Origin of the sequence: Gordonia mangrovi, from assembly GCF_024734075.1 — a bacterium.
Taxonomy (GTDB): Bacteria; Actinomycetota; Actinomycetes; order Mycobacteriales; family Mycobacteriaceae; genus Gordonia; species Gordonia mangrovi.
In genome coordinates this window covers 4,083,562-5,006,307 of the sequence record NZ_CP102850.1, presented here as the reverse complement: position 1 = coordinate 5,006,307, position 922,746 = coordinate 4,083,562, and the positions used below count along the sequence as shown (strand labels likewise).

The window sequence follows — 922,746 nt, the reverse complement described above, 5'->3', positions numbered from 1 at the left end:
GCCCCACGCACCGCGGATGTACTTGCCGACCGTGCGCCGCCCACTGGACGACCCCGCGGCGGTGGCATCGCCCGACGCATTGAAGTTACGTCGGTGATCAGGCAGGAACGCCAGCGAAATAGCGTCCAGCAGAGAGGATTTCCCACTTCCCGACGAACCGGTGATCAGCGATCCGCCCACGCTGAACCCGATGGAGTGATAGCCGTCGAAGACACCCCAGTTGATCAGCTGCAGTCGTGACAGGTGGTACTGGTCGACCGGTGCGTTCACCACTCGTCTCCTTCTGCTTCTGCGTCGCCGCTGTTGCGGTCCCCACCGGCCCCGTCCGCAGGCAGTGGTGAGTCGACGACGTCGTCCCCGGGGTCACCGGAACCGATGAACTGCTCGAATTGACGTTGGAGATCGGTGATCACCGACGCGGTCATCACCGCGGAGATGACCGGACTCACCGTGAACGTGTCCGGGTCGTCTCGGTGCTTGCGCAGGAAGTCCATCTCTTCGAGCTTGTCGATCGCGCGGCCGATCCGCTTGTCGAACAATGCGAGATCGCGGTCGATGGTGTTGGTGACACCGGCGAACAGTTCGTGGATCTCTTCGGTGGTGATGATCACGTGCTCGTCGCGGGATGCCCGCATGTACTTCGCCAGGTGCAACGCCAGGATGGCGTCGTAGGTGTTGATGGTCTCGCGTTTGAGGATCTTGCGTCCCCACCGTGAGTCGTATCCGGCCTGTTCGACGAAGGCCACCTCGACCTCGTCGACGATCCGCAACCGCAGATCGAGTTCGGAGAGCCGCACGCGCAGCGCATCCTGGTATTCGGTCACCCAGGCCCACAGTTGGGGCGCACGATCGCCGCTCACGTAACGCCGCGTGAGCAGGTTCTGCAGCGCCCAGCACGCACGGTCCGGCAGCGCGCTGACATCCCCTTCGAAGCGTGGGGCGCCCGGCGACTCGTCCGGCCGGGCCTTCTCGACGGCGGGTAGTTCGTCGAACCCGGCGTACTCGTCCGACGACCGGTCGTTGCCGTGATCGCCCCGAACGTCGGTGCTGCTGTTCATGATGCGTCGACCTCCGCGGTGGGGATGGGTTCGGTGAAAGACAGCGCCGGAACCTCGATGGCCCGGTCGGAACCCTCGAGTGAGCGGAACCGGACGATGGTCGACTCCGCATGCGGGTTGCCGGGTTGCCTGAGTGCCCATGACCACAGCACGATCACATGGGCGAGATAGGGCTCGTCGAGCCGTGCGACCACGTCCGAGAGCGTCACCGGGCCATCGGCCACGGCAGCATTGACGGCATCGGTGAGCTCGACGGTGTCGACCTGGCCGGCCAAGGACGCAAACGAAGTGAGATCGGCGCCGGCGGCGATGGGGGCGGCCTGCGCCGGCGGGGTCTGATCGCGGATCTCGAAGGCGAGTCGGCCGATCGATGTGACCGCGGGCGTGGCCACCGGCAGCTCGTAGCCGAGCCGGCGATCGGCGAGCGACGACTTGAGCAGCTCGTGTGCCGACGCCAGTGCGTCATTGAGCTGGCGCGCGACGCCTCTGCTCTGCTCCAACGTGCCCGCGGCGACGAAACGACGGATACGGCGGGCACACCGCTGGCGCGTACGCCCGACCTCCCCCATCTGCTGGGTCACCAGCTCGAAGAAGTTGTCCATCACCGACCGGAGACCGGGTTCGATGTCGGGTAACCGATCGGTGACCGTCGCGATGTCGGCGACCAGCCGCTCGCGCTGGGTCGGGTCCTGGATCATGTGGGTGAAGGCGTGATACGACGCACTCTGGGAGGACTCGAGCAGTGTCTCGTAGTCGTCGAACATCTGCCGTTGCCGATCGCGGTAGGCCAGATCGGAGTCGTGCGGGTCGTCGAGCAGTTGCGTGGTGATGCGATCCAGCATGGCGCCGTACTGGCCGATGTCGGAGACGATCTGTTCCATCTGATAGGCGATGGCGCGTGCTTCGTCCTCGGCGGTGCGCAGATCAGGTGGGCGCCGGCGGCCGGCGTCGAGGTCGGCGAGTTCGGCGTCGAGTTCGCTGATCTGGTGTTCGATCTCCTCGCGAATCTGCCCCGGGTCGTCGGAGACCTGGCCGACGACGCGACGCAGTCCCGCGGCGATGCCGTTGATGGATCCGCCGGTGGCGACACTGTCGGCACGACGCAGACGACGCATGTAGTCGAGCACCGACCGCGCCTCGGCGGTCAGATGGCACACGTTGTGCCCCGCGGCGGCCGCCGGGTCCGTGACCCGGTGCAACCATCCCTGCTTGGCCCACAACTTGATCAGCTCGAGCCCGCCGGCCTGGTCGGTGGCGCCGAGTTCGACGAGGTCGCGCTCGAGACGCACGGTCAGTTCGGTCTCCGTCCGTCGGGCGCCGAAGTCGAGGTGACGTTCCATGAGCGTCACATACAACGCCGAGTTCGTGGCGGAGAACAGTCGAACGGCCGCCGACCGCTGAATCGAGCGGTTGGCGTCCCACGCCTGCGCCAACGTCGGCTGCTCTGTGTTGTCCATCGCCGCCTCACCGGGTTCGCAGGGGTAAAGAAGACCCGAGGTAGTGTGCCACGTCTGCTCTGGGCGGCCGCACGGTGCGGGTGTCGGGCGGCGGTCAGCGGTGGTCAGCGCTTCGGTCGAATGTGACGCTCACCACGTGTCATGCAGGATCGTGGGCGCCCAGGCGGGCCGGAGCGCGTTGCCGACCGGCGTGCCGCCGGTGTATTCGGCGACGATCCGCGGTGCGATATCGGTCGCGGTGTCGTACACGGTGGCTTCGTCGGTACGGCGGCGGCTGCGTACACCACATCCCCCGATTGATGGTGCTGGGTGGTCACGCTCTACAGCGTGGATACGATCCGGCCGAGCTCACCGAATGGTTCCGCGCCAACTTCGTCGATGGCATCGATGGCGTGCCTGAAGGATCTCGATGCGCTCCTCGAACAGGAGCGACATCGGGATTCGTTCTGACCCTCAACTCACACCAGCGGGCGCCCGAATCGGTTGCGCAACCGTGTATCCCAGAGCAGGGCGCGGAACATCAGCTGGGACAACCACAGTGGCTTGCGACGCTCGAGCTGCACCTGTCGTTCGATGTATGCGTCGAACCACTGCTGGTCGGCCGCCGACCACGGCACGCGAAGGGCGGTCCGGAACGGTTCGGGCAGGTAGCCGACGGTGCGGCGGTACTTCGTCGGTCCGTACCGCTGCTGGATGAACCGGTGTGCATAGCCGAAGTTGGCGATGTTGAGCAGAAAGTCCCGGATCTCATCACTGATCTCGATGCGTCCGACCTGCTCATCCCAGTACGCCTGGAACCGATCCCGGTCGGCCGGCCACATCTCGGCCGGCATCTGGAGCGTCGTACCGACCACCTTGCCCTGCTGGTAGAACGTCTCGCGTTCAGCACCCACCAGAGGTCCGTGGACCCGTTCGTAGATGTCTTCCCAGCCGATGTAGAGGCACGCCGCGACCCACAGTTGCAGTTCGGGATTCATCGCGTTGTATTCGACCGGACTGTCGTCACGGGAGCGGACCTGTGCATGCTGGCGGTTCACGGCCTGGCGGAACCGTCGTCGGTCGTCGGCTGTGCCCATCGCGGCCACGGCCAGGTAGGAGGCGGTGGTGCGGGCGCGCTTGATCGGATGCCGATCGAGGCGGCCGCTCTCCACGGTGCTGTGCGCCACCCCGTACCCCACTGCGGGGTTGGCCAACTGCATGATGACGTTGGCGGTGCTCATCGTCTGCCCCATCGACAACAACGACTTCGCGAAGAAGCTGCTGTCGATCTGGTCCATCTCTGCGCGCGACATGCGCTCTGTACTGGTCACCGTTTGTCCTTATCTGACTACAACTGTAGTCAGAGTAGCGGTTGTGCCTGCCGGAGTCGAGCGCAGCCCGCTCGGAGCGTGGATGATGGTGGCGAAAACCACCACCCTGGACCGACCCGACGGCGATAGAATCGGGCATGTCGACGATGACAACCGGACGAGGTGCGCCTGATTCCCTCGATCATTTTTGTTGTGGCACTGGTGGTCTCGATGACGATCGTCGCATCCGCGATCGGCCTGAAGCCGGCTCACTGACGCGGTGGCACAGACCACGTAAGGGATTGTGCCGGTGAGCGTTCGAGCGCAGATTGCCGATGTTTCGGTGCGGTTCGCGGCACCCCGACAAGCGGTTTTCGATTACCTCAGCGACCCGGCGAACCGACCGGCCTGGCAGTCGAGTCTGCGTTCCGTCGACGCACTCAAAGCACCGGGAGCACAGCCCGGCGACATCGGCAGCAGCTGGGCCGACGTCACCGTCGTTCCGTGGGTCCGTCCACGATTGGAGGTCACCGAGTGCCTGCGGGGTCGGCGGTGGGAGGAGATCGGCGGATGGCACGCCGTCGACGCACATCTGGCGCTCATGTTCACCGATACGACCGATGCCGGGACGGAGGTCCGTGCGGTGGCGCGTCTGACCGTTCCCACCATCGTGGCGCCGGTACTGCCGATAGTGCGGGTGCTCACTCCCCCGGCGCTGCGCAGTGATCTGAGACGCGCAGCGGAACTCGTCGGTCGCTGATCACCCGGGCGCGGGCGCGTAGCTGAGCCGGATGGGCCGGATCACGGGACGGTGGGTGACCCCGTCGGCATCGAGTACCCAGACGGTGGCGGTGATGTGCCCCTCGGAAGCAAGTGTTCCGGTCAGGTGGAGGACGGTCGGTTCCTCGCCGACGAGGACCGGCCGGACGAACCGCGTGTCACAACCGGTGATCACCGCCCCACTGCTGCCGGCCCAGCGCTGTGCGTAGGCCAAGATGATGGCGACGAGAAGCAGTCCGTGCGCCACCGGGGCGGCCAGGCCGACCGCGCGCGCCGCGGCCGGATCGATATGGATCGCGTTGGAGTCGCCAGAAGCCTCGGCATAGCGCCGCACCCGGTCGAGAGTGAGGTATTCCTCGGCATCCCACAGGTGCCCGAGGAGTTCGGTGCCGTGGCTCTCCGGACCATGTCTCTCCGGACCATGTCTCTCGGGACCGTGCCACTCCGGACCATGGAGACCGGGTCGACCGAGCACGTCACTCATCGGCGGCCCCCTCGGATCGGAACACCAGCGTCGAGGTGCTCGCGGCGATCGGCTCGGTCTCTCCGTCGGCGTGGATGTCACTGCGCACCGCGAGCTGGGTGGCTCCGGCGCGATGGCGGACGTGGGTGACGGTCAGCACGCCGCTGAGCAGGTCGCCACGCACAGGCGCCCGGCGCACCCGGAGGGACTCCGCGGTGTGCACGATGCCGTCGCGGGGAACGACGCCGGAATCCATGGCCTGATGCGCCAGTTCGACACTGACGCGAAAGATCACGCCAATCGGGATGGCGTCGCCGGCCGAGCCGATCACATCGGCAAAAGCGCCGATGAGTGCGTCATCGACCGCCACCGCTGCCGGTGTCCGGAAGATCATGCCCTCGACCAGCTCTGTGGCCATGCTTCACGCTAGCGAATCGGCGCTGTGATGCCAATACATGTCGATCAGACGCCGACGGTCGGTCAAACCCTGTCGGTAGGTCAAACCGCTTCGGCCGGTCACATACCGTCGGATCCGTTCGGGATCACCAGCGAATGATCGAATGCGTAGACGATCGCCGCGGCGCGGTCACGGAGATCGAGTTTGGTGAAGATGTGATTGACGTGGCTCTTGACCGTGACCTCGGAGATGAACAGCCGGGTGCCGATCTCGCGGTTCGTATGCCCGCGCGCCATCAGTTTCAGCACGTCGAGCTCGCGGTCGGTGAGCCCGTGATCCGGTGACATCGACGTGGCCGGAGCCGAACGCCGAAAGCCGTGCAGGACACGTGCGGTCACCGCAGGATCCAGAAACGCACCATCGGCGACAACGGCCCGTACCGCCCAGATCAGCGACTCGGCCGGCGAGTCCTTCAGGATGAATCCGGCCGCACCGGCACGCAACGCCCCCGACAGCAACCGATCGTCATCGAAGGTGGTGAGTACGAGAACGGGCGGGGGGTCGGCCATTCGACCGACCGAAACGGTCGCGGTGATGCCGTCTACGTGGCGCATCCGGAGGTCCATCAGGATGATGTCGGGCCTACAGGCCGAGGCGGCGGTGACCACCTCGCTCCCGTCGCCGCACTCCCCGACGATCTCGAAGCCATCGCGCGCTCGCAGTATTCGGCGCAACCCGGTGCGTACCAACTCTTGATCGTCGACGAGCATCACCCGGGTCGGGGTCGCGTCCACCGGCACGGGACGAGTCGATGTCATCAGGCCCCCGTCCGCTCGGGTGAGGTCTGCTCGGATGAGGCCTGCCCGGGTGAGGTGCGCTGGTGGGTGGCCGGGAAGATGGCGCGCACCACCCATTCGCCGGAGCCGGGAATCGCGTCCACCGCGCCACCCAACAGACTCGCCCGCTGCTTCATCCCCTCGATCCCCGACCCGTCGGTTCCCCGTCGTGCGCCCGGCGTATAGGGATTGCTCACCCACAGCGACACCTCGTCGTCGGCGTGCAATGCGATCGACGCCGACGGCGCGGGGGCGTGCTTCACCACGTTGGCCAGAGATTCCTGGGTGATGCGGTAGAGGGCGGATCCGATCGGCCCGGGGATGGCGGCGAGGTCTCCGCGCAGATCGAATTCGACCGTCAACCCGGCCTTGCGATACTCCTCGACGAGTCCCTCGACGTCACAGGCACCTGGGGTGGGTGCCGATTCGGCGGCGTCGGTGCCGAGCACCTTGACGATGTACCGGATCTCGGTCATCGCCTGCCGCCCCAGTCGTTCGGCGTCTTCGAGAGCCTCGAGCGCGTCGGTGCTGTCACCGTCGGCGAGCGCGCGTCGCGCGCCGGTCACGTTGAGCATGGTGATGGACAGCGAATGTGCGATCACATCATGCACCTCGCGGGCGATCCGCCGGCGTTCATCACTGGCCGCGCGGTCGGCCCGCACGCGCTGTGCGCGGACCTCGTTCTCCGACAGTAGTTTCTGGTACAGCATCATGTAACCGACCAGCCAGCCGCACAGGATCGCGAGGAGGTAGGCGGCCGGAGACTGGAGGTGATCGGTCAGGCTGCCGACGACGACCACCGCGATCGACAACGCCAACACCCCGACGCTCGCCCGCAGCGATTCCATCGCGGCGGCGATCGCCGTGCTCAGGGCGAGGAACAGCGGTGCGATGTCGAGCGACACGGGATCCATCAGCATCAACCCGGTGGACACCGCGGCGAGGATGCTGCAGGGCAGCTTGCTCTGCAGCCACAGATCGAGCAGCAGCGAGGTCAACGCCACAGCCGCACCCATCAGTGCCCACCACGGCGGACCGATCGGTACGCGTTGGGCCGTCGCAGCGGTGACGATCGTGAACGAACCGAGCAACGTCACCGCGGAGAAGAGCGGCGGGTAGCCCTCACCCGCCAGCTCTATCCGGCTACGTATCCACCTCATCGACGAACTCACCGCCACAAGGATATGCGGTCGGTGCACATGGTCATCGCATTGCGGGTGGATCCGCCCTCCACCCGAGGGTGGACAAGGGTTCCGTCCGCGGCATGCAGATCAGTGGTCGCGAGCTGCTTAGCGTGATGAGTACCGGCGATCGAATCCGACCACACCCGAGGTGAGACCAATGACCATGTGTGCACTCAGCCACCTGCAGCGGTGGCACGCAGAATCGACTTCCCTTCTGCCGCACGGCATCGTGGTGGTCGGGTTCAGCGACACGCCGGCGTCGCGTACGGCTGCGCTGACCCAGGCCGCTGCCGTCGACGAGCAGAGCCGGATCGTGCTGGCGATGGCCACGACCCGACCACGTCCGCCGCGCTCGGACACCATCGGCCACGATGCTCTCAAGGTCGAGTCCTACTTGCTGTCGGAGCGCGCGATAGTGGACGAGAAACTTCGCGGAGCAAAGGAATCGGTCGCGCGTCGCACCTCGGCACCGGTGACCACCGAGACCGTGGTCGATGACCCGGTCCACGGACTCGCCGACATCGTCGCCCGAACGCGCGCGACCGCTGTGGTCGTGGGGATGGGTGCCCGCCGCCCCAGCCGGCAGGTGCGGCGGATGGCTCGCGCGCTGCCCGACGGCGTCGCGCTCTACGCCACAGACGGTCGCCATCATGTGCGTGTCATGCCTCGGATGACGGTGCCGGCCGGCGATCGTCGCCCGGTGCTGGGGCCGCTGCCCCACCCGGCCGGGGCGTGAGGCGCGCGGGGCGATTCGCCGCCCGCCAGGCGGTCGGTGTCATGTGGAAGCGGTCGCGGAAGCGATGCGTGAAATGAGTCGAATCGACGAACCCGTGTGCTCGCGCGATCGCCTCGATCGTCAGATGCGGACGGTTCACCAGTGCCACCCGGGCGCGATCGAGTCGCAACCCGATGATGTGGTCGGAGAGTCGATGTCCGGTGGGCTCCCACAGCTTGTAGAGGCTGCGGACGGAGATGTCATGCGCCCGCGCGATGGACTCGGCGGACAGTCCCGGGTCGGTCAGATGCTGTGCGACGTATCGGCGGATGGATTCGAGGCGATCGTCGGCGTTCTCGGACTCGGAGCCGTCGAGGATCAGCTCCCGGGTCAGCCGGGCAGTGGGCGCGTTGAGTTCCGCCAGGATCGCCGGGCACGCGGTCGCCACCCCGAGCAACTCGGTCAGGAACGACAGGTACACCGCATACAGCGACCGCGCCGGCCGCGGTCGCCGCACCGACGCGCGGACCGATGACGGCGGGAGGTGAAGGGCGGCGGCGTCGACGTGCACCACCACGGCGGTTCCGCGGTCGGCCCGGCGGAAGTCGACGGGAGCGGCCGGATCGACGACGATGAGGACCGGCTCGGGCCCGGCCGATCGGACCAGCACGCCGTGCTGCCGGAGAGTCCACTCACCCGGCGAGAGCATGGCGACGGCGACCCGGTCGAAGTCGGTCGCGGCGAGTCGGGACGGGGTGGTCGCGACCGCGACCGGATCCATGTTCGCCCTCATCAGCGAGATGCCCTCGCCGACCGGCCAGGTGTCGACCTTCGCGTAGAAGTCGGGGCGTCGATGCAGCGGGGTGACGCGGGCAGCGGTCGAACCGCCGGCGGCACGCAGTGCGGCGGTCAGTCGTGCCGACAGGTCCGGCGCACCGAGTGCAGGCGCCGCGGGATCAGACGCAGCGGGATCAGACGCAGCGGGATCAGAGGCAGCGGGATCAGAGGCGGGGCCGCCGCCGATGTCGAGAATCACCGCCATCGGTCACCCCGGATCGGGTCGCCGACCGCTCGGCGCGGTGTGCGTGCGGACGTTCATCTGTCGCCATGTCCGTGGCGAGAGGCCGTACAACTGCCGGAATCGGCGGCTGAAGTGGGAATCGTTGACGAAGCCGCACCTGCGGGCGATCACCGCAACGGGTATCTCGCGCATGTCCGGTCGGGCGAGTTCGTCGCGAGCGCGGTCCAGGCGCTCGGCGATTATCCACTGTTCCAGGCTGAAATCGGCTGCGGCGCAGAGTTTGAACAGTCGCCGCTGGGAGATCCCGTGGGCGGAGGCGATCGCAGCGGGGCTGAGAGCGGGATCGGTCAGATGTCGCCGCACATACGCCCGAATCCGCGGTAACAGCATCTCGGTCATCGAGCCCCGGGCGTAGTCGATGTCGTACGCCGACGCCAGCAGCGTGCGGACCAGGTCGATGCTGGTCTCGCCGAGAGCATGTGCGGCATGTCCCGTACTGAGTGTCTCCGCATGCACGGTGAGTGCGTCGATGTGGTTCAGCACCATCCGATACAGGGGACTCGCCGGCAGGCGCTCGGCGGCAGTGCGGATCACCTCGTGCGGCAAACCCACGGCTTCGACCGGGACATGCAGACAGCGGGATGCGCCCATGCCGGCGAGTTGATAGTCGTAGGTGGAGTTCAGATCCATCAGCATGAGTTCGTCGGGATGTGCGTACCGCTGCGTCCCGAACTGCTCCTGCATGCCGACACACTTCTCGTGTACCGCGATCGCGAGCATCTCTCCCGGTCCGGAAGAGATCTGGCGTGGCGTCCGGATCAGCCGGAAGCCGGTCATCTCCGCACGGAAGATGCTGGCGGCGCCGTAGGTCCACACGTCCATCCGCGACGACACCGCGGCTTCGTCCGCCAGCCGTACCGTCGACGGCACCGATTGCTCTTGCATTGCGGCACAGGTGGCCTCGACTCGCTCGGTGGGGTTGAGCTCGGCGGTGGAGAAGACCATGACCATCTCAGTGCACCACCTCAGGGGCGTTCGTGGTGCGGGCGGTCGGGCGGGTGCTCGGCGGATGCGATCTGTTGCCAATCGCTCGGTGAGATGCCATATGCGGTCGTGAACTCCTCGATGAACAGCGAAGGGTTCCCGAAGCCCCATCGTCGCGACTGTTCGGGGTCCCACCCGACGGTCTGCCGCGCGAGTGCGTCGTGGGCGAGACGAAGACGCTCGGCGACGATCCACCGATCGAGATCGAACTGGGTGGCTGCCGCGAGGTCCCGGAGTTGGGCCGTGGACACCCCCAGATTATCGGCGATCATGCGTTCCGACAGGTCGAGATCGGTGAGATGGCCTCGGACGAAGTCCGCGACCTCGCGGGTGAGATCTTCCGGCGGCAGCTCCATGTCGACCATCTCCGATGGTGTGCACGGACGATCAGGGTGTGCGGTGGCGACACGGTCACGCGGTCGCTGTGGTCAGGCCGTGGCGGCCTGACGAATGATGGCCGACACCGCATCGGGCTGCGAGACCAGCGAGGCATGGCTCGCGTCGATCTCGCTCGTGTGACCGGGAGCGGCGCGCGACGCCATGAAGCGCTGCAACGCAGGCGGGATCACGCGATCCTGACGCGACACCAGATACCAGCTGGGCACTGTCGTCCAGGACGCATCGCCGGACGGTTCCAGGTTCGCGACGAGTGCGGCCGACTTCTGGTGGGCGAACATGTCGGCCGCCGTGGCGGCACTGACGTCCTGGGCGAAGATGTCGCGGAAGTAGGGTTCGGCGATGTAGCCGTCGAGATTCTTGCCTCCGGGCACGGTCGGGTCGTCGACGACTTTCAGCTGCAGTGCCGGGGGCAGCAGTCGGCTGCCCGGATAGGTGATGGGGTTGAGCAGGCCCTGCACGAACTCGCCGCGCTCGGGCGCGAATGCGGCGATGTACACGTTGGCCACCACGTCGTCATCGTGGGTGTTGGTGATCACCATCCCGCCATACGAATGCCCGACGAGCACGATCGGCCCCGATATCGACGCGAGTTGCTTGCGCAAGAGTCCGGAATCGTATGCCGGCCCACGCAGTGGGTTGTCGAAGGTCTGTACCCCGAACCCGTCTTCGCGCAGTGTGGCGGCAACGTCACGCCACCCCGACGAATCGGCGAACGCGCCATGCACGAGGACGACGGTCGGTGTGGGGCCGGTGACCGCACCGGCCGGGGTCGACAGGCCGATCGCACCGAGCACGGCCAGCAGGATGACTCCGAGCATGCGGACAGCTCGGATGAGCGCGGTGTCGGACATGACCACTCCCTCTCGTCGACGGTGGTGTCACGGTACGGCGCCCGGGGACGGCGAAACTGGTCGATAGTGCAGGCGTCTGTGCCCTCCGCGCACGGCGGGTGTCTGTGCCCGCCGTGCACGGCAGGCCGCCGAATGCGCGACGCGACGCGTGCTCTGTCAGGACAGAAGTGTGCAGCCTGGGCCAGAGCGCGACAGACACACGGCGCTAGGGTGCGATCCCACAGGTCGTTGTCGCCGAGCAGATCTCGGCCATGCGAGACCGCCACCGGCGGCGAACGGAGCACACCATGACACCTTCCGCGCCCGACACCGTCGTGCTGGTCCACGGGTTGTGGATGACCCCACGCAGCTGGGAACACTGGGTGGGGCACTTCGAGAAGGCAGGTATGCGGGTGTTGACGCCCGCGTACCCGGGCTTCGAGATCGAGGTGGAGGCGCTGCGCGCCGATCCGCGGGTGATCGCGGAGTTGACGGTTGACGCGACCGTCGAGCATCTGGCCGCGGTGATCGAGGAGGTGCCGAACCCGCCGGTCATCATCGGTCACTCGTTCGGCGGCACACTCACTCAGTTGCTGGTCGATCGTGGTCTGGGCGCGGCGGCGGTGGTGATCGACTCGGCACCCACCGAGGGGGTGCTGGTCACCCCGCCGTCGCAGCTCAAAGCACTGTTTCCGATCCTGCGCAATCCGGCCACGCGGCATCGCGCGGCCGGATTCACCGCCGAACAATTCCACTACGCCTTCACCAACACCCTCAGCGAGGAGGATTCGCTGGCCGTGTACGAGCGGTACGCGATTCCTGCACCCGGGTCGTGGGTGTGGCGCTACGGGGTCTTCGCGAACCTGACCCCCCGCCATCTCGAGACGTGGGTCGACTACTCACGCGACGACCGCGCCCCGCTGCTGTTCATCGCGGGCGGTGCGGACAACATCATGCCGGCGGCGGTGAACAAGTCCAACGCTCGCCGCTACCGCAAGTCGTCGGCCGTCACGGAGTACTTCGAGTTTCCGGGGCGGTCCCACTGGACGTGCGCCGAGCCCGGCTGGGAGGAAGTGGCCGACCATGCGCTGCGGTGGGCGCTCGACCAGGTCTCCGGTGGCGCCCGGGTCGTCGAGTAGCCGGACCCGTCGCTGTCCCGGACGGACCGTGCGTGCGGTCACCGCGACGGGCTACCGACTCCCTTCGGTGCCCCTGCCGACATGAAGCCGAACAGATAGCCGGCGATGCGGCGCATCTGGATCTCGTCGGCGCCCTCGGTGATCCGGTAGCGACGGTGATGCCGGTAGATGTGCTCGAACGGTTCGTGACGTGAGTAGCCACGCCCGCCGAAGACCTGCATGGCCTGATCGGCTGCGTCGCAACACAGACGATTGGCCTGGTAGTTGCACATCGAGACCTCCTGGGAGGCCGAGAACGGACCGAAGGTGTCCATCTTCCAGGCCGTCTCCCGGATCAGCGACCGCAGCATCGCCGCCCGGGTGTGCAACTCCACCAACGGGAACTGGATCGCCTGATTGGTCGACAGCTTCTTGCCGAACGGAGATCTCTCGTTGGCATGCCCGACCGCCCGGTCGATGCAGTACTGCGCCGCGCCCAGGCTCGAGGCGGCCTGACGGATCCGGTTCTCGTTGAAGAAGTGCTGCACGATCTGCAGGCCCCGCCCTTCCTCCCCCATGATCGCCGAGTGCGGAACACGGACATCCCGCAGCGTGATGTGGGCGTGGTCGGTGGGCATGTTGAAGGTCCACAGATACTCCTCGACGGTGAAGCCGACGGCCTGCGGATCGACCAGGAATGCGGTGATGCCGCGTGCGTCGCCGGCCTCGCCGCTGGTCCGGGCGAAGATGATGTCGCGATGTGCCACATGGATTCCGGTGTTCCAGGTCTTCTCACCGTTGATCACCCAGGTGTCGCCGTCGCGAACCGCCGTGGTCTCCATGTGGGTGGCGTCGGAGCCATGCTCGGGTTCGGTGATGCCGAAGGCGAAGAACCGCTCGCCGGCCGCGAGCGCCTCGACCCATTCGTCCTTCTGTTCGGGCGAACCGTACTCGAGCATCAGCAGCAACCCGATGTTGTTGCCGACGACGGCGTGTTCGTTCTGCAGATCGCAGTGCAGCCCGAGTCCCTTGGCGGCCAGGTGTTCTCGGATGACGGCCATGGACAGATTGGATCCGTCACGACCGCCGTACTCGGCCGGGAACGGATACCGGAAATGTCCGGCCGCGTCGGCGCGCCGCCGTGCCTCACGCAGCAACGCCTCCCAGTCGGCGCTGGGCAGTCCGCCGCGATCCCAGTCGGTGCGTGCATCCTCACGTCGGTGATCGAAGAATCGGATGTTGTCGTCGGCCTCCTCGAGCGGGACGATCTCGGCGGCGATGAACGCATCCAGTTCGGCCAGGTAGTCCGTCAGTGATTCGGGCAGTGCGAAGTCCACGTGTCAAGCGCCTCTCGGTCGGCAGATCGGGTCGGTCAGCAATCGGGTTGGGACAGATGTCGGGGGTTGGCGACCGTGAGACGGTCGACGACCTCGGCGGCGACGACGGCGCGAACGGCCTCGTCGGCACCGGACAGCGCGCCGCTGCGCAGCTTGTCGGCGAGTTCGGTGCTGCTGTGCACGCCGATGTCGGCCAGTCGTCGGCGGCTCGCCTCGGCCTGCCGGGGGCCGAGCAGCACCTGCCGGCGCACTGTCGAGAGCACGTTGCCGGCGACGCGGGTGCGGAAACGTACCTGCGGAGAGATGCCGCCATCGGCGGCGACCTCGTCGCTCAGGAAACCCGACAACGACTCGAGCAGGTCGAGCAGCGCAGGCGCGGTGTGCGGGTCCTCGTCGACGGTGCCGGCGGGCCGATCCGTGTCGAGTGGGTCGGGTATCGGCGTCGGCGTGGTGATTCCGAGGGCGAGCAGTGCGTCGAATTCCTGCTCGGCACTGCGTCGTCCGATGGCAGCGAGTTCCATCGAGCGCTCGGTGCCGTCGAGGTAACGGTTGGCCTGGGCGCCGCAGATGAGACCCCACCGAACAGTGGCATAGAGCTCCCACCACCGCAGCGTGTCCTCCGTCGGCCGCCACCCGGCCACCTGCGCGTAGGCGTCGAGCAGGTCGGCGCGCGAGCCCATCCCCGCAACCGGCCGCGGCACCCCGAATCGCCAGGCCTTGGTGCACAACCAGCCGAGGTCTTCCATCGGATCGCCGAGATGGGCCAACTCCCAGTCGAGTACGGCGGAGATCCGGTCGGGGGTGATCAGCAGATTGCCCAGGCGGAAGTCCCCGTGGACCACGGTGTCCGTCGGTGCGGCCGCGGGGCGATGGCGGTCGAGCCAGTCGACGGCGAGTACGAGACCGGCGGGCGCATCCGCGTATTCGCGACCAAACAGGGTGTGCAGCGCCTCGATCGGGTCGCCGGTGTGCTCGAGTCCGGTCGACGACGATTCCATGGCGTGGATACGGCCGAGTGCGGTGCCGGCCTGCCGTGCGAAGTCGGCACGGATCAGGCCGTAGGCGTCGTCGCGCAGAATGCGCCGCGCGATGGACTCGCCGTCGACGAAACGCATCACGGCATACGGGAAACCGAGAACGCTGTCCTCGTCGCTCGAATCGCTGAGGTCGAGGACCTCGGGAACCGGCACACCGGCCTCGAGTGCGGCGCGCAGCACGTCGACCTCGCTGCGCAGGCCACCGGCGCCGGGTTCGGCGGCCGGCGCCGCCCGCACGATGATCGCCTCGTCGCCGCGATCGCCGCGATCGTCGCCGATGGTGACCGCATAGGTGGTACGGCTCGCACCGGCGGGCAGCACACGGGCTTTGCGCAGCGTCACGGGGTGGCCCCGCGTGGCACTCAATCGTGCCGCGATCCGCTCGCCCACCTCGGCCGGATCGGTTGACCTCATCACGCCTGTCTCGGTCACTACTCGTGCCCCCTCACCCTTCACGGTCCGCCGATCCGACGCTACCCGACCCGACCGACCGCTCCCTCGGTTCGACGAAATCACCCCGACGCGAGCCATTCCGGCCGCGACGAACCCCGAGGGACGAGGATCGTGCGGTACTTCCCCGGCGTGTGTCCCATCTGTACCTGGTCGGTCACGCCCTGATACCGCCCGAGCGGCGTGTCGGCCGTGAACACCTCCGGATCGAGGTAGACATGGCGGTCGTCGTCCCCGGACCGGCCTGCCACACCATGTGCGTACTCGCGGTCGAACACGCCCATGCCCACGATCCACAGCGCGGCCCGTGTCAGCGACACGTGCACGCGGTAGCTCCCACCCTCTCGCGCACGTCGCGACAGGGCCTCCACGATGCCGGCGGCCATCAACCACGACACGATGTAGTCGTTCACCACCATGATAGGCGGCAGAGTGGGCCGGTCGCCGCCGCCTTCGAGCAGCATCATGCCGGCGAGGCTGCCCGCGGTCTGGTCGAACCCGACCCATGACGACCACGGTCCCGTCTCACCGTTGAGCGAGGCGGTCGCATAGACGATGCCGCGGTGACCGGCCGCGAGCTGCTCCGCGGAGAGCCCGATGCCGTCGAGGTAGCCCGGTCGCCGGTTGGCGTAGAAGACGTCCGCGTCGGCGAGCAGCTCCCGTAGGCGTTGCGCACCGCGGTCCCGGTAGGGGTTCAGCAGTGTCGAGCGGACCCCGACATTGGCGCTGACGTAGGTCGCATCGTGTTCGAACTCGTTGGGTCGCCACACGTTCAGGACATCGGCGCCGTGCAGCGCGAGGGCCCGGCCGACCCCGGCGCCGGCGATCACATGCCCCATCCCCAGTGCACGGATGCCGTCGAGCGGCTGGGCCGCACCCGCCGGCAGTGCGACCGGCTCCCCATCGGCGATCCTGGTGACCTCCACCAACGGCATGTCGGCGAGAACGTCATGAAAATGCGGTTCGTCGAGGATGTCCCCGACGGTGCGCACCATGGGCATCACGACACCCGCGGCGGCGCCGGCCTCCTCGAGGTCGGTGCCCTTCCAGGAGCCGATCGCCGCCGCGACAGCGTCCTCGTCGTCGGGCACCCCGAGCAGTTTCTGCGCCGCGACCTTGATCTTGGGATACGGGTTGAGCGGCATCATCCAGCGGTCGTCGGCGGTGCGATAGAAGCGGAACCCCAACGCATTCGACGGGTTCGCCGGGGTGCCGGCCGGATAGCCGTTGACCAGCTCCCAGCGGCGGTCGTAGAACGGGCACAAGCGGTGTGGTGCGCTGCGAAGGTCGACGGTGATGTCCTGGCCGTCGCCACCGCGCTCCTGCCACAGTTTGGCGATCGCGGCCGACTTCGCGGCCAGTGCGATCGCGGCGGCACCACCGAGCCGCAGAGTGCTCGGCACCACGGGGTCGGCGCCGAGAAACCGCACCACGCCACCGGTGTCGGCGGCGCCCATACCGATCCCGGCGAGCACATCGTCGAGGTGGGCCGACGGGTCGAACGCGTCGTCGGTGGCCGGCTGGTCGGTTGCGGCGCGCAGCCGATCGGTCAGGGTGCTCAACGCTGCTCCTGGTGGGTCGGTTCGTCGTCCGGGTCGGCGTCGAGCAGATCGTCGGGGATCAACACCTGGCGCGAACGCAGGTACTCCCCGATCGCCTTGCCGACCTGATCGACGCGGGTGTTCGACGATCCGCCGGTTCCCAACAGTCCCCGGATCACGAAGTGCACGGCCTGTAACTCCGGGAACTCGTGGCGATCCACGTCGAGGTCCTTCGCCTCGGGGATGAGCCGGCGCAGTTCGTCGCTGGTGAGGAAACCCTTCAACCACAACCAGACTCGCGGGTCGCGAGTCCAGATCCCGACGTTGCTGTTGCCGCCCTTGTCGCCGCTGCGGGCATGGGTCACCACCCCGAGGGGGGCACGCGTGACTCGATCGGGTAGCGGCGCTTCCTTCGGCTCCGGGTGGACGGGTTGGGCGAGCACGGACGTGGCGGTCGGCGCGGCGACCGAGATGGTCTGCCCGTCGTCGAGAACGGCCCGATGATGGAGTGCCGTCATCGGGAGCAGGCCCGGCCAGTAGTCGACCCGGGGCCGCGGTGACGAATGCAGTCCGGCCGCACCATCGTGGAAGTAGCCCGGGATGCCCTGCAGATACAGACTCCCCAGCCGACGGGCGAGATCTGCCCCGGCGAGGGCGTCGGCAGTCGCGGCGGTGGCCATCACCCGCAGGGCCACCGTCGCCGCCCACTGCGACTCGGGATCCTCTGCGGCGGTGCCGATGGGCGTCAGGTCGAGCGTCACCTCGTCGGACAGGTCCACCATGAGCTGATCGCGGATGAGCGCGATCTTCTCCTCCACATGCGGTGAGGTCACGAACACGGTGTTGACGACGGTGAACCCGATCGGGCCGAAGATCGCGACCTTGGTCGTGGGTGGCGGGGGTGCGCCACCGGCTCCGAAGACCGCGACACGGTCCGGCCCGGCATCGCTCACCCGCAGATCGTCGAGGCGAACGGTGACATCGGGGTTGAGATACACCGGTCCCTGGATCTCGTACATGATCTGCGCGGTCACCGTGTCGCGGGTGACCGCACCCCCGTCGCGCCGGTGTTTGGTGATGACACAGCCGCCGTCTGCGGCGATTTCGGCGATGGGAAAACCCGGGACGGTGCGATGCGGGACGTCGAGGAATCCGGAGAAGTTGCCACCGACGGCATGCGGCCCGCATTCGATGATGTGCCCGGCCACGACCGCACCGGCCAGAGCGTCCCAGTCGTCTGCGTTCCAGCCGTGCCACCACGCGGCCGGCCCCACCGTCAGTGAGGCATCGGTGACGCGTCCGCAGACCACGACGTCGGCGCCGGCGCTCAGGGCGGCCGCCACTCCCCAACCGCCGAGGTAGGCATTGGCGGCGAACGGTGTCGCAACCCACTCGCGCAACGGCGCACCACCGTCGAGGTTGTCGAACCGATGCCCGTCCTGCTGGAGTCGCGGCAGGTCGGCCAGGATGTTGTCGCCTTCGACGTGCGCGACTCGCAGCTCGACCCCTGCCGCCGATATCTCGTCGCGCAGTGCGGCGGCCAGTCCGGCCGGGTGGAAACCACCGGCATTGGTCACGATCTTGATGCCGCGGTCGGCGATCGCCGCGAGGTGTGGGCGTACCTGGTCGACAAAGTAGTCGACGTATCCGCGTCGAGGGTCGCGCTGATATGCGGCCGACAGCGAGGCCAGGGTGATCTCGGCGAGATAGTCGCCGACGAGCACGTCGAACGGATCACCCGCCATCGCCTCGTCGACGGCGGTGCGCCGGTCCCCGAAGTAGCCGGAGAAGTTCGCGACCCGGATCGGCTCGCGTGTCATGATGATCCTTCTTTCTCGCGGGGGTCCCCACCTGCCAGGCTAGGTCGCGCGTGGTCCGGATCACCATCATCGATGCGGACACCCGCCCGTGACCGGATCGGTCATGGCTTCCGCCGCGTCGATAAGGTAGGCGGTGTGGACCTGATCCATCTGCGCTATTTCGTCGCCGTCGCCGAGGAGCACAATTTCACCCGGGCCGCGGCGCGCCTGCACATGGCCACCTCCCCGTTGAGTCGTCGGATCAAGGATCTGGAGCGTGAACTCGGTGCGGCGTTGTTCGTCCGGGCGCATCATCACATCGAGTTGACGCGTGCGGGTGCCGCGCTGCTCCCCCGGGCGCGTGACGTCCTGGAGCGGGCCGATGGCCTTGCCGATGTCGTGCGGGAGGCCGACGGGACCACTGGGCGGCAGGCCGTCATCGGTATCGCACCCGAGGTGTCGGCCGCCGTGCGGGACACGTTCCTGGCCGATCTCGCCGCGGCGCACCCCGACGTCATGCCGCGTCTGCTGCCCGCCAGTACCGAGCCTCTGCTGCGTGATCTGCGCGCGGGAAATGTCGATCTCGCGCTCGTGCACGGCCCGGTGGGTGGCACCGAGGTTCACACCAGGTTTCTCGAGAGGCAACCGGTGGGCGTTGCCGTCGGCGCCGATCTCATCGCCGGCGGTCGGTCGTCGATCATGCTGGCCGACCTGACCGACATCCCGTTCGCGTCGATCAACCACGATTCGGCCCCGGACATCTACCGCAATCTCGACGAGTTGCTCGACCGCCACGGCATCCGCAAGCGGATCACCTTGACCGGCGACAACTTCGCCGGTCTGGCCCACCTGGTGGCGACCGGGCAGGCATTCACCCTGGTCGGGTTGGACAACGGTATGGCGAACCGACTCTTCCACGGTGAGCCGGTCCGGATCCTGCCGATCGACGGCCTGCGTGCGGCGATCACCACGGTTGCGGCCTGGCGGATCAATCGTGCAGACACCGAGCGCCTCGTGGCCGACCTCGTGAGCACCGTCGAGGCGCTCGATCTCGATGCGGCGAGGTCGCAGGTGGAGACCGCGACCGGTGTCCGTCAGGATTACGCCGGGTCGGACACCACCCGTCGACGCATGTCGATCGGCAACCCGTCGGCCGGGGTCGGACCGGTGCCGTAGGTCACTTCGAGTCGGTAGTCGGCGGGAACCGACCATTCGAAACGTTGGAGCAGTTGGTGCATGATCGCCTTGACCTCCATACCGCCGAAGTAGAGGCCGATGCATTTGTGCGCGCCACCGCCGAAGGGCGCCCAGGCGAACCGGTGCACCTTGTCCTCGCGGCGTTCCGGGGAGAATCGTTCCGGGTCCCAGTGGGTCGGGTCGGGCCACCACTCCTTGCGCAGCATCGACGCCCAGGGGTGGATGCTGACCAGCGTGCCCTTGGGCACGTAGTGTCCGAGGATATCGGTGTCGGCCACCGTCTTTCGGAACAACATGCCCACCGGCGCGTTGATGCGGAGCGTCTCCTTGAAGGCCAGGTCGAGGCTCGGGAGAGCGTCGAGGTCGTCGTAGTCGATCGTCGGTTTGCCCAGCGCGAGTGATTCGTCGCGGAGTCGCTGTTGCCACTCGGGGTGCCGCCCCAGGAAGTAGGTCAGCATCGACAGCGCGATGGTGGAGGTGTCGTGAGCGGCCATCATCACGAAGATCATGTGGTTGACGATGTCCTCGTCGCTGAATGTGTTGCCGTCCTCGTCCTCGCTATGGCAGAGCACGCTGAACAGATCGTCCCCGTCGGCCGCCCGCCGCGCCCCGATCTCCGAGCGGAAGTACTGCTGCAGGGCTTCGCGTCCGCGCAATCCCCGAGCCCAGGTCCAATCGCGGACGTCGGCGCGGACGATCGCCTGCCCGCCCCGGACCGCGGCCTCGAACGCGCTCTCCAGACGATGGGCCTCACTCTCGGTGAGCGATGCCCCCATGAATACTTCGGTGGCCAGCGAGAGGGTGAGGTCCTTGGTGCGCGAGTACATCGGGAAGCCGGTGCCGACGTCCCAGTTCGCCAGCGTTTTCTCGATGTGCGGGGTCATCATGTCGAGGTAGCCGTTGAGGCGGGGCCGGGTGAACGCCTGCTGCAGGATCCGTCGGTGATGCATGTGCTCGTCGAAATCCATGAGCATGATGCCGCGACGGAAGAACGGGCCGATCATCGGTTCCCAACCCTGCTCGCTGGAGAATGCCTTCTCGCGATTCATCCAGCCGCATTCGATGGCCTCAGGACCGATGAGTGTCACGATGTTCATGTTCAGCGACCCCGACCACGAGACCGGGCCAAACTTCTCGTACCGCGCCATCGCGCTGGCCAGCGGGTCGGCGAGCGCCTCGAGGGTGTTGCCGAGGAACGGCATGCCCGCGTCGCCCATCACCGGTTTCAGTCCGGAGCCGGCCGGTGGTTCCGCCAGCGGCCGCGGCTTGCTCGGGTAGGCCTTGCTGAGTTTGCCCAGCGTCGACTGCATCGTCTTCTTCGCGTTCACTCCAGCGCTCCCGCCCACGAGTCCTCGATTCGTCGACACCCCCAACTGGTGGCCACGGCATCAAAGAAACGAATCGTTGTAGATGTTCCAACGCGAGTCTACGTCGCCACGGCGAACTCGTCACCGGAATCTGCGAAGCGATCAGCCGGCGACGTAGTCGGCGAGGTGTTGGCCGGTCAATGTCGTCGCTTCGGCGATCAGCTCCGCCGGGGTGCCCTCGAAGACCACCTGACCGCCGTCGTGACCCGCCCCGGGTCCCAGATCCACGATCCAGTCGGCGTGTGCCATCACCGCCTGATGATGTTCGATCACGATCACCGACTTCCCACCGTCGACGAGCCGGTCGAGCAGTTCGAGCAGTTGTTCGACGTCGGCGAGGTGCAGGCCGGTGGTGGGCTCGTCGAGGATGTAGATGTCACCCTTGTCCCCCATCTGGGCGGCGAGCTTGAGCCGTTGTCGTTCCCCACCGGACAGTGTGGTGAGTGGTTGGCCGATGGTGAGGTAGCCCAGACCGACGTCGCGCAGCCGGACGAGGATCTTGTGCGCACCCGGGATCTTGGCGTCGGCCGAGCCGAAGAACTCCTCGGCCTGGGCGACCGACATCGTCAGGACCTCGCTGATGTCCTTGCCGCCGAAGGTGTATTCCAGGACGTCGGCCGAGAAGCGTTTGCCCTCGCATACCTCGCAGGGTGTGGCGACCCCGGCCATCATCGCCAGGTCCGAGTAGATGACCCCGGCGCCGTTGCAATTGGGGCAGGCGCCTTCGGAGTTGGCGCTGAACAGCCCCGGTTTGACCCCGTTCGCCTTGGCGAAGGCCTTGCGGATCGGGTCGAGCAGCCCGGTGTAGGTGGCCGGGTTGCTGCGCCGCGATCCCCGGATGCCGCTCTGGTCGATGGCCACCACACCGTCGCGCCGGGCGAGCGATCCGTCGATGAGCGAACTCTTGCCCGAGCCGGCGACACCGGTCACCACGACCAGGACGCCGAGCGGGATGTCGACGTCGACGTCACGCAGATTGTGGGTGTCGGCGCCGCGGATCTCCAACGCCCCGTCGGGCGATCGCACCGACTCCTTGACGCATGCCCGGTCGTCGAGGTGTCGGCCGGTCCGGGTGTCGGCCCCGCGCAACTGCTCGACGGTCCCTTCGAAGACGATCTCGCCCCCGTCACGACCGGCGCCGGGACCGAGGTCGACGACGTGGTCGGCGATCGCGATGGCCTCCGGTTTGTGCTCCACCACCAGCACGGTGTTGCCCTTGTCGCGCAGCGCCAGCAGCAGATCGTTCATACGCGCGATGTCGTGCGGATGCAGACCGATCGTCGGTTCGTCGAAGACATAGGTCACGTCGGTCAGCGACGACCCGAGATGTCGGATCAGCTTGGTGCGCTGAGCTTCTCCCCCGGACAGGGTGCCCGCCGGGCGTTCCAGGGACAGATAGCCCAGGCCGATGTCCACGAACGAGTCCAGGGTCTCGCCCAGGGAGGTGAGCAGGGGCCGCACCGAGGGTTCGTCGAGCTGACGCACCCATTCGGCGAGGTCGCTGATCTGCATCGCACACAGGTCGGCGATGCTCTTTCCGGCGATGGTGGAGCTGCGGGCCTCGGCGGTCAGCCGGGTCCCCTCGCATTCGGGGCAGGTGGTGAAGGTGATCGCGCGATCCACGAACGCCCGGATGTGCGGCTGCATCGCCTCCCGGTCCTTCGACAGGAACGATTTCTGGATCTGCGGGATGAGGCCGAGGTAGGTCAGGTTGATCCCGTCCACCTTGATCTTGGTGGCCTCCTTGTACAGCAGGTCGTCGAGTTGTCGCTTGGTGAACTTGCGGATCGGCTTGTCCGGGTCGAACCAGCCGCAACCCCGGAAGATGCGTCCGTACCAGCCGTCCATGCTGTAGCCAGGAATGGTCAGTGCGCCGTCGTTGAGCGACTTCGAGTCGTCGTACAGTGCGGTCAGGTCGAAATCCGACACCGACCCCCGGCCTTCGCAACGGGGACACATGCCGCCGGTGATCGAGAAACTGCGCCGTTCCTTGACCGTGCGGCCGCCCTTCTCGACGGTGACCGCGCCGGCACCGCTGATGGAGGCGACATTGAACGAGAAGGCCTGCGGGGAACCGATGTGCGGGGTGCCGAGCCGGCTGAACAGGATGCGCAACATCGCATTGGCATCGGTCGCGGTCCCCACCGTCGAGCGTGGGTTGGCGCCCATCCGTTCCTGGTCGACGATGATCGCGGTCGTCAGCCCCTCGAGCACGTCGACGTCGGGTCGGCCGAGGTTGGGCATGAACCCCTGCACGAACGCGCTGTAGGTCTCGTTGATCATCCGCTGCGACTCCGCGGCGATCGTGCTGAAGACCAACGAACTCTTGCCCGACCCGGAGACGCCGGTGAACACGGTCAGCCTGCGCTTGGGGATCTCCAGGCTGACGTCCCGGAGATTGTTCTCCCGGGCTCCGGTCACCCGGATCAGGTCGTGGGTGTCGGCGACGTGTACGTCAGGCGACACTGTCCTCGTCGGCGTCGCCGTCCTGGTGCTGCTCATCGCGTCTCCATCCGTTGTGCGGCCAGTCCCCTGGCTCGTCTCCCACCGTCTTTGTCGATCCAACCAAATCGAGCGCCCGTGTCGGCCGTGTCGGTACCACCTTGCCGGACTCGTCGAAGCCGACGTGCCCTTCCCGGAATCTGCACATGGCCGTGCGGTCAGTTCCGCTGGTTGATGCGCAGCAGGTTACCCGACGGGTCGCGAAATGCGCAGTCGCGCACTCCATATGGTTGATCGGTCGGCTCCTGCAGCACTTCGGCGCCGCTGGCCTCGAGTCGTTCGAACAGTCCGTCGAGGTCGTCGGTGGCCAGGGTCAGGGCACCGTAACTGCCCTTCGCGATCAGCTCGAGGATCGTACGGCGCTCGTCGTCGGAGATCCCCGGATCGGCCGCGGGCGGATGGAGCACGATCGAGGTCTCCGGCTGGTCGGGCGGGCCCACGGTGAGCCAGCGCATGCCCTGATATCCGACGTCGTTGCGCACCTCGAACCCGAGGGTGTCGCGATAGAAGCCCAGCGCGGCCTCCGGGTCGGTCTGCGGGAGGAAGGCGTAGTGAATGGTGATGTTCATGGTCATCACGCTAGAACTCACCGCGGCGGTGTCGCTTCTCGATTCCTGACCGGTCTGGTGACCTGTTTGGCCAGACAGGGCGGAATGCCCGCGATGGCGTCGCCGTGGTGGCGGCGATACTCACTGGGTGGGGTGCCGACGAGCTCGGTGAACCGGGTGCTGAACGTGCCCAACGACGAGAATCCCACGGCGAAACACACATCGGTGACACTGAGATCGCCACGACGCAGCAACGTCATGGCTCGTTCGATGCGGCGTGTCATCAGGTACGAATACGGCGACTCCCCGTACACCCGGCGGAACTCCCGACTGAGGTGACCCGCCGACATGTGTGCCCCGCGCGCGAGCGCCGCCACATCGAGCGGCTCCGCGTAGTCCCGGTCGATCCGATCTCGGACGCGACGCAGCCGCATGAGGTCGTGAAGGCGCCGGTCGTCATCAGGGGAGGACACATTCGCCATGGTGCCAGGCCGGCCCGATGTTGCCCAGCACACCGGAACACTGCTGAGCCGCGATGGGCTTCGGCAACATGCCGCCGGGTCGGGTCGGGTGAAGTAGCGTCGGCCGGGTGTGCGCGCTCACATCCTCCCGTACCTCGCGGTGTCGCCGAGGTGACATCCGATGAAGATCCTGATCGCGAATCGCGGTGAGATCGCGGTGCGGGTGATCTCCACCGCAGCCGCGCTCGGAATCCCCACGGTCGCCGTTCATCCCACCGACGACGCCGACTGCGCACATGTGCGGATGGCCGACGAGGCCGTACAACTCGAGGGCACCGGAGTGGCCGCCTATCTCGATCTGCGGCAGATCATCGCCGCCGCCATCGCCACCGACTGCACACTGCTACACCCCGGGTACGGGTTCCTCGCCGAGAACCCCGAGCTCGCCCGCGCCTGCGCCGACCACGGGATCGGCTTCGTCGGCCCCACAGCCAAGACGCTGGAATTGTTCGGGCACAAGGGCGCCGCCCGAGACCTGGCCCGCGAGCGTGGTGTGCCGGTGCTACCCGCGACCACAGCGCCGACCGACCCCGCGGCCGCCCGCACCTTCCTCGGCGATCTGGGTCCCGGCGCGTCGGTGATGATCAAGGCCGTGGCCGGCGGCGGTGGGCGTGGAATGCAGATGGTCTCGCGCACAGACGAGGTGGAGGCGGCGATGGCCCGGTGCGCATCCGAGGCCCGCGGCGCCTTCGGTGACGCTGCGCTGTATGTGGAGCAGTACCGCCCGGCAGCACGCCACATCGAGGTGCAGGTGATCGGTGACGGCTCGACAACGATCGTGCTGGGTGATCGGGACTGCTCGGTGCAGCGGCGGCGTCAGAAACTCATCGAGATCGCCCCGGCACCCGGCGTGTCGGCTCCACTGCGGCAGCGGCTCCACCACGCGGCGATCGCGGTGGCGGGTGGCCATCACGGGCTGGCGACCGTCGAGTTCCTGGTGGCCGGCGACGACGTCGTCTTCCTCGAGGTGAACCCACGGATTCAGGTCGAGCACACCGTCACCGAGGAGACCACCGGTCTCGACCTGGTCGAACTCGCGATCCGGGTGGCCTCGGGAGAGTCGCTGAGCGCGCTCGGCCTCACCGACAGCCCGGCGCCACGCGGCGCGGCGGTTCAGGCGCGGGTCAACGCCGAACACCTGCAGCCTGACGGCAGCATCACCCCGGGGACCGGAACGCTCACCCGATTTCAGCCGCCGACCGGCAGGGGTATTCGGGTCGACACCCACGGGCGGGTGGACTACGCCGTCCGACCGCGCTACGACTCGCTACTCGCCAAGGTCATCGTGACCGGACCCGACACCGCGGCGGCCGCGCGCGGCGTGACCCGAGCGCTGGAGCGTTTCGACATCGAAGGTGTGCCGGTCAACCTCGAGCTGTTGCGCAACCTGCTCACCGTCGACGGACTGGCCGACGGACGGGTCGACACCGGCTTCGTCGACCGGACTCTGTCCGACCACCTCCCCACCGGAACCCACGAGGCCGAGCCGACGACCGAGCCGCCGCACGCCACCGACCCCGAGTCGACCAGGGTGTCCGCACCGGTAGCCGGCGTGGTGGTGGCGCTGCCGGTTACCGTCGGCGATCGGGTCACCCCCGGTGCCGAGCTGGCGATCATCGAATCGATGAAGATGGAGCACGTCGTCCGCGCACCGGTCACGGGCACGGTCCTGGAGATTCCGGTCACCGAGGGCGACGACGTCGACGAGAGCACCGTGGTGAGCGTGCTCGCCGAGTCGTCGTCGGCATCGGACACCGACGATTCCGTCGTCACCGCCGATCCGGCTCATGTCCGGCCCGATCTGGCCGAGGTGCACGAGCGCCTGCGTCGCACCCGCGACGAGGGCCGTGTCGAGGTCGTGGCGAAACGCCACGCGAAGGGGCGGCTGACCGCCCGCGAGAGCGTGGCCGGGGTTCTGGACACCGACACCTTCCTCGAATACGGCGCACTCGCGATCGCGGCGCAGCGTCAGCGACGCGACGTCGACGAGCTGATCGCCCGGACCCCGGCCGACGGTCTCATCACGGGCACCGGCCGAGTGCATGCGATGCCCGTGGCGATCATGGCCTACGACTACACCGTGCTCGCCGGCACCCAGGGCCTGCACAACCACCGCAAGACCGACCGACTTCTCGAGCTCGCGCGCCGGGAACGGTTGCCCGTCATCGTCTTTGCCGAAGGCGGTGGTGGCCGGCCCGGGGACACCGACACGTCGGCGGTGGCCCAACTCGACGTGCCGACCTTCCGGCTGTTGGCGGAGTTGTCGCGGACGGTGCCGACCCTTGCGGTGGTGTCCGGGTACTGCTTCGCCGGAAACGCCGCACTTGCCGGGACCTGCGACACCATCATCGCCACCGAGGGATCCAGCCTCGGGATGGGCGGCCCGGCCATGATCGAGGGAGGGGGCCTGGGGCGGTTCGCCCCTGCCGAGGTGGGTCCGATGGACGTCCAGGTCGCCAACGGGGTGGTGGACCGACTGGTACCCGACGACCACGCCGCAGTCGACGATGCCCGTCGCTATCTGCACTTCTTCGCCGCACCGCGCGTCGCGGCCGGCGCGGCCGGCGATCAGCGACTCCTACGCCACCTCGTGCCGGAGAACCGGCTGCGTGCCTATCCCATCCGTCCCGTGCTGGAGGCCCTGTTCGACAGCGATTCGATGTTCGAGGTGCGACGCGGCTTCGGGGAGGGCATCGTCACCGCGCTGGCCCGCCTCGAGGGACGCACGGTGGGGGTCATCGCCAACAATCCGGCCCATCTCGGCGGCGCCATCGACGGAGACGGCGCGGACAAGGCCGTCGGCTTCCTCCGGCTGTGCGACTCGCACCATCTTCCGGTCGTCTCCCTGTGCGACACACCGGGATTCATGGTGGGACCGGCGGCTGAGCGAACGGCCACGGTGCGACGCTTCAGCGCGATGTTCCGCGCCGGCGCGACGCTGCGCAGCCCGCTGGTGCTGGTCGTCGTGCGCAAGGCGTACGGACTGGGCGCCATGGCCATGGCCGGTGGCGACCTGCATGCGCGGCTGATCACCCTGTCCTGGCCGACAGGCGAGTTCGGCGGCATGGGTCTCGAGGGTGCCGTGCGTCTGGGTTATCGCGACCAGTTGGCGGCGATCGCCGACCCCGCCGAACGACAGCGGCGGTACGCCGATCTCGTGGCAATGCACTACGAACGTGGCAAGGCCCTCAACGTCGCCAGCGTGTGTGAGATCGATGCCGTGATCGACCCGACCGAGACCCGTGCCGCAGTCTGCCGGGCACTGGAGCTGCGGGATCGGTGAAGCCGGCGGCACGTCGGGCTCACGGCCGCCAACCCTCCCGGGCCAGCGCGCCGACGTCGTCGACGACGCGAACCGCTCCCGCATCGATGAGTTCGGCCTCACCGAAGCCGCCGCTGCGGACCGCCAGGCATGGCACCCCGAGCCGCTTCGCGGACTCCACATCCCACACGGTGTCGCCGATCACCACCGCCCGCTCGCCGCCGGCCCGGGCCAGCGCGGTGTCGAGGATGTCCGGCTCGGGCTTGGCGTGGTCCACGTCTTCGGCTGAGGTCACCGCCACGAACGTGTCCGCCGAGAGTCCCAGGATCTGCAGGGCCGCGTCGGTGAACTCGGCAGCACCCGAGGAGGCCAGCGCCACGCCGAGCCCGGCGGACCGCAGATCCTCGATGAGTTCGACCGCCCCGTCGAAGGCCCGCACCTCGCCCAGCAGCCGGCGGTAACAATCGGACCATGCGGCCCGCAGGTCGTCGCCGAGCTCGTGTTCCACCTCGTCGCCGCACACCTCGCCGACCAGCAGGTCACCGCCCATGCCGACGGTGCGGTGCACCCGCCACCAGTCCGGGGTCAGGTCGTGGGTCGCAAACGCACGCATCCAGGCCAGAGCATGAAAGTACGTCGAATCGATGAGCGTGCCGTCGACGTCGAGCAGCACCGTGTCGACAGCCCCGACACCTGCGGTGTCATCGCGGTCATCTGGCCCGTGGGCGACGGATTGGTTCACCGTGGTCTCCCTTCGAGAGTTTGGCTGCCGGCGGCAAGTGGTACCCCGTCCGCGGCGATGGCAATCCCACCCGATGCCCAGCAAAGGAGTTCACTCCATGCCCACGCGCTTCGGCTACACCCTGATGACCGAGCAGGCCGGTCCGAAGGAACTCGTCCGGTATGCGGTCGGCGCCGAGGAAGTCGGCTTCGACTTCGAGGTGTCCAGCGACCACTACTTCCCGTGGCTGTCGGCGCAGGGCCACGCGCCGTATGCGTGGAGTGTGCTCGGAGCGGTTGCGCATGCCACCGAACGCGTCGATCTGATGACCTACGTGACGTGCCCGACCATCCGTTACCACCCCGCCATCATCGCGCAGAAGGCCGCCACCATGCAGCTGTTGGCGGACGGGCGGTTCACCCTCGGACTGGGCGCAGGCGAGAACCTCAACGAGCACGTCGTCGGCGAGGGCTGGCCGGCGGTCGCCGACCGACAGGCGATGCTCGCCGAGGCGATCGAGATCATCCGGGCTCTGCACACCGGTGACCTGGTCGATTTCCGTGGCGAGTATTTCCAGGTGGACGCCGCACGCATCTGGGATCTACCCGACACCGTGCCCATCGGGGTCGCGGTGTCCGGAACGCAGGGCATCGAACGATTCGGGCCGCACGCCGAGCACATGATCGCGGTCGAACCCAATCGTGATCTCGTCGACCACTGGAACGGCCACGCGGATACGTCGACGATCGGGGTCGGCGGACGCGCGATCGCCCAGATACCGATCTGCTGGGACCGCGACCGCGACGCAGCCGTCGCCCGGGCGCACGATCAGTTCCGCTGGTTCAGCGGCGGGTGGGATGTGAACGCCGACCTCCGTACCACCGCCGGATTCGCCGCCGCGACACAGTACGTGCGCCCGGAGGATGTGGCCGAATCGATCCCGTGCGGCCCCGACCTCGACGCGATCGTGGATGCGGTACGGCCCTACTGGGAGGCGGGATTCACCGACGTCGCCCTGGTGCAGATCGGCGGCGGATCGCAGCACGAGTTTCTCGACGCGACGGCAAAACCGTTGCTGGACAGGCTGCGTTCCGCGGCATCGGGAGGTTGATCACACAACAGCCTCCAAACATGTTTCATGGCAATGTCATTCATCCGCAGTCCGTCGCTGGTCTCGCCGACTCGCGGCCGCGTGGGATCGGCCGGAGTAACATCGCGACAAGGACCTCAAACAGCTCGGGTCCCTGGCAGCCCATTGACGGATCAGACCTTTTCGGAGGCGATATGTCCGACGACAACACATCGATCTACACGACACGCGATTCCGGGGCGCCCGCCGGCAGCGACGAACATTCGCTCACCGTCGGCGCCGGTGGCCCCATAGTGCTGCACGATCACTATCTGATCGAGCAGATGGCGCAGTTCAACCGAGAGCGCATTCCGGAACGGCAGCCGCATGCCAAGGGCAGCGGGGCGTTCGGCACATTCGAGACCACCGCCGACGTGTCGCAGTACACCTGCGCCGGGTTGTTCCAGCCCGGCGTCAAGACCGAGATGGTGGCCCGGTTCTCCACCGTCGCCGGCGAACGGGGCAGCCCCGACACCTGGCGTGATCCGCGCGGGTTCGCGCTGAAGTTCTACACCGACGAAGGCATCTACGACATGGTCGGCAACAACACGCCGATCTTCTTCGTCAAGGACCCGATGAAGTTCCAGCACTTCATCCGCTCACAGAAGCGACGCGCCGACAACAACCTGCGCGATCATGACATGCAGTGGGATTTCTGGACGTTGTCGCCGGAGTCGGCCCATCAGGTCACCTGGCTGATGGGTGACCGTGGCATCCCCAAGACGTGGCGGCATATGAACGGCTACTCGTCGCACACCTATCTGTGGGTGAACGCCGAGGGTGTCAAGACCTGGGTGAAGTACCACTTCATCACCGATCAGGGTGTGGAGTTCTTCACGCAGCACGAGGGCGATCAGATGGCCGCGGCCGACACCGACTTCCACACCCGGGACCTGTTCGAGTCGATCGCCGCCGGCGACCATCCGAGTTGGACACTCAAGGTACAGCTGATGCCGTATGAGGACGCCACCAGCTATCGCTTCAACCCGTTCGACCTGACGAAGGTGTGGCCGCACGGCGACTATCCGCTGCATGAGGTGGGCAAGATGACCTTGCACACCAACCCCACCGACAACCACGCGCAGATCGAGCAGGTCGCCTTCGAACCGAACAATGTGGTGCCCGGAATCGGTTTCAGCCCCGACCGCATGCTGCTGGGCCGGGTCTTCTCCTACGCCGACGCACATCGCGCACGCCTGGGCGGCAACTACAAGGAGATCCCGGTCAACCGTCCGCGCAACGAGGTGCACAGCTACACCAAGGACGGGCACATGCGGATCACCCCGGTGACCGATCCGGTGTACGCGCCGAACTCGAAGGGCGGGCCCGCGGCGAGCTACGCGGGCCAGGGCGAACCGCAGTGGGCCGCCGACGGCGACATCGTGCGCAGCGCCTACGTCGACCATCCGCAGGACGACGACTGGGGTCAGGCCGGCACGATGGTCCGCGAGGTGCTAGACGACGAGGCGCGGGAACGTCTGGTGGACAACGTCGTCGGTCATCTGCTCAACGGGGTGTCCGAGCCTGTCCTGGCGCGTGCGTTCGAGTACTGGACGCGGATCGATCCCGACATCGGTGCGCGCATCAAGTCCGGGGTGACCGAAAAGAAGGATGAGCCGGACCCGAAGGTCGACGATCAGGGCAACCCCGCCCGCAGCTCGATGCAGGCCAAGGTCTGAGGTCGGCTGCGCTGAGCCGAGCGTCGTCGTGGAGCGTGCTCTGACGACCCCGGCCCTGCGCGATGCCAGTGCTGGACGAACGGGTGGTGCGGCACAAGGGTGCCGCACCACCCGTCGTGGGTCACGGGGCGTACGCCAGCGCCGACATCACGCGGTGGGTGGTGGTGGGCCCGTCCGTGGCCGCGATCGACAGCCCCCGGTCGGCCACCGCCGTGCACAACGCCCGGTGACCGGCCGCGCAGCGTGCGTCGAACTGTGTCTGGGATTCGCCGGACCGCGGCTGGATGTGGGCGGCGAGGTCGAGGACGTCGACCGCGCCCACCGACCATCGCTCGACATGCACCGGGCAGCCGTCGAGGTCGATCTCGGGCCACGTCTGGCAGGCCACCGGCCCCAGCGTCATCAGATGGTCGATGGGCACACCGCCCGGCGTGCAGGTGACGACGAACTGCCGCTGTGCCGCGTCGAGGATGTGCGCCGGATCCTCGCCGGCGACGACCGATGCCGCGACCGACCCCGGTGGTCGACGGCTGATGGCGCAGGACGCGACCTCGCGGCGCTCACCGCACCAGTTCCATTCGAGACGGTACGAGAAGTCGGGCTCGTCGAACGGCGCACGCCATCGTCCGACCAGGAGGTCGGTGTCACACGGCCGCACGGCGACGGTGACGTCGTCGCGATCTCCGCTGCGCAGTCGAATCGTGAGGTGTCCGGCCAGCAGCGGTAGCCGATCGTGATCGCCCCGTGCGCGGGCCTCGGCGAACCACATGTCACGGCGAACCGGTGGGGTGCCGGCGCAGCCCAGCGCCGCGAGCGCATCGGTCACCGACGTCGCGATGTTGACCTTGATCTCGACGGGTGCGATCACCAGGGCACCTTTCTCGTAGCAGGAGGTGGTCGCAGACCCCGCCACCACCGTCTTCATCGTCGTCGGCGGCGTCGGCCATGACACGAGTACGCCGCTACCTCAGTACGGCACCGACCTGCGGGGCGGATCCGAGTAGATCGAGTAGTCGATTACTCATGCCGTTCGGTGGACGCAACCCGCATACTCGTACCCGACGAGCCGGAGGTGGTCATGGTCGGGATGATGCGATCGGTACGGAAACCAGTGCGACCCGCTCGTCGTGCGCAGCCGTCCCCCGACCGGCGTCCCCGGGCCGTCCGGGTCCTCGCGCACACCGCCGAGCGCATCGATGGCCTGGTCGGGTGGTCCCGCTTGTGGTCACCGGCCGGGCTCGCTGTGCTGGTGGGACTGCGCAGCCAGCTGCGCGCACACAATCTCGTCGACACCGGCCGGCCGGGCACCGTGTTGCCGCCGGGTGTGGCAGACGAGCATCGGGTGCGCGCCGTCGACGGAACCTACAACGATCTGCGTGAACCGCGCGCGGGCTCTGCCGGCAGTCGCTTCGGCCGCAACGTGCCCGTCGAGCTGACCGCACCGGAGGACGATGACAGCATCTGCGAACCCAATCCCCGACTGGTCAGCCGCCGCCTGTTGACCCGCCGCGAGTTCCGGCCGGCCACCACACTCAACCTCCTTGCGGCCGCGTGGATCCAGTTCGAGGTGCACGACTGGTTCAACCATGCGCCCGAGCCGACGGATCCGTGGCGCATCGGGCTGCCCGACGGCGACGATTGGCCGGAGGATCCGATGAGGTTCCCGCGCACCGCGGCCGATGCCACCGGGTCCGCGGATGCACCGCCCGTGTATGCCTCGACGGTGTCGCACTGGTGGGACGGATCTCAGATGTATGGCGAGACGGCCGAATACGCGGACCGGATCCGCACTCACGAGGGTGGCCGGATCGGCCTCGACGATGTCGGGTTGCCGCCGATCGAGACCGAGGAATTGCTCGACCCCAACGGTCAGGCGGCCAATTTCTGGGTGGGTCTGGCCCTGCTGCACTCGCTGTTCCTGCGTGAACACAACGCGATCGCCGACCGGCTGGCCTCGGCCTATCCGGCCATGACCGACCAGGCACTCTACGACACGGCCCGACTCGTGAACGCGGCGTCGATGGCCAAGATCCACACCGTCGACTGGACACCGGCGATCATCGCCCATCCGACCACCGTCGCCGCGATGCGCGGCAACTGGTTCGGACTGCTCGGGGAGCGCCTGTCCGGACGTCTCGGCCGCTTCACCGACAACGACATCCTCTCCGGCATCCCCGGCTCCCCGACCCATGACGGCGGGGTCCCGTTCGCCCTCACCGAGGAGTTCGTGGCCGTCTATCGCATGCATCCGCTCCTGCCCGACACCGTCGAGTTCCGCAGCGGCGACGATGACCACGTCGTGGCCGAGCATCCGATGGCGGATCTGCTCGCCACCGACGTCCGGCGGCATCTCGCCGCGCAGAGCGCCGCCGACCTCCTCTACTCGTTCGGTCGTGCCCACCCGGGGGCATTGTCGCTGCACAACTTCCCCGCCGCCATGCAGAACCTGGCGCGTCCCGACGGAACCCCGATCGATCTGGCGACCGTGGACATCATGCGGGTCCGCGAACGCGGCGTACCGCGCTACAACGAGTTCCGGCGCGCGCTGCGACTCGCGCCGGTGACCACATTCCGCGATCTCACCGGTGACGACGAGACGGCCGCCGAACTCGCGGAGGTCTACGGGGACATCGAGCGACTGGACCTGATGGTCGGGCTCTACGCCGAACCCAAGCCGCCGGGTTTCGGCTTCAGCGACACCGCGTTCCGGATCTTCATCCTGATGGCGTCGCGGCGACTGTCCTGCGATCGCTTCTTCACCGCCGACTTCCGCCCCGAGGTGTACACCGAGGTCGGCATGGCGTGGGTGCGTCACACATCGATGCGATCGGTGCTGCTGCGCCATCACCCCACCCTGACGCCCGCGCTGCGCGGGGTCGCCAATCCGTTCGCCCCCTGGACACCCGCCCCAGCATCGAGAGAGGACCCATACCCATGACCGAGACCGTCGCCGGCGGCCGGACCTACGTGCGTTTCCACGAGAACATCGAATCCCCGCGCGACGACGAGGCCGACGACATCGAGAGGATCGTCCGGGTGTTGCGCTCGAACAACGAACGCGCCTACCGCACCAACAAGCGCGGGTTGCGTGACGCGCACGCCAAGGGCCACGGGATCCTGCGGGGCGAGTTGGAGGTGCTCGACGGCCTCGCCCCCGAACTCGCCCAGGGCATGTTCGCGGCGCCGGGAACCTTCCCGGTCATCGCCCGATTGTCGAGCACCTCGGGCGCCATCCGCAGCGACCAGCTGCGCGGTGTGCGGGGACTCGGGCTCAAGGTCATCGGGGTCACCGGACCCCGCGCGTTGCCCGACGACACCGCGAACACCCAGGACTTCATCATGGTGACCCATCGGGAATTCCTGTTCGCCGACGCGCATGCCTACAGCCGCACCGGGATGGTGACCGCCTGGGCTTTGGCCCGCCTCTCGGACCGCGCGCTCAAGTTCGGTAGTGAGGCACTCGACGCACTGAACGCCCGTGTACTGCCGATCCTCGGCACGAAGCTGCCCGACACCCTCGCGGTGTTCGTGGAACCGAATACGCACATCCTGGGTGACACCTTCCACTCGTCGGCACCGCTGCGGCACGGTGACCACATCGTCAAGATGCGTCTGGTCCCGCGCTCACCGGAGGTGTGTGCGCTCGCCGGCGAGCGCATGCCGGCCGACGGCGAGGTCAACGCGTTCGCGGAGTCGGTGATCGACTTCTTCGCGTGCCACGCCGCGGAGTATGAGCTGCAGGTGCAGTTGTGCACGGATCTGGCGGCGATGCCGATCGAGGACGCCACGAAGGAATGGGACGACGCGCTGTCGCCCTACCGCACCGTCGCGATCATCCGCTACCCGAAGCAGGAGACCTACACCCCGCAGCGTCGGGCATTCGGCGACGAGGTGTTGTCGTTCAACTCGTGGCGAGGACTCGATGCACACCGACCACTCGGCTCGATCAACCGACTCAAGCGGCGCGTGTACGACGCGTCGAGCCAGTACCGGCACCGGGTGAACCACGCGCCCATGCTCGAACCCGCCGACGAATCCGAGCTGCCGACCTGACCGGTCGGTGTCGCACCGGCCACGAAACCGTGACCCCATGACCAACATCGAGCGATGAGCACCCCGACACGACCCGCCGGCCGTCGGCGCACCCCATCCAACAGCACCGATGGGCACACCGCCACGCTTCGTTCGCTCCGCCGCAACGGCGTGGGGCACCTATACTCAGGACGCATGGACGGCGGTTGGCAGCTGCTCGGCCGGCCCTCCGAACATCAGGCGATACTATCCGCGCTGACCGACGAGGGAGGCGGCGTCGTGCTCGTCGGGCCCCCGGGGGTCGGCAAGACCACAGCGGCTCGCGCAGTGACCGACTCCTTGCACGCGCCGGTGCACTGGGCGGCCTGTACCGAGTCCTCCCGGGCGATCCCGCTGGGTGCGTTCGCGCCCTGGGTCCGTCTGTCGCCGCGTATCTCCCGCGATCCGATCGCCGCACTGGTGTCGGCCCGCGAGGCGATGGTCGCCGAGGCCGACACCGTCATCGGCGTCGACGACGCTCATCAGCTCGACCAACTCTCGGCAACCCTGCTGCACCAGATCACCATCGAGCATTCGGCCCGTATCGTGGCCACCGCACGCATCGGCGAGACCGTTCCGGATGCCGTCACGACGCTGTGGAAAGACGGGTACCTCACGCGGATCGAACTCGAACCGCTGACCAAGGATCAATGCACGGAGCTGGTCGAGATGGTGCTCGGTGGAACCCTGGAGGGCCTCAGCGCCGACGTGATCTGGGAGTCGTCGGGCGGCAATCCCCTGTTCCTGCGCAACATGGTCGAAGGCGCTCTGGAGGCCGGCACGCTCTCGGAGATCAACGACGTGTGGCAACTCCGTGGCCCCACCGCGGTCCCGTCGGGCCTCGCGGCACTGATCGACGATCGTCTCGACCGTGCAGGTGAGGCGGTGATCGATGCCTTGAAACTGCTCGCACTGTACGAACCGCTCGACCTCGACACGATTGTCGAACTCGCGGGTGAACAGGCGGTCGACGCCGCCGAGGTGCAGGGCCTGATCCGGATCACCCGCGACGGTGAGACAGTGAATGCGCGCTTCAGCCACCCCGTCTACGGTGACGTGATCCGCCTGCGTATCGGCACCATGGCCGGCCGAACCCTGCGATCTCGGATCGTCGCGGTGCTCCGTGATCGTCCGATCGCGTCGGCTGCCGATCGGATCCGGCTCGCCAGACTCTGTGTCGACGGCGACCAGGACATCGATGTCAAGCTGCTGATCTCGGCGGCCAAGGACGCGGTCGCGCTGACCAACCTCCCGCTCGGCGAGCGGCTGGCGCGTGCCGCCCAGGACCGCGGTGGTGGGGTCGCCGCCGCGGAGTTGTTGTCGCGCGCCCTGCTCTGGCAAGGACGGATCGCCGAGTCCGACGGGGTGCTGGCGGCCTACGATCCGGACGATCTCGACGAACTCCAGCTGGTGCAGTGGGGTGTGCCCAGGATGAGTGGGCTCTTCTGGTCGCTGGGCGACGTCACGCAGAGCACGCGGCTGCTGCACCTGATGCGCGACCGGGTCGACCACCCTGCGCTGCGCTTGGTCGTCGATGCCGCCGGTGCAGCGATGGCGGTGCACGAGAATCGCATCGACGACGGCATCGAGGCAGCCGAGAAAGTGCTCAACGACCCTGAATCGCCCTCCCAGGCCATAGATTTCGCGGCCTTCGCCGCGGGGCTGGCGATGCCGGTGGCCGGCCGAGGGTTCGATTTCGAGCCGATCGCGGCACGCTGCCGGCCGGAGCAGAAGGCCACCGACGGCATGATCAAGGTGATGATCCGCTACGGGGATGTGCTCGCGCTGACGACGGTCGGCGATCTCGATCAGGCGCACCGCCGCGCCACCGAATACGCCGAGTTCTTCTCGTCGGGGCAGTTCGTCGGTTGGGCGATCGCCAAGATCATGGTGGGCCTCGTGGCGACCTACCGCGGCGCCTTCCGGGAGGGCGCGATGGCGATCGAGCAGGCATTGGCCGCCCTCAACGCCGAGTCCTCGCTGCCATGGCGACTGCCCGCCCGGTTGATCCTGGTCCGGGCGTATGCGGCACTCGGCGAGGTCGACAAGGCCCAGCAGGTGATCGAGGACGCCGAGGAGCATTCCGGGCCGCATCTGCGATTGCACGAGCCCCAGCGAATCCTGTCCCGGGCGTGGATCGCGGCGTCCGCCGGAAGCCCACGACACGCTGTCGAATTATGTTACGAATCAGCAGATATGGCGTCCTCGTCCGGGCAGTTGGCGGTCTGCGCCGAGGCGCTGCATCACGCGGCGAGATTCGGTGACCGCGGCGTGGCCGGCCGCCTCGACGAGATCCGGCGGTTCGTCCAGGGGCCGGTGGTCGATCTCTACGCGCAGCATGCCGCTGCCGTCGCCGACGCCGAGCCCGCCGCACTGTGCGCGGTGAGCGAGCCGTTCGAACGGATCGGCCTGACGCTGTCGGCTGCCGATGCAGCCGCCCAGGCCGTCCCGCTGTATGACCGGGCCGGCCGACGGCGTGAGTGTGCCGAATCCAGCGCGCGCGCCGCGCGTCTGGCCGCACGATGTGACGGAGCGACCACCCCGGCCCTCCGCGCCGCGGCCCGACCGCTACCGGTGACCGCGCGTGAGCGGGAGATCACGGCGCTGGTTGCGCAGGGGCTCAGCAACCGCGAGATCGCCGAACGCCTCACCGTGTCGATCCGAACCGTCGAAGGTCACATCTACCGTGCCTGCATCAAACTCGACGTCGCGGATCGCGACGCCCTGGCGAGGATCGTCTGGGACAACGCCTGATCGAAAGAGCTCGACGGGCAGTCCCCTTCGTGACGCCCCACGCGCTTCTCACGGCGCTCCACAGGCAGCGGTGGTGGACACCCGTGCTGCCCGATGGTCGAAGTCACGGGGCAGGGTCGAGGTCGACCCGGACGCTGACGGCTCCCTGATCATCGCGCCGGCTCACTGCGTGGCCGGTGCGGGTCGTGCCGTCGAGAGTCAATGAGATGGGCGCGCCGGCGCCGGTGAAGTTGCGCCACCAGCCCTTCTTGTCGGGCATCGCGACACCGATGGTGACGGTGTCGCCGGATCGCCGATAGCCGACGGGTAATTCGAACCGGTTCCCCGATTTCCGCCCGGTATAGCTGATCAGGGTGATCGAGCCGCCCACCACCGTGCGAATCCCGGGCATACGCAGTACCGGAACGACGGCGCCGTTGACCATCGCCGCCATCCGTTGAAATCGGTTCATCGCCATCCCTTCGTCGACCACCCGTCCACGGCGACCCTACTATCGCTCGTTCTGTCCGTCGGTTCCATCGGGGGCCATCGGGCGGCTACGCTCGGACACCGTGATGGAGTCCGTCGACGTCGTGGTGGTCGGCGCGGGTGTGGTCGGTCTGGCCGTCGCGCGCCATCTCGCGATCGAAGGCCGCAGCGTGGTGGTCCTCGAGCGCGAGGACGCGGTCGGCACCCAGACGAGTTCACGCAATTCCGAGATCATCCACGCCGGGATCTACTACCCGCCCGGCAGTCTCAAGGCGCGGATGTGCGTGACCGGCCGCGCCCTGCTGTACCGCTATTGCGCCGACAACACGATCGCGCACCGCAGAACCGGCAAACTCATCGTCGCCACCGACCGCGATCAACTCGCCGCGCTCGACCGCATCGCCGATCGTGCCCACGCCAACGGGGTGGGTGATCTCCGCCGGATCGACCGTGACGAACTGGCCGAGCTGGAACCCGAGGTGAGCGGCGTGGCCGCGCTGTGGTCGCCCTCGACCGGCATCGTCGATGCGCATGGGCTGATGCGGGCACTGCGGCGCGATGCGGAGCAGTCCGGCGCCGTGGTGTCGCTGCGGAGCGCGGTGACCACCGGCCGGATCCGACCCGGTCACCCGATCGAGCTGACGGTCGCCGACATCGGGGAGATTGCCTGTCGGGCAGTGGTCAACTGTGCCGGTCTGGGTGCGTGGGCTCTCGCGTCATCGCTGACCGGGTTCCCGACCGCACACGTGCCGCGGCGTCACCTCGCCAAGGGCAACTACTTCGGCCTGCGCTCGGGCCGGGCCCCCTTCGAGCGGTTGATCTACCCGGTCCCGGTGGACGGTGGCCTCGGGGTCCATCTCACCTTCGACCTCGGTGGCGCCGCTCGTTTCGGTCCCGACGTGCAGTGGGTCGATCGACCTGAGCACCTCGTCGATCCGACCCGGGCCGACGCGTTCTACGCCGCCATCCGGCGCTACTGGCCCGGACTGCCCGACGACGCCTTGCAGCCCGACTTCGCCGGCATCCGACCGAAGCTGACCGGACCGGGCGAACCGGCCGCCGACTTCCTGGTGCAGGGGCCGGCCGACCATGGCGTCGCCGGCGTCGTCAATCTCTTCGGCATCGAAAGTCCCGGTCTCACGTCCTGCTTTGCTCTGGCCGCCCATGTCGCCGCGGCGATCGACGGCGACCCGCTACGGTGAACTGCACGGGAGCCGTACCGTCGGCCGTGTGATGTGGGGAGCAGCATGAAACTCGGGCTACAGCTGGGATATTGGGGTGCACAGCCGGCGACCAACCACGCCGAATTGGTCGCCGCCGCCGAGGCCGCCGGATTCGACAGCATCTTCACCGCCGAGGCGTGGGGGTCGGATGCGTACACCCCACTGGCGTGGTGGGGCTCGGCCACCGAACGGGTCCGGCTGGGCACATCGGTGCTGCAACTGTCAGCTCGCACCCCGACCGCGTGCGCCATGGCCGCACTGACTCTCGATCACCTGTCCGGCGGCCGCCACATCGTCGGGCTCGGGGTGTCCGGTCCCCAGGTCGTCGAAGGATGGTACGGCCAACGATTCGCCAAACCGCTCGCGCGCACCCGGGAGTACATCGACATCATGCGCCAGGTGTGGGCCCGCGAGGCACCGGTCACCAGCAGCGGACCGCACTACCCACTGCCACTGACCGGCGCGGACAGCAGCGGATTGGGTAAGCCGCTCAAGCCGATCACCCATCCGCTGCGTCCCGACATCCCGGTGATGCTGGGCGCCGAAGGGCCCAAGAACATCGCCCTGGCCGCCGAGATCGCCGACGGGTGGCTGCCGCTGTTCTACACACCGCGTCTCGCCGACACCTACAACGAGTGGCTCGACGAGGGGTTCGCACGGCCCGGGGCGCGCCGCTCCCGCGCGGACTTCGAGATCTGCGCCACTGCCCAGATCGTCGTCACCGACGACCGCGCCGCCACCTACGAGGCCATCAAACCGTTTCTCGCGCTCTACATGGGCGGGATGGGCAGCGAGGACACCAACTTCCATGCCGAGGTGTATCGGCGGATGGGCTATGCCGACGTGGTCGACGAGGTAACCGCCCTGTTCCGCAGCAACCGCAAGGATCAGGCCGCGCAGGTGATACCCGACGAGGTGGTGGCGGATTCCGCGATCGTCGGTGACCTCGACCACGTGCGTTCGGAGGTCAAGCGGTGGGCGGCCGCCGGTGTCACCATGATGCTGGTGTCCCCGGGCAGTGTGGCCGAGATCGAGCAACTGGCGACGCTCATCTGAGATCGTCGATGTCCACGCACACACCGTCGCGTCGGGTCGCCGGACTCGCCCGCGTCGCGATCGCCTACCTGGTGGCGGTAGCGGTGGCCGCGCTCTGGTTGGCCTGGGGTCCCGCCACCGACGCGCTGTGGCTCGACACGCTGATCGCCGACCTGCTGGCCACCGTGGTCATCTTCGGGTTCAGCCGGTATCACCACAACAGCAGCTTCTACGACGCGTACTGGAGCGTGATCCCGCCGCTGCTGCTCGTGTACTGGTGGTGCCGTGGTGACTTCGGCATCGACGATGTGCGCACCTGGCTGCTGTTCGCGATGGTGTCGGTGTGGGCGATCCGGCTCACCGCCAACTGGGTGAGCACGTTTCCCGGTCTGCACCACGAGGACTGGCGCTACGCACAGCTGCGGGATGATGCCGGTCGGTGGGAACTGCCGGTGGATCTCTTCGCCATCCACGTGATCCCGACGCTGCAGGTGTTCGCCGGGATGATCCCTGCCTACGTGGCCGTGACACGTCCCGCTGCGGGGCCGATGTGGCTGGTCGTCGTGGCGTTTCTGGTCGGGATGGCCGCCATCACCCTCGAGACGATCGCCGACGGGCAGTTGCGCCGATTCGTCCGGTCGGCTCGTGCCGGCGAGGTGATGGATCACGGTGTCTGGGGATGGTCGCGTCATCCGAACTACTTCGGTGAGTTCTCGTTCTGGTTCGCGATCGCGCTGTTCGGGGTGGCGGCCTCCCCGGCGGATGCCTGGTGGCTGTTCATCGGTGCCGCGGCGATGCTCGCACTCTTCGAGGGTGCGAGCATCCCGCTGATGGAGCGGCGCAGCCTCGCCCGCCGACCCGGATATCAGGCGGTGATCGACCGGGTTCCGCGATTCGTGCTACGGCCGCCGCGCGCGGGCGGCTCCGTGCGGAGCCGCCGGTGACCGACCACCGGGCCCGTCCGCGTGTCGTGATCGCCGGTATGGGTGACAGCGGGCTGCTGACCGCGATCCACCTCGCGCGGGGCCGATCACCGATCCCGCTGCCCTGGTTGGGTTCCCGGCCGCACTGCGATGTGGTCGGCATCTCGTCGAAACCCGGGCTGCTGAGCGGGCAGGAACTGGGCACCCGGATCTCCCGACCCGACGCGTGGGTCCGCGACCATTGGATCTCGTTCGACCGCTTCCGCGGGCTGGACCGGGTGCGCACCGTCCACGGCAGCCTCGTCGGCCTCGACACCGCGCGCGCCCGCGTGGACGTCGCGCTCGGCGACGGTTCGGTTGTCGCCGAACCCTACGACGTACTGGTGATCTCGACGGGTGTGCGTAACGGATTCTGGCGGCAACCGACGCTGCAGACCACGACGGACATCGACCGCGAGCTCGGCGAGACACACACCAGTCTCGACGGCGCGACCAGCGTGGCGGTGATCGGCGGTGGTGCGGCCGCGGTCAGCAGCGCCGCCAACATCGCGGCGGTGTGGCCCGCCAAGAACGTGCGACTGTACTTCCCGGGGGCGCGAGCGCTACCCGCCCATCATCCCCGGGTCTGGCAGCATGTGCGGTCACGGCTCGACGGGCTCGGTGTGGAGATGCATTCCGGCCATCGGGCCGAACTCCCCTGCGACTCCGGTATCGACCGGATCGGCACCGGCCCGGTGCACTGGACCACCGGGCAGCCACCCGCATCCGCCGATGCCGTCGTGTGGGCCATCGGAGCGGTACGCCCGAACACCGAGTGGCTTCCTGGCGATCTGCTCGACGAACACGGATTCGTTCGTGTCGAATCCGACCTCCGCGTCGTCGGCCAGGACCGGATCTTCGCCGTCGGCGACGTCGCGGCGACCGATCCGCTGCGCAATTCGGCGCGCAATCGGGCCGACCGGCTGATGGCGCACAACGTGCGGGCCACGCTGCGCGGGGGGCACCGGCGCCACTATCGACCTCGCCATCGCCGCTGGGGGTCGGTCCTCGGGGTCCAGCGCGACGGCCTGGAGGTCTTCACCCCCGGCGGGCGGCCGTTCCGCTTCCCCACATGGTCGATCGACACGCTCCTGCAGCCGTGGATCGTGCGCCGCGGGATCTATCGAGGCATCCGCGATCCCGCGTCAGCGACCGCGGACGACACCGGTTGGTCTGGCAACTAGGAGGTCTGGCATCTAGGAGGTCTGGGCTTCAGGAGGTCTGGGCTTCAGGAGGTCTGGGCTTCAGGAGGTCTGGGCTGCACGCAGCGACGCGAGTCAGGCGTGGACCAGCGGAACCGGGCTCGCTGGTCGTCGGTTCGGCCGTCCATCTCCCGGGCGGTGCTCGTCGCGGCGCCGTCAGGTCGGGCCGATCACCACGGTGCGCGTCGCCAGTTCGGGCTCGCGGACGGTGAACACGCGGGTGCCCGGCTTTCGGCCGACCCTGATCTCGCTGACCGGCATCCCTGCGGCGGTGAGCCGGTGGTGGGTGGCCTCGATGTCCGGAGCCGACCACGCCAGACCCCACAGCACACACTGCGCGGCCGGCTGCGGGTCGGGCCCCACCACCACCTCGACGACGAGATCGGTGGCGCGGAAGAACAGTTGACGAGCGTCACCGCCGATGGCGCGGTCGAGGCGGAAGTCGAGACCCAGGGTGGCGCCGAAGAGGGCGAGCGCACGATCACGCGTAGGTGCCGTGAACACGAGGTGGTCGATCGCGTCGAGGTCGGAGTGCGGGGTCGGTCGGGAGCCGACACCGGAGCTCACCCCGACCGGCTCGCCCGGGTCGAGGCCCCGTCGCCCCATCAGTCGCTGCGCGGCGATGAGGTCGTCGACGCCGAAGGACACGCGGTGATCTCCACCGGCGCGGACGCGGAGCGATCCGTTGCCGAATACGAGCGCATCGCCCGTCGCCCGGCCCAAGAGCCGCAGGTAGGCAGCGCAGGTCGCATCGACGTCCGAGGTGGCGAGGTCGATCTCGACGCCACGCGGCGGTGAGCCACTCACGGCCGCTGCCTGCTGGTGATGTGCCATGCGCCGCAGACACATTCATAGCATCGCAACGTCGGTCCGGGGCCGGCGTGACGGCGCACGGCGACGATGCCCTGACGGGCCAGCACATCCGAGGCGAAGGCGACCTTGTCCGGGGTGGGACAGGACTTCGACGACCGCTTCGACTCTGCGGTCCGCCGGGGACGCCGTCGCGGCGTCGCCGCCGTGCGGGCCTCGACCTCCCGGTAGAAACTCTCGAGTTCCGAGTCCGTGAACGCCGAGTCCGTGAACGCCGAGGTGTCCGACGGCTCGCCGCCGGCACCGGTCGCCGGCGGTTCAGGCCGTGTCCGACGGCCCGAACCGCGTGCGTCGGTGCGCTTCTCGATCTCGCGATAGAACGCCTCGAGGTCGTCGTCGGAGAACGGCACCCTGCAAGTGTAGAGGCCCGCCGGCGCAATCAGTGTGCGGCGCCGGCCACCTTGTAGGCCGCCCCGGAGCCCTCCCGAGCCTTCATCTTCATGATCTGGTCGTGCTGGCGGCGCGCATGGTAGGCCAACGGGAAGTACGTCAGGCGCTCGGGCAGAACACGATACGCGGCACGGATCGCGGTGTGGATGCGTTCCAACTCACGCTGTTCACCGTCGGTCCAGGTGATGCCGAGGATCTCGCGGATGCGCGGGTCCATCACTCCGACGGTCGTCAGATAGTTGAGTTTCTGCGCGGGAACCGAGGCGTACCGCGCGACGGTGTTCGCAAACCGGACCATGGGCTTCGGGACGGCCCTGTCGAGCCGCGGCGCCGTCTGCATCTGCCGGACCAGTTCCAACGCAGTCGGGTGAGCGACCAGGACATTGTCGATCATGTTGTCGAAGTAGGGCGTGAACTCCTCGATCGTCTGCGGGAACCCCTTCATCGGCACCTGCACGATCTTGGCGATCCGGACGTTGTCGCGGTACACCTCCTCTTCCTCTGCGGATGTGAACTCACGACCCAGGACGAGTGGTGCCGCTGCGACCGACGTCGGGAAGGCGGTGCCGATCACCCATTGATAGGCCTCGGGGTTGAGCGCGCTGATGTGCTTGCCCTCGGCGTTGCGCATCTGCAGCGGTTGATGCATCCGTCGCAGTCGTTTGCCCTCTTCGATTGCCTCCTGCCCGCCGTACACCCAGCGCATGACCGAGTCGATCGACCGGACGGCCCGCCCCATCGGGTCGGTACGGAACACGGAGTACTTGCCCACGACGTCACCGATGACCGGATGCATCACCTGCATCACGAATGCCGCACCGTTGACCGGCAGGAAGGTATACCGGCCGACGAGTTCGGCGGTGAGCGAATCCGGGGAGATGAGTTCGATCTCGTCGTCGCCGTGCGATATCACCGGTTCGTCGGCCACCACTGGGGACGGCTGGGTGATTGTCATGTCGGACCTCCACGCGTTCTGACTCGTCTCACGACGAGTGCCCCCATTCTGAGGACTTGCGTAGTCAGATTAGCGTGTGACAGCGACCACGTCGACACCCTCGGGTGAAAATCGACCGAGGAGTCGATTCAGCGGGCCATCCACAGTCGCCGGCGGATCACGCCTCGCATGCGGCGAAGTTCACCGGAGGTCAGCGTCGCGGGCGGGTCATCTGTGACGATACGGTCGACCTCGCCGAAGAACTCCCGATCGGAGAGCCCGAAACGTTCGGAGATCGCACTCGAGGATCCGCCGCCGAGCTGGTACCAGGACGTCTCGAAGTCGATCATCTGCTGCCGCTTGTCATGCTGGGTGTCGCGTTGCTGCTTGTTGTGCACTGGTCACTCTGCCCCTGGGGAATCGTGCTCGGAACTGTCGAGGAATCCGTCCGTGCGCTGACTGTTCAACACCAGGCCGCCCGACGGCTGTCGCCAATATTGTGCCCTCGGTTTGCGTCCTGTGCCACCACCTCGTACAAACGGGACGTTAATGTCGCATGGTGGCCCCGGGTCAATCGGACATACCCGCCGAAACGTCCAAAAGTGCGGCGGCGCGAGATATTTCGTTAACGTCACTCACTTCTCGTAGCGCGGCACAGCGGCGAACACCACGAGATCACGTGGTACCCCCTTGGCCTTGAACCGCCGCCTGCGATGGTGATGGCGACCTGCGTCGGCAGCCGTCAGGGTCGCGTCGCTGACGAGCAGCTCCCCGGGGCCGGCAGCATCGGCCACCCGCGCCGCGATGTTGACGTCGACCCCGATGAAATCGTCACCGACCGCTCGCGGGTTACCGGTGTGCAATCCGGCGCGCAGTTGGGGTCGGTAGCCGTCGATTGTCAGTGCACTCACCGCGCAGATGGCCTCGTAGTCGGCTTCGATGGCCTCGGTCCCGTCCAGGAACACCGCCATCGTGCCGTCGCCGAGGTATTTCACCACGCTGCCGCCACGGGCGGTCACAACCGATTCGGTCACCGAGTTCACGTCGGCCAGCAGCCGCAGGACCTGATCGTCACCGGCGTCGAGCGCCCAGGTGGAGAACCCGACCAGATCGGTGAACAGGATGGTGGCGGGTACCGCGCTGTGTCCCTGACCGGGCTGCCGCGCCGGGCCAGCAACGTCTGCCACACCTGCAGCGCGCCCAGGCCGAGTTCCCGGATGACACTGGGCTGTTCCGGCCGTGACTCGTTGATCAGGCGGGTCAGTCGATCCGAGGTCCGGTCACCGGAGCGCGGCGGTGAGGTGGGGAGAAGCCCGCGTGCTGCCCGCGCGGCCCGTACCGCTCCGGTGTTGGCGTCGGAGCGGGCCAACGCATCCGCGGCCCGGCGCGCGGGGCCGGAGCTGCGCGGCCGGGACGTGGCCGCTTCGGGCCTGACAGAATCCGCAGCCGCGGCCCCATCGCGGTCCTTGTCGCCGGCGTCATCGGTCCGCGTCACGCCGCCCAGTCTATTCATCGCTGCCGGTCCCGATCGGTCAGTGTGTCCGTACGGCCTCGTGGTGCGCGTGGCGTCCGTCGCGACGGTTGGCGCGCACACTGCTCGCCAGCGATGCACCGATGAACGCCACCCCGATCAGCCCCGTGACGACCTCGTTGATCTCGACCCGGATGCTCACCAGGAGGATGACCGCGAGTGCCCCGATCGCCCAGTGGGCGCCGTGCTCCAGGTAGCGGTACTGACCCAACGTGCCCTGGCGGACGAGATAGATGGTGATCGAGCGGACGAAGATGGCGCCGATGAAACCCAAACCGAGCGCGATCAGGATCGGATCCGGGGTGATGGCGAATGCGCCGATGACGCCGTCGAAGGAGAACGACGCGTCGAGCACTTCGAGGTAGAGGAACAGGAAGAACCCCGCCTTCCCCACCGCCGCAGCGATGGGAGCCGGACGGTGGCGCGCGCGGGCGGGTTCGCCGCTCCGGATCTCACCGTGTTGCATGTCCGTGCGATCCGCGCAATCCCCGTCGGGCGGCCCGGGAACCGACGAAGTGTCGGGACCACCCGGCTGCCGGCGCTGAAACAACGAGCTGAGCCCATCGACGAGCAGATAGGTGACGGCGCCGAGGATGCCGGAGATCAACACTGTGGCCCGGGTGCTGTCCGGTGTCAGGTATTCGGCCGCGACCACCAGGATCACCAGCGCGATCACCACGGCAAGCTGATCGAGGCGACCCAACTGACCCAGCGGCCGCTCGATCCACGACAGCCACGTCAGGCCGCGATTGCCGAGCACGAAATTGAGGAACAGCAGCAGCAGGAACATGCCGCCGAAGGCGGCGATCTGCGGATGGGCCGCCAACAGGATCGCCTCGTAACTCGGTCTGCCGTCGGCGAAGTGGTCGGCACCGTCGGGCGGCGGATTCATTGCGAGCCGAAAGGCCTCGACCGGGGCGAGCCCGCCGGTGATCCAGACGATGGCCAGGGGAAACAGCAGGCGCATGCCGAACACCGCGATCACGATGCCGACCGTCAGGAACATCTGTTGCCAGAAGCGACTCATCCGCTCGAGCACGGTCGCGTTGATCACCGCGTTGTCGAACGACAACGACACCTCGAGGATGCCGAGGATCGCGCACAGTGCCAGGCCCGTCCAGCCTCGGTACAGGAACGCGACGGCCAGGGCGGACAGGCTGACGATCACCGAGAACCCGAAGACGCGGACGATCACCGCAGTCGCTCGGCTTCGCGCGCCAGACCGAGCAGATCGTCGGTCAGCGATTGCAGCGTCGGGGTGTCGGCACGCTCGGCCACCGCCGTGACCAGGTCCTCGGCGGCGCAGCGGAGCGCGAACATGCGGTCGCCGAAGGCATCGGCCTCGGCTGCGGTGAGGATCACCGCGTCGTGGGGAATAGAAGTACCCTGGGTGAGCGCTCGTTGCTCATAGGCGCGTTGCCGACATGACCGCTTGCAGTACTTCCGGCGCCGACCGAGATCGGAGTCGATCATGCTGCGTCCGCACCAAGCACACGAATACGGCCGTCTGCGGGGGTCGTCCACGGACTAGACCGTACCGGTGCCCCCACCAGGTTGTGGGACGTGACCGCAGGGTGTGGGATGTGGCGTCCCGGCCGATTGCGACGGGACGCGTAGAATAGCCGTGTTCAGCGCCGGATCAGTTCGGGGCGGCGTCCACCGATGTGGCCGTCGGCGCCTGGGTTGTGACCGACGCCCGACGAGATGTTGAGAGGAAAGTCAATGGCAGATCGAGTGCTACGAGGTAGCCGACTCGGTGCGGTGAGCTACGAGACCGATCGCGATCACGACCTCGCACCACGACGGATCGTCCAGTACCGCACCGACAACGGTGAGATCTTCGACGTCCCGTTCGCCGACGACGCCGAGGTGCCGTCGAAGTGGCCGTGCAAGAACGGTATGGAGGGCACCATCCTCGAAGGTGCCGAGCCCGAAGAGAAGAAGACCAAGCCGCCCCGCACCCACTGGGACATGTTGCTCGAGCGCCGTTCGGAGGAAGAACTCGAAGTGCTGCTCAACGAGCGTCTGGAGTTGCTCAAGCAGCGACGGAAGGGCGTCACGAACTGATCGGGGCACCGCAGATGTGACCGACGGCCGGGTGATATCTCACCCGGCCGTCGTCGTACGTCAACGGCTCCGACGACCGAATCGTTCCAGACGGCTCTGGAGTCCCCACCGTGCCACCATCAGAAATGCCTCGGTCATCACGCCGCCGCTCATCTTCGACTCCCCGATCTCGCGTTCGGTGAAGGTGATCGGTACCTCGCGGACGTCGAACCCGGCGCGCACGGCCCGCCACGCGAGATCGATCTGGAAGCAGTAGCCCGCCGACTCGACCGTGTCGAGTTCGATCTTGTCCAACACCTCACGGCGGTAGGCACGGAAGCCGGCGGTGATGTCGTGGACCCGGGCACCCAGCGCAAGACGGGCGTAGGTATTGGCTCCGCGAGACAGCAGCTCGCGATGCCTCGGCCAGTTCACCAGGCGGCCGCCGGGAACATAGCGTGAACCGATCACCAGGTCGGCCCCGGCGTTGACGGCGTCGAGCAGGCGGTGCAGCTGCTCGGGCGCGTGACTCCCGTCGGCGTCCATCTCGATGATCGTGGCGTATTCGCGATCGAGTCCCCACGCAAAGCCGGCCAGGTAGGCCTTGCCGAGACCGTCCTTCTCGGTCCGGTGCAGCACATGAATGCGGCCGTCGGCGTCCTCGGCGGCGAGTCCGTCGGCCACCTCGCCGGTGCCGTCGGGACTGGAGTCGTCGACGACGAGGACATGGCTTCCGGGAAGTGCCACGTGCAAGCGTCCGACGATGACGGGCAGATTCTCCCGCTCGTTGAACGTCGGGATCACCACCAGTGCGCGTTCGCCGCGCTTGCCGACGACGCCGGACGCCGCCGCGTCCGCGCTCTCTGCCGGTCGTTCGTCACCGGCTGCCGGTTCACCCAATGCCACCGAGCTCCTCGTCCAATCCTGCAGCGTTCGATCCTGCAAGCGTTCGATCTTGCAGCGTTCGATCCCGCAGCGTTCGATCCTGCGGGGTTCAATCCTGCGCCGTCCAATTCTGGGCCGTCCGCGCCGGGGCCGTCCGATCAGCGCCGCCGTCTGTCGACACGCGCGACAACGACCTCAGAGAGAACCTAGTATGCCGCGTCAGTGCGAACAAAAACCCGATGACCGAGATCACCACGGCCACGGTCATCGGCCAGTCCCCCAACCGGGTCGCCAGGGTGCGGTCGTCGTGCAACGGTAGTTGACTCGAGAGCACGGCGGGGGTGAAAATCCCGCTCTCCTGGGTGATCATCCCATCGGGGTCGATGATCGCGCTGACGCCGCTCGTCGCGGCCACCACAGTTGCCCGGCCGTGTTCAACCGCGCGTACCTGTGACATCGCCAGCTGTTGATATGTCATCTCCGTGCGGCCGAACGTCGCGTTGTTGGTCGGGATATAGAGGATCTGGGCACCGTCGTCGACGGCCTTGCGCGCCGACCGGTCGAAGGCCACCTCCCAACACGTCGACACACCGACCTGGACCGGGCCCGATCGTCCCGGCACGGTGAGGGTCGAGGACCCCGAACCCGGCCGGAAATCGCCCGCCAGATCCGCATAGGACGAGAACAGGCGGAAGAATCCACGCCACGGCAGATACTCGCCGAACGGCTGGATGATGTGCTTGTCATACCGATCCACGGGGCCGCGCTGCTGATCCCACACCAGCACCGTGTTGGTGTGGCGGCCGTCCGGATTCATCACCAGGGTGCCGACCAGGATGGGTGCGCCCACCGACACCGATGCCGCGGTGATCTCGGCCGCCGCGTCCGGGTTGGTGAGCGGCGAGATGTCCGAGGCGTTCTCCGGCCAGGCCACGAAATCGGGTTGGTCGGCGGTACCGGCCCGCACCGCGGCCGCGAGGAGTTCGGTCTGACGCACATGATTGTCGAGAACGGCGCGGCGCTGGGCGTTGAAGTCCAGCCCGAGACGTGGGACGTTGCCCTGGACGGCGGCCACCCGCACCGACGACGACGCGACATTGCGGTCGACGGTGTCCGGTGTCAGCGCGATGGCGGCCACCGGACCGATCAGGGCCAGCACCACGGCGATCGCCGCGGTGCGTACGGTTCGCCGACCGTGATGCTCGCCATCGCGGATCGCACGGATCATCACCTGACACAGCCATGCCGTCGACGCCCCCAACAGTGCGACCGCAGCCGAGAGTCCCGGGGCGCCCGCGACCGAGGCCAGCGGCAACAGCGGGCCGTCGACCTGGCTGAACGCAGCCCGTCCCCAGGGGAAACCGCCGAACGGAAACGCCGAACGCACCGCCTCGACCAACAACCACGACAGGGTGAACCAGATCGGCGGCACCGGTAGGCGCATGCTGATCACCGCCACCAACCCGAACAGCGCGGTGTACACCGAGAGCGCACCGGCCAGGGCGAGCCACGGCAACGGCCCGACGTAGACCCCGATCCAGGGCAGCAGCGGCACGAAGAACGCCAACCCGAACACGAACCCGAGCCAGAGTCCGGTGCGGGCGCGAGGACGTCCGCCACCCAGTACCGCGGCCAGCAGGCCGAGGGAGACCACCGCCAGGAACCAGAGATTGCGCGGTGGGAACGCCGCCCACATGGCGATCCCGGCAAGTGCGGCGACGCATGTCCGCAGCAGCAGGATCACCCGATCGGAGCGGAGCTGCCATCCGCGGACGGCCGTCACGTGCCGCCGCCGTCGAGGACTCCGATGTCGAAGAGCACCTCGTGGCGGTGCACCGTGCGAACGCACCGGGGCAGTCGGGCCTCGGGCGCGATGTCGGGCAACGCCGGGACCCGCGAACGCGGGTCGGTGGACCAGCGTTGCACACTCTCATGCGACCCGGCGACGACCAGATCGTCGATGTCCCACACCGCGTAGCTCGCCGGGGCGCCGGGCACGAGGGTGCCGGTGAGCCCGTCGTTGACGCCTGCCGCACGCCATCCACCCCGGGTCGCGGCGGCGAACGCACCGCGGGCCGAGATCGCGTTGCGCGGCTGATGGTGATGGACGGCCGCCCGGATCGATGACCACGGGTCGATGGGGGTGACCGGAGCGTCCGACGAGAACGCCAGGATGACCCCGTGCCGAGCATGGCCGGCGAAATCGTTCAATCCCGCCGCCCGCTGGGGGCCCAGACGCTGCTCGTAGAGGTCGCCACTTCCGCCCCAGGCGGCGTCGAACAGCGGTTGCATGCTGGCGATGACGCCGCAGCGGGCGAGGACGGCCGCCTGGTCATCGGACACCATCTCCGCATGCTCCAGACGGTGCGCGCACCGCGCCAGCGCGGGGGTGCCGAGTTCGGCGGCCAGCTCGTCGAAGGCGGCCACCACCGACGCGGTGGCGCCGTCGCCGATGACATGGAAGCCGGCCTGGACCCCGATCTCGGTGCAGGCCCGGATGTGGTCGCGAATCGTCTCGTAATCCAGGTAGCTGATCCCGCAATGGCCGGGTTCGTCGGCGTAGGGTTCGGTCAGCCACGCCGTGTGCGATCCGAAGGCGCCGTCGATGAACAAGTCGCCGGCCAACGCATCGGCGCGGCTGATGGCGAGTAGTTCGCGTGCATGTTCGGCGCTGCTCACCGGTTGACCCCAGTAGCGGCGGACCTCCATCGGGTGGCCGAGGTCGCCGAGCGCGAGGAAATCGTCGAGTCCACTGATGTCGGGTCCGCCGTTCTCGTGGACCGCCACCACACCGTGGGCGGCAGCGTGATCCAGCGCCCGGCGCTGGGCCCGCGCGCGCTGTGCCGCGGTGACGAGTTGGCGGGCCGCACCCCGGACCAGGTGATGCGCCTCGGCGACCAACGGCTCCTCGGGGTGATGGCCGACGGCGTCGGCAAGATCGGGCACCAGACGACGGAGCGCGCTCGACGCCACCGCCGAGTGTTCATCGATCCGCGCCAGATACGTGGGCAGATTGCCCACGACGGCGTCGATCTCGCTGGTCGTCGGAAACCGACGATCGTCGGGATCGTTCCCCGACCACGACGAGTCGTCCCAGCCCAGGCCCCAGATCAGTTCGCCCGCATCGGTGCCCGCAGCGTATTCGGCGACGCGGCGCAGACAATCCGACCGGTCGGTGGTGTCGTTGAGGGTGAGCCCGGCCAGCGCGAGGCCGGTGGAGGTCAGATGGACATGTGAGTCGACGAATCCGGGAGCGACGAAGCGGCCACCGAGGTCGATGACCTGGGCATCCGGATGCAGGGCACGGCCGACGTCGTCACTGCCCACCCAGACGACGACGCCGTCGGTCACTGCCATCGCGGTCGCGTCGGGGGCGGATGGCGAATAGACAGCCCCGCCGAGGAGCAATTCCGTGGTCACGGTGGTCCAGTGTGCCCTGCCGCGGGCGATGTTCGGTCAGTGGCCCCGCGGCAGTCGGCGATCACCTGCGTTCGACGACGGCGGCGTCCAGGTGGTGCCATCGGACTCCACCACGGTTCCGTCGACGACGGTGCCGCCGCGGACGTAGATGCCCGATGCATACAGGCCGGCGCGGTCCATGCTCGCGGCGAAACTCTTCGCCCCGGCAGCGGCCACCACGGGCCGCAGGGCACGCCGCACCGGCGGGACGAGCAGGATCAGACCCACCGTCGTGGACACGACGCCCGGCAGCACCATGAGCAGGGTCGCGGCCGCCAGCAGCGCGGTGTCGGTCAGCGGTCCCCGCGGGTCGACCTCGTTGCGCGACGCGCGACGCAGCTCGGCGAACACCTTGCGTCCCTGCTGCTGCAGCAACGCGAAACCGGCGACCACCGCGCCGAGCGTGATCAGCACCGCCCAGCCGAGACCGAGGAAGTGGGTCATCGCAACGAACGCGCCGATCTCGATCGCGAGGTAGGCGATCACATACAGCATCCGCATCTTCAGCACTGCCTTCCCGGGACTCGATCCGTGCTCCGATCGTCGATCGGTGGGTCTCTCTGATCAGTACAACGACGCAGAGCGCCGGATTTCTCCCGATTCGGTCGAAAATCTCCAGATGCCGTCGGCTGTCAGCTGTCGCGCCCTTCGATGTCGCCCTCGGTCTGGAGGTACACCTGCCGCAGTTGATCGAGCATCTCGGTGGGCGGCTGCTCCCAGAGGTCGCGTTCGACCGCCTCGAGTAACCGTTCGGCGATGCCGTGCAGCGCCCACGGGTTGGATTGCTGCATGAACTGCTGGTTGCGCTCGTCGAGGACATAGGACTCGGTGAGCTTCTCGTACATCCAGTCGGCCACCACATTGGTGGTGGCGTCGTAGCCGAACAGATAATCCACGGTGGCCGCCATCTCGAATGCCCCCTTGTAGCCGTGCCGTTGCATCGCGGCGATCCAACGCGGATTGACCACCCGGGCCCGGAACACCCGGCTGGTCTCCTCGGACAATGTGCGGGTCCGCACCGAGTCCGGCCGGGTGCTGTCACCGATGTAGGCGTCGGGATCCTTACCGGTCAAAGCGCGGACCGTGGCGACCATACCGCCGTGATACTGGAAATAGTCGTCGGAGTCGGCAATGTCGTGTTCGCGGGTGTCGGTGTTCTTCGCGGCGACCGCAATCCGTCGGTAGGCCGCCCGCATGTCATCGACGGCCGGGACTCCGGCGAGGTCGCGGCCGTAGGCGTACCCGCCCCACTCGGTGTACACCTGGGCGAGATCGGCGTCGCTGCGCCATTCGCGCGAGTCGATCAACTGGAGCAGTCCGGCGCCGTAGGTGCCGGGTTTGGAGCCGAAGATGCGGGTCTGCGCCCGCCGCCGGTCGCCGTGCTCGGCGGTCGCCGACCGTACGTGGGCGGCGACGAAGTTCTGCTCGTCGGACTCGTCGGCGGACGCGGCCAGCGCGACTGCGTCATCGAGCATCGTGACGACGTGCGGGAAGGCGTCGCGGAAGAACCCGGAGATACGGACGGTGACGTCGATACGCGGGCGGTCCAGTTCGTCGAGCGGGATCAGTTCCAGGTCGGACACCCGCCGGGAGGCCTCATCCCACACCGGCATCACGCCGAGCAACGCGAGCACCTCGGCGATGTCGTCGCCGGAGGTGCGCATCGCGCTGGTCCCCCACACCGACAGGCCCACCGACGCGGGATAGCTGCCGTGGTCGTCGAGGTAGCGCTGCAGCAGGGAGTCGGCCAGCGCCCGGCCGGTCTCCCAGGCCAGCCGCGACGGCACCGCCTTGGGATCGACCGAATAGAAGTTCCGGCCGGTCGGCAGCACGTTGATCAGGCCCCGCAGCGGCGAACCGCTCGGACCGGCCTCGATGAACCGACCGTCGAGGGCGCGCAGGACCTGGTCGATCTCGCGTGAGGTCTGCCGCAGGCGCGGGACCACCTCGGTCGCGGCGAACGAGAGGATGTCGGCGACGGCGGCCGGATGATCGGTGGTGGCGGCGGCGATCGACTCGGGAGTCCAGTCACCCTTGGCGCAGGTGGCGACCAGGCCACGAGCTGTGGCCTCGATGTCGTCGACCGTGCCGCGCGCGGCCGAACCGTCCTCGGTCAGTCCGAGGGCCTCGCGCAGACCTGGCAGCGCCTGGCTGCCACCCCACAACTGCCGGGCGCGCAACATCGCCAGGACGAGATCGACCTCGTTGTCGTCGGCGGGCGCCTGCCCCAGCACATGCAGCCCGTCGCGTATCTGGACGTCCTTGATCTCGCACAACCAGCCGTCGACGTGCAGCAGCATGTCGTCGAAGACGTCCTCGTCTGGGCGTTCGGTCAGACCCAGATCGTGATCCATCTTCGCCGCGGTGAGCAGCGTCCAGATCTGCTGGCGGATCGCCGGCAGTTTGGCCGGATCCAGTGCGGAGATGTTGGCGTGCTCGTCGAGGAGCTGCTCGAGCCGGGAGATGTCGCCATAGGACTCGGCGCGCGCCATCGGCGGGATGAGGTGGTCGACGAGGACGGCGTGCGCGCGACGCTTGGCCTGGGTGCCCTCCCCCGGATCGTTGACCAGGAACGGATAGATCATCGGGACATCACCGAGCGCGGCGTCGGTACCGCATTCGGCAGACATGCCCAGCGTCTTGCCGGGCAGCCACTCCAGGTTGCCGTGCTTACCCACGTGCACGATCGCGTCTGTGCCGAAGCCGTCGATCTCGCCGGGTGCTCGGCCGGTGAGCCACCGGTAGGACGCCAGATAATGATGCGACGGCGGCAGATCCGGATCGTGGTAGATCGCCACCGGATTCTCCCCGAAGCCGCGCGGCGGCTGCACCATCAGCACGATGTTGCCGAACCGCATCGCCGCGACCACGATGTCGCCGTCTGGATTGGCCGAGCGGTCCACGAACAACTCGCCCGGGGCGGGACCCCAGTGTCCCTCGACGGCGGCACGCAACGCCGCCGGGAGCGTGGTGAACCACCGGCGATAGTCCGCGGCCGACACCCGGATCGGGTTGGCGGCCAGTGTTTCCTCGGTGAGCCAGTCCGAATCCTGTCCCCCGGCCTCGATGATCGCGTGGATCAGTGCGTCGGAGTCGGCCTCGGCCAGGCCCGGGATGGCGTCGGGTCCGTCGGCCGGCCCGATGTCGTAGCCCGCGGAGCGCAAGGCGTCCAGCAGATGCAGCAGACTGCGCGGGGTGTCGAGTCCTACCGCGTTGCCGATGCGGGCGTGTTTGGTCGGATACGCCGACAGCATCAGGGCGACCCGGCGATCGCCGGGTGCGGTGTGGCGCAGGCGGGCATGGGCCACGGCGATACCGGCCACCCGCGCACACCTTTCGGTGTCGGGCTGATACCAGGGCAGACCGTTGTCGTCGAACTCCTTGAACGAGAACGGCACGGTGATGATGCGGCCGTCGAACTCCGGAACCGCGACCTGGGTGGCCACGTCCAGCGGCGACAAACCGTCGTCGGTGGCCGCCCAGTCCGCACGCGAACCGGTCAGGCACAGGCCTTGCAGGATCGGTACGTCCAGTGCGGCCAGTCGCTCGATGTTCCACGCGTCGTCGTCGCCGCCGGCCGATGCCGTGGCCGGGGTCGCGCCGCCCGCCGCGAGGACCGTCACGATGAGCGCGTCGGCCGTACCGAGCAGTTCGATCAGGTCGTCGGGTGCGGTGCGCAGCGAGGCGCAGAAGATCGGCAGCGCCCGCGCGCCGTACGCCTCCAGGGCGTCGCAGAGGGCCTCGACGTAGCGGGTGTTGCCGGCCAGGTGCTGGGCGCGGTAGTAGAGCACCGCAACCGTCGGCTCGTCACCGGCGTGCGTCGCCGCGGCGCGGTCCAGCACACCCCAGGCCGGTGTCTGCCGGGGCGGTTCGAAACCCCATCCGGTCAACAAGACGGTGTCGGACAGGAAGTTGTGCAGGTTGACGAAGTTCTCCACCCCGCCGGCCGCGAGATAGTTGTGGGCCTCGGCGACCACGCCCGCAGGTACCGTCGAGCGCGCCATCAGGTCGGGGTCGGGCTGCTGTTCACCGGAGCACACCACCAGCGGTTTACCTGTCGCCGCAACCGCGGCCAGCCCCTCCTCCCAGGCCCGCACCCCACCGAGGATGCGGACGACGATCAGGTCCGCGTCGGTTGCCAACTGATCGACGTCGTCGACGAGGATGCGGGACGGATTGGCGCCACGCAGGTCCGCGCCACTCGCAGCGGCGGTGATGAGGTCGGTGTCCGAGGTCGAGAGCAGCAGGATCATCAGATCTCCTCGCCGGGAGGCGCGCCCGGTGTGCGTCATGGAGCCGTCGCGGCTCCGCGTGGATCGGTGTGCGGTGGCGAGGGGTGCAGGTCTGACTTCGGCTCTGACATCTTCACCGAGCCGTCACAGTGGCGCGACCGTGCCGGACTCCCACCGGCTTCTGCCGCCCTCGGTGCGTTCAGCCTAGTCACGGGCGGATCGGTGTCGGCGGGCGCCTACCCTGGACGACGTGTCCGAACCCGACCGTCGCACCACCACCGACCGCTGTCCCGGGGTGTTGCGCACCCATGCCGCCGCCGACGGGGCGGTGGCCCGCATCCGGTTGCCCGGCGGGCGGCTGCGACCCGACCAGTTGCAGCGTCTGGCGCAGGTCGCGGGCGATCACGCTGACGGCTTCCTCGAGCTGACCGCGCGCGCGAACCTGCAGATCCGGGGTATCAGCGACGTCGACAAGGTCGCCGCGGCGGTGGTGGAGGCAGGGCTGGCACCCAGTAGCGCCCACGACCGGATCCGCAACATCGAGGTGAGTCCGCTGACCGGGCGGATCGGCGGGGTGAACGACGTGTCCCCACTGGCCGATGCCCTCGATGACCGGTTGCGCGCCGACGCGCACATCACGAACCTGTCGGGTCGTTTCCTGTTCGGCATCGACGACGGCCGCGGCGATGTCCTCGCCCGTCGACCCGACGTCTGCGCGGTCGCGCGCGAGGTCGAGCCACCCGACGCGCCGCCCGATGACCAGAGCCTGGATCATCCGATCGTCGCCGACGTGGTCGTCGACGGTGTGCGTCTCGGTTCGGCGCGCGGGGTCGAGGCCATCGCGACGGCGATGTGTGACACCGCACTCGATCTGCTCGAGATCGACCCGACGGCCTGGCGCGTCGCGGACCTCGCCGACGAGCAGCGCGCCCGGCTCGAATCCGGCGTGCGCGCCCGCCTGAGGCCCGCGGTCGGCGCCGCCCTCGTTGCCGAGCCGACGGCACCGATCGTCGGGTGGTTCGAGCAGGACGACGGGCGCGTCCTGCTCGGCGCGGTGGTGGAACTGGCCCGGCTGCCCGCCCGGCTCGCCGAATTCCTCGCCGCGGTCGACGCCCCGATCGTGCTCACCCCCGACCGCGAGATCCTGCTGTGCGATCTGGGTGAGGGCGTCGCCGAGACGGTGGTGCGGGTGCTCGCCCCGATGGGACTCATCTTCGATTCGTCGTCGCCCTGGGTGCGGGTGACCTGCTGTGTGGGTGCGCCGGGTTGCGCGAAGTCGCACGCCCCGGTGCGGGATGACCTGCTGGTCCGGGTGCGGTCCGGCGACCCCGTCGAGGACCGGGAGCACTGGGTGGGCTGCTCGCGCGGCTGCGGTTCACCGGCGGGGCCGCACCGGTTCGTGCAGGCCGGTCCCGACGGCGAGTACCGCTCGGCCCGTCGATAGGCTCTAGCGCACCATGACCGACTACCTGCGTGACGGCCCCGCGATCTATCGCCAGTCCTTTGCCACCATTCGTGCGGAGTCGGATCTGTCCGCGTTCGCACCCGACGTGGCGGGAGTGGTGGTCCGGATGATCCATGCCTGCGGCCAGACCGACCTCACCGCCGACGTGGTCGCGACCGACGGCGTGGTCCGCGCGGCGCGCACGGCGTTGCGCGGTGGGGCGCCCATCCTCTGTGACGCGTCGATGGTCGCCTCCGGGATCACCCGCAAGCGTCTGCCCGCCGACAACGAAGTGCGGTGCCATCTGTCCGAACCGACGCTGCCGAGTCTCGCCGACCGGCTCGGGACCACCCGAACCGCAGCCGCCCTGGAGTTCTGGCGGCCCAGCCTGGCCGGCGCGGTGGTTGCGATCGGCAATGCGCCCACCGCACTGTTCGCATTGCTCGACATGATCGACGCCGGTGCGCCCCGGCCGGCCGCGATCGTGGGTGCGCCGGTCGGTTTCGTCGGCGCCGCCGAATCCTGCGCGGCGCTGGCGGCGCGGGAGGACCTCGAATTCATCACGGTCACCGGCCGGCGCGGTGGGTCGGCGATCACCGCCGCGGCGGTCAATGCGCTCGCGAGTCCGGAGGAGTGATGATGAGCGGAAAGCTCTGGGGCGTCGGGCTCGGCCCCGGCGACAGCGACCTGGTGACGGTGAAGGCCGCCCGGGTCATCGAATCCGCGGATGTCGTCGCCTATCACTGCGCACGTCACGGCAACAGCATCGCGCGCTCGGTCGCCGAACCCTATCTGCGCGACGGGCAGATCGAGGAACGCCTGATGTACCCGGTGACCACCGAGGGCACCGACCATCCGGGCGGCTATGACGGGGCGCTGCGCGACTTCTACACCGCGAGCGCCGAGCGGCTCGCCGAGCACCTGCGCGCCGGTCGCGATGTGGTGTTGCTCGCTGAGGGCGACCCGCTGTTCTTCAGCTCGTACATGCACATGCACAAGCGACTCGCCGACGAGTTCGCGGCCGAGATCATCCCCGGCGTGACGTCGGTGAGCGCATCGTCGGCGGCCATCGGAATCCCGCTGGTCGAAGGCGAGGAGACACTGACCGTGGTGCCGGGGACCCTGCCGGCGCCGGCGCTGGTCTCGCGGTTCCGGACCGCCGAGGCGATTGCGGTGCTGAAACTGGGCCGGACGTTCACCCGGGTCCGCGATGCGCTGGAGGTGGCCGGTCGGATCGAGGAGGCCTGGTACGTGGAACGGGCCTCCACGGCGGTCCAGCGGGTGCTGCCGGTCAGCGAGGTGAATCCCGAAGAGGTGCCGTACTTCTCGATGATCGTGGTGCCCGGACCCCGCAACAACCCGCGGCGCGACCCGGTGTCGGGGCGCGGCGAGGTCGTGGTGGTGGGGCTGGGCCCCGGTGCCGACGAGCACACCACCCCGGCCGTGCAGGCCGAACTCGCCATGGCCACCGACCTGGTCGGCTACAAGACCTATCTCGCCCGGGTCACCCCGCGGCCGGGCCAGCGGATCCACGCCAGCGACAACCGGGTGGAGGCCGAACGCGCGGAGTTCGCGCTGGATCTGGCCGCCCGGGGTGCGCGCGTCGCGGTGGTCTCGTCGGGCGACCCCGGGGTCTTCGCGATGGCCAGCGCCGTCGCGGAGGTCGCAGCCGAGTCCCGCTGGCACGATGTGCCCGTCCGCGTCCAACCGGGTGTCACGGCCGCCAACGCGGTCGCGGCGGCGGTGGGTGCCCCGCTCGGTCACGACTACGCGGTGATCTCCCTGTCCGATCGTCTCAAGCCGTGGGAGGTGATCGAGGAGCGGATTCGCCACGCGGTGGCCGCCGACCTCGTCGTCGCGATCTACAACCCGGGCTCGGCCAGCCGCACCTGGCAGGTCGCGCGGCTACGCGAGATCCTGCTGGAGATGGTCGACCACGACCGCACGATCGTCCTCGGCCGCGACGTCGGCGGAGGAGAGCAATCGTTGCGCACCACCACGGTCGGCGCCTTCGATCCGGCGGCCGTCGACATGCGCACCCTGCTGATCATCGGGTCGTCGGCCACCACGGTCGTGCCCCGCGCCGGCGGCACCCTGGTCTACACCCCGCGCCACCACGACGCCTGACCCCGTCCCCTCGACTGGGCATCGTCCTGGGTTGACTGGGCGCCGTTTCCAGTGGGCGTGGCGCCGATACCGTCCACAACCATTCCCGCGCACAGCGTGGATCACGCGCCGAGGGTCGAGATCCACTCCATGGCTTTTGGTACCGTGTCCACCGCGGTACCGATCGTCGGTTCGGGTGGTCGCTGCACCATCACGACCGGGACACCGAGCTCGGCGGCCGCGGTGAGCTTCGCGCGGGTCAGATCGCCGCCGCTGTTCTTGGTGACCAGGACGTCGATGGAGTTCTCGCGCAACAGATTCCGTTCACCGGACAGATCGTACGGTCCGCGGGAGCGGAGGATGTGGTGACGCGGCGGCAGCGGGCAGGTCGGCGGATCGACCACACGGATGAGGAACCACGCGTCGGCGTTGTCGGCGAAGACGCCGACATCCTGGCGTCCGGTGGTGAGGAACACCCGCAGTCCGGCAGATATCCGATGGGCGACGCTGCGAGCTGTCACCGCGCGCGCGGCGTCACCCATGTCCCGCACCGTTTCCCAGCTGTCGTCGGTTCCCGGTTCCCAGGCCGGACGTCGCAGGCGGACGAGCGGAGTCCCGACTCTCAGTACTGCTGCGGCGGCGTGCTCGGACATGGTGCGTGCGAACGGATGCGTCGCATCGACGATGACCGCGATGTCGTTGTCGCGGACCCACGCGGCGAGCCCGTCCACTCCGCCGAAGCCGCCGATACGCACATCGCCGACCGGCAGCCTCGGGTCCCGCACGCGGCCCGCAAGTGAGCTGATCACCGGGATGTCGGCGGCGCTCAGCCGGGCGGCAAGGTCGCGGGCCTCGCCGGTGCCACCGAGGACCAGGACACGACGTTCAGCCATCGGAACGCAATTTGGTCATGCGCGCCTCGGAGTAGAGATAACTGTCGGTCACCGCCGCATGGTTGTCGGGATCGAGCACGCGGCCGACGAAGATGACGGCCGTCCGGCGGATTCCGGCATCGGCCAAGGCCCCGGGCAGATCCGCGAGCGGACAGCGCACGATCTGCTGAACCGGTCTGCTGGCGAATGCGACGGTGGCCGTCGGACAGTGAGCTCCGTAATGCGGCAGTAGAGCTTTCACGATGTCGTCGGCACGATGCGCCGCCAGATGCAGTGCGAGGGTGACGCCGCTGCCGGCCAGCCGGGCCAGATCCTCCCCTGGCGGCATGTCGGTGGACAGGGTCGAGACCCGGGTGATCAACAGGCTCTGGCCGACTCCGGGGACCGTCAGTTCTCCGTCGAGGGCGGCGGCCGCAGCGGCGAAGGCGGGAACCCCCGGCACCACCTCCACCGGAATTCCGAGCGCAGCGAGTCGGCGGCGCTGTTCGGTCATCGCCGAGTACAGCGACGGGTCCCCGGAGTGCAGGCGGGCAATGTCGTGACCGGCCGCGTGCGCGTCGACCATGTAGGACACGATCTGCGAGAGCGGCATTCGGGCGGTGTCGATGAGCTCCGCATCCGGCGGGCAGCGGTCGAGCAGTTCGGTGGGCACGAGAGATCCGGCGTACAGACAGGTCTGGCAGCGGGCGAGGATCTCGGCGCCGCGCACGGTGATGAGGTCGGCAGCGCCCGGGCCGGCACCGATCACGTAGACGGTCATGGGCGTTCCACCACCCATTGCACGATCGGCAGGGCGGGTCGCCATGTGGTCATCGAACCCAACGGGGCGGCCGTCTCCACCATGTGGCGTCGCAACGAGCCGCCGTGTTGCGCATACCATTCGGTGAGCAGGGTCTGGTTCTCGAGGGTGACGGCGTTGGCGACGAGCCGGCCGCCGGCCGGGATCAGATCCCAGACCGCGGTGAGCAGCGCGTCGTCGAGCCCGCCGCCGATGAAGACCGCGTCGGGTTCCGGCGCCATCGCGCAATCGTCCGGCGCAGCCCCGAGCGTCGTCAGCCGCTCGTGCACACCATGTCGAACGGCATTGTCGTGGAGTCGGTCTCGCCTGTCCGGGTCGATCTCGAAGGAGACCGCACGCCCGGTCGGTTCGGCCCGGAGCCATTCGATGACCACACTGCCCGACCCCGAACCGATGTCCCACAACAGCTGTCGCCGACTCGGTGCGAGCGCCGACACCGTGACGGCACGAATCGGCTGTTTGGTGATCTGTCCGTCGTGTGCATAACCGTCGTCCGGACGTCCGGGTGCCCGTGACCTATGCGGACCCACACAGCCGACAGCGATGAGGTTGAGCGGATCTCCGGGCGGTTCGGTCCAGGTGCGTGCGACACCGCGGACGACACGTTCGTCGGTTCCGCCGAGTTGTTCCAGCACCGTCATCGCCGACCAGCCGAAACCGTTGGCGATCAGCAGTTTCGCCACATCGCTCGGCGTGGATTCGTCGCGGCTGAGGATCAGCAGGTCGCGATCGTCATCGAGTTCGTCGCTCAGCGTCGACACGTCGTGGGTGACCAGGCTGACCACCCGCACATCGGTCAGATCCCAGCCCAGACGCGCGCAGGCCAGGGCGGCACTCGACACGGTGGGCAGGACGCGGACGCGGTCGGCCCCGACGGCGCGCACGATGGTGGTACCGACGCCGTGAAACATCGGGTCGCCGCTTGCCAGGATGTGGCGCACGCCGTCGTGATCGTCGGTGAGCAGCCGTTGCAGATGGGCACTCATCGGTGACGACCACGCCTCCCGTCGGGCCGGCAGGTCGGGCAACAAGTCCAGCTGCCGACGCGACCCGATGATGAACTCGGCACCCGTGAGTTCGTCGCGGGCGCGCCGACCGAGACCGTCCCAGCCATCCGCGCCGATCCCGACGACCACAAAAGTACCGGTCACCGTGGCAACCTCCGCCAGACCGCGCGTGGCAGCAGACGCATGCCGATGAACAGCGGGCGCAAAACGGCCGGAATCCACACCTCGCCGCGTCCGCGGCGGTAGGCGCGGGCCACGTCGTCGGCGACGCGTTCGGCGTCGACGGAGAACGGTGCGGGCTTGACGCCGCCGGCCATCAGATCTTTGGTCATCTCCCCGACGACGAAGCCGGGCCGGGCCAGCAGCAGCCGGGCGCCGGTGCCGTGCAACGCATCTGCGAGACCGTTGGCAAATCCGTCGAGGCCGGCCTTGGTGGAGCCGTACACATAGTTGGCGCGCCGGACGCGGATTCCGGCGACCGAGGAGAACACGATGATGGTCCCGGACCCCTGCGCGCGCAGCACCTGCGCGAGCGGGGTGAGCACACTGATCTGTGCAAGATAATCGGTGTGCGCGATCTGCAGTGCATGCGCGGTATCGGTCTCGGCGCGTGTCTGATCGCCGAGGATGCCGAATGCGACGATGGCGGCCTCGATCGGTCCGAATCGGTCGGCGATGTCCCGGACCAACCGGGGATGACTGTCGGTGTCGTCGGCGTCGAAGGCGACGGTGTGGACGGTCGCGGCGCCGGCGGCGAGCAGTTGTGCTGTCTCGGTTTCGAGATCGTCGGGCCGTCGGGCGGCGAGGACGATCTGCCGTCCGTCCGCGAGTTTGCGGGTCAGCGCGATGCCGATCTCGCTGCGACCGCCGAACAGCACGATGGTGGCGGGCGTCGATGTCGGGGCCATGGCTGCCAGTATCGCATCGCCCGCTAGCGTGGCAGTCATGACCCGCACCGCCGCCGACCTGGGCACCGCCGCTGCCGAGTTCCTTGCCGAACGCCATCTCGCGACCTTGGCGACGCTGCGTGCCGACGGCTCACCCCATGTGGTGGCCGTCGGGTTCACCTGGGATGGCGAGCACGGGCTGGCGCGAGTGATCACCTCCGACGGCAACCAGAAGGTGCGCAACGTGGAACGTGCCGGTCGGGCCGCGGTGACCAACATCGAGGGGCCGCGCTGGCTCACGTTGGAGGGCGACGCGGTGGTGCGGCGCGAACCGGAGCGCATCCGCGAGGCCGAGCAACGCTATGCCGGCAGGTACCGCCAACCGAAACCCAACCCACGCCGTGTGGTCATCGAGATCACGGTCACCAAGGTGCTCGGGTCGTCACGGATGTTCGCGTGAGCAGACCGTTCTGGTGAGCGGTCGGCTCCGAATTCCTCACAACACCTGCAGGTCGTGCGGCCGGGTGTTCATCGGCTCGCAGCCGCCCTCGGTCACCACCACGATGTCCTCGATGCGGGCACCCCATCGTCGGTCGAAATAGACGCCCGGCTCCACGCTGAACGCCATCCCCGGTTGCAGCTCGATCTTGTTTCCGCTCACGATGTACGGCTCCTCGTGCACCGACAAGCCGATGCCGTGACCCGTCCGGTGGATGAACGCATCGGCGAGTCCGTGCTCACGCAGATGGTCGCGGGCGACGGCATCCACCGATTCGGCGGTGACCCCGGGGCGGACCGCCTCGACCGCCATCCGCTGCGCCTCCTCGAGCGCCGCATAGGCCTCCGCGACATCGGCGGGCGGTTCGGCGAAACAATAGGTACGGGTGGAGTCCGAGTGGTAACCCGGGTCGACCGGCCCGCCGATGTCGATGACCACGATGTCGTCGGCCTCGATCACCCGGTCGGAGAACTCGTGATGCGGATCGGCGCCATGCGGTCCGGAGCCGACGATGATGAACGCCGCCTCGGTGTGTCCCTCGTCGAGGATCGCGGTGCGGATGTCGTCGGCGACCGCCCGTTCGGTGCGACCCGGTGTGAGCCACTCCCCCATCCGTGCGTGCACTCGGTCGATGGCGGCGCCCGCCTGCCGCAGCGCGTCGATCTCGCTGCGGTCCTTGGTCATCCGGAGCTCACGCAGCACGTCGGTGGCCAGGGCGGGCGTCGCGCCGGTGCGTGCGGCGATCGGCACCACGTGCAAGGCGGGCATCGTGTCACAGACCGCGATGCGCGCGGTGGTGGCAAGCCCGGACAGCGCGATCGCATACGGGTCCTCACCGTCGACCCACGCCGACATCTCGACGTCGAGGTCGTCGAGCGCCGAATCGCGAACCGAGGCCAGCTCGAGGCGCGCGACGACGAGCCGGGGGTCCGCGTCGGCCGGTATCACCAGCGCGGTGAGGCGTTCGAACGTGTCGGCACGAGAACCGGTGAGATAACGCAGATCCGGTCCGGTGGACACCACCAGCGCGTCGAGACCGGCGGCCCGGGTCAGGGCGCGGGCACGCTCGAGCCGGTGGCGATACACATCCGAGGCAAAGCGGTAGGCCATGTGCGCAGCCTACCGGCGGGCCGGTACAGCGCCATGACAGAGTTGAGACATGGCCGGTTCTCTGATGCTCCTCGACGGCGCGAGTCTGTGGTTCCGCTCCTTCTTCGCCCTGCCGGAGAAGATGACGTCACCGGACGGTCGACCCGTCAACGCCGTCCGTGGATTCGTGGACACCATCGCGGCGCTGGTCACACGAGAGCAGCCGACGCGCCTGGTGGTCTGCCTCGATCTGGATTGGCGGCCGGCTTTTCGCACCGATCTCATCCCGTCCTACAAGGCGCATCGGGTCGCCGAGGAGGCCCCGCACACCGGGCCCGCGGGTGACGAAACGGGTGAACCGACCATAGACGTGGAAGAGGTGCCGGACACTCTCACCCCGCAGGTCGACATGATCCTCGATGTGTTGCGGTGCGCGGGGATCGCGACATCGGGGGCTCCCGGCTGCGAGGCCGACGACGTGATCGGGACGCTGGCGTACGACGAGTCGGTGGATCCGGTCGTCGTCGTCAGCGGGGACCGCGATCTGTTGCAGGTGGTCGCCGACGACCCGGTCGCGGTGCGGGTGCTCTACGTCGGACGAGGCCTGGCGAAGGCGGAGATGATGGGCCCGGCCGAGGTGGCCGAGAAGTATGCGTTGCCCGTCGACCGCGCGGGGATGGCCTATGCCGAGATGTCGATGCTGCGGGGCGATCCCTCCGACGGTCTGCCCGGCGTGCGCGGGATCGGTGAGAAAACGGCAGCCAAACTGATCACCGAGTTCGGTTCGCTCGACGCGCTCGAGGCTGCGGTCGGCGACGCGGAGTCCTCGCTGACACCCCGCAATCGCAAGGCGATGACCGCCGCTGCGGACTATCTCGGTGCCGCGCGGACAGTGGTGCTGGTGCGCACCGACGCCGAGACCATCGACAGCGGCGACGACCGCCTGCCCACCGAACCGGCCGACCCGGGCGGGCTCGCCGACCTCGTCGACGAACTCGGCATCGGGGCCTCGGTGTCCAGGTTGGCCACGGCGCTGGGCTGGCCCGCCGCCGGTCCGGACTGATCGCGCGCAGGATCAGCCGATGTTCCGCGTCGGCGATGCTCAGTTGGTGGGGCGTGACACCTCGTAGGTGCCGTCGTCATCGACGAAGGTGATCGTGACGGTTTGCTCCTGTCCGCCGATGGTGACAGTGCATTCGAAGGAGCTGCCCTCCCGCACGCGCTGACCGGACGGGCAGGAGACGGCCGTGACGTCGCTGGCCGCGTACTCCTCGGTCAGCACCGTCCGGACGCCATCCTGCACCGCGTCCTGGGAGATCGTCTTGGGTGCCCAGCCGGGGATCACGAATGCGGTGAACAGCAGGATCGCGGCGACGAGCAGCACAACGCCACCGCCGATGAGCAGGAAGGTGCGCCGACCGGACTTGCCACGGGGGGTGGCCATCGCGCTGAACTGGTCCCCACCACCGAACTGGCCACCGTCGAACTGTCCACCGCCGGACGGAGTCGGTTGCTCGGCCGTAGTCGGGTATTGGTTCGCCGGGGGCGCCCCGTAGAAGCCCGGCTGCGGTGCGGCCCCCGGTTGTTCGGCCCCGTACGGACCGGGTCCGTATGGGGTCTCTTGCTGGGGAGGACCGTACTGTCCCGCCCCGTACTGTCCGGGTCCGAACTGCTGAGCCCCATACTGTCCCGCCCCGTACTGGCCGGGTCCGTACTGATCGGGCTGCGCGTATTGTCCGGGCGCCCCGTACTGGGGTGACCCGTACTGGGGTGACCCGTACTGCGGTGAGCCGTACTGGGGTGACCCGTACTGCGGTGAGCCGTATCCGCCCGGTGCGCCCTGTGGCGGAGTGCCATATCCGCCAGGCTGGTTCGGTGCGCCGTACGCGGGCGGAGGCGAGTAGCCGCCACCCGCGGGTTGTCCGTAGTCCGGCATCTGTCGGGCCGGCGGGGTCGTCGGCTGGGGCTCGGACTGTGCCGGGCCGACGTGGTCCGACGGCTGTGGGTCGGGACGATTCGGATCGTTCGGCTCGCTCATTTTCGATCTCCCGCTCCGCCCGCGACAGGGGCACCGCAACGCCAGGACACCGGTCCGCCGAAGCGGGCCGCCCCCGCATGTTCCCGCAGCTCATCGGGATCGATCCGGAACGGTCCGCCCCGCTTCATAACCGCGTCGTGAACGTTACCGCACGCCGCGAGCCGGATCACCCAACCCGCCCGCCGGGTGCGGCGCGGTCGTCGCGCGATCCCGCCCTCCTCAAGCGAGTTCGGCTGCCACCACCCCGCGACGGATACCGGCGACGGCGGCACGCGCGGAATCGGCAAGACGAGTTCCCGGACCGACGCACAGACGGATTTGTTCGAGCAGGTCCACCACCTGCCGGTTCCACCGCACGAAATCTCCCGGCGACAGCAGCTGCCCTCGCTCACCGGCCGCGGCGAGCGATTCGGTCAGGGTGCGCCCCGAGGCCCACAACGAGACCGCGACCGAGAAACCGGTGTCGGGCTCACGCGTCGCGTCGACCCGATGACGTGATTCGACGATGGTCAGATCCCGCCAGATGTCGATCGTGTCTGCCAGCGCACCACGCAGCGCGGCGTTCCCCGGCATCGCGTCCACAGCGGCGAAGCTCTCCCGACGGGTCTCGAACACCATCGCGGCGACCACGGCCGCGAGCTCGTGCGGCGCCAACCCGTCCCACACCCCGGCTCGGATGCACTCGATCACCAACAGATCGCTCTCGCTGTAGATCCTGCTGAGCAGTGCACCGGAGGCGGTGACCGTCACCTGTTCGGCCCCGGACCGGTCGGCCGCGACCTCCACGTATCCGAGTTCGGCCAGGACGGCGACGATGCGGTCGAACTGCACGCCGAGGGTGGAGGTCCGATCGGCAATGACCCGTTCGGCCGAAACGATCTCACGCACCACCCGGTTCCGTCGTTCGGCCAGCCGGAACAGTTCGTCCGAGCCGTCGAGTCGGTGTGCCGGATGGGCCCGCAGCGCCGAACGAAGTCTGCCGAGTTCGCGGTCGTCGGCGGCGGCGGCACGCTTCTTGGACCGACCCCGCGGCATCTCGATCCCGGTGGACCGCAGCGCCGACGCCAGGTCCCGACGACCCCGGCCGGTGCGGCGGTCGGCGTGTTTGGGCAGGCGCATGTTGCCCAACACCTGCGGCGGGTTGACGAAGTCACGGGTGCCGACACGGCCACACCAGGCGTCCTGTGCGAGCACGAGCGGCTTGGGATCGACCGACTGGGCGGCCGGTTCGAGGACCACGGCGATACCTCGGTGTCTGCCGCCGTGCAGTCCGATCACATGTCCCCGTTTGAGGGCGGCCAGGTCGGCGACGGTCGACTCGTTGTTCGCGGCCCGCCGCTCGAACTTGAGGTCCCGTTCGCGGCGCCGGATGTCCTCGCGAAGTTGCACATACCCGAGGAACCCCTCGTAGGAAGGTGCGCCGCGCGCGCCGCTGTCGTCGGGACGTTCTGTGGCAGCGGGCGTGTCGTCGTCGAGAATCCCGCCCGGTTCGAGGCCGCGGTTCTCCGCGGCACGGATCAGTTCGACATCGAGTTTGCGCAGCCGCCGCTGCGCGTCATCGACCTTGCGGGCCTGTCCCACCACTGACCGGTCGGCCTGGAACTGGGCGAACGACCGGTTCAGCAGTTCACGCGAACCGTCGAGCCCGAGCCGACCGAGCAGATTCACGGCCATGTTGTATTCCGGCTGGAATGAGCTACGCAACGGGAACGTCCGGGCGCCGGCGAGCCCGGCGACCTGATCCGGAACCGTATCCGGTGTCCACACCACCACCGCGTGTCCTTCGACGTCGATGCCGCGGCGGCCGGCTCGACCGGTCAGCTGGGTGAATTCTCCGGGGGTGAGGTCGACATGGGCCTCGCCGTTGAACTTCACCAGCCGTTCGAGGACCACCGTGCGGGCCGGCATGTTGATGCCCAGTGCCAGGGTCTCGGTAGCGAACACCATCTTGACCAGCCCGTGCACGAAGAGCTCTTCGACCGCATGCCGAAACGTCGGTAGCAGACCGGCGTGGTGCGCGGCGAAACCGCGGCGCAGACCGGCGCGCCATTCCTCGACACCGAGGATCTCCTCGTCGGCGGGCGACAGTTCCGCGAGGTGACGATCGACGACCGCATCCACTGTCACCGCCTCGTCGGGGGTCAACAGGTGGATGCCGGACCGCAGGCATTGGGCCAGCGCGGCGTCGCATCCCACCCGGGAGAAGATGAACCCGATCGCCGGCAACAGCCCTTCGCGGTCGAGTCGCGACACGAGTTCCGGCCGCGACGGCGGCCGGGCGCCACCCCGCCGGTGCGCGCGCGGTCCACCACCGCGACGCCCACCGCCCCGAGCGCGTGCGTCACTGTCGTCGGACAGCAGGATGCGATGTCGGATATAGCGTTTGAGCTCGGGATTGACCTCGGGACGGCGCCGCTGCCCGGCTTCGGGCCGGGGCGTGACGGTGCGGTGCGCCGGGTCGAACAGATCGAACATCCGGGAACCGACCAACATGTGCTGCGACAGCGGCACCGGTCGATGCTCGTCGACGATGACGGTGGTGTCACCGCGCACCGCCTGTATCCAGTCGCCGAACTCCTCGGCGTTGCTCACCGTGGCCGACAAACTCACCACCCGCACCGACGGCTCGAGATGCAGGATCACCTCTTCCCAGACCGCGCCGCGGAATCGGTCGGCCAGAAAGTGCACCTCGTCCATGACCACGTAGGACAGCCCGTCGAGCGCCCGCGAGTTCGCATAGATCATGTTCCGCACGACCTCGGTGGTCATCACGACGACGGGTGCGTCCGGATTGATGGAGTTGTCACCGGTGAGCAGTCCGACGGAGTCGGCTCCGTGCACGGCGACGAGATCGGCGTACTTCTGATTGGACAACGCCTTGATCGGAGTCGTGTAGAAGCACTTCGTTCCCGACGTCAGCGCGAGATGGACCGCGAACTCGCCGACGATGGTCTTACCGGCGCCGGTCGGCGCGCACACCAGCACGCCGTGGCCGGCTTCGAGCGCGACACAGGCCCGACGCTGGAACTCATCGAGGGCGAATGCCAGCCGACCGGTGAACTCGTCGAATCGAGTCACAGGATGTCGTCGAAGGTGTCGCGTTCACGGACGGAGGTCCGCGCCGACGAGCCCTGGCCGGCGGTAGCCGCGGTACTCGGGGACGGTCGGGTCTGATCGAGCTGCGATGCCGTCGGCGCCGGACCGGCGCCGGGCAACGGACTGGCCTGATCGTCGGGGATGGCCGCCCAGTCGGGCTTGTCGCGCTTGCGACGGCGATCGTTGAATCGAGCGAACTGGATCGCCAGTTCCATCAACACCGTCAGGGCCAGCGCCAACGCGAGCATGGTGAACGGGTCCTGGCCGGGGGTGACGATGGCGCAGAACACGAACAACGCGAAGATCAGGCCACGCCGCCAGTTCTTGAGCTTCTCGTAGGTGAGCACGCCGATGATGTTGAGCGCCACGATCAGCAACGGCAGTTCGAAGCTGACACCGAAGATGATCAGCAGGTGCAACATGAAGTTGAAATACTGATCGCCGGCCAGCGCGGTCACCTGCACGTCGTTGCCGACGGTGAGCAGGAAGTGGAATGCCTTGGCGACCACCACGTAGGCGAGCACCGCGCCGCCGACGAACAGCACCGCTGCGCTGGAGACGAAGCCGACCGCATATCGCCGTTCGTTGGAGTGCAGTCCGGGAGTGATGAACTGCCACAGTTGGTAGAGCCACACCGGACAGGCGAACACCACACCGGCGGTGAGCGCCACCTTCAAACGCAACATGAACTGGTCGAAGGGACCGGTGGCGAGGAGGCGACACGAGTCGTCCTCGGTCAACACCGCCCGCGATTCCGGTGGCAGGTCGCAGTAGGGACCGCGGAGCAGATCACCCAATGACGGAATACCCAGAAACCCGTGGGTGTACCAGATGAACCCGAAGATGGTCGTCACGACGATGGCGATCGCCGAGATCACCACCCGGGTCCGCAGCTCGTAGAGATGCTCGACCAACGACATGGTGCCGTCGGGATTGACCTTGCGCTTACGGCGCCTCGGGTCCAGAGAAATGCGCACGCGTGAGCCTGGCCTCAGGTTGACGACAGATGATCAGGCAGACTTCTTGACGTCGTCGTTCGAGGTCGGCGTGGACGTCGGGGACGCATCACCGGGCGGCAGTTCGCGCTTGGCCGGCTCGTCGGCCGGTGCGGACTCCTTGCCGTCGTTCTGCATCTCCTTGACCTCGCTCTTGAAGATCCGCAGCGACTGACCGAGCCCCCGAGCTGCGTCGGGGAGCTTCTTGGAGCCGAACAGGATCACCACGACGAGCAGGACGATCACCCAGTGCCACCAGGACAGAGCACCCATATTCTCCACCTCCGAATTGCGACGTTGCCAATGCTACCCGAGCCACCCCGACGGCAGCGTCCACCGGGCGCCCCGCACGTAGCGGCAGCGCCCACCGGGCGCCCTCAGGTATACCGTGCCCGGGCCGTAGCCGCTGCGGAGTTGACCGAATCGGCGATCGCCACGTCAGAGATCACGCGCACCCGACCACCGAAGCCGAGCAGGAACCGGAGCAGCCATTCGGGCGAACCGTACACGAGTCGGGCACGCACGGGCGCCCCGCGGTCGACCCGTTCCTCGAGTGATTCCAGCGGCTCGACGAGGTAGTAGTCCAGAATCCACAGTTCACTCGGATCGATCTCGATCTCCACCGACGGCAGGTCCGGATTCTCCGACAGCACCGCGTACTGCGGTTGCGCCTTGGCCTCCTCCGGCGGCGCCGCGGCGTCGTCGAGTTTCTCGGCCTCCTCGACCCGGTCGAACCGGAACAGCCGCACGCCCTCACTCACCCGGCACCACGCCTCGAGATAGGTGTGGTTGTCCATCGTCTGCAGTCCGATCGGGTCGACGACACGTTCGCTGACGTTGTCCCGGGTCGCCGAGTAGTACCGGATCCGCAGGGCACGCCGGGCGGTGACGGCGTCCCGAATCGTCGTGTAGGTCGGATTGTCGGATTCACCGGGGCCGGCCGGCGTGCGCACCGCGGTGTCCGACGACCCGACCGCGGCCTCGATCTTCGCGATCGCGCGACGAGCCGCCTCCTGGTCGACCGCGCCTGGCAGGTCCAACAGCGCCTGCAGCGCGACCAGCATGGTGCTGGCCTCCGCGCTGGTCAAACGCAGCGGTCGATCCATCCCGGCGGTGAAGATAACGTCGACGAAGCCGTGCTCGAACTGCAGGTCGATCAGTTGATGCGGAAAATAGCCCGGCAGACCGCAGACGAACAGCAGCTCGAGATCCTTGGTGAGCTGCGCCTGGGTGATGCCCAGGTCGCGGGCGGCCTGGTCGAGTGCGATGCCGTCACGAGTCGCGAAATACGGCACCAGGGCGAGCAGCCGGCTCAACCGGTCCGGTCGTGGCGTCATCGGGTGGTCACCCCGATCAACTCGTCGAGGGCGCCGATCACCGTGTCCCGCAGCTCGGGTGGCGACAGGACCACCGCGTCGGCCCCGGCAGCGAGCACCATCCGGGCCAGCGTCGTCAGTGAGCGGATCTCGATGCTGACCACATCGCCCGGCTCGCCGTCGAGCATCTCGGACTCGGTGTGGGTGGCGACCCGGCGCAACCCGGCTGCTCGGTCACGGGCCAGCCAGATGCGGGCGGTACCGGCACCGGTGTCGGCGCCGGCCGCGGTGTCGACCGCGGTGGCCACGATCTGCTGGATGTCGGTGCCGTCGGGCACGACCACCTCCCCGGACGATCCGGTCGGGGCCACCGCGGAGATCCGCGACAGCCGGAAGGTGCGGATGTCGGCGCGGTCCCGGTCGTGGCCGGTGACATACCACCGGCCGCGGTGGGTGACGATGCCCCACGGTTCCAGCGTCCGTCTCGTGGTCGAGGCCGCCGCCCCGGGACGGTAGTCGAAGGTCACCGGTGTCGCGGCGTCGATCGCGGTCAGCAGTGTGGCCAGGGCGGCCTCCGACCCCACGGTCTTGGGCGACAGGCTCGCGGGCACCACCAATTCGTCGTCGGCGCGCACGTCGAGTCCGGCGGCCCGCAGCTTGAGGACGGCATTCTGTGCGGTGGCGGCGATCTCGGGGGCCTCCCACAGCGCTGCGGCCATCGCCACCACCGCGGCCTCGGCCCGATCGAGTGCAATGTCGGGCAGCTCGTAGACGTCGCGGTTGATCCGGTAGCCCTCCGCGTTGCCCGACATCCGGTCGCGGCCGGTGATCAGCGGTATCCCGAGATCGCGGAGCTGGTTCTTGTCGCGCTCGAACATCCGGTTGAACGCCTCGTCGGACTGGCCATCGTCGTGGTAACCGGCGACATGTCGGCGAATGTAGTCGGCGGTCAGGAACTGGCGGGTCGACAGGAGGCAGATCACCAGGTTGAGCAGGCGCTCGACTTTCTGCGTTGCCACCCCGCCAGCTTACGATCACATGGACGCGATCAGCCGATCGACTCGCTCATCGACGCTGCGGAACGGGTCCTTGCACAAGACGGTGCGCTGCGCCTGGTCGTTGAGCTTGAGGTGAACCCAGTCCACGGTGAAATCGCGGCCCGCCTTCTGCGCGGCCGAGATGAAGTCGCCGCGGAGCTTGGCGCGGGTGGTCTGCGGCGGCTCGTTGACCGCCGTCTTGATCGCCTCGTCGGTGGTCGCGCGCGCGACGAGCCCCTTGCGCAGCATGACGTCGAATACGCCCCGCCCGCGCTTGATGTCGTGGAAAGCGAGGTCGAGTTGCGCGATCTTCGGGTCCGACAGGTCCATCGAGTACCGATCCTGATAGCGCTGGAACAGCTTGCGCTTGATCACCCAGTCGACCTCGGTGTCCACCCCGGAGAAGTCGCCGCTCTCCACCGCGTCGAGCATCCGTCCCCATAGATCCACGACCTGATCCATCTCGGGGTCAGGGCGGCGGTTGGCCATGTGCTCGACCGCCCGCGCGTGGTACTCGCGTTGGATGTCCAACGCGCTGGCCTGCCGACCACCGGCCAGCCGAACGGGCCGACGCCCGGTCGGATCGTGGCTGACCTCACGGATGGCCCGGATCGGGTTGTCGAGTGCGAAGTCGCGGAACACCACGCCGGCCTCGATCATCTCGAGCACCAGCGCCGCCGAGCCGACCTTGAGCAGGGTCGTCATCTCCGACATGTTCGAGTCGCCGACGATGACGTGCAGACGGCGGTACTTCTCGGCGTCGGCATGCGGTTCGTCGCGGGTGTTGATGATCGGCCGCGAGCGGGTGGTCGCCGACGACACTCCTTCCCAGATGTGCTCGGCACGCTGCGACAGACAGAACGTGGCCGCCTTCGGGGTCTGCAAGACCTTGCCCGCGCCGCAGATCAGCTGCCGGGTCACCAGGAACGGGAGCAGCACGTCGGAGATCCGGGAGAACTCGCCGGCGCGCACCACGAGATAGTTCTCGTGGCAGCCGTAGGAGTTGCCCGCCGAGTCGGTGTTGTTCTTGAACAGGTAGATGTCGCCGCCGATCCCCTCGTCGGCCAGGCGCTGCTCGGCATCGACGAGCAGGTCCTCGAGGACCAACTCGCCGGCTCGATCGTGATTGATCAGCTGGATGAGGCTGTCACATTCGGCGGTCGCGTACTCCGGGTGCGATCCGACGTCGAGATACAGCCGCGCGCCGTTCTGCAGGAAGACGTTCGACGACCTGCCCCACGAGACCACCCGGCGGAACAGATATCGGGCGACCTCGTCCGGGCTCAGTCGGCGATGGCCATGGAAGGTACACGTGACACCGAATTCGGTCTCGATACCCATGATTCGACGCTGCACACGGTCAACCCTACCCGCGAACAACGCCGCAGACCCGGCGACGCGACGGGTGCTCGCGAGGCCGGGTCTGCGGCGTTGTCCGGGTTCGGCTCAGGAATCGGGATTCGATGTGGGGTCCCCATCGGTGGCGGGAGTGCCGGTGGACCCGGCGCCATCGGTCTGGGCACCATCGGGTTGCGCCGCCGCCGGCATCAGGTCCTCGACGGCCGCGGCACTGAGCCGCCGGAACGCGCGGCGCGGCCGATTGCGGTCGAGGATCGCGACCTCGAGATCGGTGGCGGCGAGTTCGCGGGGTGCCGCGGGCGCCGACGACGTGGTCGATCCGCCCGACGATCCGTTCGCCTCGGCGGGAGCCGTCAGGGCGGCCACCGCCAACGCCAGCGCCGCCGGCAGGTCGAGATCCGGTTCGTAGCTCTCGCGCAGCGCGGCCGTGATCGCCTCGTTCGCACCACCCATCACCAGAAAACGCGTCTCGTCGGCGATGGATCCGTCGTAGGAGATGCGGTACAGCTGCGACGGCCGCGGCTTTCCGTACTTGGCCACCTCCGCGACGCACAATTCGACCTCGTAGGGCTTCGGCTGTTCGGTGAACACCGAGCCGAGCGCGTTGGCGTAGGTGTTGGCCAGCGACAACGCCGTGACGTCGGCCCGGTCATAGCTGTACCCACGCATGTCGGCGAGCTGAATGCCGGCCTTGCGCAGGCTCTCGAACTCGTTGTACTTCCCGACCGCGGCGAACCCGACCCGATCGTAGATCTCGCTGGTCTTGCGCAGGGTGTTCGACGGGTTCTCCGCGACGAACAGCACACCGTCGGCGTAGGTCAGCGCGATGACGCTGCGTCCTCGGGCGATACCTTTGCGCGCCAGTTCCGACCGATCGCGCATGATCTGTTCGGCACTGGCGTAATACGGGAACGTCATCGCGAGCCCCCTTCGTGCTCTGCGGCGCGGCGTTCGATGATGGCACGGGCCGCCGTCTCGATCTCGCCGGCATCCACGTCGCGCGCCCCCTCGGCGGTGACGACCACCGCCATCGGGAAGATCTTGCGCACCAGGTCCGGACCGCCGGTGGCCGAGTCGTCGTCGGCGGCGTCGTAGAGCGACTCGATGGCGATCGCCAGCGCCGTCCCGGTGTCGAGGTCGGGACGGTAGAGCTTCTTCAGCGACGACTTCGCGAAGACCGATCCGGAGCCGATGGCCTGGTAGCCGCCGAACTCCTCGTGCCGGTCGCCGGCGACGTCGAAGGAGAAGATGCGACCCCGCTCGGTCGGGTCGTCGTGGTCGATGTCGTAGCCGACCAGCAGCGGAATCGCGGCCAGACCCTGCATCGCGGCGCCGAGGTTGCCGCGCACCATCGATGCCAGACGGCTGACCTTGCCGTCCAACGTCAGCGGGACGCCCTCGATCTTCTCGTAGTGTTCGAGCTCCACCGCGAACAGGCGCACCATCTCGATGGCGATCCCCGCGGTGCCGGCGATACCGCACGCGGAATACTCGTCGGTGATGTAGACCTTCTGCACATCGCGGGTGGCGATGAGGTTGCCCGCCGTGGCCCGTCGATCACCGGCGAGCACCACGCCGCCGGGGTAGGACACCGCGACGATGGTTGTGCCGTGCGGGATCTCGTCGGTGGCGCGCGCGCTCATGCACTCCATCCGATGCTGCGGCAGCTGCTCAGGTGCGTGTGCCCGCAGGTAGTCGGTGAACGACGAGATGTCGGCGCCCAGCGACGACGCGGTGGACGGGGTGGGTCGTGCGGATGGGTGGTGGGGATGCAGTGAACCGAACCGATCGCTCACTGGCCACCCTTCTGCACGTACGCGCGTACGAAGTCCTCGGCGTTCTCCTCGAGCACGTCGTCGATCTCGTCGAGCAGGTCATCGGTGTCCTCGGCGAGCTTCTCCCGGCGTTCCTGACCGGCGCCGCCATCCGAACCGATGTCCCCATCGTCGTCGCCGCCACCACGCTTGGTCTGTTCCTGCGCCATCTGCTGCCTCCTTCATCTCGCCGGACCCACATAGTGCGAGCCCGGCCCGATCCACCCTGACGGGCGCCGATCCGGCTTGGTGTCCCCGGATCTGAAAAACCGCGTATGACACACACTACCGGTGTGCGAGCCCCCACGGGCGGAAGCGACCGCCGGTGGATCTCGGCCGGGGCGCCACCCGGGTCAGGTGGTGGTGGTCAGTTGATCGACGAGTTCGGCCGCCGAGTCCACCGAGTCGAGCAACCTGCCGACATGCGCCCGGCTGCCGCGCAACGGTTCGAGGGTGGGAATCCGGACCAGCGAATCGCCGCCCAGGTCGAAGATGACCGAGTCCCAGCTCGCCGCGGCCACATCGGCGCCGAATCGGCGCAGACACTCCCCTCGGAAGTAGGCGCGGGTGTTCTGGGGTGGCTCGCTGATGGCGCGGGTGACGTCGCTCTCGTCCACGAGGCGCTTCATCGAGCCGCGGGCGACCAACCGGTTGTACAGGCCCTTGTCGAGCCGCACGTCCGAGTACTGCAGGTCGATCAGATGCAGCCGCGGTGCCGACCAGCCGAGTCCTTCGCGTTGCCGGAAGCCCTCCAGCAGCCGCAGCTTGGCCGGCCAGTCCAGGATGTCGGCGCATTCCATCGGGTCGCGCTCGAGACGGTCGAGGACGTCGGCCCAGGTCTCCAGCACATGCGCGGCGCGGGTGTCATCGCGGTGCTCGGATTCGTGGAATTTCATGCAGCGTTCGAGGTACTCGCGCTGCAGCGCCAACGCGGTGACCTCGCGGCCGTCGGTGAGCGCGACCGTCGCGGCCAGGCTCGGATCGTGCGAGATGGCGTGCACCGCCTGCACCGGCCGGGCCAACTCGATGTCGGAGAAGTCCACGCCCGCCTCGATGAGGTCCAGTACCAGCGCGGTGGTGCCCACCTTCAGATAGGTGGCCGTCTCGGCCAGGTTCGCATCGCCGATGATCACGTGCAGTCGTCGATACCGCTCAGGGTCGGCGTGGGGTTCGTCGCGCGTGTTGATGATCCCGCGCTTGAGCGTGGTCTCCAGGCCGACCTCGACCTCGATGTAGTCCGACCGCTGCGACAGCTGATAACCCGCCTCGTCGCCGGACTGGCCGATGCCGACCCGCCCGGCGCCGGTGATCACCTGCCGGGAGGCGAAGAACGTCGTCAGGCCCGCGATGACCGCGGTGAACGGCGTCTCCCGGTTCATCAGGTAGTTCTCGTGGGTGCCGTACGAGGCGCCCTTGCCGTCGATGTTGTTCTTGTAGAGCTGCAGGCGGGGTGCGCCGGGCACGCTCGCAACATGACGTGCGGCCGCCTCCATCACCCGTTCACCGGCCTTGTCCCAGATCACCGCGTCCATCGGATCGGTCACCTCGGGAGCCGAGTACTCCGGGTGGGCGTGGTCGACGTAGAGGCGCGCGCCGTTGGTGAGGATCATGTTCGCCGCACCGATCTCGTCGGCGTCGATGATCGGTGCCGGGCCGCTGCCCCGTCCGAGATCGAAGCCGCGCGCATCGCGCAGCGGTGATTCCACCTCGTAGTCCCATCGGGTGCGCTTGGCGCGGGGCACCCCGGCGGCCGCGGCATAGGCCAACACGGCCTGGGTGGACGTCATGATCGGGTTCGCGGTCGGGTCCCCGGGCGCGGAGATCCCGTACTCGACCTCGGTGCCGATGATTCGCTGCATGCCACGAGCCTAGATGTTCATCTCGCAGCGGTCGCACCGTCACCCCGTCCTGGGTAGCGTCTACTGGGGTGAAAGCCTTCCGCCGGTTCACCGTTCGGGTGCCGCTGCCCACCGAACTCGCCGACCTCACCGTTCTCGCGCACAATCTGCGGTGGGTGTGGCATGAACCCACCCAGGATCTGTTCGCCACCATCGACCCGGCACTGTGGCACGCCACCGGTGACCCGCTGCGGCTGCTGGCCGACGTGGAGCCCGAGCGCTTCCTGCAGCTCGCCACCGACGCCGGTTTCCGGGAACGTCTCGCCGCCGCCCGCGACGATCTCGATCGCTATCTGACCGGGTCACGGTGGTTCGGCGACACCACCGCCGAGCACGGCTCGACGCATCTGGCCGCCACCGGGATCGCCTACTTCTCGATGGAGTTCGGCATCTCCGAGGTGCTCCCGATCTATTCCGGAGGCCTCGGCATCCTCGCCGGCGACCATCTCAAGGCCGCGTCGGATCTGGGTCTACCGTTGGTCGGCGTCGGGCTGTTCTACCGATCGGGGTACTTCCACCAGGGTCTGTCCCATGACGGGTGGCAGGTCGAGCGGTATCCGGTCAACGACCCGACGTCGCTGCCCCTCGAGCTGCTCACCGACGCCGACGAGCCGGTGATCGTGACCATCTCCATGCCCGGCGGCCGGGTGCTGAACGCCCGGATCTGGGTGGCCACCGTCGGACGGATTCCGCTGCTGTTGCTCGACTCCGACGTGCCCAGCAACGACGAGGAACTACGCGGCGTCACCGACCGTCTCTACGGCGGCGACCAAGACCATCGGATCAAGCAGGAGATCCTCCTCGGCATCGGCGGCGTCCGGGCCGTTCGTGAGTACGTGCGGGTCACCGGCCGGCCCGAACCGACGGTCTTCCACATGAACGAGGGCCACGCCGGCTTCCTCGGTGTCGAGCGAATCCGCGAGATGGTCGGCCGCCCCGGCGCGGCAGCGCTGGATTTCGACACCGCCGAGGCCGTGGTGCGAGCGTCGAACGTCTTCACCACACACACGCCGGTACCCGCCGGGATCGACCGGTTTCCGCGGGACATGGTGAACTACTACCTCGATGCCGACCAGAGCGGGAACTCGCGGTTGCTGCCCGGCCTGCCGGTCACCACCGTGCTCGACCTCGGGGACGAAGCCGATCCCGGCGTCTTCAACATGGCGCACATGGGATTTCGACTCGGCCAACGAAGCAACGGCGTGTCCCAGTTGCACGGTGTGGTGAGCCGGGAGATGTTCGCCGATCTGTGGCCCGGCTTCGACCCGGACGAAGTGCCGATCGGCGCGGTGACCAACGGAGTGCACGGACCGACGTGGACGGCCCGGACCTGGCTGGATCTGTCGGCCGACGACGAGGTCGCCCAGGCCGCAGCCGTCACGGCGATGTCCACCGACGACATCTGGCAGGTGCGGTCCACGCTGCGCGCAGGTCTGGTCGACGAGGTCCGGCGCCGCGCCCACGCCAGCGCGCGGGACCGCGGATTCACCGAGGCCGAGCTCGGCTGGACGGCCGACATCTTCGATCCGGAGGCACTCACGATCGGCTTCGCCCGGCGTGCGGCGACCTACAAGCGGTTGACCCTGATGCTGCGTGATCCCGATCGGATGCGCCGAATCCTCACCGACCCGCAACGACCGGTCCAACTCGTCATCGCCGGCAAGGCACATCCGGCCGACGATGGCGGCAAGGCACTCATCCAGCAGGTCGTGCGGTTCACCGAGGACCCCGAGTTGCGGATGCGGATCGTGTTCCTGCCCGACTACGACATCTCGATGGCCCGCGACATCTACGCCGGCTGCGACGTCTGGCTGAACAATCCGGTCCGCCCCATGGAGGCCTGCGGCACGTCCGGGATGAAGTCGGCGATGAACGGCGGCCTGAACCTCTCGATTCTCGACGGCTGGTGGGATGAGATGGCCGACGGCGAGAACGGCTGGGCGATCCCGTCTGCCGAAGGTGTCGGCGACGAGAACCGACGAGACGACCTGGAGGCCGAGGCGCTCTACACGCTGCTCGAGGAGACCGTCATCCCGCTGTTCTACACCCGCTCGGCGACCGGGGTTCCGGATCGGTGGGTGGAGATGGTGCGGCACACGCTGACCCGGCTGGGGCCGCAGGTGCAGGCCGGCCGGATGGTCCGCGACTACACGACGGCCCTCTATGTACCGGCCGCCGACCAGTTCGCCTCCATCTGTGCCGACGATTTCGCGCCCGCCCGGGATCTGGCCGACTACCGTCATCAGCTCGAGCGCTCGTGGCCGGCGGTACAGATCGCCGGCATCGACGAATCCGGTTCGGGCGACTCACTCGACGCCGACAGCCCGCAACGCGTCAATCTGACGTTCACCGCACACGTGGCGCTGGGCGAGCTGAGTCCGGAACGCGTGTGTGTGCAGGCGTTGGTGGGGCGTGTCGACAGCGACGGCGAGATCATCGACCCGGAGATCGCGGAGATGTCGCCGACGTCGGAGACCGATCCGTCTGGCCGCACACTGTTCCGGGCCACCGTCGTGCCCACGCGTTCTGGTCGCCACGGCTATACCGCACGGGTTCTCCCGCGCCACCCGCAGCTTTCCGACGATGCCGAACTTGGGTTGGTGCGCTATCCGGTGGGCACGGCCGAGGACGTGGGTCCGGGGAGCAGCTCCGGCTCGCTGCCCGAGCCTGCTTGACCCGCCTACGGACCTCAGAGATCGGGGCGGTCACACCAGTGGTGCGACCGCCCCGATCTCTGAGGAGCCCGTGACCTACAGGTATTGCCCGGTGTTGGTCTCCGTGTCGATGGCTCGGCTCGCGCCCGCGCTCTTGCCGGTGACCAGGGTGCGGATGTAGACGATCCGCTCCCCCTTCTTGCCCGAGATGCGTGCCCAGTCGTCCGGGTTGGTGGTGTTCGGCAGGTCCTCGTTCTCGGCGAACTCGTCGAGGATCGAGTCGAACAGGTGCTGCACTCGCAGACCGGGCTGACCCGTGTCGAGCTGCGACTTGATCGCGTACTTCTTGGAACGGTCGACGACGTTCTGGATCATCGCACCCGAGTTGAAGTCCTTGAAGTACATGATCTCCTTGTCGCCGTTGGCGTAGGTGACCTCGAGGAAGCGGTTGTCATCACTTTCGGCGTACATCCGTTCCACGACCTTCTCGATCATGGCGTTGACGCAGGCCGTCCGGTCGCCGCCGAACTCGCCCAGATCGTCGGCGTGCACCGGCAGCTGCTCGGTGAGGTACTTGGAGAAGATGTCCATCGCGGACTCTGCGTCGGGACGCTCGATCTTGATCTTCACGTCGAGACGTCCGGGCCGCAGGATCGCCGGGTCGATCATGTCCTCGCGGTTCGACGCGCCGATCACGATGACGTTCTCCAGCCCCTCGACGCCGTCGATCTCGCTGAGGAGCTGCGGCACGACCGTGGTCTCCACGTCCGAGGAGACACCGGACCCGCGGGTACGGAAGATCGAGTCCATCTCGTCGAAGAACACGATCACCGGCGTGCCCTCGGATGCCTTCTCACGAGCCCGCTGGAAGATCAACCGGATGTGCCGCTCGGTCTCACCGACGAACTTGTTGAGCAGCTCGGGGCCCTTGATGTTGAGGAAGTACGACTTGGCTTCCTTGGCATCGTCGCCGCGCACCTGGGCGATCTTCTTGGCCAGCGAGTTGGCGACGGCCTTGGCGATCAGCGTCTTGCCGCAACCGGGCGGACCGTAGAGCAGCACCCCCTTGGGGGGACGCAGCGCGTAGTCGCGGAACAGGTCCTTGTGCAGGAACGGGAGTTCGACGGCGTCGCGGATCTGCTCGATCTGGCGACCCAGACCGCCGATGTCCTCGTAGCCGACGTCGGGCACCTCTTCGAGCACGAGGTCCTCGACCTCGGCCTTCGGGACCCGCTCGAAGGCGAATCCGGCCTTGGTGTCGATGAGCAGCGAATCGCCCGGACGCAGCGTGCGCTTATTGCCGTCTTCTCCGTCGACCTCTCCGAGGAGAGGTTCGGCGAGCCACACCACCCGTTCCTCGTCGGCGTGACCGACCACGAGCGCGCGGTGGCCGTCCCCGAGCACCTCACGCAGCGTGCTGATCTCACCGACGGAATCGAACTCGCAGGCCTCCACGATGGTCAGCGCCTCGTTGAGACGCAGCGTCTGGCCCTTGTGCAGGGTGTCGACATCGATGTTCGGTGAGCACGTCAACCGCATCTTGCGGCCGGAGGTGAACACGTCGACCGTGCTGTCGGGGTAGATCTCGAGCAGTACGCCGTAGCCACTGGGCGGCTGTCCGAGCCGATCGACCTCTTCGCGCAGGGCCACCAACTGCTGACGAGCCTCCTTGAGGGTGTCGAGCAGTTTGGCGTTGCGGGTGGTCAGGTTCTCGACCCGCTCCTGGAGTTCGGTGACGTCTCCTGGACGGCCTGCACCGGGGCGAGCACCGGTGCGTGGCGAATCCGGACGTGCGAGTGGCGCCGTGTAGGCAGGGACGAAGTTCTCCTCGGGCATCTGGCCGGCGTCGTCCTGCTCGCGCCCGTGGCCGTGTGCACCCGAAGACCCGAGGTGGTCGGCGCCGCTGGCGCCGTGACGGTCAGATTCGGTCATTGCTGACTCCTCTCCCCGGCAAACACTTCTCTCATGGCGTTCTCATGGAGTGTTTGCGCCGTAACACCACGCTACCGGTGTGGGCCGGAAATCGCCCCGCACCGCGCAACACACGGTGTTGACGACGTGTTAAATCTACGTCTTCGCAACGTATTCGCGACGTTCCGACAGGGCCCGCCGATCCACCCGATCAGGCCCGAGAAGTCGTCATCCGCGGGTCGGCCGACGCTGTGGACGCAGGGTGGTGACACCGTCGGCAAGGCGGCGCGTCGTTATCAGAAACGCCGTGTGGCCCTGCATTTTGTGCTCCGGACGCACGGCGAGGCCCACCGCGCTCCACTCCCGGACCATCGATTCCCACGCCCGCGGCTCGGTCCAACACTCCTGGTCACGCAGTGCTTCCATCACGCGCGACAATTGTGTGACAGTTGCCACATAAATCACCAGGACTCCACCCGGCTGGACGGCCCGACGAACCACGTCGAGGGGCTCCCAGGGCGCCAGCATGTCGAGAATCACGCGGTCGAACCGCTGGTCGGGTGCCAGCGCGTCGGCATCCAATGCGGCGAGGTCGTCGATGACGATCTCCCAGTTCTCCGGCCGATCACCGAAGAAGGTCTCGACGTTGCGGATCGCGTGTTCGGCGTGGTCCGCGCGCACTTCGTAGGACGTGACACTGCCCCGCTCCCCGACCGCCCGGAGCAGCGAGCACGTCAACGCCCCGGACCCGGCACCGGCCTCGAGAACCCGGGCACCCGGAAAGATGTCACCCTCGGTGACGATCTGCGCGGCGTCTTTCGGATAGATGACCTGCGCACCGCGCGGCATCGACAGGACGTAGTCGACCAGCAGGGGACGCAGCGCCAGGTACTGCGTGCCGCTGGTGGCCGCGACGATGCTGCCCTCCGGCGCCCCGATCAGATCGTCGTGGGCGATGGCACCCCGATGGGTGTGGAAGAGTTTGCCCTCCTCGAGGTGAACGGTGAACTTGCGACCTTTGGCGTCGGTCAGCTGCACGCGGTCACCCACGGCGAAGGGGCCGGTCGTCGGCATCGGGCTGGAGTCCTTCCGGCTGGTCGCACGGGTGTCGTTTCGCGAACCTGTCACTGTCGCGACCTACCCTGCCAAATGTGAGTATGACGATGGACGCTGGGGCACCGCAGAGGACCGATGGCGACGACGCCGCGACCGACACGACGGGTCTGGTGCAGCGACCGTTGGCACTGTCGCCGTCGCGGGCGGCGGATTTCAAGCAGTGCCCGCTGTTGTATCGGTATCGCGCCATCGACCGCTTCCCCGAGACCCCCACCCCCGCGCAGACGCGCGGAACCGTGGTGCACGCCGCGCTCGAGAATCTCTTCGACATGCCGGCCGAGCTGCGCACCCAGGAGTCGGCAGACCTGTTGGTCGAAGGCGCCTGGGCAGCGCTGTGCGAGGCCGATCCCACGCTCGCCGAGATCATCGGTGACGTCGGCGCCGACCGATTCGTCGCCGAGGCGCAGAAGCTGATCGCGACGTATTACACGATGGAGAACCCGACTGCCTTCGAGGCCGACGCCTGCGAGGAGCATGTCGAGATCACCGCCGACGATGTCGCGATGCGCGGTTTCATCGACCGGATCGATGTCGCGCCGACCGGGGAGATCCGGGTGGTCGATTACAAGACCGGCCGGTCGCCGGGCGAGGCGTATGAGGCCAAGGCGTTGTTCCAGATGAAGTTCTACGCGCTGGCCGTGCTGCGCATCCGCGGTGTGGTGCCGGCCCGGCTGCAGCTGATGTACCTGTCGGACGGCCAGCAGCTGACCTACACGCCCGACCGCGAGGAGCTCGAACGTTTTGCGCGCACGCTCAAGGCCATCTGGACGGCCATCCGCGCCGCGGTGGCCACCGGCGACTTCCGGCCACGCCGCTCCCGGCTGTGCTCCATGTGCGAACACCGCGACAGATGTCCGGAGTTCGGCGGTGAGATCCCGCCGTACCCGGGTCCTCCACCCGGCTTCGTTCCCTGATCGCCGCCCGCCGCCGACCCCCGGGCTGCACCGCTATGACGGTAGGCATACTGTGCATGTTGTGGAGACCTGCTACTACGTGCCGATCGACCCGCCGCAGTCCGAGAGCGACGGCGCCGACCACGAGTATTTCCAGCCGACCGAGGCCACCCAGAGTGTCTGGGCGGCGACGATGCAGCACGGCGGCCCGCCGTCGGGTCTGATGATGCGGTCGCTGTTGCGCTGCGCCGCCGACCCCGCCCAGCGGTTCACCCGCGTGACCACCGAGATCCTCGGGCCGATCGGCCTCGGCGTGAACCGTATCCGCGCGGAGGTGATCCGGCCGGGGCGCCAGATCAGCCTGGTGAGCACCGATCTCGAGGTCCAGCAGGCCGACGGCTCGTTCCGGCTCGCCGCCCGATCGGTGGGCTGGCGGCTCCGGACCGCCGACACCGCCGAGGTCGTCGAGGTTCCCGATCCACTGACACCGATCCCCGCCGACCTGGTTCCCGTGCACGGGGTCACCGACAACTCAGAGCTCGGGGTGGACTGGGGCACAATCGGTTTCATCGGCTCCATCGAGTCGGCGACGATCACCGGCCGCAACGGGGACACCCCGGCGGTGTGGGTCCGACCGGCGATCCCGCTGGTGGGTGGCGAAGAGACCTCGGATCTCGAGTCGATGTTCACCGTGATCGACATCGCCAACGGTCTGGGCACCCGGCTGCGCACCGATCAGTGGACGTGGATGAACACCGACACCACAGTTCACCTCACGCGAACCCCGTCCGGGCCGTGGGTCGGCATCGACGCCGACATGGTGCAGGGTCCCGAAGGCTTCGGCGCAACCTTCGGCGACCTCTACGACCACCAGGGTTTCATCGGCCGATCAGCGCAGACGGTGCTGCTGAATCGGACACCCACCTGAGGGTGACCCCCAGAAGCCGTCAATCAGCAGCCGTCAGAACCGGCAGGAACGGATATCGGTGGCGAGGATCGCCTTGGCCCCGAGTTCGGAGAGTTCGTCCATGAGGGTCTGATGGATCTTGCGCGGCACCATGGCCCGCACCGCCACCCACTCGGGGTCGGCCATCGGTGCCACGGTCGGCGATTCCAGACCGGGCGTGAGTTTCGATGCCTCGGCGAGAAGTGTTCGCGGGCAGTCGTAGTCGATCATCACGTACTGCTGGCCGAACACCACACCCTGCACGCGGGCGATGAACTGGCGAGCGGCCTTCGACTGCTCCACACCGGCCTGAGAGATCAGCACGGCCTCCGAGTCGCACAGTGAGTCACCGAAGGCGACCAGGCCGTGCGCGCGCAACGTGCGGCCCGAGCCGACGACATCGGCGATCGCGTCGGCGACCCCGAGTTGGATGGAGATCTCCACCGCGCCGTCGAGGCGGATGATGGTGGCCTCGATACCGCGGCCGGCGAGGTCGTCGCGTACCAGATTCGGGTACGAGGTGGCGATCCGCTTGCCCGCCAGCGACTCGACCGACCAGTCCTGATCCGCAGGTGCCGCATAACGGAAGGACGACGAACCGAAGCCCATGGAGAGTTGTTCGTCGACCGCAGCCCCGGAGTCGCGCGCCAGGTCGCGGCCGGTGATGCCGAGGTCGAGTGTGCCGGCGCCGACGTAGATCGCGATGTCCTTCGGGCGCAGGAAGAAGAACTCGACATCATTGTTGTTGTCGAGCACCGTGAGGTCTTTGGCGTCGGTACGTTTCCGGTAGCCGGCCTCGGCGAGGACGGCGGCCCCGGACTCGGAGAGTGCCCCCTTGTTGGGCACGGCCACACGCAGCATGTCGGGTTCCTTCTGGGTTCGGTGAGGGACTGGGAGAGGTGTCGATGGGTGTCTGACGGCGTCGGTGTCCGGGGCGTCCGGTCACAGATGTCGGTACACGTCGGCCAGCGTCAGTCCTCGCTTGATCATCATCACCTGCAGCCAGTAGACGAGCTGCGAGATCTCCTCGCCCAGAGACTCGTCGGATTCGTGCTCGGCGGCGAGCCAGACCTCACCGGCCTCCTCGATGATCTTCTTGCCCAGCGTGTGAACACCGGAGTCGAGGGCGGCGACCGTCCCGCTGCCGGGGGGGCGAGTCTGTGCCTTGTCGCTCAGCTCGGCGAACAGCTCCTCGAATGTCTTCACGATCCCTCATCCTTGCATGTCACGCCCGGCCCGAAGGTGCCCGGGGTGCTGCCCGGTCCAGGCGTCGACGACGTCGTCGATCGTGAGGCCGACCAGAGACTGCCGAAAGCTGCGCAGGCTGCCGTGCGGAACCGGAGCAGCCGACGGGACCACCAGCGTCGGGCAACCCGCTGCTGTCGCGGCCGCGGTGCCCGCCGGTGAGTCCTCGACCGCGAGGCACTGGCCGGGGTGCAGGCCGACCAGCTGTGCCGCACGCAGGTACGGATCCGGATGGGGTTTGCCGACGGCCACCTCGTCCCCACACACGGTCGCGACGAAACGGGTCGCGCCGAGCGTCTCGAGAGCGACATCGGTCAGTTCTCGCACCGTGTTGGTGACCAACACCATGGGCACACCCGTAGACCGGACGAGATCCAGCGCAGCGGCGGCGCCCGGCCGCCACGGCAGGCCCCCGACGAACATCTCGGCCACGTGATCGAGCAGCCACCGCTCGTCGCCCGCACGATCCTGGTCCTCCGGTGCGACCCGAGCCGCGGCGTACACCTTGCTCAGTGCGTCCGGTAGCGCGTTGCCCAGTGTGGACTCGCGCAGCGCCGGGCTCATCGCGATCCCGTGCCGCAACGCGAGGTCGGCCATCGCGACATCCCAAAGCGGTTCGGAGTCCAGCAGCGTCCCGTCCATGTCCCACAGGACAGCTGCCGGTCCGGTCTGGGCTCGACCGGATGGGGCCGGACCGTCCGGGTTCGAGGTCGAGGTAGCGGGCGTCGGTTCGGTCACCGGTGCATCATCCCATTCGCCGGCGGCCGCTTCGCCACGGCCGCGACAGGATGTGCTGCGGAGTCAGGCGAGAGTCAACGGAAAACCGAGCGCGAGCAGCATCAGCGCAAACAGGAACCACGCGGCGCCGTGCCATATCGGCCAGGTTCCCCCGCGCCGGTATACCCGGTAGGCGATGACGAGGGCGGCCACTCCACCGAGGAGTAGCACCGCAGGCGGTGCCAGCGCCCAGCCCATGCTGTCGCGTCCCGTCGCCAGGAATGCCGCAACGGCAACCGCGGCCAGGACGACCACGCCGGCGACATAGAGCGCCGCCTTCCGAAACGCACCCGGATCGTCCCAGCGCTTCTCGACGTCGGGACGGCCGGCCCGGTCTGCCGGCGTTGCAGAGGGATCTTCGGTCATGTCATTCGGCTACCCCCAGCTCCTTTCGGTGAAACCGCGAGCCGCCATCTCCGTCGAGCCGATGTTTGGTCGAACAGACCGGTGGCAACCCGATACCCCGGACAACGCGACTGGAGGAGGATGACCATGCGCGCCGAGACCTTCCGGCAGCTGACGGCCAACCCGGGACCGTTCATCTCTGTGTACATCGATGACTCCCACCACACCGAGGATGCGGGCCACGGTCTGGAACTGCGGTGGCGGGGACTGCGTGAACAGCTCACGGCCGCCGATGCACCGCCGACTGCGCTCGACCGCATCGAGTCGGCGGTACTGGGCGGCAAACGTCCGATCGGCCAGAGTGGCCGTGCGTTGATCGCCGACCCCGAGCGGATTCTGCTCGACGAACAGCTCATCCGGCCGCCGGTCACACCGATTGCCCGCTATTCGAGACTGCCCTATCTGGTCCCGATCGTTGCCCACGCCCGCGAACAATCGCGGCACATCATTGCCGAGGTCGACCACCGGGGCGCCGACATCCGCGTGTCGGACGGCGCCGACGTCCGCCACTCCGAGACGGTCGCCGGTGAGGGCTATCCGGTGCACAAGGCCGCCGGGGCCGAAACCCCCGGATATGGTGATCTGCAGCCACATACCGAGGAGCAGGCGCGACACAACATCCGTGAGGTGGCGCAACGACTGACCGCTCTCGTCGACGCAGAGCGACCGGAACTGGTCTTCGTGGTGGGTGAGTCGCGTTCGGTGAGCGACCTCGCGGCCCAGTTGCCGGACCGGGTCGAGCACCGGCACGTCGATCTCGGCCTGGGCGCACGCGGAAGTGTCGCCGAGAACGTGACCTCCGAGGCCGTCGCCGCCGAGATGTTGCGTCGGCGCAACACCGTCCTCGCCGATGTCACCGACCGTTTTCGCGCCGAGCAGGGCCGGTCCTCGGGCCGTGCCGTGGAGGGCCTGACCGCGGTGTGCGGGGCGCTGCGCAACGGAGAGGTTCGGACCCTGTTGATCGGCGACCTCGAGGACGCGACGGTGGTGGTCGGTGAGGACCCGTCGATCGTGGCGCCGACGGCGGAGAATCTGTCCGAACTTGGCGCGTCGCCCACCGCCGTCGTCCGAGCGGACGAGGCGCTGCCGATGCTCGCGGTGTCCACCGATTCCGATCTGGTCAGGCTCGACGAACGGCTCGCCCCCAAGGACGGAATCGCGGCGCTGCTGCGATACGCCCCGCGCACAGCGGCCGACGAATGAGTCTTCGGACAGTGGCGCGGGTCAACGATGCCGGCGCGCGACCGCTCGTTCGGTGACCTCGTCGGCCGGATAGAACAGCTCGATGGTCATCTCCTCCAGGGTGATGTCGCGGGGCGAACCGAAGGTGGTCAACGTCGTGAAGAACGACAGCACGTCGTCGCCGACCCGGATCGAGAACGGTACGAGCAGGTCCGGTTCCGGCGCGCCCCGGGGAACACCGCGCTGATCGAGGTCGCTCACGGTCGGGTACGCGGCCACTTCGTGTTCGAGGCCGATGAGACGCGGATCCCCGGTGACGCCCACCAGCCGTCGCAACGTGGTGAGCAGATACGACGCCCAGATGTCGAAATTGGCGGTGATCCGGGCGAAACCGTCGGGGTGCAGTGACGCCCGGAAGAGGTTGAACGGCGGACCCGTCAGATGTGGCGGCAGCATCGCGGCCAGGGTTCGTGCAGACTCGTTGGCCACCACCACATTCCAGGCGCGGTCCAGCGCGAGGCCGGGAAACGGGTGGTGCGCGTCGAGGACCCGTTGCAGCGACGCCCGCACCCGGACCATCGCGGCCGCGTCGAGCGATTGTTCGGAGTACCTTGGCGCGTGTCCGGCGGCGAGCAGCAGTGCGTTGCGTTCCCGTAGCGGTATCTCCAGACGGACCGACAACGCCTCGATGAGGCCCGCACTGGGGGTGGACTTGCCGGTCTCGACAAAGCTGAGGTGTTTGGGCGACACACCCACCTCGTAGGCGAGATCGAGTTGACTCATCGATCGTTGCGATCGCCACTGCCGCAACATGCTCCCCACAGCCGCCGTCATGGGCTCATCCTAGGAGGCCGGCGCGATGACATCGATTCCCTGATCGCAGGTGCCGTCCCACCCGTCACCGGGATGCTGGGTTATTGGCCGGCCGCAGGTTTCGGCGGCCCGCTGCCCGGACGCTGATGCGCGAGTGGGCCCGGATGGTCCGCCGCCGGGTCGGCGCGGTTCGCATCCGAGCGAGGTGTGCCGGGCTTCAGCGCGCCTGGTCGGCGGCTCCGGTCTCGGTGTGCTGCCCGGCGTGGGTGAGTTCACCCGCGGCGTTCTCGAGGTGGGCCCGCACGAACCACTGGAACTTCTCGAGTTCGGCGGACTGGCCGATGAGAATGTCCTGGGTCACCGGATCGATCTCCTCGGTCTCGGTGATCCCCGCGCGCTGTGTGGAGATGAAGCCGTCGTAGACGACGTCGAGGGCGGCGAGGTGCGCCTGCGCGGTGTCGCGCCCCAGGGAGTAGTCGTCCCATGAGCGGTCGGTCTCGATGGCGTGCGCGGTACCGCGAGGTGAGCCACCGAGGGTGGCGATGCGCTCGGCGATCGTGTCCGCGTAGCCGCGCACCAGCGTCACCTGCGGATCGATCATCTCGTGGACGCCGATGAAGTTGGGGCCGACCACGTTCCAGTGGATGTGTTTGAGCGTGAGGTGAAGATCGTTCAGGGCACTCAGGCGCTCCTGCAAGATCTCCACGACGCGTCGTGCTTCCTTGTCACCAAGCCATGATGTTGTGAACGACATGCTCGCCGAGTAGCCAGGCGGGACCGGCGTCAAACCGTGTGCCGCGTCACGGCGGCTCCGCCTTGGATGCGGGTGCGGGTCCGTTCGGCGGTCGCCCTCGCCCACGTCGTCGTCGACACCAGTCCGACGGCCACCAGTGCCACCCCGCAGAAGGCCATCAGCACCCATGCGGGGTGCGCGGCCTCGGCGAGATCGTCGGCAACCGATCCACCGACACCGGCGAAGGCGATGGCCCCGAACACGGCCACCCCCAGCGAGATTCCGACCTGCCGACTCGTCGAGGCGATGGCCGAGGCGACTCCGGCCTGTGATCGCGGCATTCCCGAGACCGCGGCGTTGGTGATGGGGGCGTTGACCAGACCCATCCCGATCCCGAGTGCCAGGTAGGCCACACCGAGGTACCACATGCTCGTGTCGGTGCCCGCCCGGGTCAACATCAGGCCGCTGAACAGCACCATCATCCCGGCGCCGACCATCGGCAGGCGCGCACCGCGGTCGCCGACGAGTCGGCCGGACAGCGGGGAGAACGCCGCGTTGGCCACGGCCATGGGCAGGGTCATCAATCCTGCTTGCAGCGGGGACAGTCCACGGACCTGCTGGAGGTAGAGAGTGTTCAGGAACAGGAACCCGCCCATCGCGCTGAACGCGATGACGGCCCCGATGACCGAGCTGCTGAACGGGACGCTACCGAAGAATCGCAGATCGAGCAGCGGTTCGCGCCTGCGTGACTCGACCACGAGCAATCCGATCAGCGCGGCTGCGGCCATCGCGAATGCGCCGGCCACCGGGACCGACGACCAGCCCAGAGTCCGGCCTTCGATGATGCCGTAGGTGAGCGTGGCCAGGAACACCAGGATGAGGATCTGACCAGCCGGATCGGGACGTCGGGTGTGTGTTGCTCTCGACTCCGGCACGAGCACAGCGGTCGCGACGATCGCTGTGATACATACCGGGACGTTGAGCCAGAAGATGGCCTCCCAACCGATCCCGTCGACGAGGGCTCCGCCGACCAGCGGACCGAGGGCCATACTCACCCCGATCGCGGCACCCCACAGGCCGATGGCGCGTGCCCGTTCCCTGGGTTCGGTGAAGATGTTGGTGATGATCGACATCGCGACGGGATTCATCATCGCTCCCCCGACTGCCTGCAGCATGCGGGCGCCGATCAGCATCTCGGGTGTCCCGGCCAGTGAGCACAGCACGGATCCGACGCCGAAGACGGTGAGGCCGACCTGGAACACCCGTTTGCGGCCGAGCCGGTCGCCGAGGGAGCCGCCAAGCATCAGCAGACTGGCCAGGACCAGCGTGTAGGAGTCGATGACCCACTGCAGCTGCGACGACGACGCGCCGAGGGCCGACCCGATGGCCGGGATCGCCACGTTCACACCGGACGTGTCGATGCCGATGATGAACAGACTCAGACAACAGGTCGCCAGAATCGCCATCTGTCGTCGTCGGCTCATTTCGTCGACTTCCGGAGCACCCCGGGCGACGACGACCTCACTCATGCGTCGGCTCGCGTCCGCAACAGATCGAGCAGACGGCCGAGTTGGCGACGCTGCGTGCCGTCGAGAACGTCGAACATGTCCGGGGCGATGGCGGGATCGCTCACCACCGAATCGACGACCCGGCGTCCCGCCTCGGTGATGGTGACGACCTTGAAACGGCGATCGTCGGGATGGGGCTCTCGCGACACCAGACCGCGATCGACGAGATCGTTGACGATGACACTCGCGGCGGGCGCGTCGATTCCGAGGCGCCGCGCCAGATCGGACTGCGTGAGATCGCGCGCGACGACCCGACGCAAGGCACGGAACCGGCTGAACGGCATGTCGATGCGCGCGTCGATCCGACTGCGCGGTTCCGCCGCGTGGTCGCGGACCAGGCTGTTCATCGCAAACCACAGCTCGGTGCCGGTGGGCGCGGCCGGCGGCGTCTCGGCGGTCCGTTGCGTCGACGCTTCGCTTGTATTCATACAACTATTGTATGACTACAAGTGTCCTGCGCAACCCGTGCGCGGTTTCGAGCTCGATGAAGGCCACACAGCAACCTCCCAGGACGATGTCAGCCAACCACCGGGTTGGGCGCGCAGTATTGCCTCGTGACATCGTCCAAGATCTACTGCCCCGGGCTACCACCGCCATCCGCCGTGGCATCTTCGGCGCCCCCTCCACCACCGCTGCCGCCTCGGCCGCGCCCGGTGCCACGCTGGTGGCGCGACGCCACCGCTGCGTCGTTGTGGGGACTCGTTCTCGCGGTCACCGGGTTGTGGGTTCACGATGGTGGTGTCACCGATGTGGGCTCCCCGGGCGCGATGTTCACCTCCGCCGGTCGCCTCACCGGGCTATGGGCGTCGGCGCTGATGCTTGCCCAGGTCATCCTGATGGCGCGGGTACCCGTCATCGAACGCGCCTGGGGCCAGGACGGGTTGACCCGGCTGCACCGATGGGTCGGATTCACGTCCTTCGCACTGCTCCTGACGCACATCGTGACGATCACGATCGGTTATGCAGACGCCGATCCCGGGCTGCTGTGGCATACGATCGTCGACCTCACCCTCGACTATCCGGGAGTGCTGTTGGCCGTCGCCGGGACCGTGTGTCTGGTTCTGGTGGTCGTGACATCGTTTCGCGCCGCTCGTCGTCGTCTGCGCTACGAGTCCTGGCATCTGATCCATCTCTACGGTTATCTGGGCGCCGGACTCGTGTTGCCACATCAGCTCTGGACCGGACAGGAATTCCTGCAATCGTCGGCGGCAACCGTGTTCTGGTGGGCGCTGTGGATCCTCTGCGCGGCCGCGGTGCTGATCTACCGGATCGGTGTGCCCCTGTGGCGCTCGATGCGCAGCCACCTGCGAGTGGCCGGGGTGCGGTGGGAAGGACCGACCACGCTGACGGTGACCGTCCACGGACCGCGCGTCGGGTCGCTACGGGCACAGCCGGGGCAGTTCTTCTGGTGGCGGTTGTGCACGCCGTCTGGTGCAAGTCGCGCGCATCCGTTCTCGCTCTCGGCAGCACCCACCGCACACACCCTGCGCTTCACCGCCGAGATCGTCGGCGACGGCACCCGCGAACTGACCACGGTGCGCCCCGGCACGCGGGTCCTCGTCGAAGGACCCTACGGCCGATTGCACCCCGGAGTGCGCCGCCACCGCAAGGCGCTGCTGATGGGCGCCGGCATCGGAATCGCCCCCATCCGCGCGCTCCTCGAGGGACTCGAGGCCGACCCGGGCGACATCACCGTGATCTATCGCACGCGTCGCGCCGACCGCGCCGTCCTGCACAACGAACTGGGTGCACTGGCACACCGCCGCGGTGCCGGCTATGTGACCGTGGACGGTCATCGCAACACCGAACGCGCAAGCTGGCTCCCGGCGCGCGCGGCGAACTGGGGCGATGCGCAAGCCCTGCGCCATCTCTGCCCCGACATCGCCGAGCGCGACGTCTACATCTGCGGTCCCCCGGAGTGGATGGCCGCGGTGCGCTCGGCCGCGCGACAGGCCGGAGCAGCGCCGGATTCCCTGCACTGCGAATACTTCGAGATCTGAGAGACCATGCGACGCATCACCTTCTGGCTACTGACAACGATCACGATCGTGGTGCTGCTGTTCAGCTACCACACGTCCACCGGCGAAACCACCACTCCCCCGGTCGCTCTGGAGCGCAGCGCCCCAGCCCCGACATCGTCCGCCGGCGCCGCGTCGGCGTCCGGACCCGACCCTCAGATCGGCTCTGATGAGACCGATTCACAGACGACCACCGATTCGACCGGCTCGTCGCTGTCGGACGGCACCTTCACCGGCTCTGCCGTCGACACCCGCTGGGGTCCGGTGCAGGTACAGATCGTCGTCGCCGACGGCACGATCACCGACGTGACGGTGCCGGTGTATCCGGTGAACAATCACCGCGACGTGGAGATCAACCAACAGGCGCTACCGATCCTCATCGAGGAGACGACGTCGGCGCAGAGCGCGCAGATCGACATGGTCTCCGGAGCCACCGTCACCTCTCAGGGCTACATCCAGAGCCTGCAGGAGGCCATCGACCAGGCACGTCAGTCATGACCACGATCTCACCAAATGCGGTTTCGGCCCGGCATCACGACGCCGCGCCCACCACCCGGGCCTGGGTCGAACACATCATGGGTATGCCGATCTCCGTCCACGTGCGCGCCGACGATCCCCGGCGCACCGATGTCGAAGCGGCTGTTGCCACCGCGTTCGCAGATCTACGTCGGGCCGATGACCTGTTCAGTACCTGGAATCCGAACAGTGCGCTCATGCTCGCGCGCGCGGGCACCGAGACCGCCGTGTGCGATCCGTGGCGCGACGAAGTCGCCGACTGGTGTGTGTCGGCCGCCGAGACGACCGATGGACTGTTCACCACAGACCTGATCGGTCCCGACGGATCACGTGGTTGGGATCCGACCGGGCTCGTCAAGGGCTGGGCGGTGACGGTGGCGGCTCGTCACCTCCGGCACGTACCGGGAGCATCGTTCTCGATCAACGCCGGCGGCGACATCCTGTGCGGCCGGGGGCCGCGGACTCCGGCCCAACCGTGGCGGATCGGCATTCAGGACCCCGCCGACCCGCACACTGTCGCCGCAACCGTGGAGGTGGTCGACGGTGCCGTGGCGACCTCGGGCGCCAGTGCCCGCGGCGCCCACATCGTCGACCCGCGCGATGGCGGCACCGTCGACCATCCGGGCTCGGTGACCGTCACCGGACCCGATCTCGTCTGGTGCGACATCTGGGCCACGGTGTCCTTCATCGATCCCGAGGCCTTGACCCGGCATCCACATGGCCAGGTGTATCGCCGGCTGATTCTCGGCTGACCCGTCCGCACGCGCTGCCCGATCTCCGTCGCGCTGGGCGATCTCGGATGACGTGCCTCACGTGTTGAAGTACTTGGCCTCCGGGTGATGCAGCACGAAGGCGTCGGTCGACTGCTCGGGATGCAGCTGCAGTTCCTCCGACAGCTCGACACCGATACGGCCCGGTTCGAGCAGGTCGATCATCTTCGCCCGATCCTCCAGATCGGGGCAGGCGCCGTAGCCGAAGGAGAAACGGGCACCGCGGTATTCGAGATCGAAGAAGCCCTGCGCATCGTCGGGGTCCTCGCCCGCGAACGAGGCACCGCCCACCGTCAACTCACCACGTACCCGCTGATGCCAGTATTCGGCCAGCGCCTCGGTCAGCTGCACGCCGATGCCGTGCACCTCGAGGTAGTCGCGGTAGGCGTCGTCGGCGAACAGCTTGTTGGCGAAGTCGGCGATCGGCTGTCCCATCGTGACCAACTGGAATGGCAACACATCCACGTGGCCGGCCGCCACGCAGTCCTCGCGGGACCGGATGAAGTCGGCCACACACAGGAACCGGGGGCGTTGCTGGCGCGGGAAGGTGAAACTGTGACGCACCGGCGCATCCGCGCGCGGCTCGGTCAACACGTGCACCGTGTCGCCGTCGCTGACGGCCGGGAAGTACCCGTAGACGACCGCGGCATGTTGCAGAATCCCCTCGGTCGACAGCCGATCGATCCAGTAGCGCAGCCGAGGGCGACCCTCGGACTCGACAAGTTCCTCGTAGGACGGACCGTCGCCGCCGCGCACCCCGCGCAGCCCCCACTGCCCCAGGAACAACGCCCGCTCGTCGAGCAATTGCAGGTAGTCGGCCACCGGCACACCCTTGACGATCCGGGTCCCCCAGAACGGAGGCGTGGGAATGGCGTTGTCGGCGGCCACATCCGACCGTGTCGGCACCTCCACCGGCGCCTCTGCCGCCTTGCGCTTCGCCGCGATCCGCTTGGACCGTTCGTGGCGCGCCTTGCGCTCCTGCGCCTTCTTCTTCGCCGCCAGCGCCTCCGGGCTGTCGGGATCGGGCCCCTCCCCCCGCTTGGTCGCCATGATCTCGTCCATCAGCCGCAGACCCTCGAAGGCGTCGCGGGCGTAGTGGACGTCGCCCTCGTAGATCTCGGCCAGGTCGTTTTCGACGTAGGTCCGGGTGAGCGCGGCGCCACCGAGCAGCACCGGATAGCTGTCGGCGACCCCGCGACCGTTGATCTCCTCGAGGTTCTCCTTCATCACCACGGTCGACTTCACCAGCAGACCCGACATGCCGATCACATCGGCCCGCTTGTCCGCGGCCGCCTCCAGGATCGTGTTGATCGGCTGCTTGATGCCGAGGTTGACCACCTCGTAGCCGTTGTTCGACAAGATGATGTCGACGAGGTTCTTGCCGATGTCGTGCACATCGCCCTTGACCGTGGCGAGCACGATGCGGCCCTTGCCGTCCTCTCCGGTGGACTCCATATGCGGTTCCAGGTGCGCAACAGCGGTTTTCATCACCTCTGCCGACTGCAGCACGAACGGCAACTGCATCTGTCCGGAGCCGAACAGCTCGCCGACGGTCTTCATCCCGGCCAGCAACGTCTCGTTGATGATGGCCAGCGGCGGCTTCTGGGTCATCGCCTCGTCGAGGTCGTCGGTGAGGCCGTTGCGTTCGCCATCGACGATGCGCCGCTCGAGTCGGTCGAACAGCGGCAGTTTCGCCAGTTCCGCGGCGCGCGACTCGCGCGCAGACGCCGCCGACACACCCTCGAACAACTCCATCAATTTCTGCAGCGGGTCGTAGTCGGGGGTACGACGGTCATAGACGAGGTCCAGGGCGACCTCGCGCTGCTCCTCGGGGATCCGCGCCATCGGCAGGATCTTCGACGCGTGCACGATCGCGGTGTCGAGACCGGCCTGCACACACTCGTGCAGGAACACCGAGTTCAACACCTGACGGGCGGCCGGGTTCAGACCGAACGAGATGTTCGAGATGCCGAGGGTGAAGTGCACCTCCGGGTGCGACTCGTGCAGCCGCCGGATGGCCTCGATGGTCTCGATACCGTCGCGGCGCACCTCTTCCTGCCCGGTGGAGATCGGGAAGGTGAGGGCATCGATGATGATGTCCTCTTCGGCGAGCCCCCAGTTGCCGGTGATGTCGGCGATGAGCCGCTCGGCGACGCGCACCTTCCAGTCGGCGGTACGGGCCTGCCCCTCCTCGTCGATGGTCAGCGCGACGACGGCCGCGCCGTGTTCCACCACCAACTCCATGATGCGGCTGAACCGCGACTCGGGACCGTCCCCGTCCTCGTAGTTCACCGAGTTGACCGCGCAGCGACCGCCGAGGGATTCCAGGCCGGCCCGAATCACCTCGGGTTCGGTCGAGTCGAGCATGATCGGCAGGGTCGACGATGTCGCGAAGCGTCCCGCGAGCGCGGTCATGTCCGCCGCGCCGTCGCGGCCGACATAGTCGACGTTGAGGTCGAGCATGTGGGCGCCGTCGCGGGTCTGGTCCTTCGCGATGTCGAGGCACTTCTGATAGTCCTCGGCGATCATCGCCTCGCGGAAGGCCTTGGAGCCGTTGGAGTTCGTCCGCTCGCCGATGACCAGGAAGCTGGCGTCCTGATCGAACGGGACCGCGGAGTACAGCGACGACGTCTCCGAGGTGTGGTCGGGCTCGCGACGACCGGGCGTCACCTGGGCCACGCGTTCGGCGACCTGTCGGATGTGCTCGGGTGTGGTGCCGCAGCAGCCGCCGACGAACGACAGCCCGTAGTCGGTGACGAAGTCGCCCAACGCGGTGGCGAGTTCGTCGGGCTGCAGCGGGTACTCGGCCCCGTTGGCGCCCAGCACCGGCAGGCCGGCGTTGGGCATCACCGACACCGGAATGCGTGCGTGCTGGGAGAGGTAGCGCAGGTGTTCGCTCATCTCGGCGGGCCCGGTCGCACAGTTGAGGCCGATGATGTCGACGCCGAGTGGCTCGATGGCCGCGAGCGCCGCCCCGATCTCCGAGCCGAGCAGCATCGTGCCGGTGGTCTCCACGGTCACGTGGCTGATGATCGGGATGTGGCGGCCCATGTCGCTCATGGCGCGCCGCGCCGCGACAACCGCGGCCTTCACCTGCAGCAGGTCTTGCGAGGTCTCCACGAGGATGGCGTCGGCGCCGCCCTCGAGCATCCCGGTGACACACTCGTGGTAGGCGTCGCGGATGACGTCGAAGGTGGTGTGACCCAGGCTGGGCAGTTTGGTACCAGGCCCGATCGATCCCAGGACGAACCGTGCGGTCCCGTCTGCCGACGGACCCATCTCGTCGGCCACACCGCGGGCGATACCGGTGCCCTTGTAGGCGAGTTCACGGATGCGGTCGGCGATGTCGTAGTCGCCGAGATTGGACAGGTTGCAGCCGAAGGTGTTGGTCTCGACGGCGTCGGCCCCGGCCTCGAAGTAGGCCCGATGGATGTCGGCCAGCACGTCGGGGCGGGTGTCGTTGAGGATCTCATTGCAGCCCTCGAGGCCGTTGAAGTCGTCCAGCGTCAGATCCGCGGCCTGCAGCATGGTGCCCATCGCCCCGTCGCCGATCAGCACTCGGCGCGACATGGCGGTGAGCAATGTCGTGTCGTATTCGGACGGGCGCGGCGAGCTGGCCCGACTGTCCGGGTCGGTGGTGCGGGTCGACATGGTTGACAGCGTAGTTCGCCCTCTCTCGGGGTTCGGTCGTAGGCTGGTTCAGTGAACGCTGAGCAGAGGTCGAACCTTCCCCAGCTGCGCAGGCCTGTTCTGTTGGCCGCATTCGAGGGGTGGAACGACGCCGGGGACGCCGCGAGCAGCGCCATCGAGCATCTGGCGCTGACCTGGGATGCCGTCGCCCTGGCCGACATCGATTCCGACGACTACTACGATTTCCAGGTCAATCGGCCGATTGTCAAACAGATCGATGGGGTGACCCGCCGGATCGACTGGCCCACCACGTCCGTCTCCTATTGCACCCCCCAGGGTGCGGATCGTGACATCGTACTCGTTCGCGGGATCGAACCGAATATGCGTTGGCGCGGCTTCTGCGCCGAGATCGTCGACCTCGCCCGCGACCTCGGGGTGGAGACGACGGTCATGCTCGGTGCGCTGCTCGCCGACACTCCGCATACGCGCCCGGTGCCGGTCACCGGCGCCGCATACAGCAGTGAATCGGCTGCCCGGTTCAACCTCGCGGAGAGCCGCTACGAGGGTCCCACCGGCATCACCGGCGTGCTGCAGGATCTGTTCGTGCAGGCGGGGCTGCCGGCGGTGTCGTTCTGGGCCGCCGTCCCGCACTACGTCTCGACACCACCCAATCCCAAGGCGACGGTGGCGCTGCTCAACCGGGTCGAAGAGGTCCTCGACATCGAAGTACCCCTGGGCACGCTGCCCGAGCAGGCCGAGGAGTGGGAACAGGCGGTCACCGAGATGACCGACGACGACGAGGACATCGCCGAATATGTGCGGGGCCTCGAAGAGCGCGGTGACGCCGAGATGGACACCGACGAGGTGATGGCGAAGATCGACGGCGACGCGCTGGCCGCCGAGTTCGAACGGTATCTGAAACGGCGTGGTCCCGGCGGCCAGGGCCGTGGGCAGGGGTCGTTTGGCGGGTGAGCCAGCCGGCGTTCAGCCGATGCGCTCGATGGACACCACCGGCGTGGTGATCCGCCAGGTACGGACGTCCGGGTCATCGGCGGCGCGGACCCAGAACTGAGCGGACTCGCCCACCCGGCAGGACTTCACGCCCAGCAGCGGGATGTCCTCGGAGTCGCGGCGCAGGCGGCTGACCGCCCACTCCTCGCTGTCGGTGCCGCCGACTCCGGGTGCACGCAGGAGCGTCATCTCCTCGAAGTCCAGCAGATAGGTCGAGGTACGGGTCACCACCGTCCAGACGCCGGTGGTCGTCTCGGGTGCGATCTCCTTCGTACGTGCCACGGGAGAACCTTACAAGGCAACGTCGACCGATTCGCTGCGGGTGTTCACCCACCCGAGACGAAAGTTTCCTGGATCCGAGTCACCAGGTGACCCAGATCCAGGGCACAATTCACGACCGATCTTCTACGCGAGGTCGACGCCGAGCAGGGCGTCGACCGCCCGCGCGATGTCGGCCGGCGCCTGCTCCGAGCCGCCGAGTCCGAGCTCGACGTCGCTGCACCAGGCATCGACGGCGGTAAGCGCCTTCGGGGTGTCGAGATCATCGGCGAGATGTTGCCGAACGCGATCGACAGTCGGTCCGGCATCGGGTCCGCTCGGTGCCGCGGCCGCTGCCCGCCAGCGACGCAGGCGCTCGCGGGCCGTGTCGAGCACCGCGTCGGTCCACATCCGATCGCCGCGATAGTGCTCGGACAACAAGGCCAGCCGCACGGCGGCCGGATCCACCCCGTCCCGCCGCAGGTGCGAGACGAACACCAGGTTGCCGCGACTCTTCGACATCTTCTCGCCGTCGAGACCGACCATGCCGGTGTGCACGTAGTGCCGGGCGAACCGGCGGGAATCGGTCAGCGCCTCACCGTGGGCGGCGGAGAACTCGTGGTGCGGGAAGATCAGGTCGTTGCCACCACCCTGGATGTCGAACTCGACCCCGAGACGGTTCAACGCGATGGCCGAACACTCGATGTGCCAGCCGGGCCGGCCGGGGCCGTGCGGCGAGTCCCACGACGGTTCCCCGGCACGGGCGGCCCGCCACAGCAAGGCGTCGAGCGGGTCGCGTTTGCCGGGCCGATCGGGGTCGCCGCCGCGTTCGGCGAAGAACCGGTCCATCGTGGCCCGGTCGTAGCCGGATTCATATCCGAACTGCTCGGTCGCGTCGACCCGGAAATAGATGTCGGGGTACTCGGCGTCGTCCACGACGTAGGCGGCGCCCGACGCCAGGAGCTTGCCGACCACCTCGACGACTTCGTCGATGGATTCGACCGCGCCGATGTAGTCGCGGGGCGGCAGCACGCGAAGTGCCGTCATGTCCTCGCGGAACAACTGGGTTTCCCGCGCACCGAGATCACGCCAGTCGACTCCGTCGCGATCGGCACGCTCGAACAGCGGGTCGTCGACGTCGGTCACGTTCTGCACGTAGTGCACCTCGTGACCGAGATCGCGCAGGACCCGGTTCACCACGTCGAAGGTGACGTAGGTGGCGGCGTGCCCGAGATGGGTTGCGTCGTACGGGGTGATCCCACACACGTACATCGTCGCGGTGGCGCCGGGACTGACCGGACGGACCTGGGCATCGGAGGTGTCGTGGAGACGGAGCGCCGGCCCGGTACCCGGGATGACCGGAAGGGCGGGATCAGGCCAAGACTGCATGGCTCCACTGTATTGGCCCACGAAATCCGGCCGTCATCCCGGCCTGATCGTCGCGGAGGCAGGGTTCAGAACGGCGGCCACGGTATCGGTCGGTGGCCCGGTGGATGAGGCATCGTCGCGCGGGTCGCGAGTTCGGCCGACCGCTCGGCGAGTGCGAGCACCTCGAATTCGGTGATGTGTTCGGCGAGTTCCTCGGTCAACGGGTGATCGGAAGAGGCCAGGTGGTCGGCGAGTTCGGCGAGTCCGGCGACCAGGTGACCGGGAATGTTCTCCCCCGCCCAGCCCCACAACACGGTCCGCAGTTTGTCGTCGCTGTGCAGGCAGATGCCGTGGTCGACGCCGTACACCCCGCCGTCGAGTCCCTCCAGCACATGCCCACCCTTGCGGTCTGCGTTGTTGAGTATGACGTCGAGGACGGCCATCCGTTGCAGTCGCGGGTCGTCGGCGTGGACCAACACCACCGCCTCCCCCATCGCGTCGAGCGCCCGCAGGATCGGCCGGTAGCCGACCGGAACGGTGTCGGCCGGGCACAGGTCCACCAGGTCGACCTTGGGTGTCGGCAACTCCGAGGCCGCCTCGTGGCGGGTGTCGGGATCGTCGTTGTCGGCGGTGAGCACCCACCGTTGCACCATCCCACGTCCCAGCGGGCCGTCGCGGAACACCGTCGTGGGGATCACCTGCCAGCCGAGCGCCTCCGAGATCAGGTAGGAGGCCACCTCCCGCCCAGCGAGGGTGCCGTCGGGGAAATCCCACAGCGGCACCTCGCCGCGCACCGGCTTGTAGACGCACCGCACCTCGGCGCCGTCGAGGACCGCGTCACACACCAGGGTCGCATTGCTCGCGGTCGGGATACGCCCGAGGATCACGAGCTCGCCGTCGCGTAGCGGGTCGGCCGCGCCGGGCGTGGGCGGCTCGTCGCCCGGCAGCGCGGGACGGGGCGTCTCCGACGGGCCGGGATGGGACGTCTCCGACGGGCCGCGACCCGGATCTGTCGGTTCGCCGACGGTCACATCAGTCCTGGTTGCCCGACCCGGGGTCGGTCTCGTCGTCGGGGTCGGTCTCCAGGTAGTCGGACTCATCCTGCATCGCCAGGTTGCGGAACACGTCGGGATCGACGAAGTCCAGCGACTTGGACAACTCGGCCCCCCGTTTGTATCCGTTGGTGCGAACACAGAGATGCCCGTCCGGATCCAGCGGCTCGTGACACAGCGGGCACGGCTGACGGCCCGCCGAGATGACCTTCGAGGACCGCGCGGCGAACTCCCGGGCGGCCTCGGTGGTCAGGAACACGCGCACCGCGTCGGGTCCCTCATCGGTGTCGTCGAGGACCACGCTCTCGTCGAACTCCCCCTCGGTGATCGCCAACAGCTCCACCACGACGGCTTCGGACTCGGCATCCCAGCCGAGCCCCATCGTGCCCACCCGGAATTCGGCGTCGACCGGCATCACCAGCGGGCTCAGATCACCGACCCGCTCGATCTCCGGCGGCACCGGAGTCCCGAATCGCCGGTGGATCTCGTCGAGAAGCGCACCTATCCGGTCCGCGAGAATCGCCACCTGCTGCTTCTCGAGCAGCACACTGATGATCCGGCTCTCGTGTATGGCCTGGAGGTAGAACGTGCGGTCCCCCGGCTGACCGATGGTGCCGGCGACAAAACGATCCGGGCTGCGGAACACGTGAATCGCGCGTGACATCACACCTCCTTGACTGTCTGGTCCATTATCCGCGTGCCAGCGGGGCGGCGGCAGCGTGAGCGCCGCGGTCGTGGCCGTCGACGCCGGTGGCGCCACCCACCACGGCGTCCTCCTCGGCGACGGCCCCGGCCGATCGGCTGTCCGCCGCCGATTCGGCTGCCGGCTTCGGTGGTACGGGCACCGAGAGGACGGCGGTGGAGTTGACGGTGTGCACATAGGGCCGCGTGGAGCCGTATCGGATGACGCTGATCGATGCGGGTTCGACGACGATGCGCTGGAACGCATCGAGATGTGTGCCCATCGCGTCGGCGATGATCGCCTTGATCACGTCGCCGTGTGAACAGGCGACCCACAGACCGCTGCCGTCCTCTCCACCGTAGCGCCGGTCGAGCTCGCGGACGGCGGCCACCGCGCGCGACTGGACGGCCGCGAGACCCTCGCCCTCGGGGAACACCGCCGCCGACGGCTGTTGCTGCACCGTCTTCCACAGCGGTTCGCTGACGAGTTCCTTGAGTGGCCGGTTCGTCCACGACCCGTAGTCGACCTCGGCGAGGTCGTGCACCACCACTTCGGGGACATCACGGTCCCGATCCGCCTGCAATGCCGCGAGCAACGGCGTCATCGTCTGCGCGCAGCGCTCCAGCGGCGACCGCGCGACCGCAGCGATGTTGCCGATACATCCGCCGAGACGATCGACGAGTGCGCGCGCCTGCTCGCGTCCGGTGTCGTCGAGGCCGACGCCCGGTGTCCGGCCGGCGAGCACCCCGGAGGTGTTGGCGGTCGAACGCCCGTGTCGCACCAGAATCACGGTCATGTCTCAACCATAGGCGTCACATCCGACCGGTATCGGTCGTGTGTCAGGTCGCGCTGATCACGCCGGCCGACAGCAGGCCCATCACGGTGAGTCCGAGGATCACCCGGTATGCACCGAACCAGTTCATCGAGTGGGCACTGACGAACCGCAGCAGCCACGCGATGGATGCGTACCCGATCACGAACGCGATGAGCGTCGCGACGAACAACTGCGGACCGGTCGCCTCCATACCCTCGCCACTCGGATTGAAGGCATCGGGGAGACTGAACAGCCCGGATGCGGTGACCGCCGGGATGGCGAGCAGGAACGAGAACCGGAACGCGGCCTCACGTTCGAGACCGAGGAACAGCCCGGCGCTGGCGGTCGCGCCCGACCGCGACACCCCGGGGACCAGGGCGAGACATTGGGCCAGTCCCATCACCAGGCCGTCGCGCAACGTCAATTGCTGCATGGATCGCTGCTTGGTGCCGTAACGCTCGGCCAGCCAGATGACACCGGCGAACACGATCAGCACCGTGGCCACGAGCCACAGGTTGCGGCCGACGGTGCGGATCTGGTCTTTCAACAGGAATCCGAGCACGCCGATCGGGATCGTCGCGAAGATCACGTACCAGCCGATCCGGTAGTCGAGCCCGCGTTCGGCGCGATCGGCGAGACCGCGGAACCAGGCCGCCACGATGCGGATGATGTCGCGGGCGAAGTACACCAACACCGCGGCCTCGGTGCCCAACTGACTGACGGCGGTGAACGAGGCCCCGGCGTCGTCACCGAACATCAACTCCGAGGCGATCCGCAGATGCCCCGACGACGAGATCGGCAGAAACTCGGTGACACCCTGCAGCGCGCCGAGCACGATCGCCTGGGTCCACGTCATGGTGTCGCTCACGGCCGCAGATGCTACGGGAAACCTCGGACCGCGCCACGTCGCCGACACGAGACGAATCCCGGCATCACCGGCGGATCCGGCGCACCAGGGGCACCGACCCCGATCGTCGGTCGGCCGGGGTGTCACGCAAGATGGTGGCATGCGTCTGCCGAGATCCACACCTGTGCCCCGATCATCTCCGCAGGTGCACCGGCCCCGCATGCGCGTCGGGGCGCTGTGTCTGGTCGCCGCCGCCGCGATCCTGGCCGGGTGCGGCAACTCCGACGGCCCGTCGACGCCCGATGTGCCCACTGTCACACCGGCGACCGCGTCCCCGGCACCTGTCGGGCCGGCCACCTCGGCCGCCGGGCTGGTGGTGCCCACGCCCGCGGACGGCCGGGGCCTCGCACTCTCCGGTGACCTGATCGCGGTACTCGATCGGGCGGGCACCACCGTGGTGCGCTATCGGGCGGACGACCCCGGCGCCGACCCCCAGCCCGCCACCACACCGGAACTCACCCAGCTCATCGGCTCCGGCGGGGGCGCCTTCCTCGGTGTGGGGCCGGGCGTCGCCGTCCGGATCACCGGGGACGGCACGGTCACGACCACCGAGGTCGATGTCGACGATCCGACCGCGCTGGCGCAGACGGCGACCGGCGAGGTGCTGATCGGCACCGCCGACGGGCGCGTCCTGGTGCTCGACGGCGAACTGTCACCGTTGCGGGAGATCGACGGCTTCGTCCGCGTCGACGACATCACCGTGTCCCCGGACGGCGCCGATCTGTCGGCCGAACAGGTGGTGGTCCTCGATCGCGCGCAGTCGTCGGTCACACCCGTCGATGTCGCCGACGGCGACCTCGGGCCGGCCCTACGCGCCGGCAACGGGGCCACCAATTCCGCGGTCGATCACTTCGGTCGTGTGCTGGTGGCCAACACCCGCGATGGCGAGATCATCGGATTCTTCGGATCCCCGCTGGTCATGCGATTCCGGTATCCGGTACCCGGCGGACCCTACGCCGTAGACTACGACGACGAACGCAACCTGATGTGGGTGTCGACGACGGCGAACAACGAGGTGGTGGCCTATGACCTGTCCGGTGGGGAACCCGTGGAGAAGCGACGGGTCCAGGCAGTCGCGCAACCGGACAGCATCGTCGTCGACGACACCTCCGGCACGCTCTACGTACTCTCCCGGCGCGGCGGTCTCCAGATCGTCGACAACGGTGGGTGATCATGTCGCGTGAGGCCCGGTTCGGATCTCGCCACCCACGCGGCTGGGAGGTGTCCACCGACGAACACGAATGCGTGTTGCTGACGCTGCCGCCCGACGTGACCCGGGTGACCGCGTCGATGCGATTGTCCATCGAGGCCGAGTTCGGCGGTTGGGAACTCAAACGGGTCCGCCGCTACTCCGACGGCACCCGCAAGGTGCTGCTGCGGCGGCGCAAGCCCCCGCGGTCGCGCGGCGATCACACAGAGCCGAACGGCCGGGCGCGGGCGCTGGACGTCGGCGGCCCCGGCTATCCCGACGCGGATGCGGCCGCATGCTGAGTCGCGTCAATCGTGTCCTGTACCCACTGGTGTTGCAGGCGATGTTCCTGCTGTCCCCGGAACGTATCCACGGCATCGCGGCCCGTCTCATCGGTATCACCGGACGCACCCCGGGACTTCGGGATGTGACTGCGAAACTGCTCGCGACCCACGACCCACTGTTGCGCCAGCGGGTGTTCGGTGTCGACTTCCCCGCGCCGCTCGGGTTGGCGGCCGGCTTCGACAAGTCGGCATCGACGGTGAACGCGTGGGGACAACTCGGATTCGGCTACGCCGAGATCGGCACCATCACCGGCCGACCCCAGCCGGGTAACCCGGCGCCCCGGCTGTTCCGTCTGCCCACCGACCGCGCCCTGATCAACCGGATGGGCTTCAACAATCCGGGCGCCACGGTCGCCGCCGCGCACCTGGCCGGACCGCGGCCGGGGCCCGTTGCGGTGCCCATCGGCGCGAACATCGGCAAGACCAAGGCCGTCCCGGTGGCCGACGCCGTCGACGACTATCGGTTCAGTGCCCGCACCTTGGGCCCGCTGGCCGACTTCGTCGTGGTCAATGTGAGTTCTCCCAACACCCCGGGACTGCGTGATCTGCAGGCCGTCGATTCGCTGCGCCCGATCCTGCAGGCCGTGCTCGACGAGGTCACGGTTCCGGTGTTGGTCAAGATCGCTCCCGACCTCGCCGACGAGGACGTCGACGCCGTGGCCGATCTGGCGGTCGAGTTGGGACTCGCGGGCATCGTGGCCACCAACACCACGATCGCCCGCGACGGTCTGACGACACCGGCCGACGAGGTTGCCGCGATGGGCGCCGGCGGCTTGTCCGGGGCACCGCTGGCCGACCGCTCCCTGGCCGTCCTGCGGCGTCTGTACGCACGGGTGGGTTCGCAGGTGACTCTGGTGAGCGTCGGCGGCATCGAGACCGTCGATCAGGCGTGGGAACGCATCTGCGCCGGCGCCAGTCTGCTGCAGGGCTACACCGGCTTCATCTACGGAGGACCGATGTGGGCCAAAGAAATCCACGACGGAATCGCCCACCGCGTCCGCGCCGGAGGCTTCGCATCGCTGGCCGACGCCGTCGGTAGCGCCGCTCGCAACCCCTGATCCCCGATTTCGTAGTACGGACCGGCGAATTTCGCCGGTCCGTACTACGAAATCGGCAGTGCGTCAGACGTTTTCAGAGGGCTGCTCGTAGGTGCCGAGCAAGGTGGCACGCGCGATCGCGTGCGAGAACAGGTTGAACCCGAGATAGGCGGGGGTGGCCGCCTCGGGCAGCCCCAGCGACTCGACATCGACGGCGTGCACCACCACGTAATAGCGGTGCGGACCGTGTCCGGGTGGTGGTGCGGCGCCGACGAACCGCTTCATCGACGCGTCGTTGGCCAGCGTGACCGCACCCTCGGGAAGTCCGCTCCCGCCCTCGTCGCCGGCCCCCTCGCTCAGCGAGGTCACCGACGCCGGGATGTCGGCCACCGCCCAGTGCCAGAATCCGGACGCGGTCGGGGCATCGGGGTCGTAGACGGTGACGGCGAAACTCTTGGTACCCGAAGGGAATCCGGACCAGCTCAGCTGTGGCGACAGATCGTCACCGCCGGCCCCCATGAGGCCACTGACCTGCTGATTCCGCAACGGTTGGCCGTCGGTCATGCTCTCGGAGGTCAACGTGAAACCGGGGAGACTCGGAAGTGATTCGTACGGGTTGAACGACATGGATCACCTTTCTCACGTGAGCGCGGCACGCTCATCTGTGCGACTCGTCAACTGTGCATCAAGAAATGTTCGAACACTCTGGTTCCGAACAGAACCGCGTCGACCGGCACCCGCTCGTCGACGCCGTGGAACAACGCGGCGAAGTCGAGCTCCGGCGGCAGTTGTAGCGGGGCGAAACCGAAGCATCGAACCCCCAGCTTCGCGAAGGCCTTCGCGTCCGTGCCGCCGGACAACATGTACGGCACCGTCTTTCCCGCCGGGTCGTGGGCGAGGATCGCATTGTTCATCGCGTCGACGAGATGGCCGTCGAACGTCGTCTCGTAGGAGTCGAGATGGGTGACCCACTCCCGGGTGACGTTGGGACCGATCAGTTCGTCGATCTCCTTCTCGAAGGCGGCCTGTCGCCCCGGAAGCACCCGGCAGTCCACGACGGCCTCCGCCTTCTGCGGGATCACGTTCGCCTTGTAGCCGGCTTTGAGCATCGTCGGGTTCGCGGTGTCACGCAACGTCGCTCCGATGATGCGGGCGATGTTGCCGATCTTGAACAGCGTGGTGTCGAGGTCCGGTGCGTCGGGGCGCAGGTCGAGTCCGGTCTCGTCGGCCACGGCCGCGAGGAATTCGCTCACCGACTCGGTCATCACCAACGGGAAGGTGTGGCGCCCGATGCGCGCCACCGCGTCGGCGACCTCGGTGACCGCATTGTCGTCGTGCAGGAACGACCCGTGGCCGGCTTTCGCGGTGGCTGTCAGCCGCATCCACGACAGCCCCTTCTCGGCCGTCTCCACCAGGTAGAGCCGACGCTGCTCACCGTCGGGCCGGTCCACGGTCAACGAGAAACCACCGACCTCGCCGACCGCCTCGGTGATCCCCTCGAAGAGGTCGGGACGATTGTCGACGAGCCAGTGTGCACCCCATTGACCGCCGGCCTCCTCGTCGGCGGTGAACAGGAACACGAGTTCACGCGGCGGCACCGTCCCGTCGCGTTTGAACTGTCGGGCCAACGCCAGCGCCATCCCGACCATGTCCTTCATGTCGACGGCGCCGCGGCCCCAGATGTAGCCGTCGGAGATCGAGCCGGAGAACGGGTGGACGCTCCAGTCCGCCGGCTCGGCGGGCACCACGTCGAGATGCCCGTGGATCAGCAGGGCCCCGCGCTCGGCATCGGGCGGCCCGGCCAGGCGGGCGAACACGTTGCCACGCCCGGGACGACCCGACTCGACGTACTGGGTCGTGTAGCCGACCTCCTCGAGTTGCTGCGCCACCCACTTGGCGCACTCCTCCTCGCCGCGTGTGGTGTCCGGCTCGCCGGTGTTGGTGGTGTCGAATCGGATGAGTTGACTGACGATGTCGACCACTTCGTCGACTGCACGGGCACCCGCACGCTGGGAAGTCACATCCCACTCCTACGGGATTTGGGATAGTCGGGCAACCTCGGTTAAGGTTGTGCCCGCTACGAAAGCAGGTCCGAGTGGCGGAATGGCAGACGCGCTAGCTTGAGGTGCTAGTGCCCTATTAACGGGCGTGGGGGTTCAAGTCCCCCCTCGGACACCAAGAGAACCCCGGTCGATGACCGGGGTTCCCTCATTTCTCTGGATGGTCGCCGTCCCGCACGACCGACGGGTCAGGGGGTCCCGTTCCCGTTGCCGAGCAGACCGGCGAGCCGCCCCTTTGGATAGGGCAACTCGATGCCGTGCTCCTCGTAGGCGCGCAGGATGTCCTTGCGGATGCGCCGCTGCAGGGCCCACTGCGAGTTGGCCTTGGTCTTCAGTGTCATCCGCAGGGTCACCATGTCCGGCGACACCTCCTGCACACCGAGCATCTCGGGCTCGCCGAGGACGTCGTCGGCCACCTCCGGCGCCGCCACGGATTCGGTGGCCGCCTCCAGCGCCACCTGCTGGGCGAGGTCGATGTCGGCGGACAGCGAGACGGGCACCTCGATGCGCGCAACGGCATATTCCTGGCTCATGTTGCCCACGCGCAGGATCTCCCCGTTGCGGACGTACCAGAGCGTGCCGTCGATGTCGCGCAGCGTGGTGATGCGCAGCCCGACGGTCTCGACTTCCCCGATCGCCTCACCGAGGTCGACGATGTCACCGACACCGTATTGATCCTCCAAGAGCATGAACACCCCGGACACGAAATCCCGGACCAGATTCTGCGCGCCGAATCCGATCGCCAGCCCGACGACGCCGGCGGACGCGATGAACGGTGCGATGTTGACGCCGAGCACGCTGAGGATCGACAGCACCACCCAGACGAGCAGGATGATGGAGACGGTCGACTTGAGCACCGAGCCAATCGTCTGCGCACGCTGCGCACGACGTTCGGCAGCCGCCGCACCACCCCGCGCACCGGTGGGCGTGCGGTCACGCAGGTGTCGGATCAGCGCCGGTTTGCGTGATTCGACCGCGATATCGCCGCCGGCCGGTTTGGGCCGCTTCGTCGTCCGGTCGATGACCCGGTGCAACACGAAGCGCAGGATCAGCCCCACCACGACGTAGGCGGCGATCCGAATCGGGTTCTCGATCAGCCACTCGCGATTTGTCTCCGTCCATTCGAAAGCGATGAGTTCAGGCGTCATGGCAACGACCGTACGGATGGAACACCGCATGTCCAGCGCGGCCGCGCGGCCCACCGACGTGATCTCGCCGTAACCGGACGAGATGAGGCGAATCTCACGATCTCGGTCGCGGGGGCGCATCGCACCTCGTGGTGGCCGACGGCGCGGACACGCGACAATGGACGGGTGATCCGCTTGTTCTTCGACTGTGACACCGGCATCGACGATTCGGTTGCGCTGCTCTATCTGCTCGCCCGCCGCGACGTCGACGTCGTCGGGATCGCCTCAACCGCCGGCAACGTCCCCGTCGACGTGGTGACGTCCAACAATCTGGCGTGGCTCGAGCTGTGCGGACGGACCGATGTCCCGGTCCATGTCGGTTCGCCGACACCGCTGGAGGCCGAGCTCATGACGACCGAGGACACCCACGGTCCGCTCGGCGTCGGGTACGCCGAGCTGCCGGCGGCCACCGTTTCCCCGAGTGCGGTCGACGCCGCGGACGCATGGATCGAGGCCTCGGCCGCTCATCCGGGCGAGCTGATCGGCGTGGTGACCGGACCATTGACGTCCTTGGCGACCGCCATCCGTCGCGATCCGGCGCTACCCGGTCGACTCGCCCGTCTGGTGATCATGGGCGGCGCCTTCCATGTGCACGGCAACACCACCCCGACGTCGGAATGGAATGTCGCGGTGGATCCGGAGGCCGCCGCGGAGGTGTTCGCGGCCTTCGGTGGCGAGGCGGTCGGACCGCCCATCGTCTGCCCGCTGGATCTGACCGAGTCCGTGGCGCTGTCCCCCGATCACCTCGTCCTGCTCGCCGCAGCGGCCGGCAGCAATCCGGTGGAATGCCCCGACCCGACCGACGATCCGGGGCTGCGCTCGGTGGCCGACAACGTGGTGATCCGGCACCTGGTCGATGCCCTGCGCTTCTACTTCGAGTTCCACCACGCGCACGATGAGGGCTACCTCGCCCACCTGCACGATCCGTTCGCGGTGATGGTCGCGTTGGCGCCCGACATCGTGGAGACGGTACCGGCACGTGTCGACGTGGAATTGACCGGACGATTCACGCGTGGGATGACCGTCGCCGACGAGCGGTCGATGACGGGTGAGCCCAATGCCCGCATCGCCACGGCGACCGACGTCGACGCGGTGTTCGACGACCTGATCGAGACGGTCGGCGGGTTCGCCAGAATCGTTGCCCGATCAGACAATCCGGGCATCATCGACCGTCTGCGGGACGACTCGGTGCCCTGAGACCCGGTGCGGGCGTAGCGTCGGGGTGTGACCAGACTCGGCTACCAGATCCCCAACTTCACCTACCCCGACGTGGCGCCGGCCCAGCTGTTCGGAACCGTCGTCGCACAGGCGGCCGAAGCGGAGACATCCGGCTTCGACACCGTCCTGGTGATGGACCACTTCTACCAGTTGCCCATTCTCGGGGAGCCCGACGAACCGATGTTCGAGTGCTACACCCTACTCTCGGCACTCGCGCAGCACACGTCGACGGTCCGCCTGTCGTCGCTGGTCACCGGCAACACCTACCGCAACCCGGCGTTGCTGGCGAAGACGATCACCGCGCTGGACATCGTCTCCGGTGGTCGAGGCCAACTCGGCATCGGCGCCGGCTGGTTCGAGCTCGAACATGACTCTCTCGGATTCGAGTTCGGCAGTTTCACCGACCGCTTCGAGAAGCTCGAGGAGTCCCTGCAGATCGTGCTCGGCATGCTCGACGGAACCAGGCCGAGTCTCGACGGAAAGTGGTACCGCGCACGGGAGGCCGTCAATGTGCCCGCTCCGCTGTCGAAGGTCCCGGTGATGATCGGAGGCGGTGGCGAACGCAAGACGCTGCGGATGGTCGCCCAGTACGCCGACGAATCGAACCTGATCTGCGCCGTCAAGGACATCGGCCGGAAACTGGAGGCGTTGGCCGGCCACTGCGACCGACTGGGCCGCGACCGATCGGAGATCACGGTCAGCCTGCAGACCTCGGCCTGTGTGGCGCCCACGCACGACGAGGCGGTGGCCGAGTACGAGGCGTATCTGGAACGCAATCCGGCGGCGGGAGTACGTCGGGGTTCGGTGGTGGTCGGCGACCCGGACGAGGTCGGTGCTCGCTACGCCGAACTCTTGACCACCGGCGTCGACGGATTCACCGTCAACGCCCCGGCCAACGGCCACATCCCCGGCCGGGTGTCGGTGCTCGGCCAGACCCTCGCGCCGTTGATCGCCTGACGGCGGCTCACCCGATGGCCGTCGCTGGTGCCGTTTCCAGTCGACGGGGAATGTCGCCCAGTGGACCGGGGGTTCGAGGAACGGCGCACGGTCGACGCTGCGGCGTCAGTGGTCGCGCTGGTCGAATGCGTCGACGATCTGCTGGGCCGCCAACGCCGGGGTCAGGTCGCCACTGCGCACCCGCTGCTCGACGCCGCTCCGGATCGCCCGGACGTGTGGGCTGTCGGCAAGACGGGACAGCACGATGTCGTGGACCATCGCCCAGGTCCAGTCGATCTGCTGCTGGTTGCGCCGGGCGGCGAACTCGCCCGCGTCCGACAGCGTCTGCCGGTGGTCACAGACCGCGTTCCAATACTCCCGCACGCCGGTCTGTTCCAGCGCGCTCATCGTCAGCACCGGAGGTACCCACAGGGCGTCGTGTGGATGGATCAGCTTGAGCGCGTTCTTCAGTTCGCGCGCCGCACCCTTGGCCTCGTTGAGATGCTTGCCGTCGGCCTTGTTGACCACCACGACGTCGGCGAGTTCCAGGACACCTTTCTTGATGCCCTGCAGCGAGTCCCCGGTGCGCGCCAACGTCAGGAAGGTGAACGTGTCGACCATGTTGGCCACGGTCACCTCGGACTGACCGACCCCGACGGTCTCGACGAGCACCACGTCGAAACCGGCGGCCTCGACCAGCACGATCGTCTCCCGCGTGGCCTTGGCGACCCCGCCCAGGGTGCCCGATGTCGGCGACGGCCGGATGTAGGCGTTCGGGCTCGTCGACAGCCGCCCCATGCGCGTCTTGTCGCCGAGGATCGACCCTCCCGTGCGTGTCGACGACGGGTCGACGGCGAGCACCGCGACCTTGTGTCCCTGCTCGATCAGGTGCATGCCGAGCGCCTCGATGGTGGTGGACTTGCCCACCCCCGGCACACCGGTGATGCCGACCCGAAACGACTGCCCCGACCGCGGCGTCAGCCGCAACAGCAATTCCTGCGCGGCCGCACGGTGATCGGCTCGGGTGGACTCCACCAACGTGATCGCCCGTGCCAGATCGGCACGCCGGTCCTCGAGGACACCCTTCTCGAGCGCATCGACGTCGATACGCCGCCGTGCCGCTGCCGTAGCGCCGTTACCGTCGGACGTCACTCGGCGGCGACCCCGGCCAGCTCGTGTCCCAGACCGGCCGCCAGCTTGGTGACGAGCTCCACCGCGGAGTCGGCGATCACAGTGCCCGGCGGGAAGATCGCCGACGCTCCGGCCGAGTACAGCTCATCGAAGTCGCCGGGCGGGATGACGCCGCCGACCACGATCATGATGTCGGGGCGGCCGACGTCGGCCAGCGCCTGCTTGAGGGCCGGCACCAGGGTCAGATGACCGGCAGCGAGCGAGGAGACGCCGACGACGTGTACGTCATTGTCCGCGGCTTGGGCGGCGACCTCCTCGGGGGTGGCGAACAGTGGGCCCACGTCGACGTCGAAACCCAGGTCGGCGAACGCGGTCGCGATCACCTTCTGGCCGCGGTCGTGGCCGTCCTGACCCATCTTGGCGACCAGCACACGAGGCCGACGGCCCTCCGCATCGGCGAACTGCCGGACGACCTCGGTCGCCGCGTCGACGCTCTTCACCTCGCCCGCCTCATGTCGATACACCCCGCTGATGGTCTTGATCTCCGCCTGGTGGCGACCATAGACCTTTTCCATCGCCTCGGAGATCTCGCCGACCGTCGCCTGGTGGCGGGCGGCCTCGATCGCCAGGGCCATCAGGTTGTTCTCCAGCCCACCCTCGTCGGATGCCGCGGCCCGGGTCAGGTCGGCCAGCGCGGCCTGCACGGCCGCCTCGTCGCGGTCGGCACGCAACCGCTGCAGCTTCTCCAACTGTTCGGCGCGCACCTTCGAGTTCTCGACCTTGAGGACCTCGATCTCCTCGTCGTCGGCGACCTGGTACTTGTTCACTCCGACCAGGGGCTGACGACCGGAGTCGATCCGCGCCTGGGTGCGGGCAGCTGCTTCCTCGATGCGCAGCTTGGGCAGGCCCTCGTTGATCGCCTGCGTCATCCCGCCGGTCTCCTCGACCTCACGGATGTGCGCGCGGGCCTTCTGCGCCAGCTGATGGGTCAACCACTCGACGTAGTTCGAGCCGGCCCACGGGTCGATGGAGCGGGTGGTGCCCGATTCCTGCTGCAGCAGCAGCTGGGTGTTGCGCGCGATCCGGGCCGAGAAATCGGTGGGCAGCGCGATGGCCTCGTCAAGGGCGTTGGTGTGCAGCGACTGGGTGTGGCCCTGGGTTGCGGCCATCGCCTCGACGCAGGTGCGCGCCACGTTGTTGAAGACGTCCTGCGCGGTCAGCGACCAGCCGGAGGTCTGCGAATGTGTGCGCAGCGACAGCGATTTCGGATTCTTCGGAGAGAACTCGGCAACCAACTCGCTCCACAGCAGACGCGCCGCGCGCAGCTTGGCAACCTCCATGAAGAAGTTCATGCCGATGCCCCAGAAGAAGGACAGCCGCGGTGCGAACTTGTCGATGTCGAGTCCGGCCTCGAGTCCGGCACGGATGTACTCGACGCCGTCGGCCAGCGTGTAGGCCAACTCGAGGTCGGCGGTCGCACCGGCCTCCTGGATGTGGTAGCCCGAGATGGAGATCGAGTTGAACTTCGGCATCTTCTGACTGGTGTATTCGAAGATGTTCGAGATGATCCGCATCGAGGGCTTCGGCGGATAGATATACGTGTTGCGGACCATGAATTCTTTGAGGATGTCGTTCTGGATGGTCCCGGCGAGCTTCTCCGGCGGCACCCCTTGTTCCTCTGCCGCAACGACATACAGCGCCAGGATCGGCAGCACCGCACCGTTCATGGTCATCGACACCGACACCGAGCCGAGGTCGATACCGTCGAACAGCTGACGCATGTCGAGGATCGAGTCGATGGCGACACCGGCCATACCGACATCGCCCGCGACGCGCGGATGGTCGGAGTCGTAGCCGCGGTGGGTGGCCAGGTCGAACGCCACCGACAACCCCTTCTGGCCGGCGGCCAGGTTGCGGCGGTAGAAGGCGTTGGACTCTGCGGCGGTCGAGAAGCCCGCGTACTGCCGGATGGTCCACGGCTGGTTGACGTACATCGTCGGGTACGGGCCACGGATGAACGGCGCCTCACCGGGCACGGAGTCCAGTGGGTAGGGATGCTCCGCGTCGGTGGTCACCGAATCCCGGTCGGCACGCGTGTAGACCGGCGCCACATCGATCTGTTCCGGAGTGCTCCAGGTGATCTCGTCGACGGACTGCCCGTGGGCCTGCGCGAGGCGTTCGATCGCGGACACCGCGGAGGTGTCGGCGTGCGCAGCGGCCGAGTCGAGGTCGACGCCGGCGAAGCTGGGGACCCCACCGAAGTCCTCGGCGGCACTGGTCGGTTCGGTCTGGGTCATGACGTTGCTCCCGCCGATGCGTGGGTCAGCTGATCGAGAAGTCCGCGCAGGGTGGCGACGGCATCGATGCCGATGCGTAGCGCGCCATCTGGTCGGTCGCCGTCGGGCCATTCCTTGTCCGGTCCGGCCATCAGCACCGACGACAGGTCGGTGGCTCGCGCGGCGGCCAGTGCGGCTGCGCCGTCGTCGGTGTAGCGCTGTTTGCTCGCGCACAGCACCGCGATTGGGGTCCTGTGCTCGCGAACCACATCCGCGATCCCATCGGCGGTGAGCGGTCCCGGGTTGATCGCCGAGATCCCGCCGGCCGCCAACAGATTGGCGACGAAGGTGGTCCGCGCGTTGTGCTCGGCGACCGATCCGAGCGGGAGCAGCAACACCGCCGGTCGCGCGCCTGTCTCGGCCAGGACCGCATCCGAGCGATCCCGCAACTCCTCGAACACCCGTCCGACGCGGGCGAGTCGCGGGGTGCCCAGCGGGACGTCGGCGGCGTCCGCGGACGGTGCGCCCAGGGGCTTCTCGTCCAGGTTCGGGAACTCGTTGACACCGGTCACGGCGATGGTGCGGTGGGCGACGGAGTCGTCGCGGCGGGCCAGCGAGGCGCCGACGCGGTCGCCGATCCAGCCGGATTCGAGGACGCTGCGATAGCCGCCGGCGGTCTCGATCTCGCCGAAGACCGCCCATGCGTTGGCCGCCATCTCGTCGGTCAGGGACTCGACGAACCAGGACCCACCGGCGGGGTCGAGTACCCGGCCGATGCTGGACTCCTCGAGCAGGAGCAGTTGGGTGTTGCGGGCGATCCGTCGCGAGAACGTGGCGCTCGAGGTACGCCGGTCGGCGGGGATCGCGGCGTCGAAGCCCAGCACGGTCACCTGGTCGGCGCCGCCGACACCCGCGCCGAATGCGGCGATCGTGGTGCGCAGCATGTTCACCCACGGATCACGCTGGGTCTGCATGGACAGATCGGTGACACCGTGGGTCAGCGCCGCACCGGCATCGGGCGCGCCGACGACATCGGCGATCCGCGACCAGATCTTGCGCAGGGCACGGAATTTCGCGATCGTCGCGAACTGGTCATCGCCTGCAGAGACCGCGAAGGTGATCTGTCCCAGCGCGTCTGACGCCGACATTCCGGCCGCGGTCAGGTCACGCAGGTGGGTGACCGCAGCGGCGACGACCAGCGCGAGCTCGAGTCCGTTGTCCGCACCTGCGGTGGCGAAGTCGGTGCCGTCGACACGGAAGGTACGGACACCGGCGCCGACCTCGGCGGCGAGGGCGGTGGCGTCGGCGGTGTCCACGTCTGGCCGACCGGAGAACCCGGCGGTCAGCGGCGAGAGACCGAGCGAGGTGACGGTGGCGGCGGTGGGTGCCGCGGCCTGCGGTGCGGCCACTGCCCGCGCACGCTGCGCGAGCAGGGCCCGGGCGGCGGCGAGGCCGTCGGCGCCGGCGTCCAGGGTCACCGGGATCAGGTCGAGGTAGACGCCATCGAGCACGGTCGCGAGGTCGTCGGCGTTCAGCGCACCACCGATGCGCAGCCACAGTCCGCTGGTGCCGTTCTCCAGCGCTTCGAGGATCTGCTGGTTGACCTCGGCCGCCGGGGTGTCGTCGTCGCCGAAGCGCTCGGTGACACGCCAGCCGAGGGTGACGTCGCGATCCGGGTCGGCGCCGCGGACGAACGGGAACCCGCCCGGCAGGCCGGCCTCCGCGGTCTCGTCCTTGCGGGTGTAGAGCGGACGGATGCGCAATCCGTCGATGGTGTCGGTGGACAGCAGTTCCTCAGCGGTGGCCGGCAACTCCTCGACGGTGCTCCGTCGAGACTTGGCCACCACCGCGGCAGCGGCCTCCGACCAGGACTGATAGACCTCATCGAGCGGCCGGTCGGGCCGGTCGGATGTCGACGCAGTGGTCTGCGACATGGGGCGTGGCACCTCCGTGATGCTCGGGTCGAGCGCGTACCCGACTTTAGCCGAACGCTCGCTCGGCCCACACGGGTGGTCTGTTGTGACAAGGCACACGCCCAGGTCGCGGGTAGAGTGTCCCGGTGCCTCCCGAGCCTGTCACCGCCGCCAACCGGCGCCCGCCCGACGACGACGTGGCAGTGGGCTCGGCACGTCGTCGCCGTATCGATCCGCGTGTGGTGCGTCCCGCGCTCACCCTGACCGCGATCGTTGCGGTGGTCCTGGTGAGTTCCTATCTCATTCCGATCCCCTCGATCGCCGCGGTACGGACATGGGGCGATGGCCTCGGGCCGGCTTTCGTGTGGGCGTTCTTCGGCGCCTACGCGGTCATCACCATCGCACCGATCCCCCGGTCCCCGTTCACCGTGATGTCGGGAATCCTCTTCGGCCCGGTCGTCGGGATCACCGGCGCGATGATCGCCTCGACCGTGTCGGCATTGGTCTCGTTCTGGCTGGTGCGGACGATCGGACGCGAGCGGGTGCGGCCCTACCTCACCAAGCCGGTGGTTCGCTCGGTGGAATATCGGTTGAGCAGGCGGGGCTGGCTGGCCGTGGGCTCACTGCGCCTCATCGCCGCCTGCCCGTTCTCGGTGGCGAACTACTGCTCGGCGTTGTCGTCGGTGCGCGCCGTCCCCTACCTACTGGCCACCGTCGTCGGCATGGCACCCGGCACCGCGGCCGTGGTCCTGCTCGGCGACGCGATGGCCGGACAACGCAACCCGTTGCTGCTTGCGCTCAGCGCCTGTTTCTTCGCCGTGGGCATCACCGGACTGATCCTCGACGCCCGGCTGCCGGTGTCGGACCCTCCGGAGCCCGATCGACGCGAGTGATTGTCGGCCACCGGGGGTCTCATCCGGCTCGCGGCCCCTTGCGGGCGGTTTAGGAACCTGCTGCGCCACCATCGGAGGTGGCGGGCGTCGCGGCGCCCGACTGTCGGTCCGTCTCATAGGACAGCGCACGCGTCGCACGCGCGGTCACCTCGGGTGCCACCGGCTTGCGTGCCACGGCCTCGGCCTCGGCGACCGCCTGCGCCACCTTCGGGTCCGACGCCAGCGAGAACCAGTCCTCGGTCTCGGATTCGTCGATCGGCGATGGCTCGTCGGCGGTGGGCTCGTAGCGGAACACACCGTCCTCGCCCCGGGCTCCGAAAGACTTCGCGAACCCCTGCAGGGCCGAGCCGAAGTCCGTTGGGACAACCCACACCTTGCTGCCCTCACCCTTGGCCATCTCGGGCAGCTGCTGCAGGTACTGATATGCGAGCAGCTCCGGCGTGGGTTTGGCGGACTTCACCGCGGCGAAGGTCTTCTCGATCGCCTTCGCCTCACCCTGTGCCTTCAGATACGACGCGGCCCGGTCGCCCTGCGCCCGCAGGATCGTCGACTGGCGGTCGGCCTCGGCACCGAGGATCGCGGCCTGCTTGGCACCCTCGGCCGCCAGGATCTGGCTTTGCTTGTTACCTTCTGCGGTCTTGATGGCCGATTCCCGCTGGCCTTCTGCCGAGAGAATCGTCGCGCGCTTCTCCCGGTCGGCCTTCATCTGCTTCTCCATCGATTCCTGAATCGACGGCGGCGGCATGATGCTCTTCAGTTCCACGCGGGCCACCCGGAGCCCCCAACGGCCGGTCGCCTCGTCGAGGACGCCGCGCAGTTGGCCGTTGATGGAGTCGCGGGAGGTGAGGGTCTCCTCGAGTGTCATGCCGCCGACCACGTTGCGCAGCGTCGTGATGGTCAGCTGCTCCACGCCGGCGATGTAGTCGTCGATCTCGTAGACCGCCGACCGCGGATTGGTCACCTGGAAGTAGACGACGGTGTCGATGGACAGGGTGAGGTTGTCTTCGGTGATCACCGGCTGCGGCGGAAACGACACGACACGTTCGCGGATGTCCACCCGGGCCCGGATGCGGTCGATGAACGGCAGCAGCAGCGTCAGCTGGCCGGACACGGTTCGGGTGTACCGGCCGAGGCGTTCGATGACGGCCGCCTCGGCCTGCGGGATCAGCGCCACCGACTTCGCGAGCACCACCACCACGAGCAGCACCAGCACGGCCAGCACGATCAGTCCGATGTACTCCATGAGCTATGTCAACCCTTCCATACGACTGCGGTGGCACCGTCGATCTGCACCACGGTGACCTCCATACCCGGTTCGATGACCTCGCCCGGATCGAGTGTGCGGGCGGACCACACGTCACCGCCGATCTTGACCCGGCCATCGTGTTCGTCGACGCGTTCGGTGACCACCGCATGTCGCCCCTCGAGGGCCTCGGTGTTGGTCAGCACCGCGGGTCGATTGAGCATGTGCCGCCGCGCGACCGGACGAACCACCCCCAGCAGCAAAACCGAGGTGACCGCGAACACGACGCCGTCCACCCAGATCGGCGTGTCGAACGCGAAGCTCACACCCGCCGTGGCCAGCGCACCTCCCCCGAGCATGAGAAGAACCAGATCGCCGACGAACATCTCGGCGATCACGAGGAGCATCGCGGCCACCAACCACAGCAGTGCGGTCATGTCTCCAGTGTGCCAGACACCGCACTTTGTCCAGTTTGTCCGAATCGGGTCGTGACTCAGCGGTCGCCGTCGGCTGCAGTCACGAAGTCGATGAGTTCTTCGACCGACCGCAGGAGGTCCACCTCCAGGTCGCGATAGTCCCGGACCCCGGACAACACCCGACGCCACCCGTCCTGCGGCGTCCCCCACCGCAACCGGGTGCAGATGCCGGTCTTCCAGTCGACTCCGCGAGGTATCTGCGGCCAGGCGCTGATGCCGACCGAACTGGGCTTCACCGCTTCCCAGACGTCGATGAACGGATGGCCACACACCAGCACGTGGGCACCCACGTCGCCGGTCAGACGCATCTCCTTCGAACCGGCCACCAGGTGATCGACGAGCACTCCCGCGCGGCGATGCGACGCGGGACCGAACTCGTCGAGCGTCGCCGCGAGATTGTCGAGCCCATCCAGGCTCTCGACCACCACGCCCTCGGCGCGCAGATCGTCGCCCCAGACCCGTTCGAGCAGAGTGGCATCGTGCACGCCCTCGACGAAGATCCGACTGGCCCGTGCGGTCCGCGCCCGCATTCGCGGAGCCGAACGCGACCCGGACGCGGTCCTGGCCGCGGTCTGCGGCCCGCGGGTGCGCGGCCGTACCAGGGTCACCGGCCGACCGTCGATCAGGAACGCCGCCGGATGCATCAGGAACACGCGGGTCGCGCCGTGTCGGTCTTCCAGCCGCACGAGGTCGCCGGAGTAGCTCTTCTCCAGTCCCACGATCGCACCGCAGAATCCGGACGCCGCGTCCTCGACGACGAGGTCGCGGTCGGCGGCGACTTCCGGGGCCCGGGGCCTGGTGCGGCGCGGGTTCGCCAGCACATCACGTCCATATCGGTCTTCGCTCACGATGAGCCACCGTAGAACCCCGCGCCGCCGATTCGGTGCGGGCACGCCGGGTCCGCTGCCAAGCCGTGACTCGCCTATCGTGGAGAAGCCATGACCAGTACCGACCTCATCGCCCCGGGACCACCCGCGTGGCCCGGCTGTGCGCTGGGCTCGTGGACCGCGGCGTGGTTGGCGGGCCGCTGCGCACCCGACGATGTCACCGACACCCTCAGCGACTTCGCTGATCGCCACGACGTCGTCGACACCACGGACGCCGCGCGGGCCGACGACGAACACGCGCGCCTCGGACTCCTGGCGCTGCTTCGCCGCGGCGAGCGATTCTCCGTCCGGCTGCCGACCGCCGGTGACCCGCAAGGACTGCCGCCGGCGCCGGCCACCGCCGCTGCCCTGTCCGCCGGGGAGATCCTGCTGGTCGACCGGGCCGAGGGCACCACGCTCGGCCTGGTACCAGAGTTGGTCGGCGACACGTGCCGATGGTCGATGTACCGCTACGAGTGCCTCGTGACGGCAGCCTCGACCGAATCCCTGGGGCAGATCGAATACGATCTGCGCGAAGCGATCCGAGAGACCACCGACATCGTCGGCGCACTGGGCAGTGGCGGGCTGAAGCTGAGTCCGGCAGCTCTGCGCTCGGCCTTGGCCACGCTCACCGCGCGACACCAGATCGCCCTGCCACCCCACGATGACGCGCGGGCGAGCAGGGTGATCGACTCGGCAGCACGGGTGGAGGCGATCGTCACCCTCGCCGGGGCGCAGGCTCCCACATTCGGTGTGACCGCAGGACATGTCGAGCTGGCCGACGCCGGCCTGCGCCGCCTCGCCGCGATGGCCCGATCGGCCCGGGCAGCCGCGGTCAATCAGGTGATCGGCGAATACGTGGCCCCCGGGTAGTCCGGCGGGATTCCCCACCGCGCCGCCGCTCAGGGAGCCGGCGACATCGGCCGCGTGGCCGGCACACAGCACTCCGGCCGACATGTCCGGCCGTTGTCCGCGCACCCGAGAGCGGTGAGATCCCCTCCGCCGTCGGCATATCGCGCCACCAGATCGGCGATCATCTCGATGAAACGCGGGTCGGTGCCGACCGTATCGGCACGGACATAGGCCAATCCGAGACGCTGCGCCGTCTCGGCGGCCTCGTTGTCGAGGTCCCAGACCACCTCGAGGTGATCCGACACAAAGCCCACCGGTTGCACGATCACCTGGCGAACCCCTTGCGCAGGCAGGGTTTCCAGGTGATCACAGATGTCGGGCTCGAGCCACGGCACCTGCGGTGGACCCGAACGCGACTGCCAGACCTGGTCGAACTGCTGATAGCCGGCACGTGCGGCGACCGCGTGCGCGGCGGCGGCGACCTGTCGCGAGTACAGACCGCCTCCGTCGGCAGCCGGGCCTGCCGCCCGGTCCGCCGACAACGGGATCGAGTGGGCCGTGAACACCAGTCGCGGTGCCACATCGGCTGTGGGCAGTGCGGTGCGGGCGCGACGTATCGCATCCGCCCCCGCCGCCACCATCGCGTCGTTGTCCCAGTACTGCGGAATCTTGCGCAGCAGGATCGGGTCGTCGGCGACACTCGCCGGCACGCGCTGCGCGAGCGCGTCGATCGCGCGGGCGATGTCCTCGTGGTACTGGCGGCAGCCCGAGTATCCCGCCCAGGCCGACGTCGGGAACACCAGCACCCGACGGTGGCCGGCGCGATACATCGCCTCGACGGCGTCCTCCGCCAACGGATGCCAGTTGCGATTGCCGAAGTACACCGGCAGCGAAAACCCGCGCGCCGCCAGCGCTTCGCCCAGCGCCTCGATCATGTCGAGGTTGAGTCGGTTGATCGGCGACACCCCGCCGAAGTGCAGGTAGTGCTCGGCCACCTCCGCCAGCCGCTCCCGGGGCACACCGCGGCCACGGGTGACGTTCTCCAGGAACGGCATCACGTCGTCGGGACCGTTCGGTCCCCCGAAACTGAGAAACAGGACGGCGTCGAAAGCGCCTGCCGGTGTCGTCACTGGCCGGTGAAATTCTCCGGGAACCACGTGTTGTGGCTGGCGCCACCGTCGACGTAGACGATCGAGCCGGTGGTACCCGGGAGCCAATCGGACATCAATGCGCAGACGGATTTGGCGACCACGGTCGGATCCTCGACGTCCCACCCGATCGGCGAGGCGCCGTCCCAGTAGGTGTTCAACATGTTCAGCTGTTTGGCGTCGTCGGTCGCCGTGCCGGCTATGGCCTTCGCGGCCAGCGTCTTGATCGGGCCCGCCGCAACGAGATTGGACCGGATGCGCTTGGCCGTGCCCATCTCGCGCGCGACATACCGATTGACCGATTCGAGAGCGGCCTTTGCGACACCCATCCAGTTGTAGTACGGCAGCGCGGTCCGCGGATCGAAGTCCATCCCGACAATCGAGCCACCCTCGTTCATGACCGGCAGCACCGCACGGGCCAGCGAGGCATAGCTCCATGCCGAGATCTCGAAGGCCTTCGCGGCGTCGGGACCCGGCCCCTCCAGGAACGGCTTGGCATCGGGTCCCATCAGCGTGCGCGGCGCGAACGCGATGGAGTGCATCACCCCGTCGATGCCCTCGGGTGCGTGTTCGGAGATGCGACCGGCGAGCGCCGCGAGGTCGTCTTCGCTGGTGATGTCGAGTCCGATGGCCGGCGGCACCTCCTGCGGCAGCCGCTTGGCGATCCGGTCGATGAGCCGTAGCCGCTCCGGGATACCGGTGATGATGACCTTCGCACCCTGTTCCTGGGCCATCGCCGCGGCGTGGAAGGCGATCGAGGCGTCGGTGATGATGCCGGTGATGAGGACGGTCTTGCCGTCGAGAATTCCTGTCACGGTTCGCTCCTGGTGATTGGTGGATGTGGTCGGCGACGCAAGGCGCACAATGCGCTCAGTTGCCCATGCCCATACCGCCGTCGACGGGCAGCACCGCACCGGTGATGTATCCGCCCTCGTCGGAGGCGAGGAAGCTGATCGCCGCCGCGACGTCCTCCGGCTTGCCGGTCCGGCCGAGCGGGATGGCCTGCTTGGCCATCTCGATGTAGCGATCCTCCATCGACGCGGTCATGTCGGTGTCGATGAACCCGGGCGCCACCACATTCGCGGTGATGTTGCGCGAGCCGACCTCCCGAGCGATGGATCGGGCCAGGCCGATCAACCCCGCCTTGGAGGCCGCGTAGTTCGCCTGACCGGGAATGCCCGAGGTGGCGACGACCGAACCGAGGAAGATCATCCGGCCCCACTTCGCGCGTTGCATACCCTTGGTCGCACGCTTGGCACAGCGGAACGCACCGGTGAGGTTCGCGTCGATGACCTTCTCGAAGGAGTCCTCCGACAGACGCATCAGCAGCATGTTGTCGGTGATGCCGGCGTTGGCGACCAGCACCTCGACCGGACCCTGGTGTTCGGCGACCTCGTCGAAGGCCCGCTCGACCGAGTCGTTGTCGGTGACATCGCACTGCACGCCGAACAGGCCGTCGGGGGCACCCGACCCGCGATGGGTGACCGCCACCTTGTGTCCGTCGGCGGCCAGACGCCGCGCGACCGCGAGACCGATACCGCGATTTCCGCCGGTCACGAGGACCGATCGTGAGACCTGCCGAGCTTCGTTGCTGTCTGCCATGGTGGCCAACTTATCCGTTCGTCTTCGCCGGGCGGACCGTGGGATGGATTTCGCCGCGTCGGAGCTCAGGGCAGACGCCGGTTGATGGCCAATGCCGCAAACGCCGACAGCAGCGCCAACAAGGTACCGGCGATCAACCACGGTCGGGAGTTGTCGCCACGGCGTTTCTCATATCCGATCTGCTGCTGCAGCGTTTCGTAGACCTTGTTGAGCTCGTCGAGGCTGGCCGCGGTGAAGAACTGGCCGCTCGAAAGGTTCGCGATCTTGCGCAGCGAGTCGTCGTCGACGGGCACCGGCACCTGATCACCCTCCAGATCGACGGTTCCGTTCATGGTGCCGAAGGAGATCGTCGAGATCGGGATCTTCTCCTCCTTCGCCTTGCGCGCGGCGGTGAACGCACCGCGCGGGTCGTCGGGGTCGTCGGGAACGGTTTCCTTGCCGTCGGACAGCAGCACGATCCGCGCGGGCGGCGCCGCCTCGTCTCCGCCGAGCACGGCGTTGAGCGTCTTGATCTGCTGGATGGCCGCGAAGATCCCCTCGCCGGTCGCCGTGCGGTCATCGAGGCGCAGTTTGTCCACCGCGGCCTTCGTCGCGTTGTGGTCCGGTGTCGGGGACACCAGGGTCGAGGCGGTACCCGCGTAAGAGATGAGACCGAGATTGATGCCGTCGGTGAGTTCGTCGGCGAACGTCCGGGCGGCGTCCTGCGCGGCACGTATACGCGACGGTGCGACATCTGTCGCGTTCATGGACCGCGACACGTCCATCACCAGGATCACCGTCGCCTTGTTGCGCGGCACCCGGCGGTCGGCCTGTGGTGCGGCCACCGCGACGACGAGCAGGGTGAGCGCCACCAGCAGAAGCGCGATCGGTACGTGACGCCAGCGGTTGCGTTGGGCCGGCGCCACCTGATTGAGCAGGTCGAGGTTGGCGAACCTCAGTGCACGCTTGCGGCGCAATCGCTGGACGTAGACGTAGGCGGCGGCCAGTCCGGCCACGACGAGCAGCAGCAGCAGCCACCACGGGCTGGCGAGAATCGACACCCGCGCCTCACCCGACCCCGGCGGCCAGACCGCGCCGACGTTGCGCGACGAACTTGACGGTGTCGGTGATCCAGTCCCGATCGGTCCGCAGACTCAAGACCGGACCACCGCAACCGCGGATGGTGCGATGCACCTTCAGCTGATGATCGCGGGCCGCAGCGGCGAAATCGCGCCGCACCGCGGGGGTGACCGTGATGTCGCGCACCTCACCGGATTCCGCGTCGGCCAGACTCACCTCACCCACATCCGGCAGCGTCAGGTCGCGCGGATCGAGGACCTCGACGCCGAGCAACTCGTGGTGCGCGCCGATGGCCCGCAGAGACCGCTCCCAGTCGATCGGTCCGAGAAAGTCGCTGATGACCACCGCGAGTCCGCGGCGGCGTTGTGGTCGCCGCAGCGCTTCGATACCCGCGTGCAGGTCACCGCGCACACCGCTCGACGAGCGGGTGGTGGTCGCGAGCGCCTTCAGCAGGTTCTGGGCATGGGCGCGGCCGGCGCGGGCCGGTATCCGCACCAGCTGGTCGCCGGTCACGACGATGGCACCGTGTCGATTTCCTCCACCGGAGGTGAGGTGGACGATCGCGGCGGCAGCAGCGACTGCGAGGTCGCGCTTGGTGCAGTTCACCGTGCCGAAGTCGAGGCTGGCAGACGCGTCCACCACCAGCCACGTCTCGAGTTCGCGGTCGGCGATCATCTGCCGCACGTGGGGGTGGGTGGTCCGCGCGGTGACCGACCATTCCATCCGCCGGATGTCGTCGCCGGGTTGATACGCACGCGCCTCGCCCGGCTCGGAGCCGGGACCGGGGATGAGACCGAGATGTTCGCCCTGCAGGACGCCGTCCAACTTGCGCCGCACGGTCAGCTCGAGTGTCTTCAGCGCAGCGGTCAGCTGCGGTTCGGACAACAGGCCGGCACCGAGCGACGGCAGATCGCTATTGGCCGGCATACCGTGGCGTCTGGTTCACCGCGGCGCCGTTGGGGTGTCCCGGATACTGTTGCGGCGCAGGAGTTGTCGGCTGCTGTCCGGGTACCGGCCCAGGCGTGACCGGCTGTGCACCGACCTGCGGCAGCCCCACGGTCTGCAGGACTCGGGTGATCACCTGATCTGCGTCGACCTCGTCGGCGAGGGCGTCGTAGCTGAGGACCAGGCGGTGCCTGAGCACGTCGGGCACGATCTCGACGACGTCCTGCGGGACCACGTAGTCGCGGCCTCGCACCAGTGCCAGGGCGCGGGCGGCGGCGACGATGCCCAGGGTCGCACGCGGCGAGGCACCGTAGGACAGCCATGCCGCGACCTCGCTCAGGCCGAGCTCGGCAGGACGCCGGGTGGCGTTGATGACCCGGACGACATAGTCGACGAGTGCGTGATGCACGAAGACGTTGGCGGCCGTGCGCTGCAGCCGGATCATCGTCTCCGGATCGAGGACCTGCGTCGCGGTCGGTGCGACGTTGCCCATCCGGTAGACGATCTCGCGTTCTTCCTCGACCGAGGGGTAGTCGACGAGCACCTTGAACAGGAAGCGGTCGCGCTGCGCCTCCGGCAGCGGATAGACGCCCTCGTTCTCGATAGGATTCTGGGTGGCCATCACCAGGAAGGGATCCGGCATCGGATAGGTGGTCCCGCCGATGGACACGTGCCGCTCGGCCATGACCTCGAGCAGCGCGGACTGCACCTTGGCGGGAGCTCGGTTGATCTCGTCGGCGAGCAGGAAGTTGGCCACGACCGGACCGAGTTCGGTGTCGAACTCTTCTTTGCCCTGCCGGTAGATCCGGGTACCGATGAGGTCGGTCGGCACCAGGTCGGGGGTGAACTGGACGCGGGAGAAGGATCCACCCACCACGGTCGCAAAGGTCTCCACGGCCAGGGTCTTCGCGACACCCGGGACGCCCTCGAGGAGAATATGCCCACGCGCGAGCAGTCCGACGAGGATGCGCTCGACGAGCTGGTCCTGCCCGACGATGACCCGTTTCACCTCGTAGATCGCCCGTTCGAGCAGTTTGACGTCACTCTCGGACAGCATGACCGATCCGTCGGGACCGGCTCCGCCCGCGGAATCGGCCGGGGGATGCGATGAGGTCAAACCGGTACTCCTGTTCCATCTGCCTGCGCACTCTCGATCACGTGCGCTGTGCCTCAGTCGAGCCGGCCCTGTCCGGGCGGCCTATCGCTGCCAGCGTAGTCGCGTTGGCTGAACTGCGGCCAAGAAGGGCTCGGCGCGCAGGGCCCCGACTCGGTCAGACCAGACGCACGACCATGGGCATCGCGCCCGCGGTCCGTAGCGGAGACACCATCACGTTGGTCCCCGACTGCTTCGCTTCCACCATCTTGTTGTCCCCGAGATAGAGCGCCACGTGCTGGCTGGCGTTGGGGCCATAGAAGATCATGTCGCCGCGCTGCATCTGCGACAGCGGATACTGGGGTCCGGAGGTGTACTGGTAGCCGGTGTAGTGGGGCAACTCGATGCCGACCCCGGCGAAGGCGTAGATCATCAGGCCCGAGCAGTCGTAGCCGATCTTGTTGTAGTCGCCGTAGCTGTCGGCGACACCACCGTCGCGGATACCCCGCGTCGGGCCGTTCGCATCGCCGCCGCCCCACGCGTACGGCACGTTGAGCTGCGACAGCGCACGGTTCACCACGATCTCCACGGCCTGCGGACCGCGCAGACCGGGCCGCACCATGCCGCCGCCGCCCGACGAGCTGCCGAACAGGGCGCCCAGGCTGCCGTTGCCGATGACCGAGCTCAGCGAATCCGGGCCGCTGCCCGTCATGTCGGACCCGCCGACGCCAAGCTCGTCGAGCAGTTCCGAATGCGGCATCTGCTGTTGACCGACGAGTTCGGCGAGCACCTTCTGACCGACGTCGAGGGCGAGTTTCGCCGCGGCCGTGGCCGCCACGGCAAGTGCCTCGTTGTCGCCGCCGGTCTCGGCCGCCACACCGGGCGCGGCCGGCGACGTGGGCGAGTCCGGGAAGAGATTCTGCAGCAGGTCGCCTGCCGTGGGGCCCTCCACCGTACGTCGCGGGGCGATCCCGCGGATCTTGTCGAGCGACTGCTGCACCTTGTCGCGTTGGTCGATGAGCTGGGACCGACGCTGCTGCTCGGATGCGACCGCCGAGCGCGCCTGGGCGACCGCGGCGAGGGCGTCGTCCTTGCGGCCGGCGGCACTCTGGGTGGCGAACGCCGCCTGCCGTTGGGTCGCCTGCACCGCCGCCACGCGGTTCGCCTGCTGGTTGCGGGCCACCTCGAGCCGCTCGATGGTGTCGCGCTGCTGCTTGCCGAGCCGGTCGATGACGGTCATCCGGTCCAGCACCGCACCTGGATCGTCCGACGAGACATACTCGGCCATCGAACTGCGGGCGCTCCCCTGCCGGTACACGTCACGCGCGAACTCGTCGAACGCCTTCTGCGCCTCGGCGACCTTACGGCGGGCCTCGGTCAGCGACCGTTTCGCGGACTTGGCCGCCATACTCGCCAACTGCTCGGCGGCCACCGAATTCTGGTAGTCGACCAGCGCCCGGTTGACGTTCTCCTGTCGCACCGCGACCGCATTGTCGAGGTCGGCGAGGTTCTGGTTGGCCTTGGCGATCTGATTGATCAGTCCGGAGATCTGCGAGGGTTGCCCGGTTTTCGGGGCCGCCTGGGCCTGCCCGGCTCCCACGAAACCGAGCACCGCGATCGCCAGCAGTGCGCCGACCCGGACCGCCAAATGTCCTCGTCGGTCCTGTCGTGCGCCCGGCGCCGGTGGCAAACCGCGCGCCACACCGGTTGTAGCTCGCCTCACCAGTTCTCCCTCGTCGTCCGCGGCTCACCCGCCACTGCAGACGCGGACCGTCGCGGCCCATGCCTGGTGGCGTGGTGGATGCCCGCGCGATCCCGACCCACGTCGCGACGTGCACCATGCACCACTCGTGATGCCCTTCATCACTTGGGCACCACTCGTGACAACAGAACCGTACGTCACATCCAACACATCGGAAAACAGGAGTCACGAATTACATTGGCGTGATTACCAGGCAAAATGCTGTGAACTGCCCAAAGACCGCACTTCTGCGAAGGTCTCGAATCTGCAACGAAGATCGGGTCCGGGCGTGCCGTGCCGACCTTCTGCGCGGCGATGGGTGTAAATGCGGGCGAAACCGATGCGGTGACCGTCAGCGACGCACGACGAAAGGCGGCCGACTCACGGAAGGTCGCGGGAGAGGTCGGTGGTACCCGATGCGTTGGCGTTCGAGTCCGATGCGTCGCCGCTGCCGGCGCCCCGACTCGCGCGGATCGACCGAAGACGCGCGATGGTCGCACCGACCACCACGACCAGGATGAGAAGCACGCTGATGACCGTCCAGTTCAGCGACGGCTCGTTCATCTGATCCCACATCTGCCGGGCCGCGAGCGGCGGATCGGTCAGAGTCAGATTGTCGGTGGCCTCTTCTTGTTGCACCCGGCTGAAGTGCGGCGATGCACTACCGACCGATTGCGGACCGAGCACGATCACCGTTCCGCCGACGTCGGGCTGGAGATCAGTGGCGATATCGCGGTAGTACTCGAACTTCAGCGGCCGCTCGATGACCACGAAACTGACTTCCTGCCCGTCCTCGGCGGCCTCGGCGACCACCGCACGCAACCCCGCGACCTGCTCGGCCGGGGCGGCCACACCGTCGTCGCGGATGTCCGCCAGGATCGCCGGCATGTCCACCACCTCGGGAATGATCGACGGCATCGACAGCCCCGAGGGCGGCAGCGCGAGCACCTGCTGCCCTTCGGGCGCCGACCCAAGCTGCGTCACCGCATCCGGACTCATCTGGCCATCCTCACATCCATCCGCACCGTGGTCCGGCACCGCACACACAGCGTGTCTCGGCTCGCCGGCAAGGTTTCGCGAGCATTAAATTCGCACGGACAGCGGTGGCCCACCAAACCTCCTGCAGCACCGTACGACAGAATGGGAGCGTCCGGAGAATCCCGGGTCCGCTTCGTGCGTCCCGATCCGACACGCGACGAGCGAGACGGCTTGTTAACAGTACGTGCGTACTGTTAACATTGTGGCTGTAGCCACCTGCCGACGAAGAGCGTCAGCGCTGCTCGGACACCGGACGGTGGCAGCCACCGCAGCGAGGTCACACGTTGCTGGAACCACCGACGCAGCCCGTCGGAAGAGCAGGCCGGCGCAGCCCGCCGGCACGTTGAGGAGAGTGGACAAGACGTGAGTATCGATTCCTTTGGCGCCAAGGGCACCCTTGAGGTGGGCGACAATTCGTACGAGATCTACCGACTGAATGCCGTCGAAGGCACCGGCAAACTCCCCTATGCGCTCAAGGTCCTCGCCGAGAACCTCTTGCGCACCGAGGACGGCGCCAACATCACCTCTGAGCACATCGAGGCGATCGCGAACTGGGACCCGAGTGCCGAGCCGAGCATCGAGATCCAGTTCACCCCCGCCCGGGTGATCATGCAGGACTTCACCGGCGTGCCGTGCATCGTCGACCTCGCAACCATGCGCGATGCCGTCAAACAACTCGGCGGGGATCCCGACAAGGTGAACCCGCTGGCCCCCGCCGAGATGGTCATCGACCACTCCGTGATCATCGAGGCGTTCGGCAACGCCCAGGCCTTCGAGCGCAACGTCGAGATCGAATACCAGCGCAACGAAGAGCGCTACAAGTTCCTTCGCTGGGGTCAGGGAGCCTTCGACGACTTCCGCGTCGTGCCGCCCGGCACGGGCATCGTGCACCAGGTCAACATCGAGCACCTCGCACGCTCGGTCATGGTGCGCGACGGTGTGGCCTACCCCGACACGTGCATCGGAACCGACTCGCACACCACCATGGAGAACGGCCTCGGCGTGCTCGGCTGGGGCGTCGGCGGCATCGAGGCCGAGGCCGCGATGCTCGGCCAGCCCGTCTCGATGCTCATCCCGCGTGTCGTCGGCTTCAAGCTGACCGGCGCCGCCAAGCCGGGCGTCACCGCCACCGACGTCGTGCTGACGATCACCGACATGCTCCGTAAGCACGGCGTCGTCGGGAAATTCGTCGAGTTCTACGGCAACGGCGTCGCCGAGGTGCCGCTCGCCAACCGCGCCACCATCGGCAACATGAGCCCCGAATTCGGCTCGACCTGCGCGATCTTCCCGATTGACGGCGAGACCATCAAGTACCTCGAGCTCACCGGCCGCTCCACGGAGACCCTCGATCTCGTCGAGGCGTACGCCAAGGAACAGGGCATGTGGCTGGAGCACGACGCCGAGGAGGCCCAGTACTCGGAGTACCTGGAACTCGACCTCGCCGAGGTCGTGCCGTCGATTGCCGGCCCCAAGCGTCCGCAGGACCGCATCGAACTGTGGGACGCGAAAAACGCCTTCCGCAAGGACATCCACAACTACGTCGAAGAGGGCAACACCCCGGAGCACACCAAGGTCGACGAGGCCGTCGAGGAGAGCTTCCCGGCCTCGGATCCGGCCGCACTGTCCTTCGCCGACGACGGAGCCGAGCCGGTCCACTCCGCGGCTAACGGTGCCGAGGGGCGTCCGTCCAAGCCGGTCAAGGTCACCTCGACCGAACGCGGCGACATGATCCTCGACCACGGCATCGTCACCATCGCCTCGATCACCAGTTGCACCAACACCTCGAACCCGTCGGTGATGCTGGGTGCCGGTCTACTGGCCAAGAAGGCCGTCGAGAAGGGACTCACCTCCAAGCCGTGGGTGAAGACCTCCATGGCTCCGGGTTCCCAGGTCGTGACCGGTTACTACGACAAGTCCGGGCTCTGGCCGTACCTGGAGAAGCTCGGCTTCTACCTCGTCGGCTACGGCTGCACGACGTGCATCGGCAACTCGGGTCCGCTGCCCGAGGAGATCAGCAAGGCGATCAACGACAACGATCTCACCGCCACGGCCGTGCTGTCGGGTAACCGCAACTTCGAGGGCCGCATCAACCCCGACGTGAAGATGAACTACCTCGCGTCGCCGCCGCTGGTCATCGCCTACGCCCTGGCCGGGACGATGGACTTCGACTTCGAGTCCGACCCGCTCGGCCAGGACTCCGACGGCAACGACGTGTTCCTGAAGGACATCTGGCCGTCGAACGAGGAGATCCAGCAGACGATCGCCGACTCCATCTCGGCCGAGCAGTATGCGCAGGACTATGCCGACGTGTTCAAGGGCGACGATCGCTGGCAGAACCTGCCGACGCCGGCGGGCAAGACCTTCGAGTGGGATGACGAGTCGACCTACGTGCGCAAGCCTCCGTACTTCGAGGGGATGACCCAGGAGCCGGAGCCGGTCTCCGACATCAAGGGCGCCCGCGTGCTCGCCAAGCTGGGCGATTCGGTCACCACCGACCACATCTCCCCCGCGTCGACGATCAAGCCGGGTACCCCGGCCGCGCAATATCTCGACTCGCACGGCGTCGCCCGCAAGGACTACAACTCGCTGGGTGCCCGTCGCGGCAACCACGAGGTGATGATCCGGTCGACGTTCGGCAACATCCGCATGGCCAACCAGCTCGTCGATGTCACCGGTGGCTATACCCGCGACTTCACCCAGGACGGCGGCCCGCAGTCGTTCATCTACGACGCGGCACAGAACTACGCTGCCAACGACGTTCCGCTGGTCGTGCTCGGTGGCAAGGAGTACGGCACCGGGTCCTCGCGTGACTGGGCGGCCAAGGGCACCCGCCTGCTGGGCGTCAAGGCGGTCATCACCGAGAGCTTCGAGCGCATCCACCGATCGAACCTCATCGGTATGGGCGTCATCCCGCTGCAGTTCCCCGAGGGTGAATCGCACAAGTCGTTGGGTCTCGACGGCACCGAGACCTTCGACATCATCGGTATCGAGGAGCTCAACGCCGGGACGACCCCGTCGACCGTGCACGTCACCGCCACCAAGGAGGACGGCTCGACCGTCGAGTTCGACGCCAAGGTGCGCATCGACACGCCCGGCGAGGCCGACTACTACCGCAACGGAGGCATCCTGCAGTACGTGCTGCGCAACATGATCAAGAGCTGATCAGGAGCGGCAGAAGTGCCCAAGGTCAGCGATGACCGGCTTGCCGCGCGTCGTCGAGAGATTCTCGACGGCGCGCGGCATTGCTTCGCCGAATTCGGTTACGACGGCGCGACGGTCAAACGCATCGAGGAATCGACCGGACTGTCCCGCGGTGCCATCTTTCATCACTACCGCGACAAGGAAGGCCTGTTCCTCGCCCTCGCGCAGGAGGATGCCGAACGGATGGCCGACGTCGCAGCCGAACAGGGCCTCGTGCAGGTCATGCGGGACATGCTCGCCCGGCCGCAGGATTTCAACTGGCTCGGGACCCGGCTGGAGATCGCGCGTAAGCTGCGCACCGACACCTCGTTCCGGTCGGCATGGCTGGCCCGCTCGGCCGATGTCGAGAAGGCCACCCTGCGCCGGCTGGAAGAGGGTCGCGAGGCCGGCCGCCTTCGCGACGACGTGCCCATCGAGGTGCTCGTGAAGTACCTCGATCTGGTGCTCGACGGCCTGATCACGCGGATCGCGTCGGGGCGGCCCACCGACGACCTGCATGCCGTCCTGGACCTCGTCGAGGAGTCCGTCCGAAGCAAGCGCTGAGCTCGGATCGGCTGCGGGACGCCGGCGAATTGCTGCTCGTTCCTGCGGAAAACCCCTGCTCCCTCGTAGAATGCTCGGGGTGGACCGTGTGACGCCGGAACGCACACCGATCACTCGCAGAGCCCTGATCCGCGGCTCTGCAGGTCTTGGTGCCCTCGGCGCATTGTCGGCCGTATCGTCGCGGGCAGCCGCCGCACCGGCCGGATCGGCCATCGTGATCGGCAGCGGCTTCGGCGGTGCGGTCGCAGCGCTCCGCCTGGGGCAGGCCGGCATCCGCACCACCGTCTTCGAACGCGGTCGGCGCTGGCCGATTCGCTCGGACGGCAACACCTTCGCCACCTTCGCGAGCCCCGACAAGCGCGCCGCCTGGTTCAGTCCCACGGCGGGCATCTCCGGCCTCGTGCAGGTGCCGGTCGAGCCATACCCGGGCGTGTTGGAGAAGGTGCAGGGCAACGGGATCGAAGCGGTCTACGGTGCCGGCGTCGGCGGCGGATCGCTGGTGTTCGGAGCGTTCTCCGCGCAGCCGGACAAGCCGGATTTCGACCTGGTGTTCCCCGGCGGCACAGACTACGACGAATTGGCACGGACGTATTACCCACGCGCGCGGCGGATGATCCGCGCCACGCCGCTGCCCCCGGACATCCTGGCCCATCCCAACTACGTGGGTGCCCGTTCGTGGATCCGGACGGTCGCCCGCTACGGCGTGACGCCGAGCTTCATCGACTACTCGGTCGACTGGGACATCGTCCGCAAGGAACTCGCCGGCGCGGCTCCACCGGGAATCAGCAACGGGGACTTGTCCTATGGCGTCAACAGCGGCGCCAAGACGTCCGTCGATCACAATTACCTCCCGGCCGCCGAGGCGACCGGGCACGTCACCATCAAACCGATGCACGAGGTCTTCGAGATCCGGCCCCGCAGCCGCCGGCCGGGTTTCATCGTCCGGGCCCGGCTCATCGATGACCGTCGCAACACTCTACGGATCGTCACCGCGGAGGCCGACTACCTGTTCATGGCAGCCGGTTCTTACCACACCACATCCATGCTCGTCCGCGCCCGCGCGCTCGGTCACCTACCTCGACTATCGCCTCGGATCGGCGACGGCTGGGGCGCGAACGGAGACTTCGTCATCCTGCGCACCGCGCTTCGCGATCCGTACGGTCCCATACAGGGCGGACCGGGCTACGGGCGGATCCGGGATGAGCGGCTGCCCGGCGGACCGGCCGCGATCGTCTACCAGGCCAGCCCGTTCCCGTCGCCGTTGGGCGGCGTGGCCACGACTCACCTCATTCAGGTCCACACCGACGAGCGCGGGACGATCGACTTCGATCATTCCACCGGCGGGACACGTCTCACCTACCCGTTCGCGGAAGGGACGAGCGTCCTCGATCGACGGGCCGCAGCGTTCGCGGGGCATTTCCATCAGATGACCGAAGCGCGTCACGGCTACCCACAGAACGGAATCCCGGTGTACAGCCGGGCGTTCGGCTTCGGATCGGGCAGCACCTATCACGGACTCGGCGGGGTCACGATCGGCCGCGCCGCCCGACCCGACGGATCGGTACGCGGATACGACAACCTCTACGTCGTCGACGGGGCCTTCGCGCCGGGTGCGGTCGGCCTGGTCAACCCGTCGCTCACCATCCTGGCGATGGCCGAACGCACCATGGACCGATTCCTCGCCACCCTCTGACGGTCGCGGCCCGACCGCGTGGGGTACTGTGATGCACGACACCCCTATCGATCGTTCGGTAACGGTCGACACGTTTGTATAGTTGTCCCTTCGTCAGAGGAGTACCACGTGTTCCCCGGAGTCTTCGCCCGATCCACCCCGGACAAGCCCGCCGTCATCCGCGCCGCCACCGGCGAGCAGCTGACCTACCGGCAACTCGACGAGAACTCCACCCGACTCGCCAATCACCTGGAATCGCTGGGTGTTCGGCCCGGTGACACCATTGCGATGATCTCGCCGAACGACCTGCACATGTTCGAGGTCTATTGGGCCGCGCTGCGCAGCGGCCTCTACGTGACCGCGATCAACCACCACCTCACCGCCGCGGAGACCAATTACATACTCACCGACTGCAACGCGAAGGTGGTGTTCGCCGGTGCCTCGGTGGCCGATGCGGTCGCCGAGACCGACCAGATCCCGGCCCTGGCCGAATCCGGTCATCGCCTGGCCTGGGGTGGCGAGATCACCGGATTCGATTCGTACGAGACCGCTCTCGCGACCGCGTCGGATGCACCGCGCACCGACCAGCCCCGCGGCACCGACATGCTGTACTCCTCCGGGACCACCGGCCGCCCCAAAGGGATTCAGACCCCGCTGCCACAGGGACAGGTCGACGAGATCCCCGACGCCTACACGGCGATCTTCGCCCCCATGTACGGCTACGACGACACTGCCGTCTACCTCTCCCCCGCACCGCTCTATCACGCGGCGCCGCTGCGCTACTGCGGCATGACGAACTCGGTGGGCGGCACCGTGGTGTTCCTGGATCGATTCGATCCCGAGACGGCGCTGAGCGCGATCGAGAGGTTCCGGATCACCCACAGCCAGTGGGTGCCGACCATGTTCATCCGCATGCTCAAGCTCCCGGTGGAGGTCCGCGAGAAGTATGACGTGAGCAGCATCAAACTCGCCATCCACGCCGCCGCACCGTGCCCGGTCGAGGTCAAGCGCGCGATGATCGAGTGGTGGGGTCCGGTCATCCACGAGTACTACGCCTCCACCGAGGCCGCCGGCGCCACCTTCATCGGCCCGCAGGAGGCGCTCGACCACCCCGGCTCGGTCGGCAAGCCGTTGCTCGGCATCGTCCACATCTGCGACGAGGACGGTAAGGACCTACCCACCGGCGAGGTCGGCCTCGTCTACTTCGAACGCGACGAACCCGCCTTCGAGTACCACAACGACCCGGAGAAGACCCGCAGCGCACAACACCCCGAGCACCCGAACTGGGCGACCACCGGCGACATGGGATACGTCGACGAGGAGGGCTATCTGTACCTCACCGACCGCAAGGCGTTCATGATCATCTCCGGCGGGGTCAACATCTACCCACAGGAAGCGGAGAACGTGCTGGTCAATCACCCGGCTGTGTTCGACGTCGGTGTCATCGGGGTCCCCGACGAGGAGCTCGGTGAAGTCGCGAAGGCCTGTGTCCAACTCGCACCGGGTTACGCACCCTCGCCGCAGCTCGCCGAGGAACTGCTCGACTACACCAAGGAATCCATCGCGGCGTACAAGGCGCCTCGTTCCGTGGACTTCGTCGACGACCTGCCGCGCACACCCACCGGCAAACTGGTGAAAGGTGAACTGCGCAAGCAGTACTGGCCCGAGAAGGTGCACTGACCCGCCCGCCATTTCGTAGTACGAACCGCGCGGAATCCGCCGGTTCGTACTACGAGATCGCGTGGGTCAGGCGAGTTCGATGAGTTCCTGGTACTCGTCGGACCAGTGATCCTCGGTGCCGTCCGGGAGCAGGATCACGCGCTGCGGGTCCAGTGCGGCCGCGGCGCCGGGGTCGTGGGTCACCAGCACCACCGCACCGGTGTAGCTGCGCAGCGCATCGAGCACCTGTTCACGCGAGATCGGGTCCAGGTTGTTGGTCGGTTCGTCGAGCAGCAGGACGTTGGCCGACGAGGAGACCAACCCGGCCAGGGTCAGTCGTGTCTTCTCGCCGCCGGACAACGTGCCGGCCGGCTGGTCGAGTTGCGCGCCGCTGAACATGAAGGCACCCAACAGTCCGCGTAGGTCCTGCTCACCCGCGTCGGGGGCGGCGTGGCGGATGTTCTCCCACACCGTGGCCATGTCGTCGATGGTGTCGTGCTCCTGCGCGAAGTACCCCATCTTCAGGCCATAGCCGGGTTCGATCGTCCCGATGTCGGCCTTCTCCACACCGGCCAGCAGCTTGAGCAGGGTGGTCTTGCCCGCACCGTTGAGGCCGAGCACCACCACCCGGCTGCCCTTGTCGATGGCCAGGTCGACGCCGGTGAAGATCTCCAGCGACCCATAGGTTTTCGTCAGACCGCTGGCCATCAGCGGGGTTTTGCCGCAGGTCGCCGGCTCCGGGAACCGGATGCGTGCGGTGCGGTCGGACACGCGCTCCTCGTCGAGCGCGTCGAGCATGCGGTCGGCGCGTTTGAGCATGTTCTGCGCAGCCGTCGCCTTGGTCGCCTTGGCGCCGAGCTTTGCGGCCTGCGCACGCAACGCGCCCGCCTTCTTCTCCGCGTTGGCACGTTCGCGTTTGCGACGCTGTTCGTCGGTCGCCCGGGCGTCGAGGTAGCGCTTCCACCCCATGTTGTAGATGTCGGCCTCACCGCGCACGGCGTCGAGGAACCACACCCGATTCACCACATCGGCCAGCAGGTCGACGTCGTGGCTGATCACGACGAGTCCGCCGTCGTGGTTCTGCAGGAAACCGCGCAGCCAAGTGATCGAATCGGCGTCGAGGTGGTTGGTCGGCTCGTCCAGCAACAGTGTGGTGTCGGACTTGCCGGCGTCATCGGAGGCGGCGAACAGAATCCGCGCCAGTTCGATGCGCCGGCGCTGCCCGCCGGAGAGGGTCCGCAGGGGCTGGCCCAGGACGCGGTCCGGCAAGCCCAGGCTGTGGCAGATGCGCGCTGCATCCGACTCGGCCACGTAACCGCCGAGTGCGGCGAAGCGCTCCTCGAGTTGCCCGTATTTGCGGACGGCCTTGTCGCGGACGCGATCGTCGGCGGCCTCGGCCATCAACGCCTGCTGCTTCTCCATCTGCCGCAGGATCGCGTCGAGCCCGCGAGCCGAGAGCACCCGGTCCTTGGCGAGGACGTCGAGGTCGCCCTCCTTCGGGTCCTGCGGTAGGTAGCCGAGCTCGCCGCTGCGCATGATGCTGCCCGCGTACGGTTCGGTTTCGCCGGCCAGGATGCGCAGCGTCGTCGTCTTGCCGGCACCGTTGCGGCCGACCAGACCGATCCGGTCTCCGGGCTGAATGCGCAGCGCATCGCCGGGCGCCGCCAACAGGGTCCGCGCGCCCGCTCGAACTTCCAGGTCAGTCGCGGTGATCACGGCGAACCAGTCTACCTGCGGGGCGGCTCAGACCTATCCGGCCGACTCTGCCCGAACGATCGATAGGCCGGATACGGTGGGGGCGTGAGCGAACCGCAACGCACCTCCACCCTCAACAACCCCACCAGTGATCTGACCGGGAAGTCGGCCGTCGTGACCGGCGCCAGCCGCGGTATCGGCCTGGCCATCGCCACCGAACTGGCACGACGCGGCGCATCGGTGGTGATCACTGCGCGCAAACCCGAACCCCTGTCGGCCGCGGCCGACGAGATCCGCGCCGCCGTGGACGGTGCGACCGTCGTGGTGTCGCCCGGAAATGCCGGTGACGAATCTCACCGCGCCGAGGCGGTCGCCGCCGCCGTCGAACTCGGCGGAATCGACATTCTGGTGAACAACACCGGCATCAACCCCATCATGGGCCCGCTGATGGACGCCGACCTGAGCGCGGTCCGCAAGATCTTCGATGTCAACGTCGCGGGCACCCTCGGCTTCATCCAGGAGGCCTACCGCGCCGGGATGCGCGAACACGGCGGTTCCATCGTCAACATCTCCTCGGTTGCCGGACTGCGGTCCACCGGAGCCATCGCCGCCTACGGCGCGTCGAAGGCCGCATTGATCCGGATGACCGAAGAACTCGCCTGGGAATTGGGGCCCCGGATCCGGGTGAATGCGATCGCCCCGTCGGTGGTGCGGACGAAATTCGCGTCCGGCCTCATCGCCGGTGACAACGAGGCGCAGATCGCCGCCGGCTACCCGATGGGGCGCATCGGCGAACCCGACGACGTCGCGCGTGCGGTCGCCTTCCTCGCCGGTGAGGAGTCCTCCTGGATCACCGGGGAGACCATCCGTGTCGACGGCGGCATGATGGCCACCGGCGGCGCGTGAGGGCGTGACACCCGCGTGACACCCCACGTCGCGGTGCTCGGAGCGGGCCCGGCCGGCCGCGGTCTCGCCCATCGCCTCCTGGTCGCCGGGTTCGACGTCACCGTCGTGGAGGCGCACCCGACCCGGCCGTGGCGGGCGACGTACGCCTGCTGGTCCGATGAACTGCCCGACTGGGTGGCGCAGACCGCGCTGGCGGCCCAGGTGGACACGGTCGGGGTGATCGGCCACACGGCAACCGAACTCGCACGCGGCTACAGCGTGTTCGACACCGTGGCCCTGCAACGATCCCTCACGCTCGAGGACGGACACGTCGTCGGCGGGCGTGTCGGGGAGGTCGACGGCGGACTCGTCCACCTGACCGACGGCACCACCGTCGCCGCCGATGTGGTGGTTGACTGTCGCGGAACGGCAGCGCGCCACGCTCCCCGCCAGACTGCTTTCGGCATCGTCGTCGACGAGGCCACGGCCCGGCGCCACCTCGATGGCGGTGCCGCTCTGCTGATGGATTGGCGTACCTCCGGCGGCGACCGGGCACTGCTGCCGTCGTTCCTGTATGCGATCCCTCTCGGCGACAACGAGTTTCTGCTCGAAGAGACATGCCTCGCCGGCCGGCCCGCGCTGCCGCTCGACGTGCTCGAGCGTCGGCTGTGCGATCGGCTCGGCGGTCTCCCCGCCGACGTGCGGCGAACCGAACGGGTGTCGTTCCCGCTGCTGGCGGCCTCCGCGCGACCCTGGCGTCAGCACCCGTTCCGGTACGGGGCTGCGGGCGGTTTCCTGCATCCCACCACCGGATACAGTGTCGCGGCGGCACTGCGCGGCGCCGATGAGGTCGTCGCCGCGATCTCCGCCGGCACCGATCCCGCGTCCGCGCTGTGGCCGCGGGCCGCCCGGGCCGTGTATCGCCTCCGGCTGCGCGGTCTCGGCGTGCTGCTCAAGCTCGATGCGGACCAGACCCTGCGGTTCTTCGACGCCTTCTTCGCGATGCCGTTGTCCGCCCAGCGCGGCTATCTCAGCGATCGCGGCGACCTGGCCGCGACACTGGAGGCAATGGCCCGGGTATTCGCCGGACTCGACATGTCCATGCGCACGGCGGTCGCCCGCGGATGTCTGGGCGTTCCGCAGCCCGACGCCTAACCCGGGTGGAGCCCGGTGGAGGTTGCCGGATCGACGCGGCTCGCCCGATCGACGCGGGATGTCAGTGCCGCTGGTCCGGACTCACCGGCGCAATGGCTTCGTCCTCGTCACTCACGCTGTCATGGCTGGTGGCCGGGTATTCGTCGTCACCGGCATCGACATCGATCGACTGTTCGATGAGATCGGCGTCATCGGCCGACGGGATCGGATCGTTCACGGTCATCGCGCACCTCTTTCGAAACTCGCGTTGGTCCGTACGCCACCAGCCTAGCAACGTCGTCGGCCGGCGACCGAGACGATGTCAGCGCCGGCGCAGCTCCCGCCACTGCAGCACCATGTCGTCCACGTCGACCGTGTGCACGGTGATCAGCGTCGGCAATCCGGCCCGACTGCCCAGGTGGGCCTCGCGCACACGACGATTGAAATCGCCCAGGATCTGGCGCACTGCGGCCTCGTCGGCGATGTTGCCCAGCGAGTCCGGAAAGCCCTGCGCCTCTTTCCGGAGTTGCAGCGGCATCGGAAGCAGTGCCGAGGAGTCCAGGTTCTCGTCACGAATCTTGCGTTTGACCCACCAGTCGGGGTCATCGGCGTCACTGAGGTCCAACGGCTTTCCCATGCCGGGCACGTTGTCGAACTCGCCGCGCTCGGTGGCCTCCCGAATCATCTTCTCCACGCGCGACTCGTAGACGGGCGGCTGCCAACGCCGCACGCGCCGAAACCGCCCGTCGGATGTCGCACGCTCGTCCGACGGATCGCCCACGTGTGCAGTTCTACACCGTTCGAGAGTATGCGGTAGCCGAGCCCAACCTAGACGGTGAACCCGAGCGCCCGCAGCTGCTCGCGGCCGTCGTCGGTGATCTTGTCCGGGCCCCACGGTGGGATCCACACCCAGTTGATCTCGAGATCGGTGCACAATCCGCTGGTGACCAGCGCGCCGCGCGATTGGTCCTCGATGACGTCGGTCAACGGGCAGGCAGCCGAGGTCAGGGTCATGTCGATCTTGGCGACCGCCTCGTCGGTGACCTCGATGCCGTAGACCAGACCGAGGTCGACGACGTTGATGCCCAATTCCGGGTCGACGACGTCGCGCATCGCCTCTTCGACGTCCTCGAGTTGAGGCAGCGACGTGTTCGGTGCCTCGGGTGTGGTGGTTTCCTCACTCATGCTGACTCCTTTGCGTCGACCGTCTGTGACAACGCGTCCTTGAAGGCCATCCATCCCAGCAGCGCACATTTCACGCGCGCCGGGTACTTGCTGACGCCGGCGAATGCGATGCCGTCGCCGATCAGTTCTTCATCACCCTCGTCCGCGCCGCGCGAGGTCATCATCGTGTTGAACGACTCCACGGTGGCCAACGCCTCGGTCACCGGCTGCCCGACGAGCTGGTCGTAGAGCACCGAGGTGGAGGCCTGCGAGATCGAACAACCCTGACCGTCGTATGAGATGTCCTCGACCGTCGAACCGTCCGCCGAGACCGAGACGCGCAGCGTGACCTCGTCGCCACACGTCGGATTGACGTGGTGCACTTCGGCGCCGAACGGTTCACGCAGACCGCGGCCATGCGGATGCTTGTAGTGGTCCAGGATCACTTCCTGGTACATCTGCTCCATCCGCATCAGCGGACCCCGAAGAATCTCTGCGCCTTGACGATCGCGTCGGCGAGTGCATCCACCTCGGACGTGGTGTTGTACGCGGCGAACGACGCGCGTGCGGTGGCGGCCACCCCGAAGCGCCGATGCAGAGGCCACGCGCAGTGATGTCCTACGCGGATGGCGACACCCTCGTCGTCGAGGATCTGGCCGAGATCATGGGCGTGCACCCCGTCGGTCAGGAACGCAACCGCTCCCCCGCGATCCGTGGCCGTCTCGGGCCCGATGATCCGCACGCCATCGATCGCGGCGAGGCGCTCGAGCGCGTACTCGGTGAGGTGATGTTCATGTGCGGCAATGGCTTCCATGCCGATGCCGGTGAGGTAGTCGACCGCGGCACCCAATCCGACCACCTGTGAGGTCATCGGCACGCCGGCCTCGAACCGTTGAGGTGCAGGCGCATAGGTCGACGTCTCCATCGTGACCATCTCGATCATCGACCCGCCCGTGATGAAGGGCGGCAGCGACTCGAGCAGTTCCGACTTGCCGTAGAGCACGCCGACACCCGACGGGCCGAACATCTTGTGCCCGGAGAACGCGGCGAAGTCGACGTCGAGCTCCGCGAGATCGACCGGCGCATGCGGCACCGACTGGCAGGCGTCGAGGACCACCCGCGCATCCACCGCACGGGCACGCCGAACGAGTTCGGCGACGTCGGTGACCGCGCCGGTGACATTGGACTGATGTGTGATCGAGACGATCTTGACCGTGTCGTCGAGCTCCAGCGAGTCCAGGTCGATCCGACCGTCCTCGGTCACCCCGTACCACTTGAGGGTGGCACCGGTCCGGCGGCAGAGCTCCTGCCACGGCACCAGGTTGGCGTGATGCTCGAGTTCGGTGACGACCACGGTGTCGCCCGGACCGAGTCGGCGACCGCCCATCAGCGCAGCCGATCGATCGTCGCCGAGGGTGTAGGCGACGAGGTTGATCGCCTCGGTCGCGTTCTTGGTGAACACGATCGTCTCCGATGTCGCACCCACGAATCCGGCGATCTTGGCGCGGGCGGCCTCGTAGGCGTCGGTCGCCTCCTCCGCCAGCTGATGGGCACCACGGTGCACCGCCGCGTTGTGGCTGGTGAGGAAGTCGCGCTCGGCGTCGAGAACTTGCACCGGCCGTTGTGATGTCGCGCCGGAATCGAGGTAGACCAACCGCTTGCCGTCGCGCACCGTCCGCGACAGGATCGGGAAGTCGGCCCTCAGCCGGTCCACGTCGATCGGCCGTGACACCACATCGGGTGAGATCGTCACGTCTGCACCTCCTTCGAGAAGGCTCAGCCCGCGGCCGCTGCCGAGGTGAACCGCACGTAGCCGTTCTCTTCGAGTTCGTCGGCGAGTTCGGGACCGGCGGATTCCACCACCCGCCCGTTGACGAACACGTGTACGTAGTCGGGTTTGATGTAGCGCAGGATCCGCGTGTAGTGGGTGATCAGCAGGATGCCACCGTGCTCTTGCGCCTTGTACCGGTTGACTCCCTCGCTCACCACACGCAGTGCGTCCACGTCGAGACCGGAGTCGGTCTCGTCGAGGATCGCGATACGCGGCTTGAGCAGATCGAGCTGCAGGATCTCATGGCGCTTCTTCTCGCCTCCGGAGAAGCCTTCGTTGACGCTGCGCTCACCGAACGACGGATCGATCTCGAGCGCGGTCATCGCCTCCTTGGTCTCCTTGACCCAGTGACGCAGCTTGGGGGCCTCACCCCGGACGGAGGTGGCGGCGGTGCGCAGGAAGTTCGACATCGAGACGCCGGGGACCTCGACCGGATACTGCATCGCGAGGAACAATCCCGCGCGAGCACGCTCGTCGACACTCATCTCCAGGACGTCCTCGCCGTCGAGGGTGATCGATCCCTGCGTCACCTGGTACTTGGGGTGCCCGGCGATGGCATAGGACAGGGTCGACTTGCCGGAGCCGTTGGGGCCCATGATCGCGTGCGTCTCGTCGGAGGAGACGGTGAGGTCGACACCCTTGAGGATGTGGATCGGTTCGGCGTCGGTGTCGCTCTGGGCGACGTCGACGTGCAGGTCGCGGATTTCCAGTGTGGTCATGTGATTCCTTGTTTCGGGCTGTGTGATCTCGATACGTCCTCGGCTGGCGCCTCGGACTACTCGATCAGCGGGTGTGGCGTCGGCCGGGTCGGCATTGCTATCACCGGAAAAAGTCAGGCGCCGGAGATCTGGAGTTCGTGCTCGATGGCGGCTTCGAGGCGTTCGCGCAGATCCGGGACGCCGATCTTGGCGATGACCTCGCGGAAGAAGCCCCGGATCACCAAGCGCCGCGCCTGGTCCTCCGGGATGCCGCGGGCCTGCAGATAGAACAGCTGCTCGTCGTCGAAGCGGCCGGTGGCGCTGGCGTGTCCGGCGCCGACGATCTCGCCGGTCTCGATCTCGAGGTTCGGCACCGAATCGGCGCGGGCATTGTCGGTCAGCACCAGGTTGCGGTTGAGCTCGAAGGTGTCGGTGCCCTCGGCTTCCGGGCGGATCAACACGTCACCGATCCACACGGTGTGGGCCTCGCGGGTCCGGTCACCGGTAGTGTCGCCCTGCAGTGCGCCCTTGTAGACCACATTGGACCGGCAGTGCGGCTGGCTGTGGTCGACGAGGAGTCGCTGCTCGAGGTGCTGTCCGGCGTCGGCGAAGTACAGGCCCCACAACTCGACGTCGCCGCCCGGCGCGTCGTAGTGCACCACCGGAGACAGGCGAACCAGGTTGCCGCCGAAGCTGAACGCGAAGTGACGGATCACCGAGTCGCGGCCGGCACGCACGTGATGAGCGGCCACATGGACTGCGTCATCGGCCCAGTCGTGCACGTTGACCACGGTCAGCGAGGCCTGGTCGCCCACGACGAACTCAACGTTCTCCGCGTACGTGCCGCTGCCCTTCTGGTCGAGCACCACGACGGCGCGGGCGAACGGTTCGAGCCGGATCTGAATGTGACCGAACGCGACCTCGTCGACCCCGGGACCGGTGACGGTCAGGGTGATCGGGTCGGTGTGATCGACCTCTTTGCCGACCGTGACCACGGTCGCCTGGGTGAACGACGTGTACGCCTGGGCGGCGATGCGGTCGAAGGGAACGCCGCCGTCACCCAGCCGCGAATCGTCGCGCCCGACGGTTTCGACCGCGACCCCGTCACCGGCGCCCTCGACCGAGATCTCGGCCTCGGCCGTGCGGGTGGCCTTGCCGTCGTGCAGGCCACGCAGGCGACGGAACGGGGTGAACCGCCACACCTCCTCGCGCGGGCTGGGGACCTCGAACGCGTCGACGTCGAACGAGGTGAACATCTCACCCTTGTTGACCGCCGTTGCGGTGAGGCCCGGGGTGCCGGCAGTGCTGTTGGTTGCCGGGCTGCCGGTCGTCGGAATAGTCGGATCGGCCATCAGCCGACGGCTCCTTCCATCTGCAGTTCGATCAGGCGGTTGAGTTCGAGTGCGTACTCCATCGGGAGTTCCTTGGCGATGGGCTCCACGAAGCCGCGCACCACCATGGCCATCGCCTCGTCCTCGGTGAGGCCGCGGCTCATCAGATAGAACAACTGATCGTCGCTGACCTTGGAGACGGTCGCCTCGTGTCCCATCGTCACGTCGTCCTCGCGGATGTCGACGTACGGGTAGGTGTCGCTACGCGAGATGGTGTCGACCAGCAGCGCATCGCATTTCACCGTGGAGCGACTGCCGTGCGCACCGTTGTTGACCTTGATCAGGCCACGGTAGGACGCACGCCCGCCGCCGCGTGCCACGGACTTGGACACGATGTTGCTCGACGTGTTCGGCGCCAGGTGCACCATCTTCGAACCGGTGTCCTGGTGCTGTCCCTCGCCGGCGAACGCGACCGAGAGCACCTCGCCCTTGGCGTGCTCACCGGTCAGCCACACAGCCGGGTACTTCATGGTGACCTTCGAGCCGATGTTGCCGTCGATCCACTCCATGGTGGCGCCGGCCTCGGCCTTGGCGCGCTTGGTGACCAGGTTGTAGACGTTGTTCGACCAGTTCTGGATGGTAGTGTAGCGGCAGCGGCCGCCCTTCTTCACCACGATCTCGACGACCGCCGAGTGCAGCGAGTCGGTCTTGTAGATCGGCGCAGTGCAGCCCTCGACGTAGTGCACGTAAGCACCCTCGTCGACGATGATGAGGGTCCGCTCGAACTGACCCATGTTCTCGGTGTTGATGCGGAAGTAGGCCTGCAGCGGGATGTCGACGTGCACGCCCGGCGGCACGTAGATGAACGAGCCGCCCGACCACACCGCGGTGTTCAGCGCGGAGAACTTGTTGTCCCCGGCCGGGATGACCGAGCCGAAGTACTCCTGGAAGATCTCCGGATGCTCACGCAGTCCGGTGTCGGTGTCCATGAAGATGACGCCCTGCTCCTCCAGGTCCTCGCGGATCTGGTGATAGACCACCTCGGACTCGTACTGCGCGGCGACACCGGCGACCAGGCGCTGCTTCTCCGCCTCCGGGATGCCCAGCCTGTCGTAGGTGTTCTTGATGTCCTCGGGCAGGTCGTCCCAGCTCGCCGCCTGCTTCTCGGTGGATCGGACGAAGTACTTGATGTTGTCGAAGTCGATCCCGTCGAGGTCGCCACCCCAATGCGGCATCGGCTTGCGATCGAAGATCCGCAGCGCCTTGAGCCGCTGCTCGAGCATCCACTCCGGCTCGTTCTTCTTGCCGGAGATGTCGGCGACGACCGCATCGGACAGACCGCGCTGCGCGCTGGCGCCGGCGACGTCCGAATCGGCCCAGCCGTAGCCGTAGTTGCCGAGCGACGCGATGGTCTCCTCTTGGGTCAGCGGAGCAGGCTTCGTCGGTGTTCCGGTATCGGTTGCGGTCGGATCGGTCACTGTCATCGCGAGGCCTTTCGACTCGTCTTCTTCACGTGAGCGGATGCGGGCTGTGCATCGCTCGCTTGCGTCGTGGTGGTCCCCGTCGGGACCGTGGCACCCTCCGGCGGAGGATGCAGTGGCACATGGGTGGTGCAGGCACAGTCGCCGTTGGCGATGGTCGCCAGGCGCTGCACGTGCGTGCCGAGGAGTTCGGTGAACACCGCGGTCTCGGCTTCACACAGTTCGGGGAACTCGGTGGCGACGTGCGCGACCGGGCAGTGGTGCTGACAGATCTGCATCCCGGTCCCCACGTTCCGGGTGTTGGCCGAGAATCCGGCGCTGGTGAGAGCGTCGGCGATCTCGTTGACCGTGTCGGCGACCGAACCCGAATCCTGTGCGGGTACCACGTCGGCCACGATCTCCTCCACCCGATCGCGCGCGAACGCCTCGACCGCGGCCTCCCCGCCGACGGCACGCAGCCGGCGCATCGCCGCGCCCGCCAGATCGTCGTAGGCGTGGCGCAACTTGCCCCGGCCGGTGGCCGTGAGCTGGAACCACTTCGCCGGGCGGCCGCGACCGCGGTGAGCCCGGCCGAAGCCCGACGACGACGTTTCCACGTCACCGGCCTCGGTCAGTGCCTCCAGATGGCGGCGGACACCCGCGGCGCTGATCCCCAACCGCTCGGCGATCTCCGACGCGGTCAGCGGTCCGTCTTCCACCAGCAGTGAAACCACGGCCGCACGGGTCTGTCCGTCGGGATGGCCTGGGGCGGCCAATCCGCCGTCCACAGAGGCGGCATGCGCTGCGGATGGCAGCGTTGTATCGCTCCTCATGGTTTTCACAACACAAGTGTGACGTAATTGCTTCCCCGGTGCCACCAAGGGTGGCCTTAGTCTTGTCGATCCGGTCGGTTGACGGCGACGAATCCGAATCCGTTCGCGAGGGACGTCCCCGTGGCGGATCCGCTGTGGCGATTCGGGGCATTAGAGTCGTCGGCGTGCCAGACACCACAGTGACGGGTGGTCGGGCCCGCTCGCTGGGTCCGCGCCTGCGGGGGGCGGTGGACTACCTCGGCCTGCGCCGGCCCCGTCCCCGCCGAGACAACGGCGCCGCCGACGACGCCACCGAACGGCGCGGCGACTACGGCAAGACGGTTGCCCGGCTCCACGACGACGAGCGCGAAGTCGGCCCACTCAACGACGCCGAGAACCGGCGGCTGCTACGCATCAAGTTGTTCGGTGCCACCGGGTCGGTGCTGCTGCTGATCGGCTCGCTCGGCACCGGCGCGATCCCCGTGCTGCAGAACCCGGTGGCCGGGATGCGAGTGCTCTCGCTGCCCTCTCGCATGTGGAGCACGGCGCTGACCTTGTCGATCGGCGGCACCATCATGCTCGTGGTGGCGTGGCTGTTGATCGGCCGATTCGCCGTCGGACGCTTCGGTGTCGAAGTCCTGCACGGACGCAGCCCCGACCGTCGGATGACCCGCCGGCAGGCCGATCGCACCCTGATGCTGTGGATCGCGCCGATCATCGTGGCGCCCCCGCTGCTGTCCAAAGACATCTACTCGTATCTGGCGCAGAGTGCGATTGCCCATCGCGGCATGGATCCCTACGTCATCAGTCCGGTCCGCGGCCTCGGCGTCGATCACGTGCTGACCCGATCGGTGCCCAACCTGTGGCGCGACACCCCGGCGCCCTACGGCCCGCTGTTCCTGTGGCTCGGCAAGGGCATCACCGCGGTGACCGGTGAGAACATCACCGCAGCCATCTTCGCGCACCGACTGCTGGCGTTGGTGGGCATCGCGCTGATCGTGTGGGCGCTGCCGCGGCTCGCGCGACGCTGCGGCGTGTCGTCGGTGGCCGCGTTGTGGCTGGGCGCGATGAACCCACTGCTGATCCTGCATCTGGTCGGCGGCATCCACAACGAAGCCCTGATGCTCGGCATGATGCTGGTGGGCCTCGAGCTGTGTTTCCGCGCCATCTACGGGAGCGAACGATTACGCAGACCCGGCTCGGTCTGGCCGTCGTCGGCGGGATGGATCCTGATCGCGGGCACCGCGGTGATCTCCGCATCGGCCATGGTGAAGGTGACGTCGATGCTGGCGCTCGGGTTCGTCGGCATCGCGCTGGCCCAACGCTGGGGTGCCTACCTACCCGCCCTGCGCCACGCCCCGGTGCGCCAGTGGTGGGATCGGTCACGTCGATCCATCGCCGCTCTCGCCGCCTCGGCAGCCACTCTGGCCGGTGTGCTCGTGGTGGTGATGGTGGGCATCTGCGTCGGCACCGGCCTCGGCTTCGGTTGGACCAGCACCCTGTCCACCGGTGACGTAGTGCGCTCGTGGATGTCGATGCCGACACTGCTGTCGGTCACCACCGGACGGCTCGGCGTCGCGCTGGGCCTCGGTGATCAGACACAGGCGATTCTGGAGGTCGGACGACCGCTGGGCCAGCTCATCGCCGCCGGGTTCATCGTCCGATGGATGCTCGCCTGCCTCGGCGGACGGCTGCATCCACTCGGCGCACTCGGTGTGTCAATGGCCACAGTGGTCGTCTTCTTCCCGTTCGTGCAGGCCTGGTATCTCCTGTGGGCAGTCATCCCACTGGCCGCGTGGGCGACCCGCCCGTGGTTTCGCATCACCACCATCGCCATCTCGGCGATCATCGCCATCGTCGTGATGCCCACCAGCTCCAACACCAGTGGAGTGGTTCTGGCACAAGGACTTCTCGCCGGAGTGATCATGGTCGCGGTGATGACTGCCCTGTTCTTCGAGGATCTGCCGATTCAGCGCTGGTGGCGCACGTGGCGCACCGAGCACCGAGACCCGGAACCGGCGCCCGACGATGCGCACAGCGGCTGACCGGCTCGAGTTCACGCCCGCGCGCAATTTTTGGCCGACGGGCCCCTCCGCATACTCTGGCTGGTGTGCATGGCACGACGATGCGGGAGCGGTACCACGGCGATGATCGGCGAGATGGTCAAAAATCGACCGACGGTCGCCCGATGAGCACCGACAACGCAGTGAGCACCGACCGCGGGGCGACCACCCGCCCGGCCCTGCACGTCACCGGCCTCGTCAAACGCTACGACGAACACACCGCCGTCGATGGTCTCGATCTGCGGCTCGAACCGGGCTCGATCCTGGCGTTGCTCGGTCCCAACGGAGCGGGCAAGACCACCACCGTGGAGATCTGTGAGGGCTTCCTGACCGCCGACGCCGGTTGTGTGCGGGTGCTGGGTCTCGACCCGATCGCCGACAACGACGCGCTACGCCGTCGCATCGGGGTCATGCTGCAGGGCGGCGGCGCCTATCCGGGCGCGCGGGCCGAGGAGATGCTCCGGCTGTGCGCGTCCTACAGCGCCGACCCCATCGATCCGGGTTGGCTGCTCGACGTTCTCGGCCTCGCCGACTGTGCGCGTACCTCATTCCGCCGGCTGTCCGGCGGTCAACAGCAGCGGCTGTCGCTGGCCTGCGCCATCGTCGGGCGTCCCGAGCTGGTATTCCTCGACGAACCCACCGCCGGTCTCGACGCCCACGCCCGGATCCTGGTGTGGGAGCTGATCGACCGTCTGCGCGGCGATGGGGTGTCGGTGCTGTTGACCACACATCTGATGGATGAGGCCGAAGAACTCGCCGACGACGTGGTGATCATCGACCACGGCCGGGTCGTGGCCGCGGGCACACCGGCCGACCTCACCAGCCGCGGCGCCGAGAACGAATTACGGTTCTCCGCACCTCGCGGTCTCGACGTCGCGCTACTGCTGCTGGCCTTGCCCGAGGGCTACCGATGCACAGAGACCGCCCCGGGCAGCTATCTGGTGCACGGCCCGGTGACTCCTCAGGTGCTGGCCACCGTGACCGCATGGTTCGCCAAGATCGACGTGCTCGCCACCGACCTGCGGGTGGAGACCCGCAGCCTGTCCGACGTGTTCCTCGATCTCACCGGGCGGGCCCTGCGCTCATGACCACAGCTGCCAACCGGTTTGCCCCCGGCACGTTCGCGCCCCGCCCCCAAGCGGCGTCGTTGCCGACGATCCTCGTCGCACAGTCGCGGTTGGAGCTCACGCTGCTGTTGCGCAACGGCGAGCAGTTGCTGCTCACCATGTTCATCCCGATCACTCTGCTGATCGGTCTGTGTCTGCTGCCACTGGACACCGATCTCGGCGCGTCCACCGCCGAACGCGCGACCACTTTCGTCCCGGCCATCATGACGGTCGCGGTGATGTCGACGGCATTCACCGGGCAGGCCATCGCCCTGGGGTTCGACCGGAGGTACGGGGCGCTCAAACGACTGGGTGCCACCCCGATCCCGCGTTGGGGCATCATCGCGGGCAAGTCGATCGCGGTCGTACTCGTGGTCGCCCTGCAGGCCGTCATCCTCGGGGCGATCGGTCTCGCGTTCGGCTGGCGACCATCGGCGCTCGGTATCCTCCTCGGAGCGCTCGTCATCGCGGTCGGGACCATCACCTTCTCGGCTCTGGGACTGCTGCTCGGCGGCACGCTGAAGGCCGAGGTGGTGCTGGCGCTGGGCAACCTGCTGTGGTTCGCGATGGTCGGCGTCGGCAGCCTGGTGGTGATGGGCGATCGGGTCCCCGAAGCGATGCAGTGGATCGCCCGCGCCGTCCCGTCCGGCGCGCTGACCGAGGCCCTCGGTCAAGCGACCGCGGGTTCGATCGATTTCTTCGGCATAGGTGTGTTGCTCGCATGGGCGGTGGTGGCCGCTGTGCTCGCGGTGAGGTGGTTCCGGTTCGAATGACAACGTCCAAAGTTCACTCAGAAGGCTCGGCGGCCGACGTTCCGGCGTCGGAGCCGTCGGCCTCGACGGCGACATCCGATGCGCCGCGGGTCCGCTCGGGCAGGTTCACGCGCGTGCCGGGTTTCGGGGTTCCGACCGCTCGTTTCGTGTGGCTGTGGAGCATCGCGTTGCTCGTCGCGAACGTCGGCATCGTCGCCACCGGCGGGGCCGTGCGGCTCACCGGTTCCGGCCTGGGCTGCCCCACCTGGCCCCGCTGCACCGACGACTCCTTCGTTCCGCACGGCGAGTTGGGCCTGCACGGTGTGATCGAGTTCGGGAACCGCATGCTGACGTGGGTACTGGTCGCGGTCGCGATCGCCACCTTCACCGCGGTGTATCGATACGCGCATGCGACGCGCCGGGACCGCTGGCTCGCCGCACTGCTCGGGCTCGGTATCCCGTTCCAGGGCGTCATCGGCGGCATCACCGTGCTGACCCAGCTCAACCCATGGGTGGTGTCACTGCACTTCGTGCTGTCGATGGTGTTGGTATCGGGTGCGACGGTGCTGGTGCACCGATTGCGTCCGCAGCCGGCCACGGCTCCGGCAGCCGACCTCGTGTCCCGGCTGGGGCAACGCCTGGCATGGCTGCAGTATGTGGTGACCTGGGCGGTGATCTATCTGGGCACGGTGGTCACCGGGTCCGGGCCGCACGCCGGTGATGCCGACGCCCCGCGCAACGGACTGGCGCCCGACAACGCGACACAGCTGCACGCCGACGGGGTGTTCGTCCTCGTCGGCCTCGCGGTCGCGCTCGCGGTCGTCACCCATCTGATGCGCCAACCCGAACGCCGGACCGCCGACGTCGCCTTGGCGTTGATCGCCGTGCAGGGCGTACTGGGCGTCGTGCAGTACAACACGGGCCTGCCCATCGCGCTGGTTATCGCCCACATGACCGTCAGCGCACTGCTGCTGATCGCGGCCACCTGGATGATCCTGCAATTCGGCGACCGCCGGCGCCCGGTGACCACCGGACCCATGACCACCGGACCGATGACCTCGGGACCGGCGGGCGCGGCACCGATGGACGATGACACCGAGGTCTCGGCCACCGCCGGCACACTGCGTACCGATCGTCGACCAAGCGCCGGTTGACCGACGCCGGCTCCGCCGCTCGGCTACGTCGGGCGGATGCGGGCGATCAGAGGATCGACCGGTTGCGCGGCTTGGGGAAGCGCGACTGCTTGGCCACCCAGCCCGCCATCTGCTTGTAGTGCGCTGGCGACACATTCGCCGCCGACGTGAGATCACGATCCCACTCGGCCATCTCGAGGCCGTCGACCGCCGACACCACGGCGTGGGCGACCGCCATGTCGGACACCACTCGGTCACCGAGGATGCCCCCGCGCTCGCCGACCAGTGTGATGCGCACGCCGGCGTCCCCGATCGGCTGCAGCACCACCTTCGCCGAACCACCCTCGCGTCCCACGAAGTCCTGGATGGAGGAGACGACATCCTTGGGCACCTCGACGTTCGAGGCGGAGGTGTCGACGGTCTCGGTTGCGGACTGATCGCTCATGGTGCTTGAGCATACCGGGGGCGGATCGCCGCGATACGGCCCACCGACGCCGGCGGACGCGACGCCCGACGCGCCCGGACGCCGTCGGCCGATGAGGTAGAACAGTGCCATGCGCGCTATTCAGGTGATCCGCCACGGCGGTCCGGACGTCCTCGATTTCGGCACCGTCGACGACCCCATTCCCGCACCCGGGGAAGTGATCGTGCGCACCACCGCAATCGGTGTCAACTTCATCGACACCTATCTGCGGCGTGGCCTCTACCCGTCGGTGCCGCCGTACGTGCCGGGTAGCGAAGGTGCCGGCGAGGTGATCTCGGTGGGCGCCGACGTCACAGACGTGTCCGTCGGACAGCGGGTGTGCTGGGTGGACGCGCCGGGCAGCTACGCGGAACTGGTCGCCGTGCCCGCTGCGCGGGCTGTCCCGATCCCCGACGAGGTCGCCGACGACATCGCCGGATCGGCGATGCTGCGCGGACTCACCGCGCACTATCTACTCGACGGCAGCGCTCATCCCGGGGTTGGCGACACCGTGTTGATCCATGCCGGCGCCGGCGGCGTCGGCCTCATCCTGACGCAGTTGGCGAAGCTTCGTGGCCTGCGCGTGATCACGACGGTCTCGTCGGACGACAAGGAGGAATTGTCGACCGCGGCCGGCGCCGACCACGTCCTGCGGTACGGCGACGCTCTCGCCGAGGAGGTGCGGTCGCTCACCGACGGCCGCGGGGTCGCGGTGGCCTACGACGGCGTCGGAGCCGACACGTTCGAACAGTCGCTGGCGTCGACCGCCGTGCGCGGCATCATCGTGCTGTTCGGAGCGGCCTCCGGACCGGTCCCGCCGTTCGATCTGCAGCGCCTCAACCCGGCGGGTTCGCTGTCGGTCACCCGGCCCACACTCGGGCACTTCATCGCCGACACCGAGGAGCTGCGCTGGCGTGCGGGAGCCTTCCTCGATGCCGTGGCCGGTGGGGACATCGACATCCGCGTGGGTCAACGGAACCGACTGGCCGACGCCGCCGAGGCGCACATCGCGCTCGAGTCCCGGGCCACGACCGGCACGACCGTGCTCATCCCGGGCTGACGCCGACCTCTCGACGGCAGCGCCGGTGACTGCCTTCCCGGCCGCGGGGCGATGCGTCAGAAGTAGCTGGTGATCAGCGGTAGGTTCACCACCGCGTCGATGGCGAGACCGCAGAACAGGATCGCCAGATACTCATTGGACTGCAGAAAGATCTTCAGCGGGGCCACCTCGGCACCGGCGCGGGTCTCCTTGTAGAGCTTGTGCACACGGCTCGCGAACCAGCCTCCGGACAGGATCGCCACGGCCGCGTAGATCCAACTCGTGCCGGCGATCAGCACCAGCGAGCTGAGCACCGTGGCCCAGGTGTAGATGACCATCTGACGCGTGACGCGTTCTTCGGTGGCGATCACCGGCAGCATCGGCACCCCGGCCGCCCGATAATCCTCCTTGTAGCGCATCGCCAGCGCCCAGGTGTGCGGCGGCGTCCAGAAGAAGATGACCAGGAACAGCACGATCGGCTGCCACCCGATGGAACCGGTCACCGCGGCCCAGCCCACCAGGGTGGGCATACAACCCGCAGCGCCACCCCACACGACGTTCTGCCACGTGCGACGCTTCAGGATCATCGTGTACACGCCGACGTAGAAGGCGATGGTCGCGGTCACCAGCAGGGCGCTGAGCAGATTGGCAGCCGACCAGAGCACCGCGAACGACCCGATCCAGAGCGCGATTCCGAAGATCAGTGCGTTGCGGGTCGAGACCGCGTGACGTGCCAGCGGTCGACGCGCAGTCCGTTTCATCTTCTGGTCGATGTCGGCGTCGGCCACCATGTTCAGGGTGTTGGCACTGCCGGCGCCGAGCCAGCCGCCGAGCAGCGTCGCGGCGATCAGCGCGATGTCGACGTGTCCGCGGTCGGCCTGCAACATCACCGGGATCGTGGCGACCAACAGCAGTTCGATGACTCGCGGTTTGGTCAGCGCGACGTAGGCGAACACCGTCGCCTTCGACCGCGCCAGGAACGAGTCACCCGCGGCGGCGGGAGCCGGCGTGACCGACCCATCCGACCCGTGGGATGCGGCGGACAGTTCTCCGCTCACACGTTCCCCAATCCTCACGGCCTCTCCTCGTCTGCCCCGACTACGTCGGAGCACGGCGGATCGGATACTGCGGCGCGAGACTCGACGAGGGGCTACTACAGAGCATGGTAGACGGTGGGTTCGGCGATCAAAGAATCGAGTCCCGCCTCCGATCGGGTCACTCGGCGCGCCATGGGCGGGCGGGGGCGACTACGCTGGACGCCGTAGCCGCCGCAATCGCGGCCGGTGTGATCAGCCGGCTTCACCACCCGCCGTCGAGAGCCGACGGCCACGTGGATCACACCGTCGAGCACACTGTGGACTTGCACATACAGTTGACATGCACGAGCAGATGCCTGCGATCGCATCGCACCGACTACGCACAGGAGACAGTACGACCGTGGCGCTCACAGACGACATTCGCGCGTTGACCCAGCCGAGCTACCCCGACGACTGGTCGGACCTGGACACACGCGCGGTCGACACCGTGCGCGTCCTCGCTGCCGACGCCGTCCAGAAGTGCGGCAGCGGCCACCCCGGTACCGCGATGAGCCTTGCTCCGCTCGCCTACACGCTGTTCCAGCGTGTGATGAGACACGATCCCGCCGACACCGCCTGGGTCGGCCGAGACCGGTTCATCCTGTCGTGCGGGCATTCCAGCCTCACCCTCTACATCCAGCTCTACCTGGGTGGCTTCGGGCTCGAGCTGTCCGACCTGGAGGCACTGCGCACCTTCGGCTCCAAGACCCCCGGGCACCCGGAGTTCCGGCATACCCGGGGAGTCGAGATCACCACCGGCCCGCTCGGCCAGGGACTGGCCTCGGCGGTCGGCATGGCGATGGCGGCCCGCCGCGAGAGGGGTCTGTTCGACCCCGAACCGGCCTGGGGCGACAGCCCGTTCGACCACTACATCTACGTGGTCGCCTCCGACGGTGACATCGAGGAGGGCATCACGTCGGAGGCATCATCCCTGGCGGGCACCCAGCAGTTGGGCAACCTGATCCTGTTCTACGACGACAACAAGATCTCGATCGAGCACGGCACCAGCATCGCGCTCTCGGAGGACACCGCCAAGCGCTACGAGGCGTACGGCTGGCACGTCCAGGTCGTGGAAGGCGGCGAAGACGTCGCGGCCATCGAGGCCGCTGTCGCCGAGGCCAAATCGATCACCGACCGGCCCTCGATCATCCTGCTGCGCACCATCATCGGATATCCGGCACCCACAAAGATGAACACCGGCGGCGTGCACGGCTCGGCGCTCGGCGATGACGAGGTCGCGGCGACCAAGAAGATTCTCGGATTCGATCCCGACAAGACCTTCGAGGTGAGCGACGAGGTCATCGCCCACACCCGCTCGCTGGTCGACCGCGGCCGGGCGGCCCATCAGGAGTGGGAATCGTCGTTCAACGCGTGGGTGGAGCGCGAACCGACACGCAAGGAACTGTTCGACCGCGTCAGCCAGGACCGTCTCCCCGCCGGCTGGACCGATGCGTTGCCCAGTTGGGAGCCGGGAACGTCCGTCGCCACCCGGTCCGCCTCGGGTGACGTGCTCAGCGCCGTCGGTCCCGTGCTGCCCGAGCTGTGGGGCGGTTCGGCCGACCTGGCCGGCAGCAACAACACGACCATGAAGGACGCCAAGTCGTTCGGACCGACCTCGATCTCCAACGAGGACTGGGACGCCGAACCCTATGGGCGGACACTGCATTTCGGCATCCGCGAGCACGCGATGGCCGCGATCCTGTCGGGCATCGTGCTGCACGGCCCGACTCGCGCGTACGGCGGCACCTTCCTGCAGTTCAGCGACTACATGCGGCCCGCGGTCCGTCTCGCCTCGTTGATGGACATCGACCCGATCTATGTGTGGACCCACGATTCCATCGGTCTCGGTGAGGACGGCCCCACCCACCAGCCGATCGAGCACCTCTCGGCACTGCGGGCCATCCCGAACCTCAGCGTCGTCCGGCCGGCCGACGCGAACGAGACCGCCTACGCGTGGCAGACCGTTCTCGGCAAATCCAGCAGCAGCGGTCCGGTGGGACTGTGCCTGACCCGCCAGAAGGTCGCCGTCCTGGAGAACTCGTCGGCGGCCGGTGTCGCGAAGGGTGGCTACGTGCTCGTGGAGGCATCCACCCCGGTGCCGGACGTGATCCTGATCGCCACCGGCTCGGAGGTCGAGATCGCCGTGGCCGCCGGTGAGAAACTCGAGGCGCAGGGCATCGGCGCGCGCGTGGTCTCCATGCCGTGTGTGGAGTGGTTCGAGAGCCAGGATCAGAACTACCGTGATCAGGTGCTGCCACCGACCGTCAAGGCACGCGTCTCGGTGGAGGCCGGCATCGCCATGTCCTGGCACAAGATCGTGGGCGGATTCGGCGAATGCGTCTCCCTCGAGCACTACGGGGAGTCCGCCGACTACAAGACGCTCTACGCGGAGTTCGGCATCACGCCCGACGCCACCGTCGCCGCCGCACAACGCTCGATCGCCAACGTGAAGGGATAGCAGCATGACGCAGAACGCAAAGCTGGCAGAACTGTCCGAGGCAGGCGTCTCGGTGTGGCTCGACGATCTGTCGAGAGAACTGATCAAATCCGGCGACCTCAAGGAACTGGTCGAGACCAAGTCCGTGGTCGGCGTCACCACGAATCCGTCGATCTTCCAGGCGGCCCTGTCGAAGGGGACCGCCTACGACGACCAGGTCAACGAGTTGGCCGCGCGCGGAGCCGACGTGGACGCGACCATCCGGACCGTCACCACCGACGACGTGCGCAATGCCTGCGATGTCCTCGCGCCGGTGTTCGAGGAGTCCGACGGCGTCGACGGACGCGTCTCGATCGAGGTGGATCCCCGGCTGGCACATGAGACCGACGCCACCGTCGCACAGGCCGTCGAACTGTGGAAGATCGTCGATCGGCCCAACCTGCTGATCAAGATCCCCGCCACCAAGGCGGGGCTGCCCGCGATCACCCGCACGCTGGCCGAGGGCATCAGCGTGAACGTGACGCTGATCTTCTCGGTGGACCGGTACAAAGAGGTGATGGACGCCTACCTGGACGGCCTCGACGCGGCCGCCGCGGCCGGCCATGACCTGTCCACCATCCACTCGGTCGCGTCGTTCTTCGTCTCCCGCGTGGACACCGAGATCGACAAGCGTCTCGATGCGATCGGTACCCCGGAGGCCACCGAACTGAAGGGCAAGGCGGCGCTGGCCAACGCACGGCTGGCATACCAGGCCTATCAGGAGATCTTCGAGGTCGAGTCCCGATTCCCCGATCTCCTCGCCCAGGGCGCCCGTCCGCAGCGAGCACTGTGGGCGTCGACAGGGGTGAAGAATCCCGACTACCCCGACACCCTGTATGTCAGCGAACTCGTCGCCCCCAACACGGTGAACACCATGCCGGGCAAGACGATGGACGCCTTCGCCGACCACGGCTGGGTCAACACCGGGTCGATCGTCGGCCTGGCGAACGAGTCACAGGAGGTCTTCGACAAGCTCGCTGCTGTCGGCATCGACCTCGCCGACGTGTTCACGGTCCTCGAGGACGAGGGCGTGCAGAAGTTCGAGGTGTCGTGGAACGAATTGCTCGACGCCACCGCCGAGCAGCTCACGGCCGCGAAGGGCTGACCCGAGTGCCCGGCGGCGGTACCACCTGGAACAACCCGCTCCGCGATCCCCGGGATAAGCGGCTGCCACGGATCGCGGGCCCGTGCAGCCTGATCATCTTCGGCGTGACGGGCGACCTCGCCCGCAAGAAGCTGATGCCGGCGGTCTACGACCTCGCCAACCGGGGTCTGTTGCCGCCGTCGTTCGCGCTCGTCGGTTTCGCCCGGCGCGACTGGGACCACGAGGACTTCGCCAAGATCGTCCACGACGCGGTGCGCGATCACGCACGCACAGGGTTCCGCGAGGAGGTGTGGGAACGACTCGCCGAAGGCTTCCGGTTCGTCCAGGGCGCCTTCGACGACGACAGCGCGTTCGACCGGCTCAAGGAAACCCTGGAAGGCCTCGACAAGGAACGCGGCACCGACGGCAACCATGCGTTCTACCTGTCGATCCCGCCCAAGGCCTTCCCCACCGTCTGTGAGCAACTCGACCGCAGCGGCCTGGCCAAGGAGGACGGCGACCACTGGCGCCGCGTCGTGATCGAGAAGCCGTTCGGGCACAACCTGGAATCGGCCAAAGAGCTCAACGCGATCGTCAACGGGGTGTTCCCCGAGTCGTCGGTCTTCCGGATCGACCACTATCTCGGCAAGGAGACGGTGCAGAACATCTTGGCGTTGCGCTTCGCCAATCAGATGTTCGATCCGCTGTGGAGTTCGCATTACGTCGATCACGTGCAGATCACCATGGCCGAGGACATCGGACTCGGCGGCCGGGCCGGCTACTACGACGGGATCGGCGCAGCACGCGACGTGATCCAGAATCATCTGCTGCAGCTGATGGCGTTGGTTGCGATGGAGGAGCCGATCTCGTTCGAGCCCAAGCAACTGCAGGACGAGAAGATCAAGGTGCTCGCAGCGACCCGCAACATCGAGCCGCTCGACGACAACACCGCCCGCGGTCAGTACGGTCCGGGCTGGCAGGGCAGCGAGAAGGTGCCGGGACTGCTCGACGAGGCGGGGTTCGCCAAGGACTCCACCACGGAGACCTTCGCCGCGATCGCGCTGGAGGTCGACTCCCGACGCTGGGCCGGCGTGCCGTTCTACCTCCGCACCGGCAAGCGGCTCGGCCGACGGGTCACCGAGATCGCCCTGGTGTTCAAACGCGCGCCCCATCTGCCGTTCGACAAGACCATGACCGAGGAACTCAGTCAAAACGCTCTGGTCATCCGGGTGCAGCCGGACGAGGGGATCACCCTGCGGTTCGGGTCCAAGGTCCCGGCGTCGAGCATGGAGGTCCGCGACGTCAACATGGACTTCAGTTACGGCACCGCGTTCACCGAGGCATCCCCCGAGGCCTACGAACGCCTCATCCTCGATGTACTGCTCGGCGAGCCGTCGCTGTTCCCGGTCAACGAGGAGGTCGAGCTCTCCTGGGAGATCCTCGATCCCGTCATCGAGCACTGGGCCCAGGCGGGCACACCCGACACCTACGAGTCCGGGACCTGGGGCCCGACATCCGCCGACGAGATGATGTCGCGCGTCGGACGGTCCTGGCGCCGCCCATGACTCCCCCGCGCCCACCGGTCGCCCAACGACAGGAGTGCTGACGATGATCGTCGAGTTGCCCAACACCTCCACCACCGATGTCGCCAAGAAGATCGTCGAGGTTCGCGAGTCCGGCGGCGCCATCAGCCTCGGTCGTGTGCTGACCCTCGTGGTCTGCGCCGAGCACGGCGAACCCACCGAAGGCGCGATCGAGGCGGCGATCGGCGCCAGTAGCGAGCACCCGAGTCGCGTGATCGTGGTGACCCGTGGCGACCGGTCGGCCGACTCGCGGCTCGATGCCGAGATCCGGGTCGGTGGTGACGCCGGGGCGTCGGAGGTGGTGCTGCTGTCGCTGCAGGGCGATCTCGCCGATCATCCGCGGTCGGTGGTGACCCCGTTCCTGTTGCCCGACACACCGGTCGTCGTGTGGTGGCCCGGCGAGGCGCCGACAGCGCCGGCGAGCGACCCGATGGGATCACTCGGCCGACGCCGGATCCTCGACGCCAACCGATGCGCCAATCCGAAGACGGTGCTCGCCCGCCGACTCGCCACGTACGCGGCCGGTGACACCGACCTCGCCTGGACCCAGATCACCCACTGGCGGGCCCTGTTGGCGTCGGCAGCCGACCGCCCACCACACACCCCCATCACCGAGGTCCAGGTGGCCGGCCCCAGCGACTCCCCCGGCATCGACCTGTTGGCGGGCTGGTTGCGGTCGGCGCTGTCGGTGCCGACGCGGCGGACCGTGGGCAGCTTCGAGGTTCGTCTGGTGCGCGAGGACGGCCCGACCGTCCTCTCGCTCGACATGAACAACAATGCGGTCCTGAGCATGCCCGGCAAACCCGACGGCCGCGTCGCGATGACGCGCCGCGAACTCCCCCTCCTGCTGGCCGAGGAACTGCGCCGACTCGACACCGACGACGTATACGCTCTCGCGTTGCAGGGCGTCGTGGATGTGGAATTCGAGGGGCAGGCGGTGGCCTGATGATCCCGGAAACACTGGTGTTCGACCACAAGAACGATCTGGTCGCGACCGCGGCCAGCCGTTTCGTGGATCTGGTGACCAAGGCCCAGGCAGACCACGGCGTCGCCTCGGTGGTGTTGACCGGCGGCAGCAACGGGATCGCGGTCCTGCGCGCCCTCGCGGCAGACAGCGGCGACATCGACTGGTCTCGCGTGGAACTGTTCTGGGGTGACGACCGGTTCGTGCCCGCCGACGATCCCGAACGCAACTACGGCCAGGCGTGTGACGCATTGCTCGACCACGTCCCGGTCGACTCGGCGCGGGTCCATGCGATGGCGCCGTCGGACGGTGAATTCGGCGACGACATCGACGCCGCTGCCGCGGCGTATGCGACGGTGCTGGCGCGAACCAGTGCCGGACGGGTGCCGCATTTCGATCTGCATCTGCTCGGCATGGGCGGGGAGGGACACATCAACTCGCTGTTCCCACACACCGCGGCCACCGCGGAAGCCGAAAAGACGGTTGTCGCGGTGGAGGACTCACCGAAGCCGCCACCGCGGCGGATCACGCTGACTCTGCCGGTGGTCAACCGCAGTAAGGCGGTCTGGTTCTTGGTGGCCGGCGAGGACAAGGCCGAGGCGGTCGCGGCCGCCCACACCGGTGCCCACGCCGCAGACTGGCCGTGCGCCGGCGCACACGGCACCGACGAGACCGTGTGGTTCCTGGACCGCGGCGCCGCGTCACGCCTCACTTGAGTCAGGTGGCGAATCGGTGGGCGGCGTTGCCCGACACGTCGGGTGCGACGTCTGGGCACAGCGCGATCGAGTGATCGTAGAACCGTTCGTCGAGCGGAAGGAACGGAATCGGCGACTCGTCCGTGACACCGCGAAGCCGATCGGCGAGATCACGCTCGATCTCCACGATGGTTGACTCGTCGACGTCGCGCGCACGGGTGACGAGGTGTGGCCGCAAGGTTTCCATCCCCGTGTACCAGAGCGTTCCGTGCAGCGTCGTCCACAGCACGTCCTCGATGTCGCCGCTGATTCCCCTCGGACCCAGGCTGCCGGGACGGTCACCGGCGGTGACGATGGTCAGCGCGCGGCGTCCGACGAGTCCTCCGTCGCCGTACTTGCGGGCCCGACCCGTGGCGGGATCGATCACGTCGTAGGCGAACCCGCGCTCGAAGACGCGGTCAACCCAGCCCTTCATGATCGCGGGCATCCCGTACCACCAGAGCGGGAACTGCAGCACGACCAGGTCGGCATCGCGCAACTTCTGTTGCTCGGCCTCGACGTCGGCCCCGCCTTCCTCGCGCAGCACCGGATCCCACTGCATCGCATACAGATCGGACTCGAGAACCTGCCAGCCCTCGTCGCGAAGCACCTGCGCGCCGAGTCGATGCAGATGCCGGTTCAGAGAGTTCGGATCCGGATGTGCGACCACCCACAAAGCCTTCATGGTGCGTGCAACGCCGCCGCACGATGCTCGCATTCCGCTCGCAGTACCGGTACCAACACCGAGTCAACGAGAAGCGGGACCCCGTCGATGCGAATCGGCGCCCGGTCGACGGTCGGCTAGCCCGAGTTGCGCAGCGCCGTGGCCAGGCCGTTCATCGTCAGCTGGATACCGCGCCGCACGCGCGGCTCGTCGTCGCCGGCACGGAATCGCCGCAGCAACTCGACCTGCAGCAGATTGAGCGGCTCCAGGTAAGGGAAACGGTTGTAGACCGACCGTTTGAGCGCGGCGTTGTCCGACAGCAGATCGTCGGTGCCGGTGATCTTCGAGTACATGTCGATGGTGCGCTCGTGCTCGTCGACGATCATGCCGAAGACGGTGTCGCGCAGCGTCTCATCGGGCACCAGTTGCGCATAGCGGTGGGCAAGTCCCATATCCGACTTGGCGAGCACCTGCGCCATGTTCGACATCACGGTGCGGAAGAACGGCCACTTCTCGTAGTAGCGCCGCAGGGTATCGAGTCGCTGCTCGTCATCACCCACCCACTGCTCGAAGGCCGAACCGGTCCCGTACCAGCCGGGCAACATCACCCGGGACTGCGTCCACGACAGCACCCACGGGATGGCTCGCAGGTCGGAGATCTTCTCGGTCTGCTTACGCGATGCGGGCCGGCTGCCGATGTTGAGCGCGCCGATCTCCGACAGCGGCGTGGAGGTGGTGAAGTACTCCACGAATCCGGGGGTCTCGTGCACCAGCTTGCTGTAGGCCGACCGAGCAAGGGTCGCGATCTCGTCCATGTTGCCGTAGGCGTCCTCGGATTCGTCGCCGAGACCTTCCACGTCGAGCAGCGACGACTCGATGGTCGCGGCCAGCAGCGTCTCCAGGTTCCGTTCGGCGACCACCGGTTCGGCGTACTTCGCCGCGATGATCTCGCCCTGCTCGGTGATCCGCAGCGATCCCTGCACGGCGCCCGGCGGCTGCGCGAGGATCGCGTCGTAGCTCGGTCCACCGCCACGGCCCACGGTGCCACCGCGACCGTGGAACAGGCGCAGTCGGATCCCGGCCTTCTTGGCAGCCTCGACCAGGTCGAGCTCGCCGCGGTACAGGGCCCAGTTGGCGGCCATGTAGCCGCCGTCCTTGTTCGAGTCGGAGTAGCCGAGCATGACCTCCTGCATGCCGGCCTGCCCATCGACGAGATCGCGGTACAGCGGGATGTCCAGCGCCGCCAGCAGCGTCTCGGCGCCCTGCTGCAGGTCCTCGATCGTTTCGAACAGCGGCACGATACGCACCGACGACGACAACTTCCCGGTCTCCGCATCGATGTCGATCAGACCGGCTTCCTTGAGCAAGATCATCGGCTCGAACATGTCACTCACCGAGGTACACATGCTGATCACGTAGTTCGGTACCGATTCGGCGCCGAAGGTGCGCACGGCCTTGGCAGCGGCACGCACGATGTTCAGTTCCTTGGTCGCGAGCTCGCTCAGTTCGGCGTCCGGACGGGTGAGCGGACGCCGTGCGGTCAGCTCGCTGGTCAGGATCTCCACGCGTTCGGCTTCGTCGAGCGACGCGTAGTCGGGATGGACGCCGGCCCATGCGAGCAATTCGGCGACCACCTCCTCGTGCATGTCCGAGTTCTGTCGCATGTCCAGTCCGGACAGGTTGAAACCGAAGGTACGGACCGCTTCTCGCAGCATCAGCAGACGATCGTCGGCGATGATGTCGTCATGCGTTGATCGGAGACTTGCATCGACGATGTCCAGGTCTGCCAGCAAGGCAGCCGCGTCGGAATACGGTTCGGCGCCGTCGACCTCGAGCAGATCCGACGCCTTCATGACTTCTTCACCGAACATGTCGGCCGCGGTGGCGACCAGCCGCGACCGGATCTTGCCCAGCGCGACGCGGAACGGCTCGTCGGCTGCGGGGTCCTCGCGGTCCACTCCCCCGAGTTCATAGATGGCCTCGTCCGGCGACATCAGGCGGCTGGACATGCTCAATTCCTCGGCGAGCAGCCGCAACTCGGACAGATGGTGGCCGATCGCCGTGCGCGCCGCGAGCGTGGTGGCCATCTCGACGATCTCATCGGTCACGAACGGGTTGCCGTCCCGATCGCCACCGATCCATGACCCCATCCGCAGCATCGGGTCGTCGTCGAGTTCCGCATTCGGGTACGCACTCCGGAGCGCCGCACGTACACCCGTGTTGATCTTCGGCACCACCTCGAAGAAGGCAGCGTCGTAATAGCGCAGCCCGGAACGGATTTCATCCTTGATGTTGAGCCGCTCCAGTCGGATCAATGCGGTCTGCCACAGCGTCAGGATCTGCCGACGCAGGCCTTCGAGAACCTCGGCCTCCTCGGCCGGCGTCAGTTCCGTGCGGCTGCGGAAGCGCATCAGTTCGGTTATCCGATTCTGGGCCTCGAAAACCGTGCGCCGGCGCGTCTCGGTCGGGTGGGCGGTGATCACCGGAACGACCGTCGCATCGGCCAGCGCCTGCCCCACCTCCGCATCGGTCAGTCCGGCATCGGCCAGCTTGGCGTAGGTCGCAGCCAAGGTGCTGTCCTGCGGCGGATCGCCGGCTCGGACGTGGAGGGCGCGGCGGCGTTCGCGATGGATGTCCTCGGCCAGATTGGCCAGCAGCGCGAAGTTGCAGAAGGCGCGGATCACCGGCATGGCGACCGACAGGTCGACGTCGGCGAACATGTCGGCGAGCGTGTCGCGATCGATCTCGGCGCGACGGATTCGGAATGCGGCGATCCGCGCGTTCTCGACGAGATCGAACACCTCGTCGCCCGAGTGTTCGCGCACCATGTCGCCGAGCAGACCACCGAGTAGGCGGATGTCCTCACGGAGCGGTTCGGTGAGCGCGCGGCCCTCGTCGTCGATGATGATGTGGTCGGCAATCGTCATGGTGGGGCGCCAAGCGGGCGCGCCGGCGGACCGAGTGGACCCAGACGAGATCGATTCGCTCATGAGGTCAGTATCCCGGTATTCACGCGGTGCGTCATCTCGGGGCGGCGGGAGCAGAATCCCCGAATTGCGTGATCCGGCGCCGACGCCACACATGACAACGGCGACCCGGTCATCCGCACTGCCGCGGACAAACAGGTCGCCGAAGTGACGCCGGACGCCGATCGCGCGTCAGGAGAGTTTGATGTCGACTCCGATGCCGATGATGAAGATGAACCAGATGATGCCGACGAAGACGGTCAGCCGGTCGAGATTGCGCTCGACCACACTGGAACCCGAGAGGCTTGACTGCACACCGCCACCGAACAGCGACGAGAGGCCGCCGCCCTTGCCGCGGTGCAGCAACACCAGCACCACCATCATCACGCTGGTGATGACCAATCCGATGTCGAGTGCGAGCTTCACGTGTAGTCAGTCCTGTTCGGTCGGTGCATGCAACTGTGGCAGGTCGCGCCGACGGCGAGAAGCCGCCCGAGCACAACCTGCCACAGTCTACGCGTTCGAACCCAGCGCTCCCATCGCACCCCTGGGGAGCGATGGGAGCCCGAGGAGCGCAGGCCCTCCTCGGGAACCGACTGTCAGGGCAGCGGCCCGCCGGCCGCGATGGCCGACAACGTCGCGAATTCGTCGGATTTCAGTGAAGCGCCGCCGACGAGTGCACCGTCGACATCCGTCTGTCCGACGATGTCGCCGACATTCTTGGCATTCACCGAACCGCCGTAGAGCACCCGCACCGCCTCCGCGGTCGCACCGTCGGAGATCTCCGCCAGCGCACCGCGCACCGCCGCGCACACCTCCTGTGCGTCGTCGGCGCTGGCCACGCGGCCGGTGCCGATCGCCCAGACCGGCTCGTAGGCGATGACGACCTTCGCGATCTCCTCGGCCGACAGGCCCGCCAACGAGCCCTTCAGCTGGGTGACGTTGTACGCCACGTGATCGCCGGCCTCACGGATGTCGAGCCCCTCGCCGATACACACGATCGGGGTCAGTCCGTGCTTGAGCGCGGCCTTGGTCTTGGCGAGCACCAGTTCGTCGGTCTCGGCGTGCATGGTGCGACGCTCCGAGTGGCCGACGACGACGTAGGTGCACCCCAGCTTGGCCAGGAACGCACCACTGATCTCGCCGGTGTAGGCGCCCGAGTCGTGCGCTGACAGATCCTGTGCACCGTAGGTGAGCAGCAACTTGTCGCCGTCGACCACCGTCTGCACGCTGCGGATGTCGGTGAACGGCGGGATGACCGTCACGTCGACCTTGTCGAAGTACTTCGCGGGCAGCGCGAACGCGATCTTCTGGACGAGCGCGATCGCCTCCAGATGATTCAGGTTCATCTTCCAGTTGCCCGCGATCAGCGGTTTACGCGCCATCAGCTCTCCAGCACTTTCAGTCCGGGCAGCTCTTTGCCCTCCAGATACTCCAGCGACGCCCCGCCACCGGTCGATATGTGCGAGAAGTCCGAGTCCGGCAGACCCAGGGTCCGCACCGCTGCGGCGGAGTCGCCGCCGCCGACCACGGTGAACGCGCCACCCTTGGTGGTCGCCGCGATCGCCTCGGCCACCCCACGGGTCCCGGCGGAGAACTTCTCGAACTCGAAGACACCCGACGGGCCGTTCCAGAAGATCGTCTCGGCGCCCGAGAGCACCGCGGCGAACCGCTTGACCGACTCGGGCCCGATGTCGAGGCCCATCCAGCCCTCGCCGATCTCCTCGACAGGCACCGTCTTCGCCTCCGCGTCGGCGGCGAACTTGTCGGCCACCACCACGTCGACCGGCAGCCGGATCACGTCACCGAATCGCTCCAGCAGGTCCTTGCAGACGCCGATCTGGTCTTCCTGCAGCAACGACGTTCCGACCGAATGACCCTGCGCGGCAAGGAAGGTGAAGGCCATGCCGCCACCGATGACGAGCGTGTCCACCTTCGGCGCCAGCGCCTCGATCACGCCGAGCTTGTCCGACACCTTGGAACCGCCGAGCACCACCGCATACGGTCGGGAGACCTCGTCGGTGAGCTTGGACAGCACATCGACCTCCGCGGCGACGAGGTCACCGGCGTAGTGCGGCAGCAACTTGGCGACATCGTAGACCGAGGCCTGCTTGCGGTGCACCACCCCGAACCCGTCGGAGACGAAGGCACCGTCGTCGCCGACGAGTTCGACGAGCGCCTTGGCCAGCGCCTCCCGTTCGGCCTCGTCCTTGGAGGTCTCGCGGGGATCGAACCGCACATTCTCCAGCAGCAGGACATCGCCGTCGGTCAGTCCCTCGGCGCGCGCGAGCGCGTCGGTGCCGACGACGTCACCGGCCAGTTGCACGTTGCGTCCGAGTTCCTCCCCGAGCCGCGCCGCGACGGGCGCCAGCGAGTACTTCGGGTCCGGCTCGCCCTTGGGGCGGCCGAGGTGGGCGGTGATGATCACCTTGGCACCGGCCCCGACGAGCGCCGACAGCGTGGGCAGCGAGGCCAGGATGCGGCCCGGATCGGTGATCGTCGTTCCGTCGAGCGGAACATTGAAATCCGACCGGACCAGCACGCCCCGACCCGAAACGCCTTCGTCCAGAAGGTCTTTCAGTGTGGGTACGCCCATGGTGGCGTTACTCCTCGCGGTTCGTTGGATACGGTCAGAGCGACTTGCTGACCAGTCCGGTCAGGTCGACGAGACGGTTGGAGTAACCCCACTCGTTGTCGTACCAGGAGACGGCCTTGACCTGGTTGCCGATGACCTTGGTGAGCCCGGCGTCGTAGAGCGACGAGTGCGGATCGGTGACGATGTCGCTGGAGACGATCGGGGCGTCGTAGTACTTCAGGATGCCCTTGAGCGGCCCCTCGGCAGCGGCCTTCATCGCGGCGTTGACCTCGTCGGCCGACGGCGACTTCTCCAGGATGGCGGTGAGGTCGGTGACCGAGCCGGTGGGGATCGGCACGCGCAGTGCGTAGCCGTCGAGCTTGCCGAGCAGTTCCGGCAGCACCAGGCCGATGGCCTTGGCGGCGCCGGTGGAGGTCGGCACCACGTTGAGCGCAGCGGCGCGGGCACGGCGCAGATCACCATGCGGGCCGTCCTGCAGGTTCTGGTCCTGGGTGTAGGCGTGCACGGTGGTCATCAGGCCGGAGACGATGCCGAATTCGTCGTTGAGCACCTTGGCGAACGGGCCGAGGCAGTTGGTGGTGCACGAGGCGTTGGAGATGATGTTCTGGCTGCCGTCGTACTTGTCGTCGTTGACGCCCATCACGATGGTGATGTCCTCGTTCTTGGCGGGCGCCGAGATGATCACCTTCTTGGCGCCGGCGTCGAGATGCCCCTTCGCCTTGGTGCCGTCGGTGAAGATGCCGGTCGACTCGACGACGACATCGACGCCGAGATCACCCCACGGCAGCGCCGACGGGCCCTCCTTGATCGCCATCGCCTTGATCTTCTTGTCGCCGACGACGATGGTGTCCTCACCCTCGAGGCTCACATCCTCCGGCAGGCGGCCGAGGATCGAGTCGAACTTGAGCAGGTGGGCGAGCGTTGCATTGTCGGTCAGATCGTTGACGGCGACGATCTCGATGTCGGTGGTACCCAAAGCCTTCTGTGCTTCCACGGCGCGGAAGAAGTTGCGGCCGATCCGGCCGAATCCGTTTACGCCTACCCGAACAGTCACTGTTGTGCTCCTTAGCGGTATTCATCATCAAGGCCTGCGGCCGGGAACCGGGCGACATTCACGATGGTGAACATCACCCGTGGCCCACCTCAGCCTAGTAGGAGGTTCACCGATGAGCATGCGATGGGTGGGAATCGCCTGCCCACCGCGTCCGACGCGACTCAGGCCTCGTCGAGCAGATCCGAGGTGACGGCCGACTCGGTGTCGGGGATCCCGTCGGTACGGGCTTTCTTGTCCGCCATCGACAGCAGCCGGCGGATACGTCCGGCGACCGCGTCCTTGGTCATCGGCGGATCGGCGAGCTGGCCGAGTTCTTCCAGCGAGGCCTGGCGGTGGGTGATGCGCAGCTGACCGGCGGCCACCAAGTGATCGGGCACCTCGTCGCCCAGGATGTCGAGGGCCCGCTCGACCCGTGCGGCCGCCGCCACCGCGGCCCGAGCCGAACGACGCAGGTTGGCATCGTCGAAGTTGGCGAGGCGGTTGGCGGTTGCGCGGACCTCGCGACGCATGCGCCGCTCCTCCCACACCAGCCGGGTGTCGTTGGCACCCATGCGGGTCAACAACGCACCGATGGCCTCCCCGTCCCGGATGACCACCCGGTCGGCTCCGCGCACCTCACGTGCCTTCGCGGACACACCGAGCCGGCGGGCCGCGCCGACCAGCGCGAGGGCCGCTTCGGGGCCGGGGCAGCTGACCTCGAGTGCCGAGGAGCGACCCGGCTCGGTCAACGAACCGTGGGCCAGGAAGGCACCGCGCCACGCGGCCTCGGCGTCGGCGACGCTGCCGCCGACGACCTGAGCCGGGAGGCCCCGGACCGGTCGGCCACGCAGGTCGAGCAGTCCGGTCTGGCGCGCCAGACCCTCACCGTCTTTGGTGACCCGCACGATGTAGCGGGCACCTTTTCGAAGACCGCCGCTACGCAACACGTGGACGTCGGAGTTGTAGCCGTACAGGTCGAAGATCTCACGCCGCAGCCGTCGCGCGACGTTGCCGAGGTCGACCTCCGCCTCGACCACCACCCGTCCCGCCACGATGTGCAGTCCGCCGGCGAATCGCAACAGCGCCGACACCTCGGCCTTGCGGCAACTCACCTGGGTCACGGTCAGTCGTGAAAGCTCATCCTTCACCGCCGCGGTCATCGCCACCGGTCCCTGCCCTCCTGTCACGGTCCTCCTGTCCGGGTCGCCGCACCACGCCAGGAGCACCGAACCCGTCCCGGTCGCGCAACCGTCCGCGAGTGCCACACCGTGTGGAACTCACCGCGGGTCCGGTCGCGATCGTCCGCGCCGTGGCCTCCCCTGCTTCCCGATGATCACCACGTCGGCGACGGGCCGCCGTCGCCGGTGCACACGACTCGCTCACGATTCTTGCGCCCGGACAGCGTATCGACTCAATTCACCTTCGCACAGTTGCTTCACCAGAGTGGCGACTTTCTCCGGGTCGTGCACGTGCCGACCGGGTATTGCGAGGTCACCCGCATGCAGACGTGCGCCGAACAACTCAGCCGCCCGGATGAGGTGATCCCGCTCACGTCCGGCGGGCACCGACGCCGCATCGACGACGATGTCATCCACCCGAAGGACATCGGCGTGCGCGTGCAGCACGTGCAGATGTCGTTCCACTGAGAAACCCGTCGTCTCACCGGGTTCGGGGGCCAGATTGACGAACAGCACCCGCCGTCCGTTGGTCTCCCGCAACGCCGCGAGTTGCTCGGGCACCAGAACGTGCGGGATGACGCTGGAGAACCACGAACCCGGCCCCAGCACCACCAGGTCGGCCGACCGGATCGCTTGGAGTGCCTCGGGCGTTGCCGGCGGGTCGTTCGGCAGCAGCCGGACCCGACGAACCTTGCCCGGGGTGGTCGCCACCGCCACCTGACCGCGGATGCAGCGGCTGATCCGCGGGTCGCTCTCCAGTCCGGAGACGTCGGCTTCGATGTCGAGGGGCACCGCCGACATGGGCAGCACCCGGCCATCGATGTCGAAGACGGCGACGAGTTCGTCAAGCGCTGCCACGGGATCGCCGGTGACCTCGGTCAGGCCGGCCAGCAGCAGGTTGCCGATGGGGTGACCGGCCAGCGCGCCCCGACCGCCGAACCGGTGCTGAAAGATGCTCGCCCACAGTTCGTGCGCCGAGGGGCCGTGCGGGGTCGGCCCGTCGGACCGAGCCGCGAGCGCCGCCGGTGCGGACATCAACGCCGACAGCGCCATCCGCAGATCACCCGGCGGGATGACGCCCAGTTCGGCCCGCAACCGTCCGGACGAGCCACCGTCGTCGGCCACGGTGACCACCGCCGTGACGTCGGGGCTGAGGTAGCGCATCGCGGTGAGCGTCGCGTACAAGCCGTGCCCCCCGCCGAGCGCGACGATCCGCATGTGCCCGTCCGCGGACTCCTGCGGGGCGCTCATTCGCGCCCCAGATCGCGATGGATCACCCGAACGTCGTAGCAGGGCACACCCTGCTCGTCGGTCACCGCGGCGAGTCTGCGGCCGACTTCCTCGGAGATCGCCACACTGCGATGTTTGCCGCCGGTGCAGCCGATGCTGATCGTCATGTAGCGCTTGCCTTCCCGCAGATACCCGGGGGCCACGACCGCGACGGTCTGCAGATGCAGGTCCACGAACCGCCCGGCGCCGTCCTGTCCGAGCACATACTCGCGGACCTCCTCGTCGCGACCGTTCTGGGCGCGCAGGTCGGCGATCCAGTACGGATTCGGCAGAAACCGGACGTCGGCGACGTAGTCGGAGTCGATCGGCAGACCGTACTTGAATCCGAACGATTGCACGGCAACGCTGAGCCGGTTGTCGGTGTCGTGCGGGTACACGCCCTCCACCACCTCGCGCAGCTTCGCCGCGGTCAGCGCCGACGTCTCGACGACGAGGTCGGCGGAGTTCTTGATCGGCGCCAGAATGGCACGCTCGCGGGCGATACCGTCGACAAGTGTCTCGCGCCCCTGCAGGGGATGCCGTCGCCGCACCTGTTCGAAGCGACGCACCAGAACATGGTCGCTGGCGTCGAGGAAGAGCACCTTGGTACGCGCACCCGACGATTCCAGCGACTTGCGGAGATCGTCGAGTTGGCCGCCGATCTCGTCGTCGGACGCACGGATCACCATCGCCAGGCGCGCGATGTCGGGGTCGCTCTCGCGCACCATCTCCACCATCGTCGCGATCAGCGATGGTGGGACGTTGTCGGCGACATACCATCCGTCGTCCTCGAGCACATTCGCGGCGGTGGAACGGCCGGCCCCGGACATACCGGCGACGAACAGCACGGTGAGGTCGGCCGCGGCGCCGGTCTCGGCGGTCGGTTCGGCATCAGGTCGGTCGATCACCGGTCTTCTCCTCCACTCGTTCGGTCGTCGGACCCGGGACCGGCGGGTGTCGGACCGACGGGCGCGCCGACGGCGAGGTCCGATGGTGCGGGGTCGGGCGCCGAGTCGTCGGCCAGTGCGTCGCGGACGGCGCGTGCGGTCGCCATCCCGATGCCGGGGACAGCCGAGATCTCCTCCAGGGACGCCTCGCGCAGCCGGGCGACCGACCCGAAATGGGTGACGAGCGCCGTGCGACGGGTTCGACCTAGCCCGGGCACGCCGTCGAGCACGGATTCGGTCATCCGCTTGCTCCGCTTGCTGCGATGGAAGGTGATCGCGAAGCGGTGCGCCTCGTCCCGGACTCGTTGCAGCAAGAACAGCGCCTCGCTCGTCCGCGGCAGGATCACCGGTTCATCATCACCCGGAATCCACACCTCTTCCAGCCGTTTGGCCAGTCCGACGACCGCGACGTCGGTCACGCCCAGCTCGTCGAGCACCGTGGCGGCGGCGTGTGCCTGTGGCGCGCCGCCGTCGACCACGAAAAGGTTTGGTGGGTATGCGAACTTGCGGGCGCGACCGGTATCGGGGTCCACGGCGGAAGTGATCGGGCTCTTCTGATCCTGCCGGTGCCGCAGGAAGCGACGTCGGGTCACCTCGGCGATCGAGGCGACGTCATCGGAGCGGCCGTCGCCGGCGGCGTGCCGGATCGAGTAGTGCCGGTAGTCGGATTTGCGGGCGAGACCGTCTTCGAACACCACCAGCGACGCCACCACGTCGGTGCCCTGTACGTGTGAGATGTCCACACATTCGATCCGCAGCGGCGCCTGATCGAGGCCGAGTGTCTCCTGCAGTTCGGTCAGCGCCGCCGAACGCGTCGTCAGGTCGCCGGCCCGGCGCAGCTTGTGCTGGGCCAGTGCCTCGGCGGAGTTGCGGGTCACCGTGTCGAACAACGCCTTCTTGTCGCCGCGTTGCGGAACGCGCAGCGCGACCCGACTCCCCCGCAGATCCGACAGCCACTGCTGTAGGTCCGCGTGATCATCGGGCAGTGCCGGGACCAGCACCTCACGCGGGATCGACTCGCCGTGCGCGCGGTCGTCGTCGATCTGCACGGTGGCATCGAGGTCGACCTGCGCGCCGTAGAACTGGGTGAGGAACCCGGCGACCTCCTCGCCCACCGAATCGTCGTCGGACCGCTCGACCACCCAGCCCCGTTGACCGCGGACCCGGCCGTCGCGAACATGGAAGACCTGCACCGACACCTCGAGTTGATCCCCGGTCATGCCGACCACATCGGCGTCGGTGCCATCGCCGAGCACCACTGCCTGCTTCTCCATCGCGCGCCGCATGGCACCCACATCGTCGCGCAGCCTGGCGGCCCGCTCGAAATCGAGTTCCTCGGCGGCCGTGTTCATCTCGCGCTCGAGCCGGCGGATCATCTGATCGGTGCGGCCGGCCAGGAAGTCGCAGAAGTCGTCCACGATCTCTCGGTGCTCCTCGGCGGTGACCCGCCCGACACACGGTGCCGCACACTTGTCGATGTAGCCGAGCAGACAGGGCCGGTCGATCTGTCGGTGCCTCTTGAAGACGCCGGTCGAGCAGGTGCGGGCCGGGAAGACCCGGGTCAACAGGTCGACGGTCTCTCGAATGGCCCAGGCATGCGAGTAGGGGCCGAAGTAGCGGACTCCCCGCCGCCGGGGCCCGCGGTAGACGAACAGCCGCGGATACTCCTCGTTGAGGGTCACCGCGAGCACCGGGTAGCTCTTGTCATCGCGGTAGCGGACGTTGAATCGGGGGTCGAATTCCTTGATCCAGTTGTATTCGAGTTGCAGGGCCTCCACCTCGGTGCCCACCACGGTCCACTCGACCGCCGCGGCGGTGGTCACCATCTGGCGGGTGCGGGGATGCAGCCCGGCCAGGTCCGCGAAATATGACGTCAGGCGCGACCGCAGGTTCTTGGCCTTGCCGACGTAGATGACCCGGCCGTGTGCGTCACGGAATTTGTAGACCCCGGGTTCGGTCGGGATGCTGCCCGCGGCGGGACGATAGGTTGACGGGTCTGCCACACAGTCCAGGCTAATCGGTGACTACGACTGCTCCACCGGACCCGTCTCGCCGTCGGGATTCGAGCCGTAGCGCTGGGCCAACTCGCGGAACGAATTCATCGCCGACACCGCGCGATCGGCGTCCCACGCCTGCACCGCGAGGACCGGCACATGCTCGTCGTCGGGCAGCAACACCCGTGCGGAGAAGCCTTTGTCCGGATAGGTCATCCCGCGTACCCGGTCCCAGCCGAACAGACGCTCACCCATCAGGTTGCGCACCGCGACGCCAGACGGGCCGACGCGCAGACGGGGCTGGGTGAACAGCAGGATCGCGGCGGCCTCCACGACCCCGATCAGCGCCAGACCGATCTGGTCGGAACCACCGATCTGCACTCCGGTGTCGGAGATGGTCAGCAGGGCGGCGAACAGGATGTGGATGGCGAGCACCACCGCCGCGACCGCGATCGCGATGCGGGGCATGCGCCGGGGACGGTAGGTCAGGTCCCACTGCACGGCCGTCCCCGTGCTCATCCGAGGGACTCGCCGCGGGCCAGTGCCCGCAGTGTCAGGGCCGACGCCAGGGCGGCCGTCGTGGCCTGTGCTCCCTTGTCCTCCTTCGAGTCCGGCAGGCCCGCGCGGGCCAACGCCTGTTCCTCGGTGAGTGTGGTCAGCACGCCGTTGCCGACCGGGGTGCCCTCATCCAGGGACACCCGCGTCAGTCCCGCGGTGACCGCGTCGCAGACGTATTCGAAGTGTGGGGTCTCCCCCTTGATCACCACGCCCAGCGCCACCACGGCGTCGTGTGTGCGTGCCAGCGCCTGCACGATGACCGGGAGTTCGATGGCGCCGGCCACCCGCACCACGGTGGGGTCGACGACGTGATGGGTGTCGGCCACCCGCAGGGCGCCGTCGAGCAGCGCGGTGCAGATGGTGTCGTGCCACTGCGATGAGACGATCGCCAGCCGCAGCCCACTCGCGTCGGCCAGGTCGAGCGTCGGTTCGCCGTGTCCGCTCACGCCGGGTCCGCCTCTCCGTTGCGTTCCACCCAGTCCTCCAGACCCACCAGGTCGTGGCCCATCCGGTCCCGTTTGGTGCGCAGATAGTGCAGGTTCTCGGAGTTCGCGCGAACCGGCATCGGCACCCGGTCCACGATCTGCAGACCGTAGCCGTCCAGGCCGACGCGCTTGGCCGGGTTGTTGGTGAGCAAGCGCATCGAGCTCACGCCCAGGTCCACCAGGATCTGCGCGCCGAGTCCGTAGTCGCGTGAGTCGGCGGGTAGTCCCAGCTGCAGGTTCGCGTCCACGGTGTCGGCGCCGGAGTCCTGGAGCTGGTAGGCCTGCAGTTTGTGCAGCAGTCCGATGCCACGGCCTTCGTGACCGCGCATGTAGAGGACCACCCCGCGACCTTCGGCGGAGACCATCTCCATGGCGGCGTCGAGCTGCGGACCGCAGTCGCAGCGCAGTGATCCGAACACGTCGCCGGTCAGGCATTCCGAATGCACCCGCACCAGTACGTCGTGGCCGGCCCCGTCGGCGCCCGCGATGTCGCCCTTCACCAGCGCGACGTGTTCGACGTCGTCGTAGATGCTGGAGTAGCCGACGGCGCGGAAATCGCCGTGCCGGGTGGGGATGCGGGCCTCGGCGACGCGGACGACGTGCTTCTCGTGGCGCCGACGCCAGGCGATCAGGTCGGCGATCGAGATGAGCGCCAGATCGTGGTCGTCGGCGAAGACCCGCAGTTCGTCGGTCTGCGCCATCGACCCTTCGTCTTTCTGGCTCACGATCTCGCAGATCACTCCGGCCGGGGCGAGTCCGGCGAGCCGCGACAGGTCCACAGCGGCCTCGGTGTGACCCGGCCGACGCAGCACGCCACCCTCTTTGGCGCGCAGCGGCACCACATGCCCGGGGCGGGTGAAGTCCACGGCGCTGCTGCCCGGTTCGGCGAGCAACCGCATGGTGGTGGCGCGGTCGGCCGCGCTGATGCCGGTGCCGATTCCTTCGCGGGCGTCGACGGTCACCGTGTAGGCCGTGCCGTGCTTGTCCTGATTCATGGAGTACATGGGCGGCAGCCCGAGCCGGTCACAGTCGTCACCGGCGAGGGGCACGCACAGGTATCCCGAGGTGTAGCGAACCATGAAGGCGACGAGTTCAGGGGTGGCCTTCTCGGCGGCGAAGATGAGGTCGCCCTCGTTCTCGCGGTCTTCATCGTCGACCACGACGACCGCCTTGCCGGCGGCGATGTCGGCGATCGCCCGTTCGACCGAATCGAACCGCACCTTCTCCCGCACCGCCGGATCTGCCGGACCCGTCATGTCCTCACCACCTACCGTTGCACTGCTCATCATGTCTACTCCGCCGCCGATCCGTCGCGTCCACCACTGTCGCCCACCGGTTCACCCGGCGGCGAGTGCGCCTCCCGCAGGGCGGGATGGAGACGTTCGACGTACTTGGCGATCACATCGACCTCGAGATTCACCGGGGTACCGACACCTGCCGCCCCGAGATTGGTCTCGTGCAAGGTGGTGGGGATCAGTGAGATCTCGAACCAGACCTCTCCTGCGGTGCCCGGGATCGCCGTGGACCCGGAGATCGCCGAGACGGTCAGCGAGACACCGTCGACGGTGATCGACCCCTTCTCGACGATGTAGCGCTCGAGCCGCGGAGGCACCGCGATCCGCACGACGGTCCAGTTCTCCGAGGGGGTCACCGCCAGGATTCGCCCCACCCCGTCGACATGGCCCTGCACGATGTGACCGCCGAAGCGTCCACCGGCGGCCATCGCGCGTTCGAGGTTGACCCGGCTTCCGGCTGTCAGGTCGGCGAGGGAACTGCGCTGCAGGGTTTCGGCCATCACATCGACGGTGAACTCATCGGGCCCGTGTTCCACGACGGTCAGGCATACGCCGTTGACCGCGATGGAGTCGCCGAACCCGGCATCACTGGTCACCAGGGGGCCACGAACGGTGAGTCGGGCCGCGTCGGTCAGATCGTCACGTCGGACGATCGTGCCGAGCTCCTCGACGATACCGGTGAACACGGTGCGCACTCCTCACAACTCGCTCGGCGCATACGGCGATGTGAGAAGGAGGGCAGGCCATGGCCCACCCGGTTCTCTCACATCCGGACTATGACCGTCGGCTCCGGATTCACACCGGATCTGCTGTCCCTGCCGGTGGCAGGCGCTCGCGGGCTCGGCTTCCTCACGGGTGTGTGAGTACGCCATCACCGCCGGTGGGGAATCTCACCCCGCCCCGAGAACTCTGTCATCGAAATTAGCACGCACGCACCCGCGACGGCACCGGGTGCCCCTCCGGATGGTGAGAGCTCGACCACGTCGACGGATCGCGGCGACGGTGGGATCTCAGCGGGACAGCCGCAGCAGCACGTCGTCGCCGAGCGCGTCGACCGCGGTGAGCGTGAACCGGTGCGCGTCGGTCAGCGTGGTGATCTGGGGTATGTCCACCGAGGCGGCGCCCGCTCCGAGCACCATGGGGGCCAGATAGGCGTCGATCTCGTCGACGAGTCCGGCCGCGAGGAATGCGCCGATGATCGACGGACCGCCCTCCACCAGCACCCACAGCGCTTCGTCGAGCGCGTCGAGCACGGCCGCCGGGTCGTGGCTGCGGATGTGCTGCAGCGGCGCGGTGCCGTCGGCCACCCGCGCACCGGGCGGGATGGCGCGGTGGCCCATCACGACTCGGCTCGGCTGGTGCGGACGCAGGTCTCCGTCGTCGGTGCGGGCCGTCAGCGCCGGGTCGTCGGCGAGCACTGTGCCGGTCCCGACGACGATGGCGTCGAGCAGCGCGCGCTGGCGGTGCACACGCGATCGACTCTGCGGCCCCGTGATCCAGCGACTCGTCTTGTCCGGCGCAGCGATCCGACCGTCGATGGTGGAGGCAAGTTTGACGGTGACCAGAGGTCGACCGTGGCGTTGCCGAAACAGCCACGCCCGCAACGGTCCCGACTCGGCGGCGGCACGCTCGACGCCGTCGACCACGGTGAGACCCGCCGAGCGCAAAGTGGTGGCCCCGCCGGCGGCGGCCGGGTTGGGATCCTCGACCGCGAAGCAGACCGTGGTGATGCCCGCATCGATCAGCGCGGCGGTGCAGGGCCCGGTGCGTCCGGTGTGATCGCAGGGCTCCAGCGTGACCACCGCGGTGGCGCCGACCGCGTCGGCACCGGCCGCGCGCAGCGCCATCACCTCCGCGTGCAGCCCGCCGGGGGGTTGGGTGTGGCCACGTCCGACGATGTCGCCGTCGGGGGACACGATGACCGCGCCGACCGGCGGATTCGGCGAACTGAACCCCTGGGCGGCCGCCGATTCGTCGATCGCCAGTCGCATCGCCCGCGCCATGTCGACGCCGATCGGCCGACGATCGCCGGACACGACGTCAGGCACTCGCGGTGCGCGCCGCGGCCGCCTGGTCACGGAGCGCCGCCACCGCCGAGCCGGGATCGTCGGCGCCGTAGACCGCCGAGCCGGCGACGAAGCAGTCGATGCCCGCCTCGGCGGCCTGCTCGATCGTGTCGGCGTTGATCCCGCCGTCGATCTCGACGAGCAGGCGCAGGTCCTGGGCGTCGATCACCTCCCGGATGGTGCGTGCCTTGGCGAGCACCTCGGGCATGAACTTCTGTCCACCGAAGCCGGGTTCCACACTCATGATGAGCAACGTGTCGAAGTCGCGGATGATCTGCAGGTACGGCTCGAGCGCCGTCCCCGGTTTGACACTCAGACCTGCCTTGGCGCCGGCCGCGCGGATGTCGCGGGCCACCGCGAGCGGGTCGTCGGTCGCCTCGGCGTGGAAGGTCACGTTGTAGGCACCGGCCTCCGCGTACGGCGGCGCCCAACGCTCCGGGTTCTCGATCATCAGATGGCAGTCGAGTGGGATGTCGGTGGCCTTGAGCAGGCTCTCCACCACGGGCAGGCCCAGCGTGAGGTTGGGCACGAAGTGGGCGTCCATCACGTCCACGTGCAGCCAGTCGGCGCGACCGGCGCCCGGCCCGGCGACCGCCTGGGCCTCGGCGGCGAGGTTGGCGAAATCCGCAGACAGGATGGAGGGGGCGATCATCGGGGTACCGGTGGCACACATGAGCACCGATTGTAGGGCGCCGCCCGGCGGCGCCGACTCTCAGCGTCGCAGCGCGGCCAGGAACATCGCATCGGTGCCATGGATGTGCGGCCACAGCTGGACGTGGGGGCCGTCGCCGAGATGGTCGGCGGGCACCAGCGACCGGGCGTCGATCTGCTCGACCTCGGGATGATCGGCGAGGACGGCGGCGACCACCCCGACGGTCTCGTCCGGGTGCGGCGAGCAGGTCGAGTACACGACGACGCCGCCCGGACGCAGCAATCGCACGGCCTCGGTGAGCAATTGACGCTGCAACGTGACCAGTCCGGGAAGGTCATCGGGTCCGCGGCGCCACCGCGCCTCGGGTCGTCGGCGCAGTGAGCCGAGACCACTGCACGGCGCATCGAGCAGGATCCGATCGAATCCCGGAGTCAGCCCGGCCGATCGGGCATCGGCCACATGCACGTCGACGGGCAGATCCCGCACGACCTTGCGGATGAGATCGGCCCGGTGCTCGGACACCTCCACCGCGTCGAGATGGGCACCGTCGATGTCGGCGATCGCCGCGACGAGTGCCGCCTTGCCGCCGGGACCGGCGCACATGTCCAGCCACCGGCCGGTGTCGTCGGCGACCTCGACGACGGTCAGCGCCCGTCCCACCAGCTGGCTGCCCTCGTCCTGCACTCCGGCGTAACCGTCGCGGATCGCGTCCAGCTCACCGGGATCGCCGCCGGGCAGGTACACGCAGTACGGCGAGTACCGGCCCACCTCGCCACCGCTGACGAGCGCGAGTTCTTCGGCCGTGATCAGGCCGGGTCGGGCCACCAGATGCACGGGCGGCCGTTCGTCGTCTGCGGCCAGCGCGGCCTGCAGTTGCCCTGCCGAACCACCGAGCGCATCGGAGAACACCTCGGCGATCCATCGCGGGTGGGCATAGCGGAAGGCGAGGTTACCGACGAGATCGTCGGCCATCGACGGGGCGAGGTCGTCGATCCACAGGTCCTCGTCCCGTTGTGAGACCTTGCGCAGTACCGCGTTGACGAAACCGGCCGGCCCCATCCCCATCTCGGAGCGGATGAGGTCCACCGAGGTCGATACCGCCGCGTGGGAACCGATTCGGGTGCGCAGCAGCTGATATGTGCCCAGGCGCAGCACATCGAGCACCGCCCCGTCGATCTCGTCGACCGGTCGGTTCGCCGCCGCGCTGATGACAGCGTCGAGCAGTCCCTGCGCACGAGCGGCACCGTAGGTGAGCTCGGTGGCCAGGGCGGCGTCGCGCCCGGTGACCCGTCGTTCCCGCAGCATCTTCGGCAGCACGAGATTCGCGTACGCGTCACGTTCGCGGACGGCGCGCAGCGTGTCGCGGGCTGCCTCGCGCGCAGGGTCGACCGGCTTGTCGCGCAGCGCCGCCTTTTTCATCCGTCCACCGTCTCCCGATCGCGCCCGATCCCGTCGCGCCCCGTGGGGACGCCGATGCGCATCGCTCATTCCAGCACCATCCCGTCGGCCAGTCGCGCGCCGCGCGCCCAGTCGGCCGCGGGCATCGCCTTCTTGCCGGGCGGTTGTACCCACGACAACCGCACCGGCCCCGTCGCCGTCTCGACGTCGACCCACTTCTTCGCCACTCGCAGCGAACCTGCGGCAGCGCCGGATTCGGCCTCCCCACCGGAACCGGCGAGCACCTCGACGGGGCCGAACTTGATGCGCGCGCCGTCGAGCGTCGACCAGGCGCCGGGAGCGGGGGTGTGTGCCCGGATGCGTCGGTCGATGATGTGCGCGGGCAGATCCCACCGGATGCGTGCGTCGTCCACGTCCACCTTCGGGGCGTGACTGATGCCCGCCGGAGACTGGGCGACCGGGGTCAGCGATCCGTCCTCGATGCCGTCGAGGGTGGACAGGAGCAGATGCGCCCCGGCACCGGCGAGCCGTTCGAGCAGATCTCCGCTGGTGTCGGAGTCGGTGATGGTCTCGGTGATGACGCCGTAGACGGGTCCGGTGTCGAGTCCCTCCTCGAGCGCGAACGTGCTGGCGCCGGTCACCTCGTCGCCGGCGGCGATCGCGTGCTGGACCGGTGCGGCCCCACGCCACGCCGGTAGCACGGAGAAGTGCAGGTTGATCCATCCGTGTGTCGGCAGGGTCAACAGACCGGGCGGTACCAACCCACCGTAGGCGACCACTGCCCCGCAGTCGGGACGCCAGGAGCGCAGCCGATCGAGTACGCCCGCGTCGGTGAGTCGGCGGGGCGTGATCACCTCGATGCCGTGCTCGTCGGCAAGCGTCGCGACCGGCGATCGGGCCGACTTGCGGCCGCGCCCGGCGGCGGCATCGGGACGCGAGATCACCCCGACGACCTCGTGTTGTGGGGCGTCGAGCAGCAGGCGCAGCGTCGGTACCGCGACCTCCGGAGTTCCGGCGAATACGACCCTCATGTGACCCTTTCCCGGCGTTCGCGACGTTCGTCGAGGTCACCCGGGTGGCGGACGCCCTCGCATTCGTGCCGGACGACGACGTTGTCCGCGCTCATCCGATCGTAGGCGGGTCGACCTGGACCCGGATCGGACCGGTCTCGTGCTGCGTGTTGCGGTGGATCTGCGCTGCTGTCAGCGCTGCGCTCAATTGCCGGCCGTTGCGGCGTGGCACGCGCAGCAGGATGCGTTCGACGGCGCCGTCGAAGGTGTCGCCCGAACCGGCCGGCGGACGCACCCCGGCAGGTAGCGGGACCGGGCCGAGCAGTTCACCGGTCGGTGGCAGTGCCACCGCGTCGACGAATGCCGACACCGTGGCCCGAGTGCCGTCGACCGACGCCATGGTGACGGCCGGGGGAAACCCGAGTTCGTTCCGTTGCCGGAGTTCCTCATCGGCGAAACCCACCGGGTCCCAACGGATCACCGCCTGCACCGGCGACAGTCCGGCATCCGCGACGATGACGAGGGTGCCGCCGTCGGTGTGTGGTCGGACCATCGACCCCACCGACATCCAGTGCCGGACGGCGTCCTCGGCGGCCCGTAGATCGGCCCGATCGAGTTGGGCCCAGGTGTCGAGCAGGATCGCCGCCCCGTAGCCGTGGTCGGCGTCGGGTTCGGCACCCGGCGTGGCGACCACGATGCGGGCACCGTCGGGTACCGATGCCGTGACGCTGGATCCGCCCGAGGTGGTGATCGGCACTCCGGCGAAGGCCCGGCCGAGTTCCTCGGCCGTGCGTCCGGCCCCGGTGGTCAGGGCACGCACCTCGGTGCCGCCACATTCCGCGCATCGGAACGCCGGTTCGCCGCGCCCGCACCAACGGCACGAGATCTGCTCACGGGCGTCGAGTTGCAGCGGGCCATGGCAGACCCGACATCGGGCGTGGGCCCGGCACCGGGCACACGCCAGCGACGGGATGTATCCGCGGCGCGGAACGCTGAACAGCACCGGGCGGTCGGCGGCGACCGCGCGACGGGCGGCATCGAACGCGACTCCCGGGATGCGGGCCGACCGCGCCAGGGGGTCGCCGGCGACGCGTCGATCCTCGGCGCTCAACGCGAGCACGCGGGCAGTTCGCGACCGGACGGTGGGGCGATCGGCGAGCAGATCGTGCGCCCAGCCCGCGGCCACCAGCGACTGGGCCTCGGTGGTGCGGGCGACTCCACCGATCACCAGCGCGCTGCGTTGTTGATGCGACCGGATGACCGCGACCTCCCGGGGATGCGGATACGGTGCGCGGGGCTCGTTGAGGCTGTCGTCGCCGTCGTCCCACACCACGATGAGCCCGAGATCGTGGACGGGCGCGAAGATCGCGCTGCGGGTACCGAGGACGACGTCGGCCGCACCACGCCGGACCGCGAGCCAACGCCGATAGCGTGCGGTCGGCCCCAGCCCGGCCGCCAATGTCACGCACCGGTCGCCGAACAGCGGTGTGCAGGCCTGTTCGAGCCGATCGAGATCACGCTGATCGGGCACCACGATCAGCGACCCGCGTCCCGCGGATGCGGTGACGGCGGCCAGTTCGGCCAGGCGGGCCGGCCAGTCCTCGCCGGCGGTGGCCTGCCAGACCGCGCGGGGATGGCCCGCGGCCAAGAGGTCGATGAATGATGCGGACGCGGTGTACGAGTGCCACGCGGTCAGATCCGGGATGGTCGCCACCGGGCTCCCGACACCCGGTGGGTCTTCCTGTTCGGTGCGGGCGTGGCGCGGCGGGACCGCCAGGCGCAGCACATCCGACAGGGTGCCGGCGTACCGGTCTGCCACCGCACGGCAGACCTGGGTGAGCGCCGGGTCGAGCACCGGTTCTCCCGACACGACACGTTCCAGCCAGCCGAGCCGGCCGGGGTGTTCGGTCTCGTCGACCCGATCGAGCAGGAATCCGTCGATCAGCCGCCCGGAGAATCGCACCCGCACGCGCACGCCCGGAGTCGCGAGCTCGTCCTGGTGCTCGTCGATGAGGTAGTCGAACTCGCGGTCGAGATGTGCGAGACCGAGCATCGGCAGCACCTTGCCGATGGGCTTGCGCGGTGCGGGCACACGGGATCCACCGCGAGCGGACACTGCGGTCAGACGGTGAGCGCGATCAGAGGCCGGCCGCGGCGCGGAGCTTCTCGGCGCGGTCGGTGCGCTCCCACGGCAGATCGACGTCGGTACGACCGAAGTGTCCGTAGGCGGCGGTGGGTGCGTAGATCGGGCGCAGCAGGTCGAGGTCACGGATGATCGCGAGCGGACGCAGGTCGAACTCCTCGGAGATGACCTTTTCGATCACCGCCGGGTCGACCCGCTCGGTGCCGAAGGTCTCCACGAACAGACCGACCGGCGCGGCTTTGCCGATCGCGTAGGCGACCTGCACCTCGATCCGCCCGGCGAGGCCGGCGGCCACCGCGTTCTTCGCCACCCACCGCATCGCGTAGGCGGCGCTGCGATCGACCTTCGACGGATCCTTGCCGGAGAATGCGCCACCGCCGTGGCGGGCCATGCCGCCGTAGGTGTCGACGATGATCTTGCGGCCGGTCAGGCCGGCATCGCCCATCGGTCCGCCGAGCACGAACTTGCCGGTCGGATTCACCAGCAGCCGGACCTCGGAGGTGTCGAGGCTCGGCAGGGCGAGCTCGGCGAGGACCGTGTCGACGACCTTGGCGCGGATGTCGGGGGCCAGCATGTTGTCGAGGTCGATGTCGGCGGCGTGCTGGGTGGACAGCACGACCGTGTCGAGGCGTACCGGCTTGTCCTTGTCGTATTCGATGGTGACCTGGGTCTTGCCGTCGGGACGCAGGTACGGCAGCACGCCGGTTTTGCGGACCTCGGTGAGTCGGCGCGACAGCCGATGCGCCAGCGCGATCGGGACCGGCATGTACTCCGGGGTCTCGTCGGTCGCGTACCCGAACATCAGGCCCTGGTCCCCGGCGCCCTGGCTGTCGATCTCGTCCTCGGAGATGCCGCTGCGGCTCTCGTGCGAGGTGAACACACCGCCGGCGATGTCCGGGGACTGTGCACCGATGGCGACGTTCACTCCGCAGGAGGCGCCGTCGAAGCCCTTGGTCGACGAGTCGTAGCCGATGTTGAGGATCTTGGACCGCACGATGCCGGGGATGTCGACGTAGGCCGACGTGGTGACCTCGCCGGCCACATGAACCTGCCCGGTGGTCACCAAGGTCTCCACGGCCACCCGCGCGGTGGGATCGTCGGCGAGCATCGCGTCGAGGATCGAGTCACTGATCGCGTCACAGATCTTGTCGGGATGCCCCTCGGTGACGGATTCGCTGGTGAACAGGCGTGACGCAGAGGTGGTCATCTGATCCTCTCAGGCTCTTTCCGGGCCCGCCGCGGGCGCGTGTCCCGGCGGCGGGTGTCGTCGATTGTCTCTTCTACCGAGCATTCTCGCAGTCCGGGTGACACCCGGCTGTGAACGCGTTCCAACCTACACATCGCCTCCGACGGTTGCGCCGTCAGGCCACGTCATCGGAGCCGGGCACCAACGCCCGGACCTCGTCGAGGATTCGACTCGACATCAGCGTCTTCGACCCCAGCGGCAGTGCCGTCTCGGTACCGGTGGCCGACAGCAGCCAGCCGGTGTTGTCCTCGGTGCCGAACGCCTTGCCGTCCCCCACCGCGTTCACCACCAGCAGATCGCAGCCCTTGCGACGTAGCTTGGCCCGGCCGTGATCGAGCACGCCGCCGGTCTCGTCCCCGGTTTCGGCGGCGAATCCCACGATGACGGTCTCGGGCGGGATGCGGCCGGCCTCGCGGTCGGTGACGAGTCCGCGCAGGATGTCGGGATTGGTGGTGAGTTCGATCGGTGCCGGTCCGGTGTCGGATTTCTTGATCTTCGATTCGGCGAATGCCACCGGCCGGAAGTCGGCGACGGCGGCCGCCATGATCACCACGTCGGCTTCCGCGGCGCGTTTGGTCATCTCCTCGGCGAGATGCTGGGCGTCCGAGACTCGGACGATGCCGACGCCTGCCGGGTCGCCCGGGTCGGCGGTCGACCCGGCCACCACCGTGACGATGGCGCCGCGCTGCGCCGCGGCGCGGGCGAGTGCGAACCCTTGTTTGCCCGAGCTGTGGTTCCCCAGGAAACGCACCGGGTCGAGCGGTTCGCGGGTTCCGCCGGCGCTGATCACCACGCGCACGCCGGCCAGATCGTGCGGCAGCGCGTCGGGGCGTTCGAGGAGGAGCTCGCCGATCATCGCGATCTCCTGCGGGTCGGGCAGGCGACCACGTCCGCTGTCGGTGCCGGTGAGTCGGCCCGACGCCGGGACCATCACCGTGCTGCCGTGGGTGCGCAAGGTGGTGACGTTGGCCTGGGTGGCGGGGTGCTCCCACATCTCGGTGTGCATCGCCGGCACGAACAGCACCGGGCACCGCACGGTGAGCAACGAGGCGGTCAGCAGATCGTCGGCGCGCCCCGCGGCGGCCCGCGCCATGAGATCGGCGGTGGCCGGCGCCACGATCACGAGATCGGCGCCCTGGCCGAGCCGGACGTGCGCCACCTGGTCCACGTCGTCGAACACGTCGGTGCTGACCGGATTGCCGGTGAGCGCCTCGAACGTGGCGGCCCCGACGAACCTCAGGGCGGCCTCGGTCGGCACCACTCGGACGTCGTGGCCGGCTTCGGTGAAGTGCCGGATCACCGAGCAGACCTTGTAGGCGGCGATCCCGCCGCCCACACCGATGAGAATCCGGCGAGTGGTGCCGGATGCGGCTGTGCGCGTGGTGGCCATCCGAGCGTCCGGGGCCCTTATTCGCCTTCGGTGTGCTCGAGCAGGTCGGAGTGGATCTCGCGCATCGCGATCGACAGCGGCTTCTCCTGCAGGCCCGGCTCGACGAGCGGTCCGACGTATTCGAGGATGCCGTCACCGAGCTGGTTGTAGTAGTCGTTGATCTGACGCGCGCGCTTGGCGGCGTAGATGACGAGCGCGTACTTCGACGACGCACGCTCGAGGAGTTCGTCGATGGGCGGGTTGGTGATGCCCAGCGGGGTGTCGTAGGCCGGTGCGTCGGCAACTTCGGTCAGGTCGAAATTCGTCGGGGTGCTCACGCAAACTCCTGCATCGGTGGTGCTCTGGTGGCGCCGGCCTGCCGGGATTCGGCAGGTGGTGGCGATTCAAACGTCTTCAGGTCGACTGTCGGGTGGGCGGCGGCGCCGGGGTCGATCCATCGGCTTTCGACGGGTCGGGTGTCGAATCGTCGGACCCGACCAGCAAGGATACCAACTCGGACGCCACCTGGTCGACTTCGTGGTTCACCAGGACGTGTTCGAACTCGCCCTGGGCGGCCATCTCGGTGCGCGCGGTCTCGAGGCGTCGGGCCACGGCGTCGGCCGATTCGGTGCCCCGTCCGGTCAACCGCGCGACGAGGTCCTCCCAGCTCGGCGGCGCCAGGAACACGCCGGTCGCCTCGGGAATCCGGCGCAGCACGTTGCGCGCCCCGACGAGGTCGACTTCCACCAGTACGGGCTCGCCGCGCTCCATGGCGTCGAGGACCGGCCGGCGGGGTGTGCCCGAGCGCTGTAGGCCGCCGTGGATCTCTGCCCACTCCAGCAGTTCGTCGTCGGCGATCATCCGGTCGAACTCGGCTCGGTCGACGAAGTGGTAGTCGCGTCCCCCCACCTCACCGGGCCGCGGTGCCCGGGTGGTCGCGGACACGCTGAAGAACAGTTCGGGTAGCAGCTGCCGCACGCGGGCGACCACGGTCGACTTACCCACGGCCGAGGGGCCGACCAGAACAACCAGTCGGCCCCTCGGGGGCGTGGATCGCGGCTCTCCCGGTGTCGGGCGGTTCACCGCCGAACCTGTGCCGTCGTCACGCTCGTGTCGTTCACACGCTCGGTCAGGAGCTGAACTTCTCGAGCAGCGCCTTGCGCTGACGATCGCCGAGGCCACGCAGGCGGCGGGTCGGGGCGATCTCGAGTTCGGTCATGATCTCCTGCGCCTTGACCTTGCCCACCTTGGGCAGCGCCTCGAGCAGAGCCGAGACCTTCATCTTGCCCAGGATCTCGTCGTTCTCGGCATCCTTGAGCACCTGCTCGAGGTTGGTGCCGCCGCGCTTCAAGCGCTCCTTGAGCTCGGCGCGGGCCCGCCGAGCGGCAGCTGCCTTCTCCAACGCGGCAGCGCGCTGCTCGTCTGTCAACTGCGGAAGGGCCACGGGTTCCTCCGTCTTTCGTGTCTTCGATTGGACTGTCATCAGTCGCGCGATGCTCCTGATGGCGGTTGGTCGCCCACGCGACCATGGCGGTCGCCATGGGCAGGCCTGCCATCGCCGCGCAATGGTGCGGCGAAAGCGACCGTACCCACGTGAGCAGGCATTTGCGAGTGCCACCCCCTGCAAACCCAGGGAAAACCGGTGTTGTAGCGTGCTCGCTCCCCGAATCTAACGCACTTCCACGACACATCCGCGCAGCAGGCGGCTGACTACGCATTTTGCCCTGAATCCGCAGGTCAGACCCGGGTGGGCTGAGCGCCGTCATGCGACCGCACCGATGGACGCCGATACACGCGCCGGCCTGCGGTGATACGTGTGTGACGCGAGTGGCAATCAAGGTGTTTCTCGGATTCGGCTCCGCGTCGCGCGTGTCGCGGCTGTGTGCACGACGGGCCCGGAGTCGGAGATGGCGAAGTTCTTCCCCCGGGTGTCGTTTCCTCCCCCACCTGCTCGCGGAGGACGAAACGACACCCGGGGGAAGAACCTGGTGGTCAGCCGAGTGACTTCTCCACCGCGTCCCGCGTGTGCGTGAACGCATCGCGCAGGGCGGTGACGTCGGGCCCGGCGCGCAACACTCCCCGGCTGCTCGCGGGGACCAGCCAGCGGGTGTCGGCGCCGGCGAAGACCTCGGGTAGGTCCTCCGGGGTGGCCCCCTGCGCTCCCAGCCCGGGTGCGAGGATCGGCCCCTGCAGGGACGCGAGGTCCAGACCGTGTGCGCGTGTCGCGCCGACGACGAGCCCGACCGATCCGCTGCCGTCCGCGTTCTCGGCGGTCGCGGCGTCGACGATCGTCTGCCCCACCGCGCGACCGCCCGCGTCGGCGAGCTGGATTTCGGCCCCATCCGGATTGGAGGTCCGGGCCAGGACGAAGGCACACCGCTGCGCGGCGCTCGCCGCGTCCAGGGCCGGCCGGAGCGCTTCGAACCCGAGGTACGGCGAGATGGTGACGGCGTCGGCACACAGCGGCGCACCGTCGTCGAGCCACGCCGATGCGTAGGCCGCCATGGTGGTGCCGATATCGCCGCGTTTGGCGTCGGCGAGCACCAGCGCACCCGCCTGCCGACAATCCCGGATGACGCGTTCGAGGACCGTGAAACCGGCGGCCCCGAACACCTCGAAGAACGCGACCTGCGGTTTGATGACCGCGGCCACCGGCGCGAGCGCCTCCACACAGATGTCGGCGAACTGCGCCAGCCCGGCGGCAGAGACCGGCAGTCCCCACTGCTCGAGCAACTCGGTGTGCGGATCGATCCCGGCGCACAGCCGACCGCGCTGCCCGACCGCCGCGCGATGGCGCGACGCGTAGCCGTGGGGTGCCGACGTCGTCATCGATTCACCAGCACCGCATGCCGTCGCTGCAGCGACTGCACACCCATCTGACCGTTGATGGCGGCTTCGATGCCCTGCACCGCGGCGCTCGCACCCTGCACCGTGGTGATGCACGGGATGTTCACCGACACCGCGGCGCTGCGGATCTCGTAGCCGTCCACACGCGGTCCGGAGTTGCCGAACGGGGTGTTGATCACCATCGCGACCTCCCCGGCGCGGATGATGTCGACGATGGTCTGCACACCGTCGGCCGCCTCGAAATGCTTACGGACGGTGCGGCATTCGATCCCGTTGCGCCGCAGCACATCTGCCGTGCCCTCGGTCGCCAGAATGTCGAAACCGAGGTCGGCGAGGTGCTTCACCGGGAAGATGAGCGCTCGCTTGTCCTTGTTGGCGACGGACACGAAGATCGCACCGCTGGTGGGCAGCGACCCGTACGCGGCGGTCTGCGACTTGGCGAAGGCCTGACCGAAGTCGGCGTCGATCCCCATCACCTCGCCGGTCGATTTCATCTCCGGGCTCAGCAACGAATCGACCCCGGTGCCGTCGTGGCGCCGGAACCGGTTGAACGGCAGCACCGCCTCCTTCACCGAGATCGGTGCGTGCACCGGCGAATCGCCGCCGTCACCGTCGGCGGGCAGCACCCGCTGGTTGCGCAGCTCGGCGATGGTCTCGCCCAGCATCACCCGGGCACAGGCCTTGGCCAGCGGCACCGCCGTCGCCTTCGAGACGAACGGCACGGTACGGCTCGCGCGGGGGTTCGCCTCGAGGACGTAGAGGATGTCGTCCTTCAGGGCGTACTGCACGTTGAGCAACCCCCGTACCCCGATGCCCTTGGCCAGTGCCTCGGTGGAGGCCCGGACCATGGCGAGATCGGACCGTCCGAGGGTCACCGGCGGCAGCGCGCACGCCGAGTCGCCGGAGTGGATTCCGGCTTCTTCGATGTGTTCCATCACGCCGCCGATGTAGACCTCGTTGCCGTCACACAGCGCGTCGACGTCGATCTCGACGGCATCCTCGAGGAAACGGTCGACGAGCACCGGATGGTCCTCGGTCAGTTCGGTGGCACGGGAGATGTAGTCCTCCAGGGACTTCTCGTCGTACACGATCTCCATGCCCCGGCCACCGAGCACATAGGAGGGCCGCACCAACACCGGGTATCCGATCCGCGCCGCGGTCGCGCGGGCCTCGTCGAAACTGGTGGCGGTACCGAAGGCGGGCGCCGGGAGTCCGGCCGCGGTCAGCACCTTGCCGAACTCGCCGCGGTGCTCGGCCAGATCGATCGCCTCGGGACTGGTCCCGACGATGGGCACACCCGCCGCGGCCAGCCGGTGGGCCAGGCCGAGCGGGGTCTGCCCGCCCAGTTGGACGATGACACCGGCGACGGTGCCCGACTCGGATTCCGCCCGGTAGACCTCCAGGACGTCCTCGAACGTGAGCGGCTCGAAGTACAGGCGGTCAGCGGTGTCGTAGTCGGTGGAGACCGTCTCCGGGTTGCAGTTGACCATCACGGTCTCGTAGCCGGCCTCGGACAACGTCAGCGCGGCGTGCACACACGAATAGTCGAATTCGATGCCCTGACCGATCCGGTTGGGACCCGACCCGAGGATCAGCACCTTGGGCCGGTCCGGCTGCGGCGCGACCTCACTCGTGGCGGATGGGTCGAGCTCATAGGTCGAGTAGTGGTACGGCGTCTTGGCCTCGAACTCGGCCGCGCAGGTATCGACGGTCTTGTAGACCGGATGCACACCGAGCCCGAGACGGAATTCCCGCACCGCCGCCTCGTCCGCGAAATCGCTGCGCAGCGCCGCGATCTGGCGGTCGGAGAAGCCGGTGCTCTTGGCCTGGCGCAGCAGCGACTCGTCGAGGGTGTCGGCATCCCGGAGATCGGCGCCGAGTGCGGCGACGCCGCCGATCTCGGCGAGGAACCACGGGTCGATCCCGGTGGCCTCGTAGAGCTGCTCGATCGAGGCACCCGCCTCGAACGCCAGCATCAGGCCGTAGAGCCGCCCGTCCTTCGGTGTCTTCAGCGAGTCCAGCAGGGCATCGAGGTCCAGCGTCGCCGGGTCGGGCCGATTCGGCTCGGTCCAGAAGCCGCCCGCCTTGGTCTCCAGCGACCGCATCACCTTGCCGAGCGACTCGGCGAAGCTACGACCCAGGCTCATCGCCTCACCCACCGACTTCATGGTGGTGGTCAGCGTGTCGTCGGCGCCGGGGAACTTCTCGAAGGCGAACCGCGGCGCCTTCACGACCACGTAGTCCAGGGTCGGCTCGAAGCAGGCCGGCGTCTCCTTGGTGATGTCGTTGACGATCTCGTCGAGGCTGTAGCCGATGGCCAGCTTCGCGGCGATCTTGGCGATCGGGAAGCCGGTGGCCTTCGATGCCAGCGCCGACGACCGCGACACACGCGGATTCATCTCGATGACGACCAGACGGCCGTCGCGGGGGTCCTGTGCGAACTGGATGTTGCAGCCGCCGGTGTCGACGCCGACCTCACGCAGGATGGCGATCGAGAGGTCACGCATGATCTGGTACTCGCGGTCGGTCAGGGTCATCGCCGGCGCGACGGTCACCGAATCGCCGGTGTGCACGCCGACCGGATCCACGTTCTCGATCGAACACACCACCACGACGTTGTCGCGGTTGTCACGCATCAGCTCGAGTTCGTATTCCTTCCACCCGAGGATGGATTCCTCGATCAGCACATTCGCCGTGGGCGAGGCGGCCAGTCCGCCGCCGGCGATTCGCTCGAGGTCGTTGCGGTCATACGCCATACCCGACCCGAGTCCGCCCATGGTGAACGACGGCCGCACCACCACCGGGTAACCGAGATCCTCGACGGTGTCGTACACCTCGTCCATGGTGTGGCAGACGGCCGACCGCGCGCTCTCCCCGCCGACCCGGGCGACGATGTCCTTGAACATCTGCCGGTCCTCACCACGCTGGATGGCATCGAAGTCGGCACCGATCAGTTCGATCCCGTACTTGTCCAGCGAACCGCGGTCGTGCAGCGCCACTGCGGTGTTCAGTGCGGTCTGCCCGCCGAGCGTGGCCAGCACCGCGTCGATCGGATGGCCGGCGTCGCGTTCGGCCTCGATCACCTTCTCGACATACTCGGCCGTGATCGGCTCGATGTAGGTGGCGTCGGCGAACTCGGGGTCGGTCATGATGGTCGCCGGGTTGGAGTTCACCAGACTGACCCGCAGCCCCTCGGCCTTGAGCACCCGGCAGGCCTGGGTGCCCGAGTAGTCGAACTCGCAGGCCTGGCCGATGACGATCGGCCCGGAGCCGATGACCAATACGTGGGAGATGTCTTCGCGGCGTGGCATCAGGCACTCGTTCCTCGTGCACGGTCGCCCTCGAGTAGGGTGACGAACTTGTCGAACAGGTAGGCGGCGTCATGCGGTCCGGCCGCCGCCTCCGGATGGTATTGAACCGAGAATGCTTGTCCCGACAGCAATTCCACACCCTCGACGGTCCCGTCGTTGGCGCAGACGTGGCTCACACGGGCGCGGCCGAAATCGGTGTCGAATTCCTCGCCGGCCTCGCCTTCGAGGGCGAAGCCGTGGTTTTGCGCGGTGATCGACACCTTGCCGGTGGTGTGGTCGATGACCGGGATGTTGATGCCCCGGTGACCGAACTTCATCTTGTACGTGTCGCGGCCCAGCGCCCGGCCGAGGATCTGGTTGCCGAAGCAGATGCCGAACAGCGGCAACCCTTCGCCCAGCACTCCCCTGGTCAATTCCACCGCGGTGTCCGCGGTGGCCGGGTCCCCGGGTCCGTTGGAGAGGAACACCCCGTCGGGGTTGAGCGCGGTGATCGCGTCGAGTCCCGAATTCGACGGCAGGACATGTACTCGCACCCCCCGCTGGGCGAACATCCGCGGCGTATTCGTCTTGATTCCGAGATCGATGGCCGCCACGGTGAATCGTGTCTCACGGTCGGCGGAGCTCGGGCTCACCTCGTAGGACGCTTCGGTGGTGACCTCACCGGCGAGGTCGGCACCCTTCATCGGCGGCTGATTGCGCACCCGCGCAACGAGTTCGTCGTCGGGGGCCAGCGCAGCCCCGGAGAACACGCCGGCCCGCATCGAGCCGTGGTCACGCAGGATGCGCACCACCGTGCGGGTGTCGATACCGGCGATGCCCACGATCTGCTGGCGGCGCAGTTCGTCCTCCAGCGAGGTGGTTGCCCGCCAGTTCGACACCCGTCGGGTGGGGTTGCGGATCGCGTACCCGGCAACCCAGATCTTGCCGGAATCACCGGTGGCCGAGTCACTGCCGGCGCTGCCGGTGCTCTCCCCGTCCTCGTCGTTCCATCCGGTGTTGCCGATCTGCGGCGCCGTGGCGACCACGATCTGCCGGTGATAGCTCGGATCGGTGAGGGTCTCCTGGTACCCCGTCATCGCGGTGCAGAACACCGCCTCACCCAGGGTCTCGCCGACCGCGCCGTAGGGCAGCCCGCGGAACACCTGTCCGTTCTCCAGCACCAGGACTGCTGTGCTCATTGATCATTCCCCTGTTCGGTGTCTTCGGGCCCGGCTGCTCCGGGTGCGCTTCCGGCGTCGGCGAACTCGTTCACCCACCCCGGATAGATGGTCTTGTCATCGGCTCGCAGGCCGGAGTCGATCTCGGTCCCGCTGGGCAGGACCCAGCGGATCACCAGCACGCCGTCGGCGGTCATCACCTTGCCGGCGAGTCCACGTTCGGTCCGGACGGCGGTGATCGACGACCGTGGAATCCAGATGTCGGAGGCTCCCTGTCGTCCGATGAGGATGCCGTCGGCGTGGGCCGAGATCTCGGCGGCGGCACGGTCCCCCAGGTCGCCGACGGCGACGCGGTCCTGCCAGCTCGGTGCGATGGTGCTACCGACGTACAGGCCGGTGTCCGGCCCGCGGGTGGCCGGAGTGAGCCCCTCGGGTACCGCCGGCGGCGTGCCGATGGCGTCTGCCTGACGGCGTCCGCGGTTGCGCCACCCGCGCAGGGCGAGGGCGACCAGACCGAGCCACACCACGATGACGACCACCACCACGACGACCTCGAGACCGCTCATCGGGTGACCTCACCGTCGCGGGCGGTCACCACACCCCGCAGCACGGTCGCGGTCACCGTCGCCGGCATGGTCATCGCCTCATACGGCGTGTTACGCGACAGACTCGCGAGTTCGTCCGGGCGTACCACCCAGGAACGGTCCGGATCGACGAGGGTGAGCGATCCGGGCTCGCCGACCTCGATCGGACGGCCCTGGTCGGCGAGCCCGACGATCTGCGCCGGGCGTTCGCTCATCACCCGGGCAACACCGCGCCAGTCGAGCAGACCGGGGTTCACCATGGTGTCGACGACGATCGGCAGCGCGGTCTCCAGACCCAGCATGCCGGGACGGGCCTGGGCGAACTCGCAGGCCTTCTCCTGTGCGGCATGCGGCGCGTGATCAGTGGCCACACAGTCGATGACGCCGTCGGCCAGGGCGCGGCGGAGCGCGTCGTTGTCGCGGGTCTCGCGCAGCGGCGGGTTCACCTTGTTCACCGGGTCGTACGTGGCCAGTCGGGAATCGTCGAGCAACAGGTGATGTGGGGTGACCTCCGCGCTGATCGCGATGCCCTGCTCCCGTGCCCACCGGAGCAGTTCGACGGTGCCTTCGGTCGAGGCATGGCAGATGTGCACCCGGGTCCCGGCATCGCGGGCGAGCAGTGCGTCGCGGATGACGATCGACTCCTCGGCGGCCCGAGGCCAGCCCGTCAGCCCGAGCCGAGCGGCGTTGGGGCCCTCATGTGCGATCGCGCCGACGGTGAGCCTGGGCTCCTCGGCGTGCTGCGCGATCAGCACGTCGAGGCTCTTCGCGTACTCCAGCGCACGGCGCATCAACAGCGGGTCGTCGACGCATTTGCCGTCGTCGCTGAACATGCGGACGCCGGCGACGCCGGCGGCCATCATGCCCATCTCGGCCAGCTGTGTGCCGGCCAGTCCCACCGTGACCGCCCCCACCGGGTGAACGTCGACCAGGCCGATGTCGCGACCGGTGCGCCAGACGTTGTCGGTGATCGTCGAGTTGTCGGCGACGGGATCGGTGTTGGCCATGGCGAACACCGCGGTGTAGCCGCCGAGCGCGGCCGCGGCCGAACCGGTGCGGATGGTCTCGGTGTCCTCGCGTCCCGGCTCCCGCAGATGGGTGTGCAGGTCGACGAACCCCGGCAGCAGGACCGCGCCGCCGCCGTCGATCCGGTCGGCGCCGTCGGGTGCGGACAGGTCGGCGCCGATCTGCGCGATCCGGCCGTCGACGACGAGTACGTCGACCGGGTCGCCCTCACCGTAGGGACGGACATCGGCGATCAGTACCGATCCGGTTGCCGGGATGCTCATTGCGCCGTCTCCACTGACTGCGATCTCCTCATCATTGAGTTCCTGGGCTGCCCGTGCCGACCAACAGCCGGAACAGCACCGCCATCCGTACGTGCACTCCGTTGCGTACCTGCTCGAGCACCGTCGCCCGCGGCGAGTCCGCCACCGAATAGCCGATCTCCATACCGCGCAGCATGGGCCCGGGGTGCAGCACCACCGCGTCGTCGTCGAGCAGGGCCAGCCGTCGATCGTTGAGGCCGTAGCGGACCGAGTACTCGCGCGAACTCGGGAAGAAGCCGCCGTTCATCCGCTCGGCCTGTACGCGCAGCATCATCACCGCGTCGAGCGTGGGCAATTCGGCGTCGAGATGGTGGGAGACGGTCACCGGCCACTGATCGACTCCGACCGGCAGCAGCGTCTGCGGCGCGATCAGCACCACCTCGGCGCCGAGGGTGGCCAACAGGTGGGCGTTGGACCGGGCCACCCGGGAATGCAGGACGTCGCCGACGATGCCGATACGTCGACCGTCGAGCGAGCCGAGACGCTGCCGCAAGGTCAGGGCGTCGAGCAGCGCCTGCGTCGGATGTTCATGGGTCCCGTCGCCGGCGTTGATGATCGCCGGTCCCGCACCGTCGTCATCGGCGGTCCACGCCGCGATCTGATGAGCCGCGCCGCTGGCCGGATGTCGCACGATCAGCGCGTCGGCGCCGGCGGCGTGCAGGGTCTTGACCGTGTCGCGCAGCGACTCACCCTTGCCGGCCGAACTGCTCGAGGCACTGACGTTGATGACGTCGGCGCTCATCCACTTCCCGGCCACCTCGAACGACACCCGGGTACGCGTGGAGTTCTCGTAGAACACCGTCATCACGGTGCGGCCACGCAGGGTCGGCAGTTTGCGGACCTCGCGGCCGGTGAGTGCTTGCTCGAATCGTTCGGCCTCGTCGAGCAGTCCGGTCGCCTCGTCGCGCGACAGATCTTGCGTGGTCAGCAGGTGGCGCATCAGTCGCCGCCTCCGGGGTGCGGAATCTGCGGTGACTTGGCAGCGCTGAGCACGACTTCGTCGACACCGTCGTGTTCCTCGAGATGAACCGAGACGTTCTCGTCCCGCGAGGTGGGAATGTTCTTGCCGACGTAGTCGGCGCGCAGAGGCAGTTCTCGATGCCCCCGGTCGACCAGTACTGCCAGCTGCACCGCGGCCGGTCGTCCGAGATCGCGCAACGCGTCCAGTGCGGCCCGCACGGTGCGGCCGGAGTACAGCACGTCGTCGACCAGGATGACGATGGCGTTGTCGACGCCGCCGGACGGAACCACCGTCCGTTCCAGCGGGCGATGCGGTTGGGCCCGCAGATCGTCGCGGTAGAGCGTGATGTCCAGGTAGCCGACCGGCACATCGGTGCCCGCGAACTCGTTGATGCGGGCGGCCAACCGGGAGGCGAGGTAGGTGCCTCGGGTGGGGATGCCGATGATGACGACGCGCGGGCCGTCCGCGGAGTCGAGCGCGGTCTTCTCGATGATCTCGTGGGCCACCCGCGCGATGGTGCGGGCGACGTCGGAATCATCGAGCAACACCCGACCGGGCGGGCGGGAACCATCGGTTGGCGGGGCGCTGTCTGTTGACATGACCAAGCCGACCTCCTTCTCCGCCTCGCGGGACGGATCGTTAAAGGATGTCTGTCTCGGAAGACTTTACACTTCGTCCTCGCGCGAGCGTCTCTGCGTCGTCACTCGCGACCCGTTGCGTGCCGTTCGGGGGTCAATCCCGGCGATGTGTCTCGTCGGCTGCGGCGGCCGCACGCACCTGGGGCGCCAGCTCCGCGATCTGCGCCAGGACTCCGTTGACGAACGCCGGCGAATCGTCGGTGGACAGCTCCTTGGCCAGTTCCACCGCCTCGTCGACGACGACGATCGGATCGACGTCGGTCGAGTTGAACAGCTCCCACGTCGCCAGGCGCAGAATCGCCCGATCGACCGCGGGCAGACGCTGCAGGGTCCACCCCTTCAGGTGTGAGGAGACCACCGCGTCCACCTGCGGCAGATCGGCGGCCAATCCCTCGATGACGGTCGCGGTGTAGTCGTGGATCGTCCCCACGCTCTCGTCGTCGCGGACGTACTCGCGGCGCTCGGCGACCAGCTGCGTCGCGGTGACCTTCTTGGCCTCCGCCTCGAACAGCAGGTCGACCGCGCGGCGACGGGCCTTGTGTCGGGTACCGGGTTGTTTCACGGGTCGGGCTCGGTCAGGCGTTCACGCGACCGAGGTAGCTGCCGTCGCGCGAGTCGACTTTCAGCTTGTCGCCGGTGTTGATGAACAGCGGAACCTGGATCTCGGCGCCGGTCTCCATGGTCGCGGGCTTGGTGCCGCCGGTGGAGCGATCACCCTGCAGACCCGGATCGGTCTGCTCGACGAGCAACTCGACGGTGACCGGCAGTTCGACGAACAGCGGATTGCCCTCGTGCATCGACACCTGCACGGTCATGTTCTCCAGCATGAAGCGCGCACCGTCACCCAGGGTCTCCGGCGTGATGGAGATCTGCTCGAAGGTCTCGCCGTCCATGAACACGAAGTCGGTGCCGTCGTTGTAGAGGTAGGTCATGTCGCGGCGGTCGACGGTCGCGGTCTCCACCTTCACGCCGGCATTGAAGGTCTTGTCGACGATCTTGCCCGACATCACGTTCTTGATCTTGGTACGCACGAAGGCCGGCCCCTTGCCGGGCTTGACGTGCTGGAACTCCTGGATCTGCCAAAGCTGGTCGTCCATGCGCAGCACGAGGCCGTTCTTGAAGTCGGCGGTGGTCGCCATGTGGTGTTCTTCCCTTGCAGTCGTCGATGAATGTCGCGGACAACCCGTCAGATGACGGTGAATGTCTTGTCGGTGGCGGTCAGCAGCTCCGGTGCATCGTCGGTGACGATCAGGGTGTCCTCGATCCTGACGCCACCTCGGCCGGGGAGGTAGACGCCGGGCTCCACGGTCACCGCCGCGCCGCATGGCAGTGTACCCGTCGCCAGCGCGCCGATTCCGGGCGCTTCGTGGATCTGCAGTCCGACACCATGGCCCAGTCCGTGGACATAGTGCTCGGCGTGCCCGGCGTCGGCGATGACCGATCGGGCGGCGGCGTCGACCTCACGCAGCTCGGCGTCCGGCCGCAACGCCGCCCGGCCGGCCGCCTGTGCCTGCGCGACGAGGTCGTAGATCTCGCGTTGCCAGTCGGCCGCACGACCGAGCACGTAGGTGCGGGTCATATCCGAGTGGTAGCCACCGACCACGGCGCCGAAGTCGATCTTGACGAAGTCGCCGTCGGCGAGCACCGCCTGCGTGGGCCGATGATGTGGGATCGCGGAGTTGGCACCGGCCGCGACGATGGTCTCGAACGCGATGTCGTCGGCACCGAGGGCGTACATCTCCCACTCGAGCGATCGGGCCACGTCACGCTCGGTGGCTCCCGGGCGGATCACGCCCCGTTCGATGATCGTCGCCAGTGCCTTGTCGCCGATCGTGCAGGCCGCCCGCAGCAGGTCGACCTCACCAGCGTCCTTGACGATACGGAGTCGTTGGACCGCGCCGGTGTGGGCGACCAGCTCGGGCACCGGGCCGCTCGCATCGTCGAGTGCGGAGATGAGTGCGCGATGTGCTGCGACGGTGACGGCGTCGCCTTCGAAGCCGATGGTGGCGGCGCCCGCTGCGCGGGCCTGCCGGGCGAGTTCGGTGAGGCAGTCGCGCGCGATGACGGCCTCGAGATCACCCGACTGTTCGCCGACCTGGGTTCGGTAGCGGCCGTCGGTGCAGATGCGGTCGGCATCGGCCGAGGCGCCGATGAGCAGCGCAGCATTCGAGCCGGTGAATCCGGTCAGGTAGCCGACGTTGACCAGATCGCTGACGACGAAGGCATCCACCGGCTGGTCCGATCCGGCGAGTTGGTCACGAAAGCGGTCGCGGCGGGCCCGATAGTCACTGGTCATGGCTGTGGCGGACATCCCTTCACGCTACCGCGCCGGCACCGGGGCCCCGGTGCCGGCGCCACCGCCGGGCCCGTTGACCGGGATGTGTTTTCGAACACGTTCCAGGTTGCGTACCCTGTCCGCTATGTCTTCGTGGTTGCCCCGCGGTCTGGTGATGACCGCCGTACACGTCGTCGCCCGTGTGCTCCTCGGTGTGGCAGTGGTCAATGCACCCCTGCACACGACCGTGTGGAAGACCATCGCCATCGCGGCGGTCGTGCTCGTCGCGCTGCTGTGGGGCGGGGTCGACGGCGTCGCCGACGCCCGGGCCAATCCCGACCCCGACGACTACGAGGACCTGACGGTGCGCTGGCTGCAGGCCGGACTGCTCGCCGGTGTCGTGGCCGGTCTCATCAGCTGGATTCTCGGCCGCTACGTCTTCGCCGGGATCGGCGAGGGCAGTTTGTTCATCGAGTTGATCGCCGGCGGGTCGTTCACCGCCCTGTTGGTGTTCGTGCCCGCCTTCACCGGTGCGGCGGTCGGCCGCTGGATCGTCCGTCGCGATCAGCGCAGAGCCGATGCCGACGAGGACTGGTCGGTGCACGCGGAGCGCGATCCGGAGCACGCCGCGAGCTGAGGCGCGCGCCGCCCCCTTCCCTACCGGCGCCTCGCACGGCTCAGAGCAGGACGCCGCCGGATGCGGGGGCCTGACCGGCGATCGCGGAGTACGCGGCGGCGATGAGTCCCGGGTCGGGGCCCTCGAGCCGGCCCGGCTTGGCGAGGCCGTCGAGGACGACGAACCGCAGCACACCCGATCGGTTCTTCTTGTCTCCCGACATCGTCTCCAGGAGGTCCGGCAGGGCATCGGGATCGTAGGTCGTCGGCAGACCCACCAGGTCGAGGACCGCCCGGTGGCGATCGGCGGTCTCGTCGTCCAGACGTCCGGCCAGACGGGCGAGTTCGGCCGCGAACACCAGGCCGACCGAGACGGCGGCCCCGTGGCGCCATCGATACCGCTCCCGACGTTCGATCGCATGGCCCAGCGTGTGCCCGTAGTTGAGGATCTCGCGCAGCGAGGATTCCTTGAGGTCCGCGGACACCACGTCGGCCTTCACCTGCACCGAACGCCGGATCAGTTCGGGCAGCACGGTGCCGGCGGTGTCGACGGCGGCGACCGGATCGGCCTCGATGAGGTCGAGGATCACCGGGTCGGCGATGAAGCCGGTCTTGATCACCTCGGCGAGTCCGGCGACCACCTCGTTGTGCGGGACGGTCTCGAGGGTGGCGGTGTCGATCAGCACCGCATCGGGTTCGTGGAATGAACCGACCAGATTCTTGCCGGCGTCGGTGTTGATGCCGGTCTTTCCGCCGACCGCGGCGTCGACCATCGCCAGCAAGGTCGTGGGGATGTGGATCACGCCGATGCCGCGCATCCAGGTGGCCGCGACGAACCCGGCCAGGTCGGTCGCCGCACCTCCACCGAGGCTGATCACCTTGTCGTTGCGTTTGAGCCCGATCCGACCGAAGACATCCCAACAGAATGCCGCCACCGAGAGGTCCTTGCCCGCCTCGGCATCGGGAATCTCGACGCGGTGCGCGTCGAATCCCTTGTCGGCCAAGAAGGCCCGGATCTGCTCCGCGGTCTGGGCCAGCGTGGGCTGATACAGGATGGCGATCCGGTCGGCCCCGGTGGCGGCGACCGCGACGTCGTCGAGCAGGCCGCGGCCGATGATCACGTCATAGGGCGATCCGGCGTTGACGGTGATCGCCGTCGGTTCGGTCGGGTGGTCCCCACTCATGAGTTCACGGCTCTTTCTCCCACTCGTTCTCCCACCAGGGCGTGGGCCAGTTCGGTCAGGATCTCGTCGGCCACCGTGCCGGCGTCACCGGCGGCGGCGTCCACGGTGAACACCGCTGCACGCGTATAGGTGGCGTCACGCTCGGCGAGCAGGTCCGCGTACCGCGTCTGCGGATCGTCACCGACGATGAGTGGCCGGTCGCTGTCGGCCACCCGGGCGAAGCCGGCGTCGGCGTCGATGCGCAGGTAGATCACGCGGTGGCCCGCCAGCGCCGACTCGATGGCGGGCGTCATCACGGCCCCGCCACCCAGCGCGATCACACCCCGATGGGTGCGCAGCACGCCGAGCACCACGTCGCATTCGATCTCGCGGAAGCGTTGCGGTCCGTCGGTGGTGAAGATGTCCGGGATGCTGCGGCCGGTGGTGCGCACGATCTCGGTGTCGGTGTCGATGAAGTCGACACCCAGTCGATCGGCGAGGATACGGCCGACCGTCGACTTCCCGGCGCCCATGAAGCCGATCAGTACCGCCGACGGAGCGCGGTCGACGCGGTCGCCGGTCATGAGCGAGGCGGGCGCGAGTCCACCCGTTTGCGATAGGCGGCGACATTGTCGCCGGTCTCGGCGACCGAGTCGCCACCGAATTTCTCCAGCGCCGCCTGCGCGAGCACCAACGCGACCATCGCCTCGGCGACCACGCCGGCCGCCGGTACCGCACAGACATCAGAGCGCTGATGGATGGCGACGGCCTCGTCTCCGGTCTCCATGTCGACGGTGGACAACGCCCGCGGAACCGTCGAGATCGGCTTCATCGCGACCCGCACCCGCAGATCCTCGCCGTTGGTCATTCCGCCTTCGAGACCGCCGGCACGGTTGGTCGAACGGAGCACGCCGTCCGGGCCGGGCACCATCTCGTCGTGCGCCTGGCTGCCGCGGCGGCGCGCCGTGGTGAAACCGTCACCGACCTCGACGCCCTTGATGGCCTGGATGCCCATCAGCGCACCGGCCAGCCGCGCGTCGAGTCGCGTCTCGCCACTGACGTGCGAGCCCAGCCCCACCGGCACTCCGGTGGCGACCACCTCCACGACGCCGCCGAGGGTGTCGCCGTCTTTCTTCGCCGACTCGATCTCCGCGATCATCAGGTCGGCCGATCCGGGGTCGAAAGCACGCACGGGGCTCTCGTCGATCGCGGGGAGGTCGGCGTAGTGCGGTGCGGGACCGTCGTAGGGTTCGCTGGCGCCGATCGAGATGACGTGTGAGAGCACCTCGATGCCCAGCACCTGGCGCAGGAAGTTGCGGGCCACGGTCCCGGCGGCGACCCGCGCCGCCGTCTCGCGTGCGCTGGCGCGCTCCAGGACCGGCCGGGCATCGTCGAATCCGTACTTCAGCATGCCGGAGTAGTCGGCGTGTCCCGGGCGAGGCCGGGTCAGCGGCGCGTTGCGGGCGCTGCCCTCGAGTTCGGCCGGATCCACCGGATCGGCCGCCATCACGGTCTCCCACTTGGGCCACTCGGTGTTGCCGATCTCCACGGCCACCGGGCCGCCCATGGTGCGGCCGTGCCGAAGACCACCGACGATGGTGATCTTGTCCGCCTCGAACTTCATCCGGGCGCCACGGCCGTAGCCGAGGCGACGACGGGCGAGTTGTTCGGCGATGTCGGACGAGGTGACCTCGACACCGGCCACCATCCCCTCGACAAGGGCGACCAGGGCCGGGCCATGCGATTCTCCGGCAGTTATCCAGCGCAACACAAGGATCAATTGTTCCATGTGGCGTCCGGGGCCCTCGGTACGCACCCCCCGGGTCACAGCGTGTGATGCCTCGACATCAGATGGCCCACCCACCCGACGCCAGCACACATACCGTCGCGGCCACCAGTGCCGGGGCGTGCGGGAGCCCGTCACGCCTCCGGGTGACGACATGCGCGGCGAGCCCGAGCACCGCGGCGAGAAGCACCACGAGCAGACCGGCCGCGACGTCGGCGAGCAGGCCGCCGAGGACGAACGCCAACTTCACATCGCCACCGCCGCAGAGGCCCGCGGCGGCGGCGAGGGCATAGGGCGCTGCGGTCACGAGTGCCGCGAGGCCGACCGTCGGTTGGGCCCCGGTGAACGCGAGCGTCGCGGCGATCGCCGGCCAGAGCGACGACGTCGGGATGCGACGGGTGTTCAGGTCGACCTCGGCGATGCGGGACAGCCACATCAGCACGATCCACAGACACATCCGTCGATCGTGGTCCAGAACCCACGCCGCGCCGGAATTCCATCCACAGGCGACCGGCCCGCGGCGGGGCTCAGCCGGTGTCGAGCGCCGCGGCCATCGCCTCCCGCGGGGCCGGCCGCCCGGTGAACTGCTCCACCTGGCTGTAGGCCTGGTTGAGCAGCATGACCAGACCGCCGACGACGCGTCCGCCGGCCGCCGACACGGCTGCTGCCAACGGCGTCGGCCACGGGTGATAGATCACGTCGACCAACCGCGCGGCCGCCGAGAGCGAAGCGACGAGGCCCGTCGCGGCGTCTGCGGGCACTGTCGACACCACGACCCCGCACGTGCCGGCGTGCCGGGCGAGTTCGGGTCCGTCGACGAAGCCGATCACCTCGGCAGCCATCCCCACCTCGGTGGCGACCTCGACGACCGGCGCGGCCCGTGCCGGGTCGCGGGCGACGATGGTCAGCTCGGTGAATCCGGTGTCATGCAGGGCGGCGACTGTCGGCAACGCCGTCCCACCGGCGCCCACCAGCACCGCGGTCGGGTTTTCGGTGGGGTCCACGCCGACCGCTCGCAGTGCCCCGGTCATGCCGTCGATGTCGGTGCAGTCCGCCCGCCAGCCGCGGTCGGTGCGCACGAGTGTGTTGGCCGAGCCGACCAACTCGGCGCGCGCAGTGCGTTCATCCGCGAACGCCAGGGCGGCCAGTTTCGCCGGCATCGTCACCGACAAACCGACGAATTCCGGCCCCAGCCCCGACACCAGCTCTGGTAGTTGTTCGGCGGTGCACTCGATGCGGTCATAGGTCCAGTCGACGAGCCCGAGCGCGCGGTACGCCGCCAGGTGCAGGTCCGGTGAGCGCGAATGACCGACCGGCGATCCGAGCACCGCGGCCCGTCGTGCTGTGGGTGTCATGGCGCTCAGCTGCACCCGGTGGTCAGCAACTCGTTGTCGCAGGCCCTGTCCCGGTTGCGCTGGTGTTGGGCGAAGGTGTCGGCGAACAGGGTGGTGCCGTCTTGGTCGATGGTGACGAAGTACAGCCAGTCACCAGGGGTGGGGTACTCGACGGCGGTCAGCGCCCGCTCCCCGACCGCGCCGATCGGAGTGGCCGGCAACCCCTCGATCCGGTAGGTGTTCCATTCGTTGTCCGCGCGGTACGCCTCGCCGTAGACGTCGATGTTGGTGACCGCGGCGGTGTAATTCGCGGTGGAGTCCATCTCCAGCCGCTGCCCCTTGTCCAACCGATTCAGGATCACCCGGGCGACCTTTGCATAGTCGTCGGGGTTGGTGACCTCACGTTCCACTATCGACGCCGTGACCAGCGTTTCGTACGGGGTCAGGCCGGAGTCGTGCGGTTCGAGCAGACCCCACTGCTCGAAGCGGGCGGCACTGGCGGTGATGAGCTCGCGCAGGATCTGCGTCGGCGTGTGTTCGGGGTCGATGGTCTCCCATGTTCCGGGTGCGATGAGACCCTCGATCCGCCGATGATCGCCGGTGAGATCCTGCACCGTCGGACGCGCCCAATCCGGTACGCCGAGTTGTTCGGGAGTGTCCTCGGCGGCGGCCGTTTCCAGCGCGGCCACGTCGGTCCCGATCCGCTGTCCGTTCACGGTCACCGCTGTCGCGTTCTCGATCATCTGAAAGATGCCCGGCGTGATCTTGCCGTCCACGCCTTCCTTGTTGTCCAACTGCAGACCCTCGGGAACCACCATGCGCCCGACCCGATGCGCGTTGCCGTCGGTCATCATCTCCACCGCGGTCGCCGCCGGGATCTGCGTGCGCATTTTGTAGAACCCGCCGGACATCGGCTGTCCGTCGGCGGCGTCGATGAAGGCCTGGACGCTGGCGACCACATCGTTATCCTGCAGAATCTGACCGAAGTCCATCAGCGTCGAGTTCTGCGGAATGTCCACCACCACATCGGCGGTACCTGCCGTGTTGGTGTAGTCCTTCGTGTTCTCGAACGCTCCGAACGCCCGCAGACCCACGAATCCGACTCCGACGACGAGGATCAGCATGCAGGTGAGCACGATGGCCAATACGACGCGTTTACGTAGCCGGCCGGGTGTGGCCGGACCTGACCGCCGTGGACCCTTGGCCGATCGGCCGGTGCGACGGGGCTCCCGGTGGTCGACGTCGTCGGGCTCGTCCCACAGGTCGAGCACACCTTCGGCGCGGTCGCCGGCGACGACCGGGTCTGCGGCGGGCGACGTGGGTGTGGCGGCGACGGAGCGGGGCGGGACCCGGTGCGGTACCGCGCGCCGCATGGGGTCGTCGAACTCACCGGCACGGATCCGGATCGCTTCGTCGGAATCGTGGATGTGCCCGGCCGGCGGCGCCACCGGTTCGGGTTGCGGTCGGATCGGCCGGCCTTGGGCGGGCGGCGCGGGCCACCTTCCGGTGCCTGCCGCTGCGTCGGCTCGGTGCGGATCGGTCCCATACGGGTCACGGGAGGGCGGTGTCGCCGACTGCTCTACCACCGGCTGCGGACCGGTCGGCGACGGTTCTCCCGTGACCGCGCGGCGCCGTCGGTGTCGGGTGGTCGGCTTGCCGTCGGTTGGCTGCGTGAAGTACCGCAGCCGGTCGAGCTCGAGTTGTTCGGTGGGCTGATCGGACAGATCGTGCCGCCTCGGTCGGTGGCGTTCGTCGGTCACCGAGCGATTCCTCCCCGGATCTGGCATGATTCGATCGTCGGAAACACACTCTTTGCGATCGCGAATTGCGTTGTGCCGGCTGGCCGGGCGCATGCAGAAGTCATCGTCGCGTATCCAGCCACCCCTGCAGGATAGCGACCGCAGCCGCCTGATCAATGACGGCGCGCGAGGACTTGGCATTGACTCCGCTGGCCCGCAACGCCTGGGTCGCGGTGACGGTCGTCAGCCGTTCGTCGTGATACTCCACCGACACGGGTGCGATCCGCTCGGCGAGGCGGTCACCGAAGTCGCGGGCCAATCCGGCTGCGGTGTCGCTCTCGTTGCGCAGCGTCTTCGGCAGTCCCACCACGACGCCGACCGCTTCGTACTCCTCGACCAGCGCGGCGATCCGCGCGAGGTCGGCGTCGGTACGCGGCGTGCGCTGCACCGTTTCGACCGGGGTGGCGAGAATGCCATCGGGATCACAGACGGCGACCCCGACCCGCACGGAACCGACGTCGACCCCCAGACGCCGCCCGCGAGTCCAGCTCATCGATCCCGCACGAGTTCGCGCACCCGCGCCATCGCGGAGTCGATGCCGGCCGGGTCCGAGCCCGCGCCCTGGGCCAGATCGGGTTTGCCGCCGCCGCGCCCGCCGACCAGCGGAGCGACCTCCTTCACGAGGTCTCCGGCCTTGATGCCCCGGCCGCGCGCGGCCTCGGTGGTGGCGACCACGAACGGGACCTTGGCGCCGTCGGCGCTCGGCGCGAACAGTGCGATCACCGCGAGCCGATCACCCACCTTGCCACGCAGATCGGTCGCCAGCCCACGCAAGCCGTTGGCGTCGAGTCCGCCCGGCACGAGACCGCCCACGAGCAGGGTGTCTCCCGAGGCGGTCGCCGAGTCGATCAGGCCTCCGGCGGCGGAGCGAGCGGAGTCCGCGCGCAACCGCTCGACCTCACGTTCAGCGTCTTTGAGGCGCGTCACCAGTTGCTCGACGCGTCCCGGCACCTCGTCGGACGGCACCTTCAGCGACGACGCGAGTCCGGCCATCAAGGCGCGTTCCTTGGACAGATACCGGAAGGAATCCATCCCGACATAGGCCTCGACACGCCGGATACCGGAGCCCACCGACGATTCGCCGATGACGGTGACCGGGCCGATCTGGGCCGACGACGCGACATGGGTGCCGCCGCACAGCTCCATCGAGAACGGTCCGCCGATCTCGACCACCCGCACGACGTCACCGTAGTTCTCGCCGAACAGCGCGATCGCGCCCATCTGCTTGGCCTCGGTCAGTCCGGTCTCGAAGGTGTGCACCGGATGGTTGGCCTCGACCGCGGCGTTGCTGATCTCCTCGATCTCGCGTCGCTGACTCTCCGACAACGGTTTTCCGGAATGGAAGTCGAACCGCAGATAACCCGGGCGGTTGAGCGACCCGGCCTGGGTCGCGGTGGGCCCGAGGACCTCACGCAGCGCAGCGTGCACCATGTGGGTTCCGGAGTGCCCCTGCGTCGCGCCGTGGCGCCAGGACTGATCCACCGCGGCGATGACCTCGTCGCCCTCGGCGATCTCTCCCTCGTCGACGGTGACCTTGTGCAGCCACACGGACTTTCCGGCCTTCTGTACGTCGGTGACCCGCAGCCGGACACCGTCACCGGTGGTGATGGTGCCGACATCGGCCATCTGACCCCCGGATTCGGCATAGAGCGGACTCCGGTCGAGCACCACCACGAGTTCCTGGCCGGGCGCGGCGCTCTGCACGCGCGCACCGTCGGAGACCAGGCCGAGCACCTTCGCCTCGGACACCAGTTCGTCGAAACCGGTGAACATCGTCGGACCCCGGTCGAGGAACTCGCGGTACACCGACAGGTCCGCGTGGCCGGACTTGCGAGCGGTCGCATCGGCCTTGGCGCGCTGCTTCTGCTCGGCCATCAGCGCGGTGAAACCCTCGCGATCGACGGCGAGGCCGGCTTCGGCGGCCATCTCCAGGGTGAGGTCGATCGGGAACCCGTACGTGTCGTGCAGGGTGAATGCGTCGTCCCCGCTGATGGTGGTGCGGTCGGCAGCCTTGGTCGCTGTCGCGGCGTCGGCGAACAGCTTCGAGCCGGCGGCGAGGGTCTTGCTGAACGACGCCTCCTCGGCGACGGCGACGTCGATGATGTGGTCGCGCTGTTCGGCCAGGTTCGGATACGACGGTGACATGGTGTCGACGACCAGCGAGATGAAATCGTCCATCGTGGGCTGTTCGGCGGCTGTCGGGACCACCCCGCTCGCTTCACTCCCGGCGGTCAGCAGCCGGACCGACCGCACCACCCGCCGCAGCAGGCGCCGCAGCACGTAGCCGCGACCGTCGTTGCCGGGCAGCACACCGTCGCCGATGAGCAGCGCCGCGGTCCGGGCATGGTCGGCGATCACCCGGAACCGCACGTCATCGTCGTGGTTTCCGGCGCCGTAGGCACGACCGGTCAGCCGCGACGCGAGGTCGATGATCGGCTTGAGCAGGTCGGTCTCGTAAACGTTGTCGACACCCTGCAGAATGCACGCGACGCGTTCGATCCCCATCCCGGTGTCGATGTTCTTCTTCGGCAGCGGGCCCAGGATCTCGTAGTTGTCCTTACCGCCGCCCGGGCCGCGGACGTTCTGCATGAACACGAGATTCCAGATCTCGATGTAGCGGTCCTCGTCGGCTTCGGGTCCGCCTTCGACGCCGTAGGCCGGTCCGCGGTCGTAGAAGATCTCCGAGCACGGCCCGCAGGGGCCGGGCACACCCATCGACCAGTAGTTGTCCTTGAGTCCACGTCGTTGGATGCGTTCGGCGGGCACCCCGATCTCGTCGCGCCAGATCGCCTCGGCCTCGTCGTCGTCGAGGTAGACCGTCGGCCACAGCTTCTGCGGGTCGATCCCGTAGCCACCCTCTTCGACACTGTTGGTCAGTAGCGTCCAGGCGAATTCGATCGCCTCGCGCTTGAAGTAGTCGCCGAACGAGAAGTTGCCGGCCATCTGGAAGAAGGTGTTGTGTCGGGTGGTGATGCCGACCTCGTCGATGTCGAGGGTGCGCACGCACTTCTGCACGCTGGTGGCGCGGTCGAACGGCGGCGTCTGCTCGCCGAGGAAGTACGGCTTGAACGGCACCATGCCCGCGTTGACGAACAGCAGGTTCGGATCGTCGAGGACCAGCGAGGCGCTGGGCACCTCGGTGTGTCCCGCCTTGATGAAGTGATCCAGGAAGCGCTGCCTGATGTCATGCGTCTGCACTGAGTTCGTCCTTGAGGTGGTGGTCGGTCACGCGGTCGACGTGGGCCGCTGCCCGCGCGATCGCCGCGTCCGGGCTGGTCGACACACCAGCCTACCGTCGACGCGCCCGCCCGGTGACACCCCGCACGATGGAGCGCAACTTGCCCAGCCGTGCGCTGATCTCGCGCTCGTGGCCGTGGTCGGTGGGGTGGTAGTAGTCGACGCCCACGAGATCGTCGGGCGGGTACTGCTGTGCCAGGACGCCGTCGGGGTCGTCGTGGGGGTAGCGATAGCCGATGCCACTGCCCAGGCCCTTCGCACCGGCATAGTGGCTGTCGCGCAGATGTGCCGGCACCGCGCCCGACTTCCCGGCCTCGATATCGGCGATCGCGGCGCCGATGGCGGAGACCACCCCGGCCGATTTCGGTGCGGTCGCCAGGTGGATGGTCGCCTGGGTCAGTGCCAGGCGGGCTTCCGGCATGCCCACCAGGGCGACCACCTGCGCTGCGGCGACGGCGGTCTGCAGTGCCATCGGATCGGCCATACCGATGTCTTCGCTGGCGTGGATCATCAGCCGACGGGCGATGAAGCGTGGGTCCTCCCCCGCGGCGATCATCCGGGCCAGATAGTGCAGCGCGGCGTCGACGTCGGAACCACGGATCGATTTGATGAACGCGCTGGTCACGTCGTAGTGCTGGTCACCGTCACGGTCGTAGCGCACGGCGGCTCGGTCGATCGCCGCCTCGACATCGGCGACGTCGATCAGGGGCACCGCCGGTGTGGCCGCGTCGCCGGCCTCGCCGTCCTCACCGATGGAGTCCCCGTCCTGGTCTTCGGCCCGTAGTGCGGCATCCGCGCTGGCCTCCAGCGCGGTCAGGGCGCGGCGGGCGTCTCCGCCGGCCACCGCGACGAGGTGATCGAGCGCTGCGTCGGTCACCTCGACGCGGGCGTCGAGGCCGCGCGGGTCGGACAGCGCCCGGCCGAGCACCTCGCGGATGTCGGCGTCGGTCAGCGAACGCAGTTGCAGCACCAGCGACCGGGACAGCAACGGCGCGACCACCGAGAACGACGGATTCTCCGTGGTCGCGGCGACCAGCAGCACGATCCGGTTCTCCACCGCATCGAGCAGCGCGTCCTGCTGCGTCTTGGAGAACCGGTGGACCTCGTCGATGAACAGGACGGTCTGCTGGCCGTCGACCAGCCGCCGTCTCGCCACGTCGATGACGGCCCGCACCTCCTTGACCCCCGCCGACAACGCGGACAGGGCTTCGAACCGGCCGCCGGTGGCACGCGAGATCAGCGCGGCCATCGTGGTCTTGCCGGTGCCCGGGGGTCCGTAGAGCATCACCGAGGCCGCACCCGACCCGTTGATCAGGCGACGCAGCGGCGATCCGGCGCCGAGCAGGTGCTGCTGGCCGACGATCTCGTCGAGCGACCGCGGCCGCATCCGGACCGCGAGCGGCGCCGTGGACGACGGCTCGCCGGTCAGCGCCGACGACGCGCCGGACACCAGACCCCCGGGCACAGCACCACCTGGCTCGGCGCGCGTACCGGCAGGTGGGTCGAAGAGCCCATCCATGTCCGGCGTCAGGTCAGCCAGGTGCGCTGCAGAGCCGCCCCGAGTTCCGCGGCGAATTCGGCGATCGTCGGATCCCCGCCGCGTACCGCCGCCGCAGACAGGTCGGTCCACCGGGCCACCACCACTCGCGGGTCATTGGTGTGCAACGCCCAGTCGTGGGTGTAGCCGGCCGGGCTGACCACGAAGCCGGCCCGGTTGATCTGACGGATCTCCGCCACGGCGGCCAGGTCCTGCGCGGGCAGCATCCAGGTGGTGGACAACCAGGTCCAGAGCAGTCGCGCGGTCAGGATCTTGCGGGCACAGTCGACGTCCCGACGCAGGGCCGGCCAGATCGCGTGCACCTCGGATCGCCAGGCGTCGACCAGCGCGACCTCCAGATCGGCCCGATGCCCGGCGTTCACCGGCGAGAGCTGTGCGCCGCAGGTCACCAGGGCGTAGGCGATATCGAGGGTGGCGTCGCGGAAACCGCCCCATTCGTAGTCCATGAACTGGACACCGTCGTCGTTGAGCAGGATGTTCTCCGGACCGACGTCGGAGGGACTGAAGGCGCGGTGGTCCCCGTCCGAGAAGAGGTCACATCCCGCGGCCAGACGAGTACGCACATCGTCGGGGAGTTGTACACCGAGACGCGTCATCTGCGCAGGCGCGTCGGCGACGGCGCGACCGGCGGACTCGGCGAGGATGTCGACATCCTCCGAACCCGCAGCGTCACGACGCAGGATGGCCAGGAAGTCGATCTCACCACCGACCGTCGCGGCGTGCATTCGACCCAGCGCCTGTCCCCATGCGCTGACCCCGTGGGAGGCCTCGACCGCATCGGTCCCGGCCAACAGCGAGTTCATCGAACGGCCGTGGCCCAGGTCGGTGAGAACCAGCACGCGGGACTCGGGATCCGACGCGATCAGCTGCGGTCCCGGCCGGGACTCGTTCGGCAACGCGTTGGCGTACTTGTAGGAGGCGAGTTCGCGATGAAAGGCGCGCGGATCCTCGTCGGCGGGGAGCACCTTGATGACCAGGGTGCGATCCATGGACAAGGGATTGGCCAGCACCCGCGCCCGGACCACGACCGTGCGGCCACTGCCGCCGAGGTCCTCCGGATCGGCGAGGGTGACGGGGGCACCGGCCCGGTGCGAGAGCACCGCCTCGGCTGCGCGCACCACACCGGCGATGCGACTCTCAGTGATTACCGTCATGTCGTCAACCAACCTACCCAATCCGCGATCGCGGTGTCGTCGTCTTCATCCATCTGCAACCGAGTTGCCACCCCCAGACCCGCCGGACCACCAGATCCTGTCTCGCACAACAAGGATCGCGCCTTCAAGGGTCGAAGGTCACGAGTTGTCATCCGTTCGGACCACCACCGCCGCGGACCCGTGACCTGCGCGGGATCAGTCGGTGACGCCGATCGGTGTCTCCGGTTCCGGCCCCGGCGTGTCCCCGATGGGACTCACGTCGACGGAGACGTCGATCCGACTCTTCTTCGACTCCGTGTAGATGACCCCGCGCAACGGCGGTATGTCGTCATAGTCACGCCCCCACGCGACCGTCACATGCCGCTCGTCGACGAGTTTGTCGTTGGTGGGATCGAACGCCACCCAATGATCGCCGGGCAGCCACACCGCCGCCCACGCGTGACTCGCGTCGGCACCGAAGATGCGTTCGCGGCCCGGCGGCGGGTCCGTCGCGAGATAGCCCGACTCGTACCGGGCGGCCAGACCGACCGAGCGCAGGCAGGCGATCGCGACCCGCGCGAAGTCCTGACACACGCCCATCCGCCGCTCCATCACGGTGTCGACCCGCGTGCTGATCGCGGTGGATCCCGACTTGTAGTCGAAGTCCCGATGGATTCGCGCGGTCAGGTCGGTGACCGCCTCGATCATCGGCCGTCCGGGTGTGAACACATCGCCCGCGTACTCCCGTACTGCTGCGGTGATCTCCGGCGGATACAGATCCAGGACGTACTCGGTGGCGGCCGCCCCCTCGATCCCGACTGCCGCCGGACGCGCCTGCTCCCAGGGACCGAGTGCCGCCGGAGACAGCAACACGCCGGCATCGGTTGGGTCGACCTCGACGACGGAGGTGGCGGTGACCGTCAGGGCCTCATGGGTGCTGCGCACGTGGAAGTAGGAGTCGCTGTTGCCGTAGACATCCACGCCCGTGGACCAGTCATCGGGCTCGGGATCGATCCGGACCTCGGCATCGAGCACGCGCTGGCCGGGCAGGTCGCGCGGCGTCAGGTAACACCGCCCATAGGACGATGACACGACGTCGTCGTAGGTGTAGCGGGTTCGATGCATCACCCGGTAGCGGCGGGTGTGCCCGGATTCGACGGTCCCTGCCGGCTCAGGGCTGCTCGTCACAGCTCACCACCCCCACCCCAGATCGGCTGGGCCTCGCGCGGCGGCGCGAACCGGGTCCGGTTGAGGACGTCGGAGAGCTCACGCACCCCGGTACCGATGGCGGTCATCAACTCCGCGAGATCGGCCCGGTGACCGGCGGTGTCGACGGTGGCGAGGTCGTCGGGGTCCGAGCGCCGCAGCTCGGCGATGAGATCTTCGACGATCCGGTCGGCGGCCGCCGACCGCAGCGCTTCCGGCATGGCTCCCAGGTTCTCCTGCAGCCGGTTGAACTGGAAGACCATCGACCGCGGGTTCGCCTCGTCGAAGAACAGCAGTTCGGCCACGGCGTCGAGCTGGTAGAGCCCGCGGTTGCGGCGGCGGTAGATGACCGACGACTCGTTGGCCACCAGGAAGGACTCCAGCAGCGCCTGTTCCACCTCTCGGTCTCGATGTCGGACGAACAGCGCGCGCGTCAACTCGGCGAGATTCACCGCACGTTCGATTCGGCGGCCGATGTCCAGGTACCGCCAGCCGGCATCGTGCACCATCGAGTCGGCCTGCAGACCGGCCAGGGCCAGGACACCGTGCAACACCTCGTCGTGCGTGTGACCCAGTTCGGAACCGAGGTCGAGTCCGGCATCGGTGGCCGGATCGGCGCCCGCGTCGCGGGCCGCTCGGATCTGGTCGGTCAGCTGGTCGATCGCGCGTTCCACCGGCGCCAGGACCATCCAGGTGCTCGTCGACATCTGATCGCGTATCGCGCGCGCCGTCGACACGAGCCGGTCCACCGAATGTGCGATGGTCCCCGGCACCATCCGCGCCACGGTGAGGTCGGTGAGTTTCGCGATCGCGTCGAGGACCCGCTGCGGACTCGGCGTGCCGTCGTCGCCTTCGGTGATGAGCTCCGCCGTCTGCAGGTAGGCGGCCGTGCCGGTCACCGTGGCGGCGGCGTGCAGTACCAGCGGGACGGCCGCGGTGCCGCTCATCCATGGCCGGTACTGGACCTCCTGGTACCGCTCGCGCGCGACCTTCGCCAACCGGGTGGTGGCCTCGGTGCGTTCGCCGTAGCGGCCGAACCAGAACAGGTCGGCCAGGACGCGGGGGCTGGCCGCCGCCGCGATGTCGGAGTACTCCAGCGCGCGGGCGTGCCGCACCGCTCCCCTCGACACGGCGTCGTCGACGGCCGCCGTCGCAGTGGTCGTCGACCGCCGCGACACATGGCCGCCGATGTCGGCACTGGTGACCCAGATGTCCTTGGCGGCGACCGTGTGTTGCGCGGCCCCGGCCGGACCGTCGGCCAGCACGGCGCCCAGGCCGCCGGGCATCACCGCGTACGTGGGGCCCTGGGCGACGCTGAAGGCCCGGATGCCGACCGGCGCGGCGCGGACCGCACCGGTGCCGGGCACGTCGTTTCGTCCGGGGGTCATCGTCGGCGCCACCGAGTAGGGCCGCAGTTCCCGGCCCACCCACTGCCACGTCTCGGCCTCGACGCGAGCGGCCAGTTCGGTGCGAGCGGCGGCATCGGCCAGCGGCGCCACCACCTCCTCGCCGGTGCGGAAGTTGGTCAGCACGAGGTGGTCGAGGTCGGCGCGGATCTTGCTGCGCTGTACGTCGTCGCCGGCCCAGTAGGTGGGCACCGACGGCAGGGCCAGTTCCTCGTCGATCAGCACGGGGGCCAACGAGTCCAGGATGGTGTGGATGGCGGGATTCTCCACCACGCCGCTGCCGAGGGTGTTGACCACGGTCACCGTGCCCCGTGAGATGGCCTCCACCAGACCGGCGACACCCAGTCGTGAGTCGGTGCGCAGATCCAGCGGGTCGGCGTACTCCGCGTCGATCCGGCGCAGCAGGACGTCGACCCGTTTGAACTTGCCCAGCGAACGCATGTAGACGACCCCGTCACGCACGGTGAGGTCGCTGCCCTCGACGAGCGGAAAGCCGAGCACGGCCGCCAGATATGCCTGGTCGTAGGCGGTCTCGGACATGCTACCGGGACTCAGCACCGCCACGGTGGGATCGTCCACGCCGGGGGGCGCGTAGTCGAACAGGGCCAGCCGGACCGTGCCGGCGAAGTTGGTGACCGGACGCGGCGCGCAGGTCTGGAACAGCTGTGGGAACGTCCGCGAGAGCACGTGGCGGTCGATCATCGCGAAACCGATACCCGACGGCGCCTGGGTGCGATCGGCATAGACCTCGAACCGGCCGTCCGGAGCGCGTCCCAGGTCTATCGCGTGCAGGAACAGCGCATGTGGTCCGGGCAGCTCGAGGCGCACCGCCTTGCGGATGTAGCCGGGGTGACCGAACACCATCTCCGGCGGGACCAGTCCGGAGCGGATGGTCTTCTGATCTCGATAGAGGTCGCGCAACAGCAGGTCGAGCACTGTCGATCGTTGGATGATCGACTTCTCCAGATCCGACCAATCGACCCCGTCGATCAGCAATGGCACCGGGTCGACCTGCCAGTCGCGTGCCACGGTGGTGCCGCCGACCACCTGGTTGTAGACGACACCCTCGTCCCCGATCGCGGTGGCCAGACGCGCGGCAGCCGACCGCAGCCGCGCATCTCCGCGCAACCCGTATCCGGCCACCAGGTCCGTCCATGCCGTGCGTACCCGACCGTCGGCGTGCAACATCTCGTCGTACGGGGCGGCCGCGCCACTCGGCGAAGCGGTCGGCGCTGTGAGTCGCGAGACGTCGAACAGGGCGGAACCGTCGGGACGGTACCGGTCGAACACCGCGGGCAGGCCGACGCCGGCAGGGTTGTCCGACGAAACAGTCACCGGAGAACTGTACGTGCCCGCCGCAGGTCCAGGATTGCCGGGACCCCGGTGTCGGTGGCGATGCGAGCCTGCCGCTCCCGCAGCAGCCCGACGTCGACGGAGCCGCTGGTGTGTCCGGATGCCTCGAAGCGGCCGTTGCGCCGCGATTCGGCTTCCACCGCGTTGACCGGCGGGCGGTCGTAGGCACGGCCACCCGGGTGCACCACGTGGTAGGTGGCGCCCCCGACGGAACGTTCGGAGACCGTGTCGACCAGATCGAAGGTCAGCGGCGTGTCGACGGTGATCGTCGGATGCAGCGAACTGGGCGGCTGCCAGGCGCGGAAGCGGATCCCGCCCACCTGTTCGCCGGTGCGCCCGGTGGGTCGCAGCGGGATCGGGTAGCCGTTGCAGGTGAGCATGAAGCGGTCGTCGTCGCCGCCGAGAACACGCACCTGGACCCGCTCGATCGATGAGTCGACGTAGCGGGCGGTGCCGGCGCCGGTTGACTCTTCACCGAGGGTGTTCCACGGCTCGATCGCGCCGCGCAGTTCCACCTCGTGGTCGCGGATCTGCACGGTGCCCAGCCGCGGGAAGCGGAACTCGGTGAAGGGGTCGAGCCACGCGGTGTCGAAGGCGTAGCCGGCCTCGCGCAGTTCCTCGGCGACCGCGGCGATGTCGGCGATCACGTAATGCGGGAGCAGGTGCTTGCCGTGCAGGTCCGCGCCGTGCCGGATCAGCCGGCCGCGGTAGGGCTGTTCCCAGAACCACGACACGAGCGAGCGCACGAGTAGCGACTGCACCATCGCCATCTGGTGGTGCGGCGGCATCTCGAATGCGCGCAGTTCCAACAGGCCCAGACGTCCGCGCGGCGAATCGGGGCTGTACAGCTTGTCGATGCAGAACTCCGCGCGGTGGGTGTTGCCGGTGATGTCGGTGAGCAGATGGCGCAGTGCCCGGTCGGTCACCCACGGATTGGGTGGCGCGTCGACCCCCTCGGCGGCGGCGGCCTTGACGGCGAGTCGGTCGATCTCCGCGAAAGCGATCTCGAGTTCGTAGAGCGACGACTCACGGCCCTCGTCGACGCGGGGCGCCTGCGATGTGGTGCCGACGAAGCGCCCGGAGAACAGGTACGACAAGGACGGATGCCGCTGCCAGAACGTCAGCATCGACGCCAGCAGGTCGGGCCGGCGCAGCATCGGCGAATCGGCGGGCGTGGGGCCACCGAGGGTGATGTGGTTGCCGCCGCCGGTGCCGCCGTGGCTGCCATCGAGGTCGAACGTCTCGGTGCCCAGACGTGCGCGCCGGGCGTGGTCGTAGAGCGACTCGAGAAGTTCCGACTGTTCGGCGAAGCTGTTGGTGGGCTGGATGTTGACCTCGATCACGCCCGGATCAGGGGTCACGGTCAACGTGGTGAGGCGACCGTCGGCGGGCGGTCCGTACCCCTCGACCACCACGGGCGTGTCGATCGCGGCGGCCGCCGCCTCCACCATCTCGACGATGGCGAGGTATTCCTCCAGCGTCCCGGTGGGCGGCAGAAACACATACAGGACTCCCCCGCGCATCTCGGCCACCACGGCACTGCGCGGAACGAAGGCGGCGGGATCCATCTCCCGAACGGTCCAGCCCAACGCGTCGGCCGGGTCGTCGGGCAGCGGGGCGGGCCTGGCCGACGGATCGGACTCGAACAGGGTCGGGGCCGGACCCCAGGACAGAGAGTCCAGGGGCAGCCGCAAACCTGCCGGGGAGGTGCCCGGGGTGAGGACCAGCCGGCCGCGTCGGGTGGTCCAGCGGGCGCTGTGCCATGCGGTCTCGTCTTCGGAGCGGCTCAGCGGCAACACGTAGGCCGTCGGCGCGCTGACCGCTTCGTCGAGCTTGGCCAACAGCGCCCGCCGCGCCGGGGTGGTGTCGGCCGGCGGTTCGAGGTCCTCGTCGGAGTCGGCCGCTTCGACCGCGGCTTCGGCGAGTTTGGTGGTGATGACCGTACGCAGCGTCGGGTCCTCGCCGGGGTCGCCGGGCGGCAACGCGGAGAGCTCCCGCATTCGCACCAGGGGGTCTTCGAAGGCAGGCATGACCTGCGACAACGGGAGGCCGAGGCGACCGGCGAAGGCGGTGAGCAGCTTCTCGGCGGTTTCCGACGCGCCGCGGCTACCCGCGGGCGGGCCGCTGGTCTCGACGTCGATACTCGCCCGCGACGCAGCACCGTTGCTCCACGGGTCGGCCAGCAGTTCCGGGCGACGCCAGATCGGCTGGCCGTCGGCGCGCCACATCAGTGCGATCTGCCATCGCGGCAACGGCTCACCCGGATACCACTTGCCCTGGCTGCGCTGCACCAGACCGGTCGGCGCGTAGGCATCCTTGAGACGGCCGGCCAGATCGGAGGCCAGCGTCCGCTTGTGCGGGCCGTCGGCGGCGGTGTTCCACTCGGGATCGGTCTGATTGTCGATGGAGACGAACGTCGGCTCACCACCCATGGTGAGGCGGACGTCGTTGGCCGCCATCTTCTCGTCGAGGGCGGTACCGAGCTCCTGTACCCGCTTCCACTGCGACGCGGTGTAGGGCAGGGTGACGCGCGGGTCCTCGTGGAATCGGGTGACCGTGTTGGAGAAGTCGAGGGTGGCGTGGCACGGGCCCGTCGCGCCGGTGATGGGTGCGGCGCCGCCCGGGTTGGGGGTGGCCGCGAGCGGGATGTGGCCCTCACCGGCGAACAGCCCCGAGGTCGGGTCCATACCCACCCAGCCGGCACCCGGAAGGTAGACCTCGGTCCAGGCGTGCAGGTCGGTGAAGTCGGCGTCCGGTCCCGACGGTCCGTCGAGCGATTTGACGTCGGAGGTCAGCTGCACCAGGTAGCCCGAGACGAACCGTGCCGCCAGCCCGAGCTCCCGCAGGATCGCCACCAGCAGCCACGCCGAGTCACGACACGAACCGATCGCGCTGGCCAGGGTGTACTCGGGTGTCTGGACGCCGGCTTCGAGCCGCACGGTGTAGCCGACGGCCTCCTGGACGGCCTGGTTGAGCGCGACCAGGAAGTCGATGATCCGGATCTTGCCGGTGGGCTTGTGCCGAGCGGCGAACTCGGCGATCGACGGGTGCACCGGCGCTCCCGCGAACTCGCCCTCGCCGACGCCTACGGGGCGCAGGAAGATCTCCAGGTCGTTGCGCAGTTCCTCGGGGTATTCGAAGCCGTAGTTCTCCGCCCAGTCCTCGATGAAGAAATCGAAGGGGTTGATCGCGGTGAGGTCGGCGATCAGACTCACCGCGATCGACAGCACCGAGGACGGTTCGGGGAACACCAGCCGCGCCTGATAGTTGCTGAACGCATCCTGCTGCCAGTTCAGAAAATGTTGTGCCGGTTCGACTTTGAGCGAGTACGCCTCGATGGGCGTCCGCGAGTGCGGCGCGGGTCGCAGCCGCACCACATGCGGGAATATCTTGACCGGGCGATCGAATGCGTAACTCGTGCGGTGCTCGAGGGCCACCTTGATCGTCATGGTCAGAAATCACATCACAATTCGCGATCCGATGCCGGGTTTGCGGTGGGTATCACCCGTGAAAATCGCCACCGCCGGCCGATCCCGCGCGTCGGAGGAGGACCGACCGCTGTGGTGGCCTTCAGGCGCCCCCGACGGTGTGATCTGCGGTCGCGGCCGATTCGGCGGTGCCCGGCTTGCCGTCCGCTGACGAGTCGGCGCTGCCGCCCTGTTTGCGCAGAATCGGCTTGGCGTCGATACCCGACTCCTTGCGCTGCTGCGGGGTGATCGCCGCCGGCGCGTCGGTGAGCGGGTCCACACCGCCGCCGGACTTGGGGAACGCGATGACCTCGCGGATGGAGCTCTCCCCGGCCAGCAGGGCGGTGATGCGGTCCCAGCCGAAGGCGATGCCGCCGTGCGGCGGCGCGCCGTAGGCGAACGCGTCGAGCAGGAAGCCGAACTTCTCCTGCGCCTCGTCGTGGCCGATGCCCATGATCTCGAACACCCGCTCCTGCACGTCACGCTCGTGGATACGGATCGAGCCACCGCCGATCTCGTTGCCGTTGCACACGATGTCGTAGGCGTAGGCCAGCGCGGAGCCCGGATCGGATTCGAGGGCGTCGAGCGACTCCGGCTTGGGCGCAGTGAACGCGTGGTGGACCGCGGTCCAGGCGCCCGATCCGACGGCGACGTCGCCCGATGCGGTGGCGTCGTCGGCGGGTTCGAACAGCGGGGCGTCGACCACCCAGGTGAACGCCCAGTCGCCGTCCTTGATCAGGCCGAGGCGGTCGGCGATCTCCCCACGCGCGGCACCGAGCAGCGCGCGCGACGACTTGACCGCGCCGGCACCGAAGAAGACGCAGTCGCCGGGGTTGGCGCCGACGTGGGCGACCAGCCCGACGCGTTCGGCGTCGGACAAGTTCTTGGCGACCGGTCCGCTGAGTTCACCGTCCTCACCCACGAGGACGTACGCCAGTCCCTTGGCGCCGCGCTGCTTGGCCCATTCCTGCCAGGCGTCGAGTTGCCGGCGCGGCTGCGAGGCGCCGCCGGGCATGACGACCGCACCGACGTAGGGCGCCTGGAACACCCGGAACGGGGTGTCGGCGAAGTAGTCGGTGCATTCGACGAGTTCGATGTCGAAGCGGAGGTCGGGCTTGTCGGTGCCGAAGCGGCGCATGGCGTCGGCGTAGGTGATCCGCGGGATCGGGGTGGGGAGTTCGACGCCGATCAGCTGCCATAGGGCACGCAGGACATCCTCGGCCAGGGTGATCACATCGTCCTGGTCGACGAAGCTCATCTCGATGTCGAGCTGGGTGAATTCGGGCTGGCGGTCGGCCCGGAAGTCCTCGTCGCGGTAGCAGCGCGCGATCTGGTAGTAGCGCTCCATGCCGGCGACCATCAGCAGCTGTTTGAACAGCTGCGGACTCTGCGGCAGCGCGTAGAAGGTGCCGGGCTGCAGGCGTGCGGGCACCAGGAAGTCACGCGCCCCCTCGGGTGTCGATCGGGTCAGCGTCGGGGTTTCCACCTCGACGAAGTCGTGGTCGGCGAGCACACCGCGCGCCGCCGCGTTCACCTTGGAACGAAGCCGCAGGGCGCGCGCCGGCCCTTCGCGACGCAGATCCAGGTAGCGGTAGTGCAGTCGCGCTTCCTCGCCGGGGTTCTCGTCGAGCTGGAACGGCAGCGGCGCCGCGGCGTTGAGCACCTCGAGGGAGACGGCGTTGATCTCGATCTCGCCGGACGCCAGGTTCGGGTTCTCGCTGCCCTCGGGGCGCACCTCGACGACACCGGTCACGGCGACGCAGAACTCGGCACGCAGCCGGTGTGCGGCCTCGGCGACGGCCTCGTCGCGGAACACCACCTGGACCAGGCCCGAGCTGTCGCGCAGATCGATGAACACCACGCCGCCATGATCACGGCGGCGCGCAACCCACCCGGCGACGGTGACGGTCTGCGAGGCGTCGGCGCGACGAAGCGAGCCGGCGAGATGCGTGCGGAGCACTCAGGAGTCCTTCCCAATGGTTTTCGAGGTCCAATCTCGGCTCATCCTACTGTCGTGACCAGGACCGACCCGCACCCGGGCGGGTCTGCGAATATGCTCGACCCTGCCGACGCCGGGCGACGGCGCGGGACGGTCGGATGTGGCGGAGAGGTCGAGGAGCGGGATGGTTTTTCAGGGCGACGGGCCGCTCGACACCGGGTCGGTCTCCGGTGGTGGCGGTGGCGGCGGGGTGGGCCGAATCGCCGTCGGGGGCGGAGCCGGACTGATCATCACCATCGTCGCCCTGTTCTTCGGTATCGACACCGGCTCCCTCACCGGTGGTTCATCGTCGTACGGCGGCGGCACGGCCAACAGCCGGGATGTCGCCGAGATCAACGACCACATCCGGTCCTGCACGATCGAGAAGGCCAACGTCGACACGATCTGCCGCATCGTCGCGACCACCAACAGCCTCGACGACGTGTGGTCGGATCTGATGCCCGGGTACACGCCGCCGAGCACCAAGATCTTCACCGGTTCGGTGAGCACCGGGTGTGGGCCGGCGACCTCGGCGACCGGCCCGTTCTACTGTCCCGCCGATGAGACCGCCTACTTCGACCCGACCTTCTTCGCTCAGCTGGAACAGATGGGCGGCAGCGACGGCCCGTTGGCGCAGGAGTATGTGGTCGCCCACGAGTACGGCCACCACATCGAGAACCTGACCGGGGTGCTGCAGCGGGGCAATCGGATGGGCTCGCAGGGGCCGCGTTCGGGGTCGGTCCGCGTCGAGTTGCAGGCGGACTGCCTGGCGGGTGTGTGGGCCTACCACGCCGACAACGGCCCGGATGCGATGCTCGAACCGTTGACCTCCGATCAGATCGACACGGTGATCCAGACGGCCAAGGCGATCGGTGACGACACCATCCAGGGCGCCAATTCGAATCCCGAGGGCTGGACTCACGGGTCGTCGGAGCAGCGCGCCCGCTGGTTCACCATCGGCTACGACTCCGGTGACCCGCGCCGGTGCGACACGTTCGCGACCAACGACCTATGAGCGGGCCGACCGAATCGGTGCCACGGGAACCGAGCGTCATCGACCAGATCGCCGAGTCGTACCTGGCCGACCAGGCCGTCCAGGATCCGTTGTTCGCCACCGAGGTCGGCGTGCCGGGCCACGACCATTTGCTGACCGACTTCTCCCCTGCCGCCTGTACTGCGCGCACCGTGTCGGCGCGTGCCACGGTGCACGCCTTGGCCGAGTCCCATCCGGTCGACGACGTCGATCGTGTCACGGTGGCCACGATGACCGCCTCACTGCGCCGGGAAATCGCGCTCGCCGAGTCCGGCGAACGCGTGGGCGAGTGCAACGTGATCGCATCACCGCTGCAGGCGGTCCGCGACATCTTCGACCTGATGCCCACCGAGTCGGCTGCCCAACGCGAGGTGTTCCTGCACCGCCTGCGCGTCGTTCCGGAATGTGTCGACACGATCATCGACGGCCTGCGCCATCGGATCGCGCATGGGCCCCCGTTGGTGCAGCGGCAGGTGGAACTCGTTGCCGCGCAGGCGGCCACCGCCGCCGACGCGATCGCCGCCAACACCGGCCCCCTCGCCGAGGACGCCTCCCTGCGCGATGGGCTCGATGTCGCACAGCGCGACGTGCGGGTTGCCTTCGAAGCCCTCGACGCGGTGTTGCGGGCGGAGGCGGCACCTGTGGCCACCGACGTCGACGCGGTGGGGCGCGAACGATATATACGTTTCCTGCCCGCCTATCTCGGTGCCGATGTGGATCCGGACGAGGCGTATGCGTGGGCCACCGACCGGCTCTCGGCGATCGTCACCGAGCAGGCGGCACTCGCTGATGAGGTGTTGCCCGGCGCGTCGGTTGCCGAGGCGATGGCCCACCTGGACTCGTTGCCGCGCTACGCAGTCCACGATCGTCACGAGTTCGTCGCCTGGATGCAGGAGCTGTCGGACCGCGCGGTGGAGGGTCTGGCCGGCACACACTTCGACATACCGGCAAAGCTGACTCGCCTGGAGTGCCGCTTGGCGCCGTCGTCAACCGGGATCATCTACTACACCCAGCCGAGCGCGGATCTGTCCCGGCCGGGACGGATGTGGTGGTCGGTGCCGCCCGAGCAGAAGGTCTTTCACACCTGGCAGGAGAAGACCACCGTGTTCCACGAGGGAGTGCCCGGCCATCATCTGCAGCTCGGCGCAGCGATCGTCAGTGACGAGCTCAACGCATGGCGGAAACTGGCGTCGTTCACCTCGGGCCACGGCGAAGGGTGGGCGCTCTACGCGGAGCGCTTGATGGCAGAACTCGGTTGGCTGGATGATCCCGGCGACCGGATGGGCATGCTCGACTCACAGCGTCTGCGGGCCGCGCGCGTGGTGGTGGATATCGGGGTGCACTGCAAGCTCCGCGCACCCGCCGCGCTGGGTGGCGGGACCTGGGATGCCGAGAAGGCCTGGCAGTTCCTCACCGATTCGGTGGCGATGGACCGTGCGGTGCTGCGTTTTGAGCTGAATCGCTATCTCGGATGGCCCGGTCAGGCACCCTCGTATGCGCTCGGGCAGCGGGTGTGGGAGGAGACCCGGACCGCAGCGCTCGCCACCCACCGCGACTGGACGCTGAAGGACTTCCACACTCGCGCACTCGCACTCGGCGGGGTTTCCCTCGATGTGCTGGCCGGGGAACTCACGTCGACGTGAGCGTCCGTCGTCACCTGGGGTAGGTGACGATGGTTTGTCCGGTGCGGGCGTTGCGCCAGGTGATGGTGCGGTCGGTGTGCATGGTGGGGAGCCACGGGCCGTCGTGTTTGCGGTCGTGGTCGGGTCGGCATAGGGGTGCGAGGTTGAAGGCCACGGTCCAGCCGCCGGCCAGCGGGTCGGCGTGCAGGAATTTGTGTAGGTGGTCGAGTTCGCACTCTTCGGAGGGTCGGCCGCAGTACGGGTAGCGGCAGCGTCGGTCGAGTTGGATGATTTCGGCACGTAAGGCTGCTGAGGGTGCGTAGGTCAGTGCCCCGGGTGGTGGGGTGGCGAAGCCGCCGTGCCCGGTGGGGTCGATGGGTGGTGCCGGTGTCTGGTTGCCGAAGATGGTCAGGCCGCTGGCGGTGCGGGTTTCGCTCGGTGGGGCGGTGATGGTGGTGGCGTGGGGTGCCAGGCGTGCGGCGTGGGCGGGGTCGATGGCGCCGTAGCCCATCAGGCGGGTCGGATCGAGGCCGGTGGGGTCGCGCAGCAGGGTCAGGCCGGGGACGACGAGGCCTTCGTTGGTGTCGGAATCGGTGTCGGAGTCCGGGTCGGTGTCGGCGGGGTCGTTGTCAGAGTCATCGGCTACCGCGGCGTCTGCTGTGTCCTCGGCGTGTTCGTCATCGGTTGTGAGTTCGACCTCTGCGGCCGTGGTGACTTCAGTGTCTGCGTCGTCTGCGTCGTCTGCGTCGGAGGCGTCGGTCGCTTCCGCATCGGCCCCGTCGGTGTCGTGCTCGGCGCGAGGTGCGGTGATGAAGTCTCGTCGGGATTCCGCGGTGGGCTCGACGTCCGAGTCGATGTCACTGTCATCATCGAGGTCGGCAAGGGTGATCGGCTGTTCTTCGGCCGCGTCAGGCCCACCCACTGCGGGTTCGTCGGCGGTGTCGACGGGTGCGTTGGAGTCGCCGGCCCTGCTGGTGTCGACCGACGAGTCGCGGTCTCTGCCGGTGACCGACGACTCGCGCTCACTGTCGGCGACCGAACTCGGGGTGGTGGCGGGCGTCGGGTTGCTGGTGCGGGTTTGCGTGGCGGGGCAGGTGTCGTCGCCGCAGTGGCAGCGCAGTGTCGCGCCGGGGGCCTTGATGATCTCGGCGAATGCGGCGACGCGTTGGGCTTTGATGCTGCGGCCGTCGCGACGGCACACCCGCCGGCTGATCAACGCGCTGATCCGGTCGCGTAGGTGTACGCCGTGTTCGGCGGGGATGCAGGCGTCGACGGTCATGTGTCCGAACGCTTCGGCACCGATTTTCACATCGCCGAACAGGTCGGCGATGTCGTCGTGGGATTGGACGGCCCGGTCGGGGTCGAGGGTGATGATGATGGCGTCGAGATCGGCTTGCAGCGCGGTGTCGGTGGTGGGGCGGCTGGCCAGGTCGAGCACGACATCGTCGAAATCCCACGGCTCATCGTCGGCAGGGTCGGTCTCGGCCGCACCATCACCGGCGTCATCGTCGGTGCCGTCATCGTCGGTCCCGGCATCGTCGGTACCAGCATCGTCGGTGCCAGCATTGTCGGTGTCGTCGTCGAAGTCGAGGGTGAGGTCCTCGTCATCGGTGTCGGTGTCGGTGGTGTCGGTGTTGTCGGTGAGTTCGGCCAGTCGGGCTCGCAGGTCGCCGGTGGGGCCGGTGGCGGCGGCGCGGATGGCCACACCCAGGCGGTGGGGGCTCAGGTCACCGGCGCGGAAGGCGTCACGGATCTTGGGGTGTTCGTCGAGGAGTTCGTCGAGGTGGACCCATTCGCCGGCTTTGGTTCGGGCGATGCCCAGTTGCAGCGAGATTTCGCCTATGGCGGCTTTGTCGGCGGCGTTGCGGATTCGGTTCGGGGCGTAGTCGTTGTATCCGGTGATGCGCTCGTTGTAGGTGGATTGACCGATCTGGCGGGCGATCTGCATGGCCACGGCCTGGGCTTGGTTACTCAGCCGGAGGGCGTCGCGGCCGTACTGGGCCAACTCGTCGAGGCTGCTGCTGGCCAGCAGGGCGTCGTCAGCGGCACGATCGGTGAAGGTGAACACGACACGCTCCTTTCCGGCGACGACAGCGAGATCGGGATCGGGTTGGTGGGGAATCGAACTGCTACCAGAGTATCGGGTGGGTCCGACAACTTTGGTGGGCTGCAGGTGGGGTGTGGATGAGCTGTTTGATCGGTGTTGGGCTCAGGATATCGGCGGGGTGTGACAATTCCGTTCGGGGTGACATAGCCTGCGGGACAATGCTTGCGGCGGCTCTGCCTCGGCTGGTGATGGTCTCGATACGACCTCGGCTAGCGCCTCGTCCTACTCGACCACCAGAAGGGCGGCGCCTCGGTCTACTCGAGCACGAGAGGGGGTCGTCGTGGGATTGGTTGTTGGGGAATCGAACTGCTATCAGAGTATCGGGTGGGTCCGACAACTTTGGTGGGCTGCGGGTGGGGTGTGGATGAGTTGTTCGATCGGTGGTGGGCTCAGGATACCGGTGGGCTACGACAACTTTCGGCGGTGAGAATGGTTGCGGTGGAAGACCCTTCGTGACACTCCCGCACAAGCTCGGCCACCCCTCAGGGATCAGGAGTGACGCGTGGATCGGTTCTCACTTCAGTCGCTTGGGGCCGCGAGTGGGTGTTGGGTGAAGCGCTCGGTGCGGGTGAGACCGTCTGCGCGACAGCGCTTGTGGACGACGACCACCTGAAGGCACCCACTCGTCAAAGTGGCCGCTTCCCACAAATCCGCCTACTCCCGCACACATGGCCCGTGTCGACGGCAGAGATCAGCCGAGGATCGAAAGCACCTCGTCGACAATGGAATCCAGCGAGACCTGGTGCTGCTCCCCGTTGGTCAGATCCTTCACCTCGACCTGGCGATCGGCCAGTTCGCGGTCGCCGAGAACAAGGGCGAGGCGGGCGCCGGAGCGATCGGCAGCCTTCATCGCGCCCTTCAATCCCCGGTCGCCGTAAGCGAGATCGACCGCGATCCCGGCGGCCCGCAGTTGGCCCGCGACACCGACCAACTCGGCCTTCGCATCGGCGCCCATGGGGACCCCGAACACCTGGCAGCGGGCGACGTCGGCGTGCGCCACCCCTTCGGCCTCCATTGCCAGCATGGTGCGGTCGACGCCGAGGCCGAAACCGATCCCGGACAGATCCTGCTTGCCACCGATCTGCTGCATGAGACCGTCGTAGCGGCCTCCCCCACCGATCCCCGACTGCGCACCCAATCCGTCGTGGACGAACTCGAAGGTGGTCTTCGTGTAGTAGTCGAGCCCGCGCACGAGACGTGGATTGAGTTCGTACGGCACACCCAGCCGCTTCAGGTGCGTGAGGACCAGATCGAAATGTGCACGCGCGTCCTCGGACAGATGGTCGATCAGCAGCGGCGCCGACGCCGTGGCCTCCTTGACCTCGGGACGTTTGTCGTCGAGCACCCGCAGCGGGTTGATCTCCGCCCGGCGACGGGTCGCCTCGTCCAGGTCGAGACCGAACAGGAACTGCTGGAGGGCTTCCCGATACGGACCGCGGCTGGCGGCATCACCGAGAGAGGTGATCTCCAGACGGAAGCCCGAGAGCCCCAATCGGCGGTAGCCCTCATCGGCGACCGCGATCACCTCGGCATCGAGCGCCGGGTCGTCGACTCCGATGGCTTCGACACCGACCTGCTGCAGTTGTCGATACCGTCCGGTCTGCGGCTTCTCGTAGCGGAAGAACGGGCCGGCATAGCAGAGCTTCACCGGCAGCTGTCCGCGGTCGAGCCCATGCTGGATGACCGCGCGCATGACACCGGCCGTGCCCTCGGGACGCAACGTCACCGACCGATCGCCACGATCGGCGAAGGTGTACATCTCCTTGCTCACCACGTCGGTGGACTCGCCGACACCGCGGGCGAACAAAGCGGTGTCCTCGAAGATCGGTAGCTCGATGTGTCCGTAGCCCGCTCGCCGAGCGGCGTCGGTCAACGTGTCACGGACCCGACGGAAATCCGCGGAGTCCGGGGGGCAGTAGTCCGGCACTCCCCGCGGAGCGGCAAACTCGGCGCTCACAGTCCGAAACGTCCCTTCTTGGGTGTGGAATCCCCGCGCCCGGGCAGGTCGACGAGGAAAGGGTTGCCGGCGCGCTCGGCGCCGATCGAGGTCTGCGGCCCGTGCCCCGGCAGTACCTGGGTGTGATCGGGCAACGGCATCAGCTTGGCAGCGATCGAGTCCAGCAGTTGCTGGTGGCTACCGCCGGGGAGATCAGTGCGCCCGATCGATCCGGCGAACAGGACATCGCCGGAGAAGCAGACCGGAACGAATTCGGGCACCGAGTCGTCGGCATCGGCCGCCTCCGCCCGCTCCTCCTCGTCGAGACCGACCGGTACCTCGATTCCCAGCAGCACCGAACCCTTGGTGTGGCCCGGCGCGAGGTCCACCGAGATCCGGATGCCGGCCAGCTCCACGTCCTCACCGTCGGAGAACTCGACCACCTTTTCCGGCTCGCGGAACTCCATCGACCCGATCAGACCGCCCAGTGCCTGCCCCAGCCCCACCCCCGGGTCGGCGAGCATCGGCCGGTCCTCCGGATGGATGTAGGCGGGAATGGAGAACTCATCGCACAGCTCGGTCACATTCCAGGTGTGGTCGAGGTGCCCGTGCGTCAGCAGCACGGCCACCGGCGTCAGGTCGTACTCGGCGAGCAGTTCACGCACCCGGGCCGCGGCATCCTGGCCCGGATCGATGATGACCGCCTCCGACCCCGCTCCGTTGGCGAGGAGGTAGCAGTTCGTCTGGAACATCCCGGCCGGGAATCCGGTGATCAGCATCTGTCCATTGTGACAAACGCCCCGTTGCCCCAACCGACAGGCCGCGCGCGGCGATCCCGCCCCGACCATGGAACTCTCAGGTTCAGCTGGCACACTGACCTGTCGATGTAGCATCAGCGCCGATTCACGTGCCGCCCGACCGCACGTAACGCATGCCATCCCCCGGGGGAGCCACGGCACACGAGTTCAGGAGGATCCAACCGCGTGTCCAGCAACGAGGAACGTCGCGAGGCCGCCAAGCGCAAGCTCGAAGAGCGCCTCGAGCGGGAGCGCCAGGAGAAGCGCCGCCGCAAGATCATCATCGCCTCCGTCTCGACCGTGGTCGTCGTCGCCATCGTGGCCACCGCGACCACGCTGATCGTCAAGAAGGTGCTCGACGATCGTGAGGCCGCCCGCTGGACAGCGTGCTCGTACGTCGACCAGCCGAGTCGGTTCGACGAACTCCCCGAGGAAGTGCCGGCGGAGGTTCCCGCCGAGCAGCGAGCACAGGCACAGGCCTACCTGGACGAGATGCGGGCCGGCGAGGCCAAGCAGCGGACCGCTCCCAAGCCCGACGAGAAGCAGCTCAAAGAGGGCACCGCGAACCTGCTGCTCGACACCAACCAGGGCGAGATTCCGATCACCCTCGAACGCAGCGGGGCGCCGTGCAACACCGCTGCGGTGATCTCGCTGGCGGAGAACGACTTCTACAACGACACCCCCTGCCATCGACTGACCAGCAGCGAGTCACTCCAGGTGCTGCAGTGCGGTGATCCGACCGGTACGGGGGCGGGCGGCCCAGGATGGTCGAGCCCCGACGAGCTGCCCACCGACCTCGCCCCGGCCGGCGAACCCGATCCCATGTCGGGGGCCGCACCGGTCACCTATCCGCGTGGCACGGTGGCGATCGCCAACAGCAACAACCCACAGAGCGGTCAGACCGACACCGGTGCGAGCCAGTTCTTCCTGGTCATCCAGGACAGCCAGCTCGCGCCCAACTACTCCGTGGTCGGCCAGGTCGACCCTGCCGGGCTCACGGTGCTCGACAAGATCGCGGAGAACGGCCTGACCCCGGGCCCGAACGGTAGTGCGGAAGACGGCAAGCCCACGCAGCCGGTGGAGATCACCTCCGCGACTGTGGATTCGGGCAATCAGGACTGACCCTTCGTAACGCTCGCAAGCTCGCTCCTCAGCGACCAGGTGGTAGCGCCCCGCAGGGAACAGGGTTGGTGCCCGATCTCAGGCGGCGGACGTCACCCGGTAGACGTCGTAGACACCCTCGACGTTGCGCACGACGTTCAGCACGTGCCCGAGATGCTTCGGGTCGCCCATCTCGAAGGTGAACTTGCTGATCGCCACCCGGTCACGGCTGGTGGTGACCGACGCCGAGAGGATGTTGACCCGTTCGTCGGCGAGAACCTTGGTGACATCCGACAGCAGGCGATGTCGGTCGAGCGCCTCCACCTGAATGGCCACCAGGAACACCGAGGACGGTGACGGTGCCCACGACACGCCGATGATGCGTTCGGACTGCTCTTTCAGCGAAGCGGCGTTGGTGCAATCGGTGCGGTGCACGCTGATGCCGCCGCCGCGGGTGACGAAGCCCATGATCTCGTCGCCCGGCACCGGCGTACAACACTTGGCGAGCTTCGCCAACACGTTGTCGAGGCCCTCCACGATGACCCCGGCATCCCCGCCGTGGCGCGTGCGGGTGGGCAGTGTCGACGGTGTCGACCGCTCGGCGATCTCGTCGACCGCGTCGTCGAGGCCGCCCAGCGATGCCACCAACCGATTCACCACGTGTCGTGCGGACACATGATTCTCACCGACCGCGGTGTACAGCGCGGTCACGTCCTGGTAGCGGAGTTCTTTGGCAATTGCCGCCAGCGAGTCGGCACTCATCAAGCGCTGCAACGGAAGTCCCCCGCGACGGACCTCCTTGGCGATAGCATCCTTGCCGGCCTCGAGCGCTTCCTCACGCCGCTCCTTGGCGAACCACTGTCGGATCTTGGCCCGCGCCCGCGGGGAGACAACGAAGTTCTGCCAGTCCTTCGACGGCCCGGCGTTGGGCGCCTTCGACGTGAAGACCTCCACCACTTCGCCGTTCTCGAGTTTGCGCTCCAGCGCGACCAGCCGGCCGTTGACGCGGGCGCCGATACACCGATGCCCGACCTCGGTGTGCACGGCATAGGCGAAATCGACCGGAGTCGATCCCGCGGGCAACGTGATCACATCGCCCTTGGGCGTGAACACGAAGATCTCCTGCACCGCGAGGTCATAGCGCAGCGACTCGAGGAACTCGCCCGGGTCGGCCGCCTCACGTTGCCAGTCCAGCAGCTGACGCATCCACGCCATGTCGTCGATCTCGGTGGCGTCGGACTTGCGGGGTCCCTTGCCCTTCCCCCGGCTCTCCTTGTAGCGCCAATGGGCGGCGATGCCGAATTCGGCGGTGCGGTGCATCTCGTGGGTGCGGATCTGCACTTCGAGGGGCTTGCCCTCCGGCCCGATCACCGTGGTGTGCAACGACTGGTAGACGCCGAACCGGGGTTGCGCGATGTAGTCCTTGAACCGGCCCGCCATCGGTTGCCACAGCGAGTGCACCACGCCGACCGCGGCGTAGCAGTCGCGGACCTCATCACACAGGATGCGGATGCCCACCAGGTCGTGGATGTCGTCGAAGTCGCGGCCCTTGACGATCATCTTCTGATAGATCGACCAGTAGTGCTTGGGGCGTCCCTCGACGGTCGCGGAGATCCGGGCGCCACCGAGCGCGTTGTTGATGTCGGCACGTACCCGCGCCAGATAGGTGTCCCGCGACGGCGCCCGGTCGGCGACCAGCCGGACGATCTCCTCATACCGCTTGGGGTGCAGGATCGCGAACGACAGATCCTCCAGCTCCCACTTCACCGTGGCCATCCCCAGACGATGCGCCAACGGCGCGATCACCTCAAGGGTCTCGCGGGCCTTACGCGCCTGCTTCTCCGGCGGCAGAAACCGCATCGTGCGCATGTTGTGCAGCCGGTCGGCGACCTTGATGACCAGCACCCGCGGGTCGCGCGCCATCGCGATGATCATCTTGCGGATCGTCTCCGCCTCGGCGGCACTGCCCAGTGCCACCTTGTCCAGCTTGGTCACCCCGTCGACCAGGTGCGCGACCTCGGCGCCGAAATCCTTCTCCAACTGTTCCAGCGTGTAACCGGTGTCCTCGACGGTGTCGTGCAGCAGCGCCGCCACCAGTGTCGTCGTGTCCATGCCCAGATCCGCCAGAATGGTCGCCACGGCCAGCGGGTGGGTGATGTAGGGGTCGCCGGATTTGCGCTTCTGACCGGTGTGGCGCTCGTCGGCGACGTCGTAGGCGTGTTGCAGCAAGGCGACGTCGGCCTTCGGATAGATCTCCCGGTGCAGGGTCGCGAGCGGTTCGAGGACGGGCCGCACCGGGCTGCGGGTGGCGGTCATCCGCCTGGCCAGACGCGCCCGGACGCGCCGGGACGCCGAGGTGGAGTGTGGCGCCAACGTCTCGGTCCGCGCCGCGCGGGCAGCGTCGTCGGGATTCGAGTCGCCGGCGGCCGATCCCTCGGCGCCGGCGGGCGCACCCTCGGCACGTGGCGGGGTGGATCCTCGATTCGGTTCGGCATCCGCGGTCGCGCCCGGAGGCCGGGCATCCGCACGCGACGTCCCCGTCTGCTCGTGGCGGGCATCGGTGTCGACCTCGTCGTGCATCCTGACCTCCTTTCGGTGACGTCGCCGGTCCATGAACACCGGATGAGGCGAGTCTAGTCCGCTCGACGGCACAGACCGCGCGCCATCGGTCACCCGACGTCCGCCGCGTCCGCCGCGATCACCCCGTCGTCACCGCATGCACCGGCAGGTGTGCGCCCAGGCCACGAGCGATGGTCGCCCGCCCGTCGAGCCCGTCCAATTCCATGATGACGGCCACACCGACGACCACACCCCCGGCGCGACCCAACAACTCCGCAGCCGCCACCGCTGTTCCGCCGGTCGCCAACACGTCGTCGACCAGCAGAATCCGCCGGCTGGCGACGTCGACGGCACTCGCGGGGATCTCCAGCGTCGCCGTGCCGTACTCGAGTGAGTAGGTGACACTGTGTACCGGCGGCGGGAGTTTGCCACCCTTGCGTACCGCAAGCACACCGACGCCGAGTTCGCGGGCCACGGCTCCACCCAGCAGGAACCCGCGGGCATCGATCCCGGCCACCAGGTCGACGTCGGTGCAGCCGTGCGTCAACGCGGTGACCACCGCGGCCAGCCCGACCGGGTCGGCCAGCACGGGGGTGAGGTCTTTGAACGCGATGCCCGGCTGCGGGAAGTCCGGGACGAGGCGGGCGTGATCGACGATCGCCTGCCGAGCGCGGGCCACCGCCTGCGCAGTCGTCTCGTCGTTTCCGGGCAAGTGCTCTGCGTCAGTCACGTACCGTCCACCGATCCATGTTCCACCCGGTCCCATTGCGGCCCAGACCCGAAACAACATTATCGACCCGGGGGCCGAGGACCTGCATCCGCGGCGCCGCGAACAGCGGGATCGACGGCAGCGTCGCCCACGCCGTGTTCTCGATCGTGCGCACCAGATCGAGGCGGTCGGCTGCCAGGTCGGAGGCCACCAGGCGATCGATCGCGCCACTGACCCGGGGGTTGCGGTAGTTGTTGATGTTGAGCGGATCACCACCGCGCAGGGCAAAGGCGTCCCGCGATGGGTTCGCTGCCCCCGCTGCGGCGAACGAGGCTCCGTTGGCCACGATCAGCGCGTCGACATCATCGGCCAACGCCGCCGGGGTGATGTCGGGCGAGCCCGCGTCGACCACCTCGATACCCACCTGCCGACAGGATTCGGCGATGGCGGCCACCATCTGTGCCCGACGCTGCATCGGCGCCAGATATCCGATCCGCACGGTCATCGGCGCGTCGCCCGAGGCATCGGCGCTGAGAGTGCGCGCTCGGGGCAGATTGGGTCGTGCATAGGCGCGGCCGAACGCCCCGTTGAGCTGTCCGGCCAGGTTGTCGGCGGGCGCGAGGACCCGCAGATTCCAGATCTGGGCGCCCTGCCCGAACTCCCGTGCGAGCCCATCACGTGGTAGGCACGACGCGAATGCCCGTCGGGCCGGGAGTTCGGCGAACACGCCGCGCTGGGCGAGCACCAACTCCTCGACCGCGAGCGCCCGATTGGGTTTGGGGATCGGCAGCCGGGCCTCTTCGGAACCCGAGGCCACCACATCGCCGGCGACGATGCCGGAACTCACGTCGGCGACGTCGAATGCCCCCTCCGACAGTCGACGTTCGGCATCGGTACCTCTCCCCCACAACACGACCCGCGACGTGGCGGGGGCGTCTCCCCACCACGACTCGTTGGACACCAACTCCAGACCACCCGACTGCGAGTACTCCTGGATTCGGTACGGCCCCGACGCCGGGAACCGAGCCGGGTCGACGGGGCCCGGCGTCAGGTCGAAGCCGGTGTTCCAGGCGTCGGCGATCTCGGCGATGGCAGCGCGGTCACCGTCACGGATCGGCCGCACGACGTCGCCGACGCCGGCCAGACGCGCCACCACGTGTGCGGGCAGCATCGTTCCCGCACCGAACAGCGACAACCAGTCCCGGTAGTCCCGTCCCTGTGCGAACCGAGCGGTCGCCGTCCTGGAGCCGAGATCACAGTCGACCGTCTCGATGTCGCGGTAGCCGGCGGTCGTCGCGGGCCGGAAGCCCGGGAACCGACCGCTCATCGCCGCCCAGGCCAGGACCAGATCGTCGCAGTCGAGCGCCGTCTCGTCGGAGAAGCCGGCGGCCGGCGAGAAGTCGTAGCGCAGCGTGAGCCCCGTGCCGGGCACCGGCGTCACGGTACCGATGTCGCGGTCCGGGGTCACCTGGCCTTGCGCACCGAGATAGCTGAAACCCGGCAGCATCCGCGTGGTCGCCATCAGGACGCCGGCGGCGTTGCCGTCGACGGTGTTCGCGTTGTAGGTGTCGATCCGCGCATCGAGCACGTAGTCGATCGTGGGCGGGCCGTCGTCGCCGCACGCGGTCACCACGGCCGTCAGCAACAGCAACACGGCCACGCACGTGGACATCGTCACGGGCAGGCCGTTTCGTCGGCGGGCGCCCGACCCGCTCGGCACAGTCACGACCCGTACATTAACGCGCCCGGCGTGCTTTCCCGGTCGGGGTCTGGGGCGCGTCGGCTTCCGCTGCTTTCGCACGCCGACGGCCCGACGGCCGGCCACGGACCGGACGTGGGTCGTCTGCGAGGTCGTCGCCCGCCTCGACGCGGGCGCGACGATCGAGTACCCGCGTGGTGTGCCGCGCGATGTCGGCGCGCCGTTCCTTCAGCGTCACCAGCAGCGGGGAGGCCAGGAAGATCGACGAGTAGGCGCCGACCACGACACCCACCAGCTGGATGAGACCGAGATCCTTCAGCGTGCCGACGCCGAGCATCCACACCGCGATCACCATCAGGGCGATGATCGGCAGCACGGAGATGACCGTGGTGTTGATCGACCGCATCAGTGTCTGGTTCACCGCGAGATTGGCCTGTTCGGCGTAGGTCCGTCGGGTGGTTTGCAGCACCGATCGGGTGTTCTCCGAGACCTTGTCGAACACCACGACGGTGTCGTAGATCGAGAAACCGAGGATGGTGAGCAGACCGATGACGGTCGCGGGCGTCACCTCCCACCCGACCAGCGAATAGATGCCGGCGGTGACGACGATATCGAAGAACAGTGAGGTGAGGGCCGCCACCGACATCTCCCGGTCGAACCGGATCGTGATGTAGATGAACACGATCACCAGGAACACCACGAGGGCGATCAACATCTTCTCGGTGATCTCGCCGCCCCAGGTCGAGCTGACGTCCGACGAACTCACATCCGAGGTGGTCAGTTCGGGCCCGAACCGGTCGGCCAACGCCCGCGTGATCTGTTCGGTCTCGGCGGCGGTCAGCGTTTCGGTACGCACCTGCACCGTCTCGGCCGATCCGGAGCCGGCGGTCTGCACCGACTCCGGCTCCTCGCCGAGCGTCTCGGCGAACACCTGGTCGACGGAGTCGACGGTGACCCCGGCGGTCACCGGGATGGACACCTGGGTGCCGCCCTCGAAGTCGATGCCCAGGGTGAAACCTCGGATGGCGATCGAGGCGATACAGATGACCAGGATCACGGCGGTGACGATGTACCAGGTGCGTCGCGCCGGGATGATGCCGAACGCGCCCGTTCCGGTGTACAGCCGCGAGAGGAACGAACGGTCTTTCTCGGCCACGTAATTGGCGTCGGAAGGACCCGCCGGGCCCTGTTCGACGGCCTCGTCGGGGACGGTGTCGCCGATCACGGCGCTGCGTCCCCCGCCATCGCGCCCGGAGTTGGGGCGTTGCGCATTGGTCATTTCGCCGATCCTTCCGTGGCCACGACGCGCTCAGCCCGCTCGGCCGCGCGACGTCGGCGGGCCACCTCACTGACTGCGCCGAGACCGTTGACCTTCGGCCGCGACAGGAACTCCGACCGACTCGCCAACACCACCAGCGGATGGGTCACCAGGAACACCACCACCACGTCGAGGATGGTGGTCAACCCGAGGGTGAAGGCGAAGCCGCGGACCTCGCCGATCGCCAGCACATAAATGACTGCCGCGGCGATGAAACTGACCGCGTTACCCGACCAGATGGTGCGCCGGGCGCTGGCCCAACCGCGAGGCACCGCGGAGCGGAAACTTCGTCCCTCCCGCATCTCGTCCTTGATCCGCTCGAAGTAGACGACGAACGAGTCGGCGGTCATGCCGATACCGATGATGAGGCCGGCGATGCCGGCGAGGTCGAGGGTGAAGCCGATCCACCGGCCGAGCAACACGATGATCCCGTAGACCATCGCACCCGACAGGATCAGCGACAGCATCGTGAGAATGCCGAGCATCCGGTAGTAGAGCAGTGCGTAGATCAGCACCGCGATCATGCCGACCGCACCGGCGATCAAGCCGGCCTTCAACGACGACAATCCGAGTGTCGCCGACACCGTCTCCGCGTCGGACGCCTCGAACGACAACGGCAGCGAACCGTATTTGAGGACGTTGGCGAGGTCTTTGGCCTCCTGCTGGCTGAAGTCACCGCTGATCTCGGTCTGCGGTGTCGTGATCGCACCCTGGATCTGCGGCGCCGACACCACCTTGGTGTCGAGTGTGAAGGCGGTTTGCTTGCCGATGTTCTGGGCGGTGTACGTCGGCCAGAAGTCCCTCGCCTCGTTCTTGAACTCCACCTGCACGACCCACGAACCGGCCTGCTGTGTGGTACCCGCCGAAGCGTTGGCGATGTCACGGCCGTCGATGATCTCGGGACCGAGCAGATATACCTCGCTGCCGTCCTCCGAACAGGCCACGAGGTACTGGTCGGGCAGATCGTTGCCCTGCAGCGGATCGTAGAAATCCGGCGAACAGTCCATCTGCGCCATCTGCGCGGTCAGCGCGTCGAGATCGGCGCCCTCGGGCGCCTGGCGCAGCTCGCGCTGTTCGGCAATGGCGGAGGCCTGGGTGGCGTCATCCTCGGGCGAGTCCTGGGCGGCGGTGTTCTGCCCGTCACCGTTCTGACCTTCGGAGTTCTGATCGCCCGAGTCCGGCTGCGGCATCGCGGGCGCCACGTTCTCCACCGGACGCACGAACAGACGCGCTGTCTGGCCGAGCGTGCGGGCCTGGGCACCGTCGTCACCGGGAACGGTGATGACCAGGTTGTCGCCGTTCACGACCACCTCGGAACCCGAGACACCGAGCCCGTTGACGCGCTGCTCGATGATCTGTTTGGCCTGGTCGAGCTGTTCCCGCGACGGCGGCTGGCCGTCGGGGGTACGCGCGGTCAGTGTGACCCGCGTACCGCCCTGCAGGTCGATACCGAGCTTCGGGGTCGGCGATCCACCGCCGGTGAAGAAGACCAGCCCGTAAACGATGGCCAACAACACAAAGAAAACGGTCAGGGGTCTCCACGGCGGAATCTCACGTGGAGGTCCCGACCGCTTCGCCGACGCCCGGCGCGGTGTGGTCACTGGTGCTCTGATCTCCTAGGAAAGCGCGTGCGAACACGACCGGTCGGCACGCGCGCACGATCCGGTCGGTCGCTCACTCTACTGACTGCGCGGTAACCACCGGGTCCCCGGTGGTCACTGTCATTCGGACGGTGCGGATCGCCGTCCGGGCGATCCGCACGCGGTCACTTGTCCTCGGTGGTACCGTCGCCCGGCCGATCGGCGAACGAGGAGTCGTCGGGGCGGGACTCGGTGCCCGGCGCGTCGATCTGGCCGGAACCGTCCTCGTCGTCGAGTTCCTCGGGGCGAGCAGTGAACGCGCCCGGGTAGGTCTCGGCGGCCTCGTCGGTGGGAACCACGCGCACGATCGCCTGGCGGCTGAATCGGGTCACCACGCCGGTCGCGATCTCCAGGTCGACGAAGTCCGGCGTCGACTCGACGACGGTCGCGAACATGCCGGCCGTCAGCTGCACGCGCGCACCGGTGGCCACGGAGTTCTGCATGTCCTGCATCTCGGACATGCGCTTCTTCTGCTTACGGATGCTCAGGAACATGAATCCGGCCAACAGGGCCAGCAGAAGGGGGAAGAAGAGGGACTCCATGACGGCAACAATCCTTGTCGGTTCGGTCGTGGTGATTTGGGGGCTTTTGCCCGTTTCGACCGCTCATGTGACGGCCGATCGCAGGCACGCTCGGATACACCAACTCATCCGGCGGCTCCAACCAGTGTGCCACGTCCCGCAGAGTGGTCCCGCGCCGAGTGGTCCCGCGCGGCGTGGTCCTGCGCGGCGGTCAGAGGTCGTCGAAGAGACTGTCGGTGATGACGTCGCGACTGCGCACCCCGAACGTGGCGTTCATCGCGCCCGCCGGCGGGGTGAGCCCGAGGTGATGCCAGGCCGCCGCCGTCGCCACCCGCCCGCGCGGCGTCCGCGCCATCATCCCGGCCCGCACCAGGAACGGCTCACAGACCTCCTCGACGGTGGCGGGTTCCTCTCCGACGGCCACCGCCAAGGTCGACACGCCGACCGGTCCTCCGCCGAAGCCCCGCACGAGCGATCCCAGCACGGCCCGGTCGAGACGGTCGAAGCCCAGGTCGTCGACGTCGTACACGGCGAGCGCGGCGCGGGCGATGTCCACCGTGATCACGCCGTCGCTGCGGACCTCGGCGTAGTCGCGGACGCGGCGCAACAGCCGGTTGGCGATGCGCGGTGTGCCCCGTGAGCGCCGCGCCACCTCGCTCGCCGCGTCGTCGCGTAGTCGAATGCCGAGGATGCCCGCCGAGCGGCGCAGCACCCGAACGAGCTCGTCGGTCTCGTAGAACTCCATGTGCGCGGTGAACCCGAACCGATCACGCAGCGGGCCCGTCAGCGAACCCGAGCGCGTGGTGGCGCCGACGAGCGTGAACGGCGCGACGTCCAACGGGATCGAGGTCGCCCCGGGTCCCTTGCCGACGACCACGTCGACGCGGAAGTCCTCCATGGCCAGATACAGCATCTCCTCGGCGGGACGCGCGATGCGGTGGATCTCGTCGATGAACAGCACGTCGCCCTCGACCAGGTTCGACAGCATCGCGGCCAGGTCGCCCGCCCGCTCGAGTGCCGGCCCCGAGGTGACGCGGATCGCTGCGCCCATCTCGGCGGCGATGATCATCGCCAGCGAGGTCTTGCCCAGACCGGGCGGCCCCGACAGCAGGATGTGATCGGGCGTGCTGCCTCGCCCCTTCGCTCCGTGCAGCACCAGCTCGAGTTGCTCGCACACCCGGGGTTGACCGATGAAATCGGCCAGCGAGCGCGGCCGCAGTCCGGCGTCGAAGTCACCGTCGGAATGCAGCTCGGCAGGGTTGACCGGTCGGTCGTCGGGGTCGGGTGAGGTGTCGGTCACGCGGGCTTCCCCACTTTCATGCGGTCTTTCCCATCAAAGCCAGTGACTTGCGCAGCACGGTGGAGGCGTCGGCGTCGGGTTCGTCGGAGAGCACGGTGGTGACCGCCTTATCTGCGGGCCCGGCCGTGAATCCCAACCCCACCAGGGCCTCGGCGACCTGGTCACGCACCGAGCCGGCGGAAGGCGACGCGACCAGCCCCGGCCCTCCCGACGTCGGCGCGTCCACCTTGTCACGCAGTTCCACCACCAGGCGTTCGCCGACCCTTTTGCCCACACCCGGCACCGCCGTCAGGGCCTTCACATCGGACTCGGCGAGCGCACGACGCAGCGAAGCCGGTTCGAGCACCGCCAGGATCGCCATCGCCAGGCGCGGCCCGACCCCGGTGACGGTCTGCAGCAGGGTGAACAGCGCCCGGGCGTCGGCATCGGTGAACCCGTAGAGCGTCATCGAGTCCTCGCGCACGATCATCGATGTGAGCAAGGTCGCTTCCTCACCGCGGCGCAACGCGCCGACCGTCGCCGGGGTCACCAACACCCGGTAGCCCACACCGCCACAGTCGATGACGACGTGATCGAGGGCCACATCCAGCACGGGGCCGCGCACCGACGCGATCATGCCGCTCCCCCCTTCCCGGTCCTTGTGCCCTGCGCCGCCCCGCCCTGGGCCGGGCGATGGCGACCTGCCTCGGCGATCCGTGCGCGGTGCCGGCGGGCCATCTCGTCGGCACGGCGCTGCGCCTCGACCATCTTCTCCGTCATCGGTCCACGCCAGCAATGGCAGATCGCCAGCGCCAACGCATCCGCGGCATCGGCGGGGCGCGGCTTGGTCTGCATGCCCAGGATTCGGGTCACCATCGCGGTGACCTGCGCTTTGTCGGCGCGACCACTTCCGGTGACTGCGGCTTTGACCTCGGATGGCGTGTGAAACCGCACCGGCACGTCGCGCTGTCCGGCGGCCAGCGCGATGACCCCGCCCGCTTGCGCGGTGCCCATCGCGGTCGACACCTGGTTCTGCGCGAAGACCCGCTCGATCGCCACCACGTCCGGCTGGTGGACGTCGAGCCAATGGCACGCCGCGGTGTACACCGTGATCAGTCGGTCGGCGAGTTCCATGTCGGCGGAGGTACGCACGACGTCGACGTCGAGCGCGGTGACCGAGCGCCCCCGCCCCGATTCGACCAGCGCGATGCCGCACCGGGTCAATCCGGGGTCGACTCCCATCACCCGCACATGCACCTCCGCCACGAGTCCGAACAGTTGTTCGAGATTCTATCGGGCGGGTCCGCCGGGTTCGGCGAACAACACGCGCTGATGCACACCTGGACGACATCTGATGGTGTCCGCAGATCCACACGCCTGGTGCGGCCGACAGATGAACACGACACAATGGCCGACGTCATGGCGAACTACGACCCGATCACCCCGGAGCGCTTGGTGGAGGTGTGCGCGGACGTCGCCGAACGCGGTGCGGGCACCCGCTTCGTCGCCGTCGACGGTGCCGACGCGGCGCGGCCGGTCGACCTCGCCGACCAGGTGGCCGCCCGCCTCGCCGCGCGTGGTCGCGCGGCGTCGGTGGTGGCGATGGCCGACTTCCTGCGCCCCGCGTCGCTGCGGCTGGAGTACGGGCACACCGACGCCGAGAGCTATCGCACCCTCTGGTTCGACCACGATGCCGTGCAGCGCGAGGTGATCGACGCCATCGACGAACGCAACAGCTGGTTGCCGCGGCTCTGGGATGCCGATCGCGACCGATCCTTCCGCGACCGGCCACCGCCGGCCCCCGCCGACCAGGTGATCCTGCTCGCCGGCCCCCTGTTGCTCGGTTCCGGTCTCGACGTCGACGTGACCGTGGCACTCGTCATGAGTGCGGGCGCGCTGCGCAGACACACTCCGCCCGCCGCGGCCTGGACGATTGCTGCATTGGTGGCCGCCGCCGAGGACGCACCGGCCGCGGATATCGAGGTGCGCTACGACCATCCGGACCGGCCGGCACTCTGCATCCGGGGTCGGGCCGGCTGATTTTTCGGACTCAGGCGTCGAGTTCGGCGAGGACCTCGTCGCTGATGTCGATGTTGCTGTAGACATTCTGGACGTCGTCGGAGTCTTCGAGGGCGTCGATGAGCTTGAAGACCTTGCGCGCGCCGTCGGCGTCCACCGGAACGTCGACCGATGCGCGGAATGCGGCCTCGGCGGAGTCGTAGTCGATACCGGCATCGACCAGGGCGGTGCGTACCGCGACCAGGTCGGTCGGCTCGCTGATCACCTCGAAGGATTCACCGAGGTCATTGACCTCTTCGGCGCCGGCATCGAGGACGGCCAGCAGGACGTCGTCCTCGGACTGGCCGTTCTTCTCCAGGGTGACCACACCCTTGCGCGTGAACAGATACGCGACCGAGCCCGGATCGGCCATGTTGCCGCCGTTGCGGGTCATCGCGGTCCGCACCTCGCCGGCCGCGCGATTGCGGTTGTCGGTGAGACACTCGATGAGGATCGCCACCCCGTTGGGCCCGTAGCCCTCGTACATGATGGTCTGCCAGTCGGCGCCACCGGCCTCTTCACCCGCACCGCGTTTGCGAGCGCGCTCGATGTTGTCGTTGGGCACCGAGGTCTTCTTCGCCTTCTGGATGGCGTCGTAGAGGGTCGGGTTACCGGCCGGGTCTCCGCCGCCGGTCCTCGCCGCGACCTCGATGTTCTTGACCAGTTTGGCGAACATCTTCCCGCGCTTGGCGTCGATGGCCGCCTTCTTGTGCTTGGTGGTGGCCCATTTGGAATGGCCGCTCATGACACTCCCGCATCCGTGTAGACGTCAATGACGGACGTGACCATCCGATGACGATCCGCCCAACTCCCCGATCTTACCGGTGCGTGTTGTGCCGGCTCACACTCCCGACTCGCGCACCATCTCCACGAAGTACCGGTGCACCCGGCGATCGCCGGTGACCTCCGGGTGAAACGAGGTGGCGAGCACATTGTTCTGCCGGACCGCGACGATGCGATCCTTCGCGGGCCCTTCGGGCACCCGGGCGAGTACCTGCACATCGGGCGTGATGGACTCCACCCACGGAGCGCGGATGAACACCGCCCGCATCGGCGGGTCGCCCGCGCGGTCGGTGACACCACGGAACTGGAGATCGGTTTCGAAGCTCTCCACCTGCCGCCCGAAAGCGTTGCGCCGCACGGTGATATCCAATGCATCCAGGTGCCGTGCGTCGGGTCTGGTGTCGAGGATGGTGGTGGCCAGCATGATCATTCCGGCACACGAACCATAAGCGGGCATCCCGGCGGCCAAGCGTTCGCGCAGCGGATCGTACAGATCGAGCACACCGAGCAGGTTGCTCATGGTGGTGGATTCACCGCCGGGGATGACGAGCCCGTCCACATCGGCGAGTTCGGACGGCCGCCGGACCGTCGCCGGCTCGGCGCCGGCATCGGCCAGGGCGGCCAGGTGTTCACGCACATCACCCTGCAGTGCGAGCACGCCGATCCGCGGGTTGTGCGCGGCGTTCATTGCTCCCGCCGCGCGTGCTGGTCGGCCGGCATATCGCGCCCGGTACGACTCAGGCCCTCCTGGGTCACGGCGGCCACCATGCGACCATCGAGGTCGAAGATCCGCCCCTGGGTCAGGGCTCGACCGGCGTCGGCGGATGGCGAGGTCTGATCGTAGAGCAGCCACTCGTCGGCACGGAACGGACGCATGAACCACATCGCATGATCCAATGATGCAGCCTGCGGTTCCACACCCGGATGCGGCACCTTCGATGACCCCAACAAGGTCATGTCGCTCATATAGGCGAGCGTGCCCACATGGAACACCTGGTCATCGGGAAGGCGACGACGATGCCGGAACCACACGCGCTGCTGAGCGGCGAAGTAGTTCGAGGTCGGCATCTGCTCGCGCGGCACCAGGCGCAGGTCGAACTCCTGCCATTCCTTGAAGACCGCCTTCGCCTCGTCGGACAGTTCGTTCATCTGGTCGGGCAGATCGTCGGGCGACGGAGCCGGCGGCATCCGATCCTGATGCTCGATGCCGTGGTCGGTCCGCACATGGAACGACGCCGACATGGTGAAGATGGCCTCGCCCTGCTGGATTCCGGTCACGCGGCGAGTCGTGAACGAGCGGCCGTCCCGAATTCTGTCGACAAGGAACACTGCGGGTAGATCCGGGTTCCCCGGACGCAGGAAATAGCCGTGCAGCGAGTGCACCGCGAAATCGTCGTCGACTGTGCGCGTCGCCGACATGAGTGCCTGACCGGCGACCTGTCCGCCGAAGGTCCGCTGCAGATGGCTACGGAAGGCCGGCCCGCGGTAGATGTCGGTCTCGATCGCCTCGACCTGAAGAATCTCCTCGATGGTTGCCACGGGAGAACACTATCGCGCGCAGCACCGATGTCTGTTCGCTGTGGCGGGCGTCGTCAGAGTTCGTCGAGGGTGATCAGACCGTCCTGCACGGCCCGCGCCACCAGAGCAGCTTTTGTCGGCGCGGGCCGACCGACGTCGGCATACTTCGCCCGAATTCGCGTCAGGTGCGTGTTCACCGTGCCCAGTGAGATGTACAACTCCTGCGCCACAGCGGGTTTCGTCTCCAACACCAGCCACGTCCGGAGCACTTCGATCTCTCGGACGGTCAGCACGGGACTCTCGAGTTCGGGGCCACCGGCGCCACATGCACACTTCGCCGGCCCGCGCATCGCCGGAGTGTCGGTGACCAGGGTCATGCCGGCATCCGCTCGTGACCTGCGGTGCAGGTCGTCGGAGCCCTTGGCCTCTGCCGCACCGGGCAAGGGCATCCGACGTTGGGCCAGACGCGCGAGCGCCTCCTGCCGACGGCGCTGGGCTTCGGCCTCACGACGGGCCTCACGTGCGGCGCCGATGCGATCGGCGACCCGGGGTGTGCGATGAGTAGCGGGGCGAACAGCTGCGTGACGCGGCGCGACGTGATCGGCGATGCCTAACATGATTGTCCTCACTCCTCGGGGGGCAGACGACGTGTCTGGCCCGCTGTCGTGAGTTAGACGCGGCAGCTCGCTGTGAGGTTCCCGTCAATTTTCGGGATCGGACGGTTCTGTGCTGTCATCGGCCGACGCGGCACGGACCGTCACGACCACCACGGTGACGTTGTCGTGCGCACCGAGTGCCAGAGCGGCGGCCACCAATGCCTCCGCGGCCTTCTCGGCTCCGTTCGCATCGGCCAGGATGTCGGCGATCTCCTCGTCGGGCAACTCGCCGGTCAGACCGTCCGAACACACCAGGATCGTGTCGCCGGGCAACGCCGGCATCGAGAAGAAGTCGGCTTCGGGCTCCACCATGCCCGCACCGAGCGCGCGTGTGATCACGTTGCGGCGAGGATCGACCCGAGCCTGTTCCGGGGTCAGGAAACCGGCGTCCACGAACTCCTGCACCTGCGAGTGGTCCACGGTGAGTTGGGTCAGCACCCCACCCTGCAACCGGTAGGTCCGTGAATCGCCGATGTTCAGGACCAGCCAGTGCGGTGTGCCCTGGTGTGTCACGAGCACCGCACCGGTGGCCGTGGTTCCGGCGCGACGCTCGGTCTCGGTCGCGATCTCACCGATGCGATCCTGCGCCTGGGTGAGGGATTCGATCAGCTCGAGTTGGGTCTGCGTCTGATCGTGCAGACTGTGGACGTCGGCCAGCGCGAGCAGTGCCGTCTCGCTGGCGACCTCACCGCTGTCATGGCCACCCATCCCATCGGCGAGCAGGTACTTTCCCGGTGCGACGAGCGCGGCGTCCTCGTTGGCCTCACGGACCCGACCCACGTTGCACACCGCGGCCCACTCGAGTTGTAGGCCGGCCAGGGTGTCGGTGCCGAAGCGGGACTCGTCCCGCACGATGGTCGCCGCGTCCATGATCAGCAGATCCTACGGCAGATCGACTACCAACCTCGTTCGGCGAGGCGGTGCGGCTGCGGAATGTCATCGACGTTGATGCCGACCATCGCCTCACCGAGTCCGCGCGACACCTTGGCCAGCACGTCGGGATCGTCGTGGAAGGTGGTGGCCTGTACGATCGCCGCCGCCCGCTGAGCCGGGTTGCCGGACTTGAAGATGCCCGACCCGACGAACACACCTTCGGCACCGAGCTGCATCATCATCGCCGCATCGGCCGGGGTGGCGATACCACCGGCGGTGAACAGTGTGACCGGCAGCTTGCCGGCCTGCGCGACCTCGGCCACCAGGTCATAGGGTGCCTGCAGTTCTTTGGCCGCCACATACAGTTCGTCGGTCGGCAGCGAGGTCAGTCGGCGGATCTCGTCGCGGATCTTGCGCATGTGCGTGGTCGCGTTCGAGACGTCACCGGTGCCGGCCTCGCCCTTGGAGCGGATCATCGCCGCCCCCTCGGTGATCCGGCGCAGCGCCTCACCGAGGTTGGTGGCGCCGCACACGAACGGCACGGTGAACGCCCACTTGTCGATGTGGTTGGCGTAGTCGGCCGGAGTCAGCACCTCGGACTCGTCGACGTAGTCCACGCCGAGGCTCTGCAACACCTGCGCCTCGACGAAGTGCCCGATCCGGGCCTTGGCCATCACCGGGATCGACACCGCCGAGATGATCCCGTCGATCATGTCGGGATCGCTCATCCGCGAGACACCGCCCTGCGCGCGGATATCGGCCGGCACACGCTCGAGCGCCATCACCGCCACCGCGCCGGCATCCTCGGCGATCTTGGCCTGGTCCGGGGTGACCACGTCCATGATGACGCCACCCTTGAGCATCTCGGCCATGCCGCGCTTCACCCGGGCGGTACCCTGCCCGACGGTCGGCGCCGGGTCGTGCCCGCCGTGGCCGTTGACGGTGTTCGGGGCGTCCGGTCCGGGAGTGTTCCCTGACTGGAATTGACTCACTGATGTCTCCTGATGTCGTCATTCCGGCATCGTGTGCCGGGTCCGCGTGGGGCGGGCTGTCCCACAAGTCTAGGCGAGGTCAGGAAGTGCTCGGCGGGGTGACCCGTTCGACGATCTCGAAGAATTCCGGGAGTTCGGCGGTCCCGCCCAGATGCAGCCACACCACCAACCGGCGCTCGGCGAGATTGCGGGTGTCGCGGACGGCGTCGTTGTAGAACCGGCGCGCCATCATGATGCGCGTCTCGGCATCGGCGAGTTCGACGACGAGTCCCGGTGGACGCGATCCGGCGTCGAGTTGCGCGAGCAACGTGGAGACCGCGTTCTCGGCCTGCTCTCGAGACGCCGGTGCGGCGTGCTCGGCCAGATCTGCGGCGGCGGCCAGATCCTGGCCCACCGCCCGCGCCTCCTCGTCGTAGCCGGCGATCATGCCGGCGGCGATGGAGCGCGCCACGACCGCACGTCGGGCCAGCGCGGCGTCGAGGGCCTGGCGGGCCAGATCGACCCGCACGTTGAGCCGGTCGAGCCGATTCGCGGTCTGGAAGGCCCAGCCGGCCGCGAGGACGACGAGCAGGACGATCACCGCGATCAGCGCGACGGTCCACCCCGAGATGATCATGTGCCCTCCCTATTCGGCCACCACGACGGCCCCGGCCCCCACGGTCACCGTCTCGTACACCCGCAGGATCTGATCGGCCACCCGCGACCAGTCGTAGCGATCGGCACGGCGGCGGCCGGCCGCGACCAGTTCGGCGCGGGCCTTATCATCGGCGAGCATGTCGATCAGCGCGGAGCCGAGTTCGTCGGCCGAACCAGTGGGGACGAGGCGTCCGGCCCGGCCGTCGTCGAGGACGCGCCGGAAGGCGTTCAGATCGCTGGCAAGTACCGCGGCACCGGCGGCCATCGCCTCGACCAGCACGATCCCGAAGCTCTCCCCACCCAGGTTGGGCGCACAGTACACATCCGCCGACCGCAGGGCCCGGGCCTTGGTGTCGTCATCGACCTGCCCGAGGAAGACCAACCGGTCCGCGAGTGAACCGGCGCGACGGCGCAGCGCTCGCTCGTTGCCGCCGCCGACGATGAGCACCCGGATGTCCGGGAATTGCGCGACGACAGCCGGCAGCGCTCGCATCAGGATGTCGATGCCCTTGCGCGGCTCGTCATAGCGGCCCAGGAACAGGACGGTGCGGCCCGGCCACGGATAGCCGTCGAGGGGTTCGGCGTCGGCGAAGAAGGCGGCGTCGATGCCGTTCGGAATCTCCACCGCGTCGGAACCGAGTGATTCCATCTGCCAGCGCCGGGCCAGTTCGGAGACGGCGATCTTGCCGGCGATGCGTTCGTGATAGGGCCGCAGAATGCCCTGGAACACCGACAACCACATCGACCGGGTGGTGGAGGTGTGGAAGGTGGTCACTATCGGACCGGACGCAACCATCAACGAGAGCATCGAGATGCTCGGTGCATTCGGTTCGTGGACGTGCAGCACGTCGAAGGAGTTCTCATCGATCCAGGCCCGCAGTCGCAGGTACCCGGTCGGGCTGAAATTCACCCGCGACACCGACCCGTTGTACGGGATCGCGAGAGCCGGTCCGGCCGACACGACATAGTCGGGAAGGCGGGTCTGCGGCGCCGACGGGGCGAGCACGCTGACCTCGTGGCCACGTTCGATGAACACCTGCGCGAGTTCGACGACGTGGGCCTGCACCCCGCCGGGGACGTCGAATGAGTACGGGCAGATCATGCCGATCCTCATCGCGGCGACTCCTCGCGCCCGGGTCCGGTGGTCCCGTCGTCGCCGACCTCGATACGCGCCCGCCGGGCCACCGACCAGTCCGCTTCCCACAGCGGCTGCAGCATGTGCCAATCCTGCGGGTGGGCGGCGATGTTGTGGGCGAACACATCCGCCAGCGCCTGGGTGGCCGCCTCGACGCCGCCGGAGACATCGATCGGGGCGCCACAGAAGATCCGGGACGTGGGCGGCTCGGTGAACCAGTGGTGCACCGGCAGCAGGGCGGCGCCGGTCTCGATGGCCAGCCGTGCCGACCCGGCCGGCATCCTGGTCTTCTCCCCGAAGAAGCTGACCGGCACTCCGTGGCGTGCCAGGTCGCGCTCGCCGAGCAGACAGATGATGCCGTTGTCCCGCAACCGTTCTGCGAGTAGGCCGAACGGCGGCTGTTCTCCGCCGCTGAGGGGAAAGATCTCGAAGCCCAACGATTCCCGATATCCGACGAATCGGGTGAACAGCGACTCGGGTTCCAGACGTTCGGCGACGGTGGCGAACCGGCCGTAGTTCTGCACCAGCCACACCCCGGCCATATCCCAGTTACCGGTGTGCGGCAGCGCCAGGATCACACCTTTGCCCCGCGCGAGGGCCGCGTCCAGATGTGCGCGGTCCGCTGCCGGGACGGTGACCGTCGCCGCGGTGTCGGCCAAGTCCTGTGCCGGTAGTCGGAACGCTTCACACCAGTATCGGGCGTAGGAACGCACCGCCGCGGCCACCAGGTCGTCCGGTACATCGGCCGGGGCCACTCCCAGAACCCGGGAGAGGTTGCGCCGCAGTTGGTCCGGGCCGCCGCGTCGGCGGCCGACGAGTCCGGCCGCACCGTCGAAGGCGCTGCGCGCCACTGCCTCGGGCGCATATCGGACGGCTGCCCACCCGGCTGCGTATCCCAGATCCGACAGCCGTGCGGTCAGCGACGTCGAAGCGTTGTGGCCGTCGCCCATGGGTGTCAGTGTGCCCCCGCCTGACGCTGTGTGTCGGTCGGCGGTTCTTCGTCGGAGTCCTCGGCGTCGTCGGATTCTTGTGCCGCCAGCGGAATCAGGTCGCGCGCACCCGGCGACGAGTGGATCGACCACATCCGCTGGCCCACCGTGATCACCGACAACACGGCGAGCACCCACATCGCGACGTGAATGGCCCACCCGATGCCCAGACCGGTGAAGCCGGCGCCCACGAGCACGATGATGAGCCGATCGGGCCGCTCGATCCATCCGCCGTCACCGTTGAGGCCGCTGGCCTCCGCGCGAGCCTTTGCATACGAGATGACCTGGGAGGTGACCAGGGCTATCAGTGTGGCGACCAGCAGCAACCGGTGGGGTTCGGTGATGGCGCACCACCAGGCGAGACCGGCGAAGATCGCGCCGTCGGCGATCCGGTCGCAGGTGGCGTCGAGGACCGCCCCGAAACGGGTGCCGCCCCCTCGGGCGCGGGCCATCGCGCCGTCGAGCATGTCGAACATGACGAACAGCCAGATGACCAGCGCGCCGATGAACAGGTGGCCCATCGGGAACAAGGTCAGGGCCGCGGCGATGGTGGCCGTGGTGCCGATCAGGGTCATGATGTCGGGGGTCAGACCGGTGCGCAGGAGGGCCCGGCCCAGCGGCAGGGTGACCTTCGACACCGAGGCCCGGCCTCGGATGCTCAGCATCTGACCGCTCCTTTCCTCCCCCGACCGGCGTGCGTCACGACTGTTCGTGCCACGCCGCGGCGAGCAGCGAACGGGTGTCGCGCAGCAACTGTGGCATGACTTTCGTCTCGCCGACAACCGTGATGAAGTTCGCGTCGCCGATCCAGCGGGGCACGATGTGCTGATGCAGATGTTCGGCGAGCGAGCCGCCTGCCGCGTACCCGAGGTTGAGTCCCACGTTGAACGCGTTGGGGTTGGAGACCGACTTGATCGTCGTCAGCATCCGCTGGGTGAACGCCATCAGTTCGGCAGATTCGTCGGCGGTCAGTGCCTCGAGGTCGGCGACCTGCCGGTACGGGACGATCATCGTGTGACCCGGGTTGTACGGGTACAGGTTGAGCACCGCGTACACGGTCTTCCCACGCGCGACGATCAGGCCTTCCTCGTCCGACATCATCGGGATGTCGAGGAACGGATGACTGCTGGCCGTCGACCCGCTCGCTTCGCTCCCGGCGTCGGTCGCCTTCTCCGACGGCGGTGGGTCCGCGGTGATGTAGGTCATCCGATGAGGACTCCACAACCGCTGCAGGCGATCGGGATCACCGGTGCCGCAGTCGCGGATCGTGCGATCGTCGTCAGCCATCGGCGGTGCCCGCCCGGTCCGTGGTACCGATGGCGTCCTCGGACGGGGAATCGTTGCGCCGCTGGTGCACCCAATCGGCGATGAGGGATACGGCGGCGTCCACCGAAACCCCGTTGACCTGCGATCCGTCCCGGAACCGGAAGCTCACCGCATCGGCGGTGACGTCGCGTTCACCGGCCAGCAGCATGAACGGCACCTTGGCCTTGGTGTGGGTGCGGATCTTCTTCTGCATCCGGTCGTCGGAGTAGTCGACCTCCGCGCGGATGCCGGCGGACTTGAGCCGCGACACCACGCCCTGCAGATGATCGGCGAAGGCCTCGGCGACCGGGATGCCGACCACTTGAACCGGAGCCAGCCAGGCGGGGAACGCCCCGGCATAGTGCTCGGTGAGGACGCCGAAGAATCGTTCGATCGATCCGAAGAGAGCCCGATGCACCATCACCGGTCGCTTCTTCGTACCGTCCGGGGCCGTGTACTCGAGTTCGAACAGTTCCGGCTCGAAGAAGTCGAGCTGCAACGTGGACATCTGCCAGGTACGGCCGAGGGCGTCCTTGGCCTGCACGGAGATCTTGGGCCCGTAGAACGCGGCGCCTCCGGGGTCCGGGACCAGCTCGAGGCCCGACGCCTCGCCCACCTTGCGCAACGTCTCGGTGGCCTGTGCCCACACCTCGTCGGTGCCCACGAACTTCTTCGGGTCCTTGGTGGACAGCTCGAGGTAGAAGTCGTCGAGTCCGTAGTCGGAGAGCAGCTGCAATACGAACTGCAGGGTGCTGGTCAGCTCGTCGATGACCTGTTCCTGCGTGCAGTAGATGTGCGCATCGTCCTGTGTGAAGCCGCGGGCCCGGGTAAGGCCGTGCACCACACCGGACTTCTCATAGCGGTAGACCGACCCGAACTCGAAAAGCCGCAACGGCAGTTCGCGGTAGGAGCGACCGCGCGAGCGATAGATCAGATTGTGCATCGGGCAGTTCATCGGCTTGACGTAGTAGTCCTGGCCGGGCTTGCGAATCGTTCCGTCGTCGTTGTACTCGGCGTCGAGATGCATCGCCGGGAACATGCCATCGGCATACCAGTCGAGGTGTTTGGAGACCTCGAACAGGTGTCCCTTCGACAGATGCGGCGTATTGACGAACTCATAGCCGGCCGCCACGTGCCGGGCGCGCGAGAAGTCCTCCATCTCCTTGCGGATGATGCCGCCGCGGGGGTGGAAGACGGGCAGACCCGATCCGAGTTCGTCGGGGAAGCTGAACAGATCGAGCTCGGCGCCGAGGCGACGGTGATCACGGCGTTCGGCCTCGGCGAGCAGATCCAGGTGGTGGTCGAGGGCTTCGGTCGACTCCCAGGCCGTCCCGTAGATGCGCTGCAGGTCGGCGTTGTCCTGATCTCCACGCCAGTAGGCGGCCGACGAACGCGTGAGCTTGAATGCACTGATGTACTTCGTGGTCGGCACATGCGGGCCACGACACAGGTCGCACCAGATCACCTCGCCGGTACGAGGATTGAGGTTGTCGTAGGCCGTGAGCTCGGCACCACCGACCTCCATCACCTCGCTGTCGGCCGCGGCGCCCTTGTCGTCGATCAGCTCGAGCTTGTAGGGCTCGGCTGCCAGTTCGATCCGCGCAGCATCCTTGGACGGGTAGACCCGCCGCGAGAAGCGCTGCCCCGATTTGATGATCTGCTTCATCTTCTTCTCGAGGGCGGCGAGGTCCTCCGGGGTGAACGGCTCGGCGACGTCGAAGTCGTAGTAGAAGCCATCCTTGATGGGCGGACCGATGCCGAGCTTGGCGTCCGGGAACAGCTCCTGCACGGCCTGCGCCAGCACGTGCGCAGTCGAATGCCGGATGACGCTGCGGCCGGGCTCGGTGTTGGCCGCAACCGGCTCGACCTCGGTGTCGAGGTCGGGCGTCCAGGACAGATCCCGCAGCTGACCACCGGCATCACGGACCACGACGACGGCCTCGGGTCCCTTGTTGGGCAGGTCGTGGTCGCGCAACGCCGTGCCCGCGGTGGTCCCGGCCGGCACACGGATGGTGGCGGGGGCGGTCACCTGCAGATCGTCGGGCACGGGACGCTCCTCAGCGGTCATGACACGTGAAATGTGTCGATTGTCGTGGTTACTCCACAGATCGTATCTGCGCGGTGTCCGACCACGAGGAACCACCCGAAGGCGTCCACCGTTCGGATCGCGTCAGGCGATCAGGACAAGATCGGGCTGGCCAGCCAGTCGGCGTGGATGTTGAACCACCCGGCCACCATGCCGATGACACCGAGCAACCACAATGTCGCCACCACCACAGCGGCCGTGCCCAGCCAGAAAACGCCCTGGACCGACCAATGCTGCCGGCCCATCCACACCATCCAGGCGTCGTATTTGCCGCGAGCGAAGGTGAGCAGCCGGTGCGCCCACGCGAACTCCGAGGCGAGGATGCCCAGCCCGATGAAGACGATCAGCCATCCCGGGCCCGGGTACGGGATGGCGACGATGCCGCCGGCGAGCACCAGGGCGCCCACGACCCCGATGGCCACCCGGTAGCCGAGGTTCAACGTCGGATTCCGACGGATCACATATCGGCGTTGGCGCGCCCACACTCGCATCCTGGTCGCCACGCCACTCCATTCCCTCACCCGCCGGACCGTCGCGGCCCGCCCTCCCCGTGACACGATCGATCCGCCGGTGCCCGTAGCCTCGACGACTTCAATGGCTTCGGACGGTTGGGTACCCCGGCGGATCACGGCATCCAGAATACGTGGCCACCCACCGATGCCCCCGGGCGCATCGAGCGTCGCTGCGTCGGCACGACCCGAGTTGGCCGACACGCCATGAACCCGTCATGGCGGCGTTAACCTATGACAGTTGCCCCACGTCTCCGGGTGATCAATGGGTGGCCATGATGCAGACCGAATCTGACCTGCTCGGGCGTTCAGATCTGCCCGCCGGGCGGTGACCGGTGTTCCCGACCCTGCCGGCCACGGTGCGCGACCACCTCCGATTGCATGATCCCGAGCACGACGCGCTGCGCCGGGCCCTGCGCGCCGGATTGGTCATTCCGTTGGCATTCGCGCTCGGACTGGCTGTCGGGGGTGCACAGACACCGTTGTTTGCCGCATTCGGTTCCTTCGCCGTGTTGGTCTTCGCCGATTTCCCCGGCGACCGTCGTGCGCGAGCGACGAGTTACCTCGGTCTGGGCGTCGTCGGCACCGCGATGATCACCGTGGCAACGGTGGTCTCCCAGTTCGCGTGGCTGTCGGTCACCGCGATGTTCGTGATCGGCGCCGTGGTCATCTTTGTGGGCGTGCTCAGCGCCGCACTTGCTGCGGCACAGCGCTCGGTGCTGCTGACGTTCGTGCTGCCCGTCGCGACGCCGGCGCCGCCGAGCGCCATCCCGGACCGATTGCTGGGCTGGGCGATCGCGCTGGCGTGTGGTGTTCCCGCGGCGCTGTATCTGCTCGCACCGCATCATCACGACCGTCTGCGTCGGCAAGCCGCCCAGACGTGTCGTCTGCTCGCCGATCTGGTGACCGGTGACGGCGATCCCGGCGAGGCCAGGGCGACGATGCGCGATCTGCGCACGAGTTTCCAGGCGACCGCGTGCCGCCCGGTCGGTCTGTCTGCGGGAAGCAGGGCGCTGGTCCGCGTGGTGGGTGAACTGGAATGGCTCACCGACCGCCTGACGCTGCAACCGTCAACCACGGCGGCGAGCGGCTCATCGCCCGAGACGTCGGCGCGGGTCCTCCGCGCGGCAGCGACGACCCTCGACGCCGGCGGCGCCGACATCCGGGCGGCGGTGGTCACGCTCGAAGGCCTGGTGGCAGAACTCGACTCCGAGCGCGACCGCGCCTTCGGTGACTTCGCGGCAGCGACCGACCACCGCGCGGCAACCGCCGCACTGGCCTCGCACGCGCTGGACTCGGCCGTGGCCGCCGTCGGACGCATCGTCGCCTGGTCGGGCGCCGCCGACGCGCGGCCGGTGATCAACCGACTCCTCGGTCGTGGGCTGGCCGGCCACGGTGCCGATGGCCGCGCCATCCCGGCTCCGCTGGTGTCCCCGCACTACACGCGGGGCTACGTCCGGTCGCGGTCGGTGACCCTGCAGAACAGTCTTCGTGGCGGTCTGGGCCTGGCCGCCGCGGTCGCGGTCACCGAGTTCGTCTCGGTGCAACACGGTTTCTGGGTCGTGCTCGGCACGTTGTCGGTGCTGCGCAGTTCGGCACTCACCACCGGCTCCTCGGTGCTGCGGGCCATCATCGGTACCGTTCTCGGATTCGCGGTCGGCGCCGCATTGCTCGCGGTGCTGGGCACGGGTCCGGTGGCGTTGTGGCTCGCATTGCCGGTGGCGATCTTCCTGGCCGCCTTCGTCCCGGAGGTGGTGTCGTTCACCGCGGGGCAGGCCGCCTTCACACTGACGGTCCTGCTGCTGTTCAACGTGATCGACCCGGTGGGTTTCCGTGTCGGGTTGATCCGGATCGAGGATGTGGTCATCGGTTCGGCGGTGGCCGCGGTTGTCGCCCTGGTGCTGTGGCCGCGCAATGTCGCCTCCGCGATGCGAATCGGCGACGATGCCGCAGTCGCCGCCGGGACTCGGTTCCTGCTGGCCGCGGTTCGTCATGTCACTCACCGGCAGTCACTCGACGCGACGATCGGCGCCGACGCCTACGCCGCGGCACGGACATTCGACGACGACGTCCGCCAGTATCTCGCCGAGAGCGGTGGCGAGCCCGAGGGCCTCACGCGGATACTGCAGGCCTCGACGCGGGTGGTGCGGACGGTGCTGGCTGCCGAGGCAATCGGGCGGATCTCTCCCGATCGGTCCGTCCCCCGCAACACCGCCGCCGACGAGGTACTCGAACGACACGCGATTGCGATCACCCGATGGCTCACCGACGGCGGCGGGCGCCGCGACTCGCCCTCCGTCGGCGCCGAACTGCTCGATGCGCTCGATGGTGAGCAAGCCGGCTCCGATCTGCTGTGGACCGCGGCACATCTCAACGAGTTGGAGGTGCTGTGGGCCCACCAGTCACGCTCCGGCGTACCGGTGTGAGGACGATCGTCACCGAGGGGTCTGCCACGATCAAATCGCCCGGATCGACGGTCCGTTCGCAATACCATGGAGACTCGTGAAGGCCGTTGTCCAGGACCGCTACGGCACGCCCGACATCTTGCGTGTCGAGGAGTTGCCGCTCCCGCAACCCCGATCCGGGCAGGTGCGGGTCAAGGTGGTCGCGACGTCGGTCAACCTGAGTGACTGGGAGAATCTCCGCGGCCGCCCGGCCTACGCCCGGATCGGCGGTCTGCGCAGACCGAAGCACCCGACACCGGGCTCCGACATCGCCGGGTGGGTCGACGCGATCGGCGAGGGAGTGACCCGGTTTCGTATCGGTGACGCTGTCTACGGCGACAACCTGTTCCTCAAGGGTGGATTCGCCGAGTACGCCGTCGCGGTCGAGACGGCGCTGACGCACAAACCGACCGACCTGGATTTCGTCGCGGCCTCGGCGATCCCCCAGTCGGGCGCGATCGCGCTGCAGGGCACCCACGGTGCGGCACCGGGCACGCGGGTGCTGATCAACGGCGGCGGCGGCGGTTCCGGCGTGTTCGCGATCCAGCTCGCCAAACGGGCGGGTGCCCACGTCACCGGCGTGGACACCGCGGCGAAGCTCGACTTCATGCGCTCACTCGGCGCGGACGAGGCCATCGACTACCGGCAGGACGACTTCACCCGTCAGCGCTACGACCTGATCCTCGACATGGTGGCCCACCGTTCGGTCTTCGCCTACCGCCGGGCGCTCAATCGCGGCGGCCGCTACCGCTGCGTCGGCGGTACCGTTCCGACGCTGTTGCGGGTCCTCACCGCCGGTGCCGTCGTCGGCGCCGTCACCGGCCGCCGGCTGGGCATGTTGGCGGTCAAGGAGGGCCCCGCCCACTTCTCACCCGTGGCCGACCTGTGCCTCGCCGGCGAGATCGACACGCGCGTCGATCGCACCTATTCGCTCGAGGAGACCGCGGCGGCCCTCGGCTGCGTCGGTGCGGGTCAGGCCCTTGGCAAGGTGGTCGTCACCCCGTGACAACCGGCAGATCAGCCACTGGCGGGTCACCCCAATGGTCGAAGGAGCTAGGCATGCACGAATCCGATGCACTGCCCGACACGGGGTGTTGGCGCGGGATCGGTGCCACAACGACGGCGAATCTGACATGGCTACTGGACGGCGATCCGGCCGTGGCCTATCAGGCCACCCGCGATCTCCTCGGCGTCGACGATGCCCGGCTGCAGGTCCGCATCGCGGACGAGGGCGCGGGCGCCACCCTCCTGGCCGCACGCGGACCGGACGGGCACTGGGGCGCGGGCTTCTACAACCCGAAGTGGACCTCGACGCACTACACGCTGCTCGAGCTGCGCGGGCTCGGTCTGGCCCCCACCCACCCCGTCGCGCGTGACGCGTGCGCACTCGTGCTGCGCGATCACAAGGTCCGCGACGGTGGAGTCGACCCGCGCCCGACGACCCGCCACAGCGACGTCTGCGTCAACGGCATGGCACTGAACTACCTGTCGTGGTTTGGCAGCGACGCCGATCAATTGGCGAGCATCGTCGATGTCATCCTCGCCGAGCAGATGCCCGACGGTGGGTTCAATTGCCGTACGAGTCGGACCGGCGCGACCCATTCCTCGGTGCACACCAGCACCTCGGTGATCGAAGGTATCACCGCCTATGAGCAGGCCGGCTACTCCCACCGCCGTGCGGAACTGCGCGATGCGCGCACCTCGGCAGTGGAATTCCTATTGCGGCACAGGTTATTTCGTAGTGAACGCACCGGCAAGCCGATCCGCCCCGACTTCACCCGGCTGCACTACCCGGCACGGTGGTACTTCGATGTGCTTCGCGGACTCGACGCGCTGCGCGCAGCCGGCATCGACTACGACGAGCGGATGCGCGATGCATGCTCGGTGCTCGAGAAGCGCCGACGGTCCGACGGGCGGTGGGTAGCTCAGCGCGGCTATCCCGGGAAGACCCACCTGACCTATCCGCCACCGGGCGAACCCAATCCGTGGGTGACGTTGATCGCCCTGCGGGTTCTGCGGGCCTACGCCTGACCGGGGGAATCGGGGCAACGGCCTATTTCGCAGAGGCCTGCCGGTTCTTGTCCGCCCGCTCGAGGATCAGACGAAACGCCGCAGGTCGTTCGCATCGCAGTACGCCGACCACCCCGGATCACCGGTGGTCGCGAACCCCACCCACGCACGATGCATCTCGTCGGCGATGCGTTGATCGGGTTCGGGTCCGGTCAACGCATGGGCTTCGGCGAGATGGTCGAAGACGAACGGGATCTCCACCGCGTGGCCGGCCCGGATATCGGCCTGCGGGCTGCGGTACCCGAACTCGTACAGGTGTGTCGCACCGGCCGGTCGAGACTCGGCGATCGCGGTCGTCGGGGACGAGAACGCCCGCGCGGTGAGCGCCTCGCTGACCACATCACCGGCGCTCGCCCCGGCGTCGAGCCGACGGCGGAGATGATCGACGCCGCCGGGACGACGCCCCAGGATGGCCGCCGCTGCCTCCTCGGTGACGGCCTGCGCCCCGCCGGTCGCGACCATGAAGAATCGGAACTCGTCAGCGTTCCAGCCCGCGAGCAATGGTATGTCGACCCCGGCGCCGGCCGCGATGGCCTCCTGCGGAATCGCGGTGAGGACCTCCCCGTCCACGACCGGGAACTGCGACATGATCCCCATGCCGACGTCGACGACCGTCGGTCCCCACACCTCCGGGTCCGGATCGAGCATCAACTCCAGCGCCACCTGCGTTTGGGCGCGCAGCATGTCTTCGACGCTGATGCGGCCGAATGCTTCGGCGGTCGCATCGACCGAGAGGATCTGCGCCATCCGAGCGGTGACCTTGCGTGCGTCGGCGGGATCGGCGGCGGCAGAACCGTTGCCACTCTGCATGACTGCGCGTCGGAACAGGCCCGCGGCGAGCGGTGATGCCAGCAGCGACGCCACACTCATGGCACCCGCGGACTCGCCGAAGACGGTCACGTTGTCGGGGTCGCCTCCGAACACCGCGATATTGTCGCGCACCCACGCCAACGCGGCGATCTGATCGAGCAGCCCGCGGTTGTCGGGCGCCCCCTCGATCGAGGCGAAACCGGCTGTGCCGAGCCGATAGTTGATCCCGACGCAGACGACGCCGTCGCGCGCGAACGTGTCCCCGGCATAGATCTCGATGCGATTGGAGCCACGCGTGAATGCGCCCCCGTGTATCCAGACCATCACCGGCAGTCCGCTCGCGCTCGGGTCCGGGGTCCACACGTTGAGATTGAGGTAGTCGTCGCCGAGCACGATCGGGTTGTCGAGCAGTGCCGCGATCGGGCCGGGGTAGCCGACCTGTGGCACCGTCGGCCCGTACTGCGTGGCCGGCCGGACGCCGTCCCACGCAATGGCAGGCGCCGGGGCGGCGAAGGCCGACTCACCGATGGGCGGTGCCGCATAAGGGATTCCGAGATAGGCGAAGACCCCATCGACAAGCAGGCCGGACACCCGACCACCGGAGGTGATCACCGCGGGGGCTTCCGCGTCAGCACGAGTCATACCGACCGACGCTACGCGACAGCCATGGCCGCCGCGGTCCGCATGTGAGAACGGGCATCGTTGGCTAGCCTCATGGCGTGACGGCTCTGGGGAACACGGTGACAGCGTCCTGGCGTGGGATCGTCGTCGTGGGTGTTCCCGTCGCCGTTCTGCTCGCGCCCTCCTTCGGTGGCCTCGACGAGGTGCAGCACCGGTTGCTGGCGATCTTCATCTTCGCCGTGCTGGCCTGGGTGCTGGAACCGATTCCGATCTTCGCCACCTCGGTCGTGGTCATCACCGCGGAACTGTTCCTGATCTCCGACAAGGTCCCGTCGCTGTGGGCGCTGCCCGAGGGATCCGGTGACCCGCTGCCCTACGCCGGGATCCTGGCGGCCTTCGCCGACCCGATCATCATCCTGTTCCTCGGTGGCTTCTTCCTGGCTGCTGCGGCCACCAAGTACCGCCTGGACCGCAACCTCGCGCGGGTCATCCTGGCACCGTTCGGAACCCGAACACCGATGGTGGTCCTGGCGTTGCTGAGCATCACCGCACTCTTCTCGATGTTCATGTCGAACACCGCCACCGCCGCGATGATGCTGGCGGTCGCCGCGCCGGTCATCGCGAGTCTGGAACCCGACGACCCGGCCCGGCGGGCCCTGGTGCTGGCCATTCCCATCGGTGCGAACATCGGTGGCATCGGCACCCCGATCGGCACCCCGCCGAACGCGGTGGCCATCAACTATCTCGGTCCGGGCAACGAACTCGGGATCTCCCCGATCAACTTCGCGCAGTGGATGCTGTTCGCGGTCCCTTTCGTCGTGGTCCTGCTCGCGATCGCCTGGCTGCTGATCGGCCGGCTCTACCGCTCGCAGACCACCCATGTGCGGCTGGAGATCGACTCCCGGTGGCTGATCTCGCCCGGGGCGATCATCGTCTACGTCACCTTTGTGATCACCGTGCTGCTCTGGCTGACCAGTTCGTGGCACGGGGTGCCGTCCAACATGATCGCGATGATCCCGATCGCGGTGTTCCTGGTGACCGGGGTGATGAACGCCAAGGACCTGCGCTCGCTGAGCTGGGAGGTGCTGTGGCTGGTCGCCGGCGGTGTGGCGCTGGGCAACGCGATGTTCTCGACCGGTCTGAGCCAGTGGTTCGTCGACCAGGTGCCGTTCGAGTCGTTCAGCGGTGTGGTGATCATCGGCGTCCTCGGCCTGGTGGCGATCCTGATGAGCACGTTCATCTCCAACACCGCCACCGCGGCGCTGCTGCTGCCGTTGGTCGCCGCACTCGGTGTCGACAGCCCCGCGCTGGAGTCGCTCGGCGGGGCGATGCCCGCGCTGATCATGACGACCTTCGCCTGTTCGCTGGCGATGGCCCTGCCGGTGAGCACGCCACCGAACTCGATGGCGCACGCCACCGGTGAACTCCAGACGCGGGACATGGCTCGCCCCGGTGTGCTGCTCGGCGTGATCGGTCTGGCCGCGACGGCGGTCCTCGTCACGGTCCTGGTGGCGACGTGAGCCGCCCGGAAAAGCATCTGGGCCTGGCCGAGCAGTTCTTCGGCGACGACGCCCGCACTCAGCGGCTCGCCCCGGGCGAGGCCCTGATGCGAGCGGGTGAGCCCAACACCCGTCTCTATCTGGTACTCCGGGGTGAACTGCGCTGTGAGGGCGAGGACGAACAGGGCGTGTGGCGCGAGTTGTTCGTGCTGCGCAGCGGCGATCTGGCCGGGGTCACCAGCTTCTTCGGCAGGCCGCACACCTCCGTCTACGACATGGTGGCGATGAGTGAGGTGTCCGTGGCCTACCTGGACCGGGTCGAGATCCCGCCCGAGCGCAAGGAGTCGGTGGACGCAAGTCTGGTGCCCCTGGTGGTGCACGCCCTCCATCGGCGGGATGTGCAGCGAAGTGAGCTCGAGCGAATGCTCGGCGTCGCACAGTTCGGCGCCGGGATCGCGCATGAACTCAACAACACCCTGGCCGTCGCGTTGCAGGGCTGGTCGTGGCTCGACCGGGTGGTGAGCCAGCGGCTGCTGCAGGGCCGCAGCGCCGAGGTCGTCGACGCCTTTACTGCCGGCCGTGCCGAGCACCCACACCCGTCCTCGGCGCAGGTGCGTCGACGCGCCCGGGAACTGGCCGGCCGGTACGGGTGGGGCGAGAGCTTCGCCCGCCGCTGGGCCCGCGCCGGCCTGCCTGCCCCGGAGGCCGGTCAGAACACCGCCGACATGCTGGAGTTCTTCGAGATCGGTGAGGCACTGGCCGACGCCACCTCGGCCATCGGCCACACTCGGCACGTGCTGGACCAGATGCACGCACTCGGCCAACGGCGGCAGCAGCACACCAGCACCTTCGACATCGCCACGTCGGTGGACGCCGGACTGGGACTGGTCCGGCATCTGCTGTCGGGCGTGGACGTCGAGGTGATCTCGGAGCCGGAGATCCTGGTCCACTGCGACCGCCTGCAACTCGACCAGGTCTGGGCGAACCTGGCCCGCAACGCCGCGAACGCCCTACGCGCCCCGGGGCTGACGGAGCCGCCGCGGCTGCGCATCGAGTGCGACATCGCCACGGGGATGGCCAGGGTGCGGATGACCGACAACGGACCCGGGATCGATCCCGAGATCCTGCCGGAGATCTTCTCCCCCCAGGTGACCGACGCGCCCGGCCGGACCAGCATGGGGCTGGGCCTCGGGCTGAGCCTCGCCCGGTCGGTCGTCACCGCATATGGCGGCATGATCGGGGCGTCCAACGTCAGCCCACACGGGGCGCAACTCGAGGTGCGCCTTCCCTTGGCGCAGCCGACAGGCGATCGGCCCGCGCCGAACCCGACGAACGGAGCACCATCGTGAGCACGACGCCCCTGATCGTGTGCGTGGACGACCAGCGTGAGGTCGGGAGCGCGCTGCTGCGCGACCTGGAGCCGCTGACCTCCCACTTCACCGTCGTGGACTGCACCTCCGCGGCCGAGGCCTGGGAGGAGCTGGAGGAGGCCGACAGCCGCGGCCGGCCGGTCGCGCTGCTGATCTGCGACCACCTGATGCCGGTGGAGACCGGGGTGGCCTTCCTGACCCGGGTGCGGTCGGACTTCCGCTTTCGCGGTGTGCACAGCATCCTGCTGACCGGGATGGCCACCCAACAGGACACGATTGAGGCGATCAACGCCGCTCAACTCGACCGCTACGTGAGCAAACCGTGGGACCCGCAGCGTCTGCTCACGGTGGTCAAGGAGGAACTGACCCGCTGGGTCCTCGAGAACAGCCTGCCCACCGACCGCTTCGAGGGCTCCCTGGCCGGGGACGTGATCATGCGGGAATCGTGGCGGGACGGAACCGATCCCCGTGCCTGAGGGCCGGTTGCGCCGCTCAGCAATGTGCGGCGCAACCGCACACCATCCCACCCGACGGGAGACGCCGGAACAGCGAAGGCTGACTCGACTGTGAGTGGTGCCGCACAAGGGATTCCGAGATAGGCAACGATCCCGCTCCAGGGGTGAACGGAGGCGCGATGACCGACCCGACCGCTGCCGTGCGTGACGTCGAGCAACGCTACGACGAGGCCTGGCAGCGAGGGTGACCTGGACGGCATCCTCGCGTGTCTCCACCCTGCCGCCGTACTGGTGAGCCCGCGTGGTGAGGCGGCCCGCGGACACCGTGAGATTCGGACGGTGTTGGGCCGACTACTCGACGGTGAGGCCGCCGGGTCGCTACACGAAAGCACCATCGACCGTGTCGAATTCGTCACCGACGACGTCGCGGTTGTCGACGGCCGGGCGCGCGTGACCGGGGTGGCGCCCTCGCTCGGCGGCGAGGCAGCAGTCGTCGTCCACGGCTTCATCGACGTACTCGTGCGGCGCGACGGACGCTGGGTGATTTCCCAGATCCGTGCCTATGGGCTGGAGTCGCCCGGTCGTTGACTCGGTGGCCGGTCGCCGATCTCACCGGTCCGGGATCAGGCGCGGCCCAGCTCCGAGGTGAGGTGATGGGTCATCGGCACACCGACCGCCGCCATCGCGAAGTCGGTGCGCAGGTTGTCTCCGTCCAGGCGGTATCGACGCTCGGTGGCCTCCACCGACTTGGCCGTGGCCGTTCCTGCCACGACACCCGACATCCTGAGTTCGATGACGCCGTCGACGATCTCCAGGACACCTGCGCACAGTTCGGTGTGTCCGGTCGGCTGCGCGATGGTGAATTCCGCGACACCCTCGGCCGGCAACCGGAGGAATCCGGTTTCGGTGTGCATCGGTACGCCCTCAGGCGAGCGAGTGCGCTGCTGGTAGGCCAGAAACGGTTTACCGATGTCCTCGAAGGTGATCGTCTCGGTGTAGTCGAACGGGTCGATCGTCGGATACTCACCGCTGCCGGTACCGGTCCAGGTGCCGACGAGGGAGGCTATCGGGGTCAGATTCGGCGCAAGGGTCACCCTGCGAGGGTAATGCCGGATCATCACGGATCTTCGTTGATCGAGAGTGTGGCGCCGATCGAGTGAGATTCGGCCGGTAAGTCCGCGTCGAGAGTGAGGTGCCACCGCCGCTTGTCCGCGCGTAACATGCGCCCCAGCAATCGCCGGTGGCACGGTTCATACCCGATCACGCACCTTTCTGCCACCGTCACCATCAGACTTCGACGCCCTCTTAGATTTGTCCAAGTTCCTTGAACACCACACCGAACCGGCGATGCTGCTCGGCCCGGACGGCGAGCAGATCCCGCTTCCCTTGGAGGTCTACGAGACGCTGACTCAGATCGTCGACGCGATGAAGCACCACCGCGCGGTCACCGTCGCCCCGATCGACCAGAAGCTGACCACCCAGGCTGCCGCCGACTACCTGGGGATCAGCCGGCCGACGCTGATCAAGTTGATCGAGCAGAAGAAGATTCCCTGCGAGATGGTGGACGGCAGCCGTCACCGCAGACTCGTGCTGGGAGACCTCATCGACTACCAGTCCAAGCGATCCGCTGAGCATCGCGCCGCGCTCCAATCGCTCGTGGAGGACGCCGAGGAGACGGGTCTCTACGACGTTCCCGCCGAGGACTATCAGGACGCGATTCGCGCCGCCCGCAAGGAGATTGCCGGGGAGCGCAAAGCGCAGTGACGGGATTCCGCGTACTCGACGCGTGTGTACTGGTGCCGATCAATAGGGTGTGCACAATGAACGACGCGTTCGAGGACGCGCTCATCGAGGGCTGGGAGCCCCTGGAGGATGGCATCCGAGGGTTACCTGATCCGAACGATCGCCACGTCGTGGCGGCCGCGGTGCGTGGAAGCGCGGCCGCCCCAAAATTCGCCAGGGAGATCGCTCCGCCATTCGAAACCGGGTCGTAGATGAGCACGCACAGGGCACAGCCGTTCCCGACGGGCTGAGCCAGACGGTCGACCTGGACGAATTGAGAGTTCAGCGCATGCTCACCGAGACCATGCCGTCACCAGCGAGCTTATCGTTGTGGTCCCGGCTGGGATCGAACCAGCGACCTTCCCGGTGTGAACGGGACGCTCTTCCACTGAGCCACGGGACCGCGCGAGACGCCGTCGGCGCCTGTGCACGAGGCAGAAGATTACACGCTGACCACGCGCATCCCAAATCGCCTCATCCGGCGCGCCGCATACCGCACGCCGTTCACCCCTGCGGCGCGGATTCTTCACCTCAATGCCTGTGACCAGGCGATTTGGCGAAGCGCGAGTACGTCAGATAATGTTCTGCATCGCGTCGAGAGCAACAAAAGATCCACAAGATCGCTCCCGACCACGCGGATGTAGCGCAGCTGGTAGCGCATCACCTTGCCAAGGTGAGGGTCGCGGGTTCGAATCCCGTCATCCGCTCGAGGCGAGTCCTCTCGCATCTGGTGGTGTGGCCGAGTGGTGAGGCAACGGCCTGCAAAGCCGTGTACACGGGTTCGATTCCCGTCGCCACCTCCACACCAATTGCATATCCCGCGCGATTAGCTCAGTGGGAGAGCGCTTCCCTGACACGGAAGAGGTCACTGGTTCAATCCCAGTATCGCGCACCAGCGTTTGTACAGGTAGACCCCGGTTTCTTGCCGGGGTCTACCTGTTTCTGCGCTATCAGACGCGAAGCTCGCCCCGACAGTCGCGGCGAGGTCGGCGACTCGATGACCTTTGGCACTGCCCGACACGCCGACGCGCCGGGTAGCACAGAGGTATGAGCGGAAGAACCGCGATAACCCGAGTGACGGCCGGCCTCTCGTCCAGGACGAGGGCGACGCTCGCGGGAGTGTTCATCCTCACCGCGTATCTCATGCTCATCGCCGAGGCGACCGACTCGGCCGCGGTGGTCTTTCTCGTCGACGCGGTCAGCGGATTGTCGGTCATCGGGATCGCGGTCCTGTTGTATCCGATGTTCCGGCCGTCGTCGCCGATCGCATCGGGCATCTATCTTGGGGCCAGGGTCCTCGAGGGCGCGATCATGATCGCGGCGGGGACGCTCTTCCTGGCCGGGCAAACCGGCGTCCGCAGCGACCTGTACGAGCACGTCCACATCTACTGCTTCATCATCGGCGCGGCTTTCCTGTACTACTTGCTGTACCAGACCGCGCTGGTCCCGCGGTTCATCGCCATCTGGGGCTTCGTGGCAGTCGGCTTCCTCGTGCTCACCACGGTGCTGTCGTGGTTCGACTACGGCAGTCCGTGGTTGGACGCGACGTTGGTGCTGATGATCGGCAACGAGGTCTTCATGGCCATCTGGTTGATGGCCCGAGGGTTCACCGCGACTGCCCTCGTGCCCGACGATGCACCGTGGTGACGACGAGTTGCCCGATGGTGCAGACCCGGCCGGCGGGCCGGCAGCGGTGACGCCGATGCACCGAAGCACCGGCTATCGGCGCGCGTGGGCGATTCCTGGAGAGCCGTCTCGGATCAGCACCACCACCGACCGGGGTTGCACGGTGTACTCGGACCCGTCCACCGGCGGCGCGGTATGCCAGGGCCCCACGTCATCGGGCGACGGCAGAGCCGTGTCGACCCAGCGCCGCCAGGGCGACGATTCCCCCGTCGACGACAGCGTCGACGGAATCTCGAAGCTCAGCGGTTCCCAGTACGCGTTCACCATCCCGTGCAGGCACACCTCGGCACGCAGGCTCCGCAGCGAGATGGCCAGGGAATGGGAGTCGTCCGACCAGTCCGGGCGATACAGCCACACCCCATGCCACTCGATCTCGGCGCGTTCGAGCAGTTCGTTCAACACGAGTGGGAGCCCGTCGCCCATCGGGTACGTGTGATACCTGATGAGTCGAGCGGCGAAGCGGTGAATGTCGGCATGGCGTTCGACGAGGTCCCAGTCGAACCAGCTGATCATGTTGTCCTGGCAGTACGCATTGTTGTTGCCTCGCTGCGTTCGGCGGACCTCATCACCCATGACCAGCATCGGCATGCCGGCCGCAAGCAGATTCAGTGTCAACAGATTCTTGATCTGTCGGGTGCGCAACGCCTCAACCTCCGGATCGGTGGTGGGACCCTCGATCCCGCAGTTCCAACTGTGGTTGTCGTCGGCTCCGTCGCGGTTGTTCTCGCCGTTGGCGTCGTTGTGCTTCTCGTTGTAGGAGACCAGGTCGTTGAGCGTGAAGCCGTCGTGTGACGTCACGAAATTGACGCTCTGCTCGGCCTCCCGGTTCTGCTGACCGTAGATGTCCGGGCTGCCCACCAAACGTGCGGCCAGCCCTTTCACGGCTCCGCGTTCGCCCTTGATGAAGCGCCGCACGTCGTCCCGGAATCGGCCGTTCCATTCCAGCCACGCGTCGCCGACGAAAGTTCCCACCTGATAGAGCCCGGCGGCATCCCAGGCCTCGGCGATCAGCTTCGTACCCGCGAGGACGGGATCACTCTCGATGTCCCACAGCACCGGTGGACTCGACCGAGGACGCCCCGTCTCGTCGCGCGCCAAGATCGAGGCCAGGTCGAAGCGGAACCCGTCGACGTGCATCTCCGACACCCAGTAGCGCAGACTGTCCAGGATCAGCCGCCGCACGATCGGCTGATTGGCATTGAGTGCGTTGCCACAGCCGCTGAAGTCGGCATAGCGGGACTTGTCTGGTTCCAGGAGGTAGTAGAAGTCGTTGGCCAGGCCGCGGTAGCAGAACGTCGGTTCGTCGGGTCGACCTTCGGCGGTGTGGTTGAAGACGACGTCGAGGATGACTTCGATGTCTGCGCGATGCAGCGCCTTGACCATGTCGCGGAACTCGTCGAGCACGGCCAGCGCCCCTGGGGCCGACGCGTAGGCGTGGTGCGGCGCGAAGAACGACACCGGTTGGTATCCCCAGTGGTTCACCAGTTCATCGGGGGCGCCCTGCGGGTCGAACTGGAACACCGGCAACAACTCGACCGCGTTGATGCCGAGGTCGCACAGGTACGGGATCTTGTCGATGAGTCCCGCGTAGGTTCCGCGCTTGACCTCGGCGACTCCGGAGTTCGGATTGCGGGTGAAGCCGCGTACGTGCATCTCGTAGATGACCGTCTCGGCTGCCGGCCGTCGTAGCGGTGTGTCGCCTTCCCAGTCGTAGGCCTCCGGATCGACGACCACGCTTCGCATCGCGGTGGCGACGTTGTCGCCGGGAAGCGCGGCGCAGCGGCGATCGTAGGTCGTGGGCACGACGACGGCTTTACCGTAAGGATCGAGCAGCACCTTGTCGCGATCGAACCACACCCCCCGCTCGGGCGCCACGGGCCCGTGTGCCCGGTAGGCGTAGACCTGACCCGGCCCGATGCCGGGCACGAAGGCATGCCAGTAGTGGTAGGTCCGGTGCCGGTAGGGATCGAGCCGGATCACTCTCGTGGGTGCGGTCGACTGCTCGTCGTCGAACAGCAGGATGTCGAGTTCGGTCGCGTCCTTGGCGAACACGCTGAAGTTGACCCCATCGTCGCGCACGGTGGCACCGAGCGGAGCACTGAACCCCGCGCAGATCTGACCGTCCGTTTCCCCCGCGGGCCACGTGTCGGCGTCGCCGGTCGGGCGATTCTGGGCTCGGTTCACAACGTAGACGATGACCGACGATGACGAGACGCGCCAGAGGTAGGCCGAACCGACAGCACGGACCCGGCTGCATTGGGACCGAGCGGCCGCGCATCCTGTTACCAAAGTCCCCGAAGTCGCGATTCCGTTGTCACACCGGTCAGCGCGGGTGATGCTGGTGGCATGACCATGTCCGAGGAAGCGGCGCCGGTCGAGCACACCACCCGCCGAACTGTCATCATCGATGCCCGCCTCCACGATGCCGTGATCCTCGACCTCGACGGCGTCGTCGCCGACACCGCCGCCGTACATGCGGCCGCGTGGCAGGAGGTGTTCGACGACTTACTGCTCCGTCACGCCGATCGTGCCGGCGCCGACTGTGGTTCCTTCACCGACGACGATTACCGCACCCTCGTCGACGGCAAGCCGGTGGATGCCGGGGTGACCGACTTCCTCGGCTACCGCGGCATCACCATCGAACGCGGCCACCGCGACGATCCGCCCGCGACCGATTCCGTATGGGGCCTTGCCAACCGCAAGGCACAACGGTTCCGCGAGTTGCTCGAGCGGGACGGGGTGCGGCCGATCGAGTCCGCTATCGCGCTCATCCACCGACTGCGCGCCTTCGGCATCACCTGCGGGGTCGTGTCGTCGAGCCGACACTGCGCACATGTGCTCGATGCCGCTGGAGTCGGGGATCTGTTCGCCGCGCGGATCGACGGTGTGGTGGCCGAGGAACTCGGGCTGCAGGGCACACCCGATCCGGCCCCCCTGCTCGAATGCGCCACCCGACTCGGCACGAGACCGAGCCGGTGCGTGGTGATCGAGGCCGCCGACGTGGGTGTCGAGGCGGCGCGCAGGGGCGGGTTTGCGCAGGTGATCGGGGTCGAGGACAGTGCGCATGCGGCCACGCTGCGTAGCCGCGGCGCGGATGCCGTGGTCGGCGACCTCGTCGAGATCCGGGTGCGACTCGGCGGTGCGCACATCTCGACGAAACCCGATGCCCGGACCTACCTCGATCATCTCCATGCCATCGCGGCGACCCGTACGCCGGCGTTGTTCTTCGACTTCGACGGCACCTTGTCGAACATCGTCGGTGATCCGGCCGCCGCAACCCTGGTCGACGGCGCGGCAGACGTCCTGACGCGGCTGGCCGGCCTCTGCCCGGTCGCGGTCATCAGCGGCCGCGACGTACCCGACGTCCGTGACCGCGTCGGTCTGTCCGGGATCTGGTACGCCGGCAGTCACGGGGTGGAACTCGTCGGACCGGCCGGCGAACACCACATCAACGATGTGGCGCAGGGATCGACGGCCCAGGTCGACGCAGCAGCCACCGAGCTGCGCGGGCGGCTCGGCGCGATCCCCGGACTCCTGTTGGAGCACAAGCAGTTCAGTCTGGCCGTCCACTATCGCAACGCCGATCCGGGCCGGGTGGACGAGATCACCTCGGCAGCCCACCGGGCGGGCACACAACAGGGCCTGCGCATCATGCACGGCCGCATGGTCATCGAACTGCGCCCGGACGTGGACTGGGACAAGGGCCAGGCCCTGCGCTGGATTCTCGACCGGATGCACGTGCCCGCCGACTCGGTCCCGATCTATTTCGGCGACGACCTCACCGACGAGGACGCATTCGATCAGGTGGCGACCACAGGACTCGGGATCGTGGTGCGGGCCACCGAGAATGCCGACCGCCGCTCGGCCGCGCAATTCGCCGTCGACTCCCCCGACGCCGTGCCGCGCCTGCTCGGTCGCATCGCCGACCTCCTCGAGGAGTCGCGCGAACCCAGCAGCGCGTGGTCACTGACCTACGACGCCTACGACCCGCACGAGGAGAAACTGCGCGAGGCACTCTGCACGGTCGGCAACGGCTACCTGGCCACCCGGGGCTGCGCCCCGGAAAGCGACGCGGGACAGGTGCACTACCCGGGCACCTACGCTGCCGGGGTCTTCAACCGGTTGATCGACCGGATCGGCGACGCCGACATCGACAACGAGAGCATGGTCAACCTGCCCAACTGGCTACCGCTCACATTCCGGATCGACGGCGGACCATGGTTCGACATCGACGACGTCGAGCTGTTGTCCTACCAGCAGTCACTGGATCTGCGTCGCGCGGTGCTGACCCGCACCATCACCTTCCGCGACGCGCAGGACCATACGTCGACGTTGCGTCAGCGCCGGTTCGTGTCCATGGCCCAGCCCCATGTGTGTGCGCTGGAGACCACAATTGTTGCCGTGGACTGGTCGGGGACGATCGAGTTCCGCTCGAGCATCGACGGCAACGTCCGCAACAGCCTGGTCGAACGCTACCGGGAGCTGGCCGGCGATCACCTCACCGCACACGAGATCTCGGTACTCTCACCGGATTCGGTCCTGCTGCGGGTGCAGACCAATCAGTCGCGCATCGGAGTCGCGATGGCGGCCCGGACCACGCTGTGGCGCGGCGACGAGCGGCTGCCGGCCCGCTCCGACCTCATCGACGAGGCAGGCCGAATCGGCCACCTGCTGGCGATCGACGTGACCGCCGGCCAGAGCGTCACCGTCGAGAAGGTCGTGACGTTCTACACCGCCCGTGATCACGGCATCGCCGAGCCGGGTGAGGCCGCATCCCGATTGTTGTCGCGCACCGGGCGGTTTCGCGAGCTCTTCGCCGATCATGCGCGCGCATTCGTGAAGCTATGGGATCTGTTCTGCATCGACGTCGACGGCCACGCCGAGGCGCAGCGCGTCATCCGGGTGCACCTGCTGCATCTGCTGGTGGTGGTCTCCGACCACACCGCCGAACTCGACGTCGGTGTGCCGGCCCGCGGGCTGCACGGCGAGGCCTATCGCGGGCACATCTTCTGGGACGAACTGTTCGTCCTACCGGTGCTGAATCCGCGGTTGCCGGCACTCACCAAGGCGTTGTTACGCTATCGCTACCGGAGGCTGCCCGAGGCACGCCGACTCGCCGTCGAGGCCGGCTACCGGGGCGCGATGTTCCCGTGGCAGTCCGGCAGCGACGGCCGCGAGGAGAGCCAGAAGCTGCACCTCAATCCGCGGTCGGGCCACTGGAATCCGGACCCGAGCGCCCGACAGCATCACATCGGTCTCGCCGTCGCCTACAACGTGTGGCAGTACTTCCAGGTCACCAGCGACCTCGAGTTCCTGGTGGAGTCCGGTACCGAACTGCTGGTCGAGATCGCGCGGTTCTGGACGAGTCTGGCGACGTATGACCCAGCGCACGACCGCTACGTGATCCGCGGGGTGATCGGGCCCGACGAATTCCACGCCGGCTACCCCGGCGCACCCTACGACGGGATCGACAACAACGCGTTCACCAACGTCATGGTGGTCTGGGTGATTCGTCGGGCGCTGGACGCGCTACGGACGATCCCGCAGCGTGATCGCGTCAACCTGCTCGACGAGATCGGTTTGCGCGAACCGGAACTCGAGCATTGGCGGGAACTGTCGTGTCGCATGTTCGTCCCGTTCCACGACGGCACGATCAGCCAGTTCGAGGGCTACGAGAAACTCGCCGAACTCGATTGGGACGCCTACCGAGCGCGCTACGGCAATATCCAGCGACTCGACCGGATCCTGGAGGCCGAGGGCGACGACGTGAGCGCATACCGCGCATCCAAGCAGGCCGACGTGCTGATGCTGTTCTATCTGATGTCGGCCGACGAACTACGAGACCTGCTCGGACACCTCGGCTACGAGTTTGCCGCCGAGGCGATCCCGCACACCATCGACTACTACATGGCCCGCACGTCGCACGGCTCGACGTTGAGTTCGGTGGTGCACGCGTGGGTGCTCGCCCGATCACAGCGCGCCCGCGCGGTGGACTTCTTCGAGCGCGTGCTCCTCTCCGACGTCGCCGACATCCAGGGCGGCACCACCTCGGAGGGTATTCATCTGGCCGCGATGGCCGGCAGCATCGACCTGTTGCAGCGCTGCTTCACCGGACTCGAGATGCGCGCCGACCGGTTGATCCTCAACCCCGCCTGGCCCACCTCGCTGGGCACGTTGTCGTTCCGGATCTTCTATCGCGGGCACCGGCTGCAACTGCGCATCAGCGGTAGCGGAGTCCGCATCTCCTCGGAGCGGCGCACGGTCGAGCCGATCACCGTCCAATGCCGCGACGACGTCCGCACGCTCGGACCGGGTGGTGTCCTGCGGTTCGGGTGAGACCGACCTCCGGGTCGGCGCGGTGTCCCGACGGCGATGAGATGTTGACCAAAGTCCTCTCTAGCCGCGTTTCGGACGCGCCTTGACGCAGGCGGGCGCATGCTTGGTGTATCGCGATGGTGCACAAGCAGGAGACCAACCGAATCCGGCTCGCTGTCGTCACCGACAGATGCGGACGGGAGTTCGGCGCAAGGAGGTGTGATGCCCGAGGTCGAGATACCTCGCGCCGACGCGTCGCTGCCCGCCTACCTGGCGGTTCCCGATGGCGGTGACAGCCGACCGGGCGTGGTGATCATCCACGATGCACTCGGGATGACGACCGATCTGCATCGCCAGGCCGACTGGTTGGCCGGTGCCGGATTCGTGTCACTGGCTCCGGACCTACTCCACTGGGGATGGCGGCCGCGCTGTGTCGTCGCCGCGATGCGAGCGCTGGCCGCGGGCCGCGGACGCCCCTTCGACGAGATCGAATCCGCGCGGACGTGGCTGGTCGCGCGACCGGAATGTACCGGCCGAATCGGGGTCATCGGGTTCTGCCTCGGCGGTGGGTTCGCAGTGCTGCTGGCGGCCGGTGGCAACTACCAGGCGGCCTCGGTCAACTACGGCGCGGTCCCCGACGATGCCGACGGACTGCTCGCCGACGCCTGCCCGGTGGTCGCCGGGTATGGCGGACTGGATCGGTCGGTGGGTGACGCACCGCAACGGCTCGAACACGCCCTCGACGCGAATGACATCTCGTACGACATCCGCGTATACCCCGACGCCGGGCACTCATTCCTCAACGACCACCCATCCGGCGAGATGCCCTGGTGGGCTGCGCTGCCCGCGCGATTCGCCCGCGCCGGATACCACGATCCGTCCGCGGTCGATGCGCGCGCCCGTATCGAATCGTTCTTCCACGAGCATCTCGACGTCACCGAACCTCGGTCGTGATCGGCCGGACAGATGGAGGCAACGACGGCATGGACGCGATATCGATATCAGGGTTGACCAAACGCTTCGGGCACGTCACCGCGCTCGACAGTCTGGACCTCAGCGTGCGGCAGGGCGAGGTGCACGGCTTCCTCGGCCCGAACGGTTCGGGAAAGACCACCACCATCCGCGTCCTGCTCGGTCTGCTGCGTGCGGATTCCGGAGATGTCCGGGTGCTCGGTGAGGACCCGTGGCGCGACGCGGTCACCCTGCACGGCCGACTCGCCTACGTGCCGGGCGAGGTCAACCTCTGGCCCGGCATCACCGGCGGCGAGGTGATCGACCTGATGGGACGCCTGCGCGGCGATGCGAACCAGCAGCGCCGCGACGAACTGCTCGAACGCTTCGACCTCGACCCGCGAAAGAAGGCACGCACCTACTCGAAGGGCAACCGGCAGAAGGTCGCCCTGATCGCCGCCCTGGCATCAGACGCCGAACTCCTACTCCTCGATGAGCCGACCGCCGGACTCGACCCGCTGATGGAGGCAGAGTTCCAGGACTGCATCGCCGACGAGCGACGCCGCGGACGGACGGTGTTGCTGTCGAGCCACATCCTCGCCCAGGTCGAAGCCTTGTGCGACCGCGTCAGCCTGATCCGACTGGGCAGCACCGTCGACAGCGGCACCCTGGCCGAACTCCGTCATCTCGGCCGGCTCGCCGTGACCGCGGAAACACGACAATCACCCGATGACCTGATCCAGATGCCGGGTGTCCACAATGCGACTCGCGACGGCAATCAGGTCAGGTTCGAGGTCGACGCCGGCGAACTCGACGAGGTCATGCGCGCGCTCGCGGCACTGGGCGTACGGAGCCTCACGAGTGCGCCGCCGACGTTGGAGGACATCTTCTTGCATCACTACGACGGTTCCGGTGCCGGTTCCGGTGCCGGTTCTGCCGCGAATGCATCCGGCGACCTCGGTGAAACGAGCACGGCGCGATGAACGCGACACACGCGGCGAGCACAACCGACACGGTCGACGTGGCGGACCGGCACGGTGTCGGCATCGCCGGTTCCGGGACGCTGCTGCGGTTCGGACTGCGCCGCGAGCGCGTCGGTCTGGTGGCATGGATCGTGGGTACCGCCGCCCTGGTCGGATTTCAGGCCTGGGGCAGCCAGAATCTGTACAGCACGCCGGAACAACTCGCGGCGCTGCGTGAAACGGTCGGCGGCAGTCCGGCGCTCGTGGCACTCAGCGGCCCGCAGGAACTGCTCGCCACCGTCGGCGGTGAAGTGGTCTTCGAGATCTTCGGGTACGCGGCGATCGTGCTCGCACTCATGAACATGTTCCTCGTTGCGCGACGCACCCGATCCGACGAGGAGAACGGCCGCGCCGAATTGATCCGCTCCGCGCGTGTCGGGCGTCGGGCACCGGTCGTCGCCGCCATCATGCTCGCGACCCTGGCCGACGTGGCGGCGGGCGCAGCGGTGTTCCTCACCGCCGTGGTGAGCGGCCTGCCGTTCGCCGGATCTGTGCTGCTGGGCGCGGCGCTGGCCGGTGTGGGTTTCGCCTTCGCCGGATTCACCGCGCTGGCTGCGCAGGTCTTTGAGAACCCGCGCAGCGTCTACGGCGCGGTGACGGCGGCGATCGGCATCGCCTACGTGTTGCGTGCGGCCGGCGACGTCGGCGACGGCACACTGTCGTGGCTCTCGCCGATCGGCTGGGGACAACGGACGCTCCCCTACGTCGACGACCGCTGGTGGCCGTTGGTGCTTCCACTCGCTGCCGGGGCCCTGTCCCTCCTCGCCGCGGCCGTCGTGTTGGAGCACCGCGACTTCGGGGCCGGCCTCCTGGGGTACCGCGCCGGCCGGGCAACCGCGTCGCCGTTGCTGAGTTCATCGGTGGGACTGGCCTGGCGCCTGCACCGGGGATCGATGGCAGCCTGGGCAGCCGGAGTGTTCATACTGTCCGCGGCCTACGGTTCGTTCGCCGAGAGCATCGCCGACTTCATCGCCGACAACCCACAGATCGCCGACTACCTGCCCGGCGGGGCCGCCGACGCGGTGGACGCCTACCTGGCGCTCACCCTCCAGATCGCGGCGTTGTTGGCGGCCGCCTACGGAGTCAACAGTGCGCTGCGGGCGCGACGGGAGGAAACCGCTGTGCGGCTCGAATCGCTACTGGCCGCCGGCAACAGTCGCCGGGCCTGGCTGGGCGGGCACGTCACCATGGCACTCGGCGGAAGCGCAGCGGTTCTGGTGGCAGGCGCCTTCGGCGATGGTCTCGCCTACGGCATCAGCATCTCCGAACTGTCCCAGTCGATCCGGCTGATCGCCTACTCGCTGGTGTATGTGCCTGCGGTCTGGCTGATCATCGCGGTCGCGGTACTCGCCATCGGTTGGGTGCCGCGGCTCGCGACGATCCTCGGGTGGGTGGTGTTCGGCTATTGCGCGGTGATCGTGATGTTCGCAGACTCGTTCCGACTGCCGGACTGGACCCGTGATGCCTCGCCGTTCACCCACCTCCCGCAGGCACCGCTGGAGCCGGTCACCGCGACCGCGATCATCACGCTGCTCGTCATCGCCGCGGTCCTGCTCGTGGCCGGCTTCGTCGGACTCAACCGGCGCGATCTGGGGTACTGACCCGGCCTGGACGAAACGGCCATGGGCATCCGAACCGGGGCCGAAAGGCCCTGCTCGGTGGCGACGCTGCGCGGTAGCGTCCACATCATGGAGGTCATCCACAAGACCGACGACGACCTACGGATACCACCGAATCTCGCCGACTACGACGCGTCCCGCAGAGACTTCAGTTGGGCGCGTGCCGCCGATGGATTGCTGATGCCCGGCGGAGGCTGCAACATCGCCTACTCCGCGGTGGACCGCCATGTCGGCGGCCCCACGGGCACCACCACCGCCCTGCGCTTCCTCGGCGACACCGGTCCCGACGGCAACATCACCGCCCGCGACGTCTCCTACGACGAACTCGCGACCTTGGCACGACGGTTCACCAACGTGCTGCGCCGGCTGGGAATCGGCAAGGGCGACACCATGTTCGTCGTCTCGCCGCGTATCCCGGAACTGTATGCCGGCGTGCTGGGGGCGTTGCGCAACGGCACCGTCGTCTCGCCGCTGTTCTCGGCGTTCGGCCCCGAACCGATCGCGATGCGCGTACAGCTCGGCGGCGGGTCGGTGCTACTGACCACCAAGTCGCTGTACCGACGCAAGATCGCCAAGATGCGCGCGGAGATGCCGACCCTGCGCCACGTTCTGCTCGTCGACGAATCCGGTGCGCCCACCGACATTCCGGGCACCGAGGACCTCCGCGCCCTGATGGCAGACGCCTCCGACGACGCCGAGATCACCGAGACCACCGCCGACGACCCGGCGCTGCTGCACTTCACGAGCGGGACGACGGGAACCCCGAAGGGTGCCGTCCACGTGCACGGTGCGGTCACCACGCACTACACGACCGGTCTGTACGCCCTCGATCTGCACCCCGACGACACGTTCTGGTGCACGGCCGACCCCGGCTGGGTCACCGGCACGTCCTACGGGATCATCGCTCCCCTGCTGCACGGGGTCACCTCGATCATCGATCCGGCCGACTTCGATGCGGAACGGTGGTACCGGATTCTCGAGCAGCAAGACGTCTCGGTGTGGTACACCGCGCCCACCGCGATCCGCATGCTGATGAAAGCCGGAAGCGAACTGGCACACAAGTTCCCGCGTCCGCACCTACGGTTCATCGCCAGCGTCGGCGAGCCGTTGAACCCGGAGGCGGTGCTGTGGGGACGCGACGTGCTGGGTCTGCCCATCCACGACAACTGGTGGCAGACCGAGACCGGCGGCATCATGATCGCCAACACGCCCGCCTTCGACATCAAGCCCGGCTCGATGGGCCGGCCGCTGCCCGGCATCGACGCCGTCCTCGTGCGGCACAACCCCGACCACAGCGTGACCGTGATCGACACCCCCGACGACGAGGGCGAACTCGCGCTGCGGGTCGGCTGGCCGTCGATGTTCCGCGCCTATCTGAACAACGAGGAGCGCTACCACAAGTGCTTCGTCGACGATCTCTACCTGTCGGGTGATCTGGCCAAACGTGACGAGGACGGCTACTTCTGGTTCGTCGGACGGGCCGACGACGTGATCAAGTCCGCGGGCCATCTGATCGGGCCGTTCGAGGTGGAGAACGTGCTGATGGAGCATCCCGCCGTCGCCGAGGCGGCCGTGATCGGCACACCCGATCCGATCGTCGGCGAGGTGGTGAAGGCCTTCGTCACGCTGCGCCGCGGTTACGAGTTCGACGACAAGCTACGCCGCGAACTGCTCGGACATGCCCGCAAGAAGCTGGGCGCCGCGGTGGCGCCGAAGGAGATCGACCATGCCACCCACCTCCCGCACACCCGCAGCGGCAAGATCATGCGCCGGCTGTTGAAGGCCCGCGAACTCGGCCTGCCCGAGGGCGACATCTCGACGCTGGAGTCGGGCTCATGAATACCGCGACGACGACCCTGCCCTACCGCCGGGAGTTCCTGCAGGAGTTGCTCGGCGACATGGTGCGCATCCGCCGGATGGAGGAACGCGCCGCAGAACTGTACGGGGCCACCAAGATCCGCGGGTTCCTGCACCTCTACGTCGGTGAGGAGGCGGTGGCCGTGGGGGCGCTGGGGGCACTCACCGACGACGACGCGGTGGTCGCCACCTACCGAGAGCACGGTCACGCGCTGATCCGCGGGGTGCCGATGACGTCCATCATGGCCGAGATGTTCGGCAAACAGGAGGGCTGCTCACGCGGACGGGGCGGATCGATGCACCTGTTCGACGCCGACTCCCGCTTCTACGGCGGCAACGCGATCGTCGCCGGCGGTCTGCCGCTGGCGGTCGGTATCGCATTGGCCGACGCCATGCAGGGACGACGACGGGTGACGGCCTGTTTCTTCGGCGACGGGGCGGTCGCCGAGGGTGCCTTCCACGAATCGGTGAACATGGCGGCCCTGTGGAATCTGCCGATCCTGTTCTGCTGCGAGAACAACCGCTACGCGATGGGCACCGCGCTGGAACGGGCGCAGTCGCAGACCGACCTGGCAGCCAAGGCCGCCGCGTACAAGGTACCGACGGTGCAGGTGGACGGGATGGACGTGATCGCCACCCACGAGGCGGCCAGCCTCGGCGCGCAGCACATCCGCGACACCGGCGGACCCTACTTCATCGAGTTCCTCACCTACCGTTTCCGTGCGCACTCGATGTTCGACCCGGAGCTCTACCGCGACAAGGCCGAGGTGGAGGCCTGGAAGCAGCGCGATCCGATCACGATGTTCACCGACCGGCTCCGTGAGGCGGGGCTGCTCACCGACGACGAATCCGGTGAGATCGACGCACGCGCCGAGGCCGAGGTCGACGCCGCGGTCGCCTTCGCCGAGCAGGGCAGTTTCGAGCCGGTCGAGGAACTCGAACGCGACGTCACCACCCCGGCTGCCACCACCCCGGTCGAGGAGCTCCGATGAAGACGACCTATCGCGGCGCGCTGCGCGATGCCATCCGTGCGGCGATGCTCGCCGACGAACGGGTGTTCCTGATGGGTGAGGACGTGGGCCGCTACGGCGGCACCTATGCCGTGTCCAAGGGGTTGCTCGAGGAGTTCGGACCCGAACGTGTCCGGGACACCCCGCTGTCGGAACTGGGTTTTGTCGGCGTGGGTATCGGCGCCGCGCTGGGCGGCATGCGCCCGATCGTCGAGGTGATGACGGTCAACTTCAGTCTGCTCTCACTCGATCAGGTGGTGAACACCGCCGCGGCCCTGCGGCATATGTCCGGCGGGCAGTTCTCCGTGCCCATCGTGATCCGGATGGCCACCGGCGCCGGCCGACAACTGGCGGCGCAGCACTCGCACAGCCTGGAGAACTGGTATGCCCACATCCCCGGCATCACGGTGCTGGCGCCGGCCACCGTCGAAGACGCCCGCGGCATGCTCGCGCCAGCGCTCGCCGATCCGGATCCGGTCATCATCTTCGAGCACGCCACGCTCTACAACGACGCCGAGGACCTCGAGGGCCCGGTCGAGGTCGACATCTCCTCGGCGGCGATCCGGCGGGAGGGCGGCGACGTCACGCTGATCACCTACGGCGGGTCGCTGCACAAGACGCTGCGCGCCGCGGAGATGCTCGCCCTGGAAGGGGTCGGCTGCGAGGTCATCGACCTGCGCGTGCTGCGTCCCCTCGACATGCCCACGATCGTGTCGTCGGTGACCAAGACCCACCGCGCGGTCGTGGTGGACGAGGGCTGGCGCAGCGGCAGCCTCGCCGGCGAGGTGATGGCCCGCATCGTCGAGGAGGCGTTCTACGAACTCGACGCGCCGCCCGCGCGGGTGTGCAGCGCGGAGGTGCCCATTCCCTACGCGCGGCATCTCGAGGAGGCCGCGGTCCCCCAGCCCGAAAAGATCGTGGCCGCAGTGCATTCCGTCCTCGGCGCGGAGTAGGTGGGCGCCGGTGATCGAGTTCAGGCTGCCGTCGCTGGGCGCCGACATGGACGAGGCGCGACTCAACGAGTGGATGATCAAGCCGGGTGACCCCGTGGAGAAGGGCCAGGTGGTCGCCGAGGTGGAGACCACCAAGTCGGCCATCGACGTCGAAGCGTGGCACGAGGGCACGGTCGCCGAACTCATCGTCGAGGTGGGCCAGACCATCCCGGTGGGCACGGTGATGGCGTTGTTCCTCGAACCCGGCGAGACGCCGGCACCGACCTCGCCCGCACCGACTCCACCATCATCACCAACTCCGCCCGCACCGGCACCGACCGCTGCGCCGGCGCCGACCACAACTGCCCCGACCCCGGCGCCGACGGCCGATTCCGGCGCCGCACCGACCACCCGTACCCGCATCTCCCCCGCGGCACGTCGTCGGGCGCGCGAGCGCGGCATCGACCTCGATCCGGTCTCCGGCACCGGGCCCGGTGGCGCGATCACCCTCGCCGACATCGACCGCGCCGCGGACGCGGCGGCCACCACACAGACACCCGCGCCGTCGGCGACCCCCGCACAAACAACTGCGGCCGACCGCGCCTCTGAGATGCGCCGGACGATCGGGGCGGCGATGAGCCGGTCCAAACGCGAGATCCCGCACTACTACCTGTCGGAGTCCATACCGCTGGCCGCCGCGCAGGCGTGGCTGTCCGAACGCAACGCACAACGCTCGGTCACCGAGCGCATCCTGCCCGCCGTGCTGCTGCTCAAGGCGGTGGCCGTGGCCGCCGGCCGATACCCCGAGATGAACGGGTTCTGGATCGACGACGAGTTCCATCAGCAATCGGCCGTACATGTCGGCGTGGCGGTCTCGCTGCGCCGCGGCGGACTGATCGCCCCCGCGATCCACGACGTGCCCGACAAATCGCTGGACCGGATTCAGGCCGATCTGACCGACCTGGTGAAACGGACACGGGCCGGCAAGCTCCGCAGTTCGGAGGTGTCGGACCCGACGCTGACGGTGACCAATCTCGGCGACAAGGGTGTCGAGTCGGTGTTCGGGGTGATCTACCCACCGCAGGTGGCGCTGGTCGGTTTCGGCACACCGGTCGTACGCCCCTGGGTCGTCGGCGACGACATCCGGCCGGTGCCGGTCGTCGTCGCCAGTCTCGCCGCCGACCATCGGGTGAGCGACGGACGCCGGGGGGCATTGTTTCTCACCGCGATCCGAGAACTGCTGCAGCGCCCCGAGAAACTCTGAGGGACACCATGAACTCCGACAAGACACTGACCACCGACGAGATCAGGAGTACGGTCTTCGCCGCGCTCTACGAGGTGGCACCGGAACTATCGGACGAGGAACTCGTCGCCGACGAAGCACTGCGTGACCAGGCCGACCTGGATTCGATGGACTGGCTGAACTTCCTGATCGGCGTCAAGAAAGCGCTCGGGGTCGACATCCCCGAATCCGACTACTCCGCCCTGCGGACCATCGACGACATCGTGGAGTACGTCGCGCGCCACCGTTGACTCGGGTGTGCTCCGTCGTCGATGGCCCGGTGCATCCGGAGATTGCCCACACCGTTGACATCGATCAGTAATCCACGTCACACTTGCACCGAGCTTGACACGACTGTCAAGTTGACGACAACTGCGGGAGGCAGTGTGACCACATCCACCAATGACATGCGGGAACTCGGTGCACAGGTACGCAATTGGGGACGATGGGGTGATGACGACGAACGCGGCACCACGAACCTGATCACCCCCGAACGAGTGGCCGCAGCGGCCGGGCTCATCCGTACCGGCGAGGTCTTCGAGTTGGGTATTCCCCTCGACGCCGACGGCCCGCAGCCCGGTGGCACCCGGATCAACCCGATCCGGCTCATGTCCGAGAACGGCCAGGAACAGGTCCTGCCCGGAGGGTTCAAATGGGCCGACGACTACGTGTTCATGCCGCTCCAGGCCGGGTCACAGTACGACTCGCTGTCCCATGTGCACTACGACGGCCAGCTCTACAACGGGCATCCCGGCGACGGCGTGACGATCAAGGGTGCCGACAAATGCGGAATCCACACACAGGCCAAGGGAATTGCGGGTCGCGGGGTGCTACTCGACATCGCCGCCCATCGCGGGGTCGACTGGCTCGACGCCGGTGAGGCCATCGACCCCGACGAACTCGACGCCGTCGCTCAAGCCCAGGGCGTCGACGTGGGCCCAGGCGACATCCTGTTGTTCCGGACCGGCTGGCGGGCGAAGTTCCTCGCCGAACACGATCCGCAGAGTTTCATGGCCGGCGAACCCGGCCTGTCGCTACGCAGTGCCGGCTGGTTGCGGGACCGCGACGTCGCAGTGGTCGGGTCCGACAACTGGGCCGTCGAGGTCCTCCCCGGCGAGAACCCCGGCGCCGTCTTCGAATTGCACATGGTGCTGATCCGCGACATGGGCGTCACCCTGGCCGAGATGCTCGATTTCGAGGAACTCGCCGCCGCCTGCGCGGACGACGGCCGCTACGACTTCTTCTTCGCCGGGCCTCCGTTGAAGTTCACCCGCGGAGTCGGGTCGCCGATCAATCCGCTGGCCATCCGATGAGCGCGGTGCAGCACACCGGGACCGACGGCTGACGATCAACGAAATGTCTGGCTAGCACGCTCGGGCATCTCCAGCCCCAGGGCGCCGACGCACATGAGATCGAGGGTGTCGAGCAGGGCATCCTCGTCGGCATCCTCGCCCTGCACGAGCCAGAGGTACAGCGTGTGATCGACCATCGCCGCCATCGCCCGGGCCGCCATCACCGGATCCAACGACGCACGAACCCGGCCCTGCTCCTGCCAGTGCGCGATGGCCCCGGCCGTCTTGTCGATCAACGACGCACGATGCTCGTGACGCAGTTGGCGGAACTCCTCGTTGAAGGTCGCGACCTGTTCCACAATCGCCATCATGCGCGCGTGACGCCGATATGCCTGGTAGTAGGAACGATTCGCGGCGATGAGGCGTTGCGCCGGGGTCATGTCATGTGCGGACGGCTCCCGGTGATGCACTTCGGTGAACAGGCGCGTGCTCAGCTCCCGGAAGACGTCTTCCTTCGATGCGAAGTATCGATAGAACGTCCCGTAGGACACGCCGGCCTCCCGGGCGATCAGTTCCACCCGCGCGTCGACGAACCCGATGCGCTCGAAAACCCGCTGCGCGGCGTCGAGGACCGCGTCGCGCGTGGCCATCCCCCGCGGCGACAAGGAGTCGACCGGCGCCGGCACGCCGGGAGCATTTCCGGCGGACTTGTTGACAGCGGACCGGGCCACGCACAAGACTCTTCCCCAAGCTGACATGACAGTCAAGTCATGTTTGCCCCGACACATGCGCGGGGTGATTGGCTCGCGAAAGGACGGTCGACATGCCCAGCAACCCCATCTTCGAACTCCGCGGCATCAACCATCTCGCGCTCGTCTGCGCCGACATGCGCAGGACCATCGACTTCTACTCCGGTGTCCTCGGCATGCCGCTGGTGAAGACCCTCGATCTCCCCGGCGGTCTCGGACAGCACTTCTTCTTCGACTGCGGCGGCGGCAACACGGTCGCCTTCTTCTGGCTCGCCGACTCCCCCGACGCCGCCCCCGGGGTCGCGGCCCCCAAGGGCCGCCCCGACGAAGGCGAACTGGCCAGCGCCATCGGATCGATGAATCACGTCGCCTTCGCGGTGCCGCCAGAGCAGTTCGACAGCTACCGAAGCCGACTGGAGGATGCCGGCGTCGCGGTCAGCCCGGTGCTCAACCACGACGACAGCCCCGGCGGGGTCTCGCGGCACGTCCACCCCGGAACGTTCGTGCGATCGTTCTACTTCCAGGATCCCGACGGGGTGTTGCTGGAGTTCGCCTGCTGGACACGCGAGTTCACCGATGCAGACGTGGCCCACGAGCCGAAGACCGCAGCGGACCGCCGCGTGGCCACCTCCTCCTGAGCCCGCCCACCTCCTGAGCAACCCGAATGCCACCGAGAGGAATTCATGCCCCGCCTTCCCGAGGTACGTCGCGCCGACGTCACCGATGAGAAGATCCTGTACTTCTACGATCGGCTCTTCGGCCCCGACAAGGACCCCGCTGTCGAGCACGGGACGATCCATGCAACCCACGGCGACTGGTGGACCGTCTTCGCCAACTCCCCGCAGGTGTTCCGCCATGCCGTCCGCGGCTTCACGCTCTACCGCAATGCGACGATCGATCCGCTGCTGCGGGAATTGGGTCAGGCCCGCGCTGGATACGCGCGCGGCAGCCAGTTCGTGTTCTCCCAGCACTGCAAACAGATGCGTTCGCTGGGGATGACCGAGGCGAAGATCGCCGCGATACCCGCCTGGCAGGTGAGCGACCTGTTCACGCCGCTGGAGCGTGCGGTCCTCGCCTACACCGACGGCCTGGTGCTCGACGGCGGACGAGTTCCCGACGGCGTGTTCGATGCGCTGACCGAACATCTGCCGGCCGACCAGATCCTCGAGCTCACCTACATCACCGCGATGTATGACATGCACGCCACGATGTCGAAGGCACTGCGGTTGGAATTCGACGACGTCGACGAACGCATCAGCGAGGTCGAGATCCCCGAAGGCGTTGCGGTGGCCGATCTGTCGGCCGATCTCGCCGGCGAGTGACGCGCCGCGGCGGCAGCTGACCCGAGGCGTAGGCTGCGCATGTGCCCCAGCCCGTGCTCGTCGAGGTCGTCTCTGATGCGGCGCATGCCGCGGACGTCGCCGCAATCGCCGCGGCGACGTTCCCCCTCGCCTGCCCACCGCATTCACGTCCCGAGGACATCGCCGGGCACATCCGCGACAACCTGCGACCGGAGGTGTTTGCGCACCACATCGAGAGCACCGAGAGCGACGTCCTGGTGGCGCGGGCGGGCATCGGGGGCCGGATCGTCGGGTACGCACTGGCGGTGCACACCGCCCCCGAGCACCCCGACGTCGCCGCGGTCGTGACCCAGCGACCGGTCACCGAGATCTCGAAGATGTATGTGGCGCCGGAGCATCACGCCTCCGGACAGCAGACACCGCCGTCACACGCCCTGATGCACACGGCACTCGAGATCGCGCGGGGCCGCGGCAGCATGCTCGCGTGGCTCGGTGTCAACCAGGAAAACGTACGCGCACAACGCTTTTACACGAAGATGGGGTTTGTTCGGGCCGGGGTCAAGACGTTCGATCTCCACGGCTCGGTCGAACATGACTTCATCTTTGTCCACCAGCTGTGAGATCTGCGACGCGTGTCGTCAGACCGCACTCTCGGCGAACCGCGACAACGCCAGCAACCGAGACGTCGCGCGCAGATACTTCTTGCGGTATCCGCCGTTGAGCATCTCGTCGGTGAAGATCTCGTCGAGTTTGCTGCCGGACACGGTGACCGGGATGTTGGCGTCGTAGAGCCGGTCGGCGAGCACCACCATGCGCAGGGCCACCGACTGGTCACGGGCGGCGTGCACATTGCGGATGCAGACCAGCGAGACGTCGTTGACGAGATCCTTGTACTTCGACGGGTGCAGGGTGCTCAGGTGATCACACAGTTCGTCGAAGTCGTCGAGGGTGGCACCGTCGGTCGATTCGGCGATCTCCTCGAGCTCGGTGTCCGAGCGCGGATCGGGTGCCGGCGGCAGGTCACGGTGCCGGTAGTCGGGCCCGTCCACGCGGATCGTCTCGAACACCGACGACAGTTTCCGGATCTCGCGCAGGAAGTCCTGGGCGGCGAACCGGCCCTCGCCGAGCTGCCCGGGCAAGGTGTTGGAGGTCGCCGCGATGGACACCCCGTTCGCCGTCAGTTCGGTGAGCAGCCGCGACACCAGCATGGTGTCACCCGGGTCGTCGAGTTCGAATTCGTCGATGCACAGCACGGTGTGTTGCGACAGCCGTTCCACGGCGTTGACGAATCCGAGCGCGCCCACCACATGAGTCACCTCGACGAAGGTGGCGAAGGCCTTCGGCTCGGGCAGCGAGTGATAGATCGATGCCAGCAGGTGGGTCTTGCCGACACCGAACCCACCGTCGAGGTAGAGGCCGACACCCTGCCCGGTCTTCTTGCGGGAGAACAAGCCGCCTCTGCCGCCGCGAACCTTGCCGGCCCGGGCCACGAAGTCGCGGCCCTTGGATACCGCCTCGGCCTGCGAGGGCTCGGCCGGGTCGGGGATGTAGGAGTCGAAGCTGACCGAGTCGAACGTCGACGGGGGCACCATCTCGTCGATCAGTGCCTCGGGTGCGACCGTCGGATTGCGGTCGCAGAGTCGTGCCGTCATATGGGGAGCCTAACGACCTCGGCCATCATGGAGTCATGTTCGGTCTACAGAAAGCGACCCAGCTCACACCCGCAGACGACCAGGCCACCACCCTGCATTGGCTCGCCGAGCAGTACGCGTATCCGCCTCGCCCCTCCTCACCGCCCTGTCTGCCCCGGCCCTATGTGCGGGCGAACATGGTCGCCTCCATCGACGGCGCGGTCACCGTGGACGGACGGTCGGGCGGGCTGGGTGGACCGGGCGACAAGGCGGTCTTTCGCGTGCTGCGAGGGCTCGCCGACGTCGTTCTCGTCGGCGCGAGCACGGCGGTCACCGAGGGGTACGGTCAGCCGTCGGCGGACGACGAGTTCGCCGCCGACCGCGCTGCGCGCGATCAGATGCCCGCGCCCGCGCTCGCGTTGCTGTCGCGGTCGCTCTCTGTCCCCGACGACTTCGCGCCGGTCGCACACCCGGACACCGTGATCCTGACCTGCCGGTCGGCACCCACCGACCGTCGCTCCGCGCTGGCCGGCGTGGGCGCCACACTGATCGACTGCGGCGACGACACCGTCGACCCGCAGGCCGTCCTCGATGTCTGTGCCGAACGCGGCTGGGTCCATGTACTGACCGAGGGCGGCCCGTCGTTGCTCGGCGCGTTGGCGCAGGCGGACGCCCTCGACGAACTGTGCGTCACCACCGCTCCCGTCCTTGTCGGCGGCGATGCCGGGCGAATCGTCGGCCATGCCGATCCGGTGGCCGCGCGGCAGATGCGGCCGGTGTCGATCATCACCGACGACGACGGCTTCGTGTTCACCAGATGGGCTCGCACACCCGCCGATGAGGCGTGACCGCACGCCGCGAAGACCGTTGACTAGGCTCGCGGTCATGCGACGAGCACCCCGGCGGCAGGCCCGCGGTCACGGACCTCGGCGTGCGGCGATGCTGGCATTGGCGGCGGCGACCGTGACCGTCGTCGGTGTCAGTTCGTGCGCCGTCGGGCCGGATACCGGTCCGGAGGTGGTGCACGGCGGAGGTGGTGGGGCCCAGGCGCCGTCATCATCAGAAGCGCCCACCGGCCTTCCGCCGATCGAGGCACCGCGCAATGAACTCGACTGGAGTGACTGCGCACCCCAGACCGCGAATCGGTGGAATGTCGACCGGCCGGACGGGGTCAGCGTGCAATGCGCAGATCTGACGGTCCCGGTCAACCCCTACCGCCCGACCGGTGACACCCTCACGGTTGCGCTCACCCGGGCCGCGGTCGCCGACACACCCGCCGATGCGGTGCCCGTGGTGTTGACCTCAGGGTCGGATCTGCCGTCGTCACGCACGCTGATGATGCTCGCCGCCGGCCCGGGTCGCGCTCTCCTCGCCGAGCACCCGGTGGTCGCGATCGACCGGCGCGGGGCGCCGACGAGCGGGGAACTGGACTGCATGACCCGCGAAGAGCGGGCGGCGATGCGCAGCAACGGTCTGGCCGGCGACGCGGCGGTTTCTCAACAACAACGGATCGACCGCCTCGCGGGGTCGGCATCGTCGGCCGCCGGCGGCTGTACCGAGACTCTCGAGCCACATCAACTCGACTTCGGCGAGGCCTTCGCGGCCGCCGACATCGAGGCGCTGCGCATCCGGTGGGGCGTCGACCAGCTGGCGCTGGTGGGTGTCGGTGAGGGCTCCGACGTGGTCCTCGCCTATGCCGGGAACTTCTCCGGCCGGGCCGGACGCATCATTCTCGACACACCGACCCCGTTCGGCGCGAATGCCCGCGACCGTGCGGCGGCCCGCGCGACGGGGGTGCAGGCCGCACTGCGCACCTTCACCCAGCGATGCAACGCCAACGGGTCGTGTCCACTCGGCGCGGACGGCACGGCGACCATCGCCGATGTCCTCGCGAAGGGCCGCGCCGGGGACCTCGGCGGGCTGTCCGACACCGCGGCACTGTCGGCGATCACCACCGCGGTGGCGCTGGCTCCCGATCGGCCGGCCGCCACGACCGAGACCGCTGCGGCCATCGCCGCCGCGAACCGCGGCGACACCCGCGCGCTGCAGACGCTGGCCGACCGTGCCGCCACGCTGCGCCTCGCCGACGGTCAGCTGGTCGCCCGCTGCAACGACGTGAGCGGCCCCGTCGGCCAGAACGAGATTCCCGGACTCATCGACGCCTGGACGAAACAGAACCCGCTCACCGGCTCTGACAGCGCCCTGTCGCTGATGCGGTGCAACGGCTGGGCGTCCTCGACTCCGGTGAACCCGCCGAGCGCGTTGCCGGTCGATCCGCTCCTGCTCGACGGCGCCAACGACCCGATCAACGGCGGCGGGGGCGCCGAGGCGCTGGGCGGTCTGTTCATCACGGCCGGCACCACGCCGACGACGGTGAGCTGGGACGGCCTGGGATATTCCGTCCTCGCCCGCAGTGCCTGCGCCGCCGACATCGTGGCGACGTATCTCGGCGACGAGCCGCTCGGTCCGCCCACCGACCGCGGCTGCCCGAGCTGACCGCGGCCACTCGGCAACACGGTAACGCTGGGGCGAAACGTCGCAGGGCATGCCGTTGCGGTGCTCATCACGTAGTACGGTTCGCGAGTGGCGATTCTCGACAGGTACCTCCATCCACAGATGACCTTTGACCGGATCATCCCGATGGTGCTCTGGCCGATCTCCATCATGATGATCTTCCAACGGTCGGTGATCCTCGCGGGAAACGGCGACCGGACCGACGACTTCCGGCCCGTCTACCAGGCGGCACTGCAGTTCCTCAACGGCCAACCCGTCTACGCCGAGAACCTCGACACGGTCGACCCCCACTATCTGTATCCGCCGTCGGGCACCCTGCTCATGGCGCCGATCGCGGTGATCGATCCGGAGCGCTCACGGTGGGTGTTCATCGTGCTGAGTGTGCTGGCACTGATCGCCTCGGCCTTCCTGCTGGCCAAACTGTTCGGGTTCGCTGGGCGCTCCTGGGTCGTCCCGGTGATCCTGTTCTTCTTCTTCAGCACCGAAACCGTCTCCCACACCCTGATCTTCACGAACTTCAACTCGTTCGTGCTGCTCGGGATGCTCGCCTTCATGCTGCTCATGCTGCGGCGACACGACTGGTGGGCCGGTCTCGCGATCGGCTTGACCGTCGCGGTCAAACCGGTGCTGATCCCGTTGTTGCTGCTGCCGCTGCTCAACCGCCAGTGGCGAGTTCTGGTGACCGGGATAGGCACCCCGGTGATCCTCAACATCATCGCGTGGCCACTGATCGCCGACCCGAACTCGTTCGTCACCCGCACAGTGCCCTACCTCGGCGAGGCCCGCGACTACTACAACAGTTCGATCGCCGGCAACGGCGCGTACTTCGGGGTGGCCGACTGGCTGGTGCTGCTCCTGCGCATCGCATTCGTCCTCATGGCGGTCTTCAGCCTCTGGTTCCTCTATCGCTACTACCGGCGTACCGACGAACTGCTCTGGCTGGCGACATCGACGGGCGTCCTGTTGGTCACCGAGTTCCTGGTCGGCGCACTCGGTCAGGGCTACTACTCGATGCTGCTGTTCCCGCTGCTGATGACCGTCTTCCTGCCCGGATCGACGATGCGCAACTGGCCCGCCTGGCTGGGTGTGTACGGCTGTATGACCTTCGACTCGTATTACTCCGAGGAGTGGAGCGCCTTCGGACGGATGCTGGAGTTCAACAAGGTCACCTGGGGCTGGTCGCTGCTGATGATCGCCGTCTTCTGCTCGCTGCTGTTCCGCTACCTCGACATGCGGCGCGACGGGGTCACCTCGGTGATCGACGACGCCGGCTCACCGTCGGCCGACCCCGCGTTGACCGGCGGTGGCCGCGACGGTGGCGAGGGCGCCGACGCAGTGGCTACCGTGGAGAAATGAGTCCGAACTCCCGCACCGAATCCGAGTCCGTGGACGCCGGTCAGGTCACCGACGAGCAGTGGCGGCAGCGACTGACACCGGCCGAGTACCGCGTGCTCAGGCAGGCCGGCACCGAGGCTCCGTTCACCGGCGAGTACACCGACACCACCACGGTCGGCGTGTATCGGTGCCGGGCCTGCGATGCGGAGTTGTTCCGTAGCGAGCAGAAGTTCGAGTCCCACTGCGGGTGGCCGTCCTTCTTCTCACCGCTGGCCGGCGACGCCATCATCGAGCGCGCCGACGACTCCCTCGGCATGCGCCGGGTGGAGGTGTTGTGCGCCACCTGCGGCAGCCACCTCGGGCACGTCTTCTCCGGCGAGGGCTACGACACCCCCACCGATCTGCGGTACTGCATCAACTCGATCAGCCTGACGTTAAAGCCGGCCGAGGAGTGAGCGCGACCGCCCCGGGACGTTCGTCCCCCTGATCTCATCTCCTCCCCCTGCAGCAACCGGCCGAGGAAGTGATACCCGGGGGAAGAACGCAGGGGTGAGGTGGCGTCAGGGCAGGGCGTCGATCAGCGCAGTCGGCTCGACGCGCGGGCCGGTGAAGAACGGCGTCTCCTCGCGGACGTGCAGCCGCGCCTCGGTGGCGCGGAGGTCGCGCATGAGGTCGACGATGCGATGCAGTTCGGGCGCCTCGAAGGCGAGCAGCCACTCGTAGTCGCCGAGCGCGAAGGACGACACGGTGTTGGCGCGCACGTCTTTGTAGGCACGCGCCGCCTTGCCGTGGTCGGCGAGCATCTTGCGCCGCTCCTCGTCGGGCAGCAGATACCACTCGTAGGACCGCACGAACGGGTAGACGCAGATGTAGTTGCCGGGCTCCTCCCCGGCCAGGAACGCGGGGATGTGGCTCTTGTTGAACTCGGCGGGGCGGTGCAGCGCAACGTTGCTCCATACGGCGTCGCAGGCACGACCGAGGATCGTCTCGCGACGGAACCGCGCGTAGGCGGCCTGCAGCTGTTCGACCTCCTCGGCGTGCCACCAGATCATGAAGTCGGCATCGGCGCGCAGGCCCGCGACGTCGTAGACACCGCGGACCACGACGCCGGAATCCTCCAATGATTTGACGAAGTCGGTGGCGTCGGCCTTGGCCTGATCGCGATCGGCACCCAGCTCACCCGGCCGCACGGCGAACACCGAGAACATCAGGTAGCGGATGGTGGAGTTGAGTTCTGCATAGTCCAGGCGGCTCATACCCACATCGTGCCACCGGCGGCTCGGGACCGATGACTCAGGTCAGCTCGTCGATCAAGTCGGCGGCGGCTCTGCCCGCCTGTCCGATACAGGCCGGCACACCCACCCCGGCGTAGGCGGATCCCGCGAGCACCAGCCGACGCGGCCTCGCCCGCTGCACCGTCGACATCGCGGCCAGATGTCCCGGCCGGTACACCGGCAGGCCGCCGTTCCAGCGATACGTCTCGACGTCGAGAATTCTCCGTGACGGAGCCTCGACTCCGGCCGCCGCACAGACCCGATCGAGGTCCTCGCACGCCTGAACCCGAATACGTTGATCCACCTCGGGTTCTTCCGCCGGCGTCGGGACCGGCGCACCATATCGCCCGAACGAGGCACGAACCGACACCGGCCCGCCGTCGCCCGACAGGTGCGCCCACTTCTGCGAGCTGAAGGTGAACGCCTTGGCGCGCAGGCCCGCGTCGGTGGCCACCAGCACCCCCGAGTGGTCCGGCAGGGGTGTACCCGGCTCCAGCGCGATGGAGACGACCATCGACGACGCCCGCGGGACGTCGCAGAGTGCCCCGCCCACGTCGGGATGCTCCTCGGACAGCAGCGCACCGGCGACCCCGGCCGGCACGGCAAGGACCACACCGTCGTAGTCGACCGGCGTCTCATCGCACACACCGACGGTCCACCCGTCGGCACGTTCGTGAACCGAGTTCACCGTCGCTCCCGCTCGCGGCACGATTCCCGCGCTCGCGATCAGCGCGTCGACCAGCACCCGGTAGCCGCCGACCAATGTCCCGAACACCGGACCGGTCGCCCCGGCCCCGGCGGCCTGCACCGCATCCACCGCAGCGGTCAGCGATGCCGCACCGCCGTCGAGCTGATCCACCAACGCCGGAACCGCTTCGCGCACACCGATGTCGCGCGACAGACTGGCGTAGACGCCACCGAGCATCGGGTCCACGCTGCGGGCGACGACCGACGGGCCGAAGCGGTCGGCGACCAGATCGCCGATCGACCGGTCCTCGCCGACCCGCCACGACAGCGGCCGATCGGCCTCGTCGGCCATCCGTGCGAGGTCGCCGGCGTCGGCGAGCCCGGCCACCACCTCGGCGCTCGCCGGAATGCCCATCACTGCGGGCGCCGGAAGCGGATGCAGGCGGTCATCGGACCACACCGCCGGACGACGCGCCGTCGGCGAGACGATCCGGTCCTCGAGCCCCAGCTCCCGCACCAGACCGAGCGCTTCGGGCCGCCGCACGACGAACGCTTCGGCACCCACGTCGACCATTCGGCCGCCGACGTCCGCCGTGCGGAGCAGACCGCCCATGTGCGCACCCGAGTCGAACAGGTCGATCTCCGTGTCGTCGCCGAGTGCACGGCGTAACCGGTACGCCGCGGTCAGTCCGGAGATGCCGCCACCCACGATGGCGATGCGACGGGTCACGGCGAGCGATCCGGCATCAGAGGCTGTGGATCAGTTCGACGGCGCGGGTGATGACCTCGGGGTCGGTGTTCGGCAACACCCCGTGGCCGAGGTTGAACACATGCCCCGCCGCCCCGGCGCGAACCGCCCGGTCGCCGTCGGCGACAACACGGCGGACCTCCCGGTCCACCACATCGGGTCCCGCAAACAGCAGTGTCGGGTCGAGATTGCCCTGCACCGCCTTGCCGGGTCCGACGCGGCGCACCGCTTCGTGGAGCGGAACCCGCCAGTCGACCCCGATCACGTCGGCACCGGCATCGGCCATCGCACCGAGCAGCTCGCCGGTGCCCACACCGAAGTGGATGCGGGGGACGTCGTGGTCGGCGACCTCGGCGAAGACCCGAGCGCTGTGCGGGGCGACGTAGGTCTGGTAGTCGGCGAGCGACAGCATGCCCGCCCACGAGTCGAACAGCTGCAGCGCGTCGATACCCGCGTCGAGCTGCACGCGCAGGAACGCGATCGTGATGTCGGCGAGGCGTCCCATCAGGGCGTGCCAGGTGTCCGGGTCACCGTGCATGAGCGCCTTGGTGCGCTCGTAGTGACGGCTGGGTCCACCCTCGATCAGATAGGAGGCCAACGTGAACGGCGCACCCGCGAAACCGATGAGCGCGGCCTTGGCCGGCAGTTCGTCGAGGATCAGGCCGATCGCGTGGGCGATCGCACCCACCGAGTGCTCCTCGAGACGCGGCAGAGCCGCCACATCGGCGGCGTCACGCACCGGGTCCGCGATGACGGGCCCGGTTCCGGCGACGATGTCGAGATCGATGCCCGCAGCCTTGAGCGGCACCACGATGTCGGAGAACAGGATCGCGGCGTCCACATCGTGCCGGCGCACCGGCTGCATGGTGATCTCGCAGACCAGCGCCGGGTCGAAACACGACTCCAACATGCCGTGGTCGGCGCGGATGGCCCGATACTCCGGGAGGGATCGGCCCGCCTGCCGCATGAACCACACCGGCCGGCGCTCGGGAGTGGCTCCGCGGGCCGCGGCCACCAAGGGGAGATCGTGTGCGCGACGGGCGCGTGATCGTGTTGTCTCGGACATCGCCTCTACTCTGCCACGTCTCGGCGCGCCTCCTACCACCGTGGGGTTGCCGGACCTACCGTCGAGACGTGACCTCTTCGGGAGCTCCGACGGAGCCTGCTGACTTCCGCACCGCGGTGTCGTCATTGCATGCCGCGCGGATCCGACCGGAAATCGAGGTCGGACCGATCCGTCCGCCACAGCGTCTGGCGCCGTACAGCTACGCGGTCGGCGCCGAGGTGCGTGGCGTCGACGACCTCGACGACGTGCCGGTGGACTCCACCGGGAGTTCTTTCGGCCGACTGATCCTGCTCTACGACCCCGCCGGCCAGGAGGCCTGGAACGGGACGATGCGGTTGGTCGCCTACGTCCAGGCCGAGGTGGAGGCCGCGCTGGCGATGGACCCCCTGCTGCCCGAGGTGGCCTGGAGCTGGCTGGCCGACGCACTCGGCGTCCCCGCCGGGGAGACCTCCGGGCACGCGCCTGGCAGCGGTGTGGCGGTGACCGCACTCGGCGGCACGGTGACGTCGACGACCTCGGTCCGGTACGGCGACATCGCCGGTCCGCCGCGCGCGCATCAGCTCGAGCTGCGCGCGTCGTGGACCGCGGGTGGGCTGGAGCTGGCCGGACACCTCGAGGCGTTCTGTGAGGTGCTGTCCTCGGCCGCCGGCCTGCCGCCGTCTGGCGTCACAGAACTGGGCTCGGCCTGAGCCGGTGGCCGGCCCCATGACGAGCGGCGACGAGGGAGTGGGAGGATCGCCTCCGGCACCGCCGGAGGCGACGACAGAGCCGCTGTTGCACCCGGCCGACGGAGTCCCGCCAGTGCTCACGACGGCCACCGAGTTCGCCGCGGCCGCCGAGGCCATCGCCGGAGCCGGTGGACCCATCGCGGTGGACACCGAGCGTGCGTCGGGCTACCGCTACTCCCAACGGGCCTACCTGATCCAGATCCGTCGCAGCGGCGCGGGCACCTTTCTGCTCGACCCGATCGAGGATCCTGCCGCACTCGCGCCGGTCATCGACGCGCTCGACGGACCCGAGTGGGTGCTCCACGCCGCCGACCAGGACCTGCCGTGTCTGCGCGAGGTCGGCTTCGTCTGCCGTGAGCTCTACGACACCGAGCTCGCCGGGCGCCTGCTCGGTCTGAGCAAGGTGAACCTGGCCGCCATGGTGGCCGAGTTCCTCGGACTCGGGCTGGTCAAGGGCCACGGCGCCGCCGACTGGTCACGCAGGCCGCTCCCTGACGACTGGCTCAACTATGCCGCCCTCGACGTCGAGGTCCTCATCGAACTGCGTGAGGCGATGGATGCGGCGCTCGTCGCCGCCGGGAAAGACCAGTGGGCACGCGAGGAGTTCCAGGCCGTCCTGGAACGTCCGCCGGCCCCGCCACGCCCCGACCGTTGGCGCAAGACGTCGAACATCCACACGATCAAGAACGTCCGCACGCTGGCTGCTATCCGTGAATTGTGGACCGCCCGAGAGGAACTCGCGCAACGCAGGGACGTCGCGCCGGGCCGGATACTGCCCGATTCAGCCATCGTCACGGCCGCCAACGCCAACCCGACGACGCACGCCGAGCTCACCCGGCTACCGGTGTTCGGCGGTCCGCGCCAACGGCGCCAGGCACGGATCTGGCTCGGCGCGCTCGAGCGGGCCCGCGATCTGCCGGACACCGAGCTCCCACCGCGCCGCTCACCGACGACCGGCCTGCCCCCGATCAACCGGTGGGACCAACGCAATCCCGACGCGGCCGCACGGGCCGCTCGGGTGCGCCCGGTGATCCGGGAGATCGCCGAGACCCACTCGCTGCCCGCGGAGAATCTGCTCGCACCCGAGGTCGTGCGGCAGCTGTGCTGGGAGGGTGTGCCGCTGCCTGCCGACGCGGAGTCGGTGGCCGCTCGCCTGGCGACCGAGGGAGCCCGGCGATGGCAGGTCGAACTGACCGCGCCCGCGATCGCCGACGCACTGAACATCGTCGACGCCGAGCCACCCGCAGCGGACTCGAACACCGACACCCCGACCTGAGCCGGGGCGCTGCCGGACGTCAGCCGTCGGTCTCGGGTGCTGCCGAGACGTCGGACTGGGACAGGTCGGCCTCGTCCAGCTCGCGACCGGCGGAATCGGCGGCGGAATGCATCTCCGCCACGGTCGCGGTGATGGTGCGCGCGAGATCCTGGGCGGTGAGACCGAAGCCGGCCAGCAACTGTCCGCGCGAGGCGTGCTCGACGAACCGCTGCGGGATGCCGTGATGGTGCACCGGGACCGCGACTCCGGCCTCGGCCAGCGCGTCACTGACCGCAGACCCGATTCCGCCACGCACCCCACTGTCCTCGAGGGTGATCACCAGTCGATGCCGCCTGCCGAGGTCGGCGATCGAATCCGGAACCGGCAGGACCCAGCGCGGGTCGACCACCGTCGCGTCGATGCCCTGACGACCCAGGCGCTGTGCGGTGTCCACGGCGAGACCACAGAAGGCGCCGACCGCGACGATCAGCACGTCACCGGCGGCCGCACCCACGCCCGGCGCCGCCCGATGCAACACGTCGACACCGTCGTCGAGCCGTTCGACAGCCCGGATATCCTCCGGCACAGCACCTTTGGAGAATCGGACGGCAGTCGGTCCATCGCTCACGGCGAGGGCTTCGGCGAACTCCTCCCGCAGCCGCACGGCGTCGCGCGGCGCCGCGACCCGCAGACCGGGCACCAACGACATCAGCGACAGATCCCACATGCCGTGATGGCTGGGGCCGTCGGGTCCGGTGATACCGGAACGGTCCAGGACCAGGGTCACCGGCAGCTTCAGCAACGCCACATCCATCAGCAACTGGTCGAACGCCCGGTTGAGGAAGGTCGAGTAGATCGCGACGACCGGATGCATTCCCCCGAGGGCCAGCCCCGCCGCCGAGGTCACCGCATGCTGCTCGGCGATCCCCACGTCGAACATCCGGTCGGGGAACCTCTCGCCGAACGGCGTCAGACCGGTGGGGCCGGGCATGGCTGCGGTGATCGCGACGACGTCGTCGCGACGCGACCCGGCCTCGACCAGCGCAGCCGAGAACACCGACGTCCAATCCTGCGGCGACACGCTGGTGGCGAGTCCGGTCCGGGGGTCGATGATGCCCGTCGAGTGCATCTGGTCGGCCTCGTGGTTCTCCGCAGGCGCATATCCCATGCCCTTGCGGGTGACGGTGTGCACGATGACCGGCGCACCGAAGGCTTTTGCACGCCCGAACGCCGACTCCAGCGCGGAGATGTCGTGACCGTCGACCGGGCCCACATACTTGATGCCGAGGTCGGTGAACATCGCCTGCGGTGCGAGCAGATCCTTCAGACCGCTCTTCATCCCGTGCAGCACCGCGTAGGCGGGCTCCCCGACGACGGGAAGCAGCTTGACCGCGCGACGGCTCTCGTCGAGGAAACGTTCGTATGCGGGCTGCAGACGCAGGCCGGAGAGGTGACGTGCCAGCCCGCCGATGGTCGGGGCGTAGGAGCGACCGTTGTCGTTGACGACGATCACCAGCGGGCGGTCGCCGCCCGCGATGTTGTTCAGCGCCTCCCAGCACATGCCACCGGTCAGTGCGCCGTCACCCACCACGGCCACCACGGTGCGGTCGCCACGTCCGGTCAACTCGAAGGATTTGGACAGACCGTCGGCATACGACAACGCCGCCGACGCATGTGAGGACTCGACCCAGTCGTGCTCGCTCTCGGCGCGCTCCTGATAGCCGGTGAGTCCTCCCTGCTGTCGCAATCCGTCGAAGCCCTCCTGTCGGCCGGTGACGATCTTGTGCACATAGCTCTGGTGACCGGTGTCGAAGATGACCGGGTCGTGCGGCGACTCGAAGACACGATGCAGCGCCAGCGTCAGTTCCACCACCCCGAGATTGGGGCCGAGATGTCCGCCGGTGGCCGACACCTTGTCGATGAGGAACTCCCGGATCTCGGCCGCAAGGGTGGTCATCTCCTCCGGCGACAGCGCTTGCAGATCGGCCGGCGAACCGATTGTCTCGAGCACGCCCATCGAGTCCTCCATCACATCCGTCGAGTCAGGTCAGCGCGCCGGGCTGATGGCGCGCGATCCGCCGAGCCGCTGCGGGCGCGGTGGCTTTCCGAACAGTCTACGGATCGGACCGGCGTGGTCGGATTCACGACGAGCGGCGCCCGCCGGTCGGATTGGTCACAGGCCCCGGACTCGTCATCGTCGACGATGCGCGGGCACCAGCGCGGCGACGGCCTCGACGTGATGGGTCAGCGGGAACGCATCGAACGCGCGGATCTCCTGCACTCGATACCCGTGATCGGCGAACAGCGCCAGATCGCGCGCGAACCGCCCGATGTCGCAGCCGACGTGCACGATCACGTCCGGATCGGCGTCGGCGACCACACCGATCACCGCGGCACCGGCACCGGTTCGGGGCGGGTCGAGGATCACCACGTCGGGGGTCGGAAGTCCCGTGGCCGCAGCCGACACCTCGCCATGATGGACCTCGACGGGCTCATCGGCGAAGGTCGCCTCGGCGGCGGCCAGGGCGGCCGCGTCGGAGTCGACGACGTGCACCGCGGCCACCGCCCCGACTTGTGCCCCCGCCGCGTCGAGCGTCGCCCCGGCGAACACCCCGGCGCCGCCGTACAGATCCCAGACCAGCCCACGCCCGACACCCCCTGCGGCCGCGATCATGGCCACGACCGTCTGCCCGTACACCGCCGGCGCCTCGCGGTGGGCCTGCCAGAACCCGGTCACGGGGATCTGCCAGACCCGCCCGCCGACACGATGCGCCGCAGCGGCCGCGCCCACGACCACACGCTGCGCCCGGGGCTCCGCACGCCGACGCCGGACGGCCTGCGCGGTTCCCCGGGCACCACGCCGGCCACTGCGGCCGACCGGTCGGGGTGGGGCGAGTTCGGTGATGTGGCGGTCACCGTTCATGTCGGCTACGACCACCAGATCGCCGCCGGGGGTCAGCTCGAGGTCATCGAGCCCGGACAGCATGCCGGCTTCCGGGGCGGCGCATTCGTGGCCCGCGATGATGCCCGAGCCGTGTCGGGCGTGCATCCCGGCCCGGCCATCGGCACCGATGCCGAGGCGGGTCCGTACCCGCCAACCGGTGCCGGCGTCACCGAGGCCGGCGACCATGTCCCGCGCAACGCCGAGGTCGGCGAGAACATCGGCGCCGAACCCGCCGATCCGGGCCAGCGCATCACCGATGACCGCGGCCTTGAGTTCCCGTGCATGCTCGATCGATACGTACACCAGGTCACAACATCCCGCGCCGTGGCGGGCGGCGTCGCACACCGGATCGACTCGGTGCGGTGAGGGTTCGAGGATCTCGACGGCCTCGGCGCGGACGAACCGCTTCTGGCTGTCGTCGACGACCCGGGCGCGGACCAGTTCGCCCGGGATCGCGTCGCGAACGAAGACGACCCGACCGTCGAGCCTGCCGACGGCCTCGCCGCCGTTGGCCGGACGATCGGGCCGCAGGATCATCTCTTGCCGGTCGTTCTCGGCAGCGCTCACGCTGTCACCGCTCGTCCAGGTCGCTTCCGAGCGCACGGCGGGTCTCCCCCGGTGCTGTGTACTGCAGGTCACGATTCTTGAGTCGGACCGACGAGTTGAGCTGCCACGGCACCGACGTGACCATCACACCCGGTTCGAACAGCAATCGCGTCTTGAGGCGCAGCGCCGACTGATTGTGCAGGATCTGTTCCCACCAGTGTCCGACCACGTATTCGGGGATGAAGATGGTGATGACGTCGCGGGGGGATTCGCGCCGTACCCGGCGCACGTATTCGATGACCGGACGGGTGACCTCCCGGTAGGGCGACGCAATCACCTTCAGGGGCACCGAGATCTCGCTCGCCTCCCACTGCGACACCAGCTTGCGGGTGTCGCGGTCGTCGACGTTGACGGTGATCGCCTCGAGCATGTCGGGGCGAGTGGCCCGTGCGTAGAGCACCGCACGGCGGGTGGCCAGATGCAGCGTGGAGACCAGCACGATCGAGTGGGTCCGGCTGGGGAGCACCGAGTCCTCCTCGGCGCGTTCGAGTTCGCGCTGCACCGTCGAATAGTGCAGGTGGATCAGCTTCATCAGGACGAACAGTGCCACCATCGCGACGATCGCGATCCAGGCGCCCTGGGTGAACTTGGTCACCAGAACCACCACCAACACGGTCCCGGTCATCACCAGGCCGATCGAGTTGATCACCCGGGAACGCTGCATACGTCGCCGCGCATGGGGGTCGGTCTCGGTGCGCAGGTGACGCGTCCAGTGGCGGACCATCCCGGTCTGGCTGAGCGTGAATGACACGAACACCCCGACGATGTAGAGCTGGATCAGCGAGGTGACCTGCGCGCCGAACGAGATCACGAAGATCATCGCGGCGACCGCGAGGAACACGATCCCGTTGCTGAAGGCGAGCCGATCGCCCCGGGTGTGCAGCTGACGCGGCAGGTAGCGGTCTTGCGCCAGGACCGAGCCGAGCACCGGGAAGCCGTTGAAGGCGGTGTTGGCGGCGAGGATGAGGATCAGTGCCGTGACGGTGGCGACGAAATAGAAGCCCGGGGTGAACGTGTCGAACACCGCATGTGCGAGCTGGGCGATCATCGCCTTCTGCTGATAGCCCTCCGGCGCGCCGATGAGATCCTGCTCCGGATTCTCCACGTACTTGGCACCGATCTGCTGGGCGAGCAGCACAATGCCCATCACCAGCGTGATCGAGAAGGTGCCGAGCAGCAGCAGTGTGGTCGCCGCGTTGCGGGACTTGGGCTTGCGGAAGGCGGGAACCCCGTTGCTGATCGCCTCCACACCGGTCAACGCGGCACAGCCGGAGGAGAAGGCCCGCGCGATGAGGAACACGAAAGCGATACCGACGAGGTGGCTGTCCTCGGCGCGGATCTCGAAGTCCGCGGTCTCGGACCGGACGTCCTCGCCCAGCACGAAGATCTCCAGGAATCCCCAGATGAGCATCGCGGAGACACCGAAGATGAAGGCATACGTCGGTATTGCGAGCACCGCACCCGACTCCTTGATCCCGCGCAGATTGACCGCCGCGATCAGCGCGATCACGGCGACGCTGAACCACACCTTGTGTTCGGAGACGAAGGGGATGGCCGAACCCACGTTCTCGGCTGCCGATGCGATCGACACCGCCACGGTGAGGATGTAGTCGACCAGCAGGGCGCTGCCGACCGTGAGGCCGGCGTTGGGGCCGAGATTCACCGTGGCGACCTCGTAGTCGCCGCCACCGGACGGATAGGCGTGCACGTTCTGCCGGTAGCTGGCCACCACCACGACCATCACGACGGCGACCGCGACCGCCACCCAGGGGGTGAAGACCAGACCGCTGAGTCCGGCGATGGACAGCACCAGGAAGATCTCCTGCGGGGCGTAGGCCACCGACGACATCGCGTCGGATGCGAACACCGGCAGCGCGATGCGCTTGGGCAGCAGGGTGTGACCCAGTCTGTCGCTCCGAAAAGGACGGCCGAGCAGAATCCGTTTGGTCGCTACGGACACCTTGGACACGGTGGACACCAGGCAACACTAGAGCGTGTAGTAGACAAAGGCCACAAGGACGGGGCGCACCGATCGGGCCATCGCGGATGTGTATCGTCGTCGCCCGATACGACGGCGTGCACGGTAGGTTCGATGAGGCCGTACAGCGCTCGCAGCGCCGTCGCGGGGAGTCCGCACAGTCGGAAGGGTGCACGTGCAGGTAGTCATCATGGGGTGCGGTCGCGTGGGATCATCGCTGGCGATGGCGATGCAGAAGCGGGGACACGAGGTCGCGGTGATCGACCGCGACGAGTCATCGTTCATCCGACTCAGCCCGCAATTCACCGGGACCACCGTGCTCGGCGTCGGATTCGACCGGGATGTGCTGACCCGGGCGGGCATCGAGAAGGCCGACGCATTCGCCGCGGTGTCCTCGGGCGACAACTCCAACATCATCTCCGCCCGCGTTGCCCGGGAGACCTTCGGGATCGACCGCGTGGTCGCACGCATCTATGACGCCAAACGCGCGCAGGTCTACCAACGGCTCGGCATCCCCACTGTCGCGACCGTGCCGTGGACCACCGAACGATTCGTCTCCGCTCTCGGCGAGACCTCCACCACCATCGAGTGGCGAGATCCGTCGGGATCGCTGGTGATCGCCGAACTCGAGGTCGACGAGTCGTGGATCGGTGTGAGTGTCGGCAAGTTCCAGGAGGAGACCGGGGGGCGGGTCGCCTTCCTGAACCGTCTGGGCAACCCGATCCTGCCGGATGTGAAAACCGTTGTGCAGCAGGATGACCTCATCTATGCGGCGGTCCCGGCCGAACAGCTCGACACCACCCGTGCCACCGCCCGATCCCCGCGGATCACGTCCGACTGACTCACTCGTAGGGAGAACACGATGAAGGTTGCCATTGCCGGCGCGGGCGCGGTGGGGCGTTCGATCGCGCGGGAGCTGCTGCTCAACAGGCACGAGGTGACGCTGTTCGAACGCAAGCCGGCCCACATCGACCCGGCGGCGGTACCGGACGCGAATTGGGTACAGGCCGACGCCTGTGAGCTCAGTAACCTCGAACGCGCGGAGCTGCAGAGCTACGACGTGATGGTCGCGGCCACCGGCGACGACAAGGCGAACCTGGTGGTGAGCCTGCTCGCGAAGACCGAGTTCGCCGTCAACCGGGTGGTGGCACGGGTGAACGATCCCCGCAACGAGTGGTTGTTCGACGAGGACTGGGGCGTCGACGTCGCGGTGTCGACTCCGCGCATCCTGGCGTCCCTGGTCGAAGAAGCGGTTTCGGTAGGAGACCTGGTGCGGCTGATGACCTTTCGGCAGGGACAGGCCAACCTCGTGGAACTCACCCTGCCGGCCAACACGCCACTCGCGGGCAAACCGGTGCGCAAACTCACGCTGCCCCGCGATGCCGCCCTCGTGACCATCCTGCGTGGCGGTCGCGTCATCGTGCCCCAGAGCGACGACCCGATCGAGGGCGGCGACGAACTCGTCTTCATCGCTCCGGCCGAGGCCGAACCTGCTCTCTACGAGGCGATGCGGCTCGGTTCCTGACCGGGAGACGTCGACCGGGGCTCGCCGGTGGTGGTCTGATCAGTGCCGACCGGTGTCGGTCTCGGCGACAGCCGGATTCGACTCGGCGTCGGTCTCGATCCGGTCTTCCTCCTTGCTCGCCCAGCGAACGAGGAGCACCGTCGCCAACACCGCCAGCGCGGTCAACGGCCAGCCCATGGCGATACGGGAGACGGCCAGCCAGCCGGTACTGCCGTGGTCATAGAGTTCGGACTGGGTCAGATACCGTGCCGCGAAGACCAGCGCCCAGAATGCCGTGGCGAGATCGTAGGCGCGCAAAGTCTTGCGGTGGCTGCGCCAGGCCATCCCATCGCCACTGATCAGATTCCAGATGACGCCGACCAGGGGCCAGCGCACCAGAATCGACGCCGCGAACACGATCGCGTAAGCGAGGGTGGTCCAGATACCGAAGAGAAAGTAGCCCTTCGCGTCACCGGTCCGATAGGCGATGAAGACACAGATCGCCACGCCGATCAGGCCGGAGATCGCGGGATTCAGCGGTTCGCGGCGGATCAGCCGGACGACGAACACCCCGAGGGCCGCGACCAGCGCCGCGATGATCGCGGCGGTCAGCCCCCAGGCGGAGTTTACGGGTACGAAGACGATGATCGGCACCGTCGAGTAGATGAGGCCGGATACCCCACCCATCTGGTCCAACATGGACGTACGTCCGTAGGAATCGGACCTACGCTGCGGCGCGGGGCCCGCTGGGTCCTGCGACGACATCATTCGTCGTCGGGACTCTGGAGTTCGTAATACGGGTTGTAGATGATCTTCGTGCCGTCGTGTTCGGCCAGCCGACCCCGCACGGTCATCTTGCGGCCCGGTTCGATGCCCGGGATCCGATTGCGGCCGAGCCATTTGAGCACCACAGTGTCCGACCCGTCAAAGAATTCCGCCTTGACGCCGGCCTTCGCGGTGCGCGAGCAGGTCTCCACCGACCGCAACTCGCCGTGCATCGTCACCTCGTCGCCGCGACAACACTCCGCGGCGCGCTGGGCGCCGGTGGCGCGCGATTCCTCGGCGATCTCCACGGCGTCGGCGTCGCCGAGATCCTCGGTCAACCTGCGGGTCAACCGCTTCAGATAACCGGTGGTAGGCATCGCACCCTCCCGTTGGGTGACTCGTCTCTCGTCGAGACGTTCGTGAGACATCGGGCGGATTCGCCGCCCCCTGCTTGCAGTCGCCAGCGTAATCCTGTCCGTACGCCAGGTACAACGTCGGGCATGATCATGACATGCCCGCGCCGTGCCCGTCGGATCCGGCGGTATCGAGGACGCTCGTCGCGATCCCCGGAACCGGCTCCGACGCCGATTTCATCCACCGCGCATTCGGCCCTGCCGCGGCCCACCATGGACTGACTCTGGTGGCTCTCGACCCGTCGGCGGACCTGGTCGACGGTCATCTCCGCCGCCTCGACGAGATAGCCGCGACGTCGGGACCGCCGCTGGTCGGTGGGGTCTCCATCGGGGCAGCGATCGCGCTGGCCTGGGCCTTGGACAACGACTGCGCGGGTGTCTGGGCCGCGCTGCCGGCCTGGAGTGGTGACCCTGCGCTTGCACCCGCCGCGTTCAGCGCCGCGGCCACTGCCGCCGCACTGGCCACCGACGGACTGGAGCCGACGATCGCGACCATGTCGGCGTCGAGCCCACCGTGGCTGGCGGCAGAACTGAGCCGATCGTGGCGCGCGCTGTATCCGGCGCTCGGCTCGCAACTGGCGCAAGCCGCTCGGTTCCATGCGCCGACGGTTACCGAGATCGCAACACTGACGGCGCCGCTTGCCGTGACCGCGGCCGTGGACGACCCGGTGCACCCCGTGGCGGTGGGCCGGTCGTGGGCGGCTGCGGCACCACGCTCGGCGGTGACCGAGTTGACTCTCGACGACTGGGGCGACGACCCGTCCACGCTCGGCTTCAGCTGTGCACGCGGCTGGCAGACGATCCGCTGACCACACCGGCCACGGCGACGATCAGCCGCGCCGGTCCCGTCGGAAACGCTGCATCGCCGACCCGGAGGAACGTGGCAGCTGCTCGGCGTCGGCGTCGGATTGCGCGTCCGGCGTCTGGGCGGCGGGCGACGCCTCGGGGGCTGATGCCGCGGACTCACCCGGCTGCCCCGCCCCTTGTGGCCCGGCTCCTTGGTGCCCCGACACCTCTTGCTCAGCCATCTGCTGCTGGGCGGCCGCGACCTGCTCGGCCAGCACGGGCGGCAGTACCACCGGCAGTGGGTCACGCGGTGGGAACGGTTCGGAGCCGCGGCGCACCACAGATTCGGCCAGCACCGCGCGCGCCAACCGGCCCAGTTCATCGGCCCGGTCGTCGGGTCCGCTGGCGACGCAGCGGATCATCCACCGCGGCCCGTCCACACCCAGGAAGCGGTGCACGCCGCCGGGCACGGTGGCAACCACCTCCCTGCCCCAGTGCCCGTCCTCGACCACCACCGATGCGCCCTCGTCGCGCAGGGACTCCGCGAGTTCGCGTACCACTTCACGCCACAGGCCGGGCGACTTCGGTGCCGCGAACGCGCTGACGTTGATCCGTCCATGCGGTGTCACCAGGTACACCGCTTCGGGTTGATGCGCCGCCGACATCTCGACGGTCACCTGACCACCCTCGACCACCGGAACGAGCACCGAGCCCAGATCGAGATGCGAATTCCCCAACTCCTCTGCCGGAGTTGTCAGCGCATCGATGTCGTACGGGCCCTGTGCGGTACCGATCCGCAATTCCCCGTCCTGCGATCGACCGTCCCGGAATCCACTGTCGTCGGTTGCCATGGTCGTCTACTCCTCGGTCTGACGTGTCGTGGGATGGTCGGGGCCGCCGTCGACGTCGGGCGCGGCCGCGGCCAAGATCGCGTGTCCACCGCTGGAGCCGTATCCACCGGCCCCACGGCTGGTCTCGTCGAGCTCGGCGACCTCGACGAAGTCCGGCAACTCGACGCGCTGAACGAGCAACTGCGCGATCCGGTCGCCTCGTGCGATGGTGATCGGCTCGTCGGGGTCCAGGTTGATCAGGCACACCTTGATCTCGCCGCGGTAGCCCGCGTCGATGGTGCCGGGGCTGTTCACGATGGACAGGCCGGCGCGCGCCGCGAGCCCCGACCGGGGGTGGACGAGTCCGACGGTGCCGATCGGCAGAGCCACGGCGATCCCCGTGCCCACCAGCTGCCGCCGCCCGGGCGGCAGTTCCAGATCGGTCGTCGAGCAGAGGTCGACCCCCGCGTCACCGGGATGTGCGCGCGTGGGTAGTGGGATGCCGGGGTCGAGTCGGCGGACCGCGATCGGCTCGCTCGCGTCGCCCCGGTCGTTTGTCACGGTGGGAGAATTCTGCGCCACGAGGGCAGACTACGCTGGTCGCGTGACTCCCCCTGAATCACCTGAGAATCCGGCCGGTCGCCCCTCCGGCGACGGCGCAGGCGGGTCGACGGGTGACGCAAAGCACCCGGCGACAGAACGGAACTCGACGCCGGATCGGTTCTCCGAACGCTTGACCGTCCCGTGGTGGTGGTGGTTGGCTGCCGCAGTCGTGACCGGTGTCGTCGGCTACGAGATCCAGCTCTCCGCGCACCGATCCGCATGGAGCATCGTCGGTTACGTCGTGGTGGCCGTGTTGTGTGCGGCAGTCCTCTGGTCGATGGGGCGCGTCTCGATCCGGGTCACCGCCGACCGTGAGCTGCAGGCGGGCCGGGCACGCCTGCCACGCGCGGTGATCGCACGCGGGGCCACCGTGCCGGCCACCGCCAAGAGTGCGGCACTGGGTCGGCAGCTGGATCCGGCTGCGTTCCTCATGCACCGGGCCTGGGTGAAGACGATGGTGTTGCTGGTCCTCGACGACCCGGACGACCCCACCCCGTACTGGCTCGTGTCCACTCGCCGCCCGGCCGCGCTGCTCGCGGCACTCGACCTCCCGGATGCGGCTGCCGAGGCCGGTATCGCCGACTGATCCGATCGGGAGGTACGAAGGGGCGGGCTCGACGTCGGTCGACCCGCCCCGCACCGTGTCAGGCGCAGTCCACGCAGATCCGCGAATTGCCGTTCTCGCGTGCCAGCCGACTGCGGTGGTAGACGAGAAAGCAGCTGGTGCAGGTGAATTCATCAGCCTGCTTGGGTATCACCCGAACCGACAGCTCTTCACCCGAGAGGTCGGCCCCGGGGAGCTCGAAGGATTCCGCGGTGTCGCCCTCGTCGACGTCGACGGCAGACGACTGCGCCTCGCTGCGCCGGGCCTTCAGCTCCTCGAGCGAGTCCTCGTTCAGATCCTCGGTGTCTGTGCGACGTGGCGCGTCATAATCTGTAGCCATTGTGTGCCTTACCTATGTGAGAGTGTGCGAGCGCTCTCGGTTGCCCCGGCTTGTGGCCGGACAAACGTAGGTGCGCGGACCCGCCGGGATTGTCTTGCCGTCGGGCGTCACTTCAACGTCATGACCGGTGCAATTCGTTACCCAGGACCCTGCAGATCGGCGTGATTTTCGTCACATCCGATGTACATGCCTTCCGTCTGCTTCGGAGGGCGGGCGCCCGAAGCCTAGTGCACCCGTGCCGCTGGGTCAACGGTTGGGCCGCCCCGATCATTCCCGGGCGGGTCGCCGGCCGATATTACCCAGCCGGCACCGCGACACGGCCGACCCACGGGCCCGTCCGTACCGAGCCTGGCGGGGCGCACCCTTTAGAGTGGTGCCGCAGGTCGAGGTGAGAAGGAGCCGATTCGCGGTGGTGGCGCAGATTACCGGGGGCACATCGGTCGACGTCAATGGTCGTCCGTTCCGGCGACGCCGGGCGCGCCCGGCGATCATCGCCGCTGTGGTGCTGCTGGCGGCCGCGATGGCCACCTGGGCGGTCGCGCTCAGCGAGTCCGGGCCGACCCCGATTCCCGTCGCCTGCAATCAGCCGACACCCGCATCAGCCGATCCATCGGCTCCGGCCCCGGCGACACCGGCACCCGAGCCGCCCGAACTCGCCGCCGCCGACCGGGACGAGATGCTCGACGTCGCGCCGGCCGCTCTGTCCACCTTCCAGGTGCGGGTCCTGAACGCATCGTCACAGCGCGGCGCCGCTCGGTCGGTATCCGACGACCTGACCGCGCAAGGGTTCATCCCGGTCGCCGACACGCCGTACGCGGACGACACCGTGTACCCCAACCGTGACCTGGCCTGCTACGCCCAGATCCGCTTCGGGCCGACCGGAGAGGCCAGTGCGGCTGCGGTGTGGTTGGCACTGCCCTGCGCCCAGCTCGTCGTCGACGGCCGCACGGACAACTCCGTCGACGTCGCCCTCGGTGAGTACTACGAGGCCCGCGAGCAGTCCCAGGACGCCCAGGCGGCGCTGGAGGCCCTGCGCTCGGCCGATCCCAACAACCCACAGACCGGTGCCGACCCCAGCCTCGTGCAGGCGGTGCATTCTCAGTCCTGCTGAGCCACCCCCGCTCGGCCATCCGGCCGACGGCTCAGCCGGCGTCCGCGAGCACCGTCAGCCAGGGATCATCCGGCGTGCCCCGAGATCGTCGAGCAACTCGACGAATCCGTCGGCGATGCCGGGTGCGCACGCCAGGGTGACGTGCCCGTCCGAGGACCTCGAATCCGGCGGCGGGGTGTGGACCACAGCGCCCGCCTCGGCGGCGATCAGACCGCCCGCCGCCCAGTCCCACGGGCTCAGGCCGTGTTCGAAGTGGGCGTCGACCGCACCGCTGGCGACCATGCACAGATCGAGAGCGGCCGCCCCCACCCGTCGCAGATCGCGCACGCGCGGCAGCAACGCGGCCACGATGGCCCCTTGCTCTGCCCGGCGACGCGCGTCGTAGGAGAAGCCGGTCGCCACCAGGGCGAGTTCCACGCTGTCGATCGGGTTACAGGCCAGCGCGATCCGGCCGGCGCCGGCATCGAGGTGCGCGCCCCCGCCGAGGGCTGCGGAGTAGGTGATCCCACGCGCCACGTCGACCACCGCGCCGGCAACCGAGCGGCCGTCGACCTGGGCGGCGACCGACACGGCGTACGCCGGGATGCCGTACATGAAGTTGACGGTGCCGTCGATCGGGTCGACCACCCAGCGCACCCCGGACGGCACCACCACCGAACCGCCGGCCTCCTCCCCCAGCACCTCGTCGTCGGGTCGCCGGGCACGGAGTTCGGCTCGGATCAGCTGCTCGGTCTCGGTGTCTGCGAGGGTGACCGGATCCGTGGGTGTCGATTTCGTACTCACCGCCGACGGTGCGGACGTGGCGGGTCCGGCGTCGACCGCTCCCGGATCGTGACCCGGCCGCGCACCGAACAACTCGGGTCGCCGGGCCCGGACGTGGGCGGCGGCACACTGTGCCACATCGATTGCGACACGTTCGAGTTCGTCGAAGCCGGGATCATCGGTCACAGCACCATGTCAGCACACCGGCGTCGTCGGCGTTGCGCCGGGATGAGTGCTGCGTCGGGCACGGCGGTGAACTGCGGGACCGGCGACGATGACGAGTTGGTGTCGACCACAGCGATGCGCGCCGAGGCTGGATAGCCTTGTTCGCACACCATCTCCCCGAGCTCGTCGAACCCAGGGGTTCGACCAGAGAGGACCCGGACATGAGCGATGCCGAGGCAGCGAGCACCGAAACAGCCACCCCGACCAACCTCGGATTCGGCGTCGACGTCGGCGGGTCCGGCATCAAGGGGGGCATCGTCGATCTCGACACCGGTGAGCTGGTCGGCGAGCGCTTCAAAGTGCTCACGCCGCAGCCGTCGACCCCCGAAGCCGTCGCAGGTGGGGTGGCCGAGGTCGTCGATCATTTCGACTGGACGGGCCCCGTCGGCATCACCCTGCCCGGCGTCGTCACCGACGGCGTCATGCGCACGGCGGCCAACATCGACAAGGACTGGATCGGTACCGATGTCTATGAACTGTTCAGCTCGCATCTGGGAGGCCGGCCGGTGTCGGTGCTCAACGACGCCGACGCCGCCGGCATGGCCGAGGACCGCTACGGTGCGGCCGCCGACGTCGACGGCGTCGTGGTGTTGCTGACCCTCGGGACCGGTATCGGATCGGCCATCCTCATCGACGGCACACTGGTGCCCAACACCGAACTCGGGCACATGATCGTCGACGGCAAAGAAGCCGAACACCGGGCGTCCTCCAAGGTGAAAGAGGACAAGGGCTGGCCGTATGAGAAATGGGCCGAGAAACTGTCGCGGGTGCTCGAGGCCTACGAAGTCCTGTTCTGGCCCAAGGTCTTCGTGGTCGGCGGGGGTATCAGCCGCAAGAGCGACAAGTGGCTGCCGTACCTCACCAACTCGACACCCGTCGTTCCCGCGACGCTGAAGAACACTGCGGGTATCGTCGGCGCGGCGATGGCAGTGTCCACCGGACTACGGGCGTGACAACTCCCGCGCTGATCGTGGTGTATCACGACATGGCCTGACCAGGCCTTTGCCACATCGTGCGAGGCGATGTCGTTACAATGGTCCACACCGGTCATCGCGCACCGAGAAATCAAGCCCCTGATCCGCGTCGGCGTGCGCCGCCGTCGGTGGATTCACGAGTCAGTTCCGAAAGGTTGTACGTGGCAGCCACCAAGACCCGACAGGCCGACGTCGACGAATCGACAGACGCGACTACCGCCACGGAGCCTGCGCCGGCCAAACGGACCGCCAAGAAGGCCACCGCCCGCAAGGCACCAGCGAAAAAGGCGGCCAAGAAGGCCACCGGCAAACGCGCCCCGAAGAAGGCGACCAAGCCTGCCGACGGCGACGACGTCGAATCGACGGAGGATCCCGACGAGAGCGGCTCCATCGATGACATCGAGGGTCCGGACACCGAACTCGCCGACGACGTCGAGATCGACGACGACATCGAGGTCGACGAGGAAGAGGCCTCGGATGACGACGCCTCCGACGAGGACGCCTCCGACGACGACGAAGACGACACGGCCGACGCCGCCACCACCCCGGCGGTGGTGGTGAAGCCCGCCGGTGACACGGCCAAGGCCGACACCAAGGAGAAGACCTCCGGCGATTTCGTCTGGGATGAAGAGGAATCCGAGGCTCTGCGCCAGGCACGTAAGGATGCCGAGCTCACCGCGTCGGCCGACTCTGTCCGCGCTTACCTCAAGCAGATCGGCAAAGTCGCGCTGCTCAACGCGGAGGAAGAGGTCGAGCTGGCCAAACGCATCGAGGCCGGCCTGTTCGCGACCGAGCGGCTGCGCCGGATCGTCGACTCCGGCGAGAAGCTCAGCACCGCCTCCAAGCGCGACCTGAACTGGATCTCGCGCGACGGCAATCGCGCGAAGAATCACCTGCTCGAGGCGAACCTGCGGCTCGTGGTGTCGCTCGCCAAGCGCTACACCGGACGCGGCATGGCGTTCCTGGATCTGATCCAGGAGGGCAACCTCGGTCTGATCCGTGCAGTGGAGAAGTTCGACTACACCAAGGGTTACAAGTTCTCCACGTACGCGACGTGGTGGATCCGTCAGGCGATCACCCGCGCGATGGCCGATCAGGCCCGCACCATTCGCATCCCGGTGCACATGGTGGAGGTCATCAACAAGCTCGGACGCATCCAGCGCGAACTGCTCCAGGACCTCGGCCGCGAGCCGACCCCGGAGGAACTCGCCAAGGAGATGGACATCACGCCGGAGAAGGTGCTGGAGATCCAGCAGTACGCGCGTGAACCGATCTCACTGGACCAGACCATCGGCGACGAGGGCGACAGCCAGCTCGGAGACTTCATCGAGGACTCCGAAGCCGTGGTCGCCGTCGATGCGGTCAGCTTCACCCTGCTGCAAGACCAGTTGCAGTCGGTTCTGGAGACGTTGTCCGAGCGTGAGGCCGGTGTCGTCCGTCTGCGCTTCGGGCTGACCGACGGTCAGCCCCGGACCCTCGACGAGATCGGTCAGGTCTACGGCGTGACCCGCGAGCGTATCCGCCAGATCGAGTCGAAGACGATGTCGAAGCTGCGGCATCCGTCGCGGTCGCAGGTCCTGCGCGACTACCTGGACTGATCCGGCCTCGACCGGTCTGAGAACCCTGTCACGAACGCGGGCGGTGTGAACACACCGTCCGCGTTCGGCGTGTACGGCCGAACATCGACGACCGCATCACGCGGCAGGGCGCCGTAGAGATGAGGAAAGAGCATGCCGTCCGGATCGGACGGCACCCCCGGCTCCCAGACGACCCGCGCCGACACCCGCTCCGGGTCGATCACGAGCAGCACCAGGTCGTCGCGACCACCGAACAGCCGGTTGGCCGGTAGGTGGACCTGCTCCGGCGCCGACAGATGGATGAAACCGACCTCGGCGAGCGACGGCGGTTCATGAGATCCGGACCGACGCGACCGCTCCCATTCGGCACGGGCACACAGATGGAGCAGCACACGTTCCGGGTCGACAGACATGTTCGATGCACTAACCACCCGATCATCACCTTGTCAAGGGTTGTGCGCGATCAGATTCTCCCCACCGCGTCGAATGCACGGATCCGCCAGTGCTGCGCTTACGATTCTCCGCATGCTGGTGACCCGACGTGCTGTCGACCTCCTGCGGGTGGCGTCGATGCTGTGTCTGCGGCGCCGCGGCCCGATCGTCTGATCGAGATCGCCGCGGCGCGTTTCTGACCGCGCCAGCGAATGCCGGGGTTCCCCGGCGGCTGGTGCGTGTCCCGCTCCCCGAGTCGCCCATCCGGGTCACCCCGGTGAACCGAAAGTTCTCATCGCATGCGCACCATCGTTCTGATCGGCCTGGTCGGTCTGTCCGCCCAACTCGTCGACGGCAGCCTCGGCATGGCCTACGGCGTCACCACCACCACGCTGCTGCTGGCGATCGGGGCCAATCCCGCTGCCGCATCGGCCACCGTCCACCTCGCCGAGATCGGGACCACGCTCGTGTCCGGAGTGTCGCATTGGCGCTTCGGCAATGTCGACTGGAAAGTGGTCCGGCGGATCGCCCTTCCCGGGGCAATCGGCGCGTTCCTGGGCGCGACCGTGTTGTCGAATCTGTCCACCGAGGCCGCGGCTCCCCTGATGGCCGTCATCCTGCTGCTGCTGGGTCTGTACATCCTGGCTCGGTTCACCTTCCAGGGCATCCCGCGTGAGCACCTCGGCAAACCGCTGCGCAAGCGCTTTCTGTCGCCGCTGGGCCTCGTCGCCGGTTTCGTCGATGCCACCGGTGGTGGCGGTTGGGGCCCGGTGGGCACTCCGGCCATCCTGGCGAGCGGACGGCTCGAGCCGCGCAAGGTGATCGGTTCGATCGATACCAGTGAGTTCATCATCGCGGTGGCGGCGAGCCTCGGGTTCCTGGTGAGTCTGGGTTCGCAGGGGATCAACTTCGCCTGGGTCGGTGCGATCCTGGTCGGCGGGATCATCGCCGCGCCGATCGCCGCCTGGCTGGTCCGGCATGTCCCACCGCGCCTGCTCGGCTCCTCGGTGGGCGGGCTGATCGTGCTGACCAACACGCGCAGTTTGCTGCGCAGCGATCTCGTCGACGTTCCCGCAGCTGCGCAGACAGGCGTCTACGTCACCATCGTCGTGTTGTGGGTGGCCGCCTTCGGCTACTCACTGCGGGAGTACCTCCGCGACCGCGAGAACGAGTCGTCGGATGCCGTCAGCCGACTGCGTGCGGAGCAGGAGACGCAGAAGCCGGACGCCGGCCACGTCGTGTGAGCCGCATCTCAGGACACGTAAACTCGGATTGAGGGCGTGTTGCCGCTGGCGCAGCGGGTGTTAACGGTGAGTGACGACACACCCGGGCGACCCGCGGAACAATACGAAACGCCCATACGTCTGAAAGGGTGAGGGTGACGCATCAGACCGATGTGTCGGCTCACGAAGGGAAAGGCGACCGGCAACGACGCCAACGCCGGACCGGGACGGAGGAACTATGTCAGACACAGCCACCACAGCCCCGATCTCCATGCCGCTGACCGCCGCCGATCGCTGTGATCGATGCGGTGCGGCCGCCAAGGTGCGGGCCGTGCTGCCCGCCGGTGGCGAGCTTCTCTTCTGCCGCCACCACTTCAACGAGCACGAGGCCAAGCTCGTGGAGCTGTCCGCAGTCGTGGAGTCGAGCGAAGAATTGGTCTGAATCGTCCGAGACGACATCGCGACCCGGCCCGGGAGTGTTCCGGCCGGGTCGCTGTCGTTTCACGTGACGTCGGACGCGCCTCAGCGCCAGGTACGTAGCGCCGAGATCCGCTCTCGGAGTTGCTCGGCGGTCGCCATCGCCGTCGGCGGGCCGCCCAGACGCTCACGCAGTTCGTTGTGCACCATGCCGTGCGGTTTGCCGGTGCGGTGGTGATGCATCGCCACGAGTGTGTTGAGTTCCTTGCGCAGCGCGTGCAGATTCTCCCCGGCCGGGCGCGCGGGCGCTGAGGTCTCGATCACCTGGGCGGGCCCGGCCGCGGACCGTTGCGCCATCTGATCGGCCTGCCGCTTGCGCAACAGTTCACGGACCTGCTCGGCGTCCAGCAGACCCGGTAGGCCCAGGTAGTCCTCCTCCTCGTCGCTGCCCGAGAATGTCGCCGTACCGTAGGAGGCCCCGTCGAAGATGAGCTGGTCGAGTTCGGCGTCGGCGTGCAACGACTGGAACGCCTTCTCCTCCTCGCCCGGTTCATCCTGCTGCTTGTTGGCGTCGATCAGCAGGCCATCGTCGAGGCCGTCGCTCTCCCGGTGGGGTTTTCCCAGGACGTGATCGCGTTCGGCCTCCATCTTGGAGGCCAGATCGAGGAGCACCGGAACCGACGGCAGGAACACGCTGGCGGTCTCGCCCGGGCGCCGCGAGCGCACGAACCGGCCGATCGCCTGGGCGAAGAACAGCGGCGTCGACGAACTGGTCGCGTACACGCCCACCGCGAGCCGCGGGACGTCGACACCTTCGGACACCATGCGCACCGCGACCATCCATTCATCGCGCGATGCCGCGAACTCGGCGATGCGCGACGACGACTTCGGATCGTCGGACAGCACCAGCGTGGGCCGGGTCCCGGTGATCGACGTGAGCAGCTCGGCGTAGTCGCGGGCGACCGCCTGGTCGGTGGCGATCACGAGCCCGCCGGCATCGGCCATGCCGCCCGCGCGAAGCTGACGCAGCCGGGTGCTGGCGGCCTCGAGTACCGACGGAATCCAGTCGCCGTGCGGATCCAACGCCGTCCGCCACGCTCGGGCGGTGTGCTCCGCCGACAGCGGCTCACCCAGGCGAGCGGTGAACTCCTCCCCGGCACTCGTTCGCCAGCTGGCCTGGCCGCTGTAGGCGAGGAACATGACGGGTCGGACGACGCCGTCGGCCAGCGCATCGGCATACCCGTAGGTGTGATCGGCCACCGATCGCAGCACCCCGCCGGCCTCCGGTTCGTAGGTCACGAACGGGATGGGCGAGTCGTCCGAACGGAACGGGGTACCGGTGAGCGCCAGCCGTCGGGTGGCGTCGGAGAAGGCCTCCCGGATCGCGTCACCCCAGGATTTCGCATCGCCGCCGTGATGGATCTCGTCGAGGATGACCAGGGTGCGACGGTTCTCGGTGCGGACCCGGTGACGCGACGGATGGGCCGCCACCTGGGCGTAGGTCAGCACCACGCCGTGATAGTCCGAGCTGGTCTGGCCGGTGGCGTTGCGGAAGTTCGAGTCCAGGGCGATTCCCACCCGAGCGGCCGCCTCGGCCCACTGATGCTTGAGGTGTTCGGTCGGGGCGACCACGGCGATCTGCTCGACGGTGCGATCGTCGAGCAGTTCGCGGGCCACGCGCAGACCAAAGGTGGTCTTCCCCGCTCCGGGCGTCGCGACCGCCATGAAGTCGACCGGTCGGCGGGTGAGGTATTTGGTCAACGCCCGCCGCTGCCACGCGCGTAGTGGCGGTCCCGGGGGGATGGATGTTTCCTCGGCTGCCGGGCCGTCGGCTGCTGAAGTCACTCGTGCACTGCTCCTGACACCTGGTCTGACCGGACTGTCCCTACCGGACTCATTCGGTGGGCATGAAATGTCCCCTCACCGGATCGAGACCGACGGAGGGGACGCGAGCAATTCTAGCGGGAGCGCCCTCCGGCTTCCCGGTTGACGCGCGTTGGTCCCGGAGGCGACCGACGGTCGGCGACGGCACACCAGGTGGGGACCGGTTGCCCCGTTTCGGTGGCCGATCAGGGATGCTAGAGCCATCAGCAGTCGACACCGCAACCCAGTACCGATCACCGAGGACCCCGAGTCGTCGGCCGGTGCTGCACATCCGGGCCCGGCTGCGCCGGTGCCGCCCGGCGTACCCCGCGATGCGCGTCGACGTCGCGTCCCACCGTCCCCACCCCCGACATCACCGACTCCGACATCACCGACCGCACCGATCGACGACACGAGCCCCACCCGCCCGCTGGCACCTCGGCCGACGCCGGGAGTGCCGCCCGGACCACCCGCTCGGCCACTGAGCGCGACCCCGTCGGCGGGCACCGGACCCGAGGACGAACCATCCGACGCCACCGGAGCCCGCGCACCGGGATCGGCCGCTGACGCTCCGACCGACCGGGGTCTCGACCACCCGGCCGCCAAGACCCCGCCCACGGTGGGTCGACCAGTCGTGCGCAACCTGCACCGCGTCGTGTGGCGCACCATCGTCAAGGCATGGGATGACGGCATCGTGGGGATGGCGGCACAAGGAGCGTTCTGGCAGGCCCTGTCGCTGCCGCCGCTGCTGCTCGGTCTGCTGGGCAGCGTCGGCTACATCGCCGGCTGGTTCGGGCCGGACACGGTCGACGTCATCTACGAGCGCATCATCGCCTTCGCCGACCGCACGTTCTCCGGCAATGTCGTCGACGAGATCATCCGTCCCACGGTCGACAACGTGCTCGGCCGTGGCCGGGTGGTCGTCATCTCGGCGGGTTTCCTCGTCTCGCTGTGGGCCGGTTCGTCGGCGGTGTCGTGTTTCGTCGCCTCGATCGTGCGCGCCCACGGTCAGCATGAGGTGCGCAACCCGGTGTGGCAACGCTTCTTCGCGCTGTTCCTCTACATGGGGTTTCTGATCGCGTCGGTGTTCGTGTTGCCGCTGGTCGCGCTCGGCCCCAACTACCTCCACGAGATCGTGCCCGACTCGTGGGACCCGATCATCACCCAGCTGATCGATTTCGGCTACTTCCCGTTCGTGGCCGTGCTGCTGCTGGTCATGCTCACCACCCTGTACCACCTGGCCCTGCCCAATCCGCTGCCTTGGCACCGCCTGGTCGGCGGCGCCGTGGTCGCCGGCATCTTCTTCTGGGTGGCGAGCTACATCCTCCGCATATACCTGACCGAACTCACCCGAGCCGGATACAGCTACGGCGCGCTGGCGACGCCGGTCGCGTTCCTGCTGTTCACGTTCTTCCTCGGGTTCGCAATCGTGATCGGGGCCGAATTCAACGCCGCCGTGCAGGAATTCTGGCCCGCGAAACCGCCCGTCTCGGCGCAGATGCGCGACTGGGTCTCCTCGCAGACCGCGGAGATGACCGGTCAGCTCAAGACACTGCCGGACCGATTGGCCTCGGGACCGATCCGACGGGGGCGGACACCGTCGCGACGCCCGCCGCCGGATACCCCGTCGGACTGAGGCCGCGCTCCGTCGGAGGGCTGCATCACTCGGCGCGAGACCTCGGTCACCTGCGCATCAGATCTCATTCCTTGCGCATGCGGTTGTAGATCTTCTTGCATTTCGGACAGACCGGCGATCCGGGTTTGGCCGAGCGGGTGACGGGGAATGTCTCTCCACACAAGGCCACCACGTGATTACCCATGACGGCGCTCTCGGCGATCCTGTCCTTCTTCACGTAGTGGAAGAACTTTGGGCGATCGTCATCGCCGTGATCGGTGGTGTCGGCATCGGGCCGTTCGTCGACGTCGGTCCGCTCGTCGAGGTCCGGCCGCTCGATTGTCTCAGTTCCCATACCGACCATTGTGCGCCACCACAACGCCGAAAGGGATGCGGCTACGAATGACCGATGTGAGACCTCGACCGGCGAGCTCGATGCGGATGACCCGTGAGTGCATCCGCGGCGGCAAAGTGGGATGGTGGACATATGAGCAGAGAAGGATCGACGGGGCACGGAACCGAGCCCCAGGCCTTTCTGATCACCGGTGCGCAACAGTCGCTCGACGACCAGCACCGGGCGCGTGTGCGCAAGTACCTGACCTTGATGGCCTTCCGGGTACCGGCTCTCGTGATCGCCGGGATCGTCTACAGCGCCACCGGAAACGGTTTGCTCGCGCTCGCCATCGTCGCCGCCTCCATCCCGATTCCGTGGATCGCCGTGCTCATCGCCAACGACCGGCCTCCGCGCAAGCGCGGCGAGGTGCCGCAGTATCGATACGGCGTCGATCACTCGGTGATCGGGCCGGCACCGCTCGAGGGACCCCATCAGATCCTCGATTCGCGCCTCGTCGACTCCACCGCCGACCCGTCGGACACGACCTCACGCGCCGAGCGCGACCGACGTTCCCGCTGACCCACACTCTCAGCAAGTTCTCATGTGCCCGGCTGCATCGCCGGGAAAAACTGCTGGTCAAGTCACCAGCGAGGCCGTCGGGCCCCGGTTCTCCCGGGAACTTTCCCCCACCGGTCAGCGTTGAACCCGATGTACGCACTTCACGTCAGGAGGCCGAATGTCACGCTCGACAGTTGCACGCCCGACCACGACCACTGCGACCACGACCACTGGAGTAGCCGAGGATCCCGCCCGCACCATCCGTCCCCCGATGACGGAGCAGGATCTCGACGCCCAGTCCCCGGCAGCCGACCTCGTTCGCGTCTATCTCAACGGCATCGGCCGCACCGCTCTGCTCAACGCCGAGCAAGAGGTCGAACTGGCCAAGCAGATCGAGGCCGGTCTCTACGCGAAACATCTGCTGGCCACCAAGAAGCGCCTCTCGGCCACCAAGAAGCGTGACCTCGCCGTCATCGTCCGGGAGGGCGAATATGCGCGTGCACACTTGCTCGAGGCCAACCTCCGCCTCGTGGTGTCGCTGGCCAAGCGCTACACCGGACGCGGGATGCCGCTGCTGGATCTGATCCAGGAGGGCAACCTCGGTCTGATCCGCGCGATGGAGAAGTTCGACTACGCCAAGGGGTTCAAGTTCTCCACGTATGCGACGTGGTGGATTCGACAGGCGATCACCCGCGGCATGGCCGATCAGAGCCGCACGATCCGGCTGCCCGTCCATCTGGTCGAGCAGGTGAACAAGCTCGCCCGGATCAAGCGGGAGTTGCATCAGCAGCTCGGCCGGGAGGCCACCGACGAGGAATTGGCCAACGAGTCGGGTATTCCGGCGGAGAAGATCGCCGATCTCCTCGACCACAGCCGTGACCCGGTGAGCCTCGACATGCCCGTCGGCAACGACGAAGAGGCACCGCTCGGGGACTTCATCGAGGACGCCGAGGCCACCTCGGCGGAGAACGCGGTGATCGCCGGGTTGCTACACTCCGACATCCGTTCGGTGCTGGCCACTCTCGACGAACGTGAGCAGCAGGTCATCCGGATGCGCTACGGCCTCGACGACGGTCAGCCGCGCACTCTCGATCAGATCGGTCGGATGTTCGGTTTGTCCCGTGAACGCGTCCGTCAGATCGAGCGCGAGGTCATGGGCAAGCTGCGCCAGGGTGAGCGCGCCGAACGGCTGCGCGCCTACGCCAGCTGATCAGCTCCCGACCGTTCCCGCCAGGAACCGGTTCACGCCAACCGTCTGGGTCCGGTGTCCGCACGTGTGGGCACCGGACCGACGCGTATCACGGCGTTGAGCACCGCCGCACCGTCGGGCGAGGCCAGGATCGGATCGCAGAGCACCTCCCGCACCTCGGGAATGTCATCGACCAGCGTGGAGATGCGCATCAGCAGGTCGGTGAGCGCCGACCGATCGACCGGCGGTTCTCCGGCGTAACCGCCCAACAGTGGCGCCGACCGAGGTTCGTCGAGCAACTCCTCGGCGTCGAGCGGGGTCAACGGTATCGCCCGATAGCCGTGGTCGCCGAGAAGATCGAACGTACGGCCGGACAACCCGAACGAGATCAGCGAGCCGAAGGAGCGGTCGTCGCGCACCCGGATCGTCGTGCCGATTCCCTTCGGCGCCATCTTCTGTACATGCAACAGGTCGTCGCCGGTCAGCTGGCTCAGCTCCGAGAACGCGGTGATCACCGCCGTCGCGTCGGGCAGGTCGAGCCGCGCTCCCTCGCGGTCCAGTCGACCACGCCACACCGGCGAGGTGGCCTTGACCGCCACCGGGAAACCGAACCGTTCGGCGGCGCCCGCCGCCTCGTGCATCGTCGAGACCTCTGCGAAGGGCACCACCTCGATGCCGTAGGCCCGCAACAGCGTCGCCGACTCGACCGGCCCGAGGGTGTCCGTCGGCTCGCCGCCGTCATCCCGGTCGTGCCGGTCCATCACCTCCCGCACGTACATCCGCGCTCCCTCGGGATCGGTTCCGTCCGGCCGGTGGATCTCCGGTTCCGGCCGTTGCCGCCATCGCGCGTACTGCCAGGCCCGCACCAGCGCAGTGGCCGCACGTTCGGGACTGCCGTACGACGGGATCGAACCGCATTCCGGCAGTCCGTTGCCACCGGGCTTCATCAGCCCCGGCGGGATGCCTTCCACCGCCAGGAACGTCGTCACGATCGGCTTCGGGCCGTCGGCGTCGGGTGTGTTCGCCGCCGCCATCAGCGCACGAGCGTGCCAGTCGGCGTCCACCGCCACCGGCGGCACGAACACCACGATCACCGCGTCCACGGCCGGGTCGCGCATGGCGTCGGTGACCGCTGCTTCGAATTCGTCCTCACTGGCGCCTGCGCCGAGGTCGATCGTGTCGGTCACCTCCAGTCCGCCACCTCGGGCGGTGTCGGCTGCCAGGCTGCCCAGGACCGACGAATTCCCGATGATGCGGGTGCGTGGCCCCCGCGGTAGCGGCTGGTAGGCGAAGAGCGTGGCGCAGTCGAAGAGTTCGGAGATCGAGTGCACCTGGATCACGCCGGCCTGTTCGAGCACCATCTGCGCGATCCGGTCGTCGAGGCTGGCGGCCGACGACCGTTCGGCACGCGCGGCGGTCATCGCTCCCTTGCCGGACTTCACCGCGACGATCGGCTTGGACCGGGAGACCCGGCGGGCGATACGGGAGAACTTCCGCGGGTTGCCGAAACTCTCCAGATAGAGCAGCACGACATCGGTATCGGTGTCGGTGTCCCAGTACTGCAACAGGTCGTTGCCCGAGACGTCGGCGCGATTGCCCGCCGAGACGAACGTCGACAGCCCGATCTGCCGGCGCGCCGCGGTGTCGAGGATCGCGATACCCAGGGCCCCGGACTGGCAGAAGAACCCCACCCGACCGGCCGCCGGAATCCGCGGTGCCAGTGTGGCGTTCAGGGCTATGGAGGCGCTGTTGTTGGCCACCCCGAGCGCATTCGGGCCGACCAGACGCATCCCGTGTTCGCGCGCCTGCTCGACGAGCCGCCGCTCGCTCTCCAGCCCTGCCGCGCCGCTCTCGCCGAAACCCGAGGACACCACCACCAGCGTGCGCACACCTTTGACCAGGCAGTCGTCGAGCACGTCGTCGACGACCGCCGCCGGTACCGCGACCACTGCGAGGTCCACCGGGTCGGGCACGTCGCGGACCGTGGGATAGGCCCGGATACCCCGCACGGAGGGTGGGCGGGGACGGATGTGCCGGTGCCCCGGCGAGCGCCGGCCGTGACCGGTCGCCGATGTGCCCTGCTCCGACTCCGACTGTGTGTCCGGGCCGGGCCCGTTCACCGGGAACACCGGGCCGGTGAAGCCACCGGCGATGATGTTGGCCAGCAACGTATTGCCGACTTTCTTGGGGTCGGTGGACGCGCCGATCACGGCCACCGAGGACGGCCGCAGCAGGTTGGCGACACTGCGCGCCTCCGAGGCTCGTTCGCGGGCGTTGCGAACCGACAGCAGCGCCTCGGTCGGATCGATGAGGAATTCCACGTGCACGGTGCTGCCGTCGAAATTGCGCGACAACTGGTAACCGGCGTCGCGGAACACCGCGACCATGTTCGGGTTCTCGCTGAGCACCTCGGCCTCGAAACGGGTGAAGCCGTTCTCGGCGGCGGCACCGGCGAGGTGTTCGAGCAGGATGGGACCGAGGCCACGACCCTGGTGGTCGTCTGCGACGACGAACGCCACTTCCGCCGATTCCGGTTTGCCGTCGAAACCGAGCCCCTCGTAGACGCCGATCGCGATGATCTCGCCGCCCAGAACGGCGACCAGCGCCACCCTCTTCTGGTAGTCGACGGTCGTCATCCGCGCCAGCTCACGCGGCGGCAGCGTCGGCGTGGGCCCGAAGTACCGCATGTAGCGCGTGCGCTCGGAGAGGCCGCCGTGGAAGCGGACCACGCGGTCGGCGTCGTCCGGCACGATCGGCCGCAGGTGCACGACGCCGCCGTCGGAGGCCAGCACGTCGGCGATCCAGTGCCGCGGGTAGTCCCAGGGGTCGCGCGGTCGTGGCTGTTCGGCGGATTCGGATGCGGCTGTCGGCGGTGGTACCGGGCTCGTCGGCCCGGCCAGTTCGGTCTGGTCCTGCTCAGTCACGCGGGTCCTCCGGATCAAGTCCGTGCAGCGGGTACACGGCGCGGCGGGTGGCGAGGATGGCTCGATCGGTCTGACGCTGCGCGGCTCCGGTGATTCCCTCGGGTGGGTCCTGCCCGGTGTCGCCGTCCCAGGCGACGTAGTTCACCTTGCCGCCGTCCCCCATCACCCCGACCGGCGGTTGCGAGTAATCCGAGTGCACGGTCTCGGCAATTTGCTCGGCAGTGGCACACCAGGATTCGTTGATCGTGGTGTCGACGTCGACGTCACGGTCGAGGACCACGGCCAGCAGGTGCGTCCAGCTGCGGGGGACGACGTTGACGACTCCGTATCCGCCACCGCCGACCGCGATCCACCGGCCGTCACAGTATTTCTCGGCGAGATCGCGCATCGCCTGCATCGCTGCGCGCTGGCCGTCGACGGTCAGCGCCAGATCGGTCAGCGGATCCGCCCGGTGGCTGTCCACACCGCACTGGCTGATCAGGATCTGCGGCCGGAACGCGTCGAGCACCGACGGAACGATTGCGTGGAAGGCGCGTAACCACAGCTGGTCGGCCACATCCGGCATCAGCGCGACGTTCACGGCGGAGCCGGCCGCCGCACCGTCGCCGACCTCGGTGGGCCAGCCGGTGCCGGGCCACAGGGTGGCCGGATGTTGGTGCAGCGACACCGTCATCACGCGGGGATCGTCGGCGAACTCCACCTGCACGCCGTCGCCGTGGTGGGCGTCGATGTCGACATAGGCGATCCGGTCGAACCCGTTGTCGAGCAGCCAGCGGATGGCGATCGCGCAGTCGTTGTAGATACAGAACCCCGCGGCTCGCGCCTTCATCGCATGGTGCATCCCGCCGCCGATGTTGACCGCGCGACGGACGGAGCCGGAGCCGACCGCCTGTGCGGCCGCCAACGTGCCGCCGACCAGCAGACGAGCGGCCTCATGCATCCCCTCGAACACCGGGTTGTCGGCGTCGCCGAGGCCGAACAGCCGCTCGAGCAGCGGGCCGGCCAGCGATGCGGTTCCCGATCCCACCGCGCGCACGGCGTCGATGTACTCCGTGGAGTGGACCACGGTCAGCGCCGAGTCGTCGATCGCCAACGGCGCGCGGCTGTCGACGCCCTCGAGGACACCGAGGCTCTGCGCCAGCGTCATGGTCAGGGCCAGTCGCACCGGATTCATCGGATGGGTATGAGCCCATTTGTAGCTCAGGAAGTCCTCGCTCCAGATGACCGCCGCCGCTTCGTCGCTCGTGCTCCGCGTCACGGTCCCAGGCTAGTGCCTCACCGTGCGCTCCGGCGCACTTCACCGGCACGGGCCAAGGTACCCTTGGAACCGACGAAGGGACTGCGTACCGTGAACGATCTGGTTGACACCACCGAGATGTACTTGCGGACGATCTACGACCTCGAAGAGGAAGGAATCGTCCCCCTGCGTGCACGTATCGCTGAACGGCTGGAGCAGAGTGGCCCGACCGTGTCGCAGACGGTCGCCCGCATGGAGCGCGACGGATTGCTGCACGTGGCCGGCGATCGGCATCTGGAACTCACCGAGAAGGGCCGGGAACTCGCCGTGGCGGTGATGCGCAAGCATCGACTCGCCGAACGACTTCTGGTCGACGTCATCGGAATGCCCTGGGACCAGGTCCACGAGGAGGCCTGCCGTTGGGAGCACGTGATGAGCGAGAACGTCGAACGGCGTCTGCTCGCCGTGCTCGACAACCCGACGACCTCGCCGTACGGCAATCCGATCCCGGGCCTGGACCAGTTGGGTTTGGACAACACCCCGGCCACCGACGGCGCCACGCGCCTGTCCGACCTTCCGCAGGGCGACCCGGTCGTCGTCATCGTCCGACGGCTGTCCGAACACGCCCAGTCCGACGCCACGTTGATCAGCGACCTCCGAGAGGCCGGTGTGGTGCCCAACGCCCGCGTCACCGTGACCATCGGCCCGGGCCGCGCCACGGTCACCTCTCCTGGCCACGACGGCCTGGAACTGGCCGAGGACATGGCGCATGCGGTCTTCGTCGAGAAGGTCTGACGTCGGTAACACCCGCGGGGGCCAACACCGCTGAACGATCCGTGGATCCTCAGCTCACCTCGCGGTCGAGGCTGGGGCCGGGCATCGGGACGCCGAGCGACTCGGCGACGTCGTAGCACATCGGGATCATCTCCCGAATCGTGGTGGGAGGTATTCCGCCCCGCAGGGCGGTGTCGAGTAAACCCGCCAGCGACCAGTGCGGGTCGGCGGCCAGTGCATGATCGAATGCCACTCCCGCGTATCCGCCCTCACCGTTGACGTAGTGCAGGTACCCGAGCATGGTGGCTGCGCTTGCGCGCCGCGACCCGGTCAGGCGGCGGGCCAGTTCACGCCACAGCGTCTCCGCGGCATGTCGGAAATCGGTGACCGACAACACGAGTGCGGCATCCCGAACCTGCAGGCGCAGCAAGGCCGCACCGAGTCGGGTGACCGCAGCGCAGTCGAGTTGCGGCGGGTGCGCGGGCGACGCGTATGCGATCACCTGGCTCACCAGATCACGCAGGAGCGTGGCGTCGTCGAATCCGTCCACGACCTCTCCGAACTGGTGGTGCGGGCCCACACAATGCGGCAGCGGGCGCAACATCTCTTCCATCTCCGACCGTCGCCCGAGCACTCGCCGACCGGTCTCCACCGCGCGCTGCACGGCCGTCGGACTGCTGTGCGGGTCGCCCAGGCGGCCGCGCAACGAGCCGGTCCGCGCAAGCGGTGGCGTGCTCCAGGTGGGTTCCGGTGCATCCCACACGCGTTGCCAAGGTGCGTTCTCGGCGAACTGCCCGACGACGAATCCGGTGGCGACACCGCCGATTCCGGCGAAACACCGATCCGCGGTCACGCACACCCGCCGGTATCGTTCGGCACCGACCGGGTGCCGGTCGTCGACGATCACGACGACAACCGCGAGTGCCTTCTCACGCGCACAGATCTCGGCGAGACCGTCGAGCACCGTCACCAGTGGTCCGGCGAGATCGCCGGTGTCGTCGAACACCAGATCGTGACGCATGGTGGTCTGCACGGTGTGCGGATCGGATCCGAAGGCCAAGACGATCAACGATCGTTCCGGAATGAAGCCGAGAAGGCCGGGCAGTGCCGTCAGGAGCGACGACGGTGTGAGCGGGCGTGGGCGCTGAGAGGTCGACATGTGCTCATCGTCGAACCCATCGATGCGAGTCCGCGGCCGGATTGTGCCGCTGTGCACAACCGGGCCGGTATTCCACAGGGAGAGTCTGCCGGCGACCGGCTTGCGCGCCCCGGGTCAGCCGAAGGCCGCCGCCACCGCCGAGTCGAACAATGCGTTCAGCGATGCGCCGGCGTCGGCCGACATCGGGTCCGCCCCCTGGTGCCGGTACTCGACGATCACCCGGACACCATCACGTTGCGCCATCACACTGGTCGTGCCGGTGACCAGTGGCGACTCGGAGCCGCCGGTGGTCATGGTCCGACGCAGCGCGGCAGTGGCCAGTCCCGACCGCTGCGGCGCCGGCAACACCTCGGTCATCACGATCGTGACCGCGGTGGGCGCGGATCCGGTGATCGTCCGTGGGCATCGGCGCGCGAGGCCCGTCACCTGATCGAGCGGACGATCGGCGTACGCGACGGCCGAGGTGAACGTGGCAGTCGATGTTGCCGGATCGGGGCCCACCAGCACCACCGCCCCGTCCGCGGACACGCCACGGGGTGTGCAGTCGGGCGGCGTGACGCTGCCGTGTAGCGGTCGTCCGGTCAGATCGGCCAGGGCACCCGGCACCGCCGGTGCCGGAAGTCGGGTCGCGGAGTCCGCCGGGAAGTCGACCGGCGCGACCGAACGCGCGGACAGGTCGGCGCTCCCACCAGCGGTCGCCTCGCCGTCCACCGAACAACCCACGGCGAGGACCGCGAGCGTCACCAGGGCAACCGCACCCCAGGCGACACGCAGCGAAGAGGACGCTCGGCCCAGGCAACCCATCACACCGAACAACTGTGCCACCGACGACTCCCCGGCCCGGCCGCGACACCCCGAACGCCCGGTTGTCCGCGGGAATCCTCGCCCTGCCCGCGGCGTTGGAAGCGGTAACACCACCCATGTGGAGTGGATGCCGGTCGCCCGGGATTGGCCCCGGACACCACCGATGCGAGACACTTGAGAGAACCGACACGAGGAGGCACGACCATGGACGAGCGGCCCGCCGAGCACAGCGCGCTGTACTCGCTGGAGTTCCCCGCGCCCCAGGTCTCGAACGACGAGGGCACCGGGCCGGTGCTGGTCCACGCCCTGGAGGGCTTCGCCGATGCCGGCCACGCCGTCGCTCTGGCCGCGCGCCATATGCGCGACGCACTGGACTCCGAACTCGTCGCGACCTTTTCGACCGACGAACTGATCGACTACCGGTCGCGGCGCCCCACCGTCACCTTCGACGGGAACACTTTCACCGGCATCGAGATGCCCAGCCTCACCATGCACGCCATCCGCGACACCAACGGGCGTCCGTTCCTGCTGTTGGCCGGTTCCGAGCCGGATCTGCGGTGGGAACAGTTCGTGGCGGCCGTACGCGGACTGGTGGAGCACTTCGGGGTCTCCGACGTCATCGGGCTGAACGCGATCCCGATGGCGGTGCCGCACACGCGCCCGGCCTCGCTCACCGCGCACGGCAACGACCCCGACCAGCTCGGCGACCTGCCCCGGTGGGGATCGGAGATGAAGCTGCCGGCGAGCGCGTCGATGCTGCTCGAATTACGGATGAGTCAGCACGACCATCGCGCCTCCGGCCTGTCCGTGCATGTGCCGCATTACCTGTCCCAGACGGACTACCCGGCCGCATCCGCCCGACTGTTGACGGCCGTCGGCGAACTGACCGGCCTGCAGATTCCCGTCGCCGCACTGGACAATGCGGCCGCGAAGGTGCGCGAACAGGTCGACAAGGAAGTCGACGGCAACGCCGAGATCGAAGGGGTCGTGCAGGCCTTGGAGTCGCAGTACGACACCTTCGCCCAAGCCCAGGCCCAGCGCGCCTCCCTGCTGGCCGCCGAGGCAGACCTGCCGACCGGCGATGAACTCGGCGCCGAGTTGGAGCGTTTCCTGGCCCAGCAGAGCGGTGACGACGAGTCCGGCGGCGACGAGGGACACGGCGACGACGGACCGGGCGGTTCGCCATCGCCGATCTGAGCGAGACGGTTTCGCGGTACCTCGAACCCGCCGACGACGAGGACACCGCTTTCGAGGTCTTCACCCGATGGTGGGACGCACGCGGGATCGCGCTGTATGCCCACCAGGAGGAATCCCTGCTGGAGCTGATCTCGGGCAACAACGTGATCCTCGCGACACCGACCGGTTCCGGGAAATCGTTGGTGGCCGCGGGCGCCATCTATTTCGCCCGTTGCCGCGGCGAGCGGGCCTATTACACGGCGCCGATCAAGGCACTGGTCAGCGAGAAGTTCTTCGATCTGTGCGCGACCTTCGGCGCCGATTCCGTCGGGCTGCTGACCGGTGATGCCGCGGTCAATGCGGATGCACCGATCATCTGCGCGACCGCCGAGATCGTGGCCAATCTGGCGCTGCGCGACGGCGAGCGCAGCGACATCGGCACGTTGGTCGCCGACGAGTTCCACTACTACGGCGAGCCCGACCGCGGTTGGGCCTGGCAGGTGCCGCTCGTCGAGCTCCCCCACAGCCAGTTCCTGCTGATGTCGGCCACCCTCGGCGACACCTCGTTCTTCGTCGACGACCTGCAACGACGCACCGGGCGCGACACCATCGCGGTGACCGGCACCGAGCGACCCGTCCCCCTTGAGCACAGCTATGCGATCACGCCGATCCACGAGACCATCGAGGACCTCGTGGCGGCCGGACGTGCACCGATCTACGTGGTGCACTTCACCCAGGCCGCCGCGGTCGAACGTGCGCAGGCGCTGATGTCGGTGAAGATCGCCGACAAGACCGAACGCGCCGCGATCGCCGACGCCATCGGCGACTTCCGGTTCCATACCGGGTTCGGCGCGACGCTGTCGAAACTGCTGCGCGCCGGGATAGGCGTGCACCACGCCGGCATGCTGCCGCGCTACCGCCGGCTCGTCGAGCGCCTCGCCCAACAGGGCCTGCTGAAGGTGATCGCGGGTACCGACACCCTCGGGGTGGGCATCAACGTGCCCATCCGCACCGTGCTGTTCGCCGGACTCAGCAAGTACGACGGCACTCGGGTCCGGCGGCTGCGCGCCCGGGAGTTCCATCAGATCGCCGGCCGGGCCGGGCGGGCGGGTTACGACACCGTCGGGTACGTGGTGGTGCAGGCCCCCGAGCATGATGTGGAGAACGCACGGGCCGTCGCCAAGGCCGGCGACGATCCGAAGAAGCGGCGCAAGCTGGTCCGCAAGAAGCCGCCGGAAGGTTTCGTGTCGTGGGGCGAGAAGACGTTCACCCAGCTCGTCGACGCGCCCGACGAACCATTGCGATCGCATTTCCGGATGACCACCGCCATCCTGATGGAGGTGCTGGCCCGCCCGGGTGATTGTTTCGCCGCGCTGCGACATCTGCTCGAGGACAATCACGAACCACGCAGTCGCCAACTGCGCCAGATCCGGCACACGATCGACTTGTTCCGGGGCCTGCGGGACTCCGGCATCGTCGTGCAGCTCGACGCCCCGGATGCCGACGGCAAGAACGTCGCGCTCTCGGTGGACATGCCGGAGAACTTCGCACTCACCAACCCGCTGTCGTCGTTCGCGCTGGCGGCATTCGAGATCCTGGACCCCGACTCGTCGACCTACGCGCTCGACGTCATCTCGATCCTCGAATCCACTCTGGAGGATCCGCGCCAGGTCTTGTTCGCGCAGCGCAAGGTGGCCCGCGACGCGGCGGTCGCCGAGATGAAGGCCGACGGCATCGAGTACGAGGAACGCATGACGCGGCTGGAAGAGATCACCTGGCCCCGCCCACTGCTCGACGAGATCGATTTCGCGTTCTCCGTGTACCGCCGGGGACACCCGTGGGTGGCCTCGTCTCCCCCGTCACCCAAATCCGTGCTCCGCGAGATGCTCGAGCGCTCGATGACCTTCACCGAACTCATCTCCGGCTACGGCCTCGCCCGGAGCGAAGGCGTGGTCCTGCGGTATCTGTCGGATTGTTATCGCGTGTTACGCCACGGCCTGCCGAACACGGTTGTCACCGACGAGATCGCCGAGATCACCGAGCACGTGGGCGCGATGGTCCGCTCGGTGGATTCCAGCCTCGTCGACGAATGGGAACAGCTCACGCACCCGCCCGCCTGATCGTCGACCGGCCGGGGTCCGGGTCAGGACAGCGCGGCGTGCATGCGTCCGGCCAGCTCGCCGACCTCGTCGGTGGTCATCACGAAGGCCGGGGAGATCTGTAGCGCCCCCTGCCCGGCCGCGCGTCCACTGACACCGTGCTCACGCAGCCGCCCCACCATCGGCTGTGCCTGCGCCGGATCGGCCAGTTGCACCGCGGTGACCGCCCCCAGACCGGTACGGACCTCGGCGACCGAATCGAGGTGTGCCAACGGACCCAAGGCGGCGGCCAGGTCCGACTCCAGGCGCGCCGCCTCGGCCAGCAGCCCTTCGCGCTCGATGATGTCGAGGTTGGCCATCGCCGCCGCCGCGGCACCGGCGTGCCCACCGTAGGTGTACCCGTGTCGCCACCAGGTACCACCGGCGTAGAAGGGTTCGGCGAGGTGCGGCGCGATGAACACCGCCCCCATCGGGACGTACCCCGACGTCAGCCCTTTCGCGGTGGTCATCATGTCCGGCGCCAGATCGAACCGCGACGAGGCGAACCACGACTCACCCCCGATGCGTCCGAATCCGGTGACCACCTCGTCGGCGACGAACAACACGTCGTGATCGCGACAGATCTGACGTACCTCCGCGAGATAGCCCTCGGGCGGCAGATAGATCCCGCCCGCACCGATGATCGGCTCACAGAAGAAGGCCGCGATCCGCTCGGACCCGAGGCGCTCGATCAGACCGAGCAAGCTCTTGGCGTTGTCCCACTCCACCGTCTCGGCGTCCGGCATCAGCTCCCCGTAGCCCTCACGGTTCACCGGTATCCCCGCGAGCGCGGTCCCCGCCACGTGCATGCCGTGGTAGGCCTTGGTGCGACCGACGACGATGTTCTTCTCGGGTCTGCCCATCTCGTGCCAATATCGCCGCGCGAGTTTCGCCGCGGTGTCCACCGAGTCGCTGCCGCCCGAGGTGAAGAAGATCTTGCTGCCGGCGACCGGGGCGATCGCGGCCAAGCGCTCGGCCAGCTCGGCGGTCACGTCGGCGGTGAGGTCGCCGAAGCCGGAATAGTGTGCGAGACGGCCCAACTGGTCTGCGACGGCCTGGGCAACCTCGGCTCGCCCGTGACCGATGTTGGTGAACCACAAGCCGGCGGTCGCGTCCAGATACTCGCGACCTTCCGCATCCCAGATCCGGGTACCCTGTCCGCGGGTCACCACGAACGGTCCGTTCGCGGTGACCGATCCCATGTCGGCGAAGCCGTGCCAAAGTGAACCTGCCATGGGTCAATCATGCCGGTCGCCGGGGGTCTCGTCTGAGCCAGGTCATCGGAGTCGGGTCGTCGGTCCCGACGATCGCCCGCGATGTGGATGTGCGCGGGCCCACTCGCGACGACCCCATATCCTGGATGCATCATGCCCGCACCGACCTCCGCCGACCGTCGCGCAGTGCTCGACACGCTCGATGAGCTGACCATCGTCGATGCGCATCGACTGCGCCGTCGGCTGGACAAACTCGGGCGCCAGCCCGAGGCCGCGGCCTGGCAACGGCTCTCCTCCGAGCTGTCGTCGGCGCAGGCACGCGTGCACCGTCGCCGCGCAGCGGTGCCGGTGCCCGAGTTTCCACCGGAACTGCCCGTTTCCGAGGCGCGGTCCGAAATCGCCGCCGCCATCACCGATCATCAGGTGGTCGTCGTCGCCGGCGAGACCGGTTCGGGCAAGACCACCCAGCTACCCAAGATCTGCCTGGAACTCGGCCGCGGAGTCCGCGGAGCCATCGGCCACACCCAGCCCCGGCGGATTGCGGCGAGTTCGGTCGCCCGCCGCATCGCCGAGGAGACGGCATCGCAGATCGGCGACGCGATCGGCTACTCCGTGCGGTTCACCGACCGCGCGGGGGCCGACACCCTCGTCAAGGTGATGACCGACGGCATCCTGCTCCGTGAGATCGCCAGCGACCCGCTGTTGCGCCATTACGACACGCTCATCATCGACGAGGCGCACGAACGCAGCCTCAACATCGACTTCATCCTCGGCTACCTCCGCCGGCTGCTGCCCAAGCGCCGCGACCTCAAGGTGATCATCACCTCCGCCACGATCGAGCCGGATCGGTTCGCCCGACACTTCGCCGACGCCGTCGACGGCGGACAGGTGCCGATCCTCGAGGTCTCCGGGCGCACCTACCCGGTGGAGATCCGCTATCGCCCGTACGGTGACGCGCGCGACCCCGACAGCGACCACCGCGACCTCGATCAGGCGCAGGCGATCGACGCCGCGGTCGGCGAGTTGTGGTCGAATCGGCGCACCGGCGACATCCTGGTGTTCCTGCCCACCGAACGTGACATCCGCGAGACCGCCGATGCGTTGCGGCACCGCGCCTCCGCCGGCGCCGAGATCGTTCCCCTGTTCGCCCGACTGTCCATCGCCGACCAGCAGCGCGTGTTCGCGCCATCCTCCGGCCGCCGCATCGTGCTGGCCACCAATGTCGCCGAGACGTCACTGACCGTCCCGGGCATCCGCTACGTGATCGACACCGGCACCGCGCGCATCTCCCGCTACTCCACCCGTTCCAAGGTGAATCGTCTACCGGTGGAACCGATCTCGCAGGCCAGCGCCCGCCAGCGCGCGGGACGCTGTGGCCGCGTCGCGCCCGGCGTGTGCATCCGCCTCTACGCGGAAGAGGACTTCGACGCCCGTGCCGGGTTCACCGATCCGGAGATCCTGCGCACCAACCTGGCCGCGGTCATCCTGCAGATGGCGTCGCTGCGGCTCGGTGACGTGTCGCAGTTCCCGTTCGTGCAACCGCCCGATGCCCGCGCCATCCGCGATGGCATGGCCGTCCTGACCGAACTCGGCGCGATCCGGGACACCCAGCGCGACGACCACGAGCCGGTGCTCACCCAGGTCGGCCGACAGATGGCCCGCATCCCGGTGGATCCACGACTGGCCCGCATGCTCATCGCCGCTCGGGACGGCGGATGTCTCGACCATGTCCTGGTGATCGCCGCAGCCCTGTCGATCCCCGACGTGCGGGAACGCCCTGCCGAACACCGCGAGGCTGCCGACGCCGCCCATCGCCGGTTCGCCGTACCCGGCTCGGAGTTCCTCGCTCATCTCGAGCTCTGGTCGTACCTGGCCGAACGCCGCCGCGAGCTGTCGGGGAATCAGTTCCGGCGGCTGTGCGAGCGTGAGTTCCTCCATTTTCTGCGGATACGGGAATGGCAGGAACTGCATCGACAGCTCAGCCGGGTCGTGACCGATCTCGACTGGACGGTGCGCGCCACCGAACGCGACGCCGACGCCATCCACCGCGCGATCCTGGCCGGACTGCTCGGCAACATCGCTGTCCGACAGGGCGATTCGCGCGAGTTCCTGGGTGCACGGAACACCACGCTGGCGATCTTTCCGGGGTCATCGCTGGCGCGCAAGCCGCCGCCGTTCCTGATGGCGGCCGAACTCGTCGAGACCTCACGGTTGTTCGCCCACACGGTGGCGGCGATCGACCCGCTGTGGGTCGAGCAGCTCGCGGGTGACCTGGTCCGCCGCAGCTACAGCGAACCGCATTGGTCGGCGAAACGCGGCGCGGCAATGGCCTACGAGCGGGTCACGCTCTACGGTGTCCCGCTGGTGGCGCGCCGCCGGGTGCGGTTCGGCCCCATCGATCCGCCCACCGGGCGGGAGATGTTCATCAGACATGCCCTCGTCGAGGGCGACTGGCGCACCGAGCACGCGTTCTTCCACAGCAACCGCGCACTACTGGAGGCCGCGGCAGACGTCGAGCACCGCGCGCGACGCCGCGACGTGGTGATCAGCGAACAACAGCTGTTCGACTTCTACGATGCGCGCGTCGGCGACGAGGTGGTGTCCGCGCGACATTTCGACAGCTGGTGGAAGAAGGCTCGGCGCGCACAGCCGGACCTCCTCGATCTCCGCCCGGAGGACGTCGCCACCGACGTCGCCGTTGCCGACACCGATTTCCCCGGCGCCTGGCAGCAGGGCGAGACCCGCTTGGAACTGCGCTACCGCTTCGAACCGGGTGCCCCCGACGACGGTGTGACCGTGGTGATCCCGCGGGCGTTGCTCGACCATGTGCGGCCGGCCGGCTTCGACTGGTCGGTACCCGGTTTGCGCGGCGAGCTCGCGACCGAACTCGTCCGGTCACTGCCCAAGGCGCTCCGCAAGTCGATGGCGCCCGCTGCGCGTTTCGCGGATCTCGCGCTGTCCCGGTTGACGCCGCGCGCCGAACCCCTGCTCGCGGGTCTGGCCCGCGAGTTGAGTGCGATCACGACCATGACCGTGGCGCCCGGCGACTTCGCGCCGGAGAAGATCCCGCCTCACCTGACCATGAATTTCGCCGTGGTCGACCGAGACGGCTCGGTCCTCGCCACCGACAAGTCGCTGCAGACGCTCAAGAAGAAGTTCGACGACGTGGGCGAGCAGTCCGAGCCCGCAGAGGTGTTCACCGCATGGACCACCACCGGGATCGGCGACCTGCCTGCTACGGTCACGACAACCGTTGCCGGGCAGTCGATCACCCATCACGTGGGTCTGGATACGGTGACCGACGGGACCGGTCGCCCGATCGGGGTCGCCCGTGGCGAGTTCGGCACACAGGCCGAACGCGACCGCCGCCACGCCGCAGCGGTGGTGACGCTGCTCGACCTCGCGATCGCACCACTGTCGCGCAAGATCACATCGACCCTCGATGCAGCGGGACGCCTGGCGTTGAGTCAGAGCCCCTACCGCGACGTCGACGGACTCGTCGCCGACTGCACCCGACGTGCCATCCGCGACCTCGCAGCCGGCCAGAACCTGATCGCCGTCCGATCGACGGCCGCATTCGGGCGGCTGCGCGACGATCTCGGCCCCCGGGTCGCCGAGCGCGCACCGGACTATTTCGCGACGACAACCGACGTGCTGCGGCGTGTCGCACCGTTGCGGGCGCAGATCGACCGGGTCAGCGGATCAGTGGCTGCCGACGACGTCGCCGAGCAGCTCGAGAATCTGGTCTTCGACGGCTTCGTCGCCGCGACACCACACGAGAAACTCGTCCACGTGCCGCGCTATCTGGAGGCGGCCACCGTCCGACTCTCGGAGTTACCGGGCGCCGCCGCCCGCGACAGTGCGTCGTTGGCCGCGGTCGACCGCGTGGTGACGCAGTGGAATCAGCGTGCCGCGCAGCTGCCTGCGGCCCGACGTGAGGCGCTCGACGAGCATGCCCACTGGCTCGTCGAGGAATTGCGGGTCGGTCTGTTCGCGCAGCGCCTCGGGACCGCCCGGCCGATCTCGGAGAAGCGCGCGATGCGCGCCCTCGATCAGTTCAGCTGAGCCCGTCGGTGGCACTGACGCGATCGTCGGACCCGGCCGATTCCGCGGAGCGCTCGTGGGTGAGGTTGCCCTGGAGGTCGTCGATCTCGCGTTGGAAGTCTTCCAGCGAGTCGAATGATCGGTACACCGAAGCGAACCTCAGGTACGCCACCTCGTCGAGATCGCGGAGCGGTCCCAGGATCGCGAGGCCCACCTCGTTGCTGGGGATCTCGGCCGACCCGGATGCGCGCACCGCATCCTCGACCTGCTGCGCGAGCTTGGCGAGCGCGTCCTCGGCGACATCGCGCCCCTGACAGGCACGACGCACCCCACGCATCACCTTCTCCCGGCTGAACGGTTCGGTCACACCGTTGCGTTTGGCGACCGACAGCACGGCACTCTCGACAGTGGAGAATCGGCGACCGCACTCCGCACATGCACGGCGCCGTCGGATCGCCTGCCCCTCGTCGGCGACACGCGAGTCGATGACCTTGGTGTCTTCGTTCTTGCAAAACGGGCAGCGCATGTCGTCCTCACGCACATCTCGGGACACACCGGCGCGCCGGTCGCCCGCCACGCCGTGCCGGTTCCCGGCCGGACCCTGTGCCATCGAGGATACCGTCAGGCGCTCAGCTGTATGCGGGAGCAACCAGAGCCTGACCCACCCGCAGGCCGGAATCCGCGAGCCGATTGCGTTCGACGATCTGCTCGATGACCGCCTGGCGCGGAACCTCCGGCGCAATCCTATCGGCGATGGAACTCAATGAATCGCCCTGTCGCACATGGACGATTTCGGTTCCGGTAGGGGCCGGCTGCACCGACGCGGCATAGTTCGAACCGATGATGGCGACAACCCACACCAGCAGGGCGAGTGCCCCGCCGAGCATGACGGCCGCCGCCGTCGCGCGGCGCCGGGCGACGACCCGACGATCGATCGCCGATGCCGCACAGCGCGTGCCCGCGACGCGCGCCGACGCCGCTGCGCCCGACCCGCCCGGACGACGGCCCGCCGGGCCGGTGGCGTCGTACCGCTCGCGCCGGCGCGAGTCGAGGGCCCGCGCGGCCGGTTTCGTGGCGTTCGGGCTCGTGACGGTCGAAGTCGCTGCCATCGGGGTATCGGCGTATCGGATCGGGCGATGCAGTGTGGCTGTGCTCATCGTGTCCTCCTGGGGCTGCATGTGCTGTGGGGAATGTGCTGTGGGGGTCGGGCGGCACACCCTCGAACACCGTCGCTCATGTGTTCGAGAGAACGCATGTTCGATTTGTAGCACGCCACTCCGACAATGTCTCGACACACGTCGAACACATGTTTGAACCTGTCGGGTTGTTCAGATAATGTCGGCTGCATGGTGACGGGCGCCGATGGGCCGCCAATGGACACTGACCAGCAGGTCCCGATCTCGACCAGCCACCCGGAGCCGGCCATGCCGGATTCCCGACAGGAAGGACTCGACCGATGAGCGACAAGGCCGGCGGGCGGCGCGGCGCCTCCCGCGGGAACGACGACACAACCACGACACCTGCGGACAAGACGTCGGCAGCGGCCGATGCGGGTTCGGCAGCCGATGGCGCGGCCGCCGACCCGGAGGCCGCGGAGGCCGCACTGACCCCGCGACAGCGGGGCGTGCTGGAGTACATCCGGGCGTCGGTGCGCGAGCGCGGCTATCCACCGAGCATCCGGGAGATCGGTGACGCGGTAGGCCTCACCTCGACCTCATCGGTCGCCCACCAGCTGCGGACCCTGGAACGCAAGGGTCTGCTCAAGCGCGACCACAATCGTCCTCGCGCGGTCAACATCCAAGACGGGGACCAGCACATCCCGCCGGGTGGTGCGTCCGCCGCGTCCGGCGATGCGAGCGAGCTGCCGACGCCGACGTTCGTCCCCGTGCTCGGCCGGATCGCCGCCGGCGGACCGATCCTCGCCGAGGAAGCCGTCGAGGACGTGTTCCCGTTGCCGCGGGAACTCGTCGGCGAGGGTTCACTGTTCCTGCTGCGGGTCGTCGGCGAGTCGATGATCGACGCGGCGATCTGCGATGGGGACTGGGTGGTGGTGCGCCAGCAGAGTGTCGCCGACAACGGCGACATCGTGGCAGCGATGATCGACGGCGAGGCCACCGTCAAGACGTTCAAGCGGAAGGACGGTCACGTCTGGCTGATGCCGCACAACGATCTGTTCGAGCCCATCCCGGGTGACGACGCCGCAGTACTCGGCAAGGTGGTCACCGTGATGCGCCGGGTCTGATCCCGCAGCGTCGGAGCCGCGCCTCAGGATCCCGGCGCCGCGGCGAGTGCCGCAGTCGCCGCCGCTCTCGCAGCGGCCGGATCCGCTGTGGCGAGTGCGGCTTCGGCAGCCGCCCGACACTGGTCGACGGTCACCTCGGCGAGCCTGGCGCCGACCGCGGCAGCGGCCGCGGGCGCAGTCGACAAGGACGTCACCCCCAATCCGACCAGTACGCAGGCGAGCAGCGGGTCGGCGGCAGCCTCGCCACAGACCCCGACCGGTTTGTCGACGACGGCGCCGGCACGAGCGACTCCGCCGATCAAGGTCAACACCGCGGGTTGCCACGGATCGGTGAGGGACGCGAGTTCCGCCGACATCCGGTCGGCCGCCATCGTGTACTGGGTGAGATCGTTGGTGCCGATCGACACGAAGTCGACCTCGGCGAGGATCGATTCGGCGAGCACTGCCGCCGCCGGTACCTCGATCATCACACCGGCGATCAGTCCGCGGCGGCGCACTTCACCGGCGAACTCGGCTGCTTCGGTCGCCGACGCGATCATCGGCGCCATCACCCAGGGAGTCGGTTGATGACCGTCGGCGGCCGCTGCGATCGCGTCGAGCTGGGCGGCACGAATCTCCGGGTGCTCGTCGGCGATGCGATTGCCCCGCACACCCAACGCGGGGTTGGTCTCCTCGACTTGCGTGACGAACTTCAGCGGCTTGTCGGAACCCGCATCGAGCGTCCGGATCACCACCTTCTGGCCCTCGAAGGCATCGAGCACCTCCCGATAGAGACGCGTCTGCTCCTCCACCGAGGGTTCGTCCGCGCGATCGAGGAACGCCAGCTCGGTGCGGAACAGCCCGACACCTTCCACCGGATGGGCGGTCGCCGAACGAGCCGACCTACCGTCGGCGACGTTGGCCAGCACCGCGATCGGTCGGCCGTCACCGGTGACACCCGGCCCGCGCCAGTCGGCCACCAGTTCCGCCATCCGGCGGCTCTCCTCGACGCGGGCGGCCGCGTCGCCGGCATCGGGATCGACCTCCAATGTGCCCGCGGTCCCGTCGACCAGCACCACGGTTCCGGCCGCCACCGCGCCGAGCCCGGACACCGCCACGACGCACGGAATACCGAGCTGTCGCGCGATGATCGCGGTGTGACTCGTCGGACCGCCCAGCCGGGTGACCAGAGCGGTGACCTTCTTCGGATCCAGCCCGGCGGTGTCGGCCGGCGCCAGGTCGTCGGCCAGCAGCACCGACGGCTCGGCGGGTTCCGGTACACCCGGTTCGGCGACGCCCAGCAGTTCGGCGACCACACGGTCCCGGACATCGTTGAGGTCGGTGACCCGCTCGGCCATGAGCCCACCGAGTTTGGTGAACATCGTCGCGAACTGTTCGGTCGCGGCGACTGCGGCGGCGGGGGCCGCCGTCCCCTTCTTGATGAGTCCCGATGCCGCGCCGATCCAGCCGCGATCCTCGGCCAGACCCGCGGTCGCCGACAACACCTCCGCCGCGGCACCCGAGGCGTGTGACGCGCGCTCACGCAACCGTCCGGCGACTGCGGCGGCGGCGTCGGTGAAACGCTTGATCTCGACCTCACGTTCATCCTCGACGACGGACGCGGCGTCGGATGGGTCGTAGACCGGACGTTCGCCAGGCCAGATCGCGGGTCCGTAGGCATGCCCGCCGACCACCGGTGTTCCGTTCAGTACGTGTGTGTGCTCCATCGAAATCCTCACTTGTCCGATCGCATGGGCACGATGTGCCGCGTGGACGCCTCTGGTCACGTTGTGATTCAAGTTACAAGAAATCCTTGACTTGTCAACACAAACAGGCGTAAACACAGATATACCCACATTGGACCCCACTCAAATCAACAGACGAGGACATTCGTGTACGCGGAGGAACGCCAACAGGCGATCGCCAACCAGGTACGGCAGAACGGCCGCGCCTCGGTCACCGCATTGGCGTCATTGTTCGACGTGACAAGTGAAACGGTTCGCCGCGACCTCGCCGTCCTCGAGCGCAACGGACATCTGCAGCGTGTCCACGGGGGCGCCGTGCGGCCGGGTGCGACCCCGGTGGTCGGTGAGCAGGGCATCGACGAGCGCCTGCTGTCGCATACCGCCCAGAAGCTCGCGATCGGCAGAGCCGCGACACGATTCCTCCCGCCCGATGGCGGTTCGGTGTTCATCGACGCGGGCACCACCACCTACCAGGCCGCCCTCGCCCTCCCCCGCGACCGACGGCTGACAGTGGTGACGCACAGCATCCCGGTGGCCGGCGCCCTCGCCGCACAGGGCGCCGACGACCTGCATGTGCTCGGCGGTCGGGTACGCGGACTAACGCAGGCGACAGTCGGCGCCGACGCCGTTGCCGCACTCGAACGGCTCCGGATCACCACGGCCTTCGTCGGCACCAACGGCATCAGCGTCGCGCACGGCCTGTCCACCCCGGACCCAGACGAGGCAGCGATCAAATCCGCGATCGTTCGAGTCGCCAATCGTGTGGTGGTACTGGCGGATTCGTCGAAGACCGGCCACGAGGACCTCGCATCGTTCGCCGGACTCGAGGACATCGACGTCCTGATCACCGACACCGGAATCGAACCCGCCTTCGCGGCGATACTCGCCGACCACGGCATCGAGACGGTGATCGCATGATCACCGACCACCCCACGGAAAGAGAGCCCATGCCCACCCCACATGTCTCCGTGCCCGCCGAGACCGACCTGCCTCCGGAAATTCTGACCGTGACCGCGAACCCGAGTCTCGACCGCACGCTGGAACTGACCTCTCCCCTGGTTCACGGCGCCGTGCAGCGTGCGAGCGCCGTTCGCGCCGAGCCCGGCGGCAAGGGCATCAACGTCGCCCGCGTCGCATCGGCTGCCGGTGTCGACACCCGGGCACTGTTTCCCGCACGCGCCGACGATCCACTACTCGCCGCGCTCGATGCGGTCGCGCTGCCCTATCTGACCCTCGCGATCGACGGTGAGGTACGGTCCAACGTCACCATCGCCGACCCGGACGGCACCACCACCAAGGTCAATGCCCCCGGGTTCGTGCTCGACGACGCGATCGCGGCCGAGTTGACCGAACTGGTCCTCCGCAACGCGCGCGGCGCCCGGTGGGTGGCGCTGTGCGGCTCCCTGCCCCCCGGGCTGCCCCACACCTGGTACCGCACGGTCGTCGACGCCCTGCAGGGATCGGGATGTCGTGTGGCCGTGGACACCTCGGGCGCTCCGCTCGCGGCCGCGGTCACCGGTCCGGTCGATCTACTCAAACCCAACGAACAGGAACTCGCCGAAGCGACCGGCGCCGACCCGGCACAGTTGGCGGCAGCGTCGGCCCAGGGTGATCACGCTCGGATCGTGACGGCCGCGACCGAGCTCGCGCAACGTACCGGCGCGGCGATCCTGGCCACGCTCGGCGCCACCGGGGGCCTGTTGGTCACCGGGACCGGCGCTTGGTTCGCGACTCCGCCGCCGATCGTGCCGCGCAGTACGGTCGGCGCCGGCGACGCCGCGCTGACCGGCTATCTCATCGCGGAGTGCCGCGGCGCCGACGAGCCCGAACGACTGCGCACGGCGGTCGCCTACGGTTCGGCAGCCACCGCACTCGCGGGCACCCAACCGCCGTACCCCGACCAGATCGATCTGGACAACGTCACCGTCACCGACCTCACCGGGGCCGCCAGTGCAGGTTGACCACACCAGGCGCCCACCTCTGAACCCCGCACTGCGAAGCACCGCACCAGAGCACCGCACCAGAGCACCGCACAAAGGAAATCCCATGTCAGAACAGATAATCACCCCACAGACGGTGAGCCTCGACGTGGACGCCGGAGACGACCCGGCGGCCGTGATCGGGTACCTCGCCGACGCGCTGGCCACGGCCGGTCGCACCACCGATGCCACCGTGCTGGCACGCGGCGCACTCGATCGTGAGGCCAAATCGGCCACCGGATTGCCCGGCGGGATCGCGATCCCGCACGCCCGCGCCGCGTCGGTGACCGAGGCCAGCCTGGCCATGGCGCGGCTGTCCAAAAAGGTCGACTTCGGTGCCCCGGACGGGCCCGCCGACCTCGTGTTCCTGATCGCCGCACCCGAAGGTGGCGCCACCGAACACATGAAGTTGCTCAGCTCGCTGGCGCGGTCTCTGGTCCGGCCCGAGTTCGTCGACTCGTTGCGGGAGGCCGACAGCGACGACCGCGTCGTCCAACTCGTCGACGAGGCCATCAACCCGCAGCCCGCGCAGACATCGGCCGCGGCCGCGTCGGCCGCAACCGCGACCAGCGCGCCTGCGGCGACCCCGCCGGCCGCAACGGAGGCCGGCGGTGGCGACCGACGCCCCTCGGTGGTGGCAATCACCGCATGCCCGACCGGTATCGCGCACACCTACATGGCCGCCGACGCCCTCAAGTACGCGGCCGAACGCGCAGAGGTCGACTTCCATGTGGAGACCCAGGGATCATCGGCCACCACCTCCTTCGATCCGCAGGTCATCGCCGATGCCGACGCCGTGATCTTCGCCACCGACGTCGGGGTGAAGGGCAAGGACCGTTTCCGTGGCAAACCCGTGGTCGCCTCGGGGGTCAAACGTGCGATCAACGAGCCCGACGCGATGATCGCCGAAGCCGTCGCCGCATCGAAGAATCCGTCGGCAACGGTGGTCAGCGGCGCAGACGACGGTGGCGAGGCCGATGCGACGGCGGCGGCCGCCGGCGTCGGACTCGGCGGGCAGGTCCGACAGGCCCTCATGACCGGTGTGAGCTACATGATCCCGTTCGTGGCGGCCGGTGGCCTGCTCATCGCACTGGGCTTCCTACCCTTCCTCGGCGGCTACGAGATCGCCAACAGCACCCTCGACGAAGCCGGATCGATGTCCGACGGCGCGTTCATCGCCTTGAACTACAGCCTCTGGGACCTGCCTGCGGGTGGCCTCGGCCAGTACATCGGCGCGGTGCTGTTCGCGGTCGGTTCACTCGCCATGGGCATGTTGGTTCCGGTGTTGGCCGGCTACATCTCCTTCGCCATCGCCGACCGTCCGGGCATCGCCCCGGGCTTCGTGGCCGGACTTGTCTCGGTCGCCGTGGGTGCGAGCTTCATCGGCGGCCTGGTCGGCGGCCTCATCGCCGGCGTCGTGTGCTTGTGGATCGCCCGGATCCCGTTGCCGCAATGGGCACGCGGGCTGCAACCGGTGGTCATCATCCCGCTGCTCGGCAGCATGGTGATCGGCGTGCTCCTCTACATGCTGTTGGGCAAGCCGCTGGCCTGGGTCACCGAGCAGATGACCGATGCGCTCAACAGCATGTCGGGTGGCTCCGCGGTCGTCCTCGGTGTGGTGCTCGGCCTGATGATGTGCTTCGACCTCGGTGGACCCGTGAACAAGGCGGCCTACCTGTTCGCCACCACCGGCCTGGCCATCGGCGGGGCCGCCCAACTGCAGATCATGGCGGCGGTGATGTGCGCCGGAATGGTGCCACCGCTGGCCATGGCGCTGGCCACGGTACTGCGTCCACAGCTGTTCAGCGAACCCGAACGGGAGAACGGCAAGGCGGCCTGGCTGCTGGGTGCGTCGTTCATCTCCGAGGGCGCCATCCCGTTCGCGGCCACCGACCCGTTCCGGGTCATCCCCTCGATGATGGCCGGTGGCGCACTGGCCGGCGGCCTGATCATGGCGTTCGGCGTGGAACTGCGCGCCCCGCACGGCGGCATCTTCGTGTTCTTCGCCATGAACAACTGGGTGCTGTTCCTCGTCGCGCTGGCAGCCGGCACCGTGCTCAGCGCGTTCGCCGTCATCGGCGCCAAGCAGTGGCATGCGAACCGTCAACACGCCGCGCTCTTCGACGACGTCCAAACCGTCCCCGCCTGAGCGATGTTCGGGCAGACTCAGTCGACACGGGCAGTAACCACCGACACAACCATTTCCATCGCCAACCCTCCCACCGCAACCGAAGGAGCACCACCCATGCCCAGCACCACAGTCACCGTCGGCTCCGCCGTCGGACTGCACGCCCGTCCCGCGACGATCATCGCCGAGGCGGTCGCCGACACCGGCGCCACCGTCACGCTCTCGCTCGAGGGTGGCGACCCGGTGGACGCCGGATCCGCCCTGATGATCATGACCCTCGGGGCGGAGAAGGGCACCGATGTCGTGGTGACCGCCGACGACCAGGGCACCCTCGACGCGATCGCCGCACTGGTCGCCAAAGATCTCGACGCCGACTGAGCCGACCGACAGCAATGACGACCCCGTCGCGTTCACGCGGCGGGGTCGTCATCTGTCCGGGTCAGGACCGCAGCGGTTCGAGAACTCCGGCGAACGCGGACGGTACCCGCACCCGCATGGTGGTGCCCTCGGCGGTGTGCTCGCTGGTCAGCACTTCGCCCTCCTCGTGGATGCGCGAGATCAGGTCGCCGCGCGTGTAGGGCACGTCGACGGTCAACTCGACATCTGCCCGACCGACGAACTCCCGTACACGGTCGAACAATTCGGGCAGGCCTTCGCCCGTGCGCGCCGAGACGAACGCCGCATCCCCGAGCGCACCTCGCAGCTCGGCCATCCGGGTCGCGTCGATCGCATCGATCTTGTTGACCACGAGCAGTTCGGGCGGCGCGGTGGCACCCTCCTCGGCGACGACCTCGTTGATGACGCGCCGAACCGCGGAGATCTGCTCGACCGGGAACGGATCGGAGCCGTCGACGACATGCAGCAACAGATCGGCGTCCACCACCTCTTCCAGTGTCGACCGGAACGCCTCGACCAACTGGGTGGGCAGGTGACGCACGAACCCGACGGTATCGGTGAACACCACAGCCCGCCCGTCGTCGAGGGTGGCGCGGCGGGTGGTCGGGTCCAGGGTCGCGAACAGTGCATCCTGCACCAGCACACCGGACCCGGTCATCGCGTTGACCAGGCTCGATTTGCCGGCATTGGTGTACCCGGCCACGGTCAGCCGCGGGATCGAGTTGCGTTCGCGGGCCGCGCGCATCACCGTCCGGGACTTCTTCATCGCACGGATCTCCCGACGCAACTTGGCCATCCGTTCGCGGATGCGTCGGCGGTCGGTCTCGATCTTCGTCTCACCGGGACCACGCAGACCGACGCCACCGTTGCTGCCGGCCCGACCGCCGGCCTGCCGCGACATCGACTGACCCCAACCGCGCAGACGCGGCAGCATGTACTCCATCTGGGCCAGCGACACCTGGGCCTTGCCCTCGCGGGAGGTGGCGTGCTGCGCGAAGATGTCGAGGATGAGCGCGGTGCGGTCGATGACCTTCACCTTGACCACCTTCTCCAGGGCGGTCAGCTGCGCAGGGGTGAGTTCACCGTCACAGATCACGGTGTCGGCGCCGGTCTCGAGGACTGCGGCGCGCAGTTCGTCGGCCTTCCCGGAACCGATGTAGGTGGCGGGATCCGGCTTCGAGCGGCGCTGGATCAGCGCGTCGAGCACCTGCGACCCGGCAGTCTCGGCCAATGCGGCCAGCTCGGCCATGCTGGCGCGGGCCTGCGCGGCGGTGCCCTCGGTCCAGACCCCCACCAGCACGACCCGCTCGAGGCGCAACTGGCGGTACTCGACCTCGGTGACGTCGGTGAGTTCGGTCGACAGACCTGCGACTCGCTGGAGCGACGCCCGCTCCTCGAGCTGGAGTTCGCCAGTGGTCGGTCGGGCCAGACCCTCGAGGATGTCGTGCCCGTTCGTGCCATCGGCGTCGGGCAGATCCGCCAGGTCGGTGTCCGGGTCGGCGGGATGAGATGTTGTGAAAGCTGAATCTGTCATGGGTGACATCCATGATGTCACGCGCGACATGCCGGTGGCATCCCGTTTTTCCCTGGGCAGAATGGCACCGCCGACACACTCAGCGCTCGGGACGGTCCCAGCCCGCTCGCAACCGCCCTTCGGCCACCAGCATCGACGGCCCACGCAAGTGGGAACCATCGGCCCGGATACCCACCTCCACCCGACCTCCCGGCACCGTGATGCACAGCGTGCCCTCGCTCTCGCCGCGGTGCGCCAGGAGGGCGGCCCCGGCGGCCACCAGGCCGGTTCCGCAGCTACGGGTCTCTCCGACGCCACGTTCGAAGACCCGCATCGACGCCGGGAACCGGCCCTGGGCGTCCGGTGTCCCGGGGGTGGTCACGATCTCGACATTCGCGCCGTGGGGGAACGCCTCGGCCTCGAGCCGTACCCCGGCGGAGAAGTCGATCGCCGCCAGGTCGGCCGCGGTCAGGTCCGGTACGACACATGCCAGATGCGGGTTGCCGACATCGACCATCACCCCGCGGTACACGTCGTCGCCGATGCGCACCAGCGAGTCGCCGTCGCGTCGGACCGGCCCCATCTGCACGGTGACGTCGGCGTGCACGGCGTCGTGGTCGTGGACCACGACCGGCCGGGCGCCGGCGCGCGAACCCACGGTGAATCGGTCGGCCGCCATCAGACCCGAGGCCCGCAGGTGATGAGCGAAGACCCGCACTCCGTTGCCACACATCTCCGCAATGGACCCGTCGGCGTTGCGATAGTCCATGAACCAATCGTCGGGTGCGACACCGGTGGGCAATGTGTCGAGAACTCCGCGTTCCACCAGCGCGGCCGACCGCACGACCCGCAGCAGCCCGTCCGCGCCTATCCCCCGCTGCCGGTCGCACAACGCCGCCACACGTGAGCGGGTCAGGTCGAGGTGCGCCGCCGGGTCGGTCAGGATCACGAAGTCGTTCTGGGTGCCGTGGCCCTTCACGAAATGCAGGGCGAATGCCTTCTCGTCGGAGAGCGCGCTGTCGCCCGATGTTGTGGCCGTCACCCCACCAGCGTACGAGGTGACTCAGCGGTCCATGATCCGCAGTGCCTGCGACAGCAGGTCGGGGTCGGCGGCGTCGAGCCAGGTGATGCGGTGATCACGACGAAACCACGATCGTTGCCGCCGAACGTAGCGTCGGGTGCCGATGAAGGTCAGTTCCTCGGCGGTGGCCATCTCGTACTCACCGTCGAGCGCGGCCAACACCTGCGCGTAACCGATGGCACGGGACGCCGTGCGGCCCTCGCGCAGTCCGGCCGAGCACAGGTGCTGCACTTCCTCGACGAGCCCCAGCTCGAACATCTGCCTGGTACGCAGCCGAATGCGTTCGTCGAGATCGACGGTGAGGCGGTCCAGTGCCAGGATGCGGGTGTGCCACCTCGGTTCACCGATGGTCGGCGCGGACGCCGCGAACGGTGCACCGGTGAGTTCGACCACCTCGAGGGCACGCACGATGCGCCGTCCGTCGGTGGCGAGGATGGACGCCGCGGCGTCGGGATCGACCGCGGCCAGACGTTGGTGCAGCGCTGCGACACCGATCTGGTCGAGCAGCGTCTCGTACCTGGCGCGCACCTTCGGATCGGTCGCCGGAAAACGCCAATCGTCGAGCAGACCCTGGATGTACATCATCGATCCGCCGACCAGCACCGGCACCCGACCGGCGGCCAGCAAGCGTTCCACATCGGCGCCGGCGGCGCGTTGATGACGTGCGACCGTCGCGGTCTCGGTCACGTCGAGCACGTCGATCTGGTGATGCGGGATGCCGCGCCGGTCGGCGACGGGCAGCTTGGCGGTCCCGATGTCCATGCCGCGGTATTGCTGCATGGCGTCGAGGTTGACGATCTCGCCGCCGAGCCGTTCGGCGAGGTCGAGGGCGAGGTCGGATTTCCCACTCGCCGTCGGACCCACGATCGCGATGGGGGTGGGCTCGCGCGCGCCCGTCATCGGGGAGTCCAGGTGGCGACGGTGTAGCCGACCCCGAACGGCGCATCGCGGTAAAGGACCCGCGACACCCATCGGCGCCCGGAGCACAGTGCGGCGGCGACCTGCCACGCCGGACGTCCCGCGACACCGGCGTGTGCACATTCCTCGGGGTCGAGCGCTGCCAGCGCCGCGGTGTCCGCGTCCGCCAGCGCCTCATCGATGCGTCGCTGCAGGTCCACCGCGGCCGGTCGCAGCCCACCGCCCGGGGATCGCGCCGACAGTGCGGTGGCGCCGTCGGCCACCACCAACACCCCCACGCGGGCCGGATCGGAGTCGACCGCCGTGCGCAGCTCGGCGCCCAGTCGAGCACAGTCGGCCGCGGCGGATCCGGGCGCCGTCGTGACGGGTTCGACGCGGGGCACGCCGGATTCGGCGCGCAACCAGCCGGCGATCAACATCGACAGCGGCAGGTCCAGGTGCTGTGCGGCTGCCTGCTCGGGCTCGGGTACGCGTGTTCGAGGCCCCGGCACGCCGAGCGAGACCGCCACGTCCACGCCGTACCGCCGGAAGCTGCCGGCGAGCCCGCCGGGGGCGGTCGAATCGTCGTCGCCCGCACCGATCGCCACCCAGGAGGTGGCCGCGCCGGCCAGTTCCCGTCCGGCCGCCCGCGTCGCCGCACGCACCGCTTCGGTGTCGGTGGCGCCCGGTCCGGCGACCTCCGGCACCAGCAGCGGAGCACTCGGGACGAAGACCACGGACGCCAACACGGACACGACGCTAGCCGACCGGTGTGGACGCGAGCCCATCGAGTCCGACCGCAATGTCGCCGCAGCGCTCACACGGCAGGGTCTGACCTGGTTCAATGGTGTCAGCCTGCGACGTCCATGCGTCGGCGCAGGCCTCGACGTGACGGCAGCCGTGGCGCGCGGCATCAACCTGCGGGAGAGGGCACCTGCACATGACCGATCAGACCGACCCCCCGGCCGCCTCCGGTTCCGGGGCCGCCGCTCCGGGAGCCCCGGACGCGGGGACACCGACCCCGAATCCCGGTCCCCCCAAGCCGCATCCGATGCCCAAGCCGGGACCCCGGCCCGGACCGCGACCACGCGCTGCCGAGGTGCACCCGGTGCCCACGCCCGTACCCGGTGGCGACCCGCATGAGTTCGGCCGGATCGACGCCGAGGGCGCGGTGTGGCTCAAGACCGCCGGCGGAGAACGGCAGATCGGGTCATGGCAGGCCGGTTCGGTCGAGGAGGGCCTCGCCCATTTCTCCCGGAAGTTCGACGATCTGGCGACCGAGGTGGAGATCCTCGAAGAACGCCTGGCGGCACGCTCGGGCGATCCCCGCAAGGCGCAGACCGCCGCCCGTCACCTGCTCGATGCATTGCCGACCGCCGCGGTGATCGGCGACGTGGCTGCGCTCGAGCAACGCCTGACGGTGATCGTGGGCAGCGCCGACGAGGTGGCCGACTCGATCAAGGCCGAGCGCGAACACATGCGTGCCGCCGCCATCGCACGCAAGGAGACGCTGGCCGTCGAGGCCGAACAGATCGGTGCCGAGTCCACCCAGTGGAAGGTGGCCGGCGACCGACTGCGGGCGATTCTCGACGAGTGGAAGACCATCAAAGGCGTCGACCGCAAGACCGACGATGCGCTGTGGAAGCGCTACGCCAAGGCGCGCGACGCGTTCAATCGGCGACGGGGTGCGCATTTCGCCGAACTCGACCGCGAACGCGCCGGTGCCAAGGCACGTAAGGAAGAGCTCATCGCGCGGGCCGAGGAGTTGTCGACATCCACCGACTGGGGCCCGACCTCGGCGCAGTTCCGCGAGCTGCTCACCGAGTGGAAGGCGGCCGGTCGCGCGCCACGCGACGCCGACGACGCCCTGTGGCAGCGGTTCAAAGCCGCCCAGGACGTCTTCTTCTCCGCCCGCAACGCGGCCACATCAGAGCGCGACAGCGAGTTCGCCGCCAATGCGGCAGCCAAGGTCGCCCTGTTGGAGCAGGCCGAGAAGAAGGTCGATCCGGCGGCCGATCTCGATGCGGCACGACGCGAGTTCCGGGCCTTCCGCGACCAGTGGGATGAGATCGGCAAGGTTCCGCGTGATCAGATGAGTTCGCTGGAGGGGCGCGCCCGCGCACTCGAGAAGCGGATCCGTGACGCGGAGGAGACGCAGTGGCAGCGGACCGATCCCGAGGCACAGGCACGCGCAGCGCAGTTCGCCGATCGCGCCGCACAACTCGAGGACCAGGCCCGCAAGGCCGACGACCGCGGCAAGGCCAAGGACGCCGCGAAGCTACGCGAACAGGCGGCCCAGTGGCGCGAGTGGGCCGATGCCGCGGCCAGTGCGATCGCCGACCGCTGAGCTGAGCCGGCTGAGCCCGTGTGACGTGCTCAGGCCTTCGTGACGCTCAGGTCACGGAGAATCGCCACCGCGGATTCGGGAAGCGGCCGGGACCGACGAGTGCTCTCGTCGAACGCGACGATGACGGTCTTGGCGGTCGCCACACAGGTGTCGCCCTGGAAGATGCCTTGCTCCAGCACGATCGAGCTGCGCCCGAGCGATGCCACCCGGGTACCGACGACGATGTCGCCCGGCCAGGTCATCTCCGCACGGAAGTCCAGTTCGAGCCGCGCGATGACGAACGAGGTGCCGGGTTGGGCGAGCGGGGCCTGCGGATCGTAGAGCACCGCGACGCGTCCGGATTCCAGGAACGTGGCGAACACCGCGTTGTTGACATGTCCCTGACGGTCGGTGTCGGCGTAGCGCACCTTCTCGGTGACGTGGGCGGGATAGTCCTCGACGTGCGGGGTGCCGGTGTGGTTGTCGTCGCCCACTCCTCAGGCTTCCTGATCGGGCTTGTGCTGCAGTGACCGGGCCAGCGCATCGCGGCCGGCTGCCTCGTGCCGCCGCTGCTCCTCGATCGCGAGGTGATATGTGCTGCGGGCCCAGACGACACGCGCCCAGTGGAAGGTCAACACCAGTACGGCAAACCAACCGATGATCAGTCCGATGCCGACCCCCGAGGGCGGCTCGACGCCGCCCACCCCGGGGGTGTTGCGCGACCACCAGGCGAGCATTCCGGCGACACAGGCGATGGCGTTGCCGCACAACGCGATCCACGCCACGAACCACCGCCGGGTCAGCAGCGCCAGCGCCGACGCACCAATACCGAAGATCACCAACAGATACACGAACACCTCGGAGGTGATGGTGACGCGTTCGGCCTCCGCATCCGGGGCGAAGGTGAGCACCTCGATACCGCTGGCGCTCCCGGTGTGCGGCAATACCATCGACAGCATCGCGACCAGCACGGCTATCGCGACGACCACGGCCCGCATCCCGGGATCGATCTCGCCGGCCACCTTGCGTTCGGCGCGGCGCAGATCGCCCTCGTAGGCGGAGAAACCGCCGGCAACACGGTCGGCGTCGACCTGTCGGTCCTTCTCGGCACTCATCAGCCACATCCTCCTGAACATCCCACGGTGACCGGTTCAACGGGCGCCACGCCGATGGTGGGCATGCCCAGTCCCACCCCTACCGGTGGGGTCGTCGGCATCCGGGCCTCGGCGTGTGCATCACCGGCCCGGGTGCGCCGGTGACCGTCCACCCCGGCGTCGGCGATCAGGTGATGCGGGGCGGCACCGGTGACCCGGGTGGTCACGATGTCACCCGGACGGATCGCCTCGTCACCGGCCTGCTCGTGGTGCGCGAAATGCACGAGCCGACCGTCGCGGGCCCGCCCGGTCCGGCGGCCGGTGTCGGCCGACTTGCGGCCCTCGTCGGCCACCACCAGCAATTCCACCTCGGTGCCGAGCAGCCGCTGATTCTCCTCGAGGCAGATCTTTTCCTGCAGTTCGATGAGACGTCGATACCGCTCTCCGACGACCTCGGGCGGAACCTGGTCGGCCATCGTCGCGGCCGGGGTACCGGGCCGCGGTGAGTACTGGAAGGTGAACGCACTCGAGAACCGTGCTGCGGCAACCACATCGAGTGTCTGTTGGAAGTCCTCTTCGGTCTCACCGGGGAATCCGACGATGATGTCGGTGGTGATGGCCGCGTGGGGCATCGCCGCGCGCACCTTCTCGAGAATGCCGAGGAACTTACGTTGCCGATAGCTACGGCGCATCGACTTCAGGATGCGGTCGGACCCGGACTGCAACGGCATGTGCAGTTGCGGACAGACGTTGGGCGTCTCGGCCATCGCGTCGATGACGTCATCGGTGAACTCGGCCGGATGCGGCGAGGTGAACCTGACGCGCTCGAGACCATCGATCTCACCGCAGGCCCGCAGCAGTTCGGCGAAGGCACCGCGGTTACGCGGTTGGTCCGGATCGGCGAACGACATACCGTAGGCGTTCACGTTCTGACCCAGCAGGGTCACCTCCAGCACACCCTGCTCGACCAGCGCCGACACCTCGGCGAGGACATCGCCGGGGCGTCGGTCGACTTCTTTGCCGCGCAGTGACGGCACGATGCAGAAGGTGCACGTGTTGTTGCAGCCCACCGAGACCGAGACCCACCCGGAGTAGGCCGAGTCACGCTTGGCCGGCAGCGTCGACGGGAATCGTTCGAGTGACTCCAGGATCTCGACCTGCGCCGATTCGTTGTGCCGTGCTCGCTCGAGCAGCGTCGGCAGCGATCCGATGTTGTGGGTACCGAACACCACATCGACCCACGGCGCCTTGCGCAGCACCGAGTCCTTGTCCTTCTGCGCCAGGCAACCGCCGACGGCGATCTGCATACCCGGGCGGTCGGATTTCACCGGCGCGAGGTGCGAGAGGTTGCCGTAGAGCTTGTTGTCCGCGTTCTCCCGGATCGCACACGTGTTGAACACCACCAGGTCGGCGTCGTCCCCGTCGTCGGCCCTGACGTAGCCGGCGTCTTCGAGGAGTCCGGCGATGCGTTCGGAATCGTGCACGTTCATCTGGCAACCGTAGGTCCGCACCTGGTAGCTGCGGCCACCGGCGCCGGGGGCGTCGACCTGGTATTCCGGGACACGACCCCCGTTGACATCAGGCCGGTCGGACAACTCGATACTCACGCATCCCAGGGTACGGGCCTGCGCAAATCGGTCCGAACTCACGCGGTTCGCCGATGAACAGGACGAGTCGCATCCGTCACACTAGTGTGATCGACTATGACCGCATCGCCTACGGACGACTCCACGACGGCCGGGAGCACCTCCCCGGCACCGCCGATGATCGTGATGAAGAACGTGCAGAAGCACTTCGGGGACCTGCACGTGCTGCGCGACATCGACCTCGAGGTTCCTGCCGGACAGGTCGTGGTGGTCCTGGGACCGTCGGGCTCGGGCAAATCGACGCTGTGCCGCACCATCAACCGCCTCGAACCGGTCGACAGCGGCGTGATCGAGGTCGAGGGGCGCGCACTGCCCGACGAGGGTCGCGATCTCGCGCGTCTGCGCGCCGACGTCGGGATGGTCTTCCAGTCGTTCAACCTCTTCGCGCACAAGACCATCCTGGAGAACGTGACGCTCGCCCCGATGAAGGTGCGCAAGAAGAGCAAGGCCGACGCGAACGCCCGTGCCCTGGAACTGCTCGACCGGGTCGGCATCGCGAGCCAGAAGGACAAGTATCCCGCCCAACTCTCCGGTGGCCAGCAACAGCGTGTGGCGATCGCCCGATCGCTGGCCATGGACCCGAAGATCATGCTGTTCGACGAACCGACCTCGGCGCTGGACCCCGAGATGGTCAACGAGGTCCTCGACGTCATGGTGTCACTCGCCAAGGAGGGGATGACCATGCTCGTGGTGACCCACGAGATGGGCTTCGCCCGCAAAGCAGCCGATCGCGTCATCTTCATGGCCGACGGCGCGATCGTGGAGGACTCAGATCCAGAAAGCTTCTTCTCCCAACCGGAATCCGAACGCGCACGGGATTTCCTCGGGAAGATCCTCGGCCACTGAGATGGGCAGCGCACCAGTGAAGTCGCCCAAACGCCCACCGCGCATGTCCACTCTCGGCCTGTTGGCGGTGGCCGCGGCCCTCGTCGTCGCGACGATGGCGGCATGCGGCAGTTCCGAGCCCCGCAACCTCGTCGACTCGATCCGCGACGGCACCGTGGTGCTGGGCACGAAATACGATCAGCCGGGCCTGGGCATCCGCAACCCCGACAAGATCGTGACCGGGTTCGACCCGGCCGTCTCGACCTATGTGGTCAATCACATCGCCGATTCGCTCGGCGTCGAGCACCCGGAGATCCGGTGGCGGGAGACTCCGTCGGCGCAACGCGAGACCCTGATCAAGAACGGTGAGGTCGACATGATCGCGGCCACCTATTCGATCACCTCCTCGCGCGCCAACGAGGTCGATTTCGCCGGCCCGTATCTGATCAACTACCAAGGCCTGCTGGTCCGCGACGACGACGATTCGATCACCACGCTGACCGACCTCAACAACGGCAAGAAGCTCTGCTCGGTCACCGGCTCCACGTCGGCGCAGAACGTGAAAGCACAGTTGCCGTCGGTTCAGCTCCAGGAGTACGACTCCTATTCGAGCTGTGTCGAGGCGTTGCGGCGCGGCAAGGTCGACGCGCTGACCACCGACGAGGTCATCCTCGCCGGCTACGCGAACTTCTTCCCCGACGAGTTCAAGCTCGTCGACATGAATTATCCGAAGGACGCGTGCGTCAAGGACGCACTCAAGACCGCGGGCACCCCGTTCTCCACCGAGTACTACGGGATCGGCGTGGCCAAGGACGACCCGGAGGTCGTGACCGCGATCAACGAGGCGCTCGACGCGATGATGCAGCCGGGACCCGACGGGCAGTCGCCGTGGGATGAGGCGCTGCGTGACGCCATCGGCGATGAACAGGTCGACCGCATGATCGACCGCGCCGAGGCACCGGATTCGCAGTACATGTTCACTCCGGACCCGGGGAACCTCGATTTCCTGGAGTCGGAGCCGACACCGTGCCCGCCGGGCCTGAGCTGACGAGGGAGGTGGCGCACCGACATGAGTGAACTCTGGGCGGATATGGGGCCACAGTTGTGGCCGGCCTTCTGGGTGACCCTGAAACTCACCTTCTTCTCTGCCATCGGCGCGCTCATCTGGGGCACCGTGCTGGCTGCGATGCGGGTGTCGCCGGTCCCGGTGATGCGCGGCTTCGCCGATGTGTATGTCAACATCGTGCGCAACACCCCGCTGACCTTGATCGTGCTGTTCTGTTCGATCGGGCTCTATCAGAACCTCGGTCTCGCGCTCGCGCCCGACAACGAGAACTTCATCGAGAACAACAACTTCTGGCTCGCCGTGCTGGCCTTCATCCTCTACACGGCGACATTCGTATGCGAGACCCTGCGATCGGGCTTCAACACGGTGCCGCTCGGGCAGGCCGAGGCAGCACGTTCGCTGGGCCTCACGTTTCCCCAGGTGTTCGGGATCGTCGTGTTGCCCCAGGCGATTCGGTCGGTCATCGGGCCGATGGGCAGCGTCCTCATCGCGCTCACCAAGAACACCACGGTGGCCTCGGTGATCGGTGTCGCCGAGGCGTCGCTGCTGATGAAGGAGGAGATCGAGACGTTCTCCGACCAGATCATCGCGGTGTTCGCGATCATCGCGATCGGATTCATGATCATCACGCTGACGGAGGGATTCGTGTTCGGTTACCTCGCCAAGCGACTGGCGGTGAAGCGATGAGCGCCAACGCCACCGTCCTCTACGACGCTCCGGGCCCGAAGGCCCGGCGCCGCAACGCCATCATCGCGGTGGTGTTCATCGCGATCCTGGTCGCGATCGCGGCCTACGTGCTCTGGGTTCTCGCCGGCAACGATCAGCTCACGGCCGAGAAATGGGACCCGTTCATCACATCGACGACGTGGACGACCTACATCTTGCCCGGGTTGTGGGGCACGTTGAAGGCGGCCGCGGTCTCGATCGTTCTCGCGCTGGTGTTCGGTGCGGTTCTGGGTATCGGCCGGCTCTCCGACCACGCCTGGGTACGCGCGATCTCCGGCCTGATCGTCGAGGTGTTCCGCGCCATCCCGGTGCTGATCCTGATGATCTTCGCCTACTATCTGTTCGCCGACTACGCGATCTTCCCGTCGTCGCAGTTGGCCTTCGCAGCCGTGGTCACCGGTCTGACGCTCTACAACGGCTCGGTCATCGCCGAGATCATCCGCTCGGGTATCAACTCGTTGCCCAAGGGCCAGACCGAGGCCTCGCAGGCGTTGGGCTTGAGCAAGAGCCAGATGATGCGCGTGATCCTGCTGCCCCAGGCGGTCACGGCGATGCTGCCCGCCCTGATCTCGCAGATGGTGATCGCACTCAAGGACAGCGCGCTCGGGTATGCCATCGGCTACGTCGAGGTGGTCCGTTCCGGCATCCAGTCCGCGTCGTACTACGGCAACTACCTGCCGGCGCTCGTCGTGGTGGCCATCGTGATGATCCTGATCAACTTCGGACTGTCGTCGTTCGCGACCTATCTCGAGGCCCGACTGCGAAGTGGGCGTCGCAAGACCAAGGTCGCCGACCACGACGAAGCCGACCAGGCCGCCGCCGAGAACATGCCGTCGTTCGGCAAGAAGTAGCCCAGCCGACCCGGCGGGGATCTGATCAATCCATCAGTCGAGGGTGGTCGCCGCGTCCAGCGATTCGGTGACCACCTCGATGGCCAGTGACTGGGGGTACCCACGTCGCATCAGCATGCCGGCCAGCCGGCGGAACACGGCGTCGCGCGTACCCGGGTCGGCGCGCAGCCGATCGACCTGACCCGGCGTGAGTTTCTTGTCGACCAGTTCGGCGGCCACTGCACGCTCGTCCTCGGGATCGAGGTCGGCGAGTGTGGACTCGACAATGCCGGGGTCGATGCCCTTGGCCCGCAACTCCTGTCGCAACGCGACCCGCCCGCGGGCGGAATGCGCGTGCCGTGAGCGAACCCACTCGGCGGCGAAGTCCTCGTCGTCGATGAGGTGATGTTTGTCGAGGCGCGCCATCACCTCATCGACGGTGTCGGGGTCGAAACCCTTGCGCGCGAGGCGCTCGATCATCTCCTGTCGGGAACGAGCTCGGACCCCGAGGAGACGGAGTGCCGCATCCCAGGCGCTGGGTCCGGTTCGTTCCTCGGGGTCTGAGGTGGTAGTCATCGGTGATATCAGAACGTCGGGGGTATCAGAACTCCACCGGCGCCGGGGCGACGTCGTCGGCGTCGACCACCGCGCCGATCCCCAGCTTCTCCTTGATCTTCTTCTCGATCTCGTCGCGGATGTCGTCGTTCTCGATCAAGAACTTGCGCGCATTCTCCTTGCCCTGACCGAGCTGATCACCCTCATAGGTGAACCACGACCCGGACTTCCGGATGAAGCCCTCGGCCACACCCATGTCGATCAGCGAACCCTCCTTGCTGATGCCGTGGCCGTAGAGGATGTCGAACTCGGCCTGCTTGAACGGTGGGGCGACCTTGTTCTTGACGATCTTCACCCGCGTACGGTTACCCACCGCATCGGTGCCGTCCTTGAGCGTCTCGATCCGTCGTACGTCGAGACGGACCGAGGAGTAGAACTTCAACGCCTTACCGCCGGTGGTGGTCTCCGGCGAACCGAACATCACACCGATCTTCTCGCGCAGCTGATTGATGAAGATGGCCGTGGTCTTCGAGTTGCTCAGCGCAGAGGTCATCTTGCGAAGGGCCTGGCTCATCAGCCGTGCCTGCAGACCCACGTGACTGTCACCCATCTCGCCCTCGATCTCCGCACGCGGCACCAGCGCCGCCACGGAGTCGATGACCAGGATGTCCAGCGCGCCGGAGCGGATCAGCATGTCGGCGATCTCGAGTGCCTGCTCACCGGTATCGGGCTGCGACACCAGCAGCGCGTCGGTGTCCACCCCGAGCTTGGCGGCGTAGTCGGGATCGAGCGCGTGCTCGGCGTCGATGAATGCCGCGATCCCGCCCTGCGCTTGGGCGTTGGCGACCGCATGCAGTGCCACGGTCGTCTTACCCGACGACTCCGGTCCGTAGACCTCGATGATCCGGCCACGCGGCAGACCACCGATACCGAGCGCCACATCGAGCGAGATGGAGCCGGTGGGGATCACCTCGATCGGCTGACGGGTCTCCTCGCCGAGTCGCATGACCGAACCCTTGCCGAAGTTCTTGTCGATCTGCGCGAGAGCCAGATCGAGCGCCTTCTCCCGATCCTGCGGTGCTGGTGCCATGAGATTCTCCTCCGAACTCGGGCCGGTGACCGGCCGTGGGTGGTGGTCTGCGGTGTTGCCGACGTGATGTGCACGCTAGCCACGGGGTCTGACAGGTTTGCCGAACAGGCTCGGCGACTGTTCCTCTGCTCGCGGGTTGCTCGTGTCCCGTGGTTATGACGCACCGGAGGCGAGCGCGGTTCCTTGTGATTTCAGAATGAACGAACATGTGTTCGATGGCAAGCGTGACACGCCCAGGATCACCAGCGGTGGCGCGGGACGTCGAAATCCCGGCAGATGGCCACCCACACGTCGCGCGGGTCGATTCCGTCGTCGATCGCCTGCGCCCCGGTCCGTCCCCCGAAGTCGATCAGGACGTGGTCGACCAGGATCGAATCGGCCGATTGGGTACCGAATTGCTCGGTCATCAGCTCGGTGAACTCGGTGAGACGCATCGCCGACAGCCTACGCGAGGTGGTGACCCGACCGATCGAGCAACCACTGCACGATCCGGACCGGATCGGTGACCTCGCGCGCCGAGACCGACACCTGGGAAGCCGCTGCGGCGAATCCCGGATCGGTCAGCACCTCCCGGACCGCGGCCGCCACCGCGTCGACGGTCAACGGACGCACCAGCACGCCGCTCCCCTGGCGCTGCACCCGATTGGCCAGTTCCCACTGGTCCCCACCGCCGGGTACGGTCACCACCGGCACCGAGGCCATCAACGACTTGGCCAGCATCCCGTGCCCGCCACCGCAGATCACCAGGGCGGCGTGGGTGAGCACCTCGTCCTGCCGGCCGGTACCCACCACCACCCGAGCCGACGATTCGATCCCGTCCGGGCTCTGCAGCGCCGAGACCACCACGCGCACAGACAAGTCGGCGAGCTCGCCGGTCACCGCCGCCAGCGTCGTCGACACCATGTCCGCCGCCCCGGTGACGGCGGTGGACGGCGCGATGAGCACCAGCGGCCCATCGCCCGCGGGATGGTCGAAGACCGCGTCGGTGGGTTCCCACAACAACGGCCCGATCAGATGGGTGTCCGCGGGCCAGTCCGGTCGCCACACCTCGAGCCCGGGCAACGTGGCGACCAGTCGCGCGACGGGCTCCCCGAGCCCGAACAACCCGATCGTGGATCGCGCCCGGGCCCGCTGTCGCTCGCCCGCTCGCAGCGAACGTCGGGTCGCCGTACGCAGGGCGGCGTCGCGCAGCCGACCCGCCCGGCCCACACCCGGTTCGAGCCCCGCGCCGATCGGCGGCCGGCCGGCCGACGGCAGGTACAGCGGGTGCGGCGACAGTTCGATCCACGGGATGCCCGCCAGCTCGGCAGCCCACGCCCCACCGACGGTGATGACATCCGAGATGACCAGGTCGACACGCGTGGTGGCGAGGATCGGCGCCAGCCCCACCGCAATCCGCGCGGCGCGCCGGCTCAGTTTGGCGCCGGCATCGGCGTCGTCGTCACCGGTGATTGCGGCCAGTCCCGGCAGTGCTGCCACACATACGCCCCGGGTACCGGCGGTGGCACGCCACTGCTCGCCGGTGTACACGACGGTCTCGATACCCGCGGAAGTCAGCCGTTCGGCGAGCGCGAACGCGGGAAAGGCGTGTCCTGCATCAGGTCCCGCGACGATGGCGATACGACGCGACGACGGCCTCCCACATCGGTGGGAGGCCGTCGGTCTCGTGATGCTCAGTTGCCTGTCTGCTCAGTTGCCTGTCTGCTCAGTTGCCTGTCTGGGGAGGCTGTTCGGTGGCGGGCTGGGTGGTCGGCTGTGCCGGCGCAGCGGCCTCGGCCGAACCCGAGGACGGCAGCGCACCGCCGGACATGCTGGCGCGGATCTGCTCGAGACGGGCGTGGCCCGCCATCTGGACGCCGGCCTGCTCGACCTCGTGCATGCGTCCCTGAACCGAGTTGCGCGCGAGGTCGGCCTGCCCGAGCGCGTTGGCGTAGCGACGTTCGATCTTGTCACGGACCTGATCGAGGTTCGGCGTGTTGCCCGGCACAGACAGTTCACTCATCTGGTTGAGCGACGCGCTGACCTGCTCCTGCATCTTCGCCTGCTCGAGTTGGCTGAGCAGCTTGGAGCGCTCGGCCAGCTTCTGCTGCAGCACCATCGCGTTCCGCTCGACGGCCTTCTTGGCCTGCTCGGCAGCCTGCAGCGACTGGTCGTGGAGCACTTTGAGGTCCTCGACGCTCTGCTCCGCGGTGACGAGCTGCGCCGCGAACGCCTCGGCGGCGTTGGTGTACTCCTGCGCCTTCTGCGTGTCACCGGCAGTGGTGGCCTGGTCGGCCAGCGTCAGCGCCTGCCGTGTGTTGGCCTGCAGCTTCTCGATCTCCTCGAGTTGCCGGTTGAGCTTCATCTCCAGCTGACGCTGGTTGCCGATCACCGAGGCCGCCTGCTGCGACAGCGCCTGATGCTGCCGTTGAGCATCCTCGATCGCCTGCTGGATCTGGACCTTCGGATCCGCGTTCTCGTCGATCTTCGCGTTGCCGAGTGCCATCAGATAGCGCCACAACTTCACGAACGGGTTCGCCATACTTGCGTCAACTCCATAGTCCGGTATTCGGTGCGGTGTGTTACCAATCTAGCCGTTGTGACCGACGCGAGGCGACGGGTCGGGTCGGTTCGACAGCTGACCTCAGGCCGCGGCGAGTGCGGTTTCGGCACGCCCGGCGGGGCCGTGGATGACGACCTTCGCGTCGAGCACACCCACTTCGCCTGCCGTCACCGAGTCGGCGGCGCCGACGAGTTCGTGATCGGCGGGCAGCATCGCATGGCCCACGTCGAGCAGGAGTTCGGCGATCTCGACATCGAGCGCGTCACAGATGGCGGCCAGCAGTTCGCTCGACGCCTCCTTCTGACCCCGCTCGACCTCCGAGAGGTACCCGAGGCTGACCCGGGCATCGGTGGACACCTCACGCAGGGTACGGCCCTGCGCGGTTCGCACCCGGCGCAGGCTGTCTCCCAGCGCCTCACGCAGTAGCACTGCCATCGAGGTCCTCCTCACTGCTTGCCGTCCGTGGCGTCGGCCTTGACATCGTGACCCAGGGAAATCGTGACCCACGAGAATCATGACGCCGGATCGGCCACGACACCCGGGCATCCTCGATGTCAACGCTCGAACCCCTGGGCGAGTTCCCGACCTCTCCGCCGTCCGTGCCACGACAGTAGTCGAAGATCGGGACCGATGCCGCCCGGCGCGGCGACCACCGATTGCGCCACGGGCGAACACGCCGGGCATGTCAATCACCAGCGGTGACGCGGCCCGGTCCGGTCTGCCGCAGCGAGCGCCGGCGCAGCACCAGCGCCTGCCATACGTAGTCACCGCCGGTGAGCACGGTGACGACCACGGCGACACCCATGATGACCGCGGCCACCACGTGCCATACACCGGCCAGCGGCAACAGGTACAGGCCGATGGCCACGGCCTGCAGCAGCGTCTTGAGCTTTCCGCCGCGGCTGGCCGGGATGACCCCATGGCGCAGCACCCAGAAGCGCAGGGCGGTGACCCCGAGTTCACGTGTCAAGATCACCGCGGTGACCCACCACGACAGATCCCCCAGAATCGACAGCCCGACCAACGCCGAACCGATGAGCGCCTTGTCCGCGATCGGGTCGGCCAGCTTCCCGAAGTCGGTGACCAGACCGCGCTCGCGGGCCAACCGGCCGTCGTAGCGGTCGGTGATCGCCGCGATGCCGAAGATCACCGCGGCGGCGATCCGCCACCCGGTGTCGTGGCCGCCGGCCATGAACAGCGCGACGATGAAGACCGGGACGAGAATGATCCGGACCACGGTGAGCGCGTTGGCGATGTTGACGACGGGAACCGGGTCGACCGGGTCGGTGATGTGATCGGGACCCCGGCCCGCGTTCGCGAGACCGCCGCTCTCCTCCACCGCACGACGCACGCGGTCGGTCATGATGCCCGGATCCGTCGTGCATGCGACTGTTGTGGCCGCACGCTGACCCGGCGATACTGCTCCCGCACGGTCACAGCCTATCTGGCCCACGTCGCGGGTCCGTGCGCCCGGGTCACGTTCGCGACTACTCTGTGATGCCATGCCTCCTGTCGCCCCCGAGCCGGCGTCGTCGCCCGCGGACCCCACATTGCCGGAAATGAGTGCGGGCGGCCCGGAATCGGGCCGAGACGGTGGCGACCGGACGCCGGTGATCCGGCGGGCACGCACCTCCGACGTCCCACGGATCAAGGAACTCATCGATCAGTACGCCGGCCGGATCCTGCTCGAGAAGAATCTGGTCACCCTCTACGAATCGGTCCAGGAGTTCTGGGTCGCCGACATCGACGGCGTGGTGGTCGGCTGCGGCGCATTGCATGTGCTGTGGGCCGACCTCGGCGAGGTGCGCACCGTGGCCGTCGACAGCGGATACGGCGGCCAGGGCATCGGCCACCGACTGGTCGGCCGGTTGATGGATGCCGCGCGCGAACTGCAATTGTCGCGGGTGTTCGTGCTCACCTTCGAGACGTCGTTCTTCGCCCGTCACGGATTCGCCGAGATCGAGGGGACGCCGGTCACCCGCGAGGTGTTCGAGGAGATGTGCCGCTCTTACGACACCGGCGTCGCCGAGTTCCTCGATCTGAGCTACGTGAAACCCAACACGCTCGGCAACACACGCATGCTCGCCACCTTGTACTGACCCGACCCAACTGACCCGACCGAACTGACCCGACCGAACTGATCCCGACAGGAGTCGACGATGACCATCTTCGCCGTGCACTACACCTACACACCGGCCAAGGCCGCCGTGCGCGACGAATACCGTTCACGGCACCGTGAGTGGCTCGGCGAGGAGTTCCGCGCCGGAAACGTGCTCACCAGTGGCCCTTATCCAGACAGCACCGGCGCACTGATCCTCATCCGCGCCGACTCACTCGATGCCGCCGAGGCGTTCCTGGCCAACGACCCGTTCAACGCCCATCAGGCGGTGGACGGCGTGCGAGTGGTCGAGTGGACCCAGGTGTACGGGCCGTTCGGCGCGTGAGCCGTCCGCTCAGGTCCCCGAGGATTCCGACTGGGTCCGGTTCTTCGAACTCATCAGGCTCGCGACGGTGGTGATGACCAACGTCAGCACGATGACGCCGAGCGATACCGGAGTGGAGACCTCGGGCACCGAGACGTGCTCACCACCGTTGATGAAGGGCAGCGTGTTCTCGTGCAGGGCGTGCAGCACCAGCTTCACGCCGATGAACGCCAGGATGAACGACAGCCCGTAGGACAGGTAGACCAGCCGGTCGAGAAGCCCGCCGAGCAGGAAGTAGAGCTGGCGAAGACCCATGAGCGCGAAGGCGTTCGCGGTGAACACCAGGTAGGGCTCCTGGGTCAGGCCGTAGATCGCGGGAATGGAATCCAGGGCGAACAGGATGTCGGTGAACCCGATGACGATGAGCACCATCAGCATCGGGGTGGCCATCCGCTTGCCGTTGACGCGCGTGAACAACTTGTCGCGGTCGTAGTCGTCGGTGGTGCGCAGCCGGCGCTTGACGAAGCGCTCCAGGCGCGTTTCCCGCTGCTCCTCGTGGTCGACCGGGTCGTCGCTCTCCCGGACCAGCTTGATCGCGGTGTAGATCAGGAACGCGCCGAACAGATAGAAGACCCATGCGTAGGCGTTGATCGCAGCGGCACCCACCGCGATGAACAGACCGCGCAGGACCAGAGCCATCACGATGCCGAGCAGCAGCACCTTCTGCTGATACTCCTTGGGCACCGCGAACTTCGACATGATGATCACGAACACGAACAGGTTGTCGACCGACAGTGCCTTCTCGGTGACATAGCCGGCGAAGTACTCACCCCCGTAGGTGGCACCCCATTGCCACCACACGAAGAAGCCGAACAGGATGGCGATGCCGATGTAGACCGCCGACCAGGAACCGGATTCCTTCAACGACGGTGCGTGGGGTACCCGGACGTGGGCGAAGAAGTCGAAGACGAACAGCCCGGCGATCACCACACAGGTGACGATCCAGACGGTTGACGAAACATCCATGCGAGCGATCTCCTCCAGCGCGCAGCACTACGGTTGCGATGCCAGAGGTCTCTCCCGCCGCTACCGGTCACCGCCCTGTCGACGGTCATCTCCGGCACCGACCGACGAATCCGGGACGGGCCGGATGACGATGATCGGCATCGTGCACCGGACTCGGCCGTATTGACGGAAACGTCGCGAGGTCGGGGATACTCCCCTCTTCGATCGTCGCCCAGCCTAGTACACCGGAGCGTACGGTTGCACCCATGCCGCTCCCGAACCGCGCGGCGACAGTGGAGGACATCCATTCGACGGCCCGTGGGATGCCGCACGTGTCCGACGTCGGCACACATCCGGACCGACCGGTCTACCAGGTCGGCGGCAAGTCGTTCGTGTTCTTCCGCACGCCACGTCCGGACGCTGTCGATCCCGACACCGGGCAACGCTACGACGACGTGGTGGTCATCTGGGTTCCTTCGGAGGCCGACAAGCTCGCCCTGGTGCAGGACGAGCGGTCACCGTTCTTCACCACCGGTCACTTCGACGGACACCTGTCGGTGCTGCTACGTATCTCACGGGTGGCCGAACTCACCCGCGACGAACTCGTCGAGGTCATCCAGGACGCCTGGCTGAGCCGTGCATCGGCACGACGGGCCGCCACGTGGCTTGCCGAGCACGGGCTCGGGTGAGGGTTCCTCGACCGGACGCTCAGCCCTCGTCACCCGCCTCCGCACCGCCGGTGATCGAGGTGATCACCCCGGCGAGGTCCTCCGGCTTGACCAGCACCTCGCGCGCCTTGGAGCCCTCGCTGGGTCCGACGACGCCGCGGGTCTCCATCAGGTCCATCAACCGTCCCGCCTTGGCGAATCCCACGCGCAGTTTGCGTTGCAGCATCGAGGTGGAGCCGAACTGGCTCGACACCACCAACTCGATGGCCTGCAGGAGGTCGTCGAGGTCGTTGCCGATGTCGCCGTCGATCTCCTTCTTGTCGCCGGCCTTCGCCGTGGTCACGCCCTCGGTGTAGTCGGGTTCGCTCTGCTCGCGGGTGTAGTCGACGACCGCCTGGATTTCTTCGTCGGTGATGAACGCGCCCTGCATACGGATCGGCTTGTTGGCACCCATGGGCAAGAACAGCCCGTCGCCCATGCCGATGAGTTTCTCCGCACCCGGCTGGTCGAGGATGACGCGCGAGTCGGTGAGCGACGAGGTCGCGAAGGCCAGCCGCGATGGCACGTTGGTCTTGATCAGCCCGGTGACGACGTCGACCGACGGGCGCTGGGTGGCCAGCACCAGATGGATGCCTGCGGCGCGCGCCTTCTGCGTGATCCGGACGATCGCGTCCTCGACGTCGCGCGGGGCGGTCATCATCAGGTCGGCGAGTTCGTCGACGATGGCCATGATGTAGGGATACGGCTTGTAGACGCGTTCGCTGCCCAGCGGGGTGGTGATCTCGCCGGACCGCACCTTGGCGTTGAAGTCGTCGATGTGGCGCACACGGGACGCCTTCATGTCCTGATAGCGCTGCTCCATCTCCTCCACCAGCCACGCCAGCGCAGCGGCTGCCTTCTTCGGCTGCGTGATGATCGGCGTGATCAGATGCGGAATCCCCTCGTAGGGTGTCAGTTCCACCATCTTGGGATCGATCAGGATCATCCGCACGTCTTCTGGGGTGGCGCGGGTCAGCAGCGACACCAGCATCGAGTTGACGAAGCTCGACTTACCCGAACCGGTGGAACCGGCGACCAGCAGGTGGGGCATCTTCGCCAGATTCGCGCTGACGAACTCACCCTCGATGTCCTTGCCGAGGCCGATCACCAACGGATGGGTGTCCTTACGGGTCTTCGGCGCCTTGAGCACATCGGCCAGTCGCACCATCTCTCGGTCGGTGTTGGGCACCTCGATACCGACCGCGGATTTGCCCGGGATCGGGGCCAGCAGCCGGACGTTGTCGGTGGCGACGGCGTAGGCGATGTTGCGCTGCAGCGCGGTGATCTTCTCGACCTTGACGCCCGGCCCGAGCTCGACCTCGTACCGGGTGACCGTCGGACCGCGGGTGTACCCGGTGACGGCGGCATTGATCTTGAACTGTTCGAGCACACCTCCGATGCGGTCGATCATGTCGTCGTTGGACCGGCCGCCCTGTTTCGGGGGATCGCCGTCGATGAGCAACGACGAGGGGGGTAGGTGATATTCACCGTCGAGCACCCGCTCGACCAGGCCGGCGCCCGGCAGATCGTCGGAGTCGGCTTCGGTAGGCGTCGGGGCGCTCGGCGTGGGCTTCGGGGTGGCGCGATCGGCCTGCGCCCGAGCGCGGCTGCCGACGCCGGCCGGCGCGGACGCCGGTTCGTCCGGGCGGCCGATCTGTTCGGTGACCTCGTCGTCGAACGGAACCGTCGTGGCCGCGGCGAAGTCGGCGGCGTCGACGTCGGGATCCGCCGGGCGCCGACGCCGGCGACTGCGCGGCGCCGGATCTGCATCGGGCGGATAGTTGTCGTAGGGATCGGCGGAGTACCTCGCTCGGGTGTCGAGGACCTCGGTCACCTCCCCATCCCGGCTGTCCCCGCGGTCGTCGTCACGATCCGCCGGAGCGTCGAACCCCTCGTCGTCGAGGTCGTCCCACGGAGCGACATCGTCGTAGCGGGCAGGGTCGTCGAATGTGTGCTGGCCGCCCAGTCCCAGATATCCGACCACCCCGTCGGCGACCTCGCGCACGGTCTTGCCGCTGAGGATCAGGAGCCCGAACGACACGCACAGCACCAGGATCGGAACCGAGATCCACGCGGTGACACCGTTGGTCAGCGGCGTGCCCACCGCGAACCCCAGGAAGCCACCGGCCGCCGAGCGACCCGGCAGATCCTCGGGAGCGCCGGCGACCAGATGGATGAGCCCGAGTATCGGGAGCACGATCAGCAAGCCGGCCCCCAGGTAGCGCGCGCGTTGCTGCGGATTCGGTGGACGCCTCATCAGCATGACCGATAGAGCGACCAGGGCCAAGGGCACCACGACCGACACCCCACCGACGATGGCGCGGATCAATGCTTCGATGAACGCCCCGACCGGGCCGGCCGCGCCGAACCAGACGCTGGCACCGACGAGCAACCCGCCCGCGAGCACCGCGAGGGCGGCCCCGTCGCGCCGGTGGGTGTGCCCGCTGAGGTCGCGCGCCGTCCCCTGCACCGGCCGTCGTCGCGCCGGTGAGCGCCTGCCGGAGTTCTCGTCGACGATCGGGCCGTCGAGGTCGAATCCGTCGTCGACGATCTCGTCGTCGGAATCCGCCAACCCGTCGAGCACATCGTCGTCGACCGGGGAATCGCTGTCGGTGCGCGATCCCGATGGCGAGCCCCCACCGGCGCGAGCGATGCTGCCGACACCGCGCGCCATCAACGACCATCCCGCTCCGAGGCCTCGGCCGACCACCGACGCACCGCTCGCCGCGACCGACCGCCGATGGATGTCGGCCGACGCGTCGGCCTGACGCGACGACGCTGCGCCGCGCTTCGACGTCCCGGCCGGTCGTGTGCCCGAGGAGCGGCGGGAGCTGCCGGACCGTGCCCCTGTCTTCGCAGTTCCAGCGGTCGCGCGGGCCCGCGTCGTGGTCGACCTCGCCTTGGTCGCACCCGTCTTCGCTGCGCCCTTCTTCTGGGCACCGGCGGTTGCTTTCGAAGCCATGCCGACAGACTAGTCGCCGGACACCCCGCCAGTCACATGGGCAACACTGGTAACGCGATCACGTGTCGGATTCGTAACCGACCGGGTCGACGGTCGGGATCAGAGGCCCCGCTTGGCCGCACGGACCGCCGCAACCGCCTGGTCGTCGCCGTCGAACACGACGTCGACGGGCGCACGACCGAAGGCGAACAGCAGCAACTCGCCCGGATGACCGATGACGATCACCTCCGGCCCGGTACCGACGGTCACCAGGTCGCGGGCGTCGCGGGTCCGCAGCGTGACCCGGGCCGGCGAGCCCTTCAGCGTCATCTTGCTCATGGATTTGGCCGGCGCGATCAGCGCCTCCTGGAGTTCGGCAGACAGTTCACGCGGTGTCCAGGTCTGATCGGGCCGGGCGGCGCCACGCAGGACGTCCTCGTGGTGGACGAACATCTCGGCGAGGTTGGCCCATCGGTCGACCACCTTGAGCGGCGAATACAGCGGCGGCCCGCCGGCCAACTGCTCGAGCATGGTGTCCCAGGAGCCTGCGGCCGCGCCGGCGCGCACCTTCTCGGTGTGCCCGGCGAAGGCCGGGATCATGATGCCGGGTGCGGTGTCCGGGCGTCGCTCCCGCACGACCAGATGGGCCAGCAGATCTTTGGCCGTCCATCCGGCGCAGAGCGTGGGCGCCTCGGGTCCGACGGACCGGAGCGTATCGACCAGGGCAGCGCGTTCGTCTTGTGCGAAGGTCACCCGTTCACCCTAACGAACGCTCGACACCGCCGAGGACGCTCAGGAACCGACGGCGAGCACGGTCGGCACGATCATCGGCCGTCGACGATAGGTCTCGGCAACCCACCGCCCGACGGCGCGCCGGATGGTTTGCGCGATCCGGTGGGCATCGGTGATGCCCTCCGCGGCGAGCGCGTCGAGGGCCTGGTCGACGAGATCGGCGGCCGCCTTCAAGGCGTCCGGGTCGTCGGAGAAGCCGCGTCCGGAGACCTCCGGGGCGGAGACCGCCCGGCCACTGGCGGCATCGATCGCGATGGTGATCGAGATGAACCCGCCTTCGCCCAGCACCAGACGCTCCGACAGGGTCGACTCGCCGACGTCGCCGACCGACAATCCGTCGACGTACACGTGCCCGACCGGGATGCGCCCGGTGATCGATGCACGGCCGTCGACCAGGTCGACCACCACACCGTCCTCGGCGAGAACCACTCGGTCCTCGGCCACACCGGTGGCCACGGCCAGCGCCGAATTGGCCCGCAGGTGTCGCCATTCACCGTGCACCGGCATCACGTTGGACGGCCGAACCGCGTTGTACAGGTACAACAGTTCCCCTGCCGACGCGTGACCCGAGACGTGCACCTTGGCGCTCTGTTGGGTGATGACGGTGGCGCCACGCTTGGCGAGCCCGTTGACCACGGCGAACACCGAGTTCTCGTTGCCCGGGATCAGCGAGGACGCCAGCACCACCAGGTCGTCGGCGCGGATGTTGATCTGCCGGTGCTCACCCCGGGCCATCCGCGACAGCGCGGACAGCGGTTCCCCCTGCGAGCCCGTCGAGATCAACACCAGCCGGTGATCGGGCAGCGTGGCCGCGGTGTCGAGGTCCACCAGGACGCCGTCGGGCACCGACAGGTAGCCGAGATCCTGGGCGATCTGCATGTTGCGCACCATCGACCGCCCGACAAAGCAGATGCGCCGGTTGTGTGCGTGCGCGACGTCGACGATCTGCTGGATGCGGTGCACATGGCTGGCGAACGACGCGACGATCACCCGCTGCCTGGCCCGGCCGATCACCTGGTCGAGGACCCCGCCGATCTCGCGTTCCGGGGTGACGAATCCCGGCACCTCGGCGTTGGTCGAATCGACGAGGAACAGGTCGACACCTTCGTCACCGAGCCGGCTGAACCCGGCGAGGTCGGTGAGCCGACCGTCGAGCGGGAGCTGGTCGAGTTTGATGTCGCCGGTGTGCAGCGCCACCCCGGCGCCGGTGCGGATCGCGACCGCGATCGCATCCGGGATGGAGTGGTTGACCGCGAAGTACTCACACTCGAACGGGCCGTGGGTGGTGCGCTCGCCCTCGGTGACCCGCACGAGTTTCGGGCGCAGCCGGTGCTCACGACACTTGGCCTCGACCAGGGCCAGGGTGAACGTGGAGCCGATGACGGGGATGTCGCTGCGCAGACGCAGCAGGAACGGCACGGCGCCGATGTGATCCTCGTGGCCGTGGGTGAGGATGATCGCGTCCACGTCATCCATCCGGTCCTCGATGTAGGTGAAGTCCGGCAGGATCAGGTCGACCCCGGGCTGGGCGTCTTCGGGAAACAGGACACCGCAGTCGACGATCAGCAGTCGGCCGCCGTATTCGAATACGGTCATGTTGCGACCGATCTCGCCGATCCCGCCGAGCGCGACGATCCGCAGTCCGTTGCGGGGCGCGCGCGGCGGAGTGCCCAACCGGTCCACGGCGGGCACCACGGCCGGTTGTTGCTTCTGCTGGCCGCGATTTCGGTTGTCTCCGCGGCGATCCCGACGCTCGTGTCGACCTCCGCCGGACCGCAAGCCGTCGGATTGTGGCCGTTCCGCCTGCGCGGCAGCGTGTTTCGGCTCTGGACTCTTGGACTTCGAGCTCTTGGACTGTCGGCTCGTGGGCTCTGAGTTCGTGGGCTCTGAGTTCGTGGGCTCTGAGTTCGTGGGCTCTGAGTTCGTCGGCTCGGCGGTGGGGGCCGGCGGATCAGCGGGCGGGGCCGGGGGCCCGGCCTGGCGACGTGCGGATCGGCGACGACGGGTCGGTTCGGTCATCGGTCCAGTACACCCGCCGCGCGCAGATCCGCGATCAGCGCCTCGATCTGCGGACCGTCGGCCGGCACCTGCGGGAGGCGCGGGTGGCCCACATCGAGTCCCAGGATGCGCAGCGACGCCTTGACCATCGTGACGCCGCCGAGGCGTCCCATCGCATTCACCAGCGGCAGCATCGACGTGTTGATCTCCCGGGCGGTGCGGACGTCGCCCTTGTCGAAGGCGATCTGCATCTCGCGCAACCGATCCGCGACCAGGTGCCCGATGACACTGACGAAGCCGGTCGCGCCGACCGACAGCCACGGCAGGTTGAGCGCGTCCTCACCGGACAGGTACTCGAGATCGGTGGAGGCGATGATGCCGGCGGCGGAGTGCAGGTCGCCCTTGGCGTCCTTGACCCCCTTGATGCGTGGGTGCTCGGCGAGAGCGAGCATCGTCTCGTTGGCGATGGGGACCACCGAGCGAGGCGGGATGTCGTAGAGCAGCACCGGCAGATCCGTGCAGTCGGCGATGGTGCGGAAGTGCGCCAACAGCCCGGCCTGGGGCGGTTTCGAGTAGTACGGCGTGACGACGAGAAGTCCGTGTGCGCCGATCTTCTCCGCCTCGGTCGAGAAACGCACGCTCTCGGCGGTGTCGTAGCTACCGGCACCCTGGGTGATGCGCGCACGGTCGCCGACCGCGTCGAGCACGACACGCAGCAGGTCGAGCTTCTCCGGCACGGTGGTGGTGGGCGACTCGCCGGTGGTGCCCGAGACGATCAGGCCGTCACAGCCCTTGGACACGAGGTGGTCGGCGAGCTCGGCGGCCTTGTCCAGATCCAGCGCACCATCGGGGGTGAACGGGGTCACCATCGCGACGGCGATGGTCCCGAACGGGTGGTCCTGCGGCTGGTCTGCGCCTGCGTTCATGGTGCTCAAGGCTACCTTCTCCGCAGTGCGCATCTGCGTGTGGGCGCACTGTGTCGCAGCGGGTCGGCCCGCAGGTACCAAGTGGTCAGGTCGCACCGTCGGCACCCACGGGCCGGACACCCCGTCGCGGCGCGGCTCAGGTCGCCGAGCGCGGCGTCGGGACCGCGTTCGGGATCTCCAGTATGCGGCCGCCATGGGTCAGCACGAACGGACTGTTCGGCGCGAACCGGGTGCCCTTCTTTCCGACGACGAGCCCCGCCGGAAGCAGTTCACCGGCCATCAGCACGCACGACGACTCGCCGTCGGCCGAGATCCGCCACACCTGACCCGCGCCCCACGCGGCCACATACAGGTTCCCCGGTCGTCGTGTCGATGGCGAGCACCTTGGCGTCGAGAGTGAAGGTCTCGGTGACGTACAGCGTCTTCCCGTCTTTGCTGACCGTGCCGCCGTTGGTACCGCCACCCTGGTAGAACCCCTTGATGACGTGGCCGTTCGGCAGGATCTTGTCGAGGGATGCCGCCAGATCGTTGGAGGCGTAGATGCTTCCATCCGGGCCCCGGGTCAATCCGTTGCCCTGCGACACCAGCTGCCGGGCGTATGCCTGAAAACTCCCGTCGTCCGGATTCATACTCAGCAGCTGTTGGGGACACGGTGGCATCTCGGTTGCCTGATGTGCCACCGGGACGGCCGGAGCCGCATTGCCGGGCGCGGGAATCACCGCAGCAGCGAGTGTGGCCAGACATGCCGCCGCCATCGACACCGCCGCGTCATGCGGCGTGTACCGATTTCATTCGCGACGTCGGGCGCTGCGCCAAACCGGACAGCACGGCTGAGCGGCGGGTGAGACCGACACCATTCACCCGAGTCGGTCAGCCCTCGAGCACGAAGGGCGAGGTGGCTACCTCGGTGCCATCCGACAGGGTGCTGATCTCGAAGTCACCGAAGACCGTCGGCGCGACCTGCATCAGGTGGCGCAGGCATTCGACGGCGAGTTGCCGGATCTCGACATCGGCGTGTTCGGTGGCCCGCATCCCGACGAAGTGCCGCCAGGCCCGATAGTTGCCGGTCACCACAATCCTGGTCTCGGTGGCATTCGGCAGCACCGATCGCGCCGCCTGTCGCGCCTGTTTGCGGCGCAGGATCGCGTTGGGCACGTCGGCGAACTTGGCTTCCAAGGCGTCGAGCAGCTCGCTGTAGGCCTTTCGCGAGGCGTCGGTGGCCTCGGTGAACAGGGCCTCCAGTTCCGCATCCCCTCGTATCGCGGGCGGGGCGACGACGTTGGCGTCACGTTCGGGCACGAACCGCTGCGACAACTGCGAGTAGGAGAAATGTCGGTGCCGGATCAGTTCATGGGTGCATGAGCGCGAGATCCCGGTGATGTAAAAGGTCACCGACGCGTGCTCGAGCAGCGAGGTGTGCCCCACCTCGAGGATGTGCCGCAGATAGCCGGCGTTCGTGGCGGTCCGGGGATTCGGTTTGTCCCAGCTCTCGTAGCAGGCACGTCCGGAGAACTCGACCAGCGCCTCACCACCGTCGGCGTCGGTGCTCCAGTCGACATCCGGCGGAGGGGTGAACTCGGTCGCGGCCACCAACTGCACCCGGAGCGGTACCAGCTCGGACACGTCTTCTCCTCACCACGTCGGCACGACCCGGCCTCCTCGTGGACGGGTCGTCGATTGTCCCCCAGTATCGGGCGTCGGGCAGCACAGGCCGCTACCGGGTCCAGGTCGGCACACCGAATACGCTGTTCACCGCGCCACACTCCGCCGAACGGTCAGGTGAACGTTCGGCGACCATGCGGCAAAACGCCCAGCAGGTCACATGACCGGTTCTCCCGATCGCTCGCTTCCGCCGAGCGTGATGGCGCATGATGTTCGGCGATGTAACCGCGCCCGGCACCTGGCTGATCGCCAGGACCCCGTGCGCCCGAATTGGGGGATGATGTCCGATCAACCATCCGGTCCGAATGTCGACCGGGCGAGTACCTCACGCCGCACGTTCCTCCGGACCGGTGCCGTGGTCACCGGAGCCGCCGCGCTACCCGTTGTGGCCGGTACGGCATCTGCGGTTCCGGTGGGTACGTCCGTCTTCGCCCACGGCGTGGCCTCCGGCGACCCGCTGCCCGACGGGGTGATCCTGTGGACCAGGGTGACGCCGACCCCCTCGGCCCGCCCGGGCTCGGGTCTCGGCCCGGCCACCGGGGTCACGTGGGAGGTCGCCCGCGACGGTTCGTTCGCCGCGATCGTCGCCTCCGGTGCCGTGACCACCTCGGCCGGCACGGATCACACCGTGAAGGTCGATGTCACCGGTCTGGGCGCGAACACCCGATATGCGTACCGGTTCCGGGTGACCTCCGGCCCGGCGGTGGGCACGGTCTCCCCCGTCGGATACACGCGCACCGCTCCCGCCCCCAACGCCGACGTGAGCCGCGTGCGCTTCGGTGTCGTGTCGTGTTCCAATTGGGAGGCAGGCTATTTCGGAGCCTACCGCCATCTGCGGGCGCATCGCGACCTCACCGCCATCGTGCATCTCGGCGACTACTTCTACGAGTACGAGAGCGGCGGATACACCGGCAAATCCGGCGTCGTGCGGCCCGTCTCCCCTACCAACGAGACGATCACCCTGCGCGACTACCGGATGCGGCACGCGCAGTACAAGACCGACCCCGACCTCGCCGAGTTGCATCGCACGCTGCCGTGGATCTGCACCTGGGACGACCACGAGTCCGCGAACGACTCGTGGAAGGGTGGCGCGGAGAACCATGACGCGAGCGAGGGCCCCTGGGCGGCGCGTAAGGCGGCCTCCGAGAAGGCCTACTACGAGTGGATGCCGGTGCGGCCGGCGGCCGGCCGCACCGGCCGCCACCTCTACCGCCGGCTCGGCTTCGGCCGGTTGCTGGAGCTGTCGATGCTGGACCTGCGCACCTACCGCGATCAACAGGTCTCCCCCACGTCTCGCGGCGTCGACGACCCGGCCCGCAGCATCACGGGTACTGCCCAGATGAATTGGCTGACAGACAGTCTGACATCGTCGACGACGCGATGGCGCATCGTCGGCAACCCGGTGATGATCTCGCCCGTCCTGGTGCCGCCGCTCGACGAACGCAATGCCGCGGCTCTCACCGAGGTACTCGGGCTGCCGCGGCAGGGCGTGCCCTACAACGCCGATCAGTGGGACGGTTACACCGCCGACCGGAGCCGACTGCTCGAGGCGATCCGACGCAACGATGTCGACAACGTGGTGTTCATCACCGGAGACATCCACTCGTCGTGGGCCTGCGACATCCCGGTCGACCCGGCCCGCTATCCCGCCGCCGGCACCGTCGCCACCGAACTGGTGGTGCCGTCGGTGACGTCGTCGAATGTCGACGACATCCTCGAGGTGCCCGAACACACCGTCGGCAACGCGGTGCCCGCGGCGATCATGACCGCGAATCGACATGTGCGCTGGAACGACTTCGACGCGCATGGATATGCGGTGCTCACGGTCACGCCGTCGGCGGCCCAGATGGACTGGTATTTCGTCAACGAGAAGACCGATCCGCGCACCGGCCGGTATCACGCGCGGTCGTTCCGGGTGGCCGCGGGTTCCCAGCGGGTGCAGGCGGTGTCACAGCCGACAGACTGACGCGGCCGTTCAGCCGACGATCGCCGACAGTTTGGCGTGGGTGTCCTCCCAGCCGTCCACGGCGATCGATGTGATGCCGAGGTCCTGCACCGGACGGTCGTTGCCGCCCTCGTCGAGCCGGTCGCCGAAGAAGAGGATGTCGCCGATATCCAGGTTCAGGATGTCCATGAGTTTGCGGGCACCGTAGGCCTTGTCGATGCCCTTCTTGGTCACGTCGACCGATGTCGACCCGCCACTGCGGACCTCCAGATCCGGGAGTCGCTCGGCGGCGTAGGCGCGCAGGGCTTCCTTCTTCGCCCCGTCGGGATCCCAGGCGGACTTGGCGTCGACCGGCGCCGTCTGCCCCAATGCGCTGAAGGTGATCTGGCTGCCCCGGTCCTCCAGGATCGGGCCCCACGTCTGCGTCTCCCACAGCCCGAGTTCCCTGGCCCCGGTTTCGAGGACGTCGAGCGTGCGCTTCTTCTCGTCGTCGCTGAGGAATTCGGCGTACACCGTCTCCCATTCGGTGCCCGACCACCGCACGTACTGCGTTCCGCACGTGGGCATCAGGTGCAGGTTGGCCGCGCCGCGGAAGTCCCCCAGACGGGCGATCACCTGCTTCTCGAATTGGGTGAAACGACCGCCGGAGATTACGCAGCCCATGGTGTCGTCGAGCATGCGGGCCAGCACCGCCGCCATCTGATCGGGTAACGGACTCTTGGACGGGGCCAGGGTGTCGTCGAGGTCGAACATGACCAACGAGTAGTCCTGCCCCTGGTACGAAACCGTCATCGTCCACCTTCCCGATCGGACGCCGAGTGTCGGCGCGACAAGTGTCGACCTGCAGCATGTCATCATCGGCCCGACCGAGTACACACGGGCGGACCGACGTCACACCGATACGGCCACCGTATCCGCGGTGGCGCGCAGCAACCGCACCGCCTCGGCGGCGTTCACGCGCGCCAGCACATTGGCCGAGATCACCGCACCGGCAACGACCCTCGCGCGCTGCTCGAGGTCGGCGGCAGCCTGGCCGCCGGTGGCCCGGAGGCCCGCGGTGACCGCCTGGAGCAGTTCGTGGTGATAGGCCGCGATCACCTCGCGGACCGCGCCGTCGGCACCGAGGGAGGTGACGGCGGTGGCGACCAGCAGACATCCTGTCGGCGCGCCGGTGACGTCGCCGACGGCATCCGCGCGTCGCGCGATGGCATCGGCCAGCCCGTGCAGATAGGCCGCCAAGGCGTCATCGGCGACGATCTCGGCCTGCAACCCGCGCAAGCGGGGGCGGACGACGGCATCCAGATAGTTCTGCACGACCGCGTCGAACAATCCGCGCATACTGCCGAACGCGTGGTAGATGCTCGATCTCGACAGGCCGGTGGCCTTTTCCACGTCGCTGACCGACACATCGTCGAAGCCCCTCGTCCAGAACAGATCCCGCGCAGTCTCGATGACCTCGTCGGCGTCGTATCCCGGCGCTCTGCCCATCTCGACCTCCCACCTGTCGGTGACCGCCTCGGTTGTCCGACGACGAGTCTATCCCTATTGTGGAATGGTCAGTACAGAACATGGGAAGGGCGTCCGATGTCGCACACCAGTACCCAGATCCAGCTCGTCAGCCGTCCACACGGGTGGCCCACACCGGACGATTTCCGCACGGCGACAGTCGAGTACGGAGACCTTGCGCCGGGGCAGGTACGCGTGCGCAACGAGTTCATCTCGGTCGACCCCTATATGCGGGGTCGGATGATCGACACCCGCAGCTACATTCCGCCGTTTCGGCTCGACGAGACGATGACCGGCGGTGCGGTGGGACGCGTCGTCGAGACGACTGTCGACGAACTGCCGGTCGGCACGCTGGTCAGCCATCAATACGGATGGCGCGACATCGTCCAGGAAGACGCCGCCGGCTTCCGGGCACTCCCGGAGCCGCCGGCGGGCGCGTCGTCGTCGGTGTATCTCGGCGTGCTGGGCATGACCGGCCTCACCGCGTATGTCGGACTGCTGACGATTGCGAAGATGGCCCCCGGCGACACCGTGTTCGTTTCCGGAGCGGCCGGTGCCGTGGGCACCGCGGTGGGCCAGATCGCGCACCTCAAGGGCGCGAAGCGGGTGATCGGGTCAGCGGGGTCGGCCGAGAAGGTGGCGCTGTTGACCGACCGCTACGGCTTCGACGCGGCGTTCGACTACAAGGACGGTCCGGTCCGTAAACAGTTGCGCGAGGCGGCACCCGACGGTATCGACGTCTACTTCGACAATGTCGGAGGCGATCACCTCGAAGCCGCGCTCGATTCGTTCAACGACGGCGGACGTGCCGCGCTGTGCGGCGCGATCGCCCAGTACAACGCGACCAGCCGCACGCCCGGACCGTCGAACATGGCCAACATCATCACCCGGGGCCTCACGCTCACCGGCTTCACCATCGGCCACTACTTCGATCAGGCCGCCGACTTCAACCGCGAGATGGGCGCCTGGTTCGCCGACGGCGAGGTGGTCCACGACGAGACCGTCGTGGACGGGATCGAGAACTCGGTGGACGCCTTCCTGGGTCTGATGCGCGGTGCGAACACCGGCAAGATGGTCGTCCGGATCAACTGACCTGTCAGGTGAGCGCGACCTCGGCGCGCAGCGCACCGGCCAGATCCCCGCGCCGTCCCACCACGACGGCGTCCAGGTCGAGCCACCCCGCCATCTCACCGAGGTCGTGTGCCAGCCGTTGCGCCACAGCCGCTCTCGGATGATCGGCTTCGACGAACGCCCCGAGCACCCGCAGGGCACGTTCCCGACGGTCCGCCTTGAGATCGACGCGTGCCACGATGTCGTCGCCCATCAGATACGGCAGAACGTAGTAGCCGTGCACCCGTTTGTGTTCGGGCACGTAGATCTCGATGCGGTAGTGGAAGTCGAAGAGCCGCTCGGCACGGGGCCGATAGAAGACCAGCGGATCGAACGGCGACAGGATCGCGCTGCGGTCCACCCGCCGTGGCAGCCGCGCGTCGGCATGCAGATACGCCGGATCGCGCCAACCCGGGATGGTGACCGGCGTCAACACGCCCGCGTCGACGAGATCCTCGACGGCCGGCCGCACATCGGCGGTCTTGGTTCGGTAGTAGTCCGCCAGATCTGCCACGGTGGCGACCCCGAGCGCCCGGGCGGCCCGCGCGGTCAGCTCGCGGTGTGCGTCGGCACGATCCACGTGCTGGTCGACTGACGCACCGATGACGCGTTCGGCGAGGTCGTAGTGGCGTACGAAGTTCGCGTTGCGCACGGCCGACAGCACCCCGGCGGCGAACATCGCCTCGCACACGTGTTTCACCTCACCGCGGTGCCACCACCCGCCGGGCAGGCCCGCGGAACGCTCGATCCCCAGCAGGTCCTCGATCTGCTTGGGGGTGCTCGGACCGTGCTCGGCGATGATGTCGCGCACGTCGCGGGCGAGGTCACGACTGTCCCGCATCACCTCGCGCGTGAAGCGATAGCGTCCGTCGCGGAATTCGTCTCTGCGCCAGCCGAACAGCGGCCAGTCCTCGATCGGGATCAACGCCGCTTCGTGCGCCCAGTACTCCGTCAGCAGCCGTTGACCGCGTCGCGGCTGCCAGGCCGCCCGGTCCAGGAGTTGACGGTCGTAGCCGCCGAGTCGACTGAACAGCGGCATGTAGTGCGCCCGGACCGCGATGTTGACCGAATCCATCTGGATCAGCCGGGTCCGGCCCACGACGCGCCGCAGATGCGCCATGGTCGGCTCGCCCGACGGCCGCCGATCGGTGAACCCTTGTGCGGCCAGCGCGATTCGGCGCGCCTGCGCGACCGAGAGGGTCCGTGTCATCCGTGCACGAGCGCGTGCCGGACGTAGTCGACGAAACGGTACCGAGTACCGGTCGAGGACGTCAGCCACTCCCCGGTCTCGACCGTGTCCCACACATAGGGATCGATCTCCGGGGCGAAGGTGTCCGCCGACTCCACCAGCATGTCGATCTCGGTGACGCGCACATTGGACGCATGGGCCATCGCGACCTCGTAGATCTGGCCACCGCCGATCACGGTCACCGGCCCGTCGACCGACGCCAGAGCCTGGTCGATGGTGTGGACCACGTCTGCACCCTCGGCGATCAACGTCGTCGAGCGGGTGATCACCACATTGCGGCGCCCGGGCAGCGGCCGGAAGCGGTCCGGCAACGACTCCCACGTCCGACGCCCCATCACCACAGGCGCGGTGCCCGTGAGCTCGCGGAACCGTCGCATGTCCTCGGGTACGTGCCACGGGATGTCGTTGCCGCGACCGATGGCGCCGACGCGGTCCTGCGCCCAGAGCAGTGTGACGGAGGTGGCCATCTCAGACCGCCACCGGCGCCTTGATGCCCGGATGCGACTCGTAACCCACCACCGCGATGTCGTCGAACTCGTAGTCGGAGATCGACGTCGCGCGCCGCAGTTCGAGGGCCGGATAGGGATAGGGGTCGCGCGAGAGCTGCAACCGCACCTGATCGACGTGGTTGTCGTAGATGTGGCAGTCTCCGCCGGTCCACACGAACTCGCCGACATCGAGGTCGGCCTGTTGCGCCATCATGTGGGTGAGCAGGGCGTAGGAGGCGATGTTGAACGGAACCCCGAGGAACAGGTCCGCGCTGCGCTGATACAGCTGGCAGGAGAGCTTGCCGTCGGCGACGTAGAACTGGAAGAACGCGTGACACGGCGGCAGCGCCATCTGCGGGATCTCGCCGACGTTCCAGGCCGACACGATGTTGCGACGTGAGTCGGGGTTGGTCCGGAGGAGGTCGAGCGCCGCCGAGATCTGGTCGATGTGCTCACCGGACGGCGTCGGCCAGCTGCGCCACTGCACCCCGTAGACCGGTCCGAGATCACCATCGGCGTCGGCCCATTCATCCCAGATGGTGACGCCGCGGTCCTGCAGCCACCGCACGTTTGAGTCGCCCCGCAGGAACCACAGCAGCTCGTAGATGATCGACTTCAGATGCACCTTCTTGGTGGTGATCAGCGGGAAGCCGGCCGACAGGTCGTAGCGCAACTGGTGTCCGAACAGGCTCCGGGTACCCGTGCCCGTGCGATCCGCCTTGGGCGTGCCGGTGTCGAGGACCAGCTGTAGCAGATCCTCGTACGGAGTCGGGGTACCGCCGGTCGGCGTGATGTCTCGGATGGCCGTACTCACGATGCCAGTCTAGGTCCCCGGTACGGTCTGCCGGAACGCGGCGTACGCCGACTCGCCGGCTTTCGCCGGACGTCACCTCAGTGCGGTCGAGCGCACCGAGCCGAGAAGCTCGTCGATCCGAGCCGCGATGTCGGCGGCATCGCGGCCGACTCCACCGAGAAGCGCGGAACTCAGCGCCCGGATGAACGGCAGGCCGATGAAGTACAGACCCGGCTCGGTCGTGATCGCGCCGCGATCGTGTCTCGGATACCCGTCGTCGAGGATCACCTGCAGGTCGATCCACGAGAGGTCCGGGTCGAAGCCGGTGCACCACACGACGTTGGCGACGTCGAGCACTGTCCCGTCGGCGAGAACGGGCCGGCCTTCACGCACTCCGGCCACCCGCGCGACCCGCTCGATGCCCGCCTTGGCCAGCCCACGGGGACGAATGCCGCCCAACGGTATGCCCTTCGGCGGGTGCAAGAAATGGTCGCGCGCCCGGCGACCGATCGGCGTACCGACCGTGAGCACATGCGTGGCGGCAAACCACATCAGCGGCATCATCATCCGGTCGGGGATCGTGCCCCTGCTCGTTGGCTCATGGCCGGTGTCGCGTCCGGACAGCCAGACGCGGGTCCCGCGGGACAACTCGAGCGCGATTTCCGCTCCCGAATTGCCCGCACCCACCACCAACACACCGCCGGGTCGCAGCTGCGACGGATTGCGGTAGCCACTGGAGTGCAGTTGCGTGATGTCGGAACGGAGTTCGGGTGCGACATCGGGCACGCGTGGCGTGCGATATGCACCGGTCGCCACCACCACCGCGTCGGCGAGGAACACCTCGTCGCCGGCAACGGCCGCGAAACGCGAGTCACGGTGGGACAGACGATCGACGTTGACGCCGGTCCGGATCGGCACAGCGAATCGCGCAGCGTATGCCTCCAGGTAATCGGCCACCTCATCCTTGTTCGGATACGACGATCGCGAACCGGGAAACGGCATCCCCGGCAGTCCGTTGTAGCGGTTCGACGTGAACAGTTGCAGCGAATCCCACCGCTGCCGCCATGCGTCACCCACTCGATCGTTCCGGTCGACGACCAGACAGTGACGACCTCGACGTATCAGCTGCTGCGCCATCGCCAGTCCCGCCTGACCGCCGCCGATCACCAGGGTCTCGGTCTCATGAGCCGTTACGCCGGCCATCGTCCACACCTCCGTCGGGTCGGTCGATCCCGTGACCCTGACGCTAGGACGTCACGTCCGCTCGGACATCGAGCGAACAACCCAACTCGACCGCACGCACACTGCGGCATTCACCCCACACGCCCTTCACCCCGACGCCGTCTGCAGCTCCGCCAGGGTCTGCCGGATGCCCTCACGGATGTCGCGACCGGCCTGCTCCCCACCTTCCCCGGTCGAGATTCCGAAGCTCAGTTCTCCGTCGAACGACAGGACGGCGACAAGGCACCACAACGGACGGCCGAGTGCGACGATGGGCAGCATCTGCCGCACCCGCCTGCCCTGGTAGTAGGTCGGGAAGGGCGGACCGGGGACGTTGGTGACGAGTGTGTCGACCATCCACTCCGGCAGTGGTCCGCGGTGGCGGACCGCCACCGTCTGGATGGCGGCCGGAGCGACGTTGAACATATCTGTGATGACCTTGACCGACTCGGCCTCACCGGAATGCTTCACCTTGTTGATGTGATCGGTGATCCAGGTCAGTCGCTCGACCGCCGTCCCACTCACCGGCAGCTGGGTGAGCAGCCCGGACACCTGGTTGTTCGAGGACACATCGAAGGGTGCCCGGACCGAGACCGGGATCACGACCTTGAGGTATTTCCCGTCGGTCGGTTTCGCACGGCGTTGCATCATCAGCCCGTATCCGCCGGAAACCATCGCCATGACGACGTCGTTGAGCGTGCAGCCGAACGCGTTCTTGACCGCCTTCACGTCGGCGATCGGCATCCGCACCATATGCCAATGGCGCCGGACACCGGGTGAGCCGCCGATCAGCGAACCGAACCGCGGCGCGGTCCACGTACGGACTGCCTCGGCGGCGCTGGCGAACTGTTCCCCCGCTCTGCGCCCGGCGTCGACCACCGCCGTGGCCGCCTCACCCGGGTGGAGCGACGTACGCAGCGCACGCATCAACCGGTCTCCACCGTCCGCGACCGAGGCGACCAGATGATCCCGCGGCGACCCTCCCGTACCGACGCTCGGCGCGAGCTCGCGGCCCGCGCCGAGGAGGGCATCGGTGAGTGTGGTGGTCCCGGCGGCATCCGTGTCGAGCAAATGGCCCAACATCAACACCGAGCCCTGTCCGTCGGCCACCACATGATGCACCCTGGTCACCATTCCGAAGCCGTCGGCCAGACCGGTGAGCAGATGCATGTCCCACAGCGGGCGTTCGAAATCGAGCGGGATCTCCATGATGCGCGACACCGCCTGCTCGAGCGCGGCATCACCGCCGTCGCCGCCGAGGTCGATCTCCCGGATGTGATGGGTCAGGTCGGCTTCGGCGTGCTCCCACACCGGCCGCCTGATCCGCAACGACGACGGCACGATTCGCTGCTGAAGCCGGGGAGTCAATGCGATGCGGGAGGCGACGAAATCGCGTGTCTCCTGCAGGGTCGGCGCCGGGCCGTCGGCCACGATCACCGACCCGATGGCGACCGACGGCCCCGGCTCCTCGGCGTCGACGAAGACGGCATCCATCGCACGGATCCGCTCGCCGTCGCCCGCCGACGTCCCCGACTCATCATTCGCCATGTCGGACACGCTACGTCGAAACGGACCCCCGCCGAGCCGGACCAGCGGATTTCACCACCCGGGGCTCCCGTCAGAGGAGAGACCACCGGGTGGTGAGGCCCGAATTGCCTACTCGACCGGCTTGGCGGTGGTCACCTCGGTAGCGTCGGACGGTGCGACGGTGCCGTCAGCGGAAACCTCGATATCGGCGGTGGCCTTCGCGTGTGCCATCTCCTCGGCCGCGGCCAGGTGCATACCTGCGCTCCGTGCGAACAACACGTACGCGACGAACGCGGCGATGCAGCCGACGAACCAGCTGTACTGACCGAGCCACGACACCGCGGACACGAGTTCGGGCAGAACGACGGAACTGATGGAGGCCGCGCCACCGACGATCACCGACTTGACGGCGACGGGGTTGAAGCCCTTCTGGTACCAGTAGGTACCGCCTTCCTCCATGGAGAAGAGGTCATCGACCACCACATGCTGCTTGCGGATCAGGTAGTAGTCGGCGATCAGGATGCCGAACAGCGGCCCGATGAGTGCGCCCAGGATGCCGAGGGTCCACAGGATCGCCTCGTCGTTGTTGTACCAATTCCACGGCATGAGAATGACCGAACCGCAGGCGGCGATCATTCCGCCGGTCCGCCAGCTGATCTTCTGCGGGTTGACGTTGGAGAAGTCGAAGGCCGGTGCGACGAAGTTCGCCACGATGTTGATGCCGATGGTGGCGAGCACGAAGGCGAACCCGCCCAGCAGCACCGCGAAGTAGGTGTCGATGGCGGCGACCGTGTCGATGGGGTTGGTCATCAACTCGCCGAACACCGGCAGGGTCGCCGAGGCGGTGAGCACGACCAGCAGCGAGAAGACGATGAAGTTGATCGGCAGTCCGATGAAGTTGCCCAGTTTGAGCTGCTTGTACGACTTCGCGTAGCGGGAGAAGTCGCCGAAGTTGAGCATCGGCCCGGCGAAGTACGAGACCACCAGCGCGATCGCGCCGGCCATCGCGGCCAGCTGTTGGCCGACCGACAACTGCAAATCGTTGATGGTCAGGTCGAGACTGATCTGCCAGTCGGCGCGGGCCATCATGTAGATGCACAGCATGAACATCATGGCGTAGATCAGCGGCCCACTGACGTCACAGAGCCACCGCACCATCTCCATGCCCTTCCAGAAGACGAGCGCCTGCAGGACCCAGAGGATGGCGAAGCTCAGGTAGCCCACATAGGACAAGCCGAGGAAGGTGTGCGCGTCGGTCGCGTAGTCGCCGAGGCCCGGGAACAGCTTGAGAATCATGATGGTCAGGGCGCCCGCGGCCAGGAACGTCTGCACGCCGTACCACGCGATGGCGATGCTGCCGCGGATGATCGCCGCGATGTTGGCCCCGAGCACACCGAATGCGACGCGAGCGACAACCGGATACGCCAGGCCGTGCACCTGGCTGGGTTTGGCCACCAGGTTGCACATGGCCTGCACGATGCAAATGCCGACGATCAGGCAGACGAAGACCTGCCAACTGGTCAGGCCGAGCGCGAACAGGGCACCCGCGGTCACGTAGCCGCCGACACTGTGCACGTCGGCCATCCAGAAGGCGAAGATGTTGTACCAGTTCCACTTCTGCTCGACGAGGGGCGCAAGGTCCTCGTTGGTCAGCCGTGGGTGATACGACTTCTTGATGATCGACGTTCCTGCCGGCCCGGTGTGGACCCCGGGGGTCAACTGGGACGAATCGGTTGCCATGCACATCTCCTCGACGATTCGGGGTTCTTTCGTCTCCCTAAAGACGCTAAGAAGGCTGTGTTTCGCGGTTACCGGTCGAGCGTTTCGCGCACGTTAATGCGTGAGAACAAACATCTATATTTCCGAAATACAATGGGCAGACGCACCCTCGGCGTCTCGTGTTCGCCGCCCCCAGCGGTCAGCCGACCGCGCCCGCCGGCACATCGGTTGCGGGTTCGCTGACGAAATCCTCGCGATCGACCGCGCGGGTCATCGTCCAATAGTCGATGATCCGCCACGGCAACACCGCCACCACCCGGCCGTCGTCGTTGCGGTACCAGTTGGTCATCGCCGGATGCGTCCACACCATGCGGGCGTGCGCCTCGTCGACGGCCCGGTTGTAGTCGGCCGTGACATCGTGGCGAACCTCGAGGGCCCCGAGGTGCTCGTGTGCCATCAGAGCTATCGCGTCGGACACGTAGCGGACCTGGTATTCGAGGATGCTGATGAAGCTCCCGCCGTGTCCGAGCGCCGTGTTGGGCCCGGTCAGCACGAACAGGTTGGGAAAGTCGGGCGCCGTGATACCGAGGTAGGCGAACGCGTCGTTCTCTCCCCACACCTCGACGGTCGAGCGGCCACTGCGGCCCCGCACATCCATCGGATACAGAAACCGGTCGCTGTGGAACCCGGTGGCCAGCACGATGATGTCGAAATCGCGTGCGGTGCCATCGGTGTCGACGAGCCCGGACCGCGTCACCTCCCGGACTGCGCGCGGCACGAGTTCGACGTTGTCGCGGCGCAGCATCGCATACCACCCGTTGTCGAGCAGCATCCGCTTGCCGAAGGGGGGATAGTCCGGAGTCGAGAGTTCGATCAGGTCCTCGCGGTCACCGAGTTGGTCGCGCAGATAGCGGAGGTAGAACCCGCGGTGACCGTGGTTGGCCGCATTGATCGACGCCGTCTGCTCTGGCCACTCCGGATCGACCTGCAGTGTGGGATGAACCTTGTCGTTGAAGATCCAGGACAATCGCGCGCGATACCATTCCCGGTATCCCGGAACGTGAACCATCAGCCAGTGCACGTCGTCACCGACCGGCGCGAAGTAGTCGCCGTTCGGGGCGATCCACTGCGGTGAGCGCTGGAAGACGGTCAGCGACTCGACGTCGTCGACGATGGCCGGTCCGATCTGCATCGCGCTGGCACCGGAGCCGACGATCGCCACGCGCTTGCCGGTCAACGCGCCGGGTTCGTCGAGTTCGGCCGGCCACTGTGCAGAATGGAAGATGCGTCCGCCGAACTCGTCCATGCCGGGCAACGCCGGGATCTTGGGGCGATTGAGCAACCCCACTGCGCTGATCACCAACCGAGCCCGCAGCGTTGCGGTTGCGCCGGCGCGATCGCGCGCGGTGACCGTCCAGTGCTGGTCGGCCGGGTCATAGGCTGCCGACTCGACCTCGACCCCGAAGCGGATGCGCTCGCGCAACCGGTGTTCGTCGGCGTAGGCGGCCAGGTACCCCTGCACCTCGTCGCGCTTACCGAAATGCGTCGACCAATGATGCTCGAACGACGAGATCGAATACAGGTAGCTGGGAGTATCGACGCCGGCACCCGGATAGCGGTTCTCCCACCAGGAGCCACCCACGTCGTCGTTCTTCTCCAGCACCACGTGCTCGACCCCGGCCTCGCTCAGCTGCACCGACATCAACATGCCTGCGACACCGGCTCCGATCACGATCGCGGTGAGGTGACCCGCCTCGGCCGCCGGCACGGTCCGCGGGACCGGGTCCGATTCACGCGCACCTCGCACGATCTCGGCCATCATCGGACTGAATTCGTGCGGCACCGACTCGCCGGCGGTGAAGTCCAGCACGGCAGCGATCTCCGGCTCACTCATCGCCCGGCGCGGCGGCGCACCGGCGGCGTGCCACGCGCACACCGCTTTCACGACCGCATCGCAGATCTCATCGCGGATCTCCGGGTCCAGCCCACCTGTTCGGTTGTCGTCCATTCCCCGCGGCCGGGTCGGACGGTAGCGCTCCGACAGCCACCGCTCATCCCCGGTCATCTCGACCAACGTGGCGATCAGGGTGGGGATGTTGCCGGCGCGCGTGGCGTCGCGCAGACGGGCGACGTCGACGGGAGCGAGGCTGCGTTCGGTGACACTCGACATGAGCAATGCTAACCATGGTTAGTTTCGTTTCGTCAAGACCGATCAATATGCGTGCTATTGCTCTTGACAGTCCTGCAAGTGCCGTGCAACTGTGATCCGCATCATGCTAACTGTGGTTAGTGCAATCAAAACAAGGAGAGCTGCGGATGGAACTCAGTGAGGCAATGCGGTCGACCGGTACCTGCCGATATTTCAGCGACGAGTACGTGTCCGACGAGGTCCTGTACCAGGCGTTCGACAACGCGCGGTTCGGGCCGCAGGGCGGAAATCGCCAGCCGGTGCGCTGGGTCGCGGTGCGTGATGCCGAGACCAAGAAGCGCCTGGCCGAGCTCTACCTCCCCTACTGGGAGGGCTATTACGCCGCGGTGATCGAGGGCAGCAAGGCGGTCGGGGCGGTGCCCAAGACCGTCGAGTCCGCCAACAACTTCGCCCACAACCTGGCCGACGTCCCGGTGATGATCGTGGTGTGCGCGGAGTCCGAGGGTCTGCACCCGACCGATCACGAGCTGGGTCGGCTGTCGGTCGTCGGCGGTGCATCGATCTACCCAACCGTCCAAAACCTCACCCTTGCGCTGCGCGAACAGGGTGTGGCGACGGCATTGACCACCCTGCTGTGCGCCGAGGAGCCCGCCGTCAAGGAACTGCTCAACATTCCGGACGGCTATATCACCGCCGCCCACATCGCGGTCGGCTACCCGCGGGACGGCTTCCCGCGCAAACTCACCCGTACCCCGGTCGAGCAGATCGCGTTCCTGGACCGCTTCGACACCCCGATGTTCGCATGAGCGCACCCACGCGAGACGAGACCGTGCGGCAGCTCACCGACGTACAGCGTTCGACGCTGGGTCGGGCGACCATCGGCGATCAGCTCCGCCGCCTGGCCCAGACCCAGGGCAACAAGACGGCGATCATCTCCTATGGCGCGGACGGATCTCGGCAGGCCACCACCTACGGAGAGCTGAACCGACGGGCCAACCGCTTCGCGCATGTGCTGCAGGCCATGGGCGTCAGGCGCGGCGACGGGGTGGCCGTGATGAGCCGCAACCGCGTGGAATCGGTGATCGCCTACTACGGCGCGCTCAAGGTCGGCGCGTTCTACTCCGGCATCAGTGCACTGTTCGGTGAGCGGGAGATCGCCCAGCAGATCGATCATCTGCAGCCCGCGGTCCTCGTCGTTGCGGCCGAACATGTTGCGGTCGCCGGCCCGGTGGCCGAACGCGCCGGTGCGCAGGTGATCGTCGTCGGCGACTCGCCCGATCCCGCATCGCGGGCATTCGAGGCACTGGTGGCCGACGCCCCCGAGGATGAACCGATCGCCGACGTCGACGAACACGACCTCGCCATGATCGTCTACACCTCCGGCACCGAGTCGACGCCCAAAGGTGTGGAGATCGCGCACCGCAACTACCTGATCTCCACTGCCCCGGCCTACACGTGGGGGCTGCGCTGTCTGCCCGACGATGTGTGGCTCTATGTCATGCCGTTTCACACCATCGCCGGAATCGGGTCGCTCACCTCGTTGACGTTGCTCGGCGCGACGTTGGTGCTGCCTGCCTCGGTCGACCCGGGGACGTCGCTGAAGCTCATTCGTGACGAGTCCATCTCGGTGCTCGCGCAGACCCCGACATTCTTCATCGCGCTCGCCAACCACGAGGACTTCGGACCGGACACCGTCGGCACCGTGCGTCGCTGCCTCACCTACGGCGGTCAGGTGTCCCCGTTCGCCATCGACGCATGGGCCAATGCCAGCCCCGCATCGGTGTGGGGCACCTACTGGGGCCAGTCCGAGCTCACCCAATTGGGTTCGGTCGGCTGGTTCACGCGGCTCGAGGACGTCCCCGACCACGACCCGACATGGATCGGCAAGCCCGTCGGGCATCTGGAGATCCGCGTGGTGGACGCCAATGGCGAGGATGCATCCGAGGGTGAACTGCTGTGCCGGACACCGTCGGTGATGCTCGGCTACCACAAGGATCCCGAGCGGACCGCCGAAGTCCTGGCCGACGGGTGGGTGCACACCGGGGACATCGTCCGTGTGGACGAGGACGGCAATCTGTTCTTCCGCGATCGTCGCAAAGACATGATCAAGACCGGCGGGTTCAATGTCTCGTCACAAGAGGTCGAACGCACCCTGCAAAGCCATCCCGACGTGTTGCGAGCGGCGGTGGTCGGTCTGCCCGACGACTACTGGTCGGAGGCCGTCACGGCATTCGTCGTGCTGCAGGACGGGGCGAGCCCCACCGCCGAGGATCTGCGGCAGTACTGTCGAAACGACCTGGCCTCGTACAAGATCCCCAAGACGGTGCACCTGGTGTCGGAACTGCCCACCGATCCCCAGGGGAAGCTACTCAAGCGTGAGCTGCGGAAACAGTTCGGAAAGGGTTGATGGATGTGAATGCGGGGGCCGAGTCGGCCGCGCCGCTCGACGACGCCGAATCGGTACCACCGCGTGGCACCCGGACCCGGCTGCGTCGGGACGAGATCATCACCGCTGCTGCGGAGTATTTCGCCGAGCACGGCTACAACAACGCCGGCATGCGTGACATCGCTCAGGCGGTCGGGATCAAGGGCGCGAGTCTGTACAACCACTTCCATTCGAAGGAGGAGATCCTCTACGCGATTGCCCTGCAAATGACGAAGGACCCGCAAGAACACCTGCTGGTCCTCGACGCCGAGGGCTCGCCGGCGCAGCGGTTGACCGCGTTGATCGAGGTGCACATCCGTCATCTCGCCACGCATCGGGTGGAGCATCTGGTGAGCTTGCGCGAGCTGTCAGCGTTGTCGCCCGAGCACCGCGCGGTGGTCACCGACTACCGCAAGTATTACCAACGGCGGGTGCGCGACGTGATCGCCGCGGGAGCCCGCGCCGGGCAGTTCAGGGTGCGCGATGCCGGGCAGTCGGCGATCGCGGTGCTGGACCTGATGAACGGCATCAGCTGGTGGCTACGAGACGACCAGAATGTCGATCAGCTCGTCGCGGATTATGTCGATTTCGCCGTGTGCGGCATCCTGCATCACCGCGGGGACGCTCGATGAGCGGACCGTTGACCGGCGTGCGGGTCGTCGAGATGCTCGGCCTCGGACCGACCCCGCACTCGTGCATGATGCTCGCCGACCTCGGGGCCGACGTCGTCCAGATCCGCCGGCCGGGAGGATCTGCGTCGCCGGACGGTGTCCCCGACGCAGACGCCGGCATGTGGCGGGGTCGACGGGTCGTCGAGGCCGATCTCAAGGACGCCGACGACATCTCGCGGGTGCGGGAACTGATCGCCGGGGCGGATGTGCTCGTCGAAGGCTATCGGCCGGGTGTGATGGAACGGTTGGGGTTGGGGCCCGACGCCCTGGCAGCAGCCGCACCCCAGCTGATCTATGCCCGGATGACCGGCTGGGGGCAGTCCGGCTCGTACGCGCTGGCGGCGGGCCACGACATCAACTACCTGGCCGTCACCGGCCTGTTGAATGCGATGGGTCCGGCCGACCGCCCACCGGTTCCACCGCTGTCACTGGTGGCCGACTTCGGTGGTGGCTCGATGTTCTTGGTGGTGGGAGTGCTTGCCGCACTGCATGAGCGGCACAGCTCCGGCCGCGGACAGGTCATTGACGTGGCGATGACCGATGGCGCCGGCGTCCTCGGCGCACTGCAGTGGTCGTGGAAAGCCGCCGGCCGCTGGGCGGATCGGGCCGACGGCAATCTGCTCGACGGTTCAGCACCCTTCTACACCACCTACGCCTGCGCCGACGGGGGATACATCGCCGTCGGCGCCCTGGAAGACATCTTCTGGCACAGGCTGATCGACACCCTCGAGGTGGACGATCCGCCGGACCGGTGGGATCGTGCGTCGTGGCCCGGACTCACGCAGACGCTCGCCGCGCGTTTCGCGTCCAGGACCCGCGCCGAATGGGAGTCGGTGTTCGACGGCGTCGATGCCTGCGTCACACCGGTTCTCGACTTCGGTGAATCCGCCAAGCATCCGTACGCCACGGAGCGTGCCAGCTATGTCGAGGTCGAGGGCATGACGCAGCCCGCTCCGGCACCACGGTTCTCTCGCTCGACGATGCGGACGCCGCTGGCTGCAACAAGCACAGACGTGACAGCGGTTCTGGACGAGTGGCAGGGCCCTGCGGGAGGGCGACGCTAGAACGGCGGTGGGCCGGCGGCGGTGACGCGTTTGCGGTTGCGGGCGCGTTCGGCGCGTCTGCGGGCGTGTTTGTTCGCCACCCGTGTGCGGACGCGGGTGCGGGGTTCGATCTGACCGGTGGTGTGTCGGGGTGGGGCTTGGGCGGGTGCGGTGAAGCGGATGCGGCGTAGTCCGGGAAACAGATCTTCCTGGGTTTCGGCCTCGCCGGGCAGCACCAGTCCTTCGGGGGTGATGTACTCGGTGACCAGCCGCCCGTCGTCGTCGCGCCATTGGTCATCGATCCAGTCACCGAAGGTCTTCAACAGGTGTCCGGGGCGGCATTTGGCGTTCAATCCCACCTCGGTGGTCTGTCCGCCACGATGCGGACACGCATGGTCGTACTCGTCGACATGATCGAGATCCCCGCGCCACGCGGACGTCAGACATCCGGGCTCGGTGCAATAGCCGTCCCGCAACCGGATAAAGGTGTCCAACGCGGCCGACGGCCGATACGGATCCGACGGCAGATGCGCCGGCAGCGTGAACGTGCCGTCGGGTTCCGGTTCCGTGTTCGGCGGCACCAGATACGACGCCTTCGTGTCGGCACGAGCCGCGATATCTCGCACATGCTCCGGCGAGATCACACCATGCCCGTCCATGTAGCCGACATGGTTGGCCGTGCCCTTCAGCGTGGCCTCGTCGGTGACCACATGCAGCACCGCCCGGCTGTCGACCGGCGGCACCACCCCGGGCTCCGGGATGACGGCAGTGCAGTCGTCGTGGCCGCAGTCGCATTCGAAGGCGGTGCCCGACAACAGCGCGAACATGGCATCCGATTGCCGTTGCGGCTTGGTCCGCGGATCATGCTCACACACGCTGTCGGCCAGTGCGGCCACCGCCGCGGCGGCGATACGCACATTCTCCGCCGACATCACCCCAGTGATCTCGGCGGTACCGTCCTCCCGCGGGTTCGTCCACATACGGCGGTCGTCGAGCGCCTGCTCCCGACGTTCCCGCACGGCGTCCGGGTCATGACGAAACACGATGCGGTCAATCATGTCGCGGAACCGTGCCCTACTCCATGTGCCGCGCTTGTTGCGCAACGTTTCCGCGATGTCGGCGTCGACGAGCGGAGCTGCCGATGATTCGGCCAACAGGTCGGTCCGGCTGATGGCTTTCTGGGCATGCCACGGTCCGATCACGCCGTCACGCAAACATTCCGACACCTCGGGCAGCCGGTCTCGCAGCGCGACCGCATCATTGAGCAGTGTTTCCGCGGCGCCACGAGAGGTCCCGCGGAGTTTGGCGATTCGCGCTGCGGCGTCGGCGAATCCGTCCACCACGAAGCCGTCGGTATCTTCACGCGCAGCGACCAGGCGGTCGTAGAGTGCTGCCACCGACTGATACTCGGCATACGCCAGATATGAGCGACCACGGTCGAGCTCGGCCATCCCCAGCAGGATCTCGTTGGTCGGGTCCTCATCCGGATATGCCGCATCCACACCACCGAGATAGTCACGCGGCAACTCCGGCCACGGCGACGGCGAGGACAACACGGATGACACGAGGGACCCTTCACGGACTCGACATTGATCACAACCGACAACGCAGGATCTCTCCGATATGCCACTCGCCGTGACGAACCCGACCCCGGGGCCGGTTTCAGCAAGTTCGCGCCCACCCGTTTCGCTTCAACTCATCCTGCTGGAACCAAGGTACGACACAGCACCGACAAGTTTGCTCTGCGCAGGTCAGGGGCTCTTTCTGATACCGTTCCCAATGGGCGGCATCACTCCATCAGCTGCGCTGCGATCGTGCCACCCAGCTCCCAGCACACCTCACGATCGTCCTTCGTGGGCTTCTCCGACACCACCACGGTCTCGGCAGCCTTCACCCAGCCGAGCCCGGTGGTGATCGACTCGATCGCCTTCTCGGCACCTTCGGTTCCCTGGTTGCCGTGCAGGTAGCACCCGAACGGTCGCCCCTTCGTCGAATCGAGGATCTGGTAGTAGCAGGTGTCGAAGGCGTGCTTGAGCGCCCCGCTCATGTACCCGAGATTCGCCGGGGTGCCGAGGATGTACCCGTCGGCCGCCAGCATGTCGCTTGCGGTCACCGAGAGTGCCGCTCGCCGAACGACTTCCACGCCTTCGATCGCCGGATCGGTGGCGCCGGAGATCACCGCCTCGAACATCTCCTGACAGTGCGGCGACGGGGTGTGGTGGACGATCAGGAGCGTACTCATTCCTCCCCCTTGTACTGTGCGACAGCTCTTTTCATCATCTGCCGGGCGCGACTGCGGTCCCCGGCGTAGTCGTAGGCGCGGGCGATCCGGTACGTGTTGTGCCAATCGGACGGATCGGCTTCCCACTCCTGCTTGACCTCGGCGAACAAGTCGTCGGCAGCCTCCCGCTCGATGCGGCCCGACCGCATGCGGGGCAACTCCGAGACGTCGAGCTCGCGGCCCTCGTCGGCCATGATCCGGGCCAGCCGCTGGTGTTCGATGCCGGCGCGCAACGTCGCGAATATCAGCCAGGCACCGATGAACGGCAGGATCAGCACGCCGATGCCCACCCCGACGCCGGCGACGGTGCCCGACGAGATGAGGTCGAACCCGCGCTGACCGAGGATGACGAAATAGACGACGAGCGCGACGACGAGGAACCCGATCATCCAGACGATGGGTCGGGCATCGCGGCGGGCGGGATCGGCAACCATGACGAACCCGTCCTAGAGATCCATCAGTTCTTCCAGACCCACGGTGAGCCCGGGACGCCTGCCGATCTCTCGCACCCCGAGCAGCACGCCGGGCGCGAAGGACGAGCGGTCCATGGAGTCATGCCGGATCGTCAGCGTCTCCCCCTCGGTACCGAGGAGCACCTCCTGATGGGCGACGAGACCGGCCAGGCGGACCGCATGCACGTGCACGCCGTCGACCACGCCCCCGCGGGCCCCCTCGAGTTCGTCGGTGGTGGCGTCCGGACTCGGCCCCAGACCGGCCTTGTCCCGCGCCTCACCGATCAGCTTCGCCGTGCGGTACGCAGTGCCCGACGGCGCATCCGCCTTGTGCGGGTGATGCAGCTCGATGACCTCGACCGAGTCGTAGAACCGCGCCGCCTGTGCTGCGAAGCGCATCGACAGCACCGCACCGATCGCGAAGTTCGGGGCGATGAGAACGCCGACACCCGGATTGTCGCCCAGCCAGCCGCGCACCTGATCGAGGCGTTCCTCGGTGAATCCCGTGGTGCCCACCACGGCGTGAATGCCGTTGTTGATGAGGAACTCGAGGTTCCCCATCACCGCACTCGGATGCGTGAAGTCGACGACCACCGATGTATTCGACTCCGTGAAGGCTTCCAGCGGGTCACCCTTGTCGACGCCCACGGTGAAATCCATGTCGTCGGCGGCCTCGACCGCAGCCACGATGGCCTGTCCGACCTTGCCCCCACTGCCGAGCACACCGACCCGGATTCCGCTTGCCATCTCGTCCCTCTCGTCGTCCGTCGACCTGTCAGTGTAGTTGTCGCCCTCGCGGCGCCCGGCGACCGTCAACCGCACCGATCAGAAGATCGGCGCACCGCCGCGACGGTGTTCGAAGACGAGTGAGGTGGTGGTGCCGGCGACCTCGCGGCGCGAGTTGAGCATTTCCACGAACTGGCGCAGCGCCTCGGTGTCGGCGGTCGCGACATGCAGGAGGTAGTCGTCGGTACCGGCGAGGAAGAAGACGTCGATCACCTCGTCGTGCCGTTCGATCTCTCCGACGAAATGCCGGATCTCGCCGCGCGCGTCCGACTGCAGACTCACCGCGACCATCGCTCGCAGCGGACGTCCCACAGCGGCCGGGTCCACGTCGGCGAAGAAGCCACGGATCACACCGAGATCAACCAGCCGACGGAGGCGGCCGTGGCAGGTGGACGCCGCAATCCCCGCCCGGACGGCGAGTTCGCTGTTGGGCATGCGGGCGTCGGTCTGCAGAAGTCGCAACAGAGTGCGGTCGATGTCGTCGAGCTGGGGGTCACCGACCCGAACATTCTTCGGCTGCGCTGCCACCATAGGTCCTCTTTTCGGATAATTGACGCTATTGTCCCGACAGTACAGAATTATCCACACATTTGTTGCGCAATTTTCGACGTTCCTTCACGCTTGTGGCACATCAGATCGAGTCCTACCACCATCAGGAGATCCCCATGCGCGTCGGCATCCCCACCGAGATCAAGAACAACGAGTACCGCGTTGCCATCACCCCGGCCGGTGTGGCCGAGCTGCACAACCGCGGTCACGATGTGGTGATCCAGGCCGGCGCGGGCGAGGGCTCGTCGATCCACGACAACGATTTCAAAGCGGCCGGCGCCCAGATCCTGTCGACCGCCGAGCAGGTGTGGGAGCAGGCCGACCTGCTGCTCAAGGTGAAGGAGCCGATCGCCGCCGAGTATCCGCTGCTGCGCGAAGGCCAGACGCTGTTCACCTACCTACATCTTGCGGCGAGCCGCCCGTGCACCGAGGCGCTGCTGGAGTCCAAGACGACGTCGATCGCCTATGAGACCGTGCGCGCCGCCGACGGCTCCCTGCCGCTGCTGGCCCCGATGAGTGAGGTGGCCGGACGGCTGGCACCACAGGTCGGCGCCTATCACCTGATGCGCTCCGAGGGCGGGCGTGGCGTCCTGATGGGTGGCGTACCCGGCACCGAGCCGGCCAACGTCGTCGTGATCGGCGGTGGCGTGAGCGGGGTCAACGCGGCGACGATCGCCGTCGGGATGGGCGCGCAGGTGACCGTGTTCGACGTGGACATCGCCAAGCTGCGCGCCATCGACGCCCGCTTCGCCGGCCGCGTGCACACCCGCTACAGCACGGCGCTGGCCCTCGCCGAGGCGGTGCGCGAGGCCGACCTCGTCATCGGCGCGGTGCTCGTGCCCGGCGCCAAGGCCCCAGTGCTGGTGTCCAACAACCTGGTCGCCGAGATGAAGCCGGGCGCCGTGCTCGTCGACATCGCCATCGATCAGGGTGGCTGCTTCGAGGATTCGCGTCCGACCACCCACGACGACCCGACCTTCACCGTGCACGATGCCGTGTTCTACTGCGTCGCCAACATGCCCGGCACGGTCGCGCGCACCTCGACTCTGGCACTGACCGGAGCGACGCTCCCCTATGTCCTGCGTCTCGCCGACCAGGGTTGGGAGCAGGCCTGCGCCGCCGACCCGGCCCTGGCCTCCGGCCTCAGCACCCACGACGGCAAGCTGTTCACCCGCGAGGTCGGCGAGGCGCTGGATCTCCCGGTCGCCGCAGCTCCGTTCTGAGACGCGCCCACCGGCTGGTCGAGTAGGCACGAGCTGCACCCACGGGCTCGTCAGAGCCGGATCGTCGTGGTGCCGCGCCGACGTCCACGGTAGGTGAAACGCCGCTCGGTGATGTCGCCGTGGCCGTCGTCGCCGAGGCGCAGCACCGTCGACGCGCGCGTTCCGTAACCGCGCAGGTCGATGAAGATCGGCGAGAGGTCGCGTTCACGATCAAGCGGGATACCGGTGCTGGGTAGGGCGTCGTCGACCGGGCGGTGGCGGTCGGCGAGCATCTCGAGGTACGGATCGACGGTGTCGGGATCGTCGTCGACCAGCAAGTCGGACAGCGCGGCTCGCCCACGGTCGACCTTGGGCCACTGACTGTCGAGGGCGCCGTTGGACAGACCGTGGACACCGTCGGGAACCCGCCGCACCTGCGGCTGGGGCCAATTGGTCGCCCACCAGAACTCGTCGGCGTCGGCGACCAGGACGTTGACCGGTGCGTAATCCTGTGCGCGCGTGCGGAGTTCTTCGGCGAACGCCGCCGGGCTCATGGTGCCGAGCAGAAACTCCACCGGCAGCTCGCCGCGCGAGCGCTGACCGGCTCCGGCGGGAGTTCCATCGCGGACGTTGGTGACCATCGCAACCCGCGACGGGTTGTCGGCGTGGACACCCATCCAGGTGCCGCCGGCCTCCCGGTCCCGGCCACCGATGATCGGCACGTCCGGCCAGCGCGCCAGTGCGCGCGTGCGCCGCGCGTGGAACTCGTCTCGGTTGGCGGCGACCACGAGGCGGCGGCCGGGCACGGCATTCCAGCCGAACAGAATCAGACACATGCGATTCAGTCGCCGCCCTGATCGGTGACCGGTAGATAGTGACTCATGTTGGCCATCCTGCGCTGCACCCCGGCGATCTCGCGAATCGCCTGGGCAACCAGGCTGCGATCCAGCGGCGAGAGCCGCTTCATGTCCAGGGTGTCACCCACCTGCTCGCCACGGTCGAACTGCGCCACCTGGTAGGTCAGCCGAACCCGTTGCAACACGTCGAACACCTCGATCAGTTCGGCGGCCTGCGCTTCGCCGAGCATCGCGCTGCCCGCCGCAGCGCGCAGCCGCGAGCGGGTGTCGAGCGCGGTGGAGCCGACGCTGAGTGCGGCCCACCGCGCGATGTTCACCAGCGGTGTGAGCGCATGCTCCTTGATCTCGAATGTGTCGGCCCGGCGGGTCAGCACATCACGCATCGATCGCAACCGCGCCTTGTACGACAGCGCCTCGGCCAGCAGCACCCCCAGTGTCCCGCGGTGCTCGCGAAGCTCGCCGAAAACCTCGCCGACCGCGGTCAGCCCCTGATCTCCCCAGATCGGCCGACCGTCGAGCAGCAACGACGTGAAGATCATGCCCTTGTTCTCCAACGGGGCGTCCAGCCACCCGCGGGCGGCCTGTCGCCACTGCGCATGCGTGCGGGCGAACAGCGGTTTCGAGGCGAGGGCACCGTTGCGGTCGATCGCGAGGCCCGCGCCGACCAGGATCTCGTCCACCTCGCCGAAAGCGGCACGATAGGCGGTGATCTGGGCGTCGGGAACGTCGTCGTCGAACGCGACCGCGGAGTCGATGTCGGAGGTGAGCACCGGTTCACGGCGAGCGTTGCTGCCCAACGACAACCAGGTCAGCGAACCGGGATCGAGCTCCGGATGATGATCGAGCACCAACTCCAGTGCCCGACGCACCACGGCGTCGTGGATCAGCGACGCGACAGCGGTGATCTCGTGCACGGGTTGTTCGCGCCGCACCATATCCGCCATCAGATACGGGATGCGGCGTGACCGGGACTGCAGATCGTCGACGCTGCCGGCGCGAGATACCTGTGCACGCAACGACATACCCGGTCCGGCCGGCGCCGCGACGAAGTCGACGGCGGCCACCACCCCGATCACCGCCCCGGCCGGATCGACCACCGGCATGGCCGTGAGGTCGCGGTCGAGCAGTTCGGTCAGCGCGTCGACCGCAGCGGTCCCCCGGCGCACCACGGGCACCGGTCCGGTGACGAATTCGCGAACGGTTGTGTCGATGTCGCGTCCGGCCGCGACGACCCCGGCTCGGATATCCGCGTCGGTGAGCAGCCCATGGCCTCCGCCCGGCAACGGGATCACCACGTGATCCTGGCCGCGTTCGGTCATCAGCATCGCCGCCTCGCGGACCGTCATATCCGGCGACCCGATGACCGGTGCGGTGACGAGCAGGTCGTCGACGATCCCGGGGCCCGAACCGCTGCGATCGCGCCGACGGGCGACGGTGAGCTTGTCGCCGGATGGACGATCCGGACCGGACAAGAGGGCTCCCTTCGCTGACTCGACGGAACGTTTCCTGCCCAGGTTAGTCGCGAGACGCACGTGGCCCGCCACCCGGAATCGGGTGACGGGCCACGTGGTGTGTCCGGAGATCAGGCGTCGGCGGTGGCCGCCTCTGCCTTGTCGTCGGAACCGGCCTTCTCGTCGTTCTTGGCCTCGTCGTCGACCGGCACCAGGCTGATCTTGCCGCGGTCGTCGATGTCGGCGATCTCCACCCGGAGCTTGGAGCCGACGTTCACGACGTCCTCGACCTTGTTGATCCGCTTGCCCTTGCCGAGCTTCGAGATGTGCACCAGCCCATCGCGACCCGGCAGCAACGACACGAACGCACCGAAGGCGGTGGTCTTGACGACCGTGCCCAGGAACCGCTCGCCCACCTTGGGCAGCTGCGGGTTCGCGATCGCGTTGACCTTGTCGATCGCGGCCTGCGCGGACTCGCCGTCGGAAGCACCGATGAACACGGTGCCATCGTCCTCGATGGAGATGTTGGCGCCGGTGTCCTCGGTGATGCCGTTGATCGTCTTGCCCTTCGGGCCGATCAGTTCACCGATCTTGTCCATCGGGATCTTGATCGTGGTGATCCGCGGCGCGTACGGGCTCATCTCGTCCGGCTCGTCGATGGCCTCGGCCATCACGTCGAGGATGGTCAGACGGGCGTCCTTTGCCTGGCTGAGCGCACCCGCGAGCACCTGGCTCGGGATTCCGTCGAGCTTGGTGTCGAGCTGCAGCGCGGTCACGAAGTCCTTGGTGCCCGCGACCTTGAAGTCCATGTCGCCGAAGGCATCCTCGGCACCGAGGATGTCGGTCAGCGCCACGTAACGGGTCTCCCCGTCGACGGTGTCGGACACCAGACCCATCGCGATACCGGCGACCGGCGCCTTCAGCGGCACACCGGCGTTGAGCAGCGCCATGGTCGACGCGCACACCGAACCCATCGAGGTGGAACCGTTGGAGCCCAACGCCTCCGAGACCTGACGGATCGCGTACGGGAACTCCTCGACGCTCGGGATCACCGGCACCAGGGCACGCTCGGCGAGCGCACCGTGGCCGATCTCACGGCGCTTGGGCGAACCGACGCGGCCGGTCTCACCGGTCGAGTACGGCGGGAAGTTGTAATGGTGCATGTACCGCTTGGACGTCTCGGGTCCGAGCGAATCGATCTGTTGAGCCATCTTGACCATGTCCAGCGTGGTGACACCGAGGATCTGGGTCTCGCCACGCTCGAACAGTGCACTGCCGTGGGCGCGCGGGATCACGGCGACCTCGGCCGACAGCGACCGGATGTCGGTGATGCCACGGCCGTCGATGCGGAAGTGGTCGGTCAGGATGCGCTGGCGTACCAGCTTCTTGGTGAGCGAGCGGTAGGCGGCGCCGATCTCCTTCTCACGGCCTTCGAACTGCTCGCCGAGCTGGGCGAGGATGTCGGACTTGAGCTCGTCGGTCTTGTCGTCGCGCTCCTGCTTGCCGGCGATGGTGAGCACCTGCGCCAACCGCTCGGAGGCAGCACCGGCGACGGCGTCGTAGGCGTCGGACTCGTACGGCGGGAACAGCGGGAACTCGCCGGTCTCCTTGGCGGCCTCGGCCGCCAAGGACTTCTGTGCCTCGCACAGGCGAGCGATGAACGGCTTGGCGGCCTCGAGGCCCTCGGCGACGATCGCCTCGGTCGGTGCCTGTGCGCCGCCGGCGACGATGTCGATGACGTTCTCGGTGGCCTCGGCCTCGACCATCATGATGGCGACGTCGGCCGAATCGCCTTCACCGGACACGATCCGGCCGGCGACGACCATGTCGAACACGGCGCCTTCGAGCTGTTCGACGGTCGGGAACGCGACCCACTGGCCGGCCTTGTTCTCCTCGGTCGGGATGAGCGCGACGCGCACGCCGCCGACGGGGCCGGAGAACGGCAGCCCGGCGAGCTGGGTGGATGCCGACGCCGCGTTGATCGCGACGACGTCGTAGAGGTCCTTGGGATCGAGCGACATGACCGTCACGACGACCTGGATCTCGTTGCGCAGGCCGTCGACGAAGGACGGGCGCAGCGGACGGTCGATGAGGCGGCAGGTCAGGATGGCGTCGGTGGAGGGGCGGCCCTCGCGACGGAAGAAGGAGCCGGGGATGCGGCCCGCGGCGTACATGCGCTCCTCGACGTCAACGGTCAGCGGGAAGAAGTCGAAGTGCTCCTTCGGCTGCTTGGACGCCGCGGTCGTCGACAGCAGCATCGTCTCGTCGTCGAGGTAGGCGGTCACCGATCCGGCGGCCTGCAGTGCGAGACGGCCCGTCTCGAAGCGGATGGTGCGGGTGCCGAAGCTGCCGTTGTCGATGACGGCGGTCGCCTCGGTGATCGTGTCGTCGTAGTCGGCGACATCGGTGGAGGTCACATCTGACATGTGGTTGGAAGAATCCCTTCGTGTTGCCACCGGTGTCCGGTGGCCGAATGGTCGGATGCGGATCAACTCTTCGCCGAACACACCACGCTCTGCGGTGACGTCTGCGCCCAGCAGAGGTGGCGACGTCTGCGACAGCAGAGCCGACCCGGAACGGAGCCATGAGAGAAGTGCCGGTCGTGGGAGATACGCGTTCGAAGCGCATCCCGGTGTTTGCAGACGGCCTTCGATCGAAGCGGCCGGAACCTGTGTCGGAACTGGTTCCGGCGGCCACTACCGAGGACCGATCTGCTCGAGTGTCACGTCCAGCAGGACTTTCACGGCAACGATCAGTTGCCAGCCTATCATCACGGGCTGGCCTGCAGAAACGACTCGGCCGCCCCCGCGATGCGGGGGCGGCCGATCCTGAGAGAATTGCCGGATCAGCGACGCAGACCCAGGCGCTCGATCAGCGAGCGGTAGCGGTTGATGTCCACCTTCGCGACGTACTTCAGCAGACGACGACGGCGACCCACCAGCAGCAGCAGACCACGACGGCTGTGGTGATCGTGCTTGTGCATCTTGAGGTGCTCGGTCAGATCGGTGATGCGCTTGGTCAGCAGCGCGACCTGCGCCTCGGGCGAACCGGTGTCGGTTTCGTGCAGCCCGTATTCGGCGAGGATGTCCTTCTTTTCGGCGGCAGTCAGTGCCATGGAGATACTCCTGGATTCTCAGTCCCGCGTTCTTCGGTCCCGCCGGCACCCACCCAGGTGTCTCGACGGTCGGCGCGCCACCGCGGACCGCAGCAACGCCGATCGGCAACTTTACCAGCGCAAACGGGTGCGACCCAAATCGCGGCCGGTCAACTCCAGTCGGCCAGCACCCGTCGTGTGTCCTCGACGTCGGCGGCGATCGCGGTGATCAGGTCTGCCACGTCGGGGTAGTTCACCATTCCGCGCAGTCGCCCCGCGAAATCGATGGCGACGTGCTGCCCGTAGAGGTCGGCACTCGTGTCCAGGACGAACGCCTCGACGGTGCGGGTCCGACCGGAGAACGTCGGGTTGGTACCGACCGACACCGCGGCCTGATAGCGCTCCCCCGGTTCGACCTGTCCGACGACGGGGCCGACACCCAACACCGAGAACCACGCCGCGTAGACCCCGTCGGCGGGTATCGCCGCGTACATCGGCGGCGCGACGTTGGCAGTCGGATAGCCGAGTTCGCGGCCACGGCCGTCACCGCGCACCACCACGCCTTCCACCCGGTGCGGGCGTCCGAGCGCCTCGGCGGCGGCCTCGACATCGCCCGCCGCGACGCAGGAGCGGATGTAGGTCGAGGAGAAGGTCACCGCGTGCTCACCGAACAGTGAGATGGCCTGCACCTCGAAGCCGAACATGCGCCCCAGTTCCGCGAGTTTGGTGACGTCCCCGGCGGCCTTCTTGCCGAAGGTGAAATTGTCGCCGACCACGACGTCGGCGGCGTGCAGGGTCTCGACGAGGATGTCGTGGGCGAAATCCTTCGGAGAGCGCGAAGCGAGTTCGGGGGTGAACGGCATGACGCAGAAGACGTCGATGCCGAGCTGCTCGGCCAGCTCGGCACGCCGGGTCAACGTGGTCAGCTGCGGCGGATGGGTGCCGGGGCGCACCACCTCGGCCGGATGCGGGTCGAACGTCATCAGCACGGCGGGGACGCCACGCTCCTTCGCCGCTGTCGTCGCAGCATGGATCAACTGGGCGTGGCCGCGGTGCACTCCGTCGAACACGCCGATCGTGACCACACACCTACCCCAGTCCGCGGGGATGTCCTCGAGACCTCGCCAACGCAACACGCGCACCAGCCTACGGCCCGCCGCGACCACAAACCACATCCGGCCGCCGGTGGTGAACAGCGTGTTTCGCCGAAGCTCGGGCGGTGAACGCCGCGCGAACTGTCGAACACGCGACGGCTGCTGTCGCCATGTGATGAGGCACGTCCTAAGCTCGGGTCATGCCCCAGTCCCGCGCGGCCCGAGCCGGCATGTCCGCTTCCGGCGGAGATGACGACGCCCGAACCACGTCGGCCGACCGGCCGGTCACCGAACTGTCCACCGTCACCCAGGACTACCTCAAAGTGATCTGGACAGTGCAGGAATGGGCAGAGGTCAAGGTCACCACCAAAATGCTGGCCGAGCGCCTGAGCGTCTCGGCGTCGACCGCGTCGGAGGCGATTCGCAAGCTCGCCGATCAGGGCCTGGTGGAGCACGAACGCTACGGCGCGGTCACCCTCACCGAGGAGGGGCAGGCCGCGGCGGTGCTGATGGTCCGCCGCCATCGCCTCATCGAGACCTTTCTGGTGCGTGAACTCGGCTACGGCTGGGATGAGGTGCACGACGAGGCGGAGGTCCTCGAACACGCGGTGTCGGATCGGCTGATGTCGCGGCTGGACGCCAAACTCGGTTTCCCGAGCCGGGATCCACACGGCGACCCGATCCCCGCTCTCGACGGCTCGGTGCCCAGTCCGGACGCCAGGCTGCTCGCCGACCTCGAGGTCGACGAATCGGGCATGGTCGCCCGCATCTCCGACGACGATCCGGAGATGCTGCGCTACTTCGACGAGGTCGGGGTGGCACTGGACCGCGTGGTCACCGTCGTCGAGAAACGGCCGTTCGCCGGCACGATCTCGATCTCGGTGGACGGCAGCGATCAGATCGACCTCGGCGACATCGCCGCCCGGGCGATCTTTCTGGTGACCCCCTGAGCCCCGGTCGCGGCGCGGGTCAGCGCAGGGTGGCCGGCCGCACCACCATCACCGAGCTGGCGCGGCGACCCTTCTCCTGCACGAGTGCGATGGCCCGCCCGTCGGGATCGATCACCACATAGGTCTCTTTCCGGCCGATCGGGGTCAGCCATCTCCCCTGGCTGATCGACTCCGCTTCGTCGGCGTCGATGTCGCGGTGCGGGAACGACAGTTTTGCCGCGTCGTCGATGGTCAGCGACAGACCGGGCTGCTCGCGCAACGCCTCCAGTGTGCGGGCATGCTCGAGCGTGAACGGCCCGACGGCTGTGCGGCGCAGCGTAGTCAGATGACCGCCGACCTGCAGCGCAGAGCCGAGATCGCGAGCGAGCGAACGGATGTAGGTGCCGGCCGAACAATCGACCGCCACGACCACGTCGACCCACCCGTCATCGGTGCGTCGGATGGCCGCGATGTCGAAGCGGCTGACCGTCACCGGCCGTGCCGCGAGGTCGAATTCGGCGCCGGTACGTGCCAGGGCGTGGGCGCGCCGACCATCGACCTTGATCGCACTGACCCGGGCCGGGACCTGCTCGATGTCGCCGGTCAACGCCGCCACGCCGGCGACGATCTCGTCGTCACCGAGATGTGCCGCATCGGCCCGCGAGATGACCTGGCCCTCACGGTCGTCGGTGTCGGTGGCCGCGCCGAGCCGGATCGTCGCCACATAGGACTTGGTGGTCAACGACAGCAGTCCGAGCAGCTTGGTGGCGCGCTCGATACCCACCACCAGCACCCCGGTGGCCATCGGGTCCAGTGTGCCGGCGTGCCCGACTCGCCTGGTGTTGAACAGCTTTCGACATCTCGACACGACGTCGTGGCTGGTCATCCCGGCGTCCTTGTCGACGATGATCAGGCCTGCGTTCTCGATCGATGCATCGGCCATGTCACACCAGCGCGATCGTCGTCGTGATGAGGCCCCGGTCGATCATCCATCGTCCCCGAAGCTCCGCCAACGGCGCCCCACCATCGAGCACGGCACCGTCGACGAGGATCGAGGAGGTGAACGAACCTGCCTGCGCCGAGGTCTGGTCGAACTTGATGTGGGCGTCTTCGAAACCCAGCCATCGCTGTGTGAGCGGGAACCACGCCTTGTAGGTGGCCTCCTTGGCACAGAACAGCAGTCGGTCCCAGTGCAGACCGGTCGGCCGGGTGGCGAGCACCGTGCGCTCGGCCTCGAGACTGGTGTGCTCGAGAACTCCGTCGGGTAGGCGGTCGTGGGGTTCGGCGTCGATGCCCAGGGATCGAACCTGCAGTGCATAGGCGACCACGGCAGCCCGATAGCCGTCGCAGTGGGTGAGGCTCCCGACCACCCGGTCCGGCCACACGGGCATCCCACGTTCTCCGCGCATGATCGGGGACGGGTCGATGCCCAACTGCCCCATGGCCTGCCGCGCGCAGTATCGCGCGGTGGTGAACTCGCGGCGTCGTTTGTCCACGGCACGTTCGATCAGGGAGCGTTCGGCCGGCAGCGGCTCGATACCGGGCGGATCCTCGAACGCCTCGGCCGCGGCGACCCCGCTCGGCACGAGCTGTTCGATCATCGGTTGCCTTCCTGCGGACGGGTGCTCGGTCGCGATGCGCGTCGTTCGCGGCGTTCGGCGATGCGACGTGCGAACTCGGCGGCGCGCTTCTCGTAGTCGGGCGGCAGTTCGAACCGGACGCCGTGCTCGGGCAGGTCGTCCGCGGTCAGGCCGGGGTCGGGGATGATCACGCGCAGCAGAGGTTCCGGGAGTCCGCGGCGCTTCCACTCCCGCGGGTATCCCACCGACACCTCTTCGAAGCGCACGCCGTCGTACCAGGTGGTTCGCGGGATGTGCAGGTGCCCGTAGACGCAGCACGCCGCGTTGTACCGGGTGTGCCAGTCCGCGGTCAGTTCGCTGCCGCACCACAGCGCGAACTCGGGGTACATCAGGGCATCGGTGGGTTCCCGACGCAACGGCCAATGATTGATCAACACAGTGGGTTCCGCGGGATCGAGCGCGTCGAGACGCTGACACGTCGACTCGATCCGCGCCCGTCCCCACGCGTCGCGCGTGCCGAACGGCTCGGGCGAGAGCAAGAACTCGTCGGTGGCGACCACGTTGCGCTCACGCGCCAGCGCCAGCGCGGTCAGCGTGGTGGTGGTGCCCTCGGGGCGGAACGTGTAGTCGTAGAGCAGGAACATCGGTACGACCCGCACCGGGCGTGACCCGTCGCCCGGGTCGAACAACGGGTAGATGTCCTCCGGCGTGACGACGCCGATGTCGCGGCAGGCCTGTACGAGATAGTCGTAGCGCGCGACCCCGAAGATCTGCAGCGGGTCCTTCGCGGTGGTGTAGAGCTCGTGGTTCCCCGGCACCCACACCACAGTGTGGAACCGTGTCCGCAGGCGCCGCAACGTGTCGATGATGTCGTCGGTGCGTTCGGCGACGTCGCCCGCGACGATCAGCCAGTCGTCGCTGCTCTGCGGACGGATCTGGTCGACGATGTGCTCATTGCCCCGATGGGCGACGTGGAGGTCACTGATCGCCCACAACGTCGCCATCTCCTCAGCCTAACGATGTGGGCGCGGTCACTCGGACCCGCCCGACCTCAGGCCGCGACGTCACGTCAGGTCTGGGTGCCGGTGCGGCGCCAGTGCCCCGAGCGCACCCGAACAACGACGGCGGCCAACCGTGACACCATGAACACCACCAGGCCGGTCCAGATACCGGCGAGACCCCAGTCGAATACGAGCGACAACCAGATCAGCGGCAGGAACCCGCCCAACGCCGCGGCCAGGGTGGCGGTGCGCAGGAATCGGGCGTCGCCGGCGCCGAGCAGCACACCGTCGAGCGCGAACACGATCCCGGCGATCGGCAGCATCGCGACAAAGAACCACCACGGCGTCGCGATCGCGTCCAGGATCTCCGGGTCGGAGGTGAACAGGCGCGGGATCAGCGACGCGCCGAGCGCGAAGACCGCAGCCGCCGCTCCGGCCGCCACCACCGACACCACGGTCACGCGCCGCGCGATCCCCACCGCAGAGGCGACGGCACCGCCGCCGAGCGCGGCTCCGACCAGTGACTGCGCGGCGATGGCCAGCGAGTCGAGGAACAACGACATGAACTCCCACAGTTGCAGCACCACCTGATGGGCCGCGACGGCCTGCACACCGAACCGCGCCGCCACCGCCGCGGCCGACAGAAAGCACACCTGGAACGACAGGCTGCGCAATACCAGGTCGCGGGCCATCACCAGCTGGGCGCCGATCACCGTTCGGTCGGGAGCGATCCGCGGCGTCGCCGACCCGCGTATCTCGCGGATCACCCGCACAGCGAACAACAACCCGGTCAGCCCCTGCCCCACGAGATTTGCGACCGCACTACCGGGCAGCCCCAGCCGGGGAAACCAACCGACACCGTGGGTGAGACCGACGACGAGCACCGCGGCCACCGACAACCCCGCGACCACGTAGAGGACCGGGCGCCGGGTGTCCTGCACCCCGCGCATCCAGCCATTGCCGGCCATCGACAGCAGGATCAGTGGAACGCCGAACATCGCGATTCGCAGCCAGTCGGTCGCATCGTCGACCACCTGTTGCGAGTCGGCCGAACCCGTACCGACGAGCACCCGCATGACCACCGGCGCCAACGGATACATCACTGCGACCAGTGCGATGCCCACGCCGAGCGCGATCCAACTCGCCTGTATCCCTTCGGATATCGCGCCGCTCCGGTCGCCGGCGCCGTATCGGCGGGCCGAGCGGGCGGTGGTGCCGTAGGAGAGAAAGGTCAGCTGCGTACTGATCACCGACAGCACCAGCGTGCCCACGCCGAGCGCGGCGAGTTCGTTGCCGCCGAGCCGTCCCACCACGGCGAGATCGAGGAGCAGATACAGCGGCGGCGCGATGAGGACGGCCAGCGCGGATACGGTGAGCACACCGATGCGCCGACCACTCACCGCCGGCCCGCCGGAGAGTTCCGCCTCGCTCAGAGGGACTCCACCAGTCGCGCGACGACGTCGTCGGCGGTGCCGGTGTCGCTGTATCCCGAGGCATGCCGATGGCCGCCGCCGCCGCGGGCGGCTGCGATGGGCACGAGGTCGACGGTGCGCTTGGAGCGCAGCGACACCGTCCACTCGCCGGGCGCGGTTTCCTTGAATACCGCGGCGACTTCGGCCTCCACCGCGGTGCGCACGAGGTCGATGACGCTCTCCGACTCCTCCCAACTCATCGCCGAGAGGATGTCGTGGGAGACAACTGCGTAGACGATGCCCTCGCCGTTGCAGGCGTGCGGATCGAGGCGTGCGCCGGCCAGCACCGTCGACACCATGGAGAACCATGCGAACGGGTGGCTGTCGATGAGCGCGCGGCTCCATGCCCGCCCGTCGACGCCGGCGTCGAGCAGTCGGGCGGTGATCCGGAACGAATCGGGGCGGGCCCACCGGAACGAACCGGTGTCGGTGACCACCCCGGCGTACAGGCAGGTGGCGATGTCGGCGTCGAGCTCGATCCCGAGGTCGTCGAGCACCGCCAACACCAGCACGGCGGTGCAGTCGGCCGACGGGTCGATCAGATCGTGGTCACCGAACCCGTCGTTGGACGCGTGGTGATCGATCGTCACCGAACAGTCGGCGGCCGAGAACACCGGCGCCAGCTCGTCGAGCCGGCCCAGGCTGGCGGCATCCACCGACACCACCACCGGGTGCCCGACCACCTCGGCGGCCGGCACCAGCAGCTTGCTGCCGGGCAGTTCACCGAGAACCGCGGGCAACGCGACGGTGTCCGGGAAGGCCACCTCCACCTCGGCCCCGAGCCGGGTCAAGGCCAAGCCGAGCGCCAGCCCGCTGCCGATGGTGTCCGCGTCCGGGCGGACGTGGCAGAGGATGGTCACGGCGGGCGCACCGCTCAGAGCGCCGGCGACCGCCTTGCTGGTCGCGGCCGTCACTCCTGGGAACCGTCCTCGTCGGCGGGTTCGTCGTCGCTGCTGCGGTAGGGGTCGGCCTCACCCGCGGGGGTGGCGGTCGCCGCCTGTCGTGCCACCAGTTCGTCGTTGGCGCGGGCGCGGGCGACGAGTTCCTCCATCTGGCGCGCGGCATCGGGCACGGTGTCGAGCACGAAGGTCAGCGTCGGGGTGAACCGCACCCCGGTGCCGGCCCCCACCTTGGAGCGGAGGATGCCGGTGGCCTTTGCCAATCCGGCTGCGGCGGCATCGTAATCCGGTTCGGCGTCGATGGATTCGCCCATCACGGTGTAGAAGATCGTCGCATCGTGCAGATCGTTGGTGACGCGTGCGTCGGTGATGGTGACGTGGGCGAGCCGGGGGTCCTTGATCTCGGTGCCGATCGCCGAGGCGACGATGGACGAGATGCGCTTCGCCAAGCGGGCGGCTCGTGCCGAATCAGCCATGATTGGTCCTTTCCACTGGGAAACTACTCCCCTTCGGTCTGTATGCGCAGCGGCGCGCAGACCGAAGGGGAGATGGGTGGTCGCGGTGGACTCAGTCGCGCGGCTTCTCCTGCAGTTCGTAGCTCTCGATGACGTCGTCGACCTTGATGTCCGTCGACGACGTCATCGATCGTCAGTCGCGCGGCTTTTCCTGCAATTCGTAACTCTCGATGACGTCGTCGACCTTGATGTCGCTGTACGTCAACGTGAGACCACATTCGTAGCCTTCGCGGACCTCGGTGGCGTCGTCTTTCTCACGCCGCAACGAGGCGATCGACAGGTTCTCGGCAACGACCACGTTGTCGCGGAGCAGGCGGGCCTTGGCGTTACGCCGCATGATGCCCGACTGGACCAGGCAGCCGGCGATGTTGCCGACCTTCGACGACTTGAAGATGGCCCGGATCTCGGCGCGGCCGAGCTCCACCTCTTCGTAGACCGGCTTGAGCATGCCCTTGAGCGCGCTCTCGATCTCGTCGATGGCCTGGTAGATCACCGAGTAGTAGCGGATGTCGACGCCCTCGCGGTTGGCCAGCTCGGTGGCCTTGCCCTCCGCACGGACGTTGAAGCCGATGATGATCGCGTCCGACGCCGCGGCGAGGTTGACGTTGGTCTCGGTGACACCACCGACACCGCGGTCGATGACCCGCAGCGAGACCTCGTCGCCCATGTCGATCCCGAGCAGAGCCTCTTCGAGCGCCTCGACGGTACCCGAGTTGTCGCCCTTGAGGATGAGGTTGAGCTGGCTGGTCTCCTTGAGCGCCGAATCCAGGTCTTCCAGGCTGATCCGCTTACGGCTGCGAGCCGCCAACGCGTTGCGCTTGCGCGCGTTGCGCCGGTCGGCGATCTGCCGGGCGGTGCGGTCCTCCTCGACGACGAGCAGGTTGTCGCCTGCGCCGGGCACCGACGTGAAGCCGATGACCTGCACCGGACGCGATGGCAGCGCCTCGGCGACGTCGTCGCCGTGTTCGTCGACCATGCGGCGGACACGACCGTAGGCGTCGCCCGCGACGATCGAGTCGCCGACCTTGAGCGTTCCGCGCTGGACCAGCACCGTGGCCACCGGGCCACGGCCGCGGTCGAGGTGGGCCTCGATCGCGACACCCTGGGCGTCCATGTCCGGGTTGGCCCGCAGATCCAGTGAGGCGTCGGCGGTCAGCAGCACCGCTTCGAGCAGTGCGTCGATGTTGTCGCCCTGCTTGGCCGAGATGTCGACGAACATGGTCTCGCCGCCGTACTCCTCGGGGATCAGGCCGTATTCGGTCAGCTGACCGCGGATCTTCGCCGGGTCGGCGCCTTCCTTGTCGATCTTGTTCACCGCGACCACGATCGGCACGTCGGCCGCCTGGGCGTGGTTGACCGCCTCCACCGTCTGCGGCATGACGCCGTCGTCGGCCGCGACCACGAGGATCGCGATGTCGGTGGCCTTCGCACCGCGGGCACGCATGGCGGTGAACGCCTCGTGACCCGGGGTGTCGATGAACGTGATCAGGCGGTCGTCGCCGTTGAGGTGGGTGTTCACCTGGTAGGCACCGATGTGCTGGGTGATGCCGCCGGCCTCCGCCTCACGGACGTTGGCCTTGCGGACGGTGTCCAACAATCGGGTCTTGCCGTGGTCGACGTGACCCATGACGGTGACCACCGGCGGCCGCTGCTCGAGATCCTCTTCGCCGCCCTCGTCCTCGCCGTAGGACAGATCGAAGCTCTCCAGGAGCTCGCGATCCTCGTCCTCCGGGCTGACGACATGGACGGTGTAGTTCATCTCCGAGCCGAGCAGCTCCAGCGTCTCGTCGTTGACCGACTCGGTGGCCGTGACCATCTCGCCGAGGTTGAACAACGCCTGGACCAGCGATGCCGGGTTGGCGTCGATCTTGTCGGCGAAGTCCGACAGCGAGGCGCCACGGGCGAGCCGGATGGTCTCACCGTTGCCGCGCGGCAGCCGGACACCGCCGACTGCCGGTGCCTGCATCGAGTCGTATTCCTGGCGCTTCTGACGCTTCGACTTGCGGCCCTTGCGGGGTGCGCCGCCGGGACGACCGAAGGCACCGGCCGCGCCACCGCGACCACGACCGCCGCCGCCACCGGGGCGACCGCGGAAGCCGCCACCGGGAGCTCCGCCGCCGGGTCCGCCACGGAAGCCGCCGCCTCCGCCGCCGCCACCGCGGCCACCGCCACCACCGGGTCCGCCGCGGCCGGGACGTCCGGCGTCCGGACGTGCGGCACGGCTCGGCATCGCACCGGGGCTGGGGCGCGGGGGCATGCTACCGGGGCTAGGACGAGGTCCACCCTGACCGGGCGCGGGACGACCGCCACCCTGACCTGGGCGTCCACCGGCCCCGGGACGACCACCGCCGGGTCGCGGGCCACCCTGCCCCGGTCCGGGGCGGGGTCCCTGCGGCCGCGGAGCGGGCGTCGGTGCAGACGAGTACGGGTTGTTGCCGACCCGCGGCGCACGTGGGCCGGGCTTGGGGCCGGGACGCGGTCCGGGCCGGGCGGCGGGGGCGCTGCCGGTGTCCTGCGCGGCAGGCGCCGTCGGCTTGGGTGCCGGCGCGGGCTTCTGCTTTGCCGGGGACGGCGTCGGCGCGGGTGTCGGAGCCGGCGCCGGAGTGGCGTTGGCCGCCGTCGCCGGAGTCGGCCCCGGAGCGGGTGCACCGGGCTTGGGGCCGGGCCGAGCCGGCCCGGGCTTCGCGCCGGAGCCGTTGGCTCCGGGTTTGGGGGCACCGCCGGGTTTGGGCGCCGACTTGCCGCCGTCCTTGGCCCCGGAAGACTTGGGGAATGATTCGCGGAGTCGACGAGCCACGGGGGCCTCCACCGTCGACGACGCGGATTTGACGAACTCGCCCTGCTCCTTCAGACGCTCGAGCACCTGCTTGCTCGTCACGCCGAGTTCTTTGGCCAGTTCATGCACGCGGGCCTTGCCTGCCACTGCTCTCCTCACTTGGAGGTCGAGCGGGCTGCCCGCTACGACCTCGGTTTACGTCCGATACGCGCTCATCGTGGGTTCTTCACGGTGTGCTCATGTCTTCTGCTACCTGTTCCGGCCGTTACGGCCATCTTCTTCGGTGATCTCACCGATCGCTTCGGCGAGGTCGTCGGGGTCCACGGTCAGACCGGGCACCCGCAGTGCCGATCCGAACGCCTTTCGTCGCACCGCCGCGGACACACAGTCCCGCCGCGGGTGCAACCAGGCGCCTCGTCCCGGCATGGTTCGCGCGGTGTCCACAACCACCTGTGGTGGATCGTCGCCCTGTCGGACGGCAACCCGAACCAAGTCGGTTGCTTCGGCGCGCTGCCGACAGCCGACACACATCCGGACCGGCCCGGGGCGGGCGAAACCGTCGTTCCGGGTTCGGTCCTGGGGTGGTGTCAACAGTCTTCGCTGAACCATCGATCAGTCTAGCGCGCCATAGGTGTTCTCGGACAACCGGCTGCTCAGTCGGCGTGCGAGACGCCCGACCGGCCGCTGTGCGCGGCCGGCGGCGCCGGATCGGCATCGGAGCGGATATCGATCCGCCAGCCGGTCAGCCGGGCGGCGAGCCGGGCGTTCTGGCCTTCCTTGCCGATCGCCAACGACAGCTGATAGTCAGGGACCACGACGCGTGCCGCCTTCCCGGCGAGATCGACGACCTCCACAGAGACAACCTTCGCCGGCGACAGTGCATTCCCGACGAACACCCCGGGATCGGTGTCGTAATCGATGATGTCGATCTTCTCGCCCGCCAGTTCGCTCATCACATTGCGCACTCGCTGTCCCATCGGACCGATGCACGCACCCTTGGCGTTGAGTCCGCTCACTCCGGTGTGCACGGCGATCTTGGAGCGGTGTCCGGCCTCGCGGGCGACGGCGACGATCTCCACGGACCCGTCCTCGATCTCGGGCACCTCGAGCGAGAACAGCTTGCGCACGAGATTCGGATGGGTACGCGACAGGGTGATCTGCGGCCCTCGAGATCCCCGCGAGACCCCCACGACGTAGCACTTGATGCGATCACCGTGCTCGTAGGTTTCGCCCGGCACTTGCTCGGCGGGCGGAATGACCCCCTCGGCGCTGTTGGCGTCGCTGCCGATCTGCACCACGATCATCCCGCGTGCGTTGGCCCGGGCGTCGGCCTGCACGACGCCGCCGACGATCTCACCCTCGTGGGTGGCGAAGTCACCGAAATTCTTCTCGTTCTCCGCATCGCGGAGGCGCTGCAAGATCACCTGGCGTGCCGTCGTGGCGGCGATCCGGCCGAAGCCCTCCGGGGTGTCGTCCCACTCGTGGACAACGACGCCGTTGTCGTCGAGTTCCTGCGCGAGCACTCGCACCGCACCGCTCTTGCGGTTCACGTCGATGCGGGCGTGCGGTGCGAAGCCGTCGGTGTGCCGGTAGGCCGTCAGCAGGGCGGTCTCGATCGCGGTGATCACCGTCTCGATGGAGATGCCCTTGTCGGCCTCGATCATCCGCAGCGCGTTGATGTCGATGTTCATCTGGCGGTTCTCCTATTCATTTGTGGCTCCTATTCACTTGTCGGGCCATATTCACTTGTCCGATTTGATTGTGCGCAGTTTTGATTGTGCGCAGTGTTGATTGTGCGTAGTTCCATGCGATTTGTGAATGCGCCGGTGGCGGATGTTCGGTCAGGACGCCGCGCGACGACGTGCGATCTCGTCGGCATCGAGGCCGCACAACTCGAGCTCGGCGACACTCGGGCGGGAGAAATCGACGCCCACCACGGCGTTGGTCACCGATGTCAGCACCACCCGGGTGCTGCTCAGGCGTCCACGGTTGTTGACGACGATCTCGACCGCGTCGTCGTCGACCGCACCGACCCGGCCGCGCAGGTGCGCCGCCGCATTGTCGGCGTCGGCGAAGTCGACGGTCACCTTGCGGCCCGCGGCGCGGCGCCAGTGGCGAGGCAGCGTGAGCGGACGATCCACGCCGGGTGAGGTGACCTCCAGCACGTAGGCGGCATCGGCGGTCTCCGGCGCCTGGTCGAGGATGTCGGAGAGCTGCCGGCTGAGACCGGCGAGGACGTCGAGCTCGCCACCGCCGTCGCGGTCGACGACGATGCTGAGGTCGGTCCGGCCGGCGGAGTGGGTGAGGTGTACGTCCTCGAGGTCGAAGCCCTGGGCGGCCACGACCGGTTCGACGAGTCGGCGCACCTGGTCGGCGGTGAGCGGCACGAGCGCCTCCTGGTCTTCAGTTGTCGCGACGAATGCGGTGGACATGAGCACGGCGGTCACCGACCGCTCGTGTGCAGTGGACCATCGTAGACCATTGCGGCCCAGACGAGGAGCGGCTGACCGGCGCATGCTCGCACGCGGCGCATCTGCTGGCATCATGTCTCGCGTGACCACACCCCTCCCCCGCCGTACGGTCCTGCGCGGCAGCCTGGTCGTCGTGGCCGGCGGCGTCGCGGCGTCCGCGGTTGCTGCCTGCGACCGGGGGCCGACACCGGACCAGATCACCGCGGCCGCACTGGCACCCCTTGCCGATGCAGCGCTGGCCGATCAGGCTGCTGCGCGGGCGCTGGCCCCGCAGGTGCCGGAGTACACCAACGCTCTCGGCGTGGTGGCGGACCAGCGCGGCGAGCACGCACAGGTTCTGCGCGAGGAGATCACCCGACTCGACGAGCGCACGGCCGCACGCATCGGCGCCGCGGGAGATTCGGGGTCGACGACACCGTCGCCCGCGGCCACGTCGACGCCGGCCGCACCCACCCCCACGGTGTCCACGGTGGCCGGGATGCGCGGTCTGTTACAGCAATCCGCACGCACCGCCGCGGACGCGACGGTGTCGCTGAGCGGCTACCCCGCCGGGCTCGCCGGGGCGATCAGCGCCGCGGTGACCAGCATGGCGGAGGTACAACTCGGATGACCGCGACCACCGACGCGCTGGCCGCCGCCGTCGACACCGAGAACGCAGCGATCTTCACCTATGGCGTGTCGACCGCGTTCGTATCCGCCGCACGGCGCCCGACCGTGGCGGAATATGTTGCTGCTCACCGAGTTCGCCGCAATGCACTGGTGGCCGCGCTGACCGCTGCGGGAGTGGCCGCACCGGAGGCGGCCGCCGGATACACCCTGCCCGTCGATGTCGACGATTCGGTGACCGCGGTCCGCGCTCTGCTGGCGGCCGAAGTCGACTGCACGGTCGCCTATCGCGCGCTCATCGAGCAGGCCGATGACGCCACAGCGCGTCGCGCGGGACTCGACGGCCTCACCGAATCGTCGGTGCGCGCCGCCAATTGGCGTGTGGCATTGCGCGACTCACCAGTCACCGTCGCCTTCCCCGGGCGCGCCGGCCACCCATGACGCGCACCCGCTGCGCATCCGCGCATGTCGCGACGTGCGCGGACGCCGATCGCGTGCGCGGATCGATCCGTCGTCGGCGATCACCTGACCCGGCGACCACGCCGACCACCTACCGCGCGGCGTCCGTCACCCGTGCCACCGCGTCGTCGACAGGCACCTCGGTGGCCTCACCGGTGAAGCGATCCCGGATCTCGATGGTGCCGTTGGCATATCCACGACCGACCACCACCACGACGGGCATGCCGAGTAGTTCGGCGTCCTTGAACTTGACACCGGGTGATGCCTTGCGGTCATCGAGCAGCACCGACAGTCCGGCTGCGTCGAGGTCGTCGGCCAGCTGATGGGCGCCCGCGATGGCGGCCTCGTCCTTGTTGGCGATGACGAGGTGGACCGAATACGGCGCGACCGACCGCGGCCACCGCAGACCCTTCTCGTCGTGGCACTGCTCGGCGATCACGGCGACCAGTCGTGAGACACCGACGCCGTAGGAGCCCATGGTGAGGCGCACCGGCTTGCCGCTCTCGCCCAGCACGTCGACCTCGAAGGCGTCGGTGTACTTCTGGCCGAGCTGGAAGATGTGACCGATCTCGATGCCCTTGGCCGACACCAATGAACCCTTGCCGTCTGGGGACGGGTCGCCGTCGCGGACCTCGGCCGCCTCGATGGTGCCGTCCGGGGTGAAGTCGCGTCCGGCGACGAGGTTCACCACATGTCGGCCGGGTTCGTCGGCACCGGTGATCCAGGAGGTTCCGTCGACGACCCGCGGGTCGACGAGGTAGCGAACGCCGTTGGCGGCGAGGCCGCGCGGACCGATGTATCCCTTCACCAGGAACGGATTCGCGGCAAAGTCCTCCTCGGTCAGCACCTCGATCTCGGCGGGCTCGAGCGATGCCTCGAGTCGCTTCATGTCGACTTCGCGGTCGCCGGGGACACCGATCCCGGTGATCTCCCAGTCGCCGCCCGGCTGACGCACCTTGACCATCACGTTCTTCAGCGTGTCGTGGCCACCGAAGGTGCCGTCCAAGGTGTCGTTGGCCCACTGCACGAGGGTGTCGATGGTCGGGGTGTTCGGGGTGTCGTGGACCTGCGCCTCCGGCAGACCGTCGAACGGGATCGGCTCGGGTGCTGGGGTGATCACCGCTTCCACGTTGGCGGCGTAGCCGGATTCGACGCACCGAACGAAGGTGTCCTCGCCCACCTCGCTCTCGGCGAGGAACTCCTCCGAGGCGCTGCCGCCCATCGCCCCGGACGTTGCCGCGACGATCACATAGTCGACCTCGAGGCGCCGGAAGATCTGCTGATACGCCTCACGATGGGCGTTGTAGGCCTTCTTCAGACCCTCGTCGTCGAGGTCGAACGAGTAGGCGTCCTTCATCACGAATTCGCGGCCTCGCAGAATGCCGGCACGCGGGCGCTCCTCGTCGCGGTACTTCGTCTGCACCTGATACAGGATCACCGGCAGGTCCTTGTAGGAGGAGTACTCCCCCTTCACCAGCTGTGCGAACAGTTCCTCGTGCGTGGGTCCGAGCAACATGTCGGCACCCTTGCGGTCCTTGAGTCGGAACAGGTTGTCGCCGTATTCGGTCCATCGCCCGGTGGACTCGTAGGGATCGCGCGGCAGCAACGCCGGGAGCAGGATCTCCTGGGCGCCGATCGCGTCCATCTCTTCGCGGACCACCTGCTCGACGGCACGCAACACACGCAGACCCAGCGGCAACCAGCTGTAGACGCCGGGTGCTGCACGGCGGACATAGCCGGCCCGGACGAGGAGCTTGTGGCTGGGGACCTCCGCGTCGGCAGGATCGTCACGGAGAGTGCGCAGGAACAGCGTCGACATGCGAGTGATCACAGGTGACCAGCTTAGACGTGCCATGCTGAGGCTCGTTATGGTGTTGCGGTGCTCGTCATCCTGCCTCCCTCCGAGACCAAATCCGACGGCGGCCGGGGCGCCCCCCTCGACATGGACACCCTGGCGTTTCCGGAGCTCAATCCCATCCGCAAACGCATCGCCGAGTCGCTCGTGGAACTCGCCGCCGATCTCGACGCCAGCCGCACCGCACTCGGGTTGGGCCGGACCCAACTGGCGGAGGTGGACCGCAACGCCGACCTGTGGCTCGCGCCCACCCGGCCGGCGATCGAGCGCTACACCGGCGTGCTGTATGACGCCCTCGACCATGCCGGCATGACACATGCCCAGAAGACCAAGGCGACCGAGCGGCTCGCCATCGGATCGGCGCTGTTCGGCGTGGTCCGGGCCGGCGACATGATCCCGGCGTACCGGTTGTCCGGTGGTTCCAAGTTGCCCGGGATGCCGACGCTGGCGTCGATATGGAAACCGGAACTCTCGAACAGCCTCGACGCCGTCGACGATTTCGTCGTCGACCTCCGCTCGGGTGTCTATCAGCAACTGGGTCCGGTGCGCGGAGCGGTGACCGCGACGGTGGTGACCGAGGGCCCGGACGGATCACGAAAAGTGGTGAGCCACTTCAACAAGCACTACAAGGGGCGGATGGCCCGGGAGTTCGTCCGCACCCGGCGAAACGTTCGCGACATCAACGCGCTGGCCGCGGTGTTGGCCGATGCGGGGCAGCGGGTCGAGATCGCCGCCCCGGACCAGATCGTCGTACTGACCGACTGAGAGCGCGCCAGGTCGGAGGCGCGTCAAAGCAGGTCGGCGATCAGATCGGCGGCGCGGGCCGCCCCGTCGGTCTCCACCGGACGGTAGCGGACCTGCGCATGCGCGGTCTCGACGATCGCCGCGGCCAGGAGTTCGGGTTCGCACGCATCCTCATACGACATGCATCGGCCCGCCCCATAGCGGTCCAGGCGGTGTGGAACGTGGAAGTTCTGCTCGAAGTGGTTGCGCAGCGGCACGTAGATGAACGGCCGGCCGGTTGCGGTCAGTTCCATGCAGGTGGTCAGACCACCCTGGACGACGGCGAGGTCGCAGGCGGCGAGGTAGCGATGCAGGTTCGGCAGATAGCCGCGAATGCGTAGACCGGGGTTGCCCTTCTCCGGGTGCCGGAGGAGCGTGTCGGGATCGATCCGCGGCCCGCACACCACCAGAAAGTGCAGTGCGGGGGCCAGGCGGCGGGCGCACGGCACCGCCTCGATCACCCGTTTCAGCAGCGTCGTGCCGACTCCCGAGCCGCCGACGGTGACCACACAGAGCAGGTCATCGGCACCCAGACCCAGGTCTGCCCGCAGCCGTGCCGACTCCTCCTCGGCCGGAGGCGTGAAACCCGAGACGTAGCCGGAGAAATCGAAGTTCTGCACCGTCCACTCCCGGATCCCCGGCAGCCCGGGGCCGAACGATGCATCCACCACGTCATCGGGGTTGCCCACGAAGATCGACCGGTCACGCATCCGCCGGTACCGTGCGCGCTGCTCGATCATCTCGGCGTTGTAGTCGGCGGTCAGGGCCGCCTCGTCCTCCCCGCCCGAGGCCATCGGCAACCAGCCGACGAAGTCGGTCAGCCACGCGAACGAGAACCGCTTGAGTTCAGGATTCTCGTGCATGAAGTAGTCGACATCCCACGCCTCGTCCCCGATCACCACGTCGTAGGGCGTCTCGGTGGCGACCTCGTCGAACACCATGAAGTTCTGCACCAGCGTCTCGTCCATCCGACGGATCGCCTGAAATGCGTTGAGGTCGTGGTCGGCGCACTCGTCCTCGATGTGGCGTGACTCGCTGGCCAGCCATCGCGAGGCCGGGTGCACCGTTTCGCCGGCAGCCCGGAGGACCCGAGTGACCGGGTCCTGGGCCAGCCAATCGATCTGCAGGTCCGGGTGACGCGCACGCATCTCCGTGGCGATCGCGAGGTCCCGCCGCACGTGGCCCAGCCCGATCGGTGAGGACAGGTACAGCGCGCGGCGGGGACGCTGTCGCGAACGTGTCCACGTGGTGGGGGCGGCAGTTCGCTGCGGCGGCTGCAGCCGGTCGGCGAACTCGCGGATCAGGTGGTTGGTGCGGACCGGCTCACGGTTCGGCACCCCGTGCCCGACGCCGTCGAGCACCTCCAACGATCCCCCGGTCAGCTCGGCCACCACCCGGCCGAACTCCGGTGGACGAATCCGGTCCTCGCTGCCGTGCACCACGAGCACCGGACAGCTCACCCCCGCGCAGAGCGGCTCGAGCGCAGTCGCGGTGGACCCGTGCAGGCCGAGTCGGCCCGCGACGGTGTCGGCGAGTCCGTCCGGGGTGTTGTCGGCGGCCCAGGCGACGAAATCTTCCCGCTGCTTGGTGGAGTGGGGCTCGTGGTATACCGACCGCGCGAAGAACCGGATGTAATCCGGCAACCCACCCTCGCGCCAGTAGTGCTCGTTGTACCTCGCCCATCCCCGCACCGGTTCGCCACGTTCCCCGCGGACGGAGAACCGCAGCTCCGGAGGCAGATCGTAGAGCCCGCACGACGCGCCGATCGCGACGATGCCGGTGACCCGGTCGGGTTGGTCCGCGGCCACGTGCAGCGACCACGCCACCCCGCACGAGAAGCCCACCAGCAAAGCCTGATCGGTGCCGGTGGCATTCATCACCGCGATGGCGTCCGCGGCGAACTCGGTATCGGCGTAGGCCGCGGCGCCGGCCGGCCGGTCGGACCGTCCCGACCCCCGGCCATCGAAGGTCACCACGCGGTAGTGCCGGGCCAGGTAGGGCACCTGGAACTTCCACACGCGCGAATCGATGATCGACCAGGTGGGCATCAGCAGGACGGTGGGACGGTCGGCCTCGAAGACGTCGTAGGCCAGCCGGACACCGCCGCGATCCACCGTCCCCGTCCGGTCGGCGGGGCGAGGACGATGCCGGGCCACTCCGGGCGGATGCCCGGCCGGAGGACAATCTCCTGCCTGCATCGACATCGTCCCACCTCCTGCCGGCATCGCTTCCGATCTCTCGTCGCACCAGAGCGATGTCGCGTTCGTCGTGTTCGCCGTCTTCTCAGTGTCCACCCGTGCGGCCCGGACGTCACGGCCTCCGGGTCACGGCCTGACCTCGAACACCTGGTGGAACGGCGTCTGCGCGACCCGGTCGAACCGGGTGAACCCCGCTGCGGTGGTGACCGCTCGGATTCGGGCGGGTCCGGCCTGGGTGCCGAGCGCGAGCCCGACGTCCTGTGACAGCGATGCCGGTGTGCACAGCAGGGTCGAGAATCCGTAATAGGCGCGCCCGACCGGGTTCAGGTTGTCCTCGACATGATCTCCGGAGAGTGGTTCGACGACCATCCAGGTGCCATCTGCGGCCAGGGCCTCCCGCACATGCGTCGCCGCGCCGACCGGATCGCCCATGTCGTGCAGGCAGTCGAACATCGTCACCAGGCCATAATCGCGACCGGTGAACTTGTCGGCCGCGGCGACCTCGAAGCGCACCCGATCACCGACGCCGGCCTCCTCGGCACGGTCGCGGGCGATCGCGATCGACTGGGGGTGATAGTCGATGCCGACGAACGTCGAGGCGGGAAAGGTCTGGGCCATCAGGATGGTGGACGCGCCGTGCCCGCATCCCACGTCGGCGACAGTGGTACCCGAGGTGAGTCGGTCGACCACCCCGGTCAGCGCGGGCAGCCATTCGGTGACGAGGTACGCGTGGTAGCTGGGCCGGAAGAATCGCTCGCACCCGTGGTGGACGTCGGTGTTGTGTTCGTGCCAGCCGACACCGGCGCCGTCGCGGGCGGCCGCGATCACGTCGGACGTGTCGTGCACGGTGCCGAGCGCGATCTGGAAGAGCCCGGGCAGGAATGCGGGGCTGCTCTCGTCGGTGAGGGCGACGGCGTGCTCGGCCGGCAGCGTGTAGGTCGCGGTGTCCGGGTCGTAGGTGACGAAGCCTCCCGCCGCCTGGGCGTTGAGCCACTCGCGCGCGTAGGGCTCGCCGGTGCCGGTTCGCTCGGCGAGCCCGGCTGGGGTACTCGGACCGTGGGCGGCGAGGTCGCGGTAGTAGCCGAGCTTGTCGCCCGCCACCACGAGAGCGGTGTTCAGGGTGGCACCCACCTCGCCCACCGCCCGGAACACGAACTGCATGAGTGCGTCGGGGTCGATCTCGGCGATCGTGCCGGTCGAGTCGTCTGTCGTGGTCATGTCTGTTCTCCTCTGGATCGATGGTTTCTCGAACCTACGAAGCCCGGGTGCCCGACCGCGTCCGGTGACCCCCCTGGTCGTGCATCGGGACCTAGACTGGGTGGTTGGTGATAGGCCGCGAACACGAGCAACAGGTGATCGATCGGCTGGTGTCGGCCGCTCGGATCGGCACCAGCGGTGTGCTCGCGCTCACCGGCGAGCCGGGCGTCGGCAAGACCGCACTGCTGGGGTGGACGGAGAGTCGGCTCGACGGCTTCCGGGTCTTGCGGGCCACCGGCACCGAACCCGAACGCGAGGTCCCGTTCGCGGCGTTGCTCACCGTGCTGCGACCGACGCTCGACCTGCTCGACACCATCGCCGCACCGCAGGCCCGCGCGCTCGCCTCGGCACTCGCGCTCGAGGAGGGCGGGGCCGGTGACCGCTTCGCGATCGGCGCGGCCACGCTGAGCCTGTTGTGCCGCTACGCCGACAATGGCCCGGTCGCGGTGTTGCTCGACGATCTGCAACTGATCGACGCACCGTCGGTGGACGCCCTGCTGTTCGCGGCCCGCCGACTCAGTGCGGACCCGATCGCGGTCCTGGTGGCCGGCCGGGAGGGGGAGGTGGACGATCTGGTGTCCGGCGTGGACACCCTGCACCTGACCGGACTCGACCTGGCCGGGGTCCGTGGCCTCGTCGACGACCTTCTGACGACGCCGGTGAACGAGGACTGGGTGCTGCGCCTGTACGAACTGACCGACGGAAATCCGCTGGCCGTCGCCGAACTCGCCGAGAGTCCTGAAGCCCTTCCCCCACCACCGTCAGGTGTCCCGGCCGCGCTGTCGGCTCACCTGGTCGACGCGTTCGTCCGCCGACTCCGTCCCCTTGACGAGACCGCGCGCTCGGTGCTGCTCGTCGCGGTGGTCTGCAACGGTGATCTCCGGCTCACCGGACAGGTCTGCACCGCGCTGGAACTGGACGTCGCGCAGCTCGCCTGCGCTGCCGACGCCGGCCTCGCCCAGGTGGTCGGCGGTGAGATCACCTTCCGACACCCGCTGTTGCGCTCGGCCGTCTATCGCGACTCGCCACCGCAGCGGCGCCGAACCGTGCACGCCGCAGTGGCCGCCGCCCTTCCTGACGAAGACGTCGACCGTCGGGCGTGGCACCTCGCCGAGGCACTGTGGGCGCCCGATGCCGAAGCCGCGGCGCTGCTGCACAGTGCCGGCGAGCGGGCCGCGGAGCGGTCCGCGTGGGCGGTGGCGTCGGCCGCCTACGAGCGTGCCGCCCGGCTGAGTCCGGACTCGGCCGACGCCACCGACCGCTTGCTGACCGCGGCCGCGAGCGCCTGGTCGGCCGGACTCAGTGCACGTGCGCTTGCCCTGCTCGACGAGTTGGACCTCGACCGGCCGGACGGGTCGCCCGGACACGCGACGCCGCTGCCGGCGCTCGAGCTGCGGGCAGTGATCGCGGCGCGCAGTGGTTCGCTGCGAGTGGGCATCACCCTGCTGGAACAGGCGGCGATGGCCAGCGAATCGGCGGATCTGCGGGCTCGGCTACTGGCCGAGGCGGTGCACGCAAGCGCCTTCCTGGCCGACGGTGCGGTGGCGCGCCGACTCGTGGCGCCCCTGGGTGCGGCGGTCGCCGCGGCCACCACCACCCGCGCGCGGGCGATGGGAACGGTCGCGTCCGGCATGGCCCAGGTGTTGGCGGGTACCGGTGGCATCACCGAGTTGCAGGACGCCATGCCGTTGTTGACCGACAGCCCGGATCTCCGCGATGACGAGGACAGCGTGTCGTGGCTGCTGTACGCCCCGCTGTTTCTCCGTGACGCCGACACCGGGCGCGTCCTGCGCGAACGGATCGAACAGGCCCGCACGCGAGCCGGAGTGGGCGTCTTGCCGGGCCTGTTGTTCCAGGTGGCCCGGGATGGTGCGACCTCCGATTCCTGGCGGCGGGCCGCCGCGGACTACACCGAGGGGATCCGCCTGGCCCGCGATACCGGGCAGACCACCGAGCTGGCCATGAATCTGGCCGGCCTGGCCTGGCTGCAGTCACACACCGGGCAGGCGATCGACTGCCGGTCCCACGCGCACGAGGCGATCACCTTGGGCCGTGATCGGGAGATCCGCACCGCGGAGATCTGGGCCCTGCTCGCGCTCGCCGACCTCGCCGTGTGCGGCGACGACGCGGACGAGACGATGCGTCGGCAGCTCGCGGTGGACCAGATGCTGGCCGAACGGTCCGTGGGCGACCCCGACCTCTCGCCGCGTCCGGATCTGGTCGAAACCCTTCTGCGTCTCGGCCGCTCCGAGGAGGCGGCCACCATGGCCGGGCGCTTCCTGGCCGTCGCCGACGCCAAAGGCCGGCCGTGGTCGCGGGCCCGCGCGCGCAGGGCGTGCGCGCTGGTCGCCGATGATTTCGACCAGCCCTTCACCGAGGCACTGGCGTTGCATCACAACACCCCGGACACCTTCGAGACCGCCCGGACCGAGCTCGCCTATGGCGAGCGCCTGCGCCGGGCCGCCCGCCGTGTGGAGGCCCGCGGGCATCTGCGTCGTGCGCTGTCGATCTTCACCGAACTCGGCGCCGAACCGTGGGCCGACCGCGCGGCCACCGAACTCGACCTCACCGGAGAGCGGGTGACGACCCGCCCCCTCGGCGGTGTCGCGGCGCTCACGCCGCAGGAATTGCAGGTGGCGCTGCTGCTCTCCGACGGGCGCACCACCCGGGAGGCCGCCGCGGCCTTGTTCCTTAGTCCGAAAACCGTCGAATACCACCTGCGCAAGGTCTACCGGAAACTCGGCATCCGCTCGCGTGGCGAGCTCGCCGAGATCGTGTCATCCACGAGGTGAGGACTCGGCTCGAGTGAGTGCGCGGCCGTCAGTGTGCGCCGTGGTCGTCGACGTCGAGATTGGCATTCGCCGCTTCCTGCGCCGCCTGGCCTTCCGCGACTTCCGCCGGGGTGAACCGCATGAACAGCACCACGACGGCAGCGAGCACCGCGATACCGGCGCAGCAGGCGAAGGCGAGCCCGTAACCGCTGGCCTGCGCGGCGAGCTCGGTCGGGTTCATCCGTTCCACCGGCTCGGTGGTTCCGCCTTCGGACAAGGCCCGGGAGGTGACCGCGGCTCCCACGGCCACCAGTCCGATCGCGCCACCGAGGTTCTGTGCGACCTGGGCCAGCGCGGTGAGTGGGCCGATCTCGGTGGGGCCGACACCGGCGACCACCGACAGCGTGAGCGGGATGACGGCGAATCCGACACCGAAACCGATCACCACCACGGGCAGCGCGATGCTCGGGAAGTATCCGGGGCTGCCGGTGGCGATCGACGATGCGTAGAGGCAGCCGGCCAGGATGATGGTGCCGCCGACCAGCACCAGCCAGCGCGGCTGGATGATCAGCGCGAGTTTCGACGCGATGGCGGCCGCGATACCCAACCCGAACGCGAACGGCACCACGGCCATCCCGCTCTGGATCGGTGAGTATTTCAGAATCCCCTGCAGGTACAGCGAGATGAACACCGCCATACACATCATGATCATGCTGGCGAGGAAGATGGCGACCAGGGCAGCGACGCGGCTGCGGTTGTCGAACAGGACGAACGGCAGGATCGGGTTCGCGGCCTGCCGTTCGACGATGACGAACGCGATCAAGGCCAGACCGCCGAGAATGAACGACCCCACGACCAGTGGACGCGCCCACCCGTCGGGTCCCTCGTTGACCGCCAGCACCAACAGCGTGCAGCCGAGTGTCCCGAGGATCGCACCGGGGATGTCCAACGACAGCCGCTCTCCCTGCGACTCACGCAATACCGCGATCGCGCCGACCGCGACGAGCGCCCCGATCGGGACGTTGATCAAGAACACCAGGCGCCACGACACCTGCGTGAGGACGCCACCCAGGATGAGCCCGGCGACCGAACCCACACCGGTCATCGCGGCGTAGATGGCGAACGCCTGGCTGCGCGCTTTTCCGGGCGCGAACGTCGTCGCGACCAACGCCATCGCGGTCGGGGCGGCGATCGCGGCCGACGCCCCCTGTAGGGCTCGTCCGATGATCAGGCTCGCCTCGTTCCAGGCGATGCCGCACAGCAGCGAGGTGACCGTGAAGGCCACCACGCCGACGACGAACATGCGTTTGCGCCCGAACGCGTCGCCCAGGCGTCCGCCCAGCAGCATGAGTCCGCCGAACGCGAGAACGTAGCTGCTGATGATCCAGTTGGCGCCGGACTCCGAGAGCGCCAGCGCGTCGCGGATCCTGGGTAGTGCGAGGGCCGCCACGGTGCCGTCGAGCACCATCAGCAGCTGCATCCCGCTCAGCACCAGGATCGCGGGCCCGAAGACGTTGCGATAGGCCGGCACGGCGGCGTGCACGGGGCTCGACGTCTCGGGGGCTGACATAAAGGTCGACGGTACCGTCCGGCGACCCGAATATGCCAATCCCCGTTGGGCAGTTCCGGCTCTGGTGCGCGGCCGGCGTTTCGGGCGTCACACCATTGGTGTCACGGTCCCTGATGTCACATCGCCAAGTCCGTGAATCCGGCGACCTCGCCGATGACGACGATCGCCGGCGGCCGCAGCCCCTGCTCGTCGGCGGTGGCCGCGGCATGCTCGAGATCGCTACGCAGAACCCGCTGCGTCGGCAAGGATCCGTTCTCGATCATCGCCACCGGCGTCGCGGGCGGCTTGCCACCGGCCAGCAGGGCATCGGCGAACACGTCGACCCGCTCGACCGCCATCATCAACACCAATGTCCCGCGCAATCTCGCGATCGACGGCCAGTCGATCAGCGAATCGGGATGATCCGGGGCGACGTGACCCGAGGCGATGACCACCTCATGGGTCACCCCACGATGGGTGACCGGGATACCGGCCGAGGCCGGCGCGGCGATCGGGCTGCTGATGCCGGGCACCACCGTCACCGGCACGCCGGCCTCGACGCAGGCCTGCACCTCTTCGAAACCGCGACCGTACACATAGGGATCGCCACCCTTGAGCCGCACCACGAACTTGCCCGCCTGCGCGCGCTCCACCAGGACGGCGTTGATCGCGTCCTGCTTCATCGCGCGGCCGTAGGGCACCTTCGCCGCGTCGATGATCTCCACCTGCGGGCCGAGTTCGGCGAGCAACTGCGGTGGCGCCAACCGGTCGGCGACGACGACGTCGGCCTGAGCCAACAGCTTCTGGCCGCGCACGGTGATCAGGTCGGGGTCGCCGGGGCCACCGCCGACCAGCGCCACTCCCGGGGCGTGCGGCGCGTCGTCGTCGACCCGCAGCGATCCCTCGGCCAGCGCCCGACCGATCGCGGCACGCAGGGCCGCCGACATCCGGTGGTCACCACCGGCGAGCACCCCGAACTGCAGATCCCGGTGCCGTCCGGACGCGGGGGTCACCGCCGTGCCGTAGCGCGCGTCGTCGGCGCGGACACAGAAGGTGTGTCGGGCCTCGGCGTCGGCAACCACCTGCGCGTTGACCGCAGGGTCATCGGTGCAGGCCATCACGTACCAGGCCCCGTCGAGATCACCGTCCTGATAGGCCCGATGCGACACCGAGATACCGACCGTGGACTCGACCGCCGGGGTGGGGTCGAGCGCGATCACATGGATGTCGGCGCCGGCGGCGATGAGATTCGGCAATCGGCGCTGGGCCACCGACCCGCCGCCCACGACCACCACGCGGCGCCCGGCCAGGTCGAGACCGACCAGGTAGTGACCACGTGGGTCATCGGTCGGTGATTGTGCGGACGGGGACGCTTCGGTTGCGGGACGGGCACGTTCTTCACCGTCGGACACGCCTGAGGACATGACCCACGAGCCTACCGACCCCTCGACGCGTCGCGTGCCGGTGCCGGTCGAGAGGCCCGGCCGCACTCAGTCCGGAAGTCGACCGGTGCGCCGGGTGCGCTCCCACACGTCGGCGACCGGGATGCCCAGACGATGGGCCGTCGACACCAGCAGCTGCGCGAGCAGGACCGACGTGGCGTACTCCCCGGCGGCCGGGTCGTCGGCGTGGCTGCGGATCGTGTTCCACCAGCTCACATTGCCGCAGCTGGCCGCCTCGGCCATGGCGATGGCGGTGTCGAAGCCGGTGATCGGTGCGTCGGGTGCGGCGTCAAACGTCGAGGCGCCGGTCTGGTCGATGACGGTCATGACCGCGTCGCCGAATCGACACCGCGTGCGCGCTGCCGGAGTAGCGCCCGTTCCCGCGATTCCTCGAACTTGCGGACCTTCACGTCCATCTGTTCGAGGAATTGTCCGAGCAGGTCGCGATAGTGCTCTCCGAGCGGACCGAAATCGTCGCGTTCGAAGATCCGCCACTTGCGCAGCACCGGCATCACCACCTCGGAGAGATGCTGCGGCAGGTCGTAGATCCCGCCCTTGGCGATGAGCACGGCGTTGCGCCGGAAGTTGGGCATCGTCGCGCCGGGCATCTGGAAGTTGGCGACGATGCCGTAGATCGCGGCCATGGTCTGGTCCGGCACCAGGTCGAGCGCTCCGGCGACGATGTTGCGGTAGAAGAGCATGTGCAGGTTCTCGTCGGCGGCCACTCGCTGCAGCATGCGGTCGGCGATCGGGTCCCCGCACGCCTTGCCGGTGTTGCGGTGCGACACGCGCGTCGCGAGTTCCTGGAAGCTGACATAGCTGACCGCGTAGAGCATGTCGAAGCTGTGGTCGCGCTGACCGTCGTCCTCCGGCAGCGGGTTGAAACCGTGGGTCATGTGCGCCATCCGGATGTTCTCCAACTCCACCGGATCCACACCGCGGGTCACCACCAGGTAGTCGCGCATCACGACCGAATGCCGCATCTCCTCGGCGGTCCAACGGCCCACCCAGAAGCCCCACGCGTCGTCGAGGCTGAAGTTCTCGGCGATGACGCGGTGATACGACGGCAGATTGTCTTCGGTGAGCAGGTTGGTGATCATCGCGGCCTTGGCGGTCTCCGACAGCTGCGACTGGGACGGATCCCAGTCCACACCGCCGAGCGCGGCGAAGTTGCGGCCGTCGTCCCACGGCACGTAGTCATGCGGATGCCAGTCCTTGGTCATCTTCATGTGCCGGTCGACCTCGGTCTCACACACCGGCAGCAACTCGCGGAGCAGGTCCGACCCGGACATCCGGTTGTCGGTCACCGCGGGTGGGTCGATCAGGCTGGTCATCGCTCTCCTCGTGTCGCACGGATATGACGTCGCGATCCACGATGCTCGGTCGCCCCGGGCGTCTCGTGGGCCGAAAGTCCCGTTTGTGATGAGTCGCTGGTCGCCGGATCGCCCGACTGCTGCACTCAGGGCGCTGCGGTACCGTCACACCATGCCTGCCGAGGTCCCGACAGAAGACGCCGCCCAGCCGACGCGCGTGTACCTGGTCGACGACCACGAACTGGTGCGTCGCGGACTGCGCGATCTGTTGAGCACCGCGCCCGACCTCGAGGTGATCGGTGAGGCGGCGTCGGTGGGTGAGGCGAAGGTCGGCATTCTCGCCGCGGTCCCCGATGTGGCGGTCCTCGACGTCCGCCTCCCCGACGGCAGTGGCGTGGAACTCTGCCGCGACATCCGGGCCGCCGAATCGTCGATCGCGTGCCTGATGCTGACCAGCTACGCCGACGACGACGCACTGTTGGCGGCGGTCCTCGCCGGAGCCTCCGGTTTCGTGCTCAAGCAGATCCTCGGCCACAACCTCATCGAGGCGGTCCGCACCGTCGGCGCCGGCGGCTCACTGCTCGACGACCGCAGCACCGCGGCCCTGCTGACCAAACTCCGCACCGGCAACGCCCCCGCCCAGGATCCCCTCGCGGACCTGACGCATCAGGAGCGGGAGGTGTTCAACCTGATCGGCGACGGACTCACGAATCGGCAGATCGCCGAGCGCATGTATCTGGCGGAGAAGACGATCAAGAACTACGTCTCGCGCATTCTGACCAAGTTGGATATGCAACGCCGCACCCAGGTGGCGGTCATGGCGACCAAGCTGCGTGACGGCCGGACGCCCTGACGCGACCAGGGCTCAGCCGGTGAGCGGCACCGTCCAGGTGAGGGTGGTGCCGCCCCGGCCGGCCGCACCGCCCGACGCCGTCGCCACCTCGAACACACCGTCACAGTCCTCGGCGCGACGTGTCAGGTTGTCGAGTCCTCGATAGACGACGTCGGCTCCGATGCCGATCCCGTCGTCGCTGATCTCGACGGTGAGCACATCATCGTCGGCGGTCACCGACACGTCGATGTGGTCGGCGTTCGCGTGCCGCAGCGCATTCGACAGTCCTTCGCGCAGAACGGCATCGATGTGCGGAGCGAGTCGTTCGGGGACCACCGTGTCGACGGGCCCGGCGAATGCGACGCCCGGCGCGATGGGTGCCTGTGTGGCGAGTTCGGACACGATGTCGAGGACGCGCCGACGCAGGGTCGCGGTGTCGTGGTGGCCCGGGATCGTCTGTAGATCGAAGATGGACGTGCGGATCTGGGCGATGGTGCGGTCCAGGTCGGCCACCACCTGTTCCATCCGGGCGCGGGAGGTGTCGTCGGCGTCGGAGCCGGCCAGCATCGTCTGCACCGACATGCCGATGGCGAACAGGCGCTGGATGACGTGATCGTGCAGATCACGCGCGATTCGATGACGATCCTCGAGAACCTCGAGATCGCGGGCCACCTGCTGTTGTTCGGCATAGGCCACCGCGAGCGAGGCCACCTCGGCGACGCCGGCCAGACCCGCCGCGTCCTCGTCGTCCCATCGTGGTCGGTCCGCGTGGGTGATCACGAGCCGACCGAAGGTCCCGGAAGCCCGCTGAAGCGGCTGCACGGTCACCCACTGCGCATTGCGCCGAATGAGTTCCGAACCGATCTCGTTCGCGGGCACCACGGTCCGCGTCGGGAACGCGGCCACCCCGAGGTCACCGGCCGGGACCGCTCCCCCGGTGTGCCCGGGCACCGCCACCCCGCCGGGAACACCGGTCAGCAGGTAGACGTCGACGGCGTCGGCGAGTTCACGAACGTCGTCGCACAGCCGCGACAGGGTGTCCTCGAGCGCGATACCCGCCATCGGTTCCGAACCGCGACGGGCGATGACCTGCATCCAGCGGTGGCGCGTGCGGGCCTGCTCGAACAGCCGGGCGTTGTCCACGGCGACACCGGCGGCCACCGCCAGTACCGCCACCAACGTCTCGTCGATCTCGGTGAACTCCGGAGCCGATCGTTTCTCGGTGAGGTAGATGCTGCCGAAGACCGAGCCGCGGATGATGATCGGAGCGCCCAGAAACGTGGACATCGGCGGGTGGCCGGCCGGGAAACCGACCGATGCCGGGTGATCACCGAGCGCCGGAATCCGCAACACCTGCGGCTCCTCGATGAGCAGGCCGAGCACTCCCCGACCCACCGGCAGATGATCCATCTGCGATCGCTGGGCCGGGGTGATCCCGGTGTAGACGAAGGCGCTGAGGCCGCCGTCGGGACCCCGGACGCCGAGCGCGCCGTAGCGGGCGCCGACGACCTGCGACGCGACGTCGACGATGCGTTGCAACGCGCGATCGAGGTCCAGGCCGCGACCGACGACGAGCACCGCCTCGAGCAGGTCGCTGAGCACCGCCGGGTCATCGACGCCGTGCCGTGCCAGCGCGTCGAGCGCCTCGCTCAGCCCGCGATTCACCCGGCCCGCTCTTCACATTCGGCACGCGACCGGGCGTGTTCCACCAACCGCACGACCGCCTCGGGTGAGCCGGCCGGATGCACGTGCAGATAGGACGCGTGGACCGCGTCGGAGGCGAACCCGTGCGTCGACGGGTGGCCGACAGGGTCGCGCCACGCCCACGCCGGATCGGGTGCCCGCACCCCGGCCACGACGGTCGAGCGATGGAATTCGTGGCCGGTCACCCGTGCACCGGCGGCGAACGCGACGGAATCCGTGACCGCCACCGCGTCGCGATAGCCCAGCGTCAGCGTCGGCCCGAACCGACCGACCACGTCGAGCACCCCGGCCATCGGATATCCGTCGAGTTCGCGTGCGAGATAGAGCAATCCGGCACATTCGGCAACGATCGGGCGCCCGGAGCGGGCGTGCTCCGCGAGCCCGGTGCGCAGCGGTTCATTCGCCGACAGCGCCTCCGCGTGCTCCTCCGGGAACCCGCCGCCGATCACCACCGCGTCGGTGTCCGGCGGGAGCGGATCGCCGAGCGGATCGAACCCGACGACCTCGGCGCCGGCGGCGGTCAGCAGTTCACGGTGCTCGGCGTAACCGAAGGTGAACGCCGCCCCGCCGGCGACGGCCACCCGCGGACGCGCGCCGGCAACCGGATCCTGGCGGTGGGGGGCCACCGCGTCGTCGGCCGACCACGGCGTCACCGCGGTCCGACGACTGCTCTGCGCCGACGCCACGATTGCGGGAATGTCCAGTGCCGCACCGAGAGTGGCGGTCATCGCGGCCACCGCCCGCACCGCGTCGGCGCGTCGTTCGGCCGCCGGGATGAGGCCGAGGTGCCGTGAGGGCACCTGCAGTCCGGGATCTCTGCGCAGCACACCGAGCACCGCGAGTCCGACCCGCCCACACGCCTGCCGCAGCACGGATTCGTGGCGATCGGAGCCGACCCGGTTCAGGATCACGCCGACGATGCGGATCGACGGGTCGTAGCCGAGGAACCCGTGCAACAACGCGGCCAGCGACTGGCTGTGACCGGCCGCGTCGACGACGAGCACCACGGGCGCGCCGATGAGTCGCGCCACATGCGCGGTCGAGCCGAAACCGGCGGGATCGGTCGAGTCGGCGGGGTCGGGCAGGATGCGGCCGTCGAACAGACCCATCACGCCTTCGACGACTGCGATGTCGGCACCGGCGGAACCAGCGGCGAACAGCGGTCCCACGAGATCCGGCCCGACCAGGTTCGGATCGAGGTTGCGACCCACCGTGCCGGCGGCGACCGCATGGTATCCGGGATCGATGTAGTCGGGTCCGACCTTGAACGGCGCCACCCGATGTCCCGCGGCTCGCAATGCGCCGATGAGTCCGGTGGACACCGTCGTCTTGCCACTGCCCGAGGCGGGCGCGGCGATCACGACGGCCGGGACTGCACTCATGGGGTCCCGCCACGGTTCAGCACCGGGTCACCATTCGATGCCCTTCTGTCCTTTGCGACCGGCGTCCATCGGATGCGCGATCTTGTGCATCTCGGTGACCAGGTCGGCGGCGTCGAGCAACGCGGTCGGCGCGCGGCGGCCGGTGATCACCACGTGCTGACGCCCGGGCCGCGCGCACAGGGTCGACACCACCGCGTCGGTGTCCACCCAACCCCAATGCAGCGGATAGGTGAACTCGTCGAGGACGTAGAAATCGTGCTGCTCGTCGGCGAGGCGCCGGGCGATCTCCGCCCAGCCCGCGCGCGCTGCGTCGGCGTGGTCGGCATCGTGGTCGGCGTTGGCGCGCAACCACGACCAGCCCTGCCCCATCTTGTGCCACTCGACCGGACCGCCGCGGCCGGTCTGCTCGTGCACGTCACCGAGGGCGGTCAGCGCGCTCTCCTCGCCGACCCGCCACTTGGCGCTCTTCACGAACTGGAAGACCGCGACCCGCATGCCGGCGTTCCAGGCGCGCATCGCCATGCCGAAGGCCGCGGTCGACTTTCCCTTGCCGTCGCCGGTGTGCACCGCGAGCACCGGCAGATTGCGCCGCTGTCGGGTGGTCAGCCCATCGTCGGGGATGGTGTCGGGCACTCCTTGCGGCACGCTGCCTCCTGCCGGTCGCGGTCTGGTGCGAACAGTGTCTCAGGCGGCTCGGCCGTCGCCACGCAGCACACCCGCCGTCAGCTCGTCCATCGGCAGACACCGCGCCCCCATCGTCGCAGCGAGTTCGGCGGCCAGTCCGAGGCGGATCATCCCCTGCTCGCAATCCACCACGACGGAATCGATCCCGCGCCGGCCGATGGTGCGGGCCACTGCTCGGGCCCGGGCGGTGGCGTCGCGGCCCGCGGTGGCCCGACCGTCGGTCAGCACCACCAGCAGCGGTCGCCGATGCGGCTCGCGGCGAGCGGCACGGTCGATCAGGTCGGTGGCTGCGATGAGGCCCTCGGCCAGCGGCGTCCGTCCCCCGGTCCGGATATCGGCGAGGCGGCGCACCGCGATGTCCACCGACTTGGTGGGCGGCACCGCCACCTGCGCGGTCGATCCACGCGCGACGACCACCGCGACCCGATCGCGGCGGGTGTAGGAATCCCGCAGCAGATCGACGCAGATCCCGGTCACCGCCGTCAGTCGCCGCCGGGCTGTCATCGAGCCGGAGAGATCGACGACGAACACCACGAGGTTGCCCTCCTGGCCGATGCGTTCGGCGCTGCGCAGATCGTCGGCCGCCACGCGCACGGCGCCGCCACCGGCCCGATCCGCCGCCGCCCGATCCGCCGCCGCCCGATCCGCCGCCGACAGCACCGTGCCGAACAGATGTACCGGCGCGCCGTGGCTGAAATCGATTGCACGCGTGATCTGTCCGCGACGTGATCGCGCACGCGATCGACGGCCCGGTTCGCCCTCGCCGATGCCGTGCACCCGCAGTTGTGTCATCCGCGGTGACATCGAGGTGGACGGTACGGTGCCGAAGCGTGGTCCCGGCAGTGATTCGGACGGTTGACCGCCGTCCGGGGCCGCGTCGTCGGTCTGCGGATCGTCGTCCGATGTGGCGGTGTCGCCGGGTTCTCGTTCGCTGCTGCCGCTCTCCGGCACGCCACCACCGCCGCCCGGGTCGGTCGGGTCGGGGTCGGTCGGGTCGGGGTCGGTCGGGTCGGGGTCGGTCGGGTCTGGTGCCTCGCTGCCGGCGGCGTCGTCACCGGCGCCCATCGCGTCGTCGATCTGCTGCTCGGTGAGCCCGGACTCGTCGAACGGGTTGCGCCGCCGCCGGTGTGGGAGGGCGAGTTCGACGGCGACACGCACGTCGTCGGCGGTGACCGAATCGGCCAGCCGCCAGGCCGCGTGCGCCGCCGCGGTGCGGGCCACCACGATGTCGCCGCGCAGACCGTCGACCTCCAGATGTGCACAGACCCCTGCGATTCGGCGAAGTTCGGCCGGCGGGATGGCGACCTGCGCGAGGTGCGCGCGGGCCTCGGCGATCCGACGGGTCAGCTCGGCCTCGGCGGCCGCGTGATCGACGATGAAGGCCTCGGGGTCGGCGTCGAAGGCCATCCGCCGCGACACGATCGCCACCCGCTCCTCGATGTCGCGGCCGGCGGTGACGTCGACGGCCAGCCCGAACCGGTCCAACAGTTGCGGACGCAGCTCACCCTCTTCCGGGTTCATCGTGCCGACCAGGACGAAGTCGGCGGACTGGGTGTGCGAGACCCCGTCCCGCTCGACGGTGACCCGTCCGCTCGCGGCGGCGTCGAGCAACACGTCGACGAGGTGGTCGGCCAGCAGATTGACCTCGTCGATGTAGAGCACCCCGCCGTCGGCCAGCGCCAGCAGCCCGGGAGTGAATCGTGCGCGACCTTCGCTGAGTACCGCGGTGAGGTCGAGAGAGCCGATGACCCGGTCTTCGGTCGCGCCGATCGGCAACTCCACCACCCGGCCGCGCACCCGGCCGGCCTCTCCCGGTTGCGACTGCACCGGTTCGTGGCCGGCCGCGAGCAGGGGCCCGAGTCCACGCACGATGGTCGATTTGGCGGTGCCCTTCTCCCCGCGGATCAGCACGCCACCGATCCCCGGCGCGATCGCCGACAGGATCAGCGCGAGCTTGAGGCGTTCCTGCCCGACCACCGCGCTGAACGGGTAACGGACCGGACCCTCGATGTCGGCGGGGTGGTGTTGACGGCCGCTCATCGGGGCCCGTCGGCGGTTGCCGCGGACACATCGGCCGGATCGCGACGCATGGTCACATGCGGGATGCCATCCTCCAGATATCCGTCGCCTTCGACGACGAAACCGAACTTCGCATACATCTCGACGAGATACGCCTGCGCCTCGATCAGGCAGACATGATCGCCGATCTCGGCGAGGGCGGCATCGATCAGCCGCGCCGTCAGTCCCTGACCACGGTGGCCGCGTTCGGTACACACGCGCCCGATGCGATACGTCGGCTCCCCGTCGGCAGCAGCGGGCTCGGTGAGCAGCCGCAGGGTGGAGACCACCACGTCGTCGTCGACGATCCAGAACTGACGGGTGCCCGGCTCCAGGTCGCGCCCGTCGAGCTCGGGATAGGGACACGCCTGCTCGACCACGAACACGTCCACCCGCAACCGCAGGATCTGATACAGGGTGGCCGCGTCGATCTGGTCGGCCGGACTGTGGTGCAACTGCCCTGCCGAAGTCATGGTGTCGTGACTATCACACGGGCGTGCGCCTGCACCAGGTGACCGATCAGAGGGCGGACGCCGGCGTACGGTCGGCGGCCGCCTGCGGTGCGGTGGCGTCGCCCTTGAGCTGCAGGCTCGCGCTGGTCCAATCCCACACCTGACGGAACAGGTCGCGGTTGTCGGAGAGCTTCTGCCCGAACGACGGGATCATCTCGGTGAGCGCAGGCTTCCATCCGGCGTACTCCTTCGGGAAGCACTTCTCCAACACACTGAGCATCGCCGGCACCGCGGTCGATGCGCCCGGCGAGGCACCCAGCAGGCCGGCGATGGTGCCGTCCTCGGCGGCCACCACTGCGGTACCGAATTCCAGCGAGCCGCCGACACCGGTCTTGCGGATCACCTGGACACGCTGGCCGGCGGTGATGATCTCCCAGTCACCGCCGTCGGCGCGTGGGACGAACTCGCTGAGCGTGTTCACCCGGTCGGCGCGGCTGGCGGCCAGCTCGCTGATCAGGTACTTGAGGAGTCCGAACTCCTGAGGCGCGATGGACAGCATCGGCAGCAGGTTGTTCGGTGTGACCGAGGACGGGAGATCGGTGATCTTGCCGCTCTTGAGGAACTTCGGCGACCACCCGGCGTACGGCCCGAACAGCAGGCCGGGCTGGTGGTTGATGACACGGGTGTCGAGGTGCGGGACCGACATCGGCGGGGCGCCGACCGCGGCCTGCCCGTACACCTTCGCCTGGTGGTCGGCCACGAGCTCGGGATTGGTGCACCGGAAGAACTCACCGGACACCGGGAACCCACCGAATCCCTTGGCCTCGGCGATGCCCGACTTCTGCAGCAGATGCAGCGCGCCGCCGCCCGCTCCGACGAACACGAACTTCGCGTGGATGGTGAGTTTCTGTTTGGTCCGCAGGTTGCGGACCTTCATGATCCAGCTGCCGTCGGACTGCTTGGACAGATTCGTCACCGAATGGCCGAAGTAGACGTCGGCACCGGTCTCGCCGATGTGGTTGATCAGTTGCTGGGTCAGCGCACCGAAGTCGACGTCGGTGCCCTCGGTGAACCAGTTCAACGCCACCGGGTCGGAGAAGTCACGCCCGGCCGACATCAGCGGCAGACGCTTGCTGAAGGTCGCCTCGTCGTCGATGAACTCCATACCCTCGAACAGCACCTGGCCGGCCAGTCGGTCGTAGCGCTTGCGCAGGTAGTCGACTCCGTCACGCCCATGGGTGAAGGCCACGTGCGGGATCGGGTTGATGAACTCGCTGGGATCGCCGAGGATGCCGTTGTCCACCGAGTAGGACCAGAACTGCCGGGACACCTGGAACTGCTCGTTGATGTTGATCGCCTTGTCGATGTTGACATCGCCGTCGGCGGTCTTCGGGGTGTAGTTCAGCTCGCACAACGCGGAGTGCCCCGTGCCGGCGTTGTTCCACGGATCGCTGCTCTCCGCGGCCGCGGCGTCGAGACGTTCGAAAACACTGATCGACCAGTTCGGCTCGAGTCGACGGATCAATGCGCCGAGGGTGGCGCTCATGATTCCGGCGCCGACCAACGCGACGTCCGTCTTGATCACCGAGTGAGACACGAGGAGCTCTCCTTCGCACGGGTTGGACGATCGGGGCTGTCGCGGTGAGCCGCGAGGGTCTGCCGCCGTCGGTCGTCCCTGTCAACGGCCATTGTTCCCCATTCCGGCGCAAACAACGGAATCGCCTGGGCCAAAGTGTGGGCTGGGCGACAGTCACCGCCACGCCCACCCGCACACAGGATATCTAGAGTGGAACCCGTGACCGCATCCTCGAGCGCCGCCCGCGCCGGCGAACCCGCTGCCACCTGGCAACCCGACCACCTGTTGGATCGCTACGAAGTGCTCACCCTGCCCCTGGGACCCGACCCGGACGGCGAGGACCCGATCACCGCGACCCTGGTCCGCAAGGCCGGCCCCGAGCCGGCCGTGAACGGTGCCGTCCTGTACGTGCACGGCTTCACCGACTACTTCTTCCACGAGCCGCTCGCCGACTACTTTCACGAACGCGGCTACGCCTTCTATGCCCTCGATCTGCGCAAATGCGGACGTTCCCTGCAGCCGCAGCACACCGCGCACTTCGCGACCGACCTCCGCCGGTACGACGAGGAACTCGGCCATGCACTCGACGTGGTCGCTGCCGAGACGGCCGCCGGCGGGGGGCCCGAACGGGTGATCGTCGCGGCACACTCCACCGGAGGCATCATCACCCCGTTGTGGTTGGACCGACTGCGGTCCACCTCGCCCGACCTGCACGACAAGGTCTGCGGCCTCCTGTTGAACAGCCCCTGGTTCGACCTGCAGGGCAGCCCGATCCTGCGAACGCCACCGGTCTCACTGCTGTTGCGTGCCCTCGCCGCGGTCCGCCCCAAGGCGGTGCTCCCCCAGGAACTCTCCGACGGATACGGTCGCAGCATCCATGAGACCACCGGTGGTGAATGGGCCTACGACCTCGCGCTGAAGCCGCTGGGCGGGTTCCCGGTCACCTTCGGGTTCCTCAACGCGGTCCGTCGCGGGCAGGCGCGGCTGCATCGCGGCGTCGACGTCGGTGTCCCGTCGCTGGTGCTGCGCTCGGACAAGACACTGTTCGACCGGTCGCGCCCCGGCTCGGTCGACGACGCCGACGTGGTTCTCGATGTGCGTCACATGTCACGGTGGAGTGGATATCTGGGCGACCGGGTGACGGTGGTCCCGATCGCCGACGCCCGCCACGATGTGTTCCTTTCAGTACGTCATGCACGTGAGCACGCGTATCGCGAGATCGACAGTTGGCTGCAGGGCACGCTCGGCGGCGCGACAGATGTCGCGACATCCGCGCAGTCGGCAGCGACCACGGATCCGGCATGACCGCGACGCAGATCGTCGACCTGGCGATCATCGGCACCGGGAGTGGGAACTCGATCCCCGACGAGCGCTTCGACGACAAGTCGATCGCGGTCTTCGAAGAGAACGTCTACGGCGGGACCTGCCTCAACGTCGGCTGTATTCCCACCAAGATGTTCGTCTACGCCGCAGAGGTGGCCGAGGGCGCCCGACACGGACACCGACTGGGCGTCAACAGCCGAGTCGACTCGGTGGACTGGCCTGCGATCGTGCAGCGGGTGTTCGGTCGTATCGACCCGATCTCCGCGGGTGGTCGGGAATACCGCGAGGAACGCTGCGCCAACATCACCGTGTACTCCGCGCACGTCGAATTCGACGGCCGCGATGCCGACGGCCGCTACCGACTGGTCACCGCCGACGCACTGGTTCTCGCCGACGAGGTCGTGATCGCCGCGGGCTCACGGGCGACGGTGCCGCCGGCGATCAGCGAATGCGGTGCGCCGTACTACACCAACAACGACGTGATGCGTCTCGAGCGCCTCCCGGACCGCCTGATCGTCGTCGGCGGCGGCTACATCGCGACCGAATTCGCGCACGTCTTCGGCGGATTGGGCAGTGCGGTGTCGATCATCGCGCGCGGCCCCGCGCTGCTGCGCAAACTCGACTCCGACATCTCGACGCGCTTCACCGCGGTGGCCCAGGAGAAGGAGAAGTGGGATGTGCGGCTGAACACCGATGTGACGAATGTGGTCGAGCTCGACGAGGGCGGCATCCGGGTCAGTCTCGGCGACGGCACCCACATCGACGGTGACGCGCTGTTGGTCGCCACCGGGCGCCGCCCCAACGGCGATCGACTCAATCTCGGGTCGATCGGTGTGGAACTCGACGATCACGGTCGCGTCGTGTGCGACCCACACGGGCGGACCGCGGCGTCGCATGTGTGGGCCCTCGGGGATGTGAGTTCCCCATACCAGCTCAAACACGTCGCCAACCACGAACAACGTGTGGTGCAGGCGAACCTCCTCAAGGGCTGGGAGTCCGACGACCTGCTCTGGTTCGACCATCGCCACGTCCCGGCCGCGGTCTTCACCCATCCGCAGATCGCCACGGTGGGCCTCACCGAAGACGAGGCGCGCGACATGGACCTCGACATCACGGTCAAGGTGCAGGCCTATGGCGATGTCGCCTACGGGTGGGCCATGGAGGACACCACCGGTTTCTGCAAGGTGATCGCCGAGCGCGGCACCGGACGACTGCTCGGCTGCCATATCCTCGGCCCTCAGGCGCCCACGGTGATCCAGCCGATCATCCAGGCCATGTCGTTCGGACAGACCGCACATGATGTCGCCCGCGGCCAGTACTGGATTCATCCGGCGATGCCCGAGGTCCTCGAGAACGCACTGCTCGGTCTGGAGATCTGATCGACCGGCCACCATCGTCGTCCCGCCGGTAGCATCGCTGCAATGGCGATCGTGAACCGCGGATTCGTCGGGAGGCGCGACCGCGATGCGGCGCGTCTGCCACCCGGGCAGTACCGGACCTTCGACTTCCCGGTGCTGTCGGCGGAACCGACGCCGACGGTGACCCTCGAGAACTGGACGTTGGCCGTCCAGTCGTCGAGGCACCGTGTCCACAAGTGGAATTGGGCACAGTTCCAGGAACTTCCGCATGAGGACATCGTCACCGACATCCACTGTGTGACGCGCTGGTCGAAGTTCGAGACCCGTTGGCGTGGTGTGTCATTCGATACCATCCTGGCCGAGTTACCTTGGGCGGCCGACGACTTCGTGATGGCACATTGCCACGGCGGATACACCACCAATGTCGCGCTCGCCGACCTCGTCGGTGGTCGCGGCTGGATCGCCGACTCCTATGACGGCGAGCCCCTGGCCGCCGAGCACGGCGGTCCGGCACGGCTGCTGGTACCGCATCTCTACTTCTGGAAGAGCGCCAAATGGGTGTGCCGACTGCGGTTCATGTCCACCGACACCCCCGGATTCTGGGAGAGCAACGGCTACCACATGCACGGCGATCCCTGGACCGAGCAGCGGTATTCATGACCGAGCAGGGCCGTTCATGAGCGAATGGCAGGTCACGACGGTCATCTCACAGACCCGGCACAGCGACAGCGCACGCTCGCTGCGACTCGCTCTGTCCGAGCCGTTCACCGCGCTACCCGGCCAGCACCTCGACATCCGCCTCACCGCCGAAGACGGCTATTCGACCGCCCGTACCTACTCCTTGTCGGACACCCGGGAGCGGCGCACTGTGGAGGTGACGGTCGAACGCGCCGACGACGGGGAGGTGTCGCCATACCTCGTCGACGTCGTGGAGGTGGGTGAACCGCTCGAGGTGACCAGGCCGCACGGTGGGTGGTTCACCTGGGACGGCACCAGCCCCGGTCCGATACAGCTGATCGCCGGCGGATCGGGGCTCGGCCCGCTGATGTCGATGATCCGTCACCGCGAGATCGCCGCTCCGACCGTGCCGTTCAACCTGGTCTACTCGTTGCGATCGCCCGATCGCATCCTGTTCGGCGACGAGCTGCGCCAGCTCATCGATCACCGCCGGCTACCCGTCCGGCTGGCCTTCACCCGACGTGGCATCGGCACCGGCGACCGGCCGACCGGGCGACTCGGCACATCCGAACTCACCGAGCTCGCCATCCATCCCGACCGGGCACCCACCGTGTTCATCTGCGGTCCCACCGCCTTCGTGGAGCATTGTGCGGCAGCGATGGTCGGTGCCGGTCATCGGCACGAACGGATCCGGACCGAGCGATTCGGCTGAGTGGTGTCAGAACGGCGGGGTCAGAACACCGTCGAGCGCAGTGCGATCTCCGAGGCGAGCGCGGCACCGGCGTGCTGGGGTATCCAGTGGTCGACGCCGGGCAACTCACAGAAGCGGAAGTCGGAGTACGCGTAGCGTCCGCTGAGCTGTGCCTGTTCGCGGCCGAGCGAATCGTCGGCGTCACCCCACACCATGGTGGTCGGGATCTCCACCGGCGGACACGCCAGTTTCGTCGCGATGTCACCGGTGAAGTTGGCGCGGTACCAGTTCAACGGCCCGGTCAATGCCCCGGGTTCGGTGAGCGGCAGCAGCTCCTCGGCCGTGACCCCGGCGGCACGCAGCACGGCGCCGTCGTCGGCGAGCAGTTTCTCCTCCGCGTCGTCGGCGACGAAATCCTTGATGTAGAGCGAGCGTTCACGCTGATCCGAGGATTCCAGCGCATCGCGCATTGCGGACGGATGTCCGGTGCTCGCGGCCACCAGGCCGGTGAAGCGGTCGGGGTGTTTGCCCGCGAGATGCCAGGCGACGATGCCACCCCAGTCGTGACCGACGAGCATCGAGTACTGGACGCCGAGGGCGTCGAGGAGCCCGATCGCGTCGTCGACGAGCAACTCCAGCCGGTAGGCGTCCACACCGTCGGGCCGCGCTCCGGGACTGTATCCGCGCTGGTCGAAAACAATTGTGCGCAATCCACTTTCATGGAGGCGCGGCACCACCGTGTCATAGCAGGAACCGTTCACGGGGAATCCGTGCAGCAGCAGCACCCATTTTCCGTCTTCGGGGCCGCTGATCCGGGTGTCGAAGGTGTGCTCGCCGACCTGAACGGCGCGCTGTTGCGTGTCCACGGGCTCAGGATAGGCGACATCGACCGGGCCCGGTCGGGCGCGGCACACCCGGTTCCTCCGGTCGGCGGACGGAGCTCCGCCGACCATCGACCGGTCAGCTGTCGGGCAGGGTGAGGATCTCGGCGCCGTCGTCGGTCACGACCAGGGTGTGCTCGAACTGGGCGGTCCACTTCTTGTCGGTGGTCACGACGGTCCACCCGTCGTCCCAGATCTCGTAGCCGAGCCCACCGAGGTTGATCATCGGTTCGATGGTGAACACCATGCCCGGCTCGATGACCGTGTCGACGTTGGGCTGGTCGTAGTGCAGGATCACCAGACCGTTGTGAAATGTCTCACCGATGCCGTGGCCGGTGAAGTCCCGGACCACGGTGTATCCGAAGCGGTTGGCGTAGGCCTCGATGACCCGTCCGATGACGTTCAGCTCCCGGCCCGGCTTGACCGCCTTGATGGCGCGTTCGGTGGCGATGCGGGTGCGTTCGACGAGGTCGGCGGCTTCGGTCGACACGTCACCGGCCAGGAAGGTGGCGTTGGTGTCGCCGTGCACCCCGTCGATGTAGGCGGTGACATCGATGTTGACGATGTCCCCGTCGGCAATCACGGTCGAGTCCGGGATGCCGTGACAGATGACCTCGTTCAGCGAGGTACAGCACGACTTCGGAAAGCCTTTGTAGCCCAGGGTCGACGGGTAGGCGCCGTGGTCGACCATGTACTCGTGTGCGATCCGGTCGAGCTCGTCGGTGGTGACGCCGGGTGCGACCGCCTTGCCGGCCTCGGCAAGGGCATTGGCCGCGATCTTGCTCGCGACGCGCATCTTCTCGATGGTCTCCGGGGCCTGCACCCACGGTTCATGTCCCTCGTCGACGGTGTCCCGCCATGCGTACTCCGGCCGTTCGATGGAGTCGGGGACGGGGCGCGTCGGCGACACTGTGCCGGGCCGCAGGGCATCACGAACGGTCATGCACCCAGCTTATCCAGTCCGCTCTCGGGCCGGAGGCGGCGTGGGCACACCGGTGGCGCGCAACTAAGGTGAGACTAAGGAATGACGCAGGCACCGATCACGTCGGCGTGGGAGGAATCGTGGCGCAGGTGAGCGCGTGAGCAGACTCGGCAGGCCGCGCCGTCGTGTGCTCGCGGCGCTCGTGGCGGTGCTGGCGGCGACCGTGTCCGCCTGTTTCGTCGAGCCCATCGAACAACCGGCACCGTCGGTGGCGCCCACCGCGCATCTGCGTGACGGGCCGCAGACCGCATTGTTGCCCGACCCAGATGTGACACCGATCGCGACGGATCCGATTCCGACGCTGCCGGTCACGGTCGACTCCGAAGGTCAGGAGCCGGTCACGGTTCGCGACGTCGACCGGATCATCGCGGTCGACATCAACGGCACCCTCGGCACCACCGTGTTCGCGCTGGGCCTGGGCTCCCACGTGGTCGGCCGGGACACCTCGACCGCCTTTCCGAGCGCCGTGGATCTGCCGGTGGTCACCAACCGCGGGCACAGCCTCAACGCCGAGGCGGTGCTGGCACTTGCCCCCACCGTCGTCCTCGTCAACGAGAACACCGTCCCGGCCGCCGCGGTCGATCAGATCCGGGACTCCGGCATCCCGGTCGTCGTGTTCCCGGGCATCCGCGGCCTCGACGGCAACGACGCCCTCATGCGCTCGGTCGCGGAAGCACTCGGGGTGCCCGAGCAGGGCGAGCAGCTGGTGGCCCGTACCGATCGCGAGGTCGCCGCGGCCCGCGATCTGGTCCCGTCCCCGTCCGGGGACCCGGTGATGGCCTTCGTCTACATCCGGGGTCGCAACCTGATCCTGCTGGCGGGCCCCGGCTCCGGCGCCGACGATCTCATCGAGAACCTCGGTGGTCGGGACGCCGGCCGCGAGGCCGACCTCAGCGGGGCGTTCACCGCGGTCAGTGCCGAGGCGATGATCGAGGCCGATCCCAACGTGCTGCTGGTGATGACGCAGGGCGCCGACACGGTCGGCGGGCTCGACGGGGTTCTCGCACTGCCGGGGATCGCCGAGACCGACGCGGGCCGCAACCGGCGCATCGTGCAGATGGACGAGACGGAGATCCTGGCCTTCGGCCCCGACGTCGGCAAGGTGCTCGGGTCTCTGGCGGAAGCGATCTACACATGAGCACCCCGACCTCCGAACGCACGACGCCGACGGCCGTCGAGCACCGCAGCCGCCATCGCACGCGCACCATCGTCGTGCTGGCGATCCTGCTCGTCGCGACCGCTGCACTCGTCGTGCTGTCGGCCGGCCTGGGCCGGGTCGGGGTCCCACCCATCGAGGTGCTCGGCAGCCTCGCCCATCATTTCCACCTCGACATCGGTCCCCTCCCCTCGCACCCCAACGGCGAAGCGGCACTGTGGAACGTCCGCTTCCCGCGGATCGTGCTGGGCCTGCTGGTGGGTGCGGCGCTCGGCGCGGGTGGGTGCCTGCTGCAGGGTGTCCTGGCCAATCCGCTCGCCGAACCCGGCATCATCGGGGTGTCGTCGGGGGCGGCGGTCGGCGCGTGCCTGATGATCGTGCTCGGCGGCGGCTCCACCAATGACTGGGCACTGGCGGGCGCGGCCTTCGTGTTCGCCCTGTTCACCGCGGCCTCGGTGTACGTGTTGTCGTTGCGCGATGGCTCGACGTCGGCGATCATGCTGGTGCTCACCGGTATCGCGGTGAACGCGTTTGCGCTCGGCATCATCGCCTATCTGACCTTCGTGGCGTCCACCGCGGCTCGCGAACAGATCGTGTTCTGGCAGTTGGGTTCGCTGGCGGGTACCACCTGGGACGAGGTGTGGGTCGCCGCCCCGCTGATCATCGCCGCACTCGCCGCGGCACTGGTCCTGGTGCACAAACTCGATCTGCTCGCGCTCGGCGAGATCCAGGCCGCCTCGCTGGGGGTCAACGTCGAGATCGTGCGCCGTCAGGTGATCGTGCTCGTGTCCATCCTGACCGGTGCCGCGGTCGCGTTCTCCGGAATCATCATGTTCGTCGGTCTGGTCGTGCCGCACGTGTTGCGGCTCATCGTGGGTCCGCGTCACGCGATCCTGTTGCCCGCCAGCGTCGTGGGCGGTGCGCTGGTCATCACGGCCGCCGACCTCGCCGCGCGCACCCTGCTCGGTGACGCCGACCTCCCCTTGGGGATGTTCACGTCGCTCATCGGCGGACCGGTGTTCTTCCTGCTGCTACGGCGCAGCCGGCGGGCCGGGGCCGGCTGGTGACCGGGTCGGCCGGTGTCGTCGCCGAGCACATCACGGTCACCCTCGGCGAGCGCGACGTGGTGCGCGACGTCTCGCTGCGCGTCGAACCGGGTTCGCTGCTCGCACTCGTCGGGCCCAACGGCTGCGGCAAGTCGACGTTGCTGTCGGTGCTGGCCGGGCTGCGCACGCCGGACCACGGCACCGTGCACATCGATGACCGTCCCATCGCGAAGGTGTCGGCACGAGAACTCGCGCGGCTGCGGTCGTTCGTGACCCAGCACAATCGCACGGACACCCCGTTCTCGGTGATCGAGGTCATCGAGATGGGACGCTTCCCCTGGTTGCGCACCCCGCAGGCACGTCGGTCGCCGGAGATCATCGACGACGCCATCCGCGCCTGCGACCTGCACGACATCACCTACCGCCCATTCGCTCAGTTGTCCGGCGGGCAGCAGGCCCGGGTGTCCATCGCCCGGGCCCTGGCCCAGCAGACACCGGTGATGCTGCTCGACGAACCGACCGCCGCCCTCGACATCCACCATCAGGAGTCCGTCCTCGACATCCTGCGCGCCGCCCGCGACGACGGGTCGGCGATCCTGCTGGTGGTCCACGACCTCTCGCTGGCCGCCGCCTATGCCGATCGTGTCGCGCTGATGAAGGACGGCCATCTCCTGGCCGACGGCCCGACCCGCGAGGTGATGACGGCCGAGTTGCTGTCGGACACCTATGACCATCCGGTGGAGATCTGGGATCACCCGGCGTCGGGTCAGCCGATCATCGTGCCACGCCGGACGTGAGCAGCGGCCCAGCATCACCTCCGGCCGCAACTGACGGCCGTATCCGACCGCGGTGCCAGAGGTATTGGGCGTCAATAGTTGTCGGCGTCACTCACCCAGACCGCAACTGGATACGGGCGGTGTCACCAGGGGTCAGGATCGCTTGCCGACCGCGTACCCCGGCGGCAACGCGGCGAAGAAGTCACGAGTCACACCCACCGCGTTGTTGGAGTCCCCACCACGCACGACGAGAGTGGCGAACGCGAGATCGCCGCGGTAGCCGGCGAACCAGGCGTGTGAACCGCCGGCGAACTCCGCCTCACCGGTCTTGCCGAGGACTTCGCCTTCGCCGTCGATCACCGTCGCCGTGCCCTGGGTGACCACCGCCCGCATCATCGGCCGCAATTCCCCGACCACCTTGGGGTCGAGCTTGGGTTGTGGCCCCTCCACCGTGGTCTCCTTGCCCAGGATCAGCTGCGGCACCGGCGCAGTGCCGTTGTTGGCCACCGTCGCGGCCACCGTTGCCAACCCGAACGGACTCACCAGCACCTTGCCCTGACCGAACCCGTCCTCGGTGCGCGCCACCAACTCTGGTGCGATCGGCACCGACCCGGACACCACATCGAGACCGGCGATGTCATAGTGCTGGCCGATGCCCATCGCCGCGGCGGTGTGCGCCAGATCCGACGGCCCCATCTTGCTGGCGAGGAAGGCGAAGGTGGTGTTGCACGAACTGGCGAAGGCCTTCAGCATCGAGACGGTGCCCAGCGAGAATCCGTTGTAGTTGGGGATGCGGCGCGGCCCGATCTCGATCTCGCCGGGACAGGGCACCATCGATCCCGGGTGAGCGAGATCCCGGCTGATCGCCGACGCCGCGGTGACCATCTTGAACGTCGATCCGGGCGGGTACAGACCGGTGGTGGCGATGGGCCCGTCCCGGTCGGCCGCCTTGTTCTGCGCGACGGCGAGCACCTTGCCGGTGGACGGCTGGAGAACCACCATGGCGATCTGGAACCGGTTGGTGGCGTCGACGGCACGCTGCGCGGCATTCTGCACCCGCCGTGACAGGCTCAGCGAGATCGCCGGCGCGGGCTCGGGAGCATGATCGGCGAGGACGTCGGCGTCGAGTCCGTTGGGGTTGACCGTGACGATCCGCCAGCCCGCGCGGCCATCGACCTCGCTGTCGACGACCTTCTTCACCTCGGTCAGCATCGCGGGCGCGAAATCCGGGTTCGTGGCGACCAGTTCGGCCTGCTCATTGTGGACCACCCCGGGGATCGCGAGTTGATCGCGCAGCCGGTCGAAGTCGCGTTCGGACAGCCGGGTGATCGGGTACTCCCCGCCGCTCGCGGTGGACTCCTCGGCGATCTTCTGCGCCGACAGCGACGGCGCGTACGGTCGTAGTACCGACACCAGCCGGGTCACCGAATCGGCGACCGACCCTTTCGCCGCGGCCTCGGTGGCGTCGAAGTTGATACCGATGACGGTGCCGTTGACCATCACCTCCGACCCGTCGGACTCGTTGACCGTGGCCCGCGGCGCCCGCACGAGGCGCAGCGAGAGTCGTTGGTCGGCACCGAGGTCGGGGTGGATGTCGGTCGATGTCCAGCGAACCGACCAGCCGGCATCGCCACGGGCGAGTTTCACCCGGGCGGGATAGCTCCACTCGCGGTCACCCGGCAGATCCCAGTGGTAGGTGACATCGATGTCGGCGGTGTCACCGGTGACCCGCGCCTTGCCGGTGCTCGCGGTGAGCTCCTCGGCCGCGAGCCCATCCCACGCGGCGTCGAGGTTGTCGCGGGCACCCTGCGGATTGTCGGTGAGAGCAGCGGCCGTGGCGGTGTCGCGGGCGCCGTAGGCGGCCAGGAAACGTTCGACGGCCTGCCGCGGCCCGTCCTCGACGGTGGCGCAGCCGGCCACCCCGACCGTCAGTGCAGCACTCAGCGACACACACGCCACACTGATTGCTCGTCGTCTCATCCGCAACATCGGTTTCGATCATATGGGCGGGACCGTTGAAAACCGATGCGCCACGCGGTGGCCGCGGGTAAGCGAATTCAGTCGACCAAGATCGTCGCGAAGGTGCCGACCTCGCGGAAGCCGATCTGGCGGTACACCTCTCGCGCGGGGAGGTTGAAACTGTTGACATAGAGACTCGGTGTGCGACCCAGCGCCATGACGCCGGCGGCGACGGCGGCGGTGCCGGCGGCACCGAGGCCCTCACCACGCCGATGTGGCGCCACCCAGACGCCCTGGATCTGTCCGACCCGGCGCGACAGCGAACCGATCTCGGCCTTGAACACGACCTCGCCGCGGTCGAAGCGCGCGAACACACGCTGGGCGGTGATCAGCGAGGCGAGCCGCCGGCGATACGAACGACCGCCGTCACCGGCGCACGGGTCCACGCCCACCTCGCCGATGAACATGTCGACCGCGGCCGGCAGATAGGCGTCGAGATCGTCAAGGGTCACCAGGCGCACGAGCGGATCGGGTGCGATGGCGGGCGCATCGGTCAGGGCCATCAGGGGCTGGTTGTCCCGCACCTCGCGCGCCGGGCCCCAGCATCCGGCGACGCGGTCCCAGAACGCCAGCACCATCTCGGCGCGTCCGACGATCGAGGAACACACCCGGGGTGCGGCGGCGGCGCGGTCGGCGAAGACCTCCATGCTCTCGCTCGATCCGACCAGCGGGATGAGGTTGGCACCCGAGAAGCACAGCGAGGTGGTGGGGTCGTCGACCGTCCACAGCTCGCCGCCGAGCAGACGTGGATTGATGCCGTGTGACTCGAAGCGGGCGGCGACCATGCACATCGCCACCGGGTCCGAGGAGAGCACATGCTCGACCGCGGGCGCATCCCGTGCGCCCAGCGGGCGATCACCCAGTAGCTTCAGCACCACCGCTCCCTTTGCCGTTCGGGCGGGATGCGACCCGCGACCGCTCAGCCGTCGGAGGCCACCGGCGCCGCGATCAGCTGACCGTGACGACCGGCGAACCCGCTTCCCTGTCATCAGTGTCACCCGATTCACCGGCGATCCGCAGCGCTTCTTCGATCAACGTCTCCACGATCTGGGCCTCCGGGACGGTCTTGATGACCTCGCCCTTGACGAAGATCTGCCCCTTGCCGTTGCCGGACGCCACCCCGAGATCGGCCTCGCGGGCCTCACCGGGACCGTTGACGACGCAACCCATGACCGCCACTCGCAGCGGTACCTCCATGCCCTCGAGCCCGGCAGTCACCTCGTCGGCGAGTTTGTAGACGTCGACCTGCGCGCGTCCGCACGATGGACAGGACACGATCTCCAGCTTGCGCGGACGGAGGTTGAGCGACTGCAGGATCGCGTCACCGACCTTGATCTCCTCCGCCGGCGGCGCCGACAGCGACACCCGGATGGTGTCGCCGATGCCCTCGGCCAGCAGCGCGCCGAAGGCGACCGAGGATTTGATGGTGCCCTGGAATGCCGGACCTGCCTCGGTCACGCCGAGGTGCAGCGGATAGTCGCACTGTGCGGCGAGTTGGCGGTAGGCCTCCACCATGATGACCGGGTCGTTGTGCTTGACCGAGATCTTGATGTCGCCGAAGCCGTGCTCCTCGAAGAGACCCGCCTCCCACAGTGCCGACTCCACCAGGGCTTCCGGGGTGGCCTTGCCGTACTTCTGCATGATGCGCTTGTCCAGCGAGCCGGCGTTGACGCCAATGCGGATGGGAATGCCCGCCGCCCCGGCTGCCTTCGCCACCTCCTTGACCCGGCCGTCGAACTCCTTGATGTTGCCCGGATTGACGCGCACGGCCGCACAGCCGGCATCGATCGCCGCGAAAATGTACTTCGGCTGGAAATGGATGTCGGCGATCACCGGGATCTTCGACTTCTTGGCGATGACCGGCAGCGCCTCGGCATCCTCCGGGCGCGGGCAGGCGACGCGCACGATGTCGCAGCCCGACGCGGTCAGCTCGGCGATCTGCTGCAGGGTGGCGTTGATGTCATGGGTCTTGGTGGTGGTCATCGACTGCACCGAGATCGGGTGGTCGCTGCCCACCCCGACCGAGCCGACCTGGATCTGGCGAGTCGTGCGCCGCGGGGCGAGCACCGGGGGCGGTGGGGCGGGCATGCCGAGTCCCACCTGGAGCGCGTCGGGCGATGTGGGGGCGTTCATCTCGTTCACCTCGTCTGTAAGGAGATCTTGATGGGGCTGTGTGTGAGCTCAGAAGATCTTGATGGGATTGATGATGTCGGCGGTGAGTGTCAGCACCATGAAACCGCCCATGACGACCACGACCGCGTAGGTGACCGGCATCAGTTTCAGGTAATCGACCGGTCCGGCGGCCGCGCGGCCGAACCAGCCACGCACGGTGTTACGCGCCTTCTCATAGCCGACGATGGCCATGTGTCCGCCGTCCAACGGTAGTAGCGGCACCAGGTTGAACAAGCCGAGGAAGAAGTTGATGCTGATCAGCAGCATCAGGAACAGGCTCCAGGCGCCGCGTTCGGCGGCCTGTCCACCCATCACCGACGCACCGTAGACACTGACCGGGGTGTCGGCCGCGCGTTCGCCGCCGGTCACAGCGGTCCACAGTGCGCTGACCTTCGACGGCAAGGACAGCAGAGCGTCCCAAGTGGCCACGAACAGGTCGCCGGTGAAGACGAACGCCCCCGGAACGATGGCGAGACCGTCGTACTGGGTGATCGCGGGCGGCGGCGAGAACGTGATGCCGACCTTGCGGGTCTGCTCGGTGCTGGTGGTCCCGTCGGTCTGGTTGATCACAACCGTCGACGGTTGCGGCGTCAGGGTGAGGTCGATCCGCTGACCGGCGCGGTCCACCGTGAGGGCGACCGGCCCCGACGCCTCGGTGATGAGCGTCGACACCTCGGAGTAGTCGGAGACGGACTGACCGTTGACCGCGACGATGGTGTCGCCGGGTTGCATACCTGCGGCGCCGGCCGGTCCCGTACCCGAGCAGGGCGTCGAGACGGGTTCGGCATCGGCCGAGTAAGTGGTCTGGCCGGGCACGCAGGTCACCTGTGACACGGTCGCCGGCACCGGGTCCTGACTGATGTTGGGCAGGCCCCAGATCGATCCGACCACGATGACCAGGGCGAACCCGAGGATGAAGTTCTGGGCCGGTCCGGCGAAGAGCACGACCAGTCGTTTCCACGGCTTCTGCAAATACATGGCGCGTGGCCGGTCCTCGTCGGCGATCTCGTCGTACGGGGTCATGCCGGCGATGTCGCAGAAACCGCCCAGCGGCAGCGCTTTGAGCCCGTACTCGGTCTCGCCCTTGCGGGTCGACCACACCGTGGGCCCGAAGCCGACGAAGTAGCGGCGCACCTTCATGCCGGTCGCCTGCGCCGCCCACATGTGACCGCATTCATGCCAGGCCACCGACAACAGCAGCGCCGCGGCGAACAGCACCACGCCGAGGGCGAAACTCACTGATTCACTCCATCCGAATATGCCGTGACCAGACGCGATGCCTGTGCGCGTGCCCACTGGTCGGCGGCCAAGACGTCCTCCACAGTACCTGGCTGCGCACGCCACTGATCGGCCTCGCCGAGCACCTCACCGATGATCTCGACGATGTGTGGGAACCGGATCGCACCGGCGAAGAAGCCGTCCGCGGCCGCCTCGTTGGCCGCGTTGTACACCGCGGTCAGTGAGCCGCCGCCCCGCCCGGCCTCGCGGGCCAGGTCGATGGCCGGAAAGACCTTGTTGTCGACGGGTTCGAACGTCCAGGCCGATGCGGTGGAGAAGTCGCACGCCGACGAGGAGCCCGGCACCCGGTCCGGCCAACCCAGTGCGAGCGCGATCGGCAGTTTCATCGACGGTGGTGACGCCTTGGCGATGGTGGCGCCGTCGACGAAGGTGACCATCGAGTGCACGATCGACTGCGGGTGCACGGTCACGTCGATCCGGTCGTAGTCGACGCCGAACAACAGGTGTGCCTCGATGACCTCGAGCGCCTTGTTGACCAGCGTCGCGGAGTTCAGGGTGATCATCGGCCCCATCGACCAGGTGGGATGATGCCCGGCCTGCTCGGGTGTCACGTCGTCGAGGGCCGCACTGGTCCAGCCGCGGAACGGACCACCGGAGGCGGTGAGCACCAGGCGGTCCACCTCCTCGGCGCTGCCGCCGCGCAGGCATTGGGCGATGGCGGAGTGCTCGGAGTCGACGGGGACGATCTGTCCGGGGGCCGCGGCATCGAGGACCAGCGAGCCGCCGGCCACCAGCGACTCCTTGTTGGCCAGCGCCAGGCGTGCACCGGACCGTAGGGCGGCCAGGCTGGGTCGCAGCCCGATGGAGCCCACCACGGCGTTGAGCACCACGTCGGCCTCGACCGCGTCGATGAGGTCGCACATCGCGTCGGGCCCGCCGAACACGGTCGATCCGAGGTCGTCGGACAATCTGCGCGCCGCATCCGGATCGGCGACGGCCAGGCGATCGGCGGCGATGCCGAACGTGCGGGCCTGGTCGTGGAGGAGATCGAGATTCCCGCCGCCGGCACCGAGACCCACCGCCTCGAACCGTTCGGGGTGTTCGGCGATCACTTCGAGGGCCTGGACCCCGATCGACCCGGTCGAACCGAGGATGAGTACGCGCGTCGTCACTTCGCCATTGTCCCGCCTGCGCCGACCGTCACCCAAATCTCGCCGACCGTGCCCAGATCTCGCCCATCGTGCCCAAGGTCTCGCCCATCGTGCCGGGCGGCCATGTCAGCTCGGCGGATGCACCGACCGCCAATGCTCGGCGATGTCGATGCGTCGGGTGATCCAGACACCGTCGTGCGACTGGATGTGGTCGAGGAACCGTTCCAGCGCGGCCAGCCGGGCGGGCCGGCCCACCAGACGGCAGTGCAGCCCGACCGACAGCATCTTGGGTGCGCCCTCGAGGCCCTCGCGGTAGAGCACATCGAAGGCATCGCGCAGGTGGGTGAAGAACTGCTCACCCGACGGGAATCCGCCCGGTGAGGCGAACCGCATGTCATTGGTGTCCAGGGTGTAGGGCACCACGAGATGGTCGACGAAGTCGGCGCCGCGCCGGACCTGCACCCAGAACGGCAGGTCATCGGCGTAGCTGTCGGAGTCGTAGACGAATCCGCCCTGTTCGACCACGAGTTGGCGGGTATTGGGGGAATCGCGGCCGGTGTACCAGCCGAGCGGGCGCTGTCCGGTGATCTCGGTGAGCAACTCGATACCGGCCTGCATGTGTTCGCGTTCGATGTGGGTGTCGACGAGTTGATAGCTCAGCCAGCGATACCCGTGGCAGGCGATCTCATCGCCCCGTTCGACGAATGCTGCGGCGGCCTCCGGGTTGCGGGCCATCGCCTGGGCGACCGCGAAGATCGTCAGCGGCAACCCACGGCGGGAGAACGCACGCAGGATGCGCCACACCCCGGCCCGCGATCCATACTCGTAGAGCGACTCCATGCTCATGTGCCGGTTCGGGAACGCCTGCGCACCGATCATCTCCGACAGGAAGGTCTCACTGCCGCGGTCGTTCTCGAGGACATTGTTCTCCGAGCCCTCCTCGTAGTTGAGGACGAACTGCACGGCGATCTTCGCATTACCCGGCCACTGCGGATCCGGTGGTGTCGCACCGTAGCCGATCATGTCGCGGGGGTAGTTCTCGCTGCGGTAATCAGCCAGGGATCGGTGCGGGGTGTCGGACATGGCGGCATTGTGTCACCCCGGCGATGTCCGCGCGTGGTGGCACCGCGCCACCCGCGAGGCCCTACGGTTATGCTTGTCACGAACTACTACCGGTCGTCAGACTTCTGGCCTCCGGCACGCAGTAACCGGCACGCACAGTGAGGAGCCACCGTGGCAAGCACCGAGGTTGAGCAGATCGACACCGGCTGGGTTCGCGAGCCCGCGGATGCGCCGTCGGCCCGCTTCGGGTGGCATGGTCAGGCCCGCAAGTCGTTCATGATCGCCGGCTGGTTCTGCGTGTTCGCGCTGCTGGCGATGATGATCGGCAACCACACCGGCCACATCGAGGACCTCTACCTCATCGGATTCGCCGCTGTGCTCGCGTTCTTCCTGCTGAAGCCGATCTGGACCAGCCGCGGCCGCTGGAAGAACTGACCTTCGCTCAGCGTTCCTCCGCGGCCAATTGTCCGCAGGCCGCGGCGATCTCCTGGCCGCGGGTGTCCCGGACGGTGCACGACACACCTTGTTCGCGTACCCGTCTGACGAATTCACGTTCCACCGGCTTCGGGCTCGCGTCCCATTCCGAGCCCGGTGTCGGATTCAGCGGGATCAGATTCACGTGGACCAGCGATCCCAGCGCCCGACGCAGCTTCTCCCCCAGCATGTCCGCGCGCCACGGCTGGTCGTTGACGTCCCGGATCAACGCATACTCGATCGACACCCGACGGCCGGTGGTGTCGGCGTAGTAGCGGGCCGCGTCCAACACCTCGGCCACCGACCACCGGTTGTTCACCGGCACCAGGGTGTCGCGCAGCTCGTCGTCGGGGGTGTGCAACGACACCGCGAGCGTCACGGCGAGTCCCTCGTCGGCCAGGCGTCGGATCGATGGGGCCAATCCGACGGTGGAGACGGTGACCGATCGCGCGGAGATCCCGAGACCGTCGGGCACCGGTGCGGTGATCTGCCGCACCGCACTGACCACGCGCTTGTAGTTGGCCAGCGGCTCGCCCATCCCCATGAAGACGATGTTCGACAACCGGCCCGGCTCGCCGAATTCACCATCGCGCAGTGCACGCGCCGCTGCCCGCACCTGGTCGACGATCTCGGCGGCCGACAGATTGCGGTCCAGACCGCCCTGACCGGTCGCGCAGAACGGACAGGCCATGCCGCAGCCCGCCTGGCTCGAGATGCACAGGGTGTTGCGATCGGTGTAGCGCATCAGCACGCTTTCGAGCAGCGTGCCGTCGTGCAGTCGCCAGAGGGTCTTGCGGGTGTCCCCGTCGTCGCAGGCGATGTGGCGGACCGGCGACAGCAGCGGCGGGAAGAGCGTCTCGCCGACGGCATCACGCGCCGACGAGGGCAGATCGGTCATCTCGGCCACGTCCCCGTTGAGCCGGCCGAAATACTGCCGCGCCAGCTGATTGGCCCGGAACTTCGGCAGACCGAGCGTTGCCAGCGCCGCCACCCTTCCCTCGGGATCCAGGTCGGCGAAGTGGGTGGGCGGACGCCCGCGCTTGGGCGCATCGAACACGAGCGGCAATGACGGCATGGCGCCATTGTCGCATGTCATGATGGTTGTATGACGAATCCGGATCCGCAGCCGCATCAGCCGGTCGGCGGGGGCGACCCGCTCGGGCAATCGCATACACCGGAACCCTTCGGTGAGAATCAGGCAGACGGGGAGCCCCAGGCGGACACCGACCATCAGGCGTTGCTGGCCGAGCGCGACGACCTGCGCACCAAGATCAAAAAGGTCGAGCACACGCGGACCCGGGCGACGTTCTACGGTCTGGTGATCGGTGCGCTGATCACGATTCTGCTGTTGGTGTTCATTCTGCAGAACCTGGAGTCCCAGACCATCATGTTGCTGTTCTGGGAGGTGAACCTGCCGCTCGGGGTCAGTCTCCTGATTGCCGCGATAGCCGGTGCGTTGATCGTCGCCTTTGCGGGCGGTCTGCGGATGTGGCAGCTCAGCCGGGCATTGAAGAGGGCGAAACGCTGACGTCGGCGCTGGTCACAGCAGCGCGGTCAGGACCGCCCAGACGATGAAAGCGGACGGCAGCAGCGAGTCGAGGCGATCCATGATGCCGCCGTGCCCGGGCAGCAAGGTGCCCATGTCCTTGATGCCGAGATCCCGTTTGACCTGGGATTCGACCAGGTCGCCCAGGGTGGCGCAGACGACCAGTACCGGGCCGAGGATCATCCCGACCCACCAATGGGTGTCGAGGAGCAGCACCCCGCAGCCGACCGCCCCGCCGGTGCCCACCAGAAGCGAACCGATCAGGCCTTCCCAACTCTTCTTGGGGCTGATGGCCGGCACCATCGGATGCTTGCCGAACAGCACGCCGAACCCGTAGCCGCCGACGTCGGAGCAGACCACCACCACCATCAACGTGGCCACCCGCGCGGCACCGTCATCCTGCACCACGAGCTGCGCGCCGAACGACGCCAGCAGCGGCAGCCAGGCGAGGACGAACACGCTGGCGGCCAGGTTGCGGAGATAGTGTTCCGGTGCGTGATGGATGCCCTGGGCCAGCAGCATCCACACCATCAGCACCAGTACGGTGGCGACGAATGCGGTCAGCACCCCGGTGGTACCCCAGGGCCAGCCAGACCAGATGATGGCCTGACCACCGATCACGAGCGGCCAGAACGCGATCTGGTAGCCGCCGTCGCGGAGGCGTTTGAACACCTCCCAGGTGGCGATCGCGAACGCCACCGCGACCACCCCGTACCAGATCTTGGGCGCAAAGATCAGGATCAGGATGATCGAGATCCCGAGCGAGAACCCGACCGCGAGTGCCGCCGGGAGGTCACGCCCGGCACGCGACTTCTTGGTCGTCGGCGCGTCCGGGGTGTCCGGGCTCTCGGCGGATTCGGCGGCCATCGGTTTCGGTGACGACGCGCGCGAGCGGTCGGTGCTCACACCTCGAGCAATTCGTTCTCTTTGTGCTTCACCAGTTCATCGACCTGGGCGACGTAGCCGGCCGTCGTCTTGTCGAGCTCTTTCTCCGCGCGCGTCACCTCGTCCTCCCCGGCCTCGCCGTCCTTCTGGATACGCTTGAGTTCGTCGACGGCCTTGCGGCGCACGTTGCGGATGGCGACTTTCGCATCCTCGCCTTTGCTCTTCGCCTGCTTCACCAGTTCCCTGCGCCGATCCTCGGTGAGCTGCGGGATCGCCACCCGGATGACATGGCCGTCGTTGGTGGGGTTCACGCCGAGATCCGAGTTGCGGATAGCGGTCTCGATGTCGCGCAACGTCGACGCCTCGTAGGGCTTGATCACCACCAGCCGCGCCTCCGGGGTGTTGATGCCGGCCACCTGGGTGATCGGGGTCAGTGCGCCGTAGTACTCGATGTGCACCTTGTTGAACATCGCCGGGTTGGCTCGGCCGGTGCGGATCGAACCCATGTCGTCCTTGGCGACATTGACCGCCTTCTCCATCTTCTCTTCGGCATCCAGGAGGGCATCGTCGATCATCGTCGTCCTATATCTACTCGGTCCGTATGTGCGCGGTGTGGGTGTGACGAGAGTTTACTTGCGGTGAGCGTGCCTGCGCTGTGCCGTCGGGCCATCGTGGTCATGATGCAACTGCGCTCATGATGCAACTGCGCTCAGGTGGCGACCAAGGTGCCGATCCGTTCACCGGCGACGGCACGGGCGATGTTGCCCTCCTCCAGCAGATTGAACACGAGGATCGGCATCTTGTTGTCCATACACAGACTGAACGCCGTCGCATCGGCGACCTTGAGTTCCTTGTCGAGCACCTCGCGGTGAGTGATCTCGGTGAACATCTTCGCGTCGGGCACGGTGCGTGGGTCCGCGTCGAAGACCCCGTCGACTCCCTTCGCCATCAACACCACCTCGGCCTTGATCTCCAGCGCCCGCTGTGCCGCCGTGGTGTCGGTGGAGAAGAACGGCATACCCATGCCGGCGCCGAAGATGACCACTCGGCCCTTCTCCAGGTGCCGCTGCGCCCGCAAGGGCAGGTACGGTTCGGCGACCTGGCCCATGGTGATCGCGGTCTGCACGCGCGTGGTGACGCCGCGCTTCTCCAGGAAATCCTGCAGGGCCAGACAATTCATCACGGTGCCGAGCATGCCCATGTAGTCCGACCGGGCGCGATCGAGGCCGCGTTGCTGCAGTTCGGCCCCACGGAAGAAGTTGCCACCGCCGATGACCACGGCCACCTGCACACCCGACGCGACCACTTCGGCGATCTGGTCGGCGACCGTGGCCACGACGTCCGGGTCGAGTCCGACCCCGCCACCGCCGAACATCTCACCGCCGAGTTTGAGCAGCACCCGGGTGAAACCGTGACGCTCGGACTCGGGCAGGGCGGGCGTTTCGCTCATCCAACTTCCTCCACTGTTCGATTCGCTGAACATCGTACTTCCCGGCATGACGTGATCGACCACATGCGGTGCATCAGACATGACAAGAACCCCGCATCACCGAACGGTGATGCGGGGTTCTTGTGGCTCGGGATCGGATCAGGCCTGACCGACCTCGAAGCGGGTGAAGCCGTTGACGGTCACACCGGCTTCGTCGAGCAGAGCCTTGACGGTCTTCTTCGAGTCCTGCACCGACGGCTGGTCGAGCAGCACAACGTCCTTGTAGAAGCCGTTGACGCGGCCTTCGACGATCTTGGGCAGCGCCTGCTCCGGCTTGCCCTCTTCCTTCGCGGTCTGCTCGGCGATGCGACGCTCGTTCTCCACGATGTCGGCCGGGACCTCGTCGCGCGTGGCGTACTTCGCCCGCAATGCGGCGACCTGCATGGCGGCACCACGCGCAGCCTCGGCCGCGTCGTCGCCCTCACCGGTGTAGGACACCAGCACACCCACGGCGGGCGGCAGGTCGGAGGCCCGCTTGTGCAGGTACACCGCGACCGGTCCGTCGTAGTAGGCGACGCGACGCAGTTCGAGCTTCTCACCGATCTTGGCCGACAGGGCCTGCACGGCGTCGTCGACGGTGCCGTCGTCGAGTTTCGCGGCCTTCAGCGAGTCGATGTCGGTGGCCTTCGCGGAGGCGGCGACGGCGACGATCTTGTCGGCGAGTTCCTGGAACTCGGCGTTCTTCGCGACGAAGTCGGTCTCGGAGTTGATCTCGACCAGGGCGCCGTCCTTGGCGGCCACGAGGCCTTCGGCGGTGGACCGCTCGGCGCGCTTGCCGACGTCCTTGGCACCCTTGATGCGCAGTTCCTCGACGGCCTTGTCGAAGTCGCCGTCGTTGTTCGCCAGCGCGTTCTTGCAGTCCAGCATTCCTGAGCCGGTGAGCTCACGGAGACGCTTCACATCGGCTGCGGTGTAGTTCGCCATCGTTGGCGAGCCTCCTTAGAGAGAGTGGGTCGATGCCGGTCGGGTCGCAACCCGACCGGCATCAGGACCGGGTGAGATGATGCGACCGGTTACTGGGCGGCCGGCGCGGAACCGGCGTCGCCACCTGCCGGAGCGGTGGCCTGGGTGAGCAGTTCCTGCTCCCACTCGGCCAGCGGCTCGCCGCCGCCCGCCTCCGGCTTGGAGTCGTCCGACGACTGGCCGGCACGGGCCTGCACGCCCTCGGCGACCGCGGAGGCGACCACGCGGGTCAGCAGCGCGGCACTGCGGATCGCGTCGTCGTTGCCCGGGATCGGGTAGTCGACGAGATCGGGATCGCAGTTGGTGTCGAGGATCGCGATGACCGGGATGTTGAGCTTGCGTGCCTCACCGACAGCAATGTGCTCCTTGTTGGTGTCCACCACCCAAACAGCAGAAGGCACCTTGGCCATATCTCGGATACCACCGAGGGTGCGCTCGAGCTTGTTCTTCTCACGCGTGAGCATGAGGATTTCCTTCTTGGTGCGACCTTCGAAACCGCCGGTCTGCTCCATGGTCTCGAGTTCCTTCAGGCGCTGCAGGCGCTTGTGAACGGTCGAGAAGTTGGTGAGCATGCCGCCCAGCCAGCGCTGGTTGACGTACGGCATCCCGACGCGGGTCGCTTCTGCGGCGATCGATTCCTGCGCCTGCTTCTTGGTGCCGACGAACAGCACGGTCCCACCGTGGGCGACGGTCTCCTTGACGAACTCGTACGCCTTGTCGATGTAGGTCAGCGTCTGCTGCAGGTCGATGATGTAGATGCCGTTGCGGTCGGTGAAGATGAACCGCTTCATCTTCGGGTTCCAACGGCGGGTCTGATGCCCGAAGTGTGCGCCGCTGTCCAGCAGCTGCTTCATGGTCACGACAGCCATGTCGTCACTATCCTTTGTGTGCAGTTGATGTCGACACCGGTTGATGCCGACCCTGGCGCCTGCAGCCGTGGTGGACCCGATGGCAGCGGAGCCGCTCCCGGGACCGCCCACCCGGCGGTGTGGATCGCGTCGTCACAGGTGACGAAGCGTCGCTACGCAGGCGCGCGAAGTCACCCCATCGATCTGCGATGAGGTGCGTCAGCGAGTTTACGCCGGTCACCTGCGGAAAACCAAAATCCGGCGCCGCTCCCAGGCCGGACCGCCGCCCCGACAACCAGGGATCGACGCTGTCGCGGCAACCCGCCACCGGGCCGGCCACCCCGAACGTTGTCCGCCGACATCACCGGAGACGGGTGCGGGACGGATTATCCATTCGAGTCCGCGCAGACGTGATGCCGGCGGACACGACCTGCCGGATCTGCGGCCGCAGATCCCTCGGTAGGCGGAACCGGTCATTGCCGGCGCCGCGCAGATAGAGGTGGATCCAACCGCGACGCTCGTGCGTCTGAAAGACATGACACCCACGTCGCCCCGATTCCGATGGTCGCCCGCCACGCGACTGCTGATCGCGGCCGTCGGTGAACTCTGTGTGGTCACCCTGCTGGTGTGGCTGCTGCCTGCGGTTGCATTCGGCGACGACACGCGCTTTGTCGCACCACTCACCCCGGCGGCAGTGGTCCGCGGCTACGACCCACCGGCGCAACGCTGGCTACCCGGCCATCGCGGAGTGGATCTGAGCGCGGCGCCGGGGGTTGCGGTGCGCGCGGCCGGTGACGGGCGCGTCCGGTTCGCCGGGGAGGTCGCCGGGCGTCCGGTCGTCTCGATCCGGCACACCGACGACATGATCACCACCTACGAGCCGGTGCGGGCGTCGGTACGCGAAGGCCAGTCGGTGCGTCGGGGCACCGTGATCGGTGTCGTGGTGGCGGGCCACCCGGGGTGTCCGGCGGTGGCGTGCCTGCACTGGGGTGCGCGGCGCGGCAGCGGACACGCGGCGGTGTACCTCAATCCGATGGCGTTGCTCGGTGCGGTGCGGGTGCGGCTCAAGCCGGTCGAGGCAGGTGCGCTCAGGCCCGCGGGTGGGCTTGCCGATGGACCGCCCGTAACCGTTCCACGCTGACGTGGGTGTAGATCTGGGTGGTCGCCAACGACGAGTGGCCGAGGAGTTCCTGAACGACGCGCAGGTCGGCTCCGCCCTCGAGCAGATGCGTGGCCGCGCTGTGCCGCAGGCCGTGCGGGCCGATGTCGGGCGCCCCCGCGGCCTGCACTGCGCGATGCACAACGCTCCGCGCCATGCGCTGATTGAGGCGGCCGCCTTTGACGCCGAGCAGCAAGGCGTCGCCGGATCGCGCACCCGCGAGCACCGAACGTCCATGGCGTAGCCACTGTTGTACGGCGCGGGCCGCCGGGTCGCCGTAAGGCACCGATCGTTGCTTGTCACCTTTGCCGATCACCCGCAGCACCCTGCGAGCGGTGTCGACGTCACCGATGTCGAGTCCGCACAACTCGCCGACGCGGATACCGCTGGCGTACAGCAATTCCAGGATGAGCGTGTCGCGCATCGCGACGGCCGAGTCGATTGGTTCGGCGTCGGCGTCGGCGTCGCCGGTGACGGCCGACGCGGCGGTCAGGGCCGCCGCTGCCTGGTCTGGCGCGAGCACGGTGGGCAACGTCCGGTGCGCCTTCGGCGCCTGCAACCGGGTGGCCGGGTCGCTCGCCACCACACCTTCGCGAGCAGCCCACGCGCAGAACGTCTTCGCCGACGAGACCTGCCGCGCGACCGTGGTCCGTGCCGCTCCGCGGCGGGTGTGTTCGGCCAGCCATGCACGCAACAGCGCCAGATCGATCGAGGTGATCGCGACCCCCCGCGCTCCAGCGAACGAGACGAGACCACGAGCGTCACCGACGTAGGCGCGCACAGTGTGCTCGCTCAGACCCTTCTCGTAGCGCAGGTGGGTGGTGAAGTCGTCGAGTAGTCCGTCGCCCAGCGTGGTGGACGACCGCGGCTGCGGGGACTCGGACCGATCGGTCATGGTTCGACACAACCGGGTGTGCGAGTCCGGTGCAACCGGGCACGCGGGTCGTTGCCGGATCGTGCCCGACACTTCGAACGTCGGGTTCAGGCGGGTGCGCCGGCTGCTTCCTCGGTGGCGCGGAGTTCGGATTTCCACTCGCGGAAGCCCTCTTCGGTCCGGCCGCGGCGCCAATATCCGGAGATCGAGGCGTTCGCGGCGCTGACCCCACGTTCTTTGCGTATGTAGGCACGGAGGTTGTGCATCACCGCCTGCGCCTCGCCATGGATGAACACCTGCGGTTCACCGTCGAGCCAGTCGGCGTCACGGACGGCGTCGATCAGCGGCGCGTTGTCGCCGGCCTTGTCGTCGGACACCTCACCGGCGGCCCCGCCACGGTGCACCCACACGATGTCGGCGCCCGTCGGGGCGGTCAGTGCGATCTCGTCCTCGGGGCCGGCGACCTCGATGAAGACCTTCGCGATGGCATCGGCCGGCAGGGCCTCGAGTGCGGCGGCAAGTGCGGGGAGACCCGCTTCGTCGGCGGCCAGCAGATGCCAGGGCGCGTCGGCGCGCGGACGGTAGCCGCTGCCCGGGCCGAGGAAGCGGATGGTGGTGCCCGGTTCGACTCGCGCCGCCCACGGTCCGGCGATGCCCTCGTCGCCGTGCACGACGAAGTCGACGGCGATCTCGCGGGCACCGAGATCGATCGACCGCACGGTGTAGGTCCGCAACACGGGTTGCTCACGGGGTGGGAGCAGCCGGATCAGCTTCCGGTCGAAGTCGCCCCCGCCGTACGGCGAACCGTCCGGACCGAAAGCGAGTTTGATGTAGATGTCGGTGTCCCAGCTCGCTTGCTCTCCCGCCGGGATGAAGTCGTCGAATCCCTGGCCGCCGAGGTACAACCGCACCATATGCGGGGTCAGCTGTTCGCGGCGCAGCACGGTCATCACATTCAGATTCTTGGCCATCAAGCCTCCTCTCGGCGACCACAGTACGCCTCGTTAGGTAAACCTAAGTAAAGAGGACCCTGCGCATCATCTGACTGAAGTGCTCTAATCTTGGGCTTCAGGTCGTTGAATGTCTGTGTCCCACCAGTCCGAGCGAGGGTAGTCATGCCGGAATCGTCGTCGCCGAGACGAGGGTCCCGCCTCACCGTGGACGATTGGCTCGACGCAGCGATGCAGGTGCTGATGAGCGACGGCGTCGGCGCCATCAAGATCTCCCGCCTGTGCGACCGGCTGGGCGTCACCAAGGGTAGCTTCTACTGGCATTTCACCGACATCTCAGCGCTGATGTCGGCGCTGTCGGATCACTGCCGGGCGATCGAGGAGACGGCCAGTCGAACGCTGGCCAACCTGCAGGAGTTGCCGCCACTCGAGCGGATTCAGCGGATGGGCGAACTGGTCAGCGACACCCGCCGACGATCGGTGGAAGCAGCGGTGCGCGCGTGGGCCGAGACCGATCCCGAGCTCGAGGCGTCCGTGGTCGCACTCGATCACACGACATTCGACGTCGCACAGGACACCTTCCTGGAGTTGGGATTCTCGCCGGTGGACGCACATGCGCGCGCCACCGCACTCGTCTACGTCGGGATCGGCTACATGCAGGGCGGCGAACGCGTCGAGGCCCCCACCGAGGACGACAAGCGCATCTTCGTGGAGATGCTCACCCGTATGTAGGCGGTGGCGGCGCTTCTGGAGAAGTGGTACGTCACGCCAACCGCCAGGCACCGTCGATGTTGACGACATGGCCGCTGACATCCATCCGCGCCAATGCCGATCGCACAGCGGCGATGTCGAGAGCTGCCGAGAACGCGATCTCTTCGATCGTGACCGAGCCGCGCGCCGGTATCGCGTCGTGCACCCGCTTGGCCTCCGGCGACAACGCGTCGGTGGGCCGGGTGGGTCCCGGGCCGATGTCGCCGCCGCCGTCCGGGGCGGCCAACGCGATCACCGATGCGGCGTCGATGACCAGTGTGGCGAGTCCGTCGGCAATCATTCGATGACATCCGATCGAGGTGGCCGAGGTGACCGGCCCGGGCACCGCACCCAGCGGACGGCCCAGTTTGCGCGCCCAGGCAGCCGTGTTCGCGGCTCCGGACCGGCGCCCGGCCTCGACCACCACCACCGCGTTCGACATCGCTGCGACCAGCCGATTGCGGGTGAGGAAGCGGTGTTTCGCAGCAGTGGTGCCCGGCGGGTATTCGGAGACCACGAGCCCGGTGTCGGCGATCTGATCGAACAGTCGGGCATGGCCCGCGGGGTAGTCGCGATCGATTCCGCAGGCCATGACGGCCATCGTCTGCCCGCCGCAGGCCAGGGCCGCGCGGTGCGCCGCACCGTCGACTCCGAAGGCGCCGCCGGAGGTCACCGTCCAGTTGTCCGCGGCCAGGCCGCCGGCCAGTGTGGAGGTGACCTGTTCGCCGTAGCGCGACGCCGCTCGTGAGCCGATCAGGGCGATGCCGGTCGACGCCGCCTCATCGAGGCGACCGCTGCCGCGAACCCACAACGCCAACGGCTCTCCCCCGCGAGATGCGGTGTCGGCCTGCCCGAGCGCCAACAACGGCCAGGCCGGCCACTCCGCGTCGTCGCGGGTGACCAGGCGGGCTCCGATCCGCGCGGCGAGTTCCAGATCCTGCTCCGCCATCTCGGTGTCGGCTCGTGCGGTGGTTGCGGTCAGCACGTCGTCGTAGCCGCGCGGCACCGATCGTGCACGGATGGCCGCGGCGGCCTCGACCGGCCCGAGATGATCACACAGCGACAGCAGCGGGGCGTTCGGTGGCTCGACGACCCGGGCGAGGTAGGCCCACGCCTGTAGTTCGGTGTCGTCTGGCATCAGTGGCCGCCCCGATCGCGGTAGAGCAACGCCTCGGCGACCTCGGTCTCACCGGGCTGGGCCAGGCCTTTCAGGTCACCGAGTGTCCAGGCCAGGCGGATGGCCCGATCGGCGCCACGCGCAGTCACCCGCCCGTCCCTCAGGAACAATTCGATCGGCCGCAGCGCCGACGGTTCGAGCCGGAAACGTTGCCGCAGAGCCGAACCGGGAACCTCGGCATTGGTCAGCCAACCGTGTGCACCCCACCGGTCGAGGGCGGCATTGCGGGCCGCCGTGACGCGATCCCGGACGGCTGCACTGGATTCCTCGGCGTCCGACATCAGGGCGGTGTTGCCCGGCGGGTCCATCCGCACCCGGATGTCGACGCGATCCATCAACGGCCCGGACAGTTTGCCGAGGTAACGCCGGCGGGCGACCGCCGAACAGATGCAGTCGATGTCGTGTGCCGGAGCACAAGGACACGGGTTCGCGGCCATGATGAGTTGGAAGCGCGCCGGGTAGGTGGCCACCCCGTCGCGGCGGGAGACGCGCACCTCCCCTTCTTCGAGCGGTTGGCGCAACGCGTCCAACACCTTGGGGCCCATCTCGGCGCACTCGTCGAGGAACAGCACGCCACGATGCGCCCGGGACACCGCGCCGGGCCTGGCAAGTCCGGTACCACCACCGAGCAGCGCAGTCGTCGACGTCGTGTGGTGGGGCGCGATGAACGGCGCCTCGCTGACAAGCGGGTGCCCGGCGCGCAGCGTGCCGGCAATGCTGTGGATGGCGGTCACCTCGAGCGATTCCTCGGATCCGAGCGGCGGCAGGATGCCCGGTAGCCGTCGTGCGAGCATCGTCTTCCCGATGCCCGGCGGGCCGGTCATCAGGACGTGATGTGCTCCGGCGGCGGCGATCTCGAGGGCGTGGCGCGCCTCGGCCTGGCCGACCACGTCGGACATGTCGTGATGTTCGGTCGGCGGTGGGATCGCGTCACCTTCGGTCACGGTGTCGAGCACATGGTCGCCGGCCAGCCACCGCACCACCTCTTTGAGGCACCGGGCACCGCCGATCTCCAGATCGGCGACCAGCGCGGCCTCCGCGACGTTGGGCATCGGCACGACCGCGTGGGTGAATCCCTGGTCGCGAGCGTGTTTGAGGGCCGGCAGCACACCGCGCACCGTACGGAGCCCGCCATCGAGACCGAGTTCGCCCAGAAACACCGTCCGGGTGGTGCGAGTTGTCATGACCTGCTCGGTCGCGGCCAGGATCGCCAGTGCCATACCGAGATCGAACGAGGACCCGGCTTTCGGAAGATCTGCCGGTGCCAGCGACACGGTCACCTTCAGGTCGGGGAATTTCAGTTCGCTGTTGGTGATCGCGGCGCGCACCCGATCCTTGGCCTCCCGGAGCGACGCGTCGACCTTTCCGTTGACCACGAAGCTCGGCAAGCCGTGACCGACATTGGCCTGGATCTCGATCTGATTGGCCTCGAAGGCGTTGAGTCCCACCGACTGGATCGAACCCAGACCGGTCGTCAACCGCGGGTCGTCGGTCATTCGAACACACCCCGATGATGGCGCATCGTCGCCCGGTCGAGTGCCAACGGGTCACGCGGATCGAGTTGCACGCTGATGATGTCGAACCGGATGCGCGACCACCAGCGGTCGCGGTTGTCGGCGAGCCATTCTCGGGCGAGTCGGCGCATGCGTGCGAACTTGAGCGGTGTGACCGCGGCGACCGGGTCGTCGAAGACCCGTGAGGCCCGTGTCTTGACCTCGACCACCACCAACTCGTCGCCGTCGGCGGCGATGAGGTCGATCTCCCCGAACCGGTTGCGCCAGTTACGATCCAGAACCTGCCAACCGAGTTCCACCACGAAGTCGGCGGCCAGATCCTCACCGCAACGGCCGATCTCGGCGGTGCTGGGTCGAGTCCGAGACGAGTATATCGGGGATGTGGCATCGGGCGGCCGGGATGGGTTCTCGCTCATGAGAACAGCATCGTCGCGTCAGGCCGCGAATCAGCCCGCCCGACGATGCGCGATGTGAATTTGTGGACACCGCACGCCTGTGGACAAACCGGCCGCGGGGGCCGGCGGGTCAGAGCTTGAGGTCGCGGTCCGGGTTGTCGTCGGCGTCGCGGGCAGGCTCAGCGGCATCGGGTGTGGCCGGTGTGACCGGTTGCGGTGGGGCCCAGTCGCCGATCACCGGCGGGCCGACCAACGGCAGGGTGCCGACGATCTCCGCGCCGTTGTCGGTGGTGTGCAGATAGTGAGCGGATTTGTGCTCGGTGTCGTTGGAGCCGCGGCCGCGACCGCCGCCATGGGGCGCACCCATCGGCGCTGCTCCCGCCCGACTCGGACCGGCACCGACCGGTGTCGTCGGCGGTGTGCCAGACGCGGGCGCGACGGCGCCGGGCAGCGCCGCGGACAGACGTCGCGACAGGGCTGAGGGGTTCGCTCCGCTCGAGCCCCCCGATCCACCGGCCGACGAGCCTCCGGCTCCGCCACCAGCGAGTTTTGCGCCACCGGCACCGGCCGCTGCACTTCCGGGCATCATCATCGCCGCCGGCGACACCGTGCTGCTCGACGAGTCGGGGCTGCCGAGGCCGCCGCGGGACAAGCTGTCGAGGCCCTCTCCCCCACCGCCGCCGGTGCTGCTGGCCTCGCCCAAGGACAGTGGGGTGTCGCCGCCGGCCGTTGCGCCGGCTGACGTTGCCGGCTCGGCCGAGGTCCCGCCGGCGGGGGGCGTCGTCGGCGTCGTGGCGGGGGGCGCGCCGTAGTCACCCATGTCGGTGGCCGCAGCCGCGGACGACCGCGCCGCCGCGCTGGTCCCACTGCTGCCGCCGGACCCGCCACCCCCGGTGCCGGCAAGCAGACCCTCGCCGCCGACCATACCGGCCGGCCCAAGACCGTCACCGGCCGAGCTCATCGGGCCGTTGTAGGTCTCGGTCATCAGCAGTCCGGCCCGGGTCATCGCGCCGAACGCGTCGCCCAACGGGTTCATGAGCTCGCCCTGCAGTTCCATGAGCGGTCCGCGCTGGGCCTGCGAGGCCAGCAGGACAGATTGCGCATTCACCAGCGCGTCGATGCCGGGCTGGGCCTTGGCCGCCGCCGACACGATCTCGCTGGAGATCTGCCGGGCGGCGTCTTCGCTGGATGACGCCGCGACGCCCTGCAGGCTGTCGCCACCAAAGCGGAACAGGCTCTGTGCCGCCTCGTTTGCTCCGGTGATGGCCTGAGCCAGCGCTTGCGCATCGGCGGCCGCCGATTCCGGACCCATGGATTCCAGACGAGAGAGGATCTGCTGAATCGCGACAAACCAATTGGTGTTGCCGCCCCCGACCGCCCCCGTCATCGTCCCTCCGTCCCCGACTCGCCCCACGGACATCCGTGTCACCGGATCTGGCCCGCTATGCTACAGACACTTCGAGCGGATCACGCCACACCACTCGCAAGCGTTGACGCTTGGAACCACATCGGGGGTCTGTGCGTCCAAACCAACGTGGGGAGGAAACCGTGAGCGGCGGACAAAAGGCGTCCGACTATGTCCTGGAACCCTGTGTCGCGATGCCCGAATCAAGCCTGCGCCGGATCAGCGCGACTGGGGGCAGCCGGTTGATGGGATCGGCGTGCTCTCCGAGAAGGGGATGTGGGAAGCAAGGGCGAAGGCGGCGGAGGAGGCGGCGGACCGATTGCGCACGTGCCAAGAGACTGCATCCCGCATTGCTCAAGCCAACTACCTCGGTGAAGGTTGCGAAGAGGGCAAGAAGCTGCGGGCAGGCCTGCTACGAGCGATTGCTGAGCCCCAGGGCTGGTTCGGCAGTCTGGACAAACAGGTTCATGCTCTGCAGAACCTCGCTGAACAGTGCAGAGAGGCGGCAGCGAAGCTTCAGGACGCCGACCAAACCACGGCGACTCAAAATTTCCCAAACGGATAAAAGGGAAACTGGAAGTGAAGCGACTCGTCGGCATACTCGTCTGCGCGCTAATTTCTGTCACCCTTGGCTGCTCCGATCAGGACGTGTCTAGCGCAGAGGACAGCCCGTCTTCAATTAATAATAGCGACAATACTACTCAAATCCGACAAACCGACGATAATGGTAAGCCATTGCCATTTACAAACAAGTTCGGCAAGCGCTGGAACAGTTCGAACGACGGCACCACGTACGAATCATGCACGTCAGTGACCGAGTCCACGGCGATCTCACAAGGACTTGATCCGGCTTCAGTAAAAGACGCAGCAACGGTTAATGGACAAACACTTAGAGGGTGCGCCTGGAAGTTCGCTGATCCCGAGATGAGGAACTGGTCTGCCCATCAAATGGTGGCCGACTTCAGCGGTCTAGAGCAATACCGTCGAGACAACAGTTTCTTCGAATGGTTTCCAGACAGCCAGATATCGGGTCGCACCGTTGGCATTGCATCACTAAACGCTGGCGACTGCTTCACGTATGTTCAGTCGATGGGTTCTGGCGTCATAACTGGAATCACAGTCGGCTCCCTCCCCAAACCCCCACTGACCGAAATCTGCCAACGCGCAATCGATCTCACCAAGGCAACCATCGACAAAATCCCAGAGTGACCCGATCCGAGTGAGGTGGACGTGCCGGAAACCGGAACGCTCTACTCACTCCCCGACTCGACCCACGGACATCCGTGCCACCGGATCTGGACCGCTATGCTACAGACACTTCGAGCGGATCACGCCACACCGCTCGCAAGCGTTGACGCTTGGAACCACATCGGGGGTCTGTGCGTCCAAACCAACGTGGGGAGGAAACCGTGAGCGGCGGACAGAAGGCGTCCGACTATGTCCTGGAACCCTGTGTCGCGATGCCCGAGATCAAGCCTGCGCCGGATCAGCGCGACTGGGGGCAGCCGGTTGATGGGATCGTCGTGCTCTCCGAGAAGGGGATGTGGGAAGCAAGGGCGAAGGCGGCGGAGGTGGCGGCGGACAAGCTTCGCGATTGCCTCAACACCGCGTCGCAGATCGCGGCGGCAAACTACTTCGGGCGAGACTGCGAGGAAGGCGGGTTCCTGAGGGACCGCCTCAGATCGAGTATCGCCAGTGACGCCGGATGGGCTGGCGCGATAGACCGGCAAATTAGCGAACTGATGGAACTCGCACGGAAGTGCGCAGAAGCAGCAGAAACCCTGGAATCACAGGACCGCTCGTCAGCGGCCAACTTTGCAGAGAAGAAGTAGATCGTCGCGAATGGGAAATCGTGGACTGTTTGCAGCGCTAGTTGCACTTGCCGCATTCTCCGCCAGCTGCTCACAACCGGGAGATCTGACACCTGAATCTGCCCAAATGGATTCGACTAGACCCACTGAGTCATACGTTCGACAGACGGACTCACATGGTCTCCCCCTCCCGTTCGTGAACAAAATGGCGAAGCGATGGAACTCCTCAAACGATGGCTCGCCGTATGAACCGTGCACGGCAATGGATGAGAGTACGGCCGCGGAACTAGGCTTAGACCCTGGCTCTGTGAAGGACGCTGCCAAAGTCGACGGGCAAACGTTGAGGGGGTGCGAATGGCGATACATAGACCCCGAGGAGTGGTCATGGTCTGCCTACCAAATGGTGGCAGACTATGACAGCCTTGCCGACTATAAGAACTTGAACCCGACATTCAATTGGCTAGAGAGCCAGAACCTCGAGTCGCGTAGCGTGGGAGTTGCCTCACTGAACTCTGGGCAATGTTTCACGTACGTGCAGTCCCTCGATTCCGGGGTCGTCAGCGGGGTGGGTTATGCCGGGCTCCCCAATCCCCCACTCGCCGAAATCTGCCAGCGCGCAATCGACCTCACCGAGGCAACAATCGACAAGATCCCGGAGTGACCCGACCCGAGTGAGGTGAACGTGCCGGAAATCGGAACGTTCTACTCACGCGGCACGAAAGGTCACGGTTCGTCGGGGAGGCGGAGTTCGGGCTTCTCGAGTTCCTCGATGTTGACGTCCTTGAAGGTGATGACGCGGACCTGCTTGACGAAGCGGGCGGGGCGGTACATGTCCCAGACCCAGGCGTCGGACATGCGGAGTTCGAAGTAGATCTCGCCTTCGGTGTTGCGCGGCACCATGTCCACGGAGTTGGCGAGGTAAAAGCGCCGCTCGGTCTCGACCACGTAGGTGAACTGTCCGACGATGTCCTTGTACTCCCGATACAAGGAGAGTTCCATCTCGGTTTCGTACTTCTCGAGATCCTCAGCACTCATTCGTCAAGCCTATCGTGGTCGGGTCGGGGTCGGAGGTCGCGCGAGAGGCGACATTTCGGTAGGACATTCGGTGTTGTGGCGACGGTCCGTGGCGGTCCAGGCACGCCATGTGATGCGACGTGCTGTAGCCCTTGTGAACGGCGAAATCGTAGCCGGGCAGGTCCTGATCCATCGCCACCATCAGCCGGTCGCGGGTCACCTTCGCGATGATGCTGGCGGCGGCGATACACGCCGCGGCGCCGTCACCGCCGATCACCGGCAGCGACGGAACGGTCAGCCCCGGCACCACGAAACCGTCGGAGAGGACGTAGCCGGGCGTCACGTCGAGTCCGGCGATCGCCCGGCGCATCCCCTCGATGTTGGCGACATGGATGCCGATCCGGTCGATCTCCTCGGCCGGGATCACCACCGCATGCCAACTCAGCGCGTACTTCGTGACCGCCTTGTAGAGCTGCTCGCGGGTGGCCTCGCTCAGCCGCTTGGAGTCGTCGAGGTCGGCCAACGACGTCAGCTGGGTGGGCTTGAGGACGCAGGCGGCAACCACCAGCGGCCCCGCACACGCACCTCGGCCGGCCTCGTCGACACCGGCCACCGGGCCGAGCCCGTTGCGATGCAAGGCGAACTCGTAGGTGCGCAGGCTCGCTGCCCGTCGGATCGGGAATCTCGGCGGCCACCGGCTCATCGGTCAGGCTCCCACATCACAACTGCGCTCTCATGACTGCGGGTTGTCCGAGGACACACCACCGATCCTCGAGAAGGGATAGATGATGAATTGCACCTTGCCACGGATGTCGTCGACCGGAACGGTGCCCCGGTACTCGTCCTCCATGTGGAACCGGGAGTCCGCGGAATTTGCCCGGTTGTCGCCCATCACCCACACGTTGCCCTCCGGAACCTCGATCGGGCCGAAGTCGGGGCCGTAGCAGGCGTTGGGCTGACCGTCCGGATTCGCTGCGAACTCGTTGCCCGCGGCCACGTCCTGGGCCTGCAACTGCTTGTCCACATACGGCTCGTCGAGCGGCTGGCCGTCGACGGTGACACCCACATTGTCGGCATTGCGACACTCGACGGTCTGGCCGCCGGTGGCGATCACCCGCTTGACGAGATTGTTCTCGTCCGGCGGGGCGAACCCGAACCATGACAGACCGTCCTGGATCTTGTGCACCACCGGATTATCCGAGCGCGGTGACAGCCAGGCCCCATCCCATGATTCGGTCGGAGCCTTGAACACCACCACGTCACCGGGTTCCGGCTCGCCGAAGCGATACGACAGCTTGTCGATGACGATCCGGTCGTTGGTGCATCCCGTACAACCATGCAACGTCGGTTCCATCGATTCGGACGGAATCACGTACTGCCGGCCGACGAAGGTCTGCAGCAACCAGGTGAGCAGCAGAACACAGCCGATGATGATGACGGCTTCCCGCAGAAGCGAGCCACGCTTCTCCGGCTCGTCCTTCTTGCTGCGCCAGGGGCGCTCGTCCGGGTGCTGACCGTCGCCATCCCAGCCGTAGTCCTCGGGGTGCGAGGACCGATCGGCAGACGACCGCTGCCCGCCGGGATCGGATTCGTTACCGGTGGAGTGAGAGTCGGCCACGTCGTCAGGGTAGACGCGTCAGCGCTTTTCCTTGATCTTGGCTGCCTTGCCGCGCAGATCGCGCAGGTAGTACAGCTTCGCGCGACGCACGTCACCGCGGGTGACCACGTCGATCTTGGCGAGGTTGGGGCTGTGCACCGGGAAGGTGCGCTCAACGCCGACGCCGAAGGACACCTTGCGCACGGTGAACGTCTCGCGGATTCCGCCACCCTGGCGGCGGATCACGACGCCCTTGAACACCTGGACACGCTCCTTGGTGCCCTCGATGACCTTGACGTGGACGTCGAGGGTATCGCCGGGTGCGAATTCGGGGATGTCGTCGCGAAGCGACTGCTTGTCGAGGAAGTCGAGGGTGTTCATCGTGGTTGGTCCAATCTGGCGTGTGCGCTGAACAGAGGAACCTGGCGGCCCCGCACATGAACTCCCGAGACGTCGGGGATCATCTGTGAGGTTCGACCGGTTCGTGCTCCGAGTCGTTGGGTGCGCCCGGGCCGGGTCCGTCCGGAGGTTCGCTCCGAGCCGGGACATCGTCGCCAGGCAACCCGACTATTGTGCCAGAGAGACCCCGGTGAGGTGAAATCGCCGGTGGCGGGGGTGCCGGATGCACCATCTGGTTCAGCCGGTCCTCGGTGGCCGCGCGCACATGCGGCAACACGTCGGGCCGACCGGCGATGAGATCCTGCACCAGGATCTTCGCCCGGACGAACGGCCGGCGCAGGGTCCGCTCCCGGGCGATCGCCCGTTCGAGTTTGCGCGGCCGGGACAGGTACCGCCACCGCGCCCACGGTGAGGTCGGTCGGGCCAACCGCACCACCCCGACGATCAGCAGCGGCCACGCGAACACGCCGATGACCCCGGTCCACACCTTCCCCTTGAGCACGACGAGCGCAGCCAGACCCAGATTCAGCACAGCGGCCGCCACGTCGACGACCGCGGTGCGGCCCACGCGAAGGCCATCGAGCGCGTCGAAGTAGAGGTCCAGCGGCCGGAAACCGAGCAGGATCATGCCGGTCGCCGCCAGCGCGATGAAGACCGCGTCGACCGACGTCCGTCCCTCGTGGGACCAGTACACGTCGCGCAGATAGAAGATGAGCGCGAACTCGTCGAGGATGAGTGCCGCGCCCACACCGAACAACCCCGCCAGCACCGTCATGACCGGCTGTTCGCCGCTCACCGCGAACGCGATCAATCCGAGCCCCGACAGCAACGTGAGCACCACACCGAACACCATGTGATGGATGTGGGTGTCACCTGCGGTGACGTTCGAGAACCACCACCGCACGTCGGCGCGGATCAGGCGCACACTGATCCGGATCCCCACGAACCCGACGATCAACCCGAGAAAGAACACCAGCAGGGGCAACCGCCCACGATCGATGATGTCGTGGTTCAACCAGTCCGAGGCCCCTCGGGTGAGCCAATCGTGCACAAGCCCAGGTTAGTGGCGTAACTCAGCCGGCGTAACGGGTGAGCACGCTGCGCACCGCGACGGGGCCACGGCACGCGACAGCCCCCTCGTAGGCGGCATCGCGCAGCCGGTCTCGCGCGGGCCGCCCGCCACGATCTGCCCCGATCACGTGCGCGACGCAGTTGATCGCCCGGGCCTGGAAGAACGCGCGCTCCCGGGCGGCGTGATCACCGCGCCGGCGCGCGGCGAACGCGCGTTGCTCGTACTGCGACAGCAGACTGTTGACCTGAAGTCGAGCACTCGGCGCCACGGACCCGCGTTCCCGCAGCTCGGTGAGCGCCGCCGTCACCTCGGTGTCGTCGCCCGCGTCGACTGCCGACATCACTGTGATGGCGAGGAAGTACAGACATGGGGTCAGATCGTCGTCGCCCACCCGCTCCACCAGATCGGCGAGCTCCGCATCCACGCGGTCGATGCGATGGCTCATGCCTGATCCACCTGCGGATCGTCGGCGAACTCCGACCCGACGTCGTCGTAGCCGTGCGCGCTGGGCGCGAACAACTGTGTGTCGGAATCGGCGATGGACGCGACGGTGTCGGCGTCCATCGGGGTCGCGGCGGCGATCGCTTGCGGACGGATGCCGTGGCGGGCCATGTGCTCGACGATGGCGAGCTCGGCGGCCTGACCGTCACCGACGAGGGTCTCGCCTGCGGCGATCCCGACACCGTCGCGCTCATACGGGTAACACTCGTCGGTGCCGACCACGAGCGTGCGTGAGCCGTCGGGTCCACGGCCGACGCCGACGGCCAGCCGCACCGATCCGGTCACCGAGGCGGGCAACGCGGACTGCAGCGCGGCCGCGCGTCGCTGCAGCCATTCGGTATCGGTTGCGCTGATGTCCGCGGACTCGGCGACGCCGGTGGCCGCGTGCGTCCCGGCGAGCACACCGGCACCGGCCGCGATCGGGCCCAACGCGGAGAAGGGCATCATGCCGCTGGTCGCCGCGGGCGGATGTGCCCCGTCGTGCCGGCCGGCATCGGCCGCCTGCTCGGTGTAGTCGTCACCGGCTGCGGTGAGCGCCATGCGTCCCGCTCCGGCGGCCATCACCCGGGCGGAGGACTCGTCACCGAGCGACGACAGGAGGTCACCGCGCAGTCGTTCGCGATCGGCTACCGACGCGATCACGGCCATGTCGTTGTGAGTGGTGACCGCGGCGGTCGCATACCGATCGAGAGCGTCGGCGGCGGACTCCAGACGGGCCACGGTGCGTGGCAGCGCGGTGTCCGGCGAGGCGACGAGGGCGCGGTGCCCGGCAACGATGCCGTCATGAAACACACCGGCCCCGCTCACGCTACGCCGGTGGGCCGTGTCCAGCTCGGCGGCTACGGAGCTGATCTGCGCGGCCAGCCGACGACAGCGTGCCGCGGAGTCACGCAGCGCCGCCACATCGGCGGACGGCCACCGGCCGGGTGTGAGCTCGTCGGCCAGGGCGCGGATCTCCGGCGGCACCGGCACCGGTGTGACCGCAGCCGTCACCGGTCGTCCCTCGTGAGACTCAGCGCGACGTCGTGGTCGGCCGTGTCGAGGTCGCGGATGCCGCGGCGGATCAGCGCACGATGTCGGTCCAGCTCAATGGCGGCCGATTGCACCTCGCGCCGGATCGCGTCGGCCTGAGACGCGAAGCCGGACCGGAACGCACGGGCTGCCTCATCGACACCGATCGCCGCATCCGCGTCACTCAACGCCGAGTCCAGCTCACTCATCAGGCGGCCGATGTGCAGGTGGGCGGCACCCACCCGCTCGGACAGCTCGGCCAGCTCCGCCAGGTCGGCCTGCAACCGACCGCCGCCCGACCCTGCGGCCGCTTGGTTGGACATGACTGCTCCCCCGTCTGTCGTGTCAGCTCTGATGATCCTCGCGGATGTCGGCATAGTCCGGTGATGGTTGGACGGCTGCCGACAGGATCTGGTTCCGCTGATGGTGAAGCCGCTGGTCGGCCTCGGCAACGAGAGTGGTGATCTGTGCCGACAACTGTTCGGCTCGGTAGCGCCGCATGGCACGCGGGTCGATGCTCAGATCCACCAGCAGCCCGCGGGCGTCGACCGTCACCGACACCAACTTGTCGGCGCTCGTGGCGTGCGCGGTCACCCGCGCGACGGCCTCGCCCACGCGGGTCAGCTCGGCACGCTGACGGTCGAGTTCGTCGAGCATGACCGACCACCGATCAGACACGTGACCCCCTCCCCGGTGTGATCGATCGTATCGGCAGCATCGGCGGCCCGAGAACCGCCATCGGCTCAGCGCGGTTCGTCGCTGGGCGGGACACTGCTCGCCTCGTCGGCGGGCAACAGGTCCGGGCGACGTTCGCGAGTGCGTTCGAGCGCCTGTTCATGGCGCCATGCCGCCACTTTCGCGTGGTCCCCGCTGAGCAGCACCGGTGGGACCTCGAGGCCGCGCCAGGACACCGGGCGGGTATAGCTGGGCCCTTCGAGCAAGCCGTCGGAGAACGAATCCTCTTGGTGCGATTGGGGATTACCGAGTACCCCGTCGAGCAGTCGCACGGTGGCCTCGATCATCGCCATGGACGCGACCTCGCCGCCGATGAGGACGAAATCTCCCAGCGACACCTCTTCGACGCGCACCCGCCGACCCGCGTCGTCAAAGACACGCTGGTCGATGCCCTCGTAGCGGCCACAGGCGAAGACCAGATGCGATTCGCGGCTCCAACGCTGGGCCGTCGCCTGGGTGAACGGCACACCGGCCGGTGTGGGCACCACCAGTAGGGCGTCGTCGGGACACACGTCGTCCAGGCATGGCCCCCACACCTGGGGTTTCATCACCATGCCGGGGCCGCCGCCGTACGGTGAATCGTCGACGCTGCGGTGGACATCGTGGGTCCACTCGCGCAGGTCGTGGACGTCGACGCTGATCCGGCCGGCGTCGATCGCCTTGCCCAGCAGGGCCACCCGCAGCGGGTCGAGATACTCGGGAAAGATGGAGACGACGTCGATGCGCATCGTCACGGCTCGAGGTCGTCGAGGTCGTCGATGAGGCCGGCGGGCGGGTCGATGACGATGCCGTTCCGGGACACGGTCGGGACGATCTCGCGCACGAACGGTATGAGCACTTCCCGGTCATCAGGGGTCCGGACCGCGAGTACATCGCTGCCCGGCAGATGCAGGACGGAGGCGAGGACACCGACCTCGGCACCGTCGACCGTCGTGACCGGCAGACCCTCGATCTCGTGGTCGTAGAACTCGTCGGGGTCATCGCCCGAATCGACCGCGGAGCTGTCGATCACGAACAGCACCCCGCGCAGGGCATCAGCGGCCGTCCGGTCGGACACCTCATCCAGCGACAGCAACAGCCGCCCGGCATGCTGCCGGGCGGCTGTCACGGTGAAATTCTGCTCGCCACCGCCACGCGGCCGCCGTCCGTGCAGGACGGTGCCGGGCGCGAATCGGGCCTCCGGATCATCGGTGCGGATGTCGACGACGACTTCGCCGCGGACACCGTGCGACTTGGCCACGCGGCCAATCACGAGATCCATCGTGGAGGTGTCTCGGTCAGCGGTCGGTGTCGACGATGTCCACACGCATCCCGCGGCCACCGATGCCGCTGACGAGGGTCCGCAGCGCGGTGGCCGTGCGGCCGTTGCGGCCGATCACCTTGCCCAGATCCTCGGGATTGACGTGCACCTCGACCAGCCGGCCGCGACGTCCGGTGATCATCTCCACGCGGACGTCATCGGGGTTGGCAACGATACCGCGGACGAGATGCTCGACCGCGTCGGCGACGACAGCGCTCACGCGTCACCCTGGGCGGCCGGGACCTGGTCTGCCGGAGCCTGGTCGGCGGGAGCCTCGGCGGGGCGGACTTCTGCGGCCGCGTCGTCGGCGTCGGCCTTCTTGGCGGCCTTCTTCTTCGGAGTGGTCGCCTCGGCGACCGGCTCGCTGTCGGCAGCGGCGAGGGCGGCGTTGAACAGGTCCAGCTTGGACGGCTTCTCGGCCGGCGTCTTCAGGGTGCCCTCGGCGCCCGGCAGACCCTTGAACTTCTGCCAGTCACCGGTGACCTTCAGGATGGCCGCGACGGGCTCGGTCGGCTGCGCGCCGACGCCGAGCCAGTACTGTGCGCGCTCGGAGTCGACCTCGATCAGGCTCGGCTCTTCCTTCGGGTGGTACTTGCCGATGGTCTCGATCGCCCGGCCGTTGCGGCGGGTCCGAGAGTCGGCGACGACGATGCGGTACTGCGGGTTGCGGATCTTGCCGAGCCGCGTGAGCTTGATCTTGACAGACATGTCTTCTTCTTCCAGTGGTCACTGCGCAATTCAGCGGCCCGCCCGGAGTGACGGGCCCGGTTTTGCGTTCTGTTTCGGTGTGACCGCCGGTCGGTACGTAACCGGATCCGGCGAACCAGCGTGCAATTCTGCCAGATGAGAGGGGCAGATCGGAAATCGCGCGAGCGGGTTCGACATGTGGTTACCCACCCCGCTGAAGGTAACCACATGTCACGCATTCGAGCGTCGAGCCCCTCATCCCGCCCGACTCGGCGGCCTCCCCCGACCGTTCCCGAACCGCGAGCTGAATGCCGGCTCCGACGTCGCGAACCCTGTTGCGCAGCGCTTACTTTACCAGCCGGTAAGTTAGCGTCACCAGCCGACAATGCGTGTGTTGGATCACACGAATACGTCACAGTGTCGCCATGACCTGCAGTTACCCAGAACCGGGCGCTATCACACCGTTAGCCCGGAGCAAACGATCTCCCGGGGCCGTCGCAGCGTGGTCAGGTCGACGCGCGGGTCGTCATCGAGCACCAGGAAGTCCGCGGGGTCCCCGTCATCGAGCACACCCGCGCCCAGCCACTCGCGCGGCGCAACGGATGCGGCGTACAGCGCGTCGCGTGCACCGAAGCCGACCGCGGCCATCGCGTCGATCTCGTCGACGATGCGGCCGTGCTCGACGAAGCCGCCGGCATCGGTGCCGGCGAACATCGGCACACCCGCCTCCCGTGCCGCCGCGAAGACCGCCCCGGCGTTCTCGTACAGCTTGCGCATGTTGGCCTGGTAGGTCGGGAACCGGTCGGCGCCGTCGGCGATGCCGGGGAAGTTCTCCACCTGGATCAAGGTGGGCACCAACGCGATCGAGCGGTCCACCATCGCGTCCATCAGATCGGTGGTGAGCCCCGTGCCGTGCTCGATGCAGTCGACCCCGGCGGCGATGAGATCGGGCAGGGCGTCCGCCCCGAACACGTGCGCCGTGATCCGCGCGTCCTCGGCATGGGCCGCGGCCACCGCGGCGTCGAGCTGACCGCGTGTCCACAGCGGGGCGAGGTCGCCGACCTCACGGTCGATCCAGTCGCCGACGATCTTGACCCAGCCGTCGCCGTCGCGGGCCTGTCGGGTCACCTCGGCTGCCAGCTCGTCGGGATTTTCCAGGTCCACGCCGTAGTCCCGCAGATACCGTTTGGGCCGCGCGATGTGCTTGCCCGACCGGATGAACCGGGGGGAGCCCGGATCGCCATCGAGCGGATGGGTGTCCAGCGGCGAGCCGACCTCACGGATGAGCAGGGTGCCCGCACGTACGTCGGCGCGCGCGTACTCGCGCGCCTGCTCGATGGTCACGCCGAGCCCCGGTGCGATACCGACGTGGTTGTGCGCATCCACCAGCCCCGGGATGATCCAGCCACCGTCGACAGCGGTCTCGGCGCCGTGGACCGGTTCCCGGGTGATGAAGCCGTCCACCACCCACAGGTCGATCTGATCATCGGTGAACGGGTCGATGCCGCGGTAGTGACGTGCGTCCTGGGTCGGCACGGCCCCGGTCACTTCTTCTTGGGGTTCTGGAACTGTGAGACGTCGATGCCCTCGAGCCCGGGTGGCAGTTCATCGAGACCGGCCGGCATGTTGGACAGGTCGGGGAACCCACCCGGCATGCCGGGCATACCGGCCATCCCCGGAAAGCCTCCGCGCACCTTCGGCGGGGTGGGACCGCGGTTCTTGCCCTTGCCCTTCTTGCCCTTGCCCTTTTTGCGGTTGACCTTGCGGCCACCGCCCATACCCATCCGGCCGGACATCTGCGCCATCATCTTGCGCGCCTCGAAGAACCGGTCGACGAGCTGGTTGACCTCACTGACGGTGACGCCGGAGCCGTTGGCGATCCGCAACCGCCGCGAGGCGTTGATGATTTTCGGGTTGTCCCGCTCGGCCGGGGTCATGCCGCGGATGATCGCCTGCACCCGGTCGAGCTGTTTGTCGTCGACCTGCGAGAGTGCGTCCTTCATCTGTCCGGCGCCGGGCAACATGCCCAGGATGTTGCCGATCGGACCCATCTTGCGAATCATCAGCATCTGGTCGAGGAAGTCCTCGAGGGTGAGCTCGCCCTGGCTGATCTTGGCGGCTGCCGCCTCGGCCTGCTGGGCGTCCCAGTGCTGTTCGGCCTGCTCGATGAGCGAGAGCACGTCGCCCATGCCGAGGATGCGGCTGGCCATCCGGTCGGGGTGGAAGACGTCGAAGTCGTCGAGCTTCTCCCCCGACGAGGCGAACATGATCGGCCGGCCGGTCACCTCGCGCACCGACAACGCCGCGCCGCCGCGGGCATCGCCGTCGAGCTTGGTGAGCACCACGCCGGTGAATCCCACTCCCGACTGGAACGCCTCTGCGGTGGTGACGGCGTCCTGACCGATCATGGCGTCGACGACGAAGAGCACCTCGTCGGGTTCGGTGGCCTGCCGGATGTCGGAGGCCTGCCGCATCAGTTCCTCGTCGATACCGAGTCGGCCGGCGGTGTCGATGACGACCACGTCGTAGTGCTGCGCCGTCGCCTCCGCCACGCCGTCGCGGGCCACCGCGACCGGATCGCCCGAGCTGACGGTGCCCAATTCGCCGGTCTGGCCGATGCTGGTGCCGGGGTCGGGTGCGAACACCTTGACCCCGGCGCGTTCCCCGACGATCTGCAGCTGCGAGACCGCACCGGGACGCTGCAGGTCGCAGGCCACCAGCAACGGCTGATGCCCCTGCTTCTTGAGCCAGTGACCGAGCTTGCCGGCCAAGGTGGTCTTACCCGCGCCCTGCAGACCGGCCAGCATGATGACCGTCGGCGGCTTCTTGGCGTACTCGATGCGGCGGGTCTCCCCGCCCAGGATGCCGACGAGTTCGTCGTTGACGATCTTGACGACCTGCTGCGCCGGATTCAGGGCCCCGGAGACCTCCGCGCCCTTGGCGCGCTCCTTCACCTTCGCGATGAAGCCACGCACCACCGGCAGCGAGACGTCGGCCTCCAGCAGGGCCAACCGGATCTCCCGGGCGGTGCGGTCGATGTCGGCATCGGACAGTCGTCCCTTGCCGCGCAGGTCCTTGAGCGCACTGCCCAACCGATCGGAAAGCGAATCGAACATTCTTCTAGTCTTCCATGCTCGTCATGCGGCACTCCGGGCGTGGCCCCAACTCGTTGGCCGGGTCGGCGTCAACTGATGGGCACGCCGGACCGGGCGGTACCACCATAGGCGTCGGGACCTTTGCCGTCGTCGTCGGAACGCGGTCGGGGCGGCGGGCATACGGCGATGATCTCGTCGGCCAGCGCCGTGCGGGCCTCGTCCCCGTCCTCGGGCAACTGCAGACAGAAGGTATCGACGACCGTGCTACCCAGCGTGGTGACCTTTGCCCAGCGGACCTGCGCCCCGTGCCGCTCGATCACCGCGCTGACCCGACTCAGCAACCCGAGCCGGTCGTCGGTGCGCAGCTCGAGGATCACCTCGCCGGCGTCGGGACCCGGGTCCGGGCCCGACGCGTCGGCGTCATGGTGGACCCACAGCACCCGCGGCGGCGCCACCGCGAACAACGCCGGTACCGCATTCTTGGGATGGCCGGCACCGTCGACGGCCGGATCGGTGCTGCCGGCCGTCGTCGCGGCACCGAGTGCTGCCGACACCGAACCGATCGTCGGGATCGGCGATTCTGCCTCGCGCGCATCGAGGCGCTTGAGCACGTCGATCTTGCCGTCCACCGCGGCCATGAGTTGCTGCCGGATCAGGCCGGCCTCGGGTGGACTGCCGAACATCGGCACCACCACGAAGGTGTTCACGGCGCTGCCCGCGTGGCTCTGCACCGTCGCCGAATGTGAACGCAGGCCGTTGAGGCTCAACACACCGGCCATCTTCGACAACAGACCGGCCGCATCCGGCGCCACCATGGTGACGCGGAAGGTGTGCGGCCCGTCGGCCTGCTCGATGTCGACCGAGAAGCCACCCGCCTCGGCCAGGGCGACCTGCTCCGCGGAGAGCGCCTCCGGACGGGCCAGCACATCGCCGTCGATGAGGCGGAACGCGCGTCGCACGAGTTCGTTGATCAGTGACGCCTTCCACTCCCCCCAGACCCCGGGGCCGGTGGCCAGCGAGTCGGCCTCCGCGAGAGCCGACAGCAACTCCAGCAGCACCCGGTTGTATCCGATTGTCTCGGCGACGAATTCGGCGGTGGCCGGATCGTCGAGATCGCGTCGCGTGGCGATACTCGGCAGCAGCAGGTGATGTCGCACCATCTCCGAGAGCACCGTGACGTCCTGCGGCCACAGCCCGAACCGGTTGCCGATCTGGATGGCGAGGTCCGCGCCGACGATGCTGTGGTCGGCCCCCCGGCCCTTGCCGATGTCGTGTAGCAACGCCCCGAGCACCAGCAGATCGGGACGCGACACCCGGGTGGTCATCGAGCCGGCATGTGCGGCGGTCTCCACCAGATGCCGGTCAACGGTCCAGGTGTGGATGGCATCGCGTGGTGGAAGATCGCGCACCGCACCCCATTCGGGCAGCAAACGGCCCCACAGACCGGTGCGGTCAAGTGCTTCGATGGGGTCGACCATATGGTGTCCGGCCCCGAGCAGCACCAGCAGATCGCTGAGCGCCTCGGCGGGCCAGGGCTCACGCAGTTCGGGCGCGTAGTCGGCCAACCGACTCAGTGTCGACGCGCTGATCGGCAGACCCGTGCGCGCCGACGCCGACGCGACACGCAGGATCAGACCGGGGTCTTTACTCGGGATCGCGTTGCGCGCCAACACGATTTCGCCGTTGTGCTCCACCACGCCCTCGTCCAGGGGTCGTCGGATCGGCGACCGCCGCAGTTTCGCCAGTCCGCGGCGCGGCAAAGCGTTACCGGCGGTACGCAAACCGACGTCGATGGAGTAGCTGATGGTTCGTGCGGCATCGCTGATCACCCGGGCGAGGTCGAAACGGTCACCGATGCGCAGCGCCGCCCCGATCTCGTCGGCATCCTGGGCACGGACCTGCTCGCGTGGGCGTCCGGCGATGCGGTGCAACTCGGTTCGGATGTCCAGCAACCGTGCATACGCCACCTGCGGACCCGCGCCCGGGGAGTCCGGACGCAGACTGGCCATGCCGTCGGTGAGCTGCGCGATCGCCAGCGCTCCCAGCAGCTGCACATCCCGCAGCCCGCCACGCCCGTTCTTCAGGTCGGGCTCGGCCCGATGGGCGATGTCCCCGGCTCGTCGCCACCGGTCCTGTGCGTGGGACACCACGGCGGGGAACCGGTCCCGGATCTCGGTGCGCCACTGCTGGCGGACGCCGCTGATCAGCAGGTTGGACAGGTCCTCGTCGCCGGCGATGTGGCGGGCCTCGAGCAGACCCATGGCCGCACTGACGTCCTCGGCGGCGACCTGCAGCGCCTGCGGCACGGTGCGCACGCTGTGGTCCAGCGCAATGTTGGCGTCCCACAACGGATACCAGAGTCCGTCGGCGACCTCGGCAACCTCGTCGGGAGGCATACCGTCGTGCAACAGGATCAGGTCCAGATCGGAGAACGGCAGCAACTCACCGCGACCGAGACCACCGACGGCGACGATGGCGTAGCCACTCTGCGGGCGCACACCGAGCTCGGCCCCTTTGCTGGTCAACCAGAACTCGTGGAGGTCGACGAGCACCTGCCGGAGACCGGGGGCATCGAGCTTGCCCGCCTGTCCCGACTGCAGGAGTTGCCGACGGGTCGCCGCGAGATCTGTTGCTGCCACGGGGTTCTTGCACTTCCTTCGTGATGGACACGACCCCGCGCCTGAAACGCCAGACGCGGGGTCGTGAATGTTGTCGAAAAGGGCGGGTGCCCTCGATCAGAGCGCGTCGCCGCCGCGCTCCCCGGTCCGAACTCGGACGACCGATTCGACCGGCGAGACCCACACCTTTCCGTCTCCGATCTTGCCCGTACGCGCCGCCTCGACGATCACGTCGACGACCTTGTCGACGGCCGCGTCGTCCACGACCACCTCGACGCGGACCTTGGGAACGAAGTCCACCGAGTATTCGGCGCCGCGATAGACCTCGGTGTGGCCCTTCTGCCGGCCGTAACCCTGGACCTCACTGACGGTCATGCCCAGGATCCCGGCCTGCTCGAGGCCGGCCTTGACGTCCTCGAGTGTGAACGGCTTCACGATTGCGGTGATCAGCTTCATGAGTTATCCCTCTCCACAGGAATCAGCGTAGTTGCGAACGTGCAGGGATTCATGCCAGTTCATAGGCCGTCTCCGCATGTTCTGCCTCGTCGATGCCGTTGTGCTCGTCCTCCTGGCTGATCTTCCAGCCGAGCGGCTTGAGAGCGAGGGCGATGAGAGTGGTCAGCACACCGGTGAAGACCAGCGCGAATGCGGCGATGACGATCTGCACGACGACCTGCTTGTAGTCGCCGCCCCAGAACAGGCCGACGTCCTTGGCGAGCAGTCCGACACCGACGGTGCCCCACAGACCGGCAACGAGGTGGACACCGACGACGTCGAGCGAGTCGTCGTATCCGAACTTGTTCTTCAGACCGATCGCGAGGGCGGCCAGCGCGCCGGCGATGACGCCGAGGATCAGCGAGCCGACCGGGGTCAGCGAACCACAGGCCGGGGTGATCGCGACGAGGCCGGCGACGATACCCGACGCGGCACCCACGCTGGTGGCGTGCTTGTCGCGGATGATTTCCACGGCGAGCCAGCCGATGATCGCGGCCGCGGTCGCGGCGGTGGTGTTCACCCACACCAGACCGGCGGTCATGTCGGCCGCGAGCTCGGAGCCCGCGTTGAAGCCGAACCACCCGAACCACAGCAGGGCTGCACCGAGCATCACGAACGGGATGTTGTGCGGACGGTAGGCGGTACGACCAAAGCCGGAACGAGCACCGATGATCAGCGCGAGCACGAGCGCAGCCATACCGGCGTTGATGTGCACCACGGTGCCACCGGCGAAGTCGATCGGCGCGACGTCGGCCTCACCGTCAGTGCTGCCGAACATCCATGCCGCGAAGCCGTCTTCGCCGCCACCCATGATGCCGCCGCCACCGACGAGACCGCCCCACACCATGTGCGACAGCGGGAAGTAGACGATGGTCGACCACAGCACGGTGAAGATCAGCCAGGTCGAGAACTTCACGCGTTCGGCCAGCGCGCCGCTGATCAGGGCGACGGTGATGACCGCGAAGGTCAGCTGGAAGCCGAGGAACACGATTGCCGGGATGGACATTCCGGCAGTCACGTAGGTCGTCGCATCTTCAGTACCCGCGGTGGCCGTCAGCTGGTCGGAGCCGAACAACGCGAACGGGTTGGCGAAGATACCGGCGATGTCGCTGTTGCCGGTGATGCCGTCGGAGAACGACATCGAGAATCCCCACAGCACATAGACCACACTGACCGTGGCCAGCGAGCCGAACGACATCATCATCATGTTCAGGACAGATTTGCCCCGAGCCAGCCCCCCGTAGAAAAAGGCGAGTCCGGGCGTCATCAGCAACACCAAACCCGCTGCGGCGAGCATCCACGCCGTATCACCGGGGTTGACTTCGCCAAAAACCTCTTCTGGCAGTGCCAAAACCACTTTGTGAAACCTCCCTCAGAGTGCGCCGACGGCTCGACGCCTGCACAGAGACTCTGTCGGCACACGGTTTCCGCCGTGGTGCCCTGAGGTTTCGGGCGTGTGAACCCGTGACCCTTTTATATTTCCTGCGTGTAACAGCCCTGTTCGTGGCTCAGCTGCTTCTCAGCCTTGTCGAAGGATGTCCGACAACACTTTCGCGTTGTCGGATCAGGATTGTGACTACAGCAAAGCGTCGACGAAGGCCTCCGGTTCAAACGGCGCCAGGTCGTCGGCGCCCTCCCCCAGGCCGACCAGCTTCACCGGCACGCCGAGTTCCTCTTGCACATGGAAGACGATGCCACCCTTTGCTGTCCCGTCGAGCTTGGTGAGCACCACACCGGAGATGTCGACCACCTCGGCGAACACCCGCGCCTGGGTGAGTCCGTTCTGCCCGACGGTCGCGTCGAGTACCAGCAGCACCTCGTCGACGGGCGCCTTCTTCTCCACGACACGCTTGACCTTGCCGAGTTCGTCCATCAGCCCCGTCTTGGTGTGCAGGCGACCGGCAGTGTCGATCATGACCACGTCGACGCCGGTGTCGATACCCTTGGCGACCGCGTCGAAGGCCACCGACGCGGGGTCGGCCTGTTCCTTGCCACGCACCACATCGGCGCCGACCCGTTCACCCCAGGTCTGCAGCTGGTCGGCGGCGGCGGCGCGGAAGGTGTCGGCGGCACCGAGCAACACGCGGCGCCCGTCGGCCACCAGCACGCGCGCGAGCTTGCCGGTGGTGGTGGTCTTACCGGTGCCGTTGACACCCACGACGAGGATGACGGCCGGTCCGCCGGCATGCGGCAGTGCCCGGACCGATCGGTCCAGCTCGGGCCAGAGTTGATCGACGAGCACGCGGCGCAGGGTCGCGCGCGCCTCGTCGGCGGTGCGCACGTTGTTGGCGGCGAGTTCGGTGCGCAGGCGTTCGACGACGGCCATCGTGGCCGTGGTGCCGAGGTCGGCCATCAGCAGCGTGTCCTCGATCTCCTCCCAGCTGTCCTCGTCGAGGTCGCCGGCGCCGAGGAGTCCGAGCATGCTCTTGCCGATCGCACCCTGCGACCGCGACAGTCGGCCGCGCAGTCGGTTGAGACGCCCGGCGGTCGGCGCGATCTCCTCCGTCGTCGCCGGGGTCGGCGCCACATCCGGTTCGGCTGCGGGTGCGGATTCGGTCTCGGTCTCGGGTTCGGCCTCGGCCGGGATGGTGTCGGGCAGGGTGTCGGCATCGGGCGCGGGCGCCTCGAAGAGCTCGGCCGGCGATTCGGGAACCTCGACGGTGTCGGGCGTCCGGGGTGTCGCCGCCGGGGCTTGGGCAGCCTCGGGCGTCTCGACAGCCGTGTCATCCACAACTGCCGTGTCATCCGCAACCGCCGTGTCATCAACTGCAGCGGGGTCGTCAACAACTGCCGTGTCCTCGTCGGCGGGCAGTGCGACGTCCTGGATGCCGCGTTGTGCCGAGTCGCGGGGCACCGACGCGTCGTCGCCGACGCCGGGCTGTCCATCGACCTCGGTCCGCTCGGTCGGTGGTACGGGTGCCGCGGGCGTGGCCGGTTCGGTGGGTGCCGTCGGCTCGGGTGGCTCGGCGAGCCCGACCCCACCGCCCTGGCTGAAACTGAACCCGGAACCGGCCTTGTATCCACCGGACTTGTCGACCTGACGGGTGGTGCCGTCGACCGCTCCCTGCGCTCCGGAGTCGTCCGACAGCGAGATCCGTCGGCGCCGCGACAACGCCACCCCGCCCGCGACCAGCGCGATGAGCACGAGGACGGCGATGACGATGCCGATGATGATGGGGGTGTTCACTGGCGATTCGCTTTCCGTTGGTTGTCGGTCGGGTGAACGCTGACGGTGCAGCTCACGTGATGCTCATGGCTCCTGGGTCTGCCGGCTCACCGGGACGTCGACCCCGCGCAGACGCTGCGAGATCACCGCGGTGATGCCGTCGCCGCGCATACTCACGCCGTACAGCGCGTCGGCGACCTCCATGGTCGGTTTCTGATGGGTGATGACGATCAGCTGCGACCGTTCGCGCAGTTGCTCGAACAGCGAGATGAGGCGACGCAGATTGGTGTCGTCGAGAGCCGCCTCCACCTCGTCCATCACATAGAAGGGCGACGGCCGCGCCCGGAAGATCGCCACCAGCATCGCGACGGCGGTCAGCGACTTCTCACCGCCGGACAGCAACGACAGCCGTTTCACCTTCTTGCCCGGTGGCCGCGCTTCCACTTCGATACCCGTCGTCAGCATGTCGCCCGGCTCGGTGAGGACGAGGCGGCCCTCACCGCCGGGGAACAGGGTACGGAACACCTCGCTGAACTCACGTTCGACGTCGGCGTAGGCCTCGGTGAACACCTGCAGGATGCGAGCATCGACTTCCTCCACGACCGCGAGCAGATCACGCCGGGCAGCTTTGACGTCCTCGAGTTGAGCCGACAGGAAGTTGTAGCGCTCCTCGAGTGCCGCGAACTCCTCGAGTGCGAGCGGATTCACCTTGCCCAGCGTGTTCAGGTCCTTCTGGGCCTTCTTCGCACGCGCCTCCTGCGCCTTGCGGTCGAACGGCATCGGCGCCGGTGCCACCACCGATTCGCCGCGTTCTCTCGCCTGTTCGTACTCCTGCATCTCGAGCGCGGACGGAGGCATCGGGACGTCGGGACCGTACTCGGCGATCAGGTCGTCAGGTGCAATAGCGAACGTCTCCAGGATCTGCTCTTCGAGTTGTTCGATGCGCAGCGCCGCCTGCGCGCGTGCCACCTCGTCACGGTGAACGGCGTCCTTGAGGCTGCTCAGCTGCGCGGTGAGCTCGTTGACCCGACGTTTCAGCTCGTCCACGGCGGTGGTTCGCTCGATCCGCATCTGTTCGAGTTCGTCCCGGCCGGCCTGCGCAGCCGCCACCGACACCTGGAGACGTTCCGAGACGTCGCGCGCGGACGCCGCGACGGCCTCGGCCACGGCGGCGGCCTGACGGCGGGCCCGGTCCTGACGCTCGGCGCGCACCCGCGCCTCGCGTTCGCGGACGGCCGCACGACGCAGGGAATCGGCACGTCCGCGCACCGAGGCCAACCGTTCCTCGGCGGTGCGCAGCTGCAGCCGCGATTCCATCTCGGCGGCCCGCGCGGTCGCCACGGCCTCGGCCGCCGCCGCCCGCGGCTCCTCGTCACCGACCTGCGCCGGCGCGGTCTCCGATTCGTCCTGGGCGTACCGCAGGCGCTCCTCGAGCTCCCGCAGGTTCTCCACCATCTCGGCCCGGCCCTGTTCGGCGTACGCGCGCTGACGCGTCAGGCGATCGGCCTCCGCGTGCGCGGCCCGGATCTCGTGGCCGAGCCGCGCCATCTCCTCGTAGGTCCCGCCGACGTTCGCGTCGGACTCATGCAGTGCGGCCAGCGCTTCTTCGGCGGATTCGCGGCGGGTGAGCTGTTCGGCGAGCGCACCGTCGAGCGCCGCCTCGATCTCCTCGTGCCGGCGGCGGGCCCCCACGAGCTGCTCGGCCGCGGCGTCGATGGACGACTGGACCTCCAGCGTCGACGGGCGGTGCGACGACCCGCCCTCGACCGAGCCCGGGCCGACCCGGTCGCCGTCCCGGGTCACCGTCCGCAGCCGGTGGCGCTCAGCGATGTCCAGACCTTGTTCGGCGTTCTCGACCACGACCGTGTCACCCAGAACGAGGTCCACTGCGCCGCGGATGGACTCCGGACACGTCACCACCGAGGCTGCCCAGCGTGCGCCGACGGGCAGGTCGATGTCGGAGGACGGTCCGACGGCCGGTAGACCACCCAGGATCAACGAGGCCCGGCCGCCATCGCCGGATTTCAGGGCCTCGAGGGCTCGGACGGCGGCGAGCGCGTCCACCGTCGCGATGGCGTCGACCGCGTTGCCCAGCGCGCCGGCGATGGCCGTCTCGAATCCGGCGTCCACGGTCACCAGTTCCGACATCGGTGCCAGCAGCCCGTCGGGTGCGTACTCCAGCAGCCAGGCGCCGCCGTCGTTGCGTTCCAGCCCGAGCTCGAGGGCCTCGATCCGAGCGGTGAGGGATGCGATGCGTTGTTCGGTCTCGCGCTGCTCGGCCTGCAGGGACGCGACCCGTTCGTTGGCCTGGTTGAGCGCGGTGACCGACCGTTCGTGGTGTTCGTCGAGCCCGTGCTCGGCCGCCTCGTGTTCCGCGAGGACGGTGGCGGTGGCGTCCTGCCGGGCCTGCGCGGCCTCCGCCCGTTCGTTGGCGGCGGCGATGGCCGCCGTCAATCGGGCCGCCTCGGCATCCACCGACTCGGATTTGGTGCGCAGGTTGCCGACCTGACCTTCGAGGCGGGCCAGGCCTTCGCGCCGGTCGGCGATGGCACGCACCGCAGCCATGTGGGCGCGCTCGGCCTCCGCGGCGGCCTCTTCGTACCGGGCCAGTTCCTCCTGCGTCGACTCCAGATACTCGGCGGCGGCCGCGACCGTCGCGCCGAGTTCGGCCTCGGTGGCGGCGGCCTGTTCGGCTTGTCGGTCGAGTTCCTCGGGATCGGGGCCGCTGCTGGTGGCGACGGGTTCGCTGAGATAGCGGGTGCGCTCGGCGGCCACGCGAGACGTGGCGTCCACCCGCTCGGCCAGCGCCGACAGCCGAAACCAGGTCTGCCCGGCAGCGGTCGCGGCGGGCGCGACCTCGGCCAGGTGACGCTCGTGTTCACCGAGTTCCTCGGTGGCCCGGTCGAGCAGTTCGGTCACCTCGTCCTGCTGGGCCCGCACCTCGTCCTCGACCGCGGTGTGTTCGGCCATCTCGGCGCGCCGGGTCACCAGATCGTCGGCGGCCAGTCGCAGGCGGGCGTCACGCAGGTCGGCCTGCACGGTCTGCGCTCTGCGGGCGACCTCGGCCTGTCGGCCCAGCGGCTTGAGTTGCCGACGCAGTTCGCCGGTGAGGTCGGTCAGCCGCGCGAGGTTGGCCTGCATCGAGTCGAGTTTGCGGACCGCCTTTTCTTTGCGCTTGCGGTGTTTGAGGACGCCCGCGGCCTCCTCGATGAAAGCGCGTCGCTCTTCGGGTCTCGCCTCCAGGATCGCCGCGAGCCGGCCCTGCCCGACGATGACGTGCATCTCCCGGCCGATGCCGGAGTCGCTGAGCAGTTCCTGGACATCCATCAGCCGGCACGAGTTGCCGTTGATCTCGTATTCGCCGGCACCGTCGCGGAACATGCGGCGGGTGACCGACACCTCGGAGTACTCGATGGGCAGCGCACCGTCGGAGTTGTCGATGGTGAGAGTCACCTCGGCCCGGCCCAGCGGCGGACGCCCGGAGGTCCCGGCGAAGATGACGTCTTCCATCTTGCCGCCGCGCAGCGCCTTGGCGCCCTGCTCGCCCATCACCCAGGTCAGGGCGTCGACGACGTTCGACTTGCCCGACCCGTTGGGGCCCACCACACAGGTGATGCCGGGCTCGAAGCGCAGCGTCGTCGACGACGCAAACGACTTGAAGCCCTTCAGGGTCAGGCTCTTGAGGTGCACGACGGTACAGAATACTCACCATCGCGCGGTGGTGGCGCCGGCACGCGCTGCCTGTGTGGAGCTGTTGTCGCTCTGCTATTTCTCGACGAAACCCTGCAGGTCACCACGTGGCGGGTCGAACCGCTCCACCACCACGTCGACCGACCCGGGTGTGTCGCCCGAGCGCAGCGCCGCGAGCAACGCCTCGGTGTCGGCTCGCGGCCCCTCCGCGACGACCAGTACCCGGCCGTCAGCGAGGTTGGCCGCGTAGCCGACCAGACCGAGTTCCAGCGCGCGCGACCGTGTCCACCACCGGAAGCCCACACCTTGGACCAGTCCGTGGACGTGTGCGGTGAGTCGAGTCGCCTCGGAGTCGGTCATCGTGCTCAGTCCGTCTCGATACTCAGGTTGACCGTCGCACCGGACTTGATGGTGCGTCCGACCGTGCAGACGGCGTCGACGGCGCGTTCGACCACCACCAGGAGTCGCTGCGCGGCGTCGGGGTCGAGTTCGGACAGGTCGACCTCGAGCACCTCGTCGAGAACCGGGTACACCTCGTTCTCCCGGTCGGCGGCACCGCTGACCCGGACCGTGGCGTCGTAGTCGTCGCCGAGGCGCCGGGACAGTGGGCGGTCCGAGGACATGCCGGTGCAGGCGGCGAGCGCGATCTTGAGCAGCTCGCCGGGGGTGAAGACGCCCTCGACATCCTCGGAACCGACCAGCACCTCGGCACCGCGCGAGCTGCGGCCCGTGTAGCGGCGCGTTCCGGTGCGTTCCACCCAGAGCTCGGTGTGCGAACGGGCGGCTTCTGCGGCGTTCTGGGATACCTGTTGCTCGGTGGTCATGATCGCTTTCGTTCGATTCTCTCCGTCGATTCGGGACTCGGTCCCCACAACACCGGGAACTCCGGATTGCTTCCGTAGCCGGCCGCACGCTGACGATGTCGAGTGGGCGCTGAACTTCGTCGAGTGGGTACTGAATTTCATCGACTGGGCACTCTGCCGACTCAGCGCTTCCGCTGACACCGAGGGCAATAGTACGAGCTTCGGTTCATGAACTGCTCTCGACGCATGATCGCACCGCACCGCCGGCACGGTTCGCCGGCCTGCCCGTAGGCGTTCAGCGACCGCTCGAAGTACCCCGATTCCCCGTTGACATTCACATACAGCGAGTCGAAAGAGGTGCCTCCGACGACGAGCGCATCCCCCATGACATCGGTGACCGACGCGAGCAGGTCGATCACCTTGGCCCGGCTGAGTCCGTCGGTGAGGCGGGTTCCGTGCACCCGGCTACGCCACAACGCCTCGTCGGCGTAGATGTTGCCCACCCCGGAGATCACCGTCTGGTCGAGCAGGGCCCGCTTGATCTCGGTGTGGCGCGATCGGATCACCGCGGCCACCCGGTGGGGGTCGAAGACCGGGTCGAAGGGATCCGGCGCGATGTGCGCGATGGATTCCGGGAGCCACCGGCCGAGTTCGTCGGGGGTCTCGACGTACTCGTCGACGTGCCAGCCACCGAAAGTGCGCTGGTCGACGAACCTGAGTTCGTTCCCGTCGTCCAGGGTGGCGCGGATGCGCAGGTGCACGTGGTCCTCGGCGCCGACCTCCCCGATGAGCATCTGTCCGCTCATGCCCAGGTGCACCACGAGCGGGAAGCTGTCTCCCGACTTGACGACGTCGAGCCACAGATACTTCCCCCGGCGGTGCACTCCGGCGACTCGATGGCCAACCAGCCGCCCGATCAGGTCGGCACCGCCACCGAGATGCCGCCGCACCGACCGCGGGTGCAGGACCTCCACGGACGTGATGACACGGCCTTCGACATGATCGGCCAGACCGCGACGCACGGTCTCCACCTCTGGCAGTTCGGGCACGCTGGGTCCCGGTCAGTTCGCGGCGGCGCGGTCGGTGAGCGCCTGCCAGGCCAAGGCGGCGGCCTTCTGCTCGGCCTCCTTCTTGGTGCGTCCACTCCCCTCGCCCAGGCTCTCCCCGGCCACCACTGCGACCGCGGTGAACTCTTTGTTGTGGTCGGGTCCGGTCGAGGTGATCTGATAGTGCGGCGGCCCATGGCCACCTTCTGCGGACAGCTCCTGCAGCGACGTCTTCCAGTCCAGACCCGCGCCGAGATGCCCCGCGCGTCCGATGATCTCGTCGAACAATCCGAGGATGATGTCCTTGCAGGCCGCGAGGCCGTGCTGCAGGTACAACGCGCCGAACACCGACTCGAGGCCGTCGGCGAGGATGCTGTCCTTGTCGCGGCCGCCGGTCAGCTCTTCACCGCGCCCGAGGTAGAGGTGGCGTCCGAGGCCACCCTCGCCGAGGCCGCGCGCCACGTCGGCGAGGGCGTGCATGTTGACCACGCTGGCGCGGATCTTGGCCAGCTCACCTTCGGAACGATTCGGATACCGCAGGTAGAGCCGCTCGGTGATGATGACTCCGAGCACCGAGTCGCCGAGGAACTCCAGACGCTCGTTGGTGGGCAGCCCACCGTTCTCGTAGGCGTAGGAGCGGTGGGTCAGCGCCAGCGTCAACAGCTCGGTGGACAGCTTCGCATCCAGCGCGTTCAGGAGGTCTGCGAACCTTTCCTGCGCCGGATCGGCCGGGGCCGGCGCAGTCGTCTCGTCGGTCACGCCGTTGTCACCGGCCACGTCGGGGTCAGTCACCACCTTTGTCCTTCGGGGAGTCCTCGCCGGGCGAACCGAACTTGTCGCGTAGAGCGGCCCAGCGCGGGTCGATCTGCTCGTGCGCGTGTCCCGGTTCCGCGACCGCGAGACGGACCCCGCATTCCGGGCACAGGCCCTCACAATCCTCCGAACACAACGGGGACATGGGCAACTCGAGGGCGATCGCGTCGATGATGGACTGTTCGAGATCCAACCGGTCGTCCACCACCCGATGCACGTCATCGGCGTCGGTCGTCTGCTCCGTCGCGCTGTCGGGATAGGCGAACAGTTCGGTGAGGAACACCGTGACGGTGTCGTCGATGGGCTCCAGACAGCGTGAACACTGCCCTTCGGTCTCGCCACTCACCGTCCCGGTGACCAGTACACCTTCGGTGACCGCCTCCAGTCGTAGATCGAGATCGACCTCGGAGTCGGCGGGGATCGCGACCATGTCCAGTCCCAGACGCTCCGGGGCGATGACGGTCCGGTGCACCTCCGACATCGACCCCGCGCGACGTCCCAGCGAGCGGACGTCGAGGACGAAGGGATCGGATTGCTTGCCGCCGGACTTCGCACCGTCAGACGCGACACTCCGGCTCATTGCTCGATCTGCCACAGTTGCACGATACGCCCGACCTGCAGAGTCTTCGAATGGTCCCGGCGCGGCTCAGACGGCCAGCGGTGAGCCCTGATTGTCGACGCGGTCGTGGGTCTGTGCCGCCCCGCGCGGCGCGGGCGCTTCGTCGACGCTGCGCGGATACTCGACGTAGTCGTGCATCCCGGCGCCGGTCCGGAGCTGATGACGTCCGCGGTTGACCGACCGCAAGGTGCCGGTGAGGACCTCCTCGAACTGGGCAAGTTTCTCGTCCACGTAGACATCGCAGTCTCCGCGCAACCGATCGGCCTCGGCGTGGGCGGCGTCGATGATCCGCTCGGCCTCCGACTTCGCGGCGGCGACGACCTCGGCTTCGGACACCAGACGCTGCTGCTCGGCGATGCCGTCGGCAACAGACTTGTCGTAGGTGTTGTTCGCGGAGTCGATGGTGCGCTGGGCCTCCGCCCGGGCGCGACCGGTGACCGCTTCGAACTCGCGCGCGGCACTCGTCGACAGACGGTGCGCGTCGGCGGTGGCCTCCTCGACCATCTGACGGCCGTGTGCGCCGGCCTCGTCAACCATCCGGTCGGCCTGCGCCTTGGCCTCGGACAGAATGCGATCGGCCTCCGCTCGTGCGTGCGCGACCACCGCCTCCGATTCCGAGTCGGCCTTGCCGATCACCGTCTCGGCGTGCTCGCGGGCGTTGCCGACCAGCGAGTCGCGCTGGTCCAGCACGTCCTGGGCGTCGTCGAGTTCACCCGGAATCGAGTCCTTGATGTCGTCGATGAGTTCGAGGACATCCCCCCGCGGCACGACACAACCCGCAGTCATCGGGACGCTTCGTGCTTCCTCGACGATCGCGGCGAGTTCGTCGAGCGCTTCAAAAACCCGGTACACAGCTACCCCAATCCGGCTGGTTGCCTTCGGTTGGCATGAAACAACTGTGACTATTGTGCCGAATGGTGTGCCTGTGATTAGTGAGGCGGACGGGGTGTGTCGCGCGGGACAGTAGGTCAGATCCGCTGCTCCCCCGCCAACCGCGCCTGCAGCCGCTCGTGGATCGCCGGGGAGAGGAAGGGTGTGATGTCACCGCCGAGTTTGGCCACTTCCTTGACCAGCGAGCTCGAAACGTGCGCGTAGCGGGGATCGGTGAGCAGGAACATCGACTCGACGTCGGCGAGTTCGCGGTTCATCTGCGCCATCGGCACCTCATAGTCGAAGTCGGTGCCCGAGCGCAGCCCCTTGACGATCGTGTCGATCCCCTCGTGGCGCAGATAGTCGACGAGCAGACCAGTCCAACGGTCGACCCGCACATTGGGCAGGTCGGCACAGTCCTCGCGGATCAGGGCGATGCGTTCGTCGACGCCGAACATGCCCCTCTTGTTCGGATTGACCACCACGGTGACAACCAATGAATCGAAGCGGGCGGCGGCACGCTCGACAATGTAGCGGTGACCGACGGTGAACGGGTCGAAGGAACCGGGAAAGACAGCTGAGGTCATGCCCGAAATCTACGCGAGCACGATCGCCCCGACCGGCCCGAGAAGGCGCGCGTGACGACCGTGTCGCATCGCCGGGGTCAGCCCCCGTCGAATTCACCCTCGTCGGAGTCCCCCTCGTCGGGCTCGCGCCGCCCGGGTCGGTCAAGGGCTGCCACCTCCACACGCGTATCGCCATAGCGCTTGTGCACCAGCACCGTGAACCCATCGGGCCAGTGCGTCTCGGGCACGCGTATGGCGCGTTCGACGACCACGATGCCGTCCTCGGCCATCCAGTCCGCGCCCAGTGCGACGAGGTCGGCGGTCAGGGCGTCGTTGTCGAGGTCATAGGGCGGATCGAGGAAGGCGACATCAACATCACCGCTGCCGGCCGCAGCGAGCTGGGCCGAGACCGACCGGGTGACCACCGTCGCCCGCGATGCGACATCGCAGGCCCGCACGTTGGCGTCGATGACGGTGGTGGCCCGGCGGCGTGAGTCGACGAAGACGGCTCGCGCCGCCCCCCTCGACAGCGCCTCGAGACCCAGCGCACCGGAACCGGCGTAGAGGTCCAGCACCGACGCGCCGTCCAGCTCGGTCCGGGCCAGGAGGATGCTGAAGATGGCCTCGCGGACCCGATCCGACGTCGGCCGCGTTCCGCTGTCGGGTACCGTCAGTCTGCGTCCACGCAGTTCACCCGCGATTATCCTGGTCATCGCCCACCATTGTGCGGCATGCGAGGTGCGGGGAAACGACCCCCTTGTCCCACTTAAGTCGAGCTGGTGCAATAGTTTGTGACCGACTTCACAAACCGGGGCTGAGCAGGGGATTGTGGGGACATTTGGTGTCCGATTCTTGCGGACGGGTGACTTCAGGTAACCACGTTGTTAACGTCGAAGACGTCATGAGCCCAGTCCAAACAAGTACGGCCCCAACCACTGCCCTTGCTGTCGATTACCGGCAGCCCACCGCCGACGACGGCGAACGATTGTGGGAAATCGCCTCGGACTCAAAGGTTCTCGACGTCAACTCGAGTTACTCCTACGTCCTGTGGTGCCATGATTTCGCTACCACTTCGATCGTCGCCGAAGTCGATGGGCGCCCGGTCGGATTCGTCACCGGCTATCGACGCCAGACCGACCCGTCCACCCTCATGGTGTGGCAGGTCGCGGTCGACGACTCCTGCCGTGGCCACGGTATCGCCGGCACCATGTTGCATCGCCTGTTCGACCGCTGCCAGCGGCTCGGCGTGGTGGCGATGCACACCACGATCAGTCCGGACAATGTCGCATCGCAGCGACTGTTCGAATCGGTCGCGAACGCGCGCGGACTGCGCTTCGAGCGTCGCGACCTGTTCGCCGCCGATCAGTTCCCGGACGCGCACGAGCCCGAGGATCTCTATCTCCTCGAGCCCGAGCTCGTCGAACCCTGATCGCCACATCCACAACAACCATTTCTAGACACAACATCTCTGGACACAACTGAGTTCTCGACCGTTTCACCGGCAGTTGCGCCGACATCGTCGATGTCGGCGCACGCCGTGTGCGACCGGTCACCACTTCAATCGTCAATAAGTAAAGGGGGAAGTTACCCATGCAACTTCTCGATCAGTCAATCGACGATTCCGTTTTCACCCAGCACGAGTCCGAGGTCCGCAGCTACTGCCGTAGCTGGCCTACGGTGTTCACCCGCGCGAGCGGTTCGCACATCACCGATCAGACCGGCCGACAGTTCCTCGACTTCTTCGCCGGCGCCGGCTCGCTGAACTACGGCCACAACAATCCGGTGATGAAGTCGGCTCTGCTGGACTACATCGCGGATGACGGAATCACCCACGGACTCGACATGGCCACCGTTGCCAAGGGCAAGTTCATCGAGGCCTTCCACGGCAAGATCCTGCAGCCGCGACGCCTCGACTACAAGATCCAGTTCCCCGGCCCCACCGGCACCAACGCCGTCGAGGCCGCGCTCAAGCTGGCCCGCAAGGTCACCGGCCGCGAGTCGATCATCAGCTTCACCAACGCGTTCCACGGCATGACCCTGGGATCGCTCTCGGTCACCGGCAATTCGATGAAGCGCGCGGGCGCCGGCATCCCCCTGGTGCACGCGACCCCGATGCCGTTCGACAATTATTTCGGCGGTGTCGTGGAGGACTTCCAATGGTTCGAGCGCGTGCTCGACGACTCCGGCAGTGGGCTCAATCGCCCGGCCGCCGTCATCGTCGAGACCGTGCAGGGCGAGGGCGGCATCAACGTCGCCCGCGCGGAATGGCTGCAGGCACTCTCGGAGTTGTGCCAGCGGCGCGACATCCTGCTCATCGTCGACGATGTGCAGATGGGTTGCGGCCGCACCGGCGAGTTCTTCTCCTTCGAGGCTGCCGGCATCAAGCCCGACATCGTCACCCTGTCAAAGTCGATCAGCGGCTACGGCCTGCCACTGGCCCTGACCCTGTTCCGGTCCGACCTCGACGTCTGGAGCCCGGGCGAGCACAACGGCACCTTCCGCGGCAACAACCCCGCGTTCGTGACCGGCGCCACGACCATCGACCACTACTGGAGCGACGACGCGCTGACCCGCGACGTGCATGCCAAGGGCGACCGCATCCACACTCGCTTCAGCGAGTTGTGCGACACGTTCAGCGGTATCTCCACCCGCGGCCGCGGGATGGCTCAGGGTCTGGTCTTCGAGGAGGCCGCTGCGGCAGGCAAGGTCAGTGCGTCGGCCTTCGGCGCCGGACTTCTGGTCGAGACCTCCGGTCCGTCCGACGAGGTCGTCAAACTGCTTCCGCCGCTGACCATTTCGAATGAGGACCTGGACCGCGGCCTCGATATTCTCGCTGAATCCGTCAAGGAGGTGATCGGATGATCGTCCGTACCACAGAAGAAATCACCGGTACCGATCGCGATGTCAAGGATCCGCTCGGCAACTGGGTGTCCAAGCGCATCATCCTCGGCGGCGACCGCGTCGGATTCTCGTTTCACGAGACCACCATCAACGCCGGTTCGGTGAACAACTTCCATTACGCCAATCACATCGAAGCGGTGTGGCTGGTGGAAGGCACCGGAACCCTGCTCGACAAGGAGACCGGCGAGACCTACCCGCTCGCACCGGGCACGATGTACCTCCTCAACGGTCACGAGCGTCACCAGGTGACCGCCGAGACTCAGCTCCGGATGCTCTGCGTCTTCAATCCTCCCGTCGTCGGCACCGAGGTGCATGACGAGAACGGTGTGTACCCGCTGGTCACCGTTCCGGAGACGACCGGGAAACATTCCCCGGAGGCCGTGGCCGCCGACTGACCGGCCACCGTCGACGGTGAACACCGGCCCGGCAGAACCTCGTGTTCTGCCGGGCCGGTCGTATCTGCGGGATCGCTATCCTGGACAGGGTGCGCACGCGGTTGCAGATCGGTTGGACTCCGGCCGAACCGACTCCCCTCGACGAGGCTGTCGATGATCAGATCCGACGTGCCCGGGCGCTCCTCGAGGGGTGCCGCATCGTCGCGCTGACCGGGGCGGGCATCTCCACCGACTCCGGCATCCCCGACTACCGCAGTCCGGGCGCACCGACGCGGACGCCGATGACGCTGGAGATGTTCTTGTCGTCCCCCGAATTCCGCCGCCACTATTGGGCCCGCAATCATCTCGGATGGCGACATATGGACGGTGCCGAGCCCAATATCGCGCACCGTGCGCTCACCGATCTGCAGCGGCAGGGGCGGTTGACCGGGGTGATCACCCAGAACGTCGACATGTTGCACACGAAGGCGGGCACCCGACGGGTCCTGGAGCTGCACGGCTGCTACGGCCGGGTGCGGTGCCTCGGCTGCGACTGGCTGATCTCGCGGCACCGACTCGCCGAACACCTCGAGGGCCTCAACGACCGGTTCAGCGAGCGCGTGCGTGGGCGCGGAGCCATCGAAGTGGCCCCGGACGCCGACGCCGCCGTCGACGACACCAGCGACTTCACCATGATCGACTGCCCGAACTGCGGTGGCATCGTGAAACCCGACATCGTGTATTTCGGCGAGAGCGTGCCGAAACCGACTGTCGAGCAAGCATTCTCGATGCTCGACGATGCTGATGCGCTGTTGGTCGTCGGATCGTCGCTGACCGTCATGAGTGGTCTGCGCTTCGCCCGTCACGCGCACCGCACCGGCAAGAGGCTCGTCATCGTGAACCGCGGTGCGACGCGTGCCGACGACCTCGCCGACCTCAAGATCGACCACCTGGCGTCGGTGGTGCTACCGGCCCTCGCCGCCTGAACGGGCGGCCACCCATCCACCGTTTGGGATCAGAGCGCGACCAGATCGTCCGCGTGCACAACCGGCCGGCGTAGTTCCGCCGGTAGGTCGCCGGTGGAACGGCCGACCATCAGTGCCACGTCGTCGGAGGCATAGGCGGTGACGCCGCGAGCGCACACGGCACCGCTGGTATCGACCAACTCGACCACGTCGCCGTCGGAGAAGCGACCGTTGACACCCACGACGCCGGCCGCCAGCAGCGACCGTCGGCGACGTGCGACGGCGGCGATGGCGCCGTCGTCCAGAACGAGTTGCCCCCGTGCGTCGGCCGCGTGGCGCACCCAGAATCGCCGTGCCGACAGCCGCTCGTCACGCGCCGCGAACACGGTGCCCACCGATGCATCGGCCAGCGCCTGCGCGGCTTGATCCGCGGCGGCCAACAGCACGGGCACCCCGGCGTCGGCCGACAGCCGGGCGGCCGCGAGCTTGGATGCCATGCCGCCGGTGCCCAGCGCACCGCCGGATCCGGCGATGACGCCGTCCAGATCTTCTGGCCCGTTGACCTCGGCGATCAGCCGGGCGCGGCTGCCGTCGGCACCGACCTTACGGGGATCGCCGTCGTAGAGTCCGTCGACGTCGGATAGCAGCACCAACGCGTCGGCACCCGCCAGATGCGCGACCAGCGCGGCGAGGCGATCGTTGTCGCCGAACCGGATCTCCGTGGTCGCGACGGTGTCGTTCTCGTTGACCACGGCCACCGCACCGAGCGAACGCAACCGGTCCAGCGTGCGCTGGGCGTTGGCGTGATGCGAGCGGTTGGAGACGTCATCGGCGGTCAGCAGCACCTGGCCGACGGTGCGCCCGTACCGATGAAACGACGTACCCCAGGCGTGGGCCAGCGCCAGCTGTCCCACGCTGGCGGCGGCCTGTTTGGTGGCGAGGTCGGTGGGCCGCCGCTTGAGCCCGAGCGGCGCGATACCGGCGCCGATGGCACCCGAGGACACCACGATCACATCCGAGCCGGCGCGCATGCGCGCCTCCAGGGCGTCGGCGAGACGGTCGAGGCGAGTGCGATCGAGCCCGTCATGCAGGTCGGTGAGCGCCGACGACCCGATCTTCACCACAATGCTGCGCGCACGGGCGATGTGTTCGCGGACGTCGCTCACGGGGTGTCCCGTTCGACATCCTCGTCACCGTCGGGCAGGCCACGACGAAGCCGTCGCGCCTGCTTGCGTTCCGCGGCCCCGACCCGTTCGTTGCGGTCGAGCCGGATGTCGGTGCCACGCCCGGTGATGGGGACCTCGTCGCCCATCGGGGTGGTCGGCTCCCAGTCGAATGTCATGTCGCCGATGGTCACCGGTGCACCGGGCTGTGCGCCGAGGCGCACCAGCTCGTCTTCGACGCCGAGTCGGTTGAGGCGGTCGGCCAGGTAGCCCACCGCTTCGTCGTTGTCGAACTGGGTCTGGGCGATCCACCGCTCGGGGCGCGTGCCACGCACGATGAAGCCGCCGTCGACGTCGGGGTCGGCGACGACACTGAACTCGGCCTCGTCGACCGCCTTGGGGCGGATGATCTGTCGGCGCGGCTTCGGGGTGGGCTGGCTCGCCCGGTACTCCGCGACCAGCCGTGCCAGCGCGAAGGTCAGTTCTCGGAGACCGTCGTGGCTGACCGCCGAGATGCGGAAGATCGGCCAGCCGCGCTTGGCCAGTTCGGGTTCGACGAGATCGGCCAGATCGGCGGCGTCGGGGATGTCGATCTTGTTGAGGATGATCACCCGCGGCCGGGTGGCCAGGTCCCCCAGTCCGTGGTCGGCGTCGAGCGCGGGACGGTAGGCCGCGAGTTCGGCCTCCAGCGCATCGATGTCGGAGACGGGGTCGCGACCGGGCTCGAGGGTGGCGCAGTCCACCACATGGGCCAGCACCGCACACCGCTCGAGGTGACGGAGAAACTCCAGGCCCAGGCCACGGCCGGTGGAGGCACCGGGGATCAGGCCCGGGACGTCGGCGACGGTGAACACGTCACCGGCCACCTGCACGACGCCGAGGTTCGGTGCCAGGGTGGTGAACGGGTAGTCGGCGATCTTCGGCTTGGCTGCCGACAACACCGACACCAGTGACGATTTGCCGGCAGAGGGAAAGCCCACCAGGCCGACGTCGGCGACGGATTTCAGTTCGAGGACGAGGTCACGATGCTGACCTTCCTCCCCGAGCAACGCGAACCCCGGGGCCTTACGCGCCTTGGAGGCCAACGCCGCGTTGCCGAGTCCGCCGCGGCCGCCCTGGGCGGCCTCGAACGTGGTGCCCTCACCGATCAGGTCGGCCAGGATGGTGCCGTTCGAGTCCAGCACCACGGTACCGTCGGGCACCTTCAGGACCAGATCGTCGCCGGTGGCGCCGTCTCGGTTGTCGCCCATGCCCGGCTTTCCGTTGGAGCCCTTGGCATGCGGCCGGAAGTGGAAGTCGAGCAACGTGTGCACCTGAGGATCCACCACCAGGCGCACCGAGCCGCCATTGCCACCGTTGCCGCCGTCGGGGCCGCCGAGCGGTTTGAACTTCTCGCGGTGCACCGACGAACAGCCGTGACCGCCGTTACCCGCTGCGACGTGGATCGTCACGCGGTCGACGAACCGGGACATCGGATACATCCTCTCTCAGATGGGATGGGCTCTGGCAAACGAAACAGGACGGGCCGGGTACACGATGACCCTGCCCGCCCTGCTGTAGAGCTGTGCTACGACCGGTCAGACCGAAGCGGTCTCCGGCACGATGTTCACGGTCTTGCGGCCGCGCTTGGTGCCGAACTCCACGGCGCCCGACTCGAGGGCGAACAGGGTGTCGTCGCCACCGCGACCGACGTTGACGCCGGGGTGGAACTTGGTGCCGCGCTGGCGGACCAGGATCTCGCCGGCGCTGACCTGCTGACCACCGAAACGCTTCACGCCGAGGCGCTTGGCGTTGGAATCACGACCGTTGCGCGAGCTGGACGCGCCCTTCTTGTGTGCCATCTCTGCAGTCCTCCTGAGGTAGGTGCGGGAATCGAGTTACTTGATACCGGTGACCTTGAGGACCGTCAGGTTCTGACGGTGACCCTGGCGCTTGTGGTAGCCGGTCTTGTTCTTGAACTTGTGGATGCGGATCTTGGGACCCTTGACGTGCTCGACGACCTCACCGGTCACCGAGATCTTCGCCAGCTTGTCCGCATCGGTGGTGAGGGTCGAGCCGTCGACGACCAGCGCCACCGGCAGGCTCACGCTGCTACCCGGCGCGCTGTCGATCTTCTCGACCTTGACAATGTCGCCCTCTGCGACCTTGTACTGCTTACCGCCGGTCTTGACGATCGCGTACGTTGCCATCGAAGCTGTCCTCTTTAACTCGTCTGTCGGACCCTGGGCGCTGGTTCGCGCACCGGGTGGGTGGGTGGTGCGTCATCCTGGTGCGATCCGCGGGTGAACCCACGGACGGAACCGGGGTCACTGTGGATCACTCCAGAGGGCCTGTCGGCGGTTCCGCGCGGCTGATCGGTGCGTCTCAGGCGAACCTGAACGTTCCGGGCACAGCGCGGACCCTCCGCCGAAGGCGACCAATCAAGATTACGGGAACGCCGTGTGCCGGGTCAAACTCGACCACGGGCCCCGATCTGCCGGTCGCCTCGGATGGTCACTGCTCGGTCGGCGGCGGCCCCGCGGGTCGTCCGGCGGTGCGGCGACGTGGACGGCGCCGTACCGCGACCGCCGTCTCCGCGGTGGCACTCGAGCCGGCGGGTCCGAAGGTCGTCACCGGCGTCGAGTCGACGTTCTCGTCGGCCGAGATCACGATCGGTTCGGACGCCGCCGGCGCCGCCGCCTGTCGGACCACCCGCCGACGGCGCCGCGCCCGCGGTTCGGACGTCGGGCCGGATGTCTCCGGCGCCTCGATGCCGCCCGCTTCGGGCGCGGGCGTCTCGGCCGGAGTCGACCTGGCGGGTTGCGCCTCGTCCGCGTCGCTTCGGGCGGCGCGGTCGCCGTCGCCACCGGTCACCGGCTGATCGGCAGCGCTCGTGTCGGGCTGTGTGTCGTCCGTACCGGACCGCGCACCGCCGGTGGCCTGGGTGCGCTCGGCACCCTCGCCGGCGTCCTTCGCACCGTCCGCACCCTCGGCGTCGTGATCGTGATCGTGCGCGTGGGCGGCCATGGCCCGGAACATCGGGTGCTCGGCCGGATTGTGCGCCGGCTTCTGCTGTTCCGGTGCCGGTTCGGACTTGCGCCGATTGCGCCGGGAGCGCTTCGAACCGCCACCGTCATTCCCACTCGACTCGTCGGGACGGGCCTCGACGGGGTTGGCGTGCACCACGATCCCCCGGCCGCCGCAATGGCTGCACGGGGTCGAGAACGCTTCCAGCAGACCGGTGCCCAGGCGTTTGCGGGTCATCTGCACCAGGCCGAGCGAGGTCACTTCGGACACCTGATGACGCGTGCGGTCTCGGGCGAGGGCCTCGGTGAGCCGCCGCAACACCAGATCGCGGTTGGATTCGAGCACCATGTCGATGAAGTCGACGATGATCATGCCGCCGATGTCGCGCAGGCGCATCTGCCGCACGATCTCCTCGGCCGCCTCGAGGTTGTTGCGGGTGACCGTCTCCTCCAGATTGCCGCCGGAACCGGTGAACTTGCCGGTGTTGACATCGACGACAGTCATCGCCTCGGTGTGCTCGATGATCAACGTGCCACCCGACGGCAACCACACCTTGCGGTCGAGGGCCTTGGCGAGTTGCTCGTCGATGCGGTGCACCACGAACGAATCCGGCGCGTCGGCGTGTGGCTTCTCGAACCGCTCCACCCGTTCCATCAGGTCAGGGGCCACCGCATTGATATAGCGCTCGACGAGGTTCCAGGCCTTGCCGCCCTCGATGACCAACTTCTTGAAGTCCTCGTTGAACAGGTCGCGGACCACTCGGACCAGCAGATCGGGCTCTTCGTAGAGGGCCTGCGGGGCGCTGGCGCCCGAGCCCTTCTTCGCCTTGCCGACCGCGGCGTCGATGTCCTTCCACTGCGTTTCCAGGCGCGCGATGTCGGCGGCGAGCTCGTCGGCGCTGACACCTTCGGACGCGGTGCGGATGATCACGCCCGCATCGTCGGGGACCAGCTTGCCGAGGATGCTCTTCAGTCGCTTGCGTTCGACGTCGGGCAGTTTGCGGCTGATCCCCGTCGACGAACCTCCGGGCACGTAGACGAGGAAGCGACCGGCCAGGGAGATCTGGGTGGTGAGCCGCGCACCCTTGTGCCCGACCGGGTCCTTGCTGACCTGGACCAACACGTTGTCGCCGGGCTTGAGTGCCTGCTCGATCTTCCGGGATCCGCCGTCCAGTCCGGCCGCATCCCAGTTGACCTCGCCGGCGTAGAGCACGCCGTTGCGACCACGTCCGATGTCGACGAACGCCGCCTCCATGCCGGGTAACACGTTCTGCACGCGACCCAGGTAGATGTTGCCGACCATCGACGACGAGGTCTCGGTGGTGACGAAATGCTCGACGAGCACGCCGTCCTCGAGCACGGCCACCTGGGTGTAGTCCTCGATCGGCACCAGCTGGTCGTTGCCGCCCGAACCATTGCCGTTGATCGCGCTGTTGGCGCTGCGCTCGCGGACGACCATGACTCGATCGACCGCTTCCCGCCGGGCCAGGAACTCCGATTCGCTGAGGATGGGCGGTCGGCGACGCCCGGCATCGCGCCCGTCTCGGCGGCGCTGACGCTTGGCCTCGAGACGGGTGGAGCCGGAAATGCCCTGGACCTCGTCGCGTGCCTTCTTGCTGCGCGGTTCACGCTCGTGCACCACGGTGTTCGGCGGATCGTCGGGCGAGCTGTCCTCGGCGTCGGCACCCCCCTTGCGGCGACGGCGGCGACGGCGACGCTTCGACGACCCCTGCTCGCCGTCCTCGCCGCGCGATGAATCGGAGTCCGAGGAGTCGGCATCGGATGCAGCGCCCTCGTCGGACTCGGACTGCTTGGCCTTGTCCGAGCGGTCCTTGTCCGAGCGGTCCTTGTCCGGGCGATCCTTGTCGGGGCGGTCCTTGTCCGGGCGGTCCGTGCCGCCGTCCTCGTCGGCCCGCTCCGTCATGCCGGCGCTGGCGGCATCGCCGTTCTTGCCCTGCGTGCCCGACTTGTCGGCCTTGCCGCCCTCGGCCCGGTCGCCCTTGTTCTTGCCCTTCTTGCCCTTTTTGCCCGAAGGGCGTCCGGAGTCCTTGTCCTCATCGGCCCCGTCGGTCGCGACAGACGAATTCTCGGTCCCCGACTGCGACTCGTCGCCGCCGTTGTCGGACTGGTCGCCGCGACCACGACCGCGGCCGCGGCGGCCCCGGCGACGGCGACGTGAGCCGCGCTCACCGTCTCCCGAGGAATCGCCATCATCGGACGAGTCATCGGCGGACTCGGAGTCGTCGGACCGAGTCCTGTCGTCGTCGGCCGCACGGCCCGGACGACGGGTCGGCTCGGCCGCCTGCGGCGACAGGAACAGCGGCTGTGCCATGACGTCCTCGGTCGTCGGCCGCACGGGCTGGTGCTGGGTCTGCTCGACTGCCGAGAACAGCGTCGGCGATTCCTCGCTCTCCGCGGTCACCGACTCGCTCGGCGGAGCGGACTCATCCTGAGCGGGCTCTGCCGGTTCCGGCTCCGGTTCGGACGTCGACTGCGTGGTCGCCTGATCGTCGGTTGTGCCGGCCGGTTGCTCAGCGGCCGGTTCGGTCGGCGGCGCCGCCTCAACCACTCCGGGCGCTGCCTCGGCGGGCGTGTCGGCCGATTGGTCGCCCGCCGCGTCGCCGCGCACCTTCGCGGCGACCGCCTCGGCGGTCTCGCGGTCGATGCTGGATTGGGGGCTGCGTGTCTCGATGCCCAGCTCGGCGAGGTGCGCCAACACCTCGCGGCTGGTCAGGCCCAACGCCCTGGCGAGGGCATGCACACGAAGCCTGCTGGGGAACTCCTCCGCCGGTGCTGACGCTGCGTTCGCGTCAGCCGGCGACCCGTTGTCGGTCACTCACATCTCCTAGAGCCCCCGGGCGCGTCGGGCTGACGCGGCCACGCGAGGGCTTCACTGTCTGTCCCGGTCGGCTGTGGACCGGTGTTGTGTGGTCTTCGCGCCTTCTCTGCACACCGGGAATCCCGGCTCGCGAGGCGGCGCCTTGCGTTGTCGATGACCTCAACCGGCCGACGCCTTCCACGCCATCGTCAACACCGATGGGGAAGACGCGCGAATCGGGGTGTCCGATGCCGGATGCGTCATCCGGTTGTCGACGGCAAAGTGTGTCGCCCACAACTGTGCAAGTATCCCACACGACGAGTCGTTCCCCGCACACTACGCACGTTTGGCGGTTCCGACGGTGTGTGTGGCGGGGAACGAAGAGACGGAATTCGGGTCAGATGCCCAGGTCAGGAAACCACAGCGCGATCTCTCGCTCCGCCGACTCGGGCGAGTCCGAGCCGTGCACCAGGTTGGTCTGCGTGCTCAGCGCGAAGTCTCCGCGGATGGTCCCCGGGACGGCCTTCTCGACCGGGTCGGTCCCACCGGCGATCTGCCGGAACGCCGCCACTGCCCGCGGACCCTCCAGGACGGCGGCGACCAACGGGCCGGAGGTGATGAATTCCAGCAGCGACGGGTAGAAGGGCTTGCCCTCGTGTTCGGCGTAGTGGCCGCGGGCCACGTCGTCGCTCACCGTCTTGAGTTCCAGCGCGACGAGCGTGAGGCCCTTGCGCTCGATCCGGCTGATGATGTCGCCGACCAGCGACCGGGCCACGCCGTCGGGCTTGATGAGTACCAGAGTCCGTTCAGTCACGAGCACACCTTAGCGAGAAGCGAGAACGCGGGTCGGCGACGGCCGCCGTCAGGAGCAGTATTCGCCGGCAACCGGGAAGAAGCCGTAGTTGAACAGGCTTCCGGACCGGGCACGTGGGTCCACCACGACCTGCACACAACCGCCGGGTGAGTTCAGTGCGCTCGTGAGGGCCATGTCGAACTGGGCCGCCAGACCCAGGTTCGCCGGACGGTACTGCTGCGGGACGGGAAGTGCAGCGATCGCCTCGGGCAGATCCATCGACGAGGCTCGGTCGGTGATCTCGTGGGTGGCGAGATAGCTGTATTCACCCTCCCCCACCGGCATGGGCTCACCGGCCACCGGGAGGTCCTCCGGCGCGATCGCCGGCTCGGCGGCCGCGACCCCGCCACCCAGCGACGTTCCGATCACCATCAGCGCCAGTGCGGCGGTGGCCCAGGGGCGGCGAAGGCTGGAGATGAGTGTCAAGCTGTTCCTCACGTCATGAATCGTCAGCGGATGTTGCGGGGACGCGGCTTCGAGACGGCTCACCCCCGGCAGCGACATTCTCACAGGTGTGAGCGCCTCAGGGCGAGGGGCGAAAGGTCACAGTCGGGCAACAGGAGTTGCAGGAGACGAATCACCGCTCCGGGCAGGAGTACCGCCCGGCAGATCACTCGTCGATGGGTCGCTGTCCCGGCAGCATGCCCTTGGCCATCCGCACCTCGACGTCGTGCTTGACGTAGGCGATGTACACCCACACACACAGGAAGATCACCCCGATCACGGCGACCGACCACTGTAGGAAGCCACCGGCGATCACCAGGGCCTGAAGCCCCAGATCGAGGCGTATCGCATACGATCTGCCCTGCAACCCGGCGGCCACTATGTGCGCCGCCACCACGAAGCCGAGGTACCCGACGGACAACCAGGTCAGGCCCGGACCGAGATTGGCGACAATCGGAAAGGCCAGGCCCAGCACGATCACTTCGAGGATCAGGGTGCCCGCCATCACCCCGCGCAGGCCTTTCCACGGATCCGTCGTCGGCGGGGTGAAACGCACCGGGTCGGTCATGAGGGCTCCTTACCGAACAATGTGCGGGCCGCCCCGGCGGTGACCACCGATCCGGTGATCACCACACCGGCACCGGCGACCGGTTCGCCGTCGGATTCCTCGGCGAGTCCGATCGCGGTCTCCACCGCGTCGGGCAGGAACGGCTTCACCACCACGCGCTCCTCACCGAAGATCGGCAGCGCGATCTCGGCGAGTGCCTCGGTGTCCAGCGCCCGCGGCGATCCGTTGTTCGTCAGCACCACGCTGTCCAGGACGGGCTCGAGGGCCTCCAGGAATCCTTCCGCATCCTTGTCACCGAGCATGCCGATCACGCCGACGAGTCGGCGGAAGTCGAACTCTTCGGTCAACGCCCGCGCCAACGCATCACCCCCGTGTGGGTTGTGAGCGGCGTCGACGAACACGGTCGGCGCCGAGCGCACGCGCTCCAGCCGGCCCGGGCTCGCAACGGCCGCGAAACCTGCACGCACTGCGTCGATGTCGAGTTGGCGATCGGGGCCGGCCCCGAAGAATGCCTCGACCGCCGCCAACGCCAGTGCGGCGTTGGCCGCCTGATGGGCGCCGTGCAACGGAAGATAGACCTCGTCGTACACACCGCCGAGCCCCTGCAACCGCAGCAGCTGACCACCGACGGCCGTGATCGACTCCAGGACGGCGAACTCGGAGTCCTGGCGGGCGACGATGGTCCCGGATTCGACCGTCTGACGCAGCAGGACATCCATCACCTCCGGTGCCTGCGGTGCGATGACGGTGACGGGATCGGTCGGCACCAGATCGTCGGCGGCCTTCTTGATGATGCCGGCCTTCTCCCCCGCGATGGCCGCCAGCGTGTCGCCCAGATAGTCGGCATGATCCATCGCGATCGGGGTGATGACGGCGACCGTCGCGTCGACGACGTTGGTGGCGTCCCACCGTCCGCCCATCCCGGTCTCCACCACCGCGACGTCCACCGGCGCCTCGGCGAACACGGCATAGGAGATCGCGGTCAGCACCTCGAACTTGCTCATCCGCGGGCCGCCGGAGGCGGTGGACGAGTCGTCGACCATCGTGATGTAGGGCTCGAGTTCGCGGTAGGTGTCGATATAGGTGCGGGCAGGGATCGGTGCCCCGTCGACCGAGATTCGTTCGGTGACCCGCTGTAGATGCGGACTGGTGACCCGCCCGGTCCGCCGGTGCAGGGCGATCAGCAGGGCATCGATCATCCGGGCCACCGACGTCTTGCCGTTCGTGCCGGCGACGTGAATCGCCGGATAGCCGTGTTGGGGGGACCCGAGCAGATCCATCAACGCCGAGATACGCGTCAGCGACGGCTCGATCTTGGTCTCGGGCCAGCGGGTGTCCAGTTCGGCCTCGACCTCGGCGAGTTCGGCGAGTGTCGCGGCATCGTCGACCGGGCCGGCCGGGCGACGGGGCTCGTCACCATCGTCGACCGATTCGGAGTCGGCCTCGTCCGGGTCGCCTTGATCGCCGTCGCGGGCATCGATCTCGTCGAGCAGGGCGCCGAGATCCTGCGACACGGGCCCGTCCGGTCCGAGGTGATCGCGGTCCAGGTCGTCGTCCCAGTCGTCGGCGTCCGCACCGTGGTCCTGGTCGTCGCGAGGGTCCTGGTCGTCGCGGGGGTCGTGATCGTCGTGGGAACTCACGCGCCACCCAATGCGGCGAGCGCACCGCCGAGGCGTTCCACCTCTTCGGTCGCCACCTTCTGCCGTTCCCGGATCTTCGCGACGACGTGTTCGGGCGCCTTGGCGAGGAACTGTTCATTGCCGAGTTTGCCGGTGGTGGAGGCGAGTTCCTTCTCCGCGGCCGCCAGATCCTTGGTCAGGCGCTTGCGTTCGGCCGCCACGTCGACGGTGCCGGACGTATCGATCCGGACGGTGACCGTCGCCGACGAGAGGCGCACGTCGATGGTGGCGGTGGCCGCGAAGCCGTCGGCGGCGGCCTCCAGGCGCGCCAGCGAGTCGAGGTACCCGCGGGAGTCGGCGAGCGCCGCCGTGTCCAGGCCGTCGATCTCGGCTGCCACTCGCTGTCCCGGGCGCAGCCCCTGGTCGCTGCGGAAGCGCCGGACCTCGGTGATCAGGCGCTGCAGGTCGTCGATGTGTTGTGCCGCAACGGTATCGGCCGCCACCTCACTCGCTGCGGGCCAGTCCGCGATCACCACGGATTCTTTTCCGGTGAGCGACTTCCACAACATCTCGGTGACGAACGGCATCACCGGATGCAGCAATCTCAGCAGGCTGTCGAGCACCGTGCCGAGCACCACCGAGGTGGACGCGGATCGTGCGTCGTCGTTCTGCGCATACTGCACCTTGGCCAGTTCGAGGTACCAGTCACAGACCTCGTCCCAGGCGAAGTGGTACAGCGCCTCACAGGCTTTGGAGAACTCGTATGCCTCGAAGCCGGCATCGGCCTCGGCCCGGACCTGCTCGAGTCGGTCCAGAATCCACCGGTCGGCTTCGGTCAGCGTTGCGCGATCGGGTAGTTCACCCACCGTGGCGCCGTTCATCAGCGCGAACTTGGTGGCGTTGAACAGTTTCGTCGCGAAGTTGCGCGAGGACTGTGCGTGGTCCTCGCCGACCGAGATGTCGCTACCCGGGTTGGCGCCACGAGCGAGCGTGAAGCGCAACGCGTCGGCGCCGAAGCGCTCCACCCAGTCGAGCGGATCGATGCCGTTGCCCTTCGACTTCGACATCTTGCGGCCGTGCTCGTCGCGCACCAGACCATGCAGGAACAGGTTGTGAAACGGCACCGCGTTGCCGTCGCCGAGCCGGTCACCGACGTAGGTACCGAACATCATCATCCGGGCCACCCAGAAGAACAGGATGTCGTAGCCGGTGACGAGAACCGAAGTGGGATAGAACTTCTCGAGGTCGGCAGTGTTGTCGGGCCAGCCCATGGTGGAGAACGGCCACAGGCCCGACGAGAACCAGGTGTCGAGGACGTCGGTCTCCTGGACATAGCCGTCGGGTGCCTGCTCGTCGGGCCCCACACAGACGACCTCCCCCTCGGGGCCGTAGAAGATCGGGATGCGGTGACCCCACCACAGCTGACGAGAGATACACCAGTCGTACATGTTGTCGACCCAGCCGAACCAGCGCGGCTCCATCGAGGTCGGGTGGATCACGGTGTCACCGTTGCGAACCGCGTCGCCGGCCGCCTTGGCCAAGGACTCGACGCGCACCCACCACTGCATGGACAACCGCGGTTCGATGGGCTCGCCGGTCCGTTCGGAATGTCCGACGCTGTGCAGGTACGGCCGGACCTCGGTGACGATGCGCCCCTGCTCGGCGAGCGCTTCGCGCACCTTGACGCGTGCCTCGAAACGGTCCATCCCGTCGAACACCGTGCCGGTGTCGGCGATGCGTGCCTCGGCGTCCATGATCGTCGGCATCGGCAGGTCGTGGCGTTGCCCGATCGCGAAGTCGTTGGGGTCGTGTGCGGGAGTGATCTTGACCGCGCCACTGCCGAACTCGGGGTCCACGTAGTCGTCGGCGATGACCGGGATGCGCCGGTCGACGAACGGATGGTCGAGTTCGGTGCCGATCAGATGGGCGTAGCGCTCGTCCTCGGGATGCACGGCGATCGCGGTGTCGCCGAGCATCGTCTCCAGCCGCGTGGTGGCGACCACGATGTGCGGCTCGCCGTCGTCGAGGCTGCCGTAGCGGAAGCTGACGAGCTCACCCTCGACGTCGGCGTAGCTCACCTCGATGTCACTGATCGCCGTCTTGAGCACCGGCGACCAGTTCACCAACCGCTCGGCGCGGTAGATCAGCCCGTCGTCGTACATCTGCTTGAACACCGTCTGCACCGCGCGCGACAGGCCGTCGTCCATGGTGAAGCGTTCCCGGCTCCAGTCCACGCCGTCGCCGAGCCGGCGCATCTGGTTGCCGATGTTGCCGCCGATCTCGGCCTTCTCCGCCCAGACCCGCTCGATGAACGCGTCACGGCCGAGGTCGTCACGGGTGAGTCCCTCTTCGGCGGCGATCTTGCGTTCCACCATCGTCTGCATCGCGATCGCCGCGTGGTCCATGCCGGGCAGCCACAGCACCTCGTAGCCCTGCATGCGGCGCCGACGGGCCAGCGCATCCATCAGCACATGCTCGTAGGCATGCCCCATGTGCAGCGACCCGTTGACATTCGGTGGCGGGATGACGATCGAGAACGCCGGCCGGTCACTTGTCGCGTCTGCTGTGAAGTAACCGGCGTCCACCCAGCCCTGGTACAGCTGCGCCTCGTGTTCGGCGGGGTCCCAGGACTTCGGCAGCTCGCGGCTCGGATCGGGTGTGCTCACCCCACAATCTTAGGAAACGCCGCGTACTAGACGTGGAGCCGGTGCAGGTCTTCGGGAGCGTTGACGTTGGTGAGCCATTCCGGGGTACCCACGGCGATGCGATGAGTGGTCAACGCGTCGAGGGCGGCGAGCATGCGCCGTTCGCCGCCGGCGGTCAGCTCGGCGATCACCCGCGCCGCATCGGTCCGGTACAGGCCGGCCATCGGATGATCGCGCTGCGCGTCGGTGGCGATGACCGCCTGGGTCGACGCGGTGATCCCGCGCACCAGCTCATCGATCAACTCCGGCTCGATCAGCGGCATGTCGGTTGCACACACGAACGCCCACGTCGCGCCCGCGTCCGCCGCGCGGGCCAACCCCACCGCGAGACCCGCGAGCGGCCCGCCACCGGGTGTCTCATCGGTCACCCACTGCGCCTCCGGCCCGCCGGTCCCGTACAAGCCCTGATAGGCCGCGGACTCCTCGGGCGCCACGACGAGGACCGGATCGCAGCGTTCCCCGACGGTCCGGACCACGCGCGCGAGCATCGGCTCACCCGCCCAGTCGAGTGCCGCCTTGTCGCGACCCATCCGTCGGGAACGACCGCCGGCCAGCACGATTCCCGCCACCCGATCCACATCCTGTTGCGCCATGGGACCAGTGTGCCGACAGCGCGGCCGGCTCGGGGCAAGATGAGGATATGAACCGTCGAAGCCAGCCCGCGGACATCGCCGTCACCGAACCCGACGACATCCACACCGGGGCGATCAAGGATCACGCGGCCGGGGTTCCGGCGGTCGCGGTGGCCCTGGCGCGGGGACTCGAGCAGATGGGTCCGGTTCGCACGGCGCGCACGCTGGCCAAGCTCAATCAACGCGAGGGGTTCGACTGCCCTGGGTGTGCCTGGCCGGAGACGCCCGGACACCGCAAACACGCGGAGTTCTGCGAGAACGGCGCCAAGGCGGTCGCCGAGGAAGCCACGCGGCGCCGGGTGACACCGGATTTCTTCGCCGCTCATTCGGTGGACGACCTGCGGGAGCGCTCGGGCTACTGGCTGTCGCAGCAGGGGCGGCTGACCCACCCGATGTACCTCGCACCGGGCGATTCGCACTACCGACCCGTCTCCTGGGAGCAGGCCAACCAGCTCATCGCCGACGAACTCGCCGCGATGTCCTCACCACACGAAGCCGTTTTCTACACTTCCGGCCGCACCAGCAACGAAGCGGCCTTCGTGTATCAGCTGTTCGCGCGCAGTCTGGGCACCAACAACCTGCCGGACTGCTCCAACATGTGCCACGAATCGTCCGGCTCCGCACTCGGCGCATCGATCGGCATCGGCAAGGGGTCGGTCACCGTGCCCGACATCGAGTCGGCCGACCTCATCATCATCGCCGGCCAGAATCCGGGCACCAACCATCCGCGCATGCTGTCCACCCTGGAGAAGGCCAAACACAACGGCGCCCGGATCGTCGCGATCAACCCGCTGCCCGAAGCCGGCCTGATGCGGTTCAAGGATCCGCAGAAGATCGGTGGCGTCGTGGGGCACGGCGTGAAGCTCGCCGATGATTTCCTGCAGATCCGCCTCGGCGGCGACATGGCGCTGTTCCGCGGGGTCGCGCGGCTGCTGCTCGACGCCGAACGCGCCGCGCCCGGCACCGTCTTCGACCACGAATTCCTCGACGCGCACTGCGCCGGGGTCGACGACTACCTCAGCTCGCTCGACGACGTCGATATCGACGAGATCATCGCGGCCACCGGGCTGACGCAGGCCCAGATCGCCGACCTGGCCGATGCCGTGGCCTCCGCAGACCGCGTCATCTTGTGCTGGGCGATGGGTCTGACCCAGCATCGACATTCGGTGGCCACCATCGGCGAGGGCACCAACGTGTTGTTGCTGCGCGGCATGATCGGCAAGCCGGGAGCCGGCCTGTGCCCGGTGCGCGGACACTCCAATGTGCAGGGCGATCGCACGATGGGCATCTTCGAGAAGATGCCCGAGTCGTTCCTCGCGGCGCAGGACGCCGAGTTCGGGATCGTCTCCCCGCGCGACCACGGTTATGACACGGTGGCCGCCATCGGCGCCATGGCGCGCGGCGAGGTCCGCGTGTTCTTCGCGATGGGCGGCAACTTCGTCTCCGCGGCGCCGGACACCGAGTTCACCCGCACGGCCCTGGCTCGTTGCTCGCTCACCGTGCAGGTGAGTACGAAACTCAACGAATCGCACCTGGCCACCGGCCGTGCCGCGCTCATCCTGCCCACCCTCGGCCGCACCGACAAGGACCTTGTCGACGGTGTGGCCCAGCAGGTTTCGGTCGAGGACTCGATGTCGGTGGTCCATCTGTCGCGTGGTTCGCTGGCACCGGCGTCGGCCGAACTGCACAGCGAGGTCGCCATCGTCTGCGATCTCGCCACCACCGCGCTGGGCGCCGACCATCCGGTGGAGTGGCAGCAGATGCGCCGCGACTACAACCTGATCCGCGACCACATCTCCCGCGTCATCCCCGGCTTCGAGGACTTCAACATCCGCGTCCGACTCTCCGACGGATTCGTGCTACCCCATCCCCCGCGCGATCGCCGCGAATTCGACACTCCCGACGGTCGGGCCCATTTCGCGGTCCATCCACTCGACTGGGTGCCGGTGCCCGAGGGGCGGCTGATCCTGCAGACGCTGCGCAGCCACGACCAGTACAACACCACCATCTACGGACATGACGATCGCTACCGCGGCATCAAGGGCAATCGGCGGGTCATCATGTGCCATCCCGACGACATCGCGGCTGCCGGCCTGCGTGCCGGGGACCACGTCGACATCATCTCCGAGCATGCGGGCGAGGACGGCATCGTCGAGGAACGTCGCGTCGACGGATTCGAACTGGTCGCGTACTCCACCCCGCGCGGCAACGCGGCCGCCTACTACCCCGAGACCAATCCCCTCGTCCCACTCGGATCGGTCGCGCGGGAATCGAACACCCCGGTCTCCAAGGCGGTCGTGATCCGGCTCGAACCCAGCGTCACCGCGAGCTGACCACCGTGGGGCCCGCCGCGGCCCGGCACGCCGCAGCCCCCGGGAGCTCTGGGCTCGCGGGGGCTGCGGCGAAGTCGATTCGGGTCAGGCGCTCTTGTCGCGACGCTCGTCGCGTCCGGTCTTACGCGGCACGATCGTGGGGAGTACGTTGTCGCGGACGGTCTCGCCCGTCACGACGACCTTCTCGACGTCGTCACGGCTCGGGATGTCGTACATCACCGGTAGCAGCACTTCTTCCATGATCGCGCGCAGCCCGCGCGCACCGGTGCCGCGATGAATGGCCTGGTCGGCCACGGCCTCGAGCGCGTCCTTGCTGAACTCGAGTTCCACGTTGTCCATCTCGAACAGCTTGGTGTACTGCTTCACCAGGGCGTTCTTCGGCTCGGACAGAATGCTGACGAGCGAGTCCTTGTCCAGGTTGGTCACCGACGCGACGATCGGCAGGCGGCCGATGAACTCCGGGATCAGACCGAACTTGATCAGATCCTCCGGCATCACCTCGGCGAAGTGATCGGTGGTGTCGATCTCGTCCCGGCTTGTCACCTCGTTGCCGAAGCCGATGCCACGCTTGCCGATTCGCTCCGAGACGATCTTCTCCAGACCGGCGAACGCGCCGGCGACGATGAACAACACATTGGTCGTATCGATCTGGATGAACTCCTGGTGCGGGTGCTTGCGGCCACCTTGCGGCGGCACCGACGCCTGCGTCCCCTCCAAGATCTTCAGCAGGGCCTGCTGCACACCCTCACCCGACACGTCCCGCGTGATCGAGGGATTCTCGCTCTTGCGCGCGACCTTGTCGACCTCATCGATGTAGATGATGCCGGTCTCGGCGCGCTTCACGTCGTAGTCGGCCGCCTGGATGAGTTTCAGCAGGATGTTCTCGACATCCTCGCCGACATATCCCGCCTCGGTCAGCGCCGTCGCGTCGGCGATCGCGAACGGCACGTTCAGCATCTTCGCCAAGGTCTGGGCGAGGTAGGTCTTGCCGCAGCCGGTGGGACCGAGCATCAGAATGTTGGACTTCGCGATCTCCACCGACTCACCGGTGCGCGAATCCTTCTTCTCGCCGGCCTGAATGCGCTTGTAGTGGTTGTAGACCGCCACGGCGAGTGTGCGCTTGGCGGTGTCCTGACCGATGACGTAGTTCTCGAGGAAGTCGCGGATCTCCGCGGGCTTGGGCAACTCGTCGAGCTTCACGTCGCCGTTCTCGGCGAGTTCCTCTTCGATGATCTCGTTGCAGAGATCGATGCACTCGTCACAGATGTACACGCCGGGCCCGGCGATCAGCTTCTTGACCTGCTTCTGACTCTTTCCACAGAACGAGCACTTCAGCAGGTCGCCACCGTCTCCGATTCGTGCCATCTCGTGTACGTACCTTCCTCTTGCTCCGGTCGATTCGACGGACCTTCACCGTGCGCAGCCGGGCATGGGTGACCGTGCGGCATGCGGATCGCCCAATAACCCGACGGTACCCGCGCGCCGCTCGAACTTCGACCGATAACGCCAAATGTCGTCCCGGAAGTTTCGGCCGTCGTCCGCTATCTGGTTGTCCTGCTCGTCCTGGTCCTGTGCCGGTCTTCGGGGCCGGCTGTCTGGGCCTTCTCGTCTGCACGTTCTGCGCGGTGGACGAACACCCGCGCAGACGTCCAGGATGACTGTCGATGCCCGCCTTCGGCACGCACCACGTCCCGGCGTGTCGGAGACGAGGTGCGTGCCAAGCGATCAGGCTCAGGCCTTCTTCATCGACTTCTTGCGGTACTCGAACACTTCGTCGACGATGCCGTACTCCTTGGCCTGATCGGCCGAGAGGATGTTGTCGCGGTCGGTGTCCTTGCGGATCTTGTCCTTGTCCTGACCCGTGTGGCGGGACAGGATCTCGTCGAGCCGGTTGCGGATCCGTTCGATCTCGGCGGCCTGGATCTCCAGGTCGGAGACCTGGCCCTGATAAGCACCGCCGGTCCGTGGCTGATGGATCAGGATGGTGGCGTTGGGCAGCGCGGCGCGCTTGCCGGGGGTGCCGCCGGCGAGCAGGATGGCTGCGGCCGAGGCGGCCTCGCCCAGACAGACCGTCACGATGTCGCAGTGGACGTACTGCATGGTGTCGTAGATCGCCAGCATGTCGGGAACGCTGCCGCCCGGCGAGTTGATGTACATCGTGATGTCGCGGTCGGGGTCCTGGGACTCGAGCACCAGCAGCTGCGCCATCACGTCATTGGCGACGGTCTGATCGATCGGCGTACCGACGAACACGATGCGCTCTTCGAACAGCTTCGCGTACGGATCGTATTGCCGCTGGCCGTTGGGGGTGTGCTCGATGAACTGCGGCAGGATGTAGCGCGCCTCGATGCTCTTGATCGCAAGAGCTGACGAGGGGATCCCGGCGGCGACGTCGGCGGGCAGTGCGTCGAGGATGCGTGAATTGGTCATCTTCTGCTCCGTTGGTGAGATGTGGCCTCGTGCGTGCGGTGCGTGGTCGGCGATCAGGACGGGGTCACCGAACCGGCGCGGGTGACCACGTGGTCGACGAGTCCGTACTCGAGCGCCTGCTGCGCGGTGAACCACTTGTCGCGGTCCGAGTCGGCCTCGATCTTCTCCAGCGGCTGCCCGGTGAACTCGGCGTTGAGCCGGTTCATCTCCTTCTTGGTGGCGGCGAACTGCTCGGCCTGGATGGCGATGTCGGCCGCGGTACCACCGATTCCGGCCGACGGCTGGTGCATCATGATGCGCGAATGCGGCAGGGCATGACGTTTGCCCGGCGTACCGGCGGCCAGCAGGAACTGACCCATCGACGCGGCCATGCCCATCGCGTAGGTGGCGACATCGCATTCGGCGAGCTGCATCGTGTCGAAGATGGCCATACCCGCGGTCACCGAACCGCCGGGCGAGTTGATGTACAGGTTGATGTCGCGGGTCGGGTCCTCCGCCGAGAGCAGCAGGATCTGGGCGCACAGCCGGTTGGCGATGTCATCGTCGACCTGGGTGCCGAGGAAGATGATGCGCTCACGCAGCAGTCGTTCGAACACCGAATCGGTCAGATTCAGCCCGGCCACTCCCGAACTCAGGGTCGGCGTGTGGATCGTCGGCTCACTCACTGTTCCTACCTTTGCCTGTCGTGGTGACGTGCGGTCATCGACCGCGTCCACCGGTTTCCTCGGTCCAGCTTGTCCGCGCTGACCCGTTCCTGCGATGACGCCGGGTCATCGCGAGCGGGTTCATCGCGAGGTCCTCACCGACACTAACCAATGGCGCCGCAGCGTCAGTCCCGATGAGCACGCTATTCGCTGAGAGCAGAACAGCCGGCGACCGGGTACATCGACCCGGCTCCGGCTGCCCTGCCAACTCGTCGTGCGACGTGTCAGCTCTCGTCGTTCTCGTCTGTGTTGCTCTCATCTGGGGCGGCGTCGTCCTCATCGGACCCGCCGAAGAACTCGTCGGTGTCCACGGCTGCGCCGCTGCTGTCGGTGACGGTCACCTCCGACACGATCCCGGCGAGCGCCTTGCCACGGCGGACGTCGGCATAGACGGCACCGACCTGGCCGGCGCTCTGCAACTGCTGAATGAACTCCTGCGGCTGCATGCCGTAGCGCTGAGCCTGGAACAGGATCTGCTGGGTGAGCTCGTCCTGGTCCACCTCGGTCTCCTGCTGATCGGCGATCGCATCGAGCAGCAGCTGGGTCTTGACCGACTTCTCGGCCTCCTCGCGGGCCTCGGCGTCCCACTCCTCGCGGGTCTTGCCCTGCGCCTCGAGGAACTTCGCGACCTGCTCGTCGTCGTGCCCGAGAGCGTGCACGATCTGATGCTGCTGACCTTCGACCTCTTCGGCCACGACCTTCTCCGGCAGCGGGATCTCGACCTTGGCCAGCAGCTCTTCGAGAACCTTGTCCCGGATGGCGTTGGCCTGCTCGAGCTTCTTGGACTGCTTGACCCGGTCGACCAGGCTCTCGCGCAGCTCGGCGACGGTATCGAATTCGCTGGCCATCTGGGCGAACTCGTCGTCGAGCTCGGGCAATTCACGTTCCTTCACCGAGTTGACGGTGACCGTGACCTGCGCCTCTTCCCCGGCGTGGTCGCCGGCGACGAGCTTGGTGGTGAAGTCCTTGGTCTCGCCGGCCTTCACACCGATCAGCGCCTCGTCGAGACCGTCGATGAGCTGACCCGAGCCGACCTCGTGCGACAGCCCCTCGGTCGACGCCTCGTCGACCGCCTCGCCGTCGACGGTCGCCGCCAGATCGATCGACACGAAGTCCCCGTCCTGGGCACCGCGGTCAACACCCTGAAGGGTGCCGAAGCGGGCGCGCAGACCCTCGACCTGCTCCTCCACCTCGGCGTCGTCGATCTCGATCGCGTCGACCTCGACCGCGAGAGTCGCGTAGTCGGGCAGCTCGATCTCCGGGCGGACGTCGACTTCGGCGGTGAAGGTGATCGGGCTGCCGTAGACCAGCTCGGCGAGGTCGATCTCGGGCTGGCCGATCGCTTTGGTCTCGGTCTCGGCCACGGCCTGCGAGTACTTACCCGGCAGCGCGTCGTTGACGACCTGGGCCAGGATCGAATCGCGGCCGACGCGGGCCTCGATCAGCTTTGCGGGCGCCTTACCCGGCCGGAAGCCCGGAATGCGGACCTGTTGGGCCAGCGAACGGTAGGTCCGGTCGAACTCACCGGAGAGCTCCTCGAACGGGACTTCGACATTGAGCTTCACCCGGGTCGGGCCGAGCTGCTCGACGGTGCTCTTCACGCCTGCTCCTTACATCTGCATTTCTGCGTCGGTGTCATTGGTCTGTGCGGGTCTGTTGCGGGCGTGCCGCCACCACATCGGTCGGGATGACAGGATTTGAACCTGCGACCCTCCGCTCCCAAAGCGGATGCGCTACCAAGCTGCGCCACATCCCGGCAGCCCTGGGTCACGACGCGATCGATCGATCGACCGATGAGACGTAGAGCAGGGCCAACAGAAGATAGTACGTGTCGCGTTTGCGGCCACCCAAACGGGTGGCCGATGCCACGGCCATCAGCGACGCGCCGGAGCGCGATTTCTGGTTCCGACATCACATTGGGTACAGTCTTGGACGCACGCGACGCCGGTGGCGATCCCACCAGGTGGCGCGGCACGCGGGTGTAGCTCAATGGTAGAGCCCTAGTCTTCCAAACTAGCTACGCGGGTTCGATTCCCGTCACCCGCTCCACCGGGCCGGAGACACTGCGGCCGCCGGCCCTTTGTGGTGACACGGCGCGCCGCAGCCGGCGGAACTGTGATCGGCATCACTGTGGGCGTAGGGTTGGGGTATGTCTTCCAGCCACGTCAAGAGCCAGCGCAAGTGTCCGAGCTGTGGAGCCAACCTCTACGTCCGCAAGGATGTGGTGCAGTCGGGTTCCGGCCCCGCTCGAGTGGATGTGATGCTCGTCTGCCGTGACGAGTCATGCGCAGAACCGGCCCGTCACCTGCGCACCGAGCATCCGCAGCCGGCCTGATAAATTCGCCGCGCTGCACGCGAACCAGCCTCGCGTGCAGATGGTTTCTGCGCATTTTCCGGACCCGGGCATTCAGTTTTGCGGCCCGATGGCCCATGATGGTCTGACGATGGTTCCCAGGGGGTCGGTGTCCGTCGCGAACTGACACCGCATTGTCCCTGGGGGGAACCTTGTTCGAACAGCGTCGCGGTCACCCGTGTGCCGTCAACCGCTCCGGCCCCTTCGCGCCTCGCGCCGCACTGATCCTGGCAGCCACGGTCATGACCGTCGTCGGGCTGGTGATCGGCGCCCCGAACGCCGGCGCCGACAACGTCGCCCTGCCCACCCCGCTGCGCGACCGCTTCTACGACACGCCACCCAACATCGCATCCTTCGCGCCCGGTGCTCTCATCGCGGCACGAGATCGCCCGAACCCGCCGGCGTTCTTCGATGCCCGCACCTACCAGCTCAAATTCCGTTCCTCGGACAGCCAGGGCCGGCCGATCGCCGCGGTGACGACCGTCCTGGTCCCCACCCACAAGCGGGTCAACGGTCCACTGCTGTCGTTTCAGCACATCATCAATGCGACCGGCCTGGAGTGCGCACCGTCGCAGGCGCTCTGGACGCAGGACCCGAACCTGGCGATCCGGGAGGCACCCGGCCTCAATGTCGCCCTGCAGCAGGGGTGGACGGTCGCCATCCCCGATCACCTCGGACCCCGCAGCGCCTATGGCGCCGCGAAGCTCGGCGGCCAGATCACGCTGGACAACATCCGCGCGGTGAAACAATTCCGCCCCGCTGGGGTGGCCGATGGACGGATCGGGTTGGCCGGGTACTCCGGAGGTGGGATGGCGACCGCGTGGGCGGCCGCGTTGGCGCCGACCTACGCTCCCGACCTCGACATCGCCGGTGCCGCCTACGGCGGTGTGCCGATGAATCTGCTCGAGATGGCCGAGGGCCTCGGGTACTCCACCCCGCACCCGGCCTTCGGTCTGGCCTTCGCCGCCGCCATCGGGGTGTCGCGCGAGTACCCGAAGCAGATCCCGATGTGGCAGCACCTGTCGCCGCTGGGCAAGCAGATGTACCTGGGGATGCGCAACGCCTGCACGAACGACATCCTGCGCCTGGGTGCCGGCCACGACGCCCAGCAGGTCACTGTCGGCGGGCGTGCCATCTTCGACGACCCCGCGGCGCGCAGGGTCGTCGAACAGAACAGTCTGTCGCTCTACCCCGGCACCCCGCGCACGCCGATCTTCGAGTGGCACAGTCCCACCGATGCCTTGATCCCGGTGTCCTCCATCGACCACACACTCGCCCGGTATTGCCGTGCGGGCGTCCCGGTCGAGCGCCTGTCGACGCCGTCCCCCGATCATCTGTCGGCCGCGCTCCTCGGATTGCTCCCGGCCTTTCGCTATCTGCAGGACAGGTTCGCGGGCGTACCGGCGCCGAGTTCCTGCTGACGTGACGGTCATCACAATTGCATAGCCGCCCGGCCCGCTCACCACGCGGTTCACCCGCGCACCCACCGTGACGTCCACCGTTCGACGACTGTTACCCTGCCAGGCTTTGGCCGGATGGCAACGTTTGTGTAACGATGGTTGCGCGCTCCGGGGGATGCGCTTCAGTACCTCAAACTGCAAAGGTCTCTCTGTGTTGACAACTAAGCCTTCTCGTCGTGCCCGTCGCGGCACGGCCCGACGTGTGGTGGCCGCCGTGATCGGCGCCGTCGCGGTGATGCTCATGTTGCCGATGACGGCAGGTGCCGCGCCGGTCACCGTGATCCCGGGGCTGCCCCCGGTGGAGATCCCGAGCATCCCGGGCGTCCCGCCGCTGCCCGGCACCCCGTCGACCCCGGAGACCACCACCCCGACTCCGGAACCGACGACGCCGAAACCGACGCCGTCGACCCCGGAGACGCCCAAGGGCCCGGCCATTCCCAACGTGCAGACGTCGACCGGCTGGATTGCGCTCGCCGACGATGCCACGCACCAGATCACCTGGTGGCACAACGGCAATCAGGTCAAGACGATGCCGATCTCGATGGGATCCGACAAGCACCCGACTCCCAATGGCGTGTATTACACCAAGGAGAGCTACCGCGACATGTACATGGATTCGTCCACGTACGGCGTCCCGGTCGATTCGGCCGAGGGCTACCGCACCTACGTTGAGTACGCGACCCGCATGTCCTGGGATGGCATCTTCATCCACGCCGCACCGTGGTCGGTGGAGCAGCAGGGCCGCAGCAACGTGAGCCACGGCTGCATCAACATCAGCACCGCGAACGGCAAGTGGGTGTTCGACACGATTCCGCGCAACACCCCGATCGTGGTCCGCGGCACCATCGGCCCGGATTACATCCCCGGCAGCTGAGCGCACGTTCACAGGTCAGGCCCGGACAGACGTCCGGGCCTGACCTTTCTCGTTGTCTCCTCGATCGGGCAGCGTCAATCGGGCGGCGTCAATCGGGCGGGGTCAATCGGGTAGGGGTGACCCGGCGTCGAGATCAAGGCGGTGTCCCTCCGAGCGCACCCGCGCAATCGCACGCATCTTGTTGACCGCGTCCAGAGCGGCCACCTTGTAGCCCTCGGCAAGCGTCGGATAGTTGAACACGGCATCGACCAGGTAGTCCACGGTGCCGGACAGACCCATCACCGTCTGGCCGATGTGGACCAGTTCGGCGGCATTGCTACCGAATGCATGCACACCCAGCAGGGTTCGTTCCTCGGCATGCACCAACAGCTTCAGCAACCCGTACGAATCGCCCATGATCGCGCCGCGTGCCAGTTCCCGGTATCGGGCCACGCCCACCTCGAACGGGATGTTCGCGGTGGTCAGCTGATCCTCGGTGCGGCCGACGAAGCTGATCTCGGGGATCGCGTAGATGCCGATCGGCTGCAGATCGGCGTCGGTGGCGCCGACCGGTTCGTCGAAGGCGTGATAGGCGGCCCGCCGTCCCTGCTCCATCGAGGTCGCGGCCAGCGCGGGGAAGCCGATGATGTCGCCGACCGCATAGATGTGATCGACGGTCGTACGGAAGTGTTCGTCGACCTTCAGCCGGCCCCGGGCATCGGCGGTGAGGCCTGCCGCCTCGACCCGCAGTTCGTCGGAGACCCCCTGTCGGCCGGCCGAGTAGAGCACCGTGTCGGCAGGGATCTTCTTGCCCGACTCCAGAATTGTGAGCGTGCCGGACGGATGGTTCTCCACCGTCTTCACGTGCTCGCTGAACCGGAATGTCACGCCGCGCTCGCGCAACTGGTACTGCAGCGCCTCGACGATCTCGCGATCGCAGAAGTCCATCATCGTCGGCCGCTGCTCGATGACGGTCACCTTGGTGCCGAGCGCGGCGAACATGGAGGCATATTCGATCCCGATGACCCCGGCACCCACCACCACCATCGACCCGGGCACGCGGTCCATGGCCAGTATCTGGTCGGAGTCGACCACGGTGATCCCGTCGAACTCGACCGTCGAGGGACGGGCGGGACGGGTGCCCACCGCGATGACGAAATGGTCTGCGGTGACCCGCTTGAGATCTCCTGTGGCGTCTTCGATCGCGATCTCGTGTGGGTCGACGAAGTAGGCGTTGCCGATGAGCATCGTGACCGAGTTGCGGGACAGCTGACTCTGGATGACGTCGATCTCCTTGCCCACCACGTGCATGGTGCGGGCGGAGAGATCGGCGACGGTGATGTCGGATTTGAGCCGGTAGGACTCACCGTAGAGTTCTCGCTGATTGAGCCCGGACAGATACAACACGGCCTCACGCAACGTCTTCGACGGGATCGTCCCGGTGTTGATGCATACGCCGCCGACCATGTGGCGCCGTTCCACGATCGCCGCCCGCTTACCCAGTTTGGCGGCCGCGATCGCCGCCTTCTGGCCCGCCGGACCGGAGCCGATGACGACGACGTCGAAGTGATCCACGATTTTGGTCTCCAGTCAGGGTGTACTCGACGCACCGGAAGACGTGGCTCACGGCGCAACTGATCACCGATCAGTCTCGCTCAGCGGGGCGCGGCTCACGACCTGAAAGCGACTCGTTCGGCGGGATTTAACACCGACGAAGCAATGGTGTCGCTGATCCTGGATCAGGCGACCCGGTCGCGGAGTCCGGCCTCGTACGCCTCGCCGACCGCGGAGAAGGTGGCGCACACCTGCAACCACGCCGCCAGCGCCTCGCATCCGGTGGTGAACGGGTCGGTCAGCGAGTGCCGACGATACGGTTCACGTGCGTACGAGGTGTGTCGCCCACCGCGCCGGTTACGCACCACGAACGCACCCCAGCGCATGGTGCTCGGCAGGTACCCGAGGACCTCGCGCACCGCGGCGACCAATCGCGCACAGTCGCGCACACTCTGCCGCAGCCCCGGCGATGTCCGTTGCGCATTTTGAAATGCGTTGTTCCGCAGCATCCTCCAGACCTGCGAAAGCCACTCATGCCAGTGCCCAATCGCGAAGGCGGGAGTGATGTCGGCCACGTCACGCACGAAGGAGTCCGCCGACGCATTGCAGATCATGTCCTCGGGCGCACCGACCCAGAAGGCGTCGACGCCGCGGGGCAGTTCCGGTCCCGGCCCGGCTACTCCCCAGCCGTCGCAGCCGGGCACCGCACCCGGGGGCTGGTGTGGATCTGCCACCAGCCCCACTGCGAGCACGCGTTCCATCACCGGGTGGCCGGCGTCGGCGAGTGCTCGCAAGGTGTGTCGAATGACCACCGCCCCTTGCGAATAACCGATGAGGGCCACCGGGCCGTCGGTATGGGTGACCACCGCCGACAGATTGTCGATGCCGGTACGCACGCTCCGTTGGTAGCTGATTCCGCCGAGTTCGGGCGCGGGGCCATAGCTGGCCGGGTAGCCGACCCAGCGACTGCGGAACCGCTCGTCGAGGCCGGCGGTCACGCCCGCCAGCAGGCCGCTGACCTCGGTCCGCGGATCGTCCGCGAACGACTCCCCGGTGCCGCCGACCACCAACAGGGTCACGCGGCGCTCGGTACGGCCGATCTCGTCAGTCAACCCACCCATATCCCCATGATTGTCCGTGTCGATGTGAAAGTGCATGAGCGACACTGAGGAGCACCTGTGAGCACGTGACCGCAGTAAGGCACATCACGCCCGGTCAGGTTGATTAACACATTCGTAACGCGGAGGATGGCTACACAGCAGCACAGTCAATTCAGGAAGTTGTACCGGCATGTCCATCGCACGTCTGCGTGCCCGTTTCGTCCACATCACCAACCGGAAGCTGTACGACCGCATCAACGCCGTCGGCAGCCGCACCCAGCGCGAAGAGTTGCTCATCATGGCCCAGCGCGCCGAATTGCGCTGAACTCCAACACTCTCCAGCACGCAACCGTCAGACCTGACAGTTCGGACACCAGTAGAGGTTGCGCCCGTCCATCTCGGCTGTTCGCACGGTCGTCGCACAGATCCGGCACGGGTCGCCGGCACGCCGATACACGTAGGTGCGCGGACGGTCGGGCGCATATGATCCCGGCCCGTGGTCGTCCTCGGCCCGGACCACGTGGATGCGGCCGCGTCGCACGCCGATCCGCATCAGCGCCACCAGGTCTTCCCAGATCGCCGCGACGTCGGCGCCCGGCAGGGACCGCCCCTCGCGATACGGATCGATCCGGGCGCGGAACAACACCTCTGCACGGTAGACGTTGCCGATCCCGGCGATGACCTTCTGGTCCATCAGCAGTGCGCCGATGGGTCGGCGCGAACGTGCGATGGCCGCGAGCATGCGAGCGGGATCGACATCGCGGCGCAGCGGGTCGGGTCCCAGCCGAGCGATCAGGTCGTCGAGGTCGGCCGCGGTGAACAGCTCACATGCCGTGGGCCCACGTAGATCGGTGCCGACCTGGTGGCCCTCGATACGTAGGCGCACCTGGCCCACCGGGGGCGGCAGGGGCGCCGGCGCCTCGGTGAAACTCCCGTACAGACCCAGGTGCACGTGAATCATCCGTCGGCCCGTCCGCGCGGTCGTGCCGACCGGACGAAAGTGCTGGATCAGATGCTTGCCCCACGCCTCCGCCTTGGCGAAGACCATGCCGTCGACGTCGGCGGCACCCTCGACGAACCGGCCCTGCGGACTGGACACACGCACCGGTGCACCGCCGAAGACCCGCTGCTGGCGCCGCGCCAGCCGATGCAGGGTGTGACCCTCGGGCATACGAGCTGTGCCGCGGTCGTTTCGATCAGTTGGCGCCGGGAACCGGCGGCGCCTCACCGCTGCGTTCGTAGTCGGCGAGAATATCGATCCGACGCTGATGCCGGGGTTCGGACGACCAGGCGGTCGCGATGAAGGCGTCCACGATCGCGAACGCCTCGTCGGTGCTGTGCATCCGCCCACCGATCCCGATGAGCTGGGCATTGTTGTGCTGTCGGGCCAGCTGTGCGGTCTCCACGCTCCAGGCCAATGCGCACCGCGCCCCCGGAACCTTGTTCGCCGCGATCTGCTCGCCGTTGCCGCTGCCGCCCAACACGATTCCCAGGCTGCCGGGATCGGCGACGGTGCGGCTCGCCGCCTCGATGCAGAATGCCGGGTAGTCGTCGAGCGCATCGTAGACGTGCGCCCCACAGTCCACGACCTCGTGGCCGGCCGACCGCAGATGATCGGCTATGAGGTTCTTCAGTTCGAATCCGGCATGATCGGCACCGAGGTAGACACGCATGGCGCCACTATAGATTGGTCGCGTGGACGCACAATCGCCGATCCCCAATGTTCCCGGCGTCGCCGATGCCTCCCCCGGTCAGATCACCGGGTTCGGCGGCGACCACCCGACCACCGCGGGTGCGGCCGCCCGCAGCGGGTACTGGCTGCCACCGGCCCGGTATGCGGGACGTCCACGTCTGCATCCATGGGAGATACCCATGCTCATCGCCGTCATCTCGGTGACCCTGCTGGCGTATCTCGCCATTGTCTGGCTGGTGGTCCTGGGGACCTTCAGCGACTACTTCCTCTTCCTGTTGGCGCTCCCACTGGTCCTGCTGCTGATCCGCGGTCTGACCTACGCGCAGCCTCGGGTCAACGGCGTACAGATGACGCCCACCCAGTTCGCCGAGGGGCACCGGATGGTGGTGGAGGCCGCCGCTCGATACGGCATGGAATACGTCCCCGACGCGTATGTGGTGCTGGGCAACGGCATGATCAACGCGTTCGCCTCTGGACACGGATTCCGCCGTTTCGTGGTGGTGTATTCCGACCTGTTCGAGGTGGGCGGACGCGCCCGCGACCCGCAGGCCCTGGAGTTCATCATCGGCCACGAGGTGGGCCACATCGCCGCGGGACACACGTCGTACTGGCGGCAATTGGCCACCAGCGTCGGGATGAACATCCCCATCGTCGGCTCCGCGTTGTCCCGGGCACAGGAGTACACCGCCGACAACTACGGCTACTACACCCGGCCTGCCGGGGCGCCCGGTGTCATCGGAGTCCTGTCGGCGGGCAAGTACATGCTGTCAGCGGTGGATTTCGACCAGTTCGCCGATCGCGCCACCCATGAGCACGGCTTCTTCACCTGGGCGAGCAACGCACTGTCGACCCATCCGGTGCTCACCTGGCGGGCGGCCGCACTGCGGGACCGCACCCGGCCGGGAGCCATGCTGTTGCGCCCTCGCCGAATCGTGCGCGGGGTGGGCAGCGGCAACGTCGCCGCGGTGCCACCTCCACCCCATCCCGCCGCGGTCGCCGGCGGTTCGCTGCCCAACGGCCTCCAGATGCCGCCCCGACTCTGACACCCGCCTGCGGCGCCCCGGGCTCAGTCGAACTCGGGCGACTCGTGCCGGGAGCGCTTGAGCTCGAAGAAGTGCGGATAAGACGCCAGCGCGACCGCCCCGTCCCACACGGTGCCCGCGGTGTCGCCCCGCGGGATACGCGAGAGCACCGGCCCGAAGAATGCGGTGCCGTTGACATGGATGGTGGGCGTGCCGACGTCGTCGCCGACCTTGTCCATCCCCTCGTGATGACTGGTGCGGATGTAGTCGTCGAACTCATCGGACTCCACCGCCGCGGCGAGCGATCCGTCCTGACCCACCTCGGCCAGCGATTCGGCGATCACCTGGTCGAGATCGGAGATGCCCTTGTTGTGCAGCCGAGTGCCCATCGCGGTGTAGATCGGCGCGAGGATCTCCTCACCCTGCTCGGCGACCGCCGCCGCGATCACCCGCACGGGACGCCAGGCGTCCTTGAGCTTCTCGCGGTACTCCGCGGGAATGTCCTTGTTCTCGTTGAGCACGGCCAGGCTCATCAGGTGGAAATTCACCTCGATCGGGCGTACCTGCTCGGCCTCCAGGATCCATCGCGAGGTGATCCAGCACCACGGGCACAACGGGTCGAACCAGAAGTCCACTCGATCCCGCTGCTGACCTGGTGTGTGCGTTTCCGCTGTCATCGACTGCGCCTTTCGGTGTCGTGGACAAAGCCTCTCCCCGACTCCAACCACCTGACGCGCGGATCATTCCCGTTAAGCTGGCCAGCGGACCGCGATTCGAGAGGTGGATGGACCCGACTGTGACTGCTCCGAACCTGACCAGAGACCAAGCACGCGAGCGCGCGGCGACGGTCGACGTCGGCAACTACGCGATCGAACTCGACCTGACCGACGGCGCCGGCAAACCCGGTGCCGGGACGTTCCGGTCGGTGACGACCGTGACTTTCACCGCAACCCCGGGTGCCGACAGCTTCATCGACCTGGTCGCCCCGACCCTCATCTCGGCGACGCTCAACGGCACCGACCTCGACGTCTCCGACTTCGACGAATCCGTCGGAATCCGGTTGGCGTCGCTCGCTGCCGAGAACACCCTGACCGTGGTGGCCGATTGTGCGTATTCGAACACCGGTGAGGGTCTGCACCGCTTCGTCGATCCCACCGACGACTCGGTCTACCTGTACTCGCAGTTCGAGACCGCCGACGCGAAGCGCATGTTCGCCTGCTTCGACCAGCCCGATCTCAAGGCCACCTACACCATCACCGTCACCGCACCCGAGGACTGGAAGGTGATCTCGAACGCGGCCGTGGTGAACACGCTGCAGGCCGAGATCGGACCGAACGGAGAGCGCGTCCATCGGTTCCGCGAGACACCGCTGATGAGTACCTATCTCGTCGCGCTGATCGCCGGCCCCTACGCGGAGTGGACCGACACCTACAGCGACGATCACGGCACCATCCCGCTGGGCATCTACTGCCGCTCCTCGCTCGCCGAGCACATGGACGCCGACCGCCTGTTCACCGAGACCAAACAGGGATTCGGTTTCTACCACAAGAACTTCGGCATTCCCTACGCATTCGGCAAGTACGATCAGCTGTTCGTGCCGGAGTTCAATGCCGGCGCCATGGAGAATGCCGGCGCGGTCACCTTCCTCGAGGACTACGTCTTCCGGTCGCGTGTCACCAAGTACCTCTACGAACGTCGCGCCGAAACCGTGCTGCACGAGATGGCGCACATGTGGTTCGGCGACCTGGTCACCATGGGTTGGTGGGACGACCTGTGGCTCAATGAATCCTTCGCCACCTTCGCGTCGGTGCTGTGCCAGTCGGAGGCCACCGAGTACGCCAACGCATGGACCACCTTCGCCAACGTCGAGAAGTCGTGGGCCTACCGGCAGGACCAGTTGTCCTCGACCCATCCCGTGGCCGCCGACATCCCCGACATCGCGGCCGTCGAGGTGAACTTCGACGGGATCACCTATGCCAAGGGGGCATCGGTCCTCAAGCAGCTGGTCGCCTATGTGGGTCTGGAGGACTTCCTCGCCGGTCTGCGGGACTACTTCGCCGCGCACCAGTTCGGCAATGCCACCTTCTCCGATCTGCTGTCGGCACTGGAGAAGTCGTCGGGGCGCGACCTGTCCGATTGGGGCACCCAGTGGCTCAAGACGACCGGCATCAATGTGATGCGACCGGACTTCGAGGTCGACGGCGACGGGAAGTTCACCCGGTTCACCATCCTCCAGGGCGGCGCTGCCCCCGGCGCCGGTGAGACCCGGGTACACCGCCTGCGCGTGGGTGTGTACGAGGACGACGGATCCGGTTCGCTGGTCCGCACGGCCGGCGCGGAACTCGACGTGGAGGGCGAGCGTACCGACGTCGCCGAACTCGTCGGGGTCGGCCGCGGTGCGCTGGTGCTACTCAACGACGACGACCTCACCTACGCATCGGTGCGCCTCGATCCCGAGTCGCTGGCGACCGCGACCGCCCGCATCGGTGACATCGCCGATCCGATGCCGCGGACGCTGGTGTGGTCGGCCGCCTGGGAGATGACGCGCCAGGCCGAGATGGCCGCCCGCGACTTCATCGAACTCGTCTCCCGCGGCATCGCCGCCGAATCCGAGATCGGTGTGGTGCAGCGGGTCCTCATGCAGGCCACCAGTGCGCTGGAGGCCTATGCCGATCCGGAGTGGGTCACGTCGGTGGGCAGGCCCACCTTCAGCGCCCGCCTCCTCGAACTGGCCCGTGGCGCCGACGACGGCTCCGATCACCAACTCGCCTTCGTCAACACCCTGCTGGCCGGCCGGCTCAACGATGACCAGGTCCCGGTGGTGCAAGCACTTCTCGACGGCGCCGAGCCGGCCGACCACGGCCTGACCGGGCTGGTGGTGGACACCGACATGCGGTGGAAACTGGTGCGTGCGCTGGCGACCGTCGGTGCGATCGACGCCGATGCGAGCGCCTCCCCGGTGATCGACGCGGAGGCAGCCCGGGACAACACGGCCACCGGCCAGCGGCAGGCCGCCGCGGCCCGCTCATCACGACCGCTCGCCGAGGCCAAGGCCGAGGCGTGGCGGCAGGCCACCGAGGATGACTCGCTGTCGAACATCTACACCCGCACCATGATCGAGGGCTTCGCGCGGCCGGGACAGGGCGATCTGCTGACCGACTACGTGGCCAAGTACTTCGCCGCCGTGCCGGAGATCTGGGCCCGGCGCTCGAGTGAGGTCGCGCAGACCGCCGTCATCGGGCTCTACCCGCACTGGGCCATCGACGAGAGCGCGCTGTCGGCCGCCGACCAATTCCTCGGGGCCGATCATCCCCCCGCCCTGAAGCGGTTGATCTCGGAGGGCCGCGACACCGTGGCCCGCTCGCTGCGGGCCCGCCGTTACGACGCCGAATCGGCGTCCTGACGGCGAACCGACCCACGCCGACCCGGTTCAGGTGCGCGACCGCCAGCGGTAGCGCACCTGGGGCCGGCCGGTATTGCCGTACTCGGTGATCCGTTCCACCACACCGTCGTCGGCCAGCCGCTCCAGATATCGCCAGGCCGTGACCCGCGAACTGCCCAGTGCGGCAGCCGCTTCGGACGCGGTCAAGCCCGCTTCACTATCCCGCACCGCCCGACCGACCGCATCGAAGGTCTGCGGGGCGGCGCCCTTTGACGCGGTGGCGCGCACATCGGCGGTACGCAGTGCGGCCACCGCACGATCGACGTCCCGCTGACTGACCGCGTCCCCACCGCCCCCCAACGCCTCGCGATAGTCGAGATACTGCTGCACCTTCGCACGAAACGCCGCAAACGCGAACGGTTTGAGCAGATACAACAGCACACCGCGTGCCATCGCACTACGGACCGTCGCGAGGTCACGCTGAGCGGTGATCGCAATGATGTCGGGATCGGGCCGGATCCCCGACAGCGCCGAGGCCAGGTCGACCCCCTGCGCGTCCGGCAACCCGAGGTCCAGCAGCACCAACTGCACCGGTGCACCGTCGGCGGTCGCCGACCGCGCCGCCCGCAACGCCTCCTGTGCGGTCGGCGTGGTCGCCACGATCTCGAATCCGCCCATGCGGGTGAGATATTCACGGTGAGCCGCGGCGATCAGTGGTTCGTCCTCGACGATCAGCACACGAATCATCCCGGGCTCCTGCCTGTTCGCTCGCCAGGCTCTCCGATCGTCACCGCGACCACCGAGCCATAGGAGTTCTCGGCCGTCAGCGATCCACCGTGCCGCGCCACGACCTGCGCCACCAGTGCCAGCCCCAGACCCCGTCCGGCCGCATCCCCACCGGTCTTCGTCGAGTAGCCCCGGGCCTGCGCGGCCCGAAAGAGTTGCGGGTCCATCCCCGGCCCGCTGTCGGCCACCACGACCCGCAGAGACGATGCATCACCGATCACCGTCACCTCCACCCACGGATCGTCCGGGTCCACCGCGTCGAGTGCGTTGTCGATGAGATTGCCGACCACGGTGATCATCTCGCCGACCGCCAGCAGCTGTGTCGCGTCGTCGTGCAGTTGGGAATCCTCGGTCAACGCGAACGCGATCCCGCGCTCGGATGCCTGCGCCACCTTGCCCAACAGCAGGGCGGCCAGCGCCGGTTCCCCGACGGCGTCGGACATCTCGTCTACGAGTCGTTGGGACAGCTGTAGCTCTGACGTCGCCAGTCGCGCCGCGTCCTCGCTGCGGCCCATCTCGATCATCGCGACGATCGTGTGCAGCCGATTGGCGGACTCGTGTGCCTGTGAGCGCAGCGCTTCGGCGAAACGTGTCATCGAGTCCAATTCACCCACCGCCGCGGACAGTTCCGTCCGGTCGCGCACTGTCACCACCGCCGAGCCCCGCCCGCCCGGGACCGGGGACCGGCTGACCACCAGGGTCCGACCACCCTGCACATACGAGACGTCGACCATCGGGGAGTCGTCACCGTCCAGGAACTCGGGTCGGTCGTCCAGATCGGTCACGTCGCCGTCACGGTCGGCGTCCAGGTCGAGTAGGCGGCGCGCCTCGTCGTTGACCAATGCCAACCGTCCGCCCTCGGTCACCACCAGTCCCTCTCGCATCGCATGCAGCACGGCATCGTGATGCTCGTACATAACCCGTAGCTCCTCGGGCGCCAGCCCACCGGTCTGACGCAGGAGCCGTCGTCGGATCAACCACAGCCCCACACCCGCGGTCGCCAGGGCGATCGAGGCAATCGAGATGATCAACGGTAGCTGCGCCCGCCACCCGACCGACAGCGACTGCTGGGTGATCCCGGACGCAACCAACCCGACGATGTTCCCGGCATCGTCGTAGACCGGCACGATCGTCCGGATCGACGGCCCCAATGTGCCCGGGTAGGTCTCCGTGAACACCTCGCCACGAAGTGCCTCGCTGCGCGTCCCGAGGTACGTGCCACCGATCATCTCCGGGTCGGTGTGGGTGTAGCGGGTGCCGTCGGGCGCCATGATCGTGATGAATGCGACGCCGGTGGCACCGCGGACCTGTTCGGTGACCGGTTGCAGGGCCGCCGCCGGGTCGTCGGATGTCAACGCGGCGGCGGTCGACGGTGCATCGGCGAGACTCACCGCCACCGCCGTCACCTCTTGTCGCGCGGCGCGGTCTCCGTCGATCCGCGCGTCGATGGCGGCCAGCACGCTGCCGGCCGCCACGATCACCGCGACCAGCGCCAACAGCCACGCGACCGCCTGACCGGCGAGCGTACGGGGAATCAGGCGTCTCACGAGCTGCCCTCCCGCCGAACTCGGCATCGCTGAACGTAATGAAATCAATCGTGACCCAGGTCACCGGCCCTGGAAACAATTCCTACACCACACACCAGACGCTCCCTGCAGCGCACGACGAAAGGAATCGCCGATGAACCTCCGCCCGCGGTCGGGTCCGCTGCCCGACGACCAGCCGAGCACAGCCGACCTACCAGTGCTCTCCAGGAAGCGAGATCGTACGCATTGGCTCTACATCGCGGTCATCGCCGCGGTCGTGGCAGGTGTGGTCGTCGGGATGGTCTGGCCCGAGGTCGGTCAGGAGCTCGGCGTGCTGGGGACGATGTTCGTCAGCCTCATCAAGATGATGATCGCGCCGGTCATCTTCTGCACGATCGTTCTCGGCATCGGTTCGGTGCGCAAGGCAGCCACCGTCGGCAAGGTCGGCGGGCTGGCATTCGTCTACTTCCTCGCGATGTCGACAATCGCGTTGGCCATCGGGCTGGCGGTCGGCAACATGATCCAACCGGGCGGAGGTCTCGACATCACCGCAACCGCCGGCGTCGGCGCCGAACAAGCGGCCAAGGCACACGAGTCGGGCGGCACGATGGCCTTCATCGAAAGCATCATCCCGACCTCGATGCTCTCGTCACTCACCGCGGGCAACGTGTTGCAGGCGCTGTTCGTGGCACTACTGGTGGGCTTCGCGATCCAGGCCATGGGCCGCACCGGTGAACCGATCCTGACGGCGATCTCCTACTTCCAGAAGCTGGTCTTCAAGGTGCTGTCGATGATCCTGTGGATCGCACCGATCGGCGCCTTCGGCGCGATCGCCAACGTCGTCGGCCAGACGGGCTGGGCTGCTGTCCAACAACTGCTGATCCTGATGCTCGCGTTCTACCTCACGTGCGTGGTGTTCGTCTTCGGGGTACTCGGCGTCCTGCTGCGTACCGTTGCCGGGGTGTCCATCTTCCGCCTCGTGCGGTACCTGGCCCGCGAATATCTGCTGATCTTTGCCACCTCGTCGTCGGAGTCGGCGCTGCCACGTCTGATCGCGAAAATGGAGCACCTCGGCGTCGAGAAGACCACCGTCGGGGTCGTGGTGCCCACCGGCTACTCGTTCAACCTCGACGGCACGGCGATCTACCTGACGATGGCGTCGATCTTCATCGCCGACGCGATGGGCGCACCGCTGTCCCTCGGCGAACAGATCGGCCTGCTGGCATTCATGATCATCGCCTCCAAGGGTGCTGCGGGGGTCAGTGGCGCCGGATTGGCCACCCTCGCCGGTGGCCTGCAGGCGCATCGCCCGGAGATGCTCGACGGCGTCGGCCTCATCGTCGGCATCGACCGGTTCATGTCCGAGGCCCGCGCGGTCACCAACTTCTCCGGCAACGCGGTGGCCACCCTGCTCGTCGGCTCCTGGACGTCGACGATCAATCGCGATCGGGTCGGCGATGTGTTGAGCGGGCGCGCACCATTCAATGAGGCCGACATGGTCGATGACGACCCCGTCGACCAACTCCCGGACGACACCGCACCACGCGCACCCGCCGCCCTCACGCACTAGCGGTTCCGGCCAGAAATCACTTCGGCCCGCTCACCAGAAGGTGAGCGGGCCGAAATCGTGCGTGCGGGTCAGGAAGCTGCGGCTGCGGTGGACATCACGCGCAGCGCTGCGATCAGACCGTCGATCAGGTCGCCCTGGCGGAAGCTGGTGACCGCCGCGGTGACGCCCAGCTGGGCGACGCGGTCGTTGACGCGGTCGGCAACGTCCACACCGGACACCACCACGACGTCATGGCTGTTCGGCGACACCGCGATCAATGCGCCGTGGGCCGGCTCGGGGGCGCTCAGCAACACGGCGCGGGCGTCGGCGACGGCGTCGGCGCCGAGTTCGCCGATGAACACCGAGAACCGCACATGGGCCTTCTCGCTCGCCGCCTTCAGGGCGTCGTCGAGGCCGATGAGTTCCTCCCGGGTGAACGGCGGCGTCGTGGGCGCCTGCCCCGGGAAGCGGGTCGCCGACACCCGTCCGCCGTTGGTGACCACCGTGCCGATCGGCAGTGCACTCGTCGCCTCCGAGGCGACAGCGACGTCACCGTGCTGTCCGGATACCACCTCACCACTTGCCACTGGCCGAACCTCCGTCCGCGTCGGTCGCTTCTGCATGATGTGCCAGCGCCATCGGCTCGATGTCAGTGGCACTGAACAACAGCGGATCATGCTCCCACTGCTGGTCGAGGGTGTAGTTCTGCACCTTCGGGTACTTCACGTCGTTCGGGACGGCCATCGCGACGACGCAGCCGATGACGAACAGAACACAGATGATCGTGACGGGCACTCCGATGGCGACGATCAGGTTGTTCATGCCACCCTTTCGATCAGTTGATGCTGAGGGCTGTTGCCGGCACCTGCAGCCGACTGCGGTGCAGGTCGTGTGATCAATCTAGCCCACCGGGTGACGACGCGGGCACCGACCCCTACAGCGCGTCGTAGATGCGCGGAGGCGATCAGGCGGCACCGGCATCGATGTACTGCGTCCACACCGGATCGATGTCCTTGATCGTGGCGAGCAGCCGCCAGTGACGTCCCTTCGGGGCCGACGGGGTGGTGCGCAACTTCCACCCCAACTCGCTGAGCAGGCGGTCGGCCTTGCGGTGGTTGCAACCCGCACAGCAGGCCACGCAATTGTCCCAGGAGTGCGCCCCGCCGCGGCTGCGCGGCACCACGTGGTCGATGGTGGTCGCCTTGGCCGAACAGTAGCCGCAGCGGAACCGGTCGCGATGCATCAGCGCGGCGCGGGTCATGGGGATGACCGCCCGATACGGGACCTTCACATAGGAGCGCAGCCGGATGACCGAGGGCACCGGCACCGAGAGGTCGGCCGAGTGGACCAGCAGGCCGGTGTCGTCGGCGTGCACCACATCGGCCCGTTCCCGCAAGACCAGGACAATCGCCCTGCGCAGGGAGACCGCGGTGAGCGGCTCGTAGGTTGCGTTGAGCAACAGGACGCGGCGACGTCCCCATAACGATGTACCGGCGGGAGACGAGGCTATCGGTGGGCCGATATGGGCCACCGCATCGGCATCACGACCCCCCGGCACGGTGGTGAGTGCGCGGACACGCGACTGGGCGCCTTCGACCGAGGTCACCTTCGTTGCGTTCCTGGACTTCATACGCGTCTCCCACCTCAACACCGACGAGGTCAAGTTGACCACGGAACAGACCCGTTTGCACGACAATTCTGCGTGTCCATGCAGGTCGGCAACGTGAACAACCGATGACGCGAGCCCGCGCCGACTCGCGATGTTGATGAGTGCCCGGGTGGTCAGGACAATGGGGTCCGTGAGCAGTCAGGTCCCCGGCGGTATTCAACCGAGCACACCCGCGACGCAGCGAACCTTCTATGAGGAGGTCGGCGGCGCAGAGACATTTCGCAAGCTGACCGCCAAGTTCTACGAGGAGGTGGCCGCCGACGAAGTTCTGCGGCCGCTGTATCCGGAGGAGGATCTGGGTCCGGCCGAACGCCGCCTGCGGATGTTCCTCGAGCAGTATTGGGGCGGCCCGCGGACCTACTCCGACGAGCGTGGCCACCCGCGGCTGCGCATGCGTCATCACCCGTTCCGGGTCGGTCCGATGGAGCGCGACGCATGGCTGCGCTGTATGCACATCGCCATCGCCTCGATCGACGCCGAGACTCTCGACGACGCACACCGCCGGGCACTCGTCGACTACATGGAGATGGCCGCGAACTCGATGATGAACTCGCCTGTGTAATACGGCCTCGCGTACGGGCGACACGCGGCGCGTATCGCACGACGCGCCGACCCGACCTGGACGTCTCACCGAAAACACAGGTAAGGCACAATGACGACGGTGAGCGACGAGACATCGAAGGATGGCCCCGCCGCACCGGAATCAGACGGTGCGGACCAGGCATCGCAGGGCGAGACCGACACCGCCGCCGCGAGTCCGACGGATCCCGAAGCCCCAGATCCACACAGCGCAGATCCACACAGCGCAGATCCACACAGCGCAGATCCAGACAGCGCAGATCCAGACGGCGCAGATCCCGAGACGGCAGAAGGCGAGACCGCTGCGGACGACGCGGGCTCCGCCGACTCCGAACAGGAACCCGACGAGACGGGCGAAGAAGACGCCGAGTCCGACGACGCCGACGACACCGACACCCCCGAAGAGGGTGCGAAGGTCGATGACGAGGTGACCGACGAGGCAGAGCCCGAGCACACCGATGCCGATGCTGTCGACGCCGACGACACCGCTGATGCGGATGCCACCGAAGAGGATGACACCACCGAGGGGGATGTCGCCGACGACACATCGGCATCCACCGTCGTCGCGGTACCGCCATCCGAGGCCACCCAGCTCGATCCGTCCGATACGACCTGGTGGACATCGGCGATCTTTTACCAGATCTATCCGAGATCGTTCTCCGATCTGAACGGCGACGGGGTCGGCGATCTCGCCGGTGTCATCGACAAACTCGGCTATCTCGAACTGCTCGGCATCGACGCGATCTGGCTGAGTCCCATCATGCGTTCCCCGATGGCCGACCATGGTTACGACGTCGCCGATCCGCGCGACATCGACCCGCTGTTCGGTGACATCGCACTGTTCGACGAATTGATCGCCGAGGCCCACGACCGCGACATCCGCGTGACGATGGATCTGGTCCCCAACCACACCAGCGACCAGCACGAGTGGTTCGTCGAGGCATTGGCCGCCGAACCCGGCAGCGCAGCCCGCGCCCGCTACATCTTCCGCGACGGCCGCGGCGAGAACGGCGAGGAGCCGCCGAACAACTGGCACAGCGTGTTCGGCGGTCCGGCCTGGACCCGGGTGCCCGACCCGGACGGTTCCCCCGGGCAGTGGTACCTGCACATCTTCGCCGCCGAGCAGCCCGATCTGAACTGGGAGAACCCGGAGGTCTTCGTCGATCTGGAGAAGACCCTGCGGTTCTGGCTCGACCGTGGCGTCGACGGGTTCCGCATCGATGTCGCCCACGGCATGGCCAAGCCGGCAGATCTGCCCGACATGGATGTCGAATCCGCCGGGTTGCTACAGAACTCCGATGATGACCCGCGGTTCAACAACTATGCGGTGCACGACATCCACCGCAAGATCCGCACGGTGCTCGACGAGTATCCGGGCGCGGCGAATGTCGGCGAGATCTGGGTCGACGACAACGAGCGATTCGCCGAATACCTCCGGCCGGATGAACTGCATCTCGGATTCAACTTCCGCCTCGCGAAGGCGACATTCGACCCGGTGTCGATCCGCGACGCCATCGAGAACTCGCTGGAATCGGTGCTGTCGGTGGGCGGAACGCCCACCTGGACCCTGTCCAATCACGACGTGGACCGCGAGGTGACCCGCTACGGCCGTCTGACCCCAGCCGACGCCGACACCGACGACGCCGACACCGACTCCGACGGCGAGTCCGGTTCGGTGGATGTCGATCTGGGCATCCTCCGCGCGCGGGCCATGCTCCTGGTGGAACTGGCTTTGCCGGGTACCGTGTTCATCTACAACGGCGCCGAGTTGGGCCTGCCGAACGCCGATCTACCCGACGAGGCGTTGCAGGACCCCGTGTGGGAACGTTCCGGCCACACCGAGCGGGGACGTGACGCATGCCGGGTTCCGTTGCCCTGGGAAGGATTTGAGCCGCCCTACGGATTCAGCACCACCCCGGACACCTGGCTGCCGATCCCCGACTCATGGACGCGTTTCACGGTCGAGGCGCAATTGGAGGACGTCGGCTCGACGCTGTCGCTGTATCGACAGGCGATCGAGATGCGCTATCAGCGACCAGAATTCGATGGCGAGACCGTCGAATGGTACGGGGCACCCGAGGGTTGTCTGGCCTTCCGCCGCTCGGTGGGTCATCTGGTGTGCGCGCTCAACACCTCCGACGTGCCGGTCCCGCTGCCACCCGGCGAGGTACTGCTGTCGAGTTACCCGCTGATCGACGGGCAGCTCGCACCGAACTCGGCCGCCTGGCTGGTGTGAGCAGCGCGCCTACCGAGGTGTCATCGAGAGCCGTTCGCGACGCTGGAACACCGAACCGAAGCGGGCATCGATACGAATCCACGCGCCGGACAACCGGATTCGGACCGGCTCGGCGGCATCGATGAGGTCGATCGGCGATGTCTCGGTGACCTCACCACCCTGCGCATCCCGGATGAATCCCATTGCGGTGAGCGCGAACAGAGATCGCATCGACACCGACGCGCGGCGTTCGGAATCTGCGGCGGAGACCTCGAGAACGTCCTGATCCAGCAGACCGGTCGCCGGCCCGTGCGCGCTGCCCTCGTTTCGGGCCAGATGCGCACCGCCACGCGACAACTCGACGACCGTTCGCGCAGGGACGTCGTCGAGCTGGGTGAAGCCGCCGGTTGCGGGCAGCGCCCCACGCCAGGCACTCTCCATCGCGAAGCCAGGGTCGACCTGGTCCCCAGGTGAGGCCGCCAGCAGCGATGTGCGCAATGAGGCTGCGTCACAAACGATGTCGCCGGGCCGCTGCCGACCGAACACCGACCTGGCGGCGAGTACGTCGAAGCCAGTGGTGACCCATAGGCCGATGAGTCCGTCGGACCGCGCGGCCAACCGGACCACAGCGGCGTCGTCGAGTCGGAGTGCGCGCCCCAGAAACGCCACGGCATCGGCGCGGTCGGCGACGCCGGCCAGCGTGATGTGCCGTTCGGGCTCACTCATCGATTCACCTGATGATCGCGCCGGAACGACCCCAGATGGGCCTTCTCCGCGGCGGTCAGCCGACGCAGACGTTGCGCGTCGACGTCGAAGGCCACCAGCTGCGTGGTGGCGGTGACCGCCGGTTTGGCGTCGGGCCCGTCGGTGCCACGCCGGACCTCGTAGCCGACGGTGAAGTCGACGGCCCGCAGCTGCTCGACGAACATAGTGACCACGATCGGTCCCTCGTCGTGACGCACCTGCTCGCGGTATCGGACATGGAGGTCGGCCACCACGCATCCCTCGCGCAGGGCCGCGGTCGGTCGCTCGTCGTAGAACAACCACGGGATTCGTGCCTCCTCGAGCAATGTCACCATCCGCGCGTGGTTGATGTGCGCAAAGACATCCATGTCCGACCAGCGGACGGGCACTCGCACCACATAGCCGGCCTCGGTTGTGGTTCCCTCGTCCTCGTAGAGCACGCGACTCCTCCCTGACGTCGATACGACCGCATTCCCGACGGCACCGGTCCTGTTCCGGCTGCGCCCCAACCCTACGCACCCGGCGACGTGGACCTCGAGTGCAGTTCAGGCAGCGCCGTTCAGGCCGGGGCGATCTCCACCGGCAGGCCGTTGAGGGTGACCGTCCCCGACAGCGGATCCATCAGCGTGCCGTCGTTGAGCTGATTCACATTGGCACCCGGTGCGCCCGCGGCGACCGACAATCGGGTGCCGGCGAGGTCGTGGCCCCAGCCGTGCGGCAGCGACACGACGCCGGGCAGGATGTCGGTGCTGATCTCCACCGGCACCTTCAGCTCACCTCCGGGACCTCGGACGACGGCGATGTCGTCGATGCCGTACCGGTTCGCGTCGTCGGGGTGCACATAGAGGGTGCAGCGATTGCTGCCGCCCGACAAGGCGGTCAGGTTGTGCATCCAGCTGTTGTTGGACCGTAGGTTGCGGCGCCCGATCAGCACCAATCCCGCCGTGGAGCGATCGAGGGTCTCGCGCAGCCGGTCCACGTCGGCGATCAGGTCGTCGGCAGCGAGTTCGATGGTCCCCGACTCCGTACGCAAGACCCCGGGCAATCGCGGCCGCATCGGCCCGAGGTCGATGCCGTGGGGTGCGGCCAGCACATCGGCGAGAGTGATCCCGTCCGGCCGGCTCCCGAAGGCGTCGCCATAGGCACCGAGGCGCAACATCATGTCCAGACGCCGCTCATATCCGGGGGCGTCGGGCAACATCGCCACCATGTCGCCGGTGTCACGGCCGGCGACAGGCGAGTACGGATCGGCCACCTCCTTGCCGAGGGTCGCGACGATCGCCTGCTCGTCGACCAGCATCGGGTCGGCATCGATGCCGGCGCCGCTCAACCCCAGGATGAGCCTGCACAGGATCTCCGACTCGCCGGGCCGGCCGTCGCCGAGTGGGCTGACCGGTCGCGAGTAGCGCGCCGTCGCACGTACCGCGAGATTGTTGAGGAGGAAGTCGAAGTGGGGGCTGGCCGAGGACGGGGGCGGCGGAAGGATGACATCGGCGTGCCGGGTGGTCTCGTTGAGGTAGGGATCGACACAGACGATGAGGTCGGCGGCGTCGAGGGCGCGGGAGAGGCGCTCGCCGTCGGGAGCCGACAGCACGGGGTTGCCACCGATGGTGAACAGCGCGCGGATCTGCCCGTCGCCAGGTGTGTCGAGTTCCTCCGCCAGCGCAGCCGACGGCAGTTCGCCGGCCACCTCGGGGTGGCCCGATACCCGGCTTCGCCACCGGCCGGTGCGGAACGGGCGTCCCGGCCGGGGCGGACGCGGCGCCGGCGCCGTGGGCGGGGTCGGGAACATCACGCCGCCCGGCCGGTCGAGATTGCCGGTGAGGATGTTGACGGCATCGATGAGCCAGCTGGTGACGGTGCCGAATTCGACGGTGGTGGTGCCCATCCGCCCGTAGACGGCTGCCGACGGTGCCGCGGCGATCCCGCGTGCGAGTTCGCGGATCTCGGCGGCCGACACGCCGCAGTGGGCTGCGACCCGTTCTGGCGCGAAGTCGCCCGACCGGTCACGCAGCTCCTGCACACCGCTGACGTACTGGGCGATCCCGCCCAGGTCGGCGGCGATCAGGTCCTCGTCGAACAGGGTGTGCACCACCCCGAACAGGAGGGCGGCATCGGTGCCGGGCCGCGGCGCCAGATGGGTGTCGGCGAGCTTCGCGGTCCGGGTCCGGGCCGGATCGATCACGGTGAGGTGACCACCACGTTTGCGCAGCGCGGCCAACTTCCCCGGGAAATCCGCGGCGGTGGTGACACTCCCGTTGGAGACCACCGGATTGGCGCCGATGATGACCAGGTGATCGGTGCGATCGAGATCGGGAACACAGAAGGCGAACGGATTGCCGAACAGGTAGCCCAGCGCGATCTGCTTGGGCATCTGATCCAACGTGCTGGCACTGAACACGTTGGGGGTGCCCAGGGTGCGCGCCAGCATCGGTGCGTGCAATGCGCCGGCGACGGTATGTGCGGTGGGATTGCCCAGGTACACACCCACTGCTGATGCACCGTGGTCGGCGCGGATCGCGCCCACCCGGTCCACGACGGTCTGCAGGGCGTCGGACCAGTCTGCTTCGACGAGTTCACCGTCGCGGCGGATCAGCGGCCGGCTGAGCCGGTCCGGGTCGTTGTCGAGTTCGGGAAGGCTCGCGCCCTTCGGACAGATATAGCCGTGGCTGAACACATCCTCGGCGTCACCACGCGCGGACAGCAGCCGCCCGTCGTCGCCGACGGTCACCGTGAGGCCACAGGTTGCCTCGCACAACGGACAGATTCTCAACGCGGTCCGACCCATGCCTCACGATAAACCGACCGGCGGGCCGCGTGGTCATCCCTGCGCGAAATGAGCCCCTAGCGGATCACACTGCGCAACTGCCGGGCGGCGACCGACAGGGTGGCGAGGTCGGGGTCGGCGAGGTCGTTGATGTCGGTCAGCATCGTGCGCATCCGCGACAACCGCGACGACTGCGACGACTCCCACTCGGCGATCATCTCCCCCGCCGACTCGTCGGGTTCACCGATCTCCAGGATCTTCAGGGTGATCGCGCGTAGCGCACCGTGCATGTCATCACGAAGTGCCAAGCGCGCCAACGCATGCCAACGGTCGCCGTATTCGAGGTCGGAGACCGACGTCAACAGTTCCTCGATGCCGAAGTGTTCCATCACGGCGAAGTACACCTCGCCGACCTCCACCGGGTCGTAGTCGGCGATCTCGGCGGCATCGATGATGTCGAGCAGGCAGAACCGGTGCAGGCCGATGGCGACGTCGTGGGCGAGATCCTGCGGTACTCCGGCCTGCTGATAGTGCTCCACCCGCTGGTCGACGTCGAGCGCCGAACTCGCTCCCATCCAGCTGTCGAGCAATGCCGACAGTTCGGTGACCCGGGTGCGGTAACGCGTGATCTCGGCGGCCATCGCGAGAGGCTGCGGCCGGAACGCGAGCAGCCAGCGCGACGCCCGGAACAGCAGGCGCCGCGCGTACAAGGTCATCTCGTCGATCATGGTGACCGGCGCGGCGGCGTGTACCACCCGTTCGAACAGTTCGTCGAGACCGAACACGGCACTGGCCACGACGTAGGCACGCACCCCTTCCTCGGTGGACGCGCCGGCCCCCTCGCGTAGGCGGAACAGGTGCGTGGTGCCCGCTTTGTCGACGACGTCGTTGACCAGCGTCGTGGTCACGATCTCACGCCGCAGACGGTGGGCTCGGATGCCGGTGCCGAACCGTGTGCGCAGCGGCACCGGGAAGTAGCGCGCCAACCGCTCGTCGAACACGTCGTTGTCCGGCAGGTCGGTGACGAGCAGGTCCGACTTGGTGGCCAGCTTGACGTGCGCCATCAGCGTCGCGAGCTCCGGCGACGTCAGACCCCGGTGGAGATCACCGGCGAACCGCTTGCGCAGCTCCGCCGGTTCGGGCAGCGCCTCGAGGTGCAGATCGACGTCATAGGTGTCGGCGAGATCGGCGAGCTGGCGTACGTGGACGTCGACCCGTTCCTGAGAGTAGGTGCGGCAGAAACCGAGTTCGGAGTTCTGCGAGATGTTGTCGGCGAGAACGAGGTCGGCCACCTCACCGGTCATCGAGTCGAGCAGGTCGGTGCGGTGATCGGCGTCGAGGTCACCTGACGACACCGCGGCGTCGAGCAGGATCTTGATGTTCACCTCATGGTCGGAGCAATCGACACCGGCGGAGTTGTCCATCGCGTCGGTGTTGACGTGTCCGCCGCACAGATCGAACTCGACCCGGCCGAGCTCGGTGACGCCGAGGTTGCCGCCCTCCCCGATCACCTTGACCCGCAGTTCGTCACCGTTGACGCGGATCGCATCATTCGCCTTGTCCCCGACGTCGGCGTCCGACTCGCTCGACGCCTTGATGTACGTGCCGATCCCGCCGTTCCACAACAGGTCCACCGGCGCGAGCAGCACCGCACGGATGAGTTCCGGGGGCGACAACTCGGTGACACCACCGTCGAGTCCCAGCGCGTCACGCATCTCGTCGCTGACGGGAATGGATTTCTGATGCCGCGACCACACCCCGCCGCCACGACTGATGAGTGCGGGGTCGTAGTCGGCCCATGAGGAGCGGGGCAGATCGAACAGCCGGGCCCGTTCGCCGAACGAGGTTGCCGCGTCGGGTGTCGGGTCGACGAACACGTGTCGATGGTCGAATGCGGCGACGAGCCGGATGTGGTCGGACAGCAACATCCCGTTGCCGAAGACATCGCCACTCATGTCGCCGACCCCGACCACTGTGAAGTCCTGTGATTGGGTGTCGACACCCATCTCCCGGAAATGCCGTTTGACCGACTCCCAGGCACCCCGGGCGGTGATGCCCATCTCCTTGTGGTCGTAGCCCGCCGATCCCCCCGACGCGAAGCCGTCGCCGAGCCAGAAGCCGTAGTCGGCGGCGACGTCGTTGGCGATGTCCGAGAATGACGCGGTGCCCTTGTCGGCGGCGACCACCAGATACGGATCGTCGCCGTCGCGACGCACCACCGACCGGGCGGGCAGGACCGTGCCGCGCTGCCGGTCGATGTTGTCGGTCACGTCGAGCAGTCCGGCGATGAACGCGCGGTAGCAAGCGATCCCCTCCGAGCGCTGCGCCTCGCGATCGGTGGTGGCGTCGTCGGTGGCGGCGGGCGGGCGCTTCACCACGAAACCGCCCTTGGCGCCGACCGGGACGATGACCGCGTTCTTGACTGCCTGGGCCTTGACCAGGCCGAGGATCTCGGTACGGAAGTCCTCGCGGCGGTCCGACCAGCGCAGCCCGCCGCGGGCCACCATGCCGAACCGCAGATGAACCCCCTCGACGCGCGGCGAGTAGACGAAGATCTCGTGCATCGGCCGCGGTTGCGGTGCCTGCGGAATCTCGCGCGGCCGCAACTTGAACGACATCACCGCCCGATGGCCACCGTCGTCGCCGGGCACGTAGAAGTTGGTGCGTGAGGTGGCCGTCACCACGGCGGCGAATGCCGACAGGATGCGGTCGGCGTCGAGGCTGATCACGGAACCGACCTCGCGACGCAACGCGGTGAGGGCAACCTGGCGGCGATCGTCGTCGGCCGAGTCCGGGTCGAAGGACGCCGCGAACAACTCGACCAACCCGCGCGCGACCGCCGGGTGGTCACCGAGGACCGCGGCGACATGCGTGGTGGTGTAGGCGAATCCGCACTGGCGCAGATACCGGCCGTAGGCACGCAGCATCGCCGCCGACCGCCAGTCGAGACCACATCGGATGACCAGTTCGTTGATCGCATCGACCTCGGCGTTGCGTCGCCACAGCTGACCGAAGGCCTCGGTGAACCGACTCTCGAGGTCGGCCAGCGAACTCATGTCGATGGTCATGCCCTCGGTGAGCCGGACCCCGAACTCATAGGCCCAGCACGATGATCCGTCGCCGCGGACCAGGTGATAGGGATGCTCGTCGAGCACATCGAGGCCGAGGCTGTGCAGCACCGGCAGGACGTCGGTGAGCGTGGCGGTCTCGTCGCACAGGTACAGCGTGAACGTCCAGCGTTCGGTACGCAGGTCGCGCCCCTCGGATGCCCCGCCGGCGAGTGTCACCTCCGACTCGTCGACGTCGGCGTCGGGGTCGTCGAGTACCCGGCCCAGGGTCACGGTGACGTCACCCGGAGCCAACTGCGTCACGTGAATGAGATCGGCCAGGGCCTCGCGCGGATTTCGCTGTTCCTTGTAGTCGTCCGGCAGCGACGGCAACATGCGCAACACCGCATCGACACCGCCGTCCGGCCACGACGTGTCGGTCGACTCCGCGGCGTCGCGCCCGAGTTCGCGCACCCGCTCATCCCAGCTGCGGATGATGTCGGCGAGGCGAGCCTGCATGCGCAGGTGCTGCTCGCTGCCGGTGTCCACCGAGCCGATCGATCGGACGATGTCGGCGTCGACGCGCACCAGCACCTGCAGCAGCGCCAGGGGCATCTCGCTGACCCGCGCCGTGTACTCGATCGCGGTACCGCCGAGTGCTCGCAGCAGCTCCGACTGCAACTGCAGTCGGGTCTGGGTGTTGTAGCGGTCGCGCGGCAGGTACACCAGCGCCGATGCCATGCCGCCACCCGGGTCGGTGCGCACGAACAGCCGCAGCGAACGCGTGGCGACCGCGTCCAGCATCTCGTCGATGCGCCGGCTGAGTTCGGAGTCGGTGGAGGCGAACATCTCCACAATCGGATAGTTCTGGAGCAGCTCGAGCATCGCCTGACCGGCGTAGGAGTCCTCGTCGACCCGTGCGCGGCTGAGCACGCCGTTCACCTTGGCCCGCAACACCGGCACGTCGAGGACCGTCTGGTGCAGACCCGAGGGGGTGAACGTGCCGACGAAGCGGTGTTCGCCGGTGTGCACGCCGTCGTTGTCGAAGGCCGGGATCTGCAACAGGGTCGGGAAATCGGACCGTTGGATACCCGTCTCGAGGTAGACGCGCGAGACCACCGGAAGCAGTGGCTGCCGGGTGGCCACCGGGAAATCGGACGCGACGGTGTCGGTGCACCAGATACCCATCGGCCGGCCGATATCGCTGCCGTCGATACTCACTTGCGCGTAGCCGAGCGGGAGGAAGTGATTGCCGGAAAACCATTCCAGCAGGTGCGCATACTCCTGGCGGTCACCGACGAGCAGCCCGCCCTCGGCACCGACGGGCGCCGCGGCACACTCGGCGGCCAACCGAGTGAGGGTCTCACGCATCGTCGCCGCATCCCGGTCCACGTCGGCGACCCGGCCGATCACCTCGACGAGATCACGGCGCAATGCCTCGGCATCGAAGTCGGGTTGGCGCGAGAGTGCCACGACGAAGATCCACGACTCCACCGCGGTGGGGTCCTCGGACACGAAGTCCGCCAGCACTCCGTCCGCGGACCGCACCACCTGGACGACCGGATGGTCGATCCGGCTGACCACCAGATCGTGTGCCTCGACCGAGGCCAGCACCGCCTCGACCAGCAAGGGCATGTCGTCGTTGACGACCACGACCTCGAACCCGCCCGATTCGGTGCCGGCGACCTCGACCAGCCGCTCCTCCTCGCCCCGCCGTTCGGCGATCTCGAGGTGGCGACGCACTCGCGCCACATCCTCGTCGTCGAAGGTGTCCGGGTCGGGCAGCTGCGTGTCGTCGGCCCCCGACGACGAACTGAAATAGCGTGCGATCGCCTGCGGTAGAAGCGATGTCACATTCGTCACCGGCGCTCACCCCACATCACTGCAGAGGCAGGAAACCGGCGTCTCCGGCTGTGCCCCTTCTTCCTGTGATGGTAGTGATGCCGCGACGTGGCCGATGCGCGTTCGGCGCAGCGTGTCAGCACCGCAGACGAGGCCGACTTCACCCGATGTGGGTGACGACTTCGAACGGGTGTCGCGCCATCGTGAAACCGACACGCCTCAGTCGTTGCGTGCGGTTCTCCCCAAAGGAGCTTCCCATGGCCCGCCCGAGCAAGGCCCAGATCGAACTCGACATCCGCGACTCCACTCCCGATTGGGACCCGTATCTTCCGCCCAGAGCCGCCGACGGAGCGCCGAATGTGCTCTTCCTGGCGTGGGACGACCTCGGGTACGCCACGATGGACATCTTCGGTGGCCCTGTCGAGACGCCGAACATGGCCCGCATCGCCGACAGCGGGGTGAAGTTCGCGAACTTCCACACCACGGCCCTCTGTTCCCCCACCCGTGCCTCGTTGCTGACCGGACGCAACGCGACCAGCAATGGGATGGCCACGATCGCCGAGTTCTCCTCGGGCTTCCCCGGCATCTCGACGCGCATCCCGTTCGAAAACGGTTTCATCTCCGAGGTCCTCGCCGAGCGCGGGTACAACACATACTGCGTCGGCAAGTGGCACCTCACACCGGGCGAGGAGTGCAACTCCGCCTCCTACAAGGGACGCTGGCCGCTCGGGCGCGGCTTCGAACGCTTCTACGGCTGGCTCGGCGGCGAGACCAACAACTGGTACCCCGATCTGGTGCACGACAATCACCAGATCGATGCGCCCGGGCGTCCCGAGGACGGGTACCACCTCGCACCGGATCTGGCCGACCAGGCCATCGCGTTCATCAAGGACGCCAAGGTCATCGACCCCGACAAGCCGTTTTTCCTCTATCTGGCACCCCAGGCCGGGCATGCACCCCACCAGGTGCCGAGCGAGTGGGTCGACCGCTATCGGGGCCGCTTCGACATGGGCTACGAAGAGATTCGCCAAGGGATTCTGGACCGGCAGATCGAACTCGGCCTGCTACCCGAAGGCACCGAACTCTCACAGATCAACCCACACGGTGAGCCCGATCGGACCAGCCCGGACGGCAAACCGTGGCCGATGCTGGACACCGTGCGACCGTGGGAATCGCTCGACGACGACGAGAAGCACCTGTTCTCCCGGATGGCGGAGGTCTTCGCCGGGTACATCTCGTATTGGGATCACCACATGGGCCGGGTGCTCGATCATCTCGAGGAGACCGGGCAACTCGACAACACGCTGATCGTGGTGATCTCCGACAACGGTGCCAGCGGCGAGGGCGGACCCAACGGCGAGTTCAACGAGTGGCGCTTCTTCAACGGTCTGCCCAGCGACCCACAGGCCACCGTGGAGCGTATCGACGAACTGGGTGGCCCGGCCTCCTACAACCACTACAACACCGGCTGGGCCTGGGCGCTGGACACCCCGTTCCCTTATTGGAAACGCTGGGCGGGTGCCGAGGGCGGTATCGCCGACACCTGTCTGGTGTCCTGGCCGGCGCGGTTCGGCCCGTCGCCGACGCCGCGCCAGCAGTACATCCACGCCGTCGATGTGGTCCCCACGGTGTACGACCTGCTCGACATCGAGCCACCGGCGTCACTGAAGGGATACCAGCAGTCGCCGATCGAGGGCGAGAGCTTCGCGGCCGCCCTCACCGACGCCGACGCGCCGGGCAAGAAGACGCAGTTCTACACCATGCTCGGGCAGCGATCGCTCTACCACGACGGGTGGCTGGCATGCACGGTGCACCCACCGCTGTCGGGCTGGGGCAGCTTCGAGAAAGACGAATGGGAGCTCTACCATCTGGAGACCGACCGTTCGCAGTGTCACAACGTCGCCGCAGACCATCCCGAGCGCACCGAACAGCTCAAACAGCTGTGGTTCTACTACGCCGGCATCTTCAACGGCCTCCCGCTCGATGACCGAACGGCCCTCGAGCAGACGCTCGCCGAGCGACCGAGGGTTGCGCCGCCCCGGGACCGATACGAGTTCTTCCCGAATATCGCTGACGTTCCGGAGTCTGCGGGCCCGGCGATCAACGGACGGTCGTACACGATCGTCGCCGGCGTCGAGATCGAGACACCCGACGCCGAGGGGGTGCTGTTCGCCCACGGAGGTGTCGCCGGCGGCCACAGCCTCTACCTCAAAGACCGCACGCTGCGCTACGCCTTCAACTGGGTGGGAACGCATCTGCAGACCGTGACCTCGCAGACCGAGATCACTCCGGGCCGACACGTCATGACCGCCGAGTTCCAGATGTCGGGCCCACACACCGATCCGTCGATGCCCGGATTCGCCGGTATCCTGACGCTTTATGTCGACGACCGCGCGGTCGGCTCCGCTGAGCTGGTCACCCAGCCCGGGTATTTCTGTCTCGTGGGGGACGGGATCAGCGTCGGGCGTGACAGCGCATCGCCGGTCACCCCCGACTATGCCGACCGGGGCACGTTCGAGTTCAGTGGTGGCACCATCGACAAGGTGGTGGTCGATGTGACGGGCGAGAGATTCGCCGATCACGAGGCACAGATCAGGGCCTGGCTGTCCATGGACTGACCGAGCCTCGACGCCGTCGGGACCCGACACGGTCGGCCGGATCGCCTACCTGCCGATCCGGCCGATCGCAGTTCTCAGTCGCGGGTGAGGCGGCGGTGGGTCACTCGATGCGGGCGGGCGGCGTCGGCGCCGAGACGCTCGATCTTGTTGGCCTCGTAGGCCTCGAAGTTGCCCTCGAACCAGAACCACTGGCCTTCTTCGACGTTGCCCTCCCACGCCAGGATGTGGGTGCAGGTGCGGTCGAGGAACCACCGGTCGTGGGAGATGACCACGGCGCAGCCGGGGAACTGTTCGAGCGCGTTCTCCAGCGAACCGAGGGTCTCCACGTCCAGGTCGTTGGTGGGTTCGTCCAGCAGGATCAGATTGCCGCCCTCTTTGAGAGTCAACGCCAGGTTCAGACGGTTGCGCTCACCGCCGGAGAGCACCTCGGAGCGCTTCTGCTGATCGGGGCCCTTGAACCCGAAGGCACTCACGTAGGCGCGCGACGGCATCTCGTTCTGACCGACCTCGATGAAGTCGAGTCCGTCGGAGACCACCTCCCACACGGTCTTCTTGGGGTCGATGCTGGCGCGGCCCTGGTCGACGTAGCTGAGCTTGACCGTCTCGCCCACCTTGACGTTGCCGGAGTCCGGTTCCTCGAGCCCGACGATGGTCTTGAACAGGGTGGTCTTACCGACACCGTTCGGACCGATGACGCCGACGATGCCGTTGCGCGGCAGGGTGAACGACAGGTCCTTGATCAGCACCCGCCCGTCGAAGCCCTTGTCGAGGTGTGAGACCTCCACCACCACGTCACCCAGCCGCGGCGGGGTGGGGATCTGGATCTCCTCGAAGTCGAGCTTGCGGGTCTTCTCCGCCTCGGCGGCCATTTCCTCGTAGCGGGCGAGCCGGGCCTTGTTCTTGGTCTGGCGGGCCTTGGCCCCCGAACGCACCCAGGCGAGTTCTTCCTTGAGGCGGCGCTGCAGCTTCTGATCCTTTTTGCCCTGCACCTCGAGGCGCTCGGCCTTCTTCTCCAGGTAGGTGGAGTAGTTGCCCTCGTAGGGGTGCAGCTTGCCGCGGTCGACCTCACAGATCCAGCCCGCGACGTGATCGAGGAAGTACCGGTCGTGGGTCACCGCCAGCACGGCTCCCGGGTAGGCGGCGAGGAACTGTTCGAGCCACAACACGCTCTCGGCGTCGAGATGGTTGGTGGGCTCGTCGAGCAGCAGCAGGTCGGGCTTCTGCAGCAGCAGCTTGCACAGCGCGACACGACGACGCTCACCACCGGACAGATGGGTCACGGGCGAGTCAGCGGGCGGGCAGCGCAAGGCGTCCATCGCCTGTTCGAGTTGCGAGTCGAGATCCCACGCGTCGGCGTTGTCGAGATCCTCCTGCAGCTTGCCCATCTCTTCCATCAGGTCGTCGGAATAGTCGGTGGCCAACTGCTCGGCGATCTCGTTGAAGCGGTCGAGCTTGACCTTGATCTCGCCCATCCCCTCTTCGACGTTCTCCTTGACCGTCTTCTCCTCGTTGAGCGGAGGCTCCTGGAGCAGGATGCCGACGGTGGCCTCGGGGTCCAGGAACGCCTCACCGTTGGACGGCTGATCGAGTCCGGCCATGATCTTGAGGATCGACGACTTACCCGCGCCGTTGGGGCCGACGACGCCGATCTTGGCGCCCGGGTAGAAGGACATGGTGACGTCGTCGAGGATGACCTTGTCGCCGTGCGCCTTACGCACCTTCTTCATGGTGTAGATGAACTCAGCCACTTACAGCGTCTCCTTCAGACCTCGATCTCGGTGCCACAGCCGGGCACGGTGAGCAAATCTCCTGGGCCGATCCGGCCCTTCCGGCGGATGCCACAACTGGCTCCAGCCTAGTGGGCCGACGCCCGCCCGGTCGCGCACACCCCGCGGCGCCGCGGCTTGCAGGTATGACCGACCGGCGAGTGACTCAGGCCGCGGTCGGCGTCTGCGCGTCCGCTCCCGCACCCTCGACCTCGGACCCGACCGGTCGCGTCGTGGTGCCCGCGACCGACGGTTCCCGCCCCGGAGCGCCCTCGAAACTCACCACACACCTGCTGAGGTCCAGTCCGACGGCGGTGGCGGTCATCTCCAGGTCTGCTCGTCGCTCACCGTCTGCGGTGACGTACTCGTTGGTCTTGATCTGACCGTGTGCGATCACCGGCCGACCTTTGGCCACCGCCTGGGACACCCCGGTCAACAGGCGCCGCCAGCAACTCACGGTGAGGTACAGCGTCGGGCCGTCGATCCACTCCTGGGTCCGCTTGTCGATTCGCCGCGAGTTGCAGGCGACCCGGAACGAGATCACCGGCTCCCCCGTCGAGGTCTGCCGATGGCGCGGATCGGACACCACGGTCCCGATGACGGTCGTGTAGGTCTCGTACATGTTCGACTCCTCCGTTCGATGCTCGCCACGGCTTCGCGTGGCTGCAGCAAGCATCGACCAGGAATCGCCCCGCACCGGGGTCGCGACGACATTTGTGGACAACTGCGCGGATACTCCGCAGCAGATCATTTGCGCTTGTTGAGCTCCGAGAGCATCTCGTTGTAGCTGGTGAGGTCTGCATCGTGGTCGCGCGCCGCCCGACGGTCGTAGCGGCGTGCCTGCCGCTCGTCCTGCCGCCGCCACTGCACCAGCAAGGCCAGCATGATCACCACCAACGGGATCTCGCCGGTGGCCCAAGCGATCCCGCCGCCGACGCGTTGGTCATCGAACAGCGTGTAGTCCCAGGGCAGGTTGAGCCCCCGGTAGTAGCTCTCCGCGATCACGGTGCCGGTCATCATCAACGCCACACCGAAGAACGCATGGAACGGCAACGACCCCATCACTATGCCGAGTTTGGCCACCGGCGTCACCTGCCGCGGCGCCGGATCGATGCCGATCACCAGCCAGTAGAACAGGTATCCGCTGACGATGAAGTGGACGTTCATCAGCAGGTGGGCCGCGTGATACGGGACGATCGTCTCGAAGAGTCCGCTGAGATACAGGAGATAGAAGCTGCCGACGAAGATGACCGCGGAGATCGCCGGGTGGGTCAGGAACCGCGAGGGCGGGCTGTGGATGGCCGACTGAATCCACTCGCGCGGACCCGGCGGATTGCCCCGGCCGGCCGGTGGAAGGGCACGCAGCGCCAGGGTGACCGGACCACCCAGCACCAACAGCACCGGGATCATCATCGACATCGACATGTGCGCGATCATGTGCACGCTGAACATCGCGGGCGAGTACCTGCCCAGGCCCGACGAGGTGGTGAACAGCAGCAGCGCACAACCCAGAATCCAGGCGACGGTGCGGCCTACCGGCCATTGGTCACCACGTCGATGCAGACGCACCACCCCGCGCAGGTAGACCACCGCGAGCACGATGGCCAACGTGCCGAACAGCAGGTCGAACCGCCAGTCGACTGCGATGCGCGCGAGTGTCGGCGGACCGTCGATGCGATAGCCGATCTGGTTCTCGACTGCGCTGATGTCGGCGATCTCCCCGATCGGTGGCGGCGTGCGCGACAATCCGACCGCCAATCCGAACGTGATCGCGAACACCACGATCTCGATGAGCCCGAATCGCACGAACACAGAACGTTCGGCGGGTTCATCGGTCAACCGCGCGATCGTCACCCGCCGATGCCAGGCCCCGAGCGCACCGAGGATCACCAGTGCCGTGACCTTTGCCAACACCAGGGCGCCGTAGACGTCGGTGAACAGATCCGCAGGCGACATCCGCACCAACGCGTTGATCACGCCGCTGACCCCGACGACGAGGATCGACCAGAACGCGACGCGGGAGAACCGCGAGACCGCCAGCACACGCCACCGGCCACCTGCGAAGGCGTAGAGCAGCACCGCGAAGAGTCCACCCATCCACACCGACGCCGCGACGATGTGCAGGATCAGACTGTTGGTGGCGAGGTCGTGGTTGCCGCCGGTCGAGGAATGCCCGGCCAATGCGACCGGCATCAGGCTCAGCACGGTGATCGCGAGCACGGCCACGGTCCAGCCCCATCGGAGGACGACACGGGCCAGCGCGGCCGCGGCCACCGCGAAAATAGCCGTCCACAGCCAGGTGCGCGCGTCGGCGACCTGCGAGTAGGCGGTGAGGAGGTTGGTCGGCTGCAAGGTCTCCGAGAGTGGCTGACCACTCACATTGGAAATGGACAGCGGGATCATCAGGACCGCGCAGACGGCCCACACCAGCGACGCGGACGCGGCGAGCCGGATTGCCCGGTACCCACCGACGTCGAGTACACCGTCGGCCTGCGGCGGCACGAAGAACGCCGCGAAGACCGCGGACCCGACCGCAATGGCTGCCGCCACCTCGCCGATCGCGGTGACCGCCGGAAGTCCGTAGGTGGTGATCCAGCCCGGATCGGGCACGCCCGCCAGTTTCACGGCCGACGCCGCCGACAGGGCCGTCACCACGATCGCCACGAGCCCGGCCGTCCACCCCAGCGCCCAGGCGAGTCCCGCGACGACGCTGCGCTGCTCGCGCATCGAGTCCCGGCCGGGGGTGGCCGGAACTGTCGGCGGTGCGCTGGTCATGAGACAACTGTAGGACGGGCTATACTCGCCCACGCTGCCGCCTCCGCGGCATCAGCCTCCGTAGCTCAGGTGGATAGAGCAAGGGCCTTCTAATCCCTAGGTCGCAGGTTCGAATCCTGCCGGGGGCACAGTCGGATCACGGCCGGTGTGGACCAAGGTCCTGTTGTCCCCCGGAAACCGCGCGGGCACACCCGTTCGCTCGTAACATCGCTCACATGGATTACATGTGGGTGATGCCGGCCGTGGCGTTCGTCTCGTGCGTGATCATCGGGATCGGGTTCGTGGTGGGGATACCCGGCAGCAAGGACTGAGTCGAACCGGCTGCGTGAACCCAGGGTCCACTGGGTCAGGCGGTGACCGTCCCGCGCCACCGGCCGATCAGCGCCATCGAGTGATAGATGGCCAGGGCGGCCGCGGCGCCCAGTGCGATGCCGCCGAAGTTCAGGTCACCGACCACCCAGGTGAAATCGGCGATGCCGATCACGAGTGGAATCGCGGCGGTGAACTGATTGATCGGACGACCGAAATCCACCCGGTTGGTGACCCAGATGTGCACGCCCAGGATGCCGACCAGGCCGTAGAGCGCCGTTGTCACACCACCGAGCACACCCGGCGGAACCGCGGCGATCACCGCGCCGACTTTCGGCGACAGGCCCAGCAGGATCGCCGCCGTACCGGCCACCCAGTACGCGGCCGTCGAGTACACCTTGGTCGCCGCCATGACGCCGATGTTCTCGGCGTAGGTCGTGGTGGCCGATCCGCCTCCGCTGCCGGCCAGCACGGTGGCCAGCCCGTCGGCCGCCAGTGCGCGGCCGATCCGGCGGTCGTAGTTGATGCCGGTCATCGTCGCGACCGATTTCACGTGGCCGATGTTCTCCACCAGCAATACCAGCACCACCGGCAGGAACATCGGAATCACCGACAGGTGGAAACTCGGCGCCTGGAACTCCGGCAACCCGACCCATGCGGCCTCGCCGATCCCGGTGGTGTCGACCTTGTCGAAGATCAGTGAGATCACGTAGCCGAGAATGACACTCAGGAAGATGGCCAGCCGGCCGAGCATTCCGCGAAACAGCACCACCGAGGCGACCAACAACACGAGTACCACGGTGGCGATGACCGGGTCCTGCTCGTAGTTCGTCTTCGCGGTGGGTGCGAGGTTCAGTCCGATGAGCGCGACGATGGTCCCGGTGACCACCGGCGGCATCAACACCTCGATCCAGCCGATGCCCGCGAAATGTGCGATCACGCCGATCATCAGGAGCAGCGCACCGACCACCACGATCCCGCCGAGCGCGGCCGACTGGCCGTTCGACGCGGTCGCCGCGAGCACGGGGGCGATGATGGCGAAACTCGACCCGAGGTAGCTCGGCAGTCGGTTGCGGGTGATGAGCAGGAACAACAGCGTGCCGATGCCGGAGAACAGCAGTGTCGTCGACGGTGGGAACCCGGTGAGTACCGGCACCAGGAATGTGGCGCCGAACATCGCGACCACATGCTGTAGACCGATCCCGACGGTCTTCGACCAACCGAGGCGTTCATCCGGGCCGATCACCCCGCCACCCTCGACCTGTCGCCAGGACAGCAGATCCCTCGGTCGCGTGCGCGGTGTCGCCATGGGACACAGTGTGGCGCATGGCGGGTCGACCCGCTGCCGCAACGCACGACGCGACGGCCGAGAACGTGACGGGCATCACCCCGCTTTATTATGCATTTCAGATTCCAATTATGATCTACTCGATCCCATGCAGCTGACCCGCTTCACCGACATCGGCCTCCGGGTGGTGATGCGCCTCGCCGTCGCCGGCGAAAACGATGCGGACACAACAGTCCTCACCACCAAGACGTTGGCCGCCGAGCTCGCCGTGCCGTACACGCATGTCGCGAAGGTGGTGGGCCGACTCTCCGAGATGGGCGTGGTGCATGCCCGCCGCGGCCGCAGCGGCGGACTGGCGATCACCGACCTCGGTCAAGGCGCACGCGTCGGCTGGTTGGCATCGAGCCTCGAGGGCACCGGCGAGGTGGTGGATTGCGAAGGGCCCCAACCCTGCCCACTGCGCCGCGCCTGCCGGCTACGTGGCGCACTGGCCCGGGCCAGGACCGCCTTCTTCACCAGCCTCGACGAACAGACGGTGGCCGACCTCGTCCGGGAACCGACCACTGCGGTGCTACTGTCGCTGACCCCGCACCCGCCCGAGGCCGCCGCCGATCCCGCGCGCGCCCAGACCTGACGAGCGCCCCAGAAACCCTGACGGACACCGTCACCGAGGAACAGGAGTCACCATGTTGTCCGACACCCAGCGGCGCACCCTCGCCGCCACTCTGCCGGCGGTGCAGGCGGCACTCGGCGAGATCACCACCCGCTTCTATCAAGGACTGTTCACCGCCCATCCGGAGCTCCGCGACAACCTGTTCAACCGGACGCATCAGGAGACCGGCGAACAGCCCCAGGCGCTGGCCGGATCGGTGGCCGCATTCGCCCGGCTGCAACTCGAACCCGACATCCGTCGGCAACGCTTCATTCTCGACCGGATCGCGCACAAGCACGCCTCACTGGGCGTGACCCGCGACCAGTATGCGGTCGTGCACGAGCATCTGTTCGCAGCCATCGTGGCGGTGCTGGGCGACGCCGTGACCCCCGAGGTCGCCGACGTATGGGATCAGCTCTACTGGGATATGGCCGATCTGCTCATCGCCACCGAGCACGGCCTCTACGAGAACGCCGGTGTCGCACCGGGTCAGGTATGGCGCGACGTCCGTGTCATCGAACGCACCCAGGTGTCGCCGGACACGATCGCCTTGGAGCTCGTCTCCTCCGGCGATCAGCCGTTGCCGGAGTTCACTCCTGGACAGTACATCTCGGTGCAGGTCGCTCTTGCCGACGGCGCCCGGCAGATCCGTCAGTACAGCCTGACCGGTGCGCCGAATGCACCCGCGTGGCGGATCAGCGTGAAGCTGGCGGGCGAGGTTTCCGGCCACCTGCACGCCGAGGTGTTCGAGGGCGATTCACTGCGGGTGAGCACCCCGTTCGGTGATCTGGTGCTGCCCGACGGCGACGCGCCGATGGTCCTCGCCTCCGCCGGCATCGGTTGCACCCCGGTGATCGGCCTGCTCGAGGCGATGTCGGACGCGCGTGACCCGCGACCGGTGACCGTCCTGCACGCGGACCGGTCGCGCGATCGGCAACCGCACCGCGGCCGGTTGGCCGCCCTGGTGGACTCACTGCCCGACGCTCGGTTGGTCCAGTGGTACGAGAACGCCTCGCCACACGTTCTCTCCGACTCGGTACGGACCGGCCAGATGTCACTGCAGGACCTGTCGGTGGACCGCTCGGCCCACGTGATGCTCTGCGGCCCCGGCGGGTTCCTGTCGGCGATGCGCGAGGAATTCCTCTCCCACGGTATCGACGAGAACCGGCTGCACTACGAGACATTCGGCCCCGAGCTGCTGCGATCGAAGTCCTGATGGCCGCCGCAGTCGTAGCCGCGTGCACGTTCCTCTGGCTGGGGATGGTGCTGGCGATCTCGTTCCTCGAGGCGCCACTGAAGTTCCGCGCCCCCGGCGTCACCCTGCCGATCGGGTTGGGGATCGGTCGACTGGTGTTCCGCGCGCTGAACGCGGTGGAATCGGTGTGGGCGGCCGCCATCGTCGTAGCGGTGGCCGTTGGCGAATGGCCGGGTGCGGCAATCCCCATCGCAGCGGGTGTCGCGGTGGGGGCGCTCGCCCTCCAGCTGGCGGCGGTGCGGCCGCGACTGACTCGTCGCTCCGACGCCGTTCTGGCCGGATACACCGGCCCCCGCAGCCACGCGCACCTCGTCTACGTGGGCGTCGAGGTGATCAAGGTGGCGGCGCTCGTCTGTCTTGGTGTGCTGACCTTGTCCTGACCCCGGCCAATGCCGCCTGCCGCGGAGGCGCTGACAGCGTTCTCCCAGTGTCGCGCAAGCCGGCCCGAAGCAAGTCCCCCTAGGTTGTCTTCGAGCCGGCAGCGCCGTCGGCCGAGCACCAACGGGAGGGCCGCATACTGATGACCGCGCGCGACACATTTCGCCGATTCTCGTCCGCGCTGACCTCAGAGGGTCCCCGATTCGCGATGGCCGCGGCACTCCTGTTGCTGGCCACCGGATGTGAGATCATCGGCATCTTCGTGTTGTCCGATGTGATCGATGGCGCGCTGACCGCGACGGACGTCCTGCAGTTCGGTGCGCTGGCCGCCCTCTGGTTGTTGGTGACCGCCGTGTCCACCGGCGCCGACTACTACGGGCAGGTCGCCGCGATCGGCATCTCCGAGCGGGTGGTGTTGCGGCTGCGTGACCGCCTGTTCGCCCACGTGCAACGCCTCAATCCGGTCATCCACCGCCGCTTCGGCGTGGGTGACCTCGTCACCCGGCACACCGGGGACCTGGAGGCAGTGGAATACCTGGTCGGGTCCGGTCTGATGCAATTCGTCATCGCCGCGGTGAACACGACCGGCCTGGTCATCGCAGCACTCATCATGAGTTGGCAGGTGGCGATGGTCGCGCTGGCGGCCGTACCGGTCCTGTGGGCGCTGTCGGCGCTCTACTCGCGACGCCAGCGGCTGATCACCCGTGACGAACGCGTCGCCAACGCCGATATCGCGCTGGCCGTGTCGACCGCCATCAGCGGTCACGAGACGGCGGTCGCCTACAACCAGCAGGATCGGGAACACGCCCGGTTGCACCGGGCCGGCATCACCTGGCTCGGCACCCGCATGACCCAGACCCGGATCGAGGCCGGATTCGGTGCGGTGATGGGTTTCGGCCAGGTGGTGGTGACCTTGGCGATCGCCGTCGCCGGCGTCTGGCAGGTCCGCCAGGGCACGCTCAGCGTCGGTGCACTGCTGGCGCTGACCGGCTACCTCGGCATGCTGTATCCCAAGATGCAGGAACTCGCCGAGATCCGACTGGCCCTCGCCTCGGCGACGGTCAGTGCCGAACGCCTCTGCGAACTGCTCGATCTCGAGCCGACCGACGCGGACCACCCCGACGCCATCCCCCACCGGGGTCCCGACCATGCGGTGTCGGTGCGTGAGGTGACCCTGCACCGCGACGGCGCGACGGTCCTCGACCGGGTGTCCCTGGACCTGGCCCCCGGTCGGATCACCGCCCTGGTCGGCGCCAGCGGAGCCGGCAAATCCACCCTCGCGTCGCTGTTGTGCCGCTTCGAACGGCCCGACGGCGGACGCATCACCCTGGGCGGCCGGGACCTGACCGCACTGACCGGCCGGTCCATCCGTGACCACATCACGCTGCTGCCCCAGCAACCGGTCATCAAGGCCGCCACCGTCGCCGACAACATCGCCTACGGGTGTCCCGACGCCGACCGTGCCGCCATCATCTCCGCCGCGATCGCTGCCGACGCGGATTCCTTCATCAGTGCCCTGCCCCAGGGATATGACTCGCTGCTCGACGAGGACGGGTTGACCCTGTCCGGTGGACAGCGCCAGCGGATCGCGATGGCACGCGCGTTTCTGCGCGATACACCGATCCTCATCCTCGATGAACCGACGTCAGGACTCGACGACGCCACCGCCCGACGCATCCTCGAACCGTTGCAGCAACTGGTCGCCGGCCGTTCCACCCTGCTCGTCACCCACGACCCACGGGTCACCGAGATCGCCGACGACGTGGTGGAGCTGCACGCGGGCCGACTCCGCGCACATATGAACTTTGTTGCATAGTGCGTAGGTGCAGTGTTAGGTTCGGATCGTGGCGCTCGAACATGCGATCTTGGTGTCGCTGGCCGAACGGCCCGGAACGGGCTATGAGATCGGCCAGCAGTTCGATCGATCCATCGGATACTTCTGGTCGGCAACCCACCAGCAGATCTACCGCACGCTGAAGAAGCTGCACGCCGACGGCCTGGTGAGCTTCGAATCGATTCCGCAGGACGGCCGACCCGACAAGAAGGTCTACACCGTCTCCGACGCCGGCCGACAGGTCGTGGCGGAGTGGGCCACCAGCCCGACGCCGCTGCAGCCGCTCCGCAACGATCTCGGAGTCAAGCTGCGCGCCGCCGAATTCGGCGACCTGACCACCATCATCGGGGAGCTCAAGGCCCACCGCGACGAGCACCTCGCCCAACTGACACTGTTCACGGGTTTCCAGACGGCCTACTACCCATCGCCGGAAACCCTCACCGGCCGCAAGCTCCACCAGTACCTGGTGCTCCGTGGCGGCATCCGGTCCGAGAAGAGCTTCGTCGACTGGTGTGACGAGGTCATCGCCGCCCTCGAACGCGAATTGTCCGCTCAACGCCAGTAGTTCGAATCACTGGCCACTCCCCCGATCCCCGACACGAAAGGCAACGCCATGTCAGCCCACACGGCCGAGCGAAATCCGCAGTTCCCCAACCTGTTCGAACCGCTCCAGATCGGCGGGATGACCATCCCGAACCGTCTCATCATGGGGTCGATGCACACCGGCCTCGAGGATCGGGTGTGGGATATCGACAAGCTCGCGGCCTACTTCGCCGCGCGGGCCAGGGGCGGCGCCGGACTGATCATCACCGGCGGATTCGCCACCAGCCGGACCGGCGTGCTCTCCATCGCCGGCGGGAAGATGACCAACGTCCTCGAGGTCAAGCGCCATCAGCGCGTCACCAAGGCCGTGCACGACGAGGGCGGCAAGATCGCGATGCAGCTCATCCACGCCGGCCGCTACGGGTACAACCCATTCAAGGTGGCCGCCGGCTCCGAGCCGTCGCCGATCCACCCGTTCAAACACCTGAAGATGAACGAGCCGATCATCCGGCACGTGATCCGCAGCTTCGGACGGTCGGCGAAACTGGCTCGCCAGGCCGGCTACGACGCGGTCGAGATCATGGGCGGCGAGGGCTACCTGATCAATCAGTTCCTCTGCCCGCACACCAACGACCGCACCGACAAGTGGGGCGGCTCCACCGAGAACCGCCAGCGGTTCCTGGTCGAGGTCATCAAGGAGATGCGCCGCCAGGTGCCGCGCGATTTCCCGATCATCCTGCGCCAGTCCATCGCCGACCTCATCCGCAACGGACAGACCTGGGACGAGGTCGCCCTCATGGCGCGCAAGGCCGAACAGCATGGGGTCGATGCCATCAACACCGACATCGGCTGGCACGAGGCGCAGGTGCCCACCATCGTCACCTCGGTGCCCCGCGGCGCGTTCGTGAAGTTCACCGAACGTCTTCGCGACGAGGTGTCGATTCCACTCATCGCCGCCAACCGCATCAACACCGCAGAACTCGCCGAGGAGATCCTCGAGCGCGGACGCGTCGACGCCGTGCAGATGGCTCGGCCGTTCCTCGCCGATCCCGAGCTCGCCAACAAGGCGCGCGAGAACCGTTCCGACGAGATCAACACCTGCATCGGCTGCAACCAGGCCTGCCTCGACCATGCGTTCGTCGGCAAGCACGTGTCCTGCCTGGTCAATCCGCAGGCCGGCCGCGAGACGACACTGCTCCTCGGACCGACCCGCCGCGCCAAGCGAGTGGCTGTCGTGGGTGCCGGACCTGCCGGGCTCTCTGCCGCCGTGGCGTCGGCCCAGCGCGGTCACAAGGTCGACCTCTACGAGGGCGGCCCCAGCATCGGCGGCCAGTTCTCCATCGCTTCCCGGATCCCGGGCAAGGAAGAATTCAACGAGACGATCCGCTACTACACCCGGCAACTCGAGATCCACGGCGTGAACGTGCTGCTGAACAAGCGGGTGACCGCCGAGGAGATCATCGAGGGCACCTACGACGACGTCATCGTGGCCACCGGCGTCACCCCGCGCATCCCGAGCATTCCCGGGGTCGATCATCCGATGGTCATGTCCTACGCCGACGCCGTCCTCGGGCGCCGCGAGATCGGCAAGCGGGTCGCGGTGATCGGCGCCGGCGGAATCGGCTTCGACGTCAGCGAATTCCTGGTCACCGATGAGTCGCCGTCCCTGAATCTCAAGGAATGGGAGCAGGAGTGGGGCGTCACCGAGGACGGCGACAAGCCCGGCTTCGTCACCAAACCCCGCCCGCTGCCGGCGATCCGGCAGGTCTACCTCGTGCAGCGCAAGCCGGGCAAGCAGGGCAAGACACTCGGCAAGACCAGCGGCTGGGTGCACCGCGCGACGGTGAAGATGAAGGGCGTGGAACAGATCTCGGGCGCGACCTACGACAAGATCGACGACCAGGGTCTGCACCTGAGCTTCCACGACGACGAGGGCAAGGTCACCGACACCCGCATTCTGGAAGTCGACAACGTGGTCGTGTGTGCCGGGCAGGAATCGGTGCGCGAGCTCGTCGACCCGTTGACCGTGGCCGGGGTGACCACCCACGTCATCGGCGGCGCGGACCTGGCCGCCGAGCTCGACGCCAAGCGGGCGATCCGCCAGGGCACCGAGGTGGCCGCAGGCATCGCCTGATCCTCATCTCGCACGACGCCGCGAGTGTCTTGTGTCAACCGCGAGTCCGATCCGGCTCGCTGCGCACGGAGAACACTCGCGGCGTCGTCGTTTGCGGGCCGACTAGGATCTCGGACATGGGTATCCCTGCGCCAACCGAGTCCGCTCGCGCCGTGGTGACCGGCGCATCTTCCGGCATCGGCATGGAGCTCGCCCGGGCGCTGGCGGCTCGCGGATACTCCGTGATTCTGGTGGCCCGGCGCGGCGACATCCTCGAGGAGCTTGCCGCCGAACTGCGCACCGGCCACGGCGTGGTGGCCGAAGTGCGTGCGGTCGATCTGTCCGACCCTGGTGCGGTGGAGGTGTTGAGCGCCGAACTCGCCGGCCGCGACATATCCATCCTGTGCAACAACGCCGGCATCGCCACCTTCGGCCCGGTCCATGACCTCGACCCGGAGTACGAACGCGCGCAGGTGCGGTTGAACGTCAACGCCGTCCACGACCTGACCCTGGCAGTGCTGCCACAGATGGTCGCGCGCGGTTCCGGCGGAATCCTGATGGTGGGTTCGGCCGCCGGCAACATGCCGATCCCCCACAACGCCACGTACGCCGCCACGAAGGCGTTCGTGAACACCTTCAGCGAGTCGGTGCGCGGCGAAGTGTCGAGTCGAGGCGTCCACATCACCCTGCTCGCGCCGGGACCGGTTCGGACCGAGACACCCGCGCCGGAAGAGGCGTCGGTGGTGGACCGGCTCGTTCCCGACTTCCTCTGGCACTCCAGTGACAAGGTCGCCGAGATGAGCCTGGACGCACTCGCGCACAACAAGATGCGCGTGGTGCCGGGCACGCTGTCGAAAGCGATGTCGGTCGCCGGCGGATACAGCCCACGCGCGGTCGTCGCGCCGATCGTCGGCACGTTCTATCGGAAACTCGGCGACGACGGCTGACTCATCCACCGCCACTTTCATAGTCTGACCTGCGTCGACAAAACTTGTCGGTGGGTGCCGATAGTTTGGTGTCATGCAATCGAGCGCACCGGCGTTGGCCCAGATGGGCGACGATGAGCAGCACTCGGCCACCGAGTTGGTCGAGGTGCTCCATCATTGCAACGCGGTGCGCGCAGCTGCCGATTATCGGATGTTGCAGGCGGCCAGCCTGATCCACGAGGAACGTGAACAAGACCATCTGGTGCGGTTGGCTGCGGCGTTGGGTGAACAGTCGACGTCGCTGGCGGATCTGGAACTTCTGGCCAAGCGGGCGGCGGCCGGAGAGGATCCACGCGCCCAGTACGGACCGACCGGATTGGAGATGGCGATCGCCGAGGTCGGTGCCGCGTTGACGGTGCCACCTGCTCGGGCGCGGGAATTGATCGAGGCCGGCAGCGTGTTGCGTCATCAGTTGCCGTTCACCGGCGCCACCCTTGTTTCCGGGCGTATCGATCTGCCGCGGTTTCTGGTGGTGGTGCGCCGTACCGCGCTGGTCGACTCCGCGAAGTTCGACGTGCTCGACAAAGAGATCGCCGCGGCCATCGAATCGCGGGAGCCGATGTCGATGACCCGGTTCACCACGATGATCGACAAGATCATCGCGAAGATCGATCCGGCCGCGGTACGCCGCCGGCGTGAACAGGTCGACACCGACCGCAACATCAATGTGCGCCCCGACCGCCACACCCCGGGTCAGTCCCGTATCGGGGGTGCGTTGCCCGCCGAGCAGGCCGCCGCCATCGACGCCCGACTCAATGCGATGGCCGCCTCGGTACATTCCGACGACCCTCGCACCGCCGCCCAACGCCGCGCCGACGCGTTGGTCGCCTTGGCCGCCGGCGTCGCCCGCTTGGACTGCGGTTGCGAGGCCTGCACCACCGACCCCGGCGACGATGACAGCGCCGCCGGCGAGGAGCTCGACGCAGCCGACGCATCACCCGGCACCGGCATCGACGCGGATATCGATACCGACGCCGACGCCGACGCCGACGCCTCCGACGTGACCGCGTCCGACACCGACGTGAGTGGTGAGGCCGAGGTCAGCGACGGGCACAGCGCCGCTCCTACCGATGCCGAGACCGGTGCCGATGCCATCACATCGGACTGTGCGCCGCGTCCGACCTTCCACATCGTGGTCAACCTGAGCACCCTGCTCGGCCACGACGACGATCCGGCCTTCCTCGACGGCCAGGGCGTCATCGACGCCGACACCGCCCGCGCCTTGCTGGCCGAGGCCAAGCGCTGCTACGTCACCCCCGACACCACCAATCTCGCACAGGCCGACCGGTATGCACCGTCGAAGAAGCTCGCCGACCTGATCCGGGCGGGCGAATTGTGTTGCAGCTTTCCCGGCTGCAACAACCGTGCCTATCACGCCGATGTCGACCATTCGGTTCCGCACGGCGAAGGTGGCGCGACCGATGCGCGAAACCTCAAGCCGCTGTGCAGGTTTCATCACAGGATCAAAACGTTCGCGACCGGGTGGCGCGACTATCAGGATCCGTTGGGCACGGTGTTCTTCCAATCACCGACCGGTCATACCTACCTGGGTAACGCGTTCACCGGGCGTGATCTGTTCGGGTCGCTGACCCGCAGCACCCGGCCACCCGACGATCCGGCCCGACAACGCATCGACACCATCCGCGACCGACGCTCGAGGTCGGTCAAGCGCGCCGACACCCGCGCGATGGAACGCTGGAACAAGGAGAACCCGCCGCCGTTCTGACGTTTCGGGGCCGGTGCGGCCGGAACGGTCGACACCGGTGACGCGATGCACCGCGTCTGCCGACGGCTATGGTTGACCGCGTGCAGGACAAATTGGTGTGGATCGACTGCGAGATGACGGGTCTGCGGATCGAGTCCGACAAATTGATCGAGATCGCCGCGCTTGTCACCGACAGCGAGCTCAACGTGCTCGGCGACGGCGTGGACATCGTGATCCACGCATCCGACGAGGACCTGGCCGCGATGCCGGACGTGGTCCGGAAGATGCACGCCGCGTCCGGACTCACCGACGAGGTCCGAGCATCGACCACCACGATTGCCGAAGCCGAGAAGCAGGTCCTCGACTACATCCGCACCCAGGTGAGCACCGCCGGTGCGGTGCCACTTGCCGGCAACTCGATCGCCACCGACCGTGGATTCCTCGCCCGCGACATGCCCGAACTCGATGCCTACCTGCACTATCGGATGGTCGACGTGAGCTCGATCAAAGAGCTGTGCCGGCGCTGGTACCCGAAGATCTACTTCGGTCAGCCGGAGAAAGGTCTGGCGCACCGGGCACTCGCCGACATCCGCGAGTCGATCCGGGAGTTGAAGTACTACCGGGCCGCTGCGTTCGTGGCCGCGCCCGGTCCGGAGGCCGACGACCTCGCAGCTATCGTGAAGGACCTCGGACCTGCATGAACACGCGGGCCGCGATACCGATTGGAGTTCGGGCGCCTCGACCCGCTAGAGTAAGTCCCTGGCTCTGGGACCCGGTGAAAAACCCTGGGTGACGGACGCCGATGGTGGATGTAGTTCAGTTGGTAGAGCACCAGGTTGTGATCCTGGCTGTCGCGGGTTCGAGTCCCGTCATCCACCCCGACACGATGGCCCCTGTCCCGCTCGATGCGGGACAGGGGCCATTGTCGTGTGTCAGTACGAGGTCAGACCCCGGCCTGAGCCATCCGGGTGCTCGGGCGGATGTAGTTGTACCAGGTCACACCGAGCAGCGCGATGAAGAAGAACACGTAGAACCACAGGGCGGGTTCGATGTTGCCGAAGGCGCTCTTGGACCAGGCGTAGGCCAGCGGGACGATGAAGCCGCCGAATGCGCCCACCGACGAGATGATGCCCAGCGCACCGGCAGCCTGTCGGCGCATGTTGGTCATGATCTCCGGGGTACCGCCGGCGTCCTCGCCCTTGACACGGAAGATCTTGGAGATCATCCGGTAGGTGGAGCCGTTGCCGACGCCGGTCGCGACGAACAGCAACATGAACGCGGCGAAGAACACCGGCAGATTCTCGGCCTTGACCGACCAGAGTGCGATGGCCGCGCCCACCGCCAGCGCGACGAAGCTGAACGCGGTGATGCGGGCGCCACCGATCACGTCGGAGAGCTTACCGCCGAGCGGCCGGGCGATCGAACCGATACCGGCACCCAGGAACGCCCAGGCCAGCGCGATGTCACCGCGGTCGAAGACCGCCTTGAGCAGGCTGGGGAACGCGGCCGAGTAACCGATGAACGAACCGAAGGTGCCGATGTACAGCAGCGACATCACCCAGGTCTCCCGGTGGCGCAGCGACTCCCAGACGGGCTTCACATCGGCCTTCGCCTCCGACAGGTTGTTCATGAACAAGAACGCGAGTACCGCAGCTGCCACGGCCAGCGGCGCATAGAACAAGCCGGCGTACGACAGGGTGACTCCGCCGCCGATCACGACGATGCTCGGGATGATCTTCTGCGCAACCGCGACACCGATGTTGCCGCCGGCCGCATTCAGGCCGAGCGCCCAGCCCTTCTCCTTCTCCGGGTAGAAGAAGGAGATGTTGGCCATCGACGACGCGAAGTTGCCGCCACCGAAACCCGCCGTCGCGGCGATCACCAACAGCAGTCCGAACGGAATATCGGGGTTGGACACCGCCCAGGAGAGTCCGAGGCACGGGATCAGCAGCAACAGTGCCGAGATCACGGTCCAGTTCCGGCCGCCGAAGACCGGCACCGCGAACGTGTAGGGCAGCCGCAGGAAGGCGCCCACGCCACTGGGCACGGCCACCAGCCACAGGGCCTCGGTGGTGGAAAGCGCGAATCCGGAGGCGGCCGCGGTGCCGTCGGAGTTGGCGGTCATCTGCACCACGACGATGCTCCACAGTAACCACACCGAAAACCCGATGTGCTCGGCAAAGATCGAGAAGCAGAGGTTCTTGAACGCGACCTTCTTGCCTATCTTGTTCCAGAAGGTCTCATCATCTGGTTGCCAGTGGCGAATCCAGTGCCCGTGTTGGTCGAGCAGTGCCTCGTCGGAGGTGCGAGTGGATTCCTGGGTTGTGGTCATCTCAGATACTTTCGTCAGAGAATTGGCGACAGTGGACTGGGCGACGCTGCCCGAGAACTACGCGATGAATGTATGAACGGTTCGTTACGGGACGCGCATCGTTCGGTTACACGGCCATCAAGGTGCCCGCACACGACGGCACCTGGCGTGTGAGATGGCAGCCTTTCGTCCGAAATACAACCAGAACCATTGCAGCACAACAGCTTACGATCACAGAGGCCCGACCTTCTGGTCGGGAGACCCCGCCGATCCGCCAGCGCGAGACGTTCACGTTCATGCCGTACCATCGCCCGCATGCTCGAGGACCTGAACAAGGCAGCAAAGAAGGCCGGACTCCATGTCGCGAACGCCAAGAAGGATGGACTGTACTCCATCCGGAAGACGAAGAACGCCAAGTTGATCGCCAAGAACGTCGACGCGGACGAGGCCGCGTCCATCATCTCCGACCACTCCTGAGATCTCCGGGCCCACTCCCGCACGACCCACCAGATCCACCCTCCCCGCCCCGGTCGATCGCGTCGCCAGGACGCCCGGCCTCGGCACCGGAGGGTGGATCTTTGCCTTCCCCGGGTCCGACCACTCGACCATGCCAATGTGCGACGAGCGTCACACACGGCTGTTACCATGCCGTTACTTAAGGTCAAATGACCTATACATTGCGTCGTTAGCGTTTCACGCACACCAGGACCTGCGGGTCCGCGGCCCGGATCGGACGGTTTCCATGAACCAGGACATTTCGCGCCGGCGTCTGCTCGGTACCACGCTCGCCGTCGCGGGTGTTGCGGCCGGTTCGGTCGCACTGGGCGCCGGACGAGCGAGTTCCGCTCCCGGCGACGCTGTCGACGCCGTGGTCGTCGGCGGCGGACTCTCCGGGCTGGCCGCCGCCAAGTCCCTCGCCGCCGGTGGTGCGTCGGTCGTGGTGCTCGAGGCCCGCGGGCGGGCGGGCGGCCGCGTCCACAACATCACCTCTCCGAAGGTCGGGGCGACCCTGGACGCCGGAGCCGAGTTCATCGGCCCTACACAGAATCACATCGCTGCCCTCGCCCGTGAGTACGACGTGCGGACCATCCCCACCTACAACCAGGGCGACAGCATCTTCTGGAACAGCGGGGAGACTTCGCGCATGCCGGCGGCGTTGCCTCTGCCGCTGCAGGCCGACACGCTGCAGGCCGGCGCGGGCCTGGCCAGAGCGCAGGCGGAAGCCTTGGCCGGGTTCCCGGTCGGCGAGCCGTGGAAGCACCCCAACGCGCGCTACCTCGATTCGTTGACCTGGGAGCAGTACAGCCACCAGATCGCGACCACTCCGACCGCCCGGGCATTGATGCAGGTCGCGATGTCTGCGCCGCTGTCGGTCCGTCCGGACGAGGTCTCGGCGCTCTACTTCCTCAACTACATCGCTGCGTCCGGCGACGAGAACAACCCGGGTACGCTGATCCGGCTGTTGAGTACCGACGACGGCGCTCAAGAGAGCCTCTTCGAGGGTGGTGCCGCCCTGATCCCGTTGCGGATGGCACGGGCCCTGGGCACCCGGATGGTCTACAACGCCCCGGTGCGGTCCATCGACTGGTCCGGCCCGACGGCCACGGTCACCAGCGCCGCCGGAACCTTCCACGCCCGCAAGGTGATCGTGGCGATGTCTCCGGCCATCAGCGACCAGATCCGCTACTCCCCCGGCCTGCCGGCGACCCGCATCGGCCTCACCGAGGGCTACCACATGGGCGCGGTCAGCAAATTCGCGGCGTTGTACCGACGTCCGTTCTGGCGTGCCAAGGGTCTGTCCGGGCAGGTATACGGCAACGGCCGACCGATCGACGTCACCTTCGAGAGCTACGCGGAGGATCGGCACATCCTGATGGGATTCATCTCGGCGGACGCGATGCGACGACTCGATCGAGCGCCCGAGTCGCAGATCGTCCGCGAGTGCATCGACAATTTCGTCGACTACTTCGGTCCCGAGGCCCGCGACTTCATCGATCATGGCATCTACAAGTGGGATCTCGATCCGTGGGCACAGGGTGGTCCGGTCGCGGTCTCGTCGCCGGGCACCCTCACCGCCTACGGACCGGCACTGCGGGCACCGGTTGGTCCGATTCACTGGGCGGGTACGGAGACCGCCGACTACTGGACCGGTTACATGGACGGTGCCGTCCGTTCCGGTGAGCGCGCCGCCCGCGAGGTGCTCGGCTCGCTTGCCTAGACCTGCCCACTCAATCCACAGAAGGACCCCATCATGGCTCGCATGTCTGTCGAGAAGCGACGAGAACTGCTGCTCGAGGCCGCCTTTCGGGTCATCGCACGCGACGGTGTCGACAGGGCCACGACGCGCGCGATCAGCGCCGAAGCCGAGATGACGCTGTCGACCTTTCACTACGTGTTCGATTCACGCGACGATCTGCTCGCCGCGCTCGTCCAACGCGGCACCGACAGCGAGATCTCGGTGATCGCCGAGGCGTTGACGGCTGCTGCCGACGATCTCGTCGAGGGGTACGACGGGATTCGGCTGATGTTGCGGGAGAGCCTGATCGGCTATATCGACGGCGTGGTGGCCGATCCAGAGCGAGAGCAGGCGATGATCTCACTCAACCAGTACGCACGTCAGACCACCGGCCTCGAATGGCTCGGCGCCGACATGTACCGCAGGTACTACGCGGCCATCGCCGACGGATTGACCCTCGCGGCCGTCCAGGCTCGTGTCGAGTGGGACCGTCCGGTCACCGAGTTGGCACCTCTGCTGGTGGCGGCCACTGACGGAATCACGCTGGCATACCTGAACACACGTGACCGATCGATCTGCGACCGGATCGCCGAGGCGACCGTGATCCTGATGCTCGGCCACGTCGTCCGGCGATAGACCGGACGGTGTCGACCGCGACAACGCTGTCGCAGCCACAACGGAACCATCAAGGGGGACGGCGATGGATGTGACGCGACGGACGCTGCTCGCGGGGGCAGCAGCGACCGCAGTCGGGGGCGGTGTCGCACTCGTTGCCGGGGAACCGGCGGCGAGTGCGACACCGGGCGGTGCGAACGACACCTCCGGCTATCTGGTCGGATGCGGAATCGCCGACATGACCGGGGCGATCGCCGGCCAGGGCATGATGGGCTACTCCGATGCCGATCAGGTAGCCGCCGGCCTCCTGCAACGATGCTGGGCGCGCGCATACATCGTCGTCGACCGCCGCACAGGCGACCGCGTGGTGTTCGTGACGAGCGATATCGCCTGCCTGTTCCAGTCGCACCACATGGGTGTGCTGCCCTTGCTGCGCAAGCGTTTCGGCAACCTCTACACCGAACGCAACGTGAATCTCAACGCCACCCACACCCACGCGTCCTGTGGCGGCACCGCGTGGGACTTCGCATACTCGCTGGCCGCCTACGGATTCAAGAAGAACTCTTACGATGCCGAGATCCGCGGCATCGTCACCGCCATCGCCCGTGCCCATGAGAATCTCGCACCGGGAACCATCTCACTGGGTCGCGGCGAGTTGCACGAGGCGAGTCGCAACCGCTCTCGGGTGGCCTTCGATCTCAACCCGGCTGCCGAGCGCCGGCAGTTCCCCGGCGCGATCGACCCGGCCGTCACCGTGCTGCGTCTGCGTCAGGGCGCCACCGACGTGGGTGCCATCACCTGGTTCTCGACGCACGGCACGTCGCTGACCGACCGCAACAAGCTGATCGCCGGTGACAACAAGGGTTATGCGAGCTACCGCTGGGAGAGCACCTCCCCCGGCGTCATCGCCGCGTTTCCCCAGACCAACAGCGGCGACATGACGCCGAATCTCAACCTGATCAAGATGCGTCCGACCGGTCCAACCGACGACAACAAACGCAACTGCGAGGTCATCGGCGAACGCCAGTATCGGGCCGGCCGCAGCGGGTTCGACGCAGCCCGGCCGATGGCGCGAGGCGGAGTCGACTCGATCGTGCGCTACGTCGACATGTCGGCGGTCCAGATCGACGGAATGTACACGCCGGAAGGCCGGCCGACGGCGACGACACCGGCCATGATGGGCGCCGCAGCCGCGGCCACCAGCACCGAGGACAACTGGCGTTCGCAGTTGGGTTTCCTGCAGGAGGGCACCACCAATCCGTTGGTCACCGCGCTCGGCGGTGACAGGCAACCGCCCATCGCCCCGTGGATGCGAGACATGCAGGCACCCAAGCTCATCGCTTTTCCGCTCGGTCTACTGCCGCCGGCCCCGTGGATCCCGCACGTCGTCCCGCTGCAGATCCTGCGCATCGGCGACCTCGTGTTGGTCGCCATCCCGGCCGAGGTGACCATCGTCGCCGGCCTGCGGCTACGGAGCGTCGTCGCCGATGCGCTGCGGGTCGACATCGACAACGTCCTCATCCAGGGTTACTCGAACGCCTATACGCAGTATGTGACGACGCCGGAGGAATACGACGCACAACAGTACGAAGGCGGCGCGACCCAGTACGGGCGATGGACACTGTCTGCCTACCTGCAGGAGTTCCACGCGCTGGCCACCGCCATGGCGTCGGGCACGGCTCCGGGCCGAGGTCCGGCACCGCTCGACAAATCCGGCTTCCAGCCCGATCTCGTTGCGCCGATACCTCCCGACCGTCCCGTGACCGGGCACTCCTACGGCGACGTAGTGACCGCACCGCGGTCCCGCTACCGTCCCGGCCAGGTGGCGGCCGTCGAATTCGTCGGCGCACACCCCAACAACAACCTGCGTACCGGGGACACCTATCTGGAGGTGCAACGAAAGACGGCGACCGGATGGCGGACCGTCGCCGACGACAACGACTGGGAGACCGAATTGCACTGGCGGCGGCCGCCCGGCGACAGCGACGCGTCGGTGATCCGGGTCGAGTGGACCATCCCGGCAGCGACCTCGGGCCGCTTCCGCATCCGCTATCGCGGTGACAGCCGCGGCGCCGACGGCAGGACCCGACCGATCGACGCCGTGTCGTCGGGCTTCGTCGTCGGCTGATCGGTGCAATGTTCACCGTCCCGTCGGCCGACCCGGGCCACCGCGATAGTGTCGACAGGATTCACCGGTCCACACCGGGATTCACCTCGTACCGCACACCACTCATGAACCGGGGACGGCACCGTATGAAGCTCTTCAGAATCGTCATCCTGACCCTCGCCGGCGTGGTCACGGCATTGCTCACCGTGGCCACCGCCACCGCACACGGCGCGCCGACGTCGCTCGCGGCGAGCCATCACACGTCGGCGTCAGCGGACGGCTCGTCGATCACCTCTGTCTTGACCAATGCGACATTCGGACACCAGGACGCGAACGCGCTGACGGTGCTCGACCGGAACGGCGACACCATCGACCGGGTCGATCTGACCATCCCGCTCAACGGGATCGACGTCCCGCTGCGCGCGGCGGTCAGCGCCGACCGGACGACCGCGACGCTCACTCCCCAGCTCACCGCGGAAATGCGCGCCGCGATCGCATCCGGCATGCATCCGGTGTCGGCCAAGAAGGACCGGGCATATCAGAAGATGATCTGGCACATCAACAACGGATGGAATCGCGGCGGCGGCGTCGCCACTGCGGTCGGGGCGATCGTCGGGCTCATCGTGGGATGCCTGGTGTTGGTCGGCTGCATCTGGGGTGCCGGTGTGGGCGCCGCGATCGGTGCTGTCGTCGGTATCAACAACGGCGACCGCCAGGCCGGCCAGGCCATCCTGACCTGGATCAACACGCCGTAACGCCCTGGCTGGTGCGTGTCACCGCAGCGTGGCACGCATCAGCGAGACGTTGTACTCCGTCCAGGTCGACATGGTGAAGTAAAGGTCGCGGCCACTGGACCACGGATGCAGGAACCCACCGTAGAGCTGGGCGTAGCGGCTGGAGTGCACCAGATCCGCCGGCTCGGACCAGAGACCCTGAGGTGAGCGCGCCGTACGCAACACGATCGACCCGCGCAGCGCGTCGAGATAACTCAGTTGCCACCGCTGCGAGGCCGCGTCGTACCGTGCCGACACCTCGCCGGCCGGCCCGAAGAACAGTGGCGACGCCACATCCCCATCCCGTGCCGCCACCCAGCGACCGTCCCGCCAGTACTGGTACGCCGTCTTGTTCAGCACGTGCTCGGCCGGCACGCGGGCCAACCCGACCGTACCGATGCGTGAATTGGGCGTGCCGAACATGTAGACGTAGCCGTCGTGCGGGACCATCGACGAGACCTGGAATCGGCTGGTGCCGAACAGGTTGTCCCAGCGGGCATACGGGTCCTTGATCCAGGTGGAGCCACCGTCGTCGGAGTAGGCCAACCCACCGTGATTGGTCAGCCACACCCCCGGGATCGGCCCCCACGTGCGTACCGACATGTAGCTCAGGTACTGCCGGTCGCCGAGCGCGAACCCCGACGTCGGGATGGTGGTGATCTCGTAGCGGTTCACGTGCCGGGCGCTCAGCACCTGCGCCGCGTGACAGCGGCTGTCCTGCACCATCGTGTCGATCGACATCCCGTCATCCAGACGGCGGTCCGAACTGAAGCCCAGCACATTGCTGCGCCAATCCCCGCCGTTGGCGCCCGGCGGGGTGAAACCCCGGCCGAAGGTGTCGCCGAAGACGATCGCGATCTGATCCGGTGTGGACTCCCACATGATGCCGAGGTCGGTGCCGTTGACCTGCCATCGCTTGTCGGTGCGACTCGTCGATCCTCTGCCGGTGAGCGTCGAGACGAGGTCGACGTCGGCCACCCGGGGCACCACCGGTTTGGCACTCACCGGCGCGGACGCCTCCTTCGGGTACATGACCGGCGGGGGTGGTGGGAGCGGTGCCGGGTCCGGGTTGGGCACCGGGATCGGGATGTCCTGCGGAGCGGGATCGAGGGTGATCTTGGGGAACTCGATGGACAGCGCCGGCCCGACGTCGATCGGCGTGGGTGGATCGGTGATGTCCGGACACGGGTCGGTGCACGGGTCCTTCGGAGGTGGCTGCGACGGGATCCGGACCGGCGGTTCGTCGGCCGACTCCGGCTCCGGCACCGGCACGATGCGCGGATACGGCAGCGGGATGCCGATCCGATCGGGGATCAGGTCGCGGGGATCGAAGGGTGACGGTGTGGGTGGCAGGTCGGACTCACAGCCCGAACTGGGCAACGGCGTCGGTGAGCCCTCGGCGACCGCCGGCGTCGCGATGAACGTGGCCGCGGCCAGACCCGCGCACACGCTCAGCACTCCCACCGAGCGTGCACACCGCATCATCTGCCCCTCCTCGACCGCACCGCAGGTCAGGAGAGAATGTAACACCGGTCACGTCAGATCGGATGGCGCGCTACAGCGACATGTCGAAGAACAGTCCAGAGGTGTCAGACGTCGGCGTTGCCCTTCGACCACTGGGTCCATGGGATGTTCCAGTCACCGAGTCCGTCGACTCCGGACAGGATCTCTCCCTCGGTGTTCTTCACGATCACCGGATCGCCGCGCAGCGTGTTCTGCATGACCCACAGGGCGTCATCGGGGCTGAGGTTGAGGCAACCGTGGCTGGTGTTGGTGTTGCCCTGCGCCCACACCGACCACGGGGCCGAGTGGAAGAAGATGCCGCTGTAGGACATCCGGGTCGCGTAATCGACCGGCGTGCGGTAGCCCTCGGCCGCGTCGATCGGAACGCCGTAGGTCGACGAGTCCATGATGATGTGCTCGTGCTTGTCCGACACCAGGTACACGCCGTTGGGTGTGTCGTGACCGGGCTTACCCATCGACGTCGGCATCGACCGGATGACATTGCCGTCACGCGCGAAGGTGACCTGTTTGGTGTTGTCGTCGGCGGTGATGACCATCGACCGCCCGATCGTGAAGTTCGTCTTCACGTTCTGTTGGCCGAAGAGTCCGTCGCCGAGGTTGATGCCATAGGTATTCACCGCGACGTCGACCTTGGTACCGCTCGCCCAGTAGTCCTGCGGGCGCCACCGAACCTCGGAGTCGCTGATCCAGTAGAAGGCGCCCTCCACCGGCGGGTTGGTCGTGATCCTGATGGCGTCCTGGGCGGCCTTGCGGTTCGGGATGGGTTCGTCGAACTTGATCGCGACCGGCTGGCCGACGCCGACGGTCTCGCCGGGCGATGGCGTCAGGTACGGCAGTGTCAAATTGTTCGGGGCCTGCGTGGTGAACGACACCCGCTTGGTGGTACGACCACCGATGCCCACGGCATCTGCCTGCAACGTGTAAGTCCGGTTGTAGCCGAGCGGCTCGGCGCTGGTCCAGGTGGTGCCGTCGTCGGAGAGAACACCCTTCACCGGCGACCCATCGGACTTGTCGATACGCACATCGGTGATCGATCCTTCGCTGGCGGCGACGGTGATCGGCGCACCCGGCTGGATACCGACCGACTGATCGGCCAGCGGCCGGTTGGCCAGCTCGGTGACGGTCATACCCGGCCTCAGCATGTCGTCGAACAGGTTGGAGCTGCTGACATCAGACGAGTAGGTGGCGTCCTGCGAGCACGCGGACACGATGGCGATGACGGCGATGAGAACGCCGAAAAGGGCAAGCGGCGACCGCCGGCCGGTGCGGGTACGACCGATCCGCATGTTTCTCCTCCTGGAACACCTACGAACTCGCCGTGCGACGTCGACGACGCCAGGATCTCCCCCTCGAGAGCACGGTCGACCTCTAGTGTACGAGACAATCCGGGACCGGATTGACCGTGTCGTCCGGGTGTCCGACTCGCTGTCGACTCGACACAAAAGACGCCCCGCGCTGGGCGGGGCGTCCTGAGTATCTGGTGCGCCATCAGGGACTCGAACCCCGAACCCGCTGATTAAGAGTCAGCTGCTCTGCCAATTGAGCTAATGGCGCTTGCCGGTGCGAGATGGAACCTTACATGTCGGCGCGACAGAAGTGAAATCGCCTCCTCGCGACACCCGGATCCCTTGGCGTCGACCACGATCGTCAACTCGAACGGTTCCGCACACACGCCGGCCGCCACCGCACCACGCGGTCGGTCAGCCAGGAGAACTCATGGGCCGCGGCGCATCGCCACGACCACACTCACTTCACGAGTTTGCGCACCACCAGGACGACGACGACTGCACCGACACCGGCGAGCGCGTATTTGACCGCCGGCGAGTTCAGGGTGGCCACCGCTTTCTCCTTGGCGTCGGCGGCCAGTCGCTGCGGACTCGTCCGCTCGGCGAGTGTGTCCAGGGTCTTGGCGAGATCTTCTCGTGCCTGCGCGATCTCCTGCTCGATACGTTCGGTATCCCCGGACACGTGATTCCTCCCAATGGTCGACGGCAATGCGGTGACGTTCACCAGTTCACGACGGGCTCGAGTCACGCGGCCGTGCGTCCTTTTGACCCAGGTCGCCGCGCGTCGCACTCGACTTTTCGAGGGTACGGCATCCGGGGCGCCGCGCCCCGGCAGACGGCCCGATCAACCGGCGCGGTGGTGGCCCGCGATCCGGACGATCGCGACAACCCGCCAATACGGTCCCAGGTGGTCTCCACGAGCGATCGACTAGCCTGACATATATGTCAGCATCCACGCGGCTGTCCGTCGGCGACCCCGCCCCCGCGTTCACCCTCCCCGACTCCCAGGACGACCCGGTATCCCTGGCCGACTACGCCGGCCGCAAGGTCATCGTCTACTTCTACCCCGCGGCCTCGACTCCTGGCTGCACCAAGCAGGCATGTGATTTTCGCGACAATCTTGCCGAGCTGAACGAGTCCGGGATCGACGTCATCGGCATCTCCCCGGACAAGCCTGCGAAGCTGGCGAAGTTCGTCGCCGCCGAGGAGTTGACCTTCCCGCTCCTGTCCGATCCGGACAAGACCGTTCTCGCCGCATGGGGCGCCTTCGGGGAGAAGAAGATGTACGGCAAGACTGTCACCGGGGTCATCCGATCGACTTTCCTGGTCGACGAGGACGGAAAGATCGCCGCTGCCCAGTACAACGTCCGCGCCACCGGACACGTCGCCAAGCTCCGTCGCGACCTGTCGGTGTGACGGTCGCCTGCAGGACCGACGACGATGTCCATTCCACTCGCCGAGCAGCTCCTCCCGCGTAAGCGCCCCACGCAGGAGCGGAGCAAGAAGAAGTTCTCCGCGATGCTCTCCGCAGCGCGCGATCTGCTCATCGAGGTCGGTTTCGAGTCGCTCACGTGCGAGGAGATCGCCTCGCGGGCCGAGGTGCCGATCGGGACGCTCTATCAGTACTTCGCGAACAAGTACGTGATCGTGTGCGAACTCGATCGGCAGGACACCGTGGGCGTCCAGGAGGAGCTCGCCGCCTTCTCCACCGAGATCCCGTCCCTGGAGTGGCCGCACCTCCTCGAGAGGTTCCTCGACCATCTCGCCGCCCTGTGGCGCGACGACCCCTCGCGCCGGGCCGTATGGCTCGCCGTGCAGTCCACGCCGGCCACCCGCGCGACCGCCTCGGAGAACGAACGGGCTCTGGCCGATCAGGTCGCCCGCATCCTGGCGCCGTTGACCCCCACCCAGCGCAACCGCCGCGAGATGATGTCACAGGTGCTGGTGCACACCGCGTATTCGGTGCTCAGCTTCTCGGTCCAGGACGGCCACGATCACGATCAGACGGTCGCCGAGCTCAAACGCATGCTGGCCGGCTACCTCCTCCTCGAGGAGACCACCGCCGAGGACTGACCGGCCGGGTATCCGGCCGGCGACGCGGGTCCAGAAAGTTCCCGCGCGCCCGGCAACTTCCCGCGCGTGAAGCTGCACGCGCGGCAGAGCAGCAGGCGCGCGACAAAAATTCGATGGCACCGCGGCGGTCGGTCGTGCGTCCAATGGGTATGACCACCTATCCCACCGATGAGCACGGCCTCATCTTTCGTTCCACAGCCCTCGCCGCCGGATACACCGACAACGAACTGACCCGAGCGCGTCGACGCGGCGACCTGGTATCCGTCGGTTCGGGTGCCTCGGTGACACCTGCCGAACGTACACCCGAGCAGTTGCATCAGCTGTCGGCGATCGCTGCGAGTAAGCAGGCGACCAAGCCGATCACGCTCAGTCATCAGAGCGCAGCGACACTGCACCAGCTGGCGATGCTCAAACCCAACTTCCGGCGCGTCCACACCACGACCGGCAGAAGTCATGGCGCGCATCGCAGCTCGACCCGGCACGAGCACACCGGAACGTTGACCGAGTCCGAGGTCGTCGTTGTGGACGGCGTCCGGGTGACGTCGCTGGAACGCACCGCGGTCGATGTCGCGTGTACGACGCCGCACGGGTTCGCCGGAGCGCTGAGCGTGTTCGACTCAGCGTTGCGAGCAGGCGCCGATAGTGAGGTGATGCGCGCGATGCTCCGGCGTCGCCGCCATGGCGTCGGGCACGCGCGACGCGCACTGCATCACGCGGACGGTGCGTCCGAGAACCCCGGCGAATCGTGGACCAGGGCTCAGCTCATCGAGGCCGGGTTACCGATTCCGCGGCTACAGCATGAATTCCACGACGAGAAGGGCGAGTTCGTCGCGCGTACCGACTTCGACTGGGCCGGGTTGCTCGTCGCCGAGTTCGACGGTGACGTCAAGTATCGAAAGCACCTGAAGCCCGGCGAGACGCCCTTTCAGGTGATGAAGCGGGAGAAGGTCCGGGAGGACGCCCTACGCAAGCTGGGCGTCATGGTGATCCGGTGGACCTGGAAGGACCTCGAAAACGGAGTCGTCGCAGCCCAAGCACGAACATGGCTCACCCGGCTGAACCTTGTGGCTGCGTGACCTCGCGCGGCCGCCGACCACCCGCGCGTGAAATATCGCGCGCGGGTGATCAACGGCCGCGCGAAACCGTCAGACGCCCTCGAGGATGGCGACCGCGGCTGCGGTGTCGCCGTCGTGGGTCAACGAGATGTGCACGCGGGTGTCGGCCAGCAGGTCGCCGATCTCACCGCCGAGGCGGATCGCCGGTCGGCCCCAGTTGTCGGTGACCACCTCGATGTCGCTGTGGCGGATCAACGGCAGCAGCGGCTGCCGGGAGAACCGGCTCACCGACCACGCCTTCACCACGGCTTCTTTCGCGGCCCAGCGGGCGGCGAGATGTCGGGCTTCGTCTCCGGTTCCGGCGGCGGCATCCCGACGTTCGCGGACCGTGAACCGATCCGCGAACGTCGTACCGGGCTGGCGTAGCTGCTCGGCGAACTCCGGGATCGACACGATGTCGATGCCCACACCCAGCACACTCATCGCCGCATCCGACCCCGCGGTCACACCGCCTCGCCGGCGCGACCGTAGCTGCCGTCGACGTCCAGGCGGACCGACGGGTTCAGCAGCAGACCGGCTTCGGCGTCGTGCTCGTCGAGAGCCTCGTCGAAGCGCCGGTTCGGCGGCCGCTGGTAGGCCGGCTCGACGCCGCACATCGCCTCGAGCAGACGATGATTGCCCTTGCGTGCACGCTCGGCGGCCACCTGCCGGTACTGTGCGGCCTGCTCGGCGTCCAGGGTGGCGATGAATGCCTCCGGGTGGACGACGGCGATGAGGCCGGACACGTGCCCGAACCCGAGACTGGTCAGCAGACCGGCCTTGAGCGGGAACCGCTCCCCCAGGTGCAGGGTTTCGCGCGCCCACACCAGGTGCGGGTACTCCTTCATCTGCTCATCGACACAGTCGAGACTCCGGTTGGGCGGGATCACGCCGTCGCGCAGCAGCTGGCACAGCCCGATCAGCTGGAAGGCGGCGGCACCGCCCTTGGCGTGACCGGTCAGCGACTTCTGCGAGACGACGAACAACGGGGCCCCGTCACCGCGACCGATCGCCGATGCGATGCGCTCGTGCAGTTCGGACTCGTTGGGGTCGTTGGCCTTGGTCGAGGTGTCGTGCTTGGAGATCACCGCGATGTCGTCGGCGCTGACGCCGAGCGCGTTGAGTGCGTTGGCCAGCGGCGAGGACAGGTTGCCGCGGGCCGCGCCCAGCGCACCGAGACCGGGAGCCGGGATCGATGTGTGCACACCGTCGCCGAAGCTCTGCGCCCACCCGACCACACCGAGGACCGGCAGGCCCATCTGTGCGGCCACATCACCACGGGCCAGCAGGATCGTTCCGCCGCCGGCGGATTCGACGAATCCACCGCGACGACGATCGTTGGCCCGGGAGAATCGGCGCTCGTCGATCCCGCGTGCCGACATCTTGGCCGACTCCGCGGTCGCGGACATGTCGCCGAATCCGACGATGCCCTCGATGCCGAGGTCGTCGAAGCCGCCGGCCACCGCGAACAGCGCCTTGCCGACGCGGATCTTGTCCACGCCCTCCTCGACAGACACCGCGGCCGTGGCGCAGGCCGCCACCGGATGGATCATCGCGCCGTAGCTGCCCACGTAGGACTGGACGACGTGTGCGGCAACGATGTTCGGCAGGGCCTCCTGCAGGATGTCGTTGGCCTTCGACTCGCCGAGCAGGGTGTTGATGTACAGCTCGCGCATCGACGTCATGCCGCCCATACCGGTGCCCTGGGTGTTGGCCACCAGGCCGGGGTGCACCCACCGCATCAGTTCCGACGGGGTGAAGCCCGAGGAGAGGAACGCATCGACGGTCGCCACCAGGTTCCACAGCGCTACCCGGTCGATCGACTCCGCCATGTCCGGCGTGACGCCCCATCGGGTGGGGTCGAATCCGGTCGGGATCTGACCGCCGACGGTACGGCTCAGCGAGAACTGGCGCGGGACACGGATTTCCGTGCCGGCCAGCCGGGTGACCTGCCAGTCACCGGTCTCCGCGTTCTCGGCCACCTTGGTCTTGTCCGGGTTCGCCGACGCGAACGCCCGGGCCTCCGCCTCGGAGCTCACCGTGAAGGTGAGGTCCTCGTCGAGGTAGACCGAGGTGAGCAGTGGCGAGGTGTTGTCCACCATCGCGCCCTCGTCGGCGTAGCGGCGGATTCCGCACCGCGAGACGACCTCGTCGTGATAGCGCTCGAAGATCTCACTCTCCGGCACCGGGTCACCGGATTCGGTGTCGTACCAGCCCGGCTTCGGTGCGGTGTCCCAGTGGATCAGGCCGGTATTCCACGCGAGCTCGACGACGCCTGCGGCCGAGAGCTTCTCGTCGACCTCCATCTCGAACCGGGTACGGGCCGAACCGTAAGGTCCGAGCTCACCGGCGCCGACGATGACCACGAGGTCTTCGGGTCGGGCGTCGATCGACGGCCACTGCGGGGTCATCGACTTCGGTGCGCGGGCCGGCGCGGGCAGCGCCGCGACCGTCGCCACCTCGGACCGGTCGGCCTGATCCTCCTCGGCCGCCGCCTCAGCGGCCGCCGAGGCGAGTGCCTTGAGGTCGATCGACGGGTCGAGGCCACCGGTGAAGTCGGCGACGATGGCTGCACTGCGCGCACTCTCGCGCTGCTCGGGGGTGCACAGACTCAGCAGGTTGGTGGCCATCTCGTCGGTGCTCCAGGTACGGACACCGGCGGCCTCCACCGCGTCGACCATGCCGTCGTTGTGACCCATCAGGCCGGTGCCGCGGACCCAGCCGATCAGCGCATGCGCGATGGTCGTCTTCTGGTTCCACGAATCCTCGGCGCCCCATCGGGTGACGAGGGCGTCCAGGGCGGCCTTGCTCTCGCCGTAGGCGCCGTCACCACCGAACATCCCGCGGTTGGGCGAGCCCGGCAGCACCACATGCACACGAGCCGCGATGTCGTGATCGGCGTGGATGTCGGCGAGCCCGGCGATGAGTCGCTCGACCGACCACAGCAGCACCTTCATCTCCAACTCGGCGCGAGCACCGGCGTCGGTCAGATCCCCGGCGACACGCGGCGCGGCGAACGGGAACAGCAGGCTGGGCTTCATCGCCGGCTTGACGACCGCCGTGGTGCCCCCGAGGTTCTCGGTCTGCTCCGCGCCGATCCACTCGACGAGGTCGTCGACATCGGTGTAGGAGGCCATGTTTGCCGGTGCCACCCACAGGGCGGCGTCGTAGCGGGCGTTCTCCCGGTAGAGCTTCTTGTAGAACGCGAGCTTGGCCGAGTCCAGGCGCGACGTGGTGGCGACCACGGTCGCACCACCGGCCAGCAGTCCGCCGATCACACCGGCAGCGATCGATCCCTTGCCGGCACCGGTGACCACAGCGATCTCGCCGGCGTACTGACCGACACCCGGGGCCTCGGCGACATTCGCGATGTCGGCGAAGATCCGTGCGTGGACGGCGTTTCCACCGGCCAGCGCCTTGCCCTGCCACCAGGTGGCGTGCTGCGCGACGGTGTCGCCGGCCCCGGCGAAGCGCGCGATGACCGAGTCGTGGTCGGCGTCGAGCTCGCTCTCGTCGGTCAGCCACAGACGCACCAGGTCCTCACGGCTGGTGGCCCATCGGTCGTCGACCAGAACCACCTTCGCGGCGTCGAAGGCCGGCGCGACGGTGCGTGCCCAGTCGGAGCCGAGTTCGGCGCTGACGCGTTCGGCCACAGCAGCATTCGGGTCGTCGACGATTTCGGCGGTCGACGACTCGTCGGCCAGACCGAGCTTGGCGAGGACGGTGTACGCGGCCGAGGCCAGCGCGCCGGACCGTCCGGTGAGCTGTTCGGTGAACTCCCCGAGCGCCGCCGCGTCGACGGTGGCCCCGCCGCCGCCCTCGGCGGCCGGCTTGGCCACCGAGATGCCGCGCTGGGCACCGACGGCGGTGACGGCGCGGTCGATCAGGGCGTCGAGCGCATCGGCGTTGGCCAGCGGTCCGTCGAGCAGGTTGCCGAGGTCCTCACCGCGAACGCTGGCGCCCTCGCGGGTGCCGAGCGCGACGGCCACGGTGGCGTGCAGGCCCCAGCCGGGGCCGAGCTGCCACACGCCCGACACGCGATCGGTGATGTAGGACTGACGTTTGCCGACCGGTCCGAGCACCTTGCGGATCTGGTCGCCCACCGCGTCGGTGAGCACCGGGCCGAGCGGGCGGTAGCCGCGGGCCAGGGTGTCGACCGTCGACGCGAGCGCGTTCATGTCCGCTTCGGCGGCACCGTCGATGGCGCCGAGTCCGAGTTCGCCACCGATGTCGAGCAGCAACTGGTTGCGGCGTGACGAGACACCGTCGCACAGCGCCTCGATGGTGTCGGCCGAACCGATCTGATCGGTCCGCATCTTGGTCCACAGGGCGATCACCGAGCGGACCGCGTCGGCCGGCCCGAACGCGATGTCGTCGGGCCGCGGGCCGGCGGCGGCTGCGGGAGCCGGAGCCGCCGCGGGAGCCGCCGCAGGTGCGGCAGCAGCCTCCGGGGTGGCTTCGGCAGCCGGAGCGGGCTCGTCGGCCTCGGGTTCCGGTTCGGGCCCGGAGTCCTTCGCGAGGATGACGTCGGAGTCGCGCTCGACGTTGACGACCTCGGTGGTCGCCGAGGCGTAGTCATCGAGTTTGAGGGTGTTGGACGCCAGACCGGCGAGCGTCGGTGCGCCCTTGAGACCGATCTCGACGAAGCGCTGGATGCCCAGCCCATCGCGTTCGGTCCCCGCGAACAGCAGCTCCTGGGTCTCGATCCAGCGCACCGGGCTGGCGAATTGCCAGGCCAACAGTTCGATCAGGATGACACGAGCCAGGTCACTCGGCTTGGCCGCCCACGAATCCCAATCGGCGAGAACGGCATCGAGCGGATCGGAGTCCACCAGTGCGGCGATCTCCTCGACGAACGGACGCTCGAGGTTGAACAGCCGCGGCACCAGGTTCGGGATGTAGTGGCCGACCAGGATCGCCGGGTCGAAGTGCTCCGGCAACAGGTCCTCGAGCTTGGCGCGGAACTCCGGCACACCGGCGCGCAACACGCTGGAGTGGAACGGCACGTCGATACCGGGCACCAGGATGAACGACTTCTTGCCGCCGAATTCGAGACGACGACGCTCGATCTCGTTCTCCAGGTGCTCGAGTCCGCGCACCGTGCCGGCGATTGCGTACTGCGAGCCGAGCAGGTTGAGGTTCACCACCTCCAGGAACTCTCCGATCGAGGCACCGACGTCCGCCACGAAACCGGTGACGTCGGAGTCGGCCAGACCGAACTGGCTCGGGCGAATCGCGGCCATCCGGTAGTCGCTGCGCCCCAACTCGTCTCGCGGCACGAGGTGATGCATGGCCTCGCCACGCTGGAAGACGACCTCCAGGACGGCCTCCAGTGGCAGCACGCCGGCGCAGGCGGCCAGCGCGTTGTACTCACCCACGGAGTGACCGCAGGTGATGGCGCCCTCGACAAATCCGCCCGACTCCTTGAGTTCGGCGATCTGCGCGACACCGAGGGTCGCCATGGCGACCTGGGTGAACTGCGTCAAATACAGCACACCGTCGGGGTGGTTGTAGGTGGTTCCGTTGGCCACCAGGGTGGTCGGGTTGTCGCGGACCACCGCGAGGATGGAGAACCCGAGAGCGGCGCGGGTGTGCTTGTCGGCACGATCCCAGACCTCGCGGGCTGCCTTCGACCGCGACCGGGCGTCGAGGCCCATGCCCTTGCTCTGGATGCCCTGCCCCGGGAACGCGTAGACGGTGCGCGGTGCGGCGAGCAGGCCGGTGGCGCTCATCACCAGGTTGTCGCCGACCTTGGCGGTGACCTCGACGACCTCACGGCCGGCATCGAGTCCGACCCGGTCGACGCGGACCGTGATCGGGTCGCCGGTGCGCACCATGCCCAGATAGCGTGCGGTCCAACCGACCAGCGGGCGCGGCGACGGGATCGGGTTCTTGCCGTCGGTGGCGGTGACGACCTGCTGGGCGGCGGCCGACAGCCACATGCCGTGCACGATCGGATCGCCCAGACCGGCCAGGCGAGCCGCATTGGCATCGGTGTGGATCGGGTTACGGTCACCGGAGACCGCGGCGAATCCGGTCATCTTGCTCGGCGCGGTGATGGTGGCCTGTCGCATCAGCTTGCGGGTGGCCGACTGTTCGCCGTCGGCGGCACCGCCGGCGCGGGCCGGATCGGTCAGCTGCTCCGACCCCAGGCGGCCGCGAATGGCGAAGCGCTCGTGCAGACGCGCGATCGGACCGGACGGCCCGGCGATCTCGACACCGACCTCGACCACCCGGCCGACCTCGGTGTCGTGGATGTCGGTGCTCCGTGCGGTGACGGTCAGCTCGGCTGCGGTGGTGGGGATGTCGCCGACGAGCTCAATCGCGTGATCGAGGTGGACCAGGTCGAGCAGACCCTCCACCACCGGCGCGCCCGTCGCGGTACGGGCCGCACCGATGACGCTGAACACGCTCGGCCACGAGGAACCGACCAGGGTGTCGGGGACGGCGAATCCGAACGGTTCGGTGGGCGTCGTCGGACGGAGCTGGGCCGGCATCGTGTAGCCGGTGACGGCGGCATGATCGGCGACGTCGTCGGGATTCCAGCCGACGGTGGTGACCGACGCGCCGTCGGACACCACGGCCAGCGAACCACCGGCCGCCACGGTGAGGATCTCCGTCATCGCGGTCGCGGCCTCGTCGACACCGACGCGCGGGGTACCGCCATCGCGGATCGTCTCGTCGATGTGCAGCGGAATGCGCACGGACGCACCGGAGATCGGGGTGATCAGGTCGAAACGCAGCCCGTCGGAAGCGTCCGCGACGCGCTCGAGGACCGAGCCGGTCGGCTCGTGCTCGGCGCGCTCAGGGTCGACGACCTGCCAGCGGTCGACGTCACCGAGCAGTGCGATCGGGCTCGGCACCATGCGGCCGACCCACTCCACGTCGTCGGCCTCCAGGACGGTGACGATCTCGCCCTCGCCGCTCACCAGTCCGGCGTTCTTCCGGGTGTCGGCCTCGAGCGCCTCGACACCGGTCCCCTGCAGGTCGGTGACGACCTGCGCCTCGAACCGGTCCAGCAGCTCGCCGACCGGCTCGTCGACGCGGGTGATGCCGGATACCGCGACCGGGCCGGGGATCACACAGACCGCGTCGGCGGGATAGCGCGCGTCGTGGGCCTGCCACAGGGAGTCGCTCCGCCACCAGCGCCGCACGTCCTTGTCGATGACCGGCACGAAGTTGACCGGCTTGCCCGGGGTGCGGCAGAGCTGCAGGAAGAAGGCGACATCGGCGGGGTGCAGCACGTCGCGCTCGATCTGCGGGTAGACGCTGCCGATCGCGTCGATGGCGGCGTGCGGGTCGTCGGTGGAGCCCAGTTCGGCGAACATGGTCGGGATGTCCCCGGAGTCGGCCGGGTTCATCCGCGCCTCGGTCCGTTGCAGCATGTCGACGAATCGCTGCTGCCAGGTGATGTCGGCCCACGGGTACTGATCGGCGCTGTCGTCGCCGACCGCGAGGGTCGCGTAGCGGTCGAGCCACTCGCGGTAGGTCATCTCGGCGACGTCGCCGAAGTAGGGCTTGGCGGTACCCGCCATCGCGGCGATGATCTCGTCACGGCGTTCGGCGACGGCGTCGGCGTCACCGGCCACCTCGTCGAGCAGGCGGCCGCATTGGGACGCGGTGTTGTCGATCTCGTGGATGTCGGCGCCGAGTTGACTCCGCCCCGATGCCATTCCGGCGGTGGCATACCCCGCGCCGATCCACTCCTCGCAGCCGACGGTGTCGACCAGCAGTTGTTTGACCTCGGGCGCGGTGGTGGCTTCCTTGGCGGCCATCGCCGCGGTGCCGACCAGGATGCCGTCGAGCGGCATCGCCGGGTATCCGTAGGCGGCCGACCATGCGCCGGTGAGGTATTCGCTGGCCCGCTCAGGGGTCCCGATTCCGCCGCCGACGCAGATGATGACGTTGTCGCGGGCGCGGAGCTCGCCGTAGGTGGCCAGCAGCAGGTCGTCGAGGTCCTCCCACGAGTGGTGCCCACCGGCGCGCCCACCCTCGATCTGGACGATCACGGGGTGATGGGGCACCTCGGCGGCGATCCGCACGACCGCGCGGATCTGCTCGACCGTGCCCGGCTTGAAGGCGACGTAGTGCAGACCGGCCTCGACGAACTCGTCGACGAGTGCGACCGCGTCCTCGAGTTCGGGGATGCCGGCCGAGACCACGACTCCGTCGATCGGGGCGCCCTGGGCGCGGGCCTTCTGCACCAGGCGCTTGCCGCCGAGCTGCAGCTTCCACAGGTACGGGTCGAGGAACAGTGCGTTGAACTGCGCCTGCCGGCCGTCGTCGAGCAGGTCGGTGAGCCGGTCGACGTTGTCGGCGAAGATCTGTTCGGTGACCTGACCGCCGCCGGCGAGTTCGGCCCAGTGTCCCGCGTTGGCAGCCGCAGCGACGATCGCCGGGTCGACCGTGGTCGGGGTCATGCCGGCCAGCAGCATCGGCGAACGACCGGTGAGCCGGGTGAAGGCCGTGTCGACCGCGGTTCGACCGTTCGGCAGGGTGATCAGCTGCGGTGCGAATTGCTGCCACGGACGGGCGATCTCCGGGATGCCGCCGGGACTGAAGAGGTTGCGCTGTCCTTGGCGCAACGCCGCGGGCACGAGGCCCACGCCCTGCCCGCGAACCAGGGTCGAGGTCAGTCGGGTGGCCAGATCGCCGGGACCGAAGTCCAGCACCCACTTGGCACCGGAGGCCACGACGCCGTCCACCGTGGCGACCCAGTCGACCGGGTCCACGAGCACCGCACGCGCATGCCGGACCGCTGTGTCGACGTCGATGCCGCAGACCTCTGCCCACTGCGCCACCAGATCGACGGCCGGCTCCATCGTCGGGTGGTGGAACGCCACGCTGACGTTGAGGTGGTCGAACTTCGGGGAGAAGGGTGCACCGCCGGTGACCTTGCGCTTGCGCTCATCGGCCTCGGCGGCGGCGACGCGCTCACAGAAGGCGGTGAACGCGGCGAGATGACGCGGGGCACCCGAGAGCGCGACAGAGCGACGGCCGTTGTTGATGGCCAGCACCGGCGCGCCGGCCAGTTCGGCGTCGCTCAGGCCGGCGCGGTACTCGACGAGGATCTCCGAGACCCGTTCGGGGGCGACACCGCTGACCGCGAGCATCGGGGTGCCGTCGGTGGTGGTCGCGAGACCGCGCCGACGCGCGATCAAGGTGCCCGCCGCACCGATCAGCTGCGCAATCGCCAGCAGCAGCCCCTGCCCGGTCTCGGCGACGTGTCCCTCGGCACCGATCGCGTCGGTGGCGATGGCGCCCTGCGAGTGGCCGATGACGGCGCGCGGGGCGATGGCCGAGGTGTCGAGGCCCTGCTTCTTGAGCGCCTCGATGGCGGCGAGCTGTGTGAGCAGTACACCCGGCCCCGACAAGGTGAAGTCGGCCAACTCGGTGTCACTCGGGACCGATTCCTCGGCATCGAGGGCGCGGACCCAGGTCAGCGGGTGGAAGCCGTCGGCCAGGGCGATGGTGACCTGGTCGGCCACCGGGTCGATGATGCGCTCGGCCGCGTCGACGATCTTGGCGATGCGGTGCTCGAGGTCGGCGTCGACGACGAGCTCGGCCAGCGTGGGCAGCCACGGGGAACCCTGACCACCGAAACTGATGGCGTAGGGCTCGCCGTCGGCGAGACGATCGATCAGAGTCGCGGTGGGGCGGTTCGAGTGCGATGCACCCTGCGCTCCGGAGCGGTATTGGTCGACGGTCACGGGCACTCCTCTTGTCTCGACACGGCGGTGTCGGGTCACGGGTTCGGGCTGGTTGTTCGCGGCGGGTCGCGGAGACTCGGTGGGTTCGCGCGGTCGGTCGTCGGATGGCCTGGTCACGTCCAGTGCGGCGCTCTCTGGCACACTGGTGTACACGCCTGCCGCGCAAAAGGTTTCGCGGCCTGCGAAGCTCGGCTCCGAGCCATCGCCGACGTGAACGTGACCCAATGATGACACACAAAAATGAGGCTTTCCTCATGTTCCGTTGTGACCCGTCGGTATACCCGCGGGTAACCCCGCGAGTAGGACAGGTGTTCACCGAACGCCTTATGCGGTGCCGGCACATCGACGCAGATGGGGCGCGGCGCCCGAGCGCTCGATCGGCCCACAGAGGCCTGCTCCGACGCCGTTATAAAATCGTTATGTGATGTGTTCCACTCCAGGTGGCGGGCGCTTCCGAGCGGGCGGCGATCGCCGCCGGCAGCCGCCGAAAAGTACGCTCAATGGTCATGTCATCCTGCGTGTTCTGCGCCATCGTCGACGGCACCGCACCGTCGCGGATCGTCTACCGTGACGACGCGGTCATCGGCTTCCTCGACATCCGTCCGGTCACCCGTGGCCACACGCTGGTCGTGCCCCGGCAGCACTCGTCGGGACTCGATGATCTCGAACCTCATCTGGGTGGCCGTCTGTTCGCCGCCGGGCAGCGATTGTCGGCCGCGATGAAGAGCGGCGAACTGTCCGCTGACGGGGTGAACCTGGTGGTCAACGACGGCCGCGCCGCATTCCAGACGGTCTTTCACACCCACCTGCACGTGGTCCCCCGCCACAACGGTGACAAGCTCAGTTTCGCCAAGGGGCTCGTCGTCCGACGCGACCCGGACCCCGACACCACCGCCGAGATGCTGCGGTCGGCTCTCGAAAGCGATCCTCGGTGACCGACAGCAACCGCACGACATCGATGGGTGCCGAACTGCCCGACGACGCAGTGGAGGCAATGCGACGCGCCGAGGTGGTCACCGTGTTCACCGGCGCGGGCATGTCCGCCGAGAGCGGTGTCGCCACTTTCCGCGACGTCGAGACCGGGTTGTGGCAGCGGTTCGACCCGGCGCAGATCGCCACCCCGGAGGCATGGGCGTCAGACCCCGGGCTGGTGTGGGCGTGGTATCAGTGGCGCGCACACATAGTCCACGAGGCGGCCCCGAACCGCGGCCACCGCGCGCTGGCCGACCTCGAGCGCACCCACACCGTGCTGATCGCCACTCAAAATGTCGACGACCTGCACGAACGGGCCGGCAGCAGCTCGGTCAGTCACTTACACGGCAGCCTGTTCGCCCCACGGTGCAGCAACTGTGCGCGGCCGTATCAGGGGATCGATGCCGAGCCCGAGCAGGCGGTGCACGAACTGCGGGTCGAGCCGCCGGCCTGCCCGGCATGCCTGTCCCCGGTCCGCCCCGGCGTCGTATGGTTCGGCGAGGGGCTGCCCGACGACGCCTGGCGCTCGGCAGCGAGCGCGTTCACCTTCGCCGACGTCGTGCTCGTCGTGGGCACCAGCGGCGTGGTCTATCCCGCCGCCGGCCTACCCGAACGGGCGGCCGCGCGCGGCATCCCGGTCATCGAGTTCAATCCGGAACCGTCGGCGTTGACCGGGATCGCCACCCATAGCATCCGCGCCTCCGCAGCGGTCGGCCTGTCAGCAATGCTCGACGCGCTCGGCGCTTCGGGATGACCCAGGATCGTCGGTCGACGCCGCAGGTCAGTCCCCGGAGCTGAGGTCGATCGGCGTCCAGACCGGCTGCGGAGTCGAGGTCGGTGTGCCGCCGTCACGTGCGGCAACCGATCCCGGCTTCACGCCACGACGGTCGAGGGCCTCCCACAGGCCGGCCAGTGCGACATCCGGATCGAGTTCGAACTCCGATTCCCGCACGCGCCAGAACTCCCACCCGCACCGGCGCAGTTCGCGCTCGCGTTCCATATCCGACCGTGCCTGCTCACCGGTGGTCCGGAACGTGTCGCCGTCGCATTCCACCGCCATCCGGGCATCCGCCCCGGTGACGACCAGGTCGATGACCCGGTTGTTGACGGTCACGCCCGGGAGCACATGATAGCCGCGCTGGACCAGCCGGTTGAACACCCGCTGCTCGAAGAGGCTCGAAAACGGTTGTCGGCGTTCGGTGTCCGATACTTCCTCCGGCATGGCCGGCAGCGTGGGACCCTGCGTCGACTCGACGTACGCACTGAGCGAACGGCGCAGATCGTTGGGTTTGAGTTGATCGACCTCGATGGACCTGAACAACCACATCTGATCCATCGCCCGGGACGCCGCCACGTTGATCCGACGCTGTGACTCGGCCCGGGTCAGCGCCGCGATGGCCGCCGGGTCCGACACCACCATCGACAAGAAGATCACCCGTCGCTCATCACCCTGGAAGTCCGGCGGAGTTCCGACCCGGATGCGTCGAGACCGCCACTGCTCGTCGGATACGACCTCTCGGAGGCGACGCGTGATCTCGTCGACCTGCTTCGTGCCCTGCAGCACGATGACGCCGAAATCGGCAGTGTCGTAGGCGGGGTCGAGCAGACACTGCGCGAGCGTCTCGGCGATCGCCTCGGCTTCGCGTTCGTTCACCAGCGATGCACCCTGGCCGGTCGCCACGCCGTTCTCGACGTGGACCGACCGCAACGGCGGCAATCGGTCCGCACCGAACTGCCGGACCGGGTTCAGCGGCGCACCGGCATAGAACTGACGCGAGGAGAACTCGATGATCTCGGGCATCGACCGGAAGTGTTCCCGCAGTCGGATCAGATGTCCGAATCGACTGCGCAGCAGCGCGAACAGACTCGAACGCGGGGTGAGTCCGTCGCGCAGATAGTGCGGAAGGTCCGGTAGGTGGGCATCGAGCTTGGCGAACGCATCGTCGAGGGTGGTGCCGGACAGTCCGGTGGGAGCGCACTGGCGATCGTCGCCGACCACGATCACCCGGGGCGCCAACCAGAGCAGGAACGAGCTCGTGATGTCGGCCTGACTGGCCTCGTCGACGATGACGACGTCGAAGGCGTCGCGACGGGGGTCCACCGTTTCGGCGACCTGCGCCAGGGACATGATCCAGGCGGGCACCGCGCCCTGTGCCTGTTCCATCGCCGCTCGGGCGGCGACGCGGAACCGGTTGGCGTGCTTACCCGAACCCTTGCCCAGGTTGATCATGTGATCGCGATAGGACTGTAGCGCCTGGACCTCGGCCACCGTCATCCGCTCGAGACACGCCTGCCAGGCACGGGCAGCGGTCACCCGCACGGTGAGGCCGGCGATATCCGCCTCGATCTCGTCGAGTTCTGCCTGCAGCCTGGTCTCGAGTGTGGGATCACTGCGCTCGGCCACCCAGGTCTGTGCCCGACGCCAGGACCAGGCCCCGCCCAGGTCGCGAAGGCGGGTGTGCCACACCGGATCTTCGGCCGATTCGGCGAACCGCGCGAAGAACTCCGGGGCCTTGCTGCGCAGTCGCAACGTCAAGAGATCGAGGGTGGTCTGTGCGTCGAGCTCCTCCCGAGCCGTGTTCCACGCGCGCCGCGCCACGCGGATCTTCTCGGCGTCGGCGCCGGCCATCGCCGACAGCAATGCGTCGCCCTCCGGCGACGGACCCTGTTCGACCTCGACGGACAGCCGGTAGGCACAGTCGGCGAGTTCGTGTTCGGCGATCACCGCGTCGTTGGTCGCGGCGATCGCTCCGGCCTGCACCGCGACCTCGGTGACTGCGGCGACGCTACGTGGGCGGGGTCCACCGGGACTGATCGCCTCGAGTTCGCGGACCAGCTGGTCGCGTCCGGCCATCAGCTCCGAGATCCACGCCAGCTGGTTGTCGAGCCGCACCAGCGTGTTCAACTGCGCCGAGCGGGTTCCCGAATTATCCACCGGCACATGTAGATCGGCAAGAACTCGCTGCACCCTACCGACCGCGTCGAGGACGGCGAGATGGTCGGCCACCAGCTGCAGCGAACGCGCATCAACGGGTTCGCGACCGTCGACGGTGGCCCGCACCCCCGACTCCTCGACCGCCCGCTGCTGCGGCGACCTCCGCAGCCGGCCACGCCAGTGGCCGCCGTCGTCGAGGTACTCGGCGGCCGCGGCGAACACCGCGTCGTCGCCGGGACGCGCATTCTCGACGACGACGACGTGGCCGCCGATCGCGCGGTCGCGGTCGGCGGCGTCCGCGATCACCGCAGAGAGACCGACGACCCGCGACCAGAGGTGGGCGGCCTGGCCGTCGAGGAGGCGATCGGCCATGTCGACCATCGTCGGCGGGAAGGCCGCGACCTCACTCGCCGCCACCGCCAGCCGCTCGCACACCTTTTTGATCCGCACCAGCCGGGCGCTGCCGACACCGGCGAGAATCGACAGCAGCGAACCGCTGCCGACCATGGGTTCGCTGGGCCGCTGGGCTATCCGCGCGCAGATGTCATCCAGCGCCGCCGGTTCGGGAAGGTAGCCGGAGAGATCCGGAAGTCGTTGGCCGAAGCGTGATCCCGATCCCACTGCGGTGGTGGTGAGCAACGCGCGCAGCAACTCGAACTCATCGACGTCCAGCGGTGGCGTCACCCCCTCGACCGGACCGGGCAGCCATTCGTACCGCGACGCGTCCGACCTGCACTGCCGTACCACTTCGGCGGGTGTCCCGCGATAGTCGCCGGCCACCCACTCGTGCACCTCGGTCTCGGATTCCCGGGCCGCCCAGAGATCGCGGAGCACCCGCTCGCGGCGACGCACCGCCTGGTCGCGTTTGCCCATCAGGTCCGTGATCTCCGCCGCGACGACACGAGGCTGGTGTCGCGACTTGCGGTCGGCGATGGACTCCACGCTCGACACGGTCGCCGCGAAATCGTCGGTGCCCACGTCGGCGATCGACACCGTCAGATCCCGGAGCTCGGGCGGCAGCATGTCGCGCAGCACCTGCAGCGCGTGCGCCTTCTCACTGGTCACCAACACGCGCTGCCCCTTGGCGAGCAACGCGGCGGTGAGATTCGCGATCGTGTGGGTCTTTCCGGTCCCGGGCGGCCCCTCCACCACCACACCACTGTCGAGTCCGAGTTGCGCCAGGACGTCGCGTTGCTCGACGTTCGCGGGCAACGGGTACAGGGCGTCGCGGACGAGTTCGTCGGGCGCGAGCGCCCCGGCAACGTCGAGCGCGGCCACCCGTTCGGCGGCCTCGATGGGCTCGACGAGTTGGGCCAGACCCACCGGCAGATCGTCCGAGGACTCGCGCAGCTCGGCGAGGACGGCGTCATAGAAGTCGAGCACGGCGGCGACACCACGACGGCGCAGCACCAGCGCGGGACGCAATTCGACACTCAGCGTCACCTTGTCGGTGTCCACCGAGATCTGCCTTCGCCAGAGGTCGACCGCGGCACCGACCCGGGAACCGACCGGGTTGGGAAGTTCGGTCAGCTTGGCACGTGCCTTCAGCGCTCCGGACAGGTCGACACCGTCGATGGTGGCCAGCAGGGCGGCGTCGTGCACCGCCGGCGCAGCCCCGGCACCGAGTGCCACCCGAACGACACCGGTCGTGTCGTCTCGCTCGGCGACGACCTGCTGGGTGACGAGGTGGTCCCGCACTCGCCGGCCCGATCCGGCGCTCTGGTCGTCGTCCTGCGTCGGACCGTCCTCATCGTCGCCGGCGACGTCGCCGGCGGCAACATCGTTGACGGTGACCAGAACGTTGGCCACGACCAACTCCAGTTCCTCCGGGTTGTCGCGGAGCTGGTCGACGATGCGCTCGATGTCGGCGTGGGCGGGGTCGTCCGGGGCGATCTCGAGCACCGTCTGCCCCGAGACCGCGCCCGGACGGACGGCGACGGAGGTCGATGTGCCGACCCACAGCAGTTCGGGATGGCCTTCGACATCGGACGCAACCTCGAAACGGGCCCGGACGAGTTCACGCAGGTAGCCGAGCAGTCGACGGACCTGATCGGCCCGGTCCGCCACCTGCGTGTCGGCTCCCTCGTCCGCCATGGATGCTCGATCCCTCCTCGGTGCGCCGGGTCCGGCGTCGTCGGCTGGATTCACGGGCGCAGGTACCTGCAGAACGCTACCAAGTCACGAGTGCGGCGAAGGTTACGCCTATTGGGAGAAGTGGGACCGCAGCGCGCGGTAGCCGCCGTCGACGTACCGGACGTTGGTGTAGCCGAGCTCGGCGATCTCCTCGGCGATGACAGGCGCCTGTGAGCTGACCGACACCACAGCGATCTCGGTGTCGGGATTGCGTACCACGGGGAACGTGCCCGACGGGGTGGGCGTGAACCGCTCACGCACATCCGCCGGATCCACCACCACTGCCCCGGGCAGACTTCCCTGGTGGCGCATCACCTGCGGACGGGCATCCACGAGTACCGCGCGCTCGTGCTCGCAGTGCTCCCGTGCGTCGGCTGCTGTTATCGAATTCACCACTGACACTGGTGACTCACCGTTCCTATGTGTATCTCGTTGTCGAATTGTCGGAGCAGTCCTCGGTGAACAAAACCCCTCCCAAAAGATTACGGATATATTTCGATCAGGCAAGTTCCGCACCACGCATCGCCGAATTCTCAGCGATTCCAAGGGATCTGCTCAGTTTCGCCCTCGACCTGCGACGTGGCGGGGTCCGCGTTTGCCCCAGCTCTCGGACCGCTTGCCGTATCCGTCGCGGCCTTGGCCACCACGCTGGCCGCCCTGGGCGCGTTTGGCACCGCCGCGCGTGCGGGGCGGCCCGAAGTCACGACGGATGTCGATGGGGTTCTTGCCGATCCTGGTGTGCCGCAGGGAGGCCAGGGTCTCGTTGTCGAGGTTCTCCGGCAGCTCCACCAGCGAGAAGTCGTCCCGGATGCTGATGTTCCCGAAGTCGCCGCGCGTGAGGCCTCCCTCATTGGCGATCGCGCCGACGATCGCGCCCGGCGAGACCTTGTGCCGGCGTCCCACCGCGATGCGGTACGTGGCGAATTGCCCGTCGGATCGGCGCGGGCCGCGCTCGCGGCGCTCCGGACGCTGCCCCTCGGGTGGGTCCGGAGCCATCAGGAACCCCCCATCGCGCGTCTCGAGTGCCAGCGCGGCGGCCACGTCCGCCAGCGCGACATCGTGCTCGCCGGCGTAGTCCTCCACCAACTTGCGGAACAGATCGAGATGGTCCGACGACAGATTCTCGGTGATCGAGTCGGCGAACTTCGCCACCCGCTGTGCGTTCACGTCCTCGACGCTCGGCAGCCCGATCTCCGTCAGCGTCGAGCGGGTCGCGCGTTCGATGGCGCGCAGGAGGTGCCGCTCACGCGGAGAGACGAACAGCAGCGCGTTACCGGAGCGGCCGGCGCGACCGGTGCGGCCGATCCGGTGCACGTAGGACTCGGTGTCGTGCGGGATGTCGTAGTTGACGACGTGCGAGATCCGGTCGACATCGAGTCCACGAGCGGCCACATCGGTCGCCACCAGGATGTCGATGCTGCCGCCCTTGAGCTGATTGATGGTGCGTTCACGCTGCGCCTGCACCATATCGCCGTTGATGGCGACCGCCGAGAACCCACGCGCCCGCAGCTTCTCCGCGAGTTCCTCCGTGGCCGACTTCGTGCGGACGAAGACGATCATCGCGTCGAAGGTCTCGACCTCGAGAAATCGGGTCAGGGCATCCAGCTTGCGCTGGTGGGAGACCTGCAGATACCGCTGGGTGATGTTCTGCGCCGTCGCGGTCCGCGCCTTGACCGTGATCTCCTGCGGGTCGTTCAGGTAGCGCTGCGCCAGACGACGGATGGCGCTGGGCATGGTGGCCGAGAACAGCGCCACCTGCTTGTCGTCGGGCGTCTCCGACAGGATGCGTTCCACATCCTCGGCGAAACCCATGGTCAGCATCTCATCGGCCTCGTCGAGCACGAGGAAGTCGAGTTCAGAGATGTCGAGGGTGCCCTTGTCGAGATGGTCGATCACGCGGCCGGGTGTACCCACGATGACCTGCGCCCCGCGCCGCAAACCGGACAACTGGACGCCGTAGCTCTGCCCGCCGTAGATCGGCAGAACCCGCACCTCGGGCAGATGCGCGGAGTAGCGGCCGAACGCCTCGGCGACCTGTAGTGCCAGCTCACGGGTGGGCGCGAGAACCAGCGCCTGCGGCCGGCGTGCGGAGGTGTCCAACCGCGACAGGATCGGGATGGCGAAGGCGGCGGTCTTACCGGTACCCGTCTGGGCGAGGCCCACCACGTCGCGGCCACTCATCAGGGGCGGGATCGTGGCCGCCTGGATCGGTGACGGCGTCTCATAGCCGACGTCGACGATCGCCTGGCGGACCTTCGGCGCGATGTCGAGGTCGTCGAAGGAGACGCCGCCGCCCACTGCATCGGCGCTCGCCGCGTCCTCGTTGCCACTCATGCGCGTCCAGTCCTGTTCACCCTGACAACTCTAGTGGCCCGAGGCCCCACGGGAGGAATCCTCGGCAACGCCGCGCGACACCCTGTGATCGGCGGTACGCTCCACGGTCACCGTTCTGTGATCGTCGCCACGGATACTGGTACCGTCAGTCTCACTCAACAGAAGTGACCTGTCGTCACGGATCTCACGGTTGTCCGTTATGACCGGTTATGTGCGCGTAGGGGAGCCGCCATGCAGCAGTACACAACTCCGTCGGATCTCGCCATCGAGGACAAGGCGACCACCGTCGACAGCATCCTCCGCTACCGGGCGGAGCGGCCGACGATGCCGCTGCTGAGGCGACGTTCGGGCAATCAGTGGATCAACGTCACCGCGAAGCAGTTCGCCGATGAGGTCGACGCGGTGGCCAAGGGGCTGATCGCGTCGGGTGTCAAACAGGGCGACCGCGTCGCGATTCTCTCCTCGACACGTTTCGAGTGGACGGTCCTCGACTACGCCATCTGGCGGGCCGGTGCCACGACGGTGGCGATCTACGAGACGTCGGCACCTGATCAGGTGAAGTGGATTCTCGAGGACTCCGGTACCTCACTGCTGTTCGTCGAGGCGCACGCCCACTACACCCGCCACATCCGGGTCATCGAGGAAGCGCCGGAGCTGCGCGAGACGCTGATCATCGACGACCACGCGTTGGCCACCGTGACCAAGCGCGGCGCCAAGGTCGACACCAGCGAACTCGACACCCGCCACGCCGACGCACTGGCCACCGACGCAGCAACACTGATCTACACCTCGGGCACCACGGGCAAGCCGAAGGGCGTGGTGTTGACCCATGCCAACTTCCTCGCCGAATGTGCGGCCACGCGCAATGCCGTCGGTGCGGGCATGGTCGAGGGCAAATCGACTCTGCTGTTCCTGCCGTTGGCGCATGTGTTCGCCCGCGTCGTCGCGGTCGGCTGTATCGAGAACGGCGTGATCCTCGGGCACACCAACGACATCCCGAACCTCATCGAGGACCTGGGCAAGTTCAAGCCGAACTACGTGCTGTCGGTTCCGCGCGTCTTCGAGAAGGTCTACAACTCCGCCAAGCAGAAAGCCTACGACGGGGGCAAGGGCTCGATCTTCGATCGGGCCGCCGACACCGCCATCGAGTACAGCAAGGCCCTGGAGAACGGTGGCCCCGGCCTGGGCCTCAGGCTCAAGCACGCACTGTTCGACCTGCTCGTGTACGGCAAGTTGCGTGCCGCGCTCGGCGGCAACTGCGAGGGCGCCATCTCCGGCGGAGCCCCGCTCGGCGCCCGGCTCGGACACTTCTTCCGCGGCGTCGGCATCCCGGTCTACGAGGGCTACGGGCTGTCCGAGACGACCGCAGCGGTGACCGCGAACAACGAAGAGCATCAGCGCGTCGGCTCGGTCGGACGACCCATCCCGGGCGTCTCGGTGGCCATCGCCGACGACGGAGAGGTGCTCCTGCAGGGGCCGGTGGTGTTCGGCGGCTACTGGAAGAACGAGAAGGCCAGCGCCGACGCGATCGTCGACGGCTGGTTCCACACCGGCGACATCGGCCATCTCGAGGACGGTTTCCTCTACATCACCGGCCGCAAAAAGGAACTCATCGTCACCGCCGGCGGCAAGAACGTCTCACCGGCACAGCTCGAGGACACCATCCGGGCCCACCCGATGGTCAGTCAGTGCCTCGTCGTGGGTGACAACAAGCCGTTCATCGCGGCGTTGATCACCATCGACGCGGAGGCCGCGCCGGGATGGCTGGAACGCCATCATCTGCCCGCCGACACGTCGATGTCGGATCTCGCGACAAACGAGAAACTCCTGGCCGAGATCGACGAAGCCGTGAAGAACGCCAACACGACGGTGTCCAACGCCGAGGCGATCAAGAAGTTCGCCATCCTGGACGACGATTTCACGATCGAGTCCGGGGAGCTGACGCCGACGATGAAGCTGAAGCGCAACGTGATCCACGACGCACACAAGGTAGCCATCGCGGACCTGTACACCTGATCGACAGCTGACGCGACGCCCGGTTCCCGTACCTTGCCCGAGGTGGGGACCGGGCGTTTGATTGTCTTCGGCCACGTGGTGGACGTCGTCGCCGACATCACCTTCGCACGATGACGAGACCCACGGTGCGGGCCGGTATTCTGCTCGCAAATGAATCGAGATCTCGCCATCGACGCGACGCGGGGGCTCGCGATCTGGAGCATGATCTCGCTACATTTCGCCGCCGGTACGCGTATCGCCGCGCCCACCCACGTCTACCCGTACGTCGACGGGATGTCGGCGTTCGTCCTGTTGTCCGGCCTCGTTCTGGGCCTGGTCTATCGGCGGTGGATCGAGCGGCACTCGTTGGATTTCGCCTACCGACGCCTCACGCGGCGGATCGTGGTGCTCTATCTGTGTCAGTTGACGATCGCGCTCACCGCGGTCGCTGCGGGGATGGCGGGTCATCGATGGCTCACCCTGCTGTTGCCGGTCGATGATTGGTGGCACGGGCTGGAACTCGCGATCACCATGCGATATCTGCCCAGCGGCGGCAACATCCTGCTGCTGTACATGCTGCTGATGGCATCGGCCTATCTGCTGTTCCCGCTGCTGATGCGCAACCGGTGGCAGCTCATCCTCACCGGTTCGGTTCTCGCATACGCCATCTCGCTGATGTGGTCACCGGACTGGTTCTACGTCACCTCGTTCACGGCCGGACACCGCATTCAGAACTGGGCGGCCTGGCAGATCATGTTCGTCCCGGCGGTCATCGTCGGCTGGAAGTGGCGCGACTGGGATGTCGCGGGTTTCGTCGACCGCCATCTCGCACCGATCGTCATGGTGGCCGTGGGGTTCGCCGTCGTTCTCCATCTCGGCGTGGATACCGGACCATGGATCAGGTTCGAACCCGCGCTCGCCGACAAACTCGACTTCCGCCCTGCGCGCGCCGTCGGTGCATGGCTGGCGGTGCCGGCGGTCTACGGCGTCTTCCGGCTCCTGCTGCGCCACTGGCACCGGAACTGGTTGCGTCCACTGGTGATGACCGGCACGCGCAGTCTGGATTCCTATGTCCTGCAGGCGCTCGCGCTGGTCATTGCGCCCATCCACATAGCCCACCGACCATGGAACACCGCCACCTCGCTGTGCGTCGTGGTTCTGGTGTTCGGGATGTGCTGGGCCTGGGCGGAGTTCCGCCAGGAGTTCGGTATCGACAAACTCCACCGGCTACCGACGGTGGTTCGGGATCGGCTGTCGACAGCCCGAAAACCGGCAGCGCCCATCGAAATCCCGGAGGTGAGCCGGCCGGCGACTGTCACCCCCGATCCCTGAGGAGCGAGCTTGCGAACGTCACGAAGGGCGTGGTCGACTCAGGTCGCCTCGTAGAGAATCCCCCGACCGATGGCTTCGCGAACCACCGGCAGAGCGGCTGCGGCGAGGGCATCGGGCTCCACTCCGTGGAAGCCTGCCAGCAGTTCGAGCAGCGCGCCCAGCGGCACCTGTCCCCGGCACCCGGCCAGCAACGCCCGCGAGACCTCATCCACCGCGAGGACCGCACCCGGACCGCCCGGGCGTCGCACCGTCGCCGAGACCTGTTGCCACCCCTCGCTCCCGGGTAACGACTGTTCCTCCAGAAACACCGGCGAGGTCGACAACCGAGTGGCGAGCAACCGTTCGTCGGAGATGTCGCGCAAGTAGTGACGGCGGGCAAAAAAGGCCTCGGCCTCGACGCCCGTCACCTCCTCGCCGGCGCCGGTGATCTCCTCGATCGTCTGATCGGGCTCACCGCCGTCCCGGGAGCGCCTGCGCAACGTGATCGAGCCCATGCCGATTCCGTCGATACCGTTGGCCGCGAACCAGTCCAACCATCGCGCACCCCGGTCGGCCGCCTGCTGTGCCGATTCCCCGGCGTCCGAGAGCCATAACGAGATGTAGGTGATGGGATCGGCGAACTCGCGTTGTACCACCCAGGCATCCAGGCCGGTGCCGGCCAGCCAGCCGCGCACCCGATCGCGCCAGTCGGTATCGTGCGGCACGACCCAGTTGGCCAGGATCTGTGCGGTCCCACCCGGATTCAGGTGATCGGGAATCTGACGGATCAAGTCCGCACACAGCCCATCTCCGGCAATCCCCGAATCGCGGTAGATGTAGTCCTGCCCTCCGGCACCCACCACGAACGGCGGGTTGGAGACGATGAGGTCGAACCGCTCCCCCGCCACCGGCTCGAACAGGCTGCCTGCACGCAGATCCCAGCTCATCTGATTCAGACGCGCGGTCGCCGCGGCCAACGCGAGAGCCCGCGGGTTGGTGTCGGTCGCCACGATCTCGTCACAGTGGTTGTCCAGATGCAGCGCCTGGATGCCGCAGCCTGTGCCGATGTCGAGCGCGCGGCGCGCCGGCGTGCGGATCACCGCCCGTGCCAACGACACCGACGCTCCGCCGATCCCGAGGACATGATCGGTTGCGACCGGACCGGCGCGCATGGCGGAGTCCTGATCGGACACCACCAGGTATTCGCGGACATCGTCGGCGTGGGGGCGGATGTCCAGAGCGGCGCGCACGGAACCGTCGGCGCCGACCGTCAACACACCGGCGTCGACGAGCGCCTCGGGACGCACCGACGGAAAGGCCTGTGCCACAACATCGGCAGGTTCGTCGGCACCGAGCAGGAACAGCCGGACGATGGTGGCCAGCGATGCGCCGTGGTCGGCGGCCGCCCGGGTGACGGCAAGTGCCGGCCACCAGACGCCGCGGCCCAGTGCCTCGTTGGCGGATGCGCCGATCAGTTCACCGACGCCATCGGATGTGTAGCCGGCGGCCCGCAGGTCCTGACCGAGACGATCGACGACGGCGTGGTCGACCAGTGGGTGTGGCCCGGTCATCCGAATCTCCGATACTTCTTGCGCATCGCCTGCGTGAACACTCCAGCACCCTGCACCACCCACCGTCGATCGTCAACATTGATTGACACCGGGCCGAGATCTCCCACAACTATGTTGTGCACAACTTAAATCGTGTACGGTCGGATTCGTGACCGATATCCGACTCGACGAGCAACTGTGCTTCGCGCTCTACTCCGCGTCTCGTGCCGTGATCGCGGCGCAACGGCCAGGGCTCGCCGAACTGGGTCTCACCTACCCGCAGTACCTGGCGATGCTGGTGCTGTGGGAGGAGGACGAGATCACCGTGTCCCGGTTGTGCCGTCGACTGCAGTTGGATTCCGGGACCGTCTCCCCGCTGCTCCGCAGGCTCGAGACACTCGGATACCTGACCCGTCGCCGGTCGTCGTCGGACGAGCGTTCGGTCACCGTCGCCCTCACCCCCGAGGGCGTCGCGCTCGGAGCCCGCGCGGATTGCGTCTACGACTCGCTGACCGCGGCCATCGCGGAGACATCCGAGCACCAGCGAGACGACGAATTCACCTTTGACATAGACGATCTCACCCAACTGCGCTCGACCCTGCACCACCTCACCGACGAGCTCCGTCGACATCTCGACGAACCCACGAAAGGACGCACCACATGACCCCGATCTACACCGCGGAGGCACTCGCCACCGGAGACGGCCGCAACGGTCACGCACGGACATCGGATGGCAAAGTCGATCTCGACCTGGACATGCCCAAGGAGCTGGGCGGGTCGGGGGTGGGCACCAATCCCGAGCAACTGTTCGCCGCCGGGTATGCGGCGTGTTTCCACAGTGCACTGCGTCTGGTCGCCGGACAGGCCGGCGCCGACGTCACCGACTCCTCGGTCGGTGCACGGGTGTCTCTGGGGTCCACCGATTCCGGCGGATTCCAGCTCGCCGTGGAACTCGAGGTCACCCTCCCGGCCGTCGCCGAGGACGCGGCACACCAGCTGGTGAACATGGCACATGAGGTATGCCCGTATTCGAACGCCACCCGCGGCAACATCGAGGTGAATCTCACCGTCGCCGAGGACTGATCGCCAACCCACGTCGCACCGGAAAGGACATCATGACCTCCCTCCTGCCGAGCGATGAACCGACATCGCGGCGAGTCGCCCGCCTGGCTCTGGGTACCATCCTGACCACCGCGGGCATTGGACATCTCACGTTCCAGCGCAAGGAATTCCAGGCGCAGGTACCCGATTTCGTTCCCGTCGACCCAGATCTGACGGTCGTCGGCTCCGGGGTTGCCGAGATCGCGCTGGGCACCGGCCTGATCGCGCTCCCGAAGCACCGCCGGACGATCGGCACCGTCGCGGCCGCATTCTTCGTCGCTGTGTTCCCCGGGAACATCCATCAGTACCGCAACAAGATCGATGCCTTCGGGCTGGACACCGATCGCAAGCGATTCATCCGCTTGTTCGGCCAGCCCGCCCTGGTCGCCGCCGCCTGGCACGCTCGCGGCTGACCAATCGACGTCACGGCCGAGTCGCAATTCACCGCGGCTCGGCCGTGGTCCGTCGCACCACCAGTTGCGGTGTGTGCCGATAGATCTGCTGCGGCGCGTCGAGCCGACCCATCCGCCGCAGCAAGAACTTCGCCGCTTGCGCGCCGACCGTGAAGTTGCCGTTGTCCACCGAGGTCAACGAGATGTGCCGCAAACTGGCCAATTGCGTGTCGTCGTAGCCGATCAACGACAGATCGCGCGGTATCGACAATCCGCGATCGTCGGCGGCCGACATCGCCCCCAGCGAGGCCATGTCATTGAACGCCAGGATCGCCGACGGCGGCAGCGACGAGTCGAGTAGGCGAACCGTTGCCGCATATCCCCCCTCCTCGGTGGTCCCGCCGTATTCCACAACGCACTTGTCGGCAGCACCCGCCGCGGCGATCGTCTCCTCGAAGCCTTCGCGGCGCAGCCGGCCGACCATTCCGGGCCCCTGGATGTGGCCCAGCCGGCGATGTCCCAGTGCCAGCAGATGTTCGGTCGCCAGGCGCGCACCGACCCGATCGTCGTCGACCGCGATGTCCACGGTCGGCAGGTCGGGCTCCAGCGTGCCCGCCAGCACCACCGGGATCGATTGCGCCGCACGCTCCACGTCGACGCGCGCGTCGGTGGTGCCGACCACGACCAGCCCGTCGACCTGCCGCGACAGCAGCGTCTCCACGGTGTCGCGGCCGACCTGGTGGTCCAGACGACTGTCGACCAGCAACGGCGCGATGTCGACGGCGTCGAAGGTCGTTGCCAAGCCCTCGAGAAGACTCACGTACCACGGGTTACGCAAATCGTTGATGACCACGCCGACCGTGCCACTACGCGACTCCGACAGTCCGCGGGCGATGGTGTTGGGCCGGTACCCGAGTTCGGCCATCGCGTCGCGGACCCGCGCCCGCCGCTCCGCACTGACATTCGGCTCATCGCGCAGCACGCGTGACACCACTGACTTCGACACCCCCGCATGAGCGGCGACATCCCGGATCGTCGCCGGTCGCCGGTTGCCGACGAGGTCGATCCCCGCTTCGTTCTCACTCACGATCGATCATCCTATTGCCTCCGTGATCCACACCACGTATGGTGACTGGGACCGGTCCCAGTCATGTCCCATAACTGTCTCACACAGGAGTCCGAATTGGTACGCATCGCTCTCGTCGGCGCCGGCTTCATCGGCTCGGTGCATGCGCGGAACCTCGCCGAGCACCCCGAGGTGCGGTTTGTGGGTGTCGCAGACATCGATGCCGCCCGGGCCGGTGACCTCGCCGACCGGATGGGAACCCAACCCCTCACCGACACCGACATCTACGACTCCGACCACGTCGACGCGGTTCTGATCGCATCGTCGACCGATACCCACGCCGACCACCTGCGGCGCGCGGCCGCAGCGGGACTGCCCACCTTCTGCGAGAAGCCGATCGATCTGGATCTGGCACATGCAATCGACACCGTGGCGCAGGTGACCGCGGCCGGCGTGGCGACCATGGTGGACTTCAACCGGCGCTTCGATCGCGACCACCGCGAGTTGCATCGGTCGGTCCGTGCCGGCGAGATCGGCGGAGTGGAGCTCATCCAGTTGACCTCCCGCGGCCCGTCGCTTCCGCCACTGGACTACATCGCGACCTCCGGCGGTCAGATGCGCGATCAGACCGTGCACTTCTTCGACCTCGCCCGATGGATCACGGGCGAGGATCCGGTCGATGTGTTCGCTGCGGGATCCGTGTTCACCGACCCCCGAATGGCGCAACTCGGCGACGTCGACACCTCGGTCGTCACGCTGCGGATGCCCAGCGGCGCACTCGTGCAGATCGACAGTGCGCGGCGAACGGGGTACGGCTACGACGAACGTATCGAGGTTCTCGGTTCGGACGGCATGATCGAATCCGGCCGCCGACCAATCGGATCGGTATCCCGGTACGGGCCCGGCCGCATCGTCGGCGACGGGCTGCACGCCGGTTGGTTCGAGCGTGTCGCGCCGACCTACCGCGCCGCACTCGACCACTTCCTCGCGGCCCTCACCACCGGCGCAGACATCGGCCCCACGCTCGACGAGGCGCTCAAGGCGCAGGCCATCGCCGAGGCCGCCGCGCGTTCGCTGCGGACCGGCAATCGCGAAACCATCACCTACCCGGTGACGCCCAGCGCAGTCACCACGCACTGATCACGACCTACCGAAGGGATAGAACACATGAGCAACATCGTCGTCGGCTCCGCACCGGACTCCTGGGGCGTCTGGTTTCCGGACGATCCGCAGCAGACCCCGTACACCCGATTCCTGGACGAGGTCGCGGCATCGGGTTACGAGTGGATCGAGCTGGGCCCGTTCGGCTACCTGCCCACCGACCCGACACAACTGCTCGACGAACTCGGCGAGCGTGGACTGCAGCTGTCGGCCGGCACCGTCTTCGAGCACCTGCACCAGGACAATTCGTGGGACGCGGTATGGACCCAGATCGAGGACGTCGCCAAACTCACGGCGGCGGTCGGGGGCAAGCACGTCGTGGTGATCCCGGAGATGTGGCGCGATCCCGCGACCGGTGACGTCCTCGAGGACCGCGACCTGACCGATGAGCAGTGGCGCAAGAAGACCGAGGGCATGGACGAACTCGGCAAGGCGATGTTCGAGAAGTACGGCGTGCGTGCGCAGTATCATCCGCACGCCGACAGTCACGTGGACACCGAGGAGAACATCTACCGGTTCCTCGAGAACACCGACGGCGAGTTCGTCAACCTCTGCCTCGACACCGGTCACGTGAGCTATTGCGGCGGTGACAATCTCGCCATCATCCGCAACCACCCCGAGCGGATCGGCTACCTGCACCTCAAGCAGGTCGACGAAGCGGTGCGCGCCAAGGTGGCCGCCGACGACCTGCCGTTCGGTGAGGCCGTGCGCCTGGGCGCGATGACCGAGCCGCCACGTGGCATCCCGGAGATGCCGCCGCTGCTCGAGGCGGTCGCCGACCTCGACGTCGACATCTTCGCGATCGTCGAGCAGGACATGTACCCCTGCTCCCCGGATGCCCCGTTGCCCATCGCCCAGCGGACCCAGAAGTACCTCGGCTCCTGCGGTGTTCCGGCCGTCCGCTTCCGCTGACCACGCTGAGGAGTCCCGACGATGAAGGTTGCACTCGACCCCACCCCGTTCCACCACAGCCATTCACTGCTCGAATTGCCCGGTGTCGTCGCCGATCTCGGCTACGAGTACCTGCAGTTGACGCCGCAGGTGGACATGATCCCCTTCTTCAACCACCCCAAGGCCGACGACGCCCTGGTGGCGAAGTTCCGCAAGGCCTGTGCCGACGCGGGCGTCGGCATCGCCTCGGTGCTGCCGGTGCTGCGCTGGTCGGGGCCCGACGAGGACGCCCGCGAGGCCGCGGTCCGCTACTGGAAACGGGCGATTCAGATCACCGTCGACCTCGGCGTCACCGTGATGAACACCGAGTTCTCCGGCCGTCCCGAGAAGTCCGAGGAGTCCGAACGGGCCTTCTTCCGGTCGATGGAAGAACTCGTGCCGATCATCGAGCGCGAAGGCATCGACGTCCGGATCGATCCGCACCCCGACGATTTCGTCGAGGACGGCCTGGCCGCCATCCGGATGATCCGGGGCATCAACTCGAAGAACGTCGGGCTGGTGTACGTCGCTTGCCACAGCTTCCACATGGGTGGGAACATGGCCGAGATCATGACCACCGCCGGTGACATGCTGCGCCTGGTGCATGTCGCCGACACCATGGATCATCATGCCTCTCATGGTCTTCGCTACATCACCAATCCGCCCGGAAATGCGGTGCGCGTACATCAGCACCTCAAGATCGGCGATGGTGACGTCAACTGGGACGAATTCTTCGGCACCTTGGGCGAGATCGGCTTCTACGATCGCGACGACACGGTCATGGTCTCGAGTGTGTTCGCGGAGAACGAGAATGCCCACGAGGTCTCGCGCTACCAGTTGTCCACGATGACCGACTACGTCGCCAAGTACCGGGGCTGACGTGCTGACACGGTTGCCCGCACCTCGCACCCTCGATCCCATGACCGCCCCGGAACTACGTTGGGGTGTCATGGGTCCGGGGTGGATCGCGCAGCGCTTCGTCGAAGCCCTCAATAAGAACACCACCCAGCAGGTCGTCGCGGTCGGATCGCGTTCCGCCCAGCGCGCCGATGAGTTCGCCAGGCGAATGGGGGTCGAGGCGGCGCACGGCTCGTACGAGTCGTTGCTTGCCGACCCCCTCGTCGAGATCGTCTATGTCAGCACCCCGCATCCACAGCACCATCGCTGCGCACTGGACGCGATTGCCGCAGGAAAGCACGTGCTGATCGAGAAGCCCCTGGGTATCAACGCCAATCAGGCGCGCGAGGTGTTCACGGCCGCCCAGAACGCCGGCGTCTTCGCCGGTGAGGCGATGTGGACCCGCTTCCTACCCAAGTTCGACGTGCTCGGTCAGATCCTCGCCAACGGCCTGCTCGGCGAGATCCGCACGGTCGCGGCCGATCACGGCGAGTTCTTCACCACCGACCACCGCATCTACGACACCGCATTGGCCGGTGGACCGATGCTCGACCTCGGCACCTATCCGATCGCCTTCGCCTACTGGACGCTCGGTCACGTCGCTGCCGTGTCGGCCATCGGTCAACCGGCGAACGACGAACTCAACGGCCAGGTCTCGGCGACCCTGGGACACGTCGGGGGCAGTCAGTCGTTGGTGCACACGACGATTCTGTCCAACACGCCGACGACGGCATTCGTCGCCGGCGAGGACGCATACCTGGATCTGCCTGGGCCCTTCTATCAGCCCGGGCCGTTCCGGCTCGTGCCGCGGACCGGCGACGTGCTCGTGCACGACGAGGAGCCGGGTACCCACACAGACGGGCTGCATTTCTCCGCGGTGGACGCTGCCCGACAGATCGCCGCGGGAGCAGTCGACTCCGAGGTCCACCCACCTGCCGACGTGATCGGGACGCTCGACGTCATGGATCGCATCAGAGCGCAGGTCGGGATCGCTTTTCCCGGTGAATGATGTTGTGGTGGTGATGGTCTCGATACGGGCTCTCGCCTGGCGGCTCGACCCCTACTCGACCACCGGAATGCCGAATGGACGCTCCGTTCGCGGATCGAGTAGCCCGCAAACTCTCGCTGATCGAGTAGCCCGCGAGCCGCCAGGCGAGCGTGCGTATCGAGATCCTCGGATCCCGATCAACCCCGCGGCGCCGCCGTCGTGCCACGCACCCTCAACGACGGCTCGAGCACCACATCGGGTTCGGCGATGTCCGCCCCGGTGAGCAGATCGACGGCGAGTGCCACCGACTGCTCCGCAAGGCCTTGCGCGTCCTGGTGGATCGTGGTGAGGGCGATACGCGGGTTGTCGGACAATCGGCTGTCGTCGTAGCCCATCAACGAGACCTCGCCGGGGATGTCGACACCGGCGCGGGTGAACACGTCGAGCAGCCCGAGGGCACATCGATCGTTCCCGGCCAGAATAGCTGTGGGCAAACGACTCCCGGCCAGGATCACATGTGCCGCATCGGCGCCTGCGGCCTCGTTGTGCGCCCCCGGCACCACGCGAATCCAGCTCTCGAGCCCGTGCCGCCGCATCGACGATCGATACGCGGCCCGACGGTCGTCCGACGCCGGGTCCTGGCCGCCGTCGACATGCAGGATGTCACGGTGCCCGAGTTGCACCAGGTAGTCGACGGCCAGCGCGACGCCCTTGGCGTCATCGGTCCGCACCGTCGCCACGCGGTCCCCGATCACGTCATCCGGCAACCGCCGCCCGACCACGACCAGCGGGGCGCGTGTGCCCAGGGCGCTGAGTTCTGCCGGCGACGCCATCGGGCCGAGCAGTATCACCGCACCACACCGATGGTCCACCAGCGCCTCGACGGAGGCAGCCTCGTCGCGCCCAGGAAGATTCGCGGTCAACAACACGTCGTAGCCGGACTTCTCGGCCGCCGGGTAGATGCCGGTCACCAGTTCGGCCTCGAAGAGCTGCGACACATCTATCAAGACGCCGAGGGTCCGGCTCTTCCCGAGCGCGAGCAGCCGGGCCGCCGCATCCGGGCGATAGCCGAGCTCGTCGGCGATCTCCAACACGCGTCGCCGCGTGTCCTCGCTCGCACCGGGTTTGCCGTCCAGGATGAAGGACACCAGCGTTCGTGACACCCCGGCCCGAGCCGCCACATCGGCCATCGTCGGACGTCGATTCGCGCTCTTCTGCGCCATCCTTCACTCCCTTTCTTCACTGTGACTGTTGACACAGTGGCCCAGATCTCACATCATAGTACTTACGCGCGTTACTAACGCGCGTTAGATCCCCGAAGAGTTGAGGTACTCCCCATGACCACCACAGCGGGAACAGCGTCGAACAGGCGCTTCTTGACCAAGCTGACCGTCATCGCAACGCTGGGCGGGCTGTTGTTCGGCTATGACACGGGCGTCATCTCCGGCGCCCTGCTCTACATGAAGGATGACCTGGCACTCACCTCCTTCACCGAGGCGATGGTGGTCAGCTCGTTGCTGTTCCCCGGCGCCGCCTTCGGCGCGCTGTTCGGCGGACGTATCGCCGATCGCCTCGGTCGCAAGCGCACTCTCCTGCTGTGCGGGGCGATCTTCCTGGTCGGCGCGTTGGCATGCGCGCTCGCCCCATCGGTCTCGGCCATGGTCGTCGCGCGCATCATCCTGGGCTTCGGCGTCGGCGCCGCCGCGGTCACCTGCCCCCTGTACCTGGCCGAGATGGCACCGGCAGATCGTCGCGGCCGCATGGTCACCATCAATGAACTGATGATCGTCACCGGGCAGATGCTCGCCTTCGCCACCAACGCCGCCCTCGACCACCTCATCCAGGACCCGCACGTCTGGCGCATCATGCTCGCCGTCGCGTCCATCCCCGCGATCGCGCTGCTGGTCGGCATGCTCGCACTGCCGGACTCACCGCGTTGGTATGCGTTCAAGGGCCGCATGGACGATGCGCGCACGGTGCTCGGTTTGAGCCGCACTCCCGCGGAGGCCGCAGCGGAATACGACATCATCGCCGACCACACCCATCACATGCTCTCCTCGAACCGCACCCCACTGTCGGTGATCCGGGACGTGCCGTGGATTCGGCGCATCGTGCTGATCGGCTGCGGCCTGGCCATCGTCCAGCAGGCCACCGGCATCAACACCGTCAACTACTACGCACCGACGATTCTCGAACAGAGCGGCCTGGGCGTGAGTGCCGCACTCGTCGCGACGATCGCCGTCGGCGTCACCTCGGTGATCACCACGATCATCGGCATCATCCTGCTCGGCTACATCGGTCGCCGCGCCATGCTGCTCACCGGCTTCGCCGGCGTCGCCGCGTCGCAGGCCGCCCTCGCGACGACCTTCCTGCTGCCGGAGACAACGATGCGCAGCTACGTCATCCTGGCCTGCATGGTGGCATTCGTCGCCTTCGTGCAGATGTTCATCGGGACCTGCGTCTGGCTGCTGCTGTCGGAGATCTTCCCCCTCAGCGTCCGCGGGTTCGCCATGGGGATCGCCGTATTCGTGCTGTGGTGCACCAACGCACTGATTTCGTTCGTGTTCCCGTTGCTCAACTCGGCCCTGGGTTCCACCGGAACCTTCGGGTTGTTCGTGCTGGTCAACATCGCGTCGTGGATCTTCGTCTTCCGCACCGTGCCGGAAACCAAGGGCACCACACTGGAAGAGCTCGAGGAACGTCTCGAGTCCGACCACACCGACCGGTTCGCGAAGGTCGCGGTCGCTGCGTGATTGCGGGTCATCGGGCTGTTCGCCGTCATCGGCGGGCAGCCCGATCGTCACGTCTGCGGAGCGGATCGGGAGCGACGACGGATGATCCACGCCCACCCGATTCGAGGGTGAACAACGCCGTCTGACTCAGGGCGAAGACCGTGGACAGCCCACCGGGCGCCACCATGCGCGAGGCGAACTCGCGCAATACGATGGCGACGGAAGCGACCATCGCGACTGCCCCGAGCGCACTCCACACCAGCGACGCGCCGGCCTCGAGCACGAATATCGACGAGTGGCGCCGCGACGTCGAGTGGGCCTGCGACCGGGCCTGGATGCTCAGCCCGGCGCGCAACGCTGCCCGCCACAACTTCGGTCGGTCCCGTCCCAGTCCATGCCTCCTCGGCCCGAACACCTCGGAGAATCCCTGGCTTCGCTCGATGCCGCCCGCATCGCCAGGTGTGCCGGGGAGTCGGGCGAGCCCCGAGCGAAAGGAAACCCGAACCATGACCGCACTCGACAACACACCCGCCTCCGTCACCCGTCCGCTGTCCAGCCTCACCGCCGATGAGATCACCTCGGCCCGCGCCGTTCTCACCGAATCCGGCCGGGTGGTCACCACCACCCGCTTCGTCTACGTCGGACTCGAAGAGCCCGACAAGGCCGACATTCTCGCCCACGACGCCGGCAACGGACCCGCACCCGAGCGCCGGGCCCGGGTGATGATGATCGACATGGTCTCCGGTGCGGCCACCGACGCGATCGTCTCGCTGACCGACGCGGCCGTGGTGAGCGTCGAGGACGTCGACGCGGCGGTCGGGCAGTTGCCCATCCTCGACGCCGAGTTCGAGATCGTGGCCGAATTCCTCGCGGGCGAGCCGCAGTGGAATGCGGCGCTGGGCAAGCGCGGCATCGATCCGGCGAAGACCGTCGCGGTGCCGCTGTCGGCGGGCACCTACGACAACCCGAACGAGGCCGGTCGGCGCATCATCCGATCCTTCGCCTTCGTCCAGGAGCACGAGAAGGACCTGCCGTGGGCACATCCGGTCGACGGACTGTGCGCCTATGTCGACATCATCAACCGCGAGATCGTCGATCTGGTGGACTACCGGGTCTTCGACGTGCCGGCCGAATCCGGCAACTTCGACACCCCGGAAGTCGCCGGACCGCCGTTGGAGGGCCTCAAACCGATCGAGATCACCCAACCCGACGGTCCGAGCTTCACCGTCGATGGTGAGCACGTCGAATGGACCAACTGGAGCCTCGACATCTCCTACGACCAGCGCGAAGGTCTCATTCTGCGCAAGCTCAGATTCCAGGGCCGGGACGTCATGTACCGCGCATCCATCAACGAGATGGTGGTCCCCTACGCGGACCCGTCACCGAACCGCTACTGGCAGAACTATTTCGACACCGGCGAGTATGTGTTCGGGCGTTACGCCAACGAACTGACACTCGGCTGCGACTGCCTCGGCGAGATCTACTACTTCGACGCCACCCTCGCCGATGAACAGGGCAGCCCGCGAACCATCAACAACGCGGTGTGCATGCACGAGGAGGATTACGGCACCCTGTGGAAGCACAGCGACATCTTCACCGGGATGAGCGAGGTGCGGCGGCAGCGACGACTGGTGATCAGCTTCTTCACCACTGTCGGCAACTATGACTACGGCTTCTACTGGTACCTATACCTCGACGGCACCATCGAACTCGAGGCGAAGCTGACCGGTGTGGCGTTCACCGCCGCCTACCCCGAGGAGGGCTCCGACTACCAGAGCCTGGTCGCACCCGGACTGGGACTGCCGTACCACCAGCACCTGTTCAGTGCCCGGCTGGACATGACCGTCGACGGGGTGTCCAACGCCGTCGAAGAGGTCGAGGCGGCAAGAATCCCCATGGGTCCGGACAATCCGTGGGGCAACGCATTCACGCTCGCCAGGACCCGGATCGGATCGGAAGCCGATGCCGCCCGCGACGCGAACGCGGCCACCGGACGGACCTGGCACATCCTCAACACCGAGAAGACCGGCCGGATGGGCCATCATCCGGCGTATGCGCTGCACGCCGAGCAGACGCCGATGTTGCTGGCCGATCCAGCGTCGTCGATCGCCGGACGTGCGGCATTCACCACCAGGCAACTGTGGGTGACCCGCTACGACGCCACCGAGCGCTACGCGGCCGGTGATTTCGTGAACCAGAGCGCATTGGGCAACGGACTGCCCGCCTATCAGCAGGCAGACCGCCCGCTCGACGGCGAGGACATCGTGGTGTGGCACACCTTCGGGCTCACCCATTTCCCCCGCACCGAGGACTGGCCGATCATGCCGACCGACTATGCCGGATTCACGTTGAAGCCCTACAACTTCAGCGACGCCAGCCCGGTGATGAATGTGCCGCCGACCGCCGCCAAACACTGCCACGGGCACGGCAACTGATCACCGCGCTCGTATCCGCCTGGCGCACCTGTGGGCGCTCGGCGGCCTGTGGTACGTGACCCGCACGACCACGACGGTGACCGGCAGATGACTTCGTACACGATGATGCCGCGCACGCCGGCGGTGTGTACGGCATCATCGTGTCGATGACGGCGAGTGACGCGGAGCTGATCTTCTATCACGGGCCGATGGGCGCCGGGAAGTCCACTTTCGCCTTGCAGACCCACTTCAACCAGGGGCAGCAGGGACGATCGGGCCTGCTGTTGACCACGATGGACCGCAGCGCAGAACCGGTGGTGACCAGCCGCATCGGCCTGCGCGCGCAGGCACTGGCACTCGGGGCCGAGGACGACGTGTACGCCATCGTCACCGATCGGCACCACTACGACCCGCTCGACTACCTTGTGTGCGACGAAGCCCAGTTCCTGACGCCGGAGCAGGTGGAGCAGCTGGCCCGGGTCGTCGACGACTGCGGCGTCGACGCGTTCGCCTTCGGCTTGCTCACCGATTTCCGGTCGGCGCTCTTCCCCGGTTCGGCGTGCCTCGTCGAGATCGCCGACGAGGTGCATCGGATGCAGGCGATCGTGCTGTGCTGGTGCGGCCGGCCGGCATTCCTGAACGCCCGCATCGTCGACGGGCAGATCGCGCGCACCGGAGCGGTGGTCGCCGTCGGCGACACCGGCGACGGACCGGTCATGTACCGCGCGCTGTGTCGTCGACACTACGTGGAGGGACGCGCGAAGCCCTGACCTCGGGCGCGTCGTCACCTCAGGACTGCAGTCGTTCGTGCAGCAGGGTGAGCGCGAACGTGATGGTGGCCGTCACGATCTCGGCGGGCTCGCCGTCGAACAGTCGGCAGGAGCTGGTCACCTCCCCGCCGTCGAAAGTGCCGAACCACACAGTGCCGGGATCGTCCTCCTGACTCTGCGGACCGGCCTCACCGGTCACCGCGACCACCAGATCGGCCTCGAGCAGCCGCGCCGAACTCGTGACCATCGCTTCGGCCGCCGCGGCGCACACCACCGGCCCGTCGGGGACCTGCAGCAAGTGATGTTTGACCTCGGGTCGGTACGCGATGATCCCGCCCGAGAACCAGTCGCCCGACGACGGCGCACGACTGAGCCGCGCGGCGATGTTGCCTCCGCTCAGCGATTCGGCGACACCGATGCGTCGCTGCGACGCCTTGCCGGCGATGTCCTCACACAGCTTGTCGAGATCATCGGACACCAGTGCCTCCTTGCATCGGCGAAACCCAATGCAGTGGTTGTGCCCACCCGCGCGGCCGGCGAAACCGATGACGTCGCGGAGAGTGTGGTGACGTCGCACATCCGGTGGTGCGCGAGGGGGGACTTGAACCCCCACGTCCGAAGACACTGGAACCTAAATCCAGCGCGTCTGCCAATTCCGCCACTCGCGCGTGTCGCCGGCCACACCGGCGCCCGGGACAGCCTACCGCCCGCGGGCCGATCTGTGCTGGCCAGGTACCGTCGAGGGTATGTCATCTGGTTCCTCCACCGCCGGACGCCGACATCGTCCGGCGCTGATCGCGCTGGTGGTCGTCGCGGCCACCGCGTGCCTGGTGCTCGCGTGGTGGCAGTGGGATCGATACGAGTCGTCGTCGGGCACGGCGCAGAACCTCGGCTATGCGTTGCAGTGGCCGGCGTTCGCCGTCGCGGTGCTGTGGGCGTACCGGCGCTTCGTCGTGTTGGAGGTTGACCCCGAGGAACGACGCAAGGCGGCCAACGAGGCGAGCGGACCGACCGAGATCCCGGCGGGAATCCTCCCGGATCGGCCCTCGACCCCGAGCGCGTCGTCGCTGACCGGTGCATCGTCGGCGGGAGACGACGCCACGCTGGCCGAGTACAACAGTTATCTGGCCGACCTGGACAGGTCTGACACATCCGAGAAGAGCAGTGAGGAACGCCCGAGGTGACCGAGACGACCGACCCCACCACCGGAACGCCCGTGGCCAAGGTGCGTGGTGCGCTGCTGCGCTACCGCATTCTGGCCTGGATCACCGGTCTGTGGTTGCTGCTGCTGGTCGCCGAACTGGTGCTCAAATACGGCTTCGACGTCGACGCACTGGACTTCGTGCCGATCGTGCACGGATGGGTCTACTTCGTCTACCTCATCTTCACCATCGACCTCGCCATCAAGGTGCGGTGGCCGCTCGGCAAGATCATCCTCACCTGCATCGCGGGCACCATCCCGTTCCTGTCCTTCTGGTTCGAACACGTCCGGACCAAGGAAGTGAAGGCTCAGTACGGGTTGTGACGTTCTCGCGCGTCCGGTTCCCTTTCGCGCATGCAGTTTCACGCGCGCTTGATCATCCGACGCGCGAGCTCGTCGGCACCTCCGATCGACCGACCGCACCCAGAGCTTCATGAGGTGATCGCCACCGCGTGACCCCGGCGTCGTCGTCCGTTCACGCTTCCCGGACAACACTGAGCGCGTGCGCATCGTGCAACTCGCCAACTTCTACGGCGCCCGCTCCGGCGGAATCCGAACCGCGGTCGATCGCTGGGGTGCCGGCTATGTGGCGGCCGGACACGAGGTGATCCTCGTGGTGCCGGGCCACCACGACGGTGCGGAAACACTGCCGACCGGTGTGCACCGGATATCGGTACGCGCTCCCCGGCTGCCACTGTCGGGTGGCTATCGGGTGGCGTCGCCCGGGCGCGTCGCCGACATCCTGCGCCATCTGCGCCCCGACGCCCTCGAGGTGTCGGATCGGCTGACCCTACGCGGCTTCGGGCAGTGGGCGCGCGCCCGCGACATCCACTCCACGATGGTGTCGCACGAACGCCTCGACCGATTGCTCGGCATAGCGCTGCCCCGCAGCGCGGCGCGCACGATGGCCGACGAGGCCAACCGGCGAACGGCACGCTCCTTCGACACCGTGGTCTGCACCACCGATTTCGCCGCCGCCGAGTTCAGCCGGATCGGCGCGACCAATGTCCGGCATGCCCCGCTCGGCGTGGACCTCGAGATGTTCGATCCGCAACACGCCGACCCCACCGTCGGCGCACGCTTCGCCGACGAGACCACCACACTGATCACCCACTGTGGCCGCTTGTCGCCGGAGAAGCGTGCCGACCGGAGCATCGCGGCCATCGCCGAGCTGCACTCCGCGCGGCGCCGCGTACACCTGGTCGTCGCCGGCGACGGCCCTCGCCGCGGCGCGCTGGAGCGCGCGGCGAGAGGCCTGCCGGTGACCTTCCTCGGGCATGTCGCCGACCGCAGGCAGGTGGCTGCGCTCCTGGCGACCACCGAGATATCCCTCGCGCCAGGACCACACGAGACGTTTTGCCTGTCGGCGCTGGAGTCGTTGGCGTCGGGTACGCCGGTCGTCGCATCCCGATCGTCGGCGGTGGCGGGACTGGTCGATCCGACCTGCGGCGCGCTGGCCCACAACAACGCCGCCGGCTTCGCCGAGGCGATCCAGCAGGTGCTCGAAATGCCGCGGCCGGAACGGGAATCGGCGGCGCGCCGCCGCGCCAGCTGCTTTCGGTGGCCGGACTCGGTCGCCCGGATGTTGGCGATCCACCACGGAGCCGACGGCGGCGCGGTGTCAGTCGGCCAGCGACCGTAGCGACGGCACGAGTTGCGCCAGCGCCTTGCCGCGGTGACTGAGCACGTCCTTCTCCTCGGCGGACAGTTGCGCCGAGGACCGGCCGGCGGCGACCTCGTCGTCGGGAACGAACAGCGGGTCGTAGCCGAAGCCGTTGTCGCCCTGCGGCGCCCGCAACAGGGTGCCACGCCATTCGCCGCGGACCACGGTCTGCTGCCCGTTCGGCACGACGAGCGCGCACGCCGACACGAAGGCGGCGCCACGGCGCTCGTCGGGGACGTCGCCGATCTGGGCGAGCAACAGATCGTTGTTGGCCCGATCATCGCCGTGGCGACCGCTCCAGCGCGCCGAGAGGACGCCCGGCATGCCGTTCAGCGCGTCCACCGTCAATCCCGAATCATCTGCCAGACAGGCCATCCCGGTAGCCCGCGCACCGGCTACGGCTTTGATCAACGCATTGTCCTCGAAGGTGGCGCCGGTCTCGGGTTCCTCTGGATAGTCGGCCACCGCATCGAGGCCCACCACCTCCACGCCGGTGATGCCGGCACCGGCGAGGACGCGACGCAGTTCGGCGAGCTTCTTGGCGTTTCGGCTCGCGACGAGCACAGTCGACATCAGGACCCGGTGGGCAGCGTGCCGGGATACGGCTCGGCCAGCACCTCGCGCTGCGCCTCGAAGAGCTTGTCGGTGCCGACCATCGCGATGTCGAGCAGCTTGTCGAGGGTGGCACGCGGGAAGGTGGCGCCCTCTCCGGTGCCCTGCACCTCGACCAGGGTGCCGGCGTCGGTGGCGACCACGTTCATGTCGACCTCGGCGCGCGAGTCCTCCTCGTAAGGCAGGTCGAGTCGGACGCGGCCGTCCACCACGCCGACGCTCACCGCGGCGATCATGCACGACAGCGGCTGTGGGTCTTTGAGGCGGCCGGCCGCCTTCAAGTAGGTGACCGCGTCGGCGAGCGCGATGTAGGCGCCGGTGATCGCCGCGGTACGGGTTCCGCCGTCGGCCTGTAGCACGTCGCAGTCGACGGCGATGGTGTTCTCACCGAGGGCAGCCAGGTCGATGCAGGCGCGCAGCGAACGACCGACCAGGCGACTGATCTCGTGGGTGCGGCCACCCACCCGTCCCTTCACCGACTCGCGGCTCGAGCGCTCATGAGTGGACGACGGCAGCATCGCGTACTCGGCGGTCAGCCAGCCCAATCCGGAACCGCGCCGCCATGGCGGGACGCCCTCGGTGACGCTGGCCGTACACATCACCCGGGTGTCACCGAATTCGACCAAGACCGACCCCGCCGGATGCGAGGTGAACCCGCGGGTGAAGGTGATCGGTCGCAGTTCGTCGTCGGCCCTGCCGTCAGCTCGTGTGGTCACGGATCCAACTGTAACGACCGGCCCGTCGCGCCGATCGAGGCGGGAGCGGCGTCACGGGACGAGGTCGAACACCTGTCCCGGTCGGACCAGATCCACGGGCCCGGAAAAGGTCGAGCACGCCTCGGCCAGAATCTCCTCGGCATCGAACCAGGGCGCGAGATGGGTCAGTGCCAGGGCTCGGGCGCCGGCCTTTGTCGCGATCTGACCGGCCTCGTATCCGGACAGGTGCAGGTCGGGCGGTCGTTCCTCGGGCGCGTGGGTCCAGGTGGCCTCGCAGAGGAACACGTCGGCCCCCTCGGCGACCTCCACCACCTCGTCGCAGACGCCGGTGTCGCCGCTGAAGGCCACCACCTGGCCGTCGGGTCCGGTCACCCGCAACCCGTAGGTCTCCGGTGGATGATTCACCCGGACCGGTGTCACCGTCATCCCGTGCAGTTCCACATCCACCCGGTCCTGCCACTCGATGGCGTCGAACGTGTCGGAGATGTCGTCGACCTCGCCGGCGACCTCGGCAGAAGCCGCCCCGACGCGCACCGCAGTGCCCGGCGGACCGTACAGGCGAGCCCGCTGGGCAGCCGGATTGGGCGCATATCGCCGCCACACCAGCATCGCCGGCAGATCCAGACAGTGATCGGCGTGCAGGTGACTGAGCATCACGTCGACATCGGCCGGATCGGTGCGACTCTGCAATTCACCGAGGACCCCCGGACCGCAATCCATCAGCACCGGCCGCTGTCCGTCGACCGCCAGGAGGTATCCCGAGCAGGCGCTGCCGGGCCCGCCCACACTTCCGGAACAGCCGAGGACGGTGAGGCGCATACGCCCTACTGTGCCACGCCGCGGCGCCGCCCTGTCCGGCTACGGGTCACAAGTGTCCAACGATGGTCTGGGCGCGAGCTGAGAATCTGCTCACGTATTACAGGTGCTGCACCTGTCCGATCGTGGGACCGAGGAAGCGGGTCGACAGCCGGGCGAAGAACTCCGGATCGCCGGTGGCGCGGAACTCCCGCACCGCATCGCGATCGCCGTGCGGGTGCAGCAGATCGAGTTCGGTGAGCACGCGAAAGAGGTCCTTCGCGGTCTCCTCGGCACTGGACACGAGTGTGACCTGATCGCCCATCGCGAGTTGGATCACCCCCGACAGCAGCGGGTAATGGGTGCAGCCGAGGACCACCGTATCCACGTCGGCCTGCTGCAGCGGTTCGAGATAGCCCTGCGCGAGGCCGAGAATCTGTCGCCCGCTGGTGATGCCGCGCTCCACGAAGTCGACAAAGCGGGGGCAGGCCACGGCGGTGATCTCGGCGTCGCGGGCCGCGGCGAACGAATCCTGATAGGCACGCGAGGCGATTGTCGCCCGGGTCCCGATCACGCCGATGCGGCCGGTCTTGGTGGCCACCACGGCACGCCGCACCGCCGGCAGGATCACCTCCACCACCGGGATCGGGGCGTAGCGTTCCCGCGCATCCCGCAGGCAGGCAGCCGATGCGGTGTTGCATGCGATCACAATCGCTTTCACCTGCCGCGCGGCCAGGTCGTCGCCGATCGCCAGGGCGTGCCGCCGGATGTCGGGGATCGGCAGCGGGCCGTAGGGGCCGTTGGCGGTGTCGCCGATGTAGACGACGTCCTCGTCGGGCAAGAGGTCGATGATGGCGCGGGCCACCGTCAGCCCCCCCACACCGGAGTCGAAGATCCCGATGGGTGCGTCCTGGGCTGTTATGGCCGCACCCCCGGGGCCTGCGGGCTGCCGCTCTTCGCGGCCTTGCGCCGGTCACGGTCGGCGAGGTACCAGGCCGCTAGCACACCACCGATGGCGCCGAAGAGGTGTCCCTGCCAGGACACGGTCGGGTTCGTCGGGAGCACTCCCCACAAGATCGACCCATAGATGAGGAACAGGACGACGCCCCCGAGAATCTGCCAGATGTCGCGGTTGAACAGCCCACGCACCAACAGATAGGTCAGCCAGCCGAAGATGATGCCCGACGCGCCGACGGTCACCGTGTACGGCGGCGCGAAGAACCACACACCGAGACCCGAGACCAGCCAGACGATGGCGGTGACGATGACGAACCGTCGGGTCATCAACACCAGGAAGCCGAGCACCAACCCCGGCAGCAGATTGGCGAACAGGTGCGCCCAGTCGTCGTGCAGGAACGGGGCCCAGAGAATGCCGTCGAGTCCGTCGATCTGACGCGGCTCGATCCCCGCCTGATCGAGATCGTAGTTCGTCGCCGCGTCCACGGCCTCGACGACGAACAGCAACGCGGTGATCGCGGCCATGATGATCACCGACCGCTGCCACAGCGGGCGGGCGCCCGTGGTCGGCGATCCAGGCGGCGCGGGGTTGACGGTCATGGCTCTTCCTGTCGGTGCGGTCACGCCCAGAGCTGGCCCTCGAGAGCCTGCTCTGCTTGCTCCAGGCTACCTTCGTAGGCGCCGGTCGACAGATACTTCCACCCCGCGTCGGGGATGACCAGCCCGATGTCGGCGCGCTGACCGTTCTTCATCGCCTTGCGGCCGATGCCGCGTGCGGCCTGCAGGATGGCTCCGGTCGAGATGCCCGCGAAGATGCCCTCGGTGTCGATGAGTTCACGCACCCGGGCCACGGCGTCGACGCCCTGCACGGAGAACCGGCGGGTCAGCACCGTGTCGTCGTAGAGCTCGGGGACAAAGCCCTCGTCGATGTTGCGCAGACCGTAGACCTCATCGCCGTAGCGGGGTTCGGCCGCGACGATCTCGATGTCGGGGTTCTGCTCACGCAGGTAGCGACCTACGCCCATCAGGGTTCCGGTGGTGCCGAGCCCCGCGACGAAATGGGTGATCTCGGGCAGATCCGCGTACAGCTCGGGGCCGGTGCCCTCATAGTGGGCGAGCATGTTGGCCTCGTTGCCGTACTGATAGAGCATCACCCAGTCGGGGTGTTCGGCGGCGAGTTCCTTGGCCATGGCGACGGCGGTGTTGGAGCCACCCGCCGCCGGCGACGAGATGACCTGCGCGCCGAACATCGTCAACAGCGACCGGCGTTCTTCCGAGGTGTTCTCGGGCATCACGCAGATCAGCTGATAACCCTTGAGTTTGGCGGCCATCGCCAGCGAGATCCCGGTGTTGCCGCTCGTCGGCTCCAGGATGATGGAGCCGGGCGACAGTGCGCCGTCGCGCTCGGCCTGCTCGATCATCCGCAGTGCGGGCCGATCCTTGATCGAACCGGTGGGATTGCGGTCCTCGAGCTTGGCCCACAGCCGTACGTGCGGGCCGCCGTCGGGATCACTCGGGTCCGAGTCGTCCCATCTGGGCGACAGACGCTGTAGACCGATCAGCGGGGTGTGCCCCACCGACTCGATCAGCGAGGAGTAGCGCGCCACGGCCTACTGTCCGCCGGCGACGGCGGGCAGGATGGTCACATCGTCGCCGTCGTCGATCGAGGTACCGAGTCCACCGGAGAAGCGGACATCCTCGTCGTTGACATAGACGTTGACGAAGCGATGCAGTTTGCCTTCCGCCACCAGGCGTTCCTTGATGCCCGGATTGGCCGACTCGAGGTTGTCGATGACCTCCGACAACGTGGAACCGCTTGCCTCGACCCGCTTCTCACCCCCGGTGTGGGTGCGCAAGATGGTCGGGATGGACACGGTTACGGCCATGCTGGGTCAGCTCCTGATCTCGATCGGCTCTTCGGTCACCACACCATCGACAATGCGATAGCTGCGGGTCTCCGCGGTCTCGGCGTCCCGGGTGGACACCAGGACATAGTGGGCGTTGGGCTCGCTTGCATACGAGATGTCGGTGCGGCTCGGGTATGCCTCGGTCGCGGTGTGCGAGTGGTAGATCACGACGGGTTCCTCGTCGAGTCGGTCCATCTCCCGCCACACCTTCAACTGCTCGGCCGAGTCGAAACGATAGAAAGTCGGTGAGCGCTCGGCGTTGATCATCGCGATGAACCGATCCGGACGATCGGACCCCTCGGGACCGGCGATCACCCCGCAGGCCTCATCCGGGTGGTCGGCGCGTGCGTGCGCGACCATCGCATCAACCAGCTCCTGGCTGATCCTCAGCACTCGTCTCCTCCTGACATCGGTCACGACGTTTGGGGCACCGCGCCGCCGGCGCGAAACTCAACGGTCAACCACAACGTCGCTGCCGACCACGCTATTCCTCGACGGCTGACGCCAACGCCCCGGGGCGATCACGATCGCGACAGGTGGGAACCGCTCAACGCAACGCCGACGCCAACACCTCGCCAAAGGACGGGATACCGGCCACCGGCCGCGCACTGATCACCGCATTGACGATGGCCCGCTGCACGACAAGCGCGGATGCGCGGCACACCTCGGCCAGCACCGCGACGTCGGGGTTCATCCCCCGCGGCACCTCGGGAATCGCGTCCGGACGACGCTTCGCGGTGGCCACCGCGAAGATGGTGTCACCGTCGAGCGGCGAGTGCGCAGGCACGATCGCCCGGGCCAGCCCATCGTGGCCGGCCATCGCCACCCGCTTCACCGAGGCCGCGTCCAGCGACGCATCGGTGGCGACCACCCCGATGGTGGTGTTCAGCACGGTCTGCTTCGCCGTCAATTCGGCATGGTGGGCGATCTCGGCGGGATCTGGTGACGCCAGACCATGGTGCGCGAGATCGTCGGCGGTCGCCGACCACGGCAGACCGGTCGTGGGGTCGATCACGGCGCCGACCGGGTTGGCGACCATCACCGCGCCGACGGTGATCCCGGCGGCCGGCCCGTCGGTGAGGGTGGTCGACGCCGTTCCCACGCCACCTTTCATCGCGCCTGCCCGTGCACCGGCACCGGCACCGACGCTCCCGACGGCGAACTCCGGCGTCGCCGACGCGAGCGCTTCTCTACCGAACTCGGCGTCCGGCCGACGGTCCCAGGCGCCGACCGGCAGGTCGAAGATGACCGCGGCCGGCACGATCGGCACCACATGACCGTGCTCATCCATGACGAGGCCGACACCCGCCTGCTCGAGACCGGCCATCACGCCGTCCGCGGCGGCCAGGCCGAATGCACTGCCGCCGGTGAGCACGATCGCGTGGGCGGTCTGCACGGTGTTCGACGGGTCGAGCAGATCGGTTTCCCGGGTGCCGGGGCCGCCACCGCGAACATCGACCGCACACACCGCATCCGGCGCGTCGATCCGCACCACCGTTGTCCCGGTCGCCCACCCCCGACCATCCACGGTGCCATCCGCGGCAGCCACCGTCACGGCGTCATCGATCCGAGTCGCATGGCCCACCGAGATACCCGCCACCTCCGTGATCCGGTCACCCGCCGGAGCCGTCGCGCCGGGCATCTGCGATGCGCCGGTCACATCAACGACTCGACGAGCAGTTCCTGCATCACCGTCAACCAGTGGTACACATCGAGGTGCGCCGCATGCGGATGCTCGGGCGGAAGTTGATCCGGTGTGTCCTCGGAGATGCCGAGCATCGCGCCCAGCGCCAGACGCACGTCGTTGAGCGCGGTCAGCCACTCCATCGCCTGTGCCTCGGTGAGCGCCAAGTCGCCCCCACCACGCGGAAGCGTGTCCAGCACCACCCGGGCGGCGGTCAGTTTGGCCTCGATGATGTGCGGCTCGTGCACACTGCGTAGTGCGCTGTTCACGTCGCCGTTGACGACGTCGGCGGCCAGCTCACGATCCTGGTCGGGCCGATGGAAATCCGGCAGCAATCGGCCCAGTGTCACATCGGACGGAGCTTCGGTGTGGCCCACCCGGATACCGGTGAGCTCCGACAACTCGTCGCGAGGTGCCGAGGCGTCGCGTTCGGTCAACAGTTCCTGCATCGAGCCGATCATCGACGCCAACAGTTCGACCTCGTGCGGGTCGAGTTGTGAGCAGATGCGCAGCGACGAGCCGCGGCCCTTGCGTTTCCAGGTACGCACGTGTTGCCGATTCTCCGTTCAACTGTCCCGCTGCATGGTGGCCCACAGACCGGCCGCATGCAGCTTTCGGACGTCGCCCTCCATCTTGTCGCGCTCCCCGGCCGACACCACGGCCTTGCCCTCGGTGTGGACCTGCATCATCAGCTGGTTCGCGTGCGATTCGGAGTAGCCGAAGACCTTCTGGAACACGAAGGTGACGTAGCGCATCAGATTGACCGGGTCATCCCAGACGATGGTGACCCACGGCCGGTCCAGCGCGGCGGCGTTCTCGGCGAGCTCCGGTTCGACGACGGTCGTACCACCGGGCCCACCATCGTCGCTCCGCTCGCTGCGACAACCCACGTCGCTTCGCTCGCTGTGGAATCTCCCGTCGCTTCGCTCGCCCTGGAATCTCCCGTCGCTTCGCTCGCCCTGGAATCTCCCGTCGCTTCGCTCGCCCTGGAATCTCCCGTCGCTTCGCTCGCCCTGGAATCTCCCGTCGCTTCGCTCGCCCTGGAATCTCCCGTCGCTTCGCTCGCCCTGGAATCTCCCGTCGCTTCGCTCGCCCTGGAATCTCCCGTCGCTTCGCTCGCCCTGGAATCTCCCGTCGCTTCGCTCGCCCTGGAATCTCCCGTCGCTTCGCTCGCCCTGGAATCTCCCGTCGCTTCGCTCGCCCTGGAATCTCCCGTCGCTTCGCTCGCCCTGGAATCTCCCGTCGCTTCGCTCGCCCTGGAATCTCCCGTCGCTTCGCTCGCCCTGGAATCTCCCGTCGCTTCGCTCGCCCTGGAATCTCCCGTCGCTTCGCTCGCCCTGGAATCTCCCGTCGCTTCGCTCGCCCTGGAATCTCCCGTCGCTTCGCTCGCCCTGGAATCTCCCGTCGCTTCGCTCGCCCTGGAAGGTAGCCTCGTGCGCACTAGTCTCGTCAGGCGCCATACGACATAGGGTAAGCGATTGTGACCATCGACAACACCGCCCTGCTGACCGATCAGTACGAGCTGACCATGGTCTCGGCCGCGTTGCGTCATCCGATGGCGCACCGCCCATGCGTGTTCGAGGTGTTCGCGCGCCGCCTGCCCGATGGTCGCCGATACGGCGTCGTGGCGGGCACCGGACGGCTGATCGACGAACTCGCCCGCTTCCGCTTCGGCGAGGAGGAGCTGGCATCGGTCAGTCGATTCCTCGACGACGACACGGTCCGCTGGCTGCGCGACTACCGGTTCACCGGCGACATCGACGGCTACCGCGAAGGTGAGCTGTACTTCCCCGGCTCCCCCATCCTGTCCGTGCGTACGACGTTCGCCGAGGGCGTGCTGCTGGAGACATTGATCCTGTCCATCCTCAATCACGACAGTGCGATCGCGTCGGCGGCGGCCCGGATGGTCAGCGCCGCGGCCGGGCGGCCGATCATCGAGATGGGTTCGCGCCGCACACACGAACGTGCGGCGGTGGCGAGTGCGCGGGCCGCATATCTGGCCGGCGTCGCCGCCACGTCGAATCTCGAAGCGGCACGTACCTATGGGGTGCCCAGCGCGGGCACCGCGGCCCACGCATTCACGCTCGGCTTCACCGGCCCGGACGGCCCGGACGAGAAAGCCGCTTTCGCCGCGCAGATCGAGGCACTGGCGATCGGCACCACGCTGCTCGTCGACACCTACGACATCACCCAGGGTGTCCGCAACGCGATCGACGTCGCCGGGACCGGACTGGGCGGGGTCCGGATCGACTCCGGCGATCTGGGCGTACTCGCCCGTCAGGTACGCGACCAGCTCGACTCGCTGGGCGCCACCGACACCAAGATCGTGGTGTCGGGCGACCTCGACGAGTACGCCATCGCCTCGCTGCGGGCCGAACCCGTCGACACCTACGGGGTGGGCACGTCGTTGGTCACCGGCAGCGGCGCACCCACCGCCGGCATGATCTACAAGCTCGTCGAGGTCGATGGTCTGCCCGTCGCGAAACGGGCCAGCCACAAGGAGTCCAAAGGCGGCGCCAAGCGGGCGGTGCGGGCAGCTCGGGCCTCGGGCACGATCGTCGAGGAAATCCTCTACCGCACCGTCGACGATCCGCCATCGTCGGATGGATTGACGCTGCGACCGTTGCAGATCCCGCTGGTACGCGGCGGCGATCCGGTCGACGGCCTACCGACTCTCGAGAACGGACGCACACACCTCGCGGATGCGCTCGTGAGCCTGCCATGGGAGGGTTTGGGCCTGTCCCACGGAGATCCCGCCGTCCCCACCCGCTACGTACTCGGTTAGCCAGGAAGGACTCACACCACAGTCATGGCAGAACATGCCCCCAAGGACCACGCCCTGATCGTCGTCGATGTCCAGAACGACTTCTGCGAGGGCGGTGCGCTGGGCGTGAACGGCGGCGCGGCGGTCGCGCACGCCGTCAACCAGATCCTGGGCGACTACCGCACCGTGGTCGCGACGCGCGACTATCACATCGATCCAGGCGATCACTTCTCCGAGAAGCCCGACTACGTGGACTCCTGGCCGCCGCATTGCCGGGTGGGCACCGACGGCGTCGCGTTCCATCCCGACTTCGCTGACGCCGTCGCGCACCAGGTGTTCGACAAGGGCCACTACAGCGCCGCCTACTCGGGCTTCGAAGGTGCCGCCGACGGCGTCACTCTCGCCGAGTGGCTGCGCGATCGGGGCATCACCCATGTCGATGTTGTCGGGATCGCCACTGACCACTGCGTGCGCGCAACCGCGCTCGACGCGGTCCGCGAGGGGTTCGACACGCGGGTGCTGCTGAACTTCACCGCTGCCGTGTCCGCCCAAACCGCGAAGAAGGCACTCAAAGAGATGCGGGACGCCGGCGTGGAACTCGACGGTGATCTGATCTACGACGGTTCGTCCGGCAACGGGTGACGACCTCCGCATGACCTCTACCCCTTCGGTGATCTCCCTGCTCGACAGCGCGGTCACCGCGCTCGGCGGACGCCGACGCGAGGGCCAGCTGCGCATGGCCTCGGCGGTCGCCCACGCCATCGACACCGGCGAACACCTGGCCGTCCAGGCCGGCACCGGCACCGGAAAATCGTTGGCCTATCTGGTCCCGTCGATCCGTCATGCCGTCGTGTCCGGCCGCACCGTGGTGGTCTCGACTGCGACGATCGCACTGCAGCGACAACTGATCGAGCGTGATCTGCCGCGCGTGGCGGCCGCGTTGGCCGGTCCACTCGGCCGCGAACCCACCTTCGCGATTCTCAAGGGTCGCGGCAATTACCTGTGTCTGAACAAGATCCACAGCGGAACGGCCGAGGAGCCGGCGAGCGAACTGTTCGACGCATTCGAGTTGTCGCGCACCGGACGCGAGGTGACCCGCCTACGGGAGTGGACCTCCGACACCGAGAGCGGCGATCGCGACGATCTGAGCCCGGGGGTCTCCGACCGGTCCTGGCGCCAGGTGAGCGTCTCGGCGCGGGAGTGCCTGGGGGCCGGCAACTGCAGCTACGCAGAGGACTGCTTCGCCGAACGTGCGCGCCGTGCCTCGGGTCAGGTCGACGTCGTGGTCACCAATCACGCACTGCTGGCCATCGACGCGACGAGTCCGGCCAACATCCTGCCCGAGCACGACGTCGTGGTGATCGACGAGGCGCACGAGTTGGTCGATCGCATCACGTCGGTGGCCACCGCCGAGTTGTCGGGAGCGGGCATCACGCTGGTCGCCCGACGCTGCGGCAAGTTGCTCGACGACGAGACCACCGATGCGCTGCTCGGTGCGGCGGAGATGTTCGACGGCCTGCTCGCCGAGATGCCGGCACGGGAGTGGACGCGGTTGCCTTCCGGCGTTCCGGCGGCCTTGGCGAGCTTGCGGGACCGGTTGTGGCTTGCGCGCAACGAGATCGGTCCGGTGCGGATGCCCGGCAGCAGCGGTACCGATGACTCGGCGGCGGCCCGCTCGGCAGCACTCACCTCGCTGGAGGACGCCCACGACACCGTCGTCCGACTCCTCGGCGCGTTCGACAGCCCCGACGAGTCCACGCGGCGCGACGTCGTCTGGCTCGCACACGACAAGGTCGGCAGTGACACCCGGGCGGTGCTGCGGATCGCGCCGCTGTCGGTGGGCGGGCTGCTGCGGGCGTCGTTGTTCGCCGACGCCACCGTCGTCCTCACCTCGGCCACGCTGACCATCGGCGGCAACTTCGATGCACTCGCGGCGACCTGGGGTCTGCCCGCGGCGGGCCGACGCGACACCGACGGCGCCGACCCGCAGTCGGAGGACCCACCGGTCGCCGACATCGGTGCCATGGCGCACGGCGCCGCCGCACCCGCCGACAACACTCCGCCACGCTGGCGCGGCGTCGACGCCGGCTCCCCCTTCGACTACCCGAAGTCGGCGATCCTCTACGTCGCCCGCCACCTGCCGCGGCCGGGGCGTGACGCGATCGCCGAACAGACACTCGACGAGCTGGCCGGTCTGGTCGCCGCCGCCGACGGGCGCACGCTCGGGCTGTTCTCGTCAATGCGTGCGGCCCGCGAGGCCGCCGATGCGATCCGGGATCGCGTCGATCACCCGGTGCTCTGCCAGGGCGAGGACACCACCGCCGCGCTGGTCCGGAAGTTCGCCGACGACCCGCAGACCTGCCTGTTCGGCACGCTGTCGCTGTGGCAGGGCGTCGACGTCCCGGGCCCGTCCTGCAGTCTCGTGGTGATCGACCGCATCCCCTTCCCCCGCCCGGATGACCCGCTGCTCACCGCCCGGCAGCGCGCTGTGGAGGCTCGTGGCGGCAACGGCTTCCTCACCGTCGCCGCCAACCACGCGGCGCTGTTGCTGGCGCAGGGCGCGGGACGGTTGTTGCGTTCCACCGACGACCGCGGTGTCGTCGCGGTTCTCGACTCCCGGCTCGCGACGGCCGGATACGGTGGGTACCTGCTCGCGTCGCTTCCGCCGTTCTGGCGGACGACCGATGGTGATCTGGTTCGTTCTGCGTTGGGCAGACTGGCCGAGATCCCCTACGGTTGAGGCGGGCAGGGACGCCGGCGCCACCGAGCACCGCCGCACATGGGTCATGTCAGGGGTTGGATGAGAGGAGGCCGCCGGTGATCGGGCGGATGGGGATCGACGATATCGCGCCTCTGGTGTCCGCCGGGCAGGTACCGGCGAAAGCTGTTGTCGGTGAGCTGATCCCGATATCCACCACAGCGTGGCGGGAAGGTCATGACGCGATCGGCGTGACCGTGCACATCGACGGTCCCGACCAACGCCGCCTGGATGTGCGGATGGAACCGGCGACCGAACCCGATGTGTTCAACGCGGCCTTCGTCCCCGACGCCGTCGGGTACTGGGTGTTCCGGATCGAGGCCTGGAGCGACCCGTATGCGACGTGGCGATCCGGGGTGCTCAAGAAGGTCGACGCCGGTCAGGGCGTCGGCGATCTCGCCAACGACCTCGAGACCGGCGCGCAGATCCTCACCGCCGGCCGAGACGTGGTGCCCGTCGATGCTCTCGAGATCCTCGATGACGCCATCGAACAACTGCGCGCCCGCCGCCGCCGGGTGGAGAACCGGATCAATCTGGCGGTCTCCGACGAGGTGGCCGAGCTGCTGACCACGTATCCGGTCCGCGAACTGGTGACCAAGTCCCGGTCCTACCGGGTGTGGGTTGATCGACGTCGGGCGCTGTTCGGTTCCTGGTACGAGTTCTTCCCGCGGTCGACCGGCGGGTGGGACCACGAGGGCAACCCCGTACACGGCACGTTCCTCACCGCCGTCCACGACCTGCCACGTATCGCCGGGATGGGATTCGACATCGTCTACCTCCCACCGATCCACCCGATCGGCAAGGTCAACCGCAAGGGCCCCAACAACACGCTCGTCGCGGGCCCCGACGACGTCGGCTCGCCGTGGGCGATCGGTTCCGACGAGGGCGGACACGACGCCATCCATCCCGAGCTCGGTTCGCGGGAGGACTTCGCGTACTTCATCGCGCGGGCCGGCGAACTGGGGTTGGAGGTGGCCATCGATCTGGCGCTGCAGTGCGCCCCCGACCACCCGTGGGCCCGCGAACACCCCGAGTGGTTCACCACCCAGCCCGACGGGACGATCGCGTACGCGGAGAACCCGCCCAAGAAGTACCAGGACATCTATCCGCTGAACTTCGACAACGACCGCAACGGTCTCTACCGCGCGGTGCTGACGATGGTGCAGGGCTGGGTGGCCATGGGCGTCAAGATCTTCCGGGTCGACAACCCGCACACGAAACCACCCAACTTCTGGGAATGGCTGATCACCGAGGTGAAGAAGCGCGACCCGGATGTGTTGTTCCTCTCCGAGGCGTTCACCCGTCCCGCGCGCCTGTACGGGTTGGCCCGCATCGGGTTCACGCAGTCCTACACCTACTTCACCTGGAAGACCGAGAAGTGGGAGCTCGAACAATTCGGCCGCGAGATCGCCGGCCATGCGGACGAGGCCCGGCCGAACCTGTTCGTCAACACTCCCGACATCCTGCACGCCAGCCTGCAGCACGGCGGGCCGGGGATGTTCGCACTGCGCGCGGCGCTGGCGGCGACGATGGCCCCGACCTGGGGTGTCTACAGCGGCTACGAACTCTACGAACACGTGGCCGTCGCCGAGGGCAGCGAAGAGTACCTGCACTCGGAGAAGTACGAGTTGCGTCCGCGCGATCACAAGGCCGCCACCAGTCGTGGCGAATCACTGGATCCGTGGATCACCAGCCTCAACGAGATCCGGCGTCGGCATCCCGCGTTGCAGCAACTGCGCCACATCACGTTCCATCACATCGACAATCCGGCACTCATCGCCTATTCGAAGTTCGATCCGGTCAGCGGTGACCGGGTCATCGTGGTGATCAACCTCAACCCCTTCGGGACCGAGAGCTCGACGGTCTGGCTGGACATGCCGGCCCTCGGCTTCGAATGGCAGGACCGGTTCACCGTCATCGACGAGGTATCCGGTCAGGAGTTCCATTGGGGACAGGCCAATTACGTCGCGCTGGAACCCTGGCATGCAGTGGCGCACATTCTGGCGCTGCCGCCCCTGGACGCAGCCGCCGCCCGACGACTCGCCTACCGGATGCAGTGAGGTTGACGTGACCAGAACCGACAACGGCCCCCGCCCCGAACCATCGGCCTCCGACCACGATCTGCGCCGACTGTTCAGCCTGACCCATCCCGACCCGCACGCCTTCCTGGGCGCGCACGAGGCGTCGGGAGGATGGACCATTCTGCGGACTCTGCGGCCCGATGCGGTGGCCGTCGTCGCGGTGATCGGCGGCGTCGATCACCCGATGGCGCGGCAGAGTGACGACCTCTGGGTCGTCGCGGTGCCGTTCGCCGGCCTGATCGATTACCGACTGCGGGTGACATACCCCAATGCGGGCGGTGGCACCGACGAGTACGTCGTCGCCGACGGCTACCGGTTCCTGCCGAGTCTGGGAGACATCGACGTCCACCTGTTCTCCGAAGGGCGTCACGAATCGCTGTGGGACATCCTCGGCGCTCGGATCGTCTCCTACACGACGCCGGATGGCGAGGTGCGCGGCACCGCCTTCGCGGTGTGGGCACCCAACGCCCACGGCGTCGCGGTGATCGGCGATTTCGACAACTGGACCGGACGTCAGGCACCCATGCGGATGATCGGCAGCAGCGGCGTCTGGGAGGTGTTCCTCCCGGATGTCGCCGCCGGCACGCGGTACAAGTTCCGCATCCACGGCGCGGACGGGATCATCCGCGAGAAGGCCGACCCGATGGCCCGGCAGACGTTGCCCCCGCCCTCGACGGTCTCGGTGGTCAGCGAGTCCTCGTTCACCTGGACCGATGACGACTGGATCGCCCGACGCGAAGCCGCCGACGTCGCGGCCGAACCGATGAGCGTGTACGAGGTGCACATCGCCTCGTGGCGTGCGGGTCTGTCGTATCGGGAACTGGCCCATGAACTCGGCGACTACCTCGTCGAGAAGGGATTCACCCACGTCGAGTTCCTGCCGGTCGCCGAGCACCCCTTCGGGGGATCCTGGGGCTACCAGGTCACCTCCTACTTTGCGCCGACGGCGCGTTTCGGCTCGCCAGACGACCTGCGGTTCCTCATCGACCATCTGCATTCGCTGGGGATCGGTGTGATCGTCGACTGGGTGCCGGCCCACTTCCCGAAGGACGACTGGGCACTGGCCCGCTTCGACGGCACCGCGTTGTACGAAGACGGCGATCCCATGCGCGGTGAGCAACTGGACTGGGGCACCTACGTCTTCAACTTCGGCCGCCGCGAGGTGCGCAACTTCCTGGTCGCCAACGCCCTGTACTGGTTCGACCAGTTCCACATCGATGGACTGCGCGTGGATGCGGTGGCCTCGATGCTGTATCTCGACTACTCCCGACCGGCCGGTCAGTGGCGTCCCAACATCTACGGCGGCCGCGAGAATCTCGAGGCCGTACAGTTCCTGCAGGAGACCAACGCGACGGTGCACAAGCATTTTCCGGGTGCCGTCACCGTCGCCGAGGAGTCCACCGCGTGGCCTGGCGTGACCCAGATGACCAATCTCGGCGGACTGGGATTCACGTTCAAGTGGAACATGGGGTGGATGCACGACACGCTCGGTTACCTCGGTCGCGACCAGGTGCATCGCAGCTTCCACCACCACGAGATCACGTTCTCGCTGATGTATGCATGGAGTGAGAATTTCGTGCTGCCCATCTCGCACGACGAGGTGGTGCACGGCAAGGGCACCCTGTGGAGCCGGATGCCGGGCGACTCGTTCACCAAGGCGTGTGGCGTCCGCGTGCTGTTGGCCTATATGTGGGCGCATCCCGGCAAGCAGTTGCTGTTCATGGGTCAGGAGTTCGGTCAGACCGGCGAGTGGGCCGACAACCGCAGCCTCGACTGGTTCCAGATGGAGGGGTGGGAAGGCGAACTGCACGCAGGCATCTCGGCCCTGGTCACCGACCTGAACCGGGTCTATCGCAGCAGCCCGGCTCTCTACAGTCAGGACACCACACCCAACGGCTACGAGTGGATTGACGCCAACGACACCGCCAACAACGTGATCAGCTTCTTGCGGTTCGGCCGGGACGGATCGGTAATGGCGTGCCTGTTCAACTTCTCCGGCAGCGAGCGCGCCGATCACCGCGTCGGGTTGCCCCGCTCGGGTACCTGGAACGAGGTCCTCAACACCGATTCGGTCGCCTACAGCGGAGCCGGCAAGGGCAACCTCGGCAGTGTCGTCGCCGACGGCCCGGGCTGGCACGGCCGCGAGACGTCGGCGCAGGTGACGATTCCCGCCAACTCGGCGGTTTTCCTCGCCCCCGCCGACCAGCCCTGAGCAGCCACCCCCGAACCCCGTCGTCCGGGGATAGACCGTCGGCCCCAGTCGACGCGAAACAGCGCCCAGTCGACGGGCGGGGTCGGACGAGCGGTCAGTAGAGCGCGGTGGCCAGCTTGCGGCGCGCGGCCACGACGAACGGTTCGGCCGGGTCGAACAGCTCGAACAGTTCGAGCAGTCGGGTACGCGCCCGGGTGCGGTCGTCGCCGGCGCTGGTCTTCACCACGTTGATGATGCGGTCGAACGCCGCCTCGGGCTGCTGCCCGAGGAGCAAGACATCGGCCGCCGCGAGTTGGGCGTCCACGTCGGCAGGTGCGGCGGTGTCGACGATGGCCGGATCGTGGGCCTGCGCGCGCAGGACGAATTCGAGGTTGCTGGCGGCCGATGCGGCTTCCACGTTCTGCGGCTCGGCCTCGGCGATGGCCCGGTAGTCGGCCAGCGCGCCCGCGAAGTCTCCACCGTTGAGTTTCTCCTCGGCGGCCACCATTCGGGGGTCGTCCTGCTCGGGTTCGGCATCGGCCGGGGCCGCCCCGGGCAACACGTCGGCGAGCTGCGAGAGAATCTCCCCCACCCACTGCGAGATCTCCGCCTCGGACCGCACACCGTTGAACGCCGCCACCGGCTGTCCCTGGGCGATGGCGACGACCATCGGGATGGACTGCGCACGGAAGGCCTGCGCGATGCGCGGGTTGGCGTCGACGTCGATCTTGGCGAGCACCCACGCGCCCTGCGCCTGCCCCGCAAGCTTCTCCAGCACCGGCGACAGCTGCTTGCACGGTCCGCACCAATCGGCCCAGAGATCGACGAGCACGAGTTGCTGCTGAGACCGCGCGAGCACCTCGGTTTCGAAGGTGGCCTCGGTGACGTCGAGGACACCACCGCCCGAGCCGGCGCCGCTTGCACCCGCCGGCGCACCGTCCGGACCCGCCGGCGGTGCCGACGGTGCCGGTCGAGAACCCTGTTGCCGCTGCGCGTCGGCACGTTCTTTGAGGGCGGTCAGGTCGACCGCGCCCGACATCGCTACCGCTGCCGCCTGCTGACGGGCGGCCGCTGCCGCCTGCTGCCGATTCGTTGGTCGAGTCACCTCTCTAGTGTGGCATGCCGCGCGATTGCCGATCTGCGGCATCCGCGCTCGGCCGAACCACGCCGGCCGCGCACGCCGCGAACACCAGCGCGGCGATCGCCACGACCAGGCCGACGCCCAGACTGCTGCGGCTGCCGATGAACCCGACGACCGCCGGGCCGGCCAGCATGCCCAGATATCCGCACCCGACGACCAACGAGATCGCCCGGCCGCTCGCCTCCTGAGTGAGGTTGCCCGCAGCGGTGAAGATCTGCGGGATGAGTCCGGCGAGCCCGATGCCGAAAATGGTCCAGCCCGCGATCGCCCAGCCGGCGGCGGGTGCCAGCACGGCCACCGTCATCCCAGCGAGTCCGATCAGCGCGCCCGCCCGCACCACCACCATCGGGCCCACCGCGGCCGCGATCGGATCGATGCCGAACCGGGCCAGGGTCATCGCCGCGCTGAATGCACCGAAGGTCAGCGCGCCGACAGACTCCGGTGTCCCGAACGTCTCGACGACGTGGAGCGCACTCCAGTCGTAGGCCGTGCCCTCGGCGAGCATCAACGCGAACGCCACGGCGGCCAGGGTGAGCAATCGCCGCCGATCGATGGCATGCCACCACCGGCTCGGCCGGTCACCGATCGGAGCAGCGGTGGCGGCGTCCTCGTCGACGCCGGGCACCAACAGATCTCGGGAGACCGCCAGCGCCACGAACAGACCGAACACGGCCGATGCCGCCACCGTCGCGATCACGCCGACATCGAGCCAGAGGGTCAACGCCACGATCCCGGACCCGAGCAGGCTCCCCACCGAGAAGAATCCGTGAAACGACGACATGATCGGGCGCCGATAGCGCCGCTCGACGGCCACGGCCTGCGCGTTCATCGACACGTCGAGGGCGCCGTTGGCGAAACCGAACGCCGCCAGCGCCAGCGCCAGCGACACGAGCCCGTCGGCGAGGACGGGACCGATGATGACCAGCGAGAGCAGCCCAGCCGCGAGCACCGTGGTCGGCCGCGATCCCCAGCGGTCGATGATGGGCCCGCACAGTTGCATGCCGACAAAGGCGCTGCCGCCGAGCAACAGCAGCAGCGCCCCGAGTTGGTCGGCGGACACACCGGTCCGTGCCACGATCACCGGAATGTGGGCCACCCACATCGCGGCGAGGAAGCCGTTCAGTGCGAACACCGCGACCACAGCCACCCGCGCACGGCGATCGGTGGTCGCCACGGCAATTCGGGGACGCGTCATGGCGCCATGGTGTCAGGCCGCCACTCGGGTCATTCCAGCAGCCGGTCGGGTCAGTCCAACAGCCGGTCGACGCGCTCCACCTTGCCGGTGAGCTCGTCGGAGTGACCGGGCCGGATGTCTGCCTTGAGCACCAGACCCACCCGCGGTGCATGGGCTGCCACGGCGTCGGCAGCACGCTTGACCACGGCCATCACCTCATCCCAGTCACCCTCGAGATAGGTGAACATCGCGGTGGTCTGATGGGGTAGCCCGGACTCACGCACCACGCGGACGGCCTCGGCGACCGCTGCGCTCATCCCGCCGTCCGCGTCCACGGCGTCTCCGCCCGACGGACTGAGGCTGAACGCGACGATCATCGGCGGGCGCTCAGGCCGCCACGCGCTGCGGCGCGGGGTCTGCGGACAGTTCGGCGAGATGACCGTTGCGCTGCGCCCACCATTCGAACACCAGCGTGCCGAACGGCGGGATGGAGGACACGAGCGCCAGCGCGGTGACCGTCAAGCTCCAGCGCAGCTGTACGGCCGTGATGAGCGAGACCAGGACAAAGACGACAAAGACGATCCCGTGCACCATCCCGGGGATCGCGACCGCCTCCTCGTGACCGAGCACCCACTTGAAGAACATGGCGATCAGCAGGGCCAGCCAGGTGACGGCTTCCAGCACGGCGACGAACCGGAAGCGTTTGGCCGGGGTGGTGAGATCGAAGAATTGCGACATGGCTTCCATTGTGCCGAACCGCCGAGACTTCTACGACAAGGTGTAGTAGAAGTCTCCTGCGGGACGACGGTTCGCGTCAGTTCTTGGGCACCCGCACGATCAGGGCATCGCCCTGACCGCCGGCCCCGCACAGAGCGGCGGCGCCGATGCCACCGCCACGACGCTGCAGTTCCAGCGCCAGATGCAGCGTGATCCGTGCACCGGATGTACCGATCGGATGTCCGACCGCGATGGCACCGCCGTTGACGTTGACGATCTCCGGATCGATCCCGAGTTGCTTGGTCGAGGCGAGTCCGACCGCGGCGAAGGCCTCGTTGATCTCGACGAGGTCGAGATCGGCCGGCGCGATCCCGGCGCGCGCACACGCCTTCTCGATCGCGTTCGCCGGCTGCGCCTGCAGTGAGGAGTCCGGTCCGGCCACCACACCGTGCGCACCGATCTCGGCCAGCCAGGTCACCCCCAGCTCGGTGGCCTTCGCCTTGCTCATCACGATCACCGCAGCCGCGCCGTCGGAGATCTGCGATGAGTTGCCGGCGGTGATGGTGCCGTCCTTGCGGAAGGCCGGACGCAGCCCACCGAGTGAGTCCGCGGTGGTGTCGGGGCGCACACCCTCGTCCTCGGCGAACGAGATCGGGTCGCCCTTGCGCTGCGGGATGCTGACCGGAACCACCTCGTCGGCGAAGACACCGTTCTTCCAGGCGATCGCCGCCCGCTGGTGGCTGACCGCAGCGAATTCGTCCTGCTCGGCGCGGGTGAAACCGTCGGTGTCGTTGCCCTGCTCGGTCAGTGCCCCCATCGGCTGGTCGGTGAACGCATCCCACAGGCCGTCGTAGGCCATGTGATCGACGAGTTCGGTGTTGCCGTACTTGAAACCGCTGCGGCTGCCCGGCAGCAGATGCGGTGCCTGCGTCATCGACTCCTGGCCGCCCGCGACCACGCAGTCGAACTCCCCGGCACGGATCACCTGATCGGCCAGCGCGATCGCGTCGATACCCGACAGGCACATCTTGTTGATGGTCAGCGTCGGCACGTCCCAGCCGATACCCGCCTTGACCGCGGTCTGGCGCGCCGGCATCTGGCCGGCGCCGGCGGTCAGCACCTGCCCCATGATCACGTACTCCACCGCCGAGGCGGGCACGCCTGAACGCTCCAACGCGCCCTCGATGGCGACGGCGCCGAGATCGACGGCGCTGAATCCCTTGAGCGAGCCCTGCAGGCGGCCGAAGGGCGTCCGCGCCCCCGCGACGATGACCGTCGAGAACTGATCGGTGGACGTGGACATGTGGGGACCTCCAACATCGGCCGAGCAGGCAGACCGAGCGCCCGCTCTGTGAGCTTCTACCCTCAACGCTACCGTTAGGACATGAGCACCTCAGCAACAGACCCCGCCACCTCGGCGACCGCCGTCATCGCCGACCTCGTCACCGCCATCGACCATGTCGGGATCGCCGTCCCCGATCTCGAGGCGGCCAAGAAGTGGTATCTCGACCACCTCGGCTTCGAGACGCTCCACGAGGAGACGAACACCGAACAGGGGGTCGTCGAGGCGATGGTCGGTCCCGTGTCCGCGAGTGCCGCGGGCGGAGCGGTGATCCAGCTCCTCGCCCCGCTCAACGACGAATCGACGATCGCGAAATTCCTCGACCGCAACGGTCCGGGACTGCAGCAGCTCGCGGTGCGGGTCACCGACGTCGACGCCGTCACCGAACGCCTCACCGCGGCGGGTGTGCGCGTGCTGTACCCCCAGCCACGCCGCGGTACCGCGGACTCGCGGATCAACTTCGTTCACCCGAAGGACGCCGGCGGCGTGCTGCTCGAACTGGTCGAACCCGCGGGCGACGCCACCGCTCACTGACCGCGCGGTTGACCGATTCCCGAGGTCACCGGCGCGGGCCCCTGAGTTAGACTGTGCCGCATGTCAGCTCCGGCACCGCGGAACGTCCCCTTCGCAGTCGTCATGCGCGGTTTCGACCGTGAGCAGGTGACCGAACACCTGCAACGCGTGGATGCCGAGCTGCGTGTGCTCGCGGCCGACCGCGACGCCGCGACGGCCAACGCCCATGAACTCGCCGCACACCTCGAGGAGGCCCGCGACGAGATCGAGGAGTTGCGTCGCGAGGTGGACAAACTCTCGGTGCCGCCGACCACCGCGCAGGGGATGAGCGAACGGCTCGGCCGCATGCTGCAGCTGGCCTCCGACGAGGCCTCGGAGATCCGCGCGGACGCCGCGGCCGAGGCTGCCGAGGTGACCTCGATCGCCCGGCAGGAGGCGGCGATGGCCCGCGACGACGCCGAGGCCGACGCGAAACGCATCCGGGAGGAAGCACAGGAGGCCGCCCGCAAGACCATCGCCGACGCCGACGAGCGGGCCCGCAAGGTCCGCGCGGACGCCGACGCGCTGGCGGCCCGGTCCGCCGAGGAGGCAGAAGAGGCGGCGCAGCTCATCGCCGAGCGCACCGCCGCGATGGAGGCCGAGCACAAGGAGACGATGTCCGCGGCACACGACGAGGCGCGGCGCATCGTCACCAAGGCCAAGGGCGAAGCCGCCGAGCTCGAGTTGCAGAGCACGCGTGCCCGACAGTCCGAGCGCGAACGGCATGACGCCGAACTCGCCGCACAGCGGGAACGCGCCCGCCACGAGGCGCAGCGGATGAAGGACACCGCGCAGGAGATCGCCACCGAACGGCTGGCGCGGTCGCGGGAACTCGCCGCGCAGGCCGACCGGGCGCGCAAGCAGGTCGTCGAGCAACTCGGTCGGGTGCGCGACGAGGTGGCCAAGCTTCCGGTGCAACTGTCCGAACGGCATCAGGATCTCGCCGAGCTGACCGAGAACGACGACGTGGAACTGCTCAACCGCGCCCTCTCCTCGCAGTCGCAGATCAAACGGTCGGGCTCCAACGGCACGAACACTGCGTCGAGTTCTTCCGCAGTCGGTTCCGGCAGCCCAGGGGCGTCGCGCTGACGGGGGCCGACGGCCCGACTCGACCGCCCGGTCAGAAGAGCCGGAACTCGGTGCTCTCGGCGCCGCGCAGGTTGTCGTAATCCAAGACCAGGCAGCGAATTCCGCGGTCCTCGGCCAGTGTGCGAGCCTGGGGTTTGATCTGCTGAGCGGCGAAGACGCCGGTGACCGGCGCCAGAATGGGGTCCCGGTTGAGCAGCTCCAGGTAACGGGTGAGCTGCTCGACACCGTCGATCTCGCCCCGACGCTTGATCTCGACCGCCACCGTCGCACCCTCGGAGTTCCGACACAGCAGATCCACCGGACCGATCGCGGTCATGTACTCGCGCCGGATCAACGTGTGCCCGACGCCCAGGGTCTCCACGTGCTCGGCCAGCAGTTCCTGCAGATGCGCCTCGACGCCGTCCTTCACCAGGCCCGGATCCACACCGAGTTCGTGCGCCGAGTCGTGTTCGATCGACGCGATGGTGATGCGGAGCTCTTCCCCGGTCTTGTTGGTGACCACCCAATAGGCCTGCGCCTCGATGCCCTCGGGGACCGGCCCCTCGGTCATCCAGCACGGCGGGCTCATCCAGTTCAGCGGCTTGTAGGCACGGTCGTCGGCGTGCACACTGACCGACCCGTCGGACTTGATCAGCAGCAACCTCTTCGCCATCGGCAGATGTGCGGTCAATCGTCCGACATAATCCACTTGGCACTCCGCGATAACCAGACGCACGGGGGTCAGCTTAACGGTCACCGGCGGTGGGCAGCTCAGCCCCCACCGAACATCTCACCGCGCCCATATCGTTGCTTCAGTTGGAACGCCTCGGCGTCGGTCACGGCATCCTCCATGGTGCCGTGAACATGCGGCAACGTCGGATCGAAGCCTCGAAGTGCCTCCGGCGCAACAATATCGGGGACGATCTGGTCGTAGCGATGCCGCTCCACACTGGCCCGGAGAACGCCGTCGGGGTCGACGACAATCGCTTTCAGACCCCGCCCCTCGAGTGAGTGCTTGAACGTCAGCACCATGGTGCGGGCCACGGCGTCGATGACCCCGGTACGCGAGATGTCGACGACCGCGACGTCGTAGTCATCGGCATCGGCTTCGAGGCGGCGCATCGCCGACTCGGCACCGGAGAACGTCAGGTCGCCCTGCAGTTCGTAGACCCGCACCCGATCACGGCAGGTCCGCAGGTAGCCACGCTCCCGCTCGCTCCAGTCCGCACCGACCCCGAACTCGCCGATGTCGTAGGTGGCGCGCATCGTCACCCGGCTTTCCCGGGTGACATTGAACATGTGCAGGCCGAGATCGGTGGACAGGTGACGACAGGTCTCGATCCCGCGCACGCTGTTGCCGTGGGCGTCCAGGCGCGGCGAGTAGACCCCGATGCCCAACTGCCCGGGCAGGATGGCCAGAATCCCGCCACCCACGCCACTCTTGGCCGGCAACCCCACCGACGAGACCCAGTCCCCGGCCCCGTCGTACATACCGCAGGTGGTCATCACCGACAGCACGCGCTGAGCGACCTCCGGAGAGACGACCTGGCGGCCGGTGCGCGGGTTGACCCCACCGGTGGCCAGCGTGCAGCCGATCACCGCGAGGTCGTCGGTGGTCACTCGCAGCGAGCACTGCCGCAGGTAGAGGTCCAGCGCGGCCTCCGGCTCGGCGCCCATCCCCCCGAAGCTGTCCAGCATGTAGGCGATCGCCCGGTTGCGCGCACCGGTTCGCGCCTCGGACCGGTACACGGCTTCGTCGAGCGTCAACCGCCGGCCGGCACACGCGCTGTAGAACGCGACGAGTTCGTCGAACGCAGCGTCCACGGCACCGTCGTCGAGGTCCCGGACCTGCGGCAACAGCAGCGACGCGGCCGTGATCGCCCCCGCGTTGATCATCGGGTTCTTGGGTCGGCGGGCCCGGTCGACACTGATCTCGTTGAATGCCTCCCCCGACGGTTCGACACCTATTCGCCTGTCGACCTCGCGGGGGCCGAGACGGGTGAGCACCATCGCGTAGGTCAGTGCCTTGGCGATCGACTGGATCGTGAACGAGGCCGCGCTGTCGCCGTGCGAGTAGACATGGCCGTCGTGCATACACAACGAGAGCCCATACCCGTCCGGCGCCACTCGGGTGAGTTCGGGAATGTAGTCGGCGACCGCACCGGAGCGCTCGACGGCGCACATGGTCATGATGTGGCGGAGGTATCCGTCAACGGGGGTTCCCACACTGAGAATGTAGGCGAACCGCGGCCGATGCGGTGGAGCAGGAGCGACGATCAGGCGGTCGGAACGTCGGCGAGTGCGCGGTTCACCCGCACGGTCACGCCGTCGGCGAACCGATAGGGATTGGCCGCCAACATCCCGCCGAGATGTTTGCGCAGCCGCGAGATCTCGGCCCGCACCGTGACGGTCCGATCGGCGACGCCGAACAGTCTCGTGGACAAGTCGGCCGCGCTGAGCCCATCGCGGTGACCGGCCAGCAGCGCCAGGATCTCGGCATGGCGTGGTGATGGCTGCATCGTCCATCGTCCCGATCCGCCCGACACCTCGACCCGCGGATGATGCGGGTCGGTGAGGTCGAGGTCGATGACGGTCGCCGAGGACGGGCGTCGGTGGTCGGCCACCCGAACCAGCCATCCGCCGGGCAGTGGTTCGATGTCACACTCCCCCAGACTGTGCAGCCACAGCCGCCCCGGCGAGGTCTGCTTGGGCAGCGTCAGTCGCGAACGGGGACTGACGCCGTCGAGCGCCGCCACCCAGCCGTCGTCGTCGATCGCCAGCGCCGGGCCGCCGAAGCGGGCCAACATCGGCGCGGCCACCGACCTCAACTGGTCCAGTGAACGACGGTGGTGATCGCGCAGACGCGACTCCGCGAGCTTCGCGACGACATCCACCAGAGCCACCGTGGTCGGGTGAATCGTCGCCGCCGGACCGCTGACATCCACGACGCCCAGCAGTGCCCCACTGCGCGGATCGTGGATGGGGGCGCCGGCGCACGTCCACGAATGGTGGGTGCGCACGAAATGCTCGGCGGAGAACACCTGCACCGCGCGCCCCGACATGAGCGCGGTGCCGATCGCATTGGTGCCCACGGTGTTCTCACCCCAGTCGGCGCCCTCCACGAAACCCAGTCGATCTGCGCGCTGCAGCACCCGCGGGGCGCCGCTGCGCCACAGCACCCGTCCCCGGGCATCGGCCACGACGAGGATGTTGTCGCCGTCGGCGATCACCGAGTCGAGGCCACGGGTGAGATCGTCCAGAACCACCGACAGACCCGATTCGAGGCGTCGGGCTTCCAGTTCCGACATGTCGAGACCCTCGTCGAGAGCCCCGAGGTCGGGATCGACGCCGGCCTGCAGAACCCGGTCCCACGACTCGCCGATCACCGACCGGGGGCGAGCAGGCATCTTCTCGCCCGCCATGGCCGCGTCGTAGACCTGCGCCAACAGGTGTGCATAGTGCCGCGGGTCGTCGCCCGCAGACACTGCGGGCTCTGGTCCGGCATGACCGTCTGATGTCGACACACCCCGATTGTGCTCCGCATCACACCGCGGCCGCAAAGGTCGTCCGGAGTTGCAGGGGGTTGCAGCCGCCCGCGGCCCGGTCGCAACCCGATGCAACCCTTTCGCCCGAGGCGTGGACCGAGGTGTGCTGTGGCTCACACAAGCACACACCCGAGGAGAGATACCCATGACCCAGACCTTGGAGCCGCCGGCCGCCCGGACCACGGCAGACCCACAGCAGCGCATCGACGCCTGGCTCGCCGACTTCGAGGCCGCACTCGCCGCGCGCGACGTGTCCCGTACGACCGGCCTGTTCGCCACCGACAGCTTCTGGCGCGACCTGGTGTCCTTCACCTGGAATCTCACGACCGTCGAGGGTCGCGAGCAGATCGGCGACATGCTGCAGGCGCGCCTCGACGACACCGCTCCGCACACATTCCGGACCAGCGAGCCACCGACCGACGACGAGGCCGGGGTGGTCACCGCCTTCATCGAATTCGAGACCGCCACCGGCCGTGGTGTGGGGCACCTACGCATCAAGCCCGACGACGCGTCTGGAACAGACGCGGCGTGGACCCTGCTCACGACCCTCCAAGAACTCAAGGGCCACGAGGAACCGGCCGGGCCAACTCGGGTGTTGGGTGCAGTACACGGCTCCGACCCGGACCGCCGCTCGTGGGCGCAGAAGCGCGACGACGAAGAGGCCGCGCTGGGCCGGACCGTCGAGCCCTACGTCCTGGTGATCGGTGGCGGACAGGGCGGTATCGCGCTGGGGGCGCGGCTGCGTCAGCTCGGGGTTCCGTCCATCGTCGTCGACCGCCACGACCGGCCCGGCGATCAGTGGCGCAAGCGGTACAAGTCGCTGTGCCTGCACGACCCGGTCTGGTACGACCACCTGCCCTACCTACCGTTTCCGGACAACTGGCCGGTGTTCGCGCCCAAGGACAAGATCGGCGACTGGCTGGAGTTCTACACCAAGGTGATGGAGGTGCCGTACTGGAGCAAGACCACCTGCACCTCGGCGTCGTACGACGAGGCCGCCCAGCAGTGGACCGTCGAACTCGACCGCGACGGCGAACCGATGACCCTGCACCCCACCCAGCTGGTGCTCGCGACCGGGATGTCCGGCAAGGCCAACGTGCCGACCATCCCCGGTCAGGACACCTTCGCCGGCGAACAGCACCATTCCAGCCAACACCCGGGACCGGACGGATACGCGGGCAAGAGGGTGGTGGTGATCGGTTCCAACAACTCCGCACATGACATCTGCAAAGCCCTGGTGGAGAACGGGATCGACACGACCATGGTGCAGCGGTCGTCGACTCACATCGTGCGGTCGGACTCGCTGATGGAGATCGGTCTCGGTGCGCTGTACAGCGAGGAAGCGGTGGCCTCCGGTATGACCACCAAGAAGGCCGATCTGACCTTTGCGTCGCTGCCGTACCGGATCATGCACGAATTCCAGATCCCGCTCTACGACCAGATCCGCGAACGGGACAAGGAGTTCTACGCTCGCCTCGAGGCCGCCGGCTTCGATCTCGACTTCGGCGACGACGACTCCGGCCTGTTCATGAAGTATCTGCGTCGCGGCTCCGGCTACTACATCGACGTCGGCGCATGCGAACTGATCGCCGACGGTTCGATCAAGCTCGAACACGGCCAGATCGACCACCTCACCGAGCACTCTGTGGTCCTCGCCGACGGAACCGAACTCCCCGCCGACGTGGTGGTCTACGCGACCGGATACGGATCCATGAACGGCTGGGCCGCCGACCTGATGGGCCAGGAGGTGGCCGACCGGGTCGGCAAGGTGTGGGGCCTCGGGTCGGCGACCACCAAGGATCCGGGCCCCTGGGAGGGCGAGCAGCGCAACATGTGGAAGCCCACCCGGCAGCCCGGTCTGTGGTTCCACGGCGGCAATCTGCATCAGTCGCGGCACTACTCGCTGTACCTCGCGCTACAGCTCAAAGCCCGCTACGAGGGCATTCCGACGCCGGTGTACGGCCTGCCGGAGGTCCATCACCTCAGTTGATCTCTCGATCGGTCGCGTGCCCCGCGGTCCACGACGGGTATGCGCCCGACAGCGCTGCGGGGCACGGTGGTCGCACCGTAGGATTTCAGCGCGGCCCACGATCGGAGTACACGATGAAGTTGCTCGTCGCCTACCTCGCCACGCCCGGCGGGGAGGACGCTGTCGCCTTCGGCGCCTGCCTCGCCCGAACCTTCGCTGCTTCCCTGGACATCGCGATCGTCATACCGCCGGACCCACCGGATGTCACCACGAGCGAGGCGGAGTTCACCGAGGCGCTCGACGAGGCGGCCAAGGAATGGGTCGCCGGTGCCGAAGACGTGGTGCCCGATGATGTCGCGGCCGACATCCAGGTCGTGGTCGACGAACACGTCGCCCACGGCCTGATCGGCGAGATCGACCGGGTCGGCGCGACCATGCTCGTCGTCGGGGGGTCCGGGGGCGGTATCACCGGACGGCACTCCCTCGGGACGGTCGTCAACGACCTGCTGCACTCATCACCGGTTCCCGTCGCGCTCGCACCCCGAGGCTTCAGCCACACCGGACCGGAACGGATTCGTGAGATCACCACAGCGATCGGCAGTCGTCCGGGCGCCGAGATCCTGCTCGACACCGCACTCGCACTCAGCGCTCGCGGCGACGTGCCGTTGCGCCTGCTGTCTCTCGTGTCCCACGATGACATCGCCGCGCGCACGACCGACGACGAGGCGGTTGCCCGTGCGGTGGATCTCGCGAACACATCGCTGCAGACCGCGCACCAACGTCTGCCCGATCAGACGCAGATCAGCTCCACCGTCGCGCAGGGACGCAACATCGAAGAAGCGGTCGGCGGCGTCGAGTGGAACGACGGTGACATGATCATGGTCGGTTCGAGCAGACTGGCCGCCCCGGGCCGGCTGTTTCTGGGCGCCACCGCCGCCAAGATGCTCACCGTCCTGGCGGTGCCGCTGTTGGTGGTACCCGGACCCGATCGCGGGTGACCTCCGCGCACGACACCAGCAGCACGGCCGTCACGCCGCGTCGCTCAGATCAGAGCAACGACGGGACGGCGGCGGTGATCGGCACTTCCAGCAGCGTCGGCCCGGACCGATCCCGTGCCGCGGAGACCTCCGCGGCCACCTCCTCCGGAGTCAACGCTCGTACACCATGGCACCCGTACGCCCTGGCCAGGGCGACGAAGTCGATGCCGGGTACGTCGAGGCCCGGCACGCCGGGAGTGTCCTCCAACTCGGCGAACGATTTGAGGATCGCGTACTCCCCGTTGCGCGGCACCACGAACAGGATGTCCAACCGGTGCTGCGCCGCGGTCCAGATCGACTGCACCGAATACTGAAACGAACCGTCACCGACGATGGCCAGCACCGGGCGATGTCGCCCGGTGTCGGCCTCCGCGAGCGCTATCCCGACACTCGCGGGCAGATTCCACCCCAGGCCCCCACTGGCAAAGGTGTAGAAGGAGTCCGGTGATGTGATCGGCCATTCCGCGTGGAGGTCGGACAGGTTCGACGGCGACTCCTCCACCACCACCGTGTCCGCGGCACAGGCACCGCGCAGCGTCCGGAAGAGTTGCCGTGCGCTCATCGCGTCGCCGTGTGCGGTCGCGGGCGCCGGTGGATGCGGCGCCATCCGATGTTCCTGCGGGGTCAACGGCTCCACCTCGCGTCGACCCCGTTTCAGCGCACCGATGAGCATCTCGATCGCGACGCCCGCGCTCGACACGAGACTGTCGCCGACCGGAGCGCGTGCCGCCTCGCCGGGGTCGTCGGTGATGTGCAGGAGACGCAGACCGTCGGGCAGATAAGGGCCGGGTACGTACGGGTAGTAGCGGAAGACCGGGGCCCCGATGATCACCGCGAGATCGTGGCCGCGCAATCGTTCGGCGAGTGGTCCCGTCGCGAACGGCAGACCACCCACGTACAGCGGATGGTCTTCGGGAAACGGTGCCCGCTCCGATGCCGGCGCAGCCCACACCGGTGCGCCGACCTTCTCGGCCAACTCCACCGCGACATCCCACGCCTGATCACGCGCGACGGCTGCACCGTAGATGAGCACCGGACGCTCCGAGCGGTCGATGGCCGATGCGAATTCCCGAAGTCTCGCGGGCTCGGCCGCCACCTGGCCGGCGCACGAGCGCACCACCGCCGGCCCGATCGCCGGCTTCTCCCAATCATCGAGTGGCAACGAGAGGAACACCGGACCCGCCGGGGGCTGAACGGCCGCCGCGTAGGCCCGCATGAACGCCGCCGGCACGTCCTCGGCGCGCACCGGCTGGTAAGCCCACTTGACCCAGGGCCTCGGCAGCAACTCCGGTTCCACGTTGGTCAGCCACGGTTCGAGCAGCAGCATCTCGCGTGTCTGTTGGCCGGCGGTCACGATCAGCGGGGTCCGGTTCATCGATGCGGTGATCAGGTTGCCCATCGCATTTCCCAGGCCGGCCGCGGTGTGCACGTTCACCAGGACCGGGCGCCGGACGCCCTGGCTGTAGCCGTCGGCGATCGCCAGGGCTGAGGCCTCTTGCAGCGCCAGGACGAACCGGAAATCGGACGGGAAGTTCTTGAGGAACGTCTCTTCAGTGGAACCCGGATTGCCGAACACGGTCGTGAGGCCGAGTTCGCGGAGCAGCTGATGGGTGACGTCACGCACGTTCATCGCGGGCCTGCCTCATCTCGACAGATCATTTCGGGTGCTCTTGACGAGCCAACGCTAGAACATCGGAACCACGCTTTTGGTCGGATTGCCGAACTATGGTGGCGCAGAATGGGCCCGCACACCCGGAGCGAACACGACTGCCGTCGGCAAACACCCCCGATCATCGACATCACCTTGCTTCGGTTGCAGGGTGGTGTTGGTGATTTCGGGTGGTGTGGGTATAGCGGGTATGCCGAAGGCCCCCAACGGTGTTGGGGGCCTTCGGTGATGTGTGGTTCGGCGGTGTCCTACTCTCCCACACTGGTTAGGGTGCAGTACCATTGGCGCTGGAGGGCTTAGCTTCCGGGTTCGGAATGGGACCGGGCGTTTCCCCTCCGCTATGGCCGCCGAAACATTGTGAAACCCACACGGGTTTGTTTGTTCGTGTGTTGTTTCAGAAGGTGCATAGTGGATGCGAGCAGAGCTCTATTTAACACTGTTTTTGGTGTTGAGTGTTGTTGGTAAGTCCTCGGCCGATTAGTACCAGTCACCTGAACCTATTACTAGGCGTACAGTTCTGGCCTATCAACCCCATGGTCTGTAGGGGGCCTTAACCACTCGAAGGTGGTGAGAAACCTCATCTTGGAACAGGCTTCCCGCTTAGATGCTTTCAGCGGTTATCCCTTCCGAACGTAGCTAACCAGCAGTGCCCTTGGTAGGACAACTGGCACACCAGAGGTTCGTCCGTCCCGGTCCTCTCGTACTAGGGACAGGTTTCCTCAAGTTTCTAGACGCGCGCGGCGGATAGAGACCGAACTGTCTCACGACGTTCTAAACCCAGCTCGCGTGCCGCTTTAATGGGCGAACAGCCCAACCCTTGGGACCTACTCCAGCCCCAGGATGCGACGAGCCGACATCGAGGTGCCAAACCATCCCGTCGATATGGACTCTTGGGGAAGATCAGCCTGTTATCCCCGGGGTACCTTTTATCCGTTGAGCGACACCACTTCCACACGTTGGTGCCGGATCACTAGTCCCGACTTTCGTCCCTGCTCGACATGTACGTCTCACAGTCAAGCTCCCTTGTGCACTTACACTCAACACCTGATTGCCAACCAGGCTGAGGGAACCTTTGGGCGCCTCCGTTACATTTTGGGAGGCAACCGCCCCAGTTAAACTACCCACCAGGCACTGTCCCTGAACCCGATCAGGGTCCGAGGTTAGAAGTCCAATACGATCAGAGTGGTATTTCAACAACGACTCCATGAACACTGGCGTGCCCACTTCACAGTCTCCCACCTATCCTACACAAACCGAACCGAACACCAATACCAAGCTATAGTGAAGGTCCCGGGGTCTTTTCGTCCTGCCGCGCGTAACGAGCATCTTTACTCGTACTGCAATTTCGCCGAGTCTGTGGTTGAGACAGCAGAGAAGTCGTTACGCCATTCGTGCAGGTCGGAACTTACCCGACAAGGAATTTCGCTACCTTAGGATGGTTATAGTTACCACCGCCGTTTACTGGGGCTTAAATTCTCAGCTTCACCCACCAAAAGTGGATTAACCGGTCCTCTTAACCTTCCAGCACCGGGCAGGCGTCAGTCCGTATACATCGTCTTACGACTTCGCACGGACCTGTGTTTTTAGTAAACAGTCGCTTCTCTCTGGTCTCTGCGACCCACACCAGCTCACACCGCGAGGGCGGTCACCGGGATGGGTCCCCCTTCTCCCGAAGTTACGGGGGCATTTTGCCGAGTTCCTTAACCACAGTTCTCTCGATCGCCTTAGTATTCTCTACCTGACCACCTGTGTTGGTTTGGGGTACGGGCCGTGTACCAACTCACTAGAGGCTTTTCTCGGCAGCATAGGATCATGGAATTCACCGCAACGGCTACGCATCACCTCTCAGACACATGAACGGCGGATTTGCCTACCGTTCGTCCTACAGGCTTACACCAGTACAACCACTGACTGGCCCCACTACCTTCCTGCGTCACCCCATCGCTTGCCTACTACCAACCAAGGTCCCATGCAGCCCCATCCGGTCACCCGAAGGTGATCCATCTGGTTTTGGATGGTTAGTACAGTTGATTCAGCATGGACGCGGATACACGGGTACGGGAATATCAACCCGTTGTCCATCGACTACGCCTGTCGGCCTCGCCTTAGGTCCCGACTCACCCTGGGCGGAATAGCCTGGCCCAGGAACCCTTGGTCATCCGGCGGCAGAGTTTCTCACTCTGCTTTCGCTACTCATGCCTGCATTCTCACTCCCACACCCTCCACACCTCGTTCACACGGGCGCTTCCACGGATGCAGGACGCTCCCCTACCCACCCCACCCACTACACAGCCATCCGTAGACGACTGTGGATGTCATGGTGGAGTGCCGCGGCTTCGGCGGTGTACTTGAGCCCCGCTACATTGTCGGCGCAGGATCACTTGACCAGTGAGCTATTACGCACTCTTTCAAGGGTGGCTGCTTCTAAGCCAACCTCCTGGTTGTCTTCGCGACCCCACATCCTTTTCCACTTAGTACACGCTTAGGGGCCTTAGCCGGCGATCTGGGCTGTTTCCCTCTCGACTACGAACCTTATCGCCCGCAGTCTCACTGCAGTGCTCTCACTTACCGGCATTCGGAGTTTGGCTGACGTCAGTAACCTAGTAGGGCCCATCGGCCATCCAGTAGCTCTACCTCCAGTAAGAAACACACCACGCTGCACCTAAATGCATTTCGGGGAGAACCAGCTATCACGGAGTTTGATTGGCCTTTCACCCCTACCCACAACTCATCCCCTCCATTTTCAACTGAAGTGGGTTCGGGCCTCCACGACGTCTTACCGACGCTTCACCCTGGCCATGGGTAGATCACTCCGCTTCGGGTCTAGACCCGGCGACTCCACGCCCTATTCAGACTCGCTTTCGCTACGGCTACCCCACACGGGTTAACCTCGCCACCGAGCACTAACTCGCAGGCTCATTCTTCAAAAGGCACGCCATCACCCACCACCCACCAAAGGGTGCACAGGCTTTGACGGATTGTAAGCGTCCGGTTTCAGGTACTATTTCACTCCCCTCCCGGGGTACTTTTCACCTTTCCCTCACGGTACTCGTCCGCTATCGGTCACCAGGAAGTATTCAGGCTTACCGGGTGGTCCCGGCAGATTCACAGCAGATTCCACGAGCCCGCTGCTACTTGGGAGAACATCACGCAAGACCACAGGCTTTCAGCTACCGGACTCTCACCGACTACGGCAGACCATTCCAGGCCACTTCACCTAACCTCTGGTTTTATCACTCACGCCCAGACAGGTAGATCCGGGAAGATGAACCCCACAACCCCACACACACAACCCCTACCCGGTCACACATGCGCATGGTTTAGCCTCCTCCGCTTTCGCTCGCCACTACTCACGGAATCACAATTGTTTTCTCTTCCTATGGGTACTGAGATGTTTCACTTCCCCACGTTCCCCCCACACCAGCTATACATTCACTGGGTGGTAACACGACATCACTCGTGCTGGGTTTCCCCATTCGGACACCCTCGGATCACAGCTCGTTTGACAACTCCCCGAGGACTATCGCGGCCTACCACGTCCTTCATCGGCTCCTGGTACCAAGGCATCCACCGAACGCCCTAAAACACTTACAACAACACCTACACCCACAGGGGCTCCGCCCCCATGCACCCCCACAACAAGGGACACACAGGCAAACAACACCCCCCACGAGTGTAGAAAAAACAACAAAAACTCGAACAAAACACACAAACCAAAAAATGATTCGTCATGCATTGCAAAATAAAGATGCTCGCATCCACTATGCACTTCTCAAACAACACACACCAGCCACCCACACACCACTCCACCCCCCACCACAGGAAGCATCAACACGGCAGCGCAACGACCGGCCCAGAAGAAACGTGTGTTCCCTCAGAACCCCGATAGTGCATTGATGACATCACGCCGGTCACCCAACGTGAACACCACCCGATACCAGCACGACAGCCGGCACCACAGCGATGAGTCTGATGTTTCACCCTCGAGCTCCCCGTGCAGCACACTCGGCCACAACCGGGGGCCTATGGGGGCAGCGCCCCCATACGTTGCTCCTTAGAAAGGAGGTGATCCAGCCGCACCTTCCGGTACGGCTACCTTGTTACGACTTCGTCCCAATCGCCGATCCCACCTTCGACGGCTCCCTCCCACGAGGGGTTAGGCCACCGGCTTCGGGTGTTACCGACTTTCATGACGTGACGGGCGGTGTGTACAAGGCCCGGGAACGTATTCACCGCAGCGTTGCTGATCTGCGATTACTAGCGACTCCGACTTCACGGGGTCGAGTTGCAGACCCCGATCCGAACTGAGACCGGCTTTAAGGGATTCGCTCCACCTCACGGTATCGCAGCCCTCTGTACCGGCCATTGTAGCATGTGTGAAGCCCTGGACATAAGGGGCATGATGACTTGACGTCATCCCCACCTTCCTCCGAGTTGACCCCGGCAGTCTCCTGCAAGTCCCCGGCATAACCCGCTGGCAATACAGGACAAGGGTTGCGCTCGTTGCGGGACTTAACCCAACATCTCACGACACGAGCTGACGACAGCCATGCACCACCTGTACACCAACCACAAGGGAACGACTATCTCTAGCCGCGTCTGGTGTATGTCAAACCCAGGTAAGGTTCTTCGCGTTGCATCGAATTAATCCACATGCTCCGCCGCTTGTGCGGGCCCCCGTCAATTCCTTTGAGTTTTAGCCTTGCGGCCGTACTCCCCAGGCGGGGTACTTAATGCGTTAGCTACGGCACGGAACTCGTGAAATGAGCCCCACACCTAGTACCCACCGTTTACGGCGTGGACTACCAGGGTATCTAATCCTGTTCGCTACCCACGCTTTCGCTCCTCAGCGTCAGTTACTACCCAGAGACCCGCCTTCGCCACCGGTGTTCCTCCTGATATCTGCGCATTTCACCGCTACACCAGGAATTCCAGTCTCCCCTGTAGTACTCAAGTCTGCCCGTATCGCCTGCACGCCTGCAGTTAAGCTGCAGAATTTCACAGACGACGCGACAAACCGCCTACGAGCTCTTTACGCCCAGTAATTCCGGACAACGCTCGCACCCTACGTATTACCGCGGCTGCTGGCACGTAGTTGGCCGGTGCTTCTTCTCCAGGTACCGTCACAAAAGCTTCGTCCCTGGTGAAAGAGGTTTACAACCCGAAGGCCGTCATCCCTCACGCGGCGTCGCTGCATCAGGCTTGCGCCCATTGTGCAATATTCCCCACTGCTGCCTCCCGTAGGAGTCTGGGCCGTGTCTCAGTCCCAGTGTGGCCGATCACCCTCTCAGGTCGGCTACCCGTCGTCGCCTTGGTAGGCCATTACCCCACCAACAAGCTGATAGGCCGCGGGCCCATCCCCAACCGCAAAAGCTTTCCACCCCCAGTCATGCAACCAGGGGTCCTATCCGGTATTAGACCCAGTTTCCCAGGCTTATCCCAAAGTCAGGGGCAGATCACCCACGTGTTACTCACCCGTTCGCCACTCGAGTACCCAGCAAGCTGGGCCTTTCCGTTCGACTTGCATGTGTTAAGCACGCCGCCAGCGTTCGTCCTGAGCCAGGATCAAACTCTCCATGAAAACCTATCGAAAAATGCCGGCAAACCAGCACTTTCAACACAATCTCAGCCAGAGAGACAAAAACCTGACCAAACAAAAACTAGCAACACCCACCCCACAGGGCAGGTGCCACAAAAAATAATTCATCTCATATCCAAAAACACTTGGACACACGATGCCAAACAAATGGCATCAGACAATTCATCAACACACTATCGAGTTCTCAAAGAACACACACCCACCGGCACCACCCCCAACGAGGCGCTCACCAGCAAGCTTCGGTCCTGATTGGATTCGCCACCCGTCTCCGGGGCAACTCTTCCAACCTACCAGACACCATCGCCAGCCCGCAACCATGCGTCGCGGTCCGAACCAGAATGACTGGCAACCCACAAAACCCCTGTCAGCGCATCACACAACCAACAACAGATTCTTCGGGGCGGCCAGAGCAAAAACCGGTTTCCCTTCCCCACCAACCTCTCGGCCGGCCCGGGCGGCGCCGTGTCGCTCTGACCCGAAGAAAGTTACGCACATTCGTAGCGAGATCCAAATCGCCTGGTCAGCGGACTGTCGTTCCACAATCACCGCAGGTCACTGCGTTGCCGCCGATCGCGTCGGCGCCCCTTTACCGCCGTATGGGACGCCCGTACCCAAGTGTGATCTGCGCCATCAATCCCGTCCTTTTGGACAGTCATCGGACCTTGATGGGCAGTTACCGCAGGTCACGTCCGTTTCTAGCGTGAGGACATGACTTTGCTCGATTGCGTCGACCCGCCGCGGTCTCGCGTGGCGGTACGCCGCGTCAGTTGCATCCCCGCCGGCTTCATCGCGTGTGGTCGGTTCGCCTGGCGACCGTGTGTCGACGGTGTCGAGATCATCCATCGGCTGGATACGTCGTCGATCAGCGACGCAGCGATGATCGACGGCCTGCAGTGTCTCGTCGATCGCGGGGTACTCGCCGGGCAGCACGACTTCGAGGAAGCCGCTCTCGGAGTCATTCGCACATCGGCACCCGACGAGGACCGCGCCTGGGCGGCGTTCTACGACAATTCGCTCGCGGAGCTGGCCGGCGGGCGCTCGCCCTTTGCGCCGATCCATCGTCGGGCCAGGTCACTGGTGGTCGGCGCCAGCGTGCTCGAGGTCGGGTCGTGCTTCGGATTCTTCGCACTCCAGTGCGCGGGCGACGGGCACCGAGTGCACGCCTGCGACATCTCTTCCGGCGCGATCTCCCTGCTGCGCTCGGCCGCGCGCAGACGGGGTGACGCCGTCACCGCGGTTGTCGGGGACGCGACCGCCCTGCCGTTCGACACCGGATCGGTCGACACGGTGACGCTCATCCACCTGCTCGAACACCTCGAGGACGACAGCGTCCGCGACGCGCTCACCGAAGCGTTGCGGGTCGCGCGACGACGTGTCGTCGTCGCGGTGCCCTACGAGGAGCGGCCCAGCGAGCATTTCGGGCATCGACAGCAGTTGACCGAACACCACCTGCGGCAGTGGTCCAGCCGCGTGAATCACTCGGGTGCCGAGTTCTTCGACGATCACGGCGGCTGGATGGTCCTGACCCCGGGCCGGGCCGCCGAGTGATCAGATCAGACCCCGCTTGCTGGCGATGTACACCGCGTCGGTCCGTTTGGTGACCCCGAGTTTGCGAATGATATTGCGGATGTGGAACTTCACCGTCGACTCGGAGATGTAGAGCGTCTGCCCGATGCGTTTGTTCGACATCCCGTCGGCGAGCAGCCGCAGCACCTCCCGCTCCCGCTCGGTCAACCCCTCCGAGACGCCGCCCTCCCCGGACACCGTCCGGAGCACGATTGCGGCGCTACGCGGGTCGAAGGCGCTGCCGCCTCCGGATACCGCTTGAATCGCGCGGACCAGTTCGGTGGTGTCTACATCCTTGACCACATATCCCCGCGCCCCGGCCTTGACCGCGCGGACCACCAGGTCGTCGTCCAGAAAGGTGGTCAACACCAGCGCGGCCACCCCCGGGTGGCGCTGCGCGATCTCGCCGATCAGTCGCAAACCCTCGTATTCCGTTCCGGCGGTGAGCTTGAGATCGACGACCACCACATCCGGGCGGCACCTGGCGACCTCGGCCAGTGCGTTCTCGTACGAATCCGCCTCACCCACCACCGCGATCGATGACTCCCGATCGAGCAGCGATCGGATACCTTCGCGAAGCAGCGCATGATCGTCGACCAGCATGGTGCGGACCGCCGTGGTTTCCGGTGCTGTCATGGTGCCTCCTTCGTGCCCGCGCCGGTGCTCGCCGTGCCGGTCACCGGGATCTCGACGCCGATACGGACGCCACCGAGCCGCGAACGCCGGATGCGCAGGCTGCCGTCGAGTTCCTCCGCCCGGGTGGCCATGTTGGCCAGTCCACGATGACGTCCCGCCAGGTCGCCGAGCGTGGCAGCGCGCAACACCTTGCGCATGTGTGCCGGGTCCCCGGCACCGTCGTCGTCGATGCTCAGCGAGATCCGGTCGTCCCCATAGGTGAGCGTCAGCCGCGCCGACGCCGCCTCGGCGTGGACCGCGGTGTTGAACAGCGCCTCGCCGGCGATTCGCAGGATGGCGTGCTGGATCTCATCGGGCAGGTCCCGCGGCCGCCCCACCACCCGCACCTCGGTCTCCAGATCGGCGGGCATGTGCATCGAGCACAGTCCGTCGAGCACCTCGCCGAGACTCAGCTCGTTGACCGTCGGCGACTGGTTGAGTGCATAGATCACCGAACGCAGCTGTTCGACCGCATCACGGGTGAGTCGACCGGCCACTTCGAGGCGCTCCGCCGTGCGCGGTTCGGCGTCGATTCGGCACACCTCGATCTGCATACCTGCCGACAGCACGGACTGGGTCACCGAGTCATGCAGTTCCCGAGCGATGCGCTCACGTTCCTCCACGATGAGACGCTGTCGCATGGCGGCCGAGAGCTCACGCTGGGTGCGCTCGAGCTCCAGATTGCGCGCGGCGAGATCGCGAGCCTGTTCCGAGGCCTTGGCGTAGGCGTGTTCGGCACGTGTGAGCTGGTGGCGACTCTCTTCGAGCAGCGCGGCGTTCAGCAATGCGACGGCCGCCTGGCGTGCCAGGATCCGCATCACGACCAGGTCCGAGGAATCCACCGGCTTGTCGGCCGGTGTCCACGCCGACAGTCCCCCGACGACCCGCCCGTCGAGGTGCATCGGCACATGCAGGTGGTGATCGTCGACCACCGGGCGCATCAGCCGGTCCATCTGGTTGCGCAGTATGTCGTTGAGTCGGTTCAGCACGTCGTCGGGCAGGTGACTCGGCGTTCGCGCCACCTGCACACCCTCGAAGGCGAGGATCGTGCCGTCGTGCGTCATCATCAGGTGCCGGGGTCCGGTCCGGTCCAGCTCACCGTCACAGAGCGCGAACACGACCCACTCCGCATCCAGATGTTCTTGGGCTGCACGGACGACCGACAGCACCAGGTTCTCGGGTCCCTCGGCCGTCTGCACGAGGGCCCGCGAGATGCGGTCCAGCGCGTCGACGACCCGCGACAGGCGTTGTTCCACTCCCCGGAACTGGGCGTAATGCGACCCTTTGACCGAATGCAGTCCGACCAGGGAGTCGAGTCGGTCGTCGGGACCGCCGGCGGTGTCGCGGCCGGAGTGTCCGTCGATCAGTGGATCGACCGAGTTCGATGCGGGGGCCCGGTAACCGGCCATCACAACGCGTCCTCGTACATCCGCTCGACGTCGTCGGCGGTCGGTGTCCGCGGGTTGGTGGTCATGCACGCGTCGGCCAACGCATGGGTTGTGAGCACGGCAAGGTGCTCGCGGCGAACGCCGAGCGGTGCCAGCGCCCCGGGCAGGCCCACGCGCGCGGCGAGGTCGGCGACCCGCGTGGCGAACCGCTCGGCGGTCGCATGCGCCGACGACGCGGCGGCGATTCCCACCGCTTCGGCGAGTTCGACATACGGTTGCGGGTCGGCATCGGCGTTGTAGCGGATCACGTGCGGCAGCAGCACCGCGTTGATCGCGCCGTGCGGTGCGTCGCACAGTCCGCCGACCGGATGGCTCATCGCGTGGGTGGCGCCGAGAATGGCGTTGGTGAACGCCATTCCGGCTTCGAGTGCGGCGTAGGCCATGTCCAGCCCCGCCTGGCTGTCACCCGGGTCGTCCACCAGTCGCTCGAGGCTGCGCCAGGCCGTGCCGATCGCCGACCGCGCGGCGATGTCGGTCAGGCGATTGTGCGCAACCGATGCGTAGGCCTCGATGCAGTGGGTGATCGCATCCATCCCCGATTGCGCGACGACCCGCGGCGGTAGCGTCGCCAGCACCCTCGGGTCGATGACCGAGACGTCGGGAACCAACCCCCGACCGACGATGGTGACCTTGGTCCGCCGGTCGACGTCGTTGATGATGCAGAACTGGGAGACGTCCGACCCGCTGCCGGCCGTGGTAGGGGCGGCGACCAGCGGAGGCAACGGACGGCGCGCCCGGTCGATGCCCTCGTACTCCAGGATGTGTCCGCCGTTCGCGGCGAGGACGGCCACGCCTTTGGCCGCGTCGATCACCGATCCCCCGCCGAGGGCGACAATGCCTTCGCAGCGAGCCGATTCGTAGTGCTCGAGCGCAGCGGACACCTCCGGTGCACGCGGATTCGGCGACACCCCGGTGAACGAGTACACCTGCTGTCCCGAGGATCGCAGGCGATCACAGAGTTCTGAGTACCAGGGCGTGGCCATCAGGGGTCGATCGGAGACGATCATCAGGCGCCGGACGCCCAGACCTTCGGCGGCACGCGGCACCTCGGCCAACGACCCGTGTCCGATGATGATCTCCGGGGTATGGAACTTGGCGATCCGCACGCCGGTGCGCGTCATCATCGCGCCAGCCTCGGTTGCCACGTCACCTCACCCGTCCCAACGCCGGTTGTCTGATCGCGATCCTACGCGGGCGATCACCGTTCAGGCACCGCTCGCGTCGACCGACACCTGTTCCAACTCGGACAGGTCATGGACGACGTGGACCCGGTCGCACATCGTTGCGTAGGCGGGCAGATCACACGAGCCCAGGCCCCAGGAATAGCTGGGCTCGGGCGTGATCCAGATCGTCTCGCGCGCACGCCGGGTGATCTCCTCGAACGCGGCCAGGTTCGGGTCCCGGCCGTTGGTCCGGCCGTCCCCGAGGATGATCACGGTGGTCCGTCGGTTGACCGCGCCGCCGAACTCCTCGAGGAAGGTGGCCAGCGCATGCCCGTAGTCGGAATCGGCGTCGGTGTCGAGCACACCCCCGGCGGGTAGGCCCGACACCACAAGCGACAACGCCTCTTCCGGCGGGTGCTCGGCGAACAGGTCGGTGATCTCGACGAGGTCGGCGACGAACGCGAATGATCGCACGTGGGCGACCATGCTCTGCAACCCGTGCACGAGCTGCAGCGTGAAGCGCGCGGCCGTACGCACCGACAGCGACACATCGGCCAGGACCAGCAGGCTCGGCCGGTCGGTGACCTTGGCGACGGTGATGGGCCGGAACGGCACCCCGTCGTAACGCAGATTCGCCCGCATGGTGCGCGCCGCGTCGACGGTGCCGCGTGCGGCGAGTGTGCGGCGAGCGCGCGGCGCTCCGTGCAGGCTGCGGATCAGGCGCCGGATCGACTCCTCCAGGCTGGCGCGCTCCTGTTCGTGGATCACCTCACGCACCGACGCCTTGATCTCGCGGCTCTCCAGCTCGTGATCGGTGGCCATCAGTTGCTCGAGGTGGTCACGCAACTTCTCCGGCAATCCGTCGAGCAGACCGGCCAACGCGCGCCGCAGCGCGGCCAGTTCCTCGGCGTCGGGTTGCCCACCGGCGGGTTCGTCGCTGTCGAGCCAGTCCAGCAGCGCCATCTCCTGGGCGACCGACAGCTCCGCATCCAGCTCGGTCGGCGTGCCGGCGACGAGATCGCCCGGACGGCCGGGGTTGTGCAGCCGGGACACCGTGAGTTGTACGCGCGCAGCGGCCTCCGAGTTGGGCACCTCGTCGGCAGACAGCACGATCTCGTCGGTCAACGAGGCCATGTCGAGTTTGTTGGCCTCCTGATGCAGGTTGTACTGCTCGGCGAGATCCTCGGGGTCGAAGTACTGCCGGATGTTGGATGGCGGTCCGTGACTGTGCCCCTGCTGCGGCGTCTCGCTGACGTCCTCGGACAGCGTGTACTCCTCGAGTTCACCGGTGTCACTGAGATCATCGTGGCTGTGCGAGTGTCCGTGTCCGTCATCGCGGTCGACCACGGCGCGCAACCCGAAGAACCGGTCGAAGACCTCGTTGAAGGTGTCCTCGTCGCGGCGGTCCTTGACCAGGCACACCTCGAGTGCCGACCGCAATAGTTCACGATCGGCGAGGATCTCCGGGGTCGCGGTGGCCCGCATGGCATCCATCGCCTCGGACACGCCGATGCGTATCCCGTGCAGTCGTAGCAACCGGACGAACCGGTGCAGTGCTCCTTCCATCGCGCCCGCCTAGAACGGCCGCTTGCCGGTGCCGCCTCGACGCTGGAACGACCGGCTGCCCTGCCCCGGACTCACGCCCCCCTTGGTGCCGGCCTCGCTGCGCGCACCCGGCGATCCGTAATAGTCCTCGCCGTGGCGCCCCGGCTGATCCTTGGCGGCGCGGCGGGCCGGTCCGGAGTTCTCATCGTGGTCATGTGAGTGGTCATGGGAGTGGCCGTGGTCATGCGAGTGCCCGTGATCATGCGAGTGGCCGTGCAGATGCTCGGGCACCTCGGCGTTGGGATCGACCAGTCGCGGGATGGCATCGATCGCCCGGGTCAGATCGCGGTCGTACTTGACGACGACGTTGGCGGTGTCGGCGAGTATCTCGGCGGTGAGATCGTCGGCGCCGAGTACGGCGAGGGTCCGCGCCCAGTCGATCGCCTCGGAGATGCTGGGCGCCTTGCGTAGATCCAGCTCACGTAGCCCGCGCACGATCTGCACGAGCTGGGTGGCCAACGTCTCCGGCAACCCCGTGTCCTTGGACTTGATGATCTCGAGTTCCCGCGGGGCATCGGGATAGTCCAGCGACAGGTGCAGGCACCGCCGCTTGAGGGCGGCCGACAGGTCTCGAGTGTTGTTGGACGTCAACACGATCATCGGTTGATGGGTGGCGACGAAGGTGCCGATCTCCGGGACGGAGACCTGATACTCCGCCAGCAACTCCAGCAGCACCGCCTCCAACGCTTCGTCGGCACGGTCGACCTCGTCGACGAGCAGCACCACCGGACGTTCGGACCGTACGGCCTCCAGTAGCGGACGCGGCGCGAGAAACCGTTCGGAGAAGAACACACTCTCCTCGGCACCGATCCGGTCGACCGCCTCCGACAGCGTCGCGGCATCCTCGACGACCTGACTGATCTTCTCGCGCAGCACCTGGGTGTACAGCAACTGCTTGCCGTAGTCCCATTCGTAGAGTGCCGTGGTCTCGTCCTGGCCCTCGTAACACTGCAGCCGCAACAGTTCTCGCCCGGTCACCTCCGCGAGCGTCTTGGCCAGCTGGGTCTTGCCGACGCCGGCGGGTCCCTCGAGCAGAATCGGCTTGTCCAGTCGGCTCTGCAGGAAAACCGTCGTGGCGAGTCGCTGATCAGCGAGATAGCCTGCTGCGGAGAACTTCTCGATCACATCGGCGACATCGGCGAAGGGCGGTGCCTCGTGACGCTCGCTCGTTCCTCGTGCGCTCCGCAGGGACCGCGAAGGATCTGGGCCCATCGCTTCGAACTCCTCGGGCTCGTCGGCGAACTGCACGGACATCTGTGTCTCCGGTTCTCTTGGACGGGTGTCGCTGATCAGGGGTGGTCGGTGGAATGCGGGCGGGTGGCGAACCCTGTTCGGGGGCAGTGGGTTCGCCACCCGCCTGCGTCGTAGTGGTTGGCGAACCCCTACGAGATCAGGTCGTCGAGATCGCCGTTGAAGGCGTGGTCGACGACGGGTCGGACGGTCTCGAAGGTGCACTCCTTCGGGTTACCCGGCGTGCAGGCGTCACCGAGGACGTGATTGGTGATCGCGTCGATCGAGTCCGACGCACCCGAGATCTCCTTGCGGTTCTCGTAGAACTTGGTGGGCCCCTGACCGAGCCGGTTCTTGATGTGCGAGTCCTGGGTGACGTCGGTGAACTTCTCCGGGATACCCACGTCGCGCAGCAGTCGGATCGCGGCGTTGAGCGCCTGATCGGCTGCCTGGACCTTGGTCATGCCGTGGGTGTCGACGCCCATCGCCTCGGCGAGATCGGCGAAGCGGTCGTAGAGCACCGGCATGTTGAATGCCCACACGCGCGGCAGTGCGATCGCGTTGTTGAGCCCGTGGTGGGTGTCGTAGAAGGCCGAGACGGCGTGGCTGATCGAGTGGATGATGCCCAGCCCACCGGAGTTGAAGGCCTGCGCAGCGATGTACTGCGCGTACATCATGCCCTCGCGGCCGGCCAGCTCGGTCGGATTCCACGTGGCCTCCCGCAGGTGGCGGGCGGTCAGGCGCACCGCGTGCAGCGCATTGCCCATCGACGGCGGGAAGTTCAACCGCGAGACGTACGGTTCGGAGGCGTGCGCGAGCACGTCGAAGCCGCACTGGGCGGTGAACGCGACCGGGCAGTCGTAGTAGAGCACCGGGTCGTCGATCGCGAGGGTGGTCACCGAGGCGTCGTCGAAGGCCACGTACTTGTGCGGCTTGTCCGGGTCGGTGGTGGTGTCGGTGATGACGTAGGCCCAGGAGGTCTCCGAGCCCGTGCCCGCGGTCGTGGACACCGCGATATGGGGTGGGTTCTTCGGGTTCTCGCTCTTGTTGAAGCCCTCGAACTCGTTGATGTTGCGGCCGTCGTGCGCGACGGAGATGCGCGCGCCCTTGCAGGCGTCGTGGGCCGATCCACCGCCGATGGAGATGAACGAGTCGCACTGTTCGGAGTTGTAGAGCGATACCGCGTCCATCACGTTGTAGTCCTTGGGATTGGACTCCACCTGATCGAACAGCACCACTTCGAGGCCGTGGTATTTGCACGATTCGACGATCTTGTGGACGGTGTCGCTGCCCCGCAGACCGGTGGTCATCACCAGGGTGCGCTTGAAGCCCAGCTTGAGCGCCTCCGGACCGATCATCTCGTGGGCACCTGGGCCCATCATCGCCCGCGGGAAGGGGTGGAACTCCTTGATGGGGAACGGTTTGAGTAGTTCGTCGACCTGCATGATGACTGTCCTCCTGCGCGTGCGCGATTTCGACATCGGTGGTGAGAGCACCGGCGACGTTACGCGCGTCACACTGGCGGACAACAGGTCTCCGAGACCAAACCCTCCGTTGGCACCGGCCGGCTATCCGGTCGGCACACTGCCCCCTGTCCGTTCGGACAGGGCACGCATGGTGGCGACGTCGAAACCCCACGGCAATTCCAGACGATGCCGGGCGAGTGTCTCCGCGTCGGCCAGTACGTCGAGGATGGCGCCGTCGGCGACGATTCGGCCGTCGTCGACGATCACCGCGCGCTCGCAGAGCTGGGCGGCGTAGGGCAGGTCGTGGGTGACCACGATCATGGTGGTGTCCAGACCCATCAGCGTCTCGGCGAGTTCGCGACGCGCCACGGGGTCGAGATTGGCCGACGGCTCGTCGAGCACCAGGATGTCGGGCCGGCACGCCAGCACCGACGCCAGCGCCCCGCGTCGACGCTGGCCGCCGGAGAGATGATGTGGACTGCGCCCCGCCTGCTCGGACATCCCGACCACGGTCAGCGCCTCGTCGACCCGTTCGGCCAGCGCGGGTCCGCTGACGCCGAAGTTGGCGGGCCCGAAGGCCACGTCCTCGGCGAGGGTCGGCATGAAGAGTTGATCGTCGGGGTCCTGGAAGACCACGCCCACCCGTCGCCGGACATCGCGCAACGACTTCTTGTCGACGCCGGTCCCGTGGATGTACACGCTGCCCTCGGACGGCGTCAACACGCCGTTGAGGTGCAGCATCAGCGTCGTCTTGCCGGCACCGTTGGGTCCGAGCAGCGCGACCCGCTCACCGGCGCGGATCGTCAGGTCCACCCCGTCGAGCGCCGGGTGGCCGTCCGGATAGGTGTACCGGACGCCGGCGACCTCTACCGCCATATCGGTGGGCGGCCCATTCTCGGGACGCTTCGTCGAGCGGCTCATCATGTTGTCCCCCAAGAGATCACGGCGATGATGACAGCGCACATCGCGGGCGAGGTCACCGCCACCCACTGGCGCGCGGTGCCGCGTGGCGATCCGGCGACCCCGGGCATCTCCGGTATCGCGCCGGTGAAACCGCGCGACATCATGGCCAGATGCACGCGTTCGCCGCGTTCGTAGGACCGCAGGAACAGCGCCCCCACCCCCCGTGCGATCGCTCCGGCCTGATGGAGGGTGTGCGGCGAGTCGCCGCGCGCCAGCCGCGCGATGTGCATGCGGCGGATCTCCGCGGACAACAGATCCGCGTAGCGCAACATCATGACGATCACCGGTGTCAGGGTGGCCGGCATACCGAGCCGGGTCAGCGCCAGCGGCAGGGCGCTGGCCGGGGTGGTGGATGCGAAGGTCAACGACGCCGCCACCCCGAGGGTGCCCTTGATGACGATCCCCCACGCCGCATACAGCCCCGCCACCGACAGGGACACACCCGCCACGTCGACGCGTTCGCCACCTTCGGAGAAGGGCAACAACACCGCGAGCACCACGAACGGTACCTCGATGAGCATCCGGGGCAGGATCCACCGAACCGGGATCGCGCCGACCCGCCAGATCGCGAGCAGGATCGCCGCGTAGAGAACGTAGGGCCAGAACAGTTCTCGTGGCGTCGCCACCACGGCGAACACGAAGACCACCAGCGATACCAACTTGACCTCGACCGGCGCCCGGTGCACCGCCGACGTGGCAGATCGGTAGAGCGGATGTGTGTGACCGGCGCCCATGGTGTCAGGCCGTTCGGATCAGCGCTCGCCGGTGACGTGGGTCGTGGCGGGTCGGCGGGTTCGGCTCCTACCGATCAGCACGAACAGTCCGACCGCCACCGCGAGGGTCACCAGCACACCGATGACGCCCGCGATCCCGTTGGAGTACCCGATCCCACCGACCGAGTAGTCGGCCAGCGGCGACGAGGCCAACGCGTGGTCGGTCGCGTGCTGGGCGATGCAGGTGCCGGTCAGCTCTTCGGCTCCGTCGACGACCGTTGTGTCGCATCCGCGCAGCGTCGTCGAGTCGAGGCCGTCGGGTGCGGAACTCGCGGCGTAGGAGACGACCCCGGCGATGACGAGTGGCACCAGGCCGAAGGCCACCAGGAACAGTTTCCGGTTCGAGCGATGGGGACGGTCGGCGGTGGTCATGCGTGGACTCCCGTCGTCGCACTGTCCGCGACCGCCGGCCGGCTCCGGTGCCGGAGCAGATACACCAGATCGGGGCGGGCGCGGGCGACCGCCATCACGGTGACGGCCGTGATGAGTCCCTCCCCCACCCCGATGAGGGCGTGGGTGCCCCACATGTAGCCCGCCACGGCTGTCAGCGATTGCGTCGCGGCCCCGCCGAGTGCGTATTCGACGAGGAATCCCGTTGCGGCCGCGAGTGTTCCGCAGAGTGCGGCGATGAACGCCACCACTCCCAGACGACCGACGGTCCAGGACGGGCGAGCGATCAGCAGGCCCATCCCGACCGCCACCAGGTAGCCGACCGCGGTGGAGATCAGCGCCATGTTCGTGATGTTCGCGCCCAGCGCCGTGACCCCACCGTCGGCGAAGAGCAGCGCCTGCACGATCAGCACGATGGCGACACACAGCGCACCGGTGAACGGCCCGACCAGGATCGCGGCCAACGCGCCACCGAGCAGATGCCCACTGACCCCCGGCAGGATCGGGAAGTTGATCATCTGGACCGCGAAGATGAACGCGGCGACGAGGCCGGCCATCGGCACGGTCTTCTCATCGAGGTCGGCGCGGGCACGCCAGGCGCACAGCGCCAACCCGACCACCGCGATCACCACGAACAGGGCAGACGTCGGCGCATCGATGATGCCGTCGCTCATGTGCATCGCCACCGGCGTGGACGAGGGTGTCATCGTGGACATGGTCGAACCGTAAGCACACCCATGACATCTGTCTACTTATTCAGATGTTCGAGTGGACAGACTGGCCGTTCGGTCAGGTGGGGTGCTGCCCTACGAGTGGCCGGCACCCATCCAATGCAACAGTTGATGGACGGTTTCGTCATCGAGTCGGTAACTCACCGACCGGCCCTGTCGCGTCGAGCTGACCCACCCCTGATGTCGGAGGACCCGCAGTGCCTGGGATACCGCGGTCTCCGTGCGTCCCACCGCCGCGGCGAGGTCGCCCACGATGATGCCCGGCCGCCGATGCAGGACGACGAGGATCTCGAGGCGATGCGGATCGGACAGCAGGTCGAACCTCGTCGACCATGCAGCGATGTCCACGTCGACGGGAGCCGGCGGTGCGGTACGCGCGGAGTCATCGGTCCGCGGGCGATGACCGTGGTCCGAGGTCACCTCACTCGCCCACTCGCTCGATTTCCCCGCCGAGTCGCCGCAGGTTCTCCACGAAACGCGGATAGCCACGATCGATGTGCTCGACATCGTGCACCTCGGTCACCCCGTCGGCGACCAGTCCGGCCAGCACCAGGCCGGCGCCCGCACGAATGTCCGAACACCAGACCGGGGCGCTGGAGAGCTGATCGATACCCCGCAGCACCGCGTGGTGACCGTCGGTACGGGCGTCGGCGCCGAGCCGCACCATCTCCTCGACGAATCGGAAACGGGCCTCGAACACGTTCTCGGTGATCACCGACATCCCGTCGGCGATCGCGGCCATACCGATCGCCATCGGCTGCAGGTCGGTCGGGAAACCGGGGAACGGAAGCGTCGACACATTCACCGCGGTCGGCCGACGATCCTGACGAACCCGGAAACCTGTGTCGAACGCCTCCACCGTCGCACCGGCATCGCGCAACTTGTTGAGCACCAACTGCAGGTGGCCGGGTGCCACACCATGCACGGTGACGTCACCGCGCGTCATCACCGCGGCGATCCCCCACGTCGCGCCGACGATCCGGTCGCCGACGACCCGGTGCGTGGTGGGGTGGAGTCGCTCCACACCGGTCACGGTCAGAGTGGAGGTCCCCGCACCGTCGATCCGGGCGCCCATCTGTTGGAGCATCACGCACAGATCCACGATCTCCGGCTCGCGCGCGGCGTTGTCGATGACGGTGATCCCCTCGGCGAGCACCGCCGCCATCAGGATGTTCTCCGTGGCCCCCACCGAAGGGAACTCCAGCGCCACCGGAGCGCCCACCAGGGCGTCGGCCTCGGCCACCACGCAGCCGTGTTCGATGGAGCTGTGCGCCCCGAGAGCACGCAGACCTGCCTGGTGCATGTCCAGGGGCCGGGAGCCGATCGCGTCGCCACCGGGCAGGGCCACCACCGCGCGATGACAGCGCGCCATCAACGGGCCGAGGACGCAGACCGAGGCGCGGAATTGTTTGACGGCATCGAAGTCGGCGTGGAACTTCGGTTCGGCCGGTGCATCGATCACCACGGTGTCCCCGTCGATCGACACCACCGCACCCAGCCCCCGCAACACGTCGGCCATCAGTGGCACGTCGGCGATCTCCGGTGAATTGGTCAGGGTGGTGGTGCCCTCGGCCAGCAACGCGGCGGCCATCAGTTTCAGCACACTGTTCTTGGCCCCACCGACGGACACCTCACCGGACAGGCGGGCACCGCCGGTCACCAGAAAGCGATCACTCACGGTGCCACCTTAGCGGTCGCGGTCGGTGACTCCGCCCGGACCGCGGACCCGGTGTGCTGCCTGCGGACGGGGACGATCGCCGCCCGGCACCCACTTCACGTCGCCGGTTCCCGACGGCGGCCGGTTCGCCACCCGGGCCAGGATGAACAGTAGGTCCGACAGGCGGTTGAGATAGCGCGCCGGCAGCACGCTGGTCGCATCCGGGTCGGCGTCGACGGCTGCCCAGGCCGAGCGCTCGGCCCGACGGGCGACAGTACGGGCATGGTGCAGCGCGGCGCTGAGTTGCGAGCCGCCGGGCAGGATGAAGGAATCCAGCGCGGGCAGATCGTCACCGAAGCGGTCGCACCACGTCTCCACTGCGTCGATGTAACCCTGCTCGATCCGCAGCGGCGGATACTCCGGCTTCTCGACCACCGGCGTCGACAGGTCCGCCCCCGCGTCGAAGAGGTCGTTCTGCACGGTCGCCAGCACCACCGCGATCTCCTCGGGAACCTCGTCGGCCAACGCGAGCGCCATCCCGATCACCGCGTTGGCCTCGTCGCAATCGGCGTATGCGGCGACCCGGACGTCGGTTTTCGGCACCCGGGAGAAATCGCTGAGACCCGTTGTGCCGTCGTCTCCGGTACGCGTGTAGATGCGCGTGAGATGAACTGCCATGGTCCGAATCTAGCCCGTCGGCAGTCGGCGGTGTGGGGTCAGGCGCTGCGCCGCCGCTGGGATCGCTCGTTCTGCCGCGATTCCAGCCAGGACTGGAACGCCGTCACCGCGCCGGGCGCCATCGCCACCTCATATGCGCCGCCGTGGTCGTCTGCTCCGGCAGCGAGCTCGAGGACGATCATGCCCTCCAGGATGTCTGCCTCGGAGCCGAAGGGCCGTCGGCGATCGGTGATCTCGATCGCCTGCCGCACGAGCGTGCGCGTCGGACCGGGCCGTAGCGAGGTGAGCCGAAAGTAGCGCAGCGCGTCGTCACTGTAGTGGACGGTCCCGTGGCGCCACCCCTCATCGTCGGCAGCCGGAATCTGCCGCAGCAGCACCGGTGTGCCCATCCTGCGCAGTTGACTCAACCGATAGGCCAGCAGGACACACACGATCAGCGCGACGACCAACAGGACACCGAGCAAGACCGCAACCAACGACACCAGGCGAACCTCCGGGAAACGGCCGACATGGGCTGTGACCGGCACGTGGGCTGTCACGCACCGGCGACGAGTCGAGAGACTCGATCGCGACCTGTTCCTGCTTCCAGCATGCCAGATCGATCCGGCTCGAACGACGACGGCCGGTCACCGCCACAAGGCGGTGACCGGCCGTCGAACCGATCGATCTACTTGGCCGCGTGTTCGACTGCGGCCAAGCGGGAATGAGCACGGTTGTACTCGTCGGTGCCCGGTTCGGCGGCTTCCATCGCCGCACGCTCGGCGGCGGCGTCGATGCCGTCGGACCACTGCGCCGACTCAGCGAGGATCGTCACGGACTCACCCGTCACCGACAGGAAACCGCCCTGCACGGCCAGCGAACGGCGGTTGCCGCCCTCCTCGACGACCACCACGAAACCACCGGGCACCAGCTGGCCCAACAGTGGTTCGTGGTTCGCCATCACGCCCAGCTCACCAGAGGTGGTCTGCGCGATGACGAAGGTCGCCTCACCCGAGTAGAGCCTGTCGTCGGCGGCGACGACCTCGACGTGAAAGGACTTCTCTGCCATGGTGGTCCGCTACTTTCCGCTGATCTTGGCGGCGGCTGCCTCCACGTCGTCGAGGCCACCGCAGCTGTTGAACGCCTGCTCGGGCAGGTGATCGAACTCACCCTTGCAGACCCGGTCGAAGGCCTCGATGGTGTCGGCGAGCGGAACGACCGAGCCCTTCTGTCCCGTGAACTTCTCCGCGACCAGGAAGTTCTGTCCGAGGAACTTCTGGATACGGCGCGCGCGCTGCACCGTGACCTTGTCCTCTTCGGAGAGCTCATCCATACCGAGGATGGCGATGATGTCCTGCAGTTCCTTGTACTTCTGCAGGATGCGCTTGACCTCGTTGGCGACGCGGAAGTGCTCGTCACCCACGATCGAGGCCTCCAGGATGCGCGAGGTCGACGTCAGCGGATCCACCGCCGGGTAGATACCCAGCTGCGAAATCGGACGCGAGAGCTCGGTGGTCGCATCGAGGTGCGCGAACGTGGTGGCCGGCGCCGGGTCGGTGTAGTCGTCGGCGGGCACGTAGATGGCCTGCAGCGAGGTGATCGAACGACCCCTGGTCGAGGTGATCCGCTCCTGCAGCTCACCCATCTCGTCGGCCAGGGTCGGCTGGTAACCCACCGCGGACGGCATGCGGCCGAGCAGGGTGGAGACCTCCGAACCGGCCTGGGTGAACCGGAAGATGTTGTCGATGAACAGCAGCACGTCCTGGTGCTTCACATCGCGGAAGTACTCCGCCATGGTCAGCGCCGACAGGGCCACGCGCATACGGGTGCCCGGCGGCTCGTCCATCTGACCGAACACCAGGGCGGTGTCCTGCAGAACGCCCATCTCCTCCATCTCGAGGTGGAGGTCGGTGCCCTCACGGGTGCGCTCACCGACGCCGGCGAACACCGATGTGCCGGAGAACTCGCGGGCGATACGGGTGATCATCTCCTGGATGAGCACCGTCTTGCCCACACCGGCGCCACCGAACAGACCGATCTTGCCACCCTTGACGTACGGGGTCAGCAGGTCGATGACCTTGATGCCGGTCTCGAGGATCTCGGTCTTGCCCTCGAGTTCGTCGAAGGCCGGCGGCTTGCGGTGGATGCTCCACTGTTCGCCGTCGCGGCCGAGTCCCGGCGTGTCGAGGCAGTCACCGAGCGCGTTGAAGACGTGACCCTTCACGACGTCGCCGACAGGCACGACGATCGACTTGCCGGTGTCGCTGACCGTGGCCCCACGCACCAGACCGTCGGTCGGCTGCATGGAGATCGTGCGGACCAGGTTGTCACCGAGGTGCTGGGCGACCTCGAGGGTCAGCGTCTTGGCCACCGCTTCGAGTTTGATCTCGGCGTGCAGGGCGTTGAACAGATCTGGGATCGAGCCGCGCGGGAACTCGACGTCGACGACGGGGCCGATGATGCGGACGACCCGGCCGTCGGCCGAACCCGTCTCGGCCCCCGTGGGAGAGGTTACTGCTGCAGTCATTGTCGTTGGGTCACTTCCTCTTTGGGTCGATAGGTCAGTTGGCCAGGGCGCTGGAGCCGCCGACGATCTCGCTGATCTCCTGCGTGATCTGCGCCTGGCGGAGCTGGTTGGCCTCGCGGGAGAGCGACGTGGCCAGTTCCTCGGCGTTGTCGGTGGCCGCCTTCATCGCGGTCCGTCGCGCGGCCGACTCCGACGCCGCCGAGTCCAGCAGCGCGGCAAACACGCGGGTGGCCACGTACTTGGGCAACAACGCGTCGAGCAGAGCCTCCGGCGCCGGCTCGAAAGAGTAGTTGCGCGACGGCGTGTGGATCTCGGCGTCCTGCTCGGCGTCGGCCTCCGACACCACCAGCGGCGCCACCCGGCGCACCTCGGGTGCCTGGGTCAGCATCGAGACGAAACGCGTGTACACCAGGTGCAGTTCGTCGACGCCTTCGAGGGTGCCCTCGCCGTCGGGCCGGTCCACCTGCTCACCGGAGCCGGCCAGGAACAGATCCACCAGGAAGCCGGTGGCGGCGGCGGCGTCGGTGTAGTCGGGCGCCTGGGAGAACCCGGTCCACGAATCGGCGATCTCGGTACCGCGGAAGCTGAAGAACCCGACGCCCTTCTGCCCCATCACGAACAGCACCGGCTCCTTGCCCTCGTCCCGCACGAGCGCCATGAGCTCGCGCGCGGCGCGCAGCACGTTCGCGTTGTAGCCACCGCACATACCGCGGTCGCTGGTGACGATCAGGATCGCCGCACGTTTGGGCTCGTCACGTTCGACGAGCAACGGATGCTCGAGCGAACCGGCATTGCTGGCGAGCTCCGAGAGGACCTCGGTCATCTCGTGGGAGTACGGCTTGGCCGCCGCCACCCGCGCCTGCGCCTTGGTGATGCGCGAGGTCGCGATCAGCTCCTGGGCCTTGGTGATCTTCTTCGTCGAGTTCACCGACCGGATGCGCGAGCGCAGCTCACGAATGCTGGCCATGAGCCCTCACCCCTTCCTTCGGACGATTACCGGACGACGTCATCACTTGCGGACTTTGATCTGCTCGTGTTCGACGCTCTCCGAGTCCATCGCCTTGGCCTCGGCCTCGTTCACGACGCGCTTGCCGTCGTGGGTGAGGTAGCTGTTCTTGAACTTGTTGGTCTCGTCGACCAGCGCCTCGGCCTGGTCCTCGGAGAGCACCTTGCCGCCGGCGATCGAGTCGTAGACGCCCTTGGCCTCGTGATGCAGATGGCTGAGCAGCTGCGTCTCGAAGTTGCGCACATCGTCGACCGGGACCGAGTCGTAGTGGCCCTCACCGCAGAGGTAGATGGACACGATCTCGTCCTCGACCGAGAACGGGCTGTACTGGTCCTGCTTGAGCATCTCGACCCAGCGTGCGCCGCGCTCGAGCTGCGCCTTGGACGCGTCGTCGAGGTCGGAGGCGAACGCCGAGAACGCCTCGAGCTCACGGAACTGGGCCAGTTCCAGACGCAGCGAACCGGAGACCTTCTTCAGGCCCTTGGTCTGGGCGGCACCACCGACGCGCGACACCGAGGTACCGACGTTGATGGCCGGACGGACACCCTTGTTGAACAGGTCCGACTCGAGGAACACCTGGCCGTCGGTGATCGAGATGACGTTGGTCGGGATGAACGCCGAGACGTCGTTGGCCTTGGTCTCGATGATCGGCAGACCGGTCATCGAGCCGCCACCCATCTCGTCGGACAGCTTCGCGCAACGCTCCAGCAGGCGGGAGTGCAGGTAGAAGACGTCACCCGGGTATGCCTCGCGGCCCGGCGGACGGCGCAGCAGCAGCGAGATGGCGCGGTAGGCCTCGGCCTGCTTGGTGAGGTCGTCGAACACGATCAGCACGTGCTTGCCCTGGTACATCCAATGCTGGCCGATGGCCGAGCCGGTGTACGGCGCGAGCCACTTGAAGCCGGCCGAGTCCGATGCAGGAGCCGCCACGATGGTGGTGTACTCCATCGCGCCGGCCTCTTCGAGGGCGGTCTTGACGCCCGCGATGGTGGAGCCCTTCTGGCCGATCGCGACGTAGATGCAGCGAACCTGCTTGGCGGGATCGCCGGACTCCCAGTTGGCCTTCTGGTTCAGGATGGCGTCGATGCAGACCGCGGTCTTGCCGGTCTTGCGGTCGCCGATGACGAGCTGACGCTGTCCGCGGCCGATCGCGGTCATCGCGTCGATGGCCTTGATGCCGGTGGCGAGGGACTCCTCGACGGGCTGTCGTTCGAGCACCGAGGCGGCCTGCAACTCGAGCACACGCTGCTCGTCGGCCTCGATGTCGCCGAGGCCGTCGATCGGGGCGCCGAGCGGGTCGACGACGCGACCGAGGAACTTGTCGCCGACCGGGACCGACAGGACCTCACCGGTACGGCTGACCTGCTGACCCTCTTCGAGCGACTCGTAGTCACCGAGGATGACCGCGCCGATCTCGTCCTCGTCGAGGTTCAGGGCCACGCCGAGCACGCCGCCCTCGAACTGCAACAGCTCGTTGGCCATCGCGCCGGGCAGCCCGCTCACGTGGGCGATGCCGTCCGAGGTGTCGGTGACGATGCCCACCTCGTCACGGGAGGCATCGGCTTCGAACGACGAGACATACTGCTCGATCGCTCCCTTGATTTCGTCTGGTGAGATCGTCAACTCCGCCATGGATTTTCGTCTTTCTTGCTCAGTCCGGCTGGTGGTTTGTCTGTTGCTGGGTTGGGTTCGGAGGGGGTCAGCGGGGCAGGCTCTCGGCCGCCTTGGCCAACCTGGTCGCGACGTCGGCGTCGATCACCTCGTCACCGACACCGATGCGCAGTCCGCCGATGATCTCCGGCTCGATCTCGGTCTGCACCGAAATGGTCCGGTGGTAGATCTTGCCGAGCACGGTCGACAGGCGGGCGCTCTGCGCGTCGGTCAGCGGTGCGGCCGATACGACGTGGGCCACCGACTCCCCTCGGCGCGCCGCGGCCAACTCGGCCAGGTGATCGACGGCCACCTCGGACGGCTGCCCGTGCAGGAGCACGATCAGGTGCGAGAGCAGATACCAGGTGTGCGGACCGACCTTGTCGCCCACCAGCGATCGCAGGAGTTCGACCCGACTCGCACCGTCGTGGGTGTGATAGGACAGCAGCGACGCGAGCTGGGGATTCTGGTCGAGCAGGCGCCCGACCGCGAACAACTCGGTCTCCACCTGCTCGATGCTGCCGTCCCGCTCGGCTGCGGTGAGTACGACCAGCGCGTTCTGCCGACGCAGTGCGGTGGTGAAGTCGGTCGACGTCGACCACCGCTGCTTGACCGCGGCGCTGAGAATCTCGACGACGATGGGCGAGACCTTTCCGCCGAACAGGTTCTGCACCAGCGCGACCTGTCCGTCGATGTTGTCCTCGTCCTCGGTGAGCCGCTTGCGCAACACCGGGTTGCCGTCGATGACCCGGATGACCTCGGTCATCTCGGTGGCCGCCGTGGTCAGCGCCGCCGAATCCAGCGACTGGGATGCGGAATCGAAGTCGGCCGCCACCGCCAGCGCGGCGTCGCGGCTCGAGGCGCGCATCGAGTGCAGACCGATCAGGTCGGCGGTGTGCACGACCTGACCACTCGGACCGCCCGCGGCCATGCTCTCGAGCTCGTCGATGACGCGGTCGATGCTGTCGGATTGCGCACCGGGATCGGACAGGTGGTCACGGACCAGCTTGCCGGCGCCATCCACGGCGGTCAGACCGAGATCGCCGCGCAGCTCACGGATCAGGGTGGCCCGGTTGAGCGCGACCTGCGCCTTACCGTGTTCGCTGATCCGCTTCACCTCGGAGTCCACCTGCACGGAGAAGTCCTCGGAGATGCTCTTCGCATCGGCGAGTGCGTTCTCGTGCATCTCCTTGGCCTCGGCCTTGGCCTCGGCGAGGGCACGCTCGTGGGCGGCCTGCGCGTCGGCGAACCGCGACTCGGCGGCGGCGCTGTCGGTGACCTGCTGGGCGATCACCTCTTTTTGCGCATCCACCATCCGCGACAGCGGTGGGCGCACGTACTTCCAGAACAGGAAGATGATGAGCCCGAACCCGATCAGGTTCCCAATGACGATGTCCACTACTTGACCGTTCCTGTCGACTCGGATGCCGTGGCAGCCGACGGCGCCACCTCGGTGCCCAGCACGCGGCTGGCGAGGACCGCCGAAAGCCGGTCCACCTCGGAGCGAGCCGTCGCGGCCGCCTCGTCGCCATCCGACTTCAATTGTGCAACGCTGTCGGCCAGCACCGCGTCCGCCTCGTCGGTGGCACGCTTCTTGGCCTCGGACAACTGCTCATTGCCGTCGGCTCGGGCCTTGTCCCGAATACCGGTGGCGTCACCCCGGGCGTCCTTGAGCGCTGCCCGGTATTCGGTCTCGGCGTCGGAGTAGCTCGCCGCAGCCGCCCGGTTGTCCTCAACGGTCTTGGCGACCCTGGCATCACGTTCGTCGAGCACCTTGAGGATCGGCGGCACGACCATCGTCCTGATCACGAGGAAGACGATGACGAAGATCAGCAGACACACGAAGAATGTGCCATTGGGGATGAGGAAGTTCTCTGCGGCGAGATTCATGATGCGGATATTTCCCTTGATCCTTGGAGGATCCGGTCGTCAGACCGAGATCAGGACTGGCCGGAGATCGGCGTTGCGAACACGAACAGGGCCATGAACGCCAAGTTGATGAAGTACGCGGCCTCGACCAGACCCACGGTGATGAAGAACGGGGTGAACAGACGTCCCTGGGCCTCCGGCTGCCGGGCGATGCCGGCGATCAGCTGCGAGCCGGCGATGCCGTCACCGACACCGGCACCGATCGCGCCGCCACCCATGATGATGCCGCCGCCGATCAACGCGCCCATACCGATCAGATTGGGATCCATTGAGAACTTTCCTTTCGGGTGAAACTGGCACTTCAGTGCCAGGTCTTTGCTCCGGCCGGCAGTCGCCGTCCGGGTCGTACTAGTGGTGGTCTTCGTCGAGCTCCATCGCCTGGCTGAAGTACAGGACGGTCAGCAGCGCGAAGATGAAGGCCTGGATCAGACCGACGAACAGGTCGAACGATTTCCACAGTGCGTTCGGCGCCCACATCACGTAGATCGGCATCAGCGCGATCAGTCCGAGCATGATGGTGCCCGCGAACAGGTTGCCGAAAAGTCGGAGAGACAGCGAGACCGGCTTGGCGATCTCCTCGATGATGTTCACCGGGGCGATACCGACCGCGTGACCCTTGACCAGTTTGACCGGGTGGCCGATGATGCCGCGGCGCTTCACGCCCGCAGCGTGGTACCAGACGAACACGAAGATGGCCAGCGCGTAGGCGAAGTTCGCGTCGCTGGCCGGCGGCTTGAGCCATTCGCTGGTGGACCCGGTGCTGGTGCCGTACTGCGACGGCACGATCGCAAGCCAGTTGGCCACGAGGATGTAGGTGAACAGGGTGACCGCCAGCGGCAAGACGAAGCCGGCGATCTTCATCCCGATCGCACTCTCGATCTGGTTGCGCATCTGGACGGTGATGACCTCGAAGTACAGCTGAACCGAGTTCGGCTTCTTGGAGGTCATCCGGTTGCGCACGAAGAACGCCATCGCCAGCACGATGACCGCGGCCACGCTGCTACCGATCACCGTGTCGAGGTTGACGGTCATCCCGAACCAGTCGACCTGGATGTGGTGGCCCACCTCGATAGCGGCCTCGTCCTCGGCTTCTCGCTCTGTCTCGGCCAGGAAGAACAATGAGGTCATAGCTGCTTACGCAGTCCTTTCATCACCGGAATCACCGTGTTGAGCACCAGAACGACCTGGCCGATGGCGAGTCCGAACATCGCGCCCAGCCCATCGGGCCGGACCAGGAAAGCCGCCACCAGTGCGAGGACGGTGATCGCCCCGAGGCGGACGGCTGAGTTGACGGCAAGAGCTTGCTTGCGAGGGTGTTCTTGCGCGGCCACGACCTCGACCGCTCGACGGACCAGGATCGCGTTCACGAAGATCGCAACCGTGCCGGCGACGAAGAAGACCGCGAACCAGATGTGTCCGACGGCGATGCTGATGCCGATGACGATGGCGGCGACGATCGCGGCAATGATCGCCGGACGGCGCAGACCGGTCGGTGCGGCGGGGTAATACGACGTCGAGTCAGGGGCAGCTGTGCTCATTCGCCTCTCCTCAACTCCTCCCCTGCCCGTGGGCACGGGACAGCGCGCGTGCGATCGGCGACCATCGTCGCCGGACGTAAGCTCGCGGTTTTCTGTGACACTACCAACACCGGCGCGCGCGCTCACCGGGGGGTATGCACGGCCCGGAGCAGGTCTCGCGACTCTGCGGGCCAACAGACCGGCATATCGTCCGGTTGGGGCGCGCAGCGCGTCGGTGGCTACCTACTACGAGTGATAGTACATGTTTTTACCAAAGCCTTACCTCCGGGGCCCCGGGCGCACCCGTGGTGCCGTCAGGTGCGCGGGGTGACCGGTCCGTCGGACCCGGCACGCTCGGCCCGGCCGCTCGTGCGGAACTCGGCGTAGCGGCGATGCAGGCGCGGCGCCATGGTGGCCAGCAACGCGACGATGAGTCCCCCACCGAACATCGGCGCCACAACCGAGATCGGGAACAGCGTACTGGCTGCGGCGGAAAACGCCAGCACACCGACCCATAGGTAGATGATCAGCGCGACCCGGCGCTGAGAGTGCCCGAGTTCGAGCAGTCGATGGTGCAGATGCATCTTGTCCGGCGTGTAGAAGCCGACACCCGCACGCGTACGCCGCACCACCGCCATCAACATGTCGAGCATGGGCACGAACACAACCGCGGCGACCAGGATCAACGGCGACAGCAGGGTGAACACGTCGGCCGGACCGTAGGCGTTCATCGCGATGCGGCCCGACGCGCTCGTCGATGCCGCGGCGAGCATCAGTCCGATCAGCATCGCCCCCGAATCCCCCATGAAGATCCGGGCGGGTGAGAAGTTGTGCGGCAGGAAGCCCAGGCAGGCGCCGGCCAGCACGGTCGAGATCAGCGCGGGTGGGTAATAGCTCACATCCCCGCCCTGGTCGTTGAGCAGACCGAGGGAGAACATGGCGATCGCCGACGCGGCGATCAGGCCCAGCCCCGCCGCCAACCCATCCAGTCCGTCGATGAAGTTGACCGCATTGATGGTCGCCACCGTGATGGCGACGGTGAGCAGCCCCGCCTGCAACGGGTCGAGGACGACGGTGCCGATGTCGGCAAAGGGGACGTAGAGCAGATACCAGCTCACCCCCATGATCACGAGCACCCCGGCGGCGGTGAGCTGACCCGCGAACTTGGTGAGGGCATCGAGCCCCCATCGGTCGTCGATGACGCCCACCAGCACGATCACGGTGCCGGAGACGATGACCGCACTCATGTCGCTGGTGTAGGCGAAGCCACGGGTGAGTGCGGGCAGGTTGGCCGCCAGCGCGATGGCCGCCACCACGCCGGCAAACATCCCGAGTCCACCCAGTCGGGGAGTCGGGATCACGTGGACGTCGCGGACCCGGGGCACCGCCACCGCGCCGACGCGGATCGCGAACACGCGGACCAGGGAGGTCAGCAGATAGGTGACAGCGGCCGCCGTCAACGCGACCAACGCCAGCTCGCGCAGCGGCACGCCGGCCCCACCGGTGTCGACGACCGATGCCGCCAGCAGCCCCACGTCGGCACCCGGGGCGCCCGACGTCAGGCCGGTGACGGTATCGAACACCGTTTTCACGCTACCCGCCCAGCCGGAGCCGGATTTCCCGGCGGATATCGGCGTGTTGCGTGGCTCCGGCCTCGGCCGCGAGTGCTCGTACCATCCAGTCGGCCACATCCGGCATCGCAGTAGGCCCGAGGCCGGCGAGTACGGCGCAGGGCGTGCCGAACCTGATCGCGGAGCCCTCGCTCACCGGTCTGCTGTCGAACGGGATCACGGAGCGGTCCACCACGATCCCCGCCGAGTCGAGTCGACGTTGGGCCTGCGCCCCGGACATACCGAGCCCGGACACGTCGACGACGGCGAAGTGCAGATCGGTGTCACCGCTGACGATGCGCAGACCGTGGCCGGCCAACTCGGCGCCGAGTCGCTGTGCGGCCGCGACCGCGTCCGACGCATATGCGGCGAATGCGGCAGTCCGGGCCTCACGCATGCACACCGCCTTCGCCGCGATCGAATGCATCGAGGGCCCGCCCTGGACGAACGGGTGCACCGCCTTCTGCAAGACGGCGCGATGCTCGGCTCGGGCGAGGATCATGCCCCCGCGCGGACCCTGCAGCACCTTGTGCGTCGCCAGCGTCACGACATCGGCATGCGGGACCGGGGAGTCGATGACGCCGCCGGCGACCAGACCGGCCAGGTGGGCGGCGTCGACCCAGAGGATCGCCTCGGCCTCGTCGGCGATGGTGCGCAACGCGGCGAAGTCGAACGACCGTGCGTAGGCGGCGCCACCGACGACGATGATCCGCGGCCGGTGGAGCAGCGCGAGGTCACGCAGTTCCGCGTAGTCGACCCGCTCGTCGGAGCGTCGTACCCCATAGTGGATGGGCGCGAACCAGCGACCGGAGAAGTTGGCCCGCGACCCGTGGGTCTGGTGGCCGCCGTGGCGCAGCCCGAGCGCCAGGATCGGATCGCCCGGCTGAGCGAAGGCCGCGTACACGGCCAGTCCGGCGACACTGCCGGACAGCGGTTGCACGTTGACGTAGTCGGCCCCGAAGAGTTCCGCCGCACGCCCGATCGCGAGGTTCTCCACCTCGTCGGCGACCTCGCACCCACCGTGATAGCGGGCTCCCGGATAGCCCTCGGCGTATTTGGTGCCGAGGTCGGAGGTGAGTGTGGCCCGCACCGCCGCGCTCGCCGGCGTCTCGCTCGCGAGCAGTTGCAGGGTGGTGTCCCGACGGCGAGTCTCACGGTCGAGCAGATCCGCGACCTGCGGATCGGACAACGGGCCCGGCATCGTGTCAGTGGGCGGTCAGCGCATCGGCGTCGAGGTCGAGTACCTCGGCGATCGCCTCGGTGGACACTGCACCTTCCCGCAGGATCCGTGGCGTGCTGCCGGACAGGTCGACAATGGTGGATGCCTGTGCCGCAGCCGCCGGCCCACCGTCGAGGTAGATCGAGACGGACTCGCCGAGCTGTTCGCGTGCCTCGTCCACCGTGGTCGCCGGCGACCGGCCGGAGACGTTGGCACTCGACACGGCCATGGGGCCGACCTCGCGGAGCAGTTCGATCGCGACCGGGTGCAGTGGCATCCGCAGCATCACCGTGCCGTCGGTGTCCCCCAAGTCCCAGGCCAGCGACGGCGCCTGCGCCACCACGAGACTCAGACCGCCCGGCCAGAACGCCTCCACGAGGTCACGTGCCGCGGTGGACACCGACAACACCAGACCGTCGATCGTGTGCCACGAGCCGACGAGGACCGGCACCGGCATGTCCCGACCGCGGCCCTTGGCCGCCAGGAGCGAGGCAACCGCCTCCGAGTCGAACGCGTCGCAGCCGATCCCGTAGAGGGTGTCCGTCGGCAACACCACCAGGCGACCGGCCTTCGCCGCGCCGACGGCCGCGCGGATACCTGCCGCCCTGGTGTCCGGTTCACCGCAATCGAATACCGTGCTCACCCGGCCATCTTCCCACGGGTGTCACAGGCCCGGCCGTCGGCCCGCCGTGCCGTGGCGAAGCGCGGTCGACCGGTGAGGTCGTCGTGCGCCCGCACGTCGACGAACTGCCCGGTCGACGCCATCGCGGTCAGCACCGACACCGAGGTCGTCTCGTCGTGCTCGATCCCGACCAGTCCACCGGGCCGCAACATCTCGGCGATGACCGGCAGCATCGGAACGATCACCGCCATCCCGTCGGCACCACCGAAGACCGCGTCGTGCGGATCGTGGGTGACCTCCGGCGAGATCGTGCTGCCCTCGGGGACGTAGGGCGGATTGGCCACCACCACGTCGACGGTTGCCGGGACGATGAGCTCACGCATCAGCTCGGCGTCGGTGACGTCGGCGCGGACCACCGACACCCGCCCGGCGACGTCGGCTCCGGCCTCATCGACGTTGCGGCTCAACCACTCCACCGCCTGCGGGGAGCGCTCCACCGCGGTCACCCGCACACTCGGAACCAGCAACGCCACCGCGATTGCCAGCGCACCACTGCCGCTGCACAGATCGACGACGTGGGTCACTGAACCGCCCGAGAGCGCGGCGACCGCCCACTGCGCCAAGAACTCGGTCTCGGGCCGAGGCGTGAAGACACCCGGCCCCACGGCCAATTCGGCGGGACCGAAGGCCGCGGTTCCGGTGATGTGCTGCAACGGGATTCGCTCAGCCCGCTGCGCGACGGCCCGGCGAAAGCGGGCGCGGACGTCGTCGGGCACGGCGTCGACGAGCAGCAGTCGACCGCGATCGACGCCCAGTGCGTCTGCCAACAGCCATTCGGCGTCGACGCGCGGACTCTCCACTCCGGCCGCAGACAGATGATTTGCCGCCCAACGGATCTCGACATCCACCCGGTGGCCGGGGGCCGAGCCGCCGGCCGAGTGATTCATCGGGTCACTCGGCTTCGAGTCGTGCCTGACGGTCGGCGGCGATCAGGGCGTCGAGCAACGCGTCCATGTCCCCGGCGAGTACGGCGTCGAGATTGTTGGCCTTGTAACCGATGCGGTGATCGGAGATGCGATTCTCCGGGAAGTTGTAGGTGCGGATGCGCTCGGAGCGGTCCACGGTGCGAATCTGGGCGGCACGGCCCTCCGCTGCGGCCGCGTCCGCCTCCTCTTCGGCGGCGAGTTGCAGCCGCGCGGCGAGCACCCGCATCGCACGCGCTTTGTTCTGCAGCTGGGACCGCTCATTCTGGCAGGTCACCACGATGCCGGTCGGCAGATGGGTGAGCCGGACCGCGGAGTCGGTGGTGTTGACCCCCTGACCGCCCTTGCCCGAGGACCGGTAGACGTCGACGCGCAGATCGTTCTCGTCGATCTGGACCCGTTCGACCTCTTCGGGTTCGGGATAGATCAGCACCCCGGCCGCAGAGGTGTGGATACGACCCTGCGACTCGGTGACCGGCACCCGCTGAACGCGGTGCACGCCGCCCTCGAATTTCAGTCGGGACCAGACCCCGTCGCGCAGTTGTTCCTTCGCCTTGATCGAGATCGTCGCCTCTTTGTAGCCACCCAGATCGCTCTCGGTGACACCGAGCACCTGCGCCTTGTATCCGCGTCGCTCGCAGTACTTGAGGTACATCCGGGCGAGGTCGGAGGCGAACAATGCCGATTCCTCACCACCGGCGCCGGACTTGATCTCGAGGACCACGTCGTCGCTGTCGTGCGGGTCGCGTGGGGCGAGCAGGTCGGTCAGCGTGGCGTCCAATTCGGCCACACTGTGCTCGAGTGCGGGGAGTTCCTCGGCGAAGGAGGCGTCGTCGGCGGCGAGCTCACGGGCGGCGGCGAGGTCGTCGCGGGCCGCCTCGAGCCGGCGGTAGGTCGCCATGATCGGCGCGAGTTCGGCGAACCGTTTGCCGACGCGGCGCGCGGCGGTGGGATCGTCGTGCAATGACGGGTCAGCGAGTTGCGCCTCCAGGCCCGCATGCTCGGCGAGGATGTCGTCGATCGCCGACGGACTCTGCGTGGTCACGGGACCTCACTTCTCCCTGAGATGAAACGCTGAAGGATCCAGCGATGAAAGTTCCGATACTGCGGGCCGGACGCCGAAATGACAACGACGCCCACCCGGGCGTGCATCGCACGCGCGCGGTGGGCGTCGTCGGTCCGGCTACTTGGCGTCGGCGCTCTTGGACCGCTTGCCGTAGCGCTTCTCGAACCGGGCCACGCGGCCGCCGGTGTCGAGGATCTTCTGCTTACCGGTGTAGAACGGGTGGCACTGCGAGCAGACCTCGACGTTGATCCGTCCGTTGTCGGCGGTACTGCGGGTCTCGAAGGTGTTGCCGCAACCGCAGACGACCGTGGTCGTCGCGTACTCGGGGTGAATTCCCTGCTTCATTCTGGTTGTCCCTTTCTGTGGTCGCCGGGTCACCGTCGGGGATCGACGGTGTGAACCGGAACCGGACTCGACCGATCAGTATGCCACGCGGAGGCCCTACCACCGAAATCCGCGCCGGACGCGCAGACCTCCCGCGGACCATCGCATCAACGTCGGCACCGCCGGGTTCATTCCCCTCCCCGCGCGTCGTCGCATGACAGTTCGAGTCAGGGCGACTAGTCGTCGTTCATCGCTCCCGGTGCGGTCTTCTGCACCTGCATCAGGAACTCGACATTCGACTTGGTCTTCTTGAGTTGGCTGATCAGCAGGTCGATGGCCTGCTGGGAGTCCAGACCGGACAGCACCCGGCGCAGCTTGTGCACGATCTGGAATTCCTCCGGCGACAGCAGCAGCTCGTCCTTGCGGGTGCCCGACGGGTTGACGTCGACCGCGGGGAACACCCGGCGTTCGGCGATCTTGCGGTCGAGCTTCAACTCGGCGTTGCCGGTGCCCTTGAACTCCTCGAAGATGACGGTGTCACCGGTCGATCCGGTCTCGACCATCGCGGTCGCGATGATGGTGAGCGAACCACCGTGCTCGATGTTGCGCGCCGCGCCGAGGAAGCGCTTCGGCGGGTAGAGCGCAGTGGAATCGACACCGCCGGAGAGGATCCGGCCGGAAGCCGGGGACGCGTTGTTGTACGCACGACCCAGTCGGGTGATCGAGTCGAGCAGCACCACCACGTCTTTGCCGTTCTCCACCAGTCGCTTCGCACGCTCGATCGCGAGTTCGGCGACCGAGGTGTGGTCTGACGGCGGACGGTCGAACGTCGACGCGATGACCTCACCCTTCACCGACCGCTGCATGTCGGTGACCTCTTCCGGACGCTCGTCGACGAGCACCACCATCAGGTGGCATTCCGGGTTGTTGATGGTGATCGCGTTCGCGACATCCTGCAGGATGGTGGTCTTACCCGCCTTCGGCGGCGAGACGATCAGGGCACGCTGACCCTTGCCGATCGGCATGATCAGGTCGATGACCCGGGTGTCGAGCCGCTCGGGCGAGGTTTCCAGGCGAAGTCGCTGGTTGGGATACAGCGGGGTCAGCTTGCCGAATTCGGGGCGTTTCTTGGCGGTGTCGACATCGGTGCCGTTGACCGAGTCCAGCCGCACGAGCGGATTGAACTTCTGCCGCTGATTGGGCTGCTCACCCTCGCGCGGGACCTTGACCGCACCGGTGATGGCGTCGCCGCGGCGCAGCCCGTTCTTGCGGACCATGTTCATCGAGACATAGACGTCGTTCGGCCCGGCGAGGTAACCCGACGTACGCACGAAGGCGTAGTTGTCGAGCACATCGAGGATGCCGGCGACGGGCTGCAGGACATCGTCCTCGGAGACCTGCGGTTCTCCCCCACCGGACGAATCGCGGTCGCGGCCCCGACGGCGCTCGCGGAACCGGCGTCCCCGCCGACCGCGGCCGCCGCCGTCACCGTCGCCGTCATCGTCGCGCTGGTTGCGCTGGTCACGGTTGTTCTGACCGCCTTGGTTGCCCTGGCCGTCCCGGTTGTCACGCTGGTTGTCGCCGCGTTGGTTGTCACCGCGCTGGTTGTCCCGGCCACCCTGACCGTCGCGGTTCTGGTTGCGGCCCTGGCCGTTCTGGTTGCGATTGCGGCCGCGGTTGCGCTGGTCGGTACCGTCGCCGGATTCGTCCGAACCCTTCGTGGCCGCGGTGTCGGAACCCTTGGTCCTCGTCGCGTCGGCCTCGGTGGATGTGGTCGCGACCTCACCGCTGTCCGCACTTGCCGGCGCCGAGGAACCGGACTCGCCCGATTCGCCGGCCGCACCGCGAGCTCGCCGACGCCCACGAGCCCCGGCCTCGTCCCCCTCGCCGACCTGTACGTTCTCGGCGCCCGAGGTCGCGGTCGCGGTCGCGGGCGCGGACGACTGCTCGGCACCGCCCTCGGCCGACGTCTCGGCCTTCGGACGGCGACCTTTGCCCTTGGCCGGGGCGGATTCCGCCTCGGACAGACTCATCTGCCCCGCGTCGTCCTTCGGGGCGGGTCCGGAACCGGCCTGACGTTCCTTGATGGCGGCGATCAAATCACCCTTGCGCATGCCGGAGGTGCCCTTGATGCCGAGCTCGCCGGCGAGCGCCCGCAGCTCCGTGAGCACCATCCCGGACAGCCCCGTACGGGCGCGGGTCGAGGAGCCACGTGTGGCCGAACTCACCGCGGGCGAGGAATCGTCGCTGCTCGTAGCTGGTGCGGTGATCAGGTCCGTATCCGTCACGGATGTCCTTTCGTTCCCCCGAGCAGAGCTGGGCCGATCGGGGTTCCTTTGTCACCCCGCCGCGTGCGGCGGGCTTCGTCCCCGTCAGAGATGTCTCTGGGAATCTCCTCAGAGGACGGTCAGAAGAAATGTGGTCCGCTCCGGTGTGTCCGATGGACGTGCTCGGCGACTCCTGACGGAAGATCGTGCGACCGGCACCGGGCCAGCAGCCTGGATCGTAGATCGGAGAGGAGCACGGCAAGACAAGCCTGCGCGGCTAGACCAGTTTATGGTAGCTCGTCCAGATAATACGGGCAACACGCCCGCAACTCCATTTCTTCCCGAGACCGGGTACCACCACCCGGTCCGGCGCGGCTGCGGCGTCGTCCAGTGCGGCCCCACTGCTGGCCCGGTCAGCGCGAGGGCCGCGTGATCTCGACTCCCCCGGCGATGGCCACCGTCGACGGGACATAGCCGGAGGCAAGAGCGATGTCACGTGCGTCGGCGGGTACCGGACCGGCCGACAGCACCAGGACCGTGGGTCCGGCGCCGGATACCGTCGCGGCCAGCCCCCGTGACCGCAGTTCGGACACGAGGCCGGCGGTGGGCGCCATCGCGTCGGCCCGGTAGCCCTGGTGCAGGCGATCCTCGGTGGCAGCGAACAGCGCCGTGGGATCGGCGGTCAGCGCCACGACTGCGAGCGCCGACCGGCTCACGTTGAAGACCGCGTCGCGCCGAGGCACCGATTCCGGCAGCAACCCGCGGGTGACCGACGTCGACGACTCGGTGTCGGGGACGAACACGGTGGCGGTGATGTCCGGGTGAACCACCAGTCGTCGTGCACGGTAGCGATTCCCCTGGGGTCCGTCCTCGATCCAGGTCACCACCGCAGAGCCCAGCACGCTCGCGGCCGCGTTGTCCGGGTGCCCTTCGAATTCCGATGACAACTGCACCATCTCGTCGGCGTCGAAGGCGTCGCGCACACCGGCGCCTTCCAGCAGACCCGACGCAGCGGCCAGCCCGGAGACGGCCGCCGCCGCCGACGAACCCAGCCCGCGCGAGTGTGGAATGGCGTTGACGCACCGGAGTCTCAGGCCGCCGGTCACGGCACCGGCCGCATCGAGACCGCGGAAGATGGCCCGGGCCACCAGATGTGACGCATCGCGTGGGACCTCGTCGGCGGCCTCCCCGATCACCTCGACCTCGACTCCCGACGCGGTGGTCTCCACCAGCAGTTCGTCGTAGATCCCGAGGGCCACCCCGAGGCAGTCGAATCCGGGCCCCAGGTTGGCGCTCGACGCCGGAACCCGGACACGAACCGAAACCCCTTCGGGGATCACAACTCTCGTGTCGCTGACGGCCATCTCATCGGTCATCGTGGTACTCAGACCCGCGAGCTCAGCGGACGCCGAGCGCATCGGCCACCGCCACCGGATCCACCGGGATCGCCTCCACCTCCGGCATACCCGCCAACGCGGTGTCCGGATCCTTGAGTCCGTTACCGGTGACCGTGCACACCACCGTCGAGCCTGCGGCCACCCAGCCGTCGGCGCGCGCGGCGAGCAGTCCGGCGACGCCGGCCGCCGATGCCGGTTCGACGAAGACGCCCTCGCGCCCCGCGATGAGGCGATAGGCCTCGAGCAGCTTCTCGTCGGTGGCGGCGCGGAACTGCCCGGACGACTCGTCCTTGGCGGCGACCGCCTGATTCCAGCTCGCCGGAGACCCGATCCGGATGGCGGTCGCGATGGTCTCGGGTTCCTTGACGGGCGCGCCGTTGACCAGCGGTGCGGCGCCGGCCGCCTGTACGCCCAGCATGCGCGGCAGCGTCGAACTCACCCCATCACGGTGATACTCGGTGTAGCCCTTCCAGTAGGCGGTGATGTTGCCCGCGTTGCCCACCGGTAGCGCATGGACATCGGGAGCGCGACCGAGCACGTCGACGATCTCGAACGCCGCGGTCTTCTGGCCCTCGATACGGGACGGGTTGACCGAGTTGACCAGTTCGATCTCACCGAACTCCGCTGTCGCCTTGCGGGCCAGTTCCAGGCAGTCGTCGAAGTTTCCCTGGACCTGGATGATCTTCGCACCGTGCATGACGGCCTGGGCGAGCTTGCCCATGGCGATCTTGCCCTCCGGGATCAGCACCGCGCAGGTGATGCCGGCCCGGGTGGCATATGCCGCGGCCGACGCCGACGTGTTGCCGGTCGACGCACACAGCACTGCCGTCTTGCCGTTGTTCACCGCGGTGCTGACGGCCATCGTCATACCGCGGTCCTTGAACGATCCGGTCGGGTTGAGCCCCTCGACCTTCAGATACACCTCACAGTCGGTGATCTCCGACAGATGCGGCGCGGCGATGAGCGGGGTTCCGCCCTCCAACAGGGTGACGACCCGCCAGTCGTCACCGACCGGCAGCCGGTCACGATAGGCCTCGATCAGTCCGGGCCACTGCCGGTGCACCGGGGTCAGGTCAGTCATCGGTTCCTTCCAATCGCAGGACGCTCGACACCTTGATCACTGCATCCATGTCTTCCAGTGCGGCAACGCATTCCGACTGCGCGCGATCAGGTGCGCGGTGGGTCACCAGGATCAGCCGTGCATCGTCGCCCGCACCCTCCTGCCGGACCGCGGCGATCGAGACGGAGCGCTTGGTGAACTCACCGGCGACCTGCGCGAGCACGCCGGCGCGATCGGCCACCTTCATCGAGATGTAGTAGCGGGTCGGCACATCGTCGATCGGCGCGATGGGTAGCGATGCGTAGGTCGACTCCAGCGGCCCCCGGCCACCGTGCACCTTGTTGCGCGCCGCCATCACCGTGTCGCCCAGCACGGCCGACGCGGTGGGCGAGCCACCGGCCCCCTGCCCGTAGAACATCAGACGGCCGGCATTGTCGGCTTCCACGACGACGGCGTTGAAGGCGCCGTTCACCGAGGCCAGCGGGTGGCTCAGTGGAATCAGTGCCGGATAGACACGCGCCGAGATCCGTTGCCGCCCGTCCGCGTCGTGCACGCGCTCACAGATCGACAACAGCTTGACAGTGCAATCGAACTTCTTGGCCGCCGCCAGGTCGGCGGGTGTCACCGCCGTGATGCCCTCGCGGTGCACGTCGGCCGCGGTGACGCGGGTATGGAAGGCGATCGACGCGAGGATCGCGGCCTTGGCGGCGGCGTCGTAGCCCTCCACATCCGCCGTCGGGTCCGCCTCGGCGTACCCGAGCCGTCCGGCCTCGGCCAGCGTCTCCGCGTAGTCGGCGCCCGTCTCGTCCATGGCACTGAGGATGAAGTTGGTGGTGCCGTTGACGATTCCGGCAACCCGCTCGACGGTGTCACCCGCCAGTGACTGCATCAGGGGACGCACCACCGGGATGGCACCGGCGACGGCGGCCTCGAAGTACAGATCCACCTTGGCATCGGCTGCCGCGGTGGCGAGTTCGCCGGTGTACTCGGCCAGCAGCGCCTTGTTGGCGGTGACCACCGACTTGCCGTGCTCGAGCGCCGTGCGGATGAGTCCGCGCGCCGGGTCGATCCCGCCCATGAGTTCCACGACGATGTCCACGTCGTCGCGGGCGACGAGCGCTTCGGGGTCGTCGGTCAGCAGTTCTTGGGCGATCTTGCGGGGTTTGGCCAGGTCGCGCACCGCCACACCACGCAACTCCAGCGGCGCGCCGACCCGTGAGCGCAGGTCGTCGGCGCTGTCGGAGATGATGCGGACCACCTCGGCCCCCACGTTGCCCATGCCGAGCACGGCCACGCCGATGGTGCGATTCGGGGTCGGGTTCATTCGGTCACCTCCAGGGCGAGGAAATCGTCAATGGTCTCGCGGCGCAGCATCATGCGTGCCGAGCCGGCGCGCACGGCGGCCACCGCCGGTCGAAGCACCATGTTGTAGCGGCTCGACATCGAATAGCAGTATGCGCCGGTCGCGGCGACCGCGACGAGGTCACCCGGGCCGACATCGCCCGGTAGCCAGCAGTCCTTGATCACGATATCGCCGCTCTCGCAGTGTTTGCCGACCACCCGGCTGACCACCGCCGGCGTCTGCGACACCCGTGATACCAGGCGGATGTCGTATTCGGCCTGATACAGACCGGTGCGGATGTTGTCGCTCATCCCGCCGTCGACGGATACGTATCGCCGGGTGAGGTTCTTGCCGACGGTCACGACCTTGACCGTCCCCACCCGGTACAGGGTGACCGTTCCGGGCCCGGCGACCGCCCGTCCCGGTTCCACCGCGAGGGTCGGCATCGGGAGGCCGACGGCGGCCGATTCGCGCCGCACGATGTCCGCGAGGGTCTCCGCGACGTCGCCGATCGGTAGTGGATCATCCTCCGGTAGATACGAGATACCCAGCCCCCCACCAAGATCCACCACGGAGAGCTGCGCGGTCTTGTCGACGCCGAATTCGGCCACGATCTCTTTGAGCAGACCCAGCACGCGGTGGGCGGCGACCTCGAACCCGTCCATGTCGAAGATCTGCGAGCCGATGTGACTGTGCAGACCGACCAGGCGCAGATTGTCGGTCGCGAAAACCCGGCGCACGGCGTCCATCGCCACACCTCCGGCCAGGGCGAACCCGAACTTCTGGTCGTCGTGCGCCGTCGAGATGAACTCGTGGGTGTGTGCCTCCACCCCCACGGTGACCCGGACCAGGACGTCGGCGACCACCCCGCGCGCACCGGCGAGTTCGTCGAGGCGCTCGATCTCGATCATGGAGTCGAGGACGATGTGTCCGACACCCATGTCGAGGGCCATGGCGAGTTCGTCGACGCTCTTGTTGTTGCCGTGCAGCGCGATCCGCTCCGGCGGGAAGCCCACGTGCCGGGCGATGGCCAACTCGCCGCCGGTGCAGACGTCCAGCGACAGCCCCTCCTCGTCCACCCATCGGGCGACCTGTGTACTCAGGAACGCCTTCGACGCGTAGTGCACGCGCCCGTACGGGCCGAACGCCGCAAGCATGTCGGCGCACCGTGACCGGAAGTCCGCCTCGTCCACCACGAAGAGCGGGGTGCCGTAGGTCTCGGCGAGCTCGGTGAGTCCGACCCCGGCGATCTCGACCTCACCGGAGTCCCGCCGCACGGCATTGCGCGGCCACACGTTCGCCGGGATCATCGCGAGTTCGGCGGGATCGCTGGGGCGTTCGGCGAGATGCGGGGCAGCCAGCATGTCGGCGTGCCGGGGCCCGGCGGGATGCGCGTTCACATCCGCTCCGGTGCGTTGACGCCGACCAGGTCGAGACCGTTGGCGATGACCTGCCGGGTCGCATCACACAGCGCGAGCCGCGCGGCATGGATGTCGCCGGCGGGCTCGTCCCCCTGCGGAAGCACCCGACATCGGGCATAGAACCGGTGGTACGCACCGGCGAGCCCCTCCAGGTACCGGCAGATCCGGTGTGGCTCACGCAGTTCCGCTGCCGTGTCCACCACTTCGTCGAAATCGCCGATCGTCCGGATGAGTTCGCCTTCGGCCGGGTCGTCGAGCAGGTCGAGGTGCGCGGTCGACATCGTCAGCCCCAGATCGACCGCGTTACGCGACAACGCCGACAACCGGGCATGGGCGTACTGCACGTAGTACACCGGGTTGTCGTTGGATTGTTTGCGCAGCAGGTCGAGGTCGATGTCGATGTTGACGTCGACCGAGGACCGGATCAGGGCATACCGTGCCGCGTCGACACCTACCGCGTCGACGAGGTCGTCGAGGGTGATGACGGTGCCCGCGCGCTTGCTCATGCGGACCGGTTTACCGTCGCGCACCAGGTTGACCATCTGCCCGATGAGCACCTCGACGCTGGCCGGATCGTCGCCGAGAGCTGCGGCGGCCGCCTTCAACCGGCTGATGTAGCCGTGGTGGTCGGCGCCGAGCATGTAGATGCACAGATCGTATCCACGGTTGCGTTTGTCCTTGTAGTAGGCGATGTCGCCCGCGATGTAGGCCGCGTCGCCGTCACTCTTGATGACCACGCGGTCTTTGTCGTCGCCGAAGTTGCTCGACCGCAGCCACCACGCCCCGTCGGCCTCGTACAGGTTGCCGTTGGCCTTGAGCTCGCCGATGCACTCCTCGACCAGTCCGGAGGTGAACATCTTGTTCTCGTGGGTGTAGACGTCGAAGTCGGTGCCGAAGTCGTGCAGGCTGGTCTTGATGTGATCGAACATCGAGTCGACACCGATGGACCGGAAGGTCTCCAGCCGCTGCGCGTCGGGCTGGTCGAGCACGTCGGGCACCTGCGCGACGACGTGGGCCGCGATCTCGGCGATGTAGTCGCCGGCGTATCCGTCCTCCGGCGTGGCCTCCCCGCGTGCCGACGCCTCGAGCGAACGAGCGAACCGGTCGATCTGGGTTCCGTGGTCGTTGAAGTAGTACTCGCGGGTGACCTGCGCTCCGCGTGCCGCGAGCACCCGGCCGAGTGCGTCGCCCACGGCCGCCCACCGCGTCCCACCCAGGTGAATGGGCCCGGTCGGGTTGGCCGAGACGAACTCGAGGTTGATCTTGCGCCCGGCGAAGTCGTCACCTCGCCCATAGTCGGCAGCGCGCTCCAGCACGGTGGCGACCACCGAGTTCTGCGCGGCCGCGGCCAGCCAGATGTTGACGAAGCCCGGTCCGGCGACCTCGGCCTTCGCGATGCCGTCGGTGGCCGCGAACGCGTCGGCGAGCCAGTCGGCGAGATCACGCGGCGCCACTCCCAGCTTCTTGCCGATCCGCAGGGCGATGTTGGTCGCATAGTCGCCGTGGTCGGCATGGCGCGGACGCTCGACGACGACGGTTTCGGGCACCACGGTGTCATCGAGCCCATGGTCGCGGACGACGGTCATGGTCACCGTGCGCAGCAGCGCAGCGAGGTCGGCGGGAGTCACAGGAGACCATCCTATTGGCCCACGTCCTCGTGGGGATAATCGCCTCCTGCCAAATGCAGAAACCTCACCTGTCGGCACCGACCTTCGTCGTGCGGAAGGTCGGTGGCGAGAGGTGAGGTCTTTGGCGTGTCGGCCGGGTGGCCGGGATGTCACTGTGCCCCCGATAGGATTCGAACCTATGGCCTTCTGCTCCGGAGGCAGACGCTCTATCCCCTGAGCTACGGGGGCTCATCGGGCGAGGGTTAGCGTAGCGCACCCGTCACGGTGATCCCAAAACCGCCGCGGCGCGTCGAATCTGCCGCCGGTCCTCAGACGGCGACGATCTCGGCGTCGTCGACACCCCGATATCGGTCGGGGCTGCAGGTCAGCACGATGACCTGGGCATCGCGACCCGCTGCGGTGAGTACCTGCGCCATGGCGGCGATCCGGCGCGGATCGCTGTATCCGAGCGCATCGTCGACCAGCACCGGCACCCCGTCGGCCTCGTCGACGAGCGTGGCGCAGGCCAGCCGGGTGAGCAGCGCCAATTGCTCGCGCGCACCGCCGGACAACGCCTCGTGTCCGATGGTGACGCCATCGACGGTGCGCGACACCACATCCAGGTTGTCGTCGACATCGAAGCGAACCCCCTCCCCGAAGACGTGCGCACCCAGTTCCTCCAGCCGACGGGCGAACGGATCGGCGTAGCGTGTGCGCGCCTGTCGGCGCTTGTCGACGAGGGTGCGGTACAGCAATTCGGCGGCGTCGGCGCGCCGCTGCACGCGGTCCCGGAGCGCCTTGGCAGCCTCGAGTTCTGCCGAGGCGTCCTGCAGGATGTCCAGCCGCGACTCGTCGCGGTAGAGCTCGATCCGTGTGCGTAGTTCCGTCGAGGTGCGTTCGAGGTCGGCGTGTTCACGCGCGAGCGCAGCCAGATCGGCCGCCACCCGGTCACGCCGGAATCCGATCTCGGCGACGTCGAGGCGAGCGAGCTGAGCCTCGAGCCGGGCGAGCCGGTCGCGCGCGTCGTGCAGTCGGCCGGCCGCGGCCTCGACCGTCCGACGGGCATCGTCGTCGGTGAGAGCGGCGCACAGGTCCGCGCGCCGGGTGCGTAGGTCGGCCAACTGCTCCGCCAGGTGATCGCGCTGTTCGCGGCCCATCCGGGCCCGGGCGCGCGCCTCGCGGGCGGCCGAGTGCTGCTCGGTGACCGCGCGTTCGGCCGACATCACCGATTCGGCGAGCTCACGCTCGGTCGCGGCCAGCGATGCGATGTCGTCGGGTTCCGGGTCGGGGCCCGCCGGTTCCTCGGCGAGGAGAGCACGCAATTCGTCGCGTTCGTCGAGCATCGCCCGGTGGCCCCGGTCGCCGATGAGCTCGCGGGTCCGGCGCTGCAACCCTGACTGCCGCTCGACCAGATCTGCCCGCTCACGCGCCCGCTGCGCATGGTCGTCGAGGACGGCGAGGTCGTGCCGCCTGCAGAACGCCGCGATGTCGTTGTCCACGGTCGCGAGCTCGTCGGCCGGGCCGGCGGCGTCGGCGCCGGGCCGTACCGTGACGGCGACCACCCCGGCGACCTCGATGACCGTGTCGGTCACCGCAACCCGATCGGTGGTGGCGGCGACGATCTCGCCGTCCACGGTGACCGGCACCGCGCCGGTGGGCTCGACGGTGAGACGCGCCGTGACCGCCTCCAACCTCGCCTGTGCCACCGCTCGACGGCGGGCCAGATCGACTGCGGTGCGCACGGCCTGCGCGTCAACCGTGTTGCCCCGCAAGGACTCGTCCACCACCGACGAGTCCGTCGCGATGCGATCGAGCTCGGTGAGACGCTCGTCGAGATCGTGCAGGGCGCGACGGTGGTCCCGGATGCGCTGCGCCACCTGTGCGGCCGACAGCGCGGTCCGGGCCGTCTGCCACCGATCACGGACGGCCCGCAGTTCGTCGTCGAGTTGCTGCGCCGAGGCCTCGGCCTGTTCGGCCAGTGCATCGCGGGTGGCGATGTCGCCGTCCAGCCGTTCGGTGTCGGCGGTCGCCGCGGCGATCTGGGTCGCCACCCGGTCTCGGTCGGCCAGGTCTCGCTGCGCGAGTTGACTGACCGCGAGCAGATGCCGCGCTTCGACGCCGGCTGCGGAGATCTCGGACTGCAGGCGCTCGATCTCGGACCAGCTGACGGCGAGTTCGTCCCGCTCCACCTCCCGTAGCTCCCGCGTGCGGGCGAGCTCGGAACGACGATCGAGCAGGTGGCGAAGACGCCGGGCATCTGCGTCCACCGAGTCCCGGGCCGCGCTGAGGGTATGACAACGCTCCTCGAGTTCGTCGACGTCCCGCAGCGCCGCGGCCAACTCCCCGGTGGGACGGCCGTGACCCGCGGTCCGGTAGCGCCGGTACTCGGCTTCGGCCGCGTCGATGAGCGCCTGTTCCTCGACGGTGGCGGCGGAATCCGCTGCGGCGTCGACGGATTCGGAGGCTCGGTCCAGGGCGCGGGCCAGGGCGGCGCTATCCCCGACCGGACGGCCCGCCGCCTCATCCGACTGCAACAACCGAAGGGCGCGGAACAGCGTGAGATCGGCGTGCTGACCGAGGATCTCCATCGCGCGCTCGTGGGCGTCGCGGCCGGTGACGTGCTCGGGACTCGGGGTGTGGACGCTCAGACTGGTCGCCGGCTGCCGGTTGAACCGTTTGAAGTAGGTGAAATGCCAGGCTCCGCAGGATATCTCGGCCTCGACCTCGGTGCCGACATCGCGGCCTGCGGGCATGATCGCGCGCACCTTCGCAGCTTTGCTGTCGGCGCGGGTGTCGATGAGCAGTTCGAGGGCCTCGATCATCGACGACTTGCCCGCCTCGTTGGCACCCTCCACGACGGTCACCCCGCGTTCGGCGAAGCGGATGTCGCGATCGGCGACACCTCGGTAGTCGCGCAGTCGCATCCGATGGATTCTCATCGGGTCCTCCCGGTGAGGCGATGCAGCAGGGCCAGCGCATCGCGCGCGGTGCGCGCTTCGTCGACGTCGGTGCAGCCGGTGCGCTCGAAGAGTTCTTCGGCCGCTTCCCGGACGTATCCGCCGACGCCGAGGTCGTCGAGGTCGGCATCATCGGCGACCACCACGAGATCGTCGGGACCGTCCGGGCGGGTCACCGAGGCGAACCGGTCGGCACATTCGTCGAGCAACTCGTCGAGGACCGCACCTTCGGTGACCGACACCGACCCGACGAGCCGCAACCGGAGCACCACGCGCGGTTTGTCGGGGATGTCATCGAGCCGTGTGCGCAAGGCCTCGATGTCGGCACGGCCCGCGATGTCGGCGGAGATCGTCTGAAATGACCACTGCCCCACCCGATGCGGCACGACGTCGACCTCGCGCGAGGAGCCGGTGCGGCGCAGGGTGACGGCGAGGACGTGGCCGGGCTGCTGTTCGATGTGGTCGAAGTTGGTGACCTCGTGGGCACCCGGATACCAGACCCGGCCGGTGGCTCCGACCGAGGTGACCGAGTGGCGGTCGCCGAGGGCGACGTAGTCGAGCAGTCCGTCGTTGACCGCGTTCTCGAGGGTGGACAGCCCGATGAGGGCCTCGTCGCCGCCGGGCGTCAACGCGTCGACGCCGCCGTGGCCCACCATGATCCGGATGGTGTCGGCGGGCGGCAGGCCGGCCACCTGGGCGGCGACCAGGTCTGCGCCGGGCTGCTTGTGCGACCAGGGGGCCGCTACCAGTTCGACACCCCCGCGCACGCGATGCACCCCGGCACCCGACAGCACGGTGACATTGTCCGGGCAGGACTGCGCGAAGGTGCGCGACCGGTAGATCCCCGCCGCGTCGAAGGGATCGTGGTTGCCCGGCAAGAGGTAGACCGGAATTCCATAGCCGGCGAGGGCATCGAGGGTGCGGCGGACGATCTTGGACGACACCCGATGGTCCTCGAAGACGTCACCGGACACCACGACGAACTCCGCATCCACCTCGGCCGCGAGGGTGCCGATGCGTTCGACGGCCTCGTGGCGGGCCGCGGTGTAGGCATGGGCGGCGTCGGCGTCGAGATAGTGGCGCGTCATCCCCAACTGCCAGTCGGCCGTGTGCAGGAACGTCACCTCGTGCGCGGTCTCGCCCACCGGCGCCGACGACCCGTGCGCGGGCGACGCGTCTCCCGGTGGCGCGAACCCCGGCAACTCGAACAACGGCACGGTCATGTCTCACCTCCCACTCTCGAGCCGCATCCTACGAGCGTCGACCGACACACTGTGGGAGGCGAAGCCGACGTCGGGTGCCGGGGATGCGCGGATCAGGCCGGTGCGACCCGTCCGGGCGCCGCGCTGTCGCCGGCCTGAGTGGGTCCTCCGCCAGGGGCCGCCACCGGTAGCTGGTGGCGGGGTTTGACGAAGAACAGCGCCGCCGCGACGCCGATGAGCAACACAGCGGCGGGCAGATAGAGGGACTGCCCCATGGCGGTGGCGAATCCGTCCCGGACCTCGTCCGGCAGCTGGCCGCCCGCGCTGTGGTGCTCGGTGTCGACACCGGGAAGCAACGTGGCCAGACGCGTCTGCATCAGCGCACCCACCGCCGCACTGCCGAGCACCGAACCGATCATCCGGGTCGTGTTGTACACGCCGGCGCCGGCGCCGGCCTGATGCCAGGGCAGGTTGCGGGTCGCGGTGGCCGCCAGCGGCGCCCAGATCCCGGCTGATGCGACACCCATCAGACACAGCGGGATGATCAGCTGCCACACCGGGGTGGCCGGGCGGGCGATCATGCCCAACCAACCCACCGCGATCGCGTTGAGCAGTAGCGCCGAGGCGATGATGGTGCGCGGATGCACCCGGTCGAGCACGCGACCGACGATCGGCGCGAGCACACCGGTCAACACCGCCATCGGGACCATCATCACCGCAGCCCGGGTGGGCGTCATCCCGCCGACCAACTGCAAGAAGAACATCGTGGGGATCATCAGGCCGGAGATCGCGAAACCCATCGACGCGATGCCGATGTTGGCCAGCGAGAAGTTGCGGTCGGCGAACAGTGACAACGGGACCAGCGGCTCACCATTGATCCGCGACTGCCACCAGACGAACAGCGCCATGCAGACCAGGCCGCCGATGATCAGTGTCCAGATCCACGTATTCCAGCCGTATTTCTCCCCGTCCTGGATGCCGAAGACGAGAGCGAACATGCCCACCGCCGACAGCGCGACCCCGAGCCAGTCGAAGTGGTGATCGTGGGTATCGACGTCAGGAACCAGTATTGCGGCCAAGACCAGACCGACCACGCCGACCGGCAGGTTCACGAAGAAGATCCACTCCCAGCCGAGACCGTCGGTCAGGATGCCGCCGAGCAGCGGGCCCACCAATGTCGCGACGCCGGCCACCGTGCCCCAGACCCCCATGGCCGCACCACGCTTCTCCGGCGGGAAGATACGCGTGATGAGGGCCATGGTCTGCGGGGTGATCAGGGCCGCGCCCACACCCTGGAGGGCGCGTGCGGCGACGAGTTCACCGATGGTGTCGGCGAATCCACACCACACGCTGGCGATCGTGAACAGCAGCAAGCCGAGCTGATAGACCTTCTTCGGCCCGTATTTGTCGCCGAGTCGGCCGGTGATGAGCAGTGGGACCGCGTAGGTGAGCAGGTAGGCGCTGGTCACCCAGACGACGCCGTTCACATCGGTGTCCAGTGCGGTCTGGATCTGCGGTTGCGCCACCGCGACGATCGTCATGTCCACGAGGATCATGAAGAAGCCGACGCACAGCGCCAGCATCGCCGCCCACGGCCGAGTGGTGACCGGCGCGGGCGCGGTCGAGGGGGTTGATGGGGAGGTCATGCTTTTGTGTCCTTCTCGTGCAGCCCGGTGGGGACGGCAGCGGCACGGAAATCCGGGTCGTCGAGCCAGGCGATGGTGTGGGTGGTCAGACGTTTGACAAGGTCGTCGAGCCAGCCGATCTGCGCAACCAATGTGGTTATACGGCAACCGATGTCGAGGTAGAACATCTCCGCCTTGCCGGCCGCGTCGGCGTCGGCGGCACCCGCACGGAGGGTCTGGAGTTCGGCGCGCATCTGTGTGAGTCGGGTGGCGAGCAGTTCGATGACACGCGCCCGTGGCAGCCCGTGGGCCTCTGAGAGGGCGAGATAGAGCTGTGGGTATTCCGTCGGGTGGCCGGCGAGCAATTCCTCCAGGCTGCGCGCCAGGGCGGCGCGGCCGCCGGCGGTGATCCGGTAGATAGTCCGCTCGGGTCGGTTGCCCTCACGCTCCACGTCGTGGACCTCGATCAGCTCCTTGCCGGCCAGTCGATCGACGGTGTGGTAGAGCGTGCCGGGCCGAAATTTGACGAGTCGGTCCTCGCGCCGCTCGATGGTGGTCTGGAACATCTCGTAGGGATGCATGGGCCGCTCGGCCACGAGTCCGAGCACGAGCACCGCCAGCGGCGGCAATGTCCCGTTTGCCGACATGGTCCGTCCTTGAGAGTCGAGGGTGGTTATTCGAAGTCAAATATTCCAGATGGAATATACCGTCTCGAACATCGCCTGCCAACCGTCAGAGCAGATCATTACTGTGGACCGCATGACGACGAACAGCCCGCGCACCGCGGCGAAGCCACCCACCGAAGGGGCGGCGACCGAGCAGGGCGTCTACGTGACCACCGGACAGGAGTTCGTGCGGGATACGAACTACATCGACACCCGGATCACCCGGGACGGCCGCGACGGCTACCCGGTCGAGGCCGGCCGCTACCGCCTCATCGTCGCGCGGGCGTGTCCGTGGGCGAATCGGACGATCATCGTGCGTCGCCTCCTCGGACTCGAAGGCGCCCTGTCGATGGGCATGTGCGGTCCCACGCATGACGCCGATTCCTGGACCTTCGACCTCGATCCCGGTGGTCTCGATCCGGTACTGCAGATACCGCGCCTGAAGGATGCATACGAGAAGAGGTTCCCGGGCTACCCCAAGGGCATCACCGTGCCCGCGGTGGTCGACATCCCGACCGGTGCGGTGGTGACCAACAACTACCCCCAGATCACCGTCGACTTCGAACTCGAATGGACCGACCACCACCGCCCGGGGGCGCCCGACCTGTATCCCGAACATCTGCGCGACGAAATCGACGAGGTCAGCCGGGGGGTGTACACCGAGGTCAACAACGGGGTCTACCGCTGCGGTTTCGCCGGAGACCAGGAGTCCTACGAGAAGGCCTACCACCGGCTCTTCACCAAACTCGACGAACTCTCCGAGCGGTTGTCGACTCGCCGCTATCTGGTCGGCGACACCATCACCGAGGCCGACATCCGGCTGTTCACGACGCTGGCGCGCTTCGACCCCGTCTACCATGGCCATTTCAAGTGCAATCGCAGCAAACTCGCGGAGATGCCGGTGTTGTGGGCCTACGCCCGCGATCTGTTCCAGACGCCCGGGTTCGGCGACACCATCGACTTCACCCAGATCAAACGCCACTACTACGTCGTCCATCGCGACATCAATCCGACCGGGGTGGTGCCGGCGGGGCCGGATCTGGGCAACTGGCTGACCCCGCACCACCGTGCGGAGCTCGGCGGCCGACCCTTCGGCGACGGCACGCCGCCCGGACCACCACCGACCGACGAGGTCGTGCCCGCAGCAGACGGAGTACCCACACATGGCTGAACGCAACAGCTCCGGCAACGGCGCGGGCAACGAGCAGCGTCCGCCCGGCAAGGCCGTCGAGATGACCGGCGGTCTGCTCGATCGCGCGCAGCGTCTGCAGGCGCCTGCAGTCGCCCGATACGTGCGCACTCTGCGCACCGCACACCCAGAGGAGAGCCCGAAGCAGATCATCGCCCGGTTGGAGAAGCTCTACCTGACCGCCGTCACCGGTTCCGGCGGCGCGGTGGGCGCCACGGCCGCGGTCCCCGGCGTCGGCACGATGACCGCATTGGGCGCGATGACCGGTGAGACCGCGTTCTTCCTCGAGGCATCGGCTCTGCTCGCACTGTCGGTCGCCGAGGTGCACGGCATCCCGGTGCACGATTCCGAGCGCCGCAAAACCCTCGTCCTCGCCGTCGCGCTGGGTGAGGAAGGTGTGGTCGCATTGGGCCGCCTCGTCGGCACCCGGGGCGGTGCGCTGCGGCGACTGGGCGGGGCGAGCATCCCCGGCGGCGGCCTGGCGAAGCTCAACAAGACACTCGTGAACAAACTGACCAAGAAGTACGCGTTCAAGCGCGCGCCGCTGCTGTTCGGCAAGCTGATGCCGGCCGGTATCGGCGCCATGATCGGCGGCGTCGGCAACCGAGCCCTGGGCCGACGCGTCATCTCCAACGCGCGCGAGGCATTCGGCCCGCCGCCCGCCACCTGGACGATCGACGGCGATATCGTCGCCGGTACCGGACTTCCGCCGGGACGTCGGTGATCGCCGCGCTCCAATCCCGAGTGCGGCACAGCGCCGACGCGACGCCGTCGGCAACCGACGACGCCCCAACCCGGCGCGGCTGGATCCGCCGGCTCGCCGCCGAGTGCGGACATCACCGCGCATTGGTCACGATCACCCTGACGGTGACCGCGGTGGCGGTCGCGGTCGACCTGATCGCGCCGTTGCTCGCCAAGGCCGCGATCGACCACGCGACGGGCGCCGCCACAGACGGGTGGTCGATCCGACTCATCGTCACCGCCCTCGTGGTGCTGGCGGTGGTGCGCTACGGATGCCAGTTCGGACGTCGGCTGACGGCCGGACGCCTGTCGGTGAGCGTGCAAAACGGGCTGCGCCGCAAGCTGCTCGACACGTTGCTGCACCTCGACGGCAACGCCCAGAACCAGATCCGCACCGGCCAGATCGTGTCGCGGTCCATCTCGGATCTGCAGATCGTGCAGGGACTGCTGGCGATGGCACCGCTGTCGCTGGGGGCAGCGGTCCAGGTGGTCGTCGCCATCGGCATCATGGCGTATCTGTCGCCTCTGCTCACCTGCGTCGCCTTGTCGATCTTCCCGCTGGTCGCCCTGGTGGTGTTCCGGACCCGCCGCAAGCTCTTCGCGGCCACCTGGTCTGCCCAGCAGGCGGCGGCCGACGTCGCACAGCACGTCGAGGAGACCGTCACCGGCGTGCGCGTGGTGAAGGGATTCGGCCAGGAACGCCGCGCGGTCGACGAACTGGTGGGGCTGGGCGCCCGCCTGTACTCCCTGCGATTGCGCGCGGGACGGATCAACGCGCGCTTCACCCCGACGATGGCCGCCATCCCGCAACTCGGCATGGTCGCGGTGATCGCGCTCGGCGGTTATCTCACCATGACCGGTCACATCACCGCAGGCACCTTCCTCGCCTTCGCCACCTACATCGCCTCCATGACGGCGCTGGCCCGACTGCTCACCAACCTCGTGGTGAGCGCCCAGTTGGCGCGGGCCGCGGTGGACCGGGTCTACGACGTCATCGATCACCCGCGCGACCCGGCCGAGCACAACACCGCGACACTGCCCGACGGCCCGGTCGGATTGCGGATGCGCGACGTACGGTTCGCGTTCGGTGATCGGCAAGTGCTCGACGGGGTCGACCTCACCGTGGGACCCGGAGAATGCGTCGCCGTGGTGGGCCGCCCCGGGTCGGGGAAGTCCACACTCGCCGACCTGGCCGGACGCTACTACCGGACCGATTCCGGGGCCGTCGAGCTCCTGGTGGGCGACACCGTCCACCCGGTCGACGAGCTGGCGTCGGATGCCCTCCACGACGCGGTCTCGGTGGTCTTCGACGAGCCGTTCCTGTATTCCGACACCATCGCGGCCAACATCGTCCTGGGTCCGGCGGCCGGCGAGGCCCGGCTCGGCGGTGCGGCCCCCAGCCCCCGACTGGTGGCGGCCGCCGACCGCGCCGACGCCCTCGAGTTCATCGACACGCTCACCGACGGATTCGACACCGTGGTCGGCGAACGCGGGCTCACACTGTCCGGCGGTCAACGGCAACGCGTAGCCCTGGCCCGGGCGCTCTACGGCGGGTCCCGCGTGCTCGTGCTCGACGACGCGACGTCAGCGGTGGACGCCTCCACCGAGGTCCGCATCCTGCGTGGACTACGCAACCGACACCGAACGATGCTGCTGCTGGCACACCGCCGGTCGACGCTGGCGCTGGCCGACCGCGTCGCGGTGCTCGACGGCGGGCGCATCGTCGACATGGGGACGGTCGAGGAGTTGGACGGCCGCTGCGAACTGTTCCGCAGTCTGATGGCGTCGGCCGACCCCGAACAGGTGGGACGTATCGCCACCCCCGAGGTCCCGCGTGGCCCGGAGCTGAACGAACTGTGGCCGGCCACCGCACCCGTCGCCGCACCGGACCGGCCGATCCGGCCGCCGGCCACACCCACGCGGGGTCCGGGCGGCGGGGGTGCCCGAGGCGGCGGGGGCATGGGCGGTGCACTCGGCTCCATGCCCGCGACACCCGAGCTCGAGGCCGCGGTCGACACCCTCCCGCCCGCCGACGAAGAGCCCGCCGTCGACGTCGGGGCGGCCCGCTCGGACAACCGTGAGTTCTCCCTGACACAGCTGCTGCGGCCGGTGCGCTGGCTGCTCGGCATCGCGATCGTCACCATCGCGATCGACACGCTCGTCGGGCTGGCCTTCCCCACGCTGGCCCGCACCGTCATCGATGCCGCCACGGACGCCGACGAATCGACCCTGTGGTGGGCCACCGCGGTGGGCGTGGGGTTGGTGGGAATCGGATGGCTGGCCGCCGCCACCATGACGATCACCGCCACCCGGGCCGGCGAACGCGTCCTGTTCGGCCTGCGGGTGCGTAGCTACGCCCACCTGCAACGGCTGGGTCTCGACTACTACGAACGCGAGCTGTCCGGGCGCATCATGACCCGGATGACCACCGACGTCGACGCGCTGTCGACATTCCTGCAGACCGGTCTCTCCACCGCGGTCGTCGCGGCGCTCACCCTGATCGGTGTCACCGTGGCGTTGGTGATCACCGACCCGTTGCTCGGCGCACTGATCCTGCCCGTCTTTCCCGTCCTGATCATCGCCACCGTGGTGTTCCGGCGGATCTCAGCGGTCGCCTACACGCGCTCACGGGAGCTGGTGAGCCTGGTCAACGCCGATTTCCAGGAGAACATCGCCGGCATCAAGACCACACAGACCTATCGACACACTCCCACCGCGACGGCGCGGTTCACCCGTCGGACCGACGAGTGGCTGCGTGCCCGAATGGTCTCCCAGGTCGCGATCTCGATCTACTTCCCGTTCATCACATTCATGTCGGACCTCGCGACCGCGGTGGCCATCGCGGTCGGCGCACAGCAGATCTCCCAGGGATCGCTGTCGGCGGGCACACTGGTCGCCTTCGTCCTCTACCTCTCGATGCTGTTCGGTCCGGTGCAGCAGCTCTCCCAGGTGTTCGACGGGTACCAACAGGCCTCCGTCGGCCTGCGACGTATCGGCGACCTCATCCGCACCCCGAGCTCGCTACAGCACCGCGACACCCACATCGCGGTCCCGACAACGGGTTTCGATGGCCGCGTGGAACTCGACGACGTCACGTTCCGGTACTCCGGCGCCGACCGCGACGCCCTGACCGAGGTCGACCTCACGGTCCCGGCGGGAACATCGCTGGCGCTGGTCGGCAAGACCGGCGCGGGCAAGTCCACCATCGTCAAATTGCTCGCCCGCTACTACGACCCCAGCTCGGGTGCGGTCCGGATGGACGGCCGCGACATCCGCGACCATGCGCTCGAGGACTACCGCGCGCGCATCGGGGTGGTGCCGCAGGAGCCCCACCTGTTCACCGGCACCGTCGCCGACAACATCGCCTACGGCCGACCCGACGCCGATCGTGCAGAGATCGCGGCGGCCGCGGCGGCGGTGGGCGCCGCGGGCATGATCGCCGACCTGCCGGGTGCGATGAACCATCCGATCGGCGAACGAGGACAAGGCCTGTCGTCGGGCCAACGCCAACTGATCGCGCTGGCGCGCGCCGAACTCGTGCACCCCGATCTGTTGCTGCTCGACGAGGCCACCGCCACGCTGGACCAGGCGACCGAAGCCCTCGTGCTGGCCGCCGGCGAGGCACTCACCCACCGGCGGACGTCGGTCATCGTCGCCCATCGCCTGGCCACCGCGGCACGTGCAGACCTGATCGCCGTGGTCGATCAGGGCCGCATCGTCGAGCTGGGAACACACCGCGAGTTGCTGTCGTTGGACGGGAGGTACCGCGCGTTCTGGGATGCGGGTGTCGCCCCGGACGCCGACGGTATCGCCACCGCTGGTGACATGCGCCTCAGATGATGTGTTCGGTGAGGTCAGACGCACAGCGCCGACTCGGCACGCGTACCATCAGCAGGTGGTTCACCGATAGTCTTCACAAGGGACTTGCATGGTGACAAGCGACCCGACACCAGAGGGAATTGAGGCGAGTAGACGCTGTGAGCAGTTCGATTTCAGATTTCGGACAGAACACCTGGCTGGTCGAGGAGATGTACCAGCAATACAAGAAGGACCCGAAGTCGGTCGATCCCAGTTGGCATGACTTCCTGGCCGACTACGACCCGAGCGCGAACGGCTCGTCCGACTCGGCTGCCGGTGACGACACCGCGTCCGCAGCGACCCCCTCCGCTGCGAAGACCACCGCGACCCCCGCCAAGCCCGAGTCCACCGCCAAGCCCGAGTCCGCCCAGAAGAACGAGTCCACCTCGAAGCCTGCGCAGGCCAAGCAGAGCAAGCAGGTGACCCTCGATCAGCAGCCGACCAAGGCCGCTGCTCGCAAGGCCGCCCCGGCCAAGGAATCGACCGCAACCAAGGCCGCCTCCGGCCAGAGCACCGCGAGCCGCGACGGGTCCGCCCGCTCACAAAAGGCCAAGGGACCGGTGAAAGCCTCATCCGCGTCACCCAGCGAAGACGAGAACAAGGTGTTGCGCGGCCCGGCGGCCGCGATCGCCAAGAACATGTCCGCATCGCTGGAGATCCCCACCGCCACCAGCGTGCGCGCCGTCCCGGCGAAACTGATGATCGACAACCGCATCGTCATCAACAACCATCTCGCCCGCACCCGCGGCGGCAAGATCAGCTTCACCCACATCCTCGGCTATGCCATCGTGCAGGCGATCAAGGCGTTCCCGAACATGAACCGCCACTTCGCCGAGGTCGACGGCAAGCCCAACGCAGTCACCCCGGCACACACCAACCTCGGTCTGGCCATCGACCTGGTCGGCAAGGACGGTAACCGCACGCTGGTCGTCGCCGCGATCAAGAACTGCGAAACCATGGGTTTCGCCGAGTTCTACACCGCGTACCAGGACATCGTCCGGCGCGCCCGTGACGGCAAACTGACCGGTGAGGATTTCTCCGGTGTCACCATCTCGCTGACCAACCCCGGCACCATCGGCACGGTGCACTCGGTGCCGCGCCTGATGAAGGGGCAGGGCGCGATCGTCGGTGCCGGCGCGATGGAGTACCCGGCGGAGTTCCAGGGCGCCAGCGACGAGCAGATCGCCGACCTCGGCGTCGGCAAGCTGATGACGCTGACCTCGACCTACGACCACCGCATCATCCAGGGTGCCGAGTCGGGCGACTTCCTGCGCACGATCCACCAGCTGCTGCTCGACGACGCCTTCTACGACGAGATCTTCACCGCATTCCACATCCCCTACGAGCCGGTCCGCTGGCGGCGCGACATCCCGGCCGGCCTGGTCGACAAGAGCACTCGAGTCCTGGAACTCATTGCGGCCTACCGCAACCGGGGCCACCTGATGGCCGACATCGACCCGCTCATGATGGACAGCGACGCGCGCGCCAGCCATCCGGACCTCGATGTACTCACCTACGGCCTCACCCTCTGGGACCTGGACCGCAGCTTCAAGGTCGGCGGCTTCCACGGCCAGGAGAAGATGAAGCTCCGCGATGTGCTGTCGATCCTGCGCGACGCGTATTGCCGGCACGTCGGCGTCGAGTACACCCACATCCTCGAGCCCGAGCAACAGCGCTGGGTGCAGGACCGCGTCGAGATCAAGCACGTCAAGCCGCCGGTCGCCGAGCAGAAGTACATCCTGTCGAAGCTGAACGCCGCCGAGGCGTTCGAGACCTTCCTGCAGACCAAGTACGTCGGCCAGAAGCGCTTCTCCCTCGAGGGCGCCGAGGCCGTCATCCCGATGATGGACGCCGTCATCGACCAGGGTGCCGAGCACAGCCTCAACGAGGTCGTCATCGGCATGCCGCACCGTGGCCGGCTCAACGTGCTCGCCAACATCGTCGGCAAGCCGTACTCGAAGATCTTCACCGAGTTCGAGGGCAACCTGAATCCGTCGCAGGCGCACGGGTCGGGCGACGTGAAGTACCACCTCGGCGCCGAGGGCAAGTACTACCAGATGTTCGGCGACAACGAGATCAACGTGTCGCTGACCGCCAACCCGAGTCATCTCGAGGCGGTCGACCCGGTCCTCGAAGGGCTGGTGCGCGCCAAACAGGATCAGCTCGACGACGACGACCAGTTCTCCGTGCTGCCGCTGATGCTGCACGGCGACGCCGCGTTCGCCGGTCAGGGTGTGGTCGCCGAAACGCTGAACATGGCGATGCTGCCCGGCTATCGCACCGGCGGCACGATCCACATCGTGGTCAACAACCAGGTCGGTTTCACCACGGCACCGGAGCACTCACGCTCGACCGAGTACTGCACCGACGTCGCCAAGATGATCGGTGCGCCGATCTTCCACGTCAACGGCGACGACCCGGAGGCATGCGTCTGGGTGGCCAAGCTGGCCGTCGACTACCGCCAGGCCTTCGGCAAGGACGTCGTCATCGATCTCGTGTGCTTCCGCCGCCGCGGCCACAACGAGGGCGACGACCCCTCGATGACCCAGCCGGCCATGTACGACGTGATCGACACCAAGCGTGGCGTCCGAAAGAGCTACACCGAAGCCCTCATCGGCCGTGGTGACATCTCGACCAAGGAGGCCGAGGACGCCCTGCGCGACTACCAGGGCCAGTTGGAGCGGGTGTTCAACGAGGTCAAGGAGCTCGAGAAATACCACGCCGAACCGAGCCCCTCGATCCAGGCCGATCAGACCCTGCCGACCAAGCTGGTCACCGCCGTCGACAAGGAGGTCCTCGAGGCCATCGGCGACGCGTTCTTCCACACCCCCGACGGATTCGATCCGCATCCACGGGTGAAGCCGGTTCTCGAACGTCGCCACGAGATGTCGCGCCACGGCAACGTGGACTGGGCCTTCGCCGAGTTGCTCGCCTTCGGATCCCTCGTCCTCGAAGGCCGCACCGTGCGGCTGTCCGGACAGGACTCCCGACGCGGCACGTTCACCCAGCGGCACTCGGTGCTCATCGACCGGGACAGGGGCTCGGAGTACACACCGCTCAACAACCTCAAGACCGTCGCCGGCGACAGCGCCGAGGGCCGGTTCATGGTGTACGACTCCCCGCTGTCGGAATTCGCGGTGGTCGGCTTCGAGTACGGCTACTCGGTGGGCAACCCGGACGCGCTGGTCATGTGGGAAGCCCAGTTCGGCGACTTCGTCAACGGCGCCCAGTCGATCATCGACGAGTTCATCTCCTCGGGTGAGGCCAAGTGGGGTCAGCTCTCCGACGTCGTGCTGATGCTGCCGCACGGTCACGAGGGACAGGGCCCCGACCACACGTCTGGCCGGATCGAGCGCTTCCTGCAGTTGTGCGCCGAGGGGTCGATGACGGTGGCGCTGCCGTCCACTCCGTCGAGCTACTTCCACCTGCTGCGCCGGCATGTCCTCGACGGCATCAGCCGGCCACTGATCGTGTTCACCCCGAAGTCGATGCTGCGCAACAAGAAGGCCGTCAGCCCGATCGAGGAGTTCACCGACGACAAGTTCCGTTCGGTCCTCGACGACCCGATGTTCTTGGGCGGCGCCGACCGCAGCAAGGTCAAGCGGGTGCTGTTGGTCAGCGGCAAGCTGTACTACGAACTCGCTGCGCGACGCGACAAGGAGAAGCGCGAGGACATCGCCGTCGTGCGCATCGAGCAGCTCTACCCGGTGCCGCACCGGCGACTGCGCAACACCCTCGAGCAGTATCCCAACGCCGAGGACTTCCGCTGGGTGCAGGAGGAGCCGGCCAACCAGGGTCCGTGGCCGTTCCTCGGCCTGTGGCTGCCCGAGGTGCTGCCGGACGTCCTGAGCGGACTGCGCCGGATCTCGCGTCGCGCGATGTCGGCACCCTCGTCGGGCTCGAGCAAGGTGCACGCCGTCGAGCAGCAGGAGATCCTCGACGAGTGCTTCTCCTGATCTGACCGAGCCGCCGAGCGGTTCCCGACCGAGCGCCACCCCACTTCGCCGGAATCACCTTGGACCGAAACCACGGTGATGTCACCGAAGTGGGGTGGCTGCTTTCTCGCCGACAGAACCCAGAATCTCGCCGACAGAACCCTGCTTTTCGCCGACAGAACCCACAATTCCGGCGACGGAATCGCTCGCCGAGGCTGGTGTCAGAAGTACCCGCCGCGCACGCGCAGCGCCTCCTCGATCTCCATGACGATTCCTCACCGATCGGTCCGCATCCGTTCAGCATTGATACGGATGACGATCCATCCGAGTGCCCTCAGCTTGGCGTCACGCGCTTCGTCATGGGCCTTCTGTTCGGGCGTCGAGTGAAAGTCCTCACCGTCGTACTCGATCGCTATCTTGAGTTGCTCGTACGCGAGATCGATACGCGCGAAGACATGCCCGTCAATCGGATCGGCCACCTCGACCTGCAGATCCGGTGTCGGAAGATCGGCTCGGAACATCAAGAGTCGAAGCCAACTCTCGGGCGGTGATTCCGATCTGCCGTCGACCATCGGTATCAGCGCACGCAGTTGCCGGATCCCGCGGCGCGCTGGGAACTTCTTGACGTAGTCGACCAGGTCCTCGGGGCAGAGGCCGGTCGCCGACGCGAGGTCGTCGAGATGACCGAGAGCGCGCCACTCGGGTGGTACCCGACCGATGTCGAAGGCCGTCCGAAGCACCGAGGTGACCTTCACGCCCTCGATATCCACGACATCGTCGGGCTCGAGGTCGGTGCGATGAACTGCTCGCCCGCGCCCGCGTTTGTTGCCGGCGTCGGGAGCACGGATCAGCTCGACAGTGAAATCCCCGTCATGCCAGGTGCCGCCGTGCATGATCTTGGCGGCGATTCCGCCCACGACCACGCCGTCGGGCGCCGTCTGCGAAGTCGCGATGATCCTCTCACGGGGCGCGAGAACAGCCGCTCGATCCACGTACGTGTCGCCGTGTAGTCGTGTGAACGCGACCGCGAACTGCTCTGCCGACATGTCGGTGAGGGCCACGGCCTTCTTGCGTCGAACAAGGTGCTTGTCGCCATCCGGTGATCTGCGTGCCATGGGGACCATTGCAGGGCACCGGCGCCGCATCGACGACGAGAGCCGAGCGCCTGTGGACAATTCACGCCGCTATCCACAGCCCGCGGAAGGTCGGAGGGTTCTGTCGGCGCAAATCTGGGTTCTGTCGGCGCAAACCTGGGTTCTGTCGGCGAGGTTTGGGGTTCTGTCGGCGAATGTCGGGGTCAGCGCTGGACGACGGCGGCCAGCGCCGGGAGCGAGGCGGTGATGACGCCCAGCAATTCGTCGCGCGTGACGACCGGGTCGGTGAGCCAGCTGATGGTGGTCTCCTCCACGAACGAGATCCACCCCTGCACGGTCATCTCCACCACCGGCGTGACCTCGATACCCAACGCGGGCGCGTGGTCGAAGATCCGGGTCGCCATCACCGCGCGGGTCCGGTCGAACACCTCACGCATGGCCGGGTCGGCACTCGACGAGCCGCGCATGAACGCCGTGTACGCCTCACGATTGGCACTGACGTAGTCGACGAACGCCGACATCGATTCCGAGAGCATCGCCAGTGGATCGCCAAGGGACTCATCGGGAGCAGTGCACTCGAGCATCTCGTCGGCCTGCGCCCGTGCGATCGCGACATGAAAGTCCTGCTTGGACGCGAAGTAGTGGAACAGCAGGGCACGGGAGACGCCGGCGGCCTCAGCGATGGCGTCAATCGACACCTGCTCGAGTGGGCGGTCCCGAACCATCGCCAGGCCCAGCCCGATGAACTGGTCCCGCCGGGCCTCGGGACTCATCCGGGTCCGCTTGGCACTGGGCGCAGAACCTCGGGTCACCGTCACAGCTTACGTTGTCCTCCCGTGCATACTTGCGTGGCGTTCGTGCTGGTCCTATCCACCGTATGACTCTATTGATCAGAGTTCAACAGACTATTGACGCTTATTCAGTAGACCGCTACGGTGAGACCATGACAATGAACGATGTACAGATCGCCATCGTCGGGGCAGGCTTCTCCGGCCTGGGCGCAGCCATCAAGCTCAAGCAGAACGGGGTCGACGACTTCGTGATCCTCGATCGCGGCGCCGACTTCGGCGGCACCTGGCGCGACAACACCTATCCCGGCGCCGCCTGCGATGTGCCGTCGCAGCTGTACTCCTACTCGTTCGCGCACAATCCGCGCTGGTCGCGGTCGTACTCGCATCAGCCGGAGATCCACCGCTACATCAACGACGTCGCCGACGAACACGGGGTGCGCGCCCACACCCGGTTCGGCACCGAGGTCGAGCGAGCCGAGTGGCACGACGACCAGCGGCGCTGGATTCTCGACGTCGTCCGCGACGGCCGGCACGAGCAGGTGCGCGCCGAGATCATGGTCGGCGCGGTCGGCCCGCTGTGCGAACCGAATCTGCCCGACATCGACGGATTCGACGACTTCGGCGGCAAGATCGTGCATTCGGCCCGGTGGGACAACGACTACGACTTCACCGGCAAGCGAGTGGCGGTCATCGGGACCGGTGCATCAGCCATCCAGCTCGTCCCCGAGGTGGCGAAGGCCGCCGCCCGACTCGACGTCTACCAGCGCACCGCGCCTTGGATCGTGCCGAGGACCGAACGCCCCTACACCCCTGCCGAGCACTGGGCCTTCGAGAACGTCCCGGGGTTCCAGACGGCGATGCGCGGCGTGGTCTACGCCGCCAACGAGATCACCGCGTTCGGACTCACCTACTCCCCCAAGTCACTCAAACCGGTCGAACTCATCTGCCGCGCGAACATCGCCCGATCGATCCGCGACCGGGAGCTCAAACGGAAGGTGACCCCCACCTTCCAGGTCGGCTGTAAGCGAATCCTCCGCTCCAACGACTGGTACCCGGCGATCGCCCGGTCCAACGTCGCCCTCGTCACCGATCCCATCGCGGGCATCACCGAGACCGGGATCGTGACCCAGGACGGCACCGCCCGCGACGTCGACGTCATCGTGGTGGCAACCGGCTTCCATGTGACCGACTCACCGGTCTTCGACAAGATCGTCGGCACCGACGGCCGTAGCCTGGCCGGGGTGTGGGAGGAGATCGGTATGCAGGGCTACAAGGGATCGTTCGTCAACGGCTTCCCGAACATGATGCTGATGATCGGGCCGTCGACCGGACTGGGCCACACCTCGATGGTCTACATGATCGAGTCGCAGCTGAACTATCTGGTCGACTACATCACAACAGTACGGGCGCAGGGCATCACACGCGCCGACGTCAAGTTCGACGCCCAGCGCGCCTACAACGCGGAGATCCAGCACAGCTTGCGCAACAGCGTGTGGGTCAACGGCGGCTGTGCATCGTGGTACAAGGACCACCACGGCAACATCACCACTCTCTGGCCGGGCTTCACGTTCAACTTCCGACGTATCACGAAGCATTTCGACATCGCGGCCTACGATGTGGAGCGCGGAGCAAGCGCGTCGGCCACGTCCGCCACCACCGAGAAGCGGCCCGCGTCGGTCACCGCCTGAACACCCGGAACCTCAACGCCGCCGAAGGAGAGACCATGAAAGACTTCCGTGACAAGGTCGTCGTGATCACCGGTGCCGGTTCGGGTATGGGCCGCGACCTCGCGGTGAAGCTGGGCCGGATGGGCGCCAAACTCGCCATCTCCGACCTGAACCCCGACGGGCTGGCCGTCACCGAGCAGCTGGTCGCCGAAACCGGGGCGCCGGTGCACGCCCAGCTGCTCAACGTCGCCGAGCGGGAGGCGGTGCTGGAGTACGCGGACACCGTGGTGGCCCACTACGGCACGGTCAACGTCATCTTCAACAACGCCGGCATCGCCCATCACGGCGAGATCGAACGCACCGAGTTCAAGGACATCGAGCGTGTGATGGACGTCGACTACTGGGGAGTCGTCAACGGCACCAAGGCTTTTCTGCCGCATATCATCGCCTCCGGAGACGGCCACATCGTGAACACGTCCTCGCTGTTCGGTCTGCTCGCCGAACCCGGGCAGGCCGCCTACAACTCGGCGAAGTTCGCGGTTCGCGGCTTCACCGAGGCGCTCAACCAGGAGATGATCGTCGCCAAGCACCCGGTCAAGGTGACGTGCGTGCACCCCGGTGGCATCAAGACCGCGATCGCGCGTAACGCCACCACCTCCGGCGACCACAACCAGGAGTCCACCGCCGAGTTCTTCGACCGGTATCTCGCCCGGACGACCTCCGCGGACGCCGCCGACATCATCATCAACGGGGTGCGCCGCGACCGGGCACGGGTGCTCGTCGGCACCGACGCCAAACTGCTCGATCTCTGGGTGCGTATCGTCGCGTCCGGCTATCAGGGCATCGTCGCGCGGGTCACCGGCTGGGCACTGTCCAAGGCGCAGTGAGATAGGTCGGGTACCGGGACCTCGGCGGCCGGGCAGGTTTCACAGGCCGTGTTCGGCCAGCCACTCGGCGGCGAGGTCGGCCGGGTCCGCGCCCGCATCGGCCCGGCGGGCCAGCGTCGCCAGATCCGCCGTGGTCATCTCACCGGCGACGACGTTGATCGTCTTGACCTCGTCGAGCGAGAGGGCGGCGCTGCGGTAGACCGGCACGAGTTCTTCGGGACGAGGTCCCGCGGCGATCACCGCGGTCGCCGACGGTCCGGCCGAGGGAGTGGCCGAGGCGGCGGGATCGGCCGTGGCCACGCGCAGCGCCCGGATGTCGCCGATCGAACCCTCCGCGTCATCGCCCGCGACGTCGAGGGGGGTCAGGATGCCGACCGCCTGTGCGGCGGCGATGCGATCGGCGGCGGCCGACACCGAGTCCACCGACTCCACCGGCCCGAATCGGCACCCGGCAGCGTTGAACGCCTCGATCACGCCGCTGTCCGGCGCGCCGATCATCACCAGCGGTAGACCGGCCGGGAGGCGGTCGCAGTCGGCCAGATCGGTCACCTGCCCGTCGTCGGCCACCGACGCGGCGACGAAGACCTGTGGAGTCCCGGTCACCATCGTCGCGTCGCCCACCGAGACTCCCTGCGGGAGTGAGCGATTCAGGTCGGTGTAGACCTCATCGGCGGTTCGGGGATCGAGCTGCGGCGCGAGCTGGGTGAGCAGCCGGCCACTGAACGCCGGAAACAGGTCGACGTCGAGCGTGTCCATCTCGTCGAGCAATTGCCGGTAGTCGCCGCTGTTCACCTCTGCGGACACGCTGCTGCCCGCGTGTCGTAGCGCGCCGGCGTAGACCTGTGCCATCACGGCCATCACCGCGGAGTCGGGCGCCCCCACGGTCAGCTCACGGCTGGGCGCGGTGTCCTCCGCGCAGGCGAGGAGGGTCATCGCGAGGGCGCAGACCGTCAGGACCGCCGTCAGTGCGCGCTTGATCACGCGCCCCACGTTAGCCGCCCGTGGCGATGAAGCCCGCGACGGAGTCGGCGATCAGTTGCACGGCGATGGCCGCGAGCAGCAGACCGGCGATCTTCGCCAACAAGGTGATACCGCCGATGCCGAGCACTCGGATCAGGACCGTCGAGAAGCGCAGCACGATCATCACGATGAGATGAACGCTGACGATGGCTGCGGCGATCGCCACATAGCCGCCGGCGTTACCCGCTTCGGCGCTCACGGCCACGATGACCGCGGCGATGGCACCGGGGCCGGCCAGCAACGGCGTACCGAGCGGTACCAGCGCCACGTTGACGTCGTCACTGGCCTCGGGTCTGTTCGCCGCCCCCAGTCCGGTCAGCAACTGCAGCGCCACCAGCAGCAACAACAGGCCGCCAGCGCCCTGCAGGGCGGGGATACCGATGTGCAGATAGTTCAGGATGGCCTTGCCGCCGAGCGCGAACACACTGATCACCAGCAGGCTGACCAACGGGGCCTGCCATGCGGCGCGATGTCGGTATTCGGCCGATCGGTGCCCCACCAGGCTGAGGAACACCGGCACCTGGCCGGGCGGGTCCATGATCACGACCAAGGTGATCAGGGTAGTGGTGTAGACGGTCACGTCAAAGGGCACCCGGTGATCCTACGAGTACCATCCACCACGTGCCCTCGATGCCGCATCGACGGCCCGGCGGATTCGTCACGCCGCGCCGCGACAAAAGGCCGCTGCCGCGGATCCCGGTGCCCACGGCCCGGGCGGTGGTCGACTGCGCGGTCTATGTCAACGGTGAACGCCGCCCCGGGCGGGTGTCCTATCGTGACGCGCTGCACGAGGTGCGGTCGAACGCCGAGGGATTCGTGTGGCTGGGCCTGCATTCCCCCGACGACGAACAGATGGAAGATGTCGGGCGGGTCTTCGGGCTCCACGAGCTGGTCGTGGAGGACGCCGTCAACGCCCACCAGCGCCCCAAGCTGGAGGTCTACGACGACACGCAGTTCCTGGTGTTGCGTACGGTGAAGTACGTCGAACACGAGTCGATGGACCAGGCCAGTGAAGTCGTGGAGACCGGCGAGATCATGATGTTCGTCGGCCCGGACTTCGTCATCACCGTCCGCCACGGCGACCACACTCATCTGTCCGGGTTGCGCCGGCGTCTCGAGGCCCGGCCCAAACGGCTCGCACAGGGTCCGACGGCGGTGATGCACGCGATCTCCGACCTGGTCGTGGACAGCTATCTCGCGGTCACCGATCGGATGGAAACCGACATCGTCGCGATCGAGAGTTCGGTCTTCGGCCCCGACCGCTCCCTCAACATCGACCCGGTTTACCTGCTCAAACGCGAGGTCTTGGAACTGCGCCGCGCGGTCACCCCGCTGACCGGACCGCTGGCCCGACTCACCGCGGACAACCCGATGGTCCCCAAAGAGATCCGCCGACACTTCCGCGACGTCGCCGACCATCTCACCACGGTCATCGAACGCGTCGTCGAATACGACGAGGTGCTCACCTCACTGTTGGGTGCCGCCGCGGCCAAGGTCGGCATCCAGCAGAACACCGACATGCGCAAGATCTCGTCGTGGGTGGCGATCGCCGCCGTGCCGACCCTGGTCGCCGGGATCTACGGCATGAACTTCGAATACATGCCGGAACTCGACGAACGATGGGGCTACCCGGCGGTCATCCTCGGGCTGCTCATCACATGTTCCACGCTGTGGGTGATCTTCCGCCGCCACCACTGGCTGTAGATGTCCGGCCCGGCGCAGTAGGCCGCGGCGCTCTCACAGCTGCGCCGCCGAGCGCTCCGGCGACATCACGTCGATACCCGCCTCGCGCCACGCCTCCCGCAGGGCATCGGCGCCCTTGAGTCGCACCCACGCCGCCTCGTTGGCGGTGATCGGGACCGCACGAAGGAACCGGACCGGGTCCATCGGCTCCGGCAGTGCCAAGTCGCCGAGGTCGTCGGCCTCGAGCAGCAGCGCCGTCGGGGCGGCACCGTCCCAGATCGGTTCCGACAGGTCAACCAGCGCGTCGGGCGCCAGGATGAGGCCTTCGACGGCCGGTGCAGCGGCCACGGTCGCCATCCGCTTGTGCAGGCCGGGCAACGGCACGGATACGTGCAACCGCACCACGAGTTCGGCACGCGGCCCCCGCACCGGGTCGGCGTGCAGGTCGGTCGGCTCCGACATCGGGTGGCGGGCGCACCCGAGGGTCACGAAGACGACGTCGTCGCCGCTCACAAACCGCAGCACCTCGACGGGTTCCACCCCGAGGAAGGTGACCGACGCCCGCTGCGGCTGCGCGGACATCTGCTCGGCGAGGAACTCACTGATCCGGTCGGTGACTGCGTCGCTCACGGCTCCAACCGTAGTCGGCGGGTCCAGCCGCCCCGTAACCTGACAGGTGTGGTTCGTGTGCTGGCGGTCGCCGACGAGGTCGTGGACTCGCTGACCTTCGGCGTGGGTATCGACGGCCGTCCCGACGTCATCCTCGGTGCCGGCGATCTGCCGTTCGAGTATCTCGAGGTGCTCGCGACACTGTGCGATGCGCCCTGCGTGTTCGTACCCGGCAACCACGATCGTGACCTGTCGGGATATCGGCGTGCTCGGGCCGGCTGGGTCCGAGCGGGATTACCGGCCGCCGAACCCGGGCCCCGCGGGGCGATCAACGTGGACGGGCGAACGGCGACGGTGGCCGGTCTGCGGATCAGCGGTCTCGGCGGCTGCCGACGCTACAATTCGGGACCCAACCAGTACACCGACGTCCACCAACGCGTCCGCTCCTGGCGGCTGACCTGTGCTCGACCCGCACCCGACATCCTGCTGACCCACAGTCCGGCGCGTGGGGTCGGCGACGGGGACGACGCACCCCACCGCGGATTCGACTGCTATCACGGTCTCGTCCGGTCGTTGCGGCCCACGTTGCTCGTGCACGGGCATGTCCATCCGTATGGAATGCGTCCGGCGGACAAGATGATCGGCGACGACACGATCTCCATGAACGTGGTGGGCTACTGCGAGTTCGACATCGAGCCGAACAGTCGGGAGTTCCGGGTGGTGAGGCGGCGTCATGGCTCGTGACACGGGGTTCCCGGACGCCGACGCCGAGAACGACTTCACCCGGATGCGCAGGCAGGCCGAGATGTCGCGGCTGCTGGGGTGGTTCACCCGGCAGCCGGCCGATGTCAATACCGTTCTGCCGTTCGACGAGGTCGTCGCCGCACTCGGCCGCGTGGGTGAGACATCGCTCGGTCTCCAGCAGGTCGAGGTGAATACGATCGTCGGAAGCGTGGACCGCACCCGGGATTTCGATCGCTATTTCCGTCCGACCTCCTCTCGGATACGAGAGCGGTGGCAGCGCCTGGCCGCTGCGCAGCGGCGCGGCGAGTCGGTGCCGCCGGTGCAGCTGTATCGGGTGGGCTCGATGCATTTCGTCCTGGACGGTCACCACCGGGTGTCCATCGCGATCGCACGACACTTCCGCACCATCGATGCCTACGTGACCGAGATCCACACCCGCATCTCGCCGGACGGCATCAATGTCACCTCCGACCTGCTGCTCAAGGATCATCGGCGGCTGTTCCTGTCGCGGGTGCCACTGCCACTGGCGCAGGCGGACGCGATCCGGCTGGCTGACCCGTTCGACTACGCAGAACTCGCGGAGAACGTGGAGGCGTGGGGTTTTCGCCTCAGCCAGGAACTCGGCGAGTACCTCAGCCGGGCCGATGTGGCACGCCGGTGGTTCGGCGAGGAGTTCCTTCCGGTGGTGCGCATGGCGCGGCGCGCCGAGATCCGTACCGACCTCACCAGCGACGCCGAACTCTACATGTGGCTCTCCTGCGAACGATATCGCTTGGTGCGCAAGCACATCTGGGATGATGAGATCATTCGCAGACTGCACGATCAGGGGCATCGACGCCGACGGTGAGCGCACCCGTGCGGAGGTTCGTCATGCGAGACGCAGATTGGCTCCCGACGACTGGTCGAACACCGCGACACGTGATGTGTCGTAATAGAGTTCGGCATTGCTGCCCCGAGTGATCGACGATTCCGGCGACACGCGCGCGATCATCTGTCCGCCGCCGATGTCCACGCCGCCCGCGTCCGCGGACAACTCGCTGAGCGCGTCACTCGTGGCGTGGGGCGTATCCACCGAGAAGTAGACGTAGTTGTCCGAGCCCATGTTCTCGATCACGTCGACTGCTGCGGTGAACGTCGCTCCGTGTTCGCGGGCCGAGGTCTCCACGAGAGCGGCGTCCTCGAGGTGTTCGGGACGGATACCGATGAGTACCTCGCCGTTGCTCTGCGCGCGTTGGGCATTGGCGACGACCTGCTGATGATCGGGAACGGTGATCGACCCGATCGGCGTCTCGATCCCGTCGGAGCCGAGCCGTCCGGGCAGGAAGTTCATCGCGGGCGAACCGATGAATCCGGCGACGAACAGATTCGCCGGTTCGTTGTACAACTCCTGGGGCGTGCCGATCTGCTGCACGTGCCCACCGCGCAGCACCACCACCCGGTCGCCGAGGGTCATCGCCTCGGTCTGATCGTGGGTCACGTAGATCGTGGTGGTGTTCAGCCGGTTCTGCAGGCGGGCGATCTCGGTGCGCATCTGCACGCGCAGCTTGGCGTCGAGGTTCGACAACGGCTCGTCCATCAGGAACACCTTGGGCGAGCGGACGATCGCACGTCCCATCGCCACCCGCTGGCGCTGGCCGCCGGAGAGGTTGGCCGGCTTGCGATCGAGGTAGGGACCGAGGTCGAGGATCTTGGCGGCCTCGTCGACCTTGGCGGCGATCTCGGACTTGTTCATCTTGGCCAGGGTGAGCGGGAAGGCGATGTTCTCCCGCACCGACATGTGGGGGTAGAGCGCATAGCTCTGGAACACCATGGCGATGTCGCGGTCCTTGGGAGCGCGCTCGTTGACCCGCTCCCCGCCGATCCGCAGCTCTCCGGAGGTGATGTCCTCGAGCCCGGCGATCATGTTGAGCGTGGTCGACTTTCCACACCCGGAGGGTCCGACCAGGATGATGAACTCGCCGTCGGCGATGTCGATGTCGACCCCGTGGACCGCCGTCGACCCGTCGGGATACTGCTTGGTTACCTTGTCCAGGGTGATCTCGGCCATGGGTTATCCCTTCACGGCGCCGGAGGTCAGGCCGGCCACGATTCGACGTTGGAAGAACAGGACGAAGATGATGATCGGGATCGTGATGACCACCGCCGCCGCGGCGATCGATCCGGTCGGTTCCTCGAACTGTGAGTCACCGGTGAAGTTCGCGATCGCGACCGGTGCGGTGATCGCACGCTCGGTCGACGTCAGCGACAGCGCCAGCAGCAGGTCGTTCCAGGCGAAGATGAACACCAGGATGGCGGCGGTGACCACGCCTGGGGCGGCCAACGGTGCGATCACCTTACGGAACGCCTGAAATGGAGTGGCACCGTCCATCTTCGCCGCCTTCTCCAGCTCCCAGGGGATCTCCCGGAAGAAGGCCGACAGCGTGTAGATCGCCAGCGGGAGCGCGAAGGTGATGTAGGGCAGGATCAGGCCGGGCCAGGTGTCGAACAGGCCGATGCTGCGCTCGATGTTGAACAGTGGGGTGACCAGCGAGATCTGTGGGAACATCGCGATCAGCAACGCGGCGCCGATCAGCAGTCGCTTACCCGGGAAATCCAGACGTGCCACGGCATAGGCGGCCATGGTCCCGAGGATCACGGCGATCAGCGTGGTGATCAGGCCGATGCCGATGGAGTTGCGCAGCGCGCTGGTGACCGCGCTCGTCTCGAAGATCCCCTGGTAGTTCTCCCAGGTCCACTGCTGCGGGATGAAATTGCCGTCCTTGATGCTGCCCGGCGGCTTGAACGACAGGCTGATGATCCACAGCAATGGAATGACGGCGTACAACACCACCAGCACGTTCGCGATGGTCCACCAGACCCGTTTCGACACAGTCTGTGACATGTGCGGCCCTACCTCCCCTCGGTCTCGGAGCCGGGCGCGGCGGTGCCGAAGCCCTTGACGAAGATGAACGCGATGATGGCGACGCAGAGGAAGATCAGGATGCTGATCGCCGAGCCTATGCCGAGGTTGAACGCCTTGAACAAGTTGTCATAGCCCAACATCGAGACCGAGTATGTGTTGTTGGACCCTCGCGTCAGCACGTAGATGTTGTCAAAGATCCGGAACGCATCGAGTGTGCGGAACAGCAGGGCCACCAGGATGGCCGGCTTCATCAACGGGATGATGATGCGCCACAGGCGGGTCCAGGCTCCGGCTCCGTCGACCTGGGCTGCCTTGAGCAGGTCATCGGGTACCAGCGCCAGACCGGCCAGCAGCAGCAGCGCCATGAACGGGGTGGTCTTCCACACCTCGGCCAGCACGATGATGGCCAGCGACGGCCATTGTTCGGTCAGCGGCGCACTGCCGTCGGGCAACAGGTTGGCGAGGTAGCCGGTCTCCGGGGTCCACGCGTAGTACCACGAGAAAGCCGCCGCGACCGTGACGATCCCGTACGGGATCAGGACCACGGTACGAATCGTGCCGCGGCCGAAAAGGGTGCGGTGCATGACAAGTGCGATCGCCATACCGAGTACCAGTTCGATGGCCACCGACACGATCGTGATGCCCAGCGTCACGAAGAACGATATCCACCAGTATTCCGAGCTGAGCACCGTCGCGTAGTTGCTGAACCACACGAACTCTCGTTGGCCCGGAGCCGACAGGCTCATCTTGTTCAGCGACAACCAGAATGCGTAGGCGATCGGGTATCCGGTCACCAGCAACATCATCAGCGCGGCGGGAGCCACCAACCAGAACGCCAGTCGGCGTTCTGCGGATTTGCCTTCGCTGATCGCGTTCTTGCTTCTCGACGGTTGCGCCGGGGCACGCGTCGCGGTCGCGACCGCACCCGGCGGGGCCGTGGACGCAGCCGCGGGGAACTCGGGCGCTTTGCCTGCCGCCGCGCCGGATTCCGGCGGGACCCAGGCTCCGGACGATCGGGCGTCACCGCCCGGACGGTGGGTCACCTCGGGTGGTCGGACCGACGGTTCCCGAGGGGTCGCGCCGTCGTCGGGCATCGAGTGACGGCCCGGACGGGTCCGTGGATCGTCGTTGTCTCCCGTGGTCATGGGATCAGCCCCTCCCCGTCGATCGCGCGCTGGACCTGGTCGGCGAGTTCGTCGACCATCGTCTCGGGGTCCCACGCCCCGACCGGACTCAATGTCGCGGTGACCAGAGTCGAGATCGCCTGGTAGTCCGGCGATGCCGGCCGCAGCGCCGCGGTCTCGTCCCCGAGTTGGTCACGGATGTCGTTGCCCATCGGGTACGCCGCCTGGAAATCCGGGTCGTCGTAGATGGACGCAATCGTCGGTGGCGTACCGCCCTCGATCGAATACACCCGCTGCGCATCGCGATTGGTCAGGCAGGCCGCGGCCTCGAAGGCCAGATCCTGCTGCTGCGACGTACTCGCCACCGCGATGTTGATACCGCCGAGGGTCGTCTTGGTCTGCATGTCGGGACTGACACCGGGATAGGGCGCGAAGTTGAACTTCGTCCGCACGACCCGATTGACCGGGGCCAACTCGCTGTCCGCCGGCGGATTGTCCGGATCGGCGAACATCGGGCCGAACTCGGTCATCTCCGGGAAGTACGGCACATCGCCGGCAGCCGCGTTGCTGCGCATGGAGGAGAACACGAATGGCCAGTTGACCTGGTAGAGGGCGTTGCCGCTCTCCATGCCGAGACGCGCCGCCGACTCGTCGGAGTTGGTCAGCGACGGATCGTGGCCCGGCGCGGTCGCCACCGCCTTCAACGTCTGCAGGGCCCGCAGCGTGGCCTCCCGGTGCTCCGGGGTGTCGTTGAGCGTCTGCTTGCTCGGATCGTCGGGATCCACCACTGCACCACCGGCACTGGCGAGCACCGAGTTGAACCACACCATCAGGCCCTCGTACTGGCGGCCCTGGACCATGATGTAGCTCGGTCCGCCCTGCGCCAGCACCTCCTGGGTGTCGGCCAGCATCTCGTCCCATGTGGTCGGCGGACGGGTCTTGTTCAGGTACTCGCGCAAGATGTCCGGGCGATACCAGAGCAACTGGGTGTTGGTCCAGGTGGGGATGCCGTAGAGCCGCTTCTCGGCGTCGTCGTCGGTCTTCCACATCGCGGTCTCGAGCGGTCCGCCCAGGGTGTCGCGTTCGACCTCGGCCGCGAGATCGTCGGGCACCGGGACCATCCAGCCCGCGTCGGCGAACTCGGCCGTCCATACGACGTCCATGCCCATCAGGTCCAGACCGTGGTCGTTGCCGGCGAGCCGCCGCGCCAATTGCAAGCGCTGGTCGTCGGCCGATTTGGGCAACGGCGTGGTGACGATCGTGTACGCGCCGTCGGATTCTGCCGAGCACTGCTGCCCGACCCGGTCGATGAACGCGGCGCCGTCGGCCGGTGGATAGATGTTGATCACCCGCGGCGTATAGCCCGATCCGCAGGCGGTGACGATGGGCAACGCGGTCGCCAGGGCAGCCGCAGCCACCACGAATTTTCGCCTCAGGCCGCGATGTCGTCTCGGATTCGTTGTGGATCGACCGGATTCGGAACTGCCAGCCCGGAACCGCACGCAGCCTCCTCGATGTCGTTCGCGGTGCAAGACTTCGAGGCCGCACCGGTCAGCGTCTGAGGCGTTACGTTAGCCGTCACACTTCGTGACATGCAACACATTCGGTAAGGGCGTCCCAGAACGTAGGGGAATCGTGATCTGATCGCGGGCGCGATCGCAGCCACGGTCCCGCGAGGGGCACTAGTTGGACAGCCGACTGAGCATGTCCCGCGCCTTCTCGGCGGTGCGTGGATCGCAGAGCACGTCGTAGCGCCCCGCGACGAGCTGCATGGTGGACGCGAAGTCACGCTGACCCCGGGTCGCGGCATACGGGATCGTCGTCGAGATCACGCCGAAGATGATGCCGCCGACCAGGCCGAACACGATGGGCGCAAAGCCCGCGCCGGTCACCACCAGCGAGACGAGCAGACCGAAGAACAGGCCCAGCCAGGCGCCGGACACGATGCCGCCGCCGATCACCTTACCCCAGGTCAACCGGCCGATGACGCGCTCCACCTGCATCAGATCCACGCCGACGATCGTCACATCCTGCACCGTGAAGTTCTGGTCGGAGAGGTGATCGACGGCGCGCTGCGCCTCGGCGTAGGTGCCATAGGATCCGATGGGCCATCCCGTCGGCGGCGTCGGGAGGCCCGGCGTCTCGCGGCCGGGGCGCAACGGGTTCGTCATCTCGAGTCCTTCATGTCGTCGGGCGCCCGGGGCGCGTGTTCGTCAGGCGCCGGCGGCGTGGACACCATCGGGGCCCGCCGCCAGGCACTACGGCGGATCGGGATACACGCAGTGCGCATCCCGCTACCACTACCCTTACTCTCATGGCGGTGGTGAGCAAGGTGTACGTGGCCAGGTTGGCCGGATTGGCCGTGCTCGGACCGGACGGCGAGTCGATCGGTCGCGTGCGTGACGTCGTGGTTGCGGTCCGCCTCACCGGGCAGCAGCCCCGCGCGCTCGGCCTGGCGGTGGAGCTCACCACCCGCCGGCGGATCTTTGTGCCCATGCTGCGGGTCACGACCATCGAGCCCCAGGCGGTCACCCTCAACACCGGTACGGTCAGCCTGCGTCGGCTCCACCTGCGACCGGGTGAAGCGTTGGCGATCGGGCAGATTCTGGATTCCCGTGTCCGCATCGACGATCCGGACCTAGCGGACCTCGCCGGCGTCGACGTGACCGTGGTCGACCTGGGGATCGAACGCACCCGCACCCGGGACTGGGTGATCTCGCGGGTAGCGGTCCGCACCGGACGCCGCGGCCTTCGGCGGCGCGGGGAGACCCACGTGGTGGACTGGACCCACGTACACGGCCTCACCCCGACCGACCTCAACCTGCCCGGCCAGGGGGTCGCCCAGGCACTCCAGCAGTTCGAGGGTATGCGGGCCGCCGACGTGGCCAACGCACTGCGCGAGCTTCCCGCCAAACGCCGCGACGAGATCGCCACCGCGCTCGACGACGAACGACTCGCCGACGTGCTCCAGGAACTCCCACCCGACGACCAGACCGACGTGCTGAAGAAACTCGCACCGGAACGCGCTGCCGACGTACTCGAGGCCATGGACCCCGACGACGCCGCCGACCTCCTCGGCGAGCTACCCGACGCGGAGGCCGAATCCCTGCTCGAGCGCATGGACCCGGAGGACTCCGAACCCGTCCGTCGACTCCTGTCGCACTCACCCGATACCGCCGGCGGACTGATGACCCCCGAGCCGATCATCGTCACCGCGTCCACGACCGTCGCCGAAGCACTTGCCCGCGTGCGTGATCCGGACGTCACACCCGCTGCGGCAAGCCTGGTGTTCGTGGTCCGTCCACCGACGGCCACCCCGACCGGCAAATATCTCGGCTGCGCACACCTGCAGGCGCTGCTGCGCGAGCCGCCCGCCCATCTGGTCGGCGGAATCGTCGACACCGATCTCTCCCGACTGCACCCCGAGGACTCGCTGGAAGCGGTGACCCGGTACTTCGCGACCTACAACATGGTGTGCGGACCCGTCGTCGACGACCAGGGCCATCTGGTGGGCGCCGTCAGCGTCGACGACCTGCTCGACGAGATCCTGCCCCGCGACTGGCGCGAATCCGACTCCGATGACACCGGTCCCATCCCCCGGATCACCGGCGCCGACATCGCAGGAGCCGGTGCGTGAGCGCCGACCAGAGCGGCCGTCGCCTCGACACCCCCCGCGGAGGCCGGCGATTCTCGTTCAATATGGACTCCGACGTGGTCGGCATTCACGCCGAACGCATCGCGCGGTTCCTCGGCACCGGGCGCTATCTGGCGATCCAGACCGTGATCGTGATCGTGTGGATCGCACTCAATCTGGTAGCGGTGTCCTGGCGCTGGGATCCGTATCCGTTCATCCTGCTCAATCTGGCGTTCTCCACCCAGGCGGCCTATGCGGCGCCATTGATCCTGCTCGCGCAGAATCGCCAGGAGAACCGCGACAAGGTAGCCCTCGACGAGGACCGCATGCGCGCGGCGCAGACCAAGGCCGACACCGAATTTCTCGCACGCGAACTCGCCGCGGTACGTCTCGCGGTCGGCGACACCGTCACGCGCGACTACCTGCGCCGCGAACTCGACGACCTGTTGACCGAACTCACCGAACGGCTCGGCCCGTCAGCCGACGATGACAGCGACCGATCCGAGCGCCCAGGTGACGAGCGGGACGACGCTCGGCGGTAACACTCGACCGTTCACCCACCGATCAGATGCGTGTGGCCAAGAATTGTCTGGTTCCTGTTCTGGGGCGGTCGACCCATATGTATCGTGGGTCACACGCCGACCGACCCGGGGAGGCGTCCGGTACGGCCGGATCACACGGGGTCGGTTCGGACGTCGATCCGCGAGAATTCGGGGCGGACATGTTTGAGTGGTGGATCATCGGAGTGGGTGTGGACAGTCAGTCGACAGCGGTGACGCAGATGCGGGGGACATCGGTCAGGGGCCGAGCGACGTCCTCGAGGACGTACTGGTGAGCCCGCGCGTCTTCCGCCGGGCCCGCGGCCCGCGCCGGACCCATGTGCCACGTCGCGCGCTCGCTGTCGGTGCCGGTGGCGTGCTGATGGGGGCGATGCTGCTCGGCGCGGCAACGTCGAGCGCGACGGGCGGTTCGATGTCTCCCCGACCGGAGACAGTTGTCGAAGCAGCGCCCACCATGACCGCCGAGATCGTCCCCGGTGCGCCGGTGACACTGCTCGGTTTCGCCCCACCACCCAAGACGGTCGAACCCGCGGTCGCTCCGCAATTCCGCATCAGCGCCGCACTCCCGAGCGGACCACTCGGCATTCCCGGAGTGGTCCTGCAGGCATACAAGTTGGCCGCCAACCGGGTCGCCGCGGAATCGCCACAGTGCAAACTCCCCTGGTTCCTCCTCGCGGGCATCGGGCGCATCGAGTCGAACCACGCGTCCAATGGTTCCGTCGACGAGTACGGCACCACGATCAACCCGATCGCCGGGCCCATCCTGGACGGGTCGCTGGCCGGGAATGCGGTCATCCGCGACACCGACGGCGGCGCCATCGACGGCGATACGGCACACGACCGCGCGATGGGACCGATGCAGTTCATCCCCAGCACCTGGGCGAGTTGGGGCTCCGACGCCAACGGCGACGGCAAGTCGGACCCGAACAACGTCTTCGACGCCACGTATTCGGCCGGCCGCTATCTGTGCGCCGGCGTCACCGACATCATGGCCGAGAAGAACAAGGTATCGGCGGTGCTGCGCTACAACCATTCGATGGAGTACGTGGCCAACGTGCTGGGCTGGGCGGGCGCATACGCGACGGGCGTGATGCCGACCGACCCGATCCCCGAACCCAAGCGCAAGCCGAAGAAGTCGTCGTCGAGCACGTCGTCGACACCGACGACCTCGGGGGACAGTTCGTCGGCGCCCTCGACCCCCGAATCCACCACCACTCCGGCGCCTACCTGCCTCGGCCAGTTGTGCCTGCCGCCGGGTCTGATACCGCCGGAAATGCTGCCGCCGGAACTCCGCCCGAAGACCGCCCCGAAGCCGCAGCCCACCACGCCGAAGAAGCCCGGCGCCGCGGCCGCCCCGAGCACCACGACGCCGGCCCCGGGCGCGGGACGATGATCCGCGGCCGCTGAGCGCGAGCACATCGCCCGCCCGCCTGCGGCCCCAACGCACCTGCCGAGACGTCCGACGCCGACGGTTAAGCTGGCAGGTGATGACTACCGGAGTTGTACCCACCGAATCAGCGGTCCGCGCCGCGCTCAGCAAGGTCAATGATCCCGAGATCGGCAAACCCATCACCGAGCTGGGGATGGTCGAGTCCGTCGCTGTCAACGACGATGCGAGTGTCGACATCGTCGTCCTGCTGACCACCTCGGGCTGCCCGATGCGCACCGAGATCAGTGGCCGGGTGGAGCGCGCGGTCGCCGACGTGCCGGGTGTCGGCGCGGTCCGCGTCGAACTCGACGTGATGGACGACGAGCAGCGCACCGAACTGCGCAAGAAGCTGCGCGGCGACAAGGCCGAACCGGTGATCCCGTTCGCTCAGCCCGGCTCGCTGACCCGCGTCTACGCGGTCGCCTCCGGCAAGGGCGGGGTCGGCAAGTCGAGTGTCACGGTCAATCTCGCCGTCGCGCTGGCCGAGCGCGGCCTGAGTGTGGGCGTACTCGACGCCGACATCTACGGGCATTCGGTGCCCCGGATGCTCGGCAGTGACGCCAAGCCGACGCAGGTCGAACGGATGATCATGCCGCCGCAGAGCCATGGGGTGCGGTTCATCTCGATCGGCCAGTTCACCGACGGCAACACCCCGGTGACCTGGCGCGGCCCGATGCTGCACCGCGCTCTGCAGCAGTTCCTCGCCGACGTCTACTGGGGCGACCTCGATGTCTTGCTGCTCGATCTGCCACCCGGTACCGGTGACGTGGCCATCTCGATCGCCCAGCTCATCCCCGGCGCGGAGATCCTGGTGGTGACGACACCGCAACAGGCGGCCGCGGAGGTCGCCGAACGCGCCGGCGCCATCGCCTTGCAGACCCGGCAGAAGATCCTGGGGGTCGTGGAGAACATGTCCTGGATGGAACTGCCCGACGGCTCCCGGATGGAGCCCTTCGGGTCCGGGGGCGGCGAGAAGGTCGCCGAGCGGCTCACCCGGGCAGTGGGCGCAGAGGTCGAGCTCCTGGGTCAGGTGCCCCTGGAGACGACGCTGCGCGAGGGTGGCGATTCCGGCGTCCCGGTGGTGCAGTCGGCACCGGAGTCCGCGTCGGGGGCGGCGTTGCGTGCGATCGCCGAGAAACTGGCGGTCCGGCGGCGGGGTCTGGCCGGTATGAGCCTGGGTATCGACACCACTCGGCACGCCTGACGGGGCTGACGGGCCGGACCTGGGCGACGACTCAGGTGGCGTCCCAGTCGCTGACCCGGTGACCTCGGACCGTCGGCGTCGCCGATGTAGCCGCCTCCGCGACGTCTGCCGGTGCGTCGGCGGCGGGTCCGGGGTCCGGGAGCGGCCGCGAGACAGGTTTGATCTCCGGGGTGTCAGTGGTGCTGCGGTCGACGGTGGTCGCGTCGAGTCCTACGTTGAACACCGAGTCGTCACCGTCGAGCAGATGTTTGGTGACCACGGCCCGCGGGGTCATGCCACGCAGTTCGTTCAGGTCGGACAGCGGCTTGCGCAACTCGTCGAATTCGGGGCCGAGTTCGTTCTTGAGCTGATCGGTGGCGCCGGTCGCATAGTCGCGTACCTGCCGCAGCGACTTCATCGTCCACGAGACGGCGCCGGGCAGTCGTTCCGGGCCGAGGATGATCAGACCGGCAGCGAGCAGTACGGCGATCTCACCCCAACCGATGCTGCTGAACATTGCACTTCCCCATCGCTCGATCCCACTGCCGCGCCCTCAGCCGGACGTGTCAATCACTGGCCGGCGTCATCGTACCGGTGAAGGTGCGTCCGTTTCGCCAGTACGTGAAGGGCACCGTGTCATCGATCTTCGCGGTGCGGACTGCCACGGTCAACTCGTCTGCGCTCTCGATGGTCCGGTCGTTGAACGAGGTGATCACGTCGTCCTCCCGGACACCGGCCTGATCGGCCGGCCCACCGGCGACCACATTGCGCACCTGTGCACCCAACACCCGGTCGTTGCGCACCGAACTGGCGTTGACACCGATCTGCGGATGTCGCACCTCACCGTTGCGGATCAACGTCTGCGCGATCGGCACCACCTGGTTGATCGGGATTGCGAAACCGAGACCGATCGATCCGCCGCCGGGAACCAGCCCGGCGGTGTTGATCCCCACCACCTCGGCATCGTCGTCGACGAGCGGGCCGCCGGAATTGCCCGGGTTGATCGCGGCGTCGGTCTGGATGGCGTCGATCACGGCGTCGGTGTCGGATTCCGCGTCCGGTCGGAGCGGGACAGGACGGTGCAGTGCGCTGACGATGCCGCTGGTCACGGTGCGGTCGAGACCGAGCGGGGAGCCGAAGGCGACGACTTCCTGGCCGATCTGCAGATCGTCGGAGTTGCCGATCTTGGACACCGTCAGATTGTCGACGTTGTCCACCTTGACGACCGCCAGGTCGGTCTTCGTGTCGCGGCCGACGATGCGTGCGGGTACCCGTTGCCGGTCGAAGAAGACGGCTTCGAGCTTGGCGTTGCGGTCGTTGGCGGCCATCGCGATGACGTGGTTGTTGGTGACGATGTAGCCGTTCTCGTCGATGACGAAGCCCGACCCTGTGCCCACCGAAGTCGAGGTGCGCACATCGAGGGCCACCACCGACTTCTCCACCGACCGTGCCACATTCGCGACCGGTGAACGTGGTGCGGCGTCGTCGTCGGCCTCCCCGGTGGCCAGCTGCACGGAATCCGAGTTGAGCGGCGAGACGACCTCCGCCGTCCACCGGCCCATCAGGCCACCGAACAGCCCCACCAGCAGCGCCAGCACCGCCAGTGTCGCCAATGCGTGCCAGCTCACCCGACCACCGAACAGGATGTCCCGGATGCCCAGTCTGGGACCGGATTCGGTCGGTTCGGCGCTCGACGGTGCGGTCAGTGCCGGATCCGCGAGCGCTGCCATGCTCTCCGGGTCCCGCCACGGGTCGGCCGGCGCCGCCGGGGCGTCGTCGTGGCCGTAGCCCGCGAGGGGGTCGCGCTGCAGGGTCGCGGTCTCGCCGGCCGGCCGGCCGAACGCCTCGGCGAGCACCGGGTCCGGCGGGGAGATCTCCGGCGCCGGTCGGTCGGTCGGGTGGGTTGACTGCGCGAACGATCCGGCCACGCCGTCGGGGCGGCCGAACACCGCGGCGGTCTGCGGCGAGACCGCGCCACGATGTGGACCGGCGGCGACATCGCGGTTGTCGGCGGGCTCCGCACCCACCTGCTCGGCGTCGTCACCGACCTGCGCGGCTGCCGCCTCCTCGGTCATGGCGTCGTCGGCGGTCCGGTTCGCCTGATCGAGTGCGTCGTCCCTACTACCGTCCACCGGTCAGCGGCTCCGCCACCGGCTCATCCGCGCCCGGGTCGAGCCCGCCTCGAACTCCTCGGTCGGCGCACTCGGCCGCACCGGGCCGGTCTCGTCGCCGAGGCCCAGCCGATCGCCGGGGTGGCGGTCGGTCGGGATGTCCGACGACAGTCCGGTCACGTCGATCTCGCGGGTGGGGATCTGACTCAGCTGGCCCAGCAGACCGGCCGGCATCGACACGTCGCCGGCTGACCTCAGCCGCGTACGCGCGGTCACCTGCGCATCGACCGCGCCCATACATTCCGGGCACTGCGCGAGATGCTGGGTTGCACGCAGGTGAGCGGTCATCCCGAGCTCAGCATCGACGAAGGCGGCAACCGCTTCGGCGGCGAGGTGTTCGGTGGAGGCGAAGCCCCGTCCGCCGGCCGTGCCGGGCGCGCGATAGCTGCGATTCGGCGCGAAGGAGGCGGTCACCGGCGTCCAGGTCGCGGGATTCCAGGACGACCGTCGGCGGCGTCGGAGGTTGGATGCGGGAAGCGGACCGTCGAGGCCCGGTTGTCGCGAGTCCGGTTGCCCCGAGGTGGGCCTTCCTCGGCTCATCTCCATCTGACGTTCACCTCTTTCGCCGTAGCGCCACGTCCACCTCTGTGCGGATGTCGCGTCGCACCGGTGCGGGTTGCACCGCGCGTGACGACGCGCGGCCACCCAGCCTATCCGAAGATGACAACGACGCCGGGGCGCCTGCGGTTCCCGGGCACGAACGCTCTAGCGAAACGAACCCACCGCGACCGAGCGACTGTCGGTGTGACCGCGGGCATTGAGGTGGTCACGGATGGCCTGACGACCACGATGGATGCGGCTGCGCACGGTGCCCAGTTTCACACCGAGCGTCGCGGAGATCTCTTCGTAGGACAGACCCTCGATGTCGCATAGCACGACGGCCGCACGGAACTCGGGTGGCAGCGTGTCGAGCGCGTCCTGGAGATCGGGATCCAGGTTGGCGTCGTGGAAGATCTGCTGCGGATCGGGTGTGTCGGCGGGGACCCGGTCGTACTCCTCGGGAAGCGCCTCCATCCGGATCTTGCTGCGTCGCCGAACCATGTCGAGGAACAGGTTGGTGGTGATGCGATGGAGCCAGCCCTCGAAGGTGCCGGGCTTGTAATTGGACAACGACCGGAACACCCGGATGAATGTCTCCTGGGTGAGATCCTCGGCATCATGCTGATTGCCGGACAGCCGGTAGGCGAGGCGGTACACGCGATCGGCGTGTTCGCGCACCAATTCGTCCCAAGACGGCATCAGATTGCCGTCGCCGGTGGCGTCGAAGCCGGCGGTGCCGGCGGGGACGACGTCTGCAGACCCCAGGGGATCAGTCATGTTGAGTGGCCAGTTCCCTTCCCCGGTCATCACATCGGATGACGGATGTTCACGATGGTAAACCAGGACCCTCGCCAAACTATTCCGCCGGACGAGGGATATCGCTGAGGAAACCCTCTCCCATCGTGTTGTGGTCGCCGTATGAGAGACCTGAGGTTTCGCTGAGGATGTCGCGGGACCCGCCAAACCGCGCCTGACCACGTGGTTCTGCACCCGGATGGCGCGCCGCGCACGTATTGGCGACGTCGGGACATAACCTCGAGGGGTGACGGATTCAGAAGGAGGCGCCGACGGTACGGCCGCCTCGGCGGGCAACACAGCGATCGACTACGCCGAATCGGCCATCGTCGAGGACGACGCCTTGCTGGCAGCGCGCGCCCGGGCCGAGGAATTGGGCGCCGCGGCCGTCGCTCCGGCGGTGGGTGCGTTGCTGGCGTTGTTGGCCCGCAGTTGCGACGCCCATGCCGTGGTGGAGATCGGTACCGGAGTCGGCGTCAGCGGATTGTGGCTGCTCAACGGGATGGCCACCGATGGTGTCCTGACCACCATCGACCCCGAACCGGAGCACCATCGCGCCGCGCGGCAGTCGTTCGCCGGCGCGGACATCGCCTCGGGCCGCACGCGCCTGATCAACGGCACACCCCGCGACGTCCTCCCGCGCCTCGCCGACGAATCCTATGATCTGGTCTTCGTGGACGGACCCTTGATCGACCATCCCCGCCACGTGACCGAGGCGGTGCGCATGCTCCGGCCCGGTGGCGTGGTGGTGGTCCACAACGCCACCGCCGGCGGAGCCGTCGCCGACCCGAGCCGGACGGACCCGGCCACCGTGGCCGCGCGGGAGGCGGCGCTGCTCATCGCCGACGATGAGCGCCTGCTGCCGGTGGTGATCCCGCTCGGGGCCGGTGTGCTGGCTGCCGCGAAGGCTCGCTGAGCCGCGGGAGCCGGGTCCGAGACGCGGGGCTCAGACGTCGGTGGAGAACCGAATCCCGTTGTCGGGCAACTGGACACCCGGCCATACCCGGGCACCACGGAGTAGTTCACAGCGGGCACCGACGTCGGCTCCGTCGCCGATCACGGTGTCCCGGACGAGTGCGCGCGGGCCCAGTCGGGCGCCGAAGCCGATGATGCTGCGTTCCACCACCGCCCCGGCCTCGACGACCGCTCCGTCGAAGATCACGGCGCCGTCGAGCCGGGCGCGCGGACCGATCTCGGCGCCGCGGCCGACCACGGTCCCACCGATCAGCACCGCACCCGGCCCCACCCCGGCACCCTCGTGCACCAGCGATTCGCCACGGCGGTCACCGAGCGCCGGCGACGGGGCGATTCCGCGGACGAGGTCGGCGGACCCGCGCACGAAGTCCTCCGGAGTGCCCATGTCGCGCCAGTAGGCGTGATCGGCGTGGGCCTGGATGTGCCGGCCGTCGGCAAGCAACTTGGGGAACACCTCGCGCTCCACCGACACGGGCCGGCCGGCTTCGATCTCCTCGATCACCGAACGCCGGAAGACGTAGGTTCCGGCGTTGATCTGATCCGTCGGGGGATCCTGGGTCTTCTCCAGGAAGTCGGTGACCCGGCCGGTCTCGTCGGTGGGTACGCAGCCGAAGGCGCGCGGATCGCTCACCGACACCAGGTGCATCGTGACGTCGGCGCCACTGCGTCGATGCGTGGCGAGTACCTCGCGCACATCGGTGCCACCGAGCACATCTCCGTTGAACACGAGGATGGTGTCCGCGGTCAGTTCGCCGAGCACGTTGCGAATGGCGCCGCCGGTACCGAGCGGCTCGGTCTCGGTGACATAGGTCAGATTCAGTCCGAGCTTCGAGCCGTCCCCGTAGTACTCGGCGAACACATGGGCCTGAAAGGACGTCCCCAACACCACATCGACGATGCCCGCCTCCCGGATGCGGGAGAGCAGATGCGTAAGAAACGGCACTCCGGCTGTCGGCAGCATCGGCTTGGGGGCCGAGAGGGTCAACGGCCGTAGCCGGGTGCCCTTTCCTCCGACGAGGACCACAGCCTGCACGCCGTCTGCTCCCGGCGGCGTATCGGCAAGGTTGTCACTGGTCATGGCTTCCTCCTCGGTGTCGTTCCCCAGACCTGCGGGCCGCGATGACCGCGACCCGCGAACGTAGCGCGAGTCCGATGCGCAAGGCGAGCCGCACCGGCGCCCGCCACACCCCGGGGTGTCGGTCTGCCTGGAAGCGGTACGCACTGCGGTGATGGGCGGGGAGCATGGCGTCCGGATCACGTCCGGCCGCATGCCCCTTGGTGTGCACGACCTCCGCGTCGGGCACGTAGACGTTCAGCCAGCCGGCCCGGCCGAGCCGGTCACCGAGATCCACGTCCTCCATGTACATGAAGTAGCGGGCGTCGAAGCCCTGCACCGAATCGAACGCCGCTCGGCGGACCAGCAGGCACGAACCCGACAGCCAGCCGACGGGCCGTTCGCTGGGCTCGGCGTTGTCGGCGCGATACGCCGTAGTCCAGGGGTTCGATGTCCAGATCGACCCGAAGAGAGCGTGGCCGGCGCCGGAGACGAGGTCGGGTACCCGACGGGCGGACGGGTAGACCGAACCGTCCGGCTCGCGGATCAGCGGCCCGAGCGAACCGGCACGTGGCCAGCGACGGGCAGCCGCAAGCAGTTCGTCGAGTGACCCCGGCGACCACTCGACGTCGGGGTTGGCCACCGCGATGAACTCGACTGTCGGGTCCAGTTCGGCGACGGCCCGATTGATGCCACCGCCGTAGCCGATGTTGCCGCCGGTGTGGACCAGGGTCACGTTGTCGTGCTCACGCGCCGCGGCCTCGGGAGCGCCGTCGGTGGATCCGTTGTCGGCGATGACGACCCGCGGCGGCGACGCCGACGTGGCCTTCGTCAGGCTTTCCAGGAACGTCGTGAGGTGTTTCCCCGACGAATACGTCACCGTCACGACGGCCAACTCAGCGGACATCGGACAAGGGTAACCAACCCGGGATGGTGTCCCCTGCGGTTGCACCACGTGTCAGTCCACCGAGGCGTGATCGAGCGCCACAGCCGCATGCAGTGCGGAACGCCAGTCGCGCAGCGGGGTGAGGCCGGCCTGCACCCACGCGTCTCCGGACAACACCGAATACGCAGGTCGCGGCGCCGGGCGCGGGAAATCGGCGGTCGTACACGGATGCACCCGCTCGGGATCGGCACCCAGCTCGGCGAACACCGCGCGTGCGACGGCAAACCAGGTGACGCTGCCGGAGTTCGTGGCGTGCAGCACGCCACCGGCGACGCGGGGATCGTGACCACGGGCCACCAGCTCCCAGAGACCGGCCGCGAGATCCGCCGCATAGGTGGGCGATCCGGTCTGGTCGTCGACCACTGACACCGTGTCGCGGGACGCCTCCAGCCGCCGCATGGTGCCGACGAAGTCACGGCTGTCGGGACCACCCGTGTAGACCCACGCGGTACGGACGATCGTCGCGGCCGGGTCGAGTTCGCGGGCAAGATCCTCCCCGGCGAGCTTGGACGCGCCGTACACCGTCTCCGGTGTACCCGAGACGTCGTCGGGTTCATATGCGACCTGCCGTCGCGGACCCGTGGTGGTGGCCGCCGCACCGGCGAAGACGTAGTCCGTGGAGACGTGGATCAGCCAGGCCCCCGCCGCGCGTGTCGCCCGCGCAAGGTTGCCCGGCCCGTCTCGGTTGACCGCATAGGCACCGGCGGAGTCCGACTCCGCCCCGTCGACGTCGGTGTAGGCCGCACAGTTGAGCACCACGTCGCCGGGACCCAGGTCCGCCAACGCCGTGGGCACCGATGCCGCGTCTGCGATGTCGATATCGGCCGACCCCAGCGCACGCAGACCGTCGGGCGCCGCCGGTTCGGCCTGCAGTGCGGTGCCGAGCTGTCCGGTCGCACCGATGACGAAGATCGTCGGACTCATGGCTGTCATCGTGCCCCACGCGGGCCGCGCGGACGCGATGACGGTCGGTGATGTGGGTCTCGGCGCACCGCTACGGCGTGGCGTTCCCGGATTTCGTTGGTCACTTCAATAGCCTGACGTCAGAACTGCAACATCCGAAACGCCAACATCATAGATATCTGCACACACTTGTGTCACACCGCGACCCGTGAGGTGACGCCGGCAGAACCGTGGTGACCGACGACGAAAGGTGATGACCCGCTCGTGGAGTCTCGACCTGGTGATGCACGCCGACGTCACGGTGGTCGCGCACGCCCCGACGAGCCCACACCCCGTCCCCCGGAGGCGACCGGTGGCCGCGACCAACCGCGCCCGCCCCGCCGTCGTCCGCCGGAGCAGGGACCGGGCGCCGGGCAACGCCGTCGACCACGCCGCCCGGCGCCGGACGACCGTGCCGGCTCTCCCGGATCCACACCGCCGCCGCGCCGCCGACCGACTCCCGACGACACGGATACCCCGCCCCCACGACGCAGGCCTGCCACCTCACCGCCCACCGCCGCTCGCGGCGCGTCCGGCCGCCGACGGCCGGACACCGCCTCGACGGCTTCCGATGAGATCCACACCAGTGATCGCCGCAACGGTGCGCCACCTCGGCGCCGCCGACCTGCCGGCGACGCGGGCCGAGACCCGTCCGATCCGGGCAAGCCCCGCCGCCGGGCAGGTTCGGATCGGCGGGCGCAGCCGGATCGCGGATCACGTCCGGGAGGCGCGGCCGACCCCGATGAGCGCCCCCGTGCATCTCGACCCGGGGCGGCCGGCACGACCGGGCGATCCCGCCTGTCCTGGCGGCCGAGGACCAGCCGCGCCGGAATCGGTCGCGGGCTGGTCGCACTGTTGTCGGCGTCGGTGCTCCTGTGCACCGGCTATGCGTGGAACAACGTCAACAATCTGAATTCCAACATCACGCAGTTGGGCGGGCTGGAACTCGGCGGCGCCGACGACGGCGCGGTCGACATCCTGCTCGTCGGCACCGACTCCCGCACCGACGCGAAGGGCAATCCGTTGTCCGCGGACGAGCTCAGACTGTTGCGCTCCGGCCAGGAAGTGGCCACCAACACCGACACCATCCTGCTGATCCGGATCCCCAACGACGGATCGTCGGCGACGGCGATCTCGGTCCCCCGCGACTCCTACGTCGAGGTTCCCGGTATCGGGATGTCGAAGATCAACGCCGCCTACGGCACCACCAAAGAGGGGGTGCGGCAGCGCGCGGTGGAGTCCGGCGAGTCGGCCGCCGCCGCCGAGGAGGAAGGCACCCAGGCGGGGCGGAAGGCACTCATCGACAGTGTCGCCGGCCTGACCGGCGTGCACGTCGATCACTACGCCGAGGTCGGCCTGCTCGGATTCGTGCTGCTGACCAACGCCGTGGGTGGTGTCGACGTGTGTTTGACGGACGCGGTCAACGACCCGTATTCGGGGGCGCGGTTCCGGGCCGGCGAGCAGACACTCAACGGACCCAAGGCGCTCAGCTTCGTGCGCCAACGTCACGGGCTGCCGCGCGGCGACCTCGACCGCATCACCCGCCAGCAGGTGTTCATGGCGTCCCTGGCCAACAAGATGCTGTCGGCGAACATGCTCGCCGACCCCGGCAAACTGGCCGAACTGCAGCGCGCGGTATCCCGCTCGGTGGTGATCGACGACAACTGGGACGTCGTGAAACTCGCCGAACAGCTCAAGGATCTCAGCGGCGGCCGTGTCAAGTTCGCCACCATCCCGGTGGTGACCGAGCAGGGGTGGAGCGAAGACGGCCAGCAGAGCGTCGTCGAGGTCGATCCGACAGAGGTGCGCACCTTCACCGACAACCTGCTCAACCGCAAGCAGGAGGCCGGAACCGCCGAGCGCGCCGACTACACTGTCGACGTGGTCAACGCCGGCACGATCGACGGTCTCGCGGCGAATGTCGCCAACATCTTGACCACCAAGGGTTTCCAATCCGGTGAGACGGTCAGCGGCAGCGCCGACGACCGTGACACCGTGGTGTACACCCACGCCGAGGACGCCGGGGCCCGACAACTCGCCACCGATCTCGGCGGCGCCGAGGTCCGCGTCGATTCCTCGTTGCCGGAGAACCGGTTGAAGGCCGTTCTCACCAACACCTACGAGGGTCCGGGATCGATCCTCGACACCGGCACGCAGGTCGACAACATCCCGGCCAGCGAGCGTGTCGGCAACAACCGTCCCCCGATCACCGCCGGCACCGACGGCCCGACCTGTGTGAACTGATGACCGACTCCACCATCACCGCAGTCGTCTTCGGCGCTGTCACCGACTGGTCGCAGCCGCTGCTGACCTACTACGACCACCGCAGCGGTGAGCGCACCGAGCTCTCCGGCGCCACCCTGGGCAATTGGGCCGCGAAGTCGGCGAACTTCTTCGTCGACGAACTCGGCTTCGTACCCGGCGACGAGATCCTGGTCGATCTGCCGGAGCACTGGCAGACCGCGGCCATCCTGCTCGGCGCGTGGTGGGCCGGGGCACGCGTCCGATTTCCCGGTACCGACATCACCGGCGTCGGTACCGCGGTGACGTCGGCCGAGCGCATCGACGCGTATGGCGACGTCGACGAGCTGCTGGTCGCCTCGCTGGACCCGTTCGCCATGGGCGTGCGTGACCTGCCCGTGGGCGTCACCGATTTCGCGAGCGCGGTGCGCGTGCACGGCGATCAGTACTCCCCCATCGGCGCGCCCACCGGACCCGTGCTCGACGACGAGGACACCGCCACGGTTCTGGCCACCGCGCGTCGCGCCGCAGCTGATGATGGCATCTCGGCCGGGACACGAGTCCTCACGGTCCGCCCGTGGCACGATGCGCGCCGCGTCATCGGCAATCTCGTTGCACCGCTGGCCGTCGGGGCGTCACTGGTCACCGTGTCGCATCCCGACGAGGAACGGTTGTCCGCGCTCGCCGACACCGAACGCGCGGACCTCACGCTGCGCTGACACGACGAATCGTCCGAACGGGTCTCCTCAAACACGCCTTCGTGCGGCATCCTCGTAGGCATGAAGATCCCCAGGGCTGTTGCGCGAATGAACAAGAAGGTGACAAACCCGATCCAGCGCCAGTGGGCTCCACGCCTGGCGCCATGGGCGATGATCGAGCACGTGGGTCGCAAGTCGGGAAAGAAGTATTCGATCCCGGTGCTCGCCTGGGTCGATGACGACCGGCTGTCGATCGTGCTGACCTACGGCCGCCACACGGACTGGGTGCGCAATGTGCAGGCCGCCGGCGAGTTCGGTTTGGTGCGCAAGTCCAAGCATTTCAAGGTTGTTCGGCCACGCATCATCCCGTCGGATTCGCCCGACGTGGCGTCGGGCGCACGCATCCCGGCACGAATGTTCGAGTCGGTCCTCATCGGCACCATCGTCGACGGGTGAACGCGGTGGCCGATGACGCGCTCGACGACTTCACCCGCCGCGAGGTCACCGTCGGGACGACCACACGGGCGGTGTACTCGAAGGGCGAGGGTCCGGCGGTCATCGTGATCGCCGAGATGCCCGGTATCACCCCGAAAGTCGCCGACTTCGCGCGGAAGGTGGCCGCGCGCGGGCTGACCGCGGTGATGCCGTCGCTGTTCGGTGTCGACGGCCGGGACCCGCGGCCGGATGTGCTGGGCCGCGTGGGATCTGCCCGGTACATGACGGAGACGATCACCCGCGCGTGCATCAGCCGGGAGTTCACCGTACTGGCCACCGGCAAGACCTCCCCGGTGGCCGACTGGTTGCGAGGGTTGGCCGCCGAGGAGCACGAACGCTGCGGCGGACCCGGCGTCGGCGCCGTCGGGATGTGCTTCACCGGAGGGTTCGCACTGGCGATGGCCACCGACGATCGACTGCTGGCGCCGGTGCTGTCCCAGCCGTCGCTGCCGTTCGGCGTGATCCCCGCACGGAACCGGTCCATCGATATCAGCGATGCCGATCTCGCGCGCGTCCAGAGTCGTTGCGCTGCCGGTCTTCAGGTGATGGGTCTGCGGTTCGAGGGTGATCGTCTGGCCCCGCGGTCGCGCTTCGACTTCCTCCGGGAACAACTCGGTGACGCGTTCCTCGCCGTCGAGCTACCCGACTCCTCGGCCAACCCGGATTCCATGTTGCCGCAGCCACATTCGGCACTGACCGAAGACCTCATCGACCAGCCGGGCCAGCCGACGTACGACGCACGCGAGCAGGTCCTCGACTTCTTCGTGGCGAAGTTGCGCCGCCAGGGTCCGGCCATGAATGTGCCGTAGATCTGAGTCACCTGGTGGTACAGATCTACGGCACTTGTGGCCGCGTCAGTCCACCCCGAGCAGCCGCTTGCGCAATGCCTCGTCCTTCTCCAGCACCATCGCCTCCAGTCCCTGCTGGAAATCGACCATACGCGAGCGCAGTTCGGCGTCCGACGACGCCAGGATCCGCACCGCGAGCAGACCCGCGTTGCGCGCGCCGCCGATGGACACGGTGGCCACCGGAACCCCCGCCGGCATCTGCACGATCGACAGCAACGAGTCCAGGCCGTCGAGGGTGCGCAGTTGCACCGGCACGCCGATCACCGGCAGCGGTGTCGCCGAGGCCACCATCCCGGGCAGATGCGCCGCGCCGCCGGCCCCGGCGATGATCACCGAGATACCGCGATCTGCTGCGCCCGAGGCGTAATCGAGCATCCGCTGCGGTGTGCGGTGCGCCGACACGACGCCGACCTCGAAGGGCACCTCGAACTCGGCAAGCGCTTCGGCGGCGGCTTCCATGGTGGGCCAGTCGGAGTCGCTGCCCATGATCAATCCCACGCGTGGGCGGGTCGGTTCGTGGTGCCCCGCGTCGCGGGAGTCCGTCTCGGTCATGCGTGCGCATCCCATCCATCGGTCCACTCGGCGTGCGACATCCAGTGCGCCGCACGTTCCGCACGCTCCCGGACCGTCGCCGGCGTATCCGCCTCGCCACCCACAATGTTGACGTGACCGACCTTGCGATCGGGACGTTCGCCCTTACCGTACAGATGCACCTTGGCATCCGGCATGCGGGCCAGCAGGTGGTGCAGACGCTCATCCATCGACATCTCCGGGGCGGTGTCGGCGCCCAGGATGTTGGCCATCACAACCACCGGCGCCCGCGCGGCGGTGTCGCCGAGCGGGTAGTCGAGCACGGCGCGCAGGTGCTGCTCGAACTGCGATGTCACCGCACCGTCCATGGTCCAGTGCCCGCTGTTGTGCGGTCGCATCGCCAGTTCGTTGACCAGCAGTTCACCGTCGACGGTCTCGAAGAGTTCCATCGCCATCACCCCGACGACACCGAGGGCATCGGCGAGCCGCAGCGCCATCTGTTGGGCCTGTTCGGCCACGTCGTCGGACAGATCCGGCGCAGGGGCCAGCACCACCGCGCACTGCCCCTTGCGTTGAATCGTCTCGACCACCGGCCACGCGGCACCCTGCCCGTATGGGGATCGACCGATCATTGCCGACAACTCGCGGCGCATCGCGACCTTCTGCTCTGCGATGAGGCCTACGCCGGCACCGAATTGCTCATCGAACACCGTGACCGCCTCGTCGCGGTTGTCGAGCAGCCAGACGCCTCGGCCGTCGTAGCCGCCGCGGATCGCCTTGAGCACGATCGCCCAGCCGTGGGTCTGTCCGAACTCGATGAAGCGAGCCCGCGCGTCCTCGCGGGTGTCGGTGAGTTCGGCGAAATCGGGCACCGGGAGGCCGAGCTCCGCGAGCCGCACCCGCATCGCGAGTTTGTCCTGGGCAAAGTGCAGGGCCGCCGACGGCGGACGCACCGCCACGCCCTCGGCCTCCAGCGCCTGTAGATGCGCCAACGGCACACCCTCGTGGTCGAAGGTCAGGGCCACGGCCCCCTCGGCGGCACGACGGAGGTCGGCGAGCTCGTCGTGGGACCCGAGCACGACGTCGGCACTGACCTGGGCGGCCGGATCGGCTCTGCTCGACGCCAGCACGCGCAGACACTGTCCGAGCGCGATGGCCGCCTGATGGGTCATACGGGCGAGCTGACCACCGCCGATCATCGTCACGGTTGGCATGCTGGATGTCACGCCGATCATCGTGGCATGTCCGCCACGTCATGCGCATGACCGACCGGCGAAGTTACTGCTCGGTTTGATTTCGTACACTCGGATCTTGTGCCCTTCATCGACGAGCTCGTGGCTCGACTCCCCGAGCCGATCCGTCGTCTCGCGATGCAACACCACGAACTGATCAAGTTCGCTCTCGTCGGCGGCACCACCTTCGTCTTCGACCTGGCGATCTTCTACGCGTTGACCTTCACCGTGCTGGAACCGAAGCCGGTGGTGGCGCGCATCATCTCGGGCACGCTCGCCACGATCCTGAGCTACATCCTCAACCGCGAGTGGGCTTTCAAGAACCGCGGCGGTCGCGAACGCCATCACGAGGCGCTGCTGTTCTTCGCGATCAGCGGTATCGGCGTGATCCTGGCCGCGGCGCCACTGTGGGTGGCCAACAACGTCTTCGACCTGCGCAGCAACGTCTCCACCACCGAGCTGGTGGTGCTCGACTTCATCTTGGGCTTCCTCATCGGCAATCTGCTGCAGATGGGGTTCCGATTCTGGGCGCTGCGCAAGTTCGCCTTCCCGGTCGAACAGTTGCGCGGTGGGGACGCCGGCTCCACCGATCTGCATCCGACCGACGCCGAACTCATCGATGAGGAACTCGGTCACGCCTGATCTCGGATCGGCCGGTGGGCGCCCCCGCATCGGTCCCGCCACTCAACCTGCTCCCATACGTCGACGGGATCACCAGCGAGAACACCGCCGGTCGGCGCGAGGTGAGGTCGAGCCGTCCGCCGTCGGCCTCCACCAGCGCGCGCGCCAGCGACAGTCCCACCCCGTTGCCCCGCCCGGCGGAGAACCCGCGCCGAAAAATGTGGCCGACGAGTTCGTCGGGCACCCCGTCACCCTGGTCGGAGACCGACACCCGCACCATGTCACCCGATGGCAGGTCGTCGACCTGAATGTGGCATGTCCCGCCACCATGCTGCAGCGCATTGTCCACCAGGACGCTCAACGCCTCGCGCAACCGCCCGGGCCGCGCGCTCACCGCGGTCGCCCGGCCGTCGAAACCCGCCGAGATGGAGCGGCCGGCGGCCTCGAAAGACGCACGGAAGTCGCCGATCAGCGTGGTCACCATCTCCTCGACATCGATGTCATCGGGTACCGCGGGGTCGTTGCGCGAGGCGGCGACCATCTCGTCGAGTTCTCGGGAGAGCCGCTCCACCTGTTCGAGGGCCGCCTCGGCCTCGCCGACGACCGACGCGTCGGGATGCAACGACAATTCATCCAGCCGCAACTGGATGGCAGTGAGACGACTTCGCAACTGATGTGAGACATCGCCGACGATCTCACCTTCCCGTTCCAGACGGAGCGCGATCTCGGCATTGGCATCGCCCAGAGCCCGGGACACGCGGTCGAGCTCACCGATGCCGTAAGACTTCCATTCCGAACGGAAGTCGCCCCGCGCCATGGCCGCGGCCCGGTCGGCGAGGTCGATGAGCGGATCGGCGATCCGGCCGGCGGTCACGGCCGCGACGATCGTGCCGGCCGCGATCGAACTGGCGACCACCAGCAGCACGATGCCGACGGCGACGAGCTGATCGTCACGGACCTGATCGAGCGGGATCTGGAGCAGCAGCGACCCGGCATTGCCGAGGCCGAGCGACTCGCCCAGTGTCGCGCCGTCGATCGGATCGCCGATCACCACCATCGCGTCCGCACCGCCGTCCACCGGGTAGCGCAGCGTCAGCCGGCCGTTCTCGGGGATCAGCAGACGGAAGGCGTCGACGTCGAGCTGTCCCGGCGGGAGACTGCCCGCCTCCCCCTCCTGCCGGATCAGCTGATCGGAGATCAGTTTGAGGCGAGTGTCGAGCGTCTGATGGGCGTTGTCCGACACCCACCACCATGCGATCACGCTCAGCGGCACGCCCAGCAACAGGCCGACCGCCAGGCACATGGCGATCATCGTGTTCAGGATCCGGCGGCGCATCGCGATGTCGTCCGGTCAGGGATCGAATCGGAATCCGACGCCGCGCACCGTCACGATGTGCCGGGGGCGGTCGTACTGGTCGTCGCCGATCTTCTTCCGCAACCAGGAGATGTGCATGTCCAAGGTCTTCGATGAGCGCAGATCCGCCGAGCCCCACACCTCGGTGAGAATCTCGTCGCGGCTCACGACCTGCCCGGCGCGTTCCATCAGAAAACGCAACAGATCGAACTCGCGATTGGCCAGCACGATGTCGGCGCCCTTGGCCAGCACCCGCCGCCCGCGGGTGTCGAGTTGGATGTCGCCGCCGTCGAGCACCACGTCGGAACTCTGCTGACGCCGCAGCAATGCCCGCACTCGCGCGAGCAACTCGGCGAGGCGGAACGGTTTGCCGACATAATCGTCGGCCCCGGCATCGAGGCCCACCACGAAGTCGACCTCGTCGGTGCGCGCGGTCAGCATCAGCACCGCCAGCGAGGGTCGTTGCGACCGTACCCGTCGGCACACCTCGAGCCCGTCGATCTCGGGCAGACCGAGGTCGAGGATCAGCAACTCGAAACGACTGTCGAGGGCGTGGTCGAGAGCCTGCGCGCCGTCGGTGACGACCTGGCAGCCGTAGCCCTCCCGAATGAGCGCGCGAGCCAGCGGCTCCGCGATGGCGGCATCGTCCTCGGCCAACAGGACGTCGGTCATCGCCTGCTGCCCTCGTCGTGACGCCGACCCGGTGTGTCATCGGACAGGTCGTCGTACCTGTCGGCGCCGAGCGGCTCGTTCTCGGCCTCATCGAGCACCTCGTGGTAGAGCAGCGCATGTACGCGTTCGACCTGCGGGATGTCGTCGAAGGCCAGGGGCTCATCCGACGCGGACTCGATGATCAGTGTGCCGGTGCGCAGCAACCGGTCGATCAGACCGTGCCGGAACTCGACGGTGCTGATCCGGCGGATCGGGATGTCGATGCCGGAACGGGTGATGATGCCGTTGCGGAAGATCACCCGGCGGTCGGTGAGGACGAAATGCGTCGTACCCCACGAGACCAGCGGCCGGATGAAGAACCAGCCGAACGCGACGAGCCACAAAACGCCGACGATGCCCAGCAGCACCAGTCGCGTGGTGGAGCCGAGGTCGGCACCGGTGATCACGCCAGCCAACAAGCCGGCCGCGGCGGTGAACACCACGAAGAGCAGGAACGGGCCGACCAGACATTTCCAGTGGGGATGCCGATGCAGCACGATCTCCTCGCCCGGGGCGAGGTTCTCCCGTGGATAGGACATGGCTGTCAGCTTAGTGGTGCTGTTCGCCGGAGCGGCCGTTCGGTGTGCAGGCGTGGGTACACTGCCGGTGAAGCCGTGCAGGTGACGACAAGTCTCGAGGTCCGACAGACATGAGCTACAACGATCCACGTGACCCGCGCGATCCACGGACCGCGCGCTATGAACCCGGGTATCCCGATTCCCGGGCGTACAGTCGGCCATCCACGCCGCGATCCGATCACTCGGATCCGACGTACTCGTATGCGGCCGATCCGTATCAGCACACCGAGGCCGGACGATCGAAACCGCGGCGCGGACCCGACATCAATCCGACGATGTTCGTCGGCGGCGTGGTGATGACCGGCGTGGTGACCGGCCTCGCCGCGTGGCTGGCCGCCTGGGTCATCCGGGCGATCGTGCAGCGGGTCAACGAAGCAGGCCGATTCGGGGTGTGGAATCCGCTGGCACGCGACGAGTTCTGGTTCGCCGTGGTCGGATTCCTGTGTGCGCTCGCCGCCGGCGCGCTGTGGTACGTGCTGCAGCTGATCACGCCATCGCCGGATCAGTTCTTCCGCTGGATCGTCGGGCTGCTCATCGCCGCGTCCGTGATCATCCCGCTGGTGTTGTCCGCGGAGGTGTCGGTGGGTATCGCCACCGCCGTCGTGCACCTGATCATCGGGCTGCCGATCATCTCGCTCATACCGGCCATGGGACACAAGAGCATCCGCGACACCTGACACCCAGCGCGGTCGACCCGCACCCGAGCTGCCGCGGCACGATCGACGCCGCGGCGATCACGCGTCGAGTGGCCGCAGGTGGGTGACATCGCCCGCCGCGGCCACCACCTCGCGGCCGTCGGCGTCCAGAACGATCCGCCCCATCGCGTCCACACCGACGGCGGTGCCGGTCACCGTCTGATCACCGGGCAGCACCAGCCGCACCCGTTGGCCGACCGTGTCGCTGCGCTCGCGGTAGGCCGCGCTGAGTCGGTCGAGGTCGTCGGGCCAATGGGTCAGCAGATCCGCGAGCCCGCGCAGAAACGCGGCCGCCAGCTCGGTATCCGACACCGCACTGCCGGTGCTGATCTGCAGAGACGTCGCCGTCGGCACAGGCAACTCGTCGGGGGTCATGACGGTGTTGATGCCGATACCGATCACTGCGACACCACCGGCGGGTGCGCGGGTGTATTCGGCCAGGATGCCGGCCACCTTCCGGTCGTCGATCAGCACGTCGTTCGGCCACTTCAGGGTCGGCCGCCGCCCGGCCACCTCGTCGATCGCGTCGGCCGCCGCGAGTCCGGCCAGCAGCGACAACCAGCCCAGATGCTCGGTCTCCTCTCCCACGGCGACCGCGGCAGACATGGCCAGCTGACTGCCGGCCGGCGCGGACCACACCCGCGAGTGCCGGCCGCGGCCCGCGGTCTGGTCGGTCGTCAACCGCACCGTGCCGTCGACATCCTCGGATCCCGCGCGGGTGACGAGGTCGGCGTTGGTCGACCCGGTGGACGCCACCACCTCCACCGAGCGCCATCGCGTTCCGGACAACAGTCCGTGGAGTCGGTCGGCATCGAGATCGGTGGCGTGGTTGGTCATAGGTGATGACGCTACCGCCCCGCAGCCGCAGGTCACCGCCGGATCCGAGATCCCCGACCGATCGCTCGGGAACCTGAGGCATATCTCACGTTGATCCGCTTGACGTGGCTCACACCGGGGTCGTTAGCATCGGTGTCCATGACGACTGCTTCGCGCGAGGACGGCTCCGCCCCCGACATCCACACGACGGCGGGAAAACTCGCCGACCTGCGTAACCGCCTCGAGGAGGCCAAGCACCCGGTGGGTGAGGCCGCGGTCGAGAAGATCCATGACCGGGGCAAGCTCACCGCCCGGGAACGGATCACCCACCTGCTCGACGAGGGCTCTTTCGTAGAACTCGACGCGCTGGCCCGTCACCGCAGCACCAACTTCGGGCTGGCCGAGCGCCGCCCGCTGGGTGATGGCGTGGTGACCGGCTACGGCACCATCGACGGCCGCGAGGTCTGCATCTTCTCCCAGGACGTCACCGTCTTCGGCGGCAGCCTCGGTGAGGTCTACGGCGAGAAGATCGTCAAGGTGATGGACCTGGCCATCAAGACCGGCCGTCCGCTGATCGGCATCAACGACGGCGCCGGCGCCCGCATCCAAGAGGGTGTGGTGTCGCTGGGCCTCTACGGGGAGATCTTCCACCGCAATGTCCGCGCCTCCGGCGTGATCCCGCAGATCTCGCTCATCCTCGGCGCCGCGGCCGGCGGTCACGTCTACTCCCCCGCACTCACCGACTTCGTGGTGATGGTCGACAAGACCAGCCAGATGTTCATCACCGGCCCCGACGTCATCAAGACCGTCACCGGCGAGGACGTCACGATGGAGGATCTCGGCGGCGCGAACACGCACATGACGAAGTCGGGCACCGCCAGCTATGTGGCGTCCGACGAGGAAGACGCCCTCGAATACGTGAAGGAACTGCTCGGGTACCTGCCCAGCAACAACCGCGCCGAGGCGCCCCGCCTGCCGGTCGATCAGCCGGCCGCCGGGTCGATCGAGGACACCCTCACCGACGAGGACCTCGAACTCGACACCCTCATCCCGGATTCGCCGAACCAGCCCTACGACATGCACGAGGTCATCCGGCGCATCCTCGACGACGACGAATTCCTCGAGGTGCAGGCCGAATACGCCACCAACGTCCTCGTCGGCTACGGACGCGTCGACGGCCGCAGCGTCGGCATCGTCGCCAACCAGCCCACCCAGTTCGCCGGCTGCCTCGACATCAAGGGCTCGGAGAAAGCCGCGCGCTTCGTCCGCACCTGCGACGCCTTCAACATCCCGATCGTCACTCTCGTCGACGTGCCCGGCTTCCTACCCGGCACCGACCAGGAGTACAACGGCATCATCCGTCGCGGCGCCAAACTGCTCTACGCCTACGGCGAGGCCACGGTCGGCAAGATCACCATCATCACCCGCAAGGCCTACGGCGGCGCCTACGACGTCATGGGGTCCAAGCACATGGGCGCCGACGTCAATCTCGCGTGGCCGACCGCGCAGATCGCCGTCATGGGCGCCTCCGGCGCGGTGGGCTTCGTGTACCGCGGCAAGCTCAAGGAGGCCGCCGCGAACGGCGAGGATGTTGACGCGCTGCGCCTCGAGCTGCAGCAGGAGTACGAGGACACGCTCGTCAACCCCTATGTCGCGGCCGAACGCGGCTACGTCGACGCGGTGATCCCGCCGAGCCACACCCGCGGCCAGGTCGCGACCGCCCTGCGACTGCTCGAACGCAAGATGGTCACCCTGCCGCCGAAGAAGCATGGGAACATCCCGCTGTGAGCGACATCGAGGCCAGCGCCGCCGACACCGAGGCGCCGACACAGTCCGCACCGTTCCTGCGCGTCGTCCGGGGTAACCCGAGCGACGAGGAACTCGCCGCGCTCGTCGCGGTCGTGGCCTCGGCCGCCGGAACATCCGGCGGCACCACGGCCGATGCCGGCCCGCGCGACGACTGGGGACGACCCGAGGACCGGCTCCGGCCGATCTGGGGCGCGCCGGGCAGCTTCACGAATCTGAGGTGGTGAGCGCGCCGGCGGTGGTGCTCGGGTCGGCGTCGCCGGCTCGCCTTCGGGTGCTGCGCGATGCCGGGCTCGATCCTCGGGTGATCGTCGCAGACATCGATGAGGACGCCCTGCTGAGCACCATGGCGGCGTTCCCGCCGGACGACATCGTCATCCGGCTCGCGCAGGCCAAGGCCGACGCCGTGGTCGCCGATGTCCTCGCCGATGTCCTCGCCGAGGGCGATGCCGCCGATGTGGTGGTGCTGACGTGCGATTCGATGCTGCTGTGCAACGGTCAGCTGACCGGCAAGCCGCACACCGCAGACGTCGCGCGCGCACAATGGCGCACCATGCGCGGGCGCTCGGCCGAACTCATCACCGGGCACTGTGTGACCCGTATCCGCGACGGTCTGGTGGCCGGTTCGGCCCACGCGGCGGCGTCGACGACGATCGGTTTCGCCGATGTCGACGACGCCACGATCGACGCCTACGTCGACACCGGCGAACCGCTGACGGTGGCCGGCGCGTTCACCCTCGACGGGCTCGGCGGATGGCTCGTGGATTATGTCGACGGCGATCCGTCATCGGTACTGGGAATCGGTCTGCCGACCGTTCGGCGACTGCTCGGCGAGGTGGGGGTGTCGGTGACAGTGCTGTGGCAGGCGAGCTCACCGCGAAAGCACAGTTGATCTGGGATGACGCACCCGGCCGCGGTGGTAACTGCGCGCATCGCATCGGCAATGTCTAGGGTCATCGACGTGACCGCTCACATCGAACGCACGACGCACGACGACGACCTGTTCATCCGGATGGACCGCGCTTTCGGTGTGCCGGTGCTCAGTCAGGCGATCTGGCGGCTGACCGAGCCATTGTCCGCCGACGAACTCGAACGGCTGGGTCGGCGATTGCTGGACACCCCGATCAGCCGTCGTCTCCACACCAGCCGAATGCCGCTGGCCCGCGACTACTGGCTCGCTGCACCCGGCACCGCCGGACGCAGCCACAACGATCCACCGTTGGCCGATGACGAGATCGTCGACTGGCTCGACCGTGCCGCCGAAGTGGAGTTCGATCTCGAAGCGGGGCCGGTGTGGGAATTGCGTGCGGCGCCACTGAAATCGGGGGGCGGGATGGTGACGATGTGCTCATCACACGCGGTCGGCGACGGATGGCTCGGCGCGCGCGCGATCTACCAGGCAACCTCGACCGACGATCTGTCCGTGCCATACCGCCCCACACCACCGAACCTGCTCGCCGATGCCCGTGATGCCCTCGGCCAGGCGACCACGATCGGGCGCGGCATCACCGGTCTGATCGGTGACCGCTGGGCGGCCCGTGGCTCCACCGAGACCGCCGGACCGCAACCGGTCACGTCACGGTCGATACCTCGGCCTCCCACCCCGGAGGACGATGTTCTCGCACGCGAGGAACCGATCCGCGCGCCCCTCGCGATCGTCGCCATGCCCGGCGACGACTGGCGCAGCGTGGTGGATGCTCACCAAGGGTCGGCCAACGCGCTCTTCATGGCGATCGTCGTCGGCCTCATCGTCGACGCCGGTCGCGCCACATGGGACGACACCGTCCGCGTGTCGGTCCCGATGTCGATGCGATCGGGCGATGACACCCGGGCGAACTCGACGACGGGCCTGACCCTGGACATTCCGGCGGCGTGGAGTCGCGAACGCGATCTGGCCGCCATCCGCACCCTGGCCAAGGCCACCTATCAGGAGTCGGCGGCCACCACCAGCCGACTGTCGCGTCTGCAACCACTCATGCAGGCACTGCCTGACGGCCTGATGACCCGGCTGAGCCGCAGTGGCGCGACACCACTCGCGTTGGCCTCCAGCGGCGGCGCGGTCGACCCGACGTTCGCGGGGCTCGGCGACCCGAGTCGGGTCGGCGCCTTCGCCTCCCGGGCCACCACCCAAGGAGTCAGCCGCGAACGACTCACCCGCTTGCGCGGAGGGCTCGCCACCTGGTTCAACGACACCGGCGCGACGGCCACCCTGTCGGTGTCCGGATTGGACCCGGCCGCCTTCCCCACCTCGGAGGTCCTTTCCGAAAAGGTGCAAAAGGAATGCGCCCGTTGGGGATTGACCACCTCTCCGTGGTGACAATCATCGACCACCCCGCTACGATGACGCAGCGCGATCCCGGCGACGGTTTGTGCTCCACGACCTGCTGCCGATCGCCCCAACCACCACAGCTGCAAGGATGTCGATGAGGATTTTCTGCACCGGCCCGGCCGGCGAGCGCATGCGCCGCCCCCGTCGGCGCACCACCCGCACGGCCACGCTGTTCACCGTATTGACGGCCACCGTGATGACCATCCTGAGCACCCCCGTGATCGCGTCAGCCGCACCATCACCGGTCTCTCACATCACCCGCGTCGTGCAAGAGGGCCCCACCCAGTTCGCCGCATACGTGTATTCGGCGTCGATGAACAAGACGATCAAGGTGCAGGTTCTGCGGCCGCGGCACCCCGCCGGCCCCCGTCCGATGATGTACCTGCTCAGCGGGCTGGGCGAAGAAGACCCGGAGAACAGCATCTGGTTGCTGAAGACCGACGCGGTCAGGTTCTTCGCCGACAAGAACGTCTCGGTGGCCCTGCCGCTCGCGGGCAACGGCAGCTTCTACACCGACTGGCAGCGCGACGATCCCGAACTCGGTCGCTACCGATGGGAGACGTTCCTGACCAAGGAACTGCCGCCGCTGCTGGAAGCCCGTTTCGACGGCAACGGCAGTCGCGGTATCGGCGGGTTGTCGATGGGTGCGGGATCAGCTCTGATGCTCGCGGCTCGAAATCCCGGCTTCTACCGCGCGGTGGCCGCCTACAGCGGCTGTTACACCACCACCGGGCCCGCGGGACAGTTCTATCCGCGTGGCATTGTGTCCGCGTTCGGCGGCGACGCGAACAACATGTGGGGACCACCGAACGATCCGGACTGGGCCGCACATGACGTCCTGCGGCGGTCGTCCGGCCTGCGGGGCAGCGCCGTCTACGTCTCGACCGGCACCGGCCGCGCCGGCCGCTACGACGCGCCGGGGTATCCCGGCAACACCGACCCCACCGATCGACAGGTTGTCGGCGGAGCCATCGAACTCGGCTCATTGTGGTGCACCAGAAACCTCCAGGCACAACTCGCCGCACAACAGATCCCAGCGACTTTCCACTACGACGACCCGGGAACACACTCGTGGCCGTACTGGGTGGACCGGCTGCACCAGAGCTGGCCATTCCTGGCCCGCGGCCTCGCCGGCGTACGTTGACCACAATGCCCGGCGGCTGCAGATCGATCCCGAGATCAGGACAAATCTCCCTCAACGACCGTTGTAAACGGTTGTGAGGCTTGACACCTGATCACTTGTCCCGGACGCAACACACCCAACGACCCGGTAGCCTCAGCCGACAAGGTGAACCGAGTGCCGGATCGACCCGCAACATCAGTTCGACGACGTAGGAGTTGTGATGGAGTACACGGAGCTCGCCGATTACCCGCTACCCGGCGGTTCGATGTCGGCCTGGATCCCTCGGGCCGACCCCGACGCCTGGACCGAGGACCCGCGTCGCCTCTCGTACATGCACGTCGAACACGCACTGCGCGCAGGGGCCGAGGGAGACGACTGGTACAGCCAGTGGATCGGGACCGCATTCCTCATCGAGCGCCCCCTCGACCGCGACTCCATGGCACAGACCATGACCCGCTGGTATGCGCGGCACGAGGCTTTCCGAACATCGGTGACCGCCGCTGACCGGCAGCTCAAGCGCCACACCTTACCGGCCCAGTCCGTGACGGTCGACGAGCAACCGATGGGTACCGACCTCTCCAGCACCGAGGTGTTCGAGCGGATGAACGAGTACTTCAACACCACGGTGAGTCCCCTGCGGTGGCCGCACTGCATCGCGGTGACCGTCGAAATCACCGACCGCGACGACGCCTTTCTCCTGGTTTTCGCTGCCGACCACACGGTGATGGATGCCTACACCCAGGTGTTCGCCATCAAGGAGCTCACTGCCATCTACGAGTCGGTGGTTACCGGCGAGCCCGACGGCCTGGTCGACTTCGGCAGTTACGTCGACTTCTCCGACGCCGAACGTGCGCTCGGTGACCAAATCTGCCACACCGACGACGCCGTTGCCGGCTGGAGCACCTTTTTCGGCGCGGCTGACGAGTTGTCACCGCAGCCGGCGCCGATGCCGACCTTCCCCCTCATGTCTGCCTCACCTCACGGCGATCCGCCGTCGATCGTCTCCGAGCGGTCTCCCGAGCAAGGCTTTCAGGCCACCTTGTCGTCCTGGTTGCTCGACACGTCACAGACTGCGGCGTTCAACGCCCTGTGCAAGGAGTCCGGCGCCAACATGCAGGCGGGCATCTACACCGCCTTGTCGATGACCAGCGCAGCTCTCAGCGGTTCCGCAGATCTGCGCTTCCTCAACCCGATCCACACCAGAAACGAAATGAAATGGGGCGAGGCCGCGGGATGGTTCGTCGGCATCATCCCGGTCCATCTGCGCCCGCAAGGTGCCCGCACCTTCCGCGGCGCGCTGACCGCGATCGCGGCGAGCTCGCAGGAATACAAGCAGGTCGGTGCGGCACCGTTTGCACCCATCGCAGACCTGATCGGCGGCGACACCACACCTCCGGGGTTCGTCGTCTCCTACATCGACCTCCGACATGCAGAGGGCGCCGCGGACTGGGATCGCCGCAGAGCGCGCGTGTTGCGCAGCTCCACCCGCAACGCCGACGAGGTCTACTTCTGGATCAACCGTGTCCCGGCGGGCACCAACATCTCGGCCCGGTTCCCCACCGGCGCCCGGGCCGACGAGGTGCACCGGTTCATCTCGACCTTCCACCGCATTCTCACAACGGTCATCGCCGAGGGCGACCTCGCCTACGCGTTCGCGGACAGCGCGAAGGCCGTGTAGATATCCATGACCCGCACCCCCGTACTTCGTGCACCACTGGTGGGTGGCACCCCGGTGGAATGGCACCTCACCGATCCCGACGGCGCGCGCGCCGCCGCCGAGCGCACGCCCGACGGCTTGACCTTTCTGCAAATCGACCATGTGAACGCCGCGCTGGCCAAGCGAGAGTCCGGCGAACCACACACCGGCACGGCGTCGAGCGTGACCGTGTTCGACGAACCCCTCGATCGCGATGCCATGGCCGCCGCGCTCACTGCTTTCTGTCGACGCCATGATGAGCTCCGAGCGGTCTATCCGGTCGACGACACCGGGCCATCTCGTCGGGTCGCGCCCCCCGAGACCATCGAGTTCGTCACCGTGTCCTCCGACGATCACGTCGACGCCGACGCCGTCATCGGTCTCGTGCAGCAACGGATCAATGCCGAGGCCGTGTTCGACCGCCTTCCGGGCTTCGTATTCGGCGCGATAGACGGCGGCGACCGATTCACCTTTTACGCCGGATACGACCACTCACACACCGACGGCTTCTCGCAATTCGCGGGGCTCCTCGAGATCGCGCGAACCTACCGCGCCATACGCGCGGGACAGACGCCGGACTCCGGGCCGGTGGGCAGCTTCGGCGACTACATCGCCGCGGAGAAGCAGACCGTTGCCTCCTTGACTCCGGCGGACCCGCGCATCGCCGAATGGCGCGCCATACTCGCCGTGCACGACAAGCGGATTCCACGGTTCCCCCTCGATCTGGGACTCTCCGACAGCGAGCCCGCACCGGCGGCACCTCTGCGACTCTCGCTCGTCGCCGGCGACGTGCTCGAGGCATGTGACGCGCGGCGCGGCGACACCGCGTCGGGTGCCGGGATCGTCTATGCGGCTCTGGCGGCTGCCCAGCATGAGTTGACCGGTGTGGAGCACTTCTTCACCGCGACGGTGCTCGCCGCACGTGCGCCCCACCAGGCGCAGACCCAGGGGTGGCTGTGCAACTTCGCGCCCATTGCCTTCGATGTCACCGGGTCGATGTCGTTCGCCGAGTTGACGGTCGCGGCCACCGAAGCCGTGGCCCGCGCGCGCCGGCTCGCCACCCTCCCGGTGCACGCCTCCCTCGGTGCGCTCGCGGCCGCAGGCGCCTACATCCCCGATCCAGGATCACCGCAAATGGTGTCCTACATCGACTTCCGCCGAATCCCCGGCAACGACGACGCCGTACTCCGCAACGTCACGAGCTTCCAGGCGGCCGGGCGCACCCGCAACGCGAACATGTGGCTCACGCGCCGCGCGGACGCGATGACACTGATCGCCCACATCCCCGACAACCCCGTGGCGAAGTCGACCTTCACCGCATATGTCGAGGCGATCCGCCGCTGGCTGACAAGCTATGCCTGTGGTGACGAAACGATGATCGGTTCCGCTGAAGCACCCGGACTGGCCGGTCAGTCGACGTGAAGCTCTCCGGCGTCGACACCGTCGACATCGCACCCGGCGAGCTGATCCGGTGGAACCTCGCGCCGACCGCGGCGGATTGCACCGCCGACGTCAACACGTCAGAAAACGAGAAGTTCCATCTCGACGCGACTCGGCGTGACGGAAGGGCCGGATGGCTGGCCCTGACCATCGACCTCGCCGAGAACATCGCCGTCGACGAGCTGACCCGCGCCATACGCTCGATGATCGACCGGCATGAAGTCCTGCGCTGCCATTTCGACGACGGGGAGCAGGGCTGGCGTCGGCGACGACTCGCACCCGACGCATTCGACGCGGTCCCCCACATCGTCACCCAAACGGCGGACCTGACCGAGCACGTCCTCGCCGGGATCGACGCCACGTGTTCACCACTGACCGTGTTGGGCCACTTCGTCGCCGCCGTTCGACGGGTGTCGTCGACCACCGTCGTACTCGGCTTCGACCACTGCTTCGTCGACGCCTACTCGCTGGCGGTCATCGCGAAGGATTTCGTCGACGACCTGCGCGAACGAGCGGTCGAGGCACCGCTCAGCTATCTGGATGTCCGACGGATCGAGGAGTCGTCGACACCCCGGGTCGACAGCAGCGACGAGCACGTCCGCGCATGGGGCGAGTTTCTCGCGGCCAACGACTGGCACGTCCCGGCATTCCCGCTCGACCTCGGTCTGGGCGCCGGAGAGACGGCACCGGTCCGCACCGATGTTCGCACGCTTGTGTCGGGGCGGGAGACCGATCGGTTCGACCAAGCCATCCACGCTCGTGGAGCGCGTATCTACCCGTTGTTGCTCACCTCGTTGGCACAGGCGGTGCGTGATGTCGGCGGCCCCGACGAACTGCCCACGATCCTGCCGGTACACACCCGGCACGCCCCCGGGGCACGCAGAACCGTCGGGTGGATGGTCGCCAATGTCCCGATCCGACTGCTCGGCGCGAGCGCACTTCCGGGCGATGACCTGACGATCAACTCAGCACGCCTCGCGGCGGCGCTTCCGCTTGCAGAGATCGGCCTGACCCCGGTGTACGCGGCCTACGCCGACCTCATCCGCCCGTCACGCCACGATGTCTTCATGATCTCGTACCTGGATTACCGGCGCACAGACCTCCCGAAATGCGCAGTGACACAGCAGATATCGGCCACCCGAGCCACCGACACCGCACAGCTCTGGTTCTGGCGAGATCACGATGGCATACACCTGCGTACCCGCCATCCAGACACATCGACCGCAGCCCGCACCATCGACGATGTACTGGGCGCCCTGTCGGATCGACTGCGCGAGTTGTCCGCCGACGGCCAGCGCGTCGGCTGAACTCGCAGCACTTCGACGAGCCCGTGAGTCGGCACGTCGCGCGATCACGACAGTGGGTAGGCTTCTGTGCGAGACACCGGGTCGGCGAGTCCGCGCCGACCCGGCGAACACAGATGAAGGGACCGCAGTTGAGCGTGGAGACCGATCCGAATCCGGCGTTCGCCGATTATGCGCATCCGGAGCGTCTGGTCAGTACCCAGTGGCTGTCGGCGCATCTGGGCGCGAAGGGACTCAAGATCGTCGAGTCAGACGAAGATGTCCTGCTCTTCGACATCGGACACATCCCGACCGCACAGAAGATCGACTGGCACCTTCATCTCAACGATCCGGTGACCCGCGACTACATCAACGGTGAACAGTTCGCCGAACTGATGCGCAGCAAGGGCATCGAACGCGACGACACCGTGGTGATCTACGGCGACAAGAGCAACTGGTGGGCCGCGTACGCGATGTGGGTCTTCACCTTGTTCGGCCACGAAGACGTCCGACTGCTCGACGGTGGCCGCGACGCCTGGATGTCGGAGGACCGCGACACGTCCTTCGACGTGCCCGAGTACCCGCGTTCGGACTACCCCGTCGTCGAGCGGGACGACTCCCGGATCCGTGCGTTCGCCCCGGAGGTGCTCGCGGCGCTCGGCACCCAGCCCTTGGTCGATGTGCGGTCGCCGCAGGAGTACACGGGCGAACGCACCCACATGCCCGACTACCCGGAAGAGGGTGCGCTGCGCGGCGGTCACATCCCGACGGCGGTGTCCATCCCGTGGGCCAAGGCGGCCGCCCCGGACAGCCGATTCCGCCGCCGCAAGGAACTCGAGGAGGTCTACGCCGACCTCGACCCGGCCACCCCGACCATCGCGTACTGCCGGATCGGCGAAAGGTCGAGCCACACGTGGTTCGTCCTGACCCACCTCCTCGGCTTCGACAAGGTGCGCAACTACGACGGCTCGTGGACGGAGTGGGGCAACGCGGTTCGGGTCCCGATCGCCATCGGCCCCGAGCCGGGCGCCGCCCCGGCGTCGACATGACCCTGCCGACTGCCCTCGCGGAGATCGTCGACGACTTCGGTGCGCTCGGCGACTCCGACAAGGTGACCCTGTTGCTCGAGTTCTCGCGTGAGTTGCCCGAACTGCCAGACCATCTCCAGGAAGATGCCATGGAGCCGGTGCCGGAATGTCAGTCACCGGTGTTCCTCGCCGTGGATGCGGCCGACACCGACCGGGTGCGGCTGTACCTCACCGCACCCGCCGAGGCGCCCACCACCCGCGGTTTCGCCTCGATCCTGCACCAGGGGCTCGACGGCGCGGCGGCAGCCGACATCCTCGCGGTGCCCGCGGACTTCTATCACGAACTCGGGCTAGGCTCGGCGGTCAGCCCGCTGCGCCTGCGTGGGATGGCGGGAATGCTCGCCCGGATCAAGAGTCAGGTGCGGACGCAAACCGGGGGTGACCCCGGAACCCCGGCCACCCCGACATGAAGTTCGTCCAGATCCGCGACGAGTCCGTGGAACCGGGTGGACTCGTCGAGTGGACGCCGTATGTCGAGGGCGGCCTCGGCTCGTGGAGTCGTGACTCTCGGCTGACGTCGCACAATCACGAGCAGCATCTACGCTCGGCATTCGAGTACCGCCTGCGCACCCGCCGTGAGGGCGGACGCGAATCCTGGCTCGGACTCGCCATCGAATTCGATGAGCCGCTGTCGATCCCGGCCATCCGGACCACGCTGTTGCGGTGGATCGATCGCCATGAGGTGCTGCGCAGCCACGTCATCATCCGCGGGGACGGCCTGCAGCGGCTGAGCACCGGGCCGGGAACCGTCAAGCTCAAGATGGGCCGTATCGGCTGGTACACCGAGTCCGGTCCGCTGGTCGAACAGATCGCCGGCGCCTTCGACCGGGCGACGGCACCGCTGCACTGGCCGGCCTACATGTTCGCCACCGTCGGCCGGGAGAAGTCCTTCACCCTGCTGTTCGCTGCCGATCATTCACTCGTCGACGGGTACTCGCTGATCATGGCGCAGCACGAACTCGTCACCCTCTACCGCGCCGCACGCCGGCAGAAGCAAGCGGAGTTGCCCCCGGTCGGCAGCTACGTCGACTTCAGCGCGCAGGAACGCCGGATGGCCGACCAGACCGGCGCAGACCATCCCGCGGTCCGGACCTGGACGGACTTCCTACGCGCCGGGCGCGGCGGGATGCCCGCGTTCACCGCCGGTCCCGGCGCCGAGCCCCTCGATCGCGCCGAGCTCGAGGCCCCTGCACCCGATCCGAGCGACGAATCGGCCGTCGCCCAGCAGTCGCTCTACGGCCTGATCCTCGACGATGCGGCCGCCAACCGATTCACCGCAGTGTGTTCGCAGGCGGGCGGCACCATTACCGCCGGAGTGCTCGCCGCGTTCGCGTTGGTTCACCGCAACCGGACCGGTGACCCCGAATTCCGCTGCGTCCTGCCCCGCCACACCCGCGACGACGCTCGCTGGCTCACCTCGCTGGGCTGGTTCGTCGCGGTGGCCCCGTTCACCATCGACGTGTCCGACTCGCCGACCTTCGATCAAGCGGTGGCGCGCGCGACCGCCGAGCTCAAACGGTCGCGGCAAGGCGCCGGACTCCCCTTCCTGCGGGTGGCCGAACTGATCGACCACAGCGGAGAGCCGTTGTTCGTGATCTCGTTCATCGACACCCGCTACGCCCCGGGTGCCGCCGAGGCCGACGCGGGTCGGGCGACAGTGCTGCGAAGCCATAGCTACGCGCCCCACGAGGTGTACATCTGGATCAATCGGACGCCCGGCGGCATGCGCGTGTCCGCCCGATTCCCGGTCGAGCCGATACCCGGTGGGGCCGGCCAGGATGTCCCCGGAGCCGACGTGAATTATCCCACTCCGGTGACCGATCCGGGCGAACCGGACGCAGGCTCCTCCGGCCCGGTACAGGCCTACCTGCAGGATTTTTCCCAGTTGATCCGAGACCTCGGTGACGCGAGCACTTTCCGTACCGGCCAGTAACCCGGAGGGGGCGACCGATCAATTGATCGGTGAGTTAGGGTATTGCCCTGAACGCGTGACACTAGACTCGTGTCGTGCCTCACTCCGAAGGTCACCACGATCGGTCGGACGGGTGACAACCCAGACGCGTGAAGTAAGTCATAACGACCAGTGTCGCTCCACCGAGCGTCACGACGCCCAGGAGAACAAGTGCCAAGTAGCTCTGCGAACAGTATTTCCAAGGTCCTCATCGCCAACCGCGGCGAGATCGCGGTGCGAGTGATCCGGGCCGCTCGTGACGCCGGCCTCGCCAGCGTGGCCGTCTACGCCGAACCCGACGCCGACGCGCTGTTCGTCAAACTCGCCGACGAAGCGTTCGCCCTCGGTGGTCAGACGTCGGCCGAGTCCTACCTCGTCTTCGACAAGATCCTCGACGCCGCGGCCAAGTCCGGCGCCGACGCCATCCACCCCGGGTACGGCTTCCTCTCCGAGAACGCCGACTTCGCCCAGGCAGTCCTCGACGCCGGGCTGATCTGGATCGGACCGTCACCGCAGTCCATCCGCGACCTCGGCGACAAGGTCACCGCCCGCCACATCGCGCTCAAGGCCGACGCACCGATGGCCCCGGGCACCAAGGACCCGGTCAAGGATGCCGACGAGGTCGTCGCGTTCGCGAAGGAGCACGGCGTGCCGGTCGCCATCAAGGCGGCCTTCGGCGGTGGTGGACGCGGCATGAAGGTCGCCTACACCATCGACGAGATCCCGCACCTCTTCGAATCGGCCACCCGTGAGGCCGTCGCCGCCTTCGGTCGCGGTGAGTGCTTCGTGGAGCGCTACCTCGACAAGGCGCGCCACGTCGAGGCTCAGGTCATCGCCGACCAGCACGGCAACGTCATCGTCGCCGGTACCCGCGACTGCTCGCTGCAGCGCCGCTTCCAGAAGCTCGTCGAGGAGGCGCCGGCACCATTCCTCACCGACGAACAGCGCACCAAGATCCACGAGTCGGCCAAGGCCATCTGCCGCGAAGCCGGCTACTACGGCGCCGGCACCGTCGAGTTCCTGGTCGGCAGCGACGGGCTCGTGTCCTTCCTCGAGGTCAACACGCGCCTGCAGGTGGAGCACCCGGTCACCGAAGAGACCTCCGGCATCGACCTGGTTCGCCAGCAGTTCCGCATCGCCAACGGCGAGAAGCTCGAGATCTCCGAGGACCCGGCGCCGCGCGGACACTCGTTCGAGTTCCGCATCAACGGCGAGGACGCCGGCCGCAACTTCCTGCCCGCCCCGGGCCCGGTCACCGTGTACAAGGAGCCGACCGGTCCCGGTGTACGCGTCGACTCCGGTGTTGTCGCCGGCGACGTCATCGGCGGCCAGTTCGACTCGATGCTCGCCAAGCTCATCGTGACCGGGGAGACCCGCGAGCAGGCGCTCGAGCGGTCCAAGCGTGCGCTGGCCGAGTTCCAGGTCGAGGGTCTGGCCACGGTCATCCCGTTCCACCGCCACATCGTCGAGAACCCCGCGTTCCACGGCCACACCGACGAGAACGGGGTGGAGAAGTTCGACGTCTACACCAAGTGGATCGAGACCGACTGGGACAACCCGATCGAGCCGTACACCGGTGGCGAGCCGATCGAGGACGACGAATCGCTGCCGCGCCAGAACGTGGTGGTCGAGGTCGGCGGCCGGCGCGTCGAGGTGTCATTGCCCGGTGACCTCACTCTTGGTGGCGGCGGCGCCAATGGTGTCGTCCGCAAGAAGCCGAAGGCACGCTCCCGCAAGAAGGGTGGCAACGCCGCCGTCTCCGGCGACGCCGTGGCGGCGCCGATGCAGGGCACCGTCGTGAAGGTCGCCGTCGAGGAGGGCCAGCAGGTCTCCGCCGGCGAACTCGTCGTCGTGCTCGAGGCCATGAAGATGGAGAACCCGGTCACCGCGCACAAGGACGGCGTGGTCACCGGACTGTCCATCGAGGCCGGCGCGGCGGTCACCCAGGGCACCGTGCTGCTGGAACTGAAGTAGTCACTCGCCGGGCATGCAACCGGTAGAGATCAACGCCGGGACGTGGTACCTACGTGCGCTTCGCGCGGACGATCGGGTCACCGACGTCCCGGCGTTGTCCGATCTGGGGGTCGACGACCCCACGGAGTACATCGCCGGCGCAAACCGGATGTGGGCGAGCGAATCCGGTTACGTGTGGGCAGTATGCGAGCCGACGACGGGTGAGCTCGTCGCCCTGATCGGTGTGCGGACCGCGCCGAGCCGCCTCGTCGGGCGGGCGCGCCCCGGCCGCGGCGACGCACTCGAGGCCGCCCGGGCTCCGGTCCGCCGCTTCGCCGAGGGTGCACTCGGGCTCACGATGCCCACAGAACTCGTCGACGACATCTCCTGATCCCCGGCGACCGAGCACTTTCGACGTCGAATTGGGGTCCAAGGTCCCACCGAAACGGGCCATGTACCCGATCGGTGCGGCGCGTCGACGGATGACAATAGGGGTAGCGCGGCGACAGCGTCGACACCGACGTCGACCCCCGGTACACCGACGTTCGGCCGATCCGGGCCCGGCGCCGCGGTGTCATGGAGGCGACGACGATGACGACTTCGGCCAAGCACACCCACAGCATTCATGTCGACGCACCGGTCGAGACGGTCTTCGACTATGTCGCGGACCCGGCACATTTCGTCGATGCCATGTCGACGATGACTGCCGACAGCGACATCGTGCTGGGCGAGGTGGATCGCACGCCCAATGGCGGAGTGACCGGCTACGAGGTCAAGCACCGCGAACTGGGTATGCACCTGACCACCACCATCACCCGGGAGGAGTGTGTCCCCAACGAGCGCCTGGTCGACCACGCCTCCCTCGGCATGGAGCACATGTTCACCGTCGCACCCGATGACACGGGCACCACGCTGACCTACGCCTGGGATTCATCGAGGCTGATGAAAATGATCGACGCAGTGTTCTACCACACGGACCGTCATGTCGACGAGGGTCTCGAGAAGATCAGGAAGGAGATCGAGGCGCTTGCCTGACAACTCCGGCGATCCGTCACTCCGGCAGGTCCCGGTCGCGCCCCGTGGCCAGGTCACCACATTCCACGGAGCGCAAACCGGGGACTGCCGCCAGATACCGTCCGGCGCCGCTGTCCCCGCGTAGATGGGTGCGCAGCGCAGCGAAATGATCCGCGCCGATATACACCGGATGCCCTGGTCGACCGTCGAACACCGCGCGCGCCACCGCATCCCGGCGGCGACCGGCCGCGCCGATCACCCGCCGAGTGACCTCCGGACCCACGTCAGGCGTGTCGACAACATGTAAGACCATGCCGACGAAATCCGGTTCCGCGGCCACTCGGTGGGTGGCCGCGCGCACCGACGCCGACAACCCCGCAGCCCAGTCGTCGACGTAGAGCATCGAGGTGTTGACGGGGGGCTCGACAACGCTCGCCCCCATCGCGACGACGACCTCGTCGCACCCGCCGTCACGTAGCGCGTCGACCGATGTCGTCAACCACTTTCCTTCATGGGCAAGGATTTTCGGCATCCCATACCGTCGTCCGGCGCCGGCCGCCAACACCACTCCACACACCGCACCGGCACCACCGGCGGGCATACCCTGCGCGGCGCGGTCGCCGCTGTGCTCAGTCACCGCTCTACCCTCCGGCACGAACGGCGAGAGCGAGGTGCAGATCGCTGCGATCAGCCGTGGTCGACAGATCCCGGCCGGTCAGCGCCTCGATCCGCGACATCCGGTACCGAACGGTGTTGACGTGCACGTGCAGGCGCGCAGCAGTTCGATTCCAGGAGCCGTTCTCCGCCAGGAAGGCCGCCAACGTGTCGAGCAGATCTGTGCCCGCGCGGTCGTCGCCGTCGGACAACGGTCCGAGCACGAGTTCGGCGAACGTGCGACGCACCGGGTCGGGCAGCATCGACAGAATGGATGGCCCCGACGCGAGCGGCCCGCTGCCGACCACCCACACTCTCCCGTGGCCTCGGTCGCTGTCGGCGATCGACGTCTGCTCGGACAGTGTTCGCGCTCGCCGGGCCAGCGCCAGCGCACCCGCGAGATGGTTTCGCTCCGTGGCGTCGCTGACGCCGACGTGCAGTGCACCACGCAGGATCGGCGACAACCGGCCGAGGTGAGCGCGCAGGGCCGCCTCCAGCGCCTGGCCGCCACCGCCCGCGTCGACCACCGCAATCACGTCCGCGCCACGCGGGTGACCGATGGCGGCATGGCCGACTTCGAGCAGCGCATCCCGCAGTGCCGCACGAACCGTCGGATGCTGATCGGCCGGGTCGGTCAGTTCGGCGGACAGCACGTTGAAGCCGCCGGCCGACGCGAACCCGGCCTCCTCGAGCGCCTCCTGCATCTGCGGTGGAGCTGCCTCGGCAACCAGACATTCGGCGAGCCGATCACCCGTGCGGGCGGCGGCACGCCATGCATCGTGTTCGCGCCCGCGTACCAGTGCACAGATGGCCGCGAACTCCTCGAAGGCCGACAGCACGTCTCGGGGCAGGTCGGTGAGGTGCCCACCGACGACCAGCAGCCAAGAGCCGGCGCGACGGGCCGGCGGAAGCCCGACCTTGAGGATTGTGAGTTCCCCGACGGCGATCGGGAAGGCACCGGTCTGCAGGGACTTCTCGGTGAGCTCGTCGATCGTCTCGTCGTCCAAGGTGCGTCCGCCACCGCGGGCGGCCACCACCGGTCGGCCGGTCGTGGTGATCACCCAGCATCGGATACCCGTCGTCGCGACGAGTTCGGCAGCCATCTCGTCGAGTGCGCGTCCCGAGGACACCGCATCGAGCAGGCGGCGCTGCCGCGCGAGGCTCGCGGTGAGTGCCTGGGTGCGATCGGAGGCGTAGCGGGCGACGATGTGGTCGGTGACCCGACTGAACGCGACGTCCTCGGGCACCCCGAAGACCGGTATGCCGCCGCGACGGCACGCGTCGACGATGTGGTCGGGGACGCATCCGAACCGTTCTTCGCCGACTCCGAAGGCAACGACCCCGTTGCGCACGAGCGCATCGACGAAGACATCGGATTCGGCCGGTGCGCCGGAGTGGAAGATCAGCCCGGACAGCACCAACTCGCCGCCGAACAGGTAGCGCCCCGGGTCCGGCTGGTCGGTGGTGAACACCCGATCCACCTCCACGTCGCGCGCCGATCCGGGGTCGTGGACCAGGTCAAGGCGCAGGTCGGGATCATCGAGCAGATCGCCCAGCCGCATCCGGTCTCCCCTCGCTGTGGCCTGTGCGGCGCCGAGGCGACCGCCGGCTCTCTCCGGCAGTCGTTTGGGCCACCTTTGGAGGATCGCACAAACCGCGGCGATGGGTGATCGCGAGCTTTCGTATCTCCCGCGGTGGCACAACTGCGGCGAGTGGGCGATATTTGAGCACGTCGGCGCAGCGTCGCGCTAGTCATCCCTGTCTGTCTCGCCACGATCGCCGAGGTCCCACGTTCATGTCGTCATCGTCATCCGCGTCCCGCATTCCCAAACGCCGACACCCCGTCGATGAGGTCCCGCCAGCCGGAAAGCTCGCCGTCCTGGGCTTCCAGCATGTCGTCGCGTTCTACGCCGGTGCCGTGCTGGTGCCGATCCTCATCGCCCGCGCCATCGGCCTCGACGGCGAGGCGCTCACGATGCTGATCATGGTCGACCTGTTCACCTGTGGGATCGCCTCGATCATGCAGGCGGTCGGCATCTGGAAGATCGGCGTCCGACTTCCCCTGTTGCAGGGCATCACCTTCGCCGGCCTCGCCCCGATCATCCAGATCGCCAACTCCAACGGTGGTGGCCGCGAAGGCCTGCTGGTGGTCTTCGGTGCGGTGATCGTCGCCGGCGCGGTCACTTTCCTGATCGCCCCGTACTTCTCCAAGCTGATCCGGTTCTTCCCGCCGGTGGTCACCGGAACGCTCATCACCATCATCGGCATCGCACTGTTGCCGGTCGGGATCGGCGATGCAATCTCCAATCCCCACACCCATGTCCACGAGCCGGACAACCCGCGCTGGATGCTCTACGCCCTGGGCACCATCGCCGTGATCGTGCTGATGCAGCGCTTCCTGCGCGGATTCCTCAGCACCATTGCAGTGCTGCTCGGACTGGTGATCGGCACCGGCGTCGCCTGGGCGCTCGGGGACACCAGCTTCGACAACGTGGGCGGCGCCGGCTGGGTCGGCTTCGTCCCGCCGTTCGCCTTCGGCTGGCCGCAGTTCAGCGCCATCGCGATCATCTCGATGATCATCGTCATGCTGATCATCGCCGTCGAGTCGACCGGCAGCGTCTTCGCGGTCGGTGAGATCGTCGGCAAACGCATCAAGCAGGAGGACGTCGCCGCAACCGTCCGGGCCGATGGCCTGGCCACGATGGTCGGCGGCACCTTCAATTCGTTTCCGTACACGGCGTTCTCCGAGAACGTCGGCCTCGTGCGGCTGACGGGGGTCAAGAGTCGCTGGGTGGTGGCCGCGGCCGGCGGGATCATGATCCTGCTGGGTCTGTTCCCCAAGGCCGCGCGGGTCGTCGAGGCCATCCCCGCACCGGTGCTCGGTGGCGCGGCGATGACCCTGTTCGCCACGGTCGCCGTCGTGGGTATCCAGACCCTGGCGAAGGTCGACTTCACCGACCATCGCAACCTGATCATCGTCTCCACGTCGCTCGCGTTGGGCCTCTACGTGGAGGATTCGCAGGGCGGTACCAGCACGTTCTCAGGCGCCACCGTCACCGATGCCGCCGGCAACGTCGTCGCCGACGGTGAGGTGTCGGTCTCCGCACCGGGCATCGCCGATGCCGTCCCCGGACTGCTGCAGATCCCCTTCGGCGCGGGCATCACGATGGGTGCCATCACCGCGATCGTGCTCAACCTGCTCTTCTTCCACGTCGGCGGACGGGGCCAGGCGGTCGCCGGTGGCGGTCGCATCCGCCTGGACGACGTCAACAAGATGTCACGTGAGGAGTTCGCCACCGCGTTCGGCGGTCTGGTCAACAACGTGGACTGGGTGATCAACCGCGCTTACGATTCCCGGCCGTTCACCGACGCACACGACCTCCGCAGCGCCTTCCAGGAATCGCTACTCGCGGGCACCGAGCAGGAACAACTGGACCTGATCCGATCGTTCCCGACCCTCGGCGACGAGGACGAGACGGGTGCCATCACCGCGGGCGACCACGAGTCGCTGGCCCACCTGGACGACGCCGAACACTCGGGTGTGGTCAACCTCGCACAGTCCTATCGCGAGCACTTCGGGTTCCCCCTGGTCATCTGCGCGCGTGAGGCCGACCGCTTCGACAGCGTGCTGGCGGCCGGATGGTCACGGATGGAGAATCCGCCCGACGCCGAACGATCCTTCGCGATGGTGGAGATCGCCAAGATCACCAACTACCGCTTCAGCGATCTGGTGGCCGACGCCAACCCGATCACCTCGTCGTTGGTGAACTCCTCGACCCCGTGAACAACCGGCCCATGATTCGCGGGCTCATCTGCTGACAACTACGGTGGTCGCAGGCAGGCACCGGTTCCGGCCTGCGGCCACCCACTCGTGATGGGATATCTGACGTGCGCAACGAAGGCATCGGCCTGGAAGGGTTCCATCGTCTGTCGGACCGACAGGCCATGCACGCCCTGTTCGAATGCTGTTCCTCCTCGATCTGGGCGCGCCGTGTGTTGGCGGGCAAACCGTTCGAGAGCAGGGCATCGCTGCTCGATCGCGCGGACCGGGTGCTGGCAGAACTCCCCGAGGCGGAGATCGACGCAGCCCTCGACGGTCACCCGCGGATCGGCGGCCAGGTCGACAACAAGTCGTCCGAACGCGAGCAGGCCGGGGTCAGCGGCGCCGACTCCGCGGTCCTGACTGCGCTTGCCGACGGCAATCGTGCCTACGAGGAGAAGTTCGGCTACGTCTATCTGGTGTGTGCGAGTGGCAAGTCCGCCGACGAGCTACTCGGGATCCTGACCGAACGACTCAAGAACGACCCGGAAACCGAGCGACGCGTGATGCGGTCCGAGCTGACCAAGATCAACCGCCTACGACTCGAGCGACTGCTGGGTCCCGACGACGTCGACGACACCTCTACCCGGAAGGAGCCGGCGTGACCGGACTCTCGACCCATGTGCTCGATGCCGTGACCGGCTCCCCGGCAACGGGTGTCGCCGTGTCACTGCAGGACGCGAGCGGCACCGAGCTCGCGGCCGGCGTGACCGACGACGACGGCCGCATCGGGCAGGTGATTGGCGAGCCCCTCGTGGCCGGCACCTACCACCTGGTCTTCGACACCGGCAGCTGGTTCGCCGACCATGCGGTCGCCGCCTTCTATCCGGAGGTCGACATCTGCTTCGAGATCCCCGATCCCGAGCGCCACTATCACGTCCCGCTGCTACTCAGTCCGTTCTCTTACTCCACCTACCGCGGGAGCTGACGCGTCGGGGTCCCGATCGACCGCTCGGGGCGGGCCACAGAGCCCGTCCTGCCGACACGGCACCACACCGCATCCGTCGCGCCGGTGGCGATGGAGCGTAGGGTCGAGGACAAGCCGACGTCCTATCGTTCCGCGCACTCGCGGCCACGTCGGCAGTGGACCGACTCGCTCGAGTCGCACACCACTCGATCCCCACGTCGAACGGATTCCCATGTCCAGCGAGAACCCCGTCTTCTCCCACTGCGCAGACACCACCGACACGGCGGTGCACCCGACACTCGCCACAGCCGAACTCGAGTTCTCCGACGCCGACACCGCCGCCAACCCCACCCAGCGTTGATCATCGGTCGCCGCACACCGAAAACCGCTGTCGTAGACGACAAACGCCGCCCGGGATCACCCGGGCGGCGTCAGAAGACCTGAATCGGATCAGATGCCGGTCACCGTGGTCGCCTGCGGCCCCTTGGGACCCTGCTCGACCTCGAACTGGACACGCTGCTGTTCCTCGAGGCTGCGGTATCCGCCGCCCTGGATCGCCGAGTAGTGAACGAAGACGTCACCGTCGGTGCTGTCGTCGGGAGCGATGAAGCCGAAGCCCTTTTCGCTGTTGAACCATTTGACGGTTCCTTGCGCCATGATGCTGGTACTTCTCTCTATATGCAGATGGGCGCCAGACGGCGCCCGCGCCTCCATCCTTGCACACCACAGGCGCAATCGACGACTCGGCAGGTTCTCGCCGCAGCCACAGCTTCTGGCCGCACCTTCGACTCCTGGCCGGAACCCGCAAGTGCGGCCAGAACCGTTTCAGCGCTCGCGCAGCACCTCGGACGGCGGCACACCGTAGCGTTGACGAAACGCGGCGGCGAACCGTCCGGTGTGGGTGAAGCCCGCCTTCATCGCGGCGTCGGTCACCGACGACGCGGTGCCGCGCATCAGGTCGTCGTGGACGGCGGCGAGCCGGATCTCGGTCAGGCACTCGCGGGGCGTCTTCCCCACGTATTCCCGGAAACCCTCCTGTAGCCGGCGCACGCTCACCCCGGCGGACTCGGCCATGTCGGCCGCCGTCCACGGACGGGCCGGGTCGGCGCGCAGGGCGTCGAGCACCCGGGTCACGATCCGTGGGCGTGGTACGCAGTGATCGTCGGCGTCGTCGGTGATCGCGGCGAGCAGGAACGCGTCGGTCAACGACCCGGCGAGCTGTTCGGCGATCAACGGGTTGGCCAGCAACGGGTCGTCGTCGGGCTGTCCGGCGATCGACTGCACCAGGCGGAACCAACTCGCGCCTTCAGGTGAACGCAGGTCGATCTGATCGGGTATGGGCGCATCGGGCAGTCCGGTCACCCGACACAATTCGCGGTGCAGGAAGTCGCGGTCGATCTTGACGCCGACGATGGTGCAGGTACTCGACCAGCGGGTGATGTCGGTCGGGGTGTCGGGTGGATTGACGGTCGCCAATCCGCTGGTCGACACCACCGAATGCCCGGCGACCGACGTCTCGAGTACGCCTCCGAGCGGCACATTGATGCCATAGGCGCCGGGATGATCGGAGTGGATCGACACCTCGGCGCCCCATCCGATCCGCGCGATACGCAGCGGGCCGAGCACCGTGACGGTGACGTCGGCCTCGGTCGCCGTGCTGCGGGCGACGTGGGGCCGCAGCACGTGCGGGAAGTAGGCCGCGGACACCGCATCCGACGCTGCATCCCAATCCGGATCACCCGGGATTCGAAGCTGTTGCAGCTGACTCATCGACACTCCTCACGACCTCGCCGCGCATTCCGGATCGCTGTCGCGTTCAGCGGATCGTCAAGGGGCTCACGTCGAAATATGTTCTACCTCACATTAGCGATCATCGAAAGGAGCAGTCACATGGAACGCACGGCGCTGCAGAACGTCTTCGGCCAGTTCGCCAGCGGCGTCACGGTGATCACCTGCACAAACGCCGACGGCGAGCCGCACGGCGCAACCGTCACCGCATTCACGGCCGTGTCGCTCGAACCACGCCTGTGCCAGGTGACACTGACGCGCAAGTCCAAGGCCTGCGGATATCTGACCGATGCGCCCTTCGCGGTGAACATCATGGCAGCCGATCAGCTCGACATCGCAATGCATTTCGCCGGTCGGCCGGCGGACCCGGGTCCACGGTGGGACGACGGGCCGACCGCACCGGTCCTGCAGGGCGCCGCCGCCACACTGAGCTGTCTGCCGTGGCGCAGTTACGACGGCGGTGACCACATCATCTTCATCGGCGAGATCGTCGACGCATCGTCAAGCGGAAAGTCACCACTGTTGTACTACCGCAGCACCTTTCACGATCTCGGCGAGCCGAGTGTGAACTCGCTGTGGACGTTGTGCGCCGACGATCCGCATTCCGGATGGTTCGACTCGACCACCACCTTCACTCCGTTTCATCTGGCCGGAACCCGCACCGCCTGAGTCATTTTCATAGCCAGACACGATCGATCGATCAGAAAGAGGTATCAATCATGACCACTCTCGACGAGCGGCCCGACACCGACGCACCGACCACCAACCCCGCCGCCGACAGCGCAGCCAACCAGACCCGCAACTTCGCGTCCCGCCCCATGACCGGGGACGAGTACATCGAGTCACTCAAGGACGGTCGCGAGATCTGGCTGCACGGGGAACGTGTCACCGACGTCACCACCCATCCGGCCTTCCGCAACCCGATCCGGATGACCGCGCGCCTCTACGACTCGATGCACGACCCGGAGACCAAGGACAAGGTGACCGCGCCGACCGACACCGGCAACGGTGGCGTCACGATGCCGTTCTTCAAGGCGCCGACCAGCTCGGCGGACCTGATCAAGGAACGCGATGCGATCGCCGAATGGGCGCGGATGACCTACGGCTGGATGGGTCGCTCCCCCGACTACAAGGCCAGCTTCCTGGGCACCCTGCACGCCAACAAGGACCTCTACGCGCCCTTCGAGGCCAACGCCGAACGCTGGTACCGCGAATCGCAGGAGAAGGTCCTCTACTGGAACCACGCCATCATCAACCCGCCCGTCGACCGGCAGCTGCCGCCCGACGAGGTCGGCGACGTGTTCATGAAGGTGGAGAAGGAAACCGACGCCGGCCTGATCGTCTCCGGCGCCAAGGTCGTCGCCACCGGATCGGCCATCACCAACTACAACTTCATCGCCCACTACGGCCTGCCCATCCGCAAGAAGGAATTCGCGCTCATCTGCACCGTGCCGATGGACGCACCGGGCATCAAACTGATCTGCCGGACCTCGTATACCGAGCAAGCCGCGGTGATGGGCAGCCCATACGACTACCCGCTGTCGAGCCGGATGGACGAGAACGACACCATCTTCGTCTTCGACAAGGTGCTCGTGCCCTGGGAGAACGTCTTCATGTACGGCGACGTCGAGCGCATCAACGCCTTCTTCCCGCAATCCGGTTTCCTGCCGAGGTTCACCTTCCAGGGCTGCACCCGTCTGGCGGTGAAACTCGACTTCATCGCCGGCCTGCTGATGAAGGCCCTCGACGCCACCGGTTCCGGCGGTTTCCGCGGGGTGCAGACCCGCGTCGGCGAGGTCATCGGCTGGCGCAACCTGTTCTGGACGCTCACCGACGCGATGGCCCACAACCCCGAACCGTGGATCGGTGACACCGTGATCCCGCGCCTCGAGTACGGCCTCACCTACCGGATGTTCATGATGCAGGGCTACCCGCGCATCAAGGAGATCATCGAACAGGACGTCGCCTCCGGGCTGATCTACCTACCCTCGAGCGCCGCCGACTTCAAGAGCCCCGACGTACGGCCCTACCTCGACAAATACGTCCGCGGCTCCAACGGCATCACCGCGGTCGACCGCGTCAAGGTGATGAAAGCACTGTGGGATTCCATCGGCTCGGAGTTCGGCGGCCGGCACGAACTCTACGAGCGCAACTACTCCGGCAACCACGAGAACGTGAAGGCCGAGTTGCTGTTCGCCGCGCAGAACCGCGGTGGCGTGGAGTCCATGAAAGGTCTCGCCGAACAGTGTCTGTCCGAATACGACCTGGACGGCTGGACAGTCCCCGACCTCATCGGCAACGACGACGTCAGCTGGTTCGGTCGGTCGAGCTAGCGTCGCGCTGATCGACGAACGCTCGTCGTCATCGGCCAAGCCAACCACACGGAGAACTGACAGATACTCCGGAAATCACCCCCGTGAGTGACAGTTCCCCATGTGGATGCCGATCCACATGGGGAACTGTCGCGAACCGGGGCCGGCTACCCGATCTCGATGAGCAGATCGCCGGGGGCCACCTGGGTGACCTGGCCGATGGCGACGCGGGCCACCTTGCCGCCGACGGGGGCGGTGATGGTGGCCTCCATCTTCATCGCCTCGATGGTGCCGATGGCGGCTCCGGCGGCGACCTCGTCACCGACGTCGACGCTCAGCGACACGACACCGGCGAACGGTGCACCGATGTGATGCGGGTTGCCGCGGTCGGCCTTCTCCGCGGCAGCCACCTCGGCATCGACCGAGCGGTCCCGCACCTGCACCGGCCGGAGCTGTCCGTTGAGGATGCACATCACGGTGCGCATCCCCTTCTCGTCGGGTTCGCTGATCGCCTCGAGCCCGATCAGCAGATCCACGCCGGGCTCGAGTTCCACCCGGTGCTCCTCGCCGTAGCGCAGCCCATAGAAGAACTGGTTCGCCGACAACCGGGACGTGTCGCCGTAGGTCTCCTGGTGATCGTCGAACTCCTTGGTGGGGCCGGGGAACAGCAACCGGTTGAGCGTCTGCTGCCGCTTCTGGCCCGGGGTGTCGAGCGCGTGGGAATCGTCGGCCGACAACTCGGTCGTGGCCGGCGCCTCGGCACGTCCCTCCAGCGCGAGGGACCGCAGCGGTTCGGGCCAGCCACCCGCCGGGTCACCGAGTTCGCCACGCAGGAACCCGATCACCGAGTCCGGGATGTCGTAGCCCTGCGGGTTGGCGGCGAATTCGTCGGCGGTGATACCGCGGCCGACCAACGCCAACGCCAGATCACCGACGACCTTCGATGACGGGGTCACCTTGATCAACCGGCCCAGCATGCGGTCGGCGGCAGCGTAGGCCTCCTCGACGGCCTCGAACCGATTGCCGAGCCCGAGCGCTATCGCCTGCTGACGCAGATTCGACAGCTGACCGCCGGGGATCTCGTGGGTGTAGACACGTCCCGTCGGGGCCGGCAGTCCCGACTCGAACGGCGCATACACCTTGCGCAGCGCCTCCCAGTACGGCTCGAGATCGCACACGGCCGCCAAGTCGAGGCCCGTATCACGGTCGGTGTGCGCGGCCGCGGCCACGATCGCCGACAACGCGGGCTGACTCGTGGTGCCGGCCAGTGCGGCACTGGCGCCATCGACTGCCGACGCTCCGGCCTGCCAGGCGGCCAGATAGGTCGCCAACTGCCCGCCGGGGGTGTCGTGGGTGTGCACATGCACCGGCAGATCGAACTCGCGGCGCAGCGCCGACACCAGCTTCGTCGCCGCCGGGGCCCGCAGCAACCCGGCCATGTCCTTGATTGCCAGCACGTGGGCACCGGCGTCGACGATCTGCTCGGCCAGCCGCAAGTAGTAGTCGAGGGTGTAGAGGTCCTCGTTCGGGTTGGCCAGGTCACCGGTGTAGGACATGGCGACCTCGGCGACGGCGGTGCCGGTCTCGCGCACCGCGTCGATGGCCGGGCGCATCTGCTCGATGTTGTTGAGCGCATCGAAGATACGGAAGATGTCGATACCGGTGGCGGTGGCCTCGGCGACGAACGCCGTGGTCACCTTGGTCGGATACGGCGTGTAGCCGACGGTGTTCGCGCCGCGCAGCAGCATCTGCAGGCAAATGTTGGGTACCGCTTCGCGCAGCTGCGCCAACCGATCCCACGGATCCTCTTTGAGGAACCGCAATGCCACGTCGTAGGTGGCACCACCCCAGCACTCCAGCGACAGCAGCTGCGGAGTCATCGCGGCCACGTACGGGGCCACCATCATCAGCCCGGTGGTACGGACGCGGGTGGCCAGCAGCGACTGATGCGCATCGCGGAAGGTGGTGTCGGTGACGCCGAGCCGCGTGGAGTCACGCAGATCCGCGGCGAACCCTTCGGGTCCCAGCGCCAGCAACCGCTGCCGCGAACCGTCCGGCGGCGACTTCAGGGTGGCCCGATCCAGCGTCGGGAGCTTGTCGCGCGGGTACACCTTGGTGGGCCGCTCGCCGTGCGGCTTGTTGACCGTGACGTCGGCCAGATACGACAGGATCTTGGTGCCACGATCGGCCGAGGACCGCGAGGTGAGCAGCCACGGGCGGTCCTCGATGAACGACGTGGTGACCCGCCCCTCGCGGAAGTCGACATCGTCGAGTACCGCCTGCAGGAATGGGATGTTGGTGGCCACACCACGAATCCGGAACTCGGCCACCGCGCGACGCGCCCGGCGCGCGGCGGTCGCGAAATCTCTTCCGCGACAAGTGAGTTTGACCAGCATGGAGTCGAAGTGACCGGTCACCTCGGCACCGAGGACCGCGCCGCCGTCCAGGCGCACTCCGGCGCCACCAGGACTGCGATAGGCGGTGATCCGCCCGACATCGGGGCGGAACCCGTTGGCCGGGTCCTCGGTGGTGATCCGGCACTGCATCGCGGCGCCCCGAATCTGCACCTTGTCCTGCGACAAACCCAGATCGTCCAGGGATTCACCCGACGCGATGCGCAACTGCGAACCCACCAGGTCCACATCGGTGATCTCCTCGGTCACCGTGTGTTCGACCTGGATCCGCGGGTTCATCTCGATGAACACATGTTGACCGTTCTCGTCGAGCAGGAACTCGACGGTGCCCGCACAGGTGTAGCCGATGTGGCGGGCGAAGGCGACGGCATCCGAGCAGATCGTCTCCCGCAACTCCGGCGGCAAGTTCGGCGCGGGCGCCAACTCGATCACTTTCTGATGGCGACGCTGCACCGAGCAATCACGCTCGAACAGGTGCATCACGTTGCCGTGGGTGTCGGCCAGGATCTGCACCTCGATGTGGCGGGGGTTGACCACCGCCTGCTCCAGGAACACCGTCGGATCACCGAACGCCGCATCGGCCTCCCGCGAGGCCGCCGCGATGGCGTCGCCGAGATCGGCGATCTTTTCCACCCGCCGCATCCCGCGACCGCCACCACCGGCGACCGCCTTGACGAATACCGGGAACTGCATGGACGCCGCCGCCGACAACAGCTCGTCGACATCGGCCGACGGCTCTGACGACGCCAACACGGGCAACCCGGCCGCTTTCGCCGCGGCCACCGCCGTCGCCTTGTTGCCCGTCAACTCCAACACATCCGCCGACGGACCCACGAACGTGATCCCATGATCGGCACACGCCTGCGCCAAACCCTGGTTCTCCGACAGGAAGCCGTAGCCGGGATAGATGGCGTCGGCGCCACATCGTTCCGCTGCCGCAATCACCTCGTCGACCGACAGATACGCGCGCACCGGATGACCGGGAGTACCGATCTGATACGACTCGTCGGCCTTCAGCCGGTGCACCGAGTTCCGGTCCTCGTAGGGAAAGATCGCCACCGTACGGGCGCCGAGCTCATACGACGCTCGGAAGGCGCGGATGGCGATCTCTCCGCGGTTGGCCACCAGAACTTTGTCGAACACGCGTCTCTCTCTCGTCAGTGCGAAGGAACGCACCCGCGACGACGCTGTCGGGGCGCACCCGGTACCGCATTCAATCCACGCTGGATATCCCAGAGTACTGCGCCGGTGTTCGACGACCGACGGCGCCCGAGAGAAACCTCCGAGAATACGCCTGGGTCGTGGGATTCTCACAATCGTGGGGTTTACCTGTGCGTTTCCGGAAACATCACCGACCGAGCGCTCGGTGCGCGGTGCCCCGAAGTCCCGAGACCGCAACGCGAGGTACGTCGTGTCCCGACCGATGAATGTAGGGGACCGCCGACGCCGCCCCCACGCCTCCTCGATAGCGTGGACGATCGGAGGTGTGTGAGTAGTGAGTGCGATACGGCGGCCGGTGGACGAGGATTCTGGCGCGCTCGACATCCCCGACCGCCACCCCCGCCTCGCCGTCACCATCCTGTCCGCCGCGGGCATCGTCGTGGCGTTGATGCAGACGATCATCGTGCCGCTGATTCCGCAGCTGCCCACACTGCTGAATGCCGACCCCGGTGACACGACCTGGGCGCTGACCATCACCCTGCTCGCCGGTGCGGTCATCACGCCCATCGGTGGACGGCTCGGCGACATGTACGGCAAACGGCTCATGCTGGTGGCAAGCATGGGATGTGTGGCGACCGGTTCCGCCGTGTGTGCGCTGTCCACATCGCTGCCGCCGTTCCTGGTCGGGCGTGCCCTGCAGGGTCTCGGATTCGGCACGATCGCGCTCGGCATCAGCGTCATGCGCGATATCGTCCCGCCGCGACATCTCGGTTCGTCGGTGGGCACCATGAGCGCCTCCCTCGGTATCGGCGGCGCCCTGGGTCTGCCCTTCGCTGCGGCCATCGCCCAACATGTCAGCTGGCACGCACTGTTCTGGGCGTGTGCGGCGGCAGCGCTGGCCGGCGCCGCCGGTATCGCGCTCACCGTGCCACAGAGTTCGTCGCGCAGCGGCGGACGTTTCGACCTTCTGGGCGCCATCGGCCTGGCGGCGATGCTGGTCTTCCTCCTCCTGCCGCTCTCGAAGGGGTCGGAATGGGGATGGGCTGCGCCGATCACACTCGGGCTGTTCGCTGCGTTCATCGTGGTCGCCATCGTCTGGTGGTTCGTCGAGCGGCGCGGCACCAACCCGCTCGTCGATCTCGACGTCGCCACCGAACGACCGGTGCTGCTCACCAATATCGCCTCGATCGCCACCGGGTTCGCGTTCTACTCGATGCAGCTGATCCCGATCCAGCTGCTGATGGCTCCGACGGCCGCGCCCAACGGCCTCGGCCTGGACATGGTCACGGCCAGCCTGGTGCTGGCGCCCAGCGGCATCCTGATGTTCTTCTTCTCCCACGTCTCCGCGCGACTGACCGCGGCATTCGGTCCCCGGGTGTCGCTGGCCGTGGGCGGGGCGGTGATCGCCGGCGGATACGTGGTGTTCGTCGTGGCCCTCAGCGGGCCGTGGGCGATGAATTGGGGGATCATGCTCGCGGTTGCCTGCCTGATCGGCGCCGGCCTGGGCGTCGCCTACTCCGCGATGCCCGCCCTGATCATGAGTTCGGTGCGCGTGGAGCAGACCGGCGAGGCCAACGGCGTCAACGCTCTGATGCGGGTGGTCGGTACATCCACCTCGGCGGCCGTCGTGGGCATGATTCTCACCTGGTCGATGGTCACGGTCGACTCCGCCGACGGCGCACCGGTCGGCGCGCCCGCCGAGTCGGGGTATCTGTGGGCGTCGGCGATCTCGCTGGGCGCATGCGTCCTGGCAATCGTCCTGGCGCTCGCGATTCCACCGCGCCGGCCGATCTCCGTGCAGGACGTCTAACCGCCCGGGCATCGACCGAAACGAATCTGTAACGAGATCGTCGTAGCGTGACGCGGGTGTCCTCCAGTGTCTCGTCATCCGGTGCCGATTCCACATCCGCCCTGACGGTGATCGACAACGCCTTCGTGGTGACCGTCGATCAGCAGCGGCGCGAACTGTCGAACACCACGGTGGTGATCGACGGGACACGAATCGTCTCGGTCGGCGCCGCACCGGCGGATCTGCCGGCCGGAGCGGTCCGGGTGGACGGAACAGGTTGCGTTCTCACCCCGGGGTTGATCAACACCCACCATCACCTCTATCAGTGGATCACCCGCGGCCTCGCCGCCGACCACACGCTGTTCCAGTGGCTCACCACCCTGTATCCGATCTGGGCCGGCATCGACGAGACGGCGGTCCGCACCGCCGCTCTCGGCGGACTCGCCCAGCTGGCGCTGTCGGGCTGCACCACCACCACCGACCACCACTACGTCTTCCCCGCCGAGGGCGGCGATCTGCTCGGCGCCGAGATCGACGCCGCGGCCACGATCGGGCTGCGCTTTCACCCCACCCGCGGATCGATGGATCTCTCGGAGAAGGACGGCGGTCTGCCCCCGGACTCGGTGGTGCAGAGCATCGACGAGATCCTGGCCGCCAGCTCCGACGCGGTGTCGCGCTGGCACGACCCCGCCGATGACTCGATGTTGCGGATCGCGTTGGCGCCCTGTTCTCCGTTCTCGGTGACCACCGACCTGTTGCGCGAATCTGCCACGCTGGCTCGCGACCTCGATGTCCGGATGCACACCCATCTGGCCGAGTCACTCGATGAGAACACCTACTGCGACGAGCACTTCGGGTGCACTCCGCTGCAGTACATGGAGTCGGTCGGTTGGGTCGGCGACGACGTGTGGTTCGCCCACGGCATCGAGTTCGACGACGACGAGATCGGCCGACTCGCCGCAACATCCACCGGTGTGGCCCATTGCCCCACCTCCAATGCGCGGCTGGGCAACCGGATCTGCCGCACCCGCGATCTCGTCGACGCAGGCGTCCCCGTCGGACTCGGCGTGGACGGCGCGGCGTCCAACGAGTCGTGCCGGCTCCTCGAGGAGGCCCACCAGGCGGTGCTGATGGCCCGGGCCCGTGGCGGTCCCACCGCACTCACCACCCGCACGGCCATCGAACTCGCCACGATCGGCGGCGCACGGGTACTCGGCCGCGCCGCCGACACCGGTTCGATCGAACCGGGAAAGCTCGCCGACCTGGTCCTGTGGGATCTGACGTCGGTGGCCCACAGCGGGATCGACGACCCGGTCGCCGCACTGGTGCTCGGCGCGATCCCCCCGATCGCCGCGAGTTGGGTCAATGGGCGCCGCGTCGTCGACGCGGGAACCCTGCTGACCGTCGACACCGAGCGCGTCGCCGCCGACGTCGCGCGCGAACATCGGCGACTGATCGAGAAGGCGGGTTGATGGACCTCAACACCATCGAACGGTATCGCTACGCCCGAACACGTGGGGATCTGCGGCTCGAGCCGGGCGAGCGCGTGGTGGCCGGCGGCACCTGGTTCTTCTCCGAGCCGCAGGTCGAGGTCGACGGCATCGTCGACCTCACCACCATGGGATGGCCCGCGCTCGAGGATCTACCCGACGACGGACTGCGCATCGGCGCGACGTGCCCCATCTCGGTGATCGCCACGATGCCGCCGCGACCGGCGTGGCGTGCGCAGCCATTGTTCGGTGCGTGTGCGAACGCACTGTTGGCCTCGTTCAAGATCTGGAACGTGGCGACCGTCGGCGGCAACATCTGCCGGTCATTCGCGGCGGCGTCGATGGTCTCGCTGGCGGCGGGCCTCGACGCCTCGGCCGTCATCTGGTGTCCGGACGGCAGCGAACGCCGATCCCCGGTGGCCGAGTTGATCACCGACAACGGCGCCAACTCGCTCGCCGACGCAGAGATCCTGCGCGCCATCGACATCCCGGGCACCTCGATGCGGTCGACGACCGCATTCCGCAAGATCGCCCTGGCCGAGCTCGGCCGCTCAGGGGCAGTGGTCACCGGCCGCCTGGAGGAGAGCGGGTCGCTGGTGGTCGCCGTCACCGCCGCCACCCGGCGGCCGCATGTGATGCGCTTCGACACCATCCCCACCGCCGATGATCTCCACGAGCGCGTCGTGTCCGCCGACGACTTCTACACCGACCCACTCGGGTCGGCGGACTGGCGCCAGGCCACCTCGGCCGTGCTGGCCGAGGAGGTCCGTACCGAACTCGCCGAGAGGGCCGGATCATGAGATTCTCCGTCAACGGCGACCCGCACGAGGCCACCCCGCGTCCCGGTCAGTGCCTGCGAACCCTGTTGCGCGACACCGCACACTTCGAGGTGAAGAAGGGCTGCGACGCCGGCGACTGCGGCGCGTGCTCGGTGCTGGTGGACGACGCGCCGGTCCACTCGTGCATCTTCCCCGCCCAGCGCATCGAGGGACGCGAGGTGACGACGGTCGCCGGTTTGGGCACCCCGGGCGACCTGCACCCGATGCAGCAGTCCTTTGTCGACAACTTCGGCTTCCAGTGCGGATTCTGCACCGCCGGCATGATCGTCACCGCGTCCACTCTCGACGCCGATGACCTCGACGATCTGCCCCGGAAGATGAAGGGCAACATCTGTCGCTGCACCGGCTACCGCTCGATCCGGGACGCGATCACCGGGGCCGTCACGCCGACACCACCCCCGACCGGACATCGGGTCCCGGATGGCCCGGACAGCAGCATCGGGCGATCGGTCAACCCGCCGGCCGCCCGCCGCGTCGTCACCGGCACCGAGCCCTACACCTTCGACGTCGCGGTCGACGGTCTGACCTATCTGCGCGTGCTCGCTTCCCCGCATGCGCACGCACGGATCGTGTCCATCGACACCGCCGCCGCCGAACAGGTGGACGGCGTCGTGCTGGTGCTCACGCACGAGAACGTACCGCAGACGCGGTTTTCCACGGCCCGCCATGAGTACCGTGAGGATGACCCCGACGACACGCTGATCCTCGATTCCGTCGTCCGGTTCGTCGGCCAGCGGGTGGCGGCGGTGGTCGCCGAGACCGCGGCGGCCGCCGAGCGGGCCTGCCGACTGATCGAGGTCTCCTACGAGGTCCTGCCCGCGGTGTTCGACCCCGAGGAGGCCCGGCAGCCGGGTGCGCCGGCGATCCACCCGGATCGCACTGCGCTCGATCGAGTGAATCATGCCGACCGCAACGTGATCGCCGACTTCCACCACGGGTTCGGCGGCGACATCGACACGGCGCTGGCGGATTCGACGGTCACGGTGTCGGGTACCTGGTCGACCGCGCGGGTCTCACATGCCCAACTCGAAACGCACGGCAGCATCGGATGGCTCGACGACGACGGACGACTGGCCATCCGGACCAGCACCCAGGTGCCCTTCCTGGTCCGCGACGAACTCGCGCACATCCTCGACCTCGCGCCGGATCGGGTCCGCGTGTTCGCCGCCCGCGTCGGCGGCGGTTTCGGCGGCAAACAGGAACTACTGACCGAGGATCTGGTGGCGTTGGCGGTGCTGCGGACCGGCCGGCCGTGTGCCTACGAGATGACGCGCACCGACGAGATGACGCGCACCACCTACCGTCATCCGTTCCGCGTCGACGTGGCTCTCGGCGCCGATGCGGACGGCGTACTCACCGCGATGAAGATCGACGTGCTGTCGGACACCGGCGCGTACGGCAACCACGCCATCGGGGTGATGTTCCACGCGTGTGCCGAGTCGATCTCGGTGTACAACTGCCCGGTCAAGCGGGTCGACGCCGAGGTCGTCTACACGAACAATCCCCCGTCGGGTGCCTTCCGCGGTTACGGCTTGGGCCAGGTGATATTCGCGATCGAGTCCGCGCTCGACGAATTGGCGGCCGAACTCGACGTCGACCCGTTCGAGATCCGTCGCCGCAACGCCGTCGCCGATGGCGACCCCCTCCTCGCCGCGCATCCGGAGCCCGAACCGGATCTCGTCTACGGCAGCTACGGCCTCGACCAATGCCTCGATCTGGCGCAGGCGGCGCTGGCGCGCGGCAACGGCGCCGAGCCGCCGCCCGGCCCGCACTGGCGGGTCGGTGAGGGCATGGCGCTCGCGGCGATCGCGACGATGGCCCCGCGTGGACACATCTCCCGGGTGCACGTGACGCTCGACCGGGCCGGCGACTACCACGTCGGTATCGGAACAGCCGAGTTCGGCAACGGCACCACGACGGTGCACACCCAGATCGCCGCCGCAACGTTGCAGACCACCCCCGACCGGATCCGGCTCCACCACGGTGACACCGACGCCGCCGAATACGACACCGGGGCCTTCGCCTCCGCCGGGACGACGGTGGCCGGCAAGGCCCTCCATCGTGCCTGTATCTGCCTGCAGGAGAAGCTGATCGGTGCCGCCGCCACCGTTGCCGAGGCGGAACCGGACCGGGTGGTGCTGACCGCCGACGGCGCGCTCGTGGGTGACCGGATGGTCTCCTTCGGCGAGATGATCGACGTCCTCGAACCCGACTCGGACCGCGTGACGGCCACCGGCGAGGAGACCGGCGACGTGCGTTCGATCGCCTTCAACGTCCACGCATTCCGGGTCGCGGTGGATACTCGGACCGGCGTGGTGCGCATTCTGCAATCGGTCCAGGCGGCCGACGCCGGGACGGTGATGAACCCGCAGCAGTGCCGCGGACAGATCGAGGGCGGCGTGGCGCAGGCCATCGGATCGTCGCTCTACGAGGAGATCATGCTCGCCGACGGCGTGCCGCTGACCGGCGTCTTCCGCACCTACCGAGTGCCCCAGATGGCCGACGTGCCGCCGACGGAGGTCTACTTCGCCGAGACATCCGACGAGCTGGGACCGTTCGGCGCGAAATCGATGAGCGAGTCCCCCTACAACCCGGTGGCGCCGGCGCTGGCCAATGCGATTCGCCGGGCGATCGGCGTGCGCCCCTTCGCACAACCGATGTCGCGGGACCGGGTGTGGCGGCTGATCAACCGTGGGGTGGGTGACACTGGTCGGCACGCGTAGCGGCAGGGATGGCACCACGCGTCGACGGGTGTCGGACGCCCGCAGCGGTCTCGTCCGCAATCTCGCCCTGTTCGGGCCGGCGTTCGTCGCCGCGATCGCCTACGTCGATCCCGGCAACGTCGCGGCCAACATCACCGCCGGCGCCCGGTATGGCTTTCTGCTGGTCTGGGTTCTGGTGCTGGCGAATGTGATCGCGATGCTGATCCAGTACCAGTCGGCCAAACTCGGCATCGTCACCGGCAAGAGCCTGCCCGCGCTGCTGGGTGATCGTCTGAGCACCCGGCCGCGGCTGGCGTTCTGGGTGCAGGCGGAGGTGGTGGCGATCGCCACCGATCTGGCCGAGGTGCTCGGTGGGGCCGTCGCCGTGCAGTTGTTGTTCGGTCTGCCGCTGGTGCTCGGCGGGGTGATCGTGGGCGCGGTCTCGCTGGCCCTGCTGCTTCTGCAGAATCCTCGGCAGGAACGCACCTTCGAGCGCGTCATTCTGGGGCTGTTGGCGATCATCGTCATCGGTTTCCTGGCCGGTCTGGTGGTCAACCCACCGCCGGTGGACGCGGTCCTCGGTGGGCTCGTTCCGCGACTGGACGGACCGGAGACCGTGCTGCTGGCCGCCGGCATGTTGGGGGCGACCGTGATGCCCCACGCGATCTACGTGCACTCGGCGATGGTGATCGACCGACACGGGGTCACCCGGTCGGCGGACCGTAAGCGAAAGCTGGTGCGGGTCACGCGCTGGGACGTGGTGGTGGCGCTGATCGTCGCCGGCGCGGTGAACATCGCGTTGTTGTTGCTGGCCGCCCAGAACCTGCGCGGCAAAGAGGGCACCGACACCATCGAGGGCGCCTACGACGCGGTCGCCGACGCCCTCGGCCCGGCGATGGCAACCGCCTTCGCCATCGGACTGCTGGCCAGCGGATTGGCGTCCACATCCGTCGGATCGTCGGCCGGGGCGGCCATCATGGGCGGCCTCCTGCACAGACACATCCCACTGTTCGTCCGTCGCGTGATCACGGTCATCCCGGCGCTGGCGGTACTGGCGCTCGGCGTCGACCCCACCTGGGCCCTGGTCATCAGTCAGGTGGTGCTGAGCTTCGGCATCCCGTTCGCGGTGATTCCGCTGGGACGGTTCACCGCCGACCGGTCGCTGATGGGTGAGTTCACCGACGGATGGCCGCTGCGGCTGACCGCGGGCATCGCGTCGGTGTTGATCGTGCTGCTCAACCTGACGCTGATCGGGCTGGTGGTGACCGGCGCCTGATCAGCCCCGCAGCAGACCTTTGGCGACGTGGGTCACCTGGATCTCGTTGCTGCCCGCGTAGATCATCAGCGACTTGGCATCCCGCGCAAGCTGCTCCACCCGATACTCGGCCATGTAACCGTTGCCGCCGAACAGCTGCACCGCCTCCATCGCGACCTCGGTGGCCGCCCTGGACGAATACAGCTTCATCGCCGAGGCCTCGGCGAGGCTCAGCGGTTTGCCGGCCTGGCCGCGTTCGATCGCGCTGAACAACATGTTCTGCACGTTGATGCGCGCCACCTCCATCTCGGCGAGCTTGAGCTGGATGAGCTGGAACTGGCCGATCTCCTGGCCCCAGAGCGTGCGGGTCTTGGCGTAGTCGATCGACAGCCGCTGCGCCTCGTTGATGATGCCCAGCGACAGCGCGGCGATGCCGACGCGCTCGGCGGTGAATCCCGCCTTCGCGCCCTCGCCGCCGCGGGTGTCGTCGCCGGTGTCCTCGGTCTCACCGAGCAGCCGGTCCTTGCCCAGACGCACGTTGTCGAAGAACAGTTCACCGGTCGGCGAGCTCGTCATCCCCATCTTCTTGAAGGGTTTGCCCTGGGTGAGACCGGGCATGCCCTTGTCGAGGACGAAGGAGAGCACCTTGCGATCGCGCATCGGGGTGTCGCTGCCGTCGTCGAGCTTCGCGAACACGACGATGGTGTCGGCGTAGGGCCCGTTGGTGATGAAGGTCTTCTGGCCGTTGAGCACATACTCGTCGCCGTCGCGGCGCACCGTGGTCTTCATGCCGCCCAACGCATCCGAACCGGACTCGGGTTCGGTGATCGCCCACGCGCCGACCTTCTCCATCGTGACCAGCTCCGGCAGCCACCGCTTCTTCTGCGCGAGGGTGCCCTTGCCACGGATCGTCGAGGTGGTCAAACCCATGCTCACGCCCATCGAACCGACCAGGCCCAGACACACGCCGGCCAGCTCGATGTTGACGATCATGAACATCGATCCCGACATGCCTCCGCCACCGCCACCACCTGACGGCTTCTCACCGGCGGCCTCGGCGGCGAGTTCCTTTTCGAGGGCATCCTTGGCCATCGCATCGACACCGAAGGTCGACAGCAGCTTGCGGGTGATGTCGTAGGGCGGGAGCACACCGGTCTCGAGTTCGTCGATGTGCGGCCTGATCTCCTTGTCGATGAACGCGCGCAAGGCATCTCGGACCATCAGGTCTTCGTCGGACCACTCGAACATCGTCATTCTCCCCGGGGCCGGTGTTCAACCAGAACACGTTGCAGTCATCTCGCAGACAACTGTGTCAGGAGTCACTGCCGATGTAAAGACACGGTTCTCGACTGGCGTTCCATTGAGACCAACGACCTCCCTGCAGGCCTTCGGGGTACGCTCGATCCGCTGCGGTGTACGGGAACCCGGTGCGAAACCGGGGCGGCCCTCGCCACTGTGAACGGGAAGTCGGTGTCCTTCGTGCCACTGCTTGCGCATGTCGCGCGAGTGGGAAGGCGGGATTGCGACGATCCGGCCGGCCAACGAGCCGGTCCGGTGTACCCGTGAGCCAGGAGACCGGCCGCAGCACCGGTACAGATGCCCACGAGGTGCTGGGCAGGAAGGACACACGCAAATCATGCACATCGCAGAGGGGTTCCTGCCCCCGGCACATGCGGTTGCCTGGACCATCGCGGCGGCACCCTTCGTCGCCTACGGGGCCAGGCAGGTCGTCATCACCGTCAAACAGCATCCGTCATCGGGTCCGCTGCTCGCGGCGGTCGGGGCGTTCTCGTTCGTCATGTCGGCGATCAAACTCCCGTCCGTGACGGGATCGAGCTCGCACCCCACCGGAACCGGACTCGGGACCGCGATATTCAAACCGCCTGTCATGGCCTTCCTGGGAACGATCGTCCTGGTGTTCCAGGCACTGCTCCTGGCACACGGCGGCATCACCACACTGGGTGCGAACGTCTTCTCGATGGCCATCGCCGGACCATGGGCGGGTTTCGCGGTGTTCCTCGCACTCCGCAAGGCCGGGGTGGGCCTGCTGACATCGGTGTTCGCACTCGCCTTCGTCGCCGACCTCGTCACCTACGTGGTCACCAGCTTCCAACTCTCGCTGGCCTTCCCGTCATCGGAGGGCGGATTCTGGGAGAGCTTCGCCGAATTCATGGGTGTCTTCGCGGTGACGCAGGTGCCGCTTGCGATCGTCGAAGGACTCATCACCGTCGTCATCGTCCGGGTTCTCATCCAGGTGGCCTCGTCCGAGCTCGTTGGCCTGGGCTTCCTCAAGGGCAAGAACGCGCCGACCGGTGCCGTCGATGACCACCGGACCGACCGCGAGGAGACCTCGGCATGAGCACCCCTGGCGACAATCCCAGCTCGAGCGGACGTTCAGTTGTCTGGCTGTCGGTCGCGCTGATCGCGCTCGCGGTCGCGATCGCGGTCGGCTCTCTGATCTATGGCTACGCGCAGGACTCCGAGGCCGAGTTCGGTGGAGCCGATGGACAGGCCGAAGAGGTGATCACCGAGATCGACGACAGCTACGAGCCGTGGTTCTCGGCTCCGATCGGCGAGCTACCCGGAGAGGTCGAGTCGGGGCTCTTCGCCCTCCAGGCCGGGCTGGGCGGGATCGTCCTCGGCGGTGCGGTCGGCTGGTACGCCGGCCGCAGACGGGGGCGGAGCGAGGCGCCGCCACCGGCCACATCCGCGGCTGCGTCGGGTCCCGACCCCGCGGAAGGACACCGTGAGAGTGGACACCGTGGGAGTGACTGAGTCGCCCTCTTCGATGTCGCTGTACACGTGAATCCGCTCGACATCAGCGCGGCCCACAACCGGTGGTCGGGCCACCCGGTCGTCGAGAAGGTCGCGCTGTACGGGGGGCTGCTCGTGTGCGCGATGGTCCTGCCACCGCGCACGGGGGCGCCCCTCGTGCTCGCCGCGGTGATGGTCGCAACCCTCGCCCTCGCCCGGGTGCGGGTACGTCTGTTCCTGCTGGCAATGCTGGGGCCTGCCCTGTTCATCGCGCTCGGTTCGCTGCCCATCGCCGTGAGCCTGCGCGGCGGGCCGCACCTGGAGGCGGGCGGCGTGGCGATCGCTGTCGACACCTCCCTGCGAGCCATCGCCGCCTCGGCCGCCACGATCGGACTGGCGGTCACGACATCGATGGCCGATCTTCTCGACCTGGCCCGGCGGTCCGGTGTCCCGGCTTCGCTGTGCCATGTCGCCGACCTGACCTACCGATTGATCGGAATCCTCATCAATTCGGCCCGCGCGGCGCGGGAAGCGGCCGGGCTCCGGCTGGGGTTGCAGAACCCGCGAACCGCCATCGCCGTGATCGGCACCCAGTTCGCGCTCATCTTCGTCCGCGCCACCGATCGTGCCCGGTCCATGTCGGAGGCCATGTCGCTGCGCGCGGAACCGGGAATGACCGCGGTGCTCACCGAGAGCCGGCCGGCGCGCCCGGCCCGGCTCGTCGCCACCGCCGTGGCGCTCGGCCTGATCGCGGCCGCGTCCGTGTCGAGTTGGATGTTCTGGAATGGTGGGTGACGTGGAGCCGAGTGTCCTCGAGCTGAGAGGGGTGTCGTTCGCCTACCCTCGCGGATCGAGCGTCTTCGACCACGTGGACCTGTCGTTACGACCCGGGCAGCGGATCGCGCTCCTGGGTGCCAACGGTTCGGGCAAGACAACCTTGCTGCGGATACTGGTCGGTCTCGCGAAGCCGATGACGGGGACCGTGCACCTCGACGGCTCGACGCTCACCGGCACTCGGGACGACCGCACCCGTCTTCGGACCCGAGTGCAGATGGTGCTCCAGGAGCCGGACGACCAGATCGTCGGCGCGACCGTACGCGCGGACGTGTCATTCGGACCGTCCAACCTCGGCCTGGACCGGGCGGAGGTGGTGGCCCGTGTCGACGAGGCGATGGCCGCGCTGGGCGTCACCGAACTCGCCGACCGCATCCCCAACCACCTGTCCTTCGGTCAGCGCAAGCGGGTGACGATCGCCGGTGCGGTGGCCATGCGCCCGCAGGTCCTGCTCCTCGACGAGGCGACGGCCGGACTCGACCCCCGAGCCGTCGAGGACCTGCTGGACACGCTCACCGCGCTCTCCACCACGGGGACCACGGTGGTGCTGGCCACCCACAGCGTCGACATCGCGTGGACCTGGTCGCAGGAGGCGATCGTCCTCAACGGCCAGGCCGTACGACGCGGGTACACACACGATCTGCTGACCGACGACGAACTGCTCACCGGGGCACATCTCGCCGTCGGGTGGGGTGCGGCGGTGTCCCGCCGGCTGAACCGCACCGTGCTCCGACCCGACGACGTGTGACCAGCGGAGCCGATCGGTGGCACGTGGCCGTCTCCGGTTGTCGGAGGCGTGCGGGATGATGACAGGGTGCCACGCAAGGCTTCCGTCCTCGACCGCTTCACCGCCGGAACCCGGCGGTGGTTCGACGGTGCGTTCGAACAACCGACTGCGGCGCAGACCGGCGCGTGGGCCTCGATTGCCGACGGCAACAACACGCTGGTCATCGCACCGACGGGGTCCGGTAAGACCCTGTCGGCTTTCCTCTGGGCGCTCGATCGGCTCGCCGCCCGGCCGGACCGGACACGCGGGACGCGGGTCGTCTACATCTCCCCGCTGAAGGCGCTCGCGGTCGACGTCGAACGCAACCTGCGCGCCCCGCTGACCGGCATCACCCGTGCCGCCCAAGAGCTCGACGAACCGGAACCGGCGATCACCGTCGGCGTGCGTTCCGGTGACACCCCGGCCGCCCAGCGCCGCGCCCTGGTCAAGTCGCCCCCCGACATCCTGATCACCACCCCCGAGTCGCTGTATCTGATGCTCACCTCGGCCGCACGGGAGACGCTGACCGACGTCGAGGTGGTGATCGTCGACGAGGTCCACGCCGTCGCGGCGACCAAGCGCGGAACCCATCTGGCGCTCACGCTGGAACGACTCGACGAACTCCTCGATCGGCCGGCGCAGCGCGTCGGCCTGTCGGCAACCGTGCGGCCGCCGGAGGTCGTGGCCGAGTTCCTCAGCGGAAGCGCGCCGTGCAGGGTGGTTCGCCCCAAGGCGGCCAAGACCTTCGATCTGCGGGTGGATGTGCCCGTCGAGGATATGGCCAACATCCCACCGCCGCCCGATGCGCCCGGTGGCGAGGAGCTCGACGACGCCTTCTCCCCCACCGCCGGGTCGCTGTGGCCCCATGTGGAGTCGTCCATCGTGGACCTCATCGAGAAGAACCGCGCGACCATCGTGTTCGCCAACTCGCGGCGACTGGCCGAACGACTCACCGCACGCCTCAACGAGATCCACGCCGACCGCACCGGCACCGGGGCGACCGCCACCCGCAATCCCACGGTCGCCGGCGGGGCTCCCGCCCACATCATGGCCAGCGGCGCCAGCGGCGGCGCCGAGCCGATCCTCGCACGCGCCCATCACGGTTCGGTCAGCAAGGAGCAGCGCGCACAGATCGAGGACGACCTCAAGGCCGGTCGCCTGCCGTGTGTGGTGGCGACCAGTTCGCTGGAACTCGGCATCGACATGGGCGCAGTGGATCTCGTGGTGCAGGTCGAGGCGCCGCCGTCGGTGGCCGGCGGACTCCAACGCATCGGCCGTGCCGGGCATCAGGTCGGCGAGATCTCGCAGGGTGTGCTCTACCCGAAACACCGCACCGACCTGATCCACTGCACGGTCACCGTGGAACGGATGCTCGACGGTGCCATCGAAGAACTCCGGGTACCCCAGAACCCACTCGACATCCTCGCTCAGCAGACCATCGCGGCCGCCGCCGTGGACGACCTCGACGTGGACCGGTGGTTCGAGGTGGTCCGCCGCGCCGCGCCGTATCGCGAGCTCGGGCGGCAGGTGTTCGAGGCCACCCTGGACCTGATCGCCGGTCGATTCCCGTCCGATGAATTCGCCGAACTGCGTCCGCGGGTCATCTGGGACCGCGACGCCGGGACCCTGGTCGGGCGCCGCGGAGCGCAACGGTTGGCGGTCACCTCCGGCGGCTCGATCCCCGATCGAGGTCTGTTCGGCGTATTCATGGTCGGCGAGAAATCGACCCGGGTCGGCGAGTTGGACGAGGAGATGGTCTACGAGTCCCGCGTCGGCGATGTCTTCGCCCTCGGTGCCACCAGCTGGCGCATCGAGGACATCACCCACGACCGGGTGCTGGTGTCCCCGGCCTACGGCCAGCCCGGTCGTCTGCCGTTCTGGATCGGCGACACCATCGGACGCCCCGCCGAACTCGGCGCGGCAATCGGCAAGTTCACCGGCGCGGTCGCCGATCCCGACACGCTGGCCGACCATGCGCGCCGGCTCGGGCTCACCGACAACGCCCGGCTCAACCTGGCCGCCCTCGTCGCCGAGCAACAGGAGGCCACCGGCCACCTCCCCACCGACCGCACCCTGGTGGTGGAGCGGTTCCGCGACGAACTCGGCGACTGGCGCCTGATCCTGCACTCGCCCTACGGGTTGCGGGTACACGCACCATGGGCCAGTGCGATCTCGGCTCGGCTGTTGCAGACACTCGGCCTCGAAGGGGCGACCACTGCCTCCGACGACGGCATCATCGTCCGCCTGCCGGACACCGACGACGACCCGCCCGGCGCATCGGTCTTCGTCGTCGACCCCGATGAGATCGAACAACTGGTCACCGACGCCCTCGCCGACTCGTCGATGTTCGCCTCGCGATTCCGCGAGTGCGCGGCGCGAGCCCTGCTGCTGCCCAAACGCGATCCAGGCCGTCGAGCGCCGCTGTGGCAGCAACGCCAGCGCAGCGCGCAGCTGCTGTCGGTCGCGTCGAGATTTCCCGACTTCCCGATCATCCTGGAGACGGTGCGGGAGTGTCTGCAGGACGTCTACGACCTGCCGGCCCTCACCGATCTGCTGACCCGTATCCGGCAGCGGCGGGTCCGCGTCGTCGAGACCGAGACCGCGAGTCCGTCACCGTTCGCCGCGTCGATGCTGTTCGGCTACGTCGGCGCGTTCCTGTACGCCGACGACGCCCCGCTGGCCGAACGCCGCGCCGCCGCACTGTCCCTGGACACCAGCCTGCTCGCCCAACTACTCGGGCGGGTCGATCTGCGCGAACTGCTCGACCCCGGCGTGATCGCCGAGGTGGTCGCACGACTGCAACGGACCGCACCCGAACGACACGCCCGCGACGCAGAGGACATCGTCGACCTGTTGCGCTGGCTCGGTCCCCTCGAGACCGGTGCGGTCGACGCACGCTACCGCGGCGAGGTGCCCGCGCTCGATCACCTCACCGAACTGCACCGCACCGGTCAGATCATCTCCGTCACCCACCGTGGTCACCCCCTGTGGGCCTCGGTCGACGACACCGCCCGGCTGCGCGACGGCCTCGGTGTGCCCGCCCCGCCGGGTATCCCGGCGACCTACCTGGAACCGGTGCCGGATCCGGTGGGAGATCTGGTGCACCGGTACGCACGTACGCACGGTCCGTTCACGGTCCTCGACGCGGCCGAAGCGCTGGGTATGGCGGTCGGGGTCATCCGCGACACGCTGGTCAGACTCGCTGCCGACCGCCGGGTCATCGAAGGGGACTTCCTGCCCGAGGGCCATGGGACCGACCACACCGCCGCGGAGATGCCCACCGGCGCACCGCGGACGACCCAGTGGTGCCACGCCGATGTACTCGGCCAGATCCGCCGCGGTTCGCTGGCCGCGAGCCGTGCCGAGATCGCGCCGGTCGACCATGAGACCCTCACCCGGTTCACCGCATCCTGGCAGCACGTGACACCCGACGAACAACTCCGCGGCGTCGACGGCGTCGCGACGGTCATCGACCAGTTGGCCGGCTACCCACTGCCCGCCTCCGCCTGGGAATCCCTGATACTGCCGGCCCGTGTCGCCGACTACAGCCCGGCGATGCTCGACGAGCTGCTCAGCGCGGGCGAGGTCATCTGGTCCGGGCACGGCCGGATCGGCGGGTCGGACGGGTGGATCGCCCTGCACCCGTCCGATGTCGCACCGCTGACCCTGGCGCCCGCCGACGACATCGACACCACCGGGCTACACGAGGGACTCACCGCGGCGCTGGCGCCCGGCGGCGCGCTGCGTTTCGGCAAGCTCACCGAACTGGTCGGGGCCGACGTCACCGTCTCGGCCGCCGACATCGAGGCAGCACTCTGGGATCTGGTCTGGGCGGGCCGGGTCAGCAATGACTCGTTCGCGCCGGTGCGGGCACTACTCGCACCGCGACGCTCGTCGTCATCCCCGCGATCGACACCCGCCCATCGGGCGCGGGGACGGGCTCCGCGCCTACGCGCGCAACGACTTTCGACCCGCTATCTCGCCGAGCACGGTGCGACTCAGAACGTTTCATCCACCGCCGGCGGGCGATGGGTGGTGCCCGACCGCATCGACGCCGACCCCACGGTCGCCACCCAGGCACTGTGCGACCAGTTGCTCGCACGCTACGGGGTCATCACCCGCGGCAGTGTCGTCGCCGAGGACATCGACGGCGGGTTCGCCCGGATCTACAAGGCCCTCAACGTGTTCGAGGACAACGGTCAGGTGCGTCGGGGTTACTTCGTGGAAGGCCTCGGCGGCGCACAGTTCGCCTCGACGGCGACGATCGACGAATTGCGTCACCACGCCCTCGACGATCGCCGCACCCCGCCGGGGATCGTGCTGGCGGCCACCGATCCGGCCAACCCGTTCGGCGCCGCGCTGGGCTGGCCGGCAACCCGCGCCGAGGACCGCGGCCACCGGCCCGGTCGCAAACCGGGCGCCGTGGTCGTCCTGGTGGGCGGCGAACTCGTGGTGTATGTCGAACGAGGCGGGAAAACGATCCTCACGTTCACGGAATCGTCAGCGGCACTACAGGCCGCGGCGGGCGCCCTCGCCGAGCTCGTCAGGTCGGGCCGCGTGGCGCGGCTGATGATCGATCAGGTCGACTCCCAGCCTGTGTTGACCTCGGAATTCGGCCGAATCCTGATCGAGGCCGGATTCGCGACCACACCTCGCGGGGTCCGGATGCGCTACGGCCGGCATGCCTGAGGGAGACACCGTGTTCGCCACCGCTGCCCGGTTGCGCGCGGCTCTCGACGGCCGGCGCCTGGAGTGGACGCAGTTCCGCGTGCCGTCGCTGGCCACCGTCGACCTCACCGGTCGCACCGTCGGTTCGGTGCGTTCGGTGGGCAAGCACCTGCTCATCGACGTCGGCGGGCCCGACGACGATCAACCGGATGCCGGAGGCGCGAGTGTGCACTCGCACCTGAAGATGGAGGGCGCCTGGCATGTGCACCCGATCGGCACGCGATGGCGCCGTCCCGGCTACCAGGCCCGGATCGTGTTGCGCACCGCAACTCACGAAGCCGTCGGCTTCGACCTCGGCATCCTGGAGCTCACCGATTCTCCCGACGCGGACCTCGCGTATCTGGGCCCGGATCTCCTCGCCGAGGACTGGGAGCCCACCGAGGCCATCGGCCGGATCGAGGCCCGGCCCGACGAGCCGATCGGGCTCGCACTGCTCGACCAGCGACTCGTCGCCGGCATCGGCAACGTCTACCGAAGCGAGATCTGTTTTCTCCGAAAGGTGTTGCCGACACGCCCGGTGAGAGACGTCGACGTCCCCGGTGTGGTGGATCTGTCGCGCCGACTGCTGTGGGCCAATCGCCTGCGAACCGCACGGACCACCACCGGACAGAGCGCACCCAACGCGCGCATGTGGGTCTACGGTCGGCGCGGCCAACTGTGCCGCAGATGCGGATCGCCGATCGAGCGAGACCAGCTCGGCTCGATCGGCGAGGATCGCGTGATCTACTTCTGTCCGCACTGTCAGACCTGAGGCCCGACCGGACCCGTCACCATCTCAGTGGTGACCGCCTGTCAGCCCTGAGTCGCTGAGAGACAAGAAGTGTCGCGACGGCAGCCCGAAACGAGGCGATACCCGCCCCCGAATCAGACCGGGTACCGTTCCGGCTCGGGACCGAACAGGTAACGTCGACCGGAGATCTCGGAAACCGAGATCTCCACGTAGTTGTACTTCATCGTGGGAATCCACGGACGAAGCGGCAATTCGTCGGCGGCGTTGATCTCACTCATCGAAACAAGCACCCGCGCTGTGCCTTTGGCGACGACACTCCACGCGTCTTGCTCGCTGTGGTCGTCGGCCTCGAAGGCGACGTTCTCGTTGAGCACGATCTCGGTGAGTTTGGTTCCCTCGCCGGTCCGTAGCGTGATCCGCCCGTCCCCGGCGAAGTAGTTCACCGGGTAGATGTCGGGGTGACCATCGACGCTCAACGCGATCCGCCCGAGTTCGGCACTGCCGAGTAACTCCCAGGCTTCCTCGACGCTGAGTTCCTGCACCGCATTGTCGACCATGTCCTGTCCTTCTGCCATTTTTCATTTTCCGACCACCGGAAGGTGCCCGGCAGAGTCAAAGGTCCCCTCTCCCGGGTGACCGTCACCACGTGGTCACTCCGGCACCGGAACCGGTTCCAGGATCTCCGGACGTGCTTCGGGTGCCGCGGCGCGCAGCGCGTCGGCGGAATCGTCATCCGGCTGGCGCTGTGAGGCGACCTCGGCCTCGACCCGCGCGACGTAGGTGGCCACTTCGAATGCCGTATGTTCCGGGGTCCATCCGAGGATCGGCGCGAGCAGCTCGGCCACCTCCTGGGCGCAGTCGACGCCGCGGTGTGGGTACTCGATCGCGATACGCGTGCGGCGGGCGAGCACGTCCTCGAGATGCAGCGCGGCCTCGTCGATCGCGGCATAGACCACTTCCACCCGCAGATACTGTGGCGCCGCGGCCAGCGGGCGCAGCAGCGACGGGTCGGCGTCTGCATAGTAGAGGACGTCGTCGATCAACGAGCCGTACCGATTGAGCAGGCGACGAATTCGATACGGATGCAACCCGAATCGTTGGCCCAGGTGTTCACACTGATTGATGAGGGCGAAGTACCCGTCGGCACCGAGCAGCGGGACCCGTTCGGTGATCGAGGGTGCCACGCGGGTCGGGATGAAATCGGTACACGCGTCCACGGCGTCGGCGGCCATCACGCGATACGTCGTGTACTTGCCGCCCGCGATGGACACCAGACCCGGCGCCACCGTCGCCACCGCGTGCTCGCGCGACAACTTCGAGGTCTGATCGTCCTCGCCCGCCAGCAGCGGCCGCAGACCCGCGTAGACACCTTCGATGTCGTCGTGGGTGAGCTTGGTCACCAGCACCTCGTTGACCCGCTCGAGGATGTACTCGATGTCGGCTCGGGTCGCCGCCGGATGCGCGAGGTCGAGATTCCAATCGGTGTCGGTGGTGCCGATGATCCAGTGCGTCTCCCAGGGAATCACGAACAACACCGAGTTCGCGGTCCGCAGGATGATCGCGGTCTCGCTGACGATCCGGTCCCGAGGCACCACGATGTGCACGCCTTTGGACGCACGTACCCGGAAATGGCCGCGCTGCTTGGACAATGCCTGCACCTCGTCGGTCCACACCCCGGCGGCGTTGATCACACAGTGCCCACGGATCTCGGTGACCTCGCCGCTCTCCGAATCCCGCACGCGCACACCGAGAACCCGGTCTGATTCGCGTAGGAACCCGACCACCTGCGTGGAGGTGCGGATGACCGCACCGTAGTTGGCGGCCGTGCGGGCGACCGTGAGGCTGTGTCGGGCGTCGTCGACAACCGTGTCGTGATAACGGATTCCACCGATCAACGAGCTGCGTTTGAGTGCCGGCGCGACCCGCAGTGCGCCGGAGCGGGTGACGTGATGCTGCCCGGGCACGGACTGCGCGCCACCCATCCGGTCATAGAGGAACAGCCCGGCCGCGACATATGGCCGCTCCCAGACGCGCTGGGTGAGCGGGTACAGGAACGGCAGCGGTTTCACCAGGTGCGGCGCGAGTAGACGCAACGACAGTTCGCGCTCACGCAACGCCTCACGGACCAGCCCGAATTCGAGTTGCTCGAGATACCGGAGGCCGCCGTGGAACATCTTCGAGGAGCGACTCGACGTACCGGATGCGATGTCACGGGCCTCCACCAGTGCAACACGTAGGCCACGCGTTGCCGCGTCGAGCGCGGCACCCACCCCGACGATCCCACCGCCGATCACCACGATGTCGAACTGTTCACTCCCGAGCCGCCGCCACGCCTCCGCGCGGTAGAGCGGTCCCATGTCCGCGGGGCGGTCCGGGTTGAACTCGGTGTTCATGCTTGCCCAGCCTAATTGATCTCACCGGATGCCACCGCGTGCGACACTGACCGCGTGGGTAGCGCAAACACGTACGTCGCCGCCGTCGACCAGGGCACCACATCCACCCGAGCGATGATCTTCGATCGTGGTGGCCGGGTGGTGAGCAGCGAGCAGATCGAACACGAACAGATCTTTCCGCAGGCCGGATGGATCGAACACGATGCCGCCGAGATCTGGCGCAACACGCGGCGAGTGATGGCGGCCGCGCTCGCCTCGGCCGACCTCAAGCACGACGACATCGCCACCTGCGGCCTCACCAACCAACGTGAGACGACCCTCATCTGGGACCGCGAGACCGGCGAGCCGATCCACAACGCGATCGTCTGGCAGGACACCCGCACCAACCACCTGTGCCGCGAGCTCGCCGGCGACGAGGGCACCGACCGTTACCGGGAGCGCACCGGGCTACCGCTGTCGACGTACTTCGCCGGACCCAAGATCCGCTGGTTGCTCGACCACGTCGAGGGTGCGCGTGCGCGTGCCGAGGCAGGTGAACTCTGCTTCGGCACAATGGATTCGTGGACCGCGTGGAATATGACCGGCGGGCGGGACGGCGGGCTGCACATCACCGACGTCACCAATGCGTCGCGCACCATGCTGATGGATCTGCGCTCACTGCAGTGGGATGAACAGATCTGCGCCGAGATGGGTGTACCGACTGCGCTGCTGCCGGAGATCCGCAGTTCGTCGGAGGTCTACGGCCCACTGCGCGAGCACGGTTCGCTACCCGGAGTTCGGCTGGCGGGCATTCTGGGCGATCAGCAGGCTGCCACCTTCGGCCAGGCGTGCCTGAGCCCGGGAGAGGCCAAGAACACCTACGGCACCGGCAACTTCCTGTTGCTCAACACCGGCACCGAACCCGTGTTCAGCGATCACGGCCTGCTGACGACAGTGTGCTACCGCATCGGTGACCAGCGGGCCCGATATGCGCTCGAGGGTTCCATCGCGGTGACCGGATCACTCGTGCAGTGGCTGCGCGACAACCTGGGTCTGTTCGCCCACGCCGCCGACATCGAGGCGCTGGCCACCACCGTGGACGACAACGGCGGCGCCTACTTCGTGCCCGCCTTCTCCGGGCTGTTCGCACCCCGCTGGCGGCCCGACGCGCGTGGGGTCATCGTCGGACTGACGAGGTTCGTGAACAAGGGCCATCTTGCCCGAGCTGCGCTGGAGGCCAGCGCTTTCCAGACCCGTGAAGTAATCGAGGCGATGCAGGCCGATTCGGGTGTCGAGTTGTCGACGCTGAAAGTCGACGGCGGCATGGTCGTCAACGACCTGTTGATGCAGTTCCAGGCCGACATCCTCGACGTCCCCGTGGTCCGGCCGGTGGTCAACGAGACGACCGCGCTCGGTGCCGCCTACGCCGCCGGACTCGCGGTCGGCTACTGGGAGTCCGAGGACGAGATCCGCGCGAACTGGGCCGAGGACCGTCGCTGGGAACCGCAGATGCCCGCCACCACCCGCGACAGCCTCTACGCCGGTTGGAACCGCGCAGTCGAGCACTCCCTCGACCTCGCCTGATCCCTCGATCTCGTAGTACGAACGCGCGGTTTTTCGCCGGTTGGTACTACAAAATCGCGGAAGGTGGCGGTGAGGTCAGTCGAGGTCGTCGTGGCGGACGAGTTGGCGTGCGGCCTCGGTGACCGAACCGGTCAACGACGGATACACCGAGAAGGTCTGCGCCAGGTCGGACACCGTCAGTTTGTTCTGTACCGCCAGCGCCAGCGGCAGGATCAGTTCGGAGGCGGTGGGCGCTACCACCACGCCTCCGATCACCACACCGGTCGCCGGGCGGCAGAAGATCTTCACGAAACCGCGCCGCAACCCGCTCATCTTGGCGCGCGGGTTAGTGGCCAACGGCAGCATCACCGTCCGCGCCGGATAGTCGCCGTTGTCGATGGCCTGCTGCGACACGCCGACGGTGGCGATCTCGGGTCGGGTGAAAATCGCCGACGCAACGGTTTTCAGTTTGATCGGGCTGACCCCCTCACCCAGCGAGTGGTACATGGCGATGCGGCCCTGCATCGCGGCCACCGACGCCAACGGCAACAGGCCGGTGCAGTCCCCCGCCGCATAGACCCCGGGCACCGACGTGCGCGAGACGCGATCGACGGTGATGTATCCACTCCGGTCCACCTCCACCCCGGCCCGGTCGAGACCCAGGTCGGTGGTGTTGGGGATGGAGCCGACCGTCATCAACACGTGCGAGCCGGTCACCGTGCGGCCGTCGGCGAGGTGCGCGGTCACCGAGTCGCCGTTGCGCTCGACCTTGTCGGCGCGGGCGTGCTTGATCAGTTCGACGCCGCGTTCGGCCAGGGCGTCCTCCAGCACGAGGGCCGCGTCCTCGTCCTCTCCGGGCAACACCCGGTCACGGCTGGACACCAGGGTCACCCGCACACCGAGTTCGGTGTACGCGTGGACGAACTCGGCGCCGGTCACACCGGAACCGATGACGACGAGGTGTTCGGGAAGCTCGTGGAGGTCGTAGAGTTGGCGCCAGGTGAGGATCCGTTCCCCGTCGGGCTGCGCGTCGGGCAGAATCCGCGGCGACGCCCCGGTGGCCACCAGCACCACATCACCCTCGTAGCGCTCGGTGGAACCGTCGGGCAGGGTGGCCACGACGCCATGGGTGGAGACACCGATCTGACGTTCCTCCAGTGTGGCCCGCGCCGAGACCAAGTTCACGCCCTCGCTGATCAGTCGGGACCGGATGTCGGCGGATTGCGCGAACGCCAGATCACGCACCCGCTGATGGATCTGCGGGAGGGTGACCAGCGCGTCGTCGGTGCTCAGCTTGATGCCCAGGTCGACCGCACGACGGACCTCGGTCCGGATGCCGGTCGAGGCGATGAACGTCTTCGACGGAACACAGTCCCACAGCACGCAGGCACCGCCGACGCCGTCGGAATCGATCACCGTGATGTCGGCACCGTATGCGGCGGCCGCCAGCGCCGCCTCGTACCCCGCGGGTCCGCCGCCGATGATCACGATCTTGGTCACAAGCCACTCCTGTTCGCCGCGGGTCGCCTACCAACCTAGGGCATGTCCCCCGCGGGCCGCCCACTGCGCCCGCGCCGTGCGGGTGCAGGTCACATCTCGCGCACGTATCCACGTCGGCCGCGTAATACGATCAATCGGGAGTTGAGACGATTTCGATGATCGCGCGGAGCGCCCAGGCATCCGCCACGCGGAGAAAGTGCAGGTCAAAGGCCTAAATGCCCATCTATGCAGCCTACGGCTCCAACATGCACCCCGAGCAGATGGCCGAGCGAGCGCCGCACTCCCCGATGGCGGGGACCGGATGGCTGCACGGCTGGCGGCTGACGTTCGGCGGCGGCGACATCGGCTGGGAGGGTTCGCTGGCGACGGTCACCGAGGACCGCGACGACCCCGACGCCAAGGTCTTCATCGTGCTCTACGACGTCACCCCCGAAGACGAGGAGAACCTCGACCGGTGGGAGGGTTCGGAGCTTGGGATCCATGTGAAGATCCGCGTTCGGGTGGACACCGCCGACGGCCCGGTGCTGGCCTGGCTCTACGTCCTCGACGCCTACGAGGGCGGGCTGCCGTCGGCCCGATACCTGGGGGTGATGGCGGAGGCCGCCGAGATCGCCGGCGCACCGGCCGACTACGTGCAGGACCTCCGGCTACGCGAGTCGCGCAACGTGGGCCCCGGTCCGGGACCACTCGAGCCCTGAACCCCGGCCACCCGACACCGCAGGGGGCTCACACCTCACCGAGCGCGATGCCGGCCAATGTGCGAACCCCGATCTCCAGGGCGCGCTCATCGAGGTCGAAGTTGGGTTGGTGTAGATCGACGAGCGGGCTGATGCCGTCCCACACACCGAGTCGCCCCATCGCGCCGGGCACATGCTCGAGATACCAGGAGAAGTCCTCGCCGCCAGGTGACTGCGGGGTGTCGGCGACCGCGCTCGGGCCGATCTGCGCCACCGACGCGCGCATCGCGGCGATCGACTGCTCGTCATTCACCACGGGCGGCACTCCGCGGAAATAGGACAGGTCATACCGCACGCCGAGCGGCGCCAGCAGTTCGCCGATCACGCTGCGCACGAGCGGTTCGAGCTGCGCCCAGGTGTCGTGGTCGCCGGTGCGCACCGTGCCCAGCAGCCGTCCCTCCTGTGGGATGGCGTTGGGCGCGCTGCCCGCGTTCGCCGCGCCCCACACCATCACGGTGCCCGAGCGCGGGTCCAGGCGTCGCGACAGGATTCCCGGCAGTCCGGTGATCACGGTCCCCATCGCGTACACCAGGTCGCCGGTCAGATGCGGCCGTGACGTGTGCCCACCGGAAGAGTGCAGTTGCAGGTCGATGTGGTCGGCCGCCGACGTCAGAGCCCCCGATCGCAGGCCCACCGAGCCGACCGGCAGTTTCGGATCACAATGCAGCGCGAAGATCCGGCCCACTCCGGTCATCACCCCGGCCGCCACCGCATCGAGCGCACCGCCGGGCATGACCTCCTCGGCCGCCTGGAAGATCAGCCGCACCCCGACCGGCAGGTCGTCGACACTGGCGAGCAGCTTGGCGACCCCCACCAGGATCGCGGTGTGTGCGTCGTGGCCGCACGCGTGCGACACACCCTCCACCGTCGAACTGAAGGCCAGTCCGGTGTGCTCGGTGATCGGCAGCGCATCCATGTCGGCACGCAGCGCGATCCGCGGTAGGTCGTCCCCGCCGATGTCGCAGACCACGCCCGTGCCCAGCGGCAGCCGACGGGGCGTCAGTCCGACCGCGGTCAACTCGGCCATCACCAATTCGGTGGTGTGCACCTCTTGGCGCGACAACTCCGGATGCGCATGGATCTGCCGACGCCACCGCACCACATCGTCGCGGTGCGCGGCCCACCACGCATCGATCACGTCACGCGGTGCCGCCGGCCGGATTCCGCGTTCACTCACGGCCATCTGCGGTCCTCACAGCACGGTCCTCGGGTATGCGATCTGCAGGTCGGCGATCAGCGGCTGACGCAGGTTCCGTTTGACCTCGCCGAGGTTGGGTCCCGCGAGCGGGGCCCGCTCGGCGGCCACCTCGCGCGCGCGGGCGAGCAGCGAGTCGATACCGACGGCTTCTTCGACGATGCCACCGGCGTGGGCGTCCGCTGCGGAATAGCGCCGCGCGGTCAGCATCGCCTCGGTCGCCACCTGGTCGGGGAGGCGGGTGCGCAGCAGCGAACTCATGCCCAGCGGAAACGGCATGCCCAGCGCCACCTCGGGCAGCGACCAGAACCCGCGCTCGGCGCGCATCAGCCGGTAGTCGGCGCACAACGCGAGCATTGCGCCCGCGCCGAAGGCGTGACCGTTGATCGCGGCCACGGTCGGGACCGGCAACGTGAGCACCTTGCTGAACAGTGCGTGCACCCGATCGAGGTACTCGGGCAACGCCTTGGGCGCGGCCAGGATGTGGTCGGTGTCGAGTCCGTTGGTGAAGAACTTGCCGGTGGCGGTGATGACCAGCGGCCGGGTCGGTTCCGCGGCGACCTCGTCGAGAGCCTCCTCGACCGTCGTCAGCCAGTCGAGACGGAAGCGGTTCTCCGGGTTCGACTCGTCGAGTTCGACGCCTTCGGTACCGAGATAGAGCTCGGTGACATCGCCTACAGAACTGAGAAACGGCATGTAGGGACTTTATCGTCGGGCACTAGGGTTGGGTCCATGGACCCCACAGCCGACGCCGACGCGGCCGCGGTCGCCGCGGCCGCGACCATCGCCGCCGAGACCGATTGCGCCGCCCATGACGTCGCGGTGGTCCTCGGTTCGGGCTGGGCGCCCGCCGCCGACGCCTTCGGGCGTCCGATCGCGAGTGTGCCGATGGCCTCGATCCCCGGTTTCACCACGCCACGTGCAGCCGGACACGGCGGCGTGGTGCACTCGGTACATCTCGGTGATCGCCGGGTCATGATCCTGCTCGGCCGGATACACGCCTACGAGGGACATGACCTGGCCCGCGTGGTCCATCCGGTGCGCACTGCGGCGGCAGCAGGCGCGCGCACCATCGTGTTGACCAATGCGGCCGGCGGATTGCGCGACGACATGTCGGTCGGACAACCGGTCCTCATCGCCGATCACCTCAACCTGACCGCCCGTTCACCGCTGGCCGGCGCGCAGTTCGTGGACCTGGTGGACGCCTACGCGCCGCGGTTGCGTGAGATCGCCCGACGAACCGACGCGTCACTGGCAGAGGGCGTGTACGCCGGACTGCCCGGTCCGCACTACGAGACGCCTGCGGAAATCCGGATGTTGCGCACTCTCGGCGCCGACCTCGTCGGCATGTCGACCGTGCACGAGACGATCGCGGCGCGCGCCGCCGGACTGCAGGTCCTGGGTATGTCGCTGGTGACCAACCTGGCCGCGGGTATCACCGGCGAACCGCTCAGCCACGCCGAGGTGCTCGAGGTGGGACGTGCCTCGGCCACCCGGATGGGCGAGCTGCTGGCGTCGATCATCGCCGAGCTCTGACGTCGCCGTGTCTGCGCCGGAACCTCGGTCGGTGCCCGATCCGCAGGATTGGATCGCGGCCGACCCGGATCCGCGCACCCGCGCCGAACTGCGTGCGCTGACACCGGAGCAACTGACCGAACGGTTCTCCCACACACTGCATTTCGGTACCGCCGGCCTACGTGGACCGGTGCGCGCCGGCCCATCCGGGATGAATGTCGCGGTGGTCGTACGCACCACATCCGCACTCGGGCACTGGCTCATCGACGCCGGCCACGCCGGGGCAACCGTCGTGGTGGGCCGCGACGCCCGGCACGGGTCGGCCGAGTTCGCCGAGGCCTGCGCCGAAGTGCTGGCCGCCCAGGGGTTCGATGTCGTCCGGCTGCCGGGCACCAGCCCCACCCCACTCATCGCGTTCGCCTGCCGCGATCTGGGTGCGCAGGCGGCGGTCGCCGTGACCGCGTCACACAATCCGCCGGCCGACAACGGCTACAAGGTCTATGTGGCCGGTGGCGCCCAGCTCATCCCGCCGGGAGACACCGAAATCGAGCGACTCATCGCCACCGCGGCACCGGCCGACACCGTGCCACGACGCGCCGTGTCGGCGGATGATCCTCGCTCGGCCGCCAACACCGAGCGCTATCTGGCCCGACTGACGACGAGATTCGGCCGGGCGTCCGCATCGCCGGTCCGCATCGCGCTCACGCCGATGCACGGCGTGGGTGGCGCTCATGCACTCACCGCGCTGCGCCGAGCCGGTTTCGCCGATGTGCACGTGGTCGCCGACCAGTTCGCCCCGGACCCGGATTTCCCCACCGTTCGCTTCCCCAACCCCGAGGAACCCGGCGCATCCGATCGACTCCTCGCGCTCGCCGCGGATATCGACGCCGACCTCGCCATCGCCCTGGACCCCGACGCCGACCGGTGCGCAGTCGGCGCCCGTGTCGACGGCACCTGGCGGATGCTCACCGGCGACGAGACCGGCGCCCTGCTCGGCAGGTATCTGCTCGGCAGCACCGATCTGGACACACCGGTCGTGGCGGGCACCATCGTCTCCGGGTCGCTGTTGCGTGCGGTGGCCGGCGCCGCGGGTGCACGGTATGTGACCACCCTGACCGGATTCAAATGGCTTGTCCGCGCGGGTGAACCGCTGCTGTACGCATACGAGGAGGCCATCGGTCACTGCGTCGATCCGGTCGCCGTCCGCGACAAGGACGGGATCAGTGCATCGGTGGTCGCGGCGCTGCTGACCCACCATCGCGTGCGTGCCGGTTCCGACCTCGCCGCAGCGCTGCGGGAACTGTTCGTCGACCACGGGGTGCATGTGACGACCCAACACTCGATCCGGGTCAGCGACCTGGATCGAATCACCGACATCATGTCGGGTCTGCGCGCGAATCCGCCGGCGACTCTCGCCGGGATCGCCGTCACCGCAGACGATTTCGTGTCCCGAGATGACGAGCTACGAACCAATGCGGTCGCATTGTCCGGGGCGGCAGCCGATTCCGCGGTTTCCGTGCGGGTCATGGCCCGACCGTCGGGCACCGAACCGAAACTCAAGTACTACCTCGAGGTGGTCGCCGGGCCGGATGAGTCCGGACCTGGTGGGTCCGGGGTGGCCGCCACGTCGGCGCGACTGCACGCACTGGCCGCCGAGGTCATCGCCGATCTCCCGCGATGAGCCACATCCCGGCCGCTGGCTACGGTGGTGTGGTGCCCTCTCCCGACTCCCTCCTCGACGCCGCGCACATCGACGTGATCCGCAGCGGGCGCCCGCTACTGCACGATGTGAGCCTGCACGTGGCCCACGGCGAACACTGGGCGTTGCTCGGACCCAACGGGGCGGGCAAGTCCACGCTGATGACGATCCTGGGCGCGCGCGGCCACCCGACCTCGGGCACCGTCGACGTCCTGGGCCGGCGGCTCGGCCGGGTGGACATGCGGGAACTGCGCACCCACATCGGCCATGTCGATCCGCGCTGGCGGATCGACATACCGCTCACCGCCCACGAGGTGGTGCTCACCGGGCTGACCAACACGCCCGAACTCGACCGTCGACACGACTACACGGCCGGCGAGCATCGCCACGCCGACGAACTCCTCGACCTCCTCGGCATGTCCGCCCGGCGCGAATCGCGGTGGCCGGTGATGAGTCACGGCGAGCGTGGACGGACCCTCATCGCGCGGGCACTGATGCCCCGCCCAGCACTGCTCTTGCTCGACGAGCCCGCCACCGGTCTCGACCTCGCGGCACGGGAGAAGCTGCTCACCGGGATCGATCAGCTCCGTTCCGAGGTGCCGGGGCTGGCCAGCGTGCTGGTCACCCATCACCTCGAGGATCTGCCGGCCAGCACAAGTCACGCAATGCTCCTGCGGGACGGGGAGGTGGTCGCCGCCGGCCCCGTCGACGAGGCCTTGACCTCGACGACCATCAGCACCTGCTTCGAACACGACGTGGTGGTGCGCCGCGCCGCCGGCCGGTGGGCGGCCGTCGCCGCCTGAGCGACACATCAGGACCCCCGGTCCGTCGCAGGCGTCAGCGCGGACCGAACTGCCGGTCCCCGGCATCGCCGAGGCCGGGCACGATGTAGGCGACGTCGTTGAGCCCCTCGTCGACCGCCGCGACCACCAGACGCACCGGGTGGCCCGATGTCTCGAGCGCGTCCACCCCTTCCGGTGCCGCCACCACGCACACCGCGGTGATGTCGCTGGCCTTGCGCGCCACCAGGAGTTCGATGGTGTGCAGCATCGAGCCACCCGTGGCGAGCATCGGATCGAGCACGAACACCGGAAGCCCGGACAGATCGTCGGGCAGGGATTCCAGATACGGCACCGGTTGCGCGGTGGTCTCGTCACGGGCCACCCCGACGAAGCCGACGTGGGCCTCGGGCACCATCGCGTGCGCCTGCTCCACCATGCCGAGACCGGCACGCAACACCGGCACGAGCAGCGGCGGAGTCGCGAGCCGCGAGCCGTCGCAGGCGGTCAACGGCGTCTCGATCGGCACCGTGGCGGTCGGGGCGCCGGCCAGCGCTTCGTACACGAGCATCTGGGTCAGGTCCGACAGTGCCCCGCGGAAGGCCGCGTTGTCGGTGTTCTTGTCGCGCATCGTGGTCAGTCGGGCGGCCGCCAGCGGATGGTCGACGATCTGTACCTCCATGCCGATCACCCTAATGCGGTATCCCGGGCATGGGTGGAACCGAACGCCCCGGCCGCGCGTCAAAGAAACATGACCGACGTCACCGTCCAGAATTCCTCGTTGGCCGAGTATGCCCGTGGCCGGCGCACCGCCGCCGATGTGGTTCGAGCGCACGCCGACGCCCAGCGCGGTGAGGTGGGCGACCTCACCGACACCTTCGGCGTCATCGGCGCCGATTTCCTCGTCGCGGCCGGCTACACCCTCGACGCCCGGGCGCGTCGGCTCGACACGCTCGCAACGCGGCACGACGACCAGGGTCGCATCACGGACAACGCCGCGACCGCGTACGGCTCTGCCGACGTGCGGTCCGGTCGACGACTGTCGCGACCACCCACCGGCCGGGCGCATCACACCGGGCACCACGACGAGGGGCTGTATCTCTGATGCTGACCATCGACATCGTCATCGAACCGCTGCGGATCCTGATCACCGCCCTCGGCACGGGAGTCCTGCCACCCGACAATCCCGCCGATCGGCTGCGCACCTCCGTCGGCTCGCTCGACCGCATACGCAGCGAGTCGGCTGCCTCGACCGCCAGGGTCGCCCCGGACTGGGTCGGCACGGGTGGCGACGGCGCCGTCGCCGCGGCCGGCCGCAACCACCGGACGATGGTCGATACCGCCGACGACAGCGCAGAGATCGCCGCCCTGATCGAGCAGGCCGGCGCCAAGGTCAAGGTCGCCGCCGACCAGCTGAATGCGTTGATCGACTCCTTCCACACGCTGGCCGCAGCGCTCGGACCCGCACTGTTCAGTCCGCAGGGCATCGCGATGATCCTGCCGGTGGCCCTCGACCACATCCAGCGCGGCATGCAGATCGTCGCGCGCACGCAGGCCGACCTGCGGTCGGACACCGACTCGATGGTGGCGATCGGCCGGACCGAGGCCCCCGCCGCGCTGTCTGCAATGCCTGTCGGGGGCGGCGATGGTGTGGCCATCCGACTGCCGGACGGATCGATCGCGCACGCACCGAACGACCGAGCGGCGAAGGCGGTGCGGGCGGCGCTGAGCCAGCGCGGTGTGCCGTACGTGTGGGGCGGCACCACCCCGGACGGATTCGACTGCAGCGGCTTCACCCAGTGGGCCTATCGGCAGGCCGGCGTCGAACTGCCCCGCCTGGCCCAGGATCAGGACACGGCCGGCATCGCGGTCAGTCAGTCCGAACTCCAGCCCGGTGACCTGGCCGTGTGGGACGGACATGTCGCGATGTACGTGGGCAACAACCAACTCGTCGAGGCCGGAGACCCGGTCCAGACATCACCGCTGCGCACCACGAACGCCGGCCAGGGCTTCCAGGGGTTCTTTCGTCCCCGGTGAGCGGCCGCCGATGGACCCACGTTCACCGAGATGATGCGGGGGCGCCACCCGAGTTCACAGGTCCGATCGCTACGCTGTGTCCTCATGGCCGGAGACATCGTCCCCATCGAGCTCGGACTCACAAACGGAAACAGTTACACCCTCTGGGCACCCCGGTGGCGTGAGGGTGACGACGAGTGGGAGGCCTTCCTCGGGCTCGACGAGGACCTCTACGGATTCCCCGGTGTCGCCGAACTGGCCGCCTTCATCCGGACCGACGACGACAACGACCTCGTCGACCATCCGGCGTGGGAGACCGTCGCGGGCCTGCAGGCCGACGAACTCGTTCCCGACGACCGAAACACCTACGACCTCGTCGGTGTGCCGGAACTGGCCGCCGAGGACCCCAACCCCGAGGTCATCGCCGAACTGGAGGATTCACTCGAGATCGTCCGCATCCTGGGCGAGGTGTGCGAACTCACCGTCATCACCAAGTTCTTCAACGGCAACCCGATCCTCGGTGCGGTGACCACCGGTACCCGCAACTTCGAGGGCCGCGAGGGCGTGGATCTGTGGGTACGCATCGGCCGGCTCATCGCCAAACACTGGGATGACGTCATCGACGCCATCGACTACGTGATCACGACCCCCAAGGTCGACGCCGCGGCGGTGGAGACCGCCGAAGCCGAACTCGAGGCGGCCGCCTCCGCCGAGGACGAGGACGAACCCGCCGACGATGAGCTCGACCTCGTCGAGTCCGGCGACAACGACGACGACTCGAGTGAGGAATCCGACGAGGAATCCGACGACGCCGACGACGAGGACAGCGCCGACGACGAGATCGACGACGAGGTCGACCAGGACGACTTCTGGGCGGGTGTCGGCATCGATCCGATCCGGATCGTCACCGATGCCGACGAATATCTATCGCTGCGTTGCTATCTCGGCGATGACCCGGTGTTCCTCGGCGCGAACGGCAAGATCTTCGTGTTCACCTCGCCGCGATCGCTGATCCGCTTCCTCGCCGACTCCGATGACCACGACCTCTCCGATCTGTCGACGTTCGACAACGTGCGGGCTCAGGCCACCGACGGGTCCCTGGAGTTCGACGTCATCGACGACAACGTCTATGTGTTACCCGGCCTCGCCGACGACATCTCCGACGGGCCTCGGCGGATGGACCGCAACCAACTCGACCTCGCGGTGGAACTGCTGAGCGACGCAGCCGACTACGCCGACGACGACTCGGTGAGCGAAGCCCTCGGCTCCACCACCCCGCTGGGATGGTTCGTGGACTACGCGATCAACCCCGACCCGAAGCGCATGGCGCCGAGCCCGCCATTCGACAACGAGTCCGAGGCATGGCGTGCGCTGGTGCACGACTTCGAGGGCCGCCTGGTCAAGAAGGGCTGAGCGACCGCGAGGCACGGCTCGAGCCCCTCCCCTGCCCCCAGAGGAGCACACCCGCGAGCGTCACCTGATGACCATCACCCCAACAGCACCGCGTACCCCGGCTTGATCACGTCGTCGATCAGCGCCAGCCGCTCGTCGAAATGGATGAACGCCGACTTCATCGCGTTGACCGTGAACCGCTCGAAATCGGCCCAGCCGTAACCGAACTGCTCGGAGAGTCGGAGGAACTCCTTGCTCATAGTGGTGTCGCTCATCAGCCGGTTGTCGGTGTTCACGGTCACCCGAAAGCGAAGGCGGGCGAGCACGTTGAACGGATGATCGGCCATCGATGCGACGGCGCCGGTCTGCACGTTCGAACTGGGACACAACTCCAGGGGGATGCGCTTGTCCCGCACGATGTTCGCCACCTGCCCCAGTTCGGCACCCGTAAAGCTCTCGGCGGTGAGGTCCGCACCGGTGGGCAGCGTGATGTCGTCGATGACCCGCACCCCGTGTCCGAGCCGGTCGGTACCGCAGAACGCGATCGCCTCGTGTATCGACGGCAGACCGAATGCCTCACCGGCGTGAATGGTGAAGTGCGCGTTGTTGGCCCGCATGAACTCGAAGGCGTCCAGGTGCCGCGTCGGCGGATTGCCCGCCTCGGCGCCGGCGATGTCGAAGCCCACCACGCCGGCGTCCCGGAAACGCACCGCCAATTCGGCGATCTCGCGTGACCGGGCCGCATGGCGCATGGCGGTGACCAGACATCGCACGATGATCGGCCGTCCGGCCTCGGCCGCGTCGCGCTGCCCCTGCGCGAATCCCTCGAGCACCGCCTCGACGACCTCGTCCAGGGTGAGGCCCTGTTCGAGGTGCTGTTCGGGCGCGTACCGCACCTCGGCATACACCACGCCGTCGGCGGCCAGATCCTCGACACACTCGCGAGCCACCCGGGCCAGCGCCGCCGGCGTCTGCATCACGGCGACGGTGTGGGCGAAGGTTTCCAGATAGCGCTCCAGGGAGCCGCTGTCGGCCGCATCGCGAAACCAATCCGCGAGTTCGTCCGGGTCGTCGGCGGGCAGGTCGGCGTACCCGGTCTCGTGGGCCAGCTCGAGCACGGTACTCGGGCGCAGTCCGCCGTCCAGATGATCGTGCAACAGGACCTTGGGCGCCAGCGTGATGTTGGGCAGATCCAGCGGCCGACCCGGCCCCGCGTCGGCGGGCCCGGCCGAACCGGTCACATCGGCGGTCGTCATGCACCGACGGTAACGCGATCGACGATCAGCGGTGGGCGGATGCCCGGCGCGTCGCCCAGCGTGATGGCCGTGCGCAGTGCCGCACGCGCCGTCGCGAATCGTTCGGCGGTCTGGGTGTGCAGGGTGAACAGGGGGTCACCACGCCGCACCCGATCCCCGGGCTTCGCGTGGATGCGGACGCCGGCCTCGGCCTGGACTGCGGCACCGGGCACCGCGCGTCCGGCGCCCAGACGCCAGGCGGCGATACCGACATCCCACGCATCGAGTCCGACGATGACGCCCGACTCCTCGGCCACCACGGTGTCGGTGTGGGCAGCCACTGGGAGCGGCGCCTCGGGATCGCCCCCCTGGGCCGACACCATCGCCCGCCACGTGTCCATGGCCTTGCCGTTGCAGAGATTGTCCGCGGGATCCACGTGGCCGAGTCCGGCAGCGTCGAGCATCTCCCGGGCCAGCGCCAGCGTCAGCTCCACCACGTCATCCGGGCCGCCACCGGCGAGCACCTCCACCGACTCGGCCACTTCCAGCGCATTGCCCGCCGTCCGCCCAAGAGGTGTGTTCATGTCGGTCAGCAGCGCGCGGGTGATCACTCCCGCCGACTCGCCGAGTTCCACCATCGTCTCGGCGAGCTCCCGGCTGAGATCCTCGGTCTTGAGAAACGCGCCACTGCCGAACTTCACGTCGAGGATCAGCGCACCGGTGCCTTCGGCGATCTTCTTCGACATGATCGAACTCGCCAGCAGCGGAATCGACTCGACCGTGCCCGTGACGTCGCGCAGCGCATAGAGCTTGCGGTCGGCGGGCGCAAGGTCGCGGCCCGCCGCGCAGATCACGGCGCCGACACGCTCGAGCTGCTCGACCATCTCGTCCGGTCCGATGTCGGCACGCCACCCGGCGACGGACTCCAGCTTGTCCAGCGTGCCGCCCGTGTGGCCGAGCCCACGTCCGGACAGCTGGGGGACGGCCACGCCGTAGGACGCCACCAGGGGTGCCAGCGGCAACGTGATCTTGTCCCCGACTCCGCCGGTGGAGTGTTTGTCGACGGTGACCAACGGGCGGCCCCCGCGGCGCAGCCCGGAGAAGTCCATCCGGCGGCCGCTGTCGACCATCGCGTGGGTCCAGCGGGCGATCTCGCGGCGCGACATCCCCCGGATCAGGATCGCCATCAACAGTGCCGACATCTGCTCGTCGGCCACGTTGCCGTGCTCGTGGGCGTAGCGGTCGATGACCCAGTCGATCTGGGCGTCGGACAACTCGCCGCCATCGCGTTTGGTCCGGATGACCGAGATCGCGTCGATCACGGCCGCCTCCTCGACCTGGTCGCTCGTTCCGACGTCGTGACTCATCGTCCGGCCTCCAGATCCTCGGGCCCGAATGCATCCGGCAGCAGGTCCGCGAGCCGTTTCGCCCCGTCCGGGTGATCCACCGCGAGTTCCGCGCCACCGTGTTCGAGCAGGACCTGACGGCACCGACCGCACGGCATCAATATCGCCGCGCGGGCATCACACACCGAGACCGCGGTGAGCCGTTGCCCACCGGACCCGATCAGGTGGGCGATCAGAGCGACCTCGGCGCAGATACCGAGCCCATATGAGACATTTTCCACATTGCAGCCGACCACCACCCGTCCGTCCGCCGTCAGACCGGCGGCACCGACCGGGAAGCCCGAGTAGGGCGCATAGGCCCGTTCGATCATGCTTCGAGCGTTGTCCCGCAACAGATTCCAGTCCACGTCGGCAGTCATGACAGGCTCCTCACAATCGGTACGGGCGAGCAGGATGTGACCCCAGATACGGCAGATAACCTTGGTAAGGCATACCTAATTCGAGATCAGTTGTCGCCCAGATCTGTTCGGGCAATTCACGCCCGGCCTCAGCATAGGTTTAGAGTCTCTTGCATGGGTCCACGGCCGAGCCTGATAATGCCGACTCGGCACATCCATCGACGCTGTTGGAGGCCAATTTCGCGATGAGCACCCCGACCGAGGTAGCACCAGAGCCGGTGCGCAAACGCTCCCTGTATCGAGGCGACCCAGGTATGTGGTCGTGGGTGTTGCACCGCATCACCGGTGTCACCATCTTCTTCTTCCTCTTTGTCCACGTCCTGGACACCGCGGTGATCCGCATCGATCCCAACAAGTACTCCGAGATCATCGAGACGTACAAGACGCCGATCATCGGCCTGATGGAGATCGCTCTCGTCGGCTGCGTGCTGTATCACGCGCTCAATGGCGTGCGGATCATCCTGGTGGACTTCTGGGCCAAGGGGCCGAAGTACCAGCGGCAGATGCTCTGGGTCATCCTCACCCTGTTCGTCATCGTCTTCGGCGCGGGTGCGATCCGTCTGCTGCAGATCCTGATCACCCACTCGTTCTAGGAGGCACCTGATGACTGCATCGCAAGCAACTCCGGGTGCCGCCAAGACCCTGGGCACCGAATACGATCGTCCGGCCAGCCTGGACAACCCGCGCTCGCCGCGGGCCCGCCGGGGCGGCAACTTCGAGAAGTACGCATGGCTGTTCATGCGCTTCTCCGGCCTCGCGCTGATCATCCTGACCATCGGTCACATGTTCATCATGCTCGCTTGGGACGACGGTGTGCATCGCATCGACGCATCGTTCGTGGCCGCCCGCTGGAAGGAGCCCTTCTGGCAGGTCTGGGACCTCACCATGCTGTGGCTGGCGCAGCTGCACGGCGGCAATGGTGTGCGCACCGTCATCGCCGACTACTCGCGCAAGGACTCCACCCGGTTCTGGCTGAACGTCCTGCTGGGCATCTCGATGATCCTGGTGCTGGTGCTGGGCACCTATGCACTGCTGACCTTCGACGTGAACAGCGTCGGCTGAGGAGACTGACGAACACATGCAGGAACATCGCTACGACGTAGTCATCGTGGGTGCCGGCGGGGCCGGCATGCGCGCCGCCATCGAAGCCGCTCCCCGAGCGCGGACCGCGGTGCTGACCAAGCTCTACCCCACCCGCAGCCACACCGGTGCCGCCCAGGGCGGCATGTGCGCCGCGCTGGCCAACGTCGAGGAAGACAACTGGGAGTGGCACACCTTCGACACCGTCAAGGGCGGCGACTACCTCGCCGACCAGGACGCCGTCGAGGTGATGGCCAAGGAGGCCATCGACGCGGTTCTCGATCTGGAGAAGATGGGGCTGCCGTTCAACCGCACACCCGAGGGCAAGATCGATCAGCGCCGCTTCGGCGGGCACACGCGTGACCACGGCAAATCACCGGTGCGGCGCGCCTGCTACGCCGCCGACCGCACCGGCCACATGATCCTGCAGACGCTGTATCAGAACTGCGTCAAGCACGACGTGGAATTCTTCAACGAGTTCTATGCCCTCGACATCAGCCTCGGCGAGAACGAGGACGGCGAGATGGTCGCCAACGGTGTGGTCGCCTACGAGTTGGCCACCGGCGAGATCCACGTGTTCCACGCCAAGTCGATCGTCTTCGCCACCGGCGGCTCCGGTCGCATGTACAAGACCACCTCCAATGCCCACACGCTCACCGGTGACGGCATGGGGATCGTCTTCCGCAAGGGCCTGCCGCTCGAAGACATGGAGTTCCACCAGTTCCACCCGACCGGCCTGGCCGGACTCGGCATCCTGATCTCGGAAGCCGTCCGCGGTGAGGGCGGCATCCTCCGCAACGCCGACGGCGAACGCTTCATGGAGCGTTATGCCCCCACCATCAAGGATCTCGCGCCCCGCGACATCGTCGCCCGGTCGATGGTTCTCGAGGTTCTCGAAGGTCGTGGCGCCGGCCCGAACAAGGACTACGTCTACATCGACGTAACCCACCTCGGTGAGGACGTGCTCAACGAGAAGCTGCCCGACATCACCGAATTCGCCCGCACCTACCTCGGTGTCGACCCGGTCACCGAGTACGTGCCGGTGTACCCGACGTGTCACTACGTAATGGGCGGCATCCCCACCAACATCGACGGCCAGGTGCTGCGCGACAACGACACCGTGGTGCACGGCCTCTACGCGGCCGGCGAATGCGCCTGCGTGTCGGTACACGGCGCCAACCGCCTGGGCACCAACTCGCTGCTCGACATCAACGTCTTCGGACGCCGGGCCGGCATCGCCGCGGCCGACTACGCGACCTCAGCCGACTTCGTCGAGCTGCCCGAGACACCGACCAAGATGGTCGACGACTGGCTCGAGGTGCTGCTCAGCGAGCGCGGACACGAACGCGTCGCCGACATCCGCACCGAGCTGCAGGCGACGATGGACAACAACGCCTCGGTGTTCCGCACCGAGGAAACGCTCAAGCAGGCGCTGACCGACGTGCACGCACTCAAGGAGCGCTACAACCAGATCCGCGTCCACGACAAGGGCAAGCGCTTCAACAGCGACCTGCTCGAGGCGATCGAGCTCGGCTTCCTGCTGGAGATGGCCGAGGTCACCGTGGTCGGTGCGCTCAATCGCAAGGAGTCCCGCGGCGGTCACGCCCGCGAGGACTACCCGGATCGCGACGACACCAACTACATGCGCCACACGATGGCGTACAAGAAGGGCGAGGGCCTTCTCGCGGACATCGAGCTGGACTACAAGCCCGTCGTGCAGACCCGCTACGAGCCGATGGAGCGTAAGTACTGATGACAGCGATCATGGAAAATCCCACCCCGTCCGCCGACGAGCCGCCGCTGCCCCCGGTGCCCGACGAGGCCACCATGGTCACGTTGAAGATTTACCGGTTCAATCCGGAGAACCCGGATGCCCAGGGTTTCGAGAGCTTCCGGGTGCCGGCGCTGCCGACCGACCGGCTGCTGAATCTGCTGCTGTACGTGAAGGGATACCTCGACGGCACCCTCACCTTCCGTCGCAGCTGTGCCCACGGCGTCTGCGGTTCTGATGCGATGCGGATCAACGGCGTGAACCGGCTGGCCTGCAAGCTGCTGATGAAGGACATGCTGCCGAAGGACAAGTCCAAGGAACTCACCATCACCGTCGAGCCCATCAAGGGCCTGCCGGTCGAGAAGGACCTCGTGGTGAACATGGAACCGTTCTTCGACGCCTACCGCGCGATCAAGCCGTTCCTCATCACCTCGGGCAATGAGCCGACACGCGAACGCATCCAGAGCCAGCACGATCGCGCGCGGTTCGACGACACCACCAAGTGCATCCTGTGCGCCTGCTGCACCACGAGTTGCCCGGTGTTCTGGACCGAGGGAAGCTACTTCGGGCCCGCCGCCATCGTCAACGCCCACCGATTCATCTTCGACAGCCGCGACGAGGGCGCCGTCGAGCGCCTCGACATCCTCAACGATGTCGACGGGGTGTGGCGCTGCCGCACCACCTTCAACTGCACCGAGTCCTGCCCGCGTGGCATCCAGGTCACCCAGGCCATCCAGGAGGTCAAGCGCGCGTTGATGTTCTCGCGCTGACAGTGCGGCGGCCGGAGCGGCCGCCATCGGCAGATCTTCGCTCTGCAGCCCCGACGATGCCCCTCCCCGATTGTTCGCGGAGGGGCATCGTCGCGTGGTGGAACCGGTCGCCCATCTGATGCGTCCAACCATCATGAGCCGCATCCATGTTCTCGCCGTCGACGCGCTGACCACCCGCGCTCTCGTCGCCGCCATCGGTCTGATCGTCGCGCTGGCAATCACCACCGCCGGGTCGCCGTATGCTCTGGCATCCCCGCGCCATCCGGGCGATGGCGACCGGATCACCGTGGTCCTGACCTCGGACCGGAAGATCAACAGTGGGGTGTCCTGGTACGACGGCCACAACCGGCTGCGCAGCCAGACCCGTGTCCCGCTCGACCGCTATCACCCGACGTCCAAGACCTGGTCCGCATCTCTGGTGTACACCAGCAGGGCACGGAATCAGAAGGTGGACACCGTCTTCCAGTCAGCCGGCGCGTTCGCCCGGTGCACCGTCTGGGTGAACACGGTCAAAGTCCGAGAGAAGACGGTACGCGGACAACGCTATGCCACCGCGTCCTGCCGGTAGGGTCCATGAACCAGCTCACGGATTGGCGAACACCGTTCGGTGCCAGGGCTTCTGGGCAATTGCGGTGATGTCGCTCATCACGTGCTTGACGGCCAGGTACTCGTCGAGGGAATAGGTCGACATGTCCTTGCCGAAACCGGATGCACCGACCCCACCGTGTGGCATCTCGCTCACGATCGGGATGTGATCGTTGATCCACACGCAACCCGCGCGGATCTGTCGCGCGGCGCGCTGGGCGCGGTACACATCCCGCGTCCAGGCCGAGGCCGCGAGTCCGTAGACGGTGTCGTTGGCCCGCCGGATCGCATCGGCGTCGTCGGTGAAGGAATTGACGGTCAGCACCGGCCCGAACACCTCGTCACGGTAGACCTCGGCCGATTCCGATACGTCGGCGAGCAGGGTCGGCGGATAGAAGGCGCCCGGCCCCTCGGGCACGCGCCCACCGGTCACCAGACGCGCACCGTCGGCCACCGCTCGATCGACCATCCCGGCCACCGTGGCGCGGTGCGCCCGCGAGCTCAGCGACCCCATATCGGTGGCCGGATCCGTCGGGTCGCCGACGACGAGTTTCTCCATCAGTTCCGCGACGCCGGCGACGAAGTCGTCGTGGAGGTCGGCGGCGACGATCGCGCGGGTAGCGGCAGTACAGTCCTGACCCGCATTGATCAACGAACCGGCGACCGCACCGTGGATCGCCGCGGTGAGATCGGCATCGTCGAAGACGACGAACGGCGCCTTGCCGCCCAACTCGAGCTGAACCCGCGTGCCGTTGCGCGCGGCCTGCGCCATCACGGTCCGGCCGACCGCCGTCGATCCGGTGAACGTCACCAGGTCGAGCCCCGGATGGCCGGCCAGGACCGCGCCCACGTCGGCACCCGTGCCGACGAGCACGTTGAACACGCCGTCGGGCAATCCGGCCTCGGTGGCGAGTCGCGCCATCGTCAGCGTGGTCATTGGCGTGATCTCGGCCGGTTTCAGCACCACCGTGCAGCCGGCGGCGATGGCCGGCAACACCTTCCACGCCGCCATCTGCAGCGGGTAGTTCCACGGCGCGATCGAGCCGACGACACCCACCGGCTCGCGACGGATCGACGAGGTGTGGTCGCCGGAATACTCAGCGCTGGCCTTGCCGTCCAGGTTGCGCGCCACGCCGGCAAAGAAGTCGACGTTGTCGATGCTGCCGGGCACGTCGAACTCGGTGGCCAGCCGGATGGTGCGCCCGGTCTGGGCCACCTCCTGCGCCGCCAACTCGTCGCTGTGGGTGCGCAGCAGATCGGCGAAGGCCCGCATGACCTCCGAACGCTCCGCGGGAGCCGCGCCACCCCATTCCGACTGCGCCGCGCGTGCCGATGCGATCGCGATCTGCACGTCGCCCGATCCGGCGAGTGCGACCGCTGCCACCGGACCACCGGTCGCCGGGTTGCACACCGTGCGGCTGGGCCCGTCGCCACGATGGGCGGCGCCGTCGATCCACGCGGTGGGCATGTCCGCCGGAGTGCGCATGCGCCTCAGACTATCCAGACATCGACGAAGTCGCGCGTCGAGAAACGATTGCACAACTGATTCCGTAGTCACAGGTTGCATGTCGGTGCCGATTCCGCCACGATCGGTGCCGTGAGCGAACCAGCCACCACCACCACTCTCGACGGCACCGCCAAGCAGATCATCGAGGAACTGCAGGCCGACGGCCGCGCATCGTACGCGTCGATCGGCAAGGCCGTGGGGCTGTCGGAGGCCGCGGTGCGCAACCGAGTCCAGAAGCTCGGCGACAGCGGACTGCTACAGATCGTCGCCGTCACCGACCCACTCAAGTTGGGATTCTCCCGGCAGGCCCTGATCGGAATACGGTGCACCGGCAACACCGAGGCCTTGGCCGAACAACTCGCCATCTGCGCGGAGATCGACTACGTGGTGCTGACCGCCGGATCGTTCGACATCCTCATCGAGGTGGTCTGCGAAGACGATGACCACCTGCTACGGATACTCAACCACAACGTGCGCACCCACCCCGAAGTCACTGCGACCGAAACCCTCGTCTATCTGAAACTCGTCAAGCAACAATACAATTGGGGTACCCGATGAGCCTTCCCGCCGAGCGCGCTGCCGGTGAGTCCGCCGCCGACCTCTCGCTCGGCGAGCGCAGTGCAGCCCACCTGTGGGGCCACTTCGCCCGGCACGGCGACGCGATCCGCCCGCCGGTCATCATCCGCGGTGAGGGCATGCGGATCTTCGATGACCGCGGTCGCAGCTACCTCGACGGCCTCGCCGGTCTGTTCGTCGTCCAGGTCGGACATGGTCGCGTCGAACTGGCCGAGGCCGCGGCGCGGCAGGCCAAGGACCTGGCGTTCTTCCCGCTCTGGTCCTATGCGACCCCACCGGCGATCGAACTTGCCGAACGACTCGCGGCGTACGCACCCGGCGACCTCAACCGCGTCTTCTTCACCACCGGTGGCGGCGAGGCCGTGGAAAGTGCCTGGAAACTGGCCAAGCACTACTTCAAACTCACCGGAAAGCCCGGTAAACACAAGGTCATATCGCGTTCGATCGCTTACCATGGCACTCCGCAAGGCGCGTTGGCGATCACCGGTGTGCCGGCGTTGAAGGAGCCGTTCGAACCACTGACGCCCGGCGCGTTCCGGGTTCCGAACACCAACCTCTACCGCGCCCCCGACCCCTTCGGTACCGGCGATCTGGCAGCGGACCCGAAGAAGTTCGGGCGCTGGGCGGCCGACCGTATCGCCGAGGCGATCGAGTTCGAAGGTCCGGACACCGTGGCGGCGGTGTTCCTGGAGCCGGTGCAGAACGCCGGCGGATGCTTCCCGCCACCGCCGGGATACTTCGAGCGAGTCCGCGAGATCTGCGACGAGTACGACGTGCTGCTGGTCTCCGACGAGGTGATCTGCGCGTTCGGACGGATCGGGTCGATGTTCGCGTGTACGGACTTCGGCTACGTGCCCGACATCATCACCTGCGCCAAGGGAATGACGTCGGGGTACTCGCCCATCGGCGCGATGATCGCCACCGACCGATTGTTCGAACCCTTCCGCGACGGCACCACCAGCTTCCCGCACGGCTACACCTTCGGCGGTCACCCCGTGTCGGCCGCGGTGGCGCTGGCCAACCTGGATATTTTCGAGCGGGAAGCACTCAACGACCACGTCAAACACAATGCCGCCGCGTTCCGCGCGACTCTCGACCGGCTGCATGATCTGCCGATCGTCGGCGACGTCCGCGGCGCGGGCTATTTCTACGGCATCGAACTCGTCAAGGACAAGGCCACCAAGGAGACCTTCACCACTGCCGAATCCGAACGCATCCTGCGCGGTTTCCTGTCCACTGCGTTGTTCGACGCCGGACTCTACTGCCGCGCCGACGACCGCGGCGACCCGGTGGTTCAGCTCGCTCCCCCGTTGATCGCCGGGCAGGCGGAGTTCGACGAGATGGAGCACATTCTGCGCTCGGTGCTCACACAGGCATATACCCTCCTGTAGATCAGGTCTCGGGTCCGTGGACTCCCGACACCACCTCACCAGCCTCGGCCACGCTCAACCGGCGGCGACGCGGGTCGCTGGTAGGCTCCGTCCGGTGACGGTGGGGAGGCCGCCCGGAGTCGGCAAACGTCTGGTCGCTGGGGTTCTCGCGACGCTGTGTCTGGCGGTGTCGACCGGAGTGTTCGGGCCGTCGACACCCCCGGCAGCGGCCGCTCCGATGCCGCCGACGACTCCCGTCACCGACCACTGCCCGCATCGCGTGCACACGCCACCCGCGGTGGACGAGTCCGAGGTCGTGGCGCCCGGGTCACCCACACCCACACCACTGCCGGTGCCGGCACCCCCCGTCGGAGGTGCGCAACTCGCCGACTGCGGGGTCGTCGTCGACCCGACGGCAGGACCCGTCCCACCCGCGCTGACGTCGGCCGGTTGGCTGGTCGCCGATCTCGACTCGGGCGCGGTCCTCGCCGCCAAGGATCCGCACGGCCGCTACCGACCGGCCTCCACGGTCAAGGTGCTGTTGGCTCTTGTCGTGCTCGACGAGCTCGGCCTCGACACCGTCATCACGCCGACGGTCGAGGAATGGAGTACCGAGGGCGACTCCTGCGGAATGGGTCCCGGCGGCCGCTACTCGAATCGCGACCTGCTCACCGGCCTACTCGTCGTCTCGGGCAACGACTGCGCCGGCGCGCTTGCCCGCCAACTCGGCGGGGTGGAGGCGACGCTGGCGAAGATGAACACCACGGCCCGGTCGCTCGGGGCGCTCGACACCCGCGCGGCGTCACCCTCCGGATTGGATGCGCCGGGGATGTCCTCGTCACCCTACGACCTGGCATTGATCTTCCGAGAAGCGATGAGCGACAGCATATTCCGTTCCATCCTCGCGCTCGAGAACTACCGGTTTCCGGGATATCCACGACGATCCGACGTCCCCGGTGACGAAGACCATCCCCCCTATCTGATGCATTCCTCCAATCACCTTCTGCTGGAGGGATATCCGGGCATGGTCGGCGGAAAGACGGGCTACACCGATGACGCCCGCAAGACCTACGTGGGCGTGACCGAGCGGGACGGCCGACGAATTCTGGTCGTGGAGATGTTCGGTCTGACCGTCGGGACCAATTCGTATTGGGATCAGACGAAAGCATTGTTCGACTACGGATTCCGGACACCCTCGAGTGCCGCGGTCGGCAAGCTGGCCACGCGCACCGCAGCCGTCACGACCTCTCCCGCGTCCTCCGCCCCGACGACGACCCCGACCGCCGCGGCACGAACGGTCGCGGCCGCCGGCACCGATCAACCCACCGGCTGGTCGATCCGTATCCTCATCGGTCTGATCGCCGCGTTGGCGGCAGTGATCTTGCTGTTGGTCGCGCTACGGCTGTTCGCCAAGCGGTGACACCACTCAGCGCCGCAGCAGCCACCCGACCACGGCGCTCGCGGCCGCGCCGATCCCGGCCACCGCCACCAACGTCGCCGGGCGGGGCGCGGGGCTGACCTGATAGTTCGGCGAGACCAGCACCGGCGGCGGCGTCTGCTCCTCCTCTTCCACCTGATACTGCTCGTTGGCCACATCCGTTGCGCACCACGCGGCCGCGTACAACACGATGCGCGAGGCCAGGTAGGCGAACACCATGATGCCGAGAATCGGGCCGAACGCGACCCCCGCGGGGCTGCTGAGCACCGACTTCAGGTAGATGCCGCCGACGGTCTTGACGATCTCGAAGGCGATTGCGGTGACCAACCCGGCCTTGAGGGTGTTCCGCAGCGGCAACTGCACCAGCGGGAGCCGGGCCATCACAATGGTGAACAGCAGCCAGGAGGCGAAGACGGACACGGTGATCGACACCGCGCGGATCACGGTCGGCGCCCACGAGGCGTCGTCGAGCCCGACCCAGGACAGAATCGTGTTGGGTAGATCCGAATTACCCAGGGTGGTCAGCGCCATCGTCAGGGTGAACGCCACCCCGAGCACCGCGAAGGTGAGCAGATCCCACACCTTGGACATCACCAGGTTGCGGGTGACCCGGCCGCCCCACATCTCCGTCATGCCCGCACGGACACCGGAGATCCACCCGATCCCGGTGAATGCGGCGCCGACCAGGCCGACGATGCCGACGGTGGTACGGGAAGCGATCGCGGAATCGATCAGGTCACCGACCTGGTCACCGAGTTGTCCCGGCATGTTCTCGACGACTGCGTCTTGGATCTGGTCGAGGATCTCGGGCTGGTTGGCCAGCACGAAGCCGGCGATGGCGAACGCCACCATGACGATGGGGACGAGCGCGAGGATGCCGTTGAAGCTGATGCTGGCCGCATACAGGTTGCCTCGTCGGTCGTTGTAGCGTTGCACCGTCTGGATGAGGTGCTCGAGCCATGTCCACCGCTCGCGGGCGGTCGCGAATCCCGATTTCGCGCGCTCCGCGGTTCCCTTGGCCGAATCAACCACCGAACTCACCTGTGCCGCCTCCTCGGTCGGGTCGCGGGGTCAGCCCGATGGTGACCGATCACCCGCCGGGTGCCAGGAAACCCACTTTGTCATAGACCGCCGCAAGTGTCGCCGAGGCGACCGACCTGGCGCGTTCGGCGCCACGCGCGAGGACCGCGTCGAGTTCCGCCGGATCGTCCATGTACTCGTCCACCCGACCCCGCAACGGGGTCACGAACTCCGTCAGCACCTCGGCCGTGTCGACCTTGAGGTCGCCGTACCCCTTGCCCTGATACTTGTCGACCAGGACATCGACCGGTGTGCCACCGAGTGCCGACTGGATGGTGAGCAGGTTGCTCACGCCGGGCTTGGTCTCGGGATCGAACCGGATCTCGGTGTCGGTGTCGGTGACCGCCGACCGGATCTTCTTCGCCGAGCGCTTGGGATCGTCGAGCAGGTTGATCAGGCCGCGGTCGGACTCCGCGGACTTGCTCATCTTCGCGGTCGGATTCTGCAGATCGTAGATCTTGGCGAACTCCCGCACGATGTGCGCCTCGGGCACCTTCAGCACCGTGCCGAAGCGGGAATTGAAGCGCTGGGCCAGGTTTCGTGCCAGTTCGAGGTGCTGACGCTGGTCCTCGCCGACCGGAACCCGGTCTACGTCGAAGGCCAGGATGTCGGCGGCCATCAGGATCGGATAGGTGAACAATCCCACCCCGGCGGCGTCCACGCCCTGTTTGGCGGACTTGTCCTTGAACTGGGTCATCCGGCTGGCCTCGCCGAAACCGGTGATACACGACAGCACCCAGGTCAGTTGAGCGATCTCGGGAATGTGGGACTGCACGTAGATCGTCGAGCGCGCCGGATCCACCCCGACGGCGAGCAGCTGCGCGACGCTGCGGCGGGTCCGCTCGGCCAGCACCGCCGGCTCATAGGCCACGGTGATCGCGTGCATGTCCGGGATGAAGTAGAACGCCTCGAAATCGTCCTGCAGCGCAACCCATTGCCGAACGGCCCCGAGATAGTTGCCCAGATGGAAGGAATCGCTGGTCGGCTGGATACCCGACAGCACGCGTGGCCGGACCGCGCCGGCCCCGGAGACGTCACTGCTCATGCCGTCCAGTGTCGCAGACGGCCGGTCAGTCGTAGACGACGGTCATCGGCGCATGATCCGACCAGCGCAGGTCGTAGGCGTCGGCGCGGTCCACCCACGCCTTCACCGCGCGCCCCGCCAGCCGCCGATTGGCCAGTTGATAGTCGATGCGCCACCCCGAGTCGTTGTCGAAGGCTTTGCCCCGCCACGACCACCACGTGTAGGGACCGGTCTGCCCGGGCGCCAGATCGCGCATCACGTCCGACCATCCCGTGGCGAGACGATCACCCACCCAGGAACGCTCGTGCGGCAGGAAACCCGGACTCTTGCGGTTTCCCTTCCAGTTCTTGATGTCGGCCTCGGAGTGCGCGATGTTCCAGTCGCCGCCCACCACCACGTGGCGGCGCCGACGGGCCAACCGGTCGAGGTGGCCACCGAACCCGTCCAGGAAACGGACCTTCTCGTCGTATTTCAGCACGTCCTTGACTTCCGATGTCGCCGCCGCCCCTTTGGGCAGATAGAGACTGGCGACGGTCATCGGGCCGAGCGGGCCGTCCAGATCGACCTCGAGGTAGCGGCCGGTGGGATCGAACTCGGCGTCGCCGAAACCGACGCGGACCTCACCCAGCGGAAGCCGACTGAGGATGCCCACCCCCGCGTGCCCCTTGACCACCGAGTCGGTCATCGCCAGCTGCCAGCCGTCGGCGAGCGCCGGGGCGAGCGCCTCGTGGGCCTGGTCGGCGTCGGCACGGATCTCCTGCATCAGGACGATGTCCGACTCCGTGCCGGACAGCCAGGCGTGCAGGCCCCGGTTGGCGTCCGAGCGGTGTTTCACGGCTGCGCGGATGCCGTTGACATTGACGGTGGTGATGGCGAGTGACACGGCCATGAGGGTACCGGCGGGTGTGGCGCGCCCGTACCAAAGGTAAGGCAACCCTTGTCAGGGCAGCGGCTTTATGTAATCCTTGCCTAACTGAACCGATTCGAGGTGACACCGATGTTCGTTTGCATCTGCCGCGCAGTGACCGAGGACGAAGTCCACGAGCACTGCTCCACGGGCGCGATGTCCGTCGACGCGATCAGCGACCGATGCGGTGCCGGCGAAGGATGCGGAACCTGCCTCGAACGGCTTCAACAGATCGTCTCCGAGAGGACCGCCACCGCGACCACCGCAGCATGATCACCGTCTCCTGACGGCCGATTCCACAACCCCACGTTCACCTACAGACGTGGGGGCGTTTTGCGTGCTACGTTCGCTTCACCACTGTGAACGGAGGATCGGTCATGCGCGGCGACGATGAAGTGATCGCACTGCTCAACGAACAGCTCACCAGCGAGCTGACCGCGATCAATCAGTACTTTCTGCATTCCAAGATGCAGGCGAACTGGGGCCTGACCGAGATCGCGAGCAAGACCCGCGCCGAGTCGATCGAGGAGATGCAACACGCCGAGATCCTCACCGACCGCATCCTGTTCCTCGAGGCACTGCCGAACTATCAAAAGATCCTCCCGCTGCGGATCGGCCAGACGCTGCGCGAGCAATTCGAGTCCGACCTCGCCATCGAGATGGAGGTCGTCGACCGACTCCGTCCCGGCGTCGCGATGTGCCGCAGCAAGGGCGACATCACCAGCGCGAAGATCCTCGAGGACATCCTCGCCGACGAGGAACACCACATCGACTATCTCGAAACCCAGCTCGAGCTGATGGACCGGATCGGCGAGCAGCTCTACCTGTCCAAGACGGTCGCCACTCCCCCGACGATCGACTGAGATCTCCGGCCGCGTCGGCCGGCCAGCAACGCTGCGCCCAGGACCGCGATCCCGGCCACCGCGAGCAGCGCGCCCAGCATCGAGGGCGCGCGGTAGCCGTGGCCGGCCGCGATGACGACCCCACCGAGCCAGGCGCCGGCCGCATTGGCGATGTTGAGGGCCGAATGGTTCAACGCCGCGGCCAGCGTCTGTGCGTCGTCGGCGACATCCATCAGGCGAGTCTGTAGCGCCGGGAGCGTCGACGCGCCCGACAGACCGATCGCATAGCTCAAGATCATTGCCGCCCAGGCGTTCTGCAATGTCAACGCGAACAATGCCAACGAGACTCCGGTGGCGATGAGACCGGCCAGGATGCCGAACGGGACGCTGCGGTCGGCGAGTACGCCACCGACGATGTTGCCGCTCACCATGCCCAGGCCGAACAACATCATCGCCACCGGCACGAGCGTCACCGAGACACCGGTCACCGTGGTCAGCGCCGAGTTCAAATACGTGTAGTAGGCGAACATGCCGCCGAACCCGACCACGCCGATCAGCAGGGTGAACCAGACCTGCGGCCGGGCCAGTGCGCCCAATTCGGTCATCGGATTGGTCACCCGCATGTCGGCCAGCGGCGGCAGGCTGCGCGTCAGCGCCACGATCGTCGCCAGGCCGATGACCACCACCAGCGCGAACGCCGAACGCCAGCCCAGCGACTCACCGAGCCAGGTGGCCATCGGCACACCCGCGACATTGGCCACCGACAACCCGAGCATCACCTTGCCCACTGCCTTGGCACGATCTCGCGGGCCGGCCAGGTGCGCGGCGACCAGAGCCGCCACCCCGAAGTAGGCGCCGTGCGGGAGACCGGCGACAAAGCGCGCGGCCATCAGCAGGCCGTAACTCGGTGCCAGCACCGTGACGAGATTGCCGACGGTGAACGCGACCATGAGACCGATGAGCAAGGTCCGGCGCGGGACACGGGCAGTGAGCGCAGCGATCAACGGGGCCCCGGCCACCACTCCGAGGGCATACGCCGAGATGACGTGACTCGCGGTGGGCTCACTGATCCCCATGGAGCCGGCGATGTTGGGCAACAATCCCATCGCCACGAACTCGGTGGTACCGATCCCGAAGCCGCCCAGTGCCAGCGCGATGATCGCCCAGCGCCGCACCGACGGGGGAACCGGCGCGCGGTGGGCGACGGTCAGGGCTGTGGAATCGGCAGGGGCTGAAGACACTCCGTCACCAACCACGGCCTCCCCGGACGTGATTCCCCGAGCCGGGCGTGAGTTCGTTCACACGGGTGCGCGGCTACTCGTCGTCCTCCGGATTGTCGCCGTCCGACGTACCGACCTTGGACGAGCCGGAGCCCGATCCGGCGCCGGTCACCGTCGCGGGGCCGGGCTCGGTTCCGCTGTCGCCCTCGCCATCGTCGTCTGGATCGGTGTTCTCCTCGGTCGGGGCGTCCGGGTCGGTCGTGTCCGTCTCGATCGGTGCCGGCACCTCGGCCGTCGAGGAAGACGTGCCCGACGAGGAGGCGGGCGGTGTCGTCGGCGACGACGGGGGCGAGGTGTCGGCCGTCGTGGACGGACTCGTCGGCGTGGGGCGGACCGAGGTGGTGGTCGAGGTGCCGGCGGCCGCCGTCGGCGGGCTCGGTGGCGTAGCGCTCGGTGACGTAGTGCTCGGCGACGATTCAGTCCCCGAGTCGGCCGTCGATGCGGCCGCCGAAACGGCCCCGGGCTCGGAGGGCGTTTTGGATTCGGTGCCCACCGCCTCGGACTCGATGTCCGTCACCTGCGACATCGCCCGCAAGAAGGTGACCCGCCGGGGTGCATCCTCGTCGCTGCCTTCCGGGACGTGCGGGCCCACGACCGTGCTGCGTGTCGGCAGCAGTCCGATGATCTCGCCGGCCCAGTACTTCACGAAGTTGGCGGGGATCAGCACGATGCTCTTGGCGCTGGCGGCCAGGGCGGCGACGCCCTCCTTGACATCGTCGGGTGCCCGGTCGACCACCCCATTGAGGATCTTCTCGAACACCAACAGATCGGCAAGATATCCGCCATAACCGAGGTTCGGCAGGGGCGGCAGAACGTCCTGCACCAGCCGGACGGCGGGCTGCAGGTTGGACAATTCGATCCCATAGGGCAGATCGACGGTCCACCGATCGGCGAGGACATCGCGGATCCTCGTACCGTCGAGTCCGATCGTCTCGGCACCATCGCGGATGACGCCGATGATGGCCGAGTCCGCCTCGGCGATGCAGTCGGTCTGGTCGGCGCCGCAATCGACGACGCGTCCCGTGTTCCATACCGGTTCGGAGGGATCGCGATACATCTGCCAGTTGTACAGACCGTGCTTGGTGAAGTAGCCGACCAGGCCGTCGACGGTCCCGATGGGGTCGTACAGCGGGTCGGGCAGGTCGCAGATGGGGTCGCCCTCGACGCAGACCGAGACCACCGAGTCCTCGAGCTCACCGAAACCCCGGTTGCCATCGCCCTCTCGGGCGCCGGTCATGGTCAGGCCGGGGATCACGCCGATCAGTGAGAGTTCGAGGCCGCGGCCGGTCTTGTCCCCGACCCGCCGGGGATCGGTGTAGAGCTCGCCGGACAGGTCGTCGGTACTGATGTCGACGACGATCGGTTCGCCCTCGTCGTCGAGCTCCGGGTTCCCGTGCTCGTCGAGCAGCACGACCTTGTCGTCGCGGTCGTTGCCGATGTCGGAGAGGACGTCGCCGGCCACCCGCGCACCCTGCGAGTAGCCGGCGACGACCACCGGGTTGCCCGGACAATCATGTTGGTAACGCGCGATCGCCTGCTTCGTCGCGGCATTGCCCTGCGCGACGCTGTCGTCGTAGCCCGCCGCGCCGAGCGGCCACAGCGTCGTCGGATAGTCGGTCCTGACCACCACGTACGGAGCGTCCGCGTAGTCCGAGTCGTCGTCGGTACCGAGTTCTCCGTCGATACCGGTGCCGGTGAACCGTTGCTTCACCCCGATCATGTTCGCCGCGTCGGGGTCATTCGTTCCGCCGACGATGACCACCGCCCCCGCACCGCAGTCATCGGCGCGCGCGATCGGGGCACCGGGAAGGCAGAAGGCAGCGATCACCGCGCAGGAGGCGGAGATCGCGATCAGCACGGCCGTCGTCCGGTGTGCCGACCGGAATCGAGCGGGCATCAGGTCTCGTCTCGTCGCAGTCGTCTGGGCTGGCGACAGCCTGGTCCACGATCGCAAATCCCGCGTCACCTTTCGTTAGGCGAACGATTCTGACCTGGTATTTCGGCTTCCGGAGGCCCGAAGTTCATCCTTTCGGACTACAGCCGTTTCCAGTTTTCGAGCACCTCGCGTGGACGACTTCGGATCACCCTGATCAACACGGTTCTCACCGTCGAAGGGGCGTGCTATATCCTTGACGCCAGGTCATGAGCATCAGCGCGAAGCCCCGGCTTGCTGATCGGCAACCCTCCAACCGCGGTGGGGTGCTCCGGGTGATGACCGGGTTGAGGAATGCCGACGCGTTCCGAGGCAAGCGCGGGTCCGAAGGTCGGACCCCACCAGGGTCGTTGCACCCTGCCGACCGTAGAAAGTAGGACATGGTCATGTCTGACGCCAATTCCGAATCGACCGATACCGGGGCGATCGATCCAGCGGCCAACTGGAGCTTCGAGACCAAGCAGATCCATGCCGGCCAGACCGCGGATCCCACCACCAATGCGCGGGCACTGCCCGTCTATCAGACGACGTCGTACGTCTTCAACGACACTCAGCACGCCGAGAACCTCTTCGGGCTCGCCGAGCCGGGCAACATCTACACCCGGATCATGAACCCCACCCAGGATGCGGTGGAGCAGCGCATCGCCGCCCTCGAGGGCGGCGTGGCCGCTCTGCTCCTCGCGTCGGGCCAGGCTGCCGAGACCTATTCGATCCTGAACATCGTCGAGACCGGCGGCCACGTGGTCTCCAGTCCGCGCCTGTACGGCGGAACGTTCAACCTGTTCCACTACACATTGCCCAAGCTCGGTGTCGAGGTGTCCTTCGTCGAGGACCCCGAAGACCTGGATTCCTGGCAGTCGGCCATCAGGGACAACACCCGGGCGGTCTTCGGCGAGACGATCTCCAACCCCAACAACGAGATCCTCGACATCGAGGGCGTCGCCGAGGTCGCACATCGCAACAACCTCCCGCTGATCGTGGACAACACGGTGGCGACTCCCTATCTGCTGAACCCCCTCGCCCACGGCGCCGACATCGTGGTGCACTCGGCCACCAAGTACATCGGTGGTCATGGCACCGCGATCGGCGGTGTCATCGTGGACGGCGGCACCTTCGACTGGCGAGTCCAGCGTGACGGCAAGGACCTCTTTCCCGGCTTCACCACACCGGACCCCAGCTACCACGGCGCGGTCTTCGCCGACCTCGGTGCGCCCGCGTTCGCCCTGAAGGCGCGCGTGCAGTGGCTGCGCGACACCGGTGCGGCGATCTCCCCGTTCAATGCCTTCCTGCTGGCGCAGGGCCTGGAGACCCTGAGCCTGCGGATCGAACGTCACGTCGCCAACGCGCAGCGTGTGGCCGACCACCTCAACGGCCACGCCCAGGTGGAATCGGTCGCCTACGCCGGCCTGACGTCGTCGCGCTGGTACGACCGTGGCCAGAAGCTCCTGCCGAAGGGACAGGGCGCCATCGTCAGCTTCGAGATCACCGGCGGCGTGGATGCCGGCAAGAAGTTCGTGGACGCGTTGACGTTGCACAGTCATGTCGCCAACATCGGCGATGTGCGGTCGCTGGTGATCCATCCCGCGTCGACCACCCACAGCCAGCTGGCTCCCGAGGAGCAGGTCGGGGCCGGTGTCACCCCGGGTCTGGTCCGCCTGGCAGTGGGCATCGAAGGGATCGACGACATCCTCGCCGACCTGGAACAGGGGTTCGCGGCGGCGAAGTAGTCGGTGGGACAGCAGTCTTGGCGTGACAACAGGTGAAGAGACGAAGAGTGAGTGAATTGTGTCGGTGAGTATCGAACCGCAGACCCAGCCCGCTGATCGCCCCGACTGGGAGCAGATGCCGGACGGGGCGATGTCCAGTGTCCGCATCGGCGCGGTCTCACTCGACAACGGCCAACGGATCGATGACGTCACCCTGGCGTTCCAGCGCTGGGGGACGTTGTCGCCGTCGCGGGACAACGTCATTCTCACCCTGCACGCACTGACCGGCGACTCGCACGTCACCGGCCCGGCCGACGACGAGCACCCGACCGCCGGATGGTGGGACGGGCTCATCGGCCCCGGGTGCGCGATCGACACCGACGAGTGGTGTGTCATCTCGGCCAACGTGCTCGGCGGATGCCGCGGATCCACCGGACCGGCCTCGTTGGATCCGGCCGGCCGGCCGTGGGGTTCGCGGTTTCCGCAGATCACGGTGCTCGATCAGGTTCGCGCCGAACGGATTCTGATGGATCACCTCGGCATCGCCGGGATCGGCGCGGTGGTCGGCGGCTCGATGGGCGGCGCTCGGGCACTCGAGTGGGCCATCGAGTATCCCGAGATGGTCCGCAGCGCGCTGGTGCTCGCCGTCGGGGCGCGGGCCACCGCCGACCAGATCGGCACCCAGACCACCCAGATCGCCGCCATCCAGGCCGACCCCGCGTGGCAGAACGGCGACTATCACGGGACCGGTCGCACGCCCACCGCAGGATTGGGTGTGGCCCGGCGGATCGCCCACCTCACCTACCGGGGCGAGGTGGAACTCGACCGGCGCTTCGCCAACATCCCGCAGGCCGACGAACAACCGCTGAACGGAGGCCGCTACTCCGCCGACAGCTACCTGCAGCACCAGGCCGACAAACTGACCCAACGATTCGACGCCGGCAGCTATGTGGTGCTCAGCGAGGTGCTCAACCATCACGACGTCGGCCGCAATCGCGGGGACGTCGAGGACGTCCTGCGGGCCTGCCGGGTTCCGGTGATCGTCGGTGGCATCGCGTCGGACCGGCTGTATCCGATCCGGCTGCAGGAGGAACTCGCCGATCAGCTCGGGAACTGCGTCGACGGGCTGCAGGTGCTGCACTCCGGCAATGGACACGACGGATTCCTGACCGAGTTCGACGCGATCAGCGATCTGCTCAAACGCACCGCGGAAATCGCCCGCGCCTGACCCACGCCACGGCCCGCGCGCCGTCGCACCACCCGTTGGCGGGTCCGGCCGATGTCGTTACCGCTATCGGGTCGGCGTCGTGATCAGCGGAGGGTTTGTGGCCGGCGGATCGCTGGACACCGGGGCGGCGTCCGACGGAGCCGCGAGCCTGGGGGCCGGCGGTGTCGTCGTCGGGGCCGCGGACCGTTGTGGGACAGGTGTCGTCGGTACGGACGATTCCGGCAGCAGACCCGGCGGGATGAACTCCGGAATCGGCGGGGTGGGGCGGGTACCCGGCGGCCACGGCAGCGATGGCAACGGATATGGCAGCAACGTGCGCGTCGGAGCCGACGTCGACGGATCCGACTCGGTGGTCGGCGGTAGTTCGGTCGTCGCCCACCCCGGCGACTCGTCCCACCGCGGTGACATGTGCTGCGTGGTAGGCAGCATCGGCTCGGGTTGAGCCTGCGGCGCCTGCGGCTGCGGTGCGACGACGGTGGTCGTGGTGGTGGACGATTCCGCGGTCGTGGAGGAGGTCTCCGACTCGACCGATGATGTCGCGGCCGGTGGTATCGGCGAGGGTACCGGGGCATTGTGGCCGGCCAGGGAGGAACTCACCGCATAGATCGTCATCGTCGCTGCGGCGAGAATCGCACCCACGACCGCCAGCGGGGTGGCCGACAGCCACTCCCGGTTGCGACGCCCACCGATGAACGCCAGCCGTGAGGTCGCCGCCGAGGTCTGCGCCCGGGCGAGGATCGCTGCGCCGACCGACGCCGCGAGTTCCGGCGTTTCCGGCACCACCACCTCGACCGCGGTGGTGTCCAGCATGGCCCGCACCGCAGGAAGATTCGCGATACCGCCGACCAGCACCACCGCATCGGGGCGGGTGTCGCGGACCGCACTCTCCGACAGATAACGCGTGATCACCGCACGCGCTTCGTCGACCATCGGCGCGAGCGCGCGTTCGACGACGGCATTGGTCAGCCGGGGATGACCGCGACCGTCCGTGAGCACCACCGAGTCGTCACCGAGCGGGGTGACCTCCTCCTTGGCGGCCCGGCAGGCGGACAGGAGTGCGCTGCGACGCCCTCGCGCCACGTTGCTGTCCCGGCTGGGATCGTCGGCGATCAGCTCCGCCACGATCGCCCGGTCCACGTCGCGCCCGGCCAGCGCGCGCGATCGCATCGGCGCCGAGATGCGCTGGGATGCGGGGTCCACCGTGTAGAGCGACATCCCCGTGTCGCCGCAGTCGGCGACCACGACCGATGCGAAGCGGTCGATGCGGCCGGTGGCCGCGAGATAGGCCACCACTGCGTCGCCCTCGTCGACGAGGTGGATCTGACGGCGCGGACCGCTGCCCCGTGAGGCCAACTCGCGGCGCTGCTTGGCGGTACGGGCTGCGACACCGATCGGTCCGACGCGCCGATCGGCGTCGCGGGCGGCCCCGAGCATCAGATCGATGCCGGCGTTCACCCGTCCGGCCATGTCGAGGCCGTCACTTCGATCGACGTCGATGACCCGCGTGTCGACCACACTGCGCCCGACGTCGTCGCGGGTGAGCAGGACGTAGTGGATCATGCCCTCGCCTGCGGACACACCCATCGACGTGTAGCCGTCGGAAGTGGTCGAGTTGTCGGTGGTGATCGTCGAAGTGATGCGGTTCTCCAGCAGCGTTGTCCCCGGTCGGGGCCCGTAAGGTCACATGTTGGTCTCTATTGTAATCAATCTGTGCCCAACGGATCGATGGACGTCGCCAACCACAGGATGAGCGACCCCACCGACGCCATCACCGCGACGTCGAAAAACTTGCTTCTGACCTGCAACAATCCCACTCTCGAGGTGGGTATGAACGCTCGCAACACAGCACCGAGCAGCAATACGGAACCGAAGACGAAGGCACCTCGGCGCCAGCGATCGAACAACACGAGCACCGCCGCGACGAGCAAACCGAGCAGCACGACGAAGTACGGGATCTGCACCACGTACCGACGCACCCGCTGCGCTGCGCTGCGCTGTCCGGGCCGGATGACCGGTCCCCCGGAGGACGTGCCGTCGCGGCCCGTCGGGCTCACCCGGACGTTCCCGCCCGGTTGTGCCCGGCCAACTGCGCTTCGGCCCGCTCCACCACGTTGACCAGCAGGAACGCACGCGTGAGGGGGCCAACGCCGCCCGGGTTCGGCGACACATGGCCGGCGACATCCCACACATCGGGCGCCACGTCGCCGGTCAGCCCGGCATCCGTGCGACTCACGCCCACATCGAGGACGGCGGCTCCCGGCTTCACCATGTCGGCGGTGATCAGGTGCGGCACACCGGCCGCGGCCACGACGATGTCGGCCCGCGCCACCTCCGCCGCGAGGTCGCGGGTACCGGTGTGGCACAGCGTGACGGTCGCGTTCTCACTGCGCCGGGTCAGCAACAGTCCGATCGGCCGACCGATGGTGACACCGCGACCGATCACCGTGACGCGCGCGCCGGCGATCGGGATGTCGTATCGACGCAGCAGATGCACCACGCCGCGCGGCGTACACGGCAGCGTCGCCTCCTTGCCCAGTACCAGGCGGCCGAGATTGATGGGATGCAGTCCGTCGGCGTCCTTGTCCGGATCGATCCGTTCGAGGGCCGCGTTCTCGTCGAGATGCCGTGGCAACGGCAGTTGCACGATGTAACCGGTGCACGCCGGGTCGGCATTGAGATCGTCGATCGCGGCGTTCAGTTCCGCCGTCGTCGCGTCGGCGGGCAGATCCTTACGGATCGAGGCCACCCCGATCCGCGCGCAGTCGGCATGCTTGCCCTTCACATACGACTGCGACCCCGGATCGTCGCCGACCAGGACCGTACCGAGACCCGGCGTGATGCCGGCGGCCCGCAACTTCTCCACGCGGGCGCCGAGGTCGGTGAAGATCTCGTCGCGAGTGGCCTTGCCGTCTAGTCGTATCGCGCTCACGGGAGACCATTGTTCCACCCCGACTACCGTGATCTGACGTGGACACTCTTCGGATGTCGCCCGATCCCGTGACCCGCGCCGACGTCGCCGACGCGCAGGACCGGACCGCTGGGCGCGTACGGCACACACCGCCTTTCCGGGCATCGTTGGCCACGGTGTCCGGACCGATCGAGGTGGTCTTCAAACAGGAGTACCTACAACTCGGCGGCTGCTTCAAAGCACGTGGCAGCCTCAACGCCGTACTGCACGCCGCCGACAACGGTCAGCTCGACGACGCCGGCATCCTGGTGGCATCAGGCGGCAACGCCGCGATCGGCGCCGCGTGGGCGGGCAGAATCGCCGGGTGCCGGTGCACCGTCGTCGTTCCGGAGACCGCGCCGGCAGTGAAGGTGGAGAGTCTGCGCGCGCTGGGCGCCGACGTCCATCTGATCGGCCGGCGCTACCAGGACGCGGCCGATGCCGCCACGCAGATGGCCGAGCGCTCGGGGGCGTTGGCGCTGCACGCCTACGATCTGCCCGACATCGTCGCGGGCGCCGGGACCATCGGCCTCGAACTCGCCGAGGACGTCGACGGGCCGCTGACCACGGTGGTGTGTGTCGGTGGCGGTGGACTGCTCGGCGGCATGACGGCGGCCATGCGGGCCGGCGACCGGATGGTCGGCGTCGAACCGATCGGGGCGTCCTGTCTGCGATCGGCGCTGGACGCCGGCCGGCCGGTGCCGGTGGAATTGGACAGCGTGGCAGCCGACTCGCTGGGCGCCACCCGCCTGGGTGACATCTGCTGGGCGACGATCGCCGACCGCGAGGTGACCAGCGTTACGGTGTCCGACGCCGACCTGATCGCGGCGCGGCAGTTGTTGTGGACCGACTACCGCATCCTGGTCGAACACGGCACGGCGAGCGCGGTCGCCGCCGTGTGCACCGGCAAGGTCCGCGCAGCGCCGGGCACCACCCTCTGTGTTGTCCTCTGCGGCGCCAACACTCCCCTGACGCTCGATTCGTAGCCACCGTTCCGGCCGCAGTTCCGGGGTCCGGCTGGGGAACCCAACTGCAGCCAGAACCGGGAGTTGCGGCCGGCAGTCCTAGACTTACCCCTCGTGTTCCGCATCATGTTCTATCAGCCGTGTATTCCGCCGAATACGGGCAACGCGATCCGGCTGGCCGCCAACACCGGCTGTGAGCTGCACCTGATCGAGCCGTTGGGCTTCGACATGTCCGATGCGCAGGTGAAACGCGCCGGTCTCGACTACCACGAGATGGCCACCGTGACAGTACATCCCGATCTGACGACGGCGTGGGCGGCGCTGCGGCCGGAGCGGGTGTTCGCCTTCACCGCACACGCCTCGCGCTATCACACCGACATCACCTACCGGCCGGGCGATGTGCTGCTGTTCGGCCCGGAGCCGACGGGTCTGCCCGACGAGGTTCTCGACCAACCGCAGATCACCGACCGTGTCCGGATTCCGATGCTCGCGGGCCGCCGGTCACACAACCTCGCCAACGCCGCCAGCATCGTCGTCTACGAGGCGTGGCGTCAGAACGGGTTCAGCGGCGCGGTGTGAACAACGCGGCCGGGAGATGTCACCCGGTCAGTCGATGCGGAATCGTTTGGTCCGCGCGGTCGCACCACCCACGAGTGCGACACGGCTCTTGGGCACACCGAGGTGATCGGCCAAGATCTCCGCCACCGCCTTGTTCGCCCGTCCTTCCGTGGCCGGCTCACGCACGTAGATGGTCATCGAGCCCGCCGGAGTCGTCTCCACCAGTGGTCCTTTGCGGCTGCTCGGCTTCACGGTCACCACGATCTGCCTCGCCATGGCGGTCCCCACTTTCGTCCTCGGGCCAGTATCTGCTCAGTGCCAGTCACGGGAACGTGTTCCCACACGAAGATCCAAGCGCTGCAAACGCTCTGCCACCACCGTCACCGCCCCCTCGGCGTTTTGCACGGTGCCCCGGATCAGCAATGCCGAGGCTGAGTGTGCCAGATTTCGGTGACGCGTCCACAACCCGACCGAACACACCACGTTCACCATTCCGGTTTCGTCCTCCAGGTTGATAAATGTCACACCGGATGCGGTCGCCGGCCGCTGTCGATGGGTGACCGCCCCGGCCACCAGCACACGCGAACCATCGGCCACCGCCAACAACCCGTCTGCGGGGATCACCCCCATCGCATCCAGTCGCGGCCGCAGGAACTGAGTGGGATACGACGTCGGGGTGATCCCGGTGGCCCAGGCATCGGTGGCCGCGAGTTCCACATCGGAGAGCCCCGGAAGCGTCGGCGCGTGCGCAGCCGCTTCGAGCGGCAGTTGGTCCGAACGCACCGTCGCGGCGGCTCCGGCCTCCCAGAGCGCCTGCCGACGGCTCACCCCGAAACACGCGAACGCATCGGCACCGGCCAGGCCCTCGAGTTGGCCGACCGTCAGGCCGGCCCGCCGGGACACATCCGCGATGTCGGTGAAATCGCCTTCCCGAGTCCGGGATTCGACGATCTTCTCGGCAACGTCGGCGCCGACACCACGCACACCACCGAGACCGAGCCGCACCTCGAGACCCTCATTCTCCAGAGTCGCGTGCGCCAATGATCTGTTGATGTCGGGGCGATGGACCCGCACGCCGTGGCGCCGGGCATCGGCGACCAGGGACTGCGGCGAGTAGAAACCCATCGGCTGTGCCCGCAGCAGGGCAGCGCAGAACGCGGCCGGATGGTGCAGCTTGAACCATGACGAATAGAACACCAGCGACGCGAAACTCTGGGAATGGCTCTCCGGGAAACCGAAATTCGCGAACGCCGCCATCTTCTCGAAGATGCGATCGGCCATCTCGCCGGTGATCCCGTGCAGTTTCTCCATTCCGGCGTAGAAGCGCCGACGGAGCCGCTCCATCCGTTCCGGCGAACGTTTGGATCCCATCGCACGCCGCAATTGATCGGCCTCGGAGGCATCGAATCCGGCCACGTCGACCGCGAGCTGCATCAACTGTTCCTGGAACAACGGCACCCCGAGCGTCCGGTCGAGCGCCTTGTGCATCGACGGGTGCTCGACGGCAGGCTCCTCGACCCCGTTGCGGCGACGGATGTAGGGGTGCACCGATCCACCCTGGATGGGGCCGGGGCGGATGAGGGCCACCTCCACCACCAGGTCATAGAAGGTGCGCGGTCGCAGCCGCGGCAGGGTGGCCATCTGCGCACGCGACTCCACCTGGAAGACGCCGACCGAGTCGGCGCGACAGAGCATCTCGTAGACCGCGGGTTCGGTGAGGTCGAGGGTGGCGAGATCGACCTCGATCCCCTTGTGTTCGGCCACCAGATCGATCGCGTAGTGCAATGCCGACAGCATGCCCAGACCGAGGAGATCGAATTTCACCAGACCGATGGCGGCGCAGTCGTCCTTGTCCCACTGCAGGACGCTGCGATCGGCCATCCGTGCCCATTCGGTCGGGCACACGTCGGCGATCGGCCGGTCGCAGATCACCATCCCACCCGAGTGGATGCCCAGATGCCTCGGCATACCCAGGATCTCGCCGGCGAGATGGGTGACGTCCGCGGGTGCCTCGTCAGGCGTCCGGCTCCAGGCGTCCTGCTGGCCGGTGGCGTACCCCAGCGCCCGGGCCATGTCCCGAACCGCCGACTTGCCGCGATAGGTGATGACGTTGGCAACCTGCGCGCTGTAGTCGCGACCGTATCGGCGGTAGACGTACTGGATCGCCTCCTCCCGGCGGTCGGATTCGATGTCCACGTCGATATCCGGCGGGCCGTCCCGCTCCGGCGCGAGGAAGCGTTCGAACAACAACTTGTTGGCCACCGGATCGACATTGGTGATCCCGAGGGCGTAACAGACCGCGGAGTTCGCTGCGCTGCCCCGGCCCTGACACAGGATGTCGTTGGCCTTGCAGAAATCGACGATGTCGGCGACCACCAGGAAATAGCCCGGGAAGGTGAGTGTCTCGATGATGGCCAGTTCGTGTTCGATCTGCCGATAGGCCTGCGGATGGGCACTCGGTGGTCCATACCGACGCAGCGCCCCGGCCATCGTCTTCTCCCTCAGCCAGCTGTTCTCGGTGTGGCCGTCGGGCACGTCGAACGGCGGCAACTGCGGCGCGATGAGACCGAGCCGGAAGGCGCAGTCGGCTGCCAGACCGACCGCGTTGTCGATGGCCTCGGGGTGTCCGGGCAGCAGCCTGGCCATCTCGTCACCGCTGCGCAGATGCGCACCGCCGACCCCCGGCAGCCATCCGTCGATGGTCTCGATGTCGGTCCGGGCGCGGACCGCTGCGACGGCCGTGGCCAGTCGGCGCCGTCGCGGTCCGGCGAAATGCGCACCGGTGGTGGCCACCGTCGCCAGCCCGAACTCGCCGGCCAGTGCGGCCAGGACCGCGTTGCGTTCGTCATCATCGGGCAGCCCCTGCGCGGTGAGTTCCACGACGACGTCCTCGGCGCCGTATCGCTCGACCAACCCGGCGAGTGCCTCGCGCGCCGCCGGCGGGCCGCCGCGGTCGAGCGCCCTACGCACCGCCCCTTTCCGGCATCCGGTGAGGATCAGCCAGTGCCCACCGGCCATCTCGGGCAAGATGTCGCGGTCATAGCGCAGCAGTCCCTTCTCCCCGCCGAGCATGTGTGCGTCGGCGATGGTCCGCGACAGTCGTCGATATCCTTCGCTGTCGCGGGCGAGGACCAGCAGATGTTCACCCGGTGGATCGGCGACACCCGTACGCGCGGCATCGGGTTCCAGGGAGAGTTCGGCCCCGAACACCGTCGGCATCTCGAACTCGCGTGCCGCCTCGGCGAATCGCACGATCCCGTAGAAACCATCGTGGTCGGTCAGGGCCAACGCGGACAAGCCCAGGCGTTGCGCCTCCTCCACCATCTCCTCGGGCATCGAGGCACCGTCGAGAAAGCTGTAGGCACTGTGTGCGTGCAGCTCCGCGAACGGCACCGCCGAGCGCCCGCGCTCCACCCCCTCGGCGCGGTAGGCCCCCCGTTTGCGTGACCATGCCGGACTGTCGTTGCCGTCGCCGGTGTTGTCGCCGGGACCGAACGCCTCGCCCGGACGTCCTCCGCCCGGCGCGCGGCCGGAGAGCACCCGTTCCATCTCCGACCATGTCGGTGGTCCCTGATCCCAGCCCACCGGTCAAGGGTATCGAACATTTGTTCGATACCTCAAGGTGTGGCCGACACCCACAGACCGACACGGAGTCGATCACACCCCGAAAGCGGCGGGGTAGGTGATCTCGCCGGAGGCAATCGGATGGCCCGGATCGAGATCGAGATACATCAGCGCCTCGTCGGACACCTCGAAGGAGACCGAGATCCCCTGATCCGAGGCGCGACGGAAGCCGAATCGCGGATAGAACCCCGGATGGCCCAGCACCACGACGAGATCCGGGACGCCGACCGTCACCCGCGCCCGACGAAGCACGTCGGCGGTCACCGCCGTGCCGACACCACGGTTCTGCAGCCGCGGCGTCACCGCACACGGCGCCAACGCGAGCGCCGGCTCACCGCCGACCCGGCATCGGGTCACCAACGCGTACCCCACGATCCGATCGTCGACGTCCGTCGCGACGACCGAGAGCTCAGGAATCCATGCCTCGCCGTCCGCCCGAAGCGCGTCGACCAGGTCCGCCTCGTCGGGTTGTCCGAATGCGGCGGTGACCAGAGCACGAATCCCCTCGATGTCGGCAGGCACCTCCGGTCGGCATACGACCTGGTCGCGACCATCCATCGTGACCACCTTCTCTCGCACCGGAACCGGACGCGCTGCTCGAGACGATTCTGCCGCCGCGACCGCCACAGCGTGGCGGAATACGCCGCCGGCGCTCCACACGACCCGATGTTGCCATTCGCCAATGTAAGTGTCAGTCTGGTTGCATTCCACTTCTTACCGCCAAGTAAGAAGTCGCCGGCTGATCCACCTCACCCACGAGATCGGATTCACGACACCCATGACCACCTACTTCATCACCGGCGGCTCCGGCTTCATCGGACGCCGCATCATCGAACGCCTCCGCGTCGTCGAGCCCGACGCCACGATCCTCGTCCTGGTTCGGGAGAACACCCTGCCCCGATTCAGCCGGTACCTCGCGTCGGCGCCCGAACTCGACCAGATCACCCCGGTCGTCGGGAACCTCACCGCTCCCGGACTCGGGCTCGGCGCCGCCGACCTTCCCGACATCGACCACGTCATCCACCTCGCCGCGATCTACGACATGACCGCCGACGCCGACGCCCAACACGCCGCCAATGTGGAGGGCACGGCACGCGTCGCCGACTTCGCACAACAGGTGGACGCGATGCTGCACCACGTGTCCTCGATCGCGGTCTCGGGCGATCATCGCGGCACCTTCACCGAACACGACTTCGACTGCGGCCAGGGTTTCCCGACTCCGTACCACCGCACGAAGTTCGCGGCAGAGAAGCTCGTGCGCGAGCGAGAAGGGCTGCGCTGGCGGATATATCGACCCTCGGTGGTCGTCGGCGATTCGCACACGGGCGAGATGGACAAGATCGACGGACCGTACTACTTCTTCGGACATCTCCGGCTGCTCGGGGCGCTCCCGCACAGCCTTCCGCTGCCGATGCCCGACCTCGGCCATGTGAACATCGTGCCGGTCGACTATGTCGCCAACGGCATCGTCGCCCTGTGCTCCACGCAGCCCGGGCGCAGCGGACAGGTGTTTCACCTCGCCGATCCCCGACGACGCACCATCACCGACATGTACAACGCGATCGCGCCTGGATTCCGCGGTCCGCGCGGACACAACGTCATCCCCCGCGCCCTGGTGGAGCCGCTGGTGACCGTGGCCGGTTCCGGTGTGCTGCGCGTGGCCCGCGACCTCGTCGCCACCCAGCAGGGCATCCCACCCGCGCTGCTCGACGGCATGTCGCTGACCGCCGACTTCCGTTCCGACGACTCCGTGGCTGCGCTGCGCGACCGGGGCATCGAACTCCCCGACCTCGACGACTACGGGCCACGGCTGTGGACCTACTGGTCCCGCCATCTCGATCCGGCTCGACACCGCCGGACCGATCCCCGCGGACCGCTGGTGGGCAAGCATGTCCTGATCACCGGCGGATCGACGGGTATCGGCAAGGCCACCGCCCGCATGTGCGTGGCGCGCGGCGCCGACGTGTTCATCGTGGCGCGTGATCGCGATGCGCTCGATGCCGCGGTCGCCGAGTTGTCGGCGACCGGCAGCAAGGAGGGGGTGCCGCCGGGTCGCGTGTTCGCCTATCCGTGCGACATCACCGACGAGGAGGCCGTGGCCGGTCTGGTCAAGACCGTTCTGGCCGAACATGATCACGTCGACGTCCTGGTCAACAATGCGGGCCGGTCCATACGTCGCGCCGCGGTCAACTCCACCGACCGTCTCCACGACCATCACCGGTTGATGGCCGTCAACTACTTCGGCGCGGTCACGCTGACCCTCGCCCTGCTGCCGCATATGGTGGCGCGGCAGTCGGGACATGTCGTGAACGTCTCTTCGGTGGCGGTGCAGTCGCGCGGGCCGCGGTTCGGTGCGTACGCGGCGTCGAAGGCGGCACTGGAGGCGTTCAGCGAGGCGACCAGGACCGAAACACTCTCCGATCATGTGACCTTCAGCAACGTCCGGCTACCCCTTGTCCGTACTCGGATGATCGCCCCCACCCACGCCTACGACAATCAGGCCGGCATCTGGGGTGTCGACAAGGCAGCTTCGCGCGTCCTGCACGCGATCACCGAACGGCCCTACACGGTGAACTCACCCATCGGTGTCCTCGCCGAGGTGGGCCATCTGTTCGCCGGGCGACTCACCACCCGGGTGATGCACCAGGAGTACCTGATGATCGGCGAATCGGCTGCCGCGCTGGGCAATTCCTCCGATGCCGAGCGCTGAGTCGCGCCACCGAGCCGGCCTGGCCGTGCTATCCGACTACGGCAGGGCATGATCGAGGCATGATCGACACCCCTTATCTGGCGGTCGATGTCGACCGACTCGATCGCAACATCGATGCGGTCGCCACCCAGGCGCGCACGTCGGGACTCGATCTGCGGCCCCACACCAAGACCCACAAGTGCGCCCAGATCGCCCGGCGTCAACTCGATGCCGGCGCGGTCGGATTGACCGTCGCGACCATCGGCGAGGCGGAGATGTTCGCGGCGGCGCTCACCTCCTCCCGGACCGACTCGGCCCCGGTCGACCTGTTCATCGCCTACCCACTGTGGGTGACGGCGACCAAAGGTGATCGGTTGCAGGCGTTGGCACAGCAGACCCGACTGCGCCTCGCGGTCGACTCCGTCGTCGGGGCGCAGCAACTCGCCGCCGGACTGGGTGGCAGCGAGGTGGAGGTCGTGGTGGAGGTCGATTCCGGTCAGCATCGCACCGGGGTCGCTCCCGACGATGCCGGGGTGGTGGCGACCGCCGCCGCCGACGCCGGGCTGCAGGTGGTGGGGGTGTTCACCTTTCCCGGGCACGGATACGGCCCGGGTGATGCGCGCCGGCGCGCCGCCGAGCAGGAGATCGAGGCTCTGTCGGCGGCTGCACAGCGGCTGCGCGACAACGGGTTCGACCCGATTGTGCGCAGCGGCGGCTCTACGCCGACGATCGAGTTCAGTGGTTCCGGCGTGCTCACCGAGATCCGGCCCGGCGTGTACCCGTTCAACGACGCCCAGCAGTGGGAACTCGGATCGTGTACCGCCGACGACATCGCATTGACCGCGGTGGCCACCGTGGTGCATCGCAGCGGGACCCGGATCGTCACCGACGCGGGCAGCAAGATCCTGGGTGCGGACCGGCCGCCCTGGGTGTCGGGGTTCGGTCGTCTGCTCGACGCCCCGGATGCGGTCGTCACGTCCTTGTCGGAGCATCACGCGGTGATCGAGTACCCCGCCGGCCACCCGGTCACGTCGATCCCCGATCCGGGTGCCACCGTGCACATGGTGCCCAATCATGTGTGCACCGCGGTCAATCTGGTCGACGAACTCATCGTGCCGCGCGACGACGGGTCGGCAGCACGCTGGCCGGTGGTCGCTCGCGGCGCCAACAGCTGACCGGGTCACTCGTAGACCCCCTCCACCACCCAGCTCCGTGCCCGATAACACAGGAGCAGGGCACGCGAATCATCGAGCAGCACCTGGGCTCGGGCGATCAGTCCGCCGGCACCGTCGTCGTCGAGGCCGGTCGGCCATGGCCCGGCCCACCACCGCAGTTCCCAGCTCCGTCGGCGCCTTCCCGCAGAATGCATCTGCACTGTGGTGGGCTCGGCGGAGAAACATCCCCGGCCGGTGACCTCCACCGGGGTACCCGTCATGTCCAGCACCAGGATCGGGGTCTCCACCAGCACCGCCGGGGTCGGCTGGGGCAATCGGCCCGGCCACGGCGCCGCCGGATTCCGCGCCGGGATCCGCTCGTCACCGAGCGCCACCATGGTGATCTGGTCCGCCGGACCCCGACCGCCGCTCGTGATGGGAAGCTGCACGGCATCGCCACCCAGCAGCCCCTGCACCCGCACGAGGCAACGGCGCGCCCGTTCACCGATCTCCGGGTCCTCGGGTAGGCCGTTGCCGCTCAACGAGTATTGCAACGTGCCCGCCCCGACGACCTCGATGGGTTCGAGGCGGAGCATGACCACCGGGGAATCCGGTCGGTCTTCGGCACCGGGACGTCCGCCGGTCAACCACCCTTCGAGCTGCCACCGGATCCGATCGGCGGTGGCCTCCGGGGTCAGCGGTCGCGCGCATCGCCAGGTCCGCGCGTGACGCTGTCCGCGCTCGGTGACCGCTTCGACGGTGAGCCGGGTACACGCCGCCGATGCGGCCGCCAGAGCGCCGGCAAGTTCGTCTGCCAGGCGGCGCCCGAGGAAGGCGGCCGAATCCACCCGATCGATCGGCGGGTCACACCGGTGTTCGATGATCAGATCGACCGGAGTCGCCTGACCCGAGGGTGGCCTGCCGGGCGCGGCGTTGGCCAGCCGATGCGCCACCACCGCATCGGCGGCGAACCGGGTGGCGACATCCCGGACGGACATCTGAGCGAATGCCCCGATGGTGGTGATCCCCAGTCGGCGTAGCAGTTCGGCCAACTCGGTCCGACCCGGGTCACTCAGACTCGGTTCCACCGCGAGGTCACCGACCGGCCGATCGGCCAGATACGCGACATCGCCCCCCGGCGGTACATGATGCCCGCCACGCGCGGCCAGCACTGCGGTGAACAACTCATCGGCGACCCCGCCCTGGACCTCCACCCCGCACGCGGCCACCGCATCGATCAGTTTCTCCGCCAACACATGCTCACCCCCGAAATACCGGGCAGCCCTGCCCGCGGGCACCACCACCAGCCCCGGCCGCAACACTTCCACGACGGGCACCAGATCTGCCACCACCGCGACCACCGGCTCGAAGACCCGCCCGTCCCGGTGATCGTCGGTGGCGACCACCGTCATCTCCGGGCAGGCCGACTGCGCCTGTCGCTTGCGCATGCCGCGCCGCACCCCGGCCATCCGTGCCGGCGCCGAACAGGCCACCACCCGGTTGGCATACAGGACGGAGACCGGGTGATGCGGCGGCAGATCCGCGGCGATCGCCGCAGCTGTCGCCGGCCAGTCCGGGCACCAGAGGGCGAGGATGCGTTTCTCCGCCGATGGCGATTCCACCGACCTGAATTCCGACGACCTGAATTCCGACGACACCGTGCGCTCGACCATCAGTTCGCCACCGCCAAGCGCGGCCGGGTCGTCGATGCGACCAGTTCCACCTGCCGACCGGCACCGAATCCACTTGTCCGCAGATCGATCTCACCGACCACGTGGCGATGTCCGCGGTCGGCGACCGTCAGTCGCAGTGTCATCCCACCGATCCGGCCGACCCCGGGCCGCGCCGTTGCCAGGTCAGTGCAGTCGGCGCCCGGCAGATGCCGGTAGGTGACGATCTCGGTCGCCAGACGCAGATGCGCCCCCGGCCAGGAACCGCCGGTGATCATCAGCGCCGACTTCTGTTTGCGCAACCGTCCCATCATCACCCGGGTCCGCGAGGGCGGTACCGCGGCACCGGCCAGGTCCAGGACCACCAGGTCCATCCCGTCGAGCAGCACACCGGCCACCTCGACCGGATCGACCCCCGGATCCGGCACCGTGGCGATTCGAGCGAGGTCGCCGCCGAGTTCGGCCACCGCACCCAGGTTGAGGTTCGGCATCCCCACCAGACCCACCTGATGACCCGCAGCGCTCACCGATGCGATCACCGCCAGCAGCACGGACCGGGCACCGTCGATCGTGAGGACACCTCCACGCACCAGGCCGCCACGCGGCAGCAGATCCGCCATCGCAGCCGGAACCGGGAGGACCTCGTCCGCCGGATCGGCCACCTCCATCACCGGACGGTCCGGCCGGCCCGACATCGCCGCGATCCGACGCCGGAGACGGTCCAACTCGCTGTCCGCCGAGCGGTGATCCCCAGGGTTCTCCGAACCTCTCTCGGACACTTCCAACGATGCACTCATGCAGCCTCCTACCAGCGACTTTCCGCAATCAGCGCGCCGGGAAGATGCGTGCGTTCGAACATATTTTCGAGTGATTTCGATACTAGGGCGAGCCACCGACAACCGCAACGCGCGAGGTCAGCGGCATGCGCCCGGACGGTTCGTCCCCCTTGTCTGCGAACCTCCCCCACATGCACGCGGGGAACGAGTCAACACCAGGGGGACGAACCGACGCGTCACCCTCAGCAACGACCCCTCAGAAGAGGGTGAGCGACTCCTGGGCGGCGGGTTGCGGGGCCGGCACGTCGGTCGCCGTCGCGGCCCGCAGCCCCGGCGACCCCGCCAACCCATGCCGCTCGACGAGGGGACGCATGCGACCGGCCAACCACGCCGAGTACTCCGGCGTGACGTAGGCACCCCGCCCATAGAGGCCCCGGTATCGGCGCACCAGCGCCGGATGCTCGGCGGCCAGCCATTCCAGGAACCACGGCTTGGTCGCGCCGCGCAGATGCATCGGGAACGCGGTGACGCCGGCCGCACCGGCCTCGGCCAACGCGGCGATCAGACTCTCGAGGTGCACCGACGAGTCCGTCAGATACGGGATCACCGGTGCGACCATCACATGCGGCGCGAACCCCGCCTCGGCCACCGCCCGGATCAGCTCCAGCCGCGCCTTGGGCGAGGGCGTTCCCGGTTCTATCGCCTTCTGCAGCTCGGGGTCATGGAAGGCCAGCGAGATCCCGATGCTCACCGGCACCTGCTGCGCAGCCTGTCGCAACAACGGCAGATCACGGCGCAACAAGGTGCCCTTGGTGAGGATCGAGAACGGCGTCGCCGATTCCGCCAGCGCCGAGATCACCCCCGGCATCAGTCGATAGCGCCCCTCGGCCCGCTGATAGGGGTCGGTGTTGGTCCCCAGCGCCACCGTCTCCCGAGTCCACGACCGTCGCCGCAGCTCCTTGCGCAACACCGCGGCGACATTGAGCTTCACCACCACCTGACTGTCGAAGTCACGGCCGGCATCGAGATCCAGATACTCATGGGTCGGTCGGGCAAAACAGTACCGACAGGCATGGGTGCAGCCGCGAAAGGTGTTGACCGTGAACCGGAACGGCAGATTGGCGGCGTCCGGCACCTGGTTGAGCGCACTCTTGGCGAGCACCTCGTGGAACGTGACTCCCTCGAACTCGGGGGTCTGCACCGACCGCACCAGGCCCGCCTTTCCCAAACCGGGCAGAGCACCGTCGTCGACCCCGACCCCCTGATCGGACCACCGCATACCCGAAGTCGAACATATGTGCGAGGAACCTGTCAAGCGTCGCACCGGACATCCGCGGCACGACTATCATGCAGCCTATGCCGACCACCCCCGACCACCGTCGCACGCCCGGTCCCCAGTACCTGGTCGCCGGGCGGTACCGATTGCGATCGCGCATCGGCGGCGGCGGCATGGGATCGGTCTGGCTGGCCCGTGATCAGCTGTTCGACCGCGACGTCGCGGTCAAGCAGGTGGTCTCCACCGAGGGACTGAGCGACGAGACCGCCGACAGCATCCGGCAACGCGCGATGCGCGAGGGACGCATCGCCGCCAAACTCGTGCACCGCAACGCCATCGCGATGCACGACGTGGCCCTCGACAGCGGGGAGCCGTGGCTGGTGATGGAGTATCTCCCATCCCGCAGTGTTGCCCAGATCCTGCACACCACAAAGACTCTCGATGCGCGACAGGCCGCGCAGATCGGCGCCCAGGTGGCCGACGCGATGACCACCGCACACACCGCGGGCATCATCCACCGCGACATCAAACCGGGCAACCTGCTTGTGACGACCACCGGCCGCACCGCCGGTCTGGTCAAGATCACCGACTTCGGCATCTCCCGCCTCAAGGACGAGGTCAGTCTGCACAGTTCGGGTGTGATCACCGGAACACCGGCATATTTCGCGCCGGAGGTCGCCCGCGGCGCCGAACCGACCGAGGCATCCGATGTGTACTCACTCGGCGCCACGGTCTACACCCTGGTCGAAGGACGACCACCATTCGGGGTGGACGACGATTCACTCGCCTTGCTGCACAAAGTGGCCCGCGCCCGCATCAATCCGATGACCCGAGCCGGCGCACTCGAGCCGGTACTGCTGCGACTCCTGGAGCCGAGCCCGGCACGGCGACCCACCATGGCGCAGGCGCGCGACCTGCTCGCCGACGTCGCTGCGGGTGAACGCGGCTCGATCCATCAGGTGCTGACCAGCCCCATCACCACTCCTGACGGCGGATTGCCCACCTGGGCACAGCGGTCGCCGCGTCCGCCACGCACGCATCCGACGGGCACCCATCTCCCGGTCGGGGGGCCGCTGCCCGCCCGACCGCCGGCTCCGCCCCAGGGCGTCGACGACCGGCCGTCGACGGTGGCGACCGCCACCGAGTCGGCCACCCACCGGCCCGCGACGCGAGACGGTTTCGGGTTGGCGGGGCTGTCACCGACGATGCTGGCACTTGCCCTCGGCGCCGTCGTCCTGGTGATCCTCGTGATCGTAGCGATCGTCGTGGCAGGCTGATTCGTCAGCCGATGTGGCGGGTGGCGGCCCATCGGGTCAGCGCGTTGCGATTGGACTGTTGGGTCTTGCGCAACACGTTGGAGGCGTGGGTCTCGACGGTCTTGATCGAGATGAACAGCTCGTCGGCGATCTCCCGGTAGGTGTATCCGCGCGCCAACAACCGCAACACCTCGAGTTCCCGCTTGGTCAGCGAGTCCAGTTCCGGATCGAGCGGCGGTTCGGGTGCGGCGGATTTCCCGGTGAACGAGTCGAGCACGAAGCCGGCCAGTCGCGGGCTGAACACCGCATCCCCGTCGGCCACCCGTCGCACGGCGTCGGCCAGCGCCGCACCGTCGATGGTCTTGGTGACGTACCCGCGCGCGCCCGCTCGGATCGTCGCGATCACGTCCTCGGCTGCGTCGGAGACGCTGAGCGCCAAGAACACCGGCACCGGACCGTCGGTGATCGCGTCGCTGACCCCCCGTAGTACCGCCGCCCCACCGCCGGCGGGCATGTGCACATCGAGTAGGACGACGTCGGGACGCAGGGCCAGGATGCCCTCCACCGCCTCGGCCACCGTGCCTGCCTCGCCGGCGATCGCGATACCCGGCTCGGAGGCCAACTCGGCCCGCACGCCGGAACGGAACACCGCGTGGTCGTCGACGAGGAAGATTCGACACTGCGCCGAGTCCGTCGGGTCTGCCGTCACGATGCTTCCCTTCTCGGTTCTGCGTCGCTCGGTTCTGCGTCGCTCGGTTCTGCGTCGCTCGGTTCTGCGTCGAGTTGCGATTGTGCCCCTTCGCGACTCGTACCCTCCCGACTCGTCCCGTCCGGTGTATCAGACGAACCGGCCTGCCCGGCAGCCTTGTCCGCCGCGTCGGTCTCGACGTGCCCCCGGCTCGGTTCTCGTGGCATCACGAGCCTGACGTTGGTGCCTCGTCCGGGCGCCGAGTCGACGGCGGCCGTGCCGTCGGCGCGTTGCATCCGGGCGGTGATCGAACGGGTGATGCCGTGCCGATCGCCGTCGACGAGTTCCGGGTCGAAACCGACTCCGCGGTCACGGACGAACACCTCGACCTGCTCGTCGGTCACCTCGCCGTAGACATCCACCTTGCGCTCCCCGGAGTGCTTGGCGGCGTTGATCAACGCCTCCCGGGTCGCCGCCACCAGCGCCGCCCAGCGACGCCGCTGCGCCGCGGGTTCGTCCTCCGGGCGCAGGTCACCCACCGTGATCACGTCGACCTCGATGCCGTAGTGGTCCTCGACCTCCGCGCCGACCTCCTGGAGGCTCGCCGCCAACGATCCGGCCCGCTGGGCGGGATCACCGAACAACCAGCCCCGCAGTTCCCGCTCCTGACTGCGCGCCAGGCGGGCCACCTCCTCCGGTCTGCCCGCCTGCTTCTGGATCAACGCGAGCGTCTGCAACACCGAATCGTGCAGATGCGAGGCGATCTCCTCGCGCTCGGCGTTGCGGATGCGCGCCGCTCGTTCCTCGTTGAGCGCACGCCACATCCGCATCCACAGCGGTACGGTCAGCAGCACCACCCCGATCAGGGTGGCGACCACGGCGAGCAGCGTTGTGGACAAACCGCCGAATGAGCGGTCGCCGGCCAGCACGATCACCACCAGTCCACCGATCACCAGGAGCGCACCGCCGATGAAGCGCGTCCAGGTCAACAACGGCGTACGCGGGGTGCTGTGTGAGGTGTCGAACTCCCGCCAGACCAGGCTGGCACCGATCACGACGAAGACGAACGGAATCAGATACGCCGCAGGTGTCCCGGATGTGGCGAACCCGACGACCGACATCGCGACCAGTCCGACCAACGCGAGGCCGTAGGCCTGCCGACGCTCACCCGGGCGCGGCGGCGCGGTGTCGTGGCCGGGCGGGCAGAAGAACCACAGCAAACCGTAGGCGAGCACACCCGCGCCCGCGAGGGCCGCGAGCACCACGAACACCACCCGGACACGGAAGGCGTCCACGCCGAGATGATCGGCGATGCCGCCGGCCACCCCCGCGATGACACGACCGCCGTCGCGGCGCACCAACCGGGGCGCCGTCGACTGCACCGACGTCGACCGGGCCGGCGTCGCGGGCACGGGGGGACCACCACTCACATCTCGATAGTGGCACGGTCGACCCGCTCCGCACATCAGGGACTTTCTCAGGGTGCTACCCCGATGTGGCGACACGACCGAGCCGCCACGATGGAGACCATGGACACCAAGCAGTTCGAGGGGTTGTGGGCGACGCGGCCGATTCGACCGAGCGCGAACCGGACCGTGGCCGGTGTGTGCGCCGGCTTCGGCGCGCGGTATCGCGTGGACCCGACACTGGTCAAGATCGCTTTCGTGGTCGCGACGTTGTTCGGCGGCAGCGGACTGGTTCTGTACATCGCCGCGTGGGTGGCGATGCCGAGTGAGAACAAGCGGCACGACGAACTCGGCTCCATCCGGCACGGCGGTTTCTCGGAGGGGACCGCGCCGGGCCAACACCCCCGACAGCGGCGACATCGCAATCCGCAACTGATCCTGCTGATCGTCCTCGCGATCATCATCCTCACCTCCTTCGGCCCCAACGCCACCTGGAGTTCGGGTGGCCTGCTCGGTGCCGCGATGATGCTGCTCGGGTGGTGGCTGCTCTACCAGCGCACACCGGAACCTCCGACCGGCACCAGCGTCGACACCCACCAGCCGGCCGCCGACGAGGTCGTCGCGGCCCGGACGGAAGGCCCATTGCAGCCGTGGATTCCACGCGCGATGATGGCCGGGCCAACCGGCACCGCAACCACGTCCGGCCCGAGTTCACCGACTCAGTCGGCACCGAGTGCCGGACCAACGGCATCCGCTGCCCGACCGCCGGCGCCCTCCCCTGGCCCCGCTGCGCTGGACCCATCTGCGCTCGGCGCATCTGCGTCCGGGGCGGCCTACGAGCGCGCTCCCGGACACCCTGCAGGACCGAGCGCGCCGACCGGCCCACCCACCGACGTCCTCGCCTCCGACGAGATACGCCGCACCCCGCCGGCCTGGGATCCGCTGGGCACCGCCCGGTTCGCCTGGGACCTGCCCGAACCCACCGCCGAAACGGCGATCGACCATCGATCGCAACGCCGTTCCCCGCTGACCCTGATCGTGATCGGGCTCGCGGTGATCGTCGCCGCGGCCGGTGCCGCGCTCCATCAGGTCGGTGTCGACTGGTTCACCCCGGCTCGCATCGTGTCGCTGGCGCTGGCGGTGGTGGGCGGCGGTCTGGTCTATGCGGGTCTGCGTCGACGCAGCAGCGGCGGACACAGTGCCGGGTTGGTGCCGATCGCGCTGATCCTGGGTGTCGCCGCGGTCGCGATCACCGCCGTCGGACAGTTGAACCTCCCCCCCGGCGGGGTCGGCGAACGCACCTGGACACCGGTCTCCGAGAGCGACATCACCGATGAGTACGCCCTCACGATGGGCACGATGGTGCTCGATCTGCGCGGCGTGGACATCACCGCCGATCGCACCGTGGATCTGCGTAACGGGATCGGCGAGATCCAGGTCCTCGTCGGCGAGAACACCAACATCCGCGCGAACTGCGATGTCAACGTGGGCGACCACGACTGTCCCGACGGTCTCGACGGTGGCCGCGACGGCACCGAGGGACCCGTGCTCACGATCGATGCGTACACCACTGTGGGGCATGTGGAGGTGACCCGATGATCGACGACGACACCGACGCCGGCACGCCGGACACCCGTCACCGCTCGCCGGGGCTGATCCTGCTCGGGATCGCCGCACTGCTGGTCGCGGGGTGGGGCCTGGCAGGTGGACCGGATCTGCCGCCGGCCGGCGACCTCGGCTGGATCGCGGTCGCTGTCGGTTTGGCGATCGGCCTGCTGCTCATCGTCACCGGCGCCCGGTCGTCGCGGCGGCGGTGATCGTCGCCTCAGCCCGTCATTCCCATTCGATGGTGCCCGGCGGCTTGCTCGTCACGTCGAGGACGACGCGGTTGACGTCGGGCACCTCGTTGGTGATGCGGGTCGAGATGAGTTCGAGCACCTCGTAGGGCACGCGGGTCCAGTCCGCGGTCATCGCGTCCTCACTCGACACCGGTCGCAGCACGATCGGATGACCGTAGGTACGCCCGTCGCCCTGCACCCCGACGCTGCGCACGTCGGCCAGCAATACCACCGGGCACTGCCAGATCTGGCTGTCGAGCCCGGCGGCGGTGAGTTCCTCCCGGGCGATCAGGTCGGCCTTGCGCAACATGGCCAGCCGGTCCGCGGTGACCTCACCGACGATCCGGATGGCCAGCCCCGGGCCGGGGAAGGGCTGTCGCGCCACGATCTCCTCGGGCAGCCCGAGTTCGCGGCCGACCGCCCGGACCTCATCCTTGAACAGCAGGCGCAACGGTTCGACGAGCGAGAACTCCAGATCCTCGGGCAGACCGCCGACGTTGTGGTGGCTCTTGATGTTGGCCGTCCCGCTCCCGCCGCCGGACTCGACGACGTCGGGATACAAGGTGCCCTGGACCAGGTAGTCGACTTTGTCCCCATCGGACGCATGATCACCGAGCACGTCGGTCACCGCACCTTCGAAGGATCGGATGAACTCGCGGCCGATGATCTTGCGCTTCGTCTCCGGGTCGCTGACCCCGGCGAGCTCGGACAGGAAGGTCTCGGCCGCATCCACGGTGACGAGCTTCGCGCCGGTCGCGCCGACGAAGTCGTGCTGCACCTGCTCACGCTCACCGGCGCGCAGCAGGCCGTGGTCGACGAACACGCAGGTCAGCCGGTCGCCGATGGCCCGCTGCACCAACGCCGCGGCCACCGCCGAGTCGACTCCGCCGGACAGCCCACAGATGGCCAGGCCGTCGCCGATCTGATCGGCCACCGCATCGATGAGCGCATCGGCGATATTGGCCGGCGTCCAGGTCGCCTCGAGGCCGGCGATCTCATAGAGGAAGCGGGTGAGCACCTGTTGACCGTGCGGGGTGTGCAGCACCTCGGGGTGATACTGGACACCGGCCATCCGGCGGTCGACACACTCGAATGCCGCGACCGGCGCACCGGGGGTCGATCCGGTGACGATGAAGCCCTCCGGGGGACGCTGCACCGCATCGTTGTGGCTCATCCACACCGGCTGGGTCTCGGTCAGTCCCTCATGCAGCACTCCGTCGCCGGTCACCGTCAGCGTGGTCCGGCCGAACTCACGTCCACCGGTGTTGGCCACCTCGCCACCGAGTTGGCGGGCCATCGCCTGAAAGCCGTAGCAGATGCCGAACACCGGGACGCCGAGATCGAAGACGGCCGGATCGAGGGTCGGCGCATCCTCGGCGTACACCGATGCCGGTCCGCCCGAGAGGATGAGCGCCACCGGCTTGCGGGCCTCGAACTCCGCGAACGGCGCGTCGTGGGAGATGACCTCCGAGTAGATCCGCGCCTCCCGCACCCGCCGGGCGATCAGCTGCGCGTATTGCGCGCCGAAGTCGATCACGAGCACCGGGCGGGGGCCGTCGGGGATCGGCGTGGAAGAAGAATCTGTCACCCCAGGGAGTTTAGTGATACACCGCGCCAGACATAATGCAGGCATGTCTTCGACCACCGGTGCGCCGTCGTCCTCGCGCCGTTTCTCGCTGTCGGTGGCCGATCTCACGCAGGCCGCCGTGTTCGCCGCGCTGATCGCCGCCCTCGGCCTGCCCGGCACCATCAACATCGGCTCCTCCGGTGTCCCCATCACCCTGCAGACACTCGGCGTGATGCTGGCGGGCTCGATCCTCGGCCCACGCAAGGGCACTCTCGCGGTGATCATCTTCGCCGTGCTCGCGATCGCCGGGCTGCCCATCCTCGCCGGCGGACGCAGCGGCCTGGTCGCGCTCGCCTCACCGACCGCCGGGTTCTTCGTGGGTTTCCTGCCGGCCGTGCTGGCGATCGGGCTGGCCACCGCGGCGATGATGCCGCGCTATCGGATCGTGTGGGGCATCGGGATCAACATCGTCGGCGGCATGGTGATCATCTATGCGTGCGGGGTCATCGGACTGCTGTTGCGCACGGACCTGTCGCTGTGGGCGGCCATCTCCACCAACGGCATCTACATCCCCGGCGACATCGCGAAGGCCGTCGTCGCGGCACTGGTGGCCGCGCAGGTCCATCGTGCCTACCCGGGGCTGATCACCCCGATCCGGCTGCGCCGGGGCCGCTGACTCTTCCCGGTGAGCGAATCAGATCGATGATCGAGTTCCGCGGTGTCGGCCATGCCTACGAGGATCGGGTCGTGCTCGCCGACATCGACCTCACACTCGGCGAACGGCGCATCGGGATCATCGGGGCCAACGGCAGCGGCAAGTCGACACTGGCCCGGATGATCAACGCCCTGGTCGTCCCCGACCGCGGTTCGGTGACGGTCAACGGGATCGACGCGGCCCGACACAAGCGCCGGGTCCGCAAAGAGGTCGGGTTCATCTTCAGCGACCCCGATCGGCAGATCATCATGCCCACCGTCATCGAGGACATCGAGCTCTCCCTCACGCGCACGATGCGCGACCGAGCCGAGCGAACGGCGCGCGCCGCAGCGGTGCTGGCGCAGTTCGGGCTGGCCGATCACGCCGACCACCCCGCCCACCGGCTCTCCGGTGGGCAGAAGCAGTTGCTCGCGCTGGCGTCGGTGATGGTGACCGGCCCATCGGTACTGGTCGCCGACGAACCGACCACGCTGCTGGACCTCCGGAACAGTTCGATGCTGCGCAGTGTGTTCGCGACTCTCGACGAGCAGTTGGTGGTGTTGACCCACGACCTGGACATGGTCGCCGACTACGACCGGGTCATCGTGCTCGACGAGGGCCGCGTCGTCGCCGACGACGAGCCTGCCGCAGCCGTCGCCGCCTACCGCCGGCTGATGGCATGACGGCCCTGGGGGTCTACCGGCCGGGCAACTCTCCCCTGCATCGGATTCCCGCCGGCGTCAAACTGCTCGCTCTGGGGGCGGCGATCCTGGCGATCAGCATCATGGTGCGCACGCCCGTCGCGGTCGGGATCCTGGCGCTCGGGGTGGCCTGCGTCTTCGCGCTCGGTGGCATCTCGCCGCGCGAGGCATGGCGTCAGATGCGTCCGGTCGGTTGGGTGGTGGTGTTCGTGTTCGCCTTCCAGGTGATCTTCACCGACTGGCAGCGGGCGCTGATCGTCTGCGCCGTGCTCGCGGCGTCGGTGGCGCTGGCCGCGGCGGTCACCCTCACCACCCGCACGTCGGCGATCCTGGATGCGATCATCGCCGGCCTGCGCCCGCTCAGCCGCCTGGGTGTGCGGGTCGATCACATCGCGCTCGCCCTCGCCCTGGCCATCCGGTCGATCCCGTTGATGGTGGACGTGGTGGGTCAGGTCGACGAGGCCCGCAAGGCACGCGGACTGCGACCCGGCGCAAGGATTCTGGTGGCGCCGGTGGTGATCGCCGCACTCCGCACCGCGGATGGTTTCGCCGACACGCTGATCGCCCGCGGCCTCGACTGACGAGCCAACCGCGCAGCGGCCACGCATCCGCGCACGTCGCGACATGCGCGCGAGCATGGTGGGTGCGCGCGGACCCGCTGTGGCGTGCTGCTCAGACGTGGACGGTCAGGCCGACCTTCTGGAATTCCTTGAGGTCGCTGTAGCCTGCCTTCGCCATCGACCGGCGCAGCGCACCCACCAGATTGAGTTCACCGAAGGGATCCTGCGATGGGCCGTTCAGCACGCGTGCCAGGCTGGGGCGATTCTCGTCGGTCGCGACCTGCAACAGTGCCCCGCGCGGCGTGTCCGGGTGGGCCGCGGCCGACGGCCAATACCACCCGCGGCCGGGTGCCTCGGCCGCGGCCGCCAACGGCGTACCGAGCACCGCCGCATCGGCACCGCAGGCGATGGCCTTGGCGAGGTCTCCGGAGGTGTGGATGTCGCCGTCGGCGATCACGTGCACATACCGGCCGCCGGTCTCGTCGAGATACTCGCGGCGCGCGGCGGCCGCGTCGGCGATCGCGGTGGCCATCGGCACACCGATACCGAGGACCTCACCGGTCGTGGTGGCGCCCGCCGCGGACCCGTACCCGACGATGACGCCGGCCGCGCCGGTGCGCATCAGGTGCAGCGCGGTCCGGTGGTCGTGCACACCACCGGCGATCACCGGGATGTCCAGTTCGGCGATGAAGGTCTTCAGGTTCAGCGGCTCGCGAACCGCTCCGTCGCTCGGATCCGCTTGGGCCACATGCTCGGCGGAGATGATGGTGCCGTGGACGACGAGGATCTCGACCCCCGCCTGCAACAGCGCCGGCGTCAATTCCGGCGCGTGTTGAGGGCTGACCCGAACGGCTGTCGTCACCCCGGCCTCGCGCACCGTCGCGACCGCCGCACCGAGCAGATCGGGATCGAGCGGCGCGGCATGGAGTTGCTGCAGCAGCCGAACCGCGGCGAACGGGTCGGCGTTGCCGGTGGCCGCTGCGACCAGTTCGTCGAGCTTGGCGTCGACGTCACGGTGCCGGGCCCACAGTCCCTCCCCGTTGATCACCCCGAGTGCACCGAGGCGGCCCAGTTCGACGGCGGCCGACGGCGACACCAGGGCGTCGGTGGGATGACTCAGGATCGGTGAGTCGAAGCGGTAGGCGTCGATCTGCCATGCGGTCGACACGTCTTTGGACGACCGGGTCCGTCGCGACGGGACGATACTGATGTCATCGAGTTCGAACGTCCGTCGGGCCGTCCGTCCCATGCCGATGTCGACGAGGTCACGCACCGTTGCGCCTTTCTGCTACGCGTTTCAGGTCGCGGTTCACCCCGCAGAGACCGGGGCAGAACGCGCTTCAGCGGGAATAGTAGTTGGGCGCTTCGGTGGTGAGGGTGATGTCGTGCGGGTGCGATTCCTTCAGGCCGGCCGCGGTGATCTGGACGAACCGGGCGTCATGCAGATCGGTGATGCTCGACGACCCGGTGTAGCCCATCGCGGCGCGCAGCCCACCGACGAGCTGATGGATCACCTGCCCGAGCGGCCCGCGGAACGGAACCCGCCCCTCGATGCCCTCGGGTACGAGCTTCTCCTCGGCGAGCACGTCGTCCTGGAAGTAGCGGTCCTTGGAATAGGACTTGGCCTGGCCGCGCCCCTGCATCGCCCCGAGCGAACCCATCCCCCGGTAGCTCTTGAACTGCTTGCCGTTCACCAGGATCAGCTCACCCGGCGCCTCGGCCGTACCGGCCAGCAGCGAGCCGAGCATCGCGGTGGACGCTCCGGCGGCCAACGCCTTGGCGATATCGCCCGAGTACTGCAGACCGCCATCGGCGATGACCGGCACGTCGTGCTGCTTGCAGACGGCCACCGCTTCGAGGATCGCGGTGATCTGTGGCGCGCCGACACCGGCGACGACCCGGGTGGTGCAGATCGAGCCCGGTCCCACACCGACCTTCACGGCGTCGGCGCCGGCCTCGACGAGGGCCAGCGCCGCCTCGCGCGTCGCGACGTTGCCACCGACGACCTGCACGCGGTCACCGACCTCGGCCTTGAGCTTGGCCACCATGTCGAGAACGAGACGGTTGTGGGCGTGCGCGGTGTCCACGATGATCACGTCGGCCCCCGCATCGGCCAGCGCCATCGCGCGATCCCACTGCGGGTCACCGGTTCCGACCGCGGCACCGACGAGCAGACGGCCGTCGGCGTCCTTCGTCGCCAGCGGGTGCTGCTCGGTCTTGACGAAGTCCTTCACCGTGATCAGCCCGGTGAGCTTGCCGTTGCCGTCGACGATCGGCAACTTCTCCACCTTGTTGCGGCGCAGCAGACCGAGCGCCGCCTCGGCGGAGACGCCCTCCTGCGCGGTGATCAGCGGGGCCTTGGTCATCACCTCGGCCACCGGGCGGGATTGATCGACCTCGAAACGCATGTCGCGGTTGGTGATGATGCCGACGAGTTCACCTGCGTCGTCGACCACCGGCAGGCCCGAGATCCGATACCGCGCACACATCGCGTCGACGTCGGCGAGCGTGTGCGTGGGAGAGCACGTGACCGGGTCGGTGACCATGCCGGCCTCCGAGCGCTTCACCGTCTCCACCTGACCGGCCTGATCCTCGATCGACAGGTTGCGGTGCAACACGCCCATGCCACCGGCACGTGCCATCGCGATGGCCATCCGGGCCTCGGTCACCGTGTCCATCGCCGAACTCACCAGCGGGACCTTGAGGGTGATGTCCTTGGTCACCCGCGACGAGGTGTCCACATTGCTCGGGATGACGTCGGAGGCCGAGGGCAGCAACAGGACGTCGTCGAAGGTGAGGCCGAGCATCGCGACCTTGCCGGGGTCGTCTCCACCGGTGCGCACTGCAGTCATTGCACCATGGTATCGGCACCACCGGCGTGTCCGGGCTCACCCTGCGCCGAGCCATCGTGCGAAACACCGAACCGGGTCGATCGACCTGTGGACGCCTCACTCCACCCGGGTCCGATCATCGGTTACCGTGGTGTTGTGCGTGACCATCTTCCACCCGGACTGCCGCCCGATCCGTTCGCCGACGACCCCAGCGACCCGGCGTCGGCACTGGACTCGGTGGAACCCGGCGTCCCCCTCGACGAGAACGAGCGGGTCGCCGTCGAAGAGGATCTCGCCGATCTCGCGGTCTACGAGGCGCTGTTGGCGCACCGCGGTGTCCGCGGCCTGGTGGTGGTCTGCGAGGACTGCCACGAGGATCATTACCACGACTGGGACATGCTCCGCGCCAACCTGCTGCAACTACTCATCGACGGCACCGTCCGGCCCCACGAACCGGCGGTCGATCCGCGCCCGGAATCCTACGTCACCTGGGACTATTGCCGCGGCTACGCAGACGCGCGTGGCCACATGGACGACGACCGCTGAGACTTGGTGGCCCTGTCCACTTAGGCGCGTCAACCCGGCAGCGCGGCCTACACCCCGTCAATCGGTGACCGGCCTCAGCCGCCGATCGCCACCGAGCGACTCATCACGTCTGTCCCCGTCACCAGAAGAACCATGGCGTCGTCGTCGTGGTGGTCGTGGTGGTGCTCGGGGGTCGCGTCGACGTCGGCGGGTTCTCGGGGGCGGCCGTCGGCGTGGGTGTCGTGGTCGTCGGAGTCGGCGGTTGCTCGGGCTGTGTGGTGTCGGGCTGACCGGTCGGGCTGTCCGGTGCCGACGTGGCCGGCGGGTTACCCGAACTCGGCACCGTGACGGTCACCGAACTGCTGCCACTCTGGCGATCGAGGTCTCGCGGTGGCGTGCTGGGACCGGCCGATCCACCTGCGCTGCTCGATCCGCCCGGAACCGCGGCCGACGATGCCGACGACAGGGCCGAGTCGGTGTCGGCGCGCAGTCGCTGCATCCACTCGTTCATCCGGTTGCGGGTGTCGTCGTCACGGACCGGGCCCATCTGCTTCTCGGCCTTCGTGATCAACGCGGCCGCCTGGTCGGCATCACCGGCGGCCATCGCGGCCTCGGCCTTCTCCAGATCTGATTGGATGTCCATCGCCGCCTGGGTTTCGCTGGCCGCCTCGGCGAAGACCACCTTCTTGACTCCCCAGAGCGGGTCCCCCGGCGAGGAGCCCTCGGCCAGCACGGTGAGACCCGCACAGGCGATGACGACGACCGCGGCCACCCCGGATGCGATGCGCAAATGCCGGATGACACCACGGCCACGCTCGGCACGCTCGGATGCGGCGATGGCGGACTCGACCTCGTCGACAGTGGGCAGCTCCGGCGGCGGCTCGGCGATGACCTCGTGACGCCAGCCCGACAACAGCTCGGCGAGTTCGTACTCCGCCTGATCCCGCGTCGGCACGGGTCGGTCCTGGGCCAGCGATTCGATGAACTGGTCGTCGATGTGGACCGAGGTCATGTCGATGGGTTCGTTCACATCCCACCGTTGGTCGGCAGGCTCACGCTCGTCGTTCATCGACCTCACCCGCCTTCCTCAGCTCGGTCCGCAACTTGGCCAATGCGCGGTGTTGGGCGACCCGCACGGCGCCGGGGGTGCTGTCGATCGCGTCCGCGGTCTCCTCGGCCGACAGCCCGACCACCAACCGCAGGACGAGGACCTCACGTTGCTTGTCCGGCAGGATGTTCAGCAGCGACCGCATTCTGCGGCTCGCGTCGGAGTCCAGCGCCAACTGTTCGGGACCACCGACGAACGACACCGTCTCGGGAAGCGTCTCGACCGGATCGGACTTGACCCGCCCGGCCACTCGCATGGCATCGGCCACCTTGTGTGCGGCAATGCCGTACACAAAGGCCATGAACGGCCTGCCCTGGTCCTGGTACCGGGGCAGCGCGGTCATCACTGCCATCAACGCCTCCTGCGCGATATCGTCGGCGGAGAACAGATGACGTTCTCCGACTCCAATCCGCCCTCGGCAGTAGCGCAGGATCGGATCCTGCACACTTTCGAGAACCGACGTGAGCGCTGTTCGATCGCCCTGCCCTGCGGCGCGGACGGCCTCGTCCAGCTCAACACCCGTCAGTTTCATCGTCAGTTGGGATCCCTGTGTTACATGTGTGTGGTGGTGTTGCCCGTGCGCTGTGTACCCACGTCACCTTAGCGATTGCCAGGTGGTGTCGAGTCACCCACCGGCCGTCCGTCCGTCTGTGAACGGCACACCGTGACCCGTCAGTAACCTGCGCGCGCGAAGGAGGGCTGCGGACACGTCGTGATCGGCGGGATCGAGGCCATGCCGCAATGCCAGTGCGGCCCATTCCAGGGGGAGCAGTCCGCCCGCGCGGGCGTCGTCGGTGACTTTCGCCGCAGCCCGGGCCGCCACCTGCGACTGCCCCGCCGCCGCATGCGCCGCCGCCGCGACGAGCTCCGTCTTGACCCGATGCCGACGTGGTGTATCGGCGATCGCACACAGATGCAGCCCGCGCTCGGCATGCTCGAGCGCGGCGGCAGCGTCATCCGAGTACATGGCGAGCTCGGCACTGACCCACTCGATGCGCAGCCGCGGACGCCGCCCGGCCGGCCAGCCGGCGTCGTCGACGTCCACGACGCTGCGTGCGCGTGCCAGCAGGCGACGCGTGGCATCGAGGTGCAGCTGTCCCAGGTGATCGGCGGCCAGACCGACGATGGCATCGAGCACCGCCGCCCGGTGGGTCACCCGCCGGGCCGCTGTGCTCGATGGCGGGGTTGGGCTCACCACGAGCAGGGCACGCCCGTCGATGGCCGCGGCGTCACGATGCCTGCCCGCCTGCCGCAGGAGCGAGGCCCGCGTCGACAGCGCCAAGGACTCCAGCGCCGGCGCGCCGAATCGGCGACCCGAGCGCGCCACCTCTTCCAGGATCGCGAATGCGCCGGCAGTGTGACCTATACCTCCCTGCTCGACGGCCTCACGCCACATCGCATGGATCGCCTGGACGTCGGCGCATTCCCCCATTTCACACCCTGTTTTTGTGATCCGACATTCGTTTCGGTCGAGTGTAACCTGTTCTAGTTTGCATGAAATTAACCTGGTGTCATAAACATTAATTCGACTTCCAGATCACGCCCGAATAGTCGCTGAGTTTCGTCGGTGTTACTCAACAGTTGTCCTGTCACGTCGTCGTCACTCGGTTCACAACGCCATCGAACACCTTCGAGGACAACAAAAACAGCAGGTCAATGCCCGCGGGGACGGCACTCTACCGGGGTCGATCACACACACCCCATCGGTATGGTAGTCGCCGACGCATAGTCAACGCAGCGTTAACAATTCTGGAAATTTCACCATCGTTGACCCCTTATTTGGCGGGATTGACTGCATTTCTGCTGCTTGCCTACTGTGTGTTTGCGCCGATCAAACGAGTGCCACTCGCAGACAAGGAGTCGCTGTCATGCCTCAGCCGAATCACCTCCCTGGTCCGAATGCCGATATCTGGGACTGGCAAATGCAGGGCCTGTGCCGCGGTGTGGACTCATCGATGTTCTTCCACCCGGACGGCGAGCGCGGGCGCGCCCGCGCTCAGCGTGAGCGCCGCGCGAAGGAGATGTGCCACCAGTGCCCGGTGATCGCGCAGTGCCGCGAACACGCACTCGCGGTGGCCGAACCCTATGGCATCTGGGGCGGCCTCTCGGAGTCCGAGCGCAGCATGCTGATGAAGCGGGGCGTCGGCCGCCGCATCGCGAGCTGACCACGCTCCTCGGTTTTCCTGGTCCAACGCCGATGGGGGCATCGATCTGCTGATCGATGCCCCCATCAGTGCATTCAGGGCCCGGCGACACCGCCGGTCTCACCGCATCAGTGTGCGTGTCCGTGTCCGTGCGCGTCTGCCGCACCCTCGTCCGGCTGATCGGTGATGGCGGTCTCGGTGGTGAGCACCATGCGAGCCACCGAGGCGGCGTTGACGACAGCCGAGCGGGTCACCTTGACCGGGTCGATGATGCCGTCGACGAGCAGATCGCCGTACTCGAGCGTCGCGGCGTTGAAACCGATCCCCGCATCCGAGTCGGCCACCCGGGTGGCGACGACCGAGCCGTCGACACCGGCGTTCGACGCGATCCAGAACAGCGGGGCCCGAGCCGCGTCGCGGACGACCCGCACGCCGAGTGCCTCGTCGTCGGTCAGGTCTGCGGCCAGGTCGTCGAGCACCTTGGCGGCCTGCAGGATGGCGGTACCGCCACCGGCGATGATGCCCTCCTCGACGGCTGCCTTGGCGGCCGCAACCGCGTCCTCGACGCGATGCTTGCGCTCCTTGAGCGCGGTCTCGGTGGCCGCACCCACCCGGATCACCGCAACGCCGCCGGCCAGCTTGGCCAGTCGCTCGGCGAGCTTCTCGCGATCCCAGTCGGAGTCGCTGCGCTCGATCTCGCGGCGCAGCTGCTCGGAACGCTGCGCGATCTCCTCCGAGGTGCCGGCACCCTCGACCAGGGTCGTCGTGTCCTTGGTGACCACCGCGCGACGCACCGAACCGAGCAGTTCGAGGCCGGCGTCGGACAGGCTGACGCCGATGTCCGAGGAGATGACGGTTCCGCCGGTGACCACAGCCAGGTCCTCCAGGAACGCCTTGCGGCGATCACCGAAGAACGGCGCCTTCACGGCGACGGCCTTGATGGTCTTGCGGATCGAGTTGACGACCAGGGTCGACAGCGGCTCGCCTTCGACGTCCTCGGCGATGATCAGCAGCGACTTGCCGTCGGCGGCGACCTTCTCCAGCAGCGGAAGGAACTCCGGCAGCGAGCTGATCTTGTCGCGGTAGAGCAGCACGAGCGCGTCTTCGAGGACGGCCTCCTGGCTGTCGGCGTCGGTCACGAAGTACGGCGACAGGTAGCCCTTGTCGAACTGGACGCCTTCGGTCACGTCGAGATCGGTGGACAGACCCGATCCCTCTTCGACGGTGACGACGCCGTCGGCGCCGACCCGCGTCATGGCCTTGGCAACCATCTCGCCGACCTCGCCGTCGCGCGAGGAGACGGTGGCGACCTGGGAGATGGCCTTCTCGCCGTCGACCGGCGTGGAGAGCCGGACCAGTTCGGCGCTGATCGCGTCGGCGGCCTTGCCGATGCCGGCACCGAGCGCTATCGGGTTGGCACCGGCGGCCACGTTGCGCAGCCCGGCGGTCACCATCGCCTGGGCCAGCACCGTCGCGGTGGTGGTGCCGTCACCGGCGACGTCGTTGGTCTTGGTGGCCACCGACTTCACCAGCTGGGCACCGAGGTTCTCGAAGGGATCCTCGAGGTCCACGTCACGGGCGATGGTGACACCGTCATTGGTGACGTTGGGTCCGCCGAACGCCTTGGCCAGCACCACGTGCCGGCCGCGCGGACCGAGGGTGACCTTGACCGTGTCGGCCAGTTGGTTGATGCCGCGTTCGAGTGCGCGGCGCGCTACATCGTCGAATTCAATCTGTTTGGGCATGGATTTCTTTCTCGCTTACCGATATCGCGGGAGAAATGGCTCCGCCCCGGCGCCCGACGAGGGCACCGGGGCGGGAGACTCACGGGGAATGCTCGTGGGTCTTACTTGCCGATGACGGCCAGCACGTCGCGCGCCGAGAGGATCAGGTACTCCTCGCCGGCGTACTTGATCTCGGTGCCCCCGTACTTGCTGTAGATGACGGTGTCGCCTTCCTTGACGTCGACGGGGACGCGGTTACCCTGCTCGGTGACCCGGCCCTCGCCCACGGCGATGACGGTGCCTTCCTGCGGCTTCTCCTTGGCGGTGTCCGGGATGACCAGACCGGACGCGGTGGTCGTCTCTGCCTCCACGGCCTGCACCAGGATCTTGTCCTCAAGCGGCTTGATGTTCACGCTCGCCACGATGTGGTTCCTCAACTTTCGTACTGAGTTGTTGAACGATGAATCGAATTGCACGTTCATGGCCCTGGGCCGAAACCCCGCCGTCGCGGGTGTACGAGGCTTCATCACAGTGCCACTAGCACTCTATACACGAGAGTGCCAGCACTCAAGGGCGGAGGCTGCGAAAGTCGGATCTGATCGCTCAGAGCTGACTGACCTGCACCGACATCCCGGGGTCGGTGGCCACGGTCAGCGGTGAGGGCTCGGCCCCACCACCGATCACGTGTGCACCGAGGGTGGCGATCATGACGCCGTTGTCGGTACACAGGCGCGGCCGGGGCACGCGCAGCGTGATCCCGGCGGCCGCACAGCGCTCCTGGGCCATCGACCGGATGCGGGAGTTCGCGGTGGCGCCACCGCCGAGGACGAGGGTGTCGACGTCGAGATCGGTGCACGCCCGGACCGCCTTCATCGTCAACACGTCGGCGACCGCCTCCTGAAACGATGCGGCGACGTCCGGGATCGACACCGCGACCCCCTGCCGCTCGCACTTCTCCACATGGCGGGCGACGGCGGTCTTCAGCCCGCTGAACGAGAAGTCATGACGCGCGTCGCGCGGTCCGGTCATCCCGCGCGGAAACGCGATGGCCTGCGCATCTCCCTCGGCGGCCGCCCGGTCGAGTGCGGGTCCGCCGGGAAATCCCAGATCGAGTAGTCGGGCGACCTTGTCGAAGGCCTCACCGGCCGCGTCGTCGACCGTGGTGCCCAGTTCGGTGATGGGGCGGGCGAGGTCGGTGACGTGCAGCAGGTGGGTGTGCCCACCCGAGACCAGCAGCGCCACACATTCGGGCATCGGCCCGTGTTCGAGGGTGTCCACCGCGACGTGCCCGCCGAGATGATTCATCGCGAACAACGGAACGTCCCAGGCGAGCGCATACGCCTTGGCCGCGGCCACCCCGACCAGCAGTGCCCCGGCCAGCCCCGGGCCGATGGTCACCGCAATCGCGTCCGGCCGGTCGATGTCGGCGGCTGCGCGGGCCCGTTGCATCGTCGGGACGATCGCCTCCAGGTGGGCCCGCGACGCGATCTCGGGGACCACGCCGCCGAACCGTGCGTGTTCGTCGACACTGGAGGCCACCTCGTCGGCCAGCAGGGTCGCGGTTGAGCGCCCGCCGTCACCGATGTTGTCCGGTTCCCACCGGACGATGCCGACACCGGTCTCGTCGCAGGAGCTCTCGATACCCATCACGATCATGGCGTCTCCCCCGGCTGCTGCGGCGTGGTCGCCGGTCGGATCATGGTGTACGCGTCGGCGCCGGACGGCTGGTAGTAGTTTCGGCGAACCCCCGAGCGGACGAACCCGTTGCGTTCGTAGAGCGCGATCGCGGTGTCGTTGTCGGTACGCACCTCCAGGTACACCGGGGCACCGCAGTCGTCGGCCACGGCGAGCAATGCCGCGAGCAGCGCACGACCGTATCCGCGGCCGCGATGGGTCGGCGCGACCGCGATGGTGTGGATCTCACATTCGAGGTCGCCGGTCGATCCGAGCGTGGAGATGCCCGCATAGCCCACGACCGGTCCACCCGGTTGTTCACGTGCGGCGACGTAGGTGTTGTACGGGGCGTTCAACTCGGCGCGGAAAGCCGTGACCGGCCAGGGGGAGTCGTCGGCGAACATCACTATCTCCAACGCCGCGCACCGCGGGATGTCCGAGTGCTCGAGGGCGTCGACGATCAGTTCCGAGGTCGTCACCGGGCCACCTCCTGATGCTGTGGACCGGCGGGGCGGCGGCGCTTGGGTTCCACCGCGTCCGGACGACGCAGGTAGAGGGGCACCAGCGCTGCCGACGGCGCGCCGTCACGAAGATCGGCGTGCGCGGCCGTCACCAGGCCGGCGACGGTCGGCACGGACGCGGTGCCCACCGGTCGGTCGAAGAGGTCGGTATGTGCGGGCGAACCGACCACCACGTCGATCGGCACGTCGGTGAGGTCGGCGACCACGTCGCCGGGTGCGCCCACCGCCGGCCCCGCGGTGCGTGCCCCTTTGTCGTATGTGGCCCAGTAGATCTCACGTCGTCGGGCGTCGGTGACCACCAACAGCGACGACGCGGCAACGGCAACCGAACGCTCCTGGGCCGCGATCGCATCCAGCGAACACACCCCGTACACCGGGAGACCCAGCGCATCACCGAACGCCGCCGCGGTGGCCATCCCGACCCGCAGCCCCGTGAACGGGCCCGGACCGCAACCGACCACCACCGCATCGAGGTCGCCGCGCGTCACGGCGGCCGCCTGCAGGCCCTCCTCGATGAGGCTGGTGAGAACCTCGGCATGGCGCCGACCGTCGGTCACCCGCTGTTCGGCGAGAACCTCCGGGACACCATCGGCGGCATGCACCGCCGCGACGCCGGCGACGACCGCGTCGGTCGAGGTGTCGATCGCGAGAACATCCATCAGAGCTCCACCCATTCCCATGCGGCGCTGCGCAGCTCGGACTCCGGTTCGCGGCGCAGACGCACCCGGAGATGACGCTCCGCCAGATGTTCGGCCACCCCCTCGCCCCATTCGACCACCACCACCGAATCCGCCAGATCGGTGTCGAGGTCGAGGGCGTCGAGTTCGTCCAGACCGCCGAGCCGGTAGGCGTCGACGTGGATCATCCCCGGCCGCCCCGGCAATGCGGACCGGTGTTCGCGGGCGATGATGAATGTCGGCGACGACACCCGCCCGGTCACCCCGAGCCCGTCGGCGATGCCCCGGGTCATCGCCGTCTTGCCGGCCCCCAGCGGACCGTCCAGGATCACCAGATCGCCGGCCTGCAATTGCGCCGCGAGTTCGCGACCGAGCGCCTCGGTGTCGTCGACCTCGGGGAGTGTCCGCGAGCCGGCGGTGGCCGGTCGGGTCGATTCGCTCATCGCGCCACCAACTTCCGCCACCACCGGCGATGCGGTTGACCGGCCGCGACCCGGGCACGATCCACCAGATCGGCGATCGCCTCGGTGACCTCCTCCGGCCGCTCCATGGGCACCATGTGTCCGGCCCCGTCCACGACGACGAGCCGGGAATCGGCACCCAGCTCGGAGTACATACGCACCGAACGTGGCAGCGGGGTGAGACGATCCTGGTTGCCGCACACCACCACCGAGGGAACCTGCGCCAGGATCGGCAACGCCGTGGTCTCGTCGTGGTCCTCCAGGGTGTGCAAGAAGTCCACGAGCGTCTCGATCGGGGTGTTCTGGATCATCTTCTCCACCGCACGTCCGGCGTTGGGACTGTAGAAGTCCGTGCCGAAGCTCGCGGCCACCAGCACCGGCTCGAGCGCCTGCCGGGTGATACCCCGCCCCGCCCGGACCAGCGCGGGGACGTGACGCACCGACAACCGGAAGGCGTCGACGAGCGGATTGTGCAGGCCCTCCCCGAGTCCTGCCTCGGCGATCCCGCGCGCCGCGGTCGCGACCAGCGCCACCCCGGTCACCCGGCCCTGCGGCCCGAACAGTGCCGGGTCGCGGCGCGCCAGTCCCATCAGCGACATACCGCCCATCGAATGTCCCACCAGCACAAGGGGTCCGTCCGGTGCCACCGATCGGATCACCGCGGCGGTGTCGTCGGCGAGCTGGGAGATGGTGCAGGTGTCCGACGGCGCCGGATCGCTGCGCCCGTGGCCCCGATGATCGAAGAACACCATCCGGACCGTCCGCTGTGACCACCACGCCTCGAGTGCGTAACGCTGGAAATGCCAACTCGCCATGCGCAGGCTGAAGCCGTGCACGAACACGACGGTGAGGTCGGGTTCGACCGACGGGTCACGGCCACCCGGGCCGGTGACCACCGTCCGCACCGCCAGGGACACCCCGTCGTCGGCGGTCACCGTTGTCGCGTCATCGTCGTAGATCGTGGTGAAATCCACGCCGGCGAACGGATCCACCCGGCCGGTCGAACGCCGGCGCGCCGCGTTGCGGGCCACCCCACTGGCTGCGACCGCACCGATCGCACCGACGCCGGTGACCCCGGCGAGCCATCCGAACCGCTCGGATCTACCCATCGACATCACCCACATAGCGGCGCGCTGCGCGTGACCCGATGCCACTGACGATCTCGTAGTCGATGGTGCCGATCGCGTCGGCCCAGTCGCGGGCGGTCGGCCCACCGGCACGTCCGGTACCGAACAGCTCGGCCCGGTCTCCCTCCCGGACCCCACCGCCGTCCGGGCCGAGGTCGATCACCAACTGATCCATGCAGATCCGTCCGATCCCGGGGAAGAGTCGGCCGTTGATCGCCACCGTGAACCGACCGGACAGCAGACGCGGGACCCCGTCCGCATAGCCCGCCGGCAGCACCGCGATCATCGTGTCGCCGCCGGCCACGAAGGTGTGACCATAGGAAACGCCCTGCCCGGCAGCGAGCTTCTTGATCAGCGCCACCTGCGCGGTCAGCGTCATCGCCGGGACCAGCCCGAAGTCACCACGTTCGGGGACCGGGGTACGGCCGTAGAGGGCGATGCCGGGACGCACCAGGTCGCGGGCGAGGTCCGGCCGGGTCAGTGCCGCAGGCGAGTTCGCGATATGCGTCACCTCGGGTCCGGCACCCAGACGACGCAGATCGGCCGTGGCGTCGTCGAGGCGTTGCGCCTGTTCGGAGTTGAGTGGATGCTCCGGCTCGTCACCGCGGGCCAGGTGGCACATGATCGCCCGCACCGTCACCGATCCTGCGGCACGCGCCTTGGCGAGCGACTCGCTGAAATCCGGCCATTCGTCGGCGGCCACCCCACTGCGATTGAGTCCGGTGTCGACCTTGACCGTCACGGTGGCCGGCTGCGACCGGCGTTCGGCGGCCGCCACCACGGAGTCGAGTTGGCGCGTCGAGGACACCGCGATGTCGATGTCTGCCGCGATCGCGGCCTCGAAGTCGGCGTCAGGTGCGTGCAGCCACGCGGTGAGATGGGCATCGATCCCCGCGCGGCGGAGGCTGAGTGCCTCGGTGATGTGCGCCACCCCGAGTTCGGCGGCGCCGGCCGCGAGCGCGGCCCGGGCGACCGGGACGGCCCCATGCCCGTAGGCATCGGCCTTCACCACTGCCAGCACATCGGCGCCCGCAGCAGTGCGTAGGACGTCGATGTTGTGGGCGATCGCACCGAGATCGATGGTGGCGGTCAGGGCGTCAATGGTCATCGCGACCATTCTCCCAGACCGGCGCGAGTGCTTTCACCTGCGCCTCGCCGGTTTCGGTGGCATCGATCACGGCCGACGGTGGCGCGAGAGGCGCGTTGCCGCGCGGTGCGCGAAAGCGGGATCGTACGTGTGTCACGACGCGTCGACGCCACGCAGTTCCCGGATCGCCGGTCGCACCGCGGCCAGCAGATCGCTCGCACCGATCGGCGCACCACGGGCGGCGAGCACTGCGGCATGTGCATGTGCCCGGGCTGCGGCGGCACCGGCGAGTTGTGGCGAGAGCCCAGCGGCGAGCAGCGAACCGGCCATCCCGGACAGCACGTCGCCGGCGCCGGCCGTCGATGCCCACGATGCCCCGGCGTCATTGCCGAGGACAGCGCCGGTGGGATCGGCGATCAGCGTGATCCGCCCCTTGAGCAGTACGGTCACCTGCCAGCGGTGGGCCAGTTCGCGGACGGCCGTGAGCCGGTCGGGCCCGACCTCGGACCCGGCCAGCCGGGCGAACTCGCCGGCGTGCGGCGTGAGCAGCGTCGGCGCGGCGCGGTCGGCCACGAGGTCCGGGTGCGCGGCCACCATGGTGAGGCCGTCGGCGTCGACGAGGACCGGGAGATCGGTGGCCAGGATGTCGCGTAGCAGGGCCAGCGCGTCGTCGTCGGTGCCCATACCGGGGCCGACCGCCCAGGCCTGCACCCGTCCGGCGTCGGCATGGGTGTGGACGGCGACCACCTCGGGGTGGTGCGAGACGACCTCCTCGGCGGCCGATCCGATGAACCGGGTCATCCCGGAGGTCGCGGCCACCGCGGCACCGGAGGCGAGGATCGCGGCCCCGGGATACCGGGCCGATCCCGCGATCACCCCGACCACCCCCTGGCTGTACTTGTCATCGGCCGGCCCGGGAACCGGCCACATCCGGCCGACCTCGGCATCGGTGAGCGTCCACAACGTGTCCGCCTCGGCGGCGCCCGTCGTGTCGATACCGATGTCGACGAGCCGAACCCGGCCACACTGCGGCGCGGCCAGCAGATGAACGTTGCGGCGCACACCGAATGTGACGGTGATGTCGGCGCGGACCGCCGGATCGTGCACCTCACCGGTGTCGGCGTCCACGCCGGACGGCAGATCGACCGCGACGATGATCGGGCCGCCGTCCTCGGGCGGGGTGAGCGCCCCGAACACCGCGGCCGCCGCCGGACGCAAGGGCCCACGACCCCCGATGCCGACGACTCCGTCGATCACCACATCGAGTGCGTCGGGCAGGTCGCCGACGACGTGTCCGCCCGCACGCCGGAACCCCTCGAGCCCGCCGGCGTGGGCCTTCTCCGGCGCCAGCAGCAGTGCCACACACGCGACACCGCGTCGGGCGAGCACCGCGCCCGCGTACAACGCGTCGCCGCCGTTGTCGCCGGCTCCCACGACGATGCCGACCCGACGTCCATAGCAGCCACCGGTGCGGCGCAACTCCTCGATCACCACGGACGCCACACCCCGCGACGCGCGACGCATCAACGTACCGTTGGCCAGCAGATCACCGGCCGCGTGCTCGGCGGCACGGACGGCGTCGGCGGTGAGGTGGCGGATCGGCATCGGTGGTGTGCTCCTCCTGCGGGCCCGGACTATTCGACGGTGACCGACTTGGCCAGGTTGCGGGGTTTGTCGACGTCGTAGCCGCGGGCCTGCGCCACAGTGGCCGCGAACACCTGCAACGGCACCGTGGACACCAGCGGCTGCAGCAGTGTCGGTGTCTTGGGGATCGGGATGAAGTGGTCGGCGACCACCATGGCGGCGGTGTCGTCGCGTTCGGCGATCACGATGGTGCGGGCACCGCGCGCCTGGATCTCGCGGATGTTGCTGACCATCTTGGAATGCAGCACCGCCCGGCCGTCGGCCGACGGCATCACGATGATGACCGGCAACCCGTCCTCGATCAGCGCGATCGGTCCGTGCTTGAGCTCACCCGCCGCGAAACCCTCGGCGTGCATGTAGGCGAGTTCCTTGAGCTTGAGGGCGCCTTCGAGTGCCACCGGGTATCCGACATGGCGACCGATGAACAGGACCGTGTCGTGGTCGGCGAGCGAGCGCGCGAGCTGCTGGACCGGTTCCATCGTCTCGAGGACCTCGGTCACCGCCCCGGCCATCGCCTCCATCGCCGCGAACTCCCGCGAGACCTCGTCGGCGTACTTGGTGCCCCGCGCCTGTGCCAGGGCGAGACCCACCAGATAGGCGGCGACGATCTGCGCCAGGAAGCACTTGGTGGAGGCCACCCCGATCTCCGGCCCTGCGTGGGTGTAGAGCACTGCGTCGGACTCGCGGGGAATCTGGGCGCCGTTGGTGTTGCAGATCGCCAACACCCGCGCCTTCTGATCCTTCGCGTGGCGGACGGCTTCGAGTGTGTCGGCGGTCTCGCCCGACTGGGAGATGGCCACCACCAGCGTCGAGCGGTCCAGCACGGGGTCGCGGTAACGGAATTCGCTGGCCAGCTCCACCTCGACCGGCAAACGGGTCCAGTGCTCGATCGCGTACTTCGCGAGCAGACCCGCGTGGTAAGCGGTGCCGCAGGCCACGACGAAGACCTTGTCGATGTCGCGCAGGTCATCGTCGGTGAGGCGTTGTTCGTCGAGGACGATACGACCACCGTCGAGGTGGCCGAGCAGGGTGTCGGCCAGCGCGGCCGGTTGCTCGGCGATCTCCTTGAGCATGAAGAAGTCGTAGCCGCTCTTCTCGGCAGCGGCGAGATCCCAGTCGATGTGGAAGGGCTTCCCGGCGCGCGGGTCGCCGTCGAAGTCGGTGATCCGGTACTCCTCGGCGGTGATCACCACGACCTCGTCCTGGCCGAGTTCGACCGCGTCCCGAGTGTGTTCGATGAACGCCGTGACATCGGAGCTGACGAACATCTCCCCCTCGCCCACACCGACCACCAGCGGGGTGGAACGGCGAGCGGCGACGATGGTGTCCGGGTGGTCGGAATGCGTGAACACCAGCGTGAACGCGCCTTCGAGGCGCCGCAGCGCGGCATACGCGCTCGACACGAAGTCACCGGCGGTGGGGCCGGTGGCGTAGAAGCTCTCGACGAGATGGACGGCGGTCTCGGTGTCGGTCTCGGACGAGAATTCGATGCCGTCGGCCTCGAGTTCGTCGCGCAGGGTGGCGTAGTTCTCGATGATGCCGTTGTGCACCACGGCGAGCCGCCCGTCGGTACTCACATGCGGGTGCGCATTGCGATCTGTGGGCTTGCCGTGCGTGGCCCACCGGGTGTGTCCCATCCCGGTGGTGCCACCCAAATTCTGCGGCCCCACAGTGGCGATCTGTTTGTCCAGGTTCTCCAGGCGACCGGCCCTCTTCTCGACCGCCGTACCGCCCTTGCCGTCGAGGATGGCCACTCCGGCCGAGTCGTATCCGCGATACTCCATCCGCCGCAGCGCCTCGACCACGATGCCGAGCGCATCCCGCTGGCCGACGTATCCGACGATTCCACACATAGTCAGTCAGCGTACCTGTGAATTCAACGCTTCTTGAGCCGCCGCTTCCGTGGCTTGGCACCGAACAGGTGTGACACGGCGTCGACGGCCTGCACAGGCGGGTCCGTGAGGTCGACGGCACTCAACTTGCCCAGCGTCCCGGTCGCCTCGGCGAATCCGGCGAACCCCTTCTCGCCGGCCACGCTGTACAGCAGATATCCGGTGCATGCCGAGCGGATCAGGGCATGCAACGCACGGTCGGAACCGTTCATCCCCACCAGGGATTTGATGGTGCGGCGCTCGAGTAGGTCGCGTGGGTTGCCCCGAGCCACGGTGCGCAAGACCACATCCCCGCCGTAGGCCTGCGCCAGCGGAAGGGCATTTCCGTCCATGGTGTCGAGTTCGCCCGCACCGGCGATGATCAGCCCCGGCGCGCGCACCAGGGCTGCGGCGGGCAGCAACGCCGACGTGGTGGGCGACGGGAACATCGCGACGACCGCCGCGACCTTCGGAGCCGCATGACCGCGCAACGGCTGATCGGCGGCGGCCAGCACCGCCGCCGACGCGCCGAATCCGTGGCCGACCAGTCCGAGGCGGTCGGGGTCGACGGTGACCGTGCCATACCCGAGGGGTACATGGGCGACGATGTCGAGGGCGGCCCGCAGATCGCCGGCCAAACCGACGTCGGAGGCGAAGAAGCCGCTGTTTGCGTCGGGCGCAACCGTGACGAAGCCCCAGGACGCGAAGTGGTACAGCAGATCCCGGTAGCGCCGGCTGTCCGCCATCCAGGTGTGTCCCATGGCGATGGCGGGTAACCGCTGCCCGCTCTCCGGCGCGAACACCTGCCCCCGCATCCCGGCGATCCCGAGGTCGCCGCGCAGCACCCGGTAGGGGCCGCGGCGGCCCAATTCCGACATCACCTTGCCCGGCGACCCCTTCGGTAGGGGACGAGGCGAACGTGACGCTGACCTGGACGGTACTGGTTTGGTTGCCGGCACACCGACAGCCTATTCGTCCGACACGGTCTCGTCCCGGACCGGGGTGTGGGGGCTGGACTCGGCCCGGTCGGCGGGCAGCAGTATCCGGGGTGTGGCGACCTCGGCGACCTCGGCCTCGCGGTGCAGTTCCCCGCGAAGTCGCTCCCCGGGTGTCGCGACGGCCGCACGGTGTTCGGCGAGCTCGGCCACCAGGCCGCGCTGGGTGGCGGAGAACTCATTGGACGCGGCAACGACGCGAGCCGTGGCCCGCCGCGCGATCGCGTCGATCTGATCGGCCAGATTCATCGCAGTGGTCCGGTGTCGGTCATTGCTCCCCTGCCAGTGCGAGCTCGCCGCCCGACGACGATGCCGGCGGCCGGGATTCAGGCGCCGACGACGCCGGATCCCGTGATTCGGGGCCGGACGGCCGAGGGTGTGGCGTCGCCGGATGCGTCGCCGCCTCCTCGGTTGTCGCCCGGGGCGACTCGACCGACCACGGTGAGGTCGCGGGCGCGGGATCGGCCGGGGCCGCCGAGCCGGGCGACTGCTGTTCGTCCTGGTCAGCGGACTCCCCCGGCGACGGCTGCAACCGCAACGGCACGTCGGCGTCGCGGTCTGGGATATCGCGGTCTGGGATATCGCGGTCTGGCGGATCGTGCTGCCGGGTCGCGGACGAGTCGGTCGATTCGCGGCCGCCGTACGACTCGTCGGAGCCCACCACAGCATCGGGACCCCGCGACGGAGCCGGACCGCCCGAACCGGTGGCGGGGATCGTCTCCGCGGTGTGCCGGCCGACCACCGTCGGGGCCGAGCCCGTGACGTCCCCCGGGTATGGTTCGACCTCCACGTCGGCGGTCGCACGATCGAGGTGTTCGAGGATCGCATCGATCCCGGAGATCGTCGCCTCCGCCGTGGTGAAGTACAGGGTGGCACGCGAGACGATGTCGTCGACGACCATGTCGAGTCGTATCCGACCGCTCGCGATGGCGCCCGGCACGTCGACGATCGGCACCCCCGCGACCAGTGGCACCGCCAGCCGCGCGACCGTGAGATACCAGGTGCGCAGCAGTTGATCGATGCCGGCGGCGGCAGCTGTGGTCGCCTCGGTCAGCGTCCGCAGGACGTGCAGGTCGGCTTCCGCCCGCCGCTGATGTTCGATCACCGCGATCACCGCGCGCGAACCGGTCTCACCGGTCCATCCTCGGCCGATCCGGACCTGCTGCTCGGGAAGTCGGTGAAGTCGCTCGGCGACCGCTCGGTGCGCGGCGGACAATCGCCGCCCATCTGCGGCGAGCAACGCCGGGTCCACCCCGCCTACCTGGCGGAATGGACGGTGGACGTCATCGGGGTCGGCCACCGCGGCCCCCAGTCCGGTGGCCAGCGCCAACAGCTCACCGAGATGTTCGAGGCCGCTGACGGCATGATCGCGCAGAGCGGGCAACGAATCGGGTGACCGCGTCATCGGTCACCTCGTCCGGCGAACCGGTCGCCGGTTGCGCCGTCGGCGATCTCTTGGTCGGCCAGCACCAACGCCGTCATGGCCTGGTGCAGGGCCCCGGCCAGGCGGTCGGCGGCGCGCGCCTGCTCGTCGAGTCGCCCCGAGATGATCCGCCCCATCTCGCGGTAGCGCTCGCCGAGGTCGTGGTAATCCTCACCCACCGCCCACGCACCGAGATCATGGCCACGCAGGTCGGATGCGGTCCCACCCACCACATCGGCCGCGGACCGATAGAACGCGATCACGCCACTGATCTCGTCGACGTCGACTGATGTCTGCGCATCGAACATCCCGACCCCCTCGCATCGTGTTCCACTCAGAACCTTAGTGGTCCTGCCCGCAAGTTCGTCGGGGACGAATTTTCGAACAGCACCACTTGGTGGTCCTGTCACTTAGACGCGCGACGACCCGATCGGGTTCCGGGTGGCGGCGAGATCAGTGTGGCAGCTCGACGCCGCGGGCTCGCACAGCGTCGAGCAGGGCCGTCGACCGCTCGGCCGGCGGGACATCGTGGACCAGGGCGAAGTCACATCCGAGGTCCCGGGCGCCACCGTCGGCGTGGTCGCTGTCGCCGACCATCAGGGCCGCCGTCGGCTCGATCCCCAGCGGGTCGAGCGCGGCGTGGAAGATCTTCGGGCTGGGCTTGATCGCGCCGACCTCGTAGGACAGCGCATACGCCTCGACGAGATCGGCGATACCGTGTAGTGCCAGCACCTCGCGGAGATCGAAGGCGATGTTGCTCACCACGCCGACCCGGATACCCGCGGCGCGAACACCTTCGAGCACGGCACGGGTGTCGTCGAAGATCCGCCAGGAGTGCGGGTCCAGCACCCGCGCATACAGCCGCTCGGCGTGATCGGCCACGCTCAAACCGGAGGACCGCAGCATCGACAGGTAGGCGCGACGATGTTGAGCGGGATCGAGATCACGCTGTTCCCAGGCGATCCGGTCCTCGTCGGCCAGCGCGGCGGGGATGCCGACCGGCTGCGTCATCCGGCGGATCAGTTCCGCCTGATGGTCGAGGTGCAACGCATTGCCGTCGGCGTCGTGCAGGCCTTCGAACCATTCGTCGCGGGCCTCGAACCGGAACAGGGTGCCCGAGAAGTCGAACAACACCGCCTGTGGACGACTCATGCGCCGGCCGCCTCCACCACTGCGGCGATGCGCCGCGCGATTGCCTGGGCCGCGGTGGCCGTCGGCGCCTCCACCATGACCCGCACGAGCTGCTCGGTTCCGGACGGACGCAACAGCACCCGCCCGTCTCCGCCGAGTTCGGTCTCGGCGTCGACCACCGACTGCCGAACCTTCTCCGACTGCGCCACCATGTGCTTGTCGGCGACACGCACGTTGATCAGTTCCTGCGGCAGCACCGTCATGATCGCGGCGAGCTCGTCGAGCCGACGGCCGGTCGAGGCGACCTGCTCCATCAACAGCAGGCCGGTGAGAATTCCGTCGCCGGTGGTACCCGACCCGGGGATCACGATGTGCCCGGATTGCTCGCCGCCCAGCGAATACCCGCCGCGGCGAAGCTCTTCGAGCACATAGCGGTCGCCGACCGCGGTGGTGCGCAGCGTGATACCGGTCTCGCGCATGGCGATGTGCAAGCCGAGGTTGCTCATCACCGTGGCGACGAGAACGTTGTCGCGCAGCCGATTCCGATCGCGCAGCGAGGTCGCGAGGATCGCCATGATGGCATCGCCGTCGACGATCTGACCCGATGCGTCCACAGCCAGGCACCGATCGGCGTCGCCGTCGTGGGCCAGCCCGAGATCGGCACCATGCTCGAGCACCGCCGCCTGCAGTTTGCCCATGTGGGTGGAGCCGCAACCGTCGTTGATGTTGAGACCGTCGGGTTCGGCATGGATCGCGATGACGTTCGCGCCGGCGTCGGCGTAGGCCCGCGGCGCGAGCTCCGACGCAGCGCCGTGCGCGCAGTCGACGACGACGGTGAGTCCGTTGAGTCGCTGCTCGATCGTGGCGGCGAGGTGGGCCAGGTATCGATCACCGGCGTCGGTGGCGTCGACGACACGTCCGACGGCGGCACCGATCGGGCGGGCGAACTCGTCGTCGGCCATGGCGGCCTCGATGCGATCCTCGACCGCATCCTCGAGCTTGTGACCGCCTCCGGAGAAGAACTTGATGCCGTTGTCGGGCATCGGATTGTGCGATGCGGAGATCATCACACCGAAGTCGGCGCCGTAGTCGGCGGTGAGGAAGGCGACGGCGGGCGTCGGCACCACGCCGACGCGGATGGCGTCCACCCCGGTGGCAGCGAGGCCCGCGCAGACGGCGGCCTCCAGCATCTCACCGGATGCACGGGGGTCACGACCGACGACGGCACGCGGCCGGGCGTCGGCGGTGGACTGATGCTCGAAGACGACCGCGGCGGCCGAGGCCAGGCGCAACGCGAGCTCGGGCGTGAGCTCGTCGTTGGCCAGGCCCCGGACGCCGTCGGTTCCGAAAAGGCGTGCCAAGGTCAGCGCTTGGAGTACTGCGACGCCTTGCGGGCCTTCTTGAGGCCGTACTTCTTGCGCTCCACGGCGCGCGGGTCACGGGTGAGGAAGCCGGCCTTCTTCAGCGCCGGACGATCCTCGGGGGTGACCTCGATCAGCGCGCGGGCGATGCCCAGACGCAGCGCGCCGGCCTGACCCGAGGGGCCGCCGCCGACGAGCTTGGCGAAGATGTCGAACGACTCGGCGCGCTCGACGGTGACCAGCGGTGCCTTGATGAGCTGCTGGTGCACCTTGTTCGGGAAGTAGTCCTCGAGGCTGCGGCCGTTCAGATCGAACTGCCCGCTGCCCGGGACGAGGCGGACGCGCACGACCGCTTCCTTGCGGCGACCGACGGTCTGGATCGGGCGATCGAGGACGACCGTCTCGCGTGCGTCCTCGGCCACCACGGCGACGTCGGTGTCGTAGTCGTCAGCGGCCTGCTCCACGGATTCGGCGACCTCGGTGTCGGCGGCAGCGGCCTGCACCTCGTCGTCGATCTCGGTGACCGGTTCGTTGATGTTCTCGTTGCTCACTGGGCCACCTGCTTGATCTCGAAGGACACGGGGCGCTGGGCCTCGTGGGGATGGTTCGGTCCGGCGTACACCTTCAGCTTCGACGCCATGGCGCGTCCCAGCTTGGTGTGGGGCAGCATGCCCTTGATCGCCTTCTCGACAACCCGCTCGGGGTGGGTCTCCAGGAGCTCGGTAGTCGTCTGGACCTTGAGCCCACCCGGATGCCCGGAGTGGCGGTAGTTCAGCTTGCGGTCGGCCTTGTTGCTGGTCAGCACGACCTTCTCGGCGTTGATGATGATGACGTAGTCACCACCATCGACGTGGGGTGCATAGGTCGGCTTGTGCTTGCCGCGGAGCAGGTTCGCGCTCTGCACGGCGAGGCGGCCGAGCACCACGTCGGTGGCGTCGATGACATGCCACGCACGCGTGATGTCACCGGCCTTCGGGGTGTAGGTAGGCACAGTTGTCCTCAACTCTGTCGATGTGGATGCTGGTCCGGCACGATGACAGAGGTTGTTCCCGGCGACCAGTGGGGACCCGGGCCTCGACTATCTCGCCCCGACTCGGGACCGAGATGCCACGCACCAGCGATCCAGGTTACGCGACCGCGCAGGTCAGGGTCAAAACGCGGTGACGAGGCCACTATCGCGGCCCGATGCGGACCGAGGAGACCGCGCGGGCGCACTCGGCGTCCACCGATTCCCCGGCACTGCCGTCCTGACATCCGACCGACACCTGCAGCCCGTCGGCGACCTGCACGTACCAGCGGATGGCGCTCCCCGATGCCGGCGCCTCCCGATAGCTGATCACCTCACGACCCATGAACCGCGTCGAGGGCGAGAACTCGGTCACCACCTCGTCGCCGCGCTGGCGGATACGGTTGCCCAGGCTGCGCGCCACCGACGCCAGCGTCGAGTCCGCACGCACCTCGCTCTGCACCAGCAGCAGGCGCCGGCCGGTGTCCGGGTCGGCGAACACCGTCCGGCTGGTCTGTGTCCCGTTCTGACCGTCGGGGGGATCCAACTCGCTGCGCCGCCAGTCGGCGGGGACGACCACCGTCGTCCGACCCACGACGGCCGTCTGCTCGGCCGGATCGGGCTGCACCTGCGCCACACCGACGACGACGGCGACCACCGCGATCAGCACCGCCACCACACCGGCGGCCCATACGGCCCGCCGCGATGTCCGGTTGTCGCCACGCGTGGGGCCGGGTACCGAGGGGGTCGGGCCGTGCACCCCGAATCGCTCGGCCTCCGAGAGGTGCCGGCCGGTCCGCCATCCGTACCGACGAACGAGTGCACGATCGACGTCCACCACTCTGCCCGCCACCACATGTGCGCCGACGACGTCGCGGGCGCGACTCCGGGCAGCGGGGTCGGCTCCGTCGACGAACACCGCCTCCACCGAGTCGTCGACGATCGACTCGGTCTGGCGGGCGATGTCGTCGGCGCCGGGGGTGAGCACATCGGTCGCCTCGATCTGCCACCCACCGGCGGTCCGCCGCAACCGCGCGACATCCCAGGTCTCGGCGGGCGTACGGGCCGGATCGTGCGGCACTGTCGGCAGATGGGTGGTCTCCACCACCGCGCAGCGCTGCATCGCGCCGTCGGAGTGGCTGCGGGCGATCAGCACCGCACGCGGGATCACCTCGACGGGTACCCCCAGCTGGGCGACCGACCGCGCCAGCGCCGCGGTACGCAGCCGGCCCCAGGTACTCGGATGTCCGATGACGAACGGCACCGGCCCCTCGGGCCCCCGATCGGGCAGTCCCAGGTGGTGCCACACGTCACGCCACGCCTGGTCGCCGAACACCCGGCGGCCGCCGATCTCGACCGTTGCGGAGTCGACCGCGTCGAGCAGGTCATCGACGTCGGCGCTGCGCCCGTCCGACAGTCGGAGCCCGCCGTAGGCGAGATCGACCACGGTAGGACGCGGCTCGGCGGTCACGAGACGTCACTCCTGGGGTTCGACGTAGCCGACCTGGATCATCTCCTGTGGGCGAGTGCGGGAGATGAGTTCGCCACGTCCGGGGATGAGCTGCTGCATCCGCACCCGGCCGGTGATGTAGCCCTCGTCTCGATCGCCGCTCATGAGCAGCATGTCGCAGGACAGATCCTTCAGCCGTCCGATCAGTGGATCGAACATCGCCCGTCCCACGCCACCGGAGCGCCGCGCGAGGATGATGTGGAAGCCGATGTCGCGCGCGTGCGCGGCGAGCTCGACGATCGGGAACAGCGGGTTGCCCGACGCCGTGGCGACCATGTCGTAGTCGTCGATGACGAGGTAGACGTCGGCTCCCGTGTAGTACGAGCGGTCCCGCAACTGTTGCGGTGTGACGTCCTCGGGTGGGAGCCGCGCGGTCAGGATCTCCGCCAGCTGGGTCATCATCGGACCGGCCTTGGTGGCCGAACTCGCGTAACCGCCGAGGTGGTCGCTGTCGATGATGCCGAGCATGGTGCGGCGGTAGTCGACGAACACGATCTTGACCTCGTCCGGGGTCGCGTTGCGCACCAGCCCGCCGACGATGTTGCGCAGCAAGGTCGTCTTGCCGTGCTCCACGTCCGCGAACACCATGAAGTGCGGTTGCGCGGTGAAATCCAGGACCACCGGCGCCAGCTCCAGTTCACCCACGCCCACCGCGACCTGATTGGGGGTCAGTCCGATACCTGCGCCCGCCACCAGTGCGTCGACGTCGCGTTGCGCGATCTCGGCACCGAGCTTGCGCACGGCCATCGCCTCCCGACCGCGGTAGGCCGCGGCGAGCTTGTCGACCGCGCTCTGCACACCCGCGGGCAACGACTCGGCGACGCTCACCCCGTCGAGCCGCGGCAACGCGATCAACATGTGCAGCTCGTCGGGCGTCAGACCGCGCCCGGGCCGGTTGTGCGGCACGAGCGCAGCGGCGCGACGGCCCATCTCCGAATCCATCGCATCGCCGAGTTTGAGCTCGACGCGGCTGCCCATCAGATCCTTGATCGCCGGGCGCACCTCGGCCCATCGGGCCGCAGTCACGATGACGTGCACACCGTAGGACAGGCCCTGCTGCACGATCGCGGTGACCTGCTCCTCCAGGAAGTCGAGCTCATTGCGCAGCACGCCGATACCGTCGATGACCAGAAACACATCACCGTGGCGGTCGGCGGCCAGCGGACCATCCGTGCCTCCCCCGGCGAACCACTCCTGGCGGCGTGCGCGATAGTCGCGCATCGACTCGATCCCGAGCCGGGAGAACAGCAACTCCCGGTTGCGGACGATGGCCGCGACCTCGGCGACCGTGCGGCGCACCGCATCCATGTCACCGCGCGAGGCCACCGAACCCACGTGCGGCAGACCCGCGATGGTCGACAGGGCGCCGCCGCCGAAGTCCAGACAGTAGAACTGCACCTGCTCGGGGGTGTGGGTGACGGCGGCGGACATGATGATGGTGCGCACCGCGGTCGACTTGCCCGACTGCGGTCCGCCGACCACCGCGACGTTGCCCGCCGCACCGGACAGATCGAGGACCTGCACATCGCGGCGCTGATCGTAGGGCCGGTCGACGTGGCCCACCGCGAGCCGCAGGTTGCCGATTCCCCCCGGTGTCGACCAGTCCCGACGCCCGACGAGCTGATCGACCGTCGGCGACGCCTCGAGCGGCGGGAGCCACACCTCGTGGGCCGGCGGACCGTGCCCGACCATCCGACCGACCAGCGTGTCCAGCAGGGTCGGCACGGAAGCGGCCGCCGGGTCATCGTAGGACGGGGTCTCGGATTCCTTCGGCGGTTCCTCGTCCAGCAGCGCCTGCGCCTGATCCAGGACCGAGGCGCTGGTGGCGCCGTCGTCGAGCGGAACCGGTAGCGCGGTGAAGACCTTCATCCGACCCCGCGGACCGGTGTACACCGGTCCGTCGTCGATGACGCCGTCGGCGGCCGGCGGCGGATGGTAGGGACCGGAGACATACGACGTGTTGAACCGCACCGGCTCGGCCGAATCGCATTTGAGATAGGCCGATCCCGGCACACTCGGCAGGTGATAGGCGTCCGGAACACCCAGCACAGAACGGGATTCGTTGGCGGAGAAGGTCTTCAGTCCGATGCGGTACGACAGGTGACTGTCCAGGCCGCGCAGCTTGCCCTCCTCGAGACGCTGCGAGGCGAGCAGCAGGTGGATGTGCAGCGACCGCCCCAACCGGCCGATGGCGACGAAGAGTTCGGCGAAATCCGGCTTCTGTGCGAGCAGTTCGGAGAACTCGTCGACGACGATGAACAATGCGGGCAGCGGTTCGAGCCGCACCCCCGACGCGCGGGCACGCTCGTACTCACTCACGTTGGCGAAATTGCCCGCCGACCGCAGCAGTTCCTGGCGCCGGTTCATCTCCCCCGACAGCGCGTCCTTCATGCGGTCCACCATCGACAGTTCCTGTTCGAGGTTGGTGATGATGGCCGCGACGTGCGGTGCCGACTCGAGACCCAGGAACGTTGCGCCGCCCTTGAAGTCGACGAGCACGAAGTTCAACTCGGATGGCGAGTGGGTGGCCAGCATCGCCAACACCAGGGTGCGCAGGAACTCGGATTTGCCGGAGCCGGTGGCACCGATACAGAGTCCGTGCGGGCCCATGCCGCCGTGCGCGCTCTCCTTGATGTCGAGATCCACCGGCACGCCGTCGGGCGTGATGCCGATCGGCACCCGCAGCCGGTCACGGCCGGTCCGGCCCCGCCAGCCGACGGCCGGATCGAAGCGGGTGGCGTCGTGGATGCCGATCAGTGCGGGCAACCCGGGATCGCTCGAGGTGGCCTCGCTCTCCAGGTTGGCCAATGCCGCGGCCGTCGCCAGCCGGTACCGCGCCATCCGACGCGCCAGGGTCTCGGCCTCGGGGATGGTCAGCGAGTCCATGTCGGCGATCTCCTCGACGCCGGCTGCACTGCGCGCGCAGACCTTCCGGTTGCGGACCACCAACTGCAGCCCCCGTCGGGCGGCCAGCCCGTCCGGTGGTGCGGTGAGATCGAGCACGGTGACGCCCTCCATCCCGGCGTCGTTGATCAATCGCTCGTCGCCGGCGACGTGGCCGTCGTCGAGCACCACCACGAGATGTGCGCGTCCGGGGGTCGGGGGTGCCGAACGGCTGAACCGGCCGCGTTCGAGCAGGTCGGTGGCCATCGAGTTCTCGAAGTCGGCGAGCGTCGGATAGATCATCCGCATCGCACCCACCCCGTCGCGGAGAGTGGGATGACCCACGTGGGGCAGCCATTTCGCCCAGTCCCAGGCCTCGCCGGCCGGGTCACCGGTGATGATCGCGACCTGCAGGTGATCGGGACCGTGGAATGCGCACAGCTCCACGATCATCGCGCGCACGAGGTCCCGCGTCTCCTGTCGCGCGCCCTCGATGTTGACGGCCGGGAATCCGCGCAGCGACACGGTCGTCGGCAGTCGATGCACCGACGAGTAGGTCCGCGAGAAACGCCGCAGCGCCACCATCGACACCGGTTCGATGTCCTCGAGCGGGCCGGTCTCCGGCGGCATCAACCGGGTGGCGAGCCGCTGCGTGCCGAGGCCGATCCGGGCGCGTGCGAAGTCGCTGTCGGTGGGGCGTCGTTCCCACATCCGCCGGGTGCCGATCACGTCGAGCAGTGCGGTCGGGTCGGGGTGACTCCAGGTCGCCGCGGCCCGTTGGGCGGCCACCGTCTCGAGCACCTGCTGCCGGGTCTGACCGAGGTAGCGGAAGTAGTCCTTGCGCTCCTCGTTCAGCTCGGCGGCCCGTTTGCCGCCACCGCGCCCGCCGGCGGCGAACATGCCGAACATCGACATCAGCATCATCAGCGGGAACATCATGAACAGCGGGTTGGTCAGGATGTTGCGCCCGCCGGTGACGAACATCAGCGCGATCATCCCGACGACCGCGACCACCATGACCACCGGCAGCAGCTTGAGCAGCATGTTGCCCGGCACCACCCGTGGCACATCCGGCGGCGGTTGCAGGTTGAGCTCGCCACCGGGCATCCGCGGCGGGGTGATCCGCGGGCGGCGGACGAACCCCTCCGTAGTCGTCACCACGCGATCTCCCCCCGACCCCGATCCGGCTGCCCGAGTTCGTCCACCCGGGTGCCACTGGTACACAATTGACGCGGTTCGCAATGGTAACTGCGAACAGGGCGGGGAGGATCCACCAGATGTCGACTCTGGATGCGCACACGAGGATGTCGCACGCGCCGAGCTTCGGGCCGACCGGAGGCGGACGCAGCGATTCAGGTATCGAACCGGAGCTGGTCCGGGTGTCGATCCTCGGCGGCAACACCCAGCTGGATGTGGCTTTACCTGCGGCGATGCCGATCGCGGGACTCATCCCCGACCTCATTGCGCAGATCGAGTCGCGCAATCCGGCGCGGCGGGACCCCGACGATCCCGACGGCGGTGACGACCGTCCCCATGACCGTCAGCAGCGGTGGACCCTGGCATTGGTCGGTCAGGAACCGATCGCCCCGAACCGCTCGCTCTCGGAGTCCGGTGTGCGCGACGGTGACCTGCTGGTTCTTCGTTCCACCCGGACCGGCGAGGCCCCCGCGCTGTTCGACGACGTCGTCGACGCTGTCGCTCGTTTGAATGAATCTCGTTTCGCCAGTTGGTCGGCGACCTCTGCCCGGGTCGCGGGCTATGCGGTCGCCGTGCTCGCCGCGATCGCGGCTGCCGTCGCACTCGGTGCCTACCGATCCACCAGTGGCGCGGTGTGGGTGGCGGCTCTCGGTGCGCTGGGCGCGATCGGACTGATCACCGCGGGCACCATCGTCGCGCGGTACTACCGTGACGAGCTCAGCGCCACGGTGCTCGTCGCATCGGCCACTCCCCTCGTCTTCGTCACCGGCATGCTGGTGACGCCGGGCGGCTTCGGTGCCGCGCATCTGACGCTCGGCTGCGCGCTGACGTTGGTCGCGACGGTCATCTCCTATCGACTCACCGCGGTCGGCGCCGCCGTGCACAGCGCGATCACCACCGCAGCGCTGCTGGCCGGCGGCGGATGCACCGCCGCGCTGCTCCTCGACGCCGAGATCAGTGACGTCGCCGCCGTGGTCGCCGCCGTCGGGCTGCTCCTGGTGGCCTTGGCGCCGCGCGCGACCATCGTGTTGGCCAAGCTGCCGCTGCCTCCGGTGCCGACCGCGGGCGCGCCGATCGACGTCGAGGATGTCGAACCGAAACCGGCGATCGAAGGTATCGGCGCGATCGGTGCCATGGCGTTGCCCAAGGCCGACGCACTGGAGCGGCGGTCGTTCGTGGCCAATGCCTACCTCACCGGCATCGTGGCCGGGACATCGCTCATCACCGCGGTGTCGGCGTTCCTCGCCGCCGCCCCGCTGGCCGGATTCGCCCCGAAATCGGCGGCCTATGCCGCCATCGTCGCCGTGGTCCTGTGCCTCCGCGGCCGCTCGCACAGCGATCTGGGCCAGGCCGCCTTCCTGATCGGCGCCGGATCACTCTCGCTGCTCGGACTGGCCACCGGCCTGGCGTTCGGCGCGGGCAACTGGCCGATCATCGCGTTCGTCATCGCGATGGTCATCGCGGTCGCGGCGTTGGTACTCGGTGTGGTGGCACCGACCCAGGAGTTCTCGCCGGTCATGCGACGGACCGCCGAGATCGTCGAGTACCTGCTCGTCGCGGTCATCGTGCCGCTGCTGCTGTGGATTCTCGATCTGTACCGGATCGTCCGGGAGATCTGACGTGCGCGGTCGGACGCGGCACACGTCTCGCGGTCCTCGGATTCGACACCGGTACACCTCGATCGCCGGAGCGTTGGCCTCCACCGCCGCCCTCACCCTCACCCTCTCGGGTGCCCCCGCGGGGGCGATCACCCCACCGACGGTCGATCCCTCGGCGCTGGTGCGTTCGGCACCGGTCGCCCCGCCGGAGCCGACCGAACAACGCACGCTGTGCGCCAAACCCCTGGCGACCGGCGCCCACGACATCTCCAAACCCACCGCAGCACAGAAGATGATGAACCTGCCGGAGGCGTGGCGGTTCAGTCGCGGCAAAGGCCAGAAGGTGGCGGTGATCGACACCGGCGTGACCCCGCATCCCCGGCTGGGGCGGGTACAGGGTGGTGGCGACTACGTGTCGTCGGGCACCGGTCTGGTCGACTGCGACGCCCACGGCACCCTGGTCGCCGGAATCATCGCGGCGAAGCCGAGCAGTCGCGACGCCTTCGCCGGTGTGGCCCCGGAGGCATCGCTCATCTCGATCCGACAGTCCAGTGGCGCCTACTCGGCCAAGGACCGCCGCAGCGCCGACGATGCGGACCCCACCGTCGGCTCCGGGTACGGGTCGGTGCGCACCCTGGCCAGCGCCGTGGTCCGCGCCGTCGACCTCGGCGCGACGGTGATCAACATCTCCGAGGTCGCCTGCGCCTCGGCAGGTACCCGGCTCAACGACGCATCCCTGGGTGCGGCGGTCAAGTATGCCTACGACCGCGACGTGGTGGTGGTCGTCGCGGCCGGCAACCTGTCCCAGAACTCCGGTTGCCAACAGCAGAATGCGGAACCGACACCGGGCGGCAACGGTGGGTGGGGATCGGTGTCCACGGTCGCCAGTCCGGCGTGGTTCACCCCGTACGTGCTGGCTGTCGGATCGGTGGACGCCGGCACCGGTGCCCCCAGTGGCTTCAGTCTGCACGGTCCGTGGGTGTCGGTGGCCGCCCCCGGCACCGACATCGTCAGTCTCGACAGCACGCGTGGCTCCGCGAAACTGGTGGACGCACAGCAAGGCCAGGACGGGCCGGTGCCGGTCGGTGGGACCAGCTTCGCCACTCCCTACGTCGCGGGCACCGTGGCGTTGGTGCGGGCCCGATACCCCGAACTCGACGCGAAGGAGGTCATGCAGCGCATCGTGCGCACCGCGCACGGCCCCGGGACCGGCCACGACACCGCGATCGGCTACGGGGTCATCGACCCGGTCGCGGCGTTGACGAATCAGATTCCGCAGGACATGCCGAACGCCACCGAGTCGAAGGAGATCGCCGCCCCGGCACCCGAGGCCGCACCGGATCACACCGCGCGCAACGTGGCGCTGATCGGCTCCGGGTTGTCGGCCGCACTCATCGCGGCGGTGCTGGCCATCGCCCTACCCCATCGCCGGGTGAAACGACTCGACCCCGACGAGTTCTGACATCCCGACGAGTACTGAACAGGCAGGTGCGGCCTACCGCGCGGTCCGTGCGGGCCGCAGCTCGCGCGGCAATGCGAAGGTGACCGTCTCGTTGGCGGTCGTCACCGACTCCACACTGTCGAAACCGTGCTCGGCCAGCAGGTCGACCACACCGCGCACCAACACCTCGGGCACCGAGGCGCCCGACGTGATTCCCACGGTGTCCACGCCCTCGAGCCAGTCGAGGTCGATATCCCGGGCGTAGTCGACGAGGTGCGCGGCGCTCGCCCCGGCCTGCAGCGCCACCTCGACCAGCCGCACCGAGTTCGACGAGTTCTTCGAGCCGACGACGATGACCAGGTCGCAGCGCGGCGCCATCGCCTTCACCGCGACCTGACGGTTCTGCGTCGCGTAGCAGATGTCGTCGCTGGGCGGGTCGTTGAGCAGCGGGAACTTCTGGCGCAGCCGGTTGACCGTCTCCATCGTCTCGTCGACCGACAACGTGGTCTGCGACAACCACACGATCTTCGACTCGTCGCGCACCGTCACGTCGTCCACGCTGTCGGGTCCGTCGACGAGCTGCACATGTTGGGGGGCCTCACCTGCGGTGCCCTCCACCTCCTCATGGCCTTCGTGCCCGATGAGCAGGATGTCGTAGTCGTCGCGCGCGAACCGCTTGGCCTCCTGGTGCACCTTGGTGACCAACGGACAGGTGGCGTCGATCGTCTTGAGGCTGCGTTCGGCGGCACTGCGATGGACCTCCGGCGACACCCCGTGCGCGGAGAACACCACCAGCGCCCCCTCGGGCACCTCGTCGGTCTCGCCGACGAAGATCGCCCCGCGCTCACTCAGGGTCTCCACCACATGCCGGTTGTGCACGATCTCCTTGCGCACGTACACCGGTGCACCATGCTTGTCGAGCGCACGCTCGACGGTCTCGACGGCACGGTCCACCCCGGCGCAATAGCCGCGCGGTTCGGCCAGCAGGACACGTTTGCGTTCAGACATGCCTCCCAGGGTACGGGTTCGGCAGCGGTCGGTTCGGTCCCCGACCCGGGCCGCTCGACGCGCCGGGCGTGCCCACCGCGCCGGTGGACCCGTACCACCAGGAATGGCAGAGTGTGGGCATGGTTCGCGCACCCTACCCGGCCCGCATCGCCGCCGGACTCGTCGTCACCGCGATCGAAGAGACCCGGAAACTACCCACGCTGGTCATCACCCTGCCGATGACGGCGGTGAGCCAGACCGTGCAGGCCGGCATGCGGCTGCAGCAGAACATCGCCGAACTCGCGATCAAGGGTGACCTCGCCCTGGAGACGATCTTCGATCGTCCCGTCGAGGAACCGGAGTGGGCACGATTCGACGAGGACGAAGACGCAGGTGCCGACGCCGAGGCCGACCGCACACCCATCGAGAGCAAGGCCGCCCCGCCGAAGAAGAAACCGGCCCGTACGGCGCCGGCCACACAGCCGATGAAGACGCCGGTCGCGACAAATCCGGCCGACGACGGACCGGCATCCTCGCCGGACACGTCCACCGGTCGCTTCGCCCTCTACAGTGCCCCGCCAGAGGAGCTGGTGGGTCGCGACGGCGAGCAGTCGTCCGACAGCGCGGCAGACGCCGGAGAGGTTCCGGAGATCGTCGAATACCTCGAGTACGACAATCTGACCCTGGCGCAGCTGCGTGCCAAGCTGCGTGGAGTCGGCGTCGACGAACTCCAGACCCTGGCGACCTATGAGCGTGCCACCAAGTCGCGGGCCCCGTTCGTCACGATGATCGACAACCGGATCGCCGCTCAGCACAGCAAGCGGCAACCGACCACGTGACGCCCGACTTGTGACCGACCCGAATTCGGCCGATAACCCGTGGCCGGTCCGCACCGTCAACACCAAGATCGCCGACTGGATTCACCGACTCGGGCAGATCTGGGTGGAGGGCCAGGTCACCCAGATCAACCGTCGTCCTGGCACCCGGGTCGCCTTCCTGACGCTGCGCGACCCTGCCGCAGACATCTCGATCTCGGTGACCTGCAGCCCAGATCTCCTGTACCGCACCGAGGTTCCCCTCACCGAGGGCAGTCGGGTCGTCATGCTGGGTCGGCCGACGTACTTCACGGGGCGCGGCACGGTCTCGTTGCGCGTCACCGACATCCGCCCGGTGGGCATCGGTGAACTGCTGCTGAGGATCGAACGCCTGCGCCAGTTGCTGGCGGCCGAGGGGTTGTTCGACACGCGCCTCAAACGCCCACTGCCGTTCCTGCCGCGGTCGATCGGTCTGATCAGCGGGCGTGCCAGCGCCGCTCAGCGAGATGTGATGAGCGTGGCCGCGCAGCGGTGGGCTGCGGCGCGTTTCGTGGTCCGCGACGCCCCCGTACAGGGACCGACGGCGGTGCCCCGCATCCTGTCGCATCTCGGCGACCTCGACGCCGAACCGGACGTGGAGGTCATCATCATCGCCCGCGGCGGCGGCAGCGTCGAAGATCTGCTGCCCTTTTCCGACGAGGCGCTGTTGCGGGCGGTGGCCGCCTGCCGGACACCGGTGATCAGCGCCATCGGCCACGAACCGGACACCCCGCTGCTCGACCTCGTGGCCGACCTGCGGGCGGCGACGCCAACCGATGCGGCCAAGCGAGTGGTGCCCGATGTCGCCGCCGAACTCGGCGGCATCGACGAACTGCGCCGCCGCAGCGCGCATGCGCTGCGCAACTGGGTGCGCCGCGAAGAACATGTGGTGGACGGGTTGCGCGCTCGTCCGGTCCTCGCCCGCCCGCTGACGATGCTCGACGCGCATGCCGAGGGCATCGATCGGATGCGCCGTGACATCCGCCGCGACATCCGCCGCCAGGTGGACGCCGAGGACCGCCGCCGTGACCATCTGTCGGCGCGGCTGGCAACCCTGGGTCCGGCGCAGACGCTGGCCCGCGGGTATGCGGTGGTGCAGCGCACCGACGTGGCCCCTGCGCATGTGGTGGGAACCGCCGCGCAGATGCCGGCCGGTGCGCAGCTACGTATCCGCGTCGCCGACGGGTCCGCCATGGCCGAGGTGACCACCGCGGATGCACCGGCGGCGGAACCGACGAACGCGACGAAGGGATGACGGACGGATGAGCCCGCAGAGTTCGGATACGCCGGAGGATCTGACGCCGGTGTCGGAGTTGGGCTACGAGGCGGCCCGCGACGAGCTCGTCGAGGTCGTCACGACTCTCGAACACGGTGGACTCGACCTGGATGCGTCGCTGGCGCTGTGGGAGCGCGGGGAGGCGTTGGCGAAGCGATGCGAAGAGCATCTCGCCGGTGCCCGCGAACGGATCGAGGCCGCGCTCAGCGAGGGCGAATCCGAGGACTGATCCCCCGCGTCAGCTCGTCGGCAACGGTTGCTTGGCCAGCACGCCGCTCGCGATCTCGGACATGTCCTCGTCGGGTCCACGTGAGAGCACCGCGATGCGCACATCCCCGAGGTCGGTGATCCAGAACTTCTTGTCACCGTTCGCGTAGGTCACCCACTCGCGACCGCCTTCGGTGCGGGTACCCGTACCGAGCGCCTCGCCGTCGCCGAGGAACACCACGAGGTCGTCCTCTGCGGCGTTCGTCTGGCTCAGCTGCACGTAGGCGCCCGCATCGGAGATCCAGCCGACGTTGCTGACCGTCGTCCCGCCCACTGGAAGGGTCGAACCGGAGTTCGGTTTCCACCCGTCGGGAGTGTCGGGCAGGCGGATCGGGAACGGCAGGTCGCGCGCGTCGGCCTGCAGTGCGCTCGCCACATCGAACTCGGGTGTCTGGTCGTCGGAGGCCTGGCCGGTCAACCCCACCGAGCAATTCCCGGACGCGATCGCCACGAACGCGCAGATGATCAGCAGCGGGATCAAGGACCAGATCATGTCCTTGCTGCTGTGCAGGATGCGGGGTTTGTCGGCCATGACGGCCAGTAAACCAGGCGGGGTGCCTGCTCAAACGTCGGGTGTGACATGCAAGGATGAGGACAATCGCTTTGTTGTCGAAGTGTCACCGCCGCCACGCCGAGGAGTCCGACATGTCCCCTTCCCCCCAGGCCCCCGACCGTAACCTCGCGATGGAATTGGTCCGTGTGACCGAGGCCGCTGCCCTCGCGGCCGGCCGCTGGGTGGGTCGCGGCGAGAAGAAGAAGGGCGACGGGGCGGCCGTCGACGCGATGCGCGAGTTGCTGTCGACGGTGTCGATGCGCGGTGTCGTGGTGATCGGCGAGGGCGAGAAGGACGAGGCGCCCATGTTGTTCAACGGCGAAGAGGTCGGCAACGGCCAGGGACCGGAATGCGATGTGGCCGTCGACCCGATCGACGGCACCACCCTGATGGCCGAGGGCCGGCCCAACTCGATCGCGGTCATCGCGGTCAGCGAGCGCGGCACGATGTATGACCCGTCCGCCGTGTTCTACATGGACAAGATCGCCGTCGGCCCGGAAGCCAAGGGTGCGATCAACATCGAGGAATCGGTCGAGTGGAACATCAACTCGGTCGCGAAGGCCAAGGGCATCGACATCGCCGACCTGACCGTCGTCGTTCTCGACCGCCCCCGCCACGCGGATCTGATCACCGAGATCCGGCAGGCCGGCGCGAAGATCCGGCTGATCTCCGACGGCGATGTGGCCGGCGCGATCGCCGCCGCGGACAACTACAGCACCGTCGACATGCTGATGGGTGTGGGTGGCACCCCGGAAGGCATCATCACCGCCGTCGCCATGAAGTGCATGGGCGGGGAGATCCAGGGCAAACTGTGGCCGCGCGACGACGCCGAGCGCCAGAAGGCCGTCGACGCCGGTCACGACCTGGACCAGGTGCTGACCAACGACATCCTGGTGCGCGGCGAGAACTCATTCTTCTGCGCCACCGGCGTCACCAACGGTGACATGCTCCGCGGGGTCACCTACCGACCCAACGGCGCCACCACGCGATCGCTCGTGATGCGCTCCAAGTCGGGCACCATCCGCCGCATCGAAGCTGTACACCAGGTCACCAAGCTGCGCGAGTACGCGCGCCTCGACGTGTAGTACCCCGCTCGGCGGGAGCCTTCCCGCGAGTGCGGCGCCCCCGAGCGTGCGGCCCATGTGACCCAGGACACCGTCGACCCGGCAGCGGACAATCGCGCTGACCGGCCACGATACGATTCCCGGGTGAGTACAGCCCCCACTCCCGAGTTCCGCTACAGCGATCTGTTGCCCGCCGGCCCCGACGACACCCCCTACCGGCTGATCACCACCGAAGGTGTGTCCACCGTCGAGGTCGACGGACAGCGTTTCCTGAAGGTCGCCCCCGAGGCCATCCAGCAACTGACCGCCGAGGCGATGCACGACATCAGCCACTACCTCCGGCCCGCGCATCTCGCCCAGCTACGCAAGATCATCGACGACCCGGAGGCGTCGGGCAACGACCGGTTCGTGGCGCTCGACCTGCTCAAGAACGTCAACATCTCGGCCGGCGGCGTCCTGCCGATGTGTCAGGACACCGGCACCGCCATCGTCATGGGCAAGAAGTCGGAGGGTGTGCTGACCGGCTCCGACGACGCCGAGTGGATCTCCCGCGGGGTCTTCGACGCGTATACGAAGCTGAATCTGCGTTACTCGCAGCTCGCTCCGCTCACCACCTACGACGAGAAGAACACGGGCACCAATCTGCCTGCGCAGGTGGAGATCTACGCGACCGAACAGGGCCCCAAGGGACCCGAGTACAAGTTCCTGTTCATGGCCAAGGGCGGCGGTTCGGCGAACAAGTCGTTCCTCTTCCAGGAGACCAAGGCGATCCTGAACCCGAAGCGTCTGCTGGAGTTTCTGGACGAGAAGATCCGCTCGCTGGGCACCGCCGCCTGCCCGCCCTATCACCTGGCTGTGGTGATCGGTGGGACGTCGGCCGAATTCGCCTTGAAGACAGCAAAATACGCGTCGGCACACTATCTCGACACATTGCCGACCGAGGGCTCGATGGCGGCGCACGGATTCCGCGACACCGAACTCGAGGACGAGGTCTTCAAGCTCACCCAGTCGTTCGGGATCGGCGCACAGTTTGGCGGCAAGTACTTCTGTCACGACGTCCGCGTGGTCCGGCTGCCCCGCCACGGCGCCTCCTGCCCGGTGGCGATCGCCGTCTCCTGCTCGGCCGACCGCCAGGCGCTCGGCAAGATCACCGCAGACGGAGTCTTCCTCGAACAGCTGGAAACCGATCCGGCGCACTACATGCCCGAGGCGGGTGTCACCGAGGACATCGAGGGCGGCGAGGTCGTCGACATCGACCTCAATCGGCCGATGCCCGAGATTCTCGCCGAACTGTCGAAGCACCCGGTCAAGACCCGCCTGTCGCTGACGGGCCCGCTGGTGGTCGCCCGCGACATCGCGCACGCCAAGATCCAAGAGCGTCTCGACGCCGGCGAACCCATGCCCGAGTACCTGCGCGATCATCCGGTGTACTACGCCGGTCCCGCGAAGACCCCCGAGGGCATGGCGTCGGGCTCCTTCGGTCCCACCACGGCCGGGCGAATGGACAGCTACGTCGAGCAGTTCCAGGCCGCCGGTGGCTCGATGGTGATGCTGGCCAAGGGCAACCGGTCCAAGCAGGTGACACAGGCGTGCGGCACCCACGGCGGCTTCTATCTCGGATCCATCGGCGGACCGGCCGCGCGGCTCGCCCTGGACTGCATCAAGAGCCAGGAGATCATCGAATACCCCGAACTGGGTATGGAAGCGGTCTGGAAGATCGAGGTGGAGAACTTCCCGGCCTTCATCGTCGTCGACGACAAGGGCAACGACTTCTTCACCGATCCGGGCGGTGCGGTCACCGTTCCGCTGGGGGTCCGCGTCCGGTCGTGAATGGCTGCCGGAACTGCCTTGGATTCGGGTCATTCAGTGACTCGAACTCACGGCAGATCCGGGCACTCCGGGCAGAATCTGACCGAACCGGCCCAACCTCGCCTCCGCAGCACGTGCGCCACCTTTGATGCCGTAACGCAGGGGCGATCGAAGACCTGTCCCCAGCCGATCCTCAGCGTGACCTTCTCGATATCGAGCGCAGCGTCGAGGTCTCGTTCCATGTCGAGATCCCGAGAAGTCGACCCGTCGTGACCCATTCGGCCGTCGAGTTCGACGATGACGCGAAGATCGGCATAGTCGACGTCGCGGAATCCATGTCGCCCGACACCGGTGGGCTCCTGCCGGGACGGAGTCGGAAGGCCGTGTGGGCGTTCGACTCTCGTCAGGTATCCGTGTTCGAGGACCGAGCACGTCCCGTCGTGGACATCGGCAAGTACGTGCTCGATGAACGCGCGTCGGCGCATCCAGCGGCGATTCTTCGACGCCGACAGCAGTCGCGACGCGGTGGTTCGCCGCGACCCGACGGCATCGGCCAACGCTGCAATCGCCCGGATCTCCGACGCTGCCTCCGCGGCGACATCGAGCACCGCATCCTCGAAACGGACTCGTGGCGGGTTGGCATGCCACAGCACCCTGTCGTCGAGAGACGATCCACGGTGGACCACAACGCCCGGTCGTCGGACCACGTCGCGCTTACGGTCGATGACGATATGGATCGGTCCGTCGCTCCCGACTGTTGGAGGTGTCGACGCGTCGAGGATTGCCGACTGGCGACTCAACGCAGCGGGTTGGGCATCAAGTACTGCGCTCCAGGCTCGTTGGTGCCACGTCAGTGGTCCCGTGTGGTTCACGTACACCCCCGGATACACGGGGACCCAATCTCGCCGACGCACCTTGCGTCGTATGTACGAAGCAGTGAATCCCAGCTCGATGACTTGGCGACGCGCAACGACGCCGTGCTGGTCACCGAGCAGTTCATCGAGCGCCTCCTGGTCGGGCACCTCTGCCGCCGGTGAGACCGTCATGGCCACCATTGTGTCGACCGCGCACACTCGATGAACGCCGTCGCGCACATCTGTGGACAATGCCGAAAGCATGCAGAGAGTGCCATGATTTCGGGTCACCAGGTGGCACAAATCCGCGGCACTCTCCCGGGCGACCTCCGGCCCGGAGTACGGTCGTGAGGAGACCCTTACTTCCCGTGACCCTTTCGGAGGAACACGAATGACCGAACAGCAGTACCGCATCGAGCACGACACGATGGGCGAGGTCAAGGTCCCGATCGATGCGCTCTGGCGCGCGCAGACCCAGCGGGCAGTGGAGAACTTCCCGATCAGCCATCGACCGTTGGAGCGCACCCAGATTCGCGCGATGGGCTTGCTCAAGGCGGCGTGCGCCCAGGTCAACAAGGATCTCGGACTGCTGGATGAACGCAAGGCCGACGCGATCATCGCGGCTGCCAAGGAGATCGCCGACGGGGCGCACGACGACCAGTTCCCCATCGACGTGTTCCAGACCGGGTCGGGCACCAGCTCTAACATGAACTCCAACGAGGTCATCGCCTCGATCGCCAAGGCCGACGGTGTCGAGATACATCCCAACGATCACGTGAACATGTCGCAGTCATCGAACGACACGTTCCCCACCGCAACCCACGTCGCGGCGACCGAAGCCGTTGTGACCGACCTCGTCCCGGCGCTCGACCACCTGCGCCTGGCCCTGCTGGACAAGTCGACACAGTGGCGCGAAGTGGTCAAGAGCGGCCGCACCCACCTGATGGATGCGGTGCCGGTGACCCTCGGCCAGGAGTTCGGCGGTTACGCGCGCCAGGTGGAGGCCGGCATCGAGCGGGTCACCGCGACCCTGCCTCGCGTCGGTGAACTGCCCATCGGCGGCACCGCGGTCGGCACGGGACTCAACGCGCCCAGTGCGTTCGGGACGAAGGTCGTCGCCGAACTGCGCCGACTCACCGGCGTCGACGCGCTCTCGCTGGCCACCGACAACTTCGAGGCGCAGGCGGCACGCGACGGTCTCGTCGAGCTGTCCGGAGCGCTGAAAACCATCGCCGTCTCGCTGACCAAGATCGCCAACGACGTTCGGTGGATGGGATCGGGTCCGCTCACCGGGCTCGGTGAGATCCTGCTCCCCGACCTACAGCCTGGTAGTTCGATCATGCCCGGAAAGGTCAATCCCGTTCTCCCCGAGGCGGTCACCCAGGTGGCCGCGCAGGTCATCGGCAACGATGCCGCGGTGACCTGGGGCGGCGGCAACGGCGCATTCGAGTTGAACGTCTACATCCCGATGATGGCCCGCAACGTGCTCGAGTCACTCAAGCTGCTGGCCAACGTGTCTCGGCTGTTCGCCGACCGCTGCATCAGCGGTCTGGTCGCCAACGAAGATCGGTTGCGCACGCTAGCGGAGAGTTCTCCGTCCATCGTGACCCCACTCAACAGTGCGATCGGCTACGAGGAGGCGGCCGCGGTGGCCAAGCAGGCCCTCAAGGAGGGCAAGACAATTCGCCAGACCGTAGTGGACCGTGGCCTGATCGGCGACAAACTGTCGGAGGCCGAACTCGACGCGCGACTCGACGTGCTGAAGATGGCCAACCTCGACCGCGAGCGCTGAGCCCGCCGTGGAACGCTTCCCGGAGGACTGGCAGACAGCGCTGGTACTGGTGGCACACCCCGACGACCCCGAGTACGGGATGGCTGCGGCCGTTGCGCGCTGGACGGCGTCGGGCAAACACATCGTGTACGCGCTTGCTTCGAGCGGTGAGGCCGGTATCGAAGGGATGGACCCGGCGACGGCCGGTCCGATCCGCGAAGAGGAGCAGCGCACGTCGGCGGCGATCGTCGGGGTCGACGAGGTGGAGTTCTGGGGCTTCCCCGACAGTGAGATAAGCAACACGGCCGAACTCCGCGACCGCATCCGCACCACCATCGCCCGGGTGCGTCCCGACGTGATCCTGTCGCTCTACGGCGGACCCGAATGGGCACCGGGGATGCCGAATCAGCGTGATCACATGGAGTTTGCCGCCGCGGTGCTCGAGGCCTATGACACCTTCGACGGCGAGCGACCTCGGTGGCTCTTCGAGAACGGTCCCGCGGCCACCCACCGGGTCGACGTCAGCGACCAGATCGACGTCGCGGTGCGGTCACTGGCCGCACACCAGCAGTACCTCTCGGTTCTCGACCCCGACACCCCGGTCGTCGAGCAGGCCCGCCGCCAGATCGACATGGTCACTGGCGACGGATTCTGCGGCTTCGAACTCAAACGTTCGCACTCCTGACCGAGCCCGGCCGCCGGCGAGTTCGCTGCGGCTGTGGACAGCGAAACGGGGACCGGCCAGTCGCCGATCCCCGCCTCTGGTGTGCGGGCACTCAGGGGCCCGCAGTGGTTTCGAACAGCGACGGCAGCAGGCTGACGAGCTGATTGAGCAACTGGGTCAACGAATCCGCGCCGGGGATCGTCGACGGGCTGGTGCTCGGCAGGGTCGACTGGGGTGTCGCCGATTCCGGCACCGCCGACTGGGGTGTGGACGACTGGGGTGTGGAGGTCTGGGGTGTGGAGGATTCCGATCCCGAAGGTCCGGCCTGATTCACGCCGATCGCGATCTTCGGGTGCTTGGCCGGGTCCAGCCACGTGAGCACCTGGCGCATCAAATCCTTCTCGATGGCGATACAGCCCATGGTCGGCTGATTGTTGGTCACGTGCAGGAACATCGCCGACGCCTTGCCCGGAATCCGCTCCGGGTTGTGCGCGATGTTGACCGCATAGTCGTACACCGGACCGGAGTCGTAGAGGTTCTCGCTGTCACCCCCGGGGCTCTGGACCTGTCGGACCATCGTGTTGTAGGTGGGTGACTTCATGTTCGAGTCCCACCAATCCTGCCGATCCACCTGCTTGTAGGGCATCTTCGTGCCCGGGTTCGGCAGCCGACCGAAGGCCTGGTCGAGGTCGAAGGTGCCCTCCGGGGTGCGGTAGACGTTGTCCTCCGGCTCGCCCATCCCGAGGGAACCGAGAAATGCCTCGGTGGGGCCGATGACCGGTTTCCAGGCATCGTCGGTGCCTCGTTCGAAGGCGGTCAGCGTCGCGGTGGTGTCGTTCGCCTCAGGTGCGGTGACGACGATCATCTGGCTGCTGTCGACCTCTGAGCTGCCGGTACCGCCGAGCCCGAGGTTGCCGGCCAGGGTGTTCAGCACCTCGTCGAGCATCGGGATGCCGGTCTCCGGGACCGGCGATCCCGAGGGAGCGGCCGGCGTGGGCGTCGTCGACGGTGTCGTCGTTGCGGGTGCGGCGAGTGCGCTACCGGCACCTCCGGCGACAGCGGCGACGACCGCAATCACCAGAAGTCCCAATAGCCTCATTCGCCTCATCAGTAACATCAGCACCACACCAGTGTGCCAGTATGCGAGAAGTCGTGAGTCTCGTGCCGGTCACGGTGCGATTGTGATCGGATCACTCGCCGGTCTTGGTCACGGGTGGACGAGGTATAGACGCCAACCGAGCACCCGTCACGCTCGCGCGCATGTCGGGACATGCGCGCGAACGCGACGAGTGCGCGGTTGGCGAAGGGGTTCCGGACTAGGCGCCGGGGGCGAACTCCTCGAGCATGTCGGTGACCAGCGCCGCGATCGGCGACCGCTCACTGCGCGTCAGCGTGACGTGGGCGAACAGCGGATGGCCCTTCAGCTTCTCGATGACCGCAGCGACGCCGTCGTGGCGTCCGACCCGCAGGTTGTCGCGTTGGGCGACGTCGTGGGTGAGCACCACGCGCGATCCGGCACCGAGCCTCGACAGCACGGTCAGCAGCACGTTGCGTTCCAGCGACTGCGCCTCGTCGACGATCACGAAGGAGTCGTGCAGCGAGCGGCCGCGGATGTGGGTGAGCGGGAGTACCTCCAGCATGCCCCGGCTGAGCACCTCCTCGATCACCTCGGGCGACGCGAGTCCTTCGAGGGTGTCGAAGACCGCCTGCGCCCAGGGGCCCATCTTCTCGGCCTCGCCGCCGGGCAGGTATCCGAGCTGTTGGCCGCCGACCGCGTACAGCGGTCGGAAGACGACCACCTTGCGTTGGGTACGACGCTCCAGGACCGCCTCGAGTCCGGCGCACAGCGCCAGCGCCGACTTACCGGTGCCCGCCTTGCCGCCCAGTGACACGATGCCGACGCTGTCGTCGAGGAGCAGATCGAGGGCGACCCGCTGTTCGGCCGAACGGCCATGCAGACCGAACGCCTCACGATCGCCGCGGACAAGTTGCACCTGCTTGTCCGCATTGACCCGACCGAGCGCACTCGACGAGTGCCCGAGGAGGCGAATTCCGGTGTGGCACGGCAGTTCCCGCGCCTCGTCGATATCCACGGCGCCCTCGGCGAACAGGGTGTCGATGCTCATGCTCTCGACGTCCAACTCGGTCATCCCGGACCACCCGGAGACCACCACGTCCTGTGCGTGGTATTCATCGGCGGAAAGGCCGACCGCACCGGCCTTGACCCGCAGCGGGGTGTCCTTGGAGACCAGCGTTACGTCGCTACCCTCGGCACGAAGATTCAACGCGCAGGCGAGAATTCGAGAATCGTTGGTCTCGGTGCGGAAACCGGCCGGAAGCACCGCCGGGTCGGTGTGGTTGAGCTCCACCTGCAGCGTGCCGCCCTCGTCACCGATCGGGAGCGGGATGTCGAGCCTGCCGTGTTCGAGCCGGAGGTCATCGAGCAACCGGAGTGCCTCGCGGGCGAACCAGCCGAGTTCGTGGTGGTGACGTTTGCCCTCGAGTTCGCCGATGACGACCAGCGGCAGGACCACATGGTGTTCAGCGAAACGCGTGACCGCCCAGGGATCGGACAGCAGGACGGAGGTGTCGAGGACGTAGGTGCGTGTGGTCACGTAGGGCTCCTACGTTTGTGCGGGCCCCGCACAAACCAGTAGCGACGACCGGCTGGTTCTTGCCCTTCTCGGCTGGTCAGCCAAGGTGGACGAGGACCGGGGCCGGCCCTCTCGCGTTGCTGGTGCAAACCACGAATTGAACCTCCCGGACGAACCGCTTCCCCGCGGTCCGTCATGGCCAACGTACGCCGAAACACCCCTACCCGGCTCGGCGGACAGGGGTGTGTCGGCGTGAATTATGCGTTAACGCAAGTTGCCTGGCGGCTACGTCGCGCTGGCGGCACCGGCGCGTTCGAGGATGCGGACGCGGGCCGCTTCGGCCTCCCCGTCGAGGCCCGACACCGAGCCGAGCTTCATCGCGGCGACGATCGCCGCGGCCACGCGGGCACGGCTCTCGTCGTCTTCGAAACCGGTGATCAGGGCACGCTCGGCATCGAAGTCGGCAATGTCGGAGCCGATCGGCTCGGTGTCCAGCCGGGCCAGCGCGCGGTCCACGGCAACCACCGTGCCCGCCGGATCGGCGACGAGGCCGGCGTTGAGGAAGGCACCGAATGTGGCGGCCTGCACGGCGTCGTCGGCGGCGATCTTGTCGAGGATCTGGGTGAAGACGTCGTCGGTGACCGTGCCGCGCAGCTTCTCGATGAAGCCGACACATTGATTCTCGTGCACTGCCATCAGGGCCAGGACGTCGAGCGGTCCCAGGTTCTCGATCGATTCGGGACGCTGCCGGTAGCCGGCGGTCACATGGATCCGACGGCGCTCTTCGGCGTCGACCGGATCGATCGCCCGGGTCACGACCAGAAAGTCGCGCAGGACGATGGCGTGCCGGTTGTCCTCGGCAGTCCACACGCCGACCAGTTGGCGCCAGTCGGAGAAAGCCGGGAAGTGCAGGGCCAGCACGCGGTGATACGACGGCAGGTTGTCCTTGGTCAGCAGCAGCGCCAGGACACCCGCGCGCGCCTCGTCGGAGATCGTCGCCTGCGACGCATCCCAGTCCTCACCACCGAGGAAGGCGAAGTTGCGGCCCTGGTCCCACGGCACCCAGTCGTGCGGTTTCCAGGGACTGGCAGCCGCCTGATGGTCCTCGGCGATCTCCGGCAGCGCCTTGGAGAGCGCGATGATCAGCTCATCGGTGGTCAATGCATTCACCGGAGCAACAATAGAGAACCGTCCGGCGGTCTGGCCACCCTGGGTCTGCGGCCGTTGCCTCCGGTTCCGGAGCTGCGTCCTCGGGCGGGATTCACCCTCGACTCATCAGGCCCCAGTCCTCGAGCCCCTCGTAGAGCGGGAAGTCCAGGGCCAGGCGCGACACACGGCCACGCAGGGCCGAGACGTCGGCGTCCGCGCCGGCCGCCAGCGCGGTCGCGATGATGTCGGCGACCTCGGCGAACTCGGTGTCGCCGAATCCGCGGGTGGCCAGCGCCGGCGTACCGATCCGCAGCCCCGAGGTCACCATCGGCGGGCGGGGATCGAACGGCACCGCATTGCGGTTCACCGTGATGCCGACCTGATGCAGCAGATCCTCGGCCTGCTGGCCGTCGAGCCGGCTGTTGCGCAGATCCACCAGCACCAGGTGGACGTCGGTGCCGCCGGTCAGCACCGAGATGCCGGCCTTGTCGACGTCGGCGCCGGTGAGCCGGTCGGCCAGGATCTTCGCGCCCGACAGCGTGCGCTGTTGCCGCTCGACGAACTCGTCGGTACCGGCGATCTTCAATGCGACGGCCTTGCCCGCGATGGCGTGCATCAGCGGTCCGCCCTGCTGCCCGGGGAACACTGCCGAGTTGAGCTTCTTGGCCCATTCCTGCTTGGCCAGAATGATGCCCGAGCGGGGCCCACCCAGCGTCTTGTGCACAGTCGAGGAGACGACATCGGAGTGCGGCACCGGCGACGGATGCAGTCCGGCGGCCACGAGGCCCGCGAAATGCGCCATGTCGGTCCACAGGTAGGCACCGACCTCGTCGGCGATGGACCGGAATGCCTCGAAATCCAGGGTGCGTGGGTACGCCGACCAGCCCGCGCAGATCACCTTCGGCTTGGCCGCCAGCGCGATCTTGCGGACCTCGTCCATGTCGATGCGGAAGTCCTCTTTGCTCACGCCGTAGGACTCGATCTCGTAGAGCTTGCCCGAGAAGTTCAGGCGCATCCCGTGGGTGAGGTGCCCGCCGTGGGCCAGGTCGAGTCCCAGCATCTTCTCGCCGGGCGTCATCAGCGCCATCAGCACCGCGGCGTTGGCCTGCGCGCCCGAGTGTGGCTGGACGTTGGCGAAGTCGGCGCCGAACAGCTGCTTGGCCCGGTCACGCGCGATATCCTCGACGACGTCGACGTACTCGCAGCCGCCGTAGTAGCGACGGCCCGGGTATCCCTCCGCGTACTTGTTGGTGAGCACGCTGCCCTGCGCCTGCAGCACCGCGCGTGGCACGAAGTTCTCGGACGCGATCATCTCGAGGGTGTCGCGCTGCCGGCTCAGCTCGCCGTTCATCGCCGCAGCCACATCCGGGTCGAGTTCGGCCAGGGACATCGAATTCAGGCTCATGGCAGACAAGTCTATTGTCCCGCCCTCACGTCCCGGAGTTCGGCTCTCAGCTGGGCGGGGGTGAGGGGTTCGTCGAGGAGGCGTCCGAAGCGTTCCAGCCGCTGCAGCGCGGGTGCGGCATCGAGCCACTCCCCGAGCAGTCGGTAGCCCTCGACGTAGGTGGAGATGTAGGCGCGCCACAGCGGCGAGGTCAGGAATCTCAACATCTGACGCGCCCGCTCGGGTGGTGCGAGCAGCCACTGCTGCAAGAACTCGGCGACCGAGTCCTGATCGGCCCCCCGATCGTGCAGGAGCAGCGCCGCGTCCTGCCGAACGCCCAGCAACCCGCTCGACGCACGCGCCATCCGCGCGGCGCGCGCACCATCGAAGCGCAGTCCGAGATCGGCGTAGATCTCCTGCGCCCACTCGCCCCAGTCCGGGCCCATCGCGGCGTGCAGCGCGTGGTCGGCGAGCCCCTCCGCCATCAGGCATTGCGGGGTGTTGACCAGGAACAGCGTCTGCTCCTGCTGGCCGCCACCCACCAGGATCTCCTCCTTGCGACAGTGTTCGGTGTGATGGCCGGGGTATGCCTCGTGCGCGATGAGATGTGGCAGCGTCGACATGTACTGGGTCAGATCGACGTTGATCGCAACTCGCGACCGGTAGTCGCCGAGGTAGTAGTTGAACCCCGACCACGGCTTGTCGGTGACGACGTCGAACTCCACGATCTCGCGGTCCGGCAGCGGATGGGTCGACCGCACGCGCTCGCGCAGTGCTCCGGCGAAGGCCTGGACGCATTCGTCGACGCGGTCCGGCGGGATCTCGTCGGCGCGCCGGTAGGCGGCATATGCCTCGGCGAGCGCGGTTCCCGACGCGCCCGGCACGTCGAGTTCGGCGGCCATCGCCGCATGGGCCTCGCGGTATGTCTGCTGGTCACCGAGGTCGATGTCCACGTCGAAGTAGGCCCGCACCTCGTCTACGAAGGCGATCTCCTGACCGGCGAACTTGCGCGCCGAGCACTCCATGGCCGCGAGGTGGGAGCGCAGGAACTCCACGCGCGCCGCACCCAGTTCGGCCGGCAGTTCGGTCCGCAGCCCACGCGCCCGATCGGCGAGCTCGGCGGGGTCGGGAGCGGGCCCGGCGGCGACATCGGCCCGCAGCGCCGGGTCTCCGGTGTAGGCGTCGACGAACCCTTCCTCCAACCGGTCGAAGGCCAGACCCAGACGCAGGTAGTCCGTGATCGGTGCGGACGCGGCAATCGTCATGACCGGAGGCTACCGGTGGTGAGCGATTCCGTCCGCCCTAAGCTGTAGGACCATGGCACGCGACACGACCGGGCGCGATCCCAGTCTGTATCTGGAGCTCGATCGTCGCCAATGGCGTGACCTGCGCGAGTCGATGCCCATGGTCCTCACCGATGCCGAGCTGCAACAGCTGGTGGGCCTCGGCGAACAGGTCGACCTCGACGAGGTCGCCGACGTGTACCTGCCGCTGTCGCGTCTGATCCATCTGCAGATAGCGGCACGCCAACGTCTGTTCGCCGCCACCTCCACATTCCTCGGCGAGCGGCAGACCAACCGGCAGGTGCCGTTCATCATCGGCATCGCCGGCAGCGTGGCCGTGGGTAAGTCGACAACCGCCCGCGTTCTCGCGGCCCTGCTCGCCCGCTGGGAGTCACACCCGAAGGTCGACCTCGTCACCACAGACGGTTTCCTCCTGCCGACCGCAGAACTCGAGCGGCGAGGCATCATGCACCGCAAGGGCTTTCCCGAGTCATACGACCGGCGCGGGCTGCTCCGATTCGTCACCGAGGTCAAATCGGGAGCGCGGGAGGTGACCGCGCCGGTGTACTCGCACATCGCTTACGACATCGTCCCCGACGTCAAACACTATGTCCGGCAACCCGACATCCTCATCCTCGAGGGACTGAACGTGCTACAGACCGGCGAGACACTCATGGTGTCGGATCTGTTCGACTTCTCGGTCTACGTCGACGCCAAGACAGCCGACATCGAACAGTGGTACATCTCGCGATTCCTGAAGATGCGGACGACCGCATTCGCCAATCCGGAGTCGCACTTCCACTTCTATTCGACCCTGACCGACGAACAGGCCAAGATCGCCGCGCGCGACCTGTGGACCTCGATCAACCTGCCGAATCTGAACGAGAACATCCTGCCGACCAGACCACGCGCGACGCTGGTGTTACGCAAGGATTCCGACCACTCCATCAACCGGGTGCGCCTGCGCAAGCTGTGACCCCGCGTCGTGCGCGTGCCGTCGGGCTCACCGGAGCCGGCGTTCGTCGAGACCAGCCGGATAACGGCCGGAGATCGCGATCCGGTTCCACGCGTTGATCATCACGATAGTGGCCATCACCTGACCGAGTTCGACATCATCGAAAAGTGCTGCAGCACGATCGAACACGCGATCCGGCACACCGGAATCGCCCAGCCGTGTGACGTGCTCCGCCAGGTCGAGCGCCGCTCGTTCACGGTCGGAAAAGAGGTGCGGCGCGTCCGCCCACAGGGCCACCATCCCCACCGCTTGCGGCTCGAGCTCGGCGGACCGGGCATCGGACAGATGCATGTGCAGGCAATAGCCGCAGCCGTTGATCTGCGACACCCGAATCCGGATGAGTTCGGCCAGTCGCTGTGTCACCCCCTCGGCCGATGCACGCTGCAACGCCACCAGCGCCTTGTACACCGCCGGGTTGCTCTGCGGAATCCACATCCGGCGGGTGTCCGGCACGTCGGCCGTCATCGCGTTCACGCCGCGAACTCCGCGTCCAACCACTGGTCGAAGGTCGTGGTGGCGACCACGTTCGGCCGTTCGGGGACCAGACCCCCGTCGCGGACGGCCGCACCGCCGAATCGAATGCCCACCACCCAGCGGGGCGACCCGGACCGCTGCGCGATGGCCTTGCCGATGTCGGCGAGATCCAGCACGTCGGGACCCGCGACCTCCACATCGTCATTCGACTCGGCCGTCACCGCGTCGGCGAGCGCCGCTGCGGCATCCGCGGCCGATAGCGGCCGACACCGCATATGCGGGACGGCCGCCACCGGGCCGAGGCGCAGACTGCTCATCATCTGTCGGGCGAGTTCGTACCACTGCGCCGACCGGACGAACGTCAGTCGGTGGCCGGGGAGCGTCTCCGCGTAGACCCTCTCCTGCTCCGCCTTGCCCTGGTAGTAGCCGAACTTGGCGTTGACCGCCGGGTCGGCGGCGTTGATGATCGACAGACACACGACCCGCCGCACGCCGGCAGTCGTCGCCGCTGCCGAGACATTGCGCGCCACCGTGCCGAAGAAGTCGACCGCCTTGCGCGCGCTGGTGGTGGTCACATTGACGCAGTCGACCACCACGTCGGCGCCGGTCAACGCCGCGTCGAGTCCGGTGCCGGCGTAGGCGTCGACACCAGTCGACCGGTGCGCCTCGCTCACCTCGATCCCCTGCCCTCGCAGGCGTTTCACCAGTTCGGTACCGATCTCGCCGCTGGCACCCAGCACGACAACCTTCATGATCATTTCCTCTCGTCTCGCGGTGTTGATCTCCACAGTAGGAGGGAATTGCACCACAAAACTGGTTCAATTAAAGGGTGATCAAGAGCGTCAATCTCGACCCGTGGGAGCAGGTGGCACAGCACCTCGGAGTCGATCTCTACCTCGATCTGCAGCCCGATCCGAGCGGCAGTGCCCGCTGGCGAGGCGCACGTCGCCGCCAGTCGCTCGCCACGGCGCTACGTGCGTCCATCAGCGACGGACGGCTGGCGCCGGGCACCCGGTTGCCTCCGTACCGGTCCCTGGCGGCCGATCTCGGGCTCGCACGCGGGACGGTCGCCGCCGTCTACCAGGAACTGATCGCCGAGGGGTGGCTGGTGGCACGCCAGGGGTCGGGCACCCACGTCGCGGACACTCCGCGACCAGACCTGCCGAAGCCGATGACGCGACAACGTAAGACGCCGGACACCGTGCATGATTTCGGTCTTGGCCAACCGAATTCGTCGTTGTTTCCACGTACCGAGTGGATCGCCGCAACCCGTCGGGCGATCACCGCCGCCCCCGATCGGGCCTTCGGCCCCGGCGATCCCCAGGGCAGTGAACGGTTGCGCGTCTCCTTGGCCGGGTATCTGGCACGCGCCCGGGGCGTGCGTACCCATCCCGACGACATCGTGCTGACCACTTCGGTGATGCATGCGCTGGACCTGCTGTCGCGCAGCGTGTTCGGCGACGTGCTCGCCGTGGAGAGCCACGGCTTGCCGTTTCATCGTGCGGTCATCGAACGTGGCGGGACGGTGACCACGCCCGTCCCGATCGACAATGACGGCGCGGACATCGACCAGCTGCCCACCGACGTGTCGGCGGTGCTGCTGACCCCGAGCCACCAGTTCCCGACGGGAGTGGCCCTGTCCCCACCGCGTCGTGCCGCAGCCATCGAGTGGGCCGGCGACCACGACGGATTGATCGTCGAGGACGACTACGATGGCGAGCTGCGCTACGACCGCGAGCCGGTCGGCGCGCTGCAGGCCCTGAACCCCGACGCGGTCATCTACACCGGCTCCGTCAGCAAAAGCCTCTCCCCCGCGGTGCGTATCGCCTGGCTGGTACTACCCCCTCGCCTGGTGGACAGGGTGCGGGCGGCGAAGGGGCCGCGGGAGCCGGATGCCAGCATCATCGATCAGCTGGTCCTGGCCGAGCTCATCGACTCCGGCGCCTACGATCGGCACATCCGCCGCAGTCGGCAGTACTACCGGCGACGACGCGATCACCTCACCGACGCATTCGCCCGTGCCGGCGTCACGATCCCCGGCATCGCTGCGGGGCTTCACGCGGTGATCCCCCTTTCCGCCGAGACCGAACACGTGGTGTTCGAGGCCGCCGCCCGGCGGCGGTACGCCCTGGCCGCAATGTCGCAGTACCGCCATCCGCACGCCGACGGCGGCAGCGTCGTGCCGCCCGGCCTCGTCGTCGGCTTCGGCACACCGGCAGCATCGACCTACCACGCCGACGTCAGCGCGCTGGTCTCGCTTGTCGCCGAGGACGCACCGAACCCGTGAACCACTGGTGAACCGCTCGCCGAGCCTGGGCGGCATCGTCACGAAGAGCCCACCACCCCAACTATTCTCGGTCACATTGTCACACCTGACCGTTATCCTGAACTCACAACTCATTGCAGACAATCCATCCACTCCCGGCCCGCAACGAACCGAAGTTGTCGGACGCATCCGAATGTCTGACAGCAGTTCAGTTCCCCACCAACCGAACCCGATGCCGAACCCTCTGGTGTTCGAGTAGACCGAGGCGCCAGCCTTTCTGGTGGTCGAGTAGACCGAGGCGCCGGCCTATCTGGTGGTCGAGTAGGCCGAGGCGCCAGCCGAGGTCGTATCGAGACCACCACCACCCGAGACAGACTCACCACAATCCCTGCCTCCCAGGCAATGTCACCCGGACAAGATTGTCACACCCCACCGATATCCTGAACCCCACATCGATCGAACAACTCATCCACACCCACCCACAGCCCACCGAAACTGTCGGACCCACCCGATACTCTGATAGCAGTTCGATTCCCCACCAACCAATCCCACGACGGCACCCTCTCGTGGTCGAGTAGACCGAGGCGCCAGCCCTCCCGGTGGTCGAGTAGGCCGAGGCGCCAGCCGAGGACGTATCGAGACCATCACCAGCCGAGACAGAGCCGCCGCAAGCACTGGCCCGCAGGCTATGTCACCCCGAACGGAATTGTCACACCCCACCGATATCCTGAACCCAACAGCTCAACGACCAATCAATCCACACCCCACCCGCAGCCCACCAAAACTGTCGGAGCCACCCGATACTCTGACAGCAGTTCGATTCCCCACCAACCAAACCCGGACCCGATCTCGCTGTCGTCGCCGGAAAGGAGCGTGTCGTGTTCACCTTCACCGACCGTGCCGCCGACGACGCCCTGCTGGCCACCAGCAGCCTCGACGAGCTGGCCCAGTACGGCCGCGACGCCCTCCGGCTGAGCAACCAAGCCCAAGCCGTCGCCATGCAGATCGCCCGCCAAATCGGCCAATCCACCTACAACGAGCGCATCACCGGATACAACGACTACGTCCCGAACCGAATCCGCAACGCCGCCGACAAAGCTGCCATAGGCGAAATCTCGCTGCAACTGGGCCTGGCCCGAACCAAAGCCGGCGAATGGGTCCACCTCGACGAACTCCTCGACGAACACCCCAAGATCCGTGACGCCTTCCGCGCCGGTGACCTGAGCCCCCACCGCCTGGGCGTGGCCATCCGCGCCGCCGCCACCGGCCCCACCGGCGACCTCCGAGCCCGACTGGCCGAACTCACCGACACCGCCGACACCGCCGACACCACCGACACCGCCGACACCGATGACGAGGACCTCACCCTCGACTTCGACGACGACACCGACAATGACGGCACCGACGATGCCGGTGATGCCGGTGATGGTGCGGCCGAGACCGACCCTGCCGACGATGAGCCGTGGGATTTCGACGATGTGGTGCTCGATCTGGCCAGCCGCCCGACCACCGACACCGCGCTGCAAGCCGATCTCGACGCCATCATCATCACCCTCGACCCCGACCGGGCCGTCCAAGCCCACGACGACATCGCCGACCTGTTCGGCGATGTGAAAATCGGTGCCGAAGCGTTCGGACACATGACCGTCGACGCCTGCATCCCCGCCGAACACGGCGTGCACCTACGCGACCGGATCAGCGCGTTGATCGGTCGGCGGGTGTGCCATCGGGATGGGCGCAGCATCAAAGCCCAACGTGTGGCGGCGTTCGCCGAGATCATCAAGGCCCCCGGCGCGACGTTGCGCTGCCACTGCGGCGACGACACCTGCCCGGCCAAACAGACCCGCACCAGCAACCCGACGCCCGCCACCACCCCGAGTTCGGTCACCGACAGTGACCGCGAGTCGTCGGTCACCGGCAGTGTCCGCGACTCGTCGGTCGACACCAGCACGGGCGGCGACGCCACTGCACCCGTCGACACCGCCGACGAACCCGCAATGGGCGGACCCGACGCGGCCGAAGAACAGCCGATCACCCTCGCCGACCTCGACGATGACCGTGACATCGACGGGGACGTCGACAATGACGGTGAGAGTGAACAGTCCGGCACCGGAAGCGATGGCGCCGACACCGATGACGTCCAGCCCTCCCCGGAACCCCGACGAGACTTCATCACCGCACCTCGCGCCGACGCCGAGGTGGCCGATCATGATCCGGCCGACGACTCCGAAGCAAACAGTGCGGACGCCGAAGACACCACGGACACAGACTCCGACATCGACTCCGAATCCGACTCCGATTCCGCCCTCGTCGTCCCCGGCCTGACCCTGCTGCGCGACCCCAGCGGCCTCGACCCCACCCGCCTGATGGGCTACGGCGCGATCGACCCTGCCCACGCCGCACGCCTGGCACTCCACGCCACCACCATCACCGCCCCACCGAGTGAAACCCGCACCGCCAGCGGCCTGATCATCTTCGGCAACCGGACACCGGCACCACCCATCGACCCCTCTGGGCACGGCGGTTTCGCCGCCCCACCACCCGGGGCATTGACCTACGCACCCTCGGCAGCACTACGTGCCGAGATCATCCAACTCGACCGACGCTGCCGCTACCCCTACTGCGGGCGCCCGTCCGAACAGTGCGAACTCGACCACCTACACAAATTCCTCCACGCCGACCCGCTGGCCGGCGGCTGGACCGTGGCCTTCAACCTCGCACCCCTATGCCGACCCGACCACGACCGCAAACACGACGGCCCGTGGATCCCCACCATGCACACCGACCGCACCATCACCTGGCGCAACGCCCGCACCGGCCAGACCATCATCACCTACCCCAGGTGACGATGCCCGCTGCCGCCCGTCAGGTCACTTCCCGAATCGTCGACTGCGTGCCGCGTAGTCGCGCAGCGCACGCAGGAAGTCGACCCGACGGAACTCGGGCCAGTACGCGTCGGTGAACCAGATCTCCGAATAGGCGCTCTGCCACAACAGGAAGCCCGACAATCGCTGCTCACCCGAGGTGCGGATCACCAGATCGGGGTCCGGCTGCCCCTTGGTGTAGAGGTGCTTGTCGATCGCATCCACGGTCACCGCGTCGATCATGTCCGCCGGCTGCGCCCCCGCCGCGAGACGGCCCGCAAGCAACGACTGCACAGCGTCGACGATTTCCTGCCGGCCGCCGTAGCCCACAGCGACGTTGACGTTCATGCCCACCCGGTCCAGCGTCCGCCCCGACGCCTGTCGGAGCCGCTCGGCGACCGGATCGGGCAGCCCGGCCAGATTCCCGACAATCCGCACACGCCACTTGCCCTCGGGACCGGAGATCTCGTCGACGATGTCGGGCACGATCTCCATCAGCGCATCGAGCTCATCCGAGGCACGCTGCAGGTTCTCCGTGGACAACAGGTAGATGGTGACCGTGGAGATATCGAGCTCGGCACACCACGTCAGCATCTCGGCGATCCGTTGCGCACCGACCCGGTGACCGTGACTGACGTCCTCGAATCCGGCCTCCCGGGCCCACCGACGGTTCCCGTCGCAGATGATTGCGACATGCCGCGGCAACCGGGTGGTGTCCATCAGCTGAATGAGCCGACGCTCGTACACGCTGAGCATGGGGCGCCGGAGCCGATCGGGAAGAAGTTTCATCGCTGCCCGATCTTATCCGCTCCAAAAGTTACGGTAGCGTAGGTTCCGTGACGATCCTGGCGCATGAGACCTCCGCGGACACTCCGCCACGACTGCGGGGTGTGATCCACCAGTACGCGGCGTGGGCCGCCATCTGCGCCGGGGTCGCGGTCGTAATCGGCGCGGCGGCCCTGCGCGGACCCTTCGCCGCCGCGATGTGCGCGGTATATGCACTGACCACCTTCGGCGTGTTCGCGGTCAGCGCGAGTTATCACCGCATCGCTTGGCGAACACCGCGGGCCCAAGTCCGGATGAAACGCGCTGATCATTCGATGATCTTTGTCTTCATCGCCGGCACCTACACGCCGTTTTGCGCATTGGCCCTCCCCGCGAACGTGCGATGGTGGGTGCTCGGCATCGTCTGGCTGGGCGCCATCGCCGGCGTCATCCTCAAACTCGCCTGGCCGACGGCACCCCGCTGGCTCGGCGTCTCGCTCTATGTCCTGCTCGGCTGGGTCATCATCGTGGTGGCGCCGGCCCTGGTCACCGAGGTCGGCTGGACCGTGATCATCCTGCTCGCCACCGGCGGCGTGTTCTACACCGTCGGCGGAATCCTGTACGCCGCCCGCTGGCCCAACCCGTGGCCGTCGACATTCGGCCACCACGAGGTCTTCCACGCCTGCACAGCGATCGCCGCCGCGCTGCATTACGCCGCCATCTGGCTGGTATTGGCCGCCTGAGCCTCCCGGCCGCCCGGCGCCGCCCCGGCGTCTCTTCACCGCCCCATCACCCGCCGGCCAAGTGAGGGTCGCAGTCCGTCCAGTCACGCCTGATCGGGTGACGGCATGCCCCGCGGCGCGCCGAACATCGAGCTCTTCCGCGACCACAGTCTGCGTGTCGGTATGAGCCGACGCCGGTTCCTCAGTTGGGGTGGCGTCGTCGCGGCACTCGCGTTCACCCCGGGCCTGCTGGGCGGTGCAGCTCCGTCGTCGGGCGCATCCGCCGCCGACAGCCCGCTGTTCGCCCTCGGGGTGGCGTCCGGTGACCCCCTGCCCGACGGAGTAGTGCTCTGGACGCGTCTGGCACCCCGACCGCTGGCCCGCGGCGGCGGAATGGGCAACCAGTCGGTCGAAGTGAATTGGGAGGTGGCCGCCGATGAGGCGATGACCCGACCCGTGCGCCGCGGACGCGCGTTCGCCGACGTGGACAACGGTCACACCGTGCACGTCGACGTCCGCGGCCTTGCACCCGGTCGCGAGTACTTCTATCGCTTCACCGCACGCGGCGAACGATCCGCGGTCGGTCGAACCGTCACCGCACCCGCCCCGGGCGCCGAAGCACCGATGACCTTCGCGCTCGCCTCGTGTCAGTCGTGGGCCGACGGTTTCTACGTCGCCTACGCCGACATGGCCATACGCGCCCCGGACCTCGTGTTCCACCTCGGCGACTACATCTACGAGAAACCGATCCACCGCGGAGGCGGACGCCGGCACACCATGGCCATGCCGGAATCGGCGGCACGGGAATGCCTCGACCTCGACGACTATCGCGAACGATATGCCCTCTACAGACTCGACCCGCACCTGCAGGAGATCCACCGGACCAGCCCGTTCGTCACGACCTTCGACGACCACGAGGTGGACAACAACTGGGCCGCCACGATCCCCGAAGACGGGACGCCCGTACCGGAGTTCCTGGTGCGCCGCGCTCACGCCCTGCGCGCGTGGTGGGAGAACACGCCGGTACGGCGCGCCCAACAGCCTCGCGGCGGCGACATCAGCGCCTACCGCCGCTTGCGCTTCGGCACGCTCGCCGACTTCGCGGTGCTCGACACCCGCAGTCACCGCAGTGACCAGGTGAACGGCGACACGGACGTCCCGCAGAACGCTGCGACGGCCGACCCGCGTCGCAGCATCCTGGGCGCGACGCAAGAACGCTGGCTGCTCGACGGTCTGGATTCCAGCCGGGCGCGGTGGAATGTTCTCGCCCATCAGACGCCGATCGCCGACCTCGCCCGCGACGACGACGGGCAGCGCGCGGTCAGCATGGACGGATGGAGCGGGTACGAGGCCTGCCGCACCCGGGTGCTCGAGGGCGCCCGCGCCCGCGGTGCGACCAATCTGGTGTCCGTGGTGGGCGACATCCACCGCAACGTGGTCGCCGACCTGCGCACCACCTATCGCCGCGAATCCGACACCCTCGGTGTGGAATTGGCGGGGACGTCGATCTCGTCGGGCGCAGACGGCGAGGACAGCGACGACTCCGACCGGGCCCTCAAGGCCGCATCGCCGCACGTCCGCTTCGGCAGCGCCCAACGTGGCTACGTCCTCAACCGGCTGTCTCGCGACCGGTGGGAGGCCGAATTCCGGGTGGCCGACTCGATCGGGTCCGCATCCGACCGGCTGCACACCCGCGCCGTGGTGACGATCGCGGCCGGGCGCCCCGACGTCGACATCGTCTGAGCTGTACTGCAACCCGGCCTGCTCACAGCAGCGCGGTGCCACGCAGGGCAGCACGGGCACGCAGTGCGGTCATCAGGCACCGGTCGGCATACCGTCGCCCGCTATGCTTCGGCGGTGATCACGACGCAGCCCACCGTGCGCCGCCTGCGCGGCTGCGTCGTCGGCGCCGCGTCGGGCGGCAGCGCCATCGTCGCGCATACCGCCGCCCACGGCAGTCTGCCCGGTTCGTCCGCGCTGACATTCCTGGTGGGAGTGTGCGCTGCCCTGGGATGGCTCGTGTCCGCGTGGCGCAACTCCGGCGCCGGGGGTCTCGGCGTCCTCACCGGAATCCTGGCCGGCGGCCAGGTGGCTGCGCATCTCGCGCTCGCTGCCCTCGCTGGTGGCCACGGGATGATGTTGTCACCGCAGATGGGTGCGGCACACAGTGTCGCCGCCGTGCTCACCGCCGCCGTCTGCCGCGCCCTCGAGTCCGCGCTGACCGTGCTGCTCACGGCGCTGACCCGCGTCATCCGCGTAATGCTGTCGGTGCCGGTGGTGCCACGTCCGACGTGGGCGGTGCGCACGTCCTACGGCATCGACCATCGCACCGAGATCACCGCTGCCCGCACCTGTGGGACGCGGGGACCTCCGTGTCGTCGGCGCACTTCTCACCTCACCCCGGCCTGACCCGAGACGCCTGACCGCGCGGGTCGGGCACCTCACTGTCGCGATCCGACCACCGGTGCGCCGGTGGCATTCGCGCGAGCCGTCGAAAGGCCGATCCCGTATGTCCCTGACCCACGATCCGACCGCCACGTCTTCCTCACCACCCGCCGACCCGCGACCCACCCGGGACCGCAGCGGGCGACTGCTGCTGCGTCGCCTGCACTTCTACGCCGGCATCCTCGTCGCACCGTTTCTGCTCATCGCCGCCGTGAGCGGTGCGCTCTATGCCGTCGCGCCGACGATGGAGAACATCGTCTACCGCGGATACCTGCACACCGAGTCCACCGGCACGCCACAACCGCTGGCCGACCAGGTCTCGGCCGCCCTCGACGCACGCCCCGACCTCGAACTGTCCGCGGTGCGACCCTCGACGCAGCCCGGCGACACCACCCGGGTGCTGTTCGACGACCCGACCCTCGGAAAATCCGAACGTCTCGCCGTCTTCGTCGATCCGGTCACCGCACAACCGGTCGGTGAACTTGTGGCCTACGGCAGCAGCGGCGCACTGCCGCTGCGCACCTGGATCAGCCAGCTGCATCGGCATCTGCATCTGGGCGAACCCGGCCGCATCTACAGCGAACTCGCCGCGTCCTGGCTGTGGGTGATCGCGCTCGGCGGGCTGGTGTTGTGGATCGCCCGCTACCGCAAGGGCCGCGGCAAACTGCGGCTGGCCACCATCGACCGCACCGCCCGCGGCCGCAACAGAACGCTGAACTGGCACGGCGCAATGGGTGTGTGGCTCATCGTCGGCCTGGTGTTCCTGTCGGCGACGGGCCTGACCTGGTCGCGGTTTGCTGGTGAGAACGTCTCGGAGCTGCGGACCACGCTGCACTGGACCACCCCGGCCGTCGACACCGACCTGACCGGCACAGCACCAGACGGCAGCGGTGATCACGCCGGCCATGGCGGTCACAGCACCACCGCCGGCGACGCCACGGCAGCTCCGGCGATGCCGGCGGCCGAGCAGGCGGCGCAGCTCGATGAGGTGCTGGCGATCGCTCGCGACGCCGGCGTCACCGACAAGGTCGAGATCGCCGTTCCCGCGGACGCGCAGACGACCTACAAGGTGACCGAGACGCGCGAGGCGTGGCAGTTGTCGCCGAACTCGGTGGCCGTGGACGCCGCCGACTCTCGGGTGGTCGACACGTCGTGGTTTGCCGACTGGCCGCTCGCCGCCAAACTCACCAACTGGGGTATCGCTCTGCACATGGGACTGCTGTTCGGGCTGCTCAGCCAGTTCCTGCTACTTCTGCTCGCCGTCGGCCTGGTCGCCGTGATCATGCGGGGCTACCAGATGTGGTGGCAGCGGCGCCCACGCGACGGATCGCGACGCGTCGGCCGGGCCCCGGTGCGTGGCGCACTGTGGTCGCTGCCGCCCGCGACCGCGGTCGGCGTGGTGCTCGTGGCGGTGGCCGTGGGCTGGTTCGTACCGCTGCTCGGCATCAGCCTGGCCGCATTCCTGCTCGTCGACGTCGTGATCGGCGTCATCGGCAGGATGCGGACCGCCCGACAGTAGATCCGCGAGCTCAGGCCCGGGCCAGCGTCGCCAGCACGGCGGCGCTGGCCTCCCAGCCCATGCACTTGTCGGTGACCGACTGTCCGTAGGTCAACGATTCGGCATCCGGCGACTGCGCTCCCGGCTCCAGGAAGCTCTCCAGCATGACGCCGCTGATCGTCACCGGCGTACCCGACGCACGCGTCGCCCGGATGGCCGTGGCGATCTCCTCGGCGACCTCGGCCTGGCGGATGTGGTCCTTGCCCGAGTTCGCATGCGAGCAGTCGATCATGATCCGTTCCGGGAGTCCGGCCTTCGCCAGCGCGGCGACCGCCGACGCGACCGAGTCGGCATCGTGATTCGGGCCGGCGGTGCCGCCGCGCAGGATCACGTGGCACTCGTCGTTGCCGGCGGTCTCGACCACCGCGCCGTGACCGAAATCGTCGACGCCGAAGAACACGTGCTGGGCCGCCGCGGCCTTCACGCCGTCGATGGCCACCTGCACGTTGCCGTCGGTGCCGTTCTTGAAACCGATCGGCATCGACAGGCCCGACGCGAGTTGGCGGTGCACCTGCGACTCGGTGGTACGGGCCCCGATCGCACCCCAGGCCACGGCGTCGGCGATGTACTGCGGACTCGTGGGCTCGAGGAACTCACACCCCACCGGAAGACCGAGGTCGATGATGTCGAGCAGCAGCGACCGCGCGGTCCGCAAACCACGCTCGACGTCGAACGAGCCGTCCATGCCCGGGTCGTTGATGAGGCCCTTCCACCCGACGGTGGTGCGCGGCTTCTCGAAGTACACCCGCATCACGATCTTGAGCCGGTCCGCGTGGTCGGCGGCCAACGGCGCCAGTCGGCGTGCGTAGTCGATTGCCGCGATCGGGTCGTGGACCGAACACGGACCGACCACCACGAGCAGCCGGTCGTCGCGACCGGCCAGGATGTCGGCGATCTCCTCGCGGTCACGCTGCACGGTCAGTGCGCGGCGCGAGGTCAGCGGCAACTCGGTGCGGATGGTGTCCGGGGACGGGATGGAGCGGAACGACTTGATCCGGCGGTCCGAGGTGGATTCGGCGGCGGTCAAGTCCGAGATGGTGGTCACGTCATGCCTTTCGGGGTCTGGCCCGGTCGTATCGGGTGGCCCCTGGTCGTTCGTGCGTCACCGGAGGCCTGGAAATGACAAAAGCAGCAACCTGACGGTCGCTGCTCGGGGCTCCGGGTGTGTACGCGCGCGGCGATTCAGCGCTTCATCGTGGCCCCACCCGGAGCCTCGATAAAGCGCCAATAGACGCGTGCGGTGTTCATCACGGCGACCACGCTAGCACGACGCACCAGGTGGCCCCCAATCGCGGTTACGGATGACCTCGGTCGATCAACTGACTCAACACGATGATCGATTCGGAGTGCTCGACCGGACCGGCGCTGCGAATCCGCTCGAGGGCCTGCTCCAGATGCTGCACGTCCCGGGCGCGCACCCGCAGGATGGCGTCGGCCTGCCCGGTGATGGTGGCGGCGCTGACCACCTCGGGAATCGGCTCCCACGCCTCCTTCAGCACCTGCGGCGAGATGTTGCCACGACAGGAGACCTGCACATAGGCCTCGGTCGTCCACTGCATCGCATACGGATCGATCACTGCGGTGAAGCCCTTGATCACCCCGTCGTCGACCAGCCGATCCACCCGCCGCTTCACCGCCGGCGCCGACAATCCCACCACGTCACCGATCTGGGCGAAGGTGGCCCGGGCGTCGCGGGTCAGGCAGGCGAGCACCTTCTCGTCCAACTCATCGAGAACACGCAACGTATCTCCATTTCAGATATCAATATTGCGAATCCATTGCACAAGTGAGCAAGTTTCGTAGATTGATTGCATCACCGGTCCAGATTAACGTCGATTCATGACGATCACCAGCCCTGCCCGCGTGCCCGCGATCACCCGGGTTCCCCGGGTACGCACCTATGCGATGACCCCACCGGTGCACTTCACCGTCCAGTACGCGATCAACCCATGGATGGACCCCACGACGCCGGTGGATACCGATCGCGCGATCGCTCAGTGGCTACGCCTCCGCGAGGTCTACGAGGCACTCGGGCACACGGTGCACGCGGTGGACCCGCAACCGGGCCTGCCGGACATGGTCTACGCGGCCAACGGGGGACTGAGCGTCGCCGGCGCGACGATCGCCGCGCGGTTCGCGTTCCCCGAACGCGGACCGGAAGGCGATCACTATGCCGACTGGTTCTCCGCCAACGGCCTCGGACCGGTGCACCGCACCGACGGCATCCAGGAGGGCGAAGGCGACTTCCTGGTCGTCGGTGATCGCATCCTCGCCGGCACCGGGTTCCGCACGCACCGCGACACCCATGCCGAGATCGCCGCGCTGACCGGGAGACCGGTGATCACCCTCGAACTCGTCGACCCACGCTTCTATCACCTCGACACCGCGCTCGGCGTGCTCGATGACGACCTGATCGCCTACTACCCGCCCGCGTTCTCACCGCACTCGCAGGCGGTGCTCGCGGAACTCTTCCCGACCGCGGTCATCGCGACCGACGCCGACGCGTCCGCACTGGGCCTGAACTTCGTCTCCGACGGCCATCACGTCGTGATGACCGATGCGGCGCCGGCACTCGCGGATGCGCTGCGCACGGCCGGCTTCGAACCGGTCTGTGTGGAGTTGTCCGAACTACTCAAAGGCGGCGGCGGAGTGAAGTGCTGCACCCTAGAATTGAGGGGCACCGACGAGGAGGTCGACGT

The 922,746-nt window shown here is 67.8% G+C and carries 811 protein-coding genes, 12 tRNA genes, 3 rRNA genes, 1 pseudogene and 3 riboswitches (2 of these 830 cut by a window edge); of the genes and pseudogenes, 308 read left to right on the top strand and 519 right to left on the bottom strand.

All coding sequences use genetic code 11. The annotated features are described in order from the left end of the window. The 4 genes from NWF22_RS22705 to NWF22_RS22690 form a co-directional block, all read right to left on the bottom strand. Nucleotides 1–270: the start of an ATP-binding protein gene (locus tag NWF22_RS22705; protein WP_160902272.1), read on the bottom strand. 3,090 nt of this gene lie to the left of the window's left edge; 270 of the gene's 3,360 nt are visible here — the first part of the coding sequence; its start codon is at nucleotides 268–270; the stop codon falls past the left edge of the window. Continuing rightward, complete coding sequence (locus NWF22_RS22700) at nucleotides 267–1,058, bottom strand: DUF4194 domain-containing protein (RefSeq protein WP_160902273.1); 792 nt, start codon at nucleotides 1,056–1,058, stop codon at nucleotides 267–269. Before NWF22_RS22700 ends, NWF22_RS22705 begins: the two co-directional genes overlap by 4 nt. Next, nucleotides 1,055–2,515, bottom strand: coding sequence for a DUF3375 domain-containing protein (locus NWF22_RS22695; protein ID WP_160902274.1), 1,461 nt, complete (start codon nucleotides 2,513–2,515; stop codon nucleotides 1,055–1,057). The genes NWF22_RS22700 and NWF22_RS22695 overlap by 4 nt, the downstream gene beginning before the upstream one ends. A gap of 458 nt (nucleotides 2,516–2,973) precedes the next feature. Next, on the bottom strand, nucleotides 2,974–3,807 hold the full coding sequence (locus NWF22_RS22690; RefSeq protein ID WP_160902773.1) for an oxygenase MpaB family protein: 834 nt from the start codon (nucleotides 3,805–3,807) through the stop codon (nucleotides 2,974–2,976). Between the two features lie 307 nt (nucleotides 3,808–4,114). On the opposite strand from NWF22_RS22690, the gene NWF22_RS22685 reads away from it, so the two are divergent. Beyond that, the gene (locus NWF22_RS22685) at nucleotides 4,115–4,564 is read left to right on the top strand and encodes an SRPBCC family protein (RefSeq protein WP_160902275.1); all 450 of its coding nucleotides are present in this window, start codon (nucleotides 4,115–4,117) and stop codon (nucleotides 4,562–4,564) included. Here NWF22_RS22685 and NWF22_RS22680 read toward each other — a convergent pair whose 3' ends face one another. The 4 genes from NWF22_RS22680 to NWF22_RS22665 form a co-directional block, all read right to left on the bottom strand. Continuing rightward, nucleotides 4,565–5,068, bottom strand: a complete 504-nt coding sequence (locus NWF22_RS22680; RefSeq protein ID WP_160902276.1) for a MaoC family dehydratase — start codon at nucleotides 5,066–5,068, stop codon at nucleotides 4,565–4,567. Continuing rightward, nucleotides 5,061–5,465: a hypothetical protein gene (locus NWF22_RS22675; RefSeq protein WP_160902277.1), complete on the bottom strand. Its 405-nt coding sequence runs from the start codon at nucleotides 5,463–5,465 to the stop codon at nucleotides 5,061–5,063. The genes NWF22_RS22680 and NWF22_RS22675 overlap by 8 nt, the downstream gene beginning before the upstream one ends. Before the next feature lie 98 nt (nucleotides 5,466–5,563). Further along, entirely contained in the window at nucleotides 5,564–6,262 is a 699-nt protein-coding gene (locus NWF22_RS22670) for a response regulator (protein WP_160902278.1), read from the bottom strand. Beyond that, on the bottom strand, nucleotides 6,262–7,452 hold the full coding sequence (locus NWF22_RS22665) for a sensor histidine kinase (protein WP_258321249.1): 1,191 nt from the start codon (nucleotides 7,450–7,452) through the stop codon (nucleotides 6,262–6,264). Before NWF22_RS22665 ends, NWF22_RS22670 begins: the two co-directional genes overlap by 1 nt. Nucleotides 7,453–7,621: 169 nt before the next feature. On the opposite strand from NWF22_RS22665, the gene NWF22_RS22660 reads away from it, so the two are divergent. Further along, complete coding sequence (locus NWF22_RS22660; RefSeq protein ID WP_160902279.1) at nucleotides 7,622–8,200, top strand: universal stress protein; 579 nt, start codon at nucleotides 7,622–7,624, stop codon at nucleotides 8,198–8,200. Here the strand turns inward: NWF22_RS22660 and NWF22_RS22655 are convergent. The 4 genes from NWF22_RS22655 to NWF22_RS22640 form a co-directional block, all read right to left on the bottom strand. Beyond that, a complete protein-coding gene (locus NWF22_RS22655; RefSeq protein ID WP_160902280.1) occupies nucleotides 8,124–9,221 on the bottom strand; it encodes an AraC family transcriptional regulator in 1,098 nt (365 codons plus the stop codon). The genes NWF22_RS22660 and NWF22_RS22655 overlap by 77 nt on opposite strands. A 3-nt stretch (nucleotides 9,222–9,224) precedes the next feature. Beyond that, nucleotides 9,225–10,211 (bottom strand): helix-turn-helix domain-containing protein, encoded by a 987-nt coding sequence (locus NWF22_RS22650; protein WP_160902281.1) that lies wholly within the window; start codon nucleotides 10,209–10,211, stop codon nucleotides 9,225–9,227. A 14-nt stretch (nucleotides 10,212–10,225) separates the two neighbouring features. Beyond that, on the bottom strand, nucleotides 10,226–10,600 hold the full coding sequence (locus tag NWF22_RS22645; protein ID WP_160902282.1) for a helix-turn-helix domain-containing protein: 375 nt from the start codon (nucleotides 10,598–10,600) through the stop codon (nucleotides 10,226–10,228). 72 nt (nucleotides 10,601–10,672) lie between these two features. After that, nucleotides 10,673–11,494 (bottom strand): alpha/beta fold hydrolase, encoded by an 822-nt coding sequence (locus NWF22_RS22640; protein WP_160902283.1) that lies wholly within the window; start codon nucleotides 11,492–11,494, stop codon nucleotides 10,673–10,675. A 287-nt stretch (nucleotides 11,495–11,781) separates the two neighbouring features. Here NWF22_RS22640 and NWF22_RS22635 point away from each other — a divergent pair, with 287 nt between their 5' ends. Then, nucleotides 11,782–12,612, top strand: coding sequence for an alpha/beta hydrolase (locus tag NWF22_RS22635; protein ID WP_160902284.1), 831 nt, complete (start codon nucleotides 11,782–11,784; stop codon nucleotides 12,610–12,612). Between the two features lie 38 nt (nucleotides 12,613–12,650). Here NWF22_RS22635 and NWF22_RS22630 read toward each other — a convergent pair whose 3' ends face one another. From NWF22_RS22630 to NWF22_RS22615, 4 genes are all read right to left on the bottom strand, one after another. Further along, nucleotides 12,651–13,928, bottom strand: a complete 1,278-nt coding sequence (locus NWF22_RS22630; RefSeq protein ID WP_160902285.1) for an acyl-CoA dehydrogenase family protein — start codon at nucleotides 13,926–13,928, stop codon at nucleotides 12,651–12,653. Nucleotides 13,929–13,963: 35 nt separating this feature from the next. After that, entirely contained in the window at nucleotides 13,964–15,379 is a 1,416-nt protein-coding gene (locus NWF22_RS22625) for a phosphotransferase family protein (RefSeq protein WP_160902286.1), read from the bottom strand. 98 nt (nucleotides 15,380–15,477) lie between these two features. Then, nucleotides 15,478–16,977, bottom strand: a complete 1,500-nt coding sequence (locus tag NWF22_RS22620) for a CoA transferase (protein WP_160902287.1) — start codon at nucleotides 16,975–16,977, stop codon at nucleotides 15,478–15,480. Continuing rightward, nucleotides 16,974–18,776 carry an acyclic terpene utilization AtuA family protein gene (locus NWF22_RS22615; protein WP_202398589.1) on the bottom strand — a complete coding sequence of 601 codons (1,803 nt, stop codon included), beginning with the start codon at nucleotides 18,774–18,776 and terminating at the stop codon, nucleotides 16,974–16,976. The genes NWF22_RS22620 and NWF22_RS22615 overlap by 4 nt, the downstream gene beginning before the upstream one ends. A 135-nt stretch (nucleotides 18,777–18,911) precedes the next feature. Here NWF22_RS22615 and NWF22_RS22610 point away from each other — a divergent pair, with 135 nt between their 5' ends. Then, nucleotides 18,912–19,931 (top strand): LysR family transcriptional regulator, encoded by a 1,020-nt coding sequence (locus NWF22_RS22610; protein WP_309249726.1) that lies wholly within the window; start codon nucleotides 18,912–18,914, stop codon nucleotides 19,929–19,931. Here the strand turns inward: NWF22_RS22610 and NWF22_RS22605 are convergent. The 4 genes from NWF22_RS22605 to NWF22_RS22590 all read right to left on the bottom strand — a co-directional run bounded on the left by NWF22_RS22605 (nucleotide 19,856) and on the right by NWF22_RS22590 (nucleotide 24,851). Then, on the bottom strand, nucleotides 19,856–21,262 hold the full coding sequence (locus tag NWF22_RS22605; RefSeq protein WP_160902776.1) for a cytochrome P450: 1,407 nt from the start codon (nucleotides 21,260–21,262) through the stop codon (nucleotides 19,856–19,858). The genes NWF22_RS22610 and NWF22_RS22605 overlap by 76 nt on opposite strands. A gap of 159 nt (nucleotides 21,263–21,421) precedes the next feature. Continuing rightward, complete coding sequence (locus tag NWF22_RS22600) at nucleotides 21,422–23,821, bottom strand: ATP-binding cassette domain-containing protein (RefSeq protein WP_160902289.1); 2,400 nt, start codon at nucleotides 23,819–23,821, stop codon at nucleotides 21,422–21,424. 158 nt (nucleotides 23,822–23,979) lie between these two features. After that, nucleotides 23,980–24,390, bottom strand: coding sequence for a VOC family protein (locus tag NWF22_RS22595; protein ID WP_160902290.1), 411 nt, complete (start codon nucleotides 24,388–24,390; stop codon nucleotides 23,980–23,982). Nucleotides 24,391–24,407: 17 nt separating this feature from the next. After that, nucleotides 24,408–24,851: a helix-turn-helix transcriptional regulator gene (locus NWF22_RS22590; protein ID WP_160902291.1), complete on the bottom strand. Its 444-nt coding sequence runs from the start codon at nucleotides 24,849–24,851 to the stop codon at nucleotides 24,408–24,410. A gap of 160 nt (nucleotides 24,852–25,011) precedes the next feature. On the opposite strand from NWF22_RS22590, the gene NWF22_RS22585 reads away from it, so the two are divergent. Further along, nucleotides 25,012–28,173: a DUF2118 domain-containing protein gene (locus NWF22_RS22585; protein ID WP_160902292.1), complete on the top strand. Its 3,162-nt coding sequence runs from the start codon at nucleotides 25,012–25,014 to the stop codon at nucleotides 28,171–28,173. Between the two features lie 19 nt (nucleotides 28,174–28,192). Here the strand turns inward: NWF22_RS22585 and NWF22_RS22580 are convergent, their stop codons facing one another. Next, the gene (locus NWF22_RS22580) at nucleotides 28,193–28,894 is read right to left on the bottom strand and encodes an HAD family hydrolase (RefSeq protein WP_160902293.1); all 702 of its coding nucleotides are present in this window, start codon (nucleotides 28,892–28,894) and stop codon (nucleotides 28,193–28,195) included. 97 nt (nucleotides 28,895–28,991) lie between these two features. Between NWF22_RS22580 and NWF22_RS22575 the strand changes: the two genes are divergently transcribed. Together NWF22_RS22575 and NWF22_RS22570 are read left to right on the top strand one after the other, a co-directional pair. After that, nucleotides 28,992–29,984, top strand: coding sequence for a TIGR03557 family F420-dependent LLM class oxidoreductase (locus tag NWF22_RS22575; protein ID WP_160902294.1), 993 nt, complete (start codon nucleotides 28,992–28,994; stop codon nucleotides 29,982–29,984). A gap of 173 nt (nucleotides 29,985–30,157) precedes the next feature. Next, the gene (locus tag NWF22_RS22570) at nucleotides 30,158–31,681 is read left to right on the top strand and encodes a catalase (RefSeq protein ID WP_160902295.1); all 1,524 of its coding nucleotides are present in this window, start codon (nucleotides 30,158–30,160) and stop codon (nucleotides 31,679–31,681) included. Between the two features lie 121 nt (nucleotides 31,682–31,802). On the opposite strand, the gene NWF22_RS22565 is transcribed toward NWF22_RS22570, so the two are convergent. Next, the gene (locus NWF22_RS22565) at nucleotides 31,803–32,549 is read right to left on the bottom strand and encodes a hypothetical protein (protein WP_160902296.1); all 747 of its coding nucleotides are present in this window, start codon (nucleotides 32,547–32,549) and stop codon (nucleotides 31,803–31,805) included. A 222-nt stretch (nucleotides 32,550–32,771) separates the two neighbouring features. On the opposite strand from NWF22_RS22565, the gene NWF22_RS22560 reads away from it, so the two are divergent. The 3 genes from NWF22_RS22560 to NWF22_RS22550 all read left to right on the top strand — a co-directional run bounded on the left by NWF22_RS22560 (nucleotide 32,772) and on the right by NWF22_RS22550 (nucleotide 38,506). Further along, nucleotides 32,772–34,619: a peroxidase family protein gene (locus tag NWF22_RS22560; protein WP_160902777.1), complete on the top strand. Its 1,848-nt coding sequence runs from the start codon at nucleotides 32,772–32,774 to the stop codon at nucleotides 34,617–34,619. Then, on the top strand, nucleotides 34,616–35,734 hold the full coding sequence (locus NWF22_RS22555) for a catalase family protein (RefSeq protein WP_160902297.1): 1,119 nt from the start codon (nucleotides 34,616–34,618) through the stop codon (nucleotides 35,732–35,734). The genes NWF22_RS22560 and NWF22_RS22555 overlap by 4 nt, the downstream gene beginning before the upstream one ends. Nucleotides 35,735–35,908: 174 nt before the next feature. Continuing rightward, nucleotides 35,909–38,506, top strand: coding sequence for a LuxR C-terminal-related transcriptional regulator (locus NWF22_RS22550; protein ID WP_160902298.1), 2,598 nt, complete (start codon nucleotides 35,909–35,911; stop codon nucleotides 38,504–38,506). Between the two features lie 103 nt (nucleotides 38,507–38,609). Here NWF22_RS22550 and NWF22_RS22545 read toward each other — a convergent pair whose 3' ends face one another. Continuing rightward, nucleotides 38,610–38,957, bottom strand: a complete 348-nt coding sequence (locus NWF22_RS22545) for a hypothetical protein (protein ID WP_160902299.1) — start codon at nucleotides 38,955–38,957, stop codon at nucleotides 38,610–38,612. Between the two features lie 103 nt (nucleotides 38,958–39,060). Here NWF22_RS22545 and NWF22_RS22540 point away from each other — a divergent pair, with 103 nt between their 5' ends. Genes NWF22_RS22540 through NWF22_RS22525 form a run of 4 tightly spaced genes read left to right on the top strand, consistent with a single transcriptional unit; the run spans nucleotide 39,061 to nucleotide 43,378 of the window. After that, nucleotides 39,061–40,176, top strand: coding sequence for an NAD(P)/FAD-dependent oxidoreductase (locus NWF22_RS22540; protein ID WP_202398637.1), 1,116 nt, complete (start codon nucleotides 39,061–39,063; stop codon nucleotides 40,174–40,176). A gap of 45 nt (nucleotides 40,177–40,221) precedes the next feature. Beyond that, nucleotides 40,222–41,253 carry an LLM class F420-dependent oxidoreductase gene (locus NWF22_RS22535; protein ID WP_160902301.1) on the top strand — a complete coding sequence of 344 codons (1,032 nt, stop codon included), beginning with the start codon at nucleotides 40,222–40,224 and terminating at the stop codon, nucleotides 41,251–41,253. A gap of 8 nt (nucleotides 41,254–41,261) precedes the next feature. After that, a complete protein-coding gene (locus NWF22_RS22530; RefSeq protein WP_160902302.1) occupies nucleotides 41,262–42,176 on the top strand; it encodes a DUF1295 domain-containing protein in 915 nt (304 codons plus the stop codon). Nucleotides 42,177–42,214: 38 nt separating this feature from the next. After that, a complete protein-coding gene (locus NWF22_RS22525; protein WP_202398638.1) occupies nucleotides 42,215–43,378 on the top strand; it encodes an FAD-dependent oxidoreductase in 1,164 nt (387 codons plus the stop codon). Nucleotides 43,379–43,552: 174 nt separating this feature from the next. Here the strand turns inward: NWF22_RS22525 and NWF22_RS22520 are convergent, their stop codons facing one another. From NWF22_RS22520 to NWF22_RS22490, 7 genes and pseudogenes are all read right to left on the bottom strand, one after another. Further along, the gene (locus tag NWF22_RS22520) at nucleotides 43,553–44,230 is read right to left on the bottom strand and encodes a VOC family protein (protein ID WP_160902303.1); all 678 of its coding nucleotides are present in this window, start codon (nucleotides 44,228–44,230) and stop codon (nucleotides 43,553–43,555) included. Further along, entirely contained in the window at nucleotides 44,200–44,616 is a 417-nt protein-coding gene (locus NWF22_RS22515; RefSeq protein ID WP_202398590.1) for a hypothetical protein, read from the bottom strand. Before NWF22_RS22515 ends, NWF22_RS22520 begins: the two co-directional genes overlap by 31 nt. Before the next feature lie 29 nt (nucleotides 44,617–44,645). Further along, on the bottom strand, nucleotides 44,646–45,611 hold the full coding sequence (locus tag NWF22_RS22510) for an oxygenase MpaB family protein (protein ID WP_160902304.1): 966 nt from the start codon (nucleotides 45,609–45,611) through the stop codon (nucleotides 44,646–44,648). Between the two features lie 128 nt (nucleotides 45,612–45,739). Then, nucleotides 45,740–45,940: a hypothetical protein gene (locus tag NWF22_RS22505; protein ID WP_160902779.1), complete on the bottom strand. Its 201-nt coding sequence runs from the start codon at nucleotides 45,938–45,940 to the stop codon at nucleotides 45,740–45,742. A gap of 285 nt (nucleotides 45,941–46,225) precedes the next feature. Continuing rightward, nucleotides 46,226–47,103, bottom strand: a pseudogene (locus NWF22_RS24600) (adenylate/guanylate cyclase domain-containing protein). Nucleotides 47,104–47,122: 19 nt separating this feature from the next. Next, on the bottom strand, nucleotides 47,123–48,316 hold the full coding sequence (locus tag NWF22_RS22495; RefSeq protein ID WP_160902305.1) for a DUF475 domain-containing protein: 1,194 nt from the start codon (nucleotides 48,314–48,316) through the stop codon (nucleotides 47,123–47,125). After that, the gene (locus NWF22_RS22490) at nucleotides 48,313–48,594 is read right to left on the bottom strand and encodes a hypothetical protein (protein ID WP_202398591.1); all 282 of its coding nucleotides are present in this window, start codon (nucleotides 48,592–48,594) and stop codon (nucleotides 48,313–48,315) included. Before NWF22_RS22490 ends, NWF22_RS22495 begins: the two co-directional genes overlap by 4 nt. Nucleotides 48,595–48,843: 249 nt before the next feature. On the opposite strand from NWF22_RS22490, the gene NWF22_RS22485 reads away from it, so the two are divergent. After that, nucleotides 48,844–49,188, top strand: a complete 345-nt coding sequence (locus tag NWF22_RS22485; protein ID WP_160902307.1) for an RNA polymerase-binding protein RbpA — start codon at nucleotides 48,844–48,846, stop codon at nucleotides 49,186–49,188. A 60-nt stretch (nucleotides 49,189–49,248) separates the two neighbouring features. Here NWF22_RS22485 and NWF22_RS22480 read toward each other — a convergent pair whose 3' ends face one another. From NWF22_RS22480 to cobN, 5 genes are all read right to left on the bottom strand, one after another. Then, entirely contained in the window at nucleotides 49,249–50,073 is an 825-nt protein-coding gene (locus NWF22_RS22480; RefSeq protein ID WP_160902308.1) for a polyprenol monophosphomannose synthase, read from the bottom strand. Nucleotides 50,074–50,161: 88 nt separating this feature from the next. After that, nucleotides 50,162–51,748 carry an apolipoprotein N-acyltransferase gene (lnt, locus tag NWF22_RS22475; protein WP_160902780.1) on the bottom strand — a complete coding sequence of 529 codons (1,587 nt, stop codon included), beginning with the start codon at nucleotides 51,746–51,748 and terminating at the stop codon, nucleotides 50,162–50,164. Between the two features lie 83 nt (nucleotides 51,749–51,831). Further along, nucleotides 51,832–53,472: an amidohydrolase gene (locus NWF22_RS22470; protein WP_160902309.1), complete on the bottom strand. Its 1,641-nt coding sequence runs from the start codon at nucleotides 53,470–53,472 to the stop codon at nucleotides 51,832–51,834. Between the two features lie 36 nt (nucleotides 53,473–53,508). Beyond that, a complete protein-coding gene (locus NWF22_RS22465) occupies nucleotides 53,509–54,012 on the bottom strand; it encodes an FxsA family protein (RefSeq protein ID WP_160902781.1) in 504 nt (167 codons plus the stop codon). A gap of 131 nt (nucleotides 54,013–54,143) precedes the next feature. Then, the gene (cobN, locus tag NWF22_RS22460) at nucleotides 54,144–57,764 is read right to left on the bottom strand and encodes a cobaltochelatase subunit CobN (protein WP_160902310.1); all 3,621 of its coding nucleotides are present in this window, start codon (nucleotides 57,762–57,764) and stop codon (nucleotides 54,144–54,146) included. Nucleotides 57,765–57,993: 229 nt separating this feature from the next. Here cobN and NWF22_RS22455 point away from each other — a divergent pair, with 229 nt between their 5' ends. The 3 genes from NWF22_RS22455 to NWF22_RS22445 are packed head-to-tail and all read left to right on the top strand — an operon-like array spanning nucleotide 57,994 to nucleotide 61,314. Further along, complete coding sequence (locus NWF22_RS22455) at nucleotides 57,994–59,187, top strand: ferredoxin-like domain-containing protein (protein ID WP_160902311.1); 1,194 nt, start codon at nucleotides 57,994–57,996, stop codon at nucleotides 59,185–59,187. 13 nt (nucleotides 59,188–59,200) lie between these two features. Then, nucleotides 59,201–59,824, top strand: a complete 624-nt coding sequence (locus NWF22_RS22450) for a precorrin-8X methylmutase (protein WP_160902312.1) — start codon at nucleotides 59,201–59,203, stop codon at nucleotides 59,822–59,824. 2 nt (nucleotides 59,825–59,826) lie between these two features. Next, nucleotides 59,827–61,314, top strand: a complete 1,488-nt coding sequence (locus tag NWF22_RS22445) for a precorrin-2 C(20)-methyltransferase (protein ID WP_160902313.1) — start codon at nucleotides 59,827–59,829, stop codon at nucleotides 61,312–61,314. A gap of 101 nt (nucleotides 61,315–61,415) precedes the next feature. Here NWF22_RS22445 and NWF22_RS22440 read toward each other — a convergent pair whose 3' ends face one another. From NWF22_RS22440 to dprE2, 4 genes are read right to left on the bottom strand one after another with little or no spacing between them, the layout of a single operon-like run. Beyond that, on the bottom strand, nucleotides 61,416–62,186 hold the full coding sequence (locus NWF22_RS22440) for a cobalt-precorrin-6A reductase (protein ID WP_160902314.1): 771 nt from the start codon (nucleotides 62,184–62,186) through the stop codon (nucleotides 61,416–61,418). Next, the gene (cobM, locus tag NWF22_RS22435; RefSeq protein WP_160902315.1) at nucleotides 62,179–62,946 is read right to left on the bottom strand and encodes a precorrin-4 C(11)-methyltransferase; all 768 of its coding nucleotides are present in this window, start codon (nucleotides 62,944–62,946) and stop codon (nucleotides 62,179–62,181) included. Before cobM ends, NWF22_RS22440 begins: the two co-directional genes overlap by 8 nt. After that, the gene (gene cbiE / locus NWF22_RS22430; protein ID WP_160902316.1) at nucleotides 62,943–64,136 is read right to left on the bottom strand and encodes a precorrin-6y C5,15-methyltransferase (decarboxylating) subunit CbiE; all 1,194 of its coding nucleotides are present in this window, start codon (nucleotides 64,134–64,136) and stop codon (nucleotides 62,943–62,945) included. The genes cobM and cbiE overlap by 4 nt, the downstream gene beginning before the upstream one ends. Beyond that, complete coding sequence (gene dprE2, locus NWF22_RS22425) at nucleotides 64,133–64,900, bottom strand: decaprenylphospho-beta-D-erythro-pentofuranosid-2-ulose 2-reductase (RefSeq protein WP_160902782.1); 768 nt, start codon at nucleotides 64,898–64,900, stop codon at nucleotides 64,133–64,135. Before dprE2 ends, cbiE begins: the two co-directional genes overlap by 4 nt. Nucleotides 64,901–64,937: 37 nt before the next feature. Between dprE2 and NWF22_RS22420 the strand changes: the two genes are divergently transcribed. Beyond that, a complete protein-coding gene (locus NWF22_RS22420; RefSeq protein ID WP_160902317.1) occupies nucleotides 64,938–65,339 on the top strand; it encodes a PPOX class F420-dependent oxidoreductase in 402 nt (133 codons plus the stop codon). Nucleotides 65,340–65,375: 36 nt separating this feature from the next. On the opposite strand, the gene NWF22_RS22415 is transcribed toward NWF22_RS22420, so the two are convergent. Further along, nucleotides 65,376–66,488, bottom strand: a complete 1,113-nt coding sequence (locus NWF22_RS22415; RefSeq protein ID WP_160902318.1) for a M24 family metallopeptidase — start codon at nucleotides 66,486–66,488, stop codon at nucleotides 65,376–65,378. Nucleotides 66,489–66,552: 64 nt separating this feature from the next. Here NWF22_RS22415 and NWF22_RS22410 point away from each other — a divergent pair, with 64 nt between their 5' ends. Beyond that, entirely contained in the window at nucleotides 66,553–67,530 is a 978-nt protein-coding gene (locus NWF22_RS22410; protein WP_160902783.1) for a 5'-3' exonuclease, read from the top strand. A 39-nt stretch (nucleotides 67,531–67,569) separates the two neighbouring features. On the opposite strand, the gene NWF22_RS22405 is transcribed toward NWF22_RS22410, so the two are convergent. The 11 genes from NWF22_RS22405 to dop all read right to left on the bottom strand — a co-directional run bounded on the left by NWF22_RS22405 (nucleotide 67,570) and on the right by dop (nucleotide 79,981). After that, nucleotides 67,570–68,505, bottom strand: coding sequence for a DUF4333 domain-containing protein (locus tag NWF22_RS22405; RefSeq protein WP_160902319.1), 936 nt, complete (start codon nucleotides 68,503–68,505; stop codon nucleotides 67,570–67,572). A gap of 219 nt (nucleotides 68,506–68,724) precedes the next feature. Continuing rightward, nucleotides 68,725–71,583, bottom strand: a complete 2,859-nt coding sequence (locus NWF22_RS22400) for a DEAD/DEAH box helicase (RefSeq protein ID WP_160902320.1) — start codon at nucleotides 71,581–71,583, stop codon at nucleotides 68,725–68,727. Continuing rightward, complete coding sequence (gene tatC, locus NWF22_RS22395; RefSeq protein WP_160902321.1) at nucleotides 71,580–72,578, bottom strand: twin-arginine translocase subunit TatC; 999 nt, start codon at nucleotides 72,576–72,578, stop codon at nucleotides 71,580–71,582. Before tatC ends, NWF22_RS22400 begins: the two co-directional genes overlap by 4 nt. A 33-nt stretch (nucleotides 72,579–72,611) precedes the next feature. Further along, nucleotides 72,612–72,869 carry a Sec-independent protein translocase subunit TatA gene (gene tatA / locus NWF22_RS22390; protein WP_160902322.1) on the bottom strand — a complete coding sequence of 86 codons (258 nt, stop codon included), beginning with the start codon at nucleotides 72,867–72,869 and terminating at the stop codon, nucleotides 72,612–72,614. 104 nt (nucleotides 72,870–72,973) lie between these two features. Next, nucleotides 72,974–73,933 carry a helix-turn-helix transcriptional regulator gene (locus NWF22_RS22385; protein ID WP_160902323.1) on the bottom strand — a complete coding sequence of 320 codons (960 nt, stop codon included), beginning with the start codon at nucleotides 73,931–73,933 and terminating at the stop codon, nucleotides 72,974–72,976. After that, nucleotides 73,930–74,931: a helix-turn-helix transcriptional regulator gene (locus NWF22_RS22380; protein WP_160902324.1), complete on the bottom strand. Its 1,002-nt coding sequence runs from the start codon at nucleotides 74,929–74,931 to the stop codon at nucleotides 73,930–73,932. Before NWF22_RS22380 ends, NWF22_RS22385 begins: the two co-directional genes overlap by 4 nt. 15 nt (nucleotides 74,932–74,946) lie before the next feature. Further along, nucleotides 74,947–76,305 carry a Pup--protein ligase gene (pafA, locus tag NWF22_RS22375; RefSeq protein ID WP_160902325.1) on the bottom strand — a complete coding sequence of 453 codons (1,359 nt, stop codon included), beginning with the start codon at nucleotides 76,303–76,305 and terminating at the stop codon, nucleotides 74,947–74,949. A 90-nt stretch (nucleotides 76,306–76,395) separates the two neighbouring features. Next, complete coding sequence (prcA, locus tag NWF22_RS22370) at nucleotides 76,396–77,226, bottom strand: proteasome subunit alpha (RefSeq protein WP_160902326.1); 831 nt, start codon at nucleotides 77,224–77,226, stop codon at nucleotides 76,396–76,398. Then, the gene (gene prcB / locus NWF22_RS22365; protein WP_160902327.1) at nucleotides 77,223–78,104 is read right to left on the bottom strand and encodes a proteasome subunit beta; all 882 of its coding nucleotides are present in this window, start codon (nucleotides 78,102–78,104) and stop codon (nucleotides 77,223–77,225) included. Before prcB ends, prcA begins: the two co-directional genes overlap by 4 nt. Further along, nucleotides 78,101–78,292: a ubiquitin-like protein Pup gene (locus NWF22_RS22360; RefSeq protein WP_007624191.1), complete on the bottom strand. Its 192-nt coding sequence runs from the start codon at nucleotides 78,290–78,292 to the stop codon at nucleotides 78,101–78,103. Before NWF22_RS22360 ends, prcB begins: the two co-directional genes overlap by 4 nt. Nucleotides 78,293–78,475: 183 nt before the next feature. Then, nucleotides 78,476–79,981: a depupylase/deamidase Dop gene (gene dop, locus NWF22_RS22355; protein WP_160902328.1), complete on the bottom strand. Its 1,506-nt coding sequence runs from the start codon at nucleotides 79,979–79,981 to the stop codon at nucleotides 78,476–78,478. Between the two features lie 68 nt (nucleotides 79,982–80,049). Here dop and glgP point away from each other — a divergent pair, with 68 nt between their 5' ends. Then, the gene (glgP, locus tag NWF22_RS22350; RefSeq protein WP_160902329.1) at nucleotides 80,050–82,695 is read left to right on the top strand and encodes an alpha-glucan family phosphorylase; all 2,646 of its coding nucleotides are present in this window, start codon (nucleotides 80,050–80,052) and stop codon (nucleotides 82,693–82,695) included. 75 nt (nucleotides 82,696–82,770) lie between these two features. On the opposite strand, the gene arc is transcribed toward glgP, so the two are convergent. Both arc and NWF22_RS22340 read right to left on the bottom strand, forming a co-directional pair. After that, on the bottom strand, nucleotides 82,771–84,510 hold the full coding sequence (arc, locus tag NWF22_RS22345) for a proteasome ATPase (RefSeq protein WP_373692028.1): 1,740 nt from the start codon (nucleotides 84,508–84,510) through the stop codon (nucleotides 82,771–82,773). A gap of 303 nt (nucleotides 84,511–84,813) precedes the next feature. Further along, nucleotides 84,814–85,659 carry a tRNA (adenine-N1)-methyltransferase gene (locus tag NWF22_RS22340; RefSeq protein WP_160902331.1) on the bottom strand — a complete coding sequence of 282 codons (846 nt, stop codon included), beginning with the start codon at nucleotides 85,657–85,659 and terminating at the stop codon, nucleotides 84,814–84,816. Nucleotides 85,660–85,748: 89 nt separating this feature from the next. Here NWF22_RS22340 and NWF22_RS22335 point away from each other — a divergent pair, with 89 nt between their 5' ends. Both NWF22_RS22335 and NWF22_RS22330 read left to right on the top strand, forming a co-directional pair. Next, nucleotides 85,749–86,615, top strand: coding sequence for a RecB family exonuclease (locus NWF22_RS22335; RefSeq protein ID WP_233751211.1), 867 nt, complete (start codon nucleotides 85,749–85,751; stop codon nucleotides 86,613–86,615). Nucleotides 86,616–86,676: 61 nt separating this feature from the next. Next, on the top strand, nucleotides 86,677–87,522 hold the full coding sequence (locus NWF22_RS22330) for a thioesterase family protein (protein WP_160902332.1): 846 nt from the start codon (nucleotides 86,677–86,679) through the stop codon (nucleotides 87,520–87,522). Between the two features lie 33 nt (nucleotides 87,523–87,555). On the opposite strand, the gene hisG is transcribed toward NWF22_RS22330, so the two are convergent. From hisG to NWF22_RS22310, 4 genes are all read right to left on the bottom strand, one after another. Beyond that, nucleotides 87,556–88,401 (bottom strand): ATP phosphoribosyltransferase, encoded by an 846-nt coding sequence (gene hisG / locus NWF22_RS22325; protein ID WP_160902333.1) that lies wholly within the window; start codon nucleotides 88,399–88,401, stop codon nucleotides 87,556–87,558. A gap of 81 nt (nucleotides 88,402–88,482) precedes the next feature. Next, entirely contained in the window at nucleotides 88,483–88,746 is a 264-nt protein-coding gene (locus NWF22_RS22320; RefSeq protein ID WP_160902334.1) for a phosphoribosyl-ATP diphosphatase, read from the bottom strand. Between the two features lie 6 nt (nucleotides 88,747–88,752). Continuing rightward, on the bottom strand, nucleotides 88,753–89,427 hold the full coding sequence (locus tag NWF22_RS22315; RefSeq protein WP_160902785.1) for an HAD family hydrolase: 675 nt from the start codon (nucleotides 89,425–89,427) through the stop codon (nucleotides 88,753–88,755). Between the two features lie 159 nt (nucleotides 89,428–89,586). Then, a complete protein-coding gene (locus NWF22_RS22310) occupies nucleotides 89,587–89,928 on the bottom strand; it encodes a hypothetical protein (RefSeq protein WP_160902335.1) in 342 nt (113 codons plus the stop codon). A 126-nt stretch (nucleotides 89,929–90,054) separates the two neighbouring features. On the opposite strand from NWF22_RS22310, the gene NWF22_RS22305 reads away from it, so the two are divergent. Continuing rightward, nucleotides 90,055–91,170: an Rv2629 family ribosome hibernation factor gene (locus tag NWF22_RS22305; protein WP_160902336.1), complete on the top strand. Its 1,116-nt coding sequence runs from the start codon at nucleotides 90,055–90,057 to the stop codon at nucleotides 91,168–91,170. A gap of 21 nt (nucleotides 91,171–91,191) precedes the next feature. Here the strand turns inward: NWF22_RS22305 and NWF22_RS22300 are convergent, their stop codons facing one another. The 4 genes from NWF22_RS22300 to NWF22_RS22285 all read right to left on the bottom strand — a co-directional run bounded on the left by NWF22_RS22300 (nucleotide 91,192) and on the right by NWF22_RS22285 (nucleotide 94,691). Next, the gene (locus tag NWF22_RS22300; RefSeq protein ID WP_160902337.1) at nucleotides 91,192–91,983 is read right to left on the bottom strand and encodes a helix-turn-helix transcriptional regulator; all 792 of its coding nucleotides are present in this window, start codon (nucleotides 91,981–91,983) and stop codon (nucleotides 91,192–91,194) included. A gap of 196 nt (nucleotides 91,984–92,179) precedes the next feature. Beyond that, on the bottom strand, nucleotides 92,180–92,716 hold the full coding sequence (gene dps / locus NWF22_RS22295) for a DNA starvation/stationary phase protection protein Dps (protein ID WP_160902338.1): 537 nt from the start codon (nucleotides 92,714–92,716) through the stop codon (nucleotides 92,180–92,182). A gap of 29 nt (nucleotides 92,717–92,745) precedes the next feature. Continuing rightward, nucleotides 92,746–94,224 carry an MFS transporter gene (locus NWF22_RS22290; RefSeq protein ID WP_160902339.1) on the bottom strand — a complete coding sequence of 493 codons (1,479 nt, stop codon included), beginning with the start codon at nucleotides 94,222–94,224 and terminating at the stop codon, nucleotides 92,746–92,748. Beyond that, a complete protein-coding gene (locus NWF22_RS22285; RefSeq protein WP_160902340.1) occupies nucleotides 94,221–94,691 on the bottom strand; it encodes a MarR family winged helix-turn-helix transcriptional regulator in 471 nt (156 codons plus the stop codon). The genes NWF22_RS22290 and NWF22_RS22285 overlap by 4 nt, the downstream gene beginning before the upstream one ends. 225 nt (nucleotides 94,692–94,916) lie before the next feature. On the opposite strand from NWF22_RS22285, the gene NWF22_RS22280 reads away from it, so the two are divergent. Genes NWF22_RS22280 through NWF22_RS22270 form a run of 3 tightly spaced genes read left to right on the top strand, consistent with a single transcriptional unit; the run spans nucleotide 94,917 to nucleotide 97,549 of the window. Continuing rightward, nucleotides 94,917–96,263 (top strand): ferredoxin reductase family protein, encoded by a 1,347-nt coding sequence (locus tag NWF22_RS22280; RefSeq protein WP_258321247.1) that lies wholly within the window; start codon nucleotides 94,917–94,919, stop codon nucleotides 96,261–96,263. 6 nt (nucleotides 96,264–96,269) lie between these two features. Further along, on the top strand, nucleotides 96,270–96,779 hold the full coding sequence (locus NWF22_RS22275; protein WP_160902341.1) for an FMN-binding protein: 510 nt from the start codon (nucleotides 96,270–96,272) through the stop codon (nucleotides 96,777–96,779). After that, entirely contained in the window at nucleotides 96,776–97,549 is a 774-nt protein-coding gene (locus NWF22_RS22270) for an FAD:protein FMN transferase (protein ID WP_160902342.1), read from the top strand. The genes NWF22_RS22275 and NWF22_RS22270 overlap by 4 nt, the downstream gene beginning before the upstream one ends. Before the next feature lie 57 nt (nucleotides 97,550–97,606). On the opposite strand, the gene metH is transcribed toward NWF22_RS22270, so the two are convergent. Beyond that, nucleotides 97,607–101,218 (bottom strand): methionine synthase, encoded by a 3,612-nt coding sequence (gene metH / locus NWF22_RS22265; RefSeq protein WP_160902343.1) that lies wholly within the window; start codon nucleotides 101,216–101,218, stop codon nucleotides 97,607–97,609. A 51-nt stretch (nucleotides 101,219–101,269) separates the two neighbouring features. On the opposite strand from metH, the gene NWF22_RS22260 reads away from it, so the two are divergent. Then, entirely contained in the window at nucleotides 101,270–102,169 is a 900-nt protein-coding gene (locus NWF22_RS22260) for a PAC2 family protein (RefSeq protein ID WP_160902344.1), read from the top strand. A 12-nt stretch (nucleotides 102,170–102,181) separates the two neighbouring features. Here NWF22_RS22260 and NWF22_RS22255 read toward each other — a convergent pair whose 3' ends face one another. The 6 genes from NWF22_RS22255 to NWF22_RS22230 form a co-directional block, all read right to left on the bottom strand. Continuing rightward, a complete protein-coding gene (locus tag NWF22_RS22255) occupies nucleotides 102,182–102,490 on the bottom strand; it encodes a hypothetical protein (protein WP_160902345.1) in 309 nt (102 codons plus the stop codon). 123 nt (nucleotides 102,491–102,613) lie between these two features. After that, a complete protein-coding gene (gene mshC / locus NWF22_RS22250; RefSeq protein ID WP_160902346.1) occupies nucleotides 102,614–103,855 on the bottom strand; it encodes a cysteine--1-D-myo-inosityl 2-amino-2-deoxy-alpha-D-glucopyranoside ligase in 1,242 nt (413 codons plus the stop codon). Between the two features lie 65 nt (nucleotides 103,856–103,920). Further along, nucleotides 103,921–104,781 (bottom strand): SCO1664 family protein, encoded by an 861-nt coding sequence (locus tag NWF22_RS22245; RefSeq protein ID WP_233751213.1) that lies wholly within the window; start codon nucleotides 104,779–104,781, stop codon nucleotides 103,921–103,923. Between the two features lie 85 nt (nucleotides 104,782–104,866). Then, entirely contained in the window at nucleotides 104,867–105,550 is a 684-nt protein-coding gene (locus tag NWF22_RS22240) for a DUF3090 domain-containing protein (RefSeq protein WP_160902348.1), read from the bottom strand. A 25-nt stretch (nucleotides 105,551–105,575) separates the two neighbouring features. Beyond that, a complete protein-coding gene (locus NWF22_RS22235) occupies nucleotides 105,576–106,364 on the bottom strand; it encodes an MSMEG_4193 family putative phosphomutase (RefSeq protein ID WP_258321246.1) in 789 nt (262 codons plus the stop codon). Between the two features lie 43 nt (nucleotides 106,365–106,407). After that, entirely contained in the window at nucleotides 106,408–107,250 is an 843-nt protein-coding gene (locus tag NWF22_RS22230) for an undecaprenyl-diphosphate phosphatase (RefSeq protein WP_160902350.1), read from the bottom strand. 139 nt (nucleotides 107,251–107,389) lie between these two features. On the opposite strand from NWF22_RS22230, the gene NWF22_RS22225 reads away from it, so the two are divergent. Genes NWF22_RS22225 through NWF22_RS22215 form a run of 3 tightly spaced genes read left to right on the top strand, consistent with a single transcriptional unit; the run spans nucleotide 107,390 to nucleotide 109,880 of the window. Next, nucleotides 107,390–108,460 (top strand): hypothetical protein, encoded by a 1,071-nt coding sequence (locus tag NWF22_RS22225; protein WP_373691965.1) that lies wholly within the window; start codon nucleotides 107,390–107,392, stop codon nucleotides 108,458–108,460. 2 nt (nucleotides 108,461–108,462) lie between these two features. Next, entirely contained in the window at nucleotides 108,463–108,780 is a 318-nt protein-coding gene (locus NWF22_RS22220) for a DUF5703 family protein (RefSeq protein WP_233751158.1), read from the top strand. Continuing rightward, nucleotides 108,774–109,880: a quinone-dependent dihydroorotate dehydrogenase gene (locus tag NWF22_RS22215; protein ID WP_160902351.1), complete on the top strand. Its 1,107-nt coding sequence runs from the start codon at nucleotides 108,774–108,776 to the stop codon at nucleotides 109,878–109,880. The genes NWF22_RS22220 and NWF22_RS22215 overlap by 7 nt, the downstream gene beginning before the upstream one ends. 63 nt (nucleotides 109,881–109,943) lie before the next feature. Here NWF22_RS22215 and NWF22_RS22210 read toward each other — a convergent pair whose 3' ends face one another. Beyond that, entirely contained in the window at nucleotides 109,944–110,486 is a 543-nt protein-coding gene (locus NWF22_RS22210; protein ID WP_160902352.1) for a YbhB/YbcL family Raf kinase inhibitor-like protein, read from the bottom strand. A 47-nt stretch (nucleotides 110,487–110,533) separates the two neighbouring features. Beyond that, the gene (locus NWF22_RS22205; RefSeq protein WP_160902353.1) at nucleotides 110,534–111,880 is read right to left on the bottom strand and encodes a M20/M25/M40 family metallo-hydrolase; all 1,347 of its coding nucleotides are present in this window, start codon (nucleotides 111,878–111,880) and stop codon (nucleotides 110,534–110,536) included. A gap of 68 nt (nucleotides 111,881–111,948) precedes the next feature. Between NWF22_RS22205 and NWF22_RS22200 the strand changes: the two genes are divergently transcribed. Beyond that, nucleotides 111,949–112,037, top strand: a tRNA-Leu gene (locus NWF22_RS22200). 70 nt (nucleotides 112,038–112,107) lie between these two features. Here the strand turns inward: NWF22_RS22200 and NWF22_RS22195 are convergent. After that, complete coding sequence (locus NWF22_RS22195; RefSeq protein WP_160902354.1) at nucleotides 112,108–113,067, bottom strand: mechanosensitive ion channel family protein; 960 nt, start codon at nucleotides 113,065–113,067, stop codon at nucleotides 112,108–112,110. Between the two features lie 165 nt (nucleotides 113,068–113,232). Here NWF22_RS22195 and NWF22_RS22190 point away from each other — a divergent pair, with 165 nt between their 5' ends. Both NWF22_RS22190 and NWF22_RS22185 read left to right on the top strand, forming a co-directional pair. Continuing rightward, nucleotides 113,233–114,303 carry a nucleoside hydrolase gene (locus NWF22_RS22190; protein WP_160902355.1) on the top strand — a complete coding sequence of 357 codons (1,071 nt, stop codon included), beginning with the start codon at nucleotides 113,233–113,235 and terminating at the stop codon, nucleotides 114,301–114,303. A 27-nt stretch (nucleotides 114,304–114,330) separates the two neighbouring features. Beyond that, nucleotides 114,331–115,281: an LLM class F420-dependent oxidoreductase gene (locus tag NWF22_RS22185; protein ID WP_160902356.1), complete on the top strand. Its 951-nt coding sequence runs from the start codon at nucleotides 114,331–114,333 to the stop codon at nucleotides 115,279–115,281. A 105-nt stretch (nucleotides 115,282–115,386) separates the two neighbouring features. Here NWF22_RS22185 and meaB read toward each other — a convergent pair whose 3' ends face one another. From meaB to NWF22_RS22170, 3 genes are read right to left on the bottom strand one after another with little or no spacing between them, the layout of a single operon-like run. Continuing rightward, nucleotides 115,387–116,412, bottom strand: a complete 1,026-nt coding sequence (gene meaB, locus NWF22_RS22180) for a methylmalonyl Co-A mutase-associated GTPase MeaB (RefSeq protein ID WP_160902357.1) — start codon at nucleotides 116,410–116,412, stop codon at nucleotides 115,387–115,389. Further along, the gene (scpA, locus tag NWF22_RS22175; RefSeq protein WP_160902358.1) at nucleotides 116,409–118,688 is read right to left on the bottom strand and encodes a methylmalonyl-CoA mutase; all 2,280 of its coding nucleotides are present in this window, start codon (nucleotides 118,686–118,688) and stop codon (nucleotides 116,409–116,411) included. The genes meaB and scpA overlap by 4 nt, the downstream gene beginning before the upstream one ends. After that, nucleotides 118,685–120,601, bottom strand: coding sequence for a methylmalonyl-CoA mutase family protein (locus tag NWF22_RS22170; protein ID WP_160902359.1), 1,917 nt, complete (start codon nucleotides 120,599–120,601; stop codon nucleotides 118,685–118,687). The genes scpA and NWF22_RS22170 overlap by 4 nt, the downstream gene beginning before the upstream one ends. Nucleotides 120,602–120,726: 125 nt before the next feature. On the opposite strand from NWF22_RS22170, the gene NWF22_RS22165 reads away from it, so the two are divergent. Continuing rightward, complete coding sequence (locus tag NWF22_RS22165) at nucleotides 120,727–121,473, top strand: TVP38/TMEM64 family protein (RefSeq protein WP_160902360.1); 747 nt, start codon at nucleotides 120,727–120,729, stop codon at nucleotides 121,471–121,473. A gap of 49 nt (nucleotides 121,474–121,522) precedes the next feature. Here the strand turns inward: NWF22_RS22165 and NWF22_RS22160 are convergent, their stop codons facing one another. From NWF22_RS22160 to NWF22_RS22150, 3 genes are read right to left on the bottom strand one after another with little or no spacing between them, the layout of a single operon-like run. Continuing rightward, a complete protein-coding gene (locus tag NWF22_RS22160) occupies nucleotides 121,523–122,716 on the bottom strand; it encodes an SPFH domain-containing protein (protein ID WP_233751160.1) in 1,194 nt (397 codons plus the stop codon). A gap of 8 nt (nucleotides 122,717–122,724) precedes the next feature. Then, nucleotides 122,725–123,153 carry an NfeD family protein gene (locus NWF22_RS22155; RefSeq protein WP_160902361.1) on the bottom strand — a complete coding sequence of 143 codons (429 nt, stop codon included), beginning with the start codon at nucleotides 123,151–123,153 and terminating at the stop codon, nucleotides 122,725–122,727. A gap of 56 nt (nucleotides 123,154–123,209) precedes the next feature. After that, nucleotides 123,210–124,040: a DUF3097 domain-containing protein gene (locus tag NWF22_RS22150; RefSeq protein ID WP_160902362.1), complete on the bottom strand. Its 831-nt coding sequence runs from the start codon at nucleotides 124,038–124,040 to the stop codon at nucleotides 123,210–123,212. 90 nt (nucleotides 124,041–124,130) lie between these two features. On the opposite strand from NWF22_RS22150, the gene NWF22_RS22145 reads away from it, so the two are divergent. Then, a complete protein-coding gene (locus NWF22_RS22145) occupies nucleotides 124,131–124,931 on the top strand; it encodes an Rv1486c family protein (RefSeq protein WP_160902363.1) in 801 nt (266 codons plus the stop codon). Between the two features lie 29 nt (nucleotides 124,932–124,960). On the opposite strand, the gene NWF22_RS22140 is transcribed toward NWF22_RS22145, so the two are convergent. The 8 genes from NWF22_RS22140 to NWF22_RS22105 form a co-directional block, all read right to left on the bottom strand. After that, entirely contained in the window at nucleotides 124,961–126,040 is a 1,080-nt protein-coding gene (locus NWF22_RS22140; RefSeq protein WP_160902364.1) for a ferrochelatase, read from the bottom strand. Further along, a complete protein-coding gene (gene inhA, locus NWF22_RS22135) occupies nucleotides 126,037–126,873 on the bottom strand; it encodes an NADH-dependent enoyl-ACP reductase InhA (RefSeq protein WP_160902365.1) in 837 nt (278 codons plus the stop codon). Before inhA ends, NWF22_RS22140 begins: the two co-directional genes overlap by 4 nt. 55 nt (nucleotides 126,874–126,928) lie before the next feature. Next, nucleotides 126,929–127,660, bottom strand: coding sequence for a 3-oxoacyl-ACP reductase FabG1 (fabG1, locus tag NWF22_RS22130; protein WP_160902366.1), 732 nt, complete (start codon nucleotides 127,658–127,660; stop codon nucleotides 126,929–126,931). 65 nt (nucleotides 127,661–127,725) lie between these two features. Continuing rightward, nucleotides 127,726–128,694 (bottom strand): VWA domain-containing protein, encoded by a 969-nt coding sequence (locus tag NWF22_RS22125; RefSeq protein ID WP_258321447.1) that lies wholly within the window; start codon nucleotides 128,692–128,694, stop codon nucleotides 127,726–127,728. A gap of 13 nt (nucleotides 128,695–128,707) precedes the next feature. Continuing rightward, on the bottom strand, nucleotides 128,708–129,646 hold the full coding sequence (locus NWF22_RS22120; RefSeq protein WP_160902368.1) for a DUF58 domain-containing protein: 939 nt from the start codon (nucleotides 129,644–129,646) through the stop codon (nucleotides 128,708–128,710). Then, nucleotides 129,633–130,721 (bottom strand): AAA family ATPase, encoded by a 1,089-nt coding sequence (locus NWF22_RS22115; protein ID WP_233751161.1) that lies wholly within the window; start codon nucleotides 130,719–130,721, stop codon nucleotides 129,633–129,635. Before NWF22_RS22115 ends, NWF22_RS22120 begins: the two co-directional genes overlap by 14 nt. A gap of 214 nt (nucleotides 130,722–130,935) precedes the next feature. Next, nucleotides 130,936–132,480, bottom strand: a complete 1,545-nt coding sequence (locus tag NWF22_RS22110) for an NlpC/P60 family protein (RefSeq protein WP_373691964.1) — start codon at nucleotides 132,478–132,480, stop codon at nucleotides 130,936–130,938. A 399-nt stretch (nucleotides 132,481–132,879) separates the two neighbouring features. Further along, nucleotides 132,880–133,497: an Rv1476 family membrane protein gene (locus NWF22_RS22105; RefSeq protein WP_160902370.1), complete on the bottom strand. Its 618-nt coding sequence runs from the start codon at nucleotides 133,495–133,497 to the stop codon at nucleotides 132,880–132,882. Nucleotides 133,498–133,899: 402 nt separating this feature from the next. Between NWF22_RS22105 and NWF22_RS22100 the strand changes: the two genes are divergently transcribed. The 4 genes from NWF22_RS22100 to NWF22_RS22085 all read left to right on the top strand — a co-directional run bounded on the left by NWF22_RS22100 (nucleotide 133,900) and on the right by NWF22_RS22085 (nucleotide 140,632). Further along, a complete protein-coding gene (locus NWF22_RS22100; RefSeq protein WP_160902371.1) occupies nucleotides 133,900–136,698 on the top strand; it encodes an aconitate hydratase in 2,799 nt (932 codons plus the stop codon). Nucleotides 136,699–136,713: 15 nt separating this feature from the next. Then, nucleotides 136,714–137,280, top strand: a complete 567-nt coding sequence (locus NWF22_RS22095; RefSeq protein ID WP_160902372.1) for a TetR/AcrR family transcriptional regulator — start codon at nucleotides 136,714–136,716, stop codon at nucleotides 137,278–137,280. Nucleotides 137,281–137,359: 79 nt separating this feature from the next. Continuing rightward, the gene (locus NWF22_RS22090; protein WP_258321245.1) at nucleotides 137,360–138,973 is read left to right on the top strand and encodes a GMC oxidoreductase; all 1,614 of its coding nucleotides are present in this window, start codon (nucleotides 137,360–137,362) and stop codon (nucleotides 138,971–138,973) included. Nucleotides 138,974–139,081: 108 nt separating this feature from the next. Then, complete coding sequence (locus NWF22_RS22085) at nucleotides 139,082–140,632, top strand: acyl-CoA synthetase (protein ID WP_160902374.1); 1,551 nt, start codon at nucleotides 139,082–139,084, stop codon at nucleotides 140,630–140,632. 66 nt (nucleotides 140,633–140,698) lie between these two features. Here NWF22_RS22085 and NWF22_RS22080 read toward each other — a convergent pair whose 3' ends face one another. Then, on the bottom strand, nucleotides 140,699–142,327 hold the full coding sequence (locus NWF22_RS22080) for an ABC-F family ATP-binding cassette domain-containing protein (RefSeq protein WP_160902375.1): 1,629 nt from the start codon (nucleotides 142,325–142,327) through the stop codon (nucleotides 140,699–140,701). A gap of 84 nt (nucleotides 142,328–142,411) precedes the next feature. Here NWF22_RS22080 and NWF22_RS22075 point away from each other — a divergent pair, with 84 nt between their 5' ends. Next, nucleotides 142,412–143,212 carry an SDR family oxidoreductase gene (locus tag NWF22_RS22075; protein WP_160902376.1) on the top strand — a complete coding sequence of 267 codons (801 nt, stop codon included), beginning with the start codon at nucleotides 142,412–142,414 and terminating at the stop codon, nucleotides 143,210–143,212. 15 nt (nucleotides 143,213–143,227) lie between these two features. Further along, nucleotides 143,228–144,346 (top strand): lycopene cyclase family protein, encoded by a 1,119-nt coding sequence (locus tag NWF22_RS22070; protein WP_160902377.1) that lies wholly within the window; start codon nucleotides 143,228–143,230, stop codon nucleotides 144,344–144,346. 61 nt (nucleotides 144,347–144,407) lie between these two features. Here NWF22_RS22070 and NWF22_RS22065 read toward each other — a convergent pair whose 3' ends face one another. The 9 genes from NWF22_RS22065 to NWF22_RS22025 all read right to left on the bottom strand — a co-directional run bounded on the left by NWF22_RS22065 (nucleotide 144,408) and on the right by NWF22_RS22025 (nucleotide 151,642). Further along, nucleotides 144,408–144,569 (bottom strand): hypothetical protein, encoded by a 162-nt coding sequence (locus NWF22_RS22065; RefSeq protein ID WP_160902378.1) that lies wholly within the window; start codon nucleotides 144,567–144,569, stop codon nucleotides 144,408–144,410. A gap of 78 nt (nucleotides 144,570–144,647) precedes the next feature. After that, a complete protein-coding gene (locus tag NWF22_RS22060) occupies nucleotides 144,648–145,010 on the bottom strand; it encodes a DnaJ family domain-containing protein (RefSeq protein WP_160902789.1) in 363 nt (120 codons plus the stop codon). A gap of 143 nt (nucleotides 145,011–145,153) precedes the next feature. After that, nucleotides 145,154–145,510 carry a metal-sulfur cluster assembly factor gene (locus tag NWF22_RS22055; RefSeq protein WP_160902379.1) on the bottom strand — a complete coding sequence of 119 codons (357 nt, stop codon included), beginning with the start codon at nucleotides 145,508–145,510 and terminating at the stop codon, nucleotides 145,154–145,156. After that, complete coding sequence (gene sufU, locus NWF22_RS22050) at nucleotides 145,507–145,962, bottom strand: Fe-S cluster assembly sulfur transfer protein SufU (protein WP_160902380.1); 456 nt, start codon at nucleotides 145,960–145,962, stop codon at nucleotides 145,507–145,509. Before sufU ends, NWF22_RS22055 begins: the two co-directional genes overlap by 4 nt. Further along, nucleotides 145,962–147,242, bottom strand: a complete 1,281-nt coding sequence (locus tag NWF22_RS22045) for a cysteine desulfurase (protein ID WP_160902381.1) — start codon at nucleotides 147,240–147,242, stop codon at nucleotides 145,962–145,964. The genes sufU and NWF22_RS22045 overlap by 1 nt, the downstream gene beginning before the upstream one ends. A gap of 23 nt (nucleotides 147,243–147,265) precedes the next feature. Then, nucleotides 147,266–148,039: a Fe-S cluster assembly ATPase SufC gene (sufC, locus tag NWF22_RS22040; protein ID WP_160902382.1), complete on the bottom strand. Its 774-nt coding sequence runs from the start codon at nucleotides 148,037–148,039 to the stop codon at nucleotides 147,266–147,268. Nucleotides 148,040–148,152: 113 nt separating this feature from the next. After that, nucleotides 148,153–149,370, bottom strand: a complete 1,218-nt coding sequence (gene sufD / locus NWF22_RS22035) for a Fe-S cluster assembly protein SufD (RefSeq protein WP_160902383.1) — start codon at nucleotides 149,368–149,370, stop codon at nucleotides 148,153–148,155. Next, on the bottom strand, nucleotides 149,370–150,833 hold the full coding sequence (gene sufB / locus NWF22_RS22030; protein WP_160902384.1) for a Fe-S cluster assembly protein SufB: 1,464 nt from the start codon (nucleotides 150,831–150,833) through the stop codon (nucleotides 149,370–149,372). Before sufB ends, sufD begins: the two co-directional genes overlap by 1 nt. After that, complete coding sequence (locus tag NWF22_RS22025; RefSeq protein ID WP_202398594.1) at nucleotides 150,830–151,642, bottom strand: helix-turn-helix transcriptional regulator; 813 nt, start codon at nucleotides 151,640–151,642, stop codon at nucleotides 150,830–150,832. Before NWF22_RS22025 ends, sufB begins: the two co-directional genes overlap by 4 nt. Nucleotides 151,643–151,857: 215 nt before the next feature. Here NWF22_RS22025 and mptB point away from each other — a divergent pair, with 215 nt between their 5' ends. The 4 genes from mptB (at nucleotide 151,858) to NWF22_RS22005 (ending at nucleotide 156,696) form a co-directional block, all read left to right on the top strand. After that, nucleotides 151,858–153,666 carry a polyprenol phosphomannose-dependent alpha 1,6 mannosyltransferase MptB gene (mptB, locus tag NWF22_RS22020; protein WP_373692027.1) on the top strand — a complete coding sequence of 603 codons (1,809 nt, stop codon included), beginning with the start codon at nucleotides 151,858–151,860 and terminating at the stop codon, nucleotides 153,664–153,666. Nucleotides 153,667–153,809: 143 nt separating this feature from the next. Continuing rightward, nucleotides 153,810–154,772, top strand: coding sequence for an ABC transporter ATP-binding protein (locus tag NWF22_RS22015; protein ID WP_160902386.1), 963 nt, complete (start codon nucleotides 153,810–153,812; stop codon nucleotides 154,770–154,772). Continuing rightward, on the top strand, nucleotides 154,769–155,563 hold the full coding sequence (locus tag NWF22_RS22010; protein ID WP_160902387.1) for an ABC transporter permease: 795 nt from the start codon (nucleotides 154,769–154,771) through the stop codon (nucleotides 155,561–155,563). Before NWF22_RS22015 ends, NWF22_RS22010 begins: the two co-directional genes overlap by 4 nt. Next, nucleotides 155,560–156,696, top strand: coding sequence for a COX15/CtaA family protein (locus NWF22_RS22005; RefSeq protein WP_160902388.1), 1,137 nt, complete (start codon nucleotides 155,560–155,562; stop codon nucleotides 156,694–156,696). Before NWF22_RS22010 ends, NWF22_RS22005 begins: the two co-directional genes overlap by 4 nt. 46 nt (nucleotides 156,697–156,742) lie before the next feature. On the opposite strand, the gene NWF22_RS22000 is transcribed toward NWF22_RS22005, so the two are convergent. Next, nucleotides 156,743–157,120 (bottom strand): hypothetical protein, encoded by a 378-nt coding sequence (locus NWF22_RS22000; protein ID WP_160902389.1) that lies wholly within the window; start codon nucleotides 157,118–157,120, stop codon nucleotides 156,743–156,745. 109 nt (nucleotides 157,121–157,229) lie between these two features. Between NWF22_RS22000 and NWF22_RS21995 the strand changes: the two genes are divergently transcribed. Next, nucleotides 157,230–158,198 carry a quinone oxidoreductase family protein gene (locus NWF22_RS21995; protein WP_160902390.1) on the top strand — a complete coding sequence of 323 codons (969 nt, stop codon included), beginning with the start codon at nucleotides 157,230–157,232 and terminating at the stop codon, nucleotides 158,196–158,198. A 56-nt stretch (nucleotides 158,199–158,254) separates the two neighbouring features. Here the strand turns inward: NWF22_RS21995 and NWF22_RS21990 are convergent, their stop codons facing one another. Further along, nucleotides 158,255–159,235, bottom strand: coding sequence for a heme o synthase (locus tag NWF22_RS21990; protein ID WP_160902391.1), 981 nt, complete (start codon nucleotides 159,233–159,235; stop codon nucleotides 158,255–158,257). A gap of 379 nt (nucleotides 159,236–159,614) precedes the next feature. On the opposite strand from NWF22_RS21990, the gene tkt reads away from it, so the two are divergent. Genes tkt through pgl form a run of 5 tightly spaced genes read left to right on the top strand, consistent with a single transcriptional unit; the run spans nucleotide 159,615 to nucleotide 166,076 of the window. Beyond that, on the top strand, nucleotides 159,615–161,711 hold the full coding sequence (tkt, locus tag NWF22_RS21985; protein WP_160902392.1) for a transketolase: 2,097 nt from the start codon (nucleotides 159,615–159,617) through the stop codon (nucleotides 161,709–161,711). A gap of 4 nt (nucleotides 161,712–161,715) precedes the next feature. After that, on the top strand, nucleotides 161,716–162,834 hold the full coding sequence (gene tal, locus NWF22_RS21980; RefSeq protein ID WP_160902393.1) for a transaldolase: 1,119 nt from the start codon (nucleotides 161,716–161,718) through the stop codon (nucleotides 162,832–162,834). Nucleotides 162,835–162,839: 5 nt separating this feature from the next. Next, complete coding sequence (gene zwf, locus NWF22_RS21975) at nucleotides 162,840–164,378, top strand: glucose-6-phosphate dehydrogenase (RefSeq protein ID WP_160902790.1); 1,539 nt, start codon at nucleotides 162,840–162,842, stop codon at nucleotides 164,376–164,378. 43 nt (nucleotides 164,379–164,421) lie between these two features. After that, nucleotides 164,422–165,342, top strand: coding sequence for a glucose-6-phosphate dehydrogenase assembly protein OpcA (locus tag NWF22_RS21970; protein WP_160902394.1), 921 nt, complete (start codon nucleotides 164,422–164,424; stop codon nucleotides 165,340–165,342). Then, nucleotides 165,342–166,076 (top strand): 6-phosphogluconolactonase, encoded by a 735-nt coding sequence (pgl, locus tag NWF22_RS21965; protein WP_160902395.1) that lies wholly within the window; start codon nucleotides 165,342–165,344, stop codon nucleotides 166,074–166,076. The genes NWF22_RS21970 and pgl overlap by 1 nt, the downstream gene beginning before the upstream one ends. Nucleotide 166,077: 1 nt before the next feature. Here the strand turns inward: pgl and NWF22_RS21960 are convergent, their stop codons facing one another. From NWF22_RS21960 to NWF22_RS21795, 34 genes are all read right to left on the bottom strand, one after another. Next, nucleotides 166,078–166,764, bottom strand: coding sequence for an NAD(P)H-dependent oxidoreductase (locus NWF22_RS21960; protein WP_258321244.1), 687 nt, complete (start codon nucleotides 166,762–166,764; stop codon nucleotides 166,078–166,080). Between the two features lie 131 nt (nucleotides 166,765–166,895). Further along, complete coding sequence (gene ppc, locus NWF22_RS21955; RefSeq protein WP_160902397.1) at nucleotides 166,896–169,748, bottom strand: phosphoenolpyruvate carboxylase; 2,853 nt, start codon at nucleotides 169,746–169,748, stop codon at nucleotides 166,896–166,898. A gap of 168 nt (nucleotides 169,749–169,916) precedes the next feature. Then, complete coding sequence (gene secG / locus NWF22_RS21950; protein ID WP_160902398.1) at nucleotides 169,917–170,150, bottom strand: preprotein translocase subunit SecG; 234 nt, start codon at nucleotides 170,148–170,150, stop codon at nucleotides 169,917–169,919. A 173-nt stretch (nucleotides 170,151–170,323) separates the two neighbouring features. Then, entirely contained in the window at nucleotides 170,324–171,112 is a 789-nt protein-coding gene (gene tpiA / locus NWF22_RS21945) for a triose-phosphate isomerase (protein WP_160902791.1), read from the bottom strand. Beyond that, nucleotides 171,109–172,320, bottom strand: a complete 1,212-nt coding sequence (locus NWF22_RS21940; RefSeq protein ID WP_160902399.1) for a phosphoglycerate kinase — start codon at nucleotides 172,318–172,320, stop codon at nucleotides 171,109–171,111. Before NWF22_RS21940 ends, tpiA begins: the two co-directional genes overlap by 4 nt. 34 nt (nucleotides 172,321–172,354) lie before the next feature. Next, complete coding sequence (gene gap, locus NWF22_RS21935; RefSeq protein WP_160902400.1) at nucleotides 172,355–173,374, bottom strand: type I glyceraldehyde-3-phosphate dehydrogenase; 1,020 nt, start codon at nucleotides 173,372–173,374, stop codon at nucleotides 172,355–172,357. 161 nt (nucleotides 173,375–173,535) lie between these two features. Continuing rightward, nucleotides 173,536–174,519, bottom strand: coding sequence for a DNA-binding protein WhiA (gene whiA / locus NWF22_RS21930; RefSeq protein WP_160902792.1), 984 nt, complete (start codon nucleotides 174,517–174,519; stop codon nucleotides 173,536–173,538). A 213-nt stretch (nucleotides 174,520–174,732) separates the two neighbouring features. Continuing rightward, complete coding sequence (locus NWF22_RS21925) at nucleotides 174,733–175,782, bottom strand: gluconeogenesis factor YvcK family protein (protein ID WP_309249724.1); 1,050 nt, start codon at nucleotides 175,780–175,782, stop codon at nucleotides 174,733–174,735. Then, on the bottom strand, nucleotides 175,779–176,708 hold the full coding sequence (gene rapZ / locus NWF22_RS21920) for an RNase adapter RapZ (protein WP_258321243.1): 930 nt from the start codon (nucleotides 176,706–176,708) through the stop codon (nucleotides 175,779–175,781). The genes NWF22_RS21925 and rapZ overlap by 4 nt, the downstream gene beginning before the upstream one ends. Next, nucleotides 176,705–178,750, bottom strand: a complete 2,046-nt coding sequence (gene uvrC, locus NWF22_RS21915; protein ID WP_160902401.1) for an excinuclease ABC subunit UvrC — start codon at nucleotides 178,748–178,750, stop codon at nucleotides 176,705–176,707. Before uvrC ends, rapZ begins: the two co-directional genes overlap by 4 nt. A 21-nt stretch (nucleotides 178,751–178,771) precedes the next feature. Then, entirely contained in the window at nucleotides 178,772–179,260 is a 489-nt protein-coding gene (locus tag NWF22_RS21910) for a PH domain-containing protein (protein WP_160902402.1), read from the bottom strand. Beyond that, a complete protein-coding gene (gene ribH, locus NWF22_RS21905) occupies nucleotides 179,257–179,745 on the bottom strand; it encodes a 6,7-dimethyl-8-ribityllumazine synthase (RefSeq protein ID WP_160902403.1) in 489 nt (162 codons plus the stop codon). Before ribH ends, NWF22_RS21910 begins: the two co-directional genes overlap by 4 nt. After that, the gene (locus NWF22_RS21900) at nucleotides 179,742–181,040 is read right to left on the bottom strand and encodes a bifunctional 3,4-dihydroxy-2-butanone-4-phosphate synthase/GTP cyclohydrolase II (protein ID WP_160902404.1); all 1,299 of its coding nucleotides are present in this window, start codon (nucleotides 181,038–181,040) and stop codon (nucleotides 179,742–179,744) included. The genes ribH and NWF22_RS21900 overlap by 4 nt, the downstream gene beginning before the upstream one ends. 35 nt (nucleotides 181,041–181,075) lie before the next feature. Further along, complete coding sequence (locus NWF22_RS21895; RefSeq protein WP_160902405.1) at nucleotides 181,076–181,765, bottom strand: riboflavin synthase; 690 nt, start codon at nucleotides 181,763–181,765, stop codon at nucleotides 181,076–181,078. Nucleotides 181,766–181,832: 67 nt separating this feature from the next. Further along, nucleotides 181,833–181,991, bottom strand: a riboswitch (FMN riboswitch). A gap of 98 nt (nucleotides 181,992–182,089) precedes the next feature. Continuing rightward, complete coding sequence (ribD, locus tag NWF22_RS21890) at nucleotides 182,090–183,070, bottom strand: bifunctional diaminohydroxyphosphoribosylaminopyrimidine deaminase/5-amino-6-(5-phosphoribosylamino)uracil reductase RibD (protein WP_160902795.1); 981 nt, start codon at nucleotides 183,068–183,070, stop codon at nucleotides 182,090–182,092. 49 nt (nucleotides 183,071–183,119) lie between these two features. Continuing rightward, complete coding sequence (gene rpe / locus NWF22_RS21885) at nucleotides 183,120–183,818, bottom strand: ribulose-phosphate 3-epimerase (RefSeq protein ID WP_160902406.1); 699 nt, start codon at nucleotides 183,816–183,818, stop codon at nucleotides 183,120–183,122. A gap of 39 nt (nucleotides 183,819–183,857) precedes the next feature. Next, a complete protein-coding gene (locus NWF22_RS21880) occupies nucleotides 183,858–185,216 on the bottom strand; it encodes an RsmB/NOP family class I SAM-dependent RNA methyltransferase (RefSeq protein ID WP_160902407.1) in 1,359 nt (452 codons plus the stop codon). A gap of 65 nt (nucleotides 185,217–185,281) precedes the next feature. After that, nucleotides 185,282–186,226: a methionyl-tRNA formyltransferase gene (gene fmt, locus NWF22_RS21875; protein WP_160902408.1), complete on the bottom strand. Its 945-nt coding sequence runs from the start codon at nucleotides 186,224–186,226 to the stop codon at nucleotides 185,282–185,284. Nucleotides 186,227–186,317: 91 nt separating this feature from the next. Then, nucleotides 186,318–188,258, bottom strand: coding sequence for a primosomal protein N' (locus NWF22_RS21870; protein WP_160902796.1), 1,941 nt, complete (start codon nucleotides 188,256–188,258; stop codon nucleotides 186,318–186,320). Between the two features lie 85 nt (nucleotides 188,259–188,343). Beyond that, nucleotides 188,344–189,555, bottom strand: a complete 1,212-nt coding sequence (gene metK / locus NWF22_RS21865) for a methionine adenosyltransferase (RefSeq protein WP_160902409.1) — start codon at nucleotides 189,553–189,555, stop codon at nucleotides 188,344–188,346. Between the two features lie 154 nt (nucleotides 189,556–189,709). Further along, nucleotides 189,710–190,984 (bottom strand): bifunctional phosphopantothenoylcysteine decarboxylase/phosphopantothenate--cysteine ligase CoaBC, encoded by a 1,275-nt coding sequence (gene coaBC / locus NWF22_RS21860; protein WP_160902410.1) that lies wholly within the window; start codon nucleotides 190,982–190,984, stop codon nucleotides 189,710–189,712. A 17-nt stretch (nucleotides 190,985–191,001) separates the two neighbouring features. After that, nucleotides 191,002–191,301, bottom strand: a complete 300-nt coding sequence (gene rpoZ / locus NWF22_RS21855; protein ID WP_160902411.1) for a DNA-directed RNA polymerase subunit omega — start codon at nucleotides 191,299–191,301, stop codon at nucleotides 191,002–191,004. Nucleotides 191,302–191,377: 76 nt separating this feature from the next. After that, entirely contained in the window at nucleotides 191,378–192,046 is a 669-nt protein-coding gene (gene gmk / locus NWF22_RS21850) for a guanylate kinase (protein WP_160902412.1), read from the bottom strand. Nucleotides 192,047–192,092: 46 nt separating this feature from the next. Continuing rightward, nucleotides 192,093–192,407, bottom strand: coding sequence for an integration host factor, actinobacterial type (gene mihF, locus NWF22_RS21845; protein WP_160902413.1), 315 nt, complete (start codon nucleotides 192,405–192,407; stop codon nucleotides 192,093–192,095). Nucleotides 192,408–192,955: 548 nt separating this feature from the next. Beyond that, the gene (pyrF, locus tag NWF22_RS21840) at nucleotides 192,956–193,792 is read right to left on the bottom strand and encodes an orotidine-5'-phosphate decarboxylase (protein ID WP_160902414.1); all 837 of its coding nucleotides are present in this window, start codon (nucleotides 193,790–193,792) and stop codon (nucleotides 192,956–192,958) included. Continuing rightward, complete coding sequence (gene carB, locus NWF22_RS21835) at nucleotides 193,789–197,121, bottom strand: carbamoyl-phosphate synthase large subunit (RefSeq protein ID WP_160902415.1); 3,333 nt, start codon at nucleotides 197,119–197,121, stop codon at nucleotides 193,789–193,791. The genes pyrF and carB overlap by 4 nt, the downstream gene beginning before the upstream one ends. Then, nucleotides 197,121–198,299 carry a glutamine-hydrolyzing carbamoyl-phosphate synthase small subunit gene (gene carA / locus NWF22_RS21830; RefSeq protein ID WP_160902416.1) on the bottom strand — a complete coding sequence of 393 codons (1,179 nt, stop codon included), beginning with the start codon at nucleotides 198,297–198,299 and terminating at the stop codon, nucleotides 197,121–197,123. Before carA ends, carB begins: the two co-directional genes overlap by 1 nt. Continuing rightward, nucleotides 198,296–198,844 carry a PH-like domain-containing protein gene (locus NWF22_RS21825; protein WP_160902417.1) on the bottom strand — a complete coding sequence of 183 codons (549 nt, stop codon included), beginning with the start codon at nucleotides 198,842–198,844 and terminating at the stop codon, nucleotides 198,296–198,298. The genes carA and NWF22_RS21825 overlap by 4 nt, the downstream gene beginning before the upstream one ends. Further along, the gene (locus tag NWF22_RS21820) at nucleotides 198,841–200,151 is read right to left on the bottom strand and encodes a dihydroorotase (protein ID WP_160902418.1); all 1,311 of its coding nucleotides are present in this window, start codon (nucleotides 200,149–200,151) and stop codon (nucleotides 198,841–198,843) included. The genes NWF22_RS21825 and NWF22_RS21820 overlap by 4 nt, the downstream gene beginning before the upstream one ends. A 31-nt stretch (nucleotides 200,152–200,182) precedes the next feature. After that, entirely contained in the window at nucleotides 200,183–201,130 is a 948-nt protein-coding gene (locus NWF22_RS21815; RefSeq protein ID WP_160902419.1) for an aspartate carbamoyltransferase catalytic subunit, read from the bottom strand. After that, entirely contained in the window at nucleotides 201,130–201,750 is a 621-nt protein-coding gene (pyrR, locus tag NWF22_RS21810; RefSeq protein ID WP_160902420.1) for a bifunctional pyr operon transcriptional regulator/uracil phosphoribosyltransferase PyrR, read from the bottom strand. The genes NWF22_RS21815 and pyrR overlap by 1 nt, the downstream gene beginning before the upstream one ends. Before the next feature lie 133 nt (nucleotides 201,751–201,883). Then, entirely contained in the window at nucleotides 201,884–202,351 is a 468-nt protein-coding gene (gene nusB, locus NWF22_RS21805) for a transcription antitermination factor NusB (protein ID WP_160902421.1), read from the bottom strand. Nucleotides 202,352–202,364: 13 nt separating this feature from the next. Further along, complete coding sequence (gene efp, locus NWF22_RS21800; protein ID WP_160902422.1) at nucleotides 202,365–202,928, bottom strand: elongation factor P; 564 nt, start codon at nucleotides 202,926–202,928, stop codon at nucleotides 202,365–202,367. A gap of 47 nt (nucleotides 202,929–202,975) precedes the next feature. After that, nucleotides 202,976–204,100: a M24 family metallopeptidase gene (locus NWF22_RS21795; RefSeq protein WP_160902423.1), complete on the bottom strand. Its 1,125-nt coding sequence runs from the start codon at nucleotides 204,098–204,100 to the stop codon at nucleotides 202,976–202,978. 109 nt (nucleotides 204,101–204,209) lie between these two features. Between NWF22_RS21795 and NWF22_RS21790 the strand changes: the two genes are divergently transcribed. Beyond that, entirely contained in the window at nucleotides 204,210–204,701 is a 492-nt protein-coding gene (locus NWF22_RS21790; RefSeq protein WP_160902424.1) for a B-4DMT family transporter, read from the top strand. A gap of 40 nt (nucleotides 204,702–204,741) precedes the next feature. Here the strand turns inward: NWF22_RS21790 and aroB are convergent, their stop codons facing one another. The 14 genes from aroB to aspS form a co-directional block, all read right to left on the bottom strand. Further along, on the bottom strand, nucleotides 204,742–205,863 hold the full coding sequence (gene aroB / locus NWF22_RS21785; RefSeq protein ID WP_160902425.1) for a 3-dehydroquinate synthase: 1,122 nt from the start codon (nucleotides 205,861–205,863) through the stop codon (nucleotides 204,742–204,744). Continuing rightward, nucleotides 205,860–206,426, bottom strand: a complete 567-nt coding sequence (locus tag NWF22_RS21780) for a shikimate kinase (RefSeq protein WP_160902426.1) — start codon at nucleotides 206,424–206,426, stop codon at nucleotides 205,860–205,862. Before NWF22_RS21780 ends, aroB begins: the two co-directional genes overlap by 4 nt. Continuing rightward, the gene (gene aroC / locus NWF22_RS21775; protein ID WP_160902427.1) at nucleotides 206,423–207,631 is read right to left on the bottom strand and encodes a chorismate synthase; all 1,209 of its coding nucleotides are present in this window, start codon (nucleotides 207,629–207,631) and stop codon (nucleotides 206,423–206,425) included. Before aroC ends, NWF22_RS21780 begins: the two co-directional genes overlap by 4 nt. 58 nt (nucleotides 207,632–207,689) lie before the next feature. Next, the gene (locus NWF22_RS21770) at nucleotides 207,690–208,085 is read right to left on the bottom strand and encodes a prepilin peptidase (protein ID WP_160902428.1); all 396 of its coding nucleotides are present in this window, start codon (nucleotides 208,083–208,085) and stop codon (nucleotides 207,690–207,692) included. A gap of 70 nt (nucleotides 208,086–208,155) precedes the next feature. After that, nucleotides 208,156–208,983 carry a shikimate dehydrogenase gene (locus NWF22_RS21765; protein WP_160902429.1) on the bottom strand — a complete coding sequence of 276 codons (828 nt, stop codon included), beginning with the start codon at nucleotides 208,981–208,983 and terminating at the stop codon, nucleotides 208,156–208,158. Nucleotides 208,984–208,988: 5 nt separating this feature from the next. Continuing rightward, complete coding sequence (mltG, locus tag NWF22_RS21760) at nucleotides 208,989–210,722, bottom strand: endolytic transglycosylase MltG (RefSeq protein WP_258321242.1); 1,734 nt, start codon at nucleotides 210,720–210,722, stop codon at nucleotides 208,989–208,991. A 100-nt stretch (nucleotides 210,723–210,822) separates the two neighbouring features. Next, entirely contained in the window at nucleotides 210,823–211,254 is a 432-nt protein-coding gene (ruvX, locus tag NWF22_RS21755) for a Holliday junction resolvase RuvX (protein ID WP_160902431.1), read from the bottom strand. Beyond that, entirely contained in the window at nucleotides 211,251–213,959 is a 2,709-nt protein-coding gene (gene alaS, locus NWF22_RS21750) for an alanine--tRNA ligase (protein WP_160902432.1), read from the bottom strand. Before alaS ends, ruvX begins: the two co-directional genes overlap by 4 nt. 91 nt (nucleotides 213,960–214,050) lie before the next feature. Beyond that, a complete protein-coding gene (locus NWF22_RS21745) occupies nucleotides 214,051–215,517 on the bottom strand; it encodes a replication-associated recombination protein A (RefSeq protein ID WP_160902433.1) in 1,467 nt (488 codons plus the stop codon). Nucleotides 215,518–215,525: 8 nt separating this feature from the next. Further along, a complete protein-coding gene (locus tag NWF22_RS21740) occupies nucleotides 215,526–216,710 on the bottom strand; it encodes an aminoglycoside phosphotransferase/choline kinase family protein (protein ID WP_160902434.1) in 1,185 nt (394 codons plus the stop codon). A gap of 195 nt (nucleotides 216,711–216,905) precedes the next feature. Further along, nucleotides 216,906–217,814: a transglutaminase family protein gene (locus tag NWF22_RS21735; RefSeq protein ID WP_160902797.1), complete on the bottom strand. Its 909-nt coding sequence runs from the start codon at nucleotides 217,812–217,814 to the stop codon at nucleotides 216,906–216,908. A 59-nt stretch (nucleotides 217,815–217,873) separates the two neighbouring features. After that, a complete protein-coding gene (locus NWF22_RS21730; RefSeq protein WP_160902798.1) occupies nucleotides 217,874–220,591 on the bottom strand; it encodes a circularly permuted type 2 ATP-grasp protein in 2,718 nt (905 codons plus the stop codon). 41 nt (nucleotides 220,592–220,632) lie between these two features. Beyond that, complete coding sequence (locus NWF22_RS21725; RefSeq protein WP_160902435.1) at nucleotides 220,633–224,103, bottom strand: transglutaminase family protein; 3,471 nt, start codon at nucleotides 224,101–224,103, stop codon at nucleotides 220,633–220,635. 121 nt (nucleotides 224,104–224,224) lie between these two features. Beyond that, on the bottom strand, nucleotides 224,225–226,081 hold the full coding sequence (aspS, locus tag NWF22_RS21720) for an aspartate--tRNA ligase (RefSeq protein WP_258321241.1): 1,857 nt from the start codon (nucleotides 226,079–226,081) through the stop codon (nucleotides 224,225–224,227). Between the two features lie 163 nt (nucleotides 226,082–226,244). On the opposite strand from aspS, the gene ypfJ reads away from it, so the two are divergent. Further along, complete coding sequence (gene ypfJ, locus NWF22_RS21715) at nucleotides 226,245–227,114, top strand: KPN_02809 family neutral zinc metallopeptidase (protein WP_160902436.1); 870 nt, start codon at nucleotides 226,245–226,247, stop codon at nucleotides 227,112–227,114. After that, complete coding sequence (locus NWF22_RS21710; protein ID WP_160902437.1) at nucleotides 227,111–228,775, top strand: DUF885 domain-containing protein; 1,665 nt, start codon at nucleotides 227,111–227,113, stop codon at nucleotides 228,773–228,775. Before ypfJ ends, NWF22_RS21710 begins: the two co-directional genes overlap by 4 nt. Nucleotides 228,776–228,785: 10 nt before the next feature. On the opposite strand, the gene NWF22_RS21705 is transcribed toward NWF22_RS21710, so the two are convergent. From NWF22_RS21705 to NWF22_RS21695, 3 genes are all read right to left on the bottom strand, one after another. Further along, nucleotides 228,786–230,822 (bottom strand): HNH endonuclease signature motif containing protein, encoded by a 2,037-nt coding sequence (locus NWF22_RS21705; RefSeq protein ID WP_160902438.1) that lies wholly within the window; start codon nucleotides 230,820–230,822, stop codon nucleotides 228,786–228,788. Nucleotides 230,823–231,552: 730 nt separating this feature from the next. Beyond that, a complete protein-coding gene (hisS, locus tag NWF22_RS21700) occupies nucleotides 231,553–232,818 on the bottom strand; it encodes a histidine--tRNA ligase (RefSeq protein ID WP_160902439.1) in 1,266 nt (421 codons plus the stop codon). Next, the gene (locus tag NWF22_RS21695; protein WP_160902440.1) at nucleotides 232,815–233,576 is read right to left on the bottom strand and encodes an MBL fold metallo-hydrolase; all 762 of its coding nucleotides are present in this window, start codon (nucleotides 233,574–233,576) and stop codon (nucleotides 232,815–232,817) included. The genes hisS and NWF22_RS21695 overlap by 4 nt, the downstream gene beginning before the upstream one ends. A 204-nt stretch (nucleotides 233,577–233,780) precedes the next feature. Here NWF22_RS21695 and NWF22_RS21690 point away from each other — a divergent pair, with 204 nt between their 5' ends. Further along, entirely contained in the window at nucleotides 233,781–234,716 is a 936-nt protein-coding gene (locus NWF22_RS21690) for a peptidylprolyl isomerase (RefSeq protein ID WP_160902441.1), read from the top strand. 78 nt (nucleotides 234,717–234,794) lie between these two features. Here the strand turns inward: NWF22_RS21690 and NWF22_RS21685 are convergent, their stop codons facing one another. The 9 genes from NWF22_RS21685 to ruvC all read right to left on the bottom strand — a co-directional run bounded on the left by NWF22_RS21685 (nucleotide 234,795) and on the right by ruvC (nucleotide 245,671). Continuing rightward, nucleotides 234,795–237,275: a RelA/SpoT family protein gene (locus NWF22_RS21685; RefSeq protein WP_309249723.1), complete on the bottom strand. Its 2,481-nt coding sequence runs from the start codon at nucleotides 237,273–237,275 to the stop codon at nucleotides 234,795–234,797. Between the two features lie 118 nt (nucleotides 237,276–237,393). Further along, a complete protein-coding gene (locus NWF22_RS21680) occupies nucleotides 237,394–237,984 on the bottom strand; it encodes an adenine phosphoribosyltransferase (protein WP_258321240.1) in 591 nt (196 codons plus the stop codon). Beyond that, nucleotides 237,977–239,635: an ABC transporter substrate-binding protein gene (locus tag NWF22_RS21675; RefSeq protein ID WP_160902799.1), complete on the bottom strand. Its 1,659-nt coding sequence runs from the start codon at nucleotides 239,633–239,635 to the stop codon at nucleotides 237,977–237,979. Before NWF22_RS21675 ends, NWF22_RS21680 begins: the two co-directional genes overlap by 8 nt. Before the next feature lie 64 nt (nucleotides 239,636–239,699). After that, complete coding sequence (gene secF / locus NWF22_RS21670) at nucleotides 239,700–240,941, bottom strand: protein translocase subunit SecF (protein WP_160902443.1); 1,242 nt, start codon at nucleotides 240,939–240,941, stop codon at nucleotides 239,700–239,702. Further along, entirely contained in the window at nucleotides 240,938–242,581 is a 1,644-nt protein-coding gene (gene secD / locus NWF22_RS21665; RefSeq protein WP_160902444.1) for a protein translocase subunit SecD, read from the bottom strand. Before secD ends, secF begins: the two co-directional genes overlap by 4 nt. Before the next feature lie 164 nt (nucleotides 242,582–242,745). Next, nucleotides 242,746–243,162 (bottom strand): preprotein translocase subunit YajC, encoded by a 417-nt coding sequence (gene yajC, locus NWF22_RS21660; RefSeq protein WP_160902445.1) that lies wholly within the window; start codon nucleotides 243,160–243,162, stop codon nucleotides 242,746–242,748. A 190-nt stretch (nucleotides 243,163–243,352) separates the two neighbouring features. Then, nucleotides 243,353–244,441, bottom strand: a complete 1,089-nt coding sequence (gene ruvB / locus NWF22_RS21655) for a Holliday junction branch migration DNA helicase RuvB (RefSeq protein ID WP_160902446.1) — start codon at nucleotides 244,439–244,441, stop codon at nucleotides 243,353–243,355. A gap of 16 nt (nucleotides 244,442–244,457) precedes the next feature. Then, nucleotides 244,458–245,057 (bottom strand): Holliday junction branch migration protein RuvA, encoded by a 600-nt coding sequence (gene ruvA, locus NWF22_RS21650; RefSeq protein ID WP_160902447.1) that lies wholly within the window; start codon nucleotides 245,055–245,057, stop codon nucleotides 244,458–244,460. Continuing rightward, complete coding sequence (gene ruvC / locus NWF22_RS21645; RefSeq protein ID WP_160902800.1) at nucleotides 245,054–245,671, bottom strand: crossover junction endodeoxyribonuclease RuvC; 618 nt, start codon at nucleotides 245,669–245,671, stop codon at nucleotides 245,054–245,056. The genes ruvA and ruvC overlap by 4 nt, the downstream gene beginning before the upstream one ends. Nucleotides 245,672–245,827: 156 nt before the next feature. Here ruvC and NWF22_RS21640 point away from each other — a divergent pair, with 156 nt between their 5' ends. Next, nucleotides 245,828–246,460, top strand: a complete 633-nt coding sequence (locus tag NWF22_RS21640; RefSeq protein WP_233751164.1) for a nucleoside/nucleotide kinase family protein — start codon at nucleotides 245,828–245,830, stop codon at nucleotides 246,458–246,460. A 10-nt stretch (nucleotides 246,461–246,470) separates the two neighbouring features. Here NWF22_RS21640 and NWF22_RS21635 read toward each other — a convergent pair whose 3' ends face one another. The 13 genes from NWF22_RS21635 to NWF22_RS21575 form a co-directional block, all read right to left on the bottom strand. Then, entirely contained in the window at nucleotides 246,471–247,223 is a 753-nt protein-coding gene (locus tag NWF22_RS21635; protein ID WP_160902448.1) for a YebC/PmpR family DNA-binding transcriptional regulator, read from the bottom strand. Nucleotides 247,224–247,319: 96 nt separating this feature from the next. Further along, the gene (gene pdxT / locus NWF22_RS21630; protein WP_160902449.1) at nucleotides 247,320–247,949 is read right to left on the bottom strand and encodes a pyridoxal 5'-phosphate synthase glutaminase subunit PdxT; all 630 of its coding nucleotides are present in this window, start codon (nucleotides 247,947–247,949) and stop codon (nucleotides 247,320–247,322) included. Then, the gene (locus NWF22_RS21625; protein WP_160902450.1) at nucleotides 247,946–248,800 is read right to left on the bottom strand and encodes an acyl-CoA thioesterase; all 855 of its coding nucleotides are present in this window, start codon (nucleotides 248,798–248,800) and stop codon (nucleotides 247,946–247,948) included. The genes pdxT and NWF22_RS21625 overlap by 4 nt, the downstream gene beginning before the upstream one ends. 53 nt (nucleotides 248,801–248,853) lie before the next feature. Further along, nucleotides 248,854–249,396, bottom strand: coding sequence for a helix-turn-helix transcriptional regulator (locus tag NWF22_RS21620; protein WP_160902451.1), 543 nt, complete (start codon nucleotides 249,394–249,396; stop codon nucleotides 248,854–248,856). A gap of 84 nt (nucleotides 249,397–249,480) precedes the next feature. Then, entirely contained in the window at nucleotides 249,481–250,305 is an 825-nt protein-coding gene (locus NWF22_RS21615) for a PP2C family protein-serine/threonine phosphatase (RefSeq protein WP_160902452.1), read from the bottom strand. A 26-nt stretch (nucleotides 250,306–250,331) separates the two neighbouring features. Next, nucleotides 250,332–251,300, bottom strand: coding sequence for a pyridoxal 5'-phosphate synthase lyase subunit PdxS (pdxS, locus tag NWF22_RS21610; protein WP_160902453.1), 969 nt, complete (start codon nucleotides 251,298–251,300; stop codon nucleotides 250,332–250,334). Nucleotides 251,301–251,379: 79 nt separating this feature from the next. After that, nucleotides 251,380–251,916 carry a LemA family protein gene (locus NWF22_RS21605; protein WP_160902454.1) on the bottom strand — a complete coding sequence of 179 codons (537 nt, stop codon included), beginning with the start codon at nucleotides 251,914–251,916 and terminating at the stop codon, nucleotides 251,380–251,382. A gap of 9 nt (nucleotides 251,917–251,925) precedes the next feature. After that, the gene (locus NWF22_RS21600) at nucleotides 251,926–253,050 is read right to left on the bottom strand and encodes a glycosyltransferase family 4 protein (RefSeq protein WP_160902455.1); all 1,125 of its coding nucleotides are present in this window, start codon (nucleotides 253,048–253,050) and stop codon (nucleotides 251,926–251,928) included. Continuing rightward, entirely contained in the window at nucleotides 253,047–254,021 is a 975-nt protein-coding gene (locus tag NWF22_RS21595) for a phosphatidylinositol mannoside acyltransferase (protein ID WP_160902456.1), read from the bottom strand. The genes NWF22_RS21600 and NWF22_RS21595 overlap by 4 nt, the downstream gene beginning before the upstream one ends. 5 nt (nucleotides 254,022–254,026) lie before the next feature. Further along, nucleotides 254,027–254,725: a phosphatidylinositol phosphate synthase gene (gene pgsA, locus NWF22_RS21590; RefSeq protein ID WP_160902457.1), complete on the bottom strand. Its 699-nt coding sequence runs from the start codon at nucleotides 254,723–254,725 to the stop codon at nucleotides 254,027–254,029. A gap of 34 nt (nucleotides 254,726–254,759) precedes the next feature. Next, the gene (locus NWF22_RS21585; RefSeq protein ID WP_160902458.1) at nucleotides 254,760–255,347 is read right to left on the bottom strand and encodes an ATP adenylyltransferase; all 588 of its coding nucleotides are present in this window, start codon (nucleotides 255,345–255,347) and stop codon (nucleotides 254,760–254,762) included. Continuing rightward, a complete protein-coding gene (gene thrS, locus NWF22_RS21580) occupies nucleotides 255,340–257,412 on the bottom strand; it encodes a threonine--tRNA ligase (RefSeq protein ID WP_160902459.1) in 2,073 nt (690 codons plus the stop codon). The genes NWF22_RS21585 and thrS overlap by 8 nt, the downstream gene beginning before the upstream one ends. A gap of 131 nt (nucleotides 257,413–257,543) precedes the next feature. Further along, nucleotides 257,544–257,942, bottom strand: a complete 399-nt coding sequence (locus NWF22_RS21575; protein ID WP_160902802.1) for a TIGR02611 family protein — start codon at nucleotides 257,940–257,942, stop codon at nucleotides 257,544–257,546. Between the two features lie 353 nt (nucleotides 257,943–258,295). On the opposite strand from NWF22_RS21575, the gene NWF22_RS21570 reads away from it, so the two are divergent. The 3 genes from NWF22_RS21570 to NWF22_RS21560 all read left to right on the top strand — a co-directional run bounded on the left by NWF22_RS21570 (nucleotide 258,296) and on the right by NWF22_RS21560 (nucleotide 262,435). Further along, nucleotides 258,296–260,386 carry an FUSC family protein gene (locus tag NWF22_RS21570; RefSeq protein WP_160902460.1) on the top strand — a complete coding sequence of 697 codons (2,091 nt, stop codon included), beginning with the start codon at nucleotides 258,296–258,298 and terminating at the stop codon, nucleotides 260,384–260,386. 76 nt (nucleotides 260,387–260,462) lie between these two features. Further along, nucleotides 260,463–261,410, top strand: coding sequence for an NAD(P)-dependent alcohol dehydrogenase (locus NWF22_RS21565; protein WP_160902461.1), 948 nt, complete (start codon nucleotides 260,463–260,465; stop codon nucleotides 261,408–261,410). Nucleotides 261,411–261,463: 53 nt separating this feature from the next. Then, a complete protein-coding gene (locus NWF22_RS21560) occupies nucleotides 261,464–262,435 on the top strand; it encodes a hypothetical protein (protein ID WP_233751165.1) in 972 nt (323 codons plus the stop codon). 66 nt (nucleotides 262,436–262,501) lie between these two features. Here NWF22_RS21560 and NWF22_RS21555 read toward each other — a convergent pair whose 3' ends face one another. Further along, nucleotides 262,502–263,926, bottom strand: coding sequence for a carboxylesterase/lipase family protein (locus NWF22_RS21555; protein WP_160902462.1), 1,425 nt, complete (start codon nucleotides 263,924–263,926; stop codon nucleotides 262,502–262,504). A 77-nt stretch (nucleotides 263,927–264,003) separates the two neighbouring features. Here NWF22_RS21555 and NWF22_RS21550 point away from each other — a divergent pair, with 77 nt between their 5' ends. The 4 genes from NWF22_RS21550 to NWF22_RS21535 all read left to right on the top strand — a co-directional run bounded on the left by NWF22_RS21550 (nucleotide 264,004) and on the right by NWF22_RS21535 (nucleotide 267,817). Further along, nucleotides 264,004–265,425: an SLC13 family permease gene (locus NWF22_RS21550; RefSeq protein WP_258321239.1), complete on the top strand. Its 1,422-nt coding sequence runs from the start codon at nucleotides 264,004–264,006 to the stop codon at nucleotides 265,423–265,425. Continuing rightward, nucleotides 265,422–266,753, top strand: coding sequence for a sensor histidine kinase (locus NWF22_RS21545; protein WP_160902463.1), 1,332 nt, complete (start codon nucleotides 265,422–265,424; stop codon nucleotides 266,751–266,753). Before NWF22_RS21550 ends, NWF22_RS21545 begins: the two co-directional genes overlap by 4 nt. After that, on the top strand, nucleotides 266,750–267,250 hold the full coding sequence (locus tag NWF22_RS21540) for a response regulator (RefSeq protein WP_160902464.1): 501 nt from the start codon (nucleotides 266,750–266,752) through the stop codon (nucleotides 267,248–267,250). The genes NWF22_RS21545 and NWF22_RS21540 overlap by 4 nt, the downstream gene beginning before the upstream one ends. A 270-nt stretch (nucleotides 267,251–267,520) precedes the next feature. Beyond that, a complete protein-coding gene (locus NWF22_RS21535; protein WP_258321238.1) occupies nucleotides 267,521–267,817 on the top strand; it encodes a nuclear transport factor 2 family protein in 297 nt (98 codons plus the stop codon). Nucleotides 267,818–267,852: 35 nt separating this feature from the next. Here NWF22_RS21535 and NWF22_RS21530 read toward each other — a convergent pair whose 3' ends face one another. Further along, the gene (locus tag NWF22_RS21530) at nucleotides 267,853–268,347 is read right to left on the bottom strand and encodes a heme-binding beta-barrel domain-containing protein (RefSeq protein ID WP_160902466.1); all 495 of its coding nucleotides are present in this window, start codon (nucleotides 268,345–268,347) and stop codon (nucleotides 267,853–267,855) included. 229 nt (nucleotides 268,348–268,576) lie between these two features. Here NWF22_RS21530 and NWF22_RS21525 point away from each other — a divergent pair, with 229 nt between their 5' ends. Both NWF22_RS21525 and NWF22_RS21520 read left to right on the top strand, forming a co-directional pair. Further along, complete coding sequence (locus NWF22_RS21525) at nucleotides 268,577–268,993, top strand: helix-turn-helix domain-containing protein (protein ID WP_202398598.1); 417 nt, start codon at nucleotides 268,577–268,579, stop codon at nucleotides 268,991–268,993. A gap of 56 nt (nucleotides 268,994–269,049) precedes the next feature. Further along, nucleotides 269,050–269,223, top strand: coding sequence for a hypothetical protein (locus NWF22_RS21520; RefSeq protein WP_202398599.1), 174 nt, complete (start codon nucleotides 269,050–269,052; stop codon nucleotides 269,221–269,223). Between the two features lie 119 nt (nucleotides 269,224–269,342). Here the strand turns inward: NWF22_RS21520 and NWF22_RS21515 are convergent. Then, nucleotides 269,343–269,414 (bottom strand) — tRNA-Val (locus NWF22_RS21515). Between the two features lie 231 nt (nucleotides 269,415–269,645). Between NWF22_RS21515 and NWF22_RS21510 the strand changes: the two genes are divergently transcribed. From NWF22_RS21510 to NWF22_RS21495, 4 genes are all read left to right on the top strand, one after another. Next, nucleotides 269,646–269,718 (top strand) — tRNA-Gly (locus tag NWF22_RS21510). 22 nt (nucleotides 269,719–269,740) lie between these two features. Then, nucleotides 269,741–269,814 (top strand) — tRNA-Cys (locus NWF22_RS21505). 17 nt (nucleotides 269,815–269,831) lie between these two features. Further along, a tRNA-Val gene (locus tag NWF22_RS21500) sits at nucleotides 269,832–269,906 on the top strand. Between the two features lie 224 nt (nucleotides 269,907–270,130). Further along, a complete protein-coding gene (locus tag NWF22_RS21495) occupies nucleotides 270,131–270,658 on the top strand; it encodes a DUF4386 family protein (protein WP_160902467.1) in 528 nt (175 codons plus the stop codon). 72 nt (nucleotides 270,659–270,730) lie between these two features. Here NWF22_RS21495 and glgX read toward each other — a convergent pair whose 3' ends face one another. Continuing rightward, nucleotides 270,731–272,881, bottom strand: a complete 2,151-nt coding sequence (gene glgX / locus NWF22_RS21490; protein WP_258321237.1) for a glycogen debranching protein GlgX — start codon at nucleotides 272,879–272,881, stop codon at nucleotides 270,731–270,733. Nucleotides 272,882–273,043: 162 nt separating this feature from the next. Between glgX and otsB the strand changes: the two genes are divergently transcribed. The 10 genes from otsB to NWF22_RS21440 all read left to right on the top strand — a co-directional run bounded on the left by otsB (nucleotide 273,044) and on the right by NWF22_RS21440 (nucleotide 286,998). Further along, nucleotides 273,044–277,033 (top strand): trehalose-phosphatase, encoded by a 3,990-nt coding sequence (gene otsB, locus NWF22_RS21485; protein ID WP_160902468.1) that lies wholly within the window; start codon nucleotides 273,044–273,046, stop codon nucleotides 277,031–277,033. A 201-nt stretch (nucleotides 277,034–277,234) separates the two neighbouring features. Further along, entirely contained in the window at nucleotides 277,235–277,966 is a 732-nt protein-coding gene (locus NWF22_RS21480) for a dienelactone hydrolase family protein (RefSeq protein WP_160902469.1), read from the top strand. Between the two features lie 29 nt (nucleotides 277,967–277,995). Beyond that, nucleotides 277,996–278,946, top strand: coding sequence for an ABC transporter ATP-binding protein (locus NWF22_RS21475; protein WP_160902470.1), 951 nt, complete (start codon nucleotides 277,996–277,998; stop codon nucleotides 278,944–278,946). Then, entirely contained in the window at nucleotides 278,943–280,586 is a 1,644-nt protein-coding gene (locus NWF22_RS21470; protein ID WP_233751166.1) for an ABC transporter permease, read from the top strand. The genes NWF22_RS21475 and NWF22_RS21470 overlap by 4 nt, the downstream gene beginning before the upstream one ends. Before the next feature lie 87 nt (nucleotides 280,587–280,673). Continuing rightward, nucleotides 280,674–282,443 (top strand): acetate--CoA ligase, encoded by a 1,770-nt coding sequence (acsA, locus tag NWF22_RS21465; protein WP_160902471.1) that lies wholly within the window; start codon nucleotides 280,674–280,676, stop codon nucleotides 282,441–282,443. Continuing rightward, on the top strand, nucleotides 282,440–283,453 hold the full coding sequence (gene pdhA, locus NWF22_RS21460; protein ID WP_160902472.1) for a pyruvate dehydrogenase (acetyl-transferring) E1 component subunit alpha: 1,014 nt from the start codon (nucleotides 282,440–282,442) through the stop codon (nucleotides 283,451–283,453). Before acsA ends, pdhA begins: the two co-directional genes overlap by 4 nt. Then, nucleotides 283,450–284,424 carry an alpha-ketoacid dehydrogenase subunit beta gene (locus NWF22_RS21455; RefSeq protein WP_160902473.1) on the top strand — a complete coding sequence of 325 codons (975 nt, stop codon included), beginning with the start codon at nucleotides 283,450–283,452 and terminating at the stop codon, nucleotides 284,422–284,424. The genes pdhA and NWF22_RS21455 overlap by 4 nt, the downstream gene beginning before the upstream one ends. A gap of 10 nt (nucleotides 284,425–284,434) precedes the next feature. Continuing rightward, complete coding sequence (locus NWF22_RS21450) at nucleotides 284,435–285,667, top strand: dihydrolipoamide acetyltransferase family protein (RefSeq protein WP_160902474.1); 1,233 nt, start codon at nucleotides 284,435–284,437, stop codon at nucleotides 285,665–285,667. An 8-nt stretch (nucleotides 285,668–285,675) separates the two neighbouring features. Then, nucleotides 285,676–285,936: an acyl carrier protein gene (locus NWF22_RS21445; RefSeq protein WP_160902475.1), complete on the top strand. Its 261-nt coding sequence runs from the start codon at nucleotides 285,676–285,678 to the stop codon at nucleotides 285,934–285,936. A 156-nt stretch (nucleotides 285,937–286,092) separates the two neighbouring features. Continuing rightward, nucleotides 286,093–286,998: a cyclase family protein gene (locus NWF22_RS21440; protein WP_202398684.1), complete on the top strand. Its 906-nt coding sequence runs from the start codon at nucleotides 286,093–286,095 to the stop codon at nucleotides 286,996–286,998. 35 nt (nucleotides 286,999–287,033) lie between these two features. Here the strand turns inward: NWF22_RS21440 and NWF22_RS21435 are convergent, their stop codons facing one another. Beyond that, nucleotides 287,034–287,708: a TetR/AcrR family transcriptional regulator gene (locus NWF22_RS21435; RefSeq protein ID WP_258321236.1), complete on the bottom strand. Its 675-nt coding sequence runs from the start codon at nucleotides 287,706–287,708 to the stop codon at nucleotides 287,034–287,036. 92 nt (nucleotides 287,709–287,800) lie between these two features. Here NWF22_RS21435 and NWF22_RS21430 point away from each other — a divergent pair, with 92 nt between their 5' ends. The 3 genes from NWF22_RS21430 to NWF22_RS21420 are packed head-to-tail and all read left to right on the top strand — an operon-like array spanning nucleotide 287,801 to nucleotide 289,647. Next, nucleotides 287,801–288,364 (top strand): VOC family protein, encoded by a 564-nt coding sequence (locus tag NWF22_RS21430; protein WP_160902478.1) that lies wholly within the window; start codon nucleotides 287,801–287,803, stop codon nucleotides 288,362–288,364. 45 nt (nucleotides 288,365–288,409) lie between these two features. After that, complete coding sequence (locus NWF22_RS21425) at nucleotides 288,410–289,048, top strand: carboxymuconolactone decarboxylase family protein (protein ID WP_160902479.1); 639 nt, start codon at nucleotides 288,410–288,412, stop codon at nucleotides 289,046–289,048. 41 nt (nucleotides 289,049–289,089) lie between these two features. Beyond that, on the top strand, nucleotides 289,090–289,647 hold the full coding sequence (locus tag NWF22_RS21420; RefSeq protein ID WP_258321235.1) for a GNAT family N-acetyltransferase: 558 nt from the start codon (nucleotides 289,090–289,092) through the stop codon (nucleotides 289,645–289,647). Between the two features lie 18 nt (nucleotides 289,648–289,665). Here NWF22_RS21420 and zapE read toward each other — a convergent pair whose 3' ends face one another. Further along, nucleotides 289,666–290,679: a cell division protein ZapE gene (zapE, locus tag NWF22_RS21415; RefSeq protein WP_160902480.1), complete on the bottom strand. Its 1,014-nt coding sequence runs from the start codon at nucleotides 290,677–290,679 to the stop codon at nucleotides 289,666–289,668. A 35-nt stretch (nucleotides 290,680–290,714) separates the two neighbouring features. On the opposite strand from zapE, the gene NWF22_RS21410 reads away from it, so the two are divergent. From NWF22_RS21410 to msrB, 4 genes are all read left to right on the top strand, one after another. Further along, nucleotides 290,715–291,506, top strand: coding sequence for a dihydrofolate reductase family protein (locus NWF22_RS21410; RefSeq protein WP_160902481.1), 792 nt, complete (start codon nucleotides 290,715–290,717; stop codon nucleotides 291,504–291,506). Nucleotides 291,507–291,543: 37 nt separating this feature from the next. After that, the gene (locus NWF22_RS21405; RefSeq protein WP_373691963.1) at nucleotides 291,544–293,154 is read left to right on the top strand and encodes an alpha/beta hydrolase; all 1,611 of its coding nucleotides are present in this window, start codon (nucleotides 291,544–291,546) and stop codon (nucleotides 293,152–293,154) included. An 87-nt stretch (nucleotides 293,155–293,241) separates the two neighbouring features. Next, a complete protein-coding gene (locus tag NWF22_RS21400; protein WP_160902482.1) occupies nucleotides 293,242–294,528 on the top strand; it encodes a glycosyltransferase family 87 protein in 1,287 nt (428 codons plus the stop codon). Further along, nucleotides 294,525–294,962 (top strand): peptide-methionine (R)-S-oxide reductase MsrB, encoded by a 438-nt coding sequence (msrB, locus tag NWF22_RS21395; RefSeq protein WP_160902483.1) that lies wholly within the window; start codon nucleotides 294,525–294,527, stop codon nucleotides 294,960–294,962. Before NWF22_RS21400 ends, msrB begins: the two co-directional genes overlap by 4 nt. 105 nt (nucleotides 294,963–295,067) lie before the next feature. Here the strand turns inward: msrB and hemQ are convergent, their stop codons facing one another. Genes hemQ through hemE form a run of 3 tightly spaced genes read right to left on the bottom strand, consistent with a single transcriptional unit; the run spans nucleotide 295,068 to nucleotide 298,282 of the window. Continuing rightward, nucleotides 295,068–295,763, bottom strand: coding sequence for a hydrogen peroxide-dependent heme synthase (hemQ, locus tag NWF22_RS21390; RefSeq protein ID WP_160902484.1), 696 nt, complete (start codon nucleotides 295,761–295,763; stop codon nucleotides 295,068–295,070). A gap of 37 nt (nucleotides 295,764–295,800) precedes the next feature. Continuing rightward, on the bottom strand, nucleotides 295,801–297,198 hold the full coding sequence (gene hemG / locus NWF22_RS21385) for a protoporphyrinogen oxidase (protein ID WP_160902485.1): 1,398 nt from the start codon (nucleotides 297,196–297,198) through the stop codon (nucleotides 295,801–295,803). Nucleotides 297,199–297,214: 16 nt separating this feature from the next. Next, the gene (gene hemE / locus NWF22_RS21380; protein WP_160902486.1) at nucleotides 297,215–298,282 is read right to left on the bottom strand and encodes a uroporphyrinogen decarboxylase; all 1,068 of its coding nucleotides are present in this window, start codon (nucleotides 298,280–298,282) and stop codon (nucleotides 297,215–297,217) included. Between the two features lie 68 nt (nucleotides 298,283–298,350). Here hemE and NWF22_RS21375 point away from each other — a divergent pair, with 68 nt between their 5' ends. Further along, nucleotides 298,351–298,971 carry a DUF3000 domain-containing protein gene (locus NWF22_RS21375; protein ID WP_160902487.1) on the top strand — a complete coding sequence of 207 codons (621 nt, stop codon included), beginning with the start codon at nucleotides 298,351–298,353 and terminating at the stop codon, nucleotides 298,969–298,971. A 16-nt stretch (nucleotides 298,972–298,987) separates the two neighbouring features. Continuing rightward, nucleotides 298,988–300,286: an HRDC domain-containing protein gene (locus tag NWF22_RS21370; RefSeq protein WP_160902488.1), complete on the top strand. Its 1,299-nt coding sequence runs from the start codon at nucleotides 298,988–298,990 to the stop codon at nucleotides 300,284–300,286. Between the two features lie 19 nt (nucleotides 300,287–300,305). Here the strand turns inward: NWF22_RS21370 and dxs are convergent, their stop codons facing one another. The 3 genes from dxs to NWF22_RS21355 all read right to left on the bottom strand — a co-directional run bounded on the left by dxs (nucleotide 300,306) and on the right by NWF22_RS21355 (nucleotide 305,793). After that, nucleotides 300,306–302,282 carry a 1-deoxy-D-xylulose-5-phosphate synthase gene (gene dxs, locus NWF22_RS21365; RefSeq protein ID WP_160902489.1) on the bottom strand — a complete coding sequence of 659 codons (1,977 nt, stop codon included), beginning with the start codon at nucleotides 302,280–302,282 and terminating at the stop codon, nucleotides 300,306–300,308. A 174-nt stretch (nucleotides 302,283–302,456) separates the two neighbouring features. Continuing rightward, nucleotides 302,457–303,746 (bottom strand): class I SAM-dependent RNA methyltransferase, encoded by a 1,290-nt coding sequence (locus tag NWF22_RS21360; protein WP_160902810.1) that lies wholly within the window; start codon nucleotides 303,744–303,746, stop codon nucleotides 302,457–302,459. Between the two features lie 34 nt (nucleotides 303,747–303,780). After that, nucleotides 303,781–305,793: an APC family permease gene (locus NWF22_RS21355; RefSeq protein ID WP_258321234.1), complete on the bottom strand. Its 2,013-nt coding sequence runs from the start codon at nucleotides 305,791–305,793 to the stop codon at nucleotides 303,781–303,783. Nucleotides 305,794–305,968: 175 nt separating this feature from the next. Between NWF22_RS21355 and NWF22_RS21350 the strand changes: the two genes are divergently transcribed. Then, complete coding sequence (locus NWF22_RS21350) at nucleotides 305,969–306,634, top strand: potassium channel family protein (protein ID WP_160902812.1); 666 nt, start codon at nucleotides 305,969–305,971, stop codon at nucleotides 306,632–306,634. Between the two features lie 21 nt (nucleotides 306,635–306,655). Continuing rightward, a complete protein-coding gene (locus tag NWF22_RS21345; RefSeq protein ID WP_160902490.1) occupies nucleotides 306,656–307,318 on the top strand; it encodes a potassium channel family protein in 663 nt (220 codons plus the stop codon). A 39-nt stretch (nucleotides 307,319–307,357) separates the two neighbouring features. Here NWF22_RS21345 and NWF22_RS21340 read toward each other — a convergent pair whose 3' ends face one another. Both NWF22_RS21340 and NWF22_RS21335 read right to left on the bottom strand, forming a co-directional pair. After that, nucleotides 307,358–307,996 (bottom strand): DUF3159 domain-containing protein, encoded by a 639-nt coding sequence (locus NWF22_RS21340; protein ID WP_233751168.1) that lies wholly within the window; start codon nucleotides 307,994–307,996, stop codon nucleotides 307,358–307,360. Between the two features lie 65 nt (nucleotides 307,997–308,061). Then, nucleotides 308,062–308,439 (bottom strand): OB-fold nucleic acid binding domain-containing protein, encoded by a 378-nt coding sequence (locus NWF22_RS21335; RefSeq protein WP_160902492.1) that lies wholly within the window; start codon nucleotides 308,437–308,439, stop codon nucleotides 308,062–308,064. 134 nt (nucleotides 308,440–308,573) lie between these two features. On the opposite strand from NWF22_RS21335, the gene NWF22_RS21330 reads away from it, so the two are divergent. Then, a complete protein-coding gene (locus tag NWF22_RS21330) occupies nucleotides 308,574–309,284 on the top strand; it encodes an alpha/beta hydrolase (RefSeq protein ID WP_160902493.1) in 711 nt (236 codons plus the stop codon). 21 nt (nucleotides 309,285–309,305) lie between these two features. On the opposite strand, the gene NWF22_RS21325 is transcribed toward NWF22_RS21330, so the two are convergent. Both NWF22_RS21325 and dut read right to left on the bottom strand, forming a co-directional pair. Beyond that, a complete protein-coding gene (locus NWF22_RS21325; RefSeq protein WP_160902494.1) occupies nucleotides 309,306–310,112 on the bottom strand; it encodes a DUF3710 domain-containing protein in 807 nt (268 codons plus the stop codon). A gap of 6 nt (nucleotides 310,113–310,118) precedes the next feature. After that, nucleotides 310,119–310,652 (bottom strand): dUTP diphosphatase, encoded by a 534-nt coding sequence (gene dut, locus NWF22_RS21320; protein ID WP_160902495.1) that lies wholly within the window; start codon nucleotides 310,650–310,652, stop codon nucleotides 310,119–310,121. Between the two features lie 43 nt (nucleotides 310,653–310,695). Here dut and NWF22_RS21315 point away from each other — a divergent pair, with 43 nt between their 5' ends. Next, complete coding sequence (locus NWF22_RS21315; RefSeq protein ID WP_160902496.1) at nucleotides 310,696–311,280, top strand: DUF3093 domain-containing protein; 585 nt, start codon at nucleotides 310,696–310,698, stop codon at nucleotides 311,278–311,280. A gap of 58 nt (nucleotides 311,281–311,338) precedes the next feature. On the opposite strand, the gene NWF22_RS21310 is transcribed toward NWF22_RS21315, so the two are convergent. Next, nucleotides 311,339–311,638 carry a DUF4193 domain-containing protein gene (locus NWF22_RS21310; protein ID WP_160902497.1) on the bottom strand — a complete coding sequence of 100 codons (300 nt, stop codon included), beginning with the start codon at nucleotides 311,636–311,638 and terminating at the stop codon, nucleotides 311,339–311,341. A 409-nt stretch (nucleotides 311,639–312,047) separates the two neighbouring features. Between NWF22_RS21310 and cei the strand changes: the two genes are divergently transcribed. After that, on the top strand, nucleotides 312,048–312,749 hold the full coding sequence (cei, locus tag NWF22_RS21305) for an envelope integrity protein Cei (protein WP_160902498.1): 702 nt from the start codon (nucleotides 312,048–312,050) through the stop codon (nucleotides 312,747–312,749). Nucleotides 312,750–312,803: 54 nt separating this feature from the next. Here the strand turns inward: cei and NWF22_RS21300 are convergent, their stop codons facing one another. Both NWF22_RS21300 and NWF22_RS21295 read right to left on the bottom strand, forming a co-directional pair. Next, nucleotides 312,804–313,697 (bottom strand): inositol monophosphatase family protein, encoded by an 894-nt coding sequence (locus NWF22_RS21300; protein ID WP_160902499.1) that lies wholly within the window; start codon nucleotides 313,695–313,697, stop codon nucleotides 312,804–312,806. Beyond that, nucleotides 313,694–313,849 carry a hypothetical protein gene (locus NWF22_RS21295; protein ID WP_160902500.1) on the bottom strand — a complete coding sequence of 52 codons (156 nt, stop codon included), beginning with the start codon at nucleotides 313,847–313,849 and terminating at the stop codon, nucleotides 313,694–313,696. Before NWF22_RS21295 ends, NWF22_RS21300 begins: the two co-directional genes overlap by 4 nt. Before the next feature lie 48 nt (nucleotides 313,850–313,897). Between NWF22_RS21295 and ppgK the strand changes: the two genes are divergently transcribed. After that, nucleotides 313,898–314,689 carry a polyphosphate--glucose phosphotransferase gene (gene ppgK / locus NWF22_RS21290; RefSeq protein WP_160902501.1) on the top strand — a complete coding sequence of 264 codons (792 nt, stop codon included), beginning with the start codon at nucleotides 313,898–313,900 and terminating at the stop codon, nucleotides 314,687–314,689. Between the two features lie 182 nt (nucleotides 314,690–314,871). Beyond that, nucleotides 314,872–316,308: an RNA polymerase sigma factor gene (locus tag NWF22_RS21285; RefSeq protein WP_258321233.1), complete on the top strand. Its 1,437-nt coding sequence runs from the start codon at nucleotides 314,872–314,874 to the stop codon at nucleotides 316,306–316,308. On the opposite strand, the gene NWF22_RS21280 is transcribed toward NWF22_RS21285, so the two are convergent. Then, entirely contained in the window at nucleotides 316,296–316,700 is a 405-nt protein-coding gene (locus NWF22_RS21280) for a DUF952 domain-containing protein (protein ID WP_160902503.1), read from the bottom strand. The two genes, NWF22_RS21285 and NWF22_RS21280, sit on opposite strands and share 13 nt — an antisense overlap. 318 nt (nucleotides 316,701–317,018) lie before the next feature. Here NWF22_RS21280 and NWF22_RS21275 point away from each other — a divergent pair, with 318 nt between their 5' ends. Further along, nucleotides 317,019–317,963, top strand: coding sequence for a sulfite exporter TauE/SafE family protein (locus NWF22_RS21275; RefSeq protein WP_160902504.1), 945 nt, complete (start codon nucleotides 317,019–317,021; stop codon nucleotides 317,961–317,963). Nucleotides 317,964–318,180: 217 nt separating this feature from the next. After that, entirely contained in the window at nucleotides 318,181–318,384 is a 204-nt protein-coding gene (locus tag NWF22_RS21270) for a DUF7455 domain-containing protein (RefSeq protein ID WP_160902505.1), read from the top strand. An 80-nt stretch (nucleotides 318,385–318,464) separates the two neighbouring features. On the opposite strand, the gene NWF22_RS21265 is transcribed toward NWF22_RS21270, so the two are convergent. Then, nucleotides 318,465–320,204, bottom strand: coding sequence for a DEAD/DEAH box helicase (locus tag NWF22_RS21265; RefSeq protein ID WP_160902506.1), 1,740 nt, complete (start codon nucleotides 320,202–320,204; stop codon nucleotides 318,465–318,467). A 271-nt stretch (nucleotides 320,205–320,475) separates the two neighbouring features. Between NWF22_RS21265 and NWF22_RS21260 the strand changes: the two genes are divergently transcribed. After that, nucleotides 320,476–321,858 (top strand): YihY/virulence factor BrkB family protein, encoded by a 1,383-nt coding sequence (locus NWF22_RS21260; RefSeq protein ID WP_373692025.1) that lies wholly within the window; start codon nucleotides 320,476–320,478, stop codon nucleotides 321,856–321,858. 64 nt (nucleotides 321,859–321,922) lie between these two features. On the opposite strand, the gene NWF22_RS21255 is transcribed toward NWF22_RS21260, so the two are convergent. After that, nucleotides 321,923–322,192, bottom strand: a complete 270-nt coding sequence (locus tag NWF22_RS21255) for a DUF3039 domain-containing protein (protein ID WP_160902508.1) — start codon at nucleotides 322,190–322,192, stop codon at nucleotides 321,923–321,925. 132 nt (nucleotides 322,193–322,324) lie between these two features. Here NWF22_RS21255 and NWF22_RS21250 point away from each other — a divergent pair, with 132 nt between their 5' ends. Further along, nucleotides 322,325–322,750, top strand: a complete 426-nt coding sequence (locus tag NWF22_RS21250; protein WP_160902509.1) for a DUF3099 domain-containing protein — start codon at nucleotides 322,325–322,327, stop codon at nucleotides 322,748–322,750. Nucleotides 322,751–323,000: 250 nt separating this feature from the next. Further along, entirely contained in the window at nucleotides 323,001–323,939 is a 939-nt protein-coding gene (locus tag NWF22_RS21245) for a sigma-70 family RNA polymerase sigma factor (protein WP_202398600.1), read from the top strand. 32 nt (nucleotides 323,940–323,971) lie between these two features. Here the strand turns inward: NWF22_RS21245 and NWF22_RS21240 are convergent, their stop codons facing one another. Beyond that, nucleotides 323,972–326,818: a bifunctional acetate--CoA ligase family protein/GNAT family N-acetyltransferase gene (locus tag NWF22_RS21240; protein ID WP_202398694.1), complete on the bottom strand. Its 2,847-nt coding sequence runs from the start codon at nucleotides 326,816–326,818 to the stop codon at nucleotides 323,972–323,974. A 16-nt stretch (nucleotides 326,819–326,834) separates the two neighbouring features. After that, nucleotides 326,835–328,100 (bottom strand): acetoin utilization protein AcuC, encoded by a 1,266-nt coding sequence (locus tag NWF22_RS21235; protein WP_258321232.1) that lies wholly within the window; start codon nucleotides 328,098–328,100, stop codon nucleotides 326,835–326,837. A gap of 90 nt (nucleotides 328,101–328,190) precedes the next feature. Between NWF22_RS21235 and NWF22_RS21230 the strand changes: the two genes are divergently transcribed. Next, nucleotides 328,191–328,874, top strand: coding sequence for an iron-dependent transcriptional repressor DtxR (locus NWF22_RS21230; RefSeq protein WP_160902512.1), 684 nt, complete (start codon nucleotides 328,191–328,193; stop codon nucleotides 328,872–328,874). 49 nt (nucleotides 328,875–328,923) lie between these two features. Here the strand turns inward: NWF22_RS21230 and NWF22_RS21225 are convergent, their stop codons facing one another. Further along, nucleotides 328,924–330,012, bottom strand: a complete 1,089-nt coding sequence (locus NWF22_RS21225) for a DUF4192 domain-containing protein (protein ID WP_160902513.1) — start codon at nucleotides 330,010–330,012, stop codon at nucleotides 328,924–328,926. 114 nt (nucleotides 330,013–330,126) lie between these two features. Next, nucleotides 330,127–330,837, bottom strand: a complete 711-nt coding sequence (locus tag NWF22_RS21220) for a hypothetical protein (protein ID WP_258321231.1) — start codon at nucleotides 330,835–330,837, stop codon at nucleotides 330,127–330,129. Nucleotides 330,838–331,020: 183 nt separating this feature from the next. Here NWF22_RS21220 and NWF22_RS21215 point away from each other — a divergent pair, with 183 nt between their 5' ends. Together NWF22_RS21215 and NWF22_RS21210 are read left to right on the top strand one after the other, a co-directional pair. Beyond that, on the top strand, nucleotides 331,021–332,013 hold the full coding sequence (locus NWF22_RS21215; RefSeq protein WP_160902514.1) for a proteasome assembly chaperone family protein: 993 nt from the start codon (nucleotides 331,021–331,023) through the stop codon (nucleotides 332,011–332,013). Then, nucleotides 332,010–334,112, top strand: a complete 2,103-nt coding sequence (locus NWF22_RS21210) for a DEAD/DEAH box helicase (protein WP_160902815.1) — start codon at nucleotides 332,010–332,012, stop codon at nucleotides 334,110–334,112. The genes NWF22_RS21215 and NWF22_RS21210 overlap by 4 nt, the downstream gene beginning before the upstream one ends. Before the next feature lie 23 nt (nucleotides 334,113–334,135). Here NWF22_RS21210 and NWF22_RS21205 read toward each other — a convergent pair whose 3' ends face one another. Next, nucleotides 334,136–335,365, bottom strand: a complete 1,230-nt coding sequence (locus NWF22_RS21205) for an aminotransferase family protein (RefSeq protein ID WP_160902515.1) — start codon at nucleotides 335,363–335,365, stop codon at nucleotides 334,136–334,138. Nucleotides 335,366–335,497: 132 nt separating this feature from the next. Between NWF22_RS21205 and hrpA the strand changes: the two genes are divergently transcribed. Beyond that, on the top strand, nucleotides 335,498–339,409 hold the full coding sequence (hrpA, locus tag NWF22_RS21200) for an ATP-dependent RNA helicase HrpA (protein ID WP_160902516.1): 3,912 nt from the start codon (nucleotides 335,498–335,500) through the stop codon (nucleotides 339,407–339,409). Here hrpA and nrdR read toward each other — a convergent pair. Both nrdR and NWF22_RS21190 read right to left on the bottom strand, forming a co-directional pair. Further along, entirely contained in the window at nucleotides 339,402–339,914 is a 513-nt protein-coding gene (gene nrdR, locus NWF22_RS21195) for a transcriptional regulator NrdR (RefSeq protein WP_202398696.1), read from the bottom strand. The genes hrpA and nrdR overlap by 8 nt on opposite strands. A gap of 103 nt (nucleotides 339,915–340,017) precedes the next feature. Next, nucleotides 340,018–340,545, bottom strand: coding sequence for a LysM peptidoglycan-binding domain-containing protein (locus NWF22_RS21190; protein WP_160902518.1), 528 nt, complete (start codon nucleotides 340,543–340,545; stop codon nucleotides 340,018–340,020). A gap of 299 nt (nucleotides 340,546–340,844) precedes the next feature. Between NWF22_RS21190 and lexA the strand changes: the two genes are divergently transcribed. Next, nucleotides 340,845–341,630, top strand: coding sequence for a transcriptional repressor LexA (gene lexA, locus NWF22_RS21185; RefSeq protein WP_160902519.1), 786 nt, complete (start codon nucleotides 340,845–340,847; stop codon nucleotides 341,628–341,630). Between the two features lie 23 nt (nucleotides 341,631–341,653). Here the strand turns inward: lexA and ptsP are convergent, their stop codons facing one another. Continuing rightward, the gene (gene ptsP, locus NWF22_RS21180) at nucleotides 341,654–343,336 is read right to left on the bottom strand and encodes a phosphoenolpyruvate--protein phosphotransferase (protein ID WP_160902520.1); all 1,683 of its coding nucleotides are present in this window, start codon (nucleotides 343,334–343,336) and stop codon (nucleotides 341,654–341,656) included. A gap of 165 nt (nucleotides 343,337–343,501) precedes the next feature. Between ptsP and NWF22_RS21175 the strand changes: the two genes are divergently transcribed. The 4 genes from NWF22_RS21175 to NWF22_RS21160 all read left to right on the top strand — a co-directional run bounded on the left by NWF22_RS21175 (nucleotide 343,502) and on the right by NWF22_RS21160 (nucleotide 347,839). Further along, entirely contained in the window at nucleotides 343,502–344,272 is a 771-nt protein-coding gene (locus NWF22_RS21175; RefSeq protein WP_160902521.1) for a DeoR/GlpR family DNA-binding transcription regulator, read from the top strand. Nucleotides 344,273–344,301: 29 nt separating this feature from the next. Next, entirely contained in the window at nucleotides 344,302–345,315 is a 1,014-nt protein-coding gene (locus NWF22_RS21170; protein WP_160902522.1) for a 1-phosphofructokinase family hexose kinase, read from the top strand. An 85-nt stretch (nucleotides 345,316–345,400) separates the two neighbouring features. Then, nucleotides 345,401–347,482 (top strand): PTS fructose transporter subunit IIABC, encoded by a 2,082-nt coding sequence (locus tag NWF22_RS21165; protein WP_160902523.1) that lies wholly within the window; start codon nucleotides 345,401–345,403, stop codon nucleotides 347,480–347,482. A gap of 96 nt (nucleotides 347,483–347,578) precedes the next feature. Next, nucleotides 347,579–347,839 carry an HPr family phosphocarrier protein gene (locus NWF22_RS21160; RefSeq protein WP_160902524.1) on the top strand — a complete coding sequence of 87 codons (261 nt, stop codon included), beginning with the start codon at nucleotides 347,579–347,581 and terminating at the stop codon, nucleotides 347,837–347,839. A gap of 61 nt (nucleotides 347,840–347,900) precedes the next feature. Here the strand turns inward: NWF22_RS21160 and hflX are convergent, their stop codons facing one another. From hflX to NWF22_RS21140, 4 genes are all read right to left on the bottom strand, one after another. Next, complete coding sequence (gene hflX / locus NWF22_RS21155; protein WP_160902525.1) at nucleotides 347,901–349,391, bottom strand: GTPase HflX; 1,491 nt, start codon at nucleotides 349,389–349,391, stop codon at nucleotides 347,901–347,903. 79 nt (nucleotides 349,392–349,470) lie between these two features. Continuing rightward, entirely contained in the window at nucleotides 349,471–350,412 is a 942-nt protein-coding gene (dapF, locus tag NWF22_RS21150; RefSeq protein WP_160902526.1) for a diaminopimelate epimerase, read from the bottom strand. Between the two features lie 21 nt (nucleotides 350,413–350,433). Next, the gene (gene miaA, locus NWF22_RS21145; protein ID WP_160902527.1) at nucleotides 350,434–351,351 is read right to left on the bottom strand and encodes a tRNA (adenosine(37)-N6)-dimethylallyltransferase MiaA; all 918 of its coding nucleotides are present in this window, start codon (nucleotides 351,349–351,351) and stop codon (nucleotides 350,434–350,436) included. After that, nucleotides 351,348–352,097, bottom strand: coding sequence for a class III extradiol ring-cleavage dioxygenase family protein (locus tag NWF22_RS21140; RefSeq protein WP_160902528.1), 750 nt, complete (start codon nucleotides 352,095–352,097; stop codon nucleotides 351,348–351,350). Before NWF22_RS21140 ends, miaA begins: the two co-directional genes overlap by 4 nt. A 191-nt stretch (nucleotides 352,098–352,288) precedes the next feature. On the opposite strand from NWF22_RS21140, the gene NWF22_RS21135 reads away from it, so the two are divergent. Next, a complete protein-coding gene (locus tag NWF22_RS21135; RefSeq protein ID WP_160902529.1) occupies nucleotides 352,289–353,695 on the top strand; it encodes a DUF349 domain-containing protein in 1,407 nt (468 codons plus the stop codon). A 29-nt stretch (nucleotides 353,696–353,724) separates the two neighbouring features. Here the strand turns inward: NWF22_RS21135 and NWF22_RS21130 are convergent, their stop codons facing one another. Genes NWF22_RS21130 through miaB form a run of 3 tightly spaced genes read right to left on the bottom strand, consistent with a single transcriptional unit; the run spans nucleotide 353,725 to nucleotide 356,363 of the window. Continuing rightward, a complete protein-coding gene (locus tag NWF22_RS21130) occupies nucleotides 353,725–354,168 on the bottom strand; it encodes an acyl-CoA thioesterase (RefSeq protein ID WP_160902530.1) in 444 nt (147 codons plus the stop codon). 3 nt (nucleotides 354,169–354,171) lie between these two features. Further along, nucleotides 354,172–354,789 carry an Rv2732c family membrane protein gene (locus NWF22_RS21125; RefSeq protein ID WP_160902531.1) on the bottom strand — a complete coding sequence of 206 codons (618 nt, stop codon included), beginning with the start codon at nucleotides 354,787–354,789 and terminating at the stop codon, nucleotides 354,172–354,174. Then, the gene (miaB, locus tag NWF22_RS21120; protein WP_373692024.1) at nucleotides 354,789–356,363 is read right to left on the bottom strand and encodes a tRNA (N6-isopentenyl adenosine(37)-C2)-methylthiotransferase MiaB; all 1,575 of its coding nucleotides are present in this window, start codon (nucleotides 356,361–356,363) and stop codon (nucleotides 354,789–354,791) included. The genes NWF22_RS21125 and miaB overlap by 1 nt, the downstream gene beginning before the upstream one ends. 168 nt (nucleotides 356,364–356,531) lie before the next feature. On the opposite strand from miaB, the gene NWF22_RS21115 reads away from it, so the two are divergent. Genes NWF22_RS21115 through NWF22_RS21100 form a run of 4 tightly spaced genes read left to right on the top strand, consistent with a single transcriptional unit; the run spans nucleotide 356,532 to nucleotide 359,882 of the window. Next, entirely contained in the window at nucleotides 356,532–357,260 is a 729-nt protein-coding gene (locus NWF22_RS21115; protein WP_202398699.1) for an amino acid ABC transporter ATP-binding protein, read from the top strand. A 1-nt stretch (nucleotide 357,261) separates the two neighbouring features. Further along, on the top strand, nucleotides 357,262–358,287 hold the full coding sequence (locus tag NWF22_RS21110) for a glutamate ABC transporter substrate-binding protein (RefSeq protein WP_160902534.1): 1,026 nt from the start codon (nucleotides 357,262–357,264) through the stop codon (nucleotides 358,285–358,287). A gap of 21 nt (nucleotides 358,288–358,308) precedes the next feature. After that, entirely contained in the window at nucleotides 358,309–358,992 is a 684-nt protein-coding gene (locus tag NWF22_RS21105; RefSeq protein WP_160902535.1) for an amino acid ABC transporter permease, read from the top strand. Beyond that, nucleotides 358,989–359,882, top strand: a complete 894-nt coding sequence (locus NWF22_RS21100; protein WP_160902536.1) for an amino acid ABC transporter permease — start codon at nucleotides 358,989–358,991, stop codon at nucleotides 359,880–359,882. The genes NWF22_RS21105 and NWF22_RS21100 overlap by 4 nt, the downstream gene beginning before the upstream one ends. A gap of 33 nt (nucleotides 359,883–359,915) precedes the next feature. On the opposite strand, the gene NWF22_RS21095 is transcribed toward NWF22_RS21100, so the two are convergent. The 7 genes from NWF22_RS21095 to pgsA (NWF22_RS21065) form a co-directional block, all read right to left on the bottom strand. Next, complete coding sequence (locus NWF22_RS21095; RefSeq protein ID WP_160902537.1) at nucleotides 359,916–360,437, bottom strand: regulatory protein RecX; 522 nt, start codon at nucleotides 360,435–360,437, stop codon at nucleotides 359,916–359,918. 25 nt (nucleotides 360,438–360,462) lie between these two features. Continuing rightward, nucleotides 360,463–361,506, bottom strand: a complete 1,044-nt coding sequence (recA, locus tag NWF22_RS21090) for a recombinase RecA (RefSeq protein ID WP_160902538.1) — start codon at nucleotides 361,504–361,506, stop codon at nucleotides 360,463–360,465. Between the two features lie 239 nt (nucleotides 361,507–361,745). Beyond that, complete coding sequence (locus NWF22_RS21085) at nucleotides 361,746–361,940, bottom strand: DUF3046 domain-containing protein (RefSeq protein ID WP_160902539.1); 195 nt, start codon at nucleotides 361,938–361,940, stop codon at nucleotides 361,746–361,748. A 10-nt stretch (nucleotides 361,941–361,950) separates the two neighbouring features. Beyond that, nucleotides 361,951–363,177: a glycosyltransferase gene (locus NWF22_RS21080; protein WP_373692023.1), complete on the bottom strand. Its 1,227-nt coding sequence runs from the start codon at nucleotides 363,175–363,177 to the stop codon at nucleotides 361,951–361,953. Nucleotides 363,178–363,211: 34 nt separating this feature from the next. Beyond that, nucleotides 363,212–364,027 carry a PspA/IM30 family protein gene (locus NWF22_RS21075; protein ID WP_160902540.1) on the bottom strand — a complete coding sequence of 272 codons (816 nt, stop codon included), beginning with the start codon at nucleotides 364,025–364,027 and terminating at the stop codon, nucleotides 363,212–363,214. Nucleotides 364,028–364,129: 102 nt separating this feature from the next. Then, nucleotides 364,130–364,483 (bottom strand): helix-turn-helix domain-containing protein, encoded by a 354-nt coding sequence (locus NWF22_RS21070; RefSeq protein ID WP_160902541.1) that lies wholly within the window; start codon nucleotides 364,481–364,483, stop codon nucleotides 364,130–364,132. Nucleotides 364,484–364,733: 250 nt separating this feature from the next. Beyond that, nucleotides 364,734–365,411, bottom strand: coding sequence for a CDP-diacylglycerol--glycerol-3-phosphate 3-phosphatidyltransferase (gene pgsA / locus NWF22_RS21065; RefSeq protein ID WP_160902542.1), 678 nt, complete (start codon nucleotides 365,409–365,411; stop codon nucleotides 364,734–364,736). Between the two features lie 196 nt (nucleotides 365,412–365,607). On the opposite strand from pgsA (NWF22_RS21065), the gene NWF22_RS21060 reads away from it, so the two are divergent. Further along, on the top strand, nucleotides 365,608–366,147 hold the full coding sequence (locus NWF22_RS21060) for an amino-acid N-acetyltransferase (RefSeq protein ID WP_160902817.1): 540 nt from the start codon (nucleotides 365,608–365,610) through the stop codon (nucleotides 366,145–366,147). A gap of 60 nt (nucleotides 366,148–366,207) precedes the next feature. Beyond that, complete coding sequence (locus tag NWF22_RS21055) at nucleotides 366,208–366,492, top strand: YciI family protein (protein WP_160902543.1); 285 nt, start codon at nucleotides 366,208–366,210, stop codon at nucleotides 366,490–366,492. A 9-nt stretch (nucleotides 366,493–366,501) separates the two neighbouring features. On the opposite strand, the gene NWF22_RS21050 is transcribed toward NWF22_RS21055, so the two are convergent. After that, on the bottom strand, nucleotides 366,502–367,497 hold the full coding sequence (locus NWF22_RS21050; protein ID WP_160902544.1) for a TerC family protein: 996 nt from the start codon (nucleotides 367,495–367,497) through the stop codon (nucleotides 366,502–366,504). Nucleotides 367,498–367,742: 245 nt separating this feature from the next. On the opposite strand from NWF22_RS21050, the gene NWF22_RS21045 reads away from it, so the two are divergent. Continuing rightward, nucleotides 367,743–368,165, top strand: a complete 423-nt coding sequence (locus NWF22_RS21045) for an MmcQ/YjbR family DNA-binding protein (RefSeq protein ID WP_160902545.1) — start codon at nucleotides 367,743–367,745, stop codon at nucleotides 368,163–368,165. Between the two features lie 19 nt (nucleotides 368,166–368,184). Here the strand turns inward: NWF22_RS21045 and NWF22_RS21040 are convergent, their stop codons facing one another. From NWF22_RS21040 to thyX, 7 genes are all read right to left on the bottom strand, one after another. Then, entirely contained in the window at nucleotides 368,185–371,145 is a 2,961-nt protein-coding gene (locus NWF22_RS21040) for an FtsK/SpoIIIE family DNA translocase (protein ID WP_373691962.1), read from the bottom strand. A 99-nt stretch (nucleotides 371,146–371,244) separates the two neighbouring features. Then, nucleotides 371,245–371,877: a TIGR03085 family metal-binding protein gene (locus NWF22_RS21035; RefSeq protein WP_160902546.1), complete on the bottom strand. Its 633-nt coding sequence runs from the start codon at nucleotides 371,875–371,877 to the stop codon at nucleotides 371,245–371,247. Nucleotides 371,878–371,916: 39 nt separating this feature from the next. Next, entirely contained in the window at nucleotides 371,917–373,935 is a 2,019-nt protein-coding gene (locus NWF22_RS21030; RefSeq protein WP_160902547.1) for a ribonuclease J, read from the bottom strand. Next, complete coding sequence (gene dapA / locus NWF22_RS21025; protein ID WP_160902548.1) at nucleotides 373,932–374,840, bottom strand: 4-hydroxy-tetrahydrodipicolinate synthase; 909 nt, start codon at nucleotides 374,838–374,840, stop codon at nucleotides 373,932–373,934. Before dapA ends, NWF22_RS21030 begins: the two co-directional genes overlap by 4 nt. Nucleotides 374,841–374,976: 136 nt before the next feature. Then, on the bottom strand, nucleotides 374,977–375,120 hold the full coding sequence (locus NWF22_RS21020; RefSeq protein ID WP_160902549.1) for a hypothetical protein: 144 nt from the start codon (nucleotides 375,118–375,120) through the stop codon (nucleotides 374,977–374,979). Continuing rightward, nucleotides 375,110–375,595: a YncE family protein gene (locus NWF22_RS21015; protein WP_160902550.1), complete on the bottom strand. Its 486-nt coding sequence runs from the start codon at nucleotides 375,593–375,595 to the stop codon at nucleotides 375,110–375,112. Before NWF22_RS21015 ends, NWF22_RS21020 begins: the two co-directional genes overlap by 11 nt. Before the next feature lie 115 nt (nucleotides 375,596–375,710). Continuing rightward, nucleotides 375,711–376,463 carry an FAD-dependent thymidylate synthase gene (gene thyX / locus NWF22_RS21010; RefSeq protein WP_160902551.1) on the bottom strand — a complete coding sequence of 251 codons (753 nt, stop codon included), beginning with the start codon at nucleotides 376,461–376,463 and terminating at the stop codon, nucleotides 375,711–375,713. Between the two features lie 316 nt (nucleotides 376,464–376,779). Here thyX and NWF22_RS21005 point away from each other — a divergent pair, with 316 nt between their 5' ends. Further along, on the top strand, nucleotides 376,780–378,468 hold the full coding sequence (locus NWF22_RS21005) for an alkaline phosphatase D family protein (RefSeq protein WP_160902552.1): 1,689 nt from the start codon (nucleotides 376,780–376,782) through the stop codon (nucleotides 378,466–378,468). Between the two features lie 9 nt (nucleotides 378,469–378,477). Here the strand turns inward: NWF22_RS21005 and NWF22_RS21000 are convergent, their stop codons facing one another. Continuing rightward, nucleotides 378,478–379,239: an HAD-IIB family hydrolase gene (locus NWF22_RS21000; protein ID WP_160902553.1), complete on the bottom strand. Its 762-nt coding sequence runs from the start codon at nucleotides 379,237–379,239 to the stop codon at nucleotides 378,478–378,480. A 99-nt stretch (nucleotides 379,240–379,338) separates the two neighbouring features. After that, the gene (locus tag NWF22_RS20995; RefSeq protein WP_160902554.1) at nucleotides 379,339–379,935 is read right to left on the bottom strand and encodes a TetR/AcrR family transcriptional regulator; all 597 of its coding nucleotides are present in this window, start codon (nucleotides 379,933–379,935) and stop codon (nucleotides 379,339–379,341) included. A gap of 96 nt (nucleotides 379,936–380,031) precedes the next feature. Here NWF22_RS20995 and NWF22_RS20990 point away from each other — a divergent pair, with 96 nt between their 5' ends. After that, nucleotides 380,032–381,045, top strand: a complete 1,014-nt coding sequence (locus tag NWF22_RS20990; RefSeq protein ID WP_160902555.1) for an NADP-dependent oxidoreductase — start codon at nucleotides 380,032–380,034, stop codon at nucleotides 381,043–381,045. Nucleotides 381,046–381,049: 4 nt separating this feature from the next. On the opposite strand, the gene NWF22_RS20985 is transcribed toward NWF22_RS20990, so the two are convergent. From NWF22_RS20985 to NWF22_RS20955, 7 genes are all read right to left on the bottom strand, one after another. Beyond that, nucleotides 381,050–382,273 (bottom strand): winged helix-turn-helix domain-containing protein, encoded by a 1,224-nt coding sequence (locus NWF22_RS20985; RefSeq protein ID WP_160902556.1) that lies wholly within the window; start codon nucleotides 382,271–382,273, stop codon nucleotides 381,050–381,052. Further along, entirely contained in the window at nucleotides 382,270–382,779 is a 510-nt protein-coding gene (locus NWF22_RS20980; RefSeq protein ID WP_160902557.1) for a dihydrofolate reductase, read from the bottom strand. The genes NWF22_RS20985 and NWF22_RS20980 overlap by 4 nt, the downstream gene beginning before the upstream one ends. A gap of 1 nt (nucleotide 382,780) precedes the next feature. Continuing rightward, nucleotides 382,781–383,614, bottom strand: coding sequence for a thymidylate synthase (locus tag NWF22_RS20975; RefSeq protein ID WP_160902558.1), 834 nt, complete (start codon nucleotides 383,612–383,614; stop codon nucleotides 382,781–382,783). A 72-nt stretch (nucleotides 383,615–383,686) separates the two neighbouring features. After that, nucleotides 383,687–384,796 (bottom strand): flavin-containing monooxygenase, encoded by a 1,110-nt coding sequence (locus NWF22_RS20970; protein WP_160902559.1) that lies wholly within the window; start codon nucleotides 384,794–384,796, stop codon nucleotides 383,687–383,689. A 126-nt stretch (nucleotides 384,797–384,922) separates the two neighbouring features. Then, nucleotides 384,923–386,362 (bottom strand): wax ester/triacylglycerol synthase domain-containing protein, encoded by a 1,440-nt coding sequence (locus tag NWF22_RS20965; protein WP_160902560.1) that lies wholly within the window; start codon nucleotides 386,360–386,362, stop codon nucleotides 384,923–384,925. A gap of 108 nt (nucleotides 386,363–386,470) precedes the next feature. Further along, a complete protein-coding gene (locus NWF22_RS20960) occupies nucleotides 386,471–388,081 on the bottom strand; it encodes an NCS1 family nucleobase:cation symporter-1 (RefSeq protein ID WP_202398603.1) in 1,611 nt (536 codons plus the stop codon). Between the two features lie 178 nt (nucleotides 388,082–388,259). Continuing rightward, nucleotides 388,260–390,230 carry a flavin-containing monooxygenase gene (locus NWF22_RS20955; protein ID WP_160902562.1) on the bottom strand — a complete coding sequence of 657 codons (1,971 nt, stop codon included), beginning with the start codon at nucleotides 390,228–390,230 and terminating at the stop codon, nucleotides 388,260–388,262. 146 nt (nucleotides 390,231–390,376) lie between these two features. Between NWF22_RS20955 and NWF22_RS20950 the strand changes: the two genes are divergently transcribed. Genes NWF22_RS20950 through NWF22_RS20935 form a run of 4 tightly spaced genes read left to right on the top strand, consistent with a single transcriptional unit; the run spans nucleotide 390,377 to nucleotide 394,369 of the window. Continuing rightward, a complete protein-coding gene (locus tag NWF22_RS20950; RefSeq protein ID WP_160902563.1) occupies nucleotides 390,377–391,015 on the top strand; it encodes a nitroreductase family protein in 639 nt (212 codons plus the stop codon). Next, nucleotides 391,012–392,616: a class I adenylate-forming enzyme family protein gene (locus NWF22_RS20945; RefSeq protein WP_160902564.1), complete on the top strand. Its 1,605-nt coding sequence runs from the start codon at nucleotides 391,012–391,014 to the stop codon at nucleotides 392,614–392,616. Before NWF22_RS20950 ends, NWF22_RS20945 begins: the two co-directional genes overlap by 4 nt. Next, nucleotides 392,616–393,266 carry a TetR/AcrR family transcriptional regulator gene (locus NWF22_RS20940; RefSeq protein ID WP_160902565.1) on the top strand — a complete coding sequence of 217 codons (651 nt, stop codon included), beginning with the start codon at nucleotides 392,616–392,618 and terminating at the stop codon, nucleotides 393,264–393,266. The genes NWF22_RS20945 and NWF22_RS20940 overlap by 1 nt, the downstream gene beginning before the upstream one ends. Then, nucleotides 393,263–394,369, top strand: coding sequence for a CaiB/BaiF CoA transferase family protein (locus tag NWF22_RS20935; RefSeq protein ID WP_160902566.1), 1,107 nt, complete (start codon nucleotides 393,263–393,265; stop codon nucleotides 394,367–394,369). Before NWF22_RS20940 ends, NWF22_RS20935 begins: the two co-directional genes overlap by 4 nt. Here NWF22_RS20935 and NWF22_RS20930 read toward each other — a convergent pair. From NWF22_RS20930 to NWF22_RS20910, 5 genes are all read right to left on the bottom strand, one after another. Then, entirely contained in the window at nucleotides 394,366–395,913 is a 1,548-nt protein-coding gene (locus NWF22_RS20930; RefSeq protein ID WP_160902567.1) for a DUF222 domain-containing protein, read from the bottom strand. The genes NWF22_RS20935 and NWF22_RS20930 overlap by 4 nt on opposite strands. A gap of 224 nt (nucleotides 395,914–396,137) precedes the next feature. Then, a complete protein-coding gene (locus NWF22_RS20925; protein ID WP_160902568.1) occupies nucleotides 396,138–396,590 on the bottom strand; it encodes a flavodoxin family protein in 453 nt (150 codons plus the stop codon). Then, on the bottom strand, nucleotides 396,587–397,063 hold the full coding sequence (locus NWF22_RS20920; RefSeq protein ID WP_160902569.1) for a hypothetical protein: 477 nt from the start codon (nucleotides 397,061–397,063) through the stop codon (nucleotides 396,587–396,589). The genes NWF22_RS20925 and NWF22_RS20920 overlap by 4 nt, the downstream gene beginning before the upstream one ends. Before the next feature lie 12 nt (nucleotides 397,064–397,075). Next, the gene (gene dapB, locus NWF22_RS20915; RefSeq protein ID WP_160902570.1) at nucleotides 397,076–397,828 is read right to left on the bottom strand and encodes a 4-hydroxy-tetrahydrodipicolinate reductase; all 753 of its coding nucleotides are present in this window, start codon (nucleotides 397,826–397,828) and stop codon (nucleotides 397,076–397,078) included. 78 nt (nucleotides 397,829–397,906) lie between these two features. Beyond that, complete coding sequence (locus NWF22_RS20910) at nucleotides 397,907–398,395, bottom strand: Lrp/AsnC family transcriptional regulator (RefSeq protein WP_160902819.1); 489 nt, start codon at nucleotides 398,393–398,395, stop codon at nucleotides 397,907–397,909. 137 nt (nucleotides 398,396–398,532) lie between these two features. On the opposite strand from NWF22_RS20910, the gene ald reads away from it, so the two are divergent. Beyond that, on the top strand, nucleotides 398,533–399,639 hold the full coding sequence (gene ald, locus NWF22_RS20905) for an alanine dehydrogenase (RefSeq protein ID WP_160902820.1): 1,107 nt from the start codon (nucleotides 398,533–398,535) through the stop codon (nucleotides 399,637–399,639). A gap of 50 nt (nucleotides 399,640–399,689) precedes the next feature. Here the strand turns inward: ald and NWF22_RS20900 are convergent, their stop codons facing one another. The 5 genes from NWF22_RS20900 to NWF22_RS20880 form a co-directional block, all read right to left on the bottom strand. Then, nucleotides 399,690–400,454 (bottom strand): NRDE family protein, encoded by a 765-nt coding sequence (locus NWF22_RS20900; RefSeq protein WP_160902571.1) that lies wholly within the window; start codon nucleotides 400,452–400,454, stop codon nucleotides 399,690–399,692. A gap of 5 nt (nucleotides 400,455–400,459) precedes the next feature. After that, nucleotides 400,460–401,947 (bottom strand): putative nucleotidyltransferase substrate binding domain-containing protein, encoded by a 1,488-nt coding sequence (locus NWF22_RS20895; RefSeq protein ID WP_160902572.1) that lies wholly within the window; start codon nucleotides 401,945–401,947, stop codon nucleotides 400,460–400,462. Nucleotides 401,948–402,057: 110 nt separating this feature from the next. After that, nucleotides 402,058–404,352 carry a polyribonucleotide nucleotidyltransferase gene (locus NWF22_RS20890; RefSeq protein WP_160902573.1) on the bottom strand — a complete coding sequence of 765 codons (2,295 nt, stop codon included), beginning with the start codon at nucleotides 404,350–404,352 and terminating at the stop codon, nucleotides 402,058–402,060. Between the two features lie 419 nt (nucleotides 404,353–404,771). Further along, nucleotides 404,772–405,041, bottom strand: a complete 270-nt coding sequence (rpsO, locus tag NWF22_RS20885) for a 30S ribosomal protein S15 (RefSeq protein ID WP_160902574.1) — start codon at nucleotides 405,039–405,041, stop codon at nucleotides 404,772–404,774. A 149-nt stretch (nucleotides 405,042–405,190) separates the two neighbouring features. Continuing rightward, entirely contained in the window at nucleotides 405,191–406,156 is a 966-nt protein-coding gene (locus tag NWF22_RS20880) for a bifunctional riboflavin kinase/FAD synthetase (RefSeq protein WP_160902575.1), read from the bottom strand. Between the two features lie 188 nt (nucleotides 406,157–406,344). Here NWF22_RS20880 and NWF22_RS20875 point away from each other — a divergent pair, with 188 nt between their 5' ends. After that, the gene (locus tag NWF22_RS20875; RefSeq protein ID WP_160902821.1) at nucleotides 406,345–407,064 is read left to right on the top strand and encodes a metal-dependent transcriptional regulator; all 720 of its coding nucleotides are present in this window, start codon (nucleotides 406,345–406,347) and stop codon (nucleotides 407,062–407,064) included. 19 nt (nucleotides 407,065–407,083) lie between these two features. On the opposite strand, the gene truB is transcribed toward NWF22_RS20875, so the two are convergent. The 10 genes from truB to rimP form a co-directional block, all read right to left on the bottom strand. Further along, nucleotides 407,084–407,986, bottom strand: a complete 903-nt coding sequence (gene truB / locus NWF22_RS20870; protein WP_160902576.1) for a tRNA pseudouridine(55) synthase TruB — start codon at nucleotides 407,984–407,986, stop codon at nucleotides 407,084–407,086. Nucleotide 407,987: 1 nt separating this feature from the next. Further along, nucleotides 407,988–408,644, bottom strand: coding sequence for a 4'-phosphopantetheinyl transferase family protein (locus NWF22_RS20865; protein WP_160902577.1), 657 nt, complete (start codon nucleotides 408,642–408,644; stop codon nucleotides 407,988–407,990). After that, nucleotides 408,641–409,627, bottom strand: coding sequence for a metallophosphoesterase family protein (locus NWF22_RS20860; protein ID WP_160902578.1), 987 nt, complete (start codon nucleotides 409,625–409,627; stop codon nucleotides 408,641–408,643). Before NWF22_RS20860 ends, NWF22_RS20865 begins: the two co-directional genes overlap by 4 nt. Before the next feature lie 65 nt (nucleotides 409,628–409,692). Next, on the bottom strand, nucleotides 409,693–411,003 hold the full coding sequence (locus NWF22_RS20855; protein WP_373691961.1) for an MATE family efflux transporter: 1,311 nt from the start codon (nucleotides 411,001–411,003) through the stop codon (nucleotides 409,693–409,695). A gap of 50 nt (nucleotides 411,004–411,053) precedes the next feature. Further along, a complete protein-coding gene (locus NWF22_RS20850; RefSeq protein WP_160902579.1) occupies nucleotides 411,054–412,010 on the bottom strand; it encodes a DHH family phosphoesterase in 957 nt (318 codons plus the stop codon). Further along, on the bottom strand, nucleotides 412,007–412,471 hold the full coding sequence (rbfA, locus tag NWF22_RS20845) for a 30S ribosome-binding factor RbfA (RefSeq protein ID WP_160902580.1): 465 nt from the start codon (nucleotides 412,469–412,471) through the stop codon (nucleotides 412,007–412,009). The genes NWF22_RS20850 and rbfA overlap by 4 nt, the downstream gene beginning before the upstream one ends. A gap of 172 nt (nucleotides 412,472–412,643) precedes the next feature. Continuing rightward, nucleotides 412,644–415,433, bottom strand: a complete 2,790-nt coding sequence (gene infB / locus NWF22_RS20840; RefSeq protein ID WP_160902581.1) for a translation initiation factor IF-2 — start codon at nucleotides 415,431–415,433, stop codon at nucleotides 412,644–412,646. Nucleotides 415,434–415,535: 102 nt separating this feature from the next. After that, entirely contained in the window at nucleotides 415,536–415,817 is a 282-nt protein-coding gene (locus NWF22_RS20835; RefSeq protein WP_160902823.1) for a YlxR family protein, read from the bottom strand. A 122-nt stretch (nucleotides 415,818–415,939) separates the two neighbouring features. Further along, on the bottom strand, nucleotides 415,940–416,977 hold the full coding sequence (nusA, locus tag NWF22_RS20830) for a transcription termination factor NusA (RefSeq protein ID WP_160902582.1): 1,038 nt from the start codon (nucleotides 416,975–416,977) through the stop codon (nucleotides 415,940–415,942). A 150-nt stretch (nucleotides 416,978–417,127) separates the two neighbouring features. Next, entirely contained in the window at nucleotides 417,128–417,673 is a 546-nt protein-coding gene (rimP, locus tag NWF22_RS20825; RefSeq protein ID WP_160902824.1) for a ribosome maturation factor RimP, read from the bottom strand. Between the two features lie 157 nt (nucleotides 417,674–417,830). Between rimP and NWF22_RS20820 the strand changes: the two genes are divergently transcribed. Together NWF22_RS20820 and NWF22_RS20815 are read left to right on the top strand one after the other, a co-directional pair. Next, nucleotides 417,831–418,367, top strand: a complete 537-nt coding sequence (locus NWF22_RS20820; protein WP_160902583.1) for a hypothetical protein — start codon at nucleotides 417,831–417,833, stop codon at nucleotides 418,365–418,367. Beyond that, a complete protein-coding gene (locus NWF22_RS20815) occupies nucleotides 418,364–418,804 on the top strand; it encodes a ferritin-like domain-containing protein (RefSeq protein WP_160902584.1) in 441 nt (146 codons plus the stop codon). Before NWF22_RS20820 ends, NWF22_RS20815 begins: the two co-directional genes overlap by 4 nt. Before the next feature lie 109 nt (nucleotides 418,805–418,913). Here NWF22_RS20815 and NWF22_RS20810 read toward each other — a convergent pair whose 3' ends face one another. Beyond that, nucleotides 418,914–420,641: a proline--tRNA ligase gene (locus NWF22_RS20810; RefSeq protein WP_160902825.1), complete on the bottom strand. Its 1,728-nt coding sequence runs from the start codon at nucleotides 420,639–420,641 to the stop codon at nucleotides 418,914–418,916. 60 nt (nucleotides 420,642–420,701) lie between these two features. Here NWF22_RS20810 and yaaA point away from each other — a divergent pair, with 60 nt between their 5' ends. Next, nucleotides 420,702–421,442 carry a peroxide stress protein YaaA gene (gene yaaA / locus NWF22_RS20805; RefSeq protein WP_160902585.1) on the top strand — a complete coding sequence of 247 codons (741 nt, stop codon included), beginning with the start codon at nucleotides 420,702–420,704 and terminating at the stop codon, nucleotides 421,440–421,442. A 23-nt stretch (nucleotides 421,443–421,465) separates the two neighbouring features. Here yaaA and NWF22_RS20800 read toward each other — a convergent pair whose 3' ends face one another. Both NWF22_RS20800 and NWF22_RS20795 read right to left on the bottom strand, forming a co-directional pair. After that, complete coding sequence (locus tag NWF22_RS20800) at nucleotides 421,466–423,664, bottom strand: alpha/beta hydrolase (protein WP_233751175.1); 2,199 nt, start codon at nucleotides 423,662–423,664, stop codon at nucleotides 421,466–421,468. Nucleotides 423,665–423,784: 120 nt separating this feature from the next. After that, nucleotides 423,785–424,876 carry a class I SAM-dependent methyltransferase gene (locus tag NWF22_RS20795; RefSeq protein ID WP_160902587.1) on the bottom strand — a complete coding sequence of 364 codons (1,092 nt, stop codon included), beginning with the start codon at nucleotides 424,874–424,876 and terminating at the stop codon, nucleotides 423,785–423,787. 107 nt (nucleotides 424,877–424,983) lie between these two features. Here NWF22_RS20795 and NWF22_RS20790 point away from each other — a divergent pair, with 107 nt between their 5' ends. Further along, a complete protein-coding gene (locus NWF22_RS20790) occupies nucleotides 424,984–427,707 on the top strand; it encodes an ATP-binding protein (protein WP_202398608.1) in 2,724 nt (907 codons plus the stop codon). A 28-nt stretch (nucleotides 427,708–427,735) separates the two neighbouring features. Here the strand turns inward: NWF22_RS20790 and NWF22_RS20785 are convergent, their stop codons facing one another. The 4 genes from NWF22_RS20785 to NWF22_RS20770 all read right to left on the bottom strand — a co-directional run bounded on the left by NWF22_RS20785 (nucleotide 427,736) and on the right by NWF22_RS20770 (nucleotide 432,011). Next, nucleotides 427,736–429,256, bottom strand: coding sequence for a DHA2 family efflux MFS transporter permease subunit (locus NWF22_RS20785; RefSeq protein WP_160902589.1), 1,521 nt, complete (start codon nucleotides 429,254–429,256; stop codon nucleotides 427,736–427,738). 116 nt (nucleotides 429,257–429,372) lie between these two features. Further along, the gene (gene cobA / locus NWF22_RS20780; RefSeq protein ID WP_160902590.1) at nucleotides 429,373–430,659 is read right to left on the bottom strand and encodes a uroporphyrinogen-III C-methyltransferase; all 1,287 of its coding nucleotides are present in this window, start codon (nucleotides 430,657–430,659) and stop codon (nucleotides 429,373–429,375) included. A 66-nt stretch (nucleotides 430,660–430,725) separates the two neighbouring features. After that, a complete protein-coding gene (locus tag NWF22_RS20775) occupies nucleotides 430,726–431,004 on the bottom strand; it encodes a hypothetical protein (RefSeq protein WP_160902591.1) in 279 nt (92 codons plus the stop codon). Continuing rightward, nucleotides 431,001–432,011 (bottom strand): acyl-ACP desaturase, encoded by a 1,011-nt coding sequence (locus NWF22_RS20770; protein ID WP_160902592.1) that lies wholly within the window; start codon nucleotides 432,009–432,011, stop codon nucleotides 431,001–431,003. The genes NWF22_RS20775 and NWF22_RS20770 overlap by 4 nt, the downstream gene beginning before the upstream one ends. 151 nt (nucleotides 432,012–432,162) lie before the next feature. Here NWF22_RS20770 and NWF22_RS20765 point away from each other — a divergent pair, with 151 nt between their 5' ends. Beyond that, the gene (locus NWF22_RS20765; RefSeq protein ID WP_160902593.1) at nucleotides 432,163–432,843 is read left to right on the top strand and encodes a response regulator; all 681 of its coding nucleotides are present in this window, start codon (nucleotides 432,163–432,165) and stop codon (nucleotides 432,841–432,843) included. Nucleotides 432,844–432,855: 12 nt separating this feature from the next. Here NWF22_RS20765 and NWF22_RS20760 read toward each other — a convergent pair whose 3' ends face one another. Genes NWF22_RS20760 through mqo form a run of 6 tightly spaced genes read right to left on the bottom strand, consistent with a single transcriptional unit; the run spans nucleotide 432,856 to nucleotide 440,648 of the window. Then, nucleotides 432,856–434,487, bottom strand: a complete 1,632-nt coding sequence (locus NWF22_RS20760; protein ID WP_258321230.1) for a GAF domain-containing sensor histidine kinase — start codon at nucleotides 434,485–434,487, stop codon at nucleotides 432,856–432,858. Continuing rightward, nucleotides 434,484–435,908: a cobyrinic acid a,c-diamide synthase CobB gene (locus NWF22_RS20755; protein ID WP_160902594.1), complete on the bottom strand. Its 1,425-nt coding sequence runs from the start codon at nucleotides 435,906–435,908 to the stop codon at nucleotides 434,484–434,486. The genes NWF22_RS20760 and NWF22_RS20755 overlap by 4 nt, the downstream gene beginning before the upstream one ends. A 27-nt stretch (nucleotides 435,909–435,935) precedes the next feature. Then, entirely contained in the window at nucleotides 435,936–436,553 is a 618-nt protein-coding gene (gene cobO, locus NWF22_RS20750) for a cob(I)yrinic acid a,c-diamide adenosyltransferase (protein ID WP_160902595.1), read from the bottom strand. 39 nt (nucleotides 436,554–436,592) lie between these two features. Then, nucleotides 436,593–438,632 (bottom strand): VWA domain-containing protein, encoded by a 2,040-nt coding sequence (locus tag NWF22_RS20745; RefSeq protein ID WP_160902596.1) that lies wholly within the window; start codon nucleotides 438,630–438,632, stop codon nucleotides 436,593–436,595. Beyond that, nucleotides 438,629–439,123, bottom strand: a complete 495-nt coding sequence (locus NWF22_RS20740; protein ID WP_160902597.1) for a GNAT family N-acetyltransferase — start codon at nucleotides 439,121–439,123, stop codon at nucleotides 438,629–438,631. Before NWF22_RS20740 ends, NWF22_RS20745 begins: the two co-directional genes overlap by 4 nt. Nucleotides 439,124–439,169: 46 nt before the next feature. Then, nucleotides 439,170–440,648: a malate dehydrogenase (quinone) gene (gene mqo, locus NWF22_RS20735; RefSeq protein ID WP_202398710.1), complete on the bottom strand. Its 1,479-nt coding sequence runs from the start codon at nucleotides 440,646–440,648 to the stop codon at nucleotides 439,170–439,172. Nucleotides 440,649–440,897: 249 nt separating this feature from the next. On the opposite strand from mqo, the gene NWF22_RS20730 reads away from it, so the two are divergent. From NWF22_RS20730 to NWF22_RS20715, 4 genes are read left to right on the top strand one after another with little or no spacing between them, the layout of a single operon-like run. After that, nucleotides 440,898–441,983, top strand: a complete 1,086-nt coding sequence (locus NWF22_RS20730; RefSeq protein WP_160902599.1) for an alpha/beta hydrolase — start codon at nucleotides 440,898–440,900, stop codon at nucleotides 441,981–441,983. After that, nucleotides 441,980–443,380 (top strand): mycothione reductase, encoded by a 1,401-nt coding sequence (locus NWF22_RS20725; RefSeq protein ID WP_160902600.1) that lies wholly within the window; start codon nucleotides 441,980–441,982, stop codon nucleotides 443,378–443,380. Before NWF22_RS20730 ends, NWF22_RS20725 begins: the two co-directional genes overlap by 4 nt. Nucleotides 443,381–443,422: 42 nt before the next feature. Continuing rightward, a complete protein-coding gene (locus NWF22_RS20720) occupies nucleotides 443,423–444,019 on the top strand; it encodes a molybdopterin-dependent oxidoreductase (RefSeq protein WP_160902601.1) in 597 nt (198 codons plus the stop codon). A 16-nt stretch (nucleotides 444,020–444,035) separates the two neighbouring features. Continuing rightward, the gene (locus NWF22_RS20715; RefSeq protein ID WP_160902602.1) at nucleotides 444,036–444,749 is read left to right on the top strand and encodes an FAD-binding oxidoreductase; all 714 of its coding nucleotides are present in this window, start codon (nucleotides 444,036–444,038) and stop codon (nucleotides 444,747–444,749) included. Nucleotides 444,750–444,769: 20 nt separating this feature from the next. Here the strand turns inward: NWF22_RS20715 and NWF22_RS20710 are convergent, their stop codons facing one another. Next, nucleotides 444,770–445,594 (bottom strand): alpha/beta fold hydrolase, encoded by an 825-nt coding sequence (locus NWF22_RS20710; RefSeq protein ID WP_258321229.1) that lies wholly within the window; start codon nucleotides 445,592–445,594, stop codon nucleotides 444,770–444,772. 94 nt (nucleotides 445,595–445,688) lie between these two features. Further along, nucleotides 445,689–446,552 carry a type I methionyl aminopeptidase gene (gene map, locus NWF22_RS20705; RefSeq protein ID WP_160902604.1) on the bottom strand — a complete coding sequence of 288 codons (864 nt, stop codon included), beginning with the start codon at nucleotides 446,550–446,552 and terminating at the stop codon, nucleotides 445,689–445,691. Between the two features lie 136 nt (nucleotides 446,553–446,688). Between map and NWF22_RS20700 the strand changes: the two genes are divergently transcribed. Genes NWF22_RS20700 through NWF22_RS20690 form a run of 3 tightly spaced genes read left to right on the top strand, consistent with a single transcriptional unit; the run spans nucleotide 446,689 to nucleotide 449,590 of the window. Beyond that, nucleotides 446,689–447,729 carry a heme/hemin ABC transporter substrate-binding protein gene (locus tag NWF22_RS20700; protein WP_258321228.1) on the top strand — a complete coding sequence of 347 codons (1,041 nt, stop codon included), beginning with the start codon at nucleotides 446,689–446,691 and terminating at the stop codon, nucleotides 447,727–447,729. Further along, nucleotides 447,726–448,814 (top strand): FecCD family ABC transporter permease, encoded by a 1,089-nt coding sequence (locus NWF22_RS20695; RefSeq protein ID WP_160902605.1) that lies wholly within the window; start codon nucleotides 447,726–447,728, stop codon nucleotides 448,812–448,814. The genes NWF22_RS20700 and NWF22_RS20695 overlap by 4 nt, the downstream gene beginning before the upstream one ends. Beyond that, on the top strand, nucleotides 448,811–449,590 hold the full coding sequence (locus NWF22_RS20690; RefSeq protein WP_160902606.1) for a heme ABC transporter ATP-binding protein: 780 nt from the start codon (nucleotides 448,811–448,813) through the stop codon (nucleotides 449,588–449,590). The genes NWF22_RS20695 and NWF22_RS20690 overlap by 4 nt, the downstream gene beginning before the upstream one ends. A 132-nt stretch (nucleotides 449,591–449,722) precedes the next feature. Here the strand turns inward: NWF22_RS20690 and NWF22_RS20685 are convergent, their stop codons facing one another. The 6 genes from NWF22_RS20685 to puuE all read right to left on the bottom strand — a co-directional run bounded on the left by NWF22_RS20685 (nucleotide 449,723) and on the right by puuE (nucleotide 457,233). Then, the gene (locus tag NWF22_RS20685) at nucleotides 449,723–451,558 is read right to left on the bottom strand and encodes a penicillin-binding transpeptidase domain-containing protein (RefSeq protein WP_160902607.1); all 1,836 of its coding nucleotides are present in this window, start codon (nucleotides 451,556–451,558) and stop codon (nucleotides 449,723–449,725) included. Between the two features lie 68 nt (nucleotides 451,559–451,626). Continuing rightward, nucleotides 451,627–452,463: a GNAT family N-acetyltransferase gene (locus NWF22_RS20680; protein ID WP_160902608.1), complete on the bottom strand. Its 837-nt coding sequence runs from the start codon at nucleotides 452,461–452,463 to the stop codon at nucleotides 451,627–451,629. 73 nt (nucleotides 452,464–452,536) lie between these two features. Next, nucleotides 452,537–453,721 (bottom strand): flavodoxin-dependent (E)-4-hydroxy-3-methylbut-2-enyl-diphosphate synthase, encoded by a 1,185-nt coding sequence (gene ispG, locus NWF22_RS20675; RefSeq protein ID WP_160902609.1) that lies wholly within the window; start codon nucleotides 453,719–453,721, stop codon nucleotides 452,537–452,539. Nucleotides 453,722–453,769: 48 nt separating this feature from the next. After that, nucleotides 453,770–454,999 (bottom strand): M50 family metallopeptidase, encoded by a 1,230-nt coding sequence (locus NWF22_RS20670; RefSeq protein ID WP_160902610.1) that lies wholly within the window; start codon nucleotides 454,997–454,999, stop codon nucleotides 453,770–453,772. Further along, nucleotides 454,996–456,171 carry a 1-deoxy-D-xylulose-5-phosphate reductoisomerase gene (dxr, locus tag NWF22_RS20665; protein ID WP_160902611.1) on the bottom strand — a complete coding sequence of 392 codons (1,176 nt, stop codon included), beginning with the start codon at nucleotides 456,169–456,171 and terminating at the stop codon, nucleotides 454,996–454,998. Before dxr ends, NWF22_RS20670 begins: the two co-directional genes overlap by 4 nt. 105 nt (nucleotides 456,172–456,276) lie before the next feature. Continuing rightward, on the bottom strand, nucleotides 456,277–457,233 hold the full coding sequence (gene puuE, locus NWF22_RS20660; protein WP_160902612.1) for an allantoinase PuuE: 957 nt from the start codon (nucleotides 457,231–457,233) through the stop codon (nucleotides 456,277–456,279). Between the two features lie 150 nt (nucleotides 457,234–457,383). On the opposite strand from puuE, the gene NWF22_RS20655 reads away from it, so the two are divergent. Beyond that, nucleotides 457,384–457,647, top strand: a complete 264-nt coding sequence (locus NWF22_RS20655) for a DUF2631 domain-containing protein (RefSeq protein WP_160902613.1) — start codon at nucleotides 457,384–457,386, stop codon at nucleotides 457,645–457,647. Between the two features lie 7 nt (nucleotides 457,648–457,654). On the opposite strand, the gene rlmN is transcribed toward NWF22_RS20655, so the two are convergent. Then, nucleotides 457,655–458,761, bottom strand: coding sequence for a dual-specificity RNA methyltransferase RlmN (gene rlmN / locus NWF22_RS20650; RefSeq protein WP_160902614.1), 1,107 nt, complete (start codon nucleotides 458,759–458,761; stop codon nucleotides 457,655–457,657). Nucleotides 458,762–458,791: 30 nt separating this feature from the next. On the opposite strand from rlmN, the gene NWF22_RS20645 reads away from it, so the two are divergent. After that, nucleotides 458,792–459,214: a LapA family protein gene (locus tag NWF22_RS20645; protein ID WP_160902615.1), complete on the top strand. Its 423-nt coding sequence runs from the start codon at nucleotides 458,792–458,794 to the stop codon at nucleotides 459,212–459,214. Nucleotides 459,215–459,226: 12 nt separating this feature from the next. Here NWF22_RS20645 and NWF22_RS20640 read toward each other — a convergent pair whose 3' ends face one another. The 5 genes from NWF22_RS20640 to rpsB all read right to left on the bottom strand — a co-directional run bounded on the left by NWF22_RS20640 (nucleotide 459,227) and on the right by rpsB (nucleotide 463,438). Continuing rightward, nucleotides 459,227–460,099 carry a phosphatidate cytidylyltransferase gene (locus NWF22_RS20640; RefSeq protein WP_160902828.1) on the bottom strand — a complete coding sequence of 291 codons (873 nt, stop codon included), beginning with the start codon at nucleotides 460,097–460,099 and terminating at the stop codon, nucleotides 459,227–459,229. A 35-nt stretch (nucleotides 460,100–460,134) separates the two neighbouring features. Next, nucleotides 460,135–460,692 (bottom strand): ribosome recycling factor, encoded by a 558-nt coding sequence (gene frr / locus NWF22_RS20635; RefSeq protein WP_160902616.1) that lies wholly within the window; start codon nucleotides 460,690–460,692, stop codon nucleotides 460,135–460,137. Nucleotides 460,693–460,826: 134 nt separating this feature from the next. Continuing rightward, nucleotides 460,827–461,567 (bottom strand): UMP kinase, encoded by a 741-nt coding sequence (gene pyrH / locus NWF22_RS20630; protein WP_160902617.1) that lies wholly within the window; start codon nucleotides 461,565–461,567, stop codon nucleotides 460,827–460,829. A 138-nt stretch (nucleotides 461,568–461,705) separates the two neighbouring features. Further along, nucleotides 461,706–462,530 (bottom strand): translation elongation factor Ts, encoded by an 825-nt coding sequence (gene tsf, locus NWF22_RS20625; protein ID WP_160902618.1) that lies wholly within the window; start codon nucleotides 462,528–462,530, stop codon nucleotides 461,706–461,708. A gap of 89 nt (nucleotides 462,531–462,619) precedes the next feature. Further along, the gene (gene rpsB, locus NWF22_RS20620; protein ID WP_160902619.1) at nucleotides 462,620–463,438 is read right to left on the bottom strand and encodes a 30S ribosomal protein S2; all 819 of its coding nucleotides are present in this window, start codon (nucleotides 463,436–463,438) and stop codon (nucleotides 462,620–462,622) included. A gap of 514 nt (nucleotides 463,439–463,952) precedes the next feature. Here rpsB and NWF22_RS20615 point away from each other — a divergent pair. Continuing rightward, the gene (locus NWF22_RS20615; protein WP_160902620.1) at nucleotides 463,953–464,558 is read left to right on the top strand and encodes a M23 family metallopeptidase; all 606 of its coding nucleotides are present in this window, start codon (nucleotides 463,953–463,955) and stop codon (nucleotides 464,556–464,558) included. On the opposite strand, the gene NWF22_RS20610 is transcribed toward NWF22_RS20615, so the two are convergent. Both NWF22_RS20610 and NWF22_RS20605 read right to left on the bottom strand, forming a co-directional pair. Continuing rightward, nucleotides 464,506–465,471: a tyrosine recombinase XerC gene (locus NWF22_RS20610; RefSeq protein WP_160902621.1), complete on the bottom strand. Its 966-nt coding sequence runs from the start codon at nucleotides 465,469–465,471 to the stop codon at nucleotides 464,506–464,508. The genes NWF22_RS20615 and NWF22_RS20610 overlap by 53 nt on opposite strands. Before the next feature lie 86 nt (nucleotides 465,472–465,557). Continuing rightward, entirely contained in the window at nucleotides 465,558–466,421 is an 864-nt protein-coding gene (locus tag NWF22_RS20605; RefSeq protein WP_160902622.1) for a siderophore-interacting protein, read from the bottom strand. 186 nt (nucleotides 466,422–466,607) lie between these two features. Here NWF22_RS20605 and NWF22_RS20600 point away from each other — a divergent pair, with 186 nt between their 5' ends. After that, nucleotides 466,608–467,132 (top strand): TetR/AcrR family transcriptional regulator, encoded by a 525-nt coding sequence (locus tag NWF22_RS20600; protein WP_309249721.1) that lies wholly within the window; start codon nucleotides 466,608–466,610, stop codon nucleotides 467,130–467,132. Nucleotides 467,133–467,163: 31 nt separating this feature from the next. Here NWF22_RS20600 and dprA read toward each other — a convergent pair whose 3' ends face one another. From dprA to NWF22_RS20580, 4 genes are all read right to left on the bottom strand, one after another. After that, nucleotides 467,164–468,288 (bottom strand): DNA-processing protein DprA, encoded by a 1,125-nt coding sequence (dprA, locus tag NWF22_RS20595; protein WP_160902624.1) that lies wholly within the window; start codon nucleotides 468,286–468,288, stop codon nucleotides 467,164–467,166. After that, complete coding sequence (locus NWF22_RS20590) at nucleotides 468,288–469,823, bottom strand: YifB family Mg chelatase-like AAA ATPase (protein ID WP_160902625.1); 1,536 nt, start codon at nucleotides 469,821–469,823, stop codon at nucleotides 468,288–468,290. Before NWF22_RS20590 ends, dprA begins: the two co-directional genes overlap by 1 nt. Then, nucleotides 469,820–470,257 carry a YraN family protein gene (locus tag NWF22_RS20585; RefSeq protein WP_202398611.1) on the bottom strand — a complete coding sequence of 146 codons (438 nt, stop codon included), beginning with the start codon at nucleotides 470,255–470,257 and terminating at the stop codon, nucleotides 469,820–469,822. The genes NWF22_RS20590 and NWF22_RS20585 overlap by 4 nt, the downstream gene beginning before the upstream one ends. Nucleotides 470,258–470,366: 109 nt before the next feature. Further along, nucleotides 470,367–471,623, bottom strand: coding sequence for a hypothetical protein (locus NWF22_RS20580; RefSeq protein ID WP_160902626.1), 1,257 nt, complete (start codon nucleotides 471,621–471,623; stop codon nucleotides 470,367–470,369). A 597-nt stretch (nucleotides 471,624–472,220) separates the two neighbouring features. Here NWF22_RS20580 and NWF22_RS20575 point away from each other — a divergent pair. The 3 genes from NWF22_RS20575 (at nucleotide 472,221) to NWF22_RS20565 (ending at nucleotide 474,113) form a co-directional block, all read left to right on the top strand. Further along, the gene (locus tag NWF22_RS20575; protein ID WP_160902627.1) at nucleotides 472,221–472,850 is read left to right on the top strand and encodes a DUF3558 family protein; all 630 of its coding nucleotides are present in this window, start codon (nucleotides 472,221–472,223) and stop codon (nucleotides 472,848–472,850) included. A gap of 200 nt (nucleotides 472,851–473,050) precedes the next feature. Continuing rightward, complete coding sequence (locus NWF22_RS20570; RefSeq protein ID WP_160902628.1) at nucleotides 473,051–473,473, top strand: hypothetical protein; 423 nt, start codon at nucleotides 473,051–473,053, stop codon at nucleotides 473,471–473,473. A gap of 10 nt (nucleotides 473,474–473,483) precedes the next feature. Then, nucleotides 473,484–474,113, top strand: coding sequence for a DUF3558 family protein (locus NWF22_RS20565; RefSeq protein ID WP_160902629.1), 630 nt, complete (start codon nucleotides 473,484–473,486; stop codon nucleotides 474,111–474,113). Between the two features lie 62 nt (nucleotides 474,114–474,175). On the opposite strand, the gene NWF22_RS20560 is transcribed toward NWF22_RS20565, so the two are convergent. The 28 genes from NWF22_RS20560 to rsmD all read right to left on the bottom strand — a co-directional run bounded on the left by NWF22_RS20560 (nucleotide 474,176) and on the right by rsmD (nucleotide 500,262). Beyond that, entirely contained in the window at nucleotides 474,176–474,487 is a 312-nt protein-coding gene (locus NWF22_RS20560) for a DUF2469 domain-containing protein (protein WP_160902630.1), read from the bottom strand. After that, a complete protein-coding gene (locus NWF22_RS20555) occupies nucleotides 474,477–475,169 on the bottom strand; it encodes a ribonuclease HII (RefSeq protein WP_160902631.1) in 693 nt (230 codons plus the stop codon). The genes NWF22_RS20560 and NWF22_RS20555 overlap by 11 nt, the downstream gene beginning before the upstream one ends. Nucleotides 475,170–475,199: 30 nt before the next feature. Beyond that, nucleotides 475,200–476,084, bottom strand: coding sequence for a signal peptidase I (gene lepB / locus NWF22_RS20550; protein WP_160902632.1), 885 nt, complete (start codon nucleotides 476,082–476,084; stop codon nucleotides 475,200–475,202). Nucleotides 476,085–476,102: 18 nt separating this feature from the next. After that, a complete protein-coding gene (rplS, locus tag NWF22_RS20545) occupies nucleotides 476,103–476,444 on the bottom strand; it encodes a 50S ribosomal protein L19 (protein ID WP_160902633.1) in 342 nt (113 codons plus the stop codon). Between the two features lie 79 nt (nucleotides 476,445–476,523). Next, the gene (locus tag NWF22_RS20540) at nucleotides 476,524–477,513 is read right to left on the bottom strand and encodes a hypothetical protein (RefSeq protein WP_160902634.1); all 990 of its coding nucleotides are present in this window, start codon (nucleotides 477,511–477,513) and stop codon (nucleotides 476,524–476,526) included. Between the two features lie 22 nt (nucleotides 477,514–477,535). Next, a complete protein-coding gene (locus NWF22_RS20535; RefSeq protein WP_160902635.1) occupies nucleotides 477,536–477,979 on the bottom strand; it encodes a hypothetical protein in 444 nt (147 codons plus the stop codon). Next, complete coding sequence (locus NWF22_RS20530) at nucleotides 477,976–479,028, bottom strand: hypothetical protein (RefSeq protein ID WP_160902636.1); 1,053 nt, start codon at nucleotides 479,026–479,028, stop codon at nucleotides 477,976–477,978. Before NWF22_RS20530 ends, NWF22_RS20535 begins: the two co-directional genes overlap by 4 nt. Continuing rightward, nucleotides 479,025–479,369: a hypothetical protein gene (locus NWF22_RS20525; RefSeq protein ID WP_160902637.1), complete on the bottom strand. Its 345-nt coding sequence runs from the start codon at nucleotides 479,367–479,369 to the stop codon at nucleotides 479,025–479,027. Before NWF22_RS20525 ends, NWF22_RS20530 begins: the two co-directional genes overlap by 4 nt. Nucleotides 479,370–479,391: 22 nt before the next feature. Beyond that, nucleotides 479,392–479,724, bottom strand: a complete 333-nt coding sequence (locus NWF22_RS20520; protein WP_258321227.1) for a YbaB/EbfC family nucleoid-associated protein — start codon at nucleotides 479,722–479,724, stop codon at nucleotides 479,392–479,394. A 65-nt stretch (nucleotides 479,725–479,789) separates the two neighbouring features. Then, nucleotides 479,790–480,509, bottom strand: a complete 720-nt coding sequence (gene trmD, locus NWF22_RS20515; RefSeq protein ID WP_160902831.1) for a tRNA (guanosine(37)-N1)-methyltransferase TrmD — start codon at nucleotides 480,507–480,509, stop codon at nucleotides 479,790–479,792. A 2-nt stretch (nucleotides 480,510–480,511) separates the two neighbouring features. Next, nucleotides 480,512–481,042, bottom strand: a complete 531-nt coding sequence (gene rimM / locus NWF22_RS20510) for a ribosome maturation factor RimM (RefSeq protein WP_160902638.1) — start codon at nucleotides 481,040–481,042, stop codon at nucleotides 480,512–480,514. Nucleotides 481,043–481,058: 16 nt separating this feature from the next. After that, nucleotides 481,059–481,301: an RNA-binding protein gene (locus NWF22_RS20505; RefSeq protein WP_160902639.1), complete on the bottom strand. Its 243-nt coding sequence runs from the start codon at nucleotides 481,299–481,301 to the stop codon at nucleotides 481,059–481,061. Further along, a complete protein-coding gene (rpsP, locus tag NWF22_RS20500; RefSeq protein WP_160902640.1) occupies nucleotides 481,298–481,789 on the bottom strand; it encodes a 30S ribosomal protein S16 in 492 nt (163 codons plus the stop codon). Before rpsP ends, NWF22_RS20505 begins: the two co-directional genes overlap by 4 nt. Nucleotides 481,790–482,224: 435 nt before the next feature. Continuing rightward, the gene (locus NWF22_RS20495) at nucleotides 482,225–483,304 is read right to left on the bottom strand and encodes an amidohydrolase family protein (protein WP_258321226.1); all 1,080 of its coding nucleotides are present in this window, start codon (nucleotides 483,302–483,304) and stop codon (nucleotides 482,225–482,227) included. An 8-nt stretch (nucleotides 483,305–483,312) separates the two neighbouring features. Next, nucleotides 483,313–484,884, bottom strand: a complete 1,572-nt coding sequence (gene ffh, locus NWF22_RS20490; protein WP_160902642.1) for a signal recognition particle protein — start codon at nucleotides 484,882–484,884, stop codon at nucleotides 483,313–483,315. A 68-nt stretch (nucleotides 484,885–484,952) separates the two neighbouring features. Beyond that, entirely contained in the window at nucleotides 484,953–487,571 is a 2,619-nt protein-coding gene (locus tag NWF22_RS20485) for a [protein-PII] uridylyltransferase (protein WP_160902832.1), read from the bottom strand. Between the two features lie 27 nt (nucleotides 487,572–487,598). Then, nucleotides 487,599–487,937, bottom strand: coding sequence for a P-II family nitrogen regulator (locus NWF22_RS20480; RefSeq protein ID WP_004572306.1), 339 nt, complete (start codon nucleotides 487,935–487,937; stop codon nucleotides 487,599–487,601). Between the two features lie 49 nt (nucleotides 487,938–487,986). Beyond that, a complete protein-coding gene (locus NWF22_RS20475) occupies nucleotides 487,987–489,333 on the bottom strand; it encodes an ammonium transporter (protein WP_160902643.1) in 1,347 nt (448 codons plus the stop codon). Nucleotides 489,334–489,552: 219 nt separating this feature from the next. Then, nucleotides 489,553–491,163: a signal recognition particle-docking protein FtsY gene (gene ftsY, locus NWF22_RS20470; RefSeq protein ID WP_160902644.1), complete on the bottom strand. Its 1,611-nt coding sequence runs from the start codon at nucleotides 491,161–491,163 to the stop codon at nucleotides 489,553–489,555. Nucleotides 491,164–491,226: 63 nt separating this feature from the next. Continuing rightward, a complete protein-coding gene (gene smc / locus NWF22_RS20465) occupies nucleotides 491,227–494,832 on the bottom strand; it encodes a chromosome segregation protein SMC (RefSeq protein ID WP_160902645.1) in 3,606 nt (1,201 codons plus the stop codon). 75 nt (nucleotides 494,833–494,907) lie between these two features. Further along, complete coding sequence (locus NWF22_RS20460; protein WP_160902646.1) at nucleotides 494,908–495,192, bottom strand: acylphosphatase; 285 nt, start codon at nucleotides 495,190–495,192, stop codon at nucleotides 494,908–494,910. Nucleotides 495,193–495,197: 5 nt separating this feature from the next. Then, nucleotides 495,198–495,656 (bottom strand): OsmC family protein, encoded by a 459-nt coding sequence (locus tag NWF22_RS20455; protein WP_160902647.1) that lies wholly within the window; start codon nucleotides 495,654–495,656, stop codon nucleotides 495,198–495,200. 161 nt (nucleotides 495,657–495,817) lie between these two features. After that, entirely contained in the window at nucleotides 495,818–496,684 is an 867-nt protein-coding gene (mutM, locus tag NWF22_RS20450; RefSeq protein ID WP_160902648.1) for a bifunctional DNA-formamidopyrimidine glycosylase/DNA-(apurinic or apyrimidinic site) lyase, read from the bottom strand. Between the two features lie 12 nt (nucleotides 496,685–496,696). Next, nucleotides 496,697–497,440, bottom strand: a complete 744-nt coding sequence (gene rnc / locus NWF22_RS20445; RefSeq protein WP_160902833.1) for a ribonuclease III — start codon at nucleotides 497,438–497,440, stop codon at nucleotides 496,697–496,699. A gap of 25 nt (nucleotides 497,441–497,465) precedes the next feature. Beyond that, the gene (locus tag NWF22_RS20440) at nucleotides 497,466–498,074 is read right to left on the bottom strand and encodes a YceD family protein (protein ID WP_202398723.1); all 609 of its coding nucleotides are present in this window, start codon (nucleotides 498,072–498,074) and stop codon (nucleotides 497,466–497,468) included. Nucleotides 498,075–498,140: 66 nt separating this feature from the next. Beyond that, nucleotides 498,141–498,965, bottom strand: coding sequence for a DivIVA domain-containing protein (locus NWF22_RS20435; RefSeq protein WP_160902650.1), 825 nt, complete (start codon nucleotides 498,963–498,965; stop codon nucleotides 498,141–498,143). Between the two features lie 116 nt (nucleotides 498,966–499,081). Then, complete coding sequence (gene coaD / locus NWF22_RS20430) at nucleotides 499,082–499,570, bottom strand: pantetheine-phosphate adenylyltransferase (protein WP_160902651.1); 489 nt, start codon at nucleotides 499,568–499,570, stop codon at nucleotides 499,082–499,084. Between the two features lie 77 nt (nucleotides 499,571–499,647). Then, nucleotides 499,648–500,262: a 16S rRNA (guanine(966)-N(2))-methyltransferase RsmD gene (gene rsmD, locus NWF22_RS20425; protein WP_160902652.1), complete on the bottom strand. Its 615-nt coding sequence runs from the start codon at nucleotides 500,260–500,262 to the stop codon at nucleotides 499,648–499,650. 188 nt (nucleotides 500,263–500,450) lie between these two features. Here rsmD and ectA point away from each other — a divergent pair, with 188 nt between their 5' ends. From ectA to NWF22_RS20405, 4 genes are all read left to right on the top strand, one after another. Continuing rightward, nucleotides 500,451–500,978 (top strand): diaminobutyrate acetyltransferase, encoded by a 528-nt coding sequence (gene ectA / locus NWF22_RS20420; RefSeq protein ID WP_160902653.1) that lies wholly within the window; start codon nucleotides 500,451–500,453, stop codon nucleotides 500,976–500,978. 161 nt (nucleotides 500,979–501,139) lie between these two features. After that, the gene (ectB, locus tag NWF22_RS20415; protein WP_160902654.1) at nucleotides 501,140–502,411 is read left to right on the top strand and encodes a diaminobutyrate--2-oxoglutarate transaminase; all 1,272 of its coding nucleotides are present in this window, start codon (nucleotides 501,140–501,142) and stop codon (nucleotides 502,409–502,411) included. Beyond that, a complete protein-coding gene (locus NWF22_RS20410) occupies nucleotides 502,408–502,845 on the top strand; it encodes an ectoine synthase (protein WP_160902655.1) in 438 nt (145 codons plus the stop codon). Before ectB ends, NWF22_RS20410 begins: the two co-directional genes overlap by 4 nt. An 89-nt stretch (nucleotides 502,846–502,934) precedes the next feature. Further along, nucleotides 502,935–503,810, top strand: a complete 876-nt coding sequence (locus NWF22_RS20405) for a Sir2 family NAD-dependent protein deacetylase (protein WP_160902656.1) — start codon at nucleotides 502,935–502,937, stop codon at nucleotides 503,808–503,810. 29 nt (nucleotides 503,811–503,839) lie between these two features. On the opposite strand, the gene proB is transcribed toward NWF22_RS20405, so the two are convergent. From proB to mobA, 11 genes are all read right to left on the bottom strand, one after another. After that, complete coding sequence (gene proB / locus NWF22_RS20400; RefSeq protein WP_160902657.1) at nucleotides 503,840–504,955, bottom strand: glutamate 5-kinase; 1,116 nt, start codon at nucleotides 504,953–504,955, stop codon at nucleotides 503,840–503,842. After that, on the bottom strand, nucleotides 504,952–506,424 hold the full coding sequence (gene obgE, locus NWF22_RS20395; protein WP_160902658.1) for a GTPase ObgE: 1,473 nt from the start codon (nucleotides 506,422–506,424) through the stop codon (nucleotides 504,952–504,954). Before obgE ends, proB begins: the two co-directional genes overlap by 4 nt. Nucleotides 506,425–506,529: 105 nt before the next feature. Next, on the bottom strand, nucleotides 506,530–506,793 hold the full coding sequence (gene rpmA, locus NWF22_RS20390; protein WP_160902659.1) for a 50S ribosomal protein L27: 264 nt from the start codon (nucleotides 506,791–506,793) through the stop codon (nucleotides 506,530–506,532). A 36-nt stretch (nucleotides 506,794–506,829) separates the two neighbouring features. Beyond that, nucleotides 506,830–507,141: a 50S ribosomal protein L21 gene (rplU, locus tag NWF22_RS20385; RefSeq protein ID WP_160902660.1), complete on the bottom strand. Its 312-nt coding sequence runs from the start codon at nucleotides 507,139–507,141 to the stop codon at nucleotides 506,830–506,832. Between the two features lie 304 nt (nucleotides 507,142–507,445). Next, nucleotides 507,446–510,793 carry a translation initiation factor IF-2 N-terminal domain-containing protein gene (locus NWF22_RS20380; protein WP_160902661.1) on the bottom strand — a complete coding sequence of 1,116 codons (3,348 nt, stop codon included), beginning with the start codon at nucleotides 510,791–510,793 and terminating at the stop codon, nucleotides 507,446–507,448. 379 nt (nucleotides 510,794–511,172) lie between these two features. After that, nucleotides 511,173–511,589, bottom strand: a complete 417-nt coding sequence (gene ndk, locus NWF22_RS20375; protein ID WP_160902662.1) for a nucleoside-diphosphate kinase — start codon at nucleotides 511,587–511,589, stop codon at nucleotides 511,173–511,175. A 48-nt stretch (nucleotides 511,590–511,637) separates the two neighbouring features. Continuing rightward, nucleotides 511,638–512,066, bottom strand: a complete 429-nt coding sequence (locus NWF22_RS20370) for a hypothetical protein (RefSeq protein WP_258321224.1) — start codon at nucleotides 512,064–512,066, stop codon at nucleotides 511,638–511,640. A gap of 172 nt (nucleotides 512,067–512,238) precedes the next feature. Next, the gene (locus NWF22_RS20365; RefSeq protein ID WP_160902663.1) at nucleotides 512,239–512,640 is read right to left on the bottom strand and encodes a DUF4233 domain-containing protein; all 402 of its coding nucleotides are present in this window, start codon (nucleotides 512,638–512,640) and stop codon (nucleotides 512,239–512,241) included. Further along, on the bottom strand, nucleotides 512,637–514,280 hold the full coding sequence (gene folC / locus NWF22_RS20360; protein WP_373691960.1) for a bifunctional tetrahydrofolate synthase/dihydrofolate synthase: 1,644 nt from the start codon (nucleotides 514,278–514,280) through the stop codon (nucleotides 512,637–512,639). The genes NWF22_RS20365 and folC overlap by 4 nt, the downstream gene beginning before the upstream one ends. Continuing rightward, nucleotides 514,277–516,925 (bottom strand): valine--tRNA ligase, encoded by a 2,649-nt coding sequence (locus tag NWF22_RS20355; RefSeq protein WP_160902664.1) that lies wholly within the window; start codon nucleotides 516,923–516,925, stop codon nucleotides 514,277–514,279. The genes folC and NWF22_RS20355 overlap by 4 nt, the downstream gene beginning before the upstream one ends. Before the next feature lie 26 nt (nucleotides 516,926–516,951). Next, nucleotides 516,952–517,557, bottom strand: a complete 606-nt coding sequence (mobA, locus tag NWF22_RS20350; RefSeq protein WP_160902665.1) for a molybdenum cofactor guanylyltransferase — start codon at nucleotides 517,555–517,557, stop codon at nucleotides 516,952–516,954. A gap of 47 nt (nucleotides 517,558–517,604) precedes the next feature. Between mobA and NWF22_RS20345 the strand changes: the two genes are divergently transcribed. Then, nucleotides 517,605–519,929 carry an FdhF/YdeP family oxidoreductase gene (locus NWF22_RS20345; protein WP_160902666.1) on the top strand — a complete coding sequence of 775 codons (2,325 nt, stop codon included), beginning with the start codon at nucleotides 517,605–517,607 and terminating at the stop codon, nucleotides 519,927–519,929. A gap of 84 nt (nucleotides 519,930–520,013) precedes the next feature. On the opposite strand, the gene clpX is transcribed toward NWF22_RS20345, so the two are convergent. The 5 genes from clpX to NWF22_RS20320 all read right to left on the bottom strand — a co-directional run bounded on the left by clpX (nucleotide 520,014) and on the right by NWF22_RS20320 (nucleotide 524,819). After that, a complete protein-coding gene (clpX, locus tag NWF22_RS20340; protein WP_160902667.1) occupies nucleotides 520,014–521,294 on the bottom strand; it encodes an ATP-dependent Clp protease ATP-binding subunit ClpX in 1,281 nt (426 codons plus the stop codon). 366 nt (nucleotides 521,295–521,660) lie between these two features. Then, on the bottom strand, nucleotides 521,661–522,359 hold the full coding sequence (locus NWF22_RS20335; RefSeq protein ID WP_160902668.1) for an ATP-dependent Clp protease proteolytic subunit: 699 nt from the start codon (nucleotides 522,357–522,359) through the stop codon (nucleotides 521,661–521,663). 53 nt (nucleotides 522,360–522,412) lie between these two features. Then, on the bottom strand, nucleotides 522,413–523,024 hold the full coding sequence (locus NWF22_RS20330; RefSeq protein ID WP_160902669.1) for an ATP-dependent Clp protease proteolytic subunit: 612 nt from the start codon (nucleotides 523,022–523,024) through the stop codon (nucleotides 522,413–522,415). A gap of 263 nt (nucleotides 523,025–523,287) precedes the next feature. Next, nucleotides 523,288–524,664, bottom strand: a complete 1,377-nt coding sequence (gene tig, locus NWF22_RS20325) for a trigger factor (protein WP_160902670.1) — start codon at nucleotides 524,662–524,664, stop codon at nucleotides 523,288–523,290. Nucleotides 524,665–524,745: 81 nt separating this feature from the next. Beyond that, nucleotides 524,746–524,819: transfer RNA gene (locus NWF22_RS20320), tRNA-Pro, on the bottom strand. Nucleotides 524,820–525,038: 219 nt separating this feature from the next. Between NWF22_RS20320 and NWF22_RS20315 the strand changes: the two genes are divergently transcribed. The 4 genes from NWF22_RS20315 (at nucleotide 525,039) to NWF22_RS20300 (ending at nucleotide 527,750) form a co-directional block, all read left to right on the top strand. Further along, nucleotides 525,039–525,112 (top strand) — tRNA-Gly (locus NWF22_RS20315). 100 nt (nucleotides 525,113–525,212) lie between these two features. Further along, nucleotides 525,213–525,398 (top strand): hypothetical protein, encoded by a 186-nt coding sequence (locus NWF22_RS20310; RefSeq protein ID WP_160902671.1) that lies wholly within the window; start codon nucleotides 525,213–525,215, stop codon nucleotides 525,396–525,398. 260 nt (nucleotides 525,399–525,658) lie between these two features. Further along, nucleotides 525,659–526,837 carry a lipase family protein gene (locus tag NWF22_RS20305; RefSeq protein ID WP_160902672.1) on the top strand — a complete coding sequence of 393 codons (1,179 nt, stop codon included), beginning with the start codon at nucleotides 525,659–525,661 and terminating at the stop codon, nucleotides 526,835–526,837. A gap of 190 nt (nucleotides 526,838–527,027) precedes the next feature. Further along, entirely contained in the window at nucleotides 527,028–527,750 is a 723-nt protein-coding gene (locus NWF22_RS20300; protein WP_160902673.1) for a L,D-transpeptidase, read from the top strand. A 102-nt stretch (nucleotides 527,751–527,852) separates the two neighbouring features. Here the strand turns inward: NWF22_RS20300 and sthA are convergent, their stop codons facing one another. Both sthA and NWF22_RS20290 read right to left on the bottom strand, forming a co-directional pair. Beyond that, complete coding sequence (gene sthA, locus NWF22_RS20295; RefSeq protein WP_160902674.1) at nucleotides 527,853–529,304, bottom strand: Si-specific NAD(P)(+) transhydrogenase; 1,452 nt, start codon at nucleotides 529,302–529,304, stop codon at nucleotides 527,853–527,855. A gap of 164 nt (nucleotides 529,305–529,468) precedes the next feature. Further along, on the bottom strand, nucleotides 529,469–530,404 hold the full coding sequence (locus NWF22_RS20290) for a PE-PPE domain-containing protein (RefSeq protein ID WP_160902675.1): 936 nt from the start codon (nucleotides 530,402–530,404) through the stop codon (nucleotides 529,469–529,471). Between the two features lie 169 nt (nucleotides 530,405–530,573). Between NWF22_RS20290 and NWF22_RS20285 the strand changes: the two genes are divergently transcribed. Continuing rightward, complete coding sequence (locus tag NWF22_RS20285) at nucleotides 530,574–530,708, top strand: hypothetical protein (RefSeq protein ID WP_258321223.1); 135 nt, start codon at nucleotides 530,574–530,576, stop codon at nucleotides 530,706–530,708. Between the two features lie 27 nt (nucleotides 530,709–530,735). Here the strand turns inward: NWF22_RS20285 and NWF22_RS20280 are convergent, their stop codons facing one another. After that, on the bottom strand, nucleotides 530,736–531,554 hold the full coding sequence (locus NWF22_RS20280; RefSeq protein WP_160902676.1) for an Fpg/Nei family DNA glycosylase: 819 nt from the start codon (nucleotides 531,552–531,554) through the stop codon (nucleotides 530,736–530,738). A 25-nt stretch (nucleotides 531,555–531,579) separates the two neighbouring features. Continuing rightward, nucleotides 531,580–532,056, bottom strand: coding sequence for a ribose-5-phosphate isomerase (locus NWF22_RS20275; RefSeq protein WP_160902677.1), 477 nt, complete (start codon nucleotides 532,054–532,056; stop codon nucleotides 531,580–531,582). Between the two features lie 22 nt (nucleotides 532,057–532,078). Between NWF22_RS20275 and NWF22_RS20270 the strand changes: the two genes are divergently transcribed. After that, nucleotides 532,079–533,119 (top strand): M48 family metallopeptidase, encoded by a 1,041-nt coding sequence (locus tag NWF22_RS20270; protein WP_160902678.1) that lies wholly within the window; start codon nucleotides 532,079–532,081, stop codon nucleotides 533,117–533,119. Between the two features lie 23 nt (nucleotides 533,120–533,142). Here NWF22_RS20270 and NWF22_RS20265 read toward each other — a convergent pair whose 3' ends face one another. Continuing rightward, entirely contained in the window at nucleotides 533,143–533,775 is a 633-nt protein-coding gene (locus tag NWF22_RS20265) for a mycothiol-dependent nitroreductase Rv2466c family protein (RefSeq protein ID WP_160902679.1), read from the bottom strand. Between the two features lie 119 nt (nucleotides 533,776–533,894). On the opposite strand from NWF22_RS20265, the gene pepN reads away from it, so the two are divergent. Further along, on the top strand, nucleotides 533,895–536,501 hold the full coding sequence (gene pepN / locus NWF22_RS20260) for an aminopeptidase N (RefSeq protein ID WP_160902680.1): 2,607 nt from the start codon (nucleotides 533,895–533,897) through the stop codon (nucleotides 536,499–536,501). A gap of 27 nt (nucleotides 536,502–536,528) precedes the next feature. Here pepN and NWF22_RS20255 read toward each other — a convergent pair whose 3' ends face one another. Continuing rightward, nucleotides 536,529–537,227 (bottom strand): response regulator, encoded by a 699-nt coding sequence (locus NWF22_RS20255; RefSeq protein ID WP_160902681.1) that lies wholly within the window; start codon nucleotides 537,225–537,227, stop codon nucleotides 536,529–536,531. Further along, the gene (locus tag NWF22_RS20250) at nucleotides 537,224–538,840 is read right to left on the bottom strand and encodes a sensor histidine kinase (protein WP_160902682.1); all 1,617 of its coding nucleotides are present in this window, start codon (nucleotides 538,838–538,840) and stop codon (nucleotides 537,224–537,226) included. The genes NWF22_RS20255 and NWF22_RS20250 overlap by 4 nt, the downstream gene beginning before the upstream one ends. Before the next feature lie 106 nt (nucleotides 538,841–538,946). Here NWF22_RS20250 and NWF22_RS20245 point away from each other — a divergent pair, with 106 nt between their 5' ends. Further along, a complete protein-coding gene (locus tag NWF22_RS20245; RefSeq protein ID WP_160902683.1) occupies nucleotides 538,947–540,362 on the top strand; it encodes a cation:dicarboxylate symporter family transporter in 1,416 nt (471 codons plus the stop codon). 68 nt (nucleotides 540,363–540,430) lie between these two features. Here the strand turns inward: NWF22_RS20245 and NWF22_RS20240 are convergent, their stop codons facing one another. The 3 genes from NWF22_RS20240 to NWF22_RS20230 all read right to left on the bottom strand — a co-directional run bounded on the left by NWF22_RS20240 (nucleotide 540,431) and on the right by NWF22_RS20230 (nucleotide 541,971). Then, nucleotides 540,431–540,928: a DUF5130 family protein gene (locus NWF22_RS20240; RefSeq protein ID WP_258321222.1), complete on the bottom strand. Its 498-nt coding sequence runs from the start codon at nucleotides 540,926–540,928 to the stop codon at nucleotides 540,431–540,433. Continuing rightward, nucleotides 540,915–541,163, bottom strand: a complete 249-nt coding sequence (ctaJ, locus tag NWF22_RS20235; RefSeq protein ID WP_160902685.1) for an aa3-type cytochrome oxidase subunit CtaJ — start codon at nucleotides 541,161–541,163, stop codon at nucleotides 540,915–540,917. The genes NWF22_RS20240 and ctaJ overlap by 14 nt, the downstream gene beginning before the upstream one ends. 142 nt (nucleotides 541,164–541,305) lie before the next feature. Then, on the bottom strand, nucleotides 541,306–541,971 hold the full coding sequence (locus tag NWF22_RS20230) for an HNH endonuclease (RefSeq protein ID WP_160902686.1): 666 nt from the start codon (nucleotides 541,969–541,971) through the stop codon (nucleotides 541,306–541,308). 160 nt (nucleotides 541,972–542,131) lie between these two features. On the opposite strand from NWF22_RS20230, the gene NWF22_RS20225 reads away from it, so the two are divergent. Further along, nucleotides 542,132–542,572, top strand: coding sequence for a globin (locus NWF22_RS20225; protein ID WP_160902687.1), 441 nt, complete (start codon nucleotides 542,132–542,134; stop codon nucleotides 542,570–542,572). 444 nt (nucleotides 542,573–543,016) lie between these two features. Next, the gene (locus NWF22_RS20220) at nucleotides 543,017–544,825 is read left to right on the top strand and encodes a glycoside hydrolase family 13 protein (protein ID WP_160902836.1); all 1,809 of its coding nucleotides are present in this window, start codon (nucleotides 543,017–543,019) and stop codon (nucleotides 544,823–544,825) included. 9 nt (nucleotides 544,826–544,834) lie between these two features. On the opposite strand, the gene NWF22_RS20215 is transcribed toward NWF22_RS20220, so the two are convergent. The 4 genes from NWF22_RS20215 to NWF22_RS20200 form a co-directional block, all read right to left on the bottom strand. Next, a complete protein-coding gene (locus NWF22_RS20215) occupies nucleotides 544,835–545,530 on the bottom strand; it encodes a DUF8010 domain-containing protein (protein ID WP_160902688.1) in 696 nt (231 codons plus the stop codon). Continuing rightward, complete coding sequence (locus NWF22_RS20210) at nucleotides 545,527–545,988, bottom strand: acyl-CoA thioesterase (RefSeq protein WP_160902689.1); 462 nt, start codon at nucleotides 545,986–545,988, stop codon at nucleotides 545,527–545,529. Before NWF22_RS20210 ends, NWF22_RS20215 begins: the two co-directional genes overlap by 4 nt. A gap of 119 nt (nucleotides 545,989–546,107) precedes the next feature. After that, complete coding sequence (locus tag NWF22_RS20205; RefSeq protein WP_160902690.1) at nucleotides 546,108–548,336, bottom strand: molybdopterin-dependent oxidoreductase; 2,229 nt, start codon at nucleotides 548,334–548,336, stop codon at nucleotides 546,108–546,110. A gap of 56 nt (nucleotides 548,337–548,392) precedes the next feature. Beyond that, nucleotides 548,393–553,225, bottom strand: a complete 4,833-nt coding sequence (locus NWF22_RS20200) for an NAD-glutamate dehydrogenase (protein ID WP_160902691.1) — start codon at nucleotides 553,223–553,225, stop codon at nucleotides 548,393–548,395. A 236-nt stretch (nucleotides 553,226–553,461) separates the two neighbouring features. On the opposite strand from NWF22_RS20200, the gene NWF22_RS20195 reads away from it, so the two are divergent. Beyond that, nucleotides 553,462–555,822 (top strand): arylsulfatase, encoded by a 2,361-nt coding sequence (locus NWF22_RS20195; RefSeq protein WP_160902692.1) that lies wholly within the window; start codon nucleotides 553,462–553,464, stop codon nucleotides 555,820–555,822. Between the two features lie 74 nt (nucleotides 555,823–555,896). On the opposite strand, the gene ettA is transcribed toward NWF22_RS20195, so the two are convergent. From ettA to NWF22_RS20180, 3 genes are all read right to left on the bottom strand, one after another. Beyond that, nucleotides 555,897–557,570 (bottom strand): energy-dependent translational throttle protein EttA, encoded by a 1,674-nt coding sequence (gene ettA, locus NWF22_RS20190; protein ID WP_160902693.1) that lies wholly within the window; start codon nucleotides 557,568–557,570, stop codon nucleotides 555,897–555,899. Nucleotides 557,571–557,754: 184 nt separating this feature from the next. Continuing rightward, the gene (locus NWF22_RS20185; protein WP_160902694.1) at nucleotides 557,755–558,210 is read right to left on the bottom strand and encodes a single-stranded DNA-binding protein; all 456 of its coding nucleotides are present in this window, start codon (nucleotides 558,208–558,210) and stop codon (nucleotides 557,755–557,757) included. Between the two features lie 125 nt (nucleotides 558,211–558,335). Continuing rightward, nucleotides 558,336–560,363, bottom strand: coding sequence for a bifunctional copper resistance protein CopD/cytochrome c oxidase assembly protein (locus NWF22_RS20180; protein WP_233751178.1), 2,028 nt, complete (start codon nucleotides 560,361–560,363; stop codon nucleotides 558,336–558,338). A 54-nt stretch (nucleotides 560,364–560,417) separates the two neighbouring features. Here NWF22_RS20180 and NWF22_RS20175 point away from each other — a divergent pair. Beyond that, nucleotides 560,418–560,491, top strand: a tRNA-Arg gene (locus tag NWF22_RS20175). 218 nt (nucleotides 560,492–560,709) lie between these two features. Here NWF22_RS20175 and NWF22_RS20170 read toward each other — a convergent pair. Next, on the bottom strand, nucleotides 560,710–561,981 hold the full coding sequence (locus NWF22_RS20170; RefSeq protein WP_160902695.1) for a uracil-xanthine permease family protein: 1,272 nt from the start codon (nucleotides 561,979–561,981) through the stop codon (nucleotides 560,710–560,712). 127 nt (nucleotides 561,982–562,108) lie between these two features. Between NWF22_RS20170 and NWF22_RS20165 the strand changes: the two genes are divergently transcribed. The 10 genes from NWF22_RS20165 to NWF22_RS20120 all read left to right on the top strand — a co-directional run bounded on the left by NWF22_RS20165 (nucleotide 562,109) and on the right by NWF22_RS20120 (nucleotide 572,304). Then, nucleotides 562,109–562,594 (top strand): RrF2 family transcriptional regulator, encoded by a 486-nt coding sequence (locus NWF22_RS20165; RefSeq protein ID WP_160902696.1) that lies wholly within the window; start codon nucleotides 562,109–562,111, stop codon nucleotides 562,592–562,594. 52 nt (nucleotides 562,595–562,646) lie between these two features. Then, a complete protein-coding gene (locus tag NWF22_RS20160) occupies nucleotides 562,647–563,828 on the top strand; it encodes a globin domain-containing protein (RefSeq protein ID WP_160902697.1) in 1,182 nt (393 codons plus the stop codon). Further along, nucleotides 563,828–564,247, top strand: coding sequence for a hypothetical protein (locus NWF22_RS20155; RefSeq protein WP_160902698.1), 420 nt, complete (start codon nucleotides 563,828–563,830; stop codon nucleotides 564,245–564,247). The genes NWF22_RS20160 and NWF22_RS20155 overlap by 1 nt, the downstream gene beginning before the upstream one ends. A 140-nt stretch (nucleotides 564,248–564,387) precedes the next feature. Then, nucleotides 564,388–566,061 (top strand): ABC transporter ATP-binding protein, encoded by a 1,674-nt coding sequence (locus NWF22_RS20150; protein ID WP_160902699.1) that lies wholly within the window; start codon nucleotides 564,388–564,390, stop codon nucleotides 566,059–566,061. Nucleotides 566,062–566,089: 28 nt separating this feature from the next. Then, nucleotides 566,090–566,644, top strand: a complete 555-nt coding sequence (locus tag NWF22_RS20145) for a PadR family transcriptional regulator (protein ID WP_160902700.1) — start codon at nucleotides 566,090–566,092, stop codon at nucleotides 566,642–566,644. Nucleotides 566,645–566,692: 48 nt separating this feature from the next. Continuing rightward, nucleotides 566,693–568,756, top strand: a complete 2,064-nt coding sequence (locus NWF22_RS20140; protein WP_160902701.1) for an NADPH-dependent 2,4-dienoyl-CoA reductase — start codon at nucleotides 566,693–566,695, stop codon at nucleotides 568,754–568,756. Between the two features lie 116 nt (nucleotides 568,757–568,872). Further along, on the top strand, nucleotides 568,873–569,682 hold the full coding sequence (gene cmrA, locus NWF22_RS20135) for a mycolate reductase (protein WP_160902702.1): 810 nt from the start codon (nucleotides 568,873–568,875) through the stop codon (nucleotides 569,680–569,682). Between the two features lie 73 nt (nucleotides 569,683–569,755). Then, a complete protein-coding gene (locus NWF22_RS20130) occupies nucleotides 569,756–571,447 on the top strand; it encodes an HNH endonuclease signature motif containing protein (protein ID WP_160902703.1) in 1,692 nt (563 codons plus the stop codon). Nucleotides 571,448–571,527: 80 nt separating this feature from the next. Next, nucleotides 571,528–572,127 carry an oligoribonuclease gene (gene orn / locus NWF22_RS20125; RefSeq protein WP_160902704.1) on the top strand — a complete coding sequence of 200 codons (600 nt, stop codon included), beginning with the start codon at nucleotides 571,528–571,530 and terminating at the stop codon, nucleotides 572,125–572,127. 104 nt (nucleotides 572,128–572,231) lie between these two features. After that, nucleotides 572,232–572,304: transfer RNA gene (locus tag NWF22_RS20120), tRNA-His, on the top strand. Nucleotides 572,305–572,369: 65 nt separating this feature from the next. On the opposite strand, the gene NWF22_RS20115 is transcribed toward NWF22_RS20120, so the two are convergent. Continuing rightward, the gene (locus NWF22_RS20115; protein ID WP_160902705.1) at nucleotides 572,370–573,758 is read right to left on the bottom strand and encodes a NarK family nitrate/nitrite MFS transporter; all 1,389 of its coding nucleotides are present in this window, start codon (nucleotides 573,756–573,758) and stop codon (nucleotides 572,370–572,372) included. Between the two features lie 294 nt (nucleotides 573,759–574,052). On the opposite strand from NWF22_RS20115, the gene NWF22_RS20110 reads away from it, so the two are divergent. The 5 genes from NWF22_RS20110 to NWF22_RS20090 all read left to right on the top strand — a co-directional run bounded on the left by NWF22_RS20110 (nucleotide 574,053) and on the right by NWF22_RS20090 (nucleotide 579,450). Next, the gene (locus tag NWF22_RS20110; protein WP_202398617.1) at nucleotides 574,053–574,214 is read left to right on the top strand and encodes a hypothetical protein; all 162 of its coding nucleotides are present in this window, start codon (nucleotides 574,053–574,055) and stop codon (nucleotides 574,212–574,214) included. A gap of 265 nt (nucleotides 574,215–574,479) precedes the next feature. Continuing rightward, nucleotides 574,480–575,955 (top strand): flavin monoamine oxidase family protein, encoded by a 1,476-nt coding sequence (locus tag NWF22_RS20105; protein WP_160902706.1) that lies wholly within the window; start codon nucleotides 574,480–574,482, stop codon nucleotides 575,953–575,955. 33 nt (nucleotides 575,956–575,988) lie between these two features. After that, nucleotides 575,989–576,609 (top strand): TetR/AcrR family transcriptional regulator, encoded by a 621-nt coding sequence (locus tag NWF22_RS20100; protein WP_160902707.1) that lies wholly within the window; start codon nucleotides 575,989–575,991, stop codon nucleotides 576,607–576,609. Between the two features lie 64 nt (nucleotides 576,610–576,673). Then, nucleotides 576,674–578,716 carry a neutral/alkaline ceramidase gene (locus tag NWF22_RS20095; protein WP_160902708.1) on the top strand — a complete coding sequence of 681 codons (2,043 nt, stop codon included), beginning with the start codon at nucleotides 576,674–576,676 and terminating at the stop codon, nucleotides 578,714–578,716. A gap of 125 nt (nucleotides 578,717–578,841) precedes the next feature. After that, the gene (locus NWF22_RS20090) at nucleotides 578,842–579,450 is read left to right on the top strand and encodes a DUF8020 domain-containing protein (protein ID WP_160902709.1); all 609 of its coding nucleotides are present in this window, start codon (nucleotides 578,842–578,844) and stop codon (nucleotides 579,448–579,450) included. Nucleotides 579,451–579,468: 18 nt separating this feature from the next. On the opposite strand, the gene NWF22_RS20085 is transcribed toward NWF22_RS20090, so the two are convergent. The 4 genes from NWF22_RS20085 to NWF22_RS20070 form a co-directional block, all read right to left on the bottom strand. Continuing rightward, nucleotides 579,469–580,953 carry a glycoside hydrolase family 183 protein gene (locus tag NWF22_RS20085; RefSeq protein ID WP_160902710.1) on the bottom strand — a complete coding sequence of 495 codons (1,485 nt, stop codon included), beginning with the start codon at nucleotides 580,951–580,953 and terminating at the stop codon, nucleotides 579,469–579,471. Nucleotides 580,954–581,057: 104 nt separating this feature from the next. Further along, complete coding sequence (locus NWF22_RS20080) at nucleotides 581,058–582,278, bottom strand: L,D-transpeptidase (protein ID WP_160902711.1); 1,221 nt, start codon at nucleotides 582,276–582,278, stop codon at nucleotides 581,058–581,060. 192 nt (nucleotides 582,279–582,470) lie between these two features. Continuing rightward, nucleotides 582,471–582,546, bottom strand: a tRNA-Lys gene (locus tag NWF22_RS20075). 192 nt (nucleotides 582,547–582,738) lie between these two features. Continuing rightward, on the bottom strand, nucleotides 582,739–582,960 hold the full coding sequence (locus NWF22_RS20070) for a DUF3618 domain-containing protein (RefSeq protein WP_160902838.1): 222 nt from the start codon (nucleotides 582,958–582,960) through the stop codon (nucleotides 582,739–582,741). Nucleotides 582,961–583,220: 260 nt separating this feature from the next. Here NWF22_RS20070 and bcp point away from each other — a divergent pair, with 260 nt between their 5' ends. The 3 genes from bcp (at nucleotide 583,221) to NWF22_RS20055 (ending at nucleotide 585,427) form a co-directional block, all read left to right on the top strand. Beyond that, nucleotides 583,221–583,694, top strand: coding sequence for a thioredoxin-dependent thiol peroxidase (gene bcp, locus NWF22_RS20065; protein WP_160902712.1), 474 nt, complete (start codon nucleotides 583,221–583,223; stop codon nucleotides 583,692–583,694). Nucleotides 583,695–583,718: 24 nt separating this feature from the next. Next, nucleotides 583,719–584,351 (top strand): TetR/AcrR family transcriptional regulator, encoded by a 633-nt coding sequence (locus NWF22_RS20060; protein WP_160902713.1) that lies wholly within the window; start codon nucleotides 583,719–583,721, stop codon nucleotides 584,349–584,351. Nucleotides 584,352–584,500: 149 nt separating this feature from the next. Next, a complete protein-coding gene (locus NWF22_RS20055; RefSeq protein WP_160902714.1) occupies nucleotides 584,501–585,427 on the top strand; it encodes a hypothetical protein in 927 nt (308 codons plus the stop codon). A 69-nt stretch (nucleotides 585,428–585,496) separates the two neighbouring features. Here the strand turns inward: NWF22_RS20055 and acpS are convergent, their stop codons facing one another. Beyond that, on the bottom strand, nucleotides 585,497–585,889 hold the full coding sequence (gene acpS, locus NWF22_RS20050) for a holo-ACP synthase AcpS (RefSeq protein WP_160902839.1): 393 nt from the start codon (nucleotides 585,887–585,889) through the stop codon (nucleotides 585,497–585,499). Between the two features lie 20 nt (nucleotides 585,890–585,909). Next, nucleotides 585,910–595,155: a type I polyketide synthase gene (locus NWF22_RS20045; protein ID WP_160902715.1), complete on the bottom strand. Its 9,246-nt coding sequence runs from the start codon at nucleotides 595,153–595,155 to the stop codon at nucleotides 585,910–585,912. Between the two features lie 506 nt (nucleotides 595,156–595,661). Here NWF22_RS20045 and NWF22_RS20040 point away from each other — a divergent pair. Together NWF22_RS20040 and NWF22_RS20035 are read left to right on the top strand one after the other, a co-directional pair. Continuing rightward, entirely contained in the window at nucleotides 595,662–596,090 is a 429-nt protein-coding gene (locus tag NWF22_RS20040) for an HIT family protein (RefSeq protein WP_160902716.1), read from the top strand. 23 nt (nucleotides 596,091–596,113) lie between these two features. Further along, nucleotides 596,114–596,881: an SIR2 family NAD-dependent protein deacylase gene (locus NWF22_RS20035; protein ID WP_160902840.1), complete on the top strand. Its 768-nt coding sequence runs from the start codon at nucleotides 596,114–596,116 to the stop codon at nucleotides 596,879–596,881. A 27-nt stretch (nucleotides 596,882–596,908) separates the two neighbouring features. Here the strand turns inward: NWF22_RS20035 and NWF22_RS20030 are convergent, their stop codons facing one another. The 3 genes from NWF22_RS20030 to NWF22_RS20020 form a co-directional block, all read right to left on the bottom strand. Continuing rightward, the gene (locus NWF22_RS20030) at nucleotides 596,909–601,156 is read right to left on the bottom strand and encodes a PDDEXK-like endonuclease domain-containing protein (RefSeq protein ID WP_160902717.1); all 4,248 of its coding nucleotides are present in this window, start codon (nucleotides 601,154–601,156) and stop codon (nucleotides 596,909–596,911) included. A gap of 108 nt (nucleotides 601,157–601,264) precedes the next feature. Next, nucleotides 601,265–601,597, bottom strand: a complete 333-nt coding sequence (locus NWF22_RS20025; protein WP_160902718.1) for a rhodanese-like domain-containing protein — start codon at nucleotides 601,595–601,597, stop codon at nucleotides 601,265–601,267. A gap of 153 nt (nucleotides 601,598–601,750) precedes the next feature. Further along, on the bottom strand, nucleotides 601,751–603,529 hold the full coding sequence (locus NWF22_RS20020; protein ID WP_160902719.1) for a DEAD/DEAH box helicase: 1,779 nt from the start codon (nucleotides 603,527–603,529) through the stop codon (nucleotides 601,751–601,753). Nucleotides 603,530–603,760: 231 nt separating this feature from the next. Between NWF22_RS20020 and NWF22_RS20015 the strand changes: the two genes are divergently transcribed. Further along, nucleotides 603,761–605,545, top strand: coding sequence for an AMP-dependent synthetase/ligase (locus NWF22_RS20015; RefSeq protein ID WP_160902720.1), 1,785 nt, complete (start codon nucleotides 603,761–603,763; stop codon nucleotides 605,543–605,545). 150 nt (nucleotides 605,546–605,695) lie between these two features. Beyond that, nucleotides 605,696–606,856: an OpgC domain-containing protein gene (gene opgC / locus NWF22_RS20010; protein WP_160902721.1), complete on the top strand. Its 1,161-nt coding sequence runs from the start codon at nucleotides 605,696–605,698 to the stop codon at nucleotides 606,854–606,856. 38 nt (nucleotides 606,857–606,894) lie between these two features. Here opgC and NWF22_RS20005 read toward each other — a convergent pair whose 3' ends face one another. Next, nucleotides 606,895–608,406, bottom strand: a complete 1,512-nt coding sequence (locus NWF22_RS20005; protein ID WP_160902722.1) for a DUF7782 domain-containing protein — start codon at nucleotides 608,404–608,406, stop codon at nucleotides 606,895–606,897. Nucleotides 608,407–608,554: 148 nt separating this feature from the next. On the opposite strand from NWF22_RS20005, the gene NWF22_RS20000 reads away from it, so the two are divergent. Genes NWF22_RS20000 through NWF22_RS19990 form a run of 3 tightly spaced genes read left to right on the top strand, consistent with a single transcriptional unit; the run spans nucleotide 608,555 to nucleotide 609,899 of the window. Next, nucleotides 608,555–609,049 carry a MarR family winged helix-turn-helix transcriptional regulator gene (locus tag NWF22_RS20000; protein WP_160902723.1) on the top strand — a complete coding sequence of 165 codons (495 nt, stop codon included), beginning with the start codon at nucleotides 608,555–608,557 and terminating at the stop codon, nucleotides 609,047–609,049. Next, the gene (locus NWF22_RS19995) at nucleotides 609,046–609,468 is read left to right on the top strand and encodes an organic hydroperoxide resistance protein (RefSeq protein WP_160902724.1); all 423 of its coding nucleotides are present in this window, start codon (nucleotides 609,046–609,048) and stop codon (nucleotides 609,466–609,468) included. Before NWF22_RS20000 ends, NWF22_RS19995 begins: the two co-directional genes overlap by 4 nt. 32 nt (nucleotides 609,469–609,500) lie before the next feature. Then, nucleotides 609,501–609,899: a DoxX family protein gene (locus NWF22_RS19990; protein ID WP_160902725.1), complete on the top strand. Its 399-nt coding sequence runs from the start codon at nucleotides 609,501–609,503 to the stop codon at nucleotides 609,897–609,899. Nucleotides 609,900–609,927: 28 nt separating this feature from the next. Here NWF22_RS19990 and NWF22_RS19985 read toward each other — a convergent pair whose 3' ends face one another. Continuing rightward, nucleotides 609,928–610,965, bottom strand: coding sequence for a LacI family DNA-binding transcriptional regulator (locus tag NWF22_RS19985; protein ID WP_160902726.1), 1,038 nt, complete (start codon nucleotides 610,963–610,965; stop codon nucleotides 609,928–609,930). A 96-nt stretch (nucleotides 610,966–611,061) separates the two neighbouring features. Here NWF22_RS19985 and NWF22_RS19980 point away from each other — a divergent pair, with 96 nt between their 5' ends. From NWF22_RS19980 to NWF22_RS19965, 4 genes are read left to right on the top strand one after another with little or no spacing between them, the layout of a single operon-like run. After that, nucleotides 611,062–612,084 (top strand): Gfo/Idh/MocA family protein, encoded by a 1,023-nt coding sequence (locus NWF22_RS19980; protein ID WP_160902727.1) that lies wholly within the window; start codon nucleotides 611,062–611,064, stop codon nucleotides 612,082–612,084. A 27-nt stretch (nucleotides 612,085–612,111) separates the two neighbouring features. Beyond that, nucleotides 612,112–613,017, top strand: coding sequence for a sugar phosphate isomerase/epimerase family protein (locus tag NWF22_RS19975; RefSeq protein ID WP_160902728.1), 906 nt, complete (start codon nucleotides 612,112–612,114; stop codon nucleotides 613,015–613,017). A gap of 21 nt (nucleotides 613,018–613,038) precedes the next feature. Then, complete coding sequence (locus NWF22_RS19970; RefSeq protein WP_160902729.1) at nucleotides 613,039–613,914, top strand: sugar phosphate isomerase/epimerase family protein; 876 nt, start codon at nucleotides 613,039–613,041, stop codon at nucleotides 613,912–613,914. 40 nt (nucleotides 613,915–613,954) lie between these two features. Continuing rightward, nucleotides 613,955–614,941, top strand: a complete 987-nt coding sequence (locus NWF22_RS19965; protein ID WP_202398619.1) for a Gfo/Idh/MocA family protein — start codon at nucleotides 613,955–613,957, stop codon at nucleotides 614,939–614,941. Nucleotides 614,942–615,117: 176 nt separating this feature from the next. Here the strand turns inward: NWF22_RS19965 and NWF22_RS19960 are convergent, their stop codons facing one another. Then, on the bottom strand, nucleotides 615,118–616,143 hold the full coding sequence (locus NWF22_RS19960; RefSeq protein WP_233751181.1) for a LacI family DNA-binding transcriptional regulator: 1,026 nt from the start codon (nucleotides 616,141–616,143) through the stop codon (nucleotides 615,118–615,120). Between the two features lie 114 nt (nucleotides 616,144–616,257). Between NWF22_RS19960 and NWF22_RS19955 the strand changes: the two genes are divergently transcribed. Continuing rightward, nucleotides 616,258–617,673, top strand: coding sequence for a sugar porter family MFS transporter (locus NWF22_RS19955; RefSeq protein ID WP_160902731.1), 1,416 nt, complete (start codon nucleotides 616,258–616,260; stop codon nucleotides 617,671–617,673). Between the two features lie 25 nt (nucleotides 617,674–617,698). On the opposite strand, the gene NWF22_RS19950 is transcribed toward NWF22_RS19955, so the two are convergent. Continuing rightward, a complete protein-coding gene (locus NWF22_RS19950) occupies nucleotides 617,699–618,160 on the bottom strand; it encodes a hypothetical protein (protein WP_160902732.1) in 462 nt (153 codons plus the stop codon). Between NWF22_RS19950 and NWF22_RS19945 the strand changes: the two genes are divergently transcribed. Both NWF22_RS19945 and NWF22_RS19940 read left to right on the top strand, forming a co-directional pair. Further along, entirely contained in the window at nucleotides 618,159–620,087 is a 1,929-nt protein-coding gene (locus NWF22_RS19945; protein ID WP_160902733.1) for a primary-amine oxidase, read from the top strand. The two genes, NWF22_RS19950 and NWF22_RS19945, sit on opposite strands and share 2 nt — an antisense overlap. 146 nt (nucleotides 620,088–620,233) lie before the next feature. After that, on the top strand, nucleotides 620,234–620,836 hold the full coding sequence (locus NWF22_RS19940) for a thymidine kinase (protein WP_160902734.1): 603 nt from the start codon (nucleotides 620,234–620,236) through the stop codon (nucleotides 620,834–620,836). A gap of 19 nt (nucleotides 620,837–620,855) precedes the next feature. Here NWF22_RS19940 and NWF22_RS19935 read toward each other — a convergent pair whose 3' ends face one another. Further along, the gene (locus tag NWF22_RS19935) at nucleotides 620,856–621,314 is read right to left on the bottom strand and encodes a CinA family protein (RefSeq protein ID WP_258321221.1); all 459 of its coding nucleotides are present in this window, start codon (nucleotides 621,312–621,314) and stop codon (nucleotides 620,856–620,858) included. Nucleotides 621,315–621,419: 105 nt separating this feature from the next. Beyond that, nucleotides 621,420–621,504: transfer RNA gene (locus NWF22_RS19930), tRNA-Leu, on the bottom strand. A gap of 78 nt (nucleotides 621,505–621,582) precedes the next feature. Between NWF22_RS19930 and NWF22_RS19925 the strand changes: the two genes are divergently transcribed. The 3 genes from NWF22_RS19925 to NWF22_RS19915 all read left to right on the top strand — a co-directional run bounded on the left by NWF22_RS19925 (nucleotide 621,583) and on the right by NWF22_RS19915 (nucleotide 623,679). Beyond that, a complete protein-coding gene (locus NWF22_RS19925; protein WP_160902735.1) occupies nucleotides 621,583–622,020 on the top strand; it encodes a transcriptional regulator in 438 nt (145 codons plus the stop codon). Further along, a complete protein-coding gene (locus tag NWF22_RS19920; RefSeq protein ID WP_160902736.1) occupies nucleotides 622,017–622,361 on the top strand; it encodes a DUF3817 domain-containing protein in 345 nt (114 codons plus the stop codon). Before NWF22_RS19925 ends, NWF22_RS19920 begins: the two co-directional genes overlap by 4 nt. 178 nt (nucleotides 622,362–622,539) lie before the next feature. After that, entirely contained in the window at nucleotides 622,540–623,679 is a 1,140-nt protein-coding gene (locus tag NWF22_RS19915; protein WP_160902737.1) for a glycosyltransferase, read from the top strand. Here the strand turns inward: NWF22_RS19915 and NWF22_RS19910 are convergent. The 11 genes from NWF22_RS19910 to clpS all read right to left on the bottom strand — a co-directional run bounded on the left by NWF22_RS19910 (nucleotide 623,659) and on the right by clpS (nucleotide 631,261). Then, nucleotides 623,659–624,273, bottom strand: coding sequence for a non-canonical purine NTP pyrophosphatase (locus NWF22_RS19910; protein WP_160902738.1), 615 nt, complete (start codon nucleotides 624,271–624,273; stop codon nucleotides 623,659–623,661). The two genes, NWF22_RS19915 and NWF22_RS19910, sit on opposite strands and share 21 nt — an antisense overlap. Beyond that, nucleotides 624,273–625,028, bottom strand: a complete 756-nt coding sequence (gene rph, locus NWF22_RS19905; RefSeq protein ID WP_160902739.1) for a ribonuclease PH — start codon at nucleotides 625,026–625,028, stop codon at nucleotides 624,273–624,275. The genes NWF22_RS19910 and rph overlap by 1 nt, the downstream gene beginning before the upstream one ends. Before the next feature lie 51 nt (nucleotides 625,029–625,079). After that, a complete protein-coding gene (locus tag NWF22_RS19900; RefSeq protein WP_160902740.1) occupies nucleotides 625,080–625,847 on the bottom strand; it encodes a cyclic nucleotide-degrading phosphodiesterase in 768 nt (255 codons plus the stop codon). A gap of 97 nt (nucleotides 625,848–625,944) precedes the next feature. Beyond that, a complete protein-coding gene (murI, locus tag NWF22_RS19895; protein WP_160902843.1) occupies nucleotides 625,945–626,745 on the bottom strand; it encodes a glutamate racemase in 801 nt (266 codons plus the stop codon). After that, nucleotides 626,742–627,380 (bottom strand): rhomboid family intramembrane serine protease, encoded by a 639-nt coding sequence (locus NWF22_RS19890; RefSeq protein WP_160902741.1) that lies wholly within the window; start codon nucleotides 627,378–627,380, stop codon nucleotides 626,742–626,744. The genes murI and NWF22_RS19890 overlap by 4 nt, the downstream gene beginning before the upstream one ends. 20 nt (nucleotides 627,381–627,400) lie before the next feature. After that, nucleotides 627,401–628,387: a PLP-dependent cysteine synthase family protein gene (locus NWF22_RS19885; protein ID WP_160902742.1), complete on the bottom strand. Its 987-nt coding sequence runs from the start codon at nucleotides 628,385–628,387 to the stop codon at nucleotides 627,401–627,403. A gap of 3 nt (nucleotides 628,388–628,390) precedes the next feature. Continuing rightward, nucleotides 628,391–628,666 carry a MoaD/ThiS family protein gene (locus tag NWF22_RS19880; RefSeq protein WP_160902743.1) on the bottom strand — a complete coding sequence of 92 codons (276 nt, stop codon included), beginning with the start codon at nucleotides 628,664–628,666 and terminating at the stop codon, nucleotides 628,391–628,393. A 6-nt stretch (nucleotides 628,667–628,672) separates the two neighbouring features. Then, nucleotides 628,673–629,080 (bottom strand): M67 family metallopeptidase, encoded by a 408-nt coding sequence (locus NWF22_RS19875; RefSeq protein WP_160902744.1) that lies wholly within the window; start codon nucleotides 629,078–629,080, stop codon nucleotides 628,673–628,675. A 154-nt stretch (nucleotides 629,081–629,234) separates the two neighbouring features. Continuing rightward, nucleotides 629,235–630,329 carry a P1 family peptidase gene (locus tag NWF22_RS19870; RefSeq protein ID WP_160902844.1) on the bottom strand — a complete coding sequence of 365 codons (1,095 nt, stop codon included), beginning with the start codon at nucleotides 630,327–630,329 and terminating at the stop codon, nucleotides 629,235–629,237. Nucleotides 630,330–630,343: 14 nt separating this feature from the next. Next, a complete protein-coding gene (aosR, locus tag NWF22_RS19865; RefSeq protein ID WP_160902745.1) occupies nucleotides 630,344–630,919 on the bottom strand; it encodes an oxidative stress transcriptional regulator AosR in 576 nt (191 codons plus the stop codon). A gap of 18 nt (nucleotides 630,920–630,937) precedes the next feature. Further along, the gene (gene clpS / locus NWF22_RS19860; protein ID WP_160902746.1) at nucleotides 630,938–631,261 is read right to left on the bottom strand and encodes an ATP-dependent Clp protease adapter ClpS; all 324 of its coding nucleotides are present in this window, start codon (nucleotides 631,259–631,261) and stop codon (nucleotides 630,938–630,940) included. A gap of 15 nt (nucleotides 631,262–631,276) precedes the next feature. Here clpS and NWF22_RS19855 point away from each other — a divergent pair, with 15 nt between their 5' ends. From NWF22_RS19855 to glgB, 6 genes are all read left to right on the top strand, one after another. Beyond that, nucleotides 631,277–631,840, top strand: a complete 564-nt coding sequence (locus tag NWF22_RS19855; protein ID WP_258321220.1) for a hypothetical protein — start codon at nucleotides 631,277–631,279, stop codon at nucleotides 631,838–631,840. 11 nt (nucleotides 631,841–631,851) lie between these two features. Then, nucleotides 631,852–633,156, top strand: coding sequence for a nicotinate phosphoribosyltransferase (locus tag NWF22_RS19850; RefSeq protein ID WP_160902747.1), 1,305 nt, complete (start codon nucleotides 631,852–631,854; stop codon nucleotides 633,154–633,156). 24 nt (nucleotides 633,157–633,180) lie between these two features. Next, entirely contained in the window at nucleotides 633,181–633,777 is a 597-nt protein-coding gene (locus tag NWF22_RS19845; protein WP_160902748.1) for an isochorismatase family protein, read from the top strand. A 10-nt stretch (nucleotides 633,778–633,787) separates the two neighbouring features. Then, entirely contained in the window at nucleotides 633,788–635,875 is a 2,088-nt protein-coding gene (locus NWF22_RS19840; RefSeq protein WP_160902749.1) for an ATP-dependent DNA helicase, read from the top strand. 77 nt (nucleotides 635,876–635,952) lie between these two features. After that, a complete protein-coding gene (locus NWF22_RS19835) occupies nucleotides 635,953–637,953 on the top strand; it encodes an alpha-1,4-glucan--maltose-1-phosphate maltosyltransferase (RefSeq protein ID WP_160902750.1) in 2,001 nt (666 codons plus the stop codon). Beyond that, complete coding sequence (gene glgB, locus NWF22_RS19830; RefSeq protein WP_160902751.1) at nucleotides 637,877–640,186, top strand: 1,4-alpha-glucan branching protein GlgB; 2,310 nt, start codon at nucleotides 637,877–637,879, stop codon at nucleotides 640,184–640,186. The genes NWF22_RS19835 and glgB overlap by 77 nt, the downstream gene beginning before the upstream one ends. 94 nt (nucleotides 640,187–640,280) lie before the next feature. Here glgB and NWF22_RS19825 read toward each other — a convergent pair whose 3' ends face one another. The 5 genes from NWF22_RS19825 to NWF22_RS19805 form a co-directional block, all read right to left on the bottom strand. After that, nucleotides 640,281–641,270 carry a tetratricopeptide repeat protein gene (locus NWF22_RS19825; protein WP_258321218.1) on the bottom strand — a complete coding sequence of 330 codons (990 nt, stop codon included), beginning with the start codon at nucleotides 641,268–641,270 and terminating at the stop codon, nucleotides 640,281–640,283. 4 nt (nucleotides 641,271–641,274) lie between these two features. Beyond that, entirely contained in the window at nucleotides 641,275–642,501 is a 1,227-nt protein-coding gene (locus NWF22_RS19820; RefSeq protein WP_160902753.1) for an MFS transporter, read from the bottom strand. Nucleotides 642,502–642,551: 50 nt separating this feature from the next. Continuing rightward, nucleotides 642,552–642,857: a thiamine-binding protein gene (locus NWF22_RS19815; protein ID WP_160902754.1), complete on the bottom strand. Its 306-nt coding sequence runs from the start codon at nucleotides 642,855–642,857 to the stop codon at nucleotides 642,552–642,554. A 10-nt stretch (nucleotides 642,858–642,867) separates the two neighbouring features. Further along, nucleotides 642,868–643,227, bottom strand: a complete 360-nt coding sequence (locus NWF22_RS19810) for a DUF3817 domain-containing protein (protein ID WP_160902755.1) — start codon at nucleotides 643,225–643,227, stop codon at nucleotides 642,868–642,870. A 67-nt stretch (nucleotides 643,228–643,294) separates the two neighbouring features. Then, nucleotides 643,295–644,500 carry an acetyl-CoA C-acetyltransferase gene (locus NWF22_RS19805; protein ID WP_160902756.1) on the bottom strand — a complete coding sequence of 402 codons (1,206 nt, stop codon included), beginning with the start codon at nucleotides 644,498–644,500 and terminating at the stop codon, nucleotides 643,295–643,297. An 81-nt stretch (nucleotides 644,501–644,581) separates the two neighbouring features. Between NWF22_RS19805 and mce the strand changes: the two genes are divergently transcribed. Both mce and NWF22_RS19795 read left to right on the top strand, forming a co-directional pair. Then, nucleotides 644,582–645,073, top strand: a complete 492-nt coding sequence (mce, locus tag NWF22_RS19800) for a methylmalonyl-CoA epimerase (protein ID WP_160902757.1) — start codon at nucleotides 644,582–644,584, stop codon at nucleotides 645,071–645,073. Between the two features lie 60 nt (nucleotides 645,074–645,133). After that, entirely contained in the window at nucleotides 645,134–646,180 is a 1,047-nt protein-coding gene (locus tag NWF22_RS19795; RefSeq protein WP_233751185.1) for a coiled-coil domain-containing protein, read from the top strand. A gap of 31 nt (nucleotides 646,181–646,211) precedes the next feature. Here the strand turns inward: NWF22_RS19795 and nucS are convergent, their stop codons facing one another. The 3 genes from nucS to NWF22_RS19780 are packed head-to-tail and all read right to left on the bottom strand — an operon-like array spanning nucleotide 646,212 to nucleotide 649,683. Further along, on the bottom strand, nucleotides 646,212–646,895 hold the full coding sequence (nucS, locus tag NWF22_RS19790; protein WP_160902758.1) for an endonuclease NucS: 684 nt from the start codon (nucleotides 646,893–646,895) through the stop codon (nucleotides 646,212–646,214). Nucleotides 646,896–646,930: 35 nt separating this feature from the next. Next, nucleotides 646,931–648,385, bottom strand: a complete 1,455-nt coding sequence (gene glsA / locus NWF22_RS19785) for a glutaminase A (protein ID WP_258321217.1) — start codon at nucleotides 648,383–648,385, stop codon at nucleotides 646,931–646,933. A gap of 50 nt (nucleotides 648,386–648,435) precedes the next feature. Continuing rightward, the gene (locus NWF22_RS19780; RefSeq protein ID WP_160902759.1) at nucleotides 648,436–649,683 is read right to left on the bottom strand and encodes a helix-turn-helix domain-containing protein; all 1,248 of its coding nucleotides are present in this window, start codon (nucleotides 649,681–649,683) and stop codon (nucleotides 648,436–648,438) included. 166 nt (nucleotides 649,684–649,849) lie between these two features. Between NWF22_RS19780 and NWF22_RS19775 the strand changes: the two genes are divergently transcribed. Continuing rightward, nucleotides 649,850–651,694, top strand: coding sequence for a flavin-containing monooxygenase (locus tag NWF22_RS19775; protein WP_160902760.1), 1,845 nt, complete (start codon nucleotides 649,850–649,852; stop codon nucleotides 651,692–651,694). A gap of 113 nt (nucleotides 651,695–651,807) precedes the next feature. Continuing rightward, on the top strand, nucleotides 651,808–652,671 hold the full coding sequence (locus NWF22_RS19770; RefSeq protein WP_160902761.1) for a universal stress protein: 864 nt from the start codon (nucleotides 651,808–651,810) through the stop codon (nucleotides 652,669–652,671). A gap of 49 nt (nucleotides 652,672–652,720) precedes the next feature. Here NWF22_RS19770 and mdlC read toward each other — a convergent pair whose 3' ends face one another. The 4 genes from mdlC to NWF22_RS19750 form a co-directional block, all read right to left on the bottom strand. Further along, nucleotides 652,721–654,340, bottom strand: coding sequence for a benzoylformate decarboxylase (gene mdlC, locus NWF22_RS19765; protein WP_160902762.1), 1,620 nt, complete (start codon nucleotides 654,338–654,340; stop codon nucleotides 652,721–652,723). A 274-nt stretch (nucleotides 654,341–654,614) separates the two neighbouring features. After that, nucleotides 654,615–654,731 (bottom strand): 5S ribosomal RNA (rrf, locus tag NWF22_RS19760). Between the two features lie 105 nt (nucleotides 654,732–654,836). Next, nucleotides 654,837–657,973: ribosomal RNA gene (locus NWF22_RS19755) — 23S ribosomal RNA — on the bottom strand. A gap of 464 nt (nucleotides 657,974–658,437) precedes the next feature. Further along, nucleotides 658,438–659,960, bottom strand: a 16S ribosomal RNA gene (locus NWF22_RS19750). The 16S, 23S and 5S rRNA genes sit together here, the layout of an rRNA operon. A 726-nt stretch (nucleotides 659,961–660,686) precedes the next feature. Here NWF22_RS19750 and mftM point away from each other — a divergent pair. Then, nucleotides 660,687–661,526 carry a mycofactocin oligosaccharide methyltransferase MftM gene (mftM, locus tag NWF22_RS19745; protein ID WP_160903350.1) on the top strand — a complete coding sequence of 280 codons (840 nt, stop codon included), beginning with the start codon at nucleotides 660,687–660,689 and terminating at the stop codon, nucleotides 661,524–661,526. Here mftM and NWF22_RS19740 read toward each other — a convergent pair whose 3' ends face one another. The 40 genes from NWF22_RS19740 to NWF22_RS19545 all read right to left on the bottom strand — a co-directional run bounded on the left by NWF22_RS19740 (nucleotide 661,527) and on the right by NWF22_RS19545 (nucleotide 704,280). Beyond that, nucleotides 661,527–662,180, bottom strand: a complete 654-nt coding sequence (locus NWF22_RS19740) for a MadR family response regulator transcription factor (protein WP_160903349.1) — start codon at nucleotides 662,178–662,180, stop codon at nucleotides 661,527–661,529. It abuts the gene before it with no gap. Then, nucleotides 662,177–663,628, bottom strand: coding sequence for a MadS family sensor histidine kinase (locus tag NWF22_RS19735; protein WP_160903348.1), 1,452 nt, complete (start codon nucleotides 663,626–663,628; stop codon nucleotides 662,177–662,179). Before NWF22_RS19735 ends, NWF22_RS19740 begins: the two co-directional genes overlap by 4 nt. Further along, entirely contained in the window at nucleotides 663,628–664,788 is a 1,161-nt protein-coding gene (locus NWF22_RS19730) for an iron-containing alcohol dehydrogenase (protein ID WP_160903421.1), read from the bottom strand. Before NWF22_RS19730 ends, NWF22_RS19735 begins: the two co-directional genes overlap by 1 nt. Before the next feature lie 84 nt (nucleotides 664,789–664,872). Next, the gene (locus NWF22_RS19725; RefSeq protein ID WP_160903347.1) at nucleotides 664,873–666,396 is read right to left on the bottom strand and encodes a VWA domain-containing protein; all 1,524 of its coding nucleotides are present in this window, start codon (nucleotides 666,394–666,396) and stop codon (nucleotides 664,873–664,875) included. A 9-nt stretch (nucleotides 666,397–666,405) separates the two neighbouring features. After that, nucleotides 666,406–667,689, bottom strand: coding sequence for an AAA family ATPase (locus NWF22_RS19720; protein WP_233751283.1), 1,284 nt, complete (start codon nucleotides 667,687–667,689; stop codon nucleotides 666,406–666,408). 128 nt (nucleotides 667,690–667,817) lie between these two features. Next, nucleotides 667,818–669,110 (bottom strand): NDMA-dependent methanol dehydrogenase, encoded by a 1,293-nt coding sequence (gene mdo / locus NWF22_RS19715; RefSeq protein WP_160903346.1) that lies wholly within the window; start codon nucleotides 669,108–669,110, stop codon nucleotides 667,818–667,820. Between the two features lie 123 nt (nucleotides 669,111–669,233). Beyond that, a complete protein-coding gene (locus NWF22_RS19710) occupies nucleotides 669,234–670,007 on the bottom strand; it encodes an energy-coupling factor ABC transporter ATP-binding protein (RefSeq protein WP_160903419.1) in 774 nt (257 codons plus the stop codon). 44 nt (nucleotides 670,008–670,051) lie between these two features. Continuing rightward, nucleotides 670,052–670,828, bottom strand: coding sequence for a cobalt ECF transporter T component CbiQ (cbiQ, locus tag NWF22_RS19705; RefSeq protein ID WP_160903345.1), 777 nt, complete (start codon nucleotides 670,826–670,828; stop codon nucleotides 670,052–670,054). An 18-nt stretch (nucleotides 670,829–670,846) separates the two neighbouring features. Further along, complete coding sequence (locus tag NWF22_RS19700) at nucleotides 670,847–671,239, bottom strand: PDGLE domain-containing protein (RefSeq protein ID WP_160903344.1); 393 nt, start codon at nucleotides 671,237–671,239, stop codon at nucleotides 670,847–670,849. After that, the gene (locus NWF22_RS19695; RefSeq protein WP_160903343.1) at nucleotides 671,236–671,973 is read right to left on the bottom strand and encodes an energy-coupling factor ABC transporter permease; all 738 of its coding nucleotides are present in this window, start codon (nucleotides 671,971–671,973) and stop codon (nucleotides 671,236–671,238) included. The genes NWF22_RS19700 and NWF22_RS19695 overlap by 4 nt, the downstream gene beginning before the upstream one ends. A gap of 90 nt (nucleotides 671,974–672,063) precedes the next feature. Then, on the bottom strand, nucleotides 672,064–672,336 hold the full coding sequence (locus NWF22_RS19690; RefSeq protein ID WP_160903418.1) for an ArsR/SmtB family transcription factor: 273 nt from the start codon (nucleotides 672,334–672,336) through the stop codon (nucleotides 672,064–672,066). 73 nt (nucleotides 672,337–672,409) lie between these two features. After that, nucleotides 672,410–673,666, bottom strand: a complete 1,257-nt coding sequence (gene murA / locus NWF22_RS19685; RefSeq protein ID WP_160903342.1) for a UDP-N-acetylglucosamine 1-carboxyvinyltransferase — start codon at nucleotides 673,664–673,666, stop codon at nucleotides 672,410–672,412. Nucleotides 673,667–673,675: 9 nt separating this feature from the next. Continuing rightward, on the bottom strand, nucleotides 673,676–674,323 hold the full coding sequence (locus tag NWF22_RS19680; protein WP_160903341.1) for a cob(I)yrinic acid a,c-diamide adenosyltransferase: 648 nt from the start codon (nucleotides 674,321–674,323) through the stop codon (nucleotides 673,676–673,678). A gap of 38 nt (nucleotides 674,324–674,361) precedes the next feature. After that, the gene (locus NWF22_RS19675) at nucleotides 674,362–674,805 is read right to left on the bottom strand and encodes a DUF2550 domain-containing protein (RefSeq protein ID WP_160903340.1); all 444 of its coding nucleotides are present in this window, start codon (nucleotides 674,803–674,805) and stop codon (nucleotides 674,362–674,364) included. Between the two features lie 185 nt (nucleotides 674,806–674,990). Next, nucleotides 674,991–675,371: a F0F1 ATP synthase subunit epsilon gene (locus NWF22_RS19670; RefSeq protein ID WP_160903339.1), complete on the bottom strand. Its 381-nt coding sequence runs from the start codon at nucleotides 675,369–675,371 to the stop codon at nucleotides 674,991–674,993. Nucleotides 675,372–675,380: 9 nt separating this feature from the next. Then, nucleotides 675,381–676,829: a F0F1 ATP synthase subunit beta gene (gene atpD / locus NWF22_RS19665; protein ID WP_160903338.1), complete on the bottom strand. Its 1,449-nt coding sequence runs from the start codon at nucleotides 676,827–676,829 to the stop codon at nucleotides 675,381–675,383. A 34-nt stretch (nucleotides 676,830–676,863) separates the two neighbouring features. Continuing rightward, on the bottom strand, nucleotides 676,864–677,796 hold the full coding sequence (locus NWF22_RS19660) for a F0F1 ATP synthase subunit gamma (RefSeq protein WP_160903337.1): 933 nt from the start codon (nucleotides 677,794–677,796) through the stop codon (nucleotides 676,864–676,866). A gap of 42 nt (nucleotides 677,797–677,838) precedes the next feature. Then, a complete protein-coding gene (gene atpA / locus NWF22_RS19655) occupies nucleotides 677,839–679,467 on the bottom strand; it encodes a F0F1 ATP synthase subunit alpha (protein WP_160903336.1) in 1,629 nt (542 codons plus the stop codon). Nucleotides 679,468–679,534: 67 nt separating this feature from the next. Next, nucleotides 679,535–680,884, bottom strand: coding sequence for a F0F1 ATP synthase subunit B/delta (locus NWF22_RS19650; protein ID WP_160903335.1), 1,350 nt, complete (start codon nucleotides 680,882–680,884; stop codon nucleotides 679,535–679,537). Continuing rightward, nucleotides 680,884–681,375, bottom strand: a complete 492-nt coding sequence (locus NWF22_RS19645; RefSeq protein WP_160903334.1) for a F0F1 ATP synthase subunit B — start codon at nucleotides 681,373–681,375, stop codon at nucleotides 680,884–680,886. The genes NWF22_RS19650 and NWF22_RS19645 overlap by 1 nt, the downstream gene beginning before the upstream one ends. Nucleotides 681,376–681,425: 50 nt before the next feature. Next, the gene (locus tag NWF22_RS19640) at nucleotides 681,426–681,683 is read right to left on the bottom strand and encodes a F0F1 ATP synthase subunit C (protein WP_160903333.1); all 258 of its coding nucleotides are present in this window, start codon (nucleotides 681,681–681,683) and stop codon (nucleotides 681,426–681,428) included. A 79-nt stretch (nucleotides 681,684–681,762) separates the two neighbouring features. After that, nucleotides 681,763–682,542, bottom strand: coding sequence for a F0F1 ATP synthase subunit A (gene atpB / locus NWF22_RS19635; RefSeq protein WP_160903332.1), 780 nt, complete (start codon nucleotides 682,540–682,542; stop codon nucleotides 681,763–681,765). Then, a complete protein-coding gene (locus tag NWF22_RS19630; protein ID WP_160903331.1) occupies nucleotides 682,539–682,952 on the bottom strand; it encodes an ATP synthase subunit I in 414 nt (137 codons plus the stop codon). Before NWF22_RS19630 ends, atpB begins: the two co-directional genes overlap by 4 nt. A 293-nt stretch (nucleotides 682,953–683,245) precedes the next feature. Next, nucleotides 683,246–684,514: an MraY family glycosyltransferase gene (locus NWF22_RS19625; RefSeq protein ID WP_373691955.1), complete on the bottom strand. Its 1,269-nt coding sequence runs from the start codon at nucleotides 684,512–684,514 to the stop codon at nucleotides 683,246–683,248. Nucleotides 684,515–684,524: 10 nt separating this feature from the next. Then, nucleotides 684,525–685,742, bottom strand: a complete 1,218-nt coding sequence (gene glyA / locus NWF22_RS19620; protein WP_160903330.1) for a serine hydroxymethyltransferase — start codon at nucleotides 685,740–685,742, stop codon at nucleotides 684,525–684,527. 4 nt (nucleotides 685,743–685,746) lie between these two features. Continuing rightward, nucleotides 685,747–686,403: an L-threonylcarbamoyladenylate synthase gene (locus NWF22_RS19615; RefSeq protein ID WP_160903329.1), complete on the bottom strand. Its 657-nt coding sequence runs from the start codon at nucleotides 686,401–686,403 to the stop codon at nucleotides 685,747–685,749. Beyond that, the gene (prmC, locus tag NWF22_RS19610; protein ID WP_160903328.1) at nucleotides 686,400–687,329 is read right to left on the bottom strand and encodes a peptide chain release factor N(5)-glutamine methyltransferase; all 930 of its coding nucleotides are present in this window, start codon (nucleotides 687,327–687,329) and stop codon (nucleotides 686,400–686,402) included. Before prmC ends, NWF22_RS19615 begins: the two co-directional genes overlap by 4 nt. 4 nt (nucleotides 687,330–687,333) lie before the next feature. Then, nucleotides 687,334–688,410, bottom strand: a complete 1,077-nt coding sequence (gene prfA / locus NWF22_RS19605) for a peptide chain release factor 1 (RefSeq protein WP_160903327.1) — start codon at nucleotides 688,408–688,410, stop codon at nucleotides 687,334–687,336. A 138-nt stretch (nucleotides 688,411–688,548) separates the two neighbouring features. Continuing rightward, complete coding sequence (rpmE, locus tag NWF22_RS19600) at nucleotides 688,549–688,776, bottom strand: 50S ribosomal protein L31 (protein ID WP_160903326.1); 228 nt, start codon at nucleotides 688,774–688,776, stop codon at nucleotides 688,549–688,551. 215 nt (nucleotides 688,777–688,991) lie between these two features. Next, nucleotides 688,992–691,043, bottom strand: coding sequence for a transcription termination factor Rho (gene rho / locus NWF22_RS19595; RefSeq protein WP_160903325.1), 2,052 nt, complete (start codon nucleotides 691,041–691,043; stop codon nucleotides 688,992–688,994). Nucleotides 691,044–691,435: 392 nt separating this feature from the next. Further along, nucleotides 691,436–692,398: a homoserine kinase gene (thrB, locus tag NWF22_RS19590; protein ID WP_233751281.1), complete on the bottom strand. Its 963-nt coding sequence runs from the start codon at nucleotides 692,396–692,398 to the stop codon at nucleotides 691,436–691,438. Nucleotides 692,399–692,420: 22 nt separating this feature from the next. Further along, complete coding sequence (gene thrC, locus NWF22_RS19585) at nucleotides 692,421–693,500, bottom strand: threonine synthase (protein ID WP_160903323.1); 1,080 nt, start codon at nucleotides 693,498–693,500, stop codon at nucleotides 692,421–692,423. Further along, entirely contained in the window at nucleotides 693,493–694,803 is a 1,311-nt protein-coding gene (locus NWF22_RS19580) for a homoserine dehydrogenase (protein ID WP_160903322.1), read from the bottom strand. The genes thrC and NWF22_RS19580 overlap by 8 nt, the downstream gene beginning before the upstream one ends. Continuing rightward, nucleotides 694,800–696,221, bottom strand: coding sequence for a diaminopimelate decarboxylase (gene lysA / locus NWF22_RS19575; RefSeq protein WP_160903321.1), 1,422 nt, complete (start codon nucleotides 696,219–696,221; stop codon nucleotides 694,800–694,802). Before lysA ends, NWF22_RS19580 begins: the two co-directional genes overlap by 4 nt. Next, entirely contained in the window at nucleotides 696,218–697,870 is a 1,653-nt protein-coding gene (gene argS, locus NWF22_RS19570) for an arginine--tRNA ligase (protein WP_160903320.1), read from the bottom strand. The genes lysA and argS overlap by 4 nt, the downstream gene beginning before the upstream one ends. Before the next feature lie 155 nt (nucleotides 697,871–698,025). Then, a tRNA-Arg gene (locus NWF22_RS19565) sits at nucleotides 698,026–698,098 on the bottom strand. A gap of 80 nt (nucleotides 698,099–698,178) precedes the next feature. After that, nucleotides 698,179–700,788 carry an ATP-binding protein gene (locus NWF22_RS19560; protein WP_160903319.1) on the bottom strand — a complete coding sequence of 870 codons (2,610 nt, stop codon included), beginning with the start codon at nucleotides 700,786–700,788 and terminating at the stop codon, nucleotides 698,179–698,181. After that, nucleotides 700,785–702,029 (bottom strand): metallophosphoesterase family protein, encoded by a 1,245-nt coding sequence (locus NWF22_RS19555; RefSeq protein ID WP_202398782.1) that lies wholly within the window; start codon nucleotides 702,027–702,029, stop codon nucleotides 700,785–700,787. The genes NWF22_RS19560 and NWF22_RS19555 overlap by 4 nt, the downstream gene beginning before the upstream one ends. 92 nt (nucleotides 702,030–702,121) lie before the next feature. Then, complete coding sequence (locus NWF22_RS19550; RefSeq protein WP_160903318.1) at nucleotides 702,122–703,654, bottom strand: MFS transporter; 1,533 nt, start codon at nucleotides 703,652–703,654, stop codon at nucleotides 702,122–702,124. After that, the gene (locus tag NWF22_RS19545) at nucleotides 703,651–704,280 is read right to left on the bottom strand and encodes a PadR family transcriptional regulator (RefSeq protein WP_160903317.1); all 630 of its coding nucleotides are present in this window, start codon (nucleotides 704,278–704,280) and stop codon (nucleotides 703,651–703,653) included. Before NWF22_RS19545 ends, NWF22_RS19550 begins: the two co-directional genes overlap by 4 nt. Nucleotides 704,281–704,392: 112 nt before the next feature. Between NWF22_RS19545 and NWF22_RS19540 the strand changes: the two genes are divergently transcribed. From NWF22_RS19540 to NWF22_RS19525, 4 genes are all read left to right on the top strand, one after another. Then, nucleotides 704,393–705,469, top strand: coding sequence for a glutathione S-transferase family protein (locus tag NWF22_RS19540; RefSeq protein ID WP_160903316.1), 1,077 nt, complete (start codon nucleotides 704,393–704,395; stop codon nucleotides 705,467–705,469). Then, nucleotides 705,462–706,211: a hypothetical protein gene (locus NWF22_RS19535; protein ID WP_160903315.1), complete on the top strand. Its 750-nt coding sequence runs from the start codon at nucleotides 705,462–705,464 to the stop codon at nucleotides 706,209–706,211. The genes NWF22_RS19540 and NWF22_RS19535 overlap by 8 nt, the downstream gene beginning before the upstream one ends. 20 nt (nucleotides 706,212–706,231) lie before the next feature. Next, nucleotides 706,232–710,068 carry an ABC transporter ATP-binding protein gene (locus NWF22_RS19530; protein ID WP_258321442.1) on the top strand — a complete coding sequence of 1,279 codons (3,837 nt, stop codon included), beginning with the start codon at nucleotides 706,232–706,234 and terminating at the stop codon, nucleotides 710,066–710,068. 137 nt (nucleotides 710,069–710,205) lie between these two features. Next, complete coding sequence (locus tag NWF22_RS19525; protein ID WP_160903313.1) at nucleotides 710,206–714,042, top strand: multifunctional oxoglutarate decarboxylase/oxoglutarate dehydrogenase thiamine pyrophosphate-binding subunit/dihydrolipoyllysine-residue succinyltransferase subunit; 3,837 nt, start codon at nucleotides 710,206–710,208, stop codon at nucleotides 714,040–714,042. A 254-nt stretch (nucleotides 714,043–714,296) separates the two neighbouring features. Here NWF22_RS19525 and NWF22_RS19520 read toward each other — a convergent pair whose 3' ends face one another. Continuing rightward, nucleotides 714,297–715,136: an endonuclease domain-containing protein gene (locus tag NWF22_RS19520; protein WP_160903312.1), complete on the bottom strand. Its 840-nt coding sequence runs from the start codon at nucleotides 715,134–715,136 to the stop codon at nucleotides 714,297–714,299. A 182-nt stretch (nucleotides 715,137–715,318) separates the two neighbouring features. After that, complete coding sequence (locus NWF22_RS19515) at nucleotides 715,319–715,888, bottom strand: TetR/AcrR family transcriptional regulator (protein WP_160903415.1); 570 nt, start codon at nucleotides 715,886–715,888, stop codon at nucleotides 715,319–715,321. Nucleotides 715,889–716,058: 170 nt separating this feature from the next. On the opposite strand from NWF22_RS19515, the gene NWF22_RS19510 reads away from it, so the two are divergent. After that, entirely contained in the window at nucleotides 716,059–717,594 is a 1,536-nt protein-coding gene (locus NWF22_RS19510; RefSeq protein ID WP_160903311.1) for a flavin-containing monooxygenase, read from the top strand. 35 nt (nucleotides 717,595–717,629) lie between these two features. After that, nucleotides 717,630–718,460: an SDR family NAD(P)-dependent oxidoreductase gene (locus NWF22_RS19505; protein WP_160903310.1), complete on the top strand. Its 831-nt coding sequence runs from the start codon at nucleotides 717,630–717,632 to the stop codon at nucleotides 718,458–718,460. 39 nt (nucleotides 718,461–718,499) lie between these two features. Here NWF22_RS19505 and NWF22_RS19500 read toward each other — a convergent pair whose 3' ends face one another. Both NWF22_RS19500 and NWF22_RS19495 read right to left on the bottom strand, forming a co-directional pair. After that, nucleotides 718,500–719,441, bottom strand: a complete 942-nt coding sequence (locus NWF22_RS19500) for a type 2 periplasmic-binding domain-containing protein (protein WP_258321216.1) — start codon at nucleotides 719,439–719,441, stop codon at nucleotides 718,500–718,502. A 10-nt stretch (nucleotides 719,442–719,451) separates the two neighbouring features. Then, a complete protein-coding gene (locus tag NWF22_RS19495) occupies nucleotides 719,452–720,072 on the bottom strand; it encodes a MarC family protein (RefSeq protein WP_160903309.1) in 621 nt (206 codons plus the stop codon). Nucleotides 720,073–720,110: 38 nt separating this feature from the next. On the opposite strand from NWF22_RS19495, the gene NWF22_RS19490 reads away from it, so the two are divergent. Further along, on the top strand, nucleotides 720,111–721,184 hold the full coding sequence (locus tag NWF22_RS19490; protein WP_202398869.1) for a magnesium and cobalt transport protein CorA: 1,074 nt from the start codon (nucleotides 720,111–720,113) through the stop codon (nucleotides 721,182–721,184). A gap of 33 nt (nucleotides 721,185–721,217) precedes the next feature. Here the strand turns inward: NWF22_RS19490 and NWF22_RS19485 are convergent, their stop codons facing one another. Further along, the gene (locus tag NWF22_RS19485) at nucleotides 721,218–721,793 is read right to left on the bottom strand and encodes a suppressor of fused domain protein (protein ID WP_258321215.1); all 576 of its coding nucleotides are present in this window, start codon (nucleotides 721,791–721,793) and stop codon (nucleotides 721,218–721,220) included. A gap of 48 nt (nucleotides 721,794–721,841) precedes the next feature. On the opposite strand from NWF22_RS19485, the gene NWF22_RS19480 reads away from it, so the two are divergent. Beyond that, entirely contained in the window at nucleotides 721,842–722,516 is a 675-nt protein-coding gene (locus tag NWF22_RS19480; RefSeq protein ID WP_160903307.1) for a metallophosphoesterase family protein, read from the top strand. Further along, nucleotides 722,506–723,363, top strand: a complete 858-nt coding sequence (locus NWF22_RS19475) for a chromosome partitioning protein ParB (RefSeq protein WP_160903306.1) — start codon at nucleotides 722,506–722,508, stop codon at nucleotides 723,361–723,363. Before NWF22_RS19480 ends, NWF22_RS19475 begins: the two co-directional genes overlap by 11 nt. A gap of 21 nt (nucleotides 723,364–723,384) precedes the next feature. On the opposite strand, the gene NWF22_RS19470 is transcribed toward NWF22_RS19475, so the two are convergent. From NWF22_RS19470 to NWF22_RS19450, 5 genes are all read right to left on the bottom strand, one after another. Beyond that, complete coding sequence (locus tag NWF22_RS19470; RefSeq protein ID WP_160903305.1) at nucleotides 723,385–724,563, bottom strand: ABC transporter ATP-binding protein; 1,179 nt, start codon at nucleotides 724,561–724,563, stop codon at nucleotides 723,385–723,387. A gap of 3 nt (nucleotides 724,564–724,566) precedes the next feature. Further along, entirely contained in the window at nucleotides 724,567–725,397 is an 831-nt protein-coding gene (locus NWF22_RS19465) for a carbohydrate ABC transporter permease (protein WP_258321214.1), read from the bottom strand. Nucleotides 725,398–725,405: 8 nt separating this feature from the next. After that, nucleotides 725,406–726,563, bottom strand: a complete 1,158-nt coding sequence (locus tag NWF22_RS19460; protein ID WP_160903303.1) for a carbohydrate ABC transporter permease — start codon at nucleotides 726,561–726,563, stop codon at nucleotides 725,406–725,408. Further along, the gene (locus NWF22_RS19455; RefSeq protein ID WP_258321213.1) at nucleotides 726,560–727,963 is read right to left on the bottom strand and encodes an extracellular solute-binding protein; all 1,404 of its coding nucleotides are present in this window, start codon (nucleotides 727,961–727,963) and stop codon (nucleotides 726,560–726,562) included. The genes NWF22_RS19460 and NWF22_RS19455 overlap by 4 nt, the downstream gene beginning before the upstream one ends. Nucleotides 727,964–728,224: 261 nt before the next feature. Continuing rightward, nucleotides 728,225–728,713, bottom strand: coding sequence for a YflT domain-containing protein (locus NWF22_RS19450; RefSeq protein ID WP_160903301.1), 489 nt, complete (start codon nucleotides 728,711–728,713; stop codon nucleotides 728,225–728,227). Nucleotides 728,714–728,856: 143 nt separating this feature from the next. On the opposite strand from NWF22_RS19450, the gene NWF22_RS19445 reads away from it, so the two are divergent. The 4 genes from NWF22_RS19445 (at nucleotide 728,857) to NWF22_RS19430 (ending at nucleotide 733,369) form a co-directional block, all read left to right on the top strand. Next, entirely contained in the window at nucleotides 728,857–730,179 is a 1,323-nt protein-coding gene (locus NWF22_RS19445; RefSeq protein ID WP_160903300.1) for a magnesium transporter MgtE N-terminal domain-containing protein, read from the top strand. Nucleotides 730,180–730,241: 62 nt separating this feature from the next. Beyond that, entirely contained in the window at nucleotides 730,242–730,718 is a 477-nt protein-coding gene (locus NWF22_RS19440; protein ID WP_160903412.1) for a DUF1003 domain-containing protein, read from the top strand. A 289-nt stretch (nucleotides 730,719–731,007) separates the two neighbouring features. Then, nucleotides 731,008–732,129, top strand: coding sequence for a lytic transglycosylase domain-containing protein (locus NWF22_RS19435; protein WP_160903299.1), 1,122 nt, complete (start codon nucleotides 731,008–731,010; stop codon nucleotides 732,127–732,129). A 94-nt stretch (nucleotides 732,130–732,223) separates the two neighbouring features. Continuing rightward, the gene (locus tag NWF22_RS19430; RefSeq protein ID WP_160903298.1) at nucleotides 732,224–733,369 is read left to right on the top strand and encodes an Mrp/NBP35 family ATP-binding protein; all 1,146 of its coding nucleotides are present in this window, start codon (nucleotides 732,224–732,226) and stop codon (nucleotides 733,367–733,369) included. A 31-nt stretch (nucleotides 733,370–733,400) separates the two neighbouring features. Here NWF22_RS19430 and tatB read toward each other — a convergent pair whose 3' ends face one another. From tatB to sigE, 4 genes are all read right to left on the bottom strand, one after another. Then, the gene (gene tatB / locus NWF22_RS19425) at nucleotides 733,401–733,865 is read right to left on the bottom strand and encodes a Sec-independent protein translocase protein TatB (protein ID WP_160903297.1); all 465 of its coding nucleotides are present in this window, start codon (nucleotides 733,863–733,865) and stop codon (nucleotides 733,401–733,403) included. Nucleotides 733,866–733,914: 49 nt separating this feature from the next. Then, nucleotides 733,915–735,423 carry a S1C family serine protease gene (locus NWF22_RS19420; protein ID WP_160903411.1) on the bottom strand — a complete coding sequence of 503 codons (1,509 nt, stop codon included), beginning with the start codon at nucleotides 735,421–735,423 and terminating at the stop codon, nucleotides 733,915–733,917. A gap of 60 nt (nucleotides 735,424–735,483) precedes the next feature. Then, a complete protein-coding gene (locus tag NWF22_RS19415; RefSeq protein WP_160903296.1) occupies nucleotides 735,484–736,065 on the bottom strand; it encodes a hypothetical protein in 582 nt (193 codons plus the stop codon). A gap of 159 nt (nucleotides 736,066–736,224) precedes the next feature. Then, nucleotides 736,225–736,836: an RNA polymerase sigma factor SigE gene (sigE, locus tag NWF22_RS19410; protein ID WP_160903295.1), complete on the bottom strand. Its 612-nt coding sequence runs from the start codon at nucleotides 736,834–736,836 to the stop codon at nucleotides 736,225–736,227. 265 nt (nucleotides 736,837–737,101) lie between these two features. Between sigE and NWF22_RS19405 the strand changes: the two genes are divergently transcribed. Next, a complete protein-coding gene (locus tag NWF22_RS19405) occupies nucleotides 737,102–737,770 on the top strand; it encodes an O-methyltransferase (protein WP_373691953.1) in 669 nt (222 codons plus the stop codon). A gap of 30 nt (nucleotides 737,771–737,800) precedes the next feature. Here NWF22_RS19405 and manB read toward each other — a convergent pair whose 3' ends face one another. From manB to rfbD, 3 genes are read right to left on the bottom strand one after another with little or no spacing between them, the layout of a single operon-like run. Next, nucleotides 737,801–738,907, bottom strand: coding sequence for a mannose-1-phosphate guanylyltransferase (gene manB / locus NWF22_RS19400; RefSeq protein WP_160903294.1), 1,107 nt, complete (start codon nucleotides 738,905–738,907; stop codon nucleotides 737,801–737,803). Continuing rightward, complete coding sequence (locus NWF22_RS19395) at nucleotides 738,897–739,790, bottom strand: glycosyltransferase family 2 protein (protein ID WP_160903293.1); 894 nt, start codon at nucleotides 739,788–739,790, stop codon at nucleotides 738,897–738,899. The genes manB and NWF22_RS19395 overlap by 11 nt, the downstream gene beginning before the upstream one ends. 51 nt (nucleotides 739,791–739,841) lie before the next feature. Then, the gene (gene rfbD / locus NWF22_RS19390; RefSeq protein WP_160903292.1) at nucleotides 739,842–740,762 is read right to left on the bottom strand and encodes a dTDP-4-dehydrorhamnose reductase; all 921 of its coding nucleotides are present in this window, start codon (nucleotides 740,760–740,762) and stop codon (nucleotides 739,842–739,844) included. 234 nt (nucleotides 740,763–740,996) lie between these two features. Between rfbD and NWF22_RS19385 the strand changes: the two genes are divergently transcribed. The 4 genes from NWF22_RS19385 to NWF22_RS19370 are packed head-to-tail and all read left to right on the top strand — an operon-like array spanning nucleotide 740,997 to nucleotide 745,014. Beyond that, complete coding sequence (locus tag NWF22_RS19385; RefSeq protein WP_160903291.1) at nucleotides 740,997–743,015, top strand: LCP family protein; 2,019 nt, start codon at nucleotides 740,997–740,999, stop codon at nucleotides 743,013–743,015. Then, a complete protein-coding gene (locus NWF22_RS19380) occupies nucleotides 743,015–743,731 on the top strand; it encodes a TIGR03089 family protein (RefSeq protein WP_160903290.1) in 717 nt (238 codons plus the stop codon). Before NWF22_RS19385 ends, NWF22_RS19380 begins: the two co-directional genes overlap by 1 nt. Before the next feature lie 60 nt (nucleotides 743,732–743,791). After that, nucleotides 743,792–744,166, top strand: coding sequence for a nitroreductase family deazaflavin-dependent oxidoreductase (locus tag NWF22_RS19375; RefSeq protein ID WP_160903289.1), 375 nt, complete (start codon nucleotides 743,792–743,794; stop codon nucleotides 744,164–744,166). A gap of 5 nt (nucleotides 744,167–744,171) precedes the next feature. Next, complete coding sequence (locus tag NWF22_RS19370; RefSeq protein ID WP_160903409.1) at nucleotides 744,172–745,014, top strand: dienelactone hydrolase family protein; 843 nt, start codon at nucleotides 744,172–744,174, stop codon at nucleotides 745,012–745,014. Between the two features lie 45 nt (nucleotides 745,015–745,059). On the opposite strand, the gene purE is transcribed toward NWF22_RS19370, so the two are convergent. Together purE and NWF22_RS19360 are read right to left on the bottom strand one after the other, a co-directional pair. Continuing rightward, on the bottom strand, nucleotides 745,060–745,605 hold the full coding sequence (purE, locus tag NWF22_RS19365) for a 5-(carboxyamino)imidazole ribonucleotide mutase (RefSeq protein ID WP_160903288.1): 546 nt from the start codon (nucleotides 745,603–745,605) through the stop codon (nucleotides 745,060–745,062). After that, entirely contained in the window at nucleotides 745,602–746,819 is a 1,218-nt protein-coding gene (locus tag NWF22_RS19360; RefSeq protein ID WP_160903287.1) for a 5-(carboxyamino)imidazole ribonucleotide synthase, read from the bottom strand. The genes purE and NWF22_RS19360 overlap by 4 nt, the downstream gene beginning before the upstream one ends. A 78-nt stretch (nucleotides 746,820–746,897) precedes the next feature. On the opposite strand from NWF22_RS19360, the gene NWF22_RS19355 reads away from it, so the two are divergent. Continuing rightward, entirely contained in the window at nucleotides 746,898–747,458 is a 561-nt protein-coding gene (locus NWF22_RS19355) for a GtrA family protein (protein ID WP_258321211.1), read from the top strand. On the opposite strand, the gene NWF22_RS19350 is transcribed toward NWF22_RS19355, so the two are convergent. From NWF22_RS19350 to NWF22_RS19340, 3 genes are read right to left on the bottom strand one after another with little or no spacing between them, the layout of a single operon-like run. Further along, nucleotides 747,430–748,773 (bottom strand): HAMP domain-containing sensor histidine kinase, encoded by a 1,344-nt coding sequence (locus NWF22_RS19350; protein ID WP_160903286.1) that lies wholly within the window; start codon nucleotides 748,771–748,773, stop codon nucleotides 747,430–747,432. The two genes, NWF22_RS19355 and NWF22_RS19350, sit on opposite strands and share 29 nt — an antisense overlap. Before the next feature lie 15 nt (nucleotides 748,774–748,788). Beyond that, on the bottom strand, nucleotides 748,789–749,463 hold the full coding sequence (locus NWF22_RS19345; RefSeq protein WP_160903285.1) for a response regulator transcription factor: 675 nt from the start codon (nucleotides 749,461–749,463) through the stop codon (nucleotides 748,789–748,791). Beyond that, the gene (locus NWF22_RS19340; protein ID WP_160903284.1) at nucleotides 749,460–750,041 is read right to left on the bottom strand and encodes a PH domain-containing protein; all 582 of its coding nucleotides are present in this window, start codon (nucleotides 750,039–750,041) and stop codon (nucleotides 749,460–749,462) included. Before NWF22_RS19340 ends, NWF22_RS19345 begins: the two co-directional genes overlap by 4 nt. Before the next feature lie 110 nt (nucleotides 750,042–750,151). Here NWF22_RS19340 and NWF22_RS19335 point away from each other — a divergent pair, with 110 nt between their 5' ends. Continuing rightward, nucleotides 750,152–750,757 (top strand): DUF6069 family protein, encoded by a 606-nt coding sequence (locus NWF22_RS19335; RefSeq protein ID WP_160903283.1) that lies wholly within the window; start codon nucleotides 750,152–750,154, stop codon nucleotides 750,755–750,757. A gap of 57 nt (nucleotides 750,758–750,814) precedes the next feature. Here NWF22_RS19335 and NWF22_RS19330 read toward each other — a convergent pair whose 3' ends face one another. Continuing rightward, nucleotides 750,815–751,612, bottom strand: a complete 798-nt coding sequence (locus tag NWF22_RS19330) for a biotin--[acetyl-CoA-carboxylase] ligase (RefSeq protein WP_160903282.1) — start codon at nucleotides 751,610–751,612, stop codon at nucleotides 750,815–750,817. A gap of 138 nt (nucleotides 751,613–751,750) precedes the next feature. Here NWF22_RS19330 and NWF22_RS19325 point away from each other — a divergent pair, with 138 nt between their 5' ends. From NWF22_RS19325 to NWF22_RS19260, 14 genes are all read left to right on the top strand, one after another. Continuing rightward, entirely contained in the window at nucleotides 751,751–753,379 is a 1,629-nt protein-coding gene (locus tag NWF22_RS19325) for an acyl-CoA carboxylase subunit beta (RefSeq protein ID WP_160903281.1), read from the top strand. Then, entirely contained in the window at nucleotides 753,376–753,624 is a 249-nt protein-coding gene (locus tag NWF22_RS19320) for an acyl-CoA carboxylase subunit epsilon (protein WP_258321210.1), read from the top strand. Before NWF22_RS19325 ends, NWF22_RS19320 begins: the two co-directional genes overlap by 4 nt. Then, the gene (locus NWF22_RS19315) at nucleotides 753,621–754,289 is read left to right on the top strand and encodes a Maf family protein (protein ID WP_373691951.1); all 669 of its coding nucleotides are present in this window, start codon (nucleotides 753,621–753,623) and stop codon (nucleotides 754,287–754,289) included. Before NWF22_RS19320 ends, NWF22_RS19315 begins: the two co-directional genes overlap by 4 nt. Nucleotides 754,290–754,358: 69 nt before the next feature. Continuing rightward, nucleotides 754,359–755,714: a non-ribosomal peptide synthetase family protein gene (locus NWF22_RS19310; RefSeq protein ID WP_160903279.1), complete on the top strand. Its 1,356-nt coding sequence runs from the start codon at nucleotides 754,359–754,361 to the stop codon at nucleotides 755,712–755,714. A gap of 106 nt (nucleotides 755,715–755,820) precedes the next feature. After that, nucleotides 755,821–756,870 carry an alpha/beta hydrolase gene (locus NWF22_RS19305; RefSeq protein ID WP_373691950.1) on the top strand — a complete coding sequence of 350 codons (1,050 nt, stop codon included), beginning with the start codon at nucleotides 755,821–755,823 and terminating at the stop codon, nucleotides 756,868–756,870. Nucleotides 756,871–757,069: 199 nt separating this feature from the next. Beyond that, the gene (locus NWF22_RS19300) at nucleotides 757,070–758,527 is read left to right on the top strand and encodes a condensation domain-containing protein (protein ID WP_160903278.1); all 1,458 of its coding nucleotides are present in this window, start codon (nucleotides 757,070–757,072) and stop codon (nucleotides 758,525–758,527) included. A 6-nt stretch (nucleotides 758,528–758,533) separates the two neighbouring features. Beyond that, nucleotides 758,534–759,967: a condensation domain-containing protein gene (locus tag NWF22_RS19295; protein ID WP_160903277.1), complete on the top strand. Its 1,434-nt coding sequence runs from the start codon at nucleotides 758,534–758,536 to the stop codon at nucleotides 759,965–759,967. Further along, nucleotides 759,964–761,292, top strand: coding sequence for a condensation domain-containing protein (locus tag NWF22_RS19290; protein ID WP_160903276.1), 1,329 nt, complete (start codon nucleotides 759,964–759,966; stop codon nucleotides 761,290–761,292). Before NWF22_RS19295 ends, NWF22_RS19290 begins: the two co-directional genes overlap by 4 nt. A gap of 128 nt (nucleotides 761,293–761,420) precedes the next feature. Further along, complete coding sequence (locus tag NWF22_RS19285; protein WP_160903275.1) at nucleotides 761,421–762,317, top strand: sulfurtransferase; 897 nt, start codon at nucleotides 761,421–761,423, stop codon at nucleotides 762,315–762,317. After that, the gene (locus NWF22_RS19280) at nucleotides 762,314–762,766 is read left to right on the top strand and encodes a SufE family protein (protein ID WP_160903274.1); all 453 of its coding nucleotides are present in this window, start codon (nucleotides 762,314–762,316) and stop codon (nucleotides 762,764–762,766) included. Before NWF22_RS19285 ends, NWF22_RS19280 begins: the two co-directional genes overlap by 4 nt. Continuing rightward, the gene (locus NWF22_RS19275; protein WP_160903273.1) at nucleotides 762,763–764,289 is read left to right on the top strand and encodes a condensation domain-containing protein; all 1,527 of its coding nucleotides are present in this window, start codon (nucleotides 762,763–762,765) and stop codon (nucleotides 764,287–764,289) included. The genes NWF22_RS19280 and NWF22_RS19275 overlap by 4 nt, the downstream gene beginning before the upstream one ends. A gap of 189 nt (nucleotides 764,290–764,478) precedes the next feature. Next, complete coding sequence (locus NWF22_RS19270) at nucleotides 764,479–766,281, top strand: acetyl/propionyl/methylcrotonyl-CoA carboxylase subunit alpha (RefSeq protein ID WP_160903272.1); 1,803 nt, start codon at nucleotides 764,479–764,481, stop codon at nucleotides 766,279–766,281. A gap of 13 nt (nucleotides 766,282–766,294) precedes the next feature. Then, nucleotides 766,295–766,651 (top strand): GNAT family N-acetyltransferase, encoded by a 357-nt coding sequence (locus NWF22_RS19265; RefSeq protein WP_160903271.1) that lies wholly within the window; start codon nucleotides 766,295–766,297, stop codon nucleotides 766,649–766,651. A gap of 200 nt (nucleotides 766,652–766,851) precedes the next feature. Then, nucleotides 766,852–767,295, top strand: a complete 444-nt coding sequence (locus NWF22_RS19260) for an SRPBCC family protein (RefSeq protein ID WP_160903270.1) — start codon at nucleotides 766,852–766,854, stop codon at nucleotides 767,293–767,295. A gap of 16 nt (nucleotides 767,296–767,311) precedes the next feature. Here NWF22_RS19260 and NWF22_RS19255 read toward each other — a convergent pair whose 3' ends face one another. Beyond that, nucleotides 767,312–767,875, bottom strand: a complete 564-nt coding sequence (locus tag NWF22_RS19255) for a nucleotidyltransferase family protein (RefSeq protein WP_160903405.1) — start codon at nucleotides 767,873–767,875, stop codon at nucleotides 767,312–767,314. Nucleotides 767,876–767,915: 40 nt separating this feature from the next. Continuing rightward, a complete protein-coding gene (locus NWF22_RS19250; RefSeq protein ID WP_160903269.1) occupies nucleotides 767,916–769,490 on the bottom strand; it encodes a PucR family transcriptional regulator in 1,575 nt (524 codons plus the stop codon). Between the two features lie 233 nt (nucleotides 769,491–769,723). Here NWF22_RS19250 and NWF22_RS19245 point away from each other — a divergent pair, with 233 nt between their 5' ends. From NWF22_RS19245 to NWF22_RS19230, 4 genes are all read left to right on the top strand, one after another. Beyond that, nucleotides 769,724–771,712, top strand: a complete 1,989-nt coding sequence (locus tag NWF22_RS19245) for a solute carrier family 23 protein (RefSeq protein ID WP_160903268.1) — start codon at nucleotides 769,724–769,726, stop codon at nucleotides 771,710–771,712. 161 nt (nucleotides 771,713–771,873) lie between these two features. Beyond that, on the top strand, nucleotides 771,874–772,353 hold the full coding sequence (gene uraD / locus NWF22_RS19240; RefSeq protein WP_233751482.1) for a 2-oxo-4-hydroxy-4-carboxy-5-ureidoimidazoline decarboxylase: 480 nt from the start codon (nucleotides 771,874–771,876) through the stop codon (nucleotides 772,351–772,353). Further along, on the top strand, nucleotides 772,350–772,676 hold the full coding sequence (gene uraH, locus NWF22_RS19235; RefSeq protein WP_160903266.1) for a hydroxyisourate hydrolase: 327 nt from the start codon (nucleotides 772,350–772,352) through the stop codon (nucleotides 772,674–772,676). Before uraD ends, uraH begins: the two co-directional genes overlap by 4 nt. A gap of 211 nt (nucleotides 772,677–772,887) precedes the next feature. After that, nucleotides 772,888–773,016, top strand: a complete 129-nt coding sequence (locus tag NWF22_RS19230) for a hypothetical protein (protein ID WP_258321209.1) — start codon at nucleotides 772,888–772,890, stop codon at nucleotides 773,014–773,016. 89 nt (nucleotides 773,017–773,105) lie between these two features. Here the strand turns inward: NWF22_RS19230 and NWF22_RS19225 are convergent, their stop codons facing one another. Further along, complete coding sequence (locus NWF22_RS19225) at nucleotides 773,106–773,312, bottom strand: cold-shock protein (protein ID WP_160903265.1); 207 nt, start codon at nucleotides 773,310–773,312, stop codon at nucleotides 773,106–773,108. Nucleotides 773,313–773,480: 168 nt separating this feature from the next. Beyond that, nucleotides 773,481–774,425, bottom strand: coding sequence for an AraC family transcriptional regulator (locus NWF22_RS19220; protein WP_160903264.1), 945 nt, complete (start codon nucleotides 774,423–774,425; stop codon nucleotides 773,481–773,483). 120 nt (nucleotides 774,426–774,545) lie between these two features. Here NWF22_RS19220 and NWF22_RS19215 point away from each other — a divergent pair, with 120 nt between their 5' ends. Both NWF22_RS19215 and NWF22_RS19210 read left to right on the top strand, forming a co-directional pair. Next, nucleotides 774,546–775,112 (top strand): flavin reductase family protein, encoded by a 567-nt coding sequence (locus NWF22_RS19215; RefSeq protein WP_160903263.1) that lies wholly within the window; start codon nucleotides 774,546–774,548, stop codon nucleotides 775,110–775,112. Between the two features lie 50 nt (nucleotides 775,113–775,162). After that, the gene (locus NWF22_RS19210; protein WP_160903262.1) at nucleotides 775,163–776,776 is read left to right on the top strand and encodes a 4-hydroxyphenylacetate 3-hydroxylase family protein; all 1,614 of its coding nucleotides are present in this window, start codon (nucleotides 775,163–775,165) and stop codon (nucleotides 776,774–776,776) included. Nucleotides 776,777–776,922: 146 nt separating this feature from the next. On the opposite strand, the gene NWF22_RS19205 is transcribed toward NWF22_RS19210, so the two are convergent. Next, a complete protein-coding gene (locus tag NWF22_RS19205; protein WP_160903261.1) occupies nucleotides 776,923–780,312 on the bottom strand; it encodes a pyruvate carboxylase in 3,390 nt (1,129 codons plus the stop codon). Between the two features lie 352 nt (nucleotides 780,313–780,664). On the opposite strand from NWF22_RS19205, the gene NWF22_RS19200 reads away from it, so the two are divergent. The 5 genes from NWF22_RS19200 (at nucleotide 780,665) to NWF22_RS19180 (ending at nucleotide 788,426) form a co-directional block, all read left to right on the top strand. Further along, the gene (locus NWF22_RS19200) at nucleotides 780,665–782,140 is read left to right on the top strand and encodes an MFS transporter (RefSeq protein ID WP_258321208.1); all 1,476 of its coding nucleotides are present in this window, start codon (nucleotides 780,665–780,667) and stop codon (nucleotides 782,138–782,140) included. A gap of 101 nt (nucleotides 782,141–782,241) precedes the next feature. After that, the gene (locus NWF22_RS19195; protein ID WP_202398856.1) at nucleotides 782,242–783,591 is read left to right on the top strand and encodes an 8-oxoguanine deaminase; all 1,350 of its coding nucleotides are present in this window, start codon (nucleotides 782,242–782,244) and stop codon (nucleotides 783,589–783,591) included. Further along, a complete protein-coding gene (locus tag NWF22_RS19190; RefSeq protein WP_160903259.1) occupies nucleotides 783,591–784,409 on the top strand; it encodes an FAD binding domain-containing protein in 819 nt (272 codons plus the stop codon). Before NWF22_RS19195 ends, NWF22_RS19190 begins: the two co-directional genes overlap by 1 nt. Continuing rightward, on the top strand, nucleotides 784,406–787,171 hold the full coding sequence (locus tag NWF22_RS19185; protein WP_160903258.1) for a molybdopterin-dependent oxidoreductase: 2,766 nt from the start codon (nucleotides 784,406–784,408) through the stop codon (nucleotides 787,169–787,171). The genes NWF22_RS19190 and NWF22_RS19185 overlap by 4 nt, the downstream gene beginning before the upstream one ends. Then, nucleotides 787,149–788,426: an Nramp family divalent metal transporter gene (locus NWF22_RS19180; protein WP_160903257.1), complete on the top strand. Its 1,278-nt coding sequence runs from the start codon at nucleotides 787,149–787,151 to the stop codon at nucleotides 788,424–788,426. The genes NWF22_RS19185 and NWF22_RS19180 overlap by 23 nt, the downstream gene beginning before the upstream one ends. Here the strand turns inward: NWF22_RS19180 and NWF22_RS19175 are convergent, their stop codons facing one another. Continuing rightward, nucleotides 788,427–789,653: an acyl-CoA dehydrogenase family protein gene (locus tag NWF22_RS19175; RefSeq protein ID WP_160903256.1), complete on the bottom strand. Its 1,227-nt coding sequence runs from the start codon at nucleotides 789,651–789,653 to the stop codon at nucleotides 788,427–788,429. 145 nt (nucleotides 789,654–789,798) lie between these two features. Beyond that, nucleotides 789,799–790,003, top strand: a riboswitch (cobalamin riboswitch). Nucleotides 790,004–790,041: 38 nt separating this feature from the next. Between NWF22_RS19175 and NWF22_RS19170 the strand changes: the two genes are divergently transcribed. The 6 genes from NWF22_RS19170 to NWF22_RS19145 all read left to right on the top strand — a co-directional run bounded on the left by NWF22_RS19170 (nucleotide 790,042) and on the right by NWF22_RS19145 (nucleotide 798,238). Next, complete coding sequence (locus NWF22_RS19170; RefSeq protein ID WP_160903255.1) at nucleotides 790,042–790,764, top strand: energy-coupling factor ABC transporter permease; 723 nt, start codon at nucleotides 790,042–790,044, stop codon at nucleotides 790,762–790,764. Next, nucleotides 790,761–791,180 carry an energy-coupling factor ABC transporter substrate-binding protein gene (locus NWF22_RS19165; protein WP_160903254.1) on the top strand — a complete coding sequence of 140 codons (420 nt, stop codon included), beginning with the start codon at nucleotides 790,761–790,763 and terminating at the stop codon, nucleotides 791,178–791,180. The genes NWF22_RS19170 and NWF22_RS19165 overlap by 4 nt, the downstream gene beginning before the upstream one ends. A gap of 27 nt (nucleotides 791,181–791,207) precedes the next feature. After that, nucleotides 791,208–791,954, top strand: coding sequence for a CbiQ family ECF transporter T component (locus NWF22_RS19160; protein WP_160903253.1), 747 nt, complete (start codon nucleotides 791,208–791,210; stop codon nucleotides 791,952–791,954). 1 nt (nucleotide 791,955) lies between these two features. Then, on the top strand, nucleotides 791,956–792,741 hold the full coding sequence (locus tag NWF22_RS19155; RefSeq protein ID WP_258321207.1) for an energy-coupling factor ABC transporter ATP-binding protein: 786 nt from the start codon (nucleotides 791,956–791,958) through the stop codon (nucleotides 792,739–792,741). Nucleotides 792,742–792,807: 66 nt separating this feature from the next. Next, on the top strand, nucleotides 792,808–797,448 hold the full coding sequence (locus NWF22_RS19150; protein ID WP_160903252.1) for an ATP-dependent helicase: 4,641 nt from the start codon (nucleotides 792,808–792,810) through the stop codon (nucleotides 797,446–797,448). Then, entirely contained in the window at nucleotides 797,441–798,238 is a 798-nt protein-coding gene (locus tag NWF22_RS19145) for a DNA-formamidopyrimidine glycosylase family protein (RefSeq protein WP_160903251.1), read from the top strand. Before NWF22_RS19150 ends, NWF22_RS19145 begins: the two co-directional genes overlap by 8 nt. Before the next feature lie 113 nt (nucleotides 798,239–798,351). Here NWF22_RS19145 and NWF22_RS19140 read toward each other — a convergent pair whose 3' ends face one another. Both NWF22_RS19140 and NWF22_RS19135 read right to left on the bottom strand, forming a co-directional pair. Further along, on the bottom strand, nucleotides 798,352–798,774 hold the full coding sequence (locus tag NWF22_RS19140; protein WP_160903402.1) for a pyridoxamine 5'-phosphate oxidase family protein: 423 nt from the start codon (nucleotides 798,772–798,774) through the stop codon (nucleotides 798,352–798,354). 93 nt (nucleotides 798,775–798,867) lie between these two features. Then, on the bottom strand, nucleotides 798,868–800,610 hold the full coding sequence (locus tag NWF22_RS19135; protein WP_160903250.1) for a glycerol-3-phosphate dehydrogenase/oxidase: 1,743 nt from the start codon (nucleotides 800,608–800,610) through the stop codon (nucleotides 798,868–798,870). Nucleotides 800,611–800,724: 114 nt separating this feature from the next. Here NWF22_RS19135 and glpK point away from each other — a divergent pair, with 114 nt between their 5' ends. Next, nucleotides 800,725–802,173, top strand: coding sequence for a glycerol kinase GlpK (gene glpK / locus NWF22_RS19130; protein WP_233751461.1), 1,449 nt, complete (start codon nucleotides 800,725–800,727; stop codon nucleotides 802,171–802,173). Between the two features lie 75 nt (nucleotides 802,174–802,248). On the opposite strand, the gene NWF22_RS19125 is transcribed toward glpK, so the two are convergent. After that, nucleotides 802,249–803,652, bottom strand: a complete 1,404-nt coding sequence (locus tag NWF22_RS19125; RefSeq protein WP_160903248.1) for an NAD(P)H-quinone dehydrogenase — start codon at nucleotides 803,650–803,652, stop codon at nucleotides 802,249–802,251. A gap of 215 nt (nucleotides 803,653–803,867) precedes the next feature. On the opposite strand from NWF22_RS19125, the gene NWF22_RS19120 reads away from it, so the two are divergent. Then, nucleotides 803,868–804,350 (top strand): gamma-glutamylcyclotransferase family protein, encoded by a 483-nt coding sequence (locus NWF22_RS19120; RefSeq protein WP_160903247.1) that lies wholly within the window; start codon nucleotides 803,868–803,870, stop codon nucleotides 804,348–804,350. A 28-nt stretch (nucleotides 804,351–804,378) separates the two neighbouring features. On the opposite strand, the gene NWF22_RS19115 is transcribed toward NWF22_RS19120, so the two are convergent. Both NWF22_RS19115 and NWF22_RS19110 read right to left on the bottom strand, forming a co-directional pair. Beyond that, nucleotides 804,379–805,572, bottom strand: coding sequence for an amidohydrolase (locus NWF22_RS19115; protein WP_160903246.1), 1,194 nt, complete (start codon nucleotides 805,570–805,572; stop codon nucleotides 804,379–804,381). 9 nt (nucleotides 805,573–805,581) lie between these two features. Then, the gene (locus NWF22_RS19110; RefSeq protein WP_160903245.1) at nucleotides 805,582–806,280 is read right to left on the bottom strand and encodes an enoyl-CoA hydratase/isomerase family protein; all 699 of its coding nucleotides are present in this window, start codon (nucleotides 806,278–806,280) and stop codon (nucleotides 805,582–805,584) included. 36 nt (nucleotides 806,281–806,316) lie between these two features. On the opposite strand from NWF22_RS19110, the gene NWF22_RS19105 reads away from it, so the two are divergent. The 3 genes from NWF22_RS19105 to NWF22_RS19095 are packed head-to-tail and all read left to right on the top strand — an operon-like array spanning nucleotide 806,317 to nucleotide 809,601. Then, nucleotides 806,317–807,120 (top strand): purine-nucleoside phosphorylase, encoded by an 804-nt coding sequence (locus NWF22_RS19105; RefSeq protein WP_160903244.1) that lies wholly within the window; start codon nucleotides 806,317–806,319, stop codon nucleotides 807,118–807,120. Between the two features lie 31 nt (nucleotides 807,121–807,151). Further along, nucleotides 807,152–808,780, top strand: a complete 1,629-nt coding sequence (locus NWF22_RS19100; protein WP_160903243.1) for a phospho-sugar mutase — start codon at nucleotides 807,152–807,154, stop codon at nucleotides 808,778–808,780. Then, complete coding sequence (locus NWF22_RS19095) at nucleotides 808,777–809,601, top strand: ABC transporter ATP-binding protein (protein WP_160903242.1); 825 nt, start codon at nucleotides 808,777–808,779, stop codon at nucleotides 809,599–809,601. The genes NWF22_RS19100 and NWF22_RS19095 overlap by 4 nt, the downstream gene beginning before the upstream one ends. Nucleotides 809,602–809,635: 34 nt before the next feature. Here the strand turns inward: NWF22_RS19095 and upp are convergent, their stop codons facing one another. Then, nucleotides 809,636–810,259, bottom strand: coding sequence for a uracil phosphoribosyltransferase (gene upp / locus NWF22_RS19090; protein ID WP_202398778.1), 624 nt, complete (start codon nucleotides 810,257–810,259; stop codon nucleotides 809,636–809,638). A 69-nt stretch (nucleotides 810,260–810,328) separates the two neighbouring features. Here upp and NWF22_RS19085 point away from each other — a divergent pair, with 69 nt between their 5' ends. The 3 genes from NWF22_RS19085 to NWF22_RS19075 all read left to right on the top strand — a co-directional run bounded on the left by NWF22_RS19085 (nucleotide 810,329) and on the right by NWF22_RS19075 (nucleotide 813,006). Beyond that, the gene (locus NWF22_RS19085; RefSeq protein ID WP_160903240.1) at nucleotides 810,329–810,682 is read left to right on the top strand and encodes a type VII secretion target; all 354 of its coding nucleotides are present in this window, start codon (nucleotides 810,329–810,331) and stop codon (nucleotides 810,680–810,682) included. Next, the gene (locus tag NWF22_RS19080) at nucleotides 810,682–811,614 is read left to right on the top strand and encodes a C40 family peptidase (protein ID WP_160903239.1); all 933 of its coding nucleotides are present in this window, start codon (nucleotides 810,682–810,684) and stop codon (nucleotides 811,612–811,614) included. The genes NWF22_RS19085 and NWF22_RS19080 overlap by 1 nt, the downstream gene beginning before the upstream one ends. Nucleotides 811,615–811,698: 84 nt before the next feature. Next, complete coding sequence (locus NWF22_RS19075) at nucleotides 811,699–813,006, top strand: SatS C-terminal domain-containing protein (protein ID WP_160903238.1); 1,308 nt, start codon at nucleotides 811,699–811,701, stop codon at nucleotides 813,004–813,006. A 74-nt stretch (nucleotides 813,007–813,080) separates the two neighbouring features. On the opposite strand, the gene NWF22_RS19070 is transcribed toward NWF22_RS19075, so the two are convergent. Genes NWF22_RS19070 through NWF22_RS19060 form a run of 3 tightly spaced genes read right to left on the bottom strand, consistent with a single transcriptional unit; the run spans nucleotide 813,081 to nucleotide 815,985 of the window. Continuing rightward, nucleotides 813,081–814,241 carry an adenosine deaminase gene (locus NWF22_RS19070; RefSeq protein WP_160903237.1) on the bottom strand — a complete coding sequence of 387 codons (1,161 nt, stop codon included), beginning with the start codon at nucleotides 814,239–814,241 and terminating at the stop codon, nucleotides 813,081–813,083. Next, the gene (locus NWF22_RS19065; RefSeq protein WP_160903236.1) at nucleotides 814,238–815,587 is read right to left on the bottom strand and encodes a thymidine phosphorylase; all 1,350 of its coding nucleotides are present in this window, start codon (nucleotides 815,585–815,587) and stop codon (nucleotides 814,238–814,240) included. The genes NWF22_RS19070 and NWF22_RS19065 overlap by 4 nt, the downstream gene beginning before the upstream one ends. Continuing rightward, on the bottom strand, nucleotides 815,584–815,985 hold the full coding sequence (locus tag NWF22_RS19060) for a cytidine deaminase (protein ID WP_160903235.1): 402 nt from the start codon (nucleotides 815,983–815,985) through the stop codon (nucleotides 815,584–815,586). The genes NWF22_RS19065 and NWF22_RS19060 overlap by 4 nt, the downstream gene beginning before the upstream one ends. 224 nt (nucleotides 815,986–816,209) lie before the next feature. Here NWF22_RS19060 and sdhC point away from each other — a divergent pair, with 224 nt between their 5' ends. The 5 genes from sdhC (at nucleotide 816,210) to NWF22_RS19035 (ending at nucleotide 820,213) form a co-directional block, all read left to right on the top strand. Next, nucleotides 816,210–816,617, top strand: a complete 408-nt coding sequence (gene sdhC / locus NWF22_RS19055; protein ID WP_160903234.1) for a succinate dehydrogenase, cytochrome b556 subunit — start codon at nucleotides 816,210–816,212, stop codon at nucleotides 816,615–816,617. Between the two features lie 10 nt (nucleotides 816,618–816,627). Then, on the top strand, nucleotides 816,628–817,086 hold the full coding sequence (locus NWF22_RS19050) for a succinate dehydrogenase hydrophobic membrane anchor subunit (protein WP_160903233.1): 459 nt from the start codon (nucleotides 816,628–816,630) through the stop codon (nucleotides 817,084–817,086). Nucleotides 817,087–817,102: 16 nt separating this feature from the next. Beyond that, entirely contained in the window at nucleotides 817,103–818,857 is a 1,755-nt protein-coding gene (gene sdhA / locus NWF22_RS19045; RefSeq protein ID WP_160903232.1) for a succinate dehydrogenase flavoprotein subunit, read from the top strand. Then, a complete protein-coding gene (locus NWF22_RS19040; protein WP_160903231.1) occupies nucleotides 818,857–819,645 on the top strand; it encodes a succinate dehydrogenase iron-sulfur subunit in 789 nt (262 codons plus the stop codon). Before sdhA ends, NWF22_RS19040 begins: the two co-directional genes overlap by 1 nt. A 118-nt stretch (nucleotides 819,646–819,763) precedes the next feature. After that, nucleotides 819,764–820,213: a hypothetical protein gene (locus NWF22_RS19035; RefSeq protein WP_160903230.1), complete on the top strand. Its 450-nt coding sequence runs from the start codon at nucleotides 819,764–819,766 to the stop codon at nucleotides 820,211–820,213. 15 nt (nucleotides 820,214–820,228) lie between these two features. On the opposite strand, the gene NWF22_RS19030 is transcribed toward NWF22_RS19035, so the two are convergent. After that, nucleotides 820,229–821,716: a gamma-aminobutyraldehyde dehydrogenase gene (locus tag NWF22_RS19030; RefSeq protein WP_160903229.1), complete on the bottom strand. Its 1,488-nt coding sequence runs from the start codon at nucleotides 821,714–821,716 to the stop codon at nucleotides 820,229–820,231. 111 nt (nucleotides 821,717–821,827) lie between these two features. Here NWF22_RS19030 and NWF22_RS19025 point away from each other — a divergent pair, with 111 nt between their 5' ends. From NWF22_RS19025 to NWF22_RS19015, 3 genes are all read left to right on the top strand, one after another. Further along, nucleotides 821,828–822,295: an Lrp/AsnC family transcriptional regulator gene (locus NWF22_RS19025; protein ID WP_160903228.1), complete on the top strand. Its 468-nt coding sequence runs from the start codon at nucleotides 821,828–821,830 to the stop codon at nucleotides 822,293–822,295. Beyond that, on the top strand, nucleotides 822,292–823,704 hold the full coding sequence (locus NWF22_RS19020; protein ID WP_160903227.1) for an aspartate aminotransferase family protein: 1,413 nt from the start codon (nucleotides 822,292–822,294) through the stop codon (nucleotides 823,702–823,704). Before NWF22_RS19025 ends, NWF22_RS19020 begins: the two co-directional genes overlap by 4 nt. Before the next feature lie 94 nt (nucleotides 823,705–823,798). Then, nucleotides 823,799–825,103 carry a D-alanyl-D-alanine carboxypeptidase family protein gene (locus NWF22_RS19015; RefSeq protein ID WP_373691946.1) on the top strand — a complete coding sequence of 435 codons (1,305 nt, stop codon included), beginning with the start codon at nucleotides 823,799–823,801 and terminating at the stop codon, nucleotides 825,101–825,103. Nucleotides 825,104–825,109: 6 nt separating this feature from the next. On the opposite strand, the gene NWF22_RS19010 is transcribed toward NWF22_RS19015, so the two are convergent. Genes NWF22_RS19010 through NWF22_RS19000 form a run of 3 tightly spaced genes read right to left on the bottom strand, consistent with a single transcriptional unit; the run spans nucleotide 825,110 to nucleotide 828,108 of the window. Further along, a complete protein-coding gene (locus tag NWF22_RS19010; protein ID WP_160903226.1) occupies nucleotides 825,110–826,162 on the bottom strand; it encodes a YhjD/YihY/BrkB family envelope integrity protein in 1,053 nt (350 codons plus the stop codon). Nucleotides 826,163–826,211: 49 nt separating this feature from the next. Further along, nucleotides 826,212–827,246, bottom strand: coding sequence for a tryptophan--tRNA ligase (gene trpS / locus NWF22_RS19005; RefSeq protein WP_160903225.1), 1,035 nt, complete (start codon nucleotides 827,244–827,246; stop codon nucleotides 826,212–826,214). 25 nt (nucleotides 827,247–827,271) lie between these two features. Continuing rightward, nucleotides 827,272–828,108 (bottom strand): exodeoxyribonuclease III, encoded by an 837-nt coding sequence (locus NWF22_RS19000; protein WP_160903224.1) that lies wholly within the window; start codon nucleotides 828,106–828,108, stop codon nucleotides 827,272–827,274. A gap of 114 nt (nucleotides 828,109–828,222) precedes the next feature. On the opposite strand from NWF22_RS19000, the gene NWF22_RS18995 reads away from it, so the two are divergent. Next, nucleotides 828,223–828,405 carry a (2Fe-2S)-binding protein gene (locus NWF22_RS18995; RefSeq protein WP_160903223.1) on the top strand — a complete coding sequence of 61 codons (183 nt, stop codon included), beginning with the start codon at nucleotides 828,223–828,225 and terminating at the stop codon, nucleotides 828,403–828,405. 104 nt (nucleotides 828,406–828,509) lie between these two features. Then, the gene (gene bfr / locus NWF22_RS18990; protein ID WP_160903222.1) at nucleotides 828,510–828,995 is read left to right on the top strand and encodes a bacterioferritin; all 486 of its coding nucleotides are present in this window, start codon (nucleotides 828,510–828,512) and stop codon (nucleotides 828,993–828,995) included. On the opposite strand, the gene NWF22_RS18985 is transcribed toward bfr, so the two are convergent. Together NWF22_RS18985 and NWF22_RS18980 are read right to left on the bottom strand one after the other, a co-directional pair. After that, nucleotides 828,953–830,185, bottom strand: a complete 1,233-nt coding sequence (locus tag NWF22_RS18985) for an MFS transporter (protein WP_202398852.1) — start codon at nucleotides 830,183–830,185, stop codon at nucleotides 828,953–828,955. The two genes, bfr and NWF22_RS18985, sit on opposite strands and share 43 nt — an antisense overlap. 103 nt (nucleotides 830,186–830,288) lie before the next feature. Continuing rightward, complete coding sequence (locus NWF22_RS18980; protein WP_202398775.1) at nucleotides 830,289–832,151, bottom strand: cutinase family protein; 1,863 nt, start codon at nucleotides 832,149–832,151, stop codon at nucleotides 830,289–830,291. A gap of 241 nt (nucleotides 832,152–832,392) precedes the next feature. Further along, nucleotides 832,393–832,512: riboswitch (SAM riboswitch) on the top strand. Between the two features lie 61 nt (nucleotides 832,513–832,573). On the opposite strand from NWF22_RS18980, the gene NWF22_RS18975 reads away from it, so the two are divergent. Both NWF22_RS18975 and metX read left to right on the top strand, forming a co-directional pair. Continuing rightward, nucleotides 832,574–833,914: a bifunctional o-acetylhomoserine/o-acetylserine sulfhydrylase gene (locus NWF22_RS18975; RefSeq protein WP_160903220.1), complete on the top strand. Its 1,341-nt coding sequence runs from the start codon at nucleotides 832,574–832,576 to the stop codon at nucleotides 833,912–833,914. Nucleotides 833,915–833,972: 58 nt separating this feature from the next. Continuing rightward, complete coding sequence (metX, locus tag NWF22_RS18970) at nucleotides 833,973–835,121, top strand: homoserine O-acetyltransferase MetX (protein WP_160903219.1); 1,149 nt, start codon at nucleotides 833,973–833,975, stop codon at nucleotides 835,119–835,121. 63 nt (nucleotides 835,122–835,184) lie between these two features. On the opposite strand, the gene NWF22_RS18965 is transcribed toward metX, so the two are convergent. From NWF22_RS18965 to NWF22_RS18955, 3 genes are all read right to left on the bottom strand, one after another. Next, nucleotides 835,185–836,705 (bottom strand): Hsp70 family protein, encoded by a 1,521-nt coding sequence (locus NWF22_RS18965; RefSeq protein WP_160903218.1) that lies wholly within the window; start codon nucleotides 836,703–836,705, stop codon nucleotides 835,185–835,187. Nucleotides 836,706–836,824: 119 nt separating this feature from the next. Further along, complete coding sequence (locus NWF22_RS18960) at nucleotides 836,825–837,130, bottom strand: DUF3017 domain-containing protein (protein ID WP_160903400.1); 306 nt, start codon at nucleotides 837,128–837,130, stop codon at nucleotides 836,825–836,827. Nucleotides 837,131–837,171: 41 nt separating this feature from the next. Next, a complete protein-coding gene (locus tag NWF22_RS18955) occupies nucleotides 837,172–838,050 on the bottom strand; it encodes a bifunctional methylenetetrahydrofolate dehydrogenase/methenyltetrahydrofolate cyclohydrolase (RefSeq protein ID WP_160903217.1) in 879 nt (292 codons plus the stop codon). 53 nt (nucleotides 838,051–838,103) lie between these two features. Here NWF22_RS18955 and NWF22_RS18950 point away from each other — a divergent pair, with 53 nt between their 5' ends. After that, on the top strand, nucleotides 838,104–839,054 hold the full coding sequence (locus NWF22_RS18950) for a serine/threonine dehydratase (RefSeq protein WP_160903216.1): 951 nt from the start codon (nucleotides 838,104–838,106) through the stop codon (nucleotides 839,052–839,054). Nucleotides 839,055–839,147: 93 nt separating this feature from the next. Further along, nucleotides 839,148–839,612, top strand: a complete 465-nt coding sequence (locus NWF22_RS18945) for a tRNA (cytidine(34)-2'-O)-methyltransferase (protein WP_160903215.1) — start codon at nucleotides 839,148–839,150, stop codon at nucleotides 839,610–839,612. Between the two features lie 27 nt (nucleotides 839,613–839,639). On the opposite strand, the gene NWF22_RS18940 is transcribed toward NWF22_RS18945, so the two are convergent. The 3 genes from NWF22_RS18940 to NWF22_RS18930 all read right to left on the bottom strand — a co-directional run bounded on the left by NWF22_RS18940 (nucleotide 839,640) and on the right by NWF22_RS18930 (nucleotide 843,773). Then, nucleotides 839,640–839,867, bottom strand: a complete 228-nt coding sequence (locus NWF22_RS18940; RefSeq protein WP_160903214.1) for a DUF167 domain-containing protein — start codon at nucleotides 839,865–839,867, stop codon at nucleotides 839,640–839,642. A 36-nt stretch (nucleotides 839,868–839,903) separates the two neighbouring features. After that, nucleotides 839,904–843,176 carry an error-prone DNA polymerase gene (locus tag NWF22_RS18935; protein WP_160903213.1) on the bottom strand — a complete coding sequence of 1,091 codons (3,273 nt, stop codon included), beginning with the start codon at nucleotides 843,174–843,176 and terminating at the stop codon, nucleotides 839,904–839,906. 72 nt (nucleotides 843,177–843,248) lie between these two features. Next, nucleotides 843,249–843,773, bottom strand: a complete 525-nt coding sequence (locus tag NWF22_RS18930; protein ID WP_160903212.1) for a GNAT family N-acetyltransferase — start codon at nucleotides 843,771–843,773, stop codon at nucleotides 843,249–843,251. A gap of 220 nt (nucleotides 843,774–843,993) precedes the next feature. On the opposite strand from NWF22_RS18930, the gene NWF22_RS18925 reads away from it, so the two are divergent. Then, entirely contained in the window at nucleotides 843,994–845,925 is a 1,932-nt protein-coding gene (locus NWF22_RS18925; RefSeq protein WP_160903211.1) for an SDR family oxidoreductase, read from the top strand. Between the two features lie 59 nt (nucleotides 845,926–845,984). Continuing rightward, complete coding sequence (locus NWF22_RS18920) at nucleotides 845,985–847,079, top strand: alanine racemase (protein WP_160903210.1); 1,095 nt, start codon at nucleotides 845,985–845,987, stop codon at nucleotides 847,077–847,079. 5 nt (nucleotides 847,080–847,084) lie between these two features. Here the strand turns inward: NWF22_RS18920 and NWF22_RS18915 are convergent, their stop codons facing one another. The 3 genes from NWF22_RS18915 to NWF22_RS18905 all read right to left on the bottom strand — a co-directional run bounded on the left by NWF22_RS18915 (nucleotide 847,085) and on the right by NWF22_RS18905 (nucleotide 850,783). Further along, complete coding sequence (locus NWF22_RS18915; RefSeq protein ID WP_258321206.1) at nucleotides 847,085–848,680, bottom strand: DNA polymerase Y family protein; 1,596 nt, start codon at nucleotides 848,678–848,680, stop codon at nucleotides 847,085–847,087. 50 nt (nucleotides 848,681–848,730) lie between these two features. Beyond that, entirely contained in the window at nucleotides 848,731–849,525 is a 795-nt protein-coding gene (imuA', locus tag NWF22_RS18910) for a DnaE2-dependent mutagenesis accessory factor ImuA' (RefSeq protein WP_233751280.1), read from the bottom strand. Between the two features lie 235 nt (nucleotides 849,526–849,760). Next, complete coding sequence (locus tag NWF22_RS18905; protein WP_160903208.1) at nucleotides 849,761–850,783, bottom strand: Rv2578c family radical SAM protein; 1,023 nt, start codon at nucleotides 850,781–850,783, stop codon at nucleotides 849,761–849,763. 77 nt (nucleotides 850,784–850,860) lie between these two features. Here NWF22_RS18905 and NWF22_RS18900 point away from each other — a divergent pair, with 77 nt between their 5' ends. Beyond that, entirely contained in the window at nucleotides 850,861–852,057 is a 1,197-nt protein-coding gene (locus NWF22_RS18900) for a serine/threonine-protein kinase (RefSeq protein ID WP_160903207.1), read from the top strand. Nucleotides 852,058–852,061: 4 nt separating this feature from the next. On the opposite strand, the gene NWF22_RS18895 is transcribed toward NWF22_RS18900, so the two are convergent. Beyond that, complete coding sequence (locus tag NWF22_RS18895; protein WP_160903206.1) at nucleotides 852,062–852,745, bottom strand: LuxR C-terminal-related transcriptional regulator; 684 nt, start codon at nucleotides 852,743–852,745, stop codon at nucleotides 852,062–852,064. Further along, nucleotides 852,742–854,136: an ATP-binding protein gene (locus NWF22_RS18890; RefSeq protein ID WP_258321205.1), complete on the bottom strand. Its 1,395-nt coding sequence runs from the start codon at nucleotides 854,134–854,136 to the stop codon at nucleotides 852,742–852,744. The genes NWF22_RS18895 and NWF22_RS18890 overlap by 4 nt, the downstream gene beginning before the upstream one ends. Nucleotides 854,137–854,253: 117 nt before the next feature. Here NWF22_RS18890 and NWF22_RS18885 point away from each other — a divergent pair, with 117 nt between their 5' ends. Next, the gene (locus NWF22_RS18885) at nucleotides 854,254–855,729 is read left to right on the top strand and encodes a PspC domain-containing protein (protein ID WP_160903204.1); all 1,476 of its coding nucleotides are present in this window, start codon (nucleotides 854,254–854,256) and stop codon (nucleotides 855,727–855,729) included. After that, on the top strand, nucleotides 855,726–855,947 hold the full coding sequence (locus NWF22_RS18880) for a hypothetical protein (RefSeq protein ID WP_160903203.1): 222 nt from the start codon (nucleotides 855,726–855,728) through the stop codon (nucleotides 855,945–855,947). Before NWF22_RS18885 ends, NWF22_RS18880 begins: the two co-directional genes overlap by 4 nt. Before the next feature lie 16 nt (nucleotides 855,948–855,963). Here the strand turns inward: NWF22_RS18880 and guaA are convergent, their stop codons facing one another. Next, on the bottom strand, nucleotides 855,964–857,556 hold the full coding sequence (guaA, locus tag NWF22_RS18875; RefSeq protein ID WP_160903202.1) for a glutamine-hydrolyzing GMP synthase: 1,593 nt from the start codon (nucleotides 857,554–857,556) through the stop codon (nucleotides 855,964–855,966). Nucleotides 857,557–857,599: 43 nt separating this feature from the next. On the opposite strand from guaA, the gene NWF22_RS18870 reads away from it, so the two are divergent. Genes NWF22_RS18870 through NWF22_RS18860 form a run of 3 tightly spaced genes read left to right on the top strand, consistent with a single transcriptional unit; the run spans nucleotide 857,600 to nucleotide 859,511 of the window. Next, nucleotides 857,600–858,211 (top strand): biotin transporter BioY, encoded by a 612-nt coding sequence (locus tag NWF22_RS18870; protein ID WP_160903201.1) that lies wholly within the window; start codon nucleotides 857,600–857,602, stop codon nucleotides 858,209–858,211. A 26-nt stretch (nucleotides 858,212–858,237) separates the two neighbouring features. Continuing rightward, nucleotides 858,238–858,912: an energy-coupling factor ABC transporter ATP-binding protein gene (locus NWF22_RS18865; RefSeq protein WP_160903200.1), complete on the top strand. Its 675-nt coding sequence runs from the start codon at nucleotides 858,238–858,240 to the stop codon at nucleotides 858,910–858,912. Next, on the top strand, nucleotides 858,909–859,511 hold the full coding sequence (locus NWF22_RS18860; protein ID WP_160903199.1) for a CbiQ family ECF transporter T component: 603 nt from the start codon (nucleotides 858,909–858,911) through the stop codon (nucleotides 859,509–859,511). The genes NWF22_RS18865 and NWF22_RS18860 overlap by 4 nt, the downstream gene beginning before the upstream one ends. Nucleotides 859,512–859,602: 91 nt before the next feature. Here the strand turns inward: NWF22_RS18860 and NWF22_RS18855 are convergent, their stop codons facing one another. Both NWF22_RS18855 and guaB read right to left on the bottom strand, forming a co-directional pair. After that, nucleotides 859,603–860,763 carry a GuaB3 family IMP dehydrogenase-related protein gene (locus NWF22_RS18855; protein WP_160903198.1) on the bottom strand — a complete coding sequence of 387 codons (1,161 nt, stop codon included), beginning with the start codon at nucleotides 860,761–860,763 and terminating at the stop codon, nucleotides 859,603–859,605. 67 nt (nucleotides 860,764–860,830) lie between these two features. After that, the gene (guaB, locus tag NWF22_RS18850; protein WP_160903197.1) at nucleotides 860,831–862,342 is read right to left on the bottom strand and encodes an IMP dehydrogenase; all 1,512 of its coding nucleotides are present in this window, start codon (nucleotides 862,340–862,342) and stop codon (nucleotides 860,831–860,833) included. A 135-nt stretch (nucleotides 862,343–862,477) separates the two neighbouring features. On the opposite strand from guaB, the gene NWF22_RS18845 reads away from it, so the two are divergent. Further along, nucleotides 862,478–862,867: a DUF5319 domain-containing protein gene (locus NWF22_RS18845; RefSeq protein WP_160903196.1), complete on the top strand. Its 390-nt coding sequence runs from the start codon at nucleotides 862,478–862,480 to the stop codon at nucleotides 862,865–862,867. A 118-nt stretch (nucleotides 862,868–862,985) separates the two neighbouring features. Here NWF22_RS18845 and NWF22_RS18840 read toward each other — a convergent pair whose 3' ends face one another. From NWF22_RS18840 to NWF22_RS18830, 3 genes are all read right to left on the bottom strand, one after another. Continuing rightward, entirely contained in the window at nucleotides 862,986–863,915 is a 930-nt protein-coding gene (locus NWF22_RS18840; RefSeq protein ID WP_202398773.1) for an anti-sigma-D factor RsdA, read from the bottom strand. After that, the gene (gene shbA / locus NWF22_RS18835; protein WP_160903195.1) at nucleotides 863,899–864,486 is read right to left on the bottom strand and encodes an RNA polymerase sigma factor ShbA; all 588 of its coding nucleotides are present in this window, start codon (nucleotides 864,484–864,486) and stop codon (nucleotides 863,899–863,901) included. Before shbA ends, NWF22_RS18840 begins: the two co-directional genes overlap by 17 nt. A 93-nt stretch (nucleotides 864,487–864,579) precedes the next feature. Continuing rightward, nucleotides 864,580–865,386: a hypothetical protein gene (locus NWF22_RS18830; RefSeq protein ID WP_160903194.1), complete on the bottom strand. Its 807-nt coding sequence runs from the start codon at nucleotides 865,384–865,386 to the stop codon at nucleotides 864,580–864,582. A gap of 436 nt (nucleotides 865,387–865,822) precedes the next feature. Here NWF22_RS18830 and NWF22_RS18825 point away from each other — a divergent pair, with 436 nt between their 5' ends. Then, nucleotides 865,823–866,119, top strand: a complete 297-nt coding sequence (locus NWF22_RS18825; RefSeq protein ID WP_129911804.1) for a WhiB family transcriptional regulator — start codon at nucleotides 865,823–865,825, stop codon at nucleotides 866,117–866,119. A gap of 107 nt (nucleotides 866,120–866,226) precedes the next feature. Here the strand turns inward: NWF22_RS18825 and groL are convergent, their stop codons facing one another. From groL to eccCa, 20 genes are all read right to left on the bottom strand, one after another. Beyond that, a complete protein-coding gene (gene groL / locus NWF22_RS18820; RefSeq protein WP_160903193.1) occupies nucleotides 866,227–867,843 on the bottom strand; it encodes a chaperonin GroEL in 1,617 nt (538 codons plus the stop codon). Between the two features lie 101 nt (nucleotides 867,844–867,944). Further along, on the bottom strand, nucleotides 867,945–868,244 hold the full coding sequence (groES, locus tag NWF22_RS18815; RefSeq protein ID WP_006334733.1) for a co-chaperone GroES: 300 nt from the start codon (nucleotides 868,242–868,244) through the stop codon (nucleotides 867,945–867,947). A gap of 181 nt (nucleotides 868,245–868,425) precedes the next feature. Continuing rightward, on the bottom strand, nucleotides 868,426–869,478 hold the full coding sequence (tsaD, locus tag NWF22_RS18810) for a tRNA (adenosine(37)-N6)-threonylcarbamoyltransferase complex transferase subunit TsaD (protein ID WP_160903192.1): 1,053 nt from the start codon (nucleotides 869,476–869,478) through the stop codon (nucleotides 868,426–868,428). Next, nucleotides 869,475–869,975: a ribosomal protein S18-alanine N-acetyltransferase gene (rimI, locus tag NWF22_RS18805; RefSeq protein WP_160903191.1), complete on the bottom strand. Its 501-nt coding sequence runs from the start codon at nucleotides 869,973–869,975 to the stop codon at nucleotides 869,475–869,477. The genes tsaD and rimI overlap by 4 nt, the downstream gene beginning before the upstream one ends. Beyond that, nucleotides 869,972–870,676 (bottom strand): tRNA (adenosine(37)-N6)-threonylcarbamoyltransferase complex dimerization subunit type 1 TsaB, encoded by a 705-nt coding sequence (tsaB, locus tag NWF22_RS18800; protein ID WP_160903190.1) that lies wholly within the window; start codon nucleotides 870,674–870,676, stop codon nucleotides 869,972–869,974. Before tsaB ends, rimI begins: the two co-directional genes overlap by 4 nt. Beyond that, the gene (gene tsaE, locus NWF22_RS18795) at nucleotides 870,676–871,137 is read right to left on the bottom strand and encodes a tRNA (adenosine(37)-N6)-threonylcarbamoyltransferase complex ATPase subunit type 1 TsaE (RefSeq protein ID WP_160903189.1); all 462 of its coding nucleotides are present in this window, start codon (nucleotides 871,135–871,137) and stop codon (nucleotides 870,676–870,678) included. Before tsaE ends, tsaB begins: the two co-directional genes overlap by 1 nt. Beyond that, entirely contained in the window at nucleotides 871,134–872,264 is a 1,131-nt protein-coding gene (locus NWF22_RS18790) for an alpha/beta fold hydrolase (RefSeq protein WP_160903188.1), read from the bottom strand. Before NWF22_RS18790 ends, tsaE begins: the two co-directional genes overlap by 4 nt. Further along, on the bottom strand, nucleotides 872,257–873,390 hold the full coding sequence (gene alr / locus NWF22_RS18785; protein WP_160903187.1) for an alanine racemase: 1,134 nt from the start codon (nucleotides 873,388–873,390) through the stop codon (nucleotides 872,257–872,259). Before alr ends, NWF22_RS18790 begins: the two co-directional genes overlap by 8 nt. A gap of 132 nt (nucleotides 873,391–873,522) precedes the next feature. Beyond that, nucleotides 873,523–874,974, bottom strand: coding sequence for an NAD(P)H-hydrate dehydratase (locus NWF22_RS18780; RefSeq protein ID WP_160903186.1), 1,452 nt, complete (start codon nucleotides 874,972–874,974; stop codon nucleotides 873,523–873,525). A gap of 29 nt (nucleotides 874,975–875,003) precedes the next feature. After that, entirely contained in the window at nucleotides 875,004–876,866 is a 1,863-nt protein-coding gene (gene glmS, locus NWF22_RS18775; protein ID WP_160903185.1) for a glutamine--fructose-6-phosphate transaminase (isomerizing), read from the bottom strand. A gap of 23 nt (nucleotides 876,867–876,889) precedes the next feature. Further along, nucleotides 876,890–877,762 (bottom strand): dienelactone hydrolase family protein, encoded by an 873-nt coding sequence (locus tag NWF22_RS18770; protein ID WP_160903184.1) that lies wholly within the window; start codon nucleotides 877,760–877,762, stop codon nucleotides 876,890–876,892. Between the two features lie 90 nt (nucleotides 877,763–877,852). Beyond that, nucleotides 877,853–878,128, bottom strand: coding sequence for a hypothetical protein (locus tag NWF22_RS18765; RefSeq protein WP_160903183.1), 276 nt, complete (start codon nucleotides 878,126–878,128; stop codon nucleotides 877,853–877,855). A gap of 19 nt (nucleotides 878,129–878,147) precedes the next feature. Then, nucleotides 878,148–879,284, bottom strand: a complete 1,137-nt coding sequence (locus tag NWF22_RS18760; protein WP_160903182.1) for a hypothetical protein — start codon at nucleotides 879,282–879,284, stop codon at nucleotides 878,148–878,150. Then, nucleotides 879,281–879,610, bottom strand: a complete 330-nt coding sequence (locus NWF22_RS18755) for a hypothetical protein (RefSeq protein WP_160903181.1) — start codon at nucleotides 879,608–879,610, stop codon at nucleotides 879,281–879,283. The genes NWF22_RS18760 and NWF22_RS18755 overlap by 4 nt, the downstream gene beginning before the upstream one ends. A gap of 145 nt (nucleotides 879,611–879,755) precedes the next feature. Further along, entirely contained in the window at nucleotides 879,756–880,454 is a 699-nt protein-coding gene (locus tag NWF22_RS18750) for an HAD family hydrolase (protein WP_160903180.1), read from the bottom strand. After that, entirely contained in the window at nucleotides 880,451–881,794 is a 1,344-nt protein-coding gene (gene glmM / locus NWF22_RS18745; protein ID WP_160903179.1) for a phosphoglucosamine mutase, read from the bottom strand. Before glmM ends, NWF22_RS18750 begins: the two co-directional genes overlap by 4 nt. Before the next feature lie 2 nt (nucleotides 881,795–881,796). Next, entirely contained in the window at nucleotides 881,797–882,345 is a 549-nt protein-coding gene (gene rpsI, locus NWF22_RS18740; RefSeq protein ID WP_160903178.1) for a 30S ribosomal protein S9, read from the bottom strand. Next, entirely contained in the window at nucleotides 882,342–882,785 is a 444-nt protein-coding gene (gene rplM, locus NWF22_RS18735) for a 50S ribosomal protein L13 (protein ID WP_160903177.1), read from the bottom strand. The genes rpsI and rplM overlap by 4 nt, the downstream gene beginning before the upstream one ends. Nucleotides 882,786–882,966: 181 nt before the next feature. Further along, nucleotides 882,967–884,271, bottom strand: a complete 1,305-nt coding sequence (locus tag NWF22_RS18730; protein ID WP_160903176.1) for a type VII secretion-associated protein — start codon at nucleotides 884,269–884,271, stop codon at nucleotides 882,967–882,969. Between the two features lie 6 nt (nucleotides 884,272–884,277). Further along, on the bottom strand, nucleotides 884,278–888,354 hold the full coding sequence (eccCa, locus tag NWF22_RS18725; RefSeq protein ID WP_160903175.1) for a type VII secretion protein EccCa: 4,077 nt from the start codon (nucleotides 888,352–888,354) through the stop codon (nucleotides 884,278–884,280). Between the two features lie 116 nt (nucleotides 888,355–888,470). Between eccCa and eccD the strand changes: the two genes are divergently transcribed. Then, nucleotides 888,471–890,009, top strand: a complete 1,539-nt coding sequence (gene eccD, locus NWF22_RS18720) for a type VII secretion integral membrane protein EccD (RefSeq protein WP_160903174.1) — start codon at nucleotides 888,471–888,473, stop codon at nucleotides 890,007–890,009. A gap of 40 nt (nucleotides 890,010–890,049) precedes the next feature. After that, a complete protein-coding gene (gene mycP / locus NWF22_RS18715; RefSeq protein ID WP_160903398.1) occupies nucleotides 890,050–891,450 on the top strand; it encodes a type VII secretion-associated serine protease mycosin in 1,401 nt (466 codons plus the stop codon). A gap of 33 nt (nucleotides 891,451–891,483) precedes the next feature. Here the strand turns inward: mycP and NWF22_RS18710 are convergent, their stop codons facing one another. Continuing rightward, nucleotides 891,484–892,437: a 4-hydroxy-3-methylbut-2-enyl diphosphate reductase gene (locus tag NWF22_RS18710; RefSeq protein WP_160903173.1), complete on the bottom strand. Its 954-nt coding sequence runs from the start codon at nucleotides 892,435–892,437 to the stop codon at nucleotides 891,484–891,486. A 119-nt stretch (nucleotides 892,438–892,556) separates the two neighbouring features. On the opposite strand from NWF22_RS18710, the gene NWF22_RS18705 reads away from it, so the two are divergent. From NWF22_RS18705 to NWF22_RS18695, 3 genes are read left to right on the top strand one after another with little or no spacing between them, the layout of a single operon-like run. Then, a complete protein-coding gene (locus NWF22_RS18705; RefSeq protein WP_160903172.1) occupies nucleotides 892,557–893,255 on the top strand; it encodes a lipid droplet-associated protein in 699 nt (232 codons plus the stop codon). Nucleotides 893,256–893,265: 10 nt separating this feature from the next. Next, nucleotides 893,266–894,525 (top strand): exodeoxyribonuclease VII large subunit, encoded by a 1,260-nt coding sequence (gene xseA, locus NWF22_RS18700; RefSeq protein WP_160903171.1) that lies wholly within the window; start codon nucleotides 893,266–893,268, stop codon nucleotides 894,523–894,525. 7 nt (nucleotides 894,526–894,532) lie between these two features. Continuing rightward, nucleotides 894,533–894,775: an exodeoxyribonuclease VII small subunit gene (locus tag NWF22_RS18695; protein WP_160903170.1), complete on the top strand. Its 243-nt coding sequence runs from the start codon at nucleotides 894,533–894,535 to the stop codon at nucleotides 894,773–894,775. Nucleotides 894,776–894,784: 9 nt separating this feature from the next. Here the strand turns inward: NWF22_RS18695 and NWF22_RS18690 are convergent, their stop codons facing one another. Then, nucleotides 894,785–895,345 (bottom strand): DUF4245 domain-containing protein, encoded by a 561-nt coding sequence (locus tag NWF22_RS18690; RefSeq protein ID WP_160903169.1) that lies wholly within the window; start codon nucleotides 895,343–895,345, stop codon nucleotides 894,785–894,787. 113 nt (nucleotides 895,346–895,458) lie between these two features. Here NWF22_RS18690 and glpX point away from each other — a divergent pair, with 113 nt between their 5' ends. Further along, on the top strand, nucleotides 895,459–896,451 hold the full coding sequence (glpX, locus tag NWF22_RS18685) for a class II fructose-bisphosphatase (protein WP_160903168.1): 993 nt from the start codon (nucleotides 895,459–895,461) through the stop codon (nucleotides 896,449–896,451). Between the two features lie 123 nt (nucleotides 896,452–896,574). Continuing rightward, nucleotides 896,575–898,260: a fumarate hydratase gene (locus tag NWF22_RS18680; protein ID WP_160903167.1), complete on the top strand. Its 1,686-nt coding sequence runs from the start codon at nucleotides 896,575–896,577 to the stop codon at nucleotides 898,258–898,260. A gap of 47 nt (nucleotides 898,261–898,307) precedes the next feature. Here NWF22_RS18680 and NWF22_RS18675 read toward each other — a convergent pair whose 3' ends face one another. Next, a complete protein-coding gene (locus NWF22_RS18675) occupies nucleotides 898,308–899,285 on the bottom strand; it encodes a type IV toxin-antitoxin system AbiEi family antitoxin domain-containing protein (RefSeq protein WP_160903166.1) in 978 nt (325 codons plus the stop codon). Between the two features lie 199 nt (nucleotides 899,286–899,484). On the opposite strand from NWF22_RS18675, the gene NWF22_RS18670 reads away from it, so the two are divergent. Beyond that, on the top strand, nucleotides 899,485–900,885 hold the full coding sequence (locus NWF22_RS18670; protein WP_160903165.1) for a class II fumarate hydratase: 1,401 nt from the start codon (nucleotides 899,485–899,487) through the stop codon (nucleotides 900,883–900,885). Between the two features lie 7 nt (nucleotides 900,886–900,892). Beyond that, nucleotides 900,893–901,549: a PIG-L deacetylase family protein gene (locus NWF22_RS18665; RefSeq protein WP_258321204.1), complete on the top strand. Its 657-nt coding sequence runs from the start codon at nucleotides 900,893–900,895 to the stop codon at nucleotides 901,547–901,549. 91 nt (nucleotides 901,550–901,640) lie between these two features. On the opposite strand, the gene NWF22_RS18660 is transcribed toward NWF22_RS18665, so the two are convergent. The 5 genes from NWF22_RS18660 to NWF22_RS18640 all read right to left on the bottom strand — a co-directional run bounded on the left by NWF22_RS18660 (nucleotide 901,641) and on the right by NWF22_RS18640 (nucleotide 907,920). Then, nucleotides 901,641–902,627 (bottom strand): L,D-transpeptidase family protein, encoded by a 987-nt coding sequence (locus tag NWF22_RS18660; RefSeq protein WP_160903164.1) that lies wholly within the window; start codon nucleotides 902,625–902,627, stop codon nucleotides 901,641–901,643. Nucleotides 902,628–902,844: 217 nt separating this feature from the next. Further along, the gene (gene phoH2 / locus NWF22_RS18655) at nucleotides 902,845–904,143 is read right to left on the bottom strand and encodes an RNA 5'-3' helicase PhoH2 (RefSeq protein WP_160903163.1); all 1,299 of its coding nucleotides are present in this window, start codon (nucleotides 904,141–904,143) and stop codon (nucleotides 902,845–902,847) included. A gap of 264 nt (nucleotides 904,144–904,407) precedes the next feature. Then, nucleotides 904,408–905,292 (bottom strand): acyl-ACP desaturase, encoded by an 885-nt coding sequence (locus NWF22_RS18650; RefSeq protein ID WP_160903162.1) that lies wholly within the window; start codon nucleotides 905,290–905,292, stop codon nucleotides 904,408–904,410. Nucleotides 905,293–905,383: 91 nt separating this feature from the next. Beyond that, entirely contained in the window at nucleotides 905,384–906,661 is a 1,278-nt protein-coding gene (gene glyA, locus NWF22_RS18645; protein WP_160903396.1) for a serine hydroxymethyltransferase, read from the bottom strand. 26 nt (nucleotides 906,662–906,687) lie between these two features. Next, nucleotides 906,688–907,920: a DUF885 domain-containing protein gene (locus tag NWF22_RS18640; protein WP_160903161.1), complete on the bottom strand. Its 1,233-nt coding sequence runs from the start codon at nucleotides 907,918–907,920 to the stop codon at nucleotides 906,688–906,690. 52 nt (nucleotides 907,921–907,972) lie between these two features. Between NWF22_RS18640 and coaA the strand changes: the two genes are divergently transcribed. Next, nucleotides 907,973–908,914, top strand: a complete 942-nt coding sequence (gene coaA / locus NWF22_RS18635; protein WP_160903160.1) for a type I pantothenate kinase — start codon at nucleotides 907,973–907,975, stop codon at nucleotides 908,912–908,914. A 27-nt stretch (nucleotides 908,915–908,941) separates the two neighbouring features. Here coaA and NWF22_RS18630 read toward each other — a convergent pair whose 3' ends face one another. Beyond that, a complete protein-coding gene (locus tag NWF22_RS18630) occupies nucleotides 908,942–909,418 on the bottom strand; it encodes a carboxymuconolactone decarboxylase family protein (RefSeq protein WP_233751384.1) in 477 nt (158 codons plus the stop codon). Between the two features lie 5 nt (nucleotides 909,419–909,423). Further along, nucleotides 909,424–910,179 carry an SDR family oxidoreductase gene (locus NWF22_RS18625; protein ID WP_160903159.1) on the bottom strand — a complete coding sequence of 252 codons (756 nt, stop codon included), beginning with the start codon at nucleotides 910,177–910,179 and terminating at the stop codon, nucleotides 909,424–909,426. A gap of 77 nt (nucleotides 910,180–910,256) precedes the next feature. Here NWF22_RS18625 and pdxR point away from each other — a divergent pair, with 77 nt between their 5' ends. Both pdxR and NWF22_RS18615 read left to right on the top strand, forming a co-directional pair. Then, the gene (gene pdxR / locus NWF22_RS18620; RefSeq protein ID WP_160903158.1) at nucleotides 910,257–911,714 is read left to right on the top strand and encodes a MocR-like pyridoxine biosynthesis transcription factor PdxR; all 1,458 of its coding nucleotides are present in this window, start codon (nucleotides 910,257–910,259) and stop codon (nucleotides 911,712–911,714) included. Between the two features lie 857 nt (nucleotides 911,715–912,571). Continuing rightward, on the top strand, nucleotides 912,572–914,539 hold the full coding sequence (locus NWF22_RS18615; RefSeq protein ID WP_160903157.1) for an HNH endonuclease signature motif containing protein: 1,968 nt from the start codon (nucleotides 912,572–912,574) through the stop codon (nucleotides 914,537–914,539). Between the two features lie 24 nt (nucleotides 914,540–914,563). Here the strand turns inward: NWF22_RS18615 and NWF22_RS18610 are convergent, their stop codons facing one another. Beyond that, the gene (locus tag NWF22_RS18610; RefSeq protein WP_160903156.1) at nucleotides 914,564–915,346 is read right to left on the bottom strand and encodes an isoprenyl transferase; all 783 of its coding nucleotides are present in this window, start codon (nucleotides 915,344–915,346) and stop codon (nucleotides 914,564–914,566) included. A 53-nt stretch (nucleotides 915,347–915,399) separates the two neighbouring features. Between NWF22_RS18610 and trhA the strand changes: the two genes are divergently transcribed. The 4 genes from trhA to NWF22_RS18590 all read left to right on the top strand — a co-directional run bounded on the left by trhA (nucleotide 915,400) and on the right by NWF22_RS18590 (nucleotide 920,008). Beyond that, complete coding sequence (trhA, locus tag NWF22_RS18605) at nucleotides 915,400–916,065, top strand: PAQR family membrane homeostasis protein TrhA (RefSeq protein ID WP_160903394.1); 666 nt, start codon at nucleotides 915,400–915,402, stop codon at nucleotides 916,063–916,065. Nucleotides 916,066–916,170: 105 nt separating this feature from the next. Then, nucleotides 916,171–917,787 (top strand): alkaline phosphatase D family protein, encoded by a 1,617-nt coding sequence (locus NWF22_RS18600; protein ID WP_233751279.1) that lies wholly within the window; start codon nucleotides 916,171–916,173, stop codon nucleotides 917,785–917,787. Nucleotides 917,788–917,901: 114 nt separating this feature from the next. Next, nucleotides 917,902–918,453 (top strand): hypothetical protein, encoded by a 552-nt coding sequence (locus NWF22_RS18595; protein ID WP_160903155.1) that lies wholly within the window; start codon nucleotides 917,902–917,904, stop codon nucleotides 918,451–918,453. 100 nt (nucleotides 918,454–918,553) lie between these two features. After that, a complete protein-coding gene (locus tag NWF22_RS18590) occupies nucleotides 918,554–920,008 on the top strand; it encodes a PepSY-associated TM helix domain-containing protein (protein WP_160903154.1) in 1,455 nt (484 codons plus the stop codon). Between the two features lie 10 nt (nucleotides 920,009–920,018). On the opposite strand, the gene NWF22_RS18585 is transcribed toward NWF22_RS18590, so the two are convergent. Together NWF22_RS18585 and NWF22_RS18580 are read right to left on the bottom strand one after the other, a co-directional pair. Further along, nucleotides 920,019–921,092, bottom strand: a complete 1,074-nt coding sequence (locus NWF22_RS18585; protein ID WP_160903153.1) for a 3-deoxy-7-phosphoheptulonate synthase — start codon at nucleotides 921,090–921,092, stop codon at nucleotides 920,019–920,021. A gap of 250 nt (nucleotides 921,093–921,342) precedes the next feature. After that, the gene (locus tag NWF22_RS18580; RefSeq protein WP_160903152.1) at nucleotides 921,343–921,789 is read right to left on the bottom strand and encodes an Lrp/AsnC family transcriptional regulator; all 447 of its coding nucleotides are present in this window, start codon (nucleotides 921,787–921,789) and stop codon (nucleotides 921,343–921,345) included. Between the two features lie 97 nt (nucleotides 921,790–921,886). On the opposite strand from NWF22_RS18580, the gene rocD reads away from it, so the two are divergent. Further along, on the top strand, nucleotides 921,887–922,746 hold the 5' portion of the coding sequence (gene rocD / locus NWF22_RS24525) for an ornithine--oxo-acid transaminase (RefSeq protein WP_160903151.1). The gene runs 1,189 nt beyond the window's last position; only the first 860 of its 2,049 coding nucleotides appear in the window; its start codon is at nucleotides 921,887–921,889; its stop codon lies beyond the right edge, outside the window.

Excerpts from the sequence above, each read along its gene's own strand:
- NWF22_RS22700 (WP_160902273.1), bottom strand. The coding sequence starts at position 1,058 with ATGAACAGCAGCACCGACGTTCGGGGCGATCACGGCAACGACCGGTCG.
- NWF22_RS22695 (WP_160902274.1), bottom strand. The coding sequence starts at position 2,515 with ATGGACAACACAGAGCAGCCGACGTTGGCGCAGGCGTGGGACGCCAAC.
- NWF22_RS22690 (WP_160902773.1), bottom strand. The coding sequence starts at position 3,807 with ATGTCGCGCGCAGAGATGGACCAGATCGACAGCAGCTTCTTCGCGAAG.
- NWF22_RS22680 (WP_160902276.1), bottom strand. The coding sequence starts at position 5,068 with ATGAGTGACGTGCTCGGTCGACCCGGTCTCCATGGTCCGGAGTGGCAC.
- NWF22_RS22675 (WP_160902277.1), bottom strand. The coding sequence starts at position 5,465 with ATGGCCACAGAGCTGGTCGAGGGCATGATCTTCCGGACACCGGCAGCG.
- NWF22_RS22670 (WP_160902278.1), bottom strand. The coding sequence starts at position 6,262 with ATGACATCGACTCGTCCCGTGCCGGTGGACGCGACCCCGACCCGGGTG.
- NWF22_RS22660 (WP_160902279.1), top strand. The coding sequence starts at position 7,622 with ATGACCATGTGTGCACTCAGCCACCTGCAGCGGTGGCACGCAGAATCG.
- NWF22_RS22655 (WP_160902280.1), bottom strand. The coding sequence starts at position 9,221 with ATGGCGGTGATTCTCGACATCGGCGGCGGCCCCGCCTCTGATCCCGCT.
- NWF22_RS22650 (WP_160902281.1), bottom strand. The coding sequence starts at position 10,211 with ATGGTCATGGTCTTCTCCACCGCCGAGCTCAACCCCACCGAGCGAGTC.
- NWF22_RS22645 (WP_160902282.1), bottom strand. The coding sequence starts at position 10,600 with ATGGAGCTGCCGCCGGAAGATCTCACCCGCGAGGTCGCGGACTTCGTC.
- NWF22_RS22640 (WP_160902283.1), bottom strand. The coding sequence starts at position 11,494 with ATGTCCGACACCGCGCTCATCCGAGCTGTCCGCATGCTCGGAGTCATC.
- NWF22_RS22635 (WP_160902284.1), top strand. The coding sequence starts at position 11,782 with ATGACACCTTCCGCGCCCGACACCGTCGTGCTGGTCCACGGGTTGTGG.
- NWF22_RS22625 (WP_160902286.1), bottom strand. The coding sequence starts at position 15,379 with ATGAGGTCAACCGATCCGGCCGAGGTGGGCGAGCGGATCGCGGCACGA.
- NWF22_RS22615 (WP_202398589.1), bottom strand. The coding sequence starts at position 18,776 with ATGACACGCGAGCCGATCCGGGTCGCGAACTTCTCCGGCTACTTCGGG.
- NWF22_RS22605 (WP_160902776.1), bottom strand. The coding sequence starts at position 21,262 with ATGCAGTCGACGCTGGGCAAACTCAGCAAGGCCTACCCGAGCAAGCCG.
- NWF22_RS22600 (WP_160902289.1), bottom strand. The coding sequence starts at position 23,821 with ATGAGCAGCACCAGGACGGCGACGCCGACGAGGACAGTGTCGCCTGAC.
- NWF22_RS22595 (WP_160902290.1), bottom strand. The coding sequence starts at position 24,390 with ATGAACATCACCATTCACTACGCCTTCCTCCCGCAGACCGACCCGGAG.
- NWF22_RS22590 (WP_160902291.1), bottom strand. The coding sequence starts at position 24,851 with ATGGCGAATGTGTCCTCCCCTGATGACGACCGGCGCCTTCACGACCTC.
- NWF22_RS22585 (WP_160902292.1), top strand. The coding sequence starts at position 25,012 with ATGAAGATCCTGATCGCGAATCGCGGTGAGATCGCGGTGCGGGTGATC.
- NWF22_RS22575 (WP_160902294.1), top strand. The coding sequence starts at position 28,992 with ATGCCCACGCGCTTCGGCTACACCCTGATGACCGAGCAGGCCGGTCCG.
- NWF22_RS22570 (WP_160902295.1), top strand. The coding sequence starts at position 30,158 with ATGTCCGACGACAACACATCGATCTACACGACACGCGATTCCGGGGCG.
- NWF22_RS22560 (WP_160902777.1), top strand. The coding sequence starts at position 32,772 with ATGCGATCGGTACGGAAACCAGTGCGACCCGCTCGTCGTGCGCAGCCG.
- NWF22_RS22555 (WP_160902297.1), top strand. The coding sequence starts at position 34,616 with ATGACCGAGACCGTCGCCGGCGGCCGGACCTACGTGCGTTTCCACGAG.
- NWF22_RS22550 (WP_160902298.1), top strand. The coding sequence starts at position 35,909 with ATGGACGGCGGTTGGCAGCTGCTCGGCCGGCCCTCCGAACATCAGGCG.
- NWF22_RS22545 (WP_160902299.1), bottom strand. The coding sequence starts at position 38,957 with ATGAACCGATTTCAACGGATGGCGGCGATGGTCAACGGCGCCGTCGTT.
- NWF22_RS22540 (WP_202398637.1), top strand. The coding sequence starts at position 39,061 with ATGGAGTCCGTCGACGTCGTGGTGGTCGGCGCGGGTGTGGTCGGTCTG.
- NWF22_RS22535 (WP_160902301.1), top strand. The coding sequence starts at position 40,222 with ATGAAACTCGGGCTACAGCTGGGATATTGGGGTGCACAGCCGGCGACC.
- NWF22_RS22530 (WP_160902302.1), top strand. The coding sequence starts at position 41,262 with ATGTCCACGCACACACCGTCGCGTCGGGTCGCCGGACTCGCCCGCGTC.
- NWF22_RS22525 (WP_202398638.1), top strand. The coding sequence starts at position 42,215 with ATGGGTGACAGCGGGCTGCTGACCGCGATCCACCTCGCGCGGGGCCGA.
- NWF22_RS22520 (WP_160902303.1), bottom strand. The coding sequence starts at position 44,230 with ATGGCACATCACCAGCAGGCAGCGGCCGTGAGTGGCTCACCGCCGCGT.
- NWF22_RS22510 (WP_160902304.1), bottom strand. The coding sequence starts at position 45,611 with ATGACAATCACCCAGCCGTCCCCAGTGGTGGCCGACGAACCGGTGATA.
- NWF22_RS22505 (WP_160902779.1), bottom strand. The coding sequence starts at position 45,940 with ATGATCGACTTCGAGACGTCCTGGTACCAGCTCGGCGGCGGATCCTCG.
- NWF22_RS22490 (WP_202398591.1), bottom strand. The coding sequence starts at position 48,594 with ATGATCGACTCCGATCTCGGTCGGCGCCGGAAGTACTGCAAGCGGTCA.
- NWF22_RS22485 (WP_160902307.1), top strand. The coding sequence starts at position 48,844 with ATGGCAGATCGAGTGCTACGAGGTAGCCGACTCGGTGCGGTGAGCTAC.
- lnt (WP_160902780.1), bottom strand. The coding sequence starts at position 51,748 with ATGTGGGCGGCGTTCCCACCGCGCAATCTCTGGTTCCTGGCGGTGGTC.
- NWF22_RS22465 (WP_160902781.1), bottom strand. The coding sequence starts at position 54,012 with ATGCGGATGCTGTATGTGATCGCCTACCTCGCGATCGAGATCGGCGCG.
- cobN (WP_160902310.1), bottom strand. The coding sequence starts at position 57,764 with ATGATCCTGCTGCTCTCGACCTCGGACACCGACCTCATCACCGCCGCT.
- NWF22_RS22450 (WP_160902312.1), top strand. The coding sequence starts at position 59,201 with ATGACCGACTACCTGCGTGACGGCCCCGCGATCTATCGCCAGTCCTTT.
- NWF22_RS22445 (WP_160902313.1), top strand. The coding sequence starts at position 59,827 with ATGAGCGGAAAGCTCTGGGGCGTCGGGCTCGGCCCCGGCGACAGCGAC.
- NWF22_RS22440 (WP_160902314.1), bottom strand. The coding sequence starts at position 62,186 with ATGGCTGAACGTCGTGTCCTGGTCCTCGGTGGCACCGGCGAGGCCCGC.
- cobM (WP_160902315.1), bottom strand. The coding sequence starts at position 62,946 with ATGACCGTCTACGTGATCGGTGCCGGCCCGGGCGCTGCCGACCTCATC.
- dprE2 (WP_160902782.1), bottom strand. The coding sequence starts at position 64,900 with ATGGCCCCGACATCGACGCCCGCCACCATCGTGCTGTTCGGCGGTCGC.
- NWF22_RS22420 (WP_160902317.1), top strand. The coding sequence starts at position 64,938 with ATGACCCGCACCGCCGCCGACCTGGGCACCGCCGCTGCCGAGTTCCTT.
- NWF22_RS22415 (WP_160902318.1), bottom strand. The coding sequence starts at position 66,488 with ATGGCCTACCGCTTTGCCTCGGATGTGTATCGCCACCGGCTCGAGCGT.
- NWF22_RS22410 (WP_160902783.1), top strand. The coding sequence starts at position 66,553 with ATGCTCCTCGACGGCGCGAGTCTGTGGTTCCGCTCCTTCTTCGCCCTG.
- NWF22_RS22405 (WP_160902319.1), bottom strand. The coding sequence starts at position 68,505 with ATGAGCGAGCCGAACGATCCGAATCGTCCCGACCCACAGCCGTCGGAC.
- tatA (WP_160902322.1), bottom strand. The coding sequence starts at position 72,869 with ATGGGTGCTCTGTCCTGGTGGCACTGGGTGATCGTCCTGCTCGTCGTG.
- NWF22_RS22385 (WP_160902323.1), bottom strand. The coding sequence starts at position 73,933 with ATGACGCCACGACCGGACCGGTTGAGCCGGCTGCTCGCCCTGGTGCCG.
- prcA (WP_160902326.1), bottom strand. The coding sequence starts at position 77,226 with ATGACGTTCCCGTATTACGCCAGTGCCGAACAGATCATGCGCGATCGG.
- NWF22_RS22360 (WP_007624191.1), bottom strand. The coding sequence starts at position 78,292 with ATGGCGCAGGAACAGACCAAGCGTGGTGGCGGCGACGACGATGGGGAC.
- dop (WP_160902328.1), bottom strand. The coding sequence starts at position 79,981 with ATGCAGCGAATCATCGGCACCGAGGTCGAGTACGGGATCTCCGCGCCC.
- arc (WP_373692028.1), bottom strand. The coding sequence starts at position 84,510 with ATGCCCGAGGAGAACTTCGTCCCTGCCTACACGGCGCCACTCGCACGT.
- NWF22_RS22340 (WP_160902331.1), bottom strand. The coding sequence starts at position 85,659 with ATGCCGACGACCGGCCCCTTCGCCGTGGGTGACCGCGTGCAGCTGACC.
- NWF22_RS22335 (WP_233751211.1), top strand. The coding sequence starts at position 85,749 with ATGGACGCTGGGGCACCGCAGAGGACCGATGGCGACGACGCCGCGACC.
- hisG (WP_160902333.1), bottom strand. The coding sequence starts at position 88,401 with ATGCTGCGTGTGGCCGTGCCCAACAAGGGGGCACTCTCCGAGTCCGGG.
- NWF22_RS22315 (WP_160902785.1), bottom strand. The coding sequence starts at position 89,427 with ATGGACGGGACGCTGCTGGACTCCGAACCGCTTTGGGATGTCGCGATG.
- NWF22_RS22310 (WP_160902335.1), bottom strand. The coding sequence starts at position 89,928 with ATGACCGAAGATCCCTCTGCAACGCCGGCAGACCGGGCCGGCCGTCCC.
- NWF22_RS22305 (WP_160902336.1), top strand. The coding sequence starts at position 90,055 with ATGCGCGCCGAGACCTTCCGGCAGCTGACGGCCAACCCGGGACCGTTC.
- NWF22_RS22300 (WP_160902337.1), bottom strand. The coding sequence starts at position 91,983 with ATGACGGCGGCTGTGGGGAGCATGTTGCGGCAGTGGCGATCGCAACGA.
- dps (WP_160902338.1), bottom strand. The coding sequence starts at position 92,716 with ATGTCGTTCACAACATCATGGCTTGGTGACAAGGAAGCACGACGCGTC.
- NWF22_RS22290 (WP_160902339.1), bottom strand. The coding sequence starts at position 94,224 with ATGAGTGAGGTCGTCGTCGCCCGGGGTGCTCCGGAAGTCGACGAAATG.
- NWF22_RS22285 (WP_160902340.1), bottom strand. The coding sequence starts at position 94,691 with ATGAATACAAGCGAAGCGTCGACGCAACGGACCGCCGAGACGCCGCCG.
- NWF22_RS22275 (WP_160902341.1), top strand. The coding sequence starts at position 96,270 with ATGCGACGCATCACCTTCTGGCTACTGACAACGATCACGATCGTGGTG.
- NWF22_RS22270 (WP_160902342.1), top strand. The coding sequence starts at position 96,776 with ATGACCACGATCTCACCAAATGCGGTTTCGGCCCGGCATCACGACGCC.
- metH (WP_160902343.1), bottom strand. The coding sequence starts at position 101,218 with ATGTCGACCCGCACCACCGACCCGGACAGTCGGGCCAGCTCGCCGCGC.
- mshC (WP_160902346.1), bottom strand. The coding sequence starts at position 103,855 with ATGCAGTCTTGGCCTGATCCCGCCCTTCCGGTCATCCCGGGTACCGGG.
- NWF22_RS22240 (WP_160902348.1), bottom strand. The coding sequence starts at position 105,550 with ATGTCACGCGCGATTCACGTGTTCCGCAGCCCGGATCGTTTTGTCGCC.
- NWF22_RS22235 (WP_258321246.1), bottom strand. The coding sequence starts at position 106,364 with ATGACCGTGATTCTGGTGCGACACGGGCGTTCGACCGCCAACACCTCC.
- NWF22_RS22225 (WP_373691965.1), top strand. The coding sequence starts at position 107,390 with ATGCGTCTGCCGAGATCCACACCTGTGCCCCGATCATCTCCGCAGGTG.
- NWF22_RS22220 (WP_233751158.1), top strand. The coding sequence starts at position 108,463 with ATGTCGCGTGAGGCCCGGTTCGGATCTCGCCACCCACGCGGCTGGGAG.
- NWF22_RS22215 (WP_160902351.1), top strand. The coding sequence starts at position 108,774 with ATGCTGAGTCGCGTCAATCGTGTCCTGTACCCACTGGTGTTGCAGGCG.
- NWF22_RS22210 (WP_160902352.1), bottom strand. The coding sequence starts at position 110,486 with ATGTCGTTCAACCCGTACGAATCACTTCCGAGTCTCCCCGGTTTCACG.
- NWF22_RS22195 (WP_160902354.1), bottom strand. The coding sequence starts at position 113,067 with ATGACGCCTGAACTCATCGCTTTCGAATGGACGGAGACAAATCGCGAG.
- scpA (WP_160902358.1), bottom strand. The coding sequence starts at position 118,688 with ATGACCCAGACCGAACCGACCAGTGCCGCCGAGGACTTCGGTGGGGTC.
- NWF22_RS22170 (WP_160902359.1), bottom strand. The coding sequence starts at position 120,601 with ATGTCGCAGACCACTGCGTCGACATCCGACCGGCCCGACCGGCCGCTC.
- NWF22_RS22160 (WP_233751160.1), bottom strand. The coding sequence starts at position 122,716 with ATGGAGTACATCGGACTGATCGTGCTGGCCGTGCTGGTGCTGCTCGTG.
- NWF22_RS22155 (WP_160902361.1), bottom strand. The coding sequence starts at position 123,153 with ATGACCGCACTGCTGTGGTTGGTGGCCGCGATGCTCCTCGTGATCGCC.
- NWF22_RS22145 (WP_160902363.1), top strand. The coding sequence starts at position 124,131 with ATGACCAGTACCGACCTCATCGCCCCGGGACCACCCGCGTGGCCCGGC.
- fabG1 (WP_160902366.1), bottom strand. The coding sequence starts at position 127,660 with ATGGCAGACAGCAACGAAGCTCGGCAGGTCTCACGATCGGTCCTCGTG.
- NWF22_RS22120 (WP_160902368.1), bottom strand. The coding sequence starts at position 129,646 with ATGCCGGCCAATAGCGATCTGCCGTCGCTCGGTGCCGGCCTGTTGTCC.
- NWF22_RS22115 (WP_233751161.1), bottom strand. The coding sequence starts at position 130,721 with ATGCTGTCCGAGAGTGACGTCAAACTGCTCGAACGGGCGATCTACGAG.
- NWF22_RS22105 (WP_160902370.1), bottom strand. The coding sequence starts at position 133,497 with ATGAGTCCGGATGCGGTGACGCAGCTTGGGTCGGCGCCCGAAGGGCAG.
- NWF22_RS22065 (WP_160902378.1), bottom strand. The coding sequence starts at position 144,569 with ATGACCGTGAACGATCCGATCCCGTCGGCCGATGACGCCGATCTCATC.
- NWF22_RS22060 (WP_160902789.1), bottom strand. The coding sequence starts at position 145,010 with ATGATTCGGGAGGCCACCGAGCGCGGCGAGTTCGACAACGTGCCCGGC.
- NWF22_RS22055 (WP_160902379.1), bottom strand. The coding sequence starts at position 145,510 with ATGAGTGAGGAAACCACCACACCCGAGGCACCGAACACGTCGCTGCCT.
- sufU (WP_160902380.1), bottom strand. The coding sequence starts at position 145,962 with ATGCGGATGGAGCAGATGTACCAGGAAGTGATCCTGGACCACTACAAG.
- sufC (WP_160902382.1), bottom strand. The coding sequence starts at position 148,039 with ATGACCACACTGGAAATCCGCGACCTGCACGTCGACGTCGCCCAGAGC.
- sufD (WP_160902383.1), bottom strand. The coding sequence starts at position 149,370 with ATGGCCGATCCGACTATTCCGACGACCGGCAGCCCGGCAACCAACAGC.
- sufB (WP_160902384.1), bottom strand. The coding sequence starts at position 150,833 with ATGACAGTGACCGATCCGACCGCAACCGATACCGGAACACCGACGAAG.
- NWF22_RS22025 (WP_202398594.1), bottom strand. The coding sequence starts at position 151,642 with ATGAGGAGCGATACAACGCTGCCATCCGCAGCGCATGCCGCCTCTGTG.
- NWF22_RS22015 (WP_160902386.1), top strand. The coding sequence starts at position 153,810 with ATGAGCACCGACAACGCAGTGAGCACCGACCGCGGGGCGACCACCCGC.
- NWF22_RS22010 (WP_160902387.1), top strand. The coding sequence starts at position 154,769 with ATGACCACAGCTGCCAACCGGTTTGCCCCCGGCACGTTCGCGCCCCGC.
- NWF22_RS22005 (WP_160902388.1), top strand. The coding sequence starts at position 155,560 with ATGACAACGTCCAAAGTTCACTCAGAAGGCTCGGCGGCCGACGTTCCG.
- NWF22_RS22000 (WP_160902389.1), bottom strand. The coding sequence starts at position 157,120 with ATGAGCGATCAGTCCGCAACCGAGACCGTCGACACCTCCGCCTCGAAC.
- NWF22_RS21995 (WP_160902390.1), top strand. The coding sequence starts at position 157,230 with ATGCGCGCTATTCAGGTGATCCGCCACGGCGGTCCGGACGTCCTCGAT.
- tal (WP_160902393.1), top strand. The coding sequence starts at position 161,716 with ATGACGCAGAACGCAAAGCTGGCAGAACTGTCCGAGGCAGGCGTCTCG.
- NWF22_RS21970 (WP_160902394.1), top strand. The coding sequence starts at position 164,422 with ATGATCGTCGAGTTGCCCAACACCTCCACCACCGATGTCGCCAAGAAG.
- pgl (WP_160902395.1), top strand. The coding sequence starts at position 165,342 with ATGATCCCGGAAACACTGGTGTTCGACCACAAGAACGATCTGGTCGCG.
- ppc (WP_160902397.1), bottom strand. The coding sequence starts at position 169,748 with ATGAGCGAATCGATCTCGTCTGGGTCCACTCGGTCCGCCGGCGCGCCC.
- NWF22_RS21940 (WP_160902399.1), bottom strand. The coding sequence starts at position 172,320 with ATGGGCGTACCCACACTGAAAGACCTTCTGGACGAAGGCGTTTCGGGT.
- NWF22_RS21925 (WP_309249724.1), bottom strand. The coding sequence starts at position 175,782 with ATGAGCGCCCCGCAGGAGTCCGCGGACGGGCACATGCGGATCGTCGCG.
- NWF22_RS21910 (WP_160902402.1), bottom strand. The coding sequence starts at position 179,260 with ATGAGCACGGGGACGGCCGTGCAGTGGGACCTGACCTACCGTCCCCGG.
- NWF22_RS21900 (WP_160902404.1), bottom strand. The coding sequence starts at position 181,040 with ATGACGGGTCCGGCAGATCCGGCGGTGCGGGAGAAGGTGCGGTTCGAT.
- ribD (WP_160902795.1), bottom strand. The coding sequence starts at position 183,070 with ATGCGACTGGCGATCGACGAATCGGCGGCCGCCCAGGGGTTCAGTTCG.
- rpe (WP_160902406.1), bottom strand. The coding sequence starts at position 183,818 with ATGTGTGCCACCGGTACCCCGATGATCGCCCCCTCCATCCTGTCTGCG.
- NWF22_RS21880 (WP_160902407.1), bottom strand. The coding sequence starts at position 185,216 with ATGAAAAAGGCGGCGCTGCGCGACAAGCCGGTCGACCCTGCGCGCGAG.
- fmt (WP_160902408.1), bottom strand. The coding sequence starts at position 186,226 with ATGAGGGTCGTATTCGCCGGAACTCCGGAGGTCGCGGTACCGACGCTG.
- NWF22_RS21870 (WP_160902796.1), bottom strand. The coding sequence starts at position 188,258 with ATGCTCGGTCTCGCACATCTCGACCGCGAGTTCGACTACCTCATCGAC.
- metK (WP_160902409.1), bottom strand. The coding sequence starts at position 189,555 with ATGACCACCTCTGCGTCACGCCTGTTCACCAGCGAATCCGTCACCGAG.
- coaBC (WP_160902410.1), bottom strand. The coding sequence starts at position 190,984 with ATGGCCACCACGCGCACAGCCGCATCCGGCACCACTCGCCGGATTCTC.
- pyrF (WP_160902414.1), bottom strand. The coding sequence starts at position 193,792 with ATGACGACGTCGGCACCCCACGGCTACGCGTCGCGCCATCGCGCGGCG.
- carB (WP_160902415.1), bottom strand. The coding sequence starts at position 197,121 with ATGCCACGCCGCGAAGACATCTCCCACGTATTGGTCATCGGCTCCGGG.
- carA (WP_160902416.1), bottom strand. The coding sequence starts at position 198,299 with ATGAGCACAGCAGTCCTGGTGCTGGAGAACGGACAGGTGTTCCGCGGG.
- NWF22_RS21825 (WP_160902417.1), bottom strand. The coding sequence starts at position 198,844 with ATGAGCGGTCTCGAGGTCGTCGTGGTGGTGGTCGTCATCGTGGTGTGG.
- NWF22_RS21820 (WP_160902418.1), bottom strand. The coding sequence starts at position 200,151 with ATGAGCATCCCGGCAACCGGATCGGTACTGATCGCCGATGTCCGTCCC.
- NWF22_RS21815 (WP_160902419.1), bottom strand. The coding sequence starts at position 201,130 with ATGCGCCACCTGCTGACCACGCAAGATCTGTCGCGCGACGAGGCGACC.
- pyrR (WP_160902420.1), bottom strand. The coding sequence starts at position 201,750 with ATGTCAACAGACAGCGCCCCGCCAACCGATGGTTCCCGCCCGCCCGGT.
- efp (WP_160902422.1), bottom strand. The coding sequence starts at position 202,928 with ATGGCGACCACCGCCGACTTCAAGAACGGCCTCGTGCTGCGCATGGAC.
- NWF22_RS21795 (WP_160902423.1), bottom strand. The coding sequence starts at position 204,100 with ATGTCCGCCACAGCCATGACCAGTGACTATCGGGCCCGCCGCGACCGC.
- NWF22_RS21790 (WP_160902424.1), top strand. The coding sequence starts at position 204,210 with ATGTCTTCGTGGTTGCCCCGCGGTCTGGTGATGACCGCCGTACACGTC.
- aroB (WP_160902425.1), bottom strand. The coding sequence starts at position 205,863 with ATGAGTGGGGACCACCCGACCGAACCGACGGCGATCACCGTCAACGCC.
- NWF22_RS21780 (WP_160902426.1), bottom strand. The coding sequence starts at position 206,426 with ATGACCGGCGACCGCGTCGACCGCGCTCCGTCGGCGGTACTGATCGGC.
- aroC (WP_160902427.1), bottom strand. The coding sequence starts at position 207,631 with ATGGAACAATTGATCCTTGTGTTGCGCTGGATAACTGCCGGAGAATCG.
- NWF22_RS21770 (WP_160902428.1), bottom strand. The coding sequence starts at position 208,085 with ATGTGTCTGTGGATCGTGCTGATGTGGCTGTCCCGCATCGCCGAGGTC.
- NWF22_RS21765 (WP_160902429.1), bottom strand. The coding sequence starts at position 208,983 with ATGACACCCACAGCACGACGGGCCGCGGTGCTCGGATCGCCGGTCGGT.
- ruvX (WP_160902431.1), bottom strand. The coding sequence starts at position 211,254 with ATGAGCTGGACTCGCGGGCGGCGTCTGGGGGTCGACGTCGGTTCCGTG.
- NWF22_RS21745 (WP_160902433.1), bottom strand. The coding sequence starts at position 215,517 with ATGGATGGGCTCTTCGACCCACCTGCCGGTACGCGCGCCGAGCCAGGT.
- NWF22_RS21740 (WP_160902434.1), bottom strand. The coding sequence starts at position 216,710 with ATGACGGTAATCACTGAGAGTCGCATCGCCGGTGTGGTGCGCGCAGCC.
- NWF22_RS21735 (WP_160902797.1), bottom strand. The coding sequence starts at position 217,814 with ATGCATCGAACCCGCTACACCTACGACGACGTCGTGTCATCGTCCTAT.
- NWF22_RS21725 (WP_160902435.1), bottom strand. The coding sequence starts at position 224,103 with ATGACGATCAAGGTGGCCCTCGAGCACCGCACGAGTTACGCATTCGAT.
- ypfJ (WP_160902436.1), top strand. The coding sequence starts at position 226,245 with ATGGTTTTTCAGGGCGACGGGCCGCTCGACACCGGGTCGGTCTCCGGT.
- NWF22_RS21710 (WP_160902437.1), top strand. The coding sequence starts at position 227,111 with ATGAGCGGGCCGACCGAATCGGTGCCACGGGAACCGAGCGTCATCGAC.
- NWF22_RS21695 (WP_160902440.1), bottom strand. The coding sequence starts at position 233,576 with ATGCTGATCACCGGATTCCCGGCCGGGATGTTCCAGACGAACTGCTAC.
- NWF22_RS21685 (WP_309249723.1), bottom strand. The coding sequence starts at position 237,275 with ATGCACGACGAGGTCGACACCGATGCCCGCCACGAGCAGACGGGGACG.
- NWF22_RS21675 (WP_160902799.1), bottom strand. The coding sequence starts at position 239,635 with ATGTCCACGTGCGTGGCCGTGTTGCTGTTGCTGACGGCCGTGGTGACC.
- secF (WP_160902443.1), bottom strand. The coding sequence starts at position 240,941 with ATGACCAATGCGCAACGCCCCAACTCCGGGCGCGATGGCGGGGGACGC.
- yajC (WP_160902445.1), bottom strand. The coding sequence starts at position 243,162 with ATGGAGTCCCTCTTCTTCCCCCTTCTGCTGGCCCTGTTGGCCGGATTC.
- ruvA (WP_160902447.1), bottom strand. The coding sequence starts at position 245,057 with ATGATCGCGTCGGTGCGCGGCCCCGTGCTGGATGTGGCCCTCGATCAC.
- NWF22_RS21640 (WP_233751164.1), top strand. The coding sequence starts at position 245,828 with ATGGCCGACGTCATGGCGAACTACGACCCGATCACCCCGGAGCGCTTG.
- NWF22_RS21635 (WP_160902448.1), bottom strand. The coding sequence starts at position 247,223 with ATGAGCGGCCATTCCAAATGGGCCACCACCAAGCACAAGAAGGCGGCC.
- pdxT (WP_160902449.1), bottom strand. The coding sequence starts at position 247,949 with ATGAACGCCGCGCACAACCCGCGGATCGGCGTGCTCGCACTGCAGGGT.
- NWF22_RS21620 (WP_160902451.1), bottom strand. The coding sequence starts at position 249,396 with ATGTTAGGCATCGCCGATCACGTCGCGCCGCGTCACGCAGCTGTTCGC.
- NWF22_RS21615 (WP_160902452.1), bottom strand. The coding sequence starts at position 250,305 with ATGGACGCGGCGACCATCGTGCGGGACGAGTCCCGCTTCGGCACCGAC.
- NWF22_RS21605 (WP_160902454.1), bottom strand. The coding sequence starts at position 251,916 with ATGATCATCTCGGGGTGGACCGTCGCGCTGATCGCGGTGATCGTCCTG.
- NWF22_RS21600 (WP_160902455.1), bottom strand. The coding sequence starts at position 253,050 with ATGAGGATCGGCATGATCTGCCCGTACTCATTCGACGTCCCCGGCGGG.
- NWF22_RS21595 (WP_160902456.1), bottom strand. The coding sequence starts at position 254,021 with ATGGGCGACGGCCACAACGCTTCGACGTCGCTGACCGCACGGCTGTCG.
- pgsA (WP_160902457.1), bottom strand. The coding sequence starts at position 254,725 with ATGCTGAGCATCCGAGGCCGGGCCTCGGTGTCGAAGGTCACCCTGCCG.
- NWF22_RS21585 (WP_160902458.1), bottom strand. The coding sequence starts at position 255,347 with ATGGCTGACGACGATCGCACGATCCGCGACTGCGGCACCGGTGATCCC.
- NWF22_RS21575 (WP_160902802.1), bottom strand. The coding sequence starts at position 257,942 with ATGCGAGTGTGGGCGCGCCAACGCCGATATGTGATCCGTCGGAATCCG.
- NWF22_RS21560 (WP_233751165.1), top strand. The coding sequence starts at position 261,464 with ATGCACGAATCCGATGCACTGCCCGACACGGGGTGTTGGCGCGGGATC.
- NWF22_RS21555 (WP_160902462.1), bottom strand. The coding sequence starts at position 263,926 with ATGACTCGTGCTGACGCGGAAGCCCCCGCGGTGATCACCTCCGGTGGT.
- NWF22_RS21530 (WP_160902466.1), bottom strand. The coding sequence starts at position 268,347 with ATGATCCGGCATTACCCTCGCAGGGTGACCCTTGCGCCGAATCTGACC.
- NWF22_RS21525 (WP_202398598.1), top strand. The coding sequence starts at position 268,577 with ATGCTGCTCGGCCCGGACGGCGAGCAGATCCCGCTTCCCTTGGAGGTC.
- NWF22_RS21520 (WP_202398599.1), top strand. The coding sequence starts at position 269,050 with ATGAACGACGCGTTCGAGGACGCGCTCATCGAGGGCTGGGAGCCCCTG.
- otsB (WP_160902468.1), top strand. The coding sequence starts at position 273,044 with ATGACCATGTCCGAGGAAGCGGCGCCGGTCGAGCACACCACCCGCCGA.
- NWF22_RS21480 (WP_160902469.1), top strand. The coding sequence starts at position 277,235 with ATGCCCGAGGTCGAGATACCTCGCGCCGACGCGTCGCTGCCCGCCTAC.
- NWF22_RS21475 (WP_160902470.1), top strand. The coding sequence starts at position 277,996 with ATGGACGCGATATCGATATCAGGGTTGACCAAACGCTTCGGGCACGTC.
- NWF22_RS21470 (WP_233751166.1), top strand. The coding sequence starts at position 278,943 with ATGAACGCGACACACGCGGCGAGCACAACCGACACGGTCGACGTGGCG.
- acsA (WP_160902471.1), top strand. The coding sequence starts at position 280,674 with ATGGAGGTCATCCACAAGACCGACGACGACCTACGGATACCACCGAAT.
- pdhA (WP_160902472.1), top strand. The coding sequence starts at position 282,440 with ATGAATACCGCGACGACGACCCTGCCCTACCGCCGGGAGTTCCTGCAG.
- NWF22_RS21455 (WP_160902473.1), top strand. The coding sequence starts at position 283,450 with ATGAAGACGACCTATCGCGGCGCGCTGCGCGATGCCATCCGTGCGGCG.
- NWF22_RS21445 (WP_160902475.1), top strand. The coding sequence starts at position 285,676 with ATGAACTCCGACAAGACACTGACCACCGACGAGATCAGGAGTACGGTC.
- NWF22_RS21440 (WP_202398684.1), top strand. The coding sequence starts at position 286,093 with ATGCGGGAACTCGGTGCACAGGTACGCAATTGGGGACGATGGGGTGAT.
- NWF22_RS21430 (WP_160902478.1), top strand. The coding sequence starts at position 287,801 with ATGCCCAGCAACCCCATCTTCGAACTCCGCGGCATCAACCATCTCGCG.
- NWF22_RS21425 (WP_160902479.1), top strand. The coding sequence starts at position 288,410 with ATGCCCCGCCTTCCCGAGGTACGTCGCGCCGACGTCACCGATGAGAAG.
- zapE (WP_160902480.1), bottom strand. The coding sequence starts at position 290,679 with ATGACGGCACGACTCTGCGACCGCAATCCGACGGTCGCACCCGAGGCA.
- NWF22_RS21410 (WP_160902481.1), top strand. The coding sequence starts at position 290,715 with ATGTTCGGTCTACAGAAAGCGACCCAGCTCACACCCGCAGACGACCAG.
- NWF22_RS21405 (WP_373691963.1), top strand. The coding sequence starts at position 291,544 with ATGCGACGAGCACCCCGGCGGCAGGCCCGCGGTCACGGACCTCGGCGT.
- msrB (WP_160902483.1), top strand. The coding sequence starts at position 294,525 with ATGAGTCCGAACTCCCGCACCGAATCCGAGTCCGTGGACGCCGGTCAG.
- hemQ (WP_160902484.1), bottom strand. The coding sequence starts at position 295,763 with ATGAGCCGCCTGGACTATGCAGAACTCAACTCCACCATCCGCTACCTG.
- hemE (WP_160902486.1), bottom strand. The coding sequence starts at position 298,282 with ATGTCCGAGACAACACGATCACGCGCCCGTCGCGCACACGATCTCCCC.
- NWF22_RS21370 (WP_160902488.1), top strand. The coding sequence starts at position 298,988 with ATGACGAGCGGCGACGAGGGAGTGGGAGGATCGCCTCCGGCACCGCCG.
- dxs (WP_160902489.1), bottom strand. The coding sequence starts at position 302,282 with ATGGGCGTGCTCGAGACAATCGGTTCGCCGGCCGATCTGCAAGCGCTG.
- NWF22_RS21360 (WP_160902810.1), bottom strand. The coding sequence starts at position 303,746 with ATGATCCTGCGGCCCGATCGTCCGGCCAACGGCGGCGAGGCCGTCGGC.
- NWF22_RS21345 (WP_160902490.1), top strand. The coding sequence starts at position 306,656 with ATGAAGGTTGCCATTGCCGGCGCGGGCGCGGTGGGGCGTTCGATCGCG.
- NWF22_RS21340 (WP_233751168.1), bottom strand. The coding sequence starts at position 307,996 with ATGTTGGACCAGATGGGTGGGGTATCCGGCCTCATCTACTCGACGGTG.
- NWF22_RS21335 (WP_160902492.1), bottom strand. The coding sequence starts at position 308,439 with ATGCCTACCACCGGTTATCTGAAGCGGTTGACCCGCAGGTTGACCGAG.
- NWF22_RS21330 (WP_160902493.1), top strand. The coding sequence starts at position 308,574 with ATGCCCGCGCCGTGCCCGTCGGATCCGGCGGTATCGAGGACGCTCGTC.
- NWF22_RS21325 (WP_160902494.1), bottom strand. The coding sequence starts at position 310,112 with ATGGCAACCGACGACAGTGGATTCCGGGACGGTCGATCGCAGGACGGG.
- NWF22_RS21310 (WP_160902497.1), bottom strand. The coding sequence starts at position 311,638 with ATGGCTACAGATTATGACGCGCCACGTCGCACAGACACCGAGGATCTG.
- NWF22_RS21295 (WP_160902500.1), bottom strand. The coding sequence starts at position 313,849 with ATGGTGTGCGAACAAGGCTATCCAGCCTCGGCGCGCATCGCTGTGGTC.
- ppgK (WP_160902501.1), top strand. The coding sequence starts at position 313,898 with ATGAGCGATGCCGAGGCAGCGAGCACCGAAACAGCCACCCCGACCAAC.
- NWF22_RS21280 (WP_160902503.1), bottom strand. The coding sequence starts at position 316,700 with ATGTCTGTCGACCCGGAACGTGTGCTGCTCCATCTGTGTGCCCGTGCC.
- NWF22_RS21275 (WP_160902504.1), top strand. The coding sequence starts at position 317,019 with ATGCGCACCATCGTTCTGATCGGCCTGGTCGGTCTGTCCGCCCAACTC.
- NWF22_RS21270 (WP_160902505.1), top strand. The coding sequence starts at position 318,181 with ATGTCAGACACAGCCACCACAGCCCCGATCTCCATGCCGCTGACCGCC.
- NWF22_RS21255 (WP_160902508.1), bottom strand. The coding sequence starts at position 322,192 with ATGGGAACTGAGACAATCGAGCGGCCGGACCTCGACGAGCGGACCGAC.
- NWF22_RS21250 (WP_160902509.1), top strand. The coding sequence starts at position 322,325 with ATGAGCAGAGAAGGATCGACGGGGCACGGAACCGAGCCCCAGGCCTTT.
- NWF22_RS21245 (WP_202398600.1), top strand. The coding sequence starts at position 323,001 with ATGACGGAGCAGGATCTCGACGCCCAGTCCCCGGCAGCCGACCTCGTT.
- NWF22_RS21225 (WP_160902513.1), bottom strand. The coding sequence starts at position 330,012 with ATGTCGACCTCTCAGCGCCCACGCCCGCTCACACCGTCGTCGCTCCTG.
- NWF22_RS21215 (WP_160902514.1), top strand. The coding sequence starts at position 331,021 with ATGGACGAGCGGCCCGCCGAGCACAGCGCGCTGTACTCGCTGGAGTTC.
- NWF22_RS21205 (WP_160902515.1), bottom strand. The coding sequence starts at position 335,365 with ATGGCAGGTTCACTTTGGCACGGCTTCGCCGACATGGGATCGGTCACC.
- hrpA (WP_160902516.1), top strand. The coding sequence starts at position 335,498 with ATGCCCGCACCGACCTCCGCCGACCGTCGCGCAGTGCTCGACACGCTC.
- nrdR (WP_202398696.1), bottom strand. The coding sequence starts at position 339,914 with ATGCGCTGCCCGTTTTGCAAGAACGAAGACACCAAGGTCATCGACTCG.
- NWF22_RS21190 (WP_160902518.1), bottom strand. The coding sequence starts at position 340,545 with ATGAGCACAGCCACACTGCATCGCCCGATCCGATACGCCGATACCCCG.
- lexA (WP_160902519.1), top strand. The coding sequence starts at position 340,845 with ATGAGCGACAAGGCCGGCGGGCGGCGCGGCGCCTCCCGCGGGAACGAC.
- ptsP (WP_160902520.1), bottom strand. The coding sequence starts at position 343,336 with ATGGAGCACACACACGTACTGAACGGAACACCGGTGGTCGGCGGGCAT.
- NWF22_RS21170 (WP_160902522.1), top strand. The coding sequence starts at position 344,302 with ATGCCCACCCCACATGTCTCCGTGCCCGCCGAGACCGACCTGCCTCCG.
- NWF22_RS21165 (WP_160902523.1), top strand. The coding sequence starts at position 345,401 with ATGTCAGAACAGATAATCACCCCACAGACGGTGAGCCTCGACGTGGAC.
- NWF22_RS21160 (WP_160902524.1), top strand. The coding sequence starts at position 347,579 with ATGCCCAGCACCACAGTCACCGTCGGCTCCGCCGTCGGACTGCACGCC.
- hflX (WP_160902525.1), bottom strand. The coding sequence starts at position 349,391 with ATGACAGATTCAGCTTTCACAACATCTCATCCCGCCGACCCGGACACC.
- miaA (WP_160902527.1), bottom strand. The coding sequence starts at position 351,351 with ATGACGGGCGCGCGCGAGCCCACCCCCATCGCGATCGTGGGTCCGACG.
- NWF22_RS21135 (WP_160902529.1), top strand. The coding sequence starts at position 352,289 with ATGACCGATCAGACCGACCCCCCGGCCGCCTCCGGTTCCGGGGCCGCC.
- NWF22_RS21125 (WP_160902531.1), bottom strand. The coding sequence starts at position 354,789 with ATGAGTGCCGAGAAGGACCGACAGGTCGACGCCGACCGTGTTGCCGGC.
- NWF22_RS21115 (WP_202398699.1), top strand. The coding sequence starts at position 356,532 with ATGATCGTGATGAAGAACGTGCAGAAGCACTTCGGGGACCTGCACGTG.
- NWF22_RS21110 (WP_160902534.1), top strand. The coding sequence starts at position 357,262 with ATGGGCAGCGCACCAGTGAAGTCGCCCAAACGCCCACCGCGCATGTCC.
- NWF22_RS21105 (WP_160902535.1), top strand. The coding sequence starts at position 358,309 with ATGAGTGAACTCTGGGCGGATATGGGGCCACAGTTGTGGCCGGCCTTC.
- NWF22_RS21100 (WP_160902536.1), top strand. The coding sequence starts at position 358,989 with ATGAGCGCCAACGCCACCGTCCTCTACGACGCTCCGGGCCCGAAGGCC.
- NWF22_RS21095 (WP_160902537.1), bottom strand. The coding sequence starts at position 360,437 with ATGACTACCACCTCAGACCCCGAGGAACGAACCGGACCCAGCGCCTGG.
- recA (WP_160902538.1), bottom strand. The coding sequence starts at position 361,506 with ATGGCACCAGCACCGCAGGATCGGGAGAAGGCGCTCGATCTGGCTCTC.
- NWF22_RS21085 (WP_160902539.1), bottom strand. The coding sequence starts at position 361,940 with ATGCGTCTCACCGAGTTCACCGAGCTGATGACCGAGCAATTCGGTACC.
- NWF22_RS21075 (WP_160902540.1), bottom strand. The coding sequence starts at position 364,027 with ATGGCGAACCCGTTCGTGAAGTTGTGGCGCTATCTGATGGCACTCGGC.
- NWF22_RS21070 (WP_160902541.1), bottom strand. The coding sequence starts at position 364,483 with ATGGCAGTGCTACTGCGTGAGGCGCTGGGAGACAGCCTGCGCCGGGTG.
- pgsA (WP_160902542.1), bottom strand. The coding sequence starts at position 365,411 with ATGACCGACCGCGTGCGTCGTGCGGTGGAGGAGAGCGGCGGTCTCGCG.
- NWF22_RS21060 (WP_160902817.1), top strand. The coding sequence starts at position 365,608 with ATGAGTGCGGGCGGCCCGGAATCGGGCCGAGACGGTGGCGACCGGACG.
- NWF22_RS21055 (WP_160902543.1), top strand. The coding sequence starts at position 366,208 with ATGACCATCTTCGCCGTGCACTACACCTACACACCGGCCAAGGCCGCC.
- NWF22_RS21050 (WP_160902544.1), bottom strand. The coding sequence starts at position 367,497 with ATGGATGTTTCGTCAACCGTCTGGATCGTCACCTGTGTGGTGATCGCC.
- NWF22_RS21045 (WP_160902545.1), top strand. The coding sequence starts at position 367,743 with ATGCCGCTCCCGAACCGCGCGGCGACAGTGGAGGACATCCATTCGACG.
- NWF22_RS21040 (WP_373691962.1), bottom strand. The coding sequence starts at position 371,145 with ATGGCTTCGAAAGCAACCGCCGGTGCCCAGAAGAAGGGCGCAGCGAAG.
- NWF22_RS21030 (WP_160902547.1), bottom strand. The coding sequence starts at position 373,935 with ATGACCGAACCGACCCGTCGTCGCCGATCCGCACGTCGCCAGGCCGGG.
- dapA (WP_160902548.1), bottom strand. The coding sequence starts at position 374,840 with ATGAACGCAGGCGCAGACCAGCCGCAGGACCACCCGTTCGGGACCATC.
- NWF22_RS21020 (WP_160902549.1), bottom strand. The coding sequence starts at position 375,120 with ATGGCCGGTGAACTGCTTCCGGCGGGGCTCGTCGTCGGAAAGAAGGGC.
- NWF22_RS21015 (WP_160902550.1), bottom strand. The coding sequence starts at position 375,595 with ATGGCGGCGGCATGTCTGGCCACACTCGCTGCTGCGGTGATTCCCGCG.
- NWF22_RS21005 (WP_160902552.1), top strand. The coding sequence starts at position 376,780 with ATGATGTCCGATCAACCATCCGGTCCGAATGTCGACCGGGCGAGTACC.
- NWF22_RS21000 (WP_160902553.1), bottom strand. The coding sequence starts at position 379,239 with ATGACGGTTTCGTACCAGGGGCAGGACTACTCGTTGGTCATGTTCGAC.
- NWF22_RS20995 (WP_160902554.1), bottom strand. The coding sequence starts at position 379,935 with ATGGGCAGAGCGCCGGGATACGACGCCGACGAGGTCATCGAGACTGCG.
- NWF22_RS20990 (WP_160902555.1), top strand. The coding sequence starts at position 380,032 with ATGTCGCACACCAGTACCCAGATCCAGCTCGTCAGCCGTCCACACGGG.
- NWF22_RS20985 (WP_160902556.1), bottom strand. The coding sequence starts at position 382,273 with ATGACACGGACCCTCTCGGTCGCGCAGGCGCGCCGAATCGCGCTGGCC.
- NWF22_RS20980 (WP_160902557.1), bottom strand. The coding sequence starts at position 382,779 with ATGGCCACCTCCGTCACACTGCTCTGGGCGCAGGACCGCGTCGGCGCC.
- NWF22_RS20970 (WP_160902559.1), bottom strand. The coding sequence starts at position 384,796 with ATGGCCGGCGTAACGGCTCATGAGACCGAGACCCTGGTGATCGGCGGC.
- NWF22_RS20965 (WP_160902560.1), bottom strand. The coding sequence starts at position 386,362 with ATGGCGAATGATGAGTCGGGGACGTCGGCGGGCGACGGCGAGCGGATC.
- NWF22_RS20960 (WP_202398603.1), bottom strand. The coding sequence starts at position 388,081 with ATGGCAACCGATTCGTCCCAGTTGACCCCCGGGGTCCACACCGGGCCG.
- NWF22_RS20955 (WP_160902562.1), bottom strand. The coding sequence starts at position 390,230 with ATGTCGAGTGTCACCGAACGCAGCCTCGCTCCCGTCGACGTCGCCCGT.
- NWF22_RS20950 (WP_160902563.1), top strand. The coding sequence starts at position 390,377 with ATGGAACTCAGTGAGGCAATGCGGTCGACCGGTACCTGCCGATATTTC.
- NWF22_RS20945 (WP_160902564.1), top strand. The coding sequence starts at position 391,012 with ATGAGCGCACCCACGCGAGACGAGACCGTGCGGCAGCTCACCGACGTA.
- NWF22_RS20940 (WP_160902565.1), top strand. The coding sequence starts at position 392,616 with ATGGATGTGAATGCGGGGGCCGAGTCGGCCGCGCCGCTCGACGACGCC.
- NWF22_RS20935 (WP_160902566.1), top strand. The coding sequence starts at position 393,263 with ATGAGCGGACCGTTGACCGGCGTGCGGGTCGTCGAGATGCTCGGCCTC.
- NWF22_RS20925 (WP_160902568.1), bottom strand. The coding sequence starts at position 396,590 with ATGAGTACGCTCCTGATCGTCCACCACACCCCGTCGCCGCACTGTCAG.
- NWF22_RS20920 (WP_160902569.1), bottom strand. The coding sequence starts at position 397,063 with ATGGTTGCCGATCCCGCCCGCCGCGATGCCCGACCCATCGTCTGGATG.
- dapB (WP_160902570.1), bottom strand. The coding sequence starts at position 397,828 with ATGGCAAGCGGAATCCGGGTCGGTGTGCTCGGCAGTGGGGGCAAGGTC.
- ald (WP_160902820.1), top strand. The coding sequence starts at position 398,533 with ATGCGCGTCGGCATCCCCACCGAGATCAAGAACAACGAGTACCGCGTT.
- NWF22_RS20900 (WP_160902571.1), bottom strand. The coding sequence starts at position 400,454 with ATGTGTCTGATTCTGTTCGGCTGGAATGCCGTGCCCGGCCGCCGCCTC.
- NWF22_RS20890 (WP_160902573.1), bottom strand. The coding sequence starts at position 404,352 with ATGTCAGATGTGACCTCCACCGATGTCGCCGACTACGACGACACGATC.
- rpsO (WP_160902574.1), bottom strand. The coding sequence starts at position 405,041 with ATGGCACTGACTGCCGCCGAAAAGAAGGACATCCTCGCCGAATACGGG.
- NWF22_RS20875 (WP_160902821.1), top strand. The coding sequence starts at position 406,345 with ATGTCCGCTTCCGGCGGAGATGACGACGCCCGAACCACGTCGGCCGAC.
- truB (WP_160902576.1), bottom strand. The coding sequence starts at position 407,986 with ATGGCCGATGCATCGATCGAGAACGCAGGCCTGATCATCGTCGACAAG.
- NWF22_RS20865 (WP_160902577.1), bottom strand. The coding sequence starts at position 408,644 with ATGATCGAACAGCTCGTGCCGAGCGGGGTCGCCGCGGCCGAGGCGTTC.
- NWF22_RS20860 (WP_160902578.1), bottom strand. The coding sequence starts at position 409,627 with ATGGCGACGTTGTGGGCGATCAGTGACCTCCACGTCGCCCATCGGGGC.
- rbfA (WP_160902580.1), bottom strand. The coding sequence starts at position 412,471 with ATGGCTGATTCGGCACGAGCCGCCCGCTTGGCGAAGCGCATCTCGTCC.
- NWF22_RS20835 (WP_160902823.1), bottom strand. The coding sequence starts at position 415,817 with ATGTGTGTCGGCTGTCGGCAGCGCGCCGAAGCAACCGACTTGGTTCGG.
- nusA (WP_160902582.1), bottom strand. The coding sequence starts at position 416,977 with ATGAACATCGACATCAACGCGCTGCGGATGATCGAGGCCGACAAGGGC.
- NWF22_RS20820 (WP_160902583.1), top strand. The coding sequence starts at position 417,831 with ATGTCTCGCGTGACCACACCCCTCCCCCGCCGTACGGTCCTGCGCGGC.
- NWF22_RS20815 (WP_160902584.1), top strand. The coding sequence starts at position 418,364 with ATGACCGCGACCACCGACGCGCTGGCCGCCGCCGTCGACACCGAGAAC.
- NWF22_RS20810 (WP_160902825.1), bottom strand. The coding sequence starts at position 420,641 with ATGTCGACGCTGTTCCTGCGCACTCTCCGTGACGATCCTGCCGACGCG.
- NWF22_RS20800 (WP_233751175.1), bottom strand. The coding sequence starts at position 423,664 with ATGTCGATGCAGGCAGGAGATTGTCCTCCGGCCGGGCATCCGCCCGGA.
- NWF22_RS20795 (WP_160902587.1), bottom strand. The coding sequence starts at position 424,876 with ATGACCACGACAGACGACTCGACCGGCACGATCGCCGAGATCGACCCC.
- NWF22_RS20785 (WP_160902589.1), bottom strand. The coding sequence starts at position 429,256 with ATGTCAGCCCCCGAGACGTCGAGCCCCGTGCACGCCGCCGTGCCGGCC.
- cobA (WP_160902590.1), bottom strand. The coding sequence starts at position 430,659 with ATGTCCTCAGGCGTGTCCGACGGTGAAGAACGTGCCCGTCCCGCAACC.
- NWF22_RS20775 (WP_160902591.1), bottom strand. The coding sequence starts at position 431,004 with ATGACCGTCATCGACCAGACCGGCGCCTCGACGTTTGACGCCGCACCC.
- NWF22_RS20770 (WP_160902592.1), bottom strand. The coding sequence starts at position 432,011 with ATGACCAGCCTGATCGACCCACCCGCGGTGACCGACAACCGGATGTCC.
- NWF22_RS20765 (WP_160902593.1), top strand. The coding sequence starts at position 432,163 with ATGCCTGCCGAGGTCCCGACAGAAGACGCCGCCCAGCCGACGCGCGTG.
- NWF22_RS20755 (WP_160902594.1), bottom strand. The coding sequence starts at position 435,908 with ATGAGTGCAGTCCCGGCCGTCGTGATCGCCGCGCCCGCCTCGGGCAGT.
- NWF22_RS20745 (WP_160902596.1), bottom strand. The coding sequence starts at position 438,632 with ATGAGCGGCCGTCAACACCACCCCGCCGACATCGAGGGTCCGGTCCGT.
- NWF22_RS20740 (WP_160902597.1), bottom strand. The coding sequence starts at position 439,123 with ATGACTTCGGCAGGGCAGTTGCACCACAGTCCGGCCGACCAGATCGAC.
- mqo (WP_202398710.1), bottom strand. The coding sequence starts at position 440,648 with ATGAGCGCCACCCTCGGCGCATTGATCCGTCGACTCGAGCCGAACTGG.
- NWF22_RS20725 (WP_160902600.1), top strand. The coding sequence starts at position 441,980 with ATGACCGCGACGCAGATCGTCGACCTGGCGATCATCGGCACCGGGAGT.
- NWF22_RS20720 (WP_160902601.1), top strand. The coding sequence starts at position 443,423 with ATGGCGATCGTGAACCGCGGATTCGTCGGGAGGCGCGACCGCGATGCG.
- NWF22_RS20715 (WP_160902602.1), top strand. The coding sequence starts at position 444,036 with ATGAGCGAATGGCAGGTCACGACGGTCATCTCACAGACCCGGCACAGC.
- map (WP_160902604.1), bottom strand. The coding sequence starts at position 446,552 with ATGACCGTTCGTGATGCCCTGCGGCCCGGCACAGTGTCGCCGACGCGC.
- NWF22_RS20695 (WP_160902605.1), top strand. The coding sequence starts at position 447,726 with ATGAGCACCCCGACCTCCGAACGCACGACGCCGACGGCCGTCGAGCAC.
- NWF22_RS20685 (WP_160902607.1), bottom strand. The coding sequence starts at position 451,558 with ATGTTGCGGATGAGACGACGAGCAATCAGTGTGGCGTGTGTGTCGCTG.
- ispG (WP_160902609.1), bottom strand. The coding sequence starts at position 453,721 with ATGAACGCCCCCACATCGCCCGACGCGCTCCAGGTGGGACTCGGCATG.
- puuE (WP_160902612.1), bottom strand. The coding sequence starts at position 457,233 with ATGTCCGACACCCCGCACCGATCCCTGGCTGATTACCGCAGCGAGAAC.
- rlmN (WP_160902614.1), bottom strand. The coding sequence starts at position 458,761 with ATGCCGTCATTGCCGCTCGTGTTCGATGCGCCCAAGCGCGGGCGTCCG.
- NWF22_RS20645 (WP_160902615.1), top strand. The coding sequence starts at position 458,792 with ATGACGAATCCGGATCCGCAGCCGCATCAGCCGGTCGGCGGGGGCGAC.
- NWF22_RS20640 (WP_160902828.1), bottom strand. The coding sequence starts at position 460,099 with ATGGCCGCCGAATCCGCCGAGAGCCCGGACACCCCGGACGCGCCGACG.
- frr (WP_160902616.1), bottom strand. The coding sequence starts at position 460,692 with ATGATCGACGATGCCCTCCTGGATGCCGAAGAGAAGATGGAGAAGGCG.
- pyrH (WP_160902617.1), bottom strand. The coding sequence starts at position 461,567 with ATGAGCGAAACGCCCGCCCTGCCCGAGTCCGAGCGTCACGGTTTCACC.
- tsf (WP_160902618.1), bottom strand. The coding sequence starts at position 462,530 with ATGGCGAACTACACCGCAGCCGATGTGAAGCGTCTCCGTGAGCTCACC.
- rpsB (WP_160902619.1), bottom strand. The coding sequence starts at position 463,438 with ATGGCTGTCGTGACCATGAAGCAGCTGCTGGACAGCGGCGCACACTTC.
- NWF22_RS20615 (WP_160902620.1), top strand. The coding sequence starts at position 463,953 with ATGACACCCACGTCGCCCCGATTCCGATGGTCGCCCGCCACGCGACTG.
- NWF22_RS20610 (WP_160902621.1), bottom strand. The coding sequence starts at position 465,471 with ATGACCGATCGGTCCGAGTCCCCGCAGCCGCGGTCGTCCACCACGCTG.
- NWF22_RS20605 (WP_160902622.1), bottom strand. The coding sequence starts at position 466,421 with ATGGCCAAGAATCTGAATGTGATGACCGTGCTGCGCCGCGAACAGCTG.
- dprA (WP_160902624.1), bottom strand. The coding sequence starts at position 468,288 with ATGCCAGACGACACCGAACTACAGGCGTGGGCCTACCTCGCCCGGGTC.
- NWF22_RS20590 (WP_160902625.1), bottom strand. The coding sequence starts at position 469,823 with ATGACCGACGACCCGCGGTTGACGACCGGTCTGGGTTCGATCCAGTCG.
- NWF22_RS20585 (WP_202398611.1), bottom strand. The coding sequence starts at position 470,257 with ATGAGCGAGAACCCATCCCGGCCGCCCGATGCCACATCCCCGATATAC.
- NWF22_RS20580 (WP_160902626.1), bottom strand. The coding sequence starts at position 471,623 with ATGACGGGGGCGGTCGGGGGCGGCAACACCAATTGGTTTGTCGCGATT.
- NWF22_RS20565 (WP_160902629.1), top strand. The coding sequence starts at position 473,484 with ATGGGAAATCGTGGACTGTTTGCAGCGCTAGTTGCACTTGCCGCATTC.
- NWF22_RS20560 (WP_160902630.1), bottom strand. The coding sequence starts at position 474,487 with ATGAGTGCTGAGGATCTCGAGAAGTACGAAACCGAGATGGAACTCTCC.
- NWF22_RS20555 (WP_160902631.1), bottom strand. The coding sequence starts at position 475,169 with ATGAGCCGGTGGCCGCCGAGATTCCCGATCCGACGGGCAGCGAGCCTG.
- rplS (WP_160902633.1), bottom strand. The coding sequence starts at position 476,444 with ATGAACACCCTCGACTTCCTCGACAAGCAGTCGCTTCGCGACGACATC.
- NWF22_RS20535 (WP_160902635.1), bottom strand. The coding sequence starts at position 477,979 with ATGAGCCATCGCATCGACCGCGTGGATGCGGAGCTCGCCGATCTGGTG.
- NWF22_RS20525 (WP_160902637.1), bottom strand. The coding sequence starts at position 479,369 with ATGTCCAACCAAGCGGCCGCAGGGTCGGGCGGCGGTCGGTTGCAGGCC.
- trmD (WP_160902831.1), bottom strand. The coding sequence starts at position 480,509 with ATGCGCATCGACGTCGTCTCCATCTTTCCCGAGTATCTCGACCCGCTG.
- rimM (WP_160902638.1), bottom strand. The coding sequence starts at position 481,042 with ATGGATCTCGTGATTGGCCGCGTGGCCAAGTCGCACGGTGTCCGCGGC.
- rpsP (WP_160902640.1), bottom strand. The coding sequence starts at position 481,789 with ATGTCTGTCAAGATCAAGCTCACGCGGCTCGGCAAGATCCGCAACCCG.
- ffh (WP_160902642.1), bottom strand. The coding sequence starts at position 484,884 with ATGTTCGATTCGCTTTCCGATCGGTTGGGCAGTGCGCTCAAGGACCTG.
- NWF22_RS20480 (WP_004572306.1), bottom strand. The coding sequence starts at position 487,937 with ATGAAGCTGATCACCGCAATCGTGAAGCCGTTCACACTCGAGGACGTC.
- NWF22_RS20460 (WP_160902646.1), bottom strand. The coding sequence starts at position 495,192 with ATGACCGACTCCGAGGCGACTCGACTCACCGCACACGTCCACGGACTG.
- NWF22_RS20455 (WP_160902647.1), bottom strand. The coding sequence starts at position 495,656 with ATGACCACCGAGCAACAGGTATCCCAGAACGCCGCAGAAGCCGCCCGT.
- NWF22_RS20440 (WP_202398723.1), bottom strand. The coding sequence starts at position 498,074 with ATGAGCCGGAGTGTCGCGTCTGACGGTGCGAAGTCCGGCGGCAAGCAA.
- coaD (WP_160902651.1), bottom strand. The coding sequence starts at position 499,570 with ATGACCTCAGCTGTCTTTCCCGGTTCCTTCGACCCGTTCACCGTCGGT.
- rsmD (WP_160902652.1), bottom strand. The coding sequence starts at position 500,262 with ATGACCAGGATAATCGCGGGTGAACTGCGTGGACGCAGACTGACGGTA.
- ectA (WP_160902653.1), top strand. The coding sequence starts at position 500,451 with ATGAGCCCAGTCCAAACAAGTACGGCCCCAACCACTGCCCTTGCTGTC.
- ectB (WP_160902654.1), top strand. The coding sequence starts at position 501,140 with ATGCAACTTCTCGATCAGTCAATCGACGATTCCGTTTTCACCCAGCAC.
- NWF22_RS20410 (WP_160902655.1), top strand. The coding sequence starts at position 502,408 with ATGATCGTCCGTACCACAGAAGAAATCACCGGTACCGATCGCGATGTC.
- obgE (WP_160902658.1), bottom strand. The coding sequence starts at position 506,424 with ATGTCCCGGTTCGTCGACCGCGTGACGATCCACGTCGCAGCGGGTAAC.
- rpmA (WP_160902659.1), bottom strand. The coding sequence starts at position 506,793 with ATGGCACACAAGAAGGGCGCGTCCAGCTCGCGCAACGGTCGTGATTCC.
- rplU (WP_160902660.1), bottom strand. The coding sequence starts at position 507,141 with ATGGCAACGTACGCGATCGTCAAGACCGGCGGTAAGCAGTACAAGGTC.
- NWF22_RS20365 (WP_160902663.1), bottom strand. The coding sequence starts at position 512,640 with ATGACCGACCCGGTGCGTTTCACCCCGCCGACGACGGATCCGTGGAAA.
- mobA (WP_160902665.1), bottom strand. The coding sequence starts at position 517,557 with ATGGCGCAACAGGATGTGGATCGGGTGGCGGGAATCGTGCTGGCCGGC.
- NWF22_RS20345 (WP_160902666.1), top strand. The coding sequence starts at position 517,605 with ATGAACCGTCGAAGCCAGCCCGCGGACATCGCCGTCACCGAACCCGAC.
- clpX (WP_160902667.1), bottom strand. The coding sequence starts at position 521,294 with ATGGCACGAATCGGAGACGGTGGCGACCTGCTGAAGTGCTCGTTCTGT.
- NWF22_RS20335 (WP_160902668.1), bottom strand. The coding sequence starts at position 522,359 with ATGACCAATTCACGCATCCTCGACGCACTGCCCGCCGACGTCGCCGCC.
- NWF22_RS20310 (WP_160902671.1), top strand. The coding sequence starts at position 525,213 with ATGTCTTCCAGCCACGTCAAGAGCCAGCGCAAGTGTCCGAGCTGTGGA.
- NWF22_RS20305 (WP_160902672.1), top strand. The coding sequence starts at position 525,659 with ATGACCGTCGTCGGGCTGGTGATCGGCGCCCCGAACGCCGGCGCCGAC.
- NWF22_RS20290 (WP_160902675.1), bottom strand. The coding sequence starts at position 530,404 with ATGGGTGGGTTGACTGACGAGATCGGCCGTACCGAGCGCCGCGTGACC.
- NWF22_RS20285 (WP_258321223.1), top strand. The coding sequence starts at position 530,574 with ATGTCCATCGCACGTCTGCGTGCCCGTTTCGTCCACATCACCAACCGG.
- NWF22_RS20280 (WP_160902676.1), bottom strand. The coding sequence starts at position 531,554 with ATGCCCGAGGGTCACACCCTGCATCGGCTGGCGCGGCGCCAGCAGCGG.
- NWF22_RS20275 (WP_160902677.1), bottom strand. The coding sequence starts at position 532,056 with ATGCGTGTCTACCTCGGTGCCGATCATGCCGGATTCGAACTGAAGAAC.
- NWF22_RS20265 (WP_160902679.1), bottom strand. The coding sequence starts at position 533,775 with ATGACAGCGGAAACGCACACACCAGGTCAGCAGCGGGATCGAGTGGAC.
- NWF22_RS20255 (WP_160902681.1), bottom strand. The coding sequence starts at position 537,227 with ATGATTCGTGTGCTGATCGTCGAGGACGAACCACTGATCGCCGCGGCT.
- NWF22_RS20250 (WP_160902682.1), bottom strand. The coding sequence starts at position 538,840 with ATGCCGAGTTCGGCGGGAGGGCAGCTCGTGAGACGCCTGATTCCCCGT.
- NWF22_RS20245 (WP_160902683.1), top strand. The coding sequence starts at position 538,947 with ATGAACCTCCGCCCGCGGTCGGGTCCGCTGCCCGACGACCAGCCGAGC.
- ctaJ (WP_160902685.1), bottom strand. The coding sequence starts at position 541,163 with ATGAACAACCTGATCGTCGCCATCGGAGTGCCCGTCACGATCATCTGT.
- NWF22_RS20230 (WP_160902686.1), bottom strand. The coding sequence starts at position 541,971 with ATGAAGTCCAGGAACGCAACGAAGGTGACCTCGGTCGAAGGCGCCCAG.
- NWF22_RS20225 (WP_160902687.1), top strand. The coding sequence starts at position 542,132 with ATGGGGTCCGTGAGCAGTCAGGTCCCCGGCGGTATTCAACCGAGCACA.
- NWF22_RS20215 (WP_160902688.1), bottom strand. The coding sequence starts at position 545,530 with ATGAGTGAGCCCGAACGGCACATCACGCTGGCCGGCGTCGCCGACCGC.
- NWF22_RS20205 (WP_160902690.1), bottom strand. The coding sequence starts at position 548,336 with ATGGGTCGGACCGCGTTGAGAATCTGTCCGTTGTGCGAGGCAACCTGT.
- NWF22_RS20195 (WP_160902692.1), top strand. The coding sequence starts at position 553,462 with ATGGCCCGCCCGAGCAAGGCCCAGATCGAACTCGACATCCGCGACTCC.
- NWF22_RS20185 (WP_160902694.1), bottom strand. The coding sequence starts at position 558,210 with ATGTACGAGACCTACACGACCGTCATCGGGACCGTGGTGTCCGATCCG.
- NWF22_RS20180 (WP_233751178.1), bottom strand. The coding sequence starts at position 560,363 with ATGACCAGCGCACCGCCGACAGTTCCGGCCACCCCCGGCCGGGACTCG.
- NWF22_RS20170 (WP_160902695.1), bottom strand. The coding sequence starts at position 561,981 with ATGGCGACACCGCGCACGCGACCGAGGGATCTGCTGTCCTGGCGACAG.
- NWF22_RS20165 (WP_160902696.1), top strand. The coding sequence starts at position 562,109 with ATGCAGCTGACCCGCTTCACCGACATCGGCCTCCGGGTGGTGATGCGC.
- NWF22_RS20160 (WP_160902697.1), top strand. The coding sequence starts at position 562,647 with ATGTTGTCCGACACCCAGCGGCGCACCCTCGCCGCCACTCTGCCGGCG.
- NWF22_RS20155 (WP_160902698.1), top strand. The coding sequence starts at position 563,828 with ATGGCCGCCGCAGTCGTAGCCGCGTGCACGTTCCTCTGGCTGGGGATG.
- NWF22_RS20150 (WP_160902699.1), top strand. The coding sequence starts at position 564,388 with ATGACCGCGCGCGACACATTTCGCCGATTCTCGTCCGCGCTGACCTCA.
- NWF22_RS20140 (WP_160902701.1), top strand. The coding sequence starts at position 566,693 with ATGTCAGCCCACACGGCCGAGCGAAATCCGCAGTTCCCCAACCTGTTC.
- cmrA (WP_160902702.1), top strand. The coding sequence starts at position 568,873 with ATGGGTATCCCTGCGCCAACCGAGTCCGCTCGCGCCGTGGTGACCGGC.
- NWF22_RS20130 (WP_160902703.1), top strand. The coding sequence starts at position 569,756 with ATGCAATCGAGCGCACCGGCGTTGGCCCAGATGGGCGACGATGAGCAG.
- NWF22_RS20115 (WP_160902705.1), bottom strand. The coding sequence starts at position 573,758 with ATGACCACAACCCAGGAATCCACTCGCACCTCCGACGAGGCACTGCTC.
- NWF22_RS20110 (WP_202398617.1), top strand. The coding sequence starts at position 574,053 with ATGCTCGAGGACCTGAACAAGGCAGCAAAGAAGGCCGGACTCCATGTC.
- NWF22_RS20105 (WP_160902706.1), top strand. The coding sequence starts at position 574,480 with ATGAACCAGGACATTTCGCGCCGGCGTCTGCTCGGTACCACGCTCGCC.
- NWF22_RS20100 (WP_160902707.1), top strand. The coding sequence starts at position 575,989 with ATGGCTCGCATGTCTGTCGAGAAGCGACGAGAACTGCTGCTCGAGGCC.
- NWF22_RS20095 (WP_160902708.1), top strand. The coding sequence starts at position 576,674 with ATGGATGTGACGCGACGGACGCTGCTCGCGGGGGCAGCAGCGACCGCA.
- NWF22_RS20090 (WP_160902709.1), top strand. The coding sequence starts at position 578,842 with ATGAAGCTCTTCAGAATCGTCATCCTGACCCTCGCCGGCGTGGTCACG.
- NWF22_RS20085 (WP_160902710.1), bottom strand. The coding sequence starts at position 580,953 with ATGATGCGGTGTGCACGCTCGGTGGGAGTGCTGAGCGTGTGCGCGGGT.
- NWF22_RS20080 (WP_160902711.1), bottom strand. The coding sequence starts at position 582,278 with ATGCGGATCGGTCGTACCCGCACCGGCCGGCGGTCGCCGCTTGCCCTT.
- bcp (WP_160902712.1), top strand. The coding sequence starts at position 583,221 with ATGTCAGCATCCACGCGGCTGTCCGTCGGCGACCCCGCCCCCGCGTTC.
- NWF22_RS20060 (WP_160902713.1), top strand. The coding sequence starts at position 583,719 with ATGTCCATTCCACTCGCCGAGCAGCTCCTCCCGCGTAAGCGCCCCACG.
- NWF22_RS20055 (WP_160902714.1), top strand. The coding sequence starts at position 584,501 with ATGACCACCTATCCCACCGATGAGCACGGCCTCATCTTTCGTTCCACA.
- acpS (WP_160902839.1), bottom strand. The coding sequence starts at position 585,889 with ATGAGTGTGCTGGGTGTGGGCATCGACATCGTGTCGATCCCGGAGTTC.
- NWF22_RS20040 (WP_160902716.1), top strand. The coding sequence starts at position 595,662 with ATGTCATCCTGCGTGTTCTGCGCCATCGTCGACGGCACCGCACCGTCG.
- NWF22_RS20035 (WP_160902840.1), top strand. The coding sequence starts at position 596,114 with ATGGGTGCCGAACTGCCCGACGACGCAGTGGAGGCAATGCGACGCGCC.
- NWF22_RS20030 (WP_160902717.1), bottom strand. The coding sequence starts at position 601,156 with ATGGCGGACGAGGGAGCCGACACGCAGGTGGCGGACCGGGCCGATCAG.
- NWF22_RS20020 (WP_160902719.1), bottom strand. The coding sequence starts at position 603,529 with ATGAGTGGCAACGAGGACGCGGCGAGCGCCGATGCAGTGGGCGGCGGC.
- NWF22_RS20015 (WP_160902720.1), top strand. The coding sequence starts at position 603,761 with ATGCAGCAGTACACAACTCCGTCGGATCTCGCCATCGAGGACAAGGCG.
- opgC (WP_160902721.1), top strand. The coding sequence starts at position 605,696 with ATGAATCGAGATCTCGCCATCGACGCGACGCGGGGGCTCGCGATCTGG.
- NWF22_RS20005 (WP_160902722.1), bottom strand. The coding sequence starts at position 608,406 with ATGACCGGGCCACACCCACTGGTCGACCACGCCGTCGTCGATCGTCTC.
- NWF22_RS19995 (WP_160902724.1), top strand. The coding sequence starts at position 609,046 with ATGACCCCGATCTACACCGCGGAGGCACTCGCCACCGGAGACGGCCGC.
- NWF22_RS19990 (WP_160902725.1), top strand. The coding sequence starts at position 609,501 with ATGACCTCCCTCCTGCCGAGCGATGAACCGACATCGCGGCGAGTCGCC.
- NWF22_RS19975 (WP_160902728.1), top strand. The coding sequence starts at position 612,112 with ATGAGCAACATCGTCGTCGGCTCCGCACCGGACTCCTGGGGCGTCTGG.
- NWF22_RS19970 (WP_160902729.1), top strand. The coding sequence starts at position 613,039 with ATGAAGGTTGCACTCGACCCCACCCCGTTCCACCACAGCCATTCACTG.
- NWF22_RS19965 (WP_202398619.1), top strand. The coding sequence starts at position 613,955 with ATGACCGCCCCGGAACTACGTTGGGGTGTCATGGGTCCGGGGTGGATC.
- NWF22_RS19960 (WP_233751181.1), bottom strand. The coding sequence starts at position 616,143 with ATGGCGCAGAAGAGCGCGAATCGACGTCCGACGATGGCCGATGTGGCG.
- NWF22_RS19955 (WP_160902731.1), top strand. The coding sequence starts at position 616,258 with ATGACCACCACAGCGGGAACAGCGTCGAACAGGCGCTTCTTGACCAAG.
- NWF22_RS19945 (WP_160902733.1), top strand. The coding sequence starts at position 618,159 with ATGACCGCACTCGACAACACACCCGCCTCCGTCACCCGTCCGCTGTCC.
- NWF22_RS19950 (WP_160902732.1), bottom strand. The coding sequence starts at position 618,160 with ATGGTTCGGGTTTCCTTTCGCTCGGGGCTCGCCCGACTCCCCGGCACA.
- NWF22_RS19940 (WP_160902734.1), top strand. The coding sequence starts at position 620,234 with ATGACGGCGAGTGACGCGGAGCTGATCTTCTATCACGGGCCGATGGGC.
- NWF22_RS19925 (WP_160902735.1), top strand. The coding sequence starts at position 621,583 with ATGTCATCTGGTTCCTCCACCGCCGGACGCCGACATCGTCCGGCGCTG.
- NWF22_RS19910 (WP_160902738.1), bottom strand. The coding sequence starts at position 624,273 with ATGTCGACTGTGCTCGTCGCGAGCCGAAACGCCAAGAAGCTCGCCGAA.
- NWF22_RS19900 (WP_160902740.1), bottom strand. The coding sequence starts at position 625,847 with ATGCGCCTCACCGTCCTCGGCTGTTCCGGAAGTGTGGGCGGGCCCGGC.
- NWF22_RS19890 (WP_160902741.1), bottom strand. The coding sequence starts at position 627,380 with ATGACCGTCAACCCCGCGCCGCCTGGATCGCCGACCACGGGCGCCCGC.
- NWF22_RS19880 (WP_160902743.1), bottom strand. The coding sequence starts at position 628,666 with ATGGCCGTAACCGTGTCCATCCCGACCATCTTGCGCACCCACACCGGG.
- NWF22_RS19870 (WP_160902844.1), bottom strand. The coding sequence starts at position 630,329 with ATGCCCGGCGCGACGGCTCCGGCGGGTGACCGGATCACGGAGGTGGCG.
- NWF22_RS19845 (WP_160902748.1), top strand. The coding sequence starts at position 633,181 with ATGGCAGAACATGCCCCCAAGGACCACGCCCTGATCGTCGTCGATGTC.
- NWF22_RS19840 (WP_160902749.1), top strand. The coding sequence starts at position 633,788 with ATGACCTCTACCCCTTCGGTGATCTCCCTGCTCGACAGCGCGGTCACC.
- glgB (WP_160902751.1), top strand. The coding sequence starts at position 637,877 with ATGCAGTGGCGCACATTCTGGCGCTGCCGCCCCTGGACGCAGCCGCCG.
- NWF22_RS19820 (WP_160902753.1), bottom strand. The coding sequence starts at position 642,501 with ATGACGCGTCCCCGAATTGCCGTGGCGACCACCGATCGCCGTGCGCGG.
- NWF22_RS19815 (WP_160902754.1), bottom strand. The coding sequence starts at position 642,857 with ATGATCGTCGCGTTCAGCCTCAGTCCGTCGGGCGGAGACGCCGTGGAC.
- NWF22_RS19810 (WP_160902755.1), bottom strand. The coding sequence starts at position 643,227 with ATGGAAGCCATGTCGCAATTCTTCGATCTCACCACCCCGGCCAAACGC.
- NWF22_RS19805 (WP_160902756.1), bottom strand. The coding sequence starts at position 644,500 with ATGTCCACGTCCACCGATCAGTTCTCGACGGTCATCGTCGCGGGGGCG.
- mce (WP_160902757.1), top strand. The coding sequence starts at position 644,582 with ATGAGCACCTCAGCAACAGACCCCGCCACCTCGGCGACCGCCGTCATC.
- NWF22_RS19795 (WP_233751185.1), top strand. The coding sequence starts at position 645,134 with ATGTCAGCTCCGGCACCGCGGAACGTCCCCTTCGCAGTCGTCATGCGC.
- NWF22_RS19775 (WP_160902760.1), top strand. The coding sequence starts at position 649,850 with ATGACCCAGACCTTGGAGCCGCCGGCCGCCCGGACCACGGCAGACCCA.
- NWF22_RS19770 (WP_160902761.1), top strand. The coding sequence starts at position 651,808 with ATGAAGTTGCTCGTCGCCTACCTCGCCACGCCCGGCGGGGAGGACGCT.
- mdlC (WP_160902762.1), bottom strand. The coding sequence starts at position 654,340 with ATGAACGTGCGTGACGTCACCCATCAGCTGCTCCGCGAACTCGGCCTC.
- mftM (WP_160903350.1), top strand. The coding sequence starts at position 660,687 with ATGACTTTGCTCGATTGCGTCGACCCGCCGCGGTCTCGCGTGGCGGTA.
- NWF22_RS19740 (WP_160903349.1), bottom strand. The coding sequence starts at position 662,180 with ATGACAGCACCGGAAACCACGGCGGTCCGCACCATGCTGGTCGACGAT.
- NWF22_RS19735 (WP_160903348.1), bottom strand. The coding sequence starts at position 663,628 with ATGGCCGGTTACCGGGCCCCCGCATCGAACTCGGTCGATCCACTGATC.
- NWF22_RS19730 (WP_160903421.1), bottom strand. The coding sequence starts at position 664,788 with ATGACGCGCACCGGCGTGCGGATCGCCAAGTTCCATACCCCGGAGATC.
- NWF22_RS19725 (WP_160903347.1), bottom strand. The coding sequence starts at position 666,396 with ATGGAAGGAGCACTGCACCGGTTCGTCCGGTTGCTACGACTGCACGGG.
- NWF22_RS19720 (WP_233751283.1), bottom strand. The coding sequence starts at position 667,689 with ATGTCCGTGCAGTTCGCCGACGAGCCCGAGGAGTTCGAAGCGATGGGC.
- mdo (WP_160903346.1), bottom strand. The coding sequence starts at position 669,110 with ATGCAGGTCGACGAACTACTCAAACCGTTCCCCATCAAGGAGTTCCAC.
- NWF22_RS19710 (WP_160903419.1), bottom strand. The coding sequence starts at position 670,007 with ATGGCGGTAGAGGTCGCCGGCGTCCGGTACACCTATCCGGACGGCCAC.
- cbiQ (WP_160903345.1), bottom strand. The coding sequence starts at position 670,828 with ATGGGCGCCGGTCACACACATCCGCTCTACCGATCTGCCACGTCGGCG.
- NWF22_RS19700 (WP_160903344.1), bottom strand. The coding sequence starts at position 671,239 with ATGACCACCGCCGACCGTCCCCATCGCTCGAACCGGAAACTGTTCCTG.
- NWF22_RS19695 (WP_160903343.1), bottom strand. The coding sequence starts at position 671,973 with ATGTCCACGATGACACCCTCGTCCACGCCGGTGGCGATGCACATGAGC.
- NWF22_RS19680 (WP_160903341.1), bottom strand. The coding sequence starts at position 674,323 with ATGGCAGTTCATCTCACGCGCATCTACACGCGTACCGGAGACGACGGC.
- NWF22_RS19670 (WP_160903339.1), bottom strand. The coding sequence starts at position 675,371 with ATGGCAGAGAAGTCCTTTCACGTCGAGGTCGTCGCCGCCGACGACAGG.
- atpD (WP_160903338.1), bottom strand. The coding sequence starts at position 676,829 with ATGACTGCAGCAGTAACCTCTCCCACGGGGGCCGAGACGGGTTCGGCC.
- NWF22_RS19660 (WP_160903337.1), bottom strand. The coding sequence starts at position 677,796 with ATGGCCAGCATTCGTGAGCTGCGCTCGCGCATCCGGTCGGTGAACTCG.
- atpA (WP_160903336.1), bottom strand. The coding sequence starts at position 679,467 with ATGGCGGAGTTGACGATCTCACCAGACGAAATCAAGGGAGCGATCGAG.
- NWF22_RS19645 (WP_160903334.1), bottom strand. The coding sequence starts at position 681,375 with ATGAATCTCGCCGCAGAGAACTTCCTCATCCCCAATGGCACATTCTTC.
- NWF22_RS19640 (WP_160903333.1), bottom strand. The coding sequence starts at position 681,683 with ATGGATCCCAATCTGATCGGTATGGGCGCGTTGATCGGCGGCGGCATC.
- atpB (WP_160903332.1), bottom strand. The coding sequence starts at position 682,542 with ATGACCTCATTGTTCTTCCTGGCCGAGACAGAGCGAGAAGCCGAGGAC.
- NWF22_RS19630 (WP_160903331.1), bottom strand. The coding sequence starts at position 682,952 with ATGAGCACAGCTGCCCCTGACTCGACGTCGTATTACCCCGCCGCACCG.
- glyA (WP_160903330.1), bottom strand. The coding sequence starts at position 685,742 with ATGCCGGGCCCGTTGTCCGATCCGCAGGTCGCGGATCTGCTCGACCGT.
- prmC (WP_160903328.1), bottom strand. The coding sequence starts at position 687,329 with ATGAATCACTCGGCCGGCGGCTCGGCCCCCGGCCACCGGGTGGATGTC.
- rpmE (WP_160903326.1), bottom strand. The coding sequence starts at position 688,776 with ATGAAGCAGGGAATTCACCCCGAGTACGCGACGACCACGGTCGTCTGC.
- thrB (WP_233751281.1), bottom strand. The coding sequence starts at position 692,398 with ATGACCGATGAGATGGCCGTCAGCGACACGAGAGTTGTGATCCCCGAA.
- thrC (WP_160903323.1), bottom strand. The coding sequence starts at position 693,500 with ATGACTGACCTGACCCCGGTGCACCGGCAGTGGCCCGGACTGATCGAG.
- NWF22_RS19580 (WP_160903322.1), bottom strand. The coding sequence starts at position 694,803 with ATGAACCCGACCCCGAATCGCACCATCGGCGTGGCCGTGCTCGGCATG.
- NWF22_RS19560 (WP_160903319.1), bottom strand. The coding sequence starts at position 700,788 with ATGAGAATCCATCGGATGCGACTGCGCGACTACCGAGGTGTCGCCGAT.
- NWF22_RS19555 (WP_202398782.1), bottom strand. The coding sequence starts at position 702,029 with ATGACCGTGCCGTTGTTCGAGTTGCCGGGGTTCGCGCCACCGGGAGAC.
- NWF22_RS19550 (WP_160903318.1), bottom strand. The coding sequence starts at position 703,654 with ATGACCTCCCCATCAACCCCCTCGACCGCGCCCGCGCCGGTCACCACT.
- NWF22_RS19545 (WP_160903317.1), bottom strand. The coding sequence starts at position 704,280 with ATGTCGGCAAACGGGACATTGCCGCCGCTGGCGGTGCTCGTGCTCGGA.
- NWF22_RS19540 (WP_160903316.1), top strand. The coding sequence starts at position 704,393 with ATGACGACGAACAGCCCGCGCACCGCGGCGAAGCCACCCACCGAAGGG.
- NWF22_RS19535 (WP_160903315.1), top strand. The coding sequence starts at position 705,462 with ATGGCTGAACGCAACAGCTCCGGCAACGGCGCGGGCAACGAGCAGCGT.
- NWF22_RS19520 (WP_160903312.1), bottom strand. The coding sequence starts at position 715,136 with ATGGCACGCAGATCACCGGATGGCGACAAGCACCTTGTTCGACGCAAG.
- NWF22_RS19515 (WP_160903415.1), bottom strand. The coding sequence starts at position 715,888 with ATGAGTCCCGAGGCCCGGCGGGACCAGTTCATCGGGCTGGGCCTGGCG.
- NWF22_RS19510 (WP_160903311.1), top strand. The coding sequence starts at position 716,059 with ATGACAATGAACGATGTACAGATCGCCATCGTCGGGGCAGGCTTCTCC.
- NWF22_RS19505 (WP_160903310.1), top strand. The coding sequence starts at position 717,630 with ATGAAAGACTTCCGTGACAAGGTCGTCGTGATCACCGGTGCCGGTTCG.
- NWF22_RS19490 (WP_202398869.1), top strand. The coding sequence starts at position 720,111 with ATGCCGCATCGACGGCCCGGCGGATTCGTCACGCCGCGCCGCGACAAA.
- NWF22_RS19475 (WP_160903306.1), top strand. The coding sequence starts at position 722,506 with ATGGCTCGTGACACGGGGTTCCCGGACGCCGACGCCGAGAACGACTTC.
- NWF22_RS19470 (WP_160903305.1), bottom strand. The coding sequence starts at position 724,563 with ATGGCCGAGATCACCCTGGACAAGGTAACCAAGCAGTATCCCGACGGG.
- NWF22_RS19465 (WP_258321214.1), bottom strand. The coding sequence starts at position 725,397 with ATGTCACAGACTGTGTCGAAACGGGTCTGGTGGACCATCGCGAACGTG.
- NWF22_RS19460 (WP_160903303.1), bottom strand. The coding sequence starts at position 726,563 with ATGACCACGGGAGACAACGACGATCCACGGACCCGTCCGGGCCGTCAC.
- NWF22_RS19450 (WP_160903301.1), bottom strand. The coding sequence starts at position 728,713 with ATGACGAACCCGTTGCGCCCCGGCCGCGAGACGCCGGGCCTCCCGACG.
- NWF22_RS19445 (WP_160903300.1), top strand. The coding sequence starts at position 728,857 with ATGGCGGTGGTGAGCAAGGTGTACGTGGCCAGGTTGGCCGGATTGGCC.
- NWF22_RS19440 (WP_160903412.1), top strand. The coding sequence starts at position 730,242 with ATGGACTCCGACGTGGTCGGCATTCACGCCGAACGCATCGCGCGGTTC.
- NWF22_RS19430 (WP_160903298.1), top strand. The coding sequence starts at position 732,224 with ATGACTACCGGAGTTGTACCCACCGAATCAGCGGTCCGCGCCGCGCTC.
- tatB (WP_160903297.1), bottom strand. The coding sequence starts at position 733,865 with ATGTTCAGCAGCATCGGTTGGGGTGAGATCGCCGTACTGCTCGCTGCC.
- NWF22_RS19420 (WP_160903411.1), bottom strand. The coding sequence starts at position 735,423 with ATGACCGAGGAGGCGGCAGCCGCGCAGGTCGGTGACGACGCCGAGCAG.
- NWF22_RS19415 (WP_160903296.1), bottom strand. The coding sequence starts at position 736,065 with ATGGAGATGAGCCGAGGAAGGCCCACCTCGGGGCAACCGGACTCGCGA.
- sigE (WP_160903295.1), bottom strand. The coding sequence starts at position 736,836 with ATGACTGATCCCCTGGGGTCTGCAGACGTCGTCCCCGCCGGCACCGCC.
- manB (WP_160903294.1), bottom strand. The coding sequence starts at position 738,907 with ATGACCAGTGACAACCTTGCCGATACGCCGCCGGGAGCAGACGGCGTG.
- NWF22_RS19395 (WP_160903293.1), bottom strand. The coding sequence starts at position 739,790 with ATGTCCGCTGAGTTGGCCGTCGTGACGGTGACGTATTCGTCGGGGAAA.
- rfbD (WP_160903292.1), bottom strand. The coding sequence starts at position 740,762 with ATGACAGCCATGAGTCCGACGATCTTCGTCATCGGTGCGACCGGACAG.
- NWF22_RS19380 (WP_160903290.1), top strand. The coding sequence starts at position 743,015 with ATGACCGACTCCACCATCACCGCAGTCGTCTTCGGCGCTGTCACCGAC.
- NWF22_RS19375 (WP_160903289.1), top strand. The coding sequence starts at position 743,792 with ATGAAGATCCCCAGGGCTGTTGCGCGAATGAACAAGAAGGTGACAAAC.
- purE (WP_160903288.1), bottom strand. The coding sequence starts at position 745,605 with ATGACCGAGACGGACTCCCGCGACGCGGGGCACCACGAACCGACCCGC.
- NWF22_RS19360 (WP_160903287.1), bottom strand. The coding sequence starts at position 746,819 with ATGATCGGCGTGACATCCAGCATGCCAACCGTGACGATGATCGGCGGT.
- NWF22_RS19350 (WP_160903286.1), bottom strand. The coding sequence starts at position 748,773 with ATGCGCCGCCGGATCCTGAACACGATGATCGCCATGTGCCTGGCGGTC.
- NWF22_RS19345 (WP_160903285.1), bottom strand. The coding sequence starts at position 749,463 with ATGACCGACGTCCTGTTGGCCGAGGACGATGCCGCCATCGCGGAGCCG.
- NWF22_RS19340 (WP_160903284.1), bottom strand. The coding sequence starts at position 750,041 with ATGTCCTATCCACGGGAGAACCTCGCCCCGGGCGAGGAGATCGTGCTG.
- NWF22_RS19335 (WP_160903283.1), top strand. The coding sequence starts at position 750,152 with ATGAGCTACAACGATCCACGTGACCCGCGCGATCCACGGACCGCGCGC.
- NWF22_RS19330 (WP_160903282.1), bottom strand. The coding sequence starts at position 751,612 with ATGACCAACCACGCCACCGATCTCGATGCCGACCGACTCCACGGACTG.
- NWF22_RS19325 (WP_160903281.1), top strand. The coding sequence starts at position 751,751 with ATGACGACTGCTTCGCGCGAGGACGGCTCCGCCCCCGACATCCACACG.
- NWF22_RS19305 (WP_373691950.1), top strand. The coding sequence starts at position 755,821 with ATGAGGATTTTCTGCACCGGCCCGGCCGGCGAGCGCATGCGCCGCCCC.
- NWF22_RS19300 (WP_160903278.1), top strand. The coding sequence starts at position 757,070 with ATGGAGTACACGGAGCTCGCCGATTACCCGCTACCCGGCGGTTCGATG.
- NWF22_RS19295 (WP_160903277.1), top strand. The coding sequence starts at position 758,534 with ATGACCCGCACCCCCGTACTTCGTGCACCACTGGTGGGTGGCACCCCG.
- NWF22_RS19280 (WP_160903274.1), top strand. The coding sequence starts at position 762,314 with ATGACCCTGCCGACTGCCCTCGCGGAGATCGTCGACGACTTCGGTGCG.
- NWF22_RS19275 (WP_160903273.1), top strand. The coding sequence starts at position 762,763 with ATGAAGTTCGTCCAGATCCGCGACGAGTCCGTGGAACCGGGTGGACTC.
- NWF22_RS19265 (WP_160903271.1), top strand. The coding sequence starts at position 766,295 with ATGCAACCGGTAGAGATCAACGCCGGGACGTGGTACCTACGTGCGCTT.
- NWF22_RS19260 (WP_160903270.1), top strand. The coding sequence starts at position 766,852 with ATGACGACTTCGGCCAAGCACACCCACAGCATTCATGTCGACGCACCG.
- NWF22_RS19255 (WP_160903405.1), bottom strand. The coding sequence starts at position 767,875 with ATGCCCGCCGGTGGTGCCGGTGCGGTGTGTGGAGTGGTGTTGGCGGCC.
- NWF22_RS19250 (WP_160903269.1), bottom strand. The coding sequence starts at position 769,490 with ATGCGGCTGGGCGATCTGCTCGATGATCCCGACCTGCGCCTTGACCTG.
- NWF22_RS19245 (WP_160903268.1), top strand. The coding sequence starts at position 769,724 with ATGTCGTCATCGTCATCCGCGTCCCGCATTCCCAAACGCCGACACCCC.
- uraD (WP_233751482.1), top strand. The coding sequence starts at position 771,874 with ATGCACGCCCTGTTCGAATGCTGTTCCTCCTCGATCTGGGCGCGCCGT.
- NWF22_RS19230 (WP_258321209.1), top strand. The coding sequence starts at position 772,888 with ATGTCCAGCGAGAACCCCGTCTTCTCCCACTGCGCAGACACCACCGAC.
- NWF22_RS19225 (WP_160903265.1), bottom strand. The coding sequence starts at position 773,312 with ATGGCGCAAGGAACCGTCAAATGGTTCAACAGCGAAAAGGGCTTCGGC.
- NWF22_RS19220 (WP_160903264.1), bottom strand. The coding sequence starts at position 774,425 with ATGAGTCAGCTGCAACAGCTTCGAATCCCGGGTGATCCGGATTGGGAT.
- NWF22_RS19215 (WP_160903263.1), top strand. The coding sequence starts at position 774,546 with ATGGAACGCACGGCGCTGCAGAACGTCTTCGGCCAGTTCGCCAGCGGC.
- NWF22_RS19210 (WP_160903262.1), top strand. The coding sequence starts at position 775,163 with ATGACCACTCTCGACGAGCGGCCCGACACCGACGCACCGACCACCAAC.
- NWF22_RS19190 (WP_160903259.1), top strand. The coding sequence starts at position 783,591 with ATGGACCTCAACACCATCGAACGGTATCGCTACGCCCGAACACGTGGG.
- NWF22_RS19185 (WP_160903258.1), top strand. The coding sequence starts at position 784,406 with ATGAGATTCTCCGTCAACGGCGACCCGCACGAGGCCACCCCGCGTCCC.
- NWF22_RS19175 (WP_160903256.1), bottom strand. The coding sequence starts at position 789,653 with ATGTTCGAGTGGTCCGACGAAGACCTGATGGTCCGAGATGCCTTGCGC.
- NWF22_RS19170 (WP_160903255.1), top strand. The coding sequence starts at position 790,042 with ATGCACATCGCAGAGGGGTTCCTGCCCCCGGCACATGCGGTTGCCTGG.
- NWF22_RS19165 (WP_160903254.1), top strand. The coding sequence starts at position 790,761 with ATGAGCACCCCTGGCGACAATCCCAGCTCGAGCGGACGTTCAGTTGTC.
- NWF22_RS19145 (WP_160903251.1), top strand. The coding sequence starts at position 797,441 with ATGCCTGAGGGAGACACCGTGTTCGCCACCGCTGCCCGGTTGCGCGCG.
- NWF22_RS19140 (WP_160903402.1), bottom strand. The coding sequence starts at position 798,774 with ATGGTCGACAATGCGGTGCAGGAACTCAGCGTCGAGGAAGCCTGGGAG.
- NWF22_RS19135 (WP_160903250.1), bottom strand. The coding sequence starts at position 800,610 with ATGAACACCGAGTTCAACCCGGACCGCCCCGCGGACATGGGACCGCTC.
- glpK (WP_233751461.1), top strand. The coding sequence starts at position 800,725 with ATGATCTTCGATCGTGGTGGCCGGGTGGTGAGCAGCGAGCAGATCGAA.
- NWF22_RS19120 (WP_160903247.1), top strand. The coding sequence starts at position 803,868 with ATGCCCATCTATGCAGCCTACGGCTCCAACATGCACCCCGAGCAGATG.
- NWF22_RS19115 (WP_160903246.1), bottom strand. The coding sequence starts at position 805,572 with ATGGCCGTGAGTGAACGCGGAATCCGGCCGGCGGCACCGCGTGACGTG.
- NWF22_RS19110 (WP_160903245.1), bottom strand. The coding sequence starts at position 806,280 with ATGCCGTTTCTCAGTTCTGTAGGCGATGTCACCGAGCTCTATCTCGGT.
- NWF22_RS19105 (WP_160903244.1), top strand. The coding sequence starts at position 806,317 with ATGGACCCCACAGCCGACGCCGACGCGGCCGCGGTCGCCGCGGCCGCG.
- NWF22_RS19095 (WP_160903242.1), top strand. The coding sequence starts at position 808,777 with ATGAGCCACATCCCGGCCGCTGGCTACGGTGGTGTGGTGCCCTCTCCC.
- upp (WP_202398778.1), bottom strand. The coding sequence starts at position 810,259 with ATGGAGGTACAGATCGTCGACCATCCGCTGGCGGCCGCCCGACTGACC.
- NWF22_RS19085 (WP_160903240.1), top strand. The coding sequence starts at position 810,329 with ATGACCGACGTCACCGTCCAGAATTCCTCGTTGGCCGAGTATGCCCGT.
- NWF22_RS19080 (WP_160903239.1), top strand. The coding sequence starts at position 810,682 with ATGCTGACCATCGACATCGTCATCGAACCGCTGCGGATCCTGATCACC.
- NWF22_RS19075 (WP_160903238.1), top strand. The coding sequence starts at position 811,699 with ATGGCCGGAGACATCGTCCCCATCGAGCTCGGACTCACAAACGGAAAC.
- NWF22_RS19070 (WP_160903237.1), bottom strand. The coding sequence starts at position 814,241 with ATGACGACCGCCGATGTGACCGGTTCGGCCGGGCCCGCCGACGCGGGG.
- NWF22_RS19065 (WP_160903236.1), bottom strand. The coding sequence starts at position 815,587 with ATGAGTCACGACGTCGGAACGAGCGACCAGGTCGAGGAGGCGGCCGTG.
- NWF22_RS19060 (WP_160903235.1), bottom strand. The coding sequence starts at position 815,985 with ATGACTGCCGACGTGGACTGGAATCTGTTGCGGGACAACGCTCGAAGC.
- sdhC (WP_160903234.1), top strand. The coding sequence starts at position 816,210 with ATGAGCACCCCGACCGAGGTAGCACCAGAGCCGGTGCGCAAACGCTCC.
- NWF22_RS19050 (WP_160903233.1), top strand. The coding sequence starts at position 816,628 with ATGACTGCATCGCAAGCAACTCCGGGTGCCGCCAAGACCCTGGGCACC.
- sdhA (WP_160903232.1), top strand. The coding sequence starts at position 817,103 with ATGCAGGAACATCGCTACGACGTAGTCATCGTGGGTGCCGGCGGGGCC.
- NWF22_RS19040 (WP_160903231.1), top strand. The coding sequence starts at position 818,857 with ATGACAGCGATCATGGAAAATCCCACCCCGTCCGCCGACGAGCCGCCG.
- NWF22_RS19035 (WP_160903230.1), top strand. The coding sequence starts at position 819,764 with ATGCGTCCAACCATCATGAGCCGCATCCATGTTCTCGCCGTCGACGCG.
- NWF22_RS19030 (WP_160903229.1), bottom strand. The coding sequence starts at position 821,716 with ATGCGCACTCCGGCGGACATGCCCACCGCGTGGATCGACGGCGCCGCC.
- NWF22_RS19020 (WP_160903227.1), top strand. The coding sequence starts at position 822,292 with ATGAGCCTTCCCGCCGAGCGCGCTGCCGGTGAGTCCGCCGCCGACCTC.
- trpS (WP_160903225.1), bottom strand. The coding sequence starts at position 827,246 with ATGAGCAGTGACGTCTCCGGGGCCGGCGCGGTCCGGCCACGCGTGCTG.
- NWF22_RS18995 (WP_160903223.1), top strand. The coding sequence starts at position 828,223 with ATGTTCGTTTGCATCTGCCGCGCAGTGACCGAGGACGAAGTCCACGAG.
- bfr (WP_160903222.1), top strand. The coding sequence starts at position 828,510 with ATGCGCGGCGACGATGAAGTGATCGCACTGCTCAACGAACAGCTCACC.
- NWF22_RS18980 (WP_202398775.1), bottom strand. The coding sequence starts at position 832,151 with ATGCCCGCTCGATTCCGGTCGGCACACCGGACGACGGCCGTGCTGATC.
- NWF22_RS18975 (WP_160903220.1), top strand. The coding sequence starts at position 832,574 with ATGTCTGACGCCAATTCCGAATCGACCGATACCGGGGCGATCGATCCA.
- NWF22_RS18965 (WP_160903218.1), bottom strand. The coding sequence starts at position 836,705 with ATGGGTGTGTCCGCAGGCGAGGGCATGATCCACTACGTCCTGCTCACC.
- NWF22_RS18950 (WP_160903216.1), top strand. The coding sequence starts at position 838,104 with ATGTCGCCCGATCCCGTGACCCGCGCCGACGTCGCCGACGCGCAGGAC.
- NWF22_RS18940 (WP_160903214.1), bottom strand. The coding sequence starts at position 839,867 with ATGGCGAGGCAGATCGTGGTGACCGTGAAGCCGAGCAGCCGCAAAGGA.
- NWF22_RS18930 (WP_160903212.1), bottom strand. The coding sequence starts at position 843,773 with ATGGATGGTCGCGACCAGGTCGTATGCCGACCGGAGGTGCCTGCCGAC.
- NWF22_RS18925 (WP_160903211.1), top strand. The coding sequence starts at position 843,994 with ATGACCACCTACTTCATCACCGGCGGCTCCGGCTTCATCGGACGCCGC.
- NWF22_RS18920 (WP_160903210.1), top strand. The coding sequence starts at position 845,985 with ATGATCGACACCCCTTATCTGGCGGTCGATGTCGACCGACTCGATCGC.
- imuA' (WP_233751280.1), bottom strand. The coding sequence starts at position 849,525 with ATGAGTGCATCGTTGGAAGTGTCCGAGAGAGGTTCGGAGAACCCTGGG.
- NWF22_RS18905 (WP_160903208.1), bottom strand. The coding sequence starts at position 850,783 with ATGCGGTGGTCCGATCAGGGGGTCGGGGTCGACGACGGTGCTCTGCCC.
- NWF22_RS18900 (WP_160903207.1), top strand. The coding sequence starts at position 850,861 with ATGCCGACCACCCCCGACCACCGTCGCACGCCCGGTCCCCAGTACCTG.
- NWF22_RS18885 (WP_160903204.1), top strand. The coding sequence starts at position 854,254 with ATGGACACCAAGCAGTTCGAGGGGTTGTGGGCGACGCGGCCGATTCGA.
- NWF22_RS18880 (WP_160903203.1), top strand. The coding sequence starts at position 855,726 with ATGATCGACGACGACACCGACGCCGGCACGCCGGACACCCGTCACCGC.
- NWF22_RS18870 (WP_160903201.1), top strand. The coding sequence starts at position 857,600 with ATGTCTTCGACCACCGGTGCGCCGTCGTCCTCGCGCCGTTTCTCGCTG.
- NWF22_RS18865 (WP_160903200.1), top strand. The coding sequence starts at position 858,238 with ATGATCGAGTTCCGCGGTGTCGGCCATGCCTACGAGGATCGGGTCGTG.
- NWF22_RS18860 (WP_160903199.1), top strand. The coding sequence starts at position 858,909 with ATGACGGCCCTGGGGGTCTACCGGCCGGGCAACTCTCCCCTGCATCGG.
- guaB (WP_160903197.1), bottom strand. The coding sequence starts at position 862,342 with ATGACTGCAGTGCGCACCGGTGGAGACGACCCCGGCAAGGTCGCGATG.
- NWF22_RS18840 (WP_202398773.1), bottom strand. The coding sequence starts at position 863,915 with ATGAACGACGAGCGTGAGCCTGCCGACCAACGGTGGGATGTGAACGAA.
- shbA (WP_160903195.1), bottom strand. The coding sequence starts at position 864,486 with ATGAAACTGACGGGTGTTGAGCTGGACGAGGCCGTCCGCGCCGCAGGG.
- NWF22_RS18830 (WP_160903194.1), bottom strand. The coding sequence starts at position 865,386 with ATGGGGGAATGCGCCGACGTCCAGGCGATCCATGCGATGTGGCGTGAG.
- NWF22_RS18825 (WP_129911804.1), top strand. The coding sequence starts at position 865,823 with ATGCCTCAGCCGAATCACCTCCCTGGTCCGAATGCCGATATCTGGGAC.
- groL (WP_160903193.1), bottom strand. The coding sequence starts at position 867,843 with ATGCCCAAACAGATTGAATTCGACGATGTAGCGCGCCGCGCACTCGAA.
- tsaD (WP_160903192.1), bottom strand. The coding sequence starts at position 869,478 with ATGATCGTGATGGGTATCGAGAGCTCCTGCGACGAGACCGGTGTCGGC.
- tsaB (WP_160903190.1), bottom strand. The coding sequence starts at position 870,676 with ATGGATGTTCTCGCGATCGACACCTCGACCGACGCGGTCGTCGCCGGC.
- tsaE (WP_160903189.1), bottom strand. The coding sequence starts at position 871,137 with ATGAGCGAATCGACCCGACCGGCCACCGCCGGCTCGCGGACACTCCCC.
- NWF22_RS18790 (WP_160903188.1), bottom strand. The coding sequence starts at position 872,264 with ATGGGTAGATCCGAGCGGTTCGGATGGCTCGCCGGGGTCACCGGCGTC.
- alr (WP_160903187.1), bottom strand. The coding sequence starts at position 873,390 with ATGACCATTGACGCCCTGACCGCCACCATCGATCTCGGTGCGATCGCC.
- NWF22_RS18780 (WP_160903186.1), bottom strand. The coding sequence starts at position 874,974 with ATGCCGATCCGCCACCTCACCGCCGACGCCGTCCGTGCCGCCGAGCAC.
- glmS (WP_160903185.1), bottom strand. The coding sequence starts at position 876,866 with ATGTGTGGAATCGTCGGATACGTCGGCCAGCGGGATGCGCTCGGCATC.
- NWF22_RS18770 (WP_160903184.1), bottom strand. The coding sequence starts at position 877,762 with ATGTCGGAATTGGGCCGCCGCGGCCCCTACCGGGTGCTGCGCGGCGAC.
- NWF22_RS18765 (WP_160903183.1), bottom strand. The coding sequence starts at position 878,128 with ATGAATCTGGCCGATCAGATCGACGCGATCGCGCGGCGGGCCACGGCT.
- NWF22_RS18760 (WP_160903182.1), bottom strand. The coding sequence starts at position 879,284 with ATGACGCGGTCACCCGATTCGTTGCCCGCTCTGCGCGATCATGCCGTC.
- NWF22_RS18755 (WP_160903181.1), bottom strand. The coding sequence starts at position 879,610 with ATGTTCGATGCGCAGACATCAGTCGACGTCGACGAGATCAGTGGCGTG.
- NWF22_RS18750 (WP_160903180.1), bottom strand. The coding sequence starts at position 880,454 with ATGAGTCGTCCACAGGCGGTGTTGTTCGACTTCTCGGGCACCCTGTTC.
- eccD (WP_160903174.1), top strand. The coding sequence starts at position 888,471 with ATGTCGACTCTGGATGCGCACACGAGGATGTCGCACGCGCCGAGCTTC.
- NWF22_RS18710 (WP_160903173.1), bottom strand. The coding sequence starts at position 892,437 with ATGTCTGAACGCAAACGTGTCCTGCTGGCCGAACCGCGCGGCTATTGC.
- NWF22_RS18705 (WP_160903172.1), top strand. The coding sequence starts at position 892,557 with ATGGTTCGCGCACCCTACCCGGCCCGCATCGCCGCCGGACTCGTCGTC.
- NWF22_RS18695 (WP_160903170.1), top strand. The coding sequence starts at position 894,533 with ATGAGCCCGCAGAGTTCGGATACGCCGGAGGATCTGACGCCGGTGTCG.
- NWF22_RS18690 (WP_160903169.1), bottom strand. The coding sequence starts at position 895,345 with ATGGCCGACAAACCCCGCATCCTGCACAGCAGCAAGGACATGATCTGG.
- glpX (WP_160903168.1), top strand. The coding sequence starts at position 895,459 with ATGTCCCCTTCCCCCCAGGCCCCCGACCGTAACCTCGCGATGGAATTG.
- NWF22_RS18675 (WP_160903166.1), bottom strand. The coding sequence starts at position 899,285 with ATGACGGTCTCACCGGCGGCAGAGGTGCCCGACCAGGAGGCGCTCGAT.
- NWF22_RS18670 (WP_160903165.1), top strand. The coding sequence starts at position 899,485 with ATGACCGAACAGCAGTACCGCATCGAGCACGACACGATGGGCGAGGTC.
- NWF22_RS18660 (WP_160903164.1), bottom strand. The coding sequence starts at position 902,627 with ATGAGGCTATTGGGACTTCTGGTGATTGCGGTCGTCGCCGCTGTCGCC.
- glyA (WP_160903396.1), bottom strand. The coding sequence starts at position 906,661 with ATGTCCCTGGCCGAACTCGACCCGGATGTGGCTGCGGCGATGAACGGC.
- NWF22_RS18640 (WP_160903161.1), bottom strand. The coding sequence starts at position 907,920 with ATGACGATTGCCGCGTCCGCACCGATCACGGACTACCTGCGTCTGGGT.
- coaA (WP_160903160.1), top strand. The coding sequence starts at position 907,973 with ATGGCACGCGACACGACCGGGCGCGATCCCAGTCTGTATCTGGAGCTC.
- NWF22_RS18630 (WP_233751384.1), bottom strand. The coding sequence starts at position 909,418 with ATGACGGCCGACGTGCCGGACACCCGCCGGATGTGGATTCCGCAGAGC.
- NWF22_RS18625 (WP_160903159.1), bottom strand. The coding sequence starts at position 910,179 with ATGAAGGTTGTCGTGCTGGGTGCCAGCGGCGAGATCGGTACCGAACTG.
- NWF22_RS18610 (WP_160903156.1), bottom strand. The coding sequence starts at position 915,346 with ATGAAACTTCTTCCCGATCGGCTCCGGCGCCCCATGCTCAGCGTGTAC.
- NWF22_RS18600 (WP_233751279.1), top strand. The coding sequence starts at position 916,171 with ATGCCCCGCGGCGCGCCGAACATCGAGCTCTTCCGCGACCACAGTCTG.
- NWF22_RS18590 (WP_160903154.1), top strand. The coding sequence starts at position 918,554 with ATGTCCCTGACCCACGATCCGACCGCCACGTCTTCCTCACCACCCGCC.